The sequence below is a fragment of the Streptomyces liangshanensis genome (assembly GCF_011694815.1).
Classification (GTDB): domain Bacteria; phylum Actinomycetota; class Actinomycetes; order Streptomycetales; family Streptomycetaceae; genus Streptomyces; species Streptomyces liangshanensis.
Genome location: NZ_CP050177.1, coordinates 6,265,172 through 7,187,917 on the forward strand (window position 1 = coordinate 6,265,172; position 922,746 = coordinate 7,187,917).

Here is a 922,746-nt window from a genome sequence, read left to right on the forward strand (position 1 = left end):
AGGCTGACCAGCATGACCACCGACACGACCGGCGCACCCGCCACGGCGACCGGCACCGACCCGGCCCAGGACTGGAAGCGCTGGCACGAACAGCGCGTCTTCACCGTCTCCGCGCCGTACGGCTCGCTCTCCCTCACCGGCACCCACTGGCTCACCGACTTCCCCGAAGGCCGCCTGCCCGCGATCCCGGGCGTGTGGCGCGCGGACGGCGACGCGGTGGTGCTCACCGCCGCGGCCGGCGACGGGCTCACCGCCGACGGCGCGCCGCTGACCGGGGAGATCCGGCTGACCGCCGACACCGGGGCGTTCGAGGACGCCAGGATCGCGGCCGGGGCGCGCCGGCTCGTCGTACTGCGCCGCGAAGGCCTCTGGGCGGTACGCGACTTCGACCCCGGTTCCCCGGCGCGGCGCGCGTTCCTGGGCATCGAGGCCGCCCCGTACGACGGCGCCTGGGCGCTGACCGGGCACTTCCGGCCCTACGCGAGCCGGACAGTGGTGCTCCCCAATGCGGACGGGCGGGAGCGGGACTTCACGCTCGGCGGTGAGATCTCCTTCTCCGTGGACGGTACGGAGCACACCCTGCAGGCCGCCGTGGAGCCCGACGGCTCCCTCTGGGTGGTGTTCGCCGACACGACCAGTGGGACGGACAGCTTCCGGTTCCGCTTCCTGCGGCCGCCGGCCCCGGACGCGGACGGCACGGTGCGCGTCGACCTCAACCGGGCGGTGCTGCCGCCGTGCGCTTTCGCGGACCACTTCCTCTGCCCGTTCCCGCCGCCGGGCAACCGGCTCCCGATCGCGGTCCCGGCCGGTGAACGGCGGCTCGTGACCGGCTGATCCGGCACTTCCCGCCCTCCCGCACCACCCGTCGCGGTGGCCGGGAGGGCGGCCTTGCGCCCGGGAGCGGGCGGCCTCGATACTCCCGAACAGTGCTGGGCCGTCTCTTCCGGATCCTGCCGGGAGACTCCTGTCGGGGACAGGCAGGGGACAAGGACAGGCGCCCCGGCCGCGTCCCACGGGCCCGGGCACCCCCACCGCCGGGCCCCCGATCCCCCTCGGAGGAACGACACGTGAGGACCAAGCGCACCAACTCCCCGGGCTTACGGCCCGGAACGGCCCGGCTGTTCGCCGCCGCCACCGGACTCGTGGCCGCCGCCGCGCTCGCGATACCGGCCACGGCGGCCGGCGCCCAGGAGCGGGCCACCGTCCTCGGCGCCGAGTCGCTCACCGCGGCGAGCGACGCCGTCCTCGCCGCCGACGTGCCGGGCACCGCCTGGTACACCGACCGGGCGAGCGGTGAACTGGTCGTCACGGCCGACCGGACCGTCTCCGCGGAAGGGATCGCGTCGATCCGGCGGGCGGCCGGGGCCGACGCCGGGGCGCTGCGCGTCGAACGCGTCCCCGGCACACTCTCGCGCCTCATATCCGGCGGCGACGCCGTCTACACCCCGGGCGGGCGGTGCACCGTGGGATTCAACGTACGAAGCGGCTCCACCTACTACTTCCTGACGGCCGGTCACTGCACCGAGGGCTATCCGCCCTGGTACGCGGACCCGGCGCACACCATCAGCATCGGCCCCACGGTGGGCTCCAGCTTCCCGGGGAACGACTACGGCCTCGTCCGGTACGACAACCCGGCCGTGACCCACCCCGGCACGGTCGGCACCGTCGACATCACCGGCGCCGCCAACGCGACGGTCGGCATGCCCGTCACACGCCTCGGCTCCACCACCGGGGTCCACACCGGCACGGTCACCGCCCTGAACGCCACGGTCAACTACGGCAACGGCGACATCGTGTCCGGCCTGATCCGTACCAACGTCTGCGCGGAACCGGGCGACAGCGGCGGCCCGCTCCACTCGGGCGGCCGGGCCATCGGCCTGACGTCGGGCGGCAGCGGCAACTGCACCTCGGGCGGCACCACGTACTTCCAGCCCGTCACGGAGGCACTGACCGCCTACGGGGTCAGCGTCTACTGACGGCGGCGCCCCCGGCCCGTGGCGGGGCCGGGGTGGCCGAAGCCCGCGGGGGAGCCCCTGTCCCGGCCGGACGGGAGCTCACCTCTGCGACAATGCCAGGTGGTCGGTGGGACGGAACGGGGGGCCGCGGGCAGTGAAACGCATCGGAGTGACCGGTCACCGCGACATCCCCGCGGCGGCCAGAGCGCACATCAGGGCCGCCATCGCGGCCGTGCTCCGCGGCCATCCGGGCTCGCTGGAGGCGCTCTCCAGCCTGGCGGCCGGCGCGGACCAGCTGTTCGCGGACCTCGCGCTCGACCAGGGCGCGGAGCTGACCGTCGTCATCCCCAGCGGGGACTACGAGGACGGCTTCGACGACCCCGAGGAGCTGGCCCGCTACCGGGACCTCAAGGACCGGGCCACCCTGGAGGTCAGGATGGCGTTCCCGCACTCCACGGACGAGGCCTACTACGCGGCGGGCGCGTACATCGCCGACCACTGCGACCGGCTGCTGGCGGTGTGGGACGGCCGCCCGGCCCGCGGTCTCGGCGGGACGGGCGACATCGTGCGGTACGCGCGCGAGCGCGGGAAGCCGGTGACGGTGATCTGGTGCGAGGGTGTGGAGCGGGCCTGACACGCGCCCGCCCCTCCCGGGTTCCGGAGCGTCAACTCCGGTGCCGTACCAGCCAGTCCGTGTGCTGGGGCGAGACGATCCGCTCGGTCTCGTACACGGCGTTCGCCCACTGCGCCTCGGTGACCATCGTCGCCATCGCCGTGTGCATCGCCGCGAGGTCGTCCTCGACCAACGAGTGGGCGGAGATGAGGGGTTGGTGCCGCCGGATCTCGCTCCACGCCAGGCAGGCCGCCGCGGACGCCGACAACAGCGCCAGCACGGCGGAGGAGCCGGTGACGGAGAAGCTGCGCAGCACGGCCAGGAAGAGCGCCAGCAGGGTGATGAGGGTGATGGTCACCCCCCAGAGGGTGGAGGCGTGACGGGAGATCACCGTGCGCCGGTGGTACCAGTTCCGCTGCTCGATGAGCCGGTCCCTGACGTACGTCTCCTTGCGGGCGGTGAACGACTTGTCCCGCAGCATCTGCATCGGGGGAGTGATGAGCTGCCCCGCCCCTGCCGGGGTCCCGTCGCCGTCCCGCGGGTCCTCCCAGCCCACCTTCTTGAGCTCCCGCAGGCCGGCCTCCATCCGGGTGGTGAAGAGCCCCGCGGGATCGTCGGCCGCGGAGTCGAAGGGGGCCCCGTGGACCGCGTACCGCCACGACATCGACTTGATGAACTCGGCCGCGGAGCGGTTGAGTTGCCAATGCGACTTTGCTCGGTGCCCGGCGGACCTGAGGGTGACCAGGAGTACGCCCGCGTACGCCAACGCGCTGAGTGCGCCCACGAGTTGGAACGTGCCCCCGAGCCTCCCCTCCCACGGCAGGGCGGCCAGCGCGGCGGCCACGACCAGGAGCACCAGTTGGCGGCGGTTGGCGTTGACCGCCTCGCGCTGGCGCCTGATGGCGATCGCGTCCGCATGGTGGAAGAGAACCGGCAGATCAGCGTTTCGGAAGACCATGCTGTGCAGTGGTCCGCGTAACTCGGCCATGTTCGCCCCCGTCTGCTGTGGTGTTGTCACTCGTTCAGATGAATGACGCCTTGCGCGCCGCGTCACGAATTTCCTGACAACGCTTTTGTCTCGGCCGCCCGCGCCGAGTTGCTGTACGAGTTCTGAAGAGTAAAGTCGAGCCGCTGACACTGCAACGGTGCCGTGTCTCCTGTTCGTACCTGATGATCAAGGACGGCCGTCGTGACCTTTCAGACCTCTGTCACCTTCGCTCCTGCGAAGAAGAACCGAGTCCCCCTCGCGGAGATCGACGTACGCGACACCGAGGTCGCCCAGAAGCTCAACCGGGTGCTTCCCATGCCCGTCGGCCGGGTCAAGCGCGTTTCGGCCTTCAACTCCGCCCTCTAGACTGGTGGAATGACAGGACCCCTGGTCCCATTCCGCGAGATCGTCTTAAAGGTCCACAGCCGGTGCGATCTCGCTTGTGACCACTGCTACATCTACGAACACGCCGACCAGAGCTGGCGCACCCGCCCGAAGGTGATCTCTGACGAGGCGATTTCCTGGACGGCTCTGCGACTGGCAGAGCATGCCAAGACCCATGCCCTGCCCTCCGTGTCAGTGATCCTGCACGGAGGGGAGCCTCTGCTCGCGGGCCCCGCCCGGCTGCGGCAGGTCTGTGCCGAGCTGACCGCGGCCCTCGACGGGATCGCCGCCCTCGATCTGCGCGTCCACACCAACGGGTTGCAGCTCTCTCCCCGTTATCTCGACCTGTTCGACGAGTTCGGCGTCCGGGTGGGCATCTCCCTGGACGGCGACCGGACGGCCAACGACCGCCACCGCCGCTACGCGGACGGCCGCAGCAGCCACCCCCAGGTCCTCAAGGCCGTCGCCCTGCTCCGCGAGGAGCGCTACCGCCACCTCGACCTCGGGCTGCTCTGCACGATCGACGCGGCCAACGACCCCCTCGCGGTGTACGACGCGCTGGCCGCCCTCGACCCGCCGCGCATCGACTTCCTGCTCCCGCACGCCACCTGGGACGACCCCCCGCCGCGCCCCGACGGCTCGCCCACGGCCTACGCCGACTGGCTGCTGACGATCTTCGACCGCTGGCAGGAGCAGGGCAGGCCCATGCCGGTACGGCTCTTCGAGTCGGTGCTCTCCACCCTCGGCGGCGGCCCCAGCCTCACCGAATCGCTCGGGCTCGCCCCCACCGACCTGGTCGTCGTGGAGACCGACGGCTCCCTGGAGCAGGTCGACTCCCTCAAGAGCGCCTACGACGGGGCGGCGGCCACCGGGTTCGACGTCTTCGCCCACACCTTCGACGAGGTCGCCGCCCACCCCGGCGTGCGGACCCGTCAGCTCGGCCTCGCCGGGGTCAGCGAGACCTGCCGGCAGTGCCCGGTCGTCCGCTCCTGCGGCGGCGGCCTCTACACCCACCGCTACGGCTCCGGAGCCGCGTCCGGGCCCGGGGCGGGACCCGCCGGGTTCGACCGGACCTCGGTCTACTGCGCCGACCTCGAAGCCCTGATCCGCGGGATCGAGTCCCGTACGGCCGCCGCGATCACCTCGCCCGCCGTCACGGACACCGGCGAACTGCTCGGCGCCCAGCTGGAACTGACCCGCTCGCTGCTCGCCGAGCTCCACTCCGAGCTGGCCGGCCGGGGCGGCGCCTCCTGGCAGGAGGCCTGGGAGCTGGCCGGGGAGGTGGAGCGGCGCTCCGACGCGCTGGACGAGCTGCTCGCCCACCCGTACACCCGGCCCTGGCTGGTCGACTCCGTCGCGGCCCTGCGCGAGGAGCGCCCGGAGGCGCCGGGCACCGCGCTCCGGCTGGCGGCCCATGTCGCCGCCGCCGTGATCCGCGGGGGCCTGGACCTGCCCGTGCGGGTCGGCCACCGGGACGGCTTCCTGCACCTGCCCACCCTCGGGGTGCTGCGCCTGGACGACGGGGCGGGGCGGTACGGCTCCCACGAGGAGGCCGAGGTACGCGTCGTGGAGCGGGGCTTCCTGGTGCGCGCCGGCGCGCGGGAGCTGCTGGTCGCGCGCCCCGAGGAGGCCACCCCGGACTGGCGGCCCGTGCGCCGGCTGGCCCGCGACGGCGCCCCCGGCCTCGCGCTCGACGACCTCGATCCGTACCGCGACCGCTTCGGCGCGCCCGTCCACCCCGGGCTCGGGGACGCGGCGGCGGCCGACTGGAGCGCCCGGCTCGCGGCGGCCTGGGGGCTGCTGCGGGACGCCGTACCGGACCAGGCGGCGGAGGCGGCGGGGACGCTGTCCACGCTGACGCCCCTGCTGTCGGCGGGCACCGGCGCGGCGGCCGACCCGCCCGGCTACGGCGCCCTCGGCCTCCCCGTCCACGGGGACGCCGGGGAGCTGGCGCTCGCGCTGCTGCGCGGCTTCCGCGCGGCGAAGCTGCGGGCGCTCACCGAAGTGACCGACCTGTACGCGCTGGACGGCGCGTGGAGCCGCCCCGCGCCCTGGCGGGACACGCCGGTCGCGGTGTCGGAGCTGCTGGCCGGGGCGTACGAACGGGTCGGTCTCGCGGCGTACGACGGCGCCTACCGGGACCACGCCCGCCGGGCGCTGGACACGCTGGAGGCCGCGGCCGAACTCACGGTCGGCGGGAAGAGCCTGCTGGCCGCCCTGTGGAAAGAGGTCGACCATGCCTGACGCGACGGACGAGGCGACGCCGGGGACGGTGGCCGCGCTGGTCGCCGATCTGAGGGCCCTCGGGGTCACGGAGGGGACGACCCTCCTCGTCCACGCCTCCCTGGGCTCCACCGGCCTCGCCCCCGACACCCTGCGCACCGCCCTGCTGACGGCCGTGGGCGACGCGGGCACCCTCGTCGTGCCCGCCTTCACGGAGGACAACTCCGATACCTCCTCGGCCCATCTGGCGCGCGTCCGGGGGAAGACACGCCGGGAGGCGGCCGCCTTCCGGGAGCGGATGCCGGCCTTCGACGCGGCGACCACGCCGTCCACGGGGATGGGCCGGCTGGCCGAGTCCGTGCGCACCCATCCGGGTGCGGTGCGCAGCGCCCATCCGCAGACCTCTTTCGCCGCCCTGGGACGCCGGGCGCGGGAATTGACCGCCGTCCATCCCCTGCACAGCCATCTGGGCGAGGACTCCCCGCTGGGCGCCCTGGCCGCGGCCGGCGCGCGGGTTCTGATGATCAATGTGGGATTCGCCGTCTGCACCGCGTTCCATCTCGCGGAATACCGGGTTGGCGCGCCCACCCGTTCGTATCGCTGTGTGGTGAAAGACCCTGACGGGATGGCGCGGTGGGTGGAATATGAGGATGTCACCCTCGACGACAGCGATTTTGATTCCATCGGCTCTTCGTTCCCCTGGGGTCTGGAACAGAAGGGACAACTGGGAGGAACATCCGCGCGGCTGTTCCCGATCAAGGATGCCGTTGATCACGCCGAGTCGTGGATGACCGAAAAGCGGCGTTGATTGACCGAACGTCAAGGGGAGGGAGTGGGCTCCGCTCCGGAATGATTAGTTCGCCAAGACACAGGACGGGGGTCGTGTGCAGGCGTCACCGCAGCAGCGAGCGGCTGACCATCGGCCGTATTTCTTTCTGAGTTACGCACACACACCGAGGGACGGGGCGGGAGGCCCGGACCCGGACATGTGGGTCGAGCGGCTCTTCCGGGATCTGTGCGGCCATGTGCTGGCCATGACCGACCTGCCGGCGGGAGCGCCGCCGGGCTTCATCGACCGGGAGATACGGTCCGGCGAGGGCTGGTCGGAACGGCTCGGTGAAGTCCTCTCCACCTGCCGGGTGTTCGTTCCGCTGTTCTCGCCGCGTTACTTCGCCAGCGAGATGTGCGGCAAGGAGTGGTACGCGTTCGCGCAGCGTGTCATCTATCAGCAGGCGAAGAGCAACAATCCGTCGGACGCGATCGTGCCGGCCCTGTGGGTGCCGGTGCCGCCGCAGCAACTCCCGGGCCCTGCCGAGCGGTTGCAGTTCAACCACCGCGACTTCGGGGACCGTTACGTCACCGACGGGCTCTACGGCCTGATCAAACTCCGGATATTCGCCGAGGAGTACGAGCGGGCGGTCTACGAACTCGCCAAACGCATCGTCAGTGTCGCCGACACCGCGGCCGTCGGCCCCGGCCGGCCCCTCGACTACCGCCAGGTGCCCAGTGCGTTCGGGGTCAACGGCGGCCCGCGCCCCATGCAGGTCACGGTGGCCGCGCCGACCCGCCACGACCTGCCCGAGGGGCGGACCCCGCACTACTACGGCGGCACGGCCCAGGACTGGAATCCGTACCACCCCGACTCCGTCAGGCCGTTGGCGTACGTCGCCAGGGATCTGGTGCGCTCCCTGAACTACCAGGCGGACATCATGTCCTTCGACGACGTCGCCGTACCGCACGACGGCAAACAGGCGCCCACCCGGCCGGAGATCCTGCTCGTGGACCGGTGGGCGCTGCACGACGAGGAACAGCGCGAGCGGCTCGCCGCGTTCGACGCCGAGCACCGGCCCTGGGTGAGCGTCGTCGTGCCGTGGAACCGCGAGGACCAGCAGAGCCGGGCGGCCGAGACGGAGCTCGGCGAACAACTGGAACGGACCATGCCCAGGAAGATGGGCCAGGGCCGGGCCGCCTGCCGGGCCGCCGCCAAGGGCGTGCCCAGCATGGAGGCGTTCGGGCAGATCCTGCCGCAGGTCGTCGAGGCGGCCGCCCAGCAGTACCTGAGACACGCGGCGGTCTACCCGCCCGCCGGCGGCAGTCACACCGAACGGCCGCGGCTGCGCGGCCCGATGGCCGCCGAGTACGCGACGACGCACTACATACCCGAGACGCACGACCTGGCGCCCGATGCGGAGGACACGGATGACAGAACGTCGTGACGGACGCATCGTCACCTTCTACTCTTACAAGGGCGGCACGGGCCGCACCATGGCCCTGGCCAACACCGCCTGGATCCTCGCCGCCAACGGAAAGCGCGTCCTGGCGGTCGACTGGGACCTGGAGGCACCCGGCCTGCACCGGTTCTTCCACCCCTTCCTCGACCCGTCCACCCTCGGTGCCACCACCGGGGTCATCGACCTCATCACCGAGTACGCGTGGGCCGCGACCAGCCCCGTGGAGCGGTCCGACGACTGGCACCGCGACTACGCGCGCATCCAGCCGCACGCCGTCTCCCTCACCCCGGAGAACCTCGGCTGGGAGTTCCCGGCCGGCGGCACCCTCGACTTCGTCTCCGCCGGGAAGCAGAACCGCGAGTACTCGGCGACCGTCTCCACCTTCGACTGGGACAACTTCTACGACCGGCTCGGCGGCGGCCACTTCTTCGACGCGCTGCGCGACGACATGAAGGCCCACTACGACTACGTCCTCATCGACAGCAGGACCGGTCTGAGCGACATCGCCGACATCTGCACCGTCCACCTGCCCGACGTCCTCGTCGACTGCTTCACCCTCAGCGACCAGTCCATCGACGGCGCCGCCGCCGTCGCCCGCCAGATCGACGAGCGGTACGGCGGCCGGGGCATCAAGATCTTCCCCGTGCCGATGCGGATCGACGAGGGCGAGAAGGAGAAGGCCGACGCGGGGCGCGCCCTGGCCCGGCTCAAGTTCGACCGGTTCCCCGGCGGGCTCTCCGGGGAGGAACTCACCGCCTACTGGGGCGCGGTGGAGATCCCGTACCGCCCCTACTACGCCTACGAGGAGACCCTCGCGACCTTCGGCGACGAGGCCGGGCTGAGCAACTCGCTGCTCTCCGCCTTCGAGCGGGTCACCGCCTACGTCACCGAGGGCGCCGTCACCGCGATGCCCTCGGTCGGGGAGGAGGCGAGGCTGCGCATCAGGGACGCCTTCACCCGCCGCCGGCCCTCGCTGCCCGCCGACCTGTTCCTCAGCTACGTCGCCGAGAACCGGATGTGGGCCGACTGGGTCGAATCGGTCCTCACCCGGGCCGGGTTCCGGGTCGTGCCCCGGGACGTCTCCGCCGACCCGGACGCCGCCGGGACCGGCAAGGGCACCGCCACGACCGCCGAGACGGCGGCCCGTACCGTCGTGCTGCTGTCCACCGCCTACCTCAAGTCCGCGCGGGCCGTGGAGGTGTGGACCCGCGCCGCGTCCGAGGACCCCGGGGGCGGGCGGCGGCAGCTGGTGCCGCTGCGGGTCGGGGACGTACGGCTCACCACGCCGTACATCGACCGCAACCCCGTCGACCTCTACCGGCTGGACGAGGTCCACGCCACGACCGCCCTGCTGCGGGCGCTGGAGCGGCCCGTCCAGCTCACCGACGCGGTGGCGCCGGGCCCGCGCTTCCCCGGCACCGTCCCCAAGATCTGGAACGCCCCCGCCCGCAACCCCGGCTTCACCGGGCGCTCCCTCGTCCTGGAGCGGATGCGCGACCAACTGGGCGGCGGCATGGCCGTGGTGCTGCCCCAGCCGCAGACCCTGTACGGGCTCGGCGGCATCGGCAAGACGCAGGTCGCCCTGGAGTACGTGCACCGCTTCATGGCCGACTACGACCTGGTCTGGTGGATCTCCTCCGAGCAGGTCGCGGACGTGGTCGCGGGCCTCGCCGAACTCGCCGTACGGCTCGGGGCCCAGGGCGGCGAGGACATGGCGGCCGCCTCGCAGGAGGCCGTCGACCTGCTGCGGCGCGGCGTACCGTCCTCGCGGTGGCTGCTGGTCTTCGACAACGCCGACGACCCCGAACTGCTCAAGCGCTTCTTCCCGTCGGGCGGTCCCGGGCACGTGCTGGTGACCTCGCGCAACCAGACCTGGTCGCAGTACGGCGACGCGCTGCCCGTCGACGTGTTCCTGCGGGAGGAGTCCGTCGAGCACCTCCAGCGGCGCGCGCCCGGACTGAGCGCGGTGGACGCCGACAAGGTCGCCACCGCCGTCGGGGACCTGCCCCTCGCTGTCGAACAGGCCGCCGCCTGGATCGCGGAGACGGCCACCCCCGTCGCCGACTACCTGGAGCAACTGGCCCAGCAGGCGCCCAGCGTGCTGGCGCTCAACCAGCCCGTCGGCTACCCGGAACCGGTCGCCGCCACCTGGAACATCTCCATCCAGCGGCTCAAGGAGCGTTCGCCGGCGGCGGTACGGCTGCTCCAGCTCTGCGCCTTCTTCGCCCCCGAGCCGATCTCCGCCAACCTCCTCTACAGCAAGGAGATGATCGAGGCGCTCAAGCCGTACGACGCCTCGCTCCAGGAGACGCTGGTGCTCGGCCGGGTCATCCGGGAGATCGGCCGGTTCGCGCTGGCCAAGGTCGACCAGGTCGGCAACAGCATCCAGGTGCACCGGCTGGTCCAGGCGATCATCAAGGCCCAGCTCACCGAGGAGGAGCAGCAGGACGCCCGGCACGCCGTCCACCGGATCCTGGCGGGCGCCAGGCCCGACGACGACGAGCCGATCGACAACCCCGGCACCTGGGAGCGGTTCAACACCATCTGGCCGCACCTCGTGCCGTCGGACGCCGCCCGGTGCCGGAAGCCGGAGACCCGCCGGCTGATGATCGACCGGGTGCGCTACCTCTGGAAGCGCGGCGACCTGCCGGCCGCCTTCGAACTCGCCAACGACCTGCGGGACGTGTGGCGGGACAAGCTCGGCAACGACGACCTCCAGTACCTCTACCTGCGGTTCCACCTCTCCAACATCCTGCGCTCGCAAGGGCGTTACGTGGAGGCGCGGGAGCTGGACGAGGAGACCCTGGCCCGTCAGCGCGTGGTGCTGGGGGCGACCCATCCGCACACGTACATGACCACCAGCGGACTCGCCATGGACCTCGGCACGCTCGGCGAGTACGGCAAGGCGATGGAGCTGGCGACGGAGGCGCACGAAGGGTTCAGCTCGATCTTCCACGAGTCGCACCCCCGGACGCTCGCCGCCGCCAACAACCTGGCCCTGAACCTGCGGATGGTCGGATACTTCTCCCGGGCGCGGGAGTTGGACCAGGACGTCTTCGACCGGCGCACCGAGGTGCTCGGCCCGGTGCACCCGTACACCCTCTCCTCCGCCGCCAGCCTCGGGCGGGACCTGCGGGAGATCGGGCGGTACGAGGACTCGGCCGCGCTGCTCAGCCGGACGTACGCCACGCTCAAGGAGCAGATGGGGCAGGCGTTCCCGGGCACCCTCGTCGCGGCCAAGAGCCTCGCCGTGTCGCTGCGCAGGGCGGGCCGCCTGGAGGACGCGCGGCGGCTGACCACGGCCACCCGCAACCGCTACCGCGCCAAGTACGGCACGGAGGTCAACCCGGACTCGCTGGCCTGCGACCTGAACCTGGCCGCCGACCACTTCTCGGCCGGGGAGCCGGTGGCGGCCAGGGACCTGGCGCAGGAGGTCGTGGACCAGTACATGAAGGTGCCGGGGGAGCGGCACCCGTACACCCTCGCCGCGATCAACAACCTCGGTATCTACCACTGGGGTTGCGGGGCGCCCGAGCTGGCGGAGCAACTGCTCCAGGGCGCGCTGCGGGCCATGCGGGAGGTGCTGGGGGACGAGCATCCGCACACGCTCTTCTGCACCGTCAACCTCGCCAACGCCAAGGCGGACCTGGGGGAGTTGGACGAGGCGCTGGCCATCGAGCGGGCCGCCGTCACCGGGCTGCGCACGGCGCTGGGCGCACACCACCCGGAGGTGCTCGCCGTCATCTCCAACCTCTGCGTGTCGCTGGGCGCCTCGGGCCGCAAGGACGAGGCGGCGCCGATCCGCGCGGAGACGGTGGAGGAGCTGACCCAACTGCTCGGAGAGGACCACGCACTGACCCGCCTGGCACGCGACGAACGCAGAATGCACCGCGACCTGGAGCCCCTGGTGGTGTAGAGGCCCCTCTTCCGGCCCGCCGGAAGGGCTCCGGCTCTTCCGGCGGGCCGGGAGCGGCGCGCACTCTCGGTAGTTGATCTTCTACTCGGAGTGACTAGGCTTTTGGGTGAAGGCATCACCGACACCCCACAGTTGGAGTATTCGTGGCAAAGCCCCGCGTCCGCCTGGCCCTGCTCGGTTCGGCGGCGGTGCTCACCGCAGGCACCCTCGCACCCGCCCAGTTCGTCGGCGCGCAGCCCGCCGCCGCGGCGTCCTACGAGTGGGTCGCCCTGGGTGACTCGTACACCGCCGGGGTCATCCAGGCGGCCGGTGACGTCTTCGAGATCCCCCGGGACGGCTGCGAGCGCACCGACCGCTCCTACCCGCAGGTCATCGACCGGGACCTCGGCTCGCTCATCGAACTGACCAACGTCAGCTGCGGCGCGGCCACGATCGAGGACGTCACCTTCCGGGCCCAGGAGCCGATCGGCCGCAATGTGCCGGGCCTTCCCCAGGACCCCGACTACCCCTTCCCGCCGGTCCCGCCCCAGTCCGAGGCCGTGCGCGCGGGCACTGACGTGATCACCGTCGGCGCGGGCGGCAACACCCTCGGCTTCGCCGACATCCTGGTCAAGTGCCTGGAGCTGGGTTCGGGCAGCGGTGGTGTGGGCACCCCGTGCAAGGACGACCTCGCCGACAGCGTCCCCGGCCGGCTCGCCACGGTCGGCAAGGACTACGACGAGATGCTCGCCAAGCTCCACGAGCGGGCCCCGCGGTCCAGGATCCTGGCCGTCGGCTACCCCACGGTCATCCCCCAGGACACCTCCAAGTGCCAGTACAACAACCTGCGCCAGTTCCTCTCCATCACCTCCGGAGACCTGGACTGGCTGCGCGACGACGTCCTGGAGCCGCTCAACAAGACCATCGAGAAGTCGGCCGGCACCCAGGACTCCGCCACCTTCGTCGACCTGTACGACTCCTCCCGGGACCACAGCGTCTGCGACACGGGCAAGTGGGTCGAGGGCGTCTTCGACAGCGACGACCGGCCGGCGCTCGTCCACCCCAACGCCCGGGGACACCACAACGCCGCCGACCGGATCACCCCGGCCATCCTCGGCGCCCTCGACCCGAGCTGACCCGCACGCGGCGTACAGGAGCCCGACCGTTCGATTCCGGGCGCGGTGGGGGGATGGGGCTTCGCTAAAGTGATCACTCGCACGCATGGAGTGGCCATGCGGGTGAACCGCCCCGCCGGAGATCCCGGAGGGAAGGAACGAGGTTGAAGTGAGCCTGTCGAAGCCCGAGATCGACTTCCCCGTCGGCGACGCCCCCACCGAGCTCCAGATCGAGGACATCGTGGTGGGAGACGGCACCGAGGCCAAGCCCGGCGCCACGGTCGAGGTCCACTACGTGGGGGTCACCTTCGAGACCGGGGAGGAGTTCGACGCCTCCTGGAACCGCGGCCAGACCTTCCGCTTCCCGCTGGGGGGCGGCAGGGTCATCAAGGGCTGGGACCAGGGCGTCGCGGGGATGAAGGTCGGTGGCCGGCGCAAGCTCACCATCCCCTCCCACCTCGCGTACGGCAACCAGTCCCCCTCCCCGCTGATCCCCGCCGGATCGACGCTCATCTTCGTCGTGGACCTGCTCGGCGTCTGAGCCGCCGGCCCCCGATGGGCGTCCCGCCGCGGTGGTGGCGGGACGCCGTGCGTTCGGGTCCTAGCCGTTCACCCCGGCGAGGACCCGGTCCGTGGGGAGGGTGTCAGGGACGAGGTAGCGGGCGTACCAGCCGCGCTCCTCGGGCGACATGACGCTGCGGCTTCCGGTGGGGTCGAAGCGGACGTAGCGCGCGCGTACGGTGGCGTGCTCCCCGCGGTCCGAGGAGATGGTGGTGGCGAGGGTCAGGCTGGCCCTCCCGACCTTCTCCGCCCGCAGGGTCAGCCGGACCTCGGCCAACGTCCAGGGCAGCGGCTTGCTGAAGCCGGCCTGGACGTTCGCGGTCCCCCAGTAGGTCTGGATGCCGAGTTCGTCCCGCAGGGCCCACACCCACTCGATCGCGGTGTCCTCCGCGTACTGGATGATCGACAGATTGTGCACGTTGCCGTAGATGTCCGCGTCGCTCATCCGGATGGGCCGCCGGGTCGTGAACGTTTCCATGAGTGTCCTGAATCAGAGAAGGGAAGTGTCCGCGGGGGGACATGACGGGCCGCCCCGGGCCGGTGGTCCTGCGATCGGCGGCCGGTCAGCGGCCGGCCGGGGTGTGTACCGCTTCTCCCGCGAGGGCCTGGGCGGTGCGGTCGGTGACGGTGCCGTTCGAGCGGTCGCCGGCGCCGGTCGGTGCGCCGTGCATGATCATCTTTCTCATGCCCGGACAACGACCGTCGCCCGGACAGGGCACGGTCAGTCGTCGAGCAGCCAGGTGAGGGTACGGGGCAGGGCGTGCAGCGCGGCGAAGTGCGCGGCCGCCGGCTCCAGCACGGTGGTCACGTCCGGGATGCGCTCCGCGAGCCAGCGGGTGTGGCCGACCGGCGAGAAGACGTCCTGCTCGCCGTGCCACAGCAGCACGGGCCCCTGGATGTCGGCGGGGTCGAAGCCCCACGGGCTGCAGAAGGCGAGGGCGTCGTCGATCCAGCCGTACGCCGAAGTCCGCAACGCCTCCTGGTAGTTGCGCAGCAGCATCATCCTGAGCCCCACGTCGGAGACCACCCGCCGGTCGGAGTCGGTCAGCTCCCTGCGCAGGTCGTCCAGCAGCCGCACCGGGTCCTTCCTGATCGCGTCGGCGCGCGGGGTGAGCCGGGCCGCCACCCCGTCGGGGTCCACGGACGCGGTGGTGTACTCCAGGACGTTCGAGGCGGCCATGCCCTCGAACCAGTCGAGCCCGGCCGCGTCCCGCGGCGCGAGGGTGACCAGCGCGGCCGTACGGGTCACCCGGTCGGGCAGCAGCGCGGCGCAGGCCAGCGCGTGCGGAGCGCCGCCCGACCGGCCCACGACGGCGAACCGCTCCAGGCCGAGGGCGTCGGCGATCGTCGTCACGTCCTGGGCCACGTCGGCGACGCTGCGCCCCTGGAGCCGGTCCGAACCCCCGTACCCCGGCCGGTCGAAGGCGATCAGCTGCATCCCCCGCTGGTACAGGACCAGGCCGCGGGGGGCCGGGCCCAGCCTGCTGCCCGGCGTGCCGTGCAGCAGGAAGATCGGCCTGCCGTGCGGGTCGCCCAACCGCTCGACCATCAGATGCCGCCCGTCCGCCCCGCGCACGCGACGTCGCAACCCCCCGCCCCTTCCTCGTGAAGGCCCTTCTCCCACAGCACGGCCGGCACGGCCCGCACGGCGCGCGCCGGCAGGGCCTGTACAAGCACCGTGTTCCTGCATTCCCCGCCGGTGTGCTGATCACCCATCAGGGCGGGCCGGGCGGCCGGTTCACGCCGATTGTCCCGGGGGAGCCGTGGGACCCCTGGGACGGATGTGAGCGGGGGGCGTCGATTTCAGGACAGGACTAGTCCTTACCGCCTGCTGCACGGGCGGTCGCACCGGGTGTTCGCATACGGAACCATTCCCGCCCAACCCCGGATGGCCGAGAGGCCCGGGGCCGTTCGGCTGGCCGTGAGCGCGTCCTGAACTCGGCCTTGTGTGCTACTCGCCGGTCTCGGAATAGTGGGCGCCTCATCCCCGTGCCAGGACACCCCACATGCTCCGGCACGGTTCCCCCCACAGGAGGTCGATGGTGCAGCACCGGCGCATTTCGAAGAAGCGGGCGACGCTGGCAGGTGGTGCGGCGATCGCGGTGGTGGCGGCCGGCCTCACCTTCCGGACTGCGAACGCCAGTGAAGGAACGGCTCCTCCCACCCCGAAGTCCCTGACCGCCGCGGCGGCCGGAAACCTCGCGTCGACGCTTGACGACAGCCTGGGCGGCGACACGGCCGGCTCGTACTACGACGCCAGGACCAAGGTGTTGGTGGTCAACGTGGTCGACGAGCGGGCGGCCGAGAAGGTCCGGGAGGCCGGCGGCCGGGCGAGACTGGTCGGGAACACCCTGGGCGAGCTGAAGGCCGCGGCGGGGACCCTCGCCGACCGGGCGTCCCTCCCCGGCACGTCCTGGGCGGTCGACCCGGTGACCAACAAGGTCGCCGTCGCGGCCGACAGCACGGTCGTGGGCGCCGCCTGGGACCAGCTCGACGGTGTCGTGAAGGACCTGGGGGACAAGGCGCAACTGACCAGGGTGCCGGGGGAGTTCAAGCCCTTCCTCTCGGGCGGTGACGCGATCACGGGCAGCGGCGGACGCTGCTCGCTCGGCTTCAACGTGGTCAAGGACGGCCAGCCGTTCTTCCTGACGGCGGGGCACTGCACGGAGGCCATCCAGAGCTGGTCCGACGCGCGGGGCAACCCGGTCGGGGCCAACGCGGGCTCCAGCTTCCCCGGCAACGACTACGGCCTGGTGAAGTACGCCGCCGGGGTCGCCCACCCCAGCGAGGTCAACCTCTACAACGGCGCCGCGCAGGCGATCACCGGGGCGGGCGCGGCGACGGTCGGCCAGCAGGTGACCAGGAGCGGGTCCACCACCCAGGTGCACACCGGTCAGGTCACCGGGCTCGACGCCACCGTGAACTACGGCAACGGCGACATCGTCAACGGGCTCATCAGGACCACGGTCTGCGCGGAGCCGGGCGACAGCGGCGGCTCGCTGTTCGCGGGCTCCACCGCGCTCGGGCTGACCTCGGGCGGCAGCGGCGACTGCTCGGCGGGCGGGACGACGTTCTTCCAGCCGGTGCCGGAGGCGCTCGCGGCGTTCGGGGCGCAGATCGGCTGATCGGCTGGATTGACCTCACGCGCCGGACGGGCCCGCATCGGCCCCGTCCGGCGCGTGCGGCGTTCCCGGGGCGTGCGGCGTTCCCGGGGTGGTGGCCGCCTCGCTCCCGTCGTCTCTCCCGCCCCTCCCGCGCAGCGAGGACATGAGCAGCAGGAGCAGGGTGCCGCCGACCGCCCAGGCGGAGAGCACGATCAGCCGTACGGCGATCGCGTTGCCGTGGAAGTACGCGATCGAGCGGGCGACCCAGGTGGCGGAGCCCGGCGGCAGCGCGGGCCCGATCGAACGCCAGAAGTCCGGCAGCAGCGGGATCGGGACGGCGCCGCCCGCGCTCGGGTTGCCGGCGATGACGATCAGCAGGATCGCCACGCCGATGCCGACGATGCCGAAGACCGACTGGAGGGCCAGGGTGGCCGCGCCGACCGCGAAGACGGTGAGTGCGCCGAGCCCCCACAGCCCGAACAGGCTGCCCGGCAGCGCGGACAGGATCGGCCCGGCGATCACCGCGCCGAGCAGGCCGCCGACGATCGCGTACCCCGCCATGACGAGCAGCCGGATCGCCGCCCTGGCGCGGTTGGCCGGCCGGGCCCCGGCGCTGATCGCGAGGGCGCCCGCGCACAGGTAGCCGCCGACGCACCAGCCGACCACCAGGTAGAACGCGGACAGCCCGTGGGCGTCGTGCGAGGAGGCGGGCGCCACGTCGTCCAGCCGGAGACCGCGCCGCTGCTGCTGTTCGATCTGGTCGAAGATGTTCACCAGCACACCGGTCTCGGTCGAGCCCTGGCCCGAGGCGACCAGCAGGGTGTCGGTGGTGCCCCGGGCGTCGACGATCAGCGCCGCGTCGATGTCGCGGTTCAGCATCTGGTGGCGCGCGGTCCCCTCGTCGGGGAGTGTGCGCGGGGAGAGAGGCTTGCCCGGCAGCTGTTCGAGATCGGCCGCCAGCTGTCCGGCGAGCTGCCCCGGCGCGACGACGCCGATCTTCACGTCCGTGGGCTTCGGGCTGTGCAGCGCCCCTACGTAGGACGCGATGAAGAGCAGCTGGAGGCCCAGCACGCCGACGATGAGCAGGGCGGCTCTCGGCGTGACCGCCGTCTTCACCTCGTCCAGGAAAGTCATGCCCCTCACGGTCCGGGGGCCGGGGTGTCCTCGCAGGTGGGAGGGGGCCGAATGGTCGAGAGAACGCTAATCGTACGCACGTTCGAAACTTGGTCTATGGTGGGGACGGGGGAGGTGAGAACGGTGAGAACGGACGGAGCCAGGAGGTGCGGATGCCCGGGTTCACGCATCTGCGCACCGTCTCCGGGTTCTCCCTGCGGTACGGGGCCTCGCACCCGGAGCGGCTGGCCGAGCGCGCGGCCGCGCGCGGCATGGACGCCCTCGCGCTGACCGACCGCGACAGCCTCGCGGGCACGGTCCGCTTCGCCAAGGCGTGCGCCGAGGAGGGGATCCGCCCGCTGTTCGGGGTGGAGCTGGCGGTGGAGGAAGGCGGCCGGGCGGGGGGCGGTGCGGCCGGGCGGGTGCGTGCGGGAGGGGGCGGCGGCGCTGTCGAGCGGGGACGTGCGTCGGTGGGTTCCGGTGGTGTCGGGTCGGGGCGTACCGGGGCGGCCGGTGGTGAGTGGGGTCGTACGGCGGACGCCGGCGGGGCCGCGCGCCGGCGCGTGCCCGTGCGGGGCGGGGCCTTCGTCGACGAGTCCGCGCCCCGCGCGGTCTTCCTCGCCCGGGACGGCGCGGCCGGCTGGGCCGACCTGTGCCGGCTCGTCTCCACCGCGCACGCCGCCGGGGAGGACAGCCCCCTGCTGCCCTGGGGGGACAACCACGGCGACGGGCTGACCGTGCTCCTCGGGCCCGGCTCCGAGACCGGCCGGGCCCTCGCGGCGGGCCGCCCCGACCGGGCCGCGCGGCTCCTCGCGCCCTGGCGCGAGATCTACGGGGACGCGCTGCGCCTGGAGGTCGTGCACCACGGCCGTACGGGCACCGGGCCCGGATCGCTGCGGCACGCCGCCCGCACGCTCGGGTTCGCCACCGAGCAGGGGGTACGAGCCGTCCTCAGCAACGCCGTGCGCTACGCCGACCCCGGGCAGGGGCCCGTCGCCGACGTGCTCGACTCGGCCCGCAGGCTGATGCCCATCGACCCGCGCGGCACCCTCGACAGCGGGGAGCGCTGGCTCAAGGGGCCGGACGCGATGGTCCGTACCGCCGAGCTGGTCGCCGAGGCCGCCGGATTCCGGCGGGACATCGCCCACCGGCTGCTCGCCCTGACCGAGGAGACCGCCGCGAGCTGCGTGGTCGACCCCGAGGACGACCTCGGCATCGGCACCGTCCACTTCCCCGAGCCCCGGCTGGTCGGCGCCGACCGCCGCAGCGCCTCGCGGGTGCTGCGCTCCCGCGCCGCCGCCGGGATGGTGCTGCGCGGCTACGACCGGCGCGGTGACCACCGGGAGTACTGGGACCGGATGGACGACGAGCTGCGCACCATTGACCGACTGGGCTTCGCCTCCTACTTCCTGACGGTGGCTCAGGTCGTGTCCGACGTGAAGGGCATGGGGGTCAGGGTCACCGCGCGGGGCTCGGGCGCGGGGTCCCTGGTCAACCACCTGCTGGGCATCGCCCACGCGGACCCGGTCGCGCACGGCCTGCTGATGGAACGTTTCCTCTCCACGCGCAGGGAAGGACTCCCCGACATCGACATCGACGTCGAGTCCGCGCGGCGGCTGGAGGTCTACCGCGCGATCCTCGACCGGTTCGGCCCCGAGCGGGTCGCGGCCGTCGCCATGCCGGAGACGTACCGGGTGCGCCATGCCGTACGGGACGTGGGCGCGGCCCTCTCCATGGACCCCGCCGAGATCGACCGGATCGCCAAGTCCTTCCCCCACATCCGGGCCAGGGACGCCCGCGCCGCCCTGGAGGAACTGCCCGAACTGCGCGCGCTCGCCGGGGAGTCGGAGCGGGGAGGCGCGAAGTACACCCGGCTGTGGGACCTGGTGGAGGCGCTGGACGCGCTGCCGCGCGGGATCGCCATGCACCCGTGCGGGGTGCTCCTCTCGGACGCCTCGCTGCTGCGCCGCACCCCGGTGGTGCCGACCAGCGGCGAGCACTTCCCCATGTCCCAGTTCGACAAGGAGGACGTCGAACGGCTGGGGCTGCTCAAACTCGACGTGCTGGGCGTACGGATGCAGTCGGCGATGGCGCACGCCGTCACGGAGATCGCGCGCGCCACGGGCGAGGACCTGGACCTGGACGATCCGGCGCAGGTCCCGGAGGGCGACCCGGAGACGTACCGGCTGATCCGCTCCGCCGAGACCCTGGGCTGCTTCCAGATCGAATCGCCGGGGCAGCGCGACCTGGTCGGCCGGCTCCAGCCCGCGACCTTCCACGACCTGGTGGTCGACATCTCGCTCTTCCGGCCGGGACCGGTGGCGGCCGACATGGTGCGCCCGTTCATCGAGGCCCGGCACGGCCGGGCGCCGGTCCGCTACCCGCACGCCGACCTGGAGGAGGCGTTGAGCGAGACGTACGGGGTGGTCGTCTTCCACGAACAGATCATCCGGATGGTCGACATCATGACGGGCTGCGGCAAGGAGGAGGCGGACAAGGTGCGCAGGGGGCTGTCCGACCCGGAGTCGCAGGGCAGGATCCGGGCCTGGTTCGAGCGGCGGACGCGGGAGCGGGGGTACGCGCCCGACGTGACCGCGCGCACCTGGGAGATCATCGAGGCGTTCGGCTCGTACGGCTTCTGCAAGGCGCACGCGGTCGCGTTCGCCGTACCGACCTACCAGTCGGCGTGGCTCAAGGCGCACCACCCGGCCGCCTTCTACGCCGGACTGCTCACCCACGACCCGGGGATGTACCCGAAGAGGCTGCTGCTGGCGGACGCGCGGCGGCGGGGGGTGCCGGTGCTGCCGCTGGACGTGAACCGGTCGGCCGTCACCCATCACATCGAACTGGTGTCCGATGGGGCCGCGCGGCCGGGGACCTGGGGGCTGCGGCTGGCGCTCTCCGACGTCCACGGCATCAGCGAGGCGGAGGCGGCACGGATCGAGGCGGGGCAGCCGTACTCCTCGCTGCTGGACTTCTGGCAGCGGGCCCGGCCGGGCCGCCCGGTGGCCGAACGGCTCGCGCAGGTCGGCGCGTTGGACGCCTTCGGCGCCAACCGCCGGGACCTGCTGCTGCACCTGTTCGAACTGCACGGCGCCCAGCGCGGAGCGGGGTCCCGCGGTGACCAACTCCCGCTCGGCGGAGGGCAGCGGACCGCTCCCGTCGGACTGCCCGACCTGGGCGACGCGGAGCGCCTGAGCGCCGAGTTGGGCGTGCTCGGCATGGACGCCTCCCGCCATCTGATGGAGGACCACTACGCGTTCCTCAAGGAGCTCGGCGCGTTCTCCGCCAAACGCCTGCGGGACGTGCCCCACGGCGCGACCGTCCTGGTGGCGGGGGCCAAGGTGGCGACCCAGACCCCGCCGATCCGCTCCGGCAAGCGGGTCATCTTCACCACGCTGGACGACGGGACGGGCCTGGTCGACCTGGCCTTCTTCGACGACAGCCACGAGGCGTGCGCGCACACGGTGTTCCACTCCTGGCTGCTGCTGGTACGGGGGGTGGTGCAGCGGCGCGGGGCGCGGAGCCTGAGCGTGGTGGGGGCGGCGGCGTGGAACCTGGCGGAGCTGGTGGAGCTGCGGAAGGAGGGCGGCCTGGAGGCGGTCGCGGCGGCACTGGACGCGCCCGCGCCTGCTCCGTCCGGGGACAACGGCCGGCGGATCAGGCTGCCCACCGGCTACGAGATGAACCCGTGGTCCGACCTCCGGCCGCCCGGCGAAGGCCTGCCCACCGGGCGGAAGTTGTGGCACTCCAGCCCGGGGAGCGCGGGATGATCCTCTGCGTACGCCTGCCGCGCGGCGCCGAACCGGCCCTGCCCGCGCTGCTCGGGCTGATCGAGGACATCAGCCCGGTGGTCCAGGTGCTGCCACCCGCCGCCGCGCTCGTCGACGTGCGCGGCGCCGAACGGTACTTCGGCCTCGACGCGGCCGGGATCGCCGCCGTCCTGCGGGTACGGGCGCTCGCGCACCTCGGGACCGGCTGTGCGATCGGGGTGGCCCCCACCCCGATGCTGGCCCGGATGGCCGCCCACGAGGCCGCGCCGGGCACGACGTACGTGGTGCCCGACGACGAACGCGCGGTGGAACGGTTCCTGGCCCCGGGCCCGGTGGGCGCGCTGCCCGGCATCGGCGCGGCGACGGCCCGCGCGCTGCGGGCGTACGGCCTCGACACCATCGGCGCGGCCGCCGCCGTACCGCTCCCGACGCTCCAGCGGCTCATCGGGGTGCGCCTGGGGCGCGAGGTGTACGAGAAGGCGCACGGCATCGACCGTACGCCGGTCGTCCCGAACGCCGCCGCGCGCTCGATCGCGGCCGAACGGACCTTCGCGCTGGACGAGTTGCACCAGGAGCGGCAGCGGCGCGCGCTGCTCTCGATCACGGAGGAGCTGGGGGCGGGGATGCGGGGGGCGGGCCAGGTGTGCGGCGCCCTGACCCTCACCGTGCGGTACGCGGACCGGTCCGCGACCGTCCGTACGCGCGCGCTGCGTGAGCCGACCGCGCACTCCCCGGCGCTCGCCGCGGCCGTGTACCGGATCCATGGGTCGCTCGGACTGCAACGGGCGCGTGTGCGGGCTCTTTCCGTACGGGCCGAGGGACTGGTCCCGGCGGACGGGGCCGCCCGCCAGCTGACGTTCGACCCGGCCGACGAACGGGCGCGGCGGATCGAGGCGGTGGCCGACCAGGTCCGGGCGAAGTTCGGCGCGGGAGTGTTGCTGCCCGGATCGCTGGCCGCCTGAGGCTAAAGTGAAGCGCGTCACATTTTACCGACGCGTAACTTCCCTTCTGCTTTCTACTCGTGCGTAACTTGCAGGAGAACAGCCAACCTTGTGGTCCGGGCCATATGGGCTGACAGACATCGCCTTTTCCCTTGAGCCGCAAGGAGATCGCCCGATGCTGCCCTCGAACGATCCGGACGGACGGTCCTGGAAGCGCGTGCCGGTGTTGCTGGCCGCGTTGCTGGCCGCCCTGACGATCGCCGTGACCCCGGCCGCCGCGACCACGATCGACACCCCCACCCGCGTCACCGCCGCCGCTTCCCCCGCCTCCGCCCCGGCTTCCGCCGCCTCGGCCGCCGCCGTGAGCAGGGGGTGGAACAACTACTCCTGCAAGCCCTCGGCGGCACACCCCCGCCCCGTCGTCCTCGTCCACGGCACCTTCGGGAACGCCGTCGACAACTGGCTCGGCCTCGCGCCGTACCTGGTCGACCGGGGGTACTGCGTCTTCTCGCTCGACTACGGCCAACTCCCCGGCGTCCCGCTGTTCTACGGGCTCGGCCCCATCGACGCCTCGGCCGCCCAGCTCGCCACGTACGTCGACAAGGTCCTCGCCGCGACCGGCGCGCCGAAGGCGGACCTCGTCGGGCACTCGCAGGGCGGGATGATGCCGCGTCACTACCTGAAGTTCCTGGGCGGGGCGGCGAAGGTGAACGCCCTCGTCGGGATCGCCCCCGACAACCACGGCACCACCCTGCTCGGGCTCACCCGCCTCCTGCCCTACTTCCCCGGCGCGGAGGCCCTGTTGAGCGAGGCGACCCCCGGGCTCGCCGACCAGGTGGCCGGGTCCGCCTTCCTGAACCGGCTCAACGAGGGCGGTGACACCGTCCCCGGGGTGCGCTACACCGTCATCGCCACGCGGTACGACCAGGTGGTCACCCCGTACCGCTCCCAGTTCCTCACCGGCCCCGGGGTGCGCAACGTGCTGCTCCAGGACCTGTGCCCGCTCGACCTCTCCGACCACGTCGCCATCGGGCTCCTCGACCGGATCGCCTTCCACGAGGTCGCCAACGCGCTGGACCCCGGCCGGGCGACACCGACCACCTGCGCGTCGGTGATCGGCTGACACCCAGGACGCACCCGCGTCACCCGGGGGCGTACGGCTCCGGACAGCGGTGTGGCCCCGGTGCGACGAGCGTTCGTCGCACCGGGGCCACACCCATGGTCACGCGTGCTCAGCGGCCGTGGCGGCCCGAGGCCACGGCCCGGCGGCGGACCGTGCCGAACATCACCGCGGCGCCGATGGCCAGCGCCGCCGTGCCACCGATCGCGAAGTACGGGGTGGTGCCGTCGGCGCCCGTCTCGGCGAGGTTCTCCTCGCTGCCGGTGGGTTGCGCGGCGGCGGTGTCGGCGCCGTCCGTGGCGGTCGTGGCGTCGGGGGCGGCGGCGGAGGTGGCCGAGTCGCCTGATTCCGGGGCCTGTTCGGCCGGGGCGGCGGCGTTCTTGGCCTCGGGGTAGTTGGCGTCGTCGTCGTCCGCCGCCTCGTCCGCCGGGGGCTGCGCCGCGCCCGTGGCCGTACCGGCGCCGGTTCCGCTTCCGCTGCCCGGACCGGTGGAGGCGTCCTGGTCACCGTGCCCGTTGTGCTCGATGGTGGACTTGCCGGTGCCCTCGGCGACTTCCTGCTCGGTGGGCGCGGACGGGGCGGGTACGGCTCCGTCGACCGTGCCGTTGTCCTTGCCGAACACCACGTCGGAGCAGGTGTAGAAGGCCTCGGGGCTGTCCGAGCGCTGCCAGATCGAGTAGATCAGGTGACGGCCCGTCTTCTTCGGCACGATCCCCGTGAACACGTAGTCGCCGTTCACCAGCTTCGGGTCGGTCACCTTGAGGAACGGCTTCGCCTCCAGGTCCGACCACTTGAGCGGCGCGGCCGGGTCGTACCCGTCCTTCGTGACGTACAGCTCGAAGGAACCCCGGTGCGGCGCGGTGCCCTTGTAGCGGAAGGTGCGGTTGCCCGCCGTCATCGGGGACGACGGCCAGTCGGCGCGCGCCAGGTCGAGCCCCTTGAACTTGTCGTTGCCCGCGCTGCACAGCTTGCCGTCCGGGATCAACTGCCGTGACTTGCCGGCCGCGTTGGCGATGTTCACGCCGTTCCAGTCGTACAGCGCCTGGGTCCCCCCGATGGCCACCGCCGCCTTGCACGCCTCCGACTTGGGGCTCTCAGGACCTTCGGCGAAGCACGCGGCCACCCGGCTGACCGGGTCCGTCATCGAACCGTGCGCGGCGGCCGGGCCGGCGGCGAGAGCGGCCAGCGCGAGGGGAGCGACGCCGAGGACGACGATCCCGGTGGCCGTACGACGAGCGGTCATGAAGTGGTTCTCCTTCTGAGCGGCACCAGCTGCGGGAGCTGTACAGGCGAACAGTGCGGAGCGGGGGAGGCGCCGGCGGACGAAGCAACCTCCCGATGCCCCGCCTTCCGGTGCCGACCCCGCTCCGGCGCTCAGCAAACTAGCCGCTCCCGAGCCCCGGATCCGCCGTCACCAGGGGGCGGAGCCGATCCTTATGCCTCCGTTAAGGAAGACCTAAGAAGCCCCTGAGGAAACCGCCGCGGGCCCGGGCGCACCACCGCGCGGGCCTCCGGGGCGAGTTGGCGGATCGGCTCGTCCTTCTGTCCTTTGCCAGGGGAAAGTTCCTTCCCGCCGACGCCGCGAATCGTGACCCCACCCTTCTCAACTTTCACGTGAGTCACAACGAAGCGCGTGGGCAGTGCCTTTGAACCTCCCTGGCCCCACCCGCTCCCGCGTGGGAACTTTGCCTTCCGCTTACCTGCTCTTGACTCTTGGTGCAGCGGTTCTCTAATCTCTCGCACATCGTCGACACATCGGTCGGAAGCCAACAGGGGAGAACCATGTACGACGTTATTGTCGTGGGCGCACGCTGTGCAGGATCGCCTGTCGCCATGCTTTTGGCCCGCCAAGGTCACCGCGTTCTGATGGTTGATCGTTCATCATTTCCCAGTGACGCGGTTTCGACCCACTACATTCACCAGGCCGGCCTTTCCCGCCTGAAGGACTGGGGGCTGCTCGACGAGGTCATCGACGCGAAGACACCGGCGATCCGCAAGATGAACTTCTCGTACCGCGGCATCGAATTGAACGGATTCGCCGAGCCCATCGACGGAATCGACGCGGTGTACTGCCCGCGCCGCGTCGTCCTCGACGAGATCCTCGTCAACGCGGCGCGCCGCGCCGGTGTGGAGGTCATCGAGGGCTTCACCGTCTCCGGAGTGGTCTCCTCCGACGGCCGGGTGACCGGTATCCGGGGGCGTACGGGCGACGGCCCCGAGCGGGAGTTCCGCTCGACGGTCGTGGTGGGCGCCGACGGGTTCCATTCCACGGTCGCCAAGGCGGTGGGCGCCGGGCTCTACAACGTCCGCCCCGCCTCCGGATTCATCTACTACTCGTATTTCAGCGGCCTCGACTGGGGCCTGAACCACAAGACCGGGTTCAACGAGAACTGGATCGGCACGTGGCCCACCAACGGCGACGTCACCATGCTGGCCACCATCTGCGCCCGTGACCAGCTCAAGGAGTTCCGCCAGGACGTCGACAACCGCTTCCAGGGGGTCTTCGACGACATCGTGCCCGAGCTCGGCGCCGAGCTGCGCGACCGGGGCACCCGCGAGGAGCCCTTCAAGCCGATGCGCTACCCGGACAACTACTACCGGCAGGCCCACGGCCCGGGCTGGGCCCTGGTCGGCGACGCCGGCTACCACAAGGACCCGCTCACCGGCTGGGGCATCACGGACGCCTTCCTGCACGGGGAGCTGCTCGCGGCCCGGCTCCACGAGGGCCTGGCGGGGGAGCGGCCCATGGAGGAGGCCCTCGCCGAGTACCAGGCGACGCGCGACGAGGAGAGCGCGGGGGTGTACGACTACACCACCACCCTCGCCGAGCTCACCCCTCTGCCGCCGTTCCTCGACCTGGTCCTCAGCTCCGTCAGCACCAGCCAGGAGTGGACGGACAAGATGCTCGGCCTGATAGCCGGCGGCGTCGAGGACCACGAGATCTACGCGCCGGACAACCTGAAGCGCCTCTTCGACGACGCGGGTGTCCCCGAGGAGAAGCGGCTCTACGACTTCTCCTAGGCCGGTTCGTCCGCACCGTTCAGCCGTAACTCTCACCCGTACCTCTCACCGAATTCATCCAGCACAGCCGTCCGCCGTGCGATTGTCACCCGAATAATCCGTGGCAGTCGCACGGCCGACGTGCGGTCGGCCAAAGGTCCCCCCACGCCTTTCACTGCCTTGCGCCGAGCAATAGACGCTCGTTTCTCACGCCACACTTCTTTACCGAGCATCCGCTCACGGCAGTCCTTTCACCGCCCTTTCACGCCTTTTCACCATGGGGAGTCCTGGGGATGACGCGCGCGTCCAGCATGTTCGATCTCATTGACGAGCAGGATGAGGAAAGGCCCTATTTCGAGACGGGCGGGGTCGGCCGTTCGCACGACTTCTACACCGGTGAGCGCCAGCACCGGCGGGAGATGGCGCGGATCTACGGCCGGCGCTGGCTGCCGGTGGACCACGTGTCCCGGCTGAAGGAGAAGGGGTCGTACAGCACCCTCAACATCGGCACCGGCTCCGTGCTGCTGATGCACGGTGACAACGGCATCCAGGCGTACCACAACTACTGCCGGCACCGGGGTTACAAGCTGGTGGAGGAGGCCACGGGCAAGCGCCAGAGTGTGGTGTGTCTCTACCACTGCTGGGTGTACGACAGGAACGGCAAGCTCAAGAGCCTCAACGGCACCTACTTCGACCACTTCTTCGAGAAGGAGAAGAACGGGCTGGTGCCGGTCAGGACCGAGGTCAGGTTCGGTGTGGTCTTCATCGCGTTCTCCGACGACGCGCCCGATCTCGACGCCTCCCTGGGGCAGTTCGGCGAGTTCGCCCGGGTCTACGAGCTGGCCGAGCTGGAGTGTGTGCAGGCGAAGGACTACCCGGTCGCCTCGAACTGGAAGCTCGTCGCGCACAACGTCAACGAGAGCCTGCACTTCCCCACCGCGCACAAGGACCTGCACCGCATCACCGACTTCGACGACGCCGGCACGTACGACCTCAAGGGCGACATCGTCGGCGCCTGGCAGTCGATCCGCGGGGGCTACAACTCCGTCTCCATGACGGGGCGCAGCGGGCGCTCGCCCATGCCGCTCGTCCCCGAGGGCGACCAGCAGAAGATCAACTGGATCACCATCCTGCCCAACCTCCTGTTCGGCTTCACCGCCGACTACGTGATGATGCAGTGGGTCTGGCCGGAGAGCCCCGGCACCTGTTTCGTACGGCACTTCTGGCTCTTCCACCCCTCGGAGACCGCCAAGGACGACTTCTCCCACGAAGCGGTGTTCGCGCTCTGGGACAAGGCCAACTACGAGGACTGGGAGCTGTGCGAGCGCACCCAGCGCGGCCTGTCCAACCCGATGTGGGCGCCGGGCCAGCTCTCCCTCGACGAGGAAGTCGTCTCGCAGATCGACGCGTGGGTCGCCCGCGAGACCGAAGAGGACGAGGGATGACCATGTCCGCGAACTGCTACCTCATAGGCGGGACCCGCGTCCTCACCCAGTGCGCCACGCGCCTGCTGGACGCCGGCGTGCGGATCGAGGGCATCCTCAGCGACGACGCGGCCGTGGCGGCCTGGGCCGCCGAGCACGGCGTCGAGGTGCTCGACCCCCGCGCCGACCTGGTGACCACCCTCTCCGCCCGGCCCTTCGACTACCTGTTCAGCATCGTCAACTTCCGCATCCTGCCCCAGGACGTCCTGGACCTGCCGGCCGTCGCGGCCGTCAACTTCCACGACGGGCCGCTGCCCCGCTACTCCGGCAGCCACGTCGCCGCCTGGGCGCTGTTCGAGGGCGCGACCCGGCACGCCGCGACCTGGCACCTGATGACCCGGGCGGTCGACGCCGGCGGCGTCCTGCTGGAGCGGTGGTTCCCCGTACGCGCCCACTCCACGGCGCTGTCCCTGACGTACGAGACGGCCGAGGCGGGCGCCGAGCTGTTCGGCGACCTCGTGCCGCACGTCGTCGCGCGGACCCTGCCCGACCCCGTCGACACCAGCGACCGCGAACGGCGCTTCTACCGGCGCTCCGCCCGGATGGCCTCGGGCGGACTGATCCACGCGGGCACCTCGGCGGCCGAGGCGGAACGTATCGCCAAGGCCCTGGACTACGGCTCCTTCCCCAACCCCCTCGGCATGCCCGCGCTGGTCACCGCGCTCGGCGCCGTCCTCACCCAGCAGGTCAGGGTCGTCCCCGGCGACAACGCGGCCGGCGCCATGACGGTCGTCTCGGTGACCGAGTCCGCCCTGCGGCTCGCCGCCCCCGACGGAGACCTCCTGCTCAGCGACTTCACCTCGGTCGACGGGAGCGCGCTGAGCGGCCAGGGCGCGGCCCAGCGGCTCGGCATCACCCCCGGCGGCCGGCTGCCCGCCGTGCCCGAGGACCGGCTCGCCGCCATCGCCGCCGCCCAACGGCCCCTGCGGACCGACGAACCGTGGTGGCGCGAACGCCTCGGCGACCTGCGGCCCGCCCCGCTGGAGACCACCGACTTCTCCGCGACGTCCGCGCACTACGGGCGCTTCGGCCTCGCGTACACCCCGGGATCCGGCACGGAGCGGACCGCCCTCGTCCGGGCCTTCCTCGCCGTGCTGGCCACGCGCATGGGGGAGCCCGTCTTCGACTTCGCCTGGTCGCCGTCGGCCGCGCGCGCCCTGGCCGACGAGACGCACGGGCTGGCCGCCGCGCGGGTCCCGGTGCGCTTCGACGCCCGGACGGACCGCACCGGCACGCTGGCGGACCGGCTGGCCGAGGTCGCGGACAAGCACGGCTACGCCGTGGACCTGGAGGTACGGCTCGGGCTCGCCCGACGCCCGCCCGGGTCCCGCACCTTCACCCGCGTCATGGTCCTGGAGCGCCGGGAGGACGAGGAGGCGTCGGTCGAGCCGGACACCGAGATCGCCCTGCTCTGCCTGGAGGACGGGCCGCCCGTGCTCTTCGTGCGCGAGACCGCGATGGACGAGGCCGAGGCGCTGGAGTTCACCGAACTGGTGGAGGACGCGGCGCTGGCGGCGCTGCTGCACGGGGAGGAGGCGCTCTGGCCTTCCGGCTCCGGGATGGAGGCGGCGGCGACCGGCGACCGGTCCGCTGCCGGTGTGGACGCGAGCGAAGACGCCGGTGTCGGTGTGGACACGGATGACGCTGGCGGTGTCGGTGTCGGTGGGGACGCCGAGGCTGTCGGTGTCACCGTGCTGGACCTGTTCGCGGAGGTCGTGGCCGAGCGGCCCGGCGCCCTCGCGGTCCGCAGCGGCGACCACCACCTCGACTACGCGGGACTGGACACCTGGGCCGACGCCGTCGCGGCCCGGCTGTACGAACAGGGCGTCGGACCCGGCTCCGTCGTCGGGGTGCTGGTCAGGCGCGGCCCCGAACTGATCCCCGCGATGCTCGGCATCCTGCGCTCCGGCGCCGCGTTCCTGCCGCTGGACCCCGACTACCCGGTGCAGCGGCTGAGCCGCTACCTGGACGTCTCCCGCTGCGAGTTGATCCTCACCGACGCGCACACCGACGCCCTCGGCACCTCGCTCGGCCCGGCGCTGCGGGTGCCCGAGGCGGACGGCTCGGTCCTCGCCGTCGCCCCGCCCGTCGCCCCGGCCGACCTGGCGTACACCCTGTTCACCAGTGGTTCGACCGGTGAACCCAAGGGCGTCGAGGTGGAACACGCGGCCCTCGCCCACTTCCTCACGGGGATCGGCGGCCGCCTCGGCTCGTCCGCCGAGGACGTCGTGCTCGCGCACACCACCACCGCCTTCGACATCTCGCTGCTCGAACTCCTCCTGCCCCTCACGGTCGGCGGGACCGTCGTGATGGCGTCCCGCGAGGCCGCCCGCGACCCGCGACGGCTCGCCGGACTGCTCGGCGAGGTGACGGTCGCTCAGGCCACCCCGAGCATGTGGCGCCTGCTCCTGGCCACGGGCTGGACCCCGCACGAGCGGCTCGCCGTCCTGTCGGGCGGCGAGGCACTGCCGCCTTCGACGGCCGGGCAACTGCACGCGACCGCGCGGCAGGTGTGGAATCTGTACGGTCCCACCGAGGCGACGATCTGGGCGTCGTGCCACCGGGTGGAGTCGGTGGGAACCTTCCTGCCGCTCGGCGAACCGCTGCCCGGCATGGAACTGCACGTCCTGGACGCGGAGTTGCTGCCCTGCCCGGCCGGCACCCCGGGTGACCTGTACCTCTCCGGGGCCGGGCTGGCCCGGGGCTACGCGGGGCGTCCCGACCTCACGGCGGAGGTCTTCACCGTCCATCCCGGGACCGGGACCCGCCTCTACCGGACGGGCGACGAGGCCCGGCGGCACGACAACGGCGCGATCGAGTGGCTGGGGCGCGCCGACGCGCAGGTGAAGGTACGAGGCAACCGCATCGAGCCCGCCGAGATCGAGCGGGTCCTGGAGCGGTACGAGGGCGTCACGGCGGCCGTGGTCGTCGCCGCGCCCTTCGAAGGTGTCGGCGAACCGCGCCTGACCGCCTACCTGGTGGCGGACCGCGCGCTCGTGAAGTCCGCCCTGGACGCCCAGGTGGGCGCCGGGCTGCCGGACTACATGGTGCCCGACGCGTATGTGCCGGTCGACGCGCTGCCGTTGACCGACAACGGCAAGATCGCCCGGGCGCGGCTGCCGCTGCCTACGCGCGTCAACATCCTGCGGTCGGGTGACGGGCCTGCGGTGACCGTGGTCAGCCCTGGGGCGAACATGCCGGTTCCCGGGGCCGTACCGGAGTCAGCACTCGCACAGGTGGTGCCCGCGGCGGCGCCTGCTCCCGCGCCCGTCGTCCCCGCTTCCGTCCCGGCTTCCGTCCCGGCTTCCGTCCCGGCCTCGGTTCCCGTGTCCGCGGAGGCCGAGCCGGTGCGTACCGCGCCCGGTTCGCTGACGGCCACCGTCGGCCGGGTCCTCGCGTCCGTCGTCGGACAGCGGTCCCTCGCCCCGGACGACAACTTCTTCGACCTCGGCGGCGATTCCGCGAACGCGTCCCTCGCCGCGGTGGCGCTCAGCCGCGAACTCGGGGCCGACATCAGCCCCACCTCGCTCTTCGCCACCGGCACGCCCGCCCGCCTCGCCCAACTCCTGCGCGACGAGGGTGTGGTGACGGACGAGGAGCCGGCGGCCGAGGCCGTACCACCGCCGCTGTCCGGACAGCGGCCTCCGGCCGTGGAGCAGCACGCGCCCGTACCGCAGTCCACCCCCGTCCGCCAGCCGGAGCCGGTGCAAGAGCCCCTGTCCGTAAGGGAATCCGCACCCGCCCGGCCCGCCGACGACGGCCACGACGTCGCCGTCATCGGGATGGCCTGCCGGTTCCCCGGCGCGGCCACGCCCGACGAGTTCTGGGCCAATCTCGCCGCCGGTGCGGCCGGGGTCGGTGAGCCGCCCGCCGGGCACCGGGGCTGGGGCCACCTGTGGTCCGACACCGACGAGGTGCGGATGGGATGGGTCGACGGCGTCGAGCACTTCGACGCGGCGCGGTTCGGCATCACCGACCGGGAGGCGCGGCGGCTCGACCCGCTCCAGCGGATGCTGCTCAGCGTCACGGACGAGGCGCTGGAGGGCGCCGGCCACGACCACACCACCCTCGGCGCGAGCACCGGTGTGTTCATCGGCACCATCGCCAGCGACTTCCCCGACCTGATCGCGGGCAGCATCGGCCACAACGACCCGCACGCGGCGACGGGCACGGCCATCTCCATGATCGCCAACCGGCTGTCGCACGTCTTCGACTGGACGGGGCCGAGCTTCGCCGTCGACACCGCCTGCTCGTCGTCGCTGGTCGCGCTGCACCAGGCGGTCACCCACCTGCGGGTGGGTGACATCGACGCCGCCGTCGTCGGCGCCGCGAACCTGGTCCTGACCCCCGACAAGAGCCGCGCCTTCCGCCGGAACGGGATGCTCTCGCCGCAGGGCGTGTGCCGCGCGTTCGACGAAGGGGCCGACGGTTACGTACGGGGCGAGGGCTGCGGGGTCGTGGTCCTCAAGCGACTCGCCGACGCCGAACGCGACGGCGATCCCGTGCTGGCCGTGGTGCGCGGAACGGCCGTCAACCACACCGGCGCGAGTGCCGGATTCCTCACGGCGCCCAGCAGGACCGCGCAGGAAGCGGTGATCCGCAAGGCACTCGCGGTGGCCGGGGTGGCCGACGGCGGACTGGGTTACGTCGAGGCGCACGGTACGGGCACCCAGCTCGGCGACCTGATCGAACTGGAGGCGTTGCAGGCCGCGTTGGCGGGCGCCGCCACGGGCTCGGTCGCGGTCGGCTCGGTGAAGACCAACATCGGCCATCTGGAACCCGCCGCGGGAATCGCCGGACTGATCAAGACGGTCCTGGCGCTCCAGGCCGGCGCGGTCCCGCCGTCCGTCCATCTCGCCTCGCCCAACCGGGCGTTCCGGTTCGAGGCCTCCCCGCTGTTCGTCCCCGACCGGCTCACCCCGTGGTCGGGACCGCGCGTCGCGGGCGTCAGCAGCTTCGGCTTCGGCGGCGCCAACGCGCACGTCGTCCTGGCGGCGCCGCCCGAGCGCCCCGCGGCCCCCGACGGGTCCGGGCCCTGCCTGCTCACCCTGTCGGCGGGCTCGGAGGACGGCCTCCGTACGCTGGCGGAGCGGCTGGTCACCCTGCTGCGCTCGCCGCACTGCCCGCCTCTCCAGGCCCTCGCCGTGGCGGCGAGGCACCGGTCGGGCGCCGCGCACCGGCTGGCCTGCGTCGTCGACAGCGTCGAGCAACTCGACGACAAGCTCAGCCTGTTCCTGGCGGGCGTGGGCCGCACGCGGTCGCTGTACACCGGCGTGACGGACGGCGAGCCGCGCGGGGCGACCCTGCCCCGGTCCGGTGACGGGACGGGCCGCGCCGCCCTCGACCTGACGGCCCGCCGCTATGTCGCGGGCGAGGCACTGCCCGCCGAGGACCGGCGGGCGGGGGTGCGCTTCCCGACCGCCCCGCACGACGAGAGGTACCTGTGGCTCGAACCGGCGTCGGCCGGGGCGGGGGCGGCGGCTCCCGCCGTACCCGAACGAGCCCAGCCGCAGGCGCCGTCGGCGCAAGCCGCGCCCCCGACACCTGCCGTACCCACGACACCCCCGGCACCGGCCGTACCCACGGCACCCGCGACACCTGCCGGGCCGACCGTCCGGACCTGGACGGATCACCCCGAGGCCGCCGAGCACGTGGTCCTCGGCCGCCCGACGCTCCCCGGCGCCGGATACCCCGGCAAGGTCGCCGAGTTGCTCGGCCGTGACACCTTCGGGCTGCGGGACGTGACGTTCCGCGCGGCCGTCCGCCTCCCCGCGACCCTCGTCGCGGAACGGGCGGGCACGGGTGTGGTGTTCCGGGACGGCACCGGCGCGATGGTGTGCAGCGCGGACGTGACCGAAGTGGCGGACGCCACCGGGTCGTTGACCGACAGCCTGCTCGCGGGCGGCGCGTTCCCCGACCTCGCGACCCCCGACCTCTCGTCCGAGGGCGGCTTCAGCCCGGTCGAACCGGAGGACATGTACCGCGCCTTCGACCGGAACGGCCTCAGCTACGGTACGGGCTTCCGCTGCGTGACGGCCCTCGCCACCGCCCCCGGCGGCCGGGCGGCCGGCACCCTGAACGCCCCCCTCGCCCCGGACGGCGGCCTGGTGGACGCGCGGCTGCTCGACGGCGCCTTCCAGGTGGCACTCGCCGCCTGCGGTGCCGAGGGGCTCTACGTCCCCTTCACCATCGAGCGGCTGGCGGTACGGGGCCGGCTCTCCGGAGCCGTACGGGTGTACGCGCGCCGGGACCGCGACAGCGCGCCGGACTCCGGGCTGCTGACCGCGAGCCTCGTGGTGCTGGACGGCACCAGGCCCGTACTGGAGGCGAAGGGCATCACCTGGAAGCGGCTCTCCCCGCCTCCGCCGGCCGACGCGCCGCCGGCCGGGTCGGCGCCCCTTCGCGCCCCTCGTCCCGAGGCCACCGGGCCCGCCGCGCGCAACGGCCGCGGTCCCGCCGTGTCCGGGGGCGGCGGCCTGGGACCCGCGCTGGCGCAGTGGGTCGCGCAGGCCCTGGAGATCGACGTCGAGGCGCTGGAGCTGGACCGGCCGTTGCAGGAGCAGGGCCTCGATTCCATGCTCGCCGTCTCCCTGGCGCAGGACATCCGCGCGAAGCTGGACGTCGAGATCCCGGTGACGCTGGTCCTCGAAACCGGCACGGTCGCGAAACTGGCGGCGGAACTGCGCGACGAGTACGGCGTCACCTCCGCGCCGGCGGCGGCGGAGCCGCCCCGGGGCGGGTCGCCTTCCCCGGCGGCGGACGCGGAACTCGCGCCCGCACCCCGCGAAGTCGCCTCTTCGCGAACCGAGTTGCCGTCCGTACCGGCGCACCCCGCTTCCTTAGAGGCACAGCCGGCCCCCGCACGGCCGGTCACCGCCGAGTCGGCCCCCGCCCAGCCGGCCCCCGCGCGGGCGACCGTCGGCTCCACCCGGCGGGACCCGGTGGCGGTGGCGGACACCGACCGCCACGACATGGCCGTCGTCGGGGTCGACGGCGTCTTCCCCGGCGCCGCGAACACGGCCGAGCTGTGGCGGGTGCTGACGGACCGCGAGGACTGCCTCCAGGAGGTCCCCAAGGACCGCTGGGACATCGACGCCTACTACTCCACCGACGCCACCCCGGGCACGGTCTACCTGCGCCGGGCCGGGTTCGTGGACGAACTGACCGGCTTCGACGCCGGGTTCTTCCAGATCTCCCCGGCCGAGGCACGCTGGATCGACCCCCAGCAGCGCCACCTCGTCCAGTCCGCGTGGCGGGCGCTGGAGGACGCCGGCCTGGCGGGGGACGTCCGGAACCGGTCCGTGGGTGTCTTCGTGGGCGCGAGCTACCAGCACTACCGGGACGTCGTGGTCGGTGACGTCGTGCAGACGGCGGCCGGGCTCGGCAACCACAACGCGATCCTCGCGAACCGGGTGAGCTACTTCCTGGATCTGCGGGGTCCGAGCATGACGATCGACACGTTGTGTTCGTCGTCGTTGGTGGCGTTGCACACGGCGGTGCGGAGCATCCGTGACGGCGAGTGCGACCAGGCCGTCGTCGCCGGGGTCCACCTGGGGATGTCCCCGCAGTACTTCCAACTCGGCTCACGGCTGCGGTCGTTCTCGCCCACGGGCCGGTCGCGGGCGTTCGACGCGTCGGCGGACGGGTTCGTGCCGGGGGAGGGCGTGGTCACGGTCGTGATCAAGCCCCTGGCCGACGCGCTGCGGGACGGCGACCGCGTCCGCGGCGTCATCAAGGGCAGCGCCGTCAACCACGGCGGCCGCAGCAGCGGACTCACCGTGCCCAACAGCACGGCCCAACACGACGTCATCTCGGCCGCGTTGGCGGACGCCGGGGTGGGCGTGGACTCGATCGCGATGATGGAGGCGCACGGGACGGGCACCAGTCTGGGTGACCCGATCGAGGTGGACGGCCTGACCCGGGCCTGGCGCCGGCACACCGACCGCGCGCAGTTCTGCGCGATCGGTTCGCTGAAGAGCAACATCGGGCACCTCGAACCGGCGGCAGGACTGGCCGGGTTGGTGAAGGTGCTCCTCGCGATGGAGCACGAGGAGATCCCGGCGACGCTGCACGTGACCCGTCCCAACGACCACATCCGCTTCGAGGACACCCCGTTCTACGTGGCGGACGCGGCCGTGCCGTGGGCACGCGGGGACGACGGGTCGCCGCGCCGGGCCGCGCTCAGCGCGTTCGGGATGGGCGGGGTCAACGCGCACGTGATCATCGAGGAGCCGCCGGCGGTGGCGGCACGGGTTCCGGTGCCGCAGGACAGCCACGTCCTGCGGGTGAGCGGCACGACCGAAGAGGCCGTACGTGATCTGGCCACCTCCTACGCGCGTCACCTCGGCACCGCGCCCGCCCCGGACCTCGGTGACTTCACCTTCACCGCCAACACCGGGCGTGCCTCCCACCGCTACCGCACCGCTGTGACCGGTGCCGACACCGGTGAACTCATCGGCGGGCTCACGGCGGTGGCCGAGGGCGGCCGGCCCGTGGCCCGGCTGGCCAACCGGCCCGCGACTGGCGCGTTCCTGTTTACAGGACAGGGGTCCCAGTACAGCGGGATGGGCCGGGGGCTCTACGCGTCGGAGCCGCTGTTCCGCGCGGCGCTCGACGAGTGCGCGGAGCTGGTGGCCCCGTACACCGAACGCCCCCTGCTCGACGTGCTGTTCGGCGGCGAGGCGGGAGTGGTCGACCAGACGCGGTTCGCCCAGGCCGGCATCGTGGCCGTGCAGGTCGGGCTGGTCCGGCTGTTGGACGCGTGGGGGATCCGGCCCGACGTGGTGATCGGCCACAGCGTGGGCGAGTTGTCGGCGGCCTGGGCCGCGGGCGTCCTGTCCCTCCCGGACGTGATGCGCTGGGCCGCGCTGCGCGGCCGCTCGATGCAGGCGTGCCCGACGGGCGGTGCCATGGCGGTGGTCCACGCGGACGCGGACGCCGTACGGGCCGCGCTGGCCGGACACCCGGCGGTGGAGGTCGCCGCGTACAACGCCCCCCGCAGTGTGACGGTCAGCGGCCCGGAGACGGCCGTCGAGGCCTTCTGCCGGGCCACGTCCCACCGCACGACCGGGCTGACGGTCAGTCACGCCTTCCACTCGGCGGCCATGGACCAGGCACTGGCCCCGTTCGCCGACGCGGTGGCGGACACCCAACTGTCGACTCCACAGATCCCGTTGGTGTCGACCCTCTCGGGTGACTGGCACACCGGGTCCACCGTCGCCGATCCACGGGTGTGGGCGGAGTCGATCCGCCGTCCGGTCCTGTTCTCCGAGGGGCTGGAGCGGGTACGCGAGGCGGGGGCCCGGGTGTTCTGGGAGATCGGCCCGACGCCCGTCCTCACCACCCTGGGCCGGGCCTGCCTGCCGGACCCCGAGCTGCGGTGGTCGCCCACTTTGCGCCGGGGCCACGCGGACCAGCGGCAGCTCCACGACGCGCTGGCGGCCCACTACAACCACGGCCAGGCGGAGGTCCGTTGGGACGCGGTCCACCAGGGCAAGGACCAGCGCACCACCACCATCCCCACCTACCCCTTCGACCGGCAGCGCCTGAGCGCGCCCAGCACCCTCACCGCACCCCTCCCGCCCACTGGAGAAACGCGCACCGGCGGACATCCCCTGTTCGACCGGCACTACGTGAACGGGAACGAGGCACCGTGACCCACCGGGTGGAGACGTACGAGAAGACCTTCGCCGGCACCGACTCCTTCATCGCCCAGCACCGGTCCGCCGGTACGGGGATCCTGCCGGCCTCGATGCAGCTGGAGATGGCCGTCCTCGGCCTGCTCCGGCGCGGGGAGTTCACCCCTCTGGAGCTCACCGACCTGGCGTTCCTCCGGCCGTTCGCCGTACCCGCCGACGGCCACGGCATCGTCACCCTGGACGTGACCTTCGGCCCGCACCCCCGCTTCGAACTCACCGCGGGCCCGGACCGCAAGGCGCTGTCCACCGGATCGGGCCGGCCGCTGCCCGCCGCCCCGGCCGGCGTCACCGCGTGGGAGGTCCCCCGCGAGGAGCGGGTCACGCCCGAGGCGCTGTACGGCAGTTGGGCGCGGCACGGCCTGGAGTACGGCCCCGACTTCCGTACCGTACGGGACCTCCGCGTCGCGGACGGATCCGCCGAGGCCGTCCTGCGCAGCGACGCGGAGCCCCTGCCCTGGTACGCCCATCCGCTGCTCGTGGACGGGGTGTTCCAGGTGGTGAGCTGCGCGCTCCAGGACCCCGCGGAGCGCTCGGCGCCCGTACCGCTGCTGCCGATCGGCGTGGAGCGGTTCGCCCTCCTTCCCGGATTCGCCGGGCTCACGGGCCCGGTGACCGTCCGCGTCCGCAGGACCGCCGTGGAGGGCGCGTACTCGGTGGCGGACGCCCTCGTCCTCACCCCGGCCGGTGAGGTCGTCGCCGAACTGACCGGTGTGCGCATGCGCCGTCTGCCCCGGGCGGCCTCGCCCGGGAGCGCGGCCCTCACGCGGCTCGCCACCCGCGTCCACTGGACCGGGGCACCCGCCCCCGCGCCCCGCGAACCCGCCACCGGGACCTGGGTGGTCCTGCACCACGGCGACACCCACGCCCTGGGCGTCCGTACCGCCCGCGCCCTGCGGGCCGAGGGCGCCGAGGTGGTCGAGGTGGTGCCCGGAGGACCGGCGGGTGCGGCCGGCGGGGCGGATGCGGCCGATGCGGCCGGTTCCGCCGATGCGGCGGACGGCCGCCGGATTCTCCCCGAGATCGACGAGGAGGCCTTCCGGCGACTGTGGGAGGACCTCCCCGGGCCCGTCGAGGGTGTGGTGCACCTGTGGAACACCGGACCGGTCAGGCCGGCCCGCGACGAACTGCGCACCGGCCTGTACGGAGCCCTCGCCGCGGTCAAGACGCTCGGCGAACGACAGCGCAAGGCACGGTTCTTCGTCGTGACCGAGCAGGCGCAGCCGGTGGCGGACCGGGACCGGCCGGTGCCGGAGCGGGCGGCGGTCTGGGGCCTGATCCGGACGGCGGCCATCGAGTATCCCGGGCTGCGCCCGCGCCTCGTGGACGTCGGCCCGCTGGGGAGCGCGGAGGCCGCCGCCGGATCCGTGGCGGCGGCCCTGACCAGGACGGCACCGGCGGAGGGCGACGCGCTCCTGGCCGAGCTGGGCGGCGCGGGCCCGGTCGAGATCGCCTACCGCGACGGCGTGCGCCACCAGCCGGAGCGGGTGCCCCTGGACGGGCCCGGCGCGGCCCTGACCGGCCCTGACCGGCCGGGCGTCGACCGGTCGGGCGTCGGCCTGCCGGCCGCTGACCGGCCCGGGATCCGTCGGGGCGGGCGCTACCTGGTCCTCGGCGGGCACGGCGGCCTCGGCCTGGAGGTCGCCGCGCGCTTCGCCCGCGAGGGGGCCGCTGTGGTCGGCCTCGTCAGCCGCTCGGGGCGCGGCGACCGGGAGCGGCTCGCGGCGATCGAGGCGTACGGCTGCGCCGTCGTCTCCTTCGCCGTCGATGTCGCGGAACCGGGTGCCCTGACCGCCGTGGTGGCCGGATTCCGGGAGCAGTTCGGCGCGCCGCACGGCGTCGTGCACGCGGCCGGGACGCTCAAGGACGGGCTGATCCGCGGCGCCACCGCCGACGACGTCGCCGCCGTCCTGCGCCCCAAGGCCGACGGCCTGCGCGAGCTGGCCGCCGCCGTCGCCGGGACCGACCTCGACTTCGCCGTCCTCTTCGCCTCCGTGTCGGGCACCTTCGGCAACCTCGGGCAGGCGGGGTACGCGGCCGCCAACGCCTACCTCGACGCGTTCGCCCACGCCCACGGGGCGCCGTGGACCAGCATCGACTGGGGCCTGTGGGGCGAGGTCGGCATGGGCACCGCCGCGGCCGACCAGCTGCGCCGCCGGGGTGTCCGGCCGCTGGGGACGGCCGAGGCGCTCGACGCGCTGACGGCGGCGCTGCGGGGGGACGTACGCCAACTGGTCATCGCCCACGCGGACGTCGATCCGCGCGCGGAGCGGGCCGAGCGCGCCGACGCTGCCGTGGAGCCGGACGGGCAGGACCGGCCGGACGGCTCGGGGGCGGCGGCCTCGGACCGTGTCCGCGACCAACTGGCCGCCTTCCTCGGCGAACGTCTCGGTGTCGCCGGCTTCGACCGGAAGGCGCCGCTCGCCGACTACGGCATCAACTCCATCATGAGCGTGGAGCTTTCGGAGGAACTGTCCCGCCGCTGGGACGTCCGGCTGCCCGCCACGCTGTTCCTGGAGTACGCGGACTTCGCCGATCTCGCCGACGCCCTGACCGAGCGGTACGGGGTCAGCCCGGAGGCGCCGACTCCCGTACCGCACAGCGCTGTTGAGCCGCAGGCCCCAGCGACCGCCACTGCGACTGTGCCTGTGACTGCGGCACAGGCACCGGAGCGAATACCGGCACCACGAATACCGGCGCCACAAGCGCCGGCCCCCCGCCGCGCCCCGCGCCCCGGCGACATCGCCGTCGTCGCCGTGTCCGGGGACCTCCCCGGCGCCACCGACCAGGCGGCGTTCTGGCGGATGCTGCGTTCCGGCGGACACGCCTTCACCGACGTCCCCGCCGAACGCTGGAGCGCCGACGCCCACTTCGAGGACCGCGGGCCGCACATGACGGGGACGTACTGCCGTACCGGCGCCTTCGTCTCCGGGCTCGACCGCTTCGACCCGAAGTTCTTCGGTGTCTCCGTCCGTGAGGCCGAGGAGATGGACCCGCAGCAGAAGCTCCTGCTCGAACACGCGTGGTCGGTCATCGACGACAGCGGGCTCGCGGGACGCCGGGACGTCGGTGTGTTCGTCGGTGCCACCTACACCCACCACCGCGACGCCCGGGGCCTGGACGCCGTGGGACCGCACACCGCGCTGGGCTCCATGAACGCGGTGCTCGCCAACCGCATCTCGTACGCCCTCGATCTCACCGGCCCCTCCCAGACCGTCGACACCCTGTGCTCCTCCTCCCTGGTCGCCGTACAGCAGGCGGTCATGGCGCTGCGTACCGGCCAGTGCGGCGCGGCGATCGTCGCCGCCTGCCACGTGGGGCTCACGCCGTGGTACTACCGCAGCCTGAGCCAGCTCGGCGCCCTGTCGCCGACGCTTCCCCGGCCCTTCGACGACCGGGCCGACGGGTTCGTGCCCGGCGAGGGCGCGATCGCCGTCGTGCTCAAGCCGCTCGCCGACGCCGAACGCGACGGGGACCGCGTCCTGGGCGTCGTCAAGGGGGCGGCCGTCAACCACGGCGGTCGCGGCAGCGCCCTGCCCGTGCCCCGCAGCGAGGCGCAGGTCGCGGTAATCCGCGCTGCCCTCGCCGACGCCGAGGTGCCGGCCTCGGACATCACCCTCGTCGAGACCCACGGCACCGCGACCCGGCTCGGCGACCCGATCGAGATCGCCGCGCTCGCCGAGGTGTTCGGCGGGGACGACGAGCGGCAGGACCCGTGTTTCCTCGGGTCGGTCAAGGCGAACATCGGGCACCTGGAGCCCGCGAGCGGTCTGGCCGGGCTGGTCAAGGTGCTGCTCTGCCTCAGGCACCAGGAGATCCCGCCCCTGGCCGGGTACGAGACGCCGGGCACCCACGTCGACCTCGCGGCCGGCCCGTTCGTCGTGCCCACCGAACCCCTGCCGTGGCCGTCGCGGGCGGACCGTCCGCGCCGCGCCGGGATCAGCGCCTTCGGCATGGGCGGCACCAACGCCCACGTGGTGGTGGAGGAGTACGTGGCACCGGTGGCGCCCGCGCACGCGGCCTCCGGGCCGCCCCGCGCCCACCTCCTCGTCCTGTCGGGGCACACCCCCGAGGCGCTCGCCCGCCGCGCGGGCGACGTGGCACGCCTCCTCGCCGCCGACCCGGCGCCCGACCCCGGCGCCCTGTGCTTCTCAGCCGCCGTCGGGCGGGACCACCTGCCGCACCGGATCGCCGTCCTCGGCGCGACCGCCGCCGGCCTGCGGACCGCCCTGGAGCAGGCGCTCCGCGCCCCGGTGGTCCCAGGCACGGTCGTACGCGGCGACACGCCCGAGGACCACGACCTCACCCGCCTCGCCCACCGCTACACCGCCGGGGAGAAGGTCGACTGGAGGCGTACGTTCGACACCGCGCCCCCGCGCCGGGTGCCGCTGCCGCCCTACCCCTTCCGCGACGTCCCCGACCCCGTACCGGACACCGCAGCCCCCGATGCCCTGGGCGAGGTGGCCGCGCGCGTCACACGAGCCCACCGCGTCTTCGGCGACGCGACCGTCCCGGCCGCGCTGCTCCTCGCCCGGGGATGGGAGCGGCACCCCGTCCTGGAGCGGATCTCCCTGCTGGCAAGGGGAGTGGGCGAACACCCGCTCGTCAGTGACCTCGACGACCGCGTCTCCCAGGAGACCGTGACCTTCCGGTACGGCGACCTCGTCATCGCACGGCTGACACCGGGCCTGCCCGTCCCCGTACCGGACCTGGACACACCACCGGCGGACTCGCACCGGCTCGACGCCCTGCGGGCCGCCCACACACGGACCATGGAACCGGACGGCCTGTACGCCTGGTTCGCCGCCAAGGGCATGGACCTCGCCGCGCCGCTGCGCTCGATCACCCACATCCACTACAGCGCGTCGGGCGTGCTCGCCCGGATCGGCGGGGAGGACGAGAGCCAGGCGGTCCGTACGGTCGCGGCCCTCGACGCCGCGCTCCAGAGCATGGCCGTCCTCACCCTGGCCGACCCGGCCGCCTTCACCTCGACGTACCTCCCGGTGTCCGTCGGCCGCGCGGTGCGCCGGTCCGACCCGGCGCGCACCCGGTACGTCCATCTCCGCGCCGTCGAACAGGAACCGGACGGCACGCGGCGGGGTGACGTGACCCTGCTCGCCGCCGACGGCGAGGTGCTGGCCACGCTGGGCGACGTGGTCTACCGGCCGCTGCCGAACGCCGGACCCGTCCCGGGGGGCGCCCGGACCGTGGCGCGGAGCCCGCTGGTGCCGGTGGTCGGCGAGGAGGCCGTCACCCGTCTCGTACGCACGGTCCTGCGCGACCCGGACGTCAGGCCGGACACCTCGCTCTCGTCGGCGGGCCTGGACTCGATGCTGGCGACGTTGGTCGCGGCCGAGATCGAGGAGGAGTTGGGGGTACGCCTGGGCCCCACGGACGTGCTGGCGGCGCGGGACTGCCGGGCGCTGGCCGCGATGGTGGCGGAGCTGGCGCCGGAACCGGCGCGGGGCGCGGAGGTGGCGGAGGCGGACGTACAGGCCGAACGCCCGTCCTCCGAGACGGCGTTCGCGGAATGGACCCCCGCCGAACAGACCCCCGTTGAGCCCGCACACGCGGAGCCGGTTCACGCGCAACCTGCCCCCGCAGAGCCCGTCCAGGCCGAGCCCGTCCACGCGCAACCCCCCGTCCGCGCCCGGGACATGGCCGTCATCGGCCTCGCCTGCGCCCTTCCCGGCGCCACCGGCCCCGAGCGGTTCTGGGAGCTGCTCTCGCGCGGCGGCAACGGCGTGGGACAGGCGCCCCCGTCGCGGTGGCGGGGCGCCGATCCCGGTCGTACCGCGGCCGGCGGATTCCTGGACGACATCGAGGAGTTCGACGCGCGCTTCTTCGACTTCTTCCCCAAGCAGGCGGAGGTCCTGGACCCCCAGGCGCGCTGGCTGCTCCGCACGACCTGGGAGGCGCTGGAGTCGGCCGGGCTGCCCGCGGCCTCCGTGCCCGCGCGGACCGGTGTGTTCGTGGGCGCGAGCTACCAGCACTACAAGGACCAGAACATCGCCCCGGAGCTCGACGCGCCCAGCGGCCTCGGCAATCACAACGCCTTTCTCGCGAACCGGGTGAGTTACTTCCTGGATCTGCGGGGTCCGAGCATGACGATCGACACGTTGTGTTCGTCGTCGTTGGTGGCGTTGCACACGGCGGTGCGGAGCATCCGTGACGGCGAGTGCGACCAGGCCGTCGTCGCCGGGGTCCGGCTCGCGATGTCCCCCCTGCACTACGCCGCCATGGACAACCTCCGGGCCCTGTCCCCGACCGGCGCCTCCCGGGCGTTCGACGCGTCGGCGGACGGGTTCGTGCCGGGGGAGGGCGTGGTCACGGTGGTGATCAAGCCCCTGGCCGACGCGCTGCGGGACGGCGACCGCGTCCGCGGGGTCATCAAGGGGAGCGCCGTCAACCACGGCGGGCGCGGCAGCGGACTCACCGTGCCCAACAGCGCCGCCCAGGACGAGGTCATCGCCCAGGCGTTGAACGACGCGGGCGTCACGTCCGAGTCCGTGGCCATGGTCGAGGCCCACGGCACCGGTACGACCCTCGGCGATCCGATCGAGGTGGACGGCCTGACCCGGGCCTGGCGCCGGCACACCGACCGGACGCAGTTCTGCGCGATCGGCTCGTCCAAGAGCAACATCGGGCACCTCGAACCGGCAGCCGGACTGGCGGGGTTGGTGAAGGTGCTCCTCGCCCTGGAGCACGAGGAGATCCCGCCGACCCTGCACGTGACCCGTCCCAACGACCACATCCGCTTCGAGGACACCCCGTTCTACGTCGCCGACCGGCCGATCCCCTGGCCGCGCACGGACCGGGCGCCCCGGCGCGGCGCGGTGAGCGCCTTCGGGATGGGCGGTGTCAACGCGCACGTGGTCGTGGAGGAGGCGCCCGCCCTCCCGCCGCGCGGGCCCCTGCCCGCCCGGGAGCACGTCCTGCGGGTGAGCGGGGCGACGGAGGAGGCGGTACGGCGGCTGGCCGCCGCGTACGCCGACCGGTTCGCGGCGTCGGCCGGGGACCGGGAGACCGCCGACCTCTGCCACTCGGCGAACGTCGGCCGCTCGCCGCTGAGTCGCACGACGACGGTACGGGGGCGTGGTGCGGCCGGCCTGGTGGCGGAGCTGCGCGCCCTCGCGGACGGGCGGCCCTTCACGGCCGAACCGCACCGCGATCCCGCCTTCTGGGCCTCGCTCTCGGCGCCCGGCTCGCGGATCACGGACCTGCCCACCTACCCGTTCGCGCGGGGCCGGCACTGGCACATCAGGCCGGAGGCCGCTCCGGCCGCCCCCGTTCCGCCTGCCGCCGCGCCGACCCGGGCGGAGCCGGTCCCGGCCGACAGCGCGACGCCCGAGGCATGGCGGCTCGTGTGGCGGGCCGAGGGCATCCGCCCGGCGCCGGACGGCGTCGGGGATCCGTTCCTGCGGAGCGCGGCCGTCCGAGGCGCCGTCCGGGTGGTCGCGGCGGACCGCGACGTGACCCGCGCGGTCACCGCCGCCCTGCGGGACCTGGGCGTCTCGGTGGCCGAGGAGGAAGGAGTGGGCGGCCCGGTCGGCCCGGACAGTCCGGTTGAAGGGCTCGTGGTGGTCGCCGATGCCCCGGTACACCCTGATGTTGAAGCCGGGTTGGGCGCCTTCTGGGCCGACCTGCGCGCCCATGTCACGGCCCTGCCCGCCGGCGGGAAGCTGCTGTGGGCCGACCGGCACTCCGCCGTGGTGCTCGGCGCCGAGCGGGCCGGCCTGCGGCCCGACGCGGCGGCGCGCGTGACGGCCGTACGGGCCGCCGGCGCGGAGAACACGCTCGCCGTCACCACGCTGGACCTGGACCCGGACGCCCCCGCCGCCTCCCAAGCGGCCCTCGTCGCGGCCGAGTTCGCGGCGCTGCGCCCCGGCGACAACGCCGCCGTGGCCTACCGGCGGGGCGCCCGCTTCGTACCGGAACGGGTCGCGGCCGTCCCGGCGCCGCCCGCCAAGCTGACGGTCGACGGCTACTACCTGGTCACCGGTGGACTCGGCGCGGTCGGGCGGCAGTTGGCCGGTCACCTGATCGACCGGGGCGCCAAGCGGGTCGGCATCATCGGCCGCTCGGTGATCGACACCGCGCGGTCCGCCCCGCTGGCGGAGCTGCGGCGCCGGGCCGAGGTGGACTACCTGCCCTGCGACATCGCGGACGAGGGCGCCCTGGCGTCGGTCGCCGCACGGTTCGGCCAGGGCTGGGGCCGGCTGCTCGGCGTGGTGCACTCCTCCGGTGGCGTGAACCCCTTCGGGGCGGTCCGCCGCCGCGCGTGGGCGGACACCGCGAAGGTCACCGAGCCCAAGATCGCCGGCTCACGCCATGCGGTCCGCCTCGCGAAGGCGGAGGGCGCCGAGTTCGCCGTACTGGTCTCCTCGATCGCCGGGGTCCGGCCCGAGGCGGGCCGGGGACTGGTCGACTACGCCCTGGCCAACGCGTACCAACTGGCCCTGGCGGAGCGGGAGAACGGCCCCGACACGGCGGTCACCGCCCACGCCTGGCCGAACTGGTCGGGTACGGGCATGGCGGCGTCCGAGTCGTACGCCGCCGCGCACGCCCTGACCGTCGACCAGGCCCTGGAGGGCTTCGCCGGGCACCTGCGCTCGGGCGGGAGTGTGGTCTTCCCCGGCAGCGCGCTTCCCGCTCCCGCCGCGGGGTCGGAGCCCCCGACGGGCACCCCGATCCCGGCGAAGGCCAGCTCGCCCACCCTCCCGACGGCCGTCCCCGCAGCGGCCCCGACGAGCGTGCCGACGGTCCCCCCGGGGGCCGGCGGCCGTACCGCCGAGACCATGGCCGGCTTCGTCCGGGCCGCCTTCCTGCACGTGCTGGGCGAGGACCCCGGCCACCGGATCCTGCCCGAACTGGGCCTGGACTCCCTGGCCATAGCGGAGTTGGCGACCGCCATCGAGCAGCGCAGCGGCCGGACGGTCGACCCGTCCTTCCTGATGCGGGCCCGGACGGTCGACGACCTGGGGGCCCGGCTCGCCGCCGCCGAGGCCGGTACGGAGACCGGCGCGGGCACCGGCGCGGGCGACCCCGTGTCCCCGGAGCCCGGCCGGCCACCGGAGCCCGGCGGGGCGGCCCGCACACCGGACTCCGCGCTCAGCGCGCTCCTCCGTCCCCTGCTGACCCCGGACCAGGGCCGCTGAGCCCGTGCCGGACCGACCGTACGAAGGGAGTGCTGTGACCGACGACAGCCCGATCGCCGTGATCGGTATGGCCGTTCGGCTCCCCGGAGCCGAAGACACGGTGGACCTGAGCCGGATGGTGACGCGCGAGGACGTCGAGGTCGACGAGGTGCCCGCGAGCCGCTGGGCACGCGAGCTCTACCGGGGTGAGGGCCGGCACCAAGGCACCCACCACCGGGGGGCGTTCCTCCAGGACCCGTTCTCCTTCGACCACGACGCGTTCGGGATGACACCCGAGGACGCGGTCCTCCTCGACCCCCAGCAGCGTTTGATGCTGGAGGTCGGGGCCCGCGCCCTGGAGGACGCCGGCTACCTCGGTACCCGGCGCAGGCTCGACGCGGGGGTGTTCGTCGGCGCCCGGATGAACTCCTACGGCTTCGACCACGGCCGGGGACTGTCCCCCGACCCGTCGGAGGAGGGCCCAGGACCGCTCGCCGGCGGTCCGGTCCCGGCCGCCCTGTGGGGCCGGTCGCAGAACTTCGTCGCCAGTTGGCTCTCCGACCGCTTCGACCTCTCCGGTCCCAGCCTGGTCGTGGACACCGCCTGCTCCTCCTCGCTGACGGCGGTCTGGCTCGCCTGCCAGAGCCTGCGGACCGGCGCGTGCGAGATGGCCGTGGTCGGCGCGGTCGACCTGCTCATCGACCCCCTGACCTTCGTCCTGCTCTCCCGTACCGGCGCCCTGTCGAAGGACGGCCTGTGCCACACCTTCGACGAGCGGGCCAACGGCTACGTGCCGGGGGAGGGCGCGGCCTCGCTGGTCCTCAAGCCCCTGGCCGCCGCGCGGGCCGACGGCGACCTGATCCTCGGCGCGCTCACCGGCGTCGCGGTCAACAACGACGGCCGCACGATGGGGGTCACCACCCCCAACCTCGAAGCCCAGGTAGAGCTGTTGACCAAGGTGTACGGGAAGGTCGACCCGTCGACCGTCCAGTACGTCGAGGCACACGGCACCGGCACCGCCATCGGCGACCCGATCGAAGTGCGGGCGCTGACCGAGGTGTTCGGGAAGTACGGCGCGGGCCGGGGCACGGTGGCGCTCGGCTCGCTCAAGCGGCGGATCGGGCATCTGCACTCGGCGTCCGGCCTGGCCGGGCTCGCCAAGATCATCACGTGTCTGCGGGACGGCGTCCTGCCCGCCACCGCCGTCGAACGGCCCAACCCCCGGCTGGGGTTGGACGCGAGCCCCTTCCACCTGCCCGCGACGTCACGACCGTGGCCGGAGGCGGCGGTCCGGCGCGCCGGGATCAGCGGGTTCGGCTTCGGCGGCACCAACGCGCACGTCGTGGCGGAAGCCGTTCCCGGCGCGACGGCGGCCGGCGGGACCGGTTCCGGCCCGGACGGCACGGTGACCGCGCGGGCGGTGGAGGTCCTCACGCTGTCGGCGGACAGCCCGGACGGTCTGCGTGAACTGGCCGCGCAGTGGACGGCGTTCCTGCCGTCCGCCGCCGACGACCTCGGCAATGTCTGTGCCACCGCCCGCCTCGCCCGGCCGCACCGCGCCGAGCGCCTCGTGGTCACCGGGACCGACGCCGACGCGCTGGTGACGGCGCTGCGGTCGCGGCTGCTGGGGTCCGGTGTGCCCGGCCCGCGGGACCCGTCGTACACCGTGGTCGTACGGCCCGCCGAGGCGGCGGCCCCGCCCGCCTGGCTGTCGGCACTCCACCGCTCCCACCCGTCGGTACGGGACGTGGTGGCCCGCTTCGAGGAGGCCTCCGGGCTCCGACTCGCCCGTTTCTCGGGCCTGTTGCTGAGGATCTGCGCCGGGGTGGCCGCCGCGCTCGCCCTGCGGGACCTGGGACTTCCCGAGCGGGCCGTCGACCTGCCCCCGGGGTGGGGACCGGTCGCCGACTTCACCCGGGGCCGGGTGACGCTCGAAGAGGCGCTGGCCGACGTCCTGAGCCAGGAGAACCGGGCGCAGGACGGGACGTCCGCGGCGGGGGCGCCGCCCGGGGAGCTGTGCGGGCGGCTGGCGCGGGCCACGGACGACCGGCAGGTGGAGGCCGTGTTCGCGGCGGTCGCCGCCGAGGTCCACGAGTCCGGCCAGGACGTCGACTGGACCGCCTTCCAGGCGGACGTGGCCTGGGCGAAGCGCCAACTGCCCTTCGCCCAGCCGCGAGGGGGGTCGCTGGACCTCCGCGAACCCCTGCGCTCACCCGAACCCGGTTCACCGACCGTCCTGTCCACGGACACGGACACAGGAACAGGTGAGGGTGCGGGATACGCCTTCTCTCGCGTCTTCGGACCGGGTGAAGTGCCCGTCGCCCAGCACTCGGTGTACCGGAAGATCATGCTTCCGGGCGTCGCGTGGTTCGACTTCCTGCGCCAGGGAGCCGAGTTGCGGGGAAACACTTTCCACGGAGTGCGTGACGTCCTCTTCCACCGGCCGTTGATCCCGTCGGGGGCGGTGCGTGTGGAGTGCAGGGTGGACGGCGACGGCGGCTTCACGGTCGAGGAGGCCGGGGGAGCGGAGCCGTACGTGACCGGGCGGTTCGTCACGGACCCCGGTCCCGCGCCGGCGCCCGAACCGCTGGACACCCTGCTGCCGGCCTGCTCGCGGTTGCACGCGGGGTCCGGCCTCTACCGCTGGCTGCGCCGCATCGGCTACCACCACGGCCGCTACTACCGGAACATCTCCTGGGTCGCCGCGCTGCCGGGCGGCGGCACGCTGGCCCGCATCGAGGGCGGCCGCCAGCGCGCGATGAACCCGTCCGGCGTCCGGCTGTTCCCCGGACTGCTCGACAGCGTCACCATCGCGGCGATCGACCCCGACAACCCGGTGTTCGGCGCGGAGGACGCGAGCGCGTTCATCCCGCTGTCCGCGGACCGGGTGCTGGTCCACGGTTCGCTGGACGAGGCCGCGTACGTACGGACCGAGGTCGCCTTCTGGAACGAGGAGGCGTGCCGTGTCACGCAGGTCGTGACGGACGAGGCGGGCCGGGTCTTGCTGGTGTTCGGGGACATCGCGTCCAAGCGGGTGCCTTTGAGGGCCTTCGGCGGGGACGAGGAGGCCGGGACACCGGTGGTGGTACGGGAGAAGGGGCCCGACCAGCACCCGGAGCCGGAACGGACACCGGCACCGGCGGAGGCACCGGCAGAGACACCAGCACCTCCACCCGCACCGGTAGCTGTGTCGCCAGGCGTGTCGTCGGACGTGCGGCGCGCGGCGCACAGCTCGCCCGAGGCGCGGGTGCTCGGCTGGTTCCTCGACCTGACCGGGATCCCCGCCGAGCACGCGGACACCGAGTTCCTCTCCGCGGGCTTCGACTCGGTCGGCCTGGTCGGCCTGAGCGAGCGCGTCACGCGGGAGAACGGCGTCCCGCTCTACCCGACGGTGTTCTTCGAGTACCCGACGCCGCGCGCCTTCGCCGCCCATCTGGTCGGCGAGGCACCGGAGTTCGTGGCCTCGCTGGAGCACACCCGCCCGGCGGAACCGCGGGAGGCGGCGCCCGAACCGCCGCCGCAGGAGGCGGCGCCCGCACCACAACCACCAGCGCCCCCGGTCAGGAGGACACCCCCCGCTCCCGCGCCCGTCTCCGCGCCCACCCCGTTCACGGGCTCCCCCCGTGACATAGCCGTCGTCGGCGCGGCGATCCGCGTCCCGACCGCGCGCACACTCGACGCCTACTGGTCCCTCCTGAGCGAGGGCCGCGACACCGTCCGTACGCCCCCGGCCGACCGCCGGAGCCACCACGGCAACGCCCACGGCGACGACCGCCCCGCGGCACCGCCGCAGGCGTCCTTCCTGGAGACCGTCGACGAGTTCGACCCCGCGCCCTTCCGGATCTCCGCCCGCGAGGCACCCCTGATCGACCCGCAGGCCAGGATCGTGTACGAGACGATCTGGGAGGCGCTGGAGGACGCCGGCCGGCTCGGCGACCGCGCCCGGGACAGCCGTACGGGCCTGTGGATCGCGTACAGCCACGACCACTACCACGAGGAGCGGGCACGGCACGGGGTGGCGGCGGGACGCGGGCTCGGGCTGGAGGCCATGATCCCGAACCGGCTCTCGTACCTCATGGACTGGAACGGGCCGAGCGTCGTCGTCAACACCCTCTGCTCCTCCTCGCTCGTGGCCCTGCACACCGCGCTCCAGCACCTGCGCGCCGGTGACATCGACACGGCGGTGATCGGCGGGGTGCACGCCGCGATCAGCCCCGAGTACTTCCGCTCCATGGGCGACCTGATGGCCCTCTCGCCCCGGCACCGCTGCCGCGCCTTCGACCACTCCGCCGACGGGTTCGTACCGGGGGAGGGAGCCGCCGCGATCGTGCTGCGCCGCCACGAGGACGCCGAGCGGGCGGGCGACCGGGTACGGGGCCTGGTCAAGGGCGCCGCCGTGAACCACGGCGGCCGCACCACCCGGTACTCCGCACCCAGCCCGCGCGCCCAACGCGAAGTCATCACGGCCGCGTTGGCGGACGCCGGGACCGGGGTGACGGTCGACTCGATCGGGATGGTGGAAGCACACGGGACCGGCACCAGCCTGGGCGACCCGATCGAGGTCGACGGCCTGACCCGGGCCTGGCGCCCGCACACCGACCGTGCGCAGTTCTGCGCGATCGGCTCGCTGAAGAGCAACATCGGGCACCTCGAACCGGCCGCCGGACTGGCCGCGTTGGTGAAGGTCCTGCTCGCGATGGAGCACGAGGAGATCCCGCCCACTCTGCACGTGACCCGTCCCAACGACCACATCCGCTTCGAGGACACCCCGTTCTACGTCGCCGACCGGCCGGTGCCCTGGGCACGCACGGACGACGGGTCCCCGCGCCGCGCCGCGCTCAGCGCCTTCGGGATGGGCGGGGTCAACGCGCACGTGATCATCGAGGAACCACCCGCGATACCCGTGCGGGAGCGCCCCGCGCGGGACAGCCACGTCCTGCGGGTCAGCGGCGCGACCGAGCAAGCGGTACGGACCCTGGCCTCGGCCTACGCCGACGCGTTGGCGGCACGACCCGACAGCGCTCTCGCCGACTTCACCCTCACCGCCAACGCCGGCCGGTCCGCCCAGCGGCACCGGGTCGCCGTCCGCGGCGCCACCGCGGCCGAACTCGCGGCGCGCCTGCGGGAGATAGGCCGGGGCGAACTGCCCGTGTCCCGGCAGTCGAACCTCGCCGAGCCCACCGCCTTCCTGTTCACCGGGCAGGGCTCGCAGTACGCGGGGATGGGACGGGGGCTGTACGACGCCGAGCCGGCGTTCCGCGAGGCCGTCGACGAGTGCGCCGAGCTGGCGGCCCCGTACACCGAACGCCCCCTGCTCGAAGTGCTGTTCGGCGCCGAGCCCGGGGTGGTCGACCGGACCCGGTTCGCACAGCTCGGGATCGTGAGTGTGCAGGTCGGTCTGGTGCGGCTGCTGGAGTCGTGGGGGATCCGCCCCGGCGCCGTACTGGGCCACAGCGTCGGCGAGTTGTCCGCGGCCTGGGCGGCGGGAGTGGTCTCCCTCGCCGACCTGATGCGGCTGACGGCGATACGCGGCCGGCTGATGCAGGACTGCCCCGCGACGGGCACGATGGCCGTGGTGCACGCGGACGCCGACGCCGTACGGGCGGCCCTGGCGGACCATCCGGCCGTGGAGATCGCGGCGTTCAACGCGCCGCGCGCGATCACGGTGAGCGGCCCCACCGCCGCGCTCGACGCGTTCTGCCGGGCGACGGCCCACCGGACCCAGCGGCTGACCGTCAGCCACGCCTTCCACTCGGCCGCGATGGACGGGGCCCTCGCCCCGTTCGCGGAGGCGGTCGCCGGTACGAAGCTGTCCGCGCCGCGCGTTCCGCTGATCTCCACACTGTCGGGCGACTGGCACACGGAGGCCACGGTCACCGATCCGTCGGTGTGGGCCGAGTCCGTCCGCCGTCCGGTGCTCTTCGCACCGGGGCTCGCCCGGGTGCACGAGGCGGGGACACGGGCGTTCTGGGAGATCGGCCCGAGCCCCGTCCTGACCACCCTGGGGCGCGCCTGCCTGCCGGATCCGGCAGTCAGTTGGTCGCACACCCTGCGCCGGGGCCACCCCGACCAGGAGCAACTGCACACCGCGCTGGTCGCGCGTCACCACCAGGGTCACACCGACATCGCCTGGGACGCGGTCCACCGGGGCGGCGACGGGCGTGTCACCACCCTCCCCGCCTACCCCTTCGACCGGCAGCGCTTCTGGATCACCGGAGCCGCGCCCGCCGCGGCGGCACCGACACCACCGGCCCCCACGACCTCACTCCGGCATTCCCTGCCACCTACCCACCCGAGCTTCACCCCGAAGAAAGCGTCAGCGACATCATGAGCACCGAGTACGGACTGAAGCGGCACTTCAACGGCGACGCGGCTCGCCTCCTCGGCGGAAAGATCCGCGCGGTCCATCCGGCGTTCGACGTCGACGGCTATGCCGCCGAGGTCGAACGGCTGATTCCCGGCAAGGAACTGAAGGACCGCGTCCTGGTCCTCGCCGAGGGCCTGCGCAGCCGGCTCCCCGAGGACTACGTCGAGGCCGTGGGCATCCTCGTCTCCATCCTTGAGGACGAACTCGCCGAGGGCGAGGGGATGTTCAACGTCAGCTGGTTCCTGATGCCGGTCGCCCGGTTCGTCGAGGAGTACGGCCTCGACCACCCCGAGGTGTCCTTGGACGCGCTGGTCGAGATCACCAAGCGGCACACGGCGGAGTACGCGATCCGGCCCTTCATCGAGCGGCACTACGACGTGACGATGAGCCGCATGCCCGCGTGGGTCACCGACCCGAGCCACAACGTCCGGCGCATGGCCAGCGAGGGCACCAGGTCGCGGCTGCCCTGGGCCCGCACCCTGACCCTCTTCGTCAAGGACCCCGCCCCGGTGCTCGCGGTGCTCGAACCCCTGCGCAGCGACCCCTCCGAATACGTCCGCAAGTCCGTCGCGAACAACCTCAACGACATCTCGAAGGACGCGCCCGGCCTCGCCCTGGCCACCGCCCTGCGCTGGACCGAGGAGAGCCCCACCCCCGAGACGGCGTGGATCGTCCGGCACGGCCTGCGCACCCTCGTGAAGAAGGGCGACCAGACCGCGCTCGCGATCCTCGGGGCCACCGGGGGAGAACACATCAAGGTCCCCGAACTCCGTCTCACCCCGGGCACGTTGACGCTCGGTGACACCTTCGTCCTGCGCGCCGAGATCGAGAACACCGACACCCGCGCGCACAGTGTGGCCGTCGACTACGTGATGCACCTCGTCCGCAAGAACGGCCGCACGATCCCGAAGGTCTTCAAGCTCTCCACCCTCGAACTGGCCCCGGGGGAACGCAGGACGCTGGAGAAGGCCCACACGATCAAGGAGATCCAGACCCGCGCCTACTACCCGGGCGAGCACCTCGTCGACCTCCAGGTGAACGGCCGGGTCCTGGCCACCGACCGATTCGACCTAGAGCTGTGACCGGCCGCCGCTCCCGCCTCGGCGAGGACGACCCGGTCGTCCGCGACCACCGGGTCGGCGGGGTGCCCGTCCTGCCGGCCGCCGCGCAGATCGACGCCGTGCTCGGGCTCTGCGACACCACCCGCCCGGACAGCCGGTGGCAGCTGGACCAGGTGGCCTTCCTCGCGCCCCTCGCGCTCCCGGCCGCCGCGTCACGACCGGGACAGGGACCGGACGCAGGCCCCCGGGCGGGCGTCGAGGTCGAGGTCACCGTGGAGGACGCGGGCTGCGCGGTCCGCTCCCGCCCGCACGAGGACGCCGCCTGGGTGGTGCACAGCCGCGCCCGGGCGACCGGCCACGCCCTGCCGCCGCCCGACTACCTCGACGTGTCGGGCCTGCGCGCCGGGTGCGCGGAGGCGGTGCCGCTGTCCGAGGTCGACGCGTGGCGGGCGGCGAGCGGCATCACGTACGGACCGGCGTTCCGGGCGATCCGCTCGGTCCACCGGGGCCCCGGCCGGATCCTCGCCCTGCTGAGGGAGCCGGAGGACGCGTCGGGCGCGCGGCCGGCCGGCCACTTCGTGCCGCCCGCGCTGCTCGACAGCGTCTTCCAGTGCCTCGGCATGCTGGACGACGGCACGGCCGGGGCGTGCCTGCCGTGGTACGTGGGCCGGATCACCGCCCGTCGCCGGATCTCCGGCACCGTCCTGGCGCTGGTCGAGCGCACCGACGCCGGTGCCGGTGGCGGGGACGGTGCGGCGACGGGGACACCCGCCGCCGGGGTCGTACGGGGCCGGGCCACGGTCTGCAACCAGCAGGGCGAGATCCTACTGACGCTGGACCGGATCACCTTGAAGAGCGCGGGCCCGGCGCCCGGCCGGCCGCGCCCCGACGCCCCCACGCCCGAGGGCGCGGTGACCACCACCGTCTGGCAGGTGGCGGAACAGCACCCCTCGCCTGCCCGGCCAACCCCTCCCACCGGTCCGTCGCTCGTCGTGTCCGACCGGACCGGCGATCCACTGACGGACCGTCAAGAGGTGGTACACCTGGCCCCCGAGGACCTCTCCGAGGACCGCGTCGACGCCGTCCTCGCCGGGACCGCGTTCCGTGAGGTCGTCTACGTCGCCCCCCGCGGCCTCACCGAGGCCGGCGAGGCGCGGGCCGCCCTGCACGGCGTCTTCACCCTCGTCCGGCGCCTGGCGGCGCACCCGCCGATGCCCGACCTCACCTTTGTCACCCACACGGCCCAGAGCGTGACCGGGGACGAGCGGGTCGAACCGTTCCATACGGCGCTCTGGGGGCTCGCCCGCACCCTGCGGGCCGAGTACCCGCGCGCGTCCGTCCGGCTCGTGGACCTCGGCGGGGGCGACACCGGGCACGACACCGCCGTACCACCGCACCCGCTGGACACCCTGCCGCGCACACCCCCGGAATCGGCGCTGCGGAACGGCGTCCGGTACGAGCCGGCCCACGCCCCGCTCGCCCTCCCCGGCGACGGTCCGCCCCTGCCCGCCCTCGCCGGCGGGACGTTCCTCGTCACCGGGGGGATGGGCGGCATCGGACTGCACGTGGCCGAGTTCCTCGCGGCGGAGGGCTGCGCCGGGCTCACCCTGATGGGGAGGACCGAGCCGCGGGAGGGCGAGGCGCGCGAACGCCTCGACCGGCTCGCGTCCCGGTGCGACCTGCGGATCGTCCGCGCCGACGTGAGCGACCCGGACGGACTCGCCGGCACCCTGCACGGGACAGGCCCGTTCGACGGTGTGTTCCACGTGGCCGGTGTCCTGCGCGACGGCCTGGCCCGCACCCTGACCCCTGACCGGATCGACGAGGTCTTCGATCCCAAGATCAGCGGCGTGCACGCGCTGGACGCCGCCTTCCCGCCGGACGCGCGGCCCGGGTTCTTCGCGCTGTTCTCGTCCGTCGCGGCCGTCCACGGGAACCTCGGACAGAGCGGTTACGCCGCCGCCAACGCCTACCTCGACGGGTACGCGGCCCGCCGACGCGCCCTGGGCGAACGGTGGTTCAGCCTCGGCTGGGGCCTGTGGACCGTCGGCATGGGCGAGGGGATCGCCGAGGCCGCCGCGTCGCGCGGGATCCCGGCCCTGCGCGCCGACGAGGGAATCGCCCTGCTCCGTACGGCCCTCGGCCTGCCCCCCGCGCACTACATCCTGTCCGCCGTTCCCGAACAGAAGGACGAACAGATGACTCTCGTGGCCTCCGAAGCCGGGTTGTGGCCGTCGCTCTCCGCGATCCTGACGAAGACCCTCCACCTGAGCGACGTGTCCCCGGAGGACAGCCTGCTGGACCTGGGCCTCGACTCGATGATGGCGGTGGAGGTGGCGGCCGCGCTCGCCGCCCAGGGCGTGGACGTCGACCCCGTGACCTTCTTCGAGCACGCCACGGTGGGCGAGTTGGTCAGGCACCTGGACGCGAGGAGCGGCGCGACCGCCACGCCCGCGCCCGTACCGGACCCCGTCCCCGCCCCGCCGCCCGCGACCCAGGCCGCCCCGCCGACGCACCCCGCTCCCCAGTCCCGGCCCGCACCCCCGCACCAGGCCGCACCCGCGCCGGCCCCGACCGCACCCACCCCGCCGCCGGCCCCGCGCTTCGTCCCCGACTGGGACCGTTTCCGGCAGCCCGAGCCGTCCCCGGCGGCCCCCGCGCCCGCCCTGTTCGCCCCGTACCCCTCGCCCTCACACCACCCCGCACCGCTCCACCCCTCCGCCGCACCGACCTACCCGGTCGCCGCACAGCCCCACCCGCGCACCGCCCCGACCCACCCCAACACGGGACCCACCCACCCCGGCATCGCACAGGCCCACCCCGGCACCCCGCCGACCCCGCGCCGGACCCTGCCCGGACGGCTGTCCGACCTCCCCCAGGGGTCGTTCCTCGACCGCCGCATCGACGCGCTCTCCGTCGAGGACCGGGTGGTGGTCGCCCAGGACGACTACTTCTACGAGCCCGTGATCGAGGAGGCCGAGGGCTCCTGGATCAAGTTCGACGGCAGGTGGTTCCTCAACCTCGCCTCGTACAGCTACCTCGGGCTCGTCGGCCACGCGTACATCGACCAGCAGGCGCAGCGCGCGCTGGAGCGGCACGGCACGGGCGCCCACGGTGTGCGCCTCCTCGCCGGCACCCTGCACCTGCACCGCGAACTGGAGCTGTCCCTCGCCCGTTTCCTCGGCACCGAGGACGCCATCGTCTTCTCCAGCGGCTACATGGCGAACGTGGCGACGGTCGGCGCGCTCGTCGGCCCGGACGACGTCGTCATCGGCGACGTCTACAACCACGCCAGCATCCTGGACGGTTACCGCCTGTCCGGCGCGAAGGTCATCACCTACGCGCACAACGACCTCGCCGACCTGGAACGCGCCCTGCGCACGGCGGGCGACGCGGGGCGGCTCGTCGTCACCGACGCCGTGTTCAGCATGGACGGGGACATCGCCGACCTGCCCGGGATCGCCGCGCTGTGCGAGCGGTACGACGCCCCGCTGATGGTCGACGAGGCACACAGCCTCGGCGTGCTCGGCGCCACCGGCCGCGGCATCACCGAGCACTTCGGCATGGACCCCGCGCGGGTCCCGGTGAAGATGGGCACGCTCTCCAAGACGATCCCGAGCGCGGGCGGTTACGTCGCCGGGTCGAGCGACCTCGTCTTCGCGCTGAAGAACAACGCGCGCGGCTGGATGTTCTCCGCGGCCGTCACACCGCCCCAGACGGCGGCGGCCAAGGCGGCGATCGAGGTCATGGAGGCGGCGCCGGGGCTCGCCGGCGAACTGCGGCTCCTCACCGGCCGCTACCGCGACAAGCTGCGCCGCCTCGGCTTCGACACGCTCGCCAGCGAGTCGCCCGTCGTGCCGATTCTCTGCTCGACGGCCGAACAGGCCCAGGCCATGGCACGCCTGTGCCAGCGCGACGGCCTGTTCGTCCAGCCGATCGTCTACCCGGCCGTCCCGCGCGCACTGCCCCGGCTGCGCACGATCGTCAACCTCAGCCACACCGACCAGGACCTGGACGAGGCACTGGTGACGCTGGAGAAGGCCGGCCGCCGCGTCGGCCTCATCGCCTGACCCACGCCCCGCGGACGGACACGCCCCACAGACCGACCCACCCCCCCGCCGGCAGACCCACGAACGCGAACAGACGCCCGCCCACCACCCACGAGGGAGACCCCGATGAGCGAGATCAACGGCAAGGCGTTCTTCGGCGCGGTGCTCAAGGCCATCGCCTGCACCCGCAACCACAACACCGACCAGCGCCAGTACGCCGAAGGCGTGCTCGAACCCGCCTCCCGCATACGCGAGTTCGAGAAGGAGCTCGGCGAGCGCCCGCCCACCGACGCCGAGGCGGAGCGGGTGCTCGGCTGGCTGGAGTCGACGTTCCGCACCAAGCACACCCCCGAGGAGGAGCGGGAGCACTACCTCGTCCACATCGCCACCGTCTCCCGGGCCCCCGCCGCGCCCGCCAACGCCCTGGCCCCGTAGGTGTCGTACGTGCCGCAGCGACCCGCCGAGGAGGCAGGCATGCCGGATCCCGCGTGGTACAGCCACGAGATCTGCTTCTGGCACGACCCCGGCCCCGGATCCGGTTACGTACCGGTCGGGCCCGGTGTCGAGCCGCTGCGCCAGTTCGCCGTGGACCCCGACCTGCGCCGGGCGGAGGGGCTGGTCAGGGCGGCCGGGGTGATGGACCACTTCCGGCAGGTCACCCCCGTACCGGCGAAGGACGACGACCTGCTCCTCGTCCACACGCCGGGGCACGTCGAACGGGTCGAGGCGGCCTCGGCGCTCGGGGCCGGCGACGCCGGGGTCTACGCGCACGTCAACTACCACAGCGCCCTGGCCGCGCGGCTGGCGGTCGGCGCGTGCGTCCAGGCCACCGAGGCCGTGCTGGCCGGGACGTACGACCGGGCCTACTGCCTGGTCCGGCCGCCCGGGCACCACGCCGAGCCGGACCGGGCGATGGCGCTGTGCCTCTACAACAACGTCGCCGTGGCGGCGCGGGCCGCCCAACGCGCCGGCGCGCGGCGGGTGCTGGTCCTGGACTGGGACGTGCACCACGGCAACGGCATCCAGCGCGCGTTCTACGACGACCCCGACGTCCTGTACGTGTCGATCCATCAGGACGGCCTCTTCCCGCCCGCCTCCGGACTGGTCACCGAGACGGGCACCGGCGCCGCCACCGGGACGACGCTCAACGTGCCGCTGCCGGCCGGGTCGGGCCACGAGACGTACCTCGCGGCCGTCGACCGTCTGGTCGCCCCCGCCGCGCGGGCGTTCGCCCCCGAGCTGATCCTCGTCGCGGCGGGCGTCGACGCGGGCGGTCACGACCCGATGGGCCGGATGATGTGCACGAGCCGCACCTTCCACGCGATGACGTCCGCGCTGTGCGACCTCGCGGACGAACTGACGGGCGGCCGCGTCGTGTTCGCGCACGAGGGCGGCTACTCCGCCTGGTACCAGCCGATGCTGGTCCTCGGCACGGCGTCCGCGATCGCCGGCCTCCCGGAGCCGCAGGACCCCTTCCTGCACTCCCTGGAACACCTGCCGGGACAGCGCCTCCAGCCCCATCACCGGCGCGTGGTCGAGCACTTGGAGAACCACCATCCGCTGCTCGCCGGGAGGGCGCGGCCATGACCGCCGACTGGCTGATGAAGCTCGGCACGGGCGCGCGGGGTCCCGGCGGCCGTACCCGCCTCCGTCTCCTCGCCCTGCCGCACGCGGGCGGCTGGCCGTCCGCGTTCCGTACCTGGCGGCGCGTGCTCCCGCCGGACGTCGAGCTCCTCGTGGCCCAACTCCCCGGCAGGGGAACGCGCATGGACGAGCCGCCGCTGCGCCGGGTCGAACCCCTCGTCGAGGGGCTGACCCGCGCGGTGGCCGCACTGGAACCCCTCCCGTACGTGATCCTCGGGCACAGCTTCGGCAGTGTCCTCGGCTACGAACTCGCCAAGGCGCTCGAACGCAAGGGCCTCCCGCCCCGCCTGCTCGCCGTGTCCGCGCGCCAGCCCCCGTGCTTCCCCAGCGAGGCGCCCTTCGCGCATCGCAGGACGGACGCCGAACTCCTCGACCACCTGGTGGAGATGGGCGGCATCTCGCCGGAACTCATCAGCCGCACGGACCTCGTCCGGGGCGCGCTCACGGCGATACGGGCCGACCTGGAAGCCATGGAGACCTACCGCCGCCCCCTGTCGGGCACGGCGGTCCCGATCCTGTCGCTCGGCGCGGTGGACGACCCCGTCGTCATCGCCGAGCGGCTGCACCTGTGGTCGCTGGAGACCACGGGCCCCTTCGACCGGCTGATGTTCACCGGCGGTCACTTCTACCTGTACGCCCCCGGCGTCGCGACCTCCGTCGCCCGCCGGCTTCTCACGGACACCGGCGGCGTCCGCACCGGAGACAACAGCCGCCCGTACGACCGATCACCGTTCCACCGAAAGGACATGTTGTGAGCACGATCACCGCCCCCCACCATCGGGCCGGACCACGCGAGTGGCTCGGTCTGGCCGTGTTGGCCCTGCCGACACTGCTGCTGTCCATCGATGTGAGCGTGCTGCACCTCGCGGTACCCCATGTCAGCGCGAGCCTGGACCCCAGCTCCTCGCAGATGCTGTGGATCATCGACATCTACGGCTTCACCATCGCCGGGTTCCTCGTCACCATGGGCACCCTCGGCGACCGCATCGGCCGCCGCAAGCTGCTCGTCATCGGCGCGGCCGTCTTCGGACTCGCCTCGGTGGCCGCCGCCTACGCCACGAGCCCGGCGACGCTCATCGCGGCACGCGCCGCCCTCGGGGTCGCCGGCGCCACGCTCATGCCGTCGACCCTCGCCCTGATCAGCAACATGTTCCGCGACGCGAAGCAGCGCGGCGTGGCGATCGCGGTCTGGGTGACGATGTTCTCCCTCGGGATCGCGATCGGCCCGGTCGTCGGCGGCGCCCTGCTCGAATACTTCTGGTGGGGCTCGGTCTTCCTCCTCGGCGTGCCGGTCATGCTGGTCCTGCTGGTGGCCGCGCCGCTGCTGCTGCCCGAGTACCGCGACCCGGAGGCCGGCCGTGTCGACCTGACCAGCGTGGCGCTGTCCCTGGCCGCGATCCTTCCGGTGGTCTACGGGATCAAGGAGCTGGCGGCCGGCAACGGCGTCCCGGTGCCCGTCGCCGCGATCGTCGTGGGGGCGGCGCTCGGCTGGGTGTTCGTCCGCAGGCAGCGCACCCTGGAGAGCCCGCTGCTCGACCTGCGGCTGTTCCGGAACCGCACGTTCGCCACCTCGCTCGTGGCGCTGTTCCTCAGCATGTTCGTGGCGGGCGGCACGTACCTGTTCGTCACGCAGTACCTCCAGCTCGTCGCGGGCCGCTCCCCGATGTCGGCCGGACTGTGGCTGCTCCCCGCGGCCTTCGCGCTCATCGTGACCTCGATGCTCGCCCCGGTCGCCACCACCTGGCTGCGCCCCTCGTACGTCGTGGGTGTCGGACTGCTCGTCTCGGCGGCCGGCCACCTCACGCTGAGCCTCGCCGACAGCACGTCGGGCGTGACCCAGGTCGTGACGGGCTTCCTCCTGGTGTACGCGGGCGGAGGCCCCCTGATCGCCCTCGGCACCGACCTCGTGGTCGGGTCCGCGCCGCCCGAGCAGGCGGGCTCGGCCTCCTCGCTGTCCGAGACGAGTACGGAGCTGGGCATGGCGCTCGGCGTCGCCGTCCTCGGCAGCCTCGGCACGGCCGTCTACCGCGCCGAGCTGACCGTGCCGGGCGGCGTCCCCGCCCGGGCGGCCGACGCCTCCGAGGACACCCTCGCCGGGGCGGTCGAGCACGCGCGGGGCCTGTCCGGCGACCTCGGCCCGGCGCTGCTCGCCGAGGCGCGTGACGCGTTCACGAGCGGGCTGAACGCCATCGCGATCGTGGGGGCCGTGCTGGCCCTCGGCACGGCCGTGCTGGTGGCGGCGGTCATCAGGACGCCCGCCTCGGGCGGCGGCGAGGCCCCGGAGCCGGGCGGGGACGCGCCGTCCGGCGTGCCGGCGCAGGCCAAGGCGCAGGACGGCAGCCTCACTTCCTGACCGCGCCGGACCGTGTCGTACGTCCGGGCCGGCACCCCCCGCGGGGGGTGCCGGCCCGGACGTACGCTCCCGCCCCTTTACGTACGGTCGGCGGCGCCGTCGTCCGGCGCGTCGGCTCCCTCGGCGGCGGCGAAGGCCGCGGCGAACTCGGGCGCCGGCTCGATGGGCGTGATGATGTCGACGAGGACGCCGTCCGGGTCGGCCACGATGAAGTGCCGCTGCCCGAAGTCCTCGCTGCGCAGCGGGAGGACCGGCGTCAGGCCGGCCCGGTCGACCAGGCGGGCGTGCTCGGCGTCCACGTCGTCCACCTCCAGGTTGAGCAACAGGCCCTGCGCGGGCCTGCGGTAGGCGGCCGGCATGGTCGGATGGCTCGCGTCGAGCAGCGCCAGCTCGTAGAACGGCGGCTCGGGGCGGCGCAGGCTCACGTACCAGTCCGAGGCGAACGTCTTCTCGAAGCCGAACAGGGTCGTGTAGAACTCCAGGGACTCCGGCAGGTGTTCGCTACAGATCACCGGATAGAAGCTGGTCACGCTGGGGGCGCTCATCGGATTCACCGTTCCTGGTGGGTCAGTGGGGCCGCGGCGGGAGGCCCGGAGCCGGCCGCCGCTGAACCCCACCAGTATGGAACTCTTTGCCAAGATTTTATGACCAACAGGGTTCTCCCGGCGCGTTATCGCCCGTTCGGGTGAGCGGGCCCGCCGGAGGACACCCTCAGCCGATCCACCGGTAACGCCGCTCCGGACGCCCCGTCCCGCCGTACTTGAGCGTCACCCGCGCCCGCCCCGTGTCCGCGAAGTACTCCAGGTAGCGCCGGGCGCTCACCCGGGACAGCGCGCCCGCGTCCGCGCACTCCGTCGCCGACAGGCCCTCCGGGTACGCCCGCAACGTACGCTCCACCAGGTCCGCCGTATGGGCGGCCAGCCCCTTCGGCAGCTCCCTGCTCCCCGGCGGCCGGGTACCGAAGAGCTGGTCCACGTCCTCCTGGCGCGCCTCGCCCAGCCCCGCCAGCCGCGTCCGCAGCGCCGCGACGTGCCGCAACTGCTCCTGGAGCGCGGTCTGGTTGAACGGCTTGATCAGATAGTGCAGCGCACCCGTCCGCAGCGCCGCCCTGATCACCCCCGCGTCCCTGGCCGCCGTGATGAACAGCGCGTCCGCCACGGCCCGCCCCGCGTCCCGCTCCTCCGCCGCCCGCAGCTCGCGCAGCACGCCGATCCCGTCCATGTCCGGCAGGTAGATGTCGAGCAGGACCACGTCGGGGCGCAGCGCGTCGGCGGCGCGCAGCGCGTCGGCGCCGTTGTGCGCCACCCCGACGACCGTGAAGCCGTCCATCGCCGACACAAAACGGCTGTGCAGCTTCGCGACCATGAAGTCGTCGTCCACCACCAGCACTTTCATCACGCCGACACGGTAGGGCGCGACCACAACGACCACAACGTCCGTTGGTTCCGGAAGAGAGACAGCTTGTTAACACGCGGGCAACATGTGGGCCACTTCACAGTTTTCCGAAGGGAAATCCGAAAGGCGGCACACGTGCGACTCCGCACTCCCCTCGCCCTGCTCGGGTCGGCGCTGCTGGTCCTGGTGGGCCCGCCCCTGCTCTCGGCGGGCAGCGGCGACGACACCGGCACGCAGATACCCGGCCTGCGGTTCATGGTCCCCAACACCCCCGGCGGCGGGTACGACATCACGGCGCGCACCCTCGCGAAGAACGCCGAGGACGCCGGGCTCACCCACAACATCGAGGTGTTCAACCTGCCGGGCGCCGGCGGGACCGTGGGCCTCGCCCGGCTCGTCGGGGAGCACGGCAACGGCAAGCTCGCCATGTCCATGGGACTCGGCGTCGTCGGCGCCGTCCACACCAACAAGTCGCCCAAGACGCTCGCCGACACCACCCCGGTCGCCCGGATCACGGAGGAGTCGGACATCGTCGTGGTCGGCAAGAACTCCCCGTACCGCACCATCGCCGACCTGCTCACCGCCTGGAAGAAGGACCCGGCGAAGGTACCGGTCGGCGGCGGGTCCTCGCCCGGCGGGCCCGACCACCTCGCCCCCATGCTGATGGCGAAGGCCGCCGGCATCGCCCCGAAGGCCGTCAACTACGTGCCCTTCGACGGCGGCGGGGAACTGCTCGCCTCCATCCTCGGCGACAAGGTCTCCTTCGGCGTCTCCGGACTCGGCGAGTACCTCGACCAGATCAAGGCCGGGGAGCTGCGGCTCCTCGCCGTCACCGGACCCGAGCGCATCCCCGGCCTGGACGCCCCCACCCTGCGGGAGGCGGGCCTCGACACCGACTTCACCAACTGGCGCGGCATCGTCGCCCCGCCCGGCCTCTCCGACGCGGAGAACGCCAAACTCGTCGGCTTCGTCAAGAAGCTGCACGACTCGCCCGAATGGCGCGAGTCCCTCAAGAAGAACGGCTGGGACGACGCCTTCCTCACCGGCGACGCGTTCGGCGACTTCCTCGCCGCCGAGGACCGCCGCGTGGACTCCGTCCTCAAGGAGCTGGGACTGTGACCCCACCGAACGGATCCACCGCGACACCCCCCACCGCGACACCACCCCCGGCCACACCACCCCCCACGCCCGCGCCCGGCGCGCGCTCCTGGCTGCGCGAACACTCCGAGATCGGCGTCGGCGCCCTGCTGCTCGCCCTCGGGATCCTCGTCCTCACCGACGCCCTCACCATGGACGTCGAGATCACCCAGCGCGGCCCCGTCGGCCCCAAGACCGTCCCGATCGTGGTCGGCATCGGCCTGGTCGTCGTCGCGGTCCTCCTCACCCTCGACGTCCTGCGCGGCGGCCGGGGCGAGGCCGAGGGCGGCGAGGACATCGACCTGAGCGAACCGGCCGACTGGCGCACGGTCCTGCTCCTCGCCGGGGTCTTCCTCGGCAACGCCGTCCTCATCGGCCCCCTCGGCTTCCCGATCTCCGGCGCCCTGCTCTTCTGGGGCTCCGCGTACGCGCTCGGCAGCCGTCACCCCGACCGCGACCCGCTGATCGCCGCGGGCCTCTCCCTCGTCACCTACTTCGTCTTCGACAACCTGCTCGGTGTCCCCCTCCCCGGTGGCCCGCTGATGGGGGTGCTGTAAGAAATGGACTCCCTCAACTCCCTGATGGACGGGTTCGGTACGGCTCTCACGCCGATGAACCTGCTCTGGGCCGCGATCGGCGTGCTCCTCGGCACGGCCATCGGCGTCCTGCCCGGCATCGGCCCGGCCATGGCCGTCGCCCTGCTGCTCCCCGTCACCTACGGCCTCGAACCCACCGGCGCCTTCATCATGTTCGCCGGGATCTACTACGGCGCGATGTTCGGCGGCTCCACCACCTCGATCCTCCTCAACACCCCCGGGGAGAGCGCGGCGGTCGTCGCCGCGATCGAGGGCAACCCGATGGCCAAGGCCGGACGCGGCGCGCAGGCGCTCGCCGCCGCCGCGGGCGGGCACTTCGCCGGCGGCATGATCGGCACGATCCTGCTCGTCGTCCTCGCCCCGACCGTCGCCTCCCTCGCGGTGGACATCGGCGCCCCCGACTACTTCGCGATCATGGTGCTGGCGTTCATCGCCGTCACGTCCGTCCTCGGCTCGTCCCGCATCCGCGGCCTCGCCTCGCTGCTCATCGGCCTCACCCTCGGCCTGGTCGGCCTGGACCAGATGACCGGACAGCAGCGCCTCACCTTCGGCTCGCTCCAACTCGCCGACGGCATCGACGTGGTGATCGTCGCGGTCGGCCTCTTCGCGATCGGCGAGGCCCTGTGGGTCGCCGCCCACCTGCGCCGCTCCTCGGGCGAGGCGATCCCGGTCGGCCGCCCCTGGCTCGGCAAGGAGGACGTGCGGCGCACCTGGAAGCCCTGGCTGCGCGGGCCGCTCATCGGCTTCCCGTTCGGCGCGATCCCGGCCGGCGGCGCCGAGATCCCGACCTTCCTCTCGTACGTCACCGAGAAGCGGCTCTCGAAGCACAAGGACCAGTTCGGCAAGGGCGCCATCGAGGGAGTCGCGGGCCCCGAGTCGGCCGCCTCGGCCTCCGCCGCCGGGACGCTCGTCTCCATGCTCACCCTCGGCCTGCCCACCACGGCCGTCGCCGCCGTGATGCTCGCCGCCTTCCAGCAGTACGGCATCCAGCCCGGCCCGCTCCTCTTCGAACGCGAACCCGACCTGGTCTGGGGCCTGATCGCCTCCCTCTTCGTCGGCATGGTGCTGCTGCTCGCGCTCAACCTGCCGCTCGCGCCGGTCTGGGCGAAGCTGCTGCGCATCCCGCGGCCCTACCTCTACGCGGGGATCCTCTTCTTCGCGGCCGTCGGCGCCTACGCGGTCGGCGGGGAGGCCCTGGACCTGGTGATCCTGCTGATCATCGGTCTGATCGGGTTCGGGATGCGGCGGTACGGGCTGCCCGTGTTGCCGGCCGTCATCGGGGTGATCCTCGGCCCGGCGGCGGAACAACAGCTGCGGCGCGCCCTCCAGATCAGCGACGGGAGTGTGAGCGGCCTCGTCAACACCCCCTTCTCGGTCACCGTGTACGCGGTGGTGGCCCTGTTGCTGGTGTGGCCCGCGGTGAGCAAGCTCATCGCCCGCGGGCGAGGCCGTGGCGAGTCCACGCCATAGGGCTCCGTGTACGACGCGAATCAGCCGCTGCCCGGACGCCCCGGAGGACTCTCCGGGGCGTCCGGGGACACACAGCGTGGCCGAAAACCGCTCAACTCGGACACGGGCAGCGGAAAAGGTGACCGCGGGTGACGGTGAATGGGCTCCCGCTGTCAGTGGTGGCTGGCACCATCGGAACATGACCTCGATCGACTGGGACGCTCTCGCAGACTCCTTCGACCAGGAGCCGGACCACGGGCTGCTGGACTCCGCCGTCCGGATGGCCTGGGCCGACCGCATGCGGGACTGGCTGCCCCGGGAGCCCTCCCAGGTGCTCGACCTCGGCTGCGGTACGGGCACGCTCGCCCTGCTCGCCGCCGAGCAGGGCCACCGCGTCACCGGCGTCGACCTCTCGCCCGCGATGGCCGGGCAGGCGCGGGCCAAGCTCGCGGGCCGGGAGGCCGAGATCCTGGTCGGGGACGCCGCGCGGCCGCCGGTGGGGGAGCGGACCTTCGACGTGATCCTCGCCCGGCACGTGCTGTGGCTCCTGCCCGACCCCGGCGCGGTGCTGCGCCACTGGGCGACGCTGCTCAGGCCGGGCGGCCGGTTCGTGCTGATCGAGGGGGTCTGGTCCGGTACGGGACTGGCCCCGGCCCGGCTCATGGAGGCGCTGGCCCCGCTCACCGAGCGCGTCCACTACGAACGCCTGTCCGCCGACCACGAGTTGTGGGGCCGGCCGGTCGACGACGAGCGGTATGTCGTGGTGGCGCAGGCCGCCCGCCCCGGCCGCCACACCGAGGTGGTCGACGTCCACCTCATCCTGCGCAGGGGCGACGACGTGCTGCTGGCCCGCCGCGCCGGCACGGGATACGGGGACGGCCTGCTCAACGGCCCCTCCGGGCACGTCGAGGCGGGCGAGGACGTCAGGGCCGCCATGATCCGCGAGGCGGACGAGGAGATCGGCGTCGAGCTGGCGCCCGAGGACCTGAAGGTCGCCCTGGTCATGCAGCACCGGGGGCCCGGCGGCGGCGCGCGCATCGGCTGGTTCTTCGAGGCGGAGTACGGCCGGGGCGGCGAGCCGTACAACAGAGAGCCGCAGAAGTGTTCGGGCCTCTCCTGGCACCCCCTCGCCGACCTCCCGGCCGACATGGTCGCCTACTGCCGCGCGGGCCTGGAGGCCTACCGGGCCGGCGAGCGGTTCCTCATCCACCGGCACGAGGACCACGACCCGATCGCGTACGCCCCCGACAGACCGACCCGGGCCGTCCCGCTGCCCGCCACCACCGGCGGCGCGCTCCACCACATAGAGCTGTGGGTCCCCGACCTGCCGTCCGCCGAGGCACGCTGGGGCTGGCTGCTCGGCGAGCTGGGGTATGCCCCGTACCGCCGCTGGGACCACGGCCGCAGCTTCCGCCGCGCCGACACGTACGTGGTGATCGAGCAGTCGCCCGGCATGCGGCCCGGCGCGCACGACCGCCGCGCCCCGGGACTCAACCACCTCGCGTTCCACGCGGCGGACCGCACCGCGCTCGACGCCCTGGTGGCCCGGGCGCCCGACCACGGCTGGACGCTCCTGTACGGCGACCGCCACCCGTTCGCGGGCGGCGAGGACCACTACGCGGCCTACCTGGAGGACCCCGCGGGGTACGAGGTGGAGCTGGTCGCGCCGGCCACGCCCGTACGGCTCTGACGGCGGGGCCCCGCGCGGCGCGCGCCGTCAGCCGAGCGTCCGCACGTACCGGACCTCGCTCGCGCAGATCTCGTAGCCGAACCACTTGTTGACGGCCAGCATCGGGCCGTTGTCCCCGTCGTTGGAGGTGAACGCGTCCGTGTACCCCGCCGCCCGGGCCCGCCGCAGGGAGTCGGACTTGGCGAGCTTGGCCAGCCCCCGGTTCCGGAACGCGCGCCGGGTCCCGGTCATACCGGTGACGTAGGTCGTCGCGCGGTCCGTGACCACCGCCGTGAACGCGGCGACCCGGCCGTCCGCCGCGACCACGGCCGTCGACAGGTCCCGGTCGAGGGACGGATCGTTCCAGGTGGTGTGCAGCCAGTCCTCGTAGTCGTCCAGCGCGGTGCTGATGTCGCTCGGCTCGTCGGACGTCGACTCCGCGTCCGCCTCGAACAGCGGCCGGGGGTTGCCCGCGAAGTCCCCGGCCGTGCGCAGCACGAAGCCCGGCGGCAGCGGCGGCGGTTCCGGCAGGACGGCCCGCGCCAGGTCGAGGCGCTGGAAGTGCGCGCCGCGCGAGGGCCGGTAGCCGCGCTTCTCGGCGAAGGCGCGGGACGACGGCTCGTCGATCACCCAGGCGCACACACTGGTGGCCCCCTCGTCGGCGAGGTGCTCCTCGGCCGTGCGGAGCAGCAGCGCCCCGGCGCCCCGGCCCCGCCGCCCGGGATGCACGTGCGGGGTGACGGACGACTGCCCCGGCTCGCTGCTCTCGTAGGCGATGCCCACATGGGCCGTGCCGATGATCACCCCCTCCTCCTCGGCGACCAACAGCCGGTACTTCTTCGCAGGGTTGGCGGTCGCGACCCCGAACAGGAGCAGCTCCTCGGTCACCACCTGGTAGGGGATGCAGACGCGCCGCAGAGCGGTCACGGCCTCGGCGTCCTCGGTACGGAAATCACGGACGAGCACAGTCATGGGGCGGCACGTTACGGGGACAGGGCGGCGGATCGCCTCTCCTTTTCCCCGCCCGCGGGGGAGAATCGGACCGTGACCCTGAAGATCGTGATCGACCAGGCCGCCGCGACGGCCCCGTACGAACAGCTGCGGACCCAGATCTCGGCGAAGGCCCGCTCGGGCGTGCTGCCGGCCGGATACCGGCTGCCGACCGTGCGCGGACTCGCCGAACAGCTCGGGCTGGCCGCCAACACCGTCGCCAAGGCGTACCGCACGCTGGAGAGCGACGGCGTGATCGAGACCCGGGGGAGGAACGGCACGTTCGTCGCCGCCGCCGGGGACGCCGCCGCACGCGAGGCGGCCGCCGCCGCCCAGGCCTACGCGGAGCGCGCCCGGCACCTCGGGCTCAGCCGGGACGCCGCGCTGGGAGCCGCCGAGGAAGCGGTACGCGCCGCCTACACGAAGTGAGCGGCGAACGGCACCCCCGCCGCCGGGGGCGCGCGTCCCGGGCGTCGTCTCAGAGGTAGAGGCCCGCGTCCGACCCCGCGTGCTGCGCGGGGACCGACGCCGGGCCGCTGCCCCGCCGCATCGCGTACAGCTCCGCCAGCGTCGCCCCCTCCCGGCCGACCGCCGACTCCCGCTCGCCGTCCTCCGGGCCCAGCCAGGCCAGCGCCTCCGCGCGCGTCAGCGAACCGACCTCGATCCGCGCCATGCAGCGTCCCGGCCTGACCACCGCCGGGTGCAGCCGCTCCAGGTCCTCGTTGGTCGTCACCCCCACCAGCACGTTCCTGCCCTGGCCGAGCAGCCCGTCGGTGAGGTTCAGCAGCCGCGACAGCGCCTGGCCCGCCGTGTGCTTGGCCTCGCCGCGGATCAGTTCGTCGCAGTCCTCCAGCAGGAGCAGCCGCCAGCGCCCCTTCGCCGAGCCGTCGTCCTCCCCGATGGCGATGTCCATCAGGTACCCGACGTCGTTGAAGAGCCGCTCCGGGTCCAGGACACAGTCCACCTGGCACCAGTCCCGCCACGAGCGGGCCAGCGTCCGCAGCGCGGACGTCTTGCCCGTGCCGGGCGGGCCGTGCAGCAGGAGCAGCCGCCCCGCGATGTCGTCCGGGGTCACCTTCATCAGCCGGTCCATCGCCTCGGCCACCGGCGCGGTGTAGTTGGGCCTGACCTCGTCCCAGGTCCCGGCGGCGATCTGACGGGTGGTGCGGTGCGGGCCGCGCCGGGGGGACACGTACCAGAAGCCCATGGTCACGTTGTCGGGCTGGGGCTCCGGCTCGTCCTGGGCGCCCTCGGTCGCCTGGCCGTGGACCTTCTCCGCGAGCTCGGCGCTGACCGCCGTCACGGTCACGTCGGCGCCCCTGTTCCAGCGGGACACCAGCAGCGTCCAGCCGTCGCCCTCGGCGAGGGTGGCGCTGCGGTCGTCGTCCTTGGCGCGGCGCAGGATCGTCGCGCCGGGCGGCAGCAGGTCCGCGCCCGACTTGACGCGGTCGATCGTCGAACTGTGCGAGAACGGCTGCTCGCCCGTCGCGAAGCGGCCGAGGAACAGCGCGTCGACCACATCCGACGGCGAATCACTGTCATCGACGTTGAGCCGGATCGGCAGTGTGTCCTGAGGCTTGGCAGACATGTCGCCCATGATCCGGCACACGAAGGCCCGACGCACGGTGTTTTGCCCCGTGGCGCCCGGGCGGCGGCGCGCCCCGCCCGCCCGGGCGACGGGCCCCGGTTCAGCCGCGCCCCGTGACCAGCGCCCGGCGGGCGGCGGCGCGGGTCCGCCGGACGACGGCGTATCCCTTCGTCAGGACCCGGTCCCCGGCGAAGATCCGGCCGAGCGAGCGACCCTCGACCAGGTGGCCGAACTCCTCGATGCCGGTGGAGCGGCGGACGGTCACCCGCTCCAGCGCGTACGGGCCCTGCCGCGGCCGGGCCAGGGCGTTGCCCACGGCCAGCGACTGGGCGAACCCGGCTTCCCGGACCGTACGGCGGACCCGCCGGCTGGAGTAGCCGTACGGGTACGCGAAGGAGACGGGCGGCCCGCCCAGCCGGTCGCCGATGAGCTCCCGGCAGTGGACCGCCTCGAACCGCAGGCGTTGCGGGCCGAGTTGGTCCAGCTGGGGGTGGGTGTGGCTGTGGCCGCCGATCTCGGTGCCGGCCGCCGCCAGCTCCCGTACCTGCCCCCAGTCGAGCATGGTGTCGAGCGCGCCGCCCGCGTGGTCGGGCCCGCGCAGCCAGCCGGTGGTCAGGAACACGGTCGCGGCGAAGCCGTACGCGGCGAGTACGGGGAGGGCGTGGCGGTGCACTCCCTCGTACCCGTCGTCGAAGGTGACCAGCACGGGCCGCCGCGGCAGCGCGCCGCCGGTGCGCCACGCGTGGCCGAGGGCCGCCGTGGTGACGGGGGTGAAGCCCCGGGCGGCGAGCAACTCCATCTGCGCGGCGAAGGCTTCGGGGGAGACGGACAGGGCGTGGGTGGCGTCGGCGGGCCGGTGCGCGACGGCGTGGTACATGAGGATCGGCACAGGCCCCGCCGGGGCCTGTGCCTTCTCCGTCACGCGACCGCCCCTCTGGGGCTGCCGAGGTGGCCGGTGCGCTCGATCGGGCCCGACGAGAACGTGGCCCCGTCCCCCCGGGCCCGGTAACGGCCCAGGACGTAGCCGCCCGCGGCCGCCGAGACGCCGACGACGATCGCGCCGGCCCGCCCGAGGCCGCCGGGCCGGCCCCGTACCGCGTCCCGCAGCCCCCGTACCACCCCGGCGGGCAACACCCGTGTGGCGTAGCGCCGTTCGGACTCCAGCCCCTTGCCCGCGCCGACGCTCCGGGCCACCAGGGCCTTGGAGAGGCCCTCGGCGTAGGCCCGGGTACGGAAGTACCCGAACCGCTCCCGCGCCGCGGGGACCTTGTGCCGGATCAGCGCCCGGTCGTCGATCAGCAGCACCGCGTCCGGTACGGCCCTGGCGAGCCGGATGCACAACTCCGTCTCCTCGCACCCCAGGGGCCGCTTGTCGCCGTCGCGCCCGATGCCGGTCGCGAACCCTCCGGCGGCGTCGAACGCCGACCGCCGGAAGGACGCGTTCCCGCCCAGGACGTTGCGGACCCGGGCCTTCCCCGCGGGCAGGCCCCGGTACGTGCAGCCGACGACCCAGTCGAACTCCTCGGGGAACCACACCGGCCTGCGGCCCGACGCCCAGGCGGGCAGCGTGCGCCCGCCGACCGCCAGCACCCGGGGATCGTCGTACGACTCGTCGAAGAACCGCAGCCAGTCCCGCCCGGCCACGGCGTCGTCGTCCAGGAACGCCACGATCTCGCCCCGGGCGGCGGCGATCCCGGTGTTGCGGCCCGCGGAGAGGCCCCGGACGCCCGCGTTGGCGAGCACCCGCACCTCCCCGCGCGCCGCGAACTCCCCGTACTCCCGGCGGAGTCGCGCCAGCAGCGCCGCGTTGTGGTCGACGACGACCAGGATCTCCAGCGCCGGCAGCGACTGGTGCCGTACGGAGTCGACCGCCGCGAGGATGTCGTCCCAGCGGTCCTCGGTGTAGACGCAGATCACCACCGAGAACGGGCGGTGGAGCCGGCCGTGTCGGTGCGTCAAGACACCTCTCCTCGCAGGGCCGTGATCCGCAGGCCCACCGGACGGCGCCGTGAGGCGCGCGGGACGCCCTTCTCCCGGAGGATCACCCTGAGGACCCGGAGGCCGTCCCTGACGGCCCGCAGGTTGCTGACCCCGTGGATCCGGTCGAACTCGTGGCTCGGGATCTCCTGCACCCTCAACCCGGCCTGTACCACGCGGATGTTCATCAGCGTCTCGACCTCGAAGCCGGTGCAGTCGAGTGTGATGTCGTCCAGGCAGCGCCGCCAGAACGCGTTGTAGCCGTAGCAGAGATCGGTGTACCGGGCGCCGAACTTGGCGTTGACGACCGCGCACAGGGCGCGGTTGCCGAGTCTGCGGATCAGCGTCATGTCGTCCGTGCCACCGCCGTTGGCGAACCGCGAGCCCTTGGCGAAGTCGGCGCCGGAGACCAGCGCGGAGACGTACGAGACGATCTCGTTGCCGTCGGCCGAGCCGTCCGCGTCGATCATGACGATGATGTCGCCCGTGCAGGCGGCGAAGCCGCTGATCAGGGCGTCCCCCTTGCCCTTGCCGCGCTGCCGCACGACCTTGACGTCCGGCCGCAGTTCCCTGGCCACCTCCACGGTGTTGTCGGTCGACGCGCCGTCCACCAGGACCACTTCGTGGATCCAGTCGGGCAGCGTCTTGAAGACGTACGGAAGGTTCTCCGCCTCGTTCATGGCCGGGATCACGACGCTCACGGGCGGGGCGATCGCCAGGTGGAGCGAGACAGGGCGGTACGGACGCGCTGTTCTGCCGGATCCGACAGCGGTCGTCCGCGCGGAACTTGACGTGTTCCGCGAGCGCGCTGTTAACGGATCTTCGCCCGGCAGGGCCGGGCGCACAAAAGAGCTCACGAGTCTGCTTCCCTCTCGTCCGGTGGACCGCCCACCCCCGGGCGGTCCGGCTGTGTTTCCGGTTCGAAAGGGGGGTTCTCACCCCGCGCGACAACAGGATCCCCCGCCGTGACGGCACGGGATCCCGTGGTGCGTGGGTGAGTGGTGGAACTGGCCGCGCGGCACGCGCCTCGGCACTAAGTGCGGTCACCGAGCACGGCACCCCCCTACCGCGCCCCGCCCCTGGAGCCATCGCGACGTTCGAGCCCTCCCCAGGATGTCGCTGTGTGTGATGGACCGATGCGGGTGGTCGTAAGACGGTATTGAGGGCGGGGACGGTATGGCAAGGGGGAGAACGTGCCGGAATGTTCTTGACATGGACACTTCCAGGAAGGGGTGGGGCCTGGTACCAAAGGAGAGGCAGAAATCCTGCTAAAGGGAGGTTCCATGAAACTGTCCCGAATCGCGGCATTCTCGTCGTCTCTCCTCCTGGGGGCCGTGCTCGCTCTCACCGGAGCGGCCTCGGCCCAGGCCGCTCCCTCCGCCGCCGCCACCGACTACGTGGCGCTGGGCGACTCCTACTCCTCCGGACTCGGCGCCGGCGCCTACGACTCCGCCGCCGGCGACTGCAAGCGCACCGCCCGCGCGTACCCGGCCCTCTGGGCGGCCGCGCATTCACCCGCCACGTTCGCGTTCACCGCTTGCTCGGGCGCTCGTACGGGTGACGTGACGGCAAATCAGCTGACGCCCCTCAACGCCTCCACCGACCTCGTGAGCATCACCATCGGCGGCAACGACGCCGGCTTCGCGGACGTCATGACCACCTGCGTCCTCCAGTCGGAGAACACCTGCCTCAACCGGGTCGCCCAGGCCCGCGCCTTCGTCGACAGCACCCTGCCCGGCAACCTCGACCGCGTCTACGACGCGATCTCGGCCAGAGCCCCCTCGGCGAGAGTGGTCGTGCTCGGCTACCCCCGCTTCTACCAGCTGAGCGGCAACTGCATCGCGGGCCTCTCCGAGCGGGAGCGCTCCGCCATCAACAGCGCCTCCGACTACCTCAACACCGCGACCGCCAAGCGGGCCGCCGACCACGGCTTCGCCTTCGCCGGGGTCGCCTCCGCCTTCCAGGGCCACGAGATCTGCTCGGGCTCCTCCTGGCTGCACAGCGTGAACCTGCTCAACATCAGCGAGTCCTACCACCCGACCGCCGCCGGCCAGTCCGGGGGCTACCTCCCCGTCTTCGCCTCCGCCGCGTAGGCAGGGGGTCCGCGAGACGTCACACCTTCGTGCGAAGAGGCCCTGGGCGACCAGGGCCTCTTCGTGTCAGGTCAGGCATATCCGGCGCCAGTTGGTGCGCCGGTCAACCATCGACCCCGGGGTGTTCTGTCCAACTCGCCCTGAATTAGGATGGATCACGCAGGGGACATCAACCCCCTTGTGGGTGTGGTGAATCCTGAAGACGGGATACACGAGTGTCGTGAGGGGACGATAGGGTTAACCTGCCCGGGTCGGGTGCCCTCGTACGGGTGGGGAGTGACATGAAACAGATAACGGTCCACAGCAGGGCGCGAGTCCCTGCGATCACCTGCGGAAGCAGCGCGACCAGTTCGCGCCTCGACCGCCATCTCTCGGTGCTCGGCGGTCCCGCCGTGCCCCAGCGGGAGACGGCCGAGGCGACTCTGCTGATGCGTGAACTGACCTCGCGTGACCGGACGGAGACCCAGCGGAGCAGAAGCGCGCGCGTCTCGCTCTTCGCCCCGCTGCGGCGTCTGCGCCGCTCGCTCTTCGGCAGCCGCGGCTGACCCTCTCCCGCACCGCTCCCTCCGTACACCCCGCGGTGACCAGGCCGGTGGACCACTCCCCGCCACCGGTCCGGCTCACTCGCCGCTGTTCGCGTACCGCCGCACGGTCAGCGGCACGAAGACCGCCAGCAGCGCCAGCGACCAGAGCAGCGAACCGGCCACCGGATGGGCTGCCGGCCACGCCGCGTCCGCGGCCGGCGCCGCGTTGCCGAAGAGGTCCCGTACGGCCCCGGCGACCGCGCTGATCGGATTCCACTCCGCGATCGTCCGCAGCCGGTCCGGCAGACCCCCGGTCGGGATGTACGCGCTGGACAGCAGCGGCAGGACGAACGTCACCGCGCCCAACTGCCCCGCCACCTCCTCGTCGCGCAGGACCAGACCGACGTACGTGCCGACCCACGCGGTCGCGAAGCGGAAGAGCAGCAGCACCCCCAGGGCCCCGAGCGCGCCGGGCGCGCCCCCCTCGATCCGCCAGCCGACCGCCAGCCCGACCAGCGCCAGCGGCACGATCCCGGCGGCGGTGGCCAGCAGGTCCGCGGCGGTCTGGCCGAGCGGTACGGCGGCCCGGCTCATCGGCAGCGTCCTGAACCGGTCCATGACCCCGCGCTGCGCGTCCTGCGACGCCTGGAACATCCCGGTCATCAGGCCGCCCGCCGCTGTCGCGGCCATCAACCCCGGTACGAGGAAGGCCCGGTACTCCCGCCCCGGCGTCGCGAGCGCGCTGCCGAAGACGTAACCGAAGAACAGCAGCATGTTGATCGGCATGCCCTGGGTGAGGAGCACCACGCCCGGCGCACGCCGGATGCGCCGCAGGTGGCGGCCGAGGACGGCTCCGCTGTCGTGGAGGAGCGAGCCGGTACGGCGTGCGCCTTCGTCGTGCGCGGGGTCGTACGCGGGGTGGTGCACCGGGTCGTACGCGACGGCGCTCATACGGCGTGCTCCTTCCCGGACCCGGGTCCGGTGCGCGGGACTGCGGTGGTGGCGGTGGCTGTGGTGGCGGCGAGGGTGAGGGGGATCGGGTCGGTGGCGAGCGGGCCCGTACGCCCGGTCAGGCGCAGGAAGGCCTCGTCCAGCGTCGGGGGCCGCAGGCTCGCGTCCACCACCGGCACGCCCGCCGCGTCCAGTTCGCGGACGATCGCCGGCAGGGTGAGCGCCGCGTCGGCGGCCACGGCCCCGACCGTTCTGCGCGCCCGGTCGAGCCTCGGCTCGGCGCCGGTCAGCCGGTCGAGTACGCATGCCGCGGCGACGAGCGCGGCCTCCGCGGCCCCGTCCTCGTCGCCGGGCGCGTCCCCGGCGACGACCACCTCCGCGTACGAGCCGATGAGCGCCTTGAGTTCGGCGGGCGTGCCGTGGTGGGCCGCCCGGCCCTCGTCGATCAGGACGACGCTGTCGGCGAGCCGGTCGGCCTCCTCCAGGTACTGCGTGGTGAGCAGGACGGTGGTGCCCCGGCCCGCGAGGTCTCGGACGGCCTCCCAGATCCCGTTCCTGCTGTGCGGGTCGAGCCCGGTGGTGGGCTCGTCGAGGAACAGCACGCGCGGGCGGGTCAACAGGGCCGCCGCCAGGTCGAGCCGCCTGCGCATGCCGCCCGAGTAGGTCCGCGCGGGCCGGTCGGCCGCCTCCCCCAGCCCGAAGCGCTCCAGGAGGCCGTCGGCGCGGGCGCGGCCCGCCGCGCCCCGGACGCCCAGCAGGCGCGCGAAGAGCCGGAGGTTCTCCCGGCCCGTCAGTTCGGCGTCGACCGAGGTGTCCTGCCCCGCCACCCCGATGGCCCGGCGCACCGCGCCCGGTTCGCGGCGGATGTCGTGCCCGGCGACCCACGCGCTCCCGGCGCCGGGGCGGGTGAGGGTCGTCAACACCCGTACCGCCGTGGTCTTGCCCGCGCCGTTCGGCCCCAGTACCCCGCAGACCGTGCCCTCGGGCACGGCCAGATCCAGGCCCCTGAGGGCGTGGACGTCCCCGTACCGCTTCTCCAGACCTTCACTAAGTACAGCGTACGTAGTTGTCATGCGGGCACCATAGCAAACTACGTACGCCGTACGTAACTACGATGGTGGGTGAGGTGATGATCGATGGCGGGGCGCCCTGCTGAACCCGAAGTGATCTGGACCCGCCCCGAGCGGGCGGGCCGCGGCCCCCGGCCGGCGTTCAGCCGCGCCGACATCGCGGCGGTGGCGGTGAGGCTCGCCGACGAGGGCGGCATGGCCGCCGTCTCCATGCGCCATGTGGCGGCGGAGCTGGGCTGCGGCACGATGTCGCTCTACAACTACGTGCCGCGCAAGGAGGACCTGTACGAGCTGATGTTCGACGCGGCGGCGGGGGAGTTCCCGCTGCCGGACCGGCCCTCCGGTGACTGGCGGGCCGACACGGCGGCGCTCGCGCGCCGGGCGCGGGCGATGATGCACCGCCATCCGTGGATGTCGACGGTCATGTCGTCGCACTACGGCTTCACGCCCAACGGCCTGCGGTACATAGAATTCAGCCTGGCCTGCCTCGATCCGCTCGACCTGCCGCCCGGCGAGAAGATGGAGCTGATCTCGATGATCAGCGGGGTGGTCACGACCTTCGTCGCCCACGAACTCCAGACGGCCGAGCGCAACCGCACGCTGCCGTGGTCGGCGGAGCAGGAGCAGGCGGCCCGCATGGCGTACCTGGGGCGTGAGATCGGCTCGGGGAAGTTCCCGCGCCTGGCCGCGCTGATGACGGCGGCGCCGGGCCCGGTGGACCTGGACGCGGTGTTCGAACGGGCGCTGGGCCGGGTCCTGGACTCGTTCGGGGGACCGGCGCGCGAGGGTACGTGACGCGGGTGCCGCGTCCCGGCGGGCCTATATCAGGGCGAACTGCCCCTCCGGGCCCTCCTCGTGGTGGTCCAGTACGGACGCGGGGCGGCGGGCGCCGGCCGGGACCGGCAGGACGCCGGCCGCGTGCAGGTCGTCGCGCGTGAGCGTCGGACCGCCGGGCGGCTCCCCGGTCAGCAACCGCTCCCGGCGCGGCTCCAGTCCGGCCAGGAGCGCCAGTACGGTGATGAGGTCGAGCAGCTCCGAGGTCCACTCCCGCCGCCAGCCCGGCGGCCGGATCGCCGCGAGCGAGCCGGGTTCGACCCCCTCGAGGAGCCCGGCCCGCCGCTCGGCCCACCGCTCCAGCACCCGTACGCCCGAGACCGTGAAGTCCCACGCCCCGGCGGGCACCGGCGCGACACGGCCCGCACCGAGCGACAGCGTCTCCTCGGCCGGGTCGTACGCGACCGGCCCGGGGAGGTCGGGGATCGCGGCGCGTACGTAGGGCCTGCGGCCACCGGGCAGCCGGTGCCGTACGCCACCGTGCGCGCCGCGCAGCTGGATCGCGGTCATCAGCCGCCCCAGCTCCACCCCGGCGGCCCAGACCCCGGGGTCCGCCGTGAGCGGCACCACCGGCCCGCGCGGGCCGGGGACGGCCGCCGCGACCGCCCAGGCGAGCACCTCCTCCGGCGCGACCTCCCGGCCGTGGCGCGCGGACAGCAGGGCCGTGAGGCCCGGGGTCACGTTCGGCTCCAGGCCACCGGGCCTGCGGTACAGCGGGCGGATCCGGCCGGAACGCCCGGCGGCCGGGGCGCCGTCCGGGAGCAGGGCGGAGACCAGCAGCGCGGGCCCGGCCGCGCCCGGGACGTACCCCTGCTCGACGGCGAAGACCTGGCGGGCGCCGGCGACCCGCCACAGCTCGGGGCGGGCCGCGTCGATCAGGCGGTGGTCCGGGATCAGCCACTGCTCGTCGAACGGGCCGTGGAACACCCGCAGCGGCTCGGGGCACCGCCCCGGCTCCCGCGCGAACCGCCCCGTGCCGGCGGCCTGTCCGGGCAGCGCGGGCACGGCGCTGTGCGGGGTACGGGCCCGGCTCGGCCCGAAGAGCGCCTCGCGCTCGGCCCCTTCGGCCCGTACGAGCCGGTCCCAGCGGGCGGTGAGCGAGGCCGCGTCCGGGGCGAGCACCCAGGACCTGCCGAACCGCAGGGGAGCCGCCGACCACGGCATGAGGTCGCTCAGGAGGGGCGCGCCCGACGGCACGCGGTCGCCGTTCCCGCCGGCCCGTGTCGACGCCATCGCGGCCCTCCCCGTCGCCTCTGCCTCCCGCTGCACCGCCCGCGGCATCGTAACGCCGCGCCCCTGGCGGCCCCCGCCGTACCCCGGAGGCGCCTACCCGCCGTACCCCGGTGAGGGTCTACCCCTCCGTCTCGACCGTCACCGAGAACGCGAACCGGTCGCCCCGGTACCGGATCCGGGCCACGTCCACCACCCGGCCGCGCTCGTCGTACGTCACCCCGGTGTAGTGCAGGATCGGGCTCAGCAGCGGCACCCGCAGCAGCTCCGCCGTCTCGGGATCGGCGAGCCGGGCCTCCACCGTGTCGGTGATCCGGCTGATCCGTACCCCCGGCATGTCCCGCAGGATCCTCGTCATCGGCCGGTCCACCAGGTCCCCGGCGTCGATCCCGGCCGCGACCTCCGGACGGACCGCGTTCTCCGCCCAGTTGACCGGCTCCCCGCTCTCCGCGTCCCTGCGCAGCCGCCGGTACGTCATGACCTCGTCCAACTCCGGGAAGTGGACGGCCAGTTCACCCGGTACCGGAGCGGGCCCGTGGCCGAGGACCGTGGTCAGCTCGCCCGACTGCTGCGCCACGACCGCGTCGACGGAACCGAGCAGCCTGCGCGGCGCGCCCCGCCGCGCCCCCGGCTCGATGAAGGTGCCCCGCCGCCGGTGCCGGCTGATGAGGCCCTCCTCCTCCAGCTCCTTGAGCGCCTGACGCATCGTCAGGACGCTGACGCCGTAGTGGCCGGCGAGCTGCTCCTCGGTGGGCAGCCGCAGCGGGTCGTCGGGGCGGCGGCCCAGTATGGAGGCGCGCAGCGACTGCGAGACCTGGTACCAGAGCGGCAGCTTCCGGTTCAGGACCAGCGAGTCGGGGGCGAAGGCGGTCACGGTTCAACTCCGTATCAAGGCGCCGTGTCAAGGCCTGAAGTGGCGTTCAAGACCCTCCCACACGCGGTCGTAGGCGGGCTGGAGGTGGTCGGCCCCGGCCGCCCGCGCGGTGGCTGTCACCGGCCAGCGGGTCTCGAACATGAAGGCCAGGCCGTCGTCGATCCGCTGCGGCCGCAGCTCGGCCGCGCTCGCCCGGTCGAAGGTCTCCCGGTCGGGCCCGTGCGCCGACATCATGTTGTGCAGGGAGCCGCCGCCGGGCACGAACCCGCCCTTGCCGGCCGTCTTCGCGTCGTACGCGCCCTCGATCAGGCCCATGTACTCGCTCATCACGTTGCGGTGGAAGTACGGCGGCCGGAAGGTGTCCTCGCCGACCAGCCAGCGCGGCGCGAACACCACGAAGTCGACGCCGGCCAGTCCCGGGGTGTCCGACGGCGAGGTCAGGACGGTGAAGATCGACGGGTCCGGGTGGTCGTAGCTGATGGACCCGAGGACGTTGAAGCGCCGCAGGTCGTAGACGTACGGCACGTGGTTGCCGTGCCAGGCCACCACGTCGAGCGGGGAGTGGTCGTAGGTCGCGGACCACAGGTTCCCGCAGAACTTGTTGACCACCTCCACCGGCCGCTCGACGTCCTCGTACGCGGCGGCCGGCGCGAGGAAGTCCCGTGCGTTGGCGAGGCCGTTGGCGCCGATCGGGCCCAGGTCCGGCAGGACGAAGGGGCGGCCGTAGTTCTCGCAGACGTAGCCGCGTACCACCTCGTCCAGCGGCTCGACCCGGAAGCGCACCCCGCGCGGGACCAGGGCGACCTGGCCGGGACGGGCGGCGAGCAGGCCCAGTTCGGTACGGATCAGCAGCCCGCCGCGCTCCGGGACGATCAGCAGCTCACCGTCGGAGTCGCCGAACACCCGGTCGGTCATCGCGGTGTCGGCCGCGTAGAGGTGGATCGCCATGCCCGTGCGCAGCGCCGCGTCCCCGTTGCCGCCCAGCGTCCACAGGCCGTCGAGGAAGTCGGTGCCGGGCGCGGGGTCGGGCAGCGGGTCCCAGCGCAGCCGGTTCGGGTCGGGGACGGTCTCGGTGAAGGGCGCTCCGCGCAGGGCCCCGTTGTCGATCCTGCGGAACGGCGGGTGCGCGGCCGAGGGCCGGATCCGGTAGAGCCAGGACCGCCGGTTGTGGGCGCGCGGCTCGGTGAAGGCGCTGCCGCTCAGCTGTTCCGCGTAGAGCCCGAGGGGGGCGCGCTGCGGTGCGTTGCGCCCGTGCGGGAGCGCGCCCGGCACGGCCTCCGAACTGTGCTCGTTGCCGAAGCCGGCGGAGTGGGCCAGGCCCTCGGCCGCCTTCCTGGCCCGCTCGATGCCCCGCGCCTGCTCGCTGCCGCTCATCGTCCGCTCCCGTGCTCGACCGGGGAGTCCATGGGTCCGCGCCGCTGGAATCCTATGGTCAACCGTAGGATTGTGAGGGCGGCACGTCAACGGGGACGCGCGGCATCATGGAGTGCGTGCCCTACAAACGTACGAACGCGAACCGCGCCCCGGGGGCCGACACCGACGGCGGGAGCGCGGGCGGCGGTCTGCGCAGGGCGCCCGTGCAGCGACGCAGCGCGGAACGGCTCACCCGGATCCTCGACACCTGCGCCGCCCTGCTCGACGAAGCGGGCTACGAACAGCTCACGACCCGCGCCGTGGCCTCCCGCGCGGGCGTCCCCATAGGCTCCGTCTACCGCTTCTTCGACAACAAGCGCGCCCTGGTCGACGCCCTGGCGCGACGCAATCTGGACCGTTACGCCGAGCGGGTCACCGACCGGTTCGCCGCCCTGCGGCCGGGGGACTGGCGGGGCGCGGTCGACGTGGTGCTCGACGAGTACCTCGCCATGAAACGTACGGTGCCGGGCTTCGGGTCCGTCGACTTCGGCTCGGCCGACCTGGGCCCGGGATCCGGGCCCGGGGGCGCCGGCAAGAACGCCAACCAGCAGGTCGCGGGGCGCCTCACGGTCCTGCTGGCGGCCCACCTCGGACGCGGCCCCGACGCGTCGCTGCACCGCACGGTCCTGGTGGCGGTGGAGGCGGCGGACGCCCTGCTCCAACTGGCCTTCCGCACGGACCCCGCGGGAGACCCCGGAATCGTCGCCGAGACCCGCACCCTCCTGCGCGCCTACCTCGCGCGGACGCTCGACCGGGCTTCTCCCGCGCGAGAGCCGCTCGACTGAGCCATGTCAACGGTATCCTCGCGTTGTCCGTACCGGTCGGTATGCTCGATGACGGAGGATCCATGGCACCCGAAGACCTCCCCGAAGGCGCCACCGGGGCCCTCAGGACCGCCCCGCGCGTCTGCCCCCTCTGCGAGGCCACCTGCGGCCTCACCCTCACCATCGAAGGCACCCGCGTCACCGGCGCCAGGGGCGACCGCGACGACGTCTTCAGCCGGGGCTTCATCTGCCCCAAGGGCGCGTCCTTCGGTGAGCTGGACGCCGACCCCGACCGGCTCACCGGCCCGCTCGTGCGCGGCGAGGACGGAGAGCTGCGGGAGGCGGGGTGGGAGGAGGCTTTCGACCGGGTCGCCGCCCGGCTGCGCCCGCTGATCGAGACGTACGGCCCCGACTGCGTCGGCGCGGTCCTCGGCAACCCGAACGTCCACACCATGGCCGGCGGCCTCTACCCGCCGCTGCTGCTCGCCGCCCTCGGCACGCGCAACGTCTTCACGGCCAGCACCCTCGACCAGATGCCCAAGCACGTCTCCAGCGGGCTGCTCTTCGGCGACCCCCTCGCCATCCCCGTACCCGACCTGGACCGGACGGACCACCTGCTGCTCCTCGGTGCCAACCCCCTGGAGTCCAACGGGAGTCTGTGCACCGCGCCCGACTTCCCCGGCAAGCTCAGGGCCCTGCGGGCGCGCGGCGGCACCCTCACCGTCGTGGACCCCCGCCGCACCCGCACCGCCCGTCTCGCCGACCGCCATCTCGCCATCAGGCCGGGAACGGACGCCCTGTTGCTCGCGGCGATCGCCCACGTCCTCTTCGAGGAGAAGCTCACCGACCCCGGCCGGCTCACGGACCTGACCGAGGGGACGGCCGAAGTCCGCGAGGCGACGGCGGAGTTCACGCCCGAGGCCGTCGCGGCCGCCTGCGACCTGGACGCCGAGGACATCCGTACGCTCGCCCGGGAACTGGCCGCCGCGCCCACCGCCGCCGTGTACGGACGCATCGGCAGCTGCACCGTCGAGCACGGCACGCTCACCAGCTGGCTCGTCGACGTGCTCAACGTCCTCACCGGCAACCTCGACCGGCCCGGCGGCGCCCTCTTCCCGCTCTCCGCCACCGACCGGCCGCCCCGGACTCCCGGCCCCGGCAAGGGATTCGCCCTCGGCCGCTGGACCAGCCGGGTCGGCGGCCACCCCGAGGCGAAGAGCGAACTGCCCCTGGCCGCCCTCGCCGAGGAGATCCGGACCCCGGGGGAGGGGCGCGTCCGGGCGGTGGTCGCCGTCGCCGCCAACCCCGTCCTGTCCGCCCCCGACGGCGACGGGCTCGACCGCGCCCTGGCCGGGCTGGACTTCATGGTCAGCGTCGACCCATACCTCAACGAGACCTCACGGCACGCGGACGTCGTCCTGCCCCCGCCGCCGCCCTCCAGGAGCCCCCACTTCGACTTCGCGTTCAACGCCCTCGCCGTACGCAACCAGGTCCGCTACACCCCGGCCGCCGTCCCGCTGGAGGACGGCCGCCCCGACGAGAGCGAGATCCTGGCCCGGCTGGTCCTGGCCGCCGCCGGGATGCACGGGGCCTCCCCGGAGCTGGTGGACGAGGGAGTCATCGACCGTACGCTCGCCCGGGCCGTCGCCGACCCGCACTCGCCGGTCCACGGCCGCGACCCGCGCGACCTGTCCGCGCGCCTCACCGGACGGACCGGCCCCGAACGCCGCCTGGACCTGATGCTGCGCCTCGGCCCGTACGGCGCGGGCTTCGGCCCGGACGCGGACACGGCGCCGGACGAGGGCGCGGACGGGGCGGACGCGGCTTCCGGGACGGAGGGGAGTACAGCTCCGGGGACCCCCGAAGGCCTCACCCTGGAACGGCTCCTGGCCCACCCGCACGGCATCGACCTCGGCCCGCTGCGGCCGCGCCTCCCCGCCCTGCTCAGGACCCGCAGCGGCCGGATCGAACTGCTGCCCGCGCCCATAGCCGCCGACCTCCCCCGGCTCCGCGCTGCCCTCGCGGCCCGGCCCGCCGCCCTCGTCCTGGTCGGCCGCCGCCACCTGCGCTCCAACAACAGCTGGATGCACAACGTGCCCGCGCTCACCGGCGGTTCGAACCGCTGCACGCTCCAGATCCACCCGGCCGACGCCGCGCGGCTCGGCATCGCGGACGGCGCGCAGGTCCGGATCACCGCCGACGGGGGCGCGGTGGAGGCGCCGGCGGAGATCACCGACGCCGTACGGACCGGAGTGGTGAGTCTCCCGCACGGCTGGGGCCATGACCGCCCCGGCACCCGTACGACGGTGGCGAGCGCCCGCCCCGGCGTCAACGTCAACCAACTCCTCGACGGCACCCGCCTCGACCCTCTCTCCGGCACGGCGGTGCTCAACGGCTTCCCGGTCACCCTGACCCCCCTGACCGCCGACGCGCCGCCTGGTTCAATGCGGACATGATCGAACTGCCCCCGGTAGCCGCGTTGGCGGCCGGGGCGCCTCCTGGTCGGCGCGGAACCGCTCGCCGCGGACGAGGTGGCCCACGTACACCACGCACTGACCCCCACCCCCACCTGACCCGAACCGCCTGACCCGGACCCGCCCGCCCCGGCGAGGCTCCCTCCGATTCGGTGCGTTTCCGCTACGTCGCACGGCCGGATCCCGTCCACCGCATCCGCCGTATCGCGTCCGCGCCACCCCGGGCCCCCGTACCGCGCCCCGGCCGCCCCGTACCTCCGTACCCGCAGGTCAAGGGCCACTTCCGGCGCCCCGTGCCCCGGGCGCCCCCGTACGCGCGACCTTCGCGCGGGTCATTCCCCGGCCGCGAGGAGTCGGCTAGTTTCAGGCGTCGCAACCGCTCCACCTCCTCTTCCGGGCGGAACCCTCATGAGTCGCGCCATCTCCCTGCACAGGGTCAGCAAGGTGTACGGACGGGGCACCCGCGCCGTCGACCGGTTCTCGCTCGACATCGCGCCCGGCGAGTTCGTCGTGCTCCTCGGGCCCTCCGGCTGCGGCAAGTCCACCGTGCTCCGCATGATCGCCGGCCTGGAGGACATCAGCGAGGGCGAACTGCTGCTCGACGGCGAGCGCGCCAACCTCGTCCCGCCCCGCGAACGCGGCATGGCCATGGTGTTCCAGAACTTCGCTCTCTACCCGAGGATGACCAACCGCGACAACATCGGCTTCCCGCTGCGCCTGGAGAACCCCCGTGAGGACAGCACGGCACGCGTCGAGGCGACGGCCAGGATGCTCGGCATCGAGGGCATCCTGGACCGCTACCCGAGCCAGCTCTCCGGCGGCGAGCGCCAGCGGGTCGCGATGGGCCGCGCCATCTCCCGGCGGCCCTCCGCCTTCCTGATGGACGAGCCGCTGTCCAACCTCGACGCCAAGCTCCGCAACCACCTCCGCGCCGAGATCGCCCGGCTCACCGCGGACCTCGGCGTCACCACCGTCTACGTGACGCACGACCAGGCCGAGGCGATGTCCCTGGGCGACCGCGTCGCCGTGATGCGCGGCGGGGTCCTCCAACAGGTCAGCACCCCCCGCGAGGTGTACGCCCTGCCCGAGAACGTCTTCGTCGCCGCCTTCATCGGCACGCCCCGCATCAACCTCCTCCAGGGCGTCGTGTACGCCCCGTTGGACGGGCGCATGTCGATCGACCTCGGCCGCCAGCGCCTCCCGCTGCCCGAACCGCTCAGCCGGGACCACCAGTTGCTCCGCATCCAGCAGGGCAGGCAGGTCGTCGTCGGACTGCGCTCCGAGGCGGTCCGCATCGCGCCGCCCAGCCAGGCCCGGCCGGGGGAGGTGGCGCTGAGCGGCATCGTCGAGCACATGGAGTACCAGGGGCACGAGGCGCTGGTGCACCTCAACACCGGCTCCCGGGCCGCCGTGGTCGCCGACCTCGAATCACCGAGGCCGCGGACCGGGCCGCGCCGCCGCGGGCACGGGGGTCCCGGTGTGCTGGGACGCCTGCGCGAGCGCACGGCGGGCCGCCGGGGCGGTCAGGGCGGCCGGGGCGCGGGCGCGGTCGGCGCGAACGGCTCGGGGAACGGCCACGACCGCGGGACCGCGCAGGAGCGCACCCCGTCCGGCGGCGGCCATGTCACCGGCCCCGTCGTGGTGCTGGACGACCCGTGGGGCGCCGCCGCCGCGCCGCCCGGGCGCCCCGCCCTCGTGGCGAGCGACCTCGTCGTCCGCACCGGTCCCGACCTGCGCCTGAGGACCGGCGCCCAGGTCCCCCTGCTCGTCGACCTCGCCCACCTCTACGTCTTCGACCACCAGGGCCGGCGGATCTGCCCGGCGCCCGCCGACCTCCCGGGCCTCGACGGCTGAACGCGGCGGTCGGCCGGGACGATGGTGGGCAGTGCCACCGGCGACTGTGGGCAGTGACACCCTGGCGCCTTAAAACTAACGCCGCTAGTTTGGGCGGGACGCCGGCGCGCACGCGCACCGCGGCGCCGACTCGGCAGGCCCGGAGGGAATCACCATGAAGGCACACGACGGCATGTACATCCGCGGACAGTGGCGGCCCGCCGCGGGGACGGACACGATCGCCGTCGTGAACCCCACGGACGAACAGGTCATCGCCACCGTCCCGGCCGGCACGGCGGAGGACGTGGACGCCGCCGTCCGCGCCGCACGGGCCGCCCTGCCCGCCTGGGCCGCCACCCCGCCCGCCGAACGCGCCGCCGCGATCGCCGCGTTGGCCGCCGCCATGACCGCACGCCGCGACGAGATCGCCGAGACCGTCACCGCCGAACTGGGCTCGACCGCCACCTTCGCCCGCCGCGTCCAGGTCGGCCTGCCGATCCGGGTCATGGAGTCGTACGCCGAACTCGCCGCGACCCACGCCTTCGAGACGACGGTCGGCAACTCCACGGTCTACGAGGAGCCGGTGGGCGTCGTCGGCGCGATCACCCCCTGGAACTACCCGCTGCACCAGATCGTCGCCAAGGTCGCGCCCGCCCTCGCCGCCGGCTGCGCGATCGTCGTCAAGCCCGCCGAGGACACCCCGCTCACCGCCCAGCTGTTCGCCGACCTCGTCCACGAAGCGGGCCTGCCCGCCGGGGTGTTCAACCTGGTGACCGGCCTCGGCCCGGTCGCCGGCCAGGCGCTCGCCGAGCACCCGGACGTCGACCTGGTCTCCTTCACCGGATCGACCGCGGTCGGCCGCCGGATCGGCGCGGCGGCGGGCGCCGCCGTCAAACGCGTCGCCCTCGAACTGGGCGGCAAGTCCGCCAACGTCGTCCTGCCGAGCGCCGACCTCGCCAAGGCCGTCACCGTCGGCGTCGCGAACGTCATGTCCAACTCCGGCCAGACGTGCAGCGCCTGGACCCGGATCCTGGTACACACGGACCGGTACGACGAGGCGGTGGAACTGGCCAGGGCCGCCGCCGCCACCCACGTACCCGGCGACCCGAACGACAGCGGGAGCCGCCTCGGCCCCCTCGTCAACGCCGCCCAACAGGCCCGCGTCCGGGGCTACATCGAGGCGGGCATCGCGGCCGGCGCCCGGGTCGTCGCGGGCGGACCCGAATCCCCTCACGACACCGGCTACTTCGTCGCGCCGACCGTCTTCGCCGACGTCACCCCGGACATGTCCATCGCCCAGGAGGAGATCTTCGGCCCCGTCGTCTCCCTGCTGCGGTACGAGGACGAGGACGACGCCCTCCGGATCGCCAACGGCACCGTCTACGGCCTCGCGGGCGCGGTCTGGGCCGGCGACGACGCCGAGGCGGCCGCCTTCGCCCGCCGCATGGACACCGGCCAGGTTCACATCAACGGCGGCCGCTTCAACCCGCTCGCGCCCTTCGGCGGCTACAAGCAGTCCGGCGTGGGCCGCGAGTTCGGCGTGCACGGCCTCGCCGAGTACCTCCAGACCAAGTCCCTCCAGTTCTGAGCCGGGAGACCACCCTCGTGGTACGCGCAGCTGTCCTCACCGCCGTCGGAGCCCCGCTGGAGATCACCGGCATCGAGCTTCCCGCCCCCGGTCCCGGCCGGGTGCGGATCCGGCTCGCCGCCGCCGGGGTCTGCCACTCCGACCTGTCCCTGTCCGACGGCACCATGCGGATACCGCTGCCCGCCGTCCTCGGCCACGAGGGCGCGGGCACGGTGATCTCCGTCGGCGAGGGCGTCACCCATGTCGCCCCCGGCGACGCGGTCGTCCTCAACTGGGCCCCGGCCTGCGGGACCTGCCACGCCTGCGCGATCGGCGAGGTCTGGCTCTGCGCCGACGCGCTCGCGGGCGCGTCGGGCCTGCACGCCCGTACCGCCGACGGCCGCGACCTCCACCCGGGCCTGAACGTCGGCGCGTTCGCCGAGGAGACCGTCGTCGCCGCGAACTGCGTCCTGCCGCTCCCCGACGGCATCCCGCTCACCGACGCGGCCCTCCTCGGCTGCGCGGTCCTCACCGGGTACGGCGCCGTCCACCACTCCGCGCGGGTCCGCGCCGGCGAGTCGGTGGCCGTCGTCGGCGTCGGCGGGGTCGGCCTGGCCGCCCTCCAGTCGGCGCGCATCGCCGGGGCCTCGACGATCGTGGCCGTCGATGTCTCCCCGGACAAGGAGGAGTTGGCGCGGGCCGCCGGGGCGACGGAGTACGTCGTCGCCTCCGCCACCACCGCCAAGGACATCCGCCGGCTCACCGGCGGCCAGGGCGTGGACGTGGCCGTCGAATGCGTCGGCCGCGCCGTCACCATCCGTACGGCCTGGGACTCCACCCGCCGCGGCGGCCGCACCACGGTCGTCGGCATCGGCGGCAAGGACCAGCAAGTAACCTTCCACGCGCTGGAGTTGTTCCACTGGGGCCGTACGCTCTCCGGCTGCGTGTACGGCAACAGCGACCCGGCGAAGGACCTGCCCGTGCTCGCGGGACACATCCGCGGGGGCCGCTTCGACCTGGGCGCCCTGGTCACACGACGCGTCACCCTGGACGACCTCCCGTCAACCCTCACCACCCTCCCGGAGAGCCGCGGCGGCCGCGCCCTGGTGGTGTTCTAGGAGGTGCTCGCCCGGCGGCGGGAGCGGGAGACCGCCACGCCCGCCAGGCACAGCGCCCCGCCCGCGAGGGTCAGGAGGCCGGGGACCTCGTCCAGGACCAGCCAGGCCATCAGGACGACCAGCGCGGGCACCGCGTACGTGGTCGCGCCCATGCGCCCCGCCGTCGTACGGGCCAGCGCGTACGCCCAGGTCGTGAAGGCCAGCGCGGTCGGGAAGACGCCCAGGTAGAGCATGTTGAGGGTGGCCGACAGCGGCGCGTCCCGGGCGTCCCCGATCAGCTGGCCCGCGAACGGCAGACAGGCCACGGCCCCGATCAGGCAGCCGAACGTCGTCGCCTGGAGCGCGCTCGCGTGCGCCAGCACCGGCTTCTGGGCCACCACCCCGCTCGCGTACGCCATCGCGGCCAGCACGCACAGCGCGACCCCGAGCACCGACGCGTGTCCCTCGCCGGACATCGAGAGCCCCACGGCCACGGCCCCCGCGAACGACACCGCCATCCCGGCGAGCAGGCGCGGCGGGAGCGACTCCCCGAGGAGCTTCCCGCCCAGCAGCGCGATGAGGATCGGCCCGATGTTCACCACCATCGCGGCCGTGCCCGCGTCGACCTCCTGCTCGCCCCAGTTGAGCACCACCATGTAGACGCCGAACCACAGCACGCCCGACACGGCGATCCCGCGCCAGGCGGCCCGGGGCGGCAGCCCCTCGCGCCGTACCGCGCACACCAGCCCGAGCACCAGCGCGCCCGCGAGCAGCCGGCCGAGCGCCAACGCCCCGGGTGAGTAGGCGGATCCGGCGCTGCGGATCGACACGAAGGCCGACGCCCAGAGCACCACCGTCACCCCCGCGGCGGCGAGCGGCAACCAGCGCGCGGCGCCGGAAGCCGGCCCCGGAGCAGGCTCAGAAGCAGGCCCGGAACCAGGCTCAGAAGCAGGCTCGGGAGCTATGGGGGGAGCCGTCGTGGAGGAGGGCACCGGGATCGCGGGGTTCGTCATGCCGGAGAACGTACGCCGCGAGCCCGCCGTTCTCACCGGGATATCGCCTCGTACTGCACCGACAGCCCGGCGATCAGCGCCCGTACCCCCGTTTCGAACGCCCCCTCGTCCACCTGCTCCTGCCGCTCCGCGAGCAGGTGCGCCTGCCCGAGGTGCGGGTAGTCGGCCGGGTCGTACGCCGTCGCGTCGTCCACGAACCCGAGCGCGAACGACCCCAGCGCCGACCCGGTGATGAAGTAGCGCATCAGGGCGCCGATGTACGTGGCCTGGGCCGCCGGCCACCCCGCCCTGACCATCGCGCCGAACACCGCGTCGGCCACCCGCAGTCCGGCGGGCCGGCGCCCGGGGCCGCGCGCGAGCACCGGCACGATGTGCGGGTGGTCGGTGAGGGCCGCCCGGTACGAGACGGCCCAGTCGTGCAGCGCCGTACGCCAGTCGCGGCCGTCGCCCTCGTCGAACATCGACAGGTCGACCTGCGCGCTGACCGCGTCCGCGACGGCTTCGAGGATCTCGTCCTTGGTGCGGAAGTGGTTGTAGAGGGACGGCCCGCTCACGCCCAGCTCCGCCGCGAGCCGCCGGGTCGAGACCGCCTCCAGGCCCTCCGCGTCCACGAGCGCGCTCGCCGCCCCGACGATGAGTTCTCTGCTGAGGAGGGGCTTGCGCGGTCTGGCCATGGCACTCATAGTAGGCCGGGCGACCAGAAACTAGCAGTGCTAATTAAAGGGGTGTCCGCCGTGGATCTGGGGCTGAGCGAGGAGCAGGAGGCGGCGCGCAGGCTCGCCGAGGACTTCGTCGACCGGGAGATCACCCCCTTCGTCGTCGACTGGGACCGGGACGAGAGCGTCGACCGGGCGATCGTCGGCAAGCTCGGCGCGCTGGGCTTCCTCGGGCTGACCGTCCCCGAGGAGTACGGCGGCTCGGGCGGCGACCACCTCACGTACTGCCTGGTCACCGAGGAGCTCGGACGCGGTGACTCGTCCGTGCGCGGCATCGTCTCCGTCTCGCTGGGGCTGGTCGCCAAGACCCTCGCCACCTGGGGCGACGAGGAGCAGAAGCGGGCCTGGCTGCCCCGGCTCACCTCGGGCGAGGCGCTCGGCTGCTTCGGGCTGACCGAGCCGGGCACCGGCTCCGACGCCGGGAACCTCACGACGAAGGCCGTGCGGGACGGGGCCGACTGGGTCGTCAACGGCTCCAAGATGTTCATCACCAACGGCACCTGGGCCGACGTGGTCCTGCTCTTCGCGCGCACCAACGACACCCCCGGCCACCGGGGGATCTCCGCCTTCCTCGTACCGGCCGACAGCCCCGGCCTGACCCGCCGCACCCTGCACGGCAAGCTCGGCCTGCGCGGCCAGCCCACGGCGGAACTGGTCCTGGAGGACGTCCGGGTCCCGGCCGGGGCGCTGCTGGGTCCGGAGGGCAAGGGCTTCTCCGTCGCGATGTCCGCGCTCGCCAAGGGCCGGATGTCGGTCGCCGCCGGCTGCGTCGGCATCGCGCGGGCGGCGCTGGAGGCGGCGGTCGGGTACGCGGGGGAGCGCGAGCAGTTCGGCAGGCCCATCGCCCACCACCAGCTGGTGCAGGAGCTGATCAGCGACATCGCCGTCGACGTGGACGCGGCGCGGCTGCTGACCTGGCGGGTGGCCGATCTCATCGACCGCGGCGAGGAGTTCGCGACGGCCGCCTCCCAGGCCAAGCTGTTCGCGTCCGAGGCCGCCGTACGGTCCGCCAACAACGCCCTCCAGGTCTTCGGCGGTTACGGCTACATCGACGAGTACCCGGTCGGCAAACTCCTGCGCGACGCACGGGTGATGACGCTCTACGAGGGCACCAGCCAGATCCAGAAACTGATCATCGGCCGCGCGCTGACAGGGGTTTCGGCGTTCTGAGCCGCGCGCCGGGCCCGTTCGGGCCCGCGCCCGGCCCGTGTTGAGTACGGCCTGAGTACGGCAGCGGATGCGGCCGCGGCCCCGGCGCGCGGATGCTGTCCCCATGACCGACACACCCGTCAAGCAGCAGAACACCGGCGCCTACTACGGACAGGCCGTCCTCTCGTTCGGCCTCGCGCTCGCCGCCCTCTCGATCGGCATCTACCGGCTCGACGCCGGCGCGTGGGTACGGGGCTTCCTCGCCATCGCCGTCCTCTACCTCACGACCTCGGCCTTCACCCTCGCCAAGGTGATCAGGGACCGCCAGGAGGCGGGGCAGATCGTCAGCCGGGTCGACCAGGCCAGACTGGAGAAGATCCTCGCGGAGCACGACCCCTTCAACAAGCTCTAGGTCGGCCTGCCCGGCGGACAGGCCCTAAGCGCTTGCTCACCCGCACGGTAGGGTGTCCCTTCTGCCGACTCGAAGGGATGAGCGATGCGTACGGTGGAGCACGCGGGCGACGGCGAGAACGCGCCCTGGGCCGAGGTCGCCCCCGAAGCGGCCAGGAGGCTGCTGGCCGCCGCCGTCGAGGCGTTCGCGGAGCGCGGCTACCACGCCACCACCACCCGCGACATCGCGAGCCGCGCCGGGATGAGCCCGGCCGCGCTCTACATCCACTTCAAGACCAAGGAAGAGCTGCTCCACCGGATCAGCAGGATCGGCCACGACCGGGCGCTCGCCCTGCTCACCGACGCGGCCGACAGCGGGGGCACGGCGACCCGGCGGCTCGACGACGTCGTCCGCCGCTTCGTCCGCTGGCACGCCGAGCGCCACACGACCGCGCGGGTCGTCCAGTACGAGCTGGACGCGCTCGCCCCCGAGCACCGCGCCGAGATCGTGGAGCTGCGGCGCCGCAGCGACGCCGTGGTGCGGCGCATCCTGACCGAGGGGGTACGGGACGGGGAGTTCGACGTCCCCGACGTGCCCGGCACCACCCTCGCCGTGCTGTCGCTCTGCATCGACGTGGCGCGCTGGTTCAACGTGGCGGGCCGCCGTTCGGCCGACGAGGTCGGGGCGCTCTACGCCGACCTCGTCCTGCGGATGGTCACGGCCCAGAAGCAGTAGCCCTCGGCGCTCGGAGTCGGCAGCGCTCGGAGTCGGCAGCGCTCAGAAGGAGCGGCGCTCAGAAGTAGTACCGCGACACCGACTCCGCCACGCAGACCGGCTTCGTACCGCCCTCGCGTTCGACGGTGACCAGGGCGGTCACCTGGACGCCGCCGCCCGCCTCCTCCACGCTCCGGAGCACGGCCGAGGCGCGCAGCCGCGAGCCGACCGGCACGGGGGCGGGGAACCTGACCTTGTTGGTGCCGTAGTTGACGCCCATGGTCACGTTCTCGACCGCGATGATCTGCGGGACGAACACCGGCAGCAGGGACAGCGTCAGGTAGCCGTGCGCGATCGTCGTCCCGAAGGGGCCGGCCGCCGCGCGCACCGGGTCCACGTGGATCCACTGGTGGTCGCCGGTGGCGTCGGCGAAGAGGTCGATCCGCTTCTGGTCGATCTCCAGCCAGTCGCTGTGCCCCAACTGTTCGCCGACCCCGGCGCGCAGCTCCTCGGCGGAGGTGAAGATCCTCGGCTCGGCCATGTCCCTGTGCCCTGCCTCTCGATGTGTCCCGTCTAAGCGCTTGCTCAGCATGGGCGGCCCGAAGTGCTCCTGTCAACGCGGCCGCGCACGCGGACAGTAGGCTTCGGGGGGTGCCGCACCTTCCGGAGACGATCCATGAACTCACCGTCGGTCAGCTGTCCGCGCGCAGTGGCGCCGCCGTGTCGGCCCTGCACTTCTACGAGGCCAAAGGGCTGATCAGCAGCCGCAGGACCAGCGGCAACCAGCGCCGCTACACCAGGGACGCGCTGCGCCGGGTGGCGTTCGTCCGGGCCGCCCAGCGGGTCGGCATCCCGCTGGCGACCATCAGGGACGCGCTGTCGGAGCTGCCGGAGGAACGCACTCCCAACCGCGAGGACTGGGCGCGGCTCTCGGAGACCTGGCGCTCGGAACTGGACCGGCGCATCCAGCAGCTCGGCCGGCTCCGGGACCACCTGACGGACTGCATCGGCTGCGGCTGCCTCTCGCTGGAGAACTGTGTCCTCTCCAACCCGGACGACGTCTTCGGCGACCGGATGACCGGCTCCCGCCTCCTCCCGGGCCGCCTCCCGGACCCGGGGCCCGACGCCGCCGGCTCAGGGACCGACGCCGCCCCCGAGCCCGGCTAGAGCCCGGGGGCGTCCTGCCCGCCCCGACGCGTCACTCGTACTCCGTACCGCCCTTGCGGGTCAGGTAGGCCGGGCTGACGGCCTTCGCTATCGCGCGGCCGCCGACCACCGGGCTGAAGCGTTCCGTCACCGGACGGATCACCACGCCCTCCCTCAGGTGCAGCGCGCGCCCCGAGACCGTCTCGCGTCCCGACGCGACTTCCAGCACCTTCCCGATCGCGTACGGACCCTCGTACAGCGTCGGGACCAGGGGCAGCCGGCCGGTCAGCAGCGCGGCGGGCGACAGCCAGACGACCTGCCCGCCGATCTCCGCCGAGACGTCGAACACCGCGTACGCGGGCGCCGCGCCGCGGCCGTCCGCGCCGTACGCCAGGTCCTGCACGCCCGCCCCGTACACCTCGCCGAAGACGCCGACCCGGCTCGCGCCCAGCTCCTCCGCGAGCCGGGCGGCGACCGCCGGGACGCCGTGGGCCCGTATCGCACGCCAGTACAGGTTGCGCGGGTCCTCCTTGAGCGCGAGGCCCTTCGCGCCGAAGCCCTTCGAGGCGACCTGGACGCCGCCGCCGTCGGCCGTGTACGTCAGCAGGCAGGCCGTGCCGTGCAGCTTCTCCGTCAGGATCACCGGTTCGCCCGGCGCGAAGACGTCCGGATAGCGCTGGATGTTCTCGATGTCGACCCACGGCAGCAGCCCGGGCGCGCCCTCCACCTCGCCGCTCATCGTGGGAGGGACGGGCGGCACCCACTTGGTGACGGAGAGCGGCCCGGCGAAGTCCGTACCGTCCGCGACCGCTGCCGCCAGGTCCACGTCCGCCAGCGCGCGCGGCCGGCACACGATCCCCTGCGACAGCTCGCCGCGCAGCCGCACCGCCTTCACCCGGTCCGCGGCGCGCCCCGCGAGGCGGCCGGTGAGACCCAGCTCCTCGATCAGCGCGGCGGGCAGCACGGCCTGCTCCGGGATGTAGAGGGCGATGTCGCCGGTGCGGTACGCGCCCTTGGCGACCACCGCGCGGTACAGGCCCACCTGGGCGAGCTCCAACGCGTCCGCGTTCGGGTGCTCGTGGATGATCAGCGTCTCGGCGGTGACGCGCAGCGTCGACATGGCCCTTCCCCCTGGGTGCGTACGGCAGTGACCGGTTCCGCCGCCCACTCTGCGGGCACCGGCCACCGCCGAGCCACCCAATAACCGCGCGCCCACCACGCGGGGCCGTCACCCGGCCCCCCGGAGGTCACGCGGCGGAGGCCAGTTCCTTCAGCCGCTCCCGCTTCGCGCGGGCCAGGGCCTCGGACGTGAGAACGGGCTGCGGCACGACGATGCCACAGCCCCTGCACACCGGCCCGGACCAGGGCTCGTTGGAGAGATCGGGCTGCCAGACGATGCCGCGCTCCGCGCACACCGGGCAGGCCGTTCCCGGCCCCGACTCCAGCCCGGCGATCAGCCGGCGCAGCACCTCGGCGAGCGACTGCGACGGGTGCACCGCCGGGTCCTCGCACCGGGCCACACCGTTGCCGCCCCAGGTCCGCCGGTGCCAGTCGTCGAAGCTCCCGGGCCGCCGCAGCCCGTCGTGCTTCTCCCGCTTGCGCCGCTCCGCGAACTCTCCCTCGTACGCGAGCCACACGGCCCGCGCCTCCTCCAGCTCGTCCAGCGCGGCCACCAGCCGCGCCGGGTCCGGCTCCCTGTCCTCGGGACCGATGCCGTGCCGCGCGCACAGATGGTCCCAGGTAGCCCGGTGCCCGTAAGGGGCGAACCGTTCCAGGCACTTGCGCAGTGAATACCGTCGCAAGGCCAGGTCGCACCCCGGGTCACGCACCTGTCTCGCAAGACTCCGGAATTTGGCCATGCATGCCACCTCCGTCGCTGATACCTCGGCGTTGAGGAATGGACGTACGCCTGCCCCGTTCGGATCCATCAAAAAACAACTGGCTGGAACGAAAGTCCCATATCGCCCGCTATCGATCAATGTTCGAGGCGGATTCACAGAAAACTCTTATCCACGGGCGGGAAAAGGTGACTGATGTTCATCTTACTGAGGGGTCCTACCAGCGGTAACGTCCGGCGCATCGGCCTCTCCGAGGAGCCCTCATGCGACGACGCACCGGAAGACTCACGAGCGCCACGACCAGAACGGCCACCAGGACCCCCAGGACCGCAAGGACCCTCCCCTCGACCGCCCTCGCCGCCGCCGCGGTGTTCGCGCTCGGCGCCGCCCTGCTCTCCCCGCCGTCCCCGGCCGCCGCGGCCGACCCCGTTCCCCTCCCCGTCGCCGACCACTGCGCGAGCCAGTGCGACGACCTCCTGCCGCCCGGCGAGAACGGCAACGCCACCCTCGCCGAGATCATCGGCAACATCGTCTTCGGCACCCACCCCGCCCACAGCTCCGACCAGCTCGGCCGTTACGACGCGCTGATCGCCGGCCGCAACACCCTCACCGACTCCACCCTCACCACCTTCTTCAACGACGCGTCCTTCGGCGTCCCGGCCAACCAGGTCGAGTCCGTCACCACCCCGCGCCCCGACGTCACGATCACCCGCGACAAGCAGACCGGCGTCCCCCACATCAAGGGCACCACCCGCTACGGCACCGAGTTCGGCGCCGGTTACGCGGCGGGCCAGGACCGGCTCTGGATGATGGACCTCTTCCGGCACATCGGCCGCGGCGAACTGACCTCCTTCGCCGGCGGCGCGCTCGCCAACCAGGGCCTGGAGCAGCAGTTCTGGCCCTCGGCGCCGTACACGGAAGCCGACCTCCAGGCCCAGGTGGACCGCATCAGGACCACCGAGGGCGCACGCGGCGAGCTGGCCATGGCCGACGCGCAGGCGTACGTGGACGGCATCAACTCCTACCGCCAGAAGGCCAAGGACGGCCGGTACTTCCCCGGTGAGTACGTCCTCACCGGGAAGATCGACTCGATCACCAATGTCGGCGAGATCCAGCCCTTCAAGATCACCGACCTGATCTCCATCGCGTCGGTCGTCGGCGGCCAGTTCGGCGGCGGGGGCGGCGGCGAGGTCCAGGCCGCGCTGTCCCTGCTCGCCTCCCAACAGAAGTACGGCGTCGCCGAGGGCACCGCGATCTGGGAGTCCTTCCGCCAGCGCGACGACCCCGAGGCCGTCCTCACCGTCCACGACGGCGAGAGCTTCCCGTACGCGCAGAAGCCCGCGCAGCCGCGCGGCACGGCGCTGCCCGACCGCGGTTCCGTCCAGGCCGAACCGCTCGTGTACGACAGGACCGGCTCGGCCGTCACCCGGGCCAAGGCCCTCGTGAAGGCCCCGAAGCAGCTCAGGCCCGCGCAGGGCATCTTCGACGACGGGGTCGTGCCGCCGGGCGCACTCGACCCGAAACGCGGGATGTCCAACGCCCTGCTGGTGTCCGGCGCCCACACCGCGAGCGGCAATCCCGTCGCCGTCTTCGGCCCGCAAACCGGCTATTTCGCGCCACAGCTCATGATGCTCCAGGAGCTCCAGGGCCCCGGCATCAGCGCCCGCGGCGTCGCCTTCGCCGGCGTCGGCATGTACGTGCAGATGGGCCGCGGCCAGGACTACGCCTGGAGCGCCACCTCGGCGGCCCAGGACATCACCGACACGTACGCGATCGAGCTCTGCAACGCCGACGGCTCACCGGCCACCAAGGCCTCCACGTCCTACCTCTACCGCTCCGTCTGCACCCCGATGGAGAAGATGGAGCGCGTCAACTCCTGGAAGCCGTCGGTGGCGGACTCCACCGCCGCCGGCTCGTACCGCCTCCAGGTCTGGCGTACGAAGTACGGCCTGGTCACGCACCGCGCCACCCTCGGCGGCAAGCCCGTCGCGTACACCTCCCTGCGGACCACCTACCGCCACGAGGCCGACTCGATCATCGGCTTCCAGATGCTCAACGACCCCGCGCACACGACCGACGCCGCGTCCTTCCGGGAAGCCGCCCACCGCATCGGCTACGCCTTCAACTGGTTCTACGCGGACTCCCGTACCGCCGCCTTTTACAACAGCGGCCCGAACCCGGTCCGCGCGGCCGGCGTGGACGCCGCGCTGCCGGTGAGGGCCGAGCCCGCGTACGAATGGCAGGACTACGACCCCGCCTTCAACACCGCCGCCTACACCCCGCCGGCCCAGCATCCGCAGTCGGCGGGGCAGGACTACTACATCTCGTGGAACAACCGGCAGGCCAAGGACTACAACACCGCGGCCTTCGGCTTCGGCGCCGTCCACCGGGGCGACCTGCTCGACGGCCGGGTGAAGAAGCTCGTCGCGGCCGGGGGAGTCACCCGCGCCTCGCTCACCCGGGCGATGGCCGACGCCGCGCTGACCGATCTGCGCGGCGAACAGGTGCTGCCGGAGCTGCTCAAGGTGATCAGGACGGCCGCCGTCACCGATCCCCAGCTGAACACCGCCGTGCAGCAGCTCGACGCCTGGCGCGCCGCCGGGTCCGAGCGCCGGGAGACCTCCCAGGGGTCGCACACCTACACCCACGCCGCCGCCGTGCGGATCATGGACGCGTGGTGGCCCCGGCTGGTCGAGGCGCAGTTCAAGCCCGGCCTCGGTGACGAGCTGTACGGCGCGTTCACCGACTCGCTGCCCATCGACGAGTCACCGGCCGCCTCCCACGGGCCGACGGGCGCGCACGGGGGATCGGCGTTCCAGTACGGGTGGTGGGGGTACGTCGACAAGGACCTGAGGCAGGTCCTCGGCGACCCGGTCCAGGCCCCCTCGCCCCGGACGTACTGCGGCGGCGGCACGCCGGGCGGCTGCCGCGACACGCTGCTGACCACCCTCAAGGCCGCCGTGGCCGTGCCCGCCTCCCAGGTCTACCCGGGGGACGACAACTGCGGCGCGGGTGACCAGTGGTGCTCGGACGCGATCATCCACCGGGCGCTGGGCGGGATCACCCATCCCACGATCAGCTGGCAGAACAGGCCCACGTACCAGCAGGTGGTGGAGTTCCCCACGCACCGCTGAGCGAGAGCGGGCGACACGCGAGGACGTGCCGGGCGGGCCGTACCACAGGCCCGCCCGGCACGTCCGCGTCCGGCCCCACCCCTCCCGGGCCTCGCCCTTCCCCTGCCCCACCCTTCCCCTGGCACATACCGACTGGTTAGTCTGCCGATGCCGGCGACGAGGCCGGCACCGCCCCACGGCAGGATGGCCGGAAGGCCCGGAAGGCAGGTCCCATGAGTTCGGTGCAGGGTGCACGCGTGGTCGTCACGGGAGCCGGCGGCGGGATAGGCGCCGCCCTCGCCCGCAGATTCGCCGCCGAGGGGGACACGGTCGTCGTCAACGACCTCGACGCGGACAAGGCCGCCGCCGTCGCCGAGGAGATCGGCGGCATCGCCCTTCCCGGCGACGCCTCGCTGATCGTGGAGGCCGCCCGCGAGGCCCTCGGCGGAACGGTCGACGTCTACTGCGCCAACGCGGGCGTCGGCTCGCCCGGCGACGGCCTCGCGGGGGACGACGTGTGGTCCGACGCCTGGGACGTCAACGTCATGGCGCACGTCCGGGCCGGCCGCGCGCTGCTGCCCGAGTGGCTGGAGCGGGGCAGCGGCCGGTTCGTCTCGACCGTCTCGGCCGCCGGACTGCTCACGATGATCGGCGCGGCCCCGTACAGCGCCACCAAGCACGCGGCACTGGCCTACGCGGAATGGCTCTCCCTGACCTACCGCCACCGCGGCCTCCAGGTCCACGCGATCTGCCCGCAAGGGGTACGTACGGACATGCTCACCGCCTCCGGTACCGCCGGCGAACAGGTCCTCGTCCCCACCGCCATCGAGCCCGAGGCGGTCGTCGACGCCCTGTTCCACGCCATGGCCAACCATCGCTTCCTGGTCCTGCCGCACCCCGAGGTCGCCCGGTACGCCCAGGCGCGCGCCCACGACACCGACCGCTGGCTGCGCGGGATGAACCGCGTCCAGCGCGCCTGGGAAGAGGCGGCGGAATGACGGCGTCCGGCTACGCGGCGCGGCCCTGGCTCCACCTCCTGAGCGAGGCCCAGCGCGCCCCCGTGCACCCGCCCGCCTCGGTGGTGCACGCGCTGCGCGCCGCCGTGGCCCGTACCCCCGAGCACACCGCGCTCGCCTACTTCGACGGCAGGATCGACTACCGCGAGACCGACGCGCTCTCCGACTCCGTGGCCGGCCACCTCGCCTCCCGGGGCCTGCGGCGCGGCGACCGGGTCGCGATCATGCTCCAGAACAGCCCGCAGTTCGTCCTCGCGCTGCTCGGCGCGTGGAAGGCCGGCGCGACGGTCGTCCCCGTCAACCCGATGTACAAGTCGGCCGAGGTCGCCCACGTCCTGGCCGACGCCGAGGTCACCGCCCTGGTCTGCGCCGACCGCTCGTGGGAGGCGTTCCTGCGCGGGACGGTCGCCGCCTCGCCCGTCCGGATCGTCCTCACCACCTGCGAACGCGACCTCCAGACCCGGGACGACCCCCGCGTCCTCGCCTTCGACCGGCTGCCCGTCCCCGCCGACACCGACGACCTGCTCGCCGTCGCCCGCCGGGGCCTCCCGCTGCCCGCCGAACGCGGCCCCGCCGCCGAGGACGTGGCGCTCATCAGCTACACCTCGGGGACGAGCGGCCGGCCCAAGGGCGCCATGAACACCCACGCCAACATCATGGTCAACGCCGAACGCCAGCGCGCCGGCCACCCGCTCGCGCCCGGCGCCGGCTACTTCGCGCTCGCGCCGCTCTTCCACATCACCGGCATGGTCTGCGAACTCGCCGCCTGCTTCGCCAACGCGGGCACCCTCGTCCTCGCCTACCGCTTCCACCCCGGCGTGGTCCTCGACGCCTTCGCCGAACACCGCCCCGCGTACACCGTCGGCCCGTCCACCGCCTTCATGGCGCTCGCCGCGCACCCCGACGCGACCCCCGGCCACTTCGACTCCTTCCAGGTGATCTCGTCGGGCGGGGCGCCGCTGCCGCCCGCGCTGGTGGAGAAGTTCCGCGCGGGCTTCGGGCCGTACCTGCGCAACGGCTACGGGCTCACCGAGTGCACCGCCCCCTGCGCCTCCGTACCGCACCAGCGGGAGGCCCCGGTCGACCCCGCCTCCGGCACGCTCTCCGTCGGGGTGCCGGGACCGGACACTGTGGTACGGATCGTGGACGAGGCGGGGGAGGACGTGCCGTTCGGCGAGCAGGGCGAGATCGCCGTACGCGGCCCGCAGGTCGTCCCCGGCTACTGGCGGCTGCCCGAGGCGACCGGGGAGGCCTTCCCCGACGGGGAGCTGCGCACGGGCGACATCGGGTTCATGGACCGGGACGGCTGGCTGTACGTGGTCGACCGCAAGAAGGACATGATCAACGCGTCGGGGTTCAAGGTCTGGCCGCGCGAGGTCGAGGACGTCCTGTACACCCACCCCGCCGTCCGGGAGGCGGCCGTGGTCGGCGTCCCCGACGCGTACCGGGGCGAGAGCGTCAAGGCGTACGTCAGCCTGCGCCCCGGCACGTCGGTGGAGCCCGCGGAGCTGGCCGCGTACTGCGCCGAAAGGCTCGCCGCGTACAAGTACCCCCGCGAGGTCGAGATCCTGGGCGAGCTGCCCAAGACCGCGAGTGGGAAGATCCTCAGGCGGGAATTGCGTTCCCCTTCCGGGTGAGATGCGTCTCAGTCGGGCCCGGAGTGCCTCCGGAGTGCGGTCCGGACTCGTGGCACAGATATGCGTACAGATGTGCGGCACGGAACGAAAGGCAGGTGGCGGCTCATGGCCAGGATCACGGAGGAGGGCGGGGTGCCCGTCCCCCAGCGGCTGCTGGCCGCCGCCACCCGGCTCTTCGCGGAGCAGGGGTACGACCGGACGTCGGTCCAGGAGATCGTGGAGGCGGCGGGCGTCACCAAGGGCGCCCTCTACCACTACTTCGGCTCCAAGGAGGACCTCCTCCAGGAGGTGTACGCCCGCGTCCTGCGCCTCCAGCAGGAACGCCTGGACGCCTTCGCCGAGGCGGACGAGCCGGTGGAACAGCGCCTGAGGGCCGCCGCGGCCGACGTCGTCGTGACGACGATCGACAACCTGGACGACGCGGCGATCTTCTTCCGCTCGATGCACCACCTGAGCCCGGAGAAGAACAAGGAGGTACGTGTCGAGCGCCGCCGCTACCACGAACGCTTCCGGGCCCTGGTCGAGGAGGGGCAGCGCGCGGGCGTCTTCTCGACGGCCACGCCGGCGGACCTGGTGGTGGACTACCACTTCGGCTCGGTCCACCACCTCTCCACCTGGTACCGCCCCGACGGCCCCCTCACCCCCCACCAGGTAGCGGCCCACCTGGCAGACCTCCTCCTGAGGGCGCTGCGCCCCTAGCGCCGCCCGCTCTCAACCCTCCAGCTTGGCCCGGATCTCCTGGAGGGCGGCCGTCACGCGCTCCTCGGTGCCCGCCTTGTCGAGGCCGAGCCCGCTGAGCACGCCCCCGCCGTCCTCCTGCTCCAGCAGCGCCAGCAACACGTGCTCCGTGCCGATGTAGTTGTGGCCCAGCCGCAGGGCCTCGCGGAAGGTGAGTTCGAGGGCCTTCTTCGCGAGGGCGTCGAAGGGGACGAGGTCGGGCACGGGGTCACCGGAGGGTTCGGGCAGGGCCTCGGTCACGGCCGCCCGGACCGTCTCCAGCTCCACGCCCTGGGAGACGACCACCTTCGCGGCCAGCCCCTCCGGGTCGTCGATCAGCCCGAGGGCGAGGTGCCCCGCGTGGATCTGCGTGTACCCCCCTTCGCGTGCCTCGTTCTGGGACGCGACCACGAGGCTCCTGGCGCGCGGGGTGAACCTGCTGAAGTCCTGGTTCGTGTGGGGCCCGGGCTCGTCCTTGGTCACGAATCGCTTCTGCACGGCCTGCCGCGTGACGCCCATGGACTTGCCGATCTCGGTCCACGAGGCGCCGGAGCGACGGGCCTGGTCGACGAAGTGACCGATGAGGTGGTCCGCGATCTCACCGAGGTGGTCGGCGGCGACGACGGCGCTCTGCAACTGGTCGAGGGCGTCGCCGTGCACGTTCTTGATGGCCTCGATGAGGTCGTCGAGGCGAACGGGATTGTTGACCTGAGTGGGTTTCACCATAACGCAACCCTAGGTTGACACCCCACCCCTGTCAACCCAAGGTTGACACCCCCATGGCCGCGCCACCCCACTGTCCTCAATCGCCGGACGGGCTTGGTTTGTTTGGGCGCGCGCCTGGGAGGGGGGCGGGCAGGGGTCGTGTCCGGAACGTAGAGCGTGTTTTGTGTCGCGTGACGGGGGATACCAGGACAGCTTGTTGCGCGCGACGTAAAACATGCAGTGCAGGACACGGCCCCTGCCCGACCCCCGGCGACGAGCAGCAGATCAGATCCGGGCCGCAGCGGGCAAAATCAAGCCCGTCCGGCGATTGAGGACAACAGGGGGCTCAACGTCACCGGTACCGGGACAGCTCCCGTCGCGCCAACGACCGCTGATGCACCTCGTCCGGCCCGTCCGCCAACTGCAACGTCCGCGCCGCCGCCCACAACTCCGCCAGCGGGAAGTCCTGACTCACCCCACCCGCCCCGTGCAACTGCACCGCCCGGTCGAGGATCCCCACCACCGCCCGCGGCGTAGCGATCTTGATCGCCTGGATCTCCGTGTGCGCCCCCCGATTCCCCACCGTGTCCATCAGCCACGCCGTCTTGAGCACCAGCAGCCGCAGCTGCTCGACGGTCACCCGGGCGTCCGCGATCCAGTTCCCCACCACCCCCTGATCGGCGAGCGGGCGGCCGAAGGCGGTACGGGACAGCGCCCGCCGGCACATCAGCTCGATCGCGCGCTCCGCCATGCCGATCAGACGCATGCAGTGGTGGATCCGCCCGGGCCCGAGCCGCGCCTGCGCGATCGCGAACCCGCCGCCCTCCTCGCCCACCAGGTTCGACGCGGGCACCCGTACCCCGTCGAAGACGACCTCCGCGTGCCCGCCGTGCGCGTGGTCCTCGTACCCGTACACCCGCATCGCCCGCCGTACCTCGACCCCGGGCGCGTCGCGCGGGACGAGGATCATCGACTGCCGGCGGCGGACGTCCGCGCCGTCCGGATCGGTCTTGCCCATCACGATGAAGACCGCGCAGTCCGGGTTCATCGCCCCGGAGATGTACCACTTGCGGCCCGTGACGACGTAGTCGTCCCCGTCCCGCTCGATGCGGGTCCGTACGTTCGTCGCGTCGGACGAGGCCACCTCCGGCTCGGTCATCGCGAACGCGGACCGGATCTCGCCCGCGAGCAACGGCTCCAGCCACTGCTTCTTCTGCGGCTCCGAGCCGAACTGCGCGAGCAGCTCCATGTTCCCGGTGTCCGGCGCCGCGCAGTTCAGCGCGGTCGGCGCCAGGTCGGGCGAGCGCCCGGTGATCTCCGCGAGCGGCGCGTACTGGAGGTTGGTCAACCCCGCCCCGAGCCCCGCGCCAACCCCGCCCCCGGCCTCACCCCCCGAGTCCGGCAGGAACAGGTTCCACAACCCCTGCCGGCGCGCCTCCGCCTTCAGCTCCTCCACCACCGCCGGCGTGTCCCACGGGCTCGCCAGCCGCTCCCGCTGCTCCCGCGCGACGGCCTCCGCGGGGTACACCTGCGTGTCCATGAAGGCCAGCAGCCGCTCGCGCAGCTCCTCCGTACGGGCGTCGAATGCGAAGTCCATGGGTGATCAGCCTTCCTGAAGGGTCGTGAGGCCGTGCTCGATGAAGACGGGGACCAGCGTGCCGATCCGGTCGAAGCCGGGCCCGACGGTCCTGCCGAGGGTGTAGCGGTAGTGGATGCCCTCCAGGATCACGGCGAGCTTGAACCACGCGAACGCCGTGTACCACGCGAGCCCCCCGGTGTCCCGGCCCGAACGGGCCGCGTACCGCTCGACCAGCTCGGCCGGCTCCGGATGCCCGGCCGCCCCCGCCGTCGTGCTGATCGGCGAGCCGGTCACCTCCAGGCGCGCGCTGTACATCACCAGCAGGCCCAGGTCGGTCAGCGGATCGCCGAGCGTGGACATCTCCCAGTCGAGGACGGCGTTGATCCGGTCGCCCTCGCCGATCAGGACGTTGTCGAGCCGGAAGTCGCCGTGGATCACGGTGGGTTCGGGGGAGTCGGGCAGCGCGCGGCCGAGGGCGGCCTGGAGTTCGTCGATGCCGGCCAGCGCCCGCCCCCGGGAGGCCGCCAACTGCTTCGCCCAGCGGCGCAGTTGCCGGTCGAGGAAGCCCTCGGGCCGCCCGAAGTCACCCAGCCCGACCGCCTCCGGGTCGACGGCGTGCAGGTCGACCAGCGTGTCCACCAGGGACAGGATCGCGGCGCGCGTGCGCGCGGGCCCGAGCGGGGCGAGTTGTTCGGCCGTACGGTACGGCGTGCCCGCCACATGCTCCATGACGTAGAAGGGGGCGCCGAGGACGGACTCGTCCGCGCAGAACAGCAGCGGCTCCGGCACCGGCACGGACGTCGGGTGCAGCGCGCTGATCACGCGGAACTCCCGCTTCATGTCGTGCGCGGTGGCCAGGACGTGGCCGAGCGGGGGCCGGCGGACCACCCAGCTGTCCGTCCCGTCCGTGACGGCGTAGGTGAGGTTGGACCGGCCGCCCTCGATCAGGCGGGCGTCCACAGGGCCGCTCACCAGCCCCGGTCGTACGCGGTCCAGGTGGGCGCGCAGCTTCTCCGGGTCGAGTCCTGGCGGGACTGGGCTCATCGTGCGTACCTCCGTGGCTCACGACGGTGGGCGTACCGTCGTGACGTAATGATGCCGACCAGTCGGTATGCCGTCCACCACATGGTCCGGGAAACAGGGGACGAGAGACGGACGCCACCGTCCCCGCCTCTAGCTCCACGGTCGCTCCTCTGAATAGAGTTCACGTATGGATACCGCGCTGCTCATCGACGAGGTCCGGCTCACCCCCATCCTCATCGCCGACCCCCCGCTGCTGAACACGCAGGGGGTGCACCAGCCCTACACCCCCCGGCTCGTCGTGGAGGTCGTCACGCGCGGCGGGGTCACGGGGATCGGCGAGACGTACGGCGACGGGAAGTACCTGGCGCTGGCGGAGCCGCTCGCGCGGGCGCTCCCGGGCCGCCCGGTCAGCGATGTGAACGGGCTGTTCGCGCTGGCCGACGAGGTGTGCGGCGATCCCGGCAGCACGGACGCGCGGGTGGACGCGGGCGGGCTGCGCGGGGTGCAGACCGCCGACAAGCTCCGCCTCTCCGTCGTCTCGGGCTTCGAGGTCGCCTGCCTGGACGCCCTCGGCAGGACGGTCGGCCTGCCGGTGCACGCGCTGCTCGGCGGCAAGGTCCGGGACACCGTCGAGTACAGCGCGTACCTCTTCTACCGCTGGGCGGAGCACCCGGGCGGCGGCGCCGAGGACGACTGGGACGCGGCCCTCGACCCGGCGGGCGTGGTCGCCCAGGCGCGTCGCTTCTCCGAGGAGTACGGCTTCTCGTCGTTCAAGCTCAAGGGCGGGGTGTTCGAGCCCGACCAGGAGATCGCGGCCGTCCGGGCGCTCGCCGAGGCGTTCCCCGGGCAGCCCCTGCGGCTCGACCCCAACGGCGCCTGGTCCGTGCCGACGTCGCTGTACGTCGCCGAGCGACTGGCGGACGTCCTGGAGTACCTGGAGGACCCGGCGAGCGGGACGGACCTGATGGCCCAGGTGTCGGCGGGCACGTCCGTGCCGCTGGCCACCAACATGTGCGTCACGACCGTGCCCGAGATCGCCGAGGCCTTCGCCTCGGACGCGGTGCAGGTCGTGCTCTCCGACCACCACTACTGGGGCGGACTGCACCGGACCCGTGAACTCGCCTCCGTCTGCCGCACGTTCGGCGTGGGGCTCTCGATGCACTCCAACACCCACCTGGGGATCAGCCTGGCCGCGATGACCCACGTCGCCGCGACCGTCCCGAACCTCGACTACGCCTGCGACAGCCACTACCCGTGGCAGACCGAGGACGTCATCACCGCCCGGCACACCTTCAGGAACGGCCGGCTCGACGTGTCCGACGCGCCCGGGCTCGGGGTGGAACTGGACCGCGAGAAGCTCGCCGTACTGCACCGGCGGTGGCTCGACGACGACGGCCGGATGCGCGAGCGGGACGACGCGGCGGCGATGCGCGAGGCGGACCCGGCGTGGAAGACCCCGACGATCCCGCGCTGGTGAGGGGGCCGGCCGGCCGATCCGCCGCCCTCGCGGCACATCTGACGTCCCCTCAGGCGTAACAGGCCACCGGAATGCCGCCGTTCATCGCCGTCATGTCGGCGAACAGGGCGGCGGCGTCCAGCGGCGAGCCCTCCGGCAATCCGTCCAGCTCCGCGTAGGCGCGGTGCAGGTTGGCCACCAGCCGTACGCTCTCCCGCAGCGGGGCGAACTCCCCGGGTCCCGCCCGGCGCGCCGCCTCCAGCGGGGTGAGCCCTCCGGCACGGCCCTGGGCGGCGACCTCGGCGACGTACCGCAGGTAGCGCTCCGACGTGTCGTACACGGACGGGTCGGTGACGGGACCGTGCCCGGGGACGACGACGGACGCGTCCAGGGCGCGCAGCAGCTCCAGCGCCCGCAGCGAGCCGCTCAGCGACCCCGTCGCCACGAACGGCGTGACGCCGTGGAAGACCAGGTCGCCGGTGAACACGACGCCCTGGGCGGGCAGGTGCACGAACGAGTCGCCCAGGCTGTGCGCCACCCCCGGATGGACGATCCGCGCCTCGACGCCGCCCACGTGCACGGTCAGCCGGTCCCGGTACGTGAGGGTCGGCTCGATGATCCGGATGTCGCCGAAGTCGTGGTGCGGCCACACCCGGTGGAGCTGCCGGCCCGCCGCCAACTGCTCGCTGCGACAGGCCTCGTGGCCCACCACGACCGCCCCGGGCGCGAACACCCCGTTGCCGTAGGTGTGGTCCCCGTGGTGGTGGGTGTTGACGACGGTACGGGGGAGCGGCACCCCGGCCGCCACGACCGCCTCCCGCAGCGCCTCGGCCCGGCGCCGGGTGGCGGCGGTGTCGACGAGCAGGGTGGAGCCGCCGTCACTGACGAATCCGGCGTTGTTCAGGCACCAGCCGCCGTCCGGCTGGATGTAGGCGTACACCTCGGGCGCGAGTCTGAGGAGGTACGGATCCGTGGCAGGCATGGGAGATCCCCTGGTCGAGGTGGCGCTGTAGGCCCAGAGACTGCCACCCCACCCCCGCCACGCATACCGCCGCACGGGACCCTGCCCCACGCATGTGCCACCAGCACGAACCTCCCGCGCGGCGCCCGCCGAGCGCACCCCCCCCCGCGGCCCAGCGCCCCCCGGCGTCACGCCATGACCGCCACCGCGAGCCCCGCCAGCAGCAGCGTGCACCCCGCCGCCGCGACCGCCGCGAGACGTGGCATGGCCCGGGGCTCCGCCGTGGCCAGGGCGACCAGGCGCCGGTGCGTGAGCGCCACGAAGGCCAGCCACACCAGCGCGGTCAGCGTGATGGCGACCGCGCCCGTCGTCGTACCGCCGTGGTGGACCGCCTGCCGCCCCGCCAGCACCGCGACCACCGTGCAGGCCAGTGTCGTCCGGCGCCAGGCCAGCCGGGTCCGCTCCGGCTGGAGCCCCGGATCCCGCTCGCCCCCCGCCCCCGGATCCCGGTCACCCCCAGCCCCCGGATCCCGCTCGCCCGACGCCCCCGGATCCCGCTCCCCGGCCGCCATCAACGGCCCCCGCCCAGCGCGACCACCACCACCATCACCACCGCGACCACCGCCACCACCAGGCTCAGCACGGTCGGGAAGCGGGAGACGGGCAGCGGCTCCCCGCGCCGGATCGCCCGCTCGCACCGCACCCAGTGGTCGACCGCCTGGAGCGCGCACAACGCCCCGGCCGCGAGCAGCGCCACCGCCAGCCCGACCCGTACCCCCCACCGCAGGTGCGGCAGGAACTGGTCCACCGCGAACCCACCGCCGACCAGCGCCAGCGCGGTACGCAGCCAGGCCAGGAACGTACGCTCGTTGGCCAGCGTGAACCGGTAGTCGGGCGTCTCGCCCTCCTCGCCCAGGCGCTGGGGCGCGAACCACAGCCGCAGGCCCCGCACGAAGTCGCTCACAGGGCGCACCCTACGCGCGGCGGGCGCGGAGCCGCTCGTACGCCGCGAGCCCGTCCGGCACCCACTCCCACCCGCCCGGCCGCACCCGCCGCGCCACCTCCTCCTCCGGGAGGAACGCGTGCCAGGCCACCTCCTCGGCCTGCGGCCGCACCGGCAGCACGCAGCGCACCTCGTACACGTACGACCACCAGCTCTGCCGCCCGTCGGCGGACTCGTACAGGAAAGGGAACAACGGCTCGGGGCGCGGCAGCCCCGAGACCCCCAACTCCTCCTCGGCCTCCCGCAGCGCCGCCTCGTCGTACGTCTCGCCCGCGCCCACCACCCCGCCCACGAACATGTCGTACAACGAGGGGAAGACCAGCTTCTCCGCGGTCCTGCGGTGCACGAACACCCGGTCCTCCGCGTCCCGCGCGAGCACGAACACACACCGGTGGCGCAGCCCCTTCGCGTACACCTCGCCGCGCGGCGCCCGCCCCACCACACGGTCGTTCTCGTCGACGACGTCCAGGATCTCGTCCGCTGCTCCCATACCCCCATCCAAGCAGCCCCGCCGACCGCCCCCGCCGACCGGTCGCCGGGCGGGTCGCGGGCGCGGGCCGGAGGTCAATCGGGCACAGGAGGTTGACTCGTTACTCGCGCGTACGCAAGATCGGACCATTCGCTCGCCCCCTGACCCGTGACGGATCCGCGAAGGATGGAAGCCCATGGCGTACGACGCCGATGTGATCGTGATCGGGGCGGGACTTGCCGGCCTGGTCGCCACCGCCGAACTCGTCGACGCGGGCCGCTCCGTCCTCCTGCTGGACCAGGAACCGGAGCAGTCGCTCGGCGGGCAGGCCCACTGGTCCTTCGGCGGACTGTTCTTCGTGAACTCGCCAGAACAGCGCCGCCTGCGCGTCCGGGACAGCCGGGAGCTGGCACTCCAGGACTGGCTGGGTACGGCCGGCTTCGACCGTACGGAGGACCACTGGCCGCGCAAGTGGGCCGAGGCGTACGTCGACTTCGCGGCGGGCGAGAAGCGGGCCTGGCTGCACCGGCAGGGGATGCGCTTCTTCCCCGTCGCGTCCTGGGCGGAGCGCGGCGGGTACGGCGCGGCGGGCCTCGGCAACTCGGTGCCGCGCTTCCACGTCACCTGGGGGACCGGACCCGGAGTGGTCGAGCCGTTCGCGCGGCGGGTGCGCGAGGGCGCCGCCCGGGGGCTGGTGGAGTTCCGGTTCCGGCACCGGGTGACCGGGCTCGGCAACACCGCGGGTGTCGTGGACACCGTGACGGGCGAGGTCCTGGCGCCGAGCGACGCCGTACGGGGCGAGGCGAGCACCCGCCGGGTCACCGGCGCGTTCGAGCTCAAGGCCCAGGCCGTGATCGTCACCTCGGGCGGCATCGGCGGCAACCCCGACCTGGTCCGCGCCCAGTGGCCCGAGCGGCTGGGCCGCCCGCCGCGCACCATGCTCTCCGGCGTGCCCGCGCACGTGGACGGCCTGATGCTCGGCATCGCGGAGTCCGCGGGCGCCCACCACATCAACCGCGACCGCATGTGGCACTACACCGAGGGCATAGAGAACTGGGACCCGATCTGGGCCCGGCACGGCATCCGCATCCTCCCCGGACCGTCCTCGCTCTGGCTGGACGCCCGGGGCCGCCGCCTGCCGGGCCCGCTCTTCCCCGGCTTCGACACGCTCGGGACGCTCGAACACATCATGCGGACCGGGTACGAGTACACCTGGTTCGTCCTCGACCAGCGCATCATCGGCAAGGAGTTCGCCCTCTCGGGCTCCGAGCAGAACCCCGACCTCACGGGCAAGTCGGTCCGCGACGTCATCGGCCGGGCGCGCGCCGACGTCCCCGGCCCGGTGAAGGCGTTCATGGACAAGGGCGCCGACTTCGTCGTGGAGAAGGACCTGTCCGCGCTCGTGCGCGGGATGAACGCCCTCACCGAGGAGCCGCTCATCGACGAGGCCGCGCTGCGTCGCGAGATCGTCGCGCGGGACCGGGCGACGGTGAACCCGTTCGGCAAGGACGCGCAGGTGACGGCGGTCCGGGGGGCGCGCAGGTACCTGGGCGACAAGCTGATCCGTACGGTCGCCCCGCACCCCCTGCTCGACCCGGCGGCGGGCCCGCTGATAGCCGTACGGCTGCGCATCCTCACCCGCAAGTCCCTCGGCGGCCTGGAGACCGACCTGTCGTCGCGCGTCCTGACCGAGGGCGGCGACCCGCTGCCCGGTGTGTACGCGGCGGGCGAGGCGGCCGGCTTCGGCGGCGGGGGGATGCACGGCTACCGCTCGCTGGAGGGGACGTTCCTGGGCGGCTGCATCTTCTCGGGCCGCGCGGCGGGCCGGGCGGCGGCGAAGGCGGTGGGCTGAGCGGGGCCGTACGCGGGGCGCCCCCTCAGAGCCGTTCCACGACCCGGAACCTCTCCACCACCAGCAACGTCCCGTCGTGCACGGTGAATTCGGGGTCGCCCAACGCCTCCCGCATCTCCTCGCCGTGCCAGAACCGCTCGTGATCCGCCCGCCATTGGGCCACCGAGGTGTGCCCCTCGCCCTCGTCCAGGGCGAGTTGGAGGTCGGCGGCGCCGAGCGGCAGCACCCGTACCCCGGTCAGTTCGACCACCGCCACCTCGCGGCCCGCCGAGTCGATCAGGGCCGATCGCTCCCCGACCGGGGGCAGTTCCTCGCGCTCGGCCTCGTACTCCGCGAGCAGCCCCGTCGTCGCGACCTTCCGGCCCTCCAGCACGGCCGCCACCAACCGGTCACGCACCGGGCCGGGGAAGGCGAGCAGTAACGGCGCCAACGGTTCTCGGTTCTCCATGAGGGCCACCCTAGGGTGTGGCGGCGACGGGCCCCGGCTGGCCGAAAAGCGTCCCATCTGGGGTTATGCGGACGAGGACCCTCCGGGGTCCTGGTCCGGCCACCGCAACCACGCCCGCGCCAGGGCGATATGACTGTGCCTTACATCGAGATACCGCTTGACGCGAGGCCATACCTACCGATTTGCTGTGCCCGGTCCTTTCTCGTCCACGCGCCCTGGAGGAATCCCGCGGATGTCCCCGCCTCCGCCACCCCTCGGCCGTGCCCGAAGACGTAGCTCACGTTCCGGCCACTCCTTCGACCCCGCACTGGACGACACCGAACTCGCCTCCGTACGCGACCAGTTGGCTCAAGGACGATGGTCCGAGGCCCGCTCCCTCCTCGCCCGGACCGGCGACGAATGGGACCGCAGAGGCCACCGCGTCGTCGTCCTCGCCCAGGCCTCCGGCGCCGCCGCCTGGACCCGCGACTGGCTGCTCGCCGAACCCGAGAGCCCCGACGCCGCCACCCTCCTCGCCTGCGCGACCGTCTTCGCGGCCCTGCGCGGCAAGGAACCCGAACACCGGGCCGTGGACGCCTGCCGGGACGCCGTACGTCGCGCCCCCGCCGACCCCACCCCCTGGCTCGGCCTGCTGCTCCTCGCCCGCACACGCGGCACGGAGGAAGAGACCTCGCAGCTCTTCGAGGAGGTCAGGACCCGCCACCCCGACCACCACCACGCCCACCACCTGATGGCCGCCCGCCTCGCCGAACGCCGCCCCGACGCCGGCCAGGACCCCCTCCACGAGGTCTACGACTTCGCCGCCTGGGCGGCCGAACAGGCCCCCGCGGACTCGCCGCTCGCCGTCCTGCCCGTCGTCGCGCACGCCGAGCGCTACCGCGTCCTCGCCGCCGCCCGCCTGGAACCCGCCGACCCCGCCGCCTCCGGGCACTGGACGGGCCGCCGGGCCCGCCAGGTCCTCAAGGGCGCCTTCGACTGGTGGCTGGAGTGGGAGAGCGAGGACCACCCGCGCAACCGCGTCGACCTCAACTTCCTCGCCCACGCCCAGTGGTACGACGGCCGCGTCGCCGAGGCCGCGGCGCTCTTCCACCGCATCGGCCGGCACAACACCCCAGCCCCCTGGTCCTACCCGGACCGGGACCCGCACCACGCCTTCCTTGCCGCGCGCAACGCCGCGCTCGGCTCCGTCTGACGCGCCCGCGATACGCGCCGGCGATCCCCGAAAGGACACCCCTGTCATGTCGACGGGCAATTCGAGCACGGGCACGAGTTCCGGTTCGAACTCCAGCACGCCAACGCACACGGGTACGGTCTCCGACAAGGCCCCCGGCTCCGGCACCGGCACCGGCTCCGGTCAGATCAGCACCTTCAAGGGACAGGAGCGGGCGCTTCGCGCGAACCGCCTCGGCACGTCGGGCCTCCTGCTCTCCGTGCTCGCCGCCAGTGCGCCCCTGATGACCGTCGCCGGCGTCATGCCCACCGTCTACGGAGTGATGGGGGTGGTCGGCCAGCCCCTGCTGTACGTCATCCTCGGGGTGGTCCTCGTCCTGTTCAGCTTCGGGTACGCCGAGATGAGCCGCCACGTCCACAACGCCGGCGCGTTCTATGCGTACATAGCCCGCGGGCTCGGCCCGACCGCCGGCGCGGGCGCCTCGCTCGTCGCGCTCCTCGCGTACAACGCCATGCAGGTCGGCATCTACGGCCTCTTCGGCTTCGAGGTCTCCGGGCTCCTCGCCACCTACCTCGACCTGACCGTCGCCTGGTGGGTGCCCGCCCTGGCCGCCGCCGTGCTCGTCGGACTCCTCGGCTGGCTCAAGATCGACCTGAACGCCAAGGTGCTCGGCGTCCTCATCCTCATCGAGGTCACCCTCGTCGTGATCTTCGACGTCGCCTTCGTCGCCGACCCGGGCAAGGACGGCGTCTCGCTCCAGGCCTTCAACCCCGACGCCCTCACCGGCGCGGGCCTCGGCACCGCCCTGTGCTTCTGCATCGCCGCCTTCGTCGGCTTCGAGCAGGCCCCGGTGTACGCCGAGGAGACCAGCCGCCCGAACGTCGTCGTCCGACGCGTGATGTTCCTCGCCGTCGGCCTCTCCGCGCTGTTCCTCGCCGTCAGCGCCTGGGCGATCTCCGTCGCCGCCGGCCCCGGTTCGGTCGTCGCCACCGCGGGGGAGCAGGGCCCCGGCCTGATCTTCGGCCTCACCGAGGACCGCCTCGGCACGACCTTCACCGACGTCCTCCACGTGCTGTTCGTCACCGGCATGTTCGCCGCGCTGCTCAGCTTCCACAACGTCGTCGCCCGCTACGCCTTCGCGATGGGCCGCGAGGGGCTCCTGCCGGCCGCCTTCGGCCGTACCAGCGCGTCCAGCGGCGCCCCCGCCTACGGCTCCGCGCTCCAGTCGGTGTTCTCCCTCGTCGTCGTGACCGCCTTCGCCGTCACGGACGACAAGCCCGCCGGCGACCCGACCGCGCCGATCCTGCGGCTCTTCACCTGGATGGGCAACATCGGCGCGCTCGGCATCATCCTGCTGATGGCCGCGGCCTCCTTCGCCGTGATCGCGTTCTTCGTACGGCGCGGGGCGGGCGGCGCGCAGGCACCGCGCCTCGTCGCCTCGGCCCTGGCCGGCCTCGCGCTCGTCGCCGTCGCCGTCTACACCGTCAAGGACTTCGACCTGCTGGTCGGGGCGGGACCCGGCTCCGCGCTGCGCTGGATCCTGCCCGGGATCGTCGGCCTCACCCTGGTGGGCGGGCTGGTGTACGGAGCGGTCCTGCGTACGGTCAAGCCCGAGGTGCACGCCAGGATCGGCCTCGGGAACGAGGCGTTCCAACTGGAGAAGGCCTCCCGGTCGTAGCCACCCCACGGCCGCTGTGCGACGCCGTGACGTCGCACAGCGGCCGTACAGGTCTGACGAAAGTCTGACGGATTCCCGCCGTCCCTGGCTTCCGGGGCCCGCGGGTGGTCGAATCAATGAGTGAACCATCAACGGAATGAGCCCGCCGGAACGCCGGTGGGGCGGCGCGTTCTGCTCTCCACCCTGGGGCTGGGCGCCGCGGGACTGGTCGCGGCCCCCCACATCCAGAGCGGGCTCGACTCCTTCCTCGGCGCGGTGTCCAGCCAGGACCCGACCGGCCTCAGCGGGCTGCTGCCCAACGGCGGCGGGTTCCGCTACTACTCGGTGACCGGTTCCGTACCGCACAAGGACGCCGGGAACTACCGGCTCAAGGTCGACGGCCTCGTCGACCGGCCCGCCACGTACACCCTGGACGCCCTGCGGAAGCTGCCGCAGACGCGGGTCGTCCGCGACGTGCAGTGCGTCACGGGCTGGCGCGTCCCCCACACCCCCTTCACAGGGGTCAAGGTCTCCCAGCTCCTCGACGCGGCCGGGGTCCACCCCGACGCCAAGGCGATCCGGTTCACCTGCTTCGACGGGACGTACACCGAGAGCCTCACGCTCCAGCAGGCCCGCCGCGCCGACGTCCTGGTGGCGCTCACGATGCAGGACAAGCCGATCGGGCACGCGCACGGCGGCCCGGTCCGGCTGTACGTGGCGCCGATGTACTTCTACAAGTCGGCGAAATGGCTCTCCGGGATCTCCGTCACCTCCGACGTCCGCCCCGGCTACTGGGAGGAGCGTGGCTATGACGTCGACGGCTGGGTCGGCCGGTCCAACGGACGCGACGACGCCCCCACCGTCTGAGGGCGGGCGGGGACCGGGGGAGGGGACCGCGCGGGAGGGGTCCGGGTCCCCGGGCACCGGGCGGCTGCGCCGCAGGTTCAGCCCCGCCGAGCGCTGGGTCCACCGCACCACGGGCGTCCTGATGCTGGTGTGCGTGGCGACGGCGGGCTTCCTGTACGTGCCGCAGCTCGCCGAACTGGTCGGCCGCCGCTACCTCGTGGTCACGGTGCACGAGTGGTCGGGGCTGCTGCTGCCGGTCCCGGTCCTGGCGGGTCTCGCCTCCCGGCACTTCCGCGCCGACCTCGGCCGGCTGAACCGCTTCTTCCCGCACGACAAGGAGTGGCTGCGCGCCGTACGACGGCGTGACGCCAGGCCCGAGTCCCGCCCGGCGGGGAAGTTCAACGCGGGCCAGAAGATCTACGCGGCCTGGATCGCGGGCGCGGTGCTCGTCATGGTCGGTACGGGCCTGCTGATGTGGTTCACCGGCTTCGCCCCGCTCGTGTGGCGCACGAGCGCCACCTTCCTCCACGACTGGCTGGCCCTCGCCATCGGCGTGGTGCTCCTCGGGCACATCGGCATGGCGTACGCGGACCCCGAGGCCCGGCGCGGGATGCGCACGGGCTCGGTGGAGCGAGCGTGGGCGCGGCGCGAGCACTCGGAGTGGCGGGAGGACGACTCCTGACCGTACGGCCGCTCCCGCCGTGCCCCCGCCCCCGGCCCCAGCCCCCGGCCTCCGACTGTCAGAGCCGCCGCAGCGCCTCCACCGCCCGCCCCGTGATCTCCTCGGGCGACCCGGAGACCTCCACCGCCACCCCCGCCTCGTCGTCCTCCAGCGGCTGGAGCGTGGCGAACTGCGAGTCGAGCAGCGCGGTCGGCATGAAGTGCCCCTTGCGCGCGGCCATGCGCTCCTCGATCAGCGCCCGGTCACCGGCGAGGTGGACGAAGACCACGTCAGGGGCGGCGGCCCGCAGCCGGTCCCGGTAGGAGCGCTTGAGCGACGACGCGGCGACCACCCCGCCCTGCCCCGCCCGGCCCGCGGCCCACGCGCCGACGGCGTCCAGCCAGGGCCACCGGTCGTCGTCGTCCAGCGGGGTGCCCGCCGACATCTTGGCGATGTTCTCCGGCGGGTGGAACGCGTCCCCCTCGGCGTACGGGACGTCCAGCGCCTCGGCGAGCAACTGCCCGACGGTGGTCTTCCCGGTGCCGGACACCCCCATCACCACCACGACGTGCGCAACACTCATCGGTTCCCTGCCCCTCACTGACCGTCCCTGACGCCTGACGGCCGTAAGTATGTCCTCCCCCGCCTCCGCCACTCCCGCCTCCGCCACTCCCGCCGCCGCCACTCCCGCCCCTGCGACTTCCGTCCCCGCCACCCCCACCCCCTGACCCCGCCGTCCCCGACGCGAGATAGTAGGTGCGGACAGTGTCGTTCGCGCGGTACGAGGAAAGCGGGTTGTTCCATGGCGCAGCAGGTGCGCGGGGTCGTCGCCCCCGGCAAGAACGAGCCGGTGCGGATCGAGACGATCGTCGTCCCCGATCCGGGCCCCGGCGAGGCGGTGGTGAAGGTCCAGGCGTGCGGTGTCTGCCACACGGACCTGCACTACAAGCAGGGCGGCATCAACGACGACTACCCCTTCCTGCTCGGCCACGAGGCCGCCGGTGTCGTGGAGTCGGTCGGCGAGGACGTCACCGACGTGGCCCCCGGCGACTTCGTGATCCTCAACTGGCGCGCGGTGTGCGGTAGTTGCCGGGCCTGCCTGCGCGGCCGGCCGTGGTACTGCTTCAACACCCACAACGCGACGCAGAAGATGACGCTCCTCGACGGCACGGAACTCTCCCCGGCCCTCGGCATCGGCGCCTTCGCCGAGAAGACCCTCGTCGCCGCCGGGCAGTGCACCAAGGTCGACCCGAGCGTGTCCCCGGCCGTCGCGGGCCTGCTCGGCTGCGGCGTGATGGCCGGCATCGGCGCGGCGATCAACACCGGCCAGGTCGGACGCGGCGACTCGGTCGCCGTCATCGGCTGCGGCGGGGTCGGGGATGCCGCCGTGGTCGGCGCCCGCCTCGCGGGGGCCGCCCGGATCATCGCCGTCGACATCGACGACCGCAAGCTGGCGACGGCCAAGGAGATGGGCGCCACCCACACCGTCAACTCCCGCTCCACCGACCCCGTCGAGGCCATCCGCGAACTCACCGGCGGCTTCGGCGCGGACGTCGTCATCGAGGCCGTCGGCCGCCCGGAGACGTACGAACAGGCCTTCTACGCACGGGACCTGGCCGGAACGGTCGTCCTGGTCGGCGTCCCCACCCCGGAGATGAAGCTCGAACTGCCCCTGCTGGACGTCTTCGGGCGCGGCGGCTCGCTCAAGTCCTCCTGGTACGGGGACTGTCTGCCCTCCAGGGACTTCCCGATGCTCATCGACCTCCACCAGCAGGGCCGTATCGACCTCGCCGCGTTCGTCACCGAGACCATCGGACTCGGCGACGTCGAGAAGGCGTTCGCCCGGATGCACGAGGGTGACGTGCTGCGTTCGGTGGTGGTGTTCTGATGGCCTCCTCCGCACCCCGCGTCGACCACCTCGTCACCTCGGGGACGTTCTCCCTCGACGGCGGCACCTGGGACGTCGACAACAACGTCTGGATCGTCGGTGACGACTCCGAGGCGATCGTCATCGACGCCGCGCACGACGCCGCCGCCATCGAGGCCGCCCTCGGCGGCCGTACGCTGCGCGCCATCGTCTGCACCCACGCGCACGACGACCACATCGACGCGGCCCCCGCCCTCGCCGCCGCGACCGGCGCGCCGATCCTCCTGCACCCGGACGACCTGCCGCTGTGGAAGCTGACCCACCCGGACCGGGCCCCCGACGGCGAACTCGCCGACGGCGCCACGCTCGACGTCGGCGGCGTCACGCTGACCGTGCTCCACACCCCCGGCCACGCGCCGGGCGCGGTCTGCCTGTACGTCCCCGCCCTGTCGACGGTCTTCACCGGCGACACGCTCTTCCAGGGCGGCCCCGGCGCGACCGGCCGGTCGTTCTCGCACTTCCCGACGATCATCGACTCGATCCGGGACCGGCTCCTCGCGCTGCCCCCGCAGACCGTGGTCCGCACCGGCCATGGCGACCCGACCACGGTCGGCGCCGAGGCGCCGCACCTGGAGGAGTGGATTCAGCGCGGCCACTGAGCGGGCGGCAGCAGGCGCGACCCGCTGGTGAAGCGGAACGGCTCACCGGTCAGCGGATCGGTGAACTCCAGCACCGTCGCGAGGAGTTGCAGCGGACGCGTGTGGTCGTCGGGCGCCGGCTCCCGTACGACCGGGTACAGCGGGTCGTGCAGGAGCGGCAGCCCGAGGCTGTTCATGTGGACCCGCAGCTGATGGGTGCGGCCGGTGGCCGGCGACAGCCGGTACCGGCCGAACCCGCCCCGCCGCTCCAGCAGTTCGACCCGGCTCTCGCTGTTGGGCTCCCCGGGGACCTCCCGGGCCGCCTGCTCCCCGCGCTCCTTCTCGATCCGGCTCCGGACGGTGACGGGAAGCGCCACCGCCGGGTCGTACGGCGCGACGGCCTCGTACTCCTTGCGGACCGCCCGGTCCCGGAACAGCGTCTGGTACGCGCCGCGGTCCCCGGCCCGTACGACACACAGCACCAGCCCGGCCGTCAGCCGGTCCAGGCGGTGCGCGGGCTGGAGCTCGGGCAGCCCCCACGCGCGGCGCAGCCGGGCCGGCAGGGTCTCGGTGATGTGCGAGCCGCGCGGGGTGGTGGCCAGGAAGTGCGGCTTGTCGGCGACGAGGATCCGCTCGTCGCGGTACACGACCCCCACCTCGAACGGCACCCGGTCCTCGGGCGCGAAGTCCCGGTGGAACCACAGATACCGCCCGGCGGCGTACGGCTCCGTCGCCCGGACCGGACCGTCCAGGCCCACGAACCGCCCCTCGCGGAACATCGCGTCGACCCGCTCCACCCCCACGGCGGACCCGAACCGCGCCACCAGATGATCCCGTACGGTCTCCCACGCCCCACCGGGATCGGCGGGCAGCCGCACCCGCACGGCGTCCACCCCCTCACGCTGCGGCAGCGGAGAGGCCGGCGGGGTGCGATGCCGATGCCCCACGAACCGCCCCTTCCCGTCCCGGACGCCCCCGCCCGACACCACCCACACAGCCACCCCACCCTACCGACCAGCCCACCCGCCCCTCCCGCCCCAAGGCCCACGACCGCTCCTCCCGCTCCAAGACCCACGACCACCCCGGCCTCCCCAAGCCCCACGACCACCCCGCCCCACGCAAGATCGTCGGCCCCCCGCCCCCCCGGCGCCCAAGATCCACAAGCTCCCCCGCACACCCCTAGCCCGTTCGGCCCCCGCCTCGCGCCCCCCGCCGGGATGAGACCGGATCCCGCGCCGGCCACCCGCATGATGGACCGGTGATCAGTGTCCTGTTCGCCGTCCTGACCGCGATCAGCAACGGCTCCGCCTCGGTGCTCCAGCGGCGCGCCGCGTCCACGGTGCCCGACTCCGACGCCCTCCACCTCTCGCTGATCCGGCACCTGCTCCGGCAGCGGGTCTGGCTGGCCGGCATCGGCCTGGTCATCGTGGCCGCCATCTGCCAGGCGATCGCGCTCGCCACCGGGGCCATCGCCGTCGTCCAGCCGATCTTCGTCATCGAGCTCCCCGTGACCCTGCTGATCGCGAGCTACGTCTTCCGCTCCCGGCTCCCGGGCTCCGCCTGGCTGGGCGTCGCGGCGGTGACCTCGGGACTCGCGCTCGGGCTGGGCGCGGCGTCGCCGGGCGGCGGCACCGAGACCGTGGACCCGATCGCCTGGGTCCCGGCGCTGATCATCACCCTGGGCGTCGAGGTCGTGCTGATCGGCGCCGCGCAGCGGGTACGGGGCAACCCGCGCGCCGCGCTCTTCGGCCTCGCCGCCGCCGTCGGGTACGCGCTGACCGCCGCGCTGCTGAAGGACGCCGTGTCCCGCATCGAGGACGGCGCGGGCGTGGTCGCGCTGCTCTCCGCCTGGCAGTTGTACGCAACCGCCGTGGCCGGGATCGGGGCGCTCTTCCTCCTCCAGAACGCCCTTCAGGCGGGCTCCCTGGTGGCGTCCCAGCCGATGCTGACCCTCGGCGACGCGTTGATCAGCATCACGTACGGGGTGACGCTGTTCGGCGAGAACGTGCGGACCGGCTGGTGGCTGGTGCCCGAGCTGATCGGCGTCGCCCTGATCACGGCGGGCTGCCTCGAACTGGCCCGCTCACCCCTGGCGTCGGGCACCGCCCCGCCCAAGCCCCGCGTGCGCTGACACCCGCTCTCCGCCGAGCCCGGTTTCGTGCTGCCCAATTGATCGTCGTGTGTAAACCGTTGACAAAACGGTGACACGATTGGAATCTGTGACTCGCAAAAAACTGTGCAACTGGCTCAATTTTTTCAGAATCTCCTCGCAACTTCGTGGCAAGAGTCCGACCCGCAGGCCCCCCTCCCGCGGCCCCCCACTCTCTCGTTCCGACAGACAGAGGACCCATGAAAAGAACGCAGCTCAGCAGAGGGTTGATCACCGGCCTGGTGACGGCCGCCCTGATCGCCTTCGGGCTCATACCTCTCTCCACCGAGACCGCCTCCGCGGCCGACCGCCCCAACGTCGCCGCCGGCCGTACCGCCTCGGCGAGCGGGTCCGAGGGCAGCCATCCCGCCTCCAACGTCACGGACGGCAACCAGCAGACCTACTGGGAAGGCCCGAACAACGGCTTCCCGGGCTGGGTCCAGACCGACCTCGGCAGCAACGTCGCCGTCGACCAGGTGGTGCTCAAACTGCCGACGACGTGGGAGGCGCGCACCCAGGCCGTCGCCATCCAGGGCAGCACCAACGGGACGACGTTCAGCACCCTGTCCGCCACGCAGGCCCGGGCGTTCTCCCCGGCCTCGGCGAACACCGTCACCATCGACTTCACCTCCACGAGCGTCCGGTACGTCCGGGTGAGCATCACCGGGAACACCGGCTGGCCCGCCGCGCAGGTCTCCGAACTCGCGGTGTACGGCCCGGCGGCCACCGACCCGGACCCCGACCCCGACCCCGATCCGGGCACGGGTACGGACCTGGCCCGCGGCAAGGCGATCGAGGCGAACTCGTCGGTCTTCTCGTTCGTCGCGGCCAACGCCAACGACAACAACCTCGCCACGTACTGGGAGTCCAACGGACACCCGTCGAACCTCACCGTGAAGCTCGGCGCCGACGCCGACATCAGCGCCGTCGTGGTCAAGCTCAACCCCGACTCCGCGTGGGGGCCGAGGAGCCAGAACATCCAGGTCCTCGGACGCGCCTACACCGCCGCCGGCTTCACCTCGCTCAAGGCGCGCGCCGACTACGCCTTCAACCCGGCGACCAACCAGAACTCGGTACGGATCCCCGTCACCGGCCGCGTCGCCGACCTCCAGCTCCAGATCTTCGCCAACACCGGCGCGGGCGGCGGCCAGGTCGCCGAGATCCAGGTCATCGGAGTCCCGGCCCCCAACCCCGACCTGACCGTCACCGCCCTGTCGTGGACCCCCGCCGCACCGGTGGAGACCGACACGACCACCGTCAACGCGACCGTACGCAACGCGGGCACCGCCGCCTCCCCGGCGACCACCGTCAACGTCAGCGTGGGCGGCGCCGTCGCGGGCAGCGCCCCGGTCGGCGCACTCGCCGTCGGCGCCTCGGCCACCGTCCCCGTCACCATCGGCAAGCGCGCCGAGGGCAGTTACCGGGTGACCGCCATCGTGGACCCGACCGACACGGTCGTCGAGCAGGACAACAACAACAACAGTTTCGTGGCGACGGCCCAGCTGGTCGTCGGCCAGGCCCCCGGCCCCGACCTCCAGGTGCTCAGCATCGACTCCACCCCGGCCAACCCGGCCGTGGGATCACCGGTCCAGTTCACCGTGGCGGTGAAGAACCGCGGCACCACCGCGTCGGGCGCCACCACGGTCACCCGCCTGACGGTCGGCGGCACCACCCTCAACACCAGCACCCCGTCGGTCGCCGCGGGCGCCACCGCCAACGTGAGCGTCACCGGCACGTGGACCGCCACCAGCGGCGGCGCCACCCTCGTCGCCACCGCCGACGCCACCAACGTCGTCACGGAGACCAACGAGACGAACAACGCGTTCTCCCGGGCGATCGTGGTCGGGCGCGGCGCGGCCGTCCCGTACACCGAGTACGAGGCCGAAGCGGGCCGTTACCAGGGCACGTTGCTGGAAGCGGACGCCGAACGCACCTTCGGGCACACGAACTTCGCCACCGAGTCCTCCGGCCGCAAGTCGGTACGGCTCAACAGCACCGGTCAGTTCGTGGAGTTCACCTCCACCGTCCCGACCAACTCGATCGTCGTCCGCAACTCCATCCCGGACGCGGCGAACGGCGGCGGCATCGAGGCCACCATCGGCCTGTACGTCAACGACACCTTCGTCAGGAAGCTCACGCTCTCCTCGAAGCACAGCTGGCTGTACGGCGACACCGACGGCCCCGAGGCCCTGACCAACACCCCGCAGGCCGACGCCCGGCGGCTCTTCGACGAGGCGAACGCGCTGCTGTCGACGACGTACCCGGCGGGCACCAAGTTCAAGCTCCAGCGCGACGCGAGCGACACCGCGTCCTTCTACATCATCGACCTGATCGACCTGGAGCAGGTCGCGCCGCCGACGAGCAAGCCGGCGGAGTGCACCTCCATCACGTCGTACGGCGCGGTGCCCGACGACGGCATCGACGACACGACCGCCATCCAGCGGGCGGTGACGGACAACCAGAACGACGTCATCGACTGCGTGTGGATCCCGGCGGGCCAGTGGCGCCAGGAGAAGAAGATCCTGACCGACGACCCGCTGAACCGCGGCCAGTACAACCAGGTCGGCATCAGCAACGTCACCATCCGGGGCGCCGGCATGTGGCACTCCCAGCTCTACACCCTGACCGAACCGCACCTGGCGGTGGGCAGCATCAACCACCCGCACGAGGGCAACTTCGGCTTCGACATCGACGACAACACCCAGATCTCCGACATCGCCATCTTCGGCTCCGGCCGGATCCGCGGCGGCCCCGGTGGCGCCGAGGGCGGAGTCGGCCTGAACGGGCGGTTCGGCAAGAACACCAAGATCTCCAACGTGTGGATCGAGCACGCCAACGTCGGAGTCTGGGTCGGCCGTGACTACGACAACATCCCCGCCCTGTGGGGCCCCGCCGACGGGCTGGAGCTCACCGGCATGCGCATCCGCGACACGTACGCCGACGGCATCAACTTCACCAACGGCACCCGGAACTCCAAGGTGTTCAACTCCTCGTTCCGCACCACGGGCGACGACTCCCTGGCGGTCTGGGCCAACCGGTACGTCAAGGACACGTCCGTCGACGTCGCGCACGACAACCAGTTCGTCAACAACACGATCCAACTGCCCTGGCGCGCCACCGGCATCGCGGTCTACGGCGGCTACGGCAACAAGATCGAGAACAACCTCGTGTACGACACCGCCAACTACCCCGGCATCATGCTGGCGACCGACCACGACCCGCTGCCCTTCACCGGCCAGACCCTGATCGCCAACAACGCCCTGTACCGCACCGGCGGAGCCTTCTGGAACGAGGACCAGGAGTTCGGTGCCATCACGCTCTTCGCCCAGAGCAGGGACATCCCCGGCGTCACCATCCGGGACACCGACATCTACGACTCGACCTTCGACGGCATCCAGTTCAAGACCGGCGGCGGCAACGTGCCCTCCGTCGCGATCAACAACGTCAAGATCGACAAGTCCAACAACGGCGCCGGCATCCTCGCCATGAGCGGCGCCCGCGGCAGCGCGACCCTGACCAACGTCACCATCACCAACTCGGCCGACGGCAACATCGTCACCCAGCCGGGCTCCCAGTTCGTCATCACGGGAGGCACCACAGCGGCCAGAGCCTGGGGCCGCGCGAACCAGTAGCACCCACGGCGGGGCCGACCGGAGAACCCCTCCGCCCGGCCCCGCCCCACGCCCGCGCCACGGACCCGGCTCAGCGCCTCACACGGTTGCGGACGGCCAGGACCGCGAGGGCCAGGAGGACGGGCTCGGCCAGTCGAGAGGTCATCTCGATGTAGGTGCCGGCGGTCGTCAGGTCCTGGCCCGAGGACCGGAAGACCACCGAGTTGAGGGTGACGTTCACGGCCTTCTCGAAGCGCTCCCCGGTGAACCGGGCCCCCGTGGGGCCGCGGGGATCGTCCTTGCCGATCGTGAAGGTCACCCGCCCGCCACCGGCCGGTACGGTGCCGGTCGCCTCGTACCCCGGGGTGTCCCCGGGCAGCCCGAAGCCCATCAGCAGCACGACGGTGACGAGCATCGCGGCGGCGAGCCAGCCCAGCGCCCGGGAGGCGCGCAACCCGTACCCGGACAACAGCCAGTAGCCGTGCAGCAGTCCGCGCTCGGCGCGGGTGCCGCCGGCGCGGTCGTGGCGGCGCATCTCCATCTCGCCGTAGTAGAAGTCCGCGGCGCCCGGCTCGTTCTTGCCGTCCTCGAAGGACTTCCGCAGCGCCCGGTACACCGGCGCCAACTGCGCGGGCCCGACGCGCCCGGCCCCGGCCCCGCCCGCGCTCCAGCCCGGTGCGGCCGACGGCCGTCCCGCGCGCCAGTGGTGTTCCTCGGCGAGCGTGCGCCGCCGGGTGAACCGTATGGGCAGCCCGCCCCGCCCGCGCGTGCGGGACGGGACCGTACCGAACGCACACGCGCCCTCCAGCCGGATCTGGTCGAGGTGCACCGTCCCGGTGAACAGGCATTCCGCGAGTCCGACGTCGGCGAGGACCAGGTGGGCCGCGTCCACGCCGCGCAGCGAGGTGACGCGTACGGCGGCGTCGGACGTGCCGAACGTCGCGTCCTCCCGCACCTGTTGGCCGTCGGGGAGCACGAACGGATCCAGCTCCGCCGCGAGGGTGAGCGGATACTCGAAGACCGCGTGGGCGAAGTCCACCGCGGTGTGGCGCAGACGCAGCTCGGCCGTCGAGGACCAGCGGGTCCGCCGGCACTCCAGGCGGCGCGCGGCGAACGCGAGGCTCACCGGGCCGCCGAACACCGCCCCGGACAGCACGACGCGCCCGGCACACACCAACGGCCCCAGCTGCGGAGCCCTCTCGAAGGCCGCCCGGGTGAACAGGGCGTCGCTCCCGAAGACGGCCGCCCCGAAACCGGAGCCGCCCTGGAACACCGTCCCCTCGAACACGGCATCGCCCCGGAAGGCCGCCGCCCCGAACCCGGCCTCGCTCCCGAAGGCCGCCGACGCGAACAGGGCCCTGCTCGTGAAGACCGCCGACGCGAAGTCGGCGTCCCCCTTGAAGCTGGCCGACTCGAACGCGCCGTCGCGCCGGAAGGCCGCCGAGCCGAACAGGGCGACGTCCTCGAAGACCGCCGACGCGAACCGGGCGACGCCCTTGAAGACCGCCAACCTGAACCCGGCCTCACGCCCGAAGGTCACCGCCCCGAAACCGGCGACCCCCTCGAAGGTCGCCAACCCGAACCGCGCCCGGCCCGCGAAGGCCGCGGACCGGAACCGGGCGACGCCCTTGAACGACGCCGACTCGAACAGCGCGTCGCCCTCGAAGACCGCCGCCTCGAACCCGCTGTCCCCCTGGAAGTCCCCGGACCTGAACCAGGCCTCGCCCCGGAAGGCCGCCGACTGGAACCACGCGTCCCCCTCGAAGACCACCGACCCGAACCGCGCCTCGCCCTCGAAGACCACCGACTCGAACAGCGCGACGCTGCCGAAGACCGCCGCCCCGAACCCGGCGCCGCCCTCGAAGACCGCCGAGTCGAACAGAGCGATGCCCCGGAAGACCGCCGACCTGAACCAGGCGTCGCCCTCGAAGGTCGCCGCCCCGAACAGCGCGTCGCCCTCGAAGGTCGCCGAGTCGAACAGCGCCTCGCCGAACCGGGCCTGCCCGGTGTCAGGGTCACGGAGGGCGGTGAGAAGGGCATCGAGAAGGGGTTCGGTGAAGGGAGTGCCCCGGTGGTCCACGTCGGACCCGGGCGCCAGCCCGGCCAGATAGGCGCCGCGCCCGGCGCGGTCCAGGTGGGCCAGACAGGCGGTGTGCCCCGCCACCCGGATGCCGGGGCACCCGGACGGAGCCGCTTCACTCGCGCCCTGGCCGCAATGCGGCCGGCGAGGCTGCCGGGGGGACGGTTCGGGGCTGGGCGACGGCATACCCCGAAGGACGACCGGACACGGCCGGTGGTTGCGCCCCCACGCAGCCCGAACTCCCCGGCGTACGCGGCGGGAACGCCGAGCGCGCTCAGGCGGCCAGTGCCGCCGGTTCACCCAGACGCGAGGCCGCCGTCCGCCACGCCGCGGTAACGGCGAAGTGCGCCCGCGCGGTCAACGCACCGCCCCCGTCCCCGCCCCCCTCCATCAGGAGCGGAGCCCCGACATGAACGTGAAGGCGGGGACGCCGCAGCGGCGCGGTGGCCAGCCCCGCCCACTGCTTCGCGACCGACCCGGAGACGACCCGGCGCGCGCCGGCCTGGCCGACCGGGATGACCGGCGCCCCCGTCCGCTCCGCGAGCCGGGCGAGCCCGCGGCGGAAGGCACCCGGCGCGGCCTCGGCCGCGTCCTTGCGGTCGGGCAGCCCGCCCTCGGCGTAGATCAGGATGTGCCGCCCCCGCTCCAGCGCTTCCTGGGCGAGATCGAGCGACCGGGACGCGCGCGGATCGCCGCGATGCACGGGGATGTGGCCTTCCCGGGCGAGGACGCCACCGAGCACGGGTATGCGCCAGAGACCGGCGGTCGCCATGACCACGGGCCGGGTACCGAGGCGCTGCAACGCGGCCAGCACGATCGCCGGATCCGCGAGTGAACTGTGGTTGGCGACAACGATCCCGACCGGGAGCCGCTCGGCCCCTTCGTCGACCGTGACCGTCAACTGCCCGAAGACGGGAACCACATGACGAGCAAGGCGGCTGAGCACGAGCAACTCCACTTCACTAGGGACGCCCCCCATAGTCCCCGCCAAGCCCCCCACACACCTGAGCCCCCGTACTCATTCACCCGCCATGCCCGCACGAGCCGCCGCGCGCGCCGTACCCACGGCCCACTTCGGCGCGGCTCAGACGCGGTGCACCGTGTGCAGCGTCCTGGCGTAGGTGCCCGTGCCGTCCAGGAGGGAAGCGCCGCCGAGGCCGGCCATGGTGGGCCCGTTCGCGGTCTTGCGGCTGGAGAGGAAGCAGCGCCGGCCGGCCGCGTCCCCGCCCAGGTAGATGCCGACATGGTCGACGGTGGCCGTCGGATTGTCGTCCCCGGAGTCGGCGTTGAACAGCACCAGGTCACCGGCCTGGAGCAGGGCAGCGGCGGGCGGCCCGGCGCCGTCGGTCCGGTCGACGCGCACGCCGGGCAGGTAGTCCGCCATGTGCCGGGACTGGCGGGGGATGCGCAGCCGGGAGGTGTCCTGGCCCGCGGCCAGCGGCACGCCCATGTGGTACCCGTACACCATGCGCGTGTAGCCCGAGCAGTCGAGATGGCCGACCTGCTTGCTCGACGGCCCCGTGTGGACGCCGTCCTCGAAGGTCCAGCCGATGTCCATGTACTCGTGGAAGTCGGCCCCTTCCTGGGGGAAGCCCTGAGGATCCAGGGAGCCGTATCCCGCTTCGCCGAGCACCTGCCTCCCCTGGGCCGGTCCTGCCCCGGCCGTCACGGCCGGGGCCCCCGCGAGGAACATCGCCGCGTGCGCGAGCACGTCCGGAGCGGTGGAGCCGACCCAGCCGCGTACGGTCCGCTCGACCTCGTCGGTCCATGAGCCGTCGAAGGGCCGGGACAGCACACGCACCCAGTCGCCGTGCGTGACATTCGCCGGGACGTCCCAACGCGCCGCGTCGACCTGGAAGCGGCTGACCCGGAGCGTGACGGGCAGGTTGGTGCACCCGCTGTTGGCCAGCGCCCGCAGGCCCACCCGGCCCTTCGTGAAGGTGGAGTCACTGACGTCGACGGCCCACGCGGACGGCTCCGCCGCCCCCGCACGCCATGCCTTGGCCTGGATGCGGGCGCCCTCACGACGCACCCGGATCGTCCAGTCGGTCCCCGCGGAGACGCCCGTGGCGAGCGTCAGGGCCGGGGCCAGCTGGGTGACCGTGTCGGAGACCTCCTTCTCGACCCGCAGTTCGACCGTGCTCGTGGTGAGGAAGGACAGCCTGGCCCGATAATTGTTGTGCGTGTCCTGGTAGCCGAAGGACAGCGCGTACGAACAGGCCTGACCGGTGGGCACCTTGTCGAACCGGGCCACCGAGCGCACGTCGACGTCGGTGATCTCGTCGTCGCGCAGACTCGCGTGACGGCTGGCGTTGTCGGTGGTGAGGGCGATGACCCCGGCGCCCGGCACCACCGAGTAGTCGGGATCGACGGGCCCGAGGGTCGACCAGCTGCCGCCGCCGGGGGAGGTGCCCCAGTACCGCCGCTCCGAGTCCGGCACCGACAGGTCCGGCAGGGTGCGCCGGAAGTCGTCCACGAAAGGCGACTTGTCCTCGCTGAACGTACGCGGCGGCCCGGCCAGCACGACGGTCCTCGCACCGTGGGTCAGCAGCGCGACCCGCTTGCCGCCGGAGCTTACTTCCGTACGGGCCGGCGTCCCAGGGAGCACGGTCGCGGTGAGCGCGGCATCCAGGGTTACGGAGACGAAGTGGGACGCGTCCAGCGGAGCGAGGGTCACGGAGGAAGGCGTCGAGACGGGAGCGGCCGACGTCGCGAAAGGCCGCACGGACGCGGCCGGGCCGGCGGCGCGCACGGCGGCGGTGGCCGGGCCGCCGAGCGGGACAGAGGCGGCGGAGGCGGCGAGAGAGACCAGCAGACGGCGCCGAGAGGGGGAAACCATACGGCACATGATCCGACGACCTCCCGGACGCGCCAACCCGGCCGCGGCCGGGCCGCGGACGGGGAGCCGGAACAAGAGACCTCCGCCGAGTCCGGCCCGGATCCGCACCGGGTGAACTTGGTGAACTTCCCTGACAGGTCACGAAAGATTCGGAATAGTGAAACCGGCTACTCGAAAAGGGAAGGGCGGTCCGTGAGTTCCAGGATCGAGATTGTCGGCGGGCCGCTGTCGCCTGCCGATCTGAAGGATGCGCTTGCGTCCCACATCGACGACGCTGGCGTACGGCTCGATGTCGACGGGCGTACCAGCCTGTATCGCGGCGGATCCGGGACGGAGTTGCTGGTGGCGTACGTCGGCGGTGGGGCGACGGCTCTCTCCGCCCTCATCACCGGCGTGTTCGCACTGCTGGCCATGCGTCAGGGCCAGGGCCAGGAATCCGCTGCCGACACCGACGGCGCGAAGATCGTGCTCCACGGCGCCGACGGCAGCAGCGTCGAATGCCCGGCCAACGCCACACGCGAGGAACTCGTCCAACTGGTCGAACTGGCCCGCAAGCTCGGCAGTTCGACCATCGAACTGCCGTGACCGGCACCGCACTCGGCCCGCTCTGGGCCGACCAGGCGACCGTACGCCGCTCAGCACCCCGCCTCGATCCCGTGCTCGGATCGGCGGAGCGTCCGGTCGACCCACCGGATCCCGGTGCGATCCGCGAACTGCTGGACCGCCTCTTCGCCGCGCGGGACGGCGAGACGCTGGAGCTGCTCGGCGACCGGCTGACGGAGTGGCTGCACCTGACCGAAGCCTTACGTGAACACCCCCGTCAACGGGACGAGTTGGCCTCCCTGACGCAGTCCGCGTACATGGAGGCCTGTCTGTGCCGGGATAGTTTGATGTCCCGGGTGGGTCCCAAGGTGATGGCCCTCGGGATTCTGTCGGCAAAGCTTGCCGAGCCGGAAACGGACGCGACGACCGGGCCCGGCGAGTCCGACACCTCTCGCGGCACGCCCGACCCCGCGGTCATGGCGGATTCCGTCGTCAATGGGCTCATTCCTCTGCTGGCCGGCCCCGCCCTGCTGCGGCAGCCCCACGGGCCGGACCTCCTCCACCTGGGCCTGTTGGTCCCCCGACTGCTCGACGTCGTCGACGCGTCCCTGGAACGGAATACCCACCTCGCGCTCGCCGTGGCCGATTGGGTGGGCCGACAGTTACGGCAGCCCGACCGGCCGGAGCCGCCCGAAGCGCTGCGGACCCGTGCCCGGGACCTGGAGGAGCGCTGCGAGCGCCGCATGGCCGAGGTCGAAGGCCGGCTCGGTCTGACCACGGCCGCTCTGGACGCCGCCGAGCAGGCCGCGTACCGGACGATGTACGTCCTGCATCAGCCCGAGGACGCCCGGCGGCTCGCCCACCGGTGTCTTCGGACCGGAGACCGGCTGCTCACCGTGCCGGACGACACCTCCGACGAGCGGCTGGACCTCCTCAACCGCCTCTTCAAGGTGAGCCGCCTGACCGGCGATGTCACGGTGGTGATGGAACGGTCCGAGCGATTGCAACGGCACGTCCGCGCGCGAGGCCTGCGGCATGAGCGCGCGGAGCGCTGGGAGGACGCGGCGGACTCCTACTCCAACCTCGGCTTCCGCTACTTCGCGGCCGCCGAGTACACCGGGGTGTCCCGGATTTACGAACTCGCCGTCTACTTCTTCGACAAGGCGGACGTGCTTCGCGCCCGGGCCCCGGAAACGGACACCGGGGAGGCATCCGGCTACCGGTTCCTGGAGAGCGAGGGTTTCGTCTACGGCGCCTCGGCGCGACTCGCCGAGCCGAACGCGGCCGCGGAGTTGTACGAGCGGGCCGCGTCGGCGCACGCCCGGGCGGCCCGGATGACATTCCAGTCGGGGGGTCTGTTCAGTCTGTACACGACGGCCGGAGAGTTCTTCAACGCCCATGCCTCTCTGGCCCGTTGCGCACAAGCCACGAACTTCACCGCGCTCCTGGGCCTCCTCGGCGACGCGGCCGACAACCTGCGCGTGGACGTCACCCAGAGCGTCTTCCCCCTCTACGGGGCCACGGTCGTCCGTCTCGCCCGGGGTGAGGCGGACCCCTGCACCGCAGACATGGTGCACGGGCTCGGCCATACCCTCCACCCCGAGGGCGAGCGCCTCGCAGCCACGGCGCGTACCGCCGCGACCGCTCTCGCCTCCGCTGACCTGCCGGCGTTCCGCGACGCAGTGCGTGCGCTCTCCCGCCTCTTCATCTTTCTGTACCCGCTGGGATGAGGGACTCATGCCCCAAGAAGCTTTGTTCCCCCGCCTGTTCCTGCACGAGGACGTCTCCCCCGTCCCGCTGCGGAAGGCGAAGAACGGGTTGGACATGCCCGATTCGGCCCTCCCGGTCCGTATCGGCGACCTCCGCGCCACCTTCGACGGTCCAGGCCTGACACCCACGATCGAGTGGGGGGACAGCTGGACCACCTCGAAGGCGGCGATCGAGGAATCGTTCCGGACGGAGTTCGCCCGCGTCCTGGAGTACGCCCGCCCACTCGCGGCCCGGCTCCGCGTCGCCGCCCGTGACACCTCCGACAGCTCCGGTACGGACGTGGCCTTCGAGCAACCACGCACGGTCCACGGCCGGGGGAGGGCCGCGCGAACGGGCGGTCACCGGCTCCACCGCGCTGTGGCCGACGCCGTACGTGCCTCCGGTCGTCAGCCCAGTCCGTTCGGTTCGCGGGTCACCGACCTGGAGCACTGGTCGGCGACGGTCGACGAGCTGTTCTCCCCGTTGCCGCCCGCGTCCGCCGAGGTTCTGGCGGTGACCTACGACTTCCTGCCGGTACTCACCGAGTGGCTACGGGCCGACGCGATGTCCTCCGGAGCCGTGCGGCACCTGATCAGGGCGGATCTCGGCCTGCCCGCTGAGGCGTACGCCTACCGCGAGACAGTCCCGCGGCTGAGGCCGGCCGTCCGCAGCACGCTCTCCCTGCTGGCCCGCGGCCGGCAGGAGAGACGGGGCGACCGCATGGCCGGGCAGCGAAGCATGACACAAGCCGTGTTCGCCCTTCAGGACGCCTTCCCACGCGGGCAGGGCCGGGTGGAACTGGGCATCGTGTTCGCCGAGAACCCAGGCGCGACCGGCTACGTCGTGCCGGCCGTCGGCCTGCGCATCCCGGCGCCGCGAGACGGTCACGCTCTCCGGCTGACGGACGGCACGGTCGCCCGCCTGTCCGCGCCGCCGTGGACCATGGGCTCGGTCTGGGACCCACCCGGCGAGGAACCCGACGGCGAGGAGCCCTGCGGACAACAACCCCAGGACGAACATCACCGCGAGGAAAGGCCCCGCGGCAGGCAGCGGCTGCGCGGCTGGGGGCGCCACAGTGACTGACCTGTTGGCGCGAGCCCATGAACGGATCGACGCGGGCGACCTCGCCACGGCGGCCGGGCTGCTGGAGCAACTGGACAGGCCCGGGGCGGGCCTTGAAGTCGTGGTCAACATCGATCTCGCCCGCTGCCACATCGCCACCGTCTCCGACGAACACCGTGCCCTCTTCGGGCCGGCACTGGCCCGGATCGCCGAGCGCACAGATGTCCCTCACGACCCGACGCTCGCTCCCCGCTGGCACTTCTACCGCGTCACCGGTGACCTGCTGACGCACGGCACGGCCGTAGCAGAGCACGTGCGGGAGTTCGCCGAGGCCGTCGCGCGGCTCGGCGTCGAGGCGGAGAACGCGCAGCTCCTCGTGCAGCTGCTGGCGAACCTGCGCGTCCACGGCCGGGAGGACCTGGCGGGCCCGCTGCACCGATGGGCCCGGCGACTGGACGTACCCGGGGACACGGACTGGGACACCTGGCACGAGCTGGCGTACGTGCTTCGGACCACCGGCGCCGGAGCCGAGGCCGAGCGGATCTGCACAGCCATCCTCGCGGCCGGACCCGCGCGTACGCGCGTCGGGGCCGGCATCACCCTGAGCGTCCACCTTGCCGGTGAGGACCGGCACGACGAGGCATACGCTCTGCTGACCGAGGCGCTGGAGACCGCTGACCGCGAGGGCTGGCGCGACCTCGCGGACGCCGCCCGGAACAACCTGATGGCAACGCATCTGGTGGCGGGCAGGACCGAACACCTGGAGAGCGACGTACGCGCGTGGCTGGCCGACATCGCCGCGCGCCGCGCCGAGCCGCCCGCCGTGGCCGTAGGGCTCCGTACCGTCCGCGCTCTGCGGGCCGCGGGCCGGGACCTGCTCGCCCTTGATGTGCTCACGCTGTACACGGACCGGGACTGGTCGGCGGAATCGGACGCCGAGCAACTCGCCTGGCTGGAAGCCATCGTGGACGTCTTCCAGGTGTTGTCCGACGATGCCGCCGCGGCGGACCTGAGCGTGCGCGCGATCGGCATCGACGAGCGTCTGTCCCGGTCGGCGGTCGCCCGCTTCGGCCCGGACGACTACGACCGGATCGGCCGCGCCTACGACCTCCTGGTGACGTTCCACTCCGACTTGGAGCGGCTCGACGCCACCACCGAAGCCCGGGCGCTCTTCTACACCGAAGCCGCGAAGGAGGCGGCCTTCTCCCGCGCGCTGCCGGGCATGGCGAACGGTCCCCTGCGGGACGAGGCCGCTCAGGAGGCGAGGGGCCTGGTGATGGAGCTGGCCCGGCTGGAGACGGCGGCCGAGGTACGGCTGCAAGGAGACCTGGCGGCCGTGACAGACCTCCCGGGCGGGAGCACTCGTGCGACCAGCCGGATCCGGATCACCCCCGCGTACGCCAACGAACAGGTCCGTGAGCGTCGGGGCACCGTGATCCGGGAGCGGCTGCGGCACCTACGGCAGGCGCCGGCCGGCGGGGCCGGGAAGCGCGTCGGTTCGTTTCTCGGTCCTGAGCCGCGGGATCTTGCCCAGGCGCCATGGCCGGAAGGCACGGTGGGCCTGGCACAGCGACTCGATCGCGCCGAGAGCGAACTGGTGACGTATCTCGTGGGCGCGCACGGTTTCGCCCACCGCAGTGCCGTTGACGTCAATCCGGCCGTACTGGACGCCTTGCTGACCGTCCTCAGCCAGACCCCGGAGGACGAGATCGACCACATCACCGGGCGACTGGCCGACCTGCTGCTGCCCGGCGCCGTCCGGGACGGACTCGACGCCCACGGCGCCGACACTCTGGTCATCTCCGGCGACACGACGGCGCAGACCGTGCCCTGGGAGGCCCTCGGTACCGGCGACGACCGGCTCGGGCTGCGGTTCTCCTTGTGCAGGACGCCCTCCCTGCTGCGCGGCGTGGCCCAGCTCTCCACCCCGGCGAACCCGGCCGTCGAGCGGGCTCTCGTTGTCGCCGACCCGACCGGCGACCTTCCGGCGGCGGCAGCGGAGGGCGCGATGCTGCATCACCTGCTCACGGCGCGCGGCGTGGCGACGACCGTACTGCCCGCCTGCACCCGCGGTGAGTTCCTCGCCGAACTGCCCCACCACACGCTGGTCCATTTCGCCGGCCACACCAATTACCTGCGAACCGACCCTGCATCCAGCCACTTCCTCCTGGCCGACGGCCCGCTCACGGCCGACGAACTCGCGCGGGTTCCCGTACACCCGGACTCCCTGTTCGTCCTGGGCTCGTGCGAGTCGGCGCAATCCGGCCAGGAGCCCGGCTTCGGTAACTCCTTCGGAATCGGCACAGTCCTCCTGCTCCAAGGCGCCGCCTCCGTGATCGGCGGCAACTGGTCGGCCGGCGACGCCCGCAGCCTCGCCCAGAGCGAGTGCCTGTACGCGCATCTGCTCGCTGGGCGAACGGTGAGCGAAGCGCTGAGAGCCGCCCGCCGGGACCTCCACGGACGGGGAGAGCCGACCTCTTCCTGGGCGCTGTTGACGGTGATGGGCGACCCCTTCGCCCGGCTCCGTACCGTGCGGGCCCATACTCTTTCCTGACCGTGGAGCCCCCGAACCGCCCGGGGCCGGACAAGATCCCGCACACACGAAGAACTCCCAGCCCGGACGAATCCGTACTGGGAGTTCTCTGAAGCCGAGCGGGACGTTCGTGTGAACTGTCCCTGGTGTCCGAGGGGGGACTTGAACCCCCACGCCCGATAAAGGGCACTAGCACCTCAAGCTAGCGCGTCTGCCATTCCGCCACCCGGACCGGGTGTCCGTCGGGCGGCGCTGGGCCGTTCCGACGTGGAAAACCATAGCAAACAATCGGGGGTGCCCGATCACCGCCCGGTCGGTGTGACAGGCGTATGACAGCCGGTGCCACGGCGGGGTACGCCCTTGGGGTGGGGGCCTCCGGCACGGGAGTATGGGAGGAGTATCAGGAGGACCACCAGCAACGACCGTGGGAGTGAGCAGCGTGAGCGAGTCGAGCTCGGGCACAACCGTTTCGGGCGAGGACGAGGTCGTCGACCTCTGCCGTGACCTCATCCGCATCGACACCAGCAACTACGGCGACCACTCGGGACCGGGGGAGCGGGCCGCCGCGGAGTACGTCGCGGAGAAGCTCGCCGAGGTGGGCCTCGAACCGCGGATCTTCGAGTCGCACCCCGGCCGCGCCTCCACCGTCGCCCGGATCGAGGGCGAGGACCCCTCCAGGCCCGCGCTGCTCATCCACGGGCACACCGACGTGGTCCCCGCCAACGCCGACGACTGGACCCACCACCCGTTCTCCGGGGAGGTGGCGGACGGCTGCGTCTGGGGCCGGGGCGCCGTCGACATGAAGGACATGGACGCGATGACCCTCGCGGTCGTACGGGACCGGCTGCGCAGCGGCCGCAAGCCCCCGCGCGACATCGTGCTGGCCTTCCTCGCCGACGAGGAGGCGGGCGGCACGTACGGGGCCCGCTTCCTGGTGGACAAGCACCCGGACCTCTTCGAGGGGGTCACCGAGGCCATCAGCGAGGTCGGCGGGTTCTCGTACACCGTCAACGAGAACCTGCGGCTCTACCTGGTCGAGACGGCGGAGAAGGGCATCAACTGGATGCGCCTGACCGTCGAGGGCACCGCCGGCCACGGCTCGATGATCAGCAAGGACAACGCTGTCACGGAGCTGTGCGAGGCCGTGGCGCGGCTCGGCCGGCACAAGTGGCCGGTACGGGTGACCAAGTCCGTACGGTCCTTCCTCGACGAGCTGTCGGACGCGTTCGGCTTCACGGTCGACCCCGACGACATGGAGGCCACGCTCGTCCGCCTCGGCGGCATCGCCAAGATGATCGGCGCCACCCTCAACAACTCCGCCGCCCCCACCATGCTCGGCGCCGGCTACAAGGTGAACGTGATCCCCGGTGAGGCGGTCGCGCACGTCGACGGCCGGTTCCTGCCCGGGTACGAGGAGGAGTTCCTCTCCGAGGTCGACCGGCTCCTCGGCCCCCGCGTGAAGCGCGAGACCGTGAAGCGGGACAAGGCGCTCGAGACCAGCTTCGACGGCGCGCTGGTCGAGGCGATGCAGAACGCGCTCTCCGCCGAGGACCCGATCGCGCGGGCCGTCCCGTACATGCTCTCGGGCGGTACGGACGCCAAGTCCTTCGACGACCTCGGCATCCGCGGCTTCGGTTTCGCCCCGCTCAAGCTGCCGCCGGAGCTGGACTTCGCCGGGATGTTCCACGGCGTGGACGAGCGGGTGCCGGTCGACGGCCTCCAGTTCGGGGTCCGCGTGCTCGACCGGTTCATCGACCACAGCTGAGCCGCCGGCTGACGAAACGCCAGGATTCGCCAGTACGTACGTACTTGACTGAAAAGAGTGAATGCGACGATACGCTCGTAGCCTGAATGGCTCCTTCTCGTTACTGGTGTGCGGTCCGTGGTCGGGGCCGCACTTGCCAACAAGGAGGAATACATGATCAAGAAGATCGTCGCCGCTGCTGTCGCCACCGGTGGTCTCGTACTCGCGGGTGCGGGCATGGCCGTCGCCGACTCCGGTGCCCAGGGTGCCGCTGTGGGTTCGCCGGGCGTGCTCTCGGGCAACGTCGTCCAGGTGCCCGTCCACATCCCGGTGAACGCGTGCGGCAACACGGTCTCCGTGATCGGGCTGCTGAACCCCGCCTTCGGCAACACCTGCATCAACAAGTGACGTGGAACGACTGACGTTCCTCGGCCCGTAAGGGTCCGAGCCCGGGCGGCCCCGGAGTGCGCGCCATGCACTCCGGGGCCGCTGGGCATCCCGCCCCGGCACCGAAGCCCTGGGGCAATCCGGTAGGCAGAAGGCAGGGAGCAGAAGCTATGAGACAGGTCACGCGCAAAGGCCTGATCACCGTGGCGGCCGCGGGCGGCGTCATCGTCCTCGGCGGCGGCTACGCGCACGCCGACTCGGGAGCCCGGGGGGCCGCGACCGGTTCGCCGGGCGTCCTGTCCGGCAACAACGTCCAGGTCCCGGTGCACATCCCGGTCAACGCGTGCGGCAACACCGTGAACGTCATCGGTGTGCTCAACCCCGCGTTCGGCAACAAGTGCGCCAACGTGCCGGACCACGGCGGCAAGGGCGGCAACGCCGGGCACGGTACGGGCGGCTCCCACGGCACCCCGCCGCGCGGCGGCTCGCACGACGACGGGTACGGCGGCGACGGCCCGGACAGCACCCCGCCGCGCAACGGCTCGCACGGCGGCGGCCAGGGCGGCGGCGGCTCGCAGGCGGGCGGCGGTACGGGCGGCTCGCCCGGCATCGGCTCCGGCAACTCTGTCGAGGTGCCGATCGACATCCCCGTGAACGTCTGCGGCCTCGGCGTCACCGCCGTCGGCCTCGGCAGCCCCACCTTCGGCAACGGCTGCGAGAACGACTCGGCGGTCCCCGTCACGCCCGGACCGGCCAAGCCGGTGCAGCCGACCGCGCCCACGAGGCCGGTCACCCCGGTCACGCGCACGATCCCGTCCGCCCCGAACGCCCCGGAGCCGCAGATCGCCGCGCCGCCGGTCCGCACCGACGAGCTGGCCCACACGGGTGCCGGCGCGCTGGGCACGGCGATCCCGGTGGGCGCGGGGCTGCTGCTCGCGGGCACGGTGCTGTACCGCCGCTCCCGCTCCCGCTCCGCCCTGTAGTCACGCGGGCACGGAGGGGCGCGGACGCGCACGAAGACGCGTACGCCGACGCGTACGGACACGACTGGGGCGGGCCTCGCAGCAGCGGGGCCCGCTCCGTCGTCGTCACCAGGTGGCGCGGACCTGTCGGATGATGCGCCGGCGCAGCCGCACTCTGCGGCTGCCGTCCCGATGCAGGCTCAGACGGTCCAGTTCCCAGTGCCCGTACTCGGCGTGGTCGGTCAGCAGACGGGTCGCTTCCTTGCGGGAGACCCCGCGCGGCACGTACACGTCGACAAATTCGTATTCCGGCATCGCATCTATTGTGCGGCCAGAGCCCTCGTACGGATAGCGTCTGCTCTATGTCTGATGCTGCGCAGCCCACCGCTGCCGAGGTACGTGCCGCCGCCGAGGCGGTCAAGGTAGCCCTGGACCGCCACCTCGCGGCGGTCGAACACCGCACGGGGGAGGACGACCCGGCCGTGTCCGAGGCCTTCAACGCCCTCGCCGTCGCCGCCGAGGTGTACGACGAGCGCCTCTACCACCGGTACGACGAGGTCACTCCCTTCGAGATCCCAGATCCGGACGACTCCCTTCCGCCATACGCGGGACCCGAGGAGCCGAACGCCCTCAGCGTGCTGATCCGGCGCGACTACGCGGTGGCGGAGCCGCAGCGGCTGCTCGTGCAGGCGCAGCGCATCGCGGACGTGGAGGGGGACGACGGGACTGGTGCCGTCGTGGGCAGCAGTGTGCACGCGGCGCTGGGGGTGCTCTTCGGGGAGTACGAACCGGACGAGATCGCGTCCCGGCACAAGGAGTTCGGCCTTGAGGAGGGCGACTCCACGCTGTGGGTGGCGGCCGCGGAGGAGCTTCCCGAGCCGGGCGAATGGCTGAGCGCGCCCTTCGACCAGGCCGACCCGCAGCAGGTCGTCTGCCGCTTCGACGTCAGCGCGGTCTTCGACGACGACCTGGACGCGGACCTGGACGACCTGGAAGAACAGGACGCGTAGCCCGCAGGAGTGAGGCCTCACTCGCCGGCCGGGCAGATCCAGCCCGTCCGGCGCTTGAGGACAAAGCTCCGGCCGCCAGGCCGGGCGCGCCGCGACCGAAGGCTACGCGCCCGCCTCCGCCAGCAACCCCTCCACCAACCCCCGCAACCGCGTGACCCGCTCCCGCGGCACCCCCTCCGCCACCGCCCGCGGCAGCGCCTCGTCCACCCCGTGGACCACCGAGAGGTGCCGGGCGCCCCGGCCGAACGCCGTGTACACCCACGGCCGGCTCAGCCCCTGCGCCGCGTCCCCCGGCAGCACCACCACGGCCGCCTCCCACCGCATCCCGGCCGCCTGGTGCGCCGTGAGCGCCCACCCGTGCCGTACGGCCGACTCGACCCGGTCCTTCGGCACCACCACCGCCGCGCCCCCGCACTCCAGGTGCAGCCCGTCCGCGTCGGCCGAGAGCACCGAGCCCTGGAGGGTCCTGCCGGGCGCGGGAACGTAGGCGATACGGTCCCCCGGGTCGAAGCCCGCGAACCGCCCGGGACCGGGGTTCAGCCGCTCCTTGAGCGCCGCGTTGAGCGCGCGGGTCCCGGCCGACCCGCCGTGGCCCACGGTGATCACCTGCGTCTGCCCGGCCGCCAGGCCGAACGCGCGCGGCACCGAGTCCGCGACCAGCTGCACCGTACGGTGCACCGCCTCGCCCGCGTCCCGCACCGGCACGATCACGACCTCCTTGCCGGGGGCCGCGACCTGGTTCAGCTCACCGATGCCGATGCCGGAGACCAGCTCGCCGACCGGCCCGGGGTCGGGCGTACGGGACGCGATCTGCGGGCACACCCGCGCGGCGAGCAGGTCGCCGAACACCCGGCCCGCGCCCGCCGACCAGAGCACCCCGGGGTCCCCGCTGAGGACCAGCCGGCTGCCGTCGGGCAGCGACTCCACGAGCATCGTGGCCGTCTCCACGTCCAGCTGCGGCGCGTCCAGGACGACGAGGAGGTCGAGGGCGAACATGCCGTCCGCGTCCCGCCCCGGTCCCTCCGCGCCCGCGAGCAGCCCCGCGACGGTGACCACGTCCCGGCCCGCCCCGCCGCCGGAGCCGGTTTCACCCGCGCCCGCACCGTTCTCCGCGCCGCCGCCCAGCCGGTCCCGGCCGTTCTCGCTGTGGGCCGCGACCACCGCGCGCAGCCCGAGCGCCCGGGCGGCCTCCGCCAGGGCGGCGGGCTCGGCCCGCGCGGCCTCCCCGCCCGTGTGCAGCACCAGCCCGTGCCCCGCGACCGCCCGGACCAGCTCGGCCGCCGACGGGGAACCGGCCGCCGCGGCCGCCTCCTCCCAGGACGCGTCCGGCCCGGTCTTCACGAGCCGCGCGAGCCCGTCGGCGAGGCTCTCCTCCGCGAGCGCGTACCGGTCGAGCCCGAGGAGCACCGGCCGCTCCGCCGCGTCGTCGGCCGTGCTGTCCTCCCGCGCGCCCCCACCGGCCTCCTCGCCCCCGGCGTCCTCTTCCGCTTCGTTCTCGTCGTCGTCGTCGTTCTCGTTCTCGTTCTCGTCGTCGTCCGGACCCTCCTGGAACACCAGGACCGCGCCCTCGGCGACGGCATGCCGCACGGCCTCGTCGGGATCCGGAACGCCGTGCCCGGCCAAGGCCGTCCGCACCGCCGACGCCTCCAGCGCGGTGTGCCCCTGGAGCGCGCCGCGCTCCAGCAGCCACCCGACCAGCGCGGCGGCCCGCCGCTCGTCACCGGGGCCGCAGGCCGCGCCGAGCAGCGCCCGCGCGAACCCGTCCGCCTGCTCGGGCCGCACCCCCGGCACGGCGAGCAACTGCCACGGGTCCTCACGCAGGAGACCGGCGGCCTGCTCCCCGAGCACGGCCGACACCTGCCCCGCGAACGCCTCGGGCGCGCCGCCCTCGGCCAGCACGGCCCGTACGCCGTCCACCACGGCCCGCGGCGCCGGTACGGGCCCGGGGGCCGGGGCCACCGCGACGGGGGCGGCAGGGGTGGCAGGAGCGCCACCAGAGGCCACACGGGCCGGGGCGGGCGCGGGGGCGGCCACGGCACGCAGGAGGGCCGGATCGGGCTTGTCGCCGCTCTCCACGGCCCGTACGGCCGCGAGGAGGTCGGCGGCCTGCCCGCTCAGCTTCGTCCCGGCGGGGATGGGCCCGTCCTTCTCGGCCTTGCGCTGCTCGATCCGCTCCCGCAACTCCCGCTGCGCGGCGAGCTCGGCGGCCGCCTCGGACAGAACGGCGCCCTCGGCGGCAGCGGCGTCCCCGCCGCCGTCCGCCCCGGCCTCGTCCGCCGCGCCCCCGTCCGTCACACCCGCCGCGACACCGACAGCACCCGCACCCATGTCAGCACCCGCATCCGCACCCTCCTCCGCACCGGCGCCGACACCCCCCGCATCCGCCCCCGGCGTGCCCTCCTCCGCGGTGGCGGTGGCGGTGGTGTCACGGTCACGGTCCGTACTCCGGTCCGTACTCACAGCGTGCTCCAGTCCTGGTCGGGATAGCGGTGCACGGGCGCCGACACGTCGTCGAGCGCCTGGCAGATCTCGTCAGGAAGACTAAGGCTCTCCACTGACAAAGCGGCCGTGAGCTGCTGCGCGTTGCGCGCGCCCACGATCGGGGCCACCACCCCCGGGCGGTCCCTGACCCACGCCAGCGCCACTTCCAGCGGCGTCGCGGCCAGCCCCTCCGCCGCCGTCGCGACCGCGTCGACGATCCGGCTCGCGGCCTCGTCGAGGTACGGCTCCACGAACGGTGCCATGTCCGACGCCGCCCGCGAACCGGCCGGGGTGCCGTGCCGGTACTTGCCGGTGAGCACCCCGCGCCCCAGGGGCGACGACGGCAGCAGCCCGATGCCCAGGTCGATCGCGGCGGGCAACACCTCGCGCTCCACGCCGCGTTGCAGCAGGGAGTACTCCATCTGCGTCCCCGCCAGCCGCGTACGTATACCGGGCGACGCGAGCTGCCACGTGGCGGCCTTGGCGAGCTGCCAGCCGCAGAAGTTCGACACCCCCGCGTACCGCACCCGCCCGCTGCTGACGGCGATGTCCAGCGCGTGCAGCGTCTCCTCCAGCGGCGTCTCCGCGTCGAACGCGTGGATCTGCCACAGGTCCACGTAGTCCGTCCCGAGCCGCGCCAGCGACGCGTCCAGCGCCGCCAGCAGGTGCCCCCGCGACCCGTCGAAGCGCCGGTCCGGGTCCGGCACGCTCCCGGCCTTCGTCGAGATGATCAGGTCGCGGCGCGGGACGAGCCGCTCGATCAACTGCCCCAGCAGATACTCGGCCTCCCCGCCCCCGTACACGTCCGCGGTGTCGACCAGCGTCCCGCCCGCCTCCCAGAACGCCTTCAACTGGTCGGCCGCGTCGTGCTCGTCGGTGTCCCTGCCCCAGGTCAGGGTGCCGAGCCCGATCCGGGACACACGCAGGCCGGTACGGCCGAGATGCCTCTGCTCCATGGGCGCTGAGATTACTGGCCGGGGCCGTGCGCGGAGAGAGCCTGTGGACAACCTGCCCGGAGAGGCTGTGGACAACCCACCCCTGACGCGGCCCCGTACCGCGCGCTAGAGTCCGGCGGACAGAGACGTTACTGACGGGTAGACGAGCAAGGGAGTGGTTATGCGGCTCGGCATCAACCTCGGTTACTGGGGCGCGGGGATGGACGGCGACAACCTCGCGGTGGCGCAGGAGGCCGACCGGCTCGGGTACGACGTCTGCTGGGCCGCCGAGGCCTACGGCTCCGACGCCCCGACCGTGCTGGCCTGGGTCGCCGCCCACACGGAGAGCATCGACGTCGGCTCCGCGATCCTCCAGATCCCGGCCCGCCAGCCCGCCATGACCGCCATGACCGCGGCCACCCTCGACTCGCTCTCCGGCGGCCGCTTCCGCCTGGGCCTCGGCGTCTCGGGACCGCAGGTGTCCGAGGGCTGGTACGGCGTGAAGTTCGACAAGCCCCTCGCCCGCACCCGCGAGTACGTCGAGATCGTCCGCAGGGCGATGTCCCGCGAGCGGCTGTCGTACGAGGGCGAGCACTGGACGCTGCCGCTGCCCGGCGGCCCCGGCAAGCCGATCAAGCTCACCGTCCACCCGGAGCGCGAGCACATCCCGCTCTACATCGCCGCGATCGGCCCGAAGAACCTGGAGCAGACCGGCGAGATCGCCGACGGCGCCCTGCTGATCTTCCCCTCCGCCGAGCACCTGGAGGACACCGCGATCCGCCACCTCCGCGCGGGCCGCGAGAAGGCCGGCCTGACGATGGACGGCTTCGACGTCTGCCCGACCGTGCCGATCGCCGTCGGCGACGACGTCACGGGGCTCGCCGACACCTTCCGCCCCTACACCGCCCTGTACGTCGGCGGCATGGGCAGCCGCAAGCAGAACTTCTACAACCAGCTCGCCCAGCGCATGGGGTACGAGAAGGAGGCGGCCGAGATCCAGGACAAGTACCTCTCCGGGGACAAGGCGGGCGCCGCCGCCGCCGTACCGCACCAGCTGATCGACTCCACGACCCTGCTCGGTTCCGTGGAGCGGATCGCCGACCGGATGAGCGCGTACGCCGCGGCGGGGGTCACCACGCTCACCCTCGCGCCGGCCGGCCTGACGCTCGACGAGCGGCTCGCGGCCCTGCGGGTCGGCACCGACGCCCTGGAGCGGGCGGGCCTCGTCTCCTAGGACGAGGGCCTCTCGCGGCAATCCGGCCCGCCGCCCCGTAACCCGAACGGGCGAGAGGAAGTCTGCGGCCGTGGTGGGGGCTCGGGGGTCTTCCCCGCCACGGCCGTCACGTACAACAACGCGCGGAGGGGCCCTCGGTTACGCCACCGGGGGCTCCTTCGCGTTCGTACGTCCGGCCGAGTCGGCCTCCGCTGCTGTTGCCTGTTCCCCCGTGCCGCCTTTGACTCGTTCTCGCGGACGCCTGTATGGAGGTGGCAGTGATGCTTTCGGCCCGAAGCCTGTTCCAGGAAATCCTGGACAACGATCGTTCGTTCCAGCTCTTCTGCTCCATCGCGGCCAGCGGCGAGACCCAGGGCGGCTGGGAGAACGGCCGTATCGCCGCCCTGCTCCCCGAGAGCATGCGGGACCTCGCCCCCAAGGTCACCCGGCACGGGGCCGACGAGGACAAGCACGGCCGGATCTTCAACGCGCTCCTGAAGAAGCGCGGTCTGGAGCCGGTCGACGTCCCCGCCGACACCGACTACACGATGCTGCTGGAGCGCCGCGGCATCGGACTCGCCCACGAGAAGCTGCGCCGTGAGGAGCGGCTGACCGAGGACGACATCGTCGTGTACCTCGCGCACAGCCGGATCACCGAGCAGCGCGCCTCCGACCAGATGGTGATGCTGGTCAAGTACTTCGGCGACCACCCGGAGATCGGCAACGCCGTCCGGATGATCAGCGCCGACGAGGACAACCACCTCGCCTACTGCCACGAGGAGCTGCTGCGGCTGGCCCGCGCGGGCCACGGCAGGCGGATCCACCAGGCCCTGCGCGAGTGCGCGATGGCGGAGATCCAGGTCTACCGCCAGGTGAGCCTCGCGGTGATGGCGAACATGGCGCGGCTGCTCGGCTGGTCCGGCGCCAAGTCCGCGGTGCTCACCGCGGGGGTCCACGCGATGTACGCGTACGAGCGGGCGTTCGGCTGGCGCCGGATGGTCACGCTGGCCATGCCCGAGCGCCGCGACGCGCTGAGCGGCCCCCCGGCCCCGGCCCCCGCCTACTGACCGAGGCGACCCGCCGAGCGCACCGGAGCCGGCCCCCACCGCGTGGGGGCCGGCCTCCGCGCGCCGGGCGTCGCCCCAGGGGTCCCTCAGAGCTCAGAGCCACCCGCGCCGCTTGAAGGTGCGGTGCAGGCCCAGGACGAGCGTCACCATTACCGCGAGCACGGTGGGGTACGCCCACACGTACGTCAGCTCCGGCATGTGCTCGAAGTTCATGCCGTAGATGCCCGCGATCAGGGTCGGTACGGCGGCCATCGCCGCCCACGCCGAGATCTTCCGCATGTCGTCGTTCTGCCGCACCCCCATCTGCGCCAGATGCGCCGAGAGGATGTCGGACAGCAGCCGGTCGAGCCCCTCGACCTGCTCGTTGGCGTGCAGCAGGTGGTCGTTCACGTCCCGGAAGAAGGGCCGCGAACGGTCGTGCACGAACGGCACCGAGCCGCCCGCCAGCCGGGCCATCGGCGCCGCCAGCGGCCCCGTCGCCCGCCGGAACTCCAGCACCTGCCGCTTGAAGCCGTAGATCCGCGCCGCCGTCGACGTGCCCGAGGACGGCCGGGACGAACCGGACGAGCTGTCGCCGCCGTCCGGCGCGAAGACCTCGGCCTCCAGCTCCTCCAGGTCGACCTGGAGCTCCTCCGCCACCTCCGTGTAGTGGTCGACGACCTCGTCGCTGACCGCGTACATCACGGCGGTGGGCCCGTGCTTGAGCACCGAGGGATCGGCCTCCAGCCGCCGGCGCACCTCCCCGAGCGGCGAGCCCTCGCCGTGCCGGACGGTGACCACGAACGAGTCGCCGATGAAGATCATCAGCTCGCCCGTGGTGACCGTGTCGGTCTTCGGCTCGTACTCCACCGGCTTCAGGACCAGGAACAGCGAGTCGTCGTACACCTCGAGCTTGGGCCGCTGGTGGGCGGTGAGGGCGTCCTCGACGGCCAGCGGGTGCAGGCCGAACTCGCTGCTCACGAGCGAGAACTCGTCCTCCGTCGGCTCGTGCAGCCCGATCCACAGGAACGCGTCCCCGTGGGCACGCGCCTGGTCCAGGGCGTCGGAGAAGTCGGCGGGCCCGTCGGTGCGGTGTCCGTCGCGGTAGATGGCACAGTCCACGATCACTGCCGCATTGTCCCCGCTCCCGCCCCCCGTACGCATCTCCGGCCCGCTGGCGCCTTACGCTGACGGGCATGGCCACGTTGATCCTCGTACGTCATGGACGCTCCACCGCCAACACCGCGGGGGTGCTCGCGGGCTGGACCCCGGGCATCGCCCTCGACGAACGCGGCGCCGCCCAGGCCGCCGCCCTGCCCGGCCGGCTGGCCGGCGTACCGCTCGCCGAGGTCGTCAGCAGCCCCCTCCAGCGCTGCCAGGAGACCCTGCGGCCGCTGCTCGACAGCCGGCCCGAGGTGCCCGTGCACAGCGAGGACCGGATCGGCGAGTGCCACTACGGCGACTGGTCGGGCCGCAAACTCGCCGAACTGTCCGACGACCCGCTGATGGAGGTCGTGCAGCAGCACCCCTCCGCCGCCGCCTTCCCCGGCGGCGAGTCGATGCGCGCCATGCAGGCGCGCGCCGTCGAGGCCGTACGGGACTGGAACGCGCGCGTCGACAAGGAGCACGGCGAGGACGCCGTCTACCTGATGTGCTCGCACGGCGACATCATCAAGTCGCTCGTGGCCGACGCCCTCGGCATGCACCTCGACCTCTTCCAGCGGATCCACGTGGACCCGTGCTCGGTCACCGTCGTCCGTTACACCCGGTTGCGCCCCTATGTCGTACGGCTCGGCGACACGGGCGATCTGAGCGGCCTCGCGCCGCGTGAGAACACAAGCGGCGGTACGGGTGTTGTAGGAGGCGGCGCGGGAGCGCCGTGATCGCTCCGCGCAGTAGGGTGGACGCGCCGTGCGCGCGATCCGGGGCTGCCTGACGGCACCCCGGGCCGCCCCGCTCCGCACACCACCTCAGAACCCGTGGCCCCCCGGCCGCGTGCCCAGCACTTCCCCAGCCGATCAGCACTTCCCCAGCCGATTCCCAAGGGAGATCAGGACGTGTCCCGTCAGGTGTTCCTCTACGACCCACCGGACCGCTTCGTGGCCGGCACGGTCGGGCTGCCTGGACGCCGTACGTTCTTCCTCCAGGCTTCCGCCGCGGGGCGCGTGACCAGCGTCGCCCTGGAGAAGACCCAGGTGGCCGCCCTCGCCGAGCGGATCGACGAACTGCTCGACGAGGTGGTCCGCAGGACCGGCGGCAACGCCCCGGTCCCCGCCGTCGCCCCCACCGAGATCGCCGACTCCGCCCCGCTGGACGCCCCCGTGGAGGAGGAGTTCCGCGTCGGCACGATGGCGCTCGCGTGGGACGGCGACGAACAGCGCATGATCGTCGAGGCCCAGGCGCTCGTCGAGGTCGACGCCGACACCGACGAGGACCTCGCCGAGGCCGAGGAACGGCTCCTCCAGGACGAGGAGAACGGTCCGCCGATGCTCCGGGTGCGCCTCAGCGGCGCGCAGGCCCGTGCCTTCGCCAAACGCGCCCTGGACGTCGTCAACGCCGGCCGCCCGCCGTGCCCGCTGTGCAGCCTGCCGCTCGACCCGGAAGGACACGTATGCCCGCGCCAGAACGGATACCGCCGCGGAGCGTGAGCCCGGGCGACCTGCTCGCCAAGGGCGAGCTGACCGTGCGCGGCCGGATCCGTGAGGCGTCCAACGCGGTCCTGTACTGCTCCGTCGCGTACGAGGGCACCGAGGCGCACTGCGTCTACAAACCCGTCGCCGGGGAGCGCCCCCTGTGGGACTTCCCCGACGGCAACCTCGCCCGGCGCGAGGTGGCGGCGTACGAGATCTCCGAGGCGACCGGCTGGGGCCTCGTACCGCCCACGGTGCTGCGCGAGGGGCCGTACGGCGAGGGCATGTGCCAGCTGTGGATCGAGACGGACGCCGACGACGCGGCCGCCCTGCTCGCCCTGGTCGAGGACGAGGAACCGGGCGAGGGGTGGAAGGCCGTCGGCTTCGCCGAGGTCGGCGAGGGGCAGACCGCCCTCCTCGTGCACGCCGACGACGAGCGGCTGCGCCGGCTCGCCGTCCTCGACGCCGTCATCAACAACGGCGATCGCAAGGGCGGCCACCTCCTGCCCGCCGCCGGGGGACGGCTGTACGGCATCGACCACGGCGTCACCTTCAACGTGGACGACAAGCTGCGCACGCTGCTCTGGGGCTGGGCCGGCGAACCCCTCACCGAGGAGGCGCTCGCCGTCCTCGCCCGCCTGGAGGACGGCCTCGCCGACGGCGAGCCGCTCGCGGCCCGGCTGGCGGAGCTGATCACCGCGGCGGAGACCGAGGCGGTCCGCGCCCGGGTCCGTGAGCTGCGCCACACGGGGCTGCACCCGCAGCCGTCGGGCCAGTGGCCCGCCATCCCCTGGCCGCCGGTGTGAGAACGGGCGCGGCGGCCTCCCGGCCCCGGTGACAGCGGGCCGGGGGAGGCTCCGCGCCCCGGGCGGGCGCCGTCCGCCCGGGACCGCCCCACCACGCCGCCGGTCTTTCCGCAAGAGCGCCCAACCGGCCAGGACCTCGCATCCGGTTCGTTTCCGGAACTACCGGCCGGTTACGCTCATGACATGCATGCCTGGCCCGCTTCCGAGGTCCCCGCCCTGCCTGGCAAGGGCCGCGACCTCAGGATTCACGACACCTCGACCGACGGCCGCGTCACCCTCGCGCCCGGTCCCGTCGCCCGCATCTACGTCTGCGGCATCACCCCGTACGACGCGACCCACATGGGACACGCGGCGACCTACAACGCGTTCGACCTCGTGCAGCGCGTGTGGCTCGACACGAAGCGGCAGGTCCACTACGTCCAGAACGTGACCGACGTCGACGACCCCCTGCTGGAGCGCGCCGAGCGCGACGGCGAGGACTGGGTCGCGCTCGCGGAGCGTGAAACGACCCTGTTCCGGGAGGACATGACGGCGCTGCGGATGCTCCCGCCCCAGCACTACATCGGCGCCGTCGAGGCCATACCGGGCATCGTGCCGCTCGTGGAGCGGCTGCGGGACGCCGGGGCCGCGTACGAACTCCAGGGCGACATCTACTTCTCCGTGGCCGCCGACCCGCACTTCGGCGAGGTGTCGCGCCTCGACGCCGAGGCGATGCGGCTGCTCTCCGCCGAGCGGGGCGGCGACCCCGACCGCGCCGGCAAGAAGAACCCCCTCGACCCGATCCTCTGGATGGCCGCCAGGCCGGGCGAGCCGAGCTGGGACGGCGGGAGCCTCGGCCTCGGCCGGCCCGGCTGGCACATCGAGTGCGTGGCCATCGCGCTCGACCACCTCGGCATGGGCTTCGACGTCCAGGGCGGCGGCAGCGACCTCGCCTTCCCGCACCACGAGATGGGCGCCTCGCACGCCCAGGCCCTGACCGGCGAGCACCCCTTCGCCCAGGCGTACGTGCACGCCGGCATGGTCGGCCTCGACGGCGAGAAGATGTCCAAGTCCAAGGGCAACCTCGTCTTCGTCTCGACGCTCCGCCGCGACGGGGTGGACCCGGCCGCGATCCGGCTCACCCTGCTGGCCCACCACTACCGCTCCGACTGGGAGTGGACCGGCCAGGTGCTCCAGGACGCGCAGGAGCGCCTCGCCCGCTGGCGGGCCGCGGTCTCGCGCCCCGACGGCCCGCCGGCCGACGAGGTCGTCGAGGAGATCCGCGCGGCGCTGGCCGACGACCTGGACGCGCCCGCCGCGCTCGCCGCGGTGGACCGCTGGGCGGAGCTCCAGTCGTCCACGGGCGGTACGGACGAGGGGGCGCCCGGCGTGGTGTCCCGCGCGGTCGACGCCCTGCTCGGAGTGGCCCTCTAGCCGACGGCCCTCGCGCCGCACCCAGCCCAGCACGGCCGGTCACGGATACCGACATCCGTAACCGGCCGTGCTGTTGTACGTGATCCGGCCAAACTCCCAACGGGGCCAAGGGGTGTGATGGGGTGTGAGGGACGGCACACCCCATTCCCGGGAGGACGCTCATCATGCAACGTTCCTTCGCACGGCGTGACTTGCTCGCCGCCGCGGCCGCCCTCGGCGGCGCGGCGCTCCTCGCCCCGCTCGCCCCCGCCGCCACGGCCGCCCCGCGCCCCACCGCACCGACCCGGCCCACCGGCTTCGCCCTGCCGGACGGCTTCCGGCCCGAGGGCATCGCCATCGGCGCGGAGCCGTACGCCTACCTCGGGTCGATCGCGCGCGGCGACGTCTTCCGCGCGAGCCTCGTCACCGGCCGCGGCAAGGTCGTCGTGCAGGGGCTCGGCCCCGAACACCCCGTCATCGGGCTCAAGACGGACGGCCGGGGCCGGCTGTTCCTGAGCGGCGGGGTCAGCGGCGAGATCCGGGTCGCCGACCTGCGGACCGGGAAGGTCACGAAGACCTTCACCGTCGGCACGGACGTCACCATGGTCAACGACGTGATCCTCACGCCGGGCGCCGCCTGGTTCACCGACTCCTTCGAACCCCAGCTCTACCGGCTCCCGTTGGGCCGGCACGGGGAGCCGGGCGACCGCGTCGAGACCCTCCCGCTCACCGGCGACTGGGTCCAGGGGCCGGCCCTCACCGCCAACGGCATCACCACGACCCCCGACGGCCGGGCCCTGCTCGTGGTGAACAGCTCCGCGAACGGCGGCGGCCTCATGTGGGTCGACCCCCGCACCGGCGTGGCACGCGCCGTGGACCTCGGTCCGGCCAGGCTGCCGAACGGTGACGGGCTGCTGCGCCTCGGCCGTACCCTCTACGTCGTCCAGAACCGGCAGAACGCCATCGACGTCCTGCGGCTCGACAGCGCGGGCCGGAAGGGCACGGCGCTCACCCGGATCACCGACCCGGCCTTCCGCGTCCCCACGACGGCCGCCGTCCACGGCGACCGGATCTACCTGCCCAACGCCCGCTTCGACGTGACGCCGACCCCGGAGACTGACTACGACGTGGTGTCGGTCCCGCGCGTACGTCCCTAGGACGCACCGCTCCACGACACACCGCGCCGGACGCACCGCTCCGGAACGCACCGCGCCGGACGGACCCGAACTCGGTCCGTCCGGCGCGTACGGCACGCTCCCGGGGAGACGCCCTACGGCGTGTCGTCGTCGCCGTCGTCCTTGCCGTCGTCGGGGTCGGCACCCGGCCCGGCCTCAGGACCCGGCCGCGGCGGTCGCTGCGGACGGCTCCGCCCCGGCCCCGCCGAGGGATCACGCCGGTACGAGGGCCCCTCACCGCCCTCCGTGGCATGCCCGCCCGGCGCCTGGCCCGGCCCGCCGTCACGCCGCCTCAGATACCGCTCGAACTCCCGCGCGATGGCCTCGCCGGACGCCTCGGGCAGCTCCGCGGTGTCCCGCGCCTCCTCCAGCGTCTGGACGTACTCCGCCACCTCGCTGTCCTCGGCGGCCAGTTGGTCGACGCCCAACTGCCACGCCCGCGCGTCCTCGGCCAGTTCACCCAGCGGGATCCGCAGGCCGATCAGGTCCTCCAGGCGGTTGAGGAGCGCCAGCGTCGCCTTCGGGTTGGGCGGCTGCGACACGTAGTGCGGTACGGCGGCCCACAGGCTCACCGCCGGCACCCCCGCGTGGGTGCACGCCTCCTGGAGGATGCCGACGATGCCGGTCGGCCCCTCGTAGCGGGTCTCCTCCAGGTCCATCGTCCTGGCCAGGTCCGCGTCCGAGGTGATCCCGCTGACCGGCACCGGCCGGGTGTGCGGGGTGTCGCCCAGCAGCGCGCCCAGGATGACCACCATCTCCACACCCAGCTCATGGGCGAAGCCCAGGATCTCGTTGCAGAAGGAGCGCCAGCGCATGGACGGTTCGATGCCGCGGACCAGTACCAGGTCCCGGGGCGTCTCACCGCCGACCCGGACCACGGAGAGCCGGGTGGTCGGCCAGGTGATCTTCCGTACTCCGCCGTCCAGCCACACCGTCGGCCGGTTGACCTGGAAGTCGTAGTAGTCCTCGGCGTCGAGCGCCGCGAACACCTCGCCCTTCCACTCCCGGTCCAGATGCGCGACCGCGGTGGAGGCGGCGTCGCCGGCGTCGTTCCAGCCCTCGAACGCGGCCACCATGACCGGGTCGATCAGCTCAGGAACCGCCTCGAGCTCGATCACCCAGTGCCTCCTTCCGAAGTTCCCTTGTCCACGCCCCAACCTTACGGCTTCACCGCTCCCCGCCCGCAGCCCCGCGCACGCCCGGGTGAACTTCGGCGCGGTGGGGCATAGGTCGGAGAGCATGGCCAACCGGTAGCCGGACCGCGGACGATTCATCCGAGCTGTGACCGTAATTTTTCTCCTGGCCCTGGACGTTTAGGCGTCAGCGGCGCTATACATCGGATGACCACAAGAGGTCCGATGTTCTTCCAAGGGGGCGTGCATGAGTCAGACCGTCACAGGGTTCGAGGTTCACGACATCCGTTTTCCCACCTCGGAACAGCTCGACGGCTCCGACGCCATGAACCCGGACCCCGACTACTCGGCGGCCTACGTCGTCCTGCGTACCACGGACGGCGCCGAGGGGCATGGCTTCTGCTTCACGATCGGGCGGGGCAACGAGGTCACCGCCGCCGCCATCGAGGCCCTGCGGCCGTACGTCGTGGGGCGCCCGGCCCCGCGCACCGCGGCCGATCTCGCCGCACTCTACTTCGAGCTGACCCACGACTCGCAGCTGCGCTGGCTCGGCCCGGAGAAGGGCGTGATGCACATGGCGGCGGGCGCCGTCGTCAATGCCGCCTGGGACCTGGCCGCCGGATACGCGGGCAAGCCGGTCTGGGAGTTCCTCGCCGGGATGACCCCCGAGGAGCTGGTCTCGCTCGTCGACTTCCGCTACCTGTCGGACGCCCTCACTCCGGACGAAGCGCTCGCCATCCTCCGGGCCGCGCGGCCGGGCCGCGACGAGCGGGCCGCGCGGCTGCGCGAGCGGGGCTACCCCGCGTACACCACTTCACCGGGCTGGCTCGGCTACGCCGACTCCAAGCTCGTCGGCCTCGCCCAACAGGCCGTCGCCGACGGCTTCGAGCAGATCAAGCTCAAGGTGGGCGGCGACCTGGACGACGACGTCCGGCGCATGAAGCTCGCCCGCGAGGCCGTCGGCCCCGACATCCGGATCGCCGTCGACGCGAACCAGCGCTGGGACGTCGCCGAGGCCGTCCGGTGGATGGCCGCGCTCGCCCCGTACGAGCCCCACTGGATCGAGGAGCCCACCAGCCCCGACGACATCCTCGGCCACGCCGCCATCCGCGCCGGCCAGCCGGTGAAGGTCGCCACCGGCGAACACGTCGCCAACCGCGTCGTGTTCAAGCAGCTGCTCCAGGCCGGGGCCGTCGACTTCGTCCAGATCGACGCGGCCCGGGTGGCCGGCGTCAACGAGAACGTGGCGATCCTGCTCCTGGCCGCCAAGTTCGGCGTCCCCGTCTGCCCGCACGCCGGCGGGGTCGGACTGTGCGAACTGGTCCAGCACCTCTCCATGTTCGACTTCGTCGCCGTCTCCGGCAGCTGGGACGACCGCGTCATCGAGTACGTGGACCACCTCCACGAACACTTCGCCGACCCCGTGGTCATCGTCTCCGGGAGATACTCCGCTCCCACGGCGCCCGGCTTCTCCGCCCGGATGCTCCCCGCGTCGATCGCCGAACACAGCTACCCCGACGGGCCCGTCTGGCAGGCCCGCCGCACCACCGAGGAGATCAGCTCATGAGTTCAGCACGGGACTTCGAGGGGCTGAACGCCCTCGTCACCGGCGGCGCCTCCGGCATCGGCGCGGCCATCGCCACGCTGCTGCTCGCACGCGGCGCCCAGGTCGCCGTACTGGACCGGGACACCGGGGGAGCCCCCGAGGGGACGCTCGCGCTCAAGGCGGACGTCACCGACGACGCGGCGGTCAAGGCCGCCGTCGACGCGGCCGCCGCCGAGTTCGGCGCGCTGCACACGGTCGTCTCCAACGCCGGGATCGGCGCCGTCGGGACCGTCACCGACAACCCCGACGACGAGTGGCACCGGGTCCTCGACATCAACGTCCTCGGCATGGTCCGCACCGCGCGCCACGCCGTACCCCACCTGCGCCGCGCCGCGGCCGACCGGCCGGGCAGCGTCTCCATCACCCAGACCTGCTCCATCGCCGCGACCGCGGGCCTGCCGCAGCGCGCCCTCTACAGCGCCAGCAAGGGAGCGGTCCTCTCGCTCACCCTGGCGATGGCCGCGGACCATGTCCGGGAGGGCATCCGCGTCAACTGCGTCAACCCCGGAACCGCCGACACCCCCTGGGTCGGACGCCTGCTCGACCAGGCCCCCGACCCCGAGGCCGAGCGCGCCGCCCTCGCCGCCCGCCAGCCGTCAGGACGACTGGTCGGCGCGGACGAGGTCGCCGCGGCGGTCGCCTATCTCGCCAGCCCCGCCGCGGCGGCCGTCACGGGGACGGCGCTCGCGGTCGACGGCGGGATGCAAGGCCTGCGCCTTCGTCCCGCCAACTGAGCCGACATCCACCTTCATAAGGACGGGACCTCCATGAAGCGAAACACCGCGGACCGCTCCCCATTCCGCAGACTTCGTACGACGGGCGCCTCCGCCTGTGCCGTGGTGCTCGCCGTGACAGCCCTGGCCGGCTGCAACCGCGAGTCGGACTCCGACAGCGCCGCCGGGGGCGGGAAGGTCGGCATCGACCTGCCGCGCGCCGACAGCGACTTCTGGAACTCCTACCAGCAGTACATCGACAAGGGCGTCAAGGCGGACGGCATCGATGCCCTGCCGCCGACCAACTCGCAGAACGACATCGGCAAGCTCGTCGCCAACGTCCAGGCCTTCACGGACCAGGGCGCCAAGGCGGTGGTCATGGCCCCGCAGGACACCGGCGCGATAGCCGAGACGCTCCAGACGCTGAGCGACAAGAAGATCCCCGTCGTCAGCGTGGACACCCGCCCCGACAAGGGCGACGTCTACATGGTCGTCCGGGCCGACAACCGCGCGTACGGCCAGAAGGCCTGCGAGTACCTGGGCGAGCAGCTCAAGGGCAAGGGCAAGGTCGCCGAGTTCCAGGGCGACCTGTCCTCCATCAACGGCCGGGACCGCTCCGAGGCGTTCAAGAGCTGCATGACGGAGAAGTTCCCGAACATCCAGGTCTTCGAGCTGGCCACCGAGTGGAAGGGTGACGTGGCCTCGGCCAAGCTCCAGTCCACCCTGGCCGCCCACCCCGACCTCAACGGCATCTACATGCAGGCCGGCGGCGTCTTCCTCCAGCCGACCCTGGCCCTGCTGGAGCAGAAGAAGCTCCTCAAGGCCCCCGGCACCCCCGGGCACATCACGATCATCTCCAACGACGGCATCCCCGAGGAACTGGACGCCATCCGCGCGGGCAAGATCGACGCCACCATCTCGCAGCCCGCCGACCTCTACGCCAAGTACGCGCTGTACTGGGCGAAGGAGGCACTGGCCGGTACGACCCCGAAGGCCGGCCCGACCGACCACGGTTCCACGATCATCAAGATCCCCAACGGTTTCGAGGACCAGCTCCCCGCGCCCCTGGTGACCAAGGCGAACGTGGACGACCCGAAGCTCTGGGCCAACCAGCTGGAGAAGAAGAACTAGCCATGGACCAGGCACCTCCGGACGCGGCCGCACCCGCCGCGGTCCACGCGGAAGGCATCGTCAAGCGCTTCGGTCCCACCGTGGCGCTCGACGGTGTCCGGCTCACGGTCCGCCCCGGCGAGTCCCACGCGCTCGTCGGGCGCAACGGCGCGGGCAAGTCCACCCTGGTGAGCGTGCTCACCGGGCTGCACCGGCCCGACGCAGGACAGGTCAGCTTCGGCGGCGAGCCCGCGCCCGCCTTCGGGGACACCACGGCCTGGCAGTCCAAGGTCGCCTGCGTCTACCAGAAGTCGATGGTCGTGCCCGACCTGACCGTCGCCGAGAACCTGTTCCTCAACAACTACGGCCTGGGCGGCTCCGGCGCCGGCGGCCGCTTCATCAGCTGGCGCGGCCTGCGCGAGCGCGCCAGGGAGCTGCTCTCCGGGTACGGGGTCGACGTCGACCCCAACGTCCGGGCGAAGGATCTCCCGGTCGAGCAGCGGCAGTTCGTCGAGATCGCCCGGGCGCTGTCCTTCGGCGCCCGGCTGATCATCCTCGACGAGCCGACCGCCCAGCTCGACGCCCGGGGCATCCAGCGGCTCTTCGGCAAGCTCCGCGAACTCCAGGACCAGGGGGTGGCGTTCCTCTTCATCTCCCACCACCTCCAGGAGGTGTACGAGCTGTGCACCGCCGTCACCGTCTACCGGGACGCACGCCATGTGCTGACCGCCCAGGTCGCCGACCTGTCCAAGGCGGACCTCGTCACGGCGATGACGGGGGAGTCCAGCGGCAAGGCGGCCTGGCACGCGGCGGGCACGAAGGAGCGGGACACCACGGCCGAGCCCGTCCTGCGGACCGAAGGACTCACCCTGGAAGGGGAGTTCGAGCCGCTGGACCTGGCCGTACGGCCGGGTGAGGTGCTCGGCGTGGCGGGCGCCGCCGCCAGCGGCGCCACCGCACTCGGCGAGATCCTGGCCGGGATGCGCAAGCCGTCCGGCGGCAGCGTCTCGATGCACGGCACCAAGGTCAAGCCGGGCAGCGTCCCGCACGCCCTGGACGCCGGCATCGGCTACATCCCCGAGGACCGGCACCTCCAGGGGCTGGTCCTGGAACGCAGCGTCGCGGAGAACGCGACCCTCACGGTCACCGACCAGCTCGGCCCGTGGGGGACCGTACTGCCCTCGCGTACCCGGGAGTTCGCCCGGACGATGATCGCGTCGCTGGACATCAAGACGCAGGGCCCCGAGCAGCCGGTCTCGGGCCTGTCCGGCGGGAACCAGCAGAAGGTCGTCGTGGCCCGCGCGCTGGCCCGCAAGCCCAGCGCGCTGGTCGCCCTGCGGCCGACCGCCGGGGTCGACATCAAATCGAAGGACTCGCTGCTCGGTGTGGTGCGCACGGTGGCGGACCAGGGCAGCGCGGCCGTGATCATCTCCGACGAACTGGATGATCTGCGGGTGTGCGACCGGGTCCTCGCGCTCTTCCACGGGCGCGTCGTGGCCACGTTCGGGAGCGGGTGGACGGACCAGGAACTGGTCGCCGCCATGGAAGGTGTGGGGGAGAGGGAATGACCGACACGATCAGTCCGCCGACGGTGGACACGGCCAAGGGCGCGGGGCCGGCGAGCCGGCTCAAGCTCATCCGGTGGAGCGACTTCTCGCTCGTGCCGGTGATCCTGGTGCTGATGGTGATCGGCTTCATCGTCTCGCCGGTCTTCCTCACCTCCAACAACCTGATCAGCGTCGTCCAGCAGTCCTCCGAGCTGAGCCTGCTCGTGCTCGGCCAGGCGCTGATCCTGATCTGCGGCCGGATGGACCTGTCACTGGAGTCGACGATCGGCATCGCGCCGGTCGTGGCCATGTGGCTGATCCTGCCGACCGAGGGCGGCCGGTTCAACGGCCTGGGCGTGCTGCCCTCCTGGAGCGCCATCCCCATCTGCCTGCTGGTGGGCGTGATCATCGGGGCGATCAACGGCTTCCTGATGCTCAAGCTGCGGGTCAACGGCTTCATCGCCACCCTCGGCATGCTCACCATGCTGCGCGGCCTCCACATCGGCATCACCGAGGGCAAGTCGATCACCGACGTCCCGGAGTCCTTCCGGTACCTCGGCAAGACCGACTGGCTGGGCGCCCCGGCCGCCGTCTGGATCTGCCTGGCGCTCTTCGCGATCGGCGGGGCGGCGCTGGCCTGGCTGAAGCACGGCCGTTCGCTGTACGCCATCGGCGGCAACCCGGAAGCGGCCCGCGCGGCCGGCATCCGGGTCGACCGGATCACGTGGATCGTGCTGGCGATCGGCGGCCTGCTGGCCGCCTTCGCCGGAATCCTCTACACCGGCCACTACGGTTCGGTCGCCGCCACCCAGGGCAACGGCTGGATCTTCCAGGTCTTCGCGGCCGCCGTCATCGGGGGCATCAGCCTCAAGGGCGGGCGCGGCACGCTCTTCGGCGCGCTCACCGGGGTGCTCACGCTCCAGCTCGTCGTGAACGTGATGACCCTCGGGGGCGTACCGGCCCTCTGGAACCAGTTTCTCAACGGCGCGATCATCATCGTCGCGCTGGTCATCTCCCGCTTCGCGAGCGGCGAAAAGCAGGACTGACCGACCGGCGACACCGCCCGACGGGCGCCGGGGAGGCCACACGGCCTCCCCGGCGCCCGGTCGCGTTCCCCCGGCGCCCGGAGACGCCGGGGGAACGCCTCACAGCGTCGACCGCAACCACATCTCCACACTCGCCACGTGCACCGTCGCCCACGAGCGCGCCGCCTCCGCGTCGCGGTCCCGCAGCGCCGCCAGGATCGCCCGGTGCTCGTGCAGGGTGCGGCTCACCGCGTCCTCCTGCGTCAGCCCGCGCCAGACCCGCGCGCGTGTGGTCGGCCCCGAGAGCCCGTCCAGCAGCGAGCACAGCACGGAGTTGCCCGAGAACTGCACGATGCCCCGGTGGAACTCCAGGTCGGACGCGACCAGCTCCTCCACCGAGGGGTCGTCGCCCAGCGCGTCCAACCGGGCGTCCATCGCCGCCAGTTCGTCGTCGGTGATCCGCGCGCACGCCATCGCCGTGGCGGCCGGCTCCAGGATCCGCCGTACCGCGAGGAACTCCAGCACCGTGTCGTCGCGGTGGAAGTCCACCACGAAGCTCAGCGCCTCCAGCAGCAACTGCGGGTCCAGGCTCGTGACGTACGTGCCGTCGCCCTGCCGTACGTCGAGAATGCGGATGAGCGACAGCGCGCGGACCGCCTCCCGCAGGGAGTTGCGGGACAGACCCAGCTCGGCGGCGAGTTCGCTCTCCTTGGGGAGGCGATCGCCGGGGCGCAGCGCGCCCGAGACGATCATCCCCTTGATCTTCTCGATGGCCTCGTCGGTGACAGCCATGGGCGACCTCCATACATCCGATGTATCGACCTCCATTATGCGCCGGGAAACACCGGAGAGGGGCGCTCCCGGGAAGGAGCGCCCCTCGATCCGAGCCGGTGACAGGCCCGGACACCGCGCGAACACGGCACCGCCGTACGGGCCGGCCCGCCGGGACCGGCCCGCCGGATCAGCCCCGCTTGGCGAGGATCGCCTCGATCCGCGCCCGGATCTCGTCCGTGGCCAGTCCTCGGATCGTCAGGGTCGTCCGCCGGCGCAGCACGTCGTCCGCCGTCTCGGCCCACTCGCGGTCCCGGGCGTAGACGACCTGCGCCCAGATCTCGGGCGCGTCCGGGTGGATCCGCTCGCCCAACTCCGCGTGCTCGTTGGCGAGACGGGCGATGTCGAACGCCAGCGTGCCGTAGTGCGTCGCCAGGTGGTGGGCCGTGTCGGGCGCCATCGACGGTCCCGTACCGCCCCCGTCGATCATCAGCCGGTGCGCCACCGCGTGCGGGTTGGCGAGCCCGGGCAGCGGGGGCTTCTTCGGCAGGTCCGAGATCGGCTCCATGTTCTCGGACAGCGGGTGCCCCGGCAGCTGCGCCAGCTTGTTGACGACCATGCGGCCGATGTGCCGGAAGGTCGTCCACTTGCCGCCCGCCACCGACAGCATGCCGCCGCTGCCCTCGGTCACGACCGTCTCGCGCTTGGCCGTGGAGGTGTCGCCGGGACCGCCGGGCAGGACCCGCAGACCGGCGTACGAGTACGTGATCAGGTCCCGCGAGAGCTGCTGGTCCCGTACGGACAGCGACGCCTCGTCCAGGATCTGGTGGATGTCCTTCTCGTTGACGGCGACGTCCGCGGGGTCGCCCACGTACTCCTCGTCCGTCGTCCCGAGCACCAGCATGTCCTCCCAGGGGAGGGCGAAGGTGATGCGGTACTTGTCGATGGGCGTGGCGAGCGCCGCGTTCCACGGCGCGGTGCGCCGCAGGACCAGGTGCGCGCCCTTGGAGAGGCGGATGGACGGCTCCGAGGCCGCGTCCTCCATGGTCCGCAGCCGGTCCACCCACGGTCCGGTGGCGTTCAGTACCAGCCGGGCGTCGACCTTGAACTCACTGCCGTCCAGGGCGTCCTTGAGCTCCGCGCCGGTGACCCGGCCGCCGGTGAAGCGCAGCCCGGTGACCTCGGCGTGGTTGAGCACGGTGGCGCCCGAGTCGACGGCCGCGCGGACCGTCATCAGCGCCATCCGGGCGTCGTTCATCTGGTCGTCGCCGTACACGGCCACGGCCTTGAGGTTGTCCGTACGCAACTCGGGGACGGCGCGCCGCGCCTTGGCCGGGCTGATCACGTGGCCCACGCCGTCGCCGAACGCGGAGAGCGCGGAGTACGCGAAGACGCCCGCGCCCAGCTTGGTGGCGCCGTGCGGCCCGCCCTTGTAGACGGGCAGGTAGAAGGTGAGCGGGTTGGCCAGGTGCGGTGCCACCTGCCGCGACACCGCACGCCGCTCGAAGTGGTTCTCCGCGACCAGCTTCACCGCGCCGGTCTGGAGGTAGCGCAGTCCGCCGTGGAGCAGCTTGGAGGAGGCGGACGAGGTGGCGCCGGCGAAGTCGCCGCCGTCGACCAGCGCCACCCGCAGCCCCGACTGGGAGGCATGCCAGGCGGTGGAGATGCCCAGGATGCCGCCGCCGATCACCAGGAGGTCGTACGTCGCCGTGGAAAGCTGTTCCCGGGTCTGGGCGCGGCTCGGCAGGGAACCGCCGGCCGGGTGCGTCCCCAGTGCGGGGGCGCTCTGCAGGGTGGTGCTCATCGTTGACTCCTCGTCAGCTCGTCCGGTACCGGCGGCCGGTGTGCGTCGTGGCCGGCCGGCCTCAGCTGTCTTCTTCGTCGAGCCAGCCCATGGTCCGGTCGACCGCCTTGAGCCAGCTCTTGTACTCACGCTCGCGGGTGTCCGCGTCCATCTGGGGCGTCCACTCGGCGGCCCTGCGCCAGTTGGCCTTGAGGGCGTCGGTGTCCGGCCAGAAGCCGACGGCGAGCCCGGCGGCGTAGGCGGCGCCGAGCGCGGTCGTCTCGGCGACCATGGGGCGCACCACGGGTGCGTCCAGGACGTCGGACAACGTCTGCATCAGCAGGTTGTTGGCGGTCATGCCGCCGTCGACCTTGAGCGTCGTCAGCTCGACGCCCGAGTCCTTGGTCATGGCGTCGCTGATCTCGCGGGTCTGCCAGGCGGTCGCCTCCAGCACCGCGCGGGCGATGTGGGCCTTGGTGACGTAGCCGGTGAGGCCGGCGATGACACCGCGGGCGTCGGAGCGCCAGTGCGGGGCGAAGAGCCCCGAGAACGCCGGGACGAAGTACACCCCGCCGTTGTCGTCCACGGAGGAGGCCAGGGTCTCGATCTCGGGCGCCGACTTGATCAGGCCCATCTGGTCGCGCATCCACTGCACCAGCGAACCGGTGACGGCGATCGCGCCCTCCAGGGCGTACACGGCCGGCTGGTCGCCGATGCGGTAGCCGACGGTGGTCAGCAGCCCGGAGTAGGAGTTGATCGGCTTGTGGGCGGTGTTCATCAGCATGAACGTGCCCGTGCCGTACGTGGACTTCGCCTCGCCCTCCTCGAAGCAGGTCTGGCCGAACAGGGCCGCCTGCTGGTCGCCGAGCGCCGAGGCGACCGGGATGCCGTCGAGGGCGCCGCCCTTGGCCTTCCCGTACACCTCGGCGGAGGAGCGGATCTCCGGCAGCATCCCGATGGGCACGCCGATGGAGGAACAGAGCTTCGGGTCCCACTGGAGGGTGGTGAGGCTCATCAGCATCGTGCGGGAGGCGTTGGTGACGTCGGTGACGTGCACGCCGCCGTTGACCCCGCCGGTCAGGTTCCAGATGACCCAGGAGTCCATCGTGCCGAAGAGGATGTCGCCGCGCTCGGCGCGCTCGCGCAGGCCCTCGACGTTGTCGAGCAACCAGCGGGCCTTGGGCCCCGCGAAGTAGGTCGCCAGCGGCAGGCCCGTCTCGCGGCGGAAGCGGTCCTGGCCGACGTTGCGGCCCAGCTCGCGGACGAGCGCGCCCGTACGGGTGTCCTGCCAGACGATCGCGTTGTGGACGGGCTCACCGGTGTTCTTGTCCCAGAGCATGGTGGTCTCGCGCTGGTTGGTGATGCCGATCGCGAGGACGTCCTTCTTGGTGATGCCCGCCTTCTGGATGGCGTTCGCCACGACTTCCTGGACGTTGGTCCAGATCTCGGTGGCGTTGTGCTCCACCCAGCCGGGCTTGGGGAAGATCTGTTCGTGTTCCTTCTGGTCGACGGCGACGATGCGCCCGTCGACGTCGAAGACGATGCAGCGGCTGGAGGTGGTGCCCTGGTCGATGGCCGCGATGAAAGGGCCGGTGCCGTGGGAGGAAGTCCCGGTGGTTGCGTCGCTCACGGTTTCGCTCCTGCTCTGTGCGAAGGGATAAGGAGACTCAGGCTCAGGCGAGGACCCAGTTGTAGAAACCGCCGGCCGCGGCGCCGCCGATCAGCGGTGCCACCACCGGTATCCAGGCGTAGCTCCAGTCGGAGCCGCCCTTGTTGGGCAGCGGCAGGAGCGCGTGCACGATACGGGGCCCCAGGTCACGGGCCGGATTGATCGCGTACCCCGTGGGGCCGCCCAGAGACAGGCCGATACCCACCACGACCAGCGCGGTGATCAGCACGCCGATCGTGCCGAGGCCGTTGCCCGAGTTGTTGAGCCCCTGGGTGAGGATCGCGATGACCAGGACGAACGTGGCGATGATCTCGGTCAGCACGTTCTGGAGGACGTTCCGGATCTCCGGTCCCGTGGAGAAGATCCCGAGGACCGGACCGGCCTGGGGGGCCGCCTTCTGGTCGACCAGCCCCTCCGTACCGGGCTGGGCCGCGAGGATCTCCGGGTCGGTGAGGTGGGCCGCGAACTGACCCATGTAGGTGACCCAGACCAGGAACGCGCCGATGATGGCCCCCAGCATCTGGGAGCCGATGTAGAGCGGTACGTCGCTCCACTTGGTACCGCCCTCGATCGCCAGGCCGAGGGTGACCGCCGGATTGAGCTGTGCGCCGGAGATCCCCGCCGACAGGTAAGCGCCGGTCAGTACGGCGAAGCCCCAGCCGAAGCTGATGGCCAGCCAGCCCGCGTCGCGGGCCTTCGAGCGCTTGAGCACCACGGCGGCGACAACGCCGCCGCCGAGCAGGATCAGGATGGCGGTACCTGTGGTCTCGCCTATGAAGATGTCAAAGTTGGACACCCGAGACTCCTTTGTCCAGGGGGAGGCGGGCCTCCGGCACACGCCAGGGGCCCGCGCCCTCACACGAGAGCGTTGCCGGCCACTGGCGCTGTCCCACACTAACTCGCATTACCGGTAAGTGTTCGACAATGCCGACCGCTGAACGGCAGTTTTCTCCTGTGTCCAACATGCAGTCAAGGGTCCGGGAACCGAAACCTCGTACTACTCATGATCCGCCATACCGCTCAAAAGCGCCCGGCGCCGATGTCCCGGGAGACCGAACGGGCGCACTCGCGCACCGCCGCCACCAGCTCGGGACGTACCTCCCCGTCCTTGCAGATGCGTTCGACCGCACCGGTGATCGCTATGGCTCCGACCGGCATCTTCCTGCGGTCATGGATGGGCGCGGCCACCGCCGCGACCCCCTCCCACGTCTCCTCGACGTCCACCGCCCACCCCCGCGCCCGGGTCAGGTCGAGGATCTCCTCGAACTCCGCCGCTCCGGTGACGGTCCGCGGCGTGAGCGCCGTACGCTCGCCCTCCAGGGCCTCGCTGTGCGCCACCGGGTCGTACGCCGACAGCACCTTCCCCAGCGCCGTCGAGTGCAGCGGCTGCATGGCCCCCACCTCCAGGACCTGCCTGCTGTCGTCGGGCCGGAACACGTGGTGGACGATCAGCACCCCCTGCTGGTGCACCACCCCCAGGTGCACGCTCTCCCCGCTCGACCGCGCCAGGTCGTCCGTCCAGACCAGCGCCCGCGACCGCAGCTCGTGCACGTCCAGATAGCTGTTCCCCAGACGGAGCAGCTCCGCCCCCAGCTGGTAGCGGCCCGAGGCCGGCTCCTGCTCCACGAAGCCCTCCGCCTGGAGGGTCCGCAGGATGCCGTGCGCCGTCCCCTTGGCCAGTCCCAGCGAGGCGGCGATGTCCGAGAGGCCGAGCCGCCGCTCGCCGCCCGCCAGCAGGCGCAGCATGGCCGCCGCCCGTTCCAGCGACTGGATGTTCTTCGCCATCGGCCGGACCTCCCGTACGTGTGCTTCGTACCCCACACAGTTCGACAATGCTGAACACTATCGGCCGATGCCGACCTTTTGTCATCGCGGACACGACACGCCGACACAGGCCCACCGCCCGTCCGGCGGCCGGAATGGCGCCCCGTTCCCGGGCCCGCCCGGCTACGCTGGCCCGGTGCGCCGTCCTCAGACGCCGCAAAGCCGACAGCCGTCGCAACCCGGGAGTACCTTCATGGCCTCGTCGCCAGCACCCTCCACCGACAGCAAGAGCCGGATCGAAGCCCTCCGCGAGGCACTGGCCACCCGCGTGGTCGTCGCCGACGGCGCGATGGGCACGATGCTCCAGGCGCAGGACCCCACCATGGAGGACTTCGAGCAGCTCGAAGGCTGCAACGAGATCCTCAACGTGACCCGCCCGGACATCGTCCGCCACGTCCACGAAGAGTATTTCGCCGTCGGCGTCGACTGCGTCGAGACCAACACCTTCGGCACCAACTACGCCGCCCTCGCCGAGTACGACATCGCCGACCGGGTCTTCGAGCTCGCCGAGGCCGGCGCCAGGATCGCCCGCGAGGTCGCCGACGAGTTCACCACCAGCACCGGACAGCAGCGCTGGGTCCTCGGCTCGATGGGCCCCGGCACGAAACTGCCGACCCTCGGCCACGCCCCGTACCTCACCCTGCGCGACGCCTACCAGCAGAACGCCGAAGGCATGATCGCCGGCGGCGCCGACGCCCTCCTGGTGGAGACCACCCAGGACCTGCTCCAGACCAAGGCCGCCGTCCTCGGCGCCCGCCGCGCCCTCGCCGCCACCGGCGCGAACCTGCCCATCATCTGCTCCGTGACCGTCGAGACGACCGGCACGATGCTCCTCGGCTCCGAGATCGGCGCGGCCCTCACCGCCCTCGAACCCCTCGGCATCGACATGATCGGCCTCAACTGCGCCACCGGGCCCGCCGAGATGAGCGAGCACCTGCGCTACCTCGCCCGGCACTCCCGTATCCCCCTGTCCTGCATGCCCAACGCCGGCCTCCCCGTCCTCGGCAAGGACGGCGCGCACTACCCGCTGTCCCCGGGCGAGCTCGCCGACGCGCAGGAGACGTTCGTCCGCGAGTACGGCCTGTCCCTGGTCGGCGGCTGCTGCGGTACGACCCCCGAGCACCTGCGCCAGGTCGTGGAGCGCGTCCGCGACGCGGTGCCCACCGTCCGCGACCCGCGCCCCGAGCCCGGCGCCGCGTCCCTCTACCAGACCGTGCCCTTCCGCCAGGACGCCGCGTTCCTCGCCATCGGCGAGCGCACCAACGCCAACGGCTCGAAGAAGTTCCGCGAGGCCATGCTCGAAGGCCGCTGGGACGACTGCGTCGAGATGGCCCGCGACCAGATCCGCGAAGGCGCCCACCTGCTGGACCTCTGCGTCGACTACGTGGGCCGCGACGGCGCCGCCGACATGGCCGAACTCGCCGGCCGCTTCGCCACCGCCTCCACCCTCCCCATCGTCCTCGACTCCACCGAGCTGCCCGTCCTGCGCGCCGGACTGGAGAAGCTCGGCGGCCGCGCCGTCATCAACTCCGTCAACTACGAGGACGGCGACGGCCCCGAGTCCCGCTTCCACAAGGTCACCGAACTCGCCGTCGAGCACGGCGCCGCGCTCATCGCGCTCACCATCGACGAGGACGGCCAGGCCCGTACCCCCGAGCACAAGGTCGCCATCGCCGAACGGCTCATCGCCGACCTCACCGGGAACTGGGGCGTCCACGAGTCGGACATCCTCATCGACACCCTGACCTTCACCATCTGCACCGGCCAGGAGGAGTCCCGCAAGGACGGCATCGCCACCATCGACGCCATCCGCGAACTCAAGCGCCGCCACCCCGACGTACAGACCACCCTCGGCCTGTCCAACATCTCCTTCGGCCTCAACCCGGCCGCCCGCGTCGTCCTCAACTCCGTCTTCCTCGACGAATGCGTCAAGGCCGGCCTGGACTCGGCGATCGTGCACGCCTCCAAGATCCTGCCGATCGCCCGCCTGGAGGAGGAGCAGGTCAAGGTCGCCCTCGACCTGATCCACGACCGGCGCGAGGAGGGCTACGACCCGCTCCAGAAGCTCATGGCGCTGTTCGAGGGCGTCAACATGAAGTCGATGAAGGACGGCCGCGCCGAGGAGTTGATGGCCCTCCCGCTCGGCGAGCGCCTGGAGCGCCGCATCATCGACGGCGAGAAGAACGGCCTGGAGGCCGACCTCGCCGAGGCCCTCACCACGCGCCCCGCCCTGGAGATCGTCAACGACACCCTGCTGAACGGCATGAAGGTCGTCGGCGAGCTCTTCGGCTCCGGCCAGATGCAGCTGCCGTTCGTCCTCCAGTCCGCCGAGGTCATGAAGACGGCGGTCGCCTACCTCGAACCGCACATGGAGAAGAGCGACGCCGAGGGCAAGGGCACGATCGTGCTCGCCACCGTCCGCGGCGACGTCCACGACATCGGCAAGAACCTCGTGGACATCATCCTCTCCAACAACGGCTACAACGTGGTCAACCTCGGCATCAAGCAGCCCGTCTCCGCGATCCTCGAAGCCGCCGAGGAGCACCGCGCCGACGTCATCGGCATGTCGGGGCTGCTGGTGAAGTCGACCGTGATCATGAAGGAGAACCTCCAGGAGCTCAACCAGCGCCGGATGGCCGCCGACTACCCGGTCATCCTCGGCGGAGCCGCCCTCACCCGCGCCTACGTCGAACAGGACCTCCACGAGATCTACGAGGGCGAGGTCCGCTACGCCCGCGACGCGTTCGAGGGCCTGCGCCTCATGGACGCCCTCATCGCCGTCAAGCGCGGCGTCCCCGGCGCCACCCTCCCCGAACTCAAGCAGCGCCGCGTCAAGGCCACCACCAACGCCGTCGTGGAGGAACGCCCCGAGGAGGGCGCCGCCCGCTCCGACGTCGCCACCGACAACCCGCTGCCCACCCCGCCGTTCTGGGGCACCCGCGTCGTCAAGGGCATCCAGCTCAAGGAGTACGCCTCCTGGCTCGACGAAGGCGCCCTCTTCAAGGGGCAGTGGGGCCTCAAGGAAGCCCGCAAGGGCGGCCCGACGTACGAGGAGCTCGTCGAGACCGAGGGCCGGCCCCACCTGCGCGGCTGGCTCGACCAGCTGCACACCGGCGGCATGCTCGAAGCGGCCGTCGTCTACGGCTACTTCCCCTGCGTGTCCAAGGGCGACGACCTCATCCTGCTCGGCGAGGACGGCTCGGAGCGCACCCGCTTCACCTTCCCCCGCCAGCGCCGCGGCCGCCGCCTCTGCCTGGCGGACTTCTTCCGCCCCGAGGAGTCCGGCGAGACGGACGTCGTCGGCCTCCAGGTCGTCACCGTCGGCTCGAAGATCGGCGAGACCACCGCCGAACTCTTCGAGAAGAACGCCTACCGCGACTACCTCGAACTGCACGGTCTCTCCGTCCAGCTCGCCGAGGCCCTCGCCGAGTACTGGCACGCCCGGGTCCGCTCCGAACTCGGCTTCGCCGGCGAGGACCCCGCCGAGGTCGAGGACATGTTCGCGCTCAAGTACCGGGGCGCCCGCTTCTCCCTCGGGTACGGGGCCTGCCCCGACCTGGAGGACCGGGCGAAGATCGCCGAGCTGCTCCGGCCCGAGCGCATCGGCGTCCAGCTCTCGGAGGAGTTCCAGCTCCACCCCGAGCAGTCCACGGACGCGATCATCATCCACCACCCCGAGGCGAAGTACTTCAACGCCCGCTGACCCGCCCCGGCGCCCGCCTCGCCCTATCCGGCGCGCGCGGAGATCGGCGGCCCCGTACACTGGTCGGTCCAGCGCAGGCCGGTCGCCTGTCCCGGGGGGATTCCCCGTGGAACAGGCGACCGGCCTTCCCGTCCCCCACGGAGGTGTGCCGGATGACCAGTACGGTCCCCGCATCGTTGACCCGAACGGCCGAAGGCTCCGCCCTCCAGGCCGTCCTTCTCGACATGGACGGCACCCTGGTCGACACCGAGGGCTTCTGGTGGGACGCCGAGGTGGAGGTCTTCAAGGACCTCGGCCACGCCCTCGACGAGTCCTGGCGCCACGTCGTCGTCGGCGGCCCCATGACCCGCAGCGCTGCCTTCCTCATCGAGGCCACCGGCGCCGCCGTCACCCTGGACGAGCTGACCGTACTGCTCAACGCGAAGTTCGAGGACCGGATCGGCCTCGGCGTGCCCATGATGCCCGGCGCCGCGAGACTCCTGGCCGAACTGGCCGCCCACGACGTGCCCACCGCCCTGGTCTCCGCGTCCCACCGGCGCATCATCGACCGCGTGCTGCTCTCCCTCGGCCCGCAGTACTTCGCCCTCACCGTCGCCGGCGACGAGGTGCCCCGTACCAAACCGCACCCCGACCCCTACCTGATCGCCGCCCGCGGCCTGGGCGCCGACCCGGCGCGCTGCGCCGTCGTCGAGGACACGGCCACCGGCGTGGCCTCCGCGGAGGCGGCCGGGTGCAAGGTCGTCGCGGTGCCCTCCGTCGCCCCGATCGCGCCCTCCGAGGGCCGCGCGGTCGTCTCCTCGCTCGAAGAGATCGACCTCGTCTTCCTGCGGGGCCTGATGACGCGCCGCGACTGACTGACCCACACCGCGTGGTTATTGGATACAATCGGAAACTCATCGCATCGGACCGTGTATTTTCCGTGACCCGGACGCCGCGGCGGCGTGATCGGCTCACGGTTCACGCAGTGAGCTTTATCACGCCTCCGTGAGGCGCTGGGGACTGGCGTGGCGGCCACATGCCTGTCGGGAGGCGGCTCCGATGGGCCCTTGTGTCCCGATTGGTCAAGGCGTGTACGAAACCTGCCGGAGGCGGGACATCAACTCGCCGCTATGGCCGGTCACTTTGTGATGACGCACCACTTCGGCCCCGGTCCGGCCCTCCCGGCGCCGCGGACTAATCTCGTCGCGAGTACTTCGCCGCACCAACAGCATGTCCCGGCGGCCCATCAAGTCGCCGCGACGACAGGACCGATCGCCCTGTATCCCGGCCCGATCGCACTGCCCCGAACGGGTGGCGGCGGCGGAGTCTCCCATTTGCACCGCTGTATCCCAGTGCCGGATGAGGAGTACGTCCAGGATGAACCGCAAGACTTTGGTGCTGTCGGCCGTGGTCGGCCTGCTTGCGCCCGTGCTCGCCGGTTGTGGCGGCTCGGACGGCGGCTCAGGCGGCGGTGATGCCATTGTCGTGGGCACCACGGACCCGTTCGTGGCGACCAAGGAAGCCCCGGCCCCCGTGGACCCGGCGTACACCTACGACACCAACACCTGGAACCTTCTCAAGCAGACGATCCAGACGCTGCTGTACATCCCGCGCGGCGGCGGCGAGCCCCTGCCGGACGCGGCCAGCCAGTGCGGCTTCACCGACACCGGCAGCGAGAGCTACCGCTGCACCCTGCGCTCGGGCCTCACGTTCTCCAACGGCGACCCGATCACCGCCGAGGACGTCAAGTACTCCATCGAGCGCGTCAGCAACATCAACGACCCCAACGGGGCCGTCGGCCTGCTGGCCAACATCGACAAGATCGAGACCAGCGGCAACGAGGTCATCTTCCACCTCAAGACGGCGGACGCCACGTTCCCGTACAAGCTCTCGACGCCCATCGCCGGCATCATCGACCCCAAGGTCTACGCGCCGAAGAAGCTCCTCGACGGCTTCACGATCGAGGGCTCCGGGCCGTACACCTTCAAGGCGGAGGTGAAGGACGGCAAGATGATGAAGGCCGTCTACACCAAGAACCCCAAGTACAAGGGCGCCCTGAAGCTCCAGAACAGCAAGGTCGAGATCCGGTACTTCCCCACCGCCGAGGACATGGCCGCCGCGCTGGAGAAGGGCGACATCGACGTGATGAACCGTTCGATGACGCCCGAGCAGATCCAGAACATGCAGGCCAAGCCCGAGGAGCACGTCAACCTCACCGAGATACCGGGTCAGGAGATCCGCTACCTCGCCTTCAACACCAACGCGCCGGTCGTCAAGGACAAGGCCGTACGCCAGGCCATCGCCTCCGTCGTCAACCGCGGTGACCTCATCAAGAAGGTCTACGGCCCGATGGCCGACCCGCTGTACTCGGTCATCCCGTCCGGCATCACCGGGCACACCAACTCGTTCTTCAACGAGTACGGCGACGGCAACAAGACGGAAGCCGCCAAGTTCCTCTCCGAGGCCAACATCCCGACCCCGGTGAAGATCACGCTGAACTACACCACCGACCACTACGGTGCCGCGACGAAGAAGGAATTCGAGACACTTCGGGATCAGTTGAACTCCAGCGGGCTGTTCGACGTGGATCTCAAGGGTGAACCGTGGGCGACCTTCCTGCCCAAGAAGAACGAGGGCAAGTTCCCGATCTTCGGCCTCGGCTGGTTCCCCGACTTCCCCGACCCGGACAACTACATCGCACCGTTCCTGGACAAGGACAACATTCTCAGCAGCCCCTACGCCAACAAGAGGGCGATCGACACGCTGATCCCCGAGTCGCGCCGTGAGGCCGACCGCAGCGCCGCGTCGAACACCTTCGCCGAGCTCCAGAACATCGTCTCCTCCGACGTACCGATGCTGCCGCTGTGGCAGGGCAAGCAGTACATCGCCGCCCGGGACGACATCTTCGGGGTGGAGTGGGCGCTCGACTCGGGCGCCAACCTGCACCTCTGGGAACTGGGGCGTGGCACCGCCGGATCCTGATCCCACCGGCCGCGCGGGCGGACCCCCGCGCGGCCGGCAGAAAGCACGAGGCACGTTCTGTGAAGGCACGCACCGGTAAATGGACCAGCGCTCCGCTCGGAGCGGGGCTCGCGATCGCCCTGCTCGGCGGTTGCGGCACTCAGCAGGACGGGGGAGCGGCCGACACCGGCAAGTCGATCGTCGTCGGCATGTCGGACGACGTCCTCGCCACGGATCCCGCCGCGGGCTACGACCCCGGATCCTGGCTCCTGTTCAACAACGTCTTCCAGTCACTGATGAGCTTCCCCCGGGGCGGCGCCGTCCCCCAGCCGGAAGCCGCGCGGGCCTGCTCCTTCGAGAACGGCAGCACGACCTACCGCTGCACCCTGCGGGACGGCCTCACCTTCAGCAACGGCGACTCCCTCACCTCCGAGGACGTCAAGTTCTCCTTCGAGCGGGCCATCAGGATCGACGACCCCGCCGGGCCCGCGCCGCTGCTGTCCACGATCGGCTCCATCGCCACCCCCGACGCCCGGACCGTGATCTTCCACCTCAAGGTCCCCGACGCCACCTTCCCCAGCAAGATCGCCTCGGGCGCCGGCTCCATCGTCGACCACCGCGCCTACCCCGCCGGCAGCCTGCGCAAGGACGGCAAGGCCGTCGGCTCGGGGCCGTACACCCTCAGCTCGCTCGACGACTCCAAGGCCGTCTTCGGCGTGAACTCCCGCTACCACGGCACCGCCCAGGTCAAGAACTCGGGCATCACGCTGAGCCTCTTCCACGGCAACCAGAAGAAGCTCGCCACCGCCCTGGAGAAGGGTGACATCGATGTCGCGTACCGCGGCCTGACCGCCCCCGACATCGACGCGCTCCAGGACTCCACCGCCGCCTCGAACAAGGGCATCGACGTCGTCGAGGGCAGCAGCGCCGAGGTGCAGGACCTCGTCTTCAACATGGACGACCCCGTCGTCGGACGCCACGGCGTCCGTGAGGCCATCGCCTACCTCGTGGACCGCGACGCCCTCGTCAGCAAGGTCTACCGGTCCACGGCGACCCCGCTCTACTCGATCGTCCCGGCCGGCATCACCGGCCACAACACCGCCTTCTTCGACCTGTACGGGGACAGCCCGCAGCCCGCCAAGGCGAAGCAGGCGCTCCGGGCCGAGGGCATCACCGGCAAGGTGAAACTCACCCTGTGGTCCACGCCCAGCCGCTACGGCCCCGCCACCGACCAGGAGTTCCGGGCCATCGCCGACCAGCTCGACGCGAGCGGCCTGTTCGACGCGACCGTGCGCTCCGTACCGTTCGACCAGTACGAGAAGGGCATCGCCGCCGGCAAGTACGGCGTCTACGTCAAGGGCTGGGTCCCGGACTACCCCGATCCGGACAACTTCACGCAGCCGTTCTTCGGCAAGGACAACGTCCTCCAGAACCACTACGAGAACCCCGACATCACCGACCGGATCATCCCCGAGACCTCCGCCCAGGCCAACCGCGGCGCCACCGAGGGCGACTTCGGGCAACTCCAGGACGACGTGGCCCGCGACCTGCCCATCCTGCCGCTGTGGCAGGGCAAGCAGTACGCGGTCGCCTACGACAACATCTCCGGGCTGGAATGGACGCTCGACGCCTCGACCGTCTTCCGCTTCTGGGAGATCAGCAAGGACGACTGACACCGGCCCGGCGCGCCCCGGGGCCCCTCACTGGGCGCCGGGGCGCACCAGGCCGCTCTCGTACGCGTACACCGCCGCCTGGACCCGGTCCCGCAGCCCCAGCTTCGTCAGTACGTGCCCCACGTGCGTCTTGACCGTCGTCTCGCTGACGAACAGGTCCGCGGCGATCTCCGCGTTCGACAACCCCCGCGCCACCAGCTTCAACACCTCGACCTCGCGGTCCGTCAGCGTGTGCAGCGTGTCCGGCACCGTGTCCTCGCCCGACGGCAGGTGATCCGCGTACTTGTCCAGGAGCCGGCGCGTGACGCTCGGCGCGAGCATCGCCTCACCCGCCGCCACCACCCGGATCGCCTGCACCAGCTCGTTCGCCGGCGCGTCCTTCAGCAGGAACCCGCTCGCCCCCGCCCGCAACGCCTCCACCACGTACTCGTCGAGGTCGAACGTCGTCAGGACCAGCACCTTCGCCGGACCGTCCCGGCCGGGGCCGGTGATCTGCCGGGTCGCCTCCACCCCGTCCATCCGCGGCATCCGGATGTCCATCAGCACCACGTCCGGCTGGAGCGCGCGCACCTGGTCGATGGCCTGAAGACCGTCCCCGGCCTCACCGACGACCGCGATGTCGCCCTCCGCCTCCAGGATCATCCGGAAGCCGGTGCGCAACAGCGGCTGGTCGTCGACCAGTAGGACGCGGACAGTCACGGGATCTCCTTCGATAGACCCGCCCCATTCTGCCCTGACCGCCCCACCCCGACGCCGCCGGTCGTCCGATCCCCCTCGGACCTCCTCAGACGACGGACGGGCTGTCCTCACCCGCCTGCTGCGCGGGCACCTCCGCCGACGGCACCGACAGCGGATACACCGGAGGCGTACCGCCGAATTCCGGACAGATCTCCTGGTGGTCGCACCACCCGCACAGCTTCGTCGGCCGCGGCCGCCAGTCACCCGTCTCCGTCGCCAGCTCGATCGCCTCCCACAGCGCCAGCAGCTTGCGCTCCACCCGCTCCAGGTCCGCCTCCACCGGGTCGTACGTCACGACCTCGCCACTGCCCAGATAGACCAGCTGGAGACGCCGCGGCACCACCCGCTTCAGCCGCCACACCACCAGCGCGTAGAACTTCATCTGGAACAGCGCCCCCTCCGCGTACTCCGGCCGGGGGGCCTTGCCCGTCTTGTAGTCGACGATCCGCACCTCGCCCGTCGGCGCCACGTCCACCCGGTCGATCACCCCGCGCAGCCGCAGCCCCGACTCCAGCTCCGTCTCCACGAACAGCTCACGCTCCGCCGGCTCCAGCCGCGTCGGGTCCTCCAGCGAGAACCACCGCTCCACCAGCTGTTCGGCCTCCGCCAGCCAGCGCGTCAGCCGCTCGCCCTCCGCGTCCCCCGCGAACAACTCACCGAGCTCGGGACGCGACTCCAGCAACCGGTCCCACTGCCCCGGCACCAGCGATCTCGCGCGCGGAGCCGTACGCTCCGCGGCCGGCGCGTCGAACAACCGCTCCAGCACGGCATGCACCAACGTCCCCCGAGTCGCCGCCTCACTGGGCTTCTGCGGCAGTTTGTCGATGACCCGGAAGCGGTAGAGCAAAGGACACTGCATGAAGTCGCTCGCACGGGAAGGCGACAGCGAAGCGGGCGGTCGGCTGCTACTCATGACGCAGACCCTACGGCCCGCCACCGACAGCGAGCGGAATACCATCGACCACAGAGGCCCACGCACCGCATGACCGACCGAGATGCCGCGCGTGACCCGCGCCGCCGACGAAGGGACCCCGTGAAAGAGGACGACGAGAGCGGCGAAAGCCGGCGGCCGCAACCCCGGAAGGGGGACCAGGCACCCGGCGGCAAACCGGCACGCCCCGCCGACCCCGGCGGCGGCATTCTCATGGGCCGTCCCTTCGGCGTACCCGTCTACGTCGCCCCCAGCTGGTTCCTGGTGGCCGCACTGATCACCTGGATCTTCGGCGGGCAGCTCGGCCGCGTCCTGCCCGAGCTCGGCGCCGTCCGCTACGCGATCGCCCTCTTCTTCGCGGTCGCGTTCTACGGCTCCGTCCTCGTCCACGAACTCGCCCACACCGTCGCCGCCCTGCGCTTCAAACTCCCCGTGCGGCGGATCCAGCTCCAGTTCTTCGGCGGCGTCTCCGAGATCGAGAAGGAATCCGAGACCCCCGGCCGCGAGTTCGTCCTCGCCTTCGTGGGCCCCCTCCTCTCCCTCGTCCTCTCCGGGCTCTTCTACCTCGGCCTCCTCGCCGTCGACCCCGGCAGCGTCCCCGGCGTCCTCCTCGCCGGACTGATGATCTCCAACCTCATCGTCGCCGCCTTCAACCTCCTGCCCGGCCTCCCGCTCGACGGCGGCCGCATGCTCCGCGCCGTCGTCTGGAAGATCACCGGCAAACCCATGAGCGGCACCGTCGCCGCCGCCTGGGTCGGCCGCGCCCTCGCCGTCGCCGTCCTCATCGGCCTCCCCCTGCTCACCCAGACCGGCGCCCTCGGCAACGCCAACCGCGACATCGGCGGCTTCGAGACCGTCACCGACGCCCTCCTCGCCGCCGTCCTCGCCGCGATCATCTGGACCGGCGCCGGCAACAGCCTCCGCATGGCACGCCTCCGCGAACACCTCCCCGAACTCCAGGCCCGCGTCCTCACCCGCCGCGCCGTCCCCGTCGAGGCCACCACCCCCCTCTCCGAAGCCCTGCGCCGGGCCAACGAGGCCGGAGCCCGCGCCCTCGTCGTCGTCGACGGCCACGGCGACCCCACCGGAGTCGTCCGCGAGACCGCCATCGTCGGCGTCCCCCAGCACCGCCGCCCCTGGGTCGCCGTCAGCGGCCTCGCCCAGGACCTCAACGAAGGCATGAAGGTCCCCGCCGACCTCGCCGGCGAAGCCCTCCTGGACCGCCTCAGGGCCAGCCCCGCCACCGAGTACCTCGTCGTCGAGGAGACCGGCGAGATCTACGGCGTCCTCTCCACCGCCGACGTGGAACGCGCGTTCGTCGCCGCCATGGCCCGCCCCGAACCCCACTAGCGCCCATCCGCCGGACCGGCCCCCGGGCCGCCCGGCGGACAGAGGCACCGGATAAACCAGCTAGGCTGAACAACATGTCCGAACCGACCGGTGCCGCCCGCCGACGCGGGCCCTTCAAGGTCGGGGACCAGGTCCAGCTCACCGATCCCAAGGGACGCCACTACACCTTCACGCTCGAAGCCGGGAAGAATTTCCACACCCACAAAGGGTCGTTCCCGCACGACGAGCTGATCGGTGCTCCCGAGGGCAGCGTGGTCCGAACCACGGGAAACGTCGCCTACCTCGCGCTGCGCCCCCTGCTCCCCGACTATGTCCTGTCCATGCCCCGCGGCGCCGCCGTGGTCTACCCCAAGGACGCCGGCCAGATCCTGGCCTTCGCCGACATCTTCCCCGGCGCACGCGTCGTCGAGGCCGGTGTGGGCTCCGGCTCCCTCAGCGCGTTCCTGCTGCGGGTCATCGGCGACCAGGGCATGCTCCACTCCTACGAGCGCCGCGAGGACTTCGCCGAGATCGCCCGGCAGAACGTGGAACGCTACTTCGGCGAACCCCACCCCGCCTGGCAGCTGACCGTCGGAGACCTCCAGGACAACCTGTCGGACACGGACGTCGACCGCGTCGTCCTCGACATGCTCGCCCCCTGGGAATGCATCGAGACCGTCTCCAAGGCGCTCGTCCCCGGCGGCATCCTCTGCGCCTACGTCGCCACCACCACCCAGCTCGCCCGCACGGTCGAGACCATCCGGGAATTCGGCACGTTCAACGAACCGGCCGCCTGGGAATCCATGGTCCGCAACTGGCACGTCGAGGGCCTCGCCGTCCGCCCCGACCACCGGATGATCGGCCACACCGGCTTCCTCATCACCGCCCGCCGCCTCGCCGACGGCGTCGAACCGCCCCTGCGCCGCCGACGCCCCGCCAAGGGCGCGTACGGCGACGACTACGACGGCCCCGGCAGCGCCAGCGGCGGCGCCCCGCGCTGACCGCGCACGCCCCGGACCGTCCGCACAACACCACCGCACCGCCGCCCAGTTCCCCCGACCGTCACGGGAACCGGGCGGCGGTTTCTTCGTGTTGGCGATACGGACCCCGCTGTTCCACACCCCTGTGACGTGTGGCACGATGCTGTCTCCCCACCGGTACCGCCCTCACAGGAGACCCTCCGCGTGCAGCTCTCCGACGTCCCGGACCTCGCGCACACCCGCCCCCGGCCGATGCACTGGCTCGCCACGGCGACCGCGATGGCCGGCGTCGTGGCCGTGGCCGGACTCGTCCAGCCGGGCCCCGCGACCGCCTCCCAGGACAGCTCGGGTCCCACCACGACCGCCGCGCCGGGCCACGCCCCCGGGCCCGCCCCCGACCCGGCCGGCGTCACCTTCCCGCTGGACTGCGCCGACGCGGGCACCGTCGTCACCCAGAAGGCCTCCGGCGACCTCGACGGCGACGGGAACCCCGAGACCGTCGCCGCCGTCCGCTGCGTCGCGGGCTCCGGCACCCCGCCCAGCGGCCTCTACGTCCTCACCCGGGCCGGGAAGGACACCACCCGCGCCCGCATCGTGGCCACCCTCGTGGACCCCAAGGAGAAGCAGAGCCTCAGCCCCGGCCTCGCCGTCCGCGACGGCGCCGTCACGGCGACCCTCCTGGGCTACTCGAACCCCGACGTCCCCCGCTGCTGCCCGGACGAGAAGCAGCAGGTCACCTGGAAGTGGCGGAACGGCGCCTTCGTACGCGGTACGGGCCCCGGATCCCAGAGCGTCTGACCCGCCGCCCCGCCACCGCCACCTCGCGGCGACCCCTCACCCTGCGTGACGGGCGGTCCCCGGTCGCGTCACTCCGCGTCAGGGCCGTACACCTCCACCCTGTCCGAAACGCGCCGTACGTGAATGCAGTCGCCGGGGCACTCCTTCGCCGAGTCCACGACGTCACGCAACAGGGTCAGCGGCACCGGAGTCGTCGCTCCCGGTGACTGGAGCAGCTCGTCCCCGTCACTCTTCACATACGCCAGACCGTCGATGTCGAGCTCGAAGACCTCCGGGGCGTACTGGACACAGATCCCGTCCCCGGTGCACAGATCCTGGTCGATCCACACCTCCAAGGGCTCGCGGACCTCGGTGGCGCCTTCGGCGGTGGCCTCCTGCTGCACGATCATCTCTCCTGCCGTTTCCTGCGCCGGGTGGTGCAATATGGAGTAAGTCGCGCCAGCCCTGACGGGTGTTGAACACTCCGACGATACAACCGGCTGCTTTCCGACGGCGCTGGGTGGGTATTGCACTGGCGTGAGGGAGCGTGAAGGAGAGCGCAAGAGTGAAGATCGGACACAGCCGGCAGTCTTTGTGATCTAGGGGTTTCAATCACCACCCACGCAGGTAGGGTCAGGAAGCGTCCAGCTCCCCTTGGAGGAGGTGAGGACCGTGGCAGCCCACGACGACGACATCAACCGCGGTAACCGGCCGGGGCGGGGGTCAGAAGACCCAGCCGGCCAGGTTGCCTATCTCGAGCAGGAAATCGCCGTCCTGCGACGAAAGCTCGCCGACTCTCCGCGGCACACGAGGATTCTCGAAGAGCGGATCGTCGAGTTGCAGACGAACCTGGCGGGTGTGTCCGCGCAGAACGAGCGGCTCGCCAATACGCTCCGTGAGGCCCGCGACCAGATCGTGGCCCTCAAGGAAGAGGTCGACCGGCTCGCACAGCCGCCGGCCGGCTTCGGTGTCTTCCTGCAGGCGAACGAGGACGGAACGGCCGACATCTTCACCGGGGGCCGCAAGCTCCGGGTGAACGTCAGCCCCAGCGTCGAGCTCGAAGAGCTCAGACGCGGCCAGGAACTCATGCTCAACGAGGCCCTCAACGTGGTCGAGGCCATGGCCTACGAGAGCGCCGGCGACATCGTCACCCTCAAGGAGATCCTCGAGGACGGCGAGCGCGCCCTGGTGATCGGCCACACCGACGAGGAACGGGTGGTACGGCTCGCGGAGCCCCTGCTCGACATCAACATCAGGCCCGGCGACGCCCTGCTCCTCGAACCCCGCTCCGGATACGTCTACGAGGTCATCCCCAAGAGCGAGGTCGAAGAGCTCGTCCTCGAAGAGGTCCCCGACGTCGACTACGACAAGATCGGCGGCCTCGGCGGCCAGATCGAAATGATCCGCGACGCCGTCGAGCTCCCGTACCTCCACCCGGACCTCTTCAAGGAACACGAACTGCGGCCCCCGAAGGGCATCCTGCTCTACGGCCCGCCCGGCTGCGGAAAGACCCTCATCGCCAAGGCAGTGGCCAACTCCCTTGCCAAGAAGGTCGCCGAAGTCACCGGCCAGCCCGCGGGGAAGAGCTACTTCCTCAACATCAAGGGCCCCGAACTCCTCAACAAGTACGTCGGCGAGACCGAGCGGCACATCCGCCTCGTCTTCCAGCGCGCCCGCGAGAAGGCCAGCGAGGGCACCCCCGTCATCGTCTTCTTCGACGAGATGGAATCCCTCTTCCGCACCCGCGGATCCGGCGTCAGCTCGGACGTGGAGAACACCATCGTCCCCCAGCTCCTCGCCGAGATCGACGGCGTGGAAGGCCTGGAGAACGTCATCGTCATCGGCGCCTCCAACCGGGAAGACATGATCGACCCCGCGATCCTGCGGCCGGGACGCCTCGATGTGAAGATCAAGATCGAGCGCCCCGACGCGGAGGCCGCGAAGGACATCTTCGCCAAGTACCTCAAGTCCTCGCTGCCCCTCCACGCGGACGATCTCTCCGAGCACCACAATTCCCGCGACGACGCTGTGCACGGCATGATCCAGACCGTGGTCGAACGGATGTACACCGAGTCCGAGGAGAACCGCTTCCTCGAAGTCACGTACGCCAACGGAGACAAGGAAGTCCTCTATTTCAAGGACTTCAACTCCGGCGCCATGATCCAGAACATCGTCGACCGGTCGAAGAAGATGGCCATCAAGGACTTCCTCGACCACAACCAGAAGGGCCTCCGCGTCTCCCACCTCCTCCAGGCCTGCGTGGACGAGTTCAAGGAGAACGAGGACCTGCCCAACACCACCAACCCCGACGACTGGGCCAGGATCTCCGGAAAGAAGGGCGAGCGGATCGTATTCATCCGCACCCTCGTCACCGGAAAACAGGGCGCGGACACCGGACGCTCCATCGACACGGTCGCGAACACCGGCCAATACCTGTAGAAGCGCGGACCGGCTGCGGATGTCCGCGAGGGCATCCGCAGCCGGTTGCTTTCCGCCACCGTTTCCACCGCACCATCCACCACACCAGGCCAATGACGGAAATGATCTCCCCACCAGCGCTCAGGCGTTCTAGGCTCAGTGATACCGCCGAGTCGCGCAGTGCGGGGACGGGCACCGCACGCGCACCGGAGCACCAGCGGTACTTGAGCGCCGCTCCCGGACGGGAGCGACGCCGGGCAAGGAGGGCCGCATGACCGTACGGCGAGTAATGGGCATCGAAACGGAATACGGCATTTCCGTCCCGGGCCACCCGAACGCCAATGCCATGCTCACCTCGTCCCAGATCGTCAACGCCTACGCGGCGGCGATGCACCGGGCGCGCCGCGCCCGCTGGGACTTCGAGGAGGAGAACCCCCTGCGGGACGCACGGGGCTTCGACCTCGCACGGGAGACGGCCGACTCCAGCCAGCTCACCGACGAGGACATCGGCCTGGCGAACGTGATCCTCACCAACGGGGCACGGCTCTACGTCGACCACGCCCACCCCGAATACAGCTCCCCGGAGATCACCAACCCCCGCGACGCCGTCCTCTGGGACAAGGCCGGCGAACGCATCATGGCCGAGGCCGCCGAACGGGCCGCGCAGCTCCCCGGCGCCCAGCCCATCCACCTGTACAAGAACAACACCGACAACAAGGGCGCGTCCTACGGCACCCACGAGAACTACCTGATGAAGCGGGAAACCCCCTTCTCGGACATCGTGCGCCACCTGACGCCCTTCTTCGTCTCCCGGCAGGTCGTCACCGGCGCCGGCCGCGTCGGCATCGGCCAGGACGGCCACGAGCACGGCTTCCAGATCAGCCAGCGCGCCGACTACTTCGAGGTCGAGGTCGGGCTGGAGACCACACTCAAGCGGCCCATCATCAACACCCGCGACGAACCGCACTCCGACGCCGAGAAATACCGCAGACTCCATGTGATCATCGGCGACGCGAACCTGTCGGAGATCTCCACCTACCTCAAGCTGGGCACCACCTCGCTCGTCCTCTCGATGATCGAGGACGGCTTCATCAACGTCGACCTGGCCGTCGACCAGCCGGTCCGTACCCTGCACCAGGTCTCGCACGACCCGACCCTCGCCCGGCTGATCACGCTGCGCAGCGGCCGGACACTCACCGCGGTGCAGCTCCAGATGGAGTACTTCGAGCTGGCCAGGAAGTACACGGAGGAGCGGTACGGCGCCGACGCCGACGAGCAGACCAAGGACATCCTGGTCCGCTGGGAGGACACGCTCAACCGGCTGGAGAACGACCCGATGAGCCTGTCGGGCGAGCTGGACTGGATCACCAAGCGCGAGATCCTGGAGGGCTACCGCCGCCGGGACAACCTGGACTGGGACGCGGCGCGGCTGCACCTCGTGGACCTCCAGTACGCGGACGTACGGCCCGAGAAGGGCCTGTACAACCGCCTGGTGGCCCGCGGCAAGATGACCCGGCTCCTCGACGAGCCGGACGTCGAGCGCGCCAGGACCAAGCCTCCTGAGGACACCAGGGCCTACTTCCGGGGCCGGTGCCTGGAGCAGTACGCGGACGACGTGGCGGCCGCGTCCTGGGACTCGGTCATCTTCGACCTCCCGGGCCGTGACTCACTGCAACGGGTGCCGACGCTGGAACCATTGCGCGGTACACGTAACCACGTGAAGGAGCTGCTGGACCGGTGCCGTACGGCGGAAGACCTGGTCCGGGTGCTGTCCGGAGGCTGAAAAGGCCCCGGGAAGGGAATCATGGGGGTGGCCCCCGGACGTTCCAAGAACTGCGGGGCCGATGTCGGACCCGGCTTGTAGGGTCTGATCAAGAAGGTCACATCGAGCGGGGCGAACCGAGCGGGGTGTGAGGGATATGGCGACCAAGGACACAGGCGGCGGACAGCAGAAGGCGACGCGTTCCACGGAGGAGGTCGAGGAGCAGACACAGGACGCCGCCACGACCGAGGACCTCAAGGAACGACAGGAAAAGCTGTCGGACGACGTGGACTCAGTTCTTGACGAAATTGACGATGTACTCGAAGAGAACGCAGAGGACTTCGTGAGGTCCTTCGTGCAAAAGGGCGGACAGTAGTCACGTACGTGAACGAGGCCGGAAGGGTGCTCCCGCTATGGGGAGCACCTGTCTCGTAGGGCGCTCGAGCCGCTTCACGGCGGAATTGACGACCCGCCCGATCCGTTCAGCTGCTCCGGCAGTTCATGTGGATCACTGTCATGAGACGGGTAGGGTCCGTGGCGTACTGTGCTTCAACTGCAATTCGGCCATCGGTAAGTTGGGAGACGATCCCGACACCTTGCGTCGCGCCATCGCTTATCTGGAGGGAAACGCGTGGAAGCCAACACTCGTAGCACCGGGCGTCTACCAGCTGCCTTCCTGACGCCCGGGTCGTCCTCGTTCATGGATTTCCTGTCCGCGCAGTCGCCGGAGATGCTGCCGGGCCGGCGGTCGCTGCCGCCTCTCCAGGGTGCGATCGAGGCGCCGCACGGGACGACGATCGTCGCGGTGACGTTCCCGGGTGGTGTGGTGCTGGCCGGTGACCGGCGGGCGACCATGGGGAACATGATCGCCCAGCGCGACATCGAGAAGGTCTTCCCGGCCGACGAGTACTCGGCCGTGGGTATCGCGGGCACGGCGGGTCTGGCCGTGGAGATGGTGAAGCTCTTCCAGCTGGAGCTGGAGCACTTCGAGAAGGTCGAGGGGGCCACGCTCTCCCTGGAGGGCAAGGCCAACCGGCTCTCCACGATGATCCGCAGCAATCTGGCCATGGCCATGCAGGGCCTGGCCGTCGTCCCGCTCTTCGCCGGCTACGACGTGGACCGCGGCAAGGGCCGCATCTTCTCGTACGACGTGACGGGCGGCCGCTCGGAGGAGACGGGGTACGCGTCCACCGGGTCCGGCTCCATCTTCGCCCGGGGGGCGATGAAGAAGCTCTTCCACGACGAGCTGACGGAGCAGCAGGCGACGACGCTGGTGATCCAGGCGCTGTACGACGCGGCGGACGACGACTCGGCGACGGGCGGCCCGGACGTGGCCCGCCGGATCTACCCGATCGTCACGGTCATCACGGAGGACGGGTTCCGGAGGCTGAACGACACGGAGTCCGCCGAGATCGCCCGCTCGATCCTGGAGCGTCGCCTGCAACAGCCCGACGGTCCGCGCGCCGCGCTGCTCTGACCGCCACCCCTCTTCTGAACACCATGCCACTGACAGAAAGGGACGGATAGCCGGTGTCGACGCCGTTCTATGTCTCACCCCAGCAGGCGATGGCCGACCGGGCGGAATACGCCAGGAAGGGCATTGCCCGCGGTCGCAGTCTGGTTGTGCTCCAGTACGCCGACGGCATCGTGTTCGTCGGCGAGAACCCGTCCCGGGCGCTGCACAAGTTCAGCGAGATCTACGACCGGATCGGCTTCGCGGCCGCCGGCAAGTACAACGAGTACGAGAATCTGCGGATCGGTGGTGTGCGCTACGCGGATCTGCGTGGCTACACCTATGACCGCGACGACGTGACGGCCCGTGGGCTCGCCAACGTGTACGCGCAGACGCTGGGCACGATCTTCTCCAGTGCCGGTGAGAAGCCGTACGAGGTGGAGCTGGTGGTGGCCGAGGTGGGTGCCACGCCGGACGGTGACCAGATCTACCGGTTGCCGCACGACGGTTCGATCGTGGACGAGCACGGCTCGGTCGCGGTGGGCGGGAACGCGGAGCAGATCAGTACGTTCCTGGATCAGCAGCATCGTGAGGGCATGTCGCTCGCGGAGGCGTTGAAGCTGGCGGTGCAGGCGCTGTCGCGGGACACCAACGGTGGTGAGCGGGAGATTCCGGCCGAGCGGCTGGAGGTGGCGGTCCTGGACCGTGAGCGTCCGCAGGCGCGGAAGTTCAAGCGGGTGGTGGGGCGTCAGCTGGCCCGTCTGCTGGAGGCGGACGGTGCGGCGTCGACCCCGACGGACGCGCCGTCGGACACGGACGACTCGGACACGGGTGCCTCGGGTTCGGGGGAGTCCGGTAAGGGCGGGACGTCGCCGGACAAGGACAGCGACAAGTAGGGGGCGTGGGGCGGGGGCGCCGCGTCCCCGCCGTACCGCACCGGAAGTGTTGTACGCGCCGGAAGCTCTATGCGCCGGGCGGGCCGATCAGTGGCCTGTCCGGCGCTTTGTCGTGCGGCGCGGGGGCGGTGGAGCCGCGGACGACGAGGGAGACGGGGAGGTCGCCGGGTTCGGGGCGGCGGCCGTCGAGGACGGCGAGGAGCGCGGTCATGCCGCGTTCTCCGACCTGTTCGGCGGGGAGGCGCACGGTGGTGAGTTCGGGTTCGACGGCGGTGGCGAGGGCGAGGTCGTCGAAGCCGGTGACGGACACGTCGTGGGGGACGCGCAGGCCGAGGTGGCGTACGGCCTTGCAGGCGCCCGCGGCGAAGATGTCGCCGTCGCAGACGACGGCGGTGGGGCGGGGGCCGGGGGCGGTGAGGGCGCGGAGGGTGGCGTCCTTGGCGGCGGTGACGTCGAAGGGCGCGGTCACGGTGGTGACGGTCGCGTCGGGCTGGTGGCGGACGGCGTCGGCGAGGGCGCGGGCGCGGACGCCGAAGGTCCAGGAGTCGACGGGGGAGGCGAGGTGGAGGAGGCGCCGGTGGCCGAGGCCGAGGAGGTGTGCGGTGACCTGCCGGAAGCCGTCGGCGATGTCGAGGTTGACCTGTGCGGCGGCGCCGGGGGCCGCCGGGTCGCTGTCGAGCATGACGAGGGGGAGTCCGGTGGCGCGGATGGCGTGGAGGGCGTCGGCGGCCATGGAGGAGGCGATGACGCCGTCGAGGGCGGTGCGGGCGGAGCCGAAGGGGTCCTTGGCGGGTCCGATGCCGGCGGGTGAGGGGTAGATGACGACGCCGAAGTCGTGTTCGGCGGCGACGGCGGCGGCGCCGGTGTAGACGCGGGCGAAGAACTCGTTGGTGAGGGCGGGGACGACGAGCAGGGCGGTCCTGGTGCGGCCGAGGCGCAGGCTGCGGGCGGCGAGGTTGGGGGTGTAGCCGAGGGCGCGGGCGGTGTCGCGGACGAGTGCGACGGTCGGGGCGGAGACCCTGCCGCGCCATTTGTCGCCGAGGACGAGCGACACGGTGGCCTGGGAGACGCCCGCGGCGCGGGCCACGTCCCGGCTGGTGGGCCGCGGGGGCTGTGCTGGCATGGCGGACGACCTCGGTGGTGTGGACCTGCGGACTGCGCTCATGGTACGTATGACGTCCACAGGTTATACGTAAAACTCGGTGAGACCGAGCGGGATCCGGCCACGCCGGGCACGAGGGGACGGGACATGGCCGCGGGGTACGCAGACATACTCAAGGCACCGCACGCCGCACGGCTGCTCACGGGCACGCTGGTGGGGCGGCTGCCGAACGCCACGGCCCCCATCGCCATCGTCCTGCTCGTGCGCGCCGCGGGCGGTAGTTACAGCCTGGCGGGCGGCCTGGCGGCGGTGTACGGCATCGCCAACGCGGTCGGCCAGCCGCTGCTGGGCAGGGCGGTGGACCTGTACGGCCAGCCGCGCGTCCAGCTGCCCGCGGCCGTGGTCTCGGCGCTGGGCGCGGTCCTGCTGGTGGCCGCCGGCATCGGGTCGCTGCCCGTCGCGTACGCGGCCGTGGGCGTCGCGGGGCTGGCGACGCCGCCGCTGGAGGGCGGGCTGCGGGCCCTGTGGCCGGGGGTGCTGGGCGCCGAGGAGCGGGTGCACCGGGCGTACGCGATGGACGCGGTGGCGCAGGAGGTGATGTTCACGGTCGGCCCGCTGCTCGTGACGCTGCTGGTCTCGCTGTGGTCGCCGGGCGCCGCGCTGCTGGTCCTGAACGCGGTCGGGGTGCTGGGCGCGCTGTCGGTCGTGGTGTCGGAGCCGTCGCGGGCGTGGCGTTCGGCGCGGCGTGAGGCGCACTGGCTGGGCGCGCTGCGCTCGCCGGGGCTGCTGGCGCTGCTGGGGGCGTTCCTGTTCGTGGGGATCGCGCTGGGCTCGATCACGGTCGCGGGGGTGGCGTACGCGGACGACCACGGCCGGGAGGCGGTGTACACGTGGCTGATGGCGGCGCTGGGGCTGGGGGCGCTGGTGGGCGGCACGGTGTACGGGGCGCGGGAGTGGGCCGGGGCGCCGGAGGGACGGCTGCGGGTGATCGTGGCGCTGCTGGCGCTCGGCTATCTGCCGCTGATCCTCACCCCCGGCGTTCTGACGATGACGGTGTTCGCGGCGGTCGCCGGGCTGTTCCTCGCGCCGGCCATCGCGTGTGCCTTCCTGGTGGTGGACCGGCACGCCCCGCGGGGCACGGTGACGGAGGCGTTCTCGTGGCTCGTCACCACGTTCGGGGTGGGCGCGGCGCTGGGTACGGCGGTGGCGGGACCGGTGGTGGAGTGGGCGGGGACGTCGGCGAGTTTCGCGGTGGCGGGGGCGGGCGGGGCGGCGGCGCTGCTGGTCCTGCTGGCCACGCGGCGGGTGCTCTCGGGGCCCGTACATCCTTCGAATGCCGCGCCCGGGATCGAAAATGATCGAAGCGGGGCGGCCGAACCCGGTTTGGGCTCAGGCCATCAGGCGTAATGTTCAGACATGGACCGCCGCATTTTCGGGCTGGAGAACGAGTACGGCGTCACGTGCACGTTCAGGGGACAGCGCCGACTGTCACCTGACGAAGTGGCGCGCTACCTCTTCCGCCGTGTTGTCTCATGGGGCCGCAGCAGCAATGTCTTTCTGCGGAACGGCGCCCGCCTCTACCTCGATGTCGGTTCGCATCCGGAATACGCGACTCCCGAATGCGACAACGTGACCGAGCTGGTCACCCACGACAAGGCCGGCGAGCGCATTCTCGAAGGCCTGCTCGTCGACGCCGAACGCCGCCTGCACGAGGAGGGGATCGCGGGCGACGTCTATCTCTTCAAGAACAACACCGACTCGGCGGGAAACTCGTACGGGTGCCACGAGAACTATCTCGTCGCCCGTCACGGAGAGTTCTCCCGGCTCGCGGACATCCTCATTCCCTTCCTCGTGACCCGTCAGCTCCTCTGCGGCGCCGGCAAGGTGCTCCAGACGCCGCGCGGGGCGGTCTACTGCGTGAGCCAGCGCGCCGAGCACATCTGGGAGGGCGTCAGTTCCGCGACGACGCGTTCCCGGCCGATCATCAACACCCGTGACGAGCCGCACGCGGACGCGGAGCGCTACCGCCGTCTGCATGTGATCGTCGGCGACTCGAACATGTCCGAGACGACCATGCTGCTGAAGGTCGGGGCCACCGACCTGGTGCTGCGCATGATCGAGGCGGGCACGGTGATGCGTGACCTGACCCTGGAGAACCCGATCCGGGCGATCCGCGAGGTCAGCCACGACATCACGGGCCAGCGCAAGGTGCGCCTGGCGAGCGGCCGGGAGGCCTCGGCGATCGAGGTCCAGCGGGAGTACTACGAGAAGGCCGTGGACTTCGTGGACCGCCGGGGCATCCGCACCGGTGTGGTCGCGCAGGTCCTGGAGCTGTGGGGCCGGACGCTGGACGCGATCGAGGCGGAGGACCTCGACCGGATCGGCACGGAGATCGACTGGGTCATGAAGTACAAGCTGATCGAGCGCTACCGGGCCAAGCACAACATGACCATGTCGAATCCGCGGGTCGCGCAGATAGACCTCGCCTACCACGACATCCACCGCCGGCGGGGTCTGTACTACCTCCTGGAGAAGCGCGGGCAGGCGGCGCGGATCTGCAACGACATGAAGATCTTCGAGGGCAAGTCGGTGCCCCCGCAGACCACCAGGGCGCGGTTGCGCGGCGACTTCATCCGCCGGGCGCAGGAGCAGCGGCGGGACTTCACCGTCGACTGGGTCCACCTCAAGCTCAACGACCAGGCGCAGCGCACGGTGCTGTGCAAGGACCCCTTCCGGTCGGTGGACGACCGGGTGGAGAAGCTCATCGCGGGGATGTGATCCCCGTCCGTACGGGTGTCCGTCGGGGCACTCGTCACGGGTACGCCGGCGCGCCAGGACCCCGGTGGTCCTGGCGCGCCGCCGTGTCGGGCCGGTCGGGAGAGGTTGATAGCAAGGGCACAAGCCGTAGAGTGGCGGGCGTTGCCCTCACCCCCCTAGCCCGGTTGGACTCATGAACCACACGAAGAACAAGCGCCGTCTCGCTGTGGCACTCGCCGTGCCCGCCCTGCTGCTGTCCGCCGTGGCGTGCGGTTCGGACGACAAGAGCAGCGGCGGCGGTGACAACGAGGGCGGGTCGAAGCCCGTGGTCAAGGTGGAGGGGGCGTTCGGGGCCCAGCCCAAGATCACCACCCCGAAGGACGCCAAGCCCTCGGACAAGCTGATCGCGACGACGGTCATCGAGGGCAAGGGCGCGAAGGTCACGAAGGACAACTTCGTCCGCCTGGACTTCGAGGGCCAGACGATGAAGGACGGCCAGAGCCTCGGCGGCAGCTGGTCCGCGCAGGCGCAGGCCCAGACGAAGGGGCCGCGTCCCCAGCTGGTGGCGCAGCTGAACGAGCTGGGTATCCAGCAGAGCAGCCAGCGGATCCCCGCCAAGGTCCTGGAAGCGGTCATCGGGCAGAAGACGGGCAGCCGGGTCGAGGTGGAGGGTACGGCCCAGGCGCTGATCGGCGCGGGTCTCAACCCGCAGTCGGGCATCAAGGCGACCGACGGCCTGGTGTGGGTCGTCGACGTGGTGAACGCGGCGTCGGTGGACGCGAAGGCCGAGGCCAAGGGCACGCAGGCCGCCCCGAAGGCGGGTTTCCCCACGGTGAAGGCGACGTCCCAGAAGGCCGCCACGATCACCATCCCGAAGGGTGAGAAGGCTCCGAAGGAGCTGGAGCAGCAGGTCCTGATCCAGGGGACCGGCCCCGAGGTGAAGGCGGGCGAGGGCCTGATCGGGCAGTACACCGGGGTGAAGTGGGAGGACGGCAAGAAGTTCGACTCGTCCTGGGACCACGGCGGCGCGATCGCCTTCCAGATCGGTACGGGCTCGGTCGTCGCGGGCTGGGACAAGGGCCTGACCGGCAAGCACGTCGGTGACCGGGTCGAGCTGGTCATCCCGCCGAAGGACGGCTACGGCGCCGTGGACGGCAACGAGCTCCAGAAGAACACGCTGGTCTTCGTGGTCGACATCGTCGGCAAGGTCTGACGGCCGTCTGCGAGACTGGCACGGTTTGAGACAGCGTTCCTAGGAGTGAACACGTGAGCATCGAGAAGCCCGAGGTCGACTTCCCGGGCGGCGAGCCCCCGGTCGAGCTGGACATCAAGGAGATCTGGGAAGGCGACGGGGAGGTCGCGAAGGCGGGTGACACCGTCTCCGTCCACTACGTGGGCGTGGCCTTCTCCACGGGCGAGGAGTTCGACTCGTCCTGGAACCGTGGTACGCCGCTGAAGTTCCAGCTCGGTGTGGGACAGGTCATCAAGGGCTGGGACCAGGGCGTGCAGGGCATGCGGGTCGGCGGCCGCCGCCAGCTGATCATCCCGGCGGACCTGGCGTACGGGGACCGGGGCGCCGGCCGGGACATCGGCCCGGGCGAGACGCTGATCTTTGTCTGCGATCTGGTCGCTGTCTGATCACATCAGGACACCCCGAGGGCCCATGCTGACCGGCATGGGCCCTCGGCTTTGCCGCGTCACCCCGTGGCGGTACGGTCAACGGGCGGGCAGCGCACGATCCCGCACGACCGAAGGGGAGCAGAGCGTCGATGGCCATTGCCAAGGCCGAGCGATTGATGAATCTGGCGCTGTGTCTGCTCGGCACGCGCCGCCCCCTCAGCAAACGTGAACTGCGCGGCTCCATCGAGGCGTATCTGGAGGCCGGCACCGACGACGCGTTCAACCGGATGTTCGAGCGCGACAAGGACGACCTGCGCGAGCTGGGCCTGGTCATCGAAACGGTCGAGAACCTCGACGGGGACACCGGCTACCTGGCCCGGCGGGACAGCAACCGGCTGCCGGCGATCACCCTGGACGCCGAGGAGGCCGCGGCGCTGGGCCTGGCGGCCAAGGTGTGGCAGCAGGCACGGCTGGCCGGCGCGGCCAGCGGGGCGCTCCAGAAGCTGCGGGCCGCCGGGATGCCGGAGGCGGAGGACTCGTACGAGGCGCACCACAGCGCCCTGGAGCCGCGCATCCCCGTCCACGAGGCCGCGTTCGAGCCGCTGATGCTGGCCTGCCGTGACCGGCGGCCCGTCGTCTTCGACTACCGCAAGGGCAACGCGGCCGTGGCGGAGACCCGCCAGGTGGAGCCGTGGACGCTGGAGTGCTGGCGCGGGCACTGGTACCTGGCGGGCTGGGACCGGGACCGGGGCGCCGAGCGGGTCTTCCGGCTGTCCAGGATCACCGGCCGGGTCCGCTCCCGCTCCGGGACGTTCGGGGCGCCGGTGCCCGACGTGGTCACCGTGCGGGAGACGGTGGAGAGCTGGGCGGGGGAGACGGCGACCCGGTCGGCGCTCATCAGGCTGCGGGCGGGCGCGGGGTATCCGCTGCGTTCGCGGGCGGTGTCGTCGCGGGCGCTGGGCGACGGCTGGGACGAGCTGGAGATCCCGTACGGTCACGGTCTCGACGCCTGGCTGGTGGAATTCGGCCCGGACGTGGCGGTGGTGGAGCCGGCGGACCTGCGGGCCGACGTCGTGGAGCGGCTGCGCGCCGTGGCCAAGGGTTAGACACGGCCCGGGGCGTCACGGGACCACGGCCCGGTTCGCGGTCCGGGCAAGATCCGATCGACACGGCCTGAGGGGAACTCGTACACCATGGCAGCCAACGCCATCGACCAGACCCGGCGGATGCTCTCGCTGGTGACCTATCTGCGGGAGCGTCCCGGCGCGCATGTCAGTGATGTCGCGCGCGCCTTCGGGATCACCGAGGACGAGTTGATCTCCGACCTCGACGTGCTGCCGATGTGCGGGACGAGTTTCCGCGGCGGCGACCTGCTGGACATCGACACCGACGGCGACCGGATCTGGTGGCACAACCCGGACGACGTGGCGGAGCCGCTGCGGCTCGCGGCGGACGAGGCGACGGCGCTGCTGGTCGCGGCCCGCGCGGTCGCCACCCTGCCGGGGCTGCGCGAGGGCGACCGGCAGGCGCTGCTGCGGGCCACCGCCAAGCTGGAGACGGCGGCGGGGGAGGCGGCGGGGGCCAGTGCGCGGCTGTCCGTCACCTTCGAGTCGGAGGGCGGGGTGTTCGCCGAGGTCGACCGGGCCATCTCGGAGCGGCGGCGGCTGTGGTTGCGTTACTACTCCCCGGCGCGCGACGAGTTGACGGAGCGTGAGGTCGACCCGATCCGGCTGTTCGCGGTCGGGCACACGTACATGGAGGCGTGGTGCCGGCTCTCCGAGGCCCGGCGTACGTTCCGTCTCGACCGGGTGGCCGAGATCAGGCTGCTGGACGCCCCGGCGGCGCCCCCGGAGCTGGAACTGCGGGACCTGTCGGCGGGGCTGGTGCAGCCGTCGGCGGACGATCCCGAGGTGGTCGTGGAGGTGGGGCCCGGTGGCCGGTGGGTGGCCGAGTACTACCCGCACGACAGTGCCGAGGAGTTGCCCGACGGCGGGCTGCGCATCACCCTGCGGACGCCCGCGCCCGCGTCGTTGAGGCGGCTGGCGCTGCGGCTGGGCGGGGACGGCAGGATCGTGTCGCCGCCGGAGCTGGCGGACAGTGCCCGGTCGGCGGCCCGCGAGGCGCTGGCGGCCTACGGGGACGACGTGTAGGCGGGCCGGTACAGGCCGGTGAAGGTCGGAGAAGGAGAGAGAACGAAAGATGTCGGCAATGTCTGAGATGTCCGAACTCTCCATGGTGGGCCCGGTCCTTTTCAAGGCGGCCTGCCCGGAGTGCCGTGCCCGCTTCGAACTCTCCGCGGGCGCGCTGCGCCTGGCGATAGGGGCGAGCCGGCGCACCACGTTCTACTCGTTCGTGTGCCCCGAGTGCGAGGCGGCGGTGCGCAAGCCGGCGGGGGAGCGGATAGTCGAGCTGCTCACGCGCGGCGGCGTACGGACGCTCAGGCTGGCGGCGGCGGTGCCCGAGCCCGGTGGCCCCGGGCCCGCCCTGCCCCGGGAGCCGGCCCCGACGAGCTAGGCTCTGCGGCATGTTCTGGCCCATGCTCGCCATCGCCCTGGGTTTCTGCGGGATCGCCGTGCTCGGCGTCCTGGGGATCCGCGTCTTCCTCGAAGTCCGGCGACTGGGCCGTCAGGTGGCCGCGACGACGGAGCGGATCAACCGCGCGGCGGGGGACCTGGAGGACGCGGCGACGCGCCTGGCGGCGACGGGGGACGCGCTGCGGTGACGATGACCCCCTTCTCGCCGCCTCATTCAGGGGGGTACGCTGCGAAGCGCGGCTCAGGTAGCGGGGTACGGGCCGCGCGTGAGGGCTTCGCGAAGTTTATTCCTGCTGTTTACCCCCTTCGCGTTACGATCGCTCCCGTAACCCGTTGGACGACTGTCCGGCGGTGTTTGACCAGACTCGTCCAAATAATGCCGCCTCGGTGAGAAGGTAAATCTTATGTTCGGAAGGCTCGGAGCCCCCGAGATCATTCTCATCCTTATCGTGGTCGTCCTGCTGTTCGGTGCGAAGAAGCTTCCCGACATGGCGCGTTCCCTGGGCAAGTCCGCGCGCATCCTCAAGAGCGAGGCCAAGGCGATGAAGTCGGAGGGGCAGCCCGTGGCCACCCCCGCCGAGCCGCCGTTCGAGCCCACGCAGGATCAGGTCGTGCCCCGCACGATCCGTGCCGCCCCCGGTGACGTGACCAGTGCGCGCCCCGTGGCCGAGCCGACGGACTCGACGAAGCACTGACACCCGGGCCGAAGCGGGCGCCGTTGTCGGCGGCCGTCCGCCGCACGAGATGAGGACGTGGGTTGCTCAAGTCTGCCCGCCGCAAGCAGGAGCAGGACCCCGAGGGGCGCATGCCGCTGGTGGCTCATCTCCGAGAGCTGCGCAACCGGCTCGCGAAGGGGATGCTGGCCATCGCGATCGTCGCGATCGCCGCCGCCTTCTACAGCGAACCCCTGATGAAGTTCCTCTCCGACCCGGTGCCGCGCTGCCACACCGGACTGGGTGAGGCCACGGGCGGATCCTGTGCGGTGGTGGCCTACACCGACCTGCTGTCGCCGTTCACGACCACCGTCAAGGTGAGTCTCATGGCGGGCGTCATCCTCAGCAGCCCGGTGTGGCTCTACCAGCTGTGGGCGTTCGTCGCCCCGGGACTGCACAAGCACGAGAAGCGGTACACGTACGCGTTCGTCAGTGCGGCCGTCCCGCTGTTCCTGGGCGGCGCCACCCTGGCGTACATCGTCCTGCCGGTCAGCATGAGGGTGCTGCTCGGCATCACCCCGGACGGTTCGTCCAACATCCTGCCGATGGACAAGATCCTCGACTTCAGCGTCAGGATGGTCCTGGTCTTCGGCGCCGCGTTCGAGCTGCCGCTCCTGCTGGTGATGCTCAACTTCACCGGCCTGGTGACCGGCAAGCGGATGGCGGGCTGGTGGCGGATCGTGGTCATGGGCGTCTTCGTGTTCGGCGCCGTCGCCACCCCCACGACCGACCCGGTCGGCATGCTGGCGCTGTCCGTGCCGATCATCATCCTGTACTTCCTCGCGGTCGCGGTCTCGATGCTCAACGACCGGCGCAGGAAGCGGAAGGACCCGGACGCCGAGCTGGACGACGACGAGGCGTCGGATCTCGACCTGGTCCCCGAGAGCGTCGGCGAGATCGAGAGGGTCAGCGCCTCCCGGGCCCTGCCCGCCCAGTCCGACGGCGGCCGGTCCTCGCACCGGGTCAACGGATACGACGACGTCACGTGAGACCGGCCGCCCCGCTCCGCGGGCGGTCCGGGCCGCGGGGGCGGCCGTGACCGGGGAGATCACCCTCCTCGTCCCTCCCACCGCGCAACGCGGCCGGGGCGCGCACGCCGCGCGGCCGGCCGCTTCCGCGTTCCGGGCCGCCGGCCTCTCCGTCACCACCGTCACCGGCACCGACCCCGCCGACACCCTGCGGCGGGCCCGGGCCGCCGTCGCGGCCGGGACGCGCGCGCTGATCGCCGTCGGCGGCGACGGCACGGTCTCCCTCGCCCTCCAGGCCGTCGCCGGCACGGCCACCCCGCTCGGGGTCGTCGCCGTTGGCACCGGCAACGACTTCGCCAGGACCCTCGGACTGCCCGTCCGCGACCCGGCCGCCGCCGGGCGCCTCGCCGCCGACGCGTTCGCGCGGGACGGCGGGTCGCCCGTCGACCTGGGGAGGGCGGGCGGGACCTGGTTCGGCACCGTCCTGGCCACCGGCTTCGACTCCCGGGTCAACGAGCGGGGCAACCGGATGCGGTGGCCGCGCGGGCGCGCCCGGTACGACCTCGCGATGCTCGCCGAACTGGCCGCCTTCCGGCCCGTCCCGTACCGCCTGACCCTGGACGACGGCGCCGAGCGGGAGATCGAGGCCACGCTCGTGGCCGTGGGCAACGGCTCCTCGTACGGCGGCGGCATGCGCGTCTGCGCCGGCGCGCGGACCGACGACGGCCTCCTCGACGTGACGGTCGTCGGACGCTGCTCCCGTACGACCCTGCTCACCGTCTTCCCCCGCGTCTACCGCGGCACCCACCTCGGCCACCCCGCCGTCACCGTCCACCGCGCCGCCCGGGTGACGCTGGCCGCGCCCGGGCTCACCGGCTGGGCGGACGGGGAACGGCTCGGCCCGCTGCCGCTCACCGCCGTCTGCGTGCCGGGCGCGGTACGGGTCCTGGGCGCTCGGAGCACGCGCGAGGCGCATTCCAAGGACGGATAAAGATCGGGCTGACTGTCAGAGGTGACGGGTAGGCTCGTCAACAAGATGACAGAGGACCTCTCCCCAGCCGAGCGGTACGCCGCTTCCCGGATCCGCGCCGCCGAGCAGGCCACGGCGCTCGCCCCCTTCCGTGAGATGTACGACTTCGGGCTGGACCCGTTCCAGATCGAGGCCTGCGAGGCACTGGAAGCCGGAAAGGGCGTGCTCGTCGCGGCGCCCACCGGGTCGGGCAAGACCATCGTCGGCGAGTTCGCCGTCCACCTGGCCCTGGCCGAGGGCCGCAAGTGTTTCTACACCACGCCGATCAAGGCGCTGTCCAACCAGAAGTACGCCGACCTGTGCAAGCGCTACGGCGCCGACAAGGTGGGCCTGCTGACCGGGGACAACAGCGTCAATTCGGACGCGCCCGTGGTCGTGATGACCACGGAAGTCCTGCGGAACATGCTGTACGCGGGCTCGCAGTCGCTGCTCGGCCTCGGCTATGTCGTGATGGACGAGGTGCACTACCTCTCCGACCGCTTCCGGGGCGCCGTCTGGGAAGAGGTGATCATCCACCTCCCCGAGTCGGTCACGCTGGTCTCGCTGTCGGCGACGGTGTCGAACGCGGAGGAGTTCGGCGACTGGCTGGACACCGTCCGCGGCGACACCCAGGTGATCGTCTCCGAGCACCGCCCCGTGCCGCTGTGGCAGCACGTGATGGCCGGCCGCCGGATGTACGACCTGTTCGAGGAGGAGAGCGACCACGGCGGCCGGGGCGTCGCCAAGCGGGAGACCAACCCCGACCTGGTCCGGCTGGCCCGGATGGAGAACCAGCGGACGTACAACCCGCGCGACCGCCGCCGTGGCAAGATGGTCCGCGAGGCCGACCGGGAGCGCGAGCGCAGACAGCGCAGCCGGATCTGGACGCCCTCACGGCCCGAGGTCATCGAGCGGCTGGCGGCCGAGGGCCTGCTCCCCGCGATCACGTTCATCTTCAGCCGCGCCGCGTGCGAGGCCGCCGTACAGCAGTGCATGTTCGCCGGGCTGCGGCTCAACAACGACGAGCAGCGGCAGCGGGTCCGCGAGATCGTCGAGGAGCGCACGGCCTCCATCCCGGGCGAGGACCTGCACGTCCTCGGGTACTACGAGTGGCTGGAGGGCCTGGAGCGGGGCATCGCCGCCCACCACGCGGGCATGCTGCCGACCTTCAAGGAGGTCGTCGAGGAGCTGTTCGTGAAGGGCCTGGTCAAGGCGGTCTTCGCCACCGAGACGCTGGCCCTGGGCATCAACATGCCCGCGCGGTCCGTGGTCCTGGAGAAGCTCGTCAAGTGGAACGGCGAGCAGCACGCCGACATCACCCCCGGCGAGTACACCCAGCTGACCGGCCGCGCCGGGCGGCGGGGCATCGACGTCGAGGGCCACGCCGTGGTGCTCTGGCAGCGCGGCATGGACCCGGGCGCGCTCGCCGGCCTGGCCGGGACCAGGACGTATCCGCTGCGCTCCAGCTTCCGCCCGTCGTACAACATGGCGGTGAACCTCACCCAGCAGTTCGGCAGGCACCGCTCGCGCGAGCTGCTGGAGACGTCCTTCGCGCAGTTCCAGGCCGACAAGTCGGTCGTCGGGATCTCCCGGCAGGTGCAGAAGAACGAGGAGGGACTCGACGGCTACAAGGCGGGCATGACCTGCCACCTCGGGGACTTCGAGGAGTACGCTCGGCTGCGCCGCGACCTCAAGGACCGCGAGACGGACCTCGCCAAGCAGGGCGCCGCCCAGCGCAGGGCCGCCGCCGCGTCCTCGCTGGAGCGGCTCAAGCCCGGCGATGTCATCCACGTGCCGACGGGGAAGTTCGCCGGCCTCGCGCTGGTCCTCGACCCGGGCGTGCCGGCCGGGCGGTCCAACGGCCACCGCGGGATGGAGTACCAGGACGGGCCGCGCCCGCTGGTCCTCACCGCCGAGCGGCAGGTCAAGCGGCTGGCGTCGATGGACTTCCCGGTGCCCGTGGAGGTGCTGGAGCGGATGCGGATCCCGAAGTCGTTCAACGCGCGCGCCCCGCAGTCCCGCCGTGACCTCGCCTCCGCGCTGCGCTCGAAGGCCGGTCACATCGTGCCCGAGCGGCACCGCAGGGAGCGGGCCGCCGCCGCGGACGACCGGGAGATCGCCCGGCTCCGCACGGAGCTGCGCGCCCACCCGTGCCACGGGTGCGACGAGCGGGAGGACCACGCGCGCTGGGCCGAGCGGTACCACCGGCTCCAGCGGGACACCCGCCAGCTGGAGAACCGGATCGAGGGCCGCACCAACACCATCGCCCGGACGTTCGACCGGATCGTGGCGCTCCTCACCGAGCTGGACTACCTGCGCGGCGACGAGGTCACGCAGCACGGCAAGCGGCTGGCCAGGCTCTACGGCGAGCTGGACCTCCTCGCGAGCGAATGCCTGCGGGAAGGCGTCTGGGAGGGCCTCGGCCCGGCCGAGCTGGCGGCGTGCGTCTCGGCGCTGGTGTACGAGTCGCGGCAGGCCGACGACGCGGGGCCGCCCAAGGTCCCGGCGGGCGACGCGAAGGCGGCGCTCGGCGAGATGGTCCGCATCTGGGGGCGGCTCGACGCCCTGGAGGAGGACTTCAAGATCAACCAGGCGGAGGGGGTCGGGCAGCGGGAGCCCGATCTCGGCTTCGCGTGGGCGGTCCACCGGTGGGCCTCCGGCAAGGGCCTGGACGAGGTGCTGCGCGACGCGGAGATGCCGGCCGGCGACTTCGTCCGCTGGTGCAAGCAGGTCATCGACGTGCTCGGCCAGGTCGCGGCGGCGGCGCCCCGGGAGAACAGCACGGTCGCGAAGAACGCCCGCAAGGCGGTGGACGCGGTGCTGCGCGGAGTGGTGGCGTACAGCTCGGTGGGGTGAGCCCGGCCGCCTGGGACTGCCTCGGCCGCCCCCCGGATCCATGTGACGTTTGTCCCATGGGTCCGGAGGGCGGCCTTTGTCGCGCGCCGGGGCTTTCGTGTCAGCGGGCGAGGTAGGCGCGCCAGCCTCCGTAGCGGGTGATGTCCTCGGTGCGGTCGAGCGCGGAGGGTTCGCACAGGAAGCCGGGGACGCTGGTGCCGTCGGCCAGTTCGACGCTGCCGAGGGTCATCGGGCGCGGGAGCGCGGCCGTCAGGGCGCCGAGGCCTTCGGGCGGCAGCTGCCAGATCTCGACCTCGACGGGGTGGCCTTCCGCGGTGCCGGTCCCTGGGCCGGTCCGGGCGCCGGTGCGGACCAGGCCCGGTTTGGGCGGGTCGGTGCGCAGGGCGTGCAGCCGGTAGGCCGGCGCGGTGGTGGTTGTACGGACCAGGTGGGCGCCCAGCGCGAGGAGGTGGGGGTTGAGCGGTTGGCCCGTCAGGTGGGCTCCGGCCACCGCCACCTGGGCGGGCGGGGTGAGCAGCGCCGCGACGGTGGCCAGGGTGTCGTCCGTGCCCGCCGGGCCCACGAGCATCACCCCGAACGGGCGGCCGCCCGCCTCGTCGGCCGGGACCGCGACGGCGGCCAGGTCGAAGAGGTTGGTGGAGTTGGTGAACCGGCCGAGGCGGGCGTTGGCGCCCAGCGGGTCGGCGGCGACCTCGGCGAGCGTGGGATGGCCGGGTGCGGTGGGCAGCAGGAGCGCGTCCGCGTCCCCGAGAGCGGTCAGCGCGGTGGCCCGCAGGGCGGCGAGGGCGGCCTGGTCCGCGTACAGCCGGTGCGCGGGGATGTCACGGGCGCGGCGGACGATCGCGGCGACGGTCGGATCGAGGTCGGCGGAGCCCTGGTCGACGAAGGCGCCCACGGCGGTGTACCGCTCGGCGACGAAGGCCCCTTCGTAGAGCATCGCGGCGGCCTCGGTGAAGGCGGTCAGGTCGACGGTGGTCAACCGGGCGCCGGCGGCGGCGAGCCGGGCGGCGGCCGCCTCGTACGCCGGCGCCCATCCGTCGTCCAGCTCGCCGAGCTGTGCGAGCGGCGGTACGGCGATCCGCCAGGGTCCCGGGGTACGGGGCGGGGTCGCGCGGGCGCCGTCCGGTTCGGACATCAGGGCGAGGGCGAGGCGCGCCTCGGGGAGCGTACGGGCGAACACGCCGACGCAGTCGAGGCTGGCGCAGGCCGGGACCACCCCCTCGGTGGAGACCAGGCCCCGGGTGGGCTTGAGGCCGACGATGCCGTTGAACGCGGCGGGGACCCGGCCGGATCCCGCGGTGTCCGTGCCGAGCGCGAGGTCGACGAGGCCGAGGGCGACGGCGACGGCGGAACCCGAGCTGGAGCCGCCGGAGATCCGCAGCGGGTCGCGGGCGTTGCGGACCGCGCCGTACGGGGAGCGGGTCCCGACCAGGCCGGTGGCGAACTGGTCCAGGTTGGTGGTGCCGACGACCAGCGCGCCCGCGTCCTTCAGGCGGGTCACGACCGGGGCGTCGCGGTCGGGGAGGTACGCGTAGGAGGGGCAGCCCGCGGTGGTGGGGAGGCCGGCGACGTCGATGTTGCCCTTGACGGCGAGGAGCCGGCCCGCCAGCGGGAGGTGGGCGCCCGCGCCGCGCCGGGCGTCGAGGGCGCGGGCCTCGGCCTCCACGTCGGCCCGCGGCCGCAGCGAGATCCAGATCTCGGGGCGGTCGACGTCGGCGATCCGGGCGTAGGCGGCGCGGACCCGGTCGAGCGCGGAGGGCGCCGGGGGCGGGGTCATCACGAGCTCCTCGGGTCGGGGTGGGGCGGCGACAGCACCAGCAGCGGCGTACCCGCCTCCACCTGGGCTCCCGGGGCGGTCAGGATGTGGGTGACCACGCCGTCCGCGGGGGCGTTCACCCGTGACTCCATCTTCATCGCCTCCAGCGCCAGCAGCGGCTGGCCCGTCCTGACCCGGTCGCCGAGGGAGACGTTCACCTGCCAGACGGACGCGGCGAACTCGGCTTCCAGCAGGCGGGATCCCGGAGGGACGGCGACGTCCGCACGGGGCGGCGGGGGCGCGGCGGCGGACTCCGCGCGGGCGAACTCGCCCGAGGCCTCCCAGGCGTCGCGCTCCGCGCGGAACGCGGTCGCCTGGCGGGCCCGGAAGGCCGCGATCGCGTCGGCGTTCTCCGCCAGGAAGCGGGTGTGGTCGGCGAGGGCGAACGTGCCCTCCTCGATGCGGGGGACGAACCGGCCCGCCACCATGTCGGCGCGCAGCGCGAGCAGTTCGTCCGCCCCGACCGGGTACCACGTGATCCGGTCGAAGAACCGCAGCAGCCACGGCTTGCCCTCCTCGAACGCGCCGCGCTGCTGCCGGCCCGACCACACCTGGGTCGTACGGCCCACGAACTGGTAGCCGCCCGGGCCCTCCATGCCGTAGACGCACAGGTAGGCGCCGCCGATGCCCACCGAGTTCTCCGCCGTCCAGGTGCGGGCCGGGTTGTACTTGGTGGTGACCAGCCGGTGGCGCGGGTCGAGCGGGGTGGCCACCGGGGCGCCCAGGTACACGTCGCCCAGCCCGAGGACGAGGTACTCGGCGCCGAACACCGTGCGGTACACGTCGTCGGGCGAGTCGAGGCCGTTGATCCGGCGGATGAACTCGATGTTCCACGGGCACCAGGGCGCGTCGTCCCGTACCCCCGCCATGTAGCGCTCGACGGCCTCGCGGGTCGCCGGGTCGTCCCAGGACAGCGGGAGGTGGACGGTGCGCGAGGGGACCACCAGCTCGTGGGTGGGCGGGAGTTCGGCCTCGATCCGGGTGAGGACGGGCAGGAGGGCCTCCTGGGACAGGACGTCCGGGTCCAGTTGGATCTGGAGCGAGCGGATGCCGGGCGTGAGGTCCGTGACGCCGGGCAGGGCCTCCGCGCGGACCGCCTCGGCCAGCGCGTGCACCCGCATCCGCAGGGCGAGGTCGAGTCGCATCTCGCCGTACTCGACCAGGACGTTGTCGTCGCCGCTGCGGCGGTACGTCACCGAGGGGCCGCGCCCGAGGATCCCGCCGTCGGTGACGGCGGGGCGGTCGGCGGCCGGAGTGGTCGCGGGCGCGCGGCGCAGGGCCGCCGCCGCGCGGGCGGTCACGGGCACGAAGCGGACGGTGTCGCCGGGGCGGACCTGGCCGAGCTTCCAGCGCTGGCCGGTGACGACGGTCGCCGGGCAGACGAAGCCGCCGAGCGAGGGGCCGTCGGGGCCGAGGAGCACCGGCATGTCCCCGGTGTAGTCGACCGCGCCCACGGAGTAGGGGGTGTCGTGGATGTTGGAGGGGTGAAGTCCCGCCTCCCCGCCGTCCGTTCGCGCCCAGCGGGGCTTGGGTCCGACCAACCGGACGCCGGTGCGGGCGGAGTTGAAGTGGACCTTCCACTCGGCGTCGTAGAACGTCCGCATGTCGTCCTCGGTGAAGAACTCCGGGGCCGCGTGCGGGCCTTCGACCACCCCGATCCGCCAGACGGCCGGGATGGCGGGGCGTTCGGCGAGGGGGACGGGGGCGCCCGGCGGGGTGTCCGCCGCGTGGGCGGCGGGGTGCAGGACGTCGCCCGTGCGCAGGGCCCGCCCGCCGTGGCCGCCGAGCCCGCCCAGCGTGAAGGTGGCGGCGCTGCCCAGGTAGGGCGGGACGTCCAGGCCGCCGCCCGCGACCAGGACGTACGTCCGCAGGCCGCGTTCCGGGGGAGGGCCGACGGCCAGCGAACCGCCGGCGGGGACCGTGAACGGCTCCCAGAGCGGGGCGGGTTCGCCGTCGACGGTGACCGGGGCGGGCGCGCCCGTCACGCACACGGTGGTGGCGTGGGTGAAGCGCAGGGTCGGGCCCTGGAGGGTGCACTCCAGGCCCGGGGCGCCCTCCTCGTTGCCGAGGGCGCGGTTGCCCAGCCGGAACGACAGGCTGTCCATCGGCCCCGAGGGCGGCACGCCGACCTGCCAGTAGCCGGTGCGGCCCGGCCAGTCCTGCACGGTGGTCAGGGTCCCGCCGGAGGTCACCTCGACGCGCGGGGTGGGGTCGGTGAGCGTGGCGAGGGTCGCGGTGGAGTGGGTGGCGGCGCGCACGGACGGGTCGGCCAGGGCCGCCCGTACCAGCCCGAGGTTGGTCTCGATGCCGTCGACGCGGGTCGCGGCCAGGGCCCGGTCCAGGGCGGCGAGCGCCTCGGTACGGTCGGCGCCGTGCGCGACGATCTTGGCGAGCAGCGGGTCGTACGCCGTGGTCACCTCCGTGCCCGTCTCCACCCAGGTATCGACGCGGACGTCCGGCGGGAAGGACACGCGGGTGAGCAGCCCGGCGCCCGGGCGGTGGTCGCGGGAGGGGTCCTCGGCGTAGACGCGGGCCTCGACGGCGTGGCCGCGCGGCGCGTCCGGCTCCCGTACGACCGACGTCTCGCCCTGGGCGAGGCGCAGCATCCACTCGACGAGGTCGACACCGTGGACGGCCTCGGTGACGGGGTGTTCGACCTGGAGGCGGGTGTTGACCTCCAGGAAGTACGCCTCGGCGCGGGCGGCGTCGTACACGAACTCGACCGTTCCCGCCGAGCGGTAGCCGACCGATGCGCACAACGCCTTCGCGGAGTCGGTCAGTTGGGCGCGGACGGCGGCGGGGAGGTCCGGGGCGGGGGCCTCTTCGAGGACTTTCTGGTTGCGGCGCTGGAGGGAGCAGTCCCGGTCGCCGAGGCCCACGACCCGGCCGAGGCCGTCGCCGAACACCTGCACCTCGACGTGGCGGGCGTCCTCCACCAGCCGCTCCAGGAAGAGCCCGGCGGAGGAGAAGGACGCCGACGCGACCCGCCGTACCCCTTCCCAGGCGTCGGCGAGGGCGGCCGGATCGCGCACGGCGCGCATCCCGATCCCGCCGCCCCCGCCGGTGGCCTTGAGCATCACCGGATAGCCGGTCGACCCGGCGGCCGCCAGCGCCGACGCGAGGTCCGGCAGCAGGTCCGTGCCGGGGGCGAGCGGCACCCCCGCCGCGCGGGCGGCGGCGCGGGCCGTGTGCTTGGCGCCGAACAGCTCCAGTTGCTCCGGGGTCGGTCCGACGAAGACGATCCCGGCGTCCTCGCAGCGCCGGGCGAATCCGGCGTCCTCGGAGAGGAACCCGTAGCCGGGGTGGATCGCGCCCGCCCCGGTGTCCTTCGCGGCCCGCAGGATCGACTCCCCGTCGAGATAGGACTCCTTGGGCGCGGCGGGACCGATCCGTACCGCCCGGTCCGCGAGCCGGACGTGCGGGGCCGACCGGTCGGGGTCGGAGAAGACGGCGACGGTACGCAGGCCGAGGCGGCGGGCGGTACGGATGATCCGTACGGCGATCTCGCCCCGGTTGGCGACGAGGAGGGTGTCGAAGACGGGCGTGGGGGTCATGAGCCGCTCCCCGTGATCGTCATCTCCACCGGTGTCGGGTCGAAGCCGTTGCACGGGTTGTTGATCTGGGGGCAGTTGGAGACGAGGACCAGGACGTCGGTCTCCGCGCGCAGGGTGACGCGCAGGCCCGGCGCCGACAGCCCGTCCACGATGCCGAGCGTGCCGTCCTCCTCCACCGGCACGTTCATGTACCAGTTGATGTTGGAGACCAGGTCGCGCTTGCCGAGGCCGTGACGGGCCCCCTCGGAGAGGAAGTTGTCCACGCACGCGTGCTGCGACCAGGTGTGGTGGCCGTAGCGCAGGGTGTTGGACTCCTTCGAGCAGGCGCCGCCGAGGGTGTCGTGGCGGCCGCAGGTGTCCTCGGTGACCGTCATCAGCGGGGTGTGTTCGTTGGACAGCAGCACACTGCCCGTGGTCAGGAAGATGGTGCCCTGCGCCTGGAGGGTGTCCGGGGCGCTGTAGCGGACGGCCGTGTCGTGGGCGTCGTACACCAGGAAGTCCACCGCCTGGTTGCCGCCGAGGTCGGTGAGGGTGAGGTGCTCGCCCCGGCGGACGACGGCGGACCAGGCGGCGCGGGCGGGAACCACGACGGAGCCCCGCGTGGTCGCGGGTACGGTCACCGCGTTCATCGGATCCCCCTGGAGGCCAGTGCTTCTTCGGTGTTGAGGAACGCGCGGCGCGCCTCGGGGGTCGCCTCCCGGACCGGGTCGCCCGGAGGCGTCGGCCCCGCGGCCCAGGCCAGCACCTCCAGCGGGGTGCTCGTGTACGCGGGGCGCGGGTCCAGCGGGTGCGGCACGTTGGCGATCAGTACGGTCAGGTCCTGCTCGGCGCGCAGGGTCACCGACCCGCCGGGCCCGTACGAACCGGTGAAGGCGAGCGCGCCGTCCTCCCGTACCTCCACGCCCTGGAAGAAGGAGACCGACGGCGGCAGGTCGCGCGGTTCCAGACCGTGCTTGAGGGCCGCCAGCTTGAGCAGTTCGCGGCCGGCGGGGGTGGCGGAGTGCGGGGCGCCGTCCCCGTACCGCTCGGTGTTCCGCCGCAGGGTCGAGGTGCCGCACAGGGCGTCGTGCCGGCCGCCGGTGGTGTCGGTGACGAGCGAGGCGAGGACCCGGCCCTGGTCGGAGAGGAGCAGCCGGCCGGCGCCCAGGTAGGCGTTCCACTGGACCTTGACCGTGTCCGCCGTGTTCAGCCGCTCCCAGGGGCGGCCGTCCACGTGCAGCAGGAGGTGCGCGCAGGCGTCGCCGCGCAGGTCCGTCAGCCGGATCTCGGTGCCGCGCGCCACCGCCCGGTGGGTGTAGCCGCCGCCGGCGACCGTCTCGGCCCACACCAGGTGGCCCGCCTCGCAGGGCGGCGCGGGCCAGTCGGTGGCGGGCACCACCGGCATGGCCTCGGCCCTGGCCCCCGCCTGGGCCCGGGCGTGGTCCCTGGCCCCGTACGTCGTCGATGTGGCCGCTGCCGCCGCTGCTCTCGCCATGGGCTTCGCCTCCGGTTCCGGTCGCCCGACACGGTTTCTGTCGTCCGACAGAAATTAGAGGGGCGGGTCGATTCGGGGCGATTGCCCGTTCGTTGCGCGGGAGTTACGGGGCGCTCACCGCGAGCGGGCGGTCAAGATCCGCGGAAACACCCGTGTGCGACGATCGGTGCCATGGGCACGACGGGACGACGGGTCGGACGGCCACGCGCCGCGCAGCGGCCGGACAGCGGGCTGGCGGTGCGGGACGAACTGCTCGGGGCGGCGGCCGAGTTGTTCACGACACTCGGGTACGCGGCGACCACGACCCGGGCGGTCGCCGAGCGGGCGGGTCTGCGGCAGGCCACGATGTACCACTACTTCGGCGGCAAGGAGGACCTCCTCGCCGACCTGCTCGAATCGACCGTGACACCGTCGCTGGCGCTCGCCCGGGGGCTGCTCGCCGACGAGGAGCGGTCGCCCGAGACCAGGCTGTGGCACCTGTGCCGCTCGGACGTGGAGCTGCTGTGCGGGGGGCCGCACAACCTGGGCGGGCTGTACCTGCTGCCGGAGGTCAGGGCGGAGCGGTTCGCCGGGTTCCACCGGGTGCGGGCCGACCTCAAGGACGCGTACGGGCGGCTGCTCGCCGCGACCGGGCCCGGATCGCTGCTGGACAAGGGGGAGTTGGCGGTCCGTACGGATCTGGTGTTCGGGCTGATCGAGGGCGTGATCCTGGTCCACCGCTCCGATCCCGACCGCCCGGTGGAGGCGTTCGCGGCGGCGACGGCGGACGCGGCGCTGCGGATCGTGGGGGTGACGGAGGCGGGGGCGTGAGGGGGCTACGGGGCGGGCGCCCGGCTCACGGGTGAGGCGTCCTGCTCACGGGGCGGGCCTCCCGCTCACGGGTGGGTCGGCGCCGGGCCCCGTACCAGCGCCTCCGCCAGTGCCACCAGGTCCGCCGCGTCCAGCACCCGGCCGCCGGACCCCGGCAGGGGGACGTGCAGCGGCCCGGTCCAGCGCGCCGGGATCGCCGGCAGGCCGTACACCGCGCCCGCCAGGGTCCCGGTCACCGCCGCCACCGTGTCGGTGTCCCCGCCCAGGTCGATCGCGGCGGCCACGGCGCTCTCGTACGTGCCGGTCGTGCGCAGCGCCCAGAGCGCCGAGCCGAGGCACGGCCAGACGGCGCCGTTGAACTCCGTGGCCAGGTCCGGGTGCCAGTCGGGAGCCAGCACGGTCGCCCAGCGCGGGCGGTGTCCTTCGGCGACCCGGGCCAGCGTGCCCGGTACGGCGGCCACCGGGTCCCCGCCGTCGAGCGCGACCCGTACCAGCTCGTGGAGGACGGCCGTACCCTCCCAGGCGGCCCCGTCGCCGTGGGTGAGGGCGGCGAGGCGCCGCGCGGCGGCCATGGTGGCCTCCCGGCCGGCCTCCGCGAAGTACACGGCGGAGGTGGCGGCCCGCATCAGCGAACCGTTCCCGGCCGCCAGGCCCGTCATCTGGAAGTGCAGGGACGCGGCGAGGTCCCACGAGTCGCCGGACGTCAGCACGATCTCGGTCTGGAGGCCGATGTCCTTGGGGTCCGCGGCGGCCCAGCGCCGGAACCTGCCGAAGACGTCGGCCGGTTCGAGGCCGCCGCGCTCCAGCAGCGACTCACCGACGAGCACCGCCATCTGCGTGTCGTCGGTGGCCTCGCCCGGGTCCCACCCGCCCCCGCCGCACATCTCGCCCACCCCGTCCGGGAACCGGGCGGAGAAGGCGCCGGCGGGGCCGAACTCGAAGGGCGCTCCGAGCGCGTCCCCGACGGCGGATCCGACAACGGCCCCCGCCGCGCGGTCCGTTCGCGTGAGGTGGTCCGTGCGCCGGGGGCGGGTGGGCGGTGTCGCCGGGTCCTGCGGGGTCATCGGGTCAGCGTAGAGCCCCGGCGTGCCCGTACCACCAGCCAGAGCGCCCCCGCGCCGACCGTGACGGCCAGGAACAGGACCGTGAACCACTGGAAGTACCAGTGGCCGCCCGCCGGGTCGTACACGGGGCCGCGCGGCCAGGCCAGGTTGACCGTCATCACCGCGCCGTACAGCACCGCCAGCACGTTCACCGGCAGGCCCCAACGGCCCAGGGAGAACAGGGGTTCGCCCGCCTCGTCGAGGGCGGGGCCGGGCGTCCGGTACGTGCCGCGCAGGCGGCGCAGCAGCATGGGGCCCGTGACCATCACGTACGCGAGGTAGAGCATCGCGATGCACGTGGTGCCGATGGCGAGGAACGCGTCCGGGGACGCCAGGTTGAGCAGGCAGAGCGCCGCCGCCGCCCCGCCCACCACCAGGGCGGGCCCGGTCGGCATGCCCGTGCGGGGCGAGACCTTCGCGAGCGGGCCCGAGGCGGGCAGGACGCCGTCGCGGGCCATCGAGAACAGCATGCGCGAGCCGGAGGTCTGGATCGCGAGCGTCGCGACGGCGATGGCGACCACCACGTCCACGAGCAGCGCCCGCCCGACACCGTCGCCGAGAGTGCTGGTCAGGACGTACGAGAGGCCCTCCGTGCCGAGCCGGCCGTCGGTCAGGCTGGGGGCGGCCAGCACCCCGCCGAGCAGCAGCAGTCCGCCGAGGACCCCCGCCGAGGCCAGGGCCAGCAGGATCGTGCGCGGGGCGGTACGGCGCGGGGCGCGCGTCTCCTCGCTCAGCTCGCCCGCGCTGTCGAAGCCGATCAGGACGTACGCCGCCGTGAACGACCCCACCAGCAGGGCGCCGATCGCGCCGCCCTGCCCGCCGGTGTGCAGGGTGACGCCGGGGCCGCGGTCCGCGTGGGTGAACAGGAGCACGACGATCAGTACGGCCCCGATGATCTCGGCCGTCACCCCGATCCGGTTGACGGCCGACATGACGCGGTTGTCCAGGAGGTTCACCGCGGTGGTCAGGACGAGCAGGACCACGGCCAGCAGGGCCGCGTTGGCCGCGCCGCTCGCCGAAGCCGGTGACGGATCGCCGCCGACGAGCTGGAAGCCCGACCAGATCGCGGGCAGTACCACCTGGAGCGCGAGCGCCGCGGCGGCCACGACGACCATCTGGCCGATGACCATGATCCAGCCCGCGAACCAGCCGAACACCGGCGTGCTCAGCCGGGTCGACCACTGGTAGACGGCCCCCGACAGCGGGTAGCGCGCGGCGAGTTCGGCGAAACAGGCGGCCACGAGCAGCTGGCCGGCGAGCACCACCGGCCAGGTCCAGAAGAAGGCCGCCCCGCCGAACGAGAAGCCGAACGCGAAGAACTGGAACACGGTGGTGAGGACGGAGATGAACGAGAATCCGGCGGCGAACGAGGCGTACCGCCCCATGCTGCGGCGCAGCTCCTGCCGATAGCCGAAACCGGCCAGCTCGATCGAGTCGAGCCGGCCGGTCCCGGCCGGGTCAGCCGGTGTGTCCTGCTGTGCGTCCTGCTGTACGTCCGTGGATGCGGTGGCGGTCATGGCAGCCCCTGTCACTGATTCCTGTCGATTGACAGAAATTAGGGAGGGCCTGTTTCACCGGCGTCACGTGCCCGTGTCCGCCCGGGGCACATCTCCTCACCGCTCCTCGCGTACGGCCGCGGGTCACATCTTGGGCATCAGCACCGTGTCGATGATGTAGACCGTGGCGTTCGCGGTGGGCACGTTGCCGCAGACCACGTTCGCCGAGTCGTTGACCTTGTACGACTCGCCGGAGCCCGACGTCGCGAGGGTCGACTTCTCCAGCGTCGGGTACGTGCCGCTCGCCAGCTTCGCGGGCGCCAGCTTCTCGCCCACGACGTGGTAGGTGAGGATCTTGGTCAGCGTGGCCTTGTCGGCGAGCACCTTGTCCAGGTCGGCCTTGGGGATCTTGGCGAAGGCCTCGTTGGTCGGGGCGAACACCGTGATGTTCTGCGCGCTGTTGAGCGTGTCGACCAGACCGGCCTTCTTCACCGCGGTGACCAGGGTGGACAGGTCGGGGTTGTTGGACGCGGCGGTCGCGACCGGGGCCGTCGACATGCCGTCGAAGCTGCCGGCGCCGGTCGCGGGGACCGACGCGCAGGCGGGGCCGAACGGCTTGTCCATCGTGCTCGCCGCGTCGTCCGGCGTGCTCTGCGACTCCTTGGGCGCGGCGGCGGCCGTGTCCTTCGGCTTGGCGCTGTCGCTGCTGTCGTCGCTGGAACAGGCGCTCAGGGCGAGGGGCAGGACAACAACGCCGACGGCGGCGAGGGCGGCACGCTGGATACGGGTGGCAGTCATGAGGTGTCTCCTTGGTGAGGTGCTGAACTGATGTATCGGGGATGGATCGAGTGACAAAAGGGTCTGAGGGGGGTGGGGGGACGGGTCAGGTCACGGCGACCACCACCGAGTGCCAGCCGGTCGCGCCGTTCGGTACGGTCCCGACGCGGCGGTCCGTCTGGGTGGAGCCGTCCCGGTCCGTGGCGCGGACCTCGAGCGTGTGGCTGCCGGACGTGGCGGGCCACTCCCACATCCACTGCCGCCAGGTGTCCCGGCCCGTCTCCTCGGCCAGCCGGGCCGTCTGCCACGCGCCGCCGTCCACCCGGACCTCGACGCGGGCTATGCCCCGGTGCTGCGCCCACGCCACCCCGGCGACCGGTACCCGGCCGGCCTTGGGGCTCGCGAACGGCCTCGGGGTGTCGATCCGCGACTCGGTCTTGATGGGGGCCTCGCGCGACCAGGTCCGCTTCACCCAGTACGCGTCGTAGGAGTCGAACGTGGTCAGTTCGAGGTCCTGGATCCATTTGCAGGCCGAGACATAGCCGTACAGTCCCGGCACCAGCATCCGGACGGGGAAGCCGTGGGCGAACGGGAGCGGCTCGCCGTTCATGCCCAGCGCCAGCATCGCGTCGCGGCCGTCCATGACGGTCTCGACCGGTGAGCCGATGGTCATGCCGTCCACCGAGCGCGCCACGAGCTGGTCGGCGGGGCCGCCGCCGGACGGCGGCCTGACCCCGGCCTCCCGCAGGAGGTCCGCGAGCCGGACGCCGATCCAGCGGGCGTTGCCGACGTACGGGCCGCCGACCTCGTTGGACACGCAGGTCAGCGTGATGTCCCGCTCGATCAGCTCCCGGCGGAGCAGGTCGTCGAAGCTGACGGTCAGCGGGCGGGTCACGCCCTTGCCGTGGATCCGCAGGCGCCAGGCCGAGGCGTCGACGCGCGGGACGACGAGGGCGGTGTCCACCCGGTAGAAGTCCTTGCTGGGCGTGGTGAACGCGCTCAGGCCGGGGACTCCGAGGTCGGCGCCGGCCGGCACCGGACGGGCCGGTGACGCGGGCCGGGGGAGCACGATGTCCTCGCGGGTGGCGGCGGCCTTCGCCAGCTCGGAGCTGTTGAGCCGGCGGCCGACCCCGCCCGCGACGGCGGACGCCGCGACCGCCGCGCTCGCGGCGACGACGAAGTTGCGGCGGTCGAAGGAGCCCGGGACGGATCCGAGGACGCTGGGGACGGGCCCGAGGCCGCTGGAGGCGGGCCCGGAGGCGTCAGGGACGGGCCCCAAGGTGCTGGGGACGGACCCGGGCCCGCCGTCGGACCCGGGCCCCCCGGCCGGTTCGCCGTCACGCGGTGCCACCGGCGCCGTACGCGGAGCCAGCGTGCCGGCCAGCAGGTAAAGGACCCCCGCCGCCACGACCGCGCCCACCACCGAGGGCCAGGCGTCCGGCAGATGCCCGTCAGGACGCTCCACCGCCGCCCAGGCCCCGACCGCGCCGAACACCAGCACCACCGCCGAACCCGCCACCCGGCGGCGCGCCGCGAACACCCCGGCCGCCAGGGCGAAGAGCCCCAGGACGGCGAGGATGCCGAGCTGGAGCACGAGCTTGTCATTGGTCCCGAAGTTCCGTACCGCGAACTCCTTGAGCCACGGCGGCGTCCGGTCGATGAAGGCCCCGCCGACCGCCGTGACCGGGCTCGCCTCGGGGCGTACCGCCACCGACACCAGCTCCGCCACGCACAGGGCGGCGAGCCCCGCGACCAGCCCGCTCGACGCGGCCGCCGCGAACCGCAGCAGACGCGCCGGCCGGCCAGGACGACCGCCCTGACCGAAGAGGACTTTCCGATCTTTGCTCACGGCGGCTATTCGGTGCGGGAACCAAGGTGGATTGGTCCGTCACCCCAAAGAATTAAAAGTGGGGGTGGCGGCAAGAAAGATCCCGTCCCCCACCAATCCGCCGCTCCCCCCGCCTCGAATGCTCTGTGAGGGGATGTGTCCGAGCACCCCGGACGGGTGCCCCGGCACCCCGCACGACCCCGAGGCAAGGAGCGGCATGAGCGGTGACCAGCGCCGGCGTACGGCGGTGATCGGCGGCGGGATCGCGGGCCTGACGGCCGCGTACGTCCTGCGGCGCGCACACGACGTGGTGGTGTACGAGGCGGACGGCCGGCTCGGCGGGCACGCCCACACCCACGACGTCCCGTCCGCCGACGGGCGCGTGCACCACGTCGACTCCGGGTTCATCGTGCACAACGAGCGGACCTACCCCTACCTCCTGCGGCTCTTCGTCGAACTGGGCGTCGCCACGCAGGAGTCGGAGATGAGCATGTCCGTACGGTGCGACGGGTGCGGCCTCGAGTACGCCGGCGCCCGTGGCCCCGCCGGGGTGTTCGCCCAGCCGCGCAACGCCCTCAGCCCCCGCTACCTGCGGCTGCTCACCGAGGTCCCGGCCTTCCACCGCCGCGCCCGGCAGCTGCTGGCGGCGCCCGCCGGGAGCGAAGCCACCCCCACCCTCGGGGAGTTCCTCGCGGCGGGGCGCTTCTCGCCCTACTTCGTCTCGCACTTCATGACGCCGCTCGTCTCCTGCGTCTGGTCCTGCGACGCGGAGACGGCCATGCGCTACCCGGCCCGCTACCTGTTCCGCTTCCTCGCGCACCACGGCCTGCTGTCGGTCGGCGGCTCGCCGAAGTGGCGCACGGTGACGGGCGGTTCGGGCGCGTACGTGGACCGGCTCGCCAAGCAGCTCGGCTCGGTACGCACCACCAGCCCCGTACGGGCCGTGCGGCGCCTCGCCGACGGGGTCGAGATCACCGCCGAGGACGGTGACGTGCGGCGGTACGACTCCGTCGTCGTCGCCGTCCACCCCGACCAGGCCCTGCGGCTGCTCGCCGACGCCACCGACGACGAGCGCCGGGTCCTCGGCGCGTTCCGGTACTCCCGCAACCCCACCCAGCTGCACACCGACACCACCGTCCTGCCCCGCGCCCGCGGCGCCCGCGCCTCCTGGAACTACCTGATGCCGTCCTGCGACACCGACTCCGGGGCCGTACGGGTCAGTTACGACATGAGCCGCCTCCAGCGCCTCGACGCCCCCGAGACGTACGTCGTCACCCTCAACGGCGCCGAACACGTCGACCAGGAGCGGGTGATCGCCTCCATGGTGTACGAACACCCCGTCTACACAACGGAGTCGGTGACCGCGCAGGAGAGACTGCCCGCGCTGAGCGGCCCGGTCACCGCCTTCGCCGGCGCCTACCACGGCTGGGGCTTCCACGAGGACGGCTGCCGCTCCGGGGTCAGGGCCGCCGCCGCGCTCGGGGTGACCTGGTGAGCGCCGCCCCGGCGCCCGCCGCCGTACCCGCGCTGTACGCCTGCCGGATCGGCCACGTACGGACCGCGCCGCGCCGCTACGCGCTGAGCCACCGCACCTACATGTGGCTGATCGACCCGGACCACCCGCCGCGCCTGCCACGGGTGTTGCGCCCCCTCGCGCGCTTCGACAGCCGCGACCACTTCGGCGGAAGCAGTCCGACGATCCGGGCCGGCCTGGACACCTTCCTCGCCGCCGAGGGGATAGAACTGGCCGGCGGGCGCGTCACGATGCTCGCCCACGCCCGGGTCCTCGGCTACGTCTTCAACCCGCTGACCCTCTACTGGTGCCACGGCCCCGGCGGCGAACTGCGCTGTGTGGTGGCCGAGGTGCACAACACGTACGGCGAACGGCACTGCTACCTGCTGCGCCCGGGCGCCGACGACCGGGCCGAGGTCGTCAAGGAGCTGTACGTCTCGCCGTTCTTCCCCGTCGACGGCGGCTACTCCATGCGGCTGCCCGAGCCCGGCGAACACCTGAACCTGACGGTCCATCTGAACCGTTCCGGCGGGCGGCCGTTCACCGCCACCGTGCGGGGCGACCGCCGCCCCGCCACCGTCCCGGCCCTGCTGCGCCTCGCGGTGCGGCACCCGTGGTCCACCGCCGTCGTCTCCGCCGCGATCCGCTTCCACGGCATCCGGCTCTACCTGCGCGGGCTGCCCGTGCGTCCCCGTCCCCATCACCGTGCCCAGGAGGGCGTGAAGTGAGCCTGTCCTCAACGACCTCGTCGTCTTCGTCAGCGTCGTCCCCGTCTCCTACCCCGGCCGCCCCCTCGCCGGACCCGGCGCGCCTCCCCGTCGACGAGCGCCGCTGGCCCGACGTGGCCCGCACCCCCCGCGCCTCGCGGATCCGCACCGCCGTCGCCGAACGGATCGTCCGCCGCGCCCTCGCCCGGCTGCCCCTGCGCGTACGGCTCGGCGGCACCGAGACGCTCGGGCTCGGCGGCCCGCTGGTGGAGGTACGGGACCCCGCGGCGTTCTTCCGCCGGATCGGCGCCGACGGCCTCATCGGCTTCGGCGAGTCCTACATGGCCGGGGAGTGGGAGGCGCCGGACCTGGTCGGGGCGCTCACCGTCCTCGCCGAGCGCGCCGCGTACCTGATTCCCGCCCCGCTCCAACGCCTGCGGTCCGTATGGGCGTCGAAGCAGCCGGACGCCCAGCGCAACACCCCCGAGGGCTCGCGCGACAACATCAGCCGCCACTACGACCTGTCGAACGACCTGTTCGCGCTGTTCCTGGACGAGACCCTCTCGTACTCCTCCGGCCTCTTCCGCAGCTTCCCCGCGGACCGGTCCCTGCTGGCCGCCGCGCAGCGCCGCAAGATCGACCGACTGCTGGACCGGGCCGGGGTCGGCCTCGGCACGCAGCTGCTGGAGATCGGCACCGGCTGGGGCGAGCTGGCGATCCGGGCGGCCGGGCGCGGCGCGCGGGTGATCACCGTGACGCTGTCGGAGGAGCAGCGGGACCTGGCCCAGGAGCGGATCAGGGCGGCGGGGTACGAGGAGAACGTCACCGTCCTGCTCCGTGACTACCGGCGGGTGATGGGGACGTTCGACGCCGTGGTCAGCGTCGAGATGATCGAGGCGGTCGGCGCGGAGTTCTGGCCGGAGTACTTCCGCACGCTGGACCGCCTGTTGGCGCCCGGCGGGCGGGTCGCCCTCCAGGCGATCACCATGCCGCACGACCGCATGCTCGCCACCCGGGACACCTTCACCTGGATCCAGAAGTACATCTTCCCCGGCGGTTTCCTGCCGTCGGTCGAGGCGATCGAGGCGATCACCACCGAGCACACCGCGCTGCGCGTCACCGACCGCGACGGCTTCGGCCCGCACTACGAGCAGACGCTGCGGCTCTGGCGCGAACGCTTCACCGAGCGGGCGGGGGACGTCGAGGCGCTCGGCTTCGACGAGACCTTCCGGCGGATGTGGACGTTCTACCTGGCCTACTCCGAGGCGGGCTTCCGCTCCGGCTACCTCGACGTGCAGCAGATGGTCCTGACCAAGCCCGGAGTCCCGACCAAGCCCGGAGTCCCGACCGGGCCCGGAGTCCCGACCGGCCCCTGGGAGGGGGACACCCGATGAACGACGGTTATCCGTGGGCCCAGTTCGGCGAAGGCGTCGGGTACGCGGCGGCCGCCGCCCTCGGCGTCATGCTGATCACCTTCGCCGTCGCCGTGGTCAAGGGCCTGCACCGGATCGTCGACGTCGCGTGGGGTGTCGCCTTCGCCGCCGTCGCGGTCGTCTCGTACGCCGCCTCGGCGGGGGAGGGGGACGACGCGCGGCGGCTGGCCGTGACCGTGCTGACCGTGGTCTGGGGGCTGCGGCTGGCCGCCCACATCGCGGCGCGCGGCCGGGGCCACGGGGAGGACGAGCGCTACGCGAAGATGCTCGCCAAGGCGCCCGGCCACCGGAACCTGTACGCCCTGCGCATGGTCTATCTCCTCCAGGGTGCCCTGGTCGTCCTGGTCTCCCTGCCGGTGCAGGCCGCGCAGTACGTCCGCGGCCCGGTCGGCCCGGTCGCGTACGCGGGAGCGGTCCTCTGGCTGACCGGCCTGTTCTTCGAGGCGGTGGGGGACCACCAGCTGGCCCGCTTCAAGTCCGACCCCGCGCACCGGGGCCGGCTCATGGACCGGGGCCTGTGGAGCTGGACCCGCCACCCCAACTACTTCGGCGACTTCTGCGTCTGGTGGGGCCTGTTCCTCTTCGTCTGCGACAACCCGGCGGTGGCGGCGGCGACGGTGGCCGCCCCGCTGGTCATGAGCTACCTCCTGATCAACGGCAGCGGCAAACGCCTCCTGGAACGCCACATGGCCGACCGCCCCGGCTACGCCGAGTACCGCGCCAGGACAAGCGGCTTCTTCCCCCGACCTCCACGCAGGGACGCGGGGCGCGGCTGACGCGGGCCGCGGTTGACGCGGCACCACGCGGAAGCGCCCGGCAGGCCTCAAGGCCGGCCGGGCGCTTCCGGTTTCCGCCCGCTACCCCCGTGCGCGGGCGAAGCGGTCGCGGCCCTCGGCGAGGTCCACGATCGGGTCCGGGTAGGTGAGACGGGCGCGGTCCTCGGGCGGGAGGAGCCAGGGGCGGTGGATCTTGTTGCCGGGCAGCTCCGCCAGCTCCGGCAGCCAGCGGCGGACGTAGTCGCCCCCCGGGTCGAACCGGGTCGCCTGGGTCAGGGGGTTGAGGACCCGCCCCGGCCGGGTGTCCGTCCCGGTGCCGGCCGCCCACTGCCAGTTCAGCTGGTTGTTGGCGAGGTCCCCGTCCACCAGGAGGTCCAGGAAGTGGCGGGCGCCGACGCGCCAGTCCACGTACAGCGTCTTGGTGAGGAAGCTCGCGACCAGCAGCCGCCCCCGGTTGTGCATCCAGCCCTCGTGCGCCAGTTGGCGCATCGCCGCGTCCACCACCGGGTATCCCGTGCGGCCCTCCCGCCACGCGGCGATCTCCTCGCGGTCGGACCGCCACGCGTCGCCGCGCGGGCGGTAGTCCGACCAGGACACCTCGGGGCGGGCCGCGAGCACCTGGTGGTGGAAGTCCCGCCAGGCCAGCTGCCGTACGAACGCCTCGGCGCCCGCGCCCCCCTTCCCCCGCGCCCGGTGGACGGCCTCCACCGGGGAGAGACAGCCGAAGTGCAGGTACGGGGAGAGCCGGGACGTCGCGTCGCCCGGGAGGTCGTCGTGGCGGTCCTCGTACGACTCGATCCCGTCGGCCAGCCAGGCGGTGAGCCGCTTGCGCGCCGCCGCCTCGCCGCCCTCGGGGAGGCCGGGGGAGACGTGCTCCGCGTCCGGGCGTTCCGGCAGCGGATCGCTCGCGAGATCCGGGACCCGTACCGTCCGGGGCGCGGCGCACACCTCCCGCAGCCGGGTCTCCGACCAGCGGCGGAAGTACGGGGTGAACACCGCGAACGCGTCCCCGCCCGCCGGGGTGATCGCCCCGGGCGGCACGGCGGTCATGACGGCGTCGTGCACGTCCAGCGCGCACCCCGCCTCGCGCAGGGCCGTACGCAGCCGCTCCTCGCGCGTCGTCGCGTACCGGCTCACCCCCGCCGCGACATGGACCCGCCGGGCGCCGGACTCCCGGACCACCCGGCACACCTCGTCGACGACATCGCCCGTACGGAGGATGAGCCGGCCGCCGCGTTGACGCAGGCCCGCGTCGAGCGCGCCCAGGCAGTCGGCGAGGAACGCCAGCCGGTTGGGCGCGTCGAAGCCCGCCGCCCGTACGCCGTCGTCCCGTACGAACAGGGGCACCACCCGCTCCGCGCCGCGCAGGGCGGCGCGGAGCACCGGTTGGTCGTGCACCCGCAGGTCGGAGGTGAACAGCACCACCGCAACACTCATGGACGTGCGTCCTTACGCGCTCGGGAAGGCCATCACGGCCAGGGGGTCGGTGGTGGGTGCCACCGATCCGCCGGCCGGTTCCACCGTGATCCCCATCCCGGAGGCCGATCCGACGGACCCGGCCATCAGTACCGCATCGGAGCCCGCCGACGGGTGCAACAGGCCCGCGGCGCGCATCTTTCCGCCGTCGTCGTACCAGAGCTGGTAGACCTTCCCGGCGGGGGTCTCCGGCAGCCCGGCCGCGACGAACACGGCCCGGTCCCGGTCGCGGGAGACCACGACGGTGCCGGTCGCGCCGTCCGTCAGCCTGCCCGTGGTGACCTTGGCGTCCGGCGCCGCGAGCACGGCGGCGAGCGCCGCGGACCGCTCCTGGGAGCGGTTGTCGGACGCCTCCGCCCGCTGCCGGGCGTCCCGCGCCTCCTGGTGCTGCCACACCGCGATCCCGCCGAACCCGACCGCGGCCGCCAGGCACGCGGCCAGCACGAAGCGGGACAGCGCCCGCCCCCGGGCCGCGCCGCCGCCTCCGGAGCCCCGGGTCTGGGGGGTGACCTTGGGCGGGTCCTGGCGTTCCGTGGCGATCCGCCGCAGCACCTGCTCCTTGAGCGCGGGCGGCGGGAGCACGGTCACGGCCCGGCCCAACCGGGCCGCCGTGGCGGCCAGTTCCCGTACCTCCTGGGAACACGCCGGGCAGACCTCCAGATGCCGCTCGAAGGCGGCCTGTTCGTCGGCCTCCAGCGCGTGCAGCGCGTAGGCGCCGGTCAGCGTGTGCAGATCCGCGGTGGTCATGCGCTCACCCCCAAGCAGTCGCGCAGGCGGATCAGTCCGTCGCGCAGCCGGGTCTTGACCGTGCCCAGCGGTACGGACAGCAGCTCGGCCACCTCGCGGTAGGCGAGCCCCTGGTAGTACGCCAGCGTCACGGACTGGCGCTGGAGTTCGGTGAGGGTACGCAGACAGCGGCGCACCTGTTCGCGTTCGAGACCGGCCTCGACCTGCTCGACGACCTCGTCGTAGGCCGGGGTCCTGTCCAGCAGCGCCGCCCGGTGCTCACGGTCGCTGGACGCCTGGGCGGAGCGCACCCGGTCGACCGCCCTGCGGTGGGCGAGGGTCATGACCCAGGTCATGGCCGAGCCCCGGGCGGGCCGGAAGCGCGGCGCGGTACGCCAGACCTCCAGCAGCACTTCCTGGGCGACCTCCTCCGACTGGGCGGGATCGCGCAGGACGGAACGCACGAGCCCGAGGACGGGCCCGCAGACCTGGTCGTACACGCGCGAGAAGGCCTCCTGGTCGCCCCGGGCGACCTGCCCCAGCAACTCCTGGAGGTCGGGCCCCGCAGAAGCGGGTCCGCCGATGTGTACGGCTTCTTTCACGCGGCGTCCTCCACGATGCGTCCGGGCCGGGGTTCAAGGGAGATTCGGAGCCGGTGCCCCGGCGGATTGGTCCGGGGGCAAGCTTCGCCGAATTTCCTTCCCGGTGGGACGGGGGAGGCCCGGCCGCGCCCCTCAGGACGCGCTTTCCTGCTCCCGCTCCACCTGCTCGTTCCACTCCCGCTTCGCCGCGCGCCACGCCTCGTCGCTCTGGCCGAGCCGCCAGTACCCCGAGATGGACAGCCGCTCGCGCGGGATGCCCCGCTCCAGGCGCAGGTGCCGCCGCAGCTCCTTCACGAAGCCGGCCTCGCCGTGGACGAAGGCCTGCACGTCGCCGGAGGGGAACTCCAGATCCCGTACGGCCGCGACCAGCGCCTCGCCCACCGGCCGGTCCCCCCGGTGCAGCCAGCGCACCTCGACCCCGTCCGGCGTCGTGATCTTCTGCTCCTCGCCGGGGCCCGAGACCTCCACGAAGGCGTGCACGACCGCGCCCGCCGGGACCCGCTCCAGCGACGCGGCGATCGCCGGCAGGGCGCTCTCGTCACCGGCCATCAGGTGCCAGTCCGCGGCCGCGTCCGGCGCGTACCCGCCACCGGGGCCGAGGAAGCGCATCGTCTCGCCCACCTGGGCCCGCGCCGCCCACGGCCCCGCCAGGCCCTCGTCGCCGTGCACCACGAAGTCGACGCTCAGCTCACGGGCCGCCGGGTCCCAGGCCCGGACGGTGTACGTACGCGTCGTCGGCCACTGCTCCCGCGGGAAGTCCTCCCGGATGCGCTCCATGTCGAACGGCTCCGGGTAGCTCACCCCCGCCGGGGCGAACAGCACCTTGACGTAGTGGTCGGTGAACTCGCCGATCTCCAGGCCGTCCAGCCCGTCCCCGCCCAGGACGAGGCGCACCATGTGTGGAGTGATCCACTCGGTGCGCACCACCTGCGCCTCACGGGCCTTCGGTGTCCTGCGGACGGGCTGTGCTGCCACGGCGGTCTCCCCAACTCTTCGTGCTGCTTAGGCTTACCTAAGCTAACACCTCATCGTTCGAGCGCGAGGAGCAGGCGCCGCAGCGCGCCGCCCAGCCCCCACCGCTCCGCCAGCTCCTCCAGCGCCTCGGGGTGCAGCGGCTCGGAGGGCAGCGCCGGGTCGAAGTCCGGCAGGGGCACGTCCCGCGCGACCCGCACCACCGTCGGCGCCACCGCCACGTAGTCCCTGGCCTCGTCCAGCCGCTTGCGCTGCGACGGGGTGAGCTTCGACCGGGGGTCGTCGACGGCCGCCATGATCCCCGCCAGGTCCCCGTACGCGTCGATCAGCTTCGCCGCCGTCTTCTCGCCGATGCCCGGCACGCCCGGCAGCCCGTCGCTCGGGTCGCCGCGCAGGAGGGCGAGGTCCACATAACCCGCCCCGTCCACCCCGTACTTCTCCCGCAGCGCCGCCTCGTCCGTGAGATGCAGCGAACCGACGCCCTTCAGCGGATACAGCACCCGGACGCCCCGGGCGTCGTCGATCAGCTGGTAGAGGTCGCGGTCGCCCGTGACGATGTCCACGGGCCCCGCGGCCGCCGTCGCGAGCGTGCCGATCACGTCGTCCGCCTCGTACCCCGCCACGCCCACCCGGGCGATGCCCAGCGCGTCGAGCACCTCCTCGATCACCGGGACCTGCGGGGCCAGGGTGTCGGGGGTCTCCTCCTCGTCCGGCCCCTCCGCGTGCGCCTCGGCCACGCGGTGCGCCTTGTACGAGGGGATGAGGTCCACCCGCCACTGGGGCCGCCAGTCCGCGTCCATGCAGGCCACCAGGTCGTCCGGATGGTGGTCCTGGACCAGCCGGGCGATGAAGTCCAGCAGCCCCTTCACCGCGTTGACCGGCGTGCCGTCCGGGGCCCGCACGGAGTCCGGGACCCCGAAGTAGGCGCGGAAGTAGAGGGAGGCGGTGTCGAGGAGCATCAGGCGTCGCGTCACGCCCCCGATGATGCCGCACGGCACTGACAGGGACGCTCACGCGGGGCCCTCGCGACCACGGACGGTCACCACCCGCGGGTATGACCTGGATCACCAACCGTTTGGTCGGTGGGCGCTCGGGCAGGCGCGGCCCCGGAGCGGACCCGGCCCCGCCGACCGGCGGGACCCGGACGACACGGGCCGAACCCGTCCCGCTCCACGGTCCGCCGCGGGGGCGCCGGGCCGTTCTTCGCACGACCCGAGAGGTGCATGTGAGCAGGCTCCAGGCGGAACACCTGTACAAGGTGTTCGGCAGACGACCGGACGACGCCGTAGCCCGGCTCGAAAGCGGCACGGACCGTGACGCGCTTCGCGCCGAGGGCACGACCGCGGCGGTGATCGACGCCTCGTTCTCGGTCGAGCCCGGCCAGATCTTCGTGGTGATGGGACTGTCCGGATCGGGCAAGTCCACGCTGCTGCGGATGCTCAACGGGCTGCTGGAACCGACCTCGGGACGCGTGCTCTTCGACGGCCAGGACCTCACCGCCCTGAGCCCGCGGGAACTGCGCCGCGTCCGCTCCTCCAGGATCAGCATGGTGTTCCAGCACTTCGCCCTCTTCCCCCACCGCAGCGTGCTGGAGAACGCCGGTTACGGACTCGAGGTCCAGGGAGTGCCCCGCGCGGAGCGCGACAAACGCGCGGCCGGGGCACTGGAGATGACCGGCCTGAGCGGCTGGGAGAAGTCCTGGCCCGACGAGCTGTCCGGCGGCATGCAGCAGCGCGTGGGACTCGCCCGCGCGCTCGCCACGGACGCCGACCTGCTGCTGATGGACGAGTCGTTCAGCGCGCTCGACCCGCTGATCCGCCGCGACATGCAGGACCAGCTGCTGGAACTCCAGAAGCGCCTGAAGAAGACCATCGTGTTCATCACCCACGACCTCAACGAGGCCATGCGCCTCGGCGACCGGATCGCCGTGATGCGCGACGGCGGGATCGTCCAGGTCGGCACCGCCGAGGACATCCTCGTCAGCCCCGCCGACGACTACGTCGCCTCCTTCACCCAGGACGTCGACCGCTCCCGGGTGCTCACCGCCGGCGCGATCATGGCCGCTCCCGCGACGGTCCTCGGGACCCGTACCGACGGCGGCGCGGTGCTCCGTACCGCCGCGGACGTCCTCGCCGCCGCGCCCGCCCGGGTCCGGGAGGACACGCCGGTCATCGAGCTGTTCACCCCCTGCTCGCTCAGCGGGACGCCGGTCGCCGTCACCGGCGCCGACGGCGCCCTCGTCGGAGTCGTCCCGCGCGCCCGGCTGCTCGCCGTCCTCGGCGAGCCCATGACACCCACGGGAACGACACCCACGGGAACGGCACCCGCCGGAGCCGCGGACCGGCCGGTCCCGGTCCCCGGGGCCGAGGCGGTGTCCCATGCCTAGGCTCCCGCTCGGCGCGTGGGTCGACTCCGCCGTCGGCTTCCTCCAGCGCCACCTGTCCTGGCTGTTCGACGCGATCGGTTCCGTCGTCTCCGGCATGTACGACGGCATCGACGCGGTGCTCTCCGCGCCCGAACCCCTGCTCCTGGCCGGCATCCTCGCCGTCCTCGCGTGGTGGCTGCGCAGCCTGCTCGCCGGCGTGCTGGCCTTCGCGGGCTTCGCGCTCATCGACTCCGTCGAGCTGTGGGACGACTCCATGGCGACGCTGTCGCTGGTCCTCGTCGCCACCGTCGTCACGCTGGTCATCGCGATCCCGCTGGGCATCTGGGCCGCGCGGTCGAAGACCGTCGGCGCCGTCGTCCGGCCCGTGCTCGACTTCATGCAGACGATGCCCGCGATGGTCTACCTGATCCCCGGGGTGTTCTTCTTCGGGGTCGGGGTCGTGCCCGGCATCATCGCGACGATCATCTTCGCGCTGCCGCCCGGCGTCCGGATGACCGAACTGGGCATCCGTCAGGTCGACGCCGAACTGGTCGAGGCCGCCGAGGCGTTCGGCACCAGCCCCCGCGACACCCTGCTCCGCGTCCAGCTCCCGCTGGCCCTCCGGACGATCATGGCGGGCATCAACCAGGTCATCATGCTGGGCCTGTCCATGGTGGTCATCGCCGGCATGGTCGGCGGCGGCGGACTCGGCGGGGACGTCTTCCAGGCCATCGGCAACGTCAACATCGGCCTCGGCTTCGAGGCGGGCGTCTCCGTCGTCGTCCTCGCGATGTACCTCGACCGCATCACCGGCGCGCTCAGCCTCCAGGTCTCCCCGGTCGGCCGCCGCGCGCTGGCCAGGGCCAAGGAACTGGCCGGCGGACCGAGGATCTGGGACCACCGGCCGCAACCCGCCGTCGCGATCGCCGGAGCGGTCGTCCTGGCGCTCGTCGCCGGCGGACTCGGCGTCTTCGGCGGCTCCCCCGCGAAGGACAACACCGCGTCCGGCGCCGGGAACGTCGGCAAGGGCGAGAAGATCACCATGGGCTACATCCCCTGGGACGAGGGCATCGCCTCCACGTTCCTCTGGAAGGAACTGCTGGAGGAGCGCGGTTACGACGTCGACGCCCGGCAGTACGAGGCGGGCGCGCTTTACGCCGGCCAGGCGGGCGGCCAGATCGACATCCAGACCGACTCCTGGCTGCCCGTCACCCACGCCGCGTACTGGGCCAAGTACAAGAACCAGCTGGAGGACATGGGTTCCTGGTACGACCAGACGTCGCTGGAGCTCTCCGTGCCCTCGTACGTGAAGGGCGTCCACTCGCTCGCCGACCTCAAGGGCAAGGCGTCCACCTTCCAGGGCCGCATCATCGGCATCGAGCCCGGCGCGGGCGAGATGGGCCTCCTCAAGGACAAGGTCCTCAAGGCCTACGGCCTGGAGGGGGAGTACGAGGTCGTCGACGGATCGACCCCCGCCATGCTCTCCGAGTTGAAGCGGTCGTACGAGAAGAAGGAACCGCTCGTCGTCGTGCTGTGGTCGCCGCACTGGGCGTACAACACCTACGACCTCACCAAGCTCGACGACCCCAGGAACGTCTGGGGCACGGGCGACGGCATCCACACCCTGACCCGCGGGGGATTCACCGACGACCACCCCCGGGTCGCGTCCTGGCTCAAGGACTTCGACATCAGCGAGAAGCAACTCACCAGCCTGGAGGCCACGATCCAGTCCACCGGCAAGGGCAAGGAGCAGGAGGCGGTACGGGCCTGGCTCAAGGACAACCCGCGCGCGGCCGACACGTGGACACCCGTGGCGCACGGCGAGTAGCACCCGCCGTGGGGCCCGCCTCCGGCGTACGGCCGCGGTACCGGTGAGGGCCGGTGCCGCGGCCCCACCGGTACCGGTATGCGCCGGAGACGCGCATGATGGAGCGAGAGGGGGAACCTCCGGGGACAGCCCTTGTACCGGCGTCAACTCTGAGAGGATGACGATCCGGTCGGGAGGGAGCCCAGACATGGACGACAAGGAAGCGCTCAGGGTGGGCGCCGCCGTCCGCAGGAGGCGCAGGTCGCTGGGCCTGACGCTGGCGGCGGTCGCGGCCCGCAGCGGGCTTTCCGTGCCCTTCCTGAGCCAGATCGAGAACGAACGCGCGAGACCCAGCACCCGCTCCCTGGAGCGGGTGGCGGACGCGCTGGAGACCACGATCCCCAAGCTGCACGCGGCGGCCGACTCCGCGCGCACGGTCGACGTCGTCCGGGCGGGCGACGGAGGCCCCGGCGTGCGCCGGGTGGCGCGCGGCGGACACCAGTTGCACGCCAAGGAGTACACGGGCGAGCAGGACACCGGCCGGGAGTACCAGCACCGCAACGACGAGGTGATGTACATCGCCGACGGCGCCGCGGAGGTCGAGGCCGAGGGGCGCGCGTACCGCCTGGAGCGCGGCGACACGCTGTATCTGTCCGGTGGGGTACGGCACCGGTGGCGCGCCACCGAGCCGGGCACCCGGATCCTTGTCGTCGCGGTCGCGGAACACATCGACGCGACCGTCGACCCGCCGCGCTGACACCGCCCATGACGTCTCCTCGGAAGGTACGCCGGGTCGTCTCGCTCGTCCCCTCGCTCACCGAGGCCGTCGCGGTCGGCGCGCCCGGCCTGCTGGTGGGCGCCACCGACTGGTGCGTCCACCCGGCCGGCCTCGACGTCGTACGGATCGGCGGCACCAAGAACCCCGACGTGGCGGCGATCGCCGCCCTCCGCCCCGACCTGGTGATCGCCAACGAGGAGGAGAACCGCGCCCCCGACCTGGCCGCCCTGCGCGCCGCCGGACTCGACGTCATGGTCACCGAGGTCAGGAGCCTGGACCAGGCCTTCGCCGAGCTGGAGCGCGTCCTGCTGGCCGGCTGCGGGCTCACCGCCCCGCCCCGCTGGCTGGACGACGCGCGGGCCGCGTGGGCCGCCCCGCCCTCGGCCCCGTACCCGCCGCGCACCGCCGTCGTCCCGGTCTGGCGCCGCCCCTGGATGGTCCTCGGCAGCGACACGTTCGCCGGGGACCTGCTGGCCCGCCTCGGCGTACGGAACGTGTACGCCGACCACCCCGAGCGCTACCCCCGCGTCCCGGTGGCCGAGCTGCGCGCGTCCGGCGCCGACCTCGTGGTCCTGCCCGACGAGCCGTACCGCTTCACCGCCGACGACGGCCCCGAGGCCTTCCCCGGCCTGCCCGCCGCGCTCGTCGACGGGCGGTTCCTCACCTGGTACGGCCCGTCCCTGGCCGGGGCGCCCGCGGCGCTGCGGGCAGCGCTCCGCCGAGCAGGCCCCGTACCGTCCCCGCGCCGACCGTGACCCAGGCCGACACCAGCACGACGAACAGGCCCGCCGCGAGCCACTGGAACGCCACCAGGCCCGTCCGGAGCGCCAGCACCTCCGCGCCGGTCACGCAGGTCCCGACCGGGAATGTGAACGCCCACCACCCCATCGAGAACGGCATCCCGCGCCGCAGCGCCCGCATCACCAGCGCGGCGGACAGCGCCAGCCACAGCAGCGCGAACCCCATCACCGCGACGCCGTAGACGACGGCGAACGCGCCGAGGGCGGCCGGGAGGGAGCCGCTGACCGCCGTCGGGGCCACGTCCGCGAGCCGCCCCACCGCCGTCGTGGACTGGCCCAGCGGGCCGAGCACCAGGAACATCGCGGGCGTCAGCGCGAGCGGCAGCGGCCCGAGCAGCAACAGCCGGCCGGCGATCAGCGGCAGGAGCGCGAGCGTGGCGAGCAGGCTCAGCCCGAACATCGCGTAACACCCCAGCAGCAGCGCCTCCCGCCCCTGCCCGGCCGGCAGGTGCGGCACCAGCCCCGCCCCGGCCCCCGCCGCGACCATCGGCGGCACCACCGGCAGCAGCCAGACGGGCGACACGTCCGCGAGGGTGAGCCGGTGCCGTACGACCATCAGGTACGGGATCGCCACGGCGACCACCAGCCCCAGGACCGTGCCCACGCCGAACAGCACAGCGTCCACGCGCAGCGCGGCCCCTGGGCCGAGCACGTCACCGCCCACGGCGAGCGTGGCGCCGCCCACCGCCAGCAGGGCCATCGGCAGGCATCCGAAGAAGGGCGCGACGGCCGGGTCCAGGAGATCGGCGCGCGCCCGGTCCCGATGCCGCGCCCAGCGCGTGGCACGGGCGGCCAGCACGGCGACGAGCAGCACGGCCGACAGCGCCCACACCGCCGCGGAGGCGGCCCGCAGGCCCGGCACCCGCTGCGGGAGGGCGGCCCCCGCGCTCGCCACGACGGCCGTCCCCATGACCGTCGCGTACCAGGCGGGACCCAGGTGACGCGGCGCCGACGGGCGGGGGAGCGGCGCGACGGCGGGAGGGCGGGTGACCGGGTGCGGGGCGAGGCTGACCATGTCCTCAGCCTGCGGCGGGGGCGGCCGCCCCACCAGCCCCTTTGTTCCTATGAGGCCATAAGCTGGACCTATGACCGATGTGTCTCGTGCGCCCGAGGGGCAGCCGCTCGCACACCGGGTGCCCGACCTCGGCGCGCTGGAACTGCTGCTGGCCGTCGCCCGGCTGGGCAGCCTCGGGCGCGCGGCCCGGGAGACCGGCATCAGCCAGCCGGCCGCCAGCGGCCGGATCCAGGCCATGGAACGGCAGCTCGGGGTGGCGCTGCTGGACCGCTCGCCGCGCGGCTCCCGCCTCACCGACGCGGGCATCCTCGTCACGGAGTGGGCCCGGCGCGTCGTGGAGTCGGCGGAGGCCTTCGACGCGGGCGCGCAGGCGCTGCGGGCCCGCCAGGACTCCCGGCTGCGGGTCGCCGCCAGCATGACGATCGCCGAGTACCTGCTGCCGGGCTGGCTGATCGCCCTGCACCGGGCGCGTCCCGGCACGGCCGTGTCCCTGTACGCGGGCAATTCCGACAGCGTCGGGGCGCGCGTCCTCGCCCACGAGGCGGACCTCGGCTTCGTCGAGGGCCCGACCGTGCCGGCGGGGCTCGACGCCACCGTCATCGGCCACGACCGGCTGGTGGTGGTCGCCGCGCCCGGCCACCCCTGGGCCCGCCGCCGTACCCCGCTCGACCCGTCCGAGCTCGCCGCCACCGGCCTGATCCTGCGGGAACCGGGCTCCGGCAACCGCCAGGTGCTCGACGCTGTCCTCGCCCCGTACGGGGGCCCCGCCGCGCCCCTGCTGGAACTGGCGTCCACCACCGCGCTGAAGGCCGCGGTGATGGGCGGCGTGGGGCCGTGCGTGCTGAGCGAACTGGCGGTGGCGGAGGAGCTGGCGGCCCGCCGCCTGGTGGCCGTACCGGTGTCCGGCCTCGACCTGGGCCGCGAACTGCGCGCCGTCTGGCCCTCGGGTCCCCGCCCCACGGGCCCGGCCCGGGAGCTCCTGGCCCTGACGCGTCAGGGCGCCCCGACGGTACGGACGCCCTGACGGTACGGACGCCCCGACGGTACGGGCGCCCTGGCGGTCCTGAGGGTCGCGCGGCCCGGATCCCGGCTCCGGGCCGCGCGGCCGGGGCGTCAGCCCTGGTGGCGCCAGGGGCCGGTGATGGCCAGCAAGATGCCGGGATTCTGGATGCTCGCGTACAGCGTCCGGCCGTCGGGCGAGAAGACCACGCCGGCGAACTCGCTGTAGGACGGCGACTCCGGGGTGCCGTCGTTCAGCTCGTTGCGGGCGATCGGGTAGGTCTTGCCCGCGTCCGTCGCGCCGAAGAGGTGCTGGACGCCCTCCCCGTCCTCCGCGAGGATCACGCCGCCGTACGGGGAGACCGTGATGTTGTCGGGGCCGTCGAGGGCGCCGTCCTTCGACGGGTCGGGGTTGACGCCGAGGATGAGCTTGAGGGTCAGCTTGCGGCGGGCCGGGTCGTAGAACCACACCTGCCCGTCGTGCTGGACCGGGCTCTCCTCCCGCGCGAAGGACGAGACGATGTACGCCCCGCCGTCGGCCCACCACATGCCCTCCAGCTTGCGGGCGCGGGTGACCTGGGAGTCGGTGAACTGCTTGCGCACCGGTACGGTCTTGGCGTCACGGTCGCGCACGGCCACCCAGTCGACGCCGTAGACGGTCCCCACCGCGGTGGCACGGGACAGGTCGTCCACGAACCGGCCCCGCGCGTCGAAGCACTTGAAGGCCTCCAGCACACCGGCGGTGTCGGAGAGGCCGCGCAGCTTGCCCCGGCCGTGCCGGAAGCCGTGCGGCGGAGTCCAGCGGTACAGCAGGCCGTTGGGGTCCGCGGCGTCCTCGGTGAGGTACATGTGGCCGCGCTTCGTGTCGACGACGACGGCCTCGTGGTCGTACCGTCCGAGCGCCTTGACGGGCTTCGGGTCCCGGTTGGCGCGGCGGTCGTACGGGTCGACCTCGAAGACGTACCCGTGGTCCTTGGTCATGCCGTTCTCGCCGGCCTTGGCGGTGTTCTCCTCGCAGGTCAGCCAGGTGCCCCAGGGGCTGCGGCCGCCGGCGCAGTTCTGCTGCGTACCCGCGAGACCGACCCACTCGGCCACGTGGCGGCCGTCCTTGGAGATCTCCACGACGGTGCAGCCGCCGGGCGCGGCGGGGTCGTACACGAGACCGGGCGTGAGCGGTACCGGGTGGTCGACGGCGGCGCGGTTGTCGCGGATCTCGTGGTTGGTGACGAGGAGGGTGGAGCCGCGCGTGCCCTCGAACGCGGCCGTGCCGTCGTGCTTGTTCGGGGTGAACTCACCCGACTCCAGCTTGGTGACGCCGGCGTGGGTGATCACCTTGTAGGAGAACCCGGCGGGCAGCGCGAGCAGCCCCTTCGGGTCGTCGATCAGCGGGCCGTAACCGGTCTTGCGCTGGTGTCCCTTGGAGTGCTCGCCGTGCTCGTCGTGGGCCTGGCCACGGGCCGCCGCGTCCTCACGGCTCTCGTCGGCGTACGCGTAGGCACTCGCGGTGGACAGCAGGCCGGCGGTGCCGGCGAGGGTGATACCCGTGCCTGCGGACTTCCTGGCGAAGTCTCTTCGGGTGAGGGACACGTTGATCTCCTTGAGCGGGTGGGGCGTTGGCCGGTGAGGCCTCGGGGCTGCCTCACCGTGTCCTGGAACGGCGAACGGAATGTGAACGGAGCACGACAAGAAGATGCACGCGGGTCCGGGCCGGTTCAGGCGCCCCCGCGCTCCGCCGCCGCGCGGACCAGGGCCGCCATGACCCGGGTGTCCCGCGCCATCTCCGGGTGCCACTGCACCCCCAGCGCCCAGTGGGGCGGCGCCAGTTCGATCGCCTCGACCGTGCCGTCCGAGGCGAACGCCGACACCGTCAGGCCGTCCCCGAGCCGGTCGACCGACTGGTGGTGCTGGGTCGGTACGGTCGTCTCCTCGTCGACCAGCGACCCGTACAGCGTGCCCGGCACGGGCTTCACGTCGTGCGCGCCGAACGTGCCGACGACCGTCGCGGTGTGCCCGTCCAGGTGCTGGACGAGTGTGCCGCCGACCGCCACGTTCAGCAGTTGCATGCCCCGGCAGATACCGAGCAGCGGCGTCCCGGACGCCAACGCGGCCCCGATCAGGGCCAGTTCCCACGCGTCCCGCTCCCGCGCCGGCGGCCCGGTGCGGGGATGCGGCTCGGCGCCGTACCGTACGGGCTCCACGTCGGGCCCGCCCGCGATCACCAGCCCGTCCAGCCGGGCCACCACCGCGGCCGCCGCGGCCGGGTCGTCGGGCGGCAGCATCGCGGCCAGGCCGCCCGCCCGCCGCACGAGCGTCGGGTAGGCGGCGGGCAGCAGGGCGGCGGGCAGGTCCCAGGTGCCCCAGCGCGCGGAGTCCTCCAGGTAGGTGCTGACGCCGATGAGCGGCTTCATGGGTGGTCGGTCCTCCGTGGTTCTCCGCGTTCCAGTTCGGCTTCCGCCTCGGCCAGCGCCGCGAACTCCTCCTCCGGTGCCGCCGCGACCAGCCGGTGCCGACTGTAGAAGGTGAAGTAGGCGAGGGCGACCGCGTACACGCCCAGCGCGATGAAGGCCGCCTCCTTGTCCACCAGGAACGTCGCGGCCAGCGCGGACAGGGCCAGCGCGAACGCCGTGCCCGAGGTGAGCGTCCCGCCGGGGGTACGGTACGGGCGCGGCAGCCCCGGCTCGCGGCGGCGCAGCACCAGGTGCGAGAGCGCCATGAGCGCGTACGAGATGGTCGCGCCGAACACCGCCACGTTCAGCATCCGGCCCCCGTCCCCGCTGCCCGCCGCCAGCGCGAAGCCGATCGCGCCGGGGATGAGCAGACCGAGGTACGGCGCCTTGCGGCGGCTGGTCAGCGACAGGAACCGGGGCAGGTAGCCGGCCCGGGAGAGCGCGAACAGCTGCCGGGAACCGGCGTAGATGAGCGAGAAGAACGAGGCCACCAGGCCGGCCAGCCCCGCGTAGTTCACGAACCGGCTCAGCGCGGTCGGGTCGCCGTCGCCCTGGAGCGCGACCACCAGCGGATTGCCGGCGTCGGCCACGGCGGCCGAGCCGCGCGCGCCGGTCGCGGCGAAGAAGGTGATCAGGGCGAGCAGCGCGAGCACCGCCATGGAGATCGACAGGGCCTTCGGCATCGACCGCACCGGGTCCTTGGCCTCCTCGGCGGCCAGCGGCACCCCTTCCACCCCCAGGAAGAACCACATCCCGAACGGGAACGCCGACCAGATGCCGAGCAGCCCGAACGGCAGCCAGGAGCCCGAGCCGAAGGCGTCGGGGTCGACCGGGATGTCGTCGAGGCCCCCGGCATCGAACTCGGTGAAGGCTCCGACCGCGAAGATCAGCAGCGCCGCGACCGCGACGGCCGTCACCACCAGGCTGAACCGCAGGGCCTCGCCCACCCCCCAGAGGTGGATGGCGATGAAGATCACGAAGCAGGCCAGGTAGACCGGCCATCCGGCGGTCAGCCCGAAGAGGCCGAGCGACTCCACGTAGTCGCCGATGAAGAGGGAGATCGCGGCGGGCGCGAGGATGTACTCGATGAGGATGGCCGTCCCGGTGAGGAAGCCGCCCCAGGTGCCGAGCGCGCGCCGGGCGAAGCCGTAACCGCCGCCCGCCGTGGGCAGGATGGCGGAGAGCTCCGCGAGGGAGAAGACGAGGCAGGCGTACATCACGCCCATCAGGAGGGTGGCGATCGCGAGACCGCCGAAGCCGCCCTCGGCCAGGCCCAGGTTCCAGCCGGAGAAGTCGCCCGAGACGACGTAGGCGACGCCGAGGCCGGTGAGCAGCAGCCAGCCGGCGCTGCCCCGGCGCAGCGTACGGCGGCGCAGGTAGTCGGCGTCCTCGGCGCCGGGGGCCCGGCCGGTGCCGGGGACGGAATCGGCCGGGGTGGTGGGGACGCGCGAGTCGGTGCCGTCGCTCATGAGCAGCTCCTGCCTCGGTGGTGCCGGGTGGCGGGCAAAGGTGTGAGGCCACACCTTTGCGGGCCGCGCGGGGCCGCGCAAGCCCTCTGCGTCAACACGCGGTTACTTCTTCGACCCGCCGTCACTTCCCGGCGCTCAGGCCAGGAACCCCCGCAGCAGCGCCGCCGTCCCCGCGCAATGCTCGCGCGTCATCTCGCGCGCCCCGTCCGCGTCCCCGTCGAGCACCGCCCCCACCAGCGCCGTGTGCTGCCGCTGCGAGTGCTCCAGGTTCCGTACGAGCAGCGGGATGCAGTCCAGCAGGTCGTTGACCGTCGCCCGGACGGCCGCGTACTGCGCGGCCAGCGTCGGCGAGCCGGACAGCTCGGCCAGGGTCAGGTGCAGCAGGGTGTCCAGCCTGCGGTACTCCGCCAGCGGGGCGTCATGGGTCGCCGTGAGCGCCGCCCGCAGCCGCTCCGCGCGCTCCCCGTCCAGCCCGTGCGCCGCGCACAGCCCCGCCGCGCCCACCTCCAGCACCTCGCGGAACCGCAGGACGTCCTCGATGTCCACGCCCGCCACCCGCCGCCGCAGCTCCTCCTCGGCGCCGCCCGCCGGGGTGTCGGGCCGGGGGCGCACGAACGTACCGCCGTACCTGCCCCGGCGGCTCTCCACCAGGCCCTGGTCCTGGAGCACCTTGAGCACCTCGCGCAGCGTGACCCGGCTGATCCGCAGCCGGTCCGCCAACTCGCGCTCCGCGGGCAGCCGTTCGCCGCCCGCCACCAGACCGAGCCGGACGACCTGGAGGATCTGTTCCAGCGCCTCCTCGAAACCGTTGCCGGCCCGTACGGGCCGCAGGACCGGGGTCAGCGGGTCCATCGGCTCGTTCTTCTTCGCCACGTCGCCGTTTCCCCTTCCCAATCAATGGTCTCCAGGAATACCTTATGGCTTCCGGCTGACCGAAGGAGGCTCCATCCCGTGGCAGACCGCACACCCCCGCTGAGCGTCGAGGAACTGCGCCTCCTCGTCGAGAGCGGCGAGATCGACACGGTCGTCCTGGCCTTCCCCGACATGCAGGGGCGGCTCCAGGGCAAGCGGTTCGCCGCCCCCTTCTTCCTCGAAGAGGTCCTGGAGCACGGCACCGAGGGCTGCAACTACCTCCTCGCCGTCGACACCGAGATGAACACCGTCGACGGCTACGCGATGTCCTCCTGGGACCGCGGTTACGGCGACTTCGCGATGCACCCCGACTTCTCCACCCTGCGCCGCGTCCCCTGGAACGACGGTACGGCGATGCTCCTCGCCGACCTCGCCTGGAACGACGGCACCCCCGTCGTCGCCGCGCCCCGCCAGATCCTCCGCCGCCAGCTGGAACGCCTCGCCGAGCGTGGCCTCACCGCGCACGTGGGCACGGAGCTGGAGTTCATCGTCTTCAGGGACACCTACGAGCAGGCCTGGGACAGCCGGTACCACGGCCTGACCCCGGCCAACCAGTACAACATCGACTACTCCGTCCTCGGCACCGGCCGCGTCGAGCCGCTGCTGCGCCGCATCCGCAACGACATGACGGCCGCCGGACTGGTCGTCGAGTCGGCGAAGGGCGAGTGCAACCCCGGCCAGCACGAGATCGTCTTCAAGTACGACGCCGCCCTCGTCACCTGCGACCAGCACGCCGTGTACAAGACCGGCGCCAAGGAGATCGCCTCGCAGGAGGGCGTCTCGCTGACGTTCATGGCGAAGTACAACGAGCGCGAGGGCAACTCCTGCCACATCCACCTCTCGCTCCAGGACGAGCACGGCGCCAACGCCATGGCCGGGGACGGCCCCGACGGCATGTCGGCCGTCATGCGGCACTTCCTCGCGGGCCAGCTCGCCGCGCTGCGTGACTTCTCCCTGCTGTACGCGCCGAACATCAACTCGTACAAGCGCTTCCAGCCCGGGTCCTTCGCGCCCACGGCCGTCGCCTGGGGCCTCGACAACCGCACCTGCGCGCTGCGGGTCGTCGGCCACGGCCGCTCGCTGCGCTTCGAGAACCGGCTCCCCGGCGGGGACGTCAACCCGCACCTCGCCGTCGCGGGCCTCGTCGCCGCCGGGCTGTACGGCGTCCAGCACGAGCTGGAGCTCCCCGAGGCGTGCGCGGGCAACGCCTACACCGCCGACTACGCGCACGTCCCGACCTCGCTGCGCGAGGCGGCCGAGCTGTGGGAGAACAGCCCCATCGCCCGCGAGGCCTTCGGCGACGAGGTCGTCGCCCACTACCGCAACATGGCGCGGGTCGAGGTCGAGGCCTTCGACGCCGCGGTGACCGACTGGGAGCTCCGCCGCTCCTTCGAACGCCTGTGAGGAACGACGTGCCCGACCAGCCCCGCACCGACCACCCGCCCCACCCCACCGAGCACCAGGTCCTCGACCCCGCCACCGGCGAGGTCGTGGCCACGGTGGCGGCCACCACCCTGGAGCAGGTCGACACCGCCGTCGTACGGGCCACCGTCGCCCAGGCCCGCTGGGCCGCCGCGGCCCCCGCCGACCGCGCGCGGCTGCTGCGCCGCTTCGCCGCCGTCGTCGACGCCCACACCGAGGAACTGGCCCGCCTGGAGGTCTCCGAGGCCGGCCACACGATCGGCAACGCCCGCTGGGAGGCCGGCAACGTCCGCGACCTCCTCGACTACAGCGCCGGGGGAGTCGAACGGCTGACGGGACGTCAGATCCCGGTCGCCGGCGGCCTCGACATCACCCTCCTCGAACCCCTCGGCGTGGTCGGCGTCATCGCGCCCTGGAACTTCCCGATGCCGATCGCCGCCTGGGGCACCGCCCCGGCCCTCGCGGCCGGCAACGCCGTCCTCCTCAAGCCCGCCGAGACCACCCCGCTCACCGCCCTGCGCCTGGCCGAACTCGCCCTGGAGGCAGGCCTCCCCGAGCACCTCTTCCAGGTCCTGCCCGGGGCGGGCCCGGTCGCCGGCAACGCACTGGTCGAACACCCCGGCGTCGCCAAGATCGTGTTCACCGGATCCACCCGGATCGGCAAGCAGATCATGGCCAGGAGCGCCGGCCTGGTGAAGCACGTCACCCTCGAACTCGGCGGCAAGAGCCCGAACATCGTCTTCGCCGACTCCGACCTCGCCCTCGCCGCGGCCACCGCCCCGATGGCGTTCCTCGACAACAGCGGCCAGGACTGCTGCGCCCGTACCCGCATCCTCGTCCAGCGGGAGGTCCACGAGCGGTTCCTCGAACTCCTCGCCCCCGCCGTCGAGTCGGTCGTCGTCGGCGACCCGTCCGACGAGAAGACCCAGATGGGCCCGCTGATCTCCGCGGTCCAGCTGGAGCGCGTCCGGTCGTACGTCCCCGACGGCGCCGCGGGCATCCGGGGCAGCGCGCCGGACGGACCCGGCTTCTGGTTCCCGCCGACCGTCCTCACCGACCAGGACGCCGGCGCCCCGGTCGCCACCGACGAGGTCTTCGGACCCGTCGCCGTCGTCCTGCCCTTCGACGACGAGGAGGACGCCGTCCGGCAGGCCAACGCCACCGAGTACGGCCTCGCCGGGTCCATCTGGACCCGGGACGTGGGCCGCGCCCTGCGCGTCTCGCGCGCCGTCGCGGCGGGCAACCTGTCGGTCAACTCCCACAGCAGCGTCCGTTACGGGACGCCGTTCGGCGGCTACAAGCAGTCCGGACTCGGCCGCGAACTGGGCCCCGACGCCCTCGCGGCCTTCACGGAAACCAAGAACGTCTTCATCAGCACGGAGGCCTGAGCCCACCATGACCGACCCCCAGAGCGCCGCCCTGAGCGCCCCGAGCGAAGCGCCCGTCTGCCGGCGCCTGATCGGCCGTACCGCCGTCATCACCGGAGCAGGCAGCGGCATCGGCCTCGCCACCGCGCGCCGCCTGGCCTCCGAGGGCGCGCACATCGTCTGCGGAGACATCGACGAAGCGGCGGGCAACGCGGCCGCCGAGCAGTCCGGCGGCACCTTCGTCCGGGTCGACGTCACCGACGCCGACCAGGTCGAGGCGCTGTTCCGGACGGCGTACGAGACCTACGGCAGCGTGGACATCGCCTTCAACAACGCGGGCATCTCGCCGCCGGACGACGACTCGATCCTCACCACCGGGCTCGACGCCTGGCGCCGGGTCCAGGAGGTCAACCTGACGTCCGTCTACCTGTGCTGCAAGGCCGCTATCCCCTACATGCAACGCCAGGGGAAGGGCTCGATCATCAACACCGCGTCCTTCGTGGCCCGGATGGGCGCGGCGACCTCGCAGATCTCGTACACCGCGTCCAAGGGCGGCGTGCTGGCGATGTCCCGGGAGCTGGGCGTGCAGTTCGCCCGCGAGGGCATCCGCGTCAACGCGCTGTGCCCCGGGCCGGTCAACACCCCCCTGCTCCAGGAGCTGTTCGCCAAGGACCCCGAGCGCGCCGCGCGCCGCCTCGTCCACATCCCGCTGGGCCGCTTCGCCGAGGCGGACGAGATCGCGGCGGCGGTCGCCTTCCTCGCGAGCGACGACTCGTCGTTCGTGAACGCGTCGGACTTCCTGGTCGACGGCGGCATCTCGGGGGCGTACGTCACCCCGGTGTAGCGGGGGAGGGCCGGTCCCGTACCCGCACCCTGCCGGCCCGTCCGGCGTCCGCGCCTCAAAACGCGCGGACGCCGGACGTATGCGTCCACGGCCTCCTATGCTGCCGCTCCGACAGCGTGTGGAGGAGAACGATGGCGGACAGCTCGACCCCACAGCCCCAGCCCGACCCATCACCCTCCGGCACGGCCGGTACCGGCGGGGCCTCCACGCCCGGTGACCCGCCCGACGCGGGGCGCCGCCGTCCCCCGTACCTCGGCGGCCGGGTGGTATGGGGTCTTCGGGCCGCGCTCTTCGCCTACGGGGTCGCTCTCGCCGTCGTCGGGATCGCGGACGTGTTCTGGGGCAACGACTTCGACGTACGGACCCACGGCGTCGTCCTGGTGGGTACGGGCGCGGTGGTCGCGGGAGGGACGCTGGTGGCCCTGCGACCCGAGGGCCGCCTGGGGAGCATGCGGGGGTGGGCCCCTCGCGTGGCCGACGTGGTCGCCCTTGGCTCCACGGTGTGGGTGCTCCTGTGTGTCGGGTCGAACTTCACCTGTCAGGTGGTCCTGGGCCTCACGGCCGGGGTGGCGCTCGGCGCGGGCCTGGTCGCTCTGGCCCTGCTGGTGGCGGACTTCACACCTGCGGCCGGGCCGCGCCCCGGCGAAACGCCTCCGGCCGCGACCCCGGAGACGATGTCCTCCGCCGAAGCCACCCTCAGGGGAGCACTGGTGACGGCGGGCGCGGGGTTACTGGCGGCCTGTGTGACGCTGCCTCAGTTCTGGTACTCCGTACGGTACGAGCCCTCCAACTCCCCGCCCGTCGTGATGGTGGAGAACGGCATCACCGAGGTGGAGGTACGGAAGGACCGGCTGGAGCTGACCGCGGAGATCACCCTCGAGAACACCGGGAGGACACCGGTCCGGATGCTGACCTCCCTGTACGAGATCAGCGGCACGCGCATACGCCTGGCGGGCAAGCCGCTCCCGCACGACAACCTGCCCTTCGACCGGGTCTTCGGCGGGAACTACGGCTCCGCCGCCCGCCTCAGCACCTACACCACCTACACGTCCCCGCAGCAGATCCAGGTCGGGCCGGTCGGCGAGGACTACGCGTGGATCGGACCGGGCGAAAAACTCCGCACGACGCTCCAGGCCCACGCTCCCCTGGGCGAGTTCGACCTGCTGCGCCTGACGACGGACGTCGCCGTGGCGCGCGCCGACCGGGTGGAGACCGCGGCCGGGGAAGCGGGGAACTACCCGGACGGCCGTCGGCGCATGAACTGCGACGGCACGTTGATCGCCGAGAGCCGCCGTCCCCTGGCCCACGTGGGGTGGTTCGACCGGCTGACGGAGAGCGACCGGGAACTCGTCACGTTCTGGGCCCTGTCGGGTGACAGCGGCGACAACTCCCCTTGGTGGCCCGCCTTCCCGTGGACGAACGTGTCGATCCAGCACACCGGACGCGGCTGTGAACACGCGCTCGTCCCGGACCGCGACGGACTGGAGGACGACGCCATGGTCGGCTGGGCCAGCTCGGTGGCCGAGGCCGCCGTACCCGAGGAGGAGCCCGCCTCACCGGCGAAACCGGCCAAGAAGGGCTGAACGCCGGGAAGGCGGGGCGCCTTGCGGGTGTCAGAGGAACGTGAGCCCCTCACCCCGATACGTGGGTACGCTCGCCACCACGCGGTCGTCCTCCACGAGGTGCAACGTGTCGAAGCGCTCGCAGAGTTCGCCGGCCTTCGCGTGCCGGAACCACACCTTGTCGCCGATCAGCAGATCGTCCGCGGCCGAGCCGAGGAGCGGGGTCTGCACCTCGCCGGGGCCCTCCTGCGCGTCGTAGCGCAGGCCTTCCGGGAGGTACGGCACGGGCAGCCGGTCCTGGCCCGCCGCGCCCGACGCGGGGTAGCCGCCGCCGAGCACGGTCACCACGCCCACGCCGGGCCTGCGGACCACCGGCAGGGCGAACAGGGCGGCCGGACGACCGCTGAACGACGTGTAGTTGTCGAAGAGCCTCGGCTGGTACAGGCCCGACCCGGCGGCGATCTCGGTCACCGCGTCCTCGGCGGCCGTGTGCTGCACGCTGCCCGTGCCGCCGCCGTTGACGAACTCCAGGTCGGGCGCGACGGTACGGACCGCGCGCACCACGGCGGCGCGGCGCTCGGCCAGCTCCTTGCGGGCGGCGGACTGCATGAGCCGTACCGCCCGGGACCGGAAGGGACGGCCGGCCACGGAGTCGCCGACGCCGGCCACATGACCCTCGTACGCCATCAGACCGACCAGCCGGAAGCCCGGCCGGCGCACGACGGACCTGGCCAGCTCGGCCAGTTGGGCCGGGTCGCGCAGCGGGGAGCGCAGGGCGCCGATCCGGACGCGGCCGCCCAACAGCCGCAGGGAGGTGTCCAGTTCCAGGCAGACCCTGATCTCCTCGGTACCGCCGTCGCGCGCCGCGTCGATCAGCTCCAGGTGCGCCGGGTCGTCGATCATGACCGTGACGGCGGCGGCGAGCTTGGGATCGGCGGCGAGTTGCGCGTACGCGGCGCGGTCGGCGGACGGGTAGGCGAGGAGGATGTCCTCGAACCCGGCGCGCGCGAGCCACAGCGACTCGGCGAGCGTGAACGACATGATCCCCGCGAAGCCGTCCCGGGCGAGCACCCGTTCGAGCAGCGCCCGGCAGCGCACCGACTTGCTCGCCACCCTGATGGGTTTCCCGCCGGCGCGGCGCCGCAGGTCGTCCGCGTTGGCGTCGAACGCGTCGAGATCGACGAGCGCGAGCGGCGCGTCGAGAGAGGCGGTGGCCCGGTCGTACCGGGCCCGGTCAGTGGCGCGCGGATTCATGGACCGAGCTTGCCAGACCGGATTACCGATCGGTAGGGGAAAGTTCCGTGCGAACCCTCCCGGGAACCCGCGGGGACCGTGGGAGGCGCACGCCCCTCCCGGATCCGGTCCCGGTTCTGGTCCCGGATCCGGCATGCCCGACAAGACACCCCCGGACGTCCCCCGGCCGGGCTTCCCGTTCCCGCCGGGCCCGTGTCAGCCCGTAGAGTGACGCCCACGCGGCGATGAACGGGCCTGCCCCGTAAGGCCGATCGGCATGCGACCAGCCGCGCACCGGATGAGGACATGGGGGCCGGATGAGCACCGAGGCACAACGCGCCCCCGTCCCACCGCGCCCACCCCACGCCCCGCCTCCCGCCCACCCACCCCGGACACCACCCACGCGGGACGCCACCACCCCGGCACCCCCACAAGCGGGCGGCACCCCCGACGAGGAGGCACCCACAGGCCCGGACCCGGTCGAGCGTCCGGACCCGGCGCACGGTTCCATACCGCCCCCGGCCCCCCGCCCCGAAGCCCCCCCGGCGGCCCGTCTCCCGACCCAGCCCACCGAGCACCCGGCCACGAACCACCGGGCCGGACCCGCCGCGCCCCCGCCCGGTCGCCCCCCGGGCCTCGACGAAGGCCGCAGATCCGTCCCCCCACAAGCCCCAGCCCAGGGCCCCACACGCCACCCCACCAATCCGCCCCCCCACGCACCCGCCGACAACGCCAGCACCCCGCCGCCGCACGAGCCCCAGGCCCCCGGGCGCCGCCCCGCAGATACGGGCCCCCATGCGCCCGCCAGCAACGCCAGCGCCCCGCCGCCGTATGCGGGCCAGGGGCCCGCACCGCAGGCCGCCCGGGGCCCCCGGGCGGTCGCGGCCGCCCCACGTACCGCCCCGGGCGCCGCCGGGCCCCCGGGCACGCGCCCCGCGTCCGGACCGCCTGCCGGTCCTGGAACCGAGGCGGACCGGGGCGTTTCCGGTGGCGGACCCGGTACGGGCCCCGCGCTCGAACCGCCCGCAGGCGCGGCTCCCGGCGGCGCCCCGTACCCCGGGTCGGACCGCCCCCGCCCCGCCGGGCCGCCGCCGGTCCACGCTGATCGCCGTCAGGTACCGGGCCCGCCGCCCGTCGGCGGAGGGTACGAGCGTGGCGATACGGCCCCGGCCGCAAGCGGTCCTGCCGCGCCGCCGCGACCCGGGCTCGCAGGTGCGGCTCCCGGCGGCGCCTCGTACCCCGGGTCCGACGGCCCCCGCCCCGCCGGGCCGCCGCCGGTCCATGGCGATCGCCAGCAGGTACCGGGTCCGCCATCGACGGGCGGCATGTACGAACGCGGCGGTACGGCCCCGGCCCCGGCTGGCCCTGTACCGGGTGCCGTTCCGCCTCGGCCCACCCATGCGCCCGGCGCCCCGCCGCACCCCGGCCGGGTCGGCTTTGCGGGGGCGTCCGTGTTCCCGGGTGCACGGGGCGCCGCCCCCGGCGGAGCGGTCGGCCCGCACCATGCCTGGACCACCGCGCCGCCGCCCGAATCGCCCAGCGAGACCACCACCCGCCTGCGGCCCGTACCCTCCCGCCCGCCCGTCAGGGCGGCCGCCGCCGTCGCCTGTGTCGTCCTCGGAGTCGGGCTCATCGGGGGCGCCGTCACCGGCAGTTGGCTGACCGGGGACTCGGCGGCCGAGCCCGCCGTACCCGACACGTACACCACCGCGCGCGCCCTGTGGCACAGCGTCCCCGTCGACACCCTCTTCCCCCGGACCCTCACGGGCGACGACGCCGGGCCCGGCCGCGCCGACCGCACCTGGACGCGCGTCGCCGTGGCGCCCGACAGCGCCTGCGCCGACGCGCTGCCCCCGCCGCTGGTCAAGACGCTGCGCCCGGCCGGCTGCACCCGCGTGCTGCGCGCCACCTACGCGGACGCCACCGCCAGCAGCCTCACCACCGTGGGGCTGGTCTTCACGGAGGGCGACCGCCCCGCCATGACCGCCCTGAACTCCCGGCTCACCACCGGGGGACTCGCCGAACGGACCGATCACATCCCGCACACGTTCTCCGTCGAAGGCACCCTCGCCGCCGGGTTCGGCGAGCGCCAGCGCGCGTCCTGGACGCTGGACGTCGTGGACGGCATGCCCGTCGTCGGCTACGCCGTCTCCGGCTTCGCGGACGGACGTACGGTCACCGACCCCCAGCCGGCGAAGGCGGCGACCGTCGCGGGCGCGAAGACCGCGGCGGCGGAGGCGGGCCTCGGATTCGAGGCGAAGGGGATCGCCGCCCGCGTCGAAGAAGGCCTGCGCACAGCGGCCACCACCACGACGGTGGCCCCCCGATGACGCCCCCGACACCCGGCCCGCGCGCGACGAGCCCCCGCCCGAGGCGCCTCGCGTCCGCCCCGCGCCGCCGCCCGAGGCGCCAACTCCTCGCCGTCCTCGCCGCCGCCTCCTTCGCCGTACTCCCCGCCGTCCCCGCCCACGCCGACTCGCTCCGGGCCCAGCAGTGGGCCCTCGAAGCGCTGCACACCGATCAGGCCTGGCGGACCTCCCAGGGCGACGGCGTCACCGTCGCCGTGCTCGACACCGGCGTCGACGGGGGCCACCCCGACCTGGAAGGACAAGTACTGCCCGGCCACGACCTCGTCGGCTTCGGCGCGGTCGAGGGCGACCCTTCCTGGGCCCGGCACGGCACCGCCATGGCCGGGATCATCGCCGGTCACGGCCACGGACCCGACCGCTCCGAAGGCGTCCTCGGCATCGCGCCGCAGGCCAAGATCCTGCCGGTGCGCGTCATCCTCGAAGGCAGCGACCCGGCCCGCGAGAAGGCCCGTACCTCCAAGGGCGGCGCCCTCGCCGAAGGCATCCGCTGGGCCGCCGACCACGGCGCGGACGTCATCAACCTCTCCCTCGGCGACGACAGCAAGTCCGCCCACCCCGAGGCCGCCGAGGACGCGGCCGTCCAATACGCGCTGGGCAAGGGCGCCGTCGTGGTCGCCTCGGCCGGCAACGGCGGCGAGAAGGGCGACCACATCTCGTACCCGGCGGCCTACCCCGGCGTCATCGCCGTCGCCGCCGTCGACCGCTTCGGCACCCACGCGGCCTTCTCCACCCGCCGCTGGTACGCCACCGTCAGCGCCCCCGGCGTCGACATCGTGATCGCGGACCCCGACCGCAAGTACTACGAAGGCTGGGGTACGAGCGCCGCCGCCGCGTTCGTGTCCGGCGCCGTCGCCCTCGTACGCTCCGCGCACCCCGACCTCACCCCGGCGCAGATCAAGAAGCTGCTCGCCGACACCGCCAGGGACGCCCCCGCGAACGGCCGCGACGACGCGAAGGGGTACGGCTTCGTCGACCCCGCCGCCGCCATCGAGGCCGGCGCGAAGCTCTCCGGCACGCGGACGACGAGCGGCGCGGCCGACGGCTACGGGAAGCGGTACTTCGGCGACGGCCCCACCGACCCCCACGAGGACCCCGGCCCGGGCGTCGGCCTCGCCCCGGTCGCCGGGGGCGTGGGGGCACTGCTGCTGGCGGGCGCGGTGGTGCTGTGGCGAGGCGTCGGTACGGGCCGCCCGGGCGCCCGCCGCTGACCGGGCCGGCGAGGCGTCAGGCCCGCCTCCCCACCGCCCCGACCGCCGCTTCCTCCACCGCCGCCACCCCTGCCTCCTTCGTCGGGTGCCCGTCCGACAGGACCGCGACCAGGCAGGTCCGCACCCGGCCCACCGAGTGGACGACCCACAGCCCGGAGTCCGTCCTCGGCAGCCACCCGTTCTTCAGCGCCCGGTCGCCGCTTCCCCCGTCCGCGGCCGACACCCCCCAGTCCTGGCTCGGCACCACCCGCTCCATCAGGCCCGCCACGTACCGCCGGGACCGGGCGTCGAGCGGCGAATCGGCACCCTCCTCGAACACCGCCCTCAGCAGCGTCAGCTGATCGCGCGCCGTGGTCCGCGTCAGCCCCCACGCCGCCGCCCCCACCGTCCGCGTCAGACCCAGCCTCGCGTGCGCCGCGTCCAGGCCCGCCACGCCCCCGACCGACGCGCGCAGGGTGGTCGCCGCGTCGTTGTCACTGCGTTCGATCATCGCGGCGGCCAGGCACTCCTCCTCCGCCGTGAGCCAACGGCCCGTGTCCTGCGCCCGCAGCAGCAGCGCCGCCAGGACACCCACCTTCACCACGCTGGCGCTGACGTAGGAGCGGTCCGCGCCGCTCGTCGTCCCGCGCCCGTCCGCCATGTCGTGCACCGCGACCGAGAGATTCACCCGACGACCGTACGCGTACACCGCCCGGCCCCCCGCTCCCGCCGGGCACTACGCTCGACCCGTGGCGCTCAAGAACATCCCCGACCCCGGCTTCTCCGACGACGACGGCACCGCCGACCCCGGCCTGGCCTCCGCCCTCGCCGCGTGGTCGGCGGACCGGTCCGCGGAAGGGCCCGTGCTGGCCGCCCTCAGGACCGCCCGGCTGCTCGTCCCCATCGTCGCCGTCCTCGGCGAGACCGAGGAGGACGAGAACGGGCTGCGCCGCGAGAAGACCAGCGACATGGCCGTGCCGACCCTCCGCGCCGGCGACCGCCGCGCACTGCCGGCCTTCACCTCCGTCGCGGCGCTCGCCCGCTGGGACCCGGCCGCCCGCCCCGTCGCCGTACCCCTGCACCAGGCCCTCCAAGCGGCGGCGCACGAGCGGGCCGACACGGTGGTGCTCGACCTCGCGGGGCCCGTGCCGTACCAGCTGACCGGTCCCGCGCTCCTCGCCGCCGCCGAGGGCCGTACCAGCACCGACCCGCTGGACGACCCCGCCGTCACGGCGGCGGTACGGACGGTGGTCGCCGCCGAGCCCGCCGTGCTCCGGGCCCACCTCGGCCCCGGCACCGCCGACGGCACCCTGGCGCTCGTCCTGGACCCGGCGGAGCCCCCCGCCGAGGCCGCCCGCCGCGTCGCCGGGGCGCTCGCGGCCGACGACGTACTGAGGGCCCGCCTGGTGCGCGGGCTCGACCTGGCACTGCTGCCGGCCGAGGCCACCCCACCGGGCGAGCCCCTGTTCGTACGGGTCTCGGACCCTCAGCCGTAGACCGGGCCCGTGTACTTCTCGCCCGGCCCCTGCCCCGTCTCGTCCTTCACCACCGACGCCTCGCGGAACGCGAGCTGCAACGACTTGAGGCCGTCCCGCAGCGGCGCCGCGTGGAACGAGCTGATCTCCGTCGTGCTCGCGTCCAGCAGCCCGGCCAGCGCGTGGACGAGCTTGCGCGCCTCGTCCAGGTCCTTGTGGTCGTCGCCGTCCTCGGTCAGGCCGAGCTTCACGGCCGCGGCGCTCATCAGGTTCACCGCGACCGTGACGATCACCTCGACGGCGGGGACCTCCGCGATGTCACGGGTCATGGCGTCGAAGTCCTGGGACTCCTGGGACTCCTGCGGGGCGTGCTGGGGGGAGGGGGCGTCGCTCATGCCCCACACGATAGGCCCCGCGCGCCCGGGCCCCGCGCGCCGGTGGCCCCGGCCCCCCCCGCCCGGGCGGGACGCGGGGTCGCGGCCGACGCCGGGTGACAGCGGGTTAGCGGGACCGACGCGCGGATGCTAACCTGATGTGACGACCGGCCGGACATTCACATGCCCGGCCCACAAGTGGAGGCTCCGATCTCCCACCTGGCTGCCCCTTCCGGGCGGCGGGTCACCGGTCAGGTGGTGCCCATCGTTCCGTACGGACGATGGAGCCGCCCGATGCGCGCCCCGCGGTAGACGCGGCGGTGCTCCGGTAGTGCGAGGAGCTCCCGCCTGTGTCCCGTCCGGGGCATTTTTCGCGTTCCGCCACGGTTGGTCTCAGGTAAGAGTCAACAGACCTTACGCGGCTGTCTGCCAGACAGTCGTGTGGTGCTACCGAGGAGGATCCATCAGCGCCGAGCCCCGCATTAACGACCGGATTCGCGTTCCCGAGGTCCGACTTGTCGGCCCCAGCGGCGAGCAGGTGGGCATTGTCCCGCTTGCCAAGGCCCTGGAGTTGGCGCAGGAGTACGACCTCGACCTGGTTGAGGTCGCGGCGACCGCACGTCCGCCCGTGTGCAAGCTCATGGACTACGGGAAGTTCAAGTACGAGTCGGCCATGAAGGCCCGTGAGGCGCGCAAGAACCAGGCGCACACGGTCATCAAGGAGATGAAGCTCCGCCCGAAGATCGACCCGCATGACTATGACACCAAAAAGGGTCACGTCGTCAGGTTCCTGAAGCAGGGCGACAAGGTCAAGATCACGATCATGTTCCGCGGTCGTGAGCAGTCCCGCCCCGAGCTGGGCTTCCGACTGCTCCAGCGGCTCGCGTCGGACGTGGAGGAGCTCGGCTTCATCGAGTCGAACCCGAAGCAGGACGGCCGGAACATGATCATGGTTCTCGGCCCGCACAAGAAGAAGACCGAGGCCATGGCCGAGGCGCGCGAGGCCCAGGCCGCCCGCAAGGCGGAGCGCGCGGGTTACGCACCCGACGAGCACGTCGACGAGTCCCCGGACGCCGCCGACGCTCGCGCCGAAGCAGCTGCCGCCGAAGCCCCGGCCGAGGCGTCCTCCGAGGCGTGATCCGCGGGCTGCCATCCAGGCGGCCCACGGTTCCGCTCCGGACCCATTCACCAGAGATCCGACGCTCCCGTGCGCCGGCCGAGAATCCGGCCGGCAGGGGGCGCCACCGACGAGAAGAGAACGGCGCGATGCCGAAGAACAAGACGCACAGCGGTGCCAGCAAGCGCTTCAAGATCACCGGATCCGGCAAGGTCATGCGCGAGCGCGCCGGCAAGCGCCACCTGCTCGAGCACAAGTCCTCGCGGGTGACGCGGCGCCTGACCGGCACCGTCGAGCTGGCCCCGGGCGACGCCAAGAAGATCAAGAAGCTTCTCGGCAAGTGACGTCGCGACCCCCGGTGACCGGGGGCGCGACCTCAGGACCGGGACCCATTCGTTTCCGGGCCGTGTGACACCGAACCACGGCCCCGCTACAAGGAGTTAACACGTGGCACGCGTCAAGCGGGCAGTCAACGCCCACAAGAAGCGCCGGGCAATCCTCGAGGCGGCCAGCGGTTACCGCGGCCAGCGCTCGCGCCTGTACCGCAAGGCCAAGGAGCAGGTCACACACTCCCTGGTCTACAACTACAACGACCGCAAGAAGCGCAAGGGCGACTTCCGTCAGCTGTGGATCCAGCGGATCAACGCCGCCGCCCGCGCCAACGGCATCACCTACAACCGCTTCATCCAGGGTCTGAAGGCCGCCAACGTCGAGGTCGACCGCAAGATCCTCGCCGAGCTCGCGGTCAACGACGCCAACGCGTTCGCCACGCTCGTCGAGGTCGCCCAGAAGGCCCTTCCGAGCGACGTCAACGCCCCGAAGGCCGCCGCCTGATCTCCCTCAGGCCGCATGCACTTCCCACCGGACCCGCAGGCAGCGCGCCTGCGGGTCCGGTGTGTTCTCCCCCTCCGCCCCGTCCCCGGTCCGGTACGTGACGTCCCGGCCCCACGAGTGAGTGAGCCGCCGCCCATGGGCACCCCCGAGCTGATCTCCCCGCGATCCCCGCGCGTCCTGGCCGCCAAGCGGCTCGCCCGGCGCGCCTTCCGGATCAAGGAGCGCCGGTTCATCGCCGAGGGGCCCCAGGCCGTCCGGGAAGCGGTCGCCCACCGGGGCGCCGACGGGGAGCCGACGCTCCTGGAGCTGTTCACCACCGTCGAGGCCGCCGAGCGGTACGCCGACATCGTGGACGGGGCCAGGGAGACCGGTGCCCGGGTGCACCTCGCGCCCGACAGCGTGCTCGCCGAGGTGTCGCAGACCGTCACGCCCCAAGGACTGCTGGGCGTCTGCCGCTTCCTGGACTCGCCGTTCGAGGACGTCCTGCGCGCCCGGCCCCGGCTCGTCGCCGTGCTCGCGCACGTCCGCGACCCCGGGAACGCCGGCACGGTCCTGCGCTGCGCGGACGCGGCGGGAGCCGACGCCGTGGTCCTCACCGACGCCTCCGTCGACCTGTACAACCCGAAGTCCGTCCGCGCGTCCGTCGGCTCGCTCTTCCACCTGCCGGTCGCCGTCGGCGTGCCCGTCGAGGACGCCGTACAGGGGCTCAAGGACGCCGGGGTGCGGATCCTCGCCGCCGACGGGGCGGGCGACGACGACCTGGACGACGAGCTGGACGCCGGCACCATGGGCGGGCCCACCGCCTGGGTCTTCGGCAACGAGGCATGGGGGCTGCCGGCCGGGACCCGGGCCCTCGCGGACGCCGTCGTACGGGTCCCGATCCACGGAAAGGCCGAGAGTCTGAACCTCGCGACCGCCGCCGCCGTATGCCTCTACGCGTCCGCCCGTGCGCAACGGTCCGGGAACAGGGCCGGGAATGGGCGCTGAGGGGCTCCGCTCCGTCACGTATCGCTAGTACTGTTGCGCCTTCGCAGACCCACTGGACTATGGGGAAGAGGCGGGATACGGGGATGACGGCCGGGACCAGCAGACCTGTCACGGTGCAGGGACCTGTCCGGTGCGGCCCGGACCCCGGTGCCGGTGGCGGCGGCCCGTCGATCGACCCGGACGACCTCCCCGACGGCCTGGTCGTGGCCGACGAGCACGGCCGGGTGACCTGCTTCAACGCCGCCGCCGTGCGGATCACCGCCGTACCGCTCGCGGACGCCCTCGGACAGCCGCTGGAGCGCGCGCTGCCGCTGGAGGACCTGGAGGGCCGCCGGTGGTGGACCCTGACCGATCCGTACGGCGGCCTGGCCACCCGCGTCGGGCAGCCCGAGCGGAATTTACTGCTCCCGGGCGGACGGGAGGTCCTCGTCTCGGCGCGGTACGTACGCGCCCGCCCGCTCGGCCCGGTGCAGAGGATCGTCATCTGCGTCCGGGGCACCGAGGCCCGGCGCCGTACCGAACGCAGCCACGCGGAACTGATCGCCACCGTCGCCCATGAACTGCGCTCCCCCCTGACCTCCGTCAAAGGCTTCACGGCGACGCTGCTCGCCAAATGGGAGCGCTTCACCGACGACCAGAAGCGGCTGATGCTGGAGACCGTCGACGCGGACGCCAACCGGGTCACCCGGCTGATCGCCGAACTCCTCGACATCTCCCGCATCGACTCCGGGCGCCTGGAGGTCCGCCGCCAGCCGGTCGACATCGGCGCCGCCGTCGGCCGCCACGTCCAGTCCCACACCGCGGCCGGTCAGTCCCCCGACCGGTTCCTCGTCCGGATACAGCGGCCGCTGCCCGATCTGTGGGCCGATCCCGACAAGATCGACCAGATTCTCGGCAACCTGCTGGAAAACGCGGTGCGCCACGGCGAGGGAACCGTCACCATTGAGGTGGCAGCCGCGGAGATCGGGCACATCGAGGACGGGAGGGGCACCGTGAAGGGCACCGCCGTCACCGTGTGCGACGAGGGTCCCGGTATCCCCGAGGAGTCGATGGGCCGCGTCTTCACCCGCTTCTGGCGGGGCAGCAAGCGCGGCGGTACGGGCCTCGGCCTCTACATCGTCAAGGGAATCGTCGAGGCGCACGGCGGGACGATCACGGTCGGCCGGGGGCCCGGCGGCGGCGCCCAGTTCCGATTTATCCTGCCCGTCGGCGCTCCGTCCTACCTGACGTGAGCCGACGGGCCGCCCCACCGAGGGCATGACCCGGGCCTCCGCGGATCCGCCGGACGGGCCTGGGGGACTCGCCACCTCCGTTCGGCCTTTAGACTCGACCACTGGCACCATCGGCGCCTTCAGCGATCGAGCAGGGTCGTTCCGCCAGCCAATCGGAAGTACGGGAAGAGATGTCGGCACCCAACAAGTCGTACGACCCAGTCGAGGTCGAGGCGCTGAAACCGGAACAGATCGAGCGCATGCGGGACGAGGCGCTCGCCGCCTTCGCCGCCGCGGCCGATCTGGACGCGCTCGCTCACGCGAAGACCGCGCACACCTCCGGGACCTCGCCCCTCGCCCTCGCCAACCGCGAGATCGGCGCACTGCCGCCCCAGGCCAAGGCCGAGGCGGGCAAGCGCGTGGGCCAGGCCCGCGGCGCCGTGAGCAAGGCCCTCGCCGCCCGCCAGACCGAGCTGGAGGCCGAGCGCGACAGCCGGGTCCTGGTCGAGGAGGCGGTGGACGTCACGCTGCCGTACGACCGGGTACCGCCCGGCGCCCGGCACCCGCTGACCACGCTCATGGAGCGCGTCGCGGACGTCTTCGTCGCCATGGGCTACGAGATCGCCGAGGGCCCCGAGGTCGAGGCGGAGTGGTTCAACTTCGACGCCCTGAACTTCCTGCCCGACCACCCGGCCCGCCAGACCCAGGACACGTTCTTCGTGCAGGGGCCCGGGAACGCCACCGGCGACGAGTCCGGTGTGCTGCTCCGTACGCACACCTCGCCCGTCCAGGCCCGCACCCTGCTCGACCGCGAGCCGCCCGTGTACGTGGTCTGCCCGGGGCGGGTCTACCGCACGGACGAGCTGGACGCCACGCACACCCCGGTCTTCCACCAGATCGAGCTGCTCGCCGTGGACGAGGGCCTCACCATGGCCGACCTCAAGGGCACCCTCGACCACATGGTCCAGTCGCTCTTCGGCTCGGACATGAAGACCCGGCTGCGGCCCAACTACTTCCCCTTCACCGAGCCGTCCGCCGAGATGGACATGCTCTGCTACGTCTGCCGCGGCGCGTCCGTCGGCAACCCCGACCGGCCCTGCCGCACCTGCGGCAGCGAGGGCTGGATCGAGCTCGGCGGCTGCGGCATGGTCAACCCCAAGGTGCTCGTCGCCTGTGGCGTCGACCCCGAGAAGTACAGCGGATTCGCCTTCGGGTTCGGCATCGAACGGATGCTGATGTTCCGCCACCATGTCGAGGACATGCGAGACATGGTCGAGTCGGACGTCCGGTTCACCCGGCCGTTCGGGATGGAGATCTGATGCGCGTCCCGCTTTCCTGGCTGCGGGAGTACGTCGACCTGCCGGCGACGGAGACCGGCCGTGACGTGCAGGCCAGGCTCGTGTCGGCCGGCCTGGAGGTGGAGGCCGTCGAACAGCTCGGCGCCGGCCTCAAGGGCCCCCTGGTCGTCGGCAAGGTCCTCACCATCGAGGAGCTGGAGGGCTTCAAGAAGCCCATCCGCTTCTGCACCGTCGACGTCGGCACCGCCAACGGCACCGGCGAGCCGCAGGAGATCGTCTGCGGCGCCCGGAACTTCGCCGTCGGCGACAAGGTCGTCGTGGTCCTGCCGGGCGCGGTCCTGCCCGGCGACTTCGCGATCGCCGCGCGCAAGACGTACGGCAAGACCTCGCACGGCATGATCTGCTCCGGCGACGAGCTGGGCATGGGCGACGACGGCTCCGGCGGCATCATCGTGCTCCCCCCGGAGCACGAGGTCGGCACCGACGCCATCGCGCTCCTGGAGCTGGTGGACGAGGTCCTCGACATCGCCGTCACCCCGGACCGCGGCTACTGCCTCTCGCTGCGCGGCGTCGCCCGCGAGACCGCCACCGCGTACGGCCTGGCGCTGCGCGACCCGGCGCTGCTCGACGTCCCCGCGCCGAACGCCTTCGGCCACCCCGTGAAGATCTCCGACCCCCGGGGCTCGGACCGCTTCACGGCCCGTACGGTCACCGGCCTCGACCCCGAGGCCCGCAGCCCCATCTGGCTGACGCGCCGGCTCCAGAAGGCCGGCATGCGGCCGATCTCGCTGGCCGTCGACATCACCAACTACGTGATGCTGGAGGTCGGCCAGCCGCTCCACGCCTACGACCGCTCCCGCGTCGAGGGGCCCCTCGGGGTCCGCCGCGCCCTGCCCGGCGAGAAGATCACCACGCTCGACGGCGCCGAGCGGGTCCTCGACCCCGAGGACCTCGTCATCACCGACGACCGCGGGGCCATCGGCCTGGCCGGCGTCATGGGCGGCGCCGACACCGAGATCGCCGACGTCGCGGTCGACCCCGAGACCGGGGAGGTGAACGGCACCACCGAGGTCGTCATCGAGGCCGCGCACTTCGACCCGATCTCCATCGCCCGCACCGCGCGCCGCCACAAGCTGGCCTCCGAGGCGTCCAAGCGCTTCGAGCGCGGCGTCGACCCGCAGGCCGCCGCCGCGGCCGCCCAGCGGACCGTCGACCTGCTGGTCCTGCTCGCGGGCGGGTCCGCGGGCGCCGGGGTCACCGAGGTCGTCGCGCCGTCCGCGCCGCACACGATCGTCATGCCCGCGGGCCACCCCGACCGGGTGGCGGGCATGGTCTACGGGCGCGAGACCGTCGTACGGCGGCTCCAGGAAGTCGGCTGTGACGTGTACGGCCAGGACGAACTGGTCGTCACCGTGCCGTCCTGGCGCCCCGACCTCGGCGCGCCCAACGACCTCGCCGAGGAGGTCATCCGCCTGGAGGGGTACGAGAACCTCCCCTCCACGCTCCCGACCCCGCCCTCGGGCCGCGGTCTCACCGAGCGGCAGCGGCTGCACCGCAGGGTCGGCCGGGCGCTGGCCGGCGCCGGGTACGTCGAGGCGCTCAACTACCCGTTCCTCGGCGACGCCGTCCTGGACGCCCTCGGGCTGCCCGCCGACGACGCCCGCCGCGTCACGGTCAAGCTGGTCAACCCGCTCTCCGACGAGGAGCCCGCGCTGCGCACGACGCTGCTGCCGGGCCTCCTGGCGGCGCTGCGCCGCAACGACGGACGCGGCTCGCACGACCTGGCCCTCTTCGAGACCGGCCTGGTCTTCCGGCCGACCGGCCACGAGACCGTGCCGGTACGGCTGCCCGTCGACCGGCGGCCCTCCGACGAGCAGCTCGCCGGGCTCGACGCCGCGCTGCCGCGCCAGCCGCGCCGCGCCGCCGTGGTCCTCGCGGGCGCCCGCGAGCAGGCCGGCTGGTGGGGCGCGGGGCGCCCGGCCGACTGGGCGGACGCCGTCGAGGCGGCCCGTACCGTCGCCCGGGAGGCCGGCGTCGAGCTGACCGTCCGGGCCGGACAGCACGAGCCGTGGCACCCGGGCCGGTGCGCGGCCCTGTTCGTCACCGTGGACGGCGAGGAGACGCTCGCCGGGCACGCGGGCGAGCTGCACCCGAGAGTCGTCAAGGCGCTCGGCGTGCCCGCCCGTACCTGCGCCATGGAGATCGAACTGGACGTCCTGGAGCGGGCGTCCGAGGGCGCCGTCCAGGCCCCGCGGATCTCCACCTTCCCGGTCGCCACGCAGGACGTCGCGCTGGTCGTCGCGCACGACGTGCCGGCCACCGCGGTGGAGGAGGCCCTCCACCAGGGCGCCGGGGAACTGCTGGAGTCCCTGCGGCTGTTCGACGTCTTCACCGGCGAGCAGATCGGCGAGGGCCGCAAGTCCCTCGCGTACGCCCTGCGCTTCCGGGCGCCGGACCGCACGCTGACCGTCGAGGAGGCCACGGCCGCCCGCGACGCGGCGGTGGCGCTGGCCGCCGAGCGGACCGGAGCGGTGCTGCGCGGCGCGTGACCCGCGCGAGGACACGATGAGGGGCTGAGGGGCGCTTCCGGATCTCCGGAGGCGCCCCTCACTCGTTCGGGTGAGAAGTCGGGACGAAGTACGCGAACGGACCCGGGTGATCGACACAATCGATGCGGCCACGACGGTCGAGGGACGTCCGGACCGGCCGAGGAGGCCCGACGGCATGATCCGTACCAGGGCAGTGGGGGACACGCGGGCGATCGCGCACGTCCCGCGGCGTGTTGTCGAATGTGTGGTGCTGGGCCTCTGGCTGGCGCTGGCCGTCCTCTGGGAGTTGACCTGTCCGCTGGACGACGAGGGTGACGGCCTGGTCCGCCGTACGGTGACGTGCGCGGCGTTCCTGATGGCGGTGGGCTATCTGCTCACCGGCGTACGGCGCGGCCCCGCCCGGGAGTTGCGGGAGGCGCGGGCCGTCGCGCGCGCCACGCAGGACGTGCTGCTCAGGCCGCTGCCCCCGAGCATCGACGGGCTGACGCTGGCCGCGCGCAGGCTGTCCGTCTCGCAGGGCGCCGATGTCGGGGGTGACCTGTACGAGGCGGTGGCCACCCCGTACGGCGTGCGGATCGTCATCGGGGACGTGCGCGGGCACGGCCTGCCCGCCATCGGCGCGGTGGCCGCCGTCCTCGGCAGCTTCCGGGAGGCCGCGTACGACGAGGCGGCCCTCGACGGGGTGTTGCGGCGGCTCGACCGGGCGTATCAGCGCCGGTTGCGGGACCTGGCGCGCCAGGAGCACCCGGCGGGCGGCGGGCGGGAGCCGGAGAATCCGGCGGCGGAGGAGTTCGTGACGGTCCTGCTGCTGGAGATCGGCGCCGACTCGGACGTCCGCGCCCTCAACTGCGGCCATCCCTGGCCCTTCCGGCTCGGGCAGGGCGCCGCCGTACCGCTCACGGCGGGCGAACCACTGCCCCCGCTGGGCGCCTTCCCGCTGCCGGACGACCTCGCGCCGCACCTGTGCGGGCGGTTGCCGCCGGGGGAGGCGCTGTTCCTGCACACGGACGGGGCCGAGGACGCCCGTGACGCGGCCGGCCGGTTCTTCGGCCTCCAGGACGCGCTCGTGAGGACCCTGTCCGGCCAGCCGCCCGGGGTGCCCGTCTCACCGGCGCACGTGGCGCGGCAGGTGCACACGGCGCTGCTGCGGCACACCGGCGGGCGGATCACCGACGACGTGGCGCTGCTCGTGCTGCGCAACGACCGCGGCGCGCGCGGCGACCGTGCGCGGGTCCCGGCGCAGAGCGGCGAACCGGCTCTGCGCCGTGCCCGTTCGGAACCCTCCCGTCGGTGAGCGGCCTGGATGGGCATGGCCCTGAGCGAGCCGCGGCCGGCGCGTCGTCCGCCCTGCCGCGGAGTGTCGGGCAGGTCGGCGGGACGGACGACGCGGTGACGGGCCGCCGCACTGTACGAGGGGGAGCCGGCGGCCCGGCCGCCTCTTTCGAGACCACCGAGTCAACCGTGCCGCGGGCTCAGGCGGCAGCGTGCGCGGGCCCCGGATGCGTGCGTTCCGTTCACACCCCGTGTGATTTCCCCCGTACGAACCATCCCTTGTCCCACCGCACAGGTTCTAGTGTGGGCCTGCCAGTCACCGGAGGGGCACATGCAGCCCAACGCTCTGCTCGACGCGCTGTTGGACGAGGCGGGGATCTCGCACGCCGGTCTCGCCGCCAGGATCAACCGGGCCGGCGAGGCCCGGGGTCTTTCCCTGCGGTACGAACACACCGCCGTGGCCCGGTGGTTGAAGGGGCAGCGGCCACGCGGCCAGGTGCCCGACCTGATCTGCGCGGTCCTGGGCGACCGGCTGGCCCGCCCGTTGACCCTCGACGACATCGGGCTCGGCGTGCCCGGCGCGTACCGGACGGCGGGCACCCCGCTCTCCGGGTTCGTGGAGCGGGCCGCCGCGCTCTGGCGCTCCGACGAACAGCAACGGCCCCATCTGGCGGCGGTCCCCGCCGTCACCGGGACGCCCGCCGTCATGCCCGTCTGGGAGTGGGAGAACCCTCCGGAGGACACCGATGTCTCCCGCACGGGCCGGACCAGGGTCGGGCCGGCCGACGTCGAACTGCTCAAGTCGGCTCGGGCGCACTACGAGTTGATGTACCGGAGATCCGGCGGTGTCGCCACCCGCGCGCGGGTCGTCGGCTTCCTCAACGCGGAGACCGCGCCGCTGCTGCGCGGGTCGTACGGCGACGCGCTGGGCCGGCAACTCCACCGTGCGACGGGCGGGTTGGTCGCGGTGGCGGGCATCTGCGCGTACGACTCCGACGCCCACGGCCTCGCCCAGCGCTACTTCCACCAGGCGCTGCGGCTCGCGAAGGCCAGCGGCGACCGGGGGCTCGGCGCGTACGTGATCGCGCTGCTCGTCAACCAGTCGCTGCACATGGGGGAGTACCGCCAGGCCGTCGCGTTCGCGGAGGCCGCGCTGCGGGCCGCCGGGCCGCGCCTCACGCCCGCGCTCACCGCCGACCTGTACGCGATGCAGGCCAAGTCGTACGCCCGTCTCGGCGACGGCGGCAACGCGCTGGACCGTATCCGGCGCGCGGAGAGCGAGGCGGAGCGCATCCGGCCGGGGCACGAGCCGGACGAGACGGGATACGTCCAGCCGGGCCTGGTGAACGTCCAGGTGGCCGAGGCGCTGCTCGGCCTCGGCGATCTGGCGGCGGCGCGGGAGCACGCGACGGCCGCCGTGGGCACACCGGCGCACGACCGGGGCAGGGTCCACCGCCTCGCCATGCTCAGCCACATCGAGCTGCGGCAGGGGGAGCCCGACCGGGCCGCCGGAACGGCCGCCGAGATGGCGGAACGCGCGAAGGGGATGGAGTCCCAGCGGCTGCGGGACCGGCTGCGCGCGGTGCGCGGGGAGTTGGTGTCCAGCGGGTCCAGGGCGGCCGGAGAGGCGGCGGCGCTGATCGACGAAGCGCTCCGTGTGCCTCTGTAAGCCCCCTTGTAAGCCCCCTGCGCGGACGACGTGTTGCTGAGATTCAGCGGTGAGGTCTGCTGCGATGTTGCCATCAACGCGTCGAAAGGTGGCAGAAACGTGCAGTGGACGAAACTGAGCGAACAGACTGTGTATGAGAATCGCTGGTTCCAGGTCAACCTCGCGGACGTCGAACTCCCCGACGGCCGCCACCTGGACCACTTCCTCATCCGGCTCCGCCCGGTCGCGGCCGCCACGGTCGTCAACGAGGCGAACGAGGTGCTGCTCCTCAGGCGCCACCGCTTCATCACCGACAGCTGGGGCTGGGAACTGGCCGCCGGGGTGGTCGAGGACGGCGAGGACATCGAGCGCGCGGCGGCACGGGAGATGGAGGAGGAGACGGGCTGGCGGCCGGGACCGCTGCGCCACCTGCTCACGGTGGAGCCGTCGAACGGTCTCACCGACGCGCGCCACCACCTCTACTGGGCGGAGGAGGCCACGTACACCGGCCCGCCCGAGGACGACTTCGAGTCGTCGTGCCGCGAGTGGGTCCCCCTCAAGCTCGTCCCGGACATGATCGCCCGGGGCGAGATCCCGGCCGCCAACATGGCGGCCGGGCTCCTGATGCTGCGTCACATACGGCTGGGCTGAGGAAGCTGGGCCGTCTCCGCGTACGGGTAGAAGCCCGCGCCCGTCTTGCGGCCCAGGCGTCCCGCGTCCACCATCCGCTGGAGCAGTGGGGGAGCGGCGTACAGCGGCTCCTTGTACTCGGCGTACATCGAGTCCGCGACCGAGGCCACGGTGTCCAGGCCGATCAGGTCGGCGAGCTTGAGCGGGCCCATCGGGTGGGCGCAGCCCAGCTCCATGCCGTTGTCGATGTCCTCGCGGCTGGCGATGCCCGACTCGAACATCCGGACGGCGGAGAGGAGATACGGGATCAGGAGGGCGTTCACCACGAAGCCCGAGCGGTCCTGGGCGCGGATCGCGTGCTTGCCGAGCACCTTCTCCACCACGGCCTCGGACCTGCGGAGCGTCTCGTCGGACGTCGTCAGGGCCGGGATCAGCTCGACCAGCTTCTGCACCGGGGCCGGGTTGAAGAAGTGGATCCCGATGACCTGGTCCGGGCGGGAGGTCGCGACGGCCAGCTTGACGAGCGGGATGGACGAGGTGTTGGAGGCCAGGATCGCGTCGGGACGGGTCACGACCTGGTCGAGGACCTGGAAGATCTCCGTCTTGACCTGTTCGTTCTCCACGACGGCCTCGATGACGAGATCGCGGTCCGCGAACTCCCCGAGGTCGGTGGTGAAGCTGAGCCGGCCGAGCGCCGCGTCCCGTTCCGCCTCGGTGATCTTGCCGCGTTCCGCCGCCTTGGCGAGCGAGCCGTGCAGGCGGGTCCTGCCGATCTCCAGGGCCTCGCCGGTCGTCTCGGCGACCCGCACCTCGAGGCCGCTGCGGGCGGCGACCTCGGCGATGCCTGCGCCCATCTGGCCGCAGCCCACCACTCCCACGCGGGCGATGTCGGTCAGGGTGTCGGTCACATCGTGCCTTTCGCTGGTCCGCGCCGATCCGGGCAGGTCGGTGCCCGATCGGTGGCGGACGGGTCCGGGTTCGGTGGTTCCGGCAGGCCGCCGAGGTGATCGCGGCGCCCGCCCCGGACCGAGACGTTACTCCGCGCGGGTGTGTGGACGCCGTGCCGGGGCGGGCATGCTCAGCCCGTACGGCGGCCCGCTCCCCCTCACGGCGGGCTCCTCACCCCCCCACAGGCAAGGGACGGAACGCCCATGAGTCACACCCCCCACCCCACCCCAGGCCACACACCGGGGCGCCCGTCCGGGCCCGCCGGCTTCGGCAGACGCGGGTTCATGGCGGTGACGGCGGCGCTGATGACGACGATGCTCAACGCGTCGCACGCGCTCGCCGGCGGTCCCGTGGGCCCGGAGGCGCGGCGCCGCGCGCCGCGCCGGGACCTGCGCGGGATGTGGGTCGCGACCGTCACCAACCGCGACTGGCCCTCCCGGCCGGGGCTCACCGCCGCCCAGCAGCGCGCCGAACTGATCGCCCATCTGGACATGGCCGTCACCCGCAACCTGAACACGGTCGTCTTCCAGGTCAGGCCCACGGCGGACGCGCTGTGGCCGTCGCCGTACGAGCCCTGGTCGCAGTACCTCACCGGGACCCAGGGCAAGGACCCGGGCTGGGACCCGCTGGGCACGGCGGTGCGCGAGGCGCACGCGCGCGGCCTGGAGCTGCACGCCTGGTTCAACCCGTACCGCGTCGCCATGCACACCGACCCGTCGAAGCTGTCCGCGAAGCACCCGGCCCGCGTGCATCCCGAGTGGGTGCTGCCGTACGGCGGGAAGCTGTACTACAACCCGGGTCTCCCGGAGGTCAGGTCGTTCGTCCAGGACGCGATGCTGGACGCCGTGCGGCGCTACGACATCGACGCCGTGCACTGGGACGACTACTTCTACCCCTATCCGGTCGCGGGCCAGGTGTTCGCGGACGACGAGGCGTACGCGCGGTACGGGGCCGGCTTCCCGGACAAGGCGGCGTGGCGGCGGGACAACACCGACCGGCTGGTGCGCGAGACCGGCGCGCGGATCAAGAAGCTGAAGAAGAACGTACGGTTCGGCATCAGCCCGTTCGGCGTGTGGCGCAACGGGGCCACCGACCCCCTCGGCTCCGACACCCGGGCGGGTGTGCAGACGTACGACGACCTGCACGCCGACACCCGGAAGTGGGTGCGGGAGGGCTGGATCGACTACATCACGCCGCAGTTGTACTGGAACATCGGCCTCGCCGCCGCCGACTACGCGAAGCTGGTGCCCTGGTGGGCGGGCGTGGTGAAGGGCACGGGGGTCGACCTGTACGTGGGTGAGGCCCTCTACAAGGCGGGCGACCCGGCCCAGCCCGCCCCCTGGCAGAACGCCGCGGAACTCTCCCGGCACCTGGACCTCTGCGCGAAGTACCCCGAGGTGAAGGGGAACATCTACTTCGCGGCGAAGGAGGTCGCGAGTGATCCCCTGGGGGCGATGACGATGATCGCCGACCGCTACCGGCACCGGGATTACGGGTACAGGGACTACCGGCACAGGGATTACGGGCACGGGGATTTCGGGCACGAGCCGGCGTGAGCCGCGGACGGTTCAGGAGGCGGCCGTGCCGTCCCGCGGCGCCGAGGGCCGCGGGACGCCCTGCCCGGGCGCGGACGGCACCCCACCGCGGCCCTTGATCGCGCCGAGTACGTATCCGCGCCCGTGAACGGTTTCTATCGAAAGCCCCAGGGGTCGCAATTTCTTCCGGAGGCGCATGATGTGGAGATCCAACGCGTTTCTGCTGGACGAACGATTGGCCGCGGCAAGCCGGGCGGCTATTGCCTCCCGCTCCACCACGGTGGAGACGTATTCCAACAGCGCGGTGACGACCACCACTTCCGTGGACGTGAGAGGCGCGAGAGAACCACGGAAGCGGAGGATTCCCTCCTCGTCCACCGACGGGCGGTGATCGCGGATCGCCCTGGCGCGGAGGGACGAAAGGCGCGCTCTGATCTCGGAGGCATCCGCCCCGGCCCGCACCCAGTCCTCGCACGTCCTTTGCAGCGTCGGAACCGCCGTGCCCGAGGCGACGACTATGAGGCAGGGCACTCCGTCACGCCGGAGCGCGTCGAGCCGCGTTCGCTCCGTCGGCCAGCGGACGACCTGCACCTCCCGCATGGGAGCCCCCCTGCTTTGTCGTCGGGCCGTCCGGTTCTCTCACGAAACCAGACTAGGGACGGCATCCTTGTTTCGTCAACGAACCGGATCCGGTAGCTTCGGGGCATGGCACTCCCCAAGGACTACTCCGGCCTGGGCTGTTCACTGTCTCGATCGCTCGAGGTCCTCGGTGAGCGCTGGACCCTCCTGATCATTCGGGACGCTTTCCACGGAGTGCGCCGATTCAGCGACTTCGCCCAGCACCTCTCCATGTCCCGCGCCGTTCTCAGCGATCGGCTGGCGGGACTTGTCGAGCACGGAGTTCTTGTCAAGAAACCGGCGGGCGGATATGCCGAGTACGAACTGACCGCCAAGGGGAAAGAGTTGTGGCCGGTCGTGCTCGGACTCACCCACTGGGGTGACAAGCACTACGCTTCCGGGGGCGCGCCGGAGGTCTTCGAGCACACCGAGGACGACGGCCGGCTCGACGGGGTCGGTGTCTGCGAGAGCTGCGGACACCAGGTCGACGCCGAGGAGGTCCGGGCGACTCCGCGCCGGATCGACTTCAGGTCGAATTCCGAGAACGCGATCAGCAAGGCGCTCACCCGCCGCCACCGCCTGCTCCAACCGCTCAAGAACGGCTGACAGCGGGAAAGGCCGCTCGGCCGGCCGGACGCCCCCTCAGAGGGCGGGGTGCTGGTCGCGTACCGGGCTGAGTGTCTCCAGGAGCGCGGCGAGGCGCAGGATCGTCGACTCCGCGTACCAGGAGGCGGCGAGCTGCACGCCGATCGGCAGGCCCTCGGCGCTGGTGCCGAACCGCATCGACAGGGCCGGCAGTCCCGTCAGGTTGAACGGGACCGTCGTCGACATCACGTGGAAGATGCTGAACGCCCGGCCGTCCAGGGAGAGTTCGGTGGTCCCGTGCCGGTGCGCGGGGACCGTGGTCACGGGGAGCAGCAGCGCGTCGTACCGCTGGAAGTACGCCGCGAAACCGTCCCGGAGCCGCTCGACGCCCTGCTCGGCCCGGACGTAGTCCTGTACGGACGTGTCGGGTACGTCGCGCATGAACGTCGTGGCCTTGTACATCTGGTCCTCGTGCCCCGCGACGGCCTCCGCGTAGGCGGGCTTCACCTCCATGACGTGCTGGAGGTTGAACAGTTCGAGAGGTGTGTCCCGTACGAGAGCCGGGATGCTCACGGCGTCGACGTGCACCCCCGCGCCCCGCAGCGCGTCGGCCGCCGCCTCCACGGTCGCCGCGACATCCGCGTCGACCGGGCCGAGCCCGGAGTCGACCAGCCAGCCGACCCGCGGGGCCCGGTCCGGCGAGGCGCCCAGGCCGGTGTCGAACCCGGGCGGGACGGTCGAGAAGCCGTCGGCGCCGTCGGGGCCGGTCAGGAACGAGTAGGCGAGGGCGAGGTCGCGGACGGTACGGGCCATGGGGCCGGCGTGCCAGTCGCGGCGCGGCTCGCGCGGCCAGATCCCCGTCATGGGGATGCGCCCGTGGGTCGGCTTGAGGGCCGCGATGCCGGTGTTCGCGGCCGGGCCGCGCACCGAGATCGCCAGGTCGCTCCCGAGGCCGAGGGGCGACATCCCGGTGGCGATGGCCGCGGACTCGCCGCCGCTCGATCCGCCGGCCGTGCGGCCGAGGTCCCAGGGGTTGTTGGTCTCGCCGGTCAGGAGGTTGTCGGAGTCGACCGCGTAGGAGAACTCCGGGAGGTTGGTCTTCGCCAGGAGGATTCCGCCGGCGCGCTTCATCCGTGCCACGGCGGTGGCGTCAGTGTCCGGGATCCGGCCCGCGAAGACCGGTGAACCACGCTGGGTGAGCACTCCCGCGGTGTCGAACGAGTCCTTGACCGTGAACGGCACGCCGTGGAGCGGCCCCACCTCCGCGCCCGCCGCCAGTTCCTCGTCGGCCGCCCGCGCCGCGTCCAGGGCGTCGTCCGCGAGCGACACGATGGCGTTGACCTGCGGATCGGTCGCCTTGACGCGGTCGAGGTGGGCCTGCACCACGTCGACGGAGGAGACCTGTCCGGTACGGATCAGCTCGGCGAGCGCGGTGGCGTCGGAGCGGGTGAGTTCGTGGGCCATGAGGGATCCCTTTTCGCTGGGCCGATCCTCGTTGGACCGGTCTACTATTCCACCGTAACAGCAGATTAGACCGGTCGTCTACAAGGGTCTGCGCCCACCGTGAACGGATCCGCCCACCACAGACGGATCCGCCCACCACGCGCGGCGGGCCCCCACCACTCGCGCCATGCGGAGCGGTGAGGGCCCGTCGTGCGGAACGGGGGTCAGAGGTCGGGGTATTGGCCCCGGACCGGGCTGAGCGACTCCAGGAGGGCGGCGCTGTGCAGGATCGTCGACTCCGCGTACCAGGAGGCGGCCAGCTGCACGGCGATCGGCATGCCGTCGCCGCTCGTGCCGAACCGCATCGACAGCGCCGGCAGCCCCGTCAGGTTGAACGGGACGGTCGTCGACGACACGTGGAAGGCGCCCACCGTCTGCCCGTTGAGGGTGAAGTCCCCGAGCTGGTGCTCATGGGCGGGGATCGTCGTCACCGGGAGCAGCAGGAGGTCGTACGAGTGGAAGAACGCGGCGAAGCCGTCCCGGAGCCGCCCCACGCCCTGCTCGGCCCGGATGTAGTCCTCCATGGGCGTGTCGGGCAGGCTTTCCACGACCTTGGAGTACGAGAACATCTGGTCCTCGTGGCCCGCCGTGACCTCCTGGAAGGCGGGTTTCACCTCCATGACGCTCAGTTTGTTCCAGAGGTCGAGCGGGTTGTCCCGCTCAAGGGCCGGGATGCTCACCGCGTCGACCTGCGCGCCCGTCGTCCGCAGCGCGTCGGCCGCCGCCTCTACCGTCGCCGCGACCTCGGGGTCCGTCGGGCCGAGCCCCGAGTCGACCAGCCAGCCCACGCGCAGGGGCCGGCCGGGGTCGGTGCCCACGCCGGTGTCGAACTCGGGCGGGAGGGTGGAGGACCCGTCGGCGCCGTCGGGGCCCGCCAGCAGCGAGTAGGCGAGGGCGAGGTCGCGGATGGTGCGGGCCATGGGGCCGGCGTGCCAGTCGCGGCGCGGCGCCCGCGGCCAGATGCCCGTCATCGGCACGCGCCCGTGCGACGGCTTGAAGGACACCACACCGGTGTCGGCGGCCGGCCCGCGGATCGAGATGGACAGGTCGGTCGCGAGGCCGAGGGGCGACATCCCGACCGCGATCGACGCGGACTCCCCGCCGCTGGATCCGCCGGGGGAGCGGTCGAGGTCCCAGGGGTTGTTCGTCCTGCCCGTCAGGAGGTTGTCGGACTCGATCCAGTACGAGAACTCCGGGAGGTTCGTCTTGGCCAGGACGATTCCCCCGGCCTGCTTCATGCGCGCCACGGCGGTGGCGTCGGTGTCCGGGATCCGGCCCGCGAAGATCGGCGAACCGCGTTGCGTGAGCACTCCGGCGGTGTCGTACGAGTCCTTCACCGTGAACGGCACGCCGTGGAGCGGGCCCACCTCCCCGCCCGCCGCGAGTTCCTCGTCCGCCGCCCGCGCGGCCTCCAGCGAGCCGTCGGCAAGGGTGACGATGGCGTTGAGCCTCGGATTCAAGGCCTCGATGCGGTCGAGATGCGCTTGCACCACCTCGACGGAGGAGACCTTTCCGAGGCGGATCATCTCGGCGAGCTCGGTCGCGTCCGCCTGGGTGAGACCGGTGGTCATGACGGTGTCCTTCCTGGTCGGCGTCGGCCGGATCAGGAGCGCGGGTCACCGCGGTCGGTGCGGGAACGGGCGTCTCCGGACGCCGGAAGCGGGCCCGGGGCGGCGAGCGGACTTCGGCGCGCGTGTACCGGCGCCCGGGAACTCCGTCGGCGCCGGGAACATCGCCCTGTCGCGGGCCCCATGGGCAACCGGCCCGGTCGATTCGTTTTTCCCTCGATCAGCCTAATTCTGATCCCGGGCGCACGCCATCGGGCCGGGGGCGGGGGTCGGGCGCGTGCGCGCGTCGGAGTCGTACCCCTCTCCGAACTCCGTGGTAGATTGCGGGAGTTCACTGACTGAACTGCCTTGGTGGCGCGTCCCGGCGCACCTGCGCGGTCTCACGAAAGGTGGTCGCATGCCCCACGGCACCAGGCTGTTCCTCGTCACCGGCGCGACGGGCAAGACCGGGTCGGGCACGGTCCGCGAACTGCTGGCGCAGGGTCACCGCGTCCGCGCCCTGGTGCACCGTGAGGACGGGCGGTCCCGTGCGCTGGCCGACGCCGGGGCCGAGATCGCCGTGGCGGACCTGCACGACCTGGACGGCGTCACCGCGGCTCTCCGGGGCGTCAGCGGCGCGTACTTCTGCCACCCGATCCTGCCGGGCCTGCTGGAGGCGACCACCTACTTCGCCCAGGCGGCGACCGAGGCGGGCGTCCGGTCCGTGGTCAACATGTCCCAGATCTCGGCCCGCCGCGACGCGGGCAGCGACGCGGCCCGGCTGCATTGGCTGTGCGAACGCCTGTGGGACCGGACCGACCTGCTGACCGTCCACATCCGGCCGACGTTCTTCGCCGAGTGGCTCACGACCTGGTGGGGGAACCAGGACGGCGAGGGCCTCCTGCGGCTCCCGTTCGGCGACGGCCGCCACGCCCCGATCGCCGCGGCCGACCAGTCCCGGGTCATCGCGGCGCTGCTGCTCGACCCCGAGCCGCACGACCGCGCCGTGTACACCCTGCACGGGCCGGTCGAACTGAACCACCACGACATCGCCCGGTCGCTGTCCGGCGTGCTGGGCATGCCGGTGCGGTACGAGCCGATCGGTGTGGACGAGTTCGCGGCCGCCCTGACGGCTCGTGGAGCGGACCCGCACCTCGTCCAGCACCTGCGCCACGTCGCGGTCGACTACCGGAACGGGGTGTTCGCGGGCACCAACGACCACGTCGAACGCCTCACCGGCCGCGCGCCGCTGTCGGTCGAGCGGTTCGCCGCCGCGTACCGGTCCGACTTCGCCACCAGCGGCCCGTACTTCCAGCCCGGCGGCCCGCTGGGCCCCGGTGCTCCTCTGAGCCCCGGTGCTCCTCCGAGTCCCGCCGCCGCCTGAGTCCCGACACTCCCTGAGTCCCGCGACCGAAACAGGGCCACGCCGCCGGCGGGGCCTCCCCTCGCCCACGAGTCCTGCGAGCGCCATGACCCTCATGTCTTCCACGGCGGAATCCTCCTTCGCGGCGGAATCCCGCGTCTCCTGTACGGTGTGCGGCGTCGTCACCGGGGCCCCGACCGAGATCGGATACATCGAACGGTCCAGCGGCCCCGGATTCACGCAGTACGCCTGCCCCGCGTGCGTGCGCGGGACGGTACGCCACCTCTTCTTCCGGCCCGCGCGGCAGCGTCAGGCGAACCGCTCGCGGTAGTCGTGCAGGAACGCCGTCACCGGGCGCGGGGCGTGGCCGGTGATCTGCTGGAACGTGTCCACCGTGTAGTCGTTCTCGCCCGCGAGGATCGCCCATTCGCGGGCGATCAGCATCTCGGCCTGTCCCACGGACACCCCGGCGGCGATGAGTTGTTCCAGCAGGGCCTGCTCGGTCACGAGCCGGAAGCCGACCGGTTCGCCCAGTTCGGCCGACAGCAGCGCGAGCGCCTCGGGCCAGGACAGGGGTTCCGGTCCGGTCAGGGCGTGGTGCGCGTCCCACAGCGACCGGTCGGTGAGGACACGTACCGCCGCCTCGGCCACGTCGCGGTGATCGATCAGCGCCACCCGGCCGTGGTCGGCGAGCCCGCTCCACGTACGGGACGCCCGGATCTCGGGGGCTCCGGCCAGCATCGACGCGGAGAACACCGCGGGGCGGACGGTCGAGTACCTGACTCCGGTCGAGGCGGCGAACGCGTCGACGCTGTAGTGGCCGCGTTGGTTGATGCCCCGCGAATCGGCCGAGGTGTTGAGCACCGACAGGCGCGTGACCTGCTCGATCGAGGGAATCCCGGCGCTGACGTTGACGACGATGCGCTGGATGACCGCCTCGTAACCGATCGACCCCATCGCGACGAACACGCGGCTGATCCCGTCCAGGGCGCCGGCGAGTTCCGCCGGGTCCTGCACACGCGTGGCGCGCACGGTCAGCCCGTCGGGCTCACCGAACGCGGAGCGGGCCTTGCCCGGATCGCGGACCAACGCGGCCACCGGCTCGCCCTGTTCGAGCAGCCCGCGCACCACTTCGGTGCCGACCTTGCCGGTCGCGCCGATCACGGCGGTAGTCATCGCGCCTCCCTCCGGCACGGCTCACCGGCCGCGCCCCGGCCCGGCGCCGCACTCCCATTCTCCGGCGACATCCGCCGCCCCGCACATGGGCGCGGGATGTCGCCGGCGGCCTCGGCGCCGCGGGCGGTGCGGTGCGTGCGGTTCGGGGCGGTTCTGTCAGAGAACCGCCATTGGTACGCTCGTCGCATGACGCTTCCCAGTACGTACGCCGACGCCAACTGCTCGCTCGCGCGGGCGCTGGAGGTGGTCGGGGAGCGGTGGACGCTGCTCATCGTGCGTGACGCGTTCCACGGGGTGCGCAGGTTCGGCGATTTCGCCACGCAGCTCAAGATCCCGCGCGCCGTCCTCACGAACCGGTTGAAGCTCCTGGTACGGGAGGGTGTCCTCACCCGCGAGGATCACGCGGCGGCCGGGGTCGAGTACCGGCTCACGGACAAGGGCGTCGGTCTGTGGCCGGCCGTGCGGGTCCTGATGGACTGGGGCGACGAGCACTACTCTCCCGGCGGGCCGCGCCGCGCGCTCCGCCACGATCAGGACGGCGGCCTCCTCGACCGCGAGGGGCGCTGCGAGGGGTGCGGACTGACCGTCCCGGTCCCGGACATCCGTATCGAACCCGGCCCGGGATTCGATACGGCGGTCCCGGTCCCCGATCCCGTGTCCCGCGCGATGAACACCCCGCGCCGGCTCCTGGAACCACTCACACCACAGCCCCCGCGCGCGCCCGACAAGCGGCCCAACTCCGCCGCCAGGACCGGGGCGTAGCCCCCCTCACCCGCTTCCTCAGCGGAACGTGTGGACCACCCCCGGCCGGGACCCACAGTTCGAGGATCGTCCGCCCACCCGCCTGCCGGACGGGATACCGGCTCACGAACTCCGACTCGACGTCGAAACGAGTGACGAAGCCGGCCCCGTCGTGCTTCACGTTCCAGTCCCGCGCGATCCTGACCGCGTAGTCCTCGTTGAGGACGGGGTAGAAGATCGGCTGCTCGGGCAGCCGTTGTCGGGGTGGGTCGGGCCAGCGGACGGGGCGTCAGTCGCGTGTGCCCGTGCGTTGGGTGACGGCGATGCAGACGAGGACCGCGATCGCGGCCGCCACGGCCGCCGCTGGGAGGTGTTCGCCCAGGAGGAGTACGGCCCAGACCAGGGTCAGCAGCGGTTGGGCGAGTTGGAGTTGGCTGGCGCGGGCGATGCCGATCGACGCCATGCCCCGGTACCAGACGTACAGGCCGAAGAAGGTCGACACCGACGCCACCCACAGGACCCCGACCACGCCGTGGGGCGACAGCCGTACCGGCTCGAAGGACAGCGCGGTCGCCGCGCCCGCCACCGAGAGCGGTAGGCACCCGATCAGCGCCCAGCCGATCACCTGCCAGCCGGGCATCTCCCGCGCCAGCCGCCCGCCTTCGGTGTAACCGGCCGCGCACACCAGCAGCGCGCCGAAGAGGTACAGGTCGCCGGAGGACAGGGTGCCGCCGCTCTGCTGGACCGCGAAGGCGAGGACCACCGCCGCGCCCGCGACGGCCGCCCACCAGAACGCGCGCGACGGGCGGCGTCCGGTCCGCAGGGTCGCGAAGGCCGCCGTCGTCAGCGGCAACAGCCCGACCACCACGGCCGCGTGCGCGCTGGTGGAGGTCTCCAGTGCCAGGGTCGTCAGCAGCGGGAAGCCGACCACGACCCCGCCCGCGACCACCGCGAGCCCGGCCCAGTGCCTCCGCGCGGGCACCGGGACGCGCAGCGCGAGCAGGAAGCCGCCCGCGAGGAGCGCGGCGAGGGCGCTGCGGACGGCGACCAGGGACCAGGGGCCGAAGCTCTCCAGGCCCCACGCCGTGGAGGGGAAGGTGAGGGAGAAGGCGAGGACGCCGAGCACGGCGAGGAGGGTGCCGGAGCGGGCGGAGGAGCCGGAAGCGGGAAGCGGCGCGGTACGGCCGGGGGTGGGAGGGGGCGCGGTACGGCCCCCGGAGGTGGGAAAGGGCGCGGTACGGCCGCCGGAGGTGGTGTCCACCGCTATCGGAGTGTCGGGAGTAGCGCTATCCTGTGCCGTCATGCACGAGCGTAGCAGTGTACGAGAACTGGCCGACATCCTGCGCGAGGAGCTGAACCGCTACCCTCCCGGCGGAAAGCTGCCGTCGAGCCGCGCGCTCGTCGAGCACCACCACGTCTCCCCGGTCACCGTCTCCCGCGCCCTCGCCCGCCTCGCCGCCGAGGGCCTGGTCGTCACCCGCCCCGGCGCCGGTGCCTTCCGCGCCGCCGCCCGGCCCACCGCCCCGCCGGCCGGTGACACCTCCTGGCAGGAGGTCACGCTCAGCGCCGACGCCCAGGCCGAACTCGTTCCCCGGTCCGTCGACGCCTCCGCCGTCCTCGTCACCCTCGCCGCGCCACCCCCCGGAGTCGTCGAGTTCAACGGCGGCTACCTGCACCCCTCCCTCCAGCCCGAACAGGCGATGGGCGCCGCCCTGGCACGGGCCGGCCGGCGCCCCGGTGCGTGGGGGCGGCCGCCCGCCGAGGGCCTCCCGGAGCTGCGCGAGTGGTTCGCCCGCTCGGTCGGGGACCGCTGCACGGCCGCCGAGGTGCTGGTCACCGCGGGCGGCCAGAGCGCCCTGACGACCGCGGTACGGGCCCTCGCCCCGCCCGGCGCCCCGGTACTCGTCGAATCGCCCACCTACCCCGGCATGCTGGCCATCGCCCGCGCCGCCGGACTGCGCCCCGTACCCGTCCCCGTCGACTCCGACGGCGTACGGCCCGACCTCCTCGCCGCCGCCTTCCGGGCCACCGGCGCCCGGGTGTTCGTCTGCCAGCCGCTCTTCCAGAACCCCACCGGCGCCGTCCTCTCGCCGGACCGCAGGCCCCAGGTGCTCAGGATCGCCCGGGAGGCGGGCGCCTTCGTCGTGGAGGACGACTTCGCCCGCAGGCTGGTCCACGAGGACGCGGGCCCGCTGCCCGCGCCCCTCGCCGCCGACGACCCCGACGGCGTGGTCGTCCACGTCAGCTCCCTCACCAAGGCCGCCTCGGCGAGCCTGCGCGTCGGCATGCTCGCCGCCCGCGGCCCCGTCCTGGAACGGCTGCGCGCCATCCACGTCGTCGACACCTTCTTCGTCCCGCGCCCCCTCCAGGAAGCCGCCCTGGAACTCGTCGGATCCGCCGCCTGGAGCCGGCACCTGCGCGCCCTCGCCGGGGCGTTGCGGACCCGCAGGGACACCATGGCCGCCGCCCTGCGCCGGGAACTGCCCGAACTGGCCGTCCCGCACCTGCCCGCCGGCGGCCACCACCTCTGGATCCGTCTCCCCGACGGCGCCGACGAACCGGCCGTCGTCTCCGCCGCACTGCGCGCGGGGGTGGCCGTCGCCCCGGGCCGCGCCTACTTCAGCGCCGAGGCGCCGGCCGGGCGGCTGCGGCTGAGCTTCGCCGCGGTGGCCGGTCCCGCGGAGATCGACGAGGGGGTACGCAGGCTCCGCACCGCCTGTGACGAGGCACTCCTTCCGCCGGGCGGAGGGTAGCGGACCGGCGGCGGGGGAGCGGGCGGCTGCCGGCCGGAGGACGCCGGTCCGCATATGTCACGCCCATATCCCGCGTCGTTCCCTCCCCGGCCGCCCGCTGACTCTTGACCAGGTCGCCGTTCGGATCCACGATCACGGCCATGAGTGTTCAGGTCACCTTGGTCGCCGCCGCGCGCAGCTCGGACCTGTTCGACGAGCGCTTCGACGAGGACCGCCCTCTGGACCGGATCGGCTGGCACGAGATCCAGCTCGTGGCGCACAGCCTGGTGCCCCTGGCCGCCGCCGATCTCCGCTACTGCTCGCCCACCCCGCGCAGCCGTGCCACCGGCGACGCACTCGGGTACGCGCCGATGGCGCAGCCCGCCCTGCGGGACTGTGACATGGGCCGCTGGCGGGGGTTCACCTTCGCCGAGGTGGCGGCCCGCGAGCCCGCCGCCGTGGACGCCTGGCTGGCCGACCCCCGGGCCGCCCCGCACGGCGGCGAACCCCTGCTGGCCTTCATCTCCCGCGTGGGCGGCTGGCTGGACACCAGGCCCGCGCAGGACATCATGGCGATCGTGGCGGTCGCGGAACCGGCGGTCGTCCGGGCGGCGGTGGTCTACGCGCTGAACGCCCCGCCCCGTACGTACTGGTACCTGGACGTCCGCCCCCTCTCCACCGTCACCCTCACCGGCGCCCCCGGCCGCTGGAACCTGCGCCTGGACGCGGGCGCCCCCTGAACCGCGAGCCCGCCCCGAGGTTCACCCCCCGGCCGCGCCCTCACACCGCCGCGCCCTCACCCCCGCCCCGCCCTCACACCTTCACGCCGCGCCGCCCAGCGTTTCCAGGATCTGCTCCCCGTACTTCGCGAGTTTGTTCTCCCCGACCCCGTTCACCGTGCCCAACTCCGCCAGCGTCGACGGCGACAGCACCGCGATCTCCCGCAGCGTCGCGTCATGGAAGATCACGTACGCGGGCACGCCCTGCTCCTTCGCCGACGCGGCCCGCCACGCGCGCAGCGACTCGAACACCGGCACGGCCTCGGCCGGCAGGTCCACCGGCGCCGCGCGGTTGCGCGCCGTCTTCTCCGCCCGCGCCGGGCGCAGCGCGCTCTCCGGCTCCCGCCGCAGCACGACGGGCCGGCGCCCGCCCAGCACCTCCGCGCTGTCGTCCGTGAGCGTCAGCGTCCCGTAGTCGCCCTCGACGGCCACGAGGCCCTGCGCCAGCATCTGCCGGGCCACACTCCGCCATTCCGCCTCGCGCAGCTCCGTGCCGATGCCGAAGACACTGAGCGCGTCGTGGTCGAACTGGATGACCTTCGCGGTCTTCTTGCCCAGCAGGATGTCGGTGATCTGCCCGGCGCCGAACTTCTGGTTGCGCTCTCGCTTGAGCCGTACCACCGTCGAGAGGAACTTCTGCACCGGCACCGTCCCGTCCCAGGACTCCGCCGGGGTCAGACACGTGTCGCAGTTCCCGCACGCGGTGCTCTTCTGGCCGAAGTACGCCAGCAGGCGCACCCGGCGGCACTCGACGGTCTCGCACAGCGCGAGCATCGCGTCGACGTGCTCGCCCAGCCGTCGCCGGTGCGCGTCGTCGCCCTCCGAGGTCTCGATCATCTTCCGCTGCTGGACGACGTCCTGGAGCCCGTACGCCAGCCACGCCGTGGACGGCAGCCCGTCACGCCCGGCGCGGCCCGTCTCCTGGTAGTACCCCTCGACCGACTTGGGCAGGTCGAGGTGGGCCACGAACCGTACGTCGGGCTTGTCGATGCCCATGCCGAACGCGATCGTCGCCACCATGACCAACCCGTCCTCCCGCAGGAAGCGCGACTGGTTCGCGGCGCGCGTCCTGGAATCCAGACCCGCGTGGTACGGAAGCGCGTTGACGTCGTTCTTCACCAGGAACTCGGCGGTCTTCTCCACCGACGCGCGCGACAGGCAGTAGACGATCCCCGCGTCCCCGGGGTGTTCGGCGCGCAGCAACTGCAACAGCTGCTTCTTCGGGTCGTTCTTCGGCGCGATGCGGTACTGGATGTTGGGCCGGTCGAAGCTCGCGACGAAGTGCCGCGCGTCCTGGAGCTTGAGGCGGGACGCGATCTCCGAGTGGGTGGCCTCGGTCGCCGTCGCGGTGAGCGCGATGCGCGGTACGTCCGGCCAGCGCTCGTGCAGCGCCGACAGGGCGAGGTAGTCGGGGCGGAAGTCGTGGCCCCACTGCGCCACGCAGTGCGCCTCGTCGATCGCGAACAGCGAGATCGTGCCGCGCTCCAGCAGCCGTACGGTCGCCTCCACGCGCAGCCGCTCCGGCGCCAGGTAGAGCAGGTCCAGCTCCCCGGCGAGGAACTCCGCCTCCACCATGCGCCGTTCGTCCAGGTCCTGCGTCGAGTTCAGGAACCCGGCCCGCACCCCGAGCGCCCGCAGCGCGTCGACCTGGTCCTGCATGAGCGCGATGAGCGGCGACACCACGACCCCGACCCCTTTGCGGACCAGCGCGGGGATCTGGTAGCAGAGCGACTTCCCCCCGCCGGTCGGCATCAGCACGAGCGCGTCACCGCCGCCGACCACGTGGTCGATGATCTCCTGCTGGCTCCCGCGGAAGGAGTCGTAACCGAAGACGCGGTGCAGCACGCGCAGGGCGTCGCTCGTCCCCGCGTCGCTGATCTCGGGGCCGCCGCCGTCGAGGAGGGGGCCGATGTCGGAACCGGTGCCGGGAGTGCTCATCCGCCGAGTCTACGAGGATCACCGGCCCCGCTTCCCGGCCTGTGGACAACTCCCTTCCCCGCCCGTGGACAACTGCCGGTGACCGTCGATCGGCGAAGGGTGATCAGTCCTTCTCCCGCTCCACCGGCAGCCACAACTCCGCCTCCGCCTCCGTCCCGTCCGCGGACGGGCGGGTGCGCAGGATCTCCGGGCCGGGGCGGGTGCGGTACGGGTTCGCCGGGAACCACTCCGCGTACACGTCCCGCCAGAGGTTCTGGATCGCCTCCGGCACCGGTCCCGAGGCGGTGAAGACGGCCCAGGTGCCGGCCGGAACGGCGAGAGTGGTGACGCCCTCGGGCGCCTCGGCGACCCCGGATGCCCCGGTCGCCCCGGCGGAGGTGATCACCCCGAGGTAGTAGTCGAGTTCGGTGCCCTCGGCGCGGCCGGGATCGAGGTCGTCGCAGACCGCGACGATGCCCCGCGGCTCCTGGTCGGACAGCTTCTCCAGGCGTTCGCGCACCCCCGGATCGATCCCCCGGACGAAGTCGATGATCGCCTGGTTCGGCCCCACGTGCACCAGGGGGACCCGGGCCTTGAGGCCGACAACGGCGAAATCCGGCCTGTCCACGACGCGATAGCGCATGCTGCTGCTTCCTTCGACGGTGAGGCGGAAGGTCAACCGGGGCTGGGAGACGAGCGCGGCACCGGTACGGCGCGCCTCGCCGGGGCCGACGCCGTGCACCGCGCGGAACGCCCGCGCGAACGCCTCGCCCGACCCGTACCCGTACCGCACCGCGATCTCCAGCAGCGAGTCACGTCCACCGAGCACCTCGGCGCCCGCGACGGTGAGCCGGCGCCGCCGCACGTACTCCGAGAGCGGCATGCCGGCGAGCGCGGAGAACATCCGGCGCAGGTGGTACTCCGAGGTGGCCGCGGTGCGCGCCCATCCGGCCACGTCCACGGTCCCGGCGAGGTCGCCCTCGATCTGTTCCATGACCCGGTTCAGCCGTTCCAGCACGCCCGGCCCCCTTCCTCTTGACGACCACCACGCTAGGAGACCCACCTCCCCCCGCACCCGACATCCTGTGCCCGCTTCTGTCGGCCACGGCCGCGGCTTGTTCTGCCGCCTTCGGCGGGTGTGAGGCCGGGGGTACGAGGTGTACGCGGCCGCTCTCAGCCGAGACCGGCCGCGAGGTCCGCCACCGCAACCGCCGCCGGAACGGCGCGCAGCACCATCAGGTCACCCTCCCGGCGCGCCACCATCGCGAACGGGAAGCGGTCGACCTCCAGGCAGAGCGCGACGTCGTCCGGGTGGTACCCGCTCCGCAGCCCGGCGGCGAGGTCCGCCGCCGCCCGGGAGGCCTCCGCCCGGCGCACGTACGGGGACACCTCGACCTCGTCCCCGGTCAGGCACCGGCCGATGTACTCGGCGCAGGCGAGGTCCTCGTCGGCCCGCCCGTCCTCGCCGGTGACGACGAACGTCACCGGCCCGGAACCCCCGGCCCGCAGGAAGCGCGCGGTCGCCCCCGCCACCACGAAGCTCGCGCACAGCACGAGCGGCGCGTCCGCGACGGCCAGCGCGCCCACCGTCCCCGCCGTCGTCTTCTGCACCAGCGTGCGCCCGGCGAAGTCGCGTGACCGGAGCAGCCCGGGGGAGTTCACCGCGTCGAACCCCGCCGCCGGCGCGCCGTCCTTCAGCGCCAACCACCCCGGGTGCCGGGCCTTCAGGGCGAGAGCCTCACTCTCCGTCGAGGCCAGGACGATCCGCTCGACCCCGAGCGAGAAGGCCCAGGCGGCCACGGTGAACGCACGCATGACGTCGACGACCACCGCGACCCGAGGAACGCCCGCCAACTCCGGTATGCCGACGAAGTGATGATCCATCCCGCCATTCTGACCGCTGCCGGGCTCCGCCCCGGCCGGCGGGGCCCGATGTTGTGACTGAGCTCCTTGCCTGGCGGTACTCGCCAACTGGAACGCTCACCCCTGAACCGATCGTGAGCCATCCCGCCGCCCCATCACCCACGATCCGGCGCAGACGCCTGGCTACATCCCGCGCCTCAGGCCAGAGCGCTGGTACCGCGGGTCGTGCTGCCCGATGCCTGAGCGCCGGTGTGCAGATTGGCGCAGTCGGTCCCGAAAGCAGGGGAGAGGAAGTCACCAACGCCGCCGGCGACGGCGGAATCAGCAGCGAGGACGCTACCGGCCACGGCGGTAGCGACGAGAGTGGTGGCAGTCAGTGCACGGCAGTACGTCATGCCCGGTGAACGAGGCGCCGCACGCCCGGCCACGAACATCGACATCCTGGCGATCCGGTTCTCATTGCATAAAGCTGCGGCGGAACGTATAGTCATGCCATTGCCGAGGAGGGCGTTTCGATGGTGGCACAGACCGTACGTGCAGCGGTGGCCGGGGCGAGTGGGTATGCGGGTGGGGAGTTGCTTCGGCTGCTCCTCGGGCATCCCGGGGTCCGTATCGGCGCCCTGACCGCGAACTCCAACGCCGGGCAGACGCTCGGGAGCCTGCAACCGCACCTCCTGCCGCTGGCCGGCCGGGTGCTGGAGGCGACGTCCGCCGAGGTGCTCGCCGGGCACGACGTCGTGTTTCTCGCGCTGCCCCACGGGCAGTCCGCCGCCGTCGCCGAGCAGCTCGGCGACGAGGTGCTCGTCATCGACGTGGGCGCCGACTTCCGGCTCAAGGACGCCGCCGACTGGGAGAGGTTCTACGGCTCCGCGCACGCCGGCACCTGGCCCTACGGGCTCCCCGAACTGCCGGGCGCCCGCGCCGCGCTGGAGGGGTCCAAGCGCGTCGCGGTGCCCGGCTGCTACCCGACCGCCGTCTCGCTCGCGCTCTTCCCCGCGTACGAGGCGGGCCTCGCCGAGCCCGAGGCCGTCGTCGTCGCCGCGTCCGGCACCTCCGGCGCGGGCCGGGCCGCCAAGCCGCACCTGCTCGGCTCCGAGGTCATGGGCTCCATGTCCCCGTACGGCGTCGGCGGCGGACACCGCCACACCCCGGAGATCGTCCAGAACCTCAGCGCCGTCGCCGGCGAGCCCGTCACCGTCTCCTTCACCCCCACCCTCGCCCCCATGCCCCGCGGCATCCTCGCCACCTGCACCGCCAAGGCGAGGCCCGGCACCACCGCCCAGGCCGTACGGGACGCGTACGAGAAGGCCTTCGCCGACGAAGCGTTCGTCCACCTGCTCCCCGAGGGACGCTGGCCGGCCACCGCGTCCGTCTACGGTTCCAACGCCGTACAGATCCAGGTCACGTACGACGAACACGCGAACCGCATCATCGCGATCAGCGCCGTCGACAACCTCACCAAGGGCACGGCCGGCGGTGCCCTCCAGAGCATGAACATCGCCCTCGGCCTCCCCGAGGACACCGGACTCTCCACGATCGGAGTGGCACCTTGAGCGTCACCGCAGCGCAGGGATTCACGGCAGCGGGCATCGCCGCCGGGATCAAGGAGAACGGCAACCCGGACCTGGCCCTCGTGGTCAACACCGGCCCGCGCCGCGCCGCCGCCGGTGTCTTCACCTCCAACCGCGTCAAGGCCGCGCCCGTCCTCTGGTCCGAACAGGTCGTCAAGGGCGGCGAGATCTCCGCCGTCGTCCTCAACTCCGGCGGCGCCAACGCCTGTACGGGTCCCCAGGGCTTCCAGGACACCCACGCCACCGCCGAGAAGGCCGCCGAGGTGCTGAGCGCGGCGGGCGGCGCGGCGGGCGGCGCCGAGCACAGCGCCGGCGAGATCGCCGTCGCCTCCACCGGGCTCATCGGGCTGCTCCTGCCGATGGACAAGCTCCTGCCCGGCATCGAGAAGGCCGCCGCCGAACTCTCCCCGCACGGCGGCGAGAAGGCCGCCATCGCGATCAAGACCACCGACACCGTGCACAAGACCGCCGTCGCGGGCGGCGACGGCTGGACCGTCGGCGGCATGGCCAAGGGCGCCGGCATGCTCGCCCCCGGCCTCGCCACCATGCTCGTCGTCCTCACCACCGACGCCGACGTCGACAGCCCCGCCCTCGACACCGCGCTGCGCGCCGCGACCCGTACCACCTTCGACCGGGTCGACTCCGACGGCTGCATGTCCACCAACGACACCGTGCTGCTGCTGGCCTCCGGCGCGTCCGGGGTGACGCCCGCCCAGGACGAGTTCGCCGAGGTGGTACGTACCGTCTGCGCCGACCTCGCCCGGCAGCTCATCGGGGACGCCGAGGGCGCCTCCAAGGACATCAGGATCGAGGTCGTCCACGCGGCGACCGAGGACGACGCCGTCGAGGTGGGCCGCTCCATCGCCCGCAACAACCTCCTCAAGTGCGCCATCCACGGCGAGGACCCCAACTGGGGGCGCGTGCTGTCCGCCATCGGCACGACCGGCGCGGCCTTCGAGCCCGACCGGCTGAACGTCGCCATCAACGACGTCTGGGTCTGCAAGAACGGCTCCGTCGGCGACGACCGCGACCTGGTCGACATGCGCTTCCGCGAGGTGCGCATCACCGCCGACCTCGCCGCCGGCACGGACTCGGCCGTCATCTGGGCCAACGACCTCACGGCCGACTACGTCCACGAGAACAGCGCGTACAGCTCATGACCGACGACCGGCCCGCCGTCCCCAAGGCCCGCAAGCACACCGCCCTGCCCAAGGCGCAGATCCTCATCGAGGCACTGCCCTGGCTGACCCGGCACCACGGCAAGACCGTCGTCATCAAGTTCGGCGGCAACGCCATGATCGACGAGGACCTCAAGGCCGCCTTCGCCCAGGACGTCGTCTTCCTGCGGCAGGCGGGCCTCAAGCCGGTCGTCGTGCACGGCGGCGGCCCCCAGATCAGCGCCCAGCTCGACCGGCACGGCCTGGTCAGCGAGTTCAAAGCGGGCCTGCGGGTCACCACACCCGAGGCGATGGACGTCGTACGGATGGTCCTCGCCGGACAGGTCCAGCGCGAGCTCGTCGGACTGCTCAACCAGCACGGACCGCTCGCCGTCGGCATGACCGGCGAGGACGCCCACACCATCACCGCCGTCCAGCACCGCCCGCTGATCGACGGCGAGTTGATCGACATCGGCCGCGTCGGCGAGATCACCGCCGTCGACACCGGAGCCATCGAGGCGCTCCTCGGCGACGGCCGGATCCCGGTCATCTCCTCCATCGCCCGCAGCGCCGACGACGGCCACGTCTACAACGTCAACGCCGACACCGCCGCCGCCGCGCTCGCCGCCGCCCTCGGCGCCGAGACGCTGATGGTCCTCACCGACGTCGAGGGCCTGTACGAGGACTGGCCGAACAGCGACGACGTCATCAGCAGGCTCACCGCGAGCGAGCTGGAGAAGCTGCTGCCCGACCTTTCCAGCGGCATGGTGCCCAAGATGGAGGGCTGCCTGCACGCGGTACGCAACGGCGTCACCACCGCCCGGGTCCTCGACGGGCGCGTCCAGCACTCGATCCTGCTGGAGATCTTCACGGACGAGGGCATCGGCACGATGGTCGTGCCCGACGCCCCGCAGGACCCGAGCACGGACGCGGGCGCAGACGCAGGCACGGACTCGGAAACACTCACAGGCTCGGAAACAGTCACGGACGAAGGGGGAGCACGGTGAGTACGGTGACCGGCAACGAGGGACTCGTACAGCGCTGGCAGGGCGTGATGGCGGACAACTACGGGACGCCGCGGCTGTCCCTGGTCCGCGGCGAGGGCGCCACCGTCTGGGACGCCGACGGCACCCTGTACCTCGACTTCGTCGGCGGGATCGCCGTCAACGCCCTCGGCCACGCCCACCCGGCCGTCGTCGAGGCCGTCTCCCGCCAGATCGCGTCGCTGGGCCACGTCTCGAACCTCTACCTCGCCGAGCCGCCCCTCGCCCTCGCCGAGCGCCTGATCCAGCTCGCCGGCCGCCCCGGCCGGGTGTTCTTCTGCAACTCGGGCGCCGAGGCGAACGAGACCGCCTTCAAGATGGGCCGGCTGACGGGCCGTACCCACATGGTCGCCACCACCGGCGGCTTCCACGGCCGGACGATGGGCTCGCTCGCCCTCACCGGGCAGGAGCCCAAGCGGACCCCGTTCGTCCCGCTGCCCGGCGACGTCACGCACGTCCCCTTCGGTGACGTGGAGGCGCTGCGGGCCGCGGTCACCGAGGAGACCGCCTTCGTGATCATCGAGCCGATCCAGGGCGAGATCGGCGTGATCGTCCCGCCCAAGGGCTACCTGGAGGCGGCCAGGGAGATCACCCGCGCCACCGGCACGCTGCTCGTCCTGGACGAGGTGCAGACGGGGATCGGGCGGACGGGCCACTGGTTCGAGTACCTGGCACACCAGGGCGTCGAGCCCGACGTCGTCACCCTCGCGAAGGGCCTCGGCGGCGGGCTGCCGCTCGGCGCGGTCCTCGCGTTCGGCCCGGCCGCCGACCTGCTGCGGCCCGGTCAGCACGGTACGACGTTCGGCGGCAACCCGGTCGCCTGCGCCGCCGGGCTCGCCGTCCTCGACACGCTGGCCGCCGGCGGTCTCCTCGACCAGGTGAAGCGGCTCGGCGAGCGGCTGCGCGACGGGATCGAGGGACTGGGCCACCCGCTGGTCTCCCATGTCCGTGGCGCGGGCCTGCTCCTGGGTATCGTGCTCACCGGGCCGCTCGCACCGCAGGTGCACCGGGCGGCCCAGGACGCCGGTCTCCTGGTGAACGCGCCCGCCCCCGACGTCGTACGACTGATGCCCCCACTGATCATCGGCGACGACGAGGTCGACAGGTTCCTCCAGATCCTGCCCGGTGTCCTCGACACGGCGACGGGGACGGACGATCCGGGGAAATGAGACAACGATGACCGAGGCCCAGGAACCTGAGCAGGGCGGGCAGTCCGTGCCGCAGACACGGACGGCCCGGCACCGCCGGATCGTCGACATCCTGAACCGGCAGCCGGTGCGCTCGCAGAGCCAACTGGCGAAGCTGCTCGCGGACGACGGGCTGAACGTCACGCAGGCGACACTCTCGCGCGACCTGGACGAACTGGGCGCGGTGAAGATCCGCAACACCGGCGGTGAGCTGATCTACGCCGTGCCCAGCGAGGGCGGGTTCCGCACGCCCCACGCGCCGCTCGGGGAGTCGGCCAAGGAGGAGCGGATGCGGCGCCTGTCCGGCGAACTGCTCATCTCGGCCGAGGCGTCGGCGAACCTGGTGGTCCTGCGGACACCGCCGGGCGCCGCGCAGTTCCTGGCGTCGGCGATCGACCAGGCGGAGCTGAGCGACGTCCTGGGTACGATCGCGGGCGACGACACGCTGATGCTGATCAGCCGGGACCCGGCCGGGGGGCAGGCGTTGGCGGAGCACCTGCTGAAGCTGGCGCAGAACGACCGCTGACGGGGCGTTCGAACGGGGCGCCATGCCAGGGGTGTCATGCCCGGGGCGTCCCGTCCGGGGTGCCCCGCGTCCGGCCCGCGCCGCTCACACGCCGGCCCGCTCGCGCCGCTCACGCGCCCGTCGACCCGTGCCCGCCCTCGCCGGACGAGCCGCTTCCGGCCGCCCCGAACAGCCGTACCGCCAACGGGTCCTCGCCCAAGAACGCCCTCAACTCCGCCCGGTCCGGGGCGGTCGCCGGACCCCGCCGCGCCACCGCGTACGCCGCCGCCGCGTTCGCGCCCCGGGCCGCCGTCAGCGGGTCGAACCCCTGGGCGAGCAGCGCCAGGAACGCGCCGACATGCGCGTCCCCCGCCCCGCTGCTGTCGACGGCGCGCACCGGGAAGCCCGGCACCCGCACCGGTTCCGCGCAGGCCGCCGCCAGCCAGCAGCCGTCCTTGTCCACCCGTACGAGCACCCCGCCGCCCGGAGCCAGCCGCTCGCGCAGCGCGGACGCGGCGGCGCGGGGGTCGTCGAGCCCGGACATCAGCCGGGCCTCGCGGGCGTTGGCGCTGAGCCAGTCCGTACGGGCCAGCACCGGGCCGAGCACGGCCTCCGGGATGTCCGCCACCAGCGGCGCCGGGTCGAGGCAGACGACGACGTCCGGGGGCAGGAGCGCCGTGAGGCGGGCCAGCAGCGGGCCGTTCACCGGCATGACGAGCCCGTAGCCGGAGAGCTGCACCAGGTCACCGGCCCGTACCTGCCCCGCCACCGCCGCGGCGTCCGCCTCCGTCATCTCCGCGTCCACGCCGAAACTGGTGACGAAGGTACGTTCGCCGCCGTCCTCGACCAGCGCGACGGTGAAACCGGTGTCGCCGTCCTCGCGCACCGGCAGCACCAGTTCGATGCCCTCGGAGGCGAGCGCCTCGCGCACGAGTTCACCGTACGGGCCCGTGCCGTGCACCCCGGCGAACACGGACTCCGTACCGAGGCGCCGGGCGGCGGCGAGCGTGTTGAACCCGCCCCCTGCGGTCAGTTCGGTACGCGTCCCGATGACGTCCCCGCCCCGCTCGGGCAACGCGGGGATCTCGATCACCAGGTCGGCGATGACGTTCCCGGCGAGGACCACGCGGGGACCGGCCCGGCCGTTGCCGCCCCGCCGGGCGCTCCCCGCACTCCCCGCGCTCAACACTCCACCCCCCGGACCGCGTTCCGCAGTGTCAGCAGGCGGGTCACCAACGGCTCCAGCTCCAGGTCGTTGACGGTACGGAGGGTCGTCACCGCCTCCGCCGGGAGCGCCGCGTAACCCGTGACCGAGCCGGCCACCGCGCCCGCGATCGCGCCGATCGTGTCGCTGTCACCGCCCAGGTTCGCCGCCAGCAGGGCGGCCCGCCACGGGTCGCCCTCCGCCACCGTCAGGACCGCGAACGCCGCCGGTACCGACTCCTGGCTCGCCACGCTCGTACCGACGAGGTCCACGATCCGGTCGAGCGCCGCCGCGTCCGGCAGGTCCCGCACCAGCGCGCGGGCCCACTCGATCCGCGACGCGATGCCCGCCCCCGCGATCCAGTGCCCGCGCCCCGCGCCCGCCCGGGCCGCCGTCACCGCCGCCGCCACGACCTCGTCCAGCGTCCCCCCGGCCACCCCGGTGCTCACCGCCGCCGCGACGGCCGCCGCGCCCCCGATGCCGACGGTCGTGTCATGGGTGACCTGGCAGGACTCCACGACCCGGTCGAGGAAGTCCGCCGTGGGCGCGGCCGGAAAGGCGATCCCGACGGGCGTGACCCGCATCGCGGCGCCGTTGGTCGAGCCGTACCGCCCCGCCTCCTCGGGCGGCACCCCCCGCGCGACCGCGTCCAGCGCGGCCTTGGTGGAGGGGCCGAGCAGGTCGAAGGAGCCCTTGGCCTTCATCTCCGCCTCCCACGCGAGCAGCTCCCCGGCGAACCGGAGCGGATCGATCCGCCCGTCGCCCTCGTCGATCAGGCGGCCGACGATGACGGCCTGGTCCGTGTCGTCGGTGACCGAGCCGGCCGGCATCCCGGCGCTGACCGGGTTGTCGGGGAGGGCGGGCTCGAAGCCGGAGACGGTGCCGTAGACCCGTACGACCTCCTCCCGGGACATCATCTGCGTGGGCATGCCGAGGGCGTCGCCGAGGGCGAGTCCGTAGTACGCGCCCAGGGCGCGGTCCAGCTGACCGGTCACAAGGGGTCCGAGGGGTTCAAGGGGTCTCACAGGAGGTCTCCGTCTCCCCGCCTCACGAGACGCCCCCTCGTCCCGAGCGGACGCGCAGTTCGAAGCGGGCGGGATCGAGCAGGCTGGTGATCTGTTCCACGACCGAGCCGTCGGCGGCCCGGAAGACCTGGGCGAGGTGCAGGAACGGCGTACCGGGGGAGCGGCGCAGGACGGCGGCGTCCGCCGCGTCGAGCGCGCGCACCGACACCCGGCCGTCGCCGCTGTCGGGTATCCGGCCCGCCGCGACGAGCGCCCGGTTCAGCGACCCGCCGTCGAGCCCCCGCTCCGGGAGCCCGGCGAGGGCGCCGACGGCGGGGACCCGGCTGCGTTCGAGCGAGATCCCCTGCCCGTCGGGCAGCCGCCGGACCCGGTCCAGCGCCACGAACACGCTGGACGGCGTGCCCAGTTCACCGGCCAGCCGCTGGTCCGTCACGTCCTTGAAGAGGAGGATCTCCGTGGACAGCTCGACGTCCGCGCCGGTCAGCGCGTGGGTCCAGCCGAGCGGGTTGTCGAGCGGCGTCCCGTCGAAGGTGACGAACGACCCTATGCCCGCGTGCGTGGAGATGAGCCCCTGCTCGCCGAGGACCTGGAGCGCCTGGCGCAGGGTCGTACGGCTCACGCCGAAGCGCTGCGTCAGCGCGTGCTCGCCGGGGAGCCTGCTGCCGTCGGAGTGCACCCCGGCGCGGATCTCGTCGGCGAGGGCGCGCGCGATGTGCTGATGCTTGTGAACCTGTCCAGGCATGTATGAACCTTAAGGGGGAGAGCTCCCGACGGTCCAGAGCCCCCGCCCGAAGCCCGCTCCAGAGCCCTCCGCCCGAAGTCCGGTCCGCAGCCCCCCGGCGACGCCCCGACCCGCCCCCTCAGTAACGCGTGATCGCAGTCCCGCCCGTCCGCGTCCCCACCGCCAGGTGCGGCGACCGGCGCGGATCGGCCCAGGCCAGGATGCGGCGCATCGCGTCGGCCGGTACGGACACGCAGCCGGCCGTCGCGCCCTTCCCGTTGACGTGCAGGAAGATCCCGGCGCCCCGCCCCCGGACCGGCCGCTCGTAGTTGTAGCCGGTGACCAGGGCGCGGGCGTACTGCGTCGGATAGTCGGCCAGCCGCTCGGACTCGCCCGCCCGGCAGTCCCCGGGCAGCCCCTCGACCCAGCGGTTGTACGACCGCGACGCGGTGTCCTCGCACCACCAGGACGCCTGCGTCACCCGGCGGTAGCGGTACGACGTCCCGGCGGGCGGCGCCGCGACCCCGAAGGCGTACGGCAGGTCGAAGAGGCCGGTCGGGGTGGTCGAGGTGCCCTGCTCCCGGCGCGTCCCCTCGACCAGCCCGCGGGCGCCGAAGCGCGCGTCCGCCGACCCGGCGGCCACCCACCGCCCGCCGCGCAGGTCCCACCAGGTCACCCGCCCCGTGGTGGACCGGAGGTCCGGCGCCTCCGCGGTGATCAGCTGGCTGCCGCCGCCGGTGTCCGCCATGCGCGCGGGCAGGGGCGGTGCGGGCCCCGCGCCCGTCACGGCGATCGCGGCGAGCAGGGCGGCGGCGAGCACCACGGCCTTCCGGCCGTACGGGAGAGCGTTTCGCATGCTCGGGACGGTACGGGCCGGCCCGGCCCACGGCCCCCGGGAGGCCGCCACCCTCACCCGTACGGGACTCCGGACCGCCCGTAAGGGCGCTCAGGCACCGAAGCGCCGACGTACCCAAACACCGAAGCGAGCAACCGCTCAAGCGGTCCGCGCCGGCAACGGCAGCGGCAGCGCGGGCAGCCCGTCCAGGCTCACCCCCACGTGGTCCTTCTTCTCGCAGTACGCGGCGAACTCGTCGTCCGTCTTCCGCCCGAAGTGCTCGGCGTGCTGCGTGCGCTCCTCCCGGTAGTCCATGAAGGGCACCGCGAACCCGCAGGCGTCACTGATCCGTACGGCATGGACGACGATCACGGCCCGCGCGGACGGCCCGTCCGCCGCCCCGAAGCGCGGGACGTACTCCGCCCACCGTGGATCGTCCCGGAAGATCGCCTCGCCCCTGCCGTGCACCCGCAGGACCTTCGGCGGGCCGCTGAACGCGCACCACATCAGCGTGATGCGCCCGTTCTCCCGTACGTGCGCGAGGGTCTCGGCCCCGCTGCCGCCGAAGTCGAGATACGCGAGCGTCTCCTCGTCCAGCACGACGAGGCTGCCCGCGCGCCCCTTGGGGGAGAGGTTGACGTGTCCGTCGGCCGCCAGGGGCGCGGTGGCGGTGAAGAAGACGGGCTGTTCCTCGATGAAGGCCCGTATCCGGCCGTCGATCCGTTCGTAGAGCTTTCCCATGCCACGATTGTCGCGGGCACCCCCGCTCGGCGGGAGAGGGCGTACCGGCCCCGAGCCGTACCCACCCCGGGCCCCCGGCGCGGACCCCTGGCACGGCCCTGACGAGGCACTTTGACAAAGCATACGGCCGACTGCATAGTTATACCCATCAGTGAATGCACCGTAAGGAGAAACCCGTGACCGAGCGCGTCGTACTCGCCTACTCGGGCGGCCTGGACACCTCCGTCGCCATCGGCTGGATCGCCGAGGAGACGGGCGCCGAGGTCATCGCCGTTGCCGTGGACGTCGGCCAGGGTGGCGAGGACCTGGACGTCATCCGCAAGCGCGCGCTCGCCTGCGGTGCGGTCGAGGCCGAGGTCGCGGACGCGAAGGACGAGTTCGCCGAGGAGTACTGCCTCCCGGCGATCAAGGCCAACGCCCTCTACATGGACCGCTACCCGCTGGTCTCGGCCCTCTCCCGGCCCGCGATCGTCAAGCACCTCGTGGCCGCCGCGCACAAGCACGGCGCCGGCATCGTCGCCCACGGCTGCACCGGCAAGGGCAACGACCAGGTGCGGTTCGAGGCCGGCATCTCCGCGCTCGGCCCCGACCTCAAGTGCATCGCGCCCGTCCGCGACTACGCGATGACCCGGGACAAGGCGATCGCCTTCGCCGAGAAGGAGAACCTCCCGATCGCGACCACCAAGAAGTCCCCGTACTCCATCGACCAGAACGTCTTCGGGCGCGCCGTCGAGACGGGCTTCCTGGAGGACATCTGGAACGCGCCGATCGAGGACATCTACGAGTACACGCAGAACCCGGCCGTCCCGCGCGAGGCCGACGAGGTCGTCATCTCCTTCAAGGAGGGCGTCCCGGTCGCCATCGACGGCAGGCCCGTCACCGTCCTCCAGGCGATCCAGCAGCTCAACGAGCGGGCCGGCGGCCAGGGCATCGGCCGGATCGACATGGTCGAGGACCGGCTCGTGGGCATCAAGTCCCGTGAGGTGTACGAGGCCCCCGGCGCGATCGCCCTGATCACCGCCCACCAGGAGCTGGAGAACGTCACCGTCGAGCGCGAGCTGGCCCGCTACAAGCGGCAGGTCGAGCAGCGCTGGGGCGAGATGGTCTACGACGGCCTGTGGTTCTCCCCGCTCAAGCGTGCCCTGGACGGCTTCATCAACGAGGCCAACCAGCACGTCACCGGCGACATCCGGATGACCCTGCACGCCGGCCGCGCCGTCGTCACCGGCCGGAAGTCCGAGGAGTCGCTGTACGACTTCAACCTCGCGACGTACGACTCGGGCGACACGTTCGACCAGTCCAAGGCACAGGGCTTCATCGAGATCTTCGGCCTCTCGTCGAAGATCGCCGCCAAGCGCGACCTGGCCTGATCCCCTCCCACTCCGCACGGCGTCCGCCTCCCCGTTCCTCCGCGGCGGGGAGGCGGTGGCACTTCCCGATCCCTCTGAGGAGCAGCAGTGAGCAGCAACAAGGGTGACGTCCGGCTCTGGGGCGGCCGTTTCGAAGACGGCCCCTCCGCGGCGCTGGAGGCGTTGTCGGCGTCCGTCCACTTCGACTGGCGGCTCGCCCCGTACGACATCGCCGGCTCTCGCGCCCACGCCCGCGTCCTCCACAAGGCGGGACTGCTCACCGCCGACGAGCTGACCCGGATGATCGACGGTCTCGACCGCCTCGCGGCCGACGTCACCGACGGCTCGTTCGTCGCCACCGTCGCCGACGAGGACATCCACAGCGCCCTGGAGCGGGGCCTCCTGGAACGGGTCGGCGCCGACCTCGGCGGCAAGCTCCGCGCCGGCCGGTCCCGCAACGACCAGGTCACCACGCTCTTCCGGATGTACCTGCGCGACCACGCCCGGACCATCGGCGGCCTGATCACGGACCTCCAGCGCACGCTGGTCGGCCTCGCCGAGGCGCACCAGTCCGTCGCGATGCCGGGCCGTACGCACCTCCAGCACGCGCAGCCCGTCCTCTTCGCGCACCACATCCTCGCGCACGTCCAGCCGCTCTCGCGGGACGCCGAGCGGCTGCGGCAGTGGGACAAGCGCACGGCGGTCTCCCCGTACGGCTCCGGCGCGCTGGCCGGCTCCTCCCTCGGCCTCGACCCGGAGGCGGTCGCCGCCGAACTGGGCTTCGAGCGGGGCTCGGTGGGCAACTCCATCGACGGTACGGCCTCGCGTGACTTCGTCGCCGAGTTCGCCTTCATCACCGCGATGATCGGCATCAACCTCTCGCGGATCGCGGAGGAGATCATCCTGTGGAACACGAAGGAGTTCTCCTTCGTCACCCTCCACGACGCCTTCTCCACCGGCTCGTCGATCATGCCGCAGAAGAAGAACCCGGACATCGCGGAGCTGGCGCGCGGCAAGTCCGGCCGGCTCATCGGCAACCTGACGGGCCTGCTCGCCACGCTGAAGGCCCTGCCGCTCGCGTACAACCGCGACCTCCAGGAGGACAAGGAGCCGGTCTTCGACTCCTGCGAGCAACTGGAAGTGCTGCTCCCGGCGTTCACCGGCATGATGGCGACCCTGACCGTCAACCGCACACGGATGGAGGAGCTGGCCCCGGCCGGCTTCTCGCTCGCCACGGACATCGCCGAGTGGCTGGTCCGGCAGAACGTGCCGTTCCGGGTGGCCCACGAGGTCGCGGGGGAGTGCGTCAAGGAGTGCGAGGCGCTGGGCGTCGAGCTGGACCAGCTCACGGACGACCAGTTCGCCAAGATCTCCGAGCACCTCACGCCGGACGTGCGGTCGGTCCTCAACGTGGCGGGCTCGCTGGCGTCCCGCAACGGGCGCGGCGGTACGGCTCCGTCGGCGGTGGCCGTCCAGCTCTCCGAGCTCAAGGCCGACCTGGTGATCCAGGACGCGTGGGCGACCGCGAAGCGCTGATCCCCGCACGTCCCTTGCGGAGTCGCTTGGTTCAGTTACAGCGCCGCCGCCCAGTCCGCGAGCGCGTCGAAGTCCGGCCGGATCAGCCCGATCCGGGGATCGACGTACAGCAACAGGGCGGCGGCGAGGTGTTTCTCGTCCACCCACTCGTGGTCGAACGTCGTGATGTCGTCGTCCACCCAGGCGAACGGCCGCCCCGCCGCGTACTCCAGGATGTACTGCGTCTTCCAGAAGGTCCCGCGAGGGGCCCTTCCGTGCATCTGGGGCCAGTCGATGTACGGCAGTTCGGGCAGCCCGAGGTGCGGGCCTATCCAGTCGTTCGCCTCGCCCTTCCAGGTGGTGGCCCAGACGAGGTCGAACCACTCGGTGAGCGCGAGCAGTTCCACGCCGTGCTCGGGGTTGAGCCAGACCCGCAGTGCCTTGGTCTCCGTCCAGCCGGACGGCCGCATGCGGTGAGTGGTGTACCCGGCGGGTCGCCGGGTCGCCTGGGCCGCGTACGGGTTGAGTGGCCCGTCCACGTCGATGAGCAGCAGTGGCTTCATCCCACCATGATCGCGAACCGGCCCCCGTGCGGGGAAGGGGATTCCGAGCCATGAGACGTGAGCGTCTCATTTGGGTTATGCTCGTCTCATGACTGTGGACCGTGACCAGGTGCTCCGTACCGCCGCCGCCCTGCTCACCCGCAAGGCGACCGCCACCATGGACGAGGTGGCCCGCGCCGCCGGGATCGGCCGGGCGACCCTGCACCGGCACTTCGCCGGGCGGGACGCGCTGGTGAAGGCGCTGGAGGAGCTGGGCATCCAGGAGTTCGAGACGGCGCTCGACACCGCGCGGCTGGACGAGGGCGGGGCGGCCGAGGCGCTGCGGCGCCTGGTCGCGGCCGTCGAACCGGCCGCCGGGCTCCTCGCCTTCCTCGTCACCGAGAACCAGCTCTTCGAGGGCGAGGTCGACGAGGGGTGGAACCGTCTCGACGCCCGCGTCTCCGCGCTCTTCCGGCGCGGCCAGGAGGGCGGCGAGTTCCGGATCGACCTCAGCCCCGCGTGGCTGACCGAGGCGCTGTACGCCCTGATCGGGGCCTGTGCCTGGTCCGTCCAGGACGGGCGGGTCGCGGCCAAGGACTTCACGTACATGACCACCGAGCTGCTGCTCGGCGGAGCGCGACGGAGTACGGCCGCATGAGTACGCACCTGTTGGCGAAACCGGCCGGTCCGGCGCAGCCGGGCGGGCAACTGCCCCGCGCGGCCCGCTGGTTCGCGCTGGCCGTGCTGGTCCTCGCGGTCCTGCTGGTGGCCGTCGACGCGACGGTCCTCGGCCTCGCCACCCCGTTCCTCAGCGAGGATCTCCGGCCCACCGGCACGCAGTTGCTGTGGATCGGCGACATCTACTCGTTCGTCATCGCCGGGCTGCTCGTCTCGATGGGCAGCCTCGGTGACCGCATCGGGCGCAAGAAGCTCCTGCTGCTCGGGGCGACCGCGTTCGGCGGGGTGTCCGTGCTGACCGCGTACGCGTCGAGCCCGGAGATGATGATCGCCGCGCGGGCCCTGCTCGGGGTGGCCGGCGCGACGCTGATGCCGGCCACCCTCGCGCTGATCCGCAACATCTTCCCCGACCCGAGGGAGCGCAGCCTCGCCGTCGGCGTCTGGGGCGCGACCGCCTCGGCGGGGGCCGCCGTGGGCCCGGTGGTGGGCGGCTTCCTGCTGGAGCACTTCTGGTGGGGCTCGGTCTTCCTGATCAACCTGCCCGTGATGGCGGTCCTGGTGGTCGTCGGGGCGCGGCTGCTGCCCGAGTCCAAGGACCCTTCGCCGGGCCCCTGGGACCTGGTCAGCGTGGTGCTGTCCCTGGTCGGTGTGGTCGGGGTGGTGTACGCGGTCAAGGAGACGGCCGCGCACGGGATACGCGCGGAGGCCGCGGCGGCCGGGGTGGCGGGAGCCGTGGCGCTCTTCTGGTTCGTACGCCGCCAACTCACCCTGGCGAGGCCCCTGCTGGACATGCGGCTCTTCCGGAACCGGGGCTTCTCCGGGGCCGTGCTGGCCGACCTGCTGACGATCCTGGGGCTGTCGGGCCTCGTCTTCTTCCTGTCCCAGTTCTTCCAACTGGTCCAGGGGCGTTCCCCGTTGGAGGCCGGCCTCGCGGAACTGCCTGCCGCCGTCGGGGCGGTGGCCGCGGGGCTGCTGGCGGGAGTGGCCGCGCGCCGCTACTCGGTACGGTCCGTGGTGGCCGGCGGCCTCGCCGCGATCGGGCTCGCACTGGCCGCCCTGACCGGACTCGGCCCGGCCACGGGCTACGCGCCGCTGGGCGCGGTCCTGCTGGTCGTCGGCGTCGGCGCGGGACTGTCGTTCACGGTCACGGCGGACGTCATCCTCGCGGGCGTACCGAAGGAGCAGGCGGGCGCGGCGTCCGCGGTGTCGGAGACGGCGTACGAACTGGGCGCGGCGCTCGGGATCGCGCTGCTCGGCTCGATCGTGACGGGCGTCTACCGCGACTTCACGACACCCCCGGGCATCCCACCGGCCGCGGCGGCGACCGCACACGACTCCCTGGGCGGCGCGGCCGCGGCGGCGACCACCCTCCCCCCACCCCACGCCACAGCCCTGCTCGAAGCCGCCCAACACGCCTTCACAGACGGCATGCGCCTGGCGGCGGGCGCGGGCGCGGCGGTACTCCTGGCGGCGTCGATCGCGTCGTTCTTCCTGCTGCGCCAAGAGAAACTGGACGGCTGACGGGATCCGCCCGCCGCCCGCCCCAATCGTCCGTCCGGGTGGGGCGCGCCTACGCGGCCTTCGCCTTGCTCGCGTACATGTCCACGTACTCCTGGCCCGACAGCGCCATGACCTCGGCCATCACCGAGTCCGTCACCGCGCGCAGCACGTACCGGTGGCGGTCCATGCCCTCGTAGCGGGAGAACTCCATCGGCTTGCCGAAGCGGACCGTGACCTTGCCCGAGCGGGGCATGCCCTTGCCGTCGGGCTGGAGCTTGTCCGTGCCGATCATCGCGAACGGCACCACCGGCGCCCCCGTCTCCAGGGTCAGCCGCGCGATGCCCGTACGGCCCCGGTACAGGCGGCCGTCGGGGGAGCGGGTGCCCTCCGGGTAGATGCCGAAGATCTTGCCCTCGTCCAGCAGGCGGCGCCCCGTCATCAGCGCCGCCACCCCGCCGTGCCCGCCGTCGCGGTCCACCGGGATCATCCCGACGCCGGTGAAGAACCAGGCCATCAGCCGGCCCTTGAGGCCCTTGCCCGTGACGTACTCGTCCTTGCCGATGAAGAACACCTGCCGGTCACAGACCAGCGGAAGGATCATCGAGTCGATGAACGTCAGGTGGTTCCCCGCGAGAATCACCGGCCCGCTCGCCGGAATGTGCTCGGCGCCCTCCACGCGTGTACGGAACATCAGGCGCACGAGCGGGCCGAGCACTGCCTTGATGAGCGCGAAGCGGGACAACAGGTCCTCCGGCGTCGTGAATGGTCTCTGTGCAGGTGAGGACGATACTCGCGGGTCACCGGTTGCCGCACATCGGGTTCATCGACCCGATACCCAGTGTTGACCTGAGTTCGCGCCACGTTCGCATGCCATCTGCCGCGAAGAGGGGAGGAAAGCCTACGCTCGGGCCCCGTCGGACAGGTCTTGACAGGTGCGGGACATCACACCCCCGCCACGTCACCTCCTCGCGACACCGGACCCGCGGGACATCTCATCCGCGCGAACAGACCAAGGAGCGTTCATGACACAGGGTGCGCGGCACACGCCCGGACGGCGGACCGTACTGGGAGCGGCGGTGCTCGGCTCGGCGGCGGCCCTGGCGCTGCCCGCGGCGGCCCAGGCCGCGGAGCGCGGCACGGGCGGGCACGGCTCGTCCGGCGCCGAACTGCCCGTCCCGACGATCGTCGGCCACCGCGGCTCCAGCGGCTACCGTCCCGAGCACACCCTCGGGTCGTACCAGCTCGCCCTGGACCTCGGCGCGCACGTCATCGAGCAGGATCTGGTGCCCACGAAGGACGGCCACCTGGTGTGCCGCCACGAGAACGACATCACGGCCACCACGAACGTCTCCGACCACCCCGAGTTCGCGAGCCGCAGGACCACGAAGGTCGTCGACGGCACGAGCATCACCGGCTGGTTCACCGAGGACTTCACGCTCGCCGAGCTCAAGACGCTCCGCGCGAAGGAGCGCATCCCGGGCGTCCGCCAGCGCAACACCCTCTACGACGGCCGCTGGGAGGTCCCCACCTTCGAGGAGGTCCTGCGCTGGGCCGACGCCGAGGGCCGCCGCCGCGGCCGTCCCGTCTGGCTGTACGTCGAGACCAAGCACCCCACGTACTTCCGCGGCATCGGCCTCGCCCTGGAGGAGCGCCTCGCGAAGGTCCTGCGCCGGTACGGCCGCGACCGCAAGGACTCCCCGCTGCTCCTCCAGTCCTTCGAGCCCAGCAGCATGCAGCGGATGGCGAAGCTGGTCGGCACGCGCCGCGTGGTCCTGCTCGACGCGGCCGCGACCCGCCCCTGGGACTTCAAGGTCGCCAACGACCCGCGTACGGTCGCCGACCTGGTCACGCCCGCCGGGCTCAAGTGGATCGCGTCCTTCGCGCAGGGCATCGGCCCGACCCTGGACCTGATCATTCCCAGGGACGCCGCGGGCAAGCTCGGCACGCCCACCACGCTGGTACGGGACGCGCACGCGAAGCACCTGATCCTGCACCCGTACACGATGCGCAACGAGAACTCGTTCCTGCCCGCCGACTTCCGGCGCGGCACGGACCCGAACGCCTACGGCGACGCCTTCGGCGCCTTCCAGGTCTGGTTCGAGCAGGGCATCGACGGCATCTTCACCGACAACCCGGACACGGGCCTCCTGGCCCGCGAGGACTTCCTCGCCCGCTGAGCCCACCGAGTCGGCGCCGGGTGCCGTAGCTCCGCACCCGGCGCCGATCCCGCCCCCCCACGTCAGCTGCCCGCCCCGACCTCCCCCGGTCGGGTGACAGCGCGGCCCAGGGGCAACCGGCGGCGCGCGGCGGTGCGTCCCGTGCGGCATGAAGATCGCCGAAGCGGCCCGAGACCGCGAAGTCCTCTTCCACGCCCTGCGCCCGCTCGTCGCCGCCGAGGCCAGGGCCGAGGCGCCCGGTGCCGGCGTCGAGGCGCGGGATCTCGAACAGGCCGTGTGGGTAAGGCTGCTGGAGCGCATGGCGGGCGACGAGGGGCCGCCGCCCGACACCGTCCGCTGGGTCCGTACCGCCGTGCGCGCGGAGGCGCGGCACGGCCGCCGTACCGCCGCCCACGAACTCCCCTACACCCGCGCCCGACCCGCCGCCCCCACCCCGGCCGACCCCCGCTCCGACCCCGAACGCGCGGCACTGCGTGCCGACCGGAGGCGCGCCCTGCGCACCGCCGTGGGCCGGACACCCGGGCGCTGCCCCCGCCTGCTGACCGCGATGCTGTCGCCCGACGACCTCACCTACCGCGAAATCGCAGGGGAGTTGGGTATCTCACAGGGGAGTTTAGGGCCGATGCGTTCCCGATGCCTGGGATGCCTGCGAAGAATGCTCACACCGGAGATTGGCACCGCTGAACTTGGGGGAAAGAGGCGGTAGACAATCGGCGTACCAGGTGAGCGGGAGGCATGCACACATGGGCATGAGCGTGACCATCTCTGCGGCGCGTGCGCAGGACGCGGAACAGATCCTGAAGTTGCAGTATCTCTGTTACCAGAACGAGGCCGAGCTCTACGGCGACTACACCATCGAGCCGCTCACCCAGACCCTGGACGACCTGAGGGCCGAACTCGACCGCGGGCACGGCCTGGTGGCCCGCCTCGGCGACGAGGTGGTGGCATCGGTACGGGGCACCGTGGACGAGTCGGGCACGGCCCGTATCGCGAAACTCATCGTCCACCCGCGTCTTCAGCGGCACGGCCTCGGCGGCCGGCTCCTCGACGCCATAGAACTGCACTTCGCGGGCGAACCGGCCGCGAGACGCTTCCAGCTCTTCACGGGCCACCGCAGCGAGGGCAACCTGAGGCTCTACCGGAGCCGGGGCTACGCGCCGGTCTCGGCGGAGCAGATCGGCCCGCGCCTGCGCCTCGTGACGCTGGAGAAGGAGGCCGCCGCCGAGGTGTACGCCGCGAGCGCCTGACCGGGGGCCGACGCCCCGCGAGGGGCGCGGCCACCCAGGGACGGGCAGTCACCTACAGACGTGTTGCTCACGACGCGAGAGCGGAATCCCCGCCCGTACGGGGGGATTCCGCGACGCGCGGCCTGCGCAGCCACAGGATCCCCGTGACCGGCAGGAACACGGGAATGAACAGGTACTCCATGCCGAAGGCCGACCACACCGTCGAGTCGGCGAACGCGGAGGAGTCGGCGAGCGTCCACGCCCCGACGGTCAGCACCCCCACCAACTCGGCCCCGCAGCACACCAGCGCGACCTTCCGCGCCGCCTCCCCGCCGCGTACGAGCGTGTAGGTGATGAAGACGTACACCACCGCCGCGACGGCGGACAGCAGGTAGGCGAGCGGGGCCCGGTGGTACTCCGTGGCGATCTGGTAGATCGAGCGGGACACCGCGCCCACCGTCATCACGCCGTAGAGCCAGACCAGCAACAGGCCGGGGCCCTTGACGAGCTTGGTCCGTGTCTCCATGGTTCAGCCACCCCAGATGTCGTGGAGCCGTACTTCGAGCACGGCCAGGACGACCGCCCCCGCCGACACCGTCACCGAACCCCAGCGGGTCCGCTCGGTCAGCGACAGGAAGCCGGCCGCGGGCACCGCGAGCAGGGCCCCGAGCAGGTACGAGAAGAACAGCACCGAGCCGTCCGAGGCCCGCTCCCCGCGCCCCACCAGCACGATCCCCACCACCACCTGGATCAGCGCCAGCGCCGACACCACGGCCATGCCGATGAAGTGCCAGTCCTTGGTCGGCTGGTCCCGGTACGCGGCGAAACCGCACCAGGCGGCGAGGGCGAGCGCGGCCACGGAGACCGCGACCGTCAGGGCGACAAGCATGGGCCCGAGCGTATTACGGCGGAATGACCGGGCCGCGCCCGCCCCCGGGCGCGGGCCCCGCACGCACCCCCGCGCGCGACGTACTGTCCCCTTGACGAGGACCGACCGAGGACCGACCGATGAGGACCGACATCACATGAGGAGTGGCATGAGGTTCGACGCCGAGGCCCTGCTGTTCGACAACGACGGGACACTCGTCACCTCCCTGGAGTCCGTCCTGCGCTGCTGGGGACAGTGGGTCGAGGAGTACGGCATCGCCGCGGACGCCTTCGCGCGGTACGGGCTCCACGGCCGCCCCGCCGCCGAGATAGTCGCCGACCTGCTCCCCGCCGCCGAGGTGGCGGGCGCGGTCGCCCGCATCGAGCAACTGGAGATCGACGACGCCGCCCGCGGGGTCCTCCTGGTGCCCGGCGCCGCCGACCTCCTCGCGTCCCTGCCCGCCGAGCGCTGGGCCGTGGTCACCTCCGCCTCCCGGCGGCTCGCGGAGGCCCGCCTCGGCGGGGCCGGGCTGCGGCCCAAGACGCTCGTCACGGCCGACGACGTCACCCGGGGCAAGCCCGACCCCGAACCGTTCCTGCTCGCCGCCCGCCGCCTCGGCGTGGACCCGGCCCGCTGCCTGGTCTTCGAGGACGCGCCCGCCGGGCTCACCGCCGCCCGCGCCGCCGGGATGCGGACCGTGGCCTTGGCCACAACACACCTCCGCGCCGAGCTGGTCGCCGACGCGGTCGTCGACGACCTCAACGCCGTATCGGCCCAGGTCACGGCCGGGGGAGTGGAGATCCGTATCGCCGGCTGAGAGCGCCCGCCACCCGCCGTCCCCCGCCCCGGGCCGTCCGCATGGTGCGACGAATCGTTCCGCTACGCGGACAGCCCACTTGGCAAAGTACTGACGTCTGCTTTACTTACCGCATGACCAGGACGAGCAACCGCGCCCCCGCGACCGAGGCGATCATCACGCCCGGTGCTCGTTGTCTGTGTCGAATGTGCGCCAACTGAGGGCCCCCGCCTGAGCCTCGCGCCCCGAAGCGAGGACAACGGCCGCGCCGTTCCCCGTGCCACCTGAGGGCTCTCACGCGCCCTCACGGCCTCGTACGGACCGCGCGCCCCCGCGTACGCCGCCTCCCGGTCACCCACCGCATCGGCCGTGCCGTGCCGTGCCGCCCTGACCCATGCCCGTGACCGTACCCATGCCCCTGCCTCATGTCCCTGACCCCTGCCCCGCGCCGGCGGCCCCTTCGCCGCGCACCCGACTGTGACGGAACCCCCCTGTGATCACTACTACGGGCCTGACGAAGGTCTACCGGTCCGCCCACGGGCGAGGCAGGGAGATCACCGCGCTCGACGGTGTCGACCTGCACGTCCGCGAGGGCGAGGTCTTCGGCGTCGTCGGACAGAGCGGCGCCGGCAAGTCCTCCCTCATCCGCTGCGTCAACCTCCTCGAACGCCCCACCTCCGGCACCGTGACCGTCGCGGGCCAGGACCTCACGGCCCTCGCCGGCCGGGGCCGCCGGGCCGGCAAGGACCTGCGCCGCGCCCGCAGTTCCATCGGCATGGTCTTCCAGCACTTCAACCTGCTGTCCTCCCGCACGGTCGAGGACAACGTCGAACTGCCCCTGGAGATCCTCGGCGTCCCCGCCCGCGAACGCTCCCGCCGCGCCCTCGAACTGCTCGACCTGGTCGGCCTCGCCGACAAGGCCAAGGCCTACCCGGCCCAGCTCTCCGGCGGCCAGAAGCAGCGCGTCGGCATCGCCCGCGCCCTGGCCGGCGACCCCAAGGTGCTGCTCTCCGACGAGGCGACCAGCGCCCTCGACCCCGAGACCACCCGCTCGATCCTCCAGCTCCTGCGCGACCTCAACCGCCAACTCGGCCTCACCGTGCTCCTCATCACGCACGAGATGGAGGTCGTGAAGACGATCTGCGACTCGGCCGCGCTGATGCGCAAGGGCAGGATCGTCGAGTCGGGAACGGTGAGCGAACTGCTCGCCACCCCCGGCTCCGAGCTGGCCCGCGAACTGTTCCCGGTCGGCGGCGACGCCTCGGGCCCCGGCCGTACGGTCGTCGACGTCACCTTCCAGGGCGAGGCCGCCACCCGGCCCGTGATCTCGCAGCTCTCCCGTACGTACAACATCGACATCTCGATCCTCGGCGCCGCGATGGACACCGTCGGCGGCCGGCAGATCGGCCGGATGCGGATCGAACTGCCCGGCGCGTACGAGGAGAACGTCGTCCCCGTCGGCTTCCTGCGCGAGCAGGGACTCCAGATCGAGATCGTCAAGGAAGGTGCCCAGTGACCTGGTCCGAGATGCAGCCCCTGCTGTCCCAGGGGACCATCGACACCCTCTACATGGTGCTGTGGTCCGGGCTCGTCACCGTCGCCGGCGGACTGCCCCTCGGCATCCTGCTCGTCCTCACCGACAAGGGCGGACTCCTCCAGAACGCCCCGGTGAACAAGGTCGTCGGCGTGATCGTGAACATCGGCCGCTCGCTGCCGTTCATCATCCTGCTGATCGCCCTGATCCCCTTCACCACCTTCGTCGTCGGCACCTTCATCGGCCCGACCGCCATGATCGTGCCGCTCGCGATCGGCGCCATCCCGTTCTTCGCCCGCCTGGTCGAGACCGCGATCCGCGAGGTCGACCACGGGCTGGTCGAAGCCGTCCAGGCCATGGGCGGATCCATCCCCACCATCGTCCGCAAGGTCCTGCTGCCGCAGGCCCTGCCGTCGATCGTCTCCGGGACCACCACCACCGTCATCGCGCTCATCGGCTACTCGGCGATGGCCGGGGCGGTGGGCGGCGAAGGCCTCGGTTCCAAGGCCGTCACGTACGGATTCCAGCGCTTCGAGAACGGTTTCATGATCGCCACCGTCGTGGTGCTGGTCCTGATCGTCACCGTGATCCAGCTGATCGGCGACCTGGCCGTACGGCTGCTGGCCCGCCGCGTCCGTACCGCCTGAGGACCACACCCGTACCGCCCGAACGACCGCACCCGCACCCACTACCACCCCCGCACCACCCACCGAACGGCCCGCACTCCTTGTCCGGGCCTCACCCCCGCTCACCGGAAAGAGGCACTCTTCGTGCGCACCACCGTCAAGCTCACCGCCGCAGCCGCCACCGCCGCCCTCGCGCTCACCCTGAGCGCCTGCGGCACGTCGTCCGACCCGGCCCCCAAGGCCGCGGAAGGCGCCAAGGCCGACACGTCCAAGCCCCTGCTCGTCGCCGCGTCCCCGACCCCGCACGCCGACATCCTGAACTTCATCAAGAAGAACCTGGCGGCCAAGGCCGGACTCAAGCTCGACGTCAAGGAGTTCACGGACTACGTCCTGCCGAACACCGCCACCGAGAGCGGCGAGGTCGACGCCAACTACTTCCAGAACAAGCCCTACCTGGACGACTTCAACAAGAAGAACGGCACCCACATCGTGCCCGTCGTCAACGTCCACCTGGAGCCCCTCGCCCTCTACTCCAAGAAGGTCAAGGAACTCAGCGGCCTCAAGGCCGGCCAGAGCATCGCGATCCCCAACGACACCGTCAACGAGGGCCGCGCGCTCAAGCTCCTCGCCGACAACGGCGTGATCACGCTCAAGGACGGCGTCGGCGGCAGCGGCACCCTGGCCGACATCAAGGACGACAAGGGCCTCAAGTTCAAGGAGCTGGAGGCCGCCACTCTGCCCCGCGCCCTCAACGACGTCGACGCCGCTGTCATCAACGGCAACTACGCCATCGAGGCCAAGCTCAACCCCGCCCAGGACTCCCTGGCCCTGGAGAAGACCGAGAACAACCCGTACGCCAACTTCCTCGCGGTGAAGGCCGGCAACGAGAAGGACCCGCGCGTGCTCAAGCTCGCGAAGCTCCTCAACTCGCCCGAGGTGAAGCGGTACATCGAGGACACCTACAAGAACGGCGCGGTCCTGCCCGCCTTCGGCCCCGCCGCGTAACCGGGCCGCTCCACCCGCCCGCGATCACCGCCGTCAACCCGGCACGAGCCCCGCGCACCCCGGTCGTGCGCGGGGCTCCCCCGATGCTGCATGCTGTGCATTTACGACGGACTGAGGCATGGAGCTGCGCATGACTACCTTTCCGGACGTCTCCATCAGCACGGAGCGGTTGGTGCTGCGCCCCTTCGAACCGTCGGACATCCCCGCGCACATCGAGATGATGAACGACGAGATGGTCACGGCCTGGACGTCCGTCCCCCAGCCCTACACCCAGGACGACGCCGAGCGCTGGGTCCACACCATCGCCCCCGCCGAGCGCACCGGCGGCCGCGGCATCGTCTTCGCCGTCACCGAGTTCCTCACCCAGCGGCTCGTCGGCATCGTGCGGCTCCACCACACCAACTGGCGTGCCCTCGCCACCGAGGCGCAGTACGTCACCGCGCCCTGGGCCCGCGGCGAGGGGTACGCCACCGAATCGGTGCTCGCCGTCGCCCAATGGCTGTTCCGCGACCAGAAGTTCGAGCGCATCGAGGTCCGCACGGCCGCCGACAACACGGCCTCCCAGCAGGTCGCCCAGAAGATCGGCTGCATCAGCGAGGGCGTGCTGCGCAGCGCGTGGATAGCGCGTACGCAGACGGAGGACGGCGGCTGGACGGACTTCCGTACCGACCTCCTCGTCTGGAGCCTGCTGCCCGAGGACCTGGAAGGCGTGGCGGAGCAGATGGCGGACAGCGGATACGCGTCCTTCACCGACTGGAACTGACCCCGCCACCGCGGGCGCCCGCCCCCCACGCCCTGGCACACTTCTCGTCCGGCGACCCCGCCCCGACGGACCCTCACCGCACCTGTCACCACACGCGTCACCGCACCCGTCAGACCGCCACCTGGCGACACACACCCCTGGAGACCTGAAGAACATGGCCGACCGCGTCACGGTGATCGGCTGGGACGGCTCACCCCTTACCGCTGCCGGCAGCTCCGCCCTGTCCGCCGCGACCCTCGTCGCCGGAGCCGCCCACCACCTGGCCCTCCCCGAGATTCCCCCCGGCGCCGAGCGCGTCCAGCTCGGCAGCATCGACCTGGCGGCACGCCGGATCGCCGGACACCGCGGCAGCGCGGTGGTCCTCGCCGACGGCGACCCCGGCTTCTTCGGCGTCGTACGGGCCCTCCGCGACCCCGAACACGGCCTGGAGGTCGAGGTCGTCCCCGCGGTCTCCGCCGTGGCGGCCGCCTTCGCCCGCGCCGGCATGCCCTGGGAGGACGCCCAGATCGTCGTCGCCCACTCCCGTACGCTGCGCCGCGCCGTCAACGTGTGCCGGGCGCACACCAAGGTCGCCGTCCTCACCTCCCCGGGCGCCGGCCCCGCCGAACTCGCCCTGCTCCTCGAAGGCGTCCACCGCACCTTCGTCATCTGCGAGGAACTGGGCACCGACCGCGAGAAGGTCAGCGTCCTCGCCTCGGACAACGCGGCCGACCACGAGTGGCGCGACCCCAACGTCGTGATCGTCATCGGCGGCATCGGGACGGCCGTCGCCCCCGTCAGCGGCTGGATCGCGGGCCGCGACCCCGCGTACCCGCCCGCCGAGCGGGGCTGGGCGCTGCCCACGGCGGAGTACGGCATAGACCTCGACGAGGGCGAGTCGACCTGGCTGCGCGCCGCCCAGCTCGCCCGCATCGGCGCCCGTACCGGCGACCTCGTCTGGGACATCGGCTCCGGCAGCGGCGCACTCGCCGCCGAGGCCGCCCGCTTCGGCGCCGCCGTGATCGCCGTGGACGACGAACCGGGGGCGTGCGCCAGCACAGCGGCCGCCGCCCGGCGCGCCGGTGTCCAGCTCCAAGTCGTCCAGGGACGCGCCCCCCACGTCCTGGAGCGCCTCCCCGAGCCGGACGTCGTACGGATCGGGGGCGGCGGGATCGACGTCGTCGTCGCCGTCGCCGACCGCAGGCCCGAGCGCATCGTGACCCACGCGGCCAACCGCGACGAGGCGGAAGCCGTCGGAACCGCCTTGCGCGACGGGGGATACGCGGTGGAATGTGTCCTGCTCCAGTCCGTCGACCTCGACACCGCCGACTGGTCGGAACGCGAGCGCTCCGTGGTCTTCCTCGTCTCCGGGCAACGCCCCGACACGACCGCCTGACGCGCCCCCGGACCCGGTTCCCGATCCGCCCCCTGCCCCCGTTGTCGTAGACGCGAGGTAGGCTGGCCGATCGTTGTACCGCAGCCGGGCGTTCGTCGCTTCGTTCGTCAATGTCCGGAAAAGGGACCCGTTTTGGGTCCTGATGTGGTACGGCGAACCGGGGGAAGCGCGACGTGGCGCAGCCCACAGCGGGCCGTGTCGTGCCGCGCGACGCCCACGCTCGTTGTTCCATGACAAGCGCGGGGAAGCACCGACGATCTGCGGAGCCGTCGCCCCGGTGAAGGGCCGTAGGAGCACAACCAATGGGCGAGGGGTACGCATGACTGACACCGGCCAGGTCCCGGGCGAGGTACTGCCGGAGAACGCGGGCATGGTGGACCAGCAGGGCGTCCCCGTTCCGAGTACGTACGCGTACCCGGACCCGGACGCGTTGTACCCGGACCCGCTGCGCCCCGATCCGTCGTACGGCGACCACGCGTACGGGGACGTCTCGTACGGCGACGCGGTGTATCCCGAGGCGGCGTACCAGGAGCCCGCGTACCAGGACACGACGTACGGGCAGCCGTTGTACCAGACGCCCGCGGAGCCGGTGGCCGAGGAGGAGGACGTCCTGCTCATGCCGAGCGGCCAGGGCGGCTGGGCGGACCCGCTCCCGGTGCCCTCGCCCGAGCCGGTACGGGTGCGGCAGCAGGTGCCGCCGATAGAACAGCCGGCGCCGCTGGCGGAGCCGGTTTCCCCGTCGCCTTCCCCGTTCGTGCCGGGGGAAGAGGTGTCGGCCGCGGTACCGGCGCCGGCCCCTGCCCCGGAGGGGTACCAGCCGTCGCAGGAGTTCGCGGCCGAGCAGTACGCCGCCGAGCAGGCCTTCCAGGCGCCGGAGTTCGCGCCCCCGGAGCAGGTGATTCCCCAGCACGTACCGGACGCTGAGGAAGCCGGGACGACGACCGGCCACGAGCCGCTCGCCCCCGGGAACGTGGCCGCGGGCCAGGACCCGGCTGCGCAGGCGTCCGCCGCCCAAAGCCCCGCCGACCAAGTTCCCGCCGCCGAAAGCCCCGCCGACCAGGGCCCCGCGGGCCAGGAACCCAGCGGCCAGGAGACACCCGCGGAGGAATCCCCCGGAAGCGCTCCGCCGCCGCACCAGCCCGAGGCGCACGAGACCGACGGCCGGGACTCCGGTGCGGTGGATCTCACGGCGGTACGGACCCCGGAGCCCGAGCCGGCCCCCGCCCGTACGGCCCCCGTTCCCACCCCTGCTCCCGCCCCGACGCCGACGCCCGTGCGCCGGCCGCTGCACCTGGGCCCGCCCGTCCCGGACACCTCCGGCGGAGTGGTGCGCTCGCTGGCCGACCGCGGCCCGGCCGCACCGGCCCGAGCCGTCCGGGTACGGAACAGGCCGCAGCCGACCCCGACTCTGGGCCCCGAGTACCTGGACGTTCCGCGTGAGGACCCCGCGGTCGCCCCGCCCCCCCAGACCCCCCAGTTGAGCGAGATCCCGCCGCAGGCGGGCACGCCCTGGAGCGCCGAAACGGCGGCCCCGGCAGAAACGGTCGTTCAGGAACCCGAGCAGGCGCCGACCGAAGCGGTCGAGGCGCAGCTCCCGCCGACGGAGCCCGAACAGGCTCCGGAAGAGACGCCCGTGGTGGCGGAGCAGGCCGAACAGGCCCCGGAGACCCCGACCCCGGCCCCGGAGGCCGTACACGACCCGGTCGAGGCCCCCACCGAGGCACCGCTGCCGGAACCGACTCCCGTCCCCGTACCCGAGGCGGACGTCGCCCCGGTGGCGGAACCGGACCCGGAGCCGGAACCGCAGCCGGAACCGGCCCCCGTGGCGACCCCCGAACCGGAGCCCGAGCCGGAAGTCGCAGCCGTAGCGGTACCCGAGGTAGAGGCCCAGGCCGAACCCGAACTCGCCGCGCCCGAACTCGCGCCGGTCACGGCAGTGGCTCCCGAGGCCGCCCCCGAGGCCGAGATCGCACCTGCGCCTGAGGCCAACGCCGTACCCGTAACGGTACTTGAACCGGACCCCGTACCGGAGCCGGAAGAGGCGACGCCTGCCGCCGCCGACCCGGCCCTTGCCGCCGAACCGACGGCCCCCGAGGCAGCCCCGGCTCCCGCCCCCGAGGCTCCCCTCGCCGCCGAAACCACCCTGACCGCCGAAACCACCCCGCCCGCAACCGAGGTCCCCGCAACCGAAGCCCCGGCACCGGAAGCCCCCACGGCCGAAGTCCTTGCAACCGAGGCCCCCGCGGCCGAAGGCGCGAGCCCCGGCCATGAAGCGGCGGCCCCGGTGGAGACGACGGTCGCCGCCGCCTCCGGATACGACGACGCGGAGCGCGACGCCGTACTGCGCGTGATGCGCGAACGACGCGACATCCGCAACGGCTTCCGCTCCGACCCGGTCCCGCACGAGGTGCTGCTCCGCGTCCTGGAGGCCGCCCACACCGCGCCGAGCGTGGGCCACTCCCAGCCCTGGGACTTCGTGGTCATCCGCTCGGCGGAGACGCGGCGTTCCATGCACGAACTGGCCCAGCGCCAGCGCGAGGCGTACGCGAAGTCGCTGCCCAAGGGGCGGGCGAAGCAGTTCAAGGAACTGAAGATCGAGGCCATCCTCGAAACGCCGGTGAACATCGTCGTCACCGCCGACCCGACGCGCGGCGGCCGGCACACGCTCGGCCGTCATACCCAGCCGCAGATGGCGCCGTACTCCTCCGCGCTCGCGGTGGAGAACCTCTGGCTCGCCGCCCGCGCGGAAGGGCTCGGCGTCGGCTGGGTCAGCTTCTTCGACGAGCGCGAGATGGTACGGGCGCTGGGCCTGCCCGAGCACCTGGAGGTCGTGGCGTACCTGGTGGTGGGGTACGTGGACGAGTTCCCCGAGGAGCCCGAGCTGATGCAGGCGGGCTGGTCGAAGCGCCGCCCGCTGTCCTGGGTCGTCCACGAGGAGACGTACGGCCGCCGCGCCCTGCCCGGCGGGGAGCCGCAGGATCTGCTCCAGGAGACCGTCGGGGCGATCCGTCCGCTGGACGCGAAGGCGCTGGGGGAGGCGTGGGAGCGCCAGAAGCGGATGACCAAGCCGGCCGGCGCGCTCGGCATGCTGGAGATCATCTCCGCCCAGCTCAGCGGCCTGTCGCGGCTGTGCCCGCCGCCCATTCCCGAGCCGGCGGCGGTGGCGATCTTCGCGGGTGACCACGGGGTGCACGCCCAGGGGGTGACCCCGTGGCCGCAGGAGGTGACCGCGCAGATGGTCGCCAACTTCCTCGGCGGGGGCGCGGTGTGCAACGCGTTCGCCAACCAGGTGGGCGCCGAGGTCTGCGTGATCGACGTCGGTGTCGTGGGCGACCTGCCGGCCACGCCGGGGCTGCTGCCCCGCAAGGTGCGGGCGGGTACGGCGGACTTCACGACCGGTCCCGCGCTGAGCCGCGAAGAGGTCGTCGCGGCGATCGAGGTGGGCATCGAGACGGCCCGCGATCTGGTGGCGGCGGGCAACAAGGCGCTGCTGACGGGGGAGATGGGCATCGCCAACACGACGGTGTCGGCGGCGCTGATCTGCGTGTACACGGGCCAGGACCCGGCCGAGGTCACGGGGCGCGGCACAGGCATCAACGACGAGACGCACGCGCGGAAGATCGACGTCGTACGGCGCGGACTCGACCTCCACCGCCCGGACCCGTCCGACCCGGTGGGTGTCCTCGCGGCGGTGGGCGGTCTGGAGCACGCGGCGATGGTCGGATTCCTGCTGGGCGGCGCGTCGTTGCGTACGCCGGTGATCCTGGACGGGGTCAGCGCGGGGGCGGCGGCGCTGGTGGCGCGGGCGATCGCGCCGGAGGCCCTGGCGGCCTGCATCGCGGGCCACCGCAGCGCCGAGCCCGGCCACGTGGCGGCCCTCAACAAGCTGGGCCTGCGCCCCCTGATAGACCTGGACCTGCGCCTGGGCGAGGGCACGGGCGCACTCCTGGCCCTCCCGGTGGTCCAGAGCGCGGCCCGAGCGATGCACGAGGTAGCAACGTTCGACTCGGCAGGCGTCACAGAAAAGTAGCCCGCCCGACCCGCCGAACCACACCACCCGACGGCGGCCGCGAAGCGCCGCGCACATCCGGGCGCCCGACGACGTTGCGTCGAGCCGCGTCGGCCCAGGGCCGTTCTGGGTGGCCCGGACCGTTGGGGCGACTGTCGGGGTTCGGCGATCCGGCGACGTGACGCGGAACCGGTGCCGTACCGCCACCCACCGTCGGCCTGGACAGCCGTAATCGTCGCCGAGTGCGGAGCCGGCGGACCGGGCCGTTGAGCGATGGCCTGGTGGCCCGACGGTTGGCAGGGGTCTTCGGGGTGGTGGGTGGGCGCGTACCGGCTGCGGCCCGCGGGACGGCGGCATGGCTCGGCCCGTTCAGGGTCCCCGGGACGGGGTGGCTCGGCGGCCCGCCCGCGGCCCACGGGCCGTACAGTCCATCGACCGCACAGCCCACCGGTCGGTGGGGCGGGCCCTCCCGGCGCGGGGGCGGGGAGCGGCCGGCGGGCACCCGGCCCTGGGTGGGGGCCGCGTACCCACCCGCGACCCCGGCGCCCACGCCGCAGCCCGCCCCGCGCAGGCCTCCCCGTAAGCTGGTTGCCGGGAGTCACCCCATCTCACCAGCCGCTTCAGGAGTCCCTACCGACATGGCCGAGCACGCCGAGCACCCCGCCTACCCCGTCGGACTGCGCCTCTCCGGGCGGCGCGTCGTTGTTGTCGGCGGCGGGCAGGTCGCCCAGCGCCGACTGCCGGCGCTCATCGCGGCGGGCGCCGACATCGTGCTCGTGTCGCCCTCCGCGAAGGCCTCCGTCGAAGCGATGGCCGAGTCCGGCGAGATCCGCTGGGAGCGGCGGCGGTACGAAGAGGGCGACCTCGCCGGCGCCTGGTACGTCCTCGTGGCGTCCAGCGACCCCGTCGCGAACGCCACCGCCTCCGCCGAGGCGGAACGTCACCGCGTCTGGTGCGTCCGCAGCGACGACGCCGAGGCCGCCACCGCCTGGACCCCCGCCACGGGCCGCAGCGAGGGCCTCACCGTCGCCGTGCTCACCGGCCGCGACCCCCGCCGCTCCGCCGCCGTCCGCGACGCCATCGTCGAAGGCCTGCGCGACGGCACCCTCGCCGCCCCCCACCACCGCACTCGCACGCCCGGCGTCGCCCTCGTCGGCGGCGGACCCGGCGACCCGGACCTGATCACGGTGCGCGGCCGCCGCCTCCTCTCCGAGGCGGACGTCGTCATCGCCGACCGCCTCGGCCCCCGCGACCTCCTCGACGAGCTGCCGCCGCACGTCGAGGTGATAGACGCGGCGAAGATCCCGTACGGCCGTGCCATGGCCCAGGAGGCGATCAACGACGCGCTGATCGAACACGCCAAGGCCGGCAAGGCCGTCGTCCGCCTCAAGGGCGGCGACCCGTTCGTGTTCGGACGCGGCATGGAGGAGGTCCACGCCCTCGCCGCCGTCGGCATCCCCTGCGTGGTCGTCCCCGGCATCTCCAGCTCCATCAGCGTCCCGGGCGCGGCCGGCATCCCCGTCACGCACCGCGGGGTGGCCCACGAGTTCACGGTGGTCAGCGGCCACGTCGCCCCCGACGACGCCCGTTCCCTGGTCGACTGGGCCGCCCTCGCCCGCCTGCGCGGCACGCTGGTCCTCCTGATGGCCGTCGACAAGATCGGCGCCATCGCCGGGGCCCTCGTCGCGCACGGCAAGTCCCCCGACACCCCGGTCGCCCTCGTCCAGGAGGGCACCACCGCCACCCAACGCCGGGTCGACGCGACCCTCGCGACGGTCGCGGAGGCCGTGAAGACCCACGACGTACGCCCCCCGGCGGTCATCGTGATCGGCGAAGTAGTGGCCCTGGACTGAGCGGTACGGGGCGTACCCGGCGCCCGCCGACCCCGGCGCCGGCGCGCCCGTCCCCAACCGACGCGGAAACGACGCCCACCGGCGCCGCCCAGGACCACGAAGCCGGCACCCCCGGCGTACAGGTCCCCCCGGGTACATCCGCAGACACCCCCGAACCGCCCTCGGACCCGGCGCCCTCGGACTGCCCTCGGACCCGGCGCCCTCGGACCGGCGTCCCGGACCTGGGGCCCCGGACCCGCCGCTCCAGGAGCGGCGCCCCAAGACCGACGCCCCCCGGACGGGCCTCCCCCCCCCGGACCCTGGTTCCCCCCGACACCGAGCCCACCGGCCTCCAGCCACCCGGCCCCCCGGCGTCCCCGGCCTCCAGCCACCCGGCCCCCGGCTTCTGGCCACCCGGCCACCCGGCCTCCAGCCCCGGCCTCCGGCCACCCGGTCCCCGGCCCCTGGCCACCCGGCCTCCGGCCCCCGGACCTGCCTCCTCCTGGACCGTGTCCCTCCCCCCGACACCGAGCCCACCAGCCCGCAGGCTCCCGGCTCCCGGCAACCCGGCCCCCGGACTGGCCTTCCCCCCGGACCGTCGCCCCCCGACACCGAGCCCACCAGCCCACCAGCCCGCAGGCGCCGGGCGCCGGGCCCCGGCCACCCGGCCCGCGGGCCCCCAGCCCCCTCAGTACGCCACCCACCCCAACCCCAACCCACCCCAACCCCACCCCCGCCCCCTCCTCGCCTGGCAGGCCCGCATCCCAGGGCCCCGTCCAGAACCGCGCCGCGCGAGGCAAGCCAGGGACACCCGACACCCAGCACCCAGCAGGGGCACGGCCACCCATCCCCACCCCCGTGGCCAACCATCCCCCCGCCTCAAGGCAGGATGAACACGTGGCTGAACTCATCACCGTCGACGACCCGGACGACCCCCGCCTGCACGACTACACCGGCCTCACCGACGTGGAGCTGCGCCGCAGGCGCGAACCCGCCGAGGGGCTCTTCATCGCCGAGGGCGAGAAGGTCATCCGGCGCGCGACCGAGGCCGGTTACGCGATGCGGTCCATGCTTCTCTCCGCCAAGTGGGTCGGGCCCCTCCGGGACGTGATCGACGCCGCGCAGGCCCCTGTCTACGAGGTCACCCCCGACCTCGCCGAGCGCGTCACCGGCTACCACGTCCACCGCGGCGCCCTCGCCTCCATGCGGCGCGAGCCGCTCCCGGAGCCGGCCGAGGTGCTCCGTACCGCCCGTAGCGGCGAGGGCCAACGCGTCGCCCTCTTCGAGGACATCGTCGACCACGCGAACCTGGGCGCCGCCTTCCGCAACGCGGCCGCTCTGGGCGTCGACGCCGTCTTCCTCACGCCACGCTGCGCCGACCCCCTGTACCGGCGGTCGGTGAAGGTGTCCATGGGCGCCGTGTTCCAGGTCCCCTGGACCCGGCTGGCCTCCTGGCCGCAGGACGTCGAGCTCTTCCGCCGGCACGGCTTCGTGACGGCCGCCCTGTGCCTCGGCGAGAAGTCGATCACGGTGGACGAACTGGCCGCCCGCCGCTACGAGAAGCTGGCCCTCATGCTCGGCACCGAAGGCGACGGCCTCTCGGACGCCGCCCTGCGCGCGGCCGACGAATGGGTCCGGATCCCGATGGCCGCGGGAGTGGACTCCCTCAACGTCGCCGCCGCGTCCGCCGTCGCCTTCTACACGACAAGGCTCTGACCGACCGTTAGCGGACCGACCGCCACCGGACCGACCTTCGCCGGATCGACCGGTGCCGGACTGCCCGCCGCCGGGCCGACCTCTGCCAGATCGACCGCTGCCGGACTGCCTGCTGCCGGATTGACCTCCGCCAGATGGACCGGTGCCGGACTGCCCGCTGCCGGGTCGCCCCCTACCGGACTGCCCGTCCGGTGTACGGCCCCGTCCGCCGTACCGCCCGCCCGGTACGTCGTCACCGCGCAACCACCGCCCCCACCGCCGTACTTGACGGACCGGCCGGCCAACTCCACCGGAGACCGGCAGTCCTCCGCAACGGCAACACGCAACGGCCACGCTCCCGCACTCCGGCCTGACGCACCGTCCACCGGCGGCGGCGCTCCGGCGTCAGAGTTTCTGGGCCGCCGCGATCCCGAGGGCGACGATCAGCGTCACCACGACGAACACGATCAGGCGCTGCCGCAGGAGCCGCGGATTGGCGGGGCGGCGGACGCCCGAGGCCGACCGGGACGCGGTGTTCTGCCGCCCGCCCATACGGGCACCGGCACCCTCCCGCTGCTGCGGGGGCCGCCGACCACCGGTACGCGGGGCACCGCCCCGGGGGGAACCGGAACGCGAGGCCGGAGAGCCCTGGGTGCGACTCTGAGGCGCGCGGTCCCGGTCCCGGTCCCGCTCCGGCGCCCGGTCCCGATCCACACCCCGCTCCCGGTCGCCACCACGCTCCCGCTCCCGCTCCACACCCCGTTCCCGCTCGGCGGGCCCCCGTTCCATCCGCTCCGTGTAGCGCTCGGTCATCCGCCCCGTCGCCATGTCCTGCTCGGTACGGTCCCGCTGGGCCGGCGGCCTGATCTCGGCCACGCCCTGCGCCTCCCTGGCCGCGATCTCCTTCAGCCGCATCGACAGTTGGAGCGTGCTCGGCCGGTCCTCGGGATCCTTCGCGAGGCACGCCCGTACGAGCGGCGCGAGCGCGTCCGGCACCCCGTACAGCTGCGCCTCCTCATGCACCACCCGGTAGAGCATGACCTCCGAACTGCCCTGCCCGAACGGGGAGTCCGCCGTGGCCGCGTACGCCAGCGTGGCGCCCAGCGAGAAGACGTCGGTGGCGGGCGTCACCGCCACCCCCCGTACCTGCTCGGGCGCGAGGAAACCGGGCGACCCGACCGCCGTGCCGACATGCGTCAGCGTGCTCGCGCCGGTCGCCCAGGCGATGCCGAAGTCGATGATGCGCGGGCCCTTGGGGGAGAGCAGGATGTTCGACGGCTTGAGGTCGCGGTGCACCACCCCCGCCTCGTGCACGGCCACCAGCCCCTCGGAGAGCGCCGCGCCCACGGAGGCCACCTCGGCGGCGCTCAGCGGGCCCTCCTCGTTCACCTTGTCGTGCAGCGACGGCCCGGGCACGTACTGCGTCGCGAACCACGGACGCTCCGCGTCGAGGTCCGCCGCCACCAGCCGGGCCGTACAGCCGCCCCGGATCCGCCGCGCGGCGGACACCTCGCGGGCGAACCGCGACCGGAACTCCTGATCCTCGGCCAGATCCGGCCGGATCACCTTCAGCGCGACCCGCTGGCCGCGCCGGTCGGACCCCAGATAGACGACACCCATGCCGCCTGCGCCCAGCCGTCGGTGAAGCCTGAACGAACCGACGACACGCGGGTCCTCGCGCCGGAGCCGCATCATCGCCATGTCCATCCCCGCTGCCCGGTCGTCCGTGTGACGTGGCACAGCTTACGTACCCGCGCCCCGGCGCGCTCATAGGCCGCGCCCTCACGGGCCGACCGATTGTCAGTGCGGGGTGGGAAACTTGAAGCGTGGTCAGGGGATGGCGGATCCAGGTCCCTTGGCCCGCGAGAGATCTCAAGGGTCCGTCGCAGAAGGGGGATTGGATCGTGAAGGGTGACCGGGTGGAGATAGTCGTGGACGCCGGGGACACGACGCGTACGTACGAAGTGGTGGCAAGCCGGGCAGGCCGCAGGGTCGAGACGGCGGTGCGCAGGGGAGTGGTGGAAGTGAGCGAAGTCACCCGCAACGGCACGGTGGTCCGCACCGCCAGGTTCATGGCGACGCGGGTGCTCGCCCTGGTGGAGCAGCCGGTCCCGAGGGAGGAGCCGTCGGAGCGTCCCCTCCGGGAAGACCCCAAGTCCTGAGGCGATCGCGTACGGCCGTCTCCACCCAGGGGAGTACGTGATCGGTACCGGGCTCATCCTCCGGGAGGCCCGGCAATCGGTACGCGGGCATGACGACCGGAGGTCGTCGCGTCCCTAGTGTTGAGGTCAAGCGGCGAGTGCAGGTACTCGTCCCCCGAGGTCGGACACTCGCCGCTGCCAATCTGACAGGAGAGGGACCATGGCGGACACGGCATCGCGGGCATTGATCCGCACGCAGGGACGCAAGGCTTTCGCCGCGTTCGGCGGAGGCCGGTCCGGCACGCGCCACCCGCTGGTGGCGACGGCCATGGTCCTCCCCCTGGCGGCTCTGCTCGTGGTCGTCTTCGGCGGCTGGGAAGCAGTGGTCACACAAGCGTCGTCCGTGGGCGTGATGCTGGGGCGCTGAGCGGCGCCCCAGACCCGGGAGAGCGGCCCGGGTCAGGGACATCCGGCCAACAACCCCGTGGGGACGGGGGTGCGGCGGACGGCAGCGTTTGGCCGGTCAGCTGGGGAGCTGACCGGCCATCGCGCTGCCCGGCGCCGCCGCACGGCGCGCGCGGGCACGGCAGGCGCGGGGCAGGCCCCCCACGTACGGACGCGGCCCGACCCCCAGGCCCTCGGCCCCGGCCTTGGACCTGTGCCCGGACGGGGCCGCCGACCTCCGGCCCCGTTCCTGTGCCCGTTCCCGGGCTTCGCCGGAGTTCCGGCCCGGATCTGGTCGGCGCCCGGGACGAGGGGGCCGGGCGCGTCCGCGGTCACCACGGATGTGCTCGGGGCGCAGGCCCCGCCGCCGGACCGTCGCCGAGCCCCCGGCCCCAGCCCCCGGACACGTACGTCCCCGGGCGTCGCGGCCCTTCCCTGACCTCTGGCGCCGACCACGCTCAGGGCTGAGGTGCAGGCGCTGCTTCCGGCCCTGTTGCCGGGCGTCCGGCAGTACTGGAGTTGCGTCCCGGTTGAGCCCGCGGGCCGCCTCAGTTCTGTCCCGGCGGGCTGCCAGACCGTGCCGCAGGGCGCTCCCGGGGACCTGGGGCCGGAGGCCGCCCTCGGGTGTGGGCGCGCTCCCCGCGCGGGGAGCGGTGGGTGGGACACGTCCGGCGGTGCCGAACCGGTGGCCGTGGGCTGTCGGTCCCGTTCTTCGCGTGGCGCGCGGGCCCTAGAATCGCTTTGAGCCGCACCGCCCGGGGGATTCGTGACCGCAGATGTTGTCAGCGCCCTCGGTCGTGTCGCTCGCCGGGCGGCTCATCTCTCCGCGTCCACGACGGGCTCGTGTCCTGCCTGTGGGGGAGGCGGTGACGCCGTGCTCGCCGAGCGGGCCGACGGGGTGGTCGTACGGCACGGCGGCGTCGTCGCCAAGGCCCACGCCGAGAGCACCGACGCGGCCGAGCACCGCGTCAGACTCGCCGTCGCCGCCCATCCGCTGCTCTCGGGGATCCTCCTGCCCCCGCTCCCGGCCGGCGCCGGCGAAATGTTCGGCAGGCCGGTCACCTCGTGGCCGTACGGGACTCCCGTCGACCCGGCCGACCCGGACACCGCCCCGTGGGAGGAGACCGGCACGCTCCTCGCCCGGCTGCACTCCGTCCCCGTCGACGCCCTGGCCGAAACCCTGCCCCGCACCCCCCTGCCGCCGATGCGCGGCCCCGCCAAGGTGGCCCGCGCCCTCGCCCGGCTCCGGGCCGTACCGTCCGGCGCACCGGAGGCAGAGACAGAGGCACCAGCACAGGCCACCGCCTACCCCGTCCACCGCGCCGCCGCCACCCTCCCCCCATGGGCCCGCGCCGAAGCACCCCCGCCCGCGGCACCCCGCGCGTTGTGCCACGGCGACCTCCACCTCGGGCAGCTCGTGCGGTACCCCGTCCACCGCGGCGCCTGGGTCCTCATCGACGTCGACGATCTCGGTGTCGGCGACCCCGCCTGGGACCTCGCCAGGCCGGCCGCCTGGTACGCCGCCGGCCTGCTCCCGCCCGCCGCCTGGGAGCGGTTCCTCGGCGCCTACCGGGCGGCCGGCGGCCCCGCCGTGCCCGCAGACGGCGACCCGTGGCCCCGCCTGGAGCTCGCCGCCCGCGCCCTCACCGTCCAGACCGCCGCGCTCGCCCTGGTCAAGTGCGCCGCCGAGCGCCGTGAACCCGACGACGTCGAGCGGTTGATGGTCGACGCCTGTACCCGAATCGCAGCAATCCCGCCCGAGTTGGGAGCACCCCCGCCGTCGTAGGCTGAACCGACTGCCGCCGGGCGCGTGTTCCGGCGGCGCCGAAGATACGGCGAGGAGCTGAGCCGACCATGCAGTGTCCCAAGTGCCACGCAGCGATGCACACGTACAACCGCAACGGTGTCCAGATAGAGCAGTGCAGCGGCTGCCGGGGGATCTTCCTCGACTACGGCGAACTGGAGTCCCTGACCCGCCTGGAGTCGCAGTGGACTCAGCAGGCCCCGCCGCCCGTGCCGCCGGCCCCCCAGGGCTACCCCGCCCCGCAGGCCTACCCGGCGCCGCCCGCCCCCGCCTGGGGCGCGCCCCAGCAGGGCCAGCACGGCGGTCACTACGGGGGTCACGGGGGCCACGGCGGCCACCACAAGAACAAGAGCTTCGGCCGGATGCTGTTCTCGTCCTGACAGGAGAACCCCGGCAACAACAGGGGCCCGAACGGAAGAAGCCCCCGGCCGTCGAAACGGCCGGGGGCTTCCCGGTACGTGGTGCGCGATACTGGGATTGAACCAGTGACCTCTTCCGTGTCAGGGAAGCGCTCTCCCGCTGAGCTAATCGCGCGGGACCCTCACTACTGCACTGCCACACTCTTACATACACATCGTGCTCATCTTGCGTGCGCGATACTGGGATTGAACCAGTGACCTCTTCCGTGTCAGGGAAGCGCTCTCCCGCTGAGCTAATCGCGCGGGACGTACCGATCATGCGTGGACGATACTGGGATTGAACCAGTGACCTCTTCCGTGTCAGGGAAGCGCTCTCCCGCTGAGCTAATCGTCCTTGGAGGTGGAGACGGGATTTGAACCCGTGTAGACGGCTTTGCAGGCCGTTGCCTCGCCTCTCGGCCACTCCACCCGAGCGACGCGTTTTCCAACTGCGCCACGTGGGCCTGTCGTTTCCCGTTCCGTCTGCACGGCCCGGCGACGAGTTGAACTCTAGCGGATTCCCGAGCCAGCACAAAAACGCGTTTGCGCAGCGTGCTGCGGTGCGTGCACGGTGCGTTCCGGCCGAAGCGGCGCGGTGAGGCTTGTTCTAGACTCGCAACCGTGCACGACCTCGCTCCTGTGGCCCGTTTCGGTAACCTCGTCGCCTCCGGGCTGCGGGATGTCACCCATGATCCGGAAGCCCTCGACTCCGCGGGGTTCTGGGCGGTGGCGGCGGACTTCGAGGGCCGCCTGACCTGCGCCCGCTTCGACGACGTACGGACCGAACCGGTGCCGCCCGCGATCCCCGGGCAGTGGCGCGGACCCGCCCCGGATGACTGGACGTCGTCGCTCGACCACGACGCGTACACGGCCGGAGTGCGCCGCGTCCGTGAGTACATCGCCGCCGGTGACGTCTACCAGGTGAACCTCTGCCGGGTCCTCTCGGCCCCCCTGCCCGACCCCGCCGCGGCCGACGTGGACGCCCTGACGGCGCTGCTGGCCCGCGAGCACCCCGCCGCGTACGCCGGCACGATCCGCCTCCCCGGGCACGGCGTCGAGATCGCCACCGCCTCGCCCGAGCTGTACCTGTCGCGCGACGACCTCACCGTCGAGTCGGGCCCCATCAAGGGCACCGCCCGTACGGCCGCCGAACTCCTCGACAAGGACCGCGCCGAGAACGTGATGATCGTGGACCTCGTCCGCAACGACCTGGGCCGCGTCTGCGCCACCGGCTCCGTGACCGTCCCGGCGCTCATGCGGGTCGAGCCGTACCCCGGGCTCGTCCACCTCGTGTCGACGGTACGGGGCGAACTCACCGAGAAGGCGGGCTGGGCGGACCTCCTGCCCGCCACCTTCCCGCCCGGCTCGGTGTCCGGCGCGCCCAAGTCCAGCGCCCTGAGGATCATCGAGGAGCTGGAGGCCGGACCCCGCGGGCCGTACTGCGGAGGCATCGGCTGGGTCGACGCCGACCGCCGTACCGCCTCCCTCGCCGTCGGCATACGCACCTTCTGGATCGACCGCACCACGGCCGCCGGGCCCGTCCTGCGCTTCGGCGCGGGTGCCGGCATCACCTGGGGCTCCGATCCGGAAGGGGAGTGGCGCGAGACGGAACTCAAGGCCGCCCGGCTCCTGGCGATCGCGTCGGGCGGGTACGAGTCCGGGGCGTACGAGCGCGGGTCGGACGAGTCCGGCGTGCGCGAGGCGGTCGCGTACGAGCCGGGCGCGTACGCGTGGCAGAACAACTCTCCGGGCGAGGACGGCGTTTCCCCCGTCCCTGACATGCCCGGCCGGTACGAAGAAAGCGGAAGGACGGCCTGATGAAGATCTGGGTCAACGGCGCACTGCACCCCTCGGAGTCCGCCCAGGTGTCCGTGCTCGACCACGGAATGACCGTGGGCGACGGCATCTTCGAGACCGTCAAGGCCGTCCACGGACGCCCCTTCGCCCTCACCCGCCACCTCGACCGGCTGACCCGCTCGGCCCGCGGCCTCGGACTGCCGGACCCGGACCTGGACGAAGTACGCCGCGCCTGTACGGCCGTCCTCGACGCCGACCCGGTGCCCCTCGGCCGCCTCCGCATCACGTACACCGGCGGGATCTCCCCGCTCGGCTCCGACCGGGGCGACGCGGGGCCGACCCTCGTCGTCGCCGTCGGCGAGACGACCCGCAGGCCGGACACCACCGCCGCCGTCACCGTCCCCTGGACGCGGAACGAACGCGGCGCCCTGACCGGCCTCAAGACCACGTCGTACGCGGAGAACGTCGTCGCCCTCGCCCGCGCGCGCCAACAGGGCGCGTCCGAGGCCCTCTTCGCCAACACGGTGGGCCAACTCTGCGAGGGCACGGGCTCCAACGTCTTCGTCGTCCTCGACGGCGAGCTGCACACCCCGCCCGTCGCGTCCGGCTGCCTCGCCGGCATCACCCGCGCCCTGACCGTCGAATGGACCGGCGCCCACGAGACGGACCTGCCGCTCGACGCCCTGGAGCGGGCCGAGGAGATCTTCCTGACCTCCACCCTCCGTGACGTCCAGGCCGTCCACCGCGTGGACGACCGCCAACTGCCCACGGCACCGGGGCCGGTGACCGCCAAGGCGATGCGCGTCTTCGACGAACGCTCCGGCGCCGACCTCGACCCGTAGGCAGCAGCGACGGGCCGGGGCGGCGCACAGCGCATCCGCGGAAGAGACCGACGGCGAAATCGGATGCCCCCGGCGGGCAGGACGGGTACAACTCCCCTGATGACCACCACCCTGCGGCCGACCGAGCCGCTCCGGCAGACCGACGACGGCGCCCGTTCCCGTACGTACGAGGTCTGCGTGAACAGCCGCCCCGTCGGGACGATCACCCTCGGCACGGACCCCGGCTTCGGCCCGGCGGTCGGCGTGATCCAGGCGCTGCGGATCGAAGCACCCGACCGGCGGCGCGGACGCGGCACGGTCGCGGCCCTCGCCGCCGAAGAGGTGCTGCGCGGCTGGGGATGCGAGGAGGTACTGACCTCCGTGGAGATCCCCGGGCAGCCGGAGGGGACGGACCCCACCGGCGACGCCGCACTCCGCCTGGTCGCCGCACTCGGCTACACCGAACGCAGCAGCAACATGGTCAAGGCGCTGCCGTCCCGCCCACCGGAGCTGCCGGCCGCCCTCACGGGCCGCCCGCTCGACGACAGCGAGTACGAGCCCTGGTGGGCGGCGGCGGCCGAGCGCTACGCCCAGGCCTGGATCGACCGGGGCGCCTCGCCCGAGCTGGCCAGGAACAAGGCGGAGACCGCCAGGGCCGTGACCCTGCCCGAGGGCCTGGCCACCCCCGGCGTCTCCCTCAGCGCCCTCGTCCACGACGAGCGGGTCGTCGGCACGCTCTGGGTCTCCCGGCGCGAGGAGACCCCCGAGGAGCCGGGCGCGTACGTGTACGACGTGGTGGTGGCGGAGGACCAGCGGGGCAAGGGGTACGGCCGGGCCCTGATGCTGCTGGCCGAACGCGTGGCCCTCGGCTTCGGGGCGGCCCGGCTGGGACTGCACGTCTTCGCGGGCAACACCCCGGCGATCCGCCTGTACGAGTCGCTCGGCTACACGACCACGCACCGGAACTTCCGCAAGACGCTCCTCTGACCGGGGACAGTCAGACCCAAGGGGAACTCCGACCAGGGGGCGGGTCCGACCCAGGGGAGCGGCAGACCCGGGGCGCTCAGGCGTCCTCGCGCGCCAGTTCCCCGTCCACGATCGCCTCGATCCGCGCCCGCAGCCCCTCCTGGCCGTCGCCGCCGTCGAGCCGCTCCCCGCCGACCACATAGGTGGGTGTGCCGGTCACCCCGATCGCCTTGCCCTCGGCCTGGTCCGCGTCCACGATCAGGATGTGCCGGCCGTCGATCAGGGCCGTGTCGAACTCCTCGGCGTCCAGGCCCAGCTCCCCGGCGATCTCCAGCAGTACCGGTTCGCCCTTCGCCGCGAGGTCGTCGGTACGGGCAAGCACGGCCTCCACGTAGGCCCAGCCCCGCCCCTGCTCGAACGCCTCCTCCGCGGCCTGCGCGGCGGCGAACGCGTGGCGGTGCTTCTCCAGCGGGAAGTGGCGCAGCCGGATGTCCACCCGGCTTCCGTACCGCTCGCGCAGCGCCCTCACGTCCTCCAGGGCGTGGCGGCAGTCGGGACACTGGAGTTCGCACCAGAAGTCGAGGACGACGGGGTCGGCGGGGGCTGAATCGTTCATGGGCGGCAGTCTTCCAGCCCGCGGCCCCCGGTCCGACCGCCGGGTACGCGGAGCGCCACCACCGGCCACGCTCCGGGGTCGTACGCGGACCGCCGCCCCGCCCCAGGGAGGAGGCGGTCCCCGAGATGTCCCTGAGGTCGTCCCCTGACATGGCCCGAATTGCCCCACCAGGTGCACAGTGGAGGCAGGACACGACACGTTCCCACGACGACCCGGCCTGCCTGGAGGACCCGATGATTGCCGAGACCATCTTCTCCGCGGTGTCCGCGGCCGGGCTGGGTATCGCCGCCGTGACGGCGTACCGCAAGCGGTTCCTGGCGGCGACCCGCATCGCGGCGTACTCCCTGGTCCCGGTGGGCCTGGTGATGACGGGTGTCGTCAAATGGGCCGCCCACACGGCGTTCTCGCCGGTGGCCTGGCTCGGCTTCGTCGTCCTGGGCGTCGCCTGGTTGCTCTTCCTGACGACCCGGGCGGTGGAGCGGCGCAGGGGCGGGACCCGCAAGGAGCGCAGGGCCGCCGAGAAGGCCGCGCGGCGCGAGGCCGTCGCCCCGGCGGCGTCGGCGCCCTCCCTGCCGGGCCGCAGTCCGGCGGTACGGCCCGAGCCGCAGCCCGCGCCGCGGGCCCAGGGGTCCGGTGAGGACTTCAGCGACATCGAGGCGATCCTCAAGAAGCACGGGCTCTGACGTCCGGACTCCTTGAGCACCGACTTCTTGAGCACCGGCTCCTTGAGCGCGCACTCCTAAGCATGCCCGGCGGGCCGTGATCTCCGAAAAGGGCCTCTGAGCGGCCCCCGTCTTGAATACCGGACGGTTATCCACGGAATATGATGAACTACCGCGCGGAAGACGCGTGTTGGTCATCGGCCGGGTTCGGGGTACGTCATCATCGCCCCGAGATGCTCGATACCTCCCGGGACCAGACCCCGGCACCCACCGATGAGCAGCGCGGTTGCCTCTTCGCGCTCTCCCAGCCGCCCCTGATGATCTTCCTCACGGTGATCGGCGCCCTGCTGCTGATGGCGGCTGTCCATGACCTGTTCCTGCTGTGACCGCCCCGGGCGGCTCAGCCCGCCGCCGCTTCCTTGCGCCGCGCCCGGTAGGCGGCCACGTGCAGCCGGTTGCCGCAGGTACGGCTGTCGCAGTACCGCCGGGAGCGGTTGCGCGACAGGTCGACGAACGCGCGTCCGCAGTCCGGGGCCTCGCAGCGCCGCAGCCGTTCCTGTTCCCCCGCCACGACGATGAAGGCCAGGGCCATGCCGCAGTCGGCGGCGAGATGGTCGGCGACCGAGGCGCCCGGGGCGAAGTAGTGGACGTGCCAGTCGTAGCCGTCGTGGTCGGTCAGCTGCGGGGTGGTGCCCGCCCCGGCCACCAGCTGGTTGATCAGGGCGGCCGCCGTCGGCGCGTCCGGCGCCGCGAACACGTCCGCGAACCGCTTCCGTACGTCCAGCACCGCCCGCAGGTCACGGACGCCCAGCCGCTCCACCCCGCTGATGCGGTGGTCCCGTACGAAGGTGTCCAGCGCGGAGATGTCCGCGAGCGCGTCGGGCGTGACCTCCGCCGCGTCGCCGTCCGGCGCGGTGTTCACCAGATCGACCACGGTGTCGAGGGCGATCCGGGTGTCGTGGGGAATCAGCACGATCCGCTCCCTGGCCTGCTGCGGGCCGGTGCCCGCCGAATCCCGCCGACTTTAGCCGCTGGACGGGCCCGGCGTGGCGCGGTGCGCCCGGCGCACGCACCGGCGCCGTCGCCGCGGTGGGTTCCGCGGCGACGGCGCCGGTGTTCTCCGTATGCGGTTGTCAGCACGGCGCCGTCTCCCCGAGTCGGACGGCGCCGAGCGGCCCTCGGCCTGGCTCAGCTCTCGGCCAGGATGTGCGAGAGTTCCGTGTCGAGATCGAAGTGTCGGTGTTCGGTGCCCGGTGGCACCGCGGCGTCGGTCCGCTTGAGGAACGACTCCAGGGCCCGCGCCGGGGCCTCGAGCAGAGCCTCGCCCTCCGGAGAGCTCAGAGCGATGCAGACGACGCCCTGACCGTGGCTGCGCGACGGCCAGACTCTGACGTCGCCGGTGCCGGTGGGCCGGTGCAGCCCCTCGGCGAGAAGGTCGCGGGCGAAGACCCACTCGACCGTCTCTTCGGCTCCGGTGTGGAAGGTGGCGTGCACGGCGTAGGGATCGGCCGTGTCATACCGCAGGCCCGCGGGTACAGGCAGTGAGGACTCGCTCGATACAACGAGGCGCAGGTGCAGCTCGCAGCTGACCGTGGTGTTCATAAGCGCCAGGGCCTTTCGCTCAGTGTGCGCTCGGGGATTCGCACGTCGGCGAAATCGACATGCCACCTACGGTGTCGTTGTAAACCCCTCTGTCTGTTTTGTGATCCTTGGGGTAGCTCGTACAGCGGTGCGTGACTTCTGGCCATACCGCCATTCCGGTGACGTGGCCGATTCCGGTAGGTTGGGGGGCATGCATGCGGAGAGTGACGAGCGGGGGGAATCCGTCGTACCGACGGCTACGACGGGCGATCGAAAGGTTGAATCCGGGGCGCATCCGGTGCGGGTCGGGAAGACCGGGGAGAAGACCGACACGGGGACGGGCGGGACCGCGGAGCTGGGCTCCCGGGCACCCCGCTTCATCAAGGCGTCGAAGCCGCTGCACCTGAGCTGGCAGGTCGGCGTCTTCATCGTCGGGCTCGCGGTGGTCGGCGGGGGCATCGTGCTGCTGCCGCTCCCCGGGCCCGGCTGGCTGATCATCTTCGGCGGCATGGCGATCTGGGCGACCGAGTTCGTCTGGGCCCAGCTGGTGCTCCGCTGGACCAAGCGGAAGGTCACGGAAGCGGCCCAGAAGGCCATGGACCCCAAGGTCCGGCGGCGGAACATCGTGCTCACCAGCATCGGTCTGGTGATCCTCGCCGCGGCGGTCGCCGTCTACCTCTGGAAGTTCGGCTGGGTCCTGCCGTGGAAGATCGGCGACTGACCGGGCGGCTACCCACCGGGACCCCGCACGCGGCGGGGAGCACCGCTGACATGGGGTAATGTGTGCGGTGCGTTCCCGGGCGATTAGCTCAGTGGGAGAGCGCTTCGTTCACACCGAAGAGGTCACTGGTTCGAACCCAGTATCGCCCACCCGGAACCGAGGCCCCCGGACCTGACAAGGTCCGGGGGCCTCGGTCGTGTCCGGGCGGCGCGGCCGGTCCCGGAAGGCGTCAGCGCAGGCGGCCGAGGCTCTCCCGCAGCCGGCGCGCGTCCCGCAGACGCTGTTCGTACGTGGCCCCCACCGCCAGGAGCAGCAGCCCGGCCAGGGCCGGCGGCAGCCAGCGCGGCAGCGCGCCCACCACCTGCACGACGTACGGCGCCAGCTCGTGCAGCCCGACCAGCGCCAGGGCCGCGCCGCCCAGCACCAGCGGCGCCTGGAGGCGCAGCCGGGCCCCGGCCAGCGTCACCACGAGCGTGCCCAGCCCCAGCAGCAGCGGCCTCGCCCAGTGCGGATCGCCCCACACCGCCATGAGACTCGGCAGCAGCGTGGCGGCCAGACCGGGACCGTACGCCGTCCTCGACGACGCCTCCGGATCGCGCCGGCGGCGCAGCAGGCCGACGGCGAGCGCCGGGACGGTCACCGGCAGCGTGTACGCCTCGGGCGCGCCGACCCCGGACGCCGCGAGGCGGACCCAGGACGCCAGGACGAACAGCGCGACCGCGGCGTACCCCGCCACGGCCCGCCGCTCCGCGCGCACCGCCGTGCCCGCCGCGATCACCCCGCCCAGCGCGAGCACCAGCGCCAGCACCGGGGCCCGGCCCAGCGCCAGGACCACGGCGAGCCCGCCCGCGCAGGCCCCGGCGATCTCGACCGGAACGGCCACCGGGTGCAGCCGCAGCCGTACGCCCAGCAGCGCCACCACGGCCGGCACGACGAGCACCAGCACCGCCACGCCCTCGGGGGACAGCCCGGCGGCCGCACCGGACGAGACGACCAGCGCCGTCGCGTACACCACCGCCACGCAGGCCGACAGGGCCTGGACGACCACCCGTACCGACACCTGTACCGACACGCGGGCCGCATCCGGCGTGCCCTCCTCCCGCCGCCCCGCGTACTCCACGGCCACCGCCGCGCCCGCGCTCAGGAGCGTCAGCACCGCGAGCACCGTGATCGTCGCGGGCCGGGTCGCCAAGGACAGCAGCGCGGCCCCCGCGCCGCCCGCCAGGGCGCAGCACAGGGCGGTCACCGTCACGGACCCGCCCGCCGGACCCCGCGCGGGAACCCCGAAACGGCCCGGGAGTACAACGAGGGCCAGCGCGAGGGCCGTCAGGACCACCGGCATCACCACCGCCGCCCCGAACCCGAGGTCCAGCGTCAGCGGCAGGACCAGCAACGCGGCCCACCCGAGCACCACCACCCCACACACCAGCCCGACCCGCACCCCACCCGAGCCACCCGCCACCCCGCTGGCACCCGCACCAGCACCAGCGCCCGCACCAGCGCCCCCACCAGCAGCAGCGCCCGCACCCGCACCCACACCCGCCCCGGCACTCGTACCCGCGCCCGCACCCACACCGGCGCCCGCACCCACACCGGCACCCGCACCCACACCGGCCCCGGCACTCGTACCCGCGCCCGCACCCACACCGGCACCCGCACCCACACCGGCCCCGGCACTCGTACCCGCGCCCGCACCCGCACCAGCGCCCGCATCCGCACCGGCACTCGACCCCGCGCCCGCACCGGCGCCCATACCGGCACCGACACTCGTACCTGCACCGGCGCCCGCGCCCACACCGGCGCCCGCACCCATACCCGCACCGACACTCGTACCCGCTCCGGCGCCCGCGCCTGCACCGGCGCCCGCGCCGACACTCGTACCCGCGCCGGCCCCGGCACCCGCACCCCTCCCCGCAGCCCCGGGCGCGCCCGTCGCCGGCGCGGATCCCGCCTCCGCGCCCGCGCTCCCCATCCGCCGGTACGCCACCCCCAGCGCCCCGGCCGCCGCCAGCAGCACCAGGGGAGCGGTGGCGAGGTCCGGCCACGGGAAGTCCGCGCCGGCCACCGCCCGCGCCCGCGCCGGCGCGCCCGCCCACACCTCGGCGAGCTGCCCCACCCCGCCGCCCAGCGCCAGCGCGACCAGCGGAAGCGCCCACACCACCGAGAACGCCCCCGCGATCCCCGCGACCCCGACCAGCCCCCGCACCGCCGCGAGCGGCAGCCGCACCCGTACCGCGGGCACGAGGACCGTCACCGCCGCCAGCACCACCGCGCCCAGCACATACGCGGGCACCGCCCAACTGCCCGGCACCCCCGGGCGCACCACCCCGCCGACCGCGGCGATCACCGCGACGCCCGACGCCCCCGCGCAGACCACGGCGGCACCCGGCAGGCGCAGCGCGGCGAACAGGCCCACGGCCGCCCCCGCGCACAGCAGCACGGCCGGCCCCGCCGCGGCCAGCGGCGACCCCGCCGTCAGCGACAACTCGCAGGCCGTCAGCAGCGCCAGCGCCCCGACCAGCCCGCCGCCCGCCGCCGCGAACCCCCGTACCAGCGGCGGCCGCGCCCACACCACCACCGCCACGTCCAGCGCCGCCGTCACCAACAACGCCCACGCCGTCGCCGACACGGGCGCCCCCGCCGCCGACACCCCTAGCGGCAACGGGAGTTGGGCCGCCACCACGGCGGCCGGCAGCGGCCCGCGCAGCCTGCCCGAAACCAGCCCGCCCGCCACCAGCCCGCCCGACACCAACCCACCCACGACCAGCCCGTACACCGCCCACAGCGCCGCCAGCACGGCCGCCGCCCCCGCCACGTACCCCATCGGCGACGCACCCGACAGCACCGTCGCGTACAGGCCGTACGCGTCCAGCACCGTCAGCACCAGGGCCAGCGCGGCCACCGCCTCCGCCGTCGCCCCCAGCCCCCGGCGCACCAGCAGCGCGGGCACCGAGAGCGCCAGGACCGTCACCGCCCCCAGCACCGCCGAGCGCCCCGCGATCCCCATCTCGCCCCAGCTGACCAGCGTGAAGGCCACGGCCGCGATCGCCAGCAGCACCCCACCGAGCGTCAGCAGCACATGCTGCGTCCCCGGCCGGGACGTCTCCGGCCGCCGCGCGCCACCCCCGGCACGCGGCCGCCCCGGGGCCACCCACCCCGTCGCGGGTCCGGCCGGCGGGGGCCCAGCCACCGCCAGCACGCTCACCAAGTAGGTCCTGCGCAGCAGCAACTGCCCCCTGCGCGCGTCGAGTCGGGCCAGCTCCTGATCGAGGACCACCAGCTCCTGGGCCGGGTGCGGAACATGTGTCATGGCAGCGAGTGTGGTGCGCGCCACAGCCCGTGCCATCGGCTCGGCTACTCAGATCCCGGCGTGAGTACGCCGCATCCGGTTTGAAGCGGAGCCGTCCGGGCCTGTATGGTTCAAGGCGTTCCCGGGCGATTAGCTCAGCGGGAGAGCGCTTCGTTCACACCGAAGAGGTCACTGGTTCGAAACCAGTATCGCCCACCGGGAAAAGCCGGTCCGTCCCCGACGGACCGGCTTTCCGCGTTCCGGACGGACGCGGTACGGGGCCGGACCCCCCGCGCCGCCGGACCCCTCACGCCGCCGCAGGCAGCTCAGGCCGCAGCGGCCACGCCGGATCCACCGACTCCTCCGTCCCGTTGCGCGAGAACCACGCCTGGAGACCCCGCGCCTGCGCCGCGTGCCACACCGCCTGGAGCGTGTGCAGCTCCGCCGCCGTCAACCGCTCCATCCGCGCGGCGAACCGGCGGCCCACCGCCCGTACCAGCTCCAGCGACGCCAGCGCGTCCGCCGCCGCGTCATGCGCGCCCTCCAACTCCACGCCGTACTGCGCGCAGAGGTCCGTGAGCGTCCGCCGCCCCTTGCGGTACCGGTCCAGATGCTTGTCCAGCACCCGCGGATCCAGCACGCACAGCGGCACGTTCTCCAGATGCCGGCCCAGCGACGACGCCCGGTGCCGTCTCAACTCCCGGTCCAGCAAGGTCAGATCGAACGGCGCGTTCATCACCACCAGCGGCCGGCCCGCCGCGCACTGCTCCGCCAGCGCCCGCGCCATCTCCTCCACCGCCGGCGCCGGCCACCGCCCGTTGCGGTGCAGGTAGTCGTCCGTCAGGCCGTGGATCTCGGTGGCCGCCGGCGGCACCGGCACCCCCGGGTCTATCAGCCACCGCGTCACGCGGGGCCGCGCCCCCGCCATGTCCTGGACGACCAAGGCGGCCGAAACGATCCGGTCCCCCTCCACGTCCACTCCCGTCGTCTCCGTGTCGAATGCGGCCAGAGGGCCTTCGTACCAACGCGTCATCCCCGAACTCCTCGCGCATATGCGGCAGATGGCGTCCATCCACTGCCCGAATCGGTGATACCCGGACAGGACATCCGGTACGCACTGTTTACGGAGGGCGCCGGAGGGTGACAACACAAGGGACGGGCATCGGCGTTGACGCCCCGTCAACCCGAACTGACCGGCCCCACTGACCGGCACGGCCCGGAAGGCACCCAGAGCCATGGCTCTCGCGCAGCCCGAACCGGGCGGGCTGCTGCCCGAGCGGATAGCACCGCTGCGCGGAGCACTCGCCACCACCGCCTGCATGGAGACACTCCAGGTGGGCTACCTCCACGCGGTCGCCGCGGCGGCCGGCTGCTCACTCAGCCAGCCCTTCCCCGACAACGGCATCGACTGGCACGTCAGCCACAGCTCGCCCGGCCATGTCGTGGACGACGAGGTCACCATCAAGGTCCAGCTCAAATGCACCTACCAACTCGCCCCGCACCCGCAGGGGCCGGCCTTCTCCTTCACCCTCGACAACGCCCACCTGGTGAAACTGGCCCGCACCCCCGTCTCGGTGCACAAGATCCTCGTCGTCATGATCGTGCCCCGCAGCCAGGACGACTGGCTCCGGGCCGGCCACGACCGCCTCGACCTCAGGCACTGCTGCTACTGGATCAACCTGGCCGGCCAGCCCGTGACCGGCCGCTACCGGACGACCGTGCGGGTGCCCACCGCGCGGATCTTCGACGACCGGGCGCTCTGCGAGATCATGACCCGCGTCGGGTCGGGAGGGAGACCGTGATGCACCGGCCGTCCGACGAGCCCGCCGACGAGGTGATCCCCCGGGCCGTCCGCCCCCGCCCCCCGTACGACCCCGCCGCGGAAGCGCGCGGGCCGTGGACCGGCGGCCTGGCACCCGACCCCGCGCGCACCGACCCCGCCGTCCTCGGCGCCCTCCTCGCCCGGCACGGCTGGCGCCGCCGCGGCGGCGCCCCCGGCCGCTACGCCCGCTGGACACCCCCGGCCCCCGCCGGCGGCGGCACCAGCCTCCTCGTGCCCGAGAGCCGCGCCTTCCCCGACTGCGAGGACCTGCTGAGCGAGGCCTTCACCGCCCTCGCCCGCAGCGCGGCCCCCTCCGCCCGCGACATCCTCGTCGGCCTCACCGTCCCCAGCGACGAGATCCGCTGGTGGCGCGACGTCCCCCAAGGACCCTCCGGCGCGGCGGCCTGGACCGTCCAGGAACAACTGCGCACGGCCGCCAGGCAGTTGCTCCTGGCCGGCGCCCTCGCCGTCCGGAGCAGGGCCGGCTACTACGGCGCCCGCCACCGCAGCCAGGCCCAGGCCTCCCTGGAAGGGATCCTCGTCGGACCCGCCCCCGGCGGACGCGAACTGACCGCCTTCGTGCCGGTCACGGACGGCCGCGCCGTCGCCGTCCGCCTCCACCACGCCCTCTACGCCGCCCGTGAGGCCGTCGACTACCAGCGGGCCACCGGCGGCATGGAGGCGTTCGACACCGCCGTCCAGGCCGGCGTGAGCCGCGAGCTCACCGACGCCGTGGTCGCCCTCGTACGCGGTACGGAAGGCGCCCGCATCACCCTCGCCTGGGCACCCGGCGCGGGCGTCCCGGACGGCTGCGTACCCCGCCCCGAACCCGTGGAGTTCTCGCCCGGCGACCTGCCCGCCCTGCGGGAGGCCGGCCGGCGCTACCTCCGCGACGAGCCCTCCATGCCGGTACGGATCACCGGAGCCGTCATCCGGATGCGCAGGGCGGGACCGCGCGGATCCGGATCCGTACGGCTGCGGGTCCTCGCCGGGGCGGAGATCCCGCACGTCCGGGTCGCGCTCGACGAGGAGGCGTACCGCATCGCGGGACACGCGCATCTGCTCGGCCTGCCCATCCGGGTCGTCGGCCGGCTGGAGAGCCGGGGCGGCTTCCGCAGGCTCTCCGACGCCAGCGGCGTGGTGCCCGTCCAGGTGGACGAGGCGGAGCGCGACCGGCTGATGAAGTCGCTCCAGGAGAACCTGGACTTCTTCGAGGAGGCGTGCGGCGGGGGCGCCGATCCGGAAACCGTCTGAGGAACCGGAAACCGTTTAGTGGGTGACGGCCCGGGCTCGGTACGATTCCTGGTGCGCACGGAAAAACAGGACGTGCGCGCCCCGTGCAGTCAGGAGAGTCCGGTGTCAGACGTCCGTGTGATCATCCAACGCGATTCCGAGCGGGAAGAGCGCGTGGTGACGACGGGCACTACGGCGGCCGAACTCTTCCCCGGCGAGCGCGCCGTCGTCGCCGCGCGGGTGGGCGGCGAGCTGAAGGACCTCGCGTACGAGATCGCGGACGGCGAGACCGTCGAGCCCGTCCTGATCTCCTCCGAGGACGGCCTCAACATCCTGCGCCACTCCACCGCGCACGTCATGGCCCAGGCCGTGCAGGAGATCTTCCCCGAGGCCAAGCTCGGCATCGGCCCGCCGGTCAAGGACGGCTTCTACTACGACTTCGACGTCGAGAGGCCCTTCACCCCCGAGGACCTCAAGGTCATCGAGAAGCGGATGCAGGAGATCCAGAAGCGCGGCCAGCGCTTCTCGCGCCGCGTCGTCACGGACGAGGCGGCCCGCGAGGAGCTCGCCGACGAGCCGTACAAGCTGGAGCTCATCGGCATCAAGGGCGCCGCGTCGGCCGACGACGGCGCGGACGTCGAGGTGGGCGGCGGCGAGCTGACCATCTACGACAACCTGGACCCGAAGACCGGCGAGCTGTCCTGGCGCGACCTGTGCCGCGGCCCGCACCTGCCCACCACCCGGTACATCCCGGCGTTCAAGCTGATGCGGAACGCGTCGGCGTACTGGCGGGGCAGCGAGAAGAACAAGCAGCTCCAGCGCATCTACGGCACCGCGTGGCCGACGAAGGAAGAGCTGAAGGCGCACCTGGACTTCCTGGTCGAGGCCGAGAAGCGGGACCACCGCAAGCTGGGCAACGAGCTGGACCTGTTCTCCTTCCCCGACGAGGTCGGCTCCGGCCTTGCGGTCTTCCACCCCAAGGGCGGCATCATCCGCCGCGCCATGGAGGACTACTCGCGCCGCCGGCACGAGGAGGAGGGGTACGAGTTCGTCTACACCCCCCACGCCACCAAGGGAAAGCTCTTCGAGAAGTCCGGACACCTCGACTGGTACGCGGACGGCATGTACCCGCCCATGCAGCTCGACGAGGGCGTGGACTACTACCTCAAGCCCATGAACTGCCCGATGCACAACCTGATCTTCGACGCCCGGGGGCGCTCGTACCGCGAACTGCCGCTGCGGCTCTTCGAGTTCGGGACGGTCTACCGGTACGAGAAGTCGGGCGTCGTGCACGGCCTGACCCGCGCCCGCGGCTTCACCCAGGACGACGCGCACATCTACTGCACCAAGGAGCAGATGGCGGACGAGCTGGACTCGACGCTGACCTTCGTGCTGAACCTGCTCCGTGACTACGGTCTGACCGACTTCTACCTGGAGCTGTCGACCAAGGACCCGGAGAAGTACGTCGGGACGGACGAGGCGTGGGAGGAAGCCACCGAGACGCTGCGCCAGGTCGCCGAGCGGCAGGGGCTGCCGCTGGTCCCCGACCCGGGCGGCGCGGCCTTCTACGGCCCGAAGATCTCGGTGCAGGCGAAGGACGCGATCGGCCGTACGTGGCAGATGTCGACCGTGCAGCTCGACTTCAACCTCCCCGAGCGCTTCGAGCTGGAGTACACCGCGCCCGACGGCTCCAAGCAGCGGCCCGTCATGATCCACCGGGCGCTGTTCGGATCGATCGAGCGGTTCTTCGCGGTGCTGCTGGAGCACTACGCGGGCGCGTTCCCGGCGTGGCTCGCGCCGGTGCAGGCGGTGGGGATCCCGATCGGGGACGCCCACGTCGCGTACCTCCAGGAGTTCGCCGCCGAGGCGAAGAAGAAGGGCCTGCGGGTCGAGGTGGACGCGTCCTCGGACCGGATGCAGAAGAAGATCCGCAACCACCAGAAGCTCAAGGTCCCGTTCATGATCCTGGTCGGCGACGAGGACATGAACGCGGGCACGGTGTCCTTCCGCTACCGCGACGGTTCGCAGGAGAACGGCATCCCGCGTGACCAGGCGCTGGCCAAGCTGGTCGACGTGGTGCAGAGCCGGGTCCAGGTCTGACACCTGGCCGTACGCGCACAGCGGCCCCCGGGAGGCATCAGCCTCCCGGAGGCCGTCGTCCGTCCCGGTCGATCGGCCCACCGGGCTCGACCGCCCCGTCCTCCCGGCCGAAAAGCTGGATGAGCCACGACGAGAACGACCCCGTGACGGCCCCCAGCAGCGCCACCCCGCACGCCATCAGGACCACCGCGAACACCCGGCCCCACGGCGTCACCGGCGTCACGTCCCCGTACCCCACCGTCGTGATCGCCGACGCCGCCCACCACACCGAGTCGCCGAACGTACGGATCGTCGCGCCCGGCGCGCCCCGCTCCTGCTGGTAGACCGCGAGCGCGGTGGCGAAGCCCAACAGCACGGCGCTGAGACCCGCGTACGCCATGACCCTGCCGTACAGGCTGAGGCGCGGGCCGTGGTGGCGGCGCCGGACGGCGCTGTACGCGTTCACGATCCGCAGCGGCCGCAGCAGCGGCAGGGCCAGCACCACCGTGTCCAGCCAGTGCTTGCGCGGGAAGTGCCGGCCGAGGCCGCTGAGGGCCAGCCGCACCAGATAGTCGACGAGGAAGACCACCCAGGTCAGCAGGACACCCGCCAGGGCGAGGTCGCGCCAGCCCTGGCTGGTGTGCGGGGCCAGGACGAGGACCGCGTAGCAGCCGAGGAAGACCGCCGAGCCCACGAACAGGGGCAGTTCCATGCGGCGCTCCCAGCGGAGCAGGCGTTCGGGGCCGTTCCTGACGTGCATCGCCCCAGCATCGCGGGGGGTGGTCCGGCGGAGGCCCGGCGACACGCTTCCCACGTCCGAAGTCATATGCTGCACAGCATGACGAGTGAGCCGGAGCAGCAGATCGGTGTGGGGACCCCGGACGCGTTCCAGCGTCTGTGGACGCCCCATCGGATGGCGTACATCCAGGGCGAGAACAAGCCCACCGGGCCGGAGGCCGGCGACGGCTGTCCGTTCTGCGCGATCCCGTCGAAGTCGGACGAGGACGGGCTGATCATCGCGCGGGGTACCCGGGTGTACGCGGTGCTGAACCTGTATCCGTACAACGGCGGGCACCTGATGGTGGTGCCGTTCCGGCACGTCGCCGACTACACGGAGCTGGACGAGGCGGAGACGGCCGAGCTGGGGCTGTTCACCAAGCGGGCGATGACCGCGCTCCGCACGGCGTCCGGGGCGCACGGCTTCAACATCGGGATGAACCAGGGCTCGGTGGCCGGGGCGGGGATCGCCGCGCACCTGCATCAGCATGTGGTGCCGCGCTGGGGTGGCGACACCAACTTCATGCCGGTGGTCGGGCACACGAAGGTGCTGCCGCAGCTGTTGGCGGACACGCGGGCGATGCTCGCCGCCGCCTGGCCCGTACAGCCGTAGCGGATCGCCGCCCCGCCCCGCCCGCGAGGGCGGCCCGGGGCGGCGATCCGTGGCTCACGCGTCGTACACGTCGGCCTTCCGCGGGGTCGGGTCCTGTACGGCTCCGCCGAGCGTGGACGACCTGCTGCCGAAGCTCGTGGTGTCCACGCCGTGTTCGTCCAGGACCCGCATCGCCGCCGCGTGCGCCACGCGCAGGACGGGCGTCGCGGCGCGCATGGCGTCGTCGGCCATGAAGCGGTGGCGCCAGGGCTGGTCGGCCCAGGCGTGCCGCAGGCCGAAGGGCTCGGGGAGGCCGAGCTTGCCGCCGAGGTGGTCGAGCAGCGGCGGGTACCAGGTGAAGGGCGCGCGGGCCGCGAGGCGGACGGCTTCCTTCGGCTCGACCAGCGGCAGCGGCTTGTCGACGGTCTCCCAGAAGCGGACCGGTTTGGCGACGGTGACGCTCTTGGGGGAGGGCCCGGAGGTGAAGAGGGAGTGGACGGGGCCGAGCGCGTGGCCGGTGACCTCGATGCGCAGCGTCTGGTAGAGGACGGTGACGTTGATCATCATGGTGAGGACCAACTGGCCGTCCCACAGGGTGAACTGGACACCGAGGTTGTGGCGGTTGCCGCTGCCGAACTGCTGGTGGTTGCAGATCCGCTGTATCTCGTGGCTCTTGACCTGGTACGCGTCGATGTCCTGGCCCTCGGGGCGGCTCACCGAGCCGGCGCCCTCGCCGACCGGCGAGACGATCCAGTGCTTGACCGAAGGCGGCGGGAATCCACCGGAGTTGAGGGGGCCGCGCTCCAGCAGCTTCAACTGGTCGTGGATGGCCCGTATGACGTCGTAGCTGCGGAACTGGTGGATCTCCTTGGCGGGGTCCTTGGGGACGAGGTCCTCGGCGAGCTGCCAGCTGCCCCAGCGGGTGCCCATGCCCAGTATTCCCTTGGGGCCCGCGTAGAAGACGACGTTGGACCGCTGCTCGGCGGTGAGCTTCTCCAGGCCCTGGCGCAGCTGCTCGCGGCTCGCGTCGCCCGGGTTGCCCGGCACGGCCTCGGGGATCTTGGCGCCGATGCCGCCGCCGGCGAGGAGGGCGCTCCAGCGGGCGCGCAGGTCCTTCGCGGTGGCCTCGCAGACGCGTTTGGCCAGCCACCAGCCGACGACCGGGGCGACGATCATGCCGCGCAGGTACCACCCGAGGGGGCCGGCGAAGGGGAGGGCGATGAGGAAGATGACGGCGAGGACGCCGACGGCGATCAGGAGGGCGGAGCCCATGGCGCCGACGCGGCGGTCCTTCGCCCCGGCGAGGCTGCGGCGCAGCTGGAAGACGCCGAGCCAGAGCAGGGCGCCGGGGAGGAAGAGCAGGCCGAACAGGGCGGTGATGGCGGTGAGCTTCTTGTCCCTCTCCTTCCGTATCCCGTTCGCGGCGAGGCAGTGCTCGACCACGGTCTGGGACTCGGTGCCGAAGGACTGGATGAGGGCGCCGCGGCCGCCGCCGAGGGTCCTGAGCTGGACGGCGCGGGCGAACGCCTCGCCGAGATTGGGCTCCAGGAGCGAGAACCTGCCCTTGGTGACCTTGGACTTGTGCCATTCGTTGTCGGCCTTGAGGATCTCCTCGACCGGGCTGTCCCGGTAGGCCGCCGAGGCGAGGGCGTGCGTCGCCGCGGTCTGCCCGTCCGATCCCGTGAGCGGGACCTGCGCCCCCGGGCCGAAGTCGAATCCGTCACTCGCCACTGCCGCCCCCTTGCCGCACGGACCCGCTGCTGCGGCCTGTTCCTGAGTCAGAGCACCCGGCACACCTGCGGAGCTGGGCACCTCAGCGTAACGGCGGTACGTGGTCCACGTCAGGGGAGTTGGCGCTCTTTCGCCACCGGGGGCCGGATGTTGTCCGGCGCCCCGCGCGGGTGTGCGGCGGTGGCGCGTCGCGGGCGTGGCTACGATGGGCCAGCCGGTGGCCGTCGGGGCCGCGCGGCCCAACGACCGTCGGGAAGGCCATGCTGAACAAGTACGCGCGTGCATTCTTCACGCGTGTCCTCACGCCGTTCGCCGCGTTTCTGCTCCGCCGTGGAGTCAGTCCGGACGCGGTCACGCTCATCGGTACGGCCGGAGTGATGGCGGGTGCGCTGGTCTTCTTCCCTCGCGGGGAGTTCTTCTGGGGCACGATCGTCATCACGATCTTCGTCTTCTCCGATCTCGTCGACGGCAACATGGCGCGGCAGGCGGGTGTCTCCAGCCGCTGGGGCGCCTTCCTGGACTCGACGCTCGACCGGGTGGCGGACGGCGCGATCTTCGGGGGCTTCGCCCTCTGGTACGCGGGCGGTGGTGACGACAACGTGCTGTGTGCCGTGTCGATCTTCTGCCTCGCGAGTGGCCAGGTCGTCTCGTACACCAAGGCCCGGGGGGAGTCGATCGGCCTGCCGGTCGCCGTCAACGGGCTGGTGGAGCGGGCGGAGCGGCTGGTGATCTCGCTGGTCGCGGCGGGTCTGGCCGGATTCCACCGGACGTTCGGGGTGCCGGGGATCGAGATCCTGCTGCCGATCGCGCTGTGGATCGTCGCGGTGGGCTCGGCGGTGACGCTGGCGCAGCGGGTGGTGACCGTTCGGCGCGAGTCGGCGGAGGCGGACGCGGCCGCGGCGGCGGAGGCCGCCTCGGGCGCGGGGTCCGGCTCCGGGGGCTCCGGTTCGCAGGGGCGTGAGGCCGCCTCATGAGCGGGGTGCGCGACCGGGTCACGGACGGGTTGTACGGGCTGGGCTGGAGCACGGTCAAGACGCTCCCGGAGCCGGCGGCGGCGGCGCTCGGCCGGACGATCGCCGACACGGCGTGGAAGCGGCGCGGCAAGAGCGTGCTGCGGCTGGAGTCGAACCTGGCGCGGGTCGTGCCCGACGCCGGTCCTGAGCGGCTCGCCGCCCTGTCGAAGGCCGGGATGCGCTCGTACATGCGCTACTGGATGGAGTCGTTCCGGCTGCCCACCTGGAGCGCGGAGCGGGTGAGCGGGGGCTTCGACCCCAAGGACGTGCACCATCTGACGGACGGGCTGGCGTCGGGGCGGGGCGTGATACTGGCGCTGCCGCACCTGGCCAACTGGGACCTGGCGGGGGTCTGGGTGACGCGCGCGCTGGGGGTGCCGTTCACGACGGTCGCCGAGCGGCTGAAGCCCGAGACGCTGTACGACCGCTTTGTGGCGTACCGCGAGAGCCTGGGCATGGAGGTGCTGCCGCACACCGGCGGCTCCGCCTTCGGCACCCTGGCGCGGCGGCTGCGGGACGGCGGTCTGGTCTGCCTGGTCGCCGACCGTGACCTGTCGGCGTCGGGCGTCGAGGTCGACTTCTTCGGGGACACCGCCCGGATGCCGGCGGGGCCCGCGCTGCTGGCGCAGCAGACGGGGGCGCTGCTGCTGCCGGTGACGCTCTGGTACGACGACTCCCCGGTGATGCGGGGGCGGGTCCATCCGCCGGTCGAGGTCCCGGAGTCAGGTACGCGCGCCGAGAAGACGTCTGTCATGGCACAGGCGGTGGCGGACGTCTTCGCGGGCGGGATCGCCGAGCATCCGGAGGACTGGCACATGTTGCAGAGGCTGTGGGTCGCGGACCTCGAACCGTCGGGGGCGCCCGGTGCCGGGCCGGCCGGCGCCGCGGGGTCCGGCGACGCGTCGCGCGGGGGGCCGGCGTGAGGATCGGGGTCGTCTGCCCCTACTCGTGGGACGTGCCCGGCGGGGTCCAGTTCCACATCAGGGACCTGGCGGAGCATCTGATCCGGCTCGGGCACGAGGTGTCCGTCCTGGCGCCGGCGGACGACGAGACGCCGCTGCCGCCGTACGTGGTGTCGGCGGGGCGGGCGGTGCCCGTTCCGTACAACGGGTCGGTGGCCCGGCTGAACTTCGGGCTGCTGTCGGCGGCGCGGGTGCGGCGGTGGCTGCACGACGGGCACTTCGACGTGATCCACATCCACGAGCCGACGTCGCCGTCGCTGGGGCTGATCGCGTGCTGGGCGGCCCAGGGGCCGATCGTCGCGACGTTCCACACGTCGAACCCCCGGTCGCGGGCGATGCTGGCGGCGTACTCGATCCTCCAGTCGGCGCTGGAGAAGATCAGCGCGCGGATCGCGGTGAGCGAGTACGCGCGCCGGACGCTGGTGGAGCACCTGGGCGGGGACGCCGTGGTGATCCCGAACGGCGTGGACGTCGACTTCTTCGCCAAGGCCGAGGCCAATCCGGAGTGGCAGGGCGGCACGATCGGCTTCATCGGGCGCATCGACGAGCCGCGCAAGGGGCTGCCCGTGCTGATGCGGGCCCTGCCGAAGATCCTCGGCGCGTACCCGGAGACGCGGCTGCTGGTCGCCGGGCGGGGCGACGAGAAGGAGGCCGTGGAGTCCCTCCCGAAGGCGATGCGGTCGCGGGTGGAGTTCCTCGGGATGGTGAGCGACGAGGACAAGGCGCGGCTGCTGCGCAGTGTCGACCTGTACGTCGCGCCCAACACGGGCGGCGAGAGCTTCGGCATCATCCTGGTCGAGGCGCTGTCGGCGGGGGCGGCGGTGCTGGCGAGCGACCTGGACGCGTTCGCGCAGGTGCTGGACCAGGGGGCGGCGGGCGAGCTGTTCCGCAACGAGGACGCGGACGCCCTGGCGGCGTCGGCGGTCCGCCTCCTGGGCGACCCGGCCCGCCGCGACCGCCTCCGCGAACGCGGCAGCGCGCACGTGCGCCGCTTCGACTGGTCGACCGTGGGCGCGGACATCCTGGCGGTGTACGAGACGGTGACGGACGGCGCGGCCTCGGTGGCGACGGACGAACGGACGACGGGCCTGAGGGCAAGATTCGGCCTGGGCACCCCGAAGGACTGACGAGTCGAGCGAGACCAAGCCCGCGAAACCAAGCCCGTCCGGCGATTGAGGACACCGGGGCCCGGGGCAGCGCCCCGGTCTCGGGAAGGGGCGGGTAGGGGAACTGCGCCGCAGGCAACGCCCACCCCCACGCACCCGCACGCCCTCCTCACAGGGCCACCAGGCCAAGCCCCCGACCCCCCGCCCCACAGGGCCGGTAGCCTTGCCGCCCGTGACCCCAACCCTCGTATGGATCGCCGTCGCCGTCGTCGCGATCGGGCTCTACCTCAGCTGGACCGCCGGCCGCCTCGACCGCCTGCACGCGCGGATCGACGCCGCCCGCGCCGCCCTCGACGCCCAGCTCCTGCGCCGCGCCTCGGTCACCCAGGAGCTGGCCACCTCCGGCGTCCTCGATCCCGCCGCGTCCATCGTGCTGTACCAGGCGGCCCACGCGGCCCGGCAGGCCGAGGAGGAGCAACGTGAGGTCGCGGAGAGCGAGTTGAGCCAGGCGCTGCGCGCGGTGTTCGGCGAGACCGAGCAGGTCGAGGCGGTACGGGCCGCCCCGGGCGGCGAGGACGCCGCCGGCGAGCTCGCGGCGGCGGTGCGGCGCGTACCGATGGCGCGGCGGTTCCACAACGACGCGGTACGGGCCGCCCGCGCCCTGCGCCGCCACCGCAAGGTCCGCTGGTTCCGGCTGGCCGGGCACGCGCCGTTCCCCCTCGCCTTCGAGATGGACGACGAGCCCCCGGTGGCCCTGGCCGACCGCCCGGGCAGCGGCTGAGAAGGATCCACCGGCACCGCATTGGCTCTTGCTGTGGACCGCTCACCGGGCGTTTCCTCAAGGAGACGTCCGTCCACCGTTCCCGTTCCAGCCAGTGAGGTCGCTTCCGTGTCCACTTCTCCCCAGTCCCCCGAGACCGGTACCGCTCGCGTCAAGCGCGGCATGGCCGAGCAGCTCAAGGGCGGTGTGATCATGGATGTGGTCACGCCCGAGCAGGCCAAGATCGCCGAGGACGCCGGCGCGGTGGCCGTGATGGCGCTGGAGCGGGTTCCCGCCGACATCCGCAAGCACGGCGGCGTGGCGCGCATGTCCGACCCGGACATGATCGAGGGCATCATCGAGGCCGTCTCGATCCCGGTCATGGCCAAGTCCCGGATCGGCCACATCGTGGAGGCGCAGGTCCTCCAGTCCCTCGGCGTCGACTACATCGACGAGTCCGAGGTCCTGACCCCGGCCGACGAGGTCAACCACTCCGACAAGTGGGCCTTCACCACGCCCTTCGTCTGCGGCGCCACCAACCTGGGTGAGGCCCTGCGCCGGATCGCCGAGGGCGCGGCGATGATCCGCTCCAAGGGCGAGGCCGGTACCGGCAACGTCGTCGAGGCGGTCCGCCACCTGCGCCAGATCAAGAACGAGATCGCCAAGCTCCGCGGCTTCGACTCCAACGAGCTGTACGCCGCCGCGAAGGAGCTGCGCGCGCCGTACGAGATCGTCAAGGAGGTCGCCGCGCTCGGCAAGCTGCCCGTGGTCCTCTTCTCGGCGGGCGGGGTGGCCACCCCGGCGGACGCGGCGCTGATGCGTCAGCTGGGCGCCGAGGGCGTGTTCGTCGGTTCGGGCATCTTCAAGTCCGGCGACCCCGCCAAGCGGGCGGCCGCGATCGTGAAGGCGACCACCTTCTACGACGACCCGAAGATCATCGCGGACGCGTCCAGGAACCTGGGCGAGGCCATGGTCGGGATCAACATCGACACCCTCCCCGAGTCCGAGCACTACGCGAAGCGTGGCTGGTAAGCACCCATGAGCACTCCTGTGGCCCCGGTGGTCGGGGTACTCGCCCTCCAGGGCGACGTCAGGGAGCATCTGGCCGCCCTGGCCGCGGCGGGCGCCGCGGCCAGGACCGTGCGGCGCCCCGAGGAACTGGCCGGGGTCGAGGGCCTGGTGATCCCGGGCGGCGAGTCGACGACGATGTCCAAGCTGGCGGTGCTGTTCGGGATGCTGGAGCCGCTCCGGGAGCGGATCGCGGCCGGGATGCCCGTGTACGGCACGTGCGCCGGGATGATCCTGCTGGCCGACAAGATCCTGGACCCCCGGTCGGGGCAGGAGACGCTCGGCGGGATCGACATGATCGTGCGCAGGAACGCCTTCGGGCGGCAGAACGAGTCGTTCGAGGCGGCCGTGGACGTCACGGGGGTCGAGGGCGGCCCCGTGGAGGGTGTGTTCATCCGGGCGCCCTGGGTCGAGTCGGTCGGCGCCGAGGTCGAGGTGCTGGCGGAGTACGGGGGCCATGTGGTCGCCGTCCGGCAGGGCACGGCCCTCGCGACGTCGTTCCACCCCGAACTGACCGGCGACCACCGCCTGCACCGCTTCTTCTCCGACATGGTGCGCTCCGCACGGTGACGGTGGGCCGGTAGGATCGCTGCCGAACGGAGCAGGATGGGTTACGCGAAGGAGACAGGCAGATGTCCGGCCACTCTAAATGGGCTACGACGAAGCACAAGAAGGCCGTGATCGATGCCAAGCGCGGCAAGCTCTTCGCGAAGCTGATCAAGAACATCGAGGTCGCGGCCCGCAGTGGCGGCGCCGACATCGACGGCAACCCGACGCTGTTCGACGCCATCCAGAAGGCGAAGAAGAGCTCGGTGCCGAACAAGAACATCGACTCGGCGGTCAAGCGCGGCGCCGGCCTGGAGGCCGGTGGCGCCGACTACGAGACGATCATGTACGAGGGGTACGGCCCGAACGGGGTCGCGGTGCTCATCGAGTGCCTCACCGACAATCGCAACCGCGCGGCCTCCGACGTCCGGGTCGCCATGACCCGTAACGGCGGTTCGATGGCCGATCCCGGTTCCGTCTCGTACCTCTTCCACCGCAAGGGCGTGGTGATCGTCCCCAAGGGCGAGCTGGGCGAGGACGACGTCCTGGGTGCCGTGCTCGACGCGGGCGCCGAGGAGGTCAACGACCTGGGTGAGACCTTCGAGGTGCTCAGCGAGGCCACCGACCTGGTCGCGGTCCGTACGTCCCTCCAGGAAGCGGGCATCGACTACGACTCCGCCGACGCCAGCTTCGTCCCGACCATGCAGGTCGACCTGGACGAGGAGGGCGCGCGCAAGATCTTCAAGCTGATCGACGCGCTGGAGGAGAGCGACGACGTGCAGAACGTCTTCGCCAACTTCGACGTCTCGGACGAAGTGATGGAGAAGGTGGACGCCTGAGCGCCCGCCGCTGACACGGCTTCACCTGACGGACCGACGGGGCGACGCTCCGTCGGTCCGTCTCGTTGTCGGTGGTGACCGATACTGTGCTGACCAGCGAGGTCGAACGCGGACAACGGGTATGCGGGCACGGAGAGCGGGAGGGGGCGCGATGCGGGTGCTGGGGGTCGACCCGGGGCTGACCCGGTGCGGTATCGGCGTGGTCGAGGGCGTCGCGGGCCGTCCGCTGACGATGCTCGGTGTCGGGGTCGTGCGGACCCCGGCGGACGCCGAGATCGGGATGCGGCTGGTCGCCATCGAGCAGGGCATCGAAGCCTGGCTCGACGAGCACAAGCCCGAACTGGTCGCGGTGGAGCGGGTGTTCGCCCAGCACAACGTCCGCACGGTCATGGGTACGGCCCAGGCCAGCGCGGTCGCCATGCTCTGCGCCTCACGGCGCGGCATCCCCGTGGCGCTGCACACCCCCAGCGAGGTCAAGGCCGCCGTCACCGGCAGCGGCCGCGCCGACAAGGCCCAGGTCGGCGCGATGGTCACCCGGCTGCTGCGGCTGGCCGCCCCGCCCAAGCCGGCCGACGCGGCCGACGCCCTCGCGCTCGCCATCTGCCACATCTGGCGGGCCCCCGCCCTGAACCGCCTCCAGCAGGCCCACGCCGCGGCCCGCCCCTCCCGCATCCCCGCCACCGCACCCGTACGGAAGGTCCCCCGATGATCGCCTTCGTGAGCGGCCCGGTCGCCGCGCTCGCCCCGACCACCGCCGTCATCGAGGTCGGCGGCATCGGCATGGCCGTCCAGTGCACCCCCGGCACCCTCGCCAGGCTCCGGATCGGCGAGGACGCCAAGCTCGCCACGTCCCTGGTCGTCCGCGAGGACTCGCTCACGCTGTACGGCTTCGCGGACGACGACGAGCGCCAGGTGTTCGAGCTGCTCCAGACCGCCAGCGGCGTGGGCCCGCGCCTCGCCCAGGCCATGCTCGCCGTCCACAGCCCGGACACCCTGCGGATCGCGGTGGCCAACGGCGACGAGAAGACCCTGACGGCCGTCCCCGGCATCGGCAAGCGCGGCGCCCAGAAGCTGCTGCTGGAGCTCAAGGACCGGCTCGGCGCACCCGTCGGCCCCGCCCGCGCCCAGGGCGTCGGCGCCACGCTCCCCGCCTCCTGGAGCGACCAGCTGCACGCCGCGCTGCTCGGCCTCGGGTACGCCACCCGCGAGGCCGACGAGGCCGTCGCGCTCGTCACCCCGCAGGCCGAGGCCGCCGTCGCGGAAGGGCTGCAGCCACCCGTGCCGCAGCTGCTGCGCGCCGCGCTCCAGAGCCTGAACAGGACCCGCTGAGCGGCGCCGGGGCGGGTGCCCCGCGCGGAACGACCCCGCCGGGCCGGCCCGGCGGGACAGAGTGGACGCTGAGACCGAGTGAACGACGGTGAGACAGAGTGAGCATCGGCGGGACAGAGTGAACTGGGACGACACCGGCGCCGACACACGGACGCCCCACGACGAGGACGACAGGGACGACCGGCTCGTAGCCCCCTCCGCGGACGGGGAGGACCAGGCCGTCGAGGCGGCCCTGCGCCCCAAGTCGCTGGACGAGTTCGTGGGCCAGGAACGGGTCCGCGAGCAGCTCGACCTGGTGCTCAAGGCCGCGCTCGCCCGCGGCGCCACCGCCGACCACGTGCTGCTCTCCGGCGCGCCCGGCCTCGGCAAGACCACCCTCTCCATGATCATCGCGGCGGAGATGAACGCCCCGATCCGCATCACCTCGGGCCCCGCCATCCAGCACGCGGGCGACCTCGCCGCGATCCTCTCCTCCCTCCAGGAGGGCGAGGTCCTCTTCCTCGACGAGATCCACCGCATGTCCCGGCCCGCCGAGGAGATGCTCTACATGGCGATGGAGGACTTCCGGGTCGACGTCATCGTCGGCAAGGGCCCCGGCGCCACCGCCATCCCGCTGGAACTGCCACCGTTCACCCTCGTCGGCGCCACCACCCGGGCCGGGCTGCTGCCGCCCCCGCTGCGGGACCGGTTCGGCTTCACCGGCCACATGGAGTTCTACGAGAGCGCCGAGCTGGAGCGCGTCCTCCACCGTTCGGCCCAGCTCCTCGACCTGGAGATCGACGCGGAGGGCGCCGCCGAGATCGCCGGCCGCTCGCGCGGCACGCCCCGTATCGCCAACCGCCTGCTGCGCCGCGTGCGGGACTACGCCCAGGTCAAGGCCGACGGAGTGATCAACCGCGAGATCGCCCAGGTCGCCCTGGCGGTGTACGAGGTCGACGCCCGCGGTCTCGACCGCCTCGACCGGGCCGTCCTGCGGGCCCTCCTCAAGCTGTTCGGCGGCGGCCCCGTGGGCCTGTCGACCCTCGCGGTGGCCGTGGGGGAGGAGCGGGAGACGGTGGAGGAGGTCGCCGAGCCGTTCCTCGTCCGGGAAGGCCTGCTGGCCCGTACGCCCCGGGGCCGCGTCGCCACCCCCGCGGCCTGGGCGCACCTCGGGCTCGTACCGCCGCAGCAGGCCCCGGGCACAGCGGGACAACAAGGTTTGTTCGGGGCGTGAGGCGCAGCACGCTCGACCGGGACGGAACCAGGGTGCGATGCTGGGCGTTGTTCCAACGACGCGGACTCGCTTAGACTCCGCCGATGCCGCCCTTCCAGGTCGGCATGCCCACCCCCGTATATGAGGCCGTTCTCCAGCGCGGTCGTGCGAAGGAAGTTCCCTCCCGTGAGTCCAGTGACCCTTCTCCCCTTCATCGTGCTCATCGGGGCCATGTTCCTGATGACCCGGTCCGCCAAGAAGAAGCAGCAGGCCGCCGCGCAGATGCGCAGCGACATGCAGCCCGGCACCGGCGTCCGGACGATCGGCGGCATGTACGCCACGGTGAAGGAGGTGCACGAGGACATGGTCGTTCTCGAGGTCGCTCCCGGCGTCCACGCCGTGTACGCCAAGAACGCCATCGGCGCTGTGCTGGACGACGACGAGTACAACCGGATCGTGCACGGCGACGACCTGACGTCCGACGACACCGTCGTTCCCGACGACGCGTCGTCGCTCATCGACGGCGACGCCGACGAGTCCGTCGCCAAGATCGACCTGGGCAAGCGTCCCGAGGCCGACGACACCGACGCGGCCGAGGCCGACAAGGAGGAGCCCGCGCCGGCCGACGCCGTCAAGGCGGCCGACGCGAAGGACGGCAAGGCCGACGGCGAAGCGGACGCGAAGTAGTCGGTCCGTGACCGAGGGCCGCTCCGCGGTCCTCTTCGGCGTGCGTTCCGTGCTGTGTTCTGCGGGGGCAGGTCCCCACATCACTTCGTGGCCGCCCCGGCGCACACCCGGCGCGGGGCGGTTGGACAGGGAGAAACGAGAAGGTGGCAGCACCTAATAAGGGCCGAAGGCAGGCAGGGTCCCCAGGCAGGCCGGGGCGCACCCTGGCCCTGTTCCTGATTGCCATGGTCGCCCTCACCGGCGGCATGTTCTGGTCCGGTCATGTCACGCCACGCCTGGGGATCGACCTCGCGGGCGGCACGAGCATCACGCTCCAGGCGAAGAACACGCCGGGCAAGCCGAACGCGATCAACAAGACCAACATGGACACCGCGGTCAACATCATCGACCGCCGCGTCAATGGTCTGGGTGTCTCCGAGGCCGAGGTTCAGACCCAGGGTGACAAGAACATCATTGTCAACATCCCCAAGGGTACGAACAGCAAGCAGGCCCAGGACCAGGTCGGTACGACGGCCCAGCTCTTCTTCCGGCCGGTGCTGACCTACGCGCCCGGTACGCCCACGGCACCGGAGCCCGCGCCGAGCACCTCACCGAGCGGCTCCGCGAAGCCCTCGGCGAGCGGCAAGCCCCAGGCGGACAGCTCGGCGTCCTCGAAGCCCAGCCCGTCCAGCACCACCCAGGGCCGCGCGGTCACGGACGCCCTCAAGAAGGCGCCGACCCCCACGCCCACCCCGGGTGCCAGTGACGCGCCCGCCGGCTCGGCGACCCCCGACCCGTCGGCCACGACACCCCCGCCGCCCCCGGACCCGGCCACCGCCGCCCTGGAGAAGAAGTTCACGGCGCTCGACTGCCGCGACGAGGCGTCCCGTACGACGGTCAACCAGAGCAGCGGTCCCAAGGACACGATCGTCGCCTGCGGCCAGGACACCACCGGCAAGAACTGGGACAAGTACATCCTCGGCCCGGCCGAGCTGGACGGCACCGACGTCTCCAAGGCGAAGGGCGTGCTCGACCAGCAGCGCGGCATGTGGATCGTCCAGATGGACTTCACCAGCGGCGGTACGAAGAAGTTCCAGGCCATCACCGGGAAGCTCTCGCAGCAGCAGCCCCCGATGAACCAGTTCGCGATCGTGCTCGACGGCAACGTCGTCTCGGCGCCCTCGGTGGCCCAGACCCTCGGCGCCAGCGCCGAGATCTCCGGCAGCTTCGACCAGGCGTCCGCGCAGAACCTGGGCAACATCCTGTCCTTCGGCGCGCTCCCGCTGTCGTTCGACGTGGCGAGCACCACCACGGTCACCGCCGCGCTCGGCGGTGAGCAGCTGCACGCCGGCCTCATCGCCGGTGCCATCGGCCTGGCCCTGGTCATCATCTACCTGGTGGCCTACTACCGAGGCCTGTCGCTGATCGCGATCCTCAGCCTCGGTGCCTCCGCGATCATGACGTACACGATCATGTCGCTCCTCGGCCCGGGCATCGGCTTCGCCCTGAACCTCCCCGCGGTGTGTGGTGCGATCGTTGCGATCGGTATCACCGCGGACTCGTTCATCGTGTACTTCGAGAGAGTCCGTGACGAGATCCGGGAGGGCCGCACGCTGCGTCCCGCCGTCGAGCGCGCCTGGCCGCGCGCCCGGCGCACCATCCTGGTCTCCGACTTCGTGTCGTTCCTCGCCGCCGCCGTGCTGTTCGTCGTCACGGTCGGCAAGGTCCAGGGCTTCGCGTTCACCCTCGGTCTGACCACCGTCCTCGACGTGGTCGTGGTGTTCTTCTTCACCAAGCCCGTGATGACGCTCATGGCCCGCAAGAAGTTCTTCTCCGAGGGACACAGCTGGTCCGGCCTGGACCCGAAGCGGCTCGGTGCCAAGCCGCCGCTGCGCCGTTCGCGACCCAACCTCCTGGAAGAAGACCCGCCCGAGCCACCGCAGCGCCGCTCCCGCGTGAGCGCCGCCCCGACCGACTCAAAGGAGGCGTGAGATGTCGCGACTCGGCGCACTCGGCGCCCGGCTGTACCGCGGTGAGGTCGGTTACGACTTCATCGGCAAGCGGAAGGTCTGGTACGGGCTCTCGATCCTGATCACCATCACGGCCATCCTCGGCCTGGCGGTGCAGGGCCTCAACATGGGCATCGAGTTCAAGGGCGGTGCCGTCTTCACCACCCCGAAGACGAGCATCTCCGTCGCCCAGGCCCAGACGGACGCCCAGGCGGCGGCCGGACACGACGCGATCGTCCAGAAGCTCGGCAACGGGACCCTCCGGATCCAGGTCACCGAGCTGAGCCAGGCGCAGGCCGACAAGGTCAAGACGCAGCTCGCGAAGGACCTGAGCGTCGACGAGAACAAGATCGCCGCCGACATCGTCGGTCCCAGCTGGGGCGAGACGATCGCCAACAAGGCCTGGACGGGCCTGGCGGTCTTCATGGTGCTGGTGGTGATCTATCTCGCCATCGCCTTCGAGTGGCGGATGGCCGTCGCCGCCCTCATCGCCCTGATCCACGACCTCACCATCACCGTCGGGGTCTACGCCCTGGTGGGCTTCGAGGTCACGCCGGGCACCGTGATCGGTCTGCTGACCATCCTCGGTTACTCCCTGTACGACACCGTGGTCGTCTTCGACAGCCTCAAGGAGGGGTCGAAGGGCATCACCAAGCAGACGCGCTGGTACTACAGCGAGGTCGCCAACCGGTCCATCAACGGGACCCTGGTCCGCTCCATCAACACCACCGTGGTCGCGCTGCTCCCGGTCGCCGGCCTGCTCTTCATCGGTGGCGGGGTCCTGGGCGCCGGCATGCTGAACGACATCTCGCTCTCGCTGTTCGTCGGCCTCGCCGCCGGCGCGTACTCCTCGATCTTCATCGCCACGCCGCTCGTCGCCGACCTCAAGGAACGCGACCCGCAGATGAAGGCCCTGAAGAAGCGGGTGCTCGCCAAGCGCGCCGCGGCCGCCGCCAAGGGCGAGCCGGCCGAGGGTGCCGAGGACACGGACGTGCGGTACGACGACGAGGCGGAGGACGTCCCCGGTGGGGTCGCGACCGCCGCCGCCGTCGCCGGGCCGCGCGGCGCACGGGGCGGCCGCGGCCGCCCCTCGGGACGGCGTCGATGACCGACGCCAGTACCCGGGACCTGCTCCTCAGCCGGATCCGTGATGTCGCCGACCACCCGAAGCCCGGGATCGTCTTCAAGGACATCACCCCGCTGCTGGCGGACCCGAAGGCGTTCACGGCGCTGACGGACGCGCTCGCCGACCTGTGCGGCGCGTACGGCGCGACGAAGGTCGTCGGACTGGAGGCCCGCGGGTTCATCCTGGCCGCGCCGGTCGCGGTCCGGGCGGGCCTTGGCTTCATCCCCGTACGCAAGGCGGGCAAGCTCCCGGGCGCGACCCTGTCGCAGTCCTACGAGCTGGAGTACGGCACCGCCGAGATGGAGGTCCACGCCGAGGACCTGGGGGAGGGGGACCGCGTCATCGTCATCGACGACGTCCTCGCCACCGGTGGCACGGCCGAGGCCTCCGTGGAGCTGGTCCGGCGGGCCGGCGCCGAGGTCGTCGGGGTGGCGGTCCTGCTGGAGCTGGGCTTCCTGGACGGCCGGGCCCGGCTGGAGCCGGTCCTGCGCGGCGCCCCGCTGGAGGCACTGCTCACGTTCTGAGCGCCGCACGGATCCACCGCACGGAACACGCACGAAACGCACACGGACGGGCACCCGGGAACAAGCGGGTGCCCGTCCCGCGTTTCGTAAACCCTTCGGTCCCGGGGCGAGAGGGGCGCCCGAGGTCGATACCATGGAGCTTCCGGCCCTGTCCGGGGGTCCCGGATCCGCACGAGGAGCGCTCTTGCCAGAAGAGGCACAGCCACTGGCCGCCGCGACGCCCGAGCAGCACGCCGCCCAGGCCGCGGCGCGCCCGGTCGCGCCCCAGGACAAGGCGGCGGCCGACACCCCCGCGCGGAAGGCGGCGGACGCCGGCCGCCCCGCGCCGGGCACTCCCGCGCCCGTGGAGCCGGCGGCCGCGAAGCCCGCGCCCGAGCTGCCGCCCACCCCGGTCACCGCCCCCAAGCCGGCGCCCGCGACCCCGCCCCGCACCGGCGGGTCCTCCAACCGGGTACGGGCCAGGCTCGCCCGGCTGGGCGTGCAGCGCTCGTCCACGTACAACCCGGTCCTGGAGCCGCTGCTGCGGACCGTGCGCGGCAACGACCCGAAGATCGAGACCGCCACGCTCCGCCAGATCGAGAACGCCTACCAGGTCGCCGAGCGCTGGCACCGCGGCCAGAAGCGCAAGAGCGGCGACCCGTACATCACGCACCCCCTCGCCGTGACGACGATCCTCGCCGAGCTGGGCATGGACCCCGCCACCCTGATGGCCGGCCTGCTCCACGACACGGTCGAGGACACCGAGTACGGCCTGGACACCCTGCGCCGTGACTTCGGCGACCAGGTCGCGCTGCTGGTGGACGGCGTGACCAAGCTGGACCGCGTCAAGTTCGGCGAGGCCGCGCAGGCCGAGACCGTACGCAAGATGGTCGTCGCCATGGCCAAGGACCCGCGCGTCCTGGTCATCAAGCTCGCCGACCGGCTGCACAACATGCGCACCATGCGGTACCTCAAGCGGGAGAAGCAGGAGAAGAAGGCCCGCGAGACGCTGGAGATCTACGCGCCGCTCGCCCACCGCCTGGGCATGAACACCATCAAGTGGGAGCTGGAGGACCTCGCCTTCGCGATCCTCTACCCCAAGATGTACGACGAGATCGTGCGGCTCGTCGCCGAGCGCGCCCCCAAGCGGGACGAGTACCTCGCCATAGTGACCGACGAGGTGCAGTCGGACCTGCGGGCGGCCCGGATCAAGGCCACCGTCACCGGTCGGCCGAAGCACTACTACAGCGTCTACCAGAAGATGATCGTCCGCGGCCGTGACTTCGCGGAGATCTACGACCTGGTCGGCATCCGTGTCCTCGTCGACACCGTCCGTGACTGCTACGCGGCGCTCGGCACCGTTCACGCCCGGTGGAACCCGGTTCCCGGACGGTTCAAGGACTACATCGCGATGCCCAAGTTCAACATGTACCAGTCGCTGCACACGACGGTCATCGGCCCCAACGGCAAGCCCGTCGAGCTCCAGATCCGTACGTTCGACATGCACCGCCGCGCCGAGTACGGCATCGCCGCGCACTGGAAGTACAAGCAGGAGGCCGTCGCGGGCGCCTCCAAGGTCCGCACGGACGTGCCCCGGTCCACCAGCAAGGTCGGCGGCCAGGACACCGTCAACGACATGGCGTGGCTGCGCCAGCTCCTGGACTGGCAGAAGGAGACCGAGGACCCCAGCGAGTTCCTCGAGTCCCTGCGCTTCGACCTGTCGCGCAACGAGGTCTTCGTCTTCACGCCCAAGGGCGACGTCATAGCGCTGCCGGCCGGGGCCACCCCCGTCGACTTCGCGTACGCCGTCCACACGGAGGTCGGGCACCGCACCATAGGGGCGCGGGTCAACGGGCGGCTCGTACCGCTCGAATCGACCCTCGACAACGGTGACCTGGTCGAGGTCTTCACCTCCAAGGCCGCCGGCGCGGGCCCGTCCCGCGACTGGTTGGGCTTCGTCAAGTCGCCGCGGGCCAGGAACAAGATCCGCGGCTGGTTCTCCAAGGAGCGCCGCGACGAGGCCATCGAGCAGGGCAAGGACGCCATCGCCAAGGCGATGCGCAAGCAGAACCTGCCGATCCAGCGGATCCTCACCGGCGACTCGCTGGTCACCCTCGCGCACGAGATGCGCTACCCCGACATCTCGTCGCTGTACGCGGCGATCGGCGAGGGCCATGTGACGGCGCAGAGCGTCGTCCAGAAGCTCGTGCAGGCGCTCGGCGGCGAGGAGGCGGCCAACGAGGACATCGCCGAGACGGCCCCGCCGTCGCACGGCCGCGGCAAGCGCCGCTCCAGCGCCGACCCCGGTGTGGTCGTCAAGGGCGTGGACGACGTCTGGGTGAAGCTTGCCCGCTGCTGTACGCCGGTCCCGGGCGACCCGATCATCGGGTTCGTCACCCGGGGCGCGGGTGTCTCGGTGCACCGCGCGGACTGCGTCAACGTGGACTCGCTCTCGCAACAGCCCGAAAGGATGCTCGAGGTCGAGTGGGCGCCGACCCAGTCCTCGGTGTTCCTGGTCGCCATCCAGGTCGAGGCGCTGGACCGGTCGCGGCTGCTGTCGGACGTCACCCGCGTCCTGTCCGACCAGCACGTCAACATCCTGTCCGCGGCGGTCCAGACGTCCCGCGACCGGGTGGCCACCTCGCGCTTCACCTTCGAGATGGGCGACCCCAAGCACCTCGGGCACGTCCTGAAGGCGGTACGGGGCGTGGAGGGCGTGTACGACGTGTACCGCGTGACGTCGGCCCGCAGGCCGTAGTCCGCAGGAGAACCCGGGCGTCCGCTGGAGGACCCGCCCCTACGAAGAGGCTCCCCGGACGCGATGTCCGGGGAGCCTCTTCGTATGCCGATGTCATCCGGCGCGCTGTGTTGTCAGCCGCCGAACTCCTGGAGGCCCTTGAGCGCCTGGTCCAGCAGCGCCTGCCGGCCCTCCAGCTCCTTGCCGAGCTTGTCCGCCCTGGCGTTGTTGCCCGCGGCGCGCGCCGTGTCGATCTGCCCGCGCAGCTTGTCGACGGCGGCCTGGAGCTGACCCGTCAGACCCGCGGCACGCGCGCGTGCCTCCGGGTTCGTACGGCGCCACTCGTTCTCCTCGGACTCCTGGAGAGCCCGCTCCACCGCCTGCATCCGCCCCTCGACCCTCGGCCGGGCGTCGCGCGGCACGTGCCCCACGGCCTCCCAGCGCTCGTTGAGGGCGCGGAAAGCGGCCCTGGCGGTCTTGAGATCCTTCACCGGGACCAGGCGTTCGGCCTCGGTGGCGAGCTCCTCCTTGACCTTCAGGTTCTCGGTCTGCTCCGCGTCGCGCTCGGCGAAGACCTCACCGCGCGCCGCGAAGAAGACGTCCTGGGCGCCGCGGAAACGGTTCCACAGGTCGTCCTCGGCCTCGCGCTGGGCGCGGCCCGCCGCCTTCCAGTCCGTCATCAGCTCGCGGTAGCGCGCGGCCGTGTCGCCCCACTCGGTGGAGCGGGACAGCGCCTCCGCCTCGGCGACCAGCTTCTCCTTCGCCTTCCGGGCGTCCTCGCGCTGCGCGTCGAGGGCCGCGAAGTGCGCCTTGCGGCGCTTGGAGAACGCCGAGCGCGCGTGCGAGAAGCGGTGCCACAGCTCGTCGTCGGACTTCCGGTCGAGCCTGGGCAGGCCCTTCCAGATGTCCACGAGCGCCCGCAGCCGCTCGCCGGCCGACCGCCACTGGTCGCTCTGCGCCAGCTCCTCGGCCTCCGTGACGAGCGCCTCCTTGGCCACCTTGGCCTCGTCGGTCTGCTTCGCCCGCTGTACCTTGCGCTCCTCGCGGCGCGTGTCGACCGTCGCGACCAGGGCGTCGAGCCGCTTGCGCAGCGCGTCCAGGTCGCCGACCGAGTGGTGCTCGTCCACCTGGCCGCGCAGATGGTCGATGGCCGCCGTCGCGTCCTTCGCGGACAGGTCGGTGGTCTTCACCCGCCGTTCGAGGAGGCCGATCTCGACAACCAGGCCCTCGTACTTGCGCTCGAAATAGGCCAGGGCCTCATCCGGCGAGCCTGCCTGCCAGGATCCGACGACCTGTTCGCCGTCGGCCGTACGCACGTACACGGTGCCGGTCTCGTCGACACGGCCCCACGGGTCGCTGCTCACAGCGCCTCCTCCACCTGATGCCTGCGGGGGAGTTCGCCCCCGGGCATCGTCCACAGTTTCCTGGGACGGGCTCGCGCCCGTCCTCCACCCCGCCAATCTAGGCGACCGGCAGGCCGGCTGTCCGCACTCCGCACGGCCGAATTCAGAGGGTCACAGCTTGTCGACCGTGGCCTTCTGGACGGTGACGGCCTTCTTCGGGGCGCCGTCGCCCGTGGCGCCCTCGACACCCGCCTTGGCCACGGTGTCGACGATCTTCAGGCTCGCCGGGTCCAGGGTGCCGAACGGGGTGTAGGTGGGGGGCAGTTTGGTGTCCTTGTACACCAGGAAGAACTGGCTGCCCCCGGTGTGCGGCTGGCCGGTATTGGCCATCGCGACCGTCCCGGCCTTGTACGTCACCGAACCGTCGGCGGCCGGCTTGCCCAGGGACTTGAGGTTCTCGTCCGGGATCGTGTAGCCGGGGCCGCCCGTGCCGTCGCCCTTGGGGTCGCCGCACTGGAGCACGAAGATGCCCTGTGTGGTCAGGCGGTGGCACTTCGTGTTGTCGAAGTACTTCTTGTCCGCCAGGGACTTGAACGAGTTCACCGTGCTCGGCGTCTTCGCGGCGTCCATCGCGACGGCGATCTCCCCCACGTTCGTCTTGAGCGACATCACGTACTTGGCCGTCTTGTCGATCGTGATCTTCGGCTCGGGGGAGGCGGCCTCGGTCGGCTCGGGCGACGCGGGGGGAGTGGTCGCCGGGGCCGCGGTGTCGCTCTTGGAGTCGTTGTCGTCGTTCGACAGGCCTCCCACGGCCCACGCGGCGCCGCCGGCGGCCACCACGACGGCCAGCACGGACGCGATGATGACATTGCGCCGCTTGGCCTTCTGACGGGCCTCCACCCTGCGCTGCTGCTGCCGCTCGAACTTCTCCCGGGCGAGCTGCCGCCGCCGCTGATCGGTCCCTGCCACCGGGTCTTCTCCTCGTTCGTCGTGATGCTGGGTCGTGGTGCTGGGTGACGCTGTGTGGATCTCGTGCCGCTCAGGGCGCCTGGCCCTGGCCCCGTACGGTATATGGGTTAGCTGTGGAATGAGCAGCGCCGGTAGGCTCTGATCCACCGCATCGCCGCACCTGAAGCGCCGTACCGCCGTTTCCCGGGGTCCACATCGGGGATTCGGGGACATCGGCGACATCCCGCCCGCTCCCGACCTCTAAGGACGATCGTGCTCATTGCCGGGTTCCCCGCCGGGGCCTGGGGGACCAACTGCTACCTGGTCGCCCCCGCCGCCGGCGAGGAGTGCGTGATCATCGACCCCGGCCACCAGGCCACCGAGGGCGTCGCGGAGACCGTACGCAAGCACGGGCTCAAGCCCGTCGCCGTCATCCTCAGCCACGGCCACATCGACCACGTCGCCTCGGTCGTCCCCGTCTGCGGCGCGCACGACGTGCCCGCGTGGATCCACCCCTCCGACCGGTACATGATGAGCGACCCGGGCAAGGGCCTCGGCCGCTCGATCGGGACGCCGCTGATGGACGGCATCACGATCGGCGAGCCCTCCGACGTACGGGAGCTGACCGACGGCGCGCGGCTGCGCCTGGCGGGGCTGGACTTCACCGTCGCGCACGCGCCCGGCCATACCAAGGGGTCGGTGACCTTCGGACTGCCCGAGGCCGCCGGTGGGGCCGACATCCCCCCGGTGCTGTTCTCGGGTGATCTGCTGTTCGCCGGCTCCGTCGGACGCACCGACCTGCCCGGTGGCGACCACGACGAGATGCTCGAATCGCTGGCCCGCGTGTGCCTGCCGCTCGACGACTCGACCGTGGTGCTCTCGGGCCACGGCCCCCAGACGACCATCGGCCGGGAGCGCGCCACCAACCCGTACCTGCGGGACGTGGCCGCCGGCCTCGGACGCGGCCAGGAAGCCGCTCCGCGACGAGGAATGTGAAACAGCGAACCCCATGAGCACCTTCCAGGCCCCCAAGGGGACCTACGACCTCCTCCCCCCGGCCTCCGCGGTCTACCTCGCGGTCCGGGACGCCATCTCCGCCCCGCTCCGCACTTCCGGCTACGGCTATGTCGAGACGCCGGGCTTCGAGGACGTCGAGCTCTTCGCGCGCGGTGTCGGTGAGTCCACCGACATCGTCACGAAGGAGATGTACACCCTCACCACCAAGGGCGGCTCCGAGCTGGCCCTGCGCCCCGAAGGCACCGCCTCGGTGCTGCGCGCCGCGCTGGAGGCCAACCTCCACAAGGCCGGGAACCTGCCCGTCAAGCTCTGGTACAGCGGCTCGTACTACCGCTACGAGCGCCCCCAGAAGGGCCGCTACCGCCACTTCTCCCAGGTCGGGGCCGAGGCCATCGGCACCGAGGACCCCGCGCTCGACGCGGAGTTGATCATCCTGGCCGACCAGGCGTACCGCTCGCTCGGCCTGCGGGACTTCCGCATCCTCCTCAACTCCCTGGGCGACAAGGAGTGCAGGCCGGTCTACCGCGAAGCCCTCCAGGGCTTCCTGCGCGGCCTCGACCTGGACGAGGAGACGCGCCGCCGGATCGACATCAACCCGCTGCGGGTCCTCGACGACAAGCGCGCCGAGGTACGGAAGCAACTCGTCGACGCGCCCCTGCTCCGCGACTACCTGTGCGACGCCTGCCGGGCGTACCACGAGGAGGTCCGCGCGCTGCTGGCCGCGGCGGGAGTCGGGTACGAGGACGACGACCGCCTCGTCCGGGGGCTCGACTACTACACCCGGACGACCTTCGAGTTCGTCCACGACGGGCTCGGCGCGCAGTCCGCGGTGGGCGGCGGCGGCCGCTACGACGGGCTGTCCGAGATGATCGGCGGCCCCGCGCTGCCGTCCGTCGGCTGGGCGCTCGGCGTCGACCGTACGGTGCTCGCGCTGGAGGCGGAGGGCATCACGCTCGCCCTGCCCGCCCCGGTGACCGTGTACGCGGTCGCGCTCGGCGAGGAGGCGCGGCGCCTGCTCTTCGGCGTGGTCACCGCGCTGCGCAAGGCGGGGATCGCCGCGGACTTCTCGTACGGCGAGCGCGGCCTCAAGGGCCACATGAAGAACGCCAACCGGTCGGGGGCGCGGTTCACCATTGTCGCCGGGGAGCGCGACCTCGCCGAGGGCGTCGCCCAGCTCAAGGACATGGAGTCCGGCGAGCAGAGCCCGGTCGCCCTCGACGCGCTGGTCACGGAGATCGGGAGCCGGCTCGGCTGAACCCCCGTACACGGGTCCTTATCTCCACCGAACGGTGGAGATAGGGGCGCGTACGGCACAATGGGCCTGCCCACCCCACCGGCTCCGGCCACACAGCGACGGATCATCGACATGACCAGTGCAACGCTTGACGACGTCTCCTCGGACCGCGAGGAAGGCGGCGGCGCCCCGGGCGCGATCGGTGCGAGCCGGGCGTTCGCGGTGATGCTGGTCGTCACCGGCGCGATGGGGCTGCTGGCGGCGTGGGTGATCACGCTCGACAAGTTCAAGCTCCTGGAGGACCCGAACTTCACCCCGGGGTGCAGCCTCAACCCGGTGGTGTCCTGCGGGAACATCATGAAGAGCGCCCAGGCGTCGGCCTTCGGGTTCCCGAACCCGATGCTGGGGCTCGCGACCTATCCCGTGGTGATGGGGATCGGTCTCGCGCTGCTCGCGGGGGCGCGCTACCGCCGCTGGTTCTGGCTGGGGCTGAACGCGGGCACGTTGTTCGGCGTCGGGTTCTGCACCTGGCTCCAGTACCAGTCGCTCTACAACATCAACTCCCTGTGCCTGTGGTGCTGCCTGGCCTGGGTCGGCACGATCGTCATGTTCTGGTACGTGACCTCCCACAACCTCCGCCACGGGATCATCCCCGCGCCCGCCGGCCTGCGGAAGCTGCTGAGCGAGTTCACCTGGGTCCTGCCGGCCCTGCACATCGGGCTCATCGGGGTGCTCATCCTGATCCGCTGGTGGGACTTCTGGACCGGCTGAGACCGGGCGGTCCGGGCCCCCGCCCGCGCGCGGGCCGGACTGTCGGTGGGCTGGCATAGGCTTCAGATGTGGAGCCAGACCTCTTTACCGCAGCCGCCGAAGAACGCCAGGAGAAGGACCCGTCCAGCAGTCCCCTGGCCGTCCGGATGCGCCCGCGCGTCGTGGACGAGGTCGTCGGACAGCGGCATCTCCTGAAGCAGGGGTCGCCGCTGCGCCGGCTCGTCGGCGAAGCGGGCGGCGGACCCGCCGGCCCCTCGTCCGTGATCCTCTGGGGCCCGCCCGGCACGGGCAAGACGACCCTCGCGTACGTGGTCTCCAAGGCGACGAACAAACGCTTCGTGGAGCTCTCCGCCATCACCGCCGGCGTCAAGGAGGTGCGGACCGTCATCGACGGCGCCCGCCGCGCCTCCGGGGGCTACGGCAAGGAGACCGTCCTCTTCCTGGACGAGATCCACCGGTTCAGCAAGGCCCAGCAGGACTCCCTGCTGCCCGCGGTCGAGAACCGCTGGGTGACGCTCATCGCCGCGACCACCGAGAATCCGCACTTCTCGATCAATTCCCCGCTGCTCTCCCGCTCCCTGCTGCTGACCCTGGAGCCGCTCACCGACGACGACCTGCGCAGCCTGCTGCGCCGGGCGCTGACGGAGGAGCGGGGCCTCGGCGGCGCGCTCACCCTCCCCGACGACTCCGAGGCCCATCTGCTGCGGATCGCGGGCGGGGACGCGCGGCGCGCGCTGACCGCGCTGGAGGCGGCGGCCGGGGCCGCCCTCGCCAAGGGGGAGGAGGAGATCTCCCTCGGGACGGTGGAGGAGACGGTCGACCGCGCGGCGGTGATGTACGACCGGGACGGTGACCAGCACTACGACGTCGCGAGCGCGCTGATCAAGTCCATCCGGGGCTCCGACGTGGACGCGGCGCTGCACTACCTGGCGCGGATGATCGACGCGGGGGAGGACCCCCGGTTCATCGCCCGCCGCCTCATGATCTCGGCGAGCGAGGACATCGGCCTCGCGGATCCGTCGGCGCTGCCGCTGGCGGTCGCCGCCGCCCAGGCCGTCGCCATGATCGGCTTCCCGGAGGCCGCGCTCACCCTCGGCCACGCCACGATCGCCCTGGCCCTCGCCCCGAAGTCGAACGCGGCGACGCTGGCGATCGGAGGCGCCCTGGAGGACGTACGGAAGGGACTGACCGGCCAGGTCCCGGCCCATCTGCGGGACGGCCACTACAAGGGCGCGGCCAAGCTCGGCCACGCCCAGGGGTACGTGTATCCGCACGACGTACCGGGCGGGATCGCCGCCCAGCAGTACGCGCCGGAGTCGGTCGCGGGCCGGCGGTACTACACACCGACGCGGTACGGCGCCGAGGCGCGGTACGCGGACGTGGTCGACAAGGTCCGCGAGCGGCTGCGCGGGGACGGCTCCTGAGCCGGGCCGGCCGGCCCGGTCCGCCTCTCAGTCGCCCGAGGGCGCGGAGGCCGCCGCCTCGAACAGCGTGTGCATGGCCCGCCGCAGGCCGCGGACGTCCCGTACCGGCTCGGGGAAGTCGAAGCGGGCGTCGAAGCACTGGACGCCGGTGAAGCGCACGCGCAGCCCGAAGCGGTCGAGCCCGACCGGTACGGCCGCGGTCCCGGCGCCGGAAAGGCCCTCGGCCCGCACGCCGAGGAGCCCGCGCAGCCCCTGGACCTCCGCCCCGTGGGCCGCGTGCAGGTGCTGGAGCAGTTCCGCCTCGTGCTCGACCAGCGGATCGGCGGCGGCCGCCACGAAGTCCTCGGCCTCGACGGCCTCCGCACCCCAGAGGTCGTCCACGCTCGCCTCCCCGACCTCCAGCCGCAGGACCGTCCGCCCCGGTTCCGTCTCCTGGTCCGGTACGCGCGTCAGCCAGCCGGAGAGCCAGGCCCGGCCCCGGATCCGGTGGGGTACGGAGACCGGTGCCACGTCGGTGAGTTCCAGGACCGCGATCAGCTCGTCGTCCTGCGCGTGGGTGGCCGCCCGCGCCGCCGGGGAGTCCGCGGCGAAGACCATGAGCACCTCGCCGTCGTCGCCCACGGTGCGGGCGTCGGGCATCAGCTGGTACGGGTCGGCCCCGTCCAGACCGGGAATGACCAGTACCGCCGAGCATGTACTCTGTACGAGAGTTCGTGTGCGTTCGGCTGCTGACGGCATCCGATCGATTTCAAGCCCGCTGGGACGCGGCTGACCATGAGCTGATCGGACCTCCGTCGAATCGACCCCCTCCTGCGGGCTGTCGAGGCTGTCTGTGATGCGCGTGGTGTTCCCAGGGCGAGACATGCGATCTCCTTTGAGTAAGGTGAGCCTAACCTAACCTACATGGAGGTCTGGAGAACGTGCCTAACCAGTCGCGTCCCAAGGTCAAGAAGTCACGCGCGCTCGGTATCGCGCTGACGCCCAAGGCGGTCAAGTACTTCGAGGCCCGCCCCTACCCGCCGGGCGAGCACGGCCGCGGACGCAAGCAGAACTCGGACTACAAGGTTCGTCTGCTGGAGAAGCAGCGCCTGCGCGCCCAGTACGACATCAGCGAGCGCCAGATGGCCCGCGCCTACGACCGCGCCAAGAAGGCCGAAGGCAAGACGGGCGAAGCGCTCGTCGTCGAGCTGGAGCGCCGCCTCGACGCCCTGGTCCTGCGTTCGGGCATCGCCCGCACGATCTACCAGGCCCGCCAGATGGTCGTCCACGGCCACATCGAGGTCAACGGCGGCAAGGTCGACAAGCCGTCCTTCCGCGTCCGTCCCGACGACGTCGTGATGGTCCGCGAGCGCAGCCGCGAGAAGGTCCCCTTCCAGGTCGCGCGCGAAGGTGGCTACGACACCGACGGCGAGACCCCGCGCTACCTGCAGGTCAACCTGAAGGCCCTGGCGTTCCGCCTGGACCGCGACCCGCAGCGCAAGGAGATCCCGGTCATCTGCGACGAGCAGCTGGTCGTCGAGTACTACGCCCGCTGATCAGGCGTACCTCCGCAGCGTTCCGGCCCGCCCCTTCCCCCGCCGTCACCGGTGGGGAAGAGGCGGGCTTCCGCGTTTGCGGCGGGCCGTAATGCGGTACGGGCCCCGACCCTCGGCGCGATAGGGTCGTACCTCGTCGGCGCGGTGGCACAGACCGCTCCGACCGGGCAGGACAACCGAGCAAGCAGGGGAGCGGTGCAGCGTGACCGGTGGAGAAGTTGCCGGGATCCTCGTGGCCGTGTTCTGGGCGATTCTGGTCTCCTTCCTCGCCGTGGTGCTGGTGAGGCTGGCCCAGACGCTCAAGGCGGCCACCAGACTCGTGGCGGACGTGACCGAGCAGGCCGTCCCGCTGCTCGCCGACGCGTCGGCGACCGTCCGTTCCGCGCAGACCCAGCTCGACCGCGTCGACGCCATCGCGACCGACGTCCAGGAAGTCACCTCCAACGCCTCCGCGCTGTCCTCGACGGTCGCCTCGACCTTCGGCGGCCCCCTCGTCAAGGTCGCGGCCTTCGGCTACGGCGTACGGCAGGCGTTGAGCCGCAAGGGCGCCCCGGCCGCCGGGAGCGCCGCCCCCGAGCGCGCAGCGCGCCGCACGGTCGTGGGCCGTACGGTGCCGGCCGCCCGGCGCAGGAACAAGAAGGGCTGACGCAGCGATGTTCCGCCGTACGTTCTGGTTCACCGCGGGCGCGGCGGCCGGCGTGTGGGCGACCACCAAGGTCAACCGCAAGCTCCGGCAGCTCACCCCCGAGTCCCTCGCCGCGCAGGCCGCGAACAAGGCGATCGACGCCGGTCACAAGCTCAAGGACTTCGCCCTCGACGTGCGGACCGGCATGGTCCGCCGCGAGGCCGAACTGGGCGAGGCACTCGGCCTGGAGGCACCGGCCGACCCCGCCCTCCCCGCGCCCCGGCGCCTCGCGGCGATCGAGTACACCGAACGACCCCGCACGGGAACCACCCGCCACACCCCCAACCCGCACAACCGGAATGAGGACCACTGATGGAGTCGGCCGAAATCCGCCGTCGCTGGCTGAGCTTCTTCGAGGAGCGCGGTCACACCGTTGTCCCTTCGGCGTCGCTCATCGCGGACGACCCGACTCTCCTGCTGGTCCCGGCGGGCATGGTGCCCTTCAAGCCGTACTTCCTCGGTGAGGTCAAGCCGCCGTACCCGCGCGCCACCAGCGTCCAGAAGTGCGTCCGCACCCCGGACATCGAAGAGGTCGGCAAGACCACCCGCCACGGCACCTTCTTCCAGATGTGCGGCAACTTCTCCTTCGGCGACTACTTCAAGGAAGGCGCCGTCAAGCTCGCCTGGGAGCTGCTCACCAGCTCCCTCGCCGACGGCGGCTTCGGCCTGGACCCCGAGCGGCTCTGGGTCACCGTCTACGAGGACGACGACGAGGCCGAGCGCATCTGGCGGGACGTCGTCGGCTTCCCCGCCGAGCGCATCCAGCGCCTCGGCAAGGCCGAGAACTACTGGTCCATGGGCGTGCCCGGCCCCTGCGGCCCCTGCTCGGAGATCATGTACGACCGGGGCCCCGACTTCGGCGTCGAGGGCGGCCCCGCCGTCAACGACGAGCGGTACGTGGAGATCTGGAACCTGGTCTTCATGCAGTACGAGCGCGGCGAGGGCACCGGCAAGGCCGACTTCGAGATCCTCGGCGACCTGCCGTCGCAGAACATCGACACCGGTCTCGGCCTCGAACGCCTCGCCATGATTCTCCAGGGCGTACAGAACATGTACGAGACGGACACCCTGCGCGTCGTCATGGACAAGGCCACCGAGCTGACCGGCGTGCGCTACGGCGCCGACCACGGCTCGGACGTCTCCCTGCGCGTGGTCGCCGACCACATGCGCACCTCCGCCATGCTCATCGGCGACGGCGTCACCCCCGGCAACGAGGGCCGCGGCTACGTGCTGCGCCGCATCATGCGCCGCGCCATCCGCAACATGCGCCTCCTCGGCGCCACCCAGCCGGTGGTCGCCGACCTGATCGACGTCGTCATCAGGACCATGGGCCGGCAGTACCCGGAGCTGGAGACCGACCGCAAGCGCATCGAGACCGTCGCCCTCGCCGAGGAGGCCGCCTTCCTCAAGGCCCTCAAGGGCGGGACGAACATCCTCGACACCGCCGTCACCGAGACCAAGGCCGCCGGCGGGCAGGTGCTCTCCGGCGACCGGGCCTTCCTGCTCCACGACACCTGGGGCTTCCCCATCGACCTCACCCTCGAGATGGCCGCCGAACAGGGCCTCTCCGTGGACGAGGACGGCTTCCGCCGGCTCATGAAGGAGCAGCGCGACCGCGCCAAGGCCGACGCCAAGGCCAAGAAGTCCGGCCACGCCGACCTCTCCGCCTACCGCGCCGTGGCCGACAACAGCGGCTCCACCGAGTTCACCGGCTACACCTCCACCGAGAACGAGTCGGTGATCGTCGGCCTGCTCGTCGACGGGGTGTCCTCGCCGGCCGCCACCGAGGGCGACGAGGTCGAGGTGGTCCTCGACCGCACGCCGTTCTACGCCGAGGGCGGCGGCCAGCTCGCCGACCAGGGCCGGATCCGGCTCGACACCGGCGCCGTCATCCAGGTCCGCGACGTCCAGCAGCCCGTGCCCGGGGTCTCCGTGCACAAGGGCGTCGTCCAGGTCGGCGAGGTGACGGTCGGCGCCCCGGTGCAGGCCGCCATCGACCTCAACCGGCGCCGGGCCATCGCCCGCGCCCACAGCGCCACGCACCTCACGCACCAGGCGCTGCGCGACGCCCTCGGCCCCACGGCCGCCCAGGCCGGCTCCGAGAACTCCCCGGGCCGCTTCCGCTTCGACTTCGGCTCGCCCGCCGCCGTCCCCGGCACGGTCCTCACCGACGTCGAGCAGAAGATCAACGAGGTCCTGTCCCGGGAACTCGACGTCCAGGCCGAGGTCATGTCCATCGACGAGGCCAAGAAGCAGGGCGCCATCGCCGAGTTCGGCGAGAAGTACGGCGAGCGCGTCCGCGTGGTGACCATCGGCGACTTCTCCAAGGAGCTGTGCGGCGGCACGCACGTCAAGAACACCGCCCAGCTCGGCCTGGTGAAGCTCCTCGGCGAGTCGTCCATCGGCTCCGGCGTCCGCCGGATCGAGGCCCTGGTCGGCGTCGACGCGTACAACTTCCTCGCCAAGGAGCACACCGTCGTCGCCCAGCTCCAGGAGCTGGTCAAGGGCCGCTCGGAGGAGCTGCCCGAGAAGATCTCCGGCATGCTCTCCAAGCTGCGGGACGCCGAGAAGGAGATCGAGAAGTTCCGCGCCGAGAAGGTGCTCGCCGCCGCCGCGGGCTTGGTCGACAGCGCCAAGGACGTGCGCGGTACGGCCCTGGTGACCGGCCAGGTCCCCGACGGCACGTCGGCCGACGACCTGCGCAAGCTGGTCCTCGACGTACGCGGCCGGATGCCCGGCGACCGGCCCACCGTGGTCGCCCTGTTCACCGTGTCGGGCGGCCGTCCCGTGACGGTCATCGCCACCAACGAGGCGGCCCGCGAACGCGGTCTCAAGGCCGGTGAGCTGGTGCGCGCCGCCGCCAAGACCCTCGGTGGCGGGGGCGGCGGCAAGCCGGACGTCGCCCAGGGCGGCGGGCAGAACCCCGAGGCCGTCGGGGACGCCGTGGCCGCCGTCGAACGCCTCGTCGCCGAGACGGCCTGACGGCCCGTGCCCTCTGTGGAACGGCTCACATGAGACGCGGACGCCGCCTCGCGATCGACGTCGGGGACGCCCGGATCGGGGTCGCCTCGTGCGACCCCGACGGGATCATCGCCACGCCGGTGGAGACCGTGCCGGGACGTGACGTCCCGGCCGCCCACCGGCGGCTCCGGCAACTCGTCGAGGAGTACGAGCCGATCGAGGTCGTGATCGGCCTGCCCCGGTCCCTCAACGGCGGCGAGGGGCCGGCCGCCGTAAAGGTACGTACGTTCGCACAGGAGGTCGCGCGCGGCATCGCGCCCGTGCCGGTACGACTGGTGGACGAGCGCATGAGCACCGTGACCGCCAGTCAGGGGTTGCGCGCTTCGGGCGTGAAGTCAAAAAAGGGACGCTCCGTCATCGACCAAGTGGCGGCTGTTGTCATCCTTCAGAGTGCCCTGGAGGCCGAACGAGGCTCCGGTGAAGCCCCGGGCGAGGGCGTCGAAGTGGTCATCTGATCGCGGTACGGTAACGTTCCGCGCGATGCGGCGGTGTTCGAACAGCTGCCGCACAGCAAGAGGCGAAACGGACGCCGTACCGCTGGTGCCACGGCCGCCGCCTCGCGGCTCTAGGGGATCGATGACTGACTATGGCCGGGGCCCCGGCTCCGAACCGTGGCACCCCGAAGATCCCCTGTACGGGGACCAGGGGTGGGGAGCGCAGCAGGCGGCGGACGGCCAGGGCGCTCCCTACGGCGAGCAGCCGCAGCAGCAGTATCCGCAGCAGCAGTACGACGCCGGTCAGCCCGGCCAGGACCCGTACCAGCAGCAACAGCAGTACCAGCAGCAGCCGTACGACGGCGGGCAGCACTACGACGGGCAGCAGCAGTACGCGGATCCCCAGCAGCAGTACGCGGACCCTCAGCACTACCAGCAGCATCCCCAGCAGTACCAGGACCCGCAGCAGTACCAGCAGCAGCCGCAGGGGTACGGCGAGCAGCAACTGCCCCACCAGCAGCAGTACAACGGCGGTACGGGAGGCTGGGACCCGCACCAGCAGCAGGCCGCGATGGCGTACGGCGGGAACCCGGCCGACCCCTACGCGGTCCAGCACGCGGGCGGCTACCCGGAGGGCCAGGACTACTACGGCACACCGGACGCGTACCCGCCGCCGCAGCCGCCGGGCCGCCGGCCGGGCGAGATGGGTCCCCCGCAGGGGCAGGGCCAGCAGCAGCTTCACCAGCAGCCCCTGCAGCAGCAGCCCATACAGCAGCAACACCAGCAGCCGCACCAGCCGCAGCAGCACCAGCCCCCGCAGCAGCACCAGCCCCAGCCTCAGCAGCCGCAGGTCCCGGCGCCCGCCGCCCCGGCGGCTCCGGAGAACGAGTGGGACGCCGAGCAGCCCCCGGAGACCCACCCCTTCTTCACCGGTGACGACGACGGCTCCGACGACCGGAAGCCCCGTGACTCCCGGAACGACGACGGCGACGACGGGTACGGCGACGACGACGAGGACGAGGGCGACGACGGCCGGGACGGGCGGGACCGTCGCGGGAAGTCGTCCAAGAAGAAGAAGGGCGGCAACGGCCGCGCCTGCCTCGTCCTCGCCGTGGTGCTCGTGGGTGGCGTCGGCGGTGTCGGCTACTTCGGCTACACCTTCTACCAGGACCGCTTCGGCCCGCCGCCGGACTTCGCGGGCGCCGGTACCACCGCGGTGGATGTGGAGATCCCGCCGGACTCCGGGGGGTACGCGATCGCGGCGATCCTCGTGAAGAAGGGCGTGATCAAGAGCGAGGGCGCCTTTGTCGAGGCGCAGAAGAAGAACCCGAAGGGCACCCTGATCCAGGCCGGCGTCTTCACCCTGCGCAAGGGAATGTCGGGGGACAACGCCGTCAAGGCGATGCTCGACCCGAACAGTCACAACTCGCTGGTCATTCCCGAGGGCACCCGTAATGCCAAGATCTACAAGTTGATCGACAAGCAGCTCGGAGTCGACGACGGAACCACCGCCGACGTCGCGAAGAAGCAGATCAACAGCCTCGGTCTGCCGGACTGGGCCAAGGGTCACAAGAACGTCAAGGACCCGCTGGAAGGTTTCCTCTTCCCGGCCAGTTATCCGGTCGCCAAGGGAATGACACCGGAATCGGTCCTCAAGAAGATGGTGTCCCGGGCGAACGCCGAATACGGCAAACTCGACCTGGAGGCCAACGCCAAGAAGTTCAAGGTCGACGGCCCCTGGCAGATGATCACCGTCGCCAGCCTCGTCCAGGCCGAGGGCAAGACGCAGGACGATTTCCGGAAGATGGCGGAGGTGGTCTACAACCGCCTCAAGCCGACCAACATCCAGACCAACCAGAAACTCCAGTTCGACTCGTCCTTCAATTACCTCCAGGGCGAGAGCAACATCAATATCAGCGAGTCCGAGATCAACAGCAATCAGGACCCGTACAACACCTACACGCAGCGGGGACTTCCGCCGGGGCCCATCAGCAACCCGGGCAACGAGGCGCTGGCCGCGGCACTCGACCCCACCTCGGACGGCTGGATGTACTTCGTGGCGACCGACGGGGTGCACAAGACCGAGTTCGCCAAGACGTACGCGGAGTTCCAGAGACTCAAGGACAAATTCAATGCCAAGCAGGGCAACTAGTTCAGGGTCCCGCAGGGCGGCCGTCCTGGGGTCGCCCATCGCGCACTCCCTGTCGCCCGTTCTGCACCGCGCGGCCTACGACGAACTCGGCCTGACCGGCTGGTCGTACGACCGGTTCGAGGTCACCGAGACGGGGATCGCCGACTTCCTCGGCGGGCTCGACGCGTCCTGGGCCGGGCTGTCGCTCACCATGCCGCTCAAGCGGGCGGTGATCCCGCTCCTGGACGGGATCACCGACACCGCGGCCTCCGTGGAAGCGGTCAACACCGTGGTGATCGGCGACGACGGCCGGCGTACGGGTGACAACACCGACATCCCCGGCATGATCGCCGCCCTGCGCGAGCGGGGCGTGACCTCCGTGGAGTCCGCGGCGATCCTCGGCGCGGGCGCCACCGCGTCCTCGGCGCTCGCCGCGCTCGCCCGCGTCTGCGCGGGCCCGGTCACCGCGTACGTGCGCAGCGAGGCGCGCGCCGCCGAGATGCGGGGCTGGGGAACGAGGCTCGGCGTCGACGTCCGCACGGCGGACTGGGCGGACGCGGCCGGGGCCCTGGACGCCCCGCTGGTCGTCGCCACCACCCCGGCCGGCGCCTCCGACGCGCTCGCCGGGCAGGTCCCCGAGCGCCCCGGCACGCTCTTCGACGTCCTCTACGACCCCTGGCCCACCGCCCTCGCCGCCGCCTGGTCCGCGCGCGGCGGCCAGGTCGTCGGCGGCCTCGACCTCCTCGTCCATCAGGCGGTCCTCCAGGTCGAGATGATGACGGGCCGCGGCCCCGCGCCCCTGCCCGCGATGCGCAAGGCCGGCGAACAGGCCCTCGCCGCCCGCTGACGACGCCCGGTCCGTCGGCCCCCCCCCAGCTCCGGACCAGGCCCCGGACCCGCCCGGATCCCCCCGGCCCCCGGCCATGGATCCGGCCGGATCAAGCCGCCTCTGTCCGTTTTCTGGACCGGCGGGCGGTCCGCGCCCGTGATCGTGGGAGGATCGGAGACGGCGGGCCAGGGCCGCGCACCCGGTGGCGCCGATGACGTTCCGGGCGCGAGTAAGAGGAGCACCGTTGAGCAGGTTGCGCTGGCTGACCGCGGGGGAGTCGCACGGCCCCGCCCTGGTGGCGACGCTGGAGGGTCTTCCCGCCGGTGTGCCCATCACCACGGAGATGGTGGCGGACCACCTCGCCCGGCGGCGCCTCGGCTACGGTCGCGGCGCGCGGATGAAGTTCGAGCGCGACGAGATCACCTTCCTCGGCGGCGTACGGCACGGCCTGACCATGGGGTCGCCGGTCGCGATCATGGTCGGGAACACCGAGTGGCCCAAGTGGGAACAGGTCATGTCGGCCGACCCCGTCGACCCCGAGGTGCTGGCGGGACTCGCCCGTAACGAACCCCTGACCCGGCCCCGGCCCGGCCACGCGGACCTCGCGGGCATGCAGAAGTACGGAGTGCGCGACGCCCGGCCCATCCTGGAGCGCGCCAGCGCCCGGGAGACCGCGGCCCGGGTCGCGCTCGGCGCCGTCGCCCGCTCCTACCTCAAGGAGACGGCCGGCATCGAGATCGTCTCGCACGTCGTCGAGCTGGCCGCGGCCAAGGCGCCGTACGGCGTCTACCCGCAGCCCTCCGACGTCGAGCGGCTCGACGCCGACCCGGTGCGCTGCCTCGACGCCGACGCGAGCAAGGCGATGGTCGCGGAGATCGACCAGGCCCACAAGGACGGCGACACCCTCGGCGGCGTCGTCGAGGTGCTCGCGTACGGCGTGCCCGTCGGCCTCGGCTCGCACGTCCACTGGGACCGCAGGCTCGACGCCCGGCTGGCCGCCGCGCTCATGGGCATCCAGGCGATCAAGGGCGTCGAGGTCGGGGACGGCTTCGGGCTGGCCCGGGTCCCCGGCTCCCAGGCGCACGACGAGATCCTGGCCACCGAGGACGGCGTCCGGCGCGCCTCGGGCCGCTCCGGCGGTACGGAGGGCGGCCTCACGACCGGCGAACCGCTGCGCGTACGGGCCGCGATGAAGCCCATCGCGACCGTCCCGCGCGCCCTGGCCACCGTCGACGTCGTGACGGGCGAGGCGGCGAAGGCCCACCACCAGCGCTCCGACGTGTGCGCCGTGCCCGCGGCCGGGATCGTCGCGGAGGCCATGGTCGCGCTGACGCTCGCCGACGCGGTCGCCGAGAAGTTCGGTGGCGACAGCGTGCCGGAGACCCGCCGCAACGTCGAGTCGTACCTGAAGAACCTGGTGATCCGATGACCGGCCCCGTCGTCGTGCTCGTCGGGCCCATGGGCGTCGGCAAGTCGACCGTCGGCGAGCTGCTCGCCGCCCGCCTGGGCACCCACTACCGCGACACGGACGCCGACATCGTCGCCGCCGAGGGCCGGCCGATCGCCGACATCTTCGTGGACGACGGCGAGCCGCGCTTCCGGGAGCTGGAGCGTGAGGCGGTACGGCTCGCGGTCGCCGGGCACGACGGCGTGCTGGCGCTCGGCGGCGGCGCGGTCCTCGACGAGGCCACCCGCGACCTGCTCGCCGGACTGCCCGTCGTCTACCTGACGATGGAGGTCGGCGAGGCCATCAAGCGCGTCGGGCTCAACACGGCCCGCCCACTGCTCGCCATCAACCCGCGCCAGCAGTGGAAGCAGCTGATGGAAGCCCGCAGGCACCACTACACGGACGTCGCCCGGGTGGTGGTCGCCACCGACGACCGCACCCCGGAAGAGGTCGCGGACGCCGTCCTCGACGCGCTGGAGCTCAAGCGGCCCCCCGGCACGGACCCCCGGACCCCCGGCAAGGAGAACCTCGTATGACGGACCAGGAGTCCACCCGCATCCAGGTCGGCGGCACCGCGGGACACGCGCCGTACGAGGTGCTCGTCGGCCGGCGGCTGCTCGGCGAACTGCCCGCGCTCATCGGCCCCCAGGCCCGGCGGGTCGCCGTCATCCACCCCGAGGCGCTGGCCGAGACCGGCGAGGCGCTGCGCCAGGACCTCGCGGACCAAGGGTATGAGGTCGTCGCCGTCCAGGTGCCGAACGCCGAGGAGGCCAAGACGGCCGAGGTCGCGGCGTACTGCTGGAAGGCCCTCGGGCAGACCGGCTTCACCCGTACCGACGTGATCATCGGTGTCGGCGGCGGCGCCACGACCGACCTGGCCGGCTTCGTGGCCGCCACCTGGCTGCGCGGCGTGCGCTGGATCGCCCTGCCGACCACCGTGCTGGCCATGGTCGACGCGGCCGTCGGCGGCAAGACCGGCATCAACACCGCCGAGGGCAAGAATCTCGTCGGGGCCTTCCACCCGCCCGCCGGGGTGCTCTGCGACCTCGCCGCCCTGGACTCGCTCGGGGTGCACGACTACGTCAGCGGCATGGCCGAGATCATCAAGGCCGGCTTCATCGCCGACCCCGCGATCCTCGACCTGGTCGAGGCCGACCCGCAGGGAGCGCGTACCCCCGCGGGGCCGCACACCGCCGAGCTGATCGAGCGCTCGATCCGGGTCAAGGCCGAGGTCGTCTCCAACGACCTCAAGGAGTCCGGGCTGCGGGAGATCCTCAACTACGGGCACACGCTGGCGCACGCCATCGAGAAGAACGAGCGGTACAAGTGGCGGCACGGCGCGGCCGTCTCCGTCGGCATGGTCTTCGCCGCCGAACTGGGCCGCCTGGCCGGGCGGCTGGACGACGCGACCGCCGACCGGCACCGCGCCGTCCTGGAGTCCGTCGGCCTGCCGCTCACGTACCGCGCCGACCAGTGGCCCAAGCTGCTGGAGAACATGAAGATCGACAAGAAGTCCCGGGGGAACCTGCTCCGGTTCATCGTGCTCGACGGCCTCGCCAAGCCGACCGTGCTCGAAGGTCCCGACCCGGCCGTCCTGCTCGCCGCGTACGGCGAGGTGTCGGCGTGAGCAGGCCGGTGCTGGTCCTCAACGGCCCCAACCTGGGACGGCTCGGCTCACGGGAGCCCGACGTGTACGGGTCGACGTCCTACGCCGGCCTGGTGGAGGTCTGCCAGGCGCTCGGCAAGGAGCTGGGCTTCGAGGTGGAGGTCCGCGAGACGAACGACGAGGGCGAGCTGATCCGCTGGCTCCACGAGGCCGCCGACGGTTCGATCCCCGTCGTCCTGAACCCCGGGGCGTTCACGCACTACTCGTACGGCATGCGCGACGCGGCGGCCCAGCGCACCGCGCCCCTCATCGAGGTGCACCTCTCGAACCCGTACGCACGCGAGGAGTTCCGCCACACCTCGGTGGTCGCGGCCGTCGCCAGCGGAACGGTCGCGGGCTTCGGCATCGGGTCGTACCGGCTGGCGCTGCGGGCGCTGGCGGACGAACTGACCGGCTGACGGGCCACCCCGGGCACTCGGGCGTGCCCCCGGCCGTTCCCAGGGGGACCGCCGGGGGCGGTACCGTGTCGCAGCGCGGGAACCACGCGACCGGGACCCGGCGTCAGACGCACCAGCCAGTTGTACGAACCGGCCGGTCAACGGGTCGGCCGGACGAGTCGAGTCAGTCGCACGAGACGGAGTGGCACCGGATGCAGCACGCAGTGGGGGCTCCGCTGCCGCCTCACCAGGGGTCGGCGCACGGCGGTTGGGCGCGGCAGGTACCTCCGCCCGGCGCGCAGGACCAGCCGCCGCCCGCACCGGGCTGGCACCACCCGCCGCAGGGTCCGCCTTCGCCGCCGCAGGGACCCGCCCAGGGCCCGCCCGTACCGCCGCGGGGACCCGCGCAGGGTCCGCCCGTACCGCCCCACGGCCCCGCCCAGGGCCAGCCGGCCCCGCCCCACGGCCCCCCGCCCGGCCCGCCCCGGCCGCCGCAGGGCAACCCCCCGGGCAACCCCCAGGGCCCGCCCCGGCCGCCCCAGGGCCCTCCGCATCCTCCGCAGGGCCCGCCGCCGCACCACCCGCAGTACCGCCCGCAGCCGGGCCACGCTCCCCGGCACGCCCCCGTACCGCCCCCCGGCCGTCCCTCGGGACCGCCGTCGTCCGACGTCACCGGGCACATCCAGCTGCCGCCCGGCGGCCCCGTGCCCATCCCCGCCCCGCTCCCCGGCGACAGCGGCACGGGCGTGGCCACGCTCGCCGTGCTGCTCATCGGCCCGGCCGGCGCGGGCAAGACGACGGTGGCCCGCCACTGGGCGCAGAGCCGCCGCGTGCCGACGGCGCACATCAGCCTGGACGACGTCCGCGAGTGGGTGTGCTCGGGCTTCGCCGACCCGCAGTCGGGGTGGAACGACCACTCCGAGGCGCAGTACCGCCTGGCCCGCCGCACCTGCGGCTTCGCCGCCCGCAACTTCCTCGCCAACGGGATCTCGTGCATCCTCGACGACGCGGTCTTCCCCGACCGCCCGGTCGTGGGCCTCGGCGGCTGGAAGCGCCACGTCGGCCCCGGGCTGCTGCCGGTCGTCCTGCTCCCGGGCCTGGAGATCGTGCTGGAGCGCAACGCGGAACGCACCGGCAACCGCCGGCTCGCGGATGAGGAGGTGGCGGGGATTCATGGGCGTATGGCCGGCTGGTACGGCTCGGGGCTGCCGATCATCGACAACTCCAAGTACGACGTCGAAACGACAGCCCGAGTCCTGGACGACGTCCTAGCCCGAGCCCTCACCAGCCCCCCGAGCTGGTAACCCCGGTCCTCAATCGCCGGACGGGCTTCGGGGCCGGTGGGCCGCGCGGCTCAAAGATGTCCTCAATCGCCGGACGGGCTTGAGGGGGTTGCGGTCGGGTCGTGACCTTGCGGTCAAGGACGTCCTCAAGCGCCGGACGGGCTGGATGTGGCTCGGGCCCGATGACCGTGCGGGTCAAGGATGTCCTCAAGCGCCGGACGGGCTGAAAAGAAGCCTGGGGTGGGCCGGGTTGTTCAGGCGTGCGCCTGGAAGGGGGGCGGGCAGGGGTCGTGTCCGGAACGTAGAGCGTGTTTTGTGTCGCGTGACGAGGGTTAACAAGACAACTGGTTGCGCGCGACGTAAAACATGCAGTGCAGGACATGGCCCCTGCCCGACCCCCGGCGACAACCCGAGGATGGCCACCGGGCCGCAGCGGCACAATCAAGCCCGTCCGGCGATTGAGGACAAAGCAGTAAGCCGAGCCAAGCCCCCGGTCGGCCGCGCTGGGACGGCGGGAACGGAGCTTCGCTCCTACGCTCGGACCATGTCACAGGTGTATGCGGCCCGCCGGGCGCGTCTGCGCGACCGGTGCTCCGCGGCAGGCGACGCGGCGGCCCTGATCTCAAGGCCCGCCAACGTCCGCTATCTCGCCGGCGGCGCCCCACCCGGCGCGGTGCTCCTCCTCGGCCCGGACGAGGACGTACTCCTGTGCCCCCGCACCCCCGTCCCCGAGTCCACCGCGGGCCACGTGGACGACGAACTGCGCCTCACCGTCCTCCCCGCCGGCCACGGCGGCGACCCGGCCGTCGCCGCCGCCGGCGTGCTCGCCCGGGCCGGTGCGGACTCGCTGGCCGTCGAGGAACACCACCTCACCGTCGCCCGGCACCGCGCCCTCGGCTCCGCCGCCCCGGGCCTGCGCCTCGCCGACCTGGGCGCGGCCGTCGAGCACCAGCGGATCGTCAAGGACGAGGAGGAGATCGCCTGCCTGCGGATCGCCGCCGAGATCGCCGACCACGCGCTGGGCGAGCTGCTGGAGTCGATCCTCGTCGGCCGCACCGAACGCCACCTCGCGCTGGAACTGGAGCGCAGACTCGTCGACCACGGCGCCGACGGCCCCGCCTTCCCCACCGCCGTCGCCACCGGCCCCCACTCGGGCCGCCCGGACCACCGCCCGTCGGACCGGAGGGTCGAGGAGGGTGATTTCCTGTCCGTCACCCTCGGCGCCGACTACCGCGGCTACCGCTGCCTCATCGGCCGTACGTTTGTCATCGGGACGTCCCCCGCCGACTGGCAGATCGACCTGTACGAGCTGGTCTTCGGGGCACAACGGGCAGGTCGGGAGGTCCTTGTGCCCGGCAAGGGATACCGCGACGTGGACCGCGCGGCCCGGCAGCCGCTGGAGGCCGCGGGCCACTCGGAGGGCCTCGCTCCCCGTACGGGGCACGGCGTCGGGCTCGAAATCGACGAGGACCCGCAGATCGCCCCCGCCACCATGGGTAAACTGGACGCTTGTGTGCCGGTCACCGTCGGACCGGGGGTCCACCTTCCGGGCCGGGGCGGTGTCCGGATCGATGACACGCTCGTCGTCCGCCCCGAGGCGGACGGCGGACCCGAGCTACTCACCATTACGACCAAGGAGCTGCTCGCGCTCTAGCGCGGCGCACCCCTGGTCGTCCGCCAGCTTTCAGTCCAGGAGATTCCGCAACCGTGGCTTCCACGAACGACCTCAAGAACGGCCTGGTGCTCAAGCTCGACGGGGGCCAGCTCTGGTCCGTCGTCGAGTTCCAGCACGTCAAGCCCGGCAAGGGCCCGGCCTTCGTGCGCACCAAGCTGAAGAACGTGCTCTCCGGCAAGGTCGTCGACAAGACCTTCAACGCCGGCGTGAAGGTCGAGACGGCCACCGTTGACCGCCGTGACATGCAGTTCTCGTACATGGACGGCGAGTACTACGTCTTCATGGACATGGACACGTACGACCAGCTCATGGTCGACCGCAAGTCCGTCGGCAACGCCGCGAACTACCTGATCGAGGGCTTCACCGCCAGCGTCGCCCAGCACGAGGGCGAGGTGCTCTACGTGGAGCTGCCCGCCGCCGTCGAGCTGGTCATCCAGCACACCGACCCGGGCCTCCAGGGCGACCGCTCCACCGGCGGCACCAAGCCGGCCACGCTGGAGACCGGCTACGAGATCGGCGTCCCGCTCTTCATCACCACCGGTGAGAAGATCAAGGTCGACACCCGCACCGGCGACTACCTCGGCCGGGTGAACAGCTAACCGTGGCTGCCCGGAACAAGGCCCGTAAGCGGGCCTTCCAGATCCTCTTCGAGGCCGACCAGCGCGGAGCGCCCGTGCAGACGGTCCTCGCGGACTGGATACGGCATGCCAGGACCGACGAGCGCCAGCCGCCGGTCGGTGAGTACACCATGGAGCTGGTCGAGGGGTACGCGGAGTACGCGGACCGCATCGACGACCTCATCTCCACCTACGCGGTCGGCTGGACGCTCGACCGCATGCCGGTCGTCGACCGGAACATCGTGCGGCTCGCCGCGTACGAGCTGGTCTGGGTGGACGACACCCCGGACGCCGTGGTGATCGACGAGGCGGTGCAGCTCGCCAAGGAGTTCTCGACCGACGACTCCCCGTCCTTCGTGAACGGCCTCCTGGGCCGTTTCAAGGAGCTGAAGCCGAGCCTGCGCCGCGTCGTGGACACGCCTTAGGGCGGATACCACGACGAGGCGCCGGACCGGTTCCGCGACTTCGCGGACCCCCGTGCGCTTCCCGTCGCCGGGCAGGCCGACCAACAACCTGCCCGGCGACGCCCATGTCCGGCGACGCCCGTGTCCGGGCGACCGGGATGTCCTCGCGACGCCGATGTCCGGGCGACGCCCGTTTCTGGTGATCCCCGTGTCCGGGTGACGCCCGTGTCCGGTGACGCCCGTGTCCGGTGACCCCCATGTCCGGAGCTGCCCACGTCCGGAGCCGGCGTCCGCCTGCCGGCGAACCCTCCCGTCGCCCGCCGGCGTCCGCCTGCGGGCGAACCCCCGCGTCGGGCCGCCCACGTACGGAGCTACCCACGTCCGGAGCCGGTTTCCGCCCGCCGGCAAACCCCCGCGTCGCCCCGCCCGCGCGGAAAGCTGGCCCCGAGCCGCCCTGCCCGCCCGCGCCGGGAACGCCACCGAGCCGCGTGCCCGCCCGCCCGCGCCCGGGAAGGCCGCCCCGAGCCCCCTAGCCCCCGTCTGTGCCCCCGGGCACGCGAGCCGCCCTGCCCGCCCGCGCCCGAGAAGGCCCCCCGAGCCGCCTGACGCCCGTCTGGGCCTCCCCGGGCACCCCGCTCACCCGGATGCCCGGCCCCCCGCGCGCAGGCCCGTGGCGCCGCCCTGGAGTCGGTCCGCGGCGCCTCCGGAGCCCCACGAGTGCCGCTGAACCTCAGGAGCCACACCCCACGGCCCCCGTCGGCCCGGCTCCCCGCACCCGGACACACCGGAAAACCCGGACACACCGGAAAGCCCCGGACACGGCGGAAGGACGGGCCCATGACATGGGCCCGTCCTCCCGACGTGACGTTTCTGCGGGTTTCCGCGAGGCGCGGTCAGCCCTCGTCGTGCGCGACGGCACGGCGGGCGTCGGCGTCCAGGACTCCCCAGCTGATGAGCTGCTCGGTCAGGACCGACGGCGACTGGTCGTAGATGACCGCGAGGGTGCGCAGGTCGTCCTGGCGGATCGACAGCACCTTGCCGTTGTAATCCCCGCGCTGGCTCTGGATCGTCGCCGCGTAACGCTGGAGAGGGCCTGCCTTCTCCTGCGGCACGTGGGCCAGCCGCTCCAGCTGGAGGACCAGCTTCGGCGGCGGCTCGGCGGCGCCGCCGGGCGTCGTCCCGGGCAGGAGCTCCTGCACCGGGACCCCGTAGAAATCCGCCAGCTCGGCGAGGCGCTGCACCGTGACGGCACGGTCGCCGCGCTCGTACGAACCGACCACGACGGCCTTCCAGCGGCCCTGGGACTTCTCCTCCACGCCATGGAGCGAGAGGCCCTGCTGGGTGCGGATGGCGCGGAGTTTGGCCCCGAGCTGCTTTGCGTATTCGCTGGACATATAGCTCCCCGGACGAAGTCTGGTAACTCACTGTGAGGTTACGCAGCGTTACTTGGATGCGTCAAGCCGAATGGTCCGTACCGCCCTTCCGCACAGCCTCGCGGCCCGTCCCCCACAGGGGGTGCCACCAGGCACTCCACCGTGCCCTGGTAACGTGGGTGGCGCAATTTCGACGTCCTTTAAGATCCGTCCCGTGAGGCGGAGAAGGAGGTCCGTTTCCAATGGACTCGCAGAACCCTGCCCACAGCTCCGAGGCCGCGCGCCCCGTGCTGGAGGCCCCCGACATCGCCCGGGTCCTCACCCGCATCGCCCACGAGATCGTCGAGCGCGCCAGAGGCGCCGAGGACGTCGTCCTGCTCGGGATCCCCACCCGCGGCGTGTACCTCGCCCGTCGGCTGGCGGACCGGCTCGCGGAGATCACCGGACGCACGATCCCGGTCGGCTCCCTGGACATCACGATGTACCGCGACGACCTGCGCATGCGGCCCGCCCGCGCGCTGGGCCGCACCGACATCCCCGCCGACGGCGTCGACGGACGCCTCGTCGTCCTCGTGGACGACGTGCTCTTCTCCGGCCGTACGATCCGCGCGGCGCTCGACGCGCTCGGCGACATCGGCCGCCCCAGGGCCGTCCAGCTCGCGGTCCTCGTCGACCGCGGCCACCGCGAACTGCCGATCCGCGCCGACTACGTCGGCAAGAACCTCCCCACGTCGCTGCGGGAGACGGTCAAGGTCCAGCTCGCCGAGGAGGACGGGCGCGACACGGTCCTGCTCGGCCTGCGCCGGCCCGCCACGTCCGGCGAGCGGTAGCCGCAGCTCCCGTACGCCCCCGACCCACCCGTACGGCAGCGCTCGCGCGCCCGCACACCGCCACCACCTCCGGAGCAGACACCCGATGCTGCGTCTCCCAGGGACAAGCCCCCGCACGCCCGGCCACCTCATCTCCGCCGCCGATCTCACCCGCGACGAGGCCGTCAACATCCTCGACACCGCCGAGGAGATGGCCAGGGTCGCCGACCGGCCCATCAAGAAACTGCCCACCCTCCGCGGCCGTACCGTCGTGAACCTCTTCTTCGAGGACTCGACCCGGACCCGGATCTCCTTCGAGGCCGCCGCCAAGCGCCTCTCCGCGGACGTCATCAACTTCTCCGCGAAGGGTTCGTCCGTCTCCAAGGGCGAGTCGCTCAAGGACACCGCCCTGACCCTGGAGGCGATGGGCGCCGACGCCGTCGTCATCCGGCACGGCGCCTCCGGCGCCCCCTACCGGCTCGCCACCTCCGGCTGGATCGAGGGCGTCGTCGTCAACGCGGGCGACGGCACCCACGAACACCCCACCCAGGCACTCCTGGACGCGTTCACCCTGCGCCGCCGCCTCGTCGGCGCCGACCAGGGCATCGGCCGCGACCTGGAAGGACGGCGCGTCACGATCGTCGGCGACGTCCTGCACAGCCGCGTCGCCCGCTCCAACATCCTGCTGCTCCACACCCTGGGCGCCCAGGTCACCGTGGTCGCCCCGCCCACCCTCGTCCCCATCGGCGTCGAGCAGTGGCCCTGCGAGGTCAGCTACGACCTCGACAAGGTGCTCCCCGCCTCCGACGCCGTCATGATGCTGCGCGTGCAGCGCGAGCGGATGAACGCCGCCTTCTTCCCCACCGAGCGGGAGTACTCCCGCCGGTACGGCCTGAACGGCGACCGGATGGCCCGGATGCCCGGGCACTCCGTCGTGATGCACCCCGGACCGATGAACCGCGGGATGGAGATCACCGCCGAGGTCGCCGACTCCGACCGCTGCACGGCCGTCGAACAGGTCGCCAACGGTGTCTCGATCCGCATGGCCGTGCTCTACCTGCTGCTGGGCGGCAACGAGCCCGCCGTCAGCCACGCCCGTACCGAGGAGAACAAGTAACCATGACCAAGATCCTTGTCCGGGGCGCCCGGGTGCTCGGCGGCGCGGCGCGTGACGTCCTCATCGACGGCGAGACGATCGCGGAGGTCGGCGCCGGGCTCGACGCCGACGGCGCGACCGTGATCGAGGCGGACGGGCTGGTCCTGCTGCCCGGTCTGGTCGACCTCCACACCCACCTGCGCGAGCCGGGACGCGAGGACTCCGAGACGGTCCTCACCGGCACCAGGGCGGCGGCGATCGGCGGCTTCACGGCCGTCCACGCCATGGCCAACACCTTCCCCGTCGCCGACACCGCCGGCGTGGTCGAGCAGGTCTGGCGCCTCGGCCGCGAGTCCGGCTACTGCGACGTGCAGCCCATCGGCGCGGTCACCGTCGGCCTGGAGGGCAAGCAGCTCGCCGAGCTGGGCGCCATGCACGACTCCGCGGCCGGCGTACGGGTCTTCTCCGACGACGGCAAGTGCGTGGACGACGCCGTGATCATGCGCCGCGCGCTGGAGTACGTGAAGGCCTTCGACGGCGTCGTCGCCCAGCACGCCCAGGAGCCCCGGCTCACCGAGGGCGCGCAGATGAACGAGGGCGTCGTCTCCGCCGAACTGGGCCTCGGCGGCTGGCCCGCCGTCGCCGAGGAGTCGATCATCGCCCGCGACGTCCTGCTCGCCGCGCACGTCGGCTCGCGGCTGCACATCTGCCACCTCTCCACGGCCGGTTCGGTCGAGCTGGTCCGCTGGGCCAAGTCCAAGGGCTGGAACGTCACCGCCGAGGTCACCCCGCACCACCTGCTCCTCACCGACGAGCTCGTACGGTCGTACAACCCGGTCTACAAGGTGAACCCGCCGCTTCGTACGGAGGCCGACGTGCTGGCCCTGCGCGAGGCGCTCGCCGACGGCACGATCGACTGCGTCGCCACCGACCACGCGCCGCACCCGCACGAGGACAAGGACTGCGAGTGGGCCGCGGCGGCCATGGGCATGGTGGGCCTGGAGACCGCCCTCTCCGTCGTCCAGCAGACGATGGTCGACACCGGGCTCCTCGACTGGGCGGGGGTCGCGGACCGGATGTCGTTCCGCCCGGCGAGGATCGGCCGCCTCGACGGCCACGGCCGTCCCGTCTCGGCAGGCGAGCCCGCCAACCTCACCCTGGTCGATCCGGCTTACCGTGGTGTCGTGGACCCGGCGGGTTTCGCCTCCCGCAGCCGCAACACCCCCTACGAGGGACGCGAGCTGCCGGGACGCGTGACCCACACCTTCCTGCGGGGCCGCGCCACGGTCGTCGACGGGAATCTGGCGTGACAAGCGTGACCACTGCGAACCTCCTCACCACCCTGGCCGCCGAGCAGAAGTCGGCGGACGTCACGGACTGGGCCGCCAGGATCGGCTGGGTCGTCGGCCTGCTGTTCTTCGTCGTGCTCGTCTACTGGCTGATGCGGCAGGGCTGGAAATGGCGCGGCAGCCTCCAGTCCGACGTACCGGACCTGCCCACGGCGCCGGAGACCCCGGGCGAGCCCCGGCTGACCCTGACCGGCCGCTACCACGGCTCGACGACCGCCGGGCAGTGGCTCGACCGGATCGTCGCCCACGGGCTCGGCACCCGCAGCCGCGTCGAACTGACCCTGACCGACGCGGGACTGGACGTGGTACGCCCCGGCGCCACCGACTTCTTCGTCCCCGCCGACCGGTTGCGCGAGGCCCGGCTCGACAAGGGCATCGCGGGCAAGGTCCTCGCCGAGGGCGGCCTGCTGATCGTCACCTGGCAGCACGGCGACCGGCTCATCGACTCCGGCTTCCGGTCCGACCGGTCGGCCGAGCAGGCGGAGTGGGTCGACGCGATCAACGCGATGACCCCCGCCACCACATCCCTCACCACGACGGAAGGCGCATCATGACCACCTCCCCCCGGGGATCCGCCCGTGACAAGGCGTCTCCCGCCGTGCTCGTCCTGGAGGATGGCCGCAGTTTCCGCGGCCGCGCCTACGGGGCCGTGGGGGAGACGTTCGGCGAGGCGGTGTTCTCCACCGGCATGACCGGCTACCAGGAGACCCTCACCGACCCCTCGTACCACCGCCAGGTGGTCGTCATGACGGCCCCGCACGTCGGCAACACCGGCATCAACGACGAGGACCAGGAGTCCCGCCGCATCTGGGTCTCCGGCTATGTCGTACGGGACCCCGCGCGCATCCCGTCCAACTGGCGCTCGCGGCGCTCGCTGGACGACGAACTCACCGCCCAGGGCGTCGTCGGCATCAGCGGCATCGACACCCGCGCCCTCACCCGCCACCTGCGCGAGCGGGGCGCGATGCGCGTCGGCATCTTCTCCGGGGACGCCCTCGACAGCGCCTCGGGCAAGGGCGCCGCGGACGGGGCGGCGCTGCTCGCCCGGGTCCTGCGGGCCCCCGAGATGACCGGCGCCGAGCTGTCGTCCGAGGTCACCACCGCCGAGCCGTACGTCGTGCCCGCGATCGGCACCAAGCGGTTCACCGTCGCCGCCCTCGACCTCGGCATCAAGGGCATGACCCCGCACCGGCTGGCCGAGCGCGGCATCGAGGTCCACGTCCTGCCCGCCTCCGCCACCCTGGACGACGTCTACGCGACCACCCCCGACGGGGTGTTCCTCTCCAACGGGCCCGGCGACCCCGCCACCGCCGACCTCACCGTCGTCAAGGGCGTCCTGGAGCGCGGCACCCCGCTCTTCGGGATCTGCTTCGGCAACCAGCTGCTCGGCCGCGCGCTGGGCTTCGGCACGTACAAGCTCAAGTACGGCCACCGCGGCATCAACCAGCCCGTGCAGGACCGCACCACCGGGAAGGTCGAGGTCACCGCGCACAACCACGGGTTCGCCGTCGACGCCCCGCTCGACCGGGTCTCCGAGACCCCCTACGGCCGCGCCGAGGTCACCCACGTCTGCCTCAACGACAACGTGGTCGAGGGGCTGCGGCTGCTCGACCGGCCGGTGTTCAGCGTCCAGTACCACCCGGAGGCGGCCGCGGGCCCGCACGACGCCGCGTACCTCTTCGACCGCTTCACATCCCTGATGGAGGACCAGCGTGCCTAAGCGCACCGATATCCAGTCCGTCCTGGTCATCGGATCAGGACCGATCGTCATCGGCCAGGCCGCTGAGTTCGACTACTCCGGCACCCAGGCCTGCCGGGTCCTCAAGTCCGAGGGCCTGCGGGTCATCCTGGTCAACTCCAACCCCGCCACGATCATGACGGACCCGGAGATCGCCGACGCCACGTACGTCGAGCCGATCACCCCCGAGTTCGTCGAGAAGATCATCGCCAAGGAGCGCCCCGACGCGCTGCTGCCCACCCTCGGCGGCCAGACCGCGCTGAACACCGCCATCTCCATGCACGAGCAGGGTGTCCTGGAGAAGTACGGCGTCGAGCTGATCGGCGCCAACGTCGAGGCGATCAACAAGGGCGAGGACCGGGAGCTCTTCAAGGGCGTGGTCGAGGCCGTCCGCGCCAAGATCGGCCACGGCGAGTCCGCCCGCTCGGTGATCTGCCACACGATGGACGACGTCCTCGGCGGCGTGGAGACGCTCGGCGGCTACCCCGTCGTCGTCCGCCCCTCCTTCACCATGGGCGGCGCCGGCTCCGGCTTCGCCCACGACGAGGAGGAGCTGCGCCGGATCGCCGGCCAGGGACTCATGCTCTCGCCGACCACCGAGGTGCTCCTGGAGGAGTCCATCCTCGGCTGGAAGGAGTACGAGCTGGAGCTGATGCGCGACAAGAAGGACAACGTCGTCGTTGTCTGTTCCATCGAGAACTTCGACCCGATGGGCGTCCACACCGGTGACTCGATCACCGTCGCGCCCGCGATGACGCTGACCGACCGCGAGTACCAGACCCTGCGGGACGTCGGCATCGCGATCATCCGCGAGGTCGGCGTGGACACCGGCGGCTGCAACATCCAGTTCGCGGTCAACCCCGACGACGGCCGCATCATCGTCATCGAGATGAACCCCCGCGTCTCCCGGTCCTCCGCGCTCGCCTCCAAGGCCACCGGCTTCCCGATCGCCAAGATCGCCGCCCGGCTCGCCGTCGGCTACACGCTGGACGAGATCCCCAACGACATCACCGAGAAGACCCCGGCGTCCTTCGAGCCGACCCTCGACTACGTCGTCGTGAAGGTCCCGCGCTTCGCCTTCGAGAAGTTCCCGCTCGCCGACGCCACCCTCACCACCACCATGAAGTCGGTGGGCGAGGCCATGGCCATCGGCCGCAACTTCACCGAGGCGCTCCAGAAGGCCCTGCGCTCCCTGGAGAAGGCCGGCAGCCAGTTCGACTTCACCGGCGCGCCCGGCGACAAGGACGCGCTGCTGGAGACCGCCAAGGTCCCCACCGACGGCCGGATCAACACCGTGATGCGGGCGATCCGGGCCGGCGCCACCCAGGAGGAGGTCTTCGACGCGACGAGGATCGACCCGTGGTTCGTGGACCAGCTGTTCCTGATCAAGGAGTACGCCGACGAACTGGCCGACGCCGACCGGCTCTTCCCCGAGCTGCTCGCCGAGGTCAAGCGGCACGGCTTCTCCGACGCCCAGATCGGCGCGATCCGCGGACTGCGCGAGGACGTCGTCCGTGAGGTCAGGCACTCCCTGGGAGTCCGCCCCGTCTACAAGACGGTCGACACCTGCGCCGCCGAGTTCGCCGCGAAGACCCCGTACTTCTACTCCTCGTACGACGAGGAGAGCGAGGTCGCGCCCCGCGAGAAGCCCGCCGTGATCATCCTCGGCTCGGGGCCGAACCGGATCGGCCAGGGCATCGAGTTCGACTACTCGTGCGTCCACGCCTCCTTCGCGCTCAGCGACGCCGGCTACGAGACCGTGATGGTCAACTGCAACCCCGAGACGGTCTCCACCGACTACGACACCTCCGACCGGCTGTACTTCGAGCCGCTCACCCTGGAGGACGTGCTGGAGATCGTGCACGCCGAGTCGCTGGCCGGGCCGATCGCCGGTGTGGTCGTCCAGCTCGGCGGCCAGACCCCGCTGGGCCTCGCCCAGGCGCTCAAGGACAACGGCGTCCCCGTCGTCGGCACGCCCCCCGAGGCGATCCACGCCGCCGAGGACCGCGGCGCGTTCGGCCGGGTCCTCGCCGAGGCCGGGCTGCCCGCGCCCAAGCACGGCACCGCCACCACCTTCGCCGGGGCCAAGGCCATCGCCGACGAGATCGGCTACCCCGTCCTCGTCCGCCCGTCGTACGTGCTGGGCGGGCGCGGCATGGAGATCGTGTACGACGAGACGCGCCTGTCCTCGTACATCGCCGAGTCCACCGAGATCAGCCCCACCCGCCCGGTCCTCGTCGACCGCTTCCTCGACGACGCCATCGAGATCGACGTGGACGCGCTCTACGACGGCACCGAGCTGTACCTGGGCGGCGTCATGGAGCACATCGAGGAGGCCGGGATCCACTCCGGCGACTCGGCGTGCGCCCTGCCGCCCATCACCCTCGGCGGCTACGACATCAAGCGGCTGCGCACGTCCACGGAGGCCATCGCCAAGGGCGTCGGCGTCCGCGGCCTCATCAACATCCAGTTCGCCCTGGCCGGGGACATCCTGTACGTCCTGGAGGCCAACCCGCGCGCCTCCCGTACCGTCCCCTTCACCTCCAAGGCGACCGCCGTACCGCTCGCCAAGGCCGCCGCCCGCATCTCGCTCGGCGCCACCATCGCCGGACTGCGCGAGGAGGGCCTGCTGCCCGCGCACGGCGACGGCGGCACGCTCCCGCTGGACGGGCCGATCTCCGTCAAGGAGGCCGTGATGCCGTGGTCGCGCTTCCGCGACGTCCACGGACGCGGCGTCGACACCGTCCTCGGCCCGGAGATGCGCTCCACCGGCGAGGTCATGGGCATCGACTCCGCCTTCGGCACCGCCTACGCCAAGTCCCAGGCGGGCGCGTACGGGCCGCTGCCGACCAAGGGACGCGCCTTCATCTCCGTCGCCAACCGCGACAAGCGTTCGATGATCTTCCCGGCGCGCGAGCTGGTCGCCCACGGCTTCGAGCTGCTCGCCACGTCCGGCACCGCCGAGGTCCTCAAGCGCAACGGGATCAAGGCCAGGGTCGTACGCAAGCAGTTCGAGGGCGAGGGCCCCAACGGCGAGCAGACCATCGTCCAGCTCATCCACGCCGGCGAGGTCGACCTCATCGTCAACACCCCGTACGGCACCGGCGGCCGGCTCGACGGCTACGACATCCGCACCGCGGCCGTGGCGCGCGGCGTCCCGTGCCTCACGACGGTCCAGGCGCTCGCCGCCGCCGTCCAGGGCATCGACGCGCTCACCCAGGGCGACATCGGCGTCCGTTCCCTCCAGGAACACGCGCGGAACCTGATCGCGGCCCGCGAGGACCAGTAGCCCGCACACGAGGGGGGACACCGGAACCGGTGTCCCCCCTCGTGCATGACCTCCCGAGGAAAGCACCCACCCATGTACCGATTCTTCTTCCAGCTGGTCTTCCGGCGGATGGACGCCGAACGCGCCCACCACCTGGCCTTCCGGTGGATCCGCCTCGCCGCCCGCGTCCCCGTCCTGCGGACCTTCGCCGCGGCCGTCCTCGCCCCCCGCCACCAGGAACTGCGCACCGAGGCCCTCGGCCTGCGGATGCACGGCCCCTTCGGCCTCGCCGCCGGCTTCGACAAGAACGCCGTCGCCGTGGACGGCCTGGCCATGCTCGGCTTCGACCACGTCGAGATCGGGACCGTCACCGGGCAGCCCCAGCCGGGCAACCCCAGGAAGCGGCTCTTCCGGCTCGTCGCCGACCGCGCCCTGATCAACCGCATGGGCTTCAACAACGAGGGCTCCGAGGCCGTGGCCGCCCGCCTCGCCGCCCGGCGCGAGGTCTTCCGTACCACCGTCGGCGTCAACATCGGCAAGACGAAGGTCGTCCCCGAGGGTGAGGCGATCGCGGACTACGTCCTGTCGACGGAGCGGCTGGCCGCCCACGCCGACTACCTGGTCGTCAACGTCAGCTCGCCCAACACCCCCGGACTGCGCAGCCTCCAGGCCGTCGACCAGCTGCGACCGCTGCTCACCGCCGTGCGGGAAGCGGCCGACCGTACGGTCACGGACCGCCGCGTCCCGCTCCTCGTCAAGATCGCCCCCGACCTCGCCGACGAGGACGTCGACGCCGTCGCCGACCTCGCCGTCGAACTGGGCCTGGACGGCATCATCGCCACCAACACCACCATCGCGCGCGACGGGCTCGGGCTCCGCTCGGACGCCGCCCTCGTCGCGGAGACCGGCGGACTGTCCGGCGCGCCCCTCAAGGCCCGCTCCCTGGCCGTCCTGAGCCGCCTGTACGCCCGGGTGGGCGACCGGATCACCCTCGTCGGGGTCGGCGGCGTCGAGGACGCCGAGGACGTCTGGCAGCGGATCCTCGCGGGCGCGACGCTCGTCCAGGGCTACAGCGCCTTCGTCTACCGCGGGCCGTTCTGGACCCGCGCGATCCACAAGGGCCTCGCCGCGCGGCTGCGCACGAGCCCGTACGCCACCCTCGCCGACGCCGTCGGCGCCCAGACCCGGAAGGTGACCGCGTGAGCGCGCGACAGGAGCCCGCACCGCGGGAGAACCCGCCCGGCGACCCGTTCGGCGTCCGGCTGCGCAGGGCCATGGACACCCGCGGCCCGCTCTGCGTCGGCATCGACCCGCACGGATCGCTGCTCACGGCGTGGGGCCTGGGCGACGACCTCGCCAGCCTGGAGCGCTTCACCCGGACGACCGTGGAGGCGCTCGCCGACCGGGTCGCCGTGCTCAAGCCGCAGTCCGCGTTCTTCGAGCGCTTCGGTTCGCGCGGCGTCGCCGTACTGGAAAAGGCGGTCGAGGAGGCGCGGGCGGCCGGGGCCCTGGTCCTGATGGACGCCAAGCGCGGCGACATCGGCTCGACCATGGAGGCGTACGCGCAGACGTACCTGGACAAGGACTCGCCGCTGTTCTCGGACGCGGTGACCGTCTCGCCGTACCTCGGCTTCGGCTCGCTGCGTCCCGCCCTCGACGCGGCGGCCGTCTCCGGGGCCGGTGTCTTCGTCCTCGCGCTCACCTCCAACCCGGAGGGCGCGGAGGTCCAGCGGGTCACCGCCGCCGACGGCAGGCCGCTGGCGCAGGTGATGCTCGACCACATCGCCGCCGAGAACCGGGGCGCCCCCGTCCTCGGCTCGGTCGGCGCGGTCGTCGGCGCCACGCTCGGCGACGCGGGGGTCGACCTCGCCGTCCACGGGCCGCTCCTCGCCCCCGGCATCGGGGCGCAGGGCGCGACCCCCGCGGATCTGCCGGGCGTCTTCGGCGCGGCGGTGGGGAACGTCGTCCCGAGCGTCAGCCGGGGTGTCCTGCGGCACGGTCCGGGCGTCGCGGCCCTGCGCGAGGCGGCCGAGCGGTTCACGGCGGAGGTCAGGACGGCCGTCGCGACCGCCCCGGACACCCGCTGACGACCTTCCGCGGACCCGGCGACGGCTTCGCGGAGCCCTTCCGGCGACCTGGCGGCGACCTTCCGCGGACCCGGCGGCGACGCGACGGAGGGTCTCCCGCCCGAAATGTGGGGCAAAATGACCGGAATGTCGCCCCCGATCAATGCTGACCAGGACTTTTCGTCTGTTCTCGCTGACTCCGGCGGCCTTGGCCGCTAGTCTCCGTCGAGAGCCAACGTGCAGTGCGTTGCCCGTTGCTCGCCCTGGTGCGGGGCGATCAGGTCCCGCACCGGTCCGTATCCGACAGTTCGACATCCGAGGTGACGTAGGCGTGGCTCTTCCGCCCCTTACCCCTGAACAGCGCGCAGCCGCGCTCGAAAAGGCCGCCGCGGCTCGCCGGGAGCGGGCCGAGGTCAAGAATCGACTCAAGCACTCCGGCGCTTCCCTCCATGACGTCATCAAGCAGGGCCAGGAGAACGACGTCATCGGGAAGATGAAGGTCTCCGCCCTCCTTGAGTCCCTGCCCGGCGTGGGCAAGGTCCGCGCCAAGCAGATCATGGAGCGGCTCGGGATCTCCGAGAGCCGCCGCGTGCGCGGTCTCGGCTCCAACCAGATCGCGTCCCTGGAGCGCGAGTTCGGCGGCAGCGGCGCCTGACGTTCCCGGGCACTCCCGGGAACCTGGATAATCGCTGCATGGCAGCAGAGGTACGACCGCGGCTGACCGTGCTCTCCGGCCCCTCCGGGGTAGGCAAGAGCACGGTCGTCGCCCATATGCGCAAGGTCCACCCCGAGGTATGGCTCTCGGTGTCGGCCACCACGAGAAAGCCGCGCCCCGGCGAGCGCCACGGCGTCCAGTACTTCTTCGTCTCCGACGAGGAGTTCGACAAGCTGGTCGCCAACGGCGAACTGCTGGAATGGGCGGAGTTCGCGGGCAACCGCTACGGCACCCCGCGCCGCGCGGTCCTCGACCGCCTGGAGTCGGGCGATCCCGTACTGCTGGAGATCGACCTCCAGGGCGCGCGACAGGTCAAGGAGTCGATGCCCGACTCCCAGCTCGTCTTCCTGGCTCCGCCGAGCTGGGACGAGCTGGTGCGTCGGCTCACCGGCCGGGGCACCGAGTCCGCGCCGGTCATCGAACGACGGCTCGCGGCCGCCAGGATCGAACTGGCCGCCGAGTCGGAGTTCGACACGACCCTCGTCAACACGTCGGTCGAGGACGTCGCGCGCGAGCTGCTAGCCTTGATGGCAGTTGCATGATCTTTAGTGTTGGCGTTTCCGGTGCCGACACCCCAGTGTCCCTAAGCGTTTCCCTGAATTTTCTTCGGAAGGCCAGAGAGTGTCCTCTTCCATTTCCACGCCCGAGGGCATCATCAACCCGCCGATCGACGAGTTGCTTGAGGCCACGGACTCGAAGTACAGCCTCGTGATCTACGCGGCCAAGCGCGCGCGCCAGATCAACGCGTACTACTCGCAGCTCGGCGAGGGCCTGCTGGAGTACGTCGGCCCGCTGGTGGACACCCACGTCCACGAGAAGCCGCTCTCGATCGCCCTGCGCGAGATCAACGCCGGTCTGCTGACCTCCGAGGCCATCGACGGCCCGGCCCAGTAGGCGCGTACACGCTCGCTCAGTCACGTACACGCACTTTCACCCAGGCCCGGCAGCGCGACTGCCGGGCCTGTGGTGTGTCATTCCCTCGGAGGAGACACGGTGGACGGCAGGCCGAAGGTTGTTCTGGGAGTCACGGGCGGGATCGCCGCGTACAAGGCGTGCGAGCTGCTGCGCCGGCTGACCGAGTCGGGCCACGACGTACGGGTCGTGCCGACCGAGGCCGCGCTCCACTTCGTCGGGGCCGCCACCTGGTCCGCGCTCTCCGGCCACCCCGTGTCCACGGAGGTCTGGAACGACGTCCACGAGGTGCCGCACGTACGGATCGGGCAGAGCGCCGACCTGGTCGTGGTGGCGCCGGCCACCGCCGACCTCCTCGCGAAGGCGGCCCACGGGCTCGCCGACGACCTGCTCACCAACACGCTCCTCACCGCGCGCTGTCCCGTCGTCTTCGCCCCCGCCATGCACACCGAGATGTGGGAGCACCCGGCGACGCGGGAGAACGTGGCGACCCTGCGGCGGCGGGGCGCGGTGGTCGTCGAGCCCGCGGTGGGGCGGCTCACCGGCGCCGACACCGGCAAGGGACGCCTGCCGGACCCGGGCGAGATCTTCGAGGTCTGCCGCCGCGTCCTGGCCCGCGGGGTGAGCGCGCCCGACCTGGCCGGGCGGCACGTCGTGGTCAGCGCCGGCGGGACGCGCGAGCCGCTGGACCCGGTCCGCTACCTGGGGAACCGCTCGTCGGGCAAGCAGGGATACGCCCTGGCCCGTACGGCGGCGGCCCGCGGCGCCCGGGTGACGCTGATCGAGGCCAACACGGGGATCACCGACCCGGCCGGGGTCGACGTCGTCCACGTCGGGACGGCGGTGCAGCTGCGCGAGGCCGTGCTGAAGGCGGCGGCGGACGCGGACGCGGTGGTGATGGCGGCGGCCGTGGCCGACTTCCGCCCCGCCGCCTACGCCACGGGAAAGATCAAGAAGAAGGACGGCGAGGAGCCCGCCCCCGTCGCGCTGGTCCGCAACCCCGACATCCTCGCCGAGATCGCGGGCGAGCGCCCCCGGCCCGGTCAGGTGGTGGTCGGCTTCGCGGCGGAGACGGACGACGTCCTCGCCAACGGGCGGCTCAAGCTGGCCCGCAAGGGCTGTGACCTGCTGGTCGTCAACGAGGTGGGGGAGCGCAAAACCTTCGGCGCGGAGGAGAACGAGGCGGTCGTGCTCGCCGCCGACGGGGGCGAGACGCCGGTGCCGTACGGGCCGAAGGAAGCACTCGCGGACGTCGTCTGGGACCTGGTCGTCCCCCGCCTGGGCCCGGCAGGACTCGACCCCGGATCCAGAAACGCATGAAATCTCTGTGGCGGAGTGTCGGGGGACGTTTCGCCCGGACCCCTCGCCTCCGGCAGCCGGAAAGCCCGCGAAACCGCAGGATAAGCCGCATATCGGCACCGGGCGGGGCCTGATCTGCGGATCCGGCGCCACGCCGATGCGCACCATGAAACCTTCATGGATCGAGAAACGTGGCCCGGTGTCCGCATCTGACCGATAAAGTGGTCGTGGAGCGTCGCGGGGCGCAGCCCCCCGCCGTTCCGGAACCACCCATGTTTGAGCCAGCAGCCGCTGCAACCCCAGGGAGCGTTGTGTCCCGTCGTCTCTTCACCTCGGAGTCTGTGACCGAAGGTCACCCCGACAAGATCGCTGACCAGATCAGCGACACCATTCTCGACGCGCTCCTGCGCGAGGACCCGACCTCCCGGGTCGCCGTGGAGACCTTGATCACCACGGGCCAGGTCCACGTGGCCGGCGAGGTGACCACCAAGGCGTACGCGCCGATCGCCCAGCTGGTCCGCGACAAGATCCTGGACATCGGTTACGACTCCTCGAAGAAGGGCTTCGACGGCGCCTCCTGCGGCGTGTCGGTGTCCATCGGCGCGCAGTCGCCGGACATCGCGCAGGGTGTCGACACCGCGTACGAGAAGCGTGTCGAAGGCGATGAGGACGAGCTCGACAAGCAGGGCGCCGGCGACCAGGGCCTGATGTTCGGCTACGCGTGCGACGAGACGCCCGAGCTGATGCCCCTCCCGATCCACCTGGCGCACCGGCTCTCCCGCCGCCTGTCCGAGGTCCGCAAGAACGGGACCATCCCGTACCTGCGCCCCGACGGCAAGACGCAGGTCACCATCGAGTACGACGGCGACAAGGCCGTCCGCCTCGACACGGTCGTCGTCTCCTCCCAGCACGCCTCGGACATCGACCTGGACTCGCTGCTGGCGCCCGACGTCCGCGAGTTCGTCGTCGAGCACGTCCTGAACCAGCTGGTCGAGGACGGCATCAAGCTGGACACCGAGGGCTACCGCCTGCTCGTCAACCCGACCGGCCGCTTCGAGATCGGCGGCCCGATGGGCGACGCCGGCCTCACCGGCCGCAAGATCATCATCGACACGTACGGCGGCATGGCCCGCCACGGCGGCGGCGCCTTCTCGGGCAAGGACCCGTCGAAGGTGGACCGCTCGGCGGCGTACGCGATGCGCTGGGTCGCGAAGAACGTCGTCGCGGCCGGCCTGGCCTCCCGCTGCGAGGTCCAGGTCGCGTACGCGATCGGCAAGGCCGAGCCCGTCGGCCTCTTCGTGGAGACCTTCGGCACGCACACGGTCGACCCGGAGAAGATCGAGCAGGCCATCGCCCACGTCTTCGACCTCCGCCCGGCCGCGATCATCCGCGACCTGGACCTGCTCCGCCCGATCTACGCCCAGACGGCGGCGTACGGCCACTTCGGCCGCGAGCTCCCCGAGTTCACCTGGGAGCGCACGGACCGCGTCGACGCCCTCCGCGAGGCCGCGGGCCTGTAGCCCGACCCACAGCACCACACACCGGACCCCGGCCACCTCCCTGGTGGCCGGGGTCCGGTGCGTCACGCCGGTGGGTTGTCCTCGGTTGCCTGGTCCGGCTTGTCCGGCTGGTCCGGTTCATCCGGCTCCGCTGGTTCGAAGTGCTGCCTGATCGCCTCTGCGGCTTCCGGTTTCTCGTGTGCCTCTACCAGCTCGGCGAGGCGTACGGCAAAGAGGAGCAGATCGGGATCGGACTCGTCGAAGCCGAGCCATTCGAGCAACCCGTCGAGCGACTCCGGACCCAGTGGTTCGGCCGGCCCCGGTCCGTCCGCGGAACCGGCTTCGAAGGGATCTGCGAGGCCGCCAACCGACGTGAGGGGTTCGTCACCTCCCGGGCCCACGGTGGGCGGGTCGACCAGATGCTGGAACTCGGGATGCACGGGACCGTTGTTGGCCGCGGCGGAGAGACTCGCGAGAAGTCCGATGCGATCCACCGTTCCCTCGACCTGATCGTCGTTCTTGGCCAGCCACCACACCACCGCGCTGCCGGGATCCTTGAGCACGTCCTCCCCGAGGTAAGCCCGCTTGTTGCGTTCGTAGTTGCGTTCGTGTTCCCAGAGATCCTCGTCCTTGCGGACGTTGGAGAGTTTGGTGAGACGCTCCCGGTCAGGATCGGGCAGGTTCAGCGTCACGTCCTGTGCCATGGCCAGGACACGACCTGTCGGATCCGCCTCCATGATGCCCAGGCACCCGTCGAGCTGATGCTGCACAAGAGCGCTTCGGGTGGGCGGTTGGCGGACCGTCACCTCACGGGCGCGTCGGAGCACCGCGTCGACCGCGAGACCTCCCGGATTGATGTGCGGGGCGTCGTCGGGCGCGTCCAGCAGGACCCAGCGCACGGTTGCGGAGAACGAGAAGTCGTAGTCGGGGACGGAGCTGGGCAGGGCGACATAGGTCACGCGGTGTTCCTGCCGGTGGACCACGGGCGTCGGGAAGTCCGGCTCGAGGGAGTACTCAAGCGGAAACCCGTCGGGCTCGCGCGTGAGTACTTTCTGTGTCACTGCCCCGAAGAGCAGCAACAGGACCAGCGAGGCCGGCCAGACCCACCAGGGCCAGGCCACGACAAGCCCCACGATGACCACGAGCAACCCGAGGATGATTGTCAGGAAGGCCGTCATGGTTCTCTGGCCTGAACTCATTGATTGCCCCCGTGTGCGTCAGGCGCTGCTGTCGAATGGGACGAACCCCTGTGCGGCGTTGATCTTCCGAAGCAGACAGGCCGCGGTCTCGGACCGGACGAGGGAATCGTCACCATGGCTCCGCGCCCAGCGGCGGGCGACCCCGTACACATTTCCGAGTGCCCCTCTTTCTCGCCCGCAGGCGCTGGTCAGTACGTCGAGCACGGGCCCGCGGAAGCGGGTGTCACGGCACACCATCAGCCAGCGGTGCATGTCGGATCGCCACACGTCCACCGGGTGTTGCCGTATCGCACCGCCCCAACCGGTGGTGAGCGCGGCTCGCACGTTCGGGGACGGGATCAGCCGGGTCGGGTCCGCCAGCGCCAGGAAGAGGGTCACATCGGCTCTCCACCGTCCCTTGGCGGCCCCCGCAGACAGGCGCTCCAGGAGCCGGCGGTACAGACGGTCATCGGCTTCCACCAGTCGGAACAAGGCCCGGGTCACCGGCCTGGGGCTCCGCATTCTTCTCGCCAGGTGATGCAGGCGGACCATGGCCTGGTCGGGGTAGGTCCTGGCCATGTGCTCGGAGCAGACCTGGACCAGAAGCTGCTGGAGTTTCGGATCCAGGTCCCTCGTCGTCGACCAGTCGTATACCTGCTGACGGAACGTGCGGCCGTACCGGTCATCGGCCAGACCGTGTCCCAGGATCTGGGCCGCGTCGGGGCTGAGACGCCCGTGCCCGGTGGGACCGGCCCATCGTTCGGTGAGGTGGACGAGATCCTCCGGCCGACCCGTGCGGAGGCACTGCCCGGAGATCCGGGAGACGACCTGGCCTCGTTCCTTCTGAGTCAACTCGGGACCCGCGACATGGTCTCCGACCCAGTCGCGCAGCTGGCGGCGTATGTCGGGGAAGTAGGTCCAGAAGTGATCTCGCACAGCGCGGTCGTATCCGATGTCGTCGAACCGGACGCCGCCGGACGCCTGGGTCGTGGCACCGATCGCCTTGAACTCCGCGTGCAGGTCGTTGTGATCCAGCCGCGGCCGGTCGTCGGACGGTTGCTTGAGGATCTTCATCAGCGCGGTCGCGGCGGCATGCACGACGGTCGGCGTCGACTCGTGGAACATGGCCAGGGCGAGGAGCAGCGCACGCCTGGATCCCGCAGGGCAATCGGTCAGCTGTTTCGCCACCTGCTCGCTGCGGTCCGTCACCTCGACGAGGGCCTCGCGCAGCCAATGGGGGAAACCGCGTTCGGATCCCCCATCGTCCCGAGCCTTGACGATCCGGGAGGCCAGGTCGGAGACGTCCCGCAGCGGGGCCGTGGCGAGGTGGGTCACGAGATCGGCAGACTCCATCTCGGCCGCCGTCGGCTGGATGCCCTCGCACCGCAGGTGACGCGCCAGGACCAGCCGCGGGGACGGCCTGACGAGATCGGTGGTGAGAGGGCGGAGCTCGCTGCGCAGTATGTAACCGAGACGCTGCGGTACGATGACGACCAAGTGGGAACGGGCCTGGGCGAGGCGGTGCCTGAAGTCTGAGAACTGCCCCTGGACATCCAGATAGCGGGACTCCTCGGCACCGGAGAGGTCGAGGACCAGCCGGTCACCTTCACCCAGGACCGCACGGTCGAGCTGTGACGACGAGTCCTCGTCGTCCACCGTGTCCGGCAGTTCATGAAAGCCCCCTTCAGAGGAGGGGAGTTCGTGCAGCAGCATCAGGGCGGCGGCGCGAAGGCCGCTGCCCGGCGTGGCGGACAGCAGAGCCATGTGATGGTCTCGGAGTACACGCCTGGCCTGCTGGAAGCGAGTCGGTTCGATGAATCGCCGGTACAGCCAGGCGCGGTCGCCTTCCGCGATGGTGCGCGGTCGGCTGCGGAACTCCTCCCGCAACCGTGCGGATGTCGCCTCCCATTCGTAGTAATGGTTGTTCACCTGCGTACCGTCACCACCATGGAACGATCCGTAGGCGTTATCGACGAACGTACGGTAGGCCGAGGTCACCGTTCGTCGTCCTTCCGGCCGGTACGCGGGCCGAAGCGCTGATGGATCCCGCCGCGATTGCCGCCCGTGACGTGATTGGTCCCGTCGCCCACGATCTTCGGCCCCCGAACCACGTCGCCGCCGTGGACCAGGTCGCCGTTTCCGCTGTGCAGGGGGCCGTGCGACTCGTTCACGAAGGTGCCGACGGATCCGCCAACCTGCCCGATGCCGCCGCTCTGGTGGTCGTTGCGCACACCCAGTTGTGTGTCGGGCTCGGGAGAGGGTTGCGTCTTCGCCGCGGGCCGACGGTCCAGGGCGGCCAGTTCCGGTACCTGTTGTACGAGGCGGTCGCCCAGCCTGATCAGGTCGGCCTCGGCCGAACGGTTCGAGAGCCGCTCGTACTGGCATTCCGCCAGTGGGGCCAGCGACTTGGGCAGCCGGTGTGCGTCCAACTGCTCGGCGCGGCGGCCGAGCAGCAGGGGGACCACCAGAACGCCGGACGCGAAGGCTTCCTCGATCTCCCGGCGGACCCAGTTCTTCGGATCCGACAGTGCTCGTCTGCCGCTGCGGCGATGGTCGGGCGCGTCGAGCCAGTGTTCGTCGACGAGTGCCAGCAGGACCCTGCTCCGACGCACGCCATGGACCAGGGCGTCGACGAAGTTGTTTCCTGGGCCGATGGACTTCTGGGCGAGGAAGGCGCTGCCCTCGCCGAATCGTTCCGACAGGTGTCGTTCGCAGAGGGACGCGAATCCCTTCCCGCCCTCGGTCCGGTAGTTGATGAAGATCTCATGCATGGCTGTGTCCTCTCGGTGCGGGGGAGTGGAGGGCCAGGGCGGCGGAGAGTTCGGGACCGATCTCCCGCACCGAGGCCTGGCGGGGATGTCTGCCCAGCGTGTGGACGAGGCGCCGCAGGTCGGCGGCGATCGTGGCGGAGTGGGTGAGCCGTACGGAGGGGAGCACCTCACGCGTCAGATGACACGCGTGGTCGATCTCGCCCGCGGCGGCGTGGGCGAGGGCCCGCCGTACGCCGTAACGGGCGCGGGTCCGCATCGCATGCTCGGGTATGCGGGCATGCTCGCGGTCCAGGACCTGGGCCGCCTCGTCGGGGCGCCCCAGTTCGTAGAGGCACCACCCCGTGAACATCGCGACCACGTCGGGCAGGTGGGACGCGCCGAGCACGGGCGCCACCGGGTCCGACAGACCACGGTCGAGCAAACCGCGCGCTTGCTCCAGGCTTCGCGTACAGGCGTCGTGACTGCCCTCCGCGGCCAGACCCTGGGCCAGATGCTGCGCCGCGAGACCACGCACGCGAGGAGGTGCGTCACTGTTGAGCGCACGCTCGGACAGTTCCACGGACTCGCGCAACTGTCCGCGGTACAGGCAGAGGAGAGAGCGTCTGACCCAGGAGTAGGCGACAAGAGCAGGGTCGTCCCCGGCCCTCGCGAGTTGAACCGCGCGGTCGGTCCACCACAGCGCCGAGCGGTCGTCGCCCAGTTCCTGAGCCATCCAACCGGTGTACTCCGCGTACCGCGACGCCAGAACCAGCAGCGCCGCACGGGTACGGGACCCCGAGCGCATCGCGAGCTGTTCGAGCGCGTGGGTCTGGGCGATGAGCGGAGGCAGCACGCCGGCCGGGCCGGATGCCTGACCGATGCGCCGGAACTGGTCGAACAGCAGACGCGAGGCGTCGACCACCGTGTCGGCTCCCGCGCCGGAGGGATCGGGTGTGCCCGCCGCCTCCACGTGCATGGTCAGGACCGAAGCCGCACCGGCCGCGATCACACTCCGGCGCCTCACCGGCTGGAACGAACTGGACCCGTCCTGGTCCAAGCGCATCAACCACACCTCACCGTCGTATCCGGAATCGGGCAGGGGGCGGTCCGCCTCCTGCCGGGGGACCAGGGCCGAGAGCGCGCCTCCCGCCCTCAACTGGGTGTCGCAGAGTCTGGCCAGTTCGGGTGTGGGGCGTTTGAGGCCTCTTTCGACCTTGCTGAGCTGGCCCTTGCTGTAATGGACGAGCCGGCCCAGTTCCTCCAACGACAACAGCGCTTCCGTGCGCCGTCGTCTCAGCTCACACCCGAAGTCGTGCGACTGCTCCAGCACTGCGACCTCCGTCATCCTCCGACCGGGCTGCCGGGTGGGTGACGCGATTCAGACTGCGTCAGCCGGCAGGGCAGAACAAGGCGAACAGGGACGTTTCCCGTTTCCTCTTCGGCAGGGAACCCGACCCCCGGGGGCGTGTCGAGACGACCACCGGGCGAGGTGTCTCAATCCGCACCAGGTCTGCCGGTGTCGGTGGGGTCTGGTAGGTATGAAGCTGTGAGCAGCGACGACAGGCAGTCTGAGGGGTCCGGTGAGGGGGGCGGGCCCGAGCAGCTCGCGTTCATCCGGGAGACCGTGCGGAAGGCCAAGGTGCCGCGGGCGAAGCCGCGGACGTGGCGGGGGGCCGCGTTGGCGGCGGAGTTGCCGGTGGCGCGGGTGGTGGTGAACAAGGGGGTGCTGCACCTCGACCAGTTCTTCGACTACGCCGTGCCCGAGGAGCTGGACCGGGACGCGCAGCCCGGGGTGCGGGTGCGGGTGCGGTTCGGGGCCGGGGCGCATCAGGTGCGGGGCGGGCGGCGCGAGGGCGGGCGGCTGATCGACGGGTTCGTCGTGGAGCGGCGGGCCGAGTCGGACTACTCGGGGCCGCTGGCGGCGCTGGCCGGGGTGGTGTCGCCCGAGCCCGTGCTCGGCGCCGAGCTGCTGGGTCTCGCGCGGGCCGTCGCCGACCGGTACGCGGGGAGCCTCGCGGACGTGTTGCAGTTGGCGGTGCCGCCCAGGAACGCGCGCGCGGAGAGCAAGCCGTCCCCCGAGCCGCTGCCGCCGCCCGCGGCGCCGGGTCCGGGGACCTGGGAGCGGTACGGGAAGGGCGCGGCGTTCCTCGACGCGCTCGCCGGGGGCGGGGCGCCGCGTGCCGTGTGGACCGCGCTGCCCGGGCCGCACTGGGCGGACGAGCTGGCGCGGGCCGTGGCGGCCACGCTGGCCTCCGGCCGGGGCGCGCTCGTCGTCGTACCGGACGGGCGGGTCGCCGGCCGGGTCGACGCGGCGCTCACGGACCTGCTGGGGGCCGGGCGGCACGCGCTGCTGACGGCCGAGGCCGGTCCCGAGAAGCGGTACCGGGAGTGGCTGGCCGTACGGCGGGGCGCGGTGCGCGCGGTCGTCGGGACCCGCGCGGCGATGTTCGCTCCCGTACGGAACCTGGGCCTGGTGGCCCTCTGGGACGACGGCGACGGCAGCCACAGCGAGCAGCACGCGCCGCAGCCGCACGCCCGGGAGGTCCTGCTGCTGCGGGCGGCCCACGACAAGTGCGGCTTCCTGCTGGGCAGTACGAGCTGCACGGTGGAGGCCGCCCAGCTGGTCGAGACGGGCTGGGCGCTGCCGCTCGCCGCCGACCGCGAGCAGGTGCGGGTGGCGGCCCCGCTGGTCCGTACCGTCGGCGACGGCGAGTTGGCCAGGGACGAGGCCGCCCGGGCGGCCCGGCTGCCCAGCCTGGCCTGGCAGGCGGTCAGGGAGGGGCTCAAGTCGGGCCCGGTGCTGGTGCAGGTGCCCCGGCGTGGCTACGTACCCCGGCTGGCCTGCGAACGCTGCCGTACGCCCGCCCGCTGCCGCCACTGCGCGGGGCCGCTGGAGGCCCCGGAGCAGCGGGAGTTGCACTGCACGTGGTGCGGGAGGGGCGAGTCGGCGTGGCGCTGCGTGGAGTGCGGGAGTACGCGGCTGCGCGCGCAGATCGTCGGGGCGCGGCGGACGGCGGAGGAGCTGGGGCGGGCCTTCCCGGCGGTCCCGGTGCGTACGTCGGGGCGCGACCATGTCCTCGATTCCGTACCGGGGCGTCCCGCGCTGGTGGTCAGCACGCCGGGGGCCGAGCCGGTCGCGGAGGGCGGCGGATACGCGGCCGCGCTGCTGCTGGACGGGTGGGCGATGCTCGGGCGGCCCGATCTGCGGGCGGCCGAGGAGGCGTTGCGGCGCTGGACGCAGGCGTCGTCGCTGGTGCGGGGGCAGGGGGAGGGCGGCACGGTCGTGATCGTCGCCGAGCCGACGCAGCGGCCGGTGCAGGCGCTGGTCCGCTGGGACCCGGTGGGGCACGCGCAGCGTGAGCTGGCGGAGCGGGCCGAGCTGGGGTTCCCGCCGGTGTCGCGGATGGCGGCGGTGACGGGGCGGGCGGAGACGGTCGGGGCGTTCCTGGGGTCGGCCGCCTTGCCGCCGGACGTGGAGGTGCTGGGGCCCGTACCGCTGCCGGTCGCGGAGCCGGGGCGGCCGCGCAGGCCGGGGGATCCACCGCCGGGGGAGGTCTGGGAGCGGGTGTTGCTGCGGGTGCCGCCGGGGAGCGGTGCTGCGTTGGCGGGGGCGTTGAAGGCGGCTCAGGCGGGGCGGATGGCTCGGGGTGGGGAGTCGGCTGTGCGGGTGCGGATCGATCCGCCGGACATTGGGTGAGGGGGGTGCGGTGCGGGGCGGGCCGGGGCGGGGCGGGGTTGGGCGGGCTCGGCCTTCGGCCTTGCTGTGTCCTCAATCGCCGGACGGGCTTGAAGTGTCCGCCGGCCGGGGGATGGGTGCGGGCCGGGGGTGGGGTGTCCTCAATCGCCGGACGGGCTTGTGCAGCCCGTCCGGCGGGTGGGGGGAGGGGGGTCAGCCGCCCCTGGGGCCTGGGAATGCCGTGGGGCGGGTTTCCTCGCGGAGGGACTGGGTGCTCGCCGTCGGCTGGGGTGGCATCGAGCGTGCCGCCGGGACCGCCGGCAGCGGGCCGGGGACGGCCGGCAGCGACGGGCGGGGCTGCGGTGGCGCCGCGGGGTCCTGGGCGTGGTCCGCCTCCGCCGCGCCCGGCTGCGGCGTCGTGCGCCGCGCACCGTAACGGCGGTGCACCGCCTGCTTGGTGACCCCCAGCGCCGACCCCACCGCGTCCCAGGAGAAACCCAGCGAGCGGTCGAAGTCCACGGCCGCCGTCACGAGGGTCTCGACGCTGTCGCGCAGCTCCTGCGCGAGCCGGACGGTCGGCGCGGGCGCCCTGCCGTAGACGACGAAGCCCGTCGAGGGGCCGGAGCGGCGCGGGCGGTAGACGTTGCCCAGCTGGGCGGTGAGGGTGCGCAGCGCGTCCACCTGACGCCTGACCCGCTCGATGTCCCTCACCAGAAGGTGCAGACTTGCACGGGCTTGGGCGTCGTGGGTTGTGTGGTCGGCCATGAACAAGCCTCTCGAACCGGCGTTGAAACGGATCCGGGCCGCACCGGTGCGGCCCGTGTAGGTCAATCTCCCTTGACAACGCGTAACCCGCCGTTGTGGTCACGCTGCGGGGGCGTATCCGCATATGCGCGGGGCGCGCGGTGCGACGTACGCCCCCTCGGGTCCCGGTCCGGGTCGCCGGCCGGGTCTCCGTCCCCGCGGGCCCATAGACTGGTGCGTCGCCCGCCCCGCGCGGGCGCCCGGCACACCCGTACCGCACCCGTCCGAGAGGCAGTCAGCCACCGATGAAGCTCGTCTTCGCCGGCACCCCCGAGGTCGCCGTACCCGCCCTGGACGCACTCCTCGCCTCGGGCAGGCACGAGGTCGCCGCCGTCGTGACCCGGCCCGACGCCCCCGCGGGACGCGGCCGCAGGCTGGTCGCCAGCCCGGTCGCCGAGCGCGCGGAGGAGGCCGGCATCGAGGTGCTCAAGCCCGCGAAGCCCCGCGACGAGGACTTCCTCGCCCGGCTGCGGGAGATCGCCCCCGACTGCTGCCCGGTCGTCGCGTACGGCGCGCTGCTGCCGCGCGTCGCCCTCGACATCCCCGCCCACGGCTGGGTCAACCTGCACTTCTCGCTGCTGCCGGCCTGGCGCGGCGCCGCGCCCGTGCAGCACGCGGTGATGGCCGGTGACGAGATGACCGGCGCGGCCACCTTCCAGATCGAGGAGGGGCTGGACTCGGGTCCGGTGTACGGGGTGATCACCGAGGCGGTACGGCCCACCGACACCAGCGGCGACCTGCTGACCCGCCTCGCCTTCGCCGGCTCGGGACTGCTCGCCGCCACCATGGACGGCATCGAGGACGGCACCCTCAAGCCCCGCCCGCAGCCCGCCGACGGCATCACGCTCGCCCCGAAGCTGTCCGTCGAGGACGCGCGCGTCGACTGGGGGGCGCCCGCGCTGCGCGTCGACCGGGTCGTCCGCGCCTGCACCCCCGCCCCCGGCGCCTGGACGGTCTTCCGCGGCGAGCGGCTCAAGCTGATCCAGATCGGGCTGTTCCCCGGCCGTACGGAACTGGCCTCGGGCGAGCTGGCCGTGGGCAAGAACGCCGTGCACGTGGGGACCGGTTCGCACGACGTCGAGCTGCTGTGGGTCCAGCCGCAGGGCAAGAAGCCCATGCGCGCAGCCGACTGGGCGCGCGGGGTACGGATCGCCCCGGGCGAACGGCTGGGCGCGGCCGACGTAGGCTGAGAGGGATCGACTCTTCCTCACCGCGGAGCACCTTTGAACGAGCAGGCCCGTCGCCGTCCCGCCACCCCGTACCGCCGCCCCAAGAAGGATCCCGTGCGGATGCTCGCCTTCGAGGCGCTGCGGGCGGTGGACGAACGGGACGCGTACGCGAACCTCGTTCTGCCGCCCCTCCTCAAGAAGGCCAGAGAGAACAAGGAGTTCGAGACCCGCGACGCGGCCCTCGCCACCGAGCTGGTGTACGGGACGCTGCGCCGCCAGGGCACGTACGACGCGATCATCTCCGCGTGCATCGACCGGCCGCTGCGCGAGGTCGACCCGCCCGTCCTGGACGTGCTGGCCCTCGGCGCCCACCAGCTCCTCGGCACCCGCATCCCGACGCACGCCGCCGTCTCCGCCAGTGTCGAGCTGGCCCGGGTGGTGCTCGGCGACGGCCGCGCGCGGTTCGTCAACGCCGTCCTGCGGAAGATCTCGCAGCACGACCTGGACTCCTGGCTCCAGCAGGTCGCCCCGTCGTACGACCAGGACCCGGAGGACCATCTCGCGGTGGTCCACTCCCACCCGCGCTGGGTGGTCTCCGCGCTGTGGGACGCGCTGGGCGGCGGCCGGGCCGGCATCGAGGACCTGCTCGAAGCGGACAACGAACGCCCCGAGGTGACGCTGGTCGCCCGCCCCGGCCGCTCCACCACCGCCGAACTCGTCGCGGCGGTCGGCGAGGACTCCGCGCTGCCGGGCCGCTGGTCGCCCTACGCGGTACGGCTGGCCGAGGGCGGCGAGCCGGGCGCGCTGGACGCGGTACGGGAGGGGCGCGCCGGGGTCCAGGACGAGGGCAGCCAGCTCGTCGCGGCGGCCGTGGCCAACGCCCCGCTCGACGGCGCGGACGCCCGCTGGCTCGACGGCTGCGCGGGTCCCGGCGGGAAGGCGGCCCTCATGGCCGCGCTCGCCGCCGAACGTGGCGCCCTCCTGCTGGCCGCCGAGAAGCAGCCCCACCGCGCCCGCCTGGTGGCCCGCGCGCTCGCCGGGAACCCGGGTCCTTACCAGGTGATCACCGCCGACGGCACCCGCCCGCCCTGGGTCCCCGGCTCCTTCGACCGGGTGCTCGTCGACGTCCCCTGCTCGGGCCTGGGCGCCCTGCGCCGCCGTCCCGAGTCGCGCTGGCGCCGCCGCCCCGAGGACCTGGAGGGCTTCGCCCCGCTCCAACGCGGCCTGCTGCGCGAGGCGTTGGGCGCCGTACGGATCGGCGGCATCGTCGGGTACGCGACGTGCTCGCCGCACCTCGCCGAGACCCGGATCGTGGTCGAGGACGTCCTCGGCGGACGCGGCGGCCCCGCCGTCGCCGCGGAATGGGTCGACGCCAGGCCGCTGATGCCGGGCGTGCCCGCGCTCGGCGACGGGCCCGACGTCCAGCTCTGGCCGCACCTGCACGGCACGGACGCGATGTACCTGGCGCTGCTGCGCCGTACCGCGTGATCCGACCGGCGGGCTCGTACCGCCTGATCTGACCGTCCCGGCCGTACCGCGTGGCCCGGTCGACCGGCTCGTACCGCCCGATCCGACCGGCGGGCGGGGCCTGTCGGCGCGGCCCCCGGCGCGATACGCGAGGATTGCGCGGAGTGTGACTGTCCGTGGCCGACATCCGGCCGGACCGGGGTCCCCAGGACGGTCGGGAAGCGGCCCGGAGCATGGCAGGCTTGGCACATGGCTCAGATCAACCCCAGCATCCTGTCCGCCGACTTCTCCCGGCTCGCGGAGGAGGCGAAGGCCGTCGAGGGCGCCGACTGGCTCCATGTCGACGTCATGGACAACCACTTCGTACCGAACCTGACCCTCGGCGTGCCGGTGGTCGAGGCCCTCGGTCGGGCGACGGACACCCCGCTGGACTGCCACCTGATGATCGAGGACCCGGACCGCTGGGCCCCGCAGTACGTCGAGGCGGGAGCGGGCTCGGTGACCTTCCACGTGGAGGCCGCCGCCGCGCCCGTACGGCTGGCCCGGGAGATCCGCGCCAAGGGGGCCAGGGCGTCCATGGCCCTCAAGCCCGCGACGCCGATCGAGCCCTACGAGGACCTCCTTCCCGAGCTCGACATGCTCCTGATCATGACGGTCGAGCCGGGCTTCGGCGGGCAGGCGTTCCTGGACATCATGCTGCCGAAGATCCGCCGGACCCGGCAGCTGATCGCCAAGCACGGCCTGGAGCTGTGGCTCCAGGTCGACGGCGGGGTCTCCGCCACCACCATCGAGCGCTGCGCCGAGGCCGGCGCCGACGTCTTCGTGGCCGGTTCCGCCGTCTACGGGACGGACGATCCGGCCGCCGCCGTACGGATGCTGCGCAACCAGGCGACCGAGGCCACCGCCGCCGCGCCCTGGGCGTGCGCCCACTGAACCGATTGAACCGATCACCGGGCTCGCGCGTACCGGGAACGAACGGGCCGCGCGGGTACGAGGCCGCCGGGCCACGCGCAAGTGAACGGGGCCCGACAGGGCTGATCAAGAACGGCTGGATCTGACAGGATGAAGAGCGGATCCGGAGTGCGAAGAGCCCAGAGTGTGAAGAGCAGTGAGGAGATCGCGGTGTCTGGTATGTCGGCGGGTCGGCCGGCCCTGCGGATGGGACCCGCGGAGCTGGTGCAGGCGGCGGCCATGGCACGCCGTTTCTACCTCGAGGGCAAGTCCAAGATCCAGATCGCGGAGGAGTTCGGCGTCAGCCGCTTCAAGGTGGCCCGGGTCCTGGAGACGGCCCTGGAGCGCGATCTCGTACGGATCGAGATCCGCGTGCCCGCCGAGCTGGACGCGGAGCGCTCCGATGCCCTGCGCGCCCGGTACGGCCTGCGGCACGCCGTCGTCGTGGAATCCCCCGCGGACGCCGCCGACGAGTCGCCCGACCCGGAGAACCTGGGCGAGGTGGCCGCCGACCTGCTCGGCGAACTGGTCGCCGAGGGTGACGTGCTCGGGCTGGCCTGGGGCCGCTCCACGATCCACATGGCGGCCGCGCTCGACCGGCTGCCGCCCTGCACGGTCGTCCAGCTGACCGGGGTGTACGACGCGGGCACGGCCGAGCGCGGCTCGGTCGAGGCCGTACGGCGCGCCGCCCAGGTCTCCGGCGGCGAGGCCCACCCCATCTACGCGCCCATGCTGCTCCCCGACCCGGCGACGGCCGCCGCGCTGCGCAGCCAGCCGGGCATCGCCCGCGCCTTCGAGTACTTCGACAAGGTGACGGTCGCGGCCGTCTCCATCGGCTCGTGGGAGGCCGGGATCTCCACGGTCCACGACATGCTGAGCGACGAGGAGCGGTCGCACTACGCGTCGCTCGGCGTCGCCGCCGAGATGTCCGCGCACCTCTTCGACTCCGAGGGCCGCCGGGTCGGGCGCGACCTGGGGGAGCGGTGCATCACGGTCGAGGCCGACCGGCTGCGCCGTATCCCGGAGGTCGTGGCGATCGCGGGCGGACTGCGCAAGGCCGAGGCGATCGGGGCGGTGCTGCGCTCCGGGCTGGTCACCAGCCTGGTGACGGACACGGCGGCGGCGGACTTCCTGCTGACGGAGTTCGCCCCGGCGCCGCGCCCCGCGCTGGAGCGGTCGGACCCGGACGGCGACTGACCGGGCGGCCCGCGAGGGGATCCGGGCGCGTCGGCGCCACCCGGTCGCCCCGGCCCGTACCCCTGGAGGAAGCCCCAGCGCGTGGCCCGGTGATCGGGAGGAACCCACAGAACCGGGTCCCCGTGTTCGCCCGGAAGCGGGGTGATCGGCGATGATGACACAGGAGCCGCCGCCCCGGTCCTGCCCAGGACCCGTGCTGACTCCCCGCCCACCCCTTCCGTAGAACTCCAGGTGACAGGGTCAGCATGCGTTTCCTCAACGGCCAGACGCCGTCCTACGACCTCACGTACGACGACGTGTTCATGGTCCCCGGCCGGTCGGCCGTCGCCTCCCGCCAGGACGTCGACCTCGCCGCCCCCGACGGCACCGGCACCACCATCCCGCTCGTCGTGGCCAACATGACCGCGATCGCGGGCCGCCGGATGGCCGAGACGGTCGCCCGGCGCGGCGGGCTCGTCGTCATCCCGCAGGACATCCCGATCGAGGTCGTCGCCGAGGTCGTGTCCTGGGTCAAGACCCGGCACCTCGTGCTGGACACCCCGATCGTCCTGTCGCCCTCCCAGACCGTCGGCGACGCCCTGTCCCTGCTGCCCAAGCGGGCGCACGGCGCGGGTGTGGTCGTCGACGCGGACCACCGTCCCGTCGGGATCGTCACCGAGCACGACCTCACCGGCGTGGACCGCTTCACGCAGCTCTCCGAGGTCATGTCCAAGGACGTGTTGGCGATCGCGGCGGACATGGACCCGCGCGAGGCGTTCAACGCGCTCGACGGCGCCAACCGCAAGCTGGCCCCCGCCGTGGACGCGGACGGGCGGCTCGCCGGGATCCTCACCCGTAAGGGCGCCCTGCGCGCCACCCTCTACACCCCTGCCGTCGACGCGGCCGGGAAGCTGCGGATCGCCGCCGCCGTCGGGATCAACGGCGATGTGGCCGGCAAGGCGCGGCAGTTGCTCGACGCCGGGGTCGACACGCTCGTCGTCGACACCGCGCACGGCCACCAGGAGTCGATGCTCGCCGCCGTCCGGGCCGTCCGCGCGCTCGACCCGGACGTGCCGGTCGTCGCGGGCAACGTCGTCTCCGCCGACGGCGTACGGGACCTGATCGAGGCGGGCGCGGACATCGTCAAGGTCGGTGTCGGCCCCGGCGCCATGTGCACGACGCGCATGATGACCGGCGTGGGCAGGCCGCAGTTCTCGGCCGTCCTGGAGTGCGCCGCCGAGGCCAGGAAGCACGGCAAGCACGTGTGGGCGGACGGCGGCGTACGGCACCCGCGCGACGTCGCCATGGCGCTCGCCGCCGGTGCCTCGAACGTGATGATCGGCTCGTGGTTCGCCGGGACGTACGAATCGCCGGGCGACCTCCAGGAGGCGTCCGACGGGCGGCTGTACAAGGAGTCCTTCGGCATGGCGTCCGCCCGCGCCGTACGCAACCGTACGAGCGAGGAGTCGGCCTACGACCGGGCGCGCAAGGCGGTGTTCGAGGAGGGCATCTCCACTTCCCGGATGTTCCTCGACCCGGGCAGGCCGGGCGTCGAGGACCTGATCGACTCGATCGTCGCCGGGGTGCGCTCGGCGTGCACCTACGCCGGGGCGGGCTCGCTGGGGGAGTTCACGGACAAGGCCGTCGTCGGGATCCAGAGCGCCGCCGGATACGCCGAGGGCAAGCCGCTGCACGCCAGTTGGGGCTGAGCCGTCCCGGGTGGCGGGGCAGGCTGTCGAAGTCCGCGAAAAGTTTCTGGGATTCGCGGACATGGATGGGTGCGGACCGGGTAAGCGCCCTCCCGCACTGTCCACGGAGCAAGGGAGGCCGATGTGTCCACGGCGAACACGATGTCGGCGACGAGCGTCCGCCACGCGGCGCGGCAGGATGCCGCGACCACGGAGCACGCCCTTCCGTACCTGGAACGCCCGGCGGACGTGGCACCCAAGGACGCGCGGGAGATCTCGAAGCTCTTCTTCGCCCGGCTCTCCGAGCTGGAGGAGGGCACGCGCGACCACCAGTACGCGCGCAACACGCTCATCGAGCTGAACCTGTCGCTGGTGCGGTACGCGGCGGGCCGGTTCCGTAACCGCGCGGACCAGATGGAGGACATCGTCCAGGTCGGCACCATCGGCCTGATCAAGGCGATCGACCGGTTCGAACTCACCCGCGAGGTGGAGTTCGCGACCTTCGCCGTCCCGTACATCGTCGGCGAGATCAAGCGGTTCTTCCGGGACACCAGTTGGGCGGTGCACGTCCCGCGCCGGCTCCAGGAGCTGCGCATCGACCTCGCCCGGGCGACCGACGACCTGTCCCAGCGGCTGGACCGCGCGCCCACGACGGCCGAGCTGGCCGAGCACCTCGGGCTGGACGAGGACGAGGTCATAGAGGGCGTCGTGGCCGGCAACGGCTACACGGCCGGGTCGATCGACCTCCCGTCCGACGACTCCTCGGAGGCCTCCGCCCCGCTCTCCGACCGCCTCGGCGCCCCCGACGCGGGCCTGGAGACGGCGGAGAACGTCCAGGCGCTCAAGCCGCTCCTCAAGGAACTGGACGACCGCGAGCGCCAGATCCTGCGGATGCGCTTCGGCGACGAGATGACGCAGGCGGAGATCGGCGCCGAACTGGGCGTCACCCAGATGCACGTGTCCCGCCTGCTGTCCCGCATCACCGGCCGCCTGCGGGACGGCCTGCTCGCGGTCGAGTAGACACCGGACGGAACCAGGCCCGGTCAGGCCAGGCTTCACGGAGGAGGGGCACCCCCGTCATGGGCGGTGCCCCTCCTCCGTCGTTCGTACGGGGGTACGGGGCCGGCCATGTCCTCGGCGTCCTCGGCGTCCTCGGCGGCGCGCGGCCCACCCACCGTGGTCTACTTCGGTGACGGTCTCCGCCGCCCCTCCGCCGTAGAGAAGTGAACCACCAGCAGTGCGACTCAACGATCTCGACGAACGCATCGTCCACGCCCTGGCCGAGGACGCCCGCCGTTCCTTCGCGGACATCGGGGCACTCGTCGGGCTGTCCGCCCCGGCCGTCAAGCGGCGGGTCGACCGGTTGCGGGCCGAGGGGGCGATCACCGGGTTCACCGTACGGGTGGACCCGGCCGCGCTCGGCTGGCAGACCGAGGGGTTCATCGAGATCTACTGCAGCCGCAACACCTCGCCCGAGGCCATCCACCGGGGCCTGGAGCGCTACCCGGAGATCGCGTCCGCCTCCACCGTCACCGGCGACGCCGACGCGATCGTCCAGGTCTTCGCCGCCGACATGCGCCACTTCGAGCAGGTGCTCGAACGGATCGCGGGCGAGCCGTACGTCGAGCGCACCAAGTCGGTGCTGGTGCTGTCGCCCCTGCTCAGGCGCTACTCGTCGGGGTCGCCCGGCGCCCCGGGTTCACCCGCCCGCCACGGTTAGGACCCTTCGCGCAACAAATCGCCGCCCCGACCCGTCCCCGCGCAACGGATCGGTGGTCGGCGCGCAACGGACGTGTCTTGTCCCGGCCGGGCGGTGGCCCGTACGGTCGAGACGTCCCCCAGAACCCCTTTCGTACCGTCCGAGGTCCCGCCATGCCGTCGCTCCGTACCGCCCTGCTCCAGAGCTCCGGCCGGCCCGGTTCCGTCCCCGGCAACCTCGCGGTGCTCGACGCGGCGGCGGGCCGGGCCGCGGCGGCCGGGGCCGGGCTGCTGGTGTGCCCCGAGATGTTCCTGACCGGGTACGCGATCGGCGACGACGTGGCCCGGCTGGCCGAGCCCGCCGACGGGGCGAGCGCCCGCGCCGTGGCCGCGATCGCCTCGCGGCACGGGATCGCCGTGGCCTACGGCTACCCCGAGCGCGACGGCGAGCGGGTCTTCAACGCGGCCCAGCTCGTCGCCCCCGACGGCACGCGGCTCGCCGACTACCGCAAGACCCACCTCTTCGGGCCCTTCGAGCGTGAACACTTCAGCGCCGGTGACCGGCCCGTGGTCCAAGCCGAGCTGGGCGGGCTCCGGCTCGGGCTCCTGATCTGCTACGACGTCGAGTTCCCGGAGAACGTCCGGGCCCACGCCCTCGCCGGCACCGACCTGCTGCTGGTGCCCACGGCGCAGATGCACCCCTTCGAGTTCGTCGCCGAATCCGTCGTACCGGTCCGGGCGTTCGAGAACCAGATGTACGTGGCGTACGTGAACAGGACCGGCCAGGAAGGCGCGTTCGAGTTCGTCGGACTGAGCAGCCTGGCCGGCCCCGACGGGACGACCCGGGCGCGCGCCGGGCGCGGCGAGGAACTGGTCCTCGGCGAGGCCGACCCGGCGCTGCTGACCGCGTCCCGCGCGGCCAATCCGTACCTGCTGGACCGCCGCCCCGGGCTGTACACCTCGCTCGGCTGAGTCCCAGCCCCCTTTCCCACCCCGCGCCAGTCGTACCCGCAAGGAGTCCGTACCCCATGACGGTGCCCACCGCTGTCGAGCACGTAGAGCCGGCGCAGCCGCCGATCACCATGTTCGGACCCGACTTCCCCTTCGCGTACGACGACTTCCTCAAGGACCCGGCCGGCCTCGGCCGGATACCGGAGAGCGCGTACGGCGCGGAGGTCGCCGTCATCGGCGGCGGGGTCTCCGGCCTCGTCGCCGCGTACGAACTGATGAAGATGGGGCTGCGACCGGTGGTGTACGAGGCCGACCGCCTCGGCGGCCGGCTCCGTACCGTCGGCTTCGAGGGCTGCGACCCGGCCCTCACCGCCGAGATGGGCGCGATGCGCTTCCCGCCGTCGTCCACCGCGCTCCAGCACTACATCGACCTGGTGGGCCTGGAGACCCGGCCCTTCCCCAACCCGCTGGCCGCGGGCACCCCGTCGACGGTCGTCGACCTCAAGGGCGAGTCCCACTACGCGAGGACCATCGACGACCTCCCGCAGGTCTACCGCGACGTGATGACCGCCTGGAACACCTGCCTGGAGGAAGGCGCCGACTTCTCCGACATGAACCGGGCCCTGCGGGAGCGCGACGTGCCGCGCATCCGGGAGATCTGGGCGCGGCTGGTGGAGAAGCTCGACAACCAGACCTTCTACGGCTTCCTCTGCGACTCGCCCGCCTTCAAGTCCTTCCGCCACCGGGAGATCTTCGGCCAGGTGGGCTTCGGCACCGGCGGCTGGGACACCGACTTCCCCAACTCGATCCTGGAGATCCTGCGGGTCGTCTACACCGAGGCGGACGACCACCACCGCGGCATCGTGGGCGGCAGCGAGCAGTTGCCGCTGCGGCTCTGGGCGGACGCGCCGGAGACGATGGCGCACTGGCCGGCCGGCACCTCGCTGAAGTCGCTGCACGCGGACGGCGAGCCGCGCCCCGCGGTGACCCGGCTGCACCGGACCGCGGGCAACCGCGTCACGGTCACGGACGCGTCGGGCCGGATCCGTACGTACCGTGCCGCGATCTTCACCGCCCAGTCCTGGCTGCTGCTCTCCAAGATCGCCTGTGACGACTCGCTCTTCCCGATCGACCACTGGACGGCGATGGAGCGCACCCACTACATGGAGTCGTCCAAGCTGTTCGTGCCGGTCGACCGGCCGTTCTGGCGCGACGAGGCGCGTGACGACCAGGGGCGGCCCACCGGGCGGGACGTGATGTCGATGACCCTCACGGACCGGATGACGCGCGGTACGTACCTGCTGGAGAACGGTCCTGACGAGCCGGCCGTCATCTGCCTCTCGTACACCTGGTGCGACGACAGCCTCAAGTGGCTGCCGCTGTCGGCCGAGGAGCGGATGGAGGTCATGCTCAGCTCGCTGCGCGAGATCTACCCGCGGGTCGACATACGGCGGCACATCATCGGCAGTCCGGTGACGGTGTCCTGGGAGAACGAGCCCTACTTCATGGGCGCGTTCAAGGCGAACCTGCCCGGTCACTACCGTTACCAGCGGCGGCTGTTCACGCACTTCATGCAGGACCGGCTGCCCGCGGACAAGCGGGGGATCTTCCTGGCCGGGGACGACATCTCGTGGACGGCGGGGTGGGCCGAGGGCGCCGTCCAGACCGCGCTGAACGCGGTGTGGGGAGTCATGAACCACTTCGGCGGCGGTACGGATCCCGCGAACCCGGGGCCCGGTGACGTGTTCGACGCGATCGCGCCGGTCGAGCTGCCGGAGGACTGAGCGCGGGGTTTCCGCCCGAGCGCGGGGTCCTCGCCGGACACGTATGCCCAGAGCTGGTCCCATCCGTGAATCGTGTGCGAACCATTGTGAGTTGTGGAGGGCACCTCTACGCTCCAACGGTCTCGTTCGTGAATGACGTTCACATACATGATGGGAGCGCTCGATGAGCGGAACCCCCCGAAGGCGCCTGAGGACCCTGATCGCCGCCGCGTTCACCGCCGCGGCCGTCCTGGTCCCCGCCGCCTCCTCCTCCGCGGCCCCCGCCGTCCCCGCCACCCCGGTGATCGACGGGAAGCGGCTCCAACAGGCCCGTATCGCCCTGGACAAGGGCGACCCCGCCCTCAGGAAGGCGGTCAAGTCCCTGACCGCACAGGCCGATTCGTGGCTCGGGCAGGGCCCCTGGACCGTGGTCGACAAGCCGAGGCCGGCGCCGAGCGGCGATCCGCACGACTACCTCAGCCAGGCGCCGTACTGGTGGGCGTCCCAGCCGAGGACGGCCGAGAACCCGTGGGGTTGTCCGTACGTGCAGCGCGACGGCGAGCGCAATCCCGAGGTCGACACGGGCACCGACCGCCCCGACCTCGGGAAGGTGTTCAACTCGACCACCACGCTCAGCCTGGCCTGGTACTACACGGGCGACAAGAAGTACTCCCAGCAGGCGGCCAAGGTGCTGCGCGCCTGGTTCGTCGATCCGGCGACGCGGATGAACCCCAACCTGAACCACGGGCAGTTCATCCCCTGCAAGTACGACGGCCGGGCGATCGGCATCATCGATTTCAGCCAGCAGTTCAGCAGCGTGCTGGACGCGCTCGCGATCCTCGACACGGGCGCGCCCGGTTGGACGAAGAGCGACCGCGACGGAATGCGCGCCTGGAACAAGAGCTTCCTCGGCTGGCTGGTCGACTCGCCCTTCGGCAAGGAGGAGTCGGCGGCCAAGAACAACCACGGCACCTTCATGGACCTCCAGGTGGCGTCCCTCGCGCTGGCCACCGGCGACAAGGCGCTCGCGCGGAAGATCGTCCTCGACGCGCGCGCCAAGCGGATCGATCCGCAGATCGCGGCCGACGGCAGCCAGCCGCAGGAGCTGGCCCGGACCCGCAGCTGGCACTACTCGACCTTCGACCTGGTCGCCTATACCCGGCTCGCCGCCATCGGCAAGCAGGTCGGCGTGGACCTCTGGGCCTACCGGGGGCCGCAGGGGCAGAGCCTGTTCAAGGCCGTCGACTACCTGCTGCCCGCCGCCACCGGGGCCGCCGCCTGGCCCCACCCCGAGCTGGAGTTCTACCGGTACGCGGCCAGCGACGTCGTCCACGCGGCGGCCGACGCCGGGGACAGCAAGGCCCGCGCGGCCGTCCCGCGACTCCAGGCACCGCCCGCCGGCGACCTCTGGGCGCTGCGGCCCGCCGCGGAACAGCTCGACTCGATCGCGGGCTAGCGGGGACCGGGGGAGGGTCCCGGGAGGTGCGAGGGGCCGGGCCGGGGAGCGGGTCCCGGGGCCGGTACGGGGGTGACTCCTGCGCCCAGGGAGGGGGTGGATAGGATGAATCCGCCCATACCGGCCGCAACGGCCGCCTCGCACCGCCCTGGAGTCCTGCCATGACCGCTGGCACCCGGCCCACCACCGACCCTGTCGAGTTCGGCGTCCTCATCCCGGTGACCGTGTACTTCGACGACTTCGACCCGATGGGCCTGCTCCACAACAGCCGCTACCCGGTGCTGGTGGAGCGGGCCTGGGTCACCTACTGGGAGCGCCACGGATTCGGCGGCCGGAAGTTCGTCGCCGCCGAGGGCGACGAGTTCAACGTCGTCAAGGACCTGCACATCGTGTTCGACCAGGCCCTGAACCAGGTGGGGGAGTACGCCGTACACCTGTGGCTGGAACCACTGGGCCGCACGTCGGCCACCGCCGGCTTCCGCGTCTGCTCGGCCGACGGCTCGGTGACGTACGCCCACGGCACCCGTACGGTGATCCGCCTCGACCCCACGACCCTGCGCCCCGTCGCCTGGAGCGACCACGTCAGGGCGCTGTCCGCGACGATGCTGCGCCCGGAGTCGGATCGCTGACGGCCGACGCCGCGCCCGGAGCGGGATCGCTGAGGCCCGACGCCGCGTCCTGAGCCGGATCGCCGGGGCCGGCCGGCCGCCGGTCGCCCGTACGCAGCACCCCGGCGCCCGCGATCAGGCCGAGGGCGAGCAGGGTCACCAGGCCGAAGGAGACCACCAGGGACGTCGCGTCGGCGACCGCCCCGATCGCGGAGGGGGCGATCAGCCCCGACGTGTACGTGATCGTCGCGACGCCCGCGATGGCCTGGCTCGGGTTCGGCCCGCTGCGCCCGGCCGCCGCGAAGGCGAGCGGCACGACCACCGCCACGCCCAGCCCCAGCAGCCCGAAGCCGCCCATGGCGACCAGCGGATGGGGCGCCAGGACCACCAGGACCCCGCCGGTCAGGGCGAGCGCGCCCCCGGTCCTGACCGTCCGTACCGCCCCGAACCGGTCCACCACCCGGTCGCCCGCCAGCCGCGCCACGGTCATGGTGAGGGCGAAGGCCGTGGTCGACGCGGCGGCGACCCCGGCCGAGGTGTCCAGCACGTCCCGGAGATAGACCGCGGACCAGTCGAGACTGGCGCCCTCCGCGAAGACCGCGCAGAACCCGACCGCCCCGATCAGCAGCGCCGAGCGCGGCGGCAGCGCGAAGTGCGGGGGCGCCTCGGCGTCCGGCGCGCTGCGCACGTCCAGGACCCGCCGGCAGGCGAGCAGGCCGAGAGCGGTCAGCACCAGCGCGGCGACCAGGTGGTGCAGCCGCGCGTCCGTGCCCAGGTGGGCGGCCACGGTCCCGGCGGCCGAGCCGATCAGCGCGCCCAGCGACCACATGCCGTGCAGGCCGGACATGATCGACTTGTCGAGGCGGTTCTCGACCTCCACCCCGAGCGCGTTCATCGCGACGTCCGCCATGCCCGACGTCGCGCCGTACACGAACAGCGCCAGGCACAGCACGTACAGGTTCGGCATCAGCGACGGCAGGATCAGGGACAGCGTCCACAGCGCCAGCAGCCCGCGCAGCGCCGTGCGGGCCCCGAGGCGGTGGCTGATCGCCCCGGCCAGCGGCATCGCGAGCGACGCGCCGATCGCGGGGAACGCGAGCGCCAGGCCGAGCTGGCCCGCGCTGATCCCGGCGTGGTCCTGGATCCAGGGGATACGGGTGGCGAAGCTGCCGGTCACGGCGCCGTGCACGCAGAAGACCGCCATCACGGCCCTCCGCGCCTGCCGCAACCTCGCCTTGTCGTGGATCGTCTCGGTCGTCATCGTGTCGCGTCCTCCCCTGCCGGTCGTGTGCGTCCGCGCCGGACACCAAACGGCGAGTAAATTATCAGGAACCCTGCCTGATAGATAGCGTCCCCACCGATCCGGTCGGCGGAGCACCCGCCGGTCCGGACGACGGACCACCGGGCGAACCCGCCCGCCGGCGATCTGGAAGGATCCCCGCATGGCCGCATCCCCGAGCACCGCCCGTGCCATCAACGACCGCCTCGCGCTCCGACTCCTCCAGCAGGAGGGCCCGTTGACCGCCGGACAGCTCAAGACGATGACCGGGCTCTCCCGCCCCTCCGTCGCCGATCTGGTCGAACGGCTCCAGGGATCCGGGCTCGTCCACGTCGTCGGGGAGACCGGAGACCGCCGGCGCGGACCCAATGCCCGGGTGTACGGGATCGTCGCCGACCGCGCCCATCTCGCCGCGCTCGACGTGCGCACCCACAGCGTGTCCGTCGTGGTCTCCGACCTGCTGGGCGCGACCCTCGCCGAGGCCTCCCAGCCCATCGACGGCGACACCCCCACCGAACCGGCCGTCGAGCGGGCCGCCGCCCTCCTCGAACGCACCGCCCGCGAGGCCGGGGCCGTCCGCCTGCACAGCGTCGGCATCGGCGCGCCGGGACTGGTCGACCCGGTCAGCGGCGAACTGCGCGAGACCAGCGGCCTGCCCGCCTGGCACCGCAGGCTCGTCGCGGCCCTGCACGAGCGGCTGCCGGCCACCGTCCTGGTGGAGAACGAGACGAACCTCGCCGCCCTCGCCGAACAACGCCTCGGCGCGGCCCGCGGCCAGGACACCTTTGTCCTGCTCTGGCTCGGCCACGGCGTCGGCGCGGCCGTCATGCTCGACGGCCGGCTCCGCAGAGGCGCCTCCGGCGGCGCCGGCGAGATCGGCTTCCTGCCCGTGCCCGGCACCTCGCAGCTGCCCTCCGCGCTCGCCTGCGACGGCGGCTTCCACACCCTGGCCGGCTCGGCGGCCGTCTGCGAACTGGGCGAACGCCATGGCCTGACCCCCGACCCCCGGCCCGAGGAACTCCCCGCGGCCGCCTACGTACGCGCCGCCCTGGCCGCGGAGCGGAAGGGCGAACCGTTCCTCGTCGCCCTGGCCGAACGGCTGGCCATCGGGGCGGCGGCGGTCAGCGCCGTCATCGACCCCGGCCGGGTCGTCCTGGCCGGCGAGGTCGGCCACGCGGGCGGCCCCGCCCTCGCCGCCCGCGTCGAGGAACGCCTCGCGGCCATGACCCCGCTGCGTACGGAGGTCAGGGCCGGGACCCTGGGCGGCGCGGCGGTCCTGCGGGGCGCCCTGCTCACTGCGCGCGACGCGGCCCAGGACGCCCTGTTCGCGCCGGGCGCCGGGGATCCGGTGACCGCGCACTGACCGTCTGTGAGCCAGCCCACAGTGGTCACCCGGTTGGCCGACGATCAGCCGTGGCACACTGTTTCTGTACCAGAAGCAGCGCACTCCGGGGTCGGTGTAATTCCGAACCGGCGGTTATAGTCCGCGACCCGTCCGCAGCCAGCGGCCGGTTGACCAGGTGAGATTCCTGGACCGACGGTGAAAGTCCGGATGGGAGGCAGTGCGCGGCGGGCCATGATCGGGTATGCCGCCGTCGGCGGCTCGTCCTCGGACGAGCCGGTTCTCCGGCCCTGGCGCCCCCGTGCGTGTCCCGTTTCTCTGTCGTCATCGACAGGCCCCGGAGTCCGTGCCCCAGAGGCAGGAGGACCCGGTGGCAACGGAAGCCGAAGCGGTGACCGACGCGGACGCGATGCGTCGCGCCATCACGCTCGCCGCCCACGGACTCGGCTCCACCAGCCCGAACCCGGTCGTCGGATGCGTCGTCCTCGACGCCTCGGGTCGGCTCGCGGGCGAGGGGTTCCACCAGCGGGCCGGCGGCCCGCACGCCGAGGTCCACGCCCTGCGCGCGGCCGGCGCACGCGCCCGGGGCGGCACCGCCTACGTCACGCTCGAACCCTGCGACCACACCGGCCGGACCGGCCCCTGCTCCCAGGCGCTCGTCGACGCTGGCGTCGCCCGGGTCCTGTACGCGGTCGCCGACCCCAACCCCCGGGCGAAGGGCGGCGCCGACACCCTGCGCGCGGCCGGCGTCACCGTCGAGCGGGGCCTGCTGGAGGAGGAGGCCGAGGCCGGCAACACCGCCTGGCTGACCTCCGTACGGCTCGGCCGCCCCCACGTCGTATGGAAGTACGCCGCCACCCTCGACGGCCGGATCGCCGCCGCCGACTCCACCAGCCGCTGGATCACCTCCGCCGAGGCCCGCGCCGACGTCCACCGGCTGCGCGCCGAGGCCGACGCCGTCGTGGTCGGCTCCGGGACCGCCCGTACCGACGACCCCCACCTCGCGGTACGGGGCGTCGAGGGCGCCGTGCAACCCCTGCGGGTCGTCGTCGACACCGAGGCCACCGCCGTCCGGCCGGGCGCCCGGGTCCTGGACTCCGCCGCGCCCACCCTGATCGCCGTCGCCGAGGACGCCGACCTGAGCGGGCGGGGCCACCTCAAGGACGTCGTACGGCTGCCCCGCGCCGCGCGCGGCCTGGACATCCCCGCCCTGCTGGCCGCCCTCCACGCACGCGGCGTCCGGTCCGTCCTCCTCGAAGGCGGTCCGGCGCTGGCCGGCGCGTTCGTCGCCGCGGGCGCCGTCGACAAGGTCGTCGGCTACCTCGCCCCCGTCCTCCTGGGCGCCGGCCCGGCCGCCCTCGGGGACGCCGGAATCACCACGCTCGCCGGGGCGTTGCGACTCCGCATGACGGAGAGCACGCCCATCGGCACGGACCTGCGCGTCACCGCCGTCCCCGACCGGGACACCCCCGGGACCGCGGGCGCCACCACCGAGCCCCCCGCCACAGCCGTCCACGACAGTGCCGTCGCCGACACCGCCACCTCCGTGCCCGCCACGCCGGGCACCGCCACAAAGGAGCACTGAGTGTTCACCGGAATCGTCGAAGAACTGGGTGAGGTCACCGCCGTCGAGAATCTCGGCGACGCCTCCCGCTTCACGCTGCGCGGCCCCGTCGTCACCGACGGCGCGAAGCACGGCGACTCCATCGCCGTGAACGGTGTCTGTCTGACCGTGGTCGACCTGGACGGAGGCGCGTTCACCGCCGACGTGATGGCCGAGACGCTCGACCGCTCCAGCCTCGGCGCGCTCGCCGTCGGCTCCCCGGTCAACCTGGAACGCCCCATGGCCGTGGGCGGCCGGCTCGGCGGACACATCGTGCAGGGCCACGTGGACGGCACCGGCACGGTCGTCGAGCGGACGGTGTCCGAGCACTGGGAGATCGTCAAGGTCGCGCTCCCCGCCCACCTCACCAAGTACGTCGTGGAGAAGGGCTCCATCACCGTGGACGGCGTCAGCCTCACGGTCGTGGACGCCGGACCCGACTACTTCACCATCAGCCTCATCCCCACCACCCTCGCGCTGACCACCCTCGGCCACAAGGGCCCCGGCGACCCCGTCAACCTCGAGGTCGACGTCATCGCGAAGTACGTGGAGCGCCTGCTCGGCGCCCGATCCGAGGAGCCCGCCAAGTGAGCGCCCTGACCTGGCTCAACAGCGAGGCCTTCACCGCCGTCGGCCAGCACATCCTGTGGTCCGACATGATCGGCAACATCATCGGCCTGGGCGCCCTGGCGCTCGGCTGGCGGCGCTCGATCTGGACCTGGCCCGCCCAGTTCCTGTCCGGCGTCATCCTCGTCGGCGCCTACGCCTCCGCCGACCTCAGCGGCGGCGTGGGCAAACAACTCCTCGTCATCGGCGTGGCGTTGTGGGGCTGGCGGCTCTGGCAGCGCGGCCGACAGCAGGCGCAGGACGGCACCGTCGCCGTCCGCTTCGCCACCTGGCGCGAACGCGCCCTGCTGGCCGGCGGCACCGCCGTGGGCACCCTCGCCGTCGGCGGCCTCTTCACCGCCTTCCCACAGCTCTCCTGGAACCCCTGGCCCGACGCGTACATCTTCGTGGGCACCCTCGCCGCGATGATCGCCCAGGCCCGCGGCCTCGTGGAGTTCTGGTTCGCCTGGCTCCTGGTCGACCTCGTCGGCGTGCCCCTCGCGTTCAACAGCGGGCTCGCCTTCTCCGGTCTCGTGTACGTGATCTACCTCGCCCTCGTCCTGTGGGGGATGCGCGACTGGTGGCTGCGCTCCAGGGCCGGCGCCGTCTCCCTGGAAGGAGCAGCAGCATGACGACCACCGCACTGCCCACCTGGTACTCCACCGACAACGCCGAGGACTTCGCCCTCGACCCCGTGGAACAGGCCGTCCGGGACATCGCCGCCGGCCGGCCCGTCGTCGTTGTGGACGACGAGGACCGCGAGAACGAGGGCGACCTCGTCATCGCCGCCGAGAAGGCCACCCCGGAGATCATCGCCTTCATGATGAGCGAGTGCCGCGGCCTGATCTGCGCCCCCATGGAGGGCGCGGAACTGGACCGGCTCGCCCTGCCGCAGATGGTCGACCACAACACCGAGTCCATGGGCACCGCGTTCACCGTCTCCGTGGACGCCGGACCCGCCCACGGTGTCACCACCGGCATCTCCGCCGCCGACCGCGCCACCACGCTCCAGCTCCTCGCGGGCGGCACGGCCGGCCCCGCCGACTTCGTACGGCCCGGACACGTCTTCCCGCTGCGCGCCAGAGAAGGCGGGGTGCTCGTCCGCAACGGCCACACCGAGGCCGCCGTCGACCTCGCCCGGCTGGCCGGACTGCGCCCCGCCGGGGCCATCGTGGAGATCGCGGGCGAGGACGGCGTGATGCTGCGCCTGCCCGACCTGGTGCCGTTCGCCCGCAAGCACGGGCTCACGATCATCTCCATCGAGGACCTCATCGCGTACCGCCGTACGTCCGAGCCGGCCGTCCGCCGCGAGGCGAAGGTCCACCTGCCCACCGCCTCCGGCGACTTCACCGCGTACGGCTACCGCTCGGTCGCCGACGGCGTCGAGCACCTCGCCCTCGTCCACGGCGAGATCGGCGACGGCGAGGACGTGCTCGTGCGCGTCCACTCCGAATGCCTCACCGGCGACATCTTCGGCTCGCTGCGCTGCGACTGCGGCCCCCAGCTCCAGGCCTCCATGGACCGGATCACCGAGGCCGGGCGCGGCGTGGTCGTCTACCTGCGCGGCCACGAGGGCCGCGGCATCGGCCTGCTGTCCAAGCTGCGCGCGTACGAACTCCAGGAGCGCGGCCGGGACACCCTCGACGCCAACCTCGAACTGGGCCTGCCCGCCGACGCGCGCGACTACGCGGCCGGCGCGCGGATCCTGGACGACCTCGGCGTCCACAGCCTGCGGCTGATGACCAACAACCCGGACAAGACCTCCGCGCTGGTACGGCACGGGCTGACCGTCACCGGCCGCGAGCCGATGCCCGTCCAGGCCGGCGAGCACAACCTCCGCTACCTGCGCACCAAGCGGGACCGGATGGGGCACGACCTGCCGTGGCTGGACCCGGCCGTCGCCGTGTCCGCCTGCGGCAACCAGTAGGACACGCGGGGCCCGTACGCGTACGACCCGTACGCGACACCCCACTCGTACCACGCACCGAACGAGCTTCGAGGAGAGACGTGAGCGGCAAGGGCGCACCCGAACTGAGTGTGAAGAACTGCGGAGACCTCAGAGTCGCCGTGATCGCGGCCCAGTGGCACCAGAAGGTCATGGACGGACTCGTCGACGGAGCCCTGCGCGCCCTGCGCGAGCTGGGCATCGACGAACCGACACTGCTGCGTGTCCCCGGCAGCTTCGAACTGCCCGTCGTGGCCAAGGTCCTGGCGGACCGCGGCTACGACGCCGTGGTCGCGCTCGGCGTGGTCATCCGGGGCGGCACCCCCCACTTCGAGTACGTGTGCCAGGGGGTCACCCAGGGCCTCACGCAGGTCTCGATCGACACGGGTGTCCCCATCGGCTTCGGGGTGCTGACCTGCGACACCGAGGACCAGGCACTCGACCGCGCGGGCCTGCCCGAGTCGAACGAGGACAAGGGCCACGAGGCGGTCACCGCCGCCGTCGCGACCGCCACCGTGCTCCGGACCGTCGCCGAACCCTGGCGTTGAGACCCGGGTCGGGCCGCGTAAAGTGGGCGCCACCATGTCGAAGAAGACGTTCGAGGAGCTGTTCACCGAGCTCCAGCAGAAGGCCGCCAACGGCGACCCCGCCACCTCACGCACCGCCGAGCTGGTGGAAAAAGGCGTGCACGCCATCGGCAAGAAGGTCGTCGAAGAGGCGGCCGAGGTGTGGATGGCCGCGGAGTACGAGGGCAAGGAGGCCGCCGCCGAGGAGATCTCCCAACTCCTCTACCACGTCCAGGTGATGATGGTGGCGCGCGGCATCTCCCTCGACGACGTGTACGCCCATCTCTGAGCCGTACCGCCGCACGTCCCCGACCGGGCCACCGGGCCCGGTCGGGCCCCCTCCTCCGCACAAAGGAATCGGACCCCATGCTGCGCATCGCCATCCCCAACAAGGGCTCCCTGTCAGGACCTGCGTCGGCGATGCTCCATGAGGCCGGCTACCAGCAGCGCAAGGAGTCCAAGGAACTGGTCCTGGTCGACCCGGACAACGCGGTCGAGTTCTTCTACCTCCGCCCGCGCGACATCGCGATCTACGTCAGCTCCGGCCGGCTCGACATCGGCATCACCGGCCGCGACCTGCTGCTGGACTCCGGCGCCAGCGCCGAGGAGATCCTCCCGCTCGGCTTCGCCCGCTCCACGTTCCGCTACGCCACCAAGCCCGGCACGGCCGACGGGGTCCAGGACTTCGGCGGCATGACCGTCGCCACGTCCTACGAGGGCATCGTCGCCAAGCACCTCGCGGACAACGGCGTCGACGCCTCCGTCGTCCACCTGGACGGCGCGGTCGAGACCGCGATCGAACTGGGCGTCGCCCAGATCATCGCGGACGTGGTCGAGACCGGTACGTCCCTGCGCAACGCGGGCCTGGAGGTCATCGGCGAGCCGATCATGACCTCCGAGGCCGTGGTCATCCGGCGCACCGGCGCCGACGCCGAGTCGCCCAAGGTGCAGCAGTTCCTGCGCCGCCTCCAGGGCGTCCTGGTGGCCCGCAGCTACGTGATGATGGACTACGACTGCCGCGCCGAGCACCTGGAGCGCGCCGTGGCCCTCACCCCGGGCCTGGAGTCGCCGACCATCTCCCCGCTGCACAACGAGGGCTGGGTCGCGGTCCGCGCGATGGTCCCCGCCAAGGAGGCGCAGCGGATCATGGACGACCTGTACGAGCTGGGCGCCCGCGCGATCCTCACGACCGCCATCCACGCCTGCCGCCTCTGAGTCCGGCCCGCCCCCCACGCCGTCCCCGGCCGCCCCGATGACCCCTCCGGAAGACCGAGACCCCATGCCAGTGCTGTCCGTGCTCCCCGTCACCTTCCGGGCCACCCGTACCCGGATCGTGCTCCTCAGCGTCGGCGCCGTGATGTTCGCGGTCATCTCCGCCATCGGCATGACGCTGGACCAGCTGAACCCGGGGGAGCGGCTGAGCTTCATCGTCACCGCCGCGCTGTTCTTCGGGGTGCTCGCGCTGCTGAGCCGGCCGAAGGTCGTCGCGGACGCCGACGGGGTGACCGTGGTCAATCTCACCCGGACCCGACGGCTGGCCTGGGCCGAGATCCTGCGGGTCAACCTGCGCACCGGCGACCCCTGGGTCTTCCTGGACCTCAGCGACGGCAGCAGCCTGCCCGTCCTGGCCATCCAGCCCGGTGTCGCCAAGGAACACGCCATCCGCGACGCGCGCGCCCTGCGCGCCCTCGCCGAGTCCCACGGGACCGGCACCGACGCCCGGGACACCGGTCCCGGTGCCCCGGGGAGCGACCCCCGGGGCACCGGTGCCGGTGACGCCGGAAGCCACAACGGCTGAGCCCCTGCCCTCCACGCCCCTGTCTTGATTACTCTGGTGTGGCGGCGCCGAGTGCGCCGCGCCCCGCATCCGACGGCCGTGTCCGGCCCGTGGGGCACCCTGCGACCCGAGGAGTGACTCCCTCCAGCAATGGACGGATCATCCGGTAGTACCTGCGCCGCCCCCTTCGACGAGGCGGCGGCATGACCCTCTCCCTTCTGCTGCTCGCCGCGGCATTCCTTCTCATCCTCGCCAACGGCTTCTTCGTGGCGGCCGAGTTCGGCCTCGTCACCGTGGACCGGCCGGACGCCGAGCGCGCCGCCGCCACCGGTGACCGGCGCGCCCGCACGGTCGTCAAGGCGCTCGGCGAGCTCTCGTTCCAGCTCTCCGGCACCCAGCTGGGCATCACCATCACCTCCCTGGTCGTCGGCATGCTCGCCGAACCGGCCCTCGCCCACCTGCTCGACGGGCCGCTGACCGCGACCGGTCTGCCCGACGGCGCGGTCTCCGGGATCTCGGTGGTGGTCGGCATGCTGCTCGCCTCCGCCGTCCAGATGGTGATCGGCGAGCTGGTCCCCAAGAACTGGGCGGTCTCCAGGCCGCTCCAGGTGGCCCGGTTCGTCGCCGGACCCCAGCACCTCTTCTCGACCGCGTTCCGGCCGGTGATCACCCTGCTCAACACCGTCGCCAACCGCCTCGTCCGGATGCTGGGCGTGGAACCGACGGACGAGCTCGCCTCGGCCCGTACGCCCGGCGAGCTGGTCTCCCTGGCCCGGCACTCGGCCCAGGCGGGCACGCTCGAACAGGACACCGCCGACCTGTTCGTACGGACCCTGTCCCTCGGCCGGCTCACCGCGCAGCACGTGATGACACCCCGCGTGAAGGTCAGCGCCCTCCAGTCGGACGCGACCGCCGCGGACGTCCTCAACCTCACCCGGGCCACCGGCCTGTCCCGCTTCCCGGTCTACCGGGAGCGCATCGACGAGATCGTCGGCATGGTGCACCTCAAGGACGCGCTGGCCGTGCCCCGCGACGAGCGGGCGCGTACGGAGGCCGGGCGCATCGCCGTCCCGGCGCTGCTCGTCCCCGAGACCCTGCCCGTCCAGCAGTTGCTGGAGCGGCTCCGCAGCGAGCAGCCGATAGCCGTCGTCGTCGACGAGTACGGCGGTACGGCCGGGGTCGTCACCCTGGAGGACATCATCGAGGAGCTCGTCGGCGAGGTCAGGGACGAGCACGACGCCGAGGGCGACGGGAAGCCGGAACTGGCCCCCGTCGCCGCCGAGGACGGCAGACCCGCCTGGGAGGCCGACGGCAGCGCCCGCGTCCTCACCTTGCGGCGCATCGGCCTCGACGTGCCCGACGGCCCGTACGAGACGCTGGCCGGCCTCGTCGCCGACCTGCTGGGCCGGATCCCTGCCCCCGGGGACCGGGCCGAGCTGCCCGGCTGGCGGCTCTCCGTCCGGCGGGTGGACCGCTACCGGGCCGAGCGGGTACGGCTGGTCCGTACCGGCGACGTACCGGCGGACGGCTACCCGGGCACCCCGAAGGACCTCGCGCACGACGCGCCCGCCCCCCGGCCCGCCGGATCCCGTACGGGCGGCCCCGCGAAGGTGCCGGCGGGCGTGGCCGGGGACGGCCCGGCCGTGGGCGCCCACGACGACCCGCACGCCGGGCTCGTCGCGCAGGACGCCCCGGCGGACAGCCCCGCGATGGCGGAGGGCTCCCGATGAGCGTGCTGCAACTGGGCCTCGCCGTGCTCCTCGTCCTGGCCAACGGGTTCTTCGTCGGCGCCGAGTTCGCCCTCGTCTCCGTACGCCGCAGCCAGATCGAACCGCACGCCGCCCTCGGCTCCGCCCGCGCGCGGCAGGTGCTGCACGGCCTGGAGAACCTGCCGCAGATGATGGCGGCGGCGCAGTTCGGCATCACCGTCTGCTCGCTGACGCTCGGCGCGGTGGCCGAGCCGACCGTGGCGCACCTGCTGGAGCCGCTGTTCCACGCGGTCCGGGTGCCCGAGGGCCTCATCCATCCGCTGGGCTTCGTCATCGCCCTGGCGCTGGTGGTGTTCCTGCACCTGGTCATCGGGGAGATGGTCCCGAAGAACCTGGCCATGGCGGCCCCCGAGAAGACCGCGCTGTGGCTCAGCCCCGGCCTGGTCGGCTTCGCCCGGCTCTGCCGCCCGGTGACGGCCGCGCTGGGCGCCTGCGCCCGGCTGGTCCTGCGGGCGTTCCGGGTCGAGCCCAAGGACGAGGTGGAGGCGGTCTTCACCAGCGAGCAGCTCAACCGCCTCGTCGAGGACTCGGGCCAGGCCGGCCTGCTCGACGCGGAGGCGCAGGAGCGCCTGGAGGACGCCTTGGAGCTGGGCAGCCGCCCGGTCACCGACGTCCTGCTCGCGCGGGCCTCGCTGGTGACGGTGACGCCGTCGGTCACCCCGCGCGAGATCGAGGAGCTGACCGTACGGACCGGCTACTCGCGCTTCCCGGTGTGCGCGGAGGGCAACGCGGCCTTCATGGGCTACCTCCACGTCAAGGACGTCCTCGACCTGGAGGCGGCCGAGCGGGCCGTACCGCAGCACGTGTGGCGGCCGATGGCGACCCTGCGGGCGGAACTGCCGCTGGACGACGCCCTCACCGTGATGCGCCGGGCGGCCACGCACCTCGCCCAGGTCGCCGACGGGTCCGGGCGGGTGCTCGGGCTGGTGGCGCTGGAGGACGTGCTGGAGATGCTGGTCGGTGAGGTGCGCGACCCGTCCCACCGGGAGAACCAGGCGCTGGCGCTCTGACCCGCGCCGCGTGACGCGGGCCGGCCCTCAGGGGCCGGCCCGCCGTCGTGTCCCGCCCGCGCCGGGCTCAGGGACCCGGTGGTTCCTGCGGGCCGCGACGGGCCGGGCCGCGGCCCGACAGCACCTCGCCGTACGCCTGCATCAGGTCGGGCAGCCGCAGCGTCGCCAGGTCCTCGCGGCCCGGCGTCCCGCTGTACCCGGACAGCCGCAGATCGCGGTACGCGCAGCTCTTCTCGTACAGCGTCCGCAGGAAGCGCCCGTTCCCCAGCTCGTCGATCCAGCCCTGCTCGACGACGTGCGCGCTGATCGACCGCAGCTCGTCCACCGACTCCTCGTCCCAGGCGTCGCCGTTCTCCGCCGCCAGGACCTGGCCGATCGCGGTCAGTTCCGGCGGCCGGTAGCTGGGGAAGTCGACCCGGCTGGTGAAGCGCGACGAGAGACCGGGGTTGGTGGCCAGCAGCCGGTCCATGCCCTCCGGGTAGCCCGCCAGGATCACCACCAGGTGGTCCCGGCTGTCCTCGGCGCGCTTCAGGAGCACCTGGAGCGCCTCGTCGCCGTACGCGTCGCCCTTGCTGTAGCCGGTGTTGGAGAGGCTGTACGCCTCGTCCACGAAGAGCACCCCGCCGATCGCCGAGTCGATCAGTTCGTTCGCCTTGACCGCCGTCTGGCCGAGGAACTCGCCCACCAGGTCGGCCCGCTGGGCCTCCACGAGATGGTCGCCGCCGAGCAGCCCCAGCGCGTAGAAGACCCGTCCGAGGATGCGGGCGACGGTGGTCTTGCCGGTGCCGGAGGGGCCGGAGAAGACGAAGTGCCGTTTCGGCGGCTGGACGGGCAGCCCCTCGCCCGCCCGCAGCCTCGCCATGTTCAGCTGCGCCGAGAGGGCCTTCACCTGCCGCTTGACCGGCTCCAGGCCGACCATCCGCTCCAGTTCGGCCAGGGCGCTCGCCAGCAGCGCCGGGTCGGTGGGGCCCGCGGGGAAGCGCGGGGGAGAGGGCTGGACGGGCAGCGGCACCTTCTCCCGTACGCCGTCGAGGCTCTCGGGTACGGGAGCCGCCGGACCTCCGCCCCCGCCCGGCAGCGGCTGCGGCTCGCCGCCGAGGTGGGCCTCGGGGGCCGGCGGGATCTCCGGATCGCCCTGCGCGTCCAGCGCCTCCTGGCCGAAGCCGGCCAGCGCCACCGAGGCGAGCCCGCCGGGGTCGTCGGCGCCCTCGTACCCGTCCAGGTCCGTGATCGCCGCGAGGCGGGCGGCGGTGTCCATGAAGGACGGGTCCAGGCGGTGCACGGCGCGGTACAGAGGTAAGGCGGCGGCGCTGCGGCCGGTGCCCTCGTGGGCGCGCGCCAGCCAGTAGCGCAGCTCCTTGCGCTGCGGCTGCTCGCTGCGGCAGCGCATCAGGGCCGTGGCCAGCAGCGGTTCGGCCTGGGTGAACATCTCCAGCCTGACCCGGGCCATGCCGCCGAACAGGCCCGCCTCGATCCCCAGGAGGGTGTCGTCGACGAGCGGTTCGGTGTGCCGTACCAGCTCGTCCCAGTCCTTCACCAGGTACGCGCGGCACGCGTGGAGGAACCGCACCTGCGGATCGGCGTTCACGGGCGGCAGCCCGGCGAGCGCCCGGTCGAGTTCCGGTACGTGCCGGCCGTCCAGCCAGTGCGAGGCGTGCGCGAGCAGCAGGTCGCGGCCGCTCTCCAGCACCGGCTGCACCCACCAGCCGAGCCAGTACCAGGAGTTGAGCGTCCGGCGGTGGTGGGCGCGCTGCTCGCCGAAACGGTCGCGGTGGCGGTACATCCGGAGCAGGGCCGTCGTGGTGTCGACGCGCAGCGCGTGCAGCCCCAGCCAGCCGTCGGCCATCCCGGGATCGAGCCGGACGGCGGTCCTGAACTCCTCCTCCGCCTGCGGATACGCGCCCATGGTGTACGCGTCCACGCCACGCACCCAGGCGAGGTCGGCCGGGGCGTGCGTGCCCTGCGTGCCGATATCCATCAGGTCCCCCACAAAACGCGCACCCATGATGTCCCGCCGGGCGGGAGCCCGTCGGCAGCGTGCTGAACCACCTTGTCGCGGACGGGATTTGACCGCACCGAGATGCATCGTACCTGCGCAGGGGGTACGGGACTAAGGGCGCCGAAGGCCGGGAGGGCGCGGTGACCCACGGTGAGCGCGGGGTGCGGCGCGGGGGCCGGGAGGGGGTGAAAGGGGCAGAACGAAGCCCCCGATCACGGGGGAACAACCGGGGGCTTCGCGTCCGCGGCGGCTCCGAAAAGCCGCACATTAAGAACGTAAGACCTGTCCCACCCGTCGGTCAAGCGGAGTTGGAGCACACGCCGGGCCGAATGCCGACCGCCCGGTACGGCGGCCGGAGCTGATCACGTTGGGTGAGCGGCCGGTTCGGTTCCCGCTGTCGCGGGCGGCGGCGGAGACACCACGTACCCGCCCCGCACCTCCCGTACCAGCGCGTCGGCGAACGGCCGCGAGGGATCCTCCGCGAAGTGGCCGGTCTCCGCCACCGTCCAGCCTTCCCAGAACCCGGCCTGCGCCGGTCCGTCGCGCCGGCGCCCCCGGCGCCAGGACTCCTCGGCGCCCCGGTCCATCCACAGCAGCCGGGCGAGGTACGGCCGCAGGCCCCGCCGCCCGGCCCCGACCCCCTCGACCAGGACGACGGGGGCCGGGGCCAGCGGGCGGGGCGGGCCGAAGCGGCGGAGGTTCCAGTCGTACGGCGCGTAGCGCGCGTCCGCCCCGCGCGCCAGGGGGGCGATCACCTGGTCCAGCAGCCGGGGCAGCCACGCGAAGAGCTCGTCGTGGGTCGCGAGGTCGTCGAGGCGCAGGACGGGCGCGCCGCCGAGCGCGTCCGCGAGGCGGGCGGCGAAGGTGCTCTTCCCGGAGCCCGCGTGGCCGTCGACCGCGACCAGCCGTACCGGACCGCAGGAGGGCGGCAGGGCGCGCAGGGCGGCGGCCACGTCCGTCAGATCGTCCATCGGGCCAGCCTACGAGGGGCGGGGAGGCGGGCGGCGGCCCGGTGGCCGCCGGTCCGGCGCCGGGCGGTCCCGCAGGTCATGCCACTGGTCGGGACCAATATTGCTCGCGCCACGCGGGCCGAATCGCTGGCAGAGGGCCGTTGGGAGCCTGGATAGTTGACGACTGCCGAGCAGCCGCCCCTACCTCCCTTCCCCCCATGTCCCGCCGCTCTCGGTTCCCCCCTCACCGCTGTCGACCGGAGGTCCCCCGTGACCCGTCCCGCCTCCCGCAGAAACGTACTGGCCGCCGTGCTGGCGTCCGCCGCGTCCGCCGCCGTGGTCTCCGCCGTCCCGGCCGCCGCCCTGTCCGGCGCCCCGGCCGGGCCGCTGGTGGACAACTCCTTCTGGACCTCGTACGCCGACTGGCGGGCGGGTGAGGCCCAGGGCACCCGGGCCGTGCCGGGCGCCCGGCCGTCCCTGGTGATCGGCTCCCCCCTGGGCCGCGTCGACTACGCCGACCCGCACACCGGGCGGACGGCCGCCTGGGAGTACGGGACGTGGACCTCGCCGGTGCACCGCTCGACCGTGCCCGCCACCGAGCTGGTCGCCTCCTGGAACGCCAGGACGCCGGCCGGCACCTGGATCCAGATCGAGCTGGGGGGCGACTACTCCGACGGGACCCGGACCCCGTGGTACGTCCTCGGCCGCTGGACCTCGGGCGACGGCCCCGACGACATCCGGCGCACCTCCGTCGACGGCCAGGGCGACGGGCGCAGCGCCATCTGGACCGACACGTTCGCCGTGGACGCCCCGGCGAGCGGGCTGCGGCTGGCCTCGTACCGACTGCGCCTCACCCTGTACCGCAAGCCCGGCACCCGGCTCACGCCGACCGTGCACCGGATCGGCGCGATGGCCTCCGACATCCCCGACCGGTTCACCGTGCCGGCCTCGTCGCCCGGTCCGGCGCGGGAGCTGACCGTGCCGCGCTACTCGCAGGAGATCCACGCCGGGCAGTACCCCCAGTACGACAACGGCGGTGAGGCGTGGTGCAGCCCCACCTCCTCGCAGATGATCATCGAGTACTGGGGGCGCGGGCCCACCACCGCGGACCTCGCCTGGGTCGACCCGGCCTTCGCCGACCCGCAGGTCTGCCACGCGGCCCGCCGCACGTTCGACCACCAGTACGAGGGCTGCGGCAACTGGCCGTTCAACGCCGCGTACGCGGCGACGTACCGGGACCTGAACGCGGCCGTCACCCGCCTCGGTTCGCTGACCGACGTGGAGAACCTGGTCCGGGCCGGCATCCCCGTCATCACGTCGCAGTCGTTCCTCCAGAAGGAGCTGACCGGGGCGGGGTACGGCACGGCGGGACACCTCATGACCGTGATCGGCTTCACCGAGGCCGGGGACGTGATCGCCAACGACCCCGCCTCGCCCGACAACACCGCGGTACGGCGGGTGTACCGGCGGTCGGAGTGGGAAACCATCTGGCTCAGGACCAAGCGTCACAACGCCGCCGGGAACGTCACCTCCGGGACCGGTGGTGTGTGTTACGTCTACTGGCCCGCCGATCCCAGCACCGCCCAGCGCCACGCCCTGCGTGCCGTCGGACTGCTCTGACCGGGAGCCGGGACCACTCGCGTCGCACCGGTCTCCGGCCGTCACCGGCGTCTCTGCAATACTGCGGGGATTCTGAGCCGGCCGGAGACCAGGACGCGAACGTGAATCGTAGTCAGCAGCGGGGCGCGTCCGCCCGATCACAGGTGCGACGCTCCGAACTCATCGCCACCGGAAGGAAGTTGTTCGCCGACACCTCGTACGACGCGTTGTCGATGGACGACATCGCCTCGCACGCAGGGGTGGCCAAGGGGCTGATCTACTACTACTTCGAGAACAAGCGCGGCTACTACCTGGCCATCGTCGAGGACGCCGTGACGGAACTCGTCACCCTCGCGGCGGGCGGCGCCGAACTCCCGCGCACCCAGCGCGTGCAGCGGACCGTCGAGGCCTACCTGCGCTTCGCCCAGTACAACGAGGCCGCCTACCGGACGGTCATCAACGGCGGCGTGGGATTCGACACCCAGGTGCAGGCCATCCGGGACGCCGTGCGTACGGGGCTGGTCTCCACGATCGCCGACGGCGCCTACGGACACCACGACATCCCGCCGATCGCCCGGCTCGCGCTGCTGGGCTGGCTGAGCAGTGTGGAGTGGCTCACGCTCGAATGGCTGGCCCACCGCGACACACTGCCCCGGGAGATCCCGCGCGACCTGCTGGTGCGGATGCTGCGCCACACCCTCAACACGATCGAGGAGTTCGCGCCGGAATGCCCGGCGCCGCCACCCGACCTGGAGTGGCGGCCGTTCACGGGCCTCGACGACCGGCAGGCCGAGAGCCTGCTCGATTCGCCGGACGGGCCGGAAGCGTCCGGCCCGCCCGGCGAGGAGCCGGAACCTAGTTGATCGCCTTGATCAGCTCACCGTTGGTGGTGTCGCCGCTCAGCTCCCAGAAGAACGTGCCGCCAAGACCCTGCTGGTTCTTGTAGGCCATCTTCCCGGCGATGGTGGCGGGGGTGTCGTAGCTCCACCAGTTGTTGCCGCAGAAGGCGTACGCGGTGCCACCGACCGTGCCGTTGGCCGGGCAGCTGGTCTTGAGGACCTTGTAGTCCTCGATGCCCGCCTCGTACTTGCCGGCCGCCGCGCCCGTCGCGGAACCGCCCGGCGCCTTCTGGGTCACACCGGTCCAGCCGCGCCCGTAGAAGCCGATGCCGAGCAGCAGCTTCGAGGACGGCACACCGAGGCTCTTCAGCTTCGAGATCGCGGTGTCGGTGGTGAAGCCCTGGGTCGGGATGCCCGCGTAGGTGGTGAGCGGGGAGTGCGGGGCCGTGGGGCCCTGCGCCGCGAACGCGCCGAAGAAGTCGTACGTCATCGGGTTGTACCAGTCGAGGTACTGCGCCGCGCCCGCGTAGTCGGCGGCGTCGATCTTGCCGCCGGGGGTGCCGTCCGCCGTGATGGCGGCGGTGACCAGGTTCGGGGCCTTGAACTGGGCCCGCAGCGCGGCGGCGAGGTTCTTGAAGGCCGCGCGACCGCTCGTGTCACAGCTCAGACCGCAGGAGTTGGGGTACTCCCAGTCGATGTCGATGCCGTCGAAGACGTCGGCCCAGCGCGGGTCCTCGACCAGGTCGTAGCAGGACTTCGCGAAGGCGGCCGGGTTCTTCGCGGCCTCGGTGAAGCCACCGGACCAGGACCAGCCGCCGAACGACCAGATGACCTTCAGGCCGGGGTGCTTCGCCTTGAGCTTGCGCAGCTGGTTGAAGTTGCCGCGCAGCGGCGCGTCCCAGGCGTCGGCCTTGCCGTCCACGCTCTGGTCGGCGGTGTACGCCTTCTCGTAGTCGGCGTATGAGTCGCCGATCACGCACTTGCCGCCGGTGACGTTGCCGAAGGCGTAGTTGATGTGCGTGAGCTTGGCCGCGGAACCCGACGTCTCGATGTTCTTGACGTGGTAGTTCCGGTCGTACACGCCCCAGTTGGTGAAGTAGCCGACCACCTTGCTGCCGGCCGCCGCGGCGGCCGGAGCGGCCGCCTTCTCGGCCGCCCGCTGCGCGGCGGCCGGGGAGGTCGGCGCACCCGCGGAGGCGCTGCCGGCCCCGGCGAGCAGGCCGACGCCCAGGGCGGCGGTACACGCGGCGGCCACGAGCGCCCGGAGGCGGGCGCGAGGACGGTGAAGTGTGAGCACGAAGTCTCCTCGTGGGGGAGGACCTACGGGTGGGGGACCGGCCGGACGGGCGGGAGGACGAACGGCCGCGGCTCGGATGTGACATGAACACCGAACCCGTTCCGGGTGGACGTTAGAAGGACTAGACCAGTGCGGTCAATGGTGCGTACCAACTCGGCGGCGCCGTAAGGGGATGAAGGGGGACGGGCCGGGCGCCCGCGCGCACCCGGGGGCGCGCGGCCCGGCCGGACTCCGCGACCGGTGACGGGGGGCCGCCGATCGGGCATACTCAACGCGCCACAGCCGCTGGTCAGCCTCTTCCGCGATCCGGGAAGGCAGCATCGGTTGGGCAGTACGCGTCCGGGGACACCCGGACCTCAGCCGGCGCCGCCGCACCACCCCGCGCGCGACCGCCGCAGTGTCCCGACAGGGAGGAGAGCGCCGCCATGTCCGACCGCGCCCCGAAGCCGGTGGAACGTCACCTGCCCACCGAGGAGTCCGAGGACCTTCTCGCGCTCGTACGCGACATCGCCCAACGGGAGATCGCCCCCGCGGCCGCCGAGGAGGAGGAAGCGGGACACTTCCCGCGCCGCCTCTTCACCCTGCTCTCCGAGTCGGGCCTGCTCGGCCTTCCCTACGACTCCGCCCACGGCGGCGGGGACCAGCCGTACGAGGTGTACCTCCAGGTCCTCGAAGAACTCGCCGCCGCCCGCCTCACCGTCGGCCTCGGCGTCAGCGTCCACTCCCTGGCCTCCTACGCGCTCGCCGGGTTCGGCAGCAAGGAGCAGCAGGCGGAACACCTCCCCGCGATGCTGGGCGGCGGCCTGCTGGGCGCCTACTGCCTCTCCGAGCCCACCTCCGGGTCCGACGCCGCCTCGCTGCGCACGCGCGCCGTCCGGGACGGCGACGACTGGGTCATCACCGGCACCAAGTCCTGGATCACCCACGGCGGCGTCGCGGACTTCTGCACGGTCCTCGCGAGGACCGGCCCCGACGGCGCGCGCGGCATCACCGCGTTCCTCGTACCGGGCGATGCCCCAGGGCTCCAGGCCGCCGCCCCGGAGAAGAAGATGGGCATGAAGGGCTCGCCCACCGCCCAACTCCACTTCGACGGGGTACGGGTGGCGGACGACCGCCGCATCGGCGAGGAGGGGCAGGGCTTCGCGATCGCGCTGGCCTCGCTCGACTCGGGCCGCCTCGGCATCGCCGCGTGCGCCGTCGGCCTCGCGCAGGCGGCGCTGGACGAGGCCATGGCGTACGCGACCGGCAGGCAGCAGTTCGGCCGTCCCATCGCGGACTTCCAGGGGCTGCGCTTCCTGATCGCGGACATGGCGACGCGGATCGAGGCCGGCCGCGCGCTCTACCTCGCCGCCGCGCGCCTGCGCGACGCCGGGCTGCCGTTCTCCCGGCAGGCCGCGATGGCCAAGCTGTTCTGCACGGACGCGGCCATGAGCGTCACCACCGACGCGGTACAGGTGCTCGGCGGTTACGGCTACACGCTGGACTTCCCCGTCGAGCGCTACATGCGCGAGGCGAAGGTGCTCCAGATCGTGGAGGGCACCAACCAGATCCAGCGGATGGTGATCGCCCGTCAACTCCTCGGGCCCGAGAGCCGCTGAGCCCCCGGACGACCCCGCACCATGCCGGACACGCCGTCGTGGTGCGGGGGTTGGTTCACGTACGCCACGGGGCCGCGCTCACGCGGCGCGCGAGGCCTCCCGGGCCACCGGGAACGACTTGACCGGCCGCGAGCCGGGACCGCCGACGTGCGAGAAGGGCTGCGTCCGCCAGTCGAGCCCCTGAGGAAGCGTCAGGAGCAGGGCGGTGTGCTGCTCCTGGGCCTCCGGCGACTCGTCGGCGTCCGGGGCTTCCGCCGCCCGGCGTCCCGTACCCGCGCAGACCGTGAGCACGAACGGGTTCCACGGGGACGGGCACAGCGCGTGCTCGGGCAGGACGTCCTCGTCCGCCAGGAGCGCGATCGGCCGTGCGCAGTCCGGGCAGACGACCCGGTACATCTCGAACGTGTCGTAGAGATCGGACTCGTCGAACTCGTCCGGATCGTCGGCCTCGACAAGATCGGCGGACTCCGGTTCACCGCGTCCGACGCGCTTCAGGCTCTGCATGGAGACATTCCCCCTCGGGTGGGCCGACCAGGCACTTGTGGTCTCGACCACAGCAAGCAATTCCCTCCGTGCGCGTCCGGTAACCGTGAGGTCCCGACGGACCGCCCCGCAGATATGTGGCGTTCGTCACATGCCCACCGCACGTGTCCGTGAGACGCCGGGGGACGACCCGGGAGAGACCTCCGGCGGACTGTGCCGGAGGGGACCCGGGGCAATAGGTTGATCCGTATGGAGGAGCTGGATCGTCAGATCGTGGAGTTGCTCGTCAAGGACGGCCGGATGAGCTACACCGACCTGGGCAAGGCCACCGGCCTGTCCACGTCGGCCGTGCACCAGCGGGTACGGCGGCTGGAGCAGCGCGGCGTCATCCGCGGCTACGCGGCCGTGGTCGACCCCGAGGCCGTCGGCCTGCCGCTGACCGCCTTCATCTCCGTGAAACCGTTCGACCCGAGCGCCCCCGACGACATCGCGGACCGCCTCGCGTCCGTCCCCGAGATCGAGGCCTGCCACAGCGTCGCCGGGGACGAGAACTACATCCTCAAGGTCCGCGTCGCCACCCCCCTGGAGCTGGAGCACCTCCTGACCCGGATCCGCGGCCTGGCCGGCGTCTCCACCCGGACGACGGTGGTCCTCTCCACCCCGTACGAGGCGCGCCCGCCCCGCATGTGAGCGCGCCGGGCGCAGAGGGTCCCCGGCGGCGGAACGGGGTCCCCCGGCGGCGGGACGGTCTGCTCGAAAAGGGACACTGGTCGGCATGACCGAGAGCGAAACCCGCACCGTGCTCCTGCGCGGCGGAGAAGTCCACAGCCCCGCCGACCCCTTCGCCACCGCCATGGTGGTCGAGCGCGGCCACGTCGCCTGGGTGGGCTCGGAAGGGGCGGCCGACGCCTTCGCCACCGGGGTGGACGAGGTCGTCGACCTCGAAGGCGCCCTGGTCACCCCCGCGTTCACCGACGCCCACGTCCACACCACCGCGACGGGCCTCGCGCTCACGGGCCTCGACCTGACCGGCGCGCGGAGCCTGGGCGACGCGGTCGGGCTCGTACGCGCCCACGCGACCGCGCACCCCGGCGGACGGATCCTCCTCGGCCACGGCTGGGACTCCGCCCGCTGGCCCGAGCGGCGGCCCCCGACCCGCGCCGAACTGGACGAGGCGACGGGCGGCCGGCCCCTCTACCTGACGCGCGTCGACGTGCACTCCGCCGTCGCCACCACCGCCCTCCTCGATTTGGTCCCCGGCGTCACCTCCCTCACCGGGTACGACCAGGAGGGCCCGCTGACGGCCGCCGCCCACCACGCCGTCCGGGAGGCCGCCCACGCCGCCGTCTCGCCCCAGCAGCGCACCGACGCCCAGCGCGCGGCACGTACCCACGCCGCCTCGCTCGGCATCGGCACCCTGCACGAATGCGCCGGGCCCGACATCTCCGACGAGGACGACCTCACCGCGCTCCTGGCCCTGGCCGCCGGCGAACCGGGACCCCGGGTCCACGGCTACTGGGCCGAGGCGATCAGCGACGGGAAGGGCGCCGCGCGGGTACGGGAACTCGGCGCCGTCGGCGCGGCCGGCGACCTCTTCGTGGACGGCTCCCTCGGCTCCCACACGGCCCACCTGTCCGAGCCGTACGCGGACGCCCCGCACACCGGCACCGCCCACCTGGACGCCGCCGCCGTCGCGGCCCACGTCACCGCCTGCACCGAGGCCGGCCTCCAGGCCGGGTTCCACGCCATCGGGGACGCCGCCGTCGGCGCCGTCGTGGACGGGGTGCGCGCCGCCGCCGAGCGGCTGGGCCTGGCCAGGATCAGGGCCGCCAGGCACCGCGTGGAGCACGCCGAGATGCTCGTCCCCGAGACGATCGCCGCCTTCGCGGAACTGGGCCTCACCGCCTCCGTCCAGCCCGCCTTCGACGCGGCCTGGGGCGGCGAGGACGGCATGTACGCCGAACGGCTGGGCCGGGCACGGGCCAGGACGCTCAACCCCTATGCGGCCCTGCTGCGCGCGGGCGTCCCGCTCGCCTTCGGCTCGGACAGCCCGGTCACCCCGCTCGACCCCTGGGGCACGGTCCGCGCGGCCGCCTTCCACCGCACGCCGGAGCACCGGATCTCCGTACGCGCCGCCTTCACCGCCCACACCCGGGGCGGCTGGCGGGTCCTCGGCCGCGACGACGCCGGTACGCTCGTGCCGGGCGCCCCCGCCGACTACGCCGTCTGGCGCACCGGCGCGCTGGTCGTCCAGGCCCCGGACGACCGGGTCTCCCGCTGGTCCACCGACCCCCGCTCGGGGACGCCGGGGCTGCCCGATCTCACGCCGGGCGGCCCGCTGCCGGTGTGCCTGCGGACCGTCGTGGCCGGACAAACGGTGTTTGTGGGACCGAAAGAGTGACGTACGGACATTTCGTACCGCCGACCGATGCTTCCCGGCCTCCGCCGCGACCTGCGGATCTTCCCCACTGACCTGCTGATTTGGGTCAACACCGCAGGTCAAACGACTGTTGACAGTAAGCAGTCGCCGACGGGTAGGTTCGGCCGAGTCCACCACAGGACGTCCGTCCGGCAACCTCCGCGCAGTCGTCGAACGCCGCTGGGCCACGGGGCGGTGTGCCGCACCGGCGCACCACCACTGGGAGCCAGGTCCAGCACCCGCGTCTCGGGGGCGAGGGAAGGTTTCGGCCGGTCGGCAGGTGCGACCCGGGCGGGGTCCCGGCGTTCAGTAGACAACGGCTTTCGGTCGACCCGCAGCCAGCGGGTCCCAGGTCGGCCCGAAGGACGCCGGGTCCCGATCCGTAGGTCCGCGATGCGGTGACCGCCCACCCCCGAGTGCTCGCTAAGGTGGTGCCTCGGCGTACGGCGATTGAGGGGCAGCAGTGAACGACGGTGGTCAGAGGCGGTACGGCCCGCTCGGTAAAGCCTTGGTGATCATCCCGACCTACAACGAGGCCGAGAACATCGGGCCGATCGTCTCCCGGGTCCGCGCCGCGGTGCCCGAGGCCGACATCCTGATCGCCGACGACAACAGCCCCGACGGCACCGGCAAGCTCGCGGACGAGCTCGCCGCCGAGGACGGCCAGGTCCAGGTCCTGCACCGCAAGGGCAAGGAAGGGCTGGGAGCGGCCTATCTGGCCGGCTTCCAGTGGGGCCTGGAGCACGGCTACGGCGTCCTGGTCGAGATGGACGCGGACGGCTCCCACCAGCCCGAGGAGCTGCCCCGGCTGCTGACCGGGCTCAAGAGCGCGGACCTCGTCCTCGGCTCGCGCTGGATGCCGGGCGGGCGGATCGTCAACTGGCCCAAGAACCGGGAGTTCCTCTCCCGGGGCGCCAGCACCTATTCGCGGCTCCTCCTCGGTGTCCCGATCCGGGACGTCACCGGCGGCTTCCGCGCCTTCCGGGCCGAGACGCTGGAAGGACTCGGCCTCGCCGCCGTCTCCTCCCAGGGCTACTGCTTCCAGATCGACCTGGCCCGGCGCGCGATCGAGGCCGGGTTCACGGTCGTGGAGGTCCCGATCACGTTCGTGGAGCGCGAGGTCGGCGACTCCAAGATGAGCAAGGACATCGTCGTCGAGGCGCTCTGGAAGGTCACCGCCTGGGGCGTCGAGTCCCGGGCGAACCGCCTGCTCGGCCGCAAGCCGTCCTGACGGGCGCGCCCCGGGGCTTCCCCCGGCGCTTTTGATTGCTCCCATACGCCGTACCGACCCGCTCCCAGGCACACTGGAACCATGACGACCGGACATCCTGGACCTCCCCGGACCCCGCCCAAGCGCTCCCGTGCCCGCACGCTGATCCCGCTGGGCCTCGCTCTGTGGGTGGTGCTGGAGATCTGGCTGCTGATCTTCGTCGCCGGGGTCTCCGGGGGTCTCACGATCCTCGCGCTGCTCCTCGGCGGGGTGGTGGTCGGCGCGGTGGTGATCAAGAGCGCCGGCCGGCGGGCCTTCGCCAACCTGACGGCGACCCTCCAGCGCCAGCAGCAGGCCCAGCAGGCGGGTCCCGCCGCCGTGGCGCCGCCCGAGGGGCACGGGTCCACCGGCAACGGGTTCCTGATGCTGGGCGGCCTGCTGATCATGATCCCCGGGCTGATCACGGACGTGCTGGGCCTGCTCCTGCTCATCCCGTTCGTGCGCAAGGCGCTGGGGCGGTACGCGGAGCGGTCGCTCGAACGCCGGATGAGCGCCGTGGCGCCCCCCGGCAGCCTCGGCGACGTCTTCCAGCAGGCCCGGATGCGGCAGCCGGACGGCAAGGTGGTGCAGGGCGAGGTCATCCGGCACGACGAGCCGCGCCCGCCGGAGGACAACGGCCCCCGGCCGCCGCTCTCCCGGTAGCGGGGACGACCAGGACAGCCGATGGGCCCGACACACACTGTGTGTCGGGCCCATCGGCTGTTCGGTCGCTCTGATGCGTTGTGCGCTCTTATGACTTTTGTGCGGTGGTTACATGCTCGCGGTCAGGCCGACTTGCGGCTGTCCCGCGGGTGCACGGCGATGTTCATGGCGCCGGAGCGCAGGACTGCCAGCCGTTCGGCCAGCACCTCCTCCAACTCCTCGCGTGTGCGCCGCTCCATGAGCATGTCCCAGTGCGTACGCGCAGGCTTGCCCTTCTTCTCCTCGGGGCCATCTCCGTCGACCAGGAGTGCCTGGGCGCCACACGCCTTGCACTCCCACTCCGGCGGGATGTCCGCCTCCACCGAGAACGGCATCTCGAATCGATGTCCGTTCTCGCATGCGTACTCCACCGCCTGGCGCGGGGCCAGATCGATGCCGCGGTCCGTCTCGTAGCTGGTAACCACGAGTCGCGTGCCGCGGAGAGCTCGCTCACTCATGAATCGTGCCTCCCGGGCTTGTCGCCCACAGGACAGGTGTCGCTGTCGTCGTCATCCGGTCAACGTCCGGTCCGCGGTAAAGATTCCCGTGCCGGGTCATGCGTCGCCCGTCGTGCCGCCCCTTGTTGTACCCACCGGTGACCGCTTTGTCACCTCTGACAGAAGATGTCACCCGGCGAGTTCATTTCCTCAGTACGCAGGAACGGTCCGCCAGGCAGGCCAAACGCGTACACTACCGCCCTTTGACTTCAACGTCTAAATCCGTGCCGGTACGGGGTTGCCGGCCGCGGCGATCGCCCGCCCCACCGGCACCCTCGCCAGCAGCACGGACCCCACGACGAAGAACACCACCAGGGAGATGATCGCATCCCGGTAACTCCCCGTGAGCTGATACGCGAGCCCGAACACCAGGGGCCCCAGCCAGCTCAGCCCGCGGTCGCTCATCTCGTACGCGGAGAAGTACTCGGCCTCCTTGCCGCGCGGCACCAGGTGGGAGAAGAGCGAGCGGGACAGCGCCTGGCTGCCGCCCAGCACCAGCCCGATCGCCGCCGCCAGCGCGTAGAACGCCACCGGCGTCCCGGCGGGCAGGAAGTACCCCGCCCCGAGGATCAGCGTCCAGACCACCAGCGAGCCGAGGATCGTCCGCTTGGCGCCGTACGACCTGGCCAGCCTGCCCATGCCGAGCGCGCCCGCCACGGCGAGGATCTGCACCAGCAGCACCGCCGTGATCAGCGTCGTCTGGTCCAGGCCCAGTTCCTCGGAGCCGTAGATCGAGGCCTGCGAGATCACCGTCTGGATACCGTCGTTGTAGACCAGGTAGGCGAGCAGGAACGACAGGGTCAGCGGATGGCGGCGCATGTCCCGCAGGGTGTTGACCAACTGCCGCCAGCCGGTGACGGCCGCCCCCTCGCCGTGGCCCGGTACCGCCCGGTCCCGCAGCCGCCGCAGCGGGACGAGCGTGAAGGCGCCCCACCAGACACCGGCCGAGGCGAGACAGATCCGCACGGCCACCGACTCCGAGACCCCGAACGAGTCGTGCCCCGTGTACAGCACGAGGTTCAGCACCAGCACCAGGGCGCCCGAGGTGTAACCGAAAGCCCATCCCCGGGAGGAGACGGCGTCGCGCTCCTCGGGCCCGGCTATCTGGGGGAGGTACGCGTTGTACAGGACCATCGAGACGGACAGCGAGGCGTTCGCCACCACCAGCAGCAGCACGCCCAGCAGATAGCGGTCGCCGTCCAGGAAGAACATGCCGGCCGTGGCGGTCGCCCCCAGGTACGCGGAGGCCGCCAGCAGCGGCTTCTTGCGTCCCGTACGGTCCGCCGCCGCGCCCGCCAGCGGCATCACCAGCACCGCCACCACGAGCGACAGGGACACGGAGTAAGCGAACACCGAGCCCGCGCGCACCGGGATGCCCAGCGGATGCACGAACCCGTCCGCGTCGGCGGCCGACTTCGCCACCGACGTGAGGTACGGGCCGAGGAACACGGTGAGCACGCTCGTCGAGTAGACGGAGCAGGCGAAGTCGTAGAAGTACCAGCCCCGTTGCTCACGCCTGCGGGCGCGTGCCTCCTCCGCTCCGCCGGAGCCGTCCGGCTCTTCGGTACGGTCCACGGTCTCGGCGGTCACCCGCGCCCCCTCGATCAGGTCCCGGCGGCCACCGCCGGGAATCCGGCACCAGGCGCCCGGCGCCGGGTGTGCGGCACCACGCGGGTCAGTGCCAGACTCCCCGCGCGGTGAACACCGTGCGCAGCGTTTCCAGTTGATCGGTCATGATGCCATCCACGCCGAGGTCCAGCAGGGCGTCGATCCGATCCGCCTCGTTGATCGTCCAGACGTGCACCTGGAGACCCCGCGCGTGGGCCGCGCGCACGAAGCGCTCGTCCACCACCGGGACGCCGCTCTGCGCCTCGGGCACCTGTGCGGACACCGCCCCCGCCCGGACCGGGAAGGGGAGCCCGTACGAGCGGAGCCGCAGGCCCAGCACGCCCCGTACCCCGTACGAGGTGGCCAGGCGCGGACCCGCGAGCCGCGCCGCGGCCGCCACCCGGCGCTCGGAGAACGACCCCACGCAGACCCGGTCCCAGCAGCCCGTCCTGCGGATCAGGTCGACCAGCGGGACCAGGGCGGGGGCCGCCTTGATGTCCACGTTCCAGCGGGCCTCCGGGAACTCGTCCAGCAGGTCCGCGAAGAGGGGCAGCGGTTCCTTGCCCGCCACCCGCGCCTGCCGCACCTCCTCCCAGGGGAGGTCGGCGATCCTGCCGTGCCCGTCCGTCACCCGGTCGAGGGTGGTGTCGTGGAACGCGACCAGCCGGCCGTCCGCGGTGGCGTGCACGTCGGTTTCGAAGTAGCGGTAGCCGAGGGACTCGGCCCGGCGGAAGGCGGCGGCCGTGTTCTCCAGGCCGTCGGCCGCGCCGCCGCGGTGGGCGAACGGGATCGGGCCCGGGTGGTCCAGATAGGGGTGGCGTACGTGGGTCACGGGCGCAGTATGGCCTGCTCCGGTGACCCGGCGGCGACGACAGGGCTGCCCGCGGGCGCCGGGGGGACGGCGAAGACACGAAGGAAGAGCTGCGCCAGCGGTCCTATGGCGAGCGCGTAGGCCACCGTGCCGATGCCGACGGAGCCGCCGAGGGCGAAGCCGGTGGCCACCACGGCGATCTCGATGGACGTACGGACCAGCCGGATCGAGCGGCCGGTCACCCGGTTCAGGCCGGTCATCAGACCGTCGCGCGGACCGGGGCCGAAGCGGGCCGCGATGTACAGGCCGGTCGCCACGCCGTTGAGGACGATGCCCGCCACCATCAGGGTGATCCGGGCGGGCAGGCCGTGGGCGTCGGGGACGAGGGCGAGGGTGGCGTCCATGGCGAGGCCGACCACGAAGACGTTGGAGACCGTGCCGAGCCCCGGGCGCTGCCGCAGGGGGATCCACAGCAGCAGCACGGTGGCCCCCACGATGATCGAGACGACCCCCATCGACAGGCCCGAGCGCTCGGACAGCCCCTGGTGCAGCACCCCCCACGGTTCCAGCCCGAGGCCGCCGCGGACCAGCAGCGCCGCGCTCGCCCCGTACAGCGCGAGACCCGAGGCGAGCTGGAGCAGCCGACGGGTGAGATGGATGCCCCGGAGGCCGGCGGAGGTGGACATGAGGGGGTCTCCTGATGCGATGGTGGACTGGTACGCGACACTCTGTGGCTGGCTCTTCCTCAGCAACCATGGCCAATCCGGGAAAGGTGGACTGACTTTCATGGCGCAGTGGACCTCTGCGGTCGGCGCGGCGCAGCTCGCCCGGCAGCTCAAGACGCAGCACGAACGGCCCGCGGGGCCGAACAGCCGCCGGCCCCCGGCCTACCGGGCGCTCGCGGAGGGGATCCGGCTGCTGGTCCTGGAGGGCCGGGTGCCGGTCGCCGCGCGGCTGCCCGCGGAAAGGGAGCTGGCCGTCGCGTTGTCGGTGAGCCGTACGACGGTGGCCGCCGCGTACGAGGCGCTGCGCGCCGAGGGCTTCCTGGAGTCACGCAGGGGCGCGGGCAGCTGGACGGCGGTCCCGGCGGGCAGTCCACTGCCGGCCCGTGGACTGGAACCGCTGCCGCCCGAGGCGCTGGGCTCGATGATCGACCTGGGTACGGCGGCGCTGCCCGCGCCCGAGCCGTGGCTCACCCGGGGCGTCCAGGGTGCCCTGGAGGAGCTGCCGCGGTACGCGCACACGCACGGGCGCTACCCGGCGGGGCTGCTGGCGCTGCGGCAGACGGTCGCCGACCGGTACACGGCCCGGGGCATCCCGACCATGCCGGAACAGATCATGATCACCACCGGCGCGATGGGCGCGATCGACGCGATCTGCCAGCTCTTCGCGGGCCAGGGCGAGCGGATCGCGGTCGAGTCGCCGTCGTACGCGAACATCCTCCAGCTGATGCGCCAGGCGGGGGCCCGGCTGGTGCCGGTCGCGATGGCCGAGGGGCTGGCGGGCTGGGACCTGCCGCGCTGGCGTCAGGTGATGCGGGACGCGGCGCCCCGGATCGCGTACGTCGTGGCCGACTTCCACAACCCGACCGGGGCCCTGGCCGACGACGACCAGCGGCGCCAGCTGGTCGACGCGGCGCGCTCGGCGGGCACGGTGCTCGTCGTGGACGAGACCATGGTCGAACTGCCCCTGGACGAGGGCCTGGAGATGCCGCGGCCGGTCTGCGGGTTCGACCCGGCGGGCAGCACGGTGCTGACGGTCGGCTCGGCGAGCAAGGCGTTCTGGGCGGGGCTCAGCATCGGGTGGGTGCGGGCGGCGCCCGAGGTCATCCGGTCGTTGGTGTCGGCCAGGGCGTACGCGGACCTCGGCACCCCGGTGCTGGAGCAGCTCGCCGTGAACTGGCTGATGCGCAGCGGCGAGTGGGAGGACGCGGTGGCCTTCCGGCGGGGTCAGGCGCGGGGGAACCGGGACGCGATGGTGTCCGCGGTGCGGGAGCTGCTCCCGGACTGGGAGTTCGAGGTGCCGCGCGGCGGGCTGACCCTGTGGGCGAGGACCGGGGGCCTGTCGGGCTCGCGGCTGGCGGAGGTGGGGGAACGGGTGGGGGTACGGGTCCCCTCGGGCCCCCGCTTCGGCGTCGACGGCGCCTTCGAGGGCTACGTACGCCTCCCGTTCACGGTGGGGGGCCCGGTGGCACTGGAAGCGGCCACCCGCCTCGCGGCGGCGGCCACCCTGGTACGAGGCGGAGCGGGCACGGACACCCCGAAGTCCTTCGTGGCATAGCGCGCTCCCGCGCGCGGGATTCGGTGGCCGCGGACCGGGCAGGGTGTGCCGGGCGCGGCCCGGTGGGCGGTGTCCTCAATCGCCGGACGGGCTCGAAAGCCCGCGACTCGGCGCCGTACCACCGGGCCGCACCCAATCAAGCCCGTCCGGCGATTGAGGACACAGGCCCACCGGGCCGCACCCGGTCGTGATACCTCAGCCCTCCGCCGCCACGCGCTCCGGAACACGCTCGGCGGCGGGAGACGTCAACGCCTCCGGCAGCAACTCCAGCACCGCCCGCCGATGCCCTTCACTCGTCGCGTCGTCGTACGGGTCCGGCGTCGCCGGCACCTGGAGCCGGAGCACCGGCCCCGTACCCAGCCGCGCGTACCCCCGCCCCGGCGGGACCTCCGGCGTGGGCGTCGTGTGCGGCGGCGCCCCGAGCACCGCCTCCACCCGCGCGGCCGTCACCGGACCGAGGACGACCCGGGCGCGGGTGTGCGACCGTACCGCCTCACCCAGCGCCTCCAGGCCGTCCAGCTGCTCCGCGACGACCACCGTCACCCCCGCGGCCCGCCCGTGCCGCAGCGGGATCTGGAGGTGCTCCTGCGGATCGGGCCGCCCGCCCGCCGCCGCCAGCTGCGCGAACACCCCCGGCCGGTCCACGAAGATCCACAGCGGGCACTTCACGTCGTCGGGCGTGGGATGCCCGGACTGCCGTGCCCGGTTGGCGGAGATCAGCCGCCGCTCCGTCTCGTGGGCCGCCCATTCGAGGCTGGACAGCGCGCCGGACAGCGAGGACTCCACCGCCAGCACCCCCCGCCGCCCCGAGAGGAACGCGAACTCGCCCGTCCCGCTGCCCTCCACGATCAGGACGTCGCCGTGCTGGAGGGCCTGGAGCGCGAGGGACCGCAGCAGGGTCGTGGCACCGCTGCCCGGCTGGCCGGCCACCAGCAGGTGCGGCTCGGTGGAACGCGGTCCCGTACGCCACACCACCGGGGGCGCGTCGTGGGTCTCGTCCCCCGCCAGGACCGGCACGGTGCGCTGCACCGCGTCGTCGTCGGTGAAGCCGAGCACCGTCTCACCGGGGACGGTGACGAAGCGCTGCGCGGCGATGGCGGTGGGGAGGGCCGCGAGGACGGTCATCACCAGCTGGTTGCCCTCCTCGTCCCAGTCGAAGAGGTACTCCCGCCCGCGCCCCGACTTGGCGTGCAGGAGCTGCTCGATGCGGGTGCGGGCGGCCGGCTCACCGTCGGTGAAGTACGGGGGGTACTTCATCCGCAGCCTGGTGAGCCGTCCGTCACCGTCGAACGCGTACTCGTCGAACGCCCCCTCCCACTCCCCGCCGTGGGAGAAGAGCGGACTCGGGTCCTCCGGCACGGAGAAGTAGGGCACCAGCGCCTCGTAGAGGGACCGGAGCCGTTCCGTCTCCGCCTCGTCGGGCCCGGTCCGCGCCGGCGTGCGGTCCCGGCCCTTCCAGGCGGCCGCGGCCATCACCGAGATGAGGGCCAGCAGCGGCCCGTACGGGATGAGCGCGACCACCAGGCCGCAGGCCGCCACCAGGAACAGCGCGGGACCGCGCCGCTCCTTGGGGGTGCCGGCCCACTTCTGCCGCCCCGCGGCGGCCAGCACCCGCAGACCACGGGTGATCGTGATCAGCGGATGGAGAACGTCCGTGGCGCCGTCGGCGGCCGTGCGGGCCATCTCGCGGCTGCGAGCGAGCTGGGCACTGCCGCTGCTGAGAATGCGGGGGAGCGGTCGCCGGGCCACGTCTGTCTCCTGTGGGGGATGCGGGAAGGGAAGGGGCGGAGGTCAGAACTTGATCCCGCCCAGCAGACCGGCGAGGCTGGCGCCGCCGGCCGTGATGCTCGGAGCGATGGCGGTGCCCGCGAGGTAGAAACCGAAGAGGGCGCTCACGAACGCGTGGGACGCCTTGAGCCCGTCCTTCCTGAAGAAGAGGAAGACGATGATTCCGAGCAGCACGACACCTGAGATGGACAGGATCATGAGGATTCTCCTGGTTGAGGGGACAGTCACCATGAGTTCTTCCAGGATCACCGAAAGTATCTATGCGACAAAAGGTGCAAATGAGTGAAATATTTGGTATTTCACTGCACTGGCCGACATCGGGACCCCGCCCGGGTGGCGGACCGCCCGACCTTGCCGCTGAGCAGTACCCTTTCGTTCACCCGGACGGCTGCGTACGCCGTCCCCCCAGGTCAACGGCGTGAAAGGCGGTTCACCGATGAGCGAGGCCCACGACCCGGCGGTGGTGGAGCTGGCGACCAGGATCTTCGGGCACGCCCGGCGGGGTGAGAGCGACGCTCTCGCCGCGTTCGTGGACGCCGGAGTGTCGCCGGACCTCTCCAACGACCGGGGCGACTCCCTCGTCATGCTCGCCGCCTATCACGGGCACGCCCCCGCCGTGGAACTCCTCCTCGCGCGTGGCGCGGACCCGGACCGGCCCAACGACCGCGGCCAGACCCCGCTCGCCGGCGCCGTCTTCAAGGGCGAGGACGCGGTGATCCGCGCCCTGCTGGCCGGCGGCGCCGACCCGGCGGGCGGCACCCCCTCCGCCGTGGATACGGCGCGGATGTTCGGGAAGACGGAGCTCCTGGAGCTGTTCGGGGCCGCGTGAGGTCCGGCGGTCCCTGGGACGGGCCCGGCAACGGACCGGAGGCGAAATGTGGTCGCGGAGGCGAAATGGCTGGGTCATCATGACGTCGAGCCCACACGGGTCCCCGACGAGAGGCAGAGGAAGATGGTCCACACCAAGCGACAGACGACGGTCGGCCGAACATGTTGCCGCGCGGCCTAGGTATCCATACCCCCCGGTTGCGTCGACAGCTTGAGTGAGGCTTTCCCCATGTTCGATCCAGTCATAGCGCCGAGCGGCACGCTGCTCGGCCTGTTGCAGAGGGGCCGCGGCGACGGCACGCTGCACGCGCTCGCCGCGCCCCGCGCGGAAGCGCTCGCCGCCCTCAACCACTGCGTGCTGAACGACCCGCGCCACGACTGGCAGGTCGAGAACCGCTCGCTGTACTACGCACGCCTCTTCCTGGATCTCCACGGCGGTCTTGACGCCATCGACCACCATCTCTTCCGGGCAGAGGACCACTTCGACACCGAGGAGTCCAGGACCGGGCTCTCCCTCGCCGTACTGGGGCACCTCGCCTCCTACGGCAGGCGCGACGCCCTCGACCTCCTCAGGCGCTACGCGGCGACCGGCTCCAACTGGGCCTGGGCCCTGGACGAGCTGGCGCTGCGCGACGACGACACGGGACTGCGCTCCCTCGCGCTCCCCGTGCTTGCCCGCTTCCCCGCCACCCCGGAGGGGGAGGCCGAGCTGGCCTCCGCCGTACGGGACGCCTTCGAGCCCCGCCCCTGGCGGCTCTGGGCCGACGATCCACGCGCCACGGTCGGCGGCCGCATCAGGGCCGCCGGCGAACAGGGCTCGTTCGACCGCTGGCAGCGCCAGATGCGGCCGAGCGGACCACGACCGGGCTGGAGCGTCCAGGCCGTCTTCGACTGGGCGCAACAGGCGCTCGACCGCGGCACGCCGCTCCACGTGCCCGCCGCGCGCTGCCTCACGGCGGTCGCGGGCCCCGACGACCGGCCGGCGATCGTCGAGGCCGCGCGAGGCGGCCCCGACGCGGCCCGCTGCGCGTCGCTCCACTACCTCGCCGAGGCCCGCGACCCCGTGGTCCTCGACCTGATCGAGGCCGCCGCGTCGAGCGCGGACCGCACGGTCTCCGAGGCCGCTGTCGCCGCGTTCGAGCGGATGTGCGGCGAGGACGCCGTCGACCGGGCCCGGGGCTGGGTCCACCGGCCCGATCCGCTCGGCGCCTCCGCCGCGGGGGTGCTCGCCGGCCGGGGCGGCCCGCAGGACGCCCCGCTCGTGCTGGGCGCGCTGCGCGAGACCGTACGGTCGGAGGGGCCCGACGCGCCCCTGCTCTGGACGCTCGTCGACGGCGCGGGACGCCTCGGCATCGCCTGCGCGGCGCCCGTCCTGCGACACGTCTACCGCGAGACCGCCTCCTCCCAGCTGCGCGGACGCGCCGCCAGGGCGCTGGCGGCCACCGACCCCTCGTACGCCACCGGATTCGCCGTCGAATGCCTGTGGGACTGCGAGGAGACCACCAGGGAGGTCGCGGCGCTGCACGCCGAGACCGCCGACGTACGGGTGGCGGAGCGGCTGCGGAGGCTGGCCGCGGACCCGGCCGAGGAGGCCGAGGTGCAGACCGCCGTACGGAGCAGGATCGGCCCCGACGCCGCCGCTCTGTGACACCGGACGCTCATGACCCCGGGGTGACCTCAGGGGCGTGAGCGTCCGGCGGCCCGACCGCACCGCGAGATGTCCGTTCCGTGCGTGTTCGGGTACGGCGTCCGAGGCCGCGGAGCCCTCCGGACGCCCCGGAGTCCAATGCTCATGGGGCGTTCGTCGGGCGGAAAGATCCACGTTGGCAGGGACACGTCCTGCAGGACGACAACACGAGCATGCGTGTCGTCATTGTCACCGAGTCCTTCCCGCCCGACGTCAACGGCGTGGCCCACTGCGCCCTCCAGACCGCCCGGCACCTCGCCGCCCGCGGTCACGAACCGCTCGTCATCGCCCCGGCCGTCGCCGGTGACGACGAGATCGACGCACCGTGCCCCGTGGTCCGCGTGCCCTCACTCCCGCTCCCCGGCTACCCGCAGGTCCGGGTGGCCCTCCCCAGCCGGCGGGTGGCCGCGACGATCGCCGCGCACCGCGCCGACATGGTCCACCTGGCGGGCCCCTTCGTGCTCGGCGTGCGCGGCATGTCGGCCGCCACCCGGCTCGGCGTCCCCGCCGTCGCCGTCTACCAGACCGACCTGGCCGGCTACGCCAGGACCTACGTCGGCGCCGGCGAGGCCGCCGCCTGGCGGCGCATCCGCGCCGTCCACACCGCCGCCGACCTGACCCTCGCGCCCTCCAGCGCCGCCGTCCGCGACCTCGCCGCCCACGACATCCCCCGGGTCAGCCTGTGGCCGCGCGGGGTGGACACCGTACGGTTCCGGCCGGAGCTGCGGGACGAGACGCTGCGGAAGCGGCTCGCGCCGAACGGCGAGCTGATCGTCGGGTACGTGGGCCGCCTCGCGCCCGAGAAGCACGTGGAACTCCTCGCGGGCGTCTGCGCGCTGCCCGGCGTCCGGGTCGTGATCGTCGGGGACGGCCCCAGCGAGACGTCCCTGCGGGCCGCGCTGCCCGGGGCGCTCTTCCTGGGCCGTACCACCGGCGAGGAACTCGCCAGGACCTTCGCGTCCTTCGACGTCTTCGCGCACACCGGCCCGTACGAAACGTTCTGCCAGACCGTGCAGGAGGCCATGGCCAGCGGGGTGCCGGTGATCGCGCCCGCGGCGGGCGGCCCGCTCGACCTCGTCGACCACGGCCGCACGGGAACGCTCGTGACGCCCCTCGACACCGACGCCGTCACCCGGGCCGTCGAGGACCTCGCCCACGCCCCGGCACTGCGCGCCTCCTACGGACGCGTGGCCCGGGCGACCGTCGAGGGCCGCACCTGGGCCGTCGTCGGGGACCAGCTGATCGACCACTACGCGGCCGTCCTCGGCGCCCGCACGGCGGTGGTCGCGTGAACACCGCCCCGGTCTTCCCGCCCGCCTCTGTAGGAGGCGGCGGACTGCGCATCGTACGACTGGCCAACTTCGTCACGCCCGCCTCCGGCGGCCTGCGCACCGCGCTCCAGGAACTGGGCAGCGGCTACCTCGCGGCCGGGCACGAACCGGTACTGATCGTGCCGGGGGAGCGGGAGACCGACGAGCACACCTCCCAGGGTCGGGTCATCACCCTGCCGGGCCCGGTCCTGCCCGGCACCGGCGGCTACCGCGTCCTGACCGCCCGGCGGCGGCTGCGGGAGGTGCTCGAACAGATCCGCCCCGACCGCCTGGAGGTGTCCGACAGGACCACCCTGCGCTGGACCGGCGAGTGGGCCCGCCGCCACCGCGTGCCGTCCGTGATGGTCTCCCACGAGACCGCCGACGGGGTCCTGCGGACCTGGGGCGTGCCCGGGGCGGCCGCGGGCCGGACGGCCGACCGGCTCAACCTGCGCAGCGCGTGGGCGTACTCCCGGATCGTCTGCACCACGGAGTGGGCGGAGCGCGAGTTCTTGCGCATCGGCGCGCGCAACGTGGTGCGGGCGCCGCTCGGGGTCGACCTGGCGCGGTGCCGGCCGGAGCGACGGGACCCGGCGCTGCGCGAACGGTACGCGCGCGGTGCGGACGTCCTGCTGCTCCTCGGCTCCCGGCTGTCCGTGGAGAAGCGCCCCGGCACGGCGCTGGACGCGCTGGCGGAGCTGAAGGCGCGCGGCGTGCGGGTGGTCCTGGTCGTGGCGGGCGAGGGCCCGCTGCGGGCCGGCCTGGTCCGCAGGGCGCAGGCGCAGCGGCTGCCGGCGCTGTTCCTCGGCCACGTACGGGACCGCGCGGCCATGGCCGACCTCCAGGCGGCGGCGGACATCTGCCTGGCGCCGGGGCCCGCCGAGACGTTCGGGCTCTCGGCCCTGGAGGCCCTGGCCTGCGGCACGCCCGTCGTCGCGAGCGCGTCGTCCGCGCTGCCGGAGGTCATCGGGGACGCGGGCAGGTCGGCGGCGGACACGGGGGCGGCCTTCGCCGACGCCGTACAGGCCCTGCTGGCCCGCCCCGAGGCGGAACGCCGGACGGCGGCGCGGACGCGGGCCGAGCTGTTCGGCTGGGACCGCTCGGTGGCGGCGTTCCTCGCGGCCCACGAGGCGCGGGCCCTCGTCCCCCCGGCCCGCCTGCCGGACCCGGCGCCGACCCCGCCCACGCTCCGCCACCCGGACGGGGCGCCGCGGTGAACGGCGCGGGGGCCGCCGCCCGGGAGGCCTCGGAGGCCGCGGTGCGTTCCGCGGCCCCTGCGCGGCCCGTGGTGGTCACGACGGTGTTCGAGGGGGCGGGGGGCGCCGTGGGCGCGGCGGGTGTCGTGAGTACGGCGGCTGTCGTGGGTACGGCGGGCGTCGTGGTTACGGGGGGCGTCGGCCCGCTCCCCGGCACAGTGGTCCCGCCCCCGGTGGGCCGGACGGCGCCGGGGATCCTGCCCGGGGGCCCGGCCCCCGCTGCCCGCCCCGGCGCGGCCCTCCGCGCGGTTCGGTTCGCCGCGCTCGGGGACTCCCTCACCGCCGGGATCGGTGACCCCGTGGACGGGGGCTGGCGGGGATGGGCCGCGCTGCTCGGCGGCGGACTCGGCCCGGAGGGCGGCGGCGAGTTCCGCAACTTCGCCGTCAGCGGGGCTCTCACCCGCGACGTCGAGGAGGACCAACTGCCCGCCGCCCTCGACTTCGCCCCCGACCTCGCCTCCGTCCTCGTCGGCGTCAACGACACCCTGCGCTGCGCCTTCGACATCCAGGACCTCGCCGGCCGCCTCGACCGCGTCTGCCGCGCGCTCGCCGCCCAGGGCGCCGTCCTGCTCACCGCCTGCCTCCCCGACCCCGGCACGATGCTGGGCCTGCCCGCGCCGCTGGCCCGCCCGCTCGCCCGGCGCCAGCGCGCCGTCAACGCCGTCGTGCACGCCCTGTCCGAGCGCCACGGCGCCGTCCACCTGCACATGGCGGACGCCGCCTGGGTCGCCGACCGGACCCTCTGGAGCGCCGACCGGCTGCACCCGGGCGAGCGCGGCCACCGGATGACCGCCGCCCGCTTCCACGACCTCCTCGCCGCCCGCGGCCTCGCCCTCGGCCCGGCCCCGTCCCTGGAGGCGGACCGGCCGCCCCCGACCCGTACCGCCGCACTGGCCTGGCTCGCCACCGCCGGCACCGGCTGGGTGGTACGGCGCTGCCAGGACCTGCTGCCCGAACTGCTGCGCCTGGCCGGCGACGAGGTACGGCACTGGGCACGAGGCACCACCGCCCGCCTCGACCTCCACGCCGAACACGCCCTGTCCACCGCCCTCACCGCCCTCGGCACCCGACCATCAGGCCCGTCCCTCGCGGGAACGGGGGACTGACCGGGACCGGACGCGGGCGATTCCGGCTCGACCGGGCGGCTGCCTCGTCCGGTACGGGCCCGGCTCGGCCCCCGCCGGACTACCTGCCCCGCCCCACCACGACGAAGCGGACCGGTGTGCCCGGGACCGCCTGCGCCGCCGTCGCGAGGTCTGCCTCTCGTACGACCGCGACCACCGGATAGCCGCCGGTCGTTGGATGGTCGGCGAGGAACACCAGCGGCAGCCCGTCCGGTGGTACTTGGACCGCGCCGAGCACCATGCCCTCGCTGGGCAGTTCGCCGGTCACCGCGCGGTCCAGCGCGGGCCCCTCCGTGCGCAGGCCGATGCGGTTGCTCGCCGAGGACACCCGGTACACGGCGGACGCGAACGTCCGCAGCGCCGCCGCCGTGAACCAGGAGTCGCGCGGCCCCAGCCGTACCCGCAACGCCAGTTCGGCGGGCGGAGCCGGTGCCGGCACCGCGTCGGCCGGGGGCGCCGGACGCCCCCGGGGGCCCAGCGCCAGGACCGTTCCGTCCCGCAAGGGCGCGGGGCCTAGCCCCGAAAGGAGGTCCGTGGACCGGCTCCCGAGCACGGGCTCCACCGCCACCCCGCCCCCGATCGCCAGATAGCTCCGGACCCCGGACACCGCGGGCCCGACGTCGAGCACCGCCCCCGCCGGGACCCGTACCGACTGCCCCCAGGCCACCGGGCGGCCCGCCACGGCCACCCCGCACGGCGCGCCCGTCACGGCCACCTCGACCGTGTGGCGCGGCCGTACCGTACAGCCGTTGAGCGTGGTCTCCAGCGCCGCCGCCCCCTCCGGATTGCCCACCAGCCGGTTGCCCAGCCGCAGCGCGGGCGGGTCCAGCGCCCCCGAGCGGGGCACGCCCAGGTGCGCCTGGCCGTACCGCCCGAGATCCTGCACCGTGGTCAGAGCCCCCGCCCGCAGGACGGTCAGCGCCCGGTCCGTCATCGGTCCTTGCCTTCGTGTCCGTCCCCCGCCACGGCCGTGAAGCGCACGCGCGTCCCCGGCGAGAGCAGGGCGGCAGGATCGCGTGACACGTCCCACAACACGGCGTCCGTTGTCCCGATCAGCTGCCAACCCCCGGGCGAGGAGCGCGGATACACCCCGGTGTACGGCCCCGCGAGGCCGACCGAGCCCGCCGGGACGGCCGTCCGGGGCGTGGCCCTGCGGGGGACGGCGTACCGCTCGCCGAGCCCGGTGAGGTAGCCGAAGCCGGGCGCGAACCCGCAGAAGGCGACGCGGAACTCGGCCGCCGTGTGGATCCGTACCACCTCCTCCTCCGACACCCCCCACCGCGCCGCGACCTCCGCCAGGTCGGGCCCGTCGTAGCGGACCGGCAGGCTGACGGCGTCCGTGCGCGACGAGCCGGGAGGGGGCAGCTCCCACGTACGCAGCGCGGCCGCGAAACCGGCCGGGTCGGCCAGCCCGTCCAGCAGCACCGTGCGCGCGGCCGGCACGATCTCCCGTACGGCCGGGAGGGTCCCGGCGGCGCGCCGGCGCAGCAACTCCGCGTGGAAGGCGGCGGTCTCCTCGCCGTCGGCCAGCTCCACGAGCAGCGCCCGGTCGCCGACCGGCAGAGCCGTGCCCCGGTACGCACGCGCCGTCGCGGTCATACGAACGCCTCCACCCGGACCCCCGCCGCCTCCAGCTGGCTCCGCACGCGCAGGGCCAGGTCGACGGCGCCCGGCGTGTCCCCGTGCAGGCACAGCGAGCGCGCGCGGACGTTCACCGACCGGCCGCACCGCGAGGTCACCACGCCGAACCGGGCCATGGACACGGACCGTTCGACCACGGCCGCGGCGTCGGTGATCACCGCGCCCTCCTGGTCGCGGGGCACCAGCGTGCCTTCCGGGGTGTACGCGCGGTCCGCGAACGCCTCGGTGATGACGGGCAGTCCGGCCTTCTCCGCCAGGTCGAGCAGCCGCGAGCCCGGCAGCCCGAGCAACGGCAGCCGCTCGCCGGTGAGTTTCACGCCCTCCACCACAGCCTCCGCCTGCTCCGCGTCGTGCACGACCCGGTTGTAGAGCGCGCCGTGCGGCTTCACGTACGCGACCCGCGCCCCGGCCGCCTTCGCGAAGACCTCCAACGCGCCGATCTGGTAGGCGATCTCGGCGGTCAGCTCGTCCGACGGCACGTCCATCGACCGCCGCCCGAAGCCGGCCAGATCCCGGTAGGAGACCTGGGCGCCGATCCGTACCCCCCGCTCGACGGCCCACGCGCAGACCCGCCGCATGGTGGCCGCGTCCCCGGCGTGGAAGCCGCAGGCCACGTTGGCGCTGGTGACGACGGACAGCAACCGCTCGTCGTCGGTCAGCCGCCAGCGGCCGAAGCCCTCGCCCAGGTCGGCGTTGAGATCGATGGACGCCCAGGTCATGGAGTCACCTTCCGGTTGTCACAGGTCCGTGCTTCACAGCAGTTCGCGCCCCCGGGTCTCCGGCAGGCCGAGCAGCGCGAGTACCGCGAGACCGTAACCGACGGCCCCGAAGACCAGGGCGCCACCGACACCCCAGCTGGTGGCCAGGAAACCGACGAGGGTGGGGAAGAAAGCGCCGACGGCGCGCCCGGTGTTGTACGTGAAACCCTGCCCCGTACCGCGCACGGCGGTGGGGTACAGCTCGCTGAGGAACGAGCCGAATCCGCTGAAGATGGCCGACATGCAGAAGCCGAGCGGGAATCCGAGGACGAGCAGCAGGCCGTCCGCCGAGCCGGGGATGTTGACGTACACCAGGATGGCGAGCGCGGACAGCACGGCGAAGATCGCGATGTTCTTCTTCCGGCCCAGCCGGTCGGTGAGGTAGCCCCCCGTCAGATAGCCCGCGAAGGCCCCGGAGATCAGGAACGCGAGGTACCCGCCGGTGCCGACCACGCTGAGCCCGCGCTCGGTCTTGAGGTACGTGGGCACCCAGGTGGCGAGGGTGTAGTACCCCCCTTGCACCCCGGCGGACATGAGCGTCGCGAAGAGCGTCGTACGGAACAGGCCCGTACGGAAGATCGTGGTGAAGTTGCCCTTCCCGGCGCTCTCGCGGCGCTGCCGGGCGGCCTCGGGGGCGTCCTCGACGTTGCGCCGTACGTAGATGATCAGCAGCGCCGGCAGCGCGCCCGTCCAGAACATGACCCGCCAGGCGGTGTCGGCGTCGAGGAACTGGAACACCAGCGTGTAGACGATCACGGCGAGCGCCCAGCCCGCCGCCCAGGCGCTCTGGACCGCGCCGAGCGTCCGGCCCCGGTGCTTGCCGCTCGCGTACTCGGCGACCAGGATCGCGCCGACCGCCCACTCGCCGCCGAAGCCGAGGCCCTGGAGGGCGCGGAAGACCAGCAGCGTCTCGTAGTCGGTCGCGAAGCCGCACAGGACGGTGAAGACCGCGTAGGTCCCCACGGTGATCATCAGTGCCCTCACCCGGCCGATGCGGTCGGCCAGGATGCCCGCCAGGGCTCCGCCGACGGCCGAGACCACCAGGGTCACGGTGGTGAGGAGGCCGGTCTGGCCGCTGTCGAGCCCGAAGTAGGCGGCGATCGCCACCATGCTGAGGGGCAGGGTGAAGAAGTCGTAGGAATCCAGGCCGTATCCGCCGAACGCGCCGCCGAACGCGCGGCGCCCCTGCGGGCCGAGGGCGCGGAACCAGGCGAACGTGCCGGTGTCCTCGGGAAGTCCGTCCTTGGTCAGGCGTGCTTGGGTCGTGCTCATCTGCACCTCATAGGGGAGGAGGGAGAGAGTGCCGGGACCTTGAGCTGACTCCAGGCTAGGGATTGTTGAACGATCCGACAAGAGTCTCGTGGTTTCGTTCTCGTTCCGGCCCATTGCTCCTACGATGGACGCCTGACAAGGACAGGGGGAGGAACACCCGTGGGTGAACTGGCCGACGACCGGACACTGCTGGGCCGTACGAGTACGGCCGAACGCGTCGCGGACATCCTGCGCAACCGTGTCGCGGAGGGATACTTCCGGCCGGGGGAGCGGCTCTCCGAGGAGGCTATCGGCGGGGCGCTCGGCATCTCGCGCAACACGCTGCGCGAGGCGTTCCGGCTGCTCACCCACGAAAGGCTCCTCGTCCATGAGCTGAACCGCGGGGTCTTCGTCCGGGTGCTCGCGGTCGAGGACGTCGAGGACATCTACCGCACCCGCCGCCTCGTCGAATGCGCGGTCGTGCGCGGGCTCGGTGACCCGCCGTACCCACTCGACGGCCTGGAGGCGGCCGTCGGCGCGGGCGAACAGGCGGCCGAGGACGGGACCTGGACCGGCGTCGCCACGGCCAACATCCACTTCCACCGCGAACTGGTCGCCCTGGCCGGCAGCGCGCGCACCGATGAACTGATGCGCGGGGTCCTGGCCGAACTGCGCCTCGCCTTCCACGTGATGGACGATCCGCGCGGCCTGCACCAGCCGTACCTGGTCCGCAACCGCGCGCTGCTGGACGCGCTCGGGGCCGGTGACCGGGACCGGGCGGAGCGGCTGCTCGCCGCGTATCTCGACGACTCGCGCGAACAACTCGTGAAGCGGTACGCCCACCAGGTGGCACAGGCACGGCCGTAGACGCCCGGGGGGCGGCGCGTGACGGGCGTGCCCGGGCCGCGACGACGGGTCGGCGACGCGGTGACGGTACGACGGTACGACAGGGACCGGCCACCGCGCCGGTCGCTTCTGCGCCGTTTCGACCGTTGTCAGTCCGAGGATCTAATCTGTGCAACGTGACTTCGCCTGCCTCGCCGGAATTCGTTCCGCCCCAGCTCAACGCGGGGCCGCGGCCCGCACAGGGCCCGGCCGCCGACGAAGGGCTGGCGCGGCGGCTGCGCGCGCTCGCGTGCACCGCGCCCTTGCATGATCTGGACACCCGGAAGGCCAACCTGGCGGGGGAGTACTCGACGTACGCGATGGCCGAGGTCGCGCTCTCCGCGATCGATCTCGTCACGCTCAACATGGACTTCGACACCGGCGCCGACCACGAGCAGATCGTCGCCAGGCTGCTGCCGCGCGTCGCCGCGCAGGCCCCCCGCCGCCCGGCCGCCGAGCACGAGCGGGTCGCACGCTGGGTGCTGGAGAACCTGATCAACGTCGGCAGCGTGGACCGCGGTTTCCGGGCGGTGTACGGGACGTTCGGCACGGACGGCGTCTACACGCGCAGGGACTACGACTTCAAGCTCATCGAGGAGGTCCCCGGGCACGGCGGCAGCGTCTACCTCCGTACGACGGACGAGGCGGTCAACGTGCTGGTGGGCGCCCTCGACACGGACGTCACCAGCGCCCAGATCGCCGCCGAGGTCAAGCTGGAGGTCCTGATCAACCGCGGCCGCCTCGCGGACGCGCAGCTCGCCGCCGAACAGGCCAGGTACCGCACGGTGCAGTACGCGGAGACGCTGCGGCGGACGCTGGAGGCGACGCGGCGCAACGTCCGGGCGGTCGACTGGCTCAACGCCGTCCCGGACATGATCGACGAGGCGCTCGACCACGTCGCGGACCGGTACCGCCACGAGAACGCGATCCTCACCAACATCCGCAAGGCCCGCGACGAGGCCGAGACGGGCACCGACCCGAAGACGGCCGAGCACAAGCGGCGCGCCGCCGAGCTGGTCGACATCGTCAAGGACTGCATCCGGCGGCACACCCAGCTCCAGTCCCGGCTGCTGGAGGCCGGTCCGCTGTTCCGGGCCGAGCAGGACCGCCAGGCGTTCGCCGGACCGTCCGCCCGCACGGGCCTCGACCTGTACGGCCAGCTGGTCGCCCCGCTGCTGCCGCTGCCGGTGGAGCGGGCGACGCGCGTGACGGACGCGTTCTTCGCCCGCGGCACCGGTCTGCGCACCCCGTCGTCCGTCCGGGTCGGCGACCTGATCGACCTCCTGCTGACGCCCCCGGTCGAGCGCGAGCACCTGGGCGCGGAGATGCCCGAGCCCGACCTCATCGCGACACCGGACGACAGCCGGTTCAGCGACGAGCAGTTGGCGCGCGCCATGGAACTGCTCACGCTGGAACCGGACGCCCCGCGCCGCCTCTCGGGCCTCCTCGCCGAGGCCCGCCTCGGCGGCGACCGCGAACTGCCCTACCTGGTGGCCCTGCTGGCCATCCACGCGGCCAGCCCGCCGGTCGGCACGGCCTACCGCCAGGGCGAGGAGCGCCTGCTGTTCGCCGTGGACGACGGCACCCCGCTGCACGACCAGGAGTTCGGCGGTGCCGACCTGATCGTGGGTACGGCGCTCCTGGACGCGGCAGGCATGTCGGCGGCGCGCACGGAGGCGGCGTGAATCCGGCGGCGCGGCTGGCGGCGGCGCGGACGATACGCCCCGGAGACCGCACCCGCCGCCGCGGTGAATCGCGCACGCGGCCCCGCCGGGCGACGGGCGGGGCGGATCGGAGCCGTACCGACACGGTCTTCGAAGCGGGAGTCCTCCGAGCAGGGGTCCTCCGAGCAGGTCTTCTCGGAGCGGGAAGAGCGGCCAACGTCCGGCCGCGGGCCGGTGGCCGTGCCCGGCCGGGGCACCGGGTCGTTCTCGTCACAGTCGTCCCCCACCGCACAGTCGTCCGCCACACCGTCACCCCCCACCGCAAGGAGCAGTCCCCGTGAGCGACCACCACGCAGAGCACTCCGCCGCGTGGGGCGAGTCCGCCGGCGCCGAGACGGCCGAGCGCGCCGCACCGGCGGCGAGCGGCGCGGTCACGCCCGCCGACGCGGCCGACGCCGCCCGGCTCGTCTCCTTCGGCCTCCAGCCCAAGCTGCTCCCCGCCCGCGACGCGGAGTACGGCGAACTGCTCCGCCGCTACCGCGAGGACACCGCCTTCGCCCGGGTCGCCGACGCCGTCGCCACCGGCCTCGGGCTCGTCGTCCTGGAGGTCTCCGCGCGCGCGGGCATGGCCGTCACCGCCGCCGAGGACTCCGTCTTCGCCGTCCGTATGGGCGACTACGCGCGCCGCGCCGCCACCGACTCCGCCGACCGTTTCCTCCACGGCCTCGCCCATCTGGCCGTCGCCGCCATGTCGTTCCCCCGGCCCGAGGACCTCGCCGACGACGGCTACATCGGGCGGATCACGGTCAACGGGGTCGACGGATTCGTCCGCCAGGCCTGCCGCCGCCTGGAGGAGCGCGCCGAGGAGGACGGCGAGAACACCGACCCGTCCACCGACGCCCCCGGCCTGGAGGCCGCCTGGCGGATCTACGCACGGCGCAGCGCCACCGGCGCCACCAAGGACGCCCGGCGGCTGGCCGGTTCCACCACCGGCATCGTCGGCAAGGCGGTCGCCTTCCTCACCGAGTCGGGCTTCCTCCAGCGCACCGGTGACGACGCCGGAGGCGCGTACCGCACCACCGCCCGCTACCAGCTCCAGGTACGGGACATGGCCGGCCACGCGGCCATGACGGAGCTGCTGGAGCTGGGCGTCGTCCCGGTCACCGACGGCTCGGCCACCCTGCTGCCGCCACGCGACGGGGACGACCTCGACCTGGTCGCGGACGCGGGCCTGCCCTTCCACTCCTGACCGACTCGCCGCCCGACCACCCGCCCGACCGTCCGCCCGCCGCCGCACCCCCCACGCCTGCACCGTTCACCAGACGAGAGTCCGCCGCCATGTACGAGCTGTCCCGGGTCCGCCTCTACTCCATCGGGCCTGCCGGTGCGCGCTACGCCGACACCGTGCTCGACCTGCGCGGAGTGGGCGCGCCCGTGCCGCACCCCGCGCCCGCGCAGGCGGAGTTCTTCGAGGAGGAGCCCGTCGGGCCGCCCCGCCGGCCCGCCCCCGCCGGCGTGCTCTTCCTGGAGAACGGCGGCGGTAAGTCCGTCCTGCTCAAGCTGATCTTCTCGGTGATGCTGCCGGGACACCGCAACACCCTCGGCGGGGCCAGCTCCGGCGTTCTGCGCAAGTTCCTCCTCGCCGACGACTGCGGCCATGTCGCCCTGGAGTGGCAGCACGTCCTGACCGGCGAACTGGTCGTGGTCGGCAAGGCCAGTGAGTGGCGCGGACGCCAGGTCTCCAACGACCCGCGGAAGTTCACCGAGGGCTGGTACTCCTTCCGGCCGGGCCCCGGGCTCAGCCTGGACTCCCTCCCGGTCGCCGAGGCCACCTCCGTCCGGCCGCCCACCGAAGGCGCCTCCGGGGCGCGGGGCAGGCGCCGCACGATGAAGGGCTTCCGGGACGCGATCACCGAGGCCGGCAAGTTCTACCCGCACCTCGACGTCCACTGGGAGGAGATCCACGACCGCTGGAACGAACACCTCGGGGATCTCGGACTCGACCCCGAACTGTTCCGCTACCAGCGGGAGATGAACGCCGACGAGGGCGAGGCGGCCGGCCTCTTCGCCGTCAAGAAGGACTCCGACTTCACCGACCTGCTGCTGCGCGCCGTCACCGACACCCGCGACACGGACGGCCTCGCCGACCTGGTCGGCGGCTTCGGCAACAAACTGGGCCGCCGCGCCGAACTGACCGCGGAGCGCGACTTCACCGCAGGGTCCGTCGATCTGCTCGGCCGTATCGTCGAGACCACCGGGACACGCGCCAGGGCCCGGGACATCCACACGGCCGCCGAGCGCCGGGCCCGCACGCTGGTACGGCGGATCGCGGCCCGCTCGGGCGAGGAGCGCGACCGGGCCGCCGAACTGGCCCAGCGCGTCACCGCCGCCGCCCACACCGTCACCGGCGCCGAGGAGGCCCGGGGCCGCAGCGCGCTCATCGCCGCCGAACTGGCCTACCGGCACGCCTCCCTGGCCCTCGCCGTCGCCGAGAAGCGCGCCGCCGCCCAGCGCCGCGAACTGACCGAGGCCCGTACGCTCCACTCCGCCTGGCAGGCCGCCGAGGCCGTCCTGCGGCACCGCGCCGCCGCCGACCGCGCGGCGCGCGTCGCCGTCGCGATCCGCGAGGCCGAGCGGGACGCGGCCCCCGCGCTGGCCGCGCGCGCCACGGCCGCGGGTGACCTCGTCCGCGCCCTGCACGCCGCCGCCGGGGACGGCGAACGCCTCGCGAACGAGGAGGAGGAGCGCTCCGCGGTCCTCCAGGAGACCGGCGAGGCCGCGCACCGCGACGCGACGTCCGCCGCGACCGAGGCGCAGCGCGCCCGCAGCGAGATCGGCCACCTGCGCCAGCGGCTGGCCGAGGTCGAGCAGGAGACGACGGAGGCGGTACGGGCCGGCTGGCTCGACAACACCGCGCCGGACGCGGACCCGGCCCGCGCGGCGCTCGCCGCGACCGACGCGGAGAAGTCGGCGGTGGCAGCGTGGGACGGCGCGCGCGAGGCGGCGCGCGCGGCGGCCGAGCGGGCGCGGGAGACGGCGGCGGAGGAGTCCCGCGCCGAACTGACCGCGGCCCGCGCCGCCGACGCGGCCCTGGCGGCCGAGCACGCGTACGACGCGGAGCGCCGCGCGGCGGAGTCGATCGCCCAGGACGAACGCCTCGCGGAACTGCTCAGCCTCCCCCCGGCCCCCCAGCCCGGAGTCCCGGCCCCCCGCACGTCGAGGACGTCCCCCGCCGGCCACGAACGCTCGGCCCGCCCCACGACGGTCACCGCCAAGGTCCCCACCCCGGCGAACGGCACTCCGGACGGGACGTCCGAGGACACCACACGGGGCGAGGCCTCGCAGTCACCCCGAAGCCAACCGGGGACGACGACCGCCACAGGCTCGGTTGCGTCCTCCGGCGACGGCGTCGCGGCCGCTCCGGGCTCCGCGTCGGTGTCCGGCACAGGTCCCGGTACGGCTTCCGGCGCCGACGACCGATCGGGCAACCGCCCGGCCGGGGCACCGGGTGCGACCGGTCCGGCAGCCCACGGCCGTTCCTCGGCGACACTGGGCGGAGCCCCGGACGGTTCGCCGGGTACGGCGACGGAGAAGGGCGGTCGGACGGGCGACCGCCCGGCCGGGGCCCCCGGCGAGGGCGTTGCGACCGCCCCGGGCCGGACGCCGGCGCTCGGCGCCGGCCGCACCGGTTCTGCGTCCGACGCGGACAACTTGTCGGGCGGCCGATCCAACCGCCCCGCAACGCCCTCCGGCGCAACCCCCGAAGACCCCGCGCTCCCCGTCCCGGACGGGCGTCGCCTCGTCGGACAGGACGGCCACGGCGGCCCGGCGGGCGGCGCCGTCTCCCACGACACGTCGGACGCCGGCCCGCACGCCCGATCCCGCGACGGCCGCGTGGCCACCGACACACCCGACACCACCACCCCCGCCGGGACCCGCGACCCCCACCAGCGGGCCGACGCCGACGACCCCACCCGCCGGCGCCCCGCCCCCGCCCCCACCCCCCGCCGCGCCGCCGAAGGCCCCCTCAGCCCCGCCGAGTTGGACCGGTACGCCGACGACCTGCGTGAGCTGCTCGACCAGAACGTCGCCTCCGCCGAGCGCCGCCTCTTCGACCTGCGCACGGTCGCCGCCGACGACTCCCGCATCCTCGGCGCGCTCGGCGACGGCGGCCTCCTGCCGCCCGGGCCCGACGTCCTGTCCACGGTCGAGTACCTGGGCGAGCACGGCATCCCCGCCCTCCCCGGCTGGCGCTACCTCGCCCAGGCCGTCGACCCCGCCGACCACGCCGCCGTCCTCGCCGCCCGCCCCGAGCTGGTCGACGGCGTCGTGATCACCGACCCCGCCTCGCACGCCCGCGCCCGCGACGTCCTGGCCGGCGCCGCCCTGCTGCCCCGCTCCGCCGTCGCTGTCGGGACGGCCGCCGCGCTGCTCGCGCCCGTCCCCGGCCCCGGCGCGGCCGGCCTGGACGAGGGCGGGGTGTTCCTCGTACCGCCCAACCCGGCCATGCACGACGAACACGCCGCCGACGAGGAACGCCAGGCACTCCGCGCCCGCGCCACCGTCCGCGACGAGGACATCAAGAAGCTCGCCGCCCGCCTGGCCGGCGACCGCGCCCTCGCCGCGCGCCTCGGTTCCTGGCGCGCCGACTGCCCGCCCGGCATGCTCGCCGAGCTGGCCGAGGCAGCCGAGACCGCCCGGCGGGCCGCCGTGACGGCCGAGGCCGTGCTCGCCGAAGCCCGTACGGTACGGGCCGAGGCGGACGAGGCCGCCGCCGACACCGCCCGCGTCCGCGAGGAACGGCAGGAGACCGCCCAGCGCGCCCGCCGCGTCGCCGACGCCCTCGCCGGCCTCGCCTTCCGCCTCCGCGAGCGCGCCGCCTGGCAGGCGAAGCTCCGCGAACTGGCCGACGACGCCACCGAGTCCGAGGCCAGGGCCGCCGCCTGCCTGGAGCGCGCCCGCGCCTCGGACGAGGACCGCCGCGCCGCCCAGCGCGCCGCCGACGACGCCCGCCGCACCGCCCGCGCCCTGCGCGCCGAACGCGCCGAGATCGCCGGCGCGCCCGAAACTCTCCCGGAGCCCGACCCCGACGCCCCCCGCGTCGCGCTGCCCGCCCTGCGCGAGGCCTACCGCGCCGCCTCCCAGCTGTACGAGAAGGTCGGCGTCGGCGCCGACCTCCGCGCCGAACAGTCCCGCGCCGAGAGCGACGAGAGCGCCGCCCTCGCGGAGCTGGACCGGCTCACCAACAAGGTCCGCACCCGCGCCGGCCAGCTCCTCGAATCCACCGACGGCGCCGACGGCCCGTCCCGCCAGGCCGCCGCCGCCCGCGCCGAGTCACTCGTCCAGATGCTGGAGACCCGCGCCACGACCGCCAGCGAACAGCTCGGCCGCCTGCGCGGCGAGGCCGAACGCCTCGCCCCCGCCGAGGGAGAGGGCGGCGCGCACACCGAGCTGCCCGAGGACCTCGTCCCCGCCGACGTCGAGCAGGCGCAGAGCATGCTCCGTACGGCCACCACCGAACAGGCCCTGCGCACCGACGCGTTGGACACCGCCCGCGCCGCCCACGGCGAACTGCTCCACGCCCACCGCGCCGCCGAGGACGCGGCGGGCGGCTTCGACGAGACGAGCGCCCTCCTGCGCGACCTGCTGCGCGGCGCGCTCACCGACGACACCGCCGCCGACGAGACGGCGCAGCCCCCGGAGCCGTACCCCGGCAGCCTGGAGGAGGCCAGGCAGGCCGCCGCCGAGGCCCGCCGCTCGCTGCGCGGCTGCGCCCAGGACCTGTCCACGGCGGACGCCGCCCTCCGCGAGACCTGCGACGTGCTCGTACGGCACGCCAACTCCACCCGCTACGAACAGGTCAGGACCCCCGCCCGCCAGCAGATCCGGGAGCTGCCCGCGTCCGCCCTGCCGGAGCACGCCGAACGCTGGGCGGCGGCCTTCGCCCCCCGGCTCCGCGTCCTGACGGACGAGCTGGCGCAGTTGGAGCGCAACCGCGAGTCCATCGTCGACCGGCTGCGCGGCCTGGTGGAGTCCGCCCTGACCACACTCCGCTCCGCCCAGCGGCTCTCCCGGCTGCCGGAGGGCCTGGGGGAGTGGTCCGGGCAGGAGTTCCTCCGCATCCGCTTCGAGGAGCCGGACCGCACGACCCTCACCGAGCGGCTCGGCGAGGTCGTGGACGAGGCGACCCGCGCAGCCCTCAAGAAGAACTCGGACCTCCGCAGGGACGGCATGTCCCTCCTCCTGCGCGGCGTCCAGGCGGCGCTCCAGCCCAAGGGCATCGCCGTCGAGATCCTCAAGCCGGACGCCGTGCTGCGCGCCGAGCGCGTCCCCGTCGGGCAGATGGGGGACGTCTTCTCCGGCGGCCAGCTGCTCACCGCGGCGATCGCCCTCTACTGCACGATGGCGGCGCTGCGCAGCAACGACCGGGGCCGCGACAAGCACCGCCACGCGGGCACGCTCTTCCTCGACAACCCGATCGGCCGCGCCAACGCCACGTACCTGCTGGAGCTCCAGCGCGCGGTGTCGGACGCCCTCGGGGTGCAACTCCTCTACACGACGGGCCTCTTCGACACGACGGCGCTCGCCGAGTTCCCCCTCGTCATCCGGCTGCGCAACGACGCGGACCTCCGCGCCGGGCTGAAGTACATCAGCGTGGAGGAACACCTCCGCCCCGGTCTGCCCAAGCAGGATCCGGACGGCGAGACGGTGCACGGTGAGATCACCGCGACCCGCATGTTCAAACGAAGTCAGGAAGCCGCCGCCACCGAAGGAGCGGACTCCCCAGGCCGATAGCCGGCGGCCCCCACCCGGGCGCAAAGACGGCCCACCCGGGAGCGGGAGCAGGGACGGAACGAGCCCTCACGCCCCTGAACGAAACCGCGCACCCGGCTGAACGAGGCCTCACGCCTCGCTCAGCCGGCTTCCGCCGCGCTCCCGCCCACCCTCATGCCGCCTCGGTATCCGCCCACCACGTCCAGCACGCCCAGCACGCCGGGCACGCTCCGCGTCCCGCACCGCGCTCCGCGCACCGCGGCGCGCCCTGCGCCGCTCCCGGCGCAACTGCCGCGCCGTGCTGCTCGGCACGGACACCACGCCGTTGCGCTGGTTCCACACCTGCCGCGTCACCCACACGTCCAGCACCGACCAGGTCGCCACCACCGTCGACGCCACGCTGCTGATCACCATCGGGAACGCCAGCCACGAGGCGGTGAGCGTGCCGAGGAACGCAATCATGGCCTGAATCAGTGTCACCGAAGCGATGATCACCGCCCGGACCGCCGCTCTCCTGACCGGGTCCGGCATGCGATACCTGACTGCGGGCTCCTCGACCCACAGCCGCCGCAAGCCCCCGGGAAACCCCTGCGCGACCCCCGCGAAGTCGTCCGCCGGCGCCGCACCACGCCGCTGATCCGTGTCCATGGACCCGTCACTCCCCACCACTGTCCGACCACAACTCCGGCCCCGAGGCCCGCCGTAGGTCCGGCCTCAAGGGTCACTGCCCGACATCCGCCGTTTCACGCCCGCCCACACGGACATCCCCCGCGCACCACGAGACCCCCGCACACAGGACATCTCCGTACACAAGGACGAACCGTGACGCGCGAAGATTCCCGAGCGTGACCGCCGCGGAACAATTCCGGCCATCTGGTTGAGAGTTCACACGTCATCCGCCCCGTCGCCCGCCCGGTGTTTTTCGTCCCAGTTACGGACGGCAACTCGTCGCGTACCGGGACAACTCATGATCAAGTTGTAGGGAGGCGGCCGAAAAACATCCGGACGTGTCTTCGAGTTGTCGGTGTGACAGTAGTAGGCTCGCGCCGTTTGTTGACGGAAGTTCATTCGGTGACCCCCGCACCGTGCGGGGATCGAGCAGGGGGAGGCCATGCGCTTTCGCGGGAAGTCGATCCGCCGGAAGATCGTGGCGCTGCTGCTCGTGCCGCTCGTCTCGCTCACCGCCCTCTGGGCCTTGGCGACGACGCTCACCGGCAGTGACGCCAAGCGGCTCCTGGACGTCGGTTACGTCATGGGCAAGGTGGGTGGTCCCGTCGAGGACACCATCCACGCCGTCCAGGACGAGCGCAGGCAGACGTTGATCTTCCTCGCGGACCCCCGCGCCCCCGACGCCCTGGTCACCCTCCAGAAGCGCCGCGCCGACACGGACAAGTTCGCCGCGCGGGTCAAGGCGCACGCGACGCCCGACCTCCGCTCCGACCTCGACAGTGTCACCGACCAGCAACTCACCTCCGTCATCAGCGGTCTCGACGGCCTCGCGGCCACCCGCCGCTCGGTGGAGAACAGCAAGATCTCCCGCACCGGCGCCCTGGACTTCTACAGCCGGATCGTCGACCCGGGCTTCACCTTCCTCGCGACCCTCCACGGCCTCCAGGAGGTGGACGCCGACAACTGGGGCCGCGCGCTCATCGGTCTGGCCCGCGCCCGCGAGATGCTGTCCCGCGAGGACGCCCTCGTCACCTCCGCGCTCATGACCGGCAGCATCAGCGGGCAGGAGATCCGCCGCGTCTCCGACCTCGTCGCGAGCCGCGTGCTGCTCTACAGCACCAACCTCTCCGACCTGCCGTCCCGGGACCGCGCGATCCTGGAGCAGTACTGGCGCACCCCCTCCACCCTGACCCTCGGCTCCACCGAGGACAGCCTGATCGCCGCCGGCGCGGGCGCGAGCCCCCGGGTGATCAACGCGGCCGGCTGGCAGAAGCTGACCGTCCCGGTCCTCGACGACCTGGACCTGGAGAGCGACCGCGCCGACAGCCTCTACTCGGCCCACATCGACCCCCTGCGCCGCGGTACGTACTTCCGCGCCGGCCTGGCGAGCGTGCTCGGCTTCCTCGCGCTCCTCGTCTCCGTGATCGTGTCCGTACGGGTCAGCCGCGACCTGATCCGCGACCTCTCCCAGCTCCGCAAGGAGGCCCACGAGGTCTCCGGCGTCCGTCTCCCCAGCGTCATGCGCCGCCTCGCCGCGGGCGAACAGGTCGACGTGGAGACCGAGGCCCCGCGCCTCGACTACGAGAAGGACGAGGTCGGCCAGGTCGGCCAGGCCCTCAACACCCTCCAGCGCGCGGCCGTCGAGGCCGCCGTCAAACAGGCCGACCTGCGCCGCGGGGTCTCCGAGGTGTTCGTCAACCTCGCCCGCCGCAACCAGGTCCTGCTCCACCGTCAGCTCACCCTGCTGGACACCATGGAGCGCCGTACGGAGGACACCGAGGAACTCGCCGACCTCTTCCGGCTCGACCACCTCACCACCCGTATGCGCCGCCACGCCGAGGGCCTGGTGATCCTGTCCGGCGCGGCCCCGTCCCGGCAGTGGCGCAAGCCCGTCCAGCTGATGGACGTCGTGCGCGCCGCGGTCGCCGAGGTCGAGGACTACGAGCGCATCGAGGTCCGCAGGCTCCCGCGCATCGGCGTCGGCGGCCCCGCGGTCGCCGACCTCACGCACCTCATCGCCGAACTGCTGGAGAACGCCACGGTGTTCTCGCCCCCGCACACCGCCGTCCAGGTGCACGGTGAGCGGGTCGCCAATGGCTTCACCCTGGAGATCCACGACCGCGGCCTCGGCATGGCACCGGAGATGCTCCTCGACGCCAACCTGCGGCTCGCGGAGACACCGGAGTTCGAGCTCTCCGACACCGACCGCCTCGGCCTGTTCGTGGTCAGCCGGCTCGCCCAGCGGCAGAACGTCCGCGTCTCGCTCCAGCCCTCCCCGTACGGCGGGACCACCGCCGTCGTGTTCCTCCCCGTCGCCCTGCTCACCGACGCGCCCGAGACCGAGGGCGTCGGCTTCCGGCTCGACCGCAAGACCGCGGGGGAGCGCGGCCGCGGCCGCGCCGAGAGCGGCTCCACCGGCCGGCTCACCGCGCTGGCGCAGATCCCGACCGGCCTGGGCAGCGGTCCTTCCGTGCTCGACGGACCGGTCGAACTCGAAGCACCCATGGGTCCTCTCGGCCGGGACAGCAGGCCGATACGCGGCGGAGGTGACGGCATCGCCGGACTCGACGAACCGGACGGCGAGCGCGGCGGGATCTTCCGCGCCCGCGAGCACCTGCGTGATCTCGACCTCGACCTGGACCTCGCCGGGCGCGACACCGGGGAGCCCTGGCCTCTCCGTGAGGACACCCGGCTCACCCACGACGAGGTACGCACCTCCCGGGACGGCGTCCGCAGCGCGCGCGACGAGGCCCGGGAGGCCCGCGACCGGCGCGACGGCCGCCCCGCCCCCGAGCCGCGCGACCTGCGCGAACCGTACGAGCCCCTCACGGGGCCGGCCTCCGGGCGGTCCGACGATCCCCTCTCGCTGCCCCGCCGCAGGCCCCCCACGCTGGTGGCCGACCGCGGCCGACGGGTCGACGAGACCGGACGTACACGCGCCGAGTCCCCCGCCGCACACGTCGAACCGCCCTCCGGCGGACCGCTCTCCGGTGTCCCCGCGCCGCTCAAGGGCCGCGCCTCGGCGGCCCGGAGCGACGCCGGGGCCGCCGCCGGGGGCGGCGCGGGAACGGACGAGGGCCCCGACCTTCTCGGCGGCCTGCCCCGCCGCGTACGGCAGGCCAACCTCGCACCTCAGTTGAGGGACAGCGCTCCCGAGCGCGTCCCTGGTCAGACGCCCGCGGACCGACAGGACGGCGAGCGGGACGCGGACGAAGTACGCAACCGTATGGCCTCGCTCCAGCGAGGCTGGCAGCGTGGTCGCCGGCAGAACGACGCCGAAGAGACCACCGGCCCCGGCGAGACAGACAGAACCACATCGGAGGGGGACGGTCGATGACCGCACCGAACGCCGCAGCACGCAACTCCGCCGACCGGGACGGCGCCGGAGAGCTCAACTGGCTCCTCGACGAACTCGTCGACCGGGTGGCCAGCATCCGCAAAGCACTTGTGCTCTCCGGTGACGGCCTCGCGACCGGCACGTCCAAGGACCTCACCCGGGAGGACGGCGAGCACCTCGCCGCCGTCGCCTCCGGATTCCACAGCCTCGCCAAGGGCGTCGGCCGGCACTTCGACGCCGGCAGCGTCCGGCAGACCGTCGTGGAGCTGGACGACGCGTTCCTCTTCGTCACGGCCGCCGGTGACGGCAGCTGTCTGGCCGTCCTGTCCGACGCGGACTCCGACGTCGGCCAGGTCGCCTACGAGATGACGCTGATGGTCAAGCGGGTCGGCGTCCACCTCGCCACGAGGCCGCGGTCCGGTCTGCCCGCCGGAGGGTGAGTGGGGGCCGACATGAGTGACGAAGATCAGGACTCGCAGCACTGGTTCGACGGCGAAGCCGGACCGGTGGTACGCCCGTACGCCATGACGCGCGGGCGCACCAGCACCGCGACGCGCCACCGGCTCGACCTGATCGCGATCGTCATCCCCGAGCCCAAGGCGGACGACCCCGGCCGGGACCAGATGCTCTCACCGGAGCACGTGGAGATCGTCGACCGCTGCAACGACAGCCCCCAGTCGATCGCCGAGCTCTCCGCGAGCCTGGACCTGCCGGTCGGGGTGGTGCGCGTCCTGGTCGGCGACCTCGTCGAGGACGCCATCGTCCACGTCACGCGCCCCGTCCCGCCGGCCGAACTGCCCGACGTGAGCATCCTGCGCGATGTGATCGACGGGCTGAGGGCGCTCTGACCCACGGCGCTTCCACCCGCACAGCCCCACGGTTTCCACCCGCACACCGACCCTCAACCGATCACCTGGGACCCACGATGTCTCTGCACGGCACCCACGCCGTCGGGGGAGAAGAGAGCCATGACCCTCGGGCGCACTAGCCACCGGCCCCGCCCGGTCGACCCGGTCACCCTGAAGATCCTCGTCGCCGGCGGGTTCGGGGTGGGCAAGACCACGCTGGTGGGCGCGGTCAGCGAGATCCGGCCGCTCCGCACCGAGGAGCGGCTCAGCGAGGCCGGCCGGCCCGTCGACGACGTCGACGGCGTCGAGGAGAAGACGACGACCACGGTCGCCATGGACTTCGGCCGGATCACCCTCCGCGAGGACCTCGTCCTGTACGTCTTCGGCACCCCGGGCCAGGACCGGTTCTGGTTCCTCTGGGACGAGCTGGCCCAGGGCGCGCTGGGCGCCGTGGTCCTCGCCGACACCCGCCGCCTCGCCGACTCCTTCGCCGCCGTCGACTACTTCGAGCGGCGGGGGATCCCCTTCACCGTGGCCGTCAACTGCTTCGAGGGCGCCGACCGCTTCCCCGGCGAGACCGTCCGCGCCGCCCTGGACCTCGACCCCGAGGTCCCGCTCGTGATGTGCGACGCGCGCGAGCGCGAATCCGTCAAGGAAGTCCTCGTCACGGTCGTGGAGCACGCGCTCAACCGCGCGGAGCGCCACCGCCGCCACGCCGTCACCTGAGCGGACCCGGCCCCGCCGGGCCGCCCGTCAGCGCCCGGCGACCGACCGCCACGCCACCGGGAAGTCGAAGTACGTGTCCGGGAAGGGCTCCGGCCGGTACGTGAAGTGCCACCACTCCTCGGGCAGGTTGGCGAACCCGACCGCCTCCAGCGCGCTCCTCAGCACCTGCCGGTTGGCCCTCTGCGCCCCCTGGACCCGGGGATCATCGGTGTGCGACAGCGTGTCGAAGCAGTCGTACCCCGTGCCCATGTCCACCGAGTTGTCCGGGAACCGCTCCGCCCGCGGGGCGTGGCACGGGGCGAGCGGCTCACCCGGTACGTACGGCCGGGTCGGCCGCGCCGGAAGCCTCACCAGCGTGAGGTCCACCGTGCTGCCCCGGCTGTGCCCGGACCTCTCCGCGATGTAACCGTCCTCGAACAGCCGCGACTTGTCGACCCGCGGATAGAACTCCGCCTTCATCGCCTCATCCTGGAGATCCTTCGCCCACCGCACGAAGTGGTCGACCGCCCGCTGCGGCCGGTAGCAGTCGTACACCTTCAGCGTGTAGCCCTGCCGCAGCAACCTCGCCTGCGCCACGCGCAGCGCCTCGGCGGCCGGCCGGGTCACCAGACAGACCGGCTGCCGGTACCCGTCCACCCGTACGCCCAGGAAGGTGTGCGGTGTGGCGTAGCGCATCTCCTGCACGATCGTCGGCGCGACCGACCGCAGCGCCACGAACTCCGCCGGGGCCCGGGGCTCGGTGACGGCGCCCGCCGTGGGGGCGGGAAGGGCCAGCAGGGCGACGGCCGAGGCGGTCAGGACCCGTAACAGCGACACAAGAGGGCTCATGAGCCCTTTCGTCTATCAGTTTCCCCGCACCGGCGGAAGTCCGATCGGATACAGTCCGCGCGTGTCCGAGCCCGAGAAGAAGCCGAAGAAGCCCTCGTCGAACGCGTACTGCGGCAGCTGCGGCACGCCGTACCCGCCGAACGCCGGCTGGCCCCGCACCTGCGCGGCCTGCGGCGTCACCGCCTACCGCAACCCGCTGCCCGTCGCCGTGGCGCTGCTCCCGGTGACGGACGCCGGGGGACGGGCGCTGGTGGTCATCACCCGCACGATCGAACCGATGCGCGGCGGGGTCGCCCTGCCCGGCGGCTTCATCGACCACCGCGAGGCCTGGCAGCACGCCCTCGTACGGGAGTTGCGGGAGGAGACGGGCATCGAGGCGGCCGAGGAGGACGTACGGCTCGCCGACACGCTCAGCTCCCCGGACGGGCACCTCCTCGTCTTCGGCCTGCTCCCCGAACGCCCCGCCGACCACCTTCCGCCACCCACGCCCACCGACGAGACAACCGGCTGGCACCTGCTACGAGCCCCCGAGGAACTGGCGTTCCCCCTGCACACGAAGGCCGCCCGATCCTGGTTCGCAGACCACTACAACACCGCCCCCCGCCCCTGACCCGCGCGGCCCGACACGAGTCCGGCCCCCACCGCAGCCCCCACGGCCCCCCGGCCCCGCCAAGGCCACCTCACCCCCCGGCGGACGCCACCCCCCGCACCCGTACCGCCCGCTCCGGCGCCACCGCCCCCGCGTCCGTCACCCGCTCCACCCGGACCTCGCCGTCCACCACCCGCGACGTGTACCGCTCCACTTCCGCCGCGCCCCAGCCGTCGCCCGGGTCCCCGATCACCAGCCCGCCCCCCGTCCGCCCCGGCGCAGGCGCCCACGCCTCCAGCTCCACCGCCCCGTCCTCCCCGCGCACCGGTATCACCGCACCCGCCCGCGCCAGCACCGGCACCCGCGACAACGGCGCGTCCACCAACACCTGACCCGGCCCCTCGTACGCCCTCCCGGTCGCCGTGTCGTACCACCGCCCGCGCGGCAGACGCACCGCCCGCCGGTCCGCCCCGCACGCCAGTACCGGCGCCACCAGCAGCCCGTCACCCAGCATGAACGCGTCCTCGCAGTCCCGCAGCGCCCGGTCCTCCGGCGCCCCCCACCACACCGGCCGCACGTACGGCGCCCCCGTCAGCCGCGCCAACTGCGCCAGCGTCATGAAGTACGGCCGCAACCGCTCCCGCTCCGCCAGCGCGGCCCGCGCGTGCTCCAACACCTCCGCCCCGAACTCCCACGGCTCCCTGCGCCCCGCGTCGATCGCCGCGTGCGTACGGAACAACGGCATGTACGCGCCCAACTGGAACCACCGCAGATACAGCTCAGGCGACGGACTCCCGTCAAAACCACCCACGTCGGGACCCGAGTACGGCACCCCGCACAACCCCAGCCCCAACACCAGCGCCAGCGACGCCCGCAGCCCCGGCCACCCCGTCGCCACGTCCCCCGACCAGGTCCCCCCGTACCGCTGCATCCCCGCCCAGCCCGACCGCGAGAACAGGAACGGCCGCTCGTCGGGACGCAGTCCCCGCAACCCCTCGAACCCCGCCCGCGCCATCTCCAGGCCGTAGACGTTGTGCGCCTCCCGGTGGTCACCGCCCCGGCCCTCCAGCCGGTGCCTGGCCGACCGCGGCAGCGTCGTGTCACCGAACGGCGCGAACGACACCGGCTCGTTCATGTCGTGCCACACCCCGGAGAACCCCTGCGCCAGCCGCTCCGCGTACAGCCCGCCCCACCACTCCCGCACCCCCGGATCCGTGAAGTCCGGATACGCGCACGCACCGGGCCAGACCTCACCCCGCACCTCCTCGCCCCGCGCGTCCCGCACGAAGGCGTCCACCGCGCGCCCGCTCTCGTACACCGCGTTCCCGGCCGCCGCCTTCACCGCCGGGTCCACGATCGACACCAGCCGCACCCCGTCCGCCCGCAACTCCGCCGCCAGACCCGGCAGATCGGGGAACCGCTCCCCGTCCACGGTGAAGACCTGATGCGCGTCGAAGTGATCGATGTCGAGATGCACCGCCGACAGCGGAAGCCCCCGCTCCCGGTACCCGGCGACCACCCGCCGCACCTCCCGCGCACTGCCGAACCCCCACCGGGCGTGCTGCGGCCCCAGCGCCCAGGCGGGCGGCGGTACGGGCGCCCCGGTCAGCGCCGTCCACCCGTGCAGCACCCGCGCCGGCGTCCCGATCACCACCCAGCACCGCAGCGGCCCGCCGTCCATGCGCAGCTCACTCGTCCCCGGCCGGTCGTGCCCCGAACCCGCGCCCTCCTCACCCTCCCGCAGCGTCACCCGCCCGTCCCACGAGTTGTCGACGAACGCCAGATGCGTGCCCGCGTCCGCCACCACCATCTGCACCGGCATCGTCACGTACAGCGGATCGTCCTCAGGACCGAACCGGCCCCCGGGATCCGTGTTCCACAACCGGTACGTCCCGTCCGCCAGCCGAGGCCCCCGCGCCCGCCCGCCCAGCCCGAAGAACCGCGCGTCCGCCGCCACCTCCGCCCGCTGCACCCACCGCGCCACACCCCCCGCGACCGGCTCCCACCAGCGCGGCGGCAGCTCACGCCGCAGCACCACCCCGCCCGGCGTACGGATCTCCACCGCGCCGTGACGCGACACCGCCACCATCACCCGCTCCGACACCACCCGCCAGCCACCGTCCGTGTCCGGCTCCAGCTCCGCCCGCGGGTCCGGATCCGGCGGAGAACCCGCCAGCGCGTACGACGGCAACGCCTCCGCCCCGTCCCACCCCCAGAACACCGCGCCGCCCACCGTCACGCACACCCGCAGCTCCGCCCGCGCGAACCGCACCACACCCCCGCCCGGCTCCGGCCGCGCCCCCGCCGCCTGCCCCGGCACCCGGGCCCGCTCCGCGCCACGCACCGGCAGCGCCCTCGCGTCCGCGCGCCGCTGCCGCCAGGCCGACCGCACGGAGCGCAGCCCCTGTACCGACCCGACCACTTTCATCGAACGCACCAGTTCACGACCGTCCATGCTGCTCAGCCTGCCACTCGCCCGCCACGGGAAGCGCTTCGTTCAACTTCCGTTCACCCAGGACGGGGGCATCGGTCCGCCCCGCCGACGCCCGCGCCACGACATCTGGTGCGAAAGACGATCACATGGCATCGTCCGTGTCAGCCGCGTCAAGCCCGGGAGCCGCACCATGACCACAGCCGCCAGCGCCGTCCCCCTCTGGCAGCCCGACCCCGCACGCGTCGCGACCGCCGGGATCACCCGCTTCCAGGCATGGGCCGCCGAGCGCCACGGCGCCCCGGCCGAGGGCGGCTACGCGGCGCTGCACCGCTGGTCCGTCGACGAGCTCGACACGTTCTGGACCGCGATCGCCGACTGGTTCGACGTACGGTTCGCCACCCCGTACGAGAAGGTCCTCGGCGCCCGCACCATGCCCGGCGCCGAGTGGTTCCCCGGCGCCACCCTCAACTACGCGGAACACGCCCTGCGCACCGCGCAGGACCCCGCCCGCGCCGACACCCCCGCCCTCGTGCACGTCGACGAGACACAGGAACAGCGCACCGTTTCCTGGGCCGAACTGCGCGACCAGGTCGGCGCGCTCGCCACCGCGCTGCGCGACCTCGGCGTACGCCCCGGGGACCGCGTCAGCGGCTACCTCCCCAACATCCCGCAGGCCGTCACCGCCCTGCTCGCCACCGCCGCCGTCGGCGCCGTCTGGACCTCCTGCGCCCCCGACTTCGGCGCCCGCGGCGTCCTCGACCGCTTCCAGCAGGTCGAACCGGTCGTCCTGTTCGCCGTCGACGGCTACCGCTACGGCGGCAAGGAACACGACCGTACGGAGACCGTCGCCGAACTCCGCCGCGAACTGCCCACCCTCCGGGCCGTCGTCCACGTCCCGCTGCTCGGCACCCCGGCCCCCGAAGGCACCCTCGCATGGTCCGCCCTCGTGGAGTCCGCCCCCGGCGGCACCGCCCCACCGGTCTTCGAACAGGTCCCCTTCGACCACCCCCTCTGGGTCCTCTACTCGTCCGGCACGACCGGCCTCCCCAAGGCCATCGTCCAGTCCCAGGGCGGCATCCTCCTCGAACACCTCAAGCAGATCGGCCTCCACTGCGACCTCGGCCCCGACGACCGCTTCCTCTGGTACACCTCCACCGGCTGGATGATGTGGAACTTCCTGGTCAGCGGCCTGCTGACCGGCACCACGATCGTCCTGTACGACGGGAGCCCCGGCTTCCCCGCCGTCGACGCCCAGTGGCGCGTCGCCGACCGCACCGGCGCCACCCTCTTCGGCACCTCCGCCGCGTACGTCATGGCCTGCCGCAAGGCCGGCGTCCACCCCGCCCGCGACCACGACCTCTCCCGCGTGCGCTGCGTCGCCACCACCGGATCCCCCCTGCCGCCCGACGGCTTCCGCTGGCTCGCCGACGAAGCGGGCGACGACCTGTGGATCGCCTCCGTCAGCGGCGGCACCGACATCTGCAGCTGCTTCGCCGGCGCCGTACCGACCCTGCCCGTCCACACCGGCGAACTCCAGGCCGCCTGCCTCGGCACCGACCTCCAGGCCTGGGACCCCCAGGGCCGCCCCGTCACCGACGAGGTCGGCGAACTGGTCGTCACCAAGCCCATGCCCTCCATGCCGACCCGCTTCTGGAACGACCCCGACGGCACCCGCTACCACGACAGCTACTTCGACACGTACCCCGGCGTCTGGCGCCACGGCGACTGGATCACCCTCACCGACCGCGGCTCGGTCGTCATCCACGGCCGCTCCGACTCCACCCTCAACCGCCAGGGCGTCCGCATGGGCTCCGCCGACATCTACGAAGCCGTCGAACGGCTCCCCGAGATCCGCGAATCCCTCGTCATCGGCGTCGAGGAACCGGACGGCGGCTACTGGATGCCCCTCTTCGTCCACCTCGCCGAAGGACACCACCTGGACGACGCGCTGCGCGCCCGCATCAAGACCACCCTCCGCGAAGAACTCTCCCCCCGCCACGTCCCCGACGAGATCATCGAGGTCCCCGGCGTCCCCCACACCCTCACCGGCAAACGCATCGAGGTCCCCGTCAAACGCCTCCTCCAGGGCGCGACCCTCGACAAGGCCGTCAACGCCGGATCCGTCGACCGCGTCGAACTCCTCCACTTCTACGAGGAACTGGCCCGCACCCGCCGCTGACCACCCCGCGGCCGCCCGGCGCCGGACCCCACTGTCAGACCCCCCGATTACGCTGAGTGAGCAATGATCGACAGCGCTCAGGGGGAGTCATGGCGCACACCGACCACAGCAAGCAGACCGACACCGACCGCACCCGGCGCCGCCGGCTGCGCCGCGAAGTCCCCAGCACCGTCGGCCTCCTGGCCGACGAGCGGGACTTCACCGCGATGCGGCGGTACGACACCTTCGACTTCGACGACCACGCGACCTACCTGCGGCAGATCGACGCCCTCCTCAGATCCCTCACGGCCCAGGGCGTCCACACCACCGTCGCCCTCTTCGACCCCGACGAGTACGCGGAGTTCTGCGCCGCCGGCGGACACGACCCCGACACCACCGCCAGCCGCAGCCGCTACACCGCCACCATCCCCGCGACCGGCGCCGCCGTCGCCTACACCGGCCAACCCCTCGACACCCTGGTCCCACAGCTCATCAACACAGCTGTCCGCAGGGCCACCTGGGAGTACGTCACCGCGCTGCTCGCCGACCTCGGCGCGTGCGCCGACTGCGGCCAGGACATCGGGCGAGCGGCCTTCGACCGCGCCTCCCGCCTCCTGTTCACCCTCCTCGAAGCGGCCGGACCCGGCATCCACCACATCGTGTGCAGCATCCCGGCCGACGACGAACAACTCCTGGCCTCACTCCAGGCCAACCGCAGCGACCCCGCCGACCTCGACACCTTCGCTGCCGTCGACCCCACCGAAGGAGCCGAGTTCGTCTCCGTCCTCGCCGCCGGCATCGCGCTCGAACGGCCCGGGGGAGTGGTGCTCCGCACCACCGCACCCGGCACCCCCGACCGCCTCCACGGCTGGCGGCTCCTCCACGGAGACCTCGTCCCCCTCACCGAGGCCGAGGTCTTCAGCGCCTACTGCACGGACGCCGACACCGGAGAGCCCCTCTCCCCGGAATCCGGCGTCGAGTACCGCGCCGGGTTCGACCTCGGCCCCGACCCCACCGACCACCACCACTGAACGCCGAAGGGGGCTTCCCACCGGACCCGGCGGAAAGCCCCCATGCGTACGGCGTCCCTCACTCGCCGGACAGCACCGCCTGCGCGGCCGCCCTGGCACCCTCGGCGGAGTCCGCCGCCCGCGCGGCCGACGCGGCACGCTCGCACTGCGCGAGCGTGTGCTTCGCCAACGTCGCCCGCACGTACGGGATCGACGCGGAGCCCATCGACAACGACGTCACCCCCAGCCCCGTCAGCACACACGCCAGCAGCGGATCCGACGCGGCCTCGCCGCACACCCCGCAGCTCTTCCCCTCGGCCTTGGCACCCTCCGCCGACAGTGCCACCAGGTCCAGCAGCGCCGGCTGCCACGGGTCCTGCCACCGCGCCACCGCACCCACCTGCCGGTCGGCGGCGAACGTGTACTGGGCCAGGTCGTTGGTCCCCAGCGAAAGGAACTCGACCTCCTGGAGAATCGACCGCGCCCGCAGCGCCGCCGACGGAATCTCCACCATCGCGCCGAACTTGGCGTGCAACCCCGCCGCCCGGCAGGCGTCCGCGAACGCCTTCGCGTCCGCGCGATCCGCCACCATCGGCGCCATGACCTCCAGGTACACCGGCAGACCCTCGACGGCCCGCGCCAACGCCGTCAACTGCGTCCGCAGCACGTCCGGGTGGTCCAGCAGACTCCGCAGCCCCCGCACCCCCAGCGCCGGATTCGGCTCGTCCGCGGGCGTCAGGAACGCCAGCGGCTTGTCCGCCCCCGCGTCCAGCACCCGCACGACCACCCGGCCCTCGGGAAACGCCTCGAGAACCGACCGGTACGCCTCGAACTGCTTCTCCTCCGACGGCGCCCGCTCACTGTCGTCCAGGAACAGGAACTCCGTACGGAACAGACCCACCCCCTCCGCCCCCGCCTCGACGGCGGCCTGGACGTCGGAGAGCCCACCGATGTTCGCGAGCAACGGCACCTTGTGCCCGTCCGAGGTCGCACCCGGCCCGGTGACCCCCGACAGCGCCGCCTTCCGCGCCGCCGCGGCCTCCTCCAGCTCCGCCCGCTCCTCCGCCGACGGCTCGACGTGGACCTCGCCCGTGCTCCCGTCGACCGCGACCAGCGTCCCCTCGGCCAGCTCCCCGGCCCCGGGCAGCGCCACCACGGCCGGCACCCCCAGCGCCCGCGCCAGAATCGCGCTGTGACTGGTCGGGCCGCCCTCCTCGGTCACGAAGCCCAGCACCAGGGCCGGATCGAGCAACGCCGTGTCCGCGGGAGCGAGATCACGGGCGATCAGGACGTACGGCTCGTCACTGTCCGGTACCCCGGGCATCGGCACCCCCAGCAGCCGCGCGACGATACGATTCCGCACGTCGTCCAGGTCCGCGACCCGCCCCGCCAGGTACTCCCCGGCGTTGGCGAGCAGCGCGCGGTACGAGGCGAACGCGTCGTACACGCCGCGCTCCGCGGTGCTCCCGACGGCGATCCGCCGCTCCACGTCGGCCAGCAGGTCAGGGTCCTGCGCCATCATCGCCTGCGCTTCGAGGACCGCCTGCGCCTCGCCGCCGGCCAGGTTCCCGCGCGCGTTCAGATCGGCGGCCACGGCGTCCACGGCCTGGCGGGCCCGCGCCTGCTCACGCCCGGCGTCCTCCGGCCCGATCTGCTTGGCGGGCGGCTCCAGCACCGCGGTCCCCATGTGCCGGACCTCGCCGATCGCCACGCCGTGGCTGACCCCGACGCCTCGCAGCGTCGCCCCCATTACGCCTTCTCCCAGCTGAAGAGCGCGTCGCCGGTCTTGACGTCGCCGTCCGCGACCACGGCGGACAGCGCCTCGGGCGCGGCTTCGAGCGCCACGACCGGGCAGACAGGGGACTTGCCGGCCGCCTCGACGGCAGCGGGGTCCCAGCTGATGACGGCCTGGCCGCGCTGCACGGTGTCGCCCTTGTTCACGTGCAGTTCAAAGCCCTCGCCGTTGAGCTGCACGGTGTCGATGCCCAGGTGTGTCAGCACACCGTGTCCGTCCGGGTCGACGACCACGAACGCGTGGGGGTGCAGGGAGACCACCACACCGTCCACGGGCGAAACGGCCACGGACGGTTCGCGGACGGGGTCGATGGCGGTACCGGGACCGACCATCGCCCCGGCGAACACCGGGTCGGGGACAGCTTCGAGTCCGATGGCGCGTCCGGCGAGTGGGGCCGTCACGATGGTCATGGGGAGCCTCCCAGGGGCGGAGATTCGTGAGCCGCCGTCACTGCCTGTGATGGGACGACGTGCCGTTCAGAACTGTAAGTCATAAGAAGTGACGGTTCTGTCCGTGACCTGCCGTACGCGCGAACCGGCCGGAGGCCGTATATCGATTTGCCTGGCCCGCGAGGCGCCATGTACTGTCGTACTCCTGCCTGACCCCAACGGGACTTCGAGTCCGGGGTCGGCGGCATCTATCAAACCTTGATCCTTACCTCGGGTTCGCTTCCGCATGTCTGCGGATCGGTGGTCAGGAACACGAAAAAGGCCTGATAGAGTTTGAAACACGAAATGCCGAAGGGAAGCGCCCGGAGGGCCCCGGAGACGGGACCGAAGGAAGCGTCCGTTCCTTGAGAACTCAACAGCGTGCCAAAAGTCAACGCCAGATATGTTGATACCCCGGCCTACTGACCACGTTGTGGTTGGTGGGTTGGTGGTTCCTTTGAATGAAACACAGCGAGGATGCTGTGGGCTGTCAATCTTATTCCGACTGACAGTCCCGGCTCTTGGTATGTGAATACTCGATTACGAGTAGACATTTACGGAGAGTTTGATCCTGGCTCAGGACGAACGCTGGCGGCGTGCTTAACACATGCAAGTCGAACGATGAAGCCTTTCGGGGTGGATTAGTGGCGAACGGGTGAGTAACACGTGGGCAATCTGCCCTGCACTCTGGGACAAGCCCTGGAAACGGGGTCTAATACCGGATAATACTTTCTCCTGCATGGGGGAGGGTTAAAAGCTCCGGCGGTGCAGGATGAGCCCGCGGCCTATCAGCTTGTTGGTGGGGTGATGGCCTACCAAGGCGACGACGGGTAGCCGGCCTGAGAGGGCGACCGGCCACACTGGGACTGAGACACGGCCCAGACTCCTACGGGAGGCAGCAGTGGGGAATATTGCACAATGGGCGAAAGCCTGATGCAGCGACGCCGCGTGAGGGATGACGGCCTTCGGGTTGTAAACCTCTTTCAGCAGGGAAGAAGCGAGAGTGACGGTACCTGCAGAAGAAGCGCCGGCTAACTACGTGCCAGCAGCCGCGGTAATACGTAGGGCGCAAGCGTTGTCCGGAATTATTGGGCGTAAAGAGCTCGTAGGCGGTTTGTCACGTCGGATGTGAAAGCCCGGGGCTTAACCCCGGGTCTGCATTCGATACGGGCAGACTAGAGTGTGGTAGGGGAGATCGGAATTCCTGGTGTAGCGGTGAAATGCGCAGATATCAGGAGGAACACCGGTGGCGAAGGCGGATCTCTGGGCCATTACTGACGCTGAGGAGCGAAAGCGTGGGGAGCGAACAGGATTAGATACCCTGGTAGTCCACGCCGTAAACGTTGGGAACTAGGTGTTGGCGACATTCCACGTCGTCGGTGCCGCAGCTAACGCATTAAGTTCCCCGCCTGGGGAGTACGGCCGCAAGGCTAAAACTCAAAGGAATTGACGGGGGCCCGCACAAGCAGCGGAGCATGTGGCTTAATTCGACGCAACGCGAAGAACCTTACCAAGGCTTGACATACACCGGAAAACCCTGGAGACAGGGTCCCCCTTGTGGTCGGTGTACAGGTGGTGCATGGCTGTCGTCAGCTCGTGTCGTGAGATGTTGGGTTAAGTCCCGCAACGAGCGCAACCCCTGTTCTGTGTTGCCAGCATGCCTTTCGGGGTGATGGGGACTCACAGGAGACTGCCGGGGTCAACTCGGAGGAAGGTGGGGACGACGTCAAGTCATCATGCCCCTTATGTCTTGGGCTGCACACGTGCTACAATGGTCGGTACAATGAGCTGCGAAACCGTGAGGTGGAGCGAATCTCAAAAAGCCGGTCTCAGTTCGGATTGGGGTCTGCAACTCGACCCCATGAAGTCGGAGTTGCTAGTAATCGCAGATCAGCATTGCTGCGGTGAATACGTTCCCGGGCCTTGTACACACCGCCCGTCACGTCACGAAAGTCGGTAACACCCGAAGCCGGTGGCCCAACCCCTTGTGGGAGGGAGCTGTCGAAGGTGGGACTGGCGATTGGGACGAAGTCGTAACAAGGTAGCCGTACCGGAAGGTGCGGCTGGATCACCTCCTTTCTAAGGAGCACTTCTTGCCAAGCTTCGGTTTGGTCAGAGGCCAGTTCATCGGCGAATGTCCGGTGCTGGTTGCTCATGGGTGGAACGTTGACTATTCGGCAAGTTCAGGTTTTCTTTGCAAGTACTGCTTCGGCGTGGAACGCATAGAGGGTTTGGAGTTGTCGGGCACGCTGTTGGGTATCTGAGGGTGCGAGCGTTGCTCGCCCTTCGTGATGCCGGCCCCGGTGAAGCATCCTTTGTGGTGTGTGACGGGTGGCTGGTCGTTGCTTGAGAACTGCACAGTGGACGCGAGCATCTGTGGCCAAGTTTTTAAGGGCGCACGGTGGATGCCTTGGTACCAGGAACCGATGAAGGACGTGGGAGGCCGCGATAGGCCCCGGGGAGCTGTCAACCGAGCTTTGATCCGGGGGTGTCCGAATGGGGAAACCCGGCAGTCGTCATGGGCTGTCACCCGCTGCTGAACACATAGGCAGTGTGGAGGGAACGAGGGGAAGTGAAACATCTCAGTACCCTCAGGAAGAGAAAACAACCGTGATTCCGGGAGTAGTGGCGAGCGAAACCGGATGAGGCCAAACCTGTAGCGTGTGATACCCGGCAGGGGTTGCGTTGCAGGGGTTGTGGGAGTTCTTTTGATCGGTCTGCCGGCCGGTCGGCGAGTCAGAAACCGTATGGGTAGGCGAAGGACATGCGAAAGGTCCGGCGTAGAGGGTAAGACCCCCGTAGCTGAAATTCATGCGGCTCGTTTAAGAACCACCCAAGTAGCACGGGGCCCGAGAAATCCCGTGTGAATCTGGCGGGACCACCCGCTAAGCCTAAATATTCCCTGGTGACCGATAGCGGATAGTACCGTGAGGGAATGGTGAAAAGTACCGCGGGAGCGGAGTGAAATAGTACCTGAAACCGTGTGCCTACAAGCCGTGGGAGCGTCGCTCTATGTGTTTACACATAGGGTCGTGACTGCGTGCCTTTTGAAGAATGAGCCTGCGAGTTTGCGGTGTGTTGCGAGGTTAACCCGTGTGGGGAAGCCGTAGCGAAAGCGAGTCCGAATAGGGCGATATAGTAGCGCGCTCAAGACCCGAAGCGGAGTGATCTAGCCATGGGCAGGTTGAAGCGGCTGTAAGAGGTCGTGGAGGACCGAACCCACCAGGGTTGAAAACCTGGGGGATGACCTGTGGTTAGGGGTGAAAGGCCAATCAAACTCCGTGATAGCTGGTTCTCCCCGAAATGCATTTAGGTGCAGCGTCGTGTGTTTCTTGCCGGAGGTAGAGCACTGGATAGGCGATGGGCCCTACCGGGTTACTGACCTTAGCCAAACTCCGAATGCCGGTAAGTGAGAGCGCGGCAGTGAGACTGTGGGGGATAAGCTCCATGGTCGAGAGGGAAACAGCCCAGAGCATCGACTAAGGCCCCTAAGCGTACGCTAAGTGGGAAAGGATGTGGAGTCGCAGAGACAACCAGGAGGTTGGCTTAGAAGCAGCCACCCTTTAAAGAGTGCGTAATAGCTCACTGGTCAAGTGATTCCGCGCCGACAATGTAGCGGGGCTCAAGCGTACCGCCGAAGTCGTGTCATTTCAGCATTGAGGGCCAACGCCTGCTGGGATGGGTAGGGGAGCGTCGTGTGCCGGGTGAAGCTGCAGCGGAAGCTAGTGGTGGACGGTTCACGAGTGAGAATGCAGGCATGAGTAGCGATACACACGTGAGAAACGTGTGCGCCGATTGACTAAGGGTTCCTGGGTCAAGCTGATCTGCCCAGGGTAAGTCGGGACCTAAGGCGAGGCCGACAGGCGTAGTCGATGGACAACCGGTTGATATTCCGGTACCCGCTTTGAAACGCCCAGTATCGAATCCATTAATGCTAAGGCCGTGAAGCCGTCCTGGAGCCTTCGGGCAAAGGGGAGTGGTGGAGCCGTCGAACCAAGGTGGTAGTAGGTAAGCGATGGGGTGACGCAGGAAGGTAGTCCAGCCCGGGCGGTGGTAGTCCCGGGGTAAGGGTGTAGGGCGTGTGATAGGCAAATCCGTCACACATTGAGTCTGAGACCTGATGCCGAGCCGATTGTGGTGAAGTGGATGATCCTATGCTGTCGAGAAAAGCCTCTAGCGAGTTTCATGGCGGCCCGTACCCTAAACCGACTCAGGTGGTCAGGTAGAGAATACCGAGGCGTTCGGGTGAACTATGGTTAAGGAACTCGGCAAAATGCCCCCGTAACTTCGGGAGAAGGGGGGCCATCTTGGGTGAAGGAATTTACTTCCTGAGCTTGGGGTGGCCGCAGAGACCAGCGAGAAGCGACTGTTTACTAAAAACACAGGTCCGTGCGAAGCCGTAAGGCGATGTATACGGACTGACGCCTGCCCGGTGCTGGAACGTTAAGGGGACCGGTTAGTCACATTTCGGTGTGGCGAAGCTGAGAACTTAAGCGCCAGTAAACGGCGGTGGTAACTATAACCATCCTAAGGTAGCGAAATTCCTTGTCGGGTAAGTTCCGACCTGCACGAATGGCGTAACGACTTCTCGACTGTCTCAACCATAGGCCCGGTGAAATTGCACTACGAGTAAAGATGCTCGTTTCGCGCAGCAGGACGGAAAGACCCCGGGACCTTTACTATAGTTTGATATTGGTGTTCGGTTCGGCTTGTGTAGGATAGGTGGGAGACTGTGAAGCTTGGACGCCAGTTCAGGTGGAGTCGTCGTTGAAATACCACTCTGGTCGTGCTGGATGTCTAACCTGGGTCCGTGATCCGGATCAGGGACAGTGTCTGATGGGTAGTTTAACTGGGGCGGTTGCCTCCTAAAGAGTAACGGAGGCGCCCAAAGGTTCCCTCAGCCTGGTTGGTAATCAGGTGTTGAGTGTAAGTGCACAAGGGAGCTTGACTGTGAGACCGACGGGTCGAGCAGGGACGAAAGTCGGGACTAGTGATCCGGCGGTGGCTTGTGGAAGCGCCGTCGCTCAACGGATAAAAGGTACCCCGGGGATAACAGGCTGATCTTCCCCAAGAGTCCATATCGACGGGATGGTTTGGCACCTCGATGTCGGCTCGTCGCATCCTGGGGCTGGAGTCGGTCCCAAGGGTTGGGCTGTTCGCCCATTAAAGCGGTACGCGAGCTGGGTTTAGAACGTCGTGAGACAGTTCGGTCCCTATCCGCTGTGCGCGTAGGAGTTTTGAGAAGGGCTGTCCCTAGTACGAGAGGACCGGGACGGACGAACCTCTGGTGTGCCAGTTGTTCTGCCAAGGGCATGGCTGGTTGGCTACGTTCGGGAGGGATAACCGCTGAAAGCATCTAAGCGGGAAGCCTGCTTCGAGATGAGAACTCCCACCCCCATGAGGGGTTAAGGCTCCCAGTAGACGACTGGGTTGATAGGCCAGATGTGGAAGACCGGTAACGGTTGAAGCTGACTGGTACTAATAGGCCGAGGGCTTGTCCTCAGTTGCTCGCGTCCACTGTGTTAGTTCTGAAGTAACGAAGAGCCGTGTTGTCATCCAGCTTTTCGAGATCTTCATAGTGTTTCGGTGGTCATTGCGCGAGGGAAACGCCCGGTTACATTCCGAACCCGGAAGCTAAGCCTCGTAGCGCCGATGGTACTGCAGGGGGGACCCTGTGGGAGAGTAGGACGCCGCCGAACAATCTTTGTGGGATCGCCCCGCACCATTTATGGTGCGGGGCTTTTTCGCGTTCTGGAGACCCCCTGGCATCCGCCGGCCCGGGCTGAGGGTAGGGTCCAGGAGGCATCATTGGCACATTCCACACAGGAGGCCCCCGGGTGGAGGTCCAGGAGACCCGCGTCCAGACGGACCGGGTCCTCACCATCCCCAACATCCTCAGCATGGCCCGCCTCGTCGGCGTACCGGTCTTCCTGTGGCTGATTCTCCGCCCCGAGTTCGGCGGACCGAACAGCGACGGCTGGGCCCTGCTGGTGCTGGCGCTCAGCGGCGTCAGTGACTATCTCGACGGCAAGCTCGCCCGCCGGTGGAACCAGATCAGCAGCCTCGGACGGCTCCTGGACCCCGCGGCGGACCGGCTCTACATCCTTTCCACCCTGGTTGGCCTCACCTGGCGGGAGATCCTGCCGCTCTGGCTCACGGCCGCGCTTTTGGCCCGTGAGCTGATGCTTCTGGTGATGGTGGGAATCCTCAGGAGGCACGGCTATCCGCCTCCCCAGGTGAACTTTCTCGGGAAGGCGGCTACCTTCAACTTGATGTACGCCTTCCCGCTCCTGCTGCTGAGCGACCGGAGCGGTTGGCTTGCGTCACTCGCCGAAGTTTTCGGATGGGCGTTCGCCGGATGGGGTACAACTCTGTATTGGTGGGCAGGGATCCTGTATGTGGTCCAGGTCCGCCGGCTCGTCCGGGCGGACACAGTGGCCGATTGAGCTCGTCGACGCCGTGCCGCGCAGAGTCGCCCGGCCCGCGGCTCTTGCCTAGAGGCCTGTCCGGACGGGTTCGGTCGGCGAGATCGTCTCTTCAAGGAGGACGCTTCCGACATGAAGGCCGTCGTGATGGCAGGTGGCGAAGGAACTCGACTTCGCCCCATGACCTCAAGCATGCCCAAGCCGCTCCTGCCGGTGGTGAACCGGCCGATCATGGAGCACGTGCTTCGCCTGCTCAAGCGCCATGGGCTCAGCGAGACCGTCGTGACCGTGCAGTTCCTCGCCTCTCTCGTCAAGAACTACTTCGGAGACGGCGAAGAGCTCGGCATGGAGCTCACCTATGCCAACGAGGAAAAGCCGCTGGGAACGGCGGGAAGCGTCAAGAATGCCGAAGAGGCACTCAAGGACGACGCCTTCCTCGTCATTTCCGGTGACGCCCTCACCGACTTCGACCTGACCGACCTCATCGCCTTCCACAAGGAGAAGGGCGCACTGGTCACGGTGTGCCTGACCCGTGTGCCGAATCCACTGGAATTCGGCATCACGATCGTGGACGAGGAAGGAAAGGTCGAGCGGTTCCTGGAGAAGCCGACCTGGGGACAGGTCTTCTCCGACACCGTGAACACGGGCATCTACGTGATGGAGCCCGAGGTCTTCAACTATGTCGAGGCCGATGTCTCGGTCGACTGGTCCGGGGACGTCTTCCCTCAGCTCATGAAGGAAGGCAAGCCCATCTACGGCTACATCGCCGAGGGCTACTGGGAGGACGTCGGCACGCACGAGAGCTACGTGAAGGCCCAGGCCGACGTGCTCGAAGGCAAGGTCGACGTCGACATCGACGGCTTCGAGATCTCGCCCGGCGTATGGGTCGCCGAGGGAGCCGAGGTGCACCCCGACGCCGTGCTCCGCGGGCCGCTGTACATCGGTGACTACGCCAAGGTCGAGGCCGACGTCGAGTTGCGCGAGCACACCGTTCTCGGATCCAACGTGGTCGTGAAGACCGGCGCCTTTCTCCACAGAGCGGTCGTCCACGACAACGTGTACATCGGACAGCACAGCAATCTCCGCGGCTGTGTGGTCGGCAAGAACACCGACATCATGCGCGCCGCGCGGATCGAGGACGGCGCGGTCATCGGCGACGAATGCCTCGTCGGCGAGGAATCGATCATCCAGGGCAATGTCCGGGTCTACCCGTTCAAGACGATCGAGGCCGGCGCGTTCGTCAACACGTCGGTCATCTGGGAGTCCCGAGGACAGGCGAATCTCTTCGGCGCCCGTGGTGTCTCCGGGATCCTGAACGTGGAGATCACGCCGGAGCTGGCCGTGCGGCTGGCGGGGGCGTACGCGACGACCCTGAAGAAGGGGTCCACCGTCACCACGGCGCGTGACCACTCGCGTGGTGCGCGCGCGCTCAAGCGGGCCGTGATCTCGTCGCTCCAGTCCAGCGCCATCGACGTACGCGACCTGGAGAACGTACCGCTGCCCGTGGCCCGGCAGCAGACCGCCAGGGGCAGCGCGGGCGGCATCATGATCCGTACGTCCCCGGGAGTCCCCGACTCCGTGGACATCATGTTCTTCGACGAGCGGGGCGCCGACCTCTCCCAGGCCGGCCAGCGCAAGCTGGACCGCATCTACGCCCGGCAGGAGTACCGCCGCGCGTTCCCCGGCGAGATCGGGGACCTGCACTTCCCGGCCAGCGTCTTCGACTCGTACACGGGCTCGCTGCTCCGCAACGTCGACACGACGGGCATCGCCGAGGCCGGGCTCAAGGTCGTGGTCGACGCGTCCAACGGAAGCGCCGGACTCGTCCTGCCCAGCCTCCTCGGGCGGCTCGGTGTCGACGCGCTGACCATCAACCCGGGACTCGACGAGTCGCGGCCGACGGAGACGGCGGAATCACGCCGCTCCGGTCTGGTCAGGCTCGGCGAGATCGTGGCGTCCGCGCGGGCCGCGTTCGGCGTGCGGTTCGACCCGGTCGGTGAGCGGCTGTCGCTCGTCGACGAGCGCGGCCGGATCATCGAGGACGACCGGGCGCTGCTGGTGCTGCTCGACCTCGTCGCCGCGGAGCGCCGCAGCGGCCGGGTGGCACTGCCGGTGACGACCACCAGGATCGCCGAGCAGGTCGCGGCGTACCACGGCACGCAGGTGGAGTGGACGACGACCTCGCCGGACGACCTGACGCGGGTCGGCCGGGAGGAGACCACGATCTTCGGCGGTGACGGGCGCGGAGCGTTCATCGTGCCGGAGTTCAGCAGTGTCCTGGACGGTACGGCGGCGTTCGTGCGGCTCATCGGGCTGGTGGCACGTACGCAGCTGACCCTGAGCCAGATCGACGCCCGCATACCGCGAGCCCATGTGCTGCGCCGCGACCTGGCGACCCCCTGGGCCGTCAAGGGACTGGTGATGCGCAGCGTCGTGGAGGCGGCCGGGGACCGGCAGGTGGACACGACGGACGGTGTCCGGGTCGTGGAGACCGACGGGCGGTGGGTGATGGTGCTGCCCGACCCGTCCGAGGCGGTCACCCATCTGTGGGCCGAAGGTCCTGACGACGCGTCGGCCCAGGCGCTGCTCGACGAGTGGTCGTCGGTGGTCGACGGGGCCGGTCACTAGGACCGGCCGACCAGCACGGATCGATGTCGCCGCCGGGCGGGCCGTTCGCGGTCCGCCCGGCCGGTTCTTCGGCACTGCCCGCGACGTGCGACGATGTGCGGCATGTCGCAGCAGTCCCCCATTCGGAGCACCGGCGCGTCACCCGCGCGTCCCGATGCGTCCATGTCGCTGCTGAACAACGTGATGGACCACGGCCTCGACGAGGGGTACGCGGAGGCGGCGGCCCGCAGGGACGCCGAGGGCGGTGAACTGCCCCGCACGCTCAAGGCCAAGCTCTGGCTCGCGGCGGGCCTGGTGCTGGCCGCGCTGGTGGTCACGGTGGGCGCGGCCCAGGCGCGGATCTCGGCCCCTGTGGTGGCCAAGGAGCGCGAAGAGCTCATCGACCGCATCCACGACGAGACTTCGGCGGCGGACGCGCTGGAGCGTGAGGTCGAGAAGCTCCGTGACGAGGTCGGCGAACGGCAGCGGGCCGCGCTGCGCCGGCCGGGCGGTGCCCGTGCCGAGCTGGTCGATCTGCTGTCCGGCGCGACGGCCGTCCGGGGACCGGGCGTCCGCCTGGTGGTGGACGACGCCAAGGACAGTGAGCAGGGCGGGGGCGGCGAGCCCCGGGAGAGCGCCAGTTTCGCCGACACGGGCCGGGTACGGGACCGGGACATGCAGCGGGTCGTCAACGGCCTCTGGGAGTCCGGCGCGGAGGCCATCGCCATCAACGACCAGCGCCTGACGTCCCTTTCGGCGATCAGGGCCGCGGGGGACGCCATACTGGTCGACAACAGGCCGCTGGTGCCCCCGTACACCGTGCTCGCGGTGGGCGACGGGAAGAAGTTGAGCACCGCGTTCCAGGACAGCGCCGACGGGCAGTACCTGCACGCGCTCCAGGAGAACTTCGACATCAGGACGAGCATCTCCGTCCGCGGCGAGGTGCGTCTCCCCGCGGCGCCGAGCCTGATCGTACGTACAGCAAAGCCGAAGGCCGCCGCCCCCTCGAAGGGCAACGGGCAGGACGCGGCCGACACAGGGAAGGGCACATCGTGATCGCCGTACTGGGCCTCGTCGTGGGAGTCGTGGTCGGACTGTTGGTCCGGCCCGAAGTGCCGGCGGTGGTCGAGCCCTATCTGCCGATCGCCGTCGTGGCGGCCCTGGACGCGGTCTTCGGCGGCCTGCGGGCCATGCTCGACGGGATCTTCGTGGACAAGGTCTTCGTCGTGTCGTTCCTGTCGAACGTCGTGGTGGCCGCGCTCATCGTGTTCCTCGGCGACAAGCTCGGTGTGGGCGCCCAGTTGTCGACCGGTGTGGTCGTGGTCTTCGGTATCCGCATCTTCTCCAACGCTGCCGCGATCCGCCGGCACGTCTTCCGGGCGTGACGCCGATGAGCGAGCAGGGAGGTACGGACAGGGAGCCCCGGCGGCTCACGGGCCGCCAGAGGCTCGCGGCCGGGCTCTGGCCGCCCCGGGTGACCCGGGCCCAACTGATCGTCGCCGTGCTGCTGTTCGGGCTCGGCCTGGGGCTCGCCATCCAGGTGAGGTCGAACAACGACGACAGCGCGCTGCGGGGGGCCCGCCAGGAGGACCTGGTGCGCATCCTCGACGAGTTGGACGACCGCACGCAGCGGCTGGAGGACGAGAAGCAGAGCCTCGACGACCAGCGCACCGAGTTGGAGACGAGCTCGGACCAGGCCGAGGAGGCCCGCAGGCAGACGCGGGAGAAGGAGCAGCAGCTCGGGATCCTGGCGGGCACCGTGGCCGCCGAGGGGCCCGGGATCACGCTGACCGTCGCGGACAGCGGCGACACCGTGGAGCCCGACATGCTGCTCGACACGATCCAGGAGCTGCGGGCCGCCGGCGCGGAGGCGATCCAGATCAATGGCGTCCGCGTGGTTGCGAACACCTTCTTCTCGGGTACGGGAGGTGACATCCAGGTGGACGGGAAGCAGGTCACCGCGCCGTACCGTTTCAAGGTCATCGGCAAGCCGCAGGACCTGGAGCCCGCCCTCAACATTCCGGGCGGGGTGGTGCAGACACTGGAGAAGGAGCAGGCCACGGCCACGGTGGCGCGGGCTGAGAAGATCATCGTCAATGCCTTGCGACCGGCGGAGCGCCCTGACTACGCTCGGTCGTCGGCGCAGTGAGGCGGGGGCGCATGGCGGCTGTCGGCCGCGGGCATGAGGTTGCGGGGGGTCGGCGCACGATCAGTGTGGTGAGTGGTGGAAACTGTCCGGTGGATACGGACGTTGTCAAGATGTCCGGGTCGGCAGGTGTGTTCATTCAGGGTTCGTCCTGCCCCACGGGCGGGTCTGTATCGGTCAAGGGGAATCGCCCGTGAAGTTGTTTGGGAAGTTGTTCGGCAAGAGCGCACGCGAGGACGGCGGGGGTTCCCGTCACCGTGCGGCGCGGCACGGCGGGAGCGAGGAGCCGAGCGGCGACCGCCCGCTCTTCCGTGACCAGGTGGGTGACGGTGCCGGTGGCGGCGCGTCGTCTGTTGACCCCGCCGGTCAGGGCCGCATAGGTTTCGGTGAACCATCAACCTCGAGTACGGGTGGAGGGTCTGCCTTGCCGGTCTGTACGAGGTGTGGCCACCGCAACGCGGAGGCCAGTCGGTTCTGCTCCAACTGCGGGGCGCCGCTGCGGGCCGGGGTGCCCGCCGAGCGCGCTTCGGAGACGACCTCCACCATCTCCATCTCCGGCCTCGAGGCGTACGACTCGGAGGTCACCGGCCAGACGGCCGTGCCCTCCCTGTCCCCGGAGGCCCAGGCCGCCGTGGACGCCCTCCCGCTGGGTTCGGCGCTCCTCGTGGTGCGCAGGGGGCCCAACTCGGGCAGCCGCTTCCTCCTGGACAGTGAGCTGACGACGGCCGGCCGTCACCCGCAGAGCGACATCTTCCTCGACGACGTGACCGTCTCCCGCCGCCATGTGGACTTCCGCAGGGGCGCGGACGGCCGCTTCACCGTCTCGGACGTGGGCAGCCTGAACGGCACGTACGTCAATCGTGAGCGGATCGACTCGGTCCTGCTCTCGAACGGCGACGAGGTTCAGATCGGCAAGTACCGGCTGGTCTTCTACGCGAGCCAGCGGGGCGTGTGACTTTCAGGAAAGGTCCATGCTGCGAACACCCACGGGCGGTGCCGGTCACGGCACCGCCCCTTCGGGCGACACCCTGCTGAGCATCGGTGCGGTGCTCGGCCGGCTGCGGGTCGAGTTCCCCGAGGTCACCATCTCCAAGATCCGTTTCCTGGAGGCGGAGGGCCTCGTCGAGCCGCGCCGCACACCTTCGGGGTACCGGAAATTCGGGCCTCAGGACGTGGAGCGGCTGACCCAGGTGCTGCGGATGCAGCGGGACCACTACCTCCCGCTGAAGGCCATCCGGGAGCATCTCGACGCCCTCGGCCGGGGCGAGCGTCTCCCGCTGCCGGGGCAGCAGCGCCAGCGCCGGGCCGCCGAGACCGGCCCCGCGCCGCGGACCGCCGCGAGGATCGGGCGTGAGGAGCTGCTGGCCGCCTCGGGGGCCGACGGGAGCGCGCTCGACGAGTGGGAGTCGTACGGCCTCATCACTCCGATGCCGGACGGCGGGTACGACCCGGAGTCCGTGACGGTGGCGAAACTGGTCGCGGACCTCGGAAGATTCGGTCTGGAACCACGTCATCTGCGGATCATGAGAGCGGCCGCGCAGCGTGAGGCGGGGATGGTCGAGCAGGTGGTCGCGCCGCTGCGCCGGCACCGTAACCCGCAGACCAGAGCACATGCGGAGGCCACCACGAGGGAGCTGGCGACCCTCTCGGTGAAGCTGCACGCGGCACTGTTCCGGACGGCTCTCGGAGCACATCCGCACTGATCATGGGGGAGTCCGACTACCCAAACCGGTCGCTCGCGTCCTAGGGTTGCTGTGTGAACGAGCTCGACGTTGTGGGTGTCCGGGTGGAAATGCCCTCCAACCAACCGATCGTGCTCCTGCGTGAAGTGGGAGGCGATCGGTACCTTCCCATCTGGATCGGGCCGGGGGAGGCCACCGCCATCGCCTTCGCCCAGCAGGGCATGACGCCTGCCAGGCCGCTGACCCATGACCTTTTCAAGGATGTCCTTGAGGCCGTGGGGCAGGAGCTGACCGAGGTCCGCATCACGGATCTCAGGGAAGGCGTCTTCTACGCGGAGCTGGTCTTCGCCAGCGGGGTCGAGGTGAGTGCCAGGCCGTCCGACGCCATAGCGCTCGCGTTGCGCACCGGTACGCCGATCTACGGCAGTGACGGTGTCCTGGACGACGCGGGTATCGCCATCCCGGACGAGCAGGAGGACGAGGTGGAGAAGTTCCGCGAGTTCCTCGACCAGATCTCTCCCGAGGACTTCGGGACCAACAGCCAGTGAGCGGTCGGTGAGTGCCTGACGTCGGGGGCCCCCGGGCCTCCGACGGCACATTCGGTCAGCCTTTCCCGGGACCGGGACACGCGAAACCACTCTCAAGGTGATTATCACTCGGCGTGGCGAGTGCGGCGATCGTTGACGCACCCCGAGTGACTCCCTACCGTCGTTGAGGGCAGGTCAAGGACGGAGGTCGGCGTGAGAAGCAGCGGCGACGGTACGGCGGTGGGCGGGGCGTTCCCGCTGCGGAGCGAGACGGCCGACCCCGGTACCGAGACGGTCGGGTACCGCGGACCGACGGCGTGTGCCGCGGCGGGGATCACGTACCGCCAGTTGGACTACTGGGCGCGCACGGGGCTCGTGGAGCCCAGCGTGCGCGCGGCGTACGGCTCCGGGGCGCAGCGGCTCTACAGCTTTCGTGACGTGGTCGTCCTCAAGATCGTGAAGCGGTTCCTGGACACCGGGGTCGCTCTCCAGAACATCCGGGCGGCCGTACGGCACCTGCGGGCCCGTGACGTCCAGGATCTGGAGCGGATGACGCTGATGAGCGACGGGGCGACGGTCTACGAGTGCACGTCGCCGGACGAGGTCGTGGATCTGCTCCAGGGCGGCCAGGGGATCTTCGGGATCGCGGTCGGGGTGGTCTGGCGGGACGTCGAGGCCGCGCTGTCCCAGCTGCACGGGGAGCGGATCGACACGGGCGAGACGCTCGTGGGGAACAACCCGGCGGACGAACTGGCCAGGCGTCGCAGGGACCGGGCGGTCTGACCGCCCGGCCCCGGGGCGTGTCCGGCTCCCACGCCGTACCGGCCGATTGTCAGTGCGGTGAGGGAGCATCGGGGGTGTGAGAGCCGCCCCGACCATCCTGCATCTGGACATGGACGCCTTCTTCGCCGCCGCGGAGCAGGCGGCGAAGCCGAGTCTGCGCGGAAAGCCGGTCGTCGTCGGCGGTCTCGGACCGCGTGGGGTGGTCTCCACGGCCTCGTACGAGGCGCGGCGGTTCGGGGTGCACTCGGCGATGCCGATGGCGCAGGCGCGGCGGCTCGCGCCGAACGCGGCGTATCTCGTCCCGCGCTTCACGGTCTACCGAGCGATCAGCGAGCAGGTGATGGAGCTGTTGCGCCGGCTGTCGCCGCTGGTGGAGCCGCTGAGCCTGGACGAGGCGTTCGTGGACCTGGAGGCGGGCGGCTCGGCCGGCGACACGACCTCCGCGCGGGCCGCCGGCGAGCGGCTGCGCCGGGACATCCTGGAGACGACGGGGCTCACCGGGTCCGTGGGGCTGGCGGGGTCTAAGATGCTGGCGAAGATCGGCTCCGAACAGGCCAAGCCCGACGGCCTGGTCGTCGTCGAGCCGGGGACCGAGCGCGCGCTCCTGGGGCCCATGACCGTACGGACCCTGCCCGGTGTCGGTCCCGCGACGGGGGAGCACCTGCGGCGGGCCGGGATGACCACGGTCGCGGACCTGGCGGAGGCCGGGGAGGACGAGTTGGTGCGGCTCCTGGGGAAGTCGCACGGCGCGTCGCTGTTCCGGATGGCGGGGGGCCACGACGACCGGCCCGTGGTGGCCGAGCGGGAGGCCAAGTCGGTGTCCGTGGAGGACACCTTCGACGTGGACCTGCACGACCGGGTGCGGGTGCGGACGGAGGTGGACCGGCTGGCCGACCGGTGTGTGCAGCGGCTGCGGGCGGCCGGGCACTCGGGGCGGACGGTCGTGCTGAAGGTCCGGCGGTACGACTTCTCGACGCTGACCCGCTCGGAGACGCTGCGCGGGCCCACCGACGACCCCGGTGTGGTGCGGGAGGCGGCGGGGCGGCTGCTGGAGGCGGTGGACACCACCGGCGGGGTCCGGCTGCTGGGCGTGGGGGTGAGCGGGCTCGCGGACTACACGCAGGAGGACCTGTTCGCGCAGGCGGCGGCCGACCGGGCGGCGGAGGGGAAGGCGCGGGCCGACGGATCGGGCGGGGAGGGGGCGGCCGCGGACGCGGGGCGGGCCGCGGTGGCCCCGGCCGCCCCGGTGGACGGCCCTGAGAGGCCCGGGGAGGGGTGGACGGCGCCCGAGGCGCGCCCGGCGCCCGCCGGGGGCGTACCGGCCGCTCAGGGGGCGCCGGAGGCGGCGGACCTGCCCGCGGAGCGCCGCTTCCCCGCCGGGCACGACGTGCGGCACGCCGCGTTCGGCGCGGGGTGGGTGCAGGGCAGCGGGCTGCGCCGGGTCACCGTACGGTTCGAGCAGCCCTGGTCCGCGCCGGGGCGGGTGCGGACCTTCTGGGTGGACGATCCCGAACTGGAGCTGTCGGACCCGCTGCCCCTGACCGGCGGAGCGCCCCAGGACGGGCCCGAGCCGGATCAGTCGTCCTGGCCCGCGACCCGCCCGAAGTCACGCGCGGAGTCCCCGTCGGACAGCGAGGCCGGGCGCTCCGGCGGGCCCGGCTCGGGCAGGGCGAGGCCGTAGTGGCGGTAGAGCTGGAGTTCCTGCTCGGGCGAGAGGTGCCGGCCGACGCCGAAGTCGGGGGCGTCCTTGATCAGCGAGCGCTCGAAGGGGATGCGGAGCGTCTCCTCCTCCAGCGTGCTGGGCGCGAGGGGGACGAACGCGTCCCGGCTGAAGATCCCGGTGCGGACGGCCGCCCACTCGGGCACGCCCGTCGCGTCGTCGAGGTACACCTCGTCCACCGTGCCGATCTTGTGGCCGTCGCGGTCGAACGCCTTGCGGCCGATCAGGCTGCGCGGATCGATGTCGTTCTCCACGGTCCCTCCAACTGGTCGCACAAGCGGGGAAGACCCGGTGGTCCACTCATAAGAAAAGTGCAGATCCGGCCTGTCGGCCACTCGAAAAGCCCTGCGCGGGACCTCGCTGGTAGGCTGGCACACGGCTGCTGACCCTGTGCGGGAGAGTCCTCCGGAGAGATCGCCGGAGGCGCCGAAGGAGCAAATCCTCCCCGGAATCTCTCAGGCCCCCGTACCGCACGGACGAGGTCACTCTGGAAAGCAGGGCAGGCGTCGACGGCGTCCGCCCTCACCGACGGTGAAAGCCGGGCGGCCCCCTGGCGCCCGGTGAAGCTCTCAGGTCAGATGACAGAGGGGGAGGCCGTCCGGGCACCCGCGCCTTGGTGCCCCTCGCAGGTCGTGACGACCAGGAGGCCTCCCAACATGACCGACCACCGCATTCCGCTCTCCCAGCTGGAGCGTGGCGTCCCCTTCGAGCAGCGCCACATCGGGCCCGACGGGGCGGCCCAGGCGAAGATGCTCGCGCAGGTCGGCTACGGCTCGCTGGACGAGCTGACCGCCGCCGCGGTGCCCGACGTGATCAAGAGCGCCGAGGCGCTCGGGCTGCCCGGGGCCCGTACCGAGGCCGAGGTCCTCGCGGAGCTGCGCGCCCTCGCCGACCGCAACACGGTCCTCGCCCCGATGATCGGCCTCGGCTACTACGGCACGTTCACCCCGCCGGTGATCCTGCGCAACGTCATGGAGAACCCGGCCTGGTACACCGCGTACACGCCGTACCAGCCGGAGATCTCCCAGGGCCGCCTGGAGGCCCTGCTGAACTTCCAGACCATGGTCGCCGACCTGACCGGCCTGCCGACCTCCGGCGCCTCCCTGCTGGACGAGGGCACGGCGGCCGCCGAGGCGATGGCACTGTCCCGCCGCGCCGGCAAGGTCAAGGACGGTGTCTTCCTGATCGACGCCGACACCCTGCCCCAGACCATCGCCGTCATCAGGACCCGCGCGGAACCGACCGGCGTCGAGGTCGTCGTCGCGGACCTGACCGACGGCATCCCGGCCGACGTCGCCGAGCGCGGTGTCTTCGGCGTGCTGCTCCAGTACCCCGGCGCCTCCGGGGCCGTACGGGACATCAGGCCCCTGGTCGAGCGGGCGCACGAGCTCGGCGCCCTCGTCACCGTCGCCGCCGACCTGCTCGCGCTGACGCTCCTCACCTCGCCCGGCGAACTGGGCGCGGACATCGCCGTCGGCACCACCCAGCGCTTCGGCGTCCCGATGGCCTTCGGCGGACCGCACGCCGGGTTCATGGCCGTACGGGAGAAGTTCGCGCGCACGCTGCCCGGCCGGCTCGTCGGGGTGTCCGTGGACGCCGACGGCGACAAGGCGTACCGGCTGGCCCTCCAGACCCGCGAGCAGCACATCCGCCGCGAGAAGGCCACCAGCAACATCTGCACCGCGCAGGTCCTGCTCGCCGTGATGGCGGGCATGTACGCGGTCTACCACGGCCCCGACGGCCTGCGGGGCATCGCCCGGCGCACCCATCGCTACGCGACGCTGCTCGCCGAGGGGCTGCGCGCCGGCGGCGCGGAGGTCGTGCACGGCGCGTACTTCGACACGCTGACCGTCCGGGTCCCCGGCCGCGCCGCCGAGGTCGTCGCCGCCGCCCGTGAGCACGGCGTCAACCTCTACCGGGCCGACGCCGACCACGTCTCCGTCGCCTGCGACGAGACCACTGGGCGCGCCCAGCTGGCCGCCGTGTGGACGGCGTTCGGCGTCGACGCCGACATCGAGGCGCTCGACGCGGCCACCGGGGACGCGCTGCCCGCGACGCTGCTGCGCACCGACGAGATCCTCACCCACCCGGTCTTCCACCAGCACCGCTCCGAAACGGCGATGCTGCGCTACCTGCGCAAGCTCTCCGACCGGGACTACGCGCTCGACCGCGGCATGATCCCGCTCGGCTCCTGCACCATGAAGCTGAACGCGACCACCGAGATGGAGTCCGTCACCTGGCCGGAGTTCGCCGCCCTGCACCCCTTCGCGCCGGCCGAGCAGGCCGCGGGCTACCTGACGCTGATCAGGGAGCTGGAGGAGCGGCTCGCCGAGGTCACCGGGTACGACGCGGTGTCCCTCCAGCCCAACGCCGGTTCCCAGGGGGAGCTGGCCGGGCTGCTCGCCGTACGGGCGTACCACCGGGCCAACGGCGACACGCAGCGCACGGTCTGCCTCATTCCGTCCTCCGCGCACGGCACGAACGCCGCGAGCGCGGTCATGGCCGGGATGAAGGTCGTGGTCGTCAAGACCCGCGAGGACGGCGACGTCGACGTCGAGGACCTGCACGCCAAGATCGAGCGCCACGGCGCCGAGCTGGCCGTCCTGATGGTCACCTACCCCTCCACGCACGGGGTGTTCGAGGAGCACATCAGCGACATCTGCGCCGCCGTGCACGACGCGGGCGGCCAGGTCTACGTCGACGGCGCCAACCTCAACGCGCTGGTGGGGCTGGCCAAGCCGGGCAAGTTCGGCTCCGACGTCTCGCACCTGAACCTGCACAAGACGTTCTGCATCCCTCACGGCGGCGGCGGCCCCGGTGTGGGTCCGGTCGGCGTGCGGTCGCACCTCGCCCCGTACCTGCCCAACCACCCCCTCCAGCCGGCCGCGGGACCCGAGACGGGCGTCGGCCCGATCTCCGCCGCGCCGTGGGGCTCCGCGGGCATCCTGCCCATCTCCTGGGCGTACGTACGGCTGATGGGCGGCGAGGGCCTCAAGCACGCGACGCAGGTCGCGGTGCTCGCCGCCAACTACATCGCCAAGCGCCTGGAGCCGCACTACCCGGTGCTCTACACCGGCCCCAACGGCCTGGTCGCGCACGAGTGCATCGTGGACCTGCGCCCGCTGTCGAAGGCGACGGGCGTCAGTGTCAGCGACATCGCCAAGCGGCTGATCGACTACGGCTTCCACGCGCCGACGATGTCGTTCCCGGTGGCCGGCACGCTGATGATCGAGCCGACCGAGAGCGAGGACCTGGGCGAACTGGACCGGTTCTGCGAGGCGATGATCGCGATCCGCGCCGAGGTCGAGAAGGTCGCCTCGGGCGAGTGGCCCGCGGACGACAACCCGCTGCGCAACGCGCCGCACACGGCGTCGGCGCTCGGCGGGGAGTGGGACCACCCGTACACCCGCGCCGAGGCGGTCTTCCCCGCCGGTGTCTCGGCCGCGGACAAGTACTGGCCGCCGGTGCGCCGGATCGACGACGCGTACGGCGACCGCAACCTGGTCTGCTCCTGCCCGCCGATGGACGCGTACGACCACTGACAGCGCGACCCCGCTCGCCCGTGCGTGCCACGGGCGGGCGGGGTCGCCGGTGGCACGCGGTCGCGCGCCGGCTCAGGCCGCCGTCACGGCCTGCTCGCCGCGCGGGCGGTGCGGCGCGATGATCCGTCCGTCGGGCAGGAGTTCACCGGTGTCCTCGAAGACCAGAACGCCGTTGCACAGCAGGCTCCAGCCCTGCTCCGGATGGTGGGCCGTCAGACGGGCGGCGTCCCGGTCGGCGGAGTCTGCGGACGGGCACACGGGCTGGTGCTGGCACATGGCTGGGTTCTTTCGCTGCGTCGTGGTGAGTGTCCTGCGGCTCGATGAGGTCATGGCCGCCTCCCCCGTATCTGATGGTCCGGTCCTAGTGTTGCCCCACGGACGGCGATCCGCAGGTATTTCACGGCAGCACTTCCTTCTGGCCAAGGACGCGTCACCCGGCCGGACGGTTCAGTTCAACTTGTCCGCCCGACCGGCCGGTTCACGTACCGGCGCCGGTGGAGTGCGGGGGAGCGGCACGCGCGAAGCCCCGCGACCGGCCGGGTCGCGGGGCTTCGTGGCAGCGGGTACGCAGGTCAGGCGGGCGTGCGCAGCAGCGGCGCCGGGGCCAGTCTCAGCCCGATCATCGGCAGCAACTCCGCGACGCCGTGCGGACGGTGGGCGGCGATGCCCGGCGGGGCCGGGGCGAGCGGCACCAGGATGTCGGCGGGCAGGGGCGAGCCCTCGGACGCGTCGGCCTCCGTGTCGCTGTGCAGCCACAGCGTGATCATGTACAGCTCCGGCACCGACAGCAGCCGTGGCTGGTACGACGTCCCCAGGGTCTCCGCGTGGCGCAGCGCCCGCTCCGTGGACGCCAGGTAGGGGCCCTCGAAGAAGCGTGAGAACGCCCAGCCGTCCGCGGTCAGCATCGTGTCGGCGGCGGCCACGGCACGGTCGCCGCTGCGGATCAGGAAGCGCCAGCCGACCAGCCTCGTCCGCGGCGCACGACCCGCCGGGGGTACCGCACGGCCTTTCGGAGCTACCTGGTCCAGCACATGGAGCGGGAGGGGGAACTCGGGGCTCAGCGGTCCCTGGACGGACCGGAGAGCGGGTGTGCGGGCCTCGCGAACGGCGGTGGGGGAACCGAGTGCCGCGAGAACGCTGCGAAGGGCGGGTGCGGGGGCCGGGGGGACATGCAGCGGCATGGTGGGTTGCCTCTCACTCAGGAGACAGGGTGGTGCGTGAGGTCGTGCGTGTGCGGACGGCGCTGTCAGCATGCGTGGTCAGAGGGTGGCCTGGGGCCCTAAAGCCGGGCGGCGCCTCTCTGCCTCGTACACGGATGTTATACGACACGTGTTCACACCATGTTTCTTCTAGCCGTCGCGAATATTGCGGGCAAGGCACAATCAGGTCCGTCTCGGGGCCGCGTTTTCTTGGATAAACGCGGAACGCGAGCGGCTGGCCTGGGCCGATTGGTTGCCCGTGGACGGCCGAAACTGGCTGCAGGGAAGACCACGGCACGTCGACAATCCATGAGCGTTGCGCGGGTCTGCGGATCGCGCTTCATGCCAGGGGAATGTGCCGCGTGCCTTCACTCTCCACTCTACCCGTTGCCCGGAGGGTGAGGAGGCGTTACGGATCACGGAGTCTGGGCATTATCGACCGTGACGCGAGCGGCCGGAGCCCGGGGCTGCCTACTGGAGGAGGACGCTTCGATGGGGGAGAAGGTCGAGGCGGACGGGTTCGCTCTGTCCGATCGGCAGAAATACCGCAGGAAGTTGCAGCAGTGCCTGGCGGTGCTGGGGCGGCTCCTGGCGGAGAAGAGGTTCGACCGGCCCAAGAATCTGATGGGCCTGGAGATCGAGCTCAATCTCGCGGGGTCGGACGGAATGCCGCGCATGATGAACGGCGAGGTCCTCGAACGGATCGCGAGCGGTGATTTCCAGACCGAACTCGGAATGTTCAATCTGGAAGTGAATATAGCTCCTCACCGGCTGGAGGGGCGCGTTCTCGACCAATTGGCCGAGGAGCTGCGGGCCGGCCTCGGATATGCCCACCGGAAGGCCGACGAGGTCGACGCGGGCATTGTGATGATCGGGATTCTGCCGACCCTCACCCAGGACGACACGGTGTCCGCGAATCTCTCCGACGTCGGCCGTTACACCCTGCTCAACGAGCAGATGGTCGCGGCCAGGGGAGAGGACTTCGCGCTGGACATCGAGGGGGTGGAGCGTCTCACCTGCCGGTCCGCGTCCATCACCCCGGAGGCCGCCTGCACCTCCGTACAGCTGCATCTCCAGGTCACCCCCGCCCGATTCGCGGACGTGTGGAACGCCGCGCAGGCGATCGCGTCGGTTCAAGTGGCACTGGGTGCCAATGCCCCGTTCCTATTCGGGCGGGAGTTGTGGCGGGAATCCAGGCCGCCGCTGTTCCTCCAGGCGACGGATGTCAGGCCGCCCGAACTCGCCGCGCAGGGAGTGCGGCCGCGGACGTGGTTCGGGGAGCGCTGGATCGATTCCGCGTACGACCTGTTCGCGGAGAATTTGCGCTACTTCCCGCCGCTGCTGCCGATCTGCGACGACGAGGACCCGCTGCGGACGCTGGACGAGGGCGGGGTGCCCGATCTCGCGGAGCTGACGCTCCACAACGGCACGGTCTACCGGTGGAACCGGCCGGTGTACGAGGTCGCCGACGGTGTGCCGCACCTGCGGGTGGAGAACCGCGTCCTGCCCGCGGGACCGACGGTCACCGACGTCATTGCCAACGCCGCCTTCTACTACGGGCTGGTGCGGGCCCTCGCGGACGACACACGGCCGGTGTGGAAGCGGCTGCCGTTCGACGCGGCCGCCGCCAACTTCGAGACCGCGTGCCGGCATGGCATCGACGCGGAGCTGCGCTGGCCGCGCCCCGGCCGGGGGACCGGTATCACCACCGTGCCGGCCGTGAAGCTCGTACGGGACGAACTGCTCCCCCTGGCGGCGGCGGGTTTGGACGCATGGCAGGTCGAGCCGGCGGACCGCGACTTCTACCTCGGGGTGATCGAGGAACGGTGCAAGCTCCGGGTGAACGGCGCCTCCTGGCAGGTGGACACCTACCACCGGGCGCGGGACGAGGGGCTCGGGCGGGAGGCCGCGCTGGCCGCCACCACCCGGCGCTACAGCGAGCTGATGCACCGCGGGGAGCCCGTGCACACCTGGCCGACCGGGCTCCCGGCGCCGGGCGGCGGCGGCCCGGCCTGACCGGGGGCGTGGGGGCGTACGGTACGCGGGTCCTCCGGAGCCTCGGGGCGGACGCGGAGCCTCCGGGGGCTCAGGGCTTGTCGGCGCTCAGGGCTTTTCCTCGCCGACCGCCATGATGGCCTGGAGGATCACCGCCTGGATGTCGCCCGGATCGCTCACCTCGTACCCGGCGCCGCCGGTCGCCCTGGCTATCTCGTGCACCGCCGCCCGGTCCGCGTCGGGGCCGACCGCGACGCCGATCAGCGCCACCGGACGGGTGGGATCCGCGAGCGCCCGCAGCCGGCTGACCAGCGCGGCCCGCGAGATGCTCCGCGCGTCCTTGTTGGTGCCGTCCGTCAGCAGCACCACGGCGTTGAACTTGCCCTTCACGTACGAGGCCTGGGCCTCCTCGTACGCCGCCAGCGCCGTGTCGTACAGACCCGTGTCGCCGTCGGGGACCGGCTCCAGCGCGGAGAAGGCGTCCGACAGCTCCTCGCGGTGGGTGCCGCCGCCCTTGGCCGCGTCACCGAGCCGGGCCGTCTCCCGCACCTTCACGTAGTCCTTCGCCCCGTCCAGCCGGGTCGCGAACTTCCACAGCCCGATCTCGTCCTCGGGCGTGAACTGCGCCAGCGCCTGGAGCAGCGAGGCCTTGGTGACGTCCATCCGGCTCTGGCCGCCGCGCCCGGGGACCGGCGCCTCCATCGAGCCCGACGCGTCCACGACCGTCGTCAGCCGGGCGCTCTGCACGGTGACGGTCCACAGGCCGAGCGTCCGGCGGACCTCCTCGGCCGTCGGGGGCCTGGCGTCGTCCGTGTCGTACGGCTGGGGGGCGCGGCCACCCGCCGTACCGACCAGCGCCGCGTCCACGGGCGCGTCCGCCGCTCCCGCTCGGAAGCCGTGGTCCTCCAGCGTGCGGTACGAGGCGTCGTCGGTGAGCAGCGCCATGAACCGCATCGCGGCGCGGCTCTCGTCGGTGGTCAGCTCCGACTCGTCGACCAGGTTGTACGGGTAGTCCAGGGCGGGCGCGCCGTCGGTGGGGTAGAAGAGCTGGAGGCTCGCGGCGCCGTTGCCGCCCGAGTTGTGGACGAAGGCGGCCTGTTCGGAGAGCAGCACCGCCTCGTTGCGCCGGGGGTTGCCCTTCTCCGCGCCCGAGTCGTCCTCGGCCAGCGTCCTGAGCACCTGGCCGTCGGAGTCCGTGACGCGCTGCGACAGGAGCTTCGCGGTGGCGGCCGCCCTGGTGTCCCCGCCCGGGCCGCCGTCGCGCGAGGACCGGGCGATGCTGGTGAGCGCCAGCAGGCCGGTCGCGCTGCGCGCCGGGTCGGCCGCGCCCAGCAGCCGCCGGTCCCGCTCCGCCGCGGCCGTCGTCAGCCCCGCCCAGGTGTACGTCTTCCTGGGCCATCCGAGTGCCGCGGCCGTCGCGGGCACGGCGGCCAAGGTGACCGGGGAGAGCGCCACGTTGCCGGCCGGGGTCAGCGACGCGGCGTCCCCGACGCTCTCCGCGCGGTCCACCCACAGGCCCGAGTCGGGCACCCAGATCTCGAAGTCCGGGGCCGCCGCGCCGCGCGAGAGGGCGCTCGCGACCCGGTAGTTGTCCCGGGCGACGACCCGGACGTCCAGACAGCGCCCGTCGGACGTCACCCGGTCCGCGCGGGCGCGGTCCGCGACGGCCCGCAGCGCGGGCGCGATGTCGGGCGAGGCCACCAGGCGCAGCCGTACCGGGACGTCCGCGCAGGCGCCGCCGGAGGAGAGCGCGCCGGTCGCCACCGCGACGGCCGCCCCCGCCACCACCGTCAGCACGAGAGCCGTGGCGATCGCGACGCCGCGGCGGCGCGGGGGCCGGGGTCCGGCAGGGCGCGCCGCTCTGTCGTCGGGCAAGCTGTGACGTCCCATGGCGGTGGCGCCCTCCTTCGTGAGGGGTGAACAGGGGCGGGCTCGAAGACAGGGGTGGGCGCGAAGGGTGCGGCTCGATGGGTGTAGAAGAGGGGGTACCCCGCCGCTGAACGGCGGCCGTCCCCCGGCCTGTCGCGCGCGATCTTCGTACCCGCATTCGAGACCCTAGCGGCACGGCAAGTGGCATGAGGCGGGAATACTCAACTGGAGGCAGGTGTGCGGGCGGACGTGGATCAGGTGGCCGGTTCCTTTCCCGAGGAGGACGCCCAGCGGCGGATCCTCCGGTCCGAGACGGTGCTCGTCCTGGCGCTCTCGCTGGGCGCGAGCGGCGTGTCGGCGCTGATCAGTTTCATCGGCTCGGTGACCCGGCCCGGCGCGCTCCGGGACCAGGCGGCCTCGCTCAACTCGTCGGCGGCCCCGGGGCGGCCGTGGCTCGATCTTGCCTGGCAGCTGTTCGGCATCACGACCGCCCTGGTGCCGGTCGTCCTCGTCGCCCACTTCCTGCTCAGGGAGCGCAGCGGCCTGCGGGACCTCGGCTTCGACCGCACGCGGCCGGGACCCGACCTCGGGCGCGGCACGCTCGTCGCGGCGGGCATCGGCAGCGCGGGACTCGCCTTCTACCTGGTGGCGCAGTCGGCGGGCTTCAACCTGACGGTGGTGCCCGAGTCGCTGCCCGGTGTGTGGTGGAAGTTCCCGGTGCTGATCCTCTCGGCGGTGCAGAACGCCGTGCTGGAGGAGGTCATCGTCGTCGGCTACCTGCTGCGACGCCTCGGGCAAATGGGGTGGACGCCGATGGCGGCCCTGGTGGCCAGCTCGGTGCTGCGCGGCTCGTACCACCTGTACCAGGGGATCGGCGGCTTCCTCGGCAACATGGTGATGGGCGTCGTCTTCGTCCTGCTCTACCGGCGCTGGGGGCGGGTGGGGCCGCTGGTGGTGGCGCACTCGCTGCTCGACATCGGGGCGTTCGTCGGATACGCGCTGCTGGCCGGCAAGGTGGGGTGGCTGCCGACGGCGTAGGGCCTTCCGTGCCCTCTACGGCCTAAGGCGTGCTGAGCAGCTCGCCGTCGATGACCGTGACCGCGTGGCCGGTGAGCAGGGTGCGGTCACCGCGCAGGGACGTACGGACCGTTCCCGTACGGACCCCTCCTTGGAGACCGGTCAGCTCGGTACGTCCCAGCCGCGCCGACCAGAACGGGGCGAGCGCGGTGTGCGCGCTGCCCGTCACCGGGTCCTCGTCGATCCCCACGGCGGGGAAGAAGCCGCGCGAGACGAAGTCGTAGCCACCCGCCGGGTCCTCCGCGGCGGCGGTCACCACCACGCCGCGCCGCGCGAGAGCGGCCAGCCGCCCGGGATCGGGTGCGAGCCGCCGTACCGTCCGCTCGTCCGCCAGCTCCACCAGCAGGTCGCCGATCCGCTCCGAGGTGAGGTGCACCGACACGGGCTCGGCCCCCAGCGCGGCGCCGACGCCCTCCGGGGTCTCCACCGGAATCAGCGCCGAGGTGGGGAAGTCCAGCGTCACCGACCCGTCCTCGTGCGCGGTGGCGCCCAGGATCCCCGAGCGCGTGGCGAAGCGGAGGGGTCCGGCCGCCCGGCCGGTGGTGCGCAGCACGTGGGCCGTGGCCAGGGTCGCGTGGCCGCACAGGTCGACCTCGGTGAGCGGGGTGAACCAGCGCAGCGCCCAGTCCGCGTCGCCACCGTCCGGCAGGGGATGCGCGAAGGCCGTCTCCGACAGGTTCACCTCCGCGGCCACCCGCAGCAGCCACCCGTCGTCGGGGAACCCGGCCGTGTCCAGGAGCAGCACCCCCGCCGGGTTGCCGGCGAAGGGGCGGTCGGTGAAGGCGTCGACGATTCGGATCCGCATGCGCCGACGGTAGGCGATCGGCCCCTCGGAACGCGCGCGGGGCCCTTGGGCCGGCCCTCAGTCGATGCAGAACTCGTTGCCCTCGATGTCCAGCATCGGGATGCACGACTCGTTCTTGTCGTCGGCGTAGAGCGTCTGCACGTGTACGGCGCCGAGCGGGAGGAGTCGCGCGCACTCGGCCTCCAGTGCGGCGAGGCGCTCCGCCCCCACGAGCCCGGTGCCGACCCGTACGTCGAGATGGACCCGGTTCTTGGCGGCCTTCCCCTCGGGCACGCGCTGGAAGAACAGGCGCGGACCCGCCCCGGAGGGATCGGCGCACGAGAACCACGCGTCGCGCTCCTCGGGCGGTTGTGTGCGGTTGAAGTCGTCCCAGGTGGCGAACCCCTCGGGCGGCGCCGGGGCGACGTACCCCAACACCTCGCACCAGAACCGGGCGAGGCGCTCGGGCTCCGCGCAGTCGAAGGTGACCTGGAACTTCTTGATCGACGTCATCGGCTCAGCCTAGGGGCCGGGTGCCGTCCGCCGAAAGTGAGTTATGACAGCGAGGTCGAGCTGATGGGGAGTTCGCCGCGCAGGGGACGCGGTGGGGCGCCTGTGGGCACAGTTGATCAGGCTGGGCCCACGCCATTGAGCTGGACTTGTCTGTCGGCGGGGTGCATAGACGTCCGCTCGGCAGAGGCTTCGTCATGCCCGCACGGCGCTGAACGGTCCGGCACCTGGATCCGCCACGTACGGCCAGTGGCAGCTGCCCCACTCCGGCGCGGCACCCTCGCGACAGATACGGATATTGTCGTACAGCGGCATGGACCTTGATGACCTCGCGGTTCGCCTCTGTCCTCGCGGTCTCACGCCAACTGCGACGCTCGATCGTCCGCCAAGGTGACGGGCTGTCGGGTGACGGAGGTCTACGTGCCGAACCAGGGGGACCTCGACCGTCGCTACGCCGCGGATATGGCGCAGGTTGTGGTTCTGCGCATGGCTGGTGTCCGGGCTTCGGGAACCACGGCGACGTGGCGAGCGAACCGCTGCTGGCCCTTTGTCGTGGCGGTCGGGCTGCCGTACATCGCTGCCGGCGTGCACCTGGTCTTCTTCTCCACCACCGCGCCGAAGTTCCGGGCATACGGCATGTGGCTCCTGTACTACACGCTGGTCAACCTCTTGGTGGTCCTTGGCCAATGGGTGGGCTGCCGAGGCTTCCACGCGATGTGTGACTCCCTGGACCGCATGCTGACGCCGGCCGGCCGCGTAGCGGTCCACGCCTGGATCGACCGCGGGATCTCCGCGAAACGCCAGTGGCGATACGTCATGCTCGGCGCCGTAGGGGCCGTTGCCGCGATGTTCGGAGTTCAACGCGCGCTGGGAACCACACCCCACCTCTTCGTCGACGTCGCCTCCTACATGGTGATCGTGGTGACCGGCGCCGCGGCGGCCAACAGCAACTATTGGATGATCCGCGCCATCCGGTTGGCGCGCATCGTGACCAACCCGCGGAACGTCAAGCTCCTGTGGTTCGCGCCGTCGCGGACCATCGGTCTCGAGCGGGTCGCCCGCTGGTACCGATTCGTCACGCTGGTGGCAGCGGCAGGCTTGTGCCTCGCCTTTGTCCCCATCGTCTACGTGTCCCGAATAGACCCCGGCAATGATCTCCTCATCACCATCAAGTGGGTCCTGGCCGGTACGTTCATGGTCGCCATCACGCTCTTCGGCCTCTACTCGCAATGGCGCCTCTCGTGGATCGTCGAGCAGGCAAGAGCTGTCTCGATCCGGCGACTCGAGGAAGCGTTGCCCCCTCGCGCACCTCGGCGTGCCTCCGACATCTCGGAGGCGGACGCGCGAGTGAACGACTTGCTGTCGTACGTCATCGCCAGTCCCAACACGGCCGTGAACGGCCAGACGCTCGCCTCCACGCTCCTGGCGATGTTCGCCGGCGCACTTCCTTTCATCGTCACCGTGTTGCTGAGGTGACGAGGCGTGCGTGGCCATCGGCTCCTTCGCCCCTCCGACGGCCTTCATCGAGAACCCGCAGGGCGGATCGTGATTGCCAAACGTACGGTTCCGATATATCGTTGGCGTATCGCGACAGATCAACGATAGGTGAAGGAGGACGTAGAGATGCGTTCACAAGGACACGGACACGGATATGCGCACGGTCATGAGCACGGACCGGAAGGTGGTCGGTGCGGGCCCGGCGAGCGAGGGCGGGGTGGGTTCGAGGGGCGGCGCGCCGCCTTCGGTCCCTTCGGCCCGCCGTTCGGCGGCGGTCCCTTCGGGGGTGGCCGGGGGCGCGGTGGCGGTGGCGGCCGGGGAAGGGCGCGGCGTGGTGACGTACGCGCCTCGATCCTGGCGCTGCTGAAGGACCGGCCCATGCACGGTTACGAGATGATCCAGGAGATCGGCGAGCGCAGCGGCGGGGCCTGGCGCCCCAGCCCCGGCTCGGTGTACCCCACCCTCCAGCTCCTGGAGGACGAGGGCCACATCACGAGCAGGAGCGAGGGCGGCAAGAAGCTGTTCACGCTCACGGAAAGCGGGCGGGCCGAGGCCGAGACGGGGCCCGACGCCCCGTGGGAGGAGGCCGGGCGCGGAGTCGACTGGGAGACGGTCAACGAGATCCGGCAGGCCGGCTTCGGGCTGATGGAGGCGTTCGCGCAGGTCTGGAAGACCGGTACGCCCGAGCAGCGGCAGAAGGCCCTCGCCGTCACCAACGAGGCGCGCAAGAAGCTCTACCTGATCCTCGCCGATGAGGACTGAGGGGAAGGTGCTGTACGGAGGCGGGGCCCCGCGGTGGTGATCGCGGGGCCCCGTCGCGCGCGTGGTCCCCGACCCGGTCAGATGCGGTCGGCCACGCGCAGCCGCCAGAACACCGCGGAGTCGAACACGTCCGAGGCCCGCGGATGCGGACCTTCGTCGTGGCAGTGGAACGCGGCCCAGAACACATCCCCGCGCAACGCGTCCGGCGGGGCGTAGACGCGGTAGACGTACTGCTGTCCGTCCATCGCGAGCAGGGCGACCATCCAGTACATCCGCCTCCTCTCCCCTCTCTCCCGGACGCCCCCGCGCTCCGTCGTGGTTGCGCACGAAGGGGGGACGCAAGGCGGCGCGCCCACCCAGGGGCGGAAGACCCCGATCTCCTTCGCAGGGATGAGGAACCGGCCCCTCGTGCCCACCTTCCGTGGGACCCCAAGATGGCCCCCGCCGGGGATGCCCTGCCCGGGGGCCGGCTGATGAGGTGAGAGGGTGCAGAGCCCGACCCCGCAAGTGCCCCGGCAGCCCGTACCGACCCGTGCGGGCACCGAACCGCCTCGCACGGGCGCCCGGCCCGCCCGTCAGGGCGTCGAGCAGGACGCCCGGCTCACCGTGGAGCTTGCCTCGGTCCTCGCGGCCGCGCGCAGGAGGGCCCACCGCGACGCCGACGAGCAGATCGACACCGCCCACCTGCTGCACTCCCTGCTGGAGACCGATCCGGCGGTGCGAGCCGCGTTCGACGGCGGGCCGCAGGTCGCGCGGGTGCTCGGCTACCTGGTCCAGCGCAGCATCGGGTACGGGCTGCGCTGGCAGGGGACGGTCGAGGACTCCGGCGCCGTACCGGTCCTGCGGGAGGATCCCGTGGCCGGCTGGTCCCCGGCCGCCGTCGCCGCCATGAACCACGCGCTCGCGCGGGCCGCGCGCAGGGGCGATCCGCGGGCCGCGGGGCTCGACCTGCTGGCCGCACTCGCCGCGGACCCGTCGTGCCGGGCCGTCGAGGTGCTCGGACGGGCCGGGGTGGACGCGCGGTCACTGGCGGGGCGGCTGTCGGGAGCGGGGCGCCTCGGCTGACGGGTGGCAGGAGAAGGGGGAGGCCGAGGGGCGGGGGCGTACGGTCCGCCCCGGTCGGCCGGCGACAGGTGTGACGGGTGCGTAGCTCCTGACGGGACCTGTCATGATGACGCCATGCACGCGTCTCAGGGGCAGGGGAGGAGCGTCGGACTGGGCCTTGCCCTGGTGTCGGCGTTCGCGTTCGGTGGGTCCGGTGTCGCGGCCAAGCCGCTCATCGAGGCGGGGCTCGAACCCCTCCAGGTGGTCTGGCTGCGGGTCGCGGGCGCGGCGCTGCTCATGCTCCCGGTGGCCTGGCGCCACCGCGACCTCGTGCGCCGCAGGCCCGCGCTGCTCGCCGGGTTCGGGCTGCTGGCCGTGGCCGGCGTCCAGGCCTTCTACTTCGCCGCGCTCTCCCGGGTCCCCGTCGGTGTCGCGCTGCTGGTCGAGTACCTCGCCCCCGCCCTCGTCCTGCTCTGGGTCCGCTTCGTGCAGCGGCGGCCCGTCACCCGCGCGGCGGCCGCCGGGGTCGTGCTCGCGGTGGGCGGCCTGGCCTGTGTGGTCGAGGTCTGGGCCGGGCTGAGCTTCGACCCGGTGGGGATCCTGTTCGCGCTCGCCGCCGCCTGCTGCCAGGTCGGCTACTTCGTGCTGTCGGACCAGGGGAGCGGTACGGAGGACGCGGCCCACGCGGCGGATCCACTCGGGGTGATCGCGTACGGGCTGCTGGTCGGGACCGTCGTGCTGACCGTCGTCGGCCGGCCGTGGGAGATGGACTGGTCCCTGCTCGGCGGTACGGCGGACCTCGGCGGTTCCGACGTCCCCGCCGCGCTGCTGCTGGGCTGGGTCGTGGTGGTGGCGACCGTCCTCGCGTACGCGACCGGTGTGGTGTCCGTACGCAAGCTCTCGCCGCAGGTGGCCGGGGTGGTGGCGTGCCTGGAGGCGGTCATCGCGACCGTTCTCGCCTGGGTGCTGCTGGGGGAGCACCTTTCCGCGCCGCAGATCGCGGGCGGCGCGGTGGTGCTCGTGGGCGCCTTCATCGCACAGTCCTCGACGCCCCGCCCGCCCTCCGGGGGCGCGGGGGTCCTGGGCGAGGCTCACGTACCCCTGGACGCCGAGGTGTTCGAGGACACGAGCCGCCCCGCGTAGGACGACCCGCCCCGCCCAGGACGGGCCGGCCGCCTCAGAGGGCGGTGAGGTAGCCGGGCAGGGCGATCGACGGGTCGAGGTCGTCCGCCGGTACGGGCGGGCCGTAGCCCCGTACGACCGGGACCACACCGCTCCAGTACGGCAGCGCCAGGTCCTCGGCCTCGTCGTTGGGGCCGCCCGTCCTGACCTTCGCGGAGACCTCGTCGAGATCGAGGCGGATCACGGCGGTCGCCGCCAGTTCCTTGGCATCGGCCGGGCGCGAGTCGGCCGCGCGGCCGGGTACGACGTGGTCGACGATCGCGTCGAGAGCCGTGCGCCGCTCCTCGGGGTCGGTCACCTGGCGGGCGACGCCGTGCACCACCACGGAGCGGTAGTTGATCGAGTGGTGGAAGGCGGAGCGCGCCAGGACCAGGCCGTCGACATGGGTGACCGTCAGGCACACGGCGAGGCCCGGGTCGTCGGTACCGGCACCCGCCCCGGCCAGCAGCAGCGGGCGCGAGCCGGTCGAGCCGTGGACGTACAGCCGCTCGCCCACCCGGCCGTAGAGGGTCGGCAGGACGACCGGCGCGCCGTCGCGTACGAAGCCGAGGTGGCAGATGTACGTCTCGTCGAGTATGGCGTGGACCAGTTCGCGGTCGTACGAGGCCCGTTCGCGCGAACGGCTCGGGACCGTGCGCGCGGTGGGCCGGTAGGAGCCGGAGGCTTCCTGTGACTCCGCGCCCTGCGGTGTCGACGGCCGCGGGGCGGTGTCCTGTCCCGGCTGTGCGCTCTCCGTCATTTGCTTCCTCCATTGCACTAGTGCATAGTAATCTTTGTGCTAGGAGAGTATCGGATCCAAGGTCGGCGTGCGGCGGACATTTCCGCGAGTGTGGAGCGGGCGGTCGGCTCCGGAGAGCTGGGACCGGGCCAACTGCTGCCTCCCATGCGGGAGTTGGCGACGGAGTTGGGGGTCAATCCGAACACCGTCGCGGCCGCCTACCGCACGCTGCGCGAGCGCGGGGTGATCGAGACGGCGGGACGCAGGGGCAGTCGCGTACGGGAGCGGCCGGCCAGCACGTCCCGGGGGTCGATCCGAGTGGAGGCGCCCCCCGGCGTACGGGACGTGTCGGCGGGCAATCCCGATCCCGCCCTGCTGCCGAAGCTGGACCACGCGCTCGCCGCCGCCGCGCGGCGCCACGCGGAGCGGCCCGGGATGTACGGCGAGGCCGCCGTCGACCCGGAGTTCGCGCGGCTCGCCCGCGCGGCACTGGACGCCGACGGGGTGCCCGACGGGCCGGTGGCCGTCATGTCGGGGTCGCTCGACGCGATCGAACGGGTGCTGGCGGCTCACCTCCGGCCCGGGGACGCCGTCGCCGTGGAGGACCCGAGCTGGGGGAGCCTGCTGGACCTCGTGTCGGCGCTCGGGTTGCGGCCCGTGCCGGTGGGCGTGGACGACGAAGGCCCGCTGCCCGGTGACCTGGAGCGGGCGCTGCGCGATGGCGTCCGCGCCGTGGTCGTCACCGATCGCGCGCAGAATCCGACGGGCGCGGCGGTGAGCGCGCCCCGCGCGGCGCGACTGCGGGAGGTGCTCGGCGCCCGCCCCGGGGTGCTGGTGATCGAGGACGACCACGGCCACCACTTCGTGGACCTGCCCCTGCACCCGCTCGCCGGGGCCACCGACAGCTGGGCGCTGGTGCGGTCCACCGCGAAGGCGTACGGACCGGACCTGCGCCTCGCGGTCCTGACGGGCGACGCCGTGACCGTCGACCGGGTGACGGGCCGTCAGCGTCTCGGCCCCGGCTGGGTCAGCCGCCTCCTCCAGCTGGCCGTCGTGGACCTGTGGACCTCGCGCGCGGTGGACGTCGCGGCGGTGTCCCGCGCCTACGGCGAACTGCGCGACGCGCTCGTACGGGCCCTGGCGGAACGGGGTGTGCGGGCCTACGGACGCAGTGGCATGAACGTGTGGGTGCCGGTGGCCGACGAGACGAGCGCGGTCGCGGGCCTGCTGCACGCGGGATGGGCGGTCGCGCCGGGGGCGCGCTTCCGGGTCGCGACCCCGGCGGCGGTACGGGTCACGGTGTCGGGGCTCACGGTCGGCGACCTCGCGTCGCTCGCCGACGCGCTGGCCGCGGCGGCGGGACCGGCGACCGCGCGCAGCTACGGCTGAGCGCCTCGCGAGCAGGACTGACGGTTCGCGGCCAGGACTGACGGTTCGGGCGGTTACGGCCGGCTGTTCGCCGACACCGGAGCGGGTACGGGCGGGGGCGTCGCGGTCAGGTCCGTCCGGTCCGCCCCGGGCGTCCCGCCGTCTTCCGGTCCGCGCTTCCGGGACTTCCGCGGCCTGCTCTGCGTCAGGGCGGCGCCGGCCAGGATGACCACCGCGCCGACGGGGGTGTTCCAGCTCAGCGGCTCCCCCAGGAGGGTCACCCCGGCGGCCGTGGCGATGACCGGGATGAAGTACGTGACCATCGCGCCGATCGTCGGGCCCACCTCGGCGACCACGCCGTACTGGAGCAGGATCGCCAGGCCGGTCCCCAGCGCGCCGAGCACCACCACCGACAGTAGCGGCCACACCGGGAACGAGGCCGGCATGGTGGTGAACAGCGGTGTCACGACGGCCAGTTGCGCGGTGGCGAGGAGCAACTGCGTGCCGGTGAGCGAGAGATGCGAGTGGCTGCCGCCCGCCAGCGTGCGGCGTACGTAGATCCAGCCGACCGGGTAGCTCAGCGACGCCAGCAGGGCCATGGCCGTACCGGTGACGTCGAGGCCGGAGAAGCCCTGCCAGGCGCCGAGGACGGTCAGCACCCCGAGGAATCCGATGCCGACCCCGGCCACGCGGCGGCGGGTGGGCCGGTCCTCGGACAGGGCCACGAAGGACAGGAGCATGCCCCACAGGGGCGAGGTCGCGTTGCAGATGCCCGCGAGCGTCGAGGGGATCGTCAGCTCGGAGTACGCGAACAGCGAGAACGGCAGCGCGTTCAGGAGGAAGGCCGCAACGGCGAGATGGCCCCAGGTGCGCAGCCCCCGGGGGAGGCGCTCGCGCTTCCACACGAGGGCGACCGCGATGACCGCCGTACCGAACAGGAGGCGTCCGAAGGTGACTTGGAAGGGCGCGAAGCTGTCGGTGCCCACCTTGATGAACAGGAAGCTGAAGCCCCAGATGAGGGAGAGCGCCGCGAACCGGACGCGCCAGCCGATGACGCGGCGGGGGGAGCGCGGGCGGGCGGGGGAAGCGGCGGCGGGGGCCGGGCGAGGCGAGGCGGCGGAGCTCATGGTCCTCACCTTGGCCCGAACCATCTCGTAGGACAAGCGAGATTTCGTGCCGCTCATGTCGTAGCATCGCTTACATGTTGAATCTGGAGCGACTGCGGACGCTGGACGCGCTGGCCCGGCACGGTTCGGTGAGCGGCGCGGCCGAGGGGCTGCACGTGACCACCTCCGCCGTCTCCCAGCAACTGGCCAAGTTGGAGCGCGAGGTGGGTCAGCAGCTGCTCGCCAAGAACGGGCGGGGAGTGCGCCTCACGGACGCGGGCCGGCTGCTCGCCGATCACGCCGCGCGGATCATCTCGCAGGTCGAGGTCGCCCAGTCGGACATCGAGGCGCAGCGCGGCCGGGTGGTGGGTGACGTGCGGATGGCGGCCTTCCCGACGGCGGCGCGCGGGCTGTTCCCGGTCGCGCTCCGGGCGCTGTGCGACACCCATCCGGAACTACGCGTCATGGCGCGGGAGCTGGAGCCCGAGGCCGGTATCAGGGGAGTCCTCAGGGGCGATCTCGATCTCGCCGTGGTGCTGGACTGGAACAACAAGCGGCTGCCCGTGCCCGGCGGTCTCGCCATGGCGCATCTCCTCGACGACGCGGCCGACGTGGCGATGCCCGCCGACCACCCGCTCGCGGGGCGGGCGGAGGTGGACCTGGAGGAGTTCGCCGACGACGCGTGGGTGTCGTGGCCGGAGGGCGAGTTCTGTCACGACTGGCTGATGTTCACGCTCCGCTCCAAGGGCGTGGAGCCGCGCATCGGCCACCTCGCGGGGGAGCACCACACCCAACTCGCGCTGATCGCGGCGGGCCTCGGTGTCTGTGTCGCGCCGCGGCTGGGGCGCGGACCGGTGCCGGAGGGCGTGGCGGTCGTCCCCGTACGGCAGAAGATGTGGCGGCACATCCACGCCGTGTGGCGCACCGACGCCGGCCGCCGCCCCTCGATCAGGGCGGCGGTGGAGGCGCTCGGTGCGGCGGCGCGGACGGTCGAGGAGTAAGCCGAGGGCTAAGGGGTCCGGGGCGTATGCGTAAGCGCGGTGTCATGCGAGGGTGATCGAGTCCCCGGTGACCTTGATCGACGCGGCGGGCAGGGCCTGGGTCGCGGGCCCCTGCTTGACGCTGCCGTCCGCGACGCTGAACTGGCTCCCGTGACAGGGGCAGTTGATGACTCCGTTCGTCACGGTCGTCACCGCGCACCCCTGGTGGGTGCACTTGGACGAGAAGGCCTTGAACTGCCCCGCCTCGGGCTGGGTGACCACCACGCCCTGGTCGTCGAAGATCTTGCCGCCGCCCTCGGGGATGTCGGTCGTCTTCGCGAGGACGTCGCCGGCCGCGACGTCGCCGGGCTTCTGGTCCGCCGTGTCCGGCTTGCCGGCCGTCCCCGACGTGTCGTTCCCGCATGCCACGAGCGCCGCGCCCAGCCCCGCGGCGCCGGCCGCGGCGACGATGGTCCTGCGCGTCACGATCCGTGCGGTGCCCTGCGTTCCCGTCATGCTGCGTACCTCTCTCCTGGCCGCCACTACGCCGGCCGATCACCGGAAAGTACGGACAAACCCGCCTCCGTGTTCACGCGTCGGCCGAACTGTCCGGAAGGGCCGGTCGGTGTCCCCGGATTTCTCCGTGTACCCCGCCTCGTACCCCGCTTCCCTGTGAATCCTCCGTGAGGAGGACACGATCGACGATCTTCCGCGCCGGGTGGGGAGTTCCTCGTTCGTGTGGACGTTGTCACGTTGCCGGTCGGGGGCTTCGGGTTGACGCGTCGGCGGCGGAGTCGGACATTTGATGAAACGCACATACGCGGTTCCCGCGGGCAGACCACCAGGAGGGTCATGTACGCCACGTACCGATCCCGAGCTGTTGTCCCCGCGCTGGCCTGCGCGGTGATCGCCGTGCTCGGCGGCTCGTCCGCCGTGGGCGGGAGCGGTGCCACCGCCACCGCGGCGGCCGGACCGCCGGGGACGGCGGCGGTGACCGCGCCCGCGGCGACGAGCGAGCCGACGGGGGCCGGGACGACCGAAGCGCGGCCGACGGCGACCGGGACGCCCGGCGAGGCGTCCGGGACGCCCTCGCCGCACGCCCCGTCCCCGCGGATCGTCAACGCCACGCTGACGATCCCGTCCATCGACATCAAGGCGCTGAAGGTGGTCCCGTACAAGGGCACGACCGACGACTGGCCGGGGACCCGGATCCAGGACCGCGGCCTGGCCGCCAGTCCGTACGGCCCCGACGGGGGCGTCGGCCCCGGTCAGGTCGGCAACTACCTGGTCACGGGCCACCGCCTCTCCGCGGGCGGCCCGCTGAACAAGGTGCCGTCGCTCAAGACGGGCGACCGTGTATACGTCACGGCCGACGGGACCACGTACGAGTACCGGATCACGGAGTCCCGCATCACCTCCTTCCGCTCCGCGGCCTCCCTCGCCGACCAGCGGGCCGCGGTCCCCGGCGAACCGGGCAGGACCCCGACGAAGGCGATGATCACGCTCTCCACGTGCGCGACACCGGAGGACAACGCGGCGGGCAACTTCTGGCGCGACGACCGGCACAACCCGGAACACCGCATCGACAGGATCGGCGAACTGGTGGCCGAGAAGAAGGCTTCGACTCCTTGAGCGGTGGCCCGGGCCCCAGGTGTCGTGCTGCGGTCAGCCGCCTGTCTCCTCCGGGGGTGTCCGGAGGGCGAGGACGTTCCGGATCCCCTGCTCCAGGACCGCGTCGGCCAGTTGCGGGTCCGCCAGGGCGCGGGAGAGTTGCAGCGTCCCCACCATCAGGGCGAAGACGCTGAGCGTCCTCACCCGTGCCGCCTCCGAATCGCCCTGCCCTCGGCGGGTATTGATGCCGTCGATGACGCCCAGGACACCTTCGGTGTAGGCCTGTTTGGTGGCGTCGGTGGAACGCGCGATCTCGTCGAGCAGGGCGGCGGAGGGGCAGCCGTCCCCCGGGTTGTCGCGATGGCGGGCCGAGAGATAGCCGCGTACGAAACCGTCGGCGGGCCCGCCCGCGGCCGCCTGCTCGGCGAAGTCCTCCGCCTGCGCCCTGAGCTGGTCGGCGACCGCGTGGACGAGCAGGTCCTCCTTGGAGGAGAAGTGGGCGTAGAAGGCGCCGTTGGTCAGGCCCGCGTCCGACATGAGCCCGGCGATTCCCGAACCGTCGATACCGTCCTCTTTGAACCGGCGCCCCGCCGTTTCGACGATCCGCTGCCGGGTCTCCTGCTTGTGCTCTTTCCCGTACCGTGCCATGGAGTCCTCCAGATGTGGGAGGAGTACGTGCCTCCTCGCCCTCCACTGTGACATTACATTCATACGCCAAAGGGGGGCGGGGCTCTCACCTGCTGGTTCGCCGGTTCAGAGGACGGCGTCGGCGAGGCGTCCGATCTCGTCCAGGTCCGCGAGGGCCGGGTGGAGGATCAACTCGTCGGCTCCGATCGCGGCGAACGACCGGACGGCCTCCCTCACTTCGTCCGCTCCGACGTGTACGGCGTTCGCGACGGCGTCGGCGTACTCGGCTCCGACGGCCGCGTAGTAGTCCCGTATGTTGTCGCGTCCGCGCGCGGCGTCGCCGAAGGCGAAGTAGGCGATGGCCACGAGTTTCGGGGCGTCCTCGCGTCCTTGTTCCTTCCACGCCTGCCTGGCGAGGTCGAAGAACGGCACCACGGCGGGCGCGGGCAGGCTCCCCGCGATGTAGCCCTGTCCCCAGGTGGCCATCCTCCTGAAGGCCACCGGGGCCAGACCGCCGAACAGCAGCGGAATCGGCCGGGTGGCGGCGGGGACCGCCGCGTTCACGCCGCCGCCGACCGGCTCGCCGCGCCAGACACCGTGGTAGGTCTCCAGGTCACGGTCCATGCGCCCGCCGAGTCCCTCGGGCGGCAGGCCGTCGACCACGAAGTCGTCCGGGCGGTTGCCGCCGATGCCCACACCGAGGGTGAGGCGGCCCCCGGACATCCCGTCGATCCCGGCGAGTTCCTTCGCGAGGAGCACCGGGGGCCACACGGTGGTGAGCATGATGGTGCTGCTCAGCCCGATCGTGCGGGTGGCGGCCGCCGCTCCGGCTAGCACCACGGTGTCGGCCATTCCGGGATACGCGGTCCTCCCCACGGTCGCGAGGGTGGAGAACCCCGCGCTCTCGGCCCGTGCCGACCATTCCGGGATGATCCTGGGGTCCACACCGCGAACCTGGTTGGGGAGCCCTATTCCGATCTTCATTTCGTACCTTCCTTGTGTGCTGAGGGTGCGTGCGCGGCGTCGAAGCCGCGTCGGCCGGGAATCCGGTGGCGGCGGTCAGGCGAGGGTCGCTTCGAGGGCGGAGTAGGAGCCGGACCCGGTGACGGTCCTGCCGAGGGTGAAGCCGGCGTCGGCGAGGAGCCGGCGCCATTCGGTCTCGCTGCGCTGACGACCGCCCAGCATCCCGAGCATGGTGATGTCGATCATCTTGGTGGGGTGCGGGGCGTCGCCCTCGGGCACGACCATGTCGATGACGACCAGCCGGGCACCGGCCGGCGCGGCCGCCGAGACGTTGCCCAGGATCCGTAGCGCGGACGGGTTGTCCCAGTCCTGGAGGACGGCGGACAGGACATAGACGTCCGCACGGGGTACGGCCTCGAAGAAGTCGCCCGGGACGATCCGCACCCGCTCGCCGAGTCCCGCGGCCTCGATCAGCGGGCGGGCGGCGGAGACGGTGCTCGGCAGGTCGAAGAGGATGCCCTTGCGTTCCGGATCGCGGGCGAGCAGTGCCGCCAGCAGCGTGCCGTCCGCCCCGCCGATGTCGGCGACGGTCTCGCCGGCGGGAAGGTCGTAGACGCTCAGCAGATCACCCCGCGCGTTCTGGGTGAAACCGGCCATCGCCTTGTTCTGCAACTCCGCCAGCTCGGGATTCTCGTCGATCCAGTCGAAGAAGGGCTTGCCGAGGAACAGGCCGGCGGCGGGCTCGCCGGTCCGCACGGTGTCGAGCAGCCTTCCGAACGGGGCGTAGTGGGTCCGGTGGAAGTAGCGGGCCACGTCACGCAGGGAGTCGGCCGGGCCGTCGGCGAGCGTGTGGCCGAGATCGGTGAGCTCGACGCTGTCCTCGAAGGTGCGGAACACGTCGTGCTGTGCCAGGAAGCGGATGATCCGCCCCAGGGCGTCGGCGTCCGCGCCCACCTCCGCCGCGAGGTCGCCGACCTCGCGCGGCCCTTTCAGCAGGGCGGTCGCCACCCCGAGTTCGGCGACGGCGAAGGCGGCCTGGGACACCTGGAAGCCGGTGAGCAGTTCGTGCATCCGGGCGGCGGGGGGCGGTTCGGTGGCGCGCGGGTTCGTCTTGTTCCTCATCATATTATGATCGTAATGCAATAAGGCCGGATCTGGCCAGCGCCATACAGATCGATGATTAGACGGCTCGGGGCTATCCGCGGCGCGGCCCCGATGGTGACTCAGCGTGCCGTAAGAAATACATAAGATCGTGGGCGTGAGGGGGAACTTCCGGGGCACACGCTGTTCTGGAGGTTGATAACTATGGTTCCCCTGCTACTCGTTCTTCTGCTCGCCCTGATTCTTTTCGGTGCGGGCTTCGCACTCAAGATTCTGTGGTGGATCGCCATCATCGTTCTGGTGGTGTGGCTTCTCGGCTTCGTCGTCCGCCCGGCGGGCGGTGGTGGCAAGCGAGGCCGCTGGTACCGCTGGTAGACAGCGTTCCCAGCACGCGCGGGTGGGGCCGGACATGGTGTCCGGCCCCACCCGCGTTTCCATGTCCCGGGCAACGGCGGCGACTTGTGAACGCCCGACGGGAAAAGCGTCGAGAAGCTGGGAAGGGACCGGTCCGGGAAACGTCAATTCCGCGAATCGGGGAAGGTGCACCGTGGTGGCCGGGTGGCCGCCGTGGCGCACAGGGAACCGCGCCTCCAGCACGGCGTGCCCCCGGTCACCTCGCTCAGCGCTGACTCCGCGTGACGACCGGCGCGTCCAGGCGCGCCGCGAAGATGATCGTGTCGTCCTCCTGCTCGGCTCCGAACTCCTCCAGCAGGCTGTCGCACAGCGCCTCGGGGGCGGACGGACCGTGGAGGGACGCCAGACGCAGCGCGTCCAACCGGTCGGACAGGTCGCTGTCCCGCGTCTCGATGAGCCCGTCGCTGATCATCAGGAGCAGACTCCCCGGCTTGATGTCGTAGGCGGTCGCGACGGGCTGCGGGAGCCCGATCCCGAGCAGCGGCCCGTGCTCCGTGAGGAAGTCCGCCTCGTCGTCCGGCGAGACCAGCAACGGAGGCAGGTGGCCCGCGTTGGCGACATGGATCCGGCTGTGGCACGGCTCCACGAGGACCACGCACACCGTGGCGGTCCACCCCCGGTGATGGAGCCCCAGAAGGTGGTCCAGACGCTCCAGCAGGACGTGCGGGGGATGGGCCTCGGCGGCGTACGCCCGCAGGGCGTGGCGCAGTTCGCCCATGATGATCGCGGCCTGGAGGGAGTGGCCGACCACGTCGCCGACCGCGAGCAGGAGCCCCGCCTCGGTGACCACGGCCTCGTAGAAGTCACCGCCGATCTGCTTCTCCGCCGCCGCGGCCAGATAACGCACCGCGAGCTCCGCGCCGGCCACTTCCGGCAGGTGCTCGGGCAGGAAGGTGCGCTGGAGGGTCAGGGCGAGCTGGTGCTCCTCGTCGTAGAGGGCGACCACGCCCCGGTTGGTCTCCTCCAGTTCGGCGGTCAGCTCCGTGTAGAGCGCGACCACTCCCTGGTTCGTCTCCACCAGTTCGGCGTTCAGGCGCGCGAGTTCGTCGCGCTGCGACCGCGACTCCTCCAGGGCGGCCATCAGGTCCGCGGTCTGCGCCCGTAGGTCCTCCAGCGCCCCGGTGACCGGTGTCTGCGCCCGCAGGGCCGCGCTGATGGCCGTCGCCGCGCCCCGCGCGGGCGCGGACGGCGGAAGGGCGGCACCCAGCTCGATACGCCCGCCGGGCCCCGTACCGGCCGGCGCGGGCCGGTAGCTGGTGGAGGACAGCAGACGTCCGACCGCGTCGAGGGACTCCGCGCTCGGGACCCGCTCGTCGGGCCAGACCAGGTCGACCCTGAGCTGCGCGGCCGTCTCGTCCATCAGGAAGGTGGCCGTCATCGCCGTACCGGGCCGGAGCAGGTCGCGGCCCAGTTCGCTCAGCGCCGCGGCCAGCCGTACCTGATCACGGGGTTCCAGGCCGGCCGCGACGGCGGCCGTCTTGGCCTGGCGGCGCAGGACGAAGACGTCCTGTTCGGAAATGAGCGAGACGGCCAGCAGCGTGGTGGGCACGGTCACCAGAGCTCCTTGGCGATCACCACGCTGGCGTCGTCGCGACGCGTCCCCGCCTGCCGCAGCAATCCCGTCGCCAGCACACCCGCCCGATGCGAGAACAGGCCGCTGAGGTCCTCGGGAGCCCAGCGCTCCGTGAGTCCGTCGGAATGCATGATCAGGGCTCCGTGAGCGGGTAGCTGGTGTTCGTACGTGCGGGGCGGGTGGATCTGGTGGCCCACGATGCCCGGGTGCGACAGCAGGTTGCTGCGGCTGGTGGCGGTGACCAAAGCCGCGGTGATGTTGCCGACACCGCAGAACAGCAGCCGGTTGCCGTCCGGTTCGATCCGCGCGACCGCCACGGCCGCTCCGCGCGTCCCGCGCAGCGCCCGGTGGATCTCCTGCACGGCCTGTTCCGGCAGCCGGCTCGTACCGGTACGGAACGCCTGGACCGCGGCCTGGCCGGCCAGGGACGCCAACGGGCCGTGTCCCAGACCGTCGCAGAGCATGACCATGATGCCGGGGCCCGGGCCCGCGACGGCCGCCCGCACGGGAACCGAACGAGCCGACCTGCCGGCGGCCGGGGAGCGCAGGGGTGTCCCGGGGGACGAGGTCCGGGCGAGGGTGAGCGCCGCCCAGTCGGTGACGGCCGGGGCCGAAGGGGCACCGTCCGGCGCGGCCGCCGGACGGGCGGCCGGCGCGGCCCGCTCCGTACCGCTGTCCGCCCGGTGGGGGTCGAGCCGGGTGGCCCAGGCGTCGCCGCAGACCCGTTCGCCGCTGATGGGGCGGGTGACGCCGCTCACGGCCGGTTCCCGGTCGCCCACGTCGCGGGGGAGGGGGCGCGGCCAGAAGCGGGCGAGCTGGACGGTCCCGTGACCGGGCCGGGAATGGATGTCGAAGACGTCCGCGAGCCGCCGTACGGCTCCGAGCCCGATGCCCAGGGTCCCGGACGTGGACGAACCGTCCAGCAGGGACGCGGCCACGTCCGCCATCCCGGGACCGTGGTCGACCACCACCACCTCGACGCCCGCGACCTCCCGGGTGCGTATCGCGCGCAGGAGGAGCGACGCGTCCACGGAGTGGTTCGTCATGTTGGTCACCAGCTCCGCCACCGCCAGGACCAGCTCGGCCGTACGGTGCTCGCTCAGCCCGGTCCTGCGGCCCAGCGCCGCGGCCGCGCCGCGCGCGGCACCGGGCTGGTCGCGGAACCACGCCACGTCCTCGCAGTCCACCAGGAGCGGGCCGGCGTTCACCGGGCCCACTTGGTGATCGTGACCGTCGTCCCCTGCCCCGGGGCGCTCTCGAGGACGAAGTCGTCCACCAGCCGCTTGGAGCCGGACAGGCCGAGGCCCATGCCGTTGCCGGAGGTCCAGCCGTCCGTCAGGGCCAGACCGACGTCCTCGATCCCGGGTCCCTGGTCCGCGAACACCACGCGTACTCCGCGCCGGCCCTGCCGGGCCACCAGGGTGGCCGTCATGGTGCCGCCCCCTCCGTAGATCAAGGTGTTACGGGCCAGTTCGCTCGCGGCCGTCACCAGCTTCGTCTGCTCGACCAGCGAGAGGCGGCATTCCTGCGCCAGCCCGCGGACGGCCTGACGGGCCATCACCACGCCGTCGTTGGCGGTGATCGACAGCACGTGCTCGGTCACCGGAGGATCTGGTCGGGGTCGGCCACCCCGTCGTCGCTCTCGGCGGCGTCCCGGCCGCTTCCCCCGCCCGAGCCGTACCCGCCGTCGGCGTCGGACTCTCCCGCGACGCCGGGCAGCGACCTGGCACGGGAGCGTTCCAGCGCGCGCAGGCCCTTGTCCAGGGTCAGTGCCGTGGTGACACCTCCCAGCGACAGACCCAGTTCGACCAGCGTGATCGCCACGGCCGGGCGCATGCCCACCACGACGGTCTCCGCGTCCAGCATGCGCGAGATGGAGGCGATGGTGGACAGCATCCGGCCGACGAAGGAGTCGACGATCTCCACCGCGGTGATGTCGATCACCACGCCGTGCGCCCCGGTCTCCACGACCTTCGCCGCGAGATCGTCCTGCAACAGCATCACGGCCTGGTCGTCCAGGTCGGTCTGGATGGACACCAGCAGGACCTGGCCGATGCGCAGCACCGGCACCCGCTCGCTCATCGGCCCAGCCCGGTCTTCCCACCGGCCGTCAGGGTCGTCCCCGAGCGGCGCAGCGCGTGCCGCAGGGCGTCGGCGAGGGTGGCCTTGGTGGTGATGTCGCCGAAGTCGATGCCCAGGGCCACGATGGTCTGCGCGATCTGCGGCCGGATACCGGAGATCGTGCACTCGGCGCCCATCAGCCGGGCGGCGACCACGGTCTTCAGCAGGTGCTGGGCGACCTCGGTGTCCACGGCCGGGACACCTGTGATGTCGATGATGGCCTGCTCGGACCCGGTGTCGATGAGGGCCTGGAGCATCTTCTCCATCACGACCATCGTGCGCGCCGAGTCCAGGGTGCCCACCAGCGGAACGCCGATCACCCCGTCCCAGAGCTTGACCACGGGCGTCGACAGCTCCAGCAGCTGTTCGGCCTGGGCGCTGATCAGCTCCTCGCGCGCCTGCGTGTAGGTCTCGATGGTGAACAGGCCGAGACTGTCCAGGAGGCGGGACAGCTGGAGGAACGCCCGCAGGTCGTCGCCGTCACCACCGGCGAGCGCCGGCTCCAGTACGGACTTCAGCGCGAAGACGCTGACGGCGGTCTCGGACGGGGTGAACCCCTGCCGTGCCCTGTTGCGCGACAGCTCGGTGAGCAGCGCGCGCACCTCGCCGAACGCCTCGTCGCCCGCGTCCAGGCTGCCCTTGCCGAGCGCGGAGAGCAGCGCCGCGTACAGCTCGCGCAGCTCGTGTTCCACCTCGGTGCGGCTGACCCGCCCGCCGAGGGAGCCGGAGACTTCGGCGACCCAGCCGGCGGCGAGGTTGTCGTCACCACCGGACAGCAGGGTCACCAGACGCCCCGTAACGTTTTCACCAGCCACAACGCACATCCTTGCTTGGTATGGAGACCTAGGGGCCTCCCGAACACTAGGCCATCCGTGGATCCTCCTTGTCCTTACCGCAACGATCCCTGTTATGCCTGGGAAGATCCCGATCTTGCGCCGACCCCGCCGAGGGGGCCGCGCGTCGCCTATCCGGAGCGGCCGGACGCCGTGGCGACCACGTGTTCCAGCAGCTGGATGTGGTCGGGCAGCGTGTCCAGCCCCGCTTTCCGTCCACCGCGGCGTACGGAGTCCTCGTAGCCCGCGATGGCGTGCGCGCCGTAGGCGTCGACCAGGGCCACGTACACCCAGTAGGTCTTGCCCGGCGGAAAGTTCAGCCCTACGGGACGAACTTCACACTTCCACGTGGTGAAGCGCGCCACCGTGCACGGGTCGCCCGGAATGAAGTACCGGTCGGCGGCCGGATCCCTCACGACGGCCCACAGCGCGTGCGAGCCGGGTAATCCGTTGACCGTTCCGGAGATCCGGAGGGTGGGGCCGAGCCGGGAGCCGTCCGCCTGGTCGATGTCCACGGTGGGCTGCGGGCCGGGGCCGAAGGGAGGCATGCCCGGTGGCGGGCCCGGCGGCCTCCGGTCGTCGCGGCCCAGGTCCGTACCGCCGTTCCGGCCGCCGCCCGCCGTCATCTCGGAGACCAGGATGGTCCCCATCACGCCGATGATCGCGACCACCACGGCCACCACGCCGTTGGCGGCGATGGGGTTCCGCTCCCACCAGGACGGATGGCCTTCCCGTCTCCCGCGTCCACCGCCCGCGCGTCCGCCGCCGGTTTCCCCTTCGTCGTTCATATCCGCTCCCTCCGCAGCGCGGACCACCCTCGGATTACGAGAACGGAAGCGGTTCGGGAAGAGACACGAAGCCGCGCGAGAACCATCCGTTCACGGGAGCGGCAAGGTGCGGGGCGGTGCCGGGGGAGTACGCCCGCGCGCGGAGCCGCGGGGTTCACCACGGGGGCACCGGGCGCCGGGCGTCGGGTATCGGGCGTCGCGAGGTTGGCGGCGTCAGAGACCCGGGCCGACGTAGCCGGGGTCCGGGTCCTGCCGGGGGGTCCACCACTCCAGGAGCCCCCACATCCCGAGCGCGAGCGCGGCCACGCCCGCGAGCAGGGCGAGCCAGGGGCGCCCGGTCCGGCGTACGGTCAGCCCCCAGGCCAGGAGCGGAAGCAGCGCGCCGCCCAGCGCGATCAGCGGGAGATCGACGTAGATCACGCTCAGATCCCGGGCATGGCCCTCGAACCCGCCGTCGATGCTGAACGCCGCCCGCGGCGCCCACACCGACGGCGCGACCGCCGCGCCGAGGCCGGCGAGAAGGCAACCGGCGCCGCCGGTGGCGTTCGACAGGGTGCCTCTGGTCCCGTCCACCGGATCCTTGTCCATGCCAGTGACGGACGCCGGTGGTGGGCGGTCGGTTCCGCCGGGGCGGGCAGTTCCGTCCGGTCGGTTCCGCCGGAGCGGCCGCTCACCTGGCGCAGGTCATCCTCGGCCCGTACCGTCCGCGACGGTCGGCAACCCCGCCCGGTCCAGCCGGAGTTCGGGGCGTCCGTCCGGGCCGGTCCGCAGAGTGGACCGGACGCCGAAGACACGTTCCATGTGCGGTGGCGTCAGGACCTCCTCCGGTGTCCCGGAGGCGACGACGCGCCCCGCGTGCAGCAGCACCAGGTGGTCGCAGTGGCGGGCGGCCAGGTCCAGGTCGTGCAGCGCGGCGACCACGGTGGCCGGGATCCGCGCCAGGAACTCCAACAGGTCGAGCCGGTGGGTGATGTCGAGGTGGTTGGTGGGTTCGTCGAGCAGCAGCGCGGCGGGCTCCTGCGCGAGAGCGCGGGCGATGTTCACCCGCTGGCGCTCTCCCCCGGACAGCGTCGACCACACCCGCTCCGCGAGCGGCTCCACCCCCAGGTGTGCCATGGCCTCCCCGGCCGCCCGCAGGTCGTGCCGCGACGGCGCGGCCCGCCCCCGGCGGTGCGGCAGCCGGCCGAGGAGCACGACGTCCATGACGGTCATCTCGGCCTCGGACGCCACCTCCTGGGCCGTGACCGCGACACGCCGTGCGATGTCGCGCCGGCGCAGGTCCGCCAAGTCGGCGCCGTCCAGCAGGACATGGCCGCCCGAGGGACCGTACAGCCCGGCCAGCAGCCGCAACAGGGTCGATTTGCCGGAGCCGTTCGGCCCGATCAGCCCGGTGAAGCCGCCCTCGGGGAACGCCGCCGTGACCTCGTCGACGAGCTTCCTCGCCGACTTCCCGCTCCCGGTGCTCCGCGACAGGTTCCGCGCGGCGACGCGCGCCGCCGGCCCGCTCACGGAGCGGCCACCCGTCTGCGCAGGAGGACCGCGAACGCCGGCACGCCGAGCAGGGCCGTCAGGACACCGACAGGCATCTCCTGCGGGCTGAAGAGGGTACGGGCCGCCGTGTCCGCCCAGACGAGGAACGCCGCCCCGAGCAGCGCGCCCACCGGGAGCAGCACGCGGTGGCGGGCTCCCACGAGGAAGCGTGCCGCGTGCGGGACCAGCAGGCCGACGAAGCCGATGGCGCCGCCCGCCGAGACGAGGGCGCCCGCCAGCACCGCCGTACCGGTGTAGAGGAGACGTTCGGTACGGCGCACCTCGACGCCGAGCGCGGAGGCGGCCTCGCGCCCGAAGGTGAAGGCGTCGAGTGTGTCCGCGCGCGCCAGGCACAGCAGGAGCACGGCGGCCGCCGCGCCCGCGCACACCGTCACACTCGTCCAGGTGGCGGGCGCGAGGGAGCCCATGAGCCAGAACGTCACCGAGCGGGTCTGTTCCGCGTCGCCCGCCCACAGGACGGTCAGGCTCGTCAGCGCGGAGAAGAGCTGCGAGACCATCACGCCCGCGAGGACCACCTTGGTCGTACCGCCCAGGGAGCGGCCGAGCAGGACCAGCACGCAGCCGAACGCGGTCAGCGCGCCGGCGAACGCCCCGGTGGGCAGGGCCAGGGAGCCCGAACCGGCCCCCAGGACCAGCACCGCCACGGCGCCGGTCGACGCGCCCGACGAGACCCCCAACAGGTAGGGATCCGCCAGGGGGTTGCGGGTGAGGGCCTGCAACACCGTTCCGCACACGGTCAGTCCGGCGCCGACCAGAGCGGCCAGCAGCACCCGGGGCAGCCGCAGGTCCCACACGATGCTGTCGCGCAGCGGCGACACGGTGTCCGCCGGTCCCGCGCCGAGGTGGCCCGCGACGACACGCAGTACGTCGTACGGCGGGAGGTCGGCGCTGCCGATGCTCACGGCGGCGAGGACGGAGAGCGGGAGCAGGACACATCCGGCGGCCAGGACGACCGTGGGGCGCGCCGAGCGGCGGCGGGATCCGTCCGTCACGCGGCCCGGCGACTCCCCGGACCGGGGTGTCCGGGCCGGCCCGGTCCCCCGTGCCTCCGGGGGAGTGCCGGCCTCCACCGTCACGCCGCTCACCGCCGGGCGAGGACGACGTAGTCGTCGAGGTACTGCCACACCGTTCCGACCTCGGTGAAACCGGCGGTGCGCAGCGCGGACAGGTGGAAGTGGAGCGGGGCGAGCGGCTGGGGCGGCCGGTCGGCGAACCGCCGTTCCCGTTCGGCCGCCAGCGGCGCGGCCCCGGGCCGGGCGGCGGCCCGCGTGAACCACGCGTCCCAGGTGTCGGCGCCCTGGCCGAAGGCCGCGGCCTGGCACTCCGCGTCGTGCCGCGCGGAGACGGCCCGCAGGGTGGGGGCGTCCTCGCCGAAGCGCAGGTGGTCCGCGTTGAGGAGGAGCCCGCCGGGCGGCAGCAGCCCCGCCAGGTCGGTGTAGACGCGCAGCAGGTCCCCGGGCGACAGCCAGTGCAGCGCCGTCGACGTCACCACCGCGTCGAAGGCCCGCCCGCCGAGCGCCGAGGTCCAGTCGGGGCGCAGGAGGTCGGCCTCCAGGGTCGTGGCGCGCCCGCCGTGCTCCGCGAGGACCTCGCCGGCCAGGTGCAGGAGCAGCGGGTCGTAGTCCACCGCGGTGACGGTGGCGCGCGGGAAGGCGCCGAGCAGGCGGTCGGCCAGCGAGCCGGGCCCACAGGCCAGGTCCAGGGCGCTGAACTCCTCGGGGAGGTGGAGCCGCAGGACGTCCAGCATGCTGGTGAAGCGCTGGTCCCGGTGGGCGATGTAGGCGGCCTGCTGGTCGTCCCAGCGCGCGAGCAGGTCGCGCGGGCCGGTGGTGAGGTCGGTCATCGCAGGCTCCCCAGTCCCTTGCTGACCGCCTCGACCGCGCTGACGCTGCGGAGTGAGGGGTCCACGGCGGATCCGGGCACCACGACGAACCGGTTGTGGCGTACGGCGTCGAGCTTCGACGCGACGGGATCGGCGCGCAGGAAGCGCTTCTTGGCCTCGGCGCTGTCCCCGTCGCCGCCCCGGGTGAGGTCGGCGAGGACGATGACGTCCGGGTTCCGGTCGGCGATCTTCTCCCAGCCGCCGGCGAACCACTTCTGGTTCACGTCGTCGAACGTGTTCTTCTCGCCGAGGAGTTGGCTGATCGTGGAGGGCAGTCCGCCCTTGCCGGCGACGTAGGGCGTACGGGTGCCGGAGTAGTACCACATGATGTCCCGGCCGGGACCGCCCGGAGCGGCCGCCACAGCGCGGTCGAGCCGGGCGCGCAGGCCGTCCACGACCTTCGTACCGCGGTCCTTCACTCCGAAGACGGTCGCGATGTCGTTGATCTCGCCGAAGATCGCGTCGAAGGTGACGTCCTTGCGGGTCAGGCCCTTCTGCTCGCAGTCGTGCGAGGAGAGATACGCGGGCACCCCGGCCGAGGCCCAGCCGGCGCGCTCGCCCGCCGCCTCGGGGGCGAACGCCGAGGACAGGGTCGAGTAGAGGAAGTCGGGTTCCTTCGCGAGGACCGCCTCGTGGCCGGGGTACTGCTTCGCGAGGACGGGCACCTTCGCGTAGGCGTCGGCGAGTTCGGGGAGTACGGGGTCCGTCTGGTAGCTCGTGCCGACCATCCGGTCCGCCAGCCCGAGCGCCAGCATGATCTCCGTGGCGTTCTGTTCCAGGGCGACGGCCCGCCGGGGCGGGCGCGTCACGTTCAGGTCGAGGCCGCAGCTCTTGAGCCGTACCGCGGCGGTCTTCCCGCCGGTGTCCTTGGAGTCTCCGGCCGCGGCCGGCCGGTCGTCGTTGCCGCAGGCGACCAGTCCCGCCAGCAGGGCGCCGGTGACCGCCGCGCTCGCGGCGGTCTTAATGGTTATGGGTCTCATGTTCAGTAACGTACCAGCGCTTTTCCTTTCTCCGCACCGAGGGGCTCCACTATTCACTCAGTACATGTACGTGGTGAATACTGTCCTCCATGAGCACCCGCCACATACTTCTCGGCTTGCTCGCCACCGGCCCGACGCATGGATACGACCTCAAGCGCCGGCATGACGAGCGTTTCCCGCAGGCCCGTCCGCTCGCCTACGGGCAGGTCTACACAACGCTCCAGCGACTGGTACGGGACGGGCTCGCCGAGATCGAGGAGACCGGCTCCCACGGCGGACCGGAGCGGACGGCCTACCGCCGCACGGACGCCGGACGACGCGAACTCGCCGACTGGGCGGGCTCCGTCACACCACCCGCGCCCTTCGTCACCAACGAGATCTTCACGAAGGTCGTGGTCGCGATCCTGTCCGACGGGGACCCCGCCGCCTACCTGGCCGCGCAACGGGCCGCCCACATGAAGCGGATGCGGGAACTCACCGCGGTGAAGTCGGCGCCGGGCGCCGAACTCGCCACGGTGCTCTCCGCCGACTACGCCCTCGCCCACCTCGACGCCGATCTGCGCTGGATGGCCACCACGGCCGACCGGCTCACCACTCTGACCGCGGAGGTCGACACCACGTGAACCCCACCACGTCCGTCACGGCACAACCCCTCCTCGCCGCAAGGGAACTGAGCAAGACCTACGGCTCCACCGTCGCCCTGAGCGGCGCGTCCGCGCGGCTCGACGCCGGCGAGATCGTCGCCCTGACCGGGCGCAGCGGCAGCGGCAAGTCCACCTTGCTGCACTGCATGGCGGGGATCGTCCGCCCCGACCACGGATCGGTGACGTACCGTCAACTCGACGTCGACGTATCGGTGACGCACCGTCAAGAACAGCTCGAACAGGCGCCGGAGGAGCGGCTCAGCGCGTTGCGCAGGACCGAGTTCGCGGTGGTGTTCCAGTTCGGCCAGCTGATACCCGAACTCACCGCGCTCGACAACGTCGCCCTCCCACTGATCCTCGGCGGGACGGACCGCCGCGCCGCCCAGGAGCGGGCGCGGGCATGGCTGGAGCGGTTCGGGGTGCTGGACCGGGCGGAGGCGCGCCCCGGTGAACTCAGCGGTGGCCAGGCACAACGGGTCGCCCTCGCCCGCGCGTTGGTCACCGGTCCGAAGGTGGTGTTCGCCGACGAGCCGACCGGCGCCCTGGACTCCCTCGCGGGCGAGCAGGTGATGACCGAACTGACCTCGGCGGCACGGGAGTCGGGGGCGGCGGTGCTCCTGGTCACGCACGACGCGACGGTCGCCGCGTACGCCGACCGCGAGATCCGCCTGACGGACGGCCGTACGACCGTGCTGGAGGTGTCCGCGTGAAGGCGGACCTGCGGCTGGCGTGGCTGCTCACCACCGGTTCGGAACGGCGTGAAGGGTGGCGGGTCGGCCTGACGGTGGTGGGCGCGGCCGGTGTGGCCGCCTTCGGCGGGATGGCCGCCGCCGTGGCGTCCGTACGCGGATACACGTACATTCCCGTCGCCCACGGGCTGTTGAACCACCCGGGCGAGCGCCGCGGCGTCCTGCTCGCCCTGCTGCTCCTCCTCGTCCCAAGTCTCGGCCTGCTCGCGCAGTGCACCCGGCTGGGCGCCGTCCACCGGGACCGCCGGATGGCCCGGCTGCGACTGGCGGGCGCCGCTCCCTCACGGGTACGGCGGATCGCCGCCCTGGAGTCGGGGCCGGCGTGCCTGGCGGGCTCCGTCGTCGGCACCCTGGCGGTGGTCGGATGTGTGCTCAGCGTCGGCCGACCCCCGGCCCGCCTCTGGTGGTTGGTCGCCGCCGTCATGGTCGCCGTCCCGGCCGCGGGCGTGACGGTGAGCCTGGCCGCGCTGCGCCGGGTGATCGCCTCACCTCTCGGCGAGGTACGGCGCGTGCCACGCGGCCCGGGCGGGGGACGCGCCCTCGCCCTGGGCACGGGCCTCATCGCCGTCGCGGTGACCGGCGCCTTCCTCACCCTCGCGTACGGCTCCGCCGGGCTGATCCCCCTCGTCCTGTTCTGCGCGCTGCTCCTCGTCGGCGCCGGGGCCGTGGGAGTGAGCGGTGGCGCGGCCCGGATCGTCGGAGGCCGGTACGCCGCGCGCGCCGAGAGCCCGGAGCTGCTCATCGCCGCCGAGCGCCTGTCCGCCGACCCCTGGGCGGCGGCGCGCACCCACGCGGCCGTCCTGCTGGTCACGGTGGCGGGCACCGGCTTCATGGGCGTACGAGAGGCACTGCTCGCGGCGCTGGACGACAGGCGCGACGGCGCGACCGACCAGGCCTTCTACACCGGCGGGATCGACCTCGCGGGCGCGGCGGTCCTGATCGGCCTCCTCATCGTCCTCGTCTCGGTCGCCGTGAGCGCCGCCGAATCCGTGGCCGCCAGGCGCCGGGCACTCGCCCAGCAGGTCGCCGCGGGCGTGCCGCGGAAGGTTCTCAGCCGCGCGGTGCTCCTGGAGACCGCCCTGCCGCTCGCACCGGCCCTCCTGCTCGCGGGCGCCGGTGGGCTTGCCATCGGCGTCTGGTACGCGACGCTCGTCGGGAACGAACTCACCGTGCCGTACACGGCCCTGGTCGTCCCGCCCCTGACACTCGGCGCCTGCCTGCTGGCCGCGGCCACCTCACTGCCCCTCCTGCACCGCTCGACCCGGGCCACCGAGCTGAGGCAGCCCTGACGGGCGGCGGCCCCACCGGCTTCGCCGCCGGTCGGGGCCGCCGCACGTCTCGCAACGGGCGCGGCTCCGCGCGGAAGCGAGACCCCTCAACAGGTAAGGGGAGCCAGCCGGTCGATCGCATGACACCTCGCCCAAGATTCCTCGGAAGTGCGGCGGCCGGGCCGCTAACGGGTGCCGTAACCGCCCTGCGGGCGCGGAGAGAGCGGCACCCCGGGTTCCTCAAGGGGGTCGAGAGCCCCGAGGACCCACTCCTCGGGAACGTCCAGCGCCTCCGAGATCTCGGCGACGGTGGGACGCCGTCCCAGCTCCCTCTCCAGCTCACTCGAAACGAGCGTCGCCTCCCTGCGGACCTGTTCCTCGCGCAACACCCGCCGGCGCCGAGGCGGAACGACGTTTCTCAGGATGAACGCGGTGGCCGCCGCCAGGAGGATCGTCGCGATGCTCACGAAGTCCCCGGGTGACACCGCGTCCAGGGAACCGCCGTCACTGGCGGCATCGACGAGTTCCCGCACGACACCGCTGGCGAGCGTGGGGGAGAACGCGACGCCGAGCGCGGTCAGTACGGTGCCGAGGGTGCCGGTGAGGACCTGAACCGCCCGGGACACGTGGCGCGACACGGTCCCGGTGCTCAGGCTGGTGAGCTCGGCGAGTTCGGCGTGCGTGTACTCGAAGCCCTTGGCCAGCATGACCAGCCGCCTCTGCTGCGGCGACAGTCCGTCGAGGGCGGCCCGCACGTCGAGCCGGGCGTCCACGTCCTCGGTCACCTCGGAGACGTGCAACGGACGCATCCGGCTCTCGACCTGATAGGCCGTCAGGTCCACCGGGTCGGCCGTACCGCGTCGCCGGGCCTCGTCCCTGACCTTGTTGCGCATGACCACATAGACGTATCCGTCGAGCTTCTCGACCTTCAGCCTCTTCTCGCCGACATTGACCAGCAGGACCGCGAGCGCGTCCTGCACCAGATCCTCGGCACTGAGCCTGCTCGCCGAGATCCCCTTCTCCGTAAGGAGCTTGCGCGCCACGCGCAACAGATCCTCGCCCTTGTCCCGGTACATGGCCTCCACGCCCCGGGAGATGTCCTCGCCCTCCTGTTCACCCACCACTTCTCCTCCCCCCGCTTTCCCGTCCCCCACTACTCCTTACCCACCGCGACCGGGCTCCCGCCGGTTCCCGTCCGAGGCCCCGGGCCGTCCCGCGGATCGGGAACGGCCCGGTCTCCCTCACCGGGAAGAGCGGGCGCCCTTGCCCTTGATACGGGGTGTTACGAGATCCTCGGCCGCGGCCTCACCAGCGCGCCGGGTCTCGCCGGACCTGGCCCGTATCACTTCCGCCTGAGCCGTGGTCCGGACCCCGTCCGCCCAGCCCTGGGCAACGATCACGGTGGCCTCCGCCTCGGCCCGGTGACGATCGGTCACGCTCTTGACCAGCTTCCTGACCGCCTGGCCGACCCCCATCAGAACCATCACCACCACGATCTCCATCGTCCGGCCCTCCCGTCTCCGGGCCGCCGCCTCCTCGGTCGAGGAGGCTCTCATGCCCTCGATGAAGAAGGGGAGGAAAGGGGGCGGCCACATGACAGCGGCGCGGCCCCGATTCCCGGTCAGGGTCCGGTCCGCCCACTGCGAGAGGCGCGGGACGCCCTCCGCGTACCACCTACTCAGGTCGGCCTGAGTGTGAGTGCTCATGCCCGGCGCGCGCCGGGAGGCGAGTATCGGTGAGGCGGCGCGGCCGAGAGCGCCGGTTTGATCCCGCCGAGACGATTCTGGAGAACCTCTGATGCCCCGTCGTACCGTTCTGTCGCTGGCCGCCGCCGTCGTGGTTCTCGGAGGGGGCGGGGCCGTCGCGCTCGCCTACGCGGGGGAGTCGGCGCCTTCACTCGCCCACAGCACGGCCCGGTACGCCGCCCCCGACGGCGCGCGTGACGGGTCCCTGACCTTCACCACCGAGGTCTCCCCGTCCTCCGGACTCAAGGGCGTGAAGGTCCTGGCCTGGCCGGCGAAGTCGTCCTTCGCGGAGAAGGGGCTGACCACCAAGGACATGGCTTCCGCCGAGTCGGCCACGTGCACGTCTCTGGACGAGGACACCGTGCGCTGCACGTACACGACGGCGGTCACCAGCGCCGACGCGGAGACGTCGCCGCGCGGTGCCTGGCACGTCGCCGTTCTGGTCACCGCCAAGGACGGGGCCACGACGCTGGACACGAAGGCGGCCGGCTTCACCATCGGGTGACCGCGCCGCACGCCTGCCGCCGGGGACCCCGGCCGGGGAGGGCGAGGGCGACGGGGAGGGGCCGGATGGGGGAGCGCATTGCGGTGATACCCGGGGCGCGGCGCGGCCTGCCGGGGACGATTCTTGCCGTGACCGTTTCCCCATGATCGCCTCGCCCTGTGAACACTCGCCTCAAGATCGCTCTCGCGACCGCCGTCACCGCCGCCTTCGCCCTGGCGGGTCCCCACAGCGCCGGCGCGGCCGGGGTCTCCGCCGCGCGGCAGCCGGAACCCGCGCCCCTCATCCATGCGGCCGACCCGGTGCCCGGCCAGTACATCGTCACCCTCGACCCGCTCGTCGACCCGGCGGCGGCCGCCCGGAAGCTCGGGGTGAAGCCGGACTTCCTCTACAGCAAGGTCCTCAACGGCTTCGCCGTACCGCTCACCCCGATCGAGCTGAGGCTGATCCGCCAGGCCCCCGGTGTGACGTCGGTGGAGGAGGACGCGAAGGTCTCCGCGTCCGGGTCCATGACGGCCGCCGTTCCGCCCCGTACCGCCGCCCTTCCTTCCCGCACTGCCGCCGCTCCTCCCCGTACCACCCTCGGCCCGGCGTCGACCTGGGGTCTGGACCGTGTCGACCAGCGGAAGCTGCCGCTCGACGGCACGTTCACCACCGCGGGCGACGGGGCCGGGGTGAACGCGTACATTCTCGACACCGGCATCGACTACGGGCACAGCGAGTTCGGCGGGCGCGCCACGTTCGGCTTCGACGCCGTCGGAGACGGCAGGCGGGGCGCCGACTGCAACGGCCACGGCACCCATGTCGCCGGAACCGTCGGGGGCACGACGTACGGCGTCGCCCGCAAGGCCAACCTGGTCAGCGTGCGCGTCCTGAACTGTGAGGGCCAGGGCGAGAACTCCGGGGTGATCGCGGGCCTGGACTGGGTCGCCAGGAACGCCGTCCAGCCCGCCGTCCTCAACGGTTCCGTCGGTGGCGACAAGTCGACAGCGCTCAACCAGGTCACGAACGCCCTCCACGACAGGGGCGTCCTGCCCGTCCTCGCGGCGGGCAACAGCGCCAAGGACGCCTGCGGCGTCTCCCCCGCCTCCGCCCCCAAGGCGGTCACGGTGGGGGCGTCCGACCGGCGGGACGCGCAGGCCGACTTCTCCAACTGGGGCACGTGCGTCGACCTGTACGCCCCCGGCGAGGACATCCTCTCCGCCAAGCTCGGCGGCGGATCCGTCACGCTGGACGGCACCTCCATGGCCGCCCCTCACGTGGCGGGGGTCGCCGTTCTCTACAAGGAGGCGCACCCGACGGCCGCTCCGGCCGAGGTCGCCGGCTTCCTGGAGACCGCTTCCACCAAGGACGTGCTGAGCAAGCTGGGCAAAGGCAGCCCCGACGCACTCCTCTTCACCGACAACCTGTAATCCCGCTCGCCCCCTCGCCCCTTCGTTCCCGGCTTGCGATCACCCTCGGTTACTATGATCACTTCATGCGAAGGCCTGAGGTCGGAGGCCGGACCGGAAGCGACGGACGCACCGACGGACGCACCGACGGCGGATCGCAAGCCTGAAGAGACGGGTGGCCTGGGAAAGATGCTCACAGAAGTCAACGCGACCCGCTACGTCACCCCGCTGAGGGAGGGCGGATCGCTGCCCGGGATCGTCGAGGCCGACAACCTCGGCACGTACGTCATGAAGTTCACCGGCGCGGGCCAGGGACGCAAGACCCTGGTCGCCGAGGTCATCTGCGGTGAGCTGGCCCGCCGGCTGGGGCTGCGCGTACCGGAACTCGTCACCATCCAGCTCGATCCCGTCATCGGACTCTCCGAGCCGGACGAGGAAGTGCAGGACCTGCTCAAGGCCAGCGGCGGCCTCAACCTCGGCATGGACTACCTGCCCGGGTCGATCGGCTTCGACCCGCTCGCGTACGAGGTGGACGCGGCGGAGGCGGGGCGCGTCGTCTGGTTCGACGCGCTGATCAACAACGTGGACCGGTCCTGGCGCAACCCGAACCTGCTCGTCTGGCACGGGGACCTGTGGCTGATCGACCACGGCGCCACCATGATCTGGCACCACAACTGGCCCACCGCCCAGGCCTCCGCGGCCAAGCCGTACAACGCCTCCGACCACGCCCTCGCGGCCTTCGCGCCCGACATCGCGTCGGCCGCCGCCGCCCTGGCCCCGCTGGTCACCGAGGAGTTGCTCGCCGCGGTCGTCGCCGACGTCCCCGACGAGTGGCTGGCCGGCGAGCCCGGCTTCGACACCACCGACGCGCTGCGCCGCGCCTACGCGGAGCCGCTGCTCGCGCGCGCCGCGAGCATCCACGAACGCATCGTCTTCGACGCGCCCGCCAGGACCCGGCCCTCCCAGGCGCCGGGCTGGCTCGCCGACCGGCTGACCCCCCGGCCCGACCGGGCGAAGAGCACGAACGACAAGGATGGCGTCAAGTGAGCAAGAGGGACGTCTACGAGTACGCGTTGCTGCGCGTCGTCCCGCGCATGGAGCGCGGCGAGTGCTTCAACGCCGGGGTGCTCGTCTACTGCCGGGCCGCGTCGTACGTCGCCGCCAGGACCCACCTCGACGAGGCCAAGCTGAAGGCCCTCGACCCCGGTGCCGACGTGGTGGGGGTACGGGCGGCCCTGCGTGCCGTCGAGAGCGTCTGCGGCGGCGGTACGGGGGCGGGGCAGGCGGCCGGGGACGACGCCGGGCGGCGCTTCCGCTGGCTGATCGCGCCGCGCTCGACCGTCGTACAGCCCGGGCCGGTGCACACCGGCCTGACGGCCGATCCCGAGGCGGAGACGGCGCGTCTGCTCGACCTGCTGGTCCGCTGACCGTCGCGATCGTCGCTGACCGCTGACCGCTGACCGCTGACCGCTGACCGCCGATCGTTCTCGGCCGATCGGACGGTCGGCGGCGTCGGGCGTTGACACCGAGTGCCGCTGCTTCTAGCGTCTCGTCTGCTGAAGCTACTAAGCGGTTGCTCAGTGATCGGGGCCGGTGATCGAGGCCGGCGACCGAGATTCGGCGGGTCCCTAGGGCGAGGAGAACATGCATGTCCACCACTGAGCAGCGCGTCGCGGTCGTGACCGGGGCGGCACGGGGCATCGGCGCCGCCACCGCCGTACGACTGGCGGCCGAGGGCCGTGCCGTCGCCGTACTCGACCTGGACGAGGCGGCCTGCAAGGACACCGTCGAGAAGATCACTTCGGCGGGCGGCACCGCGCTCGCCGTCGGCTGCGACGTGTCCGACAGCGCGCAGGTCGAGGCGGCCGTCACCCGCGTCGCCGCCGAGCTGGGCGCCCCGACGATCCTCGTCAACAACGCCGGCGTCCTGCGGGACAACCTGCTCTTCAAGATGAGCGAGTCCGACTGGGACACCGTGGTGAACGTGCACCTCAAGGGCGCCTTCCTGATGGCGAAGGCCTGCCAGAAGCACATGGTGGACGCGGGCTTCGGCCGTATCGTCAGCCTCTCCTCCAGCTCCGCGCTGGGCAACCGCGGCCAGGCCAACTACGCCGCGGTCAAGGCCGGGCTCCAGGGCTTCACCAAGACCCTCGCCAAGGAACTGGGCAAGTTCGGCATCACCGCCAACGCCGTTGCTCCCGGCTTCATCGTCACCGAGATGACGGCGCAGACCGCCGCCCGGGTCGGCATGGACTTCGACGACTTCCAGGCCGCCGCCGCCACCCAGATCCCGGTCCAGCGCGTCGGGACCCCGGACGACATCGCGAACGCCATCGCCTTCTTCACCGCCGAGGAAGCGGGCTTTGTCTCCGGTCAGGTGCTGTACGTGGCCGGAGGGCCGCTCAACTAGGCCGTCACACCGGCAGGCACGGGTAGGCCGTCACGCCGGCAGGCGCACGGGGACGCTGACGCACGCAGACGCTCGGGAACAGGGATCACGGACATGACACAACAGACGCAGGACGAGCAGGCACAGGCCGACCGGACGCCCGGCGACCGGCCCCGGGACAGCGGCAAGGTCGCGCTGATCACGGGGGCGAGCCGCGGCATAGGTTACGGCGTCGCCGAGGCGCTGGTGGCACGCGGCGACCGCGTGTGCATCACCGGCCGCAACGAGGACGCCCTCAAGGAGGCCGTGGAGCGCCTCGGCGCGGACCGCGCCATCGGTGTGCCGGGCAAGGCCCACGACGAGGCACACCAGGTGATCGCCGTCGAGCGCGCGATGGAGGCCTTCGGCCGTATCGACTTCCTCGTCAACAACGCAGGTACCAACCCGGTGTTCGGCCCGATGGCCGACCTGGACCTGAACGTCGCCCGCAAGGTCTTCGAGACCAACGTCGTCTCGGCACTCGGCTTCGCCCAACTGACCTGGAAGTTCTGGCAGAAGGCGAACGGCGGCGCGATCGTGAACATCGCGTCGCTCGCCGGTATCTCCGCGTCCCCCTTCATCGGCGCGTACGGCATGAGCAAGGCCGCCATGGTCAACCTGACACTCCAGCTGGCCCACGAGTTCGCGCCAGTGGTGCGGGTCAACGCGATCGCGCCCGCGGTGGTCAAGACGCGCTTCGCGCAGGCACTGTACGAGGGGCGCGAGGCCGAGGCCGCCGCCTCGTACCCGCTCGGCCGGCTCGGTGTGCCCGAGGACATCGGCGGGGCCGCCGCCTTCCTCACCTCGGACCAGTCGGACTGGATCACCGGCCAGACCCTGGTGGTTGACGGGGGCATCTTCCTGAACGCCGGAGTCAGCTGACACGCGGTGCCGCAGAACTGCCCAACTGCCCCATCTGATCAACATGTTGACCGGATGGGGCATTGCGGTATGGTCTGCCGATCCATGGCTGAACTAGGAGTGTGCGCGGTGTTCAACCGGACCGGTAGACAGGCTGCCTCGGCCCTCGCGTCCCTGTCCCTGCTCACGGGATGCGGATTGCTCCCGGACGAGAACGGTGAGGACGGCCGGCGAATAACCGTCGGTACGACGAGCGAGCCGAGCACGCTCGATCCCGCGGCGTCGTGGGACAACTCGTGGGAACTGTTCCGCAACGTCTTCCAGACACTGCTGAGCTTCCCCACCAACAGCTCGTACCCCCAGCCCGACGCGGCGCGGAACTGCGCCTTCGCCGACCCGAACGCCAACCGGGTCTTCCGGTGCACACTGCGGGAAGGCCTGACGTTCTCCAACGGCTACAAACTCGACGCGAAGGCCGTCAAGCACTCCTTCGACCGCATTCGCGCGATCAACGTACAAGGGGGTCCGGCGGGTCTGCTGGAGTCGCTCGACAGGGTCGAGACGACCGGCGACAACGTCGTGACCTTCCGGCTGAAGAAGCCGGACGCGACGTTCCCGTTCATTCTCGCCACTCCCGCGATGTCCATCGTCGACCCCGCCGAGTACCCCGCCGACAAACTGCGGGAGGACGGCAAGGTCAGCGGCTCGGGGCCGTACGCGCTCACCTCGTACACCCCGGGGTCGAAGGCGGACCTGGTGCAGAACTCCTCGTACAAGGGGTTCGCGGACCGCCGCAACAAGGGCGTCACCATCCAGTACTTCAAGGACTCGGCCGTCCTGTTCGACGCCCTGAAGAAGCGGAAGATCGACGTCATCTACCGGGGGCTCACCTCCGAGGACGTGGTCGAACTCGAACAGAAGAAGCCCGAGAACGAGGATCTCCAGCTGGTCGAGACGGTCGGCGCGGACATCCGCTACCTGGTGTTCAACCCCACCGACCCGGCCGTGGGGCAGCTCGCGGTACGCAAGGCGATCGCGCAGGTCGTGAACCGTGACGCCCTGGTCGCCAAGGTGTACCAGGGCACGGCGGAGCCGCTGTACTCGATGGTGCCCAAGGGCATCGCCAGCCACGCGACCAGCTTCTTCGACCAGTTCGGCGAACCGGACACCGCGAAGGCGCGGGCGCTCCTGCTGGCGGAGGGCATCACCGAGCCGGTGCCGCTGACGCTCTGGTACACGACGGACCGCTACGGCTCCGGCACGGCGGCGGAGTTCAAGGAGATCAAGCGGCAGCTGGAGGCGTCCGGGCTGTTCGAGGTCACCTTGCACGGCAAGCCCTGGAAGGACTTCCAGGCGGGCTACACGAAGGGGCGGTACCCGGCCTTCGGTCGTGGCTGGTTCCCCGACTTCCCCGACCCCGACAACTTCATCGCCCCCTTCGTGGGGAAGAACAACGCGCTGAGCACTCCGTACGAGAGCGACGAGATCACCCAGGAGCTGCTGCCGCAGTCGCGGAAGGTGAGCGACCGGGGCGCGGTCACGCGGCAGTTCGAGCGCGCGCAGGAGATCTTCGTCGAGGACGTGCGGCTGCTGCCGCTGTGGCAGGGGAAGTTGTACGTCGCGGCGGGCGAGGACATCGGGGGCGGGGAGCGGGCGCTCGATCCCCAGACGGTCATGCAGATGTGGGAGCTGAACCGCAAAGCGAGCTGGTAGGGCCGTTGTCAGTGGTCACCGGTAGGTTCGGTGCCACAAGTGATCCCTTACCGGAGGTTGTTGACGTGACCGACACCGACATGCTGCCCGAGTCCTGGCGCGGCGTCCTCGGCGACGAGCTGCAGAAGCCCTACTTCAAGGAGCTCGTCGAGTTCGTCGAGGAGGAGCGGGAGAAGGGGCCGGTCTACCCTCCGCGTGACGAGGTCTTCGCCGCCCTGGACGCCACTCCGTACGACAAGGTGAAGGTGCTCGTCCTGGGCCAGGATCCGTACCACGGCGCGGGCCAAGGCCACGGCCTGTGCTTCTCCGTGCGCCCCGGGGTCAAGACCCCGCCCTCCCTGCGGAACATCTACAAGGAGATGAAGGAGGAGCTCGGCCACCCCGTGCCGGACAACGGTTATCTGATGCCGTGGGCCGAGCAGGGTGTCCTGCTGCTCAACGCGGTGCTGACCGTCCGCGAGGCCGAGCCCAACTCCCACAAGGGGAAGGGCTGGGAGAAGGTGACCGACGCGGTGATCCGCGCCGTGGCCGAGCGTCCCGACCCGGCGGTCTTCGTCCTCTGGGGGGCGTACGCGCAGAAGAAGCTGCCGCTCATCGACGAGGAGCGGCACGTGGTGGTGAAGGGGGCCCACCCGTCCCCGCTGTCGGCGAAGAAGTTCTTCGGCTCCCGTCCCTTCACCCAGATCAACGAGGCGATCGCCGCCCAGGGGCACGACCCCATCGACTGGCGCATCCCCGACCTCGGCTGACCTGCGGACAGGCTCGGGCTTCGCGCCCGAGCCTGAGGGCGATTGTCCGTCATGGGGGTTAGCGTCGGGTTCGTCGGCATTCTCGGACGGGCAGCGGAGGCGATCGTGACGGAGCAGCGGGAGGCGTCGGGGGACACCTTCATGACCAGGATCGGGCAGGCGGTCATGCTGCTCCACGGCGGAGACCGGGAGGAGGCCCGCAACCGCTTCGGCGCCCTCTGGGCGGAGATCGGCGAGACGGGCGACGCGCTCCAGCGCTGCACCCTGGCGCACTACATGGCCGACACCCAGGACGACGCCGGCGACGAACTCGCCTGGGACCTGCGCGCCCTCACCGCCGCCGACGGACAGGGCGCCGAGGAGTCGGACCGGCGGGCCCCTTCCGCTTCCGCGCCGGGGGAGGCGCGGGGGACCTCCCCGGAGATGCGTGCGTTCTACCCCACGCTGCATCTGAACCTCGCCGCCGACTACCTCAAACTGCAACGCCCCGAGGCGGCCCGGCTCCACCTGGACCGGGCACGCACCGCCGCCGACGTCCTGGGCGACTCGGGAGCCGACGGGTACGGCAACGGGGTACGGGCCGGCATCGACCGCCTGGAGCGGCTGCTCGGTCAGTACCCGTAGGCGTCGCGGCAGATCCGCGCCTGCGGACTGTCCTCGGACCAGCTTCCGTACGTCTCGCCGAGGGCGCACACGTTCCTGATGAGGTGCGGGGTACCGGTGGGCAGGGTCCGCCGGCGCTCCTCCGGCTGCTCGCGGGGCTTCGGCTTCGGCTTGGCGGGCGGGGCCTTCGGACGGTGGACGGACCGGGTGTCCGGCTGGGCGCGCCCCGTCCGGCCGGTGTCGGGCGGGGTAGCGGGGGCCGGCTTCCGCTCCGGTACGGGAAGGACCGCGTCCAGCGCCTCCCGTGCCGGAGCCTGGACGATCTGCGGCTCCACCTCGGGCCGCGCCGCCGGCGTGCGCGTCTCCGGGCGCGGTACGGTCGCCGTTCCCGGATCCACCGCCACACATCCGGAGACGGTCGTGACCGCCATTCCCATCATGAACATCGCCGCGCTTCTCGTTCGGTACACCCGCGCAACTCTGCTGGTCGGCGGGGCCGTTGAGCGAGCGCACGCGCGAAGATTGGCCCGTACGGGTGAGAGCCGGACGCCTGTTGCCCACCAGGCGCCAACGGCCTCGTAGCCGGCTAGCCCGCCGGCGCGGTAGCTCAGCGGCGCGGCGGCGCCTGAGCGGGCGCGCCCGGGGTCATTCGCCCGTCGCGCCGTCGATCCGCTCCCGGATGAGGTCGGCGTGGCCGTTGTGCCGGGCGTACTCCTCGATCATGTGGGTGTAGACCCACCGGAGGTTGTACGGCTCACCCGTGTGCCGGCTCACCCGGCCGGCACCGTGGTCGTCGAGCCCGGCCGGCGCGGCCACCTCGCGGGCGTGGGCGATCTCCGCCTGCCAGACGGCGTACGCCTCGGCGTACGTGTCGTTCTCACCGGTATGGAAGTCTCCGTCCGGGTCGGCGTCGTCGAAGAAGATCCCATCCGCCTTCTCGTCGGCGATGGTGTTGCGGAACCAGCCGCGTTCGACCTCGGCCATGTGCCGGACGAGCCCGAGCAGACTCAGCTCCGAAGGGGCCACCGAGAGCTGGCGCAGTTGCGCGTCGTCGAGCCCCTCACATTTGGAGGCGAGGGTGGCGCGGTGATAGTCCAGCCAGCCTTCGAGCATCTCTCGCTCGCCGGCGACGGTGGAGGGTTCTGAGCGTGGTGATGTGGTCATGGCGGTCATCCTCACGTACTGCCCGCTCCCACGGCCACGGGTTATCCGGGGCGGCGGCACCCGTATGCTGCGCGGAGAGCGGATCAATGGTCGAAAGCGTGCCCAAGAGGCACCGGGAGGTACTCGTGAAGGTCGGCTGCATCGGGCTCGGAGACATCGCGCAGAAGGCGTACCTGCCGGTGCTGACCACCCTGCCCGGGGTCGAACCGCACCTCCAGACCCGCACCCCCGCCACCCTGGCGAGGACGGCGGAGACCTATCGCATCCCCGCGGCGCACTGCCACACCGACCTCGACGCGCTGCTCGCCCAGGGCCTCGACGCCGCGTTCGTCCACGCACCGACCGCCGCCCACGCCGAGATCACCACCCGGCTGCTGGACGCGGGAGTGCCGACCTACGTCGACAAACCGATCGCCTACGAACTCGCCGACTCGCAGCGGATCGTGGAGCTCGCCGAAACGCGCGGAGTCAGCCTCGCCGTCGGTTTCAACCGGCGCTTCGCCCCCGGCTACGCCCAGCTCCTGGAGCACCCGCGTGACCTGATCCTCCTCCAGAAGAACCGTGTCGGCCTGCCCGAGGACCCCCGGACCTTCGTTCTGGACGACTTCATCCATGTGGTGGACACCCTTCGCTTCCTGGTTCCAGGACCTGTCGAGCACACCGATGTACGGGCCCGGATGCGTGACGGACTGCTGCACCACGTCGTGCTCCAGCTCTCCGGTGACGGCTTCACCGCCATCGGGATGATGAACCGGCTGAACGGCTCCACCGAGGAGATCCTCGAGGTGTCGGGACAGGACACCAAGCGGGCCGTCCACGATCTCGCCACGATCATCGACCACAAGGGCCAGCCGAGCGTCCGGCGGCGCGGCGACTGGGTGCCGGTGCCCCGCCAGCGGGGCATCGAGCAGTGTGTCCTGACGTTCCTCGACGCCGTCCGGGAGGGCAGGACCCTCAGCGCGCGGGACGCTCTGCTGAGTCATGAGCTGTGCGAGCGAGTGGTACGGCAGGTGCTGGAGCAGGCCGCCTGAGCCGACGCCCGCCCCGCACCAGTCCCAGCGCCACAAGAACACCGATTGCCGCGTACACCGCCCAGTCGCCGAACCGCACGTACGGCGTGGTGCCACGGGCCAGCGGGACGCCGAAGACCGCTGCGGCGCTGCGCTCCGTACCGATCGACTCCCCGATGCGCTCGCCCTCCGGTCCGAACACCGCGCTCACACCCGTGAGCGTGGCGTGCACCATCGGCCGGCCCGTCTCGGCGGCCCTCAGCGCCGCGAGCGAGGCGTGCTGCTCCGGAGCCCAACTCCCCTGGAACGAGGAGGTGGACGACTGGCCCACGAGCAGCTGGGCCCCGTCCCGCACCAGGCGCCTGCTCATGTCGGGGAACGCCGTCTCGAAGCAGATCAGAGGACCGAACCGCAGCCCGTCTCCCGACGGCCCTGGCGGCAGCGTCATGACCACCTGGTGCGTCCCCCTCACCCGGTCCTCGCCGGCGGCCTTGCCCACCGACGTCGCCCACCCCAGCGCGGAACGGGCGGGGATGTACTCGCCGAACGGCACCAGTCGCATCTTGTCGTAGGTGTCACCCGTCGGCCCCTTCGGCCCGATCAGGAAACTCCGCTTGAAGATCCCGGCGCCCTCCGCCCTGATACGGGCGTCGACGTTGACCAGCAGATCGGCCCGGACCGTGCGGGAGAGCGCGGCCAGCCTCGCCACCAGATCGGGACGCCGGCCCAGATCGGCGCCGATACCGCTCTCCCCCCACACGACCAGGTCCAGGTCCTGGCCGGCGAGCGTCCGCGTGAGGGCCTCGTTGCGGGTGAACCGCCGCTCCAGGGAACCGGGGCCCGAGATGATCCCTGGCTGGACCACCGCGACCCTCGCCTGCCCCGACCGCTCAGGCCTCGGCGCCCACGTCCAGGCACTGCCCAGGACCAGCGCGCACACCACAAGTCCCACCGCCGCCACCGTCCGGGCGGCGGCCACCGCGATCAGCAACGTGAGCGCGGTGTTCACCGCGACCACGAGGAGGCTCACCAGCCACACACCGCCCACCGAAGCGAGTCGCAGCACCGGCGCGACCTCCCACTGGCTGGCCCCGAGCAACCCCCAGGGGCCGCCGAGTCCTTCCCAGGACCTGACCAGTTCGACCATCAGCCACCCCGAAGGCACCACGACCACAGCGGCCACCGCCCGCCCGGCGGACGGCACCCCGCCGAGCATCGAACGCACCAGCAGCCCCCACGGTGCCCACAACAGCCCGAGCAGCGCGGCCACTATCACGATGAACACATTGAGACTGGGCATCAGCCAGTGGTGCACGAACAGCATGAAACCGAGGCCGCCCAACCAGCCGTCCACCGCCGCGCGCCGCGCCGTGGGCGCACTCCGGACCAGCAGCATCCAGGGCACCAACGCCCCGTACGCGAGCCACCAGAGTGAGGGAGCCGGAAAGGCCAGGGCGGGCAGCGCACCCGCCACGACGGCAGCCGCGCCACGCCACCAGGGTGAGGTCATGCGCGGGGCGGTCACCGCGCGCCTGACGGCCAGGGCCTGCATACCGTGCCTCCTCGTCCTGCCTGTTCAGCAGTCTCTTCCCCCGAAGCCGAGGACCGAAGCAGGCATGGCCGGGGAGCGGTCGGAGACACCCGGGACTGGACCGGAAGGGTCAACCGGCGGCCGGCACACCGCCGGGAACGTCCCCACCGCGCCGCCACTGTTCCTGGACGACCACACGGCTCAGCCGCCAGCCCGCGTCCCCCCGCAGCAGAGCGAACACGATCCGGCCGCCGGACATCACGTCCTCGCCCGATTCACGCCGCAGGGGACTGAGATAACCAGCAGTCAACTCGGCGTGATTGCCCGGGTAACCGTCCGCGTCCTGAAAGCGCACCCGGCGATTGACGAGCAGCAGCTGCCGCACGGCGAACGGCCGCAACTCATCCGCCAGCCACCCGGCCACCTGGTCCGCCGTACCCTCGATCCCACCCGCCCCCGTGTGGTCGGCGCGGCCCTCAGGGGCGAACAGAGCGAGGAACCCCGGCCAGTCGGCGTCCTCGACGGCCACCGCGTAACTCGTGATCACTTCATCGATGGCGAGCCGGTCCAGGAGTGTCGCAAGTTCCACGCGCTGCGTCATCGTCCCAGTCTCCGGTAGGTGTGCCCCCAGGCCAAGAGCCCAGGGTCCGGCGACGGAATCTTGATCAAGCTGTGCCGGCCGTGGGCGCCGCGCCGTCGCGGTGCTTCCTTCTCGTCGTGGGGTTCATGCCGCTGTCTCCAGGGTGAGAAGGAGGTGCTTGGCATCCGCACCGCCCACGTACTGCCCCGCCGACCCGTCGGAGCGCACCACCCGGTGGCAGGGCACAACAACCGGCAGGGGATTGGTGGCGCATGCCGTGCCCACCGCGCGGACGGCCCGTGGGCTGCCCGAGGCGACGGCCACCTCGGCGTAGCTCTCGGTGTGTCCGTAACCGATCTCGCCGAGGTGGCTGAGCACCTCTCGGCGGAAGCCCTTGGACAAGCGCCAGTCCAGCGCCAGGTCGAATCGCGTACGCCGTCCGGCGAAGTACTCGTCCATCTGCCGACTCGCCTCGTCCAGCCGGGCGGGCGCGTGCAGGATGCGCGGCCCGATCGTCTCCGCGAGCTTCCGCAGGACCGCCGTGTGGTCCTGCACCGCGTAGGCGACCTTCACCAGGCCCTCTTCGGTCGCGGCCAGCAGCAGATTGCCGGCCGGGGTGTCCAGGGTGCGGTAGGCGACGTCGAGGATGCCCGCCTCCTCCGCCTGCGCGGCCAGCCGGGCCTCCAGCCGGGTCAGCGCGTTGTTGTCGTAGGAAGGCAGCGCCTCGAACAGGCGCTCGGTCTCAGGGTCGGGTGCGTTGGTCACCTTCGGGCCACTCCCATCTCGTCGGTATCTCTCGGGTAGGTGTTGCGCAGGGTCTTGATCCCGTCGGCCGCGGCCCGCCGCGCGGCGTCGGCACTACAGCCGGTCAGTGCGCCGATCTCCTTGTAGGGGAGACCCGCAAGGTAGTGGTACGCCACCGCCTGGCGCTGACGGTCGGGCAGGGCCTTGAGGGCCTGCCACAGGTCACCGTCCCAGTCCTGGGGTCTTCCGATGCGGCTGGGACGCTCGGGCAGCTCTTCTATCGGAGCCGCCCGACGAGCGTTGGCCCTGGTGACGTCGATCGCCTTGTGATGGGCGACTCTCACCAGCCACGCCTCGACGTTGGTCTCGGCAGGCAGGTCGGGATAGGCCTTCATCGCTGCGAGGAACGTCTCCGACCAGGCGTCCTCTGCATCGTCCGGCCCGAGGACCGCGCGAATGACGCGGAGCACCATGGGACCGTACTCGGTCACGATCTGTTGGAAGGGTGGCTTGGTCACACCTGGTAAACGCACCGGCGGCGCGGAACGTGAGGTCGCCACCTCAGAAAAGCCGAACGGATGTGACCGGGGCGTGCTCTTCCCGCCTGTGACTGTTGAGTGTTCGCATGGCGTGCTCCCTTTTCCGGACCTGCGGCGAGCCCGAGCGGACCGCCGTTCACATGGGGTAGACGCGGCAGCGACGCAAAACGTGAGATCGGGCGCGGGATTTCTTCGCCGGGCATCCGCGGCTCACATTCCGGCTCCGTCCGACGTCTACTCGGTGAGGCGCCGCAACGGCGACCGTCCGACACGGGCGAAGGGGAACGGCTCATGGCGAAAGAACCGAACGCGGTCGGGAACCCGCAGGAGAGCACGGCCAGGTCCCGCCTACCCGACGGGTGCTCCGTCCTCATATACGCGGGAGGGGGCTCCACCGACCGGTCGGTGGAGCCCCCGGAAAGCCTCGCGGCCATAGGGAGGACAGAGCGGTAGGACCGAAGGGCCTACGACGCGGGCAGGGGCTTGCGGATCTTGTTGGCGATCCGCGGGGAGTGGTAGCCGGTAGAGGTGCCGGACATCCAGCCTTCGAGGTTCGGCGGCTCCGGGCGGGCGCCGCCGAGCAGGAACAGCCCCGGCAGGAGGACGGCCGAGGCCGCGGTGAAGGCCAGCATGATCACCAGGGCGAGGCGGAAGCCGTCGGTGAAGCTGCTCTGGATCATGGCGAGGTGCACCAGGACGGGGCCGATCAGGAACGCGGCCTCGGAGCGGAGCAGCTCGACGAGGGCGAAGGTCGGACCGATCTGTACCGCGGTCACGGAGAAACCGGCCAGGAACAGCCCCGGCACCACACCGGCGCCGGCGCCGTACCCCAGGAGGACCGCGACGATGGGCACGACGGTGGTCGCGTTCGTCGGGGTCAGGGCGAACAGCACCGCCGCGGCGATGACGATGCTGAGGAGGCCGGAGAGCGCCATGTACGGCGTCCAGCGGGTGACCATCACCCTCTTGAACAGGAGGGCGGAGGCGACCACGCCGAAGATCTGGGGGGCGATGAGGAGTCCGGTCTTCACGGGGGAGTACCCGGACACCTGGAGCATGTAGACCTCCGTCAGCTCCAGCAGGGTGGTGAAGGAGGCTCCTACGACCATGGCGTTGAGCGTTCCCGTGACCGGCAGTGTGTTACTGATCGGCCGCACCGGCATCAACGGCTTGGTCTTGCTGTACTGACTCACCAGAAGGAGGGCGCCCACGGCGACGCCGACCACCACCGGCGCGATGAACTCCCAGTCGCCGAAAGCGCCGCGCGACAGCCAGGAGACACCGAAGAACGGCAGCGTGGTGGCGCCGAAGGCGAGGGGGATGGCGGTCCAGTCGAAGCGGGCGCCCTTGGCGGGTGGTTCGTTCGGTTCGAACGTCATGGCGCCGACGGTGAGGCCGATCGCGGCCAGCACGGCGACGGAGGTGTACAGCAGCCGCCAGCCGCTGTAGCTGCCGACCAGTCCGCCGATCACGGGACCGGCGGTGACCATGCCGAACAGTCCGAGACTGATGACCGCGGCGGTGGCCGGCAGACGGTCCACACCGTGGGTGAGGATGAGGGGAGGCAGTGCGAGGACGAGCAGCATGCCGGTGAACAGGCCTTGGAGGATGACCCCGGCCATGAACTGCCCGATTTCCTGGGCGCTCAGCGCGAGCACCGAGGCGATCACGAAGCCGCCTTCGCAGAAGATGTACAGGTGGCGTCCGGGCAGCCGCTGGAAGAGGTCCGCGGCCACCACGGCACCGAACGCGTAGCCGGCGTTCGAGAGTCCGCTCGTGAGCTGCAACTGGAACCGGCTGGCGTCCAGTTCCTTCATGAGGATCTCTGGGAAGAGGGACAGCGCCGTCGTGAGAACGAGGAACGGGCTCAGCGCGAGGAGGGCGAGGGTGACCGCGGCGGTGTAGTTGCCCGCCAAGGGGAGGCTGGTGAAGACGCGAGGCGTAAGGAAACGGGAACTGATTGTCGCCTCCGGGGTCGTGGTGGGGGGAGGCGCACATGCAGGTCAGGCGCTCGGCACAGAGATCTGTGGCGTCCTCGTGGGGCGACGCCCGGGACTGCCGGGCCGTCGGCTCAGCCTACGATCCGTGATCGGCCCGTCCCGGAACTGACACGCCATCAGGGGCGCCGTTCGCATCAGGAAGGAGGCAGGTGGCCTGACGCCGTGTCGAGCCAGCGGCTCACCGCGAGGGCGGCTTCGGGGTCGGCCTGGGCCAGCCGGGTGGCGATCGCCGCGTCGTCGCCGGCGGACGGACCCGATCCGCGCGGTCCGCCCAGGACACCGGCACGGGACAGCGCCCGCAGGAGGGTGTCCCCGGCCGCGTCGGAGTCGGCCGCCGCGGCCAGCTCGGCGGCCCGGCGGTCCGCCTCGCCGGCGAGGCCGCCCTGGACGAAGGCGTCGGTGTCGGGGTCGTAGGTGCCGGCGTGGGTTGCGAGGAGTGCCTCGATGCGTTCCCATTCCTCGAACTCCGCGCGGGCGCGGGCGTGGGCCGGGTCGGGTGAGGTGACTTCGTCGTCGTCGCTCTCTTCCGGCAGCCGGTCGCGGCAGTCGTCCAGGGCGGATGCGACCTCGTGGTGCGACATCCCCTTGGCTCGGCTGCGTACCGCGTTCCGGCCGGCCTTCTCCTCGGCGGTGGTGTCGGCTTCCCCGGTGCCCGGTTCCCTGATGTCAGAAGTTGTCATCTGTCTTCCCTGTCTCCTCGTGCTGGGGCCATGGGCAGAACCGGGCGGCGCGGTTCCGGGTGACCTGGACCGTGTCGGGTCGCTGCACGGGGGAGGGTATCGCCGTCGGTGAGGGGGCGGCTCGGGTGGTACCGCGAGCACGGCCGGGGTGACGGCTGGGAAAGGACGGAGATGAGGGGTGGGAAAGAACGGATGGACGAACTAGGCGGCCCGGTCCACGTCGGAGCGGAGGGCGGCGGCCCATTCGAGCAGCAGCACCTCGTACGCCTCGGCAGGCCACGTACCGTCGGCCGCGTCCACGAGCGCACGGATGCGCTCGTTGGCCGCGACGGCGCCGGACACCGCGGAAGCGGAAGTGGAAGAAGAGGACATACGACAAGCGTAGGGGCAGCCGGGACGCGAAGTGACCGATCGGGGAGCGTCCTTGCTCACACTCGGATCCCGGGGGTTTTAACCCCCTTCTTACGATGTGGCCCCTACGGTGAGGCCCTCGCCGAGGTGGGTACGTCCGCGGGTGCTGGTCCGTCAGCCCGCCGACTCGCCCGCGTGCGGGCTCAGGGTGTCCGTGCCCACCAGGAAGAACAGCGCGATGCCGAGCAGGATCCGGTAGATGACGAACGGCATGAAGCTCTTGGTGGTGATGAACTTCATGAACCACGCGATGACGACATATCCGACGATGAACGCGATGATCGTCGCGAAGATGGTGGGGCCCCAGGAGACGTGGCCTTCGGTGGCGTCCTTGAGTTCGAACACGCCGGACGCCAGCACCGCCGGGATGGCGAGCAGGAAGGAGTAACGGGCCGCGGCCTCACGGGTGTAGCCCATCAGCAGACCACCGCTGATCGTGGCACCGGAGCGGGAGACGCCCGGCACCAGCGCCAGTGCCTGGCAGATGCCGAAGATCAGACCGTCCCTGACGCCCAGGTCCTGGAGGGACTTGCGGACCTTGACGGCGCGGTGCTTGCCGCCGTTCTCGTCACGGGCCGCGAGTCGGTCGGCGATGCCGAGGATGATGCCCATCACGATCAGCGTCGTGGCGATGAGGCGCAGGTCGCGGAAGGGGCCCTCGATCTGGTCCTTGAACGTGATGCCCAGGACACCGATGGGGATCGAGCCGACGATGACCAGCCATCCCATCTGGGCGTCGTGGTCGGAGCGCAGCGCCTTGTTCGTCAGCGACTGGAACCACGCGGAGATGATCCTCGCGATGTCCTTGCGGAAGTAGATCAGCACGGCCGCTTCCGTGCCGATCTGCGTGATGGCCGTGAAGGCCGCCCCCGGGTCGTGCCAGCCGGCGAACGCCGCGGTGAGCCGCAGGTGCGCGCTCGAGGAGATGGGCAGGAACTCGGTCAGCCCCTGGACGAGCCCGAGGATGAAAGATTCGAACCAAGACATGAGGAGCTACGCCATCCAAGGAATCATCGTGCACTGGCCGGCTGAACCACGGCGCAGTGGCGGAGCGGGAGCTGACGGGCGGTACGAGGATTGGATCATATGGACGGGCGGGCGGTCCTGGTCACGCTGGCTCTTCGTTCACAGTGCGGACAGGGCTGACGGTGCGGACACGGCGAGACATGGCGCTGCTGGGGGCCGTGACCCGCCGACAACAACCCGCATCGGTGACGCCGTTCCGAAAAACAAGTGGCGGCGATCACGTGTCGCTTCCGGTGCAGCGTAGCGTCTGCGTGCTAAGCGCCCGTGCGCGGGGGGAGCTAGGGAAGGGGGCGAGGAGTGCGGAAAGGCGACCGTGGCGGGTGCATACGCTGGGGCGGGCAAGGGAGTGCAAGGTCACAGCGGCGCGCTCTGCTGCTCATTCAGCGGGCTGTCATAACATCTGAGCATGACGGTTCTGCCTGATGACGGGCTCTCCCTCGCCGCTGAGTTCCCCGACGCGACCCGCGAGGAGTGGCAGAGCCTGGTAGCGGGTGTCCTGCGCAAATCAGGCCGGGAGACAGCGGGAGCGGCGGCCGAGGAAGCTCTGTCGACGCGGCTCCAGGACGGTCTTTCGACCTCCCCCCTCTACACCGCGGACGACGCGCCGGTGGCCGACGGCTACCCGGGGTTCGCGCCCTTCACCCGGGGCAGCCGGGCCGAGGGGGCCGCCGTCGCCGGATGGGACGTACGCCAGCGGCACGCCCGTACCGACCCCGCGCTGACGAACGAAGCGGTGCTGGCCGATCTGGAGAACGGGGTCTCCTCGCTCTGGCTCGCCGTGGGATCCGCCGGGGTCCCGGTGTCCGCACTCGGCACCGCGCTCGACGGGGTCTTCCTCGACCTGGCGCCGGTCGCGCTCGACGCCGGGGACGAATTCGCCCCCGCCGCACACGCGTTGCTGCGGCTCTACCGGGAGCGTGAGGTGGCGCCGCATCAGGCGGCGGGGACGCTCGGCGCCGATCCGTACGGCCAACTCGCCCGTACGGGGGCGGAGTCGGCGGAGGGTGTCGGGCAGGCCGCTGAACTCGCCACTCTCTGCGCCCGGGAGTACCCGGGGCTGCGCGCGGTCTCGGTGGACGCGCTGCCCTACCACCAAGCCGGCGGGTCGGATGCCCAGGAGTTGGGCTGTTCGCTCGCCACGGGCGTGGCCTGGCTGCGGGACCTCACGGCCGCCGGGCTCTCCGTCGAAGACGCCTGCGGGCAGATGGAGTTCAGGTACGCGGCCACCGCCGACCAGTTCCTGACCATCGCCAAACTCCGAGCCGCACGACGGCTCTGGGCGCGGGTCGCCGAAGTCGCCGGTGCCGGGCCCGCCGCCCGGGCGCAGCGCCAGCACGCCGTGACCTCACCCGTGATGATGACCCGGCGCGACCCCTGGGTGAACATGCTGCGCACCACCGTCGCCTCGCTGGCGGCCGGGCTCGGCGGGGCCGACGCCGTGACCGTCCTGCCCTTCGACCACACCCTCGGACTGCCCGACGCGTTCGCCCGCCGGGTCGCCCGGAACACCTCCACGATCCTGCTGGAGGAATCGCACCTGGGACGGGTCATCGACCCGGCGGGCGGGTCCTGGTACGTGGAGCGGCTCACCGACGACCTCGCGCGGGCGGCCTGGGCGTGGTTCCAGGAGATCGAGCGGGCCGGCGGGCTGCGGGCCGCCCTGCACGACGGGCTGATCGGCGAACGGCTCGCGGCCACCTGGGAGGAACGCTCGGGGCGGCTGGCCCGGCGGCGCGAACCGATCACCGGCGTCAGCGAGTTCCCACTGCTCGACCAGGCACCGGTGGTACGCGACCCCGCTCCTGAGGAACCGGGGACCACCGCCCCCGGCGCGGCGGGGGGACTGCCTGTGGTCCACCGCGACGAGGCCTTCGAGGCGCTGCGGGCCCGCTCGGACGCGCACCTCGCCGCCACCGGGGCCAGGCCGCGCGTCTTCCTCGCCGCGCTCGGCCCGGCCGCGGCCCACACCGCGCGCGCCTCGTTCGCCGCGGGGCTCTTCCAGGCCGGCGGCATCGAAGCCGTCCACGACCCGGCGTCCGTGGACGCGGACACCGCGGCCGACGCCTTCACCCGCAGTGGGGCCGGCGTCGCCTGCATCTGCTCCAGCGACGCGCTGTACGCCGAGGGAGCGGCGCCCGTCGCGCGGGCCCTCGTCTCGGCCGGCGCGCTCAGGGTGTACCTCGCCGGACGGCCCGGCGAGCACGAGGAGACGTACCGACAGGCCGGGGTGGACCAGTTCGTCGTCGCGGGCGGCGACGCGGTCGCGATCCTCGGCTCCGTACTCGACCGGATGGGAGTGGCGTGATGGGAATCCCCGACTTCTCGGAGATCGAACTAGGCCCCGGCGCCGCGACAGGCTCCGAGGACCAATGGCGCGGGGCGGTGGAGGAACACACCGGCAAAGCCGCCAGCGAACTCGTCTGGGACACCCCGGAGGGCATCGCCGTCAAGCCGCTCTACACCGCGCGCGACACGGCGGGGCTCGACTTCCTGTCCACGTACCCGGGCATCGCGCCGTACCTCCGCGGTCCGTACCCGACGATGTACGTGAACCAGCCGTGGACCATTCGGCAGTACGCCGGGTTCTCCACCGCCGAGGAGTCCAACGCGTTCTACCGGCGCAACCTCGCGGCCGGGCAGAAGGGCCTGTCGGTCGCCTTCGACCTGCCGACCCACCGCGGCTACGACAGCGACCACCCGCGCGTGACCGGCGACGTCGGCATGGCGGGCGTCGCCATCGACTCCATCTACGACATGCGGCGCCTCTTCGACGGCATCCCGCTGGACCGGATGAGCGTGTCGATGACGATGAACGGCGCGGTGCTCCCCGTGCTCGCGCTGTACATCGTGGCCGCCGAGGAGCAGGGCGTACCGCCCGAGAAGCTGGCCGGGACCATCCAGAACGACATCCTCAAGGAGTTCATGGTCCGCAACACCTACATCTACCCGCCGACGCCGTCGATGCGGATCATCTCCGACATCTTCGCGTACACCTCGCGGAAGATGCCGCGCTACAACTCCATCTCCATCTCCGGCTACCACATCCAGGAAGCCGGCGCGACAGCCGACCTGGAACTGGCCTACACCCTGGCCGACGGGGTGGAGTACCTACGGGCCGGGCTGGGCGCGGGACTCGACGTCGACGCGTTCGCGCCACGGCTCTCCTTCTTCTGGGCCATCGGCATGAACTTCTTCATGGAGATCGCCAAGTTGCGCGCGGCCAGACTCCTCTGGGCCCGGCTGGTGAAGAAGTTCGACCCGCAGAACCCCAAGTCGCTCTCGCTGCGCACCCATTCCCAGACCTCCGGCTGGTCCCTCACCGCGCAGGACGTCTTCAACAACGTCACGCGCACCTGTGTGGAGGCGATGGCGGCCACCCAGGGACACACCCAGTCCCTGCACACCAACGCCCTCGACGAGGCGCTCGCCCTGCCCACCGACTTCTCCGCCCGGATCGCCCGCAACACCCAACTGCTCCTCCAGCAGGAGTCGGGCACCGGCCGGGTCATCGACCCCTGGGGCGGCAGCGCGTACGTCGAGCGGCTGACGTACGACCTCGCGCGGCGCGCCTGGCAGCACATCGAGGAGGTCGAGGCGGCGGGCGGCATGGCGCAGGCCATCGACGCCGGCATCCCCAAGCTGCGGGTCGAGGAGGCGGCGGCCCGTACACAGGCGCGGATCGACTCCGGACGCCAGCCCGTCATCGGCGTCAACAAGTACCGGGTCGAGACCGACGAGAAGATCGACGTCCTCAAGGTCGACAACTCGTCCGTCCGGGCCCAGCAGCTCGACAAGCTCCGCCGGCTGCGCGAGGAGCGGGACGAGCCCGCCTGCCAGGACGCGCTGCGCGCCCTCACCGCGGCGGCCGGGGCGCCGCCCGGCCCCGGCCTCGACGGGAACCTGCTCGCCCTCGCCGTCGACGCGGCCCGCGCGATGGCGACCGTCGGCGAGATCTCCGACGCGCTGGAGAAGGTCTACGGGCGGCACGCCGGACAGATCCGTACGATCTCCGGTGTGTACCGGAACGAGGCAGGCACCTCCCCGGCCGTCGAGCGCACCCGCGCCGCGGTCGAGGACTTCGAGCGCGCGGAGGGCCGCCGCCCCCGGATCCTGGTCGCCAAGATGGGCCAGGACGGGCACGACCGCGGACAGAAGGTGATCGCCACGGCCTTCGCCGACCTGGGCTTCGACGTCGACGTCGGCCCGCTGTTCCAGACGCCGGACGAGGTGGCGCGGCAGGCGGTGGAGGCCGACGTGCACATCGTCGGCGTCTCCTCGCTCGCCGCCGGGCACCTCACCCTCGTACCGGCACTGCGGGAGCGGCTCGCCGCCGAGGGCCGCGAGGACATCATGATCGTCGTCGGCGGGGTGATCCCGCCGCAGGACATCGAGGAGCTGCACCGCTCGGGGGCCGCCGCCGTCTTCCCGCCCGGTACGGTCATCCCGGACGCGGCGCTCGATCTGCTCAAGGCGCTCACCGCGGCGCTGGGTCACGAGGGTTGAGCGCGTGCCGCCACGGATCGACCTCGACAGCTACGCCAAGGGTGTCCTGGACGGCTCGCGCGCGTACATCGCACGGGCCATCACGCTGGTGGAGTCCACCCGGCCCGACCACCGGGCCCTCGCCCAGGGGTTGTTGACCGAGCTGCTGCCGCACGCGGGCAAGGCGCGCCGGATCGGGATCAGCGGTGTGCCGGGCGTGGGCAAGTCCACCTTCATCGACGCGCTGGGGACGATGCTCACCGGCCTCGGGCACCGGGTCGCGGTGCTGGCCGTGGACCCGTCGTCCAGCAGGACCGGTGGTTCCATCCTCGGCGACAAGACCCGGATGGAACGCCTCGCGGTCGACCCGAAGGCCTTCGTGCGGCCCTCACCGACCGCGGGGACGCTCGGCGGGGTGGCGAAGGCGACGCGCGAGACGATCGTGGTGATGGAGGCGGCCGGGTACGACGTGGTGCTGGTGGAGACCGTCGGGGTCGGGCAGTCCGAGACCACGGTCTCCCGGATGGTCGACTCCTTCCTGCTCCTCACCCTGGCGCGCACCGGCGACCAGCTCCAGGGCATCAAGAAGGGCGTCCTGGAACTGGCCGATGTCATCACCGTCAACAAGGCCGACGGCCCGCACGAACACGACGCGCACGCGGCCGCGCGTGAACTCGCGGGCGCGCTGCGGCTGATGCATCCCGTGGACGCGGCCTGGACGCCGCCGGTGCTCAGTTGCAGCGCTCGGGAGGGCACCGGGCTGGACGTGGTGTGGGACCGGCTGGAGCAGCACCGCGCGATCCTGGAGGCGGACGGCAGGCTGGAACGCAAACGCCGTGACCAGCAGGTCGACTGGACGTGGTCGATGGTCCGCGACCACCTTCTGGACCGGTTGCGCGAGAACCCCGAGGTGCGGGAGCTGGCACCCGGGCTGGAACAGCGTGTACGGGACGGCACGTTGACCCCGACGCTGGCGGCCGACCGGATCATCGAGGCGCTCGGGCGGCCGGTGCCGGGGCGTGACGTCTGAGGACGAAGGCGCGATCTCTCAAGAAGAAGGCGTACGGAACGTGGACGACGAACAGCATGTCCTGACCCACCGCCAGGGGGGCGTCGGTCAGGTGATCCTCAACCGGCCGCGGGCCCTCAACGCGCTGACGCACGGGATGGTCTCGGGGATCTCCGAGGCCCTCGCCGCGTGGGAGCGGGACGATGACGTGCGTGCGGTGGTCATCTCCGGGGCCGGTGAGCGCGGGCTCTGCGCGGGCGGTGACATCCGGGCCATCTACGAGGACGCGCGGGTGGGTGGGGGCGCGTCGGAGGCGTTCTGGCGCGACGAGTACCGGCTCAACGCGTACATCGCGCGCTATCCGAAGCCGTACGTCGCCTTCATGGACGGCATCGTGATGGGCGGCGGGGTCGGGGTGTCCGCGCACGGCGGGGTGCGGATCGTCACCGAGAGGTCGGCCGTCGCGATGCCGGAGACGGGGATCGGGCTGGTCCCGGACGTCGGCGGGACGTATCTGCTGTCCCGGGCGCCGGGTGAGGTCGGCACCCATCTCGCGCTCACGGGGGTGGTGGTGGGGGCGGCGGACGCGGTGTGGTGCGGGCTGGCGGACCACTTCGTGGCGTCGGACCGGTTGGAGGGGGTGCGGGACGCGCTGGGGGAGGCGCTGCGCGGCGCGCTTGCGGGCGGGCTCGCGGACGGGCGGGTCCAGGTGGAGGGCGTCGTCCGGGAGGTGGTGGCGCGGTTCGCCGGCGTCGCGCCGGAGGGGCGGCTCGCGGCCGATCGTGGGTGGATCGACGCGTGTTACGCGGCGGACACGGTCGAGGAGATCGTGGACCGGCTGTACGGGGACGGGCATCCGGCGGCGAAGGAGGCGGCCGAGACGCTGTTGACGCGCTCGCCGACCGCGCTGAAGGCGACGCTCGCCTCGTTGCGGCGGGCGCGGGGGTTGCCGACGCTGGAGTCGGTGCTGGAGCAGGAGTACCGGGCGTCGTGTGCGGCTCTTGCCACGGCGGACCTGGTGGAGGGGATCCGGGCGCAGGTCATCGACAAGGATCGGGCGCCGCGGTGGGTTCCGGGGGAGCTTGCCGGGGTGACCGGTGGGGAGGTGGAGCGGTTTTTCCTGGTGCCGGGTAGTGGGGATCTTTGGGGTGGGGTGCGCTGACGCGGTGCTCGGTTGTTGGGGGTGGGGGCTTGGGGGACGCGCTGAAGGTGTCCTCAAGCGCCGGACGGGCTGGGGTTGGCCGGGCTGGGTGGGTTTGCTGGGTGGGCTTGGGTTGTTTTTAGGCGTCTTTGCCTCTTAGGGCGTCTCGTTTGCGCCAGGCCACGATTGATGCGCCTACGCCTGTCAGGACGATGAAGCCCATGGCCACCAGGAAGATCGGGGACGTCGGGGAGGAGGCGCGGCTGCCTGCGACGACGTATGCCGCCGTGTTCGGGATCGAGCCGAGTCCCGTCGCCAGGAGGAAGGGCGCCCACCCCATGCGGGAGATCGCCGCGCAGTAGTTCGCCGCCGCGAAGGGAACGCCCGGGAACAGCCGTACCGCCAGCATCGAGCGGAACCCGTGCCGGCTCAACTGGCCGTCCGCGGCCTCGATCCAGCGCCCCCGCAACAACGGCCGCAACGCGTCCTGGCCGAGGAAACGGCCGAGGCCGAACGCCAGCCCCGCGCCCAGTACCGTCCCCGCGAGCGCCGCGGGCAGTCCCAGCGCCGTACCGAACAGGGCCCCCGCCCCGAGATTCAGCAGCGGGCGGGGGACGAACGCTACCGCGCACACGCCGTACGCCAGCGCGAACAACACTACGGCCGCGCTCCCGGTGAGCCGGGCCGGCCAGCCCTCCGAGAGGAGTCTCTGCGGTTCGTACAGCAGCACCAGCGTCCCGGCGGCGCCCAGTACCGCGACAAGGAGAGCGAACCGCGACCAGGGCGAGCGCAACGCCCTGGAGCAGCGGACAGCGATGCCCGGCGCAGGCCGGGTGGCGGTGTCGAGCATCCGGGGAGACTAACCGACGAACGTGTGTGATCGCCGCATCAGAGGTGACGGACCGGTGTGATGTGAGCAGTCAGACTTGTCCGTTGGCCGTGTCGTGAGCCGTGCCTCGCGTGGAAAACCATTCGACGTGCCGGGCGGTGTGGACGAACATCGAGGCATGTTCCGGTACGCCTTCCTCGCAGCGCCGTCCGCAGTCGCGGACGCGCCGAAGGCTGCCGCTCTCCTCGCTGCGGCGCCCGTCGGCGGCGCCCGAAGCTGACCCTTCCCGGATCGTCCGGCGGACCCCGTAGGGGGAGGGTCGGCAAGTCCAGGGGGTCCCTCTCACGCTTCGAGTTCCTTGAAGGGACCGCACCATCATGTCCAAGACGGCATACGTACGCACCAAGCCGCACCTCAACATCGGCACCATGGGCCACGTCGACCACGGCAAGACCACGCTCACCGCCGCCATCACCAAAGTCCTCAGCGACCGCGGGACGGGCACCTTCGTGCCGTTCGACCGCATCGACCGGGCGCCCGAGGAGGCGGCGCGGGGGATCACCATCAACATCGCGCATGTCGAGTACGAGACGGACACCCGTCACTACGCGCACGTCGACATGCCCGGCCACGCCGACTACATCAAGAACATGGTCACCGGCGCGGCGCAGCTCGACGGGGCGATCCTCGTCGTCTCCGCGCTCGACGGGATCATGCCGCAGACCGCCGAGCACGTCCTGCTCGCCCGCCAGGTCGGCGTCGACCACATCGTCGTCGCCCTCAACAAGGCCGACGCGGGCGACGACGAGCTCACGGACCTGGTCGAGCTGGAGGTGCGTGAACTGCTCACCTCGCAGGGGTACGGCGGGGACACGACGCCCGTCGTCCGGGTGTCGGGGCTGCGCGCGCTGGAGGGCGACCCGCGCTGGACGGGGTCGATCGAGGCGCTGCTCGACGCGGTCGACACGTATGTGCCGATCCCGGTCAGGTACACGGACGCGCCGTTCCTGCTGCCGGTGGAGAACGTCCTGACCATCACCGGCCGGGGGACGGTCGTGACGGGGGCGATCGAGCGAGGGACGGTACGGGTGGGCGACAAGGTGCAGGTCCTGGGCGGCGACCTGGGGCCGCAGGCCAGCACCGTCACCGGCCTGGAGACCTTCGGCAAGCCGATGGAGTCCGCCGAGGCCGGGGACAACGTCGCGCTCCTCCTGCGCGGGATGCCCCGCGACGCGATCCGTCGCGGACAGGTGGTGGCGGCGCCGGACACGGTGGTGCCGAGCCGGCGCTTCACGGCGCGGGTGTACATCCTCTCCGGGCGGGAGGGCGGCCGGACGACTCCGGTGGCGACCGGGTACCGGCCGCAGTTCTACATCCGTACGGCCGACGTGGTCGGGGACGTGGACCTGGGCGACACGGCGGTCGCGCGCCCCGGCGACACGGTCACCATGACCGTGGAGCTGGGCCGCGACATCCCGCTGGAGCCGGGGCTCGGGTTCGCGATCCGGGAGGGCGGCCGGACGGTCGGGGCGGGGACGGTTTCGTCGTTGCTGTGAGAGTCGCTGTTGTACGGGGAGTGGGGTTCCCGGGCCGGCTGTGCGGCGGGAGACGGGGTCCGGAGTCGTGCGCGACACTTCCTTCTGGGACCCAGCGGTGGGTCCGGTGCGGGAGAGGCGGCAGTCATGACGCGTACGGCCCTGGTCCTCGGTGGTGGCGGGATCACCGGCGTCGCCTGGACGATCGGGGTCCTGCACGGCCTCCGCCTCGCCGGCACGGATCTCACCACGGCGGATCTGATCGTCGGCACGTCGGCCGGATCGGTGGTCGGCGCGCAGATCGCCGCCGGGACGCATGACCTGGAGGCGCTGTACGAGCGGCAGCTCGCTCCGCCCGGGGACGAGCGGCCCGCGCGGCTCGGCCCGGCGGTCCTCTTCCGGTACGCCCGCGCGATGCTCGTGTCCCGTACCCCGGAGGCGTACGGGCAGCGGATCGGCCGGTACGCGCTGGCCGCGGCGGCGGGGCTGGAGGCGGAGGCGGACCGGCGGGCGGTGATCGCGTCGCGGATCATGGTCGATTCCTGGCCGGAGCGGGCGCTTGTGGTCACGGCCGTGGACGCGCTGACGGGGGAGCTCCGGGCGTTCGACCGGGAGAGCGGGGTGCCGGTGGTGGACGCGGTGGCGGCGAGCTGCGCGGTGCCGGGGGTGTGGCCGCCGGTCACCGTGGAGGGGCGGAAGTGGATCGACGGCGGGATGCACTCGCCCGCGAACGCGCAGTTGGCGGCCGGGTACGACCGGGTGGTCGTGATCGCGCCCGTCGGGTCCGGGAGCGGGGTGGTCGCGGGGCCGCAGAGCCAGGCGGCGGCGCTGGTCGCGGGGGGTGCGCGGGTGGAGGTCGTCACGCCGGGGGCGGCGGCGAAGAAGGCGATCGGGCACAACGTGTTGGATCCGGGGCGCCGTGCGGGTGCTGCGCGGGCGGGGGTGGTTCAGGGGGGTGGGGTTGTGGGGGTGGTGGGGGTGGTTTGGGGTGGGGGGCCTTGAGCGCCGGACCGGCTTGAAAGGTGTCCTCAAGCGCCGGACGGGCTGGGGGTGGCTCGGCGGGCTGGAGGGGGCTGGGGTGGGTGGTGTGGGTTGGGGTGCGCACAATGGGGGGGTGAGTGAGTTGATTCCCGTGGTGCGGGGTGTGGAGTTCGGGACCGCCAAGTTGATGCCCGACGTCGATCGGGAGCGGGCCTGGTTGTTGACCGTCGACGGGGCGCCCCAGTCGTACGTCGATCTTGACGAGCCCACCCACCTGGAGTTCGAGTACACCCGCCGCCTCGCCCACGTCGTCGACTCCGTCGCGGCCTCCGGTGAGCCGCTCGCCGTGGTGCATCTCGGGGGTGGCGGGCTCACGCTGCCCCGGTACGTGGCCGTCACCCGGCCGCACTCGCCCCAGCACGTCGTGGAGGCCGACGCCGGACTGCTGGCGCTGGTCGCCGAGCAGCTGCCGATACCCGCCGGCGCGGGCATCTCCGTGCACCACGCGGACGCCCGCGGCTGGCTCGCCCAGGCCGGGGAGCGCTCCGCGGACGTCATCGTCGCGGACGTCTTCGGCGGGTCGCGGATCCCCGCGCACCTCACCTCCGTCGAGTACGCCCGCGAGGCCGAGCGGGTCCTTCGTACCGACGGGATCTACCTCGCCAACCTCGCCGACGGCGCGCCCTTCGACTTCCTCCGCTCCCAACTGGCCACCTTCGCGGAGGTCTTCGAGGAACTGGCGCTGATCGCCGAGCCCGGTGTCCTGCGCGGGCGCCGGTTCGGCAACGCCGTGCTCGTTGCCTCGCACTCCGCCATCGACACGGCGGCACTCGCCCGGCGTACCGCCTCCGACGCGTTCCCGGCCCGCGTCGAGCATGGGGCGTCCCTCGCCACGTTCATCGGGGACGCGACCGCGGTACGGGACTCCGGCGCCGTCCCCTCACCCCGCCCGCCCGACGGTGCCTTCAGCATCGGTTGAGGAGGGAGAGGGAGAGAGGGAGGGGGAAGCGGGGGACGTTGCTACCTTTGTCGTACGGCGGGACAGGTGGCGTACGTCCGGGACTGTCAGCACCGCCGCCGTCAGTACCACCACCAGCGCCGAGCAGCCCCACAGCGCCGCGTCCCGGCCGAAGGCCTGCTCCGCCGGGCCCGTGAGCGCCGCCGCCACCGGCACCATGCCGACCGAGCCCAGCCAGTCGTAGGCCGAGACCCGGGACAGCATGTCCTCCGGGATCTCCTGGTGCAGCGCCGTCATCCACGAGACGCCGAACACCTCCACGGAGGCGCCCGTCAGGAACAGCACCGCCGCCAGCGGCAGCACGGGCAACGGCACCGCCAGCGCCGCCGACGGGAGGGCCAGCGGGAAGACGCAGAGCGTGCCCGCGAGCAGCAGCCGCCGGGGGCGCCAGCGCATCATCACCAGCGCGCCGACCACCGTGCCCGCGCCGAAGGCGGCGAGCGCCAGGCCCCACGGCCCCGCGCCGCCCAACTCCTCCTCCGCGACCAGCGGCCCGTACACCGACTCCGCCGCGATCACCACCGCGTTGACCACCGCGAACTGCACGACGATCGACCAGAGCCAGGACCGCCCGACGAACTCCCGCCAGCCCTCCCGTAGATCGGAGATCATGCCGCCGCCCGGTTTACGCGCCGGGATGTGGCTCACGTCGAGGAAGGCCCGGAACGACGCGGCCACCAGGAACGCGACCGAGTCCACCGCCAGGACCCACCCCGGACCGAACACCGCGATCAGCGCGCCGCCCAGGGCCGCGCCGCCCATCCCCGCCCCGTGCATGGCCATCCGGTAGAGGGCGAACGCGCGGCCCGCCTGTTCGCCGCTCACGCTGGACAGCAGCATGCCCTCGGACGCGGGGGAGAAGAAGGCGTGGCCGGTCCCGCCCAGGGCCGCCAGGACCATCATCTGCCACAACTGCGGTTCGCCCACGAGCACGAGGAGCGCGAACGCCCCCTGCGACACGCAGTTGAGGGCGTTGGCGGCGACCATCACCCGGTGCCTCGGCAGGCGGTCCGCCAGCGCGCCGCCGACGAGCAGGAAGAGTACGAGCGGTACGGTGCGCGCCGCGGCCACGAGCCCGACGTCCCCGCCGTCGCCGCCCGCCTGGAGGACGGCGAACGCGGCGGCGATCAGGGCCCCTTGGCTGCCCAGGTTGGTGACGATCGCGGCGGCCGTCAGGAGGGTGTAGTTGCGGCCGGCCCACGCGGGGCGGCGGGAGGGGCCGCGGAAAGGACGGCGGGAGGGGCGGGTTCGGCGGCCCGGGGCGCCTGCGGAAGCACTCACCCCAGGACTATCCCCGCCGTCACCCTCCGTGCCAACCGACTATCCGGCCGCGTGACGTCCTGTCAGGAGGTGCCCGCCAGCCGTACCGTGCCCATGATCTTCTTCAGGGTCTCGTCCGCGACCTCGTCCGGCACACCCTTGGCGGCGTACGCCACCCAGGTCGCGTACTCACCCTGCGTGTTGACGAACGAGAAGGCGATCGCCTTGCCGTCGGTCTCGCACTTGGCCTTCTTGGTGACACCCGCGGCCGTCGAGATCGAGTAACTGCCCTTCAAACCGGAGGTGGTGGTGAAGGGGGCGCCCTTGCTGGTCTTGAGGACCGTCTTGAGCCTCGCCTCCGGCTCCTGCTGCGCGTAGGCGGCCCAGACCAGGTTGCTCGCCTGGATCTCGGCGGACGACGGGGTGTCCTTCGCGCCCCTGGCGCCCTTGGTGCCGGTCCCGACCAGGCTGGTGTCCTCGGTCTCGCCGTTCCGGTCGGTGTCCTCCGAGCACCACTTCGACTTGTAGTACGCGGGGGCGGAGAACGAGAAGACCGGCGAACCGTCCCCCTTCTTCCTGTCCTCGAAGAGCGTGGAGAAGCCGGGCTTCTCCACCTCCCAGTCCGCCGGAACGTCGAACTGCGTCCCGTACTTCGGATTGCTGACGACCTTCCAGCCCGCGATCTGCGGCTTGGCGGCCTGGGAACCGTCGCGAGGATTGGCCGCGGGGCTGGACGTGCTCGGCTTCGCGGACACCGACGGCTTCTGGTCGTCGGCCTTGGTGTCCTTGGCGTCGTCGTTCTTCCCGCCGAGTACGAGGAACCCGGTGACGCCCGCCGCCACGACCACGGCCAGGGCCGCGAGGATCGCGACCACCGTCGTCTTCTTGCCGCCGCCCGACGGGGCCGGGCCGCCCGGTCCCGGCCCGCCCGGTCCCGGCCCGCCGGGCACCGCGTACTGCGGCACGGTGGGCTGCTGGTACGGGTTCGGGCCGACCGGTTGGCCCGGCTGCTGCGGGTATCCGGGCTGCCCGGGCTGCCCCTGCTGCCCCGGCTGGGGCGGCGAGGGTTGCTGGGGCGGATAGCCGGGCTGCTGCTGGTAGCCGGGCTGTTGATACGGATTCGGCTGTGAGTATCCCGGCTGCTGGTACCCCGGCTGCTGGTACGGGTTGGGATGCGGGTCCTGCGGGTTCTGCTCGCCCCCGGGCGGCTGCTGTCCTGGCCACATGGCGAGTAACGATAGAGGGGTCCGCCCCCGCGGCCACGGCCGCCCCGTCAGGGGATGGCCAATCCTTACTACTGGCGGGTAACATCTCGTCGTATGAGCGCTGATCAGAATTCCGTCGGTGAACTGCTCACCGCCACCGTGCCGATGACCAGAACCCTGGAGCTGGAGTTCGTCGAGACGACTCCCGAGCGGGCCGTGGTCCGCCTGCCCGACCGGCCCGAGTACCACAACCACGTCGGCGGGCCGCACGCCGGGGCGATGTTCACGCTGGGCGAGTCCGCCAGCGGCGCGATCGTGCTCGCCGCGTTCGGCGACCAGCTGCACCGGGCCGTACCGCTCGCCGTCAACGCGACGATCGACTACCGCAAGCTCGCCAAGGGGGTCGTCACGGCGACCGCGTCGCTCGGGCGCCCCGTCGCGGACGTCGTCGCGGAGCTGGACGCGGGGGAGCGCCCGGAGTTTCCCGTCACCGTCGACCTCACCCGCGCGGACGGCGCGGTGACCGCCGGGATGACCGTGGTCTGGACGCTGCGGCCCAACGCCTGACCGCGCCCGGTACGCCTGACCGCGCCCGGTCACCAGGTAGGCTTCCCGCCGTACAGCCGCAGAAGGTTTACGGGTATACGGGAGGAACCGGCGTTGCACGTCCAGGAGTGGCTCGAGACCGTGCCCGCGGTCAGTATCTATCTCCTGGTGGGGCTGGTGATCGGGCTCGAGAGCCTCGGTATCCCGCTGCCCGGTGAGATCGTCCTCGTCAGCGCGGCGCTGCTGGCGTCCCAGCACGGTGAGATCGACCCGTACGTCCTCGGCGCGTGCGCCTCGGCCGGGGCGATCATCGGGGACTCGATCGGTTACGCCATCGGGCGCAAGGGCGGGAGGCCGCTGCTCGCGTGGCTGGGCGGCAAGTTCCCCAAGCACTTCGGCGAGGCCCAGATCTCCATGGCGGAGCGGTCCTTCGAGAAGTGGGGCATGTGGGCGGTCTTCTTCGGCCGCTTCGTGGCGCTGCTGCGGATCTTCGCCGGGCCGCTGGCGGGGGTGCTGCACATGCCGTACTGGAAGTTCCTGATCGCGAACGTCTTCGGCGGGATCGTGTGGGCCGGGGGGACGACCGCTGTCATCTATACGGTGGGTGTGGTGGCCGAGCCCTGGCTCAAGCGGTTCTCGTGGGTGGGGTTGGGGTTGGCGGTGTTGATCGGCGTCGGGTCGATGCTGGTGCTGCGGAACCGGGCGAAGAAGTCTGCGGCTGCTGCTGGGGTGGAGCCGGTTGAGGTGGGGGCTGGGCGGGGCGGGGAGTAGGGGGGGCTGCGTTCGCGGGGGCGGGGGTTTGTCCTCAAGCGCCGGACGGGCTGGGTTTGCCGGTGGGTGGGTGCGGGGTGTGGGGGGTGCGGTTACTGATGTCCTCAATCGCCGGACGGGCTTGAAGGGGTGCCGGGTGGGCGTTCTGGTGGGTTTTTGTCAGGGTTAGGTAGACTGACGCGTTCAGTTTGATGCCCGCCTTTTCCTCCTCCGTCAGTTGTCGGCGGACCTTTGCGGGGACTCCGGCGACCATTGAGCCCGGTGGGACGCGCATTCCCTGGGGGACGAGGGCCTGTGCCGCCACCAGGGAGCCGGCGCCGATGTGGGCGCCGTTCAGGACCGTCGCGCCCATGCCGATCAGCACGTCGTCCTCGACGACACACCCGTGCAGCACCGCGTTGTGGCCCACCGACACCCGTGCGCCGACGGACAGCGGGGAACCCGGGTCCGAGTGCAGCGTGCAGTTGTCCTGGATGTTGCAGTCCTCGCCGAGCAGGATCGGCCCGCAGTCGGCCCGCAGCACCGTGTGGTACCAGACACTCGCGCCCGCCGCCACGGTCACGTCGCCCACCACCACACACGTCGGTGCGAGGAAGGCGGCCGGATCGATGCGGGGGTCCTTGCCGGCCAGCCCCGCGACCAATGCCTTGTGCGTCATGAACGGCTCTCCTTGTCCGTGTTGTCGTCCGTGCTCGCGCTCGTACGAACCGTAGGTGATCGTCCGCGCACCAGGGCCACCAGGTCGGTGCCGCCTCCGGGGTTCTCTTCTGACGGGTCATCAATAAACTGTTCGCGCAGGGATGTTCCGATCGCTTGGGTCCGATCCGAGGGAGCTCCATGGCCACCGCACAACAGATCCCCGACATTCTCTCCGCCGAGTTCGCGGCGAATCCCTATCCGGCCTACCGCGCCATGCGTGAGCACGCGCCCCTCATCTGGCACGAGGCCACCGGCAGCTGGATCATCTCGCGGTACGACGACGTCGAACGGGCCTTCAAGGACAAGGAGTCGGTGTTCACCACCGACAACTACAACTGGCAGATCGAGCCCGTGCACGGCAGGACGATCCTCCAGCTCAGCGGGCGGGAGCACGCCGTACGCCGGGCGCTCGTCGCCCCCGCCTTCCGCGGCGGCGACCTCCAGGACAAGTTCCTGCCGGTCATCGACCGCAACGCCCGCGAGCTGATCGACACCTTCCGGCACACCGGTACGGTCGACCTGGTCGAGGCCTTCGCCACCCGCTTCCCCATCAACGTCATCGTCGACATGCTGGGCCTGGACAAGTCCGACCACGAGCGGTTCCACACCTGGTACACCGCCGTCATCGCCTTCCTCGGCAACCTCTCCGGCGACCCGCGGGTCATGGCGGACGGCGAGCGGACCCGCGTCGAGTTCGCCGAGTACATGATCCCGATCATCCACGCCCGGCGGGACAACCTGGGCGACGACCTGCTCTCGACGCTCTGCGCCGCCGAGGTCGACGGCGTACGGATGAGCGACGAGGACATCAAGTCCTTCTGCAGCCTGCTGCTCGCCGCCGGCGGCGAGACCACCGACAAGGCGATCGCGTCGCTCTTCGCCAACCTGCTGCTCCACCCCGAGCAGCTCGCGGCCGTGCGGGCGGACAGGAGCCTGATCCCGCGGGCCTTCGCCGAGACGCTCCGGTTCACCCCGCCGGTCCACATGATCATGCGGCAGACCGCCGTGGACGTCGAGGTCAGCGGCGGCACGATACCGTCCGGTGCCACCGTCACCTGCCTGATAGGCGCGGCCAACCGGGACAGCTCCCGCTACGCGGAGCCCGACACGTTCGACATCTTCCGCGACGACCTGACCACCACCACCGCGTTCTCGGCCGCCGCCGACCACCTGGCGTTCGCGCTCGGCAGGCACTTCTGCGTGGGCGCCCTGCTGGCCAAGGCGGAGATCGAGACCGGCGTCAACCAACTGCTCGACGCCATGCCGGACCTGCGCCTCGCCGACGGCTTCGACCCGGTGGAGCAGGGCGTGTTCACCCGGGGGCCCCGGTCCCTGCCGGTGGTGTTCACCCCCACCTCCGACCCCGCTTCCGCGTGACGGCGGACCGTACGCCCGGCCCGGGACCAGCCGTCCCGCCCGGGCGTACGGGCCGGGCGTACGGAGCCGGGCCGGGCGTACGGGATCCGTCGCGGCGGCCGCCTCCCGGCCGGGCGGCCGTCCTCAGCGGGCGGCCGGGGTGAACCGTACCGGCAGCGACGTCAGGCCGCGCATCCAGATCGACGGCCGCCAGCTCAGCTCGTGCGGTTCCACCGACAGGACCACGTCGGGCAGCCGTTCCAGCAGCGTCTCGATCGCGGTCCTGGCGATGACGTCCGCCAGCAGCGGCGCCGGATAGGGGCAGCGGTGCTCGCCGTTGCTGAACGACAGGTGCGCGGAGTTCTCCGCGCCGACCGCCCCGCCCGGCCAGATCAGCGGATCCGTGTTGGCCGCCGCCAGGCCGAGGACCAGGCAGTCGCCCGCCATGATCTGCCGGCCGCCCAACTGGGTGTCGCGTACGGCCCACCGGCCGATGAAGTTCTGCGTCGGGGTGTCCAGCCAGAGGACCTCGTTCAGCGCCTGCCCCACCCCGATCCGGCCGCCCGACACGTTCAGCGCGAACCGGTCGTCGGTCAGCAGCAGACGCAGAGTGTTGCAGATCCAGTTGGCGGTCGGCTGCTGCGCGGCGGCGATGACGGTGATCAGGTCCTGGACGATCTCGACGTCGGACAGCCCCGCCGGATGGGTCAGCATCCGGGACGTGATGTCCGAACCGGGGCTGCTCCGCTTGTCCTTGACCAACCGCTCGATCCGCGCCTGCACCCGCAGGTACGCGGCCACCGGGTCGTCGCCCTCCGCCGCGTCCAGCGAGATCCGCAGATCGCGTACGAGGTCGTCGGTGTCGCCACTGCCACCGCCGGGCATCCCGCACAGCCGGACCACGGCCCGCATCGGCAGCGCGTGCGCGTACGACGTCATCAGCTCGGCCTGGCCGCTGCCCGCGAACGAGTCGATCAGTGCCTCGGCGATCTCCCGGCAGAGCTGGGCGAGTTCGAACTGGTCGACCGCCTCCAGCGCCTCGGTGATCACCCCGGCCCTGCGCTGGTGCTCCGTACCCTCCGTGAAGAGCACCGACGGCTGGTGGCCGACGAACGGCATCAGCGGCCAGTCGGGCGGGATCGCGGGCCACTGGTTCCAGCGGCGTGAGTCGCGGGCGAACAGCTCGTCGTGGCCGGTGACGTACGAGACCTCGGAGTAACCGAGCACCAGCCAGGCGGGGATGTCGCCGTCGAGGAGGACGGGCGCCACCGTGCCGTGCCGGCGGCGCAGGGCGCGGTACAGCTCCGACGGGGTCTGCTGGAACTCCAGGCCGCTCAGCGACACCGCGCCCGGGTGCGCCGGGCAGCCGGGCGGAGGCGTGGCGCCGGGCGGGGGCGCGTCGTCGGTCACCGGTTGTCCGGTCGCGGATTCGGTCATGGGTTCGGTCATGGGGTCAACTCCCGGGCCATGGCCAGCTCGTAGAGGTGGTCCACGAGGGTGATCAGGACGTTCTTGCCGGAGGACCGCACCCGCGCGTCGCAGTCGATCAGCGGTACGTGCTCCGCCAGCGACAGCGCCTGCCGGATCTCGGCCAGCGAGAACGCGGAGACGTCGTCGTCGAACCGGTTGACCGCGACCACGAACGGGGTCCTGTGGTGTTCGAGCCGGTCGATGGCGTACCAGGACTCGCTCATGCGCCGGGTGTCGACCAGGACCACCGCGCCGAGCGTGCCGGAGAACAGCCGGTCCCAGAGGAACCAGAACCGCTCCTGCCCGGGCGCCCCGAACAGGTACAGCACCATGCGGTCGTTGAGGCTGATCCGGCCGAAGTCGAAGGCCACGGTGGTGGTGGTCTTGGTGGTCAGCCCGGCCGGGTCGTCCACGCCGACCCCCGCCTGGGTCATGACCTCCTCGGTGTTGAGGGGCCGGATCTCGCTGACCGACCGTACGAGCGTGGTCTTGCCGACCCCGAACCCGCCCACGACCACGATCTTCAGACCGGTCTCCGCCCCGTCGGCCAGGGGCGTGCGGCCCGGCAGTTCAGAGAGCATGGAGTCCATGGAGCACCTCCTTGAGAAAGGCGGAGTCGGGCGGTGAGGTGACCGACCGCCCGGCGCGGGGGCGGCGGGCGGTGATCCGGCCCGTCGCGAGGAGGTCGCCGAGCAGGATCCGTACCACCGTCACGGGCAGCTTCACCTCGGCGGAGATCTCCACGACCGCGGTGGGATGACGGCACAGAGCGAGGATCCTGGCGTGCTCGGACTGCATGCCCGGGGTGGGTTCGCACTCGGCGACGATCAGGGTGACCAGGTCGAACGTGTCGTCGTCGACCCGGCTGCGGCCACCGGTGACGGTGTACAGCCGGTGGGGGTCCCCGGTGTCGACGGGCTTGCGGATCATGACGGGGAACTCTCCCGGTCGGTGGTGCGCGGCTCGGCCCTCAGGTGCTCACCGATCTGCTCGACCAGCTCGGTCATCCGGTGGCCCACCACACCCGGGTCGGCGCCGTCCTCGGCGACGACCGCGAGGTGGGCCCCCTCGCCGGCCTCCACGATGAACAGCAGCCCGCCGTGGAACTCGGTCATCGAGTGCCGTACGCCTCCGCTGCCGTTGCCGAACTCCACCGAGGCGCCCTGGGCGAGCGCCTGGATGCCGGAGCAGATCGCGGCGAGCTGGTCGGCCTGGTCGACGGTGAGGAAGCGGCTCCAGCAGAGCTTGAGTCCGTCGCGGGAGAGGACCAGCGCGTGGCGGGTGCCGGGGGTGCGTTCCAGCAGGCTCTCCAGGAGCCAGGTCAGACTGTTGTCAGTGGTCTGCATGTTCCTGATCTCGCGTTCCGGGTGGGGGACGTGTGGGGGGCTGGGGTGGCCGGGTGGCCTGACGGCCGAGCGGCCGGGGGGCGGCTAGGGAGTGCCCTCCGGGGGACGGTGGGCGTGGCGGGCCCGGTGGAAGGCGCCGAACTGGGAGCCCGCGTCCCGGCCCGTGCGGGGCGCGCCGGTCTCCGGTTCGGGCTCGGGGCGGCCCCGGTCGGCGGCGGCCATCGTGCGGCCCGGCGGCCGGACGGGCAGCCCGTTGGGCGTCGCCACGCGGGGGCCGTCCCCGGGCGCGGCGGGTGCCGGCAGGGGCGGGGCGGCCGGGGGCGGGGTGTCAGCGTCGGCGGGACGCGCGGTCGGATCCGGTGGTCGTACGGGGTGTTCCGGGAACGCGGCCTGTCCGGTGCGCACACCGTGCCCGTTCCGTACGGCCGGTTCGGCGCCTACGGCCCGCTCCGGAAAGCCGGCCTGCTCCGGGAAGGAGGCCTGCTCCGGGAGCGGGTCCCGCTCCGGGAAGGTGTCCCGCGTCGGTCGTACCGACTGCTCCGGGAGTACCGCCCGCTGCTGGGCCAGCAGTTGCGGCGGGAACAGCACGACCACGCCCGTACCGCCGCGCGAGGACGGCCGGTAGTTCACGCTCAGGTGGTACTTGGCGGCCAGCCGGCCCACGACGGCCAGCCCGAGGCGGGTGCCCTGGAGCGTCGCCAGGTCGTTCATCCGGCCCGACACGGACTCCTCGGCGCGGCGCATCGCCGCGTCGGCCATCTTGAGGCCGCTGTCCTCGATCGTCACCACGATCCCCGCCGTGCGCTCCTCTACATAGACGTGGACCTCGTCGATGGGCGGGGAGAAGTTCGCGGCGTTGTCCATCAGTTCGGCCAGGAGGTGCATCACGCCCTCGGCGGCGAACCCGGCGATCGCGGCGTCGCTGGAGCAGTGCAGCCGTACCCGCTGGTAGGCGGAGATACGGCCCACCGCGCCGCGCAGGACGGACTCCATCGGGATCGGCTTGTTCCAGGAACGGCTGGCCCGCCCGCCCATCAGCAGGGCGAGCCGGTCGGTGAGCAGCCCCAGTTGGGAGGTGTTGTGGTCGAGCTTCAACAGGTCGCCGAACACCTCCTCGCCGTACTTGTCCTGCATCTCGCGCAGGTCGGCCAGCATGCTGACGGCCTTGGCCTGCACCCGGCTCAGCGCCTTGGCGCTGGCCGCCTGCGCCGCCGCGCCGCGCCGCTCGCTGGTGGCGAACTCGCGGACGATCACGTCCACCAGGACCCGCAGCCTCGGGTCCGTGGGCGGTTCGACCGTGCCGAGCACGGTGTCCGCCGAGCCCCCGGAGCGCAGCCCGCCCAGCGCGGCGGGGAGGGTCGTGGTCATCAGGCGGTCCAGGTCGTCGGCGCCCCGGGCGAGCCGCTCGACGGCCGTCGCGCAGTCGGCGCGCGACTCGGCCGCGCGCCGCTCGGACGCGGCGACCTCGGCGGCGAACACCTCCAGCAGGCGCCGCAGTTGGGGGTCCGACGGCGGGGCGGTGGCGGCGATCGCGGCCTCGGCGCTCGCGCCGTCCCGCAGGCGCTTGACGACCGAGGGCAGCGAGACGTTCAGCAGATGCGCCGACTCCCCACCGAACTGGGCCAGTTGTGTCTGCGCGGTCCTGACCTCGCCGTCCGCCGTGACCGCCCCGCGGCGGCCCTGGCGTACCAGGACGACGGCGGCCGCGACGGTCACCGCCACGCAGACCCAGGCGCCGGCCGCGGTGGCCGCCACCCAGGCGCGGGCCGGGACCGGAGCCGCCAGCGCGGCGGCGGCCGCCGCCGCGGCCACGACCACCAGTGCCGCCAAGGGGACGGCCAACGACAGCGATCGTGCGGGGCGTATGCGGTGCGGGCTGGGGGCGACAGGCACTGACATTCCGCGGTCCCTCGGTACTTGGAGTGTGTGGGGGGAGACAGAGAGTGGCGCTCATGCTAGCCACGGCGCCGCGTCCGGAGGCCCGCGAAAGGCCGGTGCCAGCCCTACGGGGGAGTTTGCGCGGAAGCGCCCCGACGGGCGGGGGTCCCGTGGTACGGGAGTGACCTGGGGGAAAGATCACAGGTCCGTGCCCGGCCCGTCCCCTCCGCGCCCCACTACGGTGTGTGCGTGCCGAAGAACGGAACCGTCCTGTCCTCGCTGGCCGCCTGGCGCCGCTCGCTCGCGTCGCGCGCCGTGCAGCGCGGCTGGCGCTGGATCCAGGACACGGGCGCCGTCACCGCCGAGCACCCGGGGCGGCTGCGGTTCGCCAGGATCGGCGCCGGCACCCGGCTGGCCTTCCCGCAGGGCACGGTGTTCGGCGAGGCGTGGATCGCGCTGGGCGACCACTGCGTCATAGGCGAACAGGTCACGCTGACCGCCGGGATGATGCCCGGCCTGGACCTCGGGCCCGCGACGCTCCTGACCCTCGGCGACGGTGTGGTCCTCGGGCGGGGCAGCCACGTCATCGCCGACACCACGGTGACCATCGGCTCCGACACGTACTGCGGCCCGTACGTCTACATCACGTCGACCAACCACAGCTACGACGACCCGGCGACGCCCGTCGGCAAGCAGTGGCCGAGGTTCGAGCCCGTCGAGATAGGCCCCGGTTGCTGGCTCGGCACGGGCGCGGTGGTCCTGCCGGGCGCGCGGCTCGGCAGGAACGTGGTCGTGGCGGCGGGGGCGGTGGTACGGGGCGAGGTGCCCGACCACGCGGTGGTGGCCGGCGCCCCCGCCCGGGTCGTACGGAGCTGGGACCCGGAGCGGGGCTGGCAGCCGCCGCTGCGCACCCCGGCGCCCGTACCGATCCCGGAGGGGATCACCCCCGAACAGCTGCTGGCCCTCGGGGACCGGGATCCGGACGCCTGAGGGGCTCCCCACGCCCGAGGCGCGCCCCCGTGCGTTAGCGTGACGTCCATGCGCGCACCCCTCGGAGACTTCGCCGACGCCCGGCCGGCCCCTGACTGCCTCGACCTGCTCGTCGAGCCGGTCGCCCGGGCCGTCCGCGCCTGGCAGGGCGCCGTCCCCGCCGACCAGTTGGTGTTCGTGGACACCGATCCCGCGATCGCGGACACGGCGGCCTTCGTCGAGCACCACGGGGCCGAACTGCTGGACCGGTCGGCCAACTGCGTGGTGGTGGCCGGGAAACGAGCGGGCGGGTCGACCCTGGCCGCCTGCGTCGTCCTGTCCCGTACGCGCGTGGACGTCAACGGTGTCGTCCGCAAGCAACTGGGCGCGCGCAAGGCGTCGTTCGCCCCGATGGACACCGCGGTGAGCGAGACGGGCATGGAGTACGGCGGGATCACCCCGATCGGACTGCCCGACGGCTGGCCGCTGTTCGTGGACTCGGCGGTGGTCGACACCGAGTGGGTCCTCATCGGCAGCGGCCGGCGCCGGGGCAAATTGATCGTGCCCGGCAAGGCCTTCGCGGACCTGCCGGGCGTGGTGGTGCTGGAGTCACTGGGCATCTGACCCCGGGGCGCCCGAGGGCGCCGCGGGGCGGGTACGACCGTACGGCCGGGGGCTCAGCCCAGGCGCGGGATCTCGATGGCGGGGCAGCGGTCCATGACCATGGCGAGTCCCGCCTGGCGCGTCCGGTCGTACGCCTGCTCGTCGACCACCCCGAGCTGGAACCAGACCGCCTTCGCGCCGATGGACACCGCGTCGTCCGCGACCGCGCCGGCCTGCTCGCTGTTCACGAAGACGTCCACGACGTCGACCGGGAACGGGATGTCGGCCAGCGAGGCGTACCCCTGTTCGCCGTGGACACTCTCCGCCTTCGGGTGGACGGGCACGATCCGCTTCCCGAAGCGCTGGAGCACGCCCGCGACCCCGTAGGCCGCCCGTGAGGTGTTGTTGGAGAGCCCCACGACCGCCCAGGTGTCCCCGGTCGAGGTGAGGATTTCGCGGATGGTCTTGTCGTCTGCGTACATGTCCGGGACAACGGGCGGCCCGCCCCGGTCATTCCCGCGCCGACCGGCGGGTCCGGGGCCCGAGGGGCCGCACGGTCAGGGCCCCGCGGGCCCGCATAGGGTGGAGCGATGCAGGAGCAGTACCGGACCGTCGCCCGCGCGGGCGTGCACGAGACCGAGATCAACCGGTCGCGCTTCCTGTGCGCCGTCGCACCCGTCGCCGACGAGCGCGAGGCGCAGGAGTTCGTGGCGGGGATCCGCAAGGAACACCCGACGGCCGGCCACCACTGCTTCGCGTACGTGATCGGCGCCGACGCCTCCGTGCAGAAGGCGAGCGACGACGGCGAGCCGGGCGGGACGGCCGGGGTGCCGATGCTCGACATGCTGCTGCGCCGCGAGATGCGGTACGTCGTCGCCGTCGTCACGCGCTACTACGGCGGGGTCAAGCTGGGCGCGGGCGGGCTGATCAGGGCGTACGGGGGAGCGGTCGGCGAGGCGCTGGACCTGGTCGGCGTACGGACCCGGCGGCGCTTCCGGCTCGCCACCGTCACCGTCGACCACCAGCGCGCGGGCAAGCTGGAGAACGATCTGCGGGCCACCGGGCGCGCGGTCCGTGAGGTGCGGTACGCGGAGGCGGTGACCATCGGGATCGGGCTGCCCGACGGCGAGGTCGACACGTTCCGGGCCTGGCTCGCGGACACCACGGCGGGGACGGCGGTGCTGGAACTGGGCGGCGAGGCGTACGGCGACGGGTGACCGGGCGGCTCAGGCGCTGGGCGTGGGCGCCGGGATCAGCGCCGTGTCGAACCCGCCGCCGATGATCTCGGCCGCGAAGTCCGCCAGCCGCAGGCGGTGGGAGCGGGCATAGGCGCGGAACGCCTCGAACGCGTCGTCCACGGATGTCCCCCAGCGTTCGGCGAGGACCCCCTTGACCTGCTCGATCAGCACCCGGCTGGTCAGCGCCGCCTGGAGCCGGCTCGTCTCCACGTGCGACTGCTCCAGCGTGCGCTGCTGGAGGATGGCGATCGTCGCCACGTCCGCGAGCGCCTGGGCGAGGGCGAGTTCCCCTTCGCCGAGCCGGTGCGGCGCATTCTGGAAGAGGTTCAGCGCGCCGACCACGCGGTCCCGCAGCCGCAGGGGCAGCGCGTGCGTGGTCACGTACCCCGTCGCGCGCGCCTGCGCCGTGAAGCGCGGCCACGTCGCGGCGGCCGCGTCGTCGGTCAGGTCGATGTTGGGCGTGGCCCGGCCCGTGCCGTAGCACTCCACGCACGGACCCTGGTCGTGCTGCACGGCGAGCAGTTCCAGCAGCCGGGTGTGCTCGTCGGACGCTGCCATGATCTGCAACTCGCCGTGCTCGTCGGCGAGCATGATGCCCGCCGCGTCGACGTCGAGCAGTTCCACACAGCGGGAGGAGAGCCGCTGGAGGAGATCGATCACGTCGAAGTCGTCGATCAGGGAGTCGGCGACCTCGACGAAGATCTCCGCCGGAGTTTCCTGGCCACCACGTCCGCCGCGACCTCGCTCAGGGTCCGCTCGCTGCCGTACGAGGGCCTCGGCCAGCTCCACCCCCAGCTGCACGCTGATCATGCCGGTCGCCTGGTGGACCACCGCGCGGTGCGCCTCGGACGGCGGGGAGACGGCCGTGCGGCCTGCCGCGGCGCGTGTGCCCTGCTCGTTGAGGAAGGCCGCGGTCAGCGCCGCCGTGAGCGCCAGGGCGTCCGAGATCTGCTGCCGCGACAGGCCGTGGGTGTCATGCCGTACCACCGTCAGGACACCCAGACGCATGGCGCCGATCCCGAGGGGGAAGCAGAAGACACCCCGCACCGGGGTATCCAGCGCGGCGGGCAGCAGCGCCGGCCACCGTTCGGGCCGTACACGTTCGAGATCGGGTTCCAGCACGACCACGCCCGTGCGGACCGCCTCGGGGCCGGGGCCCTCCCCGAAGGTGTACTGGAGCTCCTCGAAGCGGGCGCTGCTCTCCGGGTAGCACCACAGCGGCTCGACCAGGGGGCCGTCGTCCAGCAGGAGCGACACGGCGACACCGTCGACCCCGAGGGCCCGTACGCACCCGGCCGCCAGGTCCTTGTCGCCGCCGAGGCCCAGCGTCCGCAGGACGTCGGCCATGCCGTCGCTGATCACGGTGTCCGTCCATCGCTGGGGTCGGTGCCCTGGGCGCGGTGCCCGCCGACTCCTCCGGACTTTACGCGCTTCCGCCGCACGGTGCGCCCTGGTCCTCGGGCGGCGGGGCGTCCGCGACGTGGCCGCGCCGGGCGTCCATGACGGTCAGGTACTGGGGGAACAGCTCCCCGAGCCGGGCGGCGCGGAACACGATGCCGACGCTGCGGCGCGTGTAGACGACCCGGGCCCAGCCGCCGTGGTGCCGGCAGTCGTCCCAGGCCGCGCAGAGCGGGTCGAGGGCGCTGCCGTCCATGAAGGACACGGCGCTCAGGTCGACCACCAGGCGGGGCGGCCGAGGCCGGTCCCGTACGGTCCGCAGTTCGTGCGCGAAGTGCGGGACGGTGGTCAGGTCGAGCTCGCCCGTCGCCCTGACCACCTGGCACGCGTCGTGGGGATCGGTGAGGGAACCCATCCGTGGCCAACTCCTCTGGGTCTGGTCGCCGGGGGCCGGGACACGGTTCGTCAGCGCGGCCAGCGTAGTGCGGCGCCCGCCGCCGGGTCCTGTCACGGCGCCCATGCGCCGGCCGCTGTCCGATCTTGGTGTCGATCCGACCGAACGACGAAGGGTGGTGGCGGAATTTGTCCTGAGTGTCACCGAATGTGTCTGTTGTTTCCGGCAGGGTTCCCGCAGATGACGGGGGGTGACCCGCGAGGCGGACCTCCGGTGCGAGACTGGGGCCGCCGGGAAGTGGGGTGCGGGCGTGTCCGGTGGTCCGTGACCGGCTGTTCGCCGGTGCAGTTCTTCGGTGCAGTTCGTCGGTGTCGTTCGTCGTCCGGGGGAGAGGGAAACATGCGGGCCGGAGCCGTCTCTTGAGGATTCTCCATACATCGGACTGGCATCTGGGGCGGTCGTTCCACCGCGTGGGCCTGCTCGACGCGCAGGCCGCTTTCCTCGACCACCTGGTGACGACCGTACGGACCCACGCGGTCGACGCCGTGGTGGTCGCGGGCGACGTCTACGACCGCGCGGTGCCGCCGCTGGGCGCCGTGGACCTCTTCGACCGGGCGCTGCACCGGCTGGCCGACGCCGGCGTCCCCACCGTGATGATCTCCGGGAACCACGACTCCGCCCGCCGGCTCGGCGTCGGCGCGGGCCTCCTCGGCCGGGCCGGGATCCACCTGCGGACCGACCCGGCCCACTGCGCCACCCCCGTCGTGCTCACCGACCCCCACGGCGAGGTCGCCTTCTACGGCCTGCCCTACCTCGAACCGGCCCTGGTACGCGACGCGTTCGCGGCGCCCAAGGCCGACCACGAGACCGTGCTCACCGCTGCCATGGAGCGGGTACGGGCCGACCTCGCCGCCCGCCCCGCCGGCACCCGCTCCGTCGTCCTGGCCCACGCCTTCGTCGCCGGGGGCGCGCCCAGCGACAGCGAACGCGATATCACCGTCGGCGGCGTCGCCGTCGTGCCCGCCGGGGTCTTCGACGGCGTCGACTACGTCGCCCTCGGCCACCTGCACGGCTCCCAGCGCCTCACCGAGCGCGTACGGTACGCCGGTTCGCCGCTCGCCTACTCCTTCTCGGAGGCCACCCACCGCAAGACCATGTGGCTGGTGGACCTCGGACCCGGCGGCGCGATCGAGGCCGAGCGGATCAACTGCCCCGTGCCCCGCGCGCTGGCCCGGCTCCGCGGCCGCCTCGACGACCTGCTCGCCGACGAGACCCTCACCCGCCACGAGGACGCCTGGATCGAGGCCACCCTGACCGACGCCGTCCGCCCCGCCGAACCCATGGCCCGGCTCACCGCCCGCTTCCCGCACACCCTCAGCCTGGTCTTCGACCCCGAGCGCACCGACGACGACCCGCTCGCCTCGTACGCCCAGCGCCTCGCGGGCCGCACCGACCAGCAGATCGCGGAGGACTTCGTGGCCCACGTTCGCGGCGGGTCCGGGGCCGACGCGGACGAACGCACCGTGCTGCGCGACGCCTTCGACGACGTACGGGTCGACGCGACCGTGCGCGAGGTGACCCCATGAGACTGCACCGCCTCACCCTCACCGCCTTCGGCCCCTTCGCCGGCACCCAGTCCGTCGACTTCGACGCGCTCTCCGCCGCCGGCATCTTCCTGCTGCACGGCCCCACCGGCGCGGGCAAGACGTCCGTGCTCGACGCCGTCTGCTACGCGCTGTACGGCGCGGTGCCCGGCGCCCGGCAGAGCCCCGGGGCGTCGCTGCGCAGCGACCACGCGGCGCCCGGGACGTACACCGAGATCATGCTCGAACTGACCGTCGGCGGCAGGCGGTTGGAGATCACCCGGCAGCCCGCGCAGGTCCGCCCCAAGAAGCGGGGCGCCGGCTTCACCACCGAGAAGGCGCAGAGCTGGCTGCGGGAGTACGACCCCGAGGGCGGCGCATGGCGCGCGCTCAGCCGCTCCCACCAGGAGATCGGCGAGGAGATCAGCCAGCTGCTCGGCATGAGCCGCGAGCAGTTCTGCCAGGTCGTGCTCCTGCCGCAGGGCGACTTCGCGCGCTTCCTGCGGGCCGACGCCGAGGCGCGCGGCAAGCTGCTGGGCAGGCTCTTCGACACCCGGCGCTTCGCCGCCGTCGAGGAACGGCTCGCCGAACTGCGCCGGTCCGCCGAACAGCAGGTCCGGTCGGGCGACGAGCGGTTGACGGGCATCGCGCAGCGCATCGCCCAGGCGGCGGGCGCCGGGGTCCCTCCGCTGCCCGCGCTCCAGCCGGGCGATCCCGCGCTCGCCCCGGCCGTGCTGGAGTGGGCGGCCCTCGCCCGCTCCACCGCCCACGAGCGGGCCGACATCGCGGAGTCGGCCCTCGCGGCGGCGGAGAACCGGCAGGCCGTGGCGCGGCGTGCGCTGGACGCCGAACGGGAACTGGCCCGCCTCCAGGAGCGGTTCGCCGGAACGCGGCGGCGCGCCGAGGAGCTGGAGGCCCGCCGCCCCGAGCACGACGAGGCCGCGGCCCTGTTGGAGCGCGGCCTCAGGGCGGAACGGGTCGCGCCCGCCCTCGCCCTGCGGGACGACGCGGACCGGGCGCACCGCGTCGCGTCCGCCGAGTACGACCGTACGCGCGGACGCCTTCCCGGCGACCTCGCGGAGGCGGGCGCCGAGCAACTGGCCGCCCTGGAACGGTCCATGCGCCAGGAGTTGGGCGCCCTGGACGCGGCCCGGCAGGCCGAGCGGCGCAGCGCGGAGATCGGCGCCGAGCGGGCGGGCCTGGAGCGGGAGGCGCGGACCGACGAAGAGATCCTCCGGGACGCGGAGAGCTGGCTCGCCGGCTGGGACGCCACCCGCCGCACCCTCCAGGACCGTGTCGAGACCGCCCAGGAGGCGGTCACCCGCGCCGAACAGCTCGCGGGGCAGCTCGAACCGGCCCGGCGGCGGCTCGACGCGGCCCGGCGGCGCGACACCCTCGAAGCGTCGGCGGACGAGGCGGAACGGCGGCTGAACTCCGCCCGCGAGGAGGCCAACACGGCCCACGAGGCGTGGCTGCGGATCCGGGAACGCCGCCTGGAGGGCATCGCGGCGGAGCTGGCCGCCCGGCTGGTCGACGGCGAGCCCTGCGCCGTCTGCGGGTCCTCGGGGCACCCCGCCCCGGCGCGCGCCTCCGCCGACCAGGTCGACCCGGCCGACGAGGACGCGTCCCGGGAGCTGTACGACCGGGCGGACGCCGAACGGGCCGCGGCGGAAGGCCGGTGCGCCCGGTTGCGGGAGGAACGCGCCGCGGCCCGCGAGGCGGCCGGCACCGCCGCCGTCGCCGAACTCGCGGAACTGACCCGGCGGTTGGACCACGAGCACGCGGAGGCGCATCGCGTCGCTACCGGCACCCACGCGGCCCGCGAGGCGCTCGCCCGCGCCGGGCGCGAGTACGACGAGCGGCTCGCCGCGCGCCACGAGGCCGAGCGAAGGGTCGCCGCGCGCACGTCACGGCGCGAAGCCCTCGACAGCGAACAGCTCGCGTTGGAGGACCAGTTGCGCCAGGCGCGCGGGGACGCCGACAGCGTCGCCGGCCGGGTGGCCCAACTGGAGAGCCGGGCCCGCTGGCTCGCCGAGGCCGCCGACGCCGTCCAGGCCGTCGACACCACGGCGGCGCGGCTCAAGGAGGCCGACGACCGGCTGGCCGACGCCGCGTTCCGGGCCGGCTTCGACACTCCGGGCGCCGCCGCCGACGCGCTCCTCCCCGAGACCGACCGGCGCACGCTCCAGCGCCGGATCGACACGTGGCAGGCCGAGGCCGCGGCGGTCGCCGACCGGCTCGCCGAACCGGACACCCGGGCCGCCGCCGACCGGCCGCCCGCCGAGGCGGACGCGGCGCAGGCCGCGCACGACACCGCCGAGCGGGCCCTGCGCGCCGCGTCGTCCGTCCGTACCACCGCCCGCGAGCGCCGCGCGGAGCTGGGGCGCCTCTCCCGGCAGGCCGAGACCGAGGTGCGCGGGCTGGGACCGGTGCGCGAGGAGTACGGGCGGGTGGCCCGCCTCGCCGCGCTCACCGCGGGCACCTCGACCGACAACGAACGCAGGATGCGGCTGGAGTCGTACGTCCTGGCCGCGCGCCTCGAACAGGTCGCCGCCGCTGCCACCGTACGGCTGCGGCGCATGTCGGGCGGGCGCTACGCGCTCGTCCACACCGACGCGCGGGCCGGCGGGCAGCGGCGTTCGGGCCTGGGGCTCCAGGTCGTGGATGCCTGGACCGGCAGCGCGCGGGACACCGCGACGCTCTCGGGCGGCGAGACGTTCTTCGCGTCGCTCGCCCTCGCGCTCGGCCTCGCCGACGTCGTGACGGACGAGGCCGGGGGCGTCCGGCTGGACACGCTCTTCATCGACGAGGGCTTCGGCAGTCTGGACGACCAGACCCTCGACGAGGTCCTGGACGTCCTGGACTCGCTGCGCGAGCGGGACCGGAGCGTCGGGATCGTCAGTCACGTCGCCGACCTGCGGCGCCGCATTCCCACCCAGCTGGAGATCGTCAAGGAACGGGACGGGTCGGCGGTCCGGCAGCGGGGCGTGGACGCGGCGGCGCTCAGCGGCTGAGGGCGCGGCGGGGCAGCGGCGACGAGTAGACCACGCTCGTCGTCACCGAGCCGAGGTTGCCGATCCGGCCGTTGATCTCCTCCAGATGGGACATCGAACGCGCGACGACCTTGAGGACGAAGCAGTCGTCGCCCGTCACGTGGTGGGCCTCCAGGATCTCGGAGGTCCGCTCCAGCAGGTCGTGGAAGGGCTTGTAGTTGCCGTTCGGGTAGCGCAGCCGTACGTAGGCGAGGATCGGCAGCCCGAGGCGCTCGCGGTCGACGACCGCCGCGTACCCCGAGATCACCCCGGCCTCCTCCAGGCGGCGTACGCGCTCGGTGACGGCGCTCGGCGACATCGAGACGGCGCGCGCCAGCTCGGCGAAGCTGGCCCGGCCGTCCCGCTGGAGGACGTCCAGAATGCGCCAATCGGTGCTGTCCGGTGAATACACGGTCATGGGGCAGGGATAGCAGAGGAAACGCCGGTGGTTCAAGGGGAGCGCCGGGGAAAGCTTCTTCAAAGCCTGCCCGGGCGACCATAGATTTCTGCCCATGACCACCTACACGGATTCCTCGCTCGGCGAGACCACGCCTCCTGTCCCTCCCGTCAACGCGGTGCTCCGGGTGCCGCCCGCCCCGCCCGCCGAGGCCGCCGCCCACTTCGGCGCGAGCCTCGCCTTCCACGCCGACGTCTCCGACGTCGCCGCCGCCCTGGCGGCGGGCGGCGACCCCGGCTTCGTCCTGCTGGACTCCCGCTCCACCGCGTCCTGGGACCAGGGTCACGTCCCCGGCGCCTTCCACCTGCCGACCGACCGCATCGCCGAGGACGCGGAACGCCTCCTCGACAAGGCGGTCCCGGTCGTCACGTACTGCTGGGGCCCTGGCTGCAACGGCGGCGCCCGCGCCGCGCTCGCGCTGGCGGTCCTCGGCTTCCGGGTGAAGGAGATGCTCGGCGGCATCGAGTACTGGATCAGGGAGGGTTTCGAGGTCGAGACCTGGGAGGGCACCGCGCGGCGCGCCGCCGACCCCCTGACGGCACCGGTGGGGGCGGACGCCTGCGGCTGCTGACCACCGGGCCGCGGCACGGGCGCGCTGAGCGCGTATTGCGGACGGGTACGGGGGAACTCAGCGCACCACGGACGGGTACGGGCGCAGGAACGGTACGTCCTCGGGCGCCGTCACCGCGCGGGCTGCGCGCAGGACGACGTCGAGAGCACGGTCGGCGTCGCACGCGTAATGCCCGCTCGCCCAGGCCGCGTTGGCCTCCACCACCGCCCAACCCTCCCCGCCAAGGCCCTCGTCGACCGTGCCCACGTCCACGACCACGGCGCGGGGCAGCGCGGGGACGCCGGGGGCGAACAGCCGGGCCGCGAACTCCCGTACCCCGGCGGCCCGCGGATCCGCTGCCAGGGGTACGACGTCCCGTACGCCCCGCACCGCGTAGCGGCTCCCCGTCACCACCTCGCCGTCCAGCACGTACAGCCGGAACTCCGCCGTGAAGGTCACGATGTCGCTGACCAGGACGGGCACGTCGTCCTCGACGGCATCACGGCCCGGCAGCCGGCTGCCGTCCGGGTACACGCGGGCCGGGAAGCTCTTGTCGTTCGGCGGTTTCATGAACGCCGGGACGCGCAGCTGCCTGGCCTGGGCGAGGGGCATCAACTCGATCCGGCGGCCGGTCAGTTCGTACGGCAGCGCGGGCAGCCAGCCCTCCGGTGCCTCCAGCAGGCCAAGGCCGAGGTCGGGGGCGACCACGTCGGCGAACGCCGGTCCCGCGTACAGGCCCGCCCCGGGGTCCCGCCGGTGTTCCTCGGGGACCCGGCGGTCGCGGAACGTATGGACCCGCATCCCGCGCGCGGTCGCGGCGGCGGCGAGTGCCGTGACCGTGGGGGTGGGCCAGGGCGGGAGGTGGAGGGTGCGTCGGGGCATGGTGGCCAGGGTCTCCCAGGTCACCGGCGGGGCGGTACGGGTTTTCCGGCGGGCGGGTGCCCCGTACCGTCTCCGTACCGCCGCCCCACCGTCCCCGTACCGCCGCCCCACCGTCGTACCCGGGAAGTGCCGGGCGGCGCGCCGGAAATCCGGTGGCCCGGTGGGGAGCGGGCGGACAGCATGAGGGGCATGACCGCTCTCCCTCCCCCCACGCTCGACGACCTCCGCCGCGACCCCCTGCCCCTGCGCGGGCGCACCGCCCTGGTCACCGGGGCCAGCCGGCGGGGCGGCATCGGCCACGCGGTCGCCCGGCGGCTCGCCGCGTACGGGGCCGGTGTCTACCTCCACCACCACGTGCCGCACGACGCCGCGCAGCCCTGGGGCGCCGACCCCGACGGGCCCGCCGCCGTGGCCGACTCGGTGCGGGAGGCGTGCGGGGATCCGGCCGCGCGGGTCGTGCACGGGCCCGGTGACCTGGCCGAACCGGACGCGCCCGCCGCGCTGGTCGCCGAGGCGGCCGAGGCGCTCGGCGGGCGGCTCGACATCCTCGTCGCCAACCACGCCCTGAGCGGCGCCGACGGCCCCCTGGACGCGATCGACGCCGCGATGCTCGACGCCCACTGGGCGGTGGACACCCGGTCGGTGGTCCTGCTGGTCCAGGCGTACGCGCGGCAGCGTGCCGCGCTGCCCGCCGGACCTCAGGGCGGCGGCCGGATCGTCATGATGACGTCGGGCCAGGACATCGGGGGCGGCATGCCGGAGGAGATCGCCTACAGCCTCGCCAAGGGCGCGCTCGCCTCGGCCACCCGCACGCTCGCCACCTCCCTCGCGGACCTCGGGGTGACGGTGAACACCGTCAATCCGGGGCCGGTCGACACCGGCTACCTGACGGGGGAGGCGTACGACGAGATCGCGGCGCTGTTCCCGGCCGGGCGGTGGGGCATGCCCGACGACCCGGCCCGGCTGATCGCCTGGCTGGCCACCGACGAGGCGCGCTGGATCACCGGTCAGGTCATCGACTCGGAGGGCGGCATCCGCCGCTGACCGGGCCCGGCCGCCGGACCGGGTCCGCCGCCGTGCTCGCGCCTGTCAGGCGGCCGGTACGCGGGCCTCGCCCGCCGTCGCCAGCGCCGCGAACAGCGCCGTGGCGTCGGCCCCCGCCGGCAGCCCGCTGACCTGCCCGTCACCGACCTCCACCACCCGCCACACCCCGTCCTCCCGCAGCGCCAGGTCCGTCGTGACGAACCGGGAGCCCAGCGCCCGGACCGCCGCGCCCACCGCGCCCGTCTCCGGCGCGGGGAGCCGGTCCGGGGTGTCCGGATGGGCGGTGGTCAGGACCGGTACGCCGTCCACCCACCACACCCGCGCCTCACCGCCCGCCACGAACGGCTCGAAGGCACGCAGCACCACGCCCCCGGCCAACGAGCCCTCCTGGAGGGCGAAGAAGCGCTCCACCACGGCCGACAGCCGTCCGGTGTCGGCCAGTTCGGGGACGAAGCACGCCTCGTCCCACTCGTGCTTGCGGGACTTGACGTAGTCCTTCACGATGCCGGGACCGGGCCCCAGCGGAGCGGCGAGCGCGGCCAGTTCGTCCGGCGCCGGCGGCGCGCCCGGGGGCCGGGGCAGCCACCGGCTGGGCGGCGTGAGCGCCGCGAACTCCTCGTACCATCCGGGCAGTTCGTGCCCGCGCCGGAAGTCCGCGGCGCCCGTCAGCAGGGCGCATCCCCGCTCGGCGAGCGCGCGTTCCAGTGTCCCGTACACCGGCGCCGGGATCATCCAGCCCCGGTACCAGTACGGCCCCGAGCCCCGCTCCACGCGCGCCAGGGCGCCGGCCAGGTCCCCGGCGAGCAGCGCGTCATGGTCGAGCAGGGCCCGTGCCGTCCCGTACGCCCCGGCCAGGTCGGCCTCCGCGGTGAACGCCGGATCGACCCGGCTCGCGCGCAGCGGATCCGCGCAGAACAGGAACGAGGCGGTCATCAGGTCCTCCACACGCGCGCACGCGGGCGGTGCGCTTCGTCGGGTCCGGGGCGGCGGGGCCGTACGGTCGGTCACGGCCCCGCCGTCGTGTTCCGTACCCGGTCGGGTCTTCCGTGCCCGGTCGGGTCGGAACCTCGACTCCCGGTCGGGTCAGAGCTTGGACAGCTCGTCCACCAGGTCGTCCAGGCCCAGCGGTCCCTGGGACAGGGCCGCCATGTGCCACGCCTTCGCGTCGAAGGCGTCGCCGTGCCGCGTGCGGGCGTTCTCGCGGCCCAGCAGCCAGGCGCGTTCGCCCAGCTTGTAGCCGATCGCCTGGCCCGGCATCGACAGGTAGCGGGTCAGCTCGCTCTCCACGAAGTCGGCCGGACGGCCGCTGTGGTTGCCGAAGAACTCCTGCGCCAGCTCCGGCGTCCAGCGCTCACCCGGGTGGAACGGCGACTCCGCCGGGATCTCCAGCTCCAGGTGCATGCCGATGTCCACGATCACCCGGCAGGCGCGCATCATCTGCGCGTCCAGGTAGCCCAGCCGGCGTTCCGCGTCCGGCAGGAAACCCAGCTCGTCCATGAGGCGTTCCGCGTACAGCGCCCATCCCTCGGCGTTGGCGCTGACCATGCCGACCGAGGCCTGGTAGCGGGAGAGCTGGTCGGCCACGTGCGTCGCCTGCGCGATCTGGAGGTGGTGACCGGGCACGCCCTCGTGGTACCAGGTCGAGACCAGGTCGTACACCGGGAAGCGGGTCTCGCCCATCGTGGGCAGCCAGGTGATGCCCGGCCGGGAGAAGTCCTCGGAGGGGCCCGTGTAGTACGGGGCCGCTGCGCCGCCCGGCGGGGCGATCCGGGACTCCACCTTCCGTACCCGCTCGGCGAGTTCGAAGTGGGTGCCGTCCAGCGCCTCGATCGCCTCGTCCATCAGGCCCTGGAGCCAGACCCGTACCTCTTCGACGCCCTCGATGTGCGTGCCGTGCACGTCGAGGTGGGCGAGCGCCTCCCAGGGGCTCGCGCCGGGGAGGATCTTCCCGGCCTCGGCCTTCATCTCGGTGAGCAGCCGGTGGTACTCGGACCAGCCGTACGCGTACGCCTCGTCGAGATCCAGGTCCGTCCCGTTGAAGTAGCGCGACCAGCGGGCGTACCGCTCCCGGCCCACGGTGTCGGGCGCGCCCGCGACGGCGGGGGCGTACACGTCCCGCATCCAGTCCCGCAGCCGCGCCACCGCGTCGGTCGCCAGGGCGGCGGCCTCGTCCAGCTCCTTGCGGAGGGAGTCCGGGCCGGAGGAGGCGAACTCGTCGAACCAGCCGCGCCCGTCACCCGCCCAGTCGGTCAACTGGCCGACGAAGGTCGCGGTGGGACGCGGACCGCCCGGCAGACCGCGCTCCAGGCCGAGGGCCAGCGAGGCGCGGAAACCCTCCAGCGCGTCGGGCACGGCGCGCAGCCGGTCCGCGACCGCCGCCCAGTCCTCGTCCGTCGCGGTCGGCGTCACCGTGAAGATGTCACGGACCTGGTGCGCGGGCGAGTGGATGTTGCTGACCGCGCGCAGCGCCTCCTGCGCCTCGTGGACGGCGAGTTCGGCCGTGAGACGCTCGCGCAGCAGCCGCCCGCAGCGGCGCTCGGCCTCACTGTCGGCGCCGGGCGACCGCTCGGCGTCGTCGAGCCGGGCGAGGGTCGCGCGCGCGAGATCGGCGAGCGCTCGCTGTCCGGCGGGGGAGTAGTCGGGGAGACGGCGGGAACTCTCCGCGACCCCCAGATAGGTGCCGGTGATCGGGTCGAGTGCGATGAGTTCGTCGACGTAGGCGTCGGCGACCTGACGGGGCAGTGCGCTGCCTGCTGAGTCTGACATGCGGACATCCTTGCGGAGTCGACCACATCCGTCACGTCACATTCCACTCAGGCGGCGGAGTTCCCGGTGTGGGGCTTGGTGGCCTTGACGATCGCGGAGTGCATGCCGTCGGCGACGGCATGGGTGGGAGTGAGTTCGATGTCCGTGAACCCGGCTGCTTCGAGGGCCGCCCGGTACTCGGTGAAGGAGAGGGCTCCCGCGATGCAGCCGACGTGGTCGCCGCGTTCGGCCCGCTGGGCCGGTGTGAGGGCGTCGTCGGCGACGACGTCGGAGATGCCGATCCGGCCGCCGGGGGCCAGGACGCGGAAGGTCTCGGCGAAGACGGCCGTCTTGTCGGTGGACAGGTTGATCACGCAGTTGGAGATCACCACGTCGATCGTGTTCGCGGGCAGCGGGATGGCTTCGATGGTGCCCTTGAGGAACTCGACGTTCGTGGCACCGGCCCTCTTCTGGTTGGCGAGGGCCAGGGCGAGCATCTCCTCGGTCATGTCCAGGCCGTACGCCTTGCCGGTGGGGCCCACCCGGCGGGCGGCGAGGAGGACGTCGATGCCGCCGCCGGAGCCGAGGTCCAGAACGTGGTCGCCTTCGCCGAGGTCGGCGACCGCGGTGGGGTTGCCGCAGCCCAGTGAGGCGGCGACGGCTTCGGCGGGCAGGTCGTCGCGCTCCGTACCGGTGTAGAGGGCGGAGCCGAAGGTGTCGTCGATCTCGATGGCGGCCGGTCCGCAGCAGGCGCTGCCACCGGCGGTGACCTGGAGGGCGGCCGCGGCGTAGCGCCGGCGGACGGTCTCGCGCAGGTCGGTGGACTGCTCGGTCATGGCGGACTCCTCGAAGACGGGGCCTGGCGGGGCCCTCACCGGGTTGTATTCGCGTTCTTCGATCCAACCTTGCGTCTTGGATCGAAGGACGTCAATATAGAAGGATGTCGAAACAAGAGCTTGTGGTGCTCGGCCAGGACGCGGCCGACGGCTGTTGCCCCACTCTGCTGAGCGCCCCGCTGGACGAGGGGACGGCGGCCGAACTGGCCCTCGTGTTCAAGGCGCTGGGTGACCCGGTGCGGCTGCGGCTGCTGGCGATGATCGCCTCGCGGGAGGGCGGGGAGGTGTGTGTCTGCGACCTCACCCCCGCCTTCGACCTGTCCCAGCCGACGATCTCCCACCATCTGAAGCTGCTGAAGCAGGCCGGGCTGATCGACTCCGAGCGCCGGGGCACCTGGGTGTACTACCGGCTGCTGCCCGACACGACCGACCGGCTCGCCGCCGTCCTGACCCGGCCGGGCGCCCCGGCCGCACCCGCCGCATGAGCGGTACGGCTGTCGGGGCGGCCGGCCCGGTCGCGGCCCGGCTGTCGTTCCTGGACCGGTTCCTCACCGTGTGGATTCTCGCCGCCATGGCCCTCGGCCTGGGACTGGGCCGCCTCGTGCCCGGGTTGGGCGACGCGCTCGCGAAGGTCACCGTCACCGGCGTCTCGCCGCCGATCGCGCTCGGCCTGCTGGTGATGATGTACCCGGTGCTGGCGAAGGTCCGCTACGACCGCCTGGGCGCCGTCACCCGCGACCGGCGCCTGCTCGTGCCCTCGCTGGTGCTGAACTGGGTCGTCGGCCCCGCGCTGATGTTCGCGCTCGCGTGGCTCCTCCTGCCGGACCTGCCGGAGTACCGCACCGGTCTGATCATCGTGGGGCTCGCCCGCTGCATCGCCATGGTCGTCATCTGGAACGACCTGGCCCGCGGCGACCGCGAGGCCGCCGCCGTCCTTGTCGCTCTCAACTCCGTCTTCCAGGTCGTCGCGTTCGCCGGACTGGCCTGGTTGTACCTGGACGTGCTGCCCGGCCTGCTCGGACTTCCGCGGACCGCCCTCGACATCTCCGTGTGGGAGATCGCCCGCAGCGTGCTCGTCTTTCTCGGCATCCCCCTGGCCGCCGGGTTCCTGAGCCGCCGCCTCGGCGAGAAGGCCAAGGGCCGCGTCTGGTACGAGACCGAGTTCGTCCCGCGTATCGGGCCGTTCGCCCTGTACGGGCTGCTGTTCACGATCGTGGTCCTGTTCGCCCTCCAGGGCGACGCCATCACCTCCGCGCCGCTGGACGTCGCCCGGATCGCGCTGCCGCTGCTGGTCTACTTCGCGGTGATGTGGGCCGGGTCCCTGGCCGTCGGGCGGGCGGTCGGCCTCGACCACCCGAAGGCCACGACGCTGGCGTTCACCGCGGCGGGCAACAACTTCGAACTCGCCATCGCGGTCGCCATCGCTACCTTCGGTGCCACCTCGGGCCAGGCCCTCGCCGGGGTCGTCGGCCCCCTGGTCGAGGTCCCCGTCCTCATCGGCCTCGTCCACGTCGGGCTCGCCGCCCGCCGCTACTTCCCCCAGCCCACGGCGACGGCCGACCCGGCCGTCCCGACGGAAGGTTCCGCCCGTGTCTGACGCCCGTCCGAAGCCGTCGGTGCTGTTCGTGTGCGTTCACAACGCGGGCCGCTCGCAGATGGCCGCCGCCTTCCTCACCCACCTCTCCCGAGGACGGGTGGAGGTCCGCTCCGCCGGATCGGCCCCCGCCGACGCCGTGAACCCCGCCGCCGTCGCCGCGATGGCGGAGGTCGGTGTGGACATGTCCGCCGAGACCCCGAAGGTCCTCACCACGGAGGCCGTGCGGGCGTCCGACGTCGTCATCACCATGGGCTGCGGCGACACCTGCCCCGTCTTCCCCGGCAAGCGCTACCTCGACTGGGAACTCGACGACCCCGCCGGACAGGGCATCGAGGCCGTCCGCCCGATCCGCGACGAGATCGAGCGCCGCATCCGCGGCCTGCTCGCCGAACTGCCGCTCAGGCAACCCTGATCACGCGCCACCGAGCCCCGCACCCCGCGCCCCCGCGATACGGGTCGGGTTCAGCCCTCACCGCCGCCCACCGCGTCGTGGCCGTCGGCGGTCCGGGCGGTCCGGGGGCTATGGCTCAGTGCAGCACGGTGCTACGGGCGGTGTTCGGAGTGGTCCGGTTCGACCAGGCCCGGGTCTCCGTGCGGCGGGAGCGGGGCGGCCTTCGGGGTCAGCCGGGCCGTGATGACCAGCGTGCCTTCCTCGATCTGGTAGTCGAGCGGCAGGCCGAGGCTCCGCATCGCCGCGACCATGGCCGTGTTGGACGACTGGGTGACGGCGTACACCGTGCCGCTGCGCGCCTCCGCCGCCAACTCGGCCAGGCGTGCCAGCAGTTCGGCCCCGATGCCGCGCCGCTGCCAGGCGTCCTCGACGATCAGCGCGACCTCCGTCTCGTCGCCGTCCCAGAGCAGGTGTCCCAGAGCGACCACGTTCCCCGACGAGGTCTCGACCGCGAGCGTGCGGCCGAAGCGCGGGCTGAGCAGGTGGTCCAGGTAGCGGTCGGCGTCGCCCAGGGGGCCGTGGTAGCGCAGGCCGAGCGTGCGGGCGGAGCAGCGGGCGTGCATGGCGAGGGCGGCTTCCAGGTCGTCCTGGTCGGCGCGCCTGACCGTGATCTCCTCGCCCTCGGGGAGGGTGAGGACGTCGTGGCCCGCGGGCATGCGCGGACCCAGCCGGGCGTCCAGCTCGACCAGGGCGCGGGCCCGCGCGAACTCGGTCGGCGTGAACGGCAGGTACGGCCGCTCGACCGTGATGGACCCGCCGCTCGGGTCGCGCAGCACCATCGACGTCTCGTCGAGCGCGCCCTCGACGGGGGCGCCCGCCCGGCCCCGGTGCCCGTCGGCCGATTCGGCCGGCCGGGAGTGGATCGTGCAGCGGCCCAGCAACTGGCGCAGCGCCAGCGGTAGTTCCGCCGAGTCCAGGGCCGTACGGGTGGCGAGGCCGAGCACCCGGGTCGGGGTGTCCACGAGATCGTGCGCGTCGGCGCGCTCGATCCACGTGCCGCTGCCGCCCGCGGCGGCGACCTCACGCGTGAGGTCCCTCGCCTGGAGCGTGGCGGGGGCGCGCAGCAGGAACTCGTCCACCGTCCCCTCCGAGAGTGGATGCGTCTGGAGGGTGAGGATGTCCACGCGCCGCGTCGCGAACGCGACGCACAGCGCGGCCAGGCTGCCCGGCTCGTCCCGGACGGTGGTCCGCATGCGCCAGAGCACCGTCTCGGCCGGCACGCCGAAGTCGGCCACCGCGGCGGCCGCCTCCGTGCCGGTGTCCGCCTCGGGGGGTGCGTGGCTGTGCTTGCGTGCCCACCAGGTGTGGAAGGTGGCCGTGGCGATCAGGACGACCGCCGAGACGACCAGGACGGACGCGCCGCCCGGTCCGTGCGCGATCGTGTTGGCCACGGCGTCGGCGACGGCCACGGCCGTGAACAGGGCGGCCAGCTCGACCAGGTCCCGTCGCCAGTGGTGCGGGCGGCGGACGCTCTTGGCGGAAGTCACATGGGTCATGGCCTCACTCTGGACGAATGGTGTTGCGTGATCACGAACGGTTTGTGACTGATGGGTTAAGGATGGATCTGTTCCCTTTTGGACTATCTTTGGCCAATTTTGGCCAGGAGTGCTCGATTCACTGACGCAAAGCGGTCAGCAGCCGCGCCGCCTGCGCCGTCAGCCGGGACGATCCACCCCGCTCGGCGACCGCCGCCAGCGCCGGTGTCACCGGGTCCTCACCGATCACGGCACCGCTTTCCACGCACTCGGCGGCCACGGAGAGCAGGTCCCCGAGCCCGGGACGTGAGGTGTCGGTCAGGAGGCCGGACAGGGCCGCGCCGAGCACGGACCACACTGTCCTGTACGCACCGGTGGCGGCGGCGGTACGCGCCGAGTCGGCCACACGGTTGAGCTTGACCGTACCCGATATCGCCAGCATCGCCATATCCAGGCCCAGTTGCGGCCCGTCGAGCTGCCCCCGGGCCGCCAGCACGAGCAGCGCGTCCACGGCCGACAGGCGGTCGCGCGGATGCCGGGCGGCCAGCCCGTAGGCGATCCCCAGGCGCACCGCGGGCCCGGCGGGGCCGCCCGCCTCCGCGACGACGGGGAGCCACCACGTCCCGGCCCGTTTGTCCCCCTCGACGCCCGCCGCCATGCCGGGCAGCAGCCAGGCGGCGAGGGTCTCGCGGTCCTCGGGCAGCACCCCCGGCCAGTGCGTCACGCCCGTGCTCCAGTGGTGGCAGGTACGCGACGGGGCGGACGCCCTGCCCAGCCACTGGAAGGCCGGGGGGAAGTCCCGCCGTACCACCAGCCGCTGCCGTGTGCCGACCAGGAGGCGTCCCGGTACGCTCCTCGACCACCCGTACGCGCCCTCGGACCGCTCCCCGTCCGCCGGCTCGTCCGCCCGTTTCAGCCCGGGCGCCGGTGTCTTCCCGGCCAGCCACGCGGCGAGCCGGTCGCCTTCCGTCGTGCCGAGCGCCGCCGCCGCGCGGATCGTCGCGGGGTCGGTCCCCTCGCGCCGGACCCGGACCAGCGCCTGGGCGAAGTCCACCGGGGCGGGGGCGGCGCAGAGGCGCTGGTACGTGCGCAGCCGCTCCACCAGGGCGTCGGGATCCACCGTCCCCGTCGACCAGGTCGGGGTGGCGAGCAGGAAGGGCAGCGACCTGGTCCTGACCAGGTACGCGATCTCCCTCAGCCGGGCCTCCACCACACCGTCCAGCTCGGTTTCGGCACAGCACGCCGACCGGGCCGGGCGCGCGTTCGCGTCCCACAGGGCCCGTACCGACAGCTGTTCGAGCACCGCCGCGGCCACCCGGTCCACACCGGGCAGAGGGCCGGCCCGGAAGTCGAGGTCACCGGGGCCGTCGTACTTCCGCCACCAGCGGTCGGCCAGCGGGTCCCGCAGGGCGTCGGCCAGCCCGGCGCGGTCCGTGTGGGCGTGCCGGACGAGACCGTCCAGGAGCCGCTCGAAGGCGATCATCCCGGCCGGGTCGTACGCCCCCGGCTCCGCGCCCGCGCGGGCGAACGCGGCCATCTCCTCGACCAGCTCGGCGAGGGACGCCGCGGCGGGCGCCACCAGGACCGGGCGCGGCACGGGTGGCAGGATCTCCTCGTACGGACCGGCGTCGGCGACGGGCACCGCCTGCCCGCCGAACACCCCGGCCGCCCGCGCCCGGTGCACCGGACTCAGCCCGGCGGCCGCCGCGGCCAGCGCGGACCGGACGTCCCCGTCCACGGCCGGCAGATGACGGGCCACGAGCTTGAGCGCCCGGTCCTGCACGTCGGTGTCCTCGTGCCCGAACGCCTCCCCGACCACCGGCAGCAGGACGCCCGCCGCGGCCGGGTCGCTCCGCAGGACCTTCCCCAGCAGCACGAGCTGCGCCTTGACGAGCTTCTTCTCCGGGCGGAACAGCGCCGACCCCGACATGTCGGCGAGGGCGGCCGCCGGGAGGGCCCCGGACTGGGCGAGCCGGGCCAGCACCTCCTGGGCCAGGGCGGCCACCGTCGACGCGCCGTCCGACACCATCCCGATCCAGTCGGCGACATGGGCGCGCTCCTCCTCCCCGGTCAACTCCAGCCGCCGCAGGAGCTTCAGGAAGAACGGCAGGTCCCGGGTGCGTCCGCCGCGCAACAGCCGCGCGAGGCAGGCGGCCACCAGCGTGTCCCGCTCCAACACCCCTTCCCCGGCCAGGGCGGCCAGCACCCCGGGCCAGTCACCCGCCTCGCCGGGGTCGGGATGCCACCCGACCACGAAGGGCAGCTCCGCGACCTCGAAGAGCCCGAACACCATCTCCCGCGCCTGTGGATCCGCCCGCAGTCCCGAGGCGAGGGGAGTGGTGCTCCCCGACATCGCGATCGCGTCCACCCACCCCCGCGTCAGCGCGTCCGTGACCGGCATCGGGCACCCCGCGAGCCGCACCAGCGCGGCGACCAGCGGATAGTCCTCCTGCGCCGTCGACGCCCGGCCCGCCAGCCGGTGCGCGACCTCGGCGAGCCAGGCCGGATCCTGGTACGACAGGACCTCGGCCAGCAGGGCGTCCGGCAACCCGTCACCCCCGCGCAGATCCGCCGCCCCCAGCCAGGCGACCGCCGACGCCGCGCCCCGCTGACACCCCGCCCCGGCCACCAACAGCGCGTCCCGCAGGCGCCGCCGCTCCTGCCACCGCGTCCACGGCCGGTCCCGCACCTCGGCGCGCAGCGCCTTCAACTCCCGCAGCCCCGCCGCGCGCTCGCGCGCCGTCAGCGGCTTGAGCAGCCCCGGGACGTCCTCGACCCGGCCCGCCCGTACAGCGTCCAGCAGCTCACTCATCGGGGGCCGCCCCCGGTCAGCGTGGCCAGGACCGTGTCGCGCCGCGCCATCCGTACGGCCAGCGCGTGCTTGCACGGCCCGCGCGCACCCCGGTGGTCGGCCCACCACCGGCAGGTGCAGCTGAGCGCCCCGCCCGACTCCCGTACCTGGTAATGCCGTTCACCGGAGGCCACCCGCGCCAGATCGCCCGCCAGCACCACCGCGCCCGAGTCGAGCAGGGCGCGGGCGGCGACCAGCCGCGGGTTGTGCCGCTCGGCGCGGGACGCGTCGTACGGCAGCTCCCGGTGGAAGTACGCCGCCTCCGCGACGTCGTAGCCGACGCGGCCCGCCGTGCCGAGGCGCACCAGCGCCGCCCGCACCCGCTCGACCGGCAGCCCCGCCTCCGCCGCCAGCCCGGCCGGGTCGATCCGCGGCTCCCACGCCAGCAGGACGGACACCAACTCGGCGTCCCTGGCAGCCTCCTCCGTCGCCAGCGCCTCCAGCACCCCGCCCTCGCCGGAGAACCCGCGCGCCGCGTCCGGCGACAGCGTGAGCGTCAGCCGCATGCCCGGCAGCACCACCTCCCAGGCGCTCGACACGGCCACGCCGTCCGCCGCCGGCCCGTACACCCGCAGCGCCGTCGCGTCCCGCAGCACCCGTTGCAGCGCCGCCAGCCGCTCGGGCCCCGGCAGGCACACCGCGCCCCGCACGGGCCGGGTCGTCGGCCGCAACGTCCTCCCGGCCGGCACCACCCACAGCGCGCCGCGCGACGCGGCGCCGGAACCGCGCGGCAGGGTCCGCAGGAAACGCACCGCCTCCGCGGCGGGCAGCTCGGCCCTGAGGTCGAACCCCGCCGAGATCACCTGGGCCTCGGCGAAACCGCGCAGCCAGCGGTCCGGCAGCGGCACCTTCTTCTCGACCAGCGGCCCTTCGAGCGTGGTGACCGTCATCGCGTCGGGACCCACCCGCAGGTGCAGCGGATCGTCACCGGTCATCCGGGACAGGGCCTCCCGCAGCGGATTGTTGACGTCCACATTGGTCGTGCCGTGCCCGGTGTCCGCCCCGTCGAGGCCCTCCCGCAGCACGTCCAGGCGGGCGTACACCCCGCAGCAGCCGGAGAACGACTCGAAGCGCAGCCGGTCCCCGTTCCCCGTCACCACCGGGTCCAGCGACGAGCCGGGGACGGGCCGGTGATACCGCGCCCCCGCCACGTCCGCCACCGCCAGCAGCCCGCGCGCGGCGGCCCGGGGCGACGTCAGGAGCCCGGAGAAGAAGCCCGGACGGTCCTCGGCCCCGAGCGGCGTCACCCCGCCCGAGGTCTCCAGGCCGAGCAGCCGCCCGCCCGGGGTCGTGGCCAGGGCGGACGGACGGGAGTAGGCGAGCGCCTGCGTGGATCGCGTCATGGGAACGACGTTAGGACCCGGCACTGACAATCGCCCCGGACGCCGGCTCGGGGGGCGACGCGGAGGCCGGCCCCGGAGCGGCCGCCCCGCCTACCGCTCCTGTCCGACCCTCCCCGGCTGGAGCACCTTGCTGAACAGGACCGTGCCCCCCTCCGCCCGCAGACGCACCGTCAGCTCACCGCTGCCCCCGTCGATGTCGACCTCGCCGAAGTACTGCGGGGACTCCATCGGCGACACGTTCGCCCGGTCGGGCGCCCGCACGAAGACCCGGTCGGGCCCGAACGTACCGTCGAGCGCGTTGGCCTGGAAACCGCCCGCCGCCAGCGGTCCGGAGACGAACTCCCAGAACGGCGCGAAGTCCTTGAACGCGGCGCGCTCCGGCGCGTAGTGCTGCGCCGACGTGTAGTGGACGTCCGCCGTCAGCCACAGCGTGCCCGTGATCCGGCGGTGCTTGATGTACCGCAGCAGCTCCGCGATCTGGAGCTCACGGCCCAGCGGAGCGCCCGGATCGCCCTGGGCGACGGCCTCGAAGTTCGTCGCGCCGTCCGGGACGACCAGCCCGAGCGGCATGTCGGCGGCGATCACCTTCCACTCGGCGCGCGAACGCGCCAACTCCCGCTTGAGCCAGGCCAACTGCTCGGCGCCGAGGATGCCGGTGGTGTCGTCGGCCTGCCGGTCGGGGGAGTTGGTGTTGCGGAACGACCGCATGTCCAGCACGAACACGTCCAGCAGCGGGCCGTGGCTGATCACCCGGTGGACCCGGCGGTCGGCCCCCCGCTCGTGGAGCGTCGACACCGGGAAGTACTCGCGGAACGCCCGCGCCGAACGGGCCGCCAGCAGGTCGACGTTCTTCTCCGTGTAGCGGACGTCGTCCAGGATCTGGCCGGGGTACCAGTTGTTGCGCACCTCGTGGTCGTCCCACTGGACGATCGACGGCACCTGCGAGTTGAAGCGCCGTACGTTGTCGTCCAGCAGGTTGTAGCGGAAGTTGCCCCGGTACTCGTCGAGGGTCTCCGCGACCTTCGACTTCTCCTCGGTGGTGACGTTCCGCCAGATCCGGCCGTCCGGCAGCGTCACCCGGGACTCCAGCGGGCCGTCGGCGTAGATCGTGTCGCCGCTGCACAGGAAGAAGTCGGGGTCGAGGCGCCGCATCTCGTCGTACGCGCGATAGCCGCCGATGTCCGGGTTGATGCCCCAGCCCTGCCCGGCGATGTCGCCCGACCAGAGGAACCGCACGCCCTGCCGGCGCTTCGCGGGCGCGGTACGGAACGTCCCGTACACGGGCTCGCCGGTACGGCGGTAGTCGTCCGGGTCGGCCAGCGTCACCCGGTAGTGCACCTGCTCACCGGCCGGCAGCCCGCGCAGCGGGACCGTACCGGTGAAGTCGGAGCCGGGGCCGAGGAGCGGACCGTGCCAGGTGCGGGCGCGCCGGAACGACTCGGTGGCGGAGGTCTCCACGATCATCCTGGCCGGCCGGTCGGACCGGACCCACGCGAGGCCCGACGACGACGTGACATCGCCCATCTGTACGCCCCAGGCCGCGCGGGGCCGCCCGGACCGCGCCTGCGCGGGCGCCGCGCCCGCCAGCAGGCCGGCGGTGGGCAGCGCCAGCGCGGCCGACGCGGCGAGTGTGCCGCGCAGCACGCCGCGACGGCCGGGCGAGGGCGAGGCCGCGGGCTCGGGGGAGTTCGGGTGGTACGACATCGATGCGCCTCCAGGGCAGACGGGTGCCGATTGCCGTGCCATGCCTAACGCCTGGCGGCGGCCGCCGCGCGAACCCCGGGTGAACATCGGGCCGTTGGCGACGAGTGGCCCGTCCGGCCGGGATCAGCCGGCGGTGGGCCGGGAGGCCGGGGTCCTGTTCTCCACGCTGTCAGGGGCGACTTGGGAGTCGGGCGAAGTCGCGGGGCCGGGTTCCAGGATTCGGGCGGTCAGGCAGGCGGCGACGCAGAAGGCCGCGGGGAGGAGGAAGGTCAGGTTCAGCGGGATCGCGTGGGTCAGCGGGCCGATCACGGCGGGCCCGGCCAGCATCCCCAGGTAGCCGAGGCCCGCCACGCGCGAGACGTTGGCCCCGGCCGCGTCCGGGTCCGCGTGCCCCGCCGCGCTGAAGAGCTGGGGGACGCAACCGGACAGGCCGGCGCCGACGACGGCCCAACCGACCAGCGCCACCGCGACGTTGGGCGCGAACGCGGCCAGCGCCAGGCCGACCGCGCCGACCCCCGAGCCGTACCGCAGCACGGCGGCCGCCCCCACGCGCGCCGCCACCCGGTCGGCGAGCAGGCGGCCGACGGTCATGGCCGTGGCGAACGCGCCGTAGGCGAGCGCGGCGGTGGACGCGGGCGCTCCCAGGACGTCCTTCACATGGAGCACGCTCCAGTCGTTGGCCACGCCCTCGCTGAGCATCAGCAGGAAGGCGAGCACGGCCAGGATCCAGATGCGCGAGGGCGTCCCGCGCCGGGCCGGGGCGTCCCCGGCGGACACCTCCCCGGCAGGCACCTCCCCGGCAGACACCTCCTGGGCAGACACCTCCTGGGCCGAAGCCCCGACCACGGCCGTCGAAGCGGGATCCGGCCGCAGCAGCGCCCCGGCGGCCACCGCCGCGACCACGAGGCAGAACAGCGCCGTACCCCCCGTCGTGGCGGCCGCGCTCCACCCCCGGCCGAGCGTGAACGCGCCGATCAGGGCCGCGAGCACGCCACCGATGGAGAACAGGGCGTGGAAGGCGGACATGACGGGCCGCCCGTAGCCCCGCTCGACCTGCACCGCGTGGGCGTTCATGCTCACGTCCAGGCATCCGTTGCCGACGCCGAGCACGAGCAGGGCCCCGCCCAGTGTCCAGACGTCGGTCGCCAGGGCCGGCAGGACCAGCGCGGCCGCGCACAGCGCCGCGCTCGCCGGCACGACCGTACGGGCCCCGAAGCGGTCGGTCAGCGGTCCCGCGAGCTGCATGCCCCCGAAGGCGCCCGCGCCCAGCAGCAACAGGAGCCAGCCGAGCACGGCGTGACTGATGCCGGTGCGGTGCTCGATCACCGGGATGTGGACGATCCACATGCCCATGACGAAGCCGGCGAGGACGAAGTACGCGAAGGTGGCCAGCCGGCCGGCCCGCAGTGATCTCTCCATGCCGCGAACATACCGAACATCCTATCTGTTCGTAAACTTGCTCTTCGAACATGATCGGTGTTTGATTCATGCGTGACGAGTGTGGAGCGACTGAGAAGGATCACCGAGGCCGTACGCGAGACGGGCCGGTCGAGCGTGGCGGAACTGGCCGGGCTCACCGGCGCCTCCGAGATGACCATCCGCCGCGACCTGGAGGTCCTGGCCGAGCAGGGCGTCCTGGAGCGCTACCGCGGCGGCGCGCGGAGTCTGCTGCTGCGCGGCGAGGAACCTCCGTTCGCGTTGCGGGCGCAGGACGGCCAGGAGGCCAAGGCGCGCATCGCGGCCGAGGTGGCCGGGCTGATCGCGGACGGCGAGTCGGTGGTCGTGGACAGCGGTACCACCTGCCTGGAAGTGGCCCGCGCCCTGCACGGCCGACGCCTGACCGTCGTGCCGCTCTCCCTGCACGCGGCCAACGCGCTCACGGACGCGCCCGAACTGACCCTGCTGCTGCCCGGCGGCCGGCCGCGCCCCGGTGAACTGGCGCTGACCGGCCCGCTCACCCTGGCGTCCCTGGCCGCCCTGCGCTTCGACACCGCCGTGCTCGGCTGCTGCGGGTTGACCGCCGCCGACGGCCTGACCGCGTACGACCTGGACGACGCGGCGGTCAAGCGCGCGGTCGTCGCCTCGTCGCGCAGGGTCGTCGCGGTCGCCGACGCGGCCAAGTTCTCCCGTACCGCCCTCGCCCTCGTCGCCCCGGCCACCGCGCTGCACGTGGTCGTGACCGACCACGCCGCCCCCGACGACGAGACGGACGCCCTGACCGCCGCGGGCGTCACCGTACGCAGGGTCTGAGGCGCCCGCCCGCCCCGCCGGACGCCCGCCCCCGCCTCCGCCCCCGTCCCCGGGAGAGTCGCCTGGACAGGTGCCGGGCGGTCGGCTGGGATGGGAAGCGTGGCAACCGACATGACGAGCACCGACCAATTCGAAGCCCACCGCTCCCTGTTGACGGGGGTGGCCTACCGGATGCTGGGGCGGATCGCCGACGCCGAGGACGTCGTCCAGGACGCCTGGCTGCGCTGGACCGCCGAGGAACGCCCCGAGGTCCGCGAGCCGCGTGCCTATCTCGTACGGATCACCACCCGCCTCGCGATCGACCGGCTGCGCCAGGCGCACGTGCGCAAGGAGGCCTACGTCGGCCCCTGGCTGCCGGAGCCGGTCGCCACCGACCTCCGCTCGGCCGTGCCCGATTCCGCCGAGCGCGCGATGCTGGCCGAATCGGTGTCGTTCGCCGTGCTGGTCGTCCTCGAATCCCTCTCACCGCTGGAGCGCGCGGTGTTCGTCCTGAGGGAGGCGTTCGGCTTCCCGTACGCCGAGATCGCCACCGTGCTCGACCGGGGCGAGGCGGCGGTCCGCCAGCTCGGCGCGCGGGCGCGGCGCCATGTGGACGAGCGCAGGCCCCGGTACGACGTGGACGAGACCGAGCGCCGGGCCCTCACCGAGCAGTTCCTCGCCGCGGCAGGCGGCGGCGACCTGGAGGCCCTGCTCCGGCTGCTCGCCCCGGACGTCAGGCTGATCGGTGACAGCGGCGGGAAGGCGAAGGCGCCGCTGCGGATCATGGAGGGCGCGGACAAGGTTGGCCGATTCCTGTCCGCCGTCTCGGGCGACGCCGGACTGTACGAATTCAGCGTCATGGAGATCAACGGGGCGCCGGCCCTGCTGGCCCGTACCGGCGGAAAGCTCGATCTCGTCCTCCAGTTGGAGGTGGCCGACGGCGCGATCGCGTGTGTCTACATCGTGCGGAACCCCGACAAACTCTCCGGGGTGATCAAGGAATAAGCCGGGCGACCCTCCGGGTTGCCCCTGTGGACGGCACGACGACGACCGGCCCCGCTTCCGCCATGGACGCGGGGCCGAGTGCTGCGGGCGCCTCACCAGCGCACGAACGTCGTGTGAACACCCTGCGGTAGATTTCGGTTTCGCAGAGTCACGGCGCAGGATTGGTCTTGACCAACCGATTCAGTCGTCCTATGGTCAATAGTTAGTGCAGGAACCTTTAATAAACAAGGGCACGGAAAACCGCCGGGGACACGGCGATTGCGGAGGATCAGGGTGGGGACCACGCAGCTGGAAACAGTGCCGGAGCCTAAGTACTGGCACCTGAAGACTGTGCTCGGCGAAGCGCTCGACTCGGACTTCGCGGTGGGGGAGATCCTGCCCAACGAGCGCGATCTCGCCGCCCGGTTCGGGGTGGCGCGCGCGACGCTGAGGCAGGCGCTCGAACAGCTGGAGCTGGAAGGCAGGCTCCAGCGCCGCCGGGGCGTCGGGACGACCGTCGCACCCCCGCGGGTGGGCGTGGACGTCTCCACGACCCAGCACGAATGGCCGGGCGCCGCGAAGGACGCCTGGCAGCTCATCGACTGCGCGGTCGCCGCCGCGCCCGCGCCGGTGGCGAAACTGCTGGAGTGCGCCACCGACGACGAGGTGCACGTCGTCCGGCGCGTCCGGGTGACGCACGGCCAGTCCGTCGCCGCCGAACTGCTCTACGTACCTGCCTCGTCGGTGCCCGAGCTGTCGGCCATCGCCGGCGCGTCGGGACCTGTCCGCGCCCGGGCCGTGCTGCGCGAGCTCCAGCGCCTGGCGCTCGACTCGCAGGACCGCGCGGTGGAGCTGGGATCGGCGCGCGCCGACGACGCCAAGGAGCTGGACCGGCTGCCCGGCGCTCCCGTGCTCGTCGTCACCACGCGTTACATCGTGGAGGGCCGGCCGGCGGCCGTCTCGGTCGCCACGTACCGCGCTGACACCTGCCGGCTGACCTTCGGGGACTCCGGCGACCTGGAGATCAGCGACCACCCGGAGGAACGCCGCGCGTCCTGACGGACGCGGCACGGGACCCCCGTACCGCACCGCACGCAAGCGCACCACCGGTACCGCGCATCCCACGCACGCGCACCACCGCGGCCCGTCGCTCTCAGCGGCGGGCCGTCACCGTTCCCTCCACCGCGAACAGCTGCTCCTCCACGTGGTCGAGCGCCAGCCGCAGCGCCCCGGTGGCCACCACCGCCTCGCCGAGCAGGGAGAGCGTCACCCGCGGCGGCCGCAGACAGAAGCGCGACAGCTCGTCACGCAGCGGGTCCAGTACGCCGTCGAGGCCGGCCGCCCACCCGCCGATCACCACCAGCTCGGGGTCGAGCGCCAGCACCAGCGCCGCCACGTCGTGCACCAGCCGCCGGGTGAAGCGCTCCACGGCCTCCTGCGCGCCCGCGTCGCCCTCCTTGGCGAGCGCGAACACCTTGGCCACCGCGTGCTCGTCGAGCGGGTGCAGCGGCTCGTCCGTCGTCGACAGGAGCTTCTCGGGCGTCACGCCGCGGCCCAGCAGGTGCAGCGCGCCGATCTCCCCGGCGGCCCCGCCGAACCCGCGGTGCAGCCGCCCGCCGATCAGCGAACCCGCCCCGGGGCTCAGCCCCGCCAGGACGAAGACGATGTCGTCGGAGTCGGTCGCCGCGCCCTTCCACTGCTCGGCCACGGCGGCCGCGTTGGCGTCGTTCTCCACCAGCACCGGGCAGCGGAACGAACGGCCCAGCCGCTCCCCGAGGGGCAGCCCCGTCCACCCGGGCAGCGCCGTACCGAGCCGTACGGTCCCGTCGGCCTCCACGATCCCGGGACTGCCGACGCCCACCGCCCGCAGCGAGTTGCGCGCCACCCCGGCGCGCCGCAGCACGTCGGCGACCACCAGGCGGACGCGCTCCAGGCGTTCGTCCGCCTCGGCGGTCTCCGAGACCTCGCGCGACCCGGCGCCGATGATCCGGCCGTCCAGCCCGGACAGGATCGCGGCGACCCGGTGCGGCCCGATCTCGATGCCCAGCAGATGCCCGGCCTCCGCGCGGAAGCGGAACTTGCGGGCGGGGCGGCCCTGTTTGCGGGTCTCGCCCTCCTCGGGGGCGGACTCGACCACCAACCCGGCCTCCATGAGGCCTTCCACGACCCCCTCCACCGTCGGCCGCGACAGGCCGGTGACCCGGGTCAGATCGGTGAGGGTGAGTGATCCGGCACCCCGCAGGGAATGCAGTACCACCGCGGAGTTGATCCGCCGCAGCAGCGAAGGGTCTCCGCCGGTCAGCCGCCCCACGGTAAGTCCTCCCAGCTCGTGCCTCGTCTGCCGGATGCTACTCGCTGGTCGCTTGCTCGGCGAGGGGCGGCGGTCACCGGCACGGGGGAGGGGCGGGAGAAGGGTGGCCGGGGAACGGGGGGAGGCGGGGCGCGGATCGTCCGTCCTACGCCCCTGACCCCTGCTGCGGGACGCGTTCCACCCGGCAGACCCGGACCCGGACCCCCGGCGTCGGCACGGCGGCGGACGACGAGATCGTGATCAGTCCCACACGCTGGGTGCGAAGCAGGCGACCACCGTGGCCGGCCCGACCCGCCCGGCCGGACGATCCCTCACCCCGGCGCGACGAACCCCGACTCGTACGCCGCGATGACCGCCTGCGTACGGTCCCGGGCCCCCAGCTTGGCCAGTACGGCGCTCACATGGGACTTCACCGTCTCCGTGCCCACCACCAGCCCGGCGGCGATCTCCGCGTTCGTCAGCCCCCGCGCCATCTGCCGCAGCACCTCCGCCTCCCGGTCGGTCAGCCGCGCGCTCTCCAGCGCTCCGCGCGCGGCGGCGCTGCCGTACTCGGCGGCGAGCGCCCTGACCGAGGCCGGGAAGAGCAGCGAGTCACCCGCGGCGATCAGGCGGACGGCGTGCACGATCTCCGCCGGACGCGCCCGCTTGAGGAGGAAGCCGTCGGCGCCCGCCCGCAACGCCTGGTACACGTACTCGTCCTGCTCGAAGGTCGTGACGACCAGGATCTTCGGCGGGTCCTGCACCGAACGCAGCACCGCCCGCGTCGCCTCGATCCCGTCGAGGAGCGGCATCCGTACGTCCATCGCGACCACGTCCGGGCGCAGTTGGCGCACCAGCGGGACCACGGCGGCGCCGTCGGCCGCCTCTCCCACCACGGTGATGTCGGGCTGCGCCTCCAGGACGGCGCGCAGGCCCGCGCGTACCAGTGGCTCGTCGTCGACCAACAGCACAGTGAGGGGCATCCGGTCAGGTTATCGGCCCCGACGGCGGCCCCCGGTGGCCGCCGACTCCCGCGACCCCTGACGCTCCCTCACCCCCCAACGCCCCGCTCAGCCAGCCCCCACCGCCGAGCTCAGCGAGCCCCCACCGCCCCGCTCAGCGGGAGCCGCGCGCTCACCTGCCACTCCCCGTCGTACGCCCCTGTCCTAGCCTCCCCGCCGAGCAGCGCCGCCCTCTCCCGTATCCCGCGCAGCCCGTTGCCCGGCGACAGCGCGGAGCCGTCCTCGGCCAGCGGATTCGCGATCTCGATGCCGAGCATGTCGTCCGTCATGTCGATCAGGACCCGCACGGGCACCGGACCGGAGTGCCGCAGCACGTTGGTCAACGCCTCCTGGAGGATCCGGTACGCCTCCCGCGAGACCGGCCCCGGCAGCCGCTCCAGCGGCCCCGACAGCGTGGCCTCCACCACCGCCCCCGACGCGCGCGCCGACTCCAGCAGCCGGTCCGCCTCGGCCAGGGTCGGCCGCTGCGAGGCGGGACGGCCCGACTCCCGCAGGACGAGCAGCACCCGCTCCAGATCCTCCAGCGCGGCCCGGCCGGTCTCCTCGATCACCCCGAGCGCCCGGTCGGTGAACTCCGGGTCCCCCGCCGCCCTGGCCGCGCCCGCCTGCACCACGGCGACGGTGAGCGCGTGCCCGATCGAGTCGTGCAACTCCCGTGCGATGCGGGTGCGTTCCAGGAGCCGTTCCGTACGCTCCTCCATGGCCGCCAACCGCTGCGCGGGGGAGGGCCCCAGCAGCCGGAGGGCGGCGGCCGCGCCGAGACGCCCGAGCCACACGATCCCGGCGACGAACCCGACGGCGGGCAGCGGCGCGAGCAGCGCGAACCACCACCGGGGCGCGACCTCCGACAGGAACGGCAGGCCCATCCAGGAGCCCTGCGCGCCGGCGTGGAACAACTCGACGGTGAGGGACGGGCCCCACACCGACGTGACCGTGATCGCCCCCGACAGCAGTGCCCGGACCTCCAGCCACAGCACCGTCCGCCACCGCTCGGGCCACGTCGTGGACGACGCGAGGGAGACGGACCCGGCGGGCACGCTCCCGTCGTGCGGGAGCAGCAGCCACTGCGCCTGGAGCCCCTCGGCCAGCCGCAGCGCCGGAACCAGCCCGATCGGGATCAGGAACAGCAGGGGAAGGAAGGGGTGTTCGGGAAAGACGAACAACCAGACGGCCCAGAACCCGGTCGGTACGAACAGGTGCAGCCAGCGGGTGTACGTCACCGGCCGCGACAGCGGACGCAGGAATCGGACCATGCGGTCATCGTGCCAGCGCGGAGGCTCCCGGAGTTCCCCCGCGCGGGGGAGACGCTCTCCACCCACGGGGGAGGACCAGCGCCCGCGTGGCGGCCAGAGTGGAGCCATGACCAGCATCGATGTCCACGAACTCACCAAGGAGTACGGCACGGTCCGCGCGGTGGACGGGCTCACCTTCCAGGTGCGGCCCGGTCACGTCACCGGCTTCCTCGGCCCCAACGGGGCGGGCAAGTCGACCACCATGCGACTCGTCCTCGGCCTCGACCGGCCCACCTCCGGCACGGCCACCGTCGGGGGACGCCGCTTCGCCGACCTCGACGAACCCCTGCGCCACGTCGGCGCGTTGCTCGACGCCCAGGCCGCGCACGGCGCCCGCACCGCCCGCGACCACCTCAGGGTGCTCGCGGCCGGCAACCGCATCCGGCCCGCCCGGGTGGACGAGGTGCTGGAGGAGACCGGCATCGCCGCCGTCGCCCGCAAGCGGATCAAGACCTTCTCGCTCGGCATGCGCCAGCGCCTCGGCATCGCCGCCGCCCTCCTCGGTGACCCGCCCGTCCTGATGCTGGACGAACCGGCCAACGGCCTGGACCCCGAAGGCATCATCTGGATCAGGGAGTTGACCCGCCGCCTCGCGAAGGAGGGCAGGACGGTCCTCGTCTCCAGCCACCTGATGACGGAGACGGCGGCCACCGCCGACCACCTCGTCATCCTCGGCCGGGGCCGGCTCCTCGCCGACCTGCCGATGGAGGAGTTCATCACCTCCAGGACCACCCCGCGCGCCCGGTTCCGCAGCGCCGAACCCGAGCGGCTGCGCGAAGTCCTGGACCGTGCCGGGCACGTCGCGGTGCGCGGCGAGGACGGGCGCTGGAGTGTCGACGGCGTCCTGGCCGAGGACATCGGCCGGCTCGCCGCCCGCGAAGGGGTCCCCGTCGTCGAACTCGGCGACGACCGGGGCTCCCTGGAACAGGCGTACCTCGATCTCACCACCAGCGAGGCGGAGTTCGCCGCCCGGAACCCGCTCGGCCCGCCCAGCCCCCAGGAGGTCTGACCATGCCGTCCACCGCGATCCTGCACTCCGAGTGGATCAAAATCCGGTCCGTGCGCGGCACGTTCCGCTCCCTGCTGGCGATCCTCGTGGTCAGCGCCGGAGTCGGGGCGCTCATCAGCGCCGGTGTCGGTACGGGCGAGGCCGCCGGCCCCGACCACGATCCCGTCCTCTTCTCCTTCTACGGGATCAACTACGGCCAGATCGCGGCCATCGCGTTCGGGGCGACGGCGTTCTCCACCGAGTTCCACAACGGCGCCCTGCGCGTCTCGCTGACCGCCGTACCGCGCCGGGGCCGCTTCTACGCGGCGAAGATCGCGGTGATCGGCGGCGCGGGCCTGGCCGTCGGCCTGGTCACCGGCTTCGCCACCTTCTTCGCCGGACAGACCGGCATGGGCCCGTACGCGATCGGCCTCGGCGATCCCGGCGCGCTGCGCGCCACCGTCGGCAGCGGCATCTACCTGGCGCTGATGGCGGTCCTCGCGGCCGGCCTCACCGCGCTGCTGCGCAGCGGCATCGCCGTGATCAGCCTGCTGATCCCGTTCATCCTCATCGTGTCGTTCGTGATCGGGGACATGAAGTCGGCCGTCGCGGACTTCCTGCCCGACCGGGCCGGCCAGATCGCCCTGCACCAGTACCCGGACGCCACGATCGGCCCCTGGACCGGGCTGGCCGTGACGGCGGCGTGGACCGCGGCGGCCGTCCTGGCCGGGTGGTTCGCCGTCCGGCGACGTGACGCCTGAGCGACCCCGGACGCCGTACGGTCGGGCCACCGGGGAGGGCTCACAGCCGCCTGACAGGAAGCCAGATGTCAGTGTCCGGGGGTTTACTGGACCCATGAGCACCGCACGGCAACTCGCCCTGGTCGAGCTGCTGTGCGCCCGTGCCTACCCCGCGGCCCGCGGTCCCTCCGGCGCCGGGACGAGCGGGCCCGGGTATCACCTGGCGGAGCTGTCCCGGGGGGAGGGATCCTCCGGCGCGGACCAGTGCGAGGCGGAGGGCGGGGCGCTGGCGGAGATCCTGACCCACCGCTTCGGTGAACCCCACCACCTGAGCCTGTGGAGCGCGCGGGTCCGCGGCGGCGAGGGGGAGGAGATACCGGAACCCTGGTGGGAGCTGTGCACCAGCGTGGCGTACGTACGGGTGTGGTGGACCGGGCTCCGGTGGCTCGCCCTCGGGGTGACCCAGGAGGCGGAACACCAGCCCTTCCGCCTCCTGGCGGCGGCCACGGACACGGACCCGCCCTGACCCCGCGGCCGGTTCAGTCCCCGGCGGCCGCGGCGGCGTCCGCCGCCGCCCGGAGCCGGCCGAACTCCTCCGCCATCGTCCGCGCCGTCCAATGCGCGTTCAGCCCGCTCGGGTTCGGCAGCGCCCAGATCCGGGTGTCCCCGATCGTCCGCTCCTGCGGGCCGATCCGGGCCTTCCTGTCCTGGAAGGCGATGCGGTACGCCGTCACCCCGACCACCGCGAGCCACCGCGGGCGCAGCAGCTCCACCTTCGCGGTGAGGAGCCGGCCACCCTCGCGGTACTCCTCCTCGGTCAACTCGTCGGCCCGCGCGCTCGCCCGCGCCACGACGTTCGTGATGCCGAGGCCGTACGTCAGCAGCTCGTCCTGCTCCGCCGGGCTCAACTGCCGCGGCGTGAAGCCCGACAGGTGCAGCACCGGCCAGAAGCGGTTGCCGGGGCGGGCGAAGTGGTGGCCCGTCGCGGCCGACATCAGGCCCGGGTTGATGCCGCAGAACAGCACCCGCAGCCCCTCCGCGACCACGTCGGGGATGACGCGGTCGCGGGCGGCCTCCAGCTCCTCGGGCTTCACCGGGACGACCGGGCCCCGGTCAGAGGATCGACCCGGGCGCGTACGCGGCCGCTTCCGGGTACCGCTTGAGGATCTCCTCGACCCGGGCGACCACGGCCGCGATCTGGTCCTCCGCCGCGCCCGTGAACGACAGCTTGTCGGCCATCAGCGCGTCCAACTGGGCCCGGTCCAGTGGCATCCGCTCGTCGCCCGCCAGCCGGTCCAGCAGCTCGTTGCGCTCGGCACCCCGCTCCCGCATCGCCAGCGCCGACGCCACCGCGTGCTCCTTGATGACCTCGTGCGCGGCCTCCCGGCCGACCCCGGCCCGTACCGCCGCCATCAGCACCTTCGTCGTCGCCAGGAACGGCAGGTAGCGGTCCAGCTCACGCGCCACGACCGCGGGGAACGCGCCGAACTCGTCCAGGACGGTCAGGAACGTCTCCAGCAGCCCGTCGAACGCGAAGAACGCGTCGGGCAGCGCGACCCGCCGCACCACCGAGCACGAGACGTCGCCCTCGTTCCACTGGTCACCCGCCAGCTCACCCGTCATCGACGCGTAGCCGCGCAGGATCACCATCAGGCCGTTGACCCGCTCGCAGGAGCGCGTGTTCATCTTGTGCGGCATCGCGGACGAGCCGACCTGGCCCGGCTTGAAGCCCTCGGTGACCAGCTCGTGCCCGGCCATCAGCCGGATCGTCTTCGCCACCGACGACGGCGCCGCCGCCAGCTGCACCAGCGCGGTCACCACGTCGTAGTCGAGCGAGCGCGGGTACACCTGACCGACCGACGTGAAGGCCTGGGCGAAGCCCAGGTGCCCGGCGATCCGGCTCTCCAGGTCGGCGAGCTTCGCCGTGTCGCCGCCCAGCAGGTCGAGCATGTCCTGCGCGGTGCCGACCGGGCCCTTGATGCCCCGCAGCGGGTACCGGCCGAGCAGGTCCTCCAGCCGCCCGTACGCGACCAGCAGCTCGTCGGCGGCGGTCGCGAACCGCTTGCCCAGCGTGGTCGCCTGCGCGGCCACGTTGTGCGAACGGCCCGCCATGACCAGCTCGCCGTACTCACCCGCGAGCTTGCCCAGCCGGGCCAGCACCGCGACCGTGCGGTCCCGCACCAGTTCCAGCGAGAGCCGGATCTGGAGCTGCTCCACGTTCTCCGTCAGGTCGCGGGACGTCATGCCCTTGTGGACCTGCTCGTGGCCGGCGAGGGCGTTGAACTCCTCGATCCGCGCCTTCACGTCGTGCCGCGTGACCTTCTCGCGCTCCGCGATCGACGCCAGGTCGACCTGGTCGACGACCCGCTCGTAGTCGGCGAGCGCGGTCTCGGGCACCTCGATGCCGAGGTCCTTCTGCGCCCGCAGCACCGCCAGCCAGAGCCGGCGCTCCAGCTTCACCTTCTGCTCGGGGGACCACAGCACGGCAAGCTCCGCCGAGGCGTAGCGGCCGGCAAGGACGTTGGGGATACGAGGCTTCTCAGACGCGACAGTCACGTGTCCGGATTCTACTGGCGGATCACGCGGGCCGACGCCGTGCCCGTTCTTGTGGCTTCCTACGAGGTGCCGCCGCGGCAGTGCCGCTACGGGAGCGGCCGGCTGCCGGCCGTCCCGTACGGCAGCAGCTCCGGCCGCTTCGGGAGGCGGCCGTCCCCGGTGGACCGGCCGGTGAGCCGCCGCATGATCCACGGCCCCAGGTACTGCCGGGCGAACCGCACGTCGCCCGAGCGCCGCGCCAGCCAGGCCACCGGCACGGCGGCGGGCAGCTCCGTGCGCCAGTCGTCCTCGGCGGCCTCCCCGAGCGCCTGCCACACGGCCTCGGCGACCCGCCGGTGGCCCTCGGCGGTCAGGTGCAGCCGGTCCACGTCCCACATCCGCTGGTCCCCGAGCGCCGGGGCGCCGTACAGGTCCACGACCAGCGCGCCGTGCCGCTCCGCCAGCTCGTCCACGAAGCCGAACAGCTCCTCCATGCGCGGGCGGAACCGTTCCATCACCGGACCGTTCCGGCCGGGGCTGCGCATCAGCACCAGCTGCTTGCAGGACGGCGTCAGCTTCTCGACCGCCTCTTCGAGCAGCCCGCGCACCCGGCCCATGTCGCACTTCGGCCGCAGGGTGTCGTTCAGACCGCCCACCAGCGTCACCACGTCGGCGGACATCGCGGCGGCGACCTCCACCTGCTCCTCGACGATCTGTCCGATGAGCTTGCCGCGCACGGCGAGATTCGCGTACCGGAAACGGGGGTCACGGGCGGCGAAGCGGGCGGCGAGCAGATCCGCCCAGCCGCGGTACGAACCGTCGGGCAGCAGGTCGGACATGCCCTCGGTGAAGGAGTCACCGACCGCGACAAGGCTGGTGTAGCTGGCATTCATCTCCATGGCGGAATGATCGTACCGCGCGGTACGCCGGAGGCTACTGGGCGGTACGAAGTGCCCTCCGCCCTACGCGTGCCGTCCCACCAGCTCCCGCAGCACGTCCTCCATGGTCACCAGCCCCTCCAGCTTGCCGTCCTCGTCCAGGACGGCCGCCAGGTGCGTACGGCTGCGCCGCATCGCCGTCAGGACGTCGTCCATCGGGGTCGCGTCCTTCACCCGCGCGATCGCCCGCATCGCCGGGACCGGGAACGGCACGTCGCGCGGGGCCGCGTCCAGCGCGTCCTTCACGTGGAGGTAGCCGAGGATCCGCCGGGAGGCGTCGACCACCGGGAAGCGCGAGAAGCCGGTCTCGGCCGCGAGCGCCTCCAGCGTCTCCGGGGTGACGCCGACCTCGGCCGTGACCACCCGCTCCAGCGGCAGCACCACGTCCCTGACCGGCCGCCGCCCCAGCTCCAGCGCGTCCTGCAACCGCTCTGCCGACCGCTCGTCCAGCAGCCCGGCGTGACCGGCGTCCGTCACCAGCCGGGACAGCTCGTCGTCCGAGTAGGTGGCCGCGACCTCGCTCTTCGTCTCCACCTTGAGCAGCTTGAGCAGGCTGTTGGCGAACGCGTTGACCGTGAAGATCACCGGCCGCAGCCCCCGGGAGAGGGCGACCAGCGGCGGGCCCAGCGCCAGCGCGAGGCGGACCGGGTTCGCCAGGGCGATGTTCTTCGGCACCATCTCGCCCAGCAGCATGTGCAGGTAGGTCGCCAGGATCAGGGAGATCGCGAACGAGAACGGATGGATCAGCCCGTGCGGCAGCCCCACCGCGTCGAACAGCGGCTCCAGCAGATGCGCGATGGCGGGCTCGGCGACGATGCCCAGCACCAGCGTGCACAGCGTGATGCCGAGCTGCGCCGCCGCCAGCAGCGCGGCCACGTGCTCCAGGCCCCAGACGACACTGCGCGCGCGGCGGTTCCCCGCCTCGGCCTCGGGCTCGATCTGGCTGCGCCGGACGGAGATCAGGGAGAACTCGGCGCCGACGAAGAGCGCGTTGACGACGATCGTGAGCAGCCCGACGATGAGCTGGACGGCGGTCACCGGGCACCCCCCTCGTCGCCGCCGCGGGAATCGCCGGTACGGGGGTCGCCGCCGCCGGAATCGCCGGTACGGGGATCGTCGGCGCCCGTAGCCTCGTCCTCCGTAGGAAGCGGCGCCCGCAGCAGCAGCCGCGCGGCGCGGCGGCCCGAGTCGTCCACCACCTCCAGGTGCCACCCCGCCACGTCGAGCTCGTCGCCCCCGGCCGGGATCCGCCCGAGCGAGGCCGCCACCAGCCCGGCGAGGGTCTCGTACGGCCCCTCGGGCATCCGCAGCCCGATCGCCGCCAACTGGTCGGAGCGCGCCGCGCCGTCCGCCGACCAGAGGCGCCGGCCGCGCGCGTCCTCGCCGACCGGCGCCAGGTCCGAGGTCTCGTGCGGGTCGTGCTCGTCCCTGACCTCGCCCACGACCTCCTCGACGATGTCCTCCAGCGTCGCCACCCCCGCCGTACCCCCGTACTCGTCGATCACGACCGCCATCGTCATCCCCGCCGACAACCGGTCGAGGAGCTGGTCCACCGTCAGGGACTCGGGCACCAGCAGCGGTTCGCGCAGCAGGCCCGACACCGGCCGCCGGGCCCGCTCCCCGGCGGGGACCGCCAGGACGTCCTTGATGTGCGCGATGCCGACGACGGTGTCGAGGTTGTCGCGGTAGACCGGGAAGCGGGAGAGCCCGGTGGCGCGCGTGGCGTTGGCCACGTCCTCCGCCGTCGCCCGCACGTCGAGGGCGATCACCTGGACCCGGGGCGTCATCACGTTCTCCGCCGTCAGCGCCGACAGGCTCAGGGTCCGTACGAACAGCTCGGCGGTGTCCGCCTCCAACGCGCCCTCCTTCGCTGAGTGCCGCGCCAGCGCCACCAGCTCCTGCGGGCTGCGGGCGGTGGCCAGCTCCTCCGTCGGCTCCAGGCCGAGGCCGCGCACGATCCGGTTCGCGGTGTTGTTGAGATGCGCGATGAACGGCTTGAAGGCCAGGGTGAAGTACCGCTGCGGGGTGCCGACCGTCGTCGCGACGGCGAGCGGGGAGGAGATCGCCCAGTTCTTCGGGACCAGCTCGCCGATGACCATCAGGAAGACCGTCGACAGGGCGGTGCCGATCACCAGGGCCACCGAGGACGCCACCGAACGGGACAGCCCGGCGGCCTCGACCGGGCCGCGCAGCAGCTTGCCGAGCGACGGCTCGGCCAGCATGCCCACGACCAGGTTCGTGACGGTGATGCCGAGTTGGGCGCCGGAGAGCTGGAAGGTCAGGCTCCGTACGGCCTCCAGGGCGCCCGCCGCCCCCCGCCGGCCCTGCTCCGCCGCCCGTTCCAGCTCCCCGCGCTCCACCGTGGTGAGGGAGAACTCCGCCGCGACGAAGGCGCCACAGGCGAACGACAGCAGGACCGCCACGACCAGCAGGAGTGCCTCGGTCATCGTTCCCCTCCCTGCCGCGGCCGGCCGGAGATCGACCGGCCCTACAGGGAGGGTGGCCCGTTGCGGGGCGCTCACACGTCCCGGCCAGGGGTTCACCCGTCCAGCGGCTGTCCCAGCGCCTCCAGGACCGCGCCCGCGACCTCCCCGGGGGTGCGGCCCCCGGTGGTGACCACGACCCGGGCGACCTCCGCGTACAGCGGGCGCCGCCGCTCCATCAGCCCGCGCCACCGCGGCCCCGGATCCCCGGTCAGCAGGGGACGCGTGCCGTCACCGCCGATCCGCCGCACGGCCTCGGCGGGCCCGACGTCGAGGAAGACGACCGGCAGCGCCGCCAGCAGCGCCCGCGTCCCGGCGTCCAGCACCGCGCCGCCGCCGAGCGCCAGCACCCCGGAGTGCTCCCGCACGGCGGCCCGTACCGCCTCCCGTTCCCTGGCGCGGAACCGCGCCTCGCCCTCGTCGGCGAAGATCTCGGCGACGGTCCTGCCCGCTCCCCACGCGATGTCGCCGTCCGTGTCGCGGAAGGCGGCGCCCAGCCGCTCCGCCAGCAGCGCGCCCACCGTCGTCTTGCCCGCGCCCGGCGGGCCGACCAGCACCACGGCGGGGCCGCTCACCGGACGGTGAGGTGGTCGAGGAAGCCCCGCACGTTGCGGCGGGTCTCGGCGACGCTGTCGCCCGCGAACTTCTCCGCCACCGCGTCCGCCAGCACCAGCGCGACCATCGCCTCCGCCACGATGCCCGCGGCCGGCACCGCGCACACGTCCGAGCGCTGGTGATGGGCCCGGGCCGCCTCGCCCGTGGCGACGTCCACGGTCGCCAGGGCGCGCGGCACGGTCGCGATGGGCTTCATCGCCGCCCGTACCCGCAGCGGCTCGCCCGTGCTCAGCCCGCCCTCGGTGCCGCCCGAGCGGCCCGTCGCCCGCCGGACGCCGCGGGCGGTCGGCACGATCTCGTCGTGCGCCACCGAACCGGGCACCCTGGCCAGGCCGAAGCCGTCGCCGACCTCGACGCCCTTGATCGCCTGAATGCCCATCAGCGCCGAGGCCAGCCGGGCGTCCAGGCGGCGGTCCCAGTGCACGTGCGAGCCGAGGCCGACCGGCACGCCGTACGCGAGCACCTCCACCACCCCGCCCAGGGTGTCGCCCTCCTTCCGCGCCAGGTCGACGGCCTCGACCATGGCCCGGCCGGCCTCCGGGTCCAGGCAGCGGACCGGGTCGGCGTCGAGGCGGGCCGCGTCGGACGGGAGGGGGCGGACACCCGCGGGGGCCTTGGCCGTGGCCAGTTCCACGACGTGCGAGACGATCTCGATCCCGGTCGTCACCTTCAGGTACGAGCGGGCCACCGCGCCGAGCGCGACCCGGGCCGCGGTCTCCCGGGCGGACGCCCGCTCCAGGACCGGCCTGGCCTCGTCGAAGCCGTACTTCTGCATGCCCGCGAGATCCGCGTGCCCGGGCCGGGGCCGGGTCAGGGGTTCGTTACGGGCCAGTCCGGCCAGTACCTCGGGGTCGACCGGGTCGGCCGCCATCACCTGCTCCCACTTGGGCCACTCGGTGTTCCGCACCATGACCGCCACCGGCGAGCCGAGCGTCCGCCCGTGCCGTACCCCGCCGAGGAACGTGACCTCGTCCCGCTCGAACGCCATCCGCGCGCCCCGGCCGTGGCCGAGCCGCCGCCGCGCCAGCGCGTCCGCCACCATGTCCGTGGTGACGGGGACCCCCGAGGGCAGCCCCTCCAGCGTCGCCACCAGCGCGGGGCCGTGCGACTCACCCGCCGTCAGCCAGCGCAACCTGCTCAACGCTCCTCCTCGGTTCGTGTCACTGCCGGTGTGGTGCCGGGGCCGCCGCGCCACTCGTCGCAAGGGCGCCGGGCGCGGGAGGTTCGTACTCCGGGCAGAGCCGGTTCAGCTCGGCGTGGAAGCCGGGGAAGGTCTTGCCGACACAGTCCGGGTCGTCGAGCGTGAGGACGCCGGGCGCGCCGAGGCCCAGGACGGAGAAGGCCATGGCGATCCGGTGGTCCCGGTGACAGGCGATCAGCGCCGGTTCCGGCCGGCCGGGATGGACCGTCAGCCGGTCGGGGCCGGTCTCCGTGACCACCCCGCACGCCGCCAGGTTCCGGGCCACGACCGCGATCCGGTCCGACTCCTTCAACCGGGCGTGCCCGATGCCGCGGATGGTGACGGGCGCGTCGGCCAGCGGCGCGATCGCGGCCAGGGTCATGAACGTGTCCGAGATGTCGCCCATGTCGACGTCGAAGCCGCCCCGGAGACGTCCGGTACCGGTGACGGTCGTCGCGTCCCAGGTCACCTCCACCCGGGCGCCCGCCCGGCGCAGCACCTCCACGAACCGGAGGTCGCCCTGGAGGCTGCCGGCGCCGAGGCCGGGAACCGTGACGGTACGGCCGGTGACCGCGGCCGCCGCGAACAGGTAGGAGGCGGTGGAGGCGTCCGGCTCGACCGTGAGGTCCGCCGCCTCGTACCCGCCGGGACGGACCTCGATCCGTCCGTCCGGGCCCTCGGCGGCCTCCGTCCCGAAGTGCCGCATCAGCGCGAGGGTCATGTCGACGTAGGGGCGGCTCACCAGCCCGGCGACGTCGACCACCAGCGGCGTACGGAAGAGAGGCGCGGCCATCAGCAGCCCGCTCAGGTACTGGCTGCTCAGGGAACCGTCCAGGGTGAGCCCGCCGCCGTCGAGCCCCGCGGCGTCCACCACCAGGGGCAGGGAGCCGTCCGGCGCCGTACGGACGGTGGCGCCGAGCCGGGTGAGGGCGTCGGTCAGGGGGCGCGACGGGCGCGCCCGCAACTGCGCGGAGCCGTCGAAGACGAACGTGCCCGATCCCGCCGCGGCGAAGGGCGGCAGGAAGCGGGCCGCCGTCCCGGCGTCGGCACACCAGATCCGGCCACCCCCGGCGGGAGCGCCGCCCCCGCCGGTGACGTCCCAGTACGCGTCGTGCGGGGCGGCGTCCACGCGGACGCCGACACCGGTCAGCGCCGTACGGAAGGCGAGGGTGTCGTCGCTGACCAGCGGGGCCCGGAGCCGGGTGGTGCCGACCGCGGCGGCGGCCAGCAGCAGGGCCCGGTTGGTGATGCTCTTCGAGCCGGGGACCCGGGCGGTGAAGGGGGCGGAGGACGGGGCCGGCCGGGGCGGGCCGGCGGGATCGGGGGGACGGACGCTCATGAGGGGGTCCTTCGGGCGTGGGTGAGCGGGCGTTGCGGGCGGGCGCAGGGCGCCGGGCGCCGGGCGCCGGGTGCCGGGCGGTCAGTCGGCGGGCACCCCGGCCGGTACGCCCGCCGGTACGCCCGGCGGTGTGTCGGACGGTGTGTCGGACGGCGCCCCGGGCAGCAACTCGGTCAGCAGCGCCCCGACGAGGCGCACCCCGTCCTCGGTGAGCACCGACTCGGCGTGGAACTGGAGCGAGGCGAAGTGCGGTCCGCGCAGCGCGTGGACCTCACCGGTCCCCGGGTCCCGGCTCACCTCCACCTGGCCGACCCCCTCGCACGCGACCGTCTCCCCGGCGCTGCGGGCGGCGAACGTGTTGTAGAAGCCGACCCGCTCCCGGGCGCCGAAGAGGTCGATCTCCCGCTGCACGCCCTGGTTCGGCACCTCTCTGCGGATCAGCGGGAAGCCGAGCCGCCTGCTGAGCACCTGGTGGCTCAGGCACACGGCGAGGAACGGCCGCCGCCGGTCGAGCAGTTCGCCGATCGCCGTCGACAGGTGGGCGATCTTGGGGTGGTTCGTCTCGCGGGGGTCGCCCGGCCCCGGGCCCATGACGACGAGGTCGTAACCGTCCGCGGAGTACGGCTCGTCGAAGCGCCGTACCGTCACCGACAGCCCCAGGGAGCCGAGTTGGTGGCCGATCATCGAGGTGAAGGTGTCCTCGGCGTCCACGACCAGCACCCGCCGGCCCGCGAGGACCGGGTCCGGCCGCAGCCGCGCCGCGTCCTCGGCCAGCCAGAAGCCGGCGATGGTCGCGTTGCGCCGTTCCAGGGCGGCGAGGACGGCCGGGTGCTCGGCCAGCGGGACCGGGGTGTCCGCGCGCAGGGCCGCGAGCAGCCCGGCCGCCTTGGCCCGGGTCTCGGCCACCTCGGAGGCGGGATCGGAGTGGCGCACGAGCGTGGCGCCCACGCCGATCCGCATCCGTCCCCGGTCGTCGATGTCGGCGGTACGGATGAGGATGGACGAGTCCAGGGTCGGGCCGCCGCGCTCGTCCTGCCCGATGAGGGCCAGCACACCGCTGTAGTAACCCCGGCCCTGCGGCTCGTACTTGTTGATGACCCGGCACGCGCTCTCCAGCGGGCTGCCGGTGACCGTGGGGGCGAACATCGTCGCCCGGAGGATCTCGCGCGGGTCGCGTGCCGTGCGTCCCTCGATGAAGTACTCGGTGTGCGCGAGCCGGGCCATCTCCTTGAGGTACGGGCCGACCACCCGGCCGCCCGACTCGCAGATCCGGGCCATCATCTTGAGTTCCTCGTCGACGACCATGTACAGCTCGTCGGCCTCCTTGCGGTCGGCGAGGAAGTCCATCACCTCCGGCAGCGTGGGGCCGGACGGCGGGTAACGGTAGGTGCCGCTGATGGGATTCATGACGGCGTTGCCGCCCGAGACACTGATGTGCCGCTCGGGGGTGGCACCGACGAAGGTACGGGTTCCGGTGTGGACGACGAACGTCCAGTACGCGCCCGTCTCGCCCCGCATGAGCCGCCGGAAGAACGACAGCGCGCTGTGCGGCGTGTAGCCGGTGATGTCGGCGACGAACGAGCGCTTGATGACGAAGTTCGCGCCCTCGCCCTCCCCGATCTCGTCCGCGACGACCCTGCGGACCGTATCGGCGTAGGTGTCGTCGTCCACGTCGAAGTGGCCGCCGCTCAGGGTGATCGGCAGGTCGGGGAGCCGCCGCAGCGACTCGGCCACGGGCAGCAGCCCCTGGCCGGTGACGGTCATCGCGACCAGGGGCTCGCCGTCGTCGGCGCAGGCGAAGCCGCGTTCGGTGATCTGCCGGTACGGGACCAGCGCCAGCACCTGGTGACGGGCCCCGCCGGTGGGCGAGGCGGCCCCCGGCACGGGCAGGTCCGCCAGCGCGGCGTGGGTCGAGATCTCCCCGACCAGGATGTCGAGCGTTCCCTCGCCCGTCGACTCCGGGCGGTGGAGCAGCGCGAAGGGGGGAGGCGCCGGCCCCAGCACCCGGTCGAGCAGCTCCGCGCCCGTCGGCGCCGTCCTCTCGGTCCCGGTCATACGGCGGCCCCGCGGCCGGCCGTGGCGGCGGTCGCGCCGAGCGAGTCCAGGACCCCGTCCGTGGTGGTGACCACGGCGCAGCGCAGCGCCGCGTACTCGATGGCCAGCCGGTGGTACGCCTCGGAGAAGTCCGCGACGGCGTCGGCCACCAGGAACGGCTGGATGTCGTTGGTGAACGCCTCGACCGCGCTCATCAGCACACCGACGTGGGCGTACACACCGCACACGACGAGCTGGTCACGGCCGTGGTCCCGCATCTGTTGCAGCAGGCCGGAGCGGAAGAACGCGCTGTAGCGCCACTTGGTGAACACCCAGTCGCCCGGGGCGGGGGCCAGCGGCTCGACCACCTGCCGGTCCACGGGGTCCACGCGCATGCCGGGGCCCCAGAAGTCCTTGAGCAGCCCGCGCTGTTCGTCGTTCATGCCGCCCGGCTGGGCCGTGTACGCCACGGGAATGCCGAGCGCGCGGCTGCGTTCGCGCAGCAGGGTGGCGTTGCGCACCAGCGGATCGCGGACGGCCGGGGGGAACGGCCGCAGGAAGTAGCGCTGCATGTCGTGCACGAGCAGCACCGCGCGTTCCGGGTCCACGGTCCACGTGGCGGTGTTGCCGGGCAGGTCGCCTGCCGCGGGCATCGGGTAGGGCTCGATGGGGGGTATCCCCGCCATGACCTTCCTCTCCTGGGGCGTGTTTCTGGGCGTGTACGGAGGCGTGATCCGGGCTTGGTCCGGGGGACGTCCGGGGGACGTCCGGCCCGGGGCGCCGCGGACCGGCCTTCAGCGGGTGTCCTCCAGCGCGGAGCGACCGGTGGTCCACCAGGCCGACATCACGGAGAGGGCCTGGCCGGGGTTGAGCCGCGGGTCGCAGAAGCTCGTGTACTTGGCTCCCACCTGGTCGATCCGGGACTCGTTCTGGACGCACTCGGTCACGTCGTCGGGCGTCGTCTCCAGATGGAGCCCGCCCGCGACGCCGCCGGCGCCCTTGACCGCGTACTGGAAGTCCCTGACCTCACGGGCGACGGTCTGGACGAAGCGGGTCTTGAGCCCGTCCGGGGTGCTGACGGTGTTGCCGTGCATCGGGTCGCTGAGCCAGATCACCGGGTGTCCCGCCGCGCGGACCGCCTCCACCAGCGCGGGCAACCGCTCGCCCACGGCCGCGGCGCCCATCCGGGCGATGAGGGTCAGCCGGCCGCTCTCCCGCCCGGGGTCGAGCCGTTCGCACAGGGCCAGCAGTTCGTCGACCGCCATCCTGGGGCCCACCTTGCACGCCACCGGGTTGACGACCTCGGCGAGCAGGGCGACATGGGCGCCGTCCACCTGCCTGGTCCGCTCGCCGATCCAGGGCCAGTGCGTGGAGGAGAGCAGCAGCCGCCCCTCCTCGTCCCGGCGCAGCATGGGGATCTCGTAGTCGAGCAGCAGCGCCTCGTGGCTGGTCCAGATGGGCGCGCCGATCCGGGTGCCCCCGTCCTGGTCGCGCCAGCCCAGGTGGCCGACGACGTCGTACGCGGCCCGGTAGCCGGCCAGCAGTCGTTCCGGGTCGGGGCGCCTGAGGTCCGGGTCGGGCTCCGGGCTGTTGACCATGTGCCCCCGGTAGACGGGGAGTTCGAGGTCCCCGACCCGTTCGGTGGGCAGGGAGCGGGGCTTGGCGAACTGACCGGCCAGCCGGCCGGCGCGCACCACCGGCCGGCACGTCTCCATCTGTAAGGCGCCCGCCAGCATGTCCAGCAGCCCGGCCTTGCGGGCGACATAGCCCGGGGTGCACTCGGCGGGGTCCTCCGCGCAGTCCCCGGCCTGGACCACGTGGGCCTCGCCCGCGGCCACCTGGGCCAGCAGGGACCGCAACGTGGCGACGCCCTCGGCGTCCACGAGCCCGGGGCGGGCCGCCAGTTCGTCCCGTACGCGCTGAACGTGGGACGCGTCCTCCCACGGCGGCTGCTGGAGCGCCGGTCTGAGCCGAACATCGAGAAGAGCGTTGTCCATTGAATTCTCCAATCGCGAACGGGCGTGGTGTGCGGTCGCGCCGAGGGCAGAGAGAACGGGCATTCCATGCCTGGTATCGATGAACGGGAGAGCGGAAGAACGGGAGAGCGGGGCAGCGGATAACGGAAAGCGCCGAAAGCCGGAAAGAACGGCGGGAGTCGCCGTACCGGGCCGCGTCCGGGCCGTGTCCGGCGGATCTCCGCGGCGGGCTAAATCATGTGACGAAACGAGGGCGGCGCCAACCTGCGCGGCCGTACTCCGTCAGGTGACCGGTATTCCGTCAGGTGGCGGCTGATGTGTCAGGTCGTTACGCGGTCGTCACGGAAAGGGCGCGCCGCGGCCATGTGCGATGCTGCCCGTCCACGCTTTGCCATGCGGAGCCGTAAGGCGCCGAATGCCTCGGCGACGTCGTCGCTCCATGGCACGTTCTTGTGTGGTTCATTCCTCGCCGACTCTTCTCCCGGAGTGCCCATGGCCCAGCAGGACCGTGCCGTACGTACCCGTCAGGAATTGATCCGTTCGGCCGCCGAGGTCTTCGGCCGGGGCGGGTTCGCGGATTCCTCCGTCTCGCAGATATGCACCCGGGCCGGTGTGAGCCACGGTGCGCTGCACTTCCACTTCAGGAACAAGCAGGCCCTGGGCGAGGCGGTCGAGGCCGCCGCGGCCCGGACCCTGCTGCACGTCACGGGACACGTCCCGCCGGGGCATCCGGAGCCGTTGCAACTCCTGGTCGACACCTCGCACGCGCTGGTCGCGCGGCTCTCCCGCGACCCGCTGCTGCGGGCCGGTTTCGGACTCGGCAGCGACGCGGCCTGGCGGGGCGGGGCGCTCCTGGCGCGGCAGTGGCAGGACTGGGTCCGGCTGACGCTGACGGTCGCCAGGAGGCAGGGGAGCCTGGCCGCCGACGTGGTGCTCGACGACGCCGTCCAGGCCGTGACGGCGGTGGTCGCCGGGTTCGAGGTCCTGGGCCGGGACGACGCCCGTTGGTACGCGCGCCGGGCCGTCACCTCGTTCTGGCGGCTGACGCTGCCCCAGTTGGCGGCGGAGGCGGTACGGGCGCGGACCGTCGCGGCGGGCAGCTCCGCGCTGGCCTCGCGGGACGCGGAACCGGCCCTGGACGACGCCTGGCCTACAGCGAGGTGAGCGGTTCCGCCCGGTAGGCGCGGTGGAGCAGCTCCACGAAGGAGGGCGCCTCGGGCAGCGGCACGGACGCGATCCGGCGTACCGCCACTCCGGGTGTCCACGAGTTCATGACCACGGCGCCGGCCAGCTCCGGCAGGTCGGCGAGGGTGATCTCCTGGTCGCGCTGGGGGACACCCAGGCGCTCCAACTGCCTGCGGACGACGCCCATCGTGACGCCGTCCAGCATCTCGGCGACCGGCCACACCACCGAGGCGCCGTCCCAGAACGCCAGGTTCCAGATCGACCCCTCGCTGAGCCGGCCCCGGCGGTCGACGAACGCCGCGTCGTCGAAGCCCTGGCCGGCGGCCTGCCGGAGAAAGTACGTCTTGGCCAGCTCGCCGACATGCTTCACGGCCGGGAGGAACCGCTCGTACTCGACCGCCGCCAGCGCCAGCGGGCCTTCCGGGCCGGACGCGGCGGGCCCGGTGCGGACCAGCACGCGGGGCTCGTCGTCGGCCCCGGCCACCGTGAACTCACCCGCCGGCGAGTAGACCGTCGCCATCAGCGAGAGGTCGGCGGGCCCGGCCTCCACCGCGGCCCGCAGGCAGGACAGCACCCGGTCGTCGGGCAGCGCCCGGCCGAACAACTCGACCGAGGCGGACCGCAGTCGGTCCAGATGGAGGTCGAGTCCCCGGACCCGGCCCCCGCGCACCTGCGCGGCGGTGAAGTGGGCGTAACCGGCGAAGGCGAGCGGCGCCAGGTCCTCGGCGGTCGGTTCGGTCCCGGTGTCGACGGGGTTCAGCTGAAGGGTTGTCATGCCGTGTCAACGACCATGATCGACGCCGGACACTCCTCCCCACCCGTACCGGACACCCCGCGAGCCGCCCGGCAACGCCGCTCGATGCCGTCGAGGAGGGTCTCGAGTCCCACGGTGAAGTCCTCCTCCGTGGCCGTCAGTGGCGACTGCGCGGGAGCGTCGTCACCGGGCAGCAGTTGCTGCGCCACCCGCTGGATCGACGCGCCCTGGACGTAGGACCAGACCGCGATCGCGAGCGAGTGCGCGAGTGCCGTGTCGTCGGTCAACTCCTTGAGTACGGCGGTCATCCAGTCGAGGCAGGAGGTGTCCGAGAAGTGCCGCGCCGATGACGAGGTCACCAGCGCCCAGGGATGCCTGCGGTAGACCTCCCAGTCGAGTTCGGCGGCGACCCGCATCGCGTCACGCCAGTTCGGCGGCGGCGGGGTCGGGTACGGGTTCTCGTCGCACGCCACCCGGGTGATGGCCGTGAGCAGCGCGTCCTTGTTCGCGACGTGCCGGTAGAGCGACATCACGCCCGAGTCGAGTTCGGTCGCCATGCGCCGCATCGAGAGGGCGGCGATGCCCTCGGCATCCGCGATGCGCACGCCCGCCGCCACGATCGCCTCCCGGGTGAGGCCGGGTGAACTCGTCTTCCTGCCTTGCGATTTGGTGGTCATGAGGTACCATCCCCAACGGGCTTGCGTACACCGTACGCATCGAGTGGATCGAACACCACCACACCACCTCCTGAGGGGTTCTCCGTGACTGCCAACTTAGTCCAGCAGCGTGCCGACAGGCGTGCGTGGCTCGGCCTCACCATTGTGCTCTGCCTGGTCGCGCTCGTCGCCATGGACGGCTCCGTGCTCTACCTCGCGATGCCGAGCATCACGTCCGCGATCACGCCCAGCACCGACCAGGCGCTGTGGATCCTCGACATCTACGGATTCGTGGTCGCCTCGTTCCTGATCACGTTCGGCACCGTGGGCGACCGCTACGGCAGGCTCAGGCTCCTGGTGATCGGGTCGATCGTCTTCGGCGTCGGATCGGTCGGAGCAGCCTTCTCGACCACCCCGGAGATGCTCATCGCCTTCCGGGCGCTCATGGGACTCGGCGGCGCGACGCTGCTGCCCTCGGGACTGGCGATCATCAGCAACCTCTTCCACGACGCGAAGCAACGCGCCCAGGCGATCGGCATCTTCGCGGCGACCTTCGCGGCCGGCTTCGTGGTCGGGCCGATCCTCGGCGGGGTGCTGCTGAACCACTACTCCTGGGGTTCGGTCTTCCTCATCAACATCCCGATCGTGGTGCTCTTCCTCGCGTTCGCGCCGGTCCTGCTGCGCGAGGTCCGCACGTCGAACCCCGGCCGGGTGGACGCCCTGAGCGTCGCCCTGTCGTCCGTCGGCATCCTGCTGGCCGTCTACTCCGTCAAATCGGCGGCCGCGCACGGCTTCTCGCTGACCCAGGCCGTCACGGGCGTCCTCGGTATCGCGACCCTCTGGTGGTTCGTCAGCAGGCAGCGCACCCTCGAATACCCCCTGGTCGACTTCAAGCTCTTCCATGACCGCGTCTTCACGATCGCCATCCTCACCGGGACCGTCACGCTGGTCGCGTGGTCGGCCGCGAGCTACCTCACCGGCGTCTACCTCCAGTCGGTGCTCGGATACGGCATCCTCACCGCGGCGATGGCGGCGCTGCCGGGCGCGTTCGTGCTCACCGGGGCGTGCATCGGGGCCAACGTGGTCGTCGAACGGGTCGGCAAGAAGACGGCGTTCGTCGCGTCCCTCTTCTTCATGGCGGTCGGTCTGCTGATCCTGCTCCTGACGAGCGTCACCGGCGGGGTGTGGGTGTTCATCGCCTCCACGGTCGTGGCGAGCGTCGGCTACGGGTTCTCCTTCAGCCTCGTGGCGGAGACGGCCGTCGCGGCGGTGCCCATGGAGCGCGCCGGTTCGGCCGGCGCCCTCGCGGAGATGAGCAACGAACTCGGCAACGCGCTCGGGATCTCGCTGCTCGGCTCCCTCGCCGCGGTGTGTTTCCGGCTGCTCGGCCCCGACGTCGCGGGCACACTCGACGAGACGCTCGACACCCCGGGCCTCGCGGCCGGCACGATCGCGGACGCCGAGCAGGCCTTCGTCACCGGCATGCACGTGGCGATCGGCGTGGCGAGCCTGATCCTGTTCACCCTCGGGTTCCTGGCCCTGCGCTGGCTGCCGCGGTCGGCCCCGGAGGAGGCGCGGGAGACGGAGGGAGCGGAGGCGGTGTGACGCTCCGGTCCCTCGGGGCCTCGCCCCGCGCCCGCGCACGGTCTGGGAGGATGCGGCCATGACAAATGATCTTCTCTTAGGAAAAGTCGCCCTCATCACCGGCGCGAGCAGTGGCATAGGAGCGGCGTCCGCGCGCCTGTTCGCCCAGGAGGGCGCCGCGGTGGTCCTCACCGCCCGGCGCGAGGACCGCTTGGCCGCCCTCGTCGGCGAGTTGAGGGACAAGGGGGCGCAAGCGGTCTACGCGGTGGGTGACGTGTCCGTCGCCGAGGACGCGGCCAAGGCCGTGGACCTGGCCCTGTCCACGTACGGACGCCTCGACCTCGCGTTCAACAACGCGGGCATCGGCGGCGACCGCACCCCCCTGCACCTCATGGCGGACGAGGTGTACGACACCGTCATGGACACCAACGTCCGCGGCCTCTTCAACTGCCTGCGCCACGAGATAGCGGCGATGCTGGAGCACGGCGGCGGATCCATCGTCAACAACAGCAGTGTGGCCGGCCTGGTGGCCATCCCGGCCGCCGCTCCCTACATCGCCTCGAAACACGCGGTCATCGGCTTCACCAGGGCCGCCGCCGACGAGTACGCGAAGCAGGGCATCCGCGTGAACGCGGTGGCCCCCGGTACCACCCGGAGCGAGATCACCACCGACTGGTTCGGGCGCAACCCCGGCCTGGAGGACCATGTCAACGCGCTGACTCCCCAGGGACGTACGGCGGAACCCGAGGAGATCGCGGCGGCGGCGGCCTGGCTGCTCAGTGACCGGTGCGCCTTCCTGACCGGCACGGTGCTGCCGGTGGACGGCGGCTTCGTCAATCAGTAGGCCGGGAGCCCCGGCGTCATGGCGTCCCCCGGCGCCACGGTGTCACCGCTCTCCCGCGCCACCCCGCCGAGCCTGACCCGGAACGCCTCCTTCCCGCTCTGTGTCCCGGTGACCCGGACGGCACACAGACCGGGAGCGGGGGCGGGCAGGAACGCGGCCTCGATCCAGCACGGCTCGTCGAACTCGACGTAGCGGTGGTAGGTGGTGGTGATCCGCGTGGCCATCAGGCGCGCCGGGGCCAGCAGGGCCTGTGCGGCCTGGTCGGCGGCCTCCAGCAGCGTGAGCCCCGGGACATGGTCCACGGGATGGTCGAACAGCAGGCGGTTGCCCGTGTCGTTGCGCAGCAGCCAGCGGCGCGGCCCGTCCCCGGGCGCGAGGGCGACATCGGCCGCGGAGGCTCGGCCGGTGAGCTCCGCGGCCACCGGCGCCGGCACGGGCCAGGATCCCCAGTCGTACGCGAGCCGGTCCCCGCGCACCCGCTCGTAGACCCGGGGTGAGATCCAGCGGAACTCGGTCTCGGCCCGGGACACCGTGACGCCGTCCCGGACCAGGTGTATCCGCATGCGCAGGGAACTTGCGGCGCGCCGGTTCCCCGCCGTCTCCTTCACGCCGACCCGGACCTCCAGTTCCGAAGGCCGCCCGAGGGGAGCGCGGAAGCGCGGCGCGACCGTGAAGTCGAGGGTGTCCAGCATGGTCTGGTGCGCCAGCGGGACGTCGTACGCGGCGTGCGCGACGAGCAGGCCGCTCTGCCGGATCGTCTGGGTGAGCAGGCGCGGATCGTACGGCAGGTCACCGAAGGCGGCCGGCCACCTGACGCCCACCGTGAACGCGTCGGCGCCGGTGCGTCTCCAGCCCGTGACGAGTACGGATTCCTCGTGCCTCAGGTGGGCGTAGGCGGCGAAGCCGGTCGTCGGTGAGGTGGCTAAGCAGGGAATGAGAGTGTCGTCGGACAAGGTCCCCCCTTGATCGAACCGATATACAACTCCACGGATGGTGCTGTTAAAGTACCGGCTCTCCGGTCGGTTTTGGGGTGAACATACGTGCCCGTTCATGAACTGGCAAAGAACGAGTAAGGGGGAGGTACGGGATGGCGAGGCAGGATCGCGCGATCCACACCCGCAGGATGATCCTCGAAGCCGCGGCGGAGATGTTCGACGAGTTCGGGTACGACGCCACGAGCATCGGCGGCCTCATCGACCGCATCCAACTCACCCGCGGCGGCCTGTACTTCCACTTCACCTCGAAGGAACAGCTGGCGCGCGCCGTGCTCGACGAGGCGGTCACCATGAACGGGCTCGCCCCCCAGGCGCTCAAGCTCCAGGAATGGGTGGACCTCGCGCTGCTCCTCGCGTACCGCCTCCCCAGGGAACCCCTGCTCAGCGCCTCGATCCGGCTCTCCGTCGACGTCAGGGCCCGGGGCCTGTTCGGCACCCGCTGGCCCGACTGGATGAGGGTGGGGGAGGAGCTGCTCGTCGAGGCGGGGAACCGCGGCGAGTTGCTCCCGCACGTCGAGCCCGCCGCGACCGCGCGGCTGCTCGTCGGCGCCTGGACGGGGGTGCAGCAGGTCACCGAGACGCTGCCCGACCGCGACCTGTCCGAGGAGATCTCGTGCCTCTTCGAGCTCATCCTTCCCAACATCGCCAGCGCCGGCGTGCTGGCGAAGCTCGACACCTCGCCGTACCGCGCCGAACGCCTCCTCCTGGAGGCGGGCAGCCCGGCGATCCACTCCTCCCGCCGGGAGTGAGGCCCCGCACCACCGGCACCCCGTCCTCTTTGCTCCCCGGCAGCGCTCCTCGTGCCGGGGAGTTGTGCTGTTCCGCCGCCCCTGTATAAAGAAACCGGACAACAGTCCTCTTTCGAGGGTTTGGGGGAGCCATGACGCGGGACCGCCGGCAACTCGCCCGTCCGGACGGGGAGTCGGCCGTCCGCCCGGTCCTGGACGCCGGGCTCGGCGCGTGGCTGTTCGGCTCGCTCCACCGCAGCGGGCAGCGGGCCAAGGCGGAGCGGTACGTCCGCGGCCTGCTGTCGGTGCGGGGGCGCAAGACGCTGCGGAGTGTCGCGGCGCAGGTCGACGGGCCGGCGGCGCAGCAGAACGTGCACCATTTCATCAGCACGTCGCCCTGGGCGTGGATGCCGGTACGGCACGCCCTCGCCCGGCACGTACTGCGGACCCAGGCGCCGGAGGCCTGGGTGATCAGGCCCACCCTGATCCGCAAGGCCGGCTCCCACTCCGTGGGCGTCGACCGGCGGTCGCTGTCGCCGGGGCGGACGGTCAACGCCCAGTACGCGGTGGGCACCTGGCTGGCGTCCGCGCGGTCCGCGATCCCCGTCGACTGGCAACTGTGCCTGTCCGCGCGCTGGTTGGCCGACCCGCTGCGGCAACGCGCCGGTGTGCCCGCCGATACCGCGTCCGGCACCGCCGAGGAGTGCGTACGCGAGGCGGTGGCCCACCTCGTCGCCCTGGGGGACGAGTCCTGCCGGCCGGTGGTGGTGGACGTCGCGGACGTGGACGCCGTGTCCGTCGCGCGCTTCCTCGCGTCGCTCGGGCTCCCCTTCGTCGTCCGGGTGGGCCCGGAGGCGCAGTTGAGGCTCGACCGGGCGGCCCTGCCCCGGTACGGGAACCTGGAGCGCGCGGCCGGCGAGCTCGCCGAGCTGCTGCCCCGCCTCCGGCGCGAGGTGAACCCGGGCGACGGCCCCGCGACGGCCGTGGCGATACCCATAGCGACGCCCCCCTCGCGCGGCGACGGGATGCTGTTGCTGGGGGAGTGGAGCCCGGTCGGGAACGCCCGCCGCGGGCTGTGGCTCACCAACGCCCGGGCTCCCTCCCTCGTCCCGGCGCTGCGGCTCACCCGGCTGCCCGGTGTGGTGGCGCGTGACTTCGCGGCCGTCTCCGAGCGGGTGGGGGTACGGGACTTCGGGGGGCGGTCGTTCCCGGGCTGGCACCGCCACATCACGCTGGCCTCCGTGGCCCACCTGGTCGCCGTCCTGGACGCGCAGGCGGTGCCCGCCGGCGTCACGTGAGCCGGGCGTGACGGCGCGATGCCGCGTGGTAACCGAACTACTATCCGGTAACATGACATTCTCGCGCCCGGTGTGATGGTTCCGCCCTCTCCGGTCCCTAGTGTCTGGACCGGGGCGGCACACGCCATGACGAACCGCGCCGCCCGGCCGGCGTGACATGACGCCGGCTCACACCTCGATCCGCTTCCGCACCTGACCGAAGCGACCTCGAAGCACTCCTGGCCTGGCACGAGTGAGGGAAACCAATGGTTAGCGTCGACCTGCACGACACGCGCCGAGCACAGGGCGCCCCCGTGTCCTTCCAGTCCGGTTCCCACGAGGTGCTCCTCGCCGAACTCGGCTCGATACTGTTCACCTCGCTGCCCCGCAGCGACCAGTACAGAAAGGGCACGCAGTACTTACGCGGCCTGGTGGAGGCCCGCGGGCGCAAGTCGGTACGCAACCTCGCGGCGCTGCTCGGCGAGCAGGTCTCGGAGCAGAACCTCCACCACTTCATCAGCGGATCCACCTGGGACTGGACGCCCGTCCGCCAGGCACTCGCCCACCACCTGGTGGGGGTGGCGCCGCCGCGGGCCTGGGTGGTGCAGCCCATGATCATCCCCAAGACGGGCCGCCACTCGGTCGGCGTCGACAAGCACTTCTCCCCGCTCCTGGGACAAGTGCTCAACGCACAGCGGGCCATCGGGGTCTGGGCGGTCTCCGAGGACATGAGCACCCCGGTCAACTGGCGCCTCCACCTTCCCCGGGCCTGGCTCAAGGACGACGCCCGGCGGAGCCAGGTGTCGATCCCGGACGAGGTCGGCGTGGAGACGCGCAGCGACTGTGTCGTCGAGGCCTGCCTGGAGACCGTGACCCGGTGGGACCTGCCGGTGCGGCCCGTCGTGCTCGACGTCCGCGAGGCGCACGCGATGACGGTCTTCGAGCGGCTCGGCGCCGCCGGCATGCCGCTCCTCGGCCGGGTCACCGGCGATCTCCGGCTGGCCGTACGGGATTCCGTCCTGCCCGGCCACGGCGGCAAGGTGCTCTCCGCGTACGAGATCATGAACCTCGCGAAGGACATGCGGCGGCCCGTCGCGGCGCGGAGCCACGGCCCGCGGACCGCGAGCGGGACGGATCTGGCCGCCGCGGTCCGGGTCGGCCCGCCCGACCGGTGGGAGCGGTCACCCGGGCGGGGACACCGCGCGGCGACCGAGGAACTCCTGCTGCTCGGCACGGGCGACGACAGCGGGAGCTGGCCCGCGGAGCTGTGGCTGACCACCATGACGGCCGCGACCCCCGCCGCCCTGACCCGACTGGCCAAGCTCACCGGCAAGGTCGACCGGGACTTCGCGGAGATCGCCGACCGGGTCGGCATCCGCGACTACTCGGGACGATCCTTCGGCGGCTGGCACCGGCACGTCACCCTCGCCTCGGCCGCCCACGCGGTCGTCGCGCTGTCGAACGGCCCGCGACAGTCCCCGTACCGCTCCGCGCGGACCTGACGGATCGTCGCTCGTTTCCTCCGAGACCTCGTTCGGCTCTGGTTAGCATCTCCCTCGAGTGTCAGCCAGGAATGCCGGCCATTGATGCGATGCGGAGACCCAGAATGCGGCTTGCGCACATGTTGGCAGATGTGATGGAACGCTACGCGGACCGGCCCGCCGTCGGTGAACGCGCAAAGGAATTCGTCCGGGACCCGGGCACGGAACGTGTTTCTCTCCGCCTCCTTCCCCGTTACGAGACGACGAGTTACCGCGAACTGTGGGAACGCGTCCGTACCGTGGCGCGTGAATGGCACGGAAATCCGGAACACCCCCTGCTTCCCGGGGCGCGGGTCGCCCTCCTGGGCTTCGCCAGCCGTGACTACGCCACGCTCGACCTGGCCTGCGTCCATCTCGGCGCGGTCGCCGTTCCCCTCCAGACCAGCGCCCTGCTCGCCCAACTGGACTCCATCGTCGCCGAGACGACCCCGCACCTCGTCGCGACGAGCGTCGAACGCCTCGACGTGGCCGTGGAACTGGTGCTGCGCAACCCGTCGGCCCGCCGCCTGGTCGTCTTCGACTACCACCCCGAGGTCAGCGACCAGTACGACGCGTTCACGTCCGCGTACGAACGCCTCGGGCAGGCCGGCCGAGACATCGATGTCGCCCCGCTCTCCGAGGTGCTCGCGCGCGGCGCCGCCCGGCCCGAGGCCCCGCTGTACGCCTCCGCCGAGGGCGACGACCCGCTGTCCATGCTCATCTACACGTCCGGAAGCACCGGGACGCCCAAGGGGGCCATGTACACCGAACGACTGGCGGGAGCCATGTGGGGCGGTGTCTGGTCCAAACTCTTCTCCGACGCGCACGCGATCAATATCAATTACATGCCGATGAGCCATGTCGCCGGGCATTCCTCACTGAAGAACACCCTGGCGCGCGGCGGAATCAGTTACTTCACGGCCAGCAGCGACCTGTCCACCTTCTTCGAGGACATCGCACTGGTACGGCCCAACGAACTCTCGCTCGTCCCCCGCGTCTGCGAAATGCTCTTCCAGAGATTCCGGAGCGAGGTCGACCGGCGGACCCCGGACGACACCGACCGGGAAAAGGTCGAGACAGAGGTCAAGGCGGAGATGCGCGAGCATCTCATCGGTGGCCGCCTCACCTGGGCCAGCTGCGGATCCGCCCCCTTGTCCGCCGACCTGAAGGCCTTCGTCGAATCCCTCCTGGATCTCCCCCTGCACATCATCTACGGCTCCACGGAGGCCGCCGCCGTCTCGGTCGACGGCGAGCTGCTGCGCCCCCCGGTGACCGACTACAAGCTCCTCGACGTGCCCGAGCTGGGCTACTACCGGACCGACACGCCGCACCCGCGGGGCGAGTTGCTGCTGAAGACCGAGGGCCTGATACCCGGGTACTACAAACAGCCCGAGCTGACGGCGGAGATCCTGGACGAGGACGGCTTCTACCGGACCGGTGACATCGTCGCCGAGACCGGCCCCGACCGGCACGTCGTCGTGGACCGTCGCAAGAACGTACTGAAGCTCTCCCAGGGCGAGTTCGTGGCGACCTCCCGGCTGGAGGCCGTCTTCGCCACCAGCCCCCTGGTCCGGCAGATCTTCGTGCACGGCAACAGCGAACGGTCCTACCTCCTCGCCGTGGTCGTCCCCACCCCCGACACCCTCGAACGGTTCGGCGACGACAGGGACACCCTCAAGCAGCACCTCGGCGAGTCGTTCCAGCGCGTCGCGAAGGACGCGGAGCTGAACTCGTACGAGATCCCCCGGGACTTCCTCATCGAGACCGAGCCCTTCAGCCAGGCGAACGGCCTGCTCTCCGACCACCGGAAACTGCTGTGGCCCCCGCTGCTCGACCGGTACCGGAAACCCCTGGAGGAGCTGTACGCCGACATCGCCGCGCGCGAGACCGAGGAACTGCGCGCGCTGCGCCGTACCGGCACGGACGAGTCCGTGCTGGAGACCGTCCAGCGCGCCGTCCGGGCCCTGTTCACCGGCTCCATGGCCGAGGTGAGCCCCACCGCGTACTTCCGGGACCTCGGTGGCGACTCGCTCTCCGCGGTGTCCTTCTCCGCCCTGCTCCACGACATCTTCGGGATCAAGGTGCCCGTGGACGTCGTCATCAGCCCGGCGAACGACCTGCGCCAACTCGCCGCGTACATCGAGGCGAAGCGCGCGAGCGGGCCGGCGCGCGTCTCCTTCGCGTCGGTGCACGGCGAGGCCGGTACCGAGGTCCACGCCAAGGACCTCACCCTGGACCGGTTCATCGACGCGGAGATCCTCACCGGCGCCACGGCGCTGCCCCGTCCGTCCGGGGCACCCCGGACCGTGCTGCTGACGGGGGCCAGCGGCTACCTCGGCCGCTTCCTCTGCCTGGAATGGCTGGAGCGGCTGGCGCCGACGGGCGGCAGACTGGTCTGCGTCGTGCGCGGCAGGGACGCCGCCGCGGCCAGGAAGCGGCTCGACGAGGCCTTCGACAGCGGGGACGCCGACCTGGTCACCACCTACCGGGGCCTGGCCGACGGGCATCTGGAGGTCGTGGCGGGCGACATCGCGGAACCGCGCCTCGGCCTGGACGAGGAGACCTGGGGGCGCCTGTCCGGCGACGTGGACCTGATCGTCCACGCCGGCGCCCTGGTGAACCACGTCCTCCCGTACAACCACCTGTTCGAGGCCAACGTCGTGGGGACGGCGGAGCTCGTCCGCCTGGCGCTCACGAACCGGATCAAGCCGTTCACGTACATCTCCAGCGTCGCCGTCGCCACCTCCCGCCCCGGACTGCCCGCGCTGGACGAGGACGCGGACGTCCGGGCCGCCCTTCCGGTCCAGCCCATCGACGAGGGGTACGCCGGCGGTTACGCGACGAGCAAGTGGGCCGGTGAGGTCCTGCTGCGCGAGGCGCACGACCTGTGCGGTCTCCCCGTCACCACGTTCCGGTCGAACATGATCCTCGCGCACAGCCGGTACGGCGGGCAGCTGAACGTGCCCGACATGTTCACCCGCCTGCTGTTCAGCGTCGTCGCCACCGGCGTCGCCCCGCGATCCTTCTACCGCGGCGACGCCGGGGAGAGCCGCCCGCGGGCCCACTACGACGGTCTGCCGGTGGACTTCACCGCCGCCGCCGTGGTGGCGCTGGGCGGGCGCACCACGGAGGGGTACGAGACGTTCAGCCTCGTCAATCCCCACGACGACGGCGTGTCGCTCGACGTCTTCGTCGACTGGCTCGAAGAAGCGGGCGACCGGATCGAGCGGGTGGACGACTACGCGGACTGGTTCGCCCGGTTCGGGACGGCCGTGCGCGCCCTGCCCGAGAAACAGCGGCAGTACTCGGCGCTGCCGCTCCTCCACGGATTCGAGCACCCCGAGGAGCCCGTGCCCGGGTCCGTGATTCCCTCCACCCGGTTCCGGGCCGCCGTCCGGGCCGCCGGGATCGGTCCCGCCGAGGACATACCGCACCTCTCGCGGACCCTCATCAGGAAGTACGCCGCTGATCTCAAGCGGCTCGGGTCCGCCTAGCCACCGAGCCGCACGCCGGGGGAACAGCCCCGCGGCGTGCGCCGGCGTCGCCCGCCCCGGAAGCCCCCGCCGGGGCCGGCGACGCCGGCATGGTCCTCACCGTACGGAGGGGCCCGTGCCGCGCGGGAGTCCGGCGCCGAACCGCGCGCCGAACGCCGCCGCGTCCCACCGCCCGTCCAGCTCGGGCGCCAGCCAACCGGGCGCCCGCGCCCCGAAGTCCGCGGGATCCAGGGCGCCCGCCCCGGCCGGTACGGCGCCGAGCAGCGGCGCCCCCGCCGACTCCGGGAGGTCCGCCAGGTTGCAGCGCGCCGCGAGGTCCGGGCCGTCGGGCCAGCTGCCGATCACCACCCCGAGCGGGTCGACGCCCCGGACGCGCAGCGCCTCCGTCGTCAGCGCGGTGACGTTCAGCGTGCCGAGGCCCGCCGCGGCCACCACGAGCACCGGCGCGCCGAGCAACCGGGCCACGTCCGCGAGCGTGCCGCCCGCCGCGTCGAACCGCACCAGCAGGCCGCCCGCCCCCTCGACCAGCACCAGGTCGTGTTCGACGGCGAGCTTCAGCGCCGCGTCGGCGACCTCGTCGGGAGACACCGGGGCCAGGCCCGACCGCCGCGCGGCGGTGGCGGGCGCCAACGGCTCCGGGAACCGGGCGAGTTCCACCACGGTCACCGACCCGCCGCCGGGCCCTCCCGCGAGCCGCGCCACCTCCGCCGCGTCCCCCGGCTCGTCCGGGGCCACGCCCGTCTGGGCCGGCTTCAGCACCGCGACCGTCCGGCCGCGCGCGAGGGCCGCCGCCGCCACGGCCGCCGTGACGACCGTCTTGCCGACCTCCGTGCCCGTTCCCGTCACGACCAGCACCGGCATGTCAGCCCTCCTCCGCCGCCGCGACCACCGCGCGGCAGATCCTCGAGATGTCCTCGTCGCCCGTCACGTACGGCGGCATCGTGTAGACGAGGTCGCGGAACGGCCGCAGCCACACGCCCTCCCGCACCGCCGCGCGGGTCGCCGCCGCCATGTCCACCTCGTGGTCCAGCTGCACCACCCCGATGGCGCCCAGCACCCGCACGTCCAGGACGCCCGGCAGCCCCGCCGCCTTCGCGAGGCCCTCGCGCAGCCCCGCCCCGATCCGCCCGACCTCCGCCCGCCAGTCCTGGCCGAGGAGCAGGTCGATCGAGGCGAGCGCGACGGACGCGGCCAGCGGGTTGCCCATGAAGGTCGGCCCGTGGGCCAGTACGGGCACGTCGCCGAGCGCGATGCCCTCGGCCACCCGCGTCGTGCACAGCGTCGCCGCCATCGTGAGATAGCCGCCGGTCAGCGCCTTGCCGACGCACATCACGTCGGGCGAGATCCCGCCCTGCTCCGCGGCGAACAGCGTGCCCGTGCGCCCGAAACCGGTCGCGATCTCGTCCAGGATCAGCAGCACGTCGTGCGCGTCGCACGCCTCCCGCAGCACCCGCAGGTACGCGGGGGAGTGGAAGCGCATCCCGCCCGCGCCCTGCACCACCGGCTCCACGATCACCGCCGCCAGCTCGTCGGCGTGCCGGCCGATCAGCTCCCGCAGACCGCGCGCGTACGTCTCGTCGTACGCGACCGGCGGCGCGTCCGCGAAGATCTGGCGCGGCAGCACCCCCGACCACAGCTCGTGCATCCCGCCGTCGGGATCGCACACCGACATCGGCTGCCAGGTGTCCCCGTGGTAGCCGCCCCGCCAGGTCAGCAACCGCTGCTTGCCGGGCCGGCCCACCGACCGCCAGTACTGGAGGCACATCTTCAGCGCCACCTCGACCGACACCGAACCGGAGTCGGCGAGGAAGACGTGCCGCAGCGGCTCCGGCGTGATCTCGACCAGTTTGGCCGCGAGCCGTACGGCGGGTTCGTGGGTGAGACCGCCGAACATCACATGGCTCATCCGGTCCAGCTGCGCGTGGGCCGCGTCGTTGAGGACGGGGTGGTTGTACCCATGGATCGCCGACCACCAGGACGACATCCCGTCGACCAACTCAAGCTGCCCGTGGGCGGGTTCGGCCAGCCGGAGCCGTACCCCCGACGCAGACTCCACGACCAGCGGTTCCGTACGGCCCGGCATGGGGCCGTACGGATGCCAGACATGGGCGCGGTCCAGGTCGAGCAGGTCCCGGGGGGTGAGCGGGGGCAGCGCGGTCTCAGGCATTCGGGGCGATGTCCGTACCCGCGCCCCGGCGCCGCACGGCCACCAGATCCGTCCGCACCGCGTCGGCGGGAGCCACGTCGGCCCGCGCCGTCGGGACCGCGCCAGCGCAGGCGCCCGCGCCCTCGCCGCCGTCCGCCCCGCCGCACGGCGCGCAGGCCGCGCCGCTCCGGTGCTCCGGCAGCGTCGTGGTGCCCGCGCCCTCCACCTCGAACCCGGCGTCGGCGATCATGTCCAGGTCCGCCTTGCCCTCCTGGCCCTCACTCGTGAGGTAGTCGCCGAGGAAGATCGAGTTGACCAGGTGCAGCGCGAGCGGCTGCATCGTGCGCAGATGCACCTCACGCCCGCCGGCCAGCCGTACCTCCACGTCCGGGCAGACGAACCGGGTCATGGCGAGGATCCGCAGGCAGCGCTGCGGGGTGAGGTTCCACTCCTTCGCCAACGGCGTTCCCTCGAAGGGGATCAGGAAGTTCACCGGCACCGAGTCCGGGTCGAGCGCGCGCAGCGAGAAGACGACGTCGACCAGGTCCTCGTCGCTCTCGCCCATGCCCGCGATCAGCCCGGAGCAGGCCGAGAGGCCCGCCGCGTGGGCCCTGTTCACCGTGTCCACGCGGTCCGCGTAGGTGTGCGTCGTGGTGATGTCCCCGTACGTGCCCTCGGACGTGTTGAGGTTGTGGTTGTACGCGTCGGCCCCCGCCGCCCGCAGCCGCTCGGCCTGGCCGTCCGAGAGGAGCCCGAGGCACGCGCACACCTCGACGCCCTCGTTCTGTTCCTTGATCGCCTTGATGGTGCCCGAGACCCGCTCGACGTCGCGGTCCGTCGGCCCCCGGCCGCTCGCCACCAGACAGACCCGCTTCGCCCCGCCGGCCACGCCCGCGGCCGCCGCCTTCGACGCCTCGTCGGGCTTGAGCCAGGTGTACTTGAGGATCTCCGCCGTCGACCCGAGCCGCTGCGAGCAGTACGAGCAGTCCTCGGGGCAGAGCCCGGACTTGAGGTTGACCAGATAGTTCAGCTTCACCCGCCGCCCGAACCACTGGCGGCGCACCTTCCCCGCCGCGGCCACCACGTCGAGCAGCTCGTCGTCGGAGGTCGCCAGTACGGCGAGGGCCTCTTCGCGGGTCGGCAGCTCACGCCGCAGGCCCTTCTCCACCAGCGTCTTCAGCAGATCCATGGCGTTGATCCTCGCTCACCGCGAGGCTCCGATGCCAGGGAGGAACCCGACAACACCACCGGATCGAAGTGTGTGTATGGCCACATCCTGACCCGATCCGGTGCCGGTTAGGGTCTGTGCGCAGCCTACAAAAGGACCCTTCCCGTGCAGCAGGACCGCCAGGACCCGCAGGATCTCCAGGACCCGCGTCAGGACCACGAGCACGCGCGGGAGGACCGCCAGGACCCGCGCTCCCGTCCCGGACGGCTGCCCGCACCGGACGACTCTGCCCGCCCGGCGGCCGGTCATGCCTCCGGGGCGCCCGCGGATCCGTTCGGCTGGACCGGCGCCGAGGCCCGCCGCCGCGAGCGCGCGGGTCTGGTCCGTACGCTCCGCCCCCGCGCGGCCGACTCGCCCCTGGTCGACCTCGCGAGCAACGACTACCTCGGCCTCGCCCGCCACCCCGCGGTCACCGCCGCCGCGGCGGACGCGGCGCTGCGCTGGGGCGCCGGCGCCACCGGGTCCCGCCTGGTCACGGGCAGCACCACGCTCCACGCCGAACTGGAAGCCGAACTGGCCGGGTTCTGCGGCTTCGAGGCCGCGCTCGTCCTGTCGTCCGGCTACGCGGCCAACCTCGCCGCCCTCACCGCGCTGACCGCCCCCGGCTCGCTGATCGTGTCCGACGCGGGCAACCACGCCTCGATCATCGACGGTTGCCGCCTCGCGCGCGCCGAGACGCTCGTCGTCCCGCACGCCGACCCCGCGGCCGTACGCGAGACGCTCGACGCGCACCCGGGACGCCGGGCCCTCGTCGTCACCGACGGGGTGTTCTCGGTGGACGGCGACGCCGCGCCGCTGGACGAGCTGGCCGAGGTCTGCCGTACCCGGGGCGCGGCCCTGGTCGTCGACGACGCGCACGGCCTCGGCGTGCTCGGCGACGGCGGGCGCGGGGCGCCGGCCGCCGCGGGGATCGCGGGAGCCGGCGGCGTCGTGGCCACGGTCACCCTCTCCAAGTCGCTGGGCAGCCAGGGCGGCGCCGTCCTCGGGCCGGCCCGGGTCATCGAGCACCTGGTCAACGCCGCGCGCACGTTCATCTTCGACACCGGACTCGCGCCGGCCGCCGTCGGCGGGGCGCGCGAGAGCCTGCGGCTGCTGCGCCGCGAGCCCGGGCGGGCGGCGCGGGCCCGGGAGGTCGCGCTGACGCTGTACGAGCGGCTCACCGGGGCCGGGTTGAGCGCCGTGCGCCCGGACGCCGCCGTGGTGTCGGTCCGGGCGGCCTCGGCGGAGGCCGCCGTCCGCTGGGCGGCCGACTGCCGCGCGGCGGGCCTGGCCGTGGGATGCTTTCGTCCGCCGTCCGTGACCGACGGTGTCTCGCGCATCAGGCTCACCGCCCGCGCCGACCTGACGGACCGTCAGCTCGACGCGGCGGTGGGAACGATCATCGCCACCGCGGCCCCGGTGGGCCGATAGCACCGGAACCCCGGACAAGAGCCCTCAAATACGTTCTGACGTAGCAGAGTTCACCGCTTCGAGCGACAGAATTCCACATATCTCGGTGGATCAGCCCCCTGAACGGCACGATAAGTGGCACTCTGGCGCGAAGCACAGTCCGAGCCGCCGGCGCAGCATCAGTTCTGTGCCGAAGTCCGGCCCGGCGGGAAAGGGACAGCGTCGCCATGGCAGACCATCAGGAAGCATCCGTCACCCTGCCGAGTGATGCGGCCTCGGTCCCCGCGGCCCGAAGATTCGTCGCGGACCTTCTCACGGAATGGGGGCTGCCCGGCGAGGCCGATCTGGCGGACACGGTCCGGCTGATCGTCTCGGAGCTCGCGACCAACGCCGTCCAGCACACCTTCGGCCGGTCCCCGACGTTCACCGTGGACGTACGGCTGGAGCGCGACGAGCGGTTGCGGGTCGGCGTCACCGACAGCCACCCGAGGTGGCCGCGGCGGCTGCCCGCCGCGGTGCAGCAGGACAACGGCCGCGGCATGGTCATCATCCGCTCACTGACCGCCGAGTGCGGCGGACGGGTGAGCGTGACCCCCACGGAGGAAGGCGGGAAGACGGTCTGGATCGCGCTGCCCTGGACGGTGCCGGTGCAGAGCTGAGCACACCGTCCCGACAGCTCTCACGACTCCCAGAACTCCGACGGCTCCGGCAACTCCGGTAACCCCGAAGACTCCGAGACATCAGACGGCTCCGAGGGCCCTGTCCCCGCCCCCGCACCGTCCCGGGACCGCGCTCCGTCCGCCCGCCCGGGCCCCGTCAGCCGACCCGGCCGTACCAGACGCTCCTGGACCAGATGCGCTCCAGCCGCACCACGTCCCCGCTCTTCGGCGAGTGCCAGATCTTGCCGCCGCCCGCGTAGATCCCGACGTGGTAGACGCTGCTCCCCGAGTGGAAGAACACCAGATCCCCCTTCTTCCGGCCGGCCGCCGAGATGTGGCGCGTCTTGTTGTACTGCTGCTGGGCGGTACGAGGCAGCTTCTTGCCCGCCTTCTTGTACGAATAGACCGTCAGCCCCGAGCAGTCGAAGCGGCGTGGCCCCGACGCCCCGTACTTGTACGGCGATCCCTTCTTGGAAGCGGCCACCTGGAGCGCCGTCGCCGCGTGCGGCACGGCCTGGGCCTCGGACGCGGCGCCCGGGACCAGCAGCGAACCGCCGACCGCGGCGAGCGTGAGGGCCGAGACGGCCCCCGCCCGGGAGAACACGGACGGGACATGTGTCTGCGCAGTCATGCGCAACCCTTCGTCAGCCGCCTGTGAAGGATGACCTGTCGGGTTCGGGCTGGCGAAGTTGCCCGGCCGCGTCAGCGGCTTCACCCCGAGGGACGACCCTGTGCGGGCCGGCCCGTACTGCTCGGGTCCTCCACTCCTGCCGATCCACTCGTGTCGACCAGGCATCCGGATCGGCGGCAGGACTCGGCGTCCGCCCGGACCGCCCCGCCGCGGTTGGCGGGGGCTTGTCGTCCCAGGGATCTTGACGCGGATCGGAGAGATTTCCGAGGCGAAACGACGATATGTGAATCTCATCACGTCTGACCCATACGGGTGCACGCGAGGGTTTTGGTCCGGACGACGGGGGCCCGACGAGGGTCGCACCTGCGACGGAGTGTCACCTCTCGTTGCGCGTATGGTCACTTTGCGCAACTCACGTCCCCGGTGGTGTCCAGTCGGCTCCTACGCCGAACGGGGGAGGCGTTTCCGTAGGCGCACGCCCGTACGGGAACGCTCCGTCAAGCCGGTTCCCCGGGCGGCATGGTGACGCGTCCCGCGCGGCGCTCCCCGTCGAGCACCCGCAACGCCCGCGCCAGGGTCGCGGCGTGCACCTCCGTCTCGCCCCTGGCGTGCATCTTCGTCAGGGCGTCCCGCAGCTCCACGGCGCGCGCGGGGAGCGCCTGGGCGGCGCGCAACGCGCTGTACGTGTCGTTCTCGCGCGCCGGGTTGATCCGCCCGAGCAGATCCACCACGGACAGGAAGGCGTCGACGAACTCGCCTTCGGCGCGGGTCAGTGCGGGCAGGGGCGGCAGTTCGGGCGGCAGCACGCGCGGGTCACCGCCGGCCCGCCGGGCCGACGAGGCCGGCCGAGGTCTTGCGCGTCCCCACCACGTGGTCGACCAGGCCGTACGCCCGCGCGCCGGCGGCGTCGAAGATCGTGTCCCGCTCCAGGTCGTCCCGTACCCGCTCGGCGCTCTGCCCGGTGTGCTCCGCCAGCAGCGACCCGAGCAGGTCGCGCGTCCGCAGCAGTTCCCCGGCCTGGATCATCAGGTCGGACGGCTGGCCCCGGACGGGTTCGTCGACGCTCGGCTGCTGGAGGACGACCCGCGCGCCCGGCAGTGCCATCCGCTTGCCGGGCGTGCCGGCCGCGAGCAGGACGGCCGCCGTGGAGGCCGCCTGGCCCAGGCACGTCGTCTGCACGTCGCACATGACCGTCCGCATCGTGTCGTAGATGGCGGTCATGGCGCTGACCGAGCCGCCGGGGGAGTTGAGGTAGAGGCAGATGTCCTGGTCGGGCGCCGCGTACTCGAGGTGGAGGAACTGCGCGATGACGTCGTTGACCGCTGTGTCGTCGATGGGGGTGCCGAGGAAGATGATCCGCTCCTCGAAGAGCTTGGAGTACGGGTCGAGCGTGCGGGTCCCGTGGTACGTCCGCTCGTTGAACTCCGGCAGGACGTAGCGGGCGGCATGGCCGTGGCTCACGGGGATCCCCTTCTGTAAAAAATGTACAGGACGTACGTCCCGTACCCTGGGGAGCATGGCCTACGAGATTCCGGTGACGCAAGCCCGGGCGGAGCTAGCCGACCTGATCAACCGCGTCGTGTACGGCGGCGAGCGCGTGGTCGTGACGCGCCACGGGAAGCCGCTGGTGGCGCTGGTGTCCGCCGCTGACCTGGAACAACTGGAGCGGGAGCAGGAGCCGGCCGAGGAGCAGGTGATCACGTCGGTCTCGTCGATCGGGTCCGTGCCGTCCGCTCCGGGCGAACGCGCGCGCTTCGGGATCGCGGCCGAGCTGCGCCGGCCCCACGACGAGCCGCCCCACGGGCGCTGACGGCCGGCCGGGAGGGGGCGGGGCCCGCGGCCGCCGTCGTATACGGCGCTCACCCCCACGGCCCAGCGGAGGGTGTCAGTTAACGCGCCCGAAAAACTTCGGCCTTACGGTGACAGGCCCCAGGGACCCTGGAGCCGGACAGTGAGGTGGAAGCGTGCAACTGACCCCGCACGAGCAGGAACGCCTGCTCATCCATGTGGCCGCGGACGTGGCGGCCAGGCGCAGGGACCGCGGACTGAGGCTCAATCACCCCGAGGCGGTGGCGCTGATCACCTCGCACCTCCTCGAAGGCGCCAGGGACGGCCGTACCGTCGCCGAACTCATGGAGTCGGGGCGCACGGTGCTCGGGCGCGCGGACGTCATGGAGGGGGTCCCCGAGATGATCCACGACGTGCAGGTGGAGGCCACCTTCCCGGACGGCACCAAGCTCGTCACCGTCCACGACCCGATCGTCTGAGGGCGGGACGCCGATGATTCCCGGAGAGATCCTGCACGGCGACGCGCCGATCGTCCTCAACGAGGGCCGCGAGGTCACCCGCCTGACCGTCCTCAACACCGCCGACCGGCCCGTCCAGGTCGGCTCGCACTACCACTTCGCCGAGGCCAACCCGGGGTTGGAGTTCGACCGCGCCGCCGCCCGCGGCAAGCGCCTGCACATCGCCGCGGGCACCGCCGTGCGCTTCGAACCCGGCGTCCCCGTCGCCGTCGCACTCGTCCCCCTCGCCGGTCTGCGGGTCGTCCCCGGCCTGCGCGGCGAGACCGGAGGTCCCCTCGATGACTGAACTCTCCCGTGCCGGGTACGCCGATCTCTTCGGCCCCACCACCGGCGACCGGGTCCGCCTCGCCGACACCGACCTGTTCGTGGAGGTGGAGGAGGACCGCTGCGGCGGACCCGGACGCGCCGGTGACGAGGCGGTGTTCGGCGGCGGCAAGGTGATCCGCGAGTCGATGGGCCAGTCCCGTACCACCCGGGCCGAGGGAGCGCCCGACACGGTGATCACCGGCGCCCTGATCATCGACCACTGGGGTGTCGTCAAGGCCGACCTGGGTATCCGGGACGGCCGGATCACCGGGATCGGCAAGGCCGGCAACCCCGACACCATGGACGGCGTCCACCCCGACCTGGTCATCGGGCCCGAGACCGAGGTCGTCGCGGGCAACGGGAAGATCCTCACGGCGGGCGCGATCGACGCGCACGTCCACTTCATCTCGCCGACCATCGTCGACCAGGCGCTCACCAGCGGCGTCACCACCCTCGTGGGCGGCGGCACGGGACCGGCCGAGGGCACGAAGGCCACCACCGTCACCCCTGGCGCCTGGCACCTCGCCCGGATGTTCGAGGCGCTGGAGACCTTCCCCGTCAACATCGGACTGCTGGGCAAGGGCAACACCATGTCCGGCGACTCCATGCGCGCCCAACTCCGGGGCGGGGCGCTCGGGTTCAAGATCCACGAGGACTGGGGCGCCACCCCCGCCGTCATCGACGCGTGCCTGCGGGTGTGCGAGGAGAGCGGCGCCCAGCTCGCCATCCACACCGACACCCTGAACGAGGCGGGGTTCGTCGGCGACACCCTCGCCGCCATCGCGGGCCGTACGATCCACGCGTACCACACCGAGGGGGCGGGCGGCGGGCACGCCCCGGACATCATCACGGTCGTGAGCGAGCCGTACGTGCTGCCCAGCTCCACCAACCCGACCCGGCCGCACACCGTCAACACCATCGACGAACACCTCGACATGCTGATGGTGTGCCACCACCTCAACCCGGCCGTGCCCGGCGACCTGGCCTTCGCGGAGTCCCGGATCCGGCCCTCCACCATCGCGGCCGAGGACATACTGCACGACCTCGGGGCCATCTCGATCATCTCGTCCGACGCGCAGGCCATGGGGCGGGTCGGCGAGGTGGTCATGCGGACCTGGCAGACCGCGCACGTGATGAAGAAGCGCCGGGGCGCGCTGCCCGGCGACGGCCGCGCCGACAACCACCGGGTGCGGCGGTACGTCGCCAAGTACACGATCAACCCCGCCGTCGCGCAGGGCCTCGACGGCGAGATCGGCTCGGTGGAGACCGGCAAGCTGGCCGACCTGGTGCTCTGGGACCCGGCGTTCTTCGGCGTCAAGCCCCAACTGGTCATCAAGGGCGGGCAGATCGCCTACGCGCAGATGGGCGACGCCAACGCGTCCATCCCCACCCCCCAACCGGTGCTGCCCCGGCCGATGTTCGGCGCGCTGGGGCGGGCCGCGGCGTCGGGCTCGTTCAACTTCGTGGCAGAGGCGGCGATCGAGGACGGGCTGCCGGAACGGCTCGCGCTGGGCAAGAGGTTCGTCCCCATCCGCAACACCCGGGGGCTCAGCAAGGCCGACATGCGGGAGAACGACGCCCGGCCGCGCGTGGAGGTCGACTCCGACACGTTCACGGTCACGATCGACGGCGAACCGGTCGACCCCGCCCCCGCCACGGAACTGCCGCTGGCACAGCGGTACTTCCTGTTCTGACAGCCCCGTCCCGGTCCCCGTCCCCGGAACCGGACCCGACCGACAGGAGCCCCGGATGAGTCGCGCCGCCCTGCTCGTCCTCGCCGACGGACGCTTCCCCGCCGGCGGCCACGCCCACTCCGGCGGGGCGGAGGCCGCCGTCAAGGCGGGGCGGATCCGCGACGCCGGGGACCTGGCCGCGTTCTGCCGGGGCCGGCTCCACACCACGGGACTCACCTCGGCGGCGCTGGCCGCGGCCGCCGCCGGGGGCCTGGACCCGCTCGGCCTGGACGAGGCGGCGGACGCCCGTACGCCCTCACCCGCCCTGCGCGCCACCGCCCGCAGACTCGGCCGTCAGCTGATGCGTGCCGCCCGCGCCACCTGGCCCGGCGCGGAACTCGACGCGCTCGCCGCCGCCCGGCCGCGCGGCGCGCACCAACCCATCGTCCTGGGCCTCACCGCACGCTCCGCCGGACTCACGCCCGCGGACGCCGCGCACTGTGTGGGGTACGAGACGGTCAGCGGCCCGGCCACCGCCGCCGTACGGCTTCTCAGCCTCAACCCCTTTGAGGCGACCGCCGTCCTCGCCCGCCTCGCCCCCGAACTGGACGAGGTCGCGGCCCGGGCCACCGAATACGCGGCGCGGGCGGCGCGAGAGGGCCCGGACGCCCTCCCCGCCGCGTCCGGCCCCTTGGCGGACATCACGGCGGAGTCCCACGCCACCTGGCCGGTCAGACTCTTCGCCTCCTGAACCCCGAGCCGCCCCTTGAGCACCGGCCCCTCACACCGACCTCAGCCCACTGCCCCCTCGGGCCGACCGCGACAACCCGACGCCCACGCCGACCCCGACAACCGGCCCCCACGCCGACCTCAGTCCACGGGCCCCTCGGGCCAACCGCAACAGCCCGACGCCCACGCCGACCGCACCAACCCGACTTCCGCACCGCCCCCGACAACCGGCCCCCAGGCCGATCTCAGCCCACCGGGCCGTCAGGCCGACCGCAACAACCCGACGCCCACGCCGACCGCGACAACCCGACTTCCGCACCGACCCTTGAGCACCGGACCGCCGACCCCGACAACCGGCCCCCATGCCGACCTCCGAGCACCGGACCCCCGCGGACACCAACAACCCGACCCGGCACCCACCCCCGACAACCGTCCCCGCCCTCTCCTCCCCTCCTCCCAGGAACGGGACCAACGCCAAGGAGTCGCCCCATGCACCTCGACCACAGCCTCCCCGGCCCCGCCGCGCTCAGTGCCGACGCCGCGCGGCCCGACGGGACCCGGCGGGCCCTGCGGATCGGCCTCGGCGGGCCCGTCGGGTCCGGCAAGACCGCCACCGTCGCCGCGCTCTGCCGCGCGCTGCGCGACCGGCTCTCCCTCGCCGTCGTCACCAACGACATCTACACCCGCGAGGACGCCGAGTTCCTCCTCCGGCACGCCGTCCTCCCCCCGGAGCGCATCCAGGCCGTCGAGACCGGCGCCTGCCCGCACACCGCGATCCGCGACGACATCTCCGCCAACCTGGAGGCCGTGGAGGACCTGGAGGACGCGGTGGGCCCGCTCGACCTGATCCTCGTCGAGTCCGGCGGCGACAACCTCACCGCGACCTTCTCCAGGGGACTCGTCGACGCCCAGGTCTTCGTCATCGACGTGGCCGGCGGCGACGACATCCCCCGCAAGGGCGGCCCCGGCGTCACCACCGCCGACCTGCTCGTGATCAACAAGACCGACCTCGCGCCGTACGTCGGCTCCGACCTCGGCCGGATGGCCCGCGACGCCAAGGAACAGCGCGGCGAACTCCCGGTCGTATTCACCTCCTTGAGGTCCGGCGAAGAAGGCGTCGAGCCGGTCGCCGCGTGGGTACGGGCGCGCCTCGCGGCCTGGACCGCGTGAGCGTCCGCGCCACCGCCCGGATCGTCGCGACCCGCGAGGGACTCCCCGTCCTCGCGAGCGACGGACCGCTGGCGGTACGCCGTACCCGCGCGACCGGCCCCGGCCCCGACCCCGGACCCGGAACCGGCCGAGGCCCCGGCCACCGCGTCACCGTCGTCGGCGCGATGAGCGCCCCCCTGGGCGGCGACCGGCTCGCCGTCGAGGTCCGCGTCCGCGACGGAGCCCGGCTCACCGTCGACGCCGCCGCCGCCACGATCGCGCTGCCCGGCCGGATCGCGGCGGGCGCGGACACCGCGGAGCCGGCCCACTACGACGTGCGCCTCACCGTGGAGGAGGACGCGGAGCTGCACTGGCTGCCCGAGCAGCTCGTCTCGGCGGCCGGCAGCGACCTCCGGATGCGTACGACCGTCGAACTCGCCGCCACCGCCCGCCTGGTCCTGCGCGACGAACAGATCCTCGGCCGGCACGGCGAGGAGCCCGGCACCCTCCTCACCCGGCTCACCGTCCGCCGCGCCGGCCGCCCCCTCCTCGACCAGGAGCTGCGCCACGGCCCCGGCGCGCCCGGCGGCTGGGACGGCGGAGCGGTCCTCGGCGGACACCGCGCCGTCGGCCAACTAATCGTCGCCGGACCGGAGTTCGAGGAGAAACCGGCGCGTCCCCAGCTGCTCGGCGACACCGCCGTCCTCACCCCCCTCGCCGGACCCGGCGTCCTCGTCACCGCCGTCGCGGCGGACGCCTTGGCCCTGCGCCGCGTGCTCGACGAGGCGCTGAACCTGACCGCGTACCGCTGAACCCGACCCGCGTACCGCTGAGCGGGACCACAGTCACCGGTTATGGGTTAGGTAAAGAATTGGCCATCAGGCCTGTTCTCAGCGGACTCACAGGCGCAAGGATCCCGGGGAGTCCGATCGAACGTGTTGTCGCAGGCAGACAACACATCACACAGGGGGAGGTTCCACTTGAGACGCACAGCAGTGCTCGGCTCGGCCGGCACTCTGCTCGCCGGCGTGCTCATAGCGGGCGCGGTCGCCGCACCGGCGGCCACCGCCGACGGCAGGCAGAACGGCAACTCCGCGTCGTACGGCGCGAAGGTCGCCGCCGACAGGGCGGCCAAGAAGGGCATCGCCTGGGCGGACTGTCCGGCGGACTGGGCGCTGGAGAAGCCCATCCAATGCGGTTACGTGAGCGTCCCGCTGGACTACACGAAGCCGAACGGCAAGCAGATCAAGCTCGCCGTCGACCGCATCGGCAACACCGGCACCAAGGGAGAGCGGCAGGGTTCGCTGCTCTACAACCCGGGCGGTCCCGGCGGTTCCGGCATGGCGTTCCCGCGCCGTGTCGTCACCAAGAACGCCATCTGGGCCGACGCGGCCAAGGCGTACGACTTCGTCGGGTTCGACCCGCGCGGGGTGGGCCGTTCGACGCCCATCTCCTGCATCGACCCGCAGGAGTTCGTCAAGGCGCCCAAGCTCGATCCCGTCCCGCACAGCGAGGCGGAGAAGAAGGCGCAGCGCAAGCTGGCCGCCGCGTACGCGGACGGCTGCCTGAAGCGCAGCGGCTGGATGCTGCCGCAGATGACGACGGCGAACACCGCACGCGACCTGGACGTCATCCGGGCCGCGCTCGGTGACAAGAAGCTGAACTACGTGGGCGTCTCGTACGGCACGTACCTCGGCGCCGTCTACGGCACGCTGTTCCCGACGCACGTGCGGCGCATGGTCGTCGACAGCGTCGTCGACCCGTCGAAGGACAAGATCTGGTACGAGGCCAACCTCGACCAGGACGTCGCCTTCGAGGGCCGGTTCCTGGACTGGAAGAAGTGGGTGGCGCAGAACGACGCGACCTTCCACATCGGCTCCACCGCCACGAAGGTCCAGCAGGCGTACGACAAGCTCCGCGCCGCCGCCAAGAAGGCGCCCTTCGGGGGCCTCGTCGGCCCGGCCGAGCTGGACAGCCTGTTCCAGAGCGCCGCGTACTACGACTCCAGCTGGGTGCCCGTCGCCTCGACCTGGAGCAAGTACCTCGCCGGCGACACCCAGGCGCTCGTCGACGCGGCCGCGCCCGACCTGTCGGACACCAAGGGCAACATCGCCTCGGAGAACGGCAACGCGGTCTACACCGCCGTCGAGTGCACCGACGCGAAGTGGCCCACCAGCTGGCAGAAGTGGGACCGGGACAACACCCGCCTCAACAAGGACTACCCCTTCCTCACCTGGGGGAACGCCTGGTTGAACCTGCCCTGCGCCACCTGGGGCGTCAAGCAGCAGACCCCGGTCGAGGTCCGGACCGGCAAGGGCCTGCCGCCCGTGCTGATCGCGCAGTCCACGCGCGACGCGGCCACGCCGTACCCCGGCGCGGTCGAGCTGCACAAGCGCTTCAAGGGTTCGCGCCTGATCACCGAGAAGGACGCCGGTTCGCACGGCATCACCAACCTGGTGAACCCGTGCATCAACGACCGCGTCAAGGCGTACCTGCTCACCGGCGCGGTGGACAGCAAGGACGTCACCTGCGGCCCCCACGCCACGCCCAAGCCGTAAGGCGACAGGCACGGCCGAAGTGACCGAGTGACCTGAAGAAGGGGCGACCGAACCCACCGGCCGCCCCTTCTCCGTTCCCCTTCCCCCGTCCAAACAGGCGTCACCTGTCCAACCAGGCGTCCTCCGCCGCATAGCCGAAGAGCCCGCCGTACGGGGCGAACTGCGCCGCCAGCTTGGGGAACGCGTCCTCCCACTTGCGCTCCCGCAGCCGCGCGACCAGCCACTCGACCGTCGCCGGGAGCGACTCGGCGTAGCCGGTGACAGGCCGGTAGCCCAACTCCCGTTCGGCGGCGGTCATGTCGTACACGATCGGGTGGGCGCCCGACCATGGTGTCAACCCGACATGACCCACCGGCGGAGGTCCCTCCACCAGGACCGTCCCGCTCTCGTGGCCCATCACCGCGTCGATCGCCCGGCCGATCTCCGCGACGGTCGGCGCCGTGGGGTCCGCGGCGTTGAGCACCCGGGAGCCGGGGCGCAGCGCGGCCAGCCGGATCAGTTCGGCGACGTTGGACGAGTGGACAGGGTGGAAGCGGCTCCTGCCGCCGAACGCGAGGACCCGCCTGCGGCGCCCGTCCAGCGCCCGCTTGACGAAGAACAGCTCGCGGGGGGTGCGGGAGTACGGTCCGTGGATCGCGCCCGCCCGCAGCAGCGTGACCGGCAGCGCCTCGCCGGCCGCGAGCAGGTCGCGTTCCAGCTGGATCTTGCGCGTGGCGTACGTCGCCTCGCCGGGGGCCACGGTCGGCCGTTCTTCCGGGATGGGTACGGGGTAGTGCGGGGCGCCGTCGGCTTCGCCCTGGGTGTCGAAGCCGCGTCCGCGGTCGTCCACGTACACCGCGCCGCTGGAGACCACGACCGCCGAGCCGACGCGGTCCTGGATCGCGGTGAGCTGGCGGGCCTCGGTCCGCCCGTACGCCACCAGGTCCACGAGGACGTCGCAGCCGTCGCCCACCACGGCGGCGAGGGCCGCGTCGTCGCCGCGGTCGAGCCGCACGGCCCGCACGTCCCCCGGCCACTGCTCGTCCCTGCCGCCGCCCAGCGAGGCGGCGACCACCTCCCAGCCGTCCCGCGCGAGCGCCCCCACCGCCTCGCGGCCGATCAGCCCGGCCGCGCCGATCACCACTGCTTTCCCCTGTGTCCCGGTCATGCCCCGACGCTAAGCCGCAGGTCCGCGGGACCCCAGAGGGTTTCGCCGGTGGCGGATCCGCTGTCAGCGGCGTAGGCGGGGGAACTTCTTTGTGCGAGTGGCCTCGGCCTTCGCGGCCTCTGCCTTGACGTCGGCGGCGTAGCGGTCGACGTACTCCTGTCCCGACAGTTCCAGGATCGCGTACATGATCTCGTCGGTGACGGCCCTGATCGCGGCCTTCTGGTCCTCCAGGCCCTCGTACCGCGAGAAGTCCATCGGCTCGCCGAAGCGGATGGTGACCTGCTTGATGCGGGGGACCTTCTGACCGGGGGGCTGGATCTCGAACGTGCCGACCATGGCGCACGGCACCACCGGGGCCCTGCCCTTGATGGCCATCACCGCCACGCCGACCTTGCCCTTGTAGAGGCGTCCGTCGTGCGAGCGGGTGCCCTCCGGGTAGATGCCGAGCAGCTCGTCCTCGGCGAGCACCCCCAGCCCTTCCCGGATCGCCGCCTGCCCGGCCTCCTTGCCCGACCGGTCCACCGGGATCTGGCCGGCGCTGCGGAAGAAGAAGGCGGTCAGCCGCCCCCGGACACCCGGCCCGGTGAAGTACTCGGCCTTCGCGAGGAAGGTGATGCGCCGTTTGAGGATGGCGGGCATCAGGAAGTGGTCCGAGAACGAGAGATGGTTCCCCGCGACGATCGCGGGCCCGTCGGCGGGGATGTGCTCCAGCCCCTCGATCCGGGGGCGGAAGAGCAGCCGCAGCAGGGGCCCGAGGAGCACGTACTTGAGCACGTAATAGAACATGGGATGCGCCCCTCACTGCTCCGACCGGCCCCAGGGCGGCATTGCCCCAGGTCAGCGGGTGCCCCGGCGGGGGCCAGTGTATGCGCCCCCGCCCGCCCGTGAAAGCGTGCGCGACACGGCCGGTGAAGGGGGCGGCGCGGCCGCCGTGGCGGGACGTGAAAGCACCGGATGTTCTGGTCTACGGTGAGTCTCATGGACGAACAGGGCGAGCACTTCGACGTCGTCGTACTCGGAGCCGGGCCGGGTGGTTACGTGGCCGCCATCCGGGCCGCGCAGCTGGGCCGGAGCGTCGCGGTCGTGGAGAAGAAGTACTGGGGCGGTGTCTGCCTCAACGTGGGTTGCATCCCCACCAAGGCGCTGTTGCGCAACGCCGAGCTGGCACACATCGTCACGCGGGAGGCGAAGACCTTCGGCATCCGGTTCGACGGCGAGGTGTCCTTCGACTACGGCGAGGCGTTCCGGCGCAGCCGCCGGGTGGCGGACGGCCGCGTCAAGGGCGTCCACTACCTGATGAAGAAGAACGGGATCACCGAGGTCGACGGGCACGGCGCCTTCGCCGACCCCCACACCCTCCACGTGACGCAGGCGGACGGCAGCGTCCGGGTCATCGGGTTCGACAACTGCGTGATCGCCACGGGCGCCTCCACCCGCCTGCTCCCCGGGACGGCCGTCAGCGACCGGGTGGTCACGTACGAGGAGCTCATCCTCAGCGACGAGCTGCCCGGGTCGATCGTGATCGCCGGGGCCGGCGCGATCGGCATCGAGTTCGCGTACGTCCTGCGCAACTACGGCGTCCAGGTGACGATGGTCGAGTTCCTGGACCGGCTTGCGCCCCTGGAGGACGCGGACATCTCCGCCGAACTGGCCAAGCGCTACCGCGCGTTGGGCATCGAGGTCCTCACCTCCACCCGCGTCGACCGGATCGACGAGTCCGGGCCGCGCGTCCAGGTCACGGTCACCGCGAAGGACGGGACGTCCCAGGTCCTGGAGACCGACAAGGTCCTCCAGGCCGTCGGATTCGTGCCGAACGTCGACGGGTACGGCCTGGAGACCACCGGGGTCGCCCTCACCGAGCGCGGCGCCATCGACGTCGACGGCCGCTGCCGGACCTCCGTGCCGCACATCTACGCCATCGGCGACGTGACCGCCAAGCTGATGCTCGCGCACGCCGCCGAGGCGATGGGGGTCATCGCGGCCGAGACCCTCGCCGACGCGGAGACCATGGAACTCGACTACGTCATGATCCCGCGCGCCACCTACTGCCAGCCGCAGATCGCCAGCTTCGGCTGGACGGAGGCGCAGGCGCGCGAGCGCGGCTTCGACGTCAAGGTGGCCACCTTCCCGTTCACCGCGAACGGGAAGGCGCACGGCCTCGGGGACGCGAAGGGCTTCGTGAAGCTGCTCAGCGACGCGCGGCACGGGGAGATCATCGGGGCGCACATGATCGGCCCCGACGTCACCGAGTTGCTCCCCGAACTGACCCTGGCGCAGAAGTGGGACCTCACGGTCCACGAAGTCGCGCGCAACGTGCACGCCCACCCGACACTGGGCGAGGCCATCCAGGAAGCGGTCCACGGCCTGTCCGGGCACATGATCAACCTGTAGTGGCCCACGCGCTGCCGCGCCTCACCTCACCCCGCGCGCCGCCGCACCTCAGCCCGCCACCGACCGCGCGACGCGGAACCCCACGTCGTCGATCCGGAAGGTCGGGTGGCTGCGGCGGCGCACCGAGGCGCGGCAGCTCCAGTGCTCGTCGAACCACCCGCCGCCCCGGAGCACCCGGTACGAGGCGTAGACCTCGGCGTCGTAGACGTCCCAGCACCACTCCCACACGTTGCCCAGCATGTCGTGCAGCCCCCACGCGTTGGGTTCCCTGCCGCCCACCTCGTGCACGCGGTCGGCCGAGTTGCCGCGGTGCCACGCGATGTCGTCGAGCGGCCCGTACCGCGCGTCGGTGGTGCCCGCCCGGCACGCGTGCTCCCACTCGGCCTCGGTCGGCAGCCGGTACCCGTCGGCGGTGGTGTCCCACACGGGCGTCCCCGACTCCTCACCGCCGGGCGGCAGTTCGTACGCCGGCGTCAACCCCTCCTTCCGCGAACGGGCGTTGCAGTAGCGGACCGCGTCCCACCACGACACCCCCTCGACGGGGAGCAGTTCGCCCCGCGCGGTGCTCGGGGCGTGGCCGGTGACCTCGGCGTACGACGCCTGCGTGACCGCGCACACCCCGAGCCGGTACGGCGCCACCTCGACCGGCCAACTGCGTTGGGTCCGTCGGTCGGACAGCGTCACCCGTCCCGGTGGCACGGCCGTCGTCTCGTGTCGCGCGCTGGTGTCCATGACGAGACGATCCCAGACCCGCCGGACGGCCGCCGAGGCCACCCCGGCCCGAACACCCCGCCGCCCGCGGTCAGTCGAGGTGGAACACCTCCTCCGCCGGCGCCCACCACTCGCCCTCCGCCGCGTCCTCCACGGGCTGCTGGCAGGGGTCGGTGCGCGTCCACCACTCCCGGGTGACCGGATCCTCGGCGATCGAGGCCATGTCGGCCTCGTAGTCGTCCCCCGTGTACTCCAGGTAGCTGAAGAGCACCCCGGCGCGCAGGAAGATCGAGTAGTTGGTGATGTGCGCACGCCTCAGCGCCGCCAACACCCCCGGCCAGGCCGCCGCGTGCAGGGCGCGGTACTCGGCCTCCTTCTCCGGGCGCAGGCGGATGACCGAGGCGAATCGGCGCGTGGTGGGCTGGGGCACGGCCCGTCCTCCCAAGGTGCGGTGGCGGTGGTTCCGGCGGTGGTTCTCACCGGCCCGATCCGATTGATCTGGTTCATCGGGCTGGATGGACCCTATGTACCGGCGGCCCAACAGGCAACGGTTCTGACACGCATGGGCGTTTTGGGCGGATTGCTCGATCGAATCAGCCAGCCGTCGAACAGAGTTTGGCGCAAACCTTCCCTTCGCTCCGCGCCGGTGTCATAGTGACCGCGCCGATAGATCTGATTCATCTGAACTTGAGGAGGTTGCGTGGTGTCAGGCCCAGCCGGTCCCGCGTCCGGTGGTACGGACGACACGTCCGACCGCTATCGCCCGGGGTACGAACTCGTCGCCGAGCAGCTGCTGAACTACATCGCCGAGCGGAACCTGCTTCCCGGTGAGCGGCTGCCGACCGAGAAAGGCCTGGCGGAGATCCTCGGGGCCACCCGCAACGTGACCCGCGAGGCCGTCAAGGTCCTCGCGGCCATCGGCCGGCTGAGCGTCCGCAGGGGGGCCGGCATCTTCGTGGCGTCCTCGCCGGGCGCGCTGGGCGACGACCGGTTCCTCGCCCACTTCCGGCCGACCAGCATGGAACACGTCCTCATGCTGCTCGACTACCGCCGGCTCATCGAGTCCGAGACGGCGCAGCGGGCGGCGACCCTGGCCACCCCGATCGAGGTCCGGGCGATCCGCGAGGCGGCGCACACCTCGCTGGAGGCGGGCAAGGCGGACGACATCGAGTCGTTCGGCCGGGCGGACGAGCTGTTCCACGACGCCGTCGGCATCGCGGCCCACAACGTCTTCCTGCGTTCCAGCGTGGCCAACATCCGCAGCTTCGCCGCGCAGTCGGACGTCCTGCTCTTCCACGGCGACGTACCGGGCTCCCTCCAGATCGCGGGAGCGCAGCACCTCGCCATCGCCGAGGCCATCGGCGCGGGCGACGCGGAATCCGCGGTCCGCCTCATGGCCGAGCACATCGCCACCACCCAGACCCAGTTCGAACGCAAGATCCGCGACCGGCTCTTCAACCAGCCGGAACACCCCACCACCCCGGCGGCCACCTCGCCGCCGGCGGAGGAAAGACCTCAGACTTCGGCCTCGTAGAAAGACGTCGCCCGGACGACGCCCCGCGGAGGACGTCCCCTGAAGGACATCCCGGGGCGGACATCCGCCGGACGACACGCGCAGGCCGCCGAGAACCCCGCAGGAACGACCCGGAGCACCCCTCCGGCACCCGTACGCCACCACCCCATTCGTCCCTGGTAGTCGATTGGAATTTCAGTGTCGAAATTTCCCGGCACTCTCCGCGGTGTGAAGCGGAGAGTCACCCTCCTCACCGGCCTGGCGCTGGTCGCCACCCTGGCGACGCCCGCGGGCCTCGCCTCGGCCGGCACGGCGAAGTCCTCGCCGTCCGCCCTCAAGATCTACGTCTCGCCGAACAAGGGCCGCGACGCCGGGTCCGGCACGGCCTCGCACCCGTACAAGACCCTGACGCACGCCAGGGACCAGGTGCGCGAGCTCAACGACAGGATGAAGCGTGACATCGATGTCGTGCTGCTGGACGGTACGTACCAGCTCACCGACACCTTCACCCTGACGAGCGCGGACTCCGGGACCAACGGGCACACCATCACGTACGAGGCCGCGCCCGGCGCCCACCCCGTGTTCAGCGGCGGCACGTCCGTGACCGGCTGGACGGTCGCCGACGCCGCGAAGAACGTCTACAAGGCGCACGTCGGCGACATCGACACCCGCCAGCTGTACGTGAACGGCGAACTGGCCACCCGCGCCCGCGGCGCCAAGGACCCCTCCGGCTTCACCAAGACCGCGACCGGCTACAAGGTCACGGACACGAGCCTCGCCGGCTGGAAGAACCAGTCCGACATCGAGGTCGCCAGCCGCTGGGGCTGGAAGCTCATGCGCTGCCCGGTCGACTCGATCGTGGGCACCACGGTGACGATGCAGCAGCCGTGCTGGAACAACGCCAACCTCCAGCAGGGCCAGGAGATCACCAACCCGACCTGGCTGGAGAACGCCCGGGAGCTGCTGGACGCCCCGGGGGAGTGGTACCTGGACAAGAGCGCCGGTGACCTCTTCTACATACCCAAGGCCGGCCAGGACCTCGCCACCGCGAAGGTGACCGTGCCGCGCGTCGAGGGCCTCGTGGACCTGAACGGCACCCTCACCAAGCCGGTCACGGGCGTCACGTTCAAGGGCATCACGTTCTCCTACTCGACGTGGCTCGCGCCCAGCTCGGACGACGGACTCATCGAGGGCCAGGCGGGCTTCCGCATGGTCGGCAAGGACAACCCGACCTTCGACTCCACCCGGCTGCACTGGCAGAAGACGCCCGGCGCGGTCAACGTGAGCTACGGCCACGACGTGTCGTTCCAGGACAACACCTTCACGCACCTCGGCGCGGTCGGCCTGAACCTCAACACCGGCACGCAGGGCACCACGATCACCGGCAACGTCTTCAAGGAGATCGCCGGGACGGGCATCCAGATCGGTGGCACCGACGTCATCGACCACCACCCGAGCGACCTCCGGTCGATCGTCAGGAACACCACGGTCAGCAACAACGTGGTCACCAACGTGGCGGACCAGTACACCGGTTCGCTGGGCATCATGGCGAGCTACACCGACCACACCGTCATCACGCACAACAAGGTCTACGACCTCCCGTACAGCGGGATCTCCCTCGGCTGGGGCTGGGGCCTCACTGACAAGGGCGGTGACACCAACTACCCCGGCAACTCGGGCGTCCCGGTCTACGACACACCGACGCCCGCCAAGAACAACGTCATCAGTGACAACGAGATCAGCGACATCATGAAGCTCCAGGCCGACGGGGGTGCCATCTACACACTGAGCTCCAACCCCGGCAGCGTCGTCTCGGGCAACTACATCAAGGGCATCCCCGGGCCCGCCTACGGGGCGATCTACCACGACGAGGGAAGCCAGTACTTCCACACGACGCAGAACGCGCTCTGCGACGTCACGTACCAGTGGCTGTTCATGAACCACGGCCTGGACATCGACGCCGACCGCAACTTCACCACCCAGCCCACCTACTCGACCCAGGCGAACACCATCGGCTCCTCCATAGCCGACAACACCAAGGTCGACAGCTGCGCCCAGCTGCCCGCCTCGATCATCGAGAACGCCGGGCTCCAGCCCCAGTACCGCCACCTGGACCCCGACCCCGCCACCACGGACCGTACGGCGCCCACCGCGCCCGGCACCCCGACCGCGAAGGCCGGCTTCCCGACCGTCACGGACCTCAGCTGGGCCGCGTCGCAGGACAAGACCGGAGTCACCGGGTACGCGGTGTACCTGGACGGCAAGGTCGTTAGCGCCTCGGCCGAGCCCACCGCCCGCGTCAGCGGCCTCACCGCCGGCAAGAAGTACACCTTCACGGTGACCGCACGTGACGCGGCGGGCAACGAGTCCAAGGCGAGCAGGCCCGTCGTGGTGACCATGCCGGCCGGCGTCAACATCGCCAAGGACAAGGCCGTCACGGTCTCCTCGTACTCCGACCCGAACATCCCGAAGCTCGCGGTCGACGGTGATCTCTCCACCCGCTGGGCCCAGGGCATCGGTCTTCCGGACCCCTCCTGGATCCAGGTCGACCTGGGCGCCCAGTACGACCTGACCGGCGCGATCACGACCTTCGAGAAGGCGAGCGGCTACAAGTACCGCGTGCAGGTCTCCCCGGACGAGGAGCACTGGGTCACCTTGGAGGACCACACCGCCTCGCCCACCACCGAGGCGACGAACTACTCCTCCGCCGCCAAGCCCACCGCCGGCCGCTACCTGCGGCTCACGGTCACCGGCTCCAACTACAGCGGCGGCAGCATCTACGAGATCCAGGCGTACGGCACCGTCCAGCCGCCCAGCACCGACACCCAGGCCCCGGCCGCGCCCGCCGCGCCGAAGCTCACCCCGCTGGTCCCCGGCACCGCCGACCTCACCTGGACCGCCCCCGCCGACAACGTCGGCGTCGCCACCTACGAGGTGTTCCAGGACGGCAAGCGCATCGCGATCACCGACCGGACGAGCCTGCGGCTCACCGATCTGACCTCCGGCCAGAAGTACAGCTTCACGGTGGTCGCCGTGGACGGCGCGCTCAACGCCTCGGCGCCGAGCCCCGCCGCCGACGTGACCCTGCCGGCCTACGTCAACCTGGCCCTGAACAAGCCGGTCACGGTGTCCTCGTACTCCGAGCCCAACACCCCCGGGCTCGCCGTCGACGGTGACCTCTCCACCCGCTGGGCCCAGGGCCTCGGCCTCCCGGACCCGTCCTGGATCCAGGTCGACCTGGGCAAAACCGCCTCGGTCTCGGGCGTGGTCACCACGTTCGAGCTCCAGAACGGCTACAAGTACCGGATCGAGTACTCCACCGACGGCAACGCCTGGTCGACGCTGGAGGACCACACCGGCACGGCCACCTCGGAGCGGACGAACACCTCCCTCCCCGCGGCACCGGTCTCCGCCCGCTACCTGCGGCTCACGGTCACCGGGTCCAACTGGAACGGCGGCAGCCTGTACGAGCTCCAGGCGTACGGCGACTTCTGATCCCGAGGGGGAGACGGGCGCCCCGCCCGTCTCCCCCTCCCACCGAAACGAAAGCCAGTATGAAGATCACGCATGTGGAAGCCCATCCGATCCGGGTCCCGGCCGCGGACCCGCCGTTCAGCTGGCGGCAGGGGCTGGCCGGCAGCCCCGCCGTCGGTGACGGCGCGGTCCTGCGGATCGGCACCGACGAGGGCGCCGAGGGAGTGGCGGTGTTCGCGAGACCCGGCGCGGCCGTCCTTCTCGCCGACCTCGTCGACCGGGTGTTCCGGGACGAACTCCTCGGCCAGGACCCGTTCCGGCGGGAGTGGCTCTGGCACCGCGTCTGGGAACTGGACCGCATCCACGAGCTGCCCCTCCCCGCGTTCGGCCTGATCGACATCGCCCTGTGGGACCTCGCGGGACGCGTGAGCGACCAGCCCGTCTGGCAGCTCCTCGGCGGATTCCGCGACGCGATACCCGCGTACGCCTCCACCACCACCTTCGCGACCACCGAGGAGTTCCTCGACGTCGCGGACCAGTGCCTGGAGCTGGGCTACCAGGGCATCAAGCTGCACGCCTGGGGCGACGCCCGCAAGGACGCCGCGCTCTGCCTGGCACTGCGCGAACACGTCGGGAGCGACGTCCCGCTGATGTACGACGGGTCGGCCGGCTTCGACCTGCCCGACGCCATCCACCTGGGCCGCGCCCTCTCCGAGGCCGACTACCTCTGGTACGAGGAGCCGATGCGCGAGTTCAGCGTCGGCGCCTACCGGCGGCTCGGGCAGGCGGTCTCCGTCCCGCTCCTCGTCGCCGAGACCTCGGACGGCGCGCACATGAACTCCGCCGACTTCATCGCCTCGGGGGCGGCGACCTTCGGCGTACGCACGGGGACCACCCTGCGCGGGGGCATCACCGGAGCGATGCGTACGGCCCATCTCGCCGACGCGCACCTGCTCCGCGCCGAGGTGCACGGCTCGGACATCCCGAACCACCACCTCTGCATGGCGATCTCCAACACCACCTACTACGAGTCGCTGGTCACCAAGGCGACGGTGACCCGCGAACGCCACGTGGACGCGCACGGCCTCGTCCACGCACCCACCGGCCCGGGGATCGCCTTGCCGCTCGACTTCGAGTACGGCAGCGAGCTCCACCCCTTCGTCGAGAACCACTCGTGATCCACGTGACACACGTAAGAAAGCAGAAAGGCAGGACAATGACGTCTTCAAGAGGTTCGGGAGCCGGCATCCGCCGGAACGTTGCCCGGAAGGCGGTCGCGGCCCTCGCCCTGTCGGCCGTCACCCTGCTGGCCGGCTGCGGAGCCGACGCCACGCAGTCCTCCCCGTCGGCCGGCGCCAAGGCCTTCAAGCCGGTCAAGCAGGACAACGCGTCCAAGATCACCGTCTGGACCGACTCGACCCGGCTGCCGCAGGTGCAGGAGTACCAGAAGCAGCACCCCGACGCGAAGCTGAACGTCGTCACGTACGACGGCGGCGCCGACGGGTCGACGTACCTCCAGACGAAGGTGCAGCTCTTCGACCGGACCGGCAAGGGCTGGCCCGACGTCGTGTTCGGCTCGCCCACCGACGTGACGTGGGCCTCGGAGCCCACCAAGCCCGGCGCCGTCGCCTTCGCCGCGCCGCTGGACCAGAACCTGGTGCCGCAGAAGACCCTCGACAACTTCGCCAAGGGCTCCCTCGCGCCGTGCCAGGTCGACGGCCACACCTACTGCATGCGCAACGACATCGCGCAGGTCGTCCTCTGGTACAACAAGAAGCTGATGGACCAGTTCGGCTACCAGGTCCCCACCACGTGGGACCAGTACCAGGCCCTCGGCCAGAAGCTCGCCAAGGAGCACCCCGGCTACCTGGTCGGTTCGGTGGGCGACACCAACTCCCAGGAGTCGTACTTCTGGTCCAGCCAGTGCCCCGCCTTCAACCTCACGGCGCCCGACACCCTGCGGGTGGCCCTCGGGGACGAGAAGTGCACCCGGATGTCCAAGCTGCTGGACACCCTCATCGCCAACAAGACCGTGAGCACCCAGGGCTTCTTCAGCCAGGGCTTCGCCAAGGACAGCGGCAGCAAGGTCCTGATGGCGTACGGCCCGTCCTGGTACGGCCAGTACCTGTTCAACGCCGCGTTCAAGACCCCGGCCGGACAGATATCCGCCGCGGCCCCGCTCACCTGGCCCGGTGAGACGACCGCCTCGACCGGCAACGTCGGCGGCGGCCTCTGGATGGTCTCCGCCCACAGCGCCAACCTCAAGGCGTCCACCGACCTGGTCAGCTGGCTGACCACGTCCGACGCGAACCAGGCCAAGGCGCCGACCTACCCGGCGTACGCGCCCGCGGCCGACGCCTGGCTCGCCAACCCCGACAACAAGAAGTACTTCGCCGGCGACATCAGCGACGTCTTCCGCACGGCCGCGGGCCAGGTGTGGACGGGGTGGTCCAACACCAAGTTCAGTGACGCGACCGCCTGGTCGAGCGTGGTCCTGCCCGCGCTGACCTCCGGCAAGACCCTGACGGCCACCCTGCCCGCCTGGCAGACGGCCATCGCCAACGAGGCCAAGGCCGTCGGATACAAGGTGACCACGAAATGACCGTGCTGGACACTCAGCACGTCACGAGCGCGCCCCGCCGCCGCGATTCGTCGCGGCGGCGGGGCGGGCGGGCCGGCTACCTCTTCGTGGCCGGCTACGCGATCCTGCTGCTCGCCTTCGGGGTCTTCCCCACCGTCTACTCGCTGTACCTGTCCCTGACGAACGACAGGGGTCAGTTCACCGGCATCAACCAGTTCACCAAGGTGATGGGGGACTACCGGTTCGTCCCCGCCTTCACCAACATCCTGTTCTACCTGGTGATGTGGCTCGTCGTCCTCGTCGTCCTGACGGTCCTGGTGGCCGTCGTCCTGCGCGGACGGATGAAGCCCGGCCTCTCCGCCGTCTTCCGCTTCCTCTACTACATCCCGGGAGCGCTGGCCGGTGTCGCCAGTGTGCTCGTGTGGCTGTTCATGCTCGACCCGGCGGTCAGCCCCGTCTCCTGGGTGCTGGACGCCATGGGCAAGGACACCTTCGCCGCCGTCCTGAGCCCCGGCGACCTTCCGGTGATCTTCGTCCTGATCGCCTTCTGGACCGGCGCGGGCGGCTGGATCGTCGTGATGTACGGGGCGTTGAACAACATCCCCGACGAGGTCATCGAAGCCGCCAGGATGGACGGGGCCGGGCCGTGGAAGACGGCCTGGCACATCCAGATCCCCATGATCAGGCAGTGGATCGCCTACATGACGATCCTGGCCTTCGCGGCCGGCACCCAGCTCTTCGTCGAGCCGCAACTGCTCCAGACGGCCAGCCTCGGCCGGGTCAGCCCCACCTGGTCGCCCAACCAGCTGGCGTACGTCTTCGCCTTCCAGCAGGGCGACTTCAACGGCGCCGCGGCGATCTCCGTCTTCCTGCTGGTCCTGGGTGTCATCGTCGCCGGGCTGCTCGTCTGGCGCTCGGACATGTTCAAGTTGGATGAGAAATGACCTACACCGCATCTGGCTCAGCCACTCGCCCGCAGCGGGGCAAGCCCTCCCGCGCCCTGTCGGTCCTCGTCGTCGGCGTGCTGCTCACCGCGCTGCTCGTGTTCTTCGTCCTGCCGGTCCTCTGGCTGCTGCTCGCGCCGACGAAGACGGCCGCGCAGATCACCCACGACTCGCCGCTCTCCTTCGGCTCCTTCGCCCAGATCGGCAAGGCCTGGCACCACCTGGTCGACTTCCAGGACGGCGCGCTGCTCCTGTGGCTGCGCAACTCCGCCGTCTACTCGGGCGGTTCGCTGATCCTCACCCTGGTGACCAGCGTGCCCGCGGGGTACGCGCTGGCGCTGACGCGGTTCCGGGGACGCAAGCTGCTGCTGACGGTCACGCTCATCACGATGATCATGCCGTCGGCGACCCTGGTGCTGCCGATCTTCCTGGAGCTCAACCGGTTCCACCTGATCGGTACGGTCTGGTCGGTGATCCTGCCGATGGCGTTCTACCCGTTCGGCGTCTACCTGGTCTACATCTACTTCGCGACCAGCCTGCCCCGCGAGATCCTCGCGGCGGCGCGCATCGACGGCTGTTCGGAATGGCAGATCTTCAAGCTCATCGCGCTGCCGCTGGCCAAGCCCGTCATCGGACTCGTCGCCTTCTTCAGCTTCGTCGGCAACTGGAACAACTTCTTCCTGCCGTACCTCGTGCTGCCGAACAGCGACCAGTTCCCGGTCCAGGTGGGACTGAACCAACTCCTGTCGTCCACCCCGGCGTTCAACCCCGTCGCGGGCGCCGGCCTCAACATCACGATCCCCGAACTGGCGCTGGCCATCATCATCGCGATCCTTCCGGTGCTGGCCCTGTTCCTGTTCTCGCAGCGGACCCTCGTCTCCGGGATGCTCGCGGGAGCCACCAAGGAGTGAGCCGGTACGTTCAGCGGGCGGTCAGGTCCAGGGCGGCGACCAGCGCGGCGAGTCCCCGCTGGGTGGCGTCCGCCCGCCAGACCGCCCAGGTGTGACGGACGAGCGGATCGCCGGCCAGGGGATGCCACACCAGCCCCTCGGGCAGCGGGTGCACCCAGCCCGGCGACGCGAGGGCGAACGTCCGCGCGCCGTCCACCGCGGCGAACTTCACCTCCCGTGGCACCGGACGGCCCTCCTCGCTCGCGCTGTAGGTGTCGGTGACGCCGTGGCTGCGCAAGGTGGCGATCACCTGGTCGTGCCAGGCCGGCGAGTCCACGCGGGCGAAACTCACCCAGGACATGCCGCTGAGCCGGTGGAGCCGTACGCTGCCCGCGTCGGCCAGTTCCCCGGCACGGGCGGTGGTGAGGACCACCCCAATCGCCTCCTCCACGGCGAGCACGCTGTCGAGGGACGGGTCCGTGGGGTGGTCACGTACCAGCGCCACGTCGATCTCGCCGGCCCGCAGGGCGGTGAGCTGGGCCGTGCTCCTGGCGTGCTGGAGGACGACCGAGGTGTTCGGGTGCGCGGCACTCACCTCGGCGATCGCCGGCGGCAGCAGGTCCGGGGGGAGTTCCAACGGCACCCCGACCCGGACGCGTTCGGGCGGCACGGCCGGCCGGTTGATCGTGGCCATCAGCCGGTCGTGCCGCTCGACGAGGGAGCGGGCCTCGCCGAGGAGGGTCGCGCCGAGCGCGGTGGGGTGGACGCCGCCGGGGCCCCGGACGAGCAACTGGCCGCCGACCTGCCGCTCCAGCGAGCGCATCGTCTGGGAGAGGGCCGACTGGCTGACGTGCATGACCCGCGCGGCCGCCGAGAGCCCGCCCTCGTCGACGACCGTCACGAACGCCCGCATCTCCCGGATCTCCATGGCGCCGAGAACTCCCTTCGCACGTACGGTGTCCTGTGTTCCGGACAGTACTGGTCACGGGCCCGGCGCCCCGGGAGGGCGGACTCACACGGCGGTGGCGCCCCCGTCGGCGGCGAGCGTGGCGCCGGTGACGAAGCCGGCGCGCGGCGAGGCCAGGAACAGGATGGCCTCGGCGATCTCCGCGGGCCCGGCGGTACGGCCCAGCGGCAGGGTCTTGCCGAGCGCGGCCACTCCGTCACCCCACTCGACCAGGACGCCGTCGGTGAGGGTCGGGCCGGGGGCGACACTGTTGACCCGGACGCCACCGGGGCCGAACTCGGCGGCCCACGTGCGGGTGAGCGAGTCCAGCGCGGCCTTGGTGGCGCTGTAGCCCGAGGCGCCGGGCACACCCATCGACGCGGCCATGGTGGTGACGTTGACGATGCTGCCCGCGCCCCTGCCGAGCATGGCCGGGACCAGGCTCGCGGTGAGGAAGTAGGCGCCGCGGACGTTCGTGTCGAACAACCGCTGGAACACGGTGACGCTCTGCTCCAGCGTCGGCGCGACGGGGAACGCCGAGGCGTTGTTGACGAGGATGTCGACCGGGCCGGCCTCCGCCGCCAGGGCGTGGACCGAGTCGAGGTCCGCGAGGTCGGCCGCGACGAAACGTACGGTGCCGGGGCCGTCCGGCAGGTCGGCGAGCGCCTTCGCGCCGCGCTCGGCGCTGCGGCCGGAGATGACGACGTGCGCGCCCTCGCGGACGAACAGGCGGGCGGTCTCCAGGCCGATCCCGGCCGTGCCTCCGGTGATGAGGGCGACCTGGTCCGTGAGCTCGCCCGGCCGGTTGTCCCGGCGGGTGGCCGACTCTTCGTTGGTGACAGTCATGACGGGCATCTCCTGAAGCGGTTCGGAACGCCGCGCACGGTGTCGCGCGGCTCTGTCCGGTACAAGGAGCGGCCCGCCCCGGGACTTCCGGAACGCCCATCGGCGTTGCCTCTGGGGGCCATAAGCGGCACGCGGGGGCACCTGCGGGAGCGGGCGCGCGGGGTACGTGAGCGAGGTACGCATCACCGTGTACGTGAGCGGGGCACGTACACGGTGGTACGTACCCCGCCCCGGAGGTCACGTGCGCCGGACATCCGTCAGGTGCGCGAACACCACGATGTTGGCCGCGTAGCCCGTCTTCTTCTCGAAGCTCCCGCCGCACGTCAGCAGGCGCAGCTCGGGGCGCCCGGTCCGGCCGTACACCTCCCTGTCGGGGAACTTGTCCTTCCGGTACGTCTTCACGGCATCGACGCCGAACACCGCCGTCCGTCCGTCCGCCCGGGCGATGTTGACCTTGTCGCCGGGGCGCAGGACGTTGAGGTTGAGGAAGATGGCCGGTCCGGTACGGGTGTCCCGGTGGCCCACGACCAGAGCGGTCCCCGCCTCGCCGGGCGTGGGACCGCCCCGGTACCAGCCGACCACACGCGGCTGCTCCAGCGGGGGAGTGCCGAGGTGGCCGGCCGGGTCCAGCCCCACCTGGGTGACCGGTGCCTCGATGGTCAGGGCGGGGACGGCGAGCCGCAACGGCGGCGAGGGCGGCAGGGGGCGGGGCGGGCGCGGGGCCGCCGCCGTCCGCCCCGGCCGGCCGGCGCCTTTCGCGCTCTCCGCGGCGGGCGCGGCGAGCACGATGGGCCCGGTGTCCGGTGGATCGGCGGGGGCGTCGCCGCACGCCCACACCACACCGGTCACCAGCGAGGCGGTCACGCTCAGCGTGAGGGTGAGGCGGCAGGCGCGACTCGGCCCTCTGCGGCGTCGATGTCGGGTGTTACGCGGCGCCATGGCCGCGGCGGCGGGCGCGGCGGACGAGGAGCAGGCCCGCGGCTCCGACCGCACCCGTGACCAGCCACGGGGTCAGCCCCGTCGACGAGTCGTCGCCGCCGTCGAGGCTCGCGACCCCGCCGCCACCCGCCGCCACGGCGCCTGACGGCAGCGGGGGCTCGCCGCTGCCCAGCGGGCAGTCGACCTTGAAGGCCTTCTTCTTGGGCACCCCGCCCGGGAACGTCCAGTTGAGTTGGTACGTGCCGTTGGGGAGCGCGTAGTCCGCCGTGTTGCCCTTTCCGGCCGCCAGGGTGATCGAGCCGGTGAGGGTGGGCAGGGCGGGGGTGGGCGGTTCGGCGGTGATGGTGAAGGTCACCAGCGGGACCGTCTCGAAGTTGAAGGCGCTCAGGTTGAACTTGCAGACCTTCAGGGCGTCCCCGGTGTTGCCGGCGGGGGTCCCGGCGTTGTGGATCCTCACGTCCCCGCTGTCGCCGGGAGCGGCGACCGCGGCCGACGCCCCGGCCAGGGACGCGCCGGCGAGAGCGAACGCGCCGAGGACGGCGGCGGAGCGGGAGCGGGCGGAGCGGAGGGAGGGCGACGTGGGCATGGGAGGCTCCTTCAAGCCGGGATGATTGTCGTACTGCATGTGATCGTCTGACTAGATGTCACATATCCGACAAAATCCGGCGGCGAAACGCCGGGAAACCGGCAAGATGCCCTGTCTGGCCCAGTGGTCGGACCGCCCCCGCCGTCGCGCTCAGACCCGTACGGGCGGCGGCGGCACCTGGGCCGCGGCGCGCTTCCTCCGGAGGACGAGGGCGGCGATCCCGCAGCCCGCCCCGGTGAGCGTGAGGACCAGCCCGAGCAGGCCGGCCGCCAAGCCCACCGCGGCCCCGCCGAGGCCGTCGACCACCCGGCCGTGGACGGCGGCGGCCGACACCGTGCCCGGCTTGCCCCCCGTCCCGTAGAAGCGGGAGTCCAGGGAGTTCCTCCGGTGGTCGCCGAGCAGGAACAGCCGGCCGCGCGGAACGGTCACGTCGTACGGGTGGTCGAGTCCGTCCGCGATGCCGTCGAAGACGTACGGCTCGTCCAGCGGCTTCCCGTTGACCGTGACCCGCTCGTCCTTGCCGCTGCCCTCGCAGCAGGCCACGCGATCTCCCGCGACGCCGATCACCCGCTGGAAGGCGTCGCCCTCCGCGACGCCCTCCGGCATCGTGAACTGCACGACGTCGCCGCGGTGGACGGCGTCCCCGTCCGTCCGCTCGACGACCAGCCGGTCACCCGGGGTGTAGGCGGGCGCCATGCTGCCGCTCACGACCGTCGCCCGCGTGTAGCCCGACCGTACGTACAGCACCGAGCCGACGAGCAGGATCAGGCCCAACGGCACCAACACCCAGGCCGTCACGGCCGGTCCTCGTCCCCCGCGCATGCTCTTCCCCCCTCGTGCCGCGCACCCCGGGCATCGGGGCGGCGCAAGCGGGAGGGTATCCGCCCTGGGTGACGGGGCATCGGCCGGGGCGCGGGCGGCGGATTCAGGACGCGTGGGCGGGGGAGGCGAACGTGACGTCGGCCGCGCGCGCCGCGATCTCCACCCGGTCGCCGAGCGACCATTCCGCGACGCGGGAGACCGTCGCGGCCGGCACGCGGTCGCCGAGGCCGGGCATCGCCGGGACGTCCTGGGTCGCGTGCGCGTCGTGCGGCAGGACCACCCGGTAGCCCCGCGCCAGCGCCGTCCGCGCGGTCGCCGCGACGCACATCTCGGACATCACACCGCAGACGACCAGTGCCCGCACCCCGAAGCCGGCCAACAGGCCGCCCAGCGGCGTCCCGTCGAAGCCGTCGTCCCTGGTCTTGCGGACCACGACCTCGGTGGGGCCCGCCTCGACCGGGTGGTGCAGTTCCCAGCCGGGCGTGTGGGCCTCGTCGTCCGCGCCCGCCGCCCCGTCGTTCTGCACGTGGACGACCAGCGCGCCGCTCTCGCGGGCCCGGGCGATCAGGTCCGTCGTCCGGTCCACGAGCCGGGCCGCGTCGGGCACCGCCCCGTCACCGGAGACGAAGGCGGACTGGACGTCCACCACGAGCAGGGCCTCTGCGGGGAGCGCGGGAGAGTTCATCCCGCCATGATGACCTTCGCCGCCGGAGCCGCTCCAGTCGATTTCGGGGTGCGTTGACGCGTCCCTGCCTGCTGCGATCGCAGCAGGCAGGGCGCCTGCGGTGGCAGGACGACGTACGGGACGTCCTGAGGAAGTGTGGGACACGCGCGAGGTGGGCTCAGTGCCGAGCCCGCCCGGCGCCTTCCGCGCCCGCGCCCCTTCCCGCCGCTTCAGCCGCACTTTGTTCCTGGAGGACCGATGTCCGCCCTTGCCCGCTGGTGCTACCGGCACCGGCTCCTGACCGCACTGATCTGGCTGGGGGTGCTGGTCGGACTGGGAGCGGTGTCGCAGAGCGTGGGCAGCGCGTTCAGTACGACGCTGTCCGCGCCGAGCACCGAGTCCAGCAAGGCCCTGGACCTGCTGAAGAAGAACAGCCCGGCGGCCTCGGGCGACCGGGACACCGTCGTGTGGCACACCTCCGGCGGCAAGGTGACGGACAGCGCGGTGCGCCAGGACCTGACGGGCGTGCTGGACCGGATAGCCAAGGCGCCCGGGGTGGCGTCGGTGAGCAGTCCGTACGCCCCGGGCGGCGCCGGGCAGATCAGCAAGGACACGACCACCGCGTACGCGACGGTGACGCTGGACAAGGCCGCGAACGACGTCGACAAGGCGCAGGTCGAGCACGTCATCTCGCTGGTGAAGCAGGCGCGTACGGACCAGGTCGACGTGCAGTACGGCGGGCAGGCCTTCCGGGCCGCCGAGAACGAGATCAAGCCGACCAGCGAGATCGTCGGGGTGATCGCGGCGCTGCTGATCATGCTGCTGCTCTTCCGCTCGCTGTGGGCCGCGACCCTGCCGATCCTCACCGCCGTCGCCGGGGTCGGCGCCGGCATCATGGGCACCGGCGTGCTCAGCCACACCCTCTCCATCCCCGACGTGGCGACCACGGTCGCCGCCCTGGTCGGGCTCGGCGTCGGCATCGACTACGCGTTGTTCATCGTCAACCGGCACCGCAAGGGCCTGATGGCCGGGTCGTCCGTCGAGGACGCGGCGGCGCGGGCCCTGGACACCTCGGGACGCGCGGTCATCTTCGCCGGACTGACCGTCGTGGTCGCCCTGCTGGGGCAGTACGCGCTCGGCATCGGCTTCCTCAACGGCATGGCGGCCGCCTCCGCACTCACCGTCGCCCTCACCGTGCTCGCCTCGATCACCCTCCTGCCGGCCCTCCTCGGGCTGATGGGACACCGGGTGCTGAGCCGCAAGCAGCGCACCAGGCTGCGCGAACACGGCCCCGTCCAGGAGGAGCAGAAGGGCGTGTGGGGCCGCTGGGCCTCGGCGGTCCTGGCGAAGCCGCGCGGCAAGGCGCTGCTGGCCCTCCTGGTGATGGTGGTCATCTCCCTGCCGGTGTTTTCGCTGCGGCTGGGCAACGCCGACGCGGGCAACGACCCCTCGTCGAGCGCGAGCCGCCAGTCGTACGACCTCCTCGCGGACGGCTTCGGCCCCGGCTTCAACGGGCCGCTGCTGCTGGTGGCCCAGGCACCCCACGCCAAGGACAAGACGGCGCTGGAGTCCCTGGCCACCGACCTCTCCGGGGTGAAGGGGGTCGCCCAGGTGGTCGCCCCGCCGCTGGCCCCCGGCCAGGACGTCGCCACGATCCAGGTCGTCCCGACCACGTCGCCGCAGTCCGTGCAGACCACCGACCTGATCACCCACCTGCGGGACGACGTGGTCCCCGGCGCGGAGAAGGGCACCGACCTCCAGGTCTACGTGGGCGGCAGCACCGCGAGCGGCGTCGACTTCTCCGACGTCATCGTGTCCAAGCTGCCGCTGTTCATCGTGATCATCGTCAGCCTGGGGTGCCTGCTGATGATGGTGGCCTTCCGCAGTGTGCTGGTCCCGCTCATCGGCGTGGTGATGAACCTGCTGACCATGGGCGTGGCCTTCGGCGCGGTGGTCGCGGCCTTCCAGTGGGGCTGGATCTCCGAGGCGCTGGGCGCCGGAGCGGCCGGACCGGTCGAGGCGTTCGCGCCCGTCATGATGATCGCGATCCTGTTCGGCCTGTCCATGGACTACCAGGTGTTCCTGATCAGCCGGATGCACGAGGAATGGACCCTCTCCCGCGACAACGCGCGGGCGGTACGGATCGGGCAGGCCGAGACCGGGCGGATCATCACGGCCGCCGCCGTCATCATGGCGTGTGTCTTCGCGGCCTTCATGTTCAGCGGCCAGCGCATCGTCGCCGAGTTCGGCCTCGGCCTGGCGCTCGCCGTGCTCCTGGACGTCCTGCTCGTGCGTATGGTTATCGTGCCGGCGCTGATGCACCTGTTCGGCAAGCGCAACTGGTGGCTGCCGCGATGGCTGGACAAGCTGCTGCCGCACCTCTCCATCGAGGGGACACCCGACGAGGCGCCCGACACCGCCGCGGACGGGCGGGAGCGGGACCGGCAGGACGTACCGGTCGGGCGCTGAGCCCCCGGCGAGCCCCCCGTACGGCGAAGGAGGACGTGTGATCCCAACGGTGCTGAGCCGGGTCAGGGCGCGCCCGGCGCTGCACGACGCCGTGGTGGCCCTCGGGACCGCCGTCGTGCTGCTGTCGATCACCCTCAGCGTCGCGCTCAGGGCGTCGGACTCCGCCATCGCCGTACCGGCCGGCCTGGTGGTGCTGACCTGCCTGCCGCTGCTCGTCGGCAGCCGCTGGCCGGTGCCCGTCGTGCTGGCGACCGCCGTCCTCGACGTCACCCGGCTGTTCCTGATCGAGCCGGACTTCCAGAAGACCTACCCCACCGCGACCGTGATCGCGCTGTACGTGATGGCCGCGCACACCGGCCGCCGTACCGCGTGGCGGTTCGCGGGGGCGGTCGTCCTCTCGCTGACCGCCGTCGCGCTGATCGCCCGGCCCGGGGTGGACAACCTGCCGATGAACCTCGGTGTGCTGCCCTGGACCTGCCTGCCCGTCGCGATCAGCGACGGCGTCCGCAGCCGCCGGGAGGTCCTGGCGGCCGCGACGGAGCGGGCCGAGCGCGCCGAGCGGACCCGCGAGGACGTCGCGCTGCGCCGGGTGACGGAGGAGCGGGTACGGATCGCCCGCGAGCTGCACGACGTCGTCGCCCACCACATCACCCTGGTCAACGCCCAGGCCGGGGTGGCCCACCACCTGATGCGCACCGACCCGGAGCACGCGTACGTGGCACTCGAACGGATCCGGGACACCAGCCGGTCGGCCCTGGACGAACTGCGCGCCACCGTCGGCCTGCTGCGCCAGCCCGGCGAGGCGCCCTCCACCCAGCCCGCGCCGGGCCTGGCCGACCTGGACGACCTGCTGGAGCGGTTCCGCCACTCCGGGCTCGCGGTGGACCTGGTGACCACAGGGGAGCCGGGCGCCCTGTCGGCGACCGCCGACCTCACGGCGTACCGGATCATCCAGGAGGCCCTGACCAACACCCACAAGCACGCCGGCCGGGCCCGCGCCCGGGTGTGCCTCGATTACGCGGCCGCCCAGGTGCGGATCACCGTCGAGGACGACGGACGGGACGCCGGTACGGGAGCGGGCATCGGCTACGGCCTCATCGGGATGCACGAGCGCGCCCGGACGGCGGGCGGCACCCTGACGGCCGGGGCGCGGCCCGCCCCCGAGACGGGCTTCCGGGTGGTGGGCGAACTGCCGCTGAGCCCCGTGTCCTCCCCGGCGCCGCCCGTCGGCCCGGTCGACGACCCCGCGGAGGCCCCCGCCCCCGGCGGCCGGATCCCGGCCCCCGCCGACGCCTGCTCGATCATCGGCGTACGCCTCATCGGGGGCGGGCGGGCATGACGATCAGAGTGCTGCTCGCCGACGACCAGGCCCTGCTGCGGGGTACGTTCCGGCTGCTCATCGACTCCGAGCCGGACATGGAGGTCGTCGCCGAGGCGTCGGACGGGCGTGAGGCGGTCGCGCTGGCCCTCAGCAGCCAGGCCGAGGTCGTCCTGATGGACATCCGCATGCCCGGCATGAACGGCCTCGACGCGACCCGGCTGATCATGGCGGACGAGGACCTGGCCGGGGTCCGGGTGCTGATCCTGACCACCTTCGAGAACGACGAGTACGTGGCGGAGGCGCTGCGCGCCGGGGCCAGCGGCTTCCTCGGCAAGGGCATCAACCCCGAGGAACTGCTCGACGCGATCCGGGTGATCGCGACGGGCGACATGCTCCTGTCGCCCGCCGCCACGAAGAGCGTCATCTCCCGCTTCCTCGCCCAGACCGAGCGGCCGAACCCGGACGCGGCGGAGCGGCTGGCCGGTCTGACGCCGCGCGAACGGGAAGTGGTCACGTGGGTCGGGCGGGGGCTGTCCAACCAGGACATCGCCACCCAGCTGTACGTGAGCCCGGTCACAGTGAAGACCCATGTCAACCGGGCGATGGCCAAGCTCGGGGCCCGGGACCGCGCGCAGGTGGTGATCCTGGCGTACGAGTCCGGCATCGTGCAGCCGGGCTCGGCCTGACCGGACCGGCCGATTCTTGCCCTCGCGCAACAGTTGTCCGCCGGAGGCCTGGACCTTCGGCGTGATGCACGTACAGTTGGACGAGGTCAAAATCCGGACAATGGCTGATCAAAGGCCTGTCACCGGGACCGACCCGCGACCGACCCCGACCCACCCGCTCCCGCTTGAGGCCCCCCTTTGAGAGAACGGACACCCTCCACCGCCACCCGTGCCCGCCCGGGGCCCGTGGCGCGCTGGTCCGGAGGCACGGCGGGGAAGGCGTTCCTGCTCCGGCTGCTGTGGCAGGCGCCCTCGGTACTGCCGCTCGCGGTGCTGTGCGTCGTGACCGTGGTCGGATTCCTGGTGCCGGGAGACATCCACCTCGCGTCGCTGCTGGTCGCCGTACCGGCGCTGACCGCCGGGCTGATGGGCCCCCGGTTCACCGCCCTCATCACCGGCCTGGCGTGTATATCGGCCGCCGCGCTCGACATCCGCGACGGCCTCATGGACTCCCCGATCCTGCCCATCCACCTGATCGACCTCCTGGTGGTCTGCGGACTGGTCGTGCTCTTCTGGCGCCTTCGGGACATGGACTTCAAGGCGCTGGTCCAGGCGAGATCCGTCTCGGACGCCGCCCAGCGCGCGGTCCTGCGCCCCTTGCCACGCCGGATCGGGCGGCTGCGGATCGCCTCGGTGTACCGCTCGGCCGCGGCCCAGGCGCAGATCGGCGGCGACCTGTACGCCGCCGAGCGGACCCCGGGCGCCGTCCGCCTGATCATCGGGGACGTACGGGGCAAGGGCCTCCCCGCGGTCGACGACGCGGCGGCCGTGCTGGGGGCCTTCCGGGAGGCCGCCCACCGTGACGCCACCCTGCCGGACCTGGTGGCCTCGCTGGAAGGAAGCGTCGGGCGGCACCTGCGCGAGGTCGGCAAGACCGACCGGGACAGCGGTGAGCGGTTCATCACCGCCCTGGTCCTGGAGATCCCCGACGACGCCCCCGTGGTCCGGATGATCAGCTGCGGCCATCCGCCGCCCCTGCGCTCCCACCACGGCGTCACGACGGTGCTGCGCTCGCCGCACCCCGCGCCGCCGCTCGGGCTGGCGCAGGGCGTCGACGACTACCAGCTGGACACCTTCCCGCTGGAATCCGGCGACACCCTGCTCCTGCACACCGACGGCCTGCTGGAGGCCCGGGACGGCACCGGCGCGTTCTACCCCGCCCAGGAACGCTTCGACGCGCTGCTCTGGTGCGACCCCGACGAGCTGCTCCAGCGCCTGCTGAAGGACCTGCTGGAACACGTCGAGGGACGGCTGGAGGACGACGTGGCGCTGGTCGCCCTGGAGCGGCTGCGCGAGCAGCCGGAGCTGCCGACGGCCTGAGGCCGACCGGCTGGCGCCGTCCGGCCCCCGCACGCACTCCCTCAGGCCCTCAGGCCGCGCCGCTCGCCGCCGGGGCGGCGGCCTCGGCGGTCTCCGGGGGCAGGGCGCCTGCGCCGGCGCCGGTCCTGCTCCTGCGCTCCGCGAGCAGCGCCTCGTGGATCTCGCCCGCCCGTACCGCCGTGTTCGACAGCAGCGTCGACGTGATCCCGTGCGTGTGTTCCGTACCGCCCTGGAGATAGATCCCCGAGGTCACGTTCGCGGCCGTCACCACCCGGTGGTCGCGGTCCACGAGCAGCGCGTCCTCGTCGTCGCGCAGGCACAGCTTGCCCACCCCGCCCAGCCGCTCGCCGAGGTCCTGCGGCCGGTATCCGGTGCCGTGGACGAGGACGTCCGCGGTGAGGACCTCCCGCTCGCCGGTCGGCAGGTACTCCACCGTGATGTCCAGCCGGTCCCCGCGCGGTTCGACCTCGCGGATGCGCGACACGTTCAGCATGCGCAGCCGCTCCCGGCCCTGGACCTTCTCCTGGTACATGGTCCGGGACAGGGCCTCGATCAGGTCCATGTCCACCACCGAGTAGTTGGTGCCCCGGTGGTAGTCGAAGAGCGACTGCTTCACGCCGCGCGGCGCGTTGTAGTAGATGTCGACGGCCTCCGGGTCGAAGATCCGGTTGGCGAAGGGGCTGTCGTCGGCGGGTGTGTAGCCGTACTTGGAGAAGACCGAGCAGACCTCGGCCTCCGGGAAGCTGCGGTGCAGGTAGTCGACCGCCTCCGCGGCGCTCTGCCCGGCGCCCAGCACCACGACCCGGCGCACCTCCTTGCCGCTGCCCGCCAACTCCGCGACGCGGGGCATGAGCTGGCTGTTGTGCCAGACCTGGTCCGACAGGACGGTCCCGGGCGGCAGGTGGGGCTCCAGGCCCGTGGCGACGACGAGGTTGCGCGCCCGGCGCACGATCCGGGCCTCCGGGTCCCGGGGGTCGCGGCTGGTCACGTCGAACCAGCGGACCTCGCCGTCCACCGTCACCGGGTCGACGGAGACGACCTCGGAGCCGTACGTGACGAGGCCGCCGACGCGGGCGGCGGCCCACTCGAAGTAGTCGTGGAACTCGATGCGGAGGGGGAACAGCGTCTTCTGGTTGAGGAAGTCGACCAGCCTGCCCTGCTCGCGCAGGTACGACAGGAAGCTGAAGCCGCTCGTCGGGTCCCGCATCGTGACCAGGTCCTTGAGAAAGGAGACCTGCATCGTGGCATCGTCGATGAGCATGCCCCGGTGCCAGCCGAACCGCGGTTGCTTCTCCAGGAACCCGGCCCGTATCCGTTCGTCGTCGGGAACTCGTGCGTTGTGTTCCTGGATCGCTATCGCGAGCGCCAGGTTCGACGGCCCGAAGCCGATGCCGATCACGTCATGGATGTCCTGGACCGAGCCCGGCTCACTGTGCAGTGGGTTCACCGCGTCATCGCCTCCCTAAGCAGGCACATGTTAGATAAGGTTAGCCTTACCTTGCAACGTCTGAGGAGGATTCACCATGCGGGTCGTCATGTTCGGCTACCAGACCTGGGGTCATCGCACGCTCCAAGCGCTGCTCGACTCCACTCACGAAGTGGTCCTGGTGGTGACCCACCCCAAGAGCGAGCACGTGTACGAGAAGATCTGGGACGACTCGGTGGCCGAACTCGCCGAGAAGCACGGCGTACCGGTGCTGCTGCGCAACCGCCCCGACGACGAGGAGTTGCTCCGGGCGCTGCGCGACGCCGCGCCGGACATCATCGTCGCCAACAACTGGCGTACGTGGCTGCCGCCGGAGATCTTCGACCTGCCGCCGCACGGCACGCTCAACGTCCATGACTCGCTGCTGCCTTCGTACGCGGGGTTCTCGCCGCTGATCTGGGCGCTGATCAACGGCGAGCGGGAGGTGGGCGTCACCGCGCACCGCATGGACGGCGAACTGGACGCCGGGGACGTCGTGTTCCAGCGTTCCGTCCCGGTCGGGCCGACCGACACGGCCACCGACCTCTTCCACCGGACCGTCGACCTCATCGGGCCGATCGTGCGGGACTCCCTCGACCGGATCGAGGCGGGCACCGCGGAGTGGGTCCCGCAGGACCGGAGCCGGGCCAGCTTCTTCCACAAGCGGTCCCTGGAGGACAGCCGGATCGACTGGACGTGGCCGGCCGAGGACCTGGAGCGGCTGGTGCGGGCCCAGTCGGACCCGTACCCCAACGCCTTCACGTACCACCGGGGGGAGCGCATACGCATCGTCTCGGCGGCGCTCTCCGAGGCCAACTACGGGGGCACGCCGGGCCGCGTCTTCATCCGTGAGGGCGACGGCGTGGTCATCGTGGCGGGCACGGAGGCGCGCTTCGGGCGGAGCAAGGGCCTGCTGGTCAAGCGGGTACGGACGGAGGACGGCGTGGAGCACGCCGCCACGGACCACTTCCGGACCATGGGCGGCTACCTGACCGCCCGTCCGTGAGCGGCCTCCTCGCGCCGGCCGGCCCCGCCGCCGGGGCCCTGGAGCGCTTGCGCGGCCGGATCGTCGTCGTCAAGTTCGGCGGGAACGCGATGGTGGACGACTCGCTCAAGCGCGCGTTCGCCCAGGACGTCGCCGAGCTGCGCGCGGCCGGGGTGAAGCCCGTCGTCGTGCACGGCGGGGGCCCGCAGATCAGCGCCCAACTCGCCCGGCACGGGCTGGAGTCCCGCTTCGAGGCGGGGCTGCGCGTGACGACGCCGGAGGCGATGGACGTCGTACGGATGGTGCTGTCGGGCAAGGTCCAGCGCGAGTTGGTCGGACTGCTCAACGCGCACGGTCCGTACGCGGTCGGCCTCACCGGCGAGGACGCGCACACCCTGACGGCGGAGAAGCACTACGCGCGGGTGGCGGGGGAGCCGGTCGACATCGGCATGGTGGGGACCATCACCAAGGTCGACGCGGCGGCCGTACGGGTCCTGCTGGACCACGGCCACATCCCGGTCGTCTCACCGGTCGCGCGCGGCGAGGCGGGCGAGATCTACAACGTCAACGCCGACACGGCGGCGGGCGCGATCGCGGCGGCGCTGGAGGCGGAGGCCCTGGTCGTCCTCACGGACGTGCCGGGCCTGTACGCGCACTGGCCGCACAGCGACCGCGTCGTGGACCGGCTCACGGCGGGCGACCTGGACCTCCTGCTGCCCGGCCTGGACGGCGGGATGCTCCCGAAGATGGAGGCGTGCCGCGAGGCGGTACGCGCGGGAGTGCCCTCCGCCCAGGTCCTGGACGGCCGCGTCCCCCACGCCCTGCGGACGGCCCTGCTGACGCCGGGGGCGTCGGGCACGACGGTCCTGCCGGACACGGCGGGGGAAGCGCGCGCGTAGCAGCCCGGACGAACCGCCGGACGGGCCCCATCCGGGTCCGTCCGGTGTTCTGGGTGGCCCGCCCAACTCGCCCTGTTCGGAGCTTCGTTCTTACGGCAAGGCGGGTTCGTGGTGGCGGCTCATGGGGATGACCATGGGGGTGCCGCTGACCGGGTCCCGAGTGATCCGGCAGCGCAGGCCGAAGACCTCCTCCACCGTCCGCGCGGTGATGACCTCGGCCGGGGGACCCTCGGCCACGATCGCGCCGGACTTCATGGCGATGACGTGGTCCGCGTACCGGCAGGCCTGGTTGAGGTCGTGGAGGACCATCACGACCGTGCGGTTCTCGTGCCGGTTGAGGTCCGTGATCAGGTCCAGGACGTCGATCTGGTGCGCCAGGTCGAGGTACGTCGTCGGCTCGTCCAGGAGCAGTACGGGGGTGCCCTGCGCCACCGCCATGGCGATCCAGGCCCGTTGGCGCTGGCCGCCGGACAGTTCGTCGACCGGGCGGTCCGCCAGGTCCGTCATCGCGGTCGCCCGCAGCGCGTCGTGCACGGCCTGCTCGTCGCCCTTGGACCACTGCCGCCACCACGTCTGGTGCGGTGAACGGCCCCGCCCCACCAGGTCGATGACCGTCAGGCCCTCCGGTGCCACCGGGCCCTGGGGCAGGATGCCGAGCCGCTGGGCCAACTCCCGCGTCGGGATGGAGTGCAGGGAACGCCCGTCGAGCCGGACCGTGCCCTCGCGCGGGGACAGCAGCCGGGCCAGCGCCCGCAACAGGGTCGACTTGCCGCAGGCGTTGGCCCCGACGATCGCCGTCACCCGGCCGGGCGGGATCGCCACGTCCAGGTGCTCGGCCACGACCCGGTTGTCGTAGGCGAGCCGTACCCCTTCGGCCCGCAGGTCGGGACCGGATCCGGAGGCGGTGTCGGCAGGTGTGGCCGTCCGGCCGGTGCCGGGCGCGGATTTCGATGGCGATGTCATGGGTTCAGCCTCCTGAGCCGACGCGATTGGCGCGGACGAGCAGCCAGAGCAGCACCGGCGCGCCGAGCACCCCGGTCACCACGCCGACGGGAAGTTCCGTATCGGGGATCAGCTCCCGCGCGGCCAGGTCCGCGGCCAGCACCATCAGCGCGCCGGTGAGACCGGCGGCCACCGGCGGGGGCCAGGCGGTCCGGGCGAGCCGCTGCGCGACCTGCGGCGCGGCCAGCGCCACGAACGCGACCGGTCCCGCCGCCGCCGTACCGAACGCCACCAGCCCGACCCCGGTGAGCAGGGTCACCAGCCGCACGGCCTGCACCGAGGTGCCCAGGCCGTGGGCCACGTCGTCGCCCAGTTGCAGGGTGCGCAGCCGGCGGCCGAGCAGCAGCGAGACCGGGACGAGCACGGCCATCGCGACCGCGAGCGGCCGGACCTCGTTCCAGCCGCGGCCGTTGAGGTTCCCGACGAGCCAGCCGAGCGAGGCCTGGGCCTGGAACTGCCCGCCGTGGGCCATCAGATAGTCCGTGACGCTCGTGCAGATCCAGGAGACGCCGATCCCGACGAGCACGATCCGGTAGCCGGTGGTCCCGCGCTTCCAGGCCAGCACGTACACGATCAGGGCGGCGGCCAACGCGCCCGCCAGGCCCAGCGATTGGGTGCTCAGCCCCGCGTCCCAGCCGAGGACGAGCCCGGCGACGACCGCCGCGCCCGCGCCCTGGGTGATCCCGATCATGTCGGGGCTGGCGAGCGGGTTGAGCGTCATGGTCTGGAAGAGGGCGCCGGAGATCCCGAAGGCGATCCCGACGAGCAGCCCGGTGGTCGCGCGGGGCAGGCGCAACTCCCGGACGATCAGCTGGGTTCCGGGGTCGCCCGTGCCGAGCACGGCCTTCACCACGTCGGACAGCCCGAGGGGGATCTCGCCCACGGACATGCCCCAGCAGAAGACGACGAAGGTCGCCACGGCGAGGCCGGCGCACACCGCGACCAGCCGGGGCCGCAGCACCCCGGACACGGGCGGGAAGGCCAGCCGGTACGGGACCCGGCCGGCGGTACGGCGCGGAACCGGCGCGGGCGCGGTGACGGCGGCCGGGGTACGGGTGGGCAGCGGACCGGTCATGTTCACAGCTCCGCGAGTCGTCGTCGGCGGACCATCGCGATGAAGAACGGGCCCCCGATGAAGGCGACCAGGATGCCGGCCTGGATCTCCACCGGGCGCGCGATCAGGCGTCCGGCGATGTCGGCGAGGAGCAGCAGGCAGGGCGCGAGCACCGCCGACAGCGGCAGCAGCCACCGGTGGTCGGGGCCGATGCCCGCCGCCTGGGTGAGGATCCGGGCGAGGTGCGGGACGACCAGTCCGACGAAGACCACGGGGCCGATGACCGCCACCGCGCCTCCGGTCAGCAGGGTCACGGCGGCCACGCCCTGGACGCGTATCAGCCCCAGCCGCAGGCCCAGCGAGGCGGCCACGTCGTCGCCCAGCGCGAGGCTGTTGAGCGCCGGCGCGGAGGCGAGGGCGAGGACGGCGCCCACCGCGAGGAACGGCAGCACCCGGACGAGCGTGTCGCCGTTCTGGTTGGCGAGCGACCCCGCCTCCCAGAAGCGGAAGCGGTTCAGGGCGTCCGCGTCGGTGAGGACGATGGCGCTGGTCAGCGAGGACAGCAGCGAGGTGATCGCGACGCCCGCGAGGGCGAGTTTGACCGGGGTCGAGCAGGATCTCCCGACCCCGCCCAGCAGATACACCAGGACACTCGCGAACAGCGCCCCGGCGAAGGCGAACCAGATGTAGCCGTAGACCGACCCGAGGCCGAACACCCCGACGGACACCGCGATCGCGAAGGCCGCCCCCGCGCTGACCCCGAGCACGCCGGGGTCGGCCAGCGGATTGCGGGTCAGCGCCTGCATCAGGCAGCCCGACAGGCCGAGGGCCGCTCCCGCCGCCAGGCCGAGGGCGGTACGGGGGATCCGTACCGACCAGATGACACTGTCGATCCGCGCGCTGGGCGCGTGGCCGAACAGGGTCTCCACGACCTGGCCGAGCGGAACGCTCAGGGCTCCGAACGCGATCGACAGCAGGCACAGGGTGAGAAGGGCGGCGCCGGGCAGCGCCACGAGGAGCACCGCGCGAGGGGCTTTCGCCCGGGTCACCGAACTCTCTCCACGTCAACATCCTTAGGTTAGGCAGGCCTTAACTGTAGTGCAGGGCCCTTGGGCCGCCCGGGGGGCGGGTGGGTGCTTTTGATTAGGTAACCCTTACCTTAGTATGGCGGCGACCCGGGCTCCACCGAACCGGGGACCGACCTGTCTGGGGAGGCGCGGCCACCGTGTCCGGTATCGAAGAAGCAGTGGGTTACTGGCGGAACGCGCTCGCACCGCTCTCACCCGAGACGGCGCTGCCGGCCGACCGCCCGTACCCGGTGTCACCCTCCGGGGACCGGTCGGTACGGACACGGCGCACCGGCACCCTGGCCGGCGCCGAGACCCGACTCGCCGCCTACTTCGCCCTGTTGCACCGCTACAGCGGCGCCGCCGACCTCACCGTCGGGTACGCGAACCTGCCCGTGCGCGTCGACCTCGGCGGCCCCCCGACCTTCGCGGAGCTGGTACGGCGCGTGGAGGACGCCCTCGCGGCGGCCCGCGCGCACCGGCTGCCGCCGCGCACGCTGGTCGACGCCCTGCGCCCGGCGCCGACCCGCGGCGGCGGACTGTTCTTCAACACCGCCTTCGACGCGGACCCCGGCACCGGCGCGGCGGCGCGGGCGGATGCCGCGGGGGAGGACATGCCGGGCACCCTCGACCTGGCGCTCGACGTCGTCCCGGACGAGGTCCAGGCGACGTACCGCACCGACCTGTTCGACGACGCGACCGTCGACCGGCTGCTCGGCCACTACGAGACCCTGCTGGCCGACGGCCTCGCCCGGCCGGGCACGCCGGTCGCCGAACTCGCCCTGACCACGCCCGACGAGCACCACCGCCTGCTGGTCGAGTGGAACGCCACCGAGCACGCCGTCCCGGCCGCCACCTGGCCCGCGATGTTCGCCGAGCAGGTCCGCCTGCGCCCCGCCGCGACCGCGCTCGTCTTCGAGGAGGAGCGCCTCACCTACGCCGAGCTGGACGAGCGGGCCAACCGCCTCGCGCACGCCCTGATCGCCCGGGGCGCCGGCCCCGAGCGCGTCGTGGCCCTCGCCCTGCCGCGCTCCGCCGACCTGATCGTCGCCGAGGTCGCCGTCCTCAAGTCGGGCGCCGCCTACCTGCCCGTGGACCGCGACTACCCGGCCGACCGGATCGCGTACATGCTCGCGGACGCGCGGCCCGTCTGCCTGGTCACGACGGCCGACGCCGAACTCCTCCCCGAGGACGCGGAAGGGGAGCAGGACGGGATCACCACGCTCCTCCTGGACCTGCCGGAGACCGCCGAGGAGTTGGCCGGACGCCCGGCCCACGACCCCACCGACGCCGACCGCGGCGGTGAACTCACCGTCCTCAACGCCGCGTACGTCATCTACACCTCCGGATCGACCGGCCGCCCCAAGGGCGTCGTCCTTTCGCACACCGGCGTCGCCAAACTCGTCGCCACCCAGAGCGAGCGCTTCGGCATCGGACCGGACAGCCGCGTCCTGCAATTCGCCTCGCCCAGCTTCGACGTGGCTTTCTGGGATCTCTGCCTCGGCCTGCTCTCCGGCGGCCGCCTCGTCGTCGTACCGAGCGAACTGCGGGTGCCCGGCGCCCCCCTCGCCGACTACGCCAACGCCCACGGCATCACCTTCATGATCCTGCCGCCCGCCCTGCTCGCCGCCCTGCCCGACGACGTGCGGCTGCCGCCCGCCGCCACCCTTCTGGCCGGCACTGAGCGCGTCTCGCCCGAGCTGGTCGGGCGCTACGCCCGCGGCCGCATGATGTTCAACGCGTACGGTCCCACCGAGGCCACCACCAACTCGACCCTCGGCCTCTGCGACCCCGACACCCCGGCCGGCACGATCGTCCCCATCGGCGTGCCCGACCCCGGCACCCGCGCCTACGTCCTCGACGCACGCCTGCGACCGGTCCCGGCCGGCGTCCCCGGCGAGCTGTACCTCGGCGGCGCGGGCCTCGCCCGCGGCTACCTCGGCCGGCCCTCCCTCACCGCCGAACGCTTCGTCGCCGACCCCTTCGGCGCCCCGGGCGAGCGGCTCTACCGCACCGGTGACCTCGTACGGTGGAAGGCCGACGGACGCCTGGAGTTCCTCGGCCGCGCCGACACCCAGATCAAGATCCGCGGCTTCCGCATCGAACCGGGCGAGATCGAGTCCGTCCTGCGCGGCCACCCGGCGGTCGACCAGGTCGCCGTCGTCGCCCGCGAGGACCGGCCCGGCGAGCGCAGGCTCGCCGCGTACGTCGTCCCCTCCCTCGACACCGAGCCCGGCCACGACGAGACCGCCCAGGTCGAGGAGTGGAAGGACCTGCACGAACTGCTCTACAGCGCCGCCGGGACGGAGGGCCAGGGCTTCCGCGAGAACTTCGCCGGCTGGAACAGCATGTACGACGGCACCCCCCTGCCCGTCGACGAGATGCGCGAGTGGCGGGACGCGACGATCGACCGGATCCGCGCGCTCGGCCCGGGGCGCCGGATCCTGGAGATCGGCGTGGGCAGCGGACTGATCCTCTCCAGGATCGCCCCCGACAGCGACGCCTACTGGGGCACCGACGTCTCCCACGAGGCGGTACGGGCGCTGCGCGCCCAGGTCGACGCCGTACCCGAACTGGCCCCGCGCGTCGAGCTGTCGGCCCGGCCCGCCCACGACACCGAGGGCCTGCCCGAAGGGTTCTTCGACACCGTCGTCATCAACTCCGTCGCCCAGTACTTCCCGAGCGCCGACTACCTCGCCGAGGTGCTGCGCAAGGTCAGCGCCCTGCTCGCCCCCGGCGGCGCCGTCTTCGTCGGCGACGTACGCAACCTGCGGCTGCTGCGCACCCTGCGCGCCGCCGTCGAGAGCCGGGGCGCGGCCGGGCACGAAGAGAGCGACAAGACCGCGCTGCGCGCGGCGGTCGACCGCTCGGTCGCGTGGGAGGGCGAACTGCTCCTCGACCCGGACTACTTCACGGCCCTGCCGGGGTACGAGGCGGACGTCCTCGTCAAACGGGCCACGCACCGGAACGAGTTGAGCCGCTACCGGTACGACGTCGTGCTGCGCCCGTCAGGACCGGCGGCCGGGACGTCCGCGCCCGGACAGCCGGCGCCCGACCAGGACCCGTCGCGGGAGATCCGCTGGTCCGGGCTCGGCGGCCTCGACGCGCTCGCCGCCCTCCTCGCCGGACGCCCCGACCGGATCCGGGTCACCGGCGTGCCCAACGGCCGCCTGGACGAGGACGATTCGGCCCTGCGCGCCCTGGAGGACAGCAGCGGCCCCGCCCCCGCCGGCACCGACCCCGAGGCGTTCCACACCCTCGCCGCCCGGCACGGCTACCGCTGCGCCGTCACCTGGAACGGGCACGCCGACGACGGCAGCCTCGACGTCGTCCTCGCGGCGGGCGACGGCCCCCTCGGCACGGTCTACCGCCCCGGCGGAGGCTTCCCGCACGCCAACCGGCCCGTGCCCTTCCGCGACATCACCACGCTGATGAAGACCCTGCGGGCCCACACCACCGACCGGCTGCCCGAGTACATGGTGCCGTCGGCGTTCGTCCCGCTCGACCGGCTGCCCGTCACCCCCAGCGGCAAGCTCGACGAAAAGGCCCTGCCCGCCCCGGACTACGGCGCCCTCAGCTCGGGCCGCGCCCCCCGCGACGCCCGCGAGACGCTGCTCTGCGGCCTGTACGCCGACGTCCTCGGCCTGCGCTCCGTCACCATCGACGACGACTTCCTGGCCCTCGGCGGCGACAGCATCACCGCGATCCAACTGCTCATCAAGGCCCGCAAGGAGGGCATCCAGCTCACCACCCGCGACGTCTTCCGCCACCGCACCGTCGCCGCGCTCGCGACCGTCGCCGTCGACCGCACGGGCGGCGGCCCCGCCGACCGCGAGGAGCCGCTCGTCGCGGTCACCGCCGACGAACTCGCCGCGATCCAGGGGGCCGAGCCCCTGGCCGTACGAGACCTGCTGCCGCTCACCCCGCTCCAGGAAGGCTTCTACTTCCACTCCCTCGTCGGCGGCTCCGACCGGGACGCGTACGTCGTCCAGCAGGTCGTCGAGCTCGCGGGCCCCCTCGACGGCGAAGCCCTGCGCACCGCCGCCCAGCACCTCCTGGGCCGGCACGCCCCGCTGCGCGCCGCCTTCCGGCCGGGCCCCGACGGCACGCCCGTCCAGATCATCGCGGGCGGACTGACCCTGCCCTGGCGGGAGATCGACCTGTCCGCGCAGGACGCGTCCGTACGGGAGTCCCTCGCCGAGGCCGTCGCCGCCGACGAACGCGCCCGCCGCTTCGACCTGGCCAGGCCCCCGCTGCTGCGCTGCGCGCTGGTCCGCTTCGGGCCCGAGCGCGCCGCGCTCGTCCTGACGTTCCATCACATCGTCGCCGACGGCTGGTCGTTGCCGGTGCTCCACCGCGAGCTGATGGCGTCGTACGGCGCCGGGCCCGGCGCCGCGCCGCTGCCCGACGTCGCGCCGTACCGCTCGTACCTGCGCCGCCTCGCCGGACTCGACCGGGAGGCCGCCCGCGCCACCTGGCGCACCGCCCTCGCCGGTCTCGACGAGCCGACGCGGCTCGTCACCACCCCCGCCGACAGCGCCCCGATGCGGCCCGAGCAGGTCCGTGTCGAGCTGTCCGAACGGACCACGAGCCGCCTCGCCGCCCGCGCCCGCGAGCACGGCGTCACCCTGGGAACGGTCGTCCAGGGAGCCTGGGGACTCCTGCTCGGACGGCTCACCGGCCGCCAGGACGTGGTGTTCGGCACCACCGTCTCCGGCCGCGACGGCGAGGTCGACGGCATCGAGTCGATGGTCGGGCTCTTCATCAACACCCTGCCGACCCGCTTCACCTGGGACCCCGCCGACACCCTCGCCGCGCTCCTCGGCCGCCTCCAGGACGAGCAGGCCCAGCTCCTGGACCACCAGCACCTCGGTCTCGCCGAGATCCAGCGCCTCACGGGCCTCGCGGGCGGCGGCGAACTCTTCGACACCCTGCTGGTGTTCGAGAACTACCCGGCCGACACCGACCTGCGCGACCCGTCGGGCACGGTCCGGATCACCGGCCACGCGTTCCACGACGCCGTGCACTACCCGCTCGCCCTCGTCGTGAAGCCGGGCCGGCGGCTCGACCTGCGTCTCAAGCACCACGCCGAACGGCTGGACGGCGACACCGTCCGGACGATCGCGGACCGGCTCGCCCTGGTCCTGGAGGCGCTCGCCGACCACCCGGAGCGGCCCGCCGCGCACATCGAGCTGCTGTCCGCTACGGAGCGGTCGCGGGCCCGACTGGCGGGCGCCACGCGCGAGATACCGGAGACGACCCTCTCCGCCGCCTTCGAGGACCAGGCCGCCCGTACGCCGGACGCCACCGCCGTCGTCCTCGGCGACGAGCGGCTGACCTACGCGGAACTGGACGCCCGCGCCGAACGGCTGGCCCGGCGCCTGCGGGCCCGGGGGGCCTGTCCCGGCCAGGTGGTCGGGGTCGCCGTTCCCCGCTCCGCCGAGCTGATGGTCGCCCTCCTCGGCGTCCTCAAGTCCGGGGCCGCCTACCTGCCCCTCGACCTGGACTACCCGGCCGACCGGGTGGCGTACATGCTCACCGACTCCGGGGCGGCCACGGTGGTCACCACCGCCGCGTCGGCCCCCCGGCTGCCGGAGGCCGAGGGCGTGACCCCGCTGGTCCTCGACGCACCGGAGGCGAACACGCCTGCCGAGGACACGCCAGCCCAGGCCGCACCCGACGATCCCGCCTACCTCATCTACACCTCCGGATCCACCGGCCGGCCCAAGGGCGTCGTCGTCACCCACCGCGCCATCGTCAACCGACTCGCCTGGATGCAGGGGGAGTTCGGCCTGCGTGCCGACGATCGCGTGCTCCAGAAGACGCCGTCGAGCTTCGACGTGTCCGTGTGGGAGTTCTTCTGGCCGCTGACCGAGGGCGCCGCCGTGGTCCTCGCCAGGCCCGACGGCCACCGCGACCCCGCCTACCTCGCCGCGCTCGTCCGCGACCGGGGCGTCACCACGATGCACTTCGTGCCGTCCATGCTCGACGCGTTCCTGGCCGCCGACGAGGTCACCGGCGACCCCTCCTGGGCCGCCCCCCTGCGTCGCGTCCTCAGCAGCGGCGAGGCCCTGACCGCCTCCGCCGCGCGCCGCTGGCACGCGCTCACCGGGGTGCCCCTGCACAACCTGTACGGCCCCACCGAGGCCGCCGTCGACGTCACCCACCACGCCTACGGCGACGACAGCGCGAGCGGCACCACCGTGCCCATCGGCCGCCCCGTCTGGAACACCGGGCTCCACGTCCTGGACGCCTGCCTGCGCCCCGTCCCGGCCGGCGTCCCCGGCGAGCTGTACCTGACCGGCGTCCAGCTGGCCCGCGGCTACCACGGCCGCGCCGCGCTCACCGCGGAACGCTTCACGGCCGACCCGTACGGCCCGCCCGGCACCCGCATGTACCGCACCGGCGACCTGGTCCTGCGGCGCCCCGACGGCACCGTCGAGTACCTCGGCCGCACCGACCGCCAGGTCAAGCTGCGCGGCAACCGCGTCGAGCTGGGCGAGATCGAGGCCGCGCTCCTCGGCGCGCCCGGCGTCGCGCGGAGCGCGGTGACCGTCCGCGAGAACACCCTCGTCGGGTACGTGGTCCCCGCGACGGGCGCTGCCCCGGACACCCCCGCGCTCCGGGCCCACCTCACCGGCGCCCTGCCCGCCCCGATGGTGCCCACCGCCTACGTCGTCCTGGACGCCCTGCCCCTCACCCCGAGCGGCAAGCTGGACCGGGGCGCCCTGCCCGCCCCGGCCACCGTCCGTGCCGCCGCCCGCGCCCCCAGGGACGCCGGGGAGCGGACGCTCACCGACATCTTCGCGGCCGTCCTGAAGCTGACGGACGTCTCCGTCGACGACGACTTCTTCCTCCTCGGCGGCGACAGCATCAGCTCCATCGGCGTCTCCAGCCGCGCCCGCCGCGCGGGCCTCGGCCTGAGCCCCCGCGACATCTTCGAGCACCGCACCCCGGCCGCCCTCGCGGCGGCCGCCGTGACGCTCGACACCGAGCCGGCCACGGACGGGCCGGGCGGGCCGGGCGGGCGGGACCGTACGGACTCCTTCTCGCTCACCCCCGAGGAGCGGGCCCGCGTCGAGCGGATCGCCCCCGGCGCCGTCGAGGACATCTGGCCCCTCGCGCCACTCCAGGAAGGCCTGTTCTTCCACTCCACCTACGACAACAGCGCCCTGGACGTCTACACCGTCCACGAGTCGTTCGACCTCGCCACCCGCGTCGACACCGGCCGCCTGCGCGCCGCCACGAAGGTGCTGCTGGCCCGCAACCCCAGCCTGCGCGCCGGATTCACCAGCGAAGGGCTGCGCCAACCCGTCCAGTTCATCGTCAAGGACCCGGCGATCCCCCTCGAAGAGGTCGACCTCGCCGGCCTCCCGGCCACCGAACAGGACGTCCGGCTGCGGGCGTTGATGGACGAGGAGCGCACCCGCCGCTTCGACCTCACCCGCCCGCTGCTCTTCCGGATGCTGCTCGTCCGCCTCGGCGAGGAGCGCGGCGACCGGCTGGTCGTCGGCCGCCACCTCATCCTCTGGGACGGCTGGTCGGCATGGCTGTTCCTGGACGAGCTGTTCGCCCTGTACGAGAACGGCGGCGACCCCCGGGACCTGCCGCGCCCCGGCTCCTACCGCGACTACCTCACCTGGCTCGACCAGCAGGACGAGGCGGACGCCACCGGCGCCTGGCGCGCCGCGCTGGACGGACTGGACGAGCCCACCCTGCTCGTTCCCTCCGCCGCCGACCGGGGCCTCGAACCCGTCATCCCCCGAAGCCTCGACACCGACCTGACCGCCGAGGCCAGTGACCGGCTGCGCGACACCGCCCGCCACCACGGCCTCACCCTCAACACCGTCCTCAACGCCGCCTGGGGACTCGCCCTCGCGAGCACCACGGGCCGCACCGACGTCGTGTTCGGCACGACGGTGGCGGGCCGCCCGAGCGAGGTGCCGGACGTCGAGAACGTCATCGGCATGTTCCTCAACACCGTGCCCGCCCGCATCGCCTTCGACCCGGCCGAACCCGTCCTCGGCCTGCTGCGGCGGATCCAGGGCGAACGGCTCGCCCTCATGCCCCACGAGTACCTCGGCCTCGGTGTCCTCCAGGCCGAGACCGGCCACCGCAGGCTCTTCGACACCCTGTTCGTGCTGCGCAACGCCGACACCGAGGAGCGGCTCGCCGAACTGCGCGAGCGGCACGGCGCCACCGCCGTCGCCAACGTCGACGCCACGCACTACCCGGTCAACCTCGTCGTCACCCCGGGACAGCGGGTCAGGATCACGCTCTCCTACCGCCCCGACCTCATCGAACACCCCTACGCGGAAAGCCTGTTGGCCCGCTTCGCCCTGCTCCTGGACGGCCTGACCGCCGACCCGTCGGCCCCCGTCGGCCGCCTCGACCCGCTGCTGCCCGCCGAACGGGCCACGCTGGTACGGGAGAACGCCGCGAGCCGCGAGCCCGTCCCCGACGAGACCGTCGCCGACCTCCTCGCCGCCCAGGCCGCCCGTACCCCCGACGCCACCGCGCTCGTCTTCGGCGGCCGCACCCTCACCTACGCCGAACTCGACGCGCGCTGCGACCGGATGGCCCGGCTGCTGATCGCCCGGGGCGCCGCACCGGAGCGGGTGGTGGCGCTCGGACTGCCCCGCTCCCTCGACATGGTCGTCGCGCTGTTCGCCGTCCTGCGCACCGGCGCCGCCTACCTCCCCCTGGAACTGGACCACCCCGCCGACCGCCTCGCGATGATGCTCGCCGACGCCCGGCCCCTGCTCCTGCTCTCCACGGCCGCCGTCTCCGGGACGCTGGAGGGCGACCTCCCGCGCGTCCTGCTGGACGACCCCGACGTCGTCGCCGAACTGGCCTCCCAGCCCGCCGGACCGGTCCACGTCGACTTCGACCTGGGCCACCCCGCGTACGTCATCTACACCTCGGGCTCCACCGGCCGCCCCAAGGGCGTCGTCACCCCCTACCGGGGCCTGACCAACATGCAGCTCAACCACCAGAAGGAGATCTTCGGCCCCGCCATCGCCTCGGCCGGCGGCCGGCGGCTGCGCATCGCGCACACCGTCTCCTTCGCCTTCGACATGTCCTGGGAGGAGCTGCTCTGGCTCGTCGAGGGCCACGAGGTGCACATCTGCGACGAGGAGCTGCGCCGCGACGCCGAGGCGCTCGTCGCGTACTGCGAGGAACAGCGGATCGACGTCGTCAACGTCACCCCGACCTACGCCCATCTCCTCATCGAGGAAGGCCTGTTGGAGGGCCACCGGCCCCCGCTGGTCCTGCTCGGCGGCGAAGCCGTCACCGAGACCGTGTGGAACCGGCTGCGCGACACCGAGGGCACGTACGGCTACAACCTGTACGGCCCCACCGAATACACCATCAACACCCTCGGCGGCGGTACGGACGACAGCGCCACCCCCACCGTCGGCCGCCCGATCCGCGCCACCCGCGCCCACCTCCTGGACGCCTGGCTGCGCCCCGTCCAGGACGGGGTCCCCGGCGAGCTGTACATCGCCGGGGTCGGCCTCGCCCGCGGCTACCTCGACCGCCCGGGCCTGACCGCGGAACGCTTCGTCGCCGACCCGTTCGGCGCGCCCGGCGAGCGGATGTACCGCACCGGCGACCTCGTGCGCCGCCGCCCCGACGGCAACCTGGACTTCCTCGGCCGTACCGACGACCAGGTCAAGGTACGCGGCTACCGCGTCGAGCTGGGCGAGATCGAGGCCGCGCTCGACCGGCACCCCCAGGTCGCCCAGGCCGCCGTCATCGCCCGCGACGACCCGTCCGCGCCCGGCACCCAGCGCCTCATCGGCTACGTCGTCCCCGCCGAACTCACCGGCGCCGCCAAGGAGGAGGCGGAGCGCGAGCAGATCGGCGAGTGGCAGGAGATCTACTCCGCCGAGTACACCGAGATCGACACCGCCGTCCACACCGAGGACTTCGCGGGCTGGGACAGCTCGTACGACGGCGCCCCCATCCCGCTGGAGGACATGCGCGAATGGCGGGCCGCCACCGTCGAGCGCATCCGCTCCCTGCGGCCCCGCCGCGTCCTGGAGATCGGCGTCGGCTCCGGCCTGCTCCTGTCGCAGCTCGCGCCGGACGCCGAGGCCTACTGGGCCACGGACTTCGCCGCCCCCGTCATCCGCAAGATCGGCGAGGACCTGCGGCAGGACCCCGGGCTGGCCGCCAAGGTCGAACTGCGCGCCCAGGCCGCCCACATCACCGACGGACTGCCCACCGGCTTCTTCGACACCGTCGTCATCAACTCCGTCATCCAGTACTTCCCGAGCGTCGACCACCTCACCGAGGTCATCACCGGCGCCATGGACCTCCTCGTCCCCGGCGGCGCCCTGTTCGTCGGAGACGTACGCAACCTCCGCCTCGCCCGCGCCTTCCAGGCGGCCATCCAGCTCACCCGCGCCGACGAGGGCACGGACGCCGCGACCGTACGGCGGGCCGTGGACCGGGGCATCGCCCTGGAGAAGGAACTCCTCGTCGACCCGGACTACTTCAGCACCCTCGGGTACGGCGTCGACCTGCGCACCAAGGCCGGCCGGCACCAGAACGAACTGACCCGCCACCGCTACGACGCCGTCCTCTACCGGGAGTCGCCCGGCACGGACCGCGAATCGCCCGCCACGGACCGCGAATCGCCGGACGCGGAAGCCGGATCGCCCGCCCCGGACGCCGTCCTCCGCCTCGCCGACGCGCCCGTGACGAGCTGGACCGACGACCGCACGCTCGTCCGGCACCTGCGCGACCTGCGCCCCGCACACCTGCGCGTCACCGGCATCCCCGACGCCCGCACCGCCGGCGAACTGGCCGCGCTGCGCGCCCTGGAGAAGGGCCGCCCGCACGTCCTACCGGACGAGGGAGTGGAGCCCGAGGCGCTGCGCGACCTCGCCGCCGGTCTCGGCTACCGCACCCTCACCACCTGGGCGCCCGAACCGGGCCGCTACGAAGCGGTGCTGGTACGCGACGAAGGGCCGGCCCCGCGCCTGACCGCCGGCCTCCACCGCCCCCAGGGCGGCACCCCGCCGTACGCCAACACCCCGACCACCACCCGCGGCGCGGGCGGTCTCGTACGGCGGCTCCGGGACGACCTCAAGGAGTCGCTGCCCGACTACATGGTGCCCGCCGCGTTCGCCGTCCTGCCCCGCCTGCCGATGACCGGCAACGGCAAGCTCGACGTCCGGGCCCTGCCCGAGCCCGAGCCCGCCGTCGCCCGGGGCGAGGGCCGCGGCCCGCGCACCCCCCGCGAAGAGGTCCTGTGCCGCCTCTTCGCCGATGTACTCGGCCTGCCCGGCATCGGCGCCGAAGACAACTTCTTCGACCTCGGCGGGCACTCGCTGCTCGCCACCCGGCTCGTCAGCCGCGCCCGCACCGAACTGGGCGCCGAACTCGCCATCCGCGACCTCTTCGAGGCCCCGACCCCGGAACTGCTCGCCGGCCGCACCGACGGCGGACAGCCCGCCCGGCCCGCCCTGGAACCCGCCACGCGGCGCCCCGACCGGATCCCGCTGTCGGCCGCCCAACGACGGCTGTGGCTCGTCGGGAAGATCACCGGCGACGGCGTCGCGTACAACTTCCCGCTCGTCTTCCGGCTGCGCGGAACCCTCGACCTCGACGCGCTGCGCCTCGCGCTGCACGACGTGACGGGGCGTCACGAAACGCTCCGTACCCTCGTCGAGGAGCACGAGGGCGAGCCGTACCAGCGGATCGTCCCCGCCGACGAGGCCCGCCCCACCCTGGCCGTCACCGACTGCGCCGAGGCCGAACTCGCCGCGCGCGTCGAGGAGGCGCAGCGCCGCCCCTTCGACCTGAGCACCGAACTGCCCCTCCGGGCCGAGGTGTTGCGCCTCGGCCCGGCCGACCAGGTGGTGGCCGTCGTGCTGCACCACATCACCACCGACGAGTGGTCCGACCGGCCGTTCCTCGCCGACCTCCACACCGCCTACGCGGCGCGCGCCGACGGACACGCGCCGGCCTGGGCACCCCTGCCGGTGCAGTACGCCGACTACACCCTCTGGCAGGACCGCCTGCTCGAAGAGGTGGGGGAGAAGCAGCTCGCCTACTGGACCGACACCCTGCGCGACCTGCCCGAGGACCTCGTCCTGCCGGTCGACCGCGCCCGCTCCGCCCGGGCCACCGGCCGGGCCGGTGTCGTACGGGTCGAACTGCCCGGCGAGACCGGCAGCGCCCTGCGGGAACTGGCCGGCGCCCAGGGCGTCAGCATGTTCATGCTGTTCCAGGCCGCCACCGCCACCCTGCTGCACCGCCTCGGCGCCGGTGACGACATCCCGCTCGGCGCGCCCATCGCGGGCCGTACGGACGCCGCCGTGGACGACCTCGTCGGCTTCTTCGTCAACACCCTCGTGCTCCGCACGGACCTGACCGGCGACCCCGCCTTCACCGAACTCCTCACCCGGGTAAGGGAATCGGCGCTCGCCGCCTTCGAGCACCAGGACCTCCCCTTCGACCGGGTGGTCGAGGCGGTCAACCCGGCCCGGGTCGCCGACCGCAACCCGCTCTTCCAGGTGATGCTCGGCTACCACTACCGCCCCGACGGCGATCCGGACCTCCTGGGCCTGGAGACCGAGTGGTACGACATGGACACCGGCCGGGCCCGGTTCGACCTCGACTTCACGTTCGTGGACCACGGCGGCGACCGCTCTTTCGTCCTGCACCTGGTGTACGCGACCGACCTCGTCGACCCCGGCACGGCGGCATCCCTGGCCGAGCGCCTGGTGGGCCTGCTGGCACAGATCGTGGAGACGCCGGAACGGGCCGTCGGGGAGCTGCGGGTGCTCACCGACGACGAGGCCACGGCAGCCCTGACCACCTGGAACGACACGGACCGGCCGATCGAGCCCCGTACCGTTCCCGAGCTGTTCGCGGCGGCGGTACGCGAGCGTCCCGACGCCACCGCCCTCGTCACCGCGGGCGGCCGGTCGACCTTCGCCGAGCTGGCCGCCGAGGCGGGCGCGGTCACCCGCGCCCTGCTGCGGCGCGGCGCCGGTCCCGGGACGGTCGTCGCCCTCGCCCTGCCCAGGGCCGAGATGGTCCCCGCGATCCTCGGAGTCCTCGGCGCGGGCGCCGCCTATGTGCCGCTCGACCCCGAATACCCCTCCCACCGCCTGGAGTTCATGCTCACCGACGTGGCCCCGCTGTGCGTGGTCACCACCGGCGACCTGGCGGCGAAGCTGCCCGCGACCGGCCACCCCCACGCCCTGCTGGACACCCTCCTCGCCGAGGAGGCGGACGGCGGACCCGCCGCCGTACCGGCCCCCGCCATCCACCCCGCGAGCGCCGCGTACGTCATCTTCACCTCCGGCTCCACCGGCGTCCCCAAGGGCGTCGTCGGGACCCACCGCGGCCTCAGCAACCTCTTCGCGTCCCACCGCGCGGACCTGATCGCCCCCGCGGAACGCGCCGCCGGCCGGACCGCCCTGCGCGCCCTGCACACCGCGTCGTTCAGCTTCGACGCCTCCTGGGACCCGCTGGTCTGGCTCCTCGCGGGCCACGAACTGCACGTCGTCGACGAGACCACCCTGACCGACCCGGCCGCCCTGCTGCGCCTCGTGGCGGACCGGCGGATCGACTTCCTCGAAACCACCCCCACCTACCTGCGCGAACTCACCCACCACGGATTCCTGGAACCCGGCCGCCACGTCCCCGGCGTCCTCGCGCTCGGTGGCGAGGCCGTACCGCCCGCCCTGTGGGAACGGCTCTGCGCACTACCCGGCACCACCGCGCACAACCTGTACGGACCGACCGAGTCCGCCGTCGACGCCTACGGCTGGCACGGCGGCGACGGCCCCGCCTGGGCGGCGCCGATCGGCAACATCAGGGCCCATGTCCTCGACGCCGCGCTCCGGCCGGTGCCGCCGGGCGTGGCGGGGGAGCTGTACCTCGCCGGGGAAGGCCTCGCGCGCGGCTACCTGAACCGGCCCGTCCTCACCGCCGAACGCTTCACCGCCGACCCGTTCGGCGCCCCCGGCAGCCGGATGTACCGCACCGGCGACCTGGCCAGGCGCCGGGCCGACGGCACCCTGGAGTTCCTCGGCCGGGCGGACGACCAGGTGAAGCTGCGCGGGTTCCGGATCGAGCCCGGCGAGATCGAGGCCCTGATCGCGGGCCACCCCGACGTGGCCGCCGCCGCCGTGACCGTACGGGAGGACACCCCAGGCGACCCCCGGCTGGTCGCCTACACCGTCCCCGCCGCCCCCGACCGGATCCCCACCGCCGCGGACCTGCGCGCCCACGTCGCCGCCGCGCTCCCGGCCCCCATGGTGCCCGCCGCGTTCGTGTCACTCACCGCGCTCCCCAGGACCGTGAGCGGCAAGCTCGACCGCGCCGCCCTGCCCGCCCCCGACGTCACCGCCGCACCCGAGGGCCGCCGCCCCCGCACCCCGCGCGAGGAGGTCCTCTGCGAGCAGTTCGCCGAGGTCCTCGGCGTCGCACGCGTCGGCATCGACGACAACTTCTTCGCCCTCGGCGGCCACTCCCTGCTCGCGATGCGGCTCGTCGCCAGGGTCCGTTCCGCTCTCGGTACGCGGATCTCGCTGCGTACGGTGTTCGACGCGCCCACCGTCGCCGAACTGGCCGAGGCGACGGCCGCGACCGGCGCGGAGAGCGGCGCGCCCCGGCCCCCGCTCGTCCCCAGGACCCGGCAGGACCGGCTGCCCCTCTCGTCGGCGCAGCAGCGGCTCTGGGTGCTCCACCAGGTGGAGGGGCCCAGCGCCACCTACAACATCCCGACCGCCTGGCGGCTGTCCGGCCCGCTGGACACCACCGCGCTGCGCGCCGCCGTCGCCGACCTGGCGGAGCGGCACGAGACCCTGCGCACGGTCTTCCCCGACGAGGGCGGCGCCGCCTACCAGCGGATCCTCGCCCCCGGGTCGTACGACCCCGCCGTGGACGTCGTCCCCGCCGACGAGCGGAGCCTCGCCGGACTGCTCGCCGACGCCGCGTCGTACGGCTTCGCCCTCGACCGCGAACCCCCGCTGCGCGTCACGGTGTTCGAACTGGGCGAGGACGAACACGTCCTTCTCCTCCTCGTGCACCACATCGCCGGCGACGAGTGGTCCGAGCTGCCCCTGACCCGCGACCTGACCACCGCCTACACGGCGCGCGCCGCCGGGCTCGCCCCCGGCTGGGCGCCCCTGCCGGTCCAGTACGCCGACTACACCCTCTGGCAGCGGGACGTCCTCGGCGACGAGAAGGACCCCGGCAGCCTCGCCGCCCGCCAACTCGCCCATTGGAAGGCGGCCCTGGCGGGACTGCCCGAGGAACTGGCCCTGCCCACCGACCGGCCGCGCCCCCAGGAGGCCAGCTACCGGGGCGGGTCCGTCGACCTCACCCTCGACGCCGAACTCGCCCGCTCCCTCAGGGAACTGGCGCGCGACGGCGAGGTCAGTATGTTCATGCTGATCCAGGCCGCCGTGGCCGCCCTGCTCACCCGGCTCGGCGCCGGCACCGACATCCCCCTCGGCAGCCCCATCGCCGGGCGCACGGACGAGGCGCTGGAGGACATGGTCGGCTTCTTCCTCAACACCCTGGTCCTGCGCACCGACACCTCGGGCGACCCCGGCTTCCGCGAACTGCTGACCCGCGTCCGGGACACGGACCTCGCCGCCTACGACCACCAGGACGTCCCCTTCGAACGCCTGGTGGAGGTGCTCAACCCACCGCGCTCGCTCGCCAGGCACCCGCTCTTCCAGGTCATGGTCGTCTACCTGGCGGCCGGCTCCGGCGGCCCCGCGCTCCCCGGACTCGACCTCCGCGAGGAGGAACTCGGCCAGGACACCGCCAAGTTCGACCTCTCCTTCGACTTCGTGGAGGAGACCGACGGCGGCGGCGTGCACGGCGTCCTCGAATACAGCACTGACCTGTACGACCCGTCGACCGCACAGGCCATCGCCGACCGGCTGCACCGCCTGCTGCGCGCCGTCGCCGCCGACCCCGACCGGCCGCTCGGCCTGATCGACATCCTCGGCGACGACGAACGCCACCGGATCCTGCACGAGTGGAACGCCCGCGCGCTGACCGCCCCGCCGACCACCGTGCCCGCGCTGTTCGAGCGGCAGGTACGGCTCTCTCCCGAGGCGCCCGCCGTCGTGTCCGACGGCATCGAGCTGACGTACGCCGAACTCCACGCGCACGTCAACCGGTTGGCCCGCGTGCTGGTCGAACAGGGCGCGGGGCCCGAGCGGTTCGTCGCGCTCGCCCTGCCCCGCTCGGCCCACACCCTCGCGGCGATCCTGGCCGTCCAGACGGCGGGAGCCGCGTACCTCCCCGTCGACACCGACGCGCCCGCCTCCCGCACGGCCGACCTGTTCGCCGACGCCCGCCCCGTCCTCACCCTCACCACCCGCGAACTCGCCCCGCTCCTCCCGGAGTCGGACGTGCCGGTCCTGCTGCTCGACGACCCCGGGACCCTCACCCGCCTCGCGGAGGCGGACGCGCACGGCCTCACCGACGAGGACCGCGCCGCCCCGCTCACCCCGGGCCACCCGGCGTACCTGATCTACACCTCGGGATCCACCGGCCGCCCCAAGGGTGTGGTCGTCACCCACGAGACCATCGGCAACCTCTTCCACAGCCACCGTGACACCCTGTACGCACCGGCCGTCGCCGCCACCGGCAGGCGCCACCTGCGGGCCGGGCACGCCTGGTCGTTCTCGTTCGACGCGTCCTGGCAGCCCCAACTGTGGCTGCTGGACGGCCACTGCGTGCACGTCGTGTCCGAGGAGACCCGGCGCGACCCCGAACTCCTCGCGGCGGCCGTCGTCACGCACGGCTTCGACTTCCTGGAGGTCACCCCCTCGTTCTTCGCCCAGATGGCCGACACCGGCCTGGTCTCCGGCGACACCTGCCCCCTCGCGGTGGTCGGCGTCGGCGGCGAGGCCGTACCGCAGGCCCTCTGGGACCGGCTGCGGGGGCTGCGCGGCACGGAGGTCTTCAACCTGTACGGCCCGACCGAGTCCACCGTCGACGCCCTGGTGGCGCGGGTCCGCGACAGCGACCGCCCCCTGGTCGGCCGGCCGGTGGCGGGCACCCGGGCCTACGTGCTGGACGACCGGCTCCAGCCGCTGCCGCCGGGCGTCACCGGCGAGCTGTACCTCGCCGGCGGCGGCCTGGCCCGCGGCTACCTCGACCGGCCCGCGCTGACCGCCGAACGCTTCGTCGCCGACCCGTTCGGCCCGCCCGGATCCCGCCTCTACCGCACCGGCGACCTCGCCCGCTGGACCCCCGGCGGGACACTCGACTACCTCGGCCGCGCCGACGACCAGGTCAAGATCCGCGGCTTCCGCGTCGAACTCGCCGAGATCGAGTCCGTCCTCGACCGCCACCCCGACACCGCCCAGGTCGTGGTGACGGCCCGTCAGGACGGACCGCGCAAGCAACTCGTCGCCTACGTCGTCCCGGTGGCGGGCCGGACCCCCGACGCGGCCCGGCTGCGCGGGCACGCCGCCCAGCACCTGCCCGACTACATGGTGCCCGCGGCCGTCGTCCTGCTGGACCGGCTGCCGCAGCTCGCCAACGGCAAGCTCCACCGCGCCGCCCTGCCCGCGCCCGACTTCACCGCCCTGTCAACCGGCCGGGCACCCGCCACCCCCCAGGAGAAGACCCTCGCCGCCGTCTTCGCCGACGTCCTCGGCCTCGAACAGGTCGGCGCCGACGACGACTTCTTCACCCTCGGCGGCGACAGCATCGTCGCCATGCAACTGGTCAGCCGGGCCAGGGCGGCCGGGCTGCGCATCACACCGCGCCTGGTCTTCCGCCACCGCACGGTCGCGGGCCTGTGCGCCGTCGCCACGGAACAGTCGGCGAACCCGGCGGTCCGCGCCCAGGACGACGGCACGGGCACCGTCCCACTGACCCCCGTCATGCACTGGCTGCGCGAACTGGGCGGCCCCTTCAGGAGCTACCACCAGGCCGCCCTGGTCCGGACCCCCGCCGCACTCGACCGCCCGAAGCTGGCGGCCGTCCTCGGGGCGCTGGCCGGCCGCCACGACATGCTGCGGGCACGCCTGATCCGCACGGACGCCACCCCCACCGCCCGGTGGACCCTGGGCGTCCCGCCCGCCGACGGGTACGACGCCGACCGCTGGATCGACCGCGTCGACGCGACCGGCCTCGACGCCGACGCCCTCGGCGCCCTCGTCGCGGACCGGGCCCGGGCCGCCAGGGCCGCCCTCGACCCCGAGACGGGCGAGGCGGTCAAGGCCGTCTGGTTCGACACCGGCGACGAGCCGGGCCGGCTCCTGCTGATGGCCCACCACCTGCTCGTCGACGGCGTCTCCTGGCGCGTCCTGCTGCCCGACCTGGCCGCGGCCTGGCAGGACGTCGCCGCGGGCAGGCCGGCCGAGCTCGCCCCCGTGGAGACCTCGTTCCGCCAGTGGTCGCACCGGCTCACCGCACTCGCGCAGGACCCCGCCCGGGAGGCCGAACTCCCCTTCTGGACCGGCATCCTGGACGGCGCGGAGCCGCTCCCGCTGCTCCGCCCGCTCGACCCGGAGCGCGACACCCGGGGCACCGTCCGGGAGTTGGCGCTGCGCCTGCCGTCGGAACGGACCGACCCGCTGCTGTCCACGGTCCCCGCGGCCCTTGGCGCGACGGTCAACGACGTCCTCGTCACGGGCCTCGGCCTCGCGCTCACGGACTGGCTCCGCCGCCGGGGCACGGCGGGCGGCGTGCTGGTCGACCTCGAAGGCCACGGCCGCGAGGAGGAGTTGACGGGCGACGCCGACCTGTCCCGTACTGTCGGCTGGTTCACCAGCGTCTTCCCCGTCCGCCTCGACCCGGGCCCCGTCGACCTGGCCGACGCCTTCGCGGGCGGCCCGGCGGCGGACGAGGCGCTGGAGCGGGTCAGGAGCCACCTGGCCGGGCTGCCGGCCAACGGCGTCGGCTACGGCATGCTCCGCCACCTCAACCCCCGTACGGCCCCGGTGCTCGCCGCGCTGGAGCCGCCGCGGATCGAGTTCAACTACCTGGGACGCTTCAGCATCCCCGAGGCCACCGACTGGTCGTACGCGCCCGAGGAGGACGCGGCCGACATCGGCTCGGAACCGTCGATGCGCGAGGGCCACGCCCTCGGCATCAACGTCGTCACCGAGGACCGCCCCGAGGGCCCGGTCCTGGCGGCACACTGGTCCTGGCCGGCCGGAGTCCTGGACGAGGCCGACGTCAGGGACCTCGCGGAGACGTGGTTCAGGGCCCTGGAAGCGCTGGTGGCACGCGCCGGCGCACGTTCGTAGTACGTCACGAGAACAAGCAGCCTGAGGAGAATCCAGCATGAGCAGCAGCAACCCGTTCGAGAACCCCGAGGGCGTCTACTCCGTCCTGGTCAACGACGAGGGCCAGCACAGCCTGTGGCCGGACTTCGCGGAGATCCCCGCGGGCTGGACGAGGACCCACGGCCCGACGACCCGCGAGTCCTGCCTGACCCACATAGAGGAAACCTGGACCGACCTCCGCCCGAAGAGCCTGACCCTCTGAGGGCCACTGCCCCCGAGTACGCCTACGTGACCGGTCCGGCGCCCCCCATCAGCCCGTCCGGCGATTGAGGACCGGGGTCCGGGGCAGCGCCCCGGGGGAGCACCACGAAGGGCCCGCACCGCACAAGCGGTCCGGGCCCTTCTCAGCGCGACGTCACGCGCGCACGCGCCACGCCCTACGACGCGGGCTGCTCCACCACAGTCCCCGGATCCCCGTCGACCGCCGCCGCCAGCTGCGGCGTCAGCCGGTCCAGCGCGTACGGCAGACTCAGCACCGTCCCCATCGACAGCGCGTTCCCGAAATCGCTCGTCTCCTTGACGAAGACCTCACGCCCCTGCTTCACCACCGGCAGATCCCCGTACGTCGGATCCTTGTGCAGCTTCGCCGCGTCCTTGACCGGGTCGCCCACGAACCACACCGCCACCTTCTGGTTCAGCAGGTCCGTCCGCTCCTTGCTGATGTTCGCGCCGAACTTGTCCCCGATCGCCTTGTCGAGCCCGGTCGGCAGCTTGAAGCCGTACGACGTCAGCAGCCGCGACCGCGGGTCCTGGCTGCCGAAGACGAACATGCCCTCGTACGGGGTCGCCATCACGGCCGACGCGCCGACGAACTCCGGATTCGCCTTCCGCGCGGCGGCGAACTTCGCCTCGACCCCCGCGACCAGCTTCTTCGCCTCCGCCTCCTTGCCGAGCGCCTTGCCGATCGTCTCGGTCTGGAGCTCCCACGGGATGCCGTAGTCGTTGTACTGCTTCGGCTGCGCCAGCACGGGCGCGAACTTCGAGAGCGTCTCGTACTGCTCCTTCGTGAGCCCGGAGTACAGCGCCACGATCAGATCCGGCTTCAGCGCCGCGATCCGCTCGGTCTGCGGCCCGGTGCCGGGGTCCTTGAGGAGCGTCGGCATCGCCCCGCCGCCCAGCTCGGCCTTCGCCCAGGGGCCGAGCGCGCCCTTGTACGCCCCCAGCCACTCCGTCGTACCGACCGGGACCTCGCCCAGCGCGAGCACGGCGTCCTGGTCGGTCAGGCCGACGGTGACGATCCGCTTGGGCTCGGACTTCACGACCGTGCTGCCGTACTTGTGGGCGATCGTGACGGGGTACGACCCGGGCGCCGCCGGGTCCTTCCCCTCGGCCGCCGAGCCCGGCTTCGAACCGGAGGCCGATTCGGTGTCCGAGCCGCAAGCGGCGACGGTGGCGAAGAGCAGCAGGACGGAGGCGAACGCGGCGGCGAGCCGGTCGGCGCGGAGAGTGCGGGCCATCAAAGGGGTCCTTCGTGGTCGGTGGTGCTTCTCTGGTGGGTGGATGCGGGGGGTTGGGTGGTGCGTTCGGGAAGTACGGTCACGGCCCGGCCGCCGCGCGGCTGTCGGACCAGGCCTCCCACAGCGCGGCGTAGCGCCCGCCAGCCGCGCGCAGGGTGTCGTGCGTGCCCGACTCGACGATCCGGCCGGCGTCCATCACGACCACCCGGTCCGCGGTCGCGGCCTGGGTCAGCCGGTGGGCGACGATCAGCGCGGTACGGCCCTCCACGGCCCGCGCGGCGGCCTTCTCCAGCGCCCGAGCCCCGGCGCTCCCGGCCTCCGCGGTGGCCTCGTCGAGGACCGCGACCGGCGGGTCCGCCAGCACCAGGCGGGCGAGGGCGAGCTGTTGGGCCTGGGCGCTGGTGAGCCGGTGGCCGCCCTCGCCGACGACCGTGCCGAGTCCGTCCGGCAACAGGTCCGCCCAGGTGAGCGCGTCCACCCGGGCCAGCGCCTCGCGCAACTCCGCGTCCGTGGCGGCGGGGCGGGCCAGCCGCAGGTCGTCGGCGAGCGGCCCGGCGAAGACGTGCACCTCCTGGGTGATCAGCGCGACGGCCCGGCGGACGGCCGCGGGGCCGAGCGCGTCCAGGTCCGCCCCGCCGATCAGGACCGTGCCGTCCTGGGGCCGGTGGATGCCCGCGACGATCTTGGCCAGCGTGGTCTTGCCCGCGCCGCTCGCCCCGACCAGCGCGACCCGCTCCCCGGGGGCGAGCGTCAGGTCCACCCCGTGCAGGACGGGATGACCGGCGCGGTACGCGTGCGTGAGCCCCCGGACGGTGACCGACGCGTCCCGCGGCACGGCGGGGCGCTCCGGCGGTACGGGCGGTGCCAGGTCGGCCACCCCGATCAGCCGGGCCAGCCCGGCCGTCGCCGCCTGGGCGTCGTCGATCAGTACCAGCGCCGAGTTGACGGGCGTGAAGAGGCTGTGGAAGTAGAGGGCCGCGGCGGTCGCCGTACCGATCGACACGGCGTCGGCCCGTACCAGCAGGAACCCGGCCACCAGCACGGCGGCCAGACCGGTGAACTCCGCCAGGTGCAGGCGGCTGTAGAAGCGCAGGATCAGCTGGACCCCGCGCATCGTCAGCTCGACCACCGACCACGACCGGGCGGTGACCTGCCCGGTGTGCTCCTTCTCCAGCCGGAACGCGCGCACGGTCGGCCCGCCGCCGATGGTGTCGAGCAGCTGCTGCTGCTGGGCGCCGTTCGCGACCCGCTGCTCCGCGTAGAGCGGCCCCGCGTGGCGCAGGTACCAGCGCGCGGTGTGCGCCTGGACGGGGAAGGCGAGCAGCGCCGCGAGGAAGAACCGCCAGTCGAGCAGCGCCAGCGCGCCCAGGGTGAGGACGATCGCCAGGACCGAACGGGCCAGCTCCGGAAGGGCGCCCCGCACCGCGTCGGCGATGAGCGACACGTCTCCGGTGACCCGCGCCGTCAGGTCGCCGGACCCCGCGCCCTCCACCCGCTCCAGGGGCAGGTGCAGCGCGCGGTCCACGAACCGCTCGCGCAGCAGGGCCAGTACGGTTTCGCCGAGCCGGGAGACGAGCGAGAGCCCGAGCGCGGTCGCGGCGCCCTGGACGACGGCGACCACGACCAGCAGGACCACCGGCGCGGTCAGCGCACCGGCCGGCCGGCCTTCGGTGACCGCGTCGACGATGTGGCCGAGCGTCGGTTGGATCAGCAGCCCCACGGCGGTGGCGGCGACCAGCGTGACCAGCCCGGCCACGGCCAACCACCGGTGGGGGCGGACGAGTTCGCGCACGGCGGCGCGGGTGCGCTTCACCGAGGCGGTCGGCAGCAGCTCCCGGCCGCCCTCCCCGCCGGGCGCGCCGTCCGGCGCCGTACCGAAGTCGCTCGTCACGGAAAAGTCGCTGGTCACGCGAACACCGCCGTCCGGTAGGTCTCATGACGCCGTACGAGATCGGCGTGCGGGGCCGTGTCCGTGACCCGCCCGCGGTCCACCAGCACCACCCGGTCGGTGACGGCCAGCAGGGCGGGGCTCGCGGTGACCAGGATCGTCGTACGGCCGCGCCGGAACTCCCGTACCGCGCCCGCCACCCGGGCCTCCGTGACCGCGTCGACCGCCGTCGTCGGATCGTGCAGGACCAGCACCGGCGCCTCGGCGGCCAGCGCCCGGGCCAGCGCCACCCGCTGCCGCTGCCCGCCGGACAACGAGCGCCCGCGCTCGGTGACCGTCGTCTCCGCGCCGTACGGCAGCGTGTCGGCGACCTCGTCCGCGCCCGCCGCCTCCATCGCCCGCCGGAGGTGCCCGGCGTCGGTCGGATCGGGCGCCGAGGCCGACACGTTGCTCAGCAGGGTCCCCTCGAACAGGTCGGCGTCGTGCCCCGCGACCAGCAGCACGTCACGTACCAGCGCCGGATCGAGCGTGGCGAGGGCCGTCCCGTCCAGCTCCACCGACCCCGCGTCGGGGTCGGCCACCCGCCCCAGGCAGTGCAGCAGCGCCAGGGCGTCGGCCGGATCCGTCGTCACCACCCCGAGCAGTTCGCCCGGCGCGGCGTCCAGTTCGAGGCCGCGCAGCCCGCCGTACGACACCGCGCGCAGCCGGACCCGCCCCCGTACCGGCAGCTCCGGGGCGCCGGGGCCCGGCACGACGGCCGGGGGAGCGGACAGCACCTCCGCGATCCGCGCGGCGGACGCGCGGCCCTGCGCCAGCTCCGCGTTCACCCAGCCGACCACCTGCAACGGGCCGAGCAGGAACAGCGCGAGGCCCACCGCCGAGACCAGACCGCCCAGGCTGATGTCCCCCTGGGCGGCCAGCCGGCCGCCGACCAGGGCGACCAGGGCGAGGAACACCCCGGTCAGGGCCAGCGTCATGCCGTTCTGCCCCGCCTGCGCCCGGGTGGCCCGCAGCGTCGCGCCCAGCGAGGCGCGGCTCGTGGACCGGTAGCGGGCGAGGGCCGCCGACTCGGCGCCGATGCCCTTGAGTACCCGCAGCCCGGCCACCAGGTCGGCGGCGACGCCCGACGCGTGCGCGGCCCGTTCCTGTTCGGCCTCGCTGCGCCGCTCCAGCGGCTTGCTCAGCAGGTGCCCCAGCCAGAGCAGCAGCGGGGTGCCCAGCAGGACGACGAGCCCGAGGGGGACCGAGATCCACAGCAGCGCCACGGCGCTGACGGCGAGCGCGGTGAACGCGGCGGCGGCCTCCATCACGGCGACGGTGACGGCCCCGACGCGTTTCGCGTCCTCGGTGGCGAGGTTCGTCAGCGCGCCCGGCAGCCGCCCGGCCTCCGCCCCGCCGCCGGGCTCCAGCACCCGGGCCACCAGGGCGGTCCGCAGCTCGTGCGCGGCGACGACGGCGGCCCGTTCGGAGAGCCGGGCGCCGTTCCGGAAGCTGAACGAGAGCCCCACGTAGACGACGGCCAGCACGCCGATCCACAGCGCCAGGGCCGCCCCGTCGTCCTCGGCGACGGCCCGGTCGATCACCACGCCGACGAGGACCGGGACGAGGGCCTCGCCGGCCTGGTGTCCGGCCGCGAGCAGCGACGCGAGGGTCACGTCGCGCCGCTGTCCGGTGACCACCCGCCTCAGGACGTCCCGTCCCACCGGCACTTCAGCCCCCACCGCACCCCACCGCGCCCCTCGGTCGATCCCTGCCCACGCCCACGGACCGGGCGCAAAACTTAGGTAAGGCTAGACTAACTTCCTCGGGGAAGGTACCCCGGGGTCGGGCGCGGGAACATCGCCGACAGTGAGGCTCTCCTGACGCTTCGCGGAGTAGTGTGAGAGGTATCGAGGACCTGTCGTCGCCGGCCGTTCCGCCGGCGGCGTCCTCGACGAGGGATGACGTCGGAGGCACGGTCCTCCGGGAGGCGTGGTCGTCGATGATCGCGGCTGTGACACCGTCGGTGCGTGAGCGGGCAGCGGCGCCCCGCGCCAGGGAAACGGGTGGGGCGACCACGTATGTCCGTTGCAGATGACTCCGCGCAGAGCCCGGTCGGCGCGATCGGCCGGGTCACCGTTCCGATCCCCGCCGAGGGCCCGGGCGAAGTACTGGTCGCCGTACGCGGCGGATCCGAGGCCTACGCGGCCTGGTCGGACCGGCCGATCGGCAAGAACCTCCGCGTGATCGTCGTCGAGTCCATCTCGGCGCGTTCGGTCCTCGTGGAGCCCTTCCCCTCCTGAACCACCCCCCCTGAACCCACCCCCCTCCTGAGGAACCCACCACACGCACCACGCGGTACGACAGGAGTCCCACCATGCTGTTCTGGCATGTCCCCGCGCCCAACGAGGCGATGCTCATCTCCGGCTCCAAACGCCAGGCGCAGGACACACAGTTCCGTATCGTCACCGGGCACGGCAGCTTCGTCATGCCCATCAAGCAGAAGGCCCGCATGCTGTCCCTCGCGTTGCGGGAGGCGGAGATAGTCGAGGACTGCGTCACCCAGCAGGGCATCCGGCTGAACGTGCGCGCGGTCACCGTCTTCAAGGTCGGCGACGACGCCGTGTCCATCGCCAACGCGGCCCGCCGTTTCCTCGCCGAGCAGGACCGGATGGAGGAGCTGGTGGGCCGGATCTTCGCCGGCCACCTCCGCTCCATCATCGGCGGGCTGACCGTCGAGCAGATCATCCGCGAGCGCGACCGGGTCGCCCAGGAGGTCAAGCAGGGCAGCCACAGCGAGATGGAGAAGCTCGGCATCGTCGTCGACGCCCTCCAGATCCAGGAGATCGAGGACGCCACCGGCTACATCGAGAACCTCGCCGCCCCGCACGCGGCGGCCGTCGCGAGCCAGGCCCGGATCGCCCATGCCAAGGCCGACCAGGAAGCCGCCGAACGCGAGCAGCAGGCGGCCGCGTTGAAGGCCGAGTACGAACGGGACACCGCGATCAAGCGCGCGGGCTTCCTCGCCGAGACGGAGCAGGTCAACGCCCGCGCCGCGCAGGCGGGCCCGCTCGCCGAGGCCCGGGCCTCGCAGGAAGTCATCGAGGAGCAGACCTCGCTGGCGACGCGCCAGGCGCTCCTGGCCGCGCAGCGCCTCGAAGCCGAGGTCAGGCGCCCGGCGGACGCCGAGGCCTACCGGCAGCGCACGCTGGCCGAAGCCTCCCGCGACCAGGCGAAGTTCGAGGCCGACGGCTCCGCCTACGCGGAACGTACCCTCGCCCAGGCCCAGGCCGACGCCAACAGCGCCCGCGCCGAGTCCCTCAAGAACGGCAACCAGGAACTCATCGCCGCCAACCGGACGGTGGAGAACCTCCCCGCCCTCGCCGACGCGGCCGCGCGCGGCATGGCCGGCGCCAACCTGACCGTCCTCAACGGCACCGACGGCCTCAACGAGATGGTGGCGGGCCTGGTGAGCCAGGGCCTCGCGATCCTGAACACCCTCCAGCGCCCCACCCCGACGGGCGGGACCGGCAACGGCGGCGTCCCCGCGTCGCCGAACCTGAACGGCAAGGCTCCGGCCCGTACCCCCGAAACCAAGTAGCACGCGGACCAAGTAGCACCCGGACCGAGCAGCACCCCCGGCCCGGAACGCCGACGGCCCCCGGACCCGCCCTGAACAGGCCGGGTCCGGGGGCCGCTCATGCAGGCGGAACAGGGGAGGCGCGCGGTGCCGCGGACGCGGCGGCTCAGGCCGGGTCGCCGGCTTCCGCCGGGCCGGCGTCGGCGGAAGCGCTCCCGTCCGACGCTCCCGCCGGTGACCCCGTCGCTTCGGCCAGCCGCTTGATCGCGGACAGCCGTCCGTCCCACTCGGCGGCGATCCGGTCCATCCACCGGGCCGTGGCGCCCAGTCCGGCCGGTCTGACCGCGTACCGCGCCTCGCGCCCCGCCCGGCGGCCGGCCACCAGCCCCGCCCGGTCCAGGACCGCCAGGTGCTTGACGATCGCCTGCCGGCTGACCGGCAGTTCGGCGGCCAGGACCGTGGCGGTCGCCTCACCGTGGGCGGCGAGGGCATCGAGGATCCGCCGGCGGGTCGGGTCCGCCAGTGCGGACAGCACGTCCCCCACAGGGTCCTGGTCGGCGTCCTCCGTCATGCCGCGAGCTGCTCCGCGTACTTCTTGAGGTTCCCGGTCACTTCCGTCCAGCCCTCCGCGTGGCTCTTCCTGGAGGCCGTGTCGATCCGGTCCTCGGGGATGACGATATCCGTGAACCCGGTCTCCACCACCCGCAGCCGGGTGCCCTCGCCCTCCGCGGTCAGCGTGAACTCGACCAGGGTGGAGTTGCCCTCCGCCGCCTGCTCGCCGGGGTAGGCGCTCGCCCAGCGGTACGAGAAGCGGCGCGGCGGATCGACCGTCACGATCGTCGTCGGGAACTGGCCGTACGTGCCGTGGTCCAGGTGCATGGTGCCGCCCGGGCGCAGGTCGACGGGGGCGGGCTGTCCCTGCCCGAACCAACTCCCCACGTGCGCGGGCTCGGTGAGCACCGCCCAGACGCGCTCCGGCGGAGCCTCGATGGTGATCTCCCGTTCGATGCGGTCGTCGGATTCCGACATGGCAGTACCTCCGGTGGTTCGGTTGCATCCCTCAGATGTGCAACTCCATGGTTGCACCGACCCTGGTGAAGTGCAACCCGATGGTTGCTCGACGGATGTGCCACCGATCCGGCGTCTCGGGCGTAGCCACCGCCGATGGGCACACGACAGAGGCACCGCCGCGTGTGCGGCGGTGCCTCTGTCGGTCGCACTCTTCCTCGGGGGGCTTCGAGGGCTTCAGGAGCGTCTGGAGTCTCAGGGGTTCAGGCGCGTGAGGCAGCCATGGCGATCGTGATCAGGCCGAGTACCACCCACCCGAACCAGAGCCACCCGTTGCTCCCCAGCGCCGCCGTGTAGGCGGTCACCAGGACCAGCGCACCTACGGTGACGCCGCCCATCGTCTTCGTGGAACCGGACATGTCCGTCCTCCTCCCGGCCGGGGCCGTGAGGGCTATCGTCGCCCCGGACGGGTGGTTCGCGCTACTGCCCCCGTGCCTGGAGCGAGGCGAGATAGGCGTTGTACGCCACCAGCTCCTTGTCCCCGTCCCGGTCGGCGGCCCGGTCCAAGCGCGTCGCGACCCGTTGCTCCGACCGGTACCACTGGAAGACCAGGGCCACCAGCACCAGCACCGACGGGATCTCGCTGAACGCCCACGCGATGCCGCCCGCCGCCGTCTGGTCGCTCAGCGCGTCGATGCCCAGCGAGGCCGGGGGCGTACGGTACGCGCCGATCATCGGCTCGCTCGCCATCATCAGCGCGATCCCGAAGAACGCGTGGAACGGCATCCCGGCGAACAGCTCCAGCATCCGCATCACGTAGCCGGGGCGGTGCGGACCCGGGTCGATGCCCATGATCGGCCAGAAGAAGACCAGGCCCACGGTGAGGAAGTGCACCATCATCGCGATGTGCCCCGCCTTCGACCCCATCAGGAAGTCGAAGAGCGGCGTGAAGTACAGCCCGTAGAGGCTCGCGATGAACAGCGGAATGGTGAACGCGGGGTGCGTGACGACCCGTACGAACCGGCTGTGCAGGACCGCGAGCAGCAGCTCGCGCGGCCCCTTGCGGCCCCGCCGCCGCGCCACCGGCAGGGCCCGCAGGGCCAGGGTCACCGGCGCGCCCAGCAGGATCAGGATGGGGGACACCATGCTGATCACCATGTGCTGGACCATGTGCACGCTGAACATGACCATGCCGTAGTCGTTCAGCTTCGTGCACATCACCAGCGCCACGGTCAGCACGCCCACCGTGAACCCGACCGCGCGGCCGACCGGCCAGCTGTCGCCGCGCCGGCGCAGCCGCACCACACCCCAGCCGTACAGCGCGAGCGCCAGCAGGCAGCCCGCCAGGAAGAAGTAGTCGGGGGAGTACTGCAACGCCCGTCCCAGCGTGAACGGCGGCAGATCCATGGTCATGCCGTGCCCGCTGTGATCCATCCGTGCGCTCCCGAGTGACGAGTGGTGCCGCGGCGCTCGGCTCGCGGCCGGGCGCGGCCGCGGCGATTCGCGCCGGTTGTCCGCACCAGACTAGAACCGCCCCCGGCCGCGACCGCGACCGGGGGCGGTGTCCGTGGGACTCACCCAGGTGTACGGAAGGTCAGAGCACGCACTCCGCCTCGGCGTACCGCTCCGCGGGCACCGTCTTGAGCGTCGCCACGGCCTCGGACAGCGGCACCATCACGATGTCCGTGCCGCGCAGCGCGGTCAGCATGCCGAACTCGCCGCGGTGCGCCGCCTCGACCGCGTGCCAGCCGAACCGGGTCGCCAGGACCCTGTCGTACGCGGTCGGCGTGCCACCGCGCTGGACGTGGCCCAGTATCACCGGGCGGGCCTCCTTGCCGAGCCGCTGCTCCAGCTCGACGGAGAGCTGCCCGGCGATCCCGGCGAAGCGCTCGTGGCCGTAGATGTCCGTGCCGCCCTCGTCGAACTTCATCGAGCCCTCGCGCGGCTTCGCGCCCTCCGCGACCACCACGATCGCGAACCGCTTGCCCGCCGAGAACCGCTTGCCGACCAGCGCCGCCAGCTCACCGATGTCGAAGGGGCGCTCGGGCACGACGATCGCGTGGGCCCCGGCGGCCATGCCGGAGTGCAGGGCGATCCAGCCCGTGTGGCGGCCCATGACCTCGACGATCAGGACCCGCTGGTGGGACTCGGCGGTGGTCTTCAGCCGGTCCAGCGCGTCCGTGGCGACCCCGACGGCCGTGTCGAAGCCGAAGGTCACGTCGGTCGAGGGGATGTCGTTGTCGATGGTCTTCGGCACACCGACGATCGGCAGCCCGGCCTCCGACAGCAGGTGGGCCGCCTTGAGCGTGCCCTCGCCGCCGATCGGGATGATCGCGTCGAGACCGAGGTCCGCGACGTGGCCCCTGGCCCGCTCCACCCCGTCCCGCAGGTGCGCCGGCTGGACCCGGGAGGAGCCGAGGATCGTGCCGCCCCGCGCCAGGATCCCGGCCACCGCGTCCAGGTCGAGCTTGCGGTAGTCGCACTCCAGCAGACCCCGCCAGCCGTCGTGGAAGCCGATCACCTCGTCGCCGTGGTCGACGACGGCGCGGTGTACGACGGACCTGATGACGGCGTTGAGGCCGGGGCAGTCGCCGCCTGAGGTGAGCACACCAATTCGCATGGCCCGGAATACCTTTGCAACGTGGGCTGGAGGCCGCACCACTCTGTCCGGCCCGATCGTCGCCACCCTACCGGCGGGGGCTGTGAGGACCGAACCTGCCGTCCGCCTGCTGGACAGCCGCCCGGGGCCCCGGGACACACCCGTGTGGGGTGGGTCCGGGCCGCCGGGCGGGCTGTGGGCGGGTCCTCAGGCGGGCTGGACCGCCGCGGAGATCCGCTCGGCGCGCAGCGCGTCGTACCAGCGGTCGTCCGTCGGCGGCAGCGCGTTGACGTCCAGCGCCAGCTTCAGCAGCAGGTCCGCGATGTGCGGGTTGCGTGCCATGACCGGGCCGTGCATGTACGTACCGAAGACGGTGTCGTTGTACGCGCCCTCCGTGCCGTCCCCCGTGCCGTTGCCCTTGCCCAGCCTGACCTGCGCGAACGGCCGGGCCGACGGGCCGAGGTGGGTGACGCCCTGGTGGTTCTCGAAGCCGGTCAGCTGGGGCAGGCCGAGCCGCGGGTCGATGTCGCCGAGGACGTCACCGACACACCGCTCGCCCTCGCCGCGGGTCGAGACGACGTCGAGCAGCCCGAGGCCGGCCTCGCGCTCCCCGAGGTCGTTGATGAACTCGTGGCCGAGGATCTGGTAGCCGGCGCAGACCGAGAACACGATCGCGCCGTTCGACACGGCACGGCTGAGCCCGCCGTCCCGGCGCAGCCGCTCGGCGGCCAGCCGCTGCGGCCGGTCCTCACCGCCGCCGATCAGGTAGATGTCGCCCGAGGTCGGGATCGGCTGGTCACTGCGGACGTCCACGCGCGTGACACCCAGGCGGCGCTGTCTCGCACGGCGCTCCACGACCAGCGCGTTGCCCTGGTCGCCGTACGTGCTCAGCAGGTCCGGATAGATCCACACCAGCCGCAGGCTGCTCTCGCTCATGTTCGCTCGCCTTTCCGAAGCTCTCTGGGTCCGGGGGTCCATCGGTCAGTTACCGACCCTTCGACGCAGGTCCTGGAACGCGGTGTAGTTGGCGATGGCCTCGATCCGGCCGGGCGGCGCGAGCTGGACGGCCTCGTCCAGCGTCTCGCACACCCGGAAGTCGAGATTGGCCACCTCGAGACGGACGGCCAGGTCGAGCTTGCGGTCCCCGAGGACGAAGATCGGGTGCCCGGCGAGCCGTGTGTAGTCCACGTCCCACAGCCAGGAGGTGTCGGTGCCGTCGGCGCCCCGGGCGTTGACGGCCAGGACGACGGGGGTCGGCGGCGGGTCGATCAGGGAGAACGTCTCCAGCCAGCCCGCCGGGTTCTTCGCCAGCAGCAGCCGGATGTCCCGGTTGTGGAAGGACACCACGTCGTACCGGCCGGCGACGGCCTGCACCTGGTACATCCGCTCCAGCGCCACCTGCGGCGGGACCCCGAAGGTCGCCACGACGGCCGCGGAGGTGGCCGCGTTCGACTTGTTCGCCCGGCCCGGCAGCTGGAGGTGGATCGGCCACGCCGAACCGTGCGGGTCGAGGACGTGGTCGCCGTGCAGCGCCCAGCTCGGCGAGGGCCTGCGGAAACCGCACTCGCCGCAGAACCAGTCGTCCCCGGGGCGCTGCATCACACCGCCGCAGGACGGGCACGACCAGGCGTCGTCCTTCCACTCCTGGCCCGCCGCCACCCACACCACGTTGGGGGAGGAGGAGGCGGCCCAGACGATCAGCGGGTCGTCCGCGTTGGCGATGACCACGGCCTTCGTGCCGGCCAGGCCCTCGCGCCACTTCTCGGCGAGCATCCGGGTCTCGGCGGCGCGGTCGAGCTGGTCGCGCGAGAGGTTCAGCAGCGCGATCGCCTTCGGCGTGGTGTCGCGCGCCACACCCGCGAGGTACTTCTCGTCCACCTCGATCACGCCGTACTTCGCGTCCGAGCCGCCCGCCAGGGCGGAGGTGATCCCCGCCGGCATGTTGGCGCCGAGCGCGTTCGACACGACGGGTCCCGCGGCGCCCAGCGCCTCGGCGATCAGCCGTGTGGTGGTGGTCTTGCCGTTCGTCGCCGACACGAGGATGACGTCCAGGTGCTGCGCCAGCCGCCCCAGCAGATCGGGGTCGAGCTTCAGCGCCACCTTCCCGCCGATCACCGATCCGCTGCCGCGGCCAGCCGCGCGCGACACCGCCGCCGCGGCCTTGCCCGCCGTCACGGCCAACTTGGCCCGCGGCGACAGCGGCTCCGTGTTGCCTGCCATCGTCCTTGATCCTCCTTGCGTCGGTCCGTGGGTCAGCCTATCGAGATCCGGCCAGGGCCCCGAACCGCGGCACCGGGCAGAAGGCGGGGGTCACGCTGGACCGTACCCTGAGCGTCATGCGAAACCGTCCGATCCCCGGCAGTTCCGGGCGAGTACGAGCCATGAGATTGCTGGGCGATCCGGTGCTGCACGCCCCCTGCGAAGCCGTCACCGACTTCGGCCCCGACCTCGCGTCGCTGGTCGAGGACCTTTTCGCGACGATGTACGCCGCCCGGGGTGTCGGCCTGGCGGCCTGCCAGATCGGGGTCGCGCAACGGGTGTTCGTGTACGACTGCCCGGACGACGAGGACGTCCGCCATCTCGGGCACCTCGTCAATCCGCGGCTGACGGAGGCGGACGGCATTGTCCTCCGCGGCCCCGAGGGCTGTCTCTCGCTGCCGGGCGTCGAGGCCGGAACCGAGCGGTTCGACCGGGCCGTCGTGGAGGGGTTCACCCTGGACGGCGCGCCGGTACGGGTGGAGGGCACCGGGTTCTTCGCCCGTTGCCTCCAGCACGAGTGCGACCACCTGGCCGGGACGGTCTACACCGACCGGCTCACGGGGTGGCGCAAGGCCAGGGCGCTGCGGGCGGGCCGCCGGGTGCCGGGCGCCCTGACGGGCTGACCCGCGGCCGGCGGGGCCGGGGTCCGTACGTGGCGGGCCCGCGGGACCCGTACGTACCGGGCCCGACCGGCCGCGTACCGCGCCTGTCCGGTTCCGGGGCATGTCAGAACGCCGGTCCGCCCGTGCGGTCGCCCGCGACCGCCAGGCGGCCCCACAGCAGATCCGCCAGGCTGCGCACCAACTGCTCGCGCGGGCAGGGGCGTTCCCCGAGCCACCAGTCGCCCGCGCCGTGCATCATGCCGACGATGCCGTGCCCCCAGACCCGCGCCAGCTGCTGGCTGTCGGGTCCGAGGTCGACCCGGTCCTCGATGACCTTGGCCAATTCCTCACCCAGGCGCCGCAGCAGCGGGACCGAGTGCCGGCCCACGTCGAAGCCCTGCTCGGGCGGCTGGCTGTCCTCGGCGGGGTGCATCAGGAAGCGGTAGACCTGCGGCCTCGCCTCGATCGCGGCGAGATACGTGTCGAGCGTCGCCTCGACCCGCTGGCGGCGCTCCGCGGGCGCGTCGAGCGCCGCCCGCAACGCGTCGAGCAGGGCGTCCGTGTGACGCTTGGCCAGCGCCTTGTACAGGCCGCCCTTGTCGCCGAAGTGCCGGTAGAGGATCGGCTTGGTGATGCCCGCCTCCGCGGCGATGGCGTTCATGGAGGCCTGGGGGCCGTCCCGGAGCACCACCCGGTCCGCGGCTTCCAGCAGTTGGCGCCGGCGCTGCTGCGCCGATCGCTGCTGATCGGCCTGCTGTGTGGTCTCCATCGTGCCTCTCCCCGCCCTGCGATATCCGTGACGCCCGGGCAACGTAACACCCCACTGCTCGGCGATGCCGCCCGCTCCTTGGCCGGTTGACATCGGCTACTTGCGAGTAACAGACTGCGGTTACCGCGAGTAACAAGCGCAAGCGACACAGTACCGGAGGGGAACGATGGCCGAGTTCACGCTCGAACTCAACGACGACCAGAAGCAGGTCCGCGACTGGCTCCACGGCTTCGCCGCGGACGTCATGCGCCCGGCCGCCGCCGAGTGGGACGAGCGTGAGGAGACACCCTGGCCGATCATCCAGGAAGCCGCCAAGATCGGAATTTATTCCCTCGACTTCTACGCCCAGCAGTACTTCGACCCCACGGGCCTCGGCATCCCCCTCACGATGGAGGAGCTGTTCTGGGGCGACGCGGGCATCGCCCTGTCGATCGTCGGTACGGGCCTGGCGGCCGTCGGCGTCCTCGCCAACGGCACCGAGGAACAGATCGGCACCTGGGTGCCCCAGATGTACGGCGACGCCGACGACGTGAAGCTGGCCGCCTTCTGCTCCTCGGAACCCGACGCGGGCTCCGACGTCGCCGCCATGCGGACCCGCGCCGTCCACGACGAGGCCACCGGCGAATGGGTCTTGAACGGCACCAAGACCTGGGCGACCAACGGCGGCATCGCCCACGTCCACGTCGTGGTCGCCGTCGTCGACCCGGCGCTGGGCACCAAGGGCCACGCCTCCTTCGTCGTACCGCCCGGCACCCCCGGCCTCTCCCAGGGGCAGAAGTTCAGGAAGCACGGCATCCGCGCCTCCCACACCGCCGAAGTCGTCCTGGAGGACGTCAGGATCCCCGGCCACTGCCTCCTCGGCGGCAAGGAGAAGCTCGACGAACGCCTCGCCCGGGCCCGCAAGCGCGCGGCGGCGCCCGGCGGCGAGCGGGTGCGGAACGCGGCCATGGCCACCTTCGAGGCCTCCCGCCCGGCGGTCGGCGCGATGGCCGTCGGCACCGCCAGGGCCGCGTACGAGGTCGCGCTCGACTACGCCAGGACCCGGACCCAGTTCGGCCGGCCGATCATCGACAACCAGGGCATCGCCTTCCAGCTCGCCGACATGCGCACGCGCGTGGACGCCGCCCGCCTGCTCGTGTGGCGCGCGTCCTGGATGGCGGCGGCGGGCAAGCCGTTCGACTCGGCCGAGGGCTCGATGTCGAAGCTGTACGCAAGCGAGACCGCGAAGGAGGTCACGGCGCAGGCCGTGCAGATACTCGGCGGCAACGGCTACACCCGGGAGTACCCGGTCGAGCGGATGCACCGCGACAGCGCGATCTACACCATCTTCGAGGGGACGAGCGAGATCCAGCGCCTGGTCATCGCCCGCACGTTGTCGGGCATGCCCATCCGCTGAGACGCCGGAACCGCCGCGACGGCCGGAGCCGCCCGCCCCCGCCGGAACCCTCCGGCGCGGGCGGGCGGCGCGTCCCGTGACGCTCAGGCGGACAGCTGCGCCTCGACGGCCGCGACCAGTTCGGGGGCTCCGGGCTCGGTGGTGGGCCGGAAGCGGGCCACGACCTCGCCCTTCGGCGAGAGCAGGAACTTCTCGAAGTTCCAGCTCACATCACCCGCGCCGCCCTCCGCGTCCGCCGTCTTCGTCAGCTCCACGTAGAGGGGGTGACGCTGGTCACCGTTCACGTCCACCTTCTCCAGGAGCGGGAAGCTCACGCCGTACGTCGCCGAGCAGAAGGCCTGGATCTCCTCGGCGCTGCCCGGCTCCTGCCCGGCGAACTGGTTGCAGGGCACCCCGAGCACGGTGAACCCGCGGTCGCCGTACTCCTTCTGAAGCTGCTCCAGCCCGGTGTACTGCGGGGTGAGGCCGCACTTGGACGCCACGTTCACCACCAGAACCGCCTTGCCCTCGTACGCCGCGAGCGAGGTCGGCTCACCGGCGAGTGTGCGCAGCGGAATGTCGTACAGGGTCATCCTGGGTCTCCTCGGTGCAGGCGGTGTCCGTCCATTGTGGACCCGCCGCCCGCGCGGCGATCAGGGGGTCACGCCCGTCGTGCACCGGGCCGGCCGTACCGGAGCGGCGGCCGGGGTGGTAGACGTGGGGCATGCCCGATTCCCGTCAACCGGACCTGTTCCCGCCGGACGGACCGGCGCCCGGCCCGCCGCCGGGCTCCGCCCCGGAGCCCGCCCGCGGCCTGGTCCGGTGCCGCATGTGCGGCCGCCCCCTGCGCGGTACGGCGTCCCGGCGCAGCGGTCTCGGGCCCGACTGCGACGCCAAGTTGCACCCGCCCGCGCCGGACATCAGGACCCGGCGGCGCGAGGCCGACCAGGACCCGATCCCCGGCTTCTGACCCGGGGCGCCGGGTGGCCGTTCCCGGGCGGGACGGTGGCTACCCCTCGGCGGCGTGCCGCCGGAACAGCCCTTCCTGCACCACCGACACCAGCAGCGTGCCCGCCCGGTCGTAGATCCGGCCGCGCGCCAGCCCCCGGCCGCCCGTCGCGATCGGCGACTCCTGGTCGTACAGGAACCACTCGTCGGCGCGGAACGGGTGATGGAACCACATGGCGTGATCCAGGCTCGCCATGTCGAATCCCCGCGGGCCCCAGAGGGGTTCAACTGGAATCCGTACGGCGTCGAGCAAGGTCATGTCACTCGCGTACGTCAACGCGCAGGTGTGCACCAGCGGATCGTCCCCCAGCGGCCCCACCGCGCGCATCCACACCGCGCTGCGCGGGTCCGCGTCCTGGATCTCCTCGCGCGTCCAGCGCAGCCGGTCCACGTACCGGATGTCGAAGGGCTGGCGCCTGGCCATCCGCTCCAACGACTGCGGCAGGCCGCCCAGATGCTCCCGTACCTCCTCCGCGACCGTCGGCAGCGACTCGGGGTCGGGGAAGTCGAGCCGCGGCGGCAGTTGGTGCTCGATCCCGCCCTCCTCGGGGCGGTGGAAGGACGCCGTCAGGTTGAAGATCGTCCGGCCCTCCTGCACGGCCGTCACCCGGCGGGTGGTGAACGACCGTCCGTCCCTGACCCGTTCCACCTGGTAGACGATCGGGACGCCGGGGCGCCCCGGGCGCAGGAAGTACGCGTGCAGTGAGTGGACCGGCCGGTCGCCGTCGGTGGTACGGCCGGCCGCGACCAGCGCCTGGCCCGCGACCTGACCCCCGAAGACCCGTTGCAGGGACTCCTGGGGGCTGCGGCCGCGGAAGATGTCGACCTCGATCCGCTCCAGATCGAGGAGGTCGACCAGCCGCTCGGCGGGGTTCGTCATGGTGTGATGCGCTCCTTGTGTCTCTTCTTCGCCCCGTCGCCCGCCACCGGTCAGCGGACCGCGGAGAGCTGGCCCACCGACGTCACGCGCAGGACGGCCCGGCCCTCCTCGTCGGAGGCCGCGAGGTCCACCTCCGCGCCGATGCCCCAGTCATGATCGCCGTTCGGGTCGGCGAACGTCTGCCGGACCCGCCACAGGCCGTGCTCGGCGTCCTCCTCGATGGACAGCAGCTTGGGGCCGCGGGCGTCGGGACCGGTGCCCAGGTCCTCGTACTCGTCCCAGTACGCGTCCATCGCCTCGCCCCACCGGTCCGCGTCCCAGCCCGAGTCGCCGTCCAGCTCGCCCAGGTCGTTGACACGGTCCAGCGCCGCCAGCTCCACCCGGCGGAACATCGCGTTGCGCACCAGGACCCGGAAGGCACGCGCGTTCGCCGTGACCGGGCGCACCTGGTCCGCCTTCTCCTGCGCCTGCTCGGCCGTCTCCACCTCGGGGTTGGCCAACTGCTCCCACTCGTCGAGCAGACTGGAGTCCACCTGACGGACCATCTCGCCCAGCCAGGCGGTCAGATCCTCCAGGTCCTCCGACTTCAGATCGTCCGGAATGGTGTGTTCCAGCGCCTTGTACGCGCCCGCCAGATAGCGCAGGACGATGCCCTCGGTCCTGGCCAGCTCGTAGTGGGACGTGAATTCCGTGAAGGACAGGGCCCGTTCGTACATGTCCCGGATCACGGACTTCGGCGAGACGGGGTGGTCGCCGACCCACGGATGGCTCGTGCGGTACACGTTGTACGCGTGCACGAGCAGCTCCTCCAGCGGCTTCGGGTACGTGATCTCCTGGAGCCGCTCCATCCGCTCCTCGTACTCGATCCCCTCGGACTTCATCGCGCCGACCGCCTCGCCGCGCGCCTTGTTCTGCTGCGCCGCCAGGATCTGCCGCGGATCGTCGAGCGTGGACTCGACGACCGACACCATGTCCAGCGCGTACGACGGGGATTCGGGGTCCAGCAGCTCGAACGAGGCCAGCGCGAACGTGGACAGCGGCTGGTTCAGCGCGAAGTCCTGCTGGAGGTCGACGGTGAGGCGGACGATCCTGCCCTCCGCGTCCGGGGTCTCCAGCCGCTCCACCACACCGCCGTCCAGCAGCGAGCGGTAGATGGCGAGGGCCCGGCGGATGTGCCGCAGCTGCTGCCTGCGCGGCTCGTGGTTGTCCTCCAGCAGGTGGCGCATCGCCTCGAAGGCGTTGCCCGGCCGGGCGATGACCGACAGCAGCATGGTGTGCGTGACCCGGAAACGCGAGGTCAGCGGCTCGGGGTCGGAGTCGATCAGCTTGTCGAAGGTCGTCTCCGACCAGGCGACGAAGCCCTCCGGGGCCTTCTTCCTGACCACCTTGCGGCGCTTCTTCGGGTCGTCACCCGCCTTGGCGAGCGCCTTCTCGTTCTCCACGACGTGCTCGGGCGCCTGCGCGACGACCAGCCCGGCCGTGTCGAAGCCGGCCCGCCCCGCCCGCCCGGCGATCTGGTGGAACTCCCGCGCGCGCAACGTCCGTACCCGCGTGCCGTCGTACTTGGTCAGGGCGGTGAACAACACCGTACGGATGGGCACGTTGACGCCCACGCCGAGCGTGTCCGTACCGCAGATCACCTTCAACAGCCCCGCCTGCGCCAGCTTCTCCACCAGGCGCCGGTACTTGGGCAGCATGCCCGCGTGGTGCACGCCGATCCCGTGCCGCACGTACCGCGAGAGGTTCTGGCCGAACTTGGTGGTGAAGCGGAAACTGCCGATCAGGTCGGCGATCCGGTCCTTCTCCTCGCGGCTGCACATGTTGATGCTCATCAGCGACTGCGCCCGCTCGACGGCGGCGGCCTGCGTGAAGTGCACGATGTAGACCGGCGCCTGCTTGGTCTCCAGCAGCTCGGTCAGGGTCTCGGTGATGGGCGTCAGCTTGTACTCGTAGTACAGCGGCACCGGGCGCGTCGCCGACCGCACGACCGAGGTCGGGCGGCCCGTCCTGCGGGTCAGGTCCTCCTCGAACCGCGACATGTCGCCGAGGGTCGCGGACATCAGGATGAACTGCGCCTGCGGCAGCTCCAGGATCGGGATCTGCCAGGCCCAGCCGCGGTCCGGCTCCGCGTAGAAGTGGAACTCGTCCATCACGACCTGGCCGACGTCCGCCTGCTTGCCGTCCCGCAGCGCGATGGACGCGAGCACCTCGGCCGTGCAGCAGATGACCGGGGCGTCGGCGTTGACCGACGCGTCACCGGTCAGCATCCCGACGTTCTCGGTGCCGAAGAGCTTGCACAGGTCGAAGAACTTCTCGGACACCAGGGCCTTGATCGGCGCGGTGTAGAACGTGACCTTGTCCTGCGCCAGGGCGGCGAAGTGCGCGCCCGCCGCGATGAGGCTCTTCCCGGAGCCCGTGGGGGTCGAGACGATCACGTTCGCCCCCGAGACCACCTCGATCAGCGCTTCCTCCTGAGCCGGGTAGAGCGTGATGCCCTCGCCCTCGGCCCAGGTGGTGAAGGCCTCGAAGAGGGCGTCGGGGTCGGCGGTCGGCGGCAGCTGATCAATGAGGGTCACCACCCCATCTTGCCTGCCTCGCGCCCTCCGGCGGGAACCGGCCGTCCGGCCGAAGATCATGAGCGGTACTCTGCCCTGTCAACTGAGCATCACCACAACTGCAATGGGGCGGGTACGACCATGATGGGACCGGCACACTCACTGTCAGGGGCTGCGGCCTGGCTGGGGGTGGGCGCCGCGGCGGCGGCCGCCGGCCACAGCATGCCGTGGCCGGTACTGGTGGTCGGCGCGCTGATCACCGCGGGGGCCGCGCTGGCACCCGACCTGGATCACAAGGCCGCGACGATATCGCGGGCCTTCGGCCCGGTCTCGAAGCGGATGTGCGAGATCGTCGACAAGCTGTCGTACGCGGTCTACAAGGCGACGAAGAAGCCCGGTGACGCCCGCAGGAGCGGCGGGCACCGGACCCTGACGCACACCTGGCTGTGGGCCGTCGCGATCGGCGCGGGCGCGTCGGGGCTGGCGCTCGTGGGCGGGCGCTGGGCGGTGCTCTTCATCCTCTTCGTGCACCTGGTGCTCGCGGTGGAGGGGCTGCTGTGGCGGGCCGCGCGCATGTCGAGCGACATCCTGGTCTGGCTCCTGGGCGCGACGTCCGCGTGGAACCTCGCGGGGATCCTGGACCAGCCGGGCAACGGTTCCGACTGGCTGTTCAACGCACCCGGCCAGGAGTACCTGTGGCTGGGCCTGCCGATCGTGCTGGGCGCGCTGGTGCACGACATCGGCGACGCCCTGACGGTCTCGGGCTGCCCGATCCTGTGGCCCATCCCCCTGGGCCGCAAGCGCTGGTACGCCCTGGGCCCCCCGAAGGCGATCCGCTTCCGCGCGGGGAGCTGGGTGGAGCTGAAGGTCCTGACACCGGCGTTCATGGTCCTGGGGGCGGTGGGGGCGGCGTTCGCCCTGGGCATCGTCTGACGCGGCCGCGCGTGTTGTCCTCAATCGCCGGACGGGCTTGATTGTGCCCGCTGCGGCCGGGATCCGATCCTCGGGTTGTCGCCGGGGGTCGGGCAGGGGCCATGTCCTGCACTGCATGTTTTACGTCGCGCGCAACCAGCTGTCCTGCTAGCCCCCGTCACGCGACACAAAACACGCTCTACGTTCCGGACACGACCCCTACCCGCCCCCCTTCCAGGCGCGCGCCCAAACAGGCTCGCCCGCCCGGGCTTGTTTTCAGCCCGTCCGGCGCTTGAGGACATCTTTGACCGCAACGGTCCCGCCCGACCGCAACCCCCTCCAGCCCGTCCGGCGATTGAGGACGTCCTTGACCCGCATGGTCATCGGGCCCGAGCCAACCCCAGCCCGTCCGGCGATTGAGGACATCGGTAAGCCGCGCCCGCGCACCGGGCGCCGTCAAGCGGAACCCGCCACCACCAACCGCCGCAACTCAACAAGCGCCTCCCCCAAATGCTCCCCCAACCCCCGCCCCCCATCCCCCATCCACCGCTCGAACCCCACCTTGAACACCGCCACCCCCGCCTCCCCCGCCAGGCGCGCCGCCGTGTCCTCCACCCCGCGCCCCCGGAACGTACTCGCCAGCGCCGAGGACAACGACGCCAGCTTGATCAGCTCGCGCTCCCGCAGTTCCGCGTTGGCCGCGATCACCGCCTGACGCTGCCGGGCAGGCTCGTACCGGTCCGCGAAGACCTCCGCGACCACCTCCAGCGTCACCCCCATCGCGTCCATCGGCGCGACCGCCTCCGGGACCGCGGCCAGCGTCTCCACGAAGGTCTGTTCCAGCAGGCGCGCCCCGCCGAAGAGCACCTCGCGCTTGTCGGCGTAGTGCCGGAAGAACGTCCGCTCGGACAGCCCCGCACGTTCTGCGATCTGCGCCGCCGTCGTCTGCTCGAACCCCCGCTCGCTGTACAGCTCCAGCGCCGCCCGCTCCAGCCGTCCGCGCGCGTCGGGCTCCCATCGACTCATGCCCCGATCCTACGTGATGGCAGTCACTGACATGGGGTGTTACGTTAGTGATGACAGCAACTGACATCATCAATGACCCAGGAGGTCTCCCCATGCGTGTGTTCCTCACCGGCGCGTCCGGCTGGATCGGCTCCGCCGTAGTCCCCGAACTCATCCGGGCCGGTCACAAGGTCCTCGGCCTCGCCCGCTCGGACACCGCGGCCGACACCCTCACCCGGGCCGGCGCCGACGTGCGCCGCGGCACGCTCGACGACCTGCACGTCCTGCGCGACTCCGCCGCCGAGTCCGACGGCGTGATTCACCTCGCGTTCAAGCACGACATCGCGTTCAGCGGCCGCTACGAGGAGGCCGTCGACGCGGACCGCGTGGCCGTCGACACGTTCGGCGAGGTGCTCGCGGGCTCGGACCGGCCCTTCGTTATCGCTTCCGGGCTGCTCGGCGTGGCGCCGGGACGGCTCGCCACGGAACGGGACGGCCTGGCACCGGACGCCCGGGGCGCCGGCGGCCCGACCCAGCGGATCAGCAACGCGCACGCGACGACCGCCCTCGCCGACCGCGGCGTCCGGTCGTCGGTCGTACGGCTGTCGCCGACCGTCCACGGCGACGGCGACAACGGCTTCGTCGCCTCCCTGGTCGCCCTCGCCCGTGAGAAGGGCGTCTCGGGCTACGTCGGCGACGGCGCCCACCGCTGGTCGGCCGTACACCGAGCCGATGCGGCGGACCTCTTCCGCCGGGCCCTGGAGAGCGCCCCGGCGGGCTCCACCCTGCACGCGGTCGGGGACGAAGGCGTACCGATCCGGGCCGTCGCCGAGGTGATAGGACGCCACCTCGACGTGCCCGTGGTCTCGTTCGCCCCGGACGAAGCGGCCGCCCACTTCACCTGGCTGGCCCCGCTCCTCGCCCTGGACAGCCCCGCCTCCGCCACCCGCACCAGCGACCTACTGGACTGGCACCCGACCCACCCCACCCTCCTGGAAGACCTGGACCAGGGCCACTACTTCACCCCCACAACCACCTGACCCCCTCAAGCCCGTCCGGCGATTGAGGACATCTTTGACCCGCACGGTCATCGAGCCCGAGCCCACTCCAGCCCGCCCGGCGTTTGAGGGCATCGGTAAGCCGCGCCCGCGCACCGGACAGACGCACAAACCAAGCCCGTCCGGCGCTTGAGGACAACAGGTTCGGCCACCAGGTCGCGCGCGGCGCGCACTACCCGTGCCAGGACCGCCACAACGCCGCGTAAGCCCCTCCGGCCGCCACCAACTCCTCGTGGCTCCCCAGTTCGCTGATCCGCCCCTCCTCCACCACCGCGATGACGTCCGCGTCGTGCGCGGTGTGCAGGCGGTGGGCGATCGCCACCACCGTGCGGCCGTCCAGCACCCGCGCCAGCGAGCGCTCCAGGTGCCGGGCCGCCCGGGGGTCCAGCAGGGACGTCGCCTCGTCCAGCACCAGGGTGTGCGGGTCCGCCAGGACGAGGCGGGCCAGGGCGACCTGCTGGGCCTGGGCCGGGGTCAGCGCCGTACTCCCGGAACCGACCTCCGTCTCCAGCCCCGAGTCCAGCCCCCGCGCCCACCCGTCCGCGTCCACCGCGCCCAGCGCCGCCCACAGCTCCGCGTCCGCCGCGTCCGTGCGGGCCAGCAGCAGGTTGTCGCGCAACGACCCCACGAACACGTGGTGTTCCTGGTTGACCAGCGCCACATGCCGCCGCACCCGCTCCGCCGGCATCCGGGACAACTCGGCCCCGCCGAGCGTGACATGGCCGGTCCGGGGACCGTAGATGCCCGCGAGCAGCCGCCCCAGCGTCGACTTCCCCGCCCCCGAGGGGCCGACCAGCGCCAGCCGGGTCCCCGGCGGGACGTCCAGCGTCACCTGGTGCAGGACGTCCACCCCCGCGCGGTAGCCGAACCGCACGTCGTCGGCGCTGACGGTCCTGCCGTCCGGGACGACCGACTCGTCGCCCCCGTCCGGCTCGATGTCCCGCACGCCGACGAGCCGCGCGATGGACACCTGGGCGACCTGGAGCTCGTCGTACCAGCGCAGGATCAGCCCGACCGGCTCCACCAGCATCTGCGACAGCAGCGCGCCCGTCGTCAGCTGCCCGACGGTGATCCAGTCCTGGAGGACGAAGACCCCGCCGATCATCAGCACGGACAGGAAGATCGTCGTATGGGTCAGGTTGATGACCGGGAAGAGCACCGACCGCAGCCACAGCGTGTACCGCTCCCACGCGGTCCACTCCTTCACCCGCTGGTCCGACAGAGCGACGCGGCGCGCGCCGAGGCGGTGCGCCTCGATCGTCCGGCCCGCGTCGACGGTCTCGGTGAGCATCGCGGCGACCGCCGCGTACCCGGCGGCCTCCGAGCGGTACGCGGACGGCGCCCGCTTGAAGTACCAGCGGCAGCCCGCCACCACCAGCGGCACCGCGACCAGCACGGCCAGCGCCAGCGGCGGCGCGGTGACGGTCAGCGCGCCGAGCAGCAGCGCCGCCCACACGACACCGATGGCGAGCTGCGGCACGGCCTCCCGCATCGCGTTCGCCAGCCGGTCGATGTCGGTGGTGATCCGGGACAGCAGATCGCCCGTCCCGGCCCGCTCCAGCACGCCGGGCGGCAGCCCGACCGCCCGGACGAGGAAGTCCTCCCGCAGGTCGGCGAGCATCTCCTCGCCGAGCATCGCGCCGCGCAGCCGTACCAGCCGCGTGAAGACCGTCTGCACGGTCAGCGCGACCGCGAACACCACCGCGACGCGCTCCAGATGGAGGTCGCGCGCGCCTTCCGAGAGATCCTCGACCAGCGAGCCGAGCAGGTACGGGCCGACCATCGACGCGACCACCGCGACCGCGTTGACCGTGACGAGCAGGACGAACGCCCGGCGGTGCCGCCGCAGCAGTTCGCCCACGTAGGCCCGGACCGTCGCGGGCGTCCCGACGGGCAGGGTCGTCGCCGATTCCGGGGCCGCCGGATCGAACGCCGGGGGAGACAGGCCGATCATGCCGATTCCTCGATCTCTTCCCGGGCCCGCGCGGACGCCGGCGTCAACTCGTCCTGTACGGAGAGCTGTTCGCCCTCCGCCTCCGTCTCGCGTGTCACGACCGCGCGGTAGCGCGCGTCAGTCCGCACCAGCTCGCGGTGTCCGCCCACCGCGGCCACCGCCCCCTCGTGGACGAACACCACCCGGTCGGCGGCGTCGAGCAGCAGTGGCGAGGACGCGAACACCACCGTCGTACGGCCCGCCCGCAATTCCTTGACGCCTTGCGCGATCCGGGCCTCCGTGTGCGAGTCCACGGCCGACGTCGGCTCGTCGAGGACCAGCACCTCCGGGTCCGTGACCAGCGAACGCGCCAGCGCGAGCCGCTGCCGCTGCCCACCGGACAGCGAGCGCCCGCGCTCGGTGATCCGCGACGACATCGGGTCACCGCTGCCGTCCACCGACGCCTGCGCGAGCGCGTCCAGCACGTCGTCGCACTGCGCCGCGTCCAGCGCCTTCCCGGCGTCGACCGCGCCGGAGGCCGGCACGTCGAGCAGCTCCGTGAGCGTGCCCGACAGCAGCACCGGATCCTTGTCCTGTACGAGGACGCTGGCCCGCGCCGCGTCCAGCGGCAGGTCGTCCAGCGCCACCCCGCCGAGCAGCACCGACGGGCTCTTCTCCTCCTCGGCCGCGTGCCCGCCCAGGCGTTCGGCGAGCAGCCCCGCCGCGTCCGGGTCGCCGCACACCACGGCGGTCAGCAGACCCGCGGGGGCCAGCAGCCCGGTCGCGGGGTCGTACAGGTCCCCGGTCGGCCGCGCGTCGTCCAGGAGGCCACGCTCGTCGTCGTACGAGGTCCGCTCCAGCGACAGCACCCGCGCCGCGCGCTTCGCCGAGGGCCGCGAGAACGAGTACGCCATCGCGATCTCCTCGAACTGGCCCAGCGGGAAGAGCAGCAGCGTCACCGCGCTGTAGACGGTCACCAGCCCGCCGACGCCGATCCGCCCGTCGAGCGCGAGGTGCGCGCCGTACCAGACCACCGTGATGAGCAGCACGCCCGGCAGCAGGACCTGGACGGCCGAGATAAGCGACCACATCCGCGCGCTGCGGACGGCGGCCTTCCTGACCTCCTGGGACGCGGTGCGATAGCGCCCGAGGAACAACTCCTCGCCGCCGATGCCGCGCAGGACGCGCAGCCCCGCCACGGTGTCCGAGGCCAGTTCGGTGGCCTTGCCCGCCTTCTCCCGCTGGATGTCCGCGCGTTGGGTGGCCCGGGGGAGCAGCGGCAGCACGGCCAGCGCGAGCACCGGCACCCCGGCGGCGACGATCCAGCCCAGCTCGGGCAGGTAGAGCGTCAGCCCCACGCAGATCACGACGATCGCGAGGGCGGCGGCCAGGAAGCGCGACAGCGCCTCCACGAACCAGCCCACCTTCTCCACGTCACCCGTGGAGACCGCCACGACCTCCCCCGCGGCGACCCGGCGGGTCAGCGCCGAACCCAGCTCGGCCGTCTTGCGGGCCAGGAGCTGCTGGACGCGCGCGGCGGCGGTGATCCAGTTGGTGACGGCGGTGCGGTGCAGCATCGTGTCGCCGACGGCGATGGCGGCGCCGCACAGCGCGATGAGGCCGCCGGCCCAGGCGAGGCGCGCGCCCGAGCGGTCCACCACGGCCTGGACGGCGAGCCCGGCGCCGACCGGGAGCCCGGCGATGCCCAGGTGGTGCAGCAGTCCCCAGGCGACGGCCTTGAGCTGCCCGCCGAGCTGGTTGCGTCCGAGCCACAGCAGGAACCGGGGGCCCGACCGCGCGTCGGGAATGCCCGGATCTGGATACGGAAGGTCGCGAATCTGCATGATGTCCCATGACTGGTGGAGTGGCCCAAACCGTGCAAGGTTCGCCCTCCCGCCCGGCCCGGAGCAATCGATTTTCTCCCCGACGAGCGGAATCGAGCCATCCGCCGGGCCACGGGCAGGTGGCCGGCAGTGCCGCGCGGGATCAGCAGCGCCGCGCCGCCGTCCCGTCGACCAGGGCCTCCAGCAGCCCGCCCAGCGTCTCGCGCTGCTCGCCGGTCAGCGGCGCCAGGATCTCCGTGGCGGCCGAACGCCGGGCCAGGCGAAGCGACTTGAGCGTGGCCGTGCCGGTGTCGGTCAGCTCGATCCGTACCACCCTGCGATTGGTCGGGTCGGGGGCGCGGCGGACCCAGCCGCTCGCCTCCAGACCGTCGACCAGCGTGGTCACCGCGCGGGGGACCACTTCCAGCCGCGCGGCCAGATCGGCCATCCGGGGCGGGGTGTCGTACGTCGCGACCGTGCGCAGCAGTCTCGCCTGCGCGGGCGTGATGCCGATCGGCTCCAGCTGGCGCTTCTGGAGGCGATGGAGCCGCCGGGTCAGACGCAACAGCTGCTCGGCCAGCATGCCGTCGGCATCGGGGGTGTCCATGGCGGAATAATATCAGGACCACGCTCATTGTGAGCATAGGTAACAGTCGGCTATGCTCAGGGAAGTATCGACACCTCTCGAAGGAGCCCATGAACCCGCACGTGAATCCGCACGCCTCCACCTGGACACCCTCGCCCAGCAACAGGAACAGCACTGGGACCAGCCCCGGCACCGGTCCGGCCGCCGACATCAGCGCCGGCACCAAGGCCGTCGACGGTACCGGCGCAAGACCCGACGGCCCCGACAGCGGCGCGCCCGGCCAGGAGCAGCCCGCCGAGCTGCGGCGCATCTTCCGTCTCTTCCGCCCCTACCGCGGCCGTCTCGCCGTCGTGGGCCTGCTCGTCGGCGCCTCGTCGCTGGTCTCCGTCGCCTCGCCGTTCCTGCTGCGCGAGATCCTCGACACCGCGATCCCCCAAGGGCGTACGGGCCTGCTGAGCCTGCTCGCCCTCGGCATGATCCTCACCGCCGTCGTCAACAGCGTGTTCGGCGTCCTCCAGACCCTCATCTCCACGACGGTCGGCCAGCGCGTCATGCACGACCTGCGCACCGGCGTGTACGCCCAGCTCCAGCGCATGCCGCTCGCCTTCTTCACCAGGACCCGGACCGGCGAGGTCCAGTCGCGCATCGCCAACGACATCGGCGGCATGCAGGCGACCGTGACCTCCACCGCGACCTCCCTGGTCTCCAACCTCACGGCCGTCGTCGCCACGGTCGTCGCGATGCTCGCGCTGGACTGGCGGCTCACGCTCGTCTCCATGCTCCTGCTGCCGGTCTTCGTGTGGATCAGCCGCCGCGTCGGCCGCGAGCGCAAGAAGATCACCACCCAGCGCCAGCGCCAGATGGCCACGATGGCGGCCAACATCACCGAGTCGCTTTCCGTCAGCGGCATCCTCCTCGGCCGCACGATGGGCCGGGCCGACTCGCTCACGAAGGCGTTCGCCGACGAGTCCGAGCAGCTCGTGGATCTGGAAGTGCGGTCGAACATGGCCGGACGCTGGCGCATGTCGACCATCGGCATCGTGATGGCCGCCATGCCCGCGGTCATCTACTGGGTCGCGGGCCTCGCGCTGCACGCGAGCGGGACCGCCGTCTCCATCGGCACGCTCGTCGCCTTCGTCTCGCTCCAGCAGGGCCTGTTCCGCCCGGCGGTGAGCCTGCTCTCCACCGGTGTGCAGATGCAGACGTCCCTGGCGCTCTTCCAGCGCATCTTCGAATACCTCGACCTGCGGGTCGACATCACCGAGCCCGCCGAGCCCGTCCGTCTCGACAAGATCGGCGGCGAGGTCCGCTTCGAGGGCGTCGACTTCAGTTACGAGGGCAAGGGCGGCCGGACCCTGAGCGGCATCGACCTCACGGTCCCGGCCGGCGGCAGCCTCGCCGTCGTCGGGCCCACGGGATCCGGCAAGTCGACCCTCAGCTACCTGGTGCCCCGGCTGTACGACGTGACCGGCGGCCGGGTCCTCCTCGACGGGGTGGACGTACGGGACCTGGACTTCGACACCCTCGCCCGCGCGGTCGGAGTCGTCTCCCAGGAGACCTACCTCTTCCACGCGTCCGTCGCCGAGAACCTCCGCTTCGCCAAGCCGGACGCCACGGACGAGGAGATCGAGACGGCCGCCAGGGCCGCCCAGATCCACGACCACATCGCCTCGCTGCCCGACGGGTACGACACCCTCGTCGGCGAGCGCGGATACCGGTTCTCCGGCGGCGAGAAGCAGCGCCTGGCCATCGCCAGGACGATCCTGCGCGACCCGCCCGTCCTGATCCTGGACGAGGCCACCAGCGCGCTGGACACCCGTACGGAACAGGCGGTGCAGCAGGCCATCGACGCGCTCTCCGAAGGACGTACCACCCTCACCATCGCCCACCGGCTCTCCACGATCAGGGACGCCGACCAGATCGTCGTCCTGGACGCGGGGCGCGTCGTGGAGCGGGGCACGCACGAGGAGCTGCTGCGGGAGGACGGGCGGTACGCGGCGCTGGTCCGCAGGGACACGCGGCCCGCGGGGGCCGGGGAGAGCCTGCCCCCGGCGGAGGACCTGGCGGCGCTCGCGCCCCGGGGCTGAGCCGGCGCGCGGGGCGTCCCCGAGGTCGCCCGTGTCGCCGACCGCCACGTGCCGTGATCGGCGATCACCCGGGGTTAGCGTGCCCGTATGACCTACGAGCCTGTGAGGCGCCGGCCGGGGCGCCGCCCCCGGCTGACGGGCCGGGGCCGCCTGGTCCTCATGGCCGGGGCCGTGCTGGTCATCGCGGCCGCGGTGCTGGTGCCCGTACTGATCGACCGGGGCTCGGAAGGCCCGGGACCGGGCAGGCTGGTCGTCCCCGAGGGACAGCGGGCCGCGCAGGTGTACGCCTCCGTGGACCGTGCCCTGGGCCTGGCCGCCGGTACGACGCGCGAGAAGGCCGCGTCCGTACCGCTCGACCTCCCGCCGGCCGCGAGGGACAACCCGGAGGGCTACCTGTTCCCGGCGACGTACCCGGTGAACGCGGAGAGCACCCCGGCGAGTCTGCTCAGCTTCATGGTCAACACCGCGAACCAGCGGTTCGGCGCGCACCACATCAGCGACGGGGCCCGGCTCGACGACGTGAGCGTCTACCAGACCGTCACCCTCGCGAGCATCGTGCAGGCGGAGGCCGCCACGGCGTCCGACATGGGCAAGGTCTCCCGGGTCATCCACAACCGGCTCGCCCGGGGCATGGCGCTCCAGATGGACTCCACCATCAACTACGGGCTCCGGCGCAGCACGCTCGACACCACGTACCAGGACACGGGCATCGACAGCCCGTACAACACGTACGAACGCAAGGGCCTGCCGCCCACGCCGATCGGGAATCCGGGCAACGAGGCGCTGAACGCGGCCGTGCGCCCGACGCGGGGGAACTGGCTGTACTTCGTCACCGTGGCGCCGGGGGACACCCGCTTCACGGCCAGTTACGCGGAGCAGCGGCGGAACGTGGCGGAGTTCAACGCGAACCGGCGGGCCGCGAGCCGCACCGGCTGAGGGGCGGTATGCGCGCCGCCCGGGGTTCACACCGGCTCGGGCACCCGCGCCAGCAGCCGCCTGATGTCCCGTACCGCCGCCCGGCCCGCCCGGTTCGCGCCGATCGTCGAGGCCGAAGGCCCGTACCCCACCAGGTGCACCCGCTCGTCCCGTACGGCCCTGGTCTCCTCGACCTTGATGCCGCCGCCCGGCTCCCGCAGCCTCAGCGGCGCCAGATGGTCCACGGCCGCCCGGAAGCCGGTCGCCCAGAGGATCACGTCGGCCTCGACCGTCCGCCCGTCGTCCCAGGCCACGCCCGTCGGGGTGATCCGGTCGAACATCGGCAGCCGGTCCAGGACGCCTTCCTCGCGGGCCTTCGTGATCGCCTCGTTCACCGGCAGCCCGGTCACGGACACCACGCTCAGCGGCGGAAGCCCCTGGCGGACCCGTTCCTCCACGAGGGCGACGGCCGCCCGGCCCTGCTCCTCGCCGAACGGGCCCTCGCGGAAGACGGGCGGCCGCCGGGTCACCCAGGTCGTGTCCGCCGCCACCTCCGCGATCTCGATCAGGTGCTGGGTCCCGGAGGCGCCGCCGCCCACCACCACGACCCGCAGACCGGCGAACGCGCCGGGGCCCGGGTAGTGCGCCGTGTGCAACTGCCGCCCCAGGAAGGTCTCCTGGCCGGGGTAGCGCGGCCAGAACGGCCGGTCCCAGGTGCCGGTGGCGTTGATCAGCGCCCGCGCCCACCAGACCCCCTCGGACGTCTCGACCCGGAGCCGTCCCGCCCCGCCCTCACGTACCGCCGTCACGTCCACCGGCCGGTGCACCCGCAGGTCGAAACGGTCCTCGTACGCGGCGAAGTAGGCGGCGATCACCTCCGAGGAGGGGCGCTCGTCGTCGGCCGCCGCCGTGGTCAGTTCCATGCCGGGCAGCGAGTGCATGCCGTGGACCCTGCCGTACGTGAGCGAGGGCCACCGGAACTGCCAGGCACCGCCCGGCCGCGGGGCGTGGTCGAGCACGACGAAGTCCCGGTCGGGCTCCAGGCCCGACCGGCGCAGGTGGTGGGCGCCGGACAGACCCGCCTGCCCGGCGCCTATGACCACCACATCGATGTCGCGTACGCCGAAGTCACTCACGCCCGTACCAACAGCCCGGGCCGGGGGGATCTTCCCGCGCCGCGATCGCACCGGCCGCGACCGCCGCGCGGCCTCGGCGCCCGCCGCGCCCGGCCCCGTCACCCCGCGGCCTCAGCGCCCTCCGGACACCAGCAGCGGCGCCCCGCCCCCCGCCGCGGCCCCCGGCAGCGGCGCCAGCTCCGCGAGCAGCCCGCGCCGCGCCAGCTCCGGCGTCACGCCCTCCCCGAACCAGTACGCCTCCTCCAGGTGCGGGTAGCCCGACAGCACGAAGTGCTCGATCCCCAGGGCGTGGTACTCCTCGATCCGGTCGGCGACATCGGCGTGGCTGCCCACCAGCGCGGTCCCGGCCCCACCCCGTACCAGCCCGACCCCCGCCCACAGGTTGGGCGCGATCTCCAGCTGGTCGCGGGTGCCGCCGTGCAGCGCGAGCATCCGCTGCTGGCCGACGGACTCGCTCCTGCCGAGCGCCTTCTGCGCGGCGGCGACCGTCTCCGGGTCGAGGTCGTCCAGCAACCGGTTCGCCGTGGCCCAGGCGTCCTTCGCGGAGTCCCGCGAGATGGTGTGCATCCGGATGCCGAAGCGGACCGTACGGCCCCGCTCCTCCGCGAGCCCCCGGATCCAGTCGATCTTCTCCTTCACCTGCGCCGGGGGCTCGCCCCAGGTCAGGTAGACGTCGGTGTGCGCGGCGGCGACCGGCCCCGCGGCCGCCGAGGAACCCCCGAAGAACACCGGTGGCAGCGGGTCGGGCGGCAGCGCCGTCAGCCCGCCCTCGACCTGGTAGTGCTGCCCGTCGAAGTCGAACGGCTGCCCGCCCCACACCCCCCGTACCACCTGGAGGAACTCCGCCGTCCTGGCGTAGCGCCGGTCGTGGTCGAGGTGGTCGCCGAAGCGCCGCTGCTCGGTGGAGTCGCCGCCGGTCACCACGTTGAGCATCAGCCGGCCGCGGGTGATGCGCTGGTACGTGGACGCCATCTGCGCCGCCAGTACGGGGGAGATCACCCCGGGCCGGAACGCCACCAGGAACTTGAGCCGGTCGGTGTGCTGGGAGAGCGCCACCGTCGTGAGCCAGGCGTCCTCGCACCAGGTGCCCGTGGGCGTCAACACGCCCTCGAAGCCGAGGCGTTCGGCCGCCTTGGCGATCTGCGCCAGGTAGTCGACGTCGGGCGCGCGGATCCCCGTCACGGCGGTGTTCCCCGTGCGGGTGATGCCCCCGTCGGTGTACGCGTGACGGTCCACGAGCGTGCGCCCGTCACCGCCCGTCGGGAGGAACCAGTGCAGGTGGATGCTCATGAGGAGGGGGCCTTTCCGTAGCTGCGCGCCGGGGAGGTCGACGGCGGCAGGTTGTCGTTGAAGCGGCCGTCCACGTAGTCCGCGAAGTCGAAGTGGCGGGGGATCAGCTTCAGATCGGCGAAGGTGTCGGCGATCTGCTGCTCGGAGGCGATCGCATCCTTGTCGAGCGCGACCGGCACCCGGGTGCCGTAACTGCGCTTCACCGCGGCGAGGGCCACGTCGTAGGGCAGCCCGGTGTCCTTCGCCCAGACCTTCGCCCACGCCTCCGGGTGCTCGTACACCCAGTCCTGGGCCCGGCGCAGCCGCGTGATGAGGTCGCCGATCGCCTGTTCCTTCTTCTTGTCCTTGAGCGCGGCGGGCGCGGCGACCTGGACGGTGAGCCCGTTGACCACACCCTGGCCGTTGGTCAGGATCCGGCCCTTGCCACTGCCCAGGACCTGCGAGGTGTACGGATCCCAGACCGCCCAGGCGTCGACCTTGCCGCTGTTGAAGGCGGCGAGCGCGTCGGCGGGCTGGAGCAGGGTCACCTTGATGTCGGAGAGCTTCAGGCCGGCGGCCTTGAGCGACGCGATCAGCTGGAAGTGGGCCGAGCTGCCCTGGGCGACCGCCACCGTCCGGCCCTTGAGGTCGGTGGTCTTCTTGAGGGGCGAGTTCTTGGGGACGAGGATCGCCTCACCGGCGGGGTCGCCGTGCACGGCGGCCACGACCACGATCTTCGACTTGGCACCGGCGGCGAAGACGGGCGGGGTGTTGCCGACCGTACCGATGTCCACCGCACCGGCGTTGACGGCTTCGAGCATCGGGGGTCCTGAGGTGAAGGTGGACCACTTCACCCGGTAGGGGAGGTCCTTCAGTTCCCCGGCGGCGCGCAGGATCGCCTCCGAACCGCCCTTCTGGTCACCGACATTGAGGGTGACCGCTCCCTTGCCGTCGGTGTTGCCGCCACCGCCGAGACCCACACTCGACGCGGTGTTGCCGTCGGTGGAGCAGGCGGAGACGAGGAGGGTGAGGGAGAGGAGGAGGGCGGCGGACAGCCCTCGTCGGTTACGCGGCACGGTTCGTCCCGGGGGTAGCGGCGGGTTCGTCGACGCCCAGCTCGGTGAGCAGGCGGGTGCGCAGGGCGGCGAAGGCGGGGTCGCCGACGGAGCGCGGCCGGTCCAGGGCGATCGGCGTCTCGTACGCGATCACACCGTCACGCATCACCAGGGCGCGGTCGGCGAGCAGCAGCGCCTCCTCCACGTCGTGCGTCACGAGCAGGACGGCGCAGCCGCGCCGCTGCCACAACTCGGCCACCAACTGCTGGGCCTTGATGCGGGTGAGCGCGTCGAGCGCGCCGAACGGCTCGTCGAGCAGGAGCAGATCGGGCTCCCGTACGAGCGCCCTGGCCAGTGAGGCGCGCTGCGCCTCACCGCCGGACAGGGTCTTGGGCCAGGCGCCGGACCGGTGCGCGAGGCCGACCTCCGCCAACGCCTCCTCGGCGACGGCCCGGTCGGGCTTGCCGTCGAGGCCGAGTAGTACGTTGCGCCAGACGCGTTTCCACGGCATCAGCCGCGGCGACTGGAACGCGACCGCGCGCCGCTTCGGCACGAGCACGCTTCCCTCGATGTCGCGGTCGAGCCCGGCCAGGACCCGCAGCAGGGTCGACTTGCCGCAGCCGCTGCGGCCGAGGAGGGCGGTGAACTCGCCCGCGCGGAGGGTGAGATCGAGGTGGTCTATCACCGGCTGGCCGCCGAAGGCACGGGTCAGGCCGGTGACCCGTACGGCGTCGGCGCCGTTCACGGGGGTCACTGGCCCTTGAAGGTGGGTCGCCATTGCAGCAACAGCCTTTCGAGAGTACGGACCACGGCATCGGCGATCAGGCCGAGGAAGGCGTAGACGATCAGGCAGACGACGATGACGTCGGTACGGAAGAAGTCGCGGGCCTGGTTCATGAGGAAGCCGATCCCGGAGTCGGCGTTGATGGTCTCGCCGAAGACCAGGGCCAGCCAGGCGGTGGCGAGCGAGTACCGCAGCCCGGTCATCGCGCCGGGCAGGGCGCCCGGCAGGATGACGTGCCGGACGAGCCCCCACCGTCCCAGCCCCAACGACTGCCCCGCCTCGATGAGTTGCTCGTCGACGCCGCGGATCCCGGCGTACACGTTGAGGTACAGGTGGAAGGCGACACCGAGCGAGATCAGCGCGATCTTCGGCGCCTCGCCGATGCCCAGCCAGATGATGAGGAGCGGGATCAGCCCGATGAACGGCACGGTCCGTAGCATTTGCACGGTCGCGTCGATCAGGTCCTCGCCGAGCCGCGAGAGCCCGGAGGCGAGGGCGAGCGCGACCCCCACGACCCCGCCGATCAGCAGCCCGGCGGCGACCCGCTGGAGCGACACGCCCATGGCGGTCGGCAGGGTGCCGTCCGCCGTCAGGTCACCGGCGGCCCGCGCGATGGTGAGGGGCGAGGCGAGGGTGTCGGCGTGCAGGACCCCGGTCGAGCTGAGCACCTGCCACACGACGAGCAGCAGCAGCGGCCCGACCGTCCTGCGCAGCCAGCGGGGGACGGAACGCAGGGGGGAACGGCCCGCCGAGGCGGCGGCGAGCGTGACGGTCTCCAGTTCGGCGGGCCGGTCCTCGGACGGGGCGCCGGGGAGGTTCGGCGGGGCATGGTCGACGGTCATGGCGGCTCCACGGGAGGTGGGGGAGAGGGCCGGACGCGCGCACGCGTCCACGCGGGCCCGGGCACGCCCGGGCATGACGACGTCAGCGGTCAGCGGGGGAGAGGGCGAGACAGGGCGCCGCGCTCAGGGGACGTCGGCAGGGGACGTCGGTGAGGGGAGGGAAAGAAGGTCAGCAGCCGCGACAACACGCGGCGGAAGCCACCCGCAGCAGGTCGATGTGACCGCGCGTGGTGAGCAGAGCTGAACGCAACATGGCGCAGAACGTAGCGAGCGCTTCCGGACCCGGTCAATGGTGTCTCGGCCCGTGGACGCGTGATCCCGAGGCGTGGGCGGGCAGGATGGACCCATGCCAGACGCCTTCACCACCAGGATCCTGAACGTCACCACCGGCCCGGAAGAGACGGTGTCCGACCTGACGGCCGCCTGCGAACAGTTCCTCCACGACACCGCCGCGGGCCGCGACGGCCTGCTCAACATCTTCGTCCCGCACGCCACGGCGGGCGTGGCGATCATCGAAACGGGGGCCGGCAGCGACGACGACCTGCTGGCGGCCCTGCACACCCTCCTCCCGGCGGACAACCGCTGGCAACACCGCCACGGCACCCCCGGCCACGGCAGGGACCACGTACTCCCGGCCCTGGTCCCCCCACACGCCACCCTCCCGGTCCTGTCCGGCCAACTGGAGCTGGGCACGTGGCAGTCGGTCTGCCTGGTCGACACCAACAAGGACAATCCAACCCGCCAGGTCCGCCTGAGCTTCCTGGGCTGACCAAGATCGCCCAGGTGGTGCCGCGATCCCTCCGTGACCTGCGTGCCATCCAGCGGCGAAATCGTGGGGCTACCGCGAAGACGCGGGCAGCCGGGCGTCCCTCTCCGACCCGGGAACGCTTGGCAGTTCACGGGAGAGCCGCGTCCACCCGGCCGAGGGCGCCAAAGGCGGGCGGCGAGGAAGCACCGCGTCGTGCGGTCGGCGTTCGTCCCCCAACCTCACCGCTGTTTCATCAATGACGACAGAGGGTGTCGGGTTTACGGCCGACGATTGACGCATGCGCGAAACCCCGGAAGAACTCGACAAGCTCCAGTCCCTCCTCGGCTCCTCCCTCTCCGGCTCGACCGCACACCTCCGCTCGATCGTCGAGGGCCGCACCATCACGGCGGCGCAGCTCACCGGGGTCCTCACCGGCATGTGCGCGCTCGCCCTCTCCACGGTGACCGCGAAGGGCGAACCGCGGATCAGCGGCGTCGACGGGCACTTCCTGCACGGTCGGTGGCACTTCGGCACGGCGCGCAACGCCGCCAAGGCCCGTCATCTCGCGGCCCGTCCGGCCGCCAGCGTCGCGCACATGCGCGGCGAGGACCTCGGCGTGTTCACCCACGGCACGGTGGAGGAGCTGAACCCCGAGGGCGCCGAGACCACGGCCGACTGGCAGGAACTCCTCGCCTACTTGCAGGACTTCTACGGCGACGACACCTTCGACTGGAACCGCGAGGTCGTCTACTACCGGCTGAACCCGCACTGGATGACCGTCTACGCCCCCGACCTCGACAAGCTCACCGGCACGTGACGCCGGCGCGCCGTGGCGACCAGATGGATTGCGGCCTCGGTCACCGGCCGGGGTGGGCCGGCTTTCAGAACTGGCAGTAGTACGGGGACCCTCCGTTGGCCAGGTTGGCGTCCCATACCCAGCCGGAACCGGCAATGTACGACCAGGTGTTGCCGAAGCTGTTCGCCACGTAGCACCGCACCACGATCGACCGGCCAGGCGGGTATGAAGTGACCGGGTCGCATTCCCCGTACGGGCCCTTGCGGACAGTGGCGGTCGCGGAGACTGTGTCGGCCGTGCTGTACGGATTGAGAGAGGCGGTCGGGGCATTCAGGTTCCACGGGCAGGCGGCCGCCGCACCAGCGGCGCCGGTCACGGCGACGGCTGGAGCGCCGAGACTGCCCGCGGCGGTCAGCAGCATCGCCGCGAAAGCTGTTCGTGCGAACGCGAGTTTCGGTCCGATCATGATCGTCCCTTCGGATGTTGCCCTCCGCAGGCCCTCGGCGAGGGCCTTGGTGCAGAGACTGCCCGGTCTTCGCCAACGGCCGAAGGCTTTTGCCTCAGGAGGCAAAACCCAACTACCAGGTGCCACCCCTGTCATCTATGACTGACGGTCACTTCGGCTGCTGAGTGTCACCTGTGCGTCGGTCGCTGTAGCGGGCTGCGGGCTCGGAGCCCGAGAAACGGGGGGCGAGGGTCTGCATGTCCGCCCGCAGCTTCGACCAGTCGGAGTCGGGTAGAGACGGTACGGTCACGGTTTCCCCGGCGTCGAGACCGGCGAAGGCCGCGTCCACCGCGTCAGTGACCGACATGACCAACCCGTCAGGTATGTCGGCGAGTTCGAGGCCGGAGCCGTTCCAGAAGCCGGTGCCCGTTGCCCCTGGCATGAAGGTCTGTACGCGTACTCCGGTGCCGGCGAGTTCCTTTGCGAGGGCCTGGGTGAAACTCAGAACGTACGCCTTTGTTCCGCTGTACACGGCGCTGATCGGCAGGACGCCGACCGCCAGAGCGGAGGAGACGTTGACGATGACACCGTCACCCTGAGCGCCGAGCCCGGCGGCCGCCGCGGCTGCCAGCTTCGTGAAGGCGGTCACGTTCAGTTCGATCAGCGCACTCGCAGCGCTCGGATCGATGGTCGCCAACGGTCCGAAGAGCCCCCCGCCCGCGTTGTTGATCAGCACGCGGACCGCTGTGTCGGTACGCAACCGCTCCTCGACGCGGGCAAGTTCAGCGTCCTGGGTCAGGTCGGCGACCAGGACCTCGGCGCGCCTGCCGGTGCGCGCGGTGATGGCGGCGGCCAGGGATTCGAGACGGGCTTTGTCCCGGGCTACCAGGAGCAGGTCGTACCCACGGTCGGCCAACCGCTGAGCGAACACCGCCCCCATGCCTCCGGATGCTCCGGTGACGACGGCGATCTTGCCGGCATGTGTGCTCATGGGAATCTCCATTCGTGCGATGAATCAGAGGAGGCGTGGGCCAGTCATAGGGCCTGGAACGCGTCGTCGGGCCGTTTGTCGACCGTGAACCGCAGCCCCCACAGCCCGATCTCCTTCAGGACGGGCTGGAGCGCGTGGCCGGTCTCGCTCAGCTGGTAGAGGGCGGTGGCGATGGGTGGCGGCGCGTCCTCGCGCGTGATCAGCCCCGCCGCTTCGAGTTCCTTGAGGCGGGTCGACAGGAGGTTCGTCGCGACGCCCGGCAGCCCCCGCTTCAGCTCCGTGAACCGGGACGGGCCCTGCAGCAGCAGCTCCCGGACGATCAGCAGCGTCCAGCGGTCCTCGATGACATCCAGCCCGCGGGCTATCGAGCAGTACTGCCCATAACTACGCATGAATGAAGTCTACAGCAGAAACTAAAGTGGCTGGATGAAAAAGTAAACCGAGTGAGTGTAGTATTTAAACCATGACGCGTACGCCGTCCCAACCGCTCGGGCTCGTCCCCCTGCTTCTGGCGTCGTTCGTGATCAATCTCGACACGGATCCGGAGATCACGGGTTCAGCGGGAGAACTGCAATCCGACAGGGAAATGAGGTGATCGCGATGGTTGATGTACCTGCATTCATCTGGGTGCTCACCCTCGCCGGAATAACAGGACTGACCGGGATGACGAGTTTCGTCCTGTACCGGGGTGCGAAACTCGCGGGGGCCACGCGACGGAGCGCGGTCGGGCTCGGGGCGGCCACGGCTGCCGTGCTCGGTGCCTGGTTCACGGCCACGGGGGTGATCGCGGCGCATGACGGATACCTCTCGGGGCACGGGCACATTTCTTTCCTGCCCTTCGCGTTCGCCGGGTCGCTGATCGCCTTCCTGGCCGCCACCCGGATCCCCCTGGTCTCCCGCGCGCTCCACGCGCCCGGGATGCTGCACCGGCTGGAATGGCCACACGCGTTCCGGGTGGTGGGGGTCGTGTTCCTGATCATGATGGCCCTGGGTCGTCTGCCGGCGCTGTTCGCGCTGCCCGCGGGGCTGGGGGACATCGCGACCGGCATCGCCGCCCCGTTCGTCGCACGCCGCCTCGCCAGGGGCACCGGCCACCGGCTCGCCGTCAGGTTCAACCTCTTCGGCATGCTCGACCTCGTCACGGCACTGACCCTCGCCCTCCTCATGGGCGCCCACGTCATCAACGTGACCCCGTCCGCACGCGCCATCACCGAAGCGCCGATCGCTCTCATCCCCACCGCCGCCGTCCCCCTGCTGCTCACCCTGCACATCACCTCCCTGCGCCGCCTGAGGGCCATCAAGCGGGGACGGAAGGGCACGGCCGGGACCACCACACCGAACGCGGACGTCGCGGTGCCTCACCCCGTGCCGTCGGCCTCGCACAACAACTGAAGGAGCGCGTCATGAAAACACTCATCGTCGGTGCCGGTGCTGTCGGCGGCTTCGTGGGAGGAAGGCTGGTCCAGGCCGGACGGGAGGTGGACTTCCTGGTCCGCCCCGGCCGGGCCGAACACCTCCGGCAGCGGGGCCTGCACATAGTCGAGGGCAACCGGTCGGAGGGGATCGCGGTCAACCCGATCACGGCCGACGCCCTGAAGGAGACGGAAGAACCGTACGATCTCGTGCTGCTCTCCGTGAAGCCGGACGCGCTGTCGGCGGTCATGGACGACATCACGTCGGCCGTCGGCTCGGCCACCGTGCTGGTTCCCTTCCTCAACGGCATGGCACACCTGGAGGAACTCACGGGACGCTTCGGCAAGTCCCTGCTCGGCGGCACCCTCAGGATCGTCACGCAACTCGACGACAACGGGGACATCCGCCAGTACCTTCCCGGCGGGCAGATCGAGATCGGCGAACTCGACGGCAGCAGGACCAGCAGGGTCGAGGAAGTGGCGCGGACCCTGGCCATCCCCGATTTCGACGTCGCTGTGAGCGCTGACATCGTCGGCGCGATGTGGCAGAAGTGGGTCATGATCGCCACCGTCGGGGCGATCACCTCCCTGGCCCGCGGCACCATCGGGGACGCCGCCGCCCTCACCGACGGGGAGCGGTTCGCCACCGTGACCCTTGAGGAGGCGGCCTCGGTCGCCGCCGCGTCCGGCCACGGACTGAGCGAGCCGGCCCACGCCGCGCTCCAAGAACTGGTCACGGCGACGGGGTCCGGCATGACCTCGTCCCTCTCCCGCGAGCTGGCCTCCGGCCGTCCCACCGAGGTCGAGAACGTCCTCGGCGACCTCATCCGCCGAGGCCACGCCACCGGCGTCCCCGTACCCCGCCTCGAAGCCGCAGCCCTGACCCTGCGCGCGCACAACCAGCGACACACCACCGCCCCGGAAAACTGATCGGACACGAGAGTCCCCACGCAGGAAGCGGCGCCCTCGCGGGCGCCGCCGCGTGCGCGCGGAGAAACGGAGCACTGCCATGACGGCACTACCGGCGTCGGGGGCGGTGCAGTCGCGCGCCGCCAAGGGGGTCTGGGCGGGGCTGGTCCTCGCCGTGTCGATGACCACGATCGACCAGACCATCGTCGCCCTGTCGAGTCCCTCGATCCAGGACCACCTCTCGATCAGCCACGCGGATCTCCAGTGGGCGGTCAACGCCTACCTGCTGACCACGGCTTCGTTCTTCCTGCTCGGAGGACGGTTGGCCGACCTCCTCGGACACCGGCGCATGGCCCTGATCGGAATAGCCGGATTCGGGGTGACGTCCCTCCTGTGCGGGCTCACACCCGAGGGCTCCTTCGCCGCGCCCTGGCTGATCACTGCCCGAGCCCTCCAAGGGGTGAGCGGCGCGCTGATGTTTCCCGCGGCCATCGGCATCGTGGTGCAGTCCTTCCCGAGGGAACGACGCGGTCGCGCGATGGCGACCTTCTTCACCATCACGGGGGCCATGACGGCGATCGGGCCCGTCGCCGGCGGCTACCTGACGCAGTGGACCTGGCGGTCGATCTTCTGGATCAACGTCCCCGTCGCCGTTGCCGCCGCGATCCTGACCGTACGGATGGTGCCGCGCTCGAAGGGCACGGCCGGGACCGTCGACTGGCGTGGCGCCGCCGTGTCCGCCGTCGCGATGGCACTGGTCGTCTTCGGGCTGCAACAGGCCGGTGCCTGGGGCTGGACCAGCCCCGGAGTCTGGGTGCCGATCGCGGTCGGCGCCCTGACGCTGGTCCGGTTCGTCGGCCTGGAGCGCCGCACCCCCATGCCGCTGGTCAACCTGGAGGTGATGCGCGATCGCGGATTCGCCGTTTCGACCCTGGCGATGTTCTTCGCGTCCGTCGCGTTCATCTCCGTCTTCTTCTTCCTCAGTGTGTACGGGCAGGTGTCCCTGCGACTGCCGGTCGGCGACACCGGCCTGCTCCTGCTCAAGTTCTTCATCGGATTCGCCGTCGCCGCCCGCTTGGGTTCGGCCCGCTTCGACCGCCACGGGGCCCGTCCGGTCGTTCTCATGGGTGGTGTCGTCGGCACCGTCGGATTCCTCTGGCTCGCCCGTACGGCCACCGATCTCGGGTTCGACGCGAGCGCCTTCCTCAACCGGCAGACGTGGCCCCTGCTGGTCGCCGGCGCGGGAATCGGCTTCATGTTCAGTCCCGTCTCGACGGACGCGCTCAATCGCGCCATCGGCGCTTCGTACGGTGAAGTCTCCGCCGTGACCCAGACCGTGAAGAATTTCGGCGGCGCACTGGGACTGGCGCTGTTCTCCACACTGGTCACCCACCGCCTGACGCAGAAGCTGACCGACTCCATCCTGGCCGTCGGCGGCACCTCACGCGACGCCGGGCGCGCGGTCGACGCGGTCACCGGCGGGGACCCCGGCGCGGCCGGAGGCCTGGCCGCGGGGAACGCCTCGGCTCTTCGGGCGGTTCGGGTCGACTACGCGTCCGCGGCGCAAGTGGCCTTCTACGGCATGGCCGGGGCCATGGCGGTCGTGGCCCTCCTGGCATGGTGGTACCCCCGCGGTAGTGGCACACGCGAGGCTTCCTGATTCCCCGCAGAACAACGACGAAGGGTGGCGGACCATGGTGACAGTGTTGCGGAACGTACGGGTCTTCGACGGCCGGCGGGTGAGGGAGCCCAGCAGCGTCGTCCTGCGCGCCGGCCGGATCGGCGGCCAGGCGGTGGGCGCCGAGCTGGTGGGAGCCGAGGTGGTGGACGGCGACGGGGGCGTGCTGATGGCCGGGCTGATCGACGCCCACGTCCATCTCGACGAGGTCGGCCAGCTCGACCGGTTGCGGGCGTACGGGATCACGACGGCGCTGGACATGGGGGCGCGGCCCGGCTTCATCGCGACGTTGCGAGGGTCGGTGGGCCTGCCCGATGTGCGCAGCGCGGGGACGGCGGCCATCGGTCCGGGCAGTCCGCACGAATCGCTCGTGGGACCGGAGGGGGTGGTGGCCGGGCCCGGCGCGGCCGAGGGGTTCCTCGCCGACCGCGGCGCCGAAGGCTCGGACTACCTCAAGATCATTGTGGGCGATCCGTCGCCGAGCCACGACCAGGCCACCCTGGACGCGCTGGTCGTGGCGGCCCGTTCCCGTGGACTGCTGGTCGTCGCCCACGCGTTGTCCCACGAAGCCGTTGACATGGCCCAGCGGGCCGGCGTGGACATCCTCACCCACACACCGAAGGACCGGTTGCTCAGCGCCGAGGCCGTCGCGCGCACCGTCGAGGACGGCCGCGCCGTCGTACCCACCCTGGCGCTGGCGGAACTGCTCGACGTACGGGCGGGCACCCCGGGCGACAGCCACGGCACGGTCCGGGCGAACACGGCCGCCCTGTACCGGGCGGGTGTGCCGCTGCTGGCCGGGACCGACGCGCACGTCCCGCCGTGGAGCGGTCCGTACCTCGCTCATGGCGAGAGCCTGCACCGGGAGCTGGAACTGCTGGTCGACGCCGGGCTGAGCACCGTCGACGCCCTGCGTGCGGCGACCGTGCTGCCGGCCCGGTACTTCGCCCTCGCCGACCGCGGGGTGGTCGAGCCGGGACGCAGGGCCGATCTCGTGCTCCTCGACGGCGACCCGGTGAGTGACATCACCGCCACGCGGGCGATCCGCCGCGTCTGGTGCGGGGGACTCGCGTACACGGCTCCGTGACGCCGCCGGCGGGTCCACGGAGAGGACGGCCCCACCCCTGTTCGGCCCGCACGGTGATCCGTGCGGGCCGAACAGGGGTGGGGCCGTCCTGCTGTGGGTCTGTCAGCCGGCGGATCCGCCGACGACGGTGAGCTCCTTGCGCGGGGGCTCGGTGCCGCTGTCGGTGTCGGACAGGCCGATCCGGTCGTGCAGGCGGCGCAGGGGGCGCGGCGCGGACCAGGCGTGGCGGCCGAGGAGCCGCATGGCGGCGGGGACGAGGATGCCGCGGATGAGGAGGGCGTCCATGAGGATGGCGAGTCCGCAGCCGATGCCGAACATCTGGAGGAAGCTCACCGAGGCGGTGCCGAAGGCGAAGAAGCTGACGGCGAGGAGTCCGGCGGCGGTGGAGACGATCCGGCCCGTGCGGGAGAGTCCCTGGGTGACGGAGTCGACGGGCCCGGCGCCGGCGTCGTGGAGTTCCTTGATACGGCTGGTGAGGAACACCTCGTAGTCCATGGAGAGTCCGAAGGCGATGCAGAACAGGGCCACGGTCATCGCGGTGTCCATGGGGCGGGGGGTGAAGCCGAGCCAGGAGGCGAAGTGGCCGTCCTGGAAGACCCACACCATGGTGCCGATGGAGGCCGAGATGCCCAGGAGGTTGAGGATCAGCGCGCGGATGGGCTGGGCGACGCTGCCGGTGAACAGGAAGAGCACGATCAGGGTGGTCAGACCCACCAGGCCGGCGGCGTAGGGGAGTCGTACGCCGATGGCGTGTTTGGTGTCGACCAGTTTGGCGGCGTCACCGGTGACGAGCACGCTCGACGCGTGCGGGGCGGGCAGGGCGCGGATGTCGCCGACCAGGTCCTGCGCGGCTGTCGAATGGCCGTCCAGGTCGCTGTACACGGTGAGGAGATGGGTGCCGTCCTTCTCGGCGCCGGTGACATGGACGACGTGCGGCAGGTTCTTCAGTTCGTCCGGCAGCGCGCCGGGATCACCCTTGACGACCACCTGCATCGAGGTGGCCTGGTCGCCGGCGAAGTCGGTGCGCAGCTGGTCGGAGGTCTGCCGTGCCTGGCTCGACGGGGGCAGCACCCCTTGGTCGGGTGTGCCGAAGACGGCGTGGGTCAGGGGGCCGGCCATGACCAGCAGCAGCGCCAGCGGTGCGAGCGCCACCAGGGGCCGGCGCATGACCGCACCGGCGAGCCGACCCCAGAACGGCGCCTCGCCGCCACTGGGCCTGCCCTTGGACCACGGCAGCCGCCCCGCCTCGACGCGGTGGCCCAGCACGGTCAGCAACGCGGGCACCAGGACCAGGGCCGCCACCGCGGCCACGGCGACCACGCCGATGCCCGCGTAGGCGAACGAGCGCAGGAAGTACAGCGGGAAGACCAGCAGGGCGGACAGCGCGGCGATGACCGTGGCCGCGGAGAAGAGGATGGTCCGGCCGGCGGTACGTACGGTGGTCACCACGGCGGTACGGGGATCGGCGCCCCGCGCGGCCAGTTCGCGGTAGCGGGCCACCATCAGCAGCGCGTAGTCGACGCCCAGGGCGAGACCGAGCGCGGTGGTCAGGTTGATGCCGAAGACCGACACGTCGAGGAACCGCCCGAGTACCGCGAGCTCCGCGAAGGTACCGAGAATCGCCACCAGCCCTACGGCGAGCGGCAGCATGGCCGCGACGAAGCCACCGAAGGCCAGGACGAGCAGGAGCAGGGTCAGGGGAATCGCGATCAACTCCGCCCGGGCGAGGTCCTTCCTCACCTGCGAGGTGACCGTGCGATTGACGACGGCCCCGCCGCCGGCCTCCACGGTGACCTCGGCGTTGTCGCGCGCGTAGGTGGTGGTGAGGTGGTCGATCAACGCGGTGTCCTCCTGGTCCACGTTGGCGACGATCTCCGCGGACGTGCCGTCCTTCGACCTGAGGGCGGAACTGTGGGACTGCCAGTACGACGTGACCTTGTGTACGCCGGGTTCCGCGGCCAGCTTCTCGGCCAGCGCGGTCCCCGACGCCTCGGGGCCGGCCGCGTCCACCGATCCGGTGCGCGCCTGGACCAGGAGAACCAGATTGGGCGGGCCGCCGAAGGTGTCGTCGACGATCTGTCCCGCCCGGGTGGAAGGAGCGCCTTCGGCGTCAAAACCACCCCCCTTCAACTGGGCGAACGCGCCTGCCCCCAGGACGCCCATGGCGACCACGGCGACCGCGGCCAGGACAAGTACCAGTTTTGCCCTGCGATGAACTGCGACAGCGAATGCGGTGAGCACAGAACTCCCCTCCCGAATGAATGTGGCCATGCTTGATCTGGGCAGAAAAAACGGAGGGCCTGATCGAGGGGACTTCCCTCCGGCCCTCCGTGGACAGGAATGTGCCGAGGTCTCTCTACGTGCTTCGCCGACTCGCGAGCGTTTCGTGGTAGGTCTGTCCCCGGCTCATCCCGAGGAATGTGGTGACGGGCCGCTGCGCGAGCGCGCTCGCGATGAAGTCACCGATACGGGGTGAGAACGCCTCTCCCAGGAGAAGCATGTTCGCCATCCGTGGCAGCACCACGCGGCGCTTGCCATGTCGCACCGCGGACACCACGGCCCGCGCGACGCCCTCCGGCGTCAGCGGGGTCATGTGCCGGAACGGCGGAGGCATCTCGTCGGCCTCCGCGTCGCGCAGCAGGTCCGTGGCGGTAAGGGCCGGATAGATCACCGAGACGCCGATCCCGCCGCCCTTGACCTCCTGGCGGAGGCTGTCCGAGAAGGCGGAGACGGCGTGCATCACGATCGCGTAGGAGCCGAAGCGGGAGAACGCCTTGCGTCCCATCACGGACGACATGTTGACAATCGCGCCCGACCCCTGCTGCCGGAAGACCGGCAGTACGTGTCGCGTCACGCTGATCATTCCGAAAAGGCTCGCCTGGAGCGTCTGGTGGACCTTGTCCGGGAATTCCTCGGATTCGATCTCGCCGACCTTTCCGATTCCGGCGTTGTTCACCAGGACGTCGATTCTCCCGAATCGACGGGTCGCGGCTTCCACCAGGGCCGCCACGTCACTCTCGGAGGTCACGTCGGTCGGCACCGACAGCACTTGCGAGCCCAGTGTGCGCGCCTCGGTCTCCACCTGGTCGAGCCGTGGGGCCGAGCGCGCCGCGAGAACGAGTTGCGCTCCTTCCCGGGCGAACGCCAGAGCGACGGCTCTGCCGATTCCCCGCGATGCCCCCGTGATCAGTACCACCTTGTTCTCGAAGAACACGATCACACACTTCCCTCGACGTTGTATATGCAACATGTGGGCCGAAAATAATGGGCCGCGGGCCGGCCCTTGTGTCTACGCGCCCGGCGGATAGCCCATGCCGCTCGCGATCCCCTGGAGCGCGGTGACGCCTGTCGCCCCCAGGATCCGTGCGGCCTCTCGCTGGGCCTGCCGCCACTCGGGCATCACCGACTCGATCTTGGCCCGGCCGGCGGGGGTCAGCTCGATCTCCCGTATCCCTTTGGCGTCGGACGACACGATCTCGACCCAGCCGTGATGCAGCAGCAGTTTCAGGTTCCGGCTGACCGTCGATCTCTCCAGTTGGAGCACGTCGCCCAGCTTCGAGGGAGGGCACGGGCCCGCCGCGCCCAGGGCGGCCAGAAGGTTGACCTGGGCGATGGTCACTCCGTGGCGGTCGAGCGCGCCGTCGTAGAGACTGGTGACGGCGCGCCCGATCAGCCGGACCCGCACGGCCAGACAGTCATGCACGATCTCTCTGACGGAGGACTCTCCCATGGGTCCATTGTTGTAGCTGCATCAAGCGGATGTCAAGCCGGGGCCGGGTTCGATGTGTCCGTCGCCGACGCGCGGTGGGGTGGGCGTGCCGTACACACGCCTGGCGTGGCGGGCGTAGACGCGCGGACCCACGAACGGCATCACCAGGCGGGCGGCGAGGGGAGCCTTGGAGAGAATCTCCTTCAACACCAGCGGGTCGCCCTCGTACATCACCATGCCGAGCACGAGCGGCAGGTCCTGCTTGGGGGTGCCGTTCAGGCCGTGCTCTCCGAGCTGGGCCCATTCCGCGGCGGTGACGTGCTCCTCGACCAAGGGAAGGATTCTCTCCTCCTCCATGGCCATGTGCTCCTGGAGGCGGGCGCTCAGCGTTTCGCAGGACGCGGCGAGCAGCTCGCCGCCCCGGGCGCTCTCCTTCCAGGCGGCCAGCAGCTCGGTCACGTCGCGGAGCGCCGTCTCGATCCCGTGGTGCTGCTCCTCCATGGTGGGCACGATGGCCGAGGTCTGCTCGCCGCCGCGCTCCAGGAGGAGTGGCCACAGGACGAGGTCCTCGCCCTCGTGGTGCAGATGCAGCACGAGGCAGATCTTCTCGGCGTGGGTCGCGACGATCTTGGCGCGCTTGATGTCGCCCGGGGGTACGCCTCGGACGAGTCCGGGCAGGAGACGGAACTCGCGACGCAGCATCACGTGCGCTGTGTACATGTCGCGGACGTCCGCCATGCTCTCGCCGGCTTGGGTTGTCACAGGTTGCCTCTGTCGGTCGGTGACGCGACGCCCGGCCCAGGGGCCGGGGATCGCGGACGGGAATTCACTGAGGGGTGGGTGGGAGGGGTGGGTCCAGTGTCCGCAGCAGACTGCGGGCGGGTGGCCCCGCCGGCAGCGGTTCGCTGTCGACCAGCGCGCAGGACTGGAGGAAGAAGGCGGTCAGGCGGCGTGACGCCTTCGCCGCGTTGGAGCCGGTTCCGATGACCACCCCCGCGTTGGCGAGCAGGAACAACGGCAGGTCGTGCGGGGAGAAGTCCCCGCGCAGGACTCCGGCCTCCTTCGCGCGACGGACCAGGCGCGTGAATCCCCGCAGGGCGCGCCGCCGTTCGGCTTCCAGTTCCGCCGAGGCCGGAAAGCTCGTGTTCAGTACGGCCGCGAAACCCCGGTCCTCACACTGCATCCGGCACACGAGCTCCACGTAGCCGCGGAACGCCGCCCAGGGATCCGGGTTCTCCGCCGCCGCTTCCGCCGCGTCCGCGTACTCGCGTACCCGGGGAGCGAATACCTCGGCCACCAGGTCTTCCCGCTGGGGAAAGTTGCGCTGAAGGGTCGCGATCCCCACCTTCGCGTGCCGCGCGATCTCGTTGAGCGACACCTCCAGACCGCGCGCGGCGTACAGGTCCGTCGCCGCGGTGAGCACTTTCACGCGGTTCCGTCGCGCGTCCGTACGGCGCTGCCGGGGCGGAACGGTGTCCTCGTACAAGACCACACTCCTCGGTCTGGGAGCTTCGTGTGCGGGTCGACTGCCGATCCTATGCCGGAGCGGCGTGGTGGGACGCGTCCCGTAGCGCCGGAGCGATGGTCCGGCCCAGGTGCTCCAGGGAGGAGCCGACCGCGTCTTCCGGCAGGCCACCCCAGTCGACCAGGGCTTGGAGACGATCGAACCGGATCGCTTCGTGGAGGCGGAGCGCCTTCTCGGTGATGTGCTCGGGGGTCCCGACCAGGAGGTGTCCGTGCGGTCCCAGACCGGCCTCGAACTGCTCCGGCAGTACGGTGAAGCCGCCACCATTCGGACTCTTGGGCCGCAGGAACTCCCGGTAGTAGGGGTACGTGTCACGGGCGTTCGCGGCGCTGTCCGTGGCGAAGAAGTGGACACCGAGGCCGAGGCGGAGCCGGTCGGTGGTCCCCGCCTCCTCGCCGGCGGCCCGGTAGCGCGCGGCGAGGTACGCGAGGCGTTCGGCGGGCCCGCCGATGTATCCGAGCATCATGGGCAGTCCCAGCCGTCCGGCCCGCTCGGCGCTCTCGGGAGTACCCCCGACGCCGACCCAGACCGGCAGGGGATCCTGCTGGGCGCGAGGGACGACCGCGGCGGCGTCGAGCCCGCTGCGGAAGCGTCCGCGCCAGGTGACGTGCGCGGTGCCGCGGACGCGCAGGAAGAGCTCCAGCTTCTCCTCGAACACGGCGTCGTACTTCTCCATGGGCACCCCGAACAGCCGGAACGGGTCGGGATAGGCGCTGCGGCCCACCGTGACCTCCGCGCGGCCGGCGCTGACGAGATCCAGCGTGGCGAAGTCTTCGTAGAGCCGTACCGGATCGAGGGTGCTCAGCGTGCTGACCGAACTGGTGAGCCGGATGGTCGAGGTACGGGCCGCGATCGCGGCCAGCACCACCGCGGGAGAGGAGACCGCGAAGTCGGGACTGTGGTGCTCGCCGATTCCTATGTGGTCCAGACCGAGCCGCTCGGCGGTCTCCCCGAGGACGACGAGCCGGCGGTGCCGTTCCCCGGTGGTCACGTTCCTCCCGTCGACCGTCGGGGACTGGATGTCGGTGAGGGACGCGATCCCGACGTCCGTGGCGGGGAGTGGTGCGTTCATGGGGCGTTGTCTTCCGGCGGGGTCCTCGACGGCGTGCGACGGGGAGGTCATGCGGCGGACGGGGAGACCCGGCGGACGTCTTCCTCGTCGACCGGGATCCACCCCTGCCCGAGGTCGATCTCGCCGATGTGGTGGTAGGAGTCCTGGTCGTGCCGCGTGAACGTGTCACGCAGCGGCACGGTGGCACCGGCCATCGTGATCGTCCCCTCGAAGACGAGGGTGTCGCCGCTCCAGCCCGTGGAACGCTGGCGCGCCCGGCCCCCGTTGCTGTCGAACCAGTCGGCGACGAATTCGTCCGACGCGGTGTCGTACCCCCACAGGTAGGTCGCGCGCAGCGGATTCCTGTTCTCCGGAGTGGGTCGCTCGGCGGTGCTGATCCGCAGGAAGTGCGGATCGAGCTCGCCGGAACCGACTATGTCCATGTGGATCGGCTTCTCCGGGGCGAAGGGAGTGTGGTGAAACTTTCCCGGCGCGTCCCAGGAGCCCAGGAAGAAGGAGAGTTCATCCATCCGGAAGCCCACGTCCTGACCTGCGCGTTCCTGGCTGCCGGCGGCGTTGTTGTCGGAGTCGCCCATGACGTTCCACCTCTCGTCGGCCGTGGGAGCGCGTGCGTCGCGCTCCCGGCGGGACCACGCTACCTCTAAATGGTGCGCCCGCACCAGTTAAATCGGAGCGGGCGCACCACTTGGCTGTGCGGCCTGCTCGGCGTCCGAGCACGGCGTCATCGCCTCGTGTCAGGCCGTGTTCAGCCAGAGCAGGAAACGCGCGGCCTGGTCCTTCCAGAGGCCGGGGCGGCTCATGGAGAGGTGCCCGACCGAGTCGGCGGAGGCCGGACGGATCACGACCTTCGCGTTCCGCACCTCGGCACTGTCGCGCTCCAGGATCCGCAGGCTGTCGGGGTAGAACTCGTCGTCCGCGAAGTTGAGGGCGAAGACCTTGGCCCGGATGTCTCCCAGGCGTGGTTCGGCGTCGAAGTCCGCCGACGCCTCGAAGGCGTAGAGGAGGTCGTTCGCGTCCTGGCCCGCGGTCTGCGACTTCACGGCCTGTATGTACTGGTCCGCGGCCTGGGGCGAGGTGATCTGCGCCTGGAGGTTGGGCACCCCGTTGATCATCATCTGGGCCACGTTGAACGCCACGGCCGCGGAGGGCGGCTGCTGCCGGTAGTTCCCGTTCTCGTAGGCCGGATCGGACTTGACGCCGTCGATGATCACCCGGCGCCACAGCAGGTTGCGGCCGCTGACCGGCGCCGGAAAGCACGCCACCGGCATGATCCCGTCCATCGCGTCGGGGTACGCCTCGGCCCACTGCCAGGCGTTCATGCATCCCATGGACATTCCCACCACGGCACGCAGGTGGGGGATGCCGAGCGTCTCCGTGACCAGCTTGTGCTGGAGATCGACCATGTCCTGGTACCCGTAGTGCGGGAAGCCGGCCCTCAGGCCGTCGCTGGGCTTGCTCGACCCGCCGTGCCCGACGGCGTCCGGAATGATCACGAAGTAGCGGGTGATGTCGAAGGGGGCACCCGGGGCGAAGAGGGCGTCCTGGAATTCCGGGGTCAAGAGGTTCTGGCCGGCGGCCCCCGTCCAGTGCAGGAGGAGAACCGCGTTGTCGACGGTTCCGTGCCGGTTCACGTGCGGGGTGCCGAGCAGGGCGTAGTGGAGGCGCAACCGGGCGAGCGTCTCGCCGTCGCGGAACGTGTAGTCGGTGTAAGTGACGTCTTGCTGGCGGGGGTTGACCACGGTGGTCGGTCGGTCGGAGGACAGCACGCTCAGGGATGCCTCGGCGGCGGTCCGCCGTTGAGCGGGGGCCTGCGCCGGACTCGCCGTGCGGTGAGTGACACCACTCACCGCCACGACGAGGAGGGCCAGTAGGAGGCTGGGGAGCTTCCTCATGCTTGTCGGTCCTTTCGGCGAAGAGGGCGCGGCGCGATCACACGTCGAGTCGTAGGGCCGCGTCATGATCCGCGTCCGCGCACGTCAGCGGTGGGGACGAAGTGATCAGCCGGTCATTTCGGGAACGGAGAGATCCGCCAGCTCGGAGTAGACGACGAACTTGAACGGGGCCGTCTGCTGGTGGCGTTCGACCAGCCGCAGCAGCGTCCGACGCCGGAGCTCGGCCAACGTCGCGCTGCCGGGGTGGCTTTGGAGAGCGGCGTCGGCCACCCTCAGCGCCGGCGCCAGGTCGTCCCGTTCGAGCAGCGTTTCGATCGTGTCGGTGTAGACGTCCGCCTTCCCGCCGCTGAGCAACTCCAGGACGGCGGTCCACTCCTTCGGCGAGACCGGGTCGACGCTGTCGAGATCGGGCTGCCAGTAGCCGGTGTGCTGGCGTTGGACACGCCGGACGACGTTGTCGCGCAACAGGATGTACGGAAGCACCGAGGCCGGGTGGGAGCGCAGGACGTCGGGCATGTGGTTGCGGTCGAGGATGTCGTGCACCGTACGTCCCGCGGTGATGTCGCCGCGGACGACCCGGTACAGGTCTTCCAGTGCGGGGCGCAGCCCGGCCAGCGCGACCGGGGTGAAGGCCGCGGTCAGTGGCGCGTGCCCGTGGACGAGCAGGGCGGGTCCGAGGTCGTCGAGCAGACGGAGGGTGTCGAGCAGGCCCTCGGCCGATCCTTCGGCGAAGAAGGGAGCACCCAGGTGGGGCATCAGGATGTCGCCGACGAACACGACGTCGCGTCCCGGCAGGTGGACGAGCAGCGCGTCGTCCGTCTCCCCGCCGTGCACCGGGAGCAGGCGTATGTCGACACCGCCGACCGTCAAGGACTCCGGTTCGCCGATCAGCCGGTCGGGCACGACGTCGTGCCGGTGTCCGGCGCCCGCGGGCAGGAACCTGGTCCAGGGGACGAACCCGGCGTTCTGCGCCTCGACCTCGGCGGCGAATCCGGCCTGGGCGATCACCTCGACACCGGGTCCGCGGAGTTCGTCCACGCCCCCGATGTGGTCCCAGTGGCCGTGAGTGAGGATCACGTGGCTGACGGGCAGGTCGGAGATCTCGCGCATCGCCCGAAGCGCCGCGCGTGCCTGCTCGTTCGTACCACCGGCGTCGATGACGACCAGCGAGGAGTCGGTCACGACGAACCCGATCTCGCCGAACCCGAAGCCCTGGGTGACGTGGACGCCCTCCGCCAGTTCACGGAACCGCCGCGGCGCGAACCGGAACCCGTCCCGCTCGTTGACCCAGTAGTCGGTGCTCAGCGGCGGCAGGTCCGGCTGGGCGTCGAGGCCCGCCTTCCGGCGCGCCGCCGCGGCGTCCTCGGTGCGGCCGAGCAGCTCGTACGCCCTGGCCAGCGCACGGTACGCCCCGCGCCGCGGACCGATCGGAAAGGCGTCGCCGAGGGCGAGGACGCGCTCCAGATCGGCGACGGCGTCACCGGTACGGCCGGCCTCCGGCGGCAGCTCGGCGAGCACCAGGCCGCGGAAGTAGTTCGGCAGACCGGGCAGGGCCGCGACCGCCGTGTCCAGCGTGTTCACGGCTTCCCCGATCCGGCCGGGCAGCCTCGCGCGGAACGAACCGGCCACGGCCGCGAGAAGGGGCTGGTCGGGACGCTGCCCGGCCAGTTCGTGGAAGAAGTGGTACGCCTCGCCGAATCGGCGGCTCGCCGTGAGCACGCCGGACAGCGCCAGAACGAGCTGCGGAGTCGCGTTCGGCCAACGGGCCGCCGTCATCATCGCCTCGGCGGTCAGGTTCCGGGTGATCCCCGGTGGGGAGAGGTCCGGATTCGGCGGTCGGCTCGACGGAGCGCTGGAGGAGTGGGGGGTCATGGTGTGTCTCCAGTGGGGCGGAATGACGGCTGGTCATGAGCAGGCGGGCAGGGGCCCGTGGATGCAGTGTGGTGTATATGCAACATGCGACGTCAAAAACCTGGCTCGGGCAACTGTTGCATATACATCAATCACACGTCAACCGCATTGGGGACAACGGGTTTTCAGGGCCTCGCTCACTCGCCGATGGACGATTCGGCGACGAGGCGTGACAACGTCAGCGCCGCGGAGAGCGGGCGGTGGCTTATCACGAGCGAGTCCGTAATTGCCCTCCGCGTTCCGGTGCGTGGTCACCGTGACCTTGACGGGCTGTCCCGCGACCATTCCCTCGTACTCTTCCATGCCGTAGTCGCCGGCGTAGGCGCTGAAACGATGCACCCAGTTGTCGTGGAACCCGCCGACCGTCGTCAGCCGCGCCCGTACGGCGTCACGCCCCCTGACCGCGAGGTTGCCCATCGAGCACTCAAGGGTGACGTCCTCCGCCAGGCCGTCACCGAACGAAGTCATCGCGCTGACCTTCCCTTCTCTGAGCCGTCGGCTATGCGCGGACAAGGGCTGTGGGGCCGTCCGCGACGTGGCGGACAAGACGCTTGAGCGCCACCGGGGCGTTGCTCCGGTCGACGCGGCCGGCCATTCTGCGGAACCGGGCCAGGGGCAGAGCGAACGGCGTCTGCGGGAGCAGCACGGCGATCTCCTGCGTGGTGCTCCCGACCTCGCGCCACGCGGTGAGCCTCGCCGCCGTTCCGCATATCGCGACCAGCGAGGTGAGTCTCTGGAGTGGGGTACCGGCCGCTTCCGATGTGCCGACGAGGCGTTCGAGCGCTGCTTCCCCGTGGCCGACCCGCGCCAGGATCTCCGTCTCATGGGTGGCCACCTGGCGCAGGTCGATCCACCGCGACCAGTCCGGATCGGTCTCGGCCACGGAGTCGAGTACGTTCACCTTGGCCTGGTCGATCTCCCGCAGGGCCCTGGCCCTTTCGCCGATGATCGCGTACGCCCGCGCCTTGCGGACATGTGCCATCACGTGAAGGCGGGGCGACGCGCGCGAGCTGGAGAGCACCGCGTCCGCGAGGGCGACGGCCTCGCCCACGTCGCCGGTCTCGACGGCGTGCATGGACAGCAGGTCGAGGACGAACGAGCGGAAGCCCGGCTCGCCCGCGAGCCGGGCCAGGTGCGCGGCCTTCAGCAGCGCGCGGTGTGCCTCTCCCTGACGGTCGGCGTGAAAGAGCAGCCATCCGGCGACCTGCGCGATCTCCGCCTCGGTGGCGAGATGCGGTGTGCGCACTCTGCCGGTGGTGTGCGCGTGATTCCTCCAGAGCGCGAGAGCGGCGTCCGCCACCTGCTCCGGACCGTGCCGTCGGTCATGGTCGAGGAGCTTGCCGATCGAGAGGCGGACGGCTTCCCTGTCCGGCCCCTCGTGTCCCGGCTCCCCGGCAGGGATGCGGGGCTCGCGCGGACGGGTGTCGTGCGGTGGGGTGCGGGTGTGCTGGACGGCCACGGTGTGTTCCCCTTCCGCCCCTGGGGCGACCGGCCGGCCCTGGGTCGGGCCGGGCCTCGAATTCTGGTGCACGCTTGAACCGCCGGGTGCCGACGAACCGCCCGGTGCCGGCTGACGCGTCCTAGGGCGCGTGCGGGCGGATGAGGAGCAGGGCGATGTCGTCGCGACCCTGGCCGTTACGCCATGCCTGGTCGATCAGTTCGTCCGCGACGACGTCGAGAGGACGTGAGCGCAGACCCTCGATCTGACCGGCGAGGTCGTCGATGGCCGCTCCGAGGTCGGTCCCGGGCCTTTCGACGAGGCCGTCGGTGTACAGGGTGAGCAGAGAACCCGGAGGCGTTCGGAATACGGTGGCCTCGTACGCCGATTCGGCTTCGATGCCGAGAGGAACTCCGGGTGTGGTGTCGAGGACGCCGGCGGTGCGCCCGGGCGGCGCCAGGATCAGGGGCGGGTGCCCGGCGACGGCCGCGCGGGCCGTCCCGTCCCGCAGGTCCAGCTCGGCGTAGAGGCAGCTGGCGAAGAGCCCTGGGTCGAGGCCGTGGATCAGCCGGTTGGTCCGTTTCAGAACCTCCTCCGGAGGTGCGCCCGAGGTGGCGTGCGCCTGGATGGCGGTACGGAGCTGGCCCATCAACGCGGCGGCGTTGACGTTGTGTCCCTGGACGTCCCCGATGACGGCGGCGACACGGTGGTGGTCGAGGCGGATCAGATCGTAGAAGTCACCCCCGATGTCCATTCCGGAGGTCGCCGGGAGATAGCGAGCGGTGACGCCGAGCCCGGGGATGTCCGGCAGGGTCCTGGGCAGCAGGACGGCCTGGAGCCCGCGGGCGATCTGCGACTGGGTGTCGTACAGACGAGCCCGTTCCAGTGCCTGGGCGATCATTCCGGCCAGCGACGTGAGCGCGGCGCGTTCCTCGTGCGGGAACGGGTGGGGGCGCGGGAAGCGCAGGACGCAGCAGCCGACGGTCCGGCCGGAGGCCAGGAGCGGTAGGTAGCAGACGGGTCCGAGGTCGCTGTAGAGGTCCTTCAAGTGGGGGTAGGCCCGGACCAGTTCGTCGTCGTCGGCGAAGAAGGAGGGGATGCCCGACCGGATGGCCCGGGCGCCGGCGCTGTTCACCGTCAGGGGCAGGCCGTCGAGCCGTTCGGTGAGTGCTTCCGGGAAGCCGAGGGAGCTGAGAATCCTCAGCCTTTCGTCGTCGGCGCTCACCAGGGCCAGGCCGTGGGCGTTGATGACGGGCATGATCTGGTCGGTGACGCAGCCCGTCACGTCCTTCACCCCGACCGCCTGGGTCAGGGCCGAGGACAGGTGCATCAGATGGAAGAGGGAGCCGGCACCGCTCTGTGCGCCCATCGGCGGGTCGGGTGCCCGCGGGGGTCCCGCGTCCGGGGCCGAGGCCGGTGCGACGCGGGCACTGACACCGGTCAGGTCCGGGAAGAGGCGGAAGGAGAGCCAGGTATCCGGCGGCTTGAGCGCCGTGAACGACGTCGGAAGGCGGCTGAAGAGCGCGGAGAGGTACAGGTTCTCGTAGGCCGGATCGTCCAGCCAGGGCAATGCCTCCCACAGACGGGCACCCGTCGTCGCCGGCCGTTCGCCGCCGAGCAGCACGGCCGCTTGTTCGTTGAGGTACGTGACGCGGCCGTCGAGGTCCATCGCGAACAGGCCCTCATGAAGACGCTCGACGAGATCGGCACCGGCGTGCGCCTCCGCCTCGGTCCGGCGCGCGGCCGGACGCGCGTGGGCCAGGGTGCGCAGGGGCGAGGGGTCCCTCACCGGTTCGTCCGGTATCCGGGCCTCCTGGAGAACCTCGCCCATCCGGTCGGCCGCGGAGGTGATCGCGTCGGTCTCCCGGCAGGTGAGCCGGGGAGCGCGGTTGCCCGGCCACAGGAGGAGAACCACACCCCAACAGGTCGATCCGGCCAGGAGGGGGGCGACGCACATCGACGAGTGGTACGGGAAGGCCAGCGCCGTACGGGGATAGCGGCGCGCCACCTCCGAATGGCCGCTCAGCCATATCAGCCGCCGCTCGCGCGCCGCCTCGGCGACCGGCACGGGCGCGGACATCGCCACACGGGACCAGGGCTGGGCTATGCGCCTGGACACCCCTGTCACCACCGTCATGCGAATGACGTGCTCCTGTGGCACACACTCGTACACGGCGCCGACATGGGCGCCCGTCAGCCGGACCACGTCCAGGAGCGCCCGGTCGATGTCGTGGGTGGAGCACCGCGCGACGTCGTTCCCCATCCTGTTACCCGCCATTCCTTCGCCGGAAGGGTGTGCCCGCACGCTCGGCCGACCGCCCTAGCATGATGGCATATGGTGCATATACATCAAATAAGACTACAGGCCGCTCCACCGTCGACGGGATGCCCGCGTGTACGGGTGGGAGGCGTCTCGGGAGTGCCCGTCGTGGGAGGCGAAACGTGGCCCGCTCCCGCGAAGTACGGCGCTGGGCCCTTCGGGAGTCGCTAACATAGCGATGACCAGGGGAGATGCGGTGGTTGGTGTGGTGGAGGAGCGGGACACCGGCGGCTTCGCGCGGTGGGTGCGCGTGCGGAGGGCGGAACTCTTCTACACCCAGGAGGAGCTGGCCTGCCAGGCCGGCGTCAGCGTCCGTACCGTACGGAACATGGAGGCGGGCCGCCCCGCGAGGGCGCACACGTGCAAGCTCGTCGTGCAGGCACTGACCGGAACCGGTCAGGAGGCCGGGTTACGTGCCCCGTTCGCGGCCGGTCAGCTGTTCCCCGCCCAACTCCCCTCCGCGGTCTTCCCGTTCACCGGCCGCGACGCCGTCCTCGGCACGCTCGACGAGGTGCTCGGTGACCTGTCGGACGAGACTCCGACGGCCACCGTCGCCGTGATCACCGGTGCGGCGGGTACCGGCAAGACCGCCCTCGCGTTGCACTGGGCCCACCGCGTCCGGCACCGCTTCACCGGCGGCCAGCTCCACGCCGACCTGCACGGGTACGGGAGCGGTCCCGCCGATCCCGGCGAAATCCTCGCCCGGTTCCTGAGAGCGCTCGGCGTCGGGCATTCCGCCATGCCCCGCGCCACCGCGGAGCGCGCCGCCCTCTACCGCAGCCTCATATGGAAGTTGCGACTGCTCGTCGTTCTCGACAACGCCTCGACCGTGGACCAGGTGCTCCCCCTCCTGCCGGGCACGCCCGCCTGCCGCGTGCTGGTGACCAGCAGGGACCGGCTCAGCGCTCTGGTGGCGCGGCGTGGTGCCCGGCGGCTGGAACTGGGGCCGCTGTCCGACACGGCGTCCCGGGACCTGCTGCGGGAACTGATCGGGGCGAGGGCCGACGCCGACCCGGAAGGGACCGAGGCGCTGGTACGGCGTTGCGCCGGCCTACCCCTGGCCCTGCGCGTCGCCGCGGAGAGTGCCGGGGAAACCGCGACACCGTCCCTCCCCCCAGCCGCCGACCTCTGACTCGGCCGGGTCGGACCGGCCCGCCCGCCGACCGGCCCGCCCGCCGACCGGCCCGCCCGCCGACCGGCCCGTTCGATGACCGGCCCGCTCGCCGACCGGCACGGAGCGGCCCGCCTTCGAAGGCCGCGGCGCGCACGGGCCTGACGCCGTGCCCTCGTTCGCAGCCGGCATCCTCAGACGTCGGCGTGCCGGAACGTGACACGGTCGGCCGTCTCGATCATCTGCCGGGCGAACGCGCCGGAGCCGAACGCGTCCGCGTCGACGCCGAGGGTCGTGGCCATCACGTCCGCCAGCCCGCGCACGTCGACGACCCGCCCCTCGCCGACCGTGAGGTCCGGCACGAACAACTCGGGCCCGTCGCCGTCACCCGGGGGACGCAAGTTCTTGGTGACAGTTCCCTCACCGCCGCCGGGCTCCAGCCCGAAGTGCAGCGATTCCGCACGCCGGCGCACCTCCAGCCGCCGTACGGTGCCGGTGAACAGGCAGAGCAGGATGTTGCGGGACAGCGTTTCCCGGCGCAGCACCGGGAGCGGCTCCCCGCCGAACGACTCGGCGAAGCCGGCGATCTCCAGGTCCGGGTACCCGGAGACGACGTCCGAGCGGATCAGCGCGCCGGTGACCGTCGGCAGGGCCCGCGGCAGTGCGTGCGAGGCGTCCAGCTCCGCGTCCACGGTGCCGACGCGGCCGAGGCTGTACGCGCCGTCCACCAGGCAGCGCACCCACTGCTGGTCCACGCCGAGGAACCGGATCGTCTCCACCGGCAACAGCCGTTCGTCCGGCACCAGGTAGGAGAAGGGGACCCCGCGCAGTTCCGCGAGCCCCGTGAGCCAGTCGGCGGCGCCGCTCGGCAGCGCGTCGTCGATGCCCGCGATCTCCAGCGGGTGGTCCGCCCCGGCCGCGGACAGCGTTCCCGCCCGCTTGTGCGCCTGGTCGCGTCGGCGTTTCCACTCGTACAGCGTGGTCGAGAAGTCCTTGCTCTGGAGCGCGAGCAGCCGGCCGAGCTGCCATGCCGAGGCCAGGCTGACGTCGAACATGCCCAGGCCGGGGTGGTAGCGCAGCAGTCGGTCGGCCGTCCGCACGGGCGCCGACCACAGGGCGGGAGTCTCGTCCGCCGCGACCGGCCCGGACGCGAACGGGCCCCGGTACCAGGCCACGGTCCGCCCGCCGCCGCGCAGGGTGTGCCGCACGGGGACGTACCCGCGGGCCAGGAAGGTCTCCGCGAGGGTGTCGGCGGCGGAGTCCGTGGCCGCCTCGGGGAGCCGGAACGGGCTCCAGCCCCGGGAGAGCCGCCGGACCAGCGGAGCGAAGGACCGGTCGGCGTCGACGCAGGCGAACCGCCAGCTGGCCAGCGACACCAGGCGTACCGGCGCGTCGGGCCCGCCGGACCCGAAGTCGAACGCCGGCTCGCTGTCTCCGGCCGCCGTCCGGTAGCGCCCGGCCAGGGACACCAGGTGGACCGTGCTGGTGCTGCCCGCCGGGGGCAGCCGGTTGCCGATCACGAAGGCGGTGTCGGCGTCCCCGCCGCGCCGCACGTGGGCGAGCAGCGGCAGTTCGGCGGCGCTGGGCAGCAGCCTCTCCAGCAGTGCCCGGGGCACGTCGATGACGGTCGCCCGCTCCTCGTTGCCGTTGTCCGTCACGGTGACGACCTGCGGGGCGGGCTGCTCGTCGCTCGCGAACAGCAGCAGCGCCAGCCAGGGCACCGGGGTGACACCCTCTCCTGGCGGCGGGTCGGTCGCACTGTGCTCCCAGGGGAGCGTCGGCCGGGACAGCGCGATGTGCGGCAGCGCGGTGCTGTGGTCGCCCAGGCTCCCCTCCGGCGGGAACACCGCGCGTACCAGCTCCGGTGCGAGGGTGTGCGGGTCGGCGGCGACGGTGAACCGGCGCACGGCGGTGAACTGTTGCACGGGCTCGTCCGGCGGCAGCACCGTCTGTGTCACGGTGACCGTGTACTCGTCGCCCGGCAGGGTCGGCACCAAGTGGTCCACGAACGCGACGCGTTGCGGCTCCGTGGTCGTCGTCATGCTCGCGTTCCCTCGCTCTGGGTTGTCGCCGCGACCCGTGGGGCCGCCCGGAAGTCCCCGCCGCGGAAGCCGGTCAGGTCGATGGGCACGCCTTCACCGAGCAGCGCCGCCGCGATCGCGTACCGGGCGTCCGCCGTGCCCGGTGCGGTGATGTCCGCCTCGATCAGCCCCGGGCCGTCCGGGCCGCCGGTCTCGGCGAACGGCGCCGGGGGCAGCCACCGGAAGGCGTCGTCCGCCGGGGGGACCAGCTCGGTGCCCTCCTGGAGCGCGGCCCGGGTCAGTGAGGGCGCGGGGCCCGCCGGCTCCGTGGGCGGCAGCGGCCGTACGGTGAACCCGGTGAGCAGCCCGTCCACCGTCGCGGCGGCGCCCAGGGACGGCTTGAGGCTGCCGCCCCACAACGCCGAGGGCAGGTTCTTGCGCACGGGCGCGTAGGTGAAGCGGTCCCCGGCGTCGGCGCCGTCGGACCCGGTGATCTCGATACGGTGGGTGGAGGCGACGTTGGCCTGCTTCGACAGGCCGAGCGGCGCGATGCCGAACGCCGTGGGGCCGGTCCCGGCGGGCAGCGGGACGTTCCCGCCCCGCTCGGAGTCCCGGCTCGGTACGACGCAGTCGGTCACCAGGACCAGTTCGAGGGCGTTGACGAATCCGAGATCGTTCTCGCCCGGCTCCGGGCCGGGGGAGGCGCCGCCCGCCAGGACGACGGTGACGACGTCCTTCGGCGCCGGCAGGAGCGAGGTACGGAACGCGGTCCACGAGAGGGCGTCCGGCGAGGTCCGCGCCGCGTCCGAGCCGAGGGAGACGTCGAAGGAGAACGGGCCGACGTCCACCGTCGCCAGGCCGCCGAACTCCGGCCCCCACAGGTCGACCCCGGCGTCCACCTGCACCCGTACGGTCTGGGTGCCGAAGGCCCAGAAGGTGTAGGACGCCCCGACGGAGATCCGGAACGACGCCTCGTAGTGGTAGGGCTTCCAGCCGATCAGGAAGTCCATCGAGGCGCTGAACCACGCCTTCGTGCTGCCGTCCTGGTAGGTCGCGGCGAAGCTGCCGCCCGCCATCAGTGCGGACGGCGTCAGCGCGAAGTACGCCCCGCCCTTCATCGCCAACTCCGGGGACACCTGCCAGGAGAAGCCCAGCCGTGGCACGGCGGGATAGTGCGCCGGTACCGCGTACCGGGGGTGGTAGCCGCCGACCGTGACGACGAAGTCGCCGGTGTGCGTGTCGCCGAACCACGTCCGGAACGCGAAGCCCCCGGTCAGCCGGCAGTCCCGGGACAGCAGGTACGAGTCCTCGGTGAGCTGCCCGCGGATGCCGAAGAACCCGTCCTCGGGCACCAGCGTGGCCTGGAGCGCGAGTTGTACGCGGGCGATCGGCGCCACACCCGGCGCCGAGGTCTCCGGGGCCGGGAGCTGCACGGTGGACAGGCCGAGCAGGTTCACCTCGACACGCCGGCCGAACCCGACGACGAGCAGCAGGAAGCTGTCGATCATCTGGAACGAGGTGAACCGCACTCCCACCGCGAGGAAGAAGTCGCCGGCCGACGGCGGCAGGTAGTCGCGCAGCGCCCGCAGCTTGGCGCCCACGTCCACCGAACTGGCGCCGCTGGGAGGTGACATGACCTCGGTGACCAGCGGGAAGGTGGCGATCTTGTCGATGGGCGGCGGCACCAGCCGGCGGTTGTAGCCGAACCCGGCGGCCAGCCCCCGGACGAAGAAGACCGGGGGCCCGCCGATGGGGTAGTTCAGCGCCGCGTACACGAACAGCGAGGGACCCTGTGGGAGTTGCATGTACGAGCCCAGCGCCGACAGCTGCAACTGCCCGGACCGCAGTACCGCCGCGCCGTTGTAGGAGTCGTACGTACGCCCCTCGTACTCGACGGTGTCCTTGAGGAACGCGCCCCCGATCTCCACCGTGCCCGAGCGGTACGCCACTCCGAGGCCGCGCAGTGAGAAACGCGGGCCGGAGGCGAGGTCTCCGGGGGCGATGCCCACCGACAGCCCGTCGAGGGACAGGCTGAGCCCGCCGACGGCCAGTGACGCGTCGAGGAGGAACGCGAGGACGGCGTCGGCGTCGGGCGGACGCAGCAGGGTGAAGCCGACGCGCTCGAACGTGACCGGGCCGAGCTGCTTCTGGACCGGGTACCAGGTGACGTCGTCGGCGGGGACGGCGGCGGGGGCCGCGGCGGCGGTGGTCGTCAGGGCCGCGGCGGGGGCCGGCGGCAGTGCCGGTGGCGGTGCGGCGCCGATCTCCAACCGGGTGTCCGTGTCGCCGATCCGCAGGTCCACGGTCGCCTGCGCGCCGCCCGTCGTGGGGGCGAGCGGTGGTACGGCGGCGGGCAGCAGCCCGTTGACGACGGCCACGTCGGCGGCGGTCAGGGCGCCGGAACCGTACACGAATCGCAGCCGCCGCACACTCAGCGTCGCCCCGGCGGGCAGCTTCTCGCCGATCAGCGGCAGCGAGGCGAGGTCCGCGCCGACGGCGGCCCCGAGCGCGACGGCGAACCGCCCCTGCGCGGCACCGGCCGGCCGTACGTAGGCGATCAGCGCGGACTCCAGCCCGACGGACAGGCCCTCGGGCACGGACTCGGCGGCCCCGGCCGACAGGAAACCGACCAGGTCGCGCAGTGTCAGGGTGACGGGGTCGGCCCCGGGAACGAAGGCGGCGACGAAGGTACGGCTCTCCTCGGCGCTCCGGTCGAAGGCGATCCGGAACGTCCGCGTCCCGACGGTGAGCGATCCACCGAAGGTGGCGGAGTACCCGGCGGTCCCGCCCGTGGCGCGCCGGAGGTCGATGTCGACGGTCAGTGACACGGGCGTGCCGGCGAGGTCGAGGGTGCCCGTGCAGCCGAGGGCGAAGGCCCCGGTACCGCCGCGATACTCGACGGACACGTCGGTCAGGGTCAGGTCGCGCAGCAGCTGCGGTACGTCACCGATGCCGAAGGAGGTGGCCAGGTCGTCCAGGAGGTCGCCGATGGAGAGGACCGGGCCCGGCAGGGTCCCCCCGGTGAAGACCCAGCCGTCGGACGGCCCTTCGTACGAGGCCGAGACGTACAGCTCGGCGGACGTGCCGATACCGATGACACCGGACAGCCGGCCGGTCAGCCCTTGCGTCGCCGAGTACGCGACGGAGGCGCCGAGCGACCGGATGGCCAGGGGCCCGGCGCTCCACACACCGCTCAGGCCCAGGGCCGCCGCGTAGGCGCTCACGGACGGCTGGGCGGAGAACGACGCCTCGGTGACGGCGAGGTCCGCCGGGATGCCGTCCGAGGGCAGGTCGAACGACTCCAGCACCGCCGTGATCGGCAGAGGGTCGCCCGGGTGCAGGAAGCCGCGTACGGTCAGGTCGGGCAGGCGGACGGCGACGTCGAAGCGGAGTGCCCCCAGCGTCAGTTCGGTGACGACCTCGACCGAGTCGAGGGTCAGGGCGTTCGGGTCGAAGGTGACGCGCACCGCCTCGATGGCGGCGTCGATGCCGTCGGCGTCGAACCCGAGGCCGCCCAGGCCGCCTCCGCCGGACGTCCCGCCGATCCACGCGATCAGGTCCGTGATCCCCGGGAAGGTCCCGCCGTCGCCGGGCGCGACCTCGGCGGTCCACACCCGGCCCGGGACGATGCCGACGCGGAGGTCCACCGGGGTGCCGCCGATCTCCAGGTGCCCGATCAGGGTCACCGAGAACGAACCGGCCACCATGGACGCCGCGATGTCGAGCCCGTCGAGTTCGAGGACGGACGGCACGGGGGCCCACTGTGCGGCGGGTACGCCCAGGACGAAGGCGTAACGGGGAGCGAGGACGGTGCCGGGGAAGAACGACAGGCCGAACCTGTCGGGCGCCAGGGTGGCCGCGCCGCCCAGCGCGTCGAGCCCGGCGGGCACGGGCAGGACGGACAGGGACCCGCCGAGGCCGATCGCGAGCAGGTCCGCGGCCCGTACGCCGGCCACCGCCGCGCCGGGGGTGACGTGCCAGCCCGGGAAGCCCTGCTCGGTGATCGCGGCCACGACCACGTTCACGGCCGTGCCCGCCAGGTTCATCGTGCCGGTGGCCGTCACGGTGACGACGGGGGCGGCGGTCACCGTCACGACGACCGTGGCGGGGTGGACGGTGACCCCGGTGAGGCCGGTCACCGGCCAGGTGTCGTCGGTCGTTCCGGTCAGGGTCAGCACGCCGTCGGCCAGGACCGGGCCGCCGGGGGCGGCGGTCAGGCGTACGAGCCCGCCCGGCAGGCCGCTCACCAGGTCGCGCAGGGGCTGGGGCAGCGCCGTGTCGGAGCCGGTCAGTTCCAGGGCCGCGCCGCGGCCGGTGAGGGTGTCGCGCAGTGCGGCCAGGTCGGTCACGGTCGGGCCTCCGGCTAGAAGTTCACGATATTGGTGACGGCGCCCGGTGCGGGTGCGCCGCCGGGGACGGGGGCGGCCAGCGCCTGGTCCCAGTACGAGACGGAGTACTGGCCCGCCCCGGCGGCGGCCTGGCTGGCCGCCTGGGTCACCTGGAGGCTGATGTCGCCCGCGTGCCCGCCGGGACCCCCGTTGTCCCCGGCGATCCTGCCCTTCTGCGGGTGTCCCTGCTGCGGCACGGCGGGCACCCCCGGGCCCGGGGAGTAGGGCACCTCGAGGCGGGCGTGGCGGCAGTTGGTGAGGTAGAAGGCGGCGACCGAGACGGCGGCCTGGAGACGGGCGGTGGTCTGGCCGTGCGGGTGGGGGTACAGGTTGGCGCCGCACGAGATGATCGGTGTCACCGGGGTGGCGGAGTTGAGGAACGCCTGCGGCACCAACGGGTTGCTGGTCGCCGTGCTGGCCCCGTGGTGGCCGCAGGTGTAGGCGGCGATCCTGGTCGGCGCCGGGGCCGTGGCGCCCCCGCCGGCGGCGGTCGGCAGCGGATGGGTCGTCAGTGCCGCGCCGAGCGCGTCCTCGCCGTCGTGGGGGAGGTCGCCGCACGTCATGAACGCGAAGTTGTTGAAGCGCACCACGACGCCGATGCTGGCGTTGTTGCTCGGGGTGTCGGCGTTGACCGCCGCCGAGGGGTTGGGACCTTGCCAGGCGCGTCTCCGGCCGGAGACCATCACGGCGACCGGCGCCGTCGCCGCGTTGGCGGGCGCCCCGCCGGCCCAGAGCAACTCGGTGCCCAGGGCCGGGAAGCCGTACGGCCGGGCGACGAACCCGGGCGCTGTCACCCTCGTGCCGGCGACCGTCTCGACGGCGCCGGCCAGGGCCAGGGGCCACCAGGGAGACGCGGCCGGGAGGTTGCCGATGTCGATGACCCGGGTGTTCCGGAAGAGCCCCTCGGTGCTCACCATCGGTATCTGTGCCGTTGCGCACAGCATCCAGGTCAACGCCTCCGCGGCCTTCGCCGTGATCCCGGCCTGGGGCAGCGCCAGCCACTGACCGGCGGTGACCGCCACGGCGTGCGCGTAGTTGAGCCGTTGTTGGACGGTGCGGGCCAGGGTCGCCCCCAGGGGCATACCCGTGCTGATCCATCCGTTGATGGCGTCCTCGGTCTCGTTCATGGCGAAGCCCGCCCGCACCACGTCGTTGGCCATCGGGGGGACGGAGAGGAGCATGAGATTGACGATCGAGTTGATCCTCGGCACATCGGTTGCCGGGACGCCGCGCAGGAGCGCTATGGCCGCCGCCGCGGCGGCGACGTGGAAATCACTCGTACTGGCGGCGTGCGGCACAGCCGCCGCCACGGCCGCCGCGGCGACGTAGTCCGCGAGCTGCCAGGCGTTGTCGGCGCGCAGGAGGCCGATGAGGCCGCCCAGGTGGTCCACGTCGTAGTTGGTGGAGATCATGACGTCGACGCGGTCGACCCCCGCCGCCGCGATGCCGCGCCGGATGTCGGGCGCGGACTGCTGGTGGCCGCCGTCGATCAGCAGCGTTCGTGTGGCGCCGGCGCCCGCGGCCGCGTCGGAGGCCACGACCAGGACGCTCTGTCCCTGGCCCACGTCCAGGACGTGTATGTCGAGCTGCCAGGCCATCAGGTGACCTCCCGCAGCTGCCACACACGGAAGTGCGGGATCGTCGGGTCGGTGGGACTGAGCGCGGAGGTGTAGACCGAGCGGCGGCCCGCGCCGTCGTTGATGTCGGAGGAGAACAGGTACTCGTTGCGGTCGGGGTTGAACACCTTGAGCGTCAGGGTGCCCGCGGCCAGTCTCTTCAGGATGCGGAGTTCCGCCTCGCCGATGGTGACACCACCGATGGTGAGGGCCGGGGTGACCACCTCGGCCGCGGTGACCCTGGCGGCCGACAGCCCGGAGAGCGTGTCGAGCCCGGGTTCGCCGGTCTTGAGGTGGAAGCCGTCGGCGCGGGCCTCGATGCGGTGCCGCCACCCGCCCTCGCGGGTGAAGAGGATGGTCGGGGCGCCGTTGGCCGGACCGGTGGCGCCCTGGCGGACATCGATCTGCACCGCGTCACCGGACAGGACGGTCAGCCGGGAGGACGGGGTGGTGGTGCCGATGCCGACGTGGTTGCCGAGCGGGTTCAGTGCCAGCGGGCGCTGGCCGTGGCCCTGGATCCACGTGTAGTCGCCGTGGTAGCCGAGACGCAGATTGGTTCCCGTGATCGGGCCGAGGACAAGGGTGCCCGCGCCCGCGTTGTTGCTGATGTTGCCCGGGTCGAGGATGTGCAGCCGGGCCTTGGGATCGCGGGTGCCGATGCCGACGGAGGTCTGCGAGAACAGCAGAGGGGCCTTGCGCACCGTGGCGGTGAACGACCCGTCGACGTAGTCGGGCAGGTTGACCAGGTCGACGTAGACGTTGGCCACGCCCAGCGACGGCGGTGCGATCACCCCGGTCAGCAACAGGTCGAGGCGGCCACCCGGCTCCAGTTGGGTGGAGGTCACCGGGCGCAGCCGCCACTGCACGCGCTCGCCGGGGAAGGAGCGTGCGGGCGCCTCCCACGTGCTGGAGGGCACCGGGAGCCCCAGCGCGGCGCCGTCCTTGGCGGCTCCGGTGACCAGGGCCCACTCCCGGACCTCGTTCGCCTCCTGCACCTCGAAGGAGACGACGATCGTGGTGGCGTCCGTTCCCGTACCGTCGCCGTCCGCCGCTGGGGTGGCTTCGTCCAGGCCGCGGAGACGGACGGGGACGTCGCGGGAGGTGTTGGCGATGCGCAGCCGCAGCGTGTTGGCGGTGGCGCCGTCGCTGAGGACGCTGTCGCCGTCCACGAAGTCGACGTGCAGGGGCAGTTCCTTGCGCCCGCGGTGGTTGACCAGCTCCAGGGCCTGGAGCCGGGTGCCGGTGAGTTCCTGCGGGTCGCCCAGGTAGGCGAGGCGTCGGTACGCCAGCTCGACGCGGGTGCCGCGGGTGCCGCCGCCCCCGTCGCCGTTGAGGCCGAGGAGCGTGACGGTGAGCGAGCCGCCGGGGCGGATCGAGGGCGGCTGCTCGCCGGTGAGGAGGAGGTAGATCGTGTCGGTGCCGGCGCTCATGGACCAGCCGGCGGTCTCGGTGCGGGGCACGGATCCGCCGGACAGGACGCCCGCCCTGAACCGCAGGGCGAAGTGGTGGTTGTCCGGGCCCGCCTCGCCGCCCGACGGTGTCGGTACGACCTCGTCGCGCGAGGCGTTGGTCAGCCGTACCGTCATCGGGTGGTCGCCGGGGGCGTCGTCGATGAACAGGACGGGGTGCTCGTCCTCGTTGAGCAGTTCGAACCCGATGGGGTACGTGCGTACGAACGCCGACAGCTCGGCCTCGTCCTCCGCCATGTCCAGCCGGATCTCCTCCGGCGTCAGCACACCGCCGTACACGCGTACGTGCGCGACTCGGCCGGCCAGGTGGCCGGTGCCGGACAGTCCGCGGCCCACGATCAGCGCGGGGGTGTCCTCGCCGGGGACCGGCTTGTCCGGGCGGGGTATGCGCGTGACGGGCTCGCCGCCGACGTGGACCGTCAGCTCGTCGTCGCCCGCGGTGACCGCGATGTGCTGCCACCGGCCCGGCAGGACCGTGCCCGCCGGAGCGGCGCTCGCCTCGGTGCCGTCGGGGAGCACGTGCCTCAGGCTGCCGTCGGCCCTCAGGACGAGCGCCGGGCCGGCGAACGGGAGGACGGCCAGGGTCCTGCCGTCGTTGGCCGGGGGGTCGGCGTCGACCCACAGCTCCAGTGTGTGGACGCCGGGCAGCGGCCCGGCGGCGGCGGGCAGGACCACGGCGTCCGCGTCGCCGTCCAGGGTCAGGCAGCTGCCGAACAGCTCGTCGGGCACGTTCTTCGGATCGCCCTCCGCCGCCCCGTTCAGGCGGTTGCCGGAGGAGTCGGGGACACCGGCGTTCTCGACCAACTCGTCCAGGTGCCAGTGCAGCAGCGGCCCCGCCGTCGTCATGCGAGGCTCCCTCGGGTGTCGTGACCCGCTCCGGCGGGTGCGAGTTGGGTCCGCGCCTCCTCCTGGATGCGGTCGATGAACCGGTACACCCGCGCGTACGGGAGCTGACCGAGCGCCTCCAGTACGAGGTTGGCCTCGTCGAGGGTGAGCTCCAGGGTGAGCGAGGGGGAGGGTGGGGAGACGGTGTCGGGCTGCGTCATCCTGGTCCTTACTGTGACGGTGCGGCGGGCGGGCCGGCGGTCGTGGACGTAGTTGTCGAAGGGGCCGTCGAAGAGGCCGTCGAGGGGACCGTCGACGGGGGCAGCGGACGCAGCGTCAGCCAGCCCTCGCGGGCGGTCGGCCGGTCGGGGAAACGCGCCTCCGGCAGGGCCTCGGCCACCCCGGGCCGGTCCAGCAGCGCGGTCAGCGGCGCGACGGCGTCCTGCGGCAGGTCCGCCGTCCCCGGCTCGGCCCGCGTCTCGGCCGGAGCGACGGTGGCGGTGTCGCTGTCGAGCGGGGTGATCCAGCCCAGCCGTACCAGCGCGGCCCACACGTCCCCGGTCCCGGGTACGCCGGCCACCGCCGCCAGCACGTCGGCACGCCGTACGGTCGGCGTCGTGGAGGTCTCGGTCCAGCCGGTGGGTGTGGCCTCGGTCCACGACCACAGGAACCCCGGCTCCTGCGGCAGGGGCAGCCCGACCGACTCCGCGTCCGTCAGCACGGGCGCGTTGAGGGACCACGTCTCCATCCGCTCCAGCGCCGCGCGGTAGTGCGCCTCCGGCAGGCTGATCGACTTCGCCGGCAGCGCCCCGCAGCAGGCGTGCACCGCGCCGCGCGGGTCCACCAGCAGGGTCAGGCACTGCGGCGGCGCGTCGACGGTCCGTTCGAGCGGGGGCGCGGTCAGCGGTGAGAGCGGCGGCCCCGCGGGCAGCTTGCCCGGCGCCGGCTCGCACCAGTAGGCGGCCACCGCGTCGCCGAGCCTGCCGTGGTCGCCCACCCGGACCGGGAACCGGGTCCGGGTGAACCCGTCGGTCTCGTGCGCGCCGCGCCGCAGGTCCTGACGGAAGACGTTCCAGTCCTGGTGCGCGGCCGGCAGCCCCATCAGCTCCAGCCCCACCGCCGCCCGTACGACGGCCACGGGGCGGCTGACCAGCAACGCCCGGGACCGGTGCAGGGCGTAGTCCTCCGGTTCGATCGAGGCGAGCGCGTCGTCGAGGGTGCCCAGGAGGTCGCGGACGCCGTCGGCGCCCAGGTCGCGCAGGTGCCGGACGACGGTGCGCAGGCGGAGGTTGGGGATCTCGTCCACGGCCGTGGCGGGGCGCCCCGGCGCCGGGTGCCACTGCGCACGATCGGCGTCGGCGAGGTCCGGCAGGGCCAGCAGGGTGCCCAGCCCCCGGCCGTCGGCGGCGTGCACGGCGAGGCCGCCGTCCAGGCGGTTGGGCAGTATCCAGCCGCAGACCGGGGAGGTGGACGGCACCGCGTTGGTCTCGCGCAGCACGTCGTCCGCGTCGCCGCCGGCGTCGAGCCACCGCAGCGACAGCCGGGCGGGCTGCGTCAGGCGGGGCGGCAGGGCGACCCAGTCGGGGTGGTCCGGCACCCGCAGTCGCGTGGTCGTACGTACCCGGTCCTCGTCCAGGGCGATGTCGCGGACCTGGCCGAACGTGTCGACGATGCGGAGCCGCAGGAGCTTGAGCGCGCCCGCCCGGACGGGGTTGAACCCGCTCAGCGGCTGCGGGGACAGCCGGGTCGCGTCGCCCACGACGGCGTCGACCAGCCGGGCCAGCTCCTGGCCCCCGGGGAAGCCGAGCGGGTCGGCGACGGGAAGCTGGCGGATGAGCCTGCGCATGAGCAGCGCGTCGTTGAACCCGCCGAGGGACTGCGCGAGGTTGGCCCGCTCGTGCACGGCCAGGTGGCGCTGTGCGTCGACCAGGGTGCGCAGGCGGGCGTCGTCGCCGTTCTCGCGGTACCAGTCCAGGACGGGAGCGGGGTCGTCGCGGTACTGCTCGGGGGTGACCCGGGCGGCCTCCTCGGCGCCGTCGTTGCGGGCGAGGAGCAGCGGCTTCTCCAGGTACCGCAGGATCCGCGCGGACAGCACCGGGCGGGCCGCGGGCGACAGCACGGTGCTGCCTGTGTAGACGTTGGCGGCGTTGACGAACGCGGCGCGGCCCGGCACCGGGACCAGTTCCACCTCGCCGCCGTCGAGGGTGTGCGAGCCGGTGAGGTAGTCGGCGGCGTAGTCGCGGCCGGTACCGGGGTCCGCGGCGACGTTGCCGCCCCGGGCGACGGGGAAGAACTCGACCTGCCAGTGCAGGAACAGCGGGTGCCACGGCGGCCGTTCCCACGTCCTCGGGCCGACGGCGTCCAGCACCGCGCCCCTCAGGGCACGCAGCGCGTCGGGGCCGTCCAGGGCGAGCGCCGCGTCCTCGGCCCGTACCAGGGCGCAGTCCAGGAGGCCCGCCGGATCGAGCGAGTCGCCCCGGCCGTACCGCTCGGACGGCGTGGCCGCCGCTCCGCTCAGCAGGACGACGGGCTCCAGCGGCTCGTAGTAGCTCGGCCCGGGGACGCGGGCCGGCTCGTACAGGTCGTCGTCGAGGGCGGCGGTGAGCGCGGTCTCCGCCTCCCGGACGGCGTCGGCGAGGGTGGTCCCCACGGCGGCCTGCCGCCGCTGGATCCGCGCCGCCTGCCGCCGCAGGTGGAACGCGGCGAGGTCGGGGGAGGGGTAGCTGTCCGGCCGGCTCTCGGGCGGGTACACGCACAGCAGGTAGCGGCACCAGTCGGCGAAGAGTTCCTCGCGCATTCCGGTGAGGTCGCGCACGGCCCGGTCGTAGGCGCCCTGGGCGCCGTTGAGCGTGTCGAGCAGGTCACCGACGCGATGCGCCAGCCCGGCCAGCCCCGGCGGGTCGTCCTGCGCGCTCGCCGCCGGCCGGTCCTTGGGCCGTACCGTCCACACCTGCCCGGAGGGCAGGGTGCGGAAGGTGCCCGCGTGCCGCGCCTCCGCGAGCTTCGCCCCGACGTCCAGCGGCGCGGACTCCAGGTCGTCGGCGAAGGCGAGCGCCTCCAGCAGATTCTCCAGACCGTCCCGGCTCGCCCCCGGGAGCACGTCGCCGAGGTGCGCGGCCAGCGCCTCGGTGGGGGTGCTGCCCACGCAGACGGTCACGGGCTCGTCGGCGTCCGCCTCCGCGCCGGCCGCACGGTCCGGGGCGAAGTCGAGCCGCCCCACGCAGACCGTGCGGTCGGGAGCGGAATCCGTGTCGTCGCCCGCAGCGTCCCAGCCGAGCCCGTCGCGCAGCACCCGCGGCCACGGGACGTCCGATTCGCTGCCCGCGCGGTCCAGTTCGGCGACGGCCGCGTCGTGCGCGAGGTCGGCGTACCAGCCGACGACGTCGTACCGCAGGTCCGCCGCGGGCCCGCCCGCCGGCTCCGGGTCGTGGAGGCCGAAGACGCTGTGGCAGTGCGGGTAGAACGTGGCGAAGGCCGGCTCCCCGTACCCGGTGGCCGTCAGGCGGCGCAGGTACGGAGCGTCCCCGCCGCCGTCCGCGTACGGCTCCCACACGTGCAGCGGCACGCGGCGGCCGAGCCGCCGGAAGGGCGGACTCGCGGGGCCCGGCACCTCGCCCTCGATGTAGGGGTACGGAACGCCGCCGGTGTCGCCGGTCGCGCAGTAGTCGCTCTCCACGACCCACTGACGCTCGACGGCACCGCCCCGGCTGCGCGTGACCAGCCACCGGTTCGGCACGGCGGGGGCGAGCGGGGCGCCCGTACGCTCGTCGGCGCGGCGGTGGTCGAGACCGGTCAGCGCGGACGGCAGCGCCCAGTGCAGGTGCACGCCCGCCCGCAGCCGGAACGTCTGGTCCTGGAACGGCACCGACAGCAACGCCTCACCGAGGTACGGCACGTCCGCGCCGTGGTCCCGTCCGTCCGCCGGGTGCACGTGCGGCAGGCCGGCGAAGTCCACGGCCGGCGCGGTGACATCACGGTCCCGGTCCAGCACCAGGGCGTCCAGATGAACCGGAACCACCAGCACTGCACCCATCGAGCGCCCCCAGGTCGGCCGACGATCCACCCGCCGTGATCAGCACCGAGTATCACCGGCACCACCGCGCCTCACGAGGCAGCAAACAGGCAACTCTCCGGCATGTCCCCGACCGACCGGCCAACCCGTCCCGACTGGTCGATGTCCTCCGCGTTTCAGCCACTTTCCACCGGTGCCACAGCCTCCGGCACGAGCGGCGCCACCGGAACCGGCAGGCGAAGGCCCCCCCCGCCAGGGGGCGGGGCCGCGGCGTACGGGGGTTGCGTAGTTGTCGTTACGGTTTCCTTGTGGCGCGGTGTACGAAGGCGGGTGGGAGGTTTCCCCAGATCGTTCTTGAGCGCTCCAACCGGTCGAAGCGGGTGGCCAGTTCGGCGGTGAAGTGGCGGGCCGGTGGGGTCCAGGCCGCGTGCAGGTAGGCGAAGGTGGTGAACCGGCCGCCGGGCGCGAGGACGTGGCTCACCGCGTCCAGGATCCGCGCGCGCCGGTCCTGCGGCATGACCGTCCAGGGGAGCCCCGAGACCACCACGTCCACCGGTTCGCCGACCACGGCGGCCAACTCGGCCGCCGAGCCCTGGACCACGGTCAGCCGTGGGTCGCGCCGCGTGGCCGACAACCTGGCGGCGAGCGCCGGGTTGAGCTCGACCGCGACGAGGCGGGCGTCGGGGGCGAGCTGGGCGAGGATCGCGTCCGTGAACACCCCTGTTCCCGGGCCCAGTTCGACGACGAGCCGGGCCTTGGGCAGGCCGATGCCCCGCGTCATCGTGTACGCCAGCCGTCGTGAACTGGCCGCCACGGCGCCGGTCATGAACGGCCGCCTGAGGAACTCTGTGGTGATCGACATGGCGGCCATGCTCGAAGCGCCCCCGGTGGCCGCGCGTCGTATCCCGGGCCGGTCCCCGTACGCCTGCGGGATGACCTCGCGACGCCCTCCAGGACGATGCCGGCGAGCGGGCCCCGGCCGTAGTGTGAGGGCGGTGCAACGGCTGATCGAGACTCTGCTCCGCCTGCGGCGCGGACATCCATGGCTGACGGACCTTCTGCTGGTCGTGCTGGTCGCCGTACCCCCTGTGATCCATGAACAGCCGGGCTGGCGGCCCGTCTGGGTGCAGACGAGTGTGTACGTGGCCCTGGTGCTGCCTCTGCTGTGGCGCCGCCGCCGGCCGGTGCTCGTCGCGGCCCTGGTGACGGTCGCGTTCTGGGTCCAGCACGTGGGAGAGGTGTGGGGACACGAGTCGGGGCGCGGCGCCGTCGCCCTGGCCGCGGTCCTGATCACGCTCACGGTACGGGGCCTGCGCCGCGCCGCCGCGGCGACGGTGCTCGGTGTCGCCGGCTGCGTCCTGCTGTGGATTCCCGCGTGGCAGCGGGACAACACGGGCCCGGACGCGCGCGACGTCTGGCTCACCCCGCTCGCCTTGGGGCTCCTGCTGTTCGGGGCCTGGGTGTTCGGCGAGTACGTCCGCGCCCGGCGCGCCTACGTCGCCGAGTGCGAGCGGCGGGCGGCGCTCGCCGAGTCGGAGCGGCTGGCCCTGGCCCGGGTCGCCGTCGCCGAGGAGCGGGCGCGCATCGCGCGGGAGATCCACGACGTCCTCGCGCACAGCGTGAGCGTGATGGTGCTGAACGCCGAGGGCGGCAGGATGATGCGGACCGTCGACCCCGCCGCCGTCGACAGCACCCTCGACGTCATCAGCGCGACCGGCCGCGAGGCGCTGGACGAACTGCGCCGGCTGCTGGACGTGTTGCGTACCCCCGACGGTGACGGCGACGGCGGCGTGCCCGGTGTCACTGGTGACGCCGGGCACGCCGGGGCCGTCCCCACCCTCTCGGCCGATCTGGGGCGGCTGGTCGGCCGCCTCAACACGAGCGGTACGCGAGCCGGGCTCGACCTGCGCGGGGACCAGGGCGGCCTGCCGCCGGGCCTCACGGCGCAGACGTACCGCATCGTGCAGGAGGCACTCACCAACGTCGTCAAGCACGCGCCGCCGGACGCCACCATCCGCGTACGGGTCGACACGGGGACTCCGGGGCCCGGGCGGCAGGTCCGCGTCCGGGTGGAGAACTCGGCCGGGGCCGGAGGGGGAGCCCTCCCGGGGCGCCCCACCCCGGTGCCGGCGCTCTCGGGTCACGGACTCACCGGCATGCGCGAACGCACGGCCCTGTACGGCGGGTCCGTCGACGCCGGGCCCACACCCGGCGGCGGTTACCGGGTCACGGCCACCCTGCGCGCCACCGCGCCCGGGCCGACGGCGGGGCGCGCGACCGCGCCCGGGTCCGCTGCGCCCGGGTCCACTGGGCCCGGGCCCGTCGGGTCCGGGTCCACCCCGCCCGCGCCCACGGCGGGGCGCGCGACCGCGCTCGGGTCCACTGCGCCCGGGCTCACCGGGTCCGGGTCCACCGGGTCCGGGTCCACCGCGCCCGGGCTCACCGCGCCCGGGCTCACCGCGCCCGGGCTCACCGCGGCGGTCCCGTGACCGACCCGTCGTCGACCGAGGCCCGTACCCCGTCCGTGTCCCGGGTGCTGATCTGCGACGACCAGGAGCTGATCCGGATGGGACTGCGCATGGTCATCGACAGCCAGCCCGACCTCAGCGTCGTGGGCGAGGCCGCCGACGGTGACGCGGCGATCACCGCCGTGGCCGCGCTGGACCCGGACCTCGTCCTGATGGACATCCGGATGCCCGGACTGGACGGGCTCGCCGCCACCGAGCACCTCTGCGCGCGGCCCGACGGGCCCAGGATCCTCGTCGTCACCACCTTCGACCTCGACGAGTACGCCTACGCGGCCCTGCGGGCCGGCGCGAACGGCTTCCTCGTCAAGGACGCCCCCGCCGAGGAGATCCTGGTCACCGTCCGCGCGGTGCTGCGCGGCGAGGTCATGGTGGCCCCCTCGCTCACCCGGCGCCTGGTCGAGCGCTTCGTCCTCCAGGCGCCCGAATCCGCCCCCGCCCAACGCGGCCGCCTCGCCGCACTCACCGACCGGGAGCGGGAAGTCCTTGCCCTCGTCGCCCACGGGCTGGCCAACGGCGAGATCGCCGACCGCCTCTTCGTCGGGGAGACCACCGTCAAGACCCACCTCGGCCGCGTCCTGACCAAACTCGGCCTCCGCGACCGTATCCACGCCGTCATCTTCGCCTACGAGAGCGGGCTGATACGGGCCGGTGACTGAAGCCCCGTCCGCGGCCCTCCGCGCAGGGCGCGTACGACGAGGGCGGCGCCCGCGAGGCACGCCGTGGCGTAGAGCCAGCCGCCGATCACGTCGCTGGCCCAGTGCACGCCGAGGTAGATCCGGGTGAGGGCGACGGTCGCCGCCCAGGCGAGCGGCAGGATGCGAAGGGTCCGGGTGAGAAGGGCGTGAATGGTGCGGCGGGCCGGTTCGCCGGCGGGCGACGCGGCGCCCGGACCGGCGGGGGCGCGCGTGGTGTGCCGCGTGATCCCCCAGTACAGGAGGCCGCCCGCGAGGGCCGAGGTGGTGGTGTGACCCGACGGGAACGAGTACCCGGAGGCATGGGTGGCCCAGTCGGCCAGGGCCGGGCGCGGGCGGGCGATCAGCGCCAGCACGCCGTAGCGGAGCGCCTGCCCCAGGACGAGGACCGCGAGCGCGAGAGCAGCGGCCCGCAACCGCTCCGGCCCGGTGCGGCCTGCCAGCAGGCCGGCGGCCAGCGCGAGGAGGTAGGGCCAGGGGCCCGTCCCGGTGGCGGTGATCCCGCGCGCCACGCTCACCGCGAGGTGGGGCGGTGCCGTACGGACCAGGCGTGGGCGGCGCCGTCGCCGGGGAGCGACGTTCCGTGCCGTACGGCGATCAGCACCGCGAGCGCGGCGAACAGCGCCGCCGAGGCGCAGGCGAGGACGGCCGTTCCCGGTCGGGGGCTCGCCGAGGCGCACGCGTGGAAGGCCGTTCCCGGCCGGGGGCCGCTCACGGCACGTCACCCCCGGCCGTCCGCCCCCGGGCACGCGCGCGGCGCAGTTCCAGGGCGAGCGGGATCAGCGAGACGATCACCACGACCGCCACCAGCGGGAGGAGGTAGCGGTCGACGCCGGGGATCGACGAGCCGAGGGCGTACCCGGCGAGGACGAGGCCGGCGGTCCAGACCACGCCGCCGACCGTCTGCCAGAGCAGGAAGACCTTCGCGGGGACGCCGAGGGCTCCGGCGAGCGGGTTGAGGACCGTCCTCACGACCGGTACGAAGCGGGCGAGGACGATGGCCTTGGCGTGGCCGTACCGGGTGAGCAGCTCCTCGGCCCGCGCCGCTCCCTCCCGCAGTCGTGTCGCCCGGCTGCGCGCGAGCAGCGCCCGGCCGCCGCGGCGCCCGATCCAGAAGCCGACCTGGGCGCCGGCCAGCGCGCCGGCGACGGCCGCGACGAGGACCTGGGGGAGCGACAGGTGAGCCGTCCCCCGCGAGCCGTTGACGCAGAGCAGGCCGGCGGTGAACAGCAGCGAGTCGCCGGGGAGGAAGAACCCCACGAGGAGGCCGGTCTCGGCGAACAGCACGACGGCGACACCCAGCGCCCCGAAGGCGGAGAGCAGCGATCCGGCGTCCAGGACGTTCACCGCCAGGGATTCGGCGAGCGGGACCATGGCCACGGCACGACCTCTCAGAATGACTACAGTTGTGTAGACGGTCTACTGAACTGTAGACGATGAGAGGTCGCGAAGCGATTCCGTCGCTGCCGGAGAAGGAACCCCACAGAGGAGGGTTTCGCGCGCATGCCGACGGAGCACCTCACCGCCGCCCGAGCGGCAAGGCGTCAGGGCCGGGGGTTCAGCGCCGCGACGCGACGTGGGCGTACGACGCCGCGTCGAACAGCTGGTCCATGTCCTGCGCCGAGATCAGCACGCTGACACAGCAGACGATCATCAGGAAGGCCAGCGGCGCCACCCAGCGGCGCCGGAACGGGAGCAGCGGGCTCAGCAGGGCGTGGACACGCTGCGGTACGGGGCCTCCCGTCGCGGCGAGAGCGGGCCGCGCGCCCCGCTTCGTGGCCAGTGCCGCCCGCGCGACGGCCCTTGCCACCAACGGCCGGTCGGCCACCACCGTGCCCGCGTGCTCGTCGGCCCACCGCTCCAGCGCGAAACCGCCCGCGTCCGCGACGGGCCGCAGCAACGGGTTGAGCGCGGCCGACAACTGGAGCACCAGGAGGAAGAGATGGTGCCGGTGGCGGAGGTGGGCCCGCTCATGGGCCATCAGCGCGCGCCGCTCGTCGGCGGACAGGGCGCGCAGCATGCCGGAGGAGACCACCACGCGGCCCGGCGACCCGGGCAGCGCGAAGGCGGTCGGCACCGGATCGTCCAGGAAGACGACGTCTCCCCGCCCCGGGTGGAGCCGCGACTCCCGCCGGGCCGCGACCAGCGACCGGGCCCGCCGCCAGGCCGCGACGGCCAGCGCGCCGGCACACCCGGCGAGCAGGAGCGCGGCGGCCGCGGCCACCGTACGGTTCACCGGCGTGCTCGCGGCCAGGGCGCCCGGGGACCAGCGTCCCTCCTCCGCCACCGCCGGGACCTGCCCGACGAGCGTGAAGGCCAGCATGCTCAGCGCGGCCGCCCAGCCGCCGGCCGCCACCGTCGACGCGGCGGTCAGCAGCCACGAGGCGGTTCGCGGCGGCAACCGCCGCCCTGCCCAGGGAGCCGAGACCGCCAGCAGCCCGCTGACGACGAAGGGCAGGAAGACGACGACGCGCATCCCTCAGCCCTCCGTGTGTCCGCGGAGGAGGCGCTCCAGCAGCTCTTCGTCCTCGGCGGGAAGGTCGGACACGAACCTGGCGAGTACGGCGGCCCGGTCGCCGCCCCGCTCCAACAGGGCCCGCATACCGGCGGCGGTGTGTCCCGCCTCGTCCCGGACAGGGGAGTAGACGTGCCCGCGGCCTGCCTGTTCGCGGCTGACCAGACCCTTGTCGTGGAGCCGGGAGAGGATCGTGAGCACCGTGGTGTGCGCGGGGCTCCCCGCGACGTGCTCCCGCACGGTCGCGGCCGTCGCGGGCGTGCCCAGGGCCCACAGGGCCGTCAGCACCTCGTTCTCCAGTTCGCCCGGGGCTCGCCGGCCCTGCGGGCCCGTCCGCTCGTCTCCCACCCGGCAGCTCCCTTCTTCCCGCGCCCGCATCTCTTCCTGCGTCCGCACCGTCCCGCCCGGCCGCGCCGGGCGGGGGTCCGCGCCCGGCGAGCACGGGACGTCCGAGCGTACTACTCGCTGTAGAAAGCCCGCTGCCGCCCGCCGGACGGGCCTCCGTGGTCACGGAGCGGCCCCGTCTCCCAGCCCCGGGCGGCGAAGGTGTCGAGGAGCCGGGGGAGCGCGCCGAGGGTGGCACGCCACGAGCCGGTCGCCGACGTGCAGTCGGAGTCGTGGAGCAGGACCGTACCGCCGCCGCGCAACGACCCCATGACGGTGTCGTGCACGGAACGGGGAGTGGCGCGGGCCCGCCAGTCCTCGCCCCACGCGGTCCACAGCACCGGCACCAGGTCCAGTTCGCGGCAGGCGAGGTGCGTGCCGGTGGTCATCAGCCCGTACGGCGGACGGAAGAGCCGGGGCGGCTCGCCCAGTACGTCGGCCAACAGGTCCCGGCCGCGCGCGAGGTCGTCGCGGGCGGCGCGCGGGTGGCGCAGGGGCAGCGGCCGGTGGGCCCAGCCGTGCAGGGCGACCTCGTGTCCCGCGGCGGCGATCTCCCGGGCGAGACCGGGCGACCTGACCGCCATGGAGCCCAGCAGGAAGAAGGTCGCGCGCACCCCCCGGTCGTCCAGGAGCCGGAGGAAGTGGGGCGTCGACAGGTGGTCGGGCCCGTCGTCGAAGGTGAGCGCGACATGGTCGGGGCGGCCCTGCCCGGCCAGGCGGGGCATCAACCGGTTGCGCAGCGGGCCGAACGCGGAGACGGCGGGGGCGGCGTGGGCGGCGGCGGTGGCCGAGGCCAGGCCGAGCGTGAGCAGGGCGGTGCGGGTACGGAAGTCGCGTGTACCGAGTTCGTGGGTACGGAGGTTGCGGGTACCGAGGTCGCCGGTACCGAGGTCGCGGATACGGAGGTCGCGTGTACCGAGGTCGCGTGTACGGAAGTCGCGGGCGGTCCGTGCCATGGGGTCGTTCACGGTTCGTACCTCTCGATCAGGTGGTGCGCGGCGCTCTCCCAGCGGGCCGGGACGACCTCGGCGGCCTGGGCCGGCGCGGCGATCCCGAAGGCGGCCGCGCCGGCCAGGCCCAACGCCACCGTTCTCACACCACGCCGCCCCGGGCGCGTGGGGCGCGCGGCCGGCGCCTGGCGGGCGGCGTGTTCCGCGACGACGGTGGTGATCACCGCTGCCGGGCCCGGCTCCGACGTGAACAGGCCGAGACCCGCGGCGCGTTGACGTGCGCCGAGCGCCCCGGTGGTGAGCGAGGTGAGCACGCTTCCGAGGGCGGCCGGATCCCGTACCCAGAGGGCGAGCCCGGCCTCGTCGAGGGCGGCGGCGTTGGTCCGGCCGTGGCCCGGTATGCAGCGGAAGGTGACGACGGGCAGCCCGCTGGCGAACGCCTCCAGCGAGGTGAGGCCACCCGCGTTCTGGACCAGGACGTCGCAGGCCCGCATCAGGCCCGGCATGTCGGTCTCCCAGCCGCGGACGTACGGGAAGCCGTCGGCGCGGAGCTGTTCCGCCAGCGCCTCGTTGGCGCCGCACACCACCACGGGCACGGCCGCCCCGCTCGCCAGGATCTCGGCGGCGGACTCCCGTACCGCGCCCACGCCCCAGGAACCCGCGACGACCAGCGCCAGGGCCCGGTCGGCGGGCAGGCCGAACGCGGCGCGGGCCGCCGTGCGCGCGCTGTCGTCCGCCGGGACGAAACGCTCGCCGGTCACCGGACTCACCACGGCCACCCGGGCCGCTCCCCACGCCTCGGCCTGCCCCGCGGGCACCCGGTGGGGGGCGAGGTGCGCGTCGATGCCGGGCGCGACCCAGAGCGGGTGGACGGAGAAGTCCGTCAGGTAGGTGAACGCGGGCATCCGCAGCCGCCCCGCCAGGCGCAGCCCGCCGAGCACATGGCTCGCGCCCGGGTACGTGGAGACGACGGCGACCGTCCCGGGCGCGACGGCGCGGAGCGTGCGCCGTCGGCAGGAGCGGACCAGGGAGCGCACCAACAGCCCCGGGTGGCCGGGGTGTTCGGTCGACGCGTAGAGGCGCTGATAGGCACGGGGGGCCCAGGTGAGCATGCGGTGGTACGTGGCGGACAGCAGCCGGCCCAGCCCGGCGGGCAGCAGGTCGAGGAAGTCGCGCCGGTCTACGGCGAACCCGGCGTCCTCCAGGCGCCGGCCCAGCTCGGCGGCGGCACCGTCGTGGCCCGCGCCCACCCGCGCGGAGATGATCATGATCCGTGGGAGCGGGCGGGAGGCGGGTCGGTCGGGCCTGCTGTCGTTCACCCGATGGTGGCGGGGCATGGCGGATCGGCCTCCTGAGGGCACGCGAAGGATGGTCGCCACCCTGCGGGGCCCCGGCGCGGGACCAGGGGGCTGGAACGAGAAGCTACTACATGATGTAGAAATAAGCGGAGGCGGTGCCGTACGTCACCACGGACAGGCGCCCGCCGAGGGCTTCCTGCGCGCGGAAGGCGAGGGTGGACGAGCCGAACCGGAGCAGCGCGCCGAAAGCGAGGCTGCGGGCGACGGCGAGCCCCGCTCCGGCCCACACCGGTGCCAGGCGGGTCCGGTTGTCCGTCCTGACGAGGATCAGGCGAGGTGCGGGAGGGCCCAGAGTCGTACCGTGCCGTCCTCGCCGGAGGCGGCGAGCAGGCTGCCGTCCGGGGAGAACGCCACGTCCAGGACCCGGCCGTCCGGTTCCGTGAGGGGTGGTCCGAGGGATTCCCCGGTCGCGGCGTCCCACAGGCGTACGGTCCGGTCCGCGCTGCCCGTGGCGAGGACGCGCCCGTCGGGGGAGAAGGCCACCGCCCACACCGCGTTGGTGTGCTTCACCAGCGGCGGTCCGGCGGGCCGTCCGGTGAGGGGGTCCCAGGTGCGCGCGGACCTGTCCCCGGCGGCCGAGGCGAGGACCCGGCCATCCGGGGAGAACGACACACCCCAGACCGCGTCGGTGTGTTCGACGGGCAGGCCGCCGACGCGCTGACCGGTGGCGGGGTCCCAGATCCGTACGGTCCTGTCGTCGCCGGCCGTGGCGAGCAAGGTGCCCCGGGGCCCGTCGGCGGACGAGAACGCCACGGCGTGGACCTCGCCGTCGTGTTCGGTGAGGGTCCGGCCGGCGGGATGGCCGGTGGCGGGGTTCCAGAGTCGTACGGTTCCGTCGGCGCAGGCCGAGGCGAGAAGGTCACCACCGGGGGAGAACGCGACGGCGAGGACCGCCCCCTGGTGCGCGGTGAGGGGCGGCGTGGTGAGGCGGCCGGCTTCCGGGTCCCAGATCCTCACCGTCTGGTCCTGGCCGCAGGTGGCGAGAAGAGCGCCGTCCGGGGAGAACGCCAATCCGAGTACTCCGCCGCTGTGTTCGGCGAGGGGCGCGCCCAGGGGGTCGCCGGTGGCGGTGTCCCACAGTTGTACGGTCTTGTCCGCTCCGCCGGTGGCGAGGGTGAGCCCGTCCGGCGAGAAGGCCAACCCCCAGGTGCCGCCGGGGTGTCCGGCGAGCGCGGGGAGCGGTACGGGACGGCCGTCCAGCGCGGCCCGCCGGGCGTGCGCCGCCACGAGGCTCTGGAGGCCGCTGATCCGCTCGGCGGACGGCTCCTGGGGGCCGGCTCCCAACTCCCCCAGGGGGATGCCGTGTTCCTCTCCATGGTCCTCGGTGCCGGCGGGGTTGTCGGCGACGGGCGCCGCGGCCCGGGAGGTCTGCTGCCTCAGGTGCTCCAGGTCGCGCCACCGGGCGCGCCACTCGGTCAGTACGGGGGACGACCCCTGGACCGTCACGGGATGACCCGCCTCGTCGACGGAGAGCAGAGCGCGGAGGAACGCGACGAGGAAGTCCAGGCGAGGCAGCCGCTTGCCCGCCAGAGCCTCGCTGAGGGCGGCGACCGAGAGGTTCCGTGATCCCTTGCTGCTCCGCCTGGCCACCTCGGCGAGGGTGGGGTTGCCGTGGTCGATGCGCAGCTTGCGCAAGTCCTCGGCGAAGGCGCGCAGTTGTTCGTCGTAGGTGCCGTGCGAAGGCTCCGCCATGTGTTCCCCCCGGCGTGCGGTCCGGCGTACCAGGGTAGAGGCGCGGGCCCGGAACACCGCCGAACGGCACGGCCCCGCGTTCGGCCGATTTCGGTGCCGTTCGACCTTCCACGGATGTGTTCGTGCGACGAGGGCCCGGGGCCCGGGGCGCGGTGAGATGGAGGCCGAGCACCTGGCAGGGGGCCAACAGCCCCCGGACGAAGGGACCTTCGGATGAACCAGCACATCGACACCGTCGCCCTGCTGATCCTCGCGATCGGCGCTCTCGCCGGACACCTGGTGTACAAGCACGCGGCACGCACCACCCGCGGCGGCGACCCGGCGACCGCGATCACGGTGGCCGCCGCGGTGATCGCCACACTCGTACTCCTGCTCGGCGTCGGCGCGACGGACACGCGGGGTCCGGGCACCGGGGATCCACGTACTCCCGGTGCTCCCAGTGCTCCCGCCACCCCGCCCACGGCGACCGTGACCACCGGATCCTCCCCGCCGGCGGCGGCTACCGGGTTGCACCTTCCGTAACGGCATGTGGTCCCGTGGACCTGCGTCCCCGCCCCGTCGAGGAAGGTCCCCACTGATGCATGCGTCGTTCGTGCCACCCCGCCAGGTCAAGATCGGTGACGCGGCGGCCTTCGCCGGCAGCACACCACGGGCGATTCGCCACTACCACGAGATCGGCCTGCTCCCGGAGCCCGGGCGGGGCGGCGACGGCCGCCGCCGCTACGCGTACGAGGACATGATCCGCCTGCTGTGGATCCGCAAGATGTCCGACGCCGGGATCGCGCTGGACGACATCCGCGACGCCTTCACCACCGGTGCGGATTCAGCCGGTACGAACTCCGCTGGTACGGATTCCGCTGGTACGGACGGCGGAGAAGACGTCGCGGGCGTCCTGGAGCGGTTGGAACGGAACCTCGCCGAGCAGGAGGCGACCTTGCGGCGGCAACGAACCGCCGTGCGGCGGATGCGCGCCGAAGGCAGCCGGAAGGGCCTGCTCTCCGCCTTCGTCGCCGAACGTCTCAAGGGCCTGCCCGAAGGCTCCCTGCTCCAGGCGGACCTGGACACTCTGCTGGTCACCGAGCGGATCCTCGGCCCGCTCGGCGCGGCCGTCCAGGCCACGCGCTTCGTCGCCCTGGCCACGCATCCCACGCTGCGCGAGGAGTCCGACCGCGTCGACACCGCCGAGGAGGCACTCGACGACAGCGTCGCCGTCGATGACCCACGGGTGGCTCACGTCGCCGCCGAGCGGTACGCCTTCGAACGCGCCCTGGAGGCCGCCATCGAGAAGTCCCGCCTGGGCGCGGGCGACGACGATCTCCTCGACGCCCCGGACACCTCGTACCCGGAGGCCGGCCCCGCCTCCGCCGGGCGGGAGGCGGGCTCCATGAGCGCCTTCGAAGCCCTCGGCAAGATGCCCTACGACTTCTCCCCGGCGCGCCTGCGCTGCATGGAAGTGGCCGAAGAGCTGGCCGAAGAACCGGCCGCTCAGGACTCACCCCCCACCTGAAACCCGGGCGGTCCCTAGATGAGCGTCGCGGTCGCCGTCCTCCCGAGGAACTCCTCGGCCCGCTCCCACGACCAGCCGTTCTCGACCACCAGCGTGCGCCAGCTCGCGGGGCCGAACCAGTACCAGAGGCGGTCCGCCGTCTCCCGCGCGGTACCGGCCGGCGCGGGGGCCAAGGTGTGGAGGTGGCGGGCCGCGTCGGCGAGCGCCTCGCGGTAGGCGCCGGTGGCCCGCCGCCAGAGTTCGTCGGCGTCCTCGTGCACCGGCAGGGCCTTGTGCAGCGCCTGGTGGGCGGCGAACTGCCCCTCGTTCCCGGCCCGGGTGCCCGCCGCGAGCGCCACCAGCACCTCGCCGGGCGTCGTCAGAGCCGTCACCTGCCGCAAGGATTCCTCGTAGCCCGACGCCGCGACGGCGTCCTCCACGATCCGGTTCAGGATGGCGCCCTTGCTCCCGAGGCTGGCGAACACCGTGGGCGGCGAGACCCCGGCCGCCGCCGCGATGTCCGCGACCGCGACGCGCCCGTAACCGCGCTCCGCGAACAGTTCCGTGGCCCGCAACAGGATCACCTCGCGGGTCCGCGCGGCGGCCTGTTGGCGCAGAGGGGAGACGTAGGCGCGCTTGGAGGTCATTCCTCCATCCTAGACTTGACTGTTCGGTGACCTAATCAATAGGTGCACCACTCCCGGAGGACATGGGCCGGTGTGCCGGTGCGGCAACGCGGCGAACGGGCGTGGGGGACGAATCATGGACGGGTCGGCGCCCAGAGGGATTTGTCCAAGAAAGTGAGACGCTGTCATGCGCAATCTCATCAAGACCCGCACCACCGTTGTCGTGGGCACACTGCTGCTCGCCGCCACGACGACGTCGGCCCAGGCCGCCGAACACTCCTTTGCCAAGGCGTACGTTCAGCGCTGCACCGACCTCGGCAGGGGCGACCTCTGCATCGACGTGAACGGACGCGTGGGCGGCCGGGGGACCATCGGGGTGGGCTACTGGAAGCGGTCGGGCGACGCCGTGCACGTACGACTCGGCTGGCAGAACACGACGGGCGGCGCGGCGAACTTCAGCCGAAGCGTCCACGGCCCCCTGGTCCCCGGAAACACGACGGGAACCGAGACCTGGTCCACCTACCTCGCGGCCGGCTGCGTCTACCCGCTGATCGAGGTGGTCGGACAGGGCACCCTCAAGGGCAAGGAGGTATGCGTCCCCTCCTGACCCGACGCGGAGGGCGTAGCTACCGCCCGGGACGAGTCAACGCGCAACCTGCCTGACGCGCCTGCGGAACGCGCTCGCACCTGATCGACAAGCTCAGAGCGCGATCGGGCGGTAGGCCAGGGCTCGGTCGACCACCTCGGCTGCCGAGGGCTCCGGGGGCTCGGGCCAGAAGATCAGGTCCCTGACGTGGCCGCTCGGACAGGCGAAGGTCTTGTCGAGGGCGTCCAGCCAGCCGGCCAGTTCGGCTTCGTCGGCATGATCCGCATCCATGATCCGCTGCACCAGGGCGACCGCGGCCGCGTGGGCCATTTCCACGTTCACGTACCTCCGACAAGGCGGGCGCGGTTCTGTTATCCGGGGCCTGGCGTGACATGGATGTGCCTGGTCGACACTGCGAGGCTGGTATCGCCGGGAAAGCGATGTTGACCAGGGAGTTCGCAGTGATCGACGTGACCGTACCCCACCTCACCGGAAGGCTCGCGGTGGTCACCGGCGCGAGTGACGGCGTCGGCCGGGCGCTGGCCGGGAGGCTGGCGCTCGCGGGGGCCGAGGTGCTTCTGGCGGTGCGGAATCCGGACAAGGGCGCCGCGGCCGTCGCGAGGATCCGCGCGGCCGTGCCGGGCGCCGTCGTCTCGGTCGGCGTTCTCGACCTGGCGTCCCTGGCCTCCGTCGCCGACTTCGCGAAGCGGCTGAACCAGGCCGGGAGAGCGGTCGACCTCCTGGTCAACAACGCCGGCGTGATGGCCCCGGCCACCCGGCACACCACGGCGGACGGTCACGAGCTCCAGCTCGGCACGAACCACCTCGGCCACTTCGCCCTCACCGCACAGATCCTCCCCCTGCTGCGCGCCGGCCGGGCCCGGGTCACCACCCTCACCAGCAGCGCGGCCCGCTCGGGCAGGATCAACTGGGACGATCTCCAGAGCGAGCGGAAGTACGCGCCCGTGGGCGCGTACGGACAGTCCAAGCTCGCCAACCTGCTGTTCGCCCTCGAACTGGACCGGCGCAGTACGGCGGGGGAGTGGGGCATCTCCAGCAACGCCGCCCATCCGGGGACCACCTTGACGAACCTGTACGCGTCCGGGCCCAACCTGGGCCGTGCCCGGCCCTCGCCGTACGAGGCCATCATGACCCGGCTGTCCCGCCTCGGTGTCCTCGTGCACGGCGTCGACGCGGGGATGCTCCCGGTGTTGTACGCGGCGACCGGGCAGGGTGCCCGGGGTGGCGGCTTCTACGGACCCGACGGCTTCGGGCAGTTCACCGGCCGCCCGACCGAGTTGAGCGTCTACAAGGCGGCCCGCTCCGAAGTGGCGGCGTCAAGGCTCTGGGGCGTCTCGGAGCGGCTGACGGGGGTCACCTTCGACGTGGTGTGACGTGGGCGCTGACCGGGGTCACCAGCGACGACGTGGCGTGGACGCTGACCGGGGGCGCCTGCCACGCGGCGTGACGCCGACCGCGGTCACCTTCCCCACGGCGTCTCCCGACGCGTTCGCCCCCGGGGCGCTTTCGAGGATACTTCCCGTATGGACAGGGCCCGACTCGCGACGTTCCTGCGTACCCGGCGCGACAGTCTGCAACCGGAGGACGTGGGACTGCCCCGCGGGCGGCGACGGCGGACCGCCGGGCTGCGCCGCGAGGAGGTGGCCGCGTTGTGCGACCTGTCGGCCGACTACTACAGCCGGCTGGAACAGCGGCGAGGCCCCCACCCGTCGGAGCAGATGCTCTCGTCGATCTCCCGAGGCCTGCACCTCTCCGCCGAGGAGCGTGACCACCTGTTCCGCCTCGGCGGCTACCCGACTCCGCGCCGCGCCGCGCGCGCCGACCGCGTCGAACCGGGCACCCGGCGCATCCTCGACCGGCTCGCCGACACTCCCGCCCAGGTGGTGACGCTGCTCGGAGAGACGCTCCGGCAGACCGCCCCGGCCGTCGCCCTGCTGGGGGACGAGACGCGCCACACGGGACCGGCCCGCAGCCTGCACTACCGGTGGTTCACGGACCCGGCGACGCGACGGATCCACCCCGAGGACGACCACCCCGCCCACAGCCGCCTCCTCGTGTCGCACCTGCACGCGACGTACGCCAGGGACGGCAAGGGCTCACGCGCCGCGGCCCTCGTCGACGCGCTGCTCCCCGCCAGCGCCGAGTTCGCCCTGCTGTGGCAGGAGCATCCGGTGCCGGAGGCGTACTGCGCCCTCAAACGCATCCTGCATCCGGCGCTGGGGCTGCTGGAACTCCACTGCCAGACCCTGGTCGACGCCGACCGGTCCCAGGCCTTGCAGGTCTTCACCGCCGCACCCGGGTCGGAGAGCGAGGACAAGCTGCGCCTGCTGTCCGCCGGGCACGGGCACCACGTGTGATTCAGTCCGCGCGGCCCGTCGCGGCGACCGTCACACCCAGGCCGATCATCGCGAATCCGCCCGCGCCGCCCACCATCGAGAGCCTGCGCTCCGAGCGGGCGAACCAGTCGCGGGCCGCGGAGGCGCCCAGCCCCCAGAGGGTGTCCGTGATCAGGCCGATGGTGATCGGTACGAGACCCAGCAGCAGCATCTGCGCCGGTACCTGACCGGCCGAGTGGTCCACGAACTGGGGCAGTACGGCCGCGAAGAACACCACGCCCTTGGGGTTGGTGATCCCGACGACAAAGCCGTCCGCGACGGTACGGAGATCCCCGCGCGCGGGTCCCGCCGGCGCGGACATGGCGGCGGCCCGCATCGACTTCCGGTGCCGGAAGGCCTGCACGCCGAGGATCACGAGATACGCGGCGCCGGCCAGCTTCACGACCAGGAACACCGTCACCGACCGCTCCACGAGCGCGCCGATGCCCAGCGCGACCGCCACGACCAGGGCGTACGACCCCGCGACATTGCCGAGGACGCTCGCCAGCGCCGCCCGCCGGCCGAGGGCCAGCGCCCGCCCGATCACGAAGAGCACGCTGGGCCCCGGGATCACGATCACCAGCAGGGACATCGCGGCGAAGGCGAGAAAGCGGTCGGTCGACACCATGTCGGGCACCCCCTTTGCGGCGTCATTCAACCACCAACGGCCCGGGCCCGAGTCGGGTCAGGGCTCCACCACGGTCTCGACGCGTCCGGTCGTGACGTCGTAGACCAGGCCCGCGACGCGCGCACCCGCGAGGCGTTCGTCGGCGCGCAGCACCGAGACGTCCAGGGCGACCGCGTCGTACGGGTTGCCGACCCGCATCGTGTCCACCTGGTCCTCGGCGACCCCGAAGTAGGGGGCGAGCAGGTCGGGGCGGTCGTGGACCTGGGTGATGCCGCACTGGGTGTGGTGCATGACGATCAGGTCCCAGCCGGGGTCGATGTCGTCGCCGACGGCCCGCGCGACGTTGCGGAGGATGAACAGCTCGTCGAGGGCGTGCGGGGTGACGCGCCCGCCGACATTGCGGATCGCCATGATCTCCCCCGGAGCCGCGCCGAGAACCCCGGCCGGGTCGACGCGCGCGTCGACGCAGCCGATGACGATCGTCGCGAGGGTCGGCCTCATGCGCAGGCTCGCGTCGTACCGGGACTCCGCGAAATCCTTGTTCCGGCCGGTGAGGGTTTCGACGGCACCCATGAGGCGCTCCTTAGGGTTCGGGAAGGGTTCGGGAAAGGCCAGGATCTTCCTGATATGCCAGGCTTCGCACTCTCTACGCTAGCCCTGTTGCTTCATTCTTACAAGCATGCTTGCGATCACAAGGTCTCGCGTGTTTTCAGCAGTGCGCTACAGTTGTTGCATGAAGCGTCGTGACTTCGGACAGTACTGCGGACTCGCACGGGCCCTGGAGCTCGTGGGGGAACGCTGGGCGCTGCTGATCATTCGTGATCTCGCGGTACGGCCGCGGCGCTACACGGACCTGCTCGAAGGGCTGCCCGGCATTCCGACCAACGTGCTGTCCACGCGGCTCAAGGAACTCGAACAGGCGGGCCTCGTCGAGCGCCGCGTCGCCCCCGCGCCGGAGCGCGGTATCCGGTACGTCCTCACGGCGGACGGGAGCGCCCTCGAACCGGCGGTCCATGCGCTCGGGCGGTGGGGGACCGGGCAACTGGACGAACCCCGGCCGGGAGACATCGTCACGCCCGAATCCGTCACCATGTCCCTCCGGGCGGGCTTCAACCCCGCCGCCGCGGCACGGCGGGACGCGTCCTGGGAGATCCGCGCCGGCGACATGGTGCTTCACGCCGTGGTCGCGGAGGGGCGGTTGGCGGCCGGCGTCGGGCCCGTACCCCTACCCGGTAAGGCGCAGCTGGTCATCACCTTCGATCCGGACGACCTGCCCTCGTACCAGGCGCTGATGCAGGCGGCCAAGTGCGGGCTGGTCGAGTTGGAGGGGCGGCGCACGCTCCTGAACACGTTCGTGGACGTCTTCACCCCTCCCGTCGACACCCCTCCCGTCGACCAGGACCCCGCACCGGACCGACGTCGGCGCGAGAGCTGACCACGCCTCAGCTGACTACACCTCGAACCCGCGTGTGCCGAGTCGGTTCTCGAGATCGCCGGGCTGTTGAAGTCCCCGCTCGAAGGCCCGGCCGATCCAGCCGCTGACCTTCGGTCCCGCCGCCCGGGCGAAGAACGCGTCGGACTGCGGCCTGAACTCCTGGTCCTCGGGAAGGGTCATCTCGTTGACCCAGCCCTTGAGTTCCGCGACGGCGTCGCGGTCCGCCGCGGCGACTCGCCGTGCGAAGGTGTCGACGAACCCGTCGAGTTCCGCGTCCGGGACGGATCGGTTGACGTAGCCGTACCGTTCCGCGAGATCGCCGTCGAAGTCGTCGGCGCCGGCCAGGATCTCCAGCGCGCGGGCGCGACCGACCAGCCGGGGCAGCCGTGAGACCGCCCCGCCGCCGGGCGCGAGGCCGGTGGTCATCTCGAACTGCCCGAGGAGCGCGCGCTCGCGGCTCGCGAACCGGATGTCGGTGGCGAGGAGGAACTCGCTGCCGGCTCCGCGCGCGCGGCCCCGGATGCTGCTGATGGAGATGACGGGCAGTTTGCTGAGCCGTATGAGCACGTCCACGAAGGCCTGCTGGCCGGTGACGGGGGGCGGCTCGCTCGCCAGGGACGAGGTGTCGTCCGTCAGATCCCAGTGGGCGGAGAAGAAGTCGGGGTTCGCGCTCTCGAACACGATGACCGTCAGGTCGGGGTCGGCCTCGGCGGCGTCGACGAGCGCGCGCAGCTCGACGATGGTCCGCGAGCTGATGACGTTCACCGGCGGATTGTCGAAGGAGACCCGCCACATCGACGGCGACGGCTTGGTGAGGGTGAGGTGGTTCATCGGTCGTGCCTTCCGGTGGCGTTGAGGAGAGACGCGTGGGCGCGGGCGAACTCGCCGACGGTCATGGACCGCTTGCCGGTGATCTCCTCGATGTGGTCGTCGGAGCCGGCCATGCGCCCGTCCTGGTAGTCGGCCCAGATGCCGGCGATGCTGTCGACGAGGTGCGGCGGAAGCCCGAGTTCGCGGAGGCCGGCCGCGTACTCCTCCAGCGGCTGGTCCTGGTAGGCGATCTTCCGGCCGAGCGCGTCGGACAGTTCGGCGGCCAGCTGCTCGAAGTCCATCTCGACCGGGCCGGACAGCGCGGTGATCCTTCCGGCGCGCCGGGCGGGCTCCTTCAGCAGTGCGGCGATGGCGCGGCCCTGGTCCTGGGACGCGACCGGGGCGCAGCGGCCCTGTCCGGCCGGTATGCGCAGGACGCCCTGCTGGAGGGGAGCCAGCACCCACGGGTAGAACAACTGGTCGAGGAACACGGTCGGGCGCAGGTGCGTCACGTCCAGCCCGGACCAGTTGAACACCTCCTCCGCCAGGAAGGTGTCGCGACAGGAGGGGCTGACGGACTCGCGGTTCACGGAGCGCTGCGACAGGTTGAGCGTGCTGGGCACACCGGTCTCCTTCACGGCCTGCGCGAAGTTGACGGCGGCGTGGACGAGGCCGGGGTCGATCGGGAAGACGAAGTACGCCGCGTCGGCGCCCTCCAGGGCCGGGCGCAGTGTGTTGATCTCCAGCAGGTCGCCGACGACGATCTCCGCGCCGAGATCGGCGAGAGCGCGGGAGCGCTCGTCGTGGCCGCGTACGAGGGCCCGTACGCGCAAGCCGAGCGCGAGGCTCTCCTTGACGGTGGCCCGGCCCGTGTTGCCCGTCGCCCCGGTGACGAGGACGGTCCTGGCGTCGGAAGAGGAAGTCATGTGGATCTCCAGGTGAGCGGTTCGCGCGATGGCTGCGACTGTTTCCACGCTACATGACTACTTCATTGTTGCAAGCGAGCTTGCCGTATGGATGGATGCAAGCTTCATCGTCACCATGGAACTTGCAATACCGAAGTAGATGCCTATGCTGGAAGCATGACATCACTCAAAGACGCAACAGTTCTTGTCACAGGTGCCAACGGCGGGCTGGGAACCGCATACGTGAAGGTCGCCCTCGAACGCGGCGCCCGCCGCGTCTACGCCACGGCGCGTACGCCCCAGCAGTGGGACGACGAGCGGGTGGTGGCGCTGACGCTCGACGTCTCCGACCCTGCCTCGATCGAGGAGGCGAAGGCTCGGGCCGGTGACGTCTCGATCCTGATCAACAACGCCGCCACGTTCCCGCACAGTGACCTGCTGACGGCCCCGGTCGACGAGATCCGGGCCACCTTGGACGCCAACCTGCTGGGCCCCATCCTGACGGCGCGTGCTTTCGCTCCGGCGCTCCGCTCGGCCAAGGGCGCGCTTGTCAACGTCGGTTCCGTGCTCAGCTGGTTCGCCGTGGGCAAGGCCCACAGCGTCTCCAAGGCCGGACTGTGGATGGCCACGAACGCCCTGCGGCTCGAACTCGCTCCCGACGGGGTTCAGGTTCTCGGCGTCTACCCCGGTCCCATCGACACGCCCATGCAGCTCGGTGAGGACCGTGCGGGGATGAGCAGGCCGTCCGACATCGCCGCCGCCACGTTCGACGCGCTCGAAGCGGGAGAGTTCGAACTGATCCCGGACGAGATGGCCAAGAAGGTGCACGGCGCCCTGTCCCACCCGGTCACCGCGCTGTACCCGGCGCTCGCGCCGAAGTAGCCCGCCCGATAGCGGGGGCTTTCCGCCCCGTGCCCCGTGCCTCGTGCCCGGCGTGTTCGCTGAACCTTCAGCGGATCCCGCCGGGCGCGAGGGTGTGAGGCGTCAGTGGGAGACCTTGGCGTTGGCCTTGGGGGCCGCAGGGGTCTTTGTGGCCGCGGGGTTGGTCTTCGGGAGGGGGAACACACTGAGGAACGTGTCGAGCAGGGTGCGCGGGCCGTCCAGCTCGACCAGCCCGCACTTGGCGGCCTGGATGAGGGCCCGGTAGGAGGCCAGACCATCCGGGTCGAAGGTGATGACCAGGTCGGGCTTTCCGGGCAACGGGCCGACGCCGGCGTCGAGTTGTCCGTCGGTGACGGCGGCGTGCAGGACCATGTCGGGGGAGCGGATCTCCCAGGACGCGTTCAGCCCGGCCGCCGCTACGGGATCGAACACCGCGCGCAGGGACAGGGTCACCGAGCCGGGGGTGACGACGTCTCCCGGCTTGGGCTCGTCGAGCTGGCTCGCTCCCCAGCGCCCGAGGGAGAGGATCGCCGGTTCGAGGTCCTGCCCGACGGGGGTCAGGGCGTACTGGACGCTGCGCTGCGGCGCCGGTGCGATGCGGCGCTCGACCAGGCCCGCCTGTTCGAGTTCCTTGAGCCGGGTGGAGAGCACGTTCGTCGGGATGCCCGGCAAGCCGTTGAGCAGGTCCGTGTACCGCTGGGGCTGTGCTGCGAGATCGCGGATGACCAGCAGGGCCCAGCGCTCGCCGACCAGCTCCATGGCCCGGGCGAGGCCGCAGTACTGCCCATAGTCACGACGCTTCATGCGTCAAGGGTATCAAACTTGTTTGCATGTGGTATGGGACGATCATCGATACCTTACTTGCAATGATGAAGTACATCTGCCTACCGTTGCCGTCATGAGTAAAAGAAGCCAGGTGGCTGCCCCCGCCCCAGCGGTCGGGCGCGCGGTGACCCACCACCCTCGTGCGATCCTCGCCGTCCTGTCGCTCGCCGCGTTCATGGCGAGCCTGGACGTCTTCATCGTCAACGTCGCCTTCGACAAGATCGGCGAGAGCTTCCACGGATCGTCGGTCAGCGATCTGAGCTGGGTGCTCAACGCCTACGCGATCATCTACGCGGCCCTCCTCGTCCCGCTCGGCCGCCTGGCCGACAAGATCGGGCGCAAGCGGATGTTCCTCCTGGGGCTGGGGTTGTTCACCCTGGCGAGCGTCGCCTGCGCGGCGGCCCCCGGGCTGTGGTGGCTCGTGGTGTTCCGGGTGGTCCAGGCGGTCGGCGCGGCCGCGCTGACGCCCACCTCGCTCGGTCTCCTGCTGGCCTCGGTGCCGGCCGAGAAGCGCATGCCGTACGTACGGATCTGGTCCGCCGTCGCCGGGATCGCCGCGGCGGCCGGGCCCGTCCTGGGTGGCCTGCTGGTCTCGGCGAGCTGGCGCTGGGTGTTCCTCGTGAACCTCCCCGTCGGGATCCTCGCGCTCGTCGCGGCGGCCCGTGTCGTACCGGACTCGCGGGACGCCAACGTCTCCAAGGTCCCCGACATGCTCGGAGCCGCCGTCCTGACCCTGGGGATAGGCGCTCTCGCGCTGGCGATCGTGAAGGGCGGCGACTGGGGGTGGGGGAGCGGCGACACCGTCGCGGCCTTCGTCGCCGCGGCCGTGCTCCTGGTCTGGTTCGTGTGGCGCGCCGAGCACCACCCCGTACCCCTCTTGGAACCCGACCTCTACAAGGTCCGCACCTTCGCCGCGGCGAACATCGCGATGATCACCTTCAGCGTCGGCTTCGCCGGATACCTGCTCACCCTGGTCCTCTGGCTCCAGAACGTCTGGCACTGGTCGACCGTCTCGACCGGCCTCGCCGTGGCCCCCGGCCCCGCCGTCGTCCCGATCGTCGCCGTTCTCGTGCAACGCCTCGGCCACCGGATCCACCCCGGAGTGCTCACCACACTGGGCTGCCTGGTCTTCGGGGCCGGCATCGTCACCACGCTGCTCCTCGTCGGCCCGCACGGCTCGGACTACGCGAGCGCGCTCCTGCCCGGCGAACTCCTCTCCGGCATCGGCATCGGGCTCGCCCTCCCGACCCTGCTCGGCTCCGCCACCGCCGGGCTGCCGCCCCACCGCGCCTCCACCGGCAGCGGCGCCATCAACATGACCCGCCAGATCGGGTACGTCCTCGGCGTCAGCGTCATCCTCGCCATCCTCGGCACCCCCACCTCGTACGCCGCCGCACACACCGCGTTCGTACACGGCTGGTGGACCCTGGCCGCCGTCGAACTGGCCGCCGCCACAGCCGCCCTCGGACTCCTGCCCCGACGCCCCCGGAATCCCGCACCCAGCTCCCCCTGAGCCGCCGACCGACAGACGCCGACCGGGCACCGGCTCTGGAGAACGGCCGCGAACGGCACGGGTGTTAGTTTCCTGGCCGTGGCGAAACACCAGGACGAGACCAGGGCGGCCTACGACGGAGTTGTCGAGCGGTACGCCTCGATGTTCACTCGCCGGCTGGAGACGCGGCCGTTCGCACGGAACATGATCGGCACCTTCGCCGAACTCGTGCGTGGCACGGGCAACCCACGAGTGGCCGACGTCGGGTGCGGACCCGGTCATCTGACCGCCCTGCTGCACGACTTGGGGCTGGACGCCTTCGGGCTCGACCTCTCCCCGGCGATGCTGGACCACGCCCGACGGGCTTACCCGTCGCTGCGGTACGCCGAAGCGCGGATGGAAGCCCTGCCGGTCGGGGACGGCGCGCTCGGCGGGGTGCTGGCCCACTACTCGGTGATCCACACCCCGCCGGGAGAACTGGCCGCGCTGTTCGCCGAACAGGCGCGTGTCCTGGCGCCAGGGGGCCTGCTCCTGCTGTCCTTCTTCGGGACCGAGGGGCCGGAGCCGGTTCGCTTCGAGCACAAGGTGGCGCCCGCCTACAGCTGGCCGGTGGGCCGGGTCGTCGAGTTGCTGGCCGCGGCGGGGCTCGTCGCGTTCGCCCGGCTTCTCCACGACCCGGCATCTGAACGGGGTTTCCTCGACGCCCACGTGCTGGCGCGCCGCTCGTAGGGGGTACCGGGTTGCGGGGGATCAACCGGCTTTCGGGCGGGGGCGTTTCCAGGTCAGGACCGAGTGCACCGTGCCGCCCGGGAAGGGGTCGTCCGCGACCAGCGTCAACCGGTCGCCGTCGAGGGTGGCCTCGCGGATCTGGATCGTGTCCAGCCAGGCCGGCAGGAGGGACACCTCGACGTTGTGGTGGAGGGTCCGGGTGGCCTCGTCGGCGGTGTAACGGCCGCTGTAGGCCAGGTATCCGGTCGCCGCGGCCGCCGCCTGTACGAGGTCGCTGCCGTCGCTGTCCAGCAGGTCGTAGTCCTCGCGGCCCTGCCGCATGATCTGCGCCGACATGTAGCCGTCGGCGGTGTACATGATGAGGCCGGTGGCGTCCTCGCCGAGGGGGTGGATGGTGCCGGGGCGGTCGGTGTACCGGGCCGTGAACGACTCCAGCCGCCACGTGCCGAGGACCTGGTTCGCGAGCCACATCATTCCACTCCCTCGGGGATCGTCTTGAGGGGCAGCCCGAACATCAGCCACGACTGGTGGCTGTCCCAGTGCGGGTAGAGCCGGCCGATCCCCTCGAACAGCTCCCGCTCGGAGGTCGTGGACTCCTGGAGGCGGCCGAAGTCGCGCAGGTAGCGCTTGGAGTCCTCGATGCACGCGGCGGTGTCCGTGGCCCCGGTCTTCTTGTGGCCGGCGATCGCGATCTTCGGGTTCAGTGCCGCCAGCCGGTCGAGCGCGGCGATCCAGTTCTCCCGGCTCGCCGGGGTCGTCTCGCCGACGAACATGTGGCACTGGTTGTAGAGCACGTCCCCGCCGACGACCAGGTCGATGGACGGCACGTGCAGCGACGTGCTGTGCAGCCCGTCGGTACGGCCCTGCTCGATGATGCGGATCTCCTCGCCCTCCAGCGTGAACGCGTCCGCCTCGTACAGCTCGGGCAGCACGATGTCCGCGGGCAGGCCGGGCCACATCTTCCGGCCGAACTCGATCAGCTCGGGCGGCGTTTGCGCGATGACCTCCATCGTCCCCGGCGTGGCGATCACCTTGGCGTCCGGGAAGTGCCGGAGCACGGGCGGCAGTCCGAAGAAGTGATCGGGGTGTCCGTGCGTGATGTAGACCATCGTGAGGTTCTTGCCGTGCAGCGCGACCCATTTCGCGAGGGCCTCGCCCTCCGCCTCCGTCGTGAGCGCGTCGACCAGCACGGCGTCCCGCTCACCGTAGATCAGCGTCGCCGTGGTCGGATCCCAGCCGAACGGCGGACCCATCTCGAACGGACGCTCGCCGACGGCGGGCCTGCGAGGCGAGTTGAAGACGTTGACGTCCAAGCTCTTCGGAGAACTGGTCCTGGACATGGTTCGACCCCTTCTTTCGTACTGCTGATTCAGGAGTGAGCTTGCAATGATGCAGTAACACTTCCCATGGAAACACGGCAGCACCGAAGAGGCAATCGCCCCCGCCCACGCCGGAGCCCCACGCCGGAGCCCCACGCCGGAGCCCCGTGCCGTTCGTCGGCACGGGGCTCCGGGTGGTCGTGGGGCGTGGGCGGCTAGGCGTCGTGAATGGTGGTGATGTCCGCGAGGCCGGAAATGGCCAGTACGGGCTTGAGGAGCGGCGTGGCGATGAGCTCGATCCGGTCGGCGTGCGGGAACAGCACGCTCAGGCCCGCGCTGTCGAGGTACTCGACGCCGGTCAGGTCCAGGACGAGGAGGCCGCTCGTGCCGTCGAGGGCGGAGGCGAGGACGTCGGTGTTGCTCAGGTCGATCTCGCCGACCGCGGTCAACAGCGCCGTGCCGTCGGGCCGTCGGCCGGGGGTGAGGGTGAGCGGTGTGGTCATCAGGCGATCCTCGTGTGCATGTCGACGGTGGTGCCGGTCGGGCCGGAGGTGACGGTGACGTGGTGCATCAGGGCATGCATGAGGCCCATGCCTCGACCGCGGTGGGCGTTCAGCTCGGGCTGCGGGGTCTTCCAGCGGCCCGTGTCGGTGATGGTCAGGCGCAGGTTGTCGACGAACGCCTCCGCGCGGAAGTACACGGGGGCGCCAGGAGCGTCACGATGGCCGTGCTCGATGGCGTTGGCACACGCCTCGCCCGCGGCGACCAGGACGTTCTGCACGGTGTTGGGCGGCAGGTCGCACTGGTCGAGCCAGCCGCGCAACGTCTTCCGTACGGGGGCGAGTTGGGCGGACTCGGCGGGGAAGGACAACTCCAGCGGGGCCGGGTGGCGGTACAGCAGCAGGGCGACGTCGTCGTCGTACCCGTCGGCCGGGGCGAGACTGGCCATCACGTCGGTGGCCAGGTCGTCGATGGCGGTGTTCCGGCCGTCCCGCAGGGCCTTCCCCGCCTGGTCGATGCCCGCGGTGAGCGGACGGCGGCGGCGTTCCACGAGCCCGTCGGTGTACAGCAGGAGAGTCGAGCGGGCCCGGATGGTGCACGTGCCCTCGGGACGGGGCGTGCCGGGGCGGACGGCGAGGGGCAGCGAACGGCCCTCCTCCAGAAGGCGGGTGGTCCCGTCGGGATGAACGAGGATGCCGGGCGGATGCCCCGCGCTGGAGTAGGTCAGCAGCCCGGTCCCGGGATCGAGGACCCCGCAGAAGACCGTGGTGCAGATCGCGCCGGGGACCCCGGCGGCGAACCGGTCCAGGGCCATCAGGGTCTGGGCGGGACGGGCGTCCTGCAACAGCAGGGCGCGGCAGGCGCTGCGCAACTGCCCCATGACGGTGGCCGCTTGCAGGCCGCGGCCGACGCAGTCGCCGACGACGATGCCGATACGCCCGTCCGGGAGGGGGACGGTGTCGTACCAGTCGCCCCCGACCTCCAGCGGCCGGGTCGCGGGCTCGTACCGGACGGCGAAACCGTCGGGCAGGTGGGAGGGGCCCAGGATGGCGCGCTGGAGGGCGATGGCCGTCTCACGCTGCTGGTCGATCTGGTGGGCGCGCGCCAGGCCCTGCGCGAGGTGACCGGCCAGCAGCGACAGCAGCAGCTGGTCCTCGCCCGTGAAGGGCCGCTGCTCCCCGAGGTCGATCCACAGGACGAGCTGCCCGTCGGGATGCTCCAGGAGGACGCCCGCCCCCGACGGCTCGGTCACCGGGGCGAGCAGCGGGTGCCGGCGCACCCCCGCGAGCGCCTGGCGGCTGCCCGGGGGCAGGTCCCGCCAGGCGAGGCCGGGGGCGGTGGCCGTCAGGGTGGGTTCGTCGCCGTGGTCGAAGACCGCCGCCATGACCTCCTGCGCGCGCCACCGGTTCTTCAGCTCGTCCAGCGCGCCGCCGAGCGCCTCGGACAGGCTGGTGGCCCGGGACAGGCACGTTCCCAGGGCGGCCAGGGCGCTCTCGCGCTGGATGGCGTAGTGCTCGGCCGTGACGTCACGGAAGGTGCCGACGATCACGGTGCGGCCCGTGTCGGGATCCTGGACCTGGTTGAAGGTGGCGCTGACCCAGATCCGGTGTCCCTCGCGGTGGATGAGGGGGACGGTGTAGCTGCCCTTCTCGTTGCCGACCAGCCGGTCGAAGGCGTTCTGCACCTTCTCGTGGGCCTCCGGATCGCTGTCCGCGTTCGGCCACCACGGCTGGAGGGGCGCGTAGGGCAGCCCCTCGGGGCCGTAACCGAGGATGTCGGTGAACGCCGCGTTGATCTCGATGACGGCGCCGTCCTCGTCGCAGACGAAGAACGCCTCCTGCAACGACTCGATCAACGCGGCGCGCCAGCGGGCGTGATGGCCGCGCAGCCGTGCCAGCCGGATCGCCGCCCGCACCCGGGCGAGGAGTTCGGCGGCGGCGAACGGCTTGACCAGGTAGTCGTCGGCGCCGGCCTGGAGGCCCTCGATGGACGCCTCCTGCCCGGCCCGGGCCGACAGCAGCAGCACCGGTACGGAGGCGGTCCGCGCGTCGCCCCGCAGCGCCTCGACCAGGGCCAGGCCGTCCAGGCGGGGCATCATGACATCGCTGACCACCAGGTCGGGGGTCTCGGCGCGGATCGTCTCCAGGGCATGCCGCCCGTCGTGAGCCGTACGGACGGTGTAGCCGGCGCCGCGCAGCAGGCGGGTCAGGTACTCCCGCATGTCCGCGTTGTCGTCGGCCACCAGCACCGTGGCCGGGTCCTGCGCCCCCGATCCCGGTTCGCGCGGGTCCGCCAGGACCGGAAGCGCCTGTCCACCCGGTCCACCCGGTCCGCCGGCCTCCCCGGGAAGCCACCTCAGGGCCTCCTGTACGAACGGGTCGGCGGCGGCCGGGACCGCATCCGTACCGCCGTCCCGCAGGAGGGCGTCCGACGGCAGATGCCCGGATCCGAACGGCAGACGGATGGTGAAGCGCGTGCCCTCGCCCTCGGTGGACGCGGCGGTGATCGTACCGCCGTGCAGGCCCACCAGCTCCTTGACCAGGGCCAGCCCGATACCGCTGCCCTCGTTCGAGCGGGAGCGGGCGTTCTCGATCCGGTGGAACCGCTCGAACAGCCGGGCCATTTCCCCGGCCGCGACACCGATCCCGGTGTCCGCGACGACCACCTCGGCCCCGCCGTCCACGGCACGCACGGCCACCCGGATCGAGCCGTCGAAGGTGAACTTGAGCGCGTTGCTGAGGAGGTTCAGGATCACCTTCTCCCACATGCTCCGGTCGATGTGGACCGGCTCGGGCAACCGACCGCAGTCGACCTGGAAGTCCAGGCCCGCCCTGCCGACGGCGGAACGGAAGACGCTGGCCAACTCACCGGTGACCGCGGCCAGGTCGACCGGCTCGTAACGCGCCTGCATCCGGCCCGCCTCCAGGCGGGAGAAGTCCAGCAGCGTGTTGACCAGCTTGCTCAGCCGCAGCCCGTTGCGGTGGATCAGCTCCAGCTCCTCACGGACCTCCGGGTCCGCGCCGGCGAGCCGGGTCCTCAACTCCTGCACCGGGCCCGTGATCAGGGTCAGGGGGGTGCGGAACTCGTGGCTGATGTTGGAGAAGAACGTCGTCTTCGCGCGGTCCAGCTCGGCCAGTTCCTCCGCCCTGCGCTGCTGCGCCTGGTAACTGCGGGCGCTGGCGACCCCGGTGGCGACATGGCCGGCGACCAGGTCCACGAAGCCGCGGTAGTCGTCGTCCCAGGCCCGGTAGCGGTTGAGGCCCGCCACCATGAACCCGTACGGCGTGCCGCCCTGTTGGAGCAGCGGCACCACCACGGCCTGGACGGGCGGCTCCTGCCACGCCCCGGTCGGCAGGTCGGGGAACGCGTCGCCGTCGAGCGGCACCACCACGGACCGCCCGCCCGCGACGGCACTCGTCGGCCATATGCCCTGGTCGGCGGCGAGGAGGCGCTCGGCGGCGGCGGGGTGGCCCGGGGCGATGCCGGTGGCCGCGGTCAGGCGGGCGCTTCCGTCGTCGTCGAAGAGGTACGTCAGCGTGAACGGCAGATCGTGCTGGTTCCCCTCCAACTGCCGCCCCGCGAAGTCGAGCATCTCCTGCTCGGTGCGCACCACGCTCGGGTCGGAGCCCAGATCGCGCAGCGTCGCCATGCGGCGCTCGCCGATGACCCGTTCGGTCTCCTCGATGACCACGCACAGCATGCCCACGACCTGCCCCGCGTCGTCACGCAGGGGGCTGTACGAGAACGTGTGGTAGCTCTCCTCCGTGTAGCCGGAGCGTTCGAGGAACAGCAGCAGCGCCTCGTCCCAGGTCGCCTCGCCCGTGGTCAGGACGGTGCGGATACGGGGGCCGATGTCGTCCCAGATCTCCTCCCACACCTCACTGGCCGGACGCCCCAGCGCCCAGGGGTACTTGCGGCCCAGGGTGTCGCGGCGGTAGGCGGCGTTGCAGAAGAACGTCAGCTCCTCGCCCCACGCCATCCACATGGAGAAACGCGACGACAGCAGGATGCTCACCGCGGTCCGGAGACTCTGCGGCCAGCCGGCCGGATCCCCGAGCGTTACGGCTCCCCAGTCCACGCGCGCGAGATCCCGGCCGATCTCCTGGTCGGCCGTGAACACGGCGGTGCCCGCCGCCACGGGCACGTCGGGCCCGGCGTCCTCGGAACCTGTCACTGCTCCACCTTCCGTTCACGTCAGTCCCTCCGTGCCGGCCACTTCCGGCGTGCCGGCGAGCAGCACGCAACAGGGTGCGTGCGCCGTCCGGCGAGGACTGCTTCGAGCCACCCCGGGGAGGCTCATGGGACGCGATCCGTAGGATAGGGCAGCCGCCGCGGGGTCGGCAGGCGCGGTGTCCGGCAGTGGGGGAGACGACATGACGGCGACGCAGGACGCCTTCCGACCGGACGCGGGACCGTCCTCGCCGGACGAGGAGGAGCGCCTCGCGGCCGTGCGCCGCTACCGGATCCTCGACAGCGCGCCCGACGGCGCCTTCGACAGGATCGCCTCCCTGGCCGCCCGTATCTTCGACGCGCCCATGGCCACGGTGACGATCGTGGACAGCGACCGGGTGTGGTTCAAGGCCGCCCACGGCCTCAAGGACATGAGCGAGACCAGCCGCGCCGCCGGCCTGTGCGCCACTGCCATCCGGCACAGCGGGCCCTACGTCATCCACGACACCCGGGCCGACCCCCGGGCCACCGTCCACCCTCTCGTACGGAGCCGTCCGGCCGTACGGTTCTACGCGGCCGCCGCGATCACCACCGCCGACGGCCACCGCCTCGGCACGGTCAACGTCCTCGACACCCGGCCCCGGCATCCCACGCCCAACCAACTCGGCGCGCTGGAGGACCTGGCCGCACTCGTCATGGACGAACTCGAAGTGCGCCTGGCGACGTTGCGTACCGTCGCCGCCGAGCGCGAGCGGCGGACCGACGCCGAACGGCTCGCCCGTACGCTCCAACGCACCCTCCTGCCGCCCGCCTTACCGCTGGTGCCCGGTCTGGACGCGGCCGCCGCGTACCACCCCGCCTCGGTCGACGAGGTCGGCGGCGACTTCTACGACCTGTTCCCCCTCGACGACGGCCGCTGGGCGTTCTTCCTCGGCGACGTGTGCGGGAAGGGGGCCGACGCCGCCGCCCTGACGTCGCTGACCCGCTACACCCTGCGCGCCGCGGCCATCTACGACCCCGACCCGTGCACCGCCCTGGCGAACCTCGACACCGTCCTGAAAGGGGAGTACCAGGGCAGCACCCCTCGCTTCTGCACCGCGGTGTTCGGGGTGCTCGACGCCCTGGCCGACGGGTCGTTCGCCGTCACGCTGGCCGGTGGCGGCCACCCCCCGGCGCTCGCGCTGCGCGCGGACGGCACGGTGGAGGCCATCTCCACCACGGGCGGCCAGCTGATCGGACTGCTGCCCGATCCCCACTTCGTGGCGACGACCACCCGGCTCGCGCCCGGCGACGCGCTGCTGCTGTACACCGACGGGCTCAGCGAGGCCCGTACCGGGAGCGGCGCGATGCTCGGCGAGGACGGACTCGCCCGCCACCTGTCCGAGCATCCCGCCCAGGGAGCGGACGCCCTGCTCGCGATGCTGCACACCCTCTTCACCGACCTGGGTACGGGAGTCAGCGACGACACCGCGCTGCTCGCCCTTTCCGTCCCGCTTCCCGTCCCGCTGGGTACCGACGACCGACCCGTACAGGAGAACAGGTGACCGACCGTACTCTGACCGCGACCCGACGAGCCCACCCCGCGGGCGCCACGGTGCTGGCCGTCACGGGCGAACTCGACCACCACACTGCCCGGGAGCTCAGCCACGTCGTGGACGAGGCGCCCTTCAGCTCCGGCACGCCCGTGATCATCGATCTGACGGATCTCACCTACTGCGACTCCACCGGCCTCACCGTCCTCGTGGCCGCCTACAACCGCGCCCAGCAGGCCGGCACGCCGCTGGTCCTCGTCGGGCTGAACGCCGACCTCACGCGTGTCTTCCGCATCGTCGGCCTGGACCAGCTGTTCAGCTTCCAGCCCACCATGGACGAGGCGGTCGCCGCCCTGCGCGCCTAGGGGCGCCCGGGGGAGTGGCCGGCGGATCCTCCCAGGGCCCGCGATGCCCCTCGTCAGTGGAGGATGCTGACCGCGCGGGCGATGACGAGGAGCGAGGTGAGCAGGGCGGCGACGGCCTGGACGCTCATCATCACCTTGGCCCGGGGGGACAGTGGCATGGTGTCGGTCGGGCTGAAGGCCGTGGAGTTGGTGACGGAGACGTACAGGTAGTCGATCAGGGCGGGGACCCAGTCGGCGGAGCCGCTGGCGCCGTCCGCGACTTCCTGGACGGCGTCGTCGTTCTCGTCCTGGGAGAAGCGGAAGTCGGCCAGCGGCAGTTCGGCGCGGGGGAGTTGGGTACGGCTGACGGGGCCGCCCCGGTCCAGCTCCCAGTAGGCCAGGCCGAAGACGATGATGTTGGTCAGCCACACCTGGAACGCCGCCAGCAGGAGCGAACGCCCGTCCTTGACCCCGGCGTGGACGAGCTCGTTCACCAGGATGCCGAGGGCCACCAGGTTGCTGAGGGCGATCACCGCGACGAGCGTCAGCGACAGGAGGCGGAACCACCGCGTCTGCCGGGTCAGCCGTTTGGGGTTGATCGCGATCAGGGGGATCAGGAGCAGGAGTTCCAGGGCCGGCAGGACGTAGCGCGGGGCGATCAGCAGTTGCTCGGGCAGCGCCAGGTAGAGCGTGATCGCGGTGAGCGTGGCGAGGACGCCCGGCAGCCGGGCCTCCCCGCGCCGTTCGTGCCGGGGGTGCCGGGTCCGCGCGTCCGCACGGGTACGTGCCATGGTTCTCGCTCTCTCCGCGCCCCGGCCCCGCCGGTCGCGGCCCGAGGACGAACCACGTCTGCCCCGGTCGGCGCGGGTCACGCACCGGTCCCGGTGGCCGGCCGGCCGGCCCGGGCCGCGGCCGGGTGCGGTACGGGCCCAGGCCCGCCGCCGGGCCGGTACGTGCCCCGGCCCGCGGCCTAGGCGGAGTGCTGTGGGGAGCGGAGGACGAGCAGGGTGATCTCGCTGGGGGCGAAGACGCGGAACGGCGGGCCCCAGAAGCCGGTGCCGCGGCTGGTGTACAGGAGGGTGCGCGGGCCGTGGTGGCTGAGGCCGGCGAGGGCCGGCTGATCGAGGCGTACCAGGTAGTGGAAGGGCCAGATCTGGCCGCCGTGGGTGTGCCCGGAGAGCTGGAGGTCGACGCCCTGGGCCGCCGCGCGGTCGACGAACTTGGGCTGATGCGCGAGCAGGAGTACGGGGAGATCGGGGTCCGCGCCCTGGAGGGCTCCGTCGAGGTGGGCGCCATGGCCCGCCAGCCCGGAGGACTCGGCGGTGACGTCGTCGACGCCGGCGACCACCAGGGTGTCCCCGCCGCGCTCCAGCAACAGGTGGCGGTTGCGCAGCGGCTCCCAGCCCAGTTCGTCCATCAGGTCGACCCAGCCCTGGGCCTCGCTGTAGTACTCGTGGTTTCCGGTGACGTACACCCGCGCCCGCGTCGCCTGCACGGTGCCCAGCGGGGCCGCCTGGGCGCGACGGCGGTCGGCCGTTCCGTCCGCGATGTCGCCGGTGTGGCAGACCAGGTCGGCTTCCAGGGTGTTCACCGTCTCGCACACCCGCGCCGACCAGCGGGCGCGGTCGAGCGGACCGTAGTGGGTGTCGGTGATCAGGACCACCCGGGTGCCGTCCAACCCGGCTCCCAGACGGGGGAGTTGGACGTCGAGCCGGCGCACGCGGGGTACGCGTCGCGCCTCGGCGTACCCCCAGACGAGCAGCACGGCGGCCACGCCGAGGACGGCCCAGGTGACGATACGCGCCCGCTCCTGGCCGTCGCCGACCCCGGCCACGGCCAGGGCGGCGCGCAGGAGGACGCCGAGCAGGACGGACCAGGTGAACAGGACCCAGGCGCTGCCCAGCAGCGTGTCACCGACGATCGCCGCCCCGTCCTGCTGGCGCCGGCCGTGGCCGCGCGCCATGGCGAGCGGCATGCCGATCAGACCGAGGGCGAACAGCGCGGTGCCGGTCAGGGTGACGGCGAGCGGCCAGTGCTGGCCGGCGTACAGGAGCACCCAGCACGGCACGGCCCAGAGCAGGACGGGCGCGACCATCGGGAGGTAGCGCATCACGCGCCGCAGTCCGCCCCGCGGTGTGTCCCGCGCTTCGTCGGCGGCGGATCGGGTGTCGCTGGTCTCGGTCACGTGTCCCCTCCTGAGGCGCCCTGAGTCCGCGCCGGCCTCGACCGCCGCGCCTCCCGGAGAGCCCATTGTCCACCTCGGGGAGCGGACCGGCGCACCTGGTGCGGTGGAGAGAGCTCCGCCGCGGCCCTGTCGACCACCCGCCCCGGGTCGACGACCCGCTCCGGCAACAGGGATGAGGACGTGGGGAGTTCGGCGACCGCCGCCTCCGACGGCGTCAGGCGAGGCGGGACGTTCCCCGGTCGAGGCGGGCGAGGATGTCCGCCCGGTGCAGTTGGGCGAACCGCGCCTGCCGCAGCGCGAACCGGCGTATGGGCCAGGGCACGTCGAGCGTGATCGTGTCCAGGACGTCGGTGCCGCCGGGGGTCTCGGTGAAGTCGGTCGCGATACGGACCGTGATTCCGCCCGGACTTGTGACGTCGTAGACCGTACGGGAGTGGTCCGCCTCGGAGCGGATCACGAGGGACAGCCGGTTGTTCCGGTGCACCGGGCCCAGCAGCCTGATGCGCTCGATCGCGGTGAACTCGACGGCCCCGTCGCGCTCGTGCACGCCACTGACCTCGGTCACGTACGGGTTCAACGTGACGTAGTTCGCCGGATCGCCGAGATGCGCGACGAGGTGGTCCCGCGGAGCCGGGACGGTGAACCGATGGGTGAGCGTACCGGCAGCCATCTCCGATGCCTTTCGAACGTGCGACCTGGACGCGGCCCATCATGGCATCCGGGTGGGGGGAGGGTCTGCGGCCCGTCGGCGGTCCTCGCTCCACCGCGTTCGCGGGTCGGTCACCGGTCGGAGCCGCCGGGACCCCGAGAACCGCCGCCACCGTGCGGGCCGGTGAGTGCAGCGACGGCGGAGACGACGATGTCGCGGCGCTGCCCGCTGCTCAGCGCGCCGACGAGGTGTTCGTACTCCGGCGTCTGCGCGGTCCACAGCGCGGCGGTGTGGATGACGAGCCCCAGGAGGACTTCGGGCGCGTAGGCGTCCGTGACGGCTCCGGCCGCCTGGGCGGCGGCGATGGCCGTGACCTTGGCGCGGTCGGCGTCGAGGACGGCCTGTACGTGCGTACCGTCACCGCCGCGTTCCAGCCGGTACCACGTGGCCAGGCGGATGATGTCGGGGTACTGCTCGTAGCCGTCGAAGAGGCGGCCGGCGTACTCGGGCAGGTCGTGGGCGTCCATCGGGGCCTCGCTGAGCACCTGGGCGACCAAGGCCTCGAAGACGGCGTCGAACAGGCCGTCCTTGCTGCCGTAGTAGTGGTAGATCTGCGCCTTGTTCGACTGCGCCTCGGCGGCCAGCCGGTCGACGCGGGCCCCCGCGATGCCGTAGCGGGCGAACTCGGCGGCTGCCGCCTTGAGCAGCCGTTTCCTGGTCGCCTCCGCGTTTCGGGGTGCACCTGATGCCATGGGCCCCACATTATCAACTGACCAATTAGTTGACAAAGCCCCCGGCCGGGTGCAGGCTTTAATCAACTAAACGGTTAGGAAGTGAAGCCGCCGCTCCGGACCCCCGGACAGGGCGGAACCGTACGAAAGGCGCCACGCTCATGAGCAAGACGGAAACCAACACCGCGGTGGTCCGGCGTTTCTACGAGGAGGTCGTCAACGGCGGCGACGTCACGCCCGTCGACGAGCTGATGACCCCCGGCTACACGATGCACGGCGGCAGTCTCGGCGAGATCGTCGGCCTGCCCGCCTTCAAGGCGTTCTTCGCGGCCAACGGCCAGGGCGCCTTCACCGGCATGCGTTTGGAGGTCCGGCGGATCATCGCCCAGGACGACGAGGTCTTCGTCCTCTTCACGAACAGCGGCACCAACACCGGCCCCTTCATGGACCTGCCCCCCACCGGCCGCCACGCGAAGTGGAACGGCACCGCCCTCTACCGCTTCGAGGACGGCCGGATCGCCGAATCCACGTACGTCGAGGATCTCTTCGACCTTCTCCTCCAGCTCGGCGTCACCAGGCTCCCCGCCGCCTGACCCGTTACGCGGGGCCGTTCTTCACCACGGAGAACGCGATGTCGCGGTGTGCCTCGTGCTCGAAGAGCCGCGCGGTGATCGCCGCCCGTACGTCGTCGTAGGTGTCGGACCCGAGAGGGAGGCGCACGGGCCCGGCGTCGGAGTCCACGAGGTCGATCATCGCCGTCACGATCTTCCGCGGATCGTTGGGGAAGGCGAAGCCGCCGCTCATGACCGCGCGCCGCGCCTCGCCCGCCGGGGTGTTCTCGTACGCCGGAAGGACGGGCGCGGTGGCGAGGGTGGCGCTGAAACCGGTCGGCGTCGCGCCGGGCTCGACGATCGTCACGGTGATGCCGAACGGTGCCACCTCCTCCGCCACGGTCTCGCAGAAGCCTTCGATGCCCCACTTCGAGGCCTGGTAGGCGCTGAAGTTCGGGTACGTGGTCTGGCCTCCGGCGGCCGAGATCTGGAGGATCCGTCCGTACCCCTGCTGGCGCAGCCGCGGCAGCGCGGCGCGGATGACGTGGATCGAGCCGAGCAGATTGGTGTCGATCACCTGGCGGATCTGCTCGTCGGTGGCCTCCTCGACGGAGGCGAAGACACCGTGGCCGGCGTTGTTGACGATCACGTCGACCGTGCCCAGCGCCTCGAAGGCGGCGGCCACGACCTCGCGTACCCGCTCGGCCTCGGTGACGTCGAGGCGGGCGACCCAGAGGCGGTCGCCGTGCTCGGCACGCAGATCGTCCAGCGCCTCGGGGCGACGCAGGGTCGCGGCCACGCGGTCGCCCCGGGCCAGCAGCTGTTCGGTGAGGAGGCGGCCGAAGCCGGAGGAGGTGCCGGTGATGAACCACGTGGTGGGCACGGTGTCCCCTTCGTCGGTGTTCGCGTCGACTCGACGTGACGAGGACGTCAGGACGTCGGGTCGAAGCGAACTCAAGCGCGCATGGTGGCGGGTAGGGCTGCGGGTGAGACCGCTCCGAGTATCAGCGAGGACCGCGTACGAACCGGCCCGGCCACACGCCCCTCGCCTCCGTACGGTCAGGAGGACCCCATTTCCCACCCACGCGGAGCAACGCGACCCCACCGCCGACCCCGACGACCTCCCGGGCCCCGGGCCCCCGCACGGGCGCCGGGTCAGCCCCCGTCCCCTTCCCCTTGGCCGTCCACAGGCCGGGGCGTGTGCGGACGGTCCAGGGTGGTGCCGTCGGGATGCGGCCCGAAGGCGGCCTCCAGGACGTCCGGGACGTCCTCTTCGGGGACCGTGGTGCGCACCTCCGCCAGAACCCGGGGAAAGTCGTCTTCGTCGATGACGCCCATGTGCTCCTGGCGGAGTCGGCGGATGATCTCGACGAGCTCCGGTTCCAGCCGCATCCAGGCACGGGAGGTACGGATCTCGTCCTCGACCCGGCGCATGAACCACCGCATGACGTCGTACGGGACGTCAGTGTGCCCCGCACGCGGGTCGAAGCACACCGTGGGGTCCCGTGCCGGATCCTCGTCGGGGACGATCGCGGTGACGAGAGTCCGTTGCCCGGCCACGAGATCCAGTTCCAGATACCAGGCGTCATCCGGCACGGAGTACATCGTGGTGATGGCGTAGTCGCCGTCGGGGTGTCGAAGTGCCATGCCGCATGCTGCCACGCCGGACCGAGAACGACAGCGCGGATTTCGCGCTGGCGCAGAAGCTCGGGTTCATGATCACGTGGTCGAAATCATCGACACGGCTCCCGGCGACCGGGCGCCTGCGGGCTTGCGCTGCGTCATACGGCGGCGGGATCGGGGAGGCGCAGCGCGGCGAGGGCCTGGGACACGGCGGTGGTGACGTTCGGGTCCTGGGCGGCCGGATCCCCGTTGACGCCGCGGGGGCTCAGCACGGGGATCGGGGCCGGGGTGGTGAGGGCGCCGGTGGCGCGGAGGATCGCCGTCAGGTGGTCCTCCGAGCTGTGGGCGCGGTAGCCGACGACCATGCCGGTGGCGGGCTTGCCGGAGAGAGGGGCGTTGCCGCGGGGGCGGGACAGCCAGTCGAGGGCGTTCTTGAGGGCGGCCGAGATGCTGGCGTTGTTGACCGGGCTCAGGACCAGCACACTGTCCGCGGCGGCGACCTGGGCCCGCAGGCCGGCCACGACGGGCAGGGCGGGGTCGGTGTCCAGGTCCTCGTTGAACAGGGGCAGTTGGTCCAGGCCGGTGGCCAGGGCCACCTCATGGCCGGGGTGGCCCTGGGCCAGGGCCGCGAGGGCGACCTGGGTGGTGACCGCCCCGATGCGCAGGCTCCCGGACAGGACCAGCGTGCGGTGACGAGCGGACGGGTGTGGCATGAAGCGAACTCCGGGGAGGGGAGGAGGGGTTATGTAGGGGAGGGGCGGGAGGCGGAGGGGTGGGTCAGTGGGCCGGGGCGCCGATGGCGTTCAGGATGTGCAGCGCGCGCGAGGGGAGGTCGATCGTGGCGGCGGCGATGTTCTGGACGAGGTGGGCGCGGGTGGAGGTCCCCGGGATCAGCAGGATCGTCGGAGAGCGGTGCAGCAGCCACGCGAGGGCGATCTGCCGCGCCGTGGCGCCGAGTTCGGCCGCGACCCGCTCCAACGGCGCGGCCTGAAGCGGCCGGAACCCGCCCAGCGGCCAGAACGGCACGTACGCGATGCCCAGTTCGGCGCACCGGTCCACCAGGGCGTCGTCCTGCCGGAAGGCGACGTTGTAGTAGTTCTGCACCGCGACCACGGGTGCGATGCCCCGGGCGGCCTCGACCTGCTCCGCGCTGACGTTGCTGACGCCCAGGTTGCGGATCAGGCCCTGGTCACGCAGCTCGGCGAGCACGGTGAACGGCTCGACGATGTCCCGCGCCGCGAGCGTGTCGGTCATCCGCAGGTTCACCAGGTCCAGCGCCTCCAGACCCAGGTGGTCCAGGTTGTCGTGGACGGCCTGGATCAGCTCCGGGCGCGACAGCGCGGCGGGCCAGCCCCGGTCGGCCGTGCGGCGCGCCCCCACCTTGGTGGCGATGTGCAGACCCTCGGGGTAGGGGTGCAGGGCCTCCCGTACCAGCCCGTTCACCAGATGCGGACCGTAGTAGTCACTGGTGTCCAGATGTGTGATCCCGGACCGCACCGCCGCGCGCAGGACTGCCAGGGCCTCGTCGCGGTCGCGCGGCGGCCCGTACGCCATCGGCCCGGCCAGCTGGAGGGTGCCGTACCCCACGCGCGTCACGGTCAAAGTCTCGGACAGACGCAGGGTGCCGCCTGGAAGTACGTCGCTCATCGCGAACTCCTTGCTGGGAACACATCGGAGGACGGACCGCGGCTGTCTGTTCCCGCCTGCGGCCGAGGCACGCCGGCCTCGGCCTCCACACTGCCGCCGCGATCAAGGAATCGACAGCCGATGACCACAAAGCCGTCCCGAACCTCCAGGGTGCCGGATCGGGCCGGCCCATTCCTCCGCCCCGGCGTACGTTCACGGCTGCATCGTGCAGCTCCGGCGCATCGTGCGGCGCCGGCGTGCCCGCCGCCGAGCGCCGCCCGGCTTCCGTCAGGCCGGGATCAGGCGGCCGTCGTGGAGCCGGGTGCCTCCCTGCTTGAGACGGTCCAGCACCGGGACGACGTCGACGTGGCGGACCGCGTCGAGAGCGCCGACCTTGGTGGTGACGTACGAGAAGAGGTCGTCCATCGTGCGGCAGGTGACCGTCACCAGGAGGTTGGCGGAGCCGGTGACGGCGGCGGCGAACGTGGTCTCGGGATGGGCGGAGAGGATCTCGCCGGTGGTGTTCAGCAGGCGGGGTTCGACGGTGAGCCACAGGTAGGCGGGGACGTGGAAGCCGAAGCGCGGGTACGCCAGGTCCACGGCGACGCGCAGGGACCCCGCCGCGAACAGCTCCTCCAGGCGGGTCGAGACCCGGGACTTGGACCAGCCGCAGGCGCGGGCCAGCTCGACCACCCCGGCGCGTCCGTCGCGGGCGAGTTCGGCCATCAGCGGGCCGTCCTGCTCGCGCGGCGCCCCCGCGTTCGCGGCCGCCTGGGCCGCCCCGTCGACGCCGCCGCGTACCCGCTGGTCGGGGGAGCGGAAAAGAGCTGCCTGCTCGTCGGTGAGAGGCTCGTCGAAGGCCAGCCACTTGGCATCGCCGCCGAGGTACATGTGCATGACCGCGCACGCGTTGAAGCCCAGCACCTTGGCGGTGCGCGGCAGGCGGTGCAGGACCGACCCGCCCTGGTGGCGGCGACCGGTGTGGGTCTGGCACACGATCTCGGAGCCGCCGGAGGTGATGCTGACGTACGCGGTGTCCTCACGGGCGGCCAGCGCGTCCGCGAGGGCGTCGGTGGCGTCGGGGCGGCACTGCACCCGGACGAACCAGGTCCGGTCGCCGAGCACCGCGTGGCTCGGCAGGACACGTACCCGCACGGCGCCGTCGGCGACGAGGGCGCGGTAGCGGCGGGCCACTGTCTGCTCGGAGACGTCGGCCACCTCGGCGATACGCCGGAAGGGAGCCCGCCCGTCGCGCAGGAGGCACTGAATGATCCGCCGGTCCAGTCGATCCATGGCGGAAGTATAGGTCTGTCCGGCCGATTCACCTGGAGCTTCGGTAGTGGTACGGCGCTTCGCTCGGCGGCCACCTCCTGGAGCGGGACCCGCGATCACCCCCCTACGCGGCCGGGTCTCCGTCCGGGACGACGCGGATGATCGTCCTGCCCGGCCTGGGGCGGCCCGGGGCGAAGGCCACGGGGGCCTCCGCCAGGGGGCGTACCTCGTTGACGGTCGGCTTGAGCCGTCCCTCCCGCACCCGGCGCGCGAGGTCGGCGAGTACGTGGCGGTCGGGTTCCACGACGAAGAAGACGGCGCGCCCGTTCTCGGGCCTCACCGTGGGGGGCGCGGCCGCCGTGACGAGGGTGCCGCCGGGGCGTACCAGCGCGGCGGAGCGGTCGAGGATCTCGCCGCCGATGACGTCGAACAGGACGTCGACCTCCTCGGTGTCCTCCAGCCGGTCCCTCTCCAGGTCCACGAAGACGTCCGCGCCGAGGCCGAGAGCGGTGGCCCGGTCGGCGGACCGGCCGGTGGCGATCACCCGCGCCCCCACCTCGCGGGCGAGCTGGACCGCGATCGACCCGACGCCACCGGCCGCCCCGTGGATAAGAACCGTCTGCCCCGTCGTCAGCCGCCCGTGGTCGAAGAGGCCCTGCCACGCCGTCAGCCCCGAGATGGGCAGCGCGGCCGCCACGGTGTGGTCGATGTCCGCGGGAAGCGGGGCCAGGTTGCGGGCCTCGACCGCCGTGTACTCGGCCAGCGAGCCGTCCCGGGTCCAGTCGGCCAGCCCGAAGACCCGCTGGCCGACGGTGAGGCCGGTGGTGCCGTACCCCAGCTCCGCGACCACCCCGGACAGCTCGTGCCCGGGCACACTCGGCGTCCGGTCGCGGCCGGCGCGGTCGGTCCACGTCGCGGGCCAGGAGAGTTCCCCGCGGGTGAAACCGGCCGCGTGCACCCGCACGACGACGTCGTTCTCGGCGGCATGGGGATACGGCAGTTCCGTCAGGGCCAGCCCACTGGCACCGGCGGCACGGTCGTGAACGGTGATGGCTTGCACGGGAACGAACCTCCGGCGGGCGAAGTGGCGCGGACCGAGGTCACCTTGCCCGCTCGGAGCCCCGGCGCACACGACCCGGCGCTGTCCCGCCCCTCCGCGCCGCCCATTCCATCCGTGTGGGCCACTCCGGGGAGGCAGGTGACGGGCCGTCACCTGCCCCTCGTGCCCGCCTTCCTCACGCGCCCGTCGCGAACGCCCCCCGGTAGGACGCGGCCGGGTGACGGTCGTTGAGGTGGTCGCCGGCGCCGAACAGCTTCGCGCGCAGGGTGCCCGGCGTGTAGGAGGTCCTGGCGAGGCCGCGGCGGCGCAGCTCGGGAAGGAGCTTGTCGATGACCTCCTGGTACGAACCGGGGATGTGCCAGTTGGTGACGTTGATGCCGTCGACCCCCGCCGCCTGCCACTCCTCCAGCACGTCGGCGACCCGCGCGGGCGAGCCGACCACCCGGTTGCGGCGGGTCAGGATCCTGGCCAGGTCCCCGACGACCGGGTTCTCCGCGGTGACCCCCATACGGGTCCAGTCCAGGACGGCCTGGCTCCCGGTCGTCCTGACCTCGGACAGCGGGGTGTCGAGCGGGTACGGCGTACCGTCCGGGCGGTTCCCGTAGTTCATCTGGATCAGGTAACCCCCCGGGCTGATGAAGCTTTCCAGGTGCGCCTCCTGCGCGCGGGCCTCCTCCTCGGTGTCGCCGATCACGAAGGTCAGCGCCTGGAAGAACTTGACGTCCTCGGCCCGCCGGCCCGCCTCGACGGCGAGCGCGCGGGTCTCCGCGATCACGGCCCGGGCGACCTCGGGCGTGGGCGCGGCGATGAACACGGCCTCCGCGTTCCGGGCGGCGAACGCCTTGCCCGGCCCCGAGGCCCCGGCCTGGAAGAGCACCGGCGTCCGCTGCGGTGACGGCGAGGGGAGGTGCGGCCCGAGGACGCGGTAGCGCTCACCCTCGTGGTGGATGCGGTGGACCTTCGCGGGGTCCGAGTAGATGCCCCGCTCCCGGTCCTTGAGGACCGCGCCCTCGTCCCACGATCCCTCCCACAGCTTGTAGACGACGTCGGCGTACTCGGCCGCCCACCGGTACCGCTCCTCTCGCTCCGGCAGGTGGTCGAGGCCGAAGTTGCGCGCGGTGTTCTCGACGGCGCTCGTGACGATGTTCCACGCGACACGGCCGCGGGAGATGTGGTCGAGCGTGGACACCTTGCGCGCGAAGTCGAAGGGGTGCGCCTGGACGATGGAGCTCGTGAAGGCGAGACCCAGGTGCTTCGTGCGCACGGCCAGCGCCGACAGGAGCACCGCCGGGTCGTTGCTGGGCAGGTGCAGCCCCTCCCGTACGTTCCCGCTGAAGTCGCCGTCCGCCGGGCCCTGCACGCCGACCTGGTCCGCGAAGAAGATGCCGTCGAACAGGCCCGCCTCCAGCCGCTCGGCCAGGTCGATCCACACGTCGACGTCGTTGAAGTCGGCCTGGCGCGCGACCGGTTGCCGCCACTGGCCGTGGTGGTAGTGGGAGGCGGTGTTCATGAGGAAGGCGTTGAAGAGAAGCTCGGTCACGGCACACTTCCGGGTCACTGAGGGGGTGTTGGGGTGGTGTGCGGCAGACGTTAACCCGCTCCTCGAACGACGCGGAACCCCGGTGGCCCGATTCACAGGATGGTGTCGGTGTGTTTCCGGCCCGTACGACCGTTGGCAGCGCCCGGCGACAGCGCCCCGGGGACCGGGACCGGTGACCGCGAGATTTCACACCGCCGACATACGCAGCCTGTGGGCCGGACACACGTCCCTGCCGGGTGCCTAAGCCCCGCGGGAGGCCAGTGCCTTGCGTGCGATGCTGGCGGCGTAGTGCGGGGTCTCCCGGTGGTTGTGGGCGTCCGAGGCCTCCTGGCGGGCCGCCGCGGCCTGGTCGAACGTGATGCCGTTCGCCTCGTAGAACTCCATTCCCTCCGTGGTCGGATGGGCGAGGATGCTGTTGCTCAGCCGGCAGGTCCCGTCGCCGTTGTCCGTGACGCGCAGCTCCCAGATGCCCTGTGAGGTCGTCCAGCCGTTCGGTGTGAGCGCGTCGGACAGTGACACCAGGCGCAGGTGGTGCTTCTCGAAGATGTCGTGCACGGCGTGCTGGATGGTGAGTGTGGTGCCGATCATCTCGACGTTCAGCGTCTCCCGTCGGCCGTCGTCGGTGAAGCCGTGCGCGCAGGCCTTGTGTTCGCCCGGCGCGCAGCGCTGGTACTCCTCGTCGGTCAGGTTTCCCAGCCAGTCGGCCAGGTCGACCCGGTCGAAGGGCGCGTCGACGGTGGCGTGGACCGTCGAGTCGGACAGGACAAGATCGGCCAGCACCTTGTTGTCGCTCATGTGAGGTTCTTCCTTCCCCGCGGCAGAGCGGAGTGGGTGGGTGGTTGATTCCCCCTCACCTGCGACGGTAGCGCCTTCCCGAGGGCAGCGACCTATCATCCCTCGTGCTGGCGATCATCATCAATCATCGTTGGACGTGATGTGCCGCCACGCGCGACAGTGGACCGGCCAGCTTGATCCATCTGTCACCACGAGGAGGCGGGCATGTCCCTCCCGCTGCGCACCGCGAAGCAGCCACTGCTGGACCCGTACGACCTGGGCGGCGGCCTGACGCTCCGCAACCGGGTGGTCATGGCGCCGATGACCCGGGCCCGGGCGCAGAACCAGGAACTGGCCCCGACGGAGCTGCACGGCGAGTACTACCGGCAGCGCGCCGGCGCGGGGCTGATCGTGTCGGAAGGCACCTGGATCAGCACCGGGGCGATCGGCGCGGTGCACGTACCCGGCATGTACAGCCTCGAACAGGCCCGGGCCTGGGGCGAGGTGACCGAGGCCGTCCACGCCGAGGGCGGAGCGATCTTCGCGCAGCTCGCCCACACCGGGGCGGCCTCGCACCCGGACTTCCACCAGGGCCGCCTGCCGGTGGCCCCGTCCGCGGTCAACCCGGGCGGCAAGGTGTTCACACCGAACGGGCTCACCGACGTCGTCACACCCCGCGCGCTGAGCGCGGAGCAGATCGCGGACGTCGTGGAGCAGTACCGGGCGGCGGCGGCCAACGCGAAGCTGGCCGGGTTCGACGGGGTGGAGGTGCACGCCCAACGCGGTTACCTGATCGCCCAGTTCCTGAACCCCGCGCTCAACCTCCGTACGGACGAGTACGGCGGCACCGCCGAGGGCCGCGCGCGGTTCCTGTTCGAGGTGCTCGACGCGGTGATCGGTGTCTGGGGGCCCCACCGGGTGGGCGTCAAGTTCGCCCCGCACCAGGTGCTCGGCGACGCGACGGAGGCGTCGCCCGAGGTCCTGGCCGTACACGAGCACGTGGCCGCGGGCCTCAACGACCACCCGCTGGCCTACCTGCACCTGATGATGACCCGCAAGCCCAACGTCCAGGTGACCGCGGAGCAGCGACTCGAATCGCTGGGACTGTTCCGGCCGTTGTACCGGGGGACGCTCATCGCGAACGCCGGCCTCGACCGGGAATCGGGCAACGCCGTCATCGGCGAAGGCCTCGCCGACCTGGTCTCCTTCGCGTCGCTGTTCATCAGCAACCCCGACCTGCCGCGGCGTTTCGAGCACCACCTGCCGCTCGCCGACGCCGATCGCGCGACCTTCTACCAGGGCGGGGCCGGGGGGTACACCGACTACCCGCCCGCGCCGGAAGTGCCGCAGGCGGCCGTGACCGCGTGACCGCGTGACCGCGTGACCCCGCGACCCCGCGACCCCGCGACCGACCCGGTCCACCGGTCGACCCGATCCACCCGCCGCACCCCACCTCACGGAGAGATCTCATGAACGCATCGCTTGACGGCAAGATCGCCGTTGTCACCGGAGGTTCCTCCGGGATAGGCCGCGCCATCGCCGCCGAGTTCGTCGCGGAAGGCGCCCGCGTCTACCTCACCGGGCGCAGGAAGGCCGAACTGGACGCCGCCGTCGCGGAGATCGGGCCCGGCGCCTTCGGGATACGTACCGACGCGGCCGACCTGTCGGAGATCGAGGCGCTCTTCCGTACCGTCAAGGAGCGCGAGGGCAGACTCGACGTCCTGGTCGCCAACGCCGGAGGCGGCGGTGGCGCCCCGCTCGGGACGATCACGGAGGAGCAGTACGGCTCCACGTTCGACACCAACGTCAAGGGCCTTCTCTTCACCGTCCAGGAGGCCGTCCCGCTGATGGGCGGCGACGCCTCGGTGATCCTCATCGGATCGAGCACCACGGTGAAGGTCGACGCGCCGGGCTTCAGCGTCTACGCGGCGAGCAAGGCGGCCGTGCGGAGCTTCGCCCGCAGTTGGGCGATCGACCTGCGCGGACGCGGCATCCGGGTGAACGTATTGACTCCCGGACCGACCAGGACCCCGGGTCTTCTCGGCCTGGCGCAGGAAGGCCGGGAGGAGGAGTTCCTCGGCTCCTTCGCGGCGAGGATCCCGCTGGGCCGGGTCGGTGAGCCCCAGGAGATCGCCACGGCGGCGGTGTTCCTCGCGTCGAAGGCGTCGAGCTTCGTCAACGGCGCCGAGTTGTTCGCCGACGGCGGCCACGCGCAGGTCTGACGGCCGGACAGGGACGGCCCGAGGGAGAGGGACGACGTGCGGGACAGGGACGAGGCAGGACACACGAGATGACCACCGCAGTGACCGCACCGCGCAAGACCCTGCTGCTGGCCCTGTGCTGCGTCAGCGTCCTGCTCATCGGCATCGACATGACCGGGGTGAACGTGGCCCTGCCCACGATCGGCGCCCGCTTCCACGCCGGCACCAGCGGCCTGGCCTGGGTGGTCGACGCCTACACCGTCACCCTGGCGGCCTTCCTCCTCTTCGCCTCCTCGACAGCGGACCGGCTGGGCCGCCGTCGGATCTTCGTCGCCGGCCTGACCGTGTTCGTCGTCGGCTCCGCCCTCTGCGCCGTGGCGCCGACCCTGGGCTGGCTGATCGTCTTCCGCGTCGTGCAGGCTCTCGGCGCGGCCGCGCTGAACCCGGTCGCCATGGCGATCATCGGCACCGTCCACACCGAGCCCGCCGAGCGCGCCCGCGCGCTCGGCGTCTGGGGCGGCGTGATCGGCCTCTCCCTGGCGCTGGGGCCGATCGTCGGCGGCGCACTCGTGGACTCCCCGCTGGGCTGGCGCTGGATCTTCCTCATCAACGTGCCCATCGGGATCGCCGCCCTCCTCCTGACCCGGCGGGTGGTCCCCGAATCGCGCTCGCCGTTCCCCCGCCGCTTCGACCCGCTCGGCCAGATCTTCGTCACCGCGGGCCTCGCGGCACTCACCCTCGGCATCATCGAGGGGCCCGTACTCGGCTGGCTCTCCGCACCCATCACGGCCGCGTTCGCCGTCGCGGCCGCCTGCCTGGCCGGGCTCCTCCTCCACGAGCCGCGCCGCTTCGACCCCCTCATCGAGCTGGGCTTCTTCCGCAGCTTCCCGTTCGCCGCCTCGAACCTGATGGCCGTGCTCTCCTTCGCGGCCCTCGGATCCTTCCTCTTCCTCAACAGCCTCTACCTCCAGGGGGAACGCGGGTACTCCGCCCTCACCGCCGGACTCCTCGTCCTGCCGCTCGCGGCGGTCAGCGTCGTCCTCGGCCCGGTCGGCGGACGCGTCCTGGCCGTACGAGGGCCCCGCATCCCCCTGGCCGTCGCCGGGACCGGCATCGGCGCCACCGGCGTCATGCTGTCCTTCGCCGGCACCAGCACCCCGGTGTGGTGGCTGCTGCTCGCCTACACCGTGATGGGGATCGGCAACGCGGCGGTCGGCGCCCCGATCTCCCAGGCCGCCGTGGCCGGCATGCCGCGCGAGCGCATCGGCGTCGCCACCGGCATCAGCTCCACCAGCAGACAGATCGGCGCGACGCTCGGGGTCGCCGTCGCGGGCGCGGTCCTCGGCGCCGGGGGTGCCAGGGGCGGCGGTGGGAGTGGGGGCGTCGGGTGGTGGCTCAACGCCGGGTACGGTACGGCGATCCTCGTCCTCGGACTCCTCTCGACCACGGCCCGGGCGCGCGCGTCGGCCCACGCCGTAACCGGCCCTCCGCCCGTACCGCCGCCGGGAGACACGGCCCCTCCCGCCGGACCGGGCACCAGGAGGCCGAGAGTCGGCAACGGCCGGAGCGACGGACAATGAACTTATGATGCGTTTCGAGCTTCTCGGTCCCGTACGGGCCTGGTGCGAGGACGAGGAGGTGGCCCTCGGCACCCCGCAGCAGCGCGCGGTGCTGGCCCTCCTCCTCCTGCACGAGGGGCACCTGGTCGAGACCGACACGGCGCTCGACGTCCTGTGGGGGGAGCGGGCGCCCCGCGGAGGGCGGGGGACCGTCCGTACGTACGTCTACCGGCTGCGCCCGCTCCTCGGCGGCGCCGCGGCGATCGAGTCCGCGAGCAACGGCTACGTCCTGCGCCTGCGCGACGCGACCCTCGACGTGACCGGATTCCTGCGGCTGACGGAGCAGGGGTACGAGGCGGGCCGCCACGGCGATCCCGGCGGCGCGGCCCGCTCCCTGCGGCAGGCCCTCGGCGCGTGGCGGGGGCAGGCGCTCGCCGGGATACGCGGGGTCTTCTTCGAGTCGGAACGCGACCGGCTGGAGGAGCTGCGCCTCACCGCGCTGGAGGAGCTGCACGCCGCCGAACTCCAGCTCGGCGAGAGGCCCGGCCTGACGGCCGAACTCCGCGCCGCCGTCGCGGCGCACCCGCTGCGCGAGCGCCTGCACGAGCAGCTGATGCTGTCCCTCTACCGCTCGGGCCGCCGCGCCGACGCCCTGGCCGTGTACCGCGAGGCCCGGCGGACCCTGCGCGAGGAGCTGGGCGTCGACCCCGGCGCGGGCCTCGCCCGTCTGCACACCCGCATCCTGCACACCGACCCGGCGCTGGACATCCCACAGCTCCCGTCCGCCGCGCCCCCGCCTGCGGCGTCCACATCCTCCTCGCCCAACTCGTCCGCGCCCCGGGCTTCCACCTCCCCGCCTCCCGCGCCCCCGTCTTCCGCACCCTGGCCGGTCCCGTCCGAACTGCCCCCGGACCTCCGTGCGTTCACCGGCCGCGCGGCCGAGATCGCGGAGCTGACCGCGGCCCTGGACGACCCCTCCGGGACACCGGTGGCCGGCGTCACGGGCCTCGGCGGTACGGGCATGACGACGCTCGCCGTCCGGGTCGGGCATCTCGTGAGCGACCGCTTCCCCGACGGCCGGCTCCACGCCGACCTCGGAGCGGACGGCGCCCCCGCCGACCCGGTCGAGGTGCTCGGCCGGTTCCTGCGCGCGGTCGGCGTCGACCGGCCGGCGGCCACCCTCGGCGGACGGGCGGCCCAGTGGCGTACCGCCGTCGCGGGCCGCAGGCTGCTGGTCGTCCTCGACAACGCCGACAGCGCCGAGCAGGTCCGCCCGCTCCTGCCGGCCTCGCCGGGATGCGCCGTCCTGCTGACGGCCCGGCGGCGCATCGTCGACCTGCCGGGCGTCCACTGGCACCGGCTCGGGGTGCTGCCGCCGGACGACGCGCTGGAACTGCTGGCCACGATCTCCGGGCGCCGGAGGGTGTACGCGGAGCGCGAGGCGGCCGAGCGGCTGGTCGCCGCGTGCTCGTACCACCCGCTGTCCGTAGGCGTGGCGGCGGCCCGGCTCGCCGCCCGGCCGTCCTGGACGATCGACGAGATCCTCGCCCAGCTGGAGGACGACCTGCGACAACCGGTGGTCATGCACGAGGACTGCGCGATCGTCGACCGGCCCTTCCGGGACGCCCAGGAGCGCATGGACACCCGCCAGCGGGCGGCCTTCCACCTCGCGGCCGTCCCCGACTGCCGCCGGCTCACCCCTGAGGCCGCCGCGGCCCTGCTCGACCTGCCCGTCGACCGGGCGAAAGCGCTGATGGAGGCGCTGGTCGACCTGCACGTGGTGGAGACGGGCCCCGGCGGCTACCGGTACCTCGGCCTCGTCAAGGCCTACGCCCGGCGCCAGGCCCCGGCCGGCCCGGGCCGGGAGCGGGCGCTGCGGCGGCTGCTGCGCCACTACCTGGCGGACGGCCTGGTCGGCGGCTCCGCGGACCCCGCCGACGTACGGGCGGTACGCGACCAGGTCGCCGCTCTCACGCAGGCGGCGCCCGCGCCCGTACCGGAGCGCGCCGCCCGCCGCCGCCACACGCACCGCCGCGGCGAACCGCAGGAACAGACCGCCGGCGCCCCATCCCCCCGCCCCCTGTCAGGCCCACGCCCGGACAAATCAAGCCCGTCCGGCATTTGAGGACATCGCGGAGCCGCGCTTACCCACCGGACCAGGGCAAAACCGGCCGGTCCGCCGCCCGAGGACACCGGTGAGCCGCGCTCAGGCACCGGGCCTGGGCAAAACCAACCCGTTCGGCGCCCGAGGACATCGTTGAGCCGCGCTTACCCACCGGGCCTGGGCAAAACCGGCCCCGTTCGGCGCCCGTGGACATCGTTGAGCCGCGCTCAGGCACCGGGCCTGGGCAAAACCGGCCCCGTTCGGCGCCCGAGGACACCGGTGAGCCGCGCTTACCCACCGGGCCCGGGCAAAACCAGCTCGTCCGGCGTTTGAGGACATCGCCGAGCCGCGCCTACCCACCGGCCCCAGGCAAAACCGGCCCGTCCGCCGCCCGAGGACATCGCCGAGTCGCGCTCAGGCACCGGCCCGGGCAAAACCAACCCGTCCGGCCCCCGAGGACATCGGTGAGCCGACCCACCCACCGGACCCGGGCAAAACCAGCTCGTCCGGCGCCCGAGGGCATCGGTAAGCCGCGCTTACCCACCGGGCCCCGGCAAAATCCAGCCCGTCCGGCGATTGAGGACGTCTTTGACCTGCACGGGAGAGCTGACCCGCAGGTTCGGCAGGCCTGCCCCACGCACCCCGCCAGGGCAATCCCGCACCCCGTCGGCGGTTCGTCGACACCGCGTCGACAGGGCTCCTGTCGTATGGACACATGCTGAGTTCACCGAAGCACGACACCCTGGCCGCCCAGGTCACCGGCCCCGTCCTCGGGCCGGACGACGACGGCTTCGCCGAGGAGTGCGCGCCCTACAACCTTGCCGTGACCCACCGTCCCGCCGTCGTGGCCGGCGCGGTCGACGCCGCCGACGTCCAGGCCGCAGTCCGCTTCGCGGCGGCGCACGACCTGCCCGTCGCCGTCCTCGCCACCGGGCACCAGGCGATCGTCCCGGCCGACGGGGCCGTCCTCGTCACCACCCGGCGGATGAACCGCGTGAGCGTCGACGCCGAGGCCCGTACCGTACGGGTGGAGGCGGGGACCATCTGGCAGCAGGTCGTCGACGCGGCCACCCCGCACGGCCTCGCCCCCCTCAACGGCTCCTCCCCGCTGGTCGGCGTCGTCGGCTACACCCTCGGCGGCGGCCTCAGCCCCACGATGGGCCGGACCCACGGCTGGGCGAGCGACCACGTCACCTCCCTCGACGTCGTCACGGCGGACGGCACGGCGCGCCACGTGGACGCCACCACGGACCCCGACCTGTTCTGGGCCCTGCGCGGCGGCAAGAGCAACTTCGGCGTCGTCACCGCGATGGAGTTCGCGCTCTTCCCCGTCACACGGCTGTGGGCCGGCGGCCTGTTCTTCTCCGGGGACGACACCGAGGCCGTCCTGCGCGCCTACGCGGACTTCACCGCCACCGCCCCCGACGCGCTCAGCTCCTCGATCGCCCTGCTGCGGCTGCCGCCCCTCCCGGGGATCCCCGAACTGCTCGCCGGGAAGTTCACCCTCCACGTCCGGATCTCCTACCTGGGCGACGACACGCAGGAGGCGGAGCACCTGATAGCGCCGCTCCGGGCCGCCGCACCGGTCCTCCTCGACACCCTCGGCCCCATGCCGTACGAGGACTTCGCCCAGATCCACTCCGACCCCGTCGACCCCGCGCCCTTCGCGGAGTACACGACGCTGCTCTCCGCGCTCACCCCCGGCGCCGTCGACACCATCCTGGAGGCGGCCGGTCCCGGCGCCGACTGCCCGGTGCAGTTCGTCGAACTGCGCCACCTCGGCGGCGCGCTCGGCCGCCCCGCGGACAACGCCGTCGGCAACCGCAACGCCCGCTACGCCCTGTGGATCGTGGCCATCGGCATGCCCGGAGGACTCACCGCGCAGGACGCCTACGCCGACGCGCTGCTCGCGCGGATCCGCCCCTGGTCGACCGGCGGCCGGTACCTCAACTTCATGGCCGCGCACGACAACTCCGTACCGGACGTCCGCACCGCGTACGACGAGGCCGCCTACGGCCGGCTGCGCGAGGTCAAGCGCCGTTACGACCCCGACAACCTCTTCCGCCTCAACCACAACATCCCGCCCTCGGAGGCCACGGAATGACCGACCACACGCTCCAGCTCCTCGTCGACCGCGCGGCGATCGCCGACACCTTGCACCGCTACGCCGCCGGCCTGGACCACGGCGACGCCGACCTCCTCACCTCGGCGCTGACCGAGGACGCGACCGTCGACCTCACGCCCGCCACGGGCAAGATCGGCCTGGACTTCCCCGTACTGACCCCGCGCGAGACCGTCGTCGGGGTGCTGATCCCGGCGGTCGGCCCCCTGGACACCAGCCACGTGATCAGCAACATCCGTACGACGGTGGACGGCGACACCGCCAACGCGCGGGCCTACGCGACGGCCCAGCACTTCCCGCCCGGCGACGGCCCCAAGCCGGACCGCACCCGCCAGGCGCTCATGATGAACCGTTACGACGCCGACCTGGTGCGCGACGGTGAGACGTGGCGCATCAGGCGCCTCACCATCGACAGCGCGTGGTTCTCCGGAGACCCGAAGATCCTCACGGGCGAGTGACCGCCCCCGGGGCGGAGTGGTGAAGGGTGGGCCCTCCCGTGTGCGGGGAGGGCCCACCTCGATGTGCGGCTACGGTCGCGGGTCCGGCTCCGCGCGCGGGTACGGTCCCGCTCGCGCCCCGCTCGCGCCTAGGAACCCAGCACCGACACGGACACCACCCGCGCGTCGTTCGCCCCCCGTCCGCGCACGGCGAGCGCCACGTAGCGCGCCCCCGCCGCGGCGGCCAGTACGCCCGTACGGCCCCGGGCCCGAAGGGTCCCCGCCGGTGTGTACGTCAGCCCGTCCGTGCTGAACTCCACCTGGGAGGACGGGACGCGGCCGCTCGTCCACGTCACCCTTACCTCACCGACCGGGATCACCGCTCCCAGGTCCACCACCATCCGGCCCTGCGCGCCGGGGTTCCAGGACGTGTGGGTGTCACCGTCCACCGCGGTTGCCGGATCGGACATCCCCGACGGAAGGGGGGCCGTGGGGAAGGTGGTACGGCCGAGGGCGCGGTCCGCGAGCGGATAGGCGGTGACACCGGACACGGTCACCCGCTCCGTACGCCCGCTCCTGACCGTCACGTTCACCTTCCGGCCGTCCGGGGTGGTGAGGACGAGTTGGCAGGACGGCCCCGAGAACGAGACCGTCGCCGCGTCGACGACCTCGGCGCGCACGCCCGCCGGGACGCGCGTCCCGCTGCCCGGCCGCAGGGTGAACCGGGCGGGCGCGATCACGGCCGCCGCGCCGGCGAGCTGCGCGACGTGGTCGGTGCCGGTCGCCGTGACGGTCTGGATCCCGGCGTACAGGGTGACCGTACGGGTGTCCTGCGCCACCGACACCGTGGTCTTCACCGCGGCCGCCGACAGGTTGAACAGGCTCAGGTGCCCGCCCGCGACGCTCGCCTTCACCGCCGTACTCGCGGACACCGGGGCCGGGCGGGCCGCCGCCGCCTTCACGTCGGCCACCGTCCTCCCCGCGTACCCCTCGACGAGGACGGGCTCGGCCGGTCCGTCGGACAGGACCAGGATGTCGCCGGAGACGGTGAGCGGGTTCTTCGCGCCCCGGACGACAAACCCGGCCCGCCCGTCGACGTCGACCCAACCGCCCGCGCTGGTGAGGTCGGGCCGGGGATACCGGACGAGATCCGTCCACGCCTTCCCGTCCGCCGAGCCCTGGACCACGTAACCCCGCCCCGCCGCCGCCTCCCAGCGCAGCGTGACCCGGTCGAAGCTCCGCGCCTCGCCCAGGTCGAGCGCGAGCCAGCTGTCCGCCTTCGGCCGGTCGGCGACGGAGACGGCCCACCGGGTCGTCAGATCGCCGTCGACGGCCAGGGGCGCGCCCTTGCCGGTGTCCGCGGAGGACGCCGTGGCGGTGGAGCCCCGGGCGAGGTCGGTACCGGCGGCGCCGTCCCGCACCTCGACCGCGTACAGCGAGTAGCCGTAACGGGGGTCGGGGCTGATGCCCTGGACCCGCACGTAGCGGTACGAGGCCCGGGTGACGGTGAGGTCGTCGGTGCGCCCGGTCGTGGACGGCGGCGCCGTGCCCGCGTCCTTGGCCGCGACACTCACACTGCCCTCGGCGGTGGTGTACGTACGGCTGCCGTCGAGCCCCGCGACGCCCGGCATGGTCAGGTTCCACACCTCGATGTGGCCTTCGCCCGCCGCGGTCCCGGTGGACGCGTAGACGACGTCACCGGACGGCAGCGTGGTGAATCCGGCGAAGCCGCCGCCCAGGGTGAACACCGACGCGCTGCCGTCGAACCCGTCCCGCACCTTGGTGTACGTGGCGATGGTGCGCGTGCTCGTGCTGCCCGCGACCGAGGGCAGGAACATGGGTGTGGTGCCGCTCAGCGAGAACAGCCAGTCGTCGTGGGCCGGTTGCCAGCAGAACTTGAGGAAGCCCTGCTTGCTGACGGCGGCCGCCCAGGCGGCGGGGGACTGGTGCGCCACCAGCCCCGGCCCCGCGCCGAAGTCCTTCACCCCGCTCGCGCGGGCGAACAACTCCGGGTCGGTGAGGGGACGTACCGCCGCGCCCTGCGAGGCCCGCCACTCGTGCAGCAGGTAGCTGATGGCGACCTCGGCACGGGCCTCCGGCTCGTACTTCGGTTCGCCGGAGAACTTGGTGAGCCGGTAGGCCGGGGCGTACGCCTGGTAGGCCGCGAGGCGTTCGGCGAGCGCGGCCTCGGACCGGGCGGCGGCCCGGTCGCCCAACACCTGGGCGAGGAAGGCGATCGGGATGACGTCCCGTCCGTACAGGTGCTCCCGGTCGTTGACCATCGGCATCAGGGGCTCGCCCGCGTCGCTCATGACGGTGAGCAGTGTGTCCCAGAGCGGTCCGGCGTTGGGCTGCGCGGTCAGGACCTGGGGGAGGGGCCGGCCCGCGGTGATGAAGTGGGCCGCGTTGCGGCCCGACGTGCGCCACAACTCCTCCTGGTAGTGCGGGCCGAAGGAGTTGTGGTTCTCGACGATGAACGTGTCGTACAGGTTCTGCGCCGTGTTCGCGCTGATCGCGACGCCGTCCACCAGGGCGGGGTTGGCGCGGTCGGCGGCGGGAAGGCCGGCCTCGTTGCGGCTCCACCGGCCGAAGGCGTCGCTCCACGCCTTGTGGCGCGGGTCGTCCGAGGCCCAGGCGAGACCCGGCGCGAGGGACTGGGCGTAGACGCCCATCTCCTCCAGCTTCGTGTCCCCGACGTATCCGCCGGTGAGGCCGTTGGGCGTCCAGCCGCCCGACGCGGGGTCGTTGGCGGCGCCCAACGCGGTGGTGTAGGCGGCCTGTTCGCGGACGATGGTGTCGACGTTCGTACGGGTCGCCGCGTCCAACTGGTCCCACAGCAACCGGGCGGCGAGCACGAAGTACAGCTGGAACGTGGTGTCGAAGAACAGGGTACGACCCCATTCGGTGCCGCCGGTCAGGCGGCTCGACGCGGCGAAGTGCGTGAGGGTCGCGAGGGTACGGGAGCGCAGGGTCTCCTTGTCGATGCCCGCGCTCGCGGCGTCGTAGGTCCCGCGGGTGAGCAGGACGGCATGGCCGAGGACCACCGCGAAGCCGAAGTCCTTCGCGGTGTAGTAGCCCTTGGCCGCGTCCCACTGCGTCTCCGACCAGCGGGTATGGGTGAGCAGCGCCTGATGGTACGCGGCGGCGACCTCGTCCGGTGGCGCGAGGTGGTGTGCCTTCCTGCGACGGTCGGCGGCCGAGGCGGGCGCGGCCTCGGCGAGGGAGAGCGGCATGGCCGTCAATGCGGCGGTCAGGCCTGCGAGTTGGGCGAAACGGCGTCTGTTCATTTCGGCCGGTCGGTGGTTCATGGACACGCACCTCCTGGGCACCAGGGCTTCGACAACGTTGTCAAGCGGGCTCATTGTTAGACCCCCGCGGCCGGGACGTCAAGAAGTCCGACAGCCCTGTGCCGGTGCGGTCGTTCAGCGGCCGGTGAGCTCCCGGGGGGCCGGATTGCGCTCCCTGAGCAGGTCGAGGAAGGCTTCCGTCGTCGCGCCGGTACGCCGGTTCGCGTCGGTGGCGACCACGAGTTGCCAGCGCAGTTCGTGGTCGGCGACCTCCAGGACGTCCAGGCCCGCGTGGTCGTCGACGAGGAAGCGGGCGAGGAATCCGATCCCGAGCCCCGCGCGGATGAAGTGCACGGCGGTCCCGATGTCCGCGACCTCGAGTGTCACCTCCCGCTCGACGCCCGCGGCGGCGAACGCCCGGTCGACCAGGACGCGGTTGCCGAACCCCTGCGGGGAGTCGACGAACGGGAACTCGCCCAACTGCGCCAGCGACACCCGGCCGGCTCCGGCCAGCGGATGGGTGCGGGGCACGTAGAGGAAGAGCGGGGCCGTGGCCAGCAGCCGGGTGTCCAGGCCGGCCGGGGCGGGGCCGGGCAGGGACAGGAAGGCCACGTCGAGGTGGCCGTCGCGCAACTCCTGGGCCAGGCCCGCCGATCCGGCCGACGCGGCCCGCAGCCGTACGGTGACGGCGGGATGCCGGTCCCGGAGGACGCTGAGCAGCTCCGGCAGGCCGGTGACGTCGATCGAGGTCAGCGTGCCGACCGTGACCTCGCCCTGGAGGGTGCCCTGGGTCCGGTGCACCGCGTCCCTGGCGGCGTCCGCCGCGCCGAGCGTCTCCCGGGCCCGGGGCAGGAAGGCCCGTCCGGCGGCGGTCAGGGTGACGGCGTGGGGGCCGCGGACGAACAGGTCGGAGCCGAGGTCGTGCTCCAGCGCCTTGATCGTCGCCGACACGCCCGACTGGACCACGTGCAGGGCCCGCGCCGCCCGGGTGAAGCTGCCGGTGTCGGCGACCGCGAGGAAGTATTCGAGGTGGCGTAGCTCCATGACACCGAGTATCACACGTGCTGCTGAGGCCCATCACGAGAAATCGTTGGCCGTGATGGCGGCACGGGGTGACCGTGAGCGGGGGAGGTTGTCCCGCCGGGGCACGGACGAAGGGGAACGGCAGGGGCCTCGCCCCGCCTTGCCCGCCGGCCCGCGCCGCCGCGTCGGGGCGCGATGAACAGGTTTGTCGAATTCCGGACAGCACACCTCTTGACTTCCTGGCCGGATCTGGATGACTGTTGCTCTCATACGCAAACCGGTTTGCAACGAAGGAGCGCAGATGGCGGAGACGGGCGACACGCCCAAGGAGGCTCCCGGGCAAACCGGTTTGCCGACCGACCGGCCCAAGGGGCCCGCGACCATCTCCGACGTCGCCGCCCGGGCCGGGGTCAGCAAGACGACCGTCTCCCACGTCCTGTCCGGCCGGCGGCCCGTCTCCGAGGCCACCCGCCGCAAGGTGACGCGGGCCGTCGAGGAGATGGGGTTCCAGCAGAACTTCTTCGCCCTCGGCCTGTCCGGCCGCCGCAGCCAGACCGTCGCCCTGGTCGTCCAGGACCTGACCAACCCGTTCTACCCCGCCCTCGCGCGCGGCCTCCAGCAGGCGGTCGGCGGCCGTGACTACGTCGTCCTCCTCGCGGACGTCGGAGCGGGCACACCGTCGATCGAGACCTTCCTCAACGAGGCGGTCCAGCGGCGTGTCGACGGAGTGGTCGTCGCCGCCGTCGACGTACCGGACAAGCTGCTGGAGCCCCTGCTCGCCTCAGGGGCCCGGGTGGTGACCGTCGGCTCGCCCCGGCACGGGACCTCCACCGACGTGGTGTCCTCCGACGACGAGAGGATCGCCGCCGACGCCGTCGCCCACCTGTACGCCCAGGGCCACCGGAACCTGGGCATCATCTCGGGACCCGTCCGGGTCGCCCCCGGTTCCGCCCGCCTCGACGGCTACCGCCAGGCCCTGCGCGACCACGGCCTGCGGCCGCTGCGCGCGGCCGAGGCGGTGGGGGACTGGACGAGGGACTCCGGGGCCAAGGCCATGCAACAGCTGATGGACCTGGAGCGCCGCCCCACGGCGGTGTTCTGCGCCAACGACCTCATGGCGATCGGCGCCCTCGACACGGCCCGCTCGCTCCGCCTGTCGGTCCCCTCCGACGTCGCCGTCGTGGGCGTGGACGACATCGACGCGGCCGGTCTCGTCAGTCCCTCCCTGACGACGGTCCGCGTCCCGGCCCAGGAGATCGGCCGGGTGGCGGGGGAGCTGCTGCTCGCCCGCATAGACACACCGTCCGCGACGCCCCGCCGCGTCCTGGTCCAGCACCACCTTGTTCACCGTGAATCTGCCTGAGGAGCTCACCGCTCGTGCACGACGTACTCGACCCACGCGACCTCGTCCCCGACGAAGCCGAACAGCTTCTGTCCTCGGGGTACGCGGCCGAGGAGCTGCTGGAAGCGGCCCGTCGCGCCGCCGCGGCCGACGACCTCGCGGAACTGGCCTCCATCGCGGCGGCGCTCACCGGACTGCGGCGCCCGGACGGCTGGAACTACGACGAACCCTCCGACGCGGAGGAGATATGGGCGTCCCTTCCCCCGGCGCCCGCCCGCCGCACCCTCGTCGCGGCGGAACTCCCCGGCCGGCTGGCGGGCGCCTGGCTGGGCCGCTGCGTGGGCAACACCATGGGCAAGCCCGTCGAGGGACTGACCCGTGACGAGGTCGGTGTGTACCTGCGGGCCGTGGGCCAGTGGCCGCAGACCGGCTTCGTCCCGCTGCTGGACGAGCTGCCCGCCGGGGTCAGCCACCTCCACGAATCGGCCCCCTTCGCCGCGGCCGGCCTCTTCGACGCCGTCCCCCGGGACGACGACCTGGACTGGACCATCCTCGGCCTGCACCTCCTGGAGACGTACGGGCGCGGCCTGACGACCGAGGACATCGGCCACGAGTGGCTCGACCGCATCCCCTTCACCCAGACCTTCACCGCCGAGCGGGCCGCCTACCGCAACCTCGTCCACGGCATGCGGACCCCGGAGACGGCCACGTACAACAACCCGTACCGTGAGTGGATCGGTGCGCTGATCCGTACCGACATCTACGGTTACGTCCAGCCCGGCGACCCGCGTGCCGCGGCGGGAATGGCGCTGACCGACGCGCTCCTGTCGCACACCGCCAACGGGATCTACGGCGCGATGTGGTCGGCGGCCCTGGTGGCCGAGGCCCTCGTCGCCACCGAGCCCGCCGACGCCCTGCGGGCCGCGCTCACCGTCGTCCCGCCGCGCTCCCGGCTCCACGAGAGCCAGGCCGGAGTGCTGCGCCTGTACGAGCGGGGCGCGGACGCCGGGACGGCGCAGCGGTGGATCGACGAGGAGCTGGGCCACTACAACTGGGTCCACACCGTCAACAACGCGGCCATCATCGCGGCCGCCCTGCTGTGGGGCGAGGACGACTTCGTCCGCACGGTGGGCCTCGCCGTCGCCGCGGGCCGTGACACCGACTCGACGGCGGCCACGGTCGGCAGTGTGTTCGGCGCCCTGCACGGTCCTGACGCCGTCCCCGCCCGGCTGGTGGAACCGACCGGCGGAGTGGTCCGCAGCGCCGTCCAGGGCTTCGACCGCATCACCGTCACCGAACTCGCCGCACGGACCGAAGCCGTCCGTGTCGCCCTCGAACAGGAAGTGCACGCATGACCGCCACCCGCAGGATCGTCATCGACACCGACCCCGGTCTGGGCGAACCCGGATCCGACATCGACGACGGCCTCGCCATCGCGCTGGCCCTGCGCTCGCCCGAAGTGACCGTCGAGGCCCTGACCGTCGTCAACGGCAACGTCGACGTCGACACGGGCGTCGATGTCGCGCGGCGGCTCGGCGAGCGCCTCGGCCACCCGGACCTGCCGGTCGTGCGCGGCGCCGACCGCCCGCTGCTGCGTGACATGGCCCCCGTACGCGCGCTGTTCGACGACGTCATCGAGGACCACCCCGTCCGGACGGCGGCGGAGGACCGGCTCGGACCCACCACGGACGTCACGGCCGCCGAGTACCTCGTCGAGCTGGCGGCCGCGTTCCCCGGCGAGATCTCGGTGCTGGCCATCGGCCCCATGACCAACCTCGCGCTGGCGCTGCGCCTCGACCCCGGCTTCGCCAAGAACGTGGCGGAGATCGTCATGATGGCCGGCTCCGCCACCGGGTACGCGCAGAACATCACCGTCGTCGGCGACTTCAACGCCTACGTCGACCCCGAGGCCCTCGCGATCGTCCTCGCCGGCGGCGCGAAGCTGCGCATGGTGGGCATCGACCAGACCTCGCGGGTACGGCTCACCCGGGACGACGCCGCCGTCCTGTCCCGGGGCGACGCCTTCGGCCGCTGGGCCGGCGAATGCGCCCTGGCCTGGATCGAGTTCCTCTCCCGGGCCTTCCCGCTGCGCGAGGAGCACCGGGACGCGTGCTTCCTGCACGACCCGCTCGTCGTCGCGGCCTTCCTCGACCCGTCGCTGTGCACGTGGGCCGACGCCCACGTGGTCACCGACACCACCAGCGAGCTGGCCAGGGGTCTGGTCGTCGCCGACCGCGGCCTCGCCCTCGCCCCGCCCCCCGGACCCCCCAACGCATCGGTCGCCGTCGACACCGACGTGCCTGGCTTCGGCCGCCTCTTCCTCGATCGCCTCACCGGTACCTCTGCCGGCGATTGACCGTAACCGCATGACCGTCAGAGAGGACCGTCATGAAGCTCCCCGTTCTTCCCCGCCCCGCCCGGGCGGCGACCAAACTCGCCGGCGGCGCGATCGCCGTGGCTCTGCTCGTCACCGGCTGCGGCTCCGGATCCGGTTCGTCCGGCGGCTCGCAGCAGCCGGCCGGCCTCACCTCGGCCGACGCGCTGAAGGATCCGACCGAGCCGGTCACGATCAACTACGCGGGCGCCGCGTACTCGGCCGATGACATCAAGCCGGTGCTCGAAGCCTTCCACAAGGAACACCCGAACATCACCGTCAACTACCAGGCGGTTCCGTTCGACCAGTTCAACAGCGTCCTCAGCACCCGCCTGAGCCGCAAGGACACGACGCTCGACCTGTACGACGTCGACATGCCCCGTACCGACGCGTACCAGGCGCGAGGCTGGCTCACCGACCTGTCGAAGGCGTTCCCGGACCTGGCGGGCAAGGTCGACAAGACCTCGCTGGACGCCGCGACCAGCGACGGAAAGCTCGTCGCGATGCCCTTCCAGACGTCGAGCCAGCTGCTCTACTACAACAAGTCACTGCTGAAGAAGGCCGGCATCCCCTTCCCGTCGGCGAAGCCCGCCGACCGGCCGACCTGGGAGGCCGTCACCGCCGACGCCAAGAAGGCCCAGCAGGCCGGCGCCAAGTACGGGCTGGTGTTCGACCAGGTCAACCGCTACTACCAGTTGCAGCCCCTGGCCGAGAGCCTGGGCGGCGGCTCGGGCGCCGGCGGCGACAAGAACCTGACGCCCGAGCTGGAGACGGCGGGCTGGGAGAAGTCGATGGACTGGTACAGCTCGCTGTTCAAGGACAAGATCTCCCCGCGCGGCGTACCGGTCGCCCAGACCCCCGACCTCTTCGCCTCGGGCCAGGTCGCGTTCTTCCCCGGCGGCCCCTGGTGGGGCCCCAAGTTCGCCGCCGAATCCAAGCTGGACTTCGGTGTGGCCGCGTACCCCTCCTTCAAGGGCGGCAAGGCGGTCACCCCCACCGGCGGCTGGTCCCTCGGGCTGAACCCCGCGAGCAAGAAGGCGGTCGCGTCCGAGATCTTCATGAAGTTCATGGGACTCGACAACGGCGGGTTCGCCCAGTACATGCCGAGCCTGGCGGTGCCGCCCTCCAACACGGCGGGTACGGCGAGCTTCTACGACGAGAAGATCTTCAAGGACCCCCGCATGGCGGGCGCCGTGGAACTGACCAAGTACGAGCTGGCCCACACCGCCACCCTGCGTGCCAGGACCACCGGCTACGTCGAGTTCGAGGACACGCTGTCCAAGACCTACGAGGACATCAGCAACGGCGCCTCCGTGAAGAGCGCGCTCTCGTCGGCCACCAGCACGATCAACCAGGCCTGGGCCAAGTACCGCTGACCCAGGCGAGCCGACCGGCCGGGGCGAGCCGATGGAGCCCCGGCCGGCGAGAGGGACAACCCGCAATGACACTCACGACACACCACCCGGCGGGCGACGGGGCGAAACCGCCCCCGCTCCCCAGGGGAACACTTCAGCGGCGCAGGTTGCTGGGCAACCTGAGCGCGGCGGCGATCTTCCTGACGCCCGCGCTCGCCCTCATCGTCGTGCTCCGGCTCATCCCGGTCGTCCAGGCCGTGAACGACGCCACGCACACGAGTCTGCCCGGCAGCACACTCCCGCCGCGCTACGTCGGGTTCGACAACTTCACCGCCCTGTTCTCGTCCCACGCCTTCTGGTCCTCCGTCCAGCAGACCCTGATCTTCAACGTCCTCGTCAACCCGTTGCAGATCGTGCTGGCCCTGGCCCTCGCGGTGCTCCTCACCCAGAACCTGCCGGCCACCGGCATCTGGCGCACCCTGATATTCCTGCCCGCCGCCGTCCCGATGACCGGCTCCGCGGTGGTGTGGGGGATCGCGCTGCGCCCGGACGGCCCCGTCAACGCGGCCCTCGCCTCCGTCGGCATCCACCAGCAGCCCTTCCTCACCGGCCAGGGACAGGTCCTCGGAAGCATCATCCTCATCGCCAGCTGGATCGGCGTCGGCTACTGGATGATCTTCCTCATCGCGGGACTCAACGACATCCCCACCGTGTACTACGAAGCGGCCGCGATCGACGGAGCGGGCCCCCTGCGCCGGTTCTGGTCGGTCACACTGCCCCTGCTCCGCAGGCCGCTCCTGTTCGTCCTGGTCGCCGACACCGTGTCGAACTTCGTGCTGTTCGCGCCGATGCAGATCCTGACCGACGGGGGACCGCAAGGAAAGTCGAACTTCCTGATGTACGACATCTTCCACAACAGCTTCGAGCTCTCCGACCCGCACACCGCGGCCGCCGAACTCCTCGTGCTGCTCGTCCTGATGATCGTCATCGTCGCGGTCCAGTTCCGGCTGCTGCGCAGCGCGGAGGAGAGCTGATCATGAACCGCACCCCGCTTCCGCACCCCGGCGCCCCTGCCGCCCACGCCCTGACCGCCCCGAAACGCAGGCGTACCGGCCGCGTCGTGCTGACCGTCCTCGCCGTCGTCGTGGCCCTGGCCTTCCTCGTACCGGTCCTCTGGCTCATCGCCAGCACGTTCCGCAGCTCCACCGAGACCTTCGCCAACAGCTCGTCCATGAACTGGCACATGCTGTGGCCCGCGCACTGGACGCTGGAGAACCTCCGCTCGGCCGTCGACAACGGCTTCCTGCGCAACCTCGCCAACAGTGTGATCGTCGCGGCCGTGACCGTCGTCCTCGGCATCGCGATCTCGGCGATGGCCGCGTTCGCGCTGGCGGTCGTCGACTTCCCCGGGCGCAGGATCGTCTTCGGCCTGGTCGTGCTGAGCTTCCTCGTCCCCTTCGAGGCCATCGCCATTCCCCTGGCGCACACCTTCAGCGACTGGGGACTGACGAACAACTTCCCCGCCCTGGTCCTGCCCGGGCTCGGGAACGGACTGGCGATCTTCACACTCCGTCAGTTCTTCCTGGGCATCCCGCCGGAACTGGCCGAGGCGGCCCGCGTGGACGGGGCCGGCTGGCCCCGCATCTTCCTGCGGATCTACCTTCCGCTGACCCGCCCCGCGCTCATCGGCACCGGCCTCGTCCTGTTCCTCTTCCAATGGCAGGCGTACCTGTGGCCCATCCTCGTCACCACCAGCGACGACAAGGACGTGGCACCCGTCGCCATCGCCAAGACGTTCGCCGCGTTCAGCAGTGACTACGGCCGCGTCTTCGCCGAGACGGCCGTGCTGGCCGTCATCCCGGCGGTGATCCTGCTCGGTCTCCAGCGCTACTTCGTCGCGTCCGTCGCCAGCACCGGGAGCAAGAATTGAACCGCGTAGCCGTGGTCGGATCCGCCAATCTCGACCTGGTCGCCCGTACGCCCCGCCGCCCCGACCCGGGCGAGACCGTGTTGGGCACCACCTATGAGCGCCACCCGGGCGGGAAGGGCCTCAACCAGGCGGCCGCCGCGGCGACCGTCACGGCGACCTCGTTCGTCGGCCGCCGCGGTTCCGACGAGGCCGGCCGCGTCCTGGAGGCGGAGCTGGTACGGCGCGGAGTCGACGTCTCCCGCTTCCTCCCCCTGGAGGGGGCCAGCGGGCACGCCCTGATCACCGTGACGCCCGACGGCGAGAACAGCATCGTCGTGCTCCCCGAGGCCAACAGCCTGGTGCGGCCGCGGGACGTCACCGACGCCCTCGACGCGCTCGCACCGCAGGTCGTCCTCACCCAGCAGGAGATCCCGCTCGCGGCCACCCTGGCCACGGCACGGTGGGCGCTCACGCACGGGGCGCGGCTGATGCTCAACGCCAGCCCCAGTGCCCCTCTGCCCGGCGACGTCCTTGCCGCCGCGGATCCCCTCGTGGTAAATCTCACGGAAGCACACTTCCTGACCTCCGCCGACACACCGTCGGACGCCGCGAAGGTCCTTTCCCGGCAGTGTGTTTCGGTGGTCATCACCCTCGGTTCCGACGGATCCCTCGTCGTGGAGAACGGTCGGACGACCCACCTTCCCGCACCCCGGCTCACCGCGGTCGACACCACGGGAGCGGGCGACATGTTCGCCGGGGTCATGGCGGCCCATCTCGCCCTCGGAACCGGCCTCGTCGAAGCGGCACGACAGGCAACCCAGGCAGCAGCCCAGGCCATTCAGACACCAAGGTCCAGCCGATAGGAGCATCGCGTGCACGTCAGAGTCGACGCCCCACGCCGTATCCGGCATCTGCGACACACCACGGCAGGTCTCGTGGTCGCCGTTCTCGCCACCTTCTCCGTGGCGCTCCCCGCCCACGCCGACACCGCCCCCGTACCCGGGAAGGCCAGGCCGGCGCCGTCCCTGGCGGCGGCCGTACCGCCCCCGACCACCGGCGCCCGGCTCCAGACCTCGGGCAATCCCACTCCGGTGGGCACCGGGAAGGTCTACTACCTGGACGCGCAGTCCGGGAACGACGGCGCGGCGGGCACCACCACCGCGACCGCGTGGAAGACACTGAACCGCATCACCACCGCGACCCTGTCACCCGGTGACGTGGTCGCCCTGCGCCGGGGCCAGACCTTCACCGGCACCGGCACCGTGAACGGCTCCGGTACCACCGCGGCCCCCATCACCGTCACCGCGTTCGGCAGCGGGGCCGCGCCGACGCTGACGAACCCGGCGGGCTGGAACATGCTCCAGCTGGCGGGCAGTCACATCGGCGTCACCCAGCTGCGGTTCGCCGATGGCGTGGTCTTCGACAACGCCGACGGCAAGGGCATCACCGGCCCCAAGTACAAGCTCAGCGGCGCGATAGCGGTCACCGATCCCGCCGCCTCGGCGCACATCCACGACAACGAGTTCACCCAGGTCGGTGTGGGGGTCAAGACCTACGGCACCGGCACACTGATCGACCACAACTCGTTCCACGACCTGAAGATCGCCTTCAGGGGCATGGACTCGGGGTCCGAGACCTCCTACGGAGCCGTCGGCGTCTCGATCAACAACAGCGGCGCCCAGGTCAGTTACAACCAGTTCGTCAACTGCCGCTCCACCGACAGCCCGTACGGGGCGGACGGCGGCGCCCTGGAGATCGAGGGCTTCGACCACGACAAGAACAACATCACGATCGACCACAACTACTCCTCGGGATCGCAGGGCTTCCTGGAGGTGACCGAGACCAACAGCTCCAACGTCAAGCTGCTCTACAACATCAGCGACGACTACCAGCAGTTCGTGGCCTTCGACACCACCACCCACCCCTCCGGGTACCAGGCCGACCACAACACGGTCGTACGCGCCCGGGGCGACAACCAGACGCAGTTCGCGATCTACTTCTACCGGGAGGAAGGCCCGCCGGCGGCCGACGCCTGGCTCTCGATCACCAACAACATCTTCTACCTGACGTCAGGTGTCGTCCTCTACGACTACAACTGGCCCCACCACCACAACCTCGTGTACGGCGCGCTCGGCTACTCCCCGGGCGTCGGCGACATCGCGGCCGACCCCCAGTTCACCAACACCGCGGGCGGCGACTTCCGGCCCGGTCCGACCAGCCCGGCCAAGGACAACGGCACCACGGCGACGGCCACCACCGACATCTACGGCAACAACAGCACGGTGGGCCTCGGCACCGACATCGGCGCGGTCGAGGCGCAGACCGCGCCGGCCGCGGGCGCGAACGCGGTGTCCGACAGCGGCTTCGAGCAGCAGACGGCCATCACGGCGACCAGCACCCCCTGGCTGGCCGAGGGCGCTCTCGCGACCGGCGTCGACGTCGCCCAGGGCAAGGCGCACAGCGGCTCCGACAACGCCTGGATCACCTCGGCCGGCCAGACCGACTGGGGCGGGGTCAAGCAGATCGTGAACGTCACCGCCGGCGCCACGTACCGGCTGACGGTCTGGGTGAGGAACTCCGGGAACATCGACCACGGCTGGCTCGGCGCCAAGACGACCACGGGCACCGTGGTCAACGAGATCAGCTACGGGAGCAGCCCGGCCTGGACCCGCTACGTCCTCACCGTGAAGCCCGGGACGGCGACCCAGCTGTCGCTGTACGCCGGGTACTACGGCCCGTCCGGCGTGAGCACGTGGCAGACGATCGACGACATCACCCTGCAAAGGATCAGTTGACCAGTTGAACCGGTTGACCGGCTGACCGTCCGCCGGGTAAGTCGGACGACCGTCCGCGGGGCGCGGGCGGTGGGGACGGAGTGGCGCGGTCGGTGGCGGGCGGCAGCCATTCGACCGATGCGGGTGGACCGGGCCCGGTGCGACCTTGTGAGCACGCCGCGGAACCCGCGTTCGGTGTGTACGCGGGGCGGCGGGGCGGATCCCTGGTGATACGCCCTCTCACAAGGAGGAACCGTGCTTCGCAACCGTAGATTCCATGTCACCGTTCTCGGCGCGGCGGTGGGGGTGGTCCTCGCCTCGGGCCTCCCCACCCTCGCGTCGGCCGCGCCCGGCCACCGCCCGGCCCCGAAGCCGACCGTGGTCCTCGTCCACGGCGCGTGGTCGGACTCCGCGAGCTGGAGCGGCGTGGTCAAGCGCCTCCAGGCCAAGGGCTACCCGGTCACCGCCGTGCCCACGCCGCTGCGCGGTCTCTCCGACGACTCCGCGTACCTGGCCTCGTACCTCAAGACCGTCCAGGGCCCGGTCATCCTGGTCGGCCAGTCCTACGGCGGGTCCGTCATCACCGACGCCGCCACCGGCAACACCAACGTGAAGGCCCTCGTCTACATCTCCGCCTTCGCCCCCGACAAGGGCGAGAGCGCCGCGGACCTGGCGGCGAAGTTCCCGGGCTCCCACATCACCGACGACCCCGACGCCCCGCTCCCCACCGCGCTCAACGCGGTGCCCCTCACCCTCGCCGACGGCACCGCCGGCGGGGTCGACCTCTACGTCAAGCCCGGCCAGTACCGCGACCTCTTCTTCGGCGACCACCTCGGTGCCGCGCGCGCGGCCGAACTCGCCGCCACCCAGCGCCCGATCACCCTCCAGGCCCTGGGCGAGGCCTCGGGTACCCCCGCCTGGAGGACCATCCCCTCCTGGTACCTCGTCTCGAAGGACGACCACCTCATCCCGCCGGCCGCCGAACGCTTCATGGCCGCCCGCGCCCACTCCCACACCGTGGAGGCCAGGACCCCGCACGCCGCCCAGGTCACCGACCCGGGTGTGGTCACCGACCTCATCGAGAGCGCGGCCGACGGCACCCGCTGACCCCGCCGGTCACACCCCCGGCCCCGGTCCGCCTCGCCGCCCCGACGGGGAGACGAGGCGGACCGGGGCCGGGTTGTCCTACTTGCCCGGTTCTCCCGGTTCTCCCGGTTTCCCCGCTCCAGCGGCCTTCTCCGGTCCCGCGAGATTCCAGTGGGGGACGAGCATCTCGTGGGTGACCTCGTCGGCGCTGTCCAGATGGCCGCAGGTCGCGCAGGTCGCCGTGAGGGCCAGCGGATGGTCGTGATGCGTCTGCCCCATCGGCGGTGAGTCCACCGTCCACTTGGCGCCCCAGGACATCAGCATCAGGACCGCCGGGCCGAGTTCCTCGCCGGCCCGCGTGAGGTGGTAGCCCTCGTACCGCGAGCCCTCGGGGTCGGCCCTGCGTTCCAGGATGCCTCCCTCCACCAGGGCTTTCAGGCGCGCCGAGAGGCGGTCGCGCGGCGCTCCGGTGTTCCGTGCGATCTGGCTGAACCGGTGGTTGCCGAACGAGACCTCGCGCACGGCGAGCAACGACCAGCGGTCACCGACGAGTTCGAGCGCGGAGGCGAGGCTGCACGGGCGGCCGGGGAGCGTGGTCGGGTCGATGCGTATCACGGGCATGGACCCACTCTACCTCGCATGTGGTTTGAAAGTCGTACCGCACCGTGCTAGCGTTCGATCAACGGCTTGCGGTTTGGAAACCAAACCATACTGGCTTCGCGCCGACCTCACCAGACGGGAATCGATCATGTCCGCACACGCCTCCAAGACCGCTGTCATCACGGGAGCCTCCTCCACGTTCGGCGAGGCCTACGCCCGAAGGCTCGCCGAGCGGGGGTACGACCTGGTGCTGGTGGGCCGGAACGAAGGCAAGATCAAGAACGTGGCCGAGGCCCTCGCCGAGCACAGCGAGGTGCACGTCGGCACCCTCGTCGCGGATCTGTCCGACCCCGCCCAGCTGGCGAAGGTCGAGGAGCGGCTGCGTTCCGACGAGTCGCTGGACCTGCTGGTCAACGCGGCGGGGGCGGCCACGTTCGCGCCCACCCCGGGCTTCGACACCAAGGCGGTCGACGTACAGGTGGCGCTCAACATCACCGCCACCACCCGGCTCACGGCCGCCGCGCTGACCGGCATGACGCGGCGCGGACAGGGGACGATCGTGAACGTCTCCTCCGCCATGGCGTTCTGGATCCAGCCGGTCAGCGCGGTCTACAGCGCCACCAAGAGCTATGTGCTGACCTTCACCCAGGCCCTCCAGCAGGAGCTGTCCGGTACGGGGGTACGGGTGCAGGTGGTCGTCCCGGGCGCGATGTCCACCGGGTTCTGGGACGGCTCGGGCGTGGAGCTGTCCGACTTCCCGGCCGCCAACATCATGACCCCCGAGGCCGCCGTCGACGCGGCGCTGGCCGGACTCGACGCGGGAGAGGACGTCACCATCCCCTCCCTGGCCGACGTCTCGGTCTGGAACACCTACGAGGAGGCGCGGGACGCCCTCGCCCCCGTCCTGTCGCGGGACGTCCCCGCGGAGCGCTACCGCCGCTGACACCATCCCGCCCGCGAGGGCGCCGATCCACCGACGAGCCCCGGACCGACCCACGGTCCGGGGCTCGCTCGCGCGGCCGTTCGAATGAACTTGTCCGGACTCCGCGCTCGGCCGGGAGGCTTTCCGCATCGCGAAAGTAATCTGACGCCGCTCCCGTCGACGTCCGGCAGCCGAACTCCACGAGAAGAGAGTTGTCATGAAGGAAAAGCGAAGAATCACCCTCAGCGTGCTGGCGACGGCGGCCGCGGTCACCCTCACACTCGGGTCCGCGGCCACCGGCAACGCCCGGTCCACCGGTCCTTCGCACGGTCCCGCGCCCACGATCGTCCTGGTCCACGGAGCGTGGGCCGACGCCTCCAGCTGGGCCGCCGTCACCGAGCGTCTCCAGGACCGGGGTTTCACGGTCAAGGCTCCGCCCAACACACTGCGAGGGGTCGCCACGGACTCCGCCAACCTGCGGGCGTACCTCAAGACGCTCACCGGTCCCGTGGTGCTGGCGGGCCACTCCTACGGCGGCTTTGTCATCTCCAACGCCGCGACGGGCCTCAAGAACGTCAAGTCCCTCGTCTACATCGACGCGTTCATCCCCGCCGAGGGCGAGACGGCGGGCGAGCTGAGCGCGGCCGAGCCGGGCTCCGCGCTGGCCGTGCCCGACCCCAGCACCGTCTTCGACTCCGTGCCGATCCCGGGCGGCGGCGGAGACGTGGACCTGTACGTGAAGCAGAACCTGTTCCCGGGGATCTTCGCCGGTGGTGTGCCGCGCAACACCGCGAACGTGCTCGCGGCCGGTCAGCGCCCGCTCGCGGCGAGCACGCTCGACGAGCCCTCCGGGAAGCCGGCCTGGAAGAAGATCCCCTCCTGGGCCCTCATCGGCACCGAGGACCGGGTCATCCCCCCGGCGGAGCAGCGCAACATGACCGCGCGGGCCGGGTCCCACACCGTCAGTGTGAAGGCCCCGCACCTGTCGATGGTCTCCGACCCGGACGCGGTCACCGAGGTCGTCATCAGGGCCGCACGGCACAGCTGAACCGGCAAGGGGGCCGTGCGGGGTACGTCACCCCGCACGGCCCCCTTCCCCCTGTCCCGCACCGGCTCCCGAGGACCGGCGGGCACGCGCTCCCCTCACGGCGTACCGGTCGCGACCCGCAGTGGAGAACCGCCCCGGGGGCCGTCCACCACGGCGACGACGGCCCGCGCCACCCGTTCCGCCTCCGCGCCGGTGACGGCGTGCTCGGCCAGCCGCCCGTCCACCCGGTCGACCAGCCCCGGGTACCGGGCCTCGTACGCCCCGGCCGTCTCCAGGTCGTCAGGACCCAGCGGGCGGAACCGCTCGCCGGTGTCGGGCGCCAGGGAACCGGACACGACGATCGCGGTCTCCACGCCGAAGCCGGCCAGCTCCCTCGCGTAGCTTTCGGCGAGGTGATCCGCCGCGCCGACGGCCTCGGAGTGCAGGGCCAGGTACGGCGTGTCGCCGGCGTCCCCCGAGGCGAGGATCCACACCAGCAGGCCGTCCCGGCGCTCCCGCATGCGCGGCAGCACCGCACGGTTCACCCGCTGCGTGGACAGCACGTGCGCGTCGTAGATCTGCGCCAGTTGGTACGGCGTGAACGACTCGACGGGCCCCCTGGGCACGGGGCCCGCGGTGTGGACGACGACGTCGATCCGCCCCGCCTCGCTCAGGACGCCCGCGACCGCCGTGGCGACCGAGCGCTGGTCGGCCACGTCGACGGTCACCGGCCGCAGCCCCGCGCGGGACGGCACCGAGCCCGGTCCGGCGGACCCGCCGCCGTACCGGACACCGGAGTACCCGCCGGCGTACCCGACACCGGCGTAGACGAGGTGCCCGGCGTCGGCCAGCGCCTCGGCCGTAGCCCCTCCCAGGACACTGGAGGCCCCGGTGACCAGGACGATCTTCGACATCATGCTCCTCGGCGGACCGTGGGCGCGGCGAGGAGTACGACGCGCGCTTGACCACAGGCCCAGCATCGGCGCCACCGCGACCGGTCGGCATAGGTCACATGACTGCGCCGGAGACTGCGGCCCGGCCGGCGGCGGTACGCCTCAGCCGCGGTACGCCTTCAGCAGGTACAGCCAGATCTCGCTGACCGTCGGGAAGCAGGACACCGCGTGCCGGAGGCGGGGGACGGGGACCTCGCCGACGACGGCGATCGTGGCCGAGTGGAGCAGCTCGCTCACGCCCGGGCCGACGAAGGTCGCGCCCAGCAGGGTCTCCCGGTCCAGGTCGACGACGAGGCGGGCCCGGCCCCGGTAGCCGTCGGCGTGGAGCAGCGCGCCCGGCACGGTGGCGAAGTCGACGTCCACGGCCCTGACCCGGTGTCCGGCCCGGGTGGCCTCCTCGGCGGACAGGCCCACCGCGGCGGCCTCGGGGTCGGTGAAGAAGATCTGGGGGACCGCGTGCCGGTCGGCCGTGGTGGCATGCGCGCCCCAGGGGGCGGTGTCCAGCGGTTCGCCGGCCGCGCGGGCGGCGATCGCGTCACCGACGATCCTCGCCTGGTACTTGCCCTGGTGGGTGAGCAGGGCGTGCTGGTTGATGTCGCCGACCGCGTACAGCCAGGACCCGTCGACCCCGCGGACCGCGCACGTCTCGTCGACGTCCAGCCAGGACCCCGGCGTCAGGCCCACCGTCTCCAGCCCGACGGCCGTCGTGCGGGGCGAGCGCCCGGTGGCGAACAGGATCTCGTCGGCCTCCAGCCGGGTGCCGTCGTCCAGGACCACGTCGACGGGCCCGTCCGGATCGGGGCGGTGCAGTGCCGTGACCGACACCCCGATCCGTACGTCCACCCCGCCGTCCTTGAGCCCGTCCGCGACCATCTCGCCGACGAACGGTTCCATGCGGGGCAGCAGCGGGCGCCGGGCCAGCAGGGTGACGCGCGAGCCGAGCCCCTGCCAGGCGGTGGCCATCTCGACGCCGACCCCGCCGCCCCCGACCACGACCAGCCGGCCGGGCACGGTACGGGAGTCGGTGGCCTCGCGGTTGGTCCAGGGCCGCGCCTCGGCGAGCCCGGGCAGGTCCGGCACGACCGCGTCGCTGCCGGTGCACAGGGCGACCCCGTGCCGGGCGGTGAGGACCGTCTCCCCGCCGTCGGCGGTACGGACCACCACGCGGCGGGCGCCGTCCAGCCGCGCGTCGCCCCGCAGGAGGTCGGCGCCGATGCCCCGGACCCAGTCGGCCTGGCCCGTGTCGTCCCAGTCGGTGACGTAGCGGTCGCGCCGCCCGAAGACGCCGTCCGTGGAGATCTTTCCGCTGACGGCCTCGCGCGCCCCGTCCACCTTGCGCGCGTCGGCGACGGCGAGCACCGGCCGCAGCAGCGCCTTGCTGGGCACACACGCCCAGTACGAGCACTCCCCGCCGACCAGTTCCCGTTCCAGCACCGCCACACTCAGCCCGCCGGCCCGCGCCCGCTCGGCGACGTTCTGGCCCACGGGACCGGCGCCGACGACCACGACGTCGTACGGGAGATCCGTACGAGCGTCCTGTCCTGTTCGTGAGGTTTCAGGTGATTTGCCCATACCTCAATCGGACCATGTTTCGGGCCCGACTTCCAGGCGCCCGCGCCCGGCGCCCGGTCAGCCGCCCACGTACGCGGCGAGGTGCTCTCCCGTGAGGGTCGTGCCGTCGGCGACCAGCGCCGCGGGCGTGCCCTCGAAGACGATCCGGCCGCCGTCGTGGCCGGCGCCCGGGCCCAGGTCGATGATCCAGTCGGCGTGCGCCATGACCGCCTGGTGGTGCTCGATGACCACCACCGACTTCCCGGAGTCCACGAGCCGGTCCAGCAGGCCGAGCAACTGCTCGACGTCGGCGAGGTGCAGGCCGGTCGTCGGCTCGTCGAGCACGTACACCCCGCCCTTCTCCGCCATGTGCGTCGCCAGCTTCAGACGCTGCCGCTCCCCGCCGGACAGCGTGGTGAGCGGCTGGCCGAGACCCAGGTAGCCGAGCCCGACGTCCGCCAGCCGGTCCAGGACGGCGTGCGCGGCGGGGATCCGGGCCTCACCCGCGCCGAAGAACTTCTCCGCCTCGCTCACCGACATCGCGAGCACCTCGCTGATGTCCCGGCCCCCGAGGTGGTAGTCCAGCACCGCCGCCTGGAACCGCCTCCCCTCGCACTCCTCGCACGGAGAGGCCACACCGGCCATCATCGCCAGGTCGGTGTAGACGACCCCCACACCGTTACAGGTGGGGCACGCCCCCTCGGAGTTCGCGCTGAACAACGCCGGCTTCACCCCGTTGGCCTTGGCGAACGCCTTGCGGATCGGGTCGAGCAGCCCCGTGTACGTCGCCGGGTTGCTGCGCCGCGAGCCGCGGATCGCGCCCTGGTCGATCGCCACCACCCCGTCCCGCCCGGACACCGAGCCGTGGATGAGCGAACTCTTCCCGGAACCCGCGACACCCGTGACGACCGTGAGCACCCCGAGCGGGATGTCCACGTCCACGTCGCGCAGGTTGTGCGCCGACGCGCCCCGGACCTCCAGCGTGCCGGTGGGGGTCCGTACCGTCTCCTTGACGGCGGCCCGGTCGTCGAAGTGCCGGCCGGTCAGCGTGCCGCCGGTCCGCAACCCCTCGACGCTGCCCTCGAAGCAGATCGTGCCACCCCCCGTACCGGCTCCGGGACCGAGGTCGACGACATGGTCGGCGATCGCGATCGTCTCCGGCTTGTGCTCGACGACCAGCACGGTGTTGCCCTTGTCCCGCAGCCGCAGCAGCAGGTCGTTCATCCGCCGGATGTCGTGCGGGTGCAGGCCCGCGGTCGGCTCGTCGAAGACGTACGTGGTGTCGGTCAGCGACGACCCGAGGTGGCGGATCATCTTGACGCGCTGCGCCTCGCCGCCCGACAGCGTGCCCGACGACCGGTCGAGCGAGAGGTAGCCGAGGCCGATCTCCACGAACGAGTCGAGCGTCTGCCGCAGCGTCGTGAGCAGCGGCGCCACCGAGGGCTCGTCCAGGCCGCGGACCCAGTCCGCCAGGTCGCTGATCTGCATCGCGCAGGCGTCGGCGATGCCGACCCCCTCGATCTTCGAGGAGCGGGCCGCCTCGCTGAGCCGCGTACCGTCGCACTCCGGGCAGGTGGTGAACGTGACCGCCCGCTCCACGAACGCGCGGATGTGCGGCTGGAGCGCCTCCTTGTCCTTCGAGAGCATCGACTTCTGGATCTTGGGGATGAGGCCCTCGTACGTGAGGTTCACCCCCTCGACCTTCACCTTGGTCGGCTCCCGGTGGAGGAAGTCCCGCATCTCCTGCTCGGTGAACTCGCGGATCGGCTTGTGCGGGTCGAGGAAGCCCGACTCCGCGTAGACCCGCACGGTCCAGAAGCTGTCGGACTTCCAGCCCGGGATGGTGAACGCGCCCTCCGCGAGCGACTTGGAGTCGTCGTAGAGCTGGCTCAGGTCGATGTCGGAGACCGCGCCCCGGCCCTCGCAGCGGACGCACATGCCGCCGGTCCGGTTGAACGTCGCCTTGACCGTCTTCTTGTCGCCGCGCTCCACGGTGATGGCACCGCTCGCCCGGACCGAGGGCACGTTGAAGGCGTACGCCCCGGGCGGCCCGATGTGCGGATCCCCGAGCCGGCTGAAGAGGATGCGCAGCATCGCGTTGGCGTCGGTGGCCGTGCCCACCGTGGACCGGGGGTCGGCGCCCAGCCGCTGCTGGTCGACGATGATCGCCGTGGTCAGGCCTTCGAGCACGTCGACCTCGGGCCGGGCCAGCGTCGGCATGAAGCCCTGCACGAAGGCGCTGTACGTCTCGTTGATCAGCCGCTGCGACTCGGCGGCGATCGTGTGGAACACCAGCGAGCTCTTGCCCGATCCCGAGACACCGGTGAACACGGTGAGCCGCCGCTTCGGGATCTCGATGCTGACGTCCCGGAGGTTGTTCACGCGCGCGCCGTGCACGCGGATCCACTCGTGGCTGTCGGCGACGTGCGGCGCGGGCGACTGCGCGTCCACCCTGGGGGCCCTGCTCATCGTGTTTCCCTCTCCTCGGTGCGTCGTCTGTCGCGCAGTCTGCCGTGCCGGACCGCTCAGCGGACCTCGTTGATCCGGATCAGGTTGCCCGAGGGATCGCGGAAGGCACAGTCCCGTACACCGTAGGGCTGGTCGGTCGGCTCCTGGACGACCTCGGCACCGGCGGCCTGGAGCTCGGCGAAGGTGGCGTCGACGTCGGCGGTGGCCAGGATGACGCGCACGTACGTGCCCTTGGCCATCATCTCGGCGATGGTGCGGCGCTCGTCGTCGGTGACGCCGGGGTCCGCGGCCGGCGGCTCCAGGACGAGGGACGTGCCGGGCTGGTCGGCGGGGCCGACGGTGATCCAGCGCATCCCGCCGTATCCGACGTCGTTGCGCACCTCGAAGCCGAGGATGTCGCGGTAGAAGGCCAGGGACGCGTCCGCGTCGTCGTGCGGGAGGAACGTGGTGTGAATCGTGAGGTCCATGCCGATCACACTAGGCGCGGCCCGATGCCCGCGCTTCTCGATTCCTGACCGGTCTGGTGACCTGCTTCGAGACACACGACGGCATCTCCGCCGCCGCGCCCGCCGTACGGCGTTGATACGTGCTGGGAGGCACGCCGACCAGCTCGGTGAAGCGGGTGCTGAACGTGCCCAGCGACGAGCACCCGACCGCGAAACACACCTCGGTGACACTGAGGTCGCCCCGCCGCAGCAGTGCCATCGCGCGCTCGATACGCCGGGTCATCAGGTACGCGTACGGCGGCTCGCCGTACGCGGTGCGGAACGCCCGGCTCAGGTGCCCGGCCGACATGTGCGCGCCGCGGGCGAGCGCCTCGACGTTCAGCGGCTGCGCGTACTCGCGGTCGATCCGGTCGCGGACACGGCGCAGCCGCGCGAGGTCGCGCAGGTGCTGCTCGGAGGTGGATCCGGTCATCCCGAAAGCCTGCCATGCCGGGCCCGGGGGTGGCCAGGCACAGTCCGTCGCCGTCCCCGCGCCCGCCGCCACGCCAAGGGCGTGAGCGCGTAAGGGAGATGCGGCGGGCGCACGGGTGTGCCACGCTGGCCGGTCCGCCGATCTTCCCTCCCCCTGGAGTGCCGTGTGACCCCCACGAGGCTGGTCCCCCTGCTGGAACAGTTCGACTTCGCCCGCGAACGCCTCGGCGGCCGCCTGGCGGGCCCCGTCATGGACAGCGGCGACGGTAGTGAGACCGCGGTCGGCCCCCTGACGGACGCGGAGTACCTCTGGGAGCCGGTGCCCGGCTGCTGGTCGGTCCGGCGGCGGACGGGCGGACCGGGCACGCGGGCCGCCTTCCTGGCCGGCGCGGGCGAGTGGGGCCGCGACGCCGCCTCGTACCCGCACCCGTGGCCCCCGCCCTTCACCACCCTCGCCTGGCGGCTGAGCCACCTCACCGAGATGCTGGCGCTCCGCGCCGACCACACGGCGGGCGGCCGCACACTGACCCGCGACGACCACCCCGTCCACGGCGACGCGGCGACCGCGGTCGCCGCCTTCGAGGAAGGCGCCGCGGCCTGGCGGACGGCGCTGGCGACCGCGGACGACACCGCGCTGGACACCGTGGGGTACTGCACGTATCCGCACGGCAGCGACGCCGAGGAGCCGTTCGTCGACATCGTGTGGTGGGTCAACCAGGAAGTGCTGCACCACGGGGCCGAGATCGCCCTGCTCCGCGACCTGTACCGGGCGAGCGGGGGCGGCGGCGCGGGCGCCGCATGAGCGAAGCCCCGGATCCGCTGCGGGATCCGGGGCCTCGTACGGAGCGCTGGGCAGGCCTTGCACCTGCATTTCCCCACGGGAAGCGGGGCGTCTTTCCTTGGACCACCAACGCCGGGCCCGCATCCGGTGTTCCGGTCGCAAGCTCAAGATCAACTGTAGCGCACCTCGCGCGGATCCGGAAACCCGCCGACGGGTCGTGTCTCAGCGGGCCGGACCCGTCCAGGGCTCCCGCCACGACGGATGGCCGCGCACGAGCCTCTTCGCCTCCTCCGGGCCCCACGAACCGGGCTGGTACGGGTGGACCTCGGGCGGGTTGTCGAGCAGCGGCTGCACGATGCGCCACGACTCCTCGACGCTGTCCTCGCGCGTGAACAGCCGGTGATCGCCCGTCAGGGCGCTGTGCAGCAGCCGCTCGTACGGCTCGAAGGGCTCACCGACGTCCGGGGCGAACGAGGCGTTGAGGTTGATCGGCCGCCAGGCCTCGTCGCCGCCCTGCCCGACGAGCTGGACCCGCAGCCCGGGGTCCGGGTCGATGCGCAGCACGATCTGGTTCTGCTCCGCCTGCGTCGGCGTGGGCAGACAGGCCAGCCGCGGCGCGCGGCGCAGCAGGAGCCGTACCTCCGTCGCCCGCAGCGGCAGCTTCTTGCCCGTGCGCAGGAAGAACGGCACGTCGGCCCACCGCCAGTTCTCCACCTCCAGCCGCAGCGCGGTGAAGGTCTCGGTGGTGGACCCGGCCGCCACCCCCGGAACGTCCGCGTACCCCGCGTACTGGCCCCGGACGCAGTGCTCCGGATCAGCCGCGCGGACGGCGCCGAGGATCTCCGCCTTCTTGTCGCGCACGCTGTCCGCGTCGGCCCGGGTCGGCGGGTCCATCGTGACCAGCGCGAGCACCTGGAGCAGGTGGTTCTGGACGACGTCGCGGAGCGCGCCCACCGAGTCGTAGAACTTCCCCCGGTCCTCGACGCCGAAGTCCTCCGCCATGGTGATCTGGACGGCCGAGACGCTGTTGCGGTCCCACAGGCCGGCCAGCGCCGGGTTGGCGAACCGCAGGTACTCCAGCTCGATGACCGGTTCCTTGCCGAGGAAGTGGTCGACCCGCAGCAACTGGCTCTCGTCCAGCACCGCGCGCAGCCGCGCGTTGAGCTCGCGCGCGGACTCCAGGTCGTTCCCGAAGGGCTTCTCCACCGCGACACACGCGGTCCCCAGGATGTCCGCCTTGCCGAGCCGTTCGACGATCGGCGCGAACAGCGCGGGGGGCATCTCCAGGTAGTACAGGGGGCGGTGTCCCGGCCCGATCTCCCGCGCCAGCTGTGCGTAGAGCGCGTCGTCCAGGACGTCGCCGTGCACATACGTCAGCCGCCCGGCGAACCGCTGGAAGACCGCGTCCTCCACCTGCTCCCCGGTGGCGGCGACGGTCTCGCGCGCGTACGCCACGAGCTGCGCGGTGGACATGTCCGTGGACGCCACCCCGATGACGCGGCAGTCGAGGAGGCCGCGCCGCTCCAGGCGGTAGAGGGAGCGGAGCGTCATCTTGCGGCCGAGATCCCCGGTGATGCCGAAGACGACCAGGGTGTCCGACGCGCGGGTGCTGTCGGGCACACTGGTGCTGTCGGTCGCCGACCGTTCGCCGTTGGTCTTCGCCATGTCGAACCTTCCCTCACCGACAACAGGGCAGGGTGCGGGTGGGCGTGTCGCTCGACTCACTGTAGGTCCGTTCCGGGGCGGGCGCCCGTTCGTGGGGCGGCTCCGGGTCCGCGAATGTATAGAAGTACAATCATCTGCATGGATATGCGTACTGTTTCGTTCGGTCACCCCGACGCCGTCAAGCTCAACGATCGTGTCCAGCTCGAATACGCCGAGCGGTACGGCGACGAGGGCGACGTCACCCCGCTCGCGCCGGACATGTTCGACCCGCCCCAGGGCCGCTACCTGATCGTGTACGACGAGGAGGGCACCCCGGTCGCCACCGGCGGCTGGCGCAGCCAGGACAAGAACGAGGACGGCTACTCCGACGGTGACGCGGAGATCAAGCGCATGTACGTGACCCCGGAGGTGCGCGGGCGCGGCCTGGCCCGGCGGGTGCTGGCCGCCCTGGAGGAGGACGCGCGGGCCGCCGGCCGTACCCGGATGGTGCTGGAGACCGGCACCAAGCAGCCGGAGGCACTGGCCCTGTACGCGTCCAGCGGCTACGAACCCTGCGTCAAGTTCGGCCACTACCGCTTCCACGAACTGAGCCTCTGCTACGCGAAGCCCCTGACGGCCCCCGCGCCCGCCACCACCGCCGGACACGGGACGGCCCACGACACCGGGGCCCCGGCGGCCGGCTGAGGCCGGGCGCGCGCATGAGGGCGGCCCACTCCGGGACCGTCCTCACCCCGGGGGCGGCCTCACTCCGGCAGCGGCTGCTCCGTCCAGACCGTCTTGCCGGACGAGGTGTACCGGGTGCCCTGGTGCGCGGTGAGCCGGCCGACGATCGTCAGGCCGCGCCCGCCCTCGTCGGTCGCCCGCGGCCGGACCGGGTGCGGGCCGGCGCCGCTGGTGTCGGAGACCTCGCAGATGAGGACGTGCTCGTCGCGGATCAGGCGCAGGCCGATGGGGCCGCCGGAGTAGCGCACGGCGTTCGTGACCAGTTCGCTGACCACCAGCGTCGTGTCGTCCGCGAGGTCGTCGAGCAGCCAGGCCGTGAGCCGGCGGCCGGCCCAGGCGCGGGCCGTGGAGACGGCCGACGGGTCGGGCGGCAGGGTCAGGTCGGCGACGTCCTTGTTGCCCAGCGCCCGCGTACGGGCCAGCAGGACCGGAGGCCTCCGGTCCTCGGGCAGGTGGCGCAGCAGGAGCGCCGCGAGGCGGGGCAGGTGGGGCGCGGAGTGGGGCATGGCTTCGCGGAGCCGTTCCATGGTCGGGTCGTCGGCGTCGGCGACGACGTCGGTATCGGTGCCCGGGTGGGCGGAGGCGTCCGTACCACTGTCGGCGTCACCGTCGGCGTACGGGGAACGCCCTTCCGGCACCGCCCGGCCGCCGCCGCCCTCACCCCGCAGCACCAGCGTGCTGCCCGCGGGCGTGGCGAACTCGGTGTTCTCGAACGGCTCGCCGTCCGTGCCCAGGCCGCCGTGGGCGGCGAGGGGAGGGGCGCTGACCCCGCCGTCGGGATCGGCGACCAGCACCGAGGAATCGCCGGCCCGGGCGGAGACACAACGCTCGGTGGTCGGGTCGTAGATCACGTAGAGACAGCTGGTCCCCGGCTCGGCCCCGCCGTCCGGGCCGCGGTACGGCGCCGGCCGCCGCCGGTCCAGGCGCGTCACCACGTCGTCCAGGCGGGCCAGCAGCTCGTCGGGCCGCAGGTCCAGCGCGGACAGCGTCGTGATCACCGCCCTGAGCTGGTGCATACCGACCGCGGCGGGAACCCCCGACCCCGCCGCCGTCCCCACCACCAGAGCCACCCGCGCACCGGACAGCGGGAGGACGTCGTACCAGTGCGCGGCGCCGGCCCCGGCCGGGTACTGCCCGTGGACCGCTTCGAGCGCGCTGAGCACCGGAGGCTCCTCGGCGCCGGGGGACTGCCGCAGGAGCCGGGCCAGCGCGTCCTCCTCGATCCGCCGGCGGACCGTGTCGAGGGACAGCGCGGCGCGCTCCGCGAGCCGTGCGGCCTCGCGGAGGCTGTCCTCGCCGAACGGGTTCGACCCCGCCAGCCGGTACAGGACGAACAGCCCGAGGACCACGCCCCGGACCGTCAGCGGGAGCACGATCAGGGAATGGGCGCCCGCCTCGCGGATCATCCGCGCCCGTCCGGGGTCGCGGGCGAGCCACCGGCTCTGATGGCTCAGATGGCGGATCAGGCGGGGACGCAGATCGGACAGGCTCCGCCGGAACGGCGTCGCGTCCGGGAACTGGCTCGCCTTGCCCACCGCGGACGTGCTCCGGGCGACGTCCTCCCGTGTCGCGGCGAAGGCGGCGCACCGGAACAGCTCGCTCCCGTCCACGGGGCCCGGCGGGGGCGCTTCGCCGCGGAGCAGCTGTTCCAGCACGTCGACGGAGGACACGTCGGCCAGGGTGGGGACGGCGGCGCCGGTGAGGTTCCTGGCCGCTCGGAAGAGGCCGTGGGAGGGGTCTGTCGAAGGGGTGTCGGTGGAGGTCGTGGCCGGGGTCGTGGTCCTGGGTTCGTCGGGGCCGGAGGTCATCGTGTCCGTCCTGGGAGGAGACGTTCAACCTGTCTCTTCCGAGCCTGCCGCCCCGGCGGCCCCGTGGCGTCGGCACTGCCCCGCACACCAGTTTCCGCCTTCCGCGCCGCCCGTGCGGCCTTGTCCGCACCGGCCGCACGGTCACCGCGGGGACGCGGCGGGTTTCCCGCAACCTTGATCGCCGAGTTCTCGTGGACCATCCCCGCGATCTACGGTGGGGTGCATGGACGTCGACCGCACCACCGGTGGGGACGTGTCGCCGCGCCTGAGCGTGGTGCTCGCCGACGATCACCTGGTGGTCCGCGCGGGCATGCGGCTCCTGCTCGCGCAGGACCCCGCGTTCGAGATCGTCGCGGAGAGCGCCACGCTGCCGGAGACCTTCGCCGCCGTGGAGCGGCACCACCCCTCGGTCCTGGTCCTGGACCTGACCCTGGCGAGGCAGTCGAGCCTGCGCTCGATCCCCGACCTGCTGGCCGCGTCGCCCCGTACCCGGATCCTCGTCCTCACCATGCAGGAGGACCCCGCGTTCGCCCGCGAGGCACTGCGCGCCGGGGCCACCGGATACCTGCTGAAGGAGGCCGCCGCCGAAGAGCTCCTGGGCGCGGCCCGCCAGGTCGGCGAGGGGGACACGTACGTACAGCCCTCCCTCGGCGCCCGCCTGGCCGTCACCGGACCCGACCTCCCCGGCACGGGTACCGACGGCGCCCTGACGGCGCGCGAGGTGGAGGTGCTGTCCCTGCTGGCCCAGGGCCACACGAACCAGGAGATCGCCCGGCAGGCGCATGTGTCCGTACGGACCGTCGAGACGCACCGCGCCAGGATCCGGGAGAAGCTCGGCGCCGAGACCAAGGCGGACCTGGTCTCCGCCGCACGTGAGCGCGGGCTGCTGGCATGAGTGAGCTGTCGCGGGCCCGGGCCGGCAAGGTCGTCGAGGCGGCCGGCTCCTTCCTGCTCCTGATCACGCTCGCCTTCGAGGTCGCCCACCACTCGCTGACCGTCGAGTTCGCGCTCTGCCTCGCCGCCGGCACCTCCTTCCTGGCGGCGGCCGTGCTCAGCCCCGAGGCCCGGCGCCCCTGGCTCGCGGTCATCAGCGGCATCTCGTACGTGATCGCCGTGGCCCTCCTCGTACGGATGGTCGAGGCGCCCCTGCTCAACGGGCTGCACCTCGTCCCCCTCACCCTGATCGCCTGCGCCGCGGCGATCGGACGCCGGTCCGCCCTGCGCCACCGCAGCCTCGACCGCGAGTGGAGCCAGGCCCGCCGGGACGGTGAGGAACGCGAACGGCGGCACTGGGCCCGCGAACTGCACGACGACACCCTCCAGGAGCTGGGCGCCGTACAGATCGTGCTGACCTCGGCGGCCAGGAGCGACCGCCCCGGGGTCATGAAGGAGGCCATCGACCAGGCGCGGCGCCTCGTCGGCAACCAGATCACCTCCTTGCGCCACCTCATCGCGGAGCTGCGCCCGGTCGCCCTGGACCAACTCGGCCTGCGCCCGGCCCTGGAGGCGCTCTGCCGGAGCACGTCGGACAACTTCGGCGTCGACGCGGAGCTGCGCGTGGCGCCGCGGTGGGACCAACTCGGCGCGAAACTGTCCCCCGAGGCGCAGGCGCACGTCTACCGGATCGTGCAGGAGGCGGTGACCAACGCCGTCAAGCACGCGCGGCCGGGGCGGATCCGCGTCGACCTGGACACCGACGGCCACACCCTCTCCACGAAGGTCACGGACGACGGCGACGGCCTGACTCCCGCCGCCGCGGCGGCCCTTCGCGCCCCGGCCCGTGCGACTGTCTCCGGAGGCGTGGGCATGGCGGCGATGCGCGAGCGCGCCGACCTCCTCGACGCGCGCCTCACCGTGCACTCGACACCGGGGGAAGGCACCGACGTCACCCTGGAGGTCCCGGTCCACGGGCTGGGCGTCCGGCTTCACCGGCGGTAGGCGCGGCCCCGGTGCCGTGGATCCGGGCGGCCCGAGGCGGAACGCCGTCGGGGTCACCGACGTTGAACCCGCATGACAATCTATGGTGATGACGAGACGATAAGGGACATCCTTACCGGAACGGGGGACACCTGGGCCGTGGTCGGCCTGTCCAACAACGAGGAACGGGCCGCCTATCGGGTGGCCGTCAAGCTGCGGCGGATCGGCAAGCGGGTGGTGCCGGTGCACCCCAAGGCCGAGGCGGTGGAGGGCGAGCAGGGGTACGCGTCGCTCGCGGAGATCCCGTTCCCCGTGGACGTGGTGAACGTGTTCGTGAACTCCGAGCTGGCGGGTGACGTCGCCGACCAGGCGGTGGCCCTCGGGGCCAAGGCGGTCTGGTTCCAGATAGGCGTCACGGACGAGGCCGCGTACGACCGGACCCGCGCGGCGGGACTGCGGATGGTCATGGACCGGTCCGCGGGACGCGAGATCACCAGGCTGGAGCTGCTCTGACGCTCGTCTCCTGACTGAGGCGGCCGGGCTCGCGCGGAGGAGGCGTGCGGCGAAGGCGCGGATGCCGGTCATCGGGACCGGGAGTCGGGAGCGGTGACACGAGGACGGCCACCGTGTGTTGTTGGAGAGATGTGCGGTCCCTCCACGAACACGCGGTGGCCTTTTCTCATTGTCGCACCTCGCGCGGGTGACCCTTCGCGCGTATGTGCCCGTGGGGGTGGGGGCGCGTTCCGGCCTATGGTGACAAGCAGTTGATCGGACGCCGCTGTCCCTGGTGGGCGGTGGTGTGGCCGGTGGTTCGTGGATCGGTTCGGCGCCGAGAGGGAGGCCGCACATGGCCAGTACGTTTCAGGAGCGCAAGCTCAGGACGGTGTTCGCCGCGTTCGACGCGGACGGCGACGGGTACCTGCGCGAAGAGGACTTCCGGGCGCTGGTCGCCCGCTGGAACCGCCTGCCGGGAGTGGACCCCGGGACGGAACTGCGCGCACGCGTCGAGACGCTGCTGATGGGGTGGTGGGCGGCCCTGCTGGAGACGGGCGACGCGAACGGGGACGGCGCGATCGACATGGGCGAACTGCTCGCCCTCGTCGACAAGTTGCCCGCCATGGTCGCCGATGTCACCGCGACCGCCGAGACCGTCTTCGACGCCATCGACGCCAACGGCGACGGCGTGATCTCCCCCGAGGAGCACCGCAGGCTGGTCGAGACCTGGAACGGCCGCTCCGCCGACCTGACGGGCGTCTTCGAACTCCTCGACCTGAACGGCGACGGCCACCTCAGCCGCGAGGAGTTCGCCCTGCTGTGGCGCCAGTTCTGGATGAGCGACGACCCGGCGGAACCCGGCAACTCCCTCTGCGGCCGAGTCCCCGGCCAGCGGGAAGGGTGACCGCTTAAGACGGAGCTCTACGCTCCCCCCCCCCGAAAAGGGGAGGCTTCCCTCACCCGGTCCGGCTACTGTCCCTCCCACGTGGCGGGGGACAGGGGGCCTGGTGGCGATGTCAGAGGTGAGCGTGGCGCTCGACCGGCTGTGTGCCGTCCGGATACCGGAACAGGACGACGCGGACCTCCCCGACGAGCTGTTCGACCGTGTGGACGACCTGATCGACGCCCACGGCGCCGACGACGTGGCCGAGATGGTCGCAAAGGCGGTGGAAGCCGGTCAGGCGTCCATGCGGCAGGCGGTCGTGTTCCTCGACGTGGCGGTGTGGTCGGGGACGGACAACGGCAGCTCCATGAAGGTCACTCTGGACGAGTGGGTACGGAGAGCGGACGACCGCGTGCGCCTGGGCATCGCACTGCGCCACGAGTACTACCCGTTGCCCACGCGCGCGGAGATGCTGCCGAAGCTCGCCGAGATCGCCCGGCGGTTCCCGGAGTACCGGACGGTCTGCGAACGCCACACCGCCGCCCGCCCCGCGGACCGCCCCCGCAGCTGACCCCCTCACACTGCCACCGGCATCCGGAGCGGGAGGTGGCGGCTATGGCCGGGCCGGTCGCTCGCGGTACGGGGTCAGGAACGTGGTCAGTGCGGTCAGGGTTGCCTGCGGGGCCTCCTCGGCGGGGTAGTGGCCGCAGTTCGGCAGGATCAGGCTCTCCACGTGGTCGGCGGCGCGGCGCATCGTGTCGCCTACCAGTTCGCCCGAGCAGTCCGCTCCCGCGATCGTCAGGACGGGGAGCGTCAGACGGTGTTCCTTGCGGCGGGTGTTCTGCTCCGTCGTCGTGCCGAGCGCGCGGTAGAAGGCGAAGCTGGACCGTAGGGCCTCGGGACTGGCCGCGAGGGCGTCCACGTAGACCTGGACGGCGTGGGGCGGGAGCGCCGTGGGGGTGGCCGCCTTCGTGGCGAACTGGTGCGAGAAGAAGGCGTGTTCCCGGCCCCTGACCAGCACCTCGTTCAGCTCCGCGAGCCGGTTGAAGCCGAAGTGCCAGAGGCGGTCGTTGAGTTCGCGGTTGCCGAACAGCGGCGGTGACGGCGACAGGCCCGGGATCGCGGCCTCGGCGACGACCAGGCGGTCGAGCCGGTCCGGGTGGTCGGCGGCCAGCGCGTACCCGGTCCACATGCCGATGTCGTGGCCGACCATGGCGAACCGCTCGTGCCCGAGCGCGGCCATCAGCGCCACCATGTCGGCCGCGAGCGTGCCGGTGTCGTATCCGTCCACGGGCTTGTCGGAGAGGCCCACCCCGCGCGGGTCGACCGCGACGACCTGGTGGTGCCGGGCGAGCGCGGGCATGAGGAGGCGCCAGGCGTACCAGGTCTGGGGCCACCCGGCGAGGAGGAGCAGCGGAGGGCCTTCGCCGCCGGTGACCGCGTGGAGGTGGAGGGCGCGGGGGTGGGGTTCCCGGCCGGGGGCCGAGGCGGCGCCCGGATCGGGGTACGGGGTGGTGTCGACTTCGCGGCCCGTGTCCAGGTACCGGCTGGTGAAGGTCTCGGCGAAGCCGGGGGGCAGGTCCGGCACCCCCGAGACCGAGCCGGGGCCGACGGGCGGCGTCGTGAGCGGGCGGGCCGGGGACGGGTGGTTCATGAAGGTCCTCCTTGGGCGGCGGCGTGAGAGGGACCGTACACATGTTGGATCGATCAGTACAAGATCGGTCCAGGATTCTTTGAACGATCGTTCCAAGACCCGGGTAGGCTGGCGGCACAGGCACCACCGGCACGTTCACGCGCACAGGAGGTACGGCATGGCGGGGCGGAAGCAGTTCGACGTCGACGTCGCCCTCGACCGGGCGATGCGGGTGTTCTGGCAGCAGGGGTACGCGGGCGCCTCCGTCGACCTCCTCGGCTCCGCCACCGGGCTCGGCCGCGGCTCGCTCTACGGGACCTTCGGCGGCAAGGACGCCCTGTTCCGGCAGTGCCTCGACCGCTACGCGGCCATCTACGGCGCCCGGTACGAGCGGGCCCTCGCCGCGCACCAGGACGAGCCCGTGCGCGCGATGGAGGCGTTCCTCGGCGTGGTCCTGGACCGCATCGCCGACCCGGACGTCCCCGACGGATGCCTCGTCGCGCAGTCGACCGCGCAGTCGGCGACCCTCACCGAGGCCGGCCGCGCCCGCGTCATGACCCTGCTCGGCCAGCAACGGATCCGCGTACGGGCGGCGTTGGCGGTCTCCGGAGCGGACGCCCAGGTGGTCGAGGACCTGTCGGTGTTCGTGGTCGGCGTCGTCCAGTCGCTCGCGGTACTGAGCCGGGCCGGCACCCCGGACGCCGACCTGCGCGCCGTCGTGCGCCTCGCCTGCACCACCGTGGCCGACACGCTCGCCCGCGCGGCAAAGCGTTCGGAGTGCAACGGGCCCCGGTGAGATGGGGCCCCGGTGAGATGATCGTGAGACCGCACGGCACAGGGAAGCGAGACCAGGCATGGCGATCATCCACCAGGTGACACTGAAACCCACCAAGCTGGAGCTGCTCGCGGGCTGGCTGCCCGCACAGCCGTGGTACGCCGGCACCGGCGACGCGGCGGCCCTGGCCAAGGCGGGCGGCTTCCGGCTCGACGACCCGGAGGGCGCGGTCGGGATCGAGTTCATGGTGGTGACCGACCGGTCCGGCGACGAGCCGGTCTCGTACCAGGTGCCGCTCAGCTACCGCGGTGCACCCCTCGACGGCGCGGAGCACGCGCTCGTCGGCACCACCGAGCACGAGGTGCTGGGGCGGCGGTGGGTCTACGACGGGACGCACGACCCGGTGCTGGTCGCCCAACTGCTCGCCCTCGTCGGGGGCGAGGCGCAGGCACAGGCGCAGAGCGTCAACGAGACCCCCGATCCGACGGTCACCGCCTTCTTCGCGGGGAGCGGCGGCCTGGGGGCGATCAGGTCCACGAGCGTGACCGACGGGACGTACAGCACACGCCTCCTCGTACGGACGGACGGAGACGGCCCGGACACCACGCTGACCGTCCGGGTGCACCGCGTACTGCGCCCCGGTGAGGGCGACGCGGCCGCCCGCGCCGGACACGCGCTCGGGTACGTCTCCGCCCCCTGGCTCCTCCCGGACGGTACGACGGCACGCGACCTCTTCGCCGTGGTCGAGTCCGGCGCGTGACAGCCCCGCGCGGCCGGGTCCCCGCGGACCGGGTCAGCGCCGGCGCCGCATCTTCCAGCTCGCCCACGCCCCCACGGCGAGCACGGCGGTGACGACCAGGTCACCCACGTCGCTGGGCCCGCCGGCCCCCGGGCCCGCCGACGCGAAGCTGCCGACCGCGAGGGCGGCGAGGAGGACGGCGAGGACGGTCCAGAACGACACTTTCACGGCTGCCCCCTGCGCGGACGGGATGGGGTGACCACCGTAACGGGGCCGCGCGCTACTCGAACCGCGCGGTGTCGCCCGCCCCGCGCCGTACGATCTCCATCTCGTCGCCCGAGAAGTCGATGACCGTCGTCGGCTCGGTCCCGCAGTCACCCGAGTCGATCACGACGTCCACCACGTGGTCGAGCCGTTCCTTGATCTCCCAGCCCTGGGTCAGCGGCTCCTCCTCGTCGGGCAGGAGCAGGGTGCTGGAGAGCAGCGGCTCGCCCAGCTCGGCCAGCAGCGCCTGGGCGACGACGTGGTCGGGGATCCGGACCCCGACCGTCTTCTTCTTCGGGTGCAGCAACTGCCGCGGCACCTCCCGCGTCGCGGGCAGGATGAAGGTGTAACTGCCGGGCGTCGCCGCCTTGATGGCGCGGAACACGTCGTTGTCGATGTGCACGAACTGCCCGAGCTGCGCGAAGTTCTGGCACACCAGGGTGAAGTGGTGACGGTCGTCGAGGTTCCGGATGGACCGGATGCGGTCGATGCCGTCACGGCTGCCCAGTTGGGAACCGAGGGCGTAGCAGGAGTCGGTGGGGTACGCGATGAGCGCGCCGGACCGGATGCTGTCCGCCACACCGCTGATCGTGCGGCGCTGGGGATTCTCCGGGTGCACGTCGAAGTACTTAGCCATCCGCCGAGCTTACGACCCCGCGCGGCGCGAACGGTTCCGGCGTCACCGAGGGCCGTGGTCCTCCACGACCTCACCGTCGTTCAGCTCCAGGACCCGGTCCGCGAGCCCCAGCCACTGGGCGTCGTGCGTGGCCACCAGCGCCGTCACGCCCTCGCTCCGTACCACCGCCCGGATCAGGTTCATCACCACCATGCCCGTCTCCGCGTCGAGCTGGCCCGTCGGCTCGTCGGCGATCAGCAGCGCGGGCCGGTTGGCGAGCGCGCGGGCGATCGCCACCCGCTGCTGCTGGCCCCCGGACAACTCGCCGGGGCGCTGCGCCGCGTGCCCGTCGAGACCGACGAGGGAGAGGAGGAGCGCCACCCGCTCCTCACGCTCACGGGGGTCCGCCTCCCGGATGCGCAGGGGGACACCGACGTTCTCGGCCGCCGTGAGGATCGGGATCAGCCCGAACGACTGGAACACGAAGCCGATCCGGTCCCGGCGCAGCCGCAGCAGCCCCCGCTCGCCCAGCCCGGCCAGGTCCACCCCGTCGACGCTCACGCTGCCCGCGTCGGGGGTGTCCAGGCCGCCGATCAGGTTGAGCAAAGTGGTCTTCCCCGAGCCCGACCGGCCTTTGAGTGCGACCAGTTCGCCGCGCCCGACCGTGAGACCCACCCCGCGCAGGGCGTGCACGGCGTGCTCACCGGTGCCGTACGAGCGCCGCAGCCCCTCGACCCGCACCATCGGGTCGCCGGTCAGCACCTCCCCGGAGGCACCGGCCGCGCCCGGATCGATTCCCTCGGCCATCACTTGCCCCCCTCGGTGGTGTCACCGGACGCCCGCTGCTCCGGTTCGTCGGACGGCCACACGCCGATGTGGTCCCGTTCGAGCTCCAGCGCCACCCGGTGCCGCATCCCCAGCGCCGCGAGGTGCTCGGCGGGCAACTGGAGCCGCCCGGCGCGGTCCAGCATCGCGTACTCCCGCGACACCACCGACTCCCTGCCCTCCGCGTCGACCTCCGTGCGCCGCAGCACCTCGGAGGAGGTCCGGCCGTCCCGGATGGCGACCGTGCGCCGGACCTCGCTCGCCACCGCCTGGTCATGGGTGACGATCACGATCGTGGTGCCGAGTTCCTCGTTGGCCCGCCGGAACGCGGCGAAGACCTGCTCGCCGGTGGCGGAGTCCAGCTCTCCCGTCGGCTCGTCGGCCAGCACCACGGAGGGCGAGTTGGCCAGCGCCACCGCGATCGCCACCCGCTGCTGCTGGCCACCGGACAACTGGTACGGGCGCCGGTCCCGGCACTCCGTGATCTCCAGCAGGGAGAGCAGGGACTCCACCCGCCGAGCCTTCTCGCGGGAACGGCCCCGCAACTGCATCGGCAGGGCCACGTTCTGAGAGGCCGTCAGGTAAGGCAGGAGGTTGCGGGCGGTCTGCTGCCACACGAAGCCCACCACGTCCCGGCGGTAGCCCAGCCGCGCCTTCGCGTCCATGGCGAGGAGATTGTGGTCACCGACCCGCGCCGCGCCCGCCGTGGGCACGTCCAGGCCCGCGAGGATGTTCATCAGGGTGGACTTGCCACTGCCCGACGCCCCGACGAGCGCGATCAGGTCGCCCTTCCCGACGCGGAGATCGAGGCCCTGGAGCGCCTGCACCTCCACCCCGTCGGTGGCGAAGATCCGGACCAGGCGGTCGCAGGCGATCAGCGCGTCCCGGTCGTCGCGGACCGCGTCACGCCGGGCGGCGGCGCGCCGCTCCAGCTCGGCGAGCGTGGTGTCGGTCATCGTGCGTCCCCTGTCCTGAGTCGGTCTGCGGATCCCTGGCGGGCCGCCCGGCGGGCCTGCACGGCCGTCACCGTACCGGTGAGCACCACCACGCCCAGCGCGAACAGCGCCAGGGACCAGGGTTCGGGGCGCAGCGGCGCGCCGCCGGCGGCCGCGAGCCCGGCGGCCAGCCCGGGGTCGGCGGCGAGGGCGAGCCGGGTCACGTCGACCCCGGGCGCGATCAGCAGGATCGTCGCCCAGCCCGCGAGCGTGCCGCCCAGGGCGGCGAGGACGGCCTGCGGCAGGGCCTCCAGCGCGAGCAGCCGCCGGCCCTGCCGGGTCGTGAGGCCGAGCGTGCGCAGCAGGGCCAGCAGGGAGACTCGCTCGGGCGTCGTGGCCACCAGCGAGAGCAGCAGGGCGACCAGGACGTACCCGGCACCCGCCAGGACGGACGCGGTGTGGATCAGCTCGGCGCCGGTCTGGAGCGGCGAGTCGACCAGCCGCGCCCGGATCTCGCCGCGCAGCTGTACGGAGTGGTCGGCGCCGGACGCGCGGACCGCCGCCCGCAGGGCCGCCCCGTCCAGGTCGCCGCCGGAGACCAGCAGGGTGGTCGCCGCGCGCGTCGGCAGCCGGCCGCGGTCGGCCAGCAGGAACTCCGCGGACGCGGTGGCGGGCGTCTGTGAGCGGACCGCGACGACCCGTACGGTCAGCGGGCCCGCGAGGGTCTCGATCCGCCGGGGCGTACGGCCCAGCTTCTCGGCGAGCCCCGGCGAGGCGACCACCGGGAGGACCGCGTCCCCGGACGACGGGCCGGCCGGGGTCCCCGTACCGAGCGTGCCCGCGGGGAAGCCGCCGAGGTCCGCGTCGCGCGCCAGCGCCGCGTACGGCACCGGGTCCACGCCGACCAGGGTGGTCGTACGGACGGCGTCCGGACCGCCGGACGGCACTTCCACGGCCACCTGGTGCTCCACCCGTACGGCGGTCACCGACCGCACACCGGGCACGCCCCGGACCGCCCGCTCCGTACCGGCGGGCAGCGCCAGGGTGTCGTGGGGGGAGAAGACCCGCGCGTCGGCCCGGGTGGCCAGCAGCGCCGCCCGGTCCCGCGCGTCCGCCGTGCCCGCGAGCACCGCCTGACCGAAGGCCGCCGTGCCGAGGGCGACGACGAGGACGAGGAGCGTCGAGGTCCCGGTGGCCGGCGCGCGGCCGGCCCGGGCCAGGGCCAGGAAGCCGACCGGGCCGCGCAACCGTTTCGCCGGGCGGGCGGCCAGGCGCAGCGGCAGGGGATACAGCCGGACGAGCACGGTCGCCGTGATCAGCCCGGTCAACACGGGCGCGGCGCTGACGAGATGGTCCCCCGGGTCGGTCGTCCCGCGCTGCCGCAGCGCCGTGACCGCGCCCACGGCCAGGACCAGCAGGGTCAGTTCGGCGACGGTACGGCGCCGGCTCGGCCGGCCGCGCACGAGGTCGTCGCGCTCCCCGTGCACCTGGGGCCTGCGGTGGGTCACGACCGCGCGGAGCGGGAGCGCGGCGCCGGCCACCACGGCGACCGCCGCCGCGGCGAGCACGGCGGGGCCCGACCGGCCGCCGGGAACGAGGAGGACGGCCACCAGCAGGCCGAGCGCGGCGGCGGGCAGGACGACCACCGCCGTCTCCGCGCCCAGCCGCCCGGCGATCCCCTTCAGGGAACCGCCACGGGCCCGTAGCAGGACCAGTTCGGTGTGCCGGCGGCTCGCGGACAGGCCGCCGGCCAGCGCCAGGACCACCAGGGCGACCGTACCGATCCCGACGGCCGCGACGGCCACCACCGGGGTGATCGCCGCGCGCAGCGAGTCGTACGAACGGAGCAGGTCGTCCAGGTCGGTGTCCACGGAGGCGTTCGTCCCGGCGGCCGATCGCAGGCGCGACAGGGCCGGACCGTCCTGGAGCGAGGCGATGCGCTCCGACAGCGCGGACACCTGCTGGCCGGTGAGACGGCTCGTGTCCGGGGCGACGCGCCAGTAGCGCTCGGGCTCACCGGCCGTCCCCAGCAGGGCCGGCGCCGCCTCGGGGGCGAGCAGCAGGGCCGCCTCCCAGGAGAACTGCGGTGGCTTCCCGCCGTTGCTGGTGAGATGCGGCGTCCGCAGCAGGCTCTCCGCCGTCCAGTAACTCCCCGACGGGCGCACCGGATCGACGATGCCGCTGATCCGGACGGCCAGCGCCGGGGAACCCGGCCTGCCGACGTGCAGCACCGCGCCGACGGAGAGCCGCAGTGTCTTCGCCGTCTCCGACGACACCGCCGCCTCCACGTCCTTCGTCGCGGCGGTCACGCGCCCGTCGGCGGCGGGCAGCCGGCCCTCGCGCACGGTGGCGTGCCCGGCGAGGTCCGCCTGCGCCGCCAGCACGAACTGCGGGGGCAGCCCGTCATGACGCGGCAGCCACGGTTCGGCCCCGAACAGGGTCCGGCCGGTCCGTACCCCCCGCGCGGACTCGGCCGTGTCCGCGCGGAGCGGATCTGCGAGCAGGCCGGACACCTCCGCCTGCACGGCGTCCACACGGCCCGGCCGCAGCTTCTCCTCCCGTGCGGCCAGGGGCAGTTCGAAGGAACGCTCGGGCGAGCGGAAGTCCAGCACCCGGTGTTCGGGCGAGGCCTCGGCGACGGCGTCGCGCAGCCCCCGGGTCCCGTACGTGTCCATGGTGCGGGGGAACGCGGCGGCGAGGAACGCGGTCAGCGTGACCAGCACGCCGAGCACCAGGGCCGTCCCCGGCGCGGTGCGCAGCCGGGTCCTGACCCAGGGGGCGGCCGCACGCTCACCGCGGCCGGTCCGCCGCTTCCCGCGCCGGTCGTCATGTGTGGGGCCGGTCATGTCAGTTCGCCCCTCGGTGGCGCGGTGTCACGGTGGGGTCGGTCGAGCGGGCGGCGGCGACGGCGACCGTCAGCAGGGGGAGGGCGGCGACCCCGGCGAGCAGCAGGACCACCTGCGGCAGCGGCAGTTGGACCAGCACGGGCGGCAGGGGCGTGGTCGCGCGGCTCGTGAGGACGACGAGCGGGACCACCGTCCTGGTCAGGGCGGTACCCAGCACGAGGCCCACCAGCAGGGCGACGCCCACCAGCACACCGTGCTCGGCGGCGACCGCCCCCACCAGCCTGCGCCGCGGTGTGCCCAGGGCGCGCAGGACCGCCAGCTCCGCGGACCGCTCCCGCAGTGTGCCGACCACCATGACGGCGAATCCCACGGCGGCGAGCGCGGCGGCGGCCACGGCGACGGCCGGCAACGCCGAGTACGGCCCGGCGCCGAGCGGGTCGTCGAACAGTTCGGCGGCGGCCTCGTCACGTACCAGCACATCCGCCGTGTCGACGTCCGGTCCGGCGCGCAGCGACGTCGCGACCCGCCCCGCCGCGCCCGGGTCCGTGCTCAGCCACCACTCGTTGGGCGCGAGGGAACCGCCGTCCCGCTGAGCCAGCACCTCGTTGACGGTCCGCAGGTCGAGCAGCAACGCCCCGCCGTCCGCGCCGTTCCCGGACGCCGCGGGCTCCCCTGTCGCGGCGGCGCCTCCCGCCGTCACCGCCTCGTCGGGAGCGGTGGTGGGCAACCGGCGTACCGCGCGGACCAGCGTGACCTGGATCCGCTCGCCCGCCAGGGTCACGTCGATCCGCTGCCCCTCCGCCGCCCCGGTCGCGCGGAGGAACGCGTCGGTGGCGATACCGGGGACCCGCCGGGCGATCGGTGACCGCGCGGCCTCGACCCGCAGCTCCAGGCTTTCGGCCGGCGGGTACGGGGTGTCCGCGCCCACGCCCGAGCGCAGCCGGTACGGCAGGGACAGGGGCGTCGTGGCCGTGGCCGCCGGCCGCAGCGGCCCCGGCCGTCCGGGCACCGCGTCCACCGTCGCCGTCCCGGAACCCCGCCAGCGCAGCCCCTCCGGTACGGGGACGGTCCCGGCCGCTCCCGCCCGGTCCGTGACGCCGACCCGCACGAGGTCGAACCGCTGGGCGTACCGCGCGCCGGGAGGTACCGGACCGGTCACGTGCAGGCCGATGAGGGTCAACGCGCCGTGGAAGGAACCGTGTTCGGGACCGCTGTCCAGGTCGACGGGGAGGGAGTGGACGCGGCCGTCGGCGGGCACCTCCCCGGCGGGCAGGCTGTACCGGAGGCCGTACCCGTCCTCGACGAGCACGGTCACCGCCGACACGACGCGCGCCGCCGCCCTGTCCTCGCTCTTGCCGCCCCTGCCGCCCTTGTCGCTCTTCCCGTCCTTTCCGCTCATTCCACCCTTCCCGTCCGTGCCGATCCTGACGGCGAGGGTGAGCCCGCGGGTGTCCGCGGGCAGGAGGATCCCGGGGCGCGGTGTGTCCCGCGGCCGCAGCGGTGCGAGCAGCCGGTCCGCGGGCTCCCCGGCCAGGTCCTCCCGCAGCAGCAGCCGGTCCCGGGCGTCCTCCGTGTCCAGCGCCAGCACGGTGGCGGTCCGGCCGTCCGACAGGGCCGTCGTCGTACGGTGCGCGGGCGCCGCCGCCCGTACGCCCGGCAGCGCGGCGTACCGCCCGGCCTCCCCGGGCGTACCGCCCTGGGGGGCCAGGACCCGCACCGACGTCCCCGCGCCGAAGTCCGCCTGGTCGTTCTGCGAGCGCTCCCAGGACGCGTTCTGGCCGATGGCCAGCATCCCCGTCGCCACCGCCAGGACCAGCAGGAGCACGGATCCGGCGCTCCCCAGCAGCCGGCGGCTGAACTGCCAGCCCGCCAGAGCCGCCGACAGCCCGCGCCCCCGGGCCGCGAGCCGCTCGGCCAGGCGGGCGGCGGGCGGCAGCAGCCGCAGGGTGAGGACGGTCCCGGCCAGCAGGGCCAGCGCCGGGGCCGCCACCAGCAGCGGATCCATGCCGAGGCCGCCGTCCTGGCCGCCGGTGAGGGCGCCACCCGTGCGCCGGGACAGCTGCCACAGCGCCACGCCCGCCACCAGCAGGAGGCCCACATCGGCGCCCGCGCGCACCGGGGCGGGCAGCGAGGCGGCGCGGCCCCGCACCAGGGCCCCGGCGGACCCGGCGAGCGCGGGGAGCAGCACCGCCGCCGCGCAGCACGCCGCGACCAGGACCGCCGTGAACCAGACGTCCGCCCGCGGCACCCCGCCGAGCGGCAGGTCCAGCCGGCCGAGGACCGACCCCCGCGTCATCAACCGCACCAGCGGACCCGCCAGCAGCGGCGCGCCCACCGCCGCGGGGAGGGAGAGCAGCAGCGCCTCCAGCGCCGCGAGGCCCGCGAGCCGCCGCCCGGACGCGCCCCGGGCCCGGAGGAGCCGGGTCTCGGCCGTACGTTCCGTGGTCAGCAGCCGGGCCACCAGCAGCAGGGCGTACCCGGCCAGCAGGACGAGCTGGAGAGCGACGATCATCAGGGTCGTCCGGGAGACCAGCAGCGCGCGCTCGGCCCGGGTGAGCACCGTCGCCAGGTCGCTCCGTACGTCCACCGAGCCGGCCAGCGCGGGATCCTCGCCGAGGGCAGCGACCCCGTCGGTGGCGGCGGTACGCAGGGTGCCGATGTCCCCGACCCGCGCGCCCGCGAAGTCGGCGGTCACCAGCCAGCCGGTGTCACCGCGGCTGGTGCGCCCGGAGGACAGCACCGAGGGGTCGGCGAGAAGCGGACCGTAGGTGGTGAAGACCAGATGGCTCACCCCGCGACCGCCGAGACTGTCCAGCGTCCAGTACGGATCGCTCGGGTCGACGGGCCGGTACAGGCCGGTGAGCCGGACGGTCAGCGGCTTGTCGGACACCCGGTCGGTGAGGGTCAGCACCGCGCCGGGCCGCAGGTTCAAGCGCCGCGCGGCGACCTGGGGGAGCGCCACGGGCAGCGGCTCGGGAGAAGTGGCGTTTGTCGTGCGGCCGCTCCCGGCCGTCCCCCGCGCGGGACCGGGCGCTGTGCCGGCCGTCAGCTCCACCTTGGCGCGGTCCAGCGCCGCGAAGTGGGTCAGGTCGGGGTACGTGGCCTTCGCGGCCGGGTCCTGGAGGGCGCGGGGCAGGGCGTACGCCCCCGAACGGTCCAGCCGGCGCACGGTGGTCGGCAGTCCGCCGAAGGTCTGCCGGGCCCCGCGGACCACGGCGGCCTGCGCCGCGTCCAGATTCCCCGGGGGCAGTTGGGCGCTGACCCCCAGCGCGGTCGACGCCCCCCGGTCCCGGGCCAGGGCGTGCCGCAGGGAGGCGTCACCGACGGAACCGGACAGCGCGACCAGGGCGGTCAGCACACACGTGGTGAGCAGGACGGCCAGGAACGCCGAGGCCAGGAGCAGCCGATGCGCCCTGACCCGGAACAGCACGAACGCCGTCACCCGCCCCCACCCACTCCGCGACCCCCGGGTCCGCGTGGCGCACGCCCCCCGCGGAGCCGGCCCCGCCGCGCGCGAAACCCCCGGGAGGGGGCGCCACAATTGGGCGACTGTACAACACACGTACGTTCGAGCCCCTGGTCCCGGTGGCCCGCTCCTCTTCTCCCGCTCTTCTCCTCCCGCCCTTCTACTATTGGCCTCTATCCGCTGGGAAGGGAGTGACGGGTGGACAACGAGGGTCCGGGACGTCCCGTCAGGGGCCGGCCGCGCAGTGAGCGGGCGCGGGCCGCCGTGCTGGACGCCGCGTCCGACCTGTTGGTGACCGGTGGGATCGACGCGGTGACGATGGAGGCCATCGCCGCCCGCGCCAAGGTCAGCAAGGGAACCCTCTACAAGTGGTGGCCGTCGCGGTCCCACGTGATGCTGGAGAGCTTCTTCCGCCTGGCGAAGAGCACCATCGCGGTCGACGAGGGCGCCTCGCTGGAGGACGTGTTGACCTTCCAGCTGGCGTCGCTGTCGGACCTGTTCCGGGACACCGCGGCGGGACCGTTGATGGCCGACCTGGTGGCGGCGGGACAGGCCGACCCGGAGATCCGGGCGGCGCTGGAGGACGAGTGGCTGCGCCCGCGCCGGCAGGTGGGGGCGCGACTGCTGACGGACGCCGTGGAGCGGGGCGAACTCGACCCGCGTACCGATGTGGCGGCCGCGGTCGATCAGCTCTTCGCGCCCGTCTACTACCGGCTGTTGATGGGGCACGAGCCCCTGGACGCGGCGCTGGCGGCGACGCTCGTCAGGCAACTGCTGGACGGGGTACGGAGTCCTCGTCCCCCGGCGGCGGTCACGGCGACGGAGGCGGGGTGACCGCCGCGGCCTCCGCGCGTGCCGCGGCCTCCGCGCGCCGCTGCCGGAGGGTGGCGACGGTCCAGACGGCCAGGCCGATCACGGGGAGCGCGGCGCCGAAGAGGGTGACCCCCGTCCAGCCGTGACCGTCGTGCAGGACGCCCGCGATACCGGAACCAGCTGCTCCGCCGAGGAAGACGGAGCCCATGAAGACCGTGTTGACGCGGGCGCGGGCGTCGGCGCGCAGGCCGAATATCTCCCGCTGGCTGAAGACCTGGTGGCTCTGGACGGCGAAGTCCAGCAGGACACCGGCCAGCGCCAGCAGGATCAGGCTGCCCGCGCCGAGGCAGGCCAGCACCAGCGCGCCCGCCGCCAGCGCCAGGGCGAGCCCGCTGCCGATGCGGGCGTGGCCGCGGTCGCTGAGGCGCCCCGCCAGCGGGGCGGCCGCCGCACCCGCCGCGCCCACCAGCGCGAACGCGCCGATCCCGACCTGGCCGAGGTGGTGGCGGCTGATCAGCTCGAAGGCCACCGACGTCCAGAAGCAGCTGAACGCGCCGAACATCAGCGCCTGGCTCACCGCCCGCCGCCGCAGCGCCGGCTCCTCCCGGACGAGATGGCCCAGCGACAGCAGCAGCGTCGGATAGCCGCCGCTGTGGACCGGGCGCCGCTGGGGGAGCATGCGGACCAGCAGGACCGACAGCGACACCATGAGCACGGCGGAGATCAGGTAGATGGCCCGCCAGCCCCAGGCGGCGGCGACCAGGCTGGAGATCGTACGGGCCAGGAGGATGCCCAGCAGCAGGCCGCTCATCACCGTGCCGACGAACTTCCCGCGCTCCCGCTCGGGCGCCAGGTGCACGCCGAACGCGACGAGGATCTGGGCGACCACCGAGGTCGTCCCGACCAGGACCGACGCCGCCAGGAACATCCCGAAGTACGGCGACAGCCCGGCGGCCACCAGCGCCGCCGCCGTCACCAGCAGGGTGCGCGAGGCCAGCGCCCGGTTCTCCAGCAGGTCCCCGAGCGGCAGGAGGAGCACCAGCCCGAGCGCGTAGCCGAGCTGGGTGAGGGTGACCACCAGCGCGGTGCTGCCCGCGCTGACGCCGAAGGTCGAGGCGATGGGGGCCAGGAGCGGCTGCGCGTAGTAGATGTTCGCCACCGTCACGCCGCACGCGAAGGCGAGAAGCAGCACCACCCGTCGCAACTGCGCGGACGACAGGGCGCCGTCGGGCGTCGGCGGCGGGGCGGGCGTCGGCGCGGTGGGTTCCGCCGTGGTGGGTTCCGGCGCACCCTCCCGGGCACGGGCGGGGCGGGGGACACGGGACAGGCGCCGCTCACCCCGGGACGGGTGGCCCGCGTCGGCGTCCGGCGGGCATTTCGGGCTGTGGTCCATCGGGGCCTCTCATCCGCTCGTCCCGCGCCCGTTCCCTTCGGGCAGGTCCCCGGGGAATCGCGCGCCTAATTTCTGGACGTCGCGTTCACTATATAACCCGGAGGGGGAGCGGCGGAGGCGCGGGAGGCGGGGGAGCAGCCGGCGGCCTAGGCGGTCCCGGCCGGTGTCTTCGTGCCGCAGAGCGCGGCGGCGCCGCACAGCGCGGACTCCGGGCGGATGGGCACGCCGTTCGTGCGCAGCACGTCACGGACGTCGAGGATCAGCGGGAAGACCTCCTGGTTCCAGTCCTCGCCCTGCTCGTCCCAGGCCCGCTGCTCGGCTTCGACCGCCATCCGGTCCTCGGCGAACACCCGCTCGGTGAAGCGCCGGATGAACGGCCAGGCCAGCCGGAGCGCCCCGGGGACCGGCGGCTTCTCGATCATGAGGAGGCCGTAGACGTGGTTCGTGCGCTGCTCGGTGTCCTCCGGTACGTACGCCACCCAGAGCGAGAACGCCGGGAGGTCGGCCTTCTCGGGGACCACCTGGAGGGTCTGGTACGGATAGTCCGTACGGACCGTGACGACGTCCGGCGAGCTGGAGCCGCCGATCCCCTCGGCGGCGAGCAGCCCGGCGCCGGGGTCCTTCTTCCCGCCCGTGTGCGTGAACAGGTACCGCGCCTCGACGAACCGCGGACCGGACTCGGACCCGAGAAGCTTCGGCTGGATCCGGCCCAGAACACCCCGGTGGAGGAATTGGTGGTTCATGTCGAGCAGATTCTCGTGCATGAACGAGTAATGGCAGTTCACGGTCCGCGAGAACGTCATGGTCCGGTGTCTCGCCGAATGGAATTCCGGCAGCTCGGGCATCGGTGTGGTGGCCGCTTTCCCCGGATCGCCGGGAAAGACGAAGACCAGCCCGTACGCCTCACGGACCGGATAGGCGCGCACTCCGCGCGGCGGCCGGGCGACGCCCTTGGGCAGATAGGGGATCTGCGAGATGTGACCGTTCCCGCGATAGGCCCACGCGTGGTAGCAGCAGCGCAGCGCCTCACCCTCCACGACGCCCATGCTCAGCGGCACCTGGCGGTGGGCGCACCGGTCCTCCAGCGCGTACACCGTGCCGCTCGCGCCCCGGTAGAGCACGATCCGCTCACCGGCGAACACCGCCGCGAACGCCTTGTTCTTCCGGACGGTCCGCGAGACGGCGACGGGATACCAGAAATTCGGGTCGATTCCGGTGCGCCGGAGGTCAGTCACGGCTTCGGAACGGAATTCAGGCACGGGGTACGGGTCACTCGCCGGCCCGGCCGTCAATGCACCGTCCTTCGCGGACTGCGCCTCGGTCATGCGCTTCTCCCTTGCACGCGGATGGCGAGATGCTTTCTGCGACAACGCTTACCACGGCTCCCGGGCGCGGGCGAGCGCAGCGGGAACGCCTGCCGCGGCCCCGCGTTTCCGCCGGGCCGTCACGCGGTTCGTCACCCGGTCCGTCACCCGGGCGGGGGCACGCGTCTCGCCGGATTCGTCCGGCCGTCACCGTCCGTGACGGCCGGGACGCGCGCCGCCCCGCCGGGCCCGGATCGGTCCGGCGACGGCTGTCCACCGGTAAGTCCTCCCCGTGCCGGCGGTCCGGCGGTCTCCATCCGGGGGCGCGAAGTGTGAAGCTGTAAGGAGAGTCAACCGACCGGCGTGAAAGGCGGTGGGGGCCATGGTGTCTCCCCTGGTGGTCGCTGTCGACGGATCCCCGTCCAGCCTCGAAGCGGTGGACTGGGCGGCGGACGCGGCGGCCAGGCACGGTGTGCCGCTGCGCGTGGTCCACGGTGTGGTGCAGGCCAACCGCCCGGAGCCCCGGGAGGACGAGGCCCTTCCCTTCGCCCCGTCCCGTACCCGCGAAGAGGCGGTGGAGGAGGGCGACGAGGTCGTCGGGGCGGCGACCGAACGAGTGAGGCGGCGCGCGCCCGGCGTGGAGGTGACCGGCGAGGTGTTGCCCGGGGAGGCGGTGACCGCCCTGCTCGGCGAGAGCGCGGGGGCGTTCGCCCTCGTCCTCGGGCACCGCGGGCGCGGTGCGCTCACCGGGCTGCTGCTCGGCTCGGTCGGCCTCGAGGTGGCGGGCCGCGCCGAGTGTCCCGTGGTCATCATCCGGGGGGAGAAGCCGAACATCGCCGGTGAGTTCGGCCGGGTCGTCCTCGGCGTGCGCGAGACGGACGACGCGCCCGCGGCGGCGGAGTTCGCGTTCCGGGAGGCCGAGGCGCGGAACTGCGAACTGCACGCCGTCCACGCGTGGCACCTCCAGTCCGGCCAGGACGAGGCGATGAAGGACGGCATTCCCTGCGGCCCGATGATGTTCGCGGCGGAGGAACACCTGGAAGAGACGCTCAAGGGGCCCGCTGCCCGCCACCCCGGCGTGAAGGTGATCAGCCAGGAGGCGTACTGCGGCTCCGCGCGGGACGGTCTCCTGCGCGCCGCGGCCTCCGCCGACCTCCTCGTCGTCGGCTCGCGCCGCCTCCAGCGCGCCTTCGGCCTCCAACTGGGCCCGGTCAGCCACGGCGCGCTGCACCACGCCGCCTGCCCGGTCGTGATCGTCCCCCAGCCGTCCTGACGCCGGCCCGGCCCGGGCCACGGCCAAGCCCGGGCACGGTCGATCGATGTAGCGGCCATTTGTTCTCCTGATCTTCACTCAGGTACGGCGGACGGCCCGCCCGGCCGCTCCTAGGGTTTGCGGCGCCCCAACACCCTTGCGGGGTACGCCACTTTCCCTAGGAGAGCCATGAGCGCATCCAAGGCCCGCAGCAGCAGACGACTTTCCCTCACCGCGCTGGCCGGGGCCGCGGGCCTCGCCGCCGCCGCGCTCGGCCTCTGGGCCACGACCGGATCCACCGCCCAGGCGGCGGCGCTCCCCGCCCCCGACCACGTCGTGGTCGTCGTCATGGAGAACCACGCCTACAGCCAGGTCATCGGCAGCTCCACCGCGCCGTACCTCAACAACACGCTGAAGGCCGGCGGCGCCACCCTGACCCAGTCCTTCGGGCTCACCCACCCGAGCGAGCCGAACTACTACATGCTCTTCTCCGGCTCCAACCAGGGCCGTACCGACGACGGTTGCGTCAAGGTCGGCTCCCTCTCCGCCCCCAACCTCGCCTCCGAGCTGATCGGGGCCGGCAAGACGTGGGCGAGCTACAACGAGTCGCTGCCCAGCCAGGGTTCGACCACGTGCAGCAGCGGCGACTACGCGCAGAAGCACAACCCGTGGTTCGGCTTCTCCAACGTGCCCACCAGCACGGCGAAGACGATGACGCAGTTCCCCACCGACTACACCACCCTTCCGAAGGTCTCCTTCGTGGTGCCGAACCTGTGCAGCGACATGCACGACTGCTCGGTCGCCACCGGCGACACCTGGATCAAGAACAAGCTGGGCGCCTACGCCACGTGGGCCAAGACCCACAACAGCATGCTCGTCGTCACCTTCGACGAGGACAACAAGCTGTCGGGCAACCGCATCCCGACCCTCTTCTACGGACAGCATGTCGCCCCCGGCAGCTCCGTGGCCACCACCTACAACCACTACAACGTGCTGCGCACGCTGGAGGACCTGGCGGGACTGACCGCGCACGCGGGCAACGCCGCCTCGGCCTCCGCCGTCTCGGGTATCTGGAACTGACCGCCCGTGTACCTCGCGGACTCCCGCGGCAGCAAGGCCCCCGCCGCCCCGGACAACGGACTCCGTCCGGGGCGGCGGGTGGCCGCCGTGCCCGGCACCGTGCTGGCCCTCGGCGCGGTCAGCCTCATCACCGACATCTCCTCCGAGATGGTCACCGCCGTCCTCCCGCTCTACGTGGTCGCCGCCCTCGGGCTCTCCCCGCTCGGCTTCGGCCTGCTCGACGGCATCAACAACGGGGTCGGCGCCCTGGTCCGGCTGGCCGGCGGGCACCTCGCCGACCGCGGCGGACGACAGCACAAGGCGGTCGCCGGGATCGGCTACGGCCTGTCCGCGCTCTGCAAGCCCCTGCTCCTGCTCGCCCACACCCTGCCCGTGATCAGCGCCGTCCTCGCGCTGGACCGCACCGGCAAAGGGCTGCGGACGGCACCCCGGGACGCGATGATCTCCCTGTCGACCCCGCCCGAGCGACTCGGCAGGGCCTTCGGGGTGCACCGCGCCATGGACACCACCGGCGCGCTGCTCGGCCCGCTCGTGGCCTTCGCCGTGCTCCGGTTCACCGTCGACGGGTACGACGCGGTCTTCGCCGTCAGCGGGTGCGTCGCGGCCCTGGGCGTTCTGGTGCTGGTCCTCTTCGTACCCCGGCAGGTCGCCTCGCGGCGGCACGCGCCCGACGCCCCGGGGCCGCACACCTCACCACCGGACCCGGCCGGATCCGGCTCCCCGGAGCCCCGCGCCACACTCCGCGACTCGGTCGCCCTGCTGCGCCGCCCGGCGCTCCGGCGGCTCACCGTGTGCGCCGTGCTCCTCGGCCTCACCACCGTCAGCGACTCCTTCCTCTACCTGCTGCTCCAGCGCGAACTGCGCCTGCCCGTCCACCTTTTCCCGCTCCTGCCGCTCGGCACGGCCGCCGCCTTCCTGCTGCTCGCCGTGCCGATGGGGGCGGTCGCCGACCGCGTCGGCCGGCGCGGGCTCTTCCTCGCGGGACACGGATTCCTGCTGCTGGCCTACGGGTTGGTGCTCCTCGCGTCCCGGAACGCCGGCACGTCCGTGGTGGTGGCCGTCCTGATCCTGCACGGCGCCTTCTACGCGGCCACCGACGGCGTGCTGGCGGCGGCCACCGCCCGGGTGGTCCCGCCGCAACACCTGGGCGCCGGGCAGGCGTTGGTGGGTACGGGGCAGGCGCTGGCCCGGTTCGTCTGCTCGCTCGGCTTCGGCGCGGCCTGGACCCTGTGGGGCGGCCGGACCGCCCTCGCGGTCACCGCCGCCGCCCTCGTCGCCGCCGCCGTCGCGGCCTCCTTCGTCCTCCGTACCGCCGATGAGGTGCCCGTATGACCCGCACCAGCCGCCTGATGATCCTGCTCGTCGCCGTCCTGCTGCTCGGCGCGGCCGGCACGGGAGCCGTGCTGCACGCGGCGAACCGGTCCGGCGAGCGGAACCAGGAACAGGCGGGCGGCGCGCCCGTCAGGACCGGTACGGTCTCGCTCCGGCCGGACGGCGGGCGCCGCCTCCTCGTCCGCAACCTCGCGTGGGGGCCGCACCGCGACGAGATCGCGTCCGTCCCCGCCGGCCGGCCGGACGGGCCGCGCACGGTCTCCGGCGTGAAGTGCCTGCGCTTCCACGCCGCCGCCGGGACCGGCATCTGCCTCCAGGCCCGCCACGGGGCGCTGGAGGACACCTACCGGGCCGTGGTGCTCGACGCGGACCTGCGCGAGGTACGGCACTACCCGGTCGCGGGCATCCCCACCCGGGCCAGGGTCTCGCCCTCGGGGCACCTCGTCGCCTGGACGGTCTTCGTCAGCGGCGACTCGTACGCGGGCACCGCCTTCTCCACCCGCACCTCCCTCGCCGACGCCCGCACGGGCGCGATCGACGACAACCTGGAGACGTTCTCCGTCGTCAAGGACGGCCGGCCGTACCACGCCTCCGACATCAACATCTGGGGTGTCACCTTCGCCGACGACTCCCGCTTCTACGCGACGCTGGCCACCGCCGGGCAGACGTACCTCGTCCAAGGGGACCCGGCCGCACGGACGTTGACCACCCTGCACCGCAACGTCGAGTGTCCGTCGCTCTCGCCCGACGGCAGCCGGATCGCGTACAAGAAGCGGGTCCCGGGAGCGCCGGCGGACGCGCCGTGGCGGCTGTACGTGCTCGACCTCCACGACATGACCGAGACCGCGACCGCCGAGCGGCGCGACGTCGACGACCAGGCGTTGTGGGCGGACGGCTCCACGCTCGTCTACGCGCTGCCGGGCGACTACGGCTCCGACCTGTGGACCGTACCCGCCAACGGGACCGGGGCGCCCCGGCGCCTGATGCGCTCCGCCGTCGCCCCCGCCTACCTGGGCTGACGGCGGGCTCCGGTCACCGGCGTCGGCCACCGGGATCGGCCACCGGCGCCCGAACCCGCCCGGCGACGACTGCCCGGACCCGCCCGGCTACGACAGACCGTGCCGGCTGTCGCCGAGCACCCGCTCGCACACCGCGCGCTCCATCGCGGGGGAGAAGGGATCGCGGCGGGCGGCGACGGCCCGCCGGGTGTCCTGGGCCGTCAGGTCGGCGTTGATCGCCGCTCCCGCGCGCCTGCCCGCGTCGGCGGCGCCCAGGACCTGGTCGGTGAGCGACGTGATGTTCCCGGCCGCCCACACCCCGGCGACGGCCGTCGCGCCGACGGCGTCGGCCTCGACACGGCTGCCGATCACATGGCCGCCCACCTCCTGGGCGACGGGCTCCAGGCCGAGGCCGCCGAGGGCGCCGACCCGGGCGGTGAAGCGCGGCGCGACCACCAGGGCCTGACACGCGACCTCCGGGCCGGCCGCCAGCCGGACGGCGGTGAGCCGGTCCTCCGCGACCACCAGCCCGGCCATCGTGCCGTCCACCACGGAGACGTCCCGGGCCGCGAGCTGTTCGTACGCCTCGTCGTCCGGCTCCGGCCCCGTGTGCAGGAAGAGCGTGACGTCGTCGCTCCACTGCCGCCACATCAGGGCCTGGTGGGCGGCGAGGGGGCCGGTGCCGAGGATCCCGACGGCCTGGTCCCGTACCTCCCAGCCGTGGCAGTACGGGCAGTGCAGCACGTCCCGCCCCCACCGCTCCGACAGGCCCGGGACGTCGGGCAGTTCGTCGACCAGGCCGGTGGCGAGCAGCAGCCGCCGGGCCGACACGGCCGTCCCGTCGCCGAGGACGAGACGGAAGTCACCGGCCGCCCGCCGTTCGGCGGCCACCACCGTGCCGGTCACCAACTCGCCGCCGTACCCGGCTACTTCGGCGCGGCCCGTCGCCAGGAGATCCCCCGGCGGGGTGCCCTCGCGGCCCAGGTAGTTGTGGACGCCCGACGCCGGGGCGTTACGAGGATGTCCGGCGTCGACCACCAGGACCGAGCGCCGGGCCCTGGCCAGGGTCAGGGCGCCGCTCAGGCCCGCGGCCCCGCCGCCGACCACCACCACGTCGTGACGCCGCTCGACCCCGGGGGCGGGGTCCGGTGTCCGTGGATTCCGTGCTGTCATGTCGCGCACCTCCGTTCAACGGCGATACTTCACCCCGGGTGGCCGGTTCGACAAACATCTTTGCGGGAACGGCAAACGTGGCGTGGTGCCCTCTCCACCGGCGCCCCTCCTGCGGCGAGGCGCCCCTCCTATGCTGGCCCGATGAGACTCGACGGGATCGGCCTGCGCCACGGACGGCGCGGCCCCTGGCTCCTGCGCGATGTGCAACTGGAGCTGCTGCCCGGCCAGTTGATCCGGGCTCAGGGACGCAACGGCTGCGGGAAGTCGACCCTCCTGCGGGTGGTCGCCGGGGCGGCCCGCCCCGGCCGGGGCCAGGTGCTCGGACGCCCGGCGCGCACCGCGTACGTACCGGAGCGCTTCCCGCCCGCCCTGCCGTTCCCCGCGCTGGAGTACCTGCGGCTCATGGGCCGGGTGCACGGCCTGCCGGCGGCGGAGGCCGAGCGGCGCGGCACCCGGCTGCTCTCCCGCCTCGGCGCCGAGGGGCACGCGGACCGGCCGCTGGCCCGGCTCTCCAAGGGCACGTGCCAGAAGGTCGCGGTGGCGCAGGCCCTCCTCGCCGACCCGGCGCTGCTGGTGCTCGACGAGGCGTGGACGGGCCTGGACACCGACGCGCGGACGGCCCTGGACGAGGAGGTGGAGGAGCGCGCCGACCGGGGGACCACCGTGGTCTTCGTCGATCACGACCCGTCCCGGCTCGGCCTCCGTACCGACCTGCGCTGGGCCCTCGGCGACGGCACGGTGGCCGTGACGTCCCAGGAAGCCGCCACGCCGGTGCGGATCGACTGCACCGGTGTCGCGGACGGGCCCGAGGCCCTGTCCGCCCTGCCGGGTGTCCGGGCCGTCACCGTCCTCGCCGACGCGACCGTACGACTGGAGACCGACGAAGCCCACTCGGACGCGCTGCTGCGCGCGCTGCTCGCCCTGCCGGGCACCCACGTCCGCCGCGTGAGCGGGGGACTGCGTTGAGAGCACTGCTCCGCTACTACGGCGTCCTGCTGCTGCGCTCACAGCGCTGGCTCCCGCCCGTCGTGGCCTACGCCGGGCTGGTGGCGATCTCGACGGACGGCGTGTCGCGGCTCGGCAGCCAGCTGGGCTGGAACGCCGCCGCGCTGGTGCCCGTCCTCGCCTGGCTCACCCGCTCCCTGCTGACCGGCGAGCCGCCCGCGGCCCGCGCCTGCCTCGCCGCCGCGACGGGCACCCGCCGCCCCCAGTACGCCGCGCTCGCCGTCCCCCTGGCCGCCGGCCTGCTGCTGATGGCGCTCGCGGCGGCGGTCGCGCTGCTGACCTGCCCGGTTCCCGCGGACGTCCCGTTGGCGAGTGTGCTCGGCGGGGGACTGGCCACCGGTGTGGTCTGCTGCCTGGCGGGCAGCGCGCTGGGCGCGCTCTGCGCCCCGCCGCTGCTGCGCACGACGGCGGGCGGGGCGGCGGGGCTGGTCCTGGGGTCCGTCCTGCTGCTGGTGTTCTCCGCCTCGCCGGTCAACGCCGCCGTCCGCGACGCGGTCTCCTCCGGCCCGGCCGGTGCGCCGTTCCCGGCGCTGCCGTTGCCGGCCGCGCTCGCCCTGGCCGCCGCGTGCTGGTGGGCCTCCGCCCGGGCGGCCGGGCGCGTGGGCGGAGGCACCGGACCGGAGTCCGGCTGAGGCGGGCCCCAGGGGCCGGACCGGCAGTGCGACGACAAGCCCTAGGCGACCGTCACGTCCTTGCCGAAGGCCACGTAGCCGGTGAAGTCCCTTCCCACCCGGTCGACCGCGGAGGCCGGCGGCTGCGGGTACGACCAGGCCGCGTCCGGGTGGTCGTTCCCCGGGATCCGCGCGTCGAAGTACTGCGCCTTTCCCTTCCACGGGCAGGTGTAGGGGGTGTCGCTCTCGGACAGGGCCTGAGGGGTGATCGCCTCCGGGGGGAAGTACCAGTTCCCCTCGATGGAGACCACGTCGGCGTCGTTCGCGTCCGCGAGGACCGTTCCGTCGAGTACCGCCTGCATGAGTCGTTCCTTTCAGAAACCACGTGCCAGTTCCGGGGTGGGGCACGCCGTGTACGGTGCCCCGCCCCCTCCAGGGAGAAGCGCACGTCGGCGTTGTCCAACCCACCCGGGGAAGCGGGTCGGCCATTCGCATTATTCCCGCGCGGCACCGGCACCGCATCGGAAGGCGGCCCTGGCCGGGCCGCCCCGGGAGCGGCGGGATAGCGTGCCGGAATGGGAGATCACTCAGCTGAACCGGCCCCTGGGCTCTGGGAGTACGCGCTCGCCGCGGCGGACGAGCTGGTGCTGTGGCACCTCGGCACCGCAGCCGCCCGGCAGGACCGGGTCGAGGAGGTCCAGGCGCACCATGCCCCCGTGGTCGTGCTGCTCGCGGCGGCCCTCCACGACCGGGCCCTCGCCGCGGACCTGGCCGGCACCGACCTCGACCGGGTGGAGCTGGCGGCCGCGTACCAGGTGCTCGAAGCGCACGCCGTCCCCGCCGTCGAGGCGGCGCCGGCCGCCCCGGGACTCGGGGGCGAGCAGCGCGCGCAGTTGCTGGCCGAGCGCGAGACCCCGGCGTTCGAGGTCGTCCGTACGGCCGCCCTGCGGGTCCTCGCCGGGCACCTCGCGGACGGCGGCCCCCTGCTCGCCGACCGCGCGGGCGCGCTCGCTGCGGAGGGACGGGCCCGCAGGCTGAGGCAACTGGAACACCGGGGCCCGACCGGCGGAATCTGACCGGCAGGATCTGACCGGCGGGATCTGACCGGCGGGATCCGACCGGCAGGATCCGACCGGCGGGATCTGACCGCCACCCGTACGCCCGCCGGGACAACGCCCCGGCCCGAGCCCTCCGGTTCCGTCAGGACGGGCTCGGCGACCCCGCGCCCACCAGGCGCCGTGCCGCCGTCAGCGCCCCGTCCGTGCACACCGCGCCGGCGATCCGCCGCGCGCGAGCCGCCACCTCCGGCCGGAGGGCGTGGTCGAGAGCCGCGGTCAGGGAGTCGGCGGTCGGGTCGGCGGGCGGGTGCGCGCTGCCGATCCCTAGCGCGTCGACGCGCCGGGCCCAGTAGTGCTGGTCGTACACCTGTGGGACGACCACCTGCGGCGCTCCGGCCCGGGCGGCCGCGGTGGTGGTGCCCGCGCCGCCGTGGTGGACGACCGCCGCGACCCGTCCGAAGAGCGCCTGTTGGTTGACGTCCCCGAGGGACAGGCAGTCCGGCCGGTCGTCCGGCGGCAACAGCCCGGCCCACCCGCGCGACACGATCACGCGCCGTCCGAGCGCGCGCGCCGCCCGGACCATCGCCCCACTGACGTCGTGGGGGGCACGGATGCTGCCGAAGCCGAAGTACACGGGCGGCTCGCCGGCGTCGAGGAACGCCTCCAACTCCGGGGAGAGGGGCCGCTCGTCGGGCAGGATCCAGGCACCCGTCGGGATCACGTCCAGCTCCGCCGGTTCCGGCCAGGGCGCCAGCGCGGGATCGGCGGCCAGCCAGGGCGAGTCGGTGAAGATGTGGTCCCGTACGTCGGCGACGGGCGCCAGTCCGGCGGCCGCCCGGTGGGCGTCGAGGGCCGGGCCGATGGTGCTGTTCCAGCGCCGGGCGTCCTCCGCCCAGAGGGTACGGGGATCGGCCGCGCCCGGCACCGGAGCCGGCCCCCGCAGGGACATCGGCGGGGGCGCGTGGTGCGGGGAGGGCAGGGTGACGGGGCAGTAACTGGCGTAGACGTAGGCGATTCCCAGCTGTTCCGCCACCGAGCGGGAGGCGAACTGCAGGGCCCCGCCCGCCACCACCGCGTCGCAGCCCCGGGCCGCCGCCGTCACGGCGGCGAACTGCGCGGCGACGCTCGCGTCCGCCAGCCGCCGCAGCTCCTCGGGCGTGGGCGGCGTCCGCGCGGCCGGTGAGGCGGTCGCCGACGCGCGCGCGGTCGGGCGCAGTTCGGGCCCGACGGACGTGAACGGGATGCCGAGCGTGCCGGCCCACTCCCGGAAGTCGGGCGGCGCGCACAGCCGTACCTCCGCGCCGAGGACCCGCAGCTGCGACGCCAGCGCCATCAGGGGCTGGACCTCGCCCCGCGACCCGATGGTCGACAGCAGTACACGCATGAGAGATCTCCCCCGTCACGGCCCCGGTCACCCCGTCCCGGCGCTCACCGGCCCGAATTGTGGACCAGCACCGGGCCCTTGCCGCAAGTACCCCCTGCTGCTGGACAATGAAGTGGCGCCGGGAGACGCCACCGCGCCCGGCCGGGAGACTCACGGCCGCACCGGCGGCGGGTGGACCGCCGCCCCGTGTCACACCGTCAGCGACTCGCCCGGGGCCAGGATCGTCAGCGGCTTCCCCGTCAGGCCGCCCTCGCCGAGGATCGCCGCGGTGGACTGCTGCCCCAGCTCGCTGAGCAGCAGCTCGTGGATCTGGACAACCCGCTCCGGCTTCACGGCGCGTACGTAGTCGGCGGCCTCGCTCAGCTTGGTCCACGGCCCGCTGGTCGGCAGCAGCAGCGTCTCGACCGCCACGTCCGGCACGTGGTACGAGTCGCCGGGGTGGAAGACCGTGCCGTCGACCAGGAAGCCGACGTTGTCCGCGCGCGGGATGTCCGGGTGGATGACGGCGTGCCGCTCCCCGTCGACCGCGACGGAGAAGCCCCCGACGGTGAACGTGTCCCCGCTGGCCACGGCCCTGACCCGGCCGCCGTGCTCCCCGAGCTGCTCGGCCACGGCGGCGGGGGCGAACACCAGCAGGTCCGGCCGGGCGTCGAGGGCGGCCGTGAGCAGCTCGGCGTCGAAGTGGTCGGCGTGGTCGTGCGTCACGAGGACCCCCGCCGCGCCCGCCACCGCCTCCTTGGCCTCGGGCGTGTACTTCCCCGGGTCGAGGACGAGGGTCACGCCGTCCTTCTCCAGGGCGACGCAGGCGTGGGCGTACTTGGTCAGCTTCATGGTGGCTCCTCACGGACAGCGGAGAACTGTACAACTCGAATGTACAACTTGGCTGTATAGGTCAACGATTCCGGGGTGGTCGTCCCCCCCACGCTTCCGATCCTGGCCGTCTCCCGTCAGGACCGCTCGTCGTGCGCCGAGAGCTTGTCCAGGAGCCCGGGCAGCGCCTCCAGCTGCCGGCGCTCGTCCGCGTCGAGCGTGTGCGCGATGGCGCCGGCCATCCAGTCGCGCCGGGCCCGGCGGTCGGCCTCGACGGCCTCCCGTCCGGCGTCCGTCAGGGCGACCACGACGGCCCTGCCGTCCGCCGGGTCGGGGCGGCGGCGCACGTACCCGAGATCCTGGAGCTCCAGGACGGTGCGGCTCGCGCTCTGGTGCCGTACGCCCCGCCGCTGGGCCAGGGCGGCGATGGTGGCGTCGCCCTCCCGGCTGAGCAGGCCGAGCGTGGACGTGTGGGGTCCGCTCAGCGTGTCGGTGTGCGCACGGGTGACCCGTACGAAACGACCGACGGACTCCCGCAGCCGGTCGGCCAGGATCTCCTCGTTCTTCATCCGGCAAGAATACAGCCAAGCTGTATATGTGCGCCCCCTCCGTGGTCGCTCCACCACGGGGCGGTACGACCGGAGGCTCAGCCCGCCGTGACCCGCGCCGCGAACGCGTCCAGGTTCCCCGTCATGCGCGCGAGCCGCTCGTCCAGGCTCAGGGACTCCTCGTACCGTCCCGTCCGCAGCCTCGGCTGCCGCTTGCCCCGCACGTACAGCGGGCAGGCCAGGTCGGCGCAGATGTACGTGCCGACGGTGTTCCCCTGGCGGCCCTGCGCACCCGCCAAGGGAGCGACGAGCAGGGCGACGCCGGAGGAGGCGTGCCCCGTCAGGCAGATCTGGCAGAGGCTGGACTTCACCGCGCTGGTGCGGTTCACGGACGGGACGCGCAGGGAGATCCCCAGCGGCCCCCGGGCCCCGGGCAGCACGAAATGGGCCCGCAGCGGCGCCCCCGGATCCACCCACCCGAGGAAGTCCAGGTCCTCCCAGGGCAGTTCGGCGAAGTCGAGCGGCAACCGCAACCGGGCCGCCTCACCCTTGGTGCTGTTCACGAAGGACGAGCGGATCTGATTCTCACTGAGCGCTTCCACGGACGCCGACCCTATGCGCCCCTCCGCGCCACCCGCACCGCATTATTCGACCCCGGCAGAGGGCCGCCCGGCCCCAGCAGCCGGCTCAGTCGGTTACCCGGCTGCGGTTCTGGTAGGCCAGGGCCAGGTACTCCGGGTGGCGGGTCATCCATGAGGAGATGAACGGGCACGTCGCCAGGACCGGGAGGGCGCGGGTCCGGGCGTCGTCCAGGGCGGCCCTGGCCAGGGCGCCGCCGATGCCCTGGCCCTCGTACCGCGGGTCCACCTCGGTGTGCGGGTAGACCACCAGGTTTCCCGTCCGGATGTAGTCCGCGAAGCCGGCGAGCCGGCCCTCGACGCGGGCCTCGAAGCGGTGGAGCTCCTCGGCGTCCTTCACAGTCACGAACTCGGTCTCCGGCACGCTGCCTCCGTAGATTGGTGTGGCTCCGGCGGGAGGCCGCGCGCCGGGCGGCGCCCGGCTCCCGTCCCATCATCCCGCCCCGGCGGCCCCGTTTGCGGAGGGTCCCGGCCGGGCGCACGCTGAAAGTGCGTGGACGGTCCGGGCGAGATCCGAGTCGCACGAACGGGGAGGTCGCCAGATGGCAGGTTCCGTGGACCCCGACCGCTCGGAATGGGACGTCATCGTCCTGGGAGGCGCCGCCGCGGGCGAGAACGCGGCCCAGTACGCGACCCAGTTCTCGGGCCTCGACGCCGTGCTCGTCGAGGCGGAGCTGCTCGGCGGCGAGTGCTCGTACTGGGCCTGCATGCCCAGCAAGGCACTCCTGCGCCCCGGCGACGTCCTGGACAGCGCCCGCCACGTCCCCGGCGTCGCCCCGCTGGTGGCGGGCGGCACCCTCGACGTCCCCGCCGTGCTCGCCCACCGGGACACCGTCGTCAACCACCTCGACGACACCTCCCAGATCCGCTGGGCCCTGGACACGGACATCGACGTGGTGCGCGGGTACGGGCGGCTCGCGGGCGAGCGCGTGGTGCGGGTCACCGGGCCCGACGGCGGCATCCGTACGCTGACGGCCCGTCACGCCGTCGTGATCGACACCGGATCCTCCAGCGCCGTACCGCCCATCCGCGGCCTCGCCGAGGCCCGCCCGTGGACCTCACGGGACGTCACCAACCTCCACGAGGTGCCGCGCCGGGTCGTCATCCTCGGCGGCGGCGTCGTCGCCTGCGAGTCGGCGACGTGGCTCCGGTCGCTGGGAGTCGCCGAACTGAGCCTCGTCCTCCGTGAGGAAGGCCTCCTCCCGCGCTCCGAACCCTTCGCCGGACGCCTGGTCGGCGACGCGCTGACCGCCGCGGGCGTACGGCTGCTGCCGGGCCGCACCATCACCGAGGTGCGCCGGGCGGACCCCGCCGACACCGGGACGGGAATCCCGCACGGCGGCGAGGTCACCTGCGTGCTGGACGACGGTACGACCCTGGCCGCCGACGAGATCGTGGTCGCCGCCGGGCGTACGCCGAACACCGGCGACATCGGCCTGTCGTCGGTGGGCCGCCCGGACGGCGGCTACCTGGCCGTCGACAACCAGCAGTGCGTGTGCGCCGTACCGGGCCGGTGGCTCTACGCCGTAGGCGACGTCTGCGGCCGGGCCCTGCTGACGCACATGGGCAAGTACCAGGCGCGCGTGGCCGGCGAGGTCATCGCCGCGCGCGCCGCGGGGCAGCACCCGGACGACGGGGAGGACAGTCCGCTGAACGCCGCCGCGGGCCACCGGGGCGCCCCGCAGGTCACGTTCACCGATCCGCAGGTCGGTTCGGCCGGCCTGACCGAGCGGGAGGCACGCGCGGCGGGCATCGACGTCGAGACCGTCACGTACGACATGGCCGGCCTCGCCGGTACGTACGTGATGCGCGACGACTACACCGGCCGCGCGCTGCTGGTCCTCGACCGGGCCACCGACACGGTGGTGGGGGCGACCTTCGTCGGGCCCGACATCGCGGACCTCGTCCACGCGGCGACCACGGCCGTCGTCGCGCGGATCCCGGTCCCCGTCCTGTGGCACGTCGTGCCCAGCTACCCCACACCGTCCGAGGTCTGGCTGCGCCTGCTGGAGACCCTGCGGGCGCAGCGGACACAGGCACGAACCGCCTGACGCGCCGCCACGTCCCCGCGTCAGCTCCTGATGAACTCCAGCAGGTCCGCGTTGAACCGCTCCTTGAACGGGCTGACCGACATCAGCCCGTGCGGCGCCCCGGCGTAGACCTTGAGCGTCGAGTCCTTCACCAGCTTCGCCGACTTGGGGCCCGCCGCGACGATGGGCACGATCTGGTCGTCGTCGCCGTGGATGATCAGGGTCGGCACGTCGAAGCGCTTGAGGTCCTCGGTGAGGTCGGTCTCGGAGAAGGCCTCGACGCAGTCGTACGTGCCCTTGAACCCGACCTGCATCGACCACATCCAGAACGCGTCCCGGACGCCCTGCGAGACCTGGGAGCCCGTGCGGTTCGCCCCGTAGAACGGCGCGCTGAGGTCGGCGTAGAACTGCGACCGGTCGGCCAGCAGCCCGGCGCGGATGTCGTCGAAGGCCCCGATCGGCGTGCCCTCCGGGTTGGCGTCCGTCTTGAGCATCAGCGGCGGGATCGCGCTCAGGAGGACGGCCTTGGCGACCCGGGACGTACCGTGCCTGCCGATGTAGCGGGTGACCTCGCCGCCACCGGTGGAGTGGCCGACGAGGATCACGTCCCGCAGGTCCAGGGCCTCGATCAGCTGCGCGAGGTCGTCCGCGTACGTGTCCATGTCGTTGCCGTCCCACGGCTGTTCCGACCGCCCGTGCCCCCGGCGGTCGTGCGCGACGGCCCGGAAGCCCTCACGGGCGACGAGGTGCATCTGGTCGTCCCAGGCGTCGGCGTTGAGCGGCCAGCCGTGGCTGAACACGACAGGCTGTCCCGACCCCCAGTCCTTGTAGTGGAGGTCGGTTCCGTCGGTCGTGGTGAGGGTGCCCATGGCGTGTGTTCCTTCCGGCAGAGGTCAGCGGATGCTGACACCCGCCGGTCACCCGCTCAAGCCGACCCACCAGTGAGCGGCCAGATGCCGCGTCAGGTGGTTCGTTCGGCTGACACACCCCGGCTGTATAACGCCCGCCCGGACGCGATCCACGTGATCGCGTCCGGGCGGGCGTTATACAGCCGGGGCCCCCGGTGGAGCGCCCGGCGGTCAGGGCTGGAGAGCGAACCGGACGGTCCGGGACTTCTTCCACTCCGCGTGGTCGAGGTCCTTCGCCTCCGTCCCGTCCCCGTACAGGTCCGCCGACCCGTTGTCCGTGATCAGCTGGACCCGCGGGTCCTGCGCCGCCGCGTCGGGCACGTCCACGATGGCCTCCCAGCCGCCCGCGTCGCTGGTGGGCAGGTCCAGGCGCTTGACCGGCGCGTGGCCGGCGACACCGTCCCAGGAGTACAGGGCGTACGGGGCGGAGTTGTCCTCGGCCGCCCAGGACCCGGCGAGGACCAGGAGCTGGCCCGAGGCGTCGCGGCGGATGTCGCGGACGCTCAGGCCACCGAGGTCCAGGGTGACGGGCGTGCCGAAGGTCGCGTGGACCTTGCCGCCCACGGACGTGGCGAGCTTGTCCATGTTGGTGACCGGGACCAGCAGCGCCTTCCCGCCGTTCGCCGGCGGCACGAGGGGCGCCCGGAAGCCGACGTACGCGGTGGTGGTGCTGCCGGGGGCGAACTCCAGGCCCTCCGCGTTGAACCCGTCGATCTGCTTGGGGACCTGCCCGGACGCGGCGCCCGCCGCGAAGCCGTACCGGTTCTGGGCGGCCTTGTCCCAGGCTATCAGGTCGGCGCGCAGCCCCTGGTACGAACCGGCCAGGGCCAGTTGGGTGTCGGCGCCCGAGCCGGTCACGGTGGTGGTGAAGAGCGTGGAGCGCTCGGCCTTCACCTTTCCGTCCTTGTTGTTGCCCAGGGAGCCGTTCCAGTAGATGGTGTTGCCGACGCGGGTGCTCGCCTCGATGTCGATCTCGCCGTCGACCCCGAGCTTGGAGCTGAAGTCCCAGGTCCGCACCGGGGCGCCCGAGACGTCCCGCCGGTACAGGCGCAGGGTGTTGGACTCGTCGTCGGCGACGACCGCGTAGCCCCCGCCGGCGTCGACCGCCGCCGAGGCGTCGCTGGAGCCGGTGAAGTAGCGGGTGTCGGCGGGCGAGCGCACCGCCGCGGACGCCGCGTAGTGGAGCTTCGTGGTGGCCGTCTTGCCGCCCGCCCCGGTCACCTGGATCGTCAGGTCGGTGTAGCCCGTACCCCGCGCCTGCACGGCGATCTCGCGGCTGCCGCCGGTGCCGGTGACGGTGACGTCCCCCGTACCGGCGACCGAGGCGCGGGAGCTGGCCGAGGCGCGGACCGTCAACGCCGCCGCGTCGGTGGCCTGTTGCGCCACCCGTACCGTGACCGTCGGGTCTCCCGTCGCGCCCACCGCGCCCGACACGTACGCGGTGGCCAGGGAGATGGTGGGGGTGGCGGGGGCCGCGGCGGAAGCCGGGAGCGCGGCGGGTACGGAGAAGCCGGCGACGAGCGCCAGCGTGACACCGCGCGCGACCGCCGGGTGGCGGCGGCGGTCGGACGATGCGGTACGGGACAACACCACGGTGACGACCCTTCGTTGACGGCCCGCCCGATCCGCGGGCGGGCACACGACGAACAGGATGCGGCAACTGTTGATCATCCTGGGCGGGGCCGCGGTGTCCGGCGGGTGAACGATGGGCCAACGGGCCGTTGTGGCGGCCCGGTCGGGGGCGGCCACCCCTCCCCGGCGGCTACTCCTCCCGTTCGAACTCCGCCTTGGCGCGCACCTGGTCCTGGTCGATCTGCGCGGCCGTGTACAGGTCCTCGACGAACCGCCGCGCGTCCTCGGAGTCGGTCTCCTTCTCGCCCGTCATGTCCCGCAGGCGGGAGGTCCAGACCTCGATCGGATCACTCATCACGACACCCCTTCCGTGCCACTCCTCGGCGTCGCCCCACAAGGCCGCGTCCGGCGGCGCGTGCGGTCGGTAGGCGGATGGGTGCGAAGAGTGGCGGGACCGCACGCTCGCCCACCGCGGCCCGGAGGTCCGGCATCCACCATCTTAGAACCGTTCACCCTCAGGCCGACATTCTTCGCATATGCACCACATCGCTTATTGTTCTTGTAAGGCCCGCAGTGCCCGTCCGGCTGCGCGCAACGGCCCGGCGGCGCCTTGTGGGCGCCCACCAGGGGCGGAGGTGAGTGGGGCATGGCCGGTCGGACGTCCTTCCTCTCCCGTACGGGCGCCGGCCTGGCGCTGGACTCCGTACTGGAGCGGGCGGTCCACGACGCGGGGGCGTACGCGGGCGGTGTGTGGCTGCTGTCCCCGTCCGACCGGAAGATCCTGCGGCTCGTGGTCACGACCGGGATCCCGCAGACGGTGACCCGGCCGTGGGAGCGGGTCTCGGTGGCCGCTTCCGTTCCCGTCGCCGACGCCACCCGGGAACGCAGGCTGGTGTGGCTCGCCCCCGACGGCGCGCTGGCCCGCCACTACCCGCGGGCCGGGCTGATCCTGCCGTACTCGTTCGCCGTCGTCGCCGCCCCCCTCACCAGCGGCGGCACGACCTGGGGCGCGCTCCTCCTGCTCTGGCCCGGCAGCCATCCCCCCGACCTGAGCGAGGCCGAGCACACCGCCGTCGACGAGGCCTGCGACGACCTGGCGGCCGTGTGCCGCCGCGCCGCGCAGCGCGACGGCTCCACCCTGATCGGACCCCGGCCGCGGATCCTGTCCGCCCGCTCCTCACCGCCCCCGGGACCGGCGCAGGCCCTCGCCGCCGTCGACTTCGCCGGGCGCCTGCCCGACGGCGCCTGCTCCCTGGACCTGGACGGACGCATCGCCTTCATCAGCCCCCGGGCCGCCGAACTGGTCGGGAAGGAGCCCGCCGACCTGGTCGGCGCCCTCCCCGCCGAGAAACTGCCCTGGCTGAGCGACCCGGTGTTCGAGGACCGCTACCGCTCCGCCGTGCTCAGCCAGCAGCCCATGTCGTTCACCGCGCTGCGCCCGCCCGACACCTGGCTGACCATCCACCTCCACCCGGACCCGTCCGGCATCAGCGTCGTGATCGCCCCCGCCCCCTCCGGCGAACCCGAGGGCGCCCCGCAACCGCAGCCCCCACCCGCGGGGAAGCCGCCGCCGGTGCGGCCCGGCACCCTCTATCACCTGATGCACCTGGCCGCCTCGCTCACCGAGGCCGTCGGCGTGGAAGACGTCGTGGAGCTGATCGCCGACCAGATCGTCAGCGCCTTCGACGCCGAGGCCGTGGCCCTCATGACCCTCCAGGAGAGCCGGCTGCGGATCATCGGCTCGCACGGCTTCGCCCCCGAACTCCTGGAGCGGTTCGACGCCAAACGGATCGCCGGCCTCAGCCCCAGTTCGGTCGTCGCCCGCACCGGCACCGCCAGGTTCGTCGCCACCCGCGAGGAACTGGCCGAGGAGTACCCCGAAGTGGCCGCGCGGACGACCAAGGCCGCCTGGGCGTTCCTCCCGCTGATCGCGTCGGGCCGCGCCGTGGGCGTCTGCGTGCTGGCGTACGACAAGCCGCACCCCTTCCCCCACGAGGAGCGCGCCGCCCTCACCTCACTGGCCGGACTCATCGCCCAGGCGCTGGACCGGGGCCGGCTCTACGACGCCAAGCACCACCTCGCCCACGGACTCCAGGAGGGCCTGCTCCCGCAGACACTCCCCGAGGTCGGCGGCCTGGACGTGACGGGGCGCTATCTGCCCGCCACGTACGGCATGGACATCGGGGGCGACTTCTACGACCTCATCCGGCTCGACGACACCACCGTGGCGGCCGTGATCGGGGACGTCGAGGGCCACAACGTCACCGCGGCCGCGCTGATGGGCCAGGTCCGTACCGCCGTCCACGCCTACGCGACCGCCGGCGCGTCCCCGGACGAGGTCCTCACCAGGACCAACCGCCTGCTCACCGACCTCGCCCCCGACCTGTCCACCAGCTGCCTGTACGTCCAGGTGGACCTGGCGGCGCACCGGGCCCGGCTGGTCACGGCGGGCCACCCGCCGCCCCTGCTGTACGCCCCCGACGGCCACGCCGAGACGATCCCCCTGCCGCCCGGGATCCTCCTGGGCATCGACTGCACCGCCACGTACGAGACCGTGGACATCCCCCTGCCGCCCGGCAGCCTGCTGATGATGTACACCGACGGCCTCGTCGAGTGCCCGGGAGTCGACATGGACGCGGCCGTCAGGGAGGTCGGCCGGCGCCTGGCCCACAGCGAGGACCGGTCCCTCGACGCCCTCGCGGACAGCGTCCTGCGCCCGGGGCTGTGCGGCCCGGTCCGCAACGACGACATCGCACTGCTCCTCCTGCGCGCGCCGGCGGACCCCGGACGGCTCCCGGGGCGCGCGTGAACCACGACCCGGACCCCACCTAGCGGGTTTCGTTCGGATCAGCGGTCGGACCAGATGAGGATTCCGGCGAGGTAGAGGGTCGCGGTCCTGTCGTAGTCGGCCAGGACAACATCCGGTCGGGTACGGCGCCGCCCCCGCCGGCGGGGAACGCGCCAGCGGGCCATCGCGGCCCCGGCCGCGTGCTGATGCGCGCGCACGATCGCGGAGTCCACCGAGACCGCCCGGTTCAGGACCACCCGCCGGTCAACAGGCAACGGCCTGAGCCGCGTCAAAAAGGCCGGCTTTCCTGGCGAACCGGAATGACAGCGACAGCTATATGGCGATTGGCCAGCCGCGCGCAATATGTCACGGTAGCCAAGCCGCGTACCGACGAGTAGATTCCTTTCGTCAATTACCTGCCCGAGGATTCGGGGATTCAAGAATATGATGGAGGTCACGGAATTGACTCGTCGACTGCTTAATGTGCTGATGGCGGCCGTGTGCGCCTGCGCCATCGCGACAGGCGTCAGCTCCCCTGCCGGCGCGGCAGCTCCCGAGCCGGAGATCATCCCGATCGATCTGATTCAAGCCGGTTCCTACACCGCGGCAACGCGCGATGCGATAAAAATCTGGAACCAGGCCGTTCCTCAGATCAAGTTCGTCGAGCAGAGCACCCCCGCGGCTCTGCGGGTCCAGGCATACACCAGCACCATAGGGACGAGCTCGCATTCCGCTCTCAGGGGGCTCGGCCGGGGCTCGGTCTTCCTTGAGACCGGCGATGCGAAGATCTACCGGCCTACACGGGTTGTCGTGCACGAACTCGGGCACATTCTCTCTCTGGCCGACCTCGGGCCAGGCAGCCTGTGCTCAAAAATAATGTCCGGCGCTTGGGCAGGCTCGGAGTGCCTCAATGATCACCCCGACAGCGAGGAAACCGCCGCGGTGGCGGCCTTCTTCGCCACGCACAACGTCGGCGATCCCGTACCGGGGTGGGGATCCCTCTCGCGAGGTTAATGCGATACCGGCACTGGGCCGGCCCGCGAGCAAGCGTGCCGGCCCAGCAATCCCCTCGCTCCTTTCGGCGACTTCCGGGACGCGCGTGCGTTCCAGGGTGCGTGTTGGGGATAACGGACCACTTCTCCCCAGTCATAGAGGGCAGGAGGACGTTGCCGCAAGCGCCCCGCCCCCATCTCTTGGATAGCAGAACAATTACCTCCAGCACAGCAGTGGGCCAACCGCCCAGCGAACAGCTCATCGACGCCCGCGTAAACTTCCCATGATCCTGAAGCCGTGCCCAGAAAACGGTCCCAGAGTTCCAGCGCCAACGCGGCGGTATCAAGCGGGTGAAACGCGGCCTCGCGGGGCCCCTGTCCCTACCTTGACCTCCAACTCGGAGCAGCAGGCCAAGGAATTACAAAGCGCCTACTTCCTTGACGCCATCGCCTCCCATCCGGACAGCCCAACGGACCTGAGCGGCACTGTCTCCGAACAGATCATCGCCCGGTCCACCCGGCCGCTCACCGACGGCAGCTGGATACGGTCGCCCGACGGGCGCCGTGTCTCCAGGGCTGCGTTGTTCAGGTGGTTTACCCGGGTTGATGGGGGCTTCAGGAGCTGGGGTAGGTCCGCGGGGTGGTCGCCGGGGGCTCACGCGGAGGCAGGTACGACTTCCGGTGATCATGAGGTGTCGAGTCCCTGATCACCACGACGAAACCGTGCCTGCCCGCTCGTCCTTGCTCATCCCGGGCCCTCTGGGCCAACTCACCGACGCCGCACCGACCTCCCCCGATGACCTCCCCGGCCTGCTGACCTACCTGGCTCAGGTGCCCGATCCCCGCCGGGACCAGGGCCGACGCCACCCGCTCGCCTTCGTCCTGTCCCTGTCCGCGTGCGCGGTCCCGGCCGGAGCGAAGTTGCTGGCCGCGATCGCGGAGTGGGCAGCCGACGCCCCGCCGCACGTCCTGGACCGGCTCGGTGGCCCATGCCGGAAGCCGGACCGCGGCCCCGTCGCCTTGACTGAGGCCACCGTGCGTCGCATCCTTCAGCATACCGACGGCGACGCGCTAGATACGGCCGTCGGAAGTTGGCTCGCCGGGCGCGAATGCGCCGCCGGCCAGGAGGAGAACGACAGCGACCGGCCCCTGCCCTCCCTCGCCGTGGACGGCAAGACCGTGCGCGGTGCCTGCCGCACCGACGGCACCCAGGTCCATCCGCTCGCCGCGATGACAGGGACCGGCCTGGTCACCGCCCAGCGCGAGGTGGCCGGCAAGACGAACGAGATCACCGTCTTCCAGCCCCTGCTCGCCCCACCCGACCTGCACGGCACGGTGGTCACCTTCGACGCCCTCCACTCCCAGACCGCCCACGCGCGCTTCCTCGTTGAGGACAAGCACGCCCACTACATCGTGCTGATCAAGGGCAACCAGCCCACCCCGCACCGGTGGCTGAAGGCCCTGCCACGGCGGGAAGTGCCACTCCTGGACAAAACGCGGGCCACCGCGCACGGCCGCGACGAGATCCGCCGGATCAAGGCCGCCGGCGTCACCCGGATCGCGTTCCCACACGCGGTGCAGGCCGCCCAGATCGTGCGCCGCCGACGGATCGTCACCACCGGCAAGGTCACCCTGGAACGCGTCTACGGGGTGAGCGACCTGACCGCGGAGCAGGCCGACGCAACCGAGATCGCCCGCCGCGTCCGCGACCACCGGGGCATCGAGAACAAGATCCACCACGTCAGGGACACCACGTACGCCGAAGACGCCTCCCGCGTACGCACCGGCACCGCTTCACGTGCCATGGCATCCCCGCGCAACCCGGCCATCGGCGCTCTCCGACTCGCCGAACAACCGAACACCGCCGCTGGACTCCGCCACCACACCGGCGACGCCAACCGTCCACTGACCACCTTCGGCACCATGTGATCAACCAGGACACACCACCCGAACGACGCGGCCCTGACCTGCTCGGGCTGGCATCGCCTTGATCGGCGGGGCACTGAGGAGGGGCCGGCTCGTTGCATCGCGCCACTCTCGGACCTGTAAATCCGGCCCTCCCCGTCTCGTCAGGTCCCTACAGTCCATGCAATGACGAATTTGACGAACGATCAGCAGGGCGCCGACCTCGCCCGTGTCACCGCTGGTGCTCTCCTCAAAGCCGCCGAGGACGCCATCGCCAACGGCGTGCGCGTGCCTGCGGACAAGAAACGGGTGTTCGGCCCGGCCTACAGTTGGTGGCGCCTAATCTGCCGCACCGCCGAGGCAGTCCTACTACTCTCTGAGCACGGCTTCACCGTCGAGGTCGCTCCGATGGTGCGCAACGTCCTCAACCACGCGTACGCCATCAACTGGCTCGTCGACAACAGTGATGCCGCCGTGGACGCACTCGTCGCTCGCGGCGATGACGAGCGCGAGAAGCTGTGCAAGAAGCTTGAAGAGACCGGCTGGCCCGCAGCCGCCGAATACCGCGCGGTGATCGACCAAGCCGCCAAGCAGGCAGCCGTCGTCCGCACCCCGGCTGAACAGGCACTGCACGATAAACTCAAGCACGAACTGAAGAACTTCTACGACATGCTCGACCGCTACGATGTCGCCGACATCTACCCCGTGTACTCGCATCTATCGTCGCTGTCGCATACCACGATCAACACCGCCAGCGCCTACGTGGAACAGGTCGCCGACGGCAGCCTGCAGATTCGGCAGCACGCGCCGGATCTCGGCCACGCTGACGTCATCCAGCTCACACTGGCACTCCTGCAAGCTGCCACCGTGATCAGCCCTCTGATCGACGGCGACCCCCTGCGCCCCAGCACCGACCAGGCGCTCGCCGACCTCGACTTGCAGAACGTGCAACTCCTCCCCGCTCGCATCAAGTAGGGGGCGGCATGGATGCAGCCAATTGGCTCGCCGTCGGATCCGGAGTCGTCGCCCTGGTAGCTGCCGGGATCAGCGTCTGGCAGGCGAGGACCGCCTCAGCGTCTGCCAGACACTCCCAGAGACAGGCTGAGGCCGCCGACGAGCAGGCGCGAATTGCCCGGCAACAGCTCGAGCAGGCTGAACGCGGACACCGCGAGCAGCTGGCGCTGTCTGAGCGGGTCCATCGCGAGCAGAGCGAGCCGTACGTGGTGGTCGACATCACCACCAACACACCCGGCTCTGGCATGCTCGTGCTGATTATCGAGAATGCGGGACCTACTGTCGCCCGGGACGTCCGGGTCCGGTTCACCCCTGACCTCGAATCAAGTGAGGCGAACCTGACCCCGCGCCTTCAACAAGCCCTGTCCCGACCATCTCAGTCCTGCCTCCCGGGCGCCGCTTGGTGTATCCATTCGACACGTACCGTCGGTGGCAGGGAAATCTGCCCATGGAGTTCGACGTGACTGTTGATGCGGCCGGCCCTTCCGGACCGGTCGAGCAGCTCACCTACCGGATCGACGTGGAGATCTTGGCGAAGACTCTGGTTGGTGAACGCCCACACCAGCGCATAGAGGATCGGCTTGGCGCCATCGCTGACAGCCTCGACTCCGTGACTAATACGTACGGTTCGGCCAATGCCCAGGCGCTCCGTGCCGAACAGCAGCGGAGGCTGGAGGAGATGCGGCGTCAAACCGAAGAAGAGGGTTAGTTGTTCAGCCTCGGGTGAGCTACCTCGACGCCCACGCATCTCCGAACCAGGTCACTGGGCGTGGACCGTCTCTCCGGCCCAGCGGGACGCCCTCGTCGTCGGTCTCCACCCGGATGATGTCGTGGTCGGCGATTCCGCGTACGAACCAGGGAATGTTGTCCGGACGCACCGTGCCGTCACCGAGGTCCACCGCCCACAGGCTCTCGACGCTCGCCGGCGGCCAGCCGGCCTCGTCCTCGTTCCTCCGGAAGAAAACCTTCACGTGGTCGTCGCTGATGCTCGTCACCGCACCATCATCCACAGGGGACGATCACCGTTCGGACGAGGCCCATGAAGTCGGCGAGAGCCAGGGACCGATGCCGCCGGCGGGCCCCTGTGTCAGGGGTAGCGGGTGACCTGGCCCGTGGCGAACCCCACGATGACGGCGCCGTTCCTCTCCACCACCAGCGAGAGGAAGGACGTGTCCGGCAGGGGGAGCCTGCGCGGTGTGCCGTCGGGCTTGATCACCGTGACCCGTTCCATCCCCTGGACGGCGAGCCAGCGCCCGTTTCCCGACAGCCGGGGGCTCTGGTCGGACAGCAGCAGCCGGTGCCCGGCGGGGGCATCCGCTCCCGGGCCCACGACCTCCAGGACGTGGTCCACACCCGAACGCGCCCACACCTGTCCGCCGCTGGTCGTCAGTTGGAGCGGATTGCGCGGAGCGTCGAGGCGCGCCAGCGTGCGCAGGCCGTCGGCGGACAGTTCGACCACCTGATGGCCGGCGGCGAGGCCGACGAAGATGTGCCCGCCGTGCGCCGTGATGCCGTACGGGGTCCCGGCCAGCGTGCGCCGCGCCAGGAGCCGGCCTTCCCCGGCCGACAGGGAGTCGACCCGGCCGGCCGCAGGCGACGGCACCACGACGCTGTCGCCGACCAGTGCGAGGGTGCGGGGGCCGCCGCCGGCCGAGCGCTTCCACACGGTGTGTCCGGTACGCAGGTCGACGCGGCCGACCTGCCCCGAAACCGTTGAGACGTAGTACGCCGCCGCGTCCCGTACGACCAGGTCGTCGACGTAGTCGTCGAACGTGACGAGGGCGCCCTCGCCGGGCTCGCCGGGCCTGTCGAAGTTCAGACGCACCAGCGCGCGCCCGCCCACCACGGCGTAGGTCGCGTCCGAGGCCTGGTCCTGGACGACGCTCGTCACCGCGGCGCCGTAGCGCACGGTCTCGGAGTTCTCGAAGGCGTCGCCGAAGACGGTGGTGACGGTCGCTGTCACCAGGCCGCCCGCCAGCCAGATCACCAACCACGGCCTTCGCCACCACAGCCGGTATTCGGGCGCACGGCCGGGCCGGTGGATCTCCACGCGAGGGGCGGTCCGCCCGGGGCGGGTGGCCGGTCGGCCGGCGGGTGCCGGATCACGCGCGGAGGAGACATAGGCGTCGACCGTGTGCCGGAGGTCGGCCCCGTGGGCGCGCTCCGGCCCGGTGACGGCCAGTGCGGCGATCTCGACAGCCGTTTCGTAGGCGACGTCGTTGGGCGCCTGTCCCACGATCACCACCGGGGAGCCGAAGGGCAGAGTCACGGCCAGCACCTCCGTACCGGGGCGGGAGCGGTCCAGGACGGACCAGTCGACGCGCAGGGCGCGGGCGAGCACCGCCAGCCGCAGACGCTGCTCGCGCCGGCCGGTCGGAGGCAGCACGAAGAGCGTGCGCCCCAGCGCACCGGCTTGTCGGATCTCCTCGATCTCCCACAGCAGGGACTCCGACCGGCCGACCGTCACACAGATCAGCCGGGAGCGGGCGATCAGGTCGCGGACTCCGTCCTTCCACTCGTCCATGGAGAAGTTCCGCCGCGCGGCGCCCAGGGGAGGGGGCAGCTTCTCGCCCACCTGACCGAGGGTCTCCACGGGTCCGTGCACGGCGAGGGCGGACGCGGCGACCTCCTCGAAGCGTTCGAAGCGGCGCATGCAGAGCCGCTCGACGACCGAGGCGCGATCCAGTCTCCGGGCACGCAGGACGCGCCGGTCGTCGGCGAAGGAACGCAGCATCAGGGTGGGCGGGCGCGGGTCCTGTTCGGCCTGGCGTCGCAGGGCCCGCATGCCCAGCCGCCGCATCACGGTGAACGGCAGCAGCGCCAGGAGCAGCAGGGCGACGCCCGCGGCCCGTACGACGGTCCCGAGGCCGGTCGCGACGTAGTCGGACGACGCGGGGCTGACTCCCATGGCCTGGAGGTCCGACCCCAGCACCAGCATCAGCAGGCCGACGACGGCCACGGCCGCGGTCGCGGCCAGACCGAGCAGCGCCAGGAGCCGCCCCCACCCCCGGAAGACGGCCGGCCGCCACCGGTCGGGGTGCCGTCCGCGCAGCAGCCACTCGACCATCAGGACGCACGCCACGGCACTCAGCGCGACGGCCACCGTCGCCCACACGCCCAGGGAGAGTCGCTCCGTGAGCCGTAGGGTCCAGGCGTACACGCAGAATCTGACGGCGACCGCCGCCGTGGTGCGCGCCAGGCGCAGGCGCACCAGCCGGTCGACGCGGAAGACCCCGTCCGCACGCGACCGTGAGAAGAGGGACCGCGGCCGGCGCCAACTGGCGGGATCGAGGACCAGGATCAGCACACCGACCGCCAGGGGCAGGCCCAGCGCCACGCTCATGGCCTCCGCGTTGAGCGCCGTGCGCGTGGTGCTCTCGCGCCACTGCCGGGCCGGCAGGTCCGGCAGCGGCGTGATCCGTGGCCGCTGCGCCCGCACCAGCTCGGTGATGAGCTGTTCGGTGGCCGGTACGGCTTTCGCTGGGGCGGGTACGGCTCCCGCCGCCCGGCTGGTGCTCGCGAAGACGGCCACCGCGGTGCGGCCTCGCACGAAGACCGCGCAGCCGGACGCGTAGTCGGGGCCGGGGTCGCCGAAGAATCCCGCCCGGTCGGCCCCCGGGGCGGCGAAGGGTTTCGACGGGGAGCACGACGTGTCCCCCTGCGTCCGCGCGCCGGCGGACCGGCGCATCTCGAAACCCCGTACCGCGACGCTGGTCAGGCCGTCCGCGCTTTCCCAGGTGCGCTGCCACGCGCCCACGACCGTCAGCTCCCGCACATCGGCGCGCAGCCGTCCGGTCCCGGTGAACAAGGCCGTCTCGGGTGGTCCGTTCTGCGTGTTCAGCCAGACCTCACCCTGACGCGCCGGGAGATCCGAGTGCGTGAGGAGCCGGCCCGCGACGGCGGGTGTCGTGTAGGGCGGTACGACGGTTCTCACCGGGGGCGGGGCCCATTCACGGTGCCAGAACACCGCGGCGGCGGCCAGGAGGAGGACGAGCAGGGTGAGGGCCCGCCAGCCTGCCCGGCGCGTCCGGTACCGTTCCATGCCGCCCCCGATCGGACCCGCGCCGTGCGGGCCGTCCACCGTGGGAGCGACTCTGGCAGGTACGGCGCCGACGCGAGACCGGATCGGGTGAACCTACGTCTCGCGTACGCACGCCCCGCGCCGCGGTCGCCGGGCCACGGGTGTCCCGCCGGGGGTGCCCGAGGACGGGGCGCCGACCGTAAGGTGGAAGCGGAGAACCGTACGTCACGATCTGTCAGCGTCCGAACGACCGTCAGGGAGTCCGTTCATGGACATGAGGCCGCGTGAGGCCCGGGAAGACCGTACGAAGAAGCCCCAGGAGGATCCCCAGCGGAAACCTTCCGGAACCGGCGGGGGCCGGGGACACAAGACTACGAAGCAACCGCGGCGGACCCCGGCGTCCCCTCCGCCTCCCCCTCCCGCTCCGTCTCCCCCTCCGGCTCAGGGGCGAGCGGGTAACTGACGAACATCGACACGATCCGGCGCGCGGAGACGCACACCGAGCCCCAGGGGAAGTCCTGTGCGTCCACCGCGCCCGGAGCCCGGTACTTGAGCGGTTCGACCAGCACCAGGTCCCGGTCGGGCAGGTCGTCGGAGCTCACGTTGAACGACGCCAGTCGGCCCTCGACGTAGGACCCGTCCTCCAGGACGCAGCCCACGAGCGGAGACTCTCCCGGATACCACTTCTCGAACATGACCCACCACGCCGACATCGCCGACGAGTGCGGCACGCCCGCCGTCACGGCCGCCGCCGCTACCGCCAGGGCGCAGGCCGCGGACAGCAGACCGCCGGCCCACCAGACGAGTTCGGCGTAGTGCGCCTGCGCGTACGGGGCGCCCTCCCGGACCAGCCGGCCGACGTCCGGCGTGAGGTGGGGCAGCAGCCCGCGTACCACGCCGAAGACCGCGAGTACGGCCAGCTCCGTGAGCACGCTGCAGAAGACCACCGTGCCGGTCTCCCGGAAAGGCGTCGGTCGGCGCTCGCTGCCCCTGCGTTCGCGGACAATGACGAACGCGAGACCCGGCAACAGCAGGACCACGAGGAGAACGAGACCCGTGACGGTCGTCGGCATGACAGATCCAGGCGGTATGGGGAGGCGGGCGGGAGGCTCACCGTACCGCGCCGGTACGGCCGGCCGCCCGGCTCACGGAAGCACTCCTACCCTCAACGAACGCTCCACGAAGGGGTTTTGAGGGTCAATGAGCCGAATCCCCCTCTATAGGCGGGGGACCGCCAGTACGGTGGGCGAGGGAGTCGACGGTGTCGGCGCGCGGGCGGTCCGACATCACGTCAACTGGGGGGAGTGCCATGCGCAAGACGCTGATCGTGGGGATCGATCACTACAACCACCTGGAACTGCTCACCGGGTGTGTCAACGACGCTTTCGCCGTCCGGGGAGCCCTCGAACGCAACTCGGACGGCACGCTGAACTTTCGCAATCCGGCGGTCCTCGCCGGCACGAGCGCCGAGCAGCCCGTCCTCAAGAGGGACCTCAAGGAAGCCGTCAGAAAGCTGTTCGCGGACGACTCCGACATCGCGCTGTTCTACTTCGCGGGGCACGGCTACATCGAGGACACCGGAGGGTTTCTGTGCGCCAGTGACTCGGAGACCGGTGACGACGGCCTGGCCCTGGCCGAACTCATGACGATGGCGAACACGTCCCGGGCCCGGAACAAAGTCATCGTCCTGGACAGCTGCCACAGCGGCGCGGCGGGCAACAGCGCCATGGCCGCCGGTCTCGCCGAGATCTCGGACGGTGTCACCATCCTGACCGCCTCGACCGCCGAGCAGGATTCGTACGAGACGCCGGGCGGCGGTGCGGGCGTCTTCACGAGCCTGTTCGTCGACGCACTGAACGGCGCGGCGGCCAACCTCGTGGGCGACATCACCCCCGGCAGCGTCTACGCCCACATCGACCAGTCGCTCGGCCCGTGGGCGCAGAGGCCGGTCTTCAAGACGAACGTCAAGACGTTCGTCTCCCTGCGCAGGGCCGAGCCGCCGATCGCGCTGGCCGATCTCCAGGCCCTCACCACGCACTTCCCCGTTCCGTCCGGCCGGTTCCCGCTGGATCCGTCGTTCGAGCCCGAGCGCTCCCCGGGTGAGCGGGCCGACAGCTCGATTCCTCCGCCCGACCCCGCCCACACGGCCGTGTTCGCCGTGCTGCAACGCTATGTGAAGGTCAATCTGGTACGCCCGGTGGACGCTCCGCACATGTGGCATGCCGCGATGCAGAGCAAGTCGTGCGAATTGACCGTACTGGGGCAGCATTACTGGGCACTCATGGACAAGGGACTGATCTGAATGCCGATACATCCGGAGGGGCACGGCACGGAGGCCTACGGCACGGAGGCCTACGGCACGGAGAAGGTGATGGAGGAACTGGCCGGCGTCGAGCACGAGCGGTGGGCGCACTGGCAGCGGTACCTGCACTCGCGGTGCGAGCGCCGGAGCGACGGATCGCTGACCATCCCCGCCGAACTGGTCCGGCGGTGGGAGGCGCAGATGGCCACCCCCTACGCGGAGTTGTCCGAAGCGGAGAAGGAGAGCGACCGCGAGCAGGTCCGGCGCTACCTGCCTCTCCTCGTCGCGATGTTCGGCCCCGCCGTCTGACCCCGGTCGCGGGGCCCGCCGACCGTGCGCCGGCGCTCCGTGCCGGTCAGGGCGTCACGGGCCTCACCCCATGCCGTCGCGAAGGTGAATTCCGTACGCCTGCGCGCTCCCCACACCTGCCACTCGGTACCCCCGGTGTTGAGCAGGACCAGCGCACCGGTCGTGTCGTTCCGGTGTGCGCGCAGTCCCGCGAAGCGCGAGTCCCGCCGACCCCGGGGGCCTCTCACCGTGAGCGCGGCGTCGATGAACCCGTGCCACCGCCGGGTCAACTCCCGCCCGGCCATCGGCGCGAGGACGAGCGCCACCGGGACCGACGGATGCATGGCCAGGATCTCCAACTCCTGCCGAAGGCCCTCGTTGATGGCCTCGGGCGTGGCGCCCACCACGACGAGCCGGGATCCGAGCGCCTTGGCCTCGATCTCCGTTTGCCAGTCGGGGCCCAGTCGCATACGCGCCGCCCCGATGTCGGACCGGCTCCTGGTGTCCGCCGGGTGGGAAGCGGCGATCACCGGGCCCAGGGCCCACACGTGTCGGACCGTGATCTCCTCGAAGGGCTGTCGCCAGGCGAAGCTGGCGCGTTCGAGCACACTGGTCCGCGCGATGGCGCTCGACGGCATCGTCGCGGAGTCGTCCGTGAAGCTGCGCAGATAGAGCACCGGCGGCTCGGGGCTGTCCCGCTGCGCGGCTTCGGCGTTCGTCAGCGCGTACGAGCGCCCCAGCCTGCGGATCAGCACTCCGCCGACCATGAGCAGCGCGGACAGCACGATCACCGAGCTGCTCGCCCCCAGGCCGACGACGGCCAGCATGAGGAAGACCACCAGATGGCTGAAGGACTGGACCTGTAGGTATCGCTCGGTGGGCAGACCGCCGTCGATCAGCGGCGAGCTGCCCAGACCGGACAACTGGGCGATGTAGAAGAGGAAGAAGACGCCCACACCGGCCGCGTACAGCAGCAGGCTCGCCAGACCGCAGCCGCGCACCACCCAGGCGTGCGTGCCCCGCACGTCCCACCGGCCGCGTACGGGACGCGGCTGCCACGCCAGCTTCAACAGGTGGCTGCGGCCGGGCAGGAGCCAGCCTCCGGCGAAGGCGACGGCCAGCATGACGACCGGCTCGACAGTCAGGTTGCGGGTCGTGACGAGGAGGAACAGCACGAGGAAGCCGAAGACGCGGAACGCCGCCCTGACACGGACGAGGGCGGCGAGCTTGAGCGCCGTACGGGACACGTCCCGCCACGCGGGGTCTCTCCGCCGGACACGGTAGGGACGCCAGACGGGCCAGGTGCGGATCAGCCGCCAGGGCAGGATGTAGAGGGCGTATCCGACGGCGGGCATGATCAGCAGCGCCACCATGCCCTGCGAGTACTCGGGTTGTGTCAGCGTCGCTCTCTCGCCCGGGACGAGTGCGGTCTGCCGTACGGCCATCTCGGTGACGCGGCCGGTCAGCGCGTCGAGACGCCCCTCGGCCGGCGTCCGCACGGACACCTGTACCGCCCGGCTGCCCTGGGCGAACAAGGCCTTCTGGCTCCGGGCGCCGCTGACGTAGCGCACTTGGGGTGCGAGCCAGACGCCGGGCAGTGCGCGGAGGTTCGTGGCGCGGGTGAAGAAGTCGGGGTCGAAGGCGGCGAACCATACGAGGGTGGCGGCGTCCCTGCCGCTCGGGCAGCTCCACACCACCGCCTGTGCCTCGTCGCCGCCGTCGGTCCGCCAGGTGCGCTGCCGGCCCTCGCACACGTCCATCAGCCACTTGGTCTCCGTCTCTCCCGACCACCGTCCTTCGGAGACCAGCCGCTGGGACGGGCCCAGCCCGGGGTCCCTGATCACCAGCGAGTCGGGAGGCGAGGGGGCGTCATGTACGGCGGGGGACGTGGCACCGCCACGCGCCGTGGGTTCCCGGCCCGCAGCCTGGGAACGGGTCGCCCAGGCCGCGTCGGCCAGGAGGAACAGCAACAGAAGCGGCACCAACAGAAGCGGCAACGACAGGACTTCCGGCGGCAGGGCGCCGCGGGCTCGCCCTGAGCGCGGGGGCGTCCTGCGCGGCGGACGTGTCGTGCGCCCGGTTCGGCGTGTCGTGATGGGGGTGTGCGCCATTCGTGCCCGTGCCTTCGCAGTCGACGACCGTGGGCGCGGCCCGGCCGGCGGGCCCTCCCCTGGTGGGAGTCGACGGTAGGCACGGCTCCGGGCCCGGGCGCCTGCCTCGGCCCGGATCCTGTCTCTTCCGGAGGAGAAGTACGTCAATCCGACGACCCGCGGGCGGACACCGGAACGAGCCGGATCGCAGCTTTTCGGGGGTATCGCCCGTGAACCCCCCACCGTGCCCGACATTTCCCGGAACCAGTGGTTCCCGTCGCCTCGCCGGGCTACCGTTGATGCCCTGCCGCGGGGGGCGCGGTGGGCCGTACGGGGGGTGGGGCGTGGGTCCGGCAGACAGAGTGCGTACATCCGGAGGCGCCGGTGCCCGGTGGCCGGGGCGAAGCCGGCTGATCGGGGCCATGGCGGCCGTGCTCGCGCTGGGCCTGGCCACCGCGGTGTTCCTGACGACGCGGGGCGGCCCGGCCCCCGCCGACGACGCCGGCCCGCCCCGACGCGCCCTGTTCCTGGGAACGCTCACCGGCCACAAGGGCCCGGTGTCCGCCCTCGCGTTCAGTCCCGACGGGCGCGTCCTGGCCTCCGGCGGAGCCGATGGCACCGTCCGGCTGTGGGACACGGCGACCGGGAAACAGAAGGCTCTCGTGGAGCACGACCAGCCCGTTCTCCAACTCGCCTACAGCAACGACGGCCGCACCCTCGTGGGCATCAGCGGCGAGAGCGAGTTCGTCGGCGGCCCGCTCTGGCTGGCCGACCCGGCGACGGGCCGGGTGCGCCGGACCCTGCCCGGAACGTACGTCACCAACGTGGCCTTCCATCCCCGGAACGGGTCGTTCGCCGTGGCCGACGAGACGGGCATCGTCTTCACGTACGACGCCGAGGACGGGAGCATGAAGGACCAGATCCCCGTCGCCGGCCCGACCACGTCCGTCGACGGCCTGCGCTACAGCCCGGACGGGGCCTGGCTGGGTGTCTCCGCCGGCGCCCTGGTCAGACTCTGGGATCCGCGTACGGTCACCTCCGCGCCGCGGACCGAACTCACCGCGCCGGAGTTCACGAAGATCGGCAAACGTTTCACGACCTTCTCCGCCTCGCCCGTCGTCCTCTTCTCGCCCGACAGCAAGACCGTGATCACCGAAGGCGCCATGGACGGCTGCCGTCTGTGGACCACATCCGGCGACGTGCGTACCTCCGCCTGCTCCGGCGCGGGCGTCGCGGGCGCCGCACTCGCACCGGACGGCCGCAGCCTCGTCACCTTCGGAACGGGGCGGCGGACCGTGGAGGTGTGGAACGCGAACGCCGGACGCAAGACCTTCACCTACCGAGGGCACCTCGGCGACGTGACGGCCGTGGCCGTGAGCCCCGGCGGTGACCTCGTCGCGAGCGGCGGCGCCGACCGGATCGTACGACTGTGGCAGGCGCCGGGCCTCGGCCAGGGAGCCGCGCCCCAGCCCACGGAGGGCGGATGACGCCGGAGCCCGCGACGGAGCGGGGAGCCTTCGAAGCACACCCTCCCTTCGACGCGGCCACCCCGATCCGCTACGACACCTTCATCTCCTACTCGTGGACCGACGCCGCGGCCCACGCCGGCGCGCTCGACGACGCGCTGCGCAACCTCGCCCGGCCCGTGGACGGAATCCGCGCGCTGGAGACGTTCCTCGACAGGTCGGGGATGCGTGTCACCGAGGCCCTCTGGCTCGAAATGGCCGGCCACCTGGACGCCTCGCGGCACCTCACCCTCGTGGCCTCGCCCGCCGCGGTCCGCGACCCCGACTCCTACCTGTCCCGCGAGGTCGAGCGCAGGCGGGGTACCAGGGGCGCCGACGAGCTGACGATCGTCCTGGTCAAGGGAAGGGCGGTCTGGGACGACAGCCTCGGTGACTTCGACTACGACGCCAAGGACAACGCCGTACCACCGGGCCTGCGCGGCGCGTTCACCGCCCGTCCGCACCTGATCGACCTGACGTCATTGGACGCGCGCACGGAGCTGAACCTCTCCCACGCCCCGTTTCGCGACGCCTGCCTGGAACTGGCCGCACGCCTCCACGGGGAGGACCCGCGGACGCTGCGGGCCCGCGATCAGAGCGAGCGGACCCGAGAACGCCGCCGGCGGCGGCGGATGCGCTCCGCGTCGAGCCTCACCGTCACCGCGCTGGTGACCGCGGTCCTCGTCCTGGCGGGCACCGCCGTCTACTCGAAGGTCCAGCGCGAACGGACGCAGGACGCCCACCGGAAGGCCACCCAGCGCGCGACGCAGGCCCGGGCCGACCGGCTGGCGGCGCGGGCGGGCAGCACCGCCGCGCCCGATCTCCGCCTCCTGCTCGCCGCCCAGGCCGTCACCACGGCCGCCACCGAAGAGGCACTGCCCGTCCTGCGCGCGGCCGTCTCCGACGACGTGCAGACCCTCCTCCATCCCGGTGCCGGTCCCGTCCGCGACGTGGAGCTGTCCGCGAACGGCGCGCACGTGGCCGTGATCGACGGCGAGGGCGGCGTCAGCGCCTGGGACACCACCACCCGGCGGCGGCTGTTCGGCCCGGCGCACCTGGGCGCGTATGCCGTCCGGTGGTCCGACGACGGCGCCCTGCTGATGACGGCCGGCCGGGACGGGACCGTCCGCTTCCTGCGCGCGTCAGGGCAGAGCGAGGGCGAACCCCGGCGCCGCGACGGGGCCCGCGAGGGCGGAGCCGTCGCCCTGTCCGGCGACGCGGCCCGCTTCGCCCTCGCCCCGCCGGGCGGACCCGTCACCGTCGAGGACCGGGCCGAACCGGCTCACGTCACCGTCCTGCGCCGCACGACGGGGCCGGTACGCCTGTCCTTCGCCACGCCGGACTCGCTCGTCGTCGGCACCGACCTCGTCACCCTGCCCGGCGGCGGCACCCGTGCCCTGCCGCCCACCACGGGACCGGTCTGCTCGCAGCTCGTCCAGGACGTCTACGGTCCGGTCGCCTACGACGCCGGACACGGGAGCTTCGTCTTCGCGGAGGACCACGACCTGTTCCTCCAGGCCCACCTGAGCGCGTACGGAGGGAGCCGGACGGCCCCGGAATTCCGGTGCGCGTCCGGCGAGAAGAAGCTGAATCTCTCCCTCTCCGGAAGCGCCACCACCGTGGACATCGCCTCGACCGGCCTTGTCGCGGCGGGAACGGGCGAAGGACTCGTCGTCCTGGCCCGCCTCGACCGCCCGCCGCCGTCACCGAAGGCGGGCGTCGCGGACCTGATCGCCGCGGCCTGCGCCAAGGCGGGACGGACCCTGACCCCGCAGGAGTGGCGGAACCTGATGCCCGGTCTCGCCTACGCTCCGGCCTGCCGTTCCGCCCCCTGAACCACGCGGCCGCCGCCCCCGGTTCACCCCCGGGCCCACGGTCGCCGACCCCCGCGAACCCGGCCCCGTGGCCGTACCGGGGAACGCCCGCTCCCAGGGCCCCGCTTCCCGTCACCGCACCCTCAAGGAGGCAGCCGTGCCCGGCCTGCCGCAGACCCCGCGTCCCTATCCGGTCGTCGTCCTCGTCCACGCCTCCGACCAGCGCCCTATGGCACAGGCGCTGGCCAAGGCGCTGCGGCGCATCGGCGGGACGAGGAAGCGCCGTATCACCGCCGCCCCGTTCGGCGACGCCACACCCGAGCTGATCGCGCGGGCCGACCACCTGCTGATCCTGCTGAGCCCCGGACTGAGCGGCGACCCCGGCGTCAGGTCGGCGCTCGCCGACTGGCGGGCGACGGCCCCCGACACCCCCGTACTGCTGGCCCTGCTGTCCGGAACCCTCGGCTGGGACAGAGAACACGGCCGTTTCAGCCCCGACGCCCCGGTGCCTGAGGAACTGAGAGACGTGTACGCCGCCGAACCGGGCTACGCCGACTTCTCCCGCCTGTCCGGCCCCCGCGCCGCCACCCTGCGCGACGACGACTTCAGGCGAGGCGTGGGCCAGATCGCCTCCACGCTGTACGGGTTGCCCGCCCGCGACCAGCTGGACGGCGACGACATCCGTGACCACCAGAAACGCCGCCGGCTGCGCGTCGCCTTCCTCACGATCGTCCCCGTACTCGTCATCGTCGCCGCCCTGACCGTCCCCCAGGTGGTCCACGACAGCCGGGAAGCGGCCCGCGACCGGCAGGCCACCCGCGCGGCGGAGCAGGCGGCCGAGGCGAACCGCCGGTCGGCGGCGGCCCGGCGGCTGGTCAACCGGGCCCGGAAGGAGGACAGCGACAGCCCCGAACTGCGCCTGCTCTTCGCCGCACAGGCATTCGTCCTCGGCGACACGCAGGCCGGCAGCGTGCTGCACTCCCTCCTGCGCGCCTACGGAGAGGAGAAGGCACCCCTGGGCCTGCTCCAAGGCCGGACCGACGAAGACGGCGTCCCCGTGGCCCTCGGTCCGGACGGCGGTGTCCTGACCGGCCTGGGAACCTACTACGCTCCCGCCGCGTGGCAGCCGCGCAGGACCGCCCTGCCCGATTCGCCGCGCGTCCTCGCACTCTCGCCGGGCGGGCGCCACGCGGCGGTGCACGGCACCCGCGAGATCGGCGACACGGTCCGCGTCGCGGGGGTGGAACACCGGTGCGCGGGACAGGGCGGCGCGGGCGGCTGTACGAGCGCGGAACTCGTCGACCTGACGACCGGCGGCTCCCGGCCCCTTCCGACCGAGGTGTCCGCCCTGCGCTCCGGGCTCTCCGACGAGGCCGGGACGACCCAAGGGCAGCCCACGGGCGCCGACTTCCAGCCCGACGTCTTCTCCCAGGACGGTAAGTACCTCCTGAGCGTGGGCACGCTCACGGACTCGGTCTACGCCGTCCCCGTACAGGATCCGCGACGGGCCGTCACCGTCCGGCTTCCCGGCCGGCCGATCGCCGTACAGCCCCTGCGGGACGGCACGGTGTCGGTGCTCACCGAGTCGACGCTGCTCGCCTTCCGGCCCCAGGACGGGCGCGTGGTACGGCGCGTGGCGCTGGACGCCAAGGGGGTACAGGCCGCGGTGGTACGGCCACGGGCCGGGGAGGTGGTCCTCGCCAGGGCGGGACGGCTCACGTTCGTCGCGATCGGCACGGGCGAGGAGCGGGGCTCCGTGGACACCGGCCTCGCCCTCGTCCAGCAACTGGCGGTCGACCCGGGCGAAGGGACGCTGGCCGCCACCGGCGGGGGAGGCGGAGCCCTGGTCGACGTCAAGGGGCTCGATGTCATCGCCCGGGGCCCCTGGGGAGTCCTGGGAACCTCCGCCCGGTTCGCGGGGGAGGCCAACGGCGCCGGCACCGAGGTGGCCTTCACCGCGGACGGCTCCCGGGTGGTGATGCGGCCGTTGATCGGTGAGAGCGGCTGGGGGAGCCCGGTGTACCTGTGGAGCACCGACCCGCGCAGCTGGTACCGCGCCTCCTGCGCCCTGGCGGCGCGCACCCTGAGCGACGAGGAGTGGAAGGAGTACGTCCGGCTGGACGACGACGCTCCGCACGCCTGCGCCCCGGACGCGTCCGGATGAAGGCGGCCCGCAGCACCTCCCGCGCGGCGCACCGCTCGGCGCCGGGGCGACGCGGTACGGCGGGGACCCCCTGACGTGAGTACGGAACGCCCCGCCTTCCGCGGCGATACGGGAACGAGAGCCGTGACCCTGCGGTTGTGGCGCAACGTCGGCTGTTTCGGTCTCCTCAACGTCGCGCTCCTGCTGTTCATCGTTCTGCTGGTCGCCACCGGCGGCCCGGTGCTCCTCGGGTCGTGCGTCTTCGCGCTCTTCGCGGTCGGCGTGTTCCGAATGGCCCGGCTTCTCCGCTTCACCCTCCGTATCCGCGTCAAGGACGCCGCCGACGTCGTGCCGGACCTGGTCACCTCCGGCGAGCGGTACTGCCTGATCCTGCGCCCGTTCGGATCGGCCGGGCACATCATCGTGCCCAGCGGCCGAGGGCGGCGGACACTGACCCTCTCCGGGATGACGGTCACCTCCACCATGGAGCAGGTGGTCTCCAGGTCCTGGTCCGACGTGTACGCGGCACAGGCGTACGCGGTCGTCGACCCGGGTCTCGCCCTGGCGCCCGGCAGCGTCGTCTACATGCGCGCCGAGCACACCGCCTGGAAGGAACCCGTCGAGCGACTCATCGCCACGGCGCACTCGATCGTCCTGATCCTGCCGCCGCACCAGCGGATCCGTACGTCCACGTGGTGGGAGGTGCGCAAGATCCTGGAGCTCGAACGTCTTGAGCGTCTCACCGTGGTCCTGCCTCCGTACGACGTCGAAGGAAGCGGGCACGCGCAGGCGAAGGACGAGCTGTGCAAGCTCCTTGCCGTGATCGAGGATCCGTTGTGCCTCGTCCATCTGCCCGACGGCGCGGATCCCGTGATCAGCGCCGAGCGGGTCGACCACTACGCCAACGACATACTGCCGCCCACCACACTGGGCGTGCACTTCTTCAGAAACGAGAGCACCGTTTTTGAGCCACGTGACGACGGACCCGTCGTGTTCCAGTACGGCGCCGGAATCGCCCGCAGATCGCGGATCCTGCGCAGAAAGAGCAAAGTCAGCGAGTACACCTACCGCCGCCTCCTCCTGGAGGCCTACCGCTCCGACGCGCAAGAACGATCCTGAGCCGCCACGCCGGGGCCCGGCCCGGGATCGACCGGAACCGGAGGCACCGTCGTTCCGGGCGGGAGCGCCGCGTCCAACCGCGACCGCAGGCGCCGCAGTTGAGTCTTCCGGGGGATTTCGGCGAAGGCGGCGGACAACGGCTCGAAGCGCAGGACCGAGGCGCTCCAGTCGGCGGTGAAGTGGATGACGCCGTACAGGGCGGGTGTCCGGTCGGCCACCGGGGTCACCGGGGGTGGCAGTTCCAGGGGGAGAGCCGGCGGGCGGTACGCCGCGCGCTCACTCTCGGACAGCGAGGCGGCACGCGCCGCGAACGCCCGCGTGGCCGCGCGGCGGAAGCGCTCGTAGCCGTCCTCGTCGCGCGTGGGCAGGACGAGGAGAAGGCGGGACGGCGGCAACAGGCGCACCGCCTCGGCCAGTTGCCACAGGGTCTCCGCAGTCGTGCCGGAAGCGGGGATGACGACGAGGCGGGACAGCGGGAGGGCCGTGGTGAGTACGTCCTGCCAGCCCTGCGCGGGAAGCCGGAGGCGGGCCCGGCCGGTGGGAGGGGGTCGTCCGGGTGCGGACGCAGGTACAGCACACAGGGTTCCCGGGCGAGGTCCTCCGGAACGCGGGGGCGCAACCACAGCCGGCTCACCATAGCCAGGTCCTCGCGGTGCAGGTACCAGGACCTGCCCGCCACCAGCAGACCGATCGCTGCCGCGCCGGCCGTCAGGGGCACGGCGTGCGTGTGGAAGAAGGTGATCACGGCACTGATCGCGGTACCGATCACCGCCCCGAGGCTCCAGACGAAGCGCTGCACCGCCCTCAAGGCGAAATGGCGGCTCGTCAGGGCGGCGTCCCGCTCCACCGTTTTCAGGACGCGCCCTCGCACGACGAGTCCGACCGGCAGGCGATCGCAGGTGGTGAAGGCAGTCAGGGGCTTCCTTGTGATCCGGCGGTGGAGCGGCCCGGACGGCGCCGGTGCCGGCTGCCCCTCCTTGTCCCGGTGGTACCGCATGGTGCTCAGGCCGATGCCACAGGGGACCGGCCAGCGAAGTACGTACTCCGTCACCCGGAGCCCGATGCCGGTGGTGTCCGCGGGCTCGGGCTTTGTCCGGTCGTCTCCGGAGGGCGGATGACGGACCGCCGTCTTCGGGCGGCTGGTCGCGCGCACGGTGGCGGAGATCTTGCCCAGCATGGCCAGCGTGTAGCACGCGGGCACGAGCACCCCGTACTGACTCCACGGGGGCAGCCCGTCCCACCGGCGCACGACGATGTAGCCGAGCGAGGCCAAGAGCCCGGCGCAGAGCGTGACGATCTGCCAGTGGAGGCGGGAACAGACCTCGCGAACGGCCTGACCGGGCAGCGCGCTCTCGCATTCGGCCACCCAGGGGGTGACTTGTCGGCGCTCGGTCTTTCGCCATCGGGCGTACGGCGTCGGGCCGCGCTCCGCGGTGGTGTCGAAGGGGACGGTTTCGGCCGTCCAGTCGGCTGTGAAGCGGATGACTCCGCGCAGCGGGAAGCCGGTCGTTGTCCTGGCCGGGCGGCTCGGCTCCGGCCAGTCGGGGAGCACGGGGAGCGGAGACGGCGTCTGTCCGGCTTTGCGCAGCCCTGCCGCTCGCTCGACGGCGTACGACTCGGCTGCCGCGCGGAAGCGTTCGTAATCCTCGCGTTCGCCGCACAGGGCCAGCACGACGCGCGACGGCGGCAGTTGCCGCAGTGCCTCGATGTACTCCCACAGGGTCCCCTCGGCGCGGCCGGAGCGGCTGCCGACGGCTGCGACGACGACCACCAGCCGGGCCCGGCGGATGGCCTCGCTGACGTGCTGACGCCACTCGTCGCCGCCCGGGGGGAGGTAGAAGGACTTGGGCCCTGGCAGGGGGCGTGGTTCGCCGGGCCGGCCGGCCGACACGACGGGGCCCAATCACCGGAAGTCGTGCCTGCCTCCGCGTGAGCCCCCGGCGACCACCCCGCGGTCCTACCCCAGCTCCTGAAGCCCCCATCAACCCGGGCAAACCGCCTGAACAACGCCGCCCTGGCCGTGTCTCCTGCGGCCCGCCGAACGGAGAGGGTGTCGGCCTCGAATGCGTTGACTTCGCCGCCGAAGCACACGGAAACTCCGGTCCGACTTGGGTGATCCGGGGAGGCAATACCGTCGACCGGCCAACTTGGGCACTGCACGCCTCCGCCTAGACCCCCGCGCCGCATTCCCGTCTCCACCGGGCAGAAGGCTCAGGTGGCGCAACCGTCCCCTGTCCCGCCTCCATCCCTTCCCTTTCCTCGACGAGGCACCCTAGGCGTCCCCCTCCGGCTCCCCCCGGGACCGCAGCCCGCCCGCCGTCGCCTGTCCTTCCGCGATCCGCAGGTCCAGCCGGGTGTCCTCGCTGTCCAGCGTCTCCTGCACCCGGCGCAGCACGGCGTCGTCGATGCGCCCGGCGTCCCGCAGGGCCACCAGCCGGGTGCGCTTCACCCGGATCAGCTCCTGACGCAGGCGCAGTTCGGTGTGGTGGGCCGGTGGTTCGACCGTGCGCAGGCTCTCCGCGTACGAGCCCAGCTCCGCCGCGAGGCGCCGCTCCACCTCGGGCGTCGCACCGCACCACGCCGCCCGCTCCCGCAGCGCCTCCAGCGCGCCCGCGGTCATCTCCTGGCGCGCCAGCAGCTCCTCGCCGGCCTCGGTGGGGTCCGGGGGCAGCCGCGACCACCGGATCACGGCGGGCAGGGTCTGCCCCTGGAGCAGCAGCGTCGCCACGATGACCACGGCGGTCACGAAGACGATCACGTCCCGGTCCGCCAGCCGCGTACCGTCCGACGCCAGGATCGGTACGGCGAGCGCGGCCGCCAGGGACACCCCGCCCCGTACCCCGCCCCAGGCGACCGGCATGCGCTGCCGGGCGCCGATCCGCCGGGCCCGCTGCTGCGGGCGCCGGTCCACGGCCCGGATCAGGTACGGCGTGGTGTACAGGTACGCCAGCCGGGTGACGATCACCGCTCCCGTGACGGCCGCCGCGAGCGCGACGGTGTCACCGTGGCCGAGCGTCGGCAGCGACCCGATCACGTCGGGCAGTTGCAGGCCGACCAGCACGAACAGCGACCCGTTGAGGAGGAAGGTGGTGACCTGCCAGAACGCCATGCTCTGGATCCGGCTGCTCGCGGGCATCAGCAGCGGGCTCTGCCTGCTGAGGATCAGCCCGCACACCACCACCGCCAGGACGCCCGACACGTCGGCCAGTTCCGCGGGGACGTACACGGCGAACGGTGTGAGGACACTGAGCCCGCTCTCGATCGCGGTGTCGTGGACCCTGCGCCGTACGCCGATCACGAGCAGCGCGACCGCCGCGCCGATCGCCGCCCCGCCCACGTACGACAGGACGAACCGCAGGATCGCCCCGCCCCACTGGAAGGAGTGCTCACCGGTCGCGATCTCCACGGCCACCGCGAAGACCGCCAGCGCCGTACCGTCGTTGACCAGGCTCTCGGCCCGCATGGTGGTGAGCGTCCTGCGGGGCATGCCGCGTGCCACGCTCGCCACCGCCGTCGCGTCGGTGGGGGCCAGCACGGCGCCGAGGACGAACGCCAGCGGCCACGCCATGCCGAAGCCGTGCGCCGTCGCCGCCACGGTGAACGCCGTGAGCAGCACCAGGCCCACTGAGAGCAGCACGATGACCCGGAGGTTGGCCAGGATCTGGTGGAGCGAGATCTTCAAGGACTCCGCGTACAGCAGCGGCGGCAGGAAGATCAGCAGGATGAGGTCGGACGACAGGTGCACGGAGCGGAACTCCGGGACGAGCCCGATCAGCACGCCGCCGACGAGCAGGGCCACCGGCTCGCTGACCCGCAGGCGGTTGGCCACCCAGGTCAGCAGAAGAACGGCCGTCACCAGGACGACGGCGATCTCCAGTCCCTCCATCGGGGGGTCTCCCGTTCCGCGCCGCGCGCCATGGGCCGATTTGTGCCGATACCGTACCGCGATGAGTTCCGGGCGCCGCGACGGTCACCACCCACAGCGGACGACAGTCGCGCGCCATCGACACCACGAGGAGACCGTCATGCCCCGCATCACTCCCAATCTCTGGTTCGACACCCAGGGTCAGGAAGCCGCCGAGTTCTACGTCTCGGTCTTTCCGAACTCGAAGATCAGGAACATCTCGTACTACGGCGAGGAAGGCCCGGGGAAGGCGGGCACGGTGCTGACCGTCGACTTCGTGCTCGACGGCCAGGGCTACCTCGCGATCAACGGCGGCCCCCAGTTCACCTTCGACGAGGCGGTCTCCTTCGCGATCGACTGCGCCGACCAGGCGGAGATCGACTACTACTGGGACAAACTCTCCGAGGGTGGCGAGGAGGGCCCCTGCGGCTGGCTCAAGGACCGGTACGGCCTGTCCTGGCAGGTGGTCCCGGCGGCGATGGCGGAGCTGATGGCCGACCCGGACCAGTCACGCGCCCAGCGCGCCATGAAGGCGATGTTCGGCATGAAGAAGCTCGACATCGCCGCGCTGCGCGCGGCCGCCGACGAGGCCTGAGCGAGGAGATCGCGTACCGGGAACGGTGCCAAGGGTTGACAGTGCTCAGTCATAAAGCCACTCTCGCGGGAGAGCGCTCTCCGTGGTCGTTCCCGGCCGCGGGGCGACGCGTCCTGAGTCTGTGTCCTGAGTCACCGACAGCCGCCCCGCACGCGCCGTCGCCGACCGTGTCCCGGCGTTGTGGTGGAGAGGCATCACACCCGTGGAGACCCGCATGCGCCTCCTGTCCTCGTTACTGCGAACCGTCCGGCGCCGCAGACCGCTGCTCGCGGTGGCCGTCGCGATGAGCCTCGCGGCGGGCGGTGCCGCCGCCACCTCGGCCGGCACCGCCCAGGCGGCCGACACCCTGCTGTCGCAGGGCAAGGCCGTCACCACCTCCTCGACCGAGAACGCCGGAACCCCGGCCTCCGCGGCGGTCGACGGCGACGCGGGGACCCGCTGGTCCAGCGCCGCCGCCGACCCGCAGTGGATACGGGTCGACCTCGGCGCCACCGCCACCATCAGCTCCGTCGTCCTCAACTGGGAGACGGCGTACGCCACGTCGTTCAAGATCCAGGTCTCGGGCGACGACCAGAACTGGACCGACGTCCACTCCACGACCACCGGCCCCGGCGGCAACCAGACGATCGCCGTCAACGGGAGCGGCCGCTACGTGCGGATGTACGGCACCGCCCGCGCCACCGGCTACGGCTACTCCCTCTGGGAGTTCCAGGTGTACGGCACGGCGGGCGGAGGAGGAGGCCCCACCCCCACCGGCACCCCGATCTCCGCCTACAAGCAGGTGTCCGCGTCCACCTGGGAGGGCGCCAACGCACCCGCCGCGGCCCTCGACGGGCGGACCGACACCCGGTGGTCGAGCCAGTTCGCCGACAACCAGTGGTTGCAGGTCGACCTCGGCGGAGCCGCCACCATCACCGGCGTCGAGCTGAACTGGGAGTCCGCGTACGCCTCCGGCTACCGCGTCGAGCTGTCCGACGACGGTACGAACTGGACCGTGGTCCACACCACCACCACGGGCAAGGGCGGCGTCGAACGGCCACCCGTCACCGGCAAGGCACGGTACGTCCGGCTGTTCGCCACGACCCGGGCCACCGGATACGGCGTCTCGCTCTGGGAGTTCCAGGTCTTCGGATCGGTCGACAGCTCCACCGCCACCGCGCCGCTGCTGTCCCCGCCCACCAAGGCCCCCGGCACCCTCAACCAGTTCGCGCTGTCCGCGCCCGCCGACCGGGCCATGGTGACGAGCACCCGCCGCCCCGCGTTCTCCTGGGCGGCCGTCCCCGGCGCCGCCCGCTACGAGGTGTGGCTCAACGTCAGCCGTACCGACTACGACTTCACCGCGTCGGGCAACCTCCTCGACCTCTACACCAAGGTCGCCGAACCCACGGGCACCACCTACGCGCCCACCTGGGACATCACCGACCGCTGGACCTACAAGTGGTACGTCGTGGCGGTGAGCGGCTCCGGGGCGCGGACCACCTCCAACATCCGTACGTTCAGCCTCTACAAGCCCGACATCGAGACCGTCAGCGACGGCGTCGGCCTCGTCAACGGCGCGCGCGACCTCAACAAGAACGGGACCCTGGAGCCGTACGAGGACTGGCGGCAGCCGGTCGAGACCCGGGTCAGCGATCTCCTCGGCAGGATGACACCGGAGGAGAAGGCCTACCAGATGTTCTACAACGTCCAGGCGTTCCCGCGCTCCGGCTGGCACTTCGGCCCGGCCCAGCCCGCCGACCTCCACGACATCCTGCTCTCCACGGCTGCCACCCGGCTCGGCATCCCGCCGGTGTCCGCCGGTGACACCACGGCCGGCTACCAGACCACGTACCCGCTCCAGAGCACACTGGGGGCGAGCAAGGACTACCCGCTCGACTACCAACTCGCCGACATGCAGCGCAAGGAGCAACTGGAGGTCGGCGCGCGCGGCACCCTCTCGCCGCTCGCCGAGGTCGGCACCAAGGTGCTCTACCCCCGCATCCAGGAGGGCGGCGGCGAGAACGCCGACGCCGTCGGGGCGCAGCTGCGGGCCCTGGTCTCGGGCCTCCAGGGCGGACCCGAGCTGAACCCGTCCTCCGTCCTCGCGACCGTCAAGCACTGGCCCGGCGAAGGAGCCGGCGGTGAGGCGGGCATCGTCTACGACGGGGTCACCATCAAGTACCACATGATCCCGTTCCGGGCGGCGATGGAGGCCGGGGCCGTCAACATCATGCCGGGCTACGCGGGCAGTTCGTTCCTCGACCCGGGCGGGCCCGGCGCGGGCGACAGCGCCAAGATCCTCGCGTATCTGCGGCAGAACCTCGGCTACACCGGCCTCATCACCACCGACTGGCTGCCCTCGGGCGCCTGGGTGAACGCGGCCAACGCCGGGTCCGACGTGATGGGCGGCGCCGACCCGGGCGCGGCCGGCTTCACCATGGCGGGCTTCCAGCAGCAGGTGCCGATCGCGCGGATCAACGACGCGGTGACCCGGATCCTGCGGCTCAAGTTCCAACTGGGCGTCTTCGACCGGCCGTACGGCGATCCGGTCAACGGCCCCTACCGGTTCCACCAGCCGAGTTACGTCGCCCTCGCCAACAAGGCGGCACGCGAGTCCAACACCCTGCTCAAGAACAACGGCGTGCTGCCGGTCCGGCTCAACCGGGGCGACAACATCGTCGTCGCGGGCGCCCGGGCCACGGACGGCGCCGCGTGCTGCATCTGGTCCAGCTACTTCCACCCCAACTACGGTTCACTGACCACGCTGGAGGCGATCAGGGCGAGAGCCGCGACCGCCGGGGTCAACGTGTACCAGGACAGCGGTCCGGCGCCGAAGCTGGCGATCGTGGCCGTGGGGGAGCCGTCGTACACCCACGCCACCTCGTGGCCGAACACCCAGCCGTATCTGCCGGCCGATCAACTCGCCCTGATCCGGAACTTCAAGAACCAGGGGATCCCGGTCGTCGTGGTGCTCACCCTGCCGCGGCCGATCGTGATCAGCGAGTGGAACGGCCTCGCGGACGCCATCGTGGTCACCTACCGGGGCGGCGAGGAGGTGGGTCCCGCCACGGCCTCGCTGCTCTTCGGCGACTACACCCCGCGCGGGAAGCTGCCGTGGCAGATGCCGAGGAGCCTCGACCAGGTCCTCAAGCCGGGCGGCGGTGACGTCCAGGCCGACTCCAACGAGAAGTGGGACCTGCCCTACGACCTCGGCGCGACGGACGCGGAACGCGCCGACATCAGGGCGAAGATCGACGCGGGCCAGCCGGTGCCGCCCACGTACGGGAATCCGCTCTACCAGTACGGGGCGGGGCTGACGGGCTGGAACTGACGCGCCGACATCGGCGACCCGGGTCCGCGGACGCGTCTCAGGGCGTGTCCGCGGGCCCGGTGGCCTCGGCGCTTGCCTCGGCGGGGTCGGCCTGGCCGGTGGAGTCGGCCTCCTCGGCCCCGTCGGTCGTCAGGGTCGACTCCGCCGGGATCCAGCGGTGCGTTCCGGTGTCGTAGTCATAGGCGGGGCGGCCCCGGAGGCCGCTCGTACGGAACGGCTTCCCCCGGTCGTCGATGCGTACGGTGCCCGAGCGCGCCCCACTGCTCCACTCCAGCTCCAGGTACCACTCGCAGTCGCAGGTGACCGTGCGGCCGGTGGCGAGCAGGATCTCGGGGTCCGTGGCCGAGACCTTGTAGGGGAAGGAGACGGCGGGGATCGGCTCGCCCGCGTCGTTGCCCGCCTTGGAACGGGCGATCGGGCGCGACGAGTCGAGGTCGACGTCGAACAGGCGGGGCGTGATGGAGCCACCGCAGCCGGGGCTCATGTTGTACGCGTTGTACGGCAGGGGCGCTCGCTTCGCGGCGATCCGCACGTGCAGGGCCTGGAGCACCACCGCCGTGTCGCTCTTGCCCTGCACGGTGACCCTCACGCTGCTCTCCCCGGCGTCCACCGCGCCGACGGACCGGGCCCAGGGCTCGGCGTCGGACTCGGTGGGGGGCGGGGGGACGGTGGCCGGGGAGCGGTTGACGAGGAAGGCGTGCCCGCAACCGCCCTCCCATACATAGCGGTTGGTGCTCCAGGTGAAGGGAGTGCCGCCGCTGTCCCCGCCGCCTCCGCCGTTGCCTTTGGCGGTTCCCGTGCCGGGGGCCTTCCCGCTGTTCGTGGCGCCCGGGCGGGGGCTGCCCGTCGTCCGGGGACGGCCCGACCGGGGCGCTCCGGGGGAGGCGGAGGCGGTTTTGGAGGCGCTGGGGGAGGGGGAGCCGTCGGCGGTGGCGCCGCCACCGGACGGCGGCGGGGCGCCGGTGGTCCGCTCGGCGGGCGGTCGTTCGGAGGCGCGCTGCCGGTCGGCGACGGAGAGCGGCGAGCGGTCGAAGGCCACGAGGAGGACCAGCGCGAGGACGGCCGCGCCGACGGCGGAGTAGCCGGTACGGCGCACGAGGCGGCGGCGCGCGGGAGCGGGAGGGCCGACGGCGAGGACGTCCGTTCCCTCGCCGGGCCCGGCTTCCTCGTCCACCTCGGCGGGATCCGCGGCCTCCACGTCACGCGCGTCGTCCACGTCATCCGCGCCGGCCGCCCCGGCCTCCGCCCCTGCCGCGGCTCCCGCCTCTGCCCCCGCCCCGACCCCCGCTCCCGCGCCGGCCTCCTGACGTCTCCGGCGCTCGATGTCGGCCCGTACCCACAGGCGGTGAAGGGCGATCAGGTCGTCGGCCTCGCAGCCGCACAACCGGGCCAGCCGTTCGATCGGCGCGAACTCCACCGGCACCGTCGCCCCCGAGCAGTACCGGTGCAGCGTCGAGCCGCTCACCCCCACCCGGCGCGCCAGCGCACCGTAACTACGGCCGGAGCCGTCCCGGATCTCGCGCAGCCGTCGCGCGAACGCGTCGGTCTCCGCGTCCTTCGGCGTACCCACAGCGTGCCCGCTCCCCCCTGCCGTCACAGGACGGCGTTCCACCCCTACTGAAGAGTCCCACGTCAAAGGGGGTGGAACGGTTCCATCGTTCCACGGACCGCTCAGGTCCTTGCGGCCGTCCCACGCGCCGTCGAAGCTGGTGATCGTTCAGCCAACGACGAACACGGGGGAAGTCCTTCCATGATCACCAACAGGTTCCGCGCCGCCGCTCTGACCACAGCGGCCCTCGGGATGACCGTCGCCACGATCACCGCCGCCACCGCCACTCCCGTCGCACCCGCCTTCCTCTCGGCCTCCCAGCTGCCGGCCGCGAGCACACCGTGGATCGCCGGCCCGGCGCAGTCGGGGGCGGCCGACGACTTCTGCGTGGACGGGGTCGTACCGGACGCGAACAGCAGGCACCGCGAGTTCAGGACCGACCTGGACACCGGTGCCCGGCAGACGATCACGGTCGCCGCCAGCGAGACCAAGGCGAAGGCGCTGGCCACGAAGCTGCGTACCGCGATCGAGGGGTGCCTCGACCGGCTCCGGGCGGAGTACCCGGGGCTTCAGGGCGAGGCGTTCTACCACGGCCGGATCAACGTCGAGGAGGGCGCGGACGTGTACAGCATCGACACCGCCGACCCCGAGGTCGGCTCAACCGACATCGCGCTCTACTCGGTCGGCCGCGACGGCAGGGCGGTCACGGTGATCGGCTGGGGCCAGCTCGGCGACCTCGACGGAGCGCCCCTCAACGGCTTCCGCACCACCACCCGCACGGCGGTGGCCAAGCTCTACTGACCCCTTCCGCACCACACGCGTAACACGCGTCACAGACTGTCCGTCAGGAACCCCAACGGCTCCTGACGGGCATCTCGGGGGAGCGAGCGGGCTCCGGACCGGACCACTCCGGCCCGGAGTCCGCTTACCCCGTTGTCCGCCTCACGACCGAGACCGACGACGCTCACCCGAGGCTCGCCGCGAACGCCCCACCCTTTGCTTCTGCTTCCGTCAGCTGCACCTTGCCCCGGTGGGACACCTCCACCTGGTAGAAGTCCTTTCTCGCAGGCACGTTTTCGACCGATACGTCGAACGTGCAGGAGCGGGCGTCAGCGTCGAACTCCGACAGCACCAGCGAACTGGTACCGACGACGGCACCTGCGGCGTCGTACACCGTCACCGAGGTGCCCAGACTGATGTCGTCGTAGCCGCCCGTGCCCTCGCAGCCTCCGATCCCGTCGTCCACCGCTCCGTCGGCAAGGACAAATTCCCCGGTGAGGGTGAAGGTGTCGGCCGCCGAGGCGCCACTGTCGGCGACCGCGCGAGCGGGGGTCGTCCTCTCGTTCACGTCGTCGGTGTCGGTGACGTACCAGGCGGTGCCGACGGCCGCCGCGCCGACGAGGGCGCCGACGAGGGCCGCGGTGAGAGTCCGGGCCCGTGAGGGTCGAGCTGGACCGTTCGGCTCGGGTGCGTTCGGTGGCTCCGGCGGGGGCTCCGGTGCGGTCGGTGGCAGGGGCGGCGGTGCGGGCGGTTCTGTGGTCATGGGTCTTGTCCTCGGAAGGCGCACCGAAATGCGGTGAGGGACGCACCGGCGGCGGTACGGAAGGGATGGTGGCGGACTCGGCCCGAGGGGTCGTTCGGGCCGGGGCCGTGACGTCTCGCCGGATCAGAAGTTGCCGTTCGTGATCAGGTCCCCGTCCTTGCCGTAGACCGTGACGAGGCCGTTCTCCGAGTCCTTCCAGTCCGCGAAGGCGGAGGCGATCAACTTGGCCTGGCTGGCGTTCTCGCTCATGAAGCCACCGGAGTAGTCGGTGTAGATGTCGACCGAGTCCAGGATGTCGTTCTGTTCGTCGGCGCCCTGGACCTTCGTGACGTGCTCGACGGCGGACTTCTCCGTGTCGAGGCCGTTCTTCGTGACGAAGGCCTTGAACCGGTCGGCCGCGGACCGTTCTTCGGCCGGGGCGGCGGGCTTCTCCTTCGCCGCGGGCGCGGCATCGGCGTCCTTCGCGTCCTTGGCGGGGGCGTCCGCCTTCTTCTCCGGGGCCACCGCAGCCGTGTCGGACGGCTTGCCGCCGTCGCTCCCGCCGGCGGCGATGCCCACAACGACGACGAAGGCGAAGACCCCACCGATGACGGTCAGCACCTTGTGGCGGGCCACCCAGGACTTCTTCGGCTCCTGCGGCGCTTGGTAGGGAGCCGGGCCCTGACCCGGGTACGGCGCCTGCGGCTGCTGGTACGCGTACTGCGGGGGCTGACCCGGGTGGTGCGGCTGTCCCTGGGCAGGCTGCTGGGGCTGGTTCGGGTACTGCTGGGTCACGTGAGGATCCCCTCGGATCGGTCGGCTGTCGCGGATCGTGGGGGATTGGTGACTCTACGGGTCAACTGGGTTTTGGGTGAGGGATGTTGCGGAATTGGGCGAAATCAGGTGACGATTCGTCACCTCGCCGCCCGGGGTGACCCGCAGACCGCGGCGAAGCCCTGACCTGACCCCTGCGTGGTCCAGACCTATTGACCGAAGGTCTGGACCAAATTACCGTTCGGCGGAACACCCAAGGACGTCTCCGGGCCCTCGCGGGCCGGGAGTTGGCCGGGTCCCCCCACAGACCCGCCATGGACGGCCGGCCCGATCTGGTGCCGCCTGCCATGGCCAGAAGGGACTACCGCATGATCGGTCGGACCATACGCATCCTCGGCGCCGGACTCGCGCTCGCCTTCCTCGCGCAACTGCCGGCCGCCGCCGCGCCGAGCGCGCCGCAGGCCGAGACCTGCGCGGTCAAGTCGAAGCCCGCGGGCAAGGTTCTCCAGGGGTACTGGGAGAACTGGGACGGCGCGGCGAACGGCGTCCACCCCCCGCTCGGCTGGATCCCCCTCACCGACAGCCGCATCGCCGCCCACGGCTACAACGTGGTCAACGCCGCCTTCCCCGTGATCCGTTCGGACGGCACGGTCCTCTGGGAGGACGGGATGGACGCGACGGTCAAGGTCGCGACCCCGGCCGAGATGTGCCAGGCCAAGCAGAACGGCCTGACGCTCCTGATGTCGATCGGCGGCGCCGCGGCCGGCATCGACCTCAACTCCACCGCCGTGGCGGACCGTTTCGTCGCGACGATCGTGCCGATCCTCAAGAAGTACAACTTCGACGGCATCGACATCGACATCGAGACCGGACTGGTCGGCAGCGGCACCATCACCAAGCCGTCCCCCTCGCAGGCCAACCTGATCCGCATCATCGACGGCGTCCTCGCCCAGATGCCCTCGAACTTCGGCCTCACGATGGCCCCCGAGACGGCCTACGTCACCGGCGGGTCCATCACCTACGGCTCGATCTGGGGCTCGTACCTGCCCATCATCAAGAAGTACGCGGACAACGGCCGCCTCTGGTGGCTGAACATGCAGTACTACAACGGCAGCATGTACGGCTGCTCCGGCGACTCGTACTCCGCCGGCACCGTCGCGGGCTTCACCGCCCAGACCGACTGCCTCAACAAGGGACTCGTCGTCCAGGGCACCACCATCAAGGTGCCGTACGACAAGCAGGTCCCGGGACTCCCCGCCCAGGCGGGCGCGGGCGGCGGCTACATGGCGCCGAACCTGGTCTCGCAGGCCTGGAGCAAGTACGGCAACGGCCTCAAGGGCCTGATGACCTGGTCCATCAACTGGGACGGTTCGAAGAACTGGACCTTCGGCAACAACGTGAAGACGCTGTTCTAGCCCGGCGACCCGGACCCGCGCATCACCAGGTCGCAAGGGGGCCGGTCCTTTCGAGGACCGGCCCCGCTGTACGTTCACACCCCCACGCCCACGCCGCCGGGACCGTAGGCGGGGACGGGGAAGCGGGCCGACATGGTGTCGAACGTGCGCTGTTCGGCGGTGCGTCGCGAGGTGAACTCGGGCGTCGCCGTCGGACCGTACCCGACTTCCGGATGGGTGCCGTCCAGCAGCGGGAAGACGGTGTCGCAGAAGTCGTCCGGGTCCGCGCCGTGCGCCTGGCCGGGCCCGGCGAGCGCGGTGGCCACCGCCGGGGGCATGAGCTCCACCACGCGGAGCGGGGTGGCCTTCAGCGCGTGCCGCAGGTTCACGGTGTAACTGTGCAGCGCGGCCTTCGCGGCGCTGTAGAGCGGGGCGAACGGCTGGGGGAAGAAGGCCCCGCCGGAGGTGACGTTGATCAGGACGCCGGGACGGCCGTGGGCCAGCATGTGCGGGACGAGCAGCCGCCCGAGGTGCACCGGTGCGGCGAGCAGGATGTCGATCTCGTTCTGCGCCTCGGCCCAGGGGGAGTGGTCGGAAGCGATGCCCACACGCCGCTGGACGCCGGCGTTGTTGATCAGTACACGCAGTTCCGGCAGGGTCCTCCGGACCTGATCGGCCAGCTGCTCCCGTCCTTCCGGGGTGGCGATGTCGTTCGTGAAGGTCTCGATGCCGGGGAGGCGGTCGGCCACCGCGGCGAGCCGGTCGGGGCGGCGGCCGGTGATCATGACGCGGTGTCCGGCGGCGAGATGCCGTTCGGCCAGGCCCAGACCGATGCCTGATCCGCCGCCGGTGATGAGCACGGTCTGCCGCTGCGAGCGTTTCGTTTGGGTTTCCATGTAAACCATCATGCGCCCGTTCGTGTTTACATGGCAACCGCGAGGTAGGGTGTGCCCATGACGCAGCCCCTGGACGATGCCGAGATGGCACGGTGGATCGCCTGGAAGCAGGCGAACGACGCGGTTCTCGGCGCGGTCGCGCAGGAGATCCACGATGCGTCGGGGCTGTCCGCGCCCGACTTCGCGGTCCTCTCGCGCGTGATCGAGAACGGCGACGGCCGCATGCCCCAACTCGACCTCGGCGCCATGCTGGACTGGAAACGCGCGCGTCTGTCGCGTCAGCTGTCCCGGATGGCCGAGCGGGGGCTCCTCCGGCGTGAGGACGGACCGGGCAGGCGCGTGCTGGTCGTTGCCACGGACGAAGGTCGTACGGCCCTGTCCGTCGCCCGCCCGGCGCACGCGCGGGCGGTCCGCCGTGCCCTGCTCGCGCGCACCGGCCCGGCCGGCGGCGACGCCTTCTGGCAAGTCGTCCAGGACATCGCCACGCCTCCGGAGGCGGCCTCGTAGGCCTCGGGGATACTTGACCGATCGTTTCCGTATCTCCTAGGGTTCGGGCATGCCCAGGACCAAGGAATTCGACCCGGACGCCGCGCTGCGGTCAGCCCTCGACCTGTTCTGGCAGCGGGGGTACGAGGCGACCTCGATGGCGGACCTCGTCGAACGCCTCGGCATCGGGCGCGCCAGCGTCTACGCCACCTTCGGCAGCAAGCACGAGCTCTATCTGAAGGCGCTGGACCGGTACAACGAGAGCCGGGACGCGGAGCTCCTGGCGGAACTGTCCCGGCCCGGCCCCGTGCTGCCGGCCGTACGGACGGTGGTACGGCGGTTCGCGGCCGAGGCGACCTCCGAAGAACAGCGTGGCAAAGGGTGCTTCGTCACCAACACCGCCACCGAGCTGGGCGCGCGGGACCCGGCGGCGGCCCGCAGGGTCGAGGCGAGCTGGGCCCACCTGGAGACCCTGCTGCACGCGGCGCTCGCGCGGGCCCGCGCCCAGGGCGAACTGTCCGAGGACCGCGACCCGCGCGCACTCGCGCGGATGCTGCTGGTACTGATGCAGGGCCTGCGCGTGGTCGGCAAGGCGTCGGACGACCCGGGCCGGGTGCGGGACGCGGCCGAGCAGGCGCTGGGACTCCTGGACTGAACGACCGGACGACGGAACGACTGAACCGAGCCTGACGGCGCCTGAATTGTGGAACGATCGGTCAATTAACAGGGCGGCCCCCGTCCGTGTGCTCCTGCGACCTTCGCCCCACCACCCCCCGGCAGCCCCCGCCCGACCAAGGAGTCAGCACGATGACCGCACGCTTCGCCGGCAAGACCGTCCTCGTCACCGGCGCGGGCTCCGGCCTCGGCCGGGCCGTCGCCCTCGCGTTCGCCGCCGAAGGAGCCTCGGTGGTCGTGGCCGGACGCACCGCGCCCGCGCTCGACGAGACCGTCGCCCTGATCGGGAAGGCGGCCGGTACGGCGGTCGCCGTCACCGCCGACGTCACCCGCTCCCAGGACGTGGAAGCCCTGGTCGCCCGCACCGTCGAACACTTCGGCGGTCTCGATGTCGCCGTCAACAACGCGGGGATCTTCCGGGGAGGGACGCCTGTGGCGGACCTCCCGGAGGAGGACTGGCGCACCCTGCTCGACGTCAATGTCACCGGAGTCCTGTTCTGCCTCCAGGCCGAAGTCGCCCGGATGCGCCTCCAGCCCACCGGCGGGGCGATCGTCAACATCGCCGCCAACCTCGGCGCGCACCGCCGTGTCCCGGGCCTGGCCGGCTACATCGCCACCAAGGCGGCCGTCTCCGCGCTGACCCGGGCCGCCGCCCTGGACCACATCGCCGAGGGGATCCGTATCAACGCGGTGAGCCCCGGCCCCTCCGCCACGCCGATGTCACTGCGCCCCGGTGAGACCGACGCCGACCGCGCCGAGCGCATGAAGAGGGTCTCCCCGCTGGGACGCGTCTCGTCCACCGCCGAGATCGCGGCGGCGGTGCTGTACCTGGCCTCACCGGACGCCGCCTCCGTGGTCGGCAGCGACCTGGTCGTCGACGGCGGCGCCGCGGCCTAGAAACAGACCCGTCGGCCACTGGTTCAGCCGCGGTCGGATCGCGGCTCCGCGGTGCGCTCCAGCGCGAGCGTGCCCAGGAGGGCGAGCGCCTCGGCCGAAGGGGTCGCCGCGTCGGCGTGATAGGCGACCAGGGTCTGGCCCTCGGTGCCGGCGACGACCAACTTCTCGCGGTGCAGGACGAGTTCGCCCACCTCGGGGTGGTGCAGCCGGACCGGGCCGCCGCGAGGGCGTACCACGTCCTGGCGGGCCCAGAGGCGGCGGAAGTGGTCGCTCTTCAGCGACAGCTCGCCCACCAGCGCGACCATCCGCGGGTCGTCGGTCTCGGTGCCCATGGTGGCGCGGAGCTGGCCCACGGCCGCCGCGGTCGCGTGCTCCCAGTCCTCGTGCAGCTCCTTCTCGGCGGGGTCGAGGAACGCGGCGAGCAGCCGGTTCGCGCCGGGCCGCATGTGGGGCGAGAGGGCCTGAGCCGGGCCGTTGGCCGCGAGCACGTCCAGGTAGTGGTTCTGGACGAAGGCCGGCATGGGCAGGGCGTGGAGGAAGCGCAGCGTCCCGGCCGGGACCGTCTCGGGTGTACGGCTGCGCCGTCGCGGCCTGGGCCGTACCAGGGCGAGGGCGTACGCCTGCTGGTCGCCGTCCAGGCGCAGGACGCGGCCGATCGCTTCGAGCACCTGGACCGACGGCGTACGGTCGCGGCCCTGCTCCAGGCGGAGGTAGTAGTCGGTGCTGACGCCGGCGAGCAGGGCGACCTCCTCGCGGCGCAGGCCCGGGGTGCGCCGGTGGCCGAGGCTCTCCAGCCCCACGTCCTCCGGGCGCACCCGCTCCCGGTGCGCGCGCAGGAAGTCACCCAGCGCGTTCGGAACGGTCGGTGTCTCCATGCTTCCCAGGGTAGGCACCGGGACCGGCGCTGTGACTGTCCCGGATTGTCCCAGGAAGACGGGGGCCCTCCCTGCCGGTCCGTCGCGCGACAGCCTGGTGGACGGCGGGCCGCGGAACGGCGGCCCGAGCCGCACCGGCTCGGACGCCACGAGAGCAGGGAGCAGCAGATGAAGCAGGTCAAGCAGGTGAAGCAGGTCAAGCTCGGCGGGGGGCTGACCGTCTCGGCGGAAGGCCTGGGCTGCATGGGGATGAGTTCGGTGTACGGCCACGCCGACTGGGACGAGTCGGTGGCCACGATCCGCCGCGCCCTCGACCTGGGCATCACCCACATCGACACCGCCAACGCCTACGGCCAGGGTCACAACGAGGTCCTGGTCGGCCGCGCGGTCGCCGGCCGCCGGGACGACGTCACCCTCGCCACCAAGGTCGGGATGGACTTCACGACAGGCCGCGGCAAGGTCGTCATCAACAACGACCCCGCCCACATCAAGGCCGCCGCCGACGCGTCGCTGCTCCGCCTGGGCACCGACCGTATCGACCTGTACTACCTCCACCGGGTCGACCCCGGCGTTCCGCTGGAGGAGTCGGTCGGCGCGATGGCGGAACTCGTCGCCGAGGGCAAGGTCCGGCACCTGGGCCTCTCCGAGGTCAGCGGCGAGCAGTTGCGGGCGGCGTACGCGGTGCATCCGATCGCTGCGGTGCAGAGCGAGTACTCGCTGTGGACGCGCGACCCGGAGACCGTCGTCGCCGGCGTGGCCGCGGAGCTGGGGGTCGGGCTGGTGGCGTACGCCCCGCTGGGGCGCGGCTTCCTGACCGGAACGGTCGACGCGGGCGCGCTGGCCGCCGACGACGGGCGGCGCCGGCTCGCCCGGTTCACGGCGGAGGCCGCCGCCGCGAACCAGGCCCTCGCCGACGTGGTGAAGGAGATCGCCGCGGCCAGGGGTGTCCACGCGGGGCAGGTGGCCCTCGCCTGGGTCGTCTCCCGGGGCGAGCGGCTCGGCACCCCGGTGGTCCCGATCCCCGGCACGAAGCGGGTGACGTGGCTGGAGCAGAACGCCGCGGCTCTCGACGTCGAGCTGAGCGCCGGGGACCTCACGACCCTGGACGCGCTGGCCGCCGGCGTGGTCGGCGCCCGGTACTGAGGCGTCGCCGACCCCACCCGTCGTACGATCCTCGACGAGCTCGCGGACAGGTCCGGGCAGCCGCTGTTCGAGATCTGCTGGAGGCCGCCGCCCGACACCTCCACCCCTGGACCGGAAGAGAGCACTCCATGAAGATCCGTCTGACCAGCGTCTTCGTCGACGACCAGGCCGAGGCCCTGCGCTTCTACACCGAGATCCTCGGTTTCGTGAAGAAGCACGACGTCCCGGTGGGCGGGGAGCACCGGTGGCTGACCGTCGTCTCGCCGACCGAGCCCGGCGGCACCGAACTCCTCCTGGAACCCGCCGGCCACCCCGCCGTCAAGCCCTACCGCGACGCCCTCGCCGCGGACGGCATCCCGAGCCACCAGTTCGCCGTCGAGGACGTACGGGCGGAGTACGAGCGACTGCGCGGCCTCGGCGTCGTCTTCACCCAGGAACCCCTGGAGGCGGGCCCGATCACCACCGCCGTCCTCGACGACACCTGCGGCAACCTCATCCAGATCGCGACCCAGCCGGAGTAAGCCACAAAAGCGAACGGCCGGGCGTCCGCACCATCGGTGCGGGCACCCGGCCGCTCAGGTTCGGCGGACGGACCGTCAGCCGAGCGTCGCCAGCGCCTGGTTGAAGGTCGCCGACGGGCGCATGACCGCCGCCGCCTTCACCGGGTCGGGGCGGTAGTAGCCGCCGATGTCGACGGGCTTGCCCTGGACGGCGATCAGTTCCTCCACGATCGTCGTCTCCTGCTCGGAGAGCGTCTTGGCGAGCGCCGAGAACGCCTCCGCGAGCTGGACGTCATCCGTCTGCCGGGCCAGCTCCTGGGCCCAGTACAGGGCCAGGTAGAAGTGGCTGCCGCGGTTGTCGATGCCACCCACCCGCCGGCTCGGCGACTTGTCCTTGTCCAGGAACGTCCCCGTCGCGCGGTCGAGCGTGTCCGCGAGCACCTGGGCGCGCGCGTTGCCCGTCGTCTGCGCGAGGTGCTCGAAGCTGACCGCGAGGGCGAGGAACTCACCCAGGCTGTCCCACCGCAGGTAGTTCTCCTTGATGAGCTGCTGGACGTGCTTCGGCGCCGAGCCGCCCGCGCCGGTCTCGAACAGCCCGCCCCCGTTGATCAGCGGCACGACGGAGAGCATCTTGGCGCTCGTGCCGAGCTCCAGGATCGGGAACAGGTCCGTCAGGTAGTCACGCAGCACGTTGCCGGTGACCGAGACCGTGTCCTCGCCGCGGCGGATCCGCTCCAGGGAGAACGCGATCGCGTCGACCGGCGCCATGATCTCGATGCGCAGGCCCTCGGTGTCGTGCTCGGGCAGGTACGCCTTGACCTTCTCGATGAGGTTCGCGTCGTGCGCGCGCGTCTCGTCCAGCCAGAACACGGCCGGGACGCCCGTCGCGCGGGCGCGCGAGACGGCCAGCTTCACCCAGTCACGGACCGGCACGTCCTTCGTCTGGCACATGCGCCACACGTCACCGGCGCTCACCGCGTGCTGGAGCACGACCGCGCCGGCCGCGTCGACCACCCGTACCGTACCGGTGGCGGGGATCTCGAAGGTCTTGTCGTGGCTGCCGTACTCCTCCGCCGCCTGCGCCATCAGGCCGACGTTGGGCACGGAGCCCATCGTCGCCGGGTCGAAGGCGCCGTGCGCGCGGCAGTCGTCGATGACGACCTGGTAGATGCCCGAGTAGCTGCTGTCGGGGATCACCGCGAGGGTGTCGGCCTCCTGGCCGTCGGGGCCCCACATGTGACCCGAGGTGCGGATCATGGCCGGCATCGAGGCGTCGACGATGACGTCGCTCGGCACGTGCAGGTTGGTGATGCCGCGGTCGGAGTCGACCATCGCCAGCGCGGGGCCGTCGGCCAGCTCGGCGTCGAAGGACGCCTTGATCGCCGCGCCGTCGGGCAGCGCGTCGAGGCCGCCCAGGATGCCGCCGAGCCCGTCGTTGGGGCTCAGGCCGGCCGCCGCGAGCGTCTCGCCGTACTCGGCGAACGTCTTCGGGAAGAAGGCCCGTACGACATGGCCGAAGATGATCGGGTCGGAGACCTTCATCATCGTGGCCTTGAGGTGCACCGAGAACAGCACGCCCTCGGCCTTGGCGCGCGCCACCTGCGCGGTGAAGAACTCACGCAGCGCCGCCACCCGCATCACCGAGGCGTCCACGACCTCCCCGGCCAGCACGGGCACGGACTCGCGCAGGACCGTCGTCGTGCCGTCGTCCCCGGCCAGCTCGATCCGCAGCGAGCCTGCCTCGGCGATCACCGCGGACTTCTCACCGGTACGGAAGTCGTCGGCGTCCATCGTCGCGACGTTCGTCTTCGACCGCGGGTCCCAGGCGCCCATCGAGTGCGGGTGCGCCTTCGCGTAGTTCTTCACCGAGGCCGGCGCGCGGCGGTCGGAGTTGCCCTCGCGCAGGACCGGGTTGACGGCGCTGCCCTTGACCTTGTCGTACCGCGCGCGGACGTCCCGGTCCTCGTCGGTCTTCGGGTCGTCGGGGTAGTCCGGCAGCGCGTACCCCTGCTCCTGGAGCTCGGCGATGGCGGCCTTGAGCTGCGGGATGGACGCCGAGATGTTCGGCAGCTTGATGATGTTCGCCGCGGGCGTCTTGGCCAGCTCGCCCAGCTCGGCGAGCGCGTCCGCGACGCGCTGGCCCTCTTCCAGACGCTCGGGGAAGCCCGCGATGATGCGCCCGGAGAGGGAGATGTCGCGGCTCTCCACGGTGACCCCGGCCGTCGCGGCATAGGCCTCGACCACGGGCAGGAACGAATACGTCGCCTGGGCCGGCGCCTCGTCGGTGTGTGTATAGATGATGGTCGAGTCAGTCACCAGGTGCTCCGCTCCACGTCTGCGACATTGCTTGATATCAAGATATCCCGTGGACGCCCACCTCTGGCCAGGGCCCTGCCCGCTCCGTCCGGCCGGGCCGGTCACCGTTCTCCCCGAAGCGGGCCCAACGCACCACCGAACCATGCATATAGTTGGTTCCAGGACAAATTCCAGGACAAAAGGGTCCCCTGTCCGTCCGTACCGCCCCGCCGGTACCCGCCAGCGCCGTCGCATGAGTGCTGTCCCGCCAACGCCGCCGAGGAAGGGCAGACCACATGGAGCGCCGCAGCGCCCGATCCGCGCCGGACCGTGACGCGACCCTCCAGGCACTGGGCGC

782 protein-coding genes, 7 tRNA genes, 3 rRNA genes, 4 pseudogenes and 3 riboswitches (2 of these 799 only partly in view) are annotated in these 922,746 nt (G+C 72.4%); of the genes and pseudogenes, 449 read left to right on the forward strand and 347 right to left on the reverse strand.

Annotation, left to right across the window (positions count from 1 at the left end):
- The 4 genes from HA039_RS27245 to HA039_RS27260 form a co-directional block, all read left to right on the forward strand.
- Positions 1–7, forward strand: partial view of an NtaA/DmoA family FMN-dependent monooxygenase gene (locus HA039_RS27245; protein WP_167033990.1) — the 3' end only. 1,340 nt of this gene lie to the left of the window's left edge; only the last 7 of its 1,347 coding nucleotides appear in the window; its start codon lies beyond the left edge, outside the window; it ends in the stop codon at positions 5–7.
- 5 nt (positions 8–12) lie between these two features.
- Positions 13–834 carry a DUF1684 domain-containing protein gene (locus HA039_RS27250; RefSeq protein WP_167033991.1) on the forward strand — a complete coding sequence of 274 codons (822 nt, stop codon included), beginning with the start codon at positions 13–15 and terminating at the stop codon, positions 832–834.
- A 233-nt stretch (positions 835–1,067) separates the two neighbouring features.
- Positions 1,068–1,976 carry a S1 family peptidase gene (locus HA039_RS27255; RefSeq protein ID WP_167033992.1) on the forward strand — a complete coding sequence of 303 codons (909 nt, stop codon included), beginning with the start codon at positions 1,068–1,070 and terminating at the stop codon, positions 1,974–1,976.
- Positions 1,977–2,109: 133 nt separating this feature from the next.
- Positions 2,110–2,589 carry a hypothetical protein gene (locus HA039_RS27260; protein WP_167033993.1) on the forward strand — a complete coding sequence of 160 codons (480 nt, stop codon included), beginning with the start codon at positions 2,110–2,112 and terminating at the stop codon, positions 2,587–2,589.
- 31 nt (positions 2,590–2,620) lie between these two features.
- Here HA039_RS27260 and HA039_RS27265 read toward each other — a convergent pair whose 3' ends face one another.
- Entirely contained in the window at positions 2,621–3,526 is a 906-nt protein-coding gene (locus HA039_RS27265) for a DUF4231 domain-containing protein (protein WP_167033994.1), read from the reverse strand.
- 231 nt (positions 3,527–3,757) lie between these two features.
- Between HA039_RS27265 and fxsA (HA039_RS27270) the strand changes: the two genes are divergently transcribed.
- The 7 genes from fxsA (HA039_RS27270) to HA039_RS27300 all read left to right on the forward strand — a co-directional run bounded on the left by fxsA (HA039_RS27270) (position 3,758) and on the right by HA039_RS27300 (position 13,945).
- Entirely contained in the window at positions 3,758–3,922 is a 165-nt protein-coding gene (gene fxsA, locus HA039_RS27270; protein ID WP_167033995.1) for an FxSxx-COOH cyclophane-containing RiPP peptide, read from the forward strand.
- Between the two features lie 9 nt (positions 3,923–3,931).
- Positions 3,932–6,184, forward strand: a complete 2,253-nt coding sequence (gene fxsBH / locus HA039_RS27275) for a radical SAM/SPASM protein FxsBH, inactivated beta-hydroxylase extension form (RefSeq protein WP_208298721.1) — start codon at positions 3,932–3,934, stop codon at positions 6,182–6,184.
- Complete coding sequence (locus HA039_RS27280; RefSeq protein WP_167033996.1) at positions 6,177–6,971, forward strand: AAC(3) family N-acetyltransferase; 795 nt, start codon at positions 6,177–6,179, stop codon at positions 6,969–6,971. The genes fxsBH and HA039_RS27280 overlap by 8 nt, the downstream gene beginning before the upstream one ends.
- A gap of 76 nt (positions 6,972–7,047) precedes the next feature.
- Complete coding sequence (fsxC, locus tag HA039_RS27285; protein WP_167033997.1) at positions 7,048–8,379, forward strand: FxsC protein; 1,332 nt, start codon at positions 7,048–7,050, stop codon at positions 8,377–8,379.
- On the forward strand, positions 8,363–12,310 hold the full coding sequence (gene fxsT / locus HA039_RS27290; protein WP_167033998.1) for an FxSxx-COOH system tetratricopeptide repeat protein: 3,948 nt from the start codon (positions 8,363–8,365) through the stop codon (positions 12,308–12,310). Before fsxC ends, fxsT begins: the two co-directional genes overlap by 17 nt.
- A 143-nt stretch (positions 12,311–12,453) precedes the next feature.
- Positions 12,454–13,425: an SGNH/GDSL hydrolase family protein gene (locus HA039_RS27295; protein ID WP_208298722.1), complete on the forward strand. Its 972-nt coding sequence runs from the start codon at positions 12,454–12,456 to the stop codon at positions 13,423–13,425.
- 148 nt (positions 13,426–13,573) lie between these two features.
- Complete coding sequence (locus tag HA039_RS27300; RefSeq protein WP_167033999.1) at positions 13,574–13,945, forward strand: FKBP-type peptidyl-prolyl cis-trans isomerase; 372 nt, start codon at positions 13,574–13,576, stop codon at positions 13,943–13,945.
- Positions 13,946–14,005: 60 nt separating this feature from the next.
- Here HA039_RS27300 and HA039_RS27305 read toward each other — a convergent pair whose 3' ends face one another.
- The 3 genes from HA039_RS27305 to HA039_RS27310 form a co-directional block, all read right to left on the reverse strand.
- Positions 14,006–14,443, reverse strand: a complete 438-nt coding sequence (locus HA039_RS27305; RefSeq protein ID WP_167034000.1) for an acyl-CoA thioesterase — start codon at positions 14,441–14,443, stop codon at positions 14,006–14,008.
- An 85-nt stretch (positions 14,444–14,528) separates the two neighbouring features.
- Positions 14,529–14,651 carry a hypothetical protein gene (locus HA039_RS34455; protein WP_279592866.1) on the reverse strand — a complete coding sequence of 41 codons (123 nt, stop codon included), beginning with the start codon at positions 14,649–14,651 and terminating at the stop codon, positions 14,529–14,531.
- A gap of 35 nt (positions 14,652–14,686) precedes the next feature.
- Positions 14,687–15,553 (reverse strand): alpha/beta fold hydrolase, encoded by an 867-nt coding sequence (locus tag HA039_RS27310; protein WP_167034001.1) that lies wholly within the window; start codon positions 15,551–15,553, stop codon positions 14,687–14,689.
- A 454-nt stretch (positions 15,554–16,007) separates the two neighbouring features.
- Between HA039_RS27310 and HA039_RS27315 the strand changes: the two genes are divergently transcribed.
- Positions 16,008–17,090, forward strand: coding sequence for a S1 family peptidase (locus HA039_RS27315; protein WP_167037709.1), 1,083 nt, complete (start codon positions 16,008–16,010; stop codon positions 17,088–17,090).
- Between the two features lie 15 nt (positions 17,091–17,105).
- On the opposite strand, the gene HA039_RS27320 is transcribed toward HA039_RS27315, so the two are convergent.
- The gene (locus tag HA039_RS27320) at positions 17,106–18,203 is read right to left on the reverse strand and encodes an ABC transporter permease (protein ID WP_167034002.1); all 1,098 of its coding nucleotides are present in this window, start codon (positions 18,201–18,203) and stop codon (positions 17,106–17,108) included.
- 152 nt (positions 18,204–18,355) lie between these two features.
- Between HA039_RS27320 and HA039_RS27325 the strand changes: the two genes are divergently transcribed.
- The 3 genes from HA039_RS27325 to HA039_RS27335 all read left to right on the forward strand — a co-directional run bounded on the left by HA039_RS27325 (position 18,356) and on the right by HA039_RS27335 (position 24,019).
- On the forward strand, positions 18,356–21,955 hold the full coding sequence (locus HA039_RS27325) for a DNA polymerase III subunit alpha (protein ID WP_167034003.1): 3,600 nt from the start codon (positions 18,356–18,358) through the stop codon (positions 21,953–21,955).
- On the forward strand, positions 21,952–22,917 hold the full coding sequence (locus HA039_RS27330; RefSeq protein ID WP_167034004.1) for a DNA polymerase Y family protein: 966 nt from the start codon (positions 21,952–21,954) through the stop codon (positions 22,915–22,917). The genes HA039_RS27325 and HA039_RS27330 overlap by 4 nt, the downstream gene beginning before the upstream one ends.
- Positions 22,918–23,071: 154 nt before the next feature.
- Positions 23,072–24,019 (forward strand): esterase/lipase family protein, encoded by a 948-nt coding sequence (locus tag HA039_RS27335; protein ID WP_167034005.1) that lies wholly within the window; start codon positions 23,072–23,074, stop codon positions 24,017–24,019.
- 109 nt (positions 24,020–24,128) lie between these two features.
- Here HA039_RS27335 and HA039_RS27340 read toward each other — a convergent pair whose 3' ends face one another.
- On the reverse strand, positions 24,129–25,259 hold the full coding sequence (locus HA039_RS27340) for a lytic polysaccharide monooxygenase (RefSeq protein WP_167034006.1): 1,131 nt from the start codon (positions 25,257–25,259) through the stop codon (positions 24,129–24,131).
- A 539-nt stretch (positions 25,260–25,798) separates the two neighbouring features.
- Here HA039_RS27340 and HA039_RS27345 point away from each other — a divergent pair.
- The 11 genes from HA039_RS27345 to HA039_RS27395 all read left to right on the forward strand — a co-directional run bounded on the left by HA039_RS27345 (position 25,799) and on the right by HA039_RS27395 (position 62,806).
- Positions 25,799–27,037, forward strand: a complete 1,239-nt coding sequence (locus tag HA039_RS27345) for an NAD(P)/FAD-dependent oxidoreductase (protein WP_167034007.1) — start codon at positions 25,799–25,801, stop codon at positions 27,035–27,037.
- Between the two features lie 290 nt (positions 27,038–27,327).
- The gene (locus tag HA039_RS27350) at positions 27,328–28,461 is read left to right on the forward strand and encodes an aromatic ring-hydroxylating oxygenase subunit alpha (protein ID WP_167034008.1); all 1,134 of its coding nucleotides are present in this window, start codon (positions 27,328–27,330) and stop codon (positions 28,459–28,461) included.
- The gene (locus HA039_RS27355) at positions 28,458–38,156 is read left to right on the forward strand and encodes a polyketide synthase (RefSeq protein ID WP_167034009.1); all 9,699 of its coding nucleotides are present in this window, start codon (positions 28,458–28,460) and stop codon (positions 38,154–38,156) included. Before HA039_RS27350 ends, HA039_RS27355 begins: the two co-directional genes overlap by 4 nt.
- Positions 38,153–47,353 (forward strand): SDR family NAD(P)-dependent oxidoreductase, encoded by a 9,201-nt coding sequence (locus HA039_RS27360; RefSeq protein WP_167034010.1) that lies wholly within the window; start codon positions 38,153–38,155, stop codon positions 47,351–47,353. Before HA039_RS27355 ends, HA039_RS27360 begins: the two co-directional genes overlap by 4 nt.
- Before the next feature lie 34 nt (positions 47,354–47,387).
- Complete coding sequence (locus tag HA039_RS27365) at positions 47,388–53,663, forward strand: type I polyketide synthase (protein ID WP_243869778.1); 6,276 nt, start codon at positions 47,388–47,390, stop codon at positions 53,661–53,663.
- Positions 53,660–54,781 carry a DNA alkylation repair protein gene (locus tag HA039_RS27370; protein WP_167034011.1) on the forward strand — a complete coding sequence of 374 codons (1,122 nt, stop codon included), beginning with the start codon at positions 53,660–53,662 and terminating at the stop codon, positions 54,779–54,781. The genes HA039_RS27365 and HA039_RS27370 overlap by 4 nt, the downstream gene beginning before the upstream one ends.
- On the forward strand, positions 54,778–58,830 hold the full coding sequence (locus HA039_RS27375; RefSeq protein ID WP_167034012.1) for an aminotransferase class I/II-fold pyridoxal phosphate-dependent enzyme: 4,053 nt from the start codon (positions 54,778–54,780) through the stop codon (positions 58,828–58,830). Before HA039_RS27370 ends, HA039_RS27375 begins: the two co-directional genes overlap by 4 nt.
- Before the next feature lie 105 nt (positions 58,831–58,935).
- On the forward strand, positions 58,936–59,244 hold the full coding sequence (locus HA039_RS27380; RefSeq protein ID WP_167034013.1) for a hypothetical protein: 309 nt from the start codon (positions 58,936–58,938) through the stop codon (positions 59,242–59,244).
- A gap of 39 nt (positions 59,245–59,283) precedes the next feature.
- Positions 59,284–60,396 carry an arginase family protein gene (locus HA039_RS27385; RefSeq protein ID WP_167034014.1) on the forward strand — a complete coding sequence of 371 codons (1,113 nt, stop codon included), beginning with the start codon at positions 59,284–59,286 and terminating at the stop codon, positions 60,394–60,396.
- Positions 60,393–61,208: a thioesterase II family protein gene (locus HA039_RS27390; RefSeq protein ID WP_167034015.1), complete on the forward strand. Its 816-nt coding sequence runs from the start codon at positions 60,393–60,395 to the stop codon at positions 61,206–61,208. The genes HA039_RS27385 and HA039_RS27390 overlap by 4 nt, the downstream gene beginning before the upstream one ends.
- Positions 61,205–62,806 carry an MFS transporter gene (locus HA039_RS27395; RefSeq protein WP_167034016.1) on the forward strand — a complete coding sequence of 534 codons (1,602 nt, stop codon included), beginning with the start codon at positions 61,205–61,207 and terminating at the stop codon, positions 62,804–62,806. Before HA039_RS27390 ends, HA039_RS27395 begins: the two co-directional genes overlap by 4 nt.
- A gap of 77 nt (positions 62,807–62,883) precedes the next feature.
- On the opposite strand, the gene HA039_RS27400 is transcribed toward HA039_RS27395, so the two are convergent.
- Both HA039_RS27400 and HA039_RS27405 read right to left on the reverse strand, forming a co-directional pair.
- Positions 62,884–63,351 (reverse strand): VOC family protein, encoded by a 468-nt coding sequence (locus tag HA039_RS27400; protein WP_167034017.1) that lies wholly within the window; start codon positions 63,349–63,351, stop codon positions 62,884–62,886.
- A 166-nt stretch (positions 63,352–63,517) separates the two neighbouring features.
- The gene (locus tag HA039_RS27405; RefSeq protein ID WP_167037715.1) at positions 63,518–64,201 is read right to left on the reverse strand and encodes a response regulator; all 684 of its coding nucleotides are present in this window, start codon (positions 64,199–64,201) and stop codon (positions 63,518–63,520) included.
- Between the two features lie 135 nt (positions 64,202–64,336).
- On the opposite strand from HA039_RS27405, the gene HA039_RS27410 reads away from it, so the two are divergent.
- The 4 genes from HA039_RS27410 (at position 64,337) to HA039_RS27425 (ending at position 69,073) form a co-directional block, all read left to right on the forward strand.
- Complete coding sequence (locus HA039_RS27410; RefSeq protein WP_167034018.1) at positions 64,337–65,320, forward strand: Bug family tripartite tricarboxylate transporter substrate binding protein; 984 nt, start codon at positions 64,337–64,339, stop codon at positions 65,318–65,320.
- A gap of 92 nt (positions 65,321–65,412) precedes the next feature.
- On the forward strand, positions 65,413–65,895 hold the full coding sequence (locus tag HA039_RS27415) for a tripartite tricarboxylate transporter TctB family protein (RefSeq protein WP_243870267.1): 483 nt from the start codon (positions 65,413–65,415) through the stop codon (positions 65,893–65,895).
- A gap of 3 nt (positions 65,896–65,898) precedes the next feature.
- Positions 65,899–67,404 carry a tripartite tricarboxylate transporter permease gene (locus HA039_RS27420; protein WP_167034020.1) on the forward strand — a complete coding sequence of 502 codons (1,506 nt, stop codon included), beginning with the start codon at positions 65,899–65,901 and terminating at the stop codon, positions 67,402–67,404.
- A 178-nt stretch (positions 67,405–67,582) separates the two neighbouring features.
- Positions 67,583–69,073: a trifunctional class I SAM-dependent methyltransferase/NUDIX hydrolase/VOC family protein gene (locus HA039_RS27425; protein ID WP_167034021.1), complete on the forward strand. Its 1,491-nt coding sequence runs from the start codon at positions 67,583–67,585 to the stop codon at positions 69,071–69,073.
- Positions 69,074–69,100: 27 nt separating this feature from the next.
- Here the strand turns inward: HA039_RS27425 and HA039_RS27430 are convergent, their stop codons facing one another.
- Positions 69,101–70,024, reverse strand: coding sequence for a GNAT family N-acetyltransferase (locus HA039_RS27430; protein ID WP_167034022.1), 924 nt, complete (start codon positions 70,022–70,024; stop codon positions 69,101–69,103).
- Positions 70,025–70,096: 72 nt separating this feature from the next.
- Between HA039_RS27430 and HA039_RS27435 the strand changes: the two genes are divergently transcribed.
- Complete coding sequence (locus HA039_RS27435) at positions 70,097–70,471, forward strand: GntR family transcriptional regulator (RefSeq protein WP_167034023.1); 375 nt, start codon at positions 70,097–70,099, stop codon at positions 70,469–70,471.
- Between the two features lie 49 nt (positions 70,472–70,520).
- Here HA039_RS27435 and HA039_RS27440 read toward each other — a convergent pair whose 3' ends face one another.
- The 4 genes from HA039_RS27440 to HA039_RS27455 form a co-directional block, all read right to left on the reverse strand.
- Positions 70,521–71,630, reverse strand: a complete 1,110-nt coding sequence (locus HA039_RS27440; RefSeq protein ID WP_167034024.1) for a DUF5925 domain-containing protein — start codon at positions 71,628–71,630, stop codon at positions 70,521–70,523.
- Between the two features lie 100 nt (positions 71,631–71,730).
- Complete coding sequence (locus tag HA039_RS27445; protein WP_167037719.1) at positions 71,731–72,507, reverse strand: polysaccharide deacetylase family protein; 777 nt, start codon at positions 72,505–72,507, stop codon at positions 71,731–71,733.
- A 41-nt stretch (positions 72,508–72,548) separates the two neighbouring features.
- Positions 72,549–73,589 (reverse strand): glycosyltransferase family 2 protein, encoded by a 1,041-nt coding sequence (locus HA039_RS27450; RefSeq protein WP_167034025.1) that lies wholly within the window; start codon positions 73,587–73,589, stop codon positions 72,549–72,551.
- Positions 73,586–74,464, reverse strand: a complete 879-nt coding sequence (locus HA039_RS27455) for a glycosyltransferase family 2 protein (RefSeq protein ID WP_167034026.1) — start codon at positions 74,462–74,464, stop codon at positions 73,586–73,588. The genes HA039_RS27450 and HA039_RS27455 overlap by 4 nt, the downstream gene beginning before the upstream one ends.
- A 426-nt stretch (positions 74,465–74,890) precedes the next feature.
- Between HA039_RS27455 and HA039_RS27460 the strand changes: the two genes are divergently transcribed.
- Both HA039_RS27460 and HA039_RS27465 read left to right on the forward strand, forming a co-directional pair.
- Positions 74,891–75,700: an SGNH/GDSL hydrolase family protein gene (locus HA039_RS27460; protein WP_167034027.1), complete on the forward strand. Its 810-nt coding sequence runs from the start codon at positions 74,891–74,893 to the stop codon at positions 75,698–75,700.
- A gap of 281 nt (positions 75,701–75,981) precedes the next feature.
- Entirely contained in the window at positions 75,982–76,245 is a 264-nt protein-coding gene (locus tag HA039_RS27465; protein ID WP_167034028.1) for a hypothetical protein, read from the forward strand.
- 75 nt (positions 76,246–76,320) lie between these two features.
- Here the strand turns inward: HA039_RS27465 and HA039_RS27470 are convergent, their stop codons facing one another.
- Both HA039_RS27470 and HA039_RS27475 read right to left on the reverse strand, forming a co-directional pair.
- A complete protein-coding gene (locus HA039_RS27470; protein WP_167034029.1) occupies positions 76,321–77,175 on the reverse strand; it encodes an ABC transporter permease in 855 nt (284 codons plus the stop codon).
- Positions 77,172–78,248: an ATP-binding cassette domain-containing protein gene (locus tag HA039_RS27475; protein ID WP_167034030.1), complete on the reverse strand. Its 1,077-nt coding sequence runs from the start codon at positions 78,246–78,248 to the stop codon at positions 77,172–77,174. The genes HA039_RS27470 and HA039_RS27475 overlap by 4 nt, the downstream gene beginning before the upstream one ends.
- Positions 78,249–78,311: 63 nt before the next feature.
- Between HA039_RS27475 and HA039_RS27480 the strand changes: the two genes are divergently transcribed.
- On the forward strand, positions 78,312–79,040 hold the full coding sequence (locus HA039_RS27480) for a TetR/AcrR family transcriptional regulator (RefSeq protein ID WP_167034031.1): 729 nt from the start codon (positions 78,312–78,314) through the stop codon (positions 79,038–79,040).
- Between the two features lie 24 nt (positions 79,041–79,064).
- Here the strand turns inward: HA039_RS27480 and HA039_RS27485 are convergent, their stop codons facing one another.
- From HA039_RS27485 to hmgA, 3 genes are all read right to left on the reverse strand, one after another.
- The gene (locus tag HA039_RS27485; protein ID WP_167034032.1) at positions 79,065–80,312 is read right to left on the reverse strand and encodes a type ISP restriction/modification enzyme; all 1,248 of its coding nucleotides are present in this window, start codon (positions 80,310–80,312) and stop codon (positions 79,065–79,067) included.
- A 118-nt stretch (positions 80,313–80,430) separates the two neighbouring features.
- Positions 80,431–81,183: a GntR family transcriptional regulator gene (locus HA039_RS27490; RefSeq protein ID WP_167034033.1), complete on the reverse strand. Its 753-nt coding sequence runs from the start codon at positions 81,181–81,183 to the stop codon at positions 80,431–80,433.
- A gap of 27 nt (positions 81,184–81,210) precedes the next feature.
- The gene (hmgA, locus tag HA039_RS27495; RefSeq protein WP_167034034.1) at positions 81,211–82,557 is read right to left on the reverse strand and encodes a homogentisate 1,2-dioxygenase; all 1,347 of its coding nucleotides are present in this window, start codon (positions 82,555–82,557) and stop codon (positions 81,211–81,213) included.
- 188 nt (positions 82,558–82,745) lie between these two features.
- Here hmgA and HA039_RS27500 point away from each other — a divergent pair, with 188 nt between their 5' ends.
- The 5 genes from HA039_RS27500 to HA039_RS27520 all read left to right on the forward strand — a co-directional run bounded on the left by HA039_RS27500 (position 82,746) and on the right by HA039_RS27520 (position 90,352).
- Positions 82,746–83,381: a TetR/AcrR family transcriptional regulator gene (locus HA039_RS27500; protein ID WP_243870268.1), complete on the forward strand. Its 636-nt coding sequence runs from the start codon at positions 82,746–82,748 to the stop codon at positions 83,379–83,381.
- A 62-nt stretch (positions 83,382–83,443) separates the two neighbouring features.
- Entirely contained in the window at positions 83,444–85,816 is a 2,373-nt protein-coding gene (locus tag HA039_RS27505) for a molybdopterin oxidoreductase family protein (protein ID WP_167034036.1), read from the forward strand.
- A gap of 426 nt (positions 85,817–86,242) precedes the next feature.
- Entirely contained in the window at positions 86,243–87,688 is a 1,446-nt protein-coding gene (locus HA039_RS27510) for an ABC transporter ATP-binding protein (protein WP_167034037.1), read from the forward strand.
- Between the two features lie 154 nt (positions 87,689–87,842).
- Positions 87,843–89,255 (forward strand): aldehyde dehydrogenase family protein, encoded by a 1,413-nt coding sequence (locus tag HA039_RS27515; protein WP_167034038.1) that lies wholly within the window; start codon positions 87,843–87,845, stop codon positions 89,253–89,255.
- A gap of 17 nt (positions 89,256–89,272) precedes the next feature.
- The gene (locus HA039_RS27520; RefSeq protein ID WP_167034039.1) at positions 89,273–90,352 is read left to right on the forward strand and encodes a zinc-binding dehydrogenase; all 1,080 of its coding nucleotides are present in this window, start codon (positions 89,273–89,275) and stop codon (positions 90,350–90,352) included.
- Here the strand turns inward: HA039_RS27520 and HA039_RS27525 are convergent.
- Positions 90,349–91,212, reverse strand: coding sequence for a DMT family transporter (locus tag HA039_RS27525; RefSeq protein ID WP_243869780.1), 864 nt, complete (start codon positions 91,210–91,212; stop codon positions 90,349–90,351). The two genes, HA039_RS27520 and HA039_RS27525, sit on opposite strands and share 4 nt — an antisense overlap.
- Before the next feature lie 164 nt (positions 91,213–91,376).
- Entirely contained in the window at positions 91,377–92,018 is a 642-nt protein-coding gene (locus HA039_RS27530) for a TetR/AcrR family transcriptional regulator (RefSeq protein ID WP_167034041.1), read from the reverse strand.
- Between the two features lie 60 nt (positions 92,019–92,078).
- Between HA039_RS27530 and HA039_RS27535 the strand changes: the two genes are divergently transcribed.
- The 3 genes from HA039_RS27535 (at position 92,079) to HA039_RS27545 (ending at position 94,335) form a co-directional block, all read left to right on the forward strand.
- Positions 92,079–93,230, forward strand: a complete 1,152-nt coding sequence (locus HA039_RS27535; protein WP_167034042.1) for an acyl-CoA dehydrogenase family protein — start codon at positions 92,079–92,081, stop codon at positions 93,228–93,230.
- Between the two features lie 103 nt (positions 93,231–93,333).
- Positions 93,334–93,621: a YiaA/YiaB family inner membrane protein gene (locus HA039_RS27540; RefSeq protein ID WP_167034043.1), complete on the forward strand. Its 288-nt coding sequence runs from the start codon at positions 93,334–93,336 to the stop codon at positions 93,619–93,621.
- Positions 93,622–93,705: 84 nt separating this feature from the next.
- Positions 93,706–94,335 (forward strand): TetR/AcrR family transcriptional regulator, encoded by a 630-nt coding sequence (locus tag HA039_RS27545; RefSeq protein ID WP_167034044.1) that lies wholly within the window; start codon positions 93,706–93,708, stop codon positions 94,333–94,335.
- Between the two features lie 58 nt (positions 94,336–94,393).
- Here the strand turns inward: HA039_RS27545 and HA039_RS27550 are convergent, their stop codons facing one another.
- A complete protein-coding gene (locus tag HA039_RS27550; protein WP_167034045.1) occupies positions 94,394–94,855 on the reverse strand; it encodes a MaoC family dehydratase in 462 nt (153 codons plus the stop codon).
- A gap of 110 nt (positions 94,856–94,965) precedes the next feature.
- On the opposite strand from HA039_RS27550, the gene soxR reads away from it, so the two are divergent.
- A complete protein-coding gene (gene soxR / locus HA039_RS27555; RefSeq protein ID WP_243869782.1) occupies positions 94,966–95,481 on the forward strand; it encodes a redox-sensitive transcriptional activator SoxR in 516 nt (171 codons plus the stop codon).
- A 31-nt stretch (positions 95,482–95,512) separates the two neighbouring features.
- On the opposite strand, the gene HA039_RS27560 is transcribed toward soxR, so the two are convergent.
- Together HA039_RS27560 and HA039_RS27565 are read right to left on the reverse strand one after the other, a co-directional pair.
- Positions 95,513–96,580: an RNA ligase (ATP) gene (locus tag HA039_RS27560; protein WP_167034046.1), complete on the reverse strand. Its 1,068-nt coding sequence runs from the start codon at positions 96,578–96,580 to the stop codon at positions 95,513–95,515.
- Positions 96,581–96,707: 127 nt separating this feature from the next.
- On the reverse strand, positions 96,708–97,319 hold the full coding sequence (locus tag HA039_RS27565; RefSeq protein WP_167034047.1) for a hypothetical protein: 612 nt from the start codon (positions 97,317–97,319) through the stop codon (positions 96,708–96,710).
- A 242-nt stretch (positions 97,320–97,561) separates the two neighbouring features.
- On the opposite strand from HA039_RS27565, the gene HA039_RS27570 reads away from it, so the two are divergent.
- The 4 genes from HA039_RS27570 to HA039_RS27585 all read left to right on the forward strand — a co-directional run bounded on the left by HA039_RS27570 (position 97,562) and on the right by HA039_RS27585 (position 103,763).
- Entirely contained in the window at positions 97,562–100,432 is a 2,871-nt protein-coding gene (locus HA039_RS27570) for a penicillin acylase family protein (RefSeq protein WP_167034048.1), read from the forward strand.
- A 212-nt stretch (positions 100,433–100,644) separates the two neighbouring features.
- Positions 100,645–101,409: an SDR family oxidoreductase gene (locus HA039_RS27575; protein WP_167034049.1), complete on the forward strand. Its 765-nt coding sequence runs from the start codon at positions 100,645–100,647 to the stop codon at positions 101,407–101,409.
- Positions 101,406–103,064, forward strand: coding sequence for a class I adenylate-forming enzyme family protein (locus HA039_RS27580; protein WP_167034050.1), 1,659 nt, complete (start codon positions 101,406–101,408; stop codon positions 103,062–103,064). Before HA039_RS27575 ends, HA039_RS27580 begins: the two co-directional genes overlap by 4 nt.
- A 105-nt stretch (positions 103,065–103,169) precedes the next feature.
- Complete coding sequence (locus HA039_RS27585) at positions 103,170–103,763, forward strand: TetR/AcrR family transcriptional regulator (protein WP_167034051.1); 594 nt, start codon at positions 103,170–103,172, stop codon at positions 103,761–103,763.
- A 12-nt stretch (positions 103,764–103,775) separates the two neighbouring features.
- Here HA039_RS27585 and HA039_RS27590 read toward each other — a convergent pair whose 3' ends face one another.
- The 3 genes from HA039_RS27590 to HA039_RS27600 all read right to left on the reverse strand — a co-directional run bounded on the left by HA039_RS27590 (position 103,776) and on the right by HA039_RS27600 (position 107,109).
- Positions 103,776–104,507, reverse strand: coding sequence for a Clp protease N-terminal domain-containing protein (locus tag HA039_RS27590; RefSeq protein WP_167034052.1), 732 nt, complete (start codon positions 104,505–104,507; stop codon positions 103,776–103,778).
- Between the two features lie 331 nt (positions 104,508–104,838).
- Entirely contained in the window at positions 104,839–106,083 is a 1,245-nt protein-coding gene (locus HA039_RS27595) for an acyl-CoA dehydrogenase family protein (protein ID WP_167034053.1), read from the reverse strand.
- A gap of 6 nt (positions 106,084–106,089) precedes the next feature.
- On the reverse strand, positions 106,090–107,109 hold the full coding sequence (locus HA039_RS27600; RefSeq protein WP_167034054.1) for a phosphotransferase family protein: 1,020 nt from the start codon (positions 107,107–107,109) through the stop codon (positions 106,090–106,092).
- A 166-nt stretch (positions 107,110–107,275) separates the two neighbouring features.
- Here HA039_RS27600 and HA039_RS27605 point away from each other — a divergent pair, with 166 nt between their 5' ends.
- Positions 107,276–108,565 (forward strand): glucarate dehydratase family protein, encoded by a 1,290-nt coding sequence (locus HA039_RS27605; RefSeq protein ID WP_167034055.1) that lies wholly within the window; start codon positions 107,276–107,278, stop codon positions 108,563–108,565.
- Positions 108,566–108,614: 49 nt separating this feature from the next.
- Here HA039_RS27605 and HA039_RS27610 read toward each other — a convergent pair whose 3' ends face one another.
- The 4 genes from HA039_RS27610 to HA039_RS27625 form a co-directional block, all read right to left on the reverse strand.
- A complete protein-coding gene (locus HA039_RS27610; RefSeq protein WP_167034056.1) occupies positions 108,615–109,526 on the reverse strand; it encodes an MBL fold metallo-hydrolase in 912 nt (303 codons plus the stop codon).
- A gap of 167 nt (positions 109,527–109,693) precedes the next feature.
- Positions 109,694–110,077 carry a DUF202 domain-containing protein gene (locus HA039_RS27615; RefSeq protein ID WP_167034057.1) on the reverse strand — a complete coding sequence of 128 codons (384 nt, stop codon included), beginning with the start codon at positions 110,075–110,077 and terminating at the stop codon, positions 109,694–109,696.
- Positions 110,077–110,469: a YidH family protein gene (locus HA039_RS27620; protein WP_167034058.1), complete on the reverse strand. Its 393-nt coding sequence runs from the start codon at positions 110,467–110,469 to the stop codon at positions 110,077–110,079. Before HA039_RS27620 ends, HA039_RS27615 begins: the two co-directional genes overlap by 1 nt.
- Before the next feature lie 10 nt (positions 110,470–110,479).
- A complete protein-coding gene (locus HA039_RS27625; protein WP_167034059.1) occupies positions 110,480–110,998 on the reverse strand; it encodes an NUDIX domain-containing protein in 519 nt (172 codons plus the stop codon).
- A 175-nt stretch (positions 110,999–111,173) separates the two neighbouring features.
- Between HA039_RS27625 and HA039_RS27630 the strand changes: the two genes are divergently transcribed.
- Positions 111,174–112,829: an FAD-binding dehydrogenase gene (locus HA039_RS27630; protein ID WP_167034060.1), complete on the forward strand. Its 1,656-nt coding sequence runs from the start codon at positions 111,174–111,176 to the stop codon at positions 112,827–112,829.
- Between the two features lie 25 nt (positions 112,830–112,854).
- On the opposite strand, the gene HA039_RS27635 is transcribed toward HA039_RS27630, so the two are convergent.
- A complete protein-coding gene (locus HA039_RS27635) occupies positions 112,855–113,277 on the reverse strand; it encodes an ASCH domain-containing protein (protein WP_167034061.1) in 423 nt (140 codons plus the stop codon).
- 232 nt (positions 113,278–113,509) lie between these two features.
- On the opposite strand from HA039_RS27635, the gene HA039_RS27640 reads away from it, so the two are divergent.
- The 4 genes from HA039_RS27640 (at position 113,510) to HA039_RS27655 (ending at position 117,633) form a co-directional block, all read left to right on the forward strand.
- Positions 113,510–114,469, forward strand: a complete 960-nt coding sequence (locus HA039_RS27640; RefSeq protein ID WP_167034062.1) for a hypothetical protein — start codon at positions 113,510–113,512, stop codon at positions 114,467–114,469.
- Between the two features lie 46 nt (positions 114,470–114,515).
- Positions 114,516–116,126, forward strand: coding sequence for an APC family permease (locus tag HA039_RS27645; RefSeq protein ID WP_167034063.1), 1,611 nt, complete (start codon positions 114,516–114,518; stop codon positions 116,124–116,126).
- A 120-nt stretch (positions 116,127–116,246) separates the two neighbouring features.
- The gene (locus HA039_RS27650) at positions 116,247–116,972 is read left to right on the forward strand and encodes a molybdopterin-dependent oxidoreductase (RefSeq protein WP_167034064.1); all 726 of its coding nucleotides are present in this window, start codon (positions 116,247–116,249) and stop codon (positions 116,970–116,972) included.
- Positions 116,914–117,633, forward strand: a complete 720-nt coding sequence (locus HA039_RS27655; protein ID WP_167034065.1) for a cytochrome b/b6 domain-containing protein — start codon at positions 116,914–116,916, stop codon at positions 117,631–117,633. Before HA039_RS27650 ends, HA039_RS27655 begins: the two co-directional genes overlap by 59 nt.
- A gap of 58 nt (positions 117,634–117,691) precedes the next feature.
- On the opposite strand, the gene HA039_RS27660 is transcribed toward HA039_RS27655, so the two are convergent.
- Positions 117,692–118,195 (reverse strand): gluconokinase, encoded by a 504-nt coding sequence (locus HA039_RS27660; RefSeq protein ID WP_167034066.1) that lies wholly within the window; start codon positions 118,193–118,195, stop codon positions 117,692–117,694.
- Positions 118,196–118,414: 219 nt separating this feature from the next.
- On the opposite strand from HA039_RS27660, the gene HA039_RS27665 reads away from it, so the two are divergent.
- Entirely contained in the window at positions 118,415–119,500 is a 1,086-nt protein-coding gene (locus HA039_RS27665; protein ID WP_167034067.1) for an S-(hydroxymethyl)mycothiol dehydrogenase, read from the forward strand.
- Positions 119,500–120,138 (forward strand): MBL fold metallo-hydrolase, encoded by a 639-nt coding sequence (locus tag HA039_RS27670; RefSeq protein WP_167034068.1) that lies wholly within the window; start codon positions 119,500–119,502, stop codon positions 120,136–120,138. The genes HA039_RS27665 and HA039_RS27670 overlap by 1 nt, the downstream gene beginning before the upstream one ends.
- Here the strand turns inward: HA039_RS27670 and HA039_RS27675 are convergent.
- Positions 120,123–121,064 (reverse strand): pseudouridine synthase, encoded by a 942-nt coding sequence (locus HA039_RS27675; protein WP_167034069.1) that lies wholly within the window; start codon positions 121,062–121,064, stop codon positions 120,123–120,125. The genes HA039_RS27670 and HA039_RS27675 overlap by 16 nt on opposite strands.
- 311 nt (positions 121,065–121,375) lie before the next feature.
- Here HA039_RS27675 and HA039_RS27680 point away from each other — a divergent pair, with 311 nt between their 5' ends.
- Positions 121,376–122,248, forward strand: coding sequence for a DMT family transporter (locus HA039_RS27680; RefSeq protein ID WP_167034070.1), 873 nt, complete (start codon positions 121,376–121,378; stop codon positions 122,246–122,248).
- Positions 122,249–122,466: 218 nt separating this feature from the next.
- A complete protein-coding gene (locus HA039_RS27685) occupies positions 122,467–125,898 on the forward strand; it encodes a CARDB domain-containing protein (protein WP_167034071.1) in 3,432 nt (1,143 codons plus the stop codon).
- Positions 125,899–125,968: 70 nt separating this feature from the next.
- Here HA039_RS27685 and HA039_RS27690 read toward each other — a convergent pair whose 3' ends face one another.
- From HA039_RS27690 to HA039_RS27700, 3 genes are all read right to left on the reverse strand, one after another.
- Complete coding sequence (locus tag HA039_RS27690; protein ID WP_481906681.1) at positions 125,969–128,143, reverse strand: pentapeptide repeat-containing protein; 2,175 nt, start codon at positions 128,141–128,143, stop codon at positions 125,969–125,971.
- A gap of 88 nt (positions 128,144–128,231) precedes the next feature.
- Positions 128,232–128,903, reverse strand: a complete 672-nt coding sequence (locus HA039_RS27695; protein ID WP_167034073.1) for a lysophospholipid acyltransferase family protein — start codon at positions 128,901–128,903, stop codon at positions 128,232–128,234.
- A 138-nt stretch (positions 128,904–129,041) separates the two neighbouring features.
- Positions 129,042–130,796, reverse strand: coding sequence for an NlpC/P60 family protein (locus HA039_RS27700; RefSeq protein ID WP_167034074.1), 1,755 nt, complete (start codon positions 130,794–130,796; stop codon positions 129,042–129,044).
- 192 nt (positions 130,797–130,988) lie between these two features.
- On the opposite strand from HA039_RS27700, the gene HA039_RS27705 reads away from it, so the two are divergent.
- Genes HA039_RS27705 through HA039_RS27720 form a run of 4 tightly spaced genes read left to right on the forward strand, consistent with a single transcriptional unit; the run spans position 130,989 to position 136,704 of the window.
- The gene (locus tag HA039_RS27705) at positions 130,989–131,381 is read left to right on the forward strand and encodes a hypothetical protein (RefSeq protein WP_167034075.1); all 393 of its coding nucleotides are present in this window, start codon (positions 130,989–130,991) and stop codon (positions 131,379–131,381) included.
- Positions 131,378–133,069 (forward strand): hypothetical protein, encoded by a 1,692-nt coding sequence (locus HA039_RS27710; RefSeq protein WP_167034076.1) that lies wholly within the window; start codon positions 131,378–131,380, stop codon positions 133,067–133,069. The genes HA039_RS27705 and HA039_RS27710 overlap by 4 nt, the downstream gene beginning before the upstream one ends.
- 7 nt (positions 133,070–133,076) lie before the next feature.
- Positions 133,077–134,171 (forward strand): hypothetical protein, encoded by a 1,095-nt coding sequence (locus tag HA039_RS27715; RefSeq protein WP_167034077.1) that lies wholly within the window; start codon positions 133,077–133,079, stop codon positions 134,169–134,171.
- A gap of 4 nt (positions 134,172–134,175) precedes the next feature.
- Positions 134,176–136,704, forward strand: coding sequence for a CHAT domain-containing protein (locus HA039_RS27720; protein ID WP_167034078.1), 2,529 nt, complete (start codon positions 134,176–134,178; stop codon positions 136,702–136,704).
- Between the two features lie 123 nt (positions 136,705–136,827).
- Here the strand turns inward: HA039_RS27720 and HA039_RS27725 are convergent.
- Positions 136,828–136,915, reverse strand: a tRNA-Leu gene (locus tag HA039_RS27725).
- Between the two features lie 156 nt (positions 136,916–137,071).
- Here HA039_RS27725 and HA039_RS27730 point away from each other — a divergent pair.
- From HA039_RS27730 to HA039_RS27740, 3 genes are all read left to right on the forward strand, one after another.
- Positions 137,072–138,448, forward strand: a complete 1,377-nt coding sequence (locus HA039_RS27730) for a M20/M25/M40 family metallo-hydrolase (RefSeq protein WP_425086388.1) — start codon at positions 137,072–137,074, stop codon at positions 138,446–138,448.
- Between the two features lie 153 nt (positions 138,449–138,601).
- The gene (gene chpH, locus HA039_RS27735) at positions 138,602–138,835 is read left to right on the forward strand and encodes a chaplin ChpH (RefSeq protein ID WP_167034080.1); all 234 of its coding nucleotides are present in this window, start codon (positions 138,602–138,604) and stop codon (positions 138,833–138,835) included.
- 149 nt (positions 138,836–138,984) lie between these two features.
- Positions 138,985–139,797 (forward strand): chaplin, encoded by an 813-nt coding sequence (locus tag HA039_RS27740; RefSeq protein ID WP_167034081.1) that lies wholly within the window; start codon positions 138,985–138,987, stop codon positions 139,795–139,797.
- Between the two features lie 105 nt (positions 139,798–139,902).
- Here HA039_RS27740 and HA039_RS27745 read toward each other — a convergent pair whose 3' ends face one another.
- Positions 139,903–140,091 (reverse strand): DUF5703 family protein, encoded by a 189-nt coding sequence (locus tag HA039_RS27745; RefSeq protein WP_005319466.1) that lies wholly within the window; start codon positions 140,089–140,091, stop codon positions 139,903–139,905.
- Positions 140,092–140,138: 47 nt separating this feature from the next.
- On the opposite strand from HA039_RS27745, the gene HA039_RS27750 reads away from it, so the two are divergent.
- Positions 140,139–140,786 (forward strand): hypothetical protein, encoded by a 648-nt coding sequence (locus tag HA039_RS27750; protein ID WP_167034082.1) that lies wholly within the window; start codon positions 140,139–140,141, stop codon positions 140,784–140,786.
- Between the two features lie 102 nt (positions 140,787–140,888).
- Here HA039_RS27750 and HA039_RS27755 read toward each other — a convergent pair whose 3' ends face one another.
- Together HA039_RS27755 and HA039_RS27760 are read right to left on the reverse strand one after the other, a co-directional pair.
- Positions 140,889–143,258: a helix-hairpin-helix domain-containing protein gene (locus HA039_RS27755; RefSeq protein WP_425086427.1), complete on the reverse strand. Its 2,370-nt coding sequence runs from the start codon at positions 143,256–143,258 to the stop codon at positions 140,889–140,891.
- Positions 143,243–144,223, reverse strand: coding sequence for an aldo/keto reductase (locus HA039_RS27760; RefSeq protein WP_167034084.1), 981 nt, complete (start codon positions 144,221–144,223; stop codon positions 143,243–143,245). Before HA039_RS27760 ends, HA039_RS27755 begins: the two co-directional genes overlap by 16 nt.
- A 160-nt stretch (positions 144,224–144,383) precedes the next feature.
- Here HA039_RS27760 and HA039_RS27765 point away from each other — a divergent pair, with 160 nt between their 5' ends.
- Both HA039_RS27765 and HA039_RS27770 read left to right on the forward strand, forming a co-directional pair.
- Positions 144,384–145,436, forward strand: coding sequence for an LLM class F420-dependent oxidoreductase (locus tag HA039_RS27765; RefSeq protein WP_167034085.1), 1,053 nt, complete (start codon positions 144,384–144,386; stop codon positions 145,434–145,436).
- Positions 145,437–145,696: 260 nt separating this feature from the next.
- Positions 145,697–146,482 carry a ferritin-like domain-containing protein gene (locus HA039_RS27770; RefSeq protein ID WP_167034086.1) on the forward strand — a complete coding sequence of 262 codons (786 nt, stop codon included), beginning with the start codon at positions 145,697–145,699 and terminating at the stop codon, positions 146,480–146,482.
- Between the two features lie 93 nt (positions 146,483–146,575).
- Here HA039_RS27770 and HA039_RS27775 read toward each other — a convergent pair whose 3' ends face one another.
- Positions 146,576–147,589, reverse strand: coding sequence for a magnesium and cobalt transport protein CorA (locus HA039_RS27775; protein WP_341830038.1), 1,014 nt, complete (start codon positions 147,587–147,589; stop codon positions 146,576–146,578).
- Between the two features lie 68 nt (positions 147,590–147,657).
- On the opposite strand from HA039_RS27775, the gene HA039_RS27780 reads away from it, so the two are divergent.
- The 5 genes from HA039_RS27780 to HA039_RS27800 all read left to right on the forward strand — a co-directional run bounded on the left by HA039_RS27780 (position 147,658) and on the right by HA039_RS27800 (position 152,446).
- On the forward strand, positions 147,658–148,344 hold the full coding sequence (locus HA039_RS27780; protein WP_167034088.1) for a histidine phosphatase family protein: 687 nt from the start codon (positions 147,658–147,660) through the stop codon (positions 148,342–148,344).
- A gap of 174 nt (positions 148,345–148,518) precedes the next feature.
- Positions 148,519–149,109 (forward strand): DUF3090 domain-containing protein, encoded by a 591-nt coding sequence (locus tag HA039_RS27785; RefSeq protein WP_161312487.1) that lies wholly within the window; start codon positions 148,519–148,521, stop codon positions 149,107–149,109.
- Positions 149,073–149,897, forward strand: a complete 825-nt coding sequence (locus HA039_RS27790) for an SCO1664 family protein (RefSeq protein WP_167034089.1) — start codon at positions 149,073–149,075, stop codon at positions 149,895–149,897. The genes HA039_RS27785 and HA039_RS27790 overlap by 37 nt, the downstream gene beginning before the upstream one ends.
- Before the next feature lie 183 nt (positions 149,898–150,080).
- Entirely contained in the window at positions 150,081–151,310 is a 1,230-nt protein-coding gene (gene mshC / locus HA039_RS27795) for a cysteine--1-D-myo-inosityl 2-amino-2-deoxy-alpha-D-glucopyranoside ligase (protein WP_167034090.1), read from the forward strand.
- A gap of 164 nt (positions 151,311–151,474) precedes the next feature.
- Positions 151,475–152,446 (forward strand): SMP-30/gluconolactonase/LRE family protein, encoded by a 972-nt coding sequence (locus HA039_RS27800; RefSeq protein WP_167034091.1) that lies wholly within the window; start codon positions 151,475–151,477, stop codon positions 152,444–152,446.
- Positions 152,447–152,559: 113 nt separating this feature from the next.
- On the opposite strand, the gene HA039_RS27805 is transcribed toward HA039_RS27800, so the two are convergent.
- Positions 152,560–153,582 carry a PAC2 family protein gene (locus HA039_RS27805; protein ID WP_167034092.1) on the reverse strand — a complete coding sequence of 341 codons (1,023 nt, stop codon included), beginning with the start codon at positions 153,580–153,582 and terminating at the stop codon, positions 152,560–152,562.
- Positions 153,583–153,844: 262 nt separating this feature from the next.
- Here HA039_RS27805 and HA039_RS27810 point away from each other — a divergent pair, with 262 nt between their 5' ends.
- Genes HA039_RS27810 through HA039_RS27830 form a run of 5 tightly spaced genes read left to right on the forward strand, consistent with a single transcriptional unit; the run spans position 153,845 to position 159,619 of the window.
- A complete protein-coding gene (locus tag HA039_RS27810) occupies positions 153,845–155,164 on the forward strand; it encodes an enolase C-terminal domain-like protein (RefSeq protein WP_167034093.1) in 1,320 nt (439 codons plus the stop codon).
- Positions 155,161–155,937 carry an SDR family NAD(P)-dependent oxidoreductase gene (locus tag HA039_RS27815; RefSeq protein ID WP_167034094.1) on the forward strand — a complete coding sequence of 259 codons (777 nt, stop codon included), beginning with the start codon at positions 155,161–155,163 and terminating at the stop codon, positions 155,935–155,937. Before HA039_RS27810 ends, HA039_RS27815 begins: the two co-directional genes overlap by 4 nt.
- Before the next feature lie 33 nt (positions 155,938–155,970).
- Positions 155,971–157,047 carry a sugar ABC transporter substrate-binding protein gene (locus HA039_RS27820; RefSeq protein WP_167034095.1) on the forward strand — a complete coding sequence of 359 codons (1,077 nt, stop codon included), beginning with the start codon at positions 155,971–155,973 and terminating at the stop codon, positions 157,045–157,047.
- Between the two features lie 2 nt (positions 157,048–157,049).
- Positions 157,050–158,594 (forward strand): sugar ABC transporter ATP-binding protein, encoded by a 1,545-nt coding sequence (locus HA039_RS27825; protein WP_167034096.1) that lies wholly within the window; start codon positions 157,050–157,052, stop codon positions 158,592–158,594.
- The gene (locus tag HA039_RS27830) at positions 158,591–159,619 is read left to right on the forward strand and encodes an ABC transporter permease (protein ID WP_167034097.1); all 1,029 of its coding nucleotides are present in this window, start codon (positions 158,591–158,593) and stop codon (positions 159,617–159,619) included. Before HA039_RS27825 ends, HA039_RS27830 begins: the two co-directional genes overlap by 4 nt.
- A 99-nt stretch (positions 159,620–159,718) precedes the next feature.
- On the opposite strand, the gene HA039_RS27835 is transcribed toward HA039_RS27830, so the two are convergent.
- The 5 genes from HA039_RS27835 to HA039_RS27855 all read right to left on the reverse strand — a co-directional run bounded on the left by HA039_RS27835 (position 159,719) and on the right by HA039_RS27855 (position 165,606).
- Positions 159,719–160,390 carry a FadR/GntR family transcriptional regulator gene (locus HA039_RS27835; RefSeq protein WP_167034098.1) on the reverse strand — a complete coding sequence of 224 codons (672 nt, stop codon included), beginning with the start codon at positions 160,388–160,390 and terminating at the stop codon, positions 159,719–159,721.
- A gap of 169 nt (positions 160,391–160,559) precedes the next feature.
- Positions 160,560–162,173 carry a glycerol-3-phosphate dehydrogenase/oxidase gene (locus HA039_RS27840; protein ID WP_167034099.1) on the reverse strand — a complete coding sequence of 538 codons (1,614 nt, stop codon included), beginning with the start codon at positions 162,171–162,173 and terminating at the stop codon, positions 160,560–160,562.
- Positions 162,174–162,234: 61 nt separating this feature from the next.
- Positions 162,235–163,782: a glycerol kinase GlpK gene (glpK, locus tag HA039_RS27845; protein ID WP_167034100.1), complete on the reverse strand. Its 1,548-nt coding sequence runs from the start codon at positions 163,780–163,782 to the stop codon at positions 162,235–162,237.
- A gap of 43 nt (positions 163,783–163,825) precedes the next feature.
- Positions 163,826–164,617 carry an MIP/aquaporin family protein gene (locus HA039_RS27850; protein WP_167034101.1) on the reverse strand — a complete coding sequence of 264 codons (792 nt, stop codon included), beginning with the start codon at positions 164,615–164,617 and terminating at the stop codon, positions 163,826–163,828.
- A gap of 224 nt (positions 164,618–164,841) precedes the next feature.
- Positions 164,842–165,606 (reverse strand): IclR family transcriptional regulator, encoded by a 765-nt coding sequence (locus tag HA039_RS27855; protein ID WP_167037721.1) that lies wholly within the window; start codon positions 165,604–165,606, stop codon positions 164,842–164,844.
- Between the two features lie 232 nt (positions 165,607–165,838).
- Here HA039_RS27855 and metH point away from each other — a divergent pair, with 232 nt between their 5' ends.
- From metH to HA039_RS27875, 4 genes are all read left to right on the forward strand, one after another.
- Complete coding sequence (gene metH, locus HA039_RS27860; protein ID WP_167034102.1) at positions 165,839–169,348, forward strand: methionine synthase; 3,510 nt, start codon at positions 165,839–165,841, stop codon at positions 169,346–169,348.
- 152 nt (positions 169,349–169,500) lie between these two features.
- On the forward strand, positions 169,501–170,202 hold the full coding sequence (locus tag HA039_RS27865; RefSeq protein WP_167034103.1) for an HAD family hydrolase: 702 nt from the start codon (positions 169,501–169,503) through the stop codon (positions 170,200–170,202).
- A 502-nt stretch (positions 170,203–170,704) separates the two neighbouring features.
- On the forward strand, positions 170,705–172,309 hold the full coding sequence (locus HA039_RS27870) for an ABC transporter substrate-binding protein (RefSeq protein WP_167034104.1): 1,605 nt from the start codon (positions 170,705–170,707) through the stop codon (positions 172,307–172,309).
- 59 nt (positions 172,310–172,368) lie between these two features.
- On the forward strand, positions 172,369–173,961 hold the full coding sequence (locus HA039_RS27875) for an ABC transporter substrate-binding protein (RefSeq protein ID WP_167034105.1): 1,593 nt from the start codon (positions 172,369–172,371) through the stop codon (positions 173,959–173,961).
- 27 nt (positions 173,962–173,988) lie between these two features.
- On the opposite strand, the gene HA039_RS27880 is transcribed toward HA039_RS27875, so the two are convergent.
- Positions 173,989–174,660 carry a response regulator gene (locus HA039_RS27880; protein ID WP_167034106.1) on the reverse strand — a complete coding sequence of 224 codons (672 nt, stop codon included), beginning with the start codon at positions 174,658–174,660 and terminating at the stop codon, positions 173,989–173,991.
- Between the two features lie 85 nt (positions 174,661–174,745).
- Positions 174,746–175,657, reverse strand: coding sequence for a RecB family exonuclease (locus HA039_RS27885; protein ID WP_167034107.1), 912 nt, complete (start codon positions 175,655–175,657; stop codon positions 174,746–174,748).
- A 75-nt stretch (positions 175,658–175,732) separates the two neighbouring features.
- Here HA039_RS27885 and HA039_RS27890 point away from each other — a divergent pair, with 75 nt between their 5' ends.
- The 3 genes from HA039_RS27890 (at position 175,733) to HA039_RS27900 (ending at position 178,737) form a co-directional block, all read left to right on the forward strand.
- Positions 175,733–176,980 (forward strand): site-2 protease family protein, encoded by a 1,248-nt coding sequence (locus HA039_RS27890; protein WP_167034108.1) that lies wholly within the window; start codon positions 175,733–175,735, stop codon positions 176,978–176,980.
- Positions 176,981–177,054: 74 nt separating this feature from the next.
- Positions 177,055–177,960, forward strand: a complete 906-nt coding sequence (locus HA039_RS27895; RefSeq protein ID WP_167034109.1) for a tRNA (adenine-N1)-methyltransferase — start codon at positions 177,055–177,057, stop codon at positions 177,958–177,960.
- Between the two features lie 183 nt (positions 177,961–178,143).
- Positions 178,144–178,737, forward strand: coding sequence for a hypothetical protein (locus HA039_RS27900; protein ID WP_167034110.1), 594 nt, complete (start codon positions 178,144–178,146; stop codon positions 178,735–178,737).
- Between the two features lie 68 nt (positions 178,738–178,805).
- Here the strand turns inward: HA039_RS27900 and HA039_RS27905 are convergent, their stop codons facing one another.
- Entirely contained in the window at positions 178,806–179,126 is a 321-nt protein-coding gene (locus tag HA039_RS27905; RefSeq protein WP_167034111.1) for a ferredoxin, read from the reverse strand.
- Positions 179,127–179,388: 262 nt separating this feature from the next.
- Here HA039_RS27905 and arc point away from each other — a divergent pair, with 262 nt between their 5' ends.
- The 6 genes and pseudogenes from arc to prcA all read left to right on the forward strand — a co-directional run bounded on the left by arc (position 179,389) and on the right by prcA (position 185,245).
- On the forward strand, positions 179,389–181,155 hold the full coding sequence (gene arc, locus HA039_RS27915; protein WP_167034112.1) for a proteasome ATPase: 1,767 nt from the start codon (positions 179,389–179,391) through the stop codon (positions 181,153–181,155).
- Between the two features lie 250 nt (positions 181,156–181,405).
- Positions 181,406–182,917: a depupylase/deamidase Dop gene (dop, locus tag HA039_RS27920; RefSeq protein WP_341830039.1), complete on the forward strand. Its 1,512-nt coding sequence runs from the start codon at positions 181,406–181,408 to the stop codon at positions 182,915–182,917.
- Positions 182,918–183,053: 136 nt separating this feature from the next.
- Positions 183,054–183,272 (forward strand): ubiquitin-like protein Pup, encoded by a 219-nt coding sequence (locus HA039_RS27925; RefSeq protein WP_167034113.1) that lies wholly within the window; start codon positions 183,054–183,056, stop codon positions 183,270–183,272.
- Between the two features lie 109 nt (positions 183,273–183,381).
- Positions 183,382–183,576, forward strand: a pseudogene (locus HA039_RS27930) (endonuclease VII domain-containing protein); the annotation flags it as partial.
- The gene (gene prcB / locus HA039_RS27935; protein ID WP_167034114.1) at positions 183,528–184,373 is read left to right on the forward strand and encodes a proteasome subunit beta; all 846 of its coding nucleotides are present in this window, start codon (positions 183,528–183,530) and stop codon (positions 184,371–184,373) included. The pseudogene HA039_RS27930 and the gene prcB, both read left to right, overlap by 49 nt.
- Positions 184,374–184,426: 53 nt before the next feature.
- A complete protein-coding gene (prcA, locus tag HA039_RS27940; RefSeq protein ID WP_167034115.1) occupies positions 184,427–185,245 on the forward strand; it encodes a proteasome subunit alpha in 819 nt (272 codons plus the stop codon).
- Positions 185,246–185,312: 67 nt separating this feature from the next.
- Here prcA and HA039_RS27945 read toward each other — a convergent pair whose 3' ends face one another.
- Positions 185,313–186,368, reverse strand: coding sequence for a LacI family DNA-binding transcriptional regulator (locus HA039_RS27945; protein ID WP_208298725.1), 1,056 nt, complete (start codon positions 186,366–186,368; stop codon positions 185,313–185,315).
- Positions 186,369–186,494: 126 nt separating this feature from the next.
- Between HA039_RS27945 and HA039_RS27950 the strand changes: the two genes are divergently transcribed.
- The 12 genes from HA039_RS27950 to HA039_RS28005 all read left to right on the forward strand — a co-directional run bounded on the left by HA039_RS27950 (position 186,495) and on the right by HA039_RS28005 (position 198,804).
- Entirely contained in the window at positions 186,495–187,754 is a 1,260-nt protein-coding gene (locus tag HA039_RS27950) for an MFS transporter (RefSeq protein ID WP_167034117.1), read from the forward strand.
- A gap of 9 nt (positions 187,755–187,763) precedes the next feature.
- A complete protein-coding gene (gene pafA / locus HA039_RS27955; protein WP_161312519.1) occupies positions 187,764–189,125 on the forward strand; it encodes a Pup--protein ligase in 1,362 nt (453 codons plus the stop codon).
- Between the two features lie 172 nt (positions 189,126–189,297).
- Positions 189,298–190,317, forward strand: a complete 1,020-nt coding sequence (locus HA039_RS27960; protein ID WP_167034118.1) for an FKBP-type peptidyl-prolyl cis-trans isomerase — start codon at positions 189,298–189,300, stop codon at positions 190,315–190,317.
- 53 nt (positions 190,318–190,370) lie between these two features.
- On the forward strand, positions 190,371–190,742 hold the full coding sequence (locus HA039_RS27965; protein WP_167034119.1) for an FKBP-type peptidyl-prolyl cis-trans isomerase: 372 nt from the start codon (positions 190,371–190,373) through the stop codon (positions 190,740–190,742).
- 131 nt (positions 190,743–190,873) lie between these two features.
- On the forward strand, positions 190,874–191,830 hold the full coding sequence (locus HA039_RS27970; RefSeq protein WP_167034120.1) for a helix-turn-helix transcriptional regulator: 957 nt from the start codon (positions 190,874–190,876) through the stop codon (positions 191,828–191,830).
- An 87-nt stretch (positions 191,831–191,917) separates the two neighbouring features.
- Positions 191,918–192,874, forward strand: coding sequence for a helix-turn-helix transcriptional regulator (locus HA039_RS27975; protein WP_167034121.1), 957 nt, complete (start codon positions 191,918–191,920; stop codon positions 192,872–192,874).
- 49 nt (positions 192,875–192,923) lie between these two features.
- The gene (locus HA039_RS27980) at positions 192,924–193,238 is read left to right on the forward strand and encodes a hypothetical protein (protein WP_167034122.1); all 315 of its coding nucleotides are present in this window, start codon (positions 192,924–192,926) and stop codon (positions 193,236–193,238) included.
- Between the two features lie 10 nt (positions 193,239–193,248).
- Entirely contained in the window at positions 193,249–193,446 is a 198-nt protein-coding gene (locus HA039_RS27985; RefSeq protein WP_167034123.1) for a hypothetical protein, read from the forward strand.
- 216 nt (positions 193,447–193,662) lie between these two features.
- Positions 193,663–193,953: a Sec-independent protein translocase subunit TatA gene (gene tatA, locus HA039_RS27990; protein WP_167034124.1), complete on the forward strand. Its 291-nt coding sequence runs from the start codon at positions 193,663–193,665 to the stop codon at positions 193,951–193,953.
- A gap of 110 nt (positions 193,954–194,063) precedes the next feature.
- Positions 194,064–194,960: a twin-arginine translocase subunit TatC gene (gene tatC / locus HA039_RS27995; protein ID WP_167037726.1), complete on the forward strand. Its 897-nt coding sequence runs from the start codon at positions 194,064–194,066 to the stop codon at positions 194,958–194,960.
- A gap of 46 nt (positions 194,961–195,006) precedes the next feature.
- On the forward strand, positions 195,007–195,930 hold the full coding sequence (locus tag HA039_RS28000; protein ID WP_167034125.1) for a diacylglycerol kinase: 924 nt from the start codon (positions 195,007–195,009) through the stop codon (positions 195,928–195,930).
- A 45-nt stretch (positions 195,931–195,975) separates the two neighbouring features.
- Positions 195,976–198,804: a DEAD/DEAH box helicase gene (locus tag HA039_RS28005; protein ID WP_167034126.1), complete on the forward strand. Its 2,829-nt coding sequence runs from the start codon at positions 195,976–195,978 to the stop codon at positions 198,802–198,804.
- Between the two features lie 100 nt (positions 198,805–198,904).
- Here the strand turns inward: HA039_RS28005 and atzF are convergent, their stop codons facing one another.
- From atzF to HA039_RS28025, 4 genes are read right to left on the reverse strand one after another with little or no spacing between them, the layout of a single operon-like run.
- Positions 198,905–200,581 carry an allophanate hydrolase gene (atzF, locus tag HA039_RS28010; RefSeq protein WP_167034127.1) on the reverse strand — a complete coding sequence of 559 codons (1,677 nt, stop codon included), beginning with the start codon at positions 200,579–200,581 and terminating at the stop codon, positions 198,905–198,907.
- Positions 200,581–204,174, reverse strand: a complete 3,594-nt coding sequence (uca, locus tag HA039_RS28015) for an urea carboxylase (RefSeq protein WP_167034128.1) — start codon at positions 204,172–204,174, stop codon at positions 200,581–200,583. Before uca ends, atzF begins: the two co-directional genes overlap by 1 nt.
- Positions 204,171–204,803 (reverse strand): urea amidolyase associated protein UAAP2, encoded by a 633-nt coding sequence (locus HA039_RS28020; RefSeq protein WP_167034129.1) that lies wholly within the window; start codon positions 204,801–204,803, stop codon positions 204,171–204,173. The genes uca and HA039_RS28020 overlap by 4 nt, the downstream gene beginning before the upstream one ends.
- Positions 204,800–205,648, reverse strand: coding sequence for an urea amidolyase associated protein UAAP1 (locus tag HA039_RS28025; protein WP_167034130.1), 849 nt, complete (start codon positions 205,646–205,648; stop codon positions 204,800–204,802). The genes HA039_RS28020 and HA039_RS28025 overlap by 4 nt, the downstream gene beginning before the upstream one ends.
- Before the next feature lie 171 nt (positions 205,649–205,819).
- Between HA039_RS28025 and HA039_RS28030 the strand changes: the two genes are divergently transcribed.
- Positions 205,820–206,458 (forward strand): TetR/AcrR family transcriptional regulator, encoded by a 639-nt coding sequence (locus tag HA039_RS28030; protein ID WP_167034131.1) that lies wholly within the window; start codon positions 205,820–205,822, stop codon positions 206,456–206,458.
- 65 nt (positions 206,459–206,523) lie between these two features.
- Here the strand turns inward: HA039_RS28030 and HA039_RS28035 are convergent, their stop codons facing one another.
- The 4 genes from HA039_RS28035 to HA039_RS28050 all read right to left on the reverse strand — a co-directional run bounded on the left by HA039_RS28035 (position 206,524) and on the right by HA039_RS28050 (position 211,620).
- Positions 206,524–207,522: an ADP-ribosylglycohydrolase family protein gene (locus HA039_RS28035; RefSeq protein WP_167034132.1), complete on the reverse strand. Its 999-nt coding sequence runs from the start codon at positions 207,520–207,522 to the stop codon at positions 206,524–206,526.
- On the reverse strand, positions 207,519–209,078 hold the full coding sequence (locus HA039_RS28040) for an amino acid permease (protein ID WP_167034133.1): 1,560 nt from the start codon (positions 209,076–209,078) through the stop codon (positions 207,519–207,521). Before HA039_RS28040 ends, HA039_RS28035 begins: the two co-directional genes overlap by 4 nt.
- Before the next feature lie 123 nt (positions 209,079–209,201).
- Positions 209,202–209,855 carry a fasciclin domain-containing protein gene (locus tag HA039_RS28045; protein WP_167034134.1) on the reverse strand — a complete coding sequence of 218 codons (654 nt, stop codon included), beginning with the start codon at positions 209,853–209,855 and terminating at the stop codon, positions 209,202–209,204.
- Positions 209,856–209,940: 85 nt separating this feature from the next.
- Positions 209,941–211,620: a molybdopterin-dependent oxidoreductase gene (locus HA039_RS28050; RefSeq protein ID WP_167037729.1), complete on the reverse strand. Its 1,680-nt coding sequence runs from the start codon at positions 211,618–211,620 to the stop codon at positions 209,941–209,943.
- A gap of 259 nt (positions 211,621–211,879) precedes the next feature.
- Here HA039_RS28050 and HA039_RS28055 point away from each other — a divergent pair, with 259 nt between their 5' ends.
- The 4 genes from HA039_RS28055 to HA039_RS28070 are packed head-to-tail and all read left to right on the forward strand — an operon-like array spanning position 211,880 to position 216,091.
- Entirely contained in the window at positions 211,880–213,157 is a 1,278-nt protein-coding gene (locus tag HA039_RS28055) for an NAD(P)/FAD-dependent oxidoreductase (protein WP_167034135.1), read from the forward strand.
- Positions 213,154–213,903: a DUF1365 domain-containing protein gene (locus HA039_RS28060; RefSeq protein WP_167034136.1), complete on the forward strand. Its 750-nt coding sequence runs from the start codon at positions 213,154–213,156 to the stop codon at positions 213,901–213,903. Before HA039_RS28055 ends, HA039_RS28060 begins: the two co-directional genes overlap by 4 nt.
- Entirely contained in the window at positions 213,900–215,276 is a 1,377-nt protein-coding gene (locus tag HA039_RS28065; RefSeq protein WP_425086389.1) for a class I SAM-dependent methyltransferase, read from the forward strand. Before HA039_RS28060 ends, HA039_RS28065 begins: the two co-directional genes overlap by 4 nt.
- The gene (locus HA039_RS28070; RefSeq protein WP_167034137.1) at positions 215,273–216,091 is read left to right on the forward strand and encodes a DUF1295 domain-containing protein; all 819 of its coding nucleotides are present in this window, start codon (positions 215,273–215,275) and stop codon (positions 216,089–216,091) included. The genes HA039_RS28065 and HA039_RS28070 overlap by 4 nt, the downstream gene beginning before the upstream one ends.
- 81 nt (positions 216,092–216,172) lie before the next feature.
- Here HA039_RS28070 and HA039_RS28075 read toward each other — a convergent pair whose 3' ends face one another.
- The 5 genes from HA039_RS28075 to HA039_RS28095 all read right to left on the reverse strand — a co-directional run bounded on the left by HA039_RS28075 (position 216,173) and on the right by HA039_RS28095 (position 220,826).
- A complete protein-coding gene (locus HA039_RS28075) occupies positions 216,173–217,528 on the reverse strand; it encodes a cryptochrome/photolyase family protein (RefSeq protein ID WP_167034138.1) in 1,356 nt (451 codons plus the stop codon).
- Between the two features lie 12 nt (positions 217,529–217,540).
- Positions 217,541–218,314: an anti-sigma factor gene (locus tag HA039_RS28080; RefSeq protein WP_167034139.1), complete on the reverse strand. Its 774-nt coding sequence runs from the start codon at positions 218,312–218,314 to the stop codon at positions 217,541–217,543.
- Complete coding sequence (locus tag HA039_RS28085; protein ID WP_161306742.1) at positions 218,311–218,895, reverse strand: sigma-70 family RNA polymerase sigma factor; 585 nt, start codon at positions 218,893–218,895, stop codon at positions 218,311–218,313. Before HA039_RS28085 ends, HA039_RS28080 begins: the two co-directional genes overlap by 4 nt.
- Before the next feature lie 132 nt (positions 218,896–219,027).
- Positions 219,028–219,870, reverse strand: a complete 843-nt coding sequence (locus HA039_RS28090; RefSeq protein WP_167034140.1) for a siderophore-interacting protein — start codon at positions 219,868–219,870, stop codon at positions 219,028–219,030.
- 50 nt (positions 219,871–219,920) lie between these two features.
- Positions 219,921–220,826: a 5'-3' exonuclease gene (locus HA039_RS28095; protein ID WP_167037735.1), complete on the reverse strand. Its 906-nt coding sequence runs from the start codon at positions 220,824–220,826 to the stop codon at positions 219,921–219,923.
- Positions 220,827–221,092: 266 nt separating this feature from the next.
- Here HA039_RS28095 and HA039_RS28100 point away from each other — a divergent pair, with 266 nt between their 5' ends.
- The 4 genes from HA039_RS28100 (at position 221,093) to HA039_RS28115 (ending at position 225,572) form a co-directional block, all read left to right on the forward strand.
- The gene (locus HA039_RS28100) at positions 221,093–222,253 is read left to right on the forward strand and encodes a quaternary amine ABC transporter ATP-binding protein (RefSeq protein WP_167034141.1); all 1,161 of its coding nucleotides are present in this window, start codon (positions 221,093–221,095) and stop codon (positions 222,251–222,253) included.
- Positions 222,246–224,060 (forward strand): ABC transporter permease/substrate binding protein, encoded by a 1,815-nt coding sequence (locus HA039_RS28105; RefSeq protein ID WP_167034142.1) that lies wholly within the window; start codon positions 222,246–222,248, stop codon positions 224,058–224,060. Before HA039_RS28100 ends, HA039_RS28105 begins: the two co-directional genes overlap by 8 nt.
- A gap of 187 nt (positions 224,061–224,247) precedes the next feature.
- Entirely contained in the window at positions 224,248–224,796 is a 549-nt protein-coding gene (locus HA039_RS28110; RefSeq protein ID WP_161312802.1) for a helix-turn-helix domain-containing protein, read from the forward strand.
- 8 nt (positions 224,797–224,804) lie between these two features.
- Positions 224,805–225,572 carry a helical backbone metal receptor gene (locus tag HA039_RS28115; RefSeq protein WP_167034143.1) on the forward strand — a complete coding sequence of 256 codons (768 nt, stop codon included), beginning with the start codon at positions 224,805–224,807 and terminating at the stop codon, positions 225,570–225,572.
- On the opposite strand, the gene HA039_RS28120 is transcribed toward HA039_RS28115, so the two are convergent.
- Entirely contained in the window at positions 225,478–226,632 is a 1,155-nt protein-coding gene (locus HA039_RS28120; protein ID WP_167034144.1) for a TDT family transporter, read from the reverse strand. The genes HA039_RS28115 and HA039_RS28120 overlap by 95 nt on opposite strands.
- A 70-nt stretch (positions 226,633–226,702) precedes the next feature.
- Between HA039_RS28120 and HA039_RS28125 the strand changes: the two genes are divergently transcribed.
- Positions 226,703–227,656: a LysR family transcriptional regulator gene (locus HA039_RS28125; protein WP_167034145.1), complete on the forward strand. Its 954-nt coding sequence runs from the start codon at positions 226,703–226,705 to the stop codon at positions 227,654–227,656.
- 89 nt (positions 227,657–227,745) lie between these two features.
- On the opposite strand, the gene HA039_RS28130 is transcribed toward HA039_RS28125, so the two are convergent.
- The 4 genes from HA039_RS28130 to HA039_RS28145 all read right to left on the reverse strand — a co-directional run bounded on the left by HA039_RS28130 (position 227,746) and on the right by HA039_RS28145 (position 232,399).
- Positions 227,746–229,218, reverse strand: coding sequence for an alkaline phosphatase PhoX (locus tag HA039_RS28130; RefSeq protein ID WP_167034146.1), 1,473 nt, complete (start codon positions 229,216–229,218; stop codon positions 227,746–227,748).
- Positions 229,219–229,343: 125 nt separating this feature from the next.
- Entirely contained in the window at positions 229,344–230,039 is a 696-nt protein-coding gene (locus HA039_RS28135) for a gamma-glutamyl-gamma-aminobutyrate hydrolase family protein (protein WP_167034147.1), read from the reverse strand.
- Positions 230,036–231,547, reverse strand: a complete 1,512-nt coding sequence (gene eat / locus HA039_RS28140) for an ethanolamine permease (RefSeq protein WP_167034148.1) — start codon at positions 231,545–231,547, stop codon at positions 230,036–230,038. The genes HA039_RS28135 and eat overlap by 4 nt, the downstream gene beginning before the upstream one ends.
- A gap of 135 nt (positions 231,548–231,682) precedes the next feature.
- The gene (locus tag HA039_RS28145; protein ID WP_167037738.1) at positions 231,683–232,399 is read right to left on the reverse strand and encodes a FadR/GntR family transcriptional regulator; all 717 of its coding nucleotides are present in this window, start codon (positions 232,397–232,399) and stop codon (positions 231,683–231,685) included.
- A 99-nt stretch (positions 232,400–232,498) separates the two neighbouring features.
- Here HA039_RS28145 and HA039_RS28150 point away from each other — a divergent pair, with 99 nt between their 5' ends.
- From HA039_RS28150 to HA039_RS28165, 4 genes are all read left to right on the forward strand, one after another.
- Complete coding sequence (locus HA039_RS28150) at positions 232,499–233,863, forward strand: glutamine synthetase family protein (RefSeq protein ID WP_167034149.1); 1,365 nt, start codon at positions 232,499–232,501, stop codon at positions 233,861–233,863.
- An 8-nt stretch (positions 233,864–233,871) separates the two neighbouring features.
- Complete coding sequence (locus HA039_RS28155; protein WP_167034150.1) at positions 233,872–235,269, forward strand: aldehyde dehydrogenase family protein; 1,398 nt, start codon at positions 233,872–233,874, stop codon at positions 235,267–235,269.
- A gap of 7 nt (positions 235,270–235,276) precedes the next feature.
- Positions 235,277–236,092, forward strand: coding sequence for a 3-oxoacyl-ACP reductase (locus HA039_RS28160; RefSeq protein ID WP_208298726.1), 816 nt, complete (start codon positions 235,277–235,279; stop codon positions 236,090–236,092).
- A 131-nt stretch (positions 236,093–236,223) separates the two neighbouring features.
- Positions 236,224–237,675 (forward strand): hypothetical protein, encoded by a 1,452-nt coding sequence (locus HA039_RS28165; protein ID WP_167034151.1) that lies wholly within the window; start codon positions 236,224–236,226, stop codon positions 237,673–237,675.
- Positions 237,676–237,705: 30 nt separating this feature from the next.
- On the opposite strand, the gene HA039_RS28170 is transcribed toward HA039_RS28165, so the two are convergent.
- The gene (locus HA039_RS28170) at positions 237,706–238,908 is read right to left on the reverse strand and encodes an amino acid deaminase/aldolase (protein ID WP_167034152.1); all 1,203 of its coding nucleotides are present in this window, start codon (positions 238,906–238,908) and stop codon (positions 237,706–237,708) included.
- A 1,430-nt stretch (positions 238,909–240,338) separates the two neighbouring features.
- Here HA039_RS28170 and HA039_RS28175 point away from each other — a divergent pair.
- Both HA039_RS28175 and mycP read left to right on the forward strand, forming a co-directional pair.
- On the forward strand, positions 240,339–241,217 hold the full coding sequence (locus HA039_RS28175; RefSeq protein ID WP_425086390.1) for a hypothetical protein: 879 nt from the start codon (positions 240,339–240,341) through the stop codon (positions 241,215–241,217).
- Complete coding sequence (gene mycP, locus HA039_RS28180) at positions 241,214–242,464, forward strand: type VII secretion-associated serine protease mycosin (protein ID WP_167034153.1); 1,251 nt, start codon at positions 241,214–241,216, stop codon at positions 242,462–242,464. Before HA039_RS28175 ends, mycP begins: the two co-directional genes overlap by 4 nt.
- Before the next feature lie 16 nt (positions 242,465–242,480).
- Here mycP and HA039_RS34460 read toward each other — a convergent pair whose 3' ends face one another.
- On the reverse strand, positions 242,481–243,131 hold the full coding sequence (locus HA039_RS34460) for a serine hydrolase (RefSeq protein WP_279592868.1): 651 nt from the start codon (positions 243,129–243,131) through the stop codon (positions 242,481–242,483).
- Between the two features lie 61 nt (positions 243,132–243,192).
- On the opposite strand from HA039_RS34460, the gene HA039_RS28190 reads away from it, so the two are divergent.
- Positions 243,193–243,939, forward strand: coding sequence for an SseB family protein (locus HA039_RS28190; RefSeq protein ID WP_167034154.1), 747 nt, complete (start codon positions 243,193–243,195; stop codon positions 243,937–243,939).
- Here HA039_RS28190 and HA039_RS28195 read toward each other — a convergent pair.
- The gene (locus HA039_RS28195; protein WP_167034155.1) at positions 243,930–244,313 is read right to left on the reverse strand and encodes a DUF1844 domain-containing protein; all 384 of its coding nucleotides are present in this window, start codon (positions 244,311–244,313) and stop codon (positions 243,930–243,932) included. The genes HA039_RS28190 and HA039_RS28195 overlap by 10 nt on opposite strands.
- 418 nt (positions 244,314–244,731) lie before the next feature.
- Here HA039_RS28195 and infC point away from each other — a divergent pair, with 418 nt between their 5' ends.
- The 10 genes from infC to HA039_RS28250 all read left to right on the forward strand — a co-directional run bounded on the left by infC (position 244,732) and on the right by HA039_RS28250 (position 255,859).
- Positions 244,732–245,430: a translation initiation factor IF-3 gene (infC, locus tag HA039_RS28205; RefSeq protein ID WP_167034156.1), complete on the forward strand. Its 699-nt coding sequence runs from the start codon at positions 244,732–244,734 to the stop codon at positions 245,428–245,430.
- A gap of 128 nt (positions 245,431–245,558) precedes the next feature.
- Positions 245,559–245,753 (forward strand): 50S ribosomal protein L35, encoded by a 195-nt coding sequence (rpmI, locus tag HA039_RS28210; protein ID WP_023542859.1) that lies wholly within the window; start codon positions 245,559–245,561, stop codon positions 245,751–245,753.
- A 103-nt stretch (positions 245,754–245,856) separates the two neighbouring features.
- Entirely contained in the window at positions 245,857–246,243 is a 387-nt protein-coding gene (gene rplT, locus HA039_RS28215) for a 50S ribosomal protein L20 (protein WP_161307754.1), read from the forward strand.
- A gap of 135 nt (positions 246,244–246,378) precedes the next feature.
- On the forward strand, positions 246,379–247,230 hold the full coding sequence (locus HA039_RS28220) for a TrmH family RNA methyltransferase (RefSeq protein ID WP_167034157.1): 852 nt from the start codon (positions 246,379–246,381) through the stop codon (positions 247,228–247,230).
- 83 nt (positions 247,231–247,313) lie between these two features.
- On the forward strand, positions 247,314–248,462 hold the full coding sequence (locus tag HA039_RS28225) for a sensor histidine kinase (RefSeq protein WP_167034158.1): 1,149 nt from the start codon (positions 247,314–247,316) through the stop codon (positions 248,460–248,462).
- 170 nt (positions 248,463–248,632) lie between these two features.
- Positions 248,633–249,760: a phenylalanine--tRNA ligase subunit alpha gene (gene pheS, locus HA039_RS28230; protein WP_167034159.1), complete on the forward strand. Its 1,128-nt coding sequence runs from the start codon at positions 248,633–248,635 to the stop codon at positions 249,758–249,760.
- Positions 249,760–252,288 carry a phenylalanine--tRNA ligase subunit beta gene (gene pheT, locus HA039_RS28235; protein ID WP_167034160.1) on the forward strand — a complete coding sequence of 843 codons (2,529 nt, stop codon included), beginning with the start codon at positions 249,760–249,762 and terminating at the stop codon, positions 252,286–252,288. The genes pheS and pheT overlap by 1 nt, the downstream gene beginning before the upstream one ends.
- 175 nt (positions 252,289–252,463) lie before the next feature.
- Complete coding sequence (locus tag HA039_RS28240) at positions 252,464–253,582, forward strand: PP2C family protein-serine/threonine phosphatase (RefSeq protein WP_167034161.1); 1,119 nt, start codon at positions 252,464–252,466, stop codon at positions 253,580–253,582.
- A 309-nt stretch (positions 253,583–253,891) separates the two neighbouring features.
- Positions 253,892–255,229, forward strand: coding sequence for an NsdA family TPR-like regulatory protein (locus HA039_RS28245; RefSeq protein ID WP_167034162.1), 1,338 nt, complete (start codon positions 253,892–253,894; stop codon positions 255,227–255,229).
- Positions 255,230–255,328: 99 nt separating this feature from the next.
- Positions 255,329–255,859: an NUDIX hydrolase gene (locus tag HA039_RS28250; protein WP_161311411.1), complete on the forward strand. Its 531-nt coding sequence runs from the start codon at positions 255,329–255,331 to the stop codon at positions 255,857–255,859.
- Here the strand turns inward: HA039_RS28250 and HA039_RS28255 are convergent.
- A complete protein-coding gene (locus tag HA039_RS28255) occupies positions 255,841–256,734 on the reverse strand; it encodes a 3-hydroxybutyryl-CoA dehydrogenase (protein ID WP_167037750.1) in 894 nt (297 codons plus the stop codon). The genes HA039_RS28250 and HA039_RS28255 overlap by 19 nt on opposite strands.
- 336 nt (positions 256,735–257,070) lie before the next feature.
- Between HA039_RS28255 and HA039_RS28260 the strand changes: the two genes are divergently transcribed.
- On the forward strand, positions 257,071–258,342 hold the full coding sequence (locus HA039_RS28260) for a glycoside hydrolase family 10-like protein (protein WP_167037753.1): 1,272 nt from the start codon (positions 257,071–257,073) through the stop codon (positions 258,340–258,342).
- Between the two features lie 12 nt (positions 258,343–258,354).
- Here the strand turns inward: HA039_RS28260 and HA039_RS28265 are convergent, their stop codons facing one another.
- The gene (locus tag HA039_RS28265; protein ID WP_167034163.1) at positions 258,355–258,921 is read right to left on the reverse strand and encodes a winged helix-turn-helix domain-containing protein; all 567 of its coding nucleotides are present in this window, start codon (positions 258,919–258,921) and stop codon (positions 258,355–258,357) included.
- Between the two features lie 105 nt (positions 258,922–259,026).
- Here HA039_RS28265 and HA039_RS28270 point away from each other — a divergent pair, with 105 nt between their 5' ends.
- Positions 259,027–259,545 (forward strand): winged helix-turn-helix transcriptional regulator, encoded by a 519-nt coding sequence (locus HA039_RS28270; protein WP_167034164.1) that lies wholly within the window; start codon positions 259,027–259,029, stop codon positions 259,543–259,545.
- 36 nt (positions 259,546–259,581) lie between these two features.
- Here the strand turns inward: HA039_RS28270 and HA039_RS28275 are convergent, their stop codons facing one another.
- Both HA039_RS28275 and HA039_RS28280 read right to left on the reverse strand, forming a co-directional pair.
- A complete protein-coding gene (locus HA039_RS28275; protein WP_167034165.1) occupies positions 259,582–260,988 on the reverse strand; it encodes an amidase in 1,407 nt (468 codons plus the stop codon).
- A 203-nt stretch (positions 260,989–261,191) separates the two neighbouring features.
- Positions 261,192–262,598: an amidase gene (locus tag HA039_RS28280; protein ID WP_167034166.1), complete on the reverse strand. Its 1,407-nt coding sequence runs from the start codon at positions 262,596–262,598 to the stop codon at positions 261,192–261,194.
- A gap of 394 nt (positions 262,599–262,992) precedes the next feature.
- On the opposite strand from HA039_RS28280, the gene HA039_RS28285 reads away from it, so the two are divergent.
- Both HA039_RS28285 and HA039_RS28290 read left to right on the forward strand, forming a co-directional pair.
- Positions 262,993–263,958, forward strand: a complete 966-nt coding sequence (locus tag HA039_RS28285; protein WP_167034167.1) for an NmrA family NAD(P)-binding protein — start codon at positions 262,993–262,995, stop codon at positions 263,956–263,958.
- A 94-nt stretch (positions 263,959–264,052) separates the two neighbouring features.
- A complete protein-coding gene (locus tag HA039_RS28290) occupies positions 264,053–264,268 on the forward strand; it encodes a hypothetical protein (protein WP_167034168.1) in 216 nt (71 codons plus the stop codon).
- Here the strand turns inward: HA039_RS28290 and HA039_RS28295 are convergent.
- Entirely contained in the window at positions 264,247–265,113 is an 867-nt protein-coding gene (locus tag HA039_RS28295) for an NmrA family NAD(P)-binding protein (RefSeq protein WP_167034169.1), read from the reverse strand. The two genes, HA039_RS28290 and HA039_RS28295, sit on opposite strands and share 22 nt — an antisense overlap.
- A 186-nt stretch (positions 265,114–265,299) precedes the next feature.
- On the opposite strand from HA039_RS28295, the gene HA039_RS28300 reads away from it, so the two are divergent.
- Complete coding sequence (locus tag HA039_RS28300; RefSeq protein WP_167034170.1) at positions 265,300–265,875, forward strand: winged helix-turn-helix transcriptional regulator; 576 nt, start codon at positions 265,300–265,302, stop codon at positions 265,873–265,875.
- A gap of 43 nt (positions 265,876–265,918) precedes the next feature.
- Here the strand turns inward: HA039_RS28300 and HA039_RS34240 are convergent.
- Together HA039_RS34240 and HA039_RS28310 are read right to left on the reverse strand one after the other, a co-directional pair.
- Positions 265,919–266,113: pseudogene (locus HA039_RS34240) on the reverse strand (hypothetical protein); the annotation flags it as partial.
- A gap of 30 nt (positions 266,114–266,143) precedes the next feature.
- Positions 266,144–267,157: a DMT family transporter gene (locus HA039_RS28310; protein ID WP_167034171.1), complete on the reverse strand. Its 1,014-nt coding sequence runs from the start codon at positions 267,155–267,157 to the stop codon at positions 266,144–266,146.
- On the opposite strand from HA039_RS28310, the gene HA039_RS28315 reads away from it, so the two are divergent.
- Positions 267,156–268,607, forward strand: coding sequence for an aminotransferase-like domain-containing protein (locus tag HA039_RS28315; RefSeq protein WP_167034172.1), 1,452 nt, complete (start codon positions 267,156–267,158; stop codon positions 268,605–268,607). The two genes, HA039_RS28310 and HA039_RS28315, sit on opposite strands and share 2 nt — an antisense overlap.
- A gap of 140 nt (positions 268,608–268,747) precedes the next feature.
- Positions 268,748–269,326 (forward strand): histidine phosphatase family protein, encoded by a 579-nt coding sequence (locus tag HA039_RS28320; RefSeq protein ID WP_167034173.1) that lies wholly within the window; start codon positions 268,748–268,750, stop codon positions 269,324–269,326.
- 81 nt (positions 269,327–269,407) lie between these two features.
- On the opposite strand, the gene recQ is transcribed toward HA039_RS28320, so the two are convergent.
- The 3 genes from recQ to HA039_RS28335 all read right to left on the reverse strand — a co-directional run bounded on the left by recQ (position 269,408) and on the right by HA039_RS28335 (position 273,166).
- Positions 269,408–271,303: a DNA helicase RecQ gene (recQ, locus tag HA039_RS28325; protein WP_167034174.1), complete on the reverse strand. Its 1,896-nt coding sequence runs from the start codon at positions 271,301–271,303 to the stop codon at positions 269,408–269,410.
- Positions 271,304–271,406: 103 nt separating this feature from the next.
- The gene (locus HA039_RS28330; protein WP_167034175.1) at positions 271,407–272,300 is read right to left on the reverse strand and encodes an AraC family transcriptional regulator; all 894 of its coding nucleotides are present in this window, start codon (positions 272,298–272,300) and stop codon (positions 271,407–271,409) included.
- A gap of 155 nt (positions 272,301–272,455) precedes the next feature.
- Entirely contained in the window at positions 272,456–273,166 is a 711-nt protein-coding gene (locus tag HA039_RS28335) for a 2-phosphosulfolactate phosphatase (protein WP_167034176.1), read from the reverse strand.
- Positions 273,167–273,660: 494 nt separating this feature from the next.
- On the opposite strand from HA039_RS28335, the gene argC reads away from it, so the two are divergent.
- The 5 genes and pseudogenes from argC (at position 273,661) to HA039_RS28360 (ending at position 278,629) form a co-directional block, all read left to right on the forward strand.
- The gene (gene argC, locus HA039_RS28340) at positions 273,661–274,698 is read left to right on the forward strand and encodes an N-acetyl-gamma-glutamyl-phosphate reductase (protein ID WP_167034177.1); all 1,038 of its coding nucleotides are present in this window, start codon (positions 273,661–273,663) and stop codon (positions 274,696–274,698) included.
- Complete coding sequence (argJ, locus tag HA039_RS28345; RefSeq protein WP_167034178.1) at positions 274,695–275,876, forward strand: bifunctional glutamate N-acetyltransferase/amino-acid acetyltransferase ArgJ; 1,182 nt, start codon at positions 274,695–274,697, stop codon at positions 275,874–275,876. The genes argC and argJ overlap by 4 nt, the downstream gene beginning before the upstream one ends.
- A complete protein-coding gene (argB, locus tag HA039_RS28350; protein WP_243869785.1) occupies positions 275,873–276,880 on the forward strand; it encodes an acetylglutamate kinase in 1,008 nt (335 codons plus the stop codon). The genes argJ and argB (HA039_RS28350) overlap by 4 nt, the downstream gene beginning before the upstream one ends.
- A 47-nt stretch (positions 276,881–276,927) precedes the next feature.
- A pseudogene (locus tag HA039_RS28355) lies at positions 276,928–278,096 on the forward strand (acetylornithine transaminase).
- Positions 278,093–278,629 carry an arginine repressor gene (locus HA039_RS28360; RefSeq protein ID WP_167034179.1) on the forward strand — a complete coding sequence of 179 codons (537 nt, stop codon included), beginning with the start codon at positions 278,093–278,095 and terminating at the stop codon, positions 278,627–278,629. The pseudogene HA039_RS28355 and the gene HA039_RS28360 overlap by 4 nt, the downstream one beginning before the upstream one ends.
- A gap of 109 nt (positions 278,630–278,738) precedes the next feature.
- Here HA039_RS28360 and HA039_RS28365 read toward each other — a convergent pair whose 3' ends face one another.
- The 5 genes from HA039_RS28365 to HA039_RS28385 form a co-directional block, all read right to left on the reverse strand.
- On the reverse strand, positions 278,739–279,794 hold the full coding sequence (locus tag HA039_RS28365) for a PfkB family carbohydrate kinase (protein ID WP_167034180.1): 1,056 nt from the start codon (positions 279,792–279,794) through the stop codon (positions 278,739–278,741).
- Positions 279,791–280,807: an ADP-ribosylglycohydrolase family protein gene (locus HA039_RS28370; protein WP_167034181.1), complete on the reverse strand. Its 1,017-nt coding sequence runs from the start codon at positions 280,805–280,807 to the stop codon at positions 279,791–279,793. The genes HA039_RS28365 and HA039_RS28370 overlap by 4 nt, the downstream gene beginning before the upstream one ends.
- A 52-nt stretch (positions 280,808–280,859) precedes the next feature.
- Positions 280,860–281,579 (reverse strand): GntR family transcriptional regulator, encoded by a 720-nt coding sequence (locus HA039_RS28375; protein WP_167034182.1) that lies wholly within the window; start codon positions 281,577–281,579, stop codon positions 280,860–280,862.
- A 118-nt stretch (positions 281,580–281,697) separates the two neighbouring features.
- A complete protein-coding gene (locus HA039_RS28380) occupies positions 281,698–282,414 on the reverse strand; it encodes a L,D-transpeptidase family protein (RefSeq protein WP_243869787.1) in 717 nt (238 codons plus the stop codon).
- Positions 282,415–282,552: 138 nt separating this feature from the next.
- Positions 282,553–283,134 carry a pyridoxamine 5'-phosphate oxidase family protein gene (locus HA039_RS28385; protein WP_167034183.1) on the reverse strand — a complete coding sequence of 194 codons (582 nt, stop codon included), beginning with the start codon at positions 283,132–283,134 and terminating at the stop codon, positions 282,553–282,555.
- 176 nt (positions 283,135–283,310) lie between these two features.
- Between HA039_RS28385 and HA039_RS28390 the strand changes: the two genes are divergently transcribed.
- Positions 283,311–284,504, forward strand: a complete 1,194-nt coding sequence (locus HA039_RS28390; protein WP_167034184.1) for an argininosuccinate synthase — start codon at positions 283,311–283,313, stop codon at positions 284,502–284,504.
- An 87-nt stretch (positions 284,505–284,591) separates the two neighbouring features.
- Positions 284,592–286,019: an argininosuccinate lyase gene (argH, locus tag HA039_RS28395; RefSeq protein ID WP_167034185.1), complete on the forward strand. Its 1,428-nt coding sequence runs from the start codon at positions 284,592–284,594 to the stop codon at positions 286,017–286,019.
- A 35-nt stretch (positions 286,020–286,054) separates the two neighbouring features.
- Here the strand turns inward: argH and HA039_RS28400 are convergent, their stop codons facing one another.
- Complete coding sequence (locus HA039_RS28400; protein ID WP_167034186.1) at positions 286,055–286,561, reverse strand: HAD domain-containing protein; 507 nt, start codon at positions 286,559–286,561, stop codon at positions 286,055–286,057.
- Positions 286,562–286,649: 88 nt separating this feature from the next.
- Here HA039_RS28400 and HA039_RS28405 point away from each other — a divergent pair, with 88 nt between their 5' ends.
- Positions 286,650–287,198, forward strand: coding sequence for a TetR/AcrR family transcriptional regulator (locus tag HA039_RS28405; RefSeq protein ID WP_167034187.1), 549 nt, complete (start codon positions 286,650–286,652; stop codon positions 287,196–287,198).
- Positions 287,195–288,739, forward strand: coding sequence for an MFS transporter (locus tag HA039_RS28410; protein WP_167034188.1), 1,545 nt, complete (start codon positions 287,195–287,197; stop codon positions 288,737–288,739). The genes HA039_RS28405 and HA039_RS28410 overlap by 4 nt, the downstream gene beginning before the upstream one ends.
- A gap of 49 nt (positions 288,740–288,788) precedes the next feature.
- Here the strand turns inward: HA039_RS28410 and HA039_RS28415 are convergent, their stop codons facing one another.
- On the reverse strand, positions 288,789–289,460 hold the full coding sequence (locus tag HA039_RS28415) for a lysophospholipid acyltransferase family protein (protein WP_167034189.1): 672 nt from the start codon (positions 289,458–289,460) through the stop codon (positions 288,789–288,791).
- Between the two features lie 280 nt (positions 289,461–289,740).
- Between HA039_RS28415 and HA039_RS28420 the strand changes: the two genes are divergently transcribed.
- From HA039_RS28420 to HA039_RS28430, 3 genes are all read left to right on the forward strand, one after another.
- Positions 289,741–290,895: a glycerophosphodiester phosphodiesterase gene (locus tag HA039_RS28420; RefSeq protein ID WP_167034190.1), complete on the forward strand. Its 1,155-nt coding sequence runs from the start codon at positions 289,741–289,743 to the stop codon at positions 290,893–290,895.
- A gap of 148 nt (positions 290,896–291,043) precedes the next feature.
- A complete protein-coding gene (locus tag HA039_RS28425) occupies positions 291,044–291,601 on the forward strand; it encodes a sigma-70 family RNA polymerase sigma factor (RefSeq protein WP_167034191.1) in 558 nt (185 codons plus the stop codon).
- Positions 291,602–291,638: 37 nt separating this feature from the next.
- Entirely contained in the window at positions 291,639–292,142 is a 504-nt protein-coding gene (locus HA039_RS28430; protein ID WP_167034192.1) for a GNAT family N-acetyltransferase, read from the forward strand.
- Positions 292,143–292,209: 67 nt separating this feature from the next.
- Here HA039_RS28430 and HA039_RS28435 read toward each other — a convergent pair whose 3' ends face one another.
- Positions 292,210–292,647: a hypothetical protein gene (locus tag HA039_RS28435; RefSeq protein WP_167034193.1), complete on the reverse strand. Its 438-nt coding sequence runs from the start codon at positions 292,645–292,647 to the stop codon at positions 292,210–292,212.
- A gap of 3 nt (positions 292,648–292,650) precedes the next feature.
- Positions 292,651–293,010, reverse strand: a complete 360-nt coding sequence (locus HA039_RS28440; RefSeq protein ID WP_161311025.1) for a hypothetical protein — start codon at positions 293,008–293,010, stop codon at positions 292,651–292,653.
- Between the two features lie 148 nt (positions 293,011–293,158).
- Between HA039_RS28440 and HA039_RS28445 the strand changes: the two genes are divergently transcribed.
- The 9 genes from HA039_RS28445 (at position 293,159) to HA039_RS28485 (ending at position 306,645) form a co-directional block, all read left to right on the forward strand.
- Positions 293,159–293,806 carry an HAD family hydrolase gene (locus HA039_RS28445; RefSeq protein ID WP_167034194.1) on the forward strand — a complete coding sequence of 216 codons (648 nt, stop codon included), beginning with the start codon at positions 293,159–293,161 and terminating at the stop codon, positions 293,804–293,806.
- Between the two features lie 472 nt (positions 293,807–294,278).
- On the forward strand, positions 294,279–295,301 hold the full coding sequence (locus HA039_RS28450) for a methionine ABC transporter ATP-binding protein (RefSeq protein ID WP_167034195.1): 1,023 nt from the start codon (positions 294,279–294,281) through the stop codon (positions 295,299–295,301).
- Positions 295,298–295,966, forward strand: coding sequence for a methionine ABC transporter permease (locus tag HA039_RS28455; protein ID WP_167034196.1), 669 nt, complete (start codon positions 295,298–295,300; stop codon positions 295,964–295,966). The genes HA039_RS28450 and HA039_RS28455 overlap by 4 nt, the downstream gene beginning before the upstream one ends.
- A 123-nt stretch (positions 295,967–296,089) precedes the next feature.
- Positions 296,090–296,950 (forward strand): MetQ/NlpA family ABC transporter substrate-binding protein, encoded by an 861-nt coding sequence (locus tag HA039_RS28460; protein ID WP_167034197.1) that lies wholly within the window; start codon positions 296,090–296,092, stop codon positions 296,948–296,950.
- Between the two features lie 118 nt (positions 296,951–297,068).
- Positions 297,069–297,713 (forward strand): GNAT family N-acetyltransferase, encoded by a 645-nt coding sequence (locus HA039_RS28465; protein ID WP_167034198.1) that lies wholly within the window; start codon positions 297,069–297,071, stop codon positions 297,711–297,713.
- A 154-nt stretch (positions 297,714–297,867) separates the two neighbouring features.
- Complete coding sequence (gene cbiE, locus HA039_RS28470; RefSeq protein ID WP_167034199.1) at positions 297,868–299,088, forward strand: precorrin-6y C5,15-methyltransferase (decarboxylating) subunit CbiE; 1,221 nt, start codon at positions 297,868–297,870, stop codon at positions 299,086–299,088.
- 319 nt (positions 299,089–299,407) lie between these two features.
- Positions 299,408–303,118, forward strand: coding sequence for a nicotinate-nucleotide--dimethylbenzimidazole phosphoribosyltransferase (gene cobT / locus HA039_RS28475; RefSeq protein ID WP_167034200.1), 3,711 nt, complete (start codon positions 299,408–299,410; stop codon positions 303,116–303,118).
- Between the two features lie 617 nt (positions 303,119–303,735).
- Positions 303,736–304,950, forward strand: a complete 1,215-nt coding sequence (gene cobA, locus HA039_RS28480; protein ID WP_167034201.1) for a uroporphyrinogen-III C-methyltransferase — start codon at positions 303,736–303,738, stop codon at positions 304,948–304,950.
- A gap of 876 nt (positions 304,951–305,826) precedes the next feature.
- Positions 305,827–306,645 carry a TrmH family RNA methyltransferase gene (locus HA039_RS28485; RefSeq protein ID WP_167034202.1) on the forward strand — a complete coding sequence of 273 codons (819 nt, stop codon included), beginning with the start codon at positions 305,827–305,829 and terminating at the stop codon, positions 306,643–306,645.
- A 384-nt stretch (positions 306,646–307,029) separates the two neighbouring features.
- Here HA039_RS28485 and HA039_RS28490 read toward each other — a convergent pair whose 3' ends face one another.
- Positions 307,030–308,331 carry a serine/threonine-protein kinase gene (locus HA039_RS28490; protein ID WP_167037761.1) on the reverse strand — a complete coding sequence of 434 codons (1,302 nt, stop codon included), beginning with the start codon at positions 308,329–308,331 and terminating at the stop codon, positions 307,030–307,032.
- 197 nt (positions 308,332–308,528) lie between these two features.
- On the opposite strand from HA039_RS28490, the gene HA039_RS28495 reads away from it, so the two are divergent.
- The 4 genes from HA039_RS28495 (at position 308,529) to HA039_RS28510 (ending at position 311,393) form a co-directional block, all read left to right on the forward strand.
- The gene (locus HA039_RS28495; protein ID WP_161310271.1) at positions 308,529–308,786 is read left to right on the forward strand and encodes a hypothetical protein; all 258 of its coding nucleotides are present in this window, start codon (positions 308,529–308,531) and stop codon (positions 308,784–308,786) included.
- Between the two features lie 199 nt (positions 308,787–308,985).
- The gene (locus HA039_RS28500) at positions 308,986–309,192 is read left to right on the forward strand and encodes a hypothetical protein (RefSeq protein WP_167034203.1); all 207 of its coding nucleotides are present in this window, start codon (positions 308,986–308,988) and stop codon (positions 309,190–309,192) included.
- A gap of 783 nt (positions 309,193–309,975) precedes the next feature.
- Entirely contained in the window at positions 309,976–310,995 is a 1,020-nt protein-coding gene (locus HA039_RS28505; RefSeq protein WP_167034204.1) for a phosphotransferase family protein, read from the forward strand.
- A gap of 68 nt (positions 310,996–311,063) precedes the next feature.
- Positions 311,064–311,393 (forward strand): TFIIB-type zinc ribbon-containing protein, encoded by a 330-nt coding sequence (locus HA039_RS28510; RefSeq protein WP_167034205.1) that lies wholly within the window; start codon positions 311,064–311,066, stop codon positions 311,391–311,393.
- A 79-nt stretch (positions 311,394–311,472) separates the two neighbouring features.
- On the opposite strand, the gene HA039_RS28515 is transcribed toward HA039_RS28510, so the two are convergent.
- The 4 genes from HA039_RS28515 to HA039_RS28530 all read right to left on the reverse strand — a co-directional run bounded on the left by HA039_RS28515 (position 311,473) and on the right by HA039_RS28530 (position 311,841).
- Positions 311,473–311,547 (reverse strand) — tRNA-Val (locus tag HA039_RS28515).
- Between the two features lie 56 nt (positions 311,548–311,603).
- A tRNA-Val gene (locus HA039_RS28520) sits at positions 311,604–311,675 on the reverse strand.
- A gap of 19 nt (positions 311,676–311,694) precedes the next feature.
- A tRNA-Val gene (locus HA039_RS28525) sits at positions 311,695–311,766 on the reverse strand.
- Between the two features lies 1 nt (position 311,767).
- Positions 311,768–311,841: transfer RNA gene (locus HA039_RS28530), tRNA-Cys, on the reverse strand.
- A 191-nt stretch (positions 311,842–312,032) separates the two neighbouring features.
- Between HA039_RS28530 and HA039_RS28535 the strand changes: the two genes are divergently transcribed.
- From HA039_RS28535 to HA039_RS28545, 3 genes are all read left to right on the forward strand, one after another.
- On the forward strand, positions 312,033–313,229 hold the full coding sequence (locus tag HA039_RS28535) for a chorismate-binding protein (protein WP_167034206.1): 1,197 nt from the start codon (positions 312,033–312,035) through the stop codon (positions 313,227–313,229).
- Positions 313,229–314,050: an aminotransferase class IV gene (locus HA039_RS28540; protein ID WP_167034207.1), complete on the forward strand. Its 822-nt coding sequence runs from the start codon at positions 313,229–313,231 to the stop codon at positions 314,048–314,050. The genes HA039_RS28535 and HA039_RS28540 overlap by 1 nt, the downstream gene beginning before the upstream one ends.
- Positions 314,051–314,149: 99 nt before the next feature.
- Complete coding sequence (locus tag HA039_RS28545) at positions 314,150–315,016, forward strand: GNAT family N-acetyltransferase (protein ID WP_167034208.1); 867 nt, start codon at positions 314,150–314,152, stop codon at positions 315,014–315,016.
- A 76-nt stretch (positions 315,017–315,092) separates the two neighbouring features.
- Here HA039_RS28545 and HA039_RS28550 read toward each other — a convergent pair whose 3' ends face one another.
- The gene (locus tag HA039_RS28550; RefSeq protein ID WP_167034209.1) at positions 315,093–315,611 is read right to left on the reverse strand and encodes a DsbA family protein; all 519 of its coding nucleotides are present in this window, start codon (positions 315,609–315,611) and stop codon (positions 315,093–315,095) included.
- Positions 315,612–315,844: 233 nt separating this feature from the next.
- On the opposite strand from HA039_RS28550, the gene HA039_RS28555 reads away from it, so the two are divergent.
- Entirely contained in the window at positions 315,845–316,294 is a 450-nt protein-coding gene (locus HA039_RS28555) for a hypothetical protein (protein WP_167034210.1), read from the forward strand.
- Between the two features lie 212 nt (positions 316,295–316,506).
- Positions 316,507–316,659 (forward strand): hypothetical protein, encoded by a 153-nt coding sequence (locus HA039_RS28560; protein WP_167034211.1) that lies wholly within the window; start codon positions 316,507–316,509, stop codon positions 316,657–316,659.
- Positions 316,660–316,673: 14 nt separating this feature from the next.
- Here HA039_RS28560 and HA039_RS28565 read toward each other — a convergent pair whose 3' ends face one another.
- Both HA039_RS28565 and HA039_RS28570 read right to left on the reverse strand, forming a co-directional pair.
- Complete coding sequence (locus tag HA039_RS28565) at positions 316,674–317,246, reverse strand: CGNR zinc finger domain-containing protein (RefSeq protein ID WP_167034212.1); 573 nt, start codon at positions 317,244–317,246, stop codon at positions 316,674–316,676.
- Positions 317,247–317,461: 215 nt separating this feature from the next.
- Positions 317,462–317,875, reverse strand: a complete 414-nt coding sequence (locus HA039_RS28570; protein ID WP_003959770.1) for an SsgA family sporulation/cell division regulator — start codon at positions 317,873–317,875, stop codon at positions 317,462–317,464.
- Between the two features lie 190 nt (positions 317,876–318,065).
- On the opposite strand from HA039_RS28570, the gene HA039_RS28575 reads away from it, so the two are divergent.
- Positions 318,066–318,575: a TIGR02611 family protein gene (locus HA039_RS28575; protein WP_167034213.1), complete on the forward strand. Its 510-nt coding sequence runs from the start codon at positions 318,066–318,068 to the stop codon at positions 318,573–318,575.
- Positions 318,576–318,652: 77 nt separating this feature from the next.
- Positions 318,653–318,724, forward strand: a tRNA-Val gene (locus HA039_RS28580).
- 80 nt (positions 318,725–318,804) lie between these two features.
- Here HA039_RS28580 and HA039_RS28585 read toward each other — a convergent pair.
- Positions 318,805–321,885 (reverse strand): SCO7613 C-terminal domain-containing membrane protein, encoded by a 3,081-nt coding sequence (locus tag HA039_RS28585; protein ID WP_167034214.1) that lies wholly within the window; start codon positions 321,883–321,885, stop codon positions 318,805–318,807.
- Positions 321,886–322,008: 123 nt separating this feature from the next.
- Between HA039_RS28585 and HA039_RS28590 the strand changes: the two genes are divergently transcribed.
- Positions 322,009–322,080: transfer RNA gene (locus tag HA039_RS28590), tRNA-Val, on the forward strand.
- A 91-nt stretch (positions 322,081–322,171) separates the two neighbouring features.
- On the opposite strand, the gene HA039_RS28595 is transcribed toward HA039_RS28590, so the two are convergent.
- Positions 322,172–322,897, reverse strand: a complete 726-nt coding sequence (locus tag HA039_RS28595; protein WP_167034215.1) for a 3'-5' exonuclease — start codon at positions 322,895–322,897, stop codon at positions 322,172–322,174.
- 202 nt (positions 322,898–323,099) lie between these two features.
- On the opposite strand from HA039_RS28595, the gene HA039_RS28600 reads away from it, so the two are divergent.
- From HA039_RS28600 to thrS, 3 genes are all read left to right on the forward strand, one after another.
- Positions 323,100–323,666, forward strand: coding sequence for a DUF4365 domain-containing protein (locus HA039_RS28600; RefSeq protein ID WP_167034216.1), 567 nt, complete (start codon positions 323,100–323,102; stop codon positions 323,664–323,666).
- On the forward strand, positions 323,666–324,940 hold the full coding sequence (locus tag HA039_RS28605) for a hypothetical protein (RefSeq protein WP_167034217.1): 1,275 nt from the start codon (positions 323,666–323,668) through the stop codon (positions 324,938–324,940). The genes HA039_RS28600 and HA039_RS28605 overlap by 1 nt, the downstream gene beginning before the upstream one ends.
- A gap of 102 nt (positions 324,941–325,042) precedes the next feature.
- Positions 325,043–327,019: a threonine--tRNA ligase gene (gene thrS / locus HA039_RS28610; protein WP_167034218.1), complete on the forward strand. Its 1,977-nt coding sequence runs from the start codon at positions 325,043–325,045 to the stop codon at positions 327,017–327,019.
- Between the two features lie 37 nt (positions 327,020–327,056).
- Here the strand turns inward: thrS and HA039_RS28615 are convergent, their stop codons facing one another.
- Positions 327,057–327,758, reverse strand: a complete 702-nt coding sequence (locus HA039_RS28615) for a potassium channel family protein (protein WP_167034219.1) — start codon at positions 327,756–327,758, stop codon at positions 327,057–327,059.
- Between the two features lie 66 nt (positions 327,759–327,824).
- On the opposite strand from HA039_RS28615, the gene HA039_RS28620 reads away from it, so the two are divergent.
- Complete coding sequence (locus HA039_RS28620) at positions 327,825–328,388, forward strand: HIT family protein (protein WP_167034220.1); 564 nt, start codon at positions 327,825–327,827, stop codon at positions 328,386–328,388.
- A 54-nt stretch (positions 328,389–328,442) separates the two neighbouring features.
- On the opposite strand, the gene HA039_RS28625 is transcribed toward HA039_RS28620, so the two are convergent.
- Positions 328,443–330,098, reverse strand: coding sequence for a hypothetical protein (locus tag HA039_RS28625; protein ID WP_167034221.1), 1,656 nt, complete (start codon positions 330,096–330,098; stop codon positions 328,443–328,445).
- A gap of 260 nt (positions 330,099–330,358) precedes the next feature.
- On the opposite strand from HA039_RS28625, the gene pgsA reads away from it, so the two are divergent.
- From pgsA to HA039_RS28700, 15 genes are all read left to right on the forward strand, one after another.
- Positions 330,359–331,072, forward strand: coding sequence for a phosphatidylinositol phosphate synthase (pgsA, locus tag HA039_RS28630; protein ID WP_167034222.1), 714 nt, complete (start codon positions 330,359–330,361; stop codon positions 331,070–331,072).
- The gene (locus HA039_RS28635; RefSeq protein ID WP_167034223.1) at positions 331,069–332,034 is read left to right on the forward strand and encodes a phosphatidylinositol mannoside acyltransferase; all 966 of its coding nucleotides are present in this window, start codon (positions 331,069–331,071) and stop codon (positions 332,032–332,034) included. Before pgsA ends, HA039_RS28635 begins: the two co-directional genes overlap by 4 nt.
- Positions 332,031–333,200 carry a glycosyltransferase family 4 protein gene (locus HA039_RS28640; RefSeq protein WP_167034224.1) on the forward strand — a complete coding sequence of 390 codons (1,170 nt, stop codon included), beginning with the start codon at positions 332,031–332,033 and terminating at the stop codon, positions 333,198–333,200. Before HA039_RS28635 ends, HA039_RS28640 begins: the two co-directional genes overlap by 4 nt.
- A 211-nt stretch (positions 333,201–333,411) precedes the next feature.
- Positions 333,412–333,960 carry a LemA family protein gene (locus HA039_RS28645; RefSeq protein ID WP_167034225.1) on the forward strand — a complete coding sequence of 183 codons (549 nt, stop codon included), beginning with the start codon at positions 333,412–333,414 and terminating at the stop codon, positions 333,958–333,960.
- Positions 333,961–334,068: 108 nt separating this feature from the next.
- Positions 334,069–334,971 (forward strand): pyridoxal 5'-phosphate synthase lyase subunit PdxS, encoded by a 903-nt coding sequence (pdxS, locus tag HA039_RS28650; protein ID WP_167034226.1) that lies wholly within the window; start codon positions 334,069–334,071, stop codon positions 334,969–334,971.
- Between the two features lie 6 nt (positions 334,972–334,977).
- Complete coding sequence (pdxT, locus tag HA039_RS28655; RefSeq protein WP_167034227.1) at positions 334,978–335,577, forward strand: pyridoxal 5'-phosphate synthase glutaminase subunit PdxT; 600 nt, start codon at positions 334,978–334,980, stop codon at positions 335,575–335,577.
- Between the two features lie 62 nt (positions 335,578–335,639).
- Positions 335,640–336,392, forward strand: a complete 753-nt coding sequence (locus HA039_RS28660) for a YebC/PmpR family DNA-binding transcriptional regulator (protein WP_167034228.1) — start codon at positions 335,640–335,642, stop codon at positions 336,390–336,392.
- A gap of 151 nt (positions 336,393–336,543) precedes the next feature.
- Positions 336,544–337,101 carry a crossover junction endodeoxyribonuclease RuvC gene (gene ruvC, locus HA039_RS28665; RefSeq protein ID WP_167034229.1) on the forward strand — a complete coding sequence of 186 codons (558 nt, stop codon included), beginning with the start codon at positions 336,544–336,546 and terminating at the stop codon, positions 337,099–337,101.
- Entirely contained in the window at positions 337,098–337,721 is a 624-nt protein-coding gene (gene ruvA / locus HA039_RS28670) for a Holliday junction branch migration protein RuvA (RefSeq protein ID WP_167034230.1), read from the forward strand. Before ruvC ends, ruvA begins: the two co-directional genes overlap by 4 nt.
- A 118-nt stretch (positions 337,722–337,839) precedes the next feature.
- A complete protein-coding gene (gene ruvB / locus HA039_RS28675) occupies positions 337,840–338,934 on the forward strand; it encodes a Holliday junction branch migration DNA helicase RuvB (protein WP_167034231.1) in 1,095 nt (364 codons plus the stop codon).
- 165 nt (positions 338,935–339,099) lie between these two features.
- The gene (gene yajC / locus HA039_RS28680; protein WP_167034232.1) at positions 339,100–339,600 is read left to right on the forward strand and encodes a preprotein translocase subunit YajC; all 501 of its coding nucleotides are present in this window, start codon (positions 339,100–339,102) and stop codon (positions 339,598–339,600) included.
- 143 nt (positions 339,601–339,743) lie between these two features.
- Positions 339,744–341,570, forward strand: coding sequence for a protein translocase subunit SecD (secD, locus tag HA039_RS28685; protein WP_167034233.1), 1,827 nt, complete (start codon positions 339,744–339,746; stop codon positions 341,568–341,570).
- A gap of 1 nt (position 341,571) precedes the next feature.
- Positions 341,572–342,696 carry a protein translocase subunit SecF gene (gene secF, locus HA039_RS28690; protein ID WP_167034234.1) on the forward strand — a complete coding sequence of 375 codons (1,125 nt, stop codon included), beginning with the start codon at positions 341,572–341,574 and terminating at the stop codon, positions 342,694–342,696.
- Positions 342,693–343,238, forward strand: coding sequence for an adenine phosphoribosyltransferase (locus HA039_RS28695; RefSeq protein ID WP_167034235.1), 546 nt, complete (start codon positions 342,693–342,695; stop codon positions 343,236–343,238). Before secF ends, HA039_RS28695 begins: the two co-directional genes overlap by 4 nt.
- 184 nt (positions 343,239–343,422) lie before the next feature.
- Positions 343,423–345,975, forward strand: coding sequence for a RelA/SpoT family protein (locus HA039_RS28700; RefSeq protein ID WP_167034236.1), 2,553 nt, complete (start codon positions 343,423–343,425; stop codon positions 345,973–345,975).
- Between the two features lie 113 nt (positions 345,976–346,088).
- Here the strand turns inward: HA039_RS28700 and HA039_RS28705 are convergent, their stop codons facing one another.
- Together HA039_RS28705 and HA039_RS28710 are read right to left on the reverse strand one after the other, a co-directional pair.
- Positions 346,089–347,318, reverse strand: a complete 1,230-nt coding sequence (locus tag HA039_RS28705; RefSeq protein ID WP_167034237.1) for a DUF349 domain-containing protein — start codon at positions 347,316–347,318, stop codon at positions 346,089–346,091.
- A 150-nt stretch (positions 347,319–347,468) separates the two neighbouring features.
- The gene (locus tag HA039_RS28710) at positions 347,469–348,266 is read right to left on the reverse strand and encodes a peptidylprolyl isomerase (RefSeq protein ID WP_167034238.1); all 798 of its coding nucleotides are present in this window, start codon (positions 348,264–348,266) and stop codon (positions 347,469–347,471) included.
- A 252-nt stretch (positions 348,267–348,518) separates the two neighbouring features.
- Between HA039_RS28710 and HA039_RS28715 the strand changes: the two genes are divergently transcribed.
- The 4 genes from HA039_RS28715 (at position 348,519) to HA039_RS28730 (ending at position 352,691) form a co-directional block, all read left to right on the forward strand.
- On the forward strand, positions 348,519–349,241 hold the full coding sequence (locus HA039_RS28715) for an MBL fold metallo-hydrolase (RefSeq protein ID WP_167034239.1): 723 nt from the start codon (positions 348,519–348,521) through the stop codon (positions 349,239–349,241).
- Positions 349,242–349,254: 13 nt separating this feature from the next.
- Positions 349,255–350,517 (forward strand): histidine--tRNA ligase, encoded by a 1,263-nt coding sequence (gene hisS, locus HA039_RS28720; RefSeq protein ID WP_167034240.1) that lies wholly within the window; start codon positions 349,255–349,257, stop codon positions 350,515–350,517.
- A gap of 111 nt (positions 350,518–350,628) precedes the next feature.
- Positions 350,629–351,267, forward strand: coding sequence for a vitamin K epoxide reductase family protein (locus HA039_RS28725; RefSeq protein WP_167034241.1), 639 nt, complete (start codon positions 350,629–350,631; stop codon positions 351,265–351,267).
- Positions 351,268–351,335: 68 nt separating this feature from the next.
- Complete coding sequence (locus HA039_RS28730; RefSeq protein ID WP_167034242.1) at positions 351,336–352,691, forward strand: replication-associated recombination protein A; 1,356 nt, start codon at positions 351,336–351,338, stop codon at positions 352,689–352,691.
- Between the two features lie 27 nt (positions 352,692–352,718).
- On the opposite strand, the gene HA039_RS28735 is transcribed toward HA039_RS28730, so the two are convergent.
- Positions 352,719–353,429: a DUF2470 domain-containing protein gene (locus tag HA039_RS28735; RefSeq protein WP_167037764.1), complete on the reverse strand. Its 711-nt coding sequence runs from the start codon at positions 353,427–353,429 to the stop codon at positions 352,719–352,721.
- Between the two features lie 182 nt (positions 353,430–353,611).
- Between HA039_RS28735 and rpsD the strand changes: the two genes are divergently transcribed.
- The 15 genes from rpsD to nusB all read left to right on the forward strand — a co-directional run bounded on the left by rpsD (position 353,612) and on the right by nusB (position 368,816).
- The gene (gene rpsD / locus HA039_RS28740; RefSeq protein WP_161311511.1) at positions 353,612–354,226 is read left to right on the forward strand and encodes a 30S ribosomal protein S4; all 615 of its coding nucleotides are present in this window, start codon (positions 353,612–353,614) and stop codon (positions 354,224–354,226) included.
- A gap of 202 nt (positions 354,227–354,428) precedes the next feature.
- Complete coding sequence (locus HA039_RS28745; RefSeq protein WP_167034243.1) at positions 354,429–354,872, forward strand: DUF948 domain-containing protein; 444 nt, start codon at positions 354,429–354,431, stop codon at positions 354,870–354,872.
- A 7-nt stretch (positions 354,873–354,879) separates the two neighbouring features.
- On the forward strand, positions 354,880–355,224 hold the full coding sequence (locus HA039_RS28750; protein WP_167034244.1) for a DUF6167 family protein: 345 nt from the start codon (positions 354,880–354,882) through the stop codon (positions 355,222–355,224).
- A complete protein-coding gene (gene alaS / locus HA039_RS28755; protein WP_167034245.1) occupies positions 355,224–357,893 on the forward strand; it encodes an alanine--tRNA ligase in 2,670 nt (889 codons plus the stop codon). Before HA039_RS28750 ends, alaS begins: the two co-directional genes overlap by 1 nt.
- A 29-nt stretch (positions 357,894–357,922) precedes the next feature.
- On the forward strand, positions 357,923–358,387 hold the full coding sequence (gene ruvX, locus HA039_RS28760; RefSeq protein WP_167034246.1) for a Holliday junction resolvase RuvX: 465 nt from the start codon (positions 357,923–357,925) through the stop codon (positions 358,385–358,387).
- A 121-nt stretch (positions 358,388–358,508) separates the two neighbouring features.
- Positions 358,509–360,518 (forward strand): endolytic transglycosylase MltG, encoded by a 2,010-nt coding sequence (mltG, locus tag HA039_RS28765; protein ID WP_167034247.1) that lies wholly within the window; start codon positions 358,509–358,511, stop codon positions 360,516–360,518.
- Positions 360,499–361,344, forward strand: a complete 846-nt coding sequence (locus HA039_RS28770) for a shikimate dehydrogenase (RefSeq protein WP_167034248.1) — start codon at positions 360,499–360,501, stop codon at positions 361,342–361,344. Before mltG (HA039_RS28765) ends, HA039_RS28770 begins: the two co-directional genes overlap by 20 nt.
- 226 nt (positions 361,345–361,570) lie before the next feature.
- Positions 361,571–362,755 (forward strand): chorismate synthase, encoded by a 1,185-nt coding sequence (aroC, locus tag HA039_RS28775; protein ID WP_167034249.1) that lies wholly within the window; start codon positions 361,571–361,573, stop codon positions 362,753–362,755.
- Positions 362,752–363,309 (forward strand): shikimate kinase, encoded by a 558-nt coding sequence (locus HA039_RS28780; protein ID WP_167034250.1) that lies wholly within the window; start codon positions 362,752–362,754, stop codon positions 363,307–363,309. The genes aroC (HA039_RS28775) and HA039_RS28780 overlap by 4 nt, the downstream gene beginning before the upstream one ends.
- A complete protein-coding gene (aroB, locus tag HA039_RS28785; RefSeq protein ID WP_167034251.1) occupies positions 363,306–364,400 on the forward strand; it encodes a 3-dehydroquinate synthase in 1,095 nt (364 codons plus the stop codon). Before HA039_RS28780 ends, aroB begins: the two co-directional genes overlap by 4 nt.
- Complete coding sequence (aroQ, locus tag HA039_RS28790) at positions 364,397–364,837, forward strand: type II 3-dehydroquinate dehydratase (protein WP_167034252.1); 441 nt, start codon at positions 364,397–364,399, stop codon at positions 364,835–364,837. The genes aroB and aroQ overlap by 4 nt, the downstream gene beginning before the upstream one ends.
- A 191-nt stretch (positions 364,838–365,028) precedes the next feature.
- Positions 365,029–366,120, forward strand: coding sequence for an AAA family ATPase (locus HA039_RS28795; protein ID WP_167034253.1), 1,092 nt, complete (start codon positions 365,029–365,031; stop codon positions 366,118–366,120).
- A gap of 523 nt (positions 366,121–366,643) precedes the next feature.
- Positions 366,644–367,753 (forward strand): aminopeptidase P family protein, encoded by a 1,110-nt coding sequence (locus HA039_RS28800; protein ID WP_167034254.1) that lies wholly within the window; start codon positions 366,644–366,646, stop codon positions 367,751–367,753.
- A 53-nt stretch (positions 367,754–367,806) separates the two neighbouring features.
- Positions 367,807–368,373 (forward strand): elongation factor P, encoded by a 567-nt coding sequence (gene efp / locus HA039_RS28805; RefSeq protein ID WP_161310969.1) that lies wholly within the window; start codon positions 367,807–367,809, stop codon positions 368,371–368,373.
- Between the two features lie 2 nt (positions 368,374–368,375).
- The gene (gene nusB / locus HA039_RS28810) at positions 368,376–368,816 is read left to right on the forward strand and encodes a transcription antitermination factor NusB (RefSeq protein ID WP_167034255.1); all 441 of its coding nucleotides are present in this window, start codon (positions 368,376–368,378) and stop codon (positions 368,814–368,816) included.
- Between the two features lie 872 nt (positions 368,817–369,688).
- On the opposite strand, the gene bldD is transcribed toward nusB, so the two are convergent.
- Positions 369,689–370,189: a transcriptional regulator BldD gene (gene bldD / locus HA039_RS28815; RefSeq protein WP_161310967.1), complete on the reverse strand. Its 501-nt coding sequence runs from the start codon at positions 370,187–370,189 to the stop codon at positions 369,689–369,691.
- Positions 370,190–370,410: 221 nt separating this feature from the next.
- On the opposite strand from bldD, the gene pyrR reads away from it, so the two are divergent.
- From pyrR to metK, 13 genes are all read left to right on the forward strand, one after another.
- Positions 370,411–370,998, forward strand: a complete 588-nt coding sequence (gene pyrR / locus HA039_RS28820; RefSeq protein WP_167034256.1) for a bifunctional pyr operon transcriptional regulator/uracil phosphoribosyltransferase PyrR — start codon at positions 370,411–370,413, stop codon at positions 370,996–370,998.
- 85 nt (positions 370,999–371,083) lie between these two features.
- Complete coding sequence (locus HA039_RS28825; protein WP_167034257.1) at positions 371,084–372,094, forward strand: aspartate carbamoyltransferase catalytic subunit; 1,011 nt, start codon at positions 371,084–371,086, stop codon at positions 372,092–372,094.
- Positions 372,095–372,096: 2 nt separating this feature from the next.
- Positions 372,097–373,383 carry a dihydroorotase gene (locus tag HA039_RS28830; protein ID WP_167034258.1) on the forward strand — a complete coding sequence of 429 codons (1,287 nt, stop codon included), beginning with the start codon at positions 372,097–372,099 and terminating at the stop codon, positions 373,381–373,383.
- Between the two features lie 5 nt (positions 373,384–373,388).
- A complete protein-coding gene (locus HA039_RS28835; protein WP_167034259.1) occupies positions 373,389–373,976 on the forward strand; it encodes a PH-like domain-containing protein in 588 nt (195 codons plus the stop codon).
- Positions 373,973–375,142, forward strand: a complete 1,170-nt coding sequence (gene carA, locus HA039_RS28840; protein WP_167034260.1) for a glutamine-hydrolyzing carbamoyl-phosphate synthase small subunit — start codon at positions 373,973–373,975, stop codon at positions 375,140–375,142. Before HA039_RS28835 ends, carA begins: the two co-directional genes overlap by 4 nt.
- The gene (carB, locus tag HA039_RS28845; RefSeq protein ID WP_167034261.1) at positions 375,135–378,449 is read left to right on the forward strand and encodes a carbamoyl-phosphate synthase large subunit; all 3,315 of its coding nucleotides are present in this window, start codon (positions 375,135–375,137) and stop codon (positions 378,447–378,449) included. The genes carA and carB overlap by 8 nt, the downstream gene beginning before the upstream one ends.
- Positions 378,450–378,521: 72 nt before the next feature.
- Positions 378,522–379,631 (forward strand): quinone-dependent dihydroorotate dehydrogenase, encoded by a 1,110-nt coding sequence (locus HA039_RS28850; protein ID WP_167034262.1) that lies wholly within the window; start codon positions 378,522–378,524, stop codon positions 379,629–379,631.
- Complete coding sequence (gene pyrF, locus HA039_RS28855) at positions 379,628–380,515, forward strand: orotidine-5'-phosphate decarboxylase (RefSeq protein ID WP_279592871.1); 888 nt, start codon at positions 379,628–379,630, stop codon at positions 380,513–380,515. Before HA039_RS28850 ends, pyrF begins: the two co-directional genes overlap by 4 nt.
- 310 nt (positions 380,516–380,825) lie before the next feature.
- Positions 380,826–381,149 carry an integration host factor gene (locus HA039_RS28860; RefSeq protein WP_066954827.1) on the forward strand — a complete coding sequence of 108 codons (324 nt, stop codon included), beginning with the start codon at positions 380,826–380,828 and terminating at the stop codon, positions 381,147–381,149.
- A gap of 38 nt (positions 381,150–381,187) precedes the next feature.
- Complete coding sequence (gmk, locus tag HA039_RS28865) at positions 381,188–381,751, forward strand: guanylate kinase (RefSeq protein WP_161310958.1); 564 nt, start codon at positions 381,188–381,190, stop codon at positions 381,749–381,751.
- A gap of 79 nt (positions 381,752–381,830) precedes the next feature.
- Positions 381,831–382,103, forward strand: coding sequence for a DNA-directed RNA polymerase subunit omega (gene rpoZ, locus HA039_RS28870; protein WP_023542989.1), 273 nt, complete (start codon positions 381,831–381,833; stop codon positions 382,101–382,103).
- Positions 382,104–382,202: 99 nt separating this feature from the next.
- Positions 382,203–383,441, forward strand: a complete 1,239-nt coding sequence (coaBC, locus tag HA039_RS28875) for a bifunctional phosphopantothenoylcysteine decarboxylase/phosphopantothenate--cysteine ligase CoaBC (RefSeq protein ID WP_167034263.1) — start codon at positions 382,203–382,205, stop codon at positions 383,439–383,441.
- A 290-nt stretch (positions 383,442–383,731) separates the two neighbouring features.
- Positions 383,732–384,940, forward strand: coding sequence for a methionine adenosyltransferase (gene metK / locus HA039_RS28880; protein ID WP_167034264.1), 1,209 nt, complete (start codon positions 383,732–383,734; stop codon positions 384,938–384,940).
- Between the two features lie 62 nt (positions 384,941–385,002).
- Here the strand turns inward: metK and HA039_RS28885 are convergent, their stop codons facing one another.
- Genes HA039_RS28885 through HA039_RS28900 form a run of 4 tightly spaced genes read right to left on the reverse strand, consistent with a single transcriptional unit; the run spans position 385,003 to position 390,192 of the window.
- Entirely contained in the window at positions 385,003–386,097 is a 1,095-nt protein-coding gene (locus HA039_RS28885) for a hypothetical protein (protein ID WP_167034265.1), read from the reverse strand.
- A gap of 39 nt (positions 386,098–386,136) precedes the next feature.
- Positions 386,137–388,095 (reverse strand): hypothetical protein, encoded by a 1,959-nt coding sequence (locus HA039_RS28890; protein WP_167034266.1) that lies wholly within the window; start codon positions 388,093–388,095, stop codon positions 386,137–386,139.
- Positions 388,092–388,868 carry a toll/interleukin-1 receptor domain-containing protein gene (locus tag HA039_RS28895; RefSeq protein WP_167034267.1) on the reverse strand — a complete coding sequence of 259 codons (777 nt, stop codon included), beginning with the start codon at positions 388,866–388,868 and terminating at the stop codon, positions 388,092–388,094. Before HA039_RS28895 ends, HA039_RS28890 begins: the two co-directional genes overlap by 4 nt.
- Entirely contained in the window at positions 388,861–390,192 is a 1,332-nt protein-coding gene (locus HA039_RS28900; protein WP_167034268.1) for a helix-turn-helix domain-containing protein, read from the reverse strand. Before HA039_RS28900 ends, HA039_RS28895 begins: the two co-directional genes overlap by 8 nt.
- A gap of 201 nt (positions 390,193–390,393) precedes the next feature.
- Here HA039_RS28900 and HA039_RS28905 point away from each other — a divergent pair, with 201 nt between their 5' ends.
- Positions 390,394–392,544, forward strand: a complete 2,151-nt coding sequence (locus HA039_RS28905) for a primosomal protein N' (protein WP_167034269.1) — start codon at positions 390,394–390,396, stop codon at positions 392,542–392,544.
- Between the two features lie 192 nt (positions 392,545–392,736).
- Here HA039_RS28905 and HA039_RS28910 read toward each other — a convergent pair whose 3' ends face one another.
- Positions 392,737–393,288 (reverse strand): hypothetical protein, encoded by a 552-nt coding sequence (locus tag HA039_RS28910; RefSeq protein ID WP_167034270.1) that lies wholly within the window; start codon positions 393,286–393,288, stop codon positions 392,737–392,739.
- A 284-nt stretch (positions 393,289–393,572) separates the two neighbouring features.
- Between HA039_RS28910 and fmt the strand changes: the two genes are divergently transcribed.
- From fmt to HA039_RS28965, 11 genes are all read left to right on the forward strand, one after another.
- Positions 393,573–394,517 carry a methionyl-tRNA formyltransferase gene (fmt, locus tag HA039_RS28915; RefSeq protein WP_167034271.1) on the forward strand — a complete coding sequence of 315 codons (945 nt, stop codon included), beginning with the start codon at positions 393,573–393,575 and terminating at the stop codon, positions 394,515–394,517.
- Positions 394,518–394,550: 33 nt separating this feature from the next.
- Complete coding sequence (locus HA039_RS28920; RefSeq protein ID WP_167034272.1) at positions 394,551–395,984, forward strand: RsmB/NOP family class I SAM-dependent RNA methyltransferase; 1,434 nt, start codon at positions 394,551–394,553, stop codon at positions 395,982–395,984.
- A 228-nt stretch (positions 395,985–396,212) separates the two neighbouring features.
- Positions 396,213–396,896 carry a ribulose-phosphate 3-epimerase gene (rpe, locus tag HA039_RS28925; protein WP_167034273.1) on the forward strand — a complete coding sequence of 228 codons (684 nt, stop codon included), beginning with the start codon at positions 396,213–396,215 and terminating at the stop codon, positions 396,894–396,896.
- A 198-nt stretch (positions 396,897–397,094) separates the two neighbouring features.
- On the forward strand, positions 397,095–398,111 hold the full coding sequence (locus HA039_RS28930) for a sugar-binding transcriptional regulator (RefSeq protein ID WP_167037768.1): 1,017 nt from the start codon (positions 397,095–397,097) through the stop codon (positions 398,109–398,111).
- Between the two features lie 245 nt (positions 398,112–398,356).
- Complete coding sequence (locus HA039_RS28935) at positions 398,357–399,799, forward strand: GuaB1 family IMP dehydrogenase-related protein (RefSeq protein ID WP_167034274.1); 1,443 nt, start codon at positions 398,357–398,359, stop codon at positions 399,797–399,799.
- Positions 399,800–399,940: 141 nt separating this feature from the next.
- Positions 399,941–400,798: an RNA polymerase sigma factor SigF gene (locus HA039_RS28940; protein WP_167037770.1), complete on the forward strand. Its 858-nt coding sequence runs from the start codon at positions 399,941–399,943 to the stop codon at positions 400,796–400,798.
- Positions 400,799–401,015: 217 nt separating this feature from the next.
- Positions 401,016–401,498 (forward strand): Lrp/AsnC family transcriptional regulator, encoded by a 483-nt coding sequence (locus tag HA039_RS28945; RefSeq protein ID WP_161309538.1) that lies wholly within the window; start codon positions 401,016–401,018, stop codon positions 401,496–401,498.
- Positions 401,499–401,650: 152 nt separating this feature from the next.
- Complete coding sequence (locus tag HA039_RS28950) at positions 401,651–402,448, forward strand: carbon-nitrogen hydrolase family protein (RefSeq protein WP_167034275.1); 798 nt, start codon at positions 401,651–401,653, stop codon at positions 402,446–402,448.
- A gap of 56 nt (positions 402,449–402,504) precedes the next feature.
- Positions 402,505–404,211, forward strand: a complete 1,707-nt coding sequence (locus tag HA039_RS28955) for a flavin monoamine oxidase family protein (RefSeq protein WP_167034276.1) — start codon at positions 402,505–402,507, stop codon at positions 404,209–404,211.
- A 163-nt stretch (positions 404,212–404,374) separates the two neighbouring features.
- A complete protein-coding gene (locus HA039_RS28960) occupies positions 404,375–405,646 on the forward strand; it encodes an alginate lyase family protein (RefSeq protein ID WP_167034277.1) in 1,272 nt (423 codons plus the stop codon).
- Between the two features lie 161 nt (positions 405,647–405,807).
- The gene (locus HA039_RS28965) at positions 405,808–406,275 is read left to right on the forward strand and encodes an acyl-CoA thioesterase (protein ID WP_167034278.1); all 468 of its coding nucleotides are present in this window, start codon (positions 405,808–405,810) and stop codon (positions 406,273–406,275) included.
- On the opposite strand, the gene HA039_RS28970 is transcribed toward HA039_RS28965, so the two are convergent.
- Positions 406,229–407,515, reverse strand: coding sequence for an MFS transporter (locus HA039_RS28970; protein WP_167034279.1), 1,287 nt, complete (start codon positions 407,513–407,515; stop codon positions 406,229–406,231). The two genes, HA039_RS28965 and HA039_RS28970, sit on opposite strands and share 47 nt — an antisense overlap.
- 181 nt (positions 407,516–407,696) lie before the next feature.
- On the opposite strand from HA039_RS28970, the gene HA039_RS28975 reads away from it, so the two are divergent.
- The 11 genes from HA039_RS28975 (at position 407,697) to HA039_RS29025 (ending at position 418,151) form a co-directional block, all read left to right on the forward strand.
- Complete coding sequence (locus tag HA039_RS28975) at positions 407,697–408,896, forward strand: ROK family transcriptional regulator (protein WP_167034280.1); 1,200 nt, start codon at positions 407,697–407,699, stop codon at positions 408,894–408,896.
- A gap of 76 nt (positions 408,897–408,972) precedes the next feature.
- A riboswitch (FMN riboswitch) is annotated at positions 408,973–409,103 on the forward strand.
- 181 nt (positions 409,104–409,284) lie between these two features.
- Entirely contained in the window at positions 409,285–410,460 is a 1,176-nt protein-coding gene (gene ribD, locus HA039_RS28980; RefSeq protein WP_167037772.1) for a bifunctional diaminohydroxyphosphoribosylaminopyrimidine deaminase/5-amino-6-(5-phosphoribosylamino)uracil reductase RibD, read from the forward strand.
- Complete coding sequence (locus HA039_RS28985) at positions 410,461–411,069, forward strand: riboflavin synthase (RefSeq protein WP_167034281.1); 609 nt, start codon at positions 410,461–410,463, stop codon at positions 411,067–411,069. It abuts the gene before it with no gap.
- Positions 411,066–411,716: a nicotinamide mononucleotide transporter family protein gene (locus HA039_RS28990; RefSeq protein WP_167034282.1), complete on the forward strand. Its 651-nt coding sequence runs from the start codon at positions 411,066–411,068 to the stop codon at positions 411,714–411,716. Before HA039_RS28985 ends, HA039_RS28990 begins: the two co-directional genes overlap by 4 nt.
- Complete coding sequence (locus HA039_RS28995) at positions 411,713–413,011, forward strand: bifunctional 3,4-dihydroxy-2-butanone-4-phosphate synthase/GTP cyclohydrolase II (RefSeq protein WP_167034283.1); 1,299 nt, start codon at positions 411,713–411,715, stop codon at positions 413,009–413,011. Before HA039_RS28990 ends, HA039_RS28995 begins: the two co-directional genes overlap by 4 nt.
- An 80-nt stretch (positions 413,012–413,091) precedes the next feature.
- A complete protein-coding gene (gene ribH / locus HA039_RS29000) occupies positions 413,092–413,577 on the forward strand; it encodes a 6,7-dimethyl-8-ribityllumazine synthase (RefSeq protein ID WP_161310383.1) in 486 nt (161 codons plus the stop codon).
- A gap of 34 nt (positions 413,578–413,611) precedes the next feature.
- Complete coding sequence (locus HA039_RS29005) at positions 413,612–413,884, forward strand: phosphoribosyl-ATP diphosphatase (protein WP_161310382.1); 273 nt, start codon at positions 413,612–413,614, stop codon at positions 413,882–413,884.
- Between the two features lie 77 nt (positions 413,885–413,961).
- Positions 413,962–414,810 (forward strand): ATP phosphoribosyltransferase, encoded by an 849-nt coding sequence (gene hisG, locus HA039_RS29010; RefSeq protein WP_167034284.1) that lies wholly within the window; start codon positions 413,962–413,964, stop codon positions 414,808–414,810.
- 37 nt (positions 414,811–414,847) lie between these two features.
- Positions 414,848–415,393 (forward strand): PH domain-containing protein, encoded by a 546-nt coding sequence (locus HA039_RS29015; protein WP_425086391.1) that lies wholly within the window; start codon positions 414,848–414,850, stop codon positions 415,391–415,393.
- 182 nt (positions 415,394–415,575) lie between these two features.
- Entirely contained in the window at positions 415,576–417,102 is a 1,527-nt protein-coding gene (locus HA039_RS29020) for a hemolysin family protein (protein WP_243869790.1), read from the forward strand.
- On the forward strand, positions 417,099–418,151 hold the full coding sequence (locus HA039_RS29025) for a hemolysin family protein (RefSeq protein ID WP_167034286.1): 1,053 nt from the start codon (positions 417,099–417,101) through the stop codon (positions 418,149–418,151). The genes HA039_RS29020 and HA039_RS29025 overlap by 4 nt, the downstream gene beginning before the upstream one ends.
- A 67-nt stretch (positions 418,152–418,218) precedes the next feature.
- Here the strand turns inward: HA039_RS29025 and HA039_RS29030 are convergent, their stop codons facing one another.
- Together HA039_RS29030 and HA039_RS29035 are read right to left on the reverse strand one after the other, a co-directional pair.
- Positions 418,219–420,129 (reverse strand): AAA family ATPase, encoded by a 1,911-nt coding sequence (locus HA039_RS29030; RefSeq protein ID WP_167034287.1) that lies wholly within the window; start codon positions 420,127–420,129, stop codon positions 418,219–418,221.
- A 383-nt stretch (positions 420,130–420,512) separates the two neighbouring features.
- The gene (locus tag HA039_RS29035; RefSeq protein ID WP_167034288.1) at positions 420,513–421,121 is read right to left on the reverse strand and encodes a uridine kinase family protein; all 609 of its coding nucleotides are present in this window, start codon (positions 421,119–421,121) and stop codon (positions 420,513–420,515) included.
- Positions 421,122–421,370: 249 nt separating this feature from the next.
- On the opposite strand from HA039_RS29035, the gene HA039_RS29040 reads away from it, so the two are divergent.
- Positions 421,371–422,720 carry a peptidase C39 family protein gene (locus HA039_RS29040; protein WP_167034289.1) on the forward strand — a complete coding sequence of 450 codons (1,350 nt, stop codon included), beginning with the start codon at positions 421,371–421,373 and terminating at the stop codon, positions 422,718–422,720.
- 143 nt (positions 422,721–422,863) lie between these two features.
- The gene (locus tag HA039_RS29045) at positions 422,864–423,562 is read left to right on the forward strand and encodes a TetR/AcrR family transcriptional regulator (RefSeq protein ID WP_341830040.1); all 699 of its coding nucleotides are present in this window, start codon (positions 422,864–422,866) and stop codon (positions 423,560–423,562) included.
- Here HA039_RS29045 and HA039_RS29050 read toward each other — a convergent pair.
- Positions 423,555–424,835, reverse strand: coding sequence for a glycoside hydrolase family 18 protein (locus HA039_RS29050; RefSeq protein WP_167034291.1), 1,281 nt, complete (start codon positions 424,833–424,835; stop codon positions 423,555–423,557). The genes HA039_RS29045 and HA039_RS29050 overlap by 8 nt on opposite strands.
- 425 nt (positions 424,836–425,260) lie before the next feature.
- On the opposite strand from HA039_RS29050, the gene HA039_RS29055 reads away from it, so the two are divergent.
- The gene (locus HA039_RS29055) at positions 425,261–426,433 is read left to right on the forward strand and encodes an acyl-CoA dehydrogenase family protein (protein ID WP_167034292.1); all 1,173 of its coding nucleotides are present in this window, start codon (positions 425,261–425,263) and stop codon (positions 426,431–426,433) included.
- A 78-nt stretch (positions 426,434–426,511) separates the two neighbouring features.
- On the opposite strand, the gene HA039_RS29060 is transcribed toward HA039_RS29055, so the two are convergent.
- Complete coding sequence (locus HA039_RS29060; protein ID WP_167034293.1) at positions 426,512–426,937, reverse strand: hypothetical protein; 426 nt, start codon at positions 426,935–426,937, stop codon at positions 426,512–426,514.
- 228 nt (positions 426,938–427,165) lie between these two features.
- Between HA039_RS29060 and HA039_RS29065 the strand changes: the two genes are divergently transcribed.
- The 4 genes from HA039_RS29065 to fxsA (HA039_RS29080) all read left to right on the forward strand — a co-directional run bounded on the left by HA039_RS29065 (position 427,166) and on the right by fxsA (HA039_RS29080) (position 431,247).
- A complete protein-coding gene (locus HA039_RS29065; RefSeq protein WP_167034295.1) occupies positions 427,166–427,606 on the forward strand; it encodes an Lrp/AsnC family transcriptional regulator in 441 nt (146 codons plus the stop codon).
- 85 nt (positions 427,607–427,691) lie between these two features.
- Positions 427,692–429,317 (forward strand): amidohydrolase, encoded by a 1,626-nt coding sequence (locus HA039_RS29070; RefSeq protein ID WP_167034297.1) that lies wholly within the window; start codon positions 427,692–427,694, stop codon positions 429,315–429,317.
- 481 nt (positions 429,318–429,798) lie between these two features.
- Complete coding sequence (locus HA039_RS29075) at positions 429,799–430,566, forward strand: polyprenol monophosphomannose synthase (RefSeq protein WP_167034299.1); 768 nt, start codon at positions 429,799–429,801, stop codon at positions 430,564–430,566.
- Between the two features lie 81 nt (positions 430,567–430,647).
- Positions 430,648–431,247: an FxsA family membrane protein gene (gene fxsA / locus HA039_RS29080; protein ID WP_167034301.1), complete on the forward strand. Its 600-nt coding sequence runs from the start codon at positions 430,648–430,650 to the stop codon at positions 431,245–431,247.
- Between the two features lie 122 nt (positions 431,248–431,369).
- Here fxsA (HA039_RS29080) and HA039_RS29085 read toward each other — a convergent pair whose 3' ends face one another.
- From HA039_RS29085 to yczE, 4 genes are all read right to left on the reverse strand, one after another.
- Complete coding sequence (locus HA039_RS29085; RefSeq protein ID WP_161311542.1) at positions 431,370–431,744, reverse strand: RNA polymerase-binding protein RbpA; 375 nt, start codon at positions 431,742–431,744, stop codon at positions 431,370–431,372.
- Between the two features lie 255 nt (positions 431,745–431,999).
- The gene (locus tag HA039_RS29090) at positions 432,000–433,373 is read right to left on the reverse strand and encodes an MFS transporter (protein ID WP_167034303.1); all 1,374 of its coding nucleotides are present in this window, start codon (positions 433,371–433,373) and stop codon (positions 432,000–432,002) included.
- Positions 433,374–433,458: 85 nt separating this feature from the next.
- Positions 433,459–434,223, reverse strand: a complete 765-nt coding sequence (locus tag HA039_RS29095) for a glycerophosphodiester phosphodiesterase family protein (RefSeq protein ID WP_167034305.1) — start codon at positions 434,221–434,223, stop codon at positions 433,459–433,461.
- Positions 434,220–434,888, reverse strand: coding sequence for a membrane protein YczE (gene yczE / locus HA039_RS29100; protein WP_167034307.1), 669 nt, complete (start codon positions 434,886–434,888; stop codon positions 434,220–434,222). Before yczE ends, HA039_RS29095 begins: the two co-directional genes overlap by 4 nt.
- 100 nt (positions 434,889–434,988) lie before the next feature.
- Between yczE and HA039_RS29105 the strand changes: the two genes are divergently transcribed.
- A complete protein-coding gene (locus tag HA039_RS29105; RefSeq protein ID WP_167034309.1) occupies positions 434,989–436,482 on the forward strand; it encodes an SCO1417 family PLP biosynthesis transcription factor in 1,494 nt (497 codons plus the stop codon).
- A 195-nt stretch (positions 436,483–436,677) separates the two neighbouring features.
- Here the strand turns inward: HA039_RS29105 and HA039_RS29110 are convergent, their stop codons facing one another.
- Both HA039_RS29110 and HA039_RS29115 read right to left on the reverse strand, forming a co-directional pair.
- Positions 436,678–438,231 carry a hypothetical protein gene (locus HA039_RS29110; protein ID WP_167034311.1) on the reverse strand — a complete coding sequence of 518 codons (1,554 nt, stop codon included), beginning with the start codon at positions 438,229–438,231 and terminating at the stop codon, positions 436,678–436,680.
- Positions 438,232–438,273: 42 nt separating this feature from the next.
- Complete coding sequence (locus tag HA039_RS29115) at positions 438,274–438,468, reverse strand: hypothetical protein (RefSeq protein ID WP_161307554.1); 195 nt, start codon at positions 438,466–438,468, stop codon at positions 438,274–438,276.
- 238 nt (positions 438,469–438,706) lie between these two features.
- On the opposite strand from HA039_RS29115, the gene HA039_RS29120 reads away from it, so the two are divergent.
- The 5 genes from HA039_RS29120 (at position 438,707) to HA039_RS29140 (ending at position 444,457) form a co-directional block, all read left to right on the forward strand.
- Positions 438,707–439,099: an ankyrin repeat domain-containing protein gene (locus HA039_RS29120; protein ID WP_167034313.1), complete on the forward strand. Its 393-nt coding sequence runs from the start codon at positions 438,707–438,709 to the stop codon at positions 439,097–439,099.
- Between the two features lie 228 nt (positions 439,100–439,327).
- Complete coding sequence (locus HA039_RS29125) at positions 439,328–440,746, forward strand: HEAT repeat domain-containing protein (RefSeq protein WP_167034315.1); 1,419 nt, start codon at positions 439,328–439,330, stop codon at positions 440,744–440,746.
- Between the two features lie 212 nt (positions 440,747–440,958).
- Positions 440,959–442,077: a glycosyltransferase family 4 protein gene (locus tag HA039_RS29130; protein ID WP_167034317.1), complete on the forward strand. Its 1,119-nt coding sequence runs from the start codon at positions 440,959–440,961 to the stop codon at positions 442,075–442,077.
- Entirely contained in the window at positions 442,074–443,312 is a 1,239-nt protein-coding gene (locus tag HA039_RS29135; protein WP_243869792.1) for a glycosyltransferase, read from the forward strand. The genes HA039_RS29130 and HA039_RS29135 overlap by 4 nt, the downstream gene beginning before the upstream one ends.
- Positions 443,313–443,548: 236 nt before the next feature.
- Entirely contained in the window at positions 443,549–444,457 is a 909-nt protein-coding gene (locus HA039_RS29140; protein ID WP_167037773.1) for an SGNH/GDSL hydrolase family protein, read from the forward strand.
- Positions 444,458–444,536: 79 nt separating this feature from the next.
- Here HA039_RS29140 and HA039_RS29145 read toward each other — a convergent pair whose 3' ends face one another.
- From HA039_RS29145 to HA039_RS29160, 4 genes are read right to left on the reverse strand one after another with little or no spacing between them, the layout of a single operon-like run.
- A complete protein-coding gene (locus tag HA039_RS29145) occupies positions 444,537–445,409 on the reverse strand; it encodes a 5-oxoprolinase subunit C family protein (protein WP_167034319.1) in 873 nt (290 codons plus the stop codon).
- A complete protein-coding gene (gene pxpB, locus HA039_RS29150; protein ID WP_167034321.1) occupies positions 445,406–446,074 on the reverse strand; it encodes a 5-oxoprolinase subunit PxpB in 669 nt (222 codons plus the stop codon). The genes HA039_RS29145 and pxpB overlap by 4 nt, the downstream gene beginning before the upstream one ends.
- Positions 446,071–446,835, reverse strand: a complete 765-nt coding sequence (locus HA039_RS29155) for a LamB/YcsF family protein (RefSeq protein WP_167034323.1) — start codon at positions 446,833–446,835, stop codon at positions 446,071–446,073. Before HA039_RS29155 ends, pxpB begins: the two co-directional genes overlap by 4 nt.
- A 33-nt stretch (positions 446,836–446,868) precedes the next feature.
- A complete protein-coding gene (locus tag HA039_RS29160) occupies positions 446,869–448,146 on the reverse strand; it encodes an MFS transporter (protein WP_167034325.1) in 1,278 nt (425 codons plus the stop codon).
- Between the two features lie 132 nt (positions 448,147–448,278).
- Between HA039_RS29160 and HA039_RS29165 the strand changes: the two genes are divergently transcribed.
- The 4 genes from HA039_RS29165 (at position 448,279) to HA039_RS29180 (ending at position 457,469) form a co-directional block, all read left to right on the forward strand.
- A complete protein-coding gene (locus HA039_RS29165; protein WP_167037775.1) occupies positions 448,279–448,992 on the forward strand; it encodes a GntR family transcriptional regulator in 714 nt (237 codons plus the stop codon).
- A gap of 155 nt (positions 448,993–449,147) precedes the next feature.
- Positions 449,148–450,695, forward strand: coding sequence for a hypothetical protein (locus HA039_RS29170; RefSeq protein ID WP_167034327.1), 1,548 nt, complete (start codon positions 449,148–449,150; stop codon positions 450,693–450,695).
- A gap of 316 nt (positions 450,696–451,011) precedes the next feature.
- The gene (locus tag HA039_RS29175; protein ID WP_167034329.1) at positions 451,012–451,923 is read left to right on the forward strand and encodes a hypothetical protein; all 912 of its coding nucleotides are present in this window, start codon (positions 451,012–451,014) and stop codon (positions 451,921–451,923) included.
- Between the two features lie 89 nt (positions 451,924–452,012).
- On the forward strand, positions 452,013–457,469 hold the full coding sequence (locus HA039_RS29180; protein ID WP_167034331.1) for a hypothetical protein: 5,457 nt from the start codon (positions 452,013–452,015) through the stop codon (positions 457,467–457,469).
- 108 nt (positions 457,470–457,577) lie between these two features.
- Here HA039_RS29180 and HA039_RS29185 read toward each other — a convergent pair whose 3' ends face one another.
- Positions 457,578–458,096, reverse strand: a complete 519-nt coding sequence (locus tag HA039_RS29185; RefSeq protein ID WP_167034333.1) for a hypothetical protein — start codon at positions 458,094–458,096, stop codon at positions 457,578–457,580.
- Between the two features lie 463 nt (positions 458,097–458,559).
- Here HA039_RS29185 and HA039_RS29190 point away from each other — a divergent pair, with 463 nt between their 5' ends.
- The 4 genes from HA039_RS29190 to HA039_RS29205 all read left to right on the forward strand — a co-directional run bounded on the left by HA039_RS29190 (position 458,560) and on the right by HA039_RS29205 (position 463,028).
- Positions 458,560–461,454 (forward strand): sensor histidine kinase, encoded by a 2,895-nt coding sequence (locus tag HA039_RS29190; RefSeq protein WP_167034335.1) that lies wholly within the window; start codon positions 458,560–458,562, stop codon positions 461,452–461,454.
- On the forward strand, positions 461,451–461,894 hold the full coding sequence (locus HA039_RS29195) for a roadblock/LC7 domain-containing protein (RefSeq protein WP_167034337.1): 444 nt from the start codon (positions 461,451–461,453) through the stop codon (positions 461,892–461,894). The genes HA039_RS29190 and HA039_RS29195 overlap by 4 nt, the downstream gene beginning before the upstream one ends.
- A gap of 12 nt (positions 461,895–461,906) precedes the next feature.
- A complete protein-coding gene (locus tag HA039_RS29200; protein ID WP_167034339.1) occupies positions 461,907–462,302 on the forward strand; it encodes a DUF742 domain-containing protein in 396 nt (131 codons plus the stop codon).
- 120 nt (positions 462,303–462,422) lie between these two features.
- Entirely contained in the window at positions 462,423–463,028 is a 606-nt protein-coding gene (locus HA039_RS29205; RefSeq protein WP_167034341.1) for a GTP-binding protein, read from the forward strand.
- A 27-nt stretch (positions 463,029–463,055) separates the two neighbouring features.
- On the opposite strand, the gene HA039_RS29210 is transcribed toward HA039_RS29205, so the two are convergent.
- Positions 463,056–463,856: a M15 family metallopeptidase gene (locus HA039_RS29210; RefSeq protein ID WP_167034343.1), complete on the reverse strand. Its 801-nt coding sequence runs from the start codon at positions 463,854–463,856 to the stop codon at positions 463,056–463,058.
- 61 nt (positions 463,857–463,917) lie between these two features.
- Here HA039_RS29210 and HA039_RS29215 point away from each other — a divergent pair, with 61 nt between their 5' ends.
- The gene (locus HA039_RS29215; RefSeq protein WP_243869794.1) at positions 463,918–464,466 is read left to right on the forward strand and encodes an NUDIX domain-containing protein; all 549 of its coding nucleotides are present in this window, start codon (positions 463,918–463,920) and stop codon (positions 464,464–464,466) included.
- 70 nt (positions 464,467–464,536) lie between these two features.
- Here HA039_RS29215 and HA039_RS29220 read toward each other — a convergent pair whose 3' ends face one another.
- A complete protein-coding gene (locus tag HA039_RS29220) occupies positions 464,537–466,900 on the reverse strand; it encodes a glycoside hydrolase family 31 protein (protein ID WP_167034347.1) in 2,364 nt (787 codons plus the stop codon).
- A gap of 169 nt (positions 466,901–467,069) precedes the next feature.
- On the opposite strand from HA039_RS29220, the gene HA039_RS29225 reads away from it, so the two are divergent.
- Complete coding sequence (locus HA039_RS29225) at positions 467,070–469,058, forward strand: acetoacetate--CoA ligase (protein WP_167034349.1); 1,989 nt, start codon at positions 467,070–467,072, stop codon at positions 469,056–469,058.
- Between the two features lie 89 nt (positions 469,059–469,147).
- Positions 469,148–470,068 (forward strand): hypothetical protein, encoded by a 921-nt coding sequence (locus tag HA039_RS29230; protein ID WP_167034351.1) that lies wholly within the window; start codon positions 469,148–469,150, stop codon positions 470,066–470,068.
- 58 nt (positions 470,069–470,126) lie between these two features.
- Here the strand turns inward: HA039_RS29230 and ptsP are convergent, their stop codons facing one another.
- Complete coding sequence (ptsP, locus tag HA039_RS29235; protein WP_167034353.1) at positions 470,127–471,797, reverse strand: phosphoenolpyruvate--protein phosphotransferase; 1,671 nt, start codon at positions 471,795–471,797, stop codon at positions 470,127–470,129.
- Positions 471,797–472,252: a PTS sugar transporter subunit IIA gene (locus tag HA039_RS29240; protein ID WP_167034355.1), complete on the reverse strand. Its 456-nt coding sequence runs from the start codon at positions 472,250–472,252 to the stop codon at positions 471,797–471,799. The genes ptsP and HA039_RS29240 overlap by 1 nt, the downstream gene beginning before the upstream one ends.
- A 571-nt stretch (positions 472,253–472,823) precedes the next feature.
- Here HA039_RS29240 and HA039_RS29245 point away from each other — a divergent pair.
- The 13 genes from HA039_RS29245 to HA039_RS29305 all read left to right on the forward strand — a co-directional run bounded on the left by HA039_RS29245 (position 472,824) and on the right by HA039_RS29305 (position 488,121).
- A 16S ribosomal RNA gene (locus tag HA039_RS29245) occupies positions 472,824–474,349 on the forward strand.
- 299 nt (positions 474,350–474,648) lie between these two features.
- Positions 474,649–477,772 (forward strand): 23S ribosomal RNA (locus tag HA039_RS29250).
- 80 nt (positions 477,773–477,852) lie between these two features.
- Positions 477,853–477,969 (forward strand): 5S ribosomal RNA (rrf, locus tag HA039_RS29255).
- The 16S, 23S and 5S rRNA genes sit together here, the layout of an rRNA operon.
- A 138-nt stretch (positions 477,970–478,107) precedes the next feature.
- A complete protein-coding gene (gene clsA, locus HA039_RS29260) occupies positions 478,108–478,716 on the forward strand; it encodes a cardiolipin synthase ClsA (protein WP_161306734.1) in 609 nt (202 codons plus the stop codon).
- Positions 478,717–478,827: 111 nt separating this feature from the next.
- Positions 478,828–481,323: a mannose-1-phosphate guanyltransferase gene (locus HA039_RS29265; protein WP_161306733.1), complete on the forward strand. Its 2,496-nt coding sequence runs from the start codon at positions 478,828–478,830 to the stop codon at positions 481,321–481,323.
- 102 nt (positions 481,324–481,425) lie between these two features.
- A complete protein-coding gene (locus tag HA039_RS29270) occupies positions 481,426–482,358 on the forward strand; it encodes a DUF881 domain-containing protein (RefSeq protein ID WP_167034357.1) in 933 nt (310 codons plus the stop codon).
- Positions 482,355–482,687, forward strand: a complete 333-nt coding sequence (locus HA039_RS29275; RefSeq protein ID WP_023543062.1) for a small basic family protein — start codon at positions 482,355–482,357, stop codon at positions 482,685–482,687. The genes HA039_RS29270 and HA039_RS29275 overlap by 4 nt, the downstream gene beginning before the upstream one ends.
- A 5-nt stretch (positions 482,688–482,692) precedes the next feature.
- Positions 482,693–483,451, forward strand: coding sequence for a DUF881 domain-containing protein (locus tag HA039_RS29280; protein ID WP_167034359.1), 759 nt, complete (start codon positions 482,693–482,695; stop codon positions 483,449–483,451).
- Positions 483,452–483,641: 190 nt separating this feature from the next.
- Positions 483,642–484,403 (forward strand): FHA domain-containing protein, encoded by a 762-nt coding sequence (locus tag HA039_RS29285; RefSeq protein WP_243869796.1) that lies wholly within the window; start codon positions 483,642–483,644, stop codon positions 484,401–484,403.
- A gap of 16 nt (positions 484,404–484,419) precedes the next feature.
- Entirely contained in the window at positions 484,420–485,151 is a 732-nt protein-coding gene (ftsR, locus tag HA039_RS29290) for a transcriptional regulator FtsR (protein ID WP_167034361.1), read from the forward strand.
- 53 nt (positions 485,152–485,204) lie between these two features.
- A complete protein-coding gene (locus tag HA039_RS29295; protein WP_161308445.1) occupies positions 485,205–485,678 on the forward strand; it encodes a bifunctional nuclease family protein in 474 nt (157 codons plus the stop codon).
- A gap of 192 nt (positions 485,679–485,870) precedes the next feature.
- A complete protein-coding gene (locus HA039_RS29300) occupies positions 485,871–486,440 on the forward strand; it encodes a MerR family transcriptional regulator (protein ID WP_167034363.1) in 570 nt (189 codons plus the stop codon).
- A gap of 76 nt (positions 486,441–486,516) precedes the next feature.
- On the forward strand, positions 486,517–488,121 hold the full coding sequence (locus HA039_RS29305) for a DNA polymerase IV (RefSeq protein WP_167034366.1): 1,605 nt from the start codon (positions 486,517–486,519) through the stop codon (positions 488,119–488,121).
- Here the strand turns inward: HA039_RS29305 and HA039_RS29310 are convergent.
- Complete coding sequence (locus tag HA039_RS29310; protein ID WP_167034368.1) at positions 488,016–488,414, reverse strand: PRC-barrel domain-containing protein; 399 nt, start codon at positions 488,412–488,414, stop codon at positions 488,016–488,018. The two genes, HA039_RS29305 and HA039_RS29310, sit on opposite strands and share 106 nt — an antisense overlap.
- A gap of 129 nt (positions 488,415–488,543) precedes the next feature.
- Positions 488,544–488,641: riboswitch (glycine riboswitch) on the forward strand.
- 175 nt (positions 488,642–488,816) lie between these two features.
- Here HA039_RS29310 and gcvP point away from each other — a divergent pair.
- Positions 488,817–491,702: an aminomethyl-transferring glycine dehydrogenase gene (gene gcvP, locus HA039_RS29315; RefSeq protein WP_167034370.1), complete on the forward strand. Its 2,886-nt coding sequence runs from the start codon at positions 488,817–488,819 to the stop codon at positions 491,700–491,702.
- 72 nt (positions 491,703–491,774) lie between these two features.
- Here gcvP and HA039_RS29320 read toward each other — a convergent pair whose 3' ends face one another.
- Together HA039_RS29320 and HA039_RS29325 are read right to left on the reverse strand one after the other, a co-directional pair.
- Complete coding sequence (locus tag HA039_RS29320; protein ID WP_167037779.1) at positions 491,775–491,978, reverse strand: DUF5999 family protein; 204 nt, start codon at positions 491,976–491,978, stop codon at positions 491,775–491,777.
- Between the two features lie 296 nt (positions 491,979–492,274).
- Positions 492,275–492,883, reverse strand: coding sequence for a hypothetical protein (locus tag HA039_RS29325; protein ID WP_167034371.1), 609 nt, complete (start codon positions 492,881–492,883; stop codon positions 492,275–492,277).
- A 510-nt stretch (positions 492,884–493,393) separates the two neighbouring features.
- Between HA039_RS29325 and HA039_RS29330 the strand changes: the two genes are divergently transcribed.
- Positions 493,394–494,917: a glutamate-cysteine ligase family protein gene (locus HA039_RS29330; RefSeq protein WP_167034373.1), complete on the forward strand. Its 1,524-nt coding sequence runs from the start codon at positions 493,394–493,396 to the stop codon at positions 494,915–494,917.
- Between the two features lie 87 nt (positions 494,918–495,004).
- On the opposite strand, the gene HA039_RS29335 is transcribed toward HA039_RS29330, so the two are convergent.
- The gene (locus HA039_RS29335) at positions 495,005–496,786 is read right to left on the reverse strand and encodes a substrate-binding domain-containing protein (protein ID WP_167034375.1); all 1,782 of its coding nucleotides are present in this window, start codon (positions 496,784–496,786) and stop codon (positions 495,005–495,007) included.
- A gap of 237 nt (positions 496,787–497,023) precedes the next feature.
- Between HA039_RS29335 and HA039_RS29340 the strand changes: the two genes are divergently transcribed.
- Complete coding sequence (locus tag HA039_RS29340) at positions 497,024–497,803, forward strand: CPBP family intramembrane glutamic endopeptidase (protein WP_167037781.1); 780 nt, start codon at positions 497,024–497,026, stop codon at positions 497,801–497,803.
- Positions 497,804–497,825: 22 nt separating this feature from the next.
- On the opposite strand, the gene HA039_RS29345 is transcribed toward HA039_RS29340, so the two are convergent.
- Both HA039_RS29345 and HA039_RS29350 read right to left on the reverse strand, forming a co-directional pair.
- Positions 497,826–498,647, reverse strand: a complete 822-nt coding sequence (locus HA039_RS29345) for a PhzF family phenazine biosynthesis protein (protein ID WP_167034377.1) — start codon at positions 498,645–498,647, stop codon at positions 497,826–497,828.
- A 57-nt stretch (positions 498,648–498,704) separates the two neighbouring features.
- Positions 498,705–499,139 (reverse strand): VOC family protein, encoded by a 435-nt coding sequence (locus HA039_RS29350; protein WP_167034379.1) that lies wholly within the window; start codon positions 499,137–499,139, stop codon positions 498,705–498,707.
- A gap of 402 nt (positions 499,140–499,541) precedes the next feature.
- Between HA039_RS29350 and HA039_RS29355 the strand changes: the two genes are divergently transcribed.
- Both HA039_RS29355 and HA039_RS29360 read left to right on the forward strand, forming a co-directional pair.
- Complete coding sequence (locus HA039_RS29355; protein WP_167034381.1) at positions 499,542–500,612, forward strand: hypothetical protein; 1,071 nt, start codon at positions 499,542–499,544, stop codon at positions 500,610–500,612.
- A gap of 147 nt (positions 500,613–500,759) precedes the next feature.
- Positions 500,760–501,395, forward strand: coding sequence for a PadR family transcriptional regulator (locus HA039_RS29360; protein WP_167034383.1), 636 nt, complete (start codon positions 500,760–500,762; stop codon positions 501,393–501,395).
- A gap of 77 nt (positions 501,396–501,472) precedes the next feature.
- Here the strand turns inward: HA039_RS29360 and HA039_RS29365 are convergent, their stop codons facing one another.
- On the reverse strand, positions 501,473–501,667 hold the full coding sequence (locus tag HA039_RS29365) for a hypothetical protein (protein ID WP_167034385.1): 195 nt from the start codon (positions 501,665–501,667) through the stop codon (positions 501,473–501,475).
- Positions 501,668–501,881: 214 nt separating this feature from the next.
- On the opposite strand from HA039_RS29365, the gene HA039_RS29370 reads away from it, so the two are divergent.
- Together HA039_RS29370 and HA039_RS29375 are read left to right on the forward strand one after the other, a co-directional pair.
- Positions 501,882–502,460, forward strand: coding sequence for a Clp protease N-terminal domain-containing protein (locus HA039_RS29370; RefSeq protein ID WP_208298728.1), 579 nt, complete (start codon positions 501,882–501,884; stop codon positions 502,458–502,460).
- Positions 502,461–502,574: 114 nt separating this feature from the next.
- Positions 502,575–503,582, forward strand: coding sequence for an EamA family transporter (locus tag HA039_RS29375; RefSeq protein WP_167034387.1), 1,008 nt, complete (start codon positions 502,575–502,577; stop codon positions 503,580–503,582).
- Between the two features lie 34 nt (positions 503,583–503,616).
- On the opposite strand, the gene HA039_RS29380 is transcribed toward HA039_RS29375, so the two are convergent.
- The gene (locus HA039_RS29380; RefSeq protein WP_167034389.1) at positions 503,617–504,360 is read right to left on the reverse strand and encodes a pyridoxamine 5'-phosphate oxidase family protein; all 744 of its coding nucleotides are present in this window, start codon (positions 504,358–504,360) and stop codon (positions 503,617–503,619) included.
- A 36-nt stretch (positions 504,361–504,396) separates the two neighbouring features.
- Here HA039_RS29380 and HA039_RS29385 point away from each other — a divergent pair, with 36 nt between their 5' ends.
- The gene (locus HA039_RS29385) at positions 504,397–505,728 is read left to right on the forward strand and encodes an aminotransferase class I/II-fold pyridoxal phosphate-dependent enzyme (protein WP_167034391.1); all 1,332 of its coding nucleotides are present in this window, start codon (positions 504,397–504,399) and stop codon (positions 505,726–505,728) included.
- A 53-nt stretch (positions 505,729–505,781) separates the two neighbouring features.
- Here HA039_RS29385 and HA039_RS29390 read toward each other — a convergent pair whose 3' ends face one another.
- On the reverse strand, positions 505,782–506,834 hold the full coding sequence (locus HA039_RS29390; protein ID WP_167034393.1) for a DMT family transporter: 1,053 nt from the start codon (positions 506,832–506,834) through the stop codon (positions 505,782–505,784).
- A gap of 74 nt (positions 506,835–506,908) precedes the next feature.
- Here HA039_RS29390 and HA039_RS29395 point away from each other — a divergent pair, with 74 nt between their 5' ends.
- Positions 506,909–507,814 carry a LysR family transcriptional regulator gene (locus tag HA039_RS29395; RefSeq protein WP_167034395.1) on the forward strand — a complete coding sequence of 302 codons (906 nt, stop codon included), beginning with the start codon at positions 506,909–506,911 and terminating at the stop codon, positions 507,812–507,814.
- A 42-nt stretch (positions 507,815–507,856) separates the two neighbouring features.
- Here HA039_RS29395 and HA039_RS29400 read toward each other — a convergent pair whose 3' ends face one another.
- On the reverse strand, positions 507,857–508,309 hold the full coding sequence (locus tag HA039_RS29400; RefSeq protein WP_167034397.1) for a Rieske (2Fe-2S) protein: 453 nt from the start codon (positions 508,307–508,309) through the stop codon (positions 507,857–507,859).
- A gap of 336 nt (positions 508,310–508,645) precedes the next feature.
- Here HA039_RS29400 and HA039_RS29405 point away from each other — a divergent pair, with 336 nt between their 5' ends.
- Positions 508,646–509,425, forward strand: a complete 780-nt coding sequence (locus HA039_RS29405; protein ID WP_167034399.1) for a class E sortase — start codon at positions 508,646–508,648, stop codon at positions 509,423–509,425.
- Between the two features lie 33 nt (positions 509,426–509,458).
- Here HA039_RS29405 and HA039_RS29410 read toward each other — a convergent pair whose 3' ends face one another.
- The 3 genes from HA039_RS29410 to HA039_RS29420 form a co-directional block, all read right to left on the reverse strand.
- Positions 509,459–510,052 carry a TetR/AcrR family transcriptional regulator gene (locus HA039_RS29410; RefSeq protein ID WP_167034401.1) on the reverse strand — a complete coding sequence of 198 codons (594 nt, stop codon included), beginning with the start codon at positions 510,050–510,052 and terminating at the stop codon, positions 509,459–509,461.
- Positions 510,053–510,157: 105 nt separating this feature from the next.
- Positions 510,158–511,015: an LLM class flavin-dependent oxidoreductase gene (locus tag HA039_RS29415; protein ID WP_167034403.1), complete on the reverse strand. Its 858-nt coding sequence runs from the start codon at positions 511,013–511,015 to the stop codon at positions 510,158–510,160.
- A 75-nt stretch (positions 511,016–511,090) separates the two neighbouring features.
- Complete coding sequence (locus HA039_RS29420; protein WP_167034405.1) at positions 511,091–512,119, reverse strand: methyltransferase; 1,029 nt, start codon at positions 512,117–512,119, stop codon at positions 511,091–511,093.
- A gap of 180 nt (positions 512,120–512,299) precedes the next feature.
- Here HA039_RS29420 and HA039_RS29425 point away from each other — a divergent pair, with 180 nt between their 5' ends.
- Positions 512,300–512,470, forward strand: coding sequence for a hydrophobic protein (locus HA039_RS29425; RefSeq protein ID WP_167034407.1), 171 nt, complete (start codon positions 512,300–512,302; stop codon positions 512,468–512,470).
- Between the two features lie 244 nt (positions 512,471–512,714).
- Here the strand turns inward: HA039_RS29425 and HA039_RS29430 are convergent, their stop codons facing one another.
- The 11 genes from HA039_RS29430 to HA039_RS29480 form a co-directional block, all read right to left on the reverse strand.
- Positions 512,715–514,064 carry a PP2C family protein-serine/threonine phosphatase gene (locus HA039_RS29430; protein ID WP_243869800.1) on the reverse strand — a complete coding sequence of 450 codons (1,350 nt, stop codon included), beginning with the start codon at positions 514,062–514,064 and terminating at the stop codon, positions 512,715–512,717.
- Positions 514,061–515,299, reverse strand: coding sequence for an ATP-binding protein (locus tag HA039_RS29435; protein ID WP_167034409.1), 1,239 nt, complete (start codon positions 515,297–515,299; stop codon positions 514,061–514,063). Before HA039_RS29435 ends, HA039_RS29430 begins: the two co-directional genes overlap by 4 nt.
- Positions 515,287–515,640 carry an anti-sigma regulatory factor gene (locus HA039_RS29440; protein WP_167037787.1) on the reverse strand — a complete coding sequence of 118 codons (354 nt, stop codon included), beginning with the start codon at positions 515,638–515,640 and terminating at the stop codon, positions 515,287–515,289. The genes HA039_RS29435 and HA039_RS29440 overlap by 13 nt, the downstream gene beginning before the upstream one ends.
- A gap of 41 nt (positions 515,641–515,681) precedes the next feature.
- On the reverse strand, positions 515,682–516,164 hold the full coding sequence (locus HA039_RS29445) for an STAS domain-containing protein (RefSeq protein ID WP_167034411.1): 483 nt from the start codon (positions 516,162–516,164) through the stop codon (positions 515,682–515,684).
- A complete protein-coding gene (locus HA039_RS29450) occupies positions 516,161–517,018 on the reverse strand; it encodes an STAS domain-containing protein (protein ID WP_243869802.1) in 858 nt (285 codons plus the stop codon). The genes HA039_RS29445 and HA039_RS29450 overlap by 4 nt, the downstream gene beginning before the upstream one ends.
- Before the next feature lie 149 nt (positions 517,019–517,167).
- Positions 517,168–517,824: a hypothetical protein gene (locus HA039_RS29455; protein ID WP_167034415.1), complete on the reverse strand. Its 657-nt coding sequence runs from the start codon at positions 517,822–517,824 to the stop codon at positions 517,168–517,170.
- Between the two features lie 213 nt (positions 517,825–518,037).
- Positions 518,038–518,412 carry a hypothetical protein gene (locus tag HA039_RS29460; protein WP_167034417.1) on the reverse strand — a complete coding sequence of 125 codons (375 nt, stop codon included), beginning with the start codon at positions 518,410–518,412 and terminating at the stop codon, positions 518,038–518,040.
- Between the two features lie 96 nt (positions 518,413–518,508).
- Positions 518,509–519,333 (reverse strand): ABC transporter ATP-binding protein, encoded by an 825-nt coding sequence (locus HA039_RS29465; protein WP_243869806.1) that lies wholly within the window; start codon positions 519,331–519,333, stop codon positions 518,509–518,511.
- On the reverse strand, positions 519,330–520,367 hold the full coding sequence (locus HA039_RS29470; protein WP_208298729.1) for a FecCD family ABC transporter permease: 1,038 nt from the start codon (positions 520,365–520,367) through the stop codon (positions 519,330–519,332). The genes HA039_RS29465 and HA039_RS29470 overlap by 4 nt, the downstream gene beginning before the upstream one ends.
- 89 nt (positions 520,368–520,456) lie before the next feature.
- Positions 520,457–521,218 carry a class I SAM-dependent methyltransferase gene (locus tag HA039_RS29475; RefSeq protein ID WP_167034421.1) on the reverse strand — a complete coding sequence of 254 codons (762 nt, stop codon included), beginning with the start codon at positions 521,216–521,218 and terminating at the stop codon, positions 520,457–520,459.
- Complete coding sequence (locus tag HA039_RS29480) at positions 521,215–522,237, reverse strand: ABC transporter substrate-binding protein (RefSeq protein ID WP_167034423.1); 1,023 nt, start codon at positions 522,235–522,237, stop codon at positions 521,215–521,217. Before HA039_RS29480 ends, HA039_RS29475 begins: the two co-directional genes overlap by 4 nt.
- An 89-nt stretch (positions 522,238–522,326) precedes the next feature.
- Between HA039_RS29480 and HA039_RS29485 the strand changes: the two genes are divergently transcribed.
- The 3 genes from HA039_RS29485 to HA039_RS29495 are packed head-to-tail and all read left to right on the forward strand — an operon-like array spanning position 522,327 to position 524,919.
- Positions 522,327–522,860 carry a PadR family transcriptional regulator gene (locus HA039_RS29485; RefSeq protein WP_167034425.1) on the forward strand — a complete coding sequence of 178 codons (534 nt, stop codon included), beginning with the start codon at positions 522,327–522,329 and terminating at the stop codon, positions 522,858–522,860.
- Positions 522,857–523,591: an ABC transporter ATP-binding protein gene (locus HA039_RS29490; protein WP_167034427.1), complete on the forward strand. Its 735-nt coding sequence runs from the start codon at positions 522,857–522,859 to the stop codon at positions 523,589–523,591. The genes HA039_RS29485 and HA039_RS29490 overlap by 4 nt, the downstream gene beginning before the upstream one ends.
- On the forward strand, positions 523,588–524,919 hold the full coding sequence (locus tag HA039_RS29495) for an ABC transporter permease (RefSeq protein WP_167034429.1): 1,332 nt from the start codon (positions 523,588–523,590) through the stop codon (positions 524,917–524,919). Before HA039_RS29490 ends, HA039_RS29495 begins: the two co-directional genes overlap by 4 nt.
- A gap of 164 nt (positions 524,920–525,083) precedes the next feature.
- Here the strand turns inward: HA039_RS29495 and HA039_RS29500 are convergent, their stop codons facing one another.
- Positions 525,084–526,019 carry a sigma-70 family RNA polymerase sigma factor gene (locus tag HA039_RS29500; protein ID WP_167034431.1) on the reverse strand — a complete coding sequence of 312 codons (936 nt, stop codon included), beginning with the start codon at positions 526,017–526,019 and terminating at the stop codon, positions 525,084–525,086.
- A 120-nt stretch (positions 526,020–526,139) separates the two neighbouring features.
- A complete protein-coding gene (locus HA039_RS29505; protein ID WP_167034433.1) occupies positions 526,140–526,604 on the reverse strand; it encodes a hypothetical protein in 465 nt (154 codons plus the stop codon).
- A gap of 91 nt (positions 526,605–526,695) precedes the next feature.
- Between HA039_RS29505 and HA039_RS29510 the strand changes: the two genes are divergently transcribed.
- The 9 genes from HA039_RS29510 to HA039_RS29550 all read left to right on the forward strand — a co-directional run bounded on the left by HA039_RS29510 (position 526,696) and on the right by HA039_RS29550 (position 534,911).
- The gene (locus HA039_RS29510) at positions 526,696–527,148 is read left to right on the forward strand and encodes a DUF5707 domain-containing protein (RefSeq protein WP_167034435.1); all 453 of its coding nucleotides are present in this window, start codon (positions 526,696–526,698) and stop codon (positions 527,146–527,148) included.
- Between the two features lie 158 nt (positions 527,149–527,306).
- Positions 527,307–528,557 (forward strand): S8 family peptidase, encoded by a 1,251-nt coding sequence (locus tag HA039_RS29515; protein WP_243869808.1) that lies wholly within the window; start codon positions 527,307–527,309, stop codon positions 528,555–528,557.
- Positions 528,558–528,725: 168 nt separating this feature from the next.
- Complete coding sequence (locus HA039_RS29520) at positions 528,726–529,583, forward strand: HipA family kinase (protein WP_167034437.1); 858 nt, start codon at positions 528,726–528,728, stop codon at positions 529,581–529,583.
- Positions 529,580–529,963, forward strand: coding sequence for a DUF3037 domain-containing protein (locus tag HA039_RS29525; RefSeq protein ID WP_167034439.1), 384 nt, complete (start codon positions 529,580–529,582; stop codon positions 529,961–529,963). The genes HA039_RS29520 and HA039_RS29525 overlap by 4 nt, the downstream gene beginning before the upstream one ends.
- Before the next feature lie 221 nt (positions 529,964–530,184).
- Positions 530,185–530,946, forward strand: a complete 762-nt coding sequence (gene fabG / locus HA039_RS29530; RefSeq protein WP_167034441.1) for a 3-oxoacyl-ACP reductase FabG — start codon at positions 530,185–530,187, stop codon at positions 530,944–530,946.
- A gap of 93 nt (positions 530,947–531,039) precedes the next feature.
- On the forward strand, positions 531,040–531,846 hold the full coding sequence (locus tag HA039_RS29535; RefSeq protein WP_167034443.1) for an SDR family oxidoreductase: 807 nt from the start codon (positions 531,040–531,042) through the stop codon (positions 531,844–531,846).
- A gap of 108 nt (positions 531,847–531,954) precedes the next feature.
- Positions 531,955–533,538, forward strand: a complete 1,584-nt coding sequence (locus tag HA039_RS29540) for an ABC transporter substrate-binding protein (protein WP_167037793.1) — start codon at positions 531,955–531,957, stop codon at positions 533,536–533,538.
- Between the two features lie 65 nt (positions 533,539–533,603).
- Entirely contained in the window at positions 533,604–534,287 is a 684-nt protein-coding gene (locus HA039_RS29545; RefSeq protein WP_167034445.1) for a uracil-DNA glycosylase, read from the forward strand.
- A gap of 105 nt (positions 534,288–534,392) precedes the next feature.
- Complete coding sequence (locus HA039_RS29550; RefSeq protein WP_167034447.1) at positions 534,393–534,911, forward strand: hypothetical protein; 519 nt, start codon at positions 534,393–534,395, stop codon at positions 534,909–534,911.
- Here HA039_RS29550 and HA039_RS29555 read toward each other — a convergent pair.
- On the reverse strand, positions 534,899–535,336 hold the full coding sequence (locus HA039_RS29555) for a hypothetical protein (RefSeq protein WP_167034449.1): 438 nt from the start codon (positions 535,334–535,336) through the stop codon (positions 534,899–534,901). The two genes, HA039_RS29550 and HA039_RS29555, sit on opposite strands and share 13 nt — an antisense overlap.
- Positions 535,337–535,535: 199 nt before the next feature.
- The gene (locus HA039_RS29560) at positions 535,536–536,054 is read right to left on the reverse strand and encodes a DinB family protein (protein ID WP_167034451.1); all 519 of its coding nucleotides are present in this window, start codon (positions 536,052–536,054) and stop codon (positions 535,536–535,538) included.
- 125 nt (positions 536,055–536,179) lie between these two features.
- Here HA039_RS29560 and HA039_RS29565 point away from each other — a divergent pair, with 125 nt between their 5' ends.
- Complete coding sequence (locus tag HA039_RS29565) at positions 536,180–537,085, forward strand: Gfo/Idh/MocA family protein (RefSeq protein WP_208298849.1); 906 nt, start codon at positions 536,180–536,182, stop codon at positions 537,083–537,085.
- Here the strand turns inward: HA039_RS29565 and lnt are convergent.
- The 8 genes from lnt to HA039_RS29605 form a co-directional block, all read right to left on the reverse strand.
- Positions 537,009–538,616, reverse strand: a complete 1,608-nt coding sequence (gene lnt, locus HA039_RS29570; protein ID WP_167034455.1) for an apolipoprotein N-acyltransferase — start codon at positions 538,614–538,616, stop codon at positions 537,009–537,011. The two genes, HA039_RS29565 and lnt, sit on opposite strands and share 77 nt — an antisense overlap.
- A gap of 109 nt (positions 538,617–538,725) precedes the next feature.
- A complete protein-coding gene (locus HA039_RS29575) occupies positions 538,726–539,196 on the reverse strand; it encodes a nuclear transport factor 2 family protein (protein WP_208298730.1) in 471 nt (156 codons plus the stop codon).
- A gap of 123 nt (positions 539,197–539,319) precedes the next feature.
- Positions 539,320–539,940, reverse strand: coding sequence for a methylated-DNA--[protein]-cysteine S-methyltransferase (locus HA039_RS29580; RefSeq protein ID WP_167034457.1), 621 nt, complete (start codon positions 539,938–539,940; stop codon positions 539,320–539,322).
- Positions 539,937–540,410: an RNA polymerase sigma factor gene (locus tag HA039_RS29585; protein WP_243869812.1), complete on the reverse strand. Its 474-nt coding sequence runs from the start codon at positions 540,408–540,410 to the stop codon at positions 539,937–539,939. The genes HA039_RS29580 and HA039_RS29585 overlap by 4 nt, the downstream gene beginning before the upstream one ends.
- Before the next feature lie 512 nt (positions 540,411–540,922).
- Positions 540,923–542,374 carry an MFS transporter gene (locus tag HA039_RS29590; protein WP_243869814.1) on the reverse strand — a complete coding sequence of 484 codons (1,452 nt, stop codon included), beginning with the start codon at positions 542,372–542,374 and terminating at the stop codon, positions 540,923–540,925.
- A gap of 218 nt (positions 542,375–542,592) precedes the next feature.
- The gene (locus HA039_RS29595; RefSeq protein ID WP_167034461.1) at positions 542,593–543,138 is read right to left on the reverse strand and encodes a hypothetical protein; all 546 of its coding nucleotides are present in this window, start codon (positions 543,136–543,138) and stop codon (positions 542,593–542,595) included.
- A gap of 201 nt (positions 543,139–543,339) precedes the next feature.
- Entirely contained in the window at positions 543,340–543,510 is a 171-nt protein-coding gene (locus tag HA039_RS29600) for a hypothetical protein (protein ID WP_167034463.1), read from the reverse strand.
- Between the two features lie 153 nt (positions 543,511–543,663).
- Positions 543,664–544,536 carry an undecaprenyl-diphosphate phosphatase gene (locus tag HA039_RS29605; RefSeq protein WP_167034465.1) on the reverse strand — a complete coding sequence of 291 codons (873 nt, stop codon included), beginning with the start codon at positions 544,534–544,536 and terminating at the stop codon, positions 543,664–543,666.
- 445 nt (positions 544,537–544,981) lie between these two features.
- Here HA039_RS29605 and HA039_RS29610 point away from each other — a divergent pair, with 445 nt between their 5' ends.
- The 4 genes from HA039_RS29610 to HA039_RS29625 are packed head-to-tail and all read left to right on the forward strand — an operon-like array spanning position 544,982 to position 551,228.
- Complete coding sequence (locus tag HA039_RS29610) at positions 544,982–546,880, forward strand: methylmalonyl-CoA mutase family protein (protein ID WP_167034467.1); 1,899 nt, start codon at positions 544,982–544,984, stop codon at positions 546,878–546,880.
- Positions 546,880–549,078, forward strand: coding sequence for a methylmalonyl-CoA mutase (gene scpA, locus HA039_RS29615; protein WP_167034469.1), 2,199 nt, complete (start codon positions 546,880–546,882; stop codon positions 549,076–549,078). Before HA039_RS29610 ends, scpA begins: the two co-directional genes overlap by 1 nt.
- Positions 549,079–549,082: 4 nt before the next feature.
- Entirely contained in the window at positions 549,083–550,087 is a 1,005-nt protein-coding gene (gene meaB, locus HA039_RS29620; RefSeq protein ID WP_167034471.1) for a methylmalonyl Co-A mutase-associated GTPase MeaB, read from the forward strand.
- 40 nt (positions 550,088–550,127) lie between these two features.
- Complete coding sequence (locus tag HA039_RS29625; RefSeq protein WP_167034473.1) at positions 550,128–551,228, forward strand: enoyl-CoA hydratase/isomerase family protein; 1,101 nt, start codon at positions 550,128–550,130, stop codon at positions 551,226–551,228.
- Between the two features lie 118 nt (positions 551,229–551,346).
- Here HA039_RS29625 and HA039_RS29630 read toward each other — a convergent pair whose 3' ends face one another.
- Positions 551,347–552,057, reverse strand: a complete 711-nt coding sequence (locus tag HA039_RS29630) for a TVP38/TMEM64 family protein (protein WP_167034475.1) — start codon at positions 552,055–552,057, stop codon at positions 551,347–551,349.
- 356 nt (positions 552,058–552,413) lie between these two features.
- Here HA039_RS29630 and tuf point away from each other — a divergent pair, with 356 nt between their 5' ends.
- The 3 genes from tuf (at position 552,414) to HA039_RS29645 (ending at position 555,531) form a co-directional block, all read left to right on the forward strand.
- Entirely contained in the window at positions 552,414–553,592 is a 1,179-nt protein-coding gene (gene tuf / locus HA039_RS29635; RefSeq protein WP_167034477.1) for an elongation factor Tu, read from the forward strand.
- Between the two features lie 126 nt (positions 553,593–553,718).
- Positions 553,719–554,573 carry a patatin-like phospholipase family protein gene (locus tag HA039_RS29640; RefSeq protein ID WP_167034479.1) on the forward strand — a complete coding sequence of 285 codons (855 nt, stop codon included), beginning with the start codon at positions 553,719–553,721 and terminating at the stop codon, positions 554,571–554,573.
- A 112-nt stretch (positions 554,574–554,685) separates the two neighbouring features.
- On the forward strand, positions 554,686–555,531 hold the full coding sequence (locus HA039_RS29645; protein WP_167034481.1) for a spermidine synthase: 846 nt from the start codon (positions 554,686–554,688) through the stop codon (positions 555,529–555,531).
- Here the strand turns inward: HA039_RS29645 and HA039_RS29650 are convergent.
- Both HA039_RS29650 and HA039_RS29655 read right to left on the reverse strand, forming a co-directional pair.
- Positions 555,493–556,851: an MFS transporter gene (locus HA039_RS29650; RefSeq protein WP_167034483.1), complete on the reverse strand. Its 1,359-nt coding sequence runs from the start codon at positions 556,849–556,851 to the stop codon at positions 555,493–555,495. The two genes, HA039_RS29645 and HA039_RS29650, sit on opposite strands and share 39 nt — an antisense overlap.
- Positions 556,852–556,913: 62 nt before the next feature.
- Positions 556,914–558,056: a DUF8017 domain-containing protein gene (locus tag HA039_RS29655; protein ID WP_167034485.1), complete on the reverse strand. Its 1,143-nt coding sequence runs from the start codon at positions 558,054–558,056 to the stop codon at positions 556,914–556,916.
- A gap of 93 nt (positions 558,057–558,149) precedes the next feature.
- Between HA039_RS29655 and HA039_RS29660 the strand changes: the two genes are divergently transcribed.
- Both HA039_RS29660 and HA039_RS29665 read left to right on the forward strand, forming a co-directional pair.
- Positions 558,150–558,602 (forward strand): DUF4442 domain-containing protein, encoded by a 453-nt coding sequence (locus tag HA039_RS29660; RefSeq protein ID WP_167034487.1) that lies wholly within the window; start codon positions 558,150–558,152, stop codon positions 558,600–558,602.
- Positions 558,603–558,695: 93 nt separating this feature from the next.
- On the forward strand, positions 558,696–559,352 hold the full coding sequence (locus HA039_RS29665; RefSeq protein WP_167034488.1) for a DedA family protein: 657 nt from the start codon (positions 558,696–558,698) through the stop codon (positions 559,350–559,352).
- A gap of 136 nt (positions 559,353–559,488) precedes the next feature.
- Here the strand turns inward: HA039_RS29665 and HA039_RS29670 are convergent.
- Positions 559,489–560,010, reverse strand: a pseudogene (locus tag HA039_RS29670) (gamma carbonic anhydrase family protein); the annotation flags it as partial.
- A 179-nt stretch (positions 560,011–560,189) separates the two neighbouring features.
- On the opposite strand from HA039_RS29670, the gene HA039_RS29675 reads away from it, so the two are divergent.
- Positions 560,190–561,428 (forward strand): cytochrome P450, encoded by a 1,239-nt coding sequence (locus tag HA039_RS29675; protein ID WP_167034490.1) that lies wholly within the window; start codon positions 560,190–560,192, stop codon positions 561,426–561,428.
- 123 nt (positions 561,429–561,551) lie between these two features.
- Here the strand turns inward: HA039_RS29675 and HA039_RS29680 are convergent, their stop codons facing one another.
- From HA039_RS29680 to HA039_RS29700, 5 genes are all read right to left on the reverse strand, one after another.
- Positions 561,552–562,844: a cytochrome P450 gene (locus HA039_RS29680; RefSeq protein WP_167037800.1), complete on the reverse strand. Its 1,293-nt coding sequence runs from the start codon at positions 562,842–562,844 to the stop codon at positions 561,552–561,554.
- 8 nt (positions 562,845–562,852) lie between these two features.
- Positions 562,853–563,467, reverse strand: coding sequence for a GTP-binding protein (locus HA039_RS29685; protein ID WP_167034491.1), 615 nt, complete (start codon positions 563,465–563,467; stop codon positions 562,853–562,855).
- Complete coding sequence (locus HA039_RS29690; RefSeq protein ID WP_167034492.1) at positions 563,448–563,807, reverse strand: DUF742 domain-containing protein; 360 nt, start codon at positions 563,805–563,807, stop codon at positions 563,448–563,450. The genes HA039_RS29685 and HA039_RS29690 overlap by 20 nt, the downstream gene beginning before the upstream one ends.
- The gene (locus HA039_RS29695; RefSeq protein ID WP_167034493.1) at positions 563,804–564,223 is read right to left on the reverse strand and encodes a roadblock/LC7 domain-containing protein; all 420 of its coding nucleotides are present in this window, start codon (positions 564,221–564,223) and stop codon (positions 563,804–563,806) included. Before HA039_RS29695 ends, HA039_RS29690 begins: the two co-directional genes overlap by 4 nt.
- An 84-nt stretch (positions 564,224–564,307) precedes the next feature.
- Complete coding sequence (locus HA039_RS29700) at positions 564,308–566,122, reverse strand: sensor histidine kinase (protein WP_167034494.1); 1,815 nt, start codon at positions 566,120–566,122, stop codon at positions 564,308–564,310.
- 228 nt (positions 566,123–566,350) lie between these two features.
- Here HA039_RS29700 and HA039_RS29705 point away from each other — a divergent pair, with 228 nt between their 5' ends.
- Both HA039_RS29705 and HA039_RS29710 read left to right on the forward strand, forming a co-directional pair.
- Positions 566,351–567,091, forward strand: a complete 741-nt coding sequence (locus HA039_RS29705) for an acyltransferase (RefSeq protein ID WP_167034495.1) — start codon at positions 566,351–566,353, stop codon at positions 567,089–567,091.
- A gap of 48 nt (positions 567,092–567,139) precedes the next feature.
- On the forward strand, positions 567,140–567,694 hold the full coding sequence (locus HA039_RS29710; RefSeq protein WP_167034497.1) for a YbaK/EbsC family protein: 555 nt from the start codon (positions 567,140–567,142) through the stop codon (positions 567,692–567,694).
- A 53-nt stretch (positions 567,695–567,747) separates the two neighbouring features.
- Here the strand turns inward: HA039_RS29710 and HA039_RS29715 are convergent, their stop codons facing one another.
- A complete protein-coding gene (locus tag HA039_RS29715) occupies positions 567,748–568,155 on the reverse strand; it encodes a CoA-binding protein (RefSeq protein ID WP_167034499.1) in 408 nt (135 codons plus the stop codon).
- 108 nt (positions 568,156–568,263) lie between these two features.
- Between HA039_RS29715 and HA039_RS29720 the strand changes: the two genes are divergently transcribed.
- The gene (locus tag HA039_RS29720; protein WP_167034501.1) at positions 568,264–568,890 is read left to right on the forward strand and encodes a YigZ family protein; all 627 of its coding nucleotides are present in this window, start codon (positions 568,264–568,266) and stop codon (positions 568,888–568,890) included.
- A gap of 9 nt (positions 568,891–568,899) precedes the next feature.
- Here HA039_RS29720 and HA039_RS34545 read toward each other — a convergent pair whose 3' ends face one another.
- Both HA039_RS34545 and HA039_RS29730 read right to left on the reverse strand, forming a co-directional pair.
- Positions 568,900–570,273, reverse strand: coding sequence for a GAF domain-containing protein (locus tag HA039_RS34545; RefSeq protein WP_341830042.1), 1,374 nt, complete (start codon positions 570,271–570,273; stop codon positions 568,900–568,902).
- A 61-nt stretch (positions 570,274–570,334) separates the two neighbouring features.
- Positions 570,335–570,724 carry an STAS domain-containing protein gene (locus tag HA039_RS29730; RefSeq protein WP_167034503.1) on the reverse strand — a complete coding sequence of 130 codons (390 nt, stop codon included), beginning with the start codon at positions 570,722–570,724 and terminating at the stop codon, positions 570,335–570,337.
- Positions 570,725–571,122: 398 nt separating this feature from the next.
- Here HA039_RS29730 and HA039_RS29735 point away from each other — a divergent pair, with 398 nt between their 5' ends.
- Together HA039_RS29735 and HA039_RS29740 are read left to right on the forward strand one after the other, a co-directional pair.
- Entirely contained in the window at positions 571,123–572,289 is a 1,167-nt protein-coding gene (locus HA039_RS29735) for an exonuclease SbcCD subunit D (protein ID WP_167034505.1), read from the forward strand.
- Positions 572,286–575,300: an AAA family ATPase gene (locus HA039_RS29740; RefSeq protein ID WP_167034507.1), complete on the forward strand. Its 3,015-nt coding sequence runs from the start codon at positions 572,286–572,288 to the stop codon at positions 575,298–575,300. Before HA039_RS29735 ends, HA039_RS29740 begins: the two co-directional genes overlap by 4 nt.
- Here the strand turns inward: HA039_RS29740 and HA039_RS29745 are convergent.
- The gene (locus tag HA039_RS29745; protein ID WP_167034509.1) at positions 575,290–575,736 is read right to left on the reverse strand and encodes an Lrp/AsnC family transcriptional regulator; all 447 of its coding nucleotides are present in this window, start codon (positions 575,734–575,736) and stop codon (positions 575,290–575,292) included. The genes HA039_RS29740 and HA039_RS29745 overlap by 11 nt on opposite strands.
- A gap of 94 nt (positions 575,737–575,830) precedes the next feature.
- Between HA039_RS29745 and HA039_RS29750 the strand changes: the two genes are divergently transcribed.
- A complete protein-coding gene (locus tag HA039_RS29750; RefSeq protein WP_167034511.1) occupies positions 575,831–576,346 on the forward strand; it encodes a rhodanese-like domain-containing protein in 516 nt (171 codons plus the stop codon).
- A 57-nt stretch (positions 576,347–576,403) separates the two neighbouring features.
- Here HA039_RS29750 and HA039_RS29755 read toward each other — a convergent pair whose 3' ends face one another.
- A complete protein-coding gene (locus tag HA039_RS29755) occupies positions 576,404–577,207 on the reverse strand; it encodes an ATP-grasp domain-containing protein (RefSeq protein ID WP_167034513.1) in 804 nt (267 codons plus the stop codon).
- Between the two features lie 189 nt (positions 577,208–577,396).
- On the opposite strand from HA039_RS29755, the gene HA039_RS29760 reads away from it, so the two are divergent.
- Positions 577,397–578,251, forward strand: a complete 855-nt coding sequence (locus HA039_RS29760) for an SDR family oxidoreductase (protein ID WP_167034515.1) — start codon at positions 577,397–577,399, stop codon at positions 578,249–578,251.
- A 45-nt stretch (positions 578,252–578,296) separates the two neighbouring features.
- Here the strand turns inward: HA039_RS29760 and HA039_RS29765 are convergent, their stop codons facing one another.
- The 3 genes from HA039_RS29765 to arsM form a co-directional block, all read right to left on the reverse strand.
- A complete protein-coding gene (locus tag HA039_RS29765; RefSeq protein WP_167034517.1) occupies positions 578,297–579,184 on the reverse strand; it encodes an ATP-grasp domain-containing protein in 888 nt (295 codons plus the stop codon).
- A 150-nt stretch (positions 579,185–579,334) separates the two neighbouring features.
- Positions 579,335–581,017, reverse strand: coding sequence for a DUF885 domain-containing protein (locus tag HA039_RS29770; RefSeq protein ID WP_167034520.1), 1,683 nt, complete (start codon positions 581,015–581,017; stop codon positions 579,335–579,337).
- Between the two features lie 47 nt (positions 581,018–581,064).
- Positions 581,065–581,832: an arsenite methyltransferase gene (gene arsM, locus HA039_RS29775; protein ID WP_167034522.1), complete on the reverse strand. Its 768-nt coding sequence runs from the start codon at positions 581,830–581,832 to the stop codon at positions 581,065–581,067.
- A 104-nt stretch (positions 581,833–581,936) separates the two neighbouring features.
- Between arsM and HA039_RS29780 the strand changes: the two genes are divergently transcribed.
- From HA039_RS29780 to HA039_RS29790, 3 genes are read left to right on the forward strand one after another with little or no spacing between them, the layout of a single operon-like run.
- Positions 581,937–582,317 carry an ArsR/SmtB family transcription factor gene (locus HA039_RS29780; RefSeq protein ID WP_167034524.1) on the forward strand — a complete coding sequence of 127 codons (381 nt, stop codon included), beginning with the start codon at positions 581,937–581,939 and terminating at the stop codon, positions 582,315–582,317.
- The gene (gene arsB, locus HA039_RS29785) at positions 582,314–583,429 is read left to right on the forward strand and encodes an ACR3 family arsenite efflux transporter (RefSeq protein ID WP_167034526.1); all 1,116 of its coding nucleotides are present in this window, start codon (positions 582,314–582,316) and stop codon (positions 583,427–583,429) included. Before HA039_RS29780 ends, arsB begins: the two co-directional genes overlap by 4 nt.
- Positions 583,422–583,841, forward strand: a complete 420-nt coding sequence (locus tag HA039_RS29790; RefSeq protein WP_167034528.1) for an arsenate reductase ArsC — start codon at positions 583,422–583,424, stop codon at positions 583,839–583,841. Before arsB ends, HA039_RS29790 begins: the two co-directional genes overlap by 8 nt.
- A gap of 131 nt (positions 583,842–583,972) precedes the next feature.
- On the opposite strand, the gene HA039_RS29795 is transcribed toward HA039_RS29790, so the two are convergent.
- The 5 genes from HA039_RS29795 to HA039_RS29815 all read right to left on the reverse strand — a co-directional run bounded on the left by HA039_RS29795 (position 583,973) and on the right by HA039_RS29815 (position 592,672).
- A complete protein-coding gene (locus tag HA039_RS29795) occupies positions 583,973–585,376 on the reverse strand; it encodes a GNAT family N-acetyltransferase (RefSeq protein ID WP_167034530.1) in 1,404 nt (467 codons plus the stop codon).
- Positions 585,377–585,494: 118 nt separating this feature from the next.
- Complete coding sequence (locus HA039_RS29800; RefSeq protein ID WP_167034532.1) at positions 585,495–588,167, reverse strand: DUF7824 domain-containing protein; 2,673 nt, start codon at positions 588,165–588,167, stop codon at positions 585,495–585,497.
- Entirely contained in the window at positions 588,164–589,549 is a 1,386-nt protein-coding gene (locus HA039_RS29805; protein WP_167034534.1) for an SWIM zinc finger family protein, read from the reverse strand. The genes HA039_RS29800 and HA039_RS29805 overlap by 4 nt, the downstream gene beginning before the upstream one ends.
- A 90-nt stretch (positions 589,550–589,639) precedes the next feature.
- Complete coding sequence (locus HA039_RS29810) at positions 589,640–591,253, reverse strand: alkaline phosphatase D family protein (protein ID WP_167034536.1); 1,614 nt, start codon at positions 591,251–591,253, stop codon at positions 589,640–589,642.
- Between the two features lie 123 nt (positions 591,254–591,376).
- Positions 591,377–592,672 (reverse strand): MFS transporter, encoded by a 1,296-nt coding sequence (locus tag HA039_RS29815; protein ID WP_167034538.1) that lies wholly within the window; start codon positions 592,670–592,672, stop codon positions 591,377–591,379.
- A 72-nt stretch (positions 592,673–592,744) separates the two neighbouring features.
- Here HA039_RS29815 and HA039_RS29820 point away from each other — a divergent pair, with 72 nt between their 5' ends.
- From HA039_RS29820 to HA039_RS29830, 3 genes are all read left to right on the forward strand, one after another.
- Positions 592,745–593,503 (forward strand): DeoR/GlpR family DNA-binding transcription regulator, encoded by a 759-nt coding sequence (locus HA039_RS29820; protein ID WP_167034540.1) that lies wholly within the window; start codon positions 592,745–592,747, stop codon positions 593,501–593,503.
- 111 nt (positions 593,504–593,614) lie between these two features.
- Positions 593,615–594,487, forward strand: coding sequence for an RNA polymerase sigma factor SigJ (gene sigJ, locus HA039_RS29825; protein WP_425086428.1), 873 nt, complete (start codon positions 593,615–593,617; stop codon positions 594,485–594,487).
- 273 nt (positions 594,488–594,760) lie between these two features.
- A complete protein-coding gene (locus tag HA039_RS29830; protein WP_167034542.1) occupies positions 594,761–595,525 on the forward strand; it encodes a GntR family transcriptional regulator in 765 nt (254 codons plus the stop codon).
- A gap of 94 nt (positions 595,526–595,619) precedes the next feature.
- Here the strand turns inward: HA039_RS29830 and HA039_RS29835 are convergent, their stop codons facing one another.
- From HA039_RS29835 to HA039_RS29845, 3 genes are all read right to left on the reverse strand, one after another.
- A complete protein-coding gene (locus HA039_RS29835; protein ID WP_167034543.1) occupies positions 595,620–596,777 on the reverse strand; it encodes an ROK family transcriptional regulator in 1,158 nt (385 codons plus the stop codon).
- 311 nt (positions 596,778–597,088) lie between these two features.
- On the reverse strand, positions 597,089–597,739 hold the full coding sequence (locus HA039_RS29840) for a response regulator transcription factor (protein WP_167034544.1): 651 nt from the start codon (positions 597,737–597,739) through the stop codon (positions 597,089–597,091).
- A 110-nt stretch (positions 597,740–597,849) separates the two neighbouring features.
- On the reverse strand, positions 597,850–599,031 hold the full coding sequence (locus HA039_RS29845) for a sensor histidine kinase (protein ID WP_167034545.1): 1,182 nt from the start codon (positions 599,029–599,031) through the stop codon (positions 597,850–597,852).
- 106 nt (positions 599,032–599,137) lie between these two features.
- On the opposite strand from HA039_RS29845, the gene HA039_RS29850 reads away from it, so the two are divergent.
- From HA039_RS29850 to HA039_RS29860, 3 genes are all read left to right on the forward strand, one after another.
- The gene (locus HA039_RS29850) at positions 599,138–600,079 is read left to right on the forward strand and encodes an ABC transporter ATP-binding protein (RefSeq protein ID WP_167034546.1); all 942 of its coding nucleotides are present in this window, start codon (positions 599,138–599,140) and stop codon (positions 600,077–600,079) included.
- 2 nt (positions 600,080–600,081) lie between these two features.
- Positions 600,082–600,819, forward strand: a complete 738-nt coding sequence (locus HA039_RS29855; RefSeq protein WP_208298732.1) for an ABC transporter permease — start codon at positions 600,082–600,084, stop codon at positions 600,817–600,819.
- A gap of 94 nt (positions 600,820–600,913) precedes the next feature.
- Positions 600,914–601,324 (forward strand): hypothetical protein, encoded by a 411-nt coding sequence (locus tag HA039_RS29860; protein ID WP_167034547.1) that lies wholly within the window; start codon positions 600,914–600,916, stop codon positions 601,322–601,324.
- A gap of 13 nt (positions 601,325–601,337) precedes the next feature.
- Here HA039_RS29860 and mug read toward each other — a convergent pair whose 3' ends face one another.
- The 11 genes from mug to HA039_RS29915 form a co-directional block, all read right to left on the reverse strand.
- Positions 601,338–601,892: a G/U mismatch-specific DNA glycosylase gene (gene mug, locus HA039_RS29865; protein WP_167034549.1), complete on the reverse strand. Its 555-nt coding sequence runs from the start codon at positions 601,890–601,892 to the stop codon at positions 601,338–601,340.
- A gap of 19 nt (positions 601,893–601,911) precedes the next feature.
- Entirely contained in the window at positions 601,912–603,354 is a 1,443-nt protein-coding gene (gene purB / locus HA039_RS29870) for an adenylosuccinate lyase (RefSeq protein WP_167034551.1), read from the reverse strand.
- Positions 603,355–603,440: 86 nt separating this feature from the next.
- On the reverse strand, positions 603,441–604,232 hold the full coding sequence (locus HA039_RS29875; RefSeq protein WP_167034554.1) for an SGNH/GDSL hydrolase family protein: 792 nt from the start codon (positions 604,230–604,232) through the stop codon (positions 603,441–603,443).
- A 63-nt stretch (positions 604,233–604,295) separates the two neighbouring features.
- Complete coding sequence (locus tag HA039_RS29880; protein ID WP_167034556.1) at positions 604,296–605,309, reverse strand: hemolysin family protein; 1,014 nt, start codon at positions 605,307–605,309, stop codon at positions 604,296–604,298.
- On the reverse strand, positions 605,306–606,718 hold the full coding sequence (locus tag HA039_RS29885) for a hemolysin family protein (protein ID WP_167034558.1): 1,413 nt from the start codon (positions 606,716–606,718) through the stop codon (positions 605,306–605,308). Before HA039_RS29885 ends, HA039_RS29880 begins: the two co-directional genes overlap by 4 nt.
- 92 nt (positions 606,719–606,810) lie before the next feature.
- Entirely contained in the window at positions 606,811–607,329 is a 519-nt protein-coding gene (locus HA039_RS29890) for a shikimate kinase (RefSeq protein ID WP_167034560.1), read from the reverse strand.
- Positions 607,326–608,510, reverse strand: a complete 1,185-nt coding sequence (gene aroC / locus HA039_RS29895; RefSeq protein WP_167034562.1) for a chorismate synthase — start codon at positions 608,508–608,510, stop codon at positions 607,326–607,328. Before aroC (HA039_RS29895) ends, HA039_RS29890 begins: the two co-directional genes overlap by 4 nt.
- A gap of 19 nt (positions 608,511–608,529) precedes the next feature.
- Positions 608,530–609,888 (reverse strand): 3-phosphoshikimate 1-carboxyvinyltransferase, encoded by a 1,359-nt coding sequence (gene aroA / locus HA039_RS29900; RefSeq protein WP_167034564.1) that lies wholly within the window; start codon positions 609,886–609,888, stop codon positions 608,530–608,532.
- 81 nt (positions 609,889–609,969) lie between these two features.
- Positions 609,970–611,943, reverse strand: coding sequence for an anthranilate synthase family protein (locus HA039_RS29905; protein WP_167034566.1), 1,974 nt, complete (start codon positions 611,941–611,943; stop codon positions 609,970–609,972).
- Positions 611,940–612,608 (reverse strand): isochorismatase family protein, encoded by a 669-nt coding sequence (locus HA039_RS29910; RefSeq protein WP_167034568.1) that lies wholly within the window; start codon positions 612,606–612,608, stop codon positions 611,940–611,942. Before HA039_RS29910 ends, HA039_RS29905 begins: the two co-directional genes overlap by 4 nt.
- A 108-nt stretch (positions 612,609–612,716) precedes the next feature.
- Positions 612,717–613,919, reverse strand: coding sequence for a 3-deoxy-7-phosphoheptulonate synthase (locus HA039_RS29915; RefSeq protein ID WP_167034570.1), 1,203 nt, complete (start codon positions 613,917–613,919; stop codon positions 612,717–612,719).
- 471 nt (positions 613,920–614,390) lie between these two features.
- On the opposite strand from HA039_RS29915, the gene HA039_RS29920 reads away from it, so the two are divergent.
- Positions 614,391–615,062 carry a ScbR family autoregulator-binding transcription factor gene (locus tag HA039_RS29920; protein WP_167034572.1) on the forward strand — a complete coding sequence of 224 codons (672 nt, stop codon included), beginning with the start codon at positions 614,391–614,393 and terminating at the stop codon, positions 615,060–615,062.
- Here the strand turns inward: HA039_RS29920 and HA039_RS29925 are convergent.
- Positions 615,049–615,858, reverse strand: coding sequence for an aminotransferase class IV family protein (locus tag HA039_RS29925; RefSeq protein ID WP_167034574.1), 810 nt, complete (start codon positions 615,856–615,858; stop codon positions 615,049–615,051). The genes HA039_RS29920 and HA039_RS29925 overlap by 14 nt on opposite strands.
- Complete coding sequence (locus HA039_RS29930; RefSeq protein ID WP_167034576.1) at positions 615,855–616,514, reverse strand: TetR/AcrR family transcriptional regulator; 660 nt, start codon at positions 616,512–616,514, stop codon at positions 615,855–615,857. The genes HA039_RS29925 and HA039_RS29930 overlap by 4 nt, the downstream gene beginning before the upstream one ends.
- A gap of 84 nt (positions 616,515–616,598) precedes the next feature.
- Between HA039_RS29930 and HA039_RS29935 the strand changes: the two genes are divergently transcribed.
- A complete protein-coding gene (locus tag HA039_RS29935; RefSeq protein ID WP_167034578.1) occupies positions 616,599–618,098 on the forward strand; it encodes an MFS transporter in 1,500 nt (499 codons plus the stop codon).
- A 58-nt stretch (positions 618,099–618,156) separates the two neighbouring features.
- Positions 618,157–618,921, forward strand: coding sequence for an SDR family NAD(P)-dependent oxidoreductase (locus HA039_RS29940; protein WP_167034580.1), 765 nt, complete (start codon positions 618,157–618,159; stop codon positions 618,919–618,921).
- Here the strand turns inward: HA039_RS29940 and HA039_RS29945 are convergent.
- Positions 618,915–619,874: a ScbA/BarX family gamma-butyrolactone biosynthesis protein gene (locus HA039_RS29945; protein ID WP_243869817.1), complete on the reverse strand. Its 960-nt coding sequence runs from the start codon at positions 619,872–619,874 to the stop codon at positions 618,915–618,917. The genes HA039_RS29940 and HA039_RS29945 overlap by 7 nt on opposite strands.
- 134 nt (positions 619,875–620,008) lie before the next feature.
- On the opposite strand from HA039_RS29945, the gene HA039_RS29950 reads away from it, so the two are divergent.
- The 4 genes from HA039_RS29950 to car all read left to right on the forward strand — a co-directional run bounded on the left by HA039_RS29950 (position 620,009) and on the right by car (position 626,935).
- Positions 620,009–620,665: a ScbR family autoregulator-binding transcription factor gene (locus HA039_RS29950; protein ID WP_167034584.1), complete on the forward strand. Its 657-nt coding sequence runs from the start codon at positions 620,009–620,011 to the stop codon at positions 620,663–620,665.
- Between the two features lie 131 nt (positions 620,666–620,796).
- Positions 620,797–621,942 carry an IS701 family transposase gene (locus tag HA039_RS29955; protein ID WP_167034586.1) on the forward strand — a complete coding sequence of 382 codons (1,146 nt, stop codon included), beginning with the start codon at positions 620,797–620,799 and terminating at the stop codon, positions 621,940–621,942.
- Between the two features lie 245 nt (positions 621,943–622,187).
- Complete coding sequence (locus HA039_RS29960) at positions 622,188–623,423, forward strand: IS701 family transposase (RefSeq protein WP_243869819.1); 1,236 nt, start codon at positions 622,188–622,190, stop codon at positions 623,421–623,423.
- A gap of 71 nt (positions 623,424–623,494) precedes the next feature.
- Positions 623,495–626,935: a carboxylic acid reductase gene (car, locus tag HA039_RS29965; protein ID WP_279592873.1), complete on the forward strand. Its 3,441-nt coding sequence runs from the start codon at positions 623,495–623,497 to the stop codon at positions 626,933–626,935.
- A gap of 96 nt (positions 626,936–627,031) precedes the next feature.
- Here the strand turns inward: car and bioD are convergent, their stop codons facing one another.
- Genes bioD through bioB form a run of 3 tightly spaced genes read right to left on the reverse strand, consistent with a single transcriptional unit; the run spans position 627,032 to position 630,270 of the window.
- Positions 627,032–627,796 carry a dethiobiotin synthase gene (gene bioD / locus HA039_RS29970; RefSeq protein WP_167034588.1) on the reverse strand — a complete coding sequence of 255 codons (765 nt, stop codon included), beginning with the start codon at positions 627,794–627,796 and terminating at the stop codon, positions 627,032–627,034.
- Position 627,797: 1 nt separating this feature from the next.
- Positions 627,798–629,102 carry an adenosylmethionine--8-amino-7-oxononanoate transaminase gene (locus HA039_RS29975; RefSeq protein ID WP_167034590.1) on the reverse strand — a complete coding sequence of 435 codons (1,305 nt, stop codon included), beginning with the start codon at positions 629,100–629,102 and terminating at the stop codon, positions 627,798–627,800.
- Positions 629,095–630,270 (reverse strand): biotin synthase BioB, encoded by a 1,176-nt coding sequence (gene bioB, locus HA039_RS29980; protein ID WP_167034592.1) that lies wholly within the window; start codon positions 630,268–630,270, stop codon positions 629,095–629,097. Before bioB ends, HA039_RS29975 begins: the two co-directional genes overlap by 8 nt.
- 246 nt (positions 630,271–630,516) lie before the next feature.
- On the opposite strand from bioB, the gene HA039_RS29985 reads away from it, so the two are divergent.
- Both HA039_RS29985 and HA039_RS29990 read left to right on the forward strand, forming a co-directional pair.
- The gene (locus tag HA039_RS29985; RefSeq protein WP_167037815.1) at positions 630,517–631,719 is read left to right on the forward strand and encodes an 8-amino-7-oxononanoate synthase; all 1,203 of its coding nucleotides are present in this window, start codon (positions 630,517–630,519) and stop codon (positions 631,717–631,719) included.
- 206 nt (positions 631,720–631,925) lie between these two features.
- On the forward strand, positions 631,926–632,357 hold the full coding sequence (locus tag HA039_RS29990; RefSeq protein ID WP_167034594.1) for an ATP-binding protein: 432 nt from the start codon (positions 631,926–631,928) through the stop codon (positions 632,355–632,357).
- A 157-nt stretch (positions 632,358–632,514) separates the two neighbouring features.
- Here HA039_RS29990 and HA039_RS29995 read toward each other — a convergent pair whose 3' ends face one another.
- The 3 genes from HA039_RS29995 to HA039_RS30005 form a co-directional block, all read right to left on the reverse strand.
- Entirely contained in the window at positions 632,515–632,988 is a 474-nt protein-coding gene (locus tag HA039_RS29995; RefSeq protein ID WP_167034596.1) for a C40 family peptidase, read from the reverse strand.
- Between the two features lie 3 nt (positions 632,989–632,991).
- Positions 632,992–633,174, reverse strand: a riboswitch (cyclic di-AMP (ydaO/yuaA leader).
- 311 nt (positions 633,175–633,485) lie between these two features.
- Positions 633,486–633,794, reverse strand: coding sequence for a hypothetical protein (locus HA039_RS30000; protein ID WP_167034598.1), 309 nt, complete (start codon positions 633,792–633,794; stop codon positions 633,486–633,488).
- Positions 633,795–633,801: 7 nt separating this feature from the next.
- On the reverse strand, positions 633,802–634,449 hold the full coding sequence (locus HA039_RS30005) for an ATP-dependent Clp protease proteolytic subunit (protein ID WP_243869821.1): 648 nt from the start codon (positions 634,447–634,449) through the stop codon (positions 633,802–633,804).
- Positions 634,450–634,504: 55 nt separating this feature from the next.
- Between HA039_RS30005 and HA039_RS30010 the strand changes: the two genes are divergently transcribed.
- The 8 genes from HA039_RS30010 to HA039_RS30045 all read left to right on the forward strand — a co-directional run bounded on the left by HA039_RS30010 (position 634,505) and on the right by HA039_RS30045 (position 641,709).
- Positions 634,505–634,798: a type II toxin-antitoxin system Phd/YefM family antitoxin gene (locus HA039_RS30010; RefSeq protein WP_167034602.1), complete on the forward strand. Its 294-nt coding sequence runs from the start codon at positions 634,505–634,507 to the stop codon at positions 634,796–634,798.
- A gap of 154 nt (positions 634,799–634,952) precedes the next feature.
- Positions 634,953–635,255, forward strand: a complete 303-nt coding sequence (locus tag HA039_RS30015) for an urease subunit gamma (RefSeq protein ID WP_167034604.1) — start codon at positions 634,953–634,955, stop codon at positions 635,253–635,255.
- Positions 635,256–635,268: 13 nt separating this feature from the next.
- Positions 635,269–635,580: an urease subunit beta gene (locus HA039_RS30020; protein WP_167034606.1), complete on the forward strand. Its 312-nt coding sequence runs from the start codon at positions 635,269–635,271 to the stop codon at positions 635,578–635,580.
- Positions 635,573–637,294, forward strand: a complete 1,722-nt coding sequence (locus HA039_RS30025) for an urease subunit alpha (protein WP_167034608.1) — start codon at positions 635,573–635,575, stop codon at positions 637,292–637,294. Before HA039_RS30020 ends, HA039_RS30025 begins: the two co-directional genes overlap by 8 nt.
- Before the next feature lie 55 nt (positions 637,295–637,349).
- On the forward strand, positions 637,350–638,024 hold the full coding sequence (locus tag HA039_RS30030; RefSeq protein WP_167034610.1) for an urease accessory protein UreF: 675 nt from the start codon (positions 637,350–637,352) through the stop codon (positions 638,022–638,024).
- A 467-nt stretch (positions 638,025–638,491) separates the two neighbouring features.
- Positions 638,492–639,172, forward strand: a complete 681-nt coding sequence (ureG, locus tag HA039_RS30035; RefSeq protein ID WP_167034612.1) for an urease accessory protein UreG — start codon at positions 638,492–638,494, stop codon at positions 639,170–639,172.
- Positions 639,169–639,963 carry an urease accessory protein UreD gene (locus HA039_RS30040; RefSeq protein ID WP_167034614.1) on the forward strand — a complete coding sequence of 265 codons (795 nt, stop codon included), beginning with the start codon at positions 639,169–639,171 and terminating at the stop codon, positions 639,961–639,963. The genes ureG and HA039_RS30040 overlap by 4 nt, the downstream gene beginning before the upstream one ends.
- 168 nt (positions 639,964–640,131) lie before the next feature.
- The gene (locus HA039_RS30045) at positions 640,132–641,709 is read left to right on the forward strand and encodes an alpha/beta hydrolase (RefSeq protein ID WP_167034616.1); all 1,578 of its coding nucleotides are present in this window, start codon (positions 640,132–640,134) and stop codon (positions 641,707–641,709) included.
- Positions 641,710–641,809: 100 nt separating this feature from the next.
- On the opposite strand, the gene HA039_RS30050 is transcribed toward HA039_RS30045, so the two are convergent.
- Together HA039_RS30050 and HA039_RS30055 are read right to left on the reverse strand one after the other, a co-directional pair.
- Positions 641,810–642,829 carry an NAD-dependent epimerase/dehydratase family protein gene (locus HA039_RS30050; protein WP_167037818.1) on the reverse strand — a complete coding sequence of 340 codons (1,020 nt, stop codon included), beginning with the start codon at positions 642,827–642,829 and terminating at the stop codon, positions 641,810–641,812.
- Positions 642,830–642,919: 90 nt separating this feature from the next.
- Positions 642,920–643,642, reverse strand: coding sequence for a lysophospholipid acyltransferase family protein (locus HA039_RS30055; RefSeq protein ID WP_167034618.1), 723 nt, complete (start codon positions 643,640–643,642; stop codon positions 642,920–642,922).
- A 192-nt stretch (positions 643,643–643,834) separates the two neighbouring features.
- Between HA039_RS30055 and lpdA the strand changes: the two genes are divergently transcribed.
- Positions 643,835–645,247, forward strand: coding sequence for a dihydrolipoyl dehydrogenase (gene lpdA / locus HA039_RS30060; protein ID WP_167034620.1), 1,413 nt, complete (start codon positions 643,835–643,837; stop codon positions 645,245–645,247).
- A gap of 48 nt (positions 645,248–645,295) precedes the next feature.
- Here the strand turns inward: lpdA and HA039_RS30065 are convergent, their stop codons facing one another.
- On the reverse strand, positions 645,296–645,979 hold the full coding sequence (locus HA039_RS30065) for a formylglycine-generating enzyme family protein (RefSeq protein WP_167034622.1): 684 nt from the start codon (positions 645,977–645,979) through the stop codon (positions 645,296–645,298).
- Positions 645,980–646,049: 70 nt separating this feature from the next.
- Positions 646,050–646,388, reverse strand: a complete 339-nt coding sequence (locus HA039_RS30070) for an L-rhamnose mutarotase (protein WP_243869822.1) — start codon at positions 646,386–646,388, stop codon at positions 646,050–646,052.
- Between the two features lie 270 nt (positions 646,389–646,658).
- Here HA039_RS30070 and HA039_RS30075 point away from each other — a divergent pair, with 270 nt between their 5' ends.
- From HA039_RS30075 to HA039_RS30100, 6 genes are all read left to right on the forward strand, one after another.
- Positions 646,659–647,492: a FadR/GntR family transcriptional regulator gene (locus HA039_RS30075; RefSeq protein WP_243869824.1), complete on the forward strand. Its 834-nt coding sequence runs from the start codon at positions 646,659–646,661 to the stop codon at positions 647,490–647,492.
- A 207-nt stretch (positions 647,493–647,699) separates the two neighbouring features.
- Positions 647,700–650,966: a discoidin domain-containing protein gene (locus HA039_RS30080; protein ID WP_341830043.1), complete on the forward strand. Its 3,267-nt coding sequence runs from the start codon at positions 647,700–647,702 to the stop codon at positions 650,964–650,966.
- A gap of 59 nt (positions 650,967–651,025) precedes the next feature.
- Positions 651,026–652,123, forward strand: coding sequence for an enolase C-terminal domain-like protein (locus HA039_RS30085; RefSeq protein ID WP_167034624.1), 1,098 nt, complete (start codon positions 651,026–651,028; stop codon positions 652,121–652,123).
- Positions 652,124–652,161: 38 nt separating this feature from the next.
- Positions 652,162–653,547: an ABC transporter substrate-binding protein gene (locus HA039_RS30090; protein ID WP_167034626.1), complete on the forward strand. Its 1,386-nt coding sequence runs from the start codon at positions 652,162–652,164 to the stop codon at positions 653,545–653,547.
- Entirely contained in the window at positions 653,544–654,470 is a 927-nt protein-coding gene (locus HA039_RS30095; protein ID WP_167034628.1) for a carbohydrate ABC transporter permease, read from the forward strand. Before HA039_RS30090 ends, HA039_RS30095 begins: the two co-directional genes overlap by 4 nt.
- Positions 654,467–655,381, forward strand: a complete 915-nt coding sequence (locus HA039_RS30100; protein ID WP_167034630.1) for a carbohydrate ABC transporter permease — start codon at positions 654,467–654,469, stop codon at positions 655,379–655,381. Before HA039_RS30095 ends, HA039_RS30100 begins: the two co-directional genes overlap by 4 nt.
- Before the next feature lie 10 nt (positions 655,382–655,391).
- Here HA039_RS30100 and HA039_RS30105 read toward each other — a convergent pair whose 3' ends face one another.
- The 6 genes from HA039_RS30105 to HA039_RS30130 form a co-directional block, all read right to left on the reverse strand.
- Positions 655,392–656,288, reverse strand: a complete 897-nt coding sequence (locus tag HA039_RS30105; protein WP_167034632.1) for a LysR family transcriptional regulator — start codon at positions 656,286–656,288, stop codon at positions 655,392–655,394.
- Between the two features lie 84 nt (positions 656,289–656,372).
- Entirely contained in the window at positions 656,373–657,152 is a 780-nt protein-coding gene (locus tag HA039_RS30110) for an SDR family NAD(P)-dependent oxidoreductase (protein ID WP_167034634.1), read from the reverse strand.
- A 237-nt stretch (positions 657,153–657,389) separates the two neighbouring features.
- Positions 657,390–658,016 (reverse strand): class F sortase, encoded by a 627-nt coding sequence (locus HA039_RS30115; RefSeq protein ID WP_167034636.1) that lies wholly within the window; start codon positions 658,014–658,016, stop codon positions 657,390–657,392.
- Positions 658,017–658,077: 61 nt separating this feature from the next.
- Positions 658,078–658,677, reverse strand: a complete 600-nt coding sequence (locus tag HA039_RS30120) for a hypothetical protein (RefSeq protein ID WP_167034638.1) — start codon at positions 658,675–658,677, stop codon at positions 658,078–658,080.
- Between the two features lie 150 nt (positions 658,678–658,827).
- Entirely contained in the window at positions 658,828–659,475 is a 648-nt protein-coding gene (lepB, locus tag HA039_RS30125) for a signal peptidase I (RefSeq protein ID WP_243869826.1), read from the reverse strand.
- 127 nt (positions 659,476–659,602) lie between these two features.
- On the reverse strand, positions 659,603–660,184 hold the full coding sequence (locus tag HA039_RS30130) for an isochorismatase family protein (RefSeq protein WP_167034642.1): 582 nt from the start codon (positions 660,182–660,184) through the stop codon (positions 659,603–659,605).
- A 237-nt stretch (positions 660,185–660,421) separates the two neighbouring features.
- On the opposite strand from HA039_RS30130, the gene HA039_RS30135 reads away from it, so the two are divergent.
- The 4 genes from HA039_RS30135 (at position 660,422) to HA039_RS30150 (ending at position 665,998) form a co-directional block, all read left to right on the forward strand.
- Positions 660,422–662,632, forward strand: coding sequence for an MMPL family transporter (locus tag HA039_RS30135; protein WP_167034644.1), 2,211 nt, complete (start codon positions 660,422–660,424; stop codon positions 662,630–662,632).
- Between the two features lie 37 nt (positions 662,633–662,669).
- Positions 662,670–663,971, forward strand: a complete 1,302-nt coding sequence (locus HA039_RS30140; protein WP_167034646.1) for a sensor histidine kinase — start codon at positions 662,670–662,672, stop codon at positions 663,969–663,971.
- Positions 663,968–664,639: a response regulator gene (locus HA039_RS30145; protein ID WP_167034648.1), complete on the forward strand. Its 672-nt coding sequence runs from the start codon at positions 663,968–663,970 to the stop codon at positions 664,637–664,639. Before HA039_RS30140 ends, HA039_RS30145 begins: the two co-directional genes overlap by 4 nt.
- A 225-nt stretch (positions 664,640–664,864) precedes the next feature.
- Positions 664,865–665,998 (forward strand): PP2C family protein-serine/threonine phosphatase, encoded by a 1,134-nt coding sequence (locus HA039_RS30150; RefSeq protein ID WP_243869829.1) that lies wholly within the window; start codon positions 664,865–664,867, stop codon positions 665,996–665,998.
- Positions 665,999–666,047: 49 nt separating this feature from the next.
- On the opposite strand, the gene HA039_RS30155 is transcribed toward HA039_RS30150, so the two are convergent.
- On the reverse strand, positions 666,048–667,445 hold the full coding sequence (locus HA039_RS30155; RefSeq protein ID WP_167034650.1) for a lysine N(6)-hydroxylase/L-ornithine N(5)-oxygenase family protein: 1,398 nt from the start codon (positions 667,443–667,445) through the stop codon (positions 666,048–666,050).
- A gap of 76 nt (positions 667,446–667,521) precedes the next feature.
- Between HA039_RS30155 and HA039_RS30160 the strand changes: the two genes are divergently transcribed.
- Both HA039_RS30160 and argB (HA039_RS30165) read left to right on the forward strand, forming a co-directional pair.
- On the forward strand, positions 667,522–668,469 hold the full coding sequence (locus HA039_RS30160) for a methionyl-tRNA formyltransferase (RefSeq protein WP_167034652.1): 948 nt from the start codon (positions 667,522–667,524) through the stop codon (positions 668,467–668,469).
- The gene (gene argB / locus HA039_RS30165) at positions 668,466–669,347 is read left to right on the forward strand and encodes an acetylglutamate kinase (protein WP_167034654.1); all 882 of its coding nucleotides are present in this window, start codon (positions 668,466–668,468) and stop codon (positions 669,345–669,347) included. The genes HA039_RS30160 and argB (HA039_RS30165) overlap by 4 nt, the downstream gene beginning before the upstream one ends.
- A 90-nt stretch (positions 669,348–669,437) precedes the next feature.
- On the opposite strand, the gene HA039_RS30170 is transcribed toward argB (HA039_RS30165), so the two are convergent.
- Genes HA039_RS30170 through HA039_RS30180 form a run of 3 tightly spaced genes read right to left on the reverse strand, consistent with a single transcriptional unit; the run spans position 669,438 to position 672,452 of the window.
- Positions 669,438–670,310 carry an ABC transporter ATP-binding protein gene (locus tag HA039_RS30170; protein ID WP_167034656.1) on the reverse strand — a complete coding sequence of 291 codons (873 nt, stop codon included), beginning with the start codon at positions 670,308–670,310 and terminating at the stop codon, positions 669,438–669,440.
- Positions 670,311–670,314: 4 nt separating this feature from the next.
- Positions 670,315–671,424, reverse strand: a complete 1,110-nt coding sequence (locus HA039_RS30175) for a FecCD family ABC transporter permease (RefSeq protein ID WP_167034658.1) — start codon at positions 671,422–671,424, stop codon at positions 670,315–670,317.
- Positions 671,425–671,426: 2 nt separating this feature from the next.
- Positions 671,427–672,452 (reverse strand): FecCD family ABC transporter permease, encoded by a 1,026-nt coding sequence (locus HA039_RS30180; RefSeq protein ID WP_167034660.1) that lies wholly within the window; start codon positions 672,450–672,452, stop codon positions 671,427–671,429.
- Positions 672,453–672,628: 176 nt separating this feature from the next.
- Between HA039_RS30180 and HA039_RS30185 the strand changes: the two genes are divergently transcribed.
- Both HA039_RS30185 and HA039_RS30190 read left to right on the forward strand, forming a co-directional pair.
- Positions 672,629–691,726, forward strand: a complete 19,098-nt coding sequence (locus HA039_RS30185; RefSeq protein ID WP_167034662.1) for a non-ribosomal peptide synthetase — start codon at positions 672,629–672,631, stop codon at positions 691,724–691,726.
- A gap of 37 nt (positions 691,727–691,763) precedes the next feature.
- Positions 691,764–691,967: an MbtH family protein gene (locus HA039_RS30190; protein WP_167034664.1), complete on the forward strand. Its 204-nt coding sequence runs from the start codon at positions 691,764–691,766 to the stop codon at positions 691,965–691,967.
- A 175-nt stretch (positions 691,968–692,142) separates the two neighbouring features.
- On the opposite strand, the gene HA039_RS30195 is transcribed toward HA039_RS30190, so the two are convergent.
- The 3 genes from HA039_RS30195 to HA039_RS30205 form a co-directional block, all read right to left on the reverse strand.
- Positions 692,143–693,222 carry an iron-siderophore ABC transporter substrate-binding protein gene (locus HA039_RS30195; protein WP_167034666.1) on the reverse strand — a complete coding sequence of 360 codons (1,080 nt, stop codon included), beginning with the start codon at positions 693,220–693,222 and terminating at the stop codon, positions 692,143–692,145.
- A gap of 79 nt (positions 693,223–693,301) precedes the next feature.
- Complete coding sequence (locus HA039_RS30200; RefSeq protein WP_243870279.1) at positions 693,302–695,113, reverse strand: ABC transporter ATP-binding protein; 1,812 nt, start codon at positions 695,111–695,113, stop codon at positions 693,302–693,304.
- A gap of 14 nt (positions 695,114–695,127) precedes the next feature.
- Positions 695,128–696,831, reverse strand: a complete 1,704-nt coding sequence (locus HA039_RS30205) for an ABC transporter ATP-binding protein (protein WP_167034670.1) — start codon at positions 696,829–696,831, stop codon at positions 695,128–695,130.
- Positions 696,832–697,170: 339 nt separating this feature from the next.
- Between HA039_RS30205 and HA039_RS30210 the strand changes: the two genes are divergently transcribed.
- Positions 697,171–697,392: a hypothetical protein gene (locus HA039_RS30210; RefSeq protein WP_243869833.1), complete on the forward strand. Its 222-nt coding sequence runs from the start codon at positions 697,171–697,173 to the stop codon at positions 697,390–697,392.
- Between the two features lie 74 nt (positions 697,393–697,466).
- Positions 697,467–698,690, forward strand: a complete 1,224-nt coding sequence (locus HA039_RS30215; protein WP_167034672.1) for an SPFH domain-containing protein — start codon at positions 697,467–697,469, stop codon at positions 698,688–698,690.
- A 145-nt stretch (positions 698,691–698,835) separates the two neighbouring features.
- On the opposite strand, the gene HA039_RS30220 is transcribed toward HA039_RS30215, so the two are convergent.
- The 7 genes from HA039_RS30220 to HA039_RS30250 all read right to left on the reverse strand — a co-directional run bounded on the left by HA039_RS30220 (position 698,836) and on the right by HA039_RS30250 (position 704,496).
- Positions 698,836–699,240, reverse strand: coding sequence for an ArsR/SmtB family transcription factor (locus HA039_RS30220; RefSeq protein WP_208298735.1), 405 nt, complete (start codon positions 699,238–699,240; stop codon positions 698,836–698,838).
- Positions 699,237–699,698, reverse strand: coding sequence for an SRPBCC family protein (locus HA039_RS30225; RefSeq protein WP_167034674.1), 462 nt, complete (start codon positions 699,696–699,698; stop codon positions 699,237–699,239). Before HA039_RS30225 ends, HA039_RS30220 begins: the two co-directional genes overlap by 4 nt.
- A 242-nt stretch (positions 699,699–699,940) precedes the next feature.
- On the reverse strand, positions 699,941–700,096 hold the full coding sequence (locus HA039_RS30230; RefSeq protein WP_167034676.1) for a hypothetical protein: 156 nt from the start codon (positions 700,094–700,096) through the stop codon (positions 699,941–699,943).
- A 61-nt stretch (positions 700,097–700,157) separates the two neighbouring features.
- On the reverse strand, positions 700,158–701,111 hold the full coding sequence (locus HA039_RS30235; RefSeq protein ID WP_167034678.1) for a cytochrome c oxidase assembly protein: 954 nt from the start codon (positions 701,109–701,111) through the stop codon (positions 700,158–700,160).
- Positions 701,112–701,271: 160 nt separating this feature from the next.
- On the reverse strand, positions 701,272–702,297 hold the full coding sequence (locus HA039_RS30240; RefSeq protein WP_167034680.1) for a 6-phosphofructokinase: 1,026 nt from the start codon (positions 702,295–702,297) through the stop codon (positions 701,272–701,274).
- Between the two features lie 186 nt (positions 702,298–702,483).
- The gene (locus tag HA039_RS30245) at positions 702,484–703,212 is read right to left on the reverse strand and encodes a type 1 glutamine amidotransferase (RefSeq protein ID WP_167034682.1); all 729 of its coding nucleotides are present in this window, start codon (positions 703,210–703,212) and stop codon (positions 702,484–702,486) included.
- 45 nt (positions 703,213–703,257) lie between these two features.
- Positions 703,258–704,496, reverse strand: coding sequence for a MurT ligase domain-containing protein (locus tag HA039_RS30250; RefSeq protein ID WP_167034684.1), 1,239 nt, complete (start codon positions 704,494–704,496; stop codon positions 703,258–703,260).
- 116 nt (positions 704,497–704,612) lie between these two features.
- On the opposite strand from HA039_RS30250, the gene def reads away from it, so the two are divergent.
- Positions 704,613–705,158 carry a peptide deformylase gene (gene def, locus HA039_RS30255; RefSeq protein WP_167034686.1) on the forward strand — a complete coding sequence of 182 codons (546 nt, stop codon included), beginning with the start codon at positions 704,613–704,615 and terminating at the stop codon, positions 705,156–705,158.
- Between the two features lie 103 nt (positions 705,159–705,261).
- Here def and HA039_RS30260 read toward each other — a convergent pair whose 3' ends face one another.
- Positions 705,262–705,906, reverse strand: a complete 645-nt coding sequence (locus tag HA039_RS30260; protein ID WP_167034688.1) for a TetR/AcrR family transcriptional regulator — start codon at positions 705,904–705,906, stop codon at positions 705,262–705,264.
- Between the two features lie 166 nt (positions 705,907–706,072).
- On the opposite strand from HA039_RS30260, the gene HA039_RS30265 reads away from it, so the two are divergent.
- A complete protein-coding gene (locus HA039_RS30265; protein ID WP_167034690.1) occupies positions 706,073–707,302 on the forward strand; it encodes an acyl-CoA dehydrogenase family protein in 1,230 nt (409 codons plus the stop codon).
- Between the two features lie 83 nt (positions 707,303–707,385).
- Here HA039_RS30265 and HA039_RS30270 read toward each other — a convergent pair whose 3' ends face one another.
- Positions 707,386–707,874, reverse strand: coding sequence for a glutathione peroxidase (locus HA039_RS30270; protein WP_167034692.1), 489 nt, complete (start codon positions 707,872–707,874; stop codon positions 707,386–707,388).
- Between the two features lie 131 nt (positions 707,875–708,005).
- On the opposite strand from HA039_RS30270, the gene HA039_RS30275 reads away from it, so the two are divergent.
- Positions 708,006–708,251: a DUF6011 domain-containing protein gene (locus tag HA039_RS30275; RefSeq protein ID WP_167021956.1), complete on the forward strand. Its 246-nt coding sequence runs from the start codon at positions 708,006–708,008 to the stop codon at positions 708,249–708,251.
- 39 nt (positions 708,252–708,290) lie between these two features.
- Here the strand turns inward: HA039_RS30275 and HA039_RS30280 are convergent, their stop codons facing one another.
- Positions 708,291–709,169 carry an acyl-CoA thioesterase gene (locus HA039_RS30280; protein ID WP_167034694.1) on the reverse strand — a complete coding sequence of 293 codons (879 nt, stop codon included), beginning with the start codon at positions 709,167–709,169 and terminating at the stop codon, positions 708,291–708,293.
- Between the two features lie 50 nt (positions 709,170–709,219).
- Complete coding sequence (locus tag HA039_RS30285) at positions 709,220–711,805, reverse strand: DEAD/DEAH box helicase (protein ID WP_208298736.1); 2,586 nt, start codon at positions 711,803–711,805, stop codon at positions 709,220–709,222.
- 60 nt (positions 711,806–711,865) lie between these two features.
- On the opposite strand from HA039_RS30285, the gene HA039_RS30290 reads away from it, so the two are divergent.
- The gene (locus HA039_RS30290) at positions 711,866–712,657 is read left to right on the forward strand and encodes a metal-dependent hydrolase (protein ID WP_167034698.1); all 792 of its coding nucleotides are present in this window, start codon (positions 711,866–711,868) and stop codon (positions 712,655–712,657) included.
- A 435-nt stretch (positions 712,658–713,092) separates the two neighbouring features.
- Here HA039_RS30290 and HA039_RS30295 read toward each other — a convergent pair whose 3' ends face one another.
- Positions 713,093–713,662: a TetR family transcriptional regulator gene (locus HA039_RS30295; protein ID WP_167034700.1), complete on the reverse strand. Its 570-nt coding sequence runs from the start codon at positions 713,660–713,662 to the stop codon at positions 713,093–713,095.
- A gap of 92 nt (positions 713,663–713,754) precedes the next feature.
- Between HA039_RS30295 and HA039_RS30300 the strand changes: the two genes are divergently transcribed.
- Positions 713,755–714,681: an SDR family oxidoreductase gene (locus HA039_RS30300; protein ID WP_167034702.1), complete on the forward strand. Its 927-nt coding sequence runs from the start codon at positions 713,755–713,757 to the stop codon at positions 714,679–714,681.
- A 190-nt stretch (positions 714,682–714,871) separates the two neighbouring features.
- Here the strand turns inward: HA039_RS30300 and HA039_RS30305 are convergent, their stop codons facing one another.
- The 3 genes from HA039_RS30305 to HA039_RS30315 all read right to left on the reverse strand — a co-directional run bounded on the left by HA039_RS30305 (position 714,872) and on the right by HA039_RS30315 (position 719,062).
- Complete coding sequence (locus tag HA039_RS30305; protein WP_167034704.1) at positions 714,872–716,653, reverse strand: ABC transporter ATP-binding protein; 1,782 nt, start codon at positions 716,651–716,653, stop codon at positions 714,872–714,874.
- A complete protein-coding gene (locus HA039_RS30310; RefSeq protein ID WP_167034706.1) occupies positions 716,650–718,476 on the reverse strand; it encodes an ABC transporter transmembrane domain-containing protein in 1,827 nt (608 codons plus the stop codon). Before HA039_RS30310 ends, HA039_RS30305 begins: the two co-directional genes overlap by 4 nt.
- A gap of 142 nt (positions 718,477–718,618) precedes the next feature.
- The gene (locus HA039_RS30315; RefSeq protein ID WP_167034708.1) at positions 718,619–719,062 is read right to left on the reverse strand and encodes a MarR family winged helix-turn-helix transcriptional regulator; all 444 of its coding nucleotides are present in this window, start codon (positions 719,060–719,062) and stop codon (positions 718,619–718,621) included.
- An 89-nt stretch (positions 719,063–719,151) separates the two neighbouring features.
- Between HA039_RS30315 and HA039_RS30320 the strand changes: the two genes are divergently transcribed.
- Positions 719,152–721,128, forward strand: a complete 1,977-nt coding sequence (locus HA039_RS30320) for an ABC transporter ATP-binding protein (protein WP_243869835.1) — start codon at positions 719,152–719,154, stop codon at positions 721,126–721,128.
- A gap of 87 nt (positions 721,129–721,215) precedes the next feature.
- The gene (gene mltG / locus HA039_RS30325) at positions 721,216–722,064 is read left to right on the forward strand and encodes an endolytic transglycosylase MltG (RefSeq protein ID WP_167034710.1); all 849 of its coding nucleotides are present in this window, start codon (positions 721,216–721,218) and stop codon (positions 722,062–722,064) included.
- A 26-nt stretch (positions 722,065–722,090) separates the two neighbouring features.
- Here mltG (HA039_RS30325) and HA039_RS30330 read toward each other — a convergent pair whose 3' ends face one another.
- From HA039_RS30330 to HA039_RS34665, 6 genes are all read right to left on the reverse strand, one after another.
- Positions 722,091–723,179 carry an NAD(P)-binding domain-containing protein gene (locus tag HA039_RS30330; RefSeq protein WP_167034712.1) on the reverse strand — a complete coding sequence of 363 codons (1,089 nt, stop codon included), beginning with the start codon at positions 723,177–723,179 and terminating at the stop codon, positions 722,091–722,093.
- Between the two features lie 111 nt (positions 723,180–723,290).
- Positions 723,291–724,469, reverse strand: a complete 1,179-nt coding sequence (locus HA039_RS30335; RefSeq protein WP_167034714.1) for an LLM class flavin-dependent oxidoreductase — start codon at positions 724,467–724,469, stop codon at positions 723,291–723,293.
- The gene (locus HA039_RS30340) at positions 724,466–725,524 is read right to left on the reverse strand and encodes an ABC transporter substrate-binding protein (protein WP_167034716.1); all 1,059 of its coding nucleotides are present in this window, start codon (positions 725,522–725,524) and stop codon (positions 724,466–724,468) included. Before HA039_RS30340 ends, HA039_RS30335 begins: the two co-directional genes overlap by 4 nt.
- Positions 725,514–726,281 (reverse strand): ABC transporter ATP-binding protein, encoded by a 768-nt coding sequence (locus HA039_RS30345; RefSeq protein WP_167034718.1) that lies wholly within the window; start codon positions 726,279–726,281, stop codon positions 725,514–725,516. Before HA039_RS30345 ends, HA039_RS30340 begins: the two co-directional genes overlap by 11 nt.
- Complete coding sequence (locus tag HA039_RS30350) at positions 726,254–727,129, reverse strand: ABC transporter permease (RefSeq protein WP_167034720.1); 876 nt, start codon at positions 727,127–727,129, stop codon at positions 726,254–726,256. Before HA039_RS30350 ends, HA039_RS30345 begins: the two co-directional genes overlap by 28 nt.
- 169 nt (positions 727,130–727,298) lie before the next feature.
- Positions 727,299–727,382, reverse strand: coding sequence for a putative leader peptide (locus HA039_RS34665; RefSeq protein ID WP_343234701.1), 84 nt, complete (start codon positions 727,380–727,382; stop codon positions 727,299–727,301).
- A 93-nt stretch (positions 727,383–727,475) separates the two neighbouring features.
- Here HA039_RS34665 and HA039_RS30355 point away from each other — a divergent pair, with 93 nt between their 5' ends.
- Entirely contained in the window at positions 727,476–727,898 is a 423-nt protein-coding gene (locus HA039_RS30355; RefSeq protein WP_167034722.1) for a YjbQ family protein, read from the forward strand.
- A 277-nt stretch (positions 727,899–728,175) separates the two neighbouring features.
- Positions 728,176–728,694: a pyridoxamine 5'-phosphate oxidase family protein gene (locus HA039_RS30360; protein WP_167034724.1), complete on the forward strand. Its 519-nt coding sequence runs from the start codon at positions 728,176–728,178 to the stop codon at positions 728,692–728,694.
- A 64-nt stretch (positions 728,695–728,758) separates the two neighbouring features.
- Here HA039_RS30360 and HA039_RS30365 read toward each other — a convergent pair whose 3' ends face one another.
- The 3 genes from HA039_RS30365 to HA039_RS30375 form a co-directional block, all read right to left on the reverse strand.
- A complete protein-coding gene (locus HA039_RS30365) occupies positions 728,759–729,139 on the reverse strand; it encodes a hypothetical protein (protein WP_167034727.1) in 381 nt (126 codons plus the stop codon).
- A gap of 148 nt (positions 729,140–729,287) precedes the next feature.
- On the reverse strand, positions 729,288–730,121 hold the full coding sequence (locus tag HA039_RS30370; protein WP_208298737.1) for an SDR family NAD(P)-dependent oxidoreductase: 834 nt from the start codon (positions 730,119–730,121) through the stop codon (positions 729,288–729,290).
- Between the two features lie 32 nt (positions 730,122–730,153).
- Complete coding sequence (locus HA039_RS30375) at positions 730,154–730,501, reverse strand: winged helix-turn-helix transcriptional regulator (RefSeq protein ID WP_243869837.1); 348 nt, start codon at positions 730,499–730,501, stop codon at positions 730,154–730,156.
- Positions 730,502–730,709: 208 nt separating this feature from the next.
- Between HA039_RS30375 and HA039_RS30380 the strand changes: the two genes are divergently transcribed.
- From HA039_RS30380 to HA039_RS30395, 4 genes are all read left to right on the forward strand, one after another.
- A complete protein-coding gene (locus HA039_RS30380; RefSeq protein WP_167034729.1) occupies positions 730,710–731,501 on the forward strand; it encodes a hypothetical protein in 792 nt (263 codons plus the stop codon).
- An 11-nt stretch (positions 731,502–731,512) separates the two neighbouring features.
- Positions 731,513–732,451, forward strand: coding sequence for a ketopantoate reductase family protein (locus HA039_RS30385; RefSeq protein ID WP_167034731.1), 939 nt, complete (start codon positions 731,513–731,515; stop codon positions 732,449–732,451).
- Positions 732,452–732,530: 79 nt separating this feature from the next.
- Complete coding sequence (locus tag HA039_RS30390; protein WP_167034733.1) at positions 732,531–734,090, forward strand: MFS transporter; 1,560 nt, start codon at positions 732,531–732,533, stop codon at positions 734,088–734,090.
- A 34-nt stretch (positions 734,091–734,124) separates the two neighbouring features.
- A complete protein-coding gene (locus HA039_RS30395) occupies positions 734,125–735,195 on the forward strand; it encodes an amidohydrolase family protein (RefSeq protein ID WP_167034735.1) in 1,071 nt (356 codons plus the stop codon).
- Between the two features lie 102 nt (positions 735,196–735,297).
- Here HA039_RS30395 and HA039_RS30400 read toward each other — a convergent pair whose 3' ends face one another.
- The 12 genes from HA039_RS30400 to HA039_RS30455 form a co-directional block, all read right to left on the reverse strand.
- On the reverse strand, positions 735,298–737,436 hold the full coding sequence (locus HA039_RS30400) for an MMPL family transporter (protein WP_167034738.1): 2,139 nt from the start codon (positions 737,434–737,436) through the stop codon (positions 735,298–735,300).
- Positions 737,437–737,551: 115 nt separating this feature from the next.
- Positions 737,552–738,415 carry an SDR family NAD(P)-dependent oxidoreductase gene (locus HA039_RS30405; RefSeq protein ID WP_167034740.1) on the reverse strand — a complete coding sequence of 288 codons (864 nt, stop codon included), beginning with the start codon at positions 738,413–738,415 and terminating at the stop codon, positions 737,552–737,554.
- Positions 738,416–738,484: 69 nt separating this feature from the next.
- On the reverse strand, positions 738,485–738,925 hold the full coding sequence (locus tag HA039_RS30410; protein ID WP_167034742.1) for a MarR family winged helix-turn-helix transcriptional regulator: 441 nt from the start codon (positions 738,923–738,925) through the stop codon (positions 738,485–738,487).
- Between the two features lie 21 nt (positions 738,926–738,946).
- Entirely contained in the window at positions 738,947–739,666 is a 720-nt protein-coding gene (locus HA039_RS30415) for a hemerythrin domain-containing protein (RefSeq protein WP_243869839.1), read from the reverse strand.
- A 64-nt stretch (positions 739,667–739,730) separates the two neighbouring features.
- Positions 739,731–740,390 (reverse strand): TetR/AcrR family transcriptional regulator, encoded by a 660-nt coding sequence (locus tag HA039_RS30420; RefSeq protein WP_425086392.1) that lies wholly within the window; start codon positions 740,388–740,390, stop codon positions 739,731–739,733.
- Positions 740,391–740,439: 49 nt separating this feature from the next.
- Positions 740,440–741,501, reverse strand: coding sequence for an LLM class flavin-dependent oxidoreductase (locus tag HA039_RS30425; protein ID WP_167034746.1), 1,062 nt, complete (start codon positions 741,499–741,501; stop codon positions 740,440–740,442).
- A gap of 47 nt (positions 741,502–741,548) precedes the next feature.
- Positions 741,549–742,076 carry a hypothetical protein gene (locus tag HA039_RS30430; RefSeq protein WP_243869841.1) on the reverse strand — a complete coding sequence of 176 codons (528 nt, stop codon included), beginning with the start codon at positions 742,074–742,076 and terminating at the stop codon, positions 741,549–741,551.
- A 159-nt stretch (positions 742,077–742,235) separates the two neighbouring features.
- Complete coding sequence (locus HA039_RS30435) at positions 742,236–743,393, reverse strand: alpha/beta fold hydrolase (RefSeq protein ID WP_167034748.1); 1,158 nt, start codon at positions 743,391–743,393, stop codon at positions 742,236–742,238.
- A 105-nt stretch (positions 743,394–743,498) separates the two neighbouring features.
- Positions 743,499–745,265: an MBL fold metallo-hydrolase gene (locus tag HA039_RS30440; protein WP_167034750.1), complete on the reverse strand. Its 1,767-nt coding sequence runs from the start codon at positions 745,263–745,265 to the stop codon at positions 743,499–743,501.
- A 138-nt stretch (positions 745,266–745,403) separates the two neighbouring features.
- Complete coding sequence (locus HA039_RS30445; RefSeq protein ID WP_167034752.1) at positions 745,404–745,772, reverse strand: hypothetical protein; 369 nt, start codon at positions 745,770–745,772, stop codon at positions 745,404–745,406.
- A gap of 31 nt (positions 745,773–745,803) precedes the next feature.
- Positions 745,804–746,835: an NsdA family TPR-like regulatory protein gene (locus tag HA039_RS30450; protein WP_481906682.1), complete on the reverse strand. Its 1,032-nt coding sequence runs from the start codon at positions 746,833–746,835 to the stop codon at positions 745,804–745,806.
- A gap of 49 nt (positions 746,836–746,884) precedes the next feature.
- Positions 746,885–749,005, reverse strand: a complete 2,121-nt coding sequence (locus HA039_RS30455; protein ID WP_167034756.1) for a PP2C family protein-serine/threonine phosphatase — start codon at positions 749,003–749,005, stop codon at positions 746,885–746,887.
- Positions 749,006–749,240: 235 nt separating this feature from the next.
- On the opposite strand from HA039_RS30455, the gene HA039_RS30460 reads away from it, so the two are divergent.
- Positions 749,241–750,194: an NB-ARC domain-containing protein gene (locus tag HA039_RS30460; protein WP_167034758.1), complete on the forward strand. Its 954-nt coding sequence runs from the start codon at positions 749,241–749,243 to the stop codon at positions 750,192–750,194.
- 173 nt (positions 750,195–750,367) lie between these two features.
- On the opposite strand, the gene HA039_RS30465 is transcribed toward HA039_RS30460, so the two are convergent.
- The 7 genes from HA039_RS30465 to HA039_RS30495 all read right to left on the reverse strand — a co-directional run bounded on the left by HA039_RS30465 (position 750,368) and on the right by HA039_RS30495 (position 765,366).
- On the reverse strand, positions 750,368–752,215 hold the full coding sequence (locus HA039_RS30465) for a hypothetical protein (RefSeq protein ID WP_167034760.1): 1,848 nt from the start codon (positions 752,213–752,215) through the stop codon (positions 750,368–750,370).
- The gene (locus HA039_RS30470; protein ID WP_167034763.1) at positions 752,212–756,543 is read right to left on the reverse strand and encodes a DUF6603 domain-containing protein; all 4,332 of its coding nucleotides are present in this window, start codon (positions 756,541–756,543) and stop codon (positions 752,212–752,214) included. Before HA039_RS30470 ends, HA039_RS30465 begins: the two co-directional genes overlap by 4 nt.
- 14 nt (positions 756,544–756,557) lie before the next feature.
- On the reverse strand, positions 756,558–758,180 hold the full coding sequence (locus HA039_RS30475) for a ComEC/Rec2 family competence protein (protein ID WP_167034765.1): 1,623 nt from the start codon (positions 758,178–758,180) through the stop codon (positions 756,558–756,560).
- Positions 758,180–760,513, reverse strand: a complete 2,334-nt coding sequence (locus HA039_RS30480; protein ID WP_167034767.1) for a LamG domain-containing protein — start codon at positions 760,511–760,513, stop codon at positions 758,180–758,182. Before HA039_RS30480 ends, HA039_RS30475 begins: the two co-directional genes overlap by 1 nt.
- On the reverse strand, positions 760,510–760,713 hold the full coding sequence (locus HA039_RS30485; RefSeq protein ID WP_167034769.1) for a hypothetical protein: 204 nt from the start codon (positions 760,711–760,713) through the stop codon (positions 760,510–760,512). Before HA039_RS30485 ends, HA039_RS30480 begins: the two co-directional genes overlap by 4 nt.
- Positions 760,714–760,721: 8 nt before the next feature.
- Positions 760,722–764,525 carry a hypothetical protein gene (locus HA039_RS30490; protein WP_167034771.1) on the reverse strand — a complete coding sequence of 1,268 codons (3,804 nt, stop codon included), beginning with the start codon at positions 764,523–764,525 and terminating at the stop codon, positions 760,722–760,724.
- Between the two features lie 274 nt (positions 764,526–764,799).
- Positions 764,800–765,366: a class I SAM-dependent methyltransferase gene (locus HA039_RS30495; protein ID WP_167034773.1), complete on the reverse strand. Its 567-nt coding sequence runs from the start codon at positions 765,364–765,366 to the stop codon at positions 764,800–764,802.
- A gap of 133 nt (positions 765,367–765,499) precedes the next feature.
- On the opposite strand from HA039_RS30495, the gene HA039_RS34465 reads away from it, so the two are divergent.
- Positions 765,500–766,993, forward strand: a complete 1,494-nt coding sequence (locus HA039_RS34465; RefSeq protein WP_167034775.1) for a sensor histidine kinase — start codon at positions 765,500–765,502, stop codon at positions 766,991–766,993.
- Entirely contained in the window at positions 766,990–767,688 is a 699-nt protein-coding gene (locus HA039_RS30505; RefSeq protein ID WP_279592874.1) for a response regulator transcription factor, read from the forward strand. Before HA039_RS34465 ends, HA039_RS30505 begins: the two co-directional genes overlap by 4 nt.
- Here HA039_RS30505 and HA039_RS30510 read toward each other — a convergent pair.
- The 9 genes from HA039_RS30510 to HA039_RS30545 all read right to left on the reverse strand — a co-directional run bounded on the left by HA039_RS30510 (position 767,655) and on the right by HA039_RS30545 (position 774,623).
- Positions 767,655–768,242: a phosphatase PAP2 family protein gene (locus HA039_RS30510; RefSeq protein ID WP_243869844.1), complete on the reverse strand. Its 588-nt coding sequence runs from the start codon at positions 768,240–768,242 to the stop codon at positions 767,655–767,657. The two genes, HA039_RS30505 and HA039_RS30510, sit on opposite strands and share 34 nt — an antisense overlap.
- Complete coding sequence (locus HA039_RS34255; protein WP_243869846.1) at positions 768,239–768,439, reverse strand: hypothetical protein; 201 nt, start codon at positions 768,437–768,439, stop codon at positions 768,239–768,241. Before HA039_RS34255 ends, HA039_RS30510 begins: the two co-directional genes overlap by 4 nt.
- Entirely contained in the window at positions 768,436–769,098 is a 663-nt protein-coding gene (locus HA039_RS30515) for a DedA family protein (RefSeq protein WP_167037850.1), read from the reverse strand. Before HA039_RS30515 ends, HA039_RS34255 begins: the two co-directional genes overlap by 4 nt.
- Positions 769,099–769,282: 184 nt before the next feature.
- The gene (locus tag HA039_RS30520; protein WP_167034777.1) at positions 769,283–770,200 is read right to left on the reverse strand and encodes a M56 family metallopeptidase; all 918 of its coding nucleotides are present in this window, start codon (positions 770,198–770,200) and stop codon (positions 769,283–769,285) included.
- A 3-nt stretch (positions 770,201–770,203) separates the two neighbouring features.
- The gene (locus HA039_RS30525; protein WP_243869848.1) at positions 770,204–770,587 is read right to left on the reverse strand and encodes a BlaI/MecI/CopY family transcriptional regulator; all 384 of its coding nucleotides are present in this window, start codon (positions 770,585–770,587) and stop codon (positions 770,204–770,206) included.
- A gap of 110 nt (positions 770,588–770,697) precedes the next feature.
- Complete coding sequence (locus tag HA039_RS30530; protein ID WP_243869850.1) at positions 770,698–771,591, reverse strand: polysaccharide deacetylase family protein; 894 nt, start codon at positions 771,589–771,591, stop codon at positions 770,698–770,700.
- Positions 771,588–772,910: a glycosyltransferase gene (locus HA039_RS30535; RefSeq protein ID WP_167034779.1), complete on the reverse strand. Its 1,323-nt coding sequence runs from the start codon at positions 772,908–772,910 to the stop codon at positions 771,588–771,590. Before HA039_RS30535 ends, HA039_RS30530 begins: the two co-directional genes overlap by 4 nt.
- Before the next feature lie 88 nt (positions 772,911–772,998).
- Complete coding sequence (locus tag HA039_RS30540; RefSeq protein WP_167034781.1) at positions 772,999–773,160, reverse strand: hypothetical protein; 162 nt, start codon at positions 773,158–773,160, stop codon at positions 772,999–773,001.
- Positions 773,161–773,198: 38 nt separating this feature from the next.
- The gene (locus HA039_RS30545) at positions 773,199–774,623 is read right to left on the reverse strand and encodes a hypothetical protein (protein WP_167034783.1); all 1,425 of its coding nucleotides are present in this window, start codon (positions 774,621–774,623) and stop codon (positions 773,199–773,201) included.
- Between the two features lie 213 nt (positions 774,624–774,836).
- Between HA039_RS30545 and HA039_RS30550 the strand changes: the two genes are divergently transcribed.
- Positions 774,837–775,145: a hypothetical protein gene (locus HA039_RS30550; protein ID WP_167034785.1), complete on the forward strand. Its 309-nt coding sequence runs from the start codon at positions 774,837–774,839 to the stop codon at positions 775,143–775,145.
- Between the two features lie 55 nt (positions 775,146–775,200).
- Positions 775,201–776,130: a MerR family transcriptional regulator gene (locus HA039_RS30555; RefSeq protein ID WP_167034787.1), complete on the forward strand. Its 930-nt coding sequence runs from the start codon at positions 775,201–775,203 to the stop codon at positions 776,128–776,130.
- A 14-nt stretch (positions 776,131–776,144) separates the two neighbouring features.
- On the opposite strand, the gene HA039_RS30560 is transcribed toward HA039_RS30555, so the two are convergent.
- Complete coding sequence (locus HA039_RS30560; protein WP_167034789.1) at positions 776,145–776,756, reverse strand: TetR/AcrR family transcriptional regulator; 612 nt, start codon at positions 776,754–776,756, stop codon at positions 776,145–776,147.
- A gap of 166 nt (positions 776,757–776,922) precedes the next feature.
- On the opposite strand from HA039_RS30560, the gene HA039_RS30565 reads away from it, so the two are divergent.
- On the forward strand, positions 776,923–777,342 hold the full coding sequence (locus HA039_RS30565; RefSeq protein ID WP_167034791.1) for a hypothetical protein: 420 nt from the start codon (positions 776,923–776,925) through the stop codon (positions 777,340–777,342).
- A 93-nt stretch (positions 777,343–777,435) separates the two neighbouring features.
- On the opposite strand, the gene HA039_RS30570 is transcribed toward HA039_RS30565, so the two are convergent.
- Positions 777,436–777,651, reverse strand: coding sequence for an e9imm peptide (locus HA039_RS30570; protein ID WP_167037860.1), 216 nt, complete (start codon positions 777,649–777,651; stop codon positions 777,436–777,438).
- 110 nt (positions 777,652–777,761) lie between these two features.
- Here HA039_RS30570 and HA039_RS30575 point away from each other — a divergent pair, with 110 nt between their 5' ends.
- On the forward strand, positions 777,762–778,715 hold the full coding sequence (locus HA039_RS30575; protein ID WP_167034793.1) for an SDR family oxidoreductase: 954 nt from the start codon (positions 777,762–777,764) through the stop codon (positions 778,713–778,715).
- 150 nt (positions 778,716–778,865) lie between these two features.
- The gene (locus HA039_RS30580) at positions 778,866–779,699 is read left to right on the forward strand and encodes a helix-turn-helix transcriptional regulator (protein WP_167034795.1); all 834 of its coding nucleotides are present in this window, start codon (positions 778,866–778,868) and stop codon (positions 779,697–779,699) included.
- Between the two features lies 1 nt (position 779,700).
- On the opposite strand, the gene HA039_RS30585 is transcribed toward HA039_RS30580, so the two are convergent.
- Positions 779,701–780,345: a LysE family translocator gene (locus HA039_RS30585; RefSeq protein ID WP_167034797.1), complete on the reverse strand. Its 645-nt coding sequence runs from the start codon at positions 780,343–780,345 to the stop codon at positions 779,701–779,703.
- A gap of 57 nt (positions 780,346–780,402) precedes the next feature.
- A complete protein-coding gene (locus tag HA039_RS30590) occupies positions 780,403–780,918 on the reverse strand; it encodes a carbonic anhydrase (RefSeq protein WP_167034799.1) in 516 nt (171 codons plus the stop codon).
- 160 nt (positions 780,919–781,078) lie between these two features.
- Here HA039_RS30590 and HA039_RS30595 point away from each other — a divergent pair, with 160 nt between their 5' ends.
- Positions 781,079–781,780, forward strand: coding sequence for a winged helix-turn-helix transcriptional regulator (locus HA039_RS30595; protein ID WP_167034801.1), 702 nt, complete (start codon positions 781,079–781,081; stop codon positions 781,778–781,780).
- A gap of 15 nt (positions 781,781–781,795) precedes the next feature.
- On the opposite strand, the gene HA039_RS30600 is transcribed toward HA039_RS30595, so the two are convergent.
- The gene (locus tag HA039_RS30600; protein WP_167034803.1) at positions 781,796–782,611 is read right to left on the reverse strand and encodes an enoyl-CoA hydratase/isomerase family protein; all 816 of its coding nucleotides are present in this window, start codon (positions 782,609–782,611) and stop codon (positions 781,796–781,798) included.
- Positions 782,608–783,516, reverse strand: coding sequence for an NmrA family NAD(P)-binding protein (locus tag HA039_RS30605; RefSeq protein WP_167034805.1), 909 nt, complete (start codon positions 783,514–783,516; stop codon positions 782,608–782,610). Before HA039_RS30605 ends, HA039_RS30600 begins: the two co-directional genes overlap by 4 nt.
- Positions 783,517–783,672: 156 nt before the next feature.
- Between HA039_RS30605 and HA039_RS30610 the strand changes: the two genes are divergently transcribed.
- Entirely contained in the window at positions 783,673–784,377 is a 705-nt protein-coding gene (locus tag HA039_RS30610; protein ID WP_167034807.1) for an SDR family oxidoreductase, read from the forward strand.
- A gap of 102 nt (positions 784,378–784,479) precedes the next feature.
- Here HA039_RS30610 and HA039_RS30615 read toward each other — a convergent pair whose 3' ends face one another.
- Positions 784,480–785,181 carry a winged helix-turn-helix transcriptional regulator gene (locus tag HA039_RS30615; protein ID WP_167034809.1) on the reverse strand — a complete coding sequence of 234 codons (702 nt, stop codon included), beginning with the start codon at positions 785,179–785,181 and terminating at the stop codon, positions 784,480–784,482.
- A 94-nt stretch (positions 785,182–785,275) separates the two neighbouring features.
- Between HA039_RS30615 and HA039_RS30620 the strand changes: the two genes are divergently transcribed.
- Together HA039_RS30620 and HA039_RS30625 are read left to right on the forward strand one after the other, a co-directional pair.
- The gene (locus HA039_RS30620; RefSeq protein WP_208298739.1) at positions 785,276–786,715 is read left to right on the forward strand and encodes an MFS transporter; all 1,440 of its coding nucleotides are present in this window, start codon (positions 785,276–785,278) and stop codon (positions 786,713–786,715) included.
- Between the two features lie 78 nt (positions 786,716–786,793).
- Positions 786,794–787,423, forward strand: coding sequence for a class I SAM-dependent methyltransferase (locus HA039_RS30625; protein ID WP_167034811.1), 630 nt, complete (start codon positions 786,794–786,796; stop codon positions 787,421–787,423).
- A 21-nt stretch (positions 787,424–787,444) separates the two neighbouring features.
- On the opposite strand, the gene HA039_RS30630 is transcribed toward HA039_RS30625, so the two are convergent.
- From HA039_RS30630 to HA039_RS30645, 4 genes are all read right to left on the reverse strand, one after another.
- Positions 787,445–787,897, reverse strand: a complete 453-nt coding sequence (locus HA039_RS30630; protein WP_167034813.1) for a lipocalin-like domain-containing protein — start codon at positions 787,895–787,897, stop codon at positions 787,445–787,447.
- Positions 787,894–788,763 carry an MBL fold metallo-hydrolase gene (locus HA039_RS30635; protein ID WP_167034815.1) on the reverse strand — a complete coding sequence of 290 codons (870 nt, stop codon included), beginning with the start codon at positions 788,761–788,763 and terminating at the stop codon, positions 787,894–787,896. Before HA039_RS30635 ends, HA039_RS30630 begins: the two co-directional genes overlap by 4 nt.
- A 194-nt stretch (positions 788,764–788,957) precedes the next feature.
- Positions 788,958–789,245 (reverse strand): STAS domain-containing protein, encoded by a 288-nt coding sequence (locus HA039_RS30640; protein WP_167034817.1) that lies wholly within the window; start codon positions 789,243–789,245, stop codon positions 788,958–788,960.
- Complete coding sequence (locus HA039_RS30645) at positions 789,245–793,417, reverse strand: SpoIIE family protein phosphatase (protein ID WP_167034819.1); 4,173 nt, start codon at positions 793,415–793,417, stop codon at positions 789,245–789,247. The genes HA039_RS30640 and HA039_RS30645 overlap by 1 nt, the downstream gene beginning before the upstream one ends.
- Positions 793,418–793,616: 199 nt before the next feature.
- On the opposite strand from HA039_RS30645, the gene HA039_RS30650 reads away from it, so the two are divergent.
- Together HA039_RS30650 and HA039_RS30655 are read left to right on the forward strand one after the other, a co-directional pair.
- Positions 793,617–794,957, forward strand: a complete 1,341-nt coding sequence (locus tag HA039_RS30650; RefSeq protein WP_167034821.1) for a PP2C family protein-serine/threonine phosphatase — start codon at positions 793,617–793,619, stop codon at positions 794,955–794,957.
- Positions 794,954–795,310 carry an STAS domain-containing protein gene (locus HA039_RS30655; RefSeq protein WP_167034823.1) on the forward strand — a complete coding sequence of 119 codons (357 nt, stop codon included), beginning with the start codon at positions 794,954–794,956 and terminating at the stop codon, positions 795,308–795,310. Before HA039_RS30650 ends, HA039_RS30655 begins: the two co-directional genes overlap by 4 nt.
- A 53-nt stretch (positions 795,311–795,363) precedes the next feature.
- Here the strand turns inward: HA039_RS30655 and HA039_RS30660 are convergent, their stop codons facing one another.
- The 4 genes from HA039_RS30660 to HA039_RS30675 all read right to left on the reverse strand — a co-directional run bounded on the left by HA039_RS30660 (position 795,364) and on the right by HA039_RS30675 (position 798,875).
- Entirely contained in the window at positions 795,364–796,080 is a 717-nt protein-coding gene (locus HA039_RS30660; RefSeq protein ID WP_167034825.1) for a hypothetical protein, read from the reverse strand.
- 179 nt (positions 796,081–796,259) lie between these two features.
- The gene (locus tag HA039_RS30665) at positions 796,260–797,474 is read right to left on the reverse strand and encodes a metallophosphoesterase (RefSeq protein ID WP_167034827.1); all 1,215 of its coding nucleotides are present in this window, start codon (positions 797,472–797,474) and stop codon (positions 796,260–796,262) included.
- Between the two features lie 214 nt (positions 797,475–797,688).
- Positions 797,689–798,144 carry an SRPBCC family protein gene (locus tag HA039_RS30670; protein ID WP_167034829.1) on the reverse strand — a complete coding sequence of 152 codons (456 nt, stop codon included), beginning with the start codon at positions 798,142–798,144 and terminating at the stop codon, positions 797,689–797,691.
- A 110-nt stretch (positions 798,145–798,254) separates the two neighbouring features.
- Positions 798,255–798,875: a TetR/AcrR family transcriptional regulator gene (locus HA039_RS30675; RefSeq protein WP_167034831.1), complete on the reverse strand. Its 621-nt coding sequence runs from the start codon at positions 798,873–798,875 to the stop codon at positions 798,255–798,257.
- Positions 798,876–799,015: 140 nt separating this feature from the next.
- Between HA039_RS30675 and HA039_RS30680 the strand changes: the two genes are divergently transcribed.
- Positions 799,016–799,447 (forward strand): ester cyclase, encoded by a 432-nt coding sequence (locus tag HA039_RS30680; protein ID WP_167034833.1) that lies wholly within the window; start codon positions 799,016–799,018, stop codon positions 799,445–799,447.
- 4 nt (positions 799,448–799,451) lie between these two features.
- On the opposite strand, the gene HA039_RS30685 is transcribed toward HA039_RS30680, so the two are convergent.
- The 8 genes from HA039_RS30685 to HA039_RS30720 form a co-directional block, all read right to left on the reverse strand.
- Positions 799,452–800,363, reverse strand: a complete 912-nt coding sequence (locus tag HA039_RS30685; protein ID WP_243869852.1) for an SDR family oxidoreductase — start codon at positions 800,361–800,363, stop codon at positions 799,452–799,454.
- Between the two features lie 197 nt (positions 800,364–800,560).
- Positions 800,561–801,052 carry a hypothetical protein gene (locus HA039_RS30690; RefSeq protein WP_167034835.1) on the reverse strand — a complete coding sequence of 164 codons (492 nt, stop codon included), beginning with the start codon at positions 801,050–801,052 and terminating at the stop codon, positions 800,561–800,563.
- 134 nt (positions 801,053–801,186) lie between these two features.
- Complete coding sequence (locus HA039_RS30695) at positions 801,187–801,741, reverse strand: NADPH-dependent FMN reductase (RefSeq protein ID WP_167034837.1); 555 nt, start codon at positions 801,739–801,741, stop codon at positions 801,187–801,189.
- A gap of 64 nt (positions 801,742–801,805) precedes the next feature.
- Positions 801,806–802,675: an oxidoreductase gene (locus HA039_RS30700; RefSeq protein WP_167034839.1), complete on the reverse strand. Its 870-nt coding sequence runs from the start codon at positions 802,673–802,675 to the stop codon at positions 801,806–801,808.
- 267 nt (positions 802,676–802,942) lie between these two features.
- Positions 802,943–803,947 carry an Lrp/AsnC family transcriptional regulator gene (locus HA039_RS30705; protein ID WP_167034841.1) on the reverse strand — a complete coding sequence of 335 codons (1,005 nt, stop codon included), beginning with the start codon at positions 803,945–803,947 and terminating at the stop codon, positions 802,943–802,945.
- Positions 803,948–804,050: 103 nt separating this feature from the next.
- Positions 804,051–804,986 carry an NADP-dependent oxidoreductase gene (locus HA039_RS30710; protein WP_167034843.1) on the reverse strand — a complete coding sequence of 312 codons (936 nt, stop codon included), beginning with the start codon at positions 804,984–804,986 and terminating at the stop codon, positions 804,051–804,053.
- A gap of 175 nt (positions 804,987–805,161) precedes the next feature.
- Entirely contained in the window at positions 805,162–806,526 is a 1,365-nt protein-coding gene (locus tag HA039_RS30715; protein WP_208298740.1) for an LLM class flavin-dependent oxidoreductase, read from the reverse strand.
- A gap of 240 nt (positions 806,527–806,766) precedes the next feature.
- Positions 806,767–807,321 (reverse strand): hypothetical protein, encoded by a 555-nt coding sequence (locus HA039_RS30720; RefSeq protein ID WP_167034845.1) that lies wholly within the window; start codon positions 807,319–807,321, stop codon positions 806,767–806,769.
- A 204-nt stretch (positions 807,322–807,525) separates the two neighbouring features.
- On the opposite strand from HA039_RS30720, the gene HA039_RS30725 reads away from it, so the two are divergent.
- The 6 genes from HA039_RS30725 (at position 807,526) to HA039_RS30750 (ending at position 815,744) form a co-directional block, all read left to right on the forward strand.
- A complete protein-coding gene (locus tag HA039_RS30725; RefSeq protein ID WP_167034847.1) occupies positions 807,526–808,668 on the forward strand; it encodes an alkene reductase in 1,143 nt (380 codons plus the stop codon).
- Positions 808,669–808,769: 101 nt separating this feature from the next.
- Positions 808,770–809,522, forward strand: coding sequence for an SDR family NAD(P)-dependent oxidoreductase (locus HA039_RS30730; protein ID WP_167034849.1), 753 nt, complete (start codon positions 808,770–808,772; stop codon positions 809,520–809,522).
- 68 nt (positions 809,523–809,590) lie between these two features.
- Positions 809,591–811,081, forward strand: coding sequence for an MFS transporter (locus HA039_RS30735; protein WP_167034851.1), 1,491 nt, complete (start codon positions 809,591–809,593; stop codon positions 811,079–811,081).
- 4 nt (positions 811,082–811,085) lie between these two features.
- A complete protein-coding gene (locus HA039_RS30740; protein ID WP_167034853.1) occupies positions 811,086–813,185 on the forward strand; it encodes an AfsR/SARP family transcriptional regulator in 2,100 nt (699 codons plus the stop codon).
- Between the two features lie 694 nt (positions 813,186–813,879).
- Positions 813,880–815,268: an FAD-binding oxidoreductase gene (locus HA039_RS30745; RefSeq protein ID WP_167034855.1), complete on the forward strand. Its 1,389-nt coding sequence runs from the start codon at positions 813,880–813,882 to the stop codon at positions 815,266–815,268.
- On the forward strand, positions 815,265–815,744 hold the full coding sequence (locus tag HA039_RS30750) for a nuclear transport factor 2 family protein (protein ID WP_167034857.1): 480 nt from the start codon (positions 815,265–815,267) through the stop codon (positions 815,742–815,744). The genes HA039_RS30745 and HA039_RS30750 overlap by 4 nt, the downstream gene beginning before the upstream one ends.
- Positions 815,745–815,872: 128 nt before the next feature.
- Here the strand turns inward: HA039_RS30750 and HA039_RS30755 are convergent, their stop codons facing one another.
- Positions 815,873–819,031, reverse strand: a complete 3,159-nt coding sequence (locus tag HA039_RS30755) for a discoidin domain-containing protein (RefSeq protein WP_167034859.1) — start codon at positions 819,029–819,031, stop codon at positions 815,873–815,875.
- Positions 819,032–819,145: 114 nt separating this feature from the next.
- On the reverse strand, positions 819,146–820,054 hold the full coding sequence (locus tag HA039_RS30760; RefSeq protein WP_167034861.1) for a LysR family transcriptional regulator: 909 nt from the start codon (positions 820,052–820,054) through the stop codon (positions 819,146–819,148).
- Between the two features lie 280 nt (positions 820,055–820,334).
- Between HA039_RS30760 and HA039_RS30765 the strand changes: the two genes are divergently transcribed.
- From HA039_RS30765 to HA039_RS30805, 9 genes are all read left to right on the forward strand, one after another.
- Entirely contained in the window at positions 820,335–821,396 is a 1,062-nt protein-coding gene (locus HA039_RS30765) for a LacI family DNA-binding transcriptional regulator (RefSeq protein ID WP_167034863.1), read from the forward strand.
- 14 nt (positions 821,397–821,410) lie between these two features.
- Positions 821,411–822,730 carry an ADP-ribosylglycohydrolase family protein gene (locus tag HA039_RS30770; RefSeq protein WP_167034865.1) on the forward strand — a complete coding sequence of 440 codons (1,320 nt, stop codon included), beginning with the start codon at positions 821,411–821,413 and terminating at the stop codon, positions 822,728–822,730.
- Entirely contained in the window at positions 822,727–823,731 is a 1,005-nt protein-coding gene (locus tag HA039_RS30775; RefSeq protein ID WP_167034867.1) for a nucleoside hydrolase, read from the forward strand. The genes HA039_RS30770 and HA039_RS30775 overlap by 4 nt, the downstream gene beginning before the upstream one ends.
- A 32-nt stretch (positions 823,732–823,763) precedes the next feature.
- Positions 823,764–825,125, forward strand: coding sequence for an ABC transporter substrate-binding protein (locus HA039_RS30780; RefSeq protein ID WP_167034869.1), 1,362 nt, complete (start codon positions 823,764–823,766; stop codon positions 825,123–825,125).
- 65 nt (positions 825,126–825,190) lie between these two features.
- Positions 825,191–826,138, forward strand: coding sequence for a carbohydrate ABC transporter permease (locus tag HA039_RS30785; protein WP_167034871.1), 948 nt, complete (start codon positions 825,191–825,193; stop codon positions 826,136–826,138).
- Between the two features lie 2 nt (positions 826,139–826,140).
- Positions 826,141–827,034 carry a carbohydrate ABC transporter permease gene (locus HA039_RS30790; protein WP_167034873.1) on the forward strand — a complete coding sequence of 298 codons (894 nt, stop codon included), beginning with the start codon at positions 826,141–826,143 and terminating at the stop codon, positions 827,032–827,034.
- A complete protein-coding gene (locus HA039_RS30795; RefSeq protein ID WP_167034875.1) occupies positions 827,031–827,876 on the forward strand; it encodes a ribokinase in 846 nt (281 codons plus the stop codon). Before HA039_RS30790 ends, HA039_RS30795 begins: the two co-directional genes overlap by 4 nt.
- Positions 827,877–827,885: 9 nt before the next feature.
- On the forward strand, positions 827,886–829,808 hold the full coding sequence (locus HA039_RS30800) for a choice-of-anchor Q domain-containing protein (protein WP_167034877.1): 1,923 nt from the start codon (positions 827,886–827,888) through the stop codon (positions 829,806–829,808).
- A 234-nt stretch (positions 829,809–830,042) separates the two neighbouring features.
- Positions 830,043–830,894: an alpha/beta fold hydrolase gene (locus HA039_RS30805; RefSeq protein WP_167034879.1), complete on the forward strand. Its 852-nt coding sequence runs from the start codon at positions 830,043–830,045 to the stop codon at positions 830,892–830,894.
- 78 nt (positions 830,895–830,972) lie between these two features.
- Here HA039_RS30805 and HA039_RS30810 read toward each other — a convergent pair whose 3' ends face one another.
- Positions 830,973–831,494 carry a winged helix-turn-helix transcriptional regulator gene (locus tag HA039_RS30810; RefSeq protein WP_167034881.1) on the reverse strand — a complete coding sequence of 174 codons (522 nt, stop codon included), beginning with the start codon at positions 831,492–831,494 and terminating at the stop codon, positions 830,973–830,975.
- 127 nt (positions 831,495–831,621) lie between these two features.
- Between HA039_RS30810 and HA039_RS30815 the strand changes: the two genes are divergently transcribed.
- Positions 831,622–832,416 carry an SDR family NAD(P)-dependent oxidoreductase gene (locus HA039_RS30815; RefSeq protein ID WP_167034883.1) on the forward strand — a complete coding sequence of 265 codons (795 nt, stop codon included), beginning with the start codon at positions 831,622–831,624 and terminating at the stop codon, positions 832,414–832,416.
- Between the two features lie 196 nt (positions 832,417–832,612).
- Positions 832,613–833,443 (forward strand): alpha/beta fold hydrolase, encoded by an 831-nt coding sequence (locus HA039_RS30820; protein ID WP_167034885.1) that lies wholly within the window; start codon positions 832,613–832,615, stop codon positions 833,441–833,443.
- Positions 833,444–833,538: 95 nt separating this feature from the next.
- Here the strand turns inward: HA039_RS30820 and HA039_RS30825 are convergent, their stop codons facing one another.
- The 5 genes from HA039_RS30825 to HA039_RS30845 form a co-directional block, all read right to left on the reverse strand.
- Positions 833,539–834,339, reverse strand: coding sequence for an SDR family NAD(P)-dependent oxidoreductase (locus HA039_RS30825; protein ID WP_167034887.1), 801 nt, complete (start codon positions 834,337–834,339; stop codon positions 833,539–833,541).
- A 138-nt stretch (positions 834,340–834,477) separates the two neighbouring features.
- A complete protein-coding gene (locus tag HA039_RS30830) occupies positions 834,478–835,947 on the reverse strand; it encodes a dihydrolipoyl dehydrogenase family protein (protein WP_167034889.1) in 1,470 nt (489 codons plus the stop codon).
- Between the two features lie 57 nt (positions 835,948–836,004).
- Positions 836,005–838,395 carry an ATP-binding cassette domain-containing protein gene (locus HA039_RS30835; protein ID WP_167034891.1) on the reverse strand — a complete coding sequence of 797 codons (2,391 nt, stop codon included), beginning with the start codon at positions 838,393–838,395 and terminating at the stop codon, positions 836,005–836,007.
- 56 nt (positions 838,396–838,451) lie between these two features.
- Entirely contained in the window at positions 838,452–838,862 is a 411-nt protein-coding gene (locus HA039_RS30840; RefSeq protein ID WP_167034893.1) for a VOC family protein, read from the reverse strand.
- Between the two features lie 10 nt (positions 838,863–838,872).
- Positions 838,873–839,313 carry a helix-turn-helix transcriptional regulator gene (locus tag HA039_RS30845; protein WP_167034895.1) on the reverse strand — a complete coding sequence of 147 codons (441 nt, stop codon included), beginning with the start codon at positions 839,311–839,313 and terminating at the stop codon, positions 838,873–838,875.
- A gap of 165 nt (positions 839,314–839,478) precedes the next feature.
- On the opposite strand from HA039_RS30845, the gene HA039_RS30850 reads away from it, so the two are divergent.
- Positions 839,479–840,114 carry a DinB family protein gene (locus tag HA039_RS30850; RefSeq protein ID WP_167034897.1) on the forward strand — a complete coding sequence of 212 codons (636 nt, stop codon included), beginning with the start codon at positions 839,479–839,481 and terminating at the stop codon, positions 840,112–840,114.
- 201 nt (positions 840,115–840,315) lie between these two features.
- Here the strand turns inward: HA039_RS30850 and HA039_RS30855 are convergent, their stop codons facing one another.
- Positions 840,316–841,758, reverse strand: coding sequence for a glucose-6-phosphate dehydrogenase (locus HA039_RS30855; RefSeq protein WP_167034899.1), 1,443 nt, complete (start codon positions 841,756–841,758; stop codon positions 840,316–840,318).
- Positions 841,759–841,896: 138 nt separating this feature from the next.
- On the opposite strand from HA039_RS30855, the gene HA039_RS30860 reads away from it, so the two are divergent.
- Positions 841,897–842,442: a GNAT family N-acetyltransferase gene (locus tag HA039_RS30860; protein ID WP_167034902.1), complete on the forward strand. Its 546-nt coding sequence runs from the start codon at positions 841,897–841,899 to the stop codon at positions 842,440–842,442.
- A 59-nt stretch (positions 842,443–842,501) separates the two neighbouring features.
- Here the strand turns inward: HA039_RS30860 and HA039_RS30865 are convergent, their stop codons facing one another.
- Positions 842,502–844,289 (reverse strand): ATP-binding SpoIIE family protein phosphatase, encoded by a 1,788-nt coding sequence (locus HA039_RS30865; protein WP_167034904.1) that lies wholly within the window; start codon positions 844,287–844,289, stop codon positions 842,502–842,504.
- A gap of 223 nt (positions 844,290–844,512) precedes the next feature.
- On the opposite strand from HA039_RS30865, the gene HA039_RS30870 reads away from it, so the two are divergent.
- From HA039_RS30870 to HA039_RS30890, 5 genes are all read left to right on the forward strand, one after another.
- A complete protein-coding gene (locus HA039_RS30870; protein ID WP_167034906.1) occupies positions 844,513–845,184 on the forward strand; it encodes a LuxR C-terminal-related transcriptional regulator in 672 nt (223 codons plus the stop codon).
- Entirely contained in the window at positions 845,181–846,227 is a 1,047-nt protein-coding gene (locus HA039_RS30875) for a sensor histidine kinase (RefSeq protein ID WP_167034908.1), read from the forward strand. The genes HA039_RS30870 and HA039_RS30875 overlap by 4 nt, the downstream gene beginning before the upstream one ends.
- Positions 846,228–846,305: 78 nt before the next feature.
- Positions 846,306–846,719, forward strand: a complete 414-nt coding sequence (locus HA039_RS30880) for a CoA-binding protein (RefSeq protein ID WP_167037871.1) — start codon at positions 846,306–846,308, stop codon at positions 846,717–846,719.
- A 334-nt stretch (positions 846,720–847,053) separates the two neighbouring features.
- Positions 847,054–847,605: an EF-hand domain-containing protein gene (locus HA039_RS30885; protein WP_167034911.1), complete on the forward strand. Its 552-nt coding sequence runs from the start codon at positions 847,054–847,056 to the stop codon at positions 847,603–847,605.
- A 109-nt stretch (positions 847,606–847,714) separates the two neighbouring features.
- Entirely contained in the window at positions 847,715–848,155 is a 441-nt protein-coding gene (locus tag HA039_RS30890) for a hypothetical protein (RefSeq protein WP_167034913.1), read from the forward strand.
- Between the two features lie 42 nt (positions 848,156–848,197).
- Here HA039_RS30890 and HA039_RS30895 read toward each other — a convergent pair whose 3' ends face one another.
- Positions 848,198–849,238 (reverse strand): alpha/beta fold hydrolase, encoded by a 1,041-nt coding sequence (locus HA039_RS30895; RefSeq protein ID WP_167034915.1) that lies wholly within the window; start codon positions 849,236–849,238, stop codon positions 848,198–848,200.
- A 157-nt stretch (positions 849,239–849,395) separates the two neighbouring features.
- Here HA039_RS30895 and HA039_RS30900 point away from each other — a divergent pair, with 157 nt between their 5' ends.
- Positions 849,396–850,013, forward strand: coding sequence for a TetR/AcrR family transcriptional regulator (locus HA039_RS30900; RefSeq protein ID WP_167034917.1), 618 nt, complete (start codon positions 849,396–849,398; stop codon positions 850,011–850,013).
- A gap of 58 nt (positions 850,014–850,071) precedes the next feature.
- Positions 850,072–850,752 (forward strand): maltokinase N-terminal cap-like domain-containing protein, encoded by a 681-nt coding sequence (locus tag HA039_RS30905; protein ID WP_167034919.1) that lies wholly within the window; start codon positions 850,072–850,074, stop codon positions 850,750–850,752.
- Positions 850,753–850,785: 33 nt separating this feature from the next.
- Here the strand turns inward: HA039_RS30905 and HA039_RS30910 are convergent, their stop codons facing one another.
- Genes HA039_RS30910 through HA039_RS30935 form a run of 6 tightly spaced genes read right to left on the reverse strand, consistent with a single transcriptional unit; the run spans position 850,786 to position 859,659 of the window.
- A complete protein-coding gene (locus tag HA039_RS30910) occupies positions 850,786–850,959 on the reverse strand; it encodes a hypothetical protein (protein ID WP_167034921.1) in 174 nt (57 codons plus the stop codon).
- 52 nt (positions 850,960–851,011) lie between these two features.
- On the reverse strand, positions 851,012–851,632 hold the full coding sequence (locus HA039_RS30915) for an L-threonylcarbamoyladenylate synthase (protein WP_167034923.1): 621 nt from the start codon (positions 851,630–851,632) through the stop codon (positions 851,012–851,014).
- 42 nt (positions 851,633–851,674) lie between these two features.
- Positions 851,675–852,418, reverse strand: a complete 744-nt coding sequence (locus HA039_RS30920; RefSeq protein ID WP_167034925.1) for an ABC transporter ATP-binding protein — start codon at positions 852,416–852,418, stop codon at positions 851,675–851,677.
- Complete coding sequence (locus tag HA039_RS30925; protein WP_167034927.1) at positions 852,418–853,392, reverse strand: ABC transporter ATP-binding protein; 975 nt, start codon at positions 853,390–853,392, stop codon at positions 852,418–852,420. The genes HA039_RS30920 and HA039_RS30925 overlap by 1 nt, the downstream gene beginning before the upstream one ends.
- On the reverse strand, positions 853,389–856,217 hold the full coding sequence (locus HA039_RS30930) for an FtsX-like permease family protein (RefSeq protein ID WP_167034929.1): 2,829 nt from the start codon (positions 856,215–856,217) through the stop codon (positions 853,389–853,391). The genes HA039_RS30925 and HA039_RS30930 overlap by 4 nt, the downstream gene beginning before the upstream one ends.
- A gap of 1 nt (position 856,218) precedes the next feature.
- The gene (locus tag HA039_RS30935) at positions 856,219–859,659 is read right to left on the reverse strand and encodes an FtsX-like permease family protein (RefSeq protein ID WP_167034931.1); all 3,441 of its coding nucleotides are present in this window, start codon (positions 859,657–859,659) and stop codon (positions 856,219–856,221) included.
- A 222-nt stretch (positions 859,660–859,881) separates the two neighbouring features.
- Between HA039_RS30935 and HA039_RS30940 the strand changes: the two genes are divergently transcribed.
- Positions 859,882–860,517, forward strand: coding sequence for a TetR/AcrR family transcriptional regulator (locus tag HA039_RS30940; protein WP_243869854.1), 636 nt, complete (start codon positions 859,882–859,884; stop codon positions 860,515–860,517).
- Here the strand turns inward: HA039_RS30940 and HA039_RS30945 are convergent.
- Entirely contained in the window at positions 860,495–861,889 is a 1,395-nt protein-coding gene (locus tag HA039_RS30945) for an MFS transporter (RefSeq protein WP_167034934.1), read from the reverse strand. The genes HA039_RS30940 and HA039_RS30945 overlap by 23 nt on opposite strands.
- Before the next feature lie 146 nt (positions 861,890–862,035).
- A complete protein-coding gene (locus HA039_RS30950) occupies positions 862,036–863,214 on the reverse strand; it encodes an aromatic ring-hydroxylating oxygenase subunit alpha (RefSeq protein ID WP_167034936.1) in 1,179 nt (392 codons plus the stop codon).
- Between the two features lie 361 nt (positions 863,215–863,575).
- Here HA039_RS30950 and HA039_RS30955 point away from each other — a divergent pair, with 361 nt between their 5' ends.
- From HA039_RS30955 to HA039_RS30970, 4 genes are all read left to right on the forward strand, one after another.
- A complete protein-coding gene (locus HA039_RS30955; protein WP_167034938.1) occupies positions 863,576–864,466 on the forward strand; it encodes a universal stress protein in 891 nt (296 codons plus the stop codon).
- Between the two features lie 168 nt (positions 864,467–864,634).
- The gene (locus tag HA039_RS30960) at positions 864,635–865,525 is read left to right on the forward strand and encodes an alkaline phosphatase family protein (protein WP_167034940.1); all 891 of its coding nucleotides are present in this window, start codon (positions 864,635–864,637) and stop codon (positions 865,523–865,525) included.
- Between the two features lie 6 nt (positions 865,526–865,531).
- Positions 865,532–866,857 (forward strand): MFS transporter, encoded by a 1,326-nt coding sequence (locus HA039_RS30965; protein ID WP_167034942.1) that lies wholly within the window; start codon positions 865,532–865,534, stop codon positions 866,855–866,857.
- Positions 866,854–867,876, forward strand: a complete 1,023-nt coding sequence (locus tag HA039_RS30970; protein ID WP_167034944.1) for a TolB family protein — start codon at positions 866,854–866,856, stop codon at positions 867,874–867,876. Before HA039_RS30965 ends, HA039_RS30970 begins: the two co-directional genes overlap by 4 nt.
- Before the next feature lie 87 nt (positions 867,877–867,963).
- Here the strand turns inward: HA039_RS30970 and HA039_RS30975 are convergent, their stop codons facing one another.
- A complete protein-coding gene (locus HA039_RS30975; RefSeq protein ID WP_167034946.1) occupies positions 867,964–869,028 on the reverse strand; it encodes an NAD(P)/FAD-dependent oxidoreductase in 1,065 nt (354 codons plus the stop codon).
- A gap of 141 nt (positions 869,029–869,169) precedes the next feature.
- Between HA039_RS30975 and HA039_RS30980 the strand changes: the two genes are divergently transcribed.
- Both HA039_RS30980 and HA039_RS30985 read left to right on the forward strand, forming a co-directional pair.
- On the forward strand, positions 869,170–869,994 hold the full coding sequence (locus HA039_RS30980) for an ABC transporter ATP-binding protein (RefSeq protein ID WP_167034948.1): 825 nt from the start codon (positions 869,170–869,172) through the stop codon (positions 869,992–869,994).
- Positions 869,991–870,665: a hypothetical protein gene (locus HA039_RS30985; protein ID WP_167034950.1), complete on the forward strand. Its 675-nt coding sequence runs from the start codon at positions 869,991–869,993 to the stop codon at positions 870,663–870,665. Before HA039_RS30980 ends, HA039_RS30985 begins: the two co-directional genes overlap by 4 nt.
- A gap of 41 nt (positions 870,666–870,706) precedes the next feature.
- On the opposite strand, the gene HA039_RS30990 is transcribed toward HA039_RS30985, so the two are convergent.
- Positions 870,707–871,006 carry a DUF427 domain-containing protein gene (locus HA039_RS30990; RefSeq protein ID WP_167034952.1) on the reverse strand — a complete coding sequence of 100 codons (300 nt, stop codon included), beginning with the start codon at positions 871,004–871,006 and terminating at the stop codon, positions 870,707–870,709.
- 213 nt (positions 871,007–871,219) lie between these two features.
- On the opposite strand from HA039_RS30990, the gene HA039_RS30995 reads away from it, so the two are divergent.
- On the forward strand, positions 871,220–871,720 hold the full coding sequence (locus HA039_RS30995; RefSeq protein ID WP_167034954.1) for a hypothetical protein: 501 nt from the start codon (positions 871,220–871,222) through the stop codon (positions 871,718–871,720).
- 124 nt (positions 871,721–871,844) lie between these two features.
- Here HA039_RS30995 and HA039_RS31000 read toward each other — a convergent pair whose 3' ends face one another.
- The 5 genes from HA039_RS31000 to HA039_RS31020 form a co-directional block, all read right to left on the reverse strand.
- Complete coding sequence (locus tag HA039_RS31000; RefSeq protein ID WP_167034956.1) at positions 871,845–873,086, reverse strand: glycosyltransferase; 1,242 nt, start codon at positions 873,084–873,086, stop codon at positions 871,845–871,847.
- Positions 873,087–873,275: 189 nt separating this feature from the next.
- A complete protein-coding gene (locus tag HA039_RS31005; RefSeq protein ID WP_167034958.1) occupies positions 873,276–873,917 on the reverse strand; it encodes an MBL fold metallo-hydrolase in 642 nt (213 codons plus the stop codon).
- Between the two features lie 116 nt (positions 873,918–874,033).
- Entirely contained in the window at positions 874,034–874,465 is a 432-nt protein-coding gene (locus HA039_RS31010) for a MarR family winged helix-turn-helix transcriptional regulator (protein ID WP_167034960.1), read from the reverse strand.
- 77 nt (positions 874,466–874,542) lie between these two features.
- Positions 874,543–875,046, reverse strand: coding sequence for an FBP domain-containing protein (locus tag HA039_RS31015; protein ID WP_167034962.1), 504 nt, complete (start codon positions 875,044–875,046; stop codon positions 874,543–874,545).
- Between the two features lie 85 nt (positions 875,047–875,131).
- Positions 875,132–875,446, reverse strand: coding sequence for a GNAT family N-acetyltransferase (locus HA039_RS31020; RefSeq protein ID WP_243869856.1), 315 nt, complete (start codon positions 875,444–875,446; stop codon positions 875,132–875,134).
- A 178-nt stretch (positions 875,447–875,624) separates the two neighbouring features.
- Here HA039_RS31020 and HA039_RS31025 point away from each other — a divergent pair, with 178 nt between their 5' ends.
- Complete coding sequence (locus tag HA039_RS31025) at positions 875,625–877,133, forward strand: dihydrolipoyl dehydrogenase family protein (protein WP_167034964.1); 1,509 nt, start codon at positions 875,625–875,627, stop codon at positions 877,131–877,133.
- Positions 877,134–877,153: 20 nt separating this feature from the next.
- Here HA039_RS31025 and HA039_RS31030 read toward each other — a convergent pair whose 3' ends face one another.
- From HA039_RS31030 to HA039_RS31040, 3 genes are all read right to left on the reverse strand, one after another.
- Complete coding sequence (locus HA039_RS31030) at positions 877,154–877,981, reverse strand: alpha/beta fold hydrolase (RefSeq protein WP_167034966.1); 828 nt, start codon at positions 877,979–877,981, stop codon at positions 877,154–877,156.
- 210 nt (positions 877,982–878,191) lie between these two features.
- Positions 878,192–879,610, reverse strand: a complete 1,419-nt coding sequence (locus HA039_RS31035) for a hypothetical protein (protein WP_425086429.1) — start codon at positions 879,608–879,610, stop codon at positions 878,192–878,194.
- A gap of 172 nt (positions 879,611–879,782) precedes the next feature.
- A complete protein-coding gene (locus HA039_RS31040; RefSeq protein WP_167034968.1) occupies positions 879,783–879,947 on the reverse strand; it encodes a hypothetical protein in 165 nt (54 codons plus the stop codon).
- A 291-nt stretch (positions 879,948–880,238) separates the two neighbouring features.
- Here HA039_RS31040 and HA039_RS31045 point away from each other — a divergent pair, with 291 nt between their 5' ends.
- Positions 880,239–882,401 (forward strand): SpoIIE family protein phosphatase, encoded by a 2,163-nt coding sequence (locus tag HA039_RS31045; protein WP_167034970.1) that lies wholly within the window; start codon positions 880,239–880,241, stop codon positions 882,399–882,401.
- Between the two features lie 38 nt (positions 882,402–882,439).
- Here HA039_RS31045 and HA039_RS31050 read toward each other — a convergent pair whose 3' ends face one another.
- Entirely contained in the window at positions 882,440–882,655 is a 216-nt protein-coding gene (locus tag HA039_RS31050) for a hypothetical protein (protein ID WP_167034973.1), read from the reverse strand.
- Between the two features lie 169 nt (positions 882,656–882,824).
- On the opposite strand from HA039_RS31050, the gene HA039_RS31055 reads away from it, so the two are divergent.
- The 5 genes from HA039_RS31055 (at position 882,825) to HA039_RS31075 (ending at position 887,000) form a co-directional block, all read left to right on the forward strand.
- The gene (locus HA039_RS31055) at positions 882,825–883,394 is read left to right on the forward strand and encodes a snapalysin family zinc-dependent metalloprotease (protein WP_243869858.1); all 570 of its coding nucleotides are present in this window, start codon (positions 882,825–882,827) and stop codon (positions 883,392–883,394) included.
- Between the two features lie 701 nt (positions 883,395–884,095).
- Entirely contained in the window at positions 884,096–885,301 is a 1,206-nt protein-coding gene (locus HA039_RS31060; RefSeq protein WP_167034975.1) for an ISAs1 family transposase, read from the forward strand.
- Positions 885,302–885,463: 162 nt separating this feature from the next.
- Positions 885,464–886,252: a DUF5677 domain-containing protein gene (locus HA039_RS31065; protein WP_167034977.1), complete on the forward strand. Its 789-nt coding sequence runs from the start codon at positions 885,464–885,466 to the stop codon at positions 886,250–886,252.
- Positions 886,253–886,260: 8 nt separating this feature from the next.
- Positions 886,261–886,755, forward strand: a complete 495-nt coding sequence (locus HA039_RS31070) for a hypothetical protein (RefSeq protein ID WP_167034979.1) — start codon at positions 886,261–886,263, stop codon at positions 886,753–886,755.
- Complete coding sequence (locus tag HA039_RS31075; RefSeq protein ID WP_167034981.1) at positions 886,740–887,000, forward strand: hypothetical protein; 261 nt, start codon at positions 886,740–886,742, stop codon at positions 886,998–887,000. The genes HA039_RS31070 and HA039_RS31075 overlap by 16 nt, the downstream gene beginning before the upstream one ends.
- A 19-nt stretch (positions 887,001–887,019) precedes the next feature.
- Here HA039_RS31075 and HA039_RS31080 read toward each other — a convergent pair whose 3' ends face one another.
- From HA039_RS31080 to HA039_RS31090, 3 genes are all read right to left on the reverse strand, one after another.
- Positions 887,020–887,286, reverse strand: coding sequence for a DUF4265 domain-containing protein (locus tag HA039_RS31080; RefSeq protein WP_243869860.1), 267 nt, complete (start codon positions 887,284–887,286; stop codon positions 887,020–887,022).
- 92 nt (positions 887,287–887,378) lie between these two features.
- Positions 887,379–890,333 carry an outer membrane protein assembly factor BamB family protein gene (locus tag HA039_RS31085; protein WP_167034983.1) on the reverse strand — a complete coding sequence of 985 codons (2,955 nt, stop codon included), beginning with the start codon at positions 890,331–890,333 and terminating at the stop codon, positions 887,379–887,381.
- A 350-nt stretch (positions 890,334–890,683) separates the two neighbouring features.
- Positions 890,684–891,385, reverse strand: a complete 702-nt coding sequence (locus tag HA039_RS31090; protein WP_167034985.1) for a DUF6338 family protein — start codon at positions 891,383–891,385, stop codon at positions 890,684–890,686.
- A 236-nt stretch (positions 891,386–891,621) separates the two neighbouring features.
- On the opposite strand from HA039_RS31090, the gene HA039_RS31095 reads away from it, so the two are divergent.
- Both HA039_RS31095 and HA039_RS31100 read left to right on the forward strand, forming a co-directional pair.
- Positions 891,622–892,614 carry a caspase family protein gene (locus HA039_RS31095; RefSeq protein WP_167034987.1) on the forward strand — a complete coding sequence of 331 codons (993 nt, stop codon included), beginning with the start codon at positions 891,622–891,624 and terminating at the stop codon, positions 892,612–892,614.
- Positions 892,615–892,923 carry a hypothetical protein gene (locus HA039_RS31100; protein WP_167034989.1) on the forward strand — a complete coding sequence of 103 codons (309 nt, stop codon included), beginning with the start codon at positions 892,615–892,617 and terminating at the stop codon, positions 892,921–892,923. It abuts the gene before it with no gap.
- On the opposite strand, the gene HA039_RS31105 is transcribed toward HA039_RS31100, so the two are convergent.
- Positions 892,881–894,884: a hypothetical protein gene (locus tag HA039_RS31105; protein ID WP_167034991.1), complete on the reverse strand. Its 2,004-nt coding sequence runs from the start codon at positions 894,882–894,884 to the stop codon at positions 892,881–892,883. The two genes, HA039_RS31100 and HA039_RS31105, sit on opposite strands and share 43 nt — an antisense overlap.
- Before the next feature lie 530 nt (positions 894,885–895,414).
- Here HA039_RS31105 and HA039_RS31110 point away from each other — a divergent pair.
- From HA039_RS31110 to HA039_RS31125, 4 genes are all read left to right on the forward strand, one after another.
- Positions 895,415–896,479: a WD40 repeat domain-containing protein gene (locus HA039_RS31110; protein ID WP_167034993.1), complete on the forward strand. Its 1,065-nt coding sequence runs from the start codon at positions 895,415–895,417 to the stop codon at positions 896,477–896,479.
- A complete protein-coding gene (locus HA039_RS31115; RefSeq protein WP_167034995.1) occupies positions 896,476–898,332 on the forward strand; it encodes a hypothetical protein in 1,857 nt (618 codons plus the stop codon). The genes HA039_RS31110 and HA039_RS31115 overlap by 4 nt, the downstream gene beginning before the upstream one ends.
- A gap of 136 nt (positions 898,333–898,468) precedes the next feature.
- Positions 898,469–900,475, forward strand: coding sequence for a hypothetical protein (locus HA039_RS31120; RefSeq protein WP_167034997.1), 2,007 nt, complete (start codon positions 898,469–898,471; stop codon positions 900,473–900,475).
- Between the two features lie 123 nt (positions 900,476–900,598).
- Positions 900,599–901,573, forward strand: a complete 975-nt coding sequence (locus tag HA039_RS31125; protein WP_167034999.1) for a hypothetical protein — start codon at positions 900,599–900,601, stop codon at positions 901,571–901,573.
- A 223-nt stretch (positions 901,574–901,796) separates the two neighbouring features.
- Here HA039_RS31125 and HA039_RS31130 read toward each other — a convergent pair whose 3' ends face one another.
- A complete protein-coding gene (locus tag HA039_RS31130) occupies positions 901,797–903,464 on the reverse strand; it encodes a glycerol-3-phosphate acyltransferase (RefSeq protein ID WP_167035001.1) in 1,668 nt (555 codons plus the stop codon).
- 381 nt (positions 903,465–903,845) lie between these two features.
- Positions 903,846–905,459 (reverse strand): Na+/H+ antiporter, encoded by a 1,614-nt coding sequence (locus HA039_RS31135; RefSeq protein ID WP_167035003.1) that lies wholly within the window; start codon positions 905,457–905,459, stop codon positions 903,846–903,848.
- A gap of 139 nt (positions 905,460–905,598) precedes the next feature.
- Here HA039_RS31135 and HA039_RS31140 point away from each other — a divergent pair, with 139 nt between their 5' ends.
- Positions 905,599–906,072 (forward strand): VOC family protein, encoded by a 474-nt coding sequence (locus HA039_RS31140; protein ID WP_167035005.1) that lies wholly within the window; start codon positions 905,599–905,601, stop codon positions 906,070–906,072.
- A gap of 214 nt (positions 906,073–906,286) precedes the next feature.
- Positions 906,287–909,382: a discoidin domain-containing protein gene (locus HA039_RS34550; protein WP_208298741.1), complete on the forward strand. Its 3,096-nt coding sequence runs from the start codon at positions 906,287–906,289 to the stop codon at positions 909,380–909,382.
- Positions 909,383–909,419: 37 nt separating this feature from the next.
- Here the strand turns inward: HA039_RS34550 and HA039_RS31150 are convergent, their stop codons facing one another.
- A complete protein-coding gene (locus HA039_RS31150; RefSeq protein WP_167035008.1) occupies positions 909,420–910,952 on the reverse strand; it encodes a helix-turn-helix domain-containing protein in 1,533 nt (510 codons plus the stop codon).
- A 180-nt stretch (positions 910,953–911,132) separates the two neighbouring features.
- On the opposite strand from HA039_RS31150, the gene HA039_RS31155 reads away from it, so the two are divergent.
- Positions 911,133–911,732, forward strand: a complete 600-nt coding sequence (locus tag HA039_RS31155; RefSeq protein ID WP_167035010.1) for a hypothetical protein — start codon at positions 911,133–911,135, stop codon at positions 911,730–911,732.
- A 163-nt stretch (positions 911,733–911,895) separates the two neighbouring features.
- On the opposite strand, the gene HA039_RS34270 is transcribed toward HA039_RS31155, so the two are convergent.
- Positions 911,896–912,474 (reverse strand): hypothetical protein, encoded by a 579-nt coding sequence (locus HA039_RS34270; RefSeq protein ID WP_243869862.1) that lies wholly within the window; start codon positions 912,472–912,474, stop codon positions 911,896–911,898.
- A 123-nt stretch (positions 912,475–912,597) separates the two neighbouring features.
- Positions 912,598–913,248 (reverse strand): hypothetical protein, encoded by a 651-nt coding sequence (locus tag HA039_RS31165; RefSeq protein WP_341830044.1) that lies wholly within the window; start codon positions 913,246–913,248, stop codon positions 912,598–912,600.
- 347 nt (positions 913,249–913,595) lie between these two features.
- Between HA039_RS31165 and HA039_RS31170 the strand changes: the two genes are divergently transcribed.
- Positions 913,596–914,642, forward strand: coding sequence for a chitinase (locus HA039_RS31170; protein WP_167035012.1), 1,047 nt, complete (start codon positions 913,596–913,598; stop codon positions 914,640–914,642).
- 74 nt (positions 914,643–914,716) lie between these two features.
- On the opposite strand, the gene HA039_RS31175 is transcribed toward HA039_RS31170, so the two are convergent.
- Positions 914,717–915,517: an SDR family NAD(P)-dependent oxidoreductase gene (locus HA039_RS31175; RefSeq protein ID WP_167035014.1), complete on the reverse strand. Its 801-nt coding sequence runs from the start codon at positions 915,515–915,517 to the stop codon at positions 914,717–914,719.
- 57 nt (positions 915,518–915,574) lie between these two features.
- Between HA039_RS31175 and HA039_RS31180 the strand changes: the two genes are divergently transcribed.
- From HA039_RS31180 to HA039_RS31190, 3 genes are all read left to right on the forward strand, one after another.
- On the forward strand, positions 915,575–916,024 hold the full coding sequence (locus HA039_RS31180; protein ID WP_167035016.1) for a MarR family winged helix-turn-helix transcriptional regulator: 450 nt from the start codon (positions 915,575–915,577) through the stop codon (positions 916,022–916,024).
- A 49-nt stretch (positions 916,025–916,073) separates the two neighbouring features.
- The gene (locus tag HA039_RS31185; protein WP_167035018.1) at positions 916,074–916,658 is read left to right on the forward strand and encodes a TetR/AcrR family transcriptional regulator; all 585 of its coding nucleotides are present in this window, start codon (positions 916,074–916,076) and stop codon (positions 916,656–916,658) included.
- Positions 916,659–916,810: 152 nt separating this feature from the next.
- Positions 916,811–917,575 carry an SDR family NAD(P)-dependent oxidoreductase gene (locus tag HA039_RS31190; RefSeq protein WP_167035020.1) on the forward strand — a complete coding sequence of 255 codons (765 nt, stop codon included), beginning with the start codon at positions 916,811–916,813 and terminating at the stop codon, positions 917,573–917,575.
- A 23-nt stretch (positions 917,576–917,598) separates the two neighbouring features.
- On the opposite strand, the gene HA039_RS31195 is transcribed toward HA039_RS31190, so the two are convergent.
- Entirely contained in the window at positions 917,599–918,450 is an 852-nt protein-coding gene (locus tag HA039_RS31195; RefSeq protein ID WP_167035022.1) for a helix-turn-helix transcriptional regulator, read from the reverse strand.
- A 168-nt stretch (positions 918,451–918,618) separates the two neighbouring features.
- Here HA039_RS31195 and HA039_RS31200 point away from each other — a divergent pair, with 168 nt between their 5' ends.
- Together HA039_RS31200 and HA039_RS31205 are read left to right on the forward strand one after the other, a co-directional pair.
- The gene (locus tag HA039_RS31200; RefSeq protein WP_167035024.1) at positions 918,619–919,593 is read left to right on the forward strand and encodes an aldo/keto reductase; all 975 of its coding nucleotides are present in this window, start codon (positions 918,619–918,621) and stop codon (positions 919,591–919,593) included.
- Between the two features lie 128 nt (positions 919,594–919,721).
- Complete coding sequence (locus tag HA039_RS31205) at positions 919,722–920,114, forward strand: VOC family protein (RefSeq protein WP_167035025.1); 393 nt, start codon at positions 919,722–919,724, stop codon at positions 920,112–920,114.
- Between the two features lie 75 nt (positions 920,115–920,189).
- Here the strand turns inward: HA039_RS31205 and HA039_RS31210 are convergent, their stop codons facing one another.
- On the reverse strand, positions 920,190–922,409 hold the full coding sequence (locus HA039_RS31210; RefSeq protein ID WP_167035027.1) for an NADP-dependent isocitrate dehydrogenase: 2,220 nt from the start codon (positions 922,407–922,409) through the stop codon (positions 920,190–920,192).
- A 275-nt stretch (positions 922,410–922,684) separates the two neighbouring features.
- Here HA039_RS31210 and HA039_RS31215 point away from each other — a divergent pair, with 275 nt between their 5' ends.
- Positions 922,685–922,746, forward strand: the beginning of a protein-coding gene (locus HA039_RS31215) for a SpoIIE family protein phosphatase (protein ID WP_167035029.1). 1,636 nt of this gene lie beyond the right edge of the window; only the first 62 of its 1,698 coding nucleotides appear in the window; the start codon lies at positions 922,685–922,687; its stop codon lies off the right edge, out of view.

What these genes read in the sequence shown, in the direction of transcription:
- HA039_RS27250 (WP_167033991.1), top strand. Translation starts at nt 13, where the DNA reads ATGACCACCGACACGACCGGCGCACCCGCCACGGCGACCGGCACCGAC.
- HA039_RS27265 (WP_167033994.1), bottom strand. Translation starts at nt 3,526, where the DNA reads ATGGTCTTCCGAAACGCTGATCTGCCGGTTCTCTTCCACCATGCGGAC.
- fxsBH (WP_208298721.1), top strand. Translation starts at nt 3,932, where the DNA reads ATGACAGGACCCCTGGTCCCATTCCGCGAGATCGTCTTAAAGGTCCAC.
- HA039_RS27280 (WP_167033996.1), top strand. Translation starts at nt 6,177, where the DNA reads ATGCCTGACGCGACGGACGAGGCGACGCCGGGGACGGTGGCCGCGCTG.
- fxsT (WP_167033998.1), top strand. Translation starts at nt 8,363, where the DNA reads ATGACAGAACGTCGTGACGGACGCATCGTCACCTTCTACTCTTACAAG.
- HA039_RS27305 (WP_167034000.1), bottom strand. Translation starts at nt 14,443, where the DNA reads ATGGAAACGTTCACGACCCGGCGGCCCATCCGGATGAGCGACGCGGAC.
- HA039_RS34455 (WP_279592866.1), bottom strand. Translation starts at nt 14,651, where the DNA reads ATGAGAAAGATGATCATGCACGGCGCACCGACCGGCGCCGGCGACCGC.
- HA039_RS27320 (WP_167034002.1), bottom strand. Translation starts at nt 18,203, where the DNA reads ATGACTTTCCTGGACGAGGTGAAGACGGCGGTCACGCCGAGAGCCGCC.
- HA039_RS27325 (WP_167034003.1), top strand. Translation starts at nt 18,356, where the DNA reads ATGCCCGGGTTCACGCATCTGCGCACCGTCTCCGGGTTCTCCCTGCGG.
- HA039_RS27330 (WP_167034004.1), top strand. Translation starts at nt 21,952, where the DNA reads ATGATCCTCTGCGTACGCCTGCCGCGCGGCGCCGAACCGGCCCTGCCC.
- HA039_RS27335 (WP_167034005.1), top strand. Translation starts at nt 23,072, where the DNA reads ATGCTGCCCTCGAACGATCCGGACGGACGGTCCTGGAAGCGCGTGCCG.
- HA039_RS27340 (WP_167034006.1), bottom strand. Translation starts at nt 25,259, where the DNA reads ATGACCGCTCGTCGTACGGCCACCGGGATCGTCGTCCTCGGCGTCGCT.
- HA039_RS27345 (WP_167034007.1), top strand. Translation starts at nt 25,799, where the DNA reads ATGTACGACGTTATTGTCGTGGGCGCACGCTGTGCAGGATCGCCTGTC.
- HA039_RS27350 (WP_167034008.1), top strand. Translation starts at nt 27,328, where the DNA reads ATGTTCGATCTCATTGACGAGCAGGATGAGGAAAGGCCCTATTTCGAG.
- HA039_RS27355 (WP_167034009.1), top strand. Translation starts at nt 28,458, where the DNA reads ATGACCATGTCCGCGAACTGCTACCTCATAGGCGGGACCCGCGTCCTC.
- HA039_RS27370 (WP_167034011.1), top strand. Translation starts at nt 53,660, where the DNA reads ATGAGCACCGAGTACGGACTGAAGCGGCACTTCAACGGCGACGCGGCT.
- HA039_RS27380 (WP_167034013.1), top strand. Translation starts at nt 58,936, where the DNA reads ATGAGCGAGATCAACGGCAAGGCGTTCTTCGGCGCGGTGCTCAAGGCC.
- HA039_RS27385 (WP_167034014.1), top strand. Translation starts at nt 59,284, where the DNA reads ATGCCGGATCCCGCGTGGTACAGCCACGAGATCTGCTTCTGGCACGAC.
- HA039_RS27390 (WP_167034015.1), top strand. Translation starts at nt 60,393, where the DNA reads ATGACCGCCGACTGGCTGATGAAGCTCGGCACGGGCGCGCGGGGTCCC.
- HA039_RS27400 (WP_167034017.1), bottom strand. Translation starts at nt 63,351, where the DNA reads ATGAGCGCCCCCAGCGTGACCAGCTTCTATCCGGTGATCTGTAGCGAA.
- HA039_RS27405 (WP_167037715.1), bottom strand. Translation starts at nt 64,201, where the DNA reads ATGAAAGTGCTGGTGGTGGACGACGACTTCATGGTCGCGAAGCTGCAC.
- HA039_RS27420 (WP_167034020.1), top strand. Translation starts at nt 65,899, where the DNA reads ATGGACTCCCTCAACTCCCTGATGGACGGGTTCGGTACGGCTCTCACG.
- HA039_RS27425 (WP_167034021.1), top strand. Translation starts at nt 67,583, where the DNA reads ATGACCTCGATCGACTGGGACGCTCTCGCAGACTCCTTCGACCAGGAG.
- HA039_RS27430 (WP_167034022.1), bottom strand. Translation starts at nt 70,024, where the DNA reads ATGACTGTGCTCGTCCGTGATTTCCGTACCGAGGACGCCGAGGCCGTG.
- HA039_RS27440 (WP_167034024.1), bottom strand. Translation starts at nt 71,630, where the DNA reads ATGTCTGCCAAGCCTCAGGACACACTGCCGATCCGGCTCAACGTCGAT.
- HA039_RS27445 (WP_167037719.1), bottom strand. Translation starts at nt 72,507, where the DNA reads ATGTACCACGCCGTCGCGCACCGGCCCGCCGACGCCACCCACGCCCTG.
- HA039_RS27460 (WP_167034027.1), top strand. Translation starts at nt 74,891, where the DNA reads ATGAAACTGTCCCGAATCGCGGCATTCTCGTCGTCTCTCCTCCTGGGG.
- HA039_RS27465 (WP_167034028.1), top strand. Translation starts at nt 75,982, where the DNA reads ATGAAACAGATAACGGTCCACAGCAGGGCGCGAGTCCCTGCGATCACC.
- HA039_RS27470 (WP_167034029.1), bottom strand. Translation starts at nt 77,175, where the DNA reads ATGAGCGCCGTCGCGTACGACCCGGTGCACCACCCCGCGTACGACCCC.
- HA039_RS27475 (WP_167034030.1), bottom strand. Translation starts at nt 78,248, where the DNA reads ATGACAACTACGTACGCTGTACTTAGTGAAGGTCTGGAGAAGCGGTAC.
- HA039_RS27480 (WP_167034031.1), top strand. Translation starts at nt 78,312, where the DNA reads ATGGCGGGGCGCCCTGCTGAACCCGAAGTGATCTGGACCCGCCCCGAG.
- HA039_RS27485 (WP_167034032.1), bottom strand. Translation starts at nt 80,312, where the DNA reads ATGGCGTCGACACGGGCCGGCGGGAACGGCGACCGCGTGCCGTCGGGC.
- hmgA (WP_167034034.1), bottom strand. Translation starts at nt 82,557, where the DNA reads ATGAGCGGCAGCGAGCAGGCGCGGGGCATCGAGCGGGCCAGGAAGGCG.
- HA039_RS27505 (WP_167034036.1), top strand. Translation starts at nt 83,444, where the DNA reads ATGGCACCCGAAGACCTCCCCGAAGGCGCCACCGGGGCCCTCAGGACC.
- HA039_RS27510 (WP_167034037.1), top strand. Translation starts at nt 86,243, where the DNA reads ATGAGTCGCGCCATCTCCCTGCACAGGGTCAGCAAGGTGTACGGACGG.
- HA039_RS27515 (WP_167034038.1), top strand. Translation starts at nt 87,843, where the DNA reads ATGAAGGCACACGACGGCATGTACATCCGCGGACAGTGGCGGCCCGCC.
- HA039_RS27530 (WP_167034041.1), bottom strand. Translation starts at nt 92,018, where the DNA reads ATGGCCAGACCGCGCAAGCCCCTCCTCAGCAGAGAACTCATCGTCGGG.
- HA039_RS27540 (WP_167034043.1), top strand. Translation starts at nt 93,334, where the DNA reads ATGACCGACACACCCGTCAAGCAGCAGAACACCGGCGCCTACTACGGA.
- HA039_RS27545 (WP_167034044.1), top strand. Translation starts at nt 93,706, where the DNA reads ATGCGTACGGTGGAGCACGCGGGCGACGGCGAGAACGCGCCCTGGGCC.
- HA039_RS27550 (WP_167034045.1), bottom strand. Translation starts at nt 94,855, where the DNA reads ATGGCCGAGCCGAGGATCTTCACCTCCGCCGAGGAGCTGCGCGCCGGG.
- HA039_RS27560 (WP_167034046.1), bottom strand. Translation starts at nt 96,580, where the DNA reads ATGTCGACGCTGCGCGTCACCGCCGAGACGCTGATCATCCACGAGCAC.
- HA039_RS27565 (WP_167034047.1), bottom strand. Translation starts at nt 97,319, where the DNA reads ATGGCCAAATTCCGGAGTCTTGCGAGACAGGTGCGTGACCCGGGGTGC.
- HA039_RS27570 (WP_167034048.1), top strand. Translation starts at nt 97,562, where the DNA reads ATGCGACGACGCACCGGAAGACTCACGAGCGCCACGACCAGAACGGCC.
- HA039_RS27575 (WP_167034049.1), top strand. Translation starts at nt 100,645, where the DNA reads ATGAGTTCGGTGCAGGGTGCACGCGTGGTCGTCACGGGAGCCGGCGGC.
- HA039_RS27580 (WP_167034050.1), top strand. Translation starts at nt 101,406, where the DNA reads ATGACGGCGTCCGGCTACGCGGCGCGGCCCTGGCTCCACCTCCTGAGC.
- HA039_RS27585 (WP_167034051.1), top strand. Translation starts at nt 103,170, where the DNA reads ATGGCCAGGATCACGGAGGAGGGCGGGGTGCCCGTCCCCCAGCGGCTG.
- HA039_RS27590 (WP_167034052.1), bottom strand. Translation starts at nt 104,507, where the DNA reads ATGGTGAAACCCACTCAGGTCAACAATCCCGTTCGCCTCGACGACCTC.
- HA039_RS27595 (WP_167034053.1), bottom strand. Translation starts at nt 106,083, where the DNA reads ATGGACTTCGCATTCGACGCCCGTACGGAGGAGCTGCGCGAGCGGCTG.
- HA039_RS27600 (WP_167034054.1), bottom strand. Translation starts at nt 107,109, where the DNA reads ATGAGCCCAGTCCCGCCAGGACTCGACCCGGAGAAGCTGCGCGCCCAC.
- HA039_RS27605 (WP_167034055.1), top strand. Translation starts at nt 107,276, where the DNA reads ATGGATACCGCGCTGCTCATCGACGAGGTCCGGCTCACCCCCATCCTC.
- HA039_RS27610 (WP_167034056.1), bottom strand. Translation starts at nt 109,526, where the DNA reads ATGCCTGCCACGGATCCGTACCTCCTCAGACTCGCGCCCGAGGTGTAC.
- HA039_RS27615 (WP_167034057.1), bottom strand. Translation starts at nt 110,077, where the DNA reads ATGGCGGCCGGGGAGCGGGATCCGGGGGCGTCGGGCGAGCGGGATCCG.
- HA039_RS27625 (WP_167034059.1), bottom strand. Translation starts at nt 110,998, where the DNA reads ATGGGAGCAGCGGACGAGATCCTGGACGTCGTCGACGAGAACGACCGT.
- HA039_RS27630 (WP_167034060.1), top strand. Translation starts at nt 111,174, where the DNA reads ATGGCGTACGACGCCGATGTGATCGTGATCGGGGCGGGACTTGCCGGC.
- HA039_RS27635 (WP_167034061.1), bottom strand. Translation starts at nt 113,277, where the DNA reads ATGGAGAACCGAGAACCGTTGGCGCCGTTACTGCTCGCCTTCCCCGGC.
- HA039_RS27640 (WP_167034062.1), top strand. Translation starts at nt 113,510, where the DNA reads ATGTCCCCGCCTCCGCCACCCCTCGGCCGTGCCCGAAGACGTAGCTCA.
- HA039_RS27645 (WP_167034063.1), top strand. Translation starts at nt 114,516, where the DNA reads ATGTCGACGGGCAATTCGAGCACGGGCACGAGTTCCGGTTCGAACTCC.
- HA039_RS27655 (WP_167034065.1), top strand. Translation starts at nt 116,914, where the DNA reads ATGACGTCGACGGCTGGGTCGGCCGGTCCAACGGACGCGACGACGCCC.
- HA039_RS27660 (WP_167034066.1), bottom strand. Translation starts at nt 118,195, where the DNA reads ATGAGTGTTGCGCACGTCGTGGTGGTGATGGGGGTGTCCGGCACCGGG.
- HA039_RS27665 (WP_167034067.1), top strand. Translation starts at nt 118,415, where the DNA reads ATGGCGCAGCAGGTGCGCGGGGTCGTCGCCCCCGGCAAGAACGAGCCG.
- HA039_RS27670 (WP_167034068.1), top strand. Translation starts at nt 119,500, where the DNA reads ATGGCCTCCTCCGCACCCCGCGTCGACCACCTCGTCACCTCGGGGACG.
- HA039_RS27685 (WP_167034071.1), top strand. Translation starts at nt 122,467, where the DNA reads ATGAAAAGAACGCAGCTCAGCAGAGGGTTGATCACCGGCCTGGTGACG.
- HA039_RS27690 (WP_481906681.1), bottom strand. Translation starts at nt 128,143, where the DNA reads ATGCCGTCGCCCAGCCCCGAACCGTCCCCCCGGCAGCCTCGCCGGCCG.
- HA039_RS27700 (WP_167034074.1), bottom strand. Translation starts at nt 130,796, where the DNA reads ATGGTTTCCCCCTCTCGGCGCCGTCTGCTGGTCTCTCTCGCCGCCTCC.
- HA039_RS27715 (WP_167034077.1), top strand. Translation starts at nt 133,077, where the DNA reads ATGCCCCAAGAAGCTTTGTTCCCCCGCCTGTTCCTGCACGAGGACGTC.
- HA039_RS27730 (WP_425086388.1), top strand. Translation starts at nt 137,072, where the DNA reads ATGGGAGGAGTATCAGGAGGACCACCAGCAACGACCGTGGGAGTGAGC.
- chpH (WP_167034080.1), top strand. Translation starts at nt 138,602, where the DNA reads ATGATCAAGAAGATCGTCGCCGCTGCTGTCGCCACCGGTGGTCTCGTA.
- HA039_RS27740 (WP_167034081.1), top strand. Translation starts at nt 138,985, where the DNA reads ATGAGACAGGTCACGCGCAAAGGCCTGATCACCGTGGCGGCCGCGGGC.
- HA039_RS27745 (WP_005319466.1), bottom strand. Translation starts at nt 140,091, where the DNA reads ATGCCGGAATACGAATTTGTCGACGTGTACGTGCCGCGCGGGGTCTCC.
- HA039_RS27750 (WP_167034082.1), top strand. Translation starts at nt 140,139, where the DNA reads ATGTCTGATGCTGCGCAGCCCACCGCTGCCGAGGTACGTGCCGCCGCC.
- HA039_RS27760 (WP_167034084.1), bottom strand. Translation starts at nt 144,223, where the DNA reads ATGGAGCAGAGGCATCTCGGCCGTACCGGCCTGCGTGTGTCCCGGATC.
- HA039_RS27765 (WP_167034085.1), top strand. Translation starts at nt 144,384, where the DNA reads ATGCGGCTCGGCATCAACCTCGGTTACTGGGGCGCGGGGATGGACGGC.
- HA039_RS27770 (WP_167034086.1), top strand. Translation starts at nt 145,697, where the DNA reads ATGCTTTCGGCCCGAAGCCTGTTCCAGGAAATCCTGGACAACGATCGT.
- HA039_RS27780 (WP_167034088.1), top strand. Translation starts at nt 147,658, where the DNA reads ATGGCCACGTTGATCCTCGTACGTCATGGACGCTCCACCGCCAACACC.
- HA039_RS27790 (WP_167034089.1), top strand. Translation starts at nt 149,073, where the DNA reads ATGCCCGCGCCAGAACGGATACCGCCGCGGAGCGTGAGCCCGGGCGAC.
- mshC (WP_167034090.1), top strand. Translation starts at nt 150,081, where the DNA reads ATGCATGCCTGGCCCGCTTCCGAGGTCCCCGCCCTGCCTGGCAAGGGC.
- HA039_RS27800 (WP_167034091.1), top strand. Translation starts at nt 151,475, where the DNA reads ATGCAACGTTCCTTCGCACGGCGTGACTTGCTCGCCGCCGCGGCCGCC.
- HA039_RS27810 (WP_167034093.1), top strand. Translation starts at nt 153,845, where the DNA reads ATGAGTCAGACCGTCACAGGGTTCGAGGTTCACGACATCCGTTTTCCC.
- HA039_RS27815 (WP_167034094.1), top strand. Translation starts at nt 155,161, where the DNA reads ATGAGTTCAGCACGGGACTTCGAGGGGCTGAACGCCCTCGTCACCGGC.
- HA039_RS27820 (WP_167034095.1), top strand. Translation starts at nt 155,971, where the DNA reads ATGAAGCGAAACACCGCGGACCGCTCCCCATTCCGCAGACTTCGTACG.
- HA039_RS27825 (WP_167034096.1), top strand. Translation starts at nt 157,050, where the DNA reads ATGGACCAGGCACCTCCGGACGCGGCCGCACCCGCCGCGGTCCACGCG.
- HA039_RS27830 (WP_167034097.1), top strand. Translation starts at nt 158,591, where the DNA reads ATGACCGACACGATCAGTCCGCCGACGGTGGACACGGCCAAGGGCGCG.
- HA039_RS27835 (WP_167034098.1), bottom strand. Translation starts at nt 160,390, where the DNA reads ATGGCTGTCACCGACGAGGCCATCGAGAAGATCAAGGGGATGATCGTC.
- HA039_RS27840 (WP_167034099.1), bottom strand. Translation starts at nt 162,173, where the DNA reads ATGAGCACCACCCTGCAGAGCGCCCCCGCACTGGGGACGCACCCGGCC.
- HA039_RS27855 (WP_167037721.1), bottom strand. Translation starts at nt 165,606, where the DNA reads ATGGCGAAGAACATCCAGTCGCTGGAACGGGCGGCGGCCATGCTGCGC.
- metH (WP_167034102.1), top strand. Translation starts at nt 165,839, where the DNA reads ATGGCCTCGTCGCCAGCACCCTCCACCGACAGCAAGAGCCGGATCGAA.
- HA039_RS27865 (WP_167034103.1), top strand. Translation starts at nt 169,501, where the DNA reads ATGACCAGTACGGTCCCCGCATCGTTGACCCGAACGGCCGAAGGCTCC.
- HA039_RS27870 (WP_167034104.1), top strand. Translation starts at nt 170,705, where the DNA reads ATGAACCGCAAGACTTTGGTGCTGTCGGCCGTGGTCGGCCTGCTTGCG.
- HA039_RS27885 (WP_167034107.1), bottom strand. Translation starts at nt 175,657, where the DNA reads ATGGTATTCCGCTCGCTGTCGGTGGCGGGCCGTAGGGTCTGCGTCATG.
- HA039_RS27895 (WP_167034109.1), top strand. Translation starts at nt 177,055, where the DNA reads ATGTCCGAACCGACCGGTGCCGCCCGCCGACGCGGGCCCTTCAAGGTC.
- HA039_RS27905 (WP_167034111.1), bottom strand. Translation starts at nt 179,126, where the DNA reads ATGATCGTGCAGCAGGAGGCCACCGCCGAAGGCGCCACCGAGGTCCGC.
- dop (WP_341830039.1), top strand. Translation starts at nt 181,406, where the DNA reads ATGACCGTACGGCGAGTAATGGGCATCGAAACGGAATACGGCATTTCC.
- HA039_RS27925 (WP_167034113.1), top strand. Translation starts at nt 183,054, where the DNA reads ATGGCGACCAAGGACACAGGCGGCGGACAGCAGAAGGCGACGCGTTCC.
- HA039_RS27945 (WP_208298725.1), bottom strand. Translation starts at nt 186,368, where the DNA reads ATGCCAGCACAGCCCCCGCGGCCCACCAGCCGGGACGTGGCCCGCGCC.
- HA039_RS27950 (WP_167034117.1), top strand. Translation starts at nt 186,495, where the DNA reads ATGGCCGCGGGGTACGCAGACATACTCAAGGCACCGCACGCCGCACGG.
- pafA (WP_161312519.1), top strand. Translation starts at nt 187,764, where the DNA reads ATGGACCGCCGCATTTTCGGGCTGGAGAACGAGTACGGCGTCACGTGC.
- HA039_RS27960 (WP_167034118.1), top strand. Translation starts at nt 189,298, where the DNA reads ATGAACCACACGAAGAACAAGCGCCGTCTCGCTGTGGCACTCGCCGTG.
- HA039_RS27970 (WP_167034120.1), top strand. Translation starts at nt 190,874, where the DNA reads ATGGCCATTGCCAAGGCCGAGCGATTGATGAATCTGGCGCTGTGTCTG.
- HA039_RS27975 (WP_167034121.1), top strand. Translation starts at nt 191,918, where the DNA reads ATGGCAGCCAACGCCATCGACCAGACCCGGCGGATGCTCTCGCTGGTG.
- HA039_RS27980 (WP_167034122.1), top strand. Translation starts at nt 192,924, where the DNA reads ATGTCGGCAATGTCTGAGATGTCCGAACTCTCCATGGTGGGCCCGGTC.
- HA039_RS27985 (WP_167034123.1), top strand. Translation starts at nt 193,249, where the DNA reads ATGTTCTGGCCCATGCTCGCCATCGCCCTGGGTTTCTGCGGGATCGCC.
- tatA (WP_167034124.1), top strand. Translation starts at nt 193,663, where the DNA reads ATGTTCGGAAGGCTCGGAGCCCCCGAGATCATTCTCATCCTTATCGTG.
- tatC (WP_167037726.1), top strand. Translation starts at nt 194,064, where the DNA reads ATGCCGCTGGTGGCTCATCTCCGAGAGCTGCGCAACCGGCTCGCGAAG.
- HA039_RS28005 (WP_167034126.1), top strand. Translation starts at nt 195,976, where the DNA reads ATGACAGAGGACCTCTCCCCAGCCGAGCGGTACGCCGCTTCCCGGATC.
- atzF (WP_167034127.1), bottom strand. Translation starts at nt 200,581, where the DNA reads ATGACCCCGCCCCCGGCGCCCTCCGCGCTCGACCGGGTCCGCGCCGCC.
- uca (WP_167034128.1), bottom strand. Translation starts at nt 204,174, where the DNA reads ATGACCCCCACGCCCGTCTTCGACACCCTCCTCGTCGCCAACCGGGGC.
- HA039_RS28020 (WP_167034129.1), bottom strand. Translation starts at nt 204,803, where the DNA reads ATGAACGCGGTGACCGTACCCGCGACCACGCGGGGCTCCGTCGTGGTT.
- HA039_RS28025 (WP_167034130.1), bottom strand. Translation starts at nt 205,648, where the DNA reads ATGGCGAGAGCAGCGGCGGCAGCGGCCACATCGACGACGTACGGGGCC.
- HA039_RS28030 (WP_167034131.1), top strand. Translation starts at nt 205,820, where the DNA reads ATGGGCACGACGGGACGACGGGTCGGACGGCCACGCGCCGCGCAGCGG.
- HA039_RS28035 (WP_167034132.1), bottom strand. Translation starts at nt 207,522, where the DNA reads ATGACCCCGCAGGACCCGGCGACACCGCCCACCCGCCCCCGGCGCACG.
- HA039_RS28040 (WP_167034133.1), bottom strand. Translation starts at nt 209,078, where the DNA reads ATGACCGCCACCGCATCCACGGACGTACAGCAGGACGCACAGCAGGAC.
- HA039_RS28045 (WP_167034134.1), bottom strand. Translation starts at nt 209,855, where the DNA reads ATGACTGCCACCCGTATCCAGCGTGCCGCCCTCGCCGCCGTCGGCGTT.
- HA039_RS28055 (WP_167034135.1), top strand. Translation starts at nt 211,880, where the DNA reads ATGAGCGGTGACCAGCGCCGGCGTACGGCGGTGATCGGCGGCGGGATC.
- HA039_RS28070 (WP_167034137.1), top strand. Translation starts at nt 215,273, where the DNA reads ATGAACGACGGTTATCCGTGGGCCCAGTTCGGCGAAGGCGTCGGGTAC.
- HA039_RS28075 (WP_167034138.1), bottom strand. Translation starts at nt 217,528, where the DNA reads ATGAGTGTTGCGGTGGTGCTGTTCACCTCCGACCTGCGGGTGCACGAC.
- HA039_RS28080 (WP_167034139.1), bottom strand. Translation starts at nt 218,314, where the DNA reads ATGACCACCGCGGATCTGCACACGCTGACCGGCGCCTACGCGCTGCAC.
- HA039_RS28095 (WP_167037735.1), bottom strand. Translation starts at nt 220,826, where the DNA reads ATGCTCCTCGACACCGCCTCCCTCTACTTCCGCGCCTACTTCGGGGTC.
- HA039_RS28105 (WP_167034142.1), top strand. Translation starts at nt 222,246, where the DNA reads ATGCCTAGGCTCCCGCTCGGCGCGTGGGTCGACTCCGCCGTCGGCTTC.
- HA039_RS28110 (WP_161312802.1), top strand. Translation starts at nt 224,248, where the DNA reads ATGGACGACAAGGAAGCGCTCAGGGTGGGCGCCGCCGTCCGCAGGAGG.
- HA039_RS28115 (WP_167034143.1), top strand. Translation starts at nt 224,805, where the DNA reads ATGACGTCTCCTCGGAAGGTACGCCGGGTCGTCTCGCTCGTCCCCTCG.
- HA039_RS28120 (WP_167034144.1), bottom strand. Translation starts at nt 226,632, where the DNA reads ATGGTCAGCCTCGCCCCGCACCCGGTCACCCGCCCTCCCGCCGTCGCG.
- HA039_RS28125 (WP_167034145.1), top strand. Translation starts at nt 226,703, where the DNA reads ATGACCGATGTGTCTCGTGCGCCCGAGGGGCAGCCGCTCGCACACCGG.
- HA039_RS28135 (WP_167034147.1), bottom strand. Translation starts at nt 230,039, where the DNA reads ATGAAGCCGCTCATCGGCGTCAGCACCTACCTGGAGGACTCCGCGCGC.
- eat (WP_167034148.1), bottom strand. Translation starts at nt 231,547, where the DNA reads ATGAGCGACGGCACCGACTCGCGCGTCCCCACCACCCCGGCCGATTCC.
- HA039_RS28145 (WP_167037738.1), bottom strand. Translation starts at nt 232,399, where the DNA reads ATGGACCCGCTGACCCCGGTCCTGCGGCCCGTACGGGCCGGCAACGGT.
- HA039_RS28160 (WP_208298726.1), top strand. Translation starts at nt 235,277, where the DNA reads ATGACCGACCCCCAGAGCGCCGCCCTGAGCGCCCCGAGCGAAGCGCCC.
- HA039_RS28165 (WP_167034151.1), top strand. Translation starts at nt 236,224, where the DNA reads ATGGCGGACAGCTCGACCCCACAGCCCCAGCCCGACCCATCACCCTCC.
- HA039_RS28170 (WP_167034152.1), bottom strand. Translation starts at nt 238,908, where the DNA reads ATGAATCCGCGCGCCACTGACCGGGCCCGGTACGACCGGGCCACCGCC.
- mycP (WP_167034153.1), top strand. Translation starts at nt 241,214, where the DNA reads ATGACGCCCCCGACACCCGGCCCGCGCGCGACGAGCCCCCGCCCGAGG.
- HA039_RS28195 (WP_167034155.1), bottom strand. Translation starts at nt 244,313, where the DNA reads ATGAGCGACGCCCCCTCCCCCCAGCACGCCCCGCAGGAGTCCCAGGAG.
- rpmI (WP_023542859.1), top strand. Translation starts at nt 245,559, where the DNA reads ATGCCGAAGAACAAGACGCACAGCGGTGCCAGCAAGCGCTTCAAGATC.
- HA039_RS28220 (WP_167034157.1), top strand. Translation starts at nt 246,379, where the DNA reads ATGGGCACCCCCGAGCTGATCTCCCCGCGATCCCCGCGCGTCCTGGCC.
- HA039_RS28225 (WP_167034158.1), top strand. Translation starts at nt 247,314, where the DNA reads ATGACGGCCGGGACCAGCAGACCTGTCACGGTGCAGGGACCTGTCCGG.
- pheS (WP_167034159.1), top strand. Translation starts at nt 248,633, where the DNA reads ATGTCGGCACCCAACAAGTCGTACGACCCAGTCGAGGTCGAGGCGCTG.
- pheT (WP_167034160.1), top strand. Translation starts at nt 249,760, where the DNA reads ATGCGCGTCCCGCTTTCCTGGCTGCGGGAGTACGTCGACCTGCCGGCG.
- HA039_RS28240 (WP_167034161.1), top strand. Translation starts at nt 252,464, where the DNA reads ATGATCCGTACCAGGGCAGTGGGGGACACGCGGGCGATCGCGCACGTC.
- HA039_RS28245 (WP_167034162.1), top strand. Translation starts at nt 253,892, where the DNA reads ATGCAGCCCAACGCTCTGCTCGACGCGCTGTTGGACGAGGCGGGGATC.
- HA039_RS28260 (WP_167037753.1), top strand. Translation starts at nt 257,071, where the DNA reads ATGGCGGTGACGGCGGCGCTGATGACGACGATGCTCAACGCGTCGCAC.
- HA039_RS28265 (WP_167034163.1), bottom strand. Translation starts at nt 258,921, where the DNA reads ATGCGGGAGGTGCAGGTCGTCCGCTGGCCGACGGAGCGAACGCGGCTC.
- HA039_RS28270 (WP_167034164.1), top strand. Translation starts at nt 259,027, where the DNA reads ATGGCACTCCCCAAGGACTACTCCGGCCTGGGCTGTTCACTGTCTCGA.
- HA039_RS28275 (WP_167034165.1), bottom strand. Translation starts at nt 260,988, where the DNA reads ATGGCCCACGAACTCACCCGCTCCGACGCCACCGCGCTCGCCGAGCTG.
- HA039_RS28280 (WP_167034166.1), bottom strand. Translation starts at nt 262,598, where the DNA reads ATGACCACCGGTCTCACCCAGGCGGACGCGACCGAGCTCGCCGAGATG.
- HA039_RS28285 (WP_167034167.1), top strand. Translation starts at nt 262,993, where the DNA reads ATGCCCCACGGCACCAGGCTGTTCCTCGTCACCGGCGCGACGGGCAAG.
- HA039_RS28290 (WP_167034168.1), top strand. Translation starts at nt 264,053, where the DNA reads ATGTCTTCCACGGCGGAATCCTCCTTCGCGGCGGAATCCCGCGTCTCC.
- HA039_RS28295 (WP_167034169.1), bottom strand. Translation starts at nt 265,113, where the DNA reads ATGACTACCGCCGTGATCGGCGCGACCGGCAAGGTCGGCACCGAAGTG.
- HA039_RS28300 (WP_167034170.1), top strand. Translation starts at nt 265,300, where the DNA reads ATGACGCTTCCCAGTACGTACGCCGACGCCAACTGCTCGCTCGCGCGG.
- HA039_RS28315 (WP_167034172.1), top strand. Translation starts at nt 267,156, where the DNA reads ATGCACGAGCGTAGCAGTGTACGAGAACTGGCCGACATCCTGCGCGAG.
- HA039_RS28310 (WP_167034171.1), bottom strand. Translation starts at nt 267,157, where the DNA reads ATGACGGCACAGGATAGCGCTACTCCCGACACTCCGATAGCGGTGGAC.
- HA039_RS28320 (WP_167034173.1), top strand. Translation starts at nt 268,748, where the DNA reads ATGAGTGTTCAGGTCACCTTGGTCGCCGCCGCGCGCAGCTCGGACCTG.
- recQ (WP_167034174.1), bottom strand. Translation starts at nt 271,303, where the DNA reads ATGAGCACTCCCGGCACCGGTTCCGACATCGGCCCCCTCCTCGACGGC.
- HA039_RS28335 (WP_167034176.1), bottom strand. Translation starts at nt 273,166, where the DNA reads ATGGATCATCACTTCGTCGGCATACCGGAGTTGGCGGGCGTTCCTCGG.
- argC (WP_167034177.1), top strand. Translation starts at nt 273,661, where the DNA reads ATGGTGGCACAGACCGTACGTGCAGCGGTGGCCGGGGCGAGTGGGTAT.
- argB (WP_243869785.1), top strand. Translation starts at nt 275,873, where the DNA reads ATGACCGACGACCGGCCCGCCGTCCCCAAGGCCCGCAAGCACACCGCC.
- HA039_RS28360 (WP_167034179.1), top strand. Translation starts at nt 278,093, where the DNA reads ATGACCGAGGCCCAGGAACCTGAGCAGGGCGGGCAGTCCGTGCCGCAG.
- HA039_RS28375 (WP_167034182.1), bottom strand. Translation starts at nt 281,579, where the DNA reads ATGCCTGGACAGGTTCACAAGCATCAGCACATCGCGCGCGCCCTCGCC.
- HA039_RS28380 (WP_243869787.1), bottom strand. Translation starts at nt 282,414, where the DNA reads ATGCGAAACGCTCTCCCGTACGGCCGGAAGGCCGTGGTGCTCGCCGCC.
- HA039_RS28385 (WP_167034183.1), bottom strand. Translation starts at nt 283,134, where the DNA reads ATGGGAAAGCTCTACGAACGGATCGACGGCCGGATACGGGCCTTCATC.
- HA039_RS28400 (WP_167034186.1), bottom strand. Translation starts at nt 286,561, where the DNA reads ATGAAGCCACTGCTGCTCATCGACGTGGACGGGCCACTCAACCCGTAC.
- HA039_RS28405 (WP_167034187.1), top strand. Translation starts at nt 286,650, where the DNA reads ATGACTGTGGACCGTGACCAGGTGCTCCGTACCGCCGCCGCCCTGCTC.
- HA039_RS28410 (WP_167034188.1), top strand. Translation starts at nt 287,195, where the DNA reads ATGAGTACGCACCTGTTGGCGAAACCGGCCGGTCCGGCGCAGCCGGGC.
- HA039_RS28420 (WP_167034190.1), top strand. Translation starts at nt 289,741, where the DNA reads ATGACACAGGGTGCGCGGCACACGCCCGGACGGCGGACCGTACTGGGA.
- HA039_RS28425 (WP_167034191.1), top strand. Translation starts at nt 291,044, where the DNA reads ATGAAGATCGCCGAAGCGGCCCGAGACCGCGAAGTCCTCTTCCACGCC.
- HA039_RS28430 (WP_167034192.1), top strand. Translation starts at nt 291,639, where the DNA reads ATGGGCATGAGCGTGACCATCTCTGCGGCGCGTGCGCAGGACGCGGAA.
- HA039_RS28435 (WP_167034193.1), bottom strand. Translation starts at nt 292,647, where the DNA reads ATGGAGACACGGACCAAGCTCGTCAAGGGCCCCGGCCTGTTGCTGGTC.
- HA039_RS28440 (WP_161311025.1), bottom strand. Translation starts at nt 293,010, where the DNA reads ATGCTTGTCGCCCTGACGGTCGCGGTCTCCGTGGCCGCGCTCGCCCTC.
- HA039_RS28445 (WP_167034194.1), top strand. Translation starts at nt 293,159, where the DNA reads ATGAGGTTCGACGCCGAGGCCCTGCTGTTCGACAACGACGGGACACTC.
- HA039_RS28465 (WP_167034198.1), top strand. Translation starts at nt 297,069, where the DNA reads ATGGAGCTGCGCATGACTACCTTTCCGGACGTCTCCATCAGCACGGAG.
- cbiE (WP_167034199.1), top strand. Translation starts at nt 297,868, where the DNA reads ATGGCCGACCGCGTCACGGTGATCGGCTGGGACGGCTCACCCCTTACC.
- cobT (WP_167034200.1), top strand. Translation starts at nt 299,408, where the DNA reads ATGACTGACACCGGCCAGGTCCCGGGCGAGGTACTGCCGGAGAACGCG.
- cobA (WP_167034201.1), top strand. Translation starts at nt 303,736, where the DNA reads ATGGCCGAGCACGCCGAGCACCCCGCCTACCCCGTCGGACTGCGCCTC.
- HA039_RS28490 (WP_167037761.1), bottom strand. Translation starts at nt 308,331, where the DNA reads ATGGACATGGCGATGATGCGGCTCCGGCGCGAGGACCCGCGTGTCGTC.
- HA039_RS28500 (WP_167034203.1), top strand. Translation starts at nt 308,986, where the DNA reads ATGGCGGACACGGCATCGCGGGCATTGATCCGCACGCAGGGACGCAAG.
- HA039_RS28510 (WP_167034205.1), top strand. Translation starts at nt 311,064, where the DNA reads ATGCAGTGTCCCAAGTGCCACGCAGCGATGCACACGTACAACCGCAAC.
- HA039_RS28540 (WP_167034207.1), top strand. Translation starts at nt 313,229, where the DNA reads ATGAAGATCTGGGTCAACGGCGCACTGCACCCCTCGGAGTCCGCCCAG.
- HA039_RS28545 (WP_167034208.1), top strand. Translation starts at nt 314,150, where the DNA reads ATGACCACCACCCTGCGGCCGACCGAGCCGCTCCGGCAGACCGACGAC.
- HA039_RS28550 (WP_167034209.1), bottom strand. Translation starts at nt 315,611, where the DNA reads ATGAACGATTCAGCCCCCGCCGACCCCGTCGTCCTCGACTTCTGGTGC.
- HA039_RS28555 (WP_167034210.1), top strand. Translation starts at nt 315,845, where the DNA reads ATGATTGCCGAGACCATCTTCTCCGCGGTGTCCGCGGCCGGGCTGGGT.
- HA039_RS28560 (WP_167034211.1), top strand. Translation starts at nt 316,507, where the DNA reads ATGCTCGATACCTCCCGGGACCAGACCCCGGCACCCACCGATGAGCAG.
- HA039_RS28570 (WP_003959770.1), bottom strand. Translation starts at nt 317,875, where the DNA reads ATGAACACCACGGTCAGCTGCGAGCTGCACCTGCGCCTCGTTGTATCG.
- HA039_RS28575 (WP_167034213.1), top strand. Translation starts at nt 318,066, where the DNA reads ATGCATGCGGAGAGTGACGAGCGGGGGGAATCCGTCGTACCGACGGCT.
- HA039_RS28585 (WP_167034214.1), bottom strand. Translation starts at nt 321,885, where the DNA reads ATGACACATGTTCCGCACCCGGCCCAGGAGCTGGTGGTCCTCGATCAG.
- HA039_RS28595 (WP_167034215.1), bottom strand. Translation starts at nt 322,897, where the DNA reads ATGACGCGTTGGTACGAAGGCCCTCTGGCCGCATTCGACACGGAGACG.
- HA039_RS28600 (WP_167034216.1), top strand. Translation starts at nt 323,100, where the DNA reads ATGGCTCTCGCGCAGCCCGAACCGGGCGGGCTGCTGCCCGAGCGGATA.
- HA039_RS28605 (WP_167034217.1), top strand. Translation starts at nt 323,666, where the DNA reads ATGCACCGGCCGTCCGACGAGCCCGCCGACGAGGTGATCCCCCGGGCC.
- HA039_RS28615 (WP_167034219.1), bottom strand. Translation starts at nt 327,758, where the DNA reads ATGCACGTCAGGAACGGCCCCGAACGCCTGCTCCGCTGGGAGCGCCGC.
- HA039_RS28620 (WP_167034220.1), top strand. Translation starts at nt 327,825, where the DNA reads ATGCTGCACAGCATGACGAGTGAGCCGGAGCAGCAGATCGGTGTGGGG.
- pgsA (WP_167034222.1), top strand. Translation starts at nt 330,359, where the DNA reads ATGCTGAACAAGTACGCGCGTGCATTCTTCACGCGTGTCCTCACGCCG.
- HA039_RS28635 (WP_167034223.1), top strand. Translation starts at nt 331,069, where the DNA reads ATGAGCGGGGTGCGCGACCGGGTCACGGACGGGTTGTACGGGCTGGGC.
- pdxT (WP_167034227.1), top strand. Translation starts at nt 334,978, where the DNA reads ATGAGCACTCCTGTGGCCCCGGTGGTCGGGGTACTCGCCCTCCAGGGC.
- HA039_RS28660 (WP_167034228.1), top strand. Translation starts at nt 335,640, where the DNA reads ATGTCCGGCCACTCTAAATGGGCTACGACGAAGCACAAGAAGGCCGTG.
- ruvC (WP_167034229.1), top strand. Translation starts at nt 336,544, where the DNA reads ATGCGGGTGCTGGGGGTCGACCCGGGGCTGACCCGGTGCGGTATCGGC.
- ruvA (WP_167034230.1), top strand. Translation starts at nt 337,098, where the DNA reads ATGATCGCCTTCGTGAGCGGCCCGGTCGCCGCGCTCGCCCCGACCACC.
- secF (WP_167034234.1), top strand. Translation starts at nt 341,572, where the DNA reads ATGTCGCGACTCGGCGCACTCGGCGCCCGGCTGTACCGCGGTGAGGTC.
- HA039_RS28695 (WP_167034235.1), top strand. Translation starts at nt 342,693, where the DNA reads ATGACCGACGCCAGTACCCGGGACCTGCTCCTCAGCCGGATCCGTGAT.
- hisS (WP_167034240.1), top strand. Translation starts at nt 349,255, where the DNA reads ATGAGCACCTTCCAGGCCCCCAAGGGGACCTACGACCTCCTCCCCCCG.
- HA039_RS28725 (WP_167034241.1), top strand. Translation starts at nt 350,629, where the DNA reads ATGACCAGTGCAACGCTTGACGACGTCTCCTCGGACCGCGAGGAAGGC.
- HA039_RS28735 (WP_167037764.1), bottom strand. Translation starts at nt 353,429, where the DNA reads ATGCCGTCAGCAGCCGAACGCACACGAACTCTCGTACAGAGTACATGC.
- HA039_RS28750 (WP_167034244.1), top strand. Translation starts at nt 354,880, where the DNA reads ATGTTCCGCCGTACGTTCTGGTTCACCGCGGGCGCGGCGGCCGGCGTG.
- alaS (WP_167034245.1), top strand. Translation starts at nt 355,224, where the DNA reads ATGGAGTCGGCCGAAATCCGCCGTCGCTGGCTGAGCTTCTTCGAGGAG.
- ruvX (WP_167034246.1), top strand. Translation starts at nt 357,923, where the DNA reads ATGAGACGCGGACGCCGCCTCGCGATCGACGTCGGGGACGCCCGGATC.
- mltG (WP_167034247.1), top strand. Translation starts at nt 358,509, where the DNA reads ATGACTGACTATGGCCGGGGCCCCGGCTCCGAACCGTGGCACCCCGAA.
- HA039_RS28770 (WP_167034248.1), top strand. Translation starts at nt 360,499, where the DNA reads ATGCCAAGCAGGGCAACTAGTTCAGGGTCCCGCAGGGCGGCCGTCCTG.
- HA039_RS28780 (WP_167034250.1), top strand. Translation starts at nt 362,752, where the DNA reads ATGACCGGCCCCGTCGTCGTGCTCGTCGGGCCCATGGGCGTCGGCAAG.
- aroB (WP_167034251.1), top strand. Translation starts at nt 363,306, where the DNA reads ATGACGGACCAGGAGTCCACCCGCATCCAGGTCGGCGGCACCGCGGGA.
- HA039_RS28795 (WP_167034253.1), top strand. Translation starts at nt 365,029, where the DNA reads ATGCAGCACGCAGTGGGGGCTCCGCTGCCGCCTCACCAGGGGTCGGCG.
- HA039_RS28800 (WP_167034254.1), top strand. Translation starts at nt 366,644, where the DNA reads ATGTCACAGGTGTATGCGGCCCGCCGGGCGCGTCTGCGCGACCGGTGC.
- bldD (WP_161310967.1), bottom strand. Translation starts at nt 370,189, where the DNA reads ATGTCCAGCGAATACGCAAAGCAGCTCGGGGCCAAACTCCGCGCCATC.
- pyrR (WP_167034256.1), top strand. Translation starts at nt 370,411, where the DNA reads ATGGACTCGCAGAACCCTGCCCACAGCTCCGAGGCCGCGCGCCCCGTG.
- HA039_RS28825 (WP_167034257.1), top strand. Translation starts at nt 371,084, where the DNA reads ATGCTGCGTCTCCCAGGGACAAGCCCCCGCACGCCCGGCCACCTCATC.
- HA039_RS28830 (WP_167034258.1), top strand. Translation starts at nt 372,097, where the DNA reads ATGACCAAGATCCTTGTCCGGGGCGCCCGGGTGCTCGGCGGCGCGGCG.
- carA (WP_167034260.1), top strand. Translation starts at nt 373,973, where the DNA reads ATGACCACCTCCCCCCGGGGATCCGCCCGTGACAAGGCGTCTCCCGCC.
- HA039_RS28850 (WP_167034262.1), top strand. Translation starts at nt 378,522, where the DNA reads ATGTACCGATTCTTCTTCCAGCTGGTCTTCCGGCGGATGGACGCCGAA.
- gmk (WP_161310958.1), top strand. Translation starts at nt 381,188, where the DNA reads ATGGCAGCAGAGGTACGACCGCGGCTGACCGTGCTCTCCGGCCCCTCC.
- HA039_RS28885 (WP_167034265.1), bottom strand. Translation starts at nt 386,097, where the DNA reads ATGACGGCCTTCCTGACAATCATCCTCGGGTTGCTCGTGGTCATCGTG.
- HA039_RS28895 (WP_167034267.1), bottom strand. Translation starts at nt 388,868, where the DNA reads ATGCATGAGATCTTCATCAACTACCGGACCGAGGGCGGGAAGGGATTC.
- HA039_RS28900 (WP_167034268.1), bottom strand. Translation starts at nt 390,192, where the DNA reads ATGACGGAGGTCGCAGTGCTGGAGCAGTCGCACGACTTCGGGTGTGAG.
- HA039_RS28910 (WP_167034270.1), bottom strand. Translation starts at nt 393,288, where the DNA reads ATGGCCGACCACACAACCCACGACGCCCAAGCCCGTGCAAGTCTGCAC.
- fmt (WP_167034271.1), top strand. Translation starts at nt 393,573, where the DNA reads ATGAAGCTCGTCTTCGCCGGCACCCCCGAGGTCGCCGTACCCGCCCTG.
- rpe (WP_167034273.1), top strand. Translation starts at nt 396,213, where the DNA reads ATGGCTCAGATCAACCCCAGCATCCTGTCCGCCGACTTCTCCCGGCTC.
- HA039_RS28930 (WP_167037768.1), top strand. Translation starts at nt 397,095, where the DNA reads ATGTCGGCGGGTCGGCCGGCCCTGCGGATGGGACCCGCGGAGCTGGTG.
- HA039_RS28935 (WP_167034274.1), top strand. Translation starts at nt 398,357, where the DNA reads ATGCGTTTCCTCAACGGCCAGACGCCGTCCTACGACCTCACGTACGAC.
- HA039_RS28940 (WP_167037770.1), top strand. Translation starts at nt 399,941, where the DNA reads ATGTCGGCGACGAGCGTCCGCCACGCGGCGCGGCAGGATGCCGCGACC.
- HA039_RS28950 (WP_167034275.1), top strand. Translation starts at nt 401,651, where the DNA reads ATGCCGTCGCTCCGTACCGCCCTGCTCCAGAGCTCCGGCCGGCCCGGT.
- HA039_RS28955 (WP_167034276.1), top strand. Translation starts at nt 402,505, where the DNA reads ATGACGGTGCCCACCGCTGTCGAGCACGTAGAGCCGGCGCAGCCGCCG.
- HA039_RS28960 (WP_167034277.1), top strand. Translation starts at nt 404,375, where the DNA reads ATGAGCGGAACCCCCCGAAGGCGCCTGAGGACCCTGATCGCCGCCGCG.
- HA039_RS28965 (WP_167034278.1), top strand. Translation starts at nt 405,808, where the DNA reads ATGACCGCTGGCACCCGGCCCACCACCGACCCTGTCGAGTTCGGCGTC.
- HA039_RS28970 (WP_167034279.1), bottom strand. Translation starts at nt 407,515, where the DNA reads ATGACGACCGAGACGATCCACGACAAGGCGAGGTTGCGGCAGGCGCGG.
- HA039_RS28975 (WP_167034280.1), top strand. Translation starts at nt 407,697, where the DNA reads ATGGCCGCATCCCCGAGCACCGCCCGTGCCATCAACGACCGCCTCGCG.
- ribD (WP_167037772.1), top strand. Translation starts at nt 409,285, where the DNA reads ATGCGTCGCGCCATCACGCTCGCCGCCCACGGACTCGGCTCCACCAGC.
- HA039_RS28995 (WP_167034283.1), top strand. Translation starts at nt 411,713, where the DNA reads ATGACGACCACCGCACTGCCCACCTGGTACTCCACCGACAACGCCGAG.
- HA039_RS29005 (WP_161310382.1), top strand. Translation starts at nt 413,612, where the DNA reads ATGTCGAAGAAGACGTTCGAGGAGCTGTTCACCGAGCTCCAGCAGAAG.
- hisG (WP_167034284.1), top strand. Translation starts at nt 413,962, where the DNA reads ATGCTGCGCATCGCCATCCCCAACAAGGGCTCCCTGTCAGGACCTGCG.
- HA039_RS29015 (WP_425086391.1), top strand. Translation starts at nt 414,848, where the DNA reads ATGACCCCTCCGGAAGACCGAGACCCCATGCCAGTGCTGTCCGTGCTC.
- HA039_RS29020 (WP_243869790.1), top strand. Translation starts at nt 415,576, where the DNA reads ATGACCCTCTCCCTTCTGCTGCTCGCCGCGGCATTCCTTCTCATCCTC.
- HA039_RS29025 (WP_167034286.1), top strand. Translation starts at nt 417,099, where the DNA reads ATGAGCGTGCTGCAACTGGGCCTCGCCGTGCTCCTCGTCCTGGCCAAC.
- HA039_RS29030 (WP_167034287.1), bottom strand. Translation starts at nt 420,129, where the DNA reads ATGGATATCGGCACGCAGGGCACGCACGCCCCGGCCGACCTCGCCTGG.
- HA039_RS29035 (WP_167034288.1), bottom strand. Translation starts at nt 421,121, where the DNA reads ATGGACGATCTGACGGACGTGGCCGCCGCCCTGCGCGCCCTGCCGCCC.
- HA039_RS29055 (WP_167034292.1), top strand. Translation starts at nt 425,261, where the DNA reads ATGTCCGACCGCGCCCCGAAGCCGGTGGAACGTCACCTGCCCACCGAG.
- HA039_RS29060 (WP_167034293.1), bottom strand. Translation starts at nt 426,937, where the DNA reads ATGCAGAGCCTGAAGCGCGTCGGACGCGGTGAACCGGAGTCCGCCGAT.
- HA039_RS29065 (WP_167034295.1), top strand. Translation starts at nt 427,166, where the DNA reads ATGGAGGAGCTGGATCGTCAGATCGTGGAGTTGCTCGTCAAGGACGGC.
- HA039_RS29070 (WP_167034297.1), top strand. Translation starts at nt 427,692, where the DNA reads ATGACCGAGAGCGAAACCCGCACCGTGCTCCTGCGCGGCGGAGAAGTC.
- fxsA (WP_167034301.1), top strand. Translation starts at nt 430,648, where the DNA reads ATGACGACCGGACATCCTGGACCTCCCCGGACCCCGCCCAAGCGCTCC.
- HA039_RS29085 (WP_161311542.1), bottom strand. Translation starts at nt 431,744, where the DNA reads ATGAGTGAGCGAGCTCTCCGCGGCACGCGACTCGTGGTTACCAGCTAC.
- yczE (WP_167034307.1), bottom strand. Translation starts at nt 434,888, where the DNA reads ATGTCCACCTCCGCCGGCCTCCGGGGCATCCATCTCACCCGTCGGCTG.
- HA039_RS29105 (WP_167034309.1), top strand. Translation starts at nt 434,989, where the DNA reads ATGGCGCAGTGGACCTCTGCGGTCGGCGCGGCGCAGCTCGCCCGGCAG.
- HA039_RS29115 (WP_161307554.1), bottom strand. Translation starts at nt 438,468, where the DNA reads ATGATCCTGTCCATCTCAGGTGTCGTGCTGCTCGGAATCATCGTCTTC.
- HA039_RS29120 (WP_167034313.1), top strand. Translation starts at nt 438,707, where the DNA reads ATGAGCGAGGCCCACGACCCGGCGGTGGTGGAGCTGGCGACCAGGATC.
- HA039_RS29125 (WP_167034315.1), top strand. Translation starts at nt 439,328, where the DNA reads ATGTTCGATCCAGTCATAGCGCCGAGCGGCACGCTGCTCGGCCTGTTG.
- HA039_RS29130 (WP_167034317.1), top strand. Translation starts at nt 440,959, where the DNA reads ATGCGTGTCGTCATTGTCACCGAGTCCTTCCCGCCCGACGTCAACGGC.
- HA039_RS29145 (WP_167034319.1), bottom strand. Translation starts at nt 445,409, where the DNA reads ATGACGGACCGGGCGCTGACCGTCCTGCGGGCGGGGGCTCTGACCACG.
- pxpB (WP_167034321.1), bottom strand. Translation starts at nt 446,074, where the DNA reads ATGACCGCGACGGCGCGTGCGTACCGGGGCACGGCTCTGCCGGTCGGC.
- HA039_RS29155 (WP_167034323.1), bottom strand. Translation starts at nt 446,835, where the DNA reads ATGACCTGGGCGTCCATCGATCTCAACGCCGACCTGGGCGAGGGCTTC.
- HA039_RS29160 (WP_167034325.1), bottom strand. Translation starts at nt 448,146, where the DNA reads ATGAGCACGACCCAAGCACGCCTGACCAAGGACGGACTTCCCGAGGAC.
- HA039_RS29180 (WP_167034331.1), top strand. Translation starts at nt 452,013, where the DNA reads ATGTACGAGCTGTCCCGGGTCCGCCTCTACTCCATCGGGCCTGCCGGT.
- HA039_RS29185 (WP_167034333.1), bottom strand. Translation starts at nt 458,096, where the DNA reads ATGGACACGGATCAGCGGCGTGGTGCGGCGCCGGCGGACGACTTCGCG.
- HA039_RS29190 (WP_167034335.1), top strand. Translation starts at nt 458,560, where the DNA reads ATGCGCTTTCGCGGGAAGTCGATCCGCCGGAAGATCGTGGCGCTGCTG.
- HA039_RS29195 (WP_167034337.1), top strand. Translation starts at nt 461,451, where the DNA reads ATGACCGCACCGAACGCCGCAGCACGCAACTCCGCCGACCGGGACGGC.
- HA039_RS29200 (WP_167034339.1), top strand. Translation starts at nt 461,907, where the DNA reads ATGAGTGACGAAGATCAGGACTCGCAGCACTGGTTCGACGGCGAAGCC.
- HA039_RS29205 (WP_167034341.1), top strand. Translation starts at nt 462,423, where the DNA reads ATGACCCTCGGGCGCACTAGCCACCGGCCCCGCCCGGTCGACCCGGTC.
- HA039_RS29210 (WP_167034343.1), bottom strand. Translation starts at nt 463,856, where the DNA reads ATGAGCCCTCTTGTGTCGCTGTTACGGGTCCTGACCGCCTCGGCCGTC.
- HA039_RS29220 (WP_167034347.1), bottom strand. Translation starts at nt 466,900, where the DNA reads ATGGACGGTCGTGAACTGGTGCGTTCGATGAAAGTGGTCGGGTCGGTA.
- HA039_RS29225 (WP_167034349.1), top strand. Translation starts at nt 467,070, where the DNA reads ATGACCACAGCCGCCAGCGCCGTCCCCCTCTGGCAGCCCGACCCCGCA.
- HA039_RS29230 (WP_167034351.1), top strand. Translation starts at nt 469,148, where the DNA reads ATGGCGCACACCGACCACAGCAAGCAGACCGACACCGACCGCACCCGG.
- ptsP (WP_167034353.1), bottom strand. Translation starts at nt 471,797, where the DNA reads ATGGGGGCGACGCTGCGAGGCGTCGGGGTCAGCCACGGCGTGGCGATC.
- HA039_RS29240 (WP_167034355.1), bottom strand. Translation starts at nt 472,252, where the DNA reads ATGACCATCGTGACGGCCCCACTCGCCGGACGCGCCATCGGACTCGAA.
- HA039_RS29265 (WP_161306733.1), top strand. Translation starts at nt 478,828, where the DNA reads ATGAAGGCCGTCGTGATGGCAGGTGGCGAAGGAACTCGACTTCGCCCC.
- HA039_RS29270 (WP_167034357.1), top strand. Translation starts at nt 481,426, where the DNA reads ATGTCGCAGCAGTCCCCCATTCGGAGCACCGGCGCGTCACCCGCGCGT.
- HA039_RS29280 (WP_167034359.1), top strand. Translation starts at nt 482,693, where the DNA reads ATGAGCGAGCAGGGAGGTACGGACAGGGAGCCCCGGCGGCTCACGGGC.
- ftsR (WP_167034361.1), top strand. Translation starts at nt 484,420, where the DNA reads ATGCTGCGAACACCCACGGGCGGTGCCGGTCACGGCACCGCCCCTTCG.
- gcvP (WP_167034370.1), top strand. Translation starts at nt 488,817, where the DNA reads ATGACCGACCACCGCATTCCGCTCTCCCAGCTGGAGCGTGGCGTCCCC.
- HA039_RS29320 (WP_167037779.1), bottom strand. Translation starts at nt 491,978, where the DNA reads ATGTGCCAGCACCAGCCCGTGTGCCCGTCCGCAGACTCCGCCGACCGG.
- HA039_RS29325 (WP_167034371.1), bottom strand. Translation starts at nt 492,883, where the DNA reads ATGCCGCTGCATGTCCCCCCGGCCCCCGCACCCGCCCTTCGCAGCGTT.
- HA039_RS29330 (WP_167034373.1), top strand. Translation starts at nt 493,394, where the DNA reads ATGGGGGAGAAGGTCGAGGCGGACGGGTTCGCTCTGTCCGATCGGCAG.
- HA039_RS29335 (WP_167034375.1), bottom strand. Translation starts at nt 496,786, where the DNA reads ATGGGACGTCACAGCTTGCCCGACGACAGAGCGGCGCGCCCTGCCGGA.
- HA039_RS29345 (WP_167034377.1), bottom strand. Translation starts at nt 498,647, where the DNA reads ATGCGGATCCGAATCGTCGACGCCTTCACCGACCGCCCCTTCGCCGGC.
- HA039_RS29350 (WP_167034379.1), bottom strand. Translation starts at nt 499,139, where the DNA reads ATGACGTCGATCAAGAAGTTCCAGGTCACCTTCGACTGCGCGGAGCCC.
- HA039_RS29360 (WP_167034383.1), top strand. Translation starts at nt 500,760, where the DNA reads ATGCGTTCACAAGGACACGGACACGGATATGCGCACGGTCATGAGCAC.
- HA039_RS29365 (WP_167034385.1), bottom strand. Translation starts at nt 501,667, where the DNA reads ATGTACTGGATGGTCGCCCTGCTCGCGATGGACGGACAGCAGTACGTC.
- HA039_RS29375 (WP_167034387.1), top strand. Translation starts at nt 502,575, where the DNA reads ATGCACGCGTCTCAGGGGCAGGGGAGGAGCGTCGGACTGGGCCTTGCC.
- HA039_RS29380 (WP_167034389.1), bottom strand. Translation starts at nt 504,360, where the DNA reads ATGACGGAGAGCGCACAGCCGGGACAGGACACCGCCCCGCGGCCGTCG.
- HA039_RS29390 (WP_167034393.1), bottom strand. Translation starts at nt 506,834, where the DNA reads ATGAGCTCCGCCGCCTCGCCTCGCCCGGCCCCCGCCGCCGCTTCCCCC.
- HA039_RS29395 (WP_167034395.1), top strand. Translation starts at nt 506,909, where the DNA reads ATGTTGAATCTGGAGCGACTGCGGACGCTGGACGCGCTGGCCCGGCAC.
- HA039_RS29400 (WP_167034397.1), bottom strand. Translation starts at nt 508,309, where the DNA reads ATGACGGGAACGCAGGGCACCGCACGGATCGTGACGCGCAGGACCATC.
- HA039_RS29405 (WP_167034399.1), top strand. Translation starts at nt 508,646, where the DNA reads ATGTACGCCACGTACCGATCCCGAGCTGTTGTCCCCGCGCTGGCCTGC.
- HA039_RS29410 (WP_167034401.1), bottom strand. Translation starts at nt 510,052, where the DNA reads ATGGCACGGTACGGGAAAGAGCACAAGCAGGAGACCCGGCAGCGGATC.
- HA039_RS29415 (WP_167034403.1), bottom strand. Translation starts at nt 511,015, where the DNA reads ATGAAGATCGGAATAGGGCTCCCCAACCAGGTTCGCGGTGTGGACCCC.
- HA039_RS29420 (WP_167034405.1), bottom strand. Translation starts at nt 512,119, where the DNA reads ATGATGAGGAACAAGACGAACCCGCGCGCCACCGAACCGCCCCCCGCC.
- HA039_RS29425 (WP_167034407.1), top strand. Translation starts at nt 512,300, where the DNA reads ATGGTTCCCCTGCTACTCGTTCTTCTGCTCGCCCTGATTCTTTTCGGT.
- HA039_RS29440 (WP_167037787.1), bottom strand. Translation starts at nt 515,640, where the DNA reads ATGGCCCGTCAGGCCGTCCGCGGGCTGGCGCAGGAATGCCGCCTCTCG.
- HA039_RS29445 (WP_167034411.1), bottom strand. Translation starts at nt 516,164, where the DNA reads ATGAGCGAGCGGGTGCCGGTGCTGCGCATCGGCCAGGTCCTGCTGGTG.
- HA039_RS29455 (WP_167034415.1), bottom strand. Translation starts at nt 517,824, where the DNA reads ATGAACGACGAAGGGGAAACCGGCGGCGGACGCGCGGGCGGTGGACGC.
- HA039_RS29460 (WP_167034417.1), bottom strand. Translation starts at nt 518,412, where the DNA reads ATGGACAAGGATCCGGTGGACGGGACCAGAGGCACCCTGTCGAACGCC.
- HA039_RS29475 (WP_167034421.1), bottom strand. Translation starts at nt 521,218, where the DNA reads ATGACCGACCTCACCACCGGCCCGCGCGACCTGCTCGCGCGCTGGGAC.
- HA039_RS29480 (WP_167034423.1), bottom strand. Translation starts at nt 522,237, where the DNA reads ATGAGACCCATAACCATTAAGACCGCCGCGAGCGCGGCGGTCACCGGC.
- HA039_RS29485 (WP_167034425.1), top strand. Translation starts at nt 522,327, where the DNA reads ATGAGCACCCGCCACATACTTCTCGGCTTGCTCGCCACCGGCCCGACG.
- HA039_RS29505 (WP_167034433.1), bottom strand. Translation starts at nt 526,604, where the DNA reads ATGAGCACTCACACTCAGGCCGACCTGAGTAGGTGGTACGCGGAGGGC.
- HA039_RS29510 (WP_167034435.1), top strand. Translation starts at nt 526,696, where the DNA reads ATGCCCCGTCGTACCGTTCTGTCGCTGGCCGCCGCCGTCGTGGTTCTC.
- HA039_RS29520 (WP_167034437.1), top strand. Translation starts at nt 528,726, where the DNA reads ATGCTCACAGAAGTCAACGCGACCCGCTACGTCACCCCGCTGAGGGAG.
- fabG (WP_167034441.1), top strand. Translation starts at nt 530,185, where the DNA reads ATGTCCACCACTGAGCAGCGCGTCGCGGTCGTGACCGGGGCGGCACGG.
- HA039_RS29535 (WP_167034443.1), top strand. Translation starts at nt 531,040, where the DNA reads ATGACACAACAGACGCAGGACGAGCAGGCACAGGCCGACCGGACGCCC.
- HA039_RS29555 (WP_167034449.1), bottom strand. Translation starts at nt 535,336, where the DNA reads ATGTTCATGATGGGAATGGCGGTCACGACCGTCTCCGGATGTGTGGCG.
- HA039_RS29560 (WP_167034451.1), bottom strand. Translation starts at nt 536,054, where the DNA reads ATGACCACATCACCACGCTCAGAACCCTCCACCGTCGCCGGCGAGCGA.
- lnt (WP_167034455.1), bottom strand. Translation starts at nt 538,616, where the DNA reads ATGCAGGCCCTGGCCGTCAGGCGCGCGGTGACCGCCCCGCGCATGACC.
- HA039_RS29575 (WP_208298730.1), bottom strand. Translation starts at nt 539,196, where the DNA reads ATGACGCAGCGCGTGGAACTTGCGACACTCCTGGACCGGCTCGCCATC.
- HA039_RS29595 (WP_167034461.1), bottom strand. Translation starts at nt 543,138, where the DNA reads ATGACAACTTCTGACATCAGGGAACCGGGCACCGGGGAAGCCGACACC.
- HA039_RS29600 (WP_167034463.1), bottom strand. Translation starts at nt 543,510, where the DNA reads ATGTCCTCTTCTTCCACTTCCGCTTCCGCGGTGTCCGGCGCCGTCGCG.
- HA039_RS29605 (WP_167034465.1), bottom strand. Translation starts at nt 544,536, where the DNA reads ATGTCTTGGTTCGAATCTTTCATCCTCGGGCTCGTCCAGGGGCTGACC.
- HA039_RS29610 (WP_167034467.1), top strand. Translation starts at nt 544,982, where the DNA reads ATGACGGTTCTGCCTGATGACGGGCTCTCCCTCGCCGCTGAGTTCCCC.
- scpA (WP_167034469.1), top strand. Translation starts at nt 546,880, where the DNA reads ATGGGAATCCCCGACTTCTCGGAGATCGAACTAGGCCCCGGCGCCGCG.
- HA039_RS29630 (WP_167034475.1), bottom strand. Translation starts at nt 552,057, where the DNA reads ATGCTCGACACCGCCACCCGGCCTGCGCCGGGCATCGCTGTCCGCTGC.
- tuf (WP_167034477.1), top strand. Translation starts at nt 552,414, where the DNA reads ATGTCCAAGACGGCATACGTACGCACCAAGCCGCACCTCAACATCGGC.
- HA039_RS29640 (WP_167034479.1), top strand. Translation starts at nt 553,719, where the DNA reads ATGACGCGTACGGCCCTGGTCCTCGGTGGTGGCGGGATCACCGGCGTC.
- HA039_RS29655 (WP_167034485.1), bottom strand. Translation starts at nt 558,056, where the DNA reads ATGTGGCCAGGACAGCAGCCGCCCGGGGGCGAGCAGAACCCGCAGGAC.
- HA039_RS29660 (WP_167034487.1), top strand. Translation starts at nt 558,150, where the DNA reads ATGAGCGCTGATCAGAATTCCGTCGGTGAACTGCTCACCGCCACCGTG.
- HA039_RS29675 (WP_167034490.1), top strand. Translation starts at nt 560,190, where the DNA reads ATGGCCACCGCACAACAGATCCCCGACATTCTCTCCGCCGAGTTCGCG.
- HA039_RS29680 (WP_167037800.1), bottom strand. Translation starts at nt 562,844, where the DNA reads ATGACCGAATCCGCGACCGGACAACCGGTGACCGACGACGCGCCCCCG.
- HA039_RS29685 (WP_167034491.1), bottom strand. Translation starts at nt 563,467, where the DNA reads ATGGACTCCATGCTCTCTGAACTGCCGGGCCGCACGCCCCTGGCCGAC.
- HA039_RS29690 (WP_167034492.1), bottom strand. Translation starts at nt 563,807, where the DNA reads ATGATCCGCAAGCCCGTCGACACCGGGGACCCCCACCGGCTGTACACC.
- HA039_RS29695 (WP_167034493.1), bottom strand. Translation starts at nt 564,223, where the DNA reads ATGCAGACCACTGACAACAGTCTGACCTGGCTCCTGGAGAGCCTGCTG.
- HA039_RS29700 (WP_167034494.1), bottom strand. Translation starts at nt 566,122, where the DNA reads ATGTCAGTGCCTGTCGCCCCCAGCCCGCACCGCATACGCCCCGCACGA.
- HA039_RS29710 (WP_167034497.1), top strand. Translation starts at nt 567,140, where the DNA reads ATGCGCGCACCCCTCGGAGACTTCGCCGACGCCCGGCCGGCCCCTGAC.
- HA039_RS29715 (WP_167034499.1), bottom strand. Translation starts at nt 568,155, where the DNA reads ATGTACGCAGACGACAAGACCATCCGCGAAATCCTCACCTCGACCGGG.
- HA039_RS29720 (WP_167034501.1), top strand. Translation starts at nt 568,264, where the DNA reads ATGCAGGAGCAGTACCGGACCGTCGCCCGCGCGGGCGTGCACGAGACC.
- HA039_RS29730 (WP_167034503.1), bottom strand. Translation starts at nt 570,724, where the DNA reads ATGGGTTCCCTCACCGATCCCCACGACGCGTGCCAGGTGGTCAGGGCG.
- HA039_RS29740 (WP_167034507.1), top strand. Translation starts at nt 572,286, where the DNA reads ATGAGACTGCACCGCCTCACCCTCACCGCCTTCGGCCCCTTCGCCGGC.
- HA039_RS29745 (WP_167034509.1), bottom strand. Translation starts at nt 575,736, where the DNA reads ATGACCGTGTATTCACCGGACAGCACCGATTGGCGCATTCTGGACGTC.
- HA039_RS29750 (WP_167034511.1), top strand. Translation starts at nt 575,831, where the DNA reads ATGACCACCTACACGGATTCCTCGCTCGGCGAGACCACGCCTCCTGTC.
- HA039_RS29755 (WP_167034513.1), bottom strand. Translation starts at nt 577,207, where the DNA reads ATGCCCCGACGCACCCTCCACCTCCCGCCCTGGCCCACCCCCACGGTC.
- HA039_RS29760 (WP_167034515.1), top strand. Translation starts at nt 577,397, where the DNA reads ATGACCGCTCTCCCTCCCCCCACGCTCGACGACCTCCGCCGCGACCCC.
- HA039_RS29765 (WP_167034517.1), bottom strand. Translation starts at nt 579,184, where the DNA reads ATGACCGCCTCGTTCCTGTTCTGCGCGGATCCGCTGCGCGCGAGCCGG.
- HA039_RS29770 (WP_167034520.1), bottom strand. Translation starts at nt 581,017, where the DNA reads ATGTCAGACTCAGCAGGCAGCGCACTGCCCCGTCAGGTCGCCGACGCC.
- arsM (WP_167034522.1), bottom strand. Translation starts at nt 581,832, where the DNA reads ATGACCGAGCAGTCCACCGACCTGCGCGAGACCGTCCGCCGGCGCTAC.
- HA039_RS29780 (WP_167034524.1), top strand. Translation starts at nt 581,937, where the DNA reads ATGTCGAAACAAGAGCTTGTGGTGCTCGGCCAGGACGCGGCCGACGGC.
- arsB (WP_167034526.1), top strand. Translation starts at nt 582,314, where the DNA reads ATGAGCGGTACGGCTGTCGGGGCGGCCGGCCCGGTCGCGGCCCGGCTG.
- HA039_RS29795 (WP_167034530.1), bottom strand. Translation starts at nt 585,376, where the DNA reads ATGACCCATGTGACTTCCGCCAAGAGCGTCCGCCGCCCGCACCACTGG.
- HA039_RS29800 (WP_167034532.1), bottom strand. Translation starts at nt 588,167, where the DNA reads ATGAGTGAGCTGCTGGACGCTGTACGGGCGGGCCGGGTCGAGGACGTC.
- HA039_RS29805 (WP_167034534.1), bottom strand. Translation starts at nt 589,549, where the DNA reads ATGACGCGATCCACGCAGGCGCTCGCCTACTCCCGTCCGTCCGCCCTG.
- HA039_RS29810 (WP_167034536.1), bottom strand. Translation starts at nt 591,253, where the DNA reads ATGTCGTACCACCCGAACTCCCCCGAGCCCGCGGCCTCGCCCTCGCCC.
- HA039_RS29815 (WP_167034538.1), bottom strand. Translation starts at nt 592,672, where the DNA reads ATGGAGAGATCACTGCGGGCCGGCCGGCTGGCCACCTTCGCGTACTTC.
- sigJ (WP_425086428.1), top strand. Translation starts at nt 593,615, where the DNA reads ATGACGAGCACCGACCAATTCGAAGCCCACCGCTCCCTGTTGACGGGG.
- HA039_RS29840 (WP_167034544.1), bottom strand. Translation starts at nt 597,739, where the DNA reads ATGCCCCTCACTGTGCTGTTGGTCGACGACGAGCCACTGGTACGCGCG.
- HA039_RS29845 (WP_167034545.1), bottom strand. Translation starts at nt 599,031, where the DNA reads ATGGTCCGATTCCTGCGTCCGCTGTCGCGGCCGGTGACGTACACCCGC.
- HA039_RS29850 (WP_167034546.1), top strand. Translation starts at nt 599,138, where the DNA reads ATGACCAGCATCGATGTCCACGAACTCACCAAGGAGTACGGCACGGTC.
- HA039_RS29855 (WP_208298732.1), top strand. Translation starts at nt 600,082, where the DNA reads ATGCCGTCCACCGCGATCCTGCACTCCGAGTGGATCAAAATCCGGTCC.
- HA039_RS29860 (WP_167034547.1), top strand. Translation starts at nt 600,914, where the DNA reads ATGAGCACCGCACGGCAACTCGCCCTGGTCGAGCTGCTGTGCGCCCGT.
- HA039_RS29875 (WP_167034554.1), bottom strand. Translation starts at nt 604,232, where the DNA reads ATGGAGATGAATGCCAGCTACACCAGCCTTGTCGCGGTCGGTGACTCC.
- HA039_RS29885 (WP_167034558.1), bottom strand. Translation starts at nt 606,718, where the DNA reads ATGACCGAGGCACTCCTGCTGGTCGTGGCGGTCCTGCTGTCGTTCGCC.
- aroA (WP_167034564.1), bottom strand. Translation starts at nt 609,888, where the DNA reads ATGAGCGTCCGTCCCCCCGATCCCGCCGGCCCGCCCCGGCCGGCCCCG.
- HA039_RS29905 (WP_167034566.1), bottom strand. Translation starts at nt 611,943, where the DNA reads ATGACCGGGACCGAGAGGACGGCGCCGACGGGCGCGGAGCTGCTCGAC.
- HA039_RS29910 (WP_167034568.1), bottom strand. Translation starts at nt 612,608, where the DNA reads ATGGCGGGGATACCCCCCATCGAGCCCTACCCGATGCCCGCGGCAGGC.
- HA039_RS29915 (WP_167034570.1), bottom strand. Translation starts at nt 613,919, where the DNA reads ATGGACAACGCTCTTCTCGATGTTCGGCTCAGACCGGCGCTCCAGCAG.
- HA039_RS29920 (WP_167034572.1), top strand. Translation starts at nt 614,391, where the DNA reads ATGGCCCAGCAGGACCGTGCCGTACGTACCCGTCAGGAATTGATCCGT.
- HA039_RS29925 (WP_167034574.1), bottom strand. Translation starts at nt 615,858, where the DNA reads ATGACAACCCTTCAGCTGAACCCCGTCGACACCGGGACCGAACCGACC.
- HA039_RS29930 (WP_167034576.1), bottom strand. Translation starts at nt 616,514, where the DNA reads ATGACCACCAAATCGCAAGGCAGGAAGACGAGTTCACCCGGCCTCACC.
- HA039_RS29940 (WP_167034580.1), top strand. Translation starts at nt 618,157, where the DNA reads ATGACAAATGATCTTCTCTTAGGAAAAGTCGCCCTCATCACCGGCGCG.
- HA039_RS29950 (WP_167034584.1), top strand. Translation starts at nt 620,009, where the DNA reads ATGGCGAGGCAGGATCGCGCGATCCACACCCGCAGGATGATCCTCGAA.
- HA039_RS29955 (WP_167034586.1), top strand. Translation starts at nt 620,797, where the DNA reads ATGACGCGGGACCGCCGGCAACTCGCCCGTCCGGACGGGGAGTCGGCC.
- HA039_RS29960 (WP_243869819.1), top strand. Translation starts at nt 622,188, where the DNA reads ATGGTTAGCGTCGACCTGCACGACACGCGCCGAGCACAGGGCGCCCCC.
- car (WP_279592873.1), top strand. Translation starts at nt 623,495, where the DNA reads ATGCCGGCCATTGATGCGATGCGGAGACCCAGAATGCGGCTTGCGCAC.
- bioD (WP_167034588.1), bottom strand. Translation starts at nt 627,796, where the DNA reads ATGCCGGTGCTGGTCGTGACGGGAACGGGCACGGAGGTCGGCAAGACG.
- HA039_RS29975 (WP_167034590.1), bottom strand. Translation starts at nt 629,102, where the DNA reads ATGCCTGAGACCGCGCTGCCCCCGCTCACCCCCCGGGACCTGCTCGAC.
- bioB (WP_167034592.1), bottom strand. Translation starts at nt 630,270, where the DNA reads ATGGATCTGCTGAAGACGCTGGTGGAGAAGGGCCTGCGGCGTGAGCTG.
- HA039_RS29990 (WP_167034594.1), top strand. Translation starts at nt 631,926, where the DNA reads ATGGCAGACCATCAGGAAGCATCCGTCACCCTGCCGAGTGATGCGGCC.
- HA039_RS29995 (WP_167034596.1), bottom strand. Translation starts at nt 632,988, where the DNA reads ATGACTGCGCAGACACATGTCCCGTCCGTGTTCTCCCGGGCGGGGGCC.
- HA039_RS30010 (WP_167034602.1), top strand. Translation starts at nt 634,505, where the DNA reads ATGGCCTACGAGATTCCGGTGACGCAAGCCCGGGCGGAGCTAGCCGAC.
- HA039_RS30020 (WP_167034606.1), top strand. Translation starts at nt 635,269, where the DNA reads ATGATTCCCGGAGAGATCCTGCACGGCGACGCGCCGATCGTCCTCAAC.
- HA039_RS30025 (WP_167034608.1), top strand. Translation starts at nt 635,573, where the DNA reads ATGACTGAACTCTCCCGTGCCGGGTACGCCGATCTCTTCGGCCCCACC.
- HA039_RS30030 (WP_167034610.1), top strand. Translation starts at nt 637,350, where the DNA reads ATGAGTCGCGCCGCCCTGCTCGTCCTCGCCGACGGACGCTTCCCCGCC.
- ureG (WP_167034612.1), top strand. Translation starts at nt 638,492, where the DNA reads ATGCACCTCGACCACAGCCTCCCCGGCCCCGCCGCGCTCAGTGCCGAC.
- HA039_RS30055 (WP_167034618.1), bottom strand. Translation starts at nt 643,642, where the DNA reads ATGTTCTATTACGTGCTCAAGTACGTGCTCCTCGGGCCCCTGCTGCGG.
- lpdA (WP_167034620.1), top strand. Translation starts at nt 643,835, where the DNA reads ATGGACGAACAGGGCGAGCACTTCGACGTCGTCGTACTCGGAGCCGGG.
- HA039_RS30065 (WP_167034622.1), bottom strand. Translation starts at nt 645,979, where the DNA reads ATGGACACCAGCGCGCGACACGAGACGACGGCCGTGCCACCGGGACGG.
- HA039_RS30085 (WP_167034624.1), top strand. Translation starts at nt 651,026, where the DNA reads ATGAAGATCACGCATGTGGAAGCCCATCCGATCCGGGTCCCGGCCGCG.
- HA039_RS30090 (WP_167034626.1), top strand. Translation starts at nt 652,162, where the DNA reads ATGACGTCTTCAAGAGGTTCGGGAGCCGGCATCCGCCGGAACGTTGCC.
- HA039_RS30095 (WP_167034628.1), top strand. Translation starts at nt 653,544, where the DNA reads ATGACCGTGCTGGACACTCAGCACGTCACGAGCGCGCCCCGCCGCCGC.
- HA039_RS30100 (WP_167034630.1), top strand. Translation starts at nt 654,467, where the DNA reads ATGACCTACACCGCATCTGGCTCAGCCACTCGCCCGCAGCGGGGCAAG.
- HA039_RS30105 (WP_167034632.1), bottom strand. Translation starts at nt 656,288, where the DNA reads ATGGAGATCCGGGAGATGCGGGCGTTCGTGACGGTCGTCGACGAGGGC.
- HA039_RS30110 (WP_167034634.1), bottom strand. Translation starts at nt 657,152, where the DNA reads ATGACTGTCACCAACGAAGAGTCGGCCACCCGCCGGGACAACCGGCCG.
- HA039_RS30120 (WP_167034638.1), bottom strand. Translation starts at nt 658,677, where the DNA reads ATGCCCACGTCGCCCTCCCTCCGCTCCGCCCGCTCCCGCTCCGCCGCC.
- HA039_RS30130 (WP_167034642.1), bottom strand. Translation starts at nt 660,184, where the DNA reads ATGAACTCTCCCGCGCTCCCCGCAGAGGCCCTGCTCGTGGTGGACGTC.
- HA039_RS30135 (WP_167034644.1), top strand. Translation starts at nt 660,422, where the DNA reads ATGTCCGCCCTTGCCCGCTGGTGCTACCGGCACCGGCTCCTGACCGCA.
- HA039_RS30145 (WP_167034648.1), top strand. Translation starts at nt 663,968, where the DNA reads ATGACGATCAGAGTGCTGCTCGCCGACGACCAGGCCCTGCTGCGGGGT.
- HA039_RS30160 (WP_167034652.1), top strand. Translation starts at nt 667,522, where the DNA reads ATGCGGGTCGTCATGTTCGGCTACCAGACCTGGGGTCATCGCACGCTC.
- HA039_RS30170 (WP_167034656.1), bottom strand. Translation starts at nt 670,310, where the DNA reads ATGACATCGCCATCGAAATCCGCGCCCGGCACCGGCCGGACGGCCACA.
- HA039_RS30175 (WP_167034658.1), bottom strand. Translation starts at nt 671,424, where the DNA reads ATGACCGGTCCGCTGCCCACCCGTACCCCGGCCGCCGTCACCGCGCCC.
- HA039_RS30190 (WP_167034664.1), top strand. Translation starts at nt 691,764, where the DNA reads ATGAGCAGCAGCAACCCGTTCGAGAACCCCGAGGGCGTCTACTCCGTC.
- HA039_RS30195 (WP_167034666.1), bottom strand. Translation starts at nt 693,222, where the DNA reads ATGGCCCGCACTCTCCGCGCCGACCGGCTCGCCGCCGCGTTCGCCTCC.
- HA039_RS30210 (WP_243869833.1), top strand. Translation starts at nt 697,171, where the DNA reads ATGTCCGTTGCAGATGACTCCGCGCAGAGCCCGGTCGGCGCGATCGGC.
- HA039_RS30215 (WP_167034672.1), top strand. Translation starts at nt 697,467, where the DNA reads ATGCTGTTCTGGCATGTCCCCGCGCCCAACGAGGCGATGCTCATCTCC.
- HA039_RS30220 (WP_208298735.1), bottom strand. Translation starts at nt 699,240, where the DNA reads ATGACGGAGGACGCCGACCAGGACCCTGTGGGGGACGTGCTGTCCGCA.
- HA039_RS30225 (WP_167034674.1), bottom strand. Translation starts at nt 699,698, where the DNA reads ATGTCGGAATCCGACGACCGCATCGAACGGGAGATCACCATCGAGGCT.
- HA039_RS30230 (WP_167034676.1), bottom strand. Translation starts at nt 700,096, where the DNA reads ATGTCCGGTTCCACGAAGACGATGGGCGGCGTCACCGTAGGTGCGCTG.
- HA039_RS30235 (WP_167034678.1), bottom strand. Translation starts at nt 701,111, where the DNA reads ATGGATCACAGCGGGCACGGCATGACCATGGATCTGCCGCCGTTCACG.
- HA039_RS30240 (WP_167034680.1), bottom strand. Translation starts at nt 702,297, where the DNA reads ATGCGAATTGGTGTGCTCACCTCAGGCGGCGACTGCCCCGGCCTCAAC.
- HA039_RS30245 (WP_167034682.1), bottom strand. Translation starts at nt 703,212, where the DNA reads ATGAGCGAGAGCAGCCTGCGGCTGGTGTGGATCTATCCGGACCTGCTG.
- HA039_RS30250 (WP_167034684.1), bottom strand. Translation starts at nt 704,496, where the DNA reads ATGGCAGGCAACACGGAGCCGCTGTCGCCGCGGGCCAAGTTGGCCGTG.
- def (WP_167034686.1), top strand. Translation starts at nt 704,613, where the DNA reads ATGCGAAACCGTCCGATCCCCGGCAGTTCCGGGCGAGTACGAGCCATG.
- HA039_RS30260 (WP_167034688.1), bottom strand. Translation starts at nt 705,906, where the DNA reads ATGGAGACCACACAGCAGGCCGATCAGCAGCGATCGGCGCAGCAGCGC.
- HA039_RS30265 (WP_167034690.1), top strand. Translation starts at nt 706,073, where the DNA reads ATGGCCGAGTTCACGCTCGAACTCAACGACGACCAGAAGCAGGTCCGC.
- HA039_RS30270 (WP_167034692.1), bottom strand. Translation starts at nt 707,874, where the DNA reads ATGACCCTGTACGACATTCCGCTGCGCACACTCGCCGGTGAGCCGACC.
- HA039_RS30275 (WP_167021956.1), top strand. Translation starts at nt 708,006, where the DNA reads ATGCCCGATTCCCGTCAACCGGACCTGTTCCCGCCGGACGGACCGGCG.
- HA039_RS30280 (WP_167034694.1), bottom strand. Translation starts at nt 709,169, where the DNA reads ATGACGAACCCCGCCGAGCGGCTGGTCGACCTCCTCGATCTGGAGCGG.
- HA039_RS30285 (WP_208298736.1), bottom strand. Translation starts at nt 711,805, where the DNA reads ATGATCTTCGGCCGGACGGCCGGTTCCCGCCGGAGGGCGCGAGGCAGG.
- HA039_RS30290 (WP_167034698.1), top strand. Translation starts at nt 711,866, where the DNA reads ATGATGGGACCGGCACACTCACTGTCAGGGGCTGCGGCCTGGCTGGGG.
- HA039_RS30295 (WP_167034700.1), bottom strand. Translation starts at nt 713,662, where the DNA reads ATGAGTCGATGGGAGCCCGACGCGCGCGGACGGCTGGAGCGGGCGGCG.
- HA039_RS30300 (WP_167034702.1), top strand. Translation starts at nt 713,755, where the DNA reads ATGCGTGTGTTCCTCACCGGCGCGTCCGGCTGGATCGGCTCCGCCGTA.
- HA039_RS30305 (WP_167034704.1), bottom strand. Translation starts at nt 716,653, where the DNA reads ATGATCGGCCTGTCTCCCCCGGCGTTCGATCCGGCGGCCCCGGAATCG.
- HA039_RS30310 (WP_167034706.1), bottom strand. Translation starts at nt 718,476, where the DNA reads ATGCAGATTCGCGACCTTCCGTATCCAGATCCGGGCATTCCCGACGCG.
- HA039_RS30315 (WP_167034708.1), bottom strand. Translation starts at nt 719,062, where the DNA reads ATGGACACCCCCGATGCCGACGGCATGCTGGCCGAGCAGCTGTTGCGT.
- HA039_RS30320 (WP_243869835.1), top strand. Translation starts at nt 719,152, where the DNA reads ATGAACCCGCACGTGAATCCGCACGCCTCCACCTGGACACCCTCGCCC.
- mltG (WP_167034710.1), top strand. Translation starts at nt 721,216, where the DNA reads ATGACCTACGAGCCTGTGAGGCGCCGGCCGGGGCGCCGCCCCCGGCTG.
- HA039_RS30335 (WP_167034714.1), bottom strand. Translation starts at nt 724,469, where the DNA reads ATGAGCATCCACCTGCACTGGTTCCTCCCGACGGGCGGTGACGGGCGC.
- HA039_RS30345 (WP_167034718.1), bottom strand. Translation starts at nt 726,281, where the DNA reads ATGGCGACCCACCTTCAAGGGCCAGTGACCCCCGTGAACGGCGCCGAC.
- HA039_RS30350 (WP_167034720.1), bottom strand. Translation starts at nt 727,129, where the DNA reads ATGACCGTCGACCATGCCCCGCCGAACCTCCCCGGCGCCCCGTCCGAG.
- HA039_RS34665 (WP_343234701.1), bottom strand. Translation starts at nt 727,382, where the DNA reads ATGTTGCGTTCAGCTCTGCTCACCACGCGCGGTCACATCGACCTGCTG.
- HA039_RS30355 (WP_167034722.1), top strand. Translation starts at nt 727,476, where the DNA reads ATGCCAGACGCCTTCACCACCAGGATCCTGAACGTCACCACCGGCCCG.
- HA039_RS30360 (WP_167034724.1), top strand. Translation starts at nt 728,176, where the DNA reads ATGCGCGAAACCCCGGAAGAACTCGACAAGCTCCAGTCCCTCCTCGGC.
- HA039_RS30365 (WP_167034727.1), bottom strand. Translation starts at nt 729,139, where the DNA reads ATGATCGGACCGAAACTCGCGTTCGCACGAACAGCTTTCGCGGCGATG.
- HA039_RS30370 (WP_208298737.1), bottom strand. Translation starts at nt 730,121, where the DNA reads ATGGAGATTCCCATGAGCACACATGCCGGCAAGATCGCCGTCGTCACC.
- HA039_RS30375 (WP_243869837.1), bottom strand. Translation starts at nt 730,501, where the DNA reads ATGCGTAGTTATGGGCAGTACTGCTCGATAGCCCGCGGGCTGGATGTC.
- HA039_RS30380 (WP_167034729.1), top strand. Translation starts at nt 730,710, where the DNA reads ATGGTTGATGTACCTGCATTCATCTGGGTGCTCACCCTCGCCGGAATA.
- HA039_RS30385 (WP_167034731.1), top strand. Translation starts at nt 731,513, where the DNA reads ATGAAAACACTCATCGTCGGTGCCGGTGCTGTCGGCGGCTTCGTGGGA.
- HA039_RS30390 (WP_167034733.1), top strand. Translation starts at nt 732,531, where the DNA reads ATGACGGCACTACCGGCGTCGGGGGCGGTGCAGTCGCGCGCCGCCAAG.
- HA039_RS30395 (WP_167034735.1), top strand. Translation starts at nt 734,125, where the DNA reads ATGGTGACAGTGTTGCGGAACGTACGGGTCTTCGACGGCCGGCGGGTG.
- HA039_RS30410 (WP_167034742.1), bottom strand. Translation starts at nt 738,925, where the DNA reads ATGGGAGAGTCCTCCGTCAGAGAGATCGTGCATGACTGTCTGGCCGTG.
- HA039_RS30425 (WP_167034746.1), bottom strand. Translation starts at nt 741,501, where the DNA reads ATGAACGCACCACTCCCCGCCACGGACGTCGGGATCGCGTCCCTCACC.
- HA039_RS30430 (WP_243869841.1), bottom strand. Translation starts at nt 742,076, where the DNA reads ATGGGCGACTCCGACAACAACGCCGCCGGCAGCCAGGAACGCGCAGGT.
- HA039_RS30435 (WP_167034748.1), bottom strand. Translation starts at nt 743,393, where the DNA reads ATGAGGAAGCTCCCCAGCCTCCTACTGGCCCTCCTCGTCGTGGCGGTG.
- HA039_RS30440 (WP_167034750.1), bottom strand. Translation starts at nt 745,265, where the DNA reads ATGACCCCCCACTCCTCCAGCGCTCCGTCGAGCCGACCGCCGAATCCG.
- HA039_RS30445 (WP_167034752.1), bottom strand. Translation starts at nt 745,772, where the DNA reads ATGACTTCGTTCGGTGACGGCCTGGCGGAGGACGTCACCCTTGAGTGC.
- HA039_RS30455 (WP_167034756.1), bottom strand. Translation starts at nt 749,005, where the DNA reads ATGGGGAACGACGTCGCGCGGTGCTCCACCCACGACATCGACCGGGCG.
- HA039_RS30460 (WP_167034758.1), top strand. Translation starts at nt 749,241, where the DNA reads ATGACCAGGGGAGATGCGGTGGTTGGTGTGGTGGAGGAGCGGGACACC.
- HA039_RS30465 (WP_167034760.1), bottom strand. Translation starts at nt 752,215, where the DNA reads ATGACGACGACCACGGAGCCGCAACGCGTCGCGTTCGTGGACCACTTG.
- HA039_RS30475 (WP_167034765.1), bottom strand. Translation starts at nt 758,180, where the DNA reads ATGGCCTGGCAGCTCGACATACACGTCCTGGACGTGGGCCAGGGACAG.
- HA039_RS30480 (WP_167034767.1), bottom strand. Translation starts at nt 760,513, where the DNA reads ATGACGACGGCGGGGCCGCTGCTGCACTGGCACCTGGACGAGTTGGTC.
- HA039_RS30485 (WP_167034769.1), bottom strand. Translation starts at nt 760,713, where the DNA reads ATGACGCAGCCCGACACCGTCTCCCCACCCTCCCCCTCGCTCACCCTG.
- HA039_RS30490 (WP_167034771.1), bottom strand. Translation starts at nt 764,525, where the DNA reads ATGGGTGCAGTGCTGGTGGTTCCGGTTCATCTGGACGCCCTGGTGCTG.
- HA039_RS30495 (WP_167034773.1), bottom strand. Translation starts at nt 765,366, where the DNA reads ATGTCGATCACCACAGAGTTCCTCAGGCGGCCGTTCATGACCGGCGCC.
- HA039_RS30515 (WP_167037850.1), bottom strand. Translation starts at nt 769,098, where the DNA reads ATGGTCCCGCTCGCCGAATCCCTGGCGGTGAACGTCCTGGACGCCGGA.
- HA039_RS30520 (WP_167034777.1), bottom strand. Translation starts at nt 770,200, where the DNA reads ATGCGCGTCGTCGTCTTCCTGCCCTTCGTCGTCAGCGGGCTGCTGGCG.
- HA039_RS30535 (WP_167034779.1), bottom strand. Translation starts at nt 772,910, where the DNA reads ATGCCCCGCCACCATCGGGTGAACGACAGCAGGCCCGACCGACCCGCC.
- HA039_RS30545 (WP_167034783.1), bottom strand. Translation starts at nt 774,623, where the DNA reads ATGGCGGAGCCTTCGCACGGCACCTACGACGAACAACTGCGCGCCTTC.
- HA039_RS30550 (WP_167034785.1), top strand. Translation starts at nt 774,837, where the DNA reads ATGAACCAGCACATCGACACCGTCGCCCTGCTGATCCTCGCGATCGGC.
- HA039_RS30555 (WP_167034787.1), top strand. Translation starts at nt 775,201, where the DNA reads ATGCATGCGTCGTTCGTGCCACCCCGCCAGGTCAAGATCGGTGACGCG.
- HA039_RS30560 (WP_167034789.1), bottom strand. Translation starts at nt 776,756, where the DNA reads ATGACCTCCAAGCGCGCCTACGTCTCCCCTCTGCGCCAACAGGCCGCC.
- HA039_RS30565 (WP_167034791.1), top strand. Translation starts at nt 776,923, where the DNA reads ATGCGCAATCTCATCAAGACCCGCACCACCGTTGTCGTGGGCACACTG.
- HA039_RS30570 (WP_167037860.1), bottom strand. Translation starts at nt 777,651, where the DNA reads ATGGCCCACGCGGCCGCGGTCGCCCTGGTGCAGCGGATCATGGATGCG.
- HA039_RS30575 (WP_167034793.1), top strand. Translation starts at nt 777,762, where the DNA reads ATGTTGACCAGGGAGTTCGCAGTGATCGACGTGACCGTACCCCACCTC.
- HA039_RS30580 (WP_167034795.1), top strand. Translation starts at nt 778,866, where the DNA reads ATGGACAGGGCCCGACTCGCGACGTTCCTGCGTACCCGGCGCGACAGT.
- HA039_RS30585 (WP_167034797.1), bottom strand. Translation starts at nt 780,345, where the DNA reads ATGGTGTCGACCGACCGCTTTCTCGCCTTCGCCGCGATGTCCCTGCTG.
- HA039_RS30590 (WP_167034799.1), bottom strand. Translation starts at nt 780,918, where the DNA reads ATGGGTGCCGTCGAAACCCTCACCGGCCGGAACAAGGATTTCGCGGAG.
- HA039_RS30595 (WP_167034801.1), top strand. Translation starts at nt 781,079, where the DNA reads ATGAAGCGTCGTGACTTCGGACAGTACTGCGGACTCGCACGGGCCCTG.
- HA039_RS30600 (WP_167034803.1), bottom strand. Translation starts at nt 782,611, where the DNA reads ATGAACCACCTCACCCTCACCAAGCCGTCGCCGTCGATGTGGCGGGTC.
- HA039_RS30605 (WP_167034805.1), bottom strand. Translation starts at nt 783,516, where the DNA reads ATGACTTCCTCTTCCGACGCCAGGACCGTCCTCGTCACCGGGGCGACG.
- HA039_RS30610 (WP_167034807.1), top strand. Translation starts at nt 783,673, where the DNA reads ATGACATCACTCAAAGACGCAACAGTTCTTGTCACAGGTGCCAACGGC.
- HA039_RS30615 (WP_167034809.1), bottom strand. Translation starts at nt 785,181, where the DNA reads ATGAAGCGTCGTGACTATGGGCAGTACTGCGGCCTCGCCCGGGCCATG.
- HA039_RS30620 (WP_208298739.1), top strand. Translation starts at nt 785,276, where the DNA reads ATGAGTAAAAGAAGCCAGGTGGCTGCCCCCGCCCCAGCGGTCGGGCGC.
- HA039_RS30630 (WP_167034813.1), bottom strand. Translation starts at nt 787,897, where the DNA reads ATGATGTGGCTCGCGAACCAGGTCCTCGGCACGTGGCGGCTGGAGTCG.
- HA039_RS30635 (WP_167034815.1), bottom strand. Translation starts at nt 788,763, where the DNA reads ATGTCCAGGACCAGTTCTCCGAAGAGCTTGGACGTCAACGTCTTCAAC.
- HA039_RS30640 (WP_167034817.1), bottom strand. Translation starts at nt 789,245, where the DNA reads ATGACCACACCGCTCACCCTCACCCCCGGCCGACGGCCCGACGGCACG.
- HA039_RS30650 (WP_167034821.1), top strand. Translation starts at nt 793,617, where the DNA reads ATGACGGCGACGCAGGACGCCTTCCGACCGGACGCGGGACCGTCCTCG.
- HA039_RS30660 (WP_167034825.1), bottom strand. Translation starts at nt 796,080, where the DNA reads ATGGCACGTACCCGTGCGGACGCGCGGACCCGGCACCCCCGGCACGAA.
- HA039_RS30670 (WP_167034829.1), bottom strand. Translation starts at nt 798,144, where the DNA reads ATGGCTGCCGGTACGCTCACCCATCGGTTCACCGTCCCGGCTCCGCGG.
- HA039_RS30675 (WP_167034831.1), bottom strand. Translation starts at nt 798,875, where the DNA reads ATGGCATCAGGTGCACCCCGAAACGCGGAGGCGACCAGGAAACGGCTG.
- HA039_RS30680 (WP_167034833.1), top strand. Translation starts at nt 799,016, where the DNA reads ATGAGCAAGACGGAAACCAACACCGCGGTGGTCCGGCGTTTCTACGAG.
- HA039_RS30690 (WP_167034835.1), bottom strand. Translation starts at nt 801,052, where the DNA reads ATGGCACTTCGACACCCCGACGGCGACTACGCCATCACCACGATGTAC.
- HA039_RS30695 (WP_167034837.1), bottom strand. Translation starts at nt 801,741, where the DNA reads ATGCCACACCCGTCCGCTCGTCACCGCACGCTGGTCCTGTCCGGGAGC.
- HA039_RS30700 (WP_167034839.1), bottom strand. Translation starts at nt 802,675, where the DNA reads ATGAGCGACGTACTTCCAGGCGGCACCCTGCGTCTGTCCGAGACTTTG.
- HA039_RS30705 (WP_167034841.1), bottom strand. Translation starts at nt 803,947, where the DNA reads ATGGATCGACTGGACCGGCGGATCATTCAGTGCCTCCTGCGCGACGGG.
- HA039_RS30720 (WP_167034845.1), bottom strand. Translation starts at nt 807,321, where the DNA reads ATGAGCGACAACAAGGTGCTGGCCGATCTTGTCCTGTCCGACTCGACG.
- HA039_RS30725 (WP_167034847.1), top strand. Translation starts at nt 807,526, where the DNA reads ATGTCCCTCCCGCTGCGCACCGCGAAGCAGCCACTGCTGGACCCGTAC.
- HA039_RS30730 (WP_167034849.1), top strand. Translation starts at nt 808,770, where the DNA reads ATGAACGCATCGCTTGACGGCAAGATCGCCGTTGTCACCGGAGGTTCC.
- HA039_RS30735 (WP_167034851.1), top strand. Translation starts at nt 809,591, where the DNA reads ATGACCACCGCAGTGACCGCACCGCGCAAGACCCTGCTGCTGGCCCTG.
- HA039_RS30740 (WP_167034853.1), top strand. Translation starts at nt 811,086, where the DNA reads ATGATGCGTTTCGAGCTTCTCGGTCCCGTACGGGCCTGGTGCGAGGAC.
- HA039_RS30745 (WP_167034855.1), top strand. Translation starts at nt 813,880, where the DNA reads ATGCTGAGTTCACCGAAGCACGACACCCTGGCCGCCCAGGTCACCGGC.
- HA039_RS30750 (WP_167034857.1), top strand. Translation starts at nt 815,265, where the DNA reads ATGACCGACCACACGCTCCAGCTCCTCGTCGACCGCGCGGCGATCGCC.
- HA039_RS30755 (WP_167034859.1), bottom strand. Translation starts at nt 819,031, where the DNA reads ATGAACCACCGACCGGCCGAAATGAACAGACGCCGTTTCGCCCAACTC.
- HA039_RS30760 (WP_167034861.1), bottom strand. Translation starts at nt 820,054, where the DNA reads ATGGAGCTACGCCACCTCGAATACTTCCTCGCGGTCGCCGACACCGGC.
- HA039_RS30765 (WP_167034863.1), top strand. Translation starts at nt 820,335, where the DNA reads ATGGCGGAGACGGGCGACACGCCCAAGGAGGCTCCCGGGCAAACCGGT.
- HA039_RS30775 (WP_167034867.1), top strand. Translation starts at nt 822,727, where the DNA reads ATGACCGCCACCCGCAGGATCGTCATCGACACCGACCCCGGTCTGGGC.
- HA039_RS30780 (WP_167034869.1), top strand. Translation starts at nt 823,764, where the DNA reads ATGAAGCTCCCCGTTCTTCCCCGCCCCGCCCGGGCGGCGACCAAACTC.
- HA039_RS30785 (WP_167034871.1), top strand. Translation starts at nt 825,191, where the DNA reads ATGACACTCACGACACACCACCCGGCGGGCGACGGGGCGAAACCGCCC.
- HA039_RS30790 (WP_167034873.1), top strand. Translation starts at nt 826,141, where the DNA reads ATGAACCGCACCCCGCTTCCGCACCCCGGCGCCCCTGCCGCCCACGCC.
- HA039_RS30810 (WP_167034881.1), bottom strand. Translation starts at nt 831,494, where the DNA reads ATGCCCGTGATACGCATCGACCCGACCACGCTCCCCGGCCGCCCGTGC.
- HA039_RS30815 (WP_167034883.1), top strand. Translation starts at nt 831,622, where the DNA reads ATGTCCGCACACGCCTCCAAGACCGCTGTCATCACGGGAGCCTCCTCC.
- HA039_RS30820 (WP_167034885.1), top strand. Translation starts at nt 832,613, where the DNA reads ATGAAGGAAAAGCGAAGAATCACCCTCAGCGTGCTGGCGACGGCGGCC.
- HA039_RS30825 (WP_167034887.1), bottom strand. Translation starts at nt 834,339, where the DNA reads ATGATGTCGAAGATCGTCCTGGTCACCGGGGCCTCCAGTGTCCTGGGA.
- HA039_RS30830 (WP_167034889.1), bottom strand. Translation starts at nt 835,947, where the DNA reads ATGGGCAAATCACCTGAAACCTCACGAACAGGACAGGACGCTCGTACG.
- HA039_RS30835 (WP_167034891.1), bottom strand. Translation starts at nt 838,395, where the DNA reads ATGAGCAGGGCCCCCAGGGTGGACGCGCAGTCGCCCGCGCCGCACGTC.
- HA039_RS30840 (WP_167034893.1), bottom strand. Translation starts at nt 838,862, where the DNA reads ATGGACCTCACGATTCACACCACGTTCCTCCCGCACGACGACGCGGAC.
- HA039_RS30845 (WP_167034895.1), bottom strand. Translation starts at nt 839,313, where the DNA reads ATGACCGGATCCACCTCCGAGCAGCACCTGCGCGACCTCGCGCGGCTG.
- HA039_RS30855 (WP_167034899.1), bottom strand. Translation starts at nt 841,758, where the DNA reads ATGGCGAAGACCAACGGCGAACGGTCGGCGACCGACAGCACCAGTGTG.
- HA039_RS30860 (WP_167034902.1), top strand. Translation starts at nt 841,897, where the DNA reads ATGGATATGCGTACTGTTTCGTTCGGTCACCCCGACGCCGTCAAGCTC.
- HA039_RS30865 (WP_167034904.1), bottom strand. Translation starts at nt 844,289, where the DNA reads ATGACCTCCGGCCCCGACGAACCCAGGACCACGACCCCGGCCACGACC.
- HA039_RS30870 (WP_167034906.1), top strand. Translation starts at nt 844,513, where the DNA reads ATGGACGTCGACCGCACCACCGGTGGGGACGTGTCGCCGCGCCTGAGC.
- HA039_RS30875 (WP_167034908.1), top strand. Translation starts at nt 845,181, where the DNA reads ATGAGTGAGCTGTCGCGGGCCCGGGCCGGCAAGGTCGTCGAGGCGGCC.
- HA039_RS30885 (WP_167034911.1), top strand. Translation starts at nt 847,054, where the DNA reads ATGGCCAGTACGTTTCAGGAGCGCAAGCTCAGGACGGTGTTCGCCGCG.
- HA039_RS30890 (WP_167034913.1), top strand. Translation starts at nt 847,715, where the DNA reads ATGTCAGAGGTGAGCGTGGCGCTCGACCGGCTGTGTGCCGTCCGGATA.
- HA039_RS30895 (WP_167034915.1), bottom strand. Translation starts at nt 849,238, where the DNA reads ATGAACCACCCGTCCCCGGCCCGCCCGCTCACGACGCCGCCCGTCGGC.
- HA039_RS30900 (WP_167034917.1), top strand. Translation starts at nt 849,396, where the DNA reads ATGGCGGGGCGGAAGCAGTTCGACGTCGACGTCGCCCTCGACCGGGCG.
- HA039_RS30905 (WP_167034919.1), top strand. Translation starts at nt 850,072, where the DNA reads ATGGCGATCATCCACCAGGTGACACTGAAACCCACCAAGCTGGAGCTG.
- HA039_RS30915 (WP_167034923.1), bottom strand. Translation starts at nt 851,632, where the DNA reads ATGGCTAAGTACTTCGACGTGCACCCGGAGAATCCCCAGCGCCGCACG.
- HA039_RS30920 (WP_167034925.1), bottom strand. Translation starts at nt 852,418, where the DNA reads ATGGCCGAGGGAATCGATCCGGGCGCGGCCGGTGCCTCCGGGGAGGTG.
- HA039_RS30925 (WP_167034927.1), bottom strand. Translation starts at nt 853,392, where the DNA reads ATGACCGACACCACGCTCGCCGAGCTGGAGCGGCGCGCCGCCGCCCGG.
- HA039_RS30930 (WP_167034929.1), bottom strand. Translation starts at nt 856,217, where the DNA reads ATGACCGGCCCCACACATGACGACCGGCGCGGGAAGCGGCGGACCGGC.
- HA039_RS30945 (WP_167034934.1), bottom strand. Translation starts at nt 861,889, where the DNA reads ATGGACCACAGCCCGAAATGCCCGCCGGACGCCGACGCGGGCCACCCG.
- HA039_RS30950 (WP_167034936.1), bottom strand. Translation starts at nt 863,214, where the DNA reads ATGACCGAGGCGCAGTCCGCGAAGGACGGTGCATTGACGGCCGGGCCG.
- HA039_RS30955 (WP_167034938.1), top strand. Translation starts at nt 863,576, where the DNA reads ATGGTGTCTCCCCTGGTGGTCGCTGTCGACGGATCCCCGTCCAGCCTC.
- HA039_RS30960 (WP_167034940.1), top strand. Translation starts at nt 864,635, where the DNA reads ATGAGCGCATCCAAGGCCCGCAGCAGCAGACGACTTTCCCTCACCGCG.
- HA039_RS30970 (WP_167034944.1), top strand. Translation starts at nt 866,854, where the DNA reads ATGACCCGCACCAGCCGCCTGATGATCCTGCTCGTCGCCGTCCTGCTG.
- HA039_RS30975 (WP_167034946.1), bottom strand. Translation starts at nt 869,028, where the DNA reads ATGACAGCACGGAATCCACGGACACCGGACCCCGCCCCCGGGGTCGAG.
- HA039_RS30980 (WP_167034948.1), top strand. Translation starts at nt 869,170, where the DNA reads ATGAGACTCGACGGGATCGGCCTGCGCCACGGACGGCGCGGCCCCTGG.
- HA039_RS30990 (WP_167034952.1), bottom strand. Translation starts at nt 871,006, where the DNA reads ATGCAGGCGGTACTCGACGGAACGGTCCTCGCGGACGCGAACGACGCC.
- HA039_RS30995 (WP_167034954.1), top strand. Translation starts at nt 871,220, where the DNA reads ATGGGAGATCACTCAGCTGAACCGGCCCCTGGGCTCTGGGAGTACGCG.
- HA039_RS31000 (WP_167034956.1), bottom strand. Translation starts at nt 873,086, where the DNA reads ATGCGTGTACTGCTGTCGACCATCGGGTCGCGGGGCGAGGTCCAGCCC.
- HA039_RS31005 (WP_167034958.1), bottom strand. Translation starts at nt 873,917, where the DNA reads ATGAAGCTGACCAAGTACGCCCACGCCTGCGTCGCCCTGGAGAAGGAC.
- HA039_RS31010 (WP_167034960.1), bottom strand. Translation starts at nt 874,465, where the DNA reads ATGAAGAACGAGGAGATCCTGGCCGACCGGCTGCGGGAGTCCGTCGGT.
- HA039_RS31025 (WP_167034964.1), top strand. Translation starts at nt 875,625, where the DNA reads ATGGCAGGTTCCGTGGACCCCGACCGCTCGGAATGGGACGTCATCGTC.
- HA039_RS31030 (WP_167034966.1), bottom strand. Translation starts at nt 877,981, where the DNA reads ATGGGCACCCTCACCACGACCGACGGAACCGACCTCCACTACAAGGAC.
- HA039_RS31040 (WP_167034968.1), bottom strand. Translation starts at nt 879,947, where the DNA reads ATGAGTGATCCGATCGAGGTCTGGACCTCCCGCCTGCGGGACATGACG.
- HA039_RS31045 (WP_167034970.1), top strand. Translation starts at nt 880,239, where the DNA reads ATGGCCGGTCGGACGTCCTTCCTCTCCCGTACGGGCGCCGGCCTGGCG.
- HA039_RS31055 (WP_243869858.1), top strand. Translation starts at nt 882,825, where the DNA reads ATGATGGAGGTCACGGAATTGACTCGTCGACTGCTTAATGTGCTGATG.
- HA039_RS31065 (WP_167034977.1), top strand. Translation starts at nt 885,464, where the DNA reads ATGACGAATTTGACGAACGATCAGCAGGGCGCCGACCTCGCCCGTGTC.
- HA039_RS31070 (WP_167034979.1), top strand. Translation starts at nt 886,261, where the DNA reads ATGGATGCAGCCAATTGGCTCGCCGTCGGATCCGGAGTCGTCGCCCTG.
- HA039_RS31075 (WP_167034981.1), top strand. Translation starts at nt 886,740, where the DNA reads ATGGAGTTCGACGTGACTGTTGATGCGGCCGGCCCTTCCGGACCGGTC.
- HA039_RS31085 (WP_167034983.1), bottom strand. Translation starts at nt 890,333, where the DNA reads ATGGAACGGTACCGGACGCGCCGGGCAGGCTGGCGGGCCCTCACCCTG.
- HA039_RS31090 (WP_167034985.1), bottom strand. Translation starts at nt 891,385, where the DNA reads ATGCCGACGACCGTCACGGGTCTCGTTCTCCTCGTGGTCCTGCTGTTG.
- HA039_RS31095 (WP_167034987.1), top strand. Translation starts at nt 891,622, where the DNA reads ATGCGCAAGACGCTGATCGTGGGGATCGATCACTACAACCACCTGGAA.
- HA039_RS31100 (WP_167034989.1), top strand. Translation starts at nt 892,615, where the DNA reads ATGCCGATACATCCGGAGGGGCACGGCACGGAGGCCTACGGCACGGAG.
- HA039_RS31110 (WP_167034993.1), top strand. Translation starts at nt 895,415, where the DNA reads ATGGCGGCCGTGCTCGCGCTGGGCCTGGCCACCGCGGTGTTCCTGACG.
- HA039_RS31115 (WP_167034995.1), top strand. Translation starts at nt 896,476, where the DNA reads ATGACGCCGGAGCCCGCGACGGAGCGGGGAGCCTTCGAAGCACACCCT.
- HA039_RS31135 (WP_167035003.1), bottom strand. Translation starts at nt 905,459, where the DNA reads ATGGAGGGACTGGAGATCGCCGTCGTCCTGGTGACGGCCGTTCTTCTG.
- HA039_RS31140 (WP_167035005.1), top strand. Translation starts at nt 905,599, where the DNA reads ATGCCCCGCATCACTCCCAATCTCTGGTTCGACACCCAGGGTCAGGAA.
- HA039_RS34550 (WP_208298741.1), top strand. Translation starts at nt 906,287, where the DNA reads ATGCGCCTCCTGTCCTCGTTACTGCGAACCGTCCGGCGCCGCAGACCG.
- HA039_RS31155 (WP_167035010.1), top strand. Translation starts at nt 911,133, where the DNA reads ATGATCACCAACAGGTTCCGCGCCGCCGCTCTGACCACAGCGGCCCTC.
- HA039_RS34270 (WP_243869862.1), bottom strand. Translation starts at nt 912,474, where the DNA reads ATGACCACAGAACCGCCCGCACCGCCGCCCCTGCCACCGACCGCACCG.
- HA039_RS31170 (WP_167035012.1), top strand. Translation starts at nt 913,596, where the DNA reads ATGATCGGTCGGACCATACGCATCCTCGGCGCCGGACTCGCGCTCGCC.
- HA039_RS31175 (WP_167035014.1), bottom strand. Translation starts at nt 915,517, where the DNA reads ATGGAAACCCAAACGAAACGCTCGCAGCGGCAGACCGTGCTCATCACC.
- HA039_RS31180 (WP_167035016.1), top strand. Translation starts at nt 915,575, where the DNA reads ATGACGCAGCCCCTGGACGATGCCGAGATGGCACGGTGGATCGCCTGG.
- HA039_RS31185 (WP_167035018.1), top strand. Translation starts at nt 916,074, where the DNA reads ATGCCCAGGACCAAGGAATTCGACCCGGACGCCGCGCTGCGGTCAGCC.
- HA039_RS31190 (WP_167035020.1), top strand. Translation starts at nt 916,811, where the DNA reads ATGACCGCACGCTTCGCCGGCAAGACCGTCCTCGTCACCGGCGCGGGC.
- HA039_RS31195 (WP_167035022.1), bottom strand. Translation starts at nt 918,450, where the DNA reads ATGGAGACACCGACCGTTCCGAACGCGCTGGGTGACTTCCTGCGCGCG.
- HA039_RS31200 (WP_167035024.1), top strand. Translation starts at nt 918,619, where the DNA reads ATGAAGCAGGTCAAGCAGGTGAAGCAGGTCAAGCTCGGCGGGGGGCTG.
- HA039_RS31205 (WP_167035025.1), top strand. Translation starts at nt 919,722, where the DNA reads ATGAAGATCCGTCTGACCAGCGTCTTCGTCGACGACCAGGCCGAGGCC.